Genomic DNA, 922,746 nt, shown 5'->3' on the forward strand with positions numbered 1-922,746 from the left:
ACTCTCTGCAAGATCCAGCTGTTTGGCTGATTTGCCAAAATACATTCGTGAGGCCGCTTCGATTCCGTACGCACCATGCCCATAATAGATTTCGTTCAGATACATCTGCAAAATTTCATCCTTGCTGTATTTCATCTCCAATTGCGCCGTGTACATAGCTTCCTTGGCTTTGCGAGTCCATGTTTTCTCATGAGACAGATACAGGTTACGCGCCAGCTGTTGAGTTAATGTACTCGCACCCTGCGACATCTGCATATGTTCGAGGTTAACGAGCACAGCCCGTCCCATCCCTTGCACGTCGAACCCGTAGTGATTATAGAATTTGCGGTCCTCTACAGCCAGAGTGGCATGGACCAGATCTGGAGCGATATCCTCCAGTTGAACGGGTACAGAGTCTTTGCCACCTGCGGAGAAGGTAGCGATGACTTCACCTTGACTGTCCAGTAATCTGGAATTCCGGTCAGAGTCTGCGAGAGGCAGGCTGGTTGCGTATAGATAGACCAATCCTGCAGCGGTAGCAAGTATAGCGAGCACGGCGAGCAGAGACAGGTTTTTAAACAATTTACGTACACGGAACCCGCGTTTGCGGGTCTTTTGATTTGGCTTGGTCATGGAACGGGCTCCTCTCTTTTCTTCCAGTATGGGACTTGATTGGCAGGGATATTCAATCGGATGCATAAGCGAACAAAATGTAGCATTTCCGCCTTAAAACCGTTTTGCAGTATAAACGTCAATCGCGTATAATGCAAAAGGGTAATGAAAAGGTAAGATTCGGCACAAGATACTAAAGCGCGTAAGGACGAACAGACGAATGGTCATTGATTCATTGATTAGTCAGACGCTCTGCACGCTCTGGTCAATTTAATCTATATAATGAAGTGAACCGCGGACCTTTCCCGCAGGCCAGCAATTATAACGCGATATGGCGCCGGACGCTGGACGTGCTTGGGCGAACCGATTAGAGTGCACAGCGCTGGATCGGGTATGGCTGATCATTAACTTTACGGAAAGAAGGTAGAGATTATGGAATTGTGGTTTACGGAGAAACAGACCCCGGTATTCGGGATCACCGCGAAGATTAAGCAGACCTATGTTACAGAGAAAACGGATTTTCAAGATTTGGCCATGGTAGAGACCGAAGAATTCGGTAACATGTTGCTTCTTGATGGCATGGTGATGACGACTGTAAAAGACGAATTCGTATATCACGAAATGGCGGCACACCCTGCGCTGAACACTCACCCGAATCCGAAAAAAGTTCTGGTTGTTGGTGGCGGCGATGGCGGAGTCATTCGTGAAGTCATTAAACATGCTGCTGTAGAAAAAGCAGTTCTCGTCGAAATTGACGGTAAAGTCATTGAATACTCTAAAAAATATTTGCCTGAAATCGCCGGCAAGTTGGACGAGCCTAATGTTGAAGTGCTCGTGAACGACGGCTATATGCATATTATTGAACATAAAAATGAATACGATGTGATCATCGTAGACTCCACGGAGCCTGTAGGCCCGGCTGCGCCATTGTTTGAGCGTGGGTTCTACCAAGGCATCTACGAAGCATTGAAAGAAGACGGAATTTTTGTTGCCCAAACGGACAACCCTTGGTTCAAGGCGGATCTGATCCAGAAGGTGAACAAAGACGTCAAAGAAATCTTCCCGATCGTACATGTGTACGGCTGTAATATTCCAACCTATCCAAGTGGTTTGTGGACATTCACTATGGGTAGCAAGAAACATGACCCGCTTGAGGTGGATGAGACTCAAATCCCGGAGATGGATACCAAGTATTACTCTCCGCGTCTGCACAAAGCAGCATTTGTACTTCCTAAATTCGTGGAAGATTTAACGAAATAAAAGGGGAAATCATTAATGAAACTGGATCAAGCTTATTCAGGAAACGTATTTATTTGCAGCTCTGAGGATTATGAGAACTCCAAAGCGGTTATCTATGGCATGCCGATGGATTATACCGTCAGCTTCCGTCCGGGTTCCCGTTTCGGCCCATCTCATATCCGTCAAGCATCGGTTGGACTTGAAGAGTACAGCCCATATCTCGACAAAAGCATTGTAGACATGACATACTTTGACGCTGGAGACCTGCTCTTGCCTTTCGGTAACGCGGGACGCAGCCTTGAAGTAATTCATGAATACATCGGTAGTCTGCTCGCTGACGACAAATTCCCAGTTGGTCTCGGTGGCGAGCATCTGGTTACTTGGCCAGTCATCCAACAGATGTACAAGAAATACCCGGATCTTATCCTGATTCATATTGATGCACACGCTGACCTTCGTGAAAACTATGAAGGCGAGCCATTGTCCCACTCCACGCCAGTACGTAAAGCAGCTGAGTTGATGGGTGGCCAAAACATCTATCAGTTCGGTATCCGTTCTGGCTCCCGTGAGGAGTTCCAGTATGGTCGCGAGAACATCAACTTCTATCCATTTGAAGTGGTAGCTCCAATGAAGGAAGCTCTTCCGAAGATGGGCAATCGTCCGGTATACGTAACCATCGACATCGATGTACTTGATCCGTCTGCAGCACCAGGAACAGGTACAGCAGAGGCGGGCGGCATTACGTCCAAGGAACTGCTGGAAGCCATTCATATGATCGCAGGATCTGATGTAAATGTAGTTGGTTGTGACTTGGTTGAAGTTGCACCAATCTATGATCCAACACAACAGACACAGATTGTAGCTGCGAAGCTGATCCGTGAAATGCTACTTGGATTTGTGAAATAATCACAGAATAATTGATAAAGATAACGCTCTCTGTCTGCGCAGTTTCAAATTAGCGCAGGGAGGGCGTTTTTTGTTCACGTTTATCCCTGTGTCCTCAACTATTCTAGCTTAAGGAACGGAATTGATTGCTGGACCAAAAGTATTCTGGCAAACCAAATAACGAAGTTAAATTAAGTTAAGTTAACTTAACTTAATTTAACTTTTGGAAAGAGCTGTGCTATACTGACTACATAAGTATTCAGTAGTATATTAATTGATATATTACATTCGTGAAGTATATGGTGCTCGGGTTCGGTCATATACTAAAAAGAGCCTTTACCGCTACCAACGGTAAAGACTCTTAGGACCCGAAAGGCTGTGGATTGCCACGGCGCGCATGAACTGAATAATGCTATTCAAGCGAAACCCACCGTTAGGCGCCAACCTTATGAGGTGGGTTTTCGCTTGCTACGAAACTTTTTGCGTAACCAACGGTAAAGCTTTCGTCCACTCAGTACAATACTGAGGATCGCAGCAATCCATCGGATCACATCAAGCAACGCCGCAAGTTTGACCATCGACGTCACCCCCTCTCGGGAAGCTGCGCCGTGGTCGGGAAAACATCCACCGATATTCAAAAGTCCATAAAATCAATTATAGCACGTACGTTCCCTTGTCTCTACCATTTATTTCATGTGTTAGTATAGTTCGCACATGCAGATTTCCTGCCTTGGCATGACTCCATCTTAATATTTATCCCTTTTATTAAGTATCAGTTTTGTTATCCTTGCTGTGGGGACGTATCCCATTTAACTTAGAGTACACAACGTTTGTTGATGCACCACCCTTGCCTACATGATCCAATCATGGGTGAAGGTGGTTTTTTTCTTGCAAAATTGTCATAGGGGTTAATCCGATTGTTACGTTAGAACCATCAAATTTGGGTAAAACCATAGAAGGAGGTGTTACGATGACAACCAAGAGTTCAATGACATGGAAACGAATTGGTGCACTCGCATTATCGTTAACGCTGGCTTGGGGAATCGGTCCAGTACATACGCTATCAGGTGCTAACGCTGCATCTTCACAGGCATGTGGAAAGGGAGATCATGGACTCTCTGCTACACTGAAAAAAGGTAGTGGTGTGGAAGAGCAACGATTGCAATTTACCGACATTGATTTTCTAAATGATACGACTGGACGAGCTGGGGGTGAAGGCTTCCTGATCGGCACCTCGAATGCAGGATGTACGTGGCAGTCCATATATACCGGGCAGTGGCAATTCACACAGCTTGATTTTCCGAATAATGTGAATGGATATGCGTTGGCACAAGTGAAAAATTCACCTGCAACCTATCTGATCCGTACCCATGATGGGGGATCGCACTGGACGCGGCTCGATACGCCGGGCATTCAATTCAAGCGAATCGATTTTCGCAATAAAGATGTAGGTTATGGTTACACCTATAATGGTGCATATCAGACGAAGGATGGCGGGGTAACCTGGAGTAGATTGAATACGCCTGCCAACACGCGTGCAGCTGCCTTTGCGACAGAGAAACAAGGGTATGCCGTCGTGGTTGTACCTGGATCGGGATATCATCTGAAGCAAACGAGTGATGGCGGCAAGAACTGGACAACCTCTCTTCGAGTTGTCTCAGACACATGGAGCGGAGCGGATCTGTATGCACATGGCCAACAAGTATGGGCCCTTCTGTATGGTGATGCAGGCATGTCCCAACAATCCTACTCCCTCTATGCGAGCGGTAATCAAGGCAAGAACTGGACCCAAGTATTTGCGCAATCCACAGCAGGGGGAGGTCCTGCACCAGGTACAAACAGTACGGGCAAAGGGAACGGACCAGCCAACCCGGGTGGTCATCCCGGCAACATGGCGTTGATTGGTAATCAGACGGCTTATCTATCTGCGGGTTCACCGGCAGCGGGCAAAGTGGGTATTGGACGTTCTTATGATACAGGTTCCACGTGGAAAAATATTGACCTGAAAGATCCGGGATACAGTTCCCGTATCTCGTTCCCATCGGCCAAGACGGGTTGGCTCGTAGTCACAAGTGATAACTCTCCTTCGATCTATCAGACTATAGATGGTGGAACGACGTGGACACAAAAAATGTTGTTGCCTTCAGAGCAGGATTAAGTAGCCTGTTATTCTGAAATAATAAACGGGCAAATCCAAATTAGAAATGTATAAAAATCAATTTGGTAAGTCTCTGTATGAATTTATATAACAAACAAGCCTCTTCCTAATCAATTACACAGGAAGAGGCTTGTTTGTTTAGAAATAAAAACGGTTGAAACCTACTCTAAAACGAGTTATTGTAAGCGATAACAATACATTATATGGAGGTTGAAATCATGGTTGATGTTATTTTAAAGGCGGATTCGGATCAAGGATTAATAAATCGCAATATATATGGTCATTTTTCCGAACACTTGGGACGTTGTGTTTATGAGGGGCTGTGGGTAGGAGAAGATTCACCTATTCCGAATACGGATGGGATTCGAAATGATGTATTGACGGCCTTGCAGAAGCTTAATATTCCAGTACTTCGCTGGCCAGGCGGTTGTTTTGCCGATGAATATCACTGGAAAGATGGTGTAGGTCCGAAGAGTGAGCGTGCTCGTATGATCAATACACACTGGGGCGGTGTGGAAGAGAACAATCACTTTGGTACACATGAATTCTTGAGATTATGTGAGTTGCTGGGCACGGAGCCATACATCAGTGGCAACCTGGGTAGCGGTACAGTGCAGGAGATGCAGGAATGGGTGGAGTACATCACGTTTGACGGCGAATCGCCGATGGCGAACTGGCGTAAGAGTAACGGTAGGGAAGAACCGTGGAAAATGAAGTATTTTGGCGTGGGAAATGAGAACTGGGGATGCGGCGGCAATATGCGTCCTGAATATTATGCGGATGAATATCGCCGGTATGCTACATATGTACGAAACTATTCCGGGAACGAGATTTATAAAATCGCTTGCGGTCCGAACGAAGGTAACTATGAATGGATGGAAGTCCTGATGCGGGAGGCTGCTCGCTTTATGGATGGAATCAGTCTTCATTATTACACCATCCCTACAGGAGAGTGGAACGATAAAGGCGCAGCTACAGGATTTGATGAGGCTGAATGGTTCACCACCTTGAAAAAGACGCTCCATATGGATGAATTACTGGTGAAGCACTCCGAGATTATGGACAAATATGATCCAGAGGGCAGAGTTGGCATTATTGTGGACGAATGGGGCACGTGGTATAACGTTGAGCCAGGAACTAATCCAGGGTTCCTATATCAACAGAATACGATGCGGGACGCTGTGCTTGCAGGTGTTAACCTGAATATTTTCAACCAACATAATAAACGGGTACACATGGCAAATCTTGCTCAGATCGTCAATGTGCTTCAATCGCTTGTGCTCACGGAAGGGGACAAAATGCTCCTGACCCCTACGTATCATGTATTTGATATGTATCAGGTCCATATGGATGCACAGCGACTGGATTTGAATTATGAAAGCCCAGGATACACATTCGGAGAAGAGACCATTCCGCAGCTCAGCTTATCAGCTTCCCGCAACAAGGATGGGGTCATTCATGTGACAGCTTGTAATCTGAGTCACACGGATGAGTTGGAAGTTGTGTGTCAGCTGGACGCAGCTCAAGCGGCTAAAGTAACCGGGCAGATTCTGCACCATACTGATTTTGGTGCATTCAATACCTTTGAACAGCCGAATCGTGTTCAGCCTGTGGCGTGGGAAGGACTCACACTGGAGAATAACACACTGCGTTTTGTCCTTCCACCAGCATCGGTTGGGGTGCTCGCTGTAGAGGGTTAATGCATGAAAAGGCAGGAAACTTGCAAGGGCTGTAATGATCAGTACGATGTGAAGATTAGCGATGCCAAAATGGCCAGACTTGTGGAGATTGCCTCACGTTCGCGTCCGACGGTACAGGATGAGGAATATGAACGTCGGCTATCTATCTGCTCTGCTTGTCCGGGATTGCAATATGGCACAACTTGTCGGCATTGTGGTTGTCTCGTACAGGTGCGAGCGAAGCTGAGTGAGTCGACATGTCCTTTTCCTTATGAATCGCAATGGGCCTGATCGGATGAACGAATCTTATTATAATGAAGTAAAAGGGAGTTGCACTTTACGGGTGCGGCTCTTCTTTTTTTGGCTTGATGAGGAAAAAACTCTGAATTTGGATTTGAATTGAGCGAGGGAACTGGATATAGTTATACAGTAGAGTGTAGGATAGCGAGCTATCCGGGAATATGAGCGCGTATAGCGACACAACAATACGGGAAGGGCTGTTCTCACCAGCCGTGCCTGATTTTGCGTCGCCTCGAATATAATGGAGGTTAACATTCATGTCGAACATGCGACCGGTACACATCCGGCTGCACAGCCGTTATGAAGGTGAAGATGTGCTGCAGGAAATGCAGGGTGAAGCCGTGTTAAAAGGGTCTGTTCTTTATGTTCGTTATGAAGAACCGCAGGTTGGACCTGAGGGAGGTACAACCCGTACAACATTGAAGCTGGGCGGACAATCCATCAAGATTATACGTCATGGTGAGGTGGAATCGGAGCAGACTTTTGAATTGAATCGGAAGCTTCCTGGTTTCTACCGATCACCATACATGTCGTTTGCCCTGTCCACGCATACACAGAAGCTGGAACTTTCCATTCAGGGATTGAGCGCACGCGCAGCGTGGAGCTACGACTTTTACCGCTTTGATGAAGAATCCGGACATTTCGCGATTAGTTTGCATATACAGGAGGAACCAATTTCATGACACGTAATCCACTAGATACGATTAACGAACGGGTAAGCACGGCCATTGGTAACGCCATTATGGCGGCCGGGATTGTTACGCAGGACGAATTGCCAGCTATCACATTGGAAGTGCCGCGTGAGAAGACACACGGAGACTTGGCGACCAATGCTGCCATGCAGCTGACCAAGATTGCCAAGCGCAATCCGCGTCAGATTGCTGAAGAGATCATTGCCAATCTGAATCTGGCTGAAGCCGGAATCGAGAAGGCTGAGATTGCGGGCCCAGGATTCATTAACTTCAAATTGGACAAGAGTTACCTTTATCCAGTACTTGCGCTTGTGCAGGAGCAGGGTAAAGATTACGGAAGAATTAACATCGGAGAAGGACGTAAAGTCGAGATGGAGTTTGTCAGTGCCAACCCGACAGGTAGCTTGCATCTGGGTCATGCCCGTGGAGCAGCTGTAGGTGATGCACTATGTAACATCCTTGATTATGCAGGATATGATGTAACCCGTGAATACTACATTAATGATGCAGGTAATCAGGTGTTTAATCTGGCTCGTTCCATTGAAGCTCGTTATCTGCAAGAGTTGGGTCAGGATGCTGAGATGCCTGAAGACGGTTATCACGGTGAAGATATTAAAGGATTCGCCAAGCAGCTTGTTGCTGAAAAGGGTGACGAATTGCTGTCCATGCATCCGGGTGACCGTGCGGCTTATTTCCGTGACTTTGGTCTGGAGAAGGAACTGGACAAGATCAAACGTGACTTGAATCGCTTCCGTGTTAACTTTGACATCTGGTTCAGCGAAACTTCCCTGTACGACAACGGAGAAGTGCTGCGAGTACTTGATGAATTGCGTGACCGCAATGAGATCTATGAGCAAGATGGAGCAACTTGGTTGAAAACGATGCAGTACGGTGACGACAAAGAACGTGTATTGATCAAGAACGATGGCACGTATACTTACCTGACGCCAGATATTGCTTATCACCGCGACAAATATGCTCGTGGATACGACACGATGATCAACATCTGGGGTGCCGATCACCATGGATATATTCCACGGATGAAAGCCGCGATGCAAGCACTGGGTAATGACCCTGAGAAACTGGTGGTCTTGATTGCACAGATGGTGAGTTTGTTCCAGAACGGTGAAAAAGTGAAGATGTCCAAGCGTACAGGTAAAGCTGTAACGATGGAAGATCTGATGGATGAAGTCGGGATTGATGCGATCCGTTACTTCTTCACAATGCGCAGCATGGACTCCCATCTGGACTTTGACATGGACCTTGCCATTTCCACATCCAATGAGAATCCGGTATTCTACGTACAATACGCGCATGCACGTGTATGCAGCGTATACCGTCAGGCTGAGGAACAAGGTATTGAACTGCTGCCACTGGCACAGATTGACCTGTCCAAGCTGACAACAGAGCACGAGTATGACCTTCTCCGCAAAATGGGAGAGTTGCCTGAGGAAATCTCGGCAGCAGCAACGGGATATGCGCCTCATCGTATCATCCGTTATGTATACGAGCTGGCATCCCTGTTCCACAGCTACTACCGTGCAGAACGTGTCATTACGGAAGACGCGCAGCAAACTCAAGCACGTCTGGCACTAATCGGTGCTGTGCGTACCGTTATCGCAACAGCGCTTCGTCTGGTAGGCGTAACCGCTCCTGACAAAATGTAAATTCCAGGCTCGCGGCCTATCCGCCGCTCTGCCTAAGGCAAAAAGTCTCCATGTCCACGTTGAAGTTGCAACGTGGACATGGAGACTTTTTTTGTTGTGTACCCGGAGCTGAAGAAAACGAAATGCCTGGTCCATCCAAGGCACACTAACCTGCGCTGACATCACAGTGGGCGTAACCTAGAGTCACAGCCACTACGTAATACTCCCTCGTGCGTATTACCTGGGCAGGGCTACAGCGTTTTCGCCATGAGCCTCAATCAAGTTCTGCTGACGGCTGACAGAGCTGATTCATTCCCCGCCCTCCTGCATTAGCTTCAGGGCATCAATCTCACCACCACGCACCTTGCTTTTTGCTGTGGTAGTCTTGCGAGCGCGCAACGGGATCGTAGCGCGTTTGACGAGTGTCTTGATTTCACTAGGGGATAACCCCGGATGTCTGGAGAGCAGCAAGGCGATAGCGCCGCTCACATGGGAGGTCGCCATGGAGGTTCCGCTCATCTCGTGATGTTTGCCTTGTACCCAGGAGGAGACGATCTTATCACCGGGTGCATAGACATCCACATATGCGCCACGATTGCTGAAGGACGCAATACGTCTGTTTTTGTCGGTTGCCCCAACAGATATGGTCTGGGGATACCGTGCAGGGTAATCAATACTGCGGCGTTTGCCATCATTTCCTGATGAAGCAACAATAACGATTCCAGCATGGTACGCACGGTTGACAACGTCAAGAAGCGCCTTGCTGCGTGTTTTCATGCCAAAGCTCATATTGATGATATCGACCTTGTTGCGTACACACCAGTCGATGCCAAGTACAATGTCGGATACATAAGCCGATCCGTTGTGGTCAAATGCTTTCACCGGATAGATCAGGGAGCGTGGAGCTACACCAATCATGCCTGCGGTACTGTTGGCAGCAGCGATAGTCCCTGCAATGTGGGTGCCGTGTCCGTTATCATCATGAGGAAGCAGGCTGCGGTTTAACAGATTGATTCCGCGTGCCAGGGAATAACGAAGATCAGGATGGTGATAATCAGCACCTGTATCAATCACACCGATTTTAATCCGGTGTCCGGTAGACACAGACCATACTTTGGGCGCCCGAATCTGCTTCACTCCCCAGGGTATGCCTTGAGCATTGCTTGGTTTGCTGTGGAGTGCGGTGGCATGAAGGGAGATGGGAACGTCTGCTTCAATCGTAATTTCATCCCCATAGCGGTATAGGTCCTCCGGGCGTTGGACTGGAGCGATAATGGAACGAGCCAGTCGAGAGGAACGGACAGCCCCAAGGTCTGTGAATTCATTCCGCATTCGGGACAATTCTACGAGACAGGCCTCGTACTGCTGCGGTTTGGCAAATCGGATCAAATATCGCCCTCCCTGTTCTGGTTCAGGGCGTCGCATTCCGTCAATCAATTGATGCAATAAACCAGTATAGTCCATAATGGGCAGCCCCCTTCGGGATGAACATGCTGAGGTATTCTATGAATGCGCTCATCCCGCCGCATGGGGAACTTGCCCTTTTTTTACAAAAACACATTCACTTCGTGTCAAAACGGGCGCAGGGACATATGATGGATGGAGAGCTAGAGGGCTCTTGCGGGGAACCTGGTGAGGAGTAATCCTCCAAGGGTATACAGTCAGAAGGCGGAGGGGACTCCGTCTTTTTTATTATGGAGTTGTCTCTTTGACAAAGAGGGTATTCCTGTGGATTCGATGTCACTTCACGATGAATATATGGACATATTGTTGCTGCTCTCCGCATTTGCGTCACATCCGTACATAAAAACTTGCTTTTTAACGCTAAATAGGTTTTACTTAGGTTTGTTAATGGATATGTTATACGTAACAGTCCAGTTCGTAGGGGTTAAAAAGTGAATTTTGTGTGAGAGGAAGTGTCTGCAGTGAGTACCTCGCTCAATTTGAAAATTGATAAAGAAAAGGTAAAAGAGATCCCTTTGGTGGACCTTGCCTTTATGGTGCTGAAAGCGGCTAATACGCCGTATTACTATCGTGACTTAATGAATGAGGTAGCGAAGCAGCGCGGAATGACTGATGAAGAAATCAACGAGTTTATCGCCCAGCTATATACCGAGATTAATATCGATGGCCGTTTTGCTTGCGTCGGTACAAGTCTGTGGGGCTTGAAGCGCTGGTATCCGGTAGCTGGAACAGAAGATTCCATGACGGGTGCGAAGCGTCCGCGTATCATCAACGATGAAGACGATGATCTGGAAGATGAAGACTTCGGTGAAGAAGAAGACAGCTATAGCAGCGATGAAGACTTCGACAGCACGGATAAAGACGAAGAAGAAGACGAAGAAGAGGAAGAAGAAGACGACATCTTTGACGAAGAAGACAGCGAAGAAGAAGTGCTGGTTGAAGATGACGATCTGGAAGATGAAGACCTCGAAGAAGACGAAGAAGAGTCCGAAAACGAGGATGAATTTGACGACGATTCTGATAATCGGTAGTCATTTTTGACGTCTATAATTTACCCGTTTCCCCGGAATAGTCAGCCTTGACAGCAGACGGGGTAACGGGTAAACTATTGCATGGGCTTATGAATGAGCGACAATATATTTATGTTTTTTATAGAAGGTGCCCCGTCCTGCGGGAGTACTTTTTTTTGTATTTTTAGAGGCATAATTTTGCAAAAAGTTTTCATTTCCGCATGCTCCCGGCCAACATTTCGTGGCCCGTTTTTGTATATCAAAAACACGAAATGAAATGATGGCTACCGGAATGTTTGCACCATTTTTTGCTGTAGAACAACGTGTATTTAAACCGTCTTCGCAGAAAGAGCAGTTCGCAGATGCAGGGAATTTCTGCCATTGCTCTTTTTAACGATGATTACCTGGGAAACAGGTTACGATAACACCATATATCGCCTGAATTTCTGTACTTATATTAGGAGGGTAATAACAGTGACAAAGTATATTTTCGTGACGGGCGGAGTTGTGTCCTCCCTGGGCAAAGGGATTACGGCTGCTTCTCTGGGCAGATTGCTGAAAAACAGAGGGCTTAAGGTAACGATCCAGAAATTTGATCCATATATTAACATCGACCCGGGAACAATGAGTCCTTATCAGCACGGCGAGGTTTTTGTAACGGATGATGGCGCGGAAACGGATCTGGATCTTGGCCACTATGAACGTTTTATTGACATCAATCTCTCCAAAAACAGCAACGTCACGACTGGTAAAGTATACTCTTCCGTCATCAGCAAAGAGCGGCGCGGGGAATATCTGGGTGGAACGGTACAAGTTATTCCACACATTACGAACGAGATCAAAGAGCGTGTATTCCGCGCTGGACGTGAAGCGGGTTCGGATGTGGTTATTACGGAAATTGGCGGAACAGTGGGCGACATTGAGAGTTTGCCTTTCCTGGAAGCTATCCGTCAGATCAAGAGTGATGTAGGTCGCGACAATGTGATGTACATCCACGTAACACTTATTCCTTATATCAAAGCAGCTGGTGAAGTGAAAACAAAACCAACGCAACATAGTGTTAAGGAATTACGCAGCATTGGTATTCAACCGAATGTGATTGTATGCCGTACGGAGTATGAATTGTCTAAAGACATGAAAGCCAAGATCGCTCTCTTCTGCGACATTGATGAGAATGCCGTGGTTGAATGTCGTGATGCAGACACGTTGTATCAAGTACCTTTGAACCTGCGTGAAGAAGGCTTGGATGAGATCGTGGTAAATCACCTGAAACTGACTACTCCTGCACCGGATATGAGCGAGTGGGAAGGGCTGGTTGACCGGATCAACAAGTTGGAGCATACAGTTGAGATCGCTATTGTTGGTAAATATGTAGCGTTGCATGATGCATACCTGAGTGTTGTTGAGTCGTTGTCTCATGCAGGATTTGCATCCAATGCTGATGTGAAAATTCGCTGGGTTCCTTCTGAAGATATTACGGATGAGAATGTAGGCGACTTGTTACATGGTATTGGCGGTATCCTTGTTCCTGGTGGATTCGGAGATCGTGGTATTGAAGGTAAAGTATCGGCAATCCGTTATGCTCGTGAGAAACAAATTCCGTTCTTCGGTATTTGCCTGGGTATGCAGGTTTCCGTTATTGAGTATGCACGTTCCATCGTTGGTTTGAATGGTGCGAACAGTTCCGAAATTAATCCGGCTACGGAATTCCCGGTGATCGACCTGTTGCCTGAGCAAAAAGATATCGAAAATCTGGGTGGCACGATGCGTCTGGGTCTGTATCCTTGTAAGCTTCAGGAAGGTTCTTTGGCGATGGCTTGTTATGATGATGAGCTGGTGTATGAGAGACACCGTCACCGGTATGAGTTCAACAATGAATACCGTGAAACGATCGAAAAAGCAGGACTGGTTATCTCGGGTACATCTCCGGATGGACGTCTGGTTGAGATCGTGGAACTTCCAGGACACCCATGGTTCCTGGCGGTACAATTCCATCCGGAATTCACTTCCCGCCCGAACCGTCCGCAACCATTGTTCCGTGAGTTTGTAAAAGCTTCTCTGGAGAATGCGCAGAAGTAATACATGGTTTTATTGTTTAACGTAATAGATATTGGGGATGTTCCTGGCAACCATAGCGGATGCCAGAACATCCCTTTTTTTGCGTAAAAAGCAGATGGATATGCTTTTTGTCATTTTGTGAATGTAGCAGGATTTTAATGGAAGAGGTAGAATACTTATCATGACGACTATGGGATAGTTATCCAGATTCAAAGATGTACATGCTTTCCTAATTCTAGGAGGTTACAGAGTGGAAGATAAAAAAGTTTTGATTGTTGATGACCAGAATGGTATTCGAATCCTGTTAATGGAAGTGTTCAGCAGTGAGGGGTATAACACGTTTCAAGCACCCAACGGCAAGGTTGCTCTGGAGATTGTGAATAATGACAAGCCTGACCTGGTATTGCTCGATATGAAGATTCCTGGGATGGACGGTCTGGAAATCCTGAAGCATATTAAAGATATTGATCCGGGTATCAAGGTCATCATGATGACCGCTTATGGTGAACTGGACATGATTAAGGAAGCAACGGACCTCGGAGCGCTCATGCACTTTACAAAACCATTTGATATCGACGAGATGCGAGTGGCTGTGAATATGCAACTTCGCAATGGTACCGCCAATAAATGCAGCTGAATCCTGTTGATACAGGATTTTTTTGCGTGTGGAGAACACAGAAGGTACTTGGTGGGAGAATGGGGTATTTCACTCCTTCATCCGGGGAATATTGGAAATGGGGAAGTTATAAAGCGGTGTCTATGAAAACTGTGCTGCAAAGCACAGCATTTTTGCAAATGCTTGTTTAGTATTTGACATGGGATGTGGTATAATAAGCCCGTATGTGATTTCGGCTAAAAACCATAGACACAACCCAAACCCCTAGGAGGATTGAAACCATGCCATTAGTATCTATGACAGACATGTTGAACAAAGCACTTGAAGGAAAATATGCAGTTGGTCAATACAACATCAATAACCTTGAGTGGACTCAAGCGATTCTTGGTGCTGCTGAAGAAGAGAAATCCCCAGTAATCCTGGGTGTATCCGAAGGCGCAGCACGTCACATTGGTGGCTTCTACACTGTAGTTAAAATGGTAGAAGGACTCATTCACGACATGAAAATCACTGTTCCAGTTGCAATTCACCTGGACCACGGTTCAAGCTTCGACAAGTGTAAAGAAGCGATCGACGCTGGATTCACATCCGTAATGATCGACGGTTCCCACCACTCTATCGATGAGAACATCGAAATGACTAAAAAAGTTGTTGAATATGCACACGCTAAAGGCGTTTCTGTAGAAGCTGAAGTAGGTACTGTAGGCGGACAAGAAGACGACGTTATCGGTGGTATCATGTACGCTGACCTGAACGAGTGTATCCGTATCGTTAAAGAAACAGGTATCGATACATTGGCACCAGCTCTTGGTTCCGTACACGGTCCTTACCATGGCGAGCCTAACCTGGGCTTCAAAGAAATGGAAGAAGTTCGTGACGCGGTACAAGTTCCACTCGTATTGCACGGTGGTACAGGTATTCCTAAACACGACATCGACAAAGCCATTTCCCTGGGTACGTCCAAAATCAACGTAAACACAGAGAACCAAATTGCTTTTGCAAGAGTGGTTCGTGAAGTGCTTGCAGCTAAACCAGACGCTTACGATCCACGTACATTCATCGTACCAGGCCGTGAAGCAATTAAAGAAACCGTTAAAGGTAAAATCCGCGAGTTTGGTTCTAACAACAAAGCGTAATTTATCTTTACCAGTTCCATACTGTGAAATGGAAAAACACCGCCTAGCCGGTGTCTTTCCATTTTCACACCTTATTTCTACATCGGAAGCCAACAGCACGTATTGCCGTTCATCGGCTGCAAAACACGTAGGGGGACATTAAGCTTTATGGAAAAATTGATGATTAGTGGCGGACGTCCGTTACAGGGAACTGTAACTATAAGCGGCGCCAAGAACAGCGCCATTGCGCTTATTCCTGCAGCATTGCTTGCCGAGTCAGAAGTCGTGTTGGACAACCTGCCGCTTTTGAGTGACGTGGCGGTTTATGCAGAAATTTTGGAGGAACTCGGAGCACATGTGACTTGGGAAGGCAGTCAGATGAAGATAGACCCTTCTGACATCAAATCCATTCCTATGCCGAATGGTCCCGTGAAGAAGCTTCGTGCTTCGTATTATATGATGGGTGCATTGCTAGGGCGTTTCAAAGAAGCGACCATAGGTTTACCAGGGGGTTGTAATTTTGAGCCTCGTCCAATTGATCAACATATCAAAGGGTTTGAAGCGCTTGGCGCAACCGTAACAAACGAACATGGCTCCATTCATTTGCATGCCAAAGAGCTGCGCGGAGCAAAAATCTATCTTGATGTAAGCAGTGTCGGCGCAACCATTAATATCATGCTGGCGGCTACTCGTGCCAAAGGCTCTACAATTATCGAAAACGCGGCTAAAGAGCCTGAGATTATAGATGTAGCAACACTTCTGAATTCCATGGGTGCCAGCATCAAGGGTGCAGGTACCGAAACGATCCGTATTGAAGGGGTCTCGGAGCTTAAAGGCTGCCGTCATTCCATCATTCCGGACCGTATCCAAGCAGGTACGTATATGATCGCTGCAGCGGCGACGCGCGGAGATGTTCTGATTGACAATGTGATTCCCAAACATCTGGAAGCTTTAACGGCAAAGCTGCTGGAGATGGGTGTTGGCATTGAGGAATTGGATGAAAGTATACGTGTCATTGGTAAACCAAGCTATAACCATGTGGACGTGAAGGCACTTGTATATCCTGGTTTTCCAACGGATCTACAGTCACCAATGACAAGTGTTTTAACACAGGCAACTGGTGTGAGTGTCCTGAGCGACTTTGTATACAGTAATCGATTCAAGCATGTGCCTGAGTTAGTGCGGATGGGTGCAAAGATTCGAGTAGAAGGACGGTCAGCGATTATTGAAGGCAGTGCATTAAACGCGGCCAAAGTAAAAGCATCCGATCTTCGCGCTGGAGCAGCACTGGTGATTGCAGGTCTCACCGTCAGTGAAGGTGTGACTGAAGTGACGGGGGTCGAATATATTGACCGCGGTTATGATCATCTGGTGACTAATCTGCGCCTGCTCGGTGCAGATGTATGGCGGGAAACTGATTAATAGGAAACGTTATGCATAATTCAGTCCTACACATGTTTATTTTAACTGAACTGCATATCTTTTTGATGATTAGGTAAACCTGTTTTAATAGAGTTCTCAGCCTCTCCGGCATAAGACGAAATGTTTCTGTTTCCTTTACCGGAGGGTCTTTTTTTGAAATAAACTTCATATGGCTGTAAGAACATCATTTCTCATCCCCAACCCCCGGTTTTGTTTGAACTGCGCTCCATAGCCGGTCTATCCGGATTGATCGCCTCAATGCATCGTTCACTCAATAGCGGATCTTGCCGAATGTTGGCCATCCCACCCGGAAACTTACACTCAAAGACAAGTATTTGCATTATAACGGTTACATTCCGTACAATGGACAGAAGGGATTGTGGCAGACGCCGCTCTCTATAGCCGGAACATCTAGCGAAACTATCCATTTCACACGGACTTATTAATTGAATAGGTGGTTATTATATGGATCTACAAATTTCCGATTTGGAAGAAATGAAACTAACGGACCTCTACAAACTGGCCAAAAAATATCAGATACCTTACTATGGTACGTTAAAAAAGAAAGAATTAATTTTTGCTATACTACGTGCACAAGCTGAACAGAGTGGCCTGATGTTCATGCAAGGCGTACTCGAGATTTTACCTGAAGGTTACGGATTCTTAAGACCTATCAACTACTTGCCAAGTACGGAAGACATCTACATCTCAGCTTCTCAGATTCGCAAGTTTGACCTAAGAACAGGTGACCTCGTATCAGGTAAGTGTAGAACGCCTAAGGAAAACGAGAGATACTTCGGTTTGTTGCAAGTCAACGCTGTAAATGGTGAGAATCCATCGGCGGCTGCAGAGCGACTTCACTTCCCGGCACTAACCCCACTGTATCCGCAGAAAAAACTGGTTCTCGAAACATCCCCCAACCATTTGTCCACACGCATTATGGATGTGCTCGCCCCGGTAGGATTGGGACAGCGCGGATTGATCGTAGCACCTCCCAAAGCGGGTAAAACGCTTCTCCTCAAAGAAATTGCCAACAGCATCTCAACTAACAATCCTGAAATTGAACTGTTTGTCCTGTTGATTGATGAACGTCCAGAGGAAGTAACGGATATGTCGCGTTCGGTAAAAGGGGAAGTTGTGGCTTCAACATTTGATGAACTGCCTGAGAATCATATCAAGGTGGCGGAATTGGTGCTTGAACGTGCGCTTCGTCTGGTTGAGGCTAAAAAGGATGTCGTTATCCTGCTGGATAGCATTACACGTCTTGCCCGTGCATATAACCTGGTTATTCCACCATCCGGTCGTACGCTTAGTGGTGGTATTGACCCAGCTGCATTCCATCGTCCGAAACGTTTCTTCGGTTCTGCCCGGAATGTGGAAGAAGGCGGAAGCTTGACCATCCTGGCAACGGCATTAATTGATACCGGTTCACGTATGGATGACGTCATTTATGAAGAGTTTAAGGGTACAGGTAACATGGAGCTCCATCTGGACCGTCGTCTGGCAGAGCGCCGCATATTCCCGGCAATCGACATTCGTCGTTCCGGTACACGTCGTGAAGAAGTGTTGCTCAGCAAGGAAGAGTTGGATACAATCTGGGCGATTCGTAAAAACATGAATGATTCCCATGACTTTGTTGAAGGATTCCTGAAAAAACTTCGTAACAGCAAGACAAATGCAGAGTTTTTGGCGGCATTTGATTCGGCTGGTAACAGCCCGACAAGCAATTCGGGTACAACAACAACCCGTCGCTCACCTAGACAGACAGCAACGTCAGGTACATCGACGTAAGTCTCGTTCGACTAATCACTTTCTTTTTGCAGCAATGCTGTGAATGTTACAATACACTCGTCGTTAAGTTTAACCCATTAGATGTGAGGAGAACATCATGTATTTAGTATACGCAGATGAAAAAGGTAATGTATTTGATCATCCTTCCCTGTACGGGCTTGCCCGCAGTGGAGATATGATCGTTGAGATTATGGAGGATGAGTTGATTCCTCTGCCAGAAGGTGCAACGTTGGTTGGACTCCCGAGTACCCGGCCCATTGGTATGGACCCAGACACCGGTGAGATGCTGCCAATGCCAACGGACACACAGGCTGTAGGTGCATTGCTTCCACAGGGATTCACTCGTTTGTGTCTCCCAGGGTATGTGAAGACGGATAAGGAGTATAAGTTGCCTTTGTTCGGTTATTCCGCAGTGGTTTGGAAAGATGGCGGTTTCTATGTTACGGCTTCGAAGTCAGATAGTCCTGACCAATGGAATCCGCTTAACTGTGATCGTGACGATGTGCGTTCCGGGGTTAAACGATTGACGGAGCAATACCCCGAGAACCGTCTCTACACCCATCTATCCAACTGTGCGCTTGGATATGAATGTCTAACTTCATCCAACACGTTCCTGAATCGTTGGGAAGGTGGAGTGCCGGTATCCTATTCTTGCAATGCGGGCTGTTTCGGGTGTATCTCCGAGCAACCGGATGATAGCGGCTTTGTTTCCCCGCAGACACGTATGAACTTCCGACCGCGTGTGGATGAGATTGTGGAGGTTATGATGGAACACCTGAAGACGCCGGAGTCCATCATTAGTTTTGGACAAGGTTGTGAAGGGGAGCCTTCCACGCAGGCCAAGCTGATTATTGAAGCGATTCGCGAAGTGCGTTCCGTAACGGACATGGGGTATATCAACATTAATACCAATGCCGGTCTGAATGATCACATTAGAGGTATTGTAGATGCTGGATTGGATCTGATGCGCGTAAGTACAATTAGTGCACTGGATGACCATTATAACGCCTACTATAAACCGCGTGGTTATACCTTAGCCAATGTTGAGAAGTCGATGAAATACGCAGCGCAGCAGGGCGTATACACGTCCATAAACTATCTGATCTTTCCAGGTGTAACAGATCGTGAAGAAGAGATTGAGGCGATGATTGAGTTTGCAAGAAGAACCGATCTACGCTTGATTCAGATGCGTAATCTCAATATTGATCCAGAGAGCTATCTGGAATTAATTCCTCCTGCTCAAGGTGATATCTTGGGTATGAAGCAGATGATTGAGATTTTTGAAGACGAGTTGCCTGATGTTGTGATCGGATCGTATACCCATGTTCCGCCAGCTGGAATGGCACGTCCAAAACGGTTGATTACCTTATAACAATAATGGATTGCAACAGGCACAAGGCCGTGTTATAATCTCAGAGTTGTGCCATTTACTCTGGGTCCGCTTGAGGCTCAGGGCGGAAAGAGGTGAAAGGTAATGAAAGAAGCAATTCATCCTAATTACACGATTGGTCAAGTATCTTGCGCTTGCGGGAATACTTTTGAGACAGGTTCGGTTAAAGACGGACTTCGTGTAGAGATTTGCTCCGCGTGCCACCCGTTCTTCACAGGTAAACAGAAGTTTATCGATGCTGGCGGCCGTGTTGATCGTTTCAAAAAGAAATACGGAATCTAATAGGACAATTCTTGGAGTTGTCTGCTAATCGCATCCAACACACCCCTGCTGATCTGGCAGGGGTTTTTATATGTTATATGTAAGCATAATCGCATTCACGTTCCTCTGGTTGCAATTTGGATAACCTTACGTTATACTATTTCTTACCGTGCTAGATGGGGAGGTAGCGGTGCCCTGTAACTCGCAATCCGCTATAGCGAGGTTGAATTCCTGCTAGAGGTTTTGCCGATGTGAGGTTTGGTCCCTAAACGTGGTGTTGACGGTTGGGTCCTCCGCAATGAGTACTCATGAACCTGGTCAGGTCCGGAAGGAAGCAGCCATAAGTGAGATCACTCTTGTGCCGGAGGGTTGCCTAGCCCGAGCTATTGTTCAGGGGTGCCACTTGGATCGCAAATATCGATAGCAGGTGCACGGCTTACCTTTTAAATGTAGAGACCTTTGCAGTTGTATGTATGCAGAGGTCTTTTTGATATGTCTTAATAAACCACGCATGAATGAGTCAGATAAAGTTTGGATTCACCCTAGAATATAGTATAATAGGGGAACGACAAAGGACTCGAATGCGAAGTGGAAGGAAGGTAACGCATCATGGAGCATATCGCGTTATACCGGGCTTGGCGTCCCCAGTCGTTTCAAGATATGGTGGGGCAACAGCATATTATTCAGACCTTGCAGAACGCGATTCGTGAACAGCGGACTTCCCATGCCTACTTATTTAGCGGGCCCAGAGGAACGGGAAAGACAAGTGCCGCCAAGATTTTGGCCAAAGCTGTGAACTGCGAACGTGGGCCTGCGCCTGAACCTTGTAACGAGTGTGAAGCTTGCCGCAGAATTACGACTGGCGCTGTGATGGATGTGCAAGAGATTGATGCTGCATCCAATCGGGGCGTTGAAGAAATCCGTGATCTTCGGGAAAAGGTTAAATATGCGCCAACCGAAGTCCGGCAGAAAGTCTATATTATTGATGAAGTACACATGCTGACAACGGAGGCATTCAATGCTTTGCTCAAAACATTGGAAGAGCCACCACCACATGTGATGTTTATTTTGGCAACAACAGAACCACACCGCCTTCCGGCTACCATTATATCGCGCTGTCAGCGATTTGATTTTCGCCGGGTATCCCTGGAAGAGCAGACAGCAAGACTTACACTGATCTGTGAACAGGAAGGCATGGAAGCGGACCAAGATGCGCTCCAATACATTGCCCGTTTATCGGACGGTGGAATGAGGGATGCACTTAGTGTGCTGGATCAGATCTCTTCATTTACGGATGGACGAGTAACGTACCAGCAGGTCATGGACATGACGGGTGGAATTGCTTCAGAGCAATTTGCCAAATTGGCTGCTTCGCTGCTCAAGGGTGATGTTGGTCATATTTTGCAGATGATTGAAGGTTTCATGCATGAAGGAAAGAGTGCAGACAAATGCATGGAGAATTTACTGTATTATTTCCGTGATTTGCTTATGATTAAGATGGTGCCTGATGCAGACAAACTGACGGACAGGGTACTTAATCCGGAAGCTTTCCGTGATATGGCGGAGTCATTCACCAAGGAACAACTGTTCCACATGATTGACACCCTTAATCGGTACCAGAGTGAAATGAAATATGCAGTACAACCACAGACATTATTTGAAGTTGCATTGCTTAAACTGTGTAGTATTCCAGCTCAAGGTGAGGCTTCTGTTCAGGTGGGAGCTTCAGCTCATGCAGCACCTGCTGATGGGGGAGAGATCCATCGCTTGAAGCAGCAGCTTGCTGAGTTGGAGAAGAAGTTGGATCGTGCGCTTAAAAGTGGTTTGTCTGGTGGAGAAGGTGCATCGAGTGCTCCATCTCGTCCGGCAACAAGGGCCCCTGTATCGAGAGGCAATTCGCCTGCGAAGCTTCCTGCACAGTTGGATCAGTATGTTGCGCGCAAGGGAGCCCCTGAGTTCGCAGATATCAGCAAAAAATGGAGTCAGATCCTGCAACGAGTGAAGGAAGAGAGGGTTACCGTTCACGCCTGGTTTGTGGATGGTGAGCCGGTATCATTGCTTGAAGACAATGTGTTGGTTGCTTTTAAAAACAACATTCACCGTGAAACAACGGAAAAGCAGGCTAACCGTGAAGTCATTGAGCGGGTGTTGTCCGAACAGCTTGGGCGACCTGCACGATTGGTGACGATGATGCTCAAAGATTGGACCGGAGCAATGGAGGGAGCTCCTGAAGCGCCAAAGGAGGACTTTAAGCTTGAACCTGAGCATGAAGACGGCGGTTCAGGCAACAAACAGCCTTGGATTGATGAAGCCATCCAGCTCTTTGGTGAGGACCTTGTAGTGATCAAAGAATAATGCGCATAGCGCGATAACCATAACAAAAGGAGATGAACAATTATGAACAACATGAACCAAATGATGAAACAAGTGAAGAAAATGCAGGAGCAAATGCTGAAAGCACAAGAGGAACTGGCGGACAAAACAGTCCAAGGTACTTCTGGTGGCGGTGTAGTGACGGCTGAAGTTAACGGACACAAGAAATTGCTTGCTATCACGATCAAACCTGAAGCGGTAGATCCGGAAGATGTTGAAATGTTGCAAGATCTCGTTATGACAGCTGTTAATGATGCAATGGCCAAAGCCGATGAGATTGCCAACAAGGATATGGGCAAGTTCACAGGCGGCATGAATATTCCGGGATTATTTTAATTAAAAAATTGATCCTGTCAAAGGAGACGCAATCGATTGTATTATCCCGAACCAATAGCCAAGCTGATTGATGCCTTCACCCGGTTGCCGGGTGTGGGTCCCAAGACGGCAGCGCGTTTAGCTTTTCATGTGCTTAACATGAAGGAAGATGACGTTATCGATTTTGCCAAAGCGCTCGTAAGTGTGAAGCGTAATCTTCATTACTGTTCTGTATGTTGTAATATCACTGATACGGACCCGTGTCGCATCTGTCAGGATAAGTCCAGAGATGTCTCTGTAATCTGTGTAGTTCAGGATTCGAAAGATCTGGTGGCCATGGAGCGCACCAAGGAATTCGATGGATACTATCATGTGTTACAGGGCGCGATTTCACCTATGGAGGGAATTGGCCCAGACGATATTCGTTTGAAGGAACTCCTGGTTCGATTAAGTGATGAACGTATAAAAGAGATCATATTGGCAACGAACCCCAATATTGAGGGTGAAGCTACAGCAATGTACATCTCCCGGTTGGTGCGTCCGTTTGAAATCAGTGTGACTCGAATTGCGCATGGATTGCCTGTAGGTGGCGATCTTGAGTATGCGGATGAAGTGACCCTTTCCAAAGCGTTGGAAGGGCGCAGGGAGATGCGTTAGTGTGATCAATTTGTATTACACAGCGGACTTCCTTGGAAACTTCTGATGCTAAATAAGTTTCGATGTGCAAAGAGAGCCTTAGGGCTCTCTTTTTTTTTTTGTGAAGAAAATGAATGCCTGAGTTCTAAGTTTGTCCTTTCCCTGATAAGTATGAGAATATGCTGTGCTGATCAGGAGGAGGAGAGTTTATGTTTTTGTGGCGAAATACACGGAACTCGGTAGAGAAACACAACAGAATGTTGAAGGAACTTGAGGCGGATCAGATCTATGCAGATATTCAGGTGGCTAAGCAGGAATGGGAACGGGCTATGAGACAGTTTGAAGATGCACAGGGGCAGGATGAGATTGATTATGCTATTTATGTATTGGAGGCAGCTGAGCGGAAGTACCAGATCCACTTGAGAAGAGCAAAGCGAGCCAGAGCGAATGATGATGTTACATCACAGCGAGGGGTTAGTATGTAGAGTCACGTTTACATTAAACACGGAGGTGTAATATATGAAGAGTATCATACTGGGAAGTGTATTGGTTATATCGTTACTGGGGCTTATCGTTATTTTATTCAGAAAGCGGATAGGGTTATCGTTTTTCACGTCATTTGGAATTCATCTGGTGCTGGCTGCAGTAGGGATATATATCGTGAATTATTCCGGCTGGATTACAGGAACCTACATCCCGCTGAACCCAGCAACGATAGGGACTGTAACTGTTTTGGGATTGCCAGGTGTGGGGCTATTATTAGGGTTGAAAATTTCTTTGTTCGGATAGTTGACTCATAGGATATTTATATGGTACATTATATCTCGTTGCTTTGCTTGCTTGGTTAGATGCTTTAGATGAAATGAAGGAGTTCATTACGAACTTCGAAAAAGAATTTCAAAAAAACACTTGACCAAAACAAATGAAGTGTGATATATTATAAAAGTCGCCGCTGAGAGAAAATGGTGACGAAAAAACGAGTTTGATCTTTGAAAACTGAACAACGAGTGAGTAAACATTCTGCTTGCAGAATGAACGCGAAAGTTTGAAACAAGCCTTGGCTTGGATCGACTGGAGCACAAATGAGATTTTTAATCTCGTCAGATTCAAAATGAGCTTATCGCTCTTTTCAATACTTTATTGGAGAGTTTGATCCTGGCTCAGGACGAACGCTGGCGGCATGCCTAATACATGCAAGTCGAGCGGAGTTGATAGGAAGCTTGCTTCCTTGATACTTAGCGGCGGACGGGTGAGTAACACGTAGGCAACCTGCCCTCAAGTTTGGGACAACTACCGGAAACGGTAGCTAATACCGAATAATTGTTTTCTTCGCCTGAAGGAAACTGGAAAGACGGAGCAATCTGTCACTTGGGGATGGGCCTGCGGCGCATTAGCTAGTTGGTGAGGTAACGGCTCACCAAGGCGACGATGCGTAGCCGACCTGAGAGGGTGATCGGCCACACTGGGACTGAGACACGGCCCAGACTCCTACGGGAGGCAGCAGTAGGGAATCTTCCGCAATGGGCGAAAGCCTGACGGAGCAATGCCGCGTGAGTGATGAAGGTTTTCGGATCGTAAAGCTCTGTTGCCAGGGAAGAACGCTTGGGAGAGTAACTGCTCTCAAGGTGACGGTACCTGAGAAGAAAGCCCCGGCTAACTACGTGCCAGCAGCCGCGGTAATACGTAGGGGGCAAGCGTTGTCCGGAATTATTGGGCGTAAAGCGCGCGCAGGCGGTCATTTAAGTCTGGTGTTTAATCCCGGGGCTCAACCCCGGATCGCACTGGAAACTGGGTGACTTGAGTGCAGAAGAGGAGAGTGGAATTCCACGTGTAGCGGTGAAATGCGTAGATATGTGGAGGAACACCAGTGGCGAAGGCGACTCTCTGGGCTGTAACTGACGCTGAGGCGCGAAAGCGTGGGGAGCAAACAGGATTAGATACCCTGGTAGTCCACGCCGTAAACGATGAGTGCTAGGTGTTAGGGGTTTCGATACCCTTGGTGCCGAAGTTAACACATTAAGCACTCCGCCTGGGGAGTACGGTCGCAAGACTGAAACTCAAAGGAATTGACGGGGACCCGCACAAGCAGTGGAGTATGTGGTTTAATTCGAAGCAACGCGAAGAACCTTACCAGGTCTTGACATCCCTCTGACCGGTACAGAGATGTATCTTTCCTTCGGGACAGAGGAGACAGGTGGTGCATGGTTGTCGTCAGCTCGTGTCGTGAGATGTTGGGTTAAGTCCCGCAACGAGCGCAACCCTTATATTTAGTTGCCAGCACTTCGGGTGGGCACTCTAGATAGACTGCCGGTGACAAACCGGAGGAAGGTGGGGATGACGTCAAATCATCATGCCCCTTATGACCTGGGCTACACACGTACTACAATGGCCGGTACAACGGGCTGCGAAATCGCGAGATGGAGCCAATCCCAACAAAGCCGGTCTCAGTTCGGATTGCAGGCTGCAACTCGCCTGCATGAAGTCGGAATTGCTAGTAATCGCGGATCAGCATGCCGCGGTGAATACGTTCCCGGGTCTTGTACACACCGCCCGTCACACCACGAGAGTTTATAACACCCGAAGTCGGTGGGGTAACCGCAAGGAGCCAGCCGCCGAAGGTGGGATAGATGATTGGGGTGAAGTCGTAACAAGGTAGCCGTATCGGAAGGTGCGGCTGGATCACCTCCTTTCTATGGAGAATCGTTTCCTGCAACGGAAACATTCAAATACAAAATCTAGTCAGGTCGGCTAGTTACTCACTCGTTGCTCAGTTTTGAGAGCTCAAACTCTCAAACGTTTGGTGGCGATAGCGAAGGGGTTCCACACGTTCCCATCCCGAACACGACCGTTAAGCCCTTCAGCGTCAATGGTACTTGGACCGCAGGGTCCTGGGAGAGTAGAACGCCGCCAAGCGTAACCCATTTTGGGTTCAAATAGTATATATAATGTGGGCCCTTAGCTCAGTTGGTTAGAGCGCACCTCTGATAAGGGTGAGGCCGGTGGTTCGAGTCCACCAGGGCCCACCATCTATACCTTTAAACTTTATACGGGGCCATAGCTCAGCTGGGAGAGCGCCTGCCTTGCAAGCAGGAGGTCAGCGGTTCGATCCCGCTTGGCTCCACCAAAAATGATTACAAGTTTGTTCTTTGAAAACTAGATATCGAAACGAAACAAACGCGAATTAGAACATTCCTTTAAGCTGATCTTGTGTAAACAAGTGAAGTGTTTATAAAGGTAGTTAAATTGCTTTTGTGATGGTATCGAATGGGAGCGACTTTTGGCTTTGCGCAAGCAAAACAAGGGAAGCAAGCAGTCGAAACCGGAACAAAATGGTTAAGCTACTAAGAGCACACGGAGGATGCCTAGGCGCTAGGAGCCGATGAAGGACGTGGCGAACAACGAAACTGCCTCGGGGAGCTGTAAGCAAGCTTTGATCCGGGGGTGTCCGAATGGGGAAACCCAGCTGGGGTAATTTCCAGTTACTCACAACTGAATACATAGGTTGTGCAGAGGCATACCAGGGGAACTGAAACATCTAAGTACCCTGAGGAAGAGAAAACAATAGTGATTCCGTCAGTAGCGGCGAGCGAACGCGGAGAAGCCCAAACCAAGGAGCTTGCTCTTTGGGGTTGTGGGACGTCTCACATGGAGTTACAAAGGAACCGGTTAAGCGAAGAGGTCTGGAAAGGCCCGCCAAAGAAGGTAAAAGCCCTGTAGTTGAAAGTCTGTTCCCTCCGAGACGGATCCCGAGTAGTGCGGGGCACGTGAAACCCCGTATGAATCCGGCAGGACCATCTGCCAAGGCTAAATACTTCCTAGCGACCGATAGTGAAGCAGTACCGTGAGGGAAAGGTGAAAAGCACCCCGGAAGGGGAGTGAAATAGAACCTGAAACCGTGTGCTTACAAAAAGTCAGAGCCCGTTTTAGGGGTGATGGCGTGCCTTTTGTAGAATGAACCGGCGAGTTACGTTCCCGTGCAAGGTTAAGGTGAAGAGCCGGAGCCGCAGCGAAAGCGAGTCTGAATAGGGCGACTTAGTACGTGGACGTAGACCCGAAACCGGGTGATCTACCCCTGTCCAGGGTGAAGGTGCGGTAACACGCACTGGAGGCCCGAACCCACGCATGTTGAAAAATGCGGGGATGAGGTGGGGGTAGCGGAGAAATTCCAATCGAACTCGGAGATAGCTGGTTCTCCCCGAAATAGCTTTAGGGCTAGCCTCGGAAAACAGAGTCGTGGAGGTAGAGCACTGATTGGGTGCGGGGCCCGCAAGGGTTACCAAGCTCAGTCAAACTCCGAATGCCATAGACTTACTTCCGGGAGTCAGACAGTGAGTGCTAAGATCCATTGTCAAAAGGGAAACAGCCCAGACCATCAGCTAAGGTCCCCAAGTGTGTGTTAAGTGGGAAAGGATGTGGAGTTGCACAGACAACCAGGATGTTGGCTTAGAAGCAGCCACCATTGAAAGAGTGCGTAATAGCTCACTGGTCGAGTGACTCTGCGCCGAAAATGTAACGGGGCTAAACACACCACCGAAGCTATGGCTTGATGCAATGCATCAGGGGTAGGGGAGCGTTGTATAAGGGTTGAAGGTGTACCGTAAGGAGCGCTGGACATTATACAAGTGAGAATGCCGGTATGAGTAACGAAAAGATCAGTGAGAATCTGATCCGCCGAAAGCCTAAGGGTTCCTGAGGAAGGCTCGTCCGCTCAGGGTAAGTCGGGACCTAAGGCGAGGCCGAAAGGCGTAGTCGAAGGACAACAGGTCGAAATTCCTGTACCACCGTAAGCCGTTATGAGCAATGGGGGGACGCAGTAGGGTAGTGACGCGGACTGATGGATGTCCGTCTAAGCAGTAAGGCTGATGTGTAGGCAAATCCGCACATTGTAAGGCTGAGCTGTGATGGGGAGCGAAAATTGTAGTAGCGAAGGTCATGATCTCACACTGCCAAGAAAAGCCTCTAGCCAGGTGAAGGTGCCCGTACCGCAAACCGACACAGGTAGGCGAGAAGAGTATTCTAAGGCGCGCGGAAGAACTCTCGTTAAGGAACTCGGCAAAATGACCCCGTAACTTCGGGAGAAGGGGTGCCCCGGTAGTGTGAATAGCACGAGGGGGCCGCAGTGAAAAGGCCCAAGCGACTGTTTAGCAAAAACACAGGTCTGTGCGAAGCCGTAAGGCGAAGTATACGGGCTGACGCCTGCCCGGTGCTGGAAGGTTAAGGGGAGTGGTTAGGGAGTAATCCCGAAGCTGTGAACCGAAGCCCCAGTAAACGGCGGCCGTAACTATAACGGTCCTAAGGTAGCGAAATTCCTTGTCAGGTAAATTCTGACCCGCACGAATGGCGTAACGACTTGGGCGCTGTCTCAACGAGAGATCCGGTGAAATTTTAATACCTGTGAAGATGCAGGTTACCCGCGACAAGACGGAAAGACCCCATGGAGCTTTACTGCAGCTTGATATTGAATTTGGGTACGATCTGTACAGGATAGGTGGGAGCCTTTGAAGCAGGAGCGCCAGCTTCTGTGGAGGCAACGTTGGGATACCACCCTGATCGTATCTAGGTTCTAACCTGGTACCGTAATCCGGTGCGGGGACAGTGTCAGGTGGGCAGTTTGACTGGGGCGGTCGCCTCCTAAAGAGTAACGGAGGCGCCCAAAGGTTCCCTCAGAATGGTTGGAAATCATTCGAAGAGTGCAAAGGCATAAGGGAGCTTGACTGCGAGACCTACAAGTCGAGCAGGGACGAAAGTCGGGCTTAGTGATCCGGTGGTACCGCATGGAAGGGCCATCGCTCAACGGATAAAAGCTACCCTGGGGATAACAGGCTTATCTCCCCCAAGAGTCCACATCGACGGGGAGGTTTGGCACCTCGATGTCGGCTCATCGCATCCTGGGGCTGAAGTAGGTCCCAAGGGTTGGGCTGTTCGCCCATTAAAGCGGTACGCGAGCTGGGTTCAGAACGTCGTGAGACAGTTCGGTCCCTATCTGTCGTGGGCGTAGGAAATTTGAGAGGAGCTGTCCTTAGTACGAGAGGACCGGGATGGACGTACCGCTGGTGTACCAGTTGTTCCGCCAGGAGCACCGCTGGGTAGCTATGTACGGACGGGATAAACGCTGAAAGCATCTAAGCGTGAAGCCCCCCTCAAGATGAGATTTCCCAGTATGTAAGACCCCTTGAAGACGACGAGGTAGATAGGCTGGGGGTGGAAGTGCAGCAATGCATGGAGCTGACCAGTACTAATCGGTCGAGGGCTTATCCAATAGCAAGTGATAATTCGCATGTTTCGTTTCGAATCTAGTTTTCAGGGAGCAATCCTTGAATGATGTTGATGATTGTTATTCGGAGAGATACCCAAGTGGCTATAAGGGGACCCTCTGCTAAGGGGTTAGACTGCGTAAGCGGTGCGAGGGTTCGAATCCCTCTCTCTCCGCCATCTTTACCTAAAGATGGACAAGCAATCAAAACACAATTAATATGGCGGTGTAGCTCAGCTGGCTAGAGCGTACGGTTCATACCCGTAAGGTCGGGGGTTCGATCCCCTCCGCCGCTACCATATTACCCAGGAGGCTTAGCTCAGCTGGGAGAGCATCTGCCTTACAAGCAGAGGGTCGGGGGTTCGATCCCCTCAGCCTCCACCATATACGCCGGTGTAGCTCAACTGGTAGAGCAACTGACTTGTAATCAGTAGGTTGGGGGTTCAAGTCCTCTCGCCGGCACCATTAATGCCTGGAACCGTGGTGTAGTTGGCCTAACATGCCTGCCTGTCACGCAGGAGATCGCGGGTTCGAATCCCGTCGGTTCCGCCATTAATCCTAAAAATTAAATATGGCTCGGTAGCTCAGTCGGTAGAGCAGAGGACTGAAAATCCTCGTGTCGGCGGTTCGATTCCGTCCCGAGCCACCTTTAATCCCTGGAGGATTAGCGAAGTGGCCAAACGCATCAGACTGTAAATCTGCTCCCGTACGGGTTCGGTGGTTCGAATCCATCATCCTCCACCAGTTTTATGAGTCATTAGCTCAGTTGGTAGAGCACCTGACTTTTAATCAGGGTGTCGAAGGTTCGAGCCCTTCATGACTCATCTTTAAGAAAAGAGTGATTAATCATTAATTTGATTAGTTGCTCTTTTTTTGTTATTTGATTTTAACTCAATATGGATATTTATTAATGCTGGGCAAGATATGATAAACTAATAGAAAACATGCAGAGTGGTGACGTTCATTATATGAAGCTCATACCTGATCTAAAACAGCAAATTGAAGTCATTATAGGCACAACTTTGGACGAATATGAAATTACAATACAAGAATGGACGCAATCCGTTGCTAATCTGGTTGGTCATCATGAGAATTTAGAGACCGTTGGTGATGAGGGTGAGCGTCAGGAGTTATCTGTTCAATCTACATCTCCAAGTTCAGCCGATGTAATCAGTTTGAATACGGGAAAGCGTATCTTTTTTAAGGTTCGGATGAATGAGCAAGAAGAGACTGCCGTGTGTTGGGGATGCCCTGAAAAATCTATTACCGTGGAAACACGACAATTGATTGAGCTTTTAATCCGTACTAACACGGCTCTACCCGATGAGGTACAACCTGTTGTATATGAGAATGATAGAGAGCAGTATTTGACTGAATTGGGTCTCTGGCTTAAAGAGCAGATCGAACAACCAACCAAGCAGGAATCTGAAGCGGTTCCTGATCGCTTTGTGGTGCCTGCAGGATTAAATGCTGAGAAGATTCTGTTCTTGCTGCAAGGGGATACACCGGATGCACATCGTTTACGATCCAAGGAACTCAACAAGTTGCTTGAGAGTTACTTTGGCGAGGAAATTGTCTTGATTCCTTTGGGGGAGCAAGAGTGGATCTTCATGGGTGATAAAGAAATTGTTACAGAAGAAGCAGAGGAAGATACAACGGAGGCCAAAAAGGATTCACTGAACGCTTTTTGTCTGGGGTTGCATGAATTGGTTGCCAGTGAGTGGGCTGGGGTGTTCCATCTGTCTGCATCTCTGCCATGCATTCCTGCACAACAACTTGTATCGGTCACAACTCTTCTTAAAGAAAGTGTTCACTTGGGGAGAGCATTCCATGTCACGCAGCATATTCATCTCCCATGGGATCTTCACCTGGAGCGGTTGGTAGCGAGCATTCCTGATGAACAACGTACACGGTTTATACAGGAAACAGGCAAAGACACGGTAATCTTCAATGACAGTGAGACACTTGCTACGCTGGAAACCTTTTTTAGCCTGGACTGTAATGTCAGCGAGACAGCGAAACGACTTTTCATTCATCGTAATACGTTGGTTTATCGTCTGGACAAGATCAAACAGGAGATTGGTTACGATGTGAGGCACTTCGAAAGTGCTGTTCTAGTGCAGTTTTTACTACTAATGTACAAAGTGACGAAAAAGCATTGATATTTTTGTGCAGTTTGCGAATAGTCAAACCTCACGTAGATAGGGTATTATAAAAATACAAATTGTATTCGATTACAAAATGATCTCTGAGGAGGCAACAATCATGGCTGGAGTACGTTTAGAGCATATTTTCAAAAAATACCCGGGTTCTGATAAAGCAACTGTAGTTGACATTAACCTGGACATTAAAGATAAAGAATTTCTGGTACTGGTAGGCCCGTCCGGTTGTGGTAAATCAACAACACTGCGTATGATCGCAGGCCTTGAGGAAATTTCTGAAGGTAAACTCTATATCGGTGACCGTGTCGTTAATGATGTTGCACCTAAAGACCGCGATATCGCGATGGTATTCCAATCCTATGCCTTGTATCCGCATATGAGCGTATATCAAAACATGGCATTTGGTTTGAAATTGCGTAAGGTTAAAAAAGACGAGATCGACAAACGTGTACGTGAAGCAGCTAAAATCCTGGATATCGAGCATTTGCTTGAGCGTAAACCTAAGGCATTGTCCGGTGGTCAACGTCAGCGTGTCGCTCTAGGACGTGCGATTGTCCGTGATCCACAAGTCTTCTTGATGGATGAGCCTCTCTCCAACTTGGATGCTAAACTTCGTGGTCAGATGCGTGCGGAAATCACTAAACTGGCTAAACGTTTGGAAACAACAGTTATCTACGTAACGCATGACCAGATCGAAGCAATGACGATGGGTGATCGGATCGTTGTTATGAAGGATGGTATCATCCAACAAGCAGCTTCTCCGGAAGAGCTGTATAACCTGCCGGCTAACCTGTTCGTAGCTGGTTTCATCGGTTCCCCGACAATGAACTTTATCTCAGGTAAACTCGCTGAGCAAGGTACTAGCATGCATTTCATAGCTCCTGGTGTGGATGTTGAAATCCCGCAAGGTAAAGCACAAGTGTTGAAATCTAGAGGATACATTGGCAAAGAAGTGATTCTGGGTGTTCGTCCAGAAGATATTCACGAAGAGCCAGTATTCCTGGAAGCATCCCCGAACTCTGTATTCTCTACACACGTAGATGTTACAGAGAACCTGGGTCACGAAATGCTCCTCTACTTGAGCGGTGTTGGTAATGATACAACGATCGCACGTGTAGACGGACGTTCTAACACTCGTGATGGTTCCACAGTTAAAATGGCCATCGACATGAACAAAGTTCATATCTTTGATAAAGAGACTGAAGTGAACGTACTTCTTCAAGACAAATAATACTGGGATTCCTCGGTGACGATGGAACCTGAAAGTTAACGCAATTATACATTGTAATGAGAGCCCCTTCCGTTATTGCTGGAAGGGGCTTTTTTTAAGATTATTGGAATTATAAGTTTCGGAGGAGTTGAAGGATAAATAACCGCAAGAAAAACGGCCGGTAAACTGCGAATGTAGTATCCCAGAAGGTACTTCGATCAGAAGACTTTTCTTACTAATGGTTGTCGGAGGCTGCGATTGCATTCATCCCGGAATTCATTTAAGATTATTTGAAGGTCTGTCTTCATTTATTTGAGAGAATCGACTGTTGGAAGGGTATGCATTCTGTACCCCATGTTGTGAATGCGCTAATAATGGAAATAACTGATACACGATCTGATGTACATAGAGGGACAGCTAATGCTGAAAGGAAGAGACAAATGGCGAAAAAAGTGAAAGTATCTGAACTGGTGCAGCAATTTCAGTTGGAGGTTGTTTCTGGATCTCACGGATTGAAAAGAGTCATTACGGTAGATGACCTGAACCGTCCTGGTCTGGAAATGGCCGGTTATTTTGAATACCATCCACAAGAACGGGTACAGCTACTTGGAAGAACGGAGTTAGCTTTCTTTGCAATGTTACCTGAGCAAGAGCGGCGTGATCGTATGCAACGTCTTTGTACAGAAGAGACGCCTTGTATCGTTGTAACGCGCGGACTTGAAGTGCCGCAAGAACTGATTGATATCAGTGAAGAACGGGACCTGGCTGTATTACGCAGTAATATGGCAACAACGATTCTGTCCAGCCGGATCACCGGGTTTTTGGAGGGGAAATTAGCACCAACAGCAACCATTCACGGTGTACTTTGTGATGTCTATGGCGTAGGCATGCTCATCACGGGTAGTAGCGGTATTGGTAAGAGTGAAACAGCACTGGAACTGGTGAAACGTGGACACCGACTGATTGCCGATGATGCGGTAGAGATCCGCCAAACGTCAGATTTTCAGCTCCACGGTACTGCACCTGAATTGATCCGCCATTTGCTCGAAATTCGAGGTGTTGGTATTATCAACGTCATGACATTGTTCGGAGCTGGTGCAGTTCGGAATAACAAACGTATTACCTTGGTTGTACGTCTGGAAGCATGGCAGCAGGATAAACAATATGATCGTCTGGGTCTGGATGAAGAGACTACACGTATCATTGATACAGATGTGCCTCTCGTTACGATTCCTGTTCGTCCGGGACGGAACTTGGCGGTTATTATTGAAGTGGCAGGTATGAACTATCGCCTGAAACAGATGGGTTTGAATGCTGCACTGCAATTCACGAACAAGCTGACAGCAACCATCTCGGAAGATATGGAAGACATGGATTAAGAAACATTTTATACAAGGAAATGAAGATAAATGGTTGACATGTACTGCTTCTCTTAAGGCGCAGTGTATGCCAACCATTCGTCATGCGTGCGATTGATTGAATAAATAGGAGTGTGAATGAATGGATACATTATTACTGTTGAACCCGATTGCGTTCTCTATTGGAGCGTTAAAGGTTCACTGGTACGGGCTTATTCTTGGTGCTGCGGCACTTATAGGACTGCTGCTCGTGATCCGGGAGGGCAAACGCTACAACATTCCACAGGAAGTGTTCATGGACATGGTCCTGCTGGGTGTACCTTCTGCCATCATTGGTGCCCGCATCTACTACGTAGCATTTAAGTGGGAGGATTATAAGGATAACTTCTGGGATGTCTTTAAAATATGGAATGGCGGTATTGCCATCTATGGTGCCCTTATTGGTGCAATCATCTGTGCAGTTATTTTCTTCCGTCGTAAAGGATATAACTTCTGGCGTATGGCCGATATCTGTGCGCCTGGACTGCTCGTTGGACAGTTGATCGGACGCTGGGGGAACTTTGTGAATCAGGAAGCCTACGGCGGTCCTGTGGAAGAATCATTTTTGAGAGACAAGCTTCATCTGCCGGACTTTATTGTGAATCAAATGAACGTAGAGGGTGTATTCCACCATCCTGCATTTTTGTATGAATCGATGTGGAGTCTCGTTGGCCTGGTCTTGCTCTTGGTTCTGCGTCGTCAGAAGTTTCTCCGTTCAGGTGAACTGTTTATGTCTTATTTCATCTGGTACTCTATCGGTCGTTTCTTCATTGAAGCTCTACGTACGGACAGTCTTGGCTTCCAGGCTCCGCAATGGGTTGCTTCATTAGTGAACGGGCTGTGGTCTCCAATGACTGCAATGGGCTTTGAACAAGGATATCTTGATCCTGCTTACGGTAACGTAAGAATCTCGCAACTGCTGGCGATTGGTATCATTATTGTTGCTGTTGTATTCATTGTGGTGAGAAGAGTGACAGGTAAAGCAGATGTTCGTTATAGTGATCCGATTGTATCGTCCAAAGTTACCTCAGATGATATGGAGCATACGGGAACAGTTGCTGGCAAAGAGAATAAGGTAACACCTCCAGCCAAAGATGAATCCAAGCAAGTTGATGATAAAAAGGAGTAATGCAACATGATTGACACGGTATTGTTTGATCTGGACGGAACGATTATTGATACCAATGAGTTGATTATCAGCTCATTCCAGCATGTCATGGGAGGATGGGAGCATTCAGCTCCATGGACTCGGGAACAGATCATTCCACATATGGGTGGCACACTGGAGCAGCAAATGCGTACCTTCTCTGGCCAGGAGGAAGTCTCCGAGTACGTGAAAGGTTACCGTGCTTATAATGATATTCATCATGAAGCGATGGTTAGACCTTTTCCACATGTCATTGAGGTAGTAGAGGCGCTGCATCAGGCGGGCATTGTTATGGGTGTGGTCACAACCAAAATTCGTCCATCTACATTAAAGGTGCTAGAACGTTTTGATCTACTGAAATATATGAAAACAATTGTAACCGTGACCGATGTGACGAATCCGAAGCCACATGCTGAACCTGTACTGAAGGCCATGACGGAACTGGGTGCAGATCCTACTAAAACGTTGATGGTAGGTGACAGTCCGGTGGATATCCAATCGGCACAAAATGCGGGCGCACTCTCGGCGGGGGTTGCATGGTCTCTTAAAGGGGAAACAATCCTGAACGGATATGGTCCCGATCATATGTTGCACGACATGAGAGACTTGTTGAAACTCATCCGTATTGAAACGGGACGTTCATGAGAAAAGTAACCCGCTATCCGGTAGAGGACCAGAATGCACTTTGGCATATCTACAAGACAGTGAGTCCGTGGAAGGGCGTTCGTAATTTTATCTGGATCCAGTTGTCACGTTACTGTCCGATCCTATCAGTGAAGAACTGGATTTATCGCCGAATGCTGGGGATGAAGGTGGGAAAACACACGGCCTTTGGCCTGATGGTGATGGTGGATGTGTTTTTTCCGGAGAAAATAACGGTCGGCGAAAACTCGGTCATCGGTTACAACACAACGATTCTGGCTCATGAGTATCTCATTAAGGAGTACAGGCTGGGCGAGGTCATTATCGGGGAAAATGTACTGATTGGTGCCAATACAACGATTCTGCCTGGGGTAACCATAGGGGATGGAGCGGTTGTAGCTGCTGGAGCAGTCGTACATAAGGATGTTGCACCAGGGGCTTTTGTTGGTGGCAATCCACTACGTGATCTATCCCGTGCGGCAGCTTCTACGGAAGAGACTGTCTTTAACACGGATGATTCTTCTCAGGGTAGTGTGCATTGAGTCAATAAAGTAATGAATGAAGATGGGTTGAAGGTTGAAGTAAAAAGCTGCTTATGGCAGCTTTTTTCGTATATAAATACCGATTAGTGAGGGTAACGGTGTGTATATAAAACGATATGTCTATCCAAGGGCAATCAAGCATTGGTATTGTTGACGGTAGTGCGGATTTCATGTTATCATATCCCATATCCTTTAGTTTGTTAGCACTTTACCATGTGAAAGTATTATTGGAGAAATGAAGCATGATAAAGATTGAACTAAACCAATAGTATGAAGGCTTATGAGATCATACTGTGATTCAAGATTTATAAGATAGAATGGGGATTTACACTACATAAATCCTGTTGAAATAGAACGAGTGCGACCTTAAACTACTGACTCGGGGTGAATATTACCAATGTCCAAACCAAAAGGTTTTGAAAAACCGACCGGATTCCGCGACTATACACCACATGTAGTATCCAAGCTGCGGACGATTGAACGCAATGTACTGGAATGTATGGAACGCTGGGGTTACCGCCAGATCATCACACCAACGATTGAATATTACGACACGGTAGGTGTGGCAAGCTCTACATCGGATCGCAAATTATTTAAATTGCTAAACAGCCGGGGAACCACGCTGGTGCTCAGATCGGATCTAACGGCTCCGATTGCTCGCGTCGTTTCATCCATGCTCAAAGATGAGCAGTTGCCGCTGCGTTTATCCTATCATGCGAACGTATTTCGTTCCATTGAAGAGGAAGCTGGGCGTGAGGCTGAATTTTTCCAGACCGGCGTGGAGCTGGTTGGAGACGACTCACCTGAGGCGGATGCAGAAGTTGTTGCGCTTGCGATTGCCTCTTTGCAGGCAGCGGGCGTGTCTTCTTTTAAAATAGCGATGGGCCATATGGGATTCCTGAACGGATTACTGGAGGAAGTCATTCCAGGCCAGACAACGGAGCAGGAGCAATTGAAGGAAGGGCTGCTCGGACGTGATTATGTAGGCTATCGCCAGTCGATTGAAGCATTGAATCTGGAGCCCAAGTTGAAAGAACAGCTCGAAGCGATCCTGCGTCTGCGCGGTGGCAAGGAAGTATGCACACATGCGGTAGAGCTAAGTTCAAGTGCTGAAGCAGCACAGTCGATTGCACATCTGTGTGCAGTATTCGAAGTGTTGGAAGCGTACGGTGTATCCGAGCATGTGCTGATTGATCTGACGATGATCGGTGATTTCTCCTATTATACGGGTATGACCTTTGAAGGGTATGCAGCCGAACTGGGATCTCCAGTATGTAGCGGTGGACGGTATGATAATCTGTTACAACAGTTTGGTCGCTCATTGCCGGCTACAGGATTTGCACTGAAAACGAACCGTATTATTGATGGTGTTCATGGCATTACGATTGAAGAGAAAAAAACGGTACTTATCCAATATACCCCGAAACGTCGGGCCGAGGCACTAACAGAAGCGGCAAGATTACGCAGTATGGGACAAAATGTAGTGACACTCCTTCTTCCTGAAGACGGGGCTGGGGCAAGTGCCGTATCGGTTGAAGCAAGAACCGCTCAGGCTGAGCAGGTTATTACTTACGGATCTGAAGAAGGAGGACGCTGAGATGTCGGATATTCTGAAGGTGGCCATGCCGAAGGGCCGAATCTATAAAAAAGCCTCCAAATTGTTTCGTGAAGCGGGGCTGGATATTCCAGAAGACGTAGACGATACACGCAGATTGGTCATTGAAGTGCCGGAAGCTGGAATGGAATTCATTATGGCTAAGCCAGTAGATGTTCCAACATATGTGGAGTACGGTGTTGCCGATATCGGAATTGTTGGTAAAGACGTGCTGCTGGAGGAAGATCGGGATGTGTACGAACTGTTGAATCTGGGAATCGCTCAGTGCCGTATGTCTGTGATCGGACTTCCCGACTGGAAGCCAGGCATCCAGCAACGTGTTGCAACGAAGTATCCAAGGATTGCTTCACAGTATTTCCGGGAGCAGGGGCAACAGGTCGAGGTGATCAAGCTGAATGGTTCCATTGAGCTTGCGCCTTTGATTGGTCTGGCAGACCGGATTGTCGATCTGGTGGAGACAGGTCAGACACTGCGCGAGAACGGATTGGTGGAGATGACGGGTATTCTGGACATCACCAGCCGTCTTATCGCCAATCGGGTAAGTTATCGGATGAAAAACGCACGAATCCAGGCTTTGTGTGATGCACTTCAGCAGGTCATTCCGGCATCAAATGAGATTTCAGCGGGAAGCCTTCGGGGATAAATCACTGAGAAGCAAGAAATGCAAGGTAGCAAGGAACGAGAAATATACAAACGGAATAACCAAAGAATGAAACGATAGAAGCAAGAAACGAGAAAAACAGATTTGAATCGGCCATATAGGATAGGCATTACAAGGGATAAGGAGGTTGTACACATGAAAATTGTACCTGCACGGGAGTTTGATCTGAAGCGGGAAGTGGAGTATGGCACGCCGGAGCAAAATGAAACGGTACGGCGTATTGTCAGCGACATTCGCCGTGAGGGTGATGCGGCACTGCTGCGTTATACGGAGCAGCTGGACCGCACGAAGCTGACGGCCGCGGAATTGCGCGTGCCGCAGGAAGAGCTGCAGGCGGCTTATGCAGCCGTGGAGCCATCCTTTGTGACGGCGATTCGGCAAGCCGCCGCCAACATTCGTGCGTTTCACGAGAAACAGAAACGAAACTCGTGGATGGATTGGCAGCCGGACGGCAGCCTGCTGGGCCAGGTCATCCGGCCGCTGAAGCGGGTCGGCGTCTATGTACCTGGCGGCAAAGCAGCGTATCCATCGTCTGTGCTGATGAATGTAATTCCGGCACAGGTGGCAGGCGTGCCGGAGATCGTTCTCGTGACGCCACCGTCTACGAACGGTGGCGAAGGTATTAACCCGTACATCCTCGTTGCTGCTGCGGAAGCAGGCGTGAGCGAGATGTACCGGGTTGGCGGCGCTCAAGCCATCGCCGCCCTTGCTTACGGCACGGAGAGTATTGCCCCGGTTGACAAGATCTGTGGACCGGGCAATATTTACGTGGCGCTCGCGAAGCGCGAGGTGTACGGTGCGGTCGATATCGACAGTATCGCCGGGCCGAGTGAGATTGTGGTGCTCGCCGATGATACGGCGAATCCGGTGTACGTCGCCGCCGACCTGTTGTCGCAGGCGGAACATGACGAGATGGCATCGGCCATTCTCGTCACGAATTCGGCCGCGCTGGCGGAAGCCGTGCAGGGCGAAGTGCAGCGGCAGCTTGAAGTGCTGCCGCGGCGTGATATCGCTGCTGCTTCGGTGGAGCAGTATGGCGCGATTATTGTGGTCGATTCCATCGATGAGGGAATCGACGTGGTGAACCGACTTGCACCGGAGCATCTGGAGATTATGGTGCAGGAGCCGATGGCTTACGCTGGCCGGATCGAGAATGCCGGAGCGATCTTCCTCGGCCCGTACAGCTCGGAGCCGGTAGGAGATTATTTTGCCGGACCAAATCACATTATTCCGACCAATGGAACTGCGCGGTTCAGTTCGCCAGTGGACGTGGACGATTTTATCAAGAAATCGAGTCTGATCTATTATAGTAAAGAAGCGCTGCTGCAGAACGGAGCGGCTATTATAGAGTTGGCCCGCCATGAGGGTCTTGAAGGGCATGCCCGTGCAATCGCTGTACGGTTAGAACAGGAAGGAAAGGCGGAATCGGACAATGGATAAGCAAAATAATGGTGTGGAACTTGAAAACAAAGGTGCAGTGCGCCAAGCAGAGGTTGACCGTAAAACAAACGAGACCAATATTCAATTGGCCTTTACTGTAGATGGCACAGGACAATCCACGATTGAAACGGATGTACCTTTCCTGAACCATATGCTGGATCTGTTCACGAAGCACGGACAATTCGACCTGAACGTACAGGCCCGTGGAGACATTGATATCGATGATCATCACACGGTTGAAGACATCGGAATCTGTCTGGGACAGACGTTGCGAGAAGCGTTGGGTGACAAACGCGGTATTAAGCGCTACGCCAGTGTTTTTGTCCCGATGGACGAGGCACTCGCTCAGGTTATTATTGATGTGAGCAACCGACCTCACTTTGAATACCGTGCAGAATACCCTTCCCAACAGGTAGGCAGTTTCTCCACGGAGCTGGTACATGAATTCCTGTGGAAATTGGCGCTGGAAGCACGGATTACGTTGCATGTCATTGTGCACTATGGTCAGAACACCCACCACATGATTGAAGCAATCTTTAAGGCACTGGGACGTGCACTGGATGAAGCAACGATGATTGATCCACGGGTAACAGGTGTGCCTTCCACGAAGGGAGTGCTGTAGACGATGGCGATTGCAATTGTCGATTACGGTATGGGTAACCTGCACAGCGTCGGCAAAGCGGTCGAACGTCTTGGCTACGAAGCGCTGGTCACGGGTGACCGGGAAGAGATTCTTGGCGCAGATGGTGTCATTCTGCCAGGCGTAGGTGCTTTTGGTGATGCAATGGTTCATCTGCGGGAGAGTGGCCTGGATACGGTGGTGAAGGAAGCTGCTGCCGGGTCCAAGCCACTGCTCGGAATCTGTCTGGGGATGCAGTTGTTGTTCAGCTCAAGTGAAGAGCATGGCGAGCATGAGGGACTGGATATTTTGCCAGGGAAAGTGGTGCGATTCGCATCAGGAGAGCTGAAGGTTCCTCATATGGGATGGAACCGTTTGGAATTCCTGCACGCGGAAAATCCGCTATTTACGGGGCTGGAGGCAGGTCACGTCTATTTTGTCCATTCCTATCATGCGCTTACTGAAAACAGAGACGATCTGCTGGCGGTAACGGATTACGGACATCCGGTGACAGCCATTGTAGGCAGAGGATCCAACTTCGGCATGCAATTCCACCCGGAGAAAAGTGGAGAGCTTGGCATGAAGCTGCTCGGCAACTTTTTGGCTCTGACAGGAGCACCTGTACAAAGGTAAAACATCAACTCTTCTTAACTATAGAAAGCGTACAAATCTAATTCATATTCAGGAGGCCTTGTATGTCATCTTTTATCCTATATCCGGCGATTGATATCCGGGACGGCAAATGTGTAAGACTGGTGCAGGGAGATTATAATCAGGAGACCGTGTATAACGATGATCCGGTTCAAGTGGCTTTATCCTGGGAGAAACAAGGCGGTACATACGTTCATCTGGTGGATCTGGATGGTGCGAAAGCAGGACATCCTGTTAACGATGAGCTGATTGGGCGGATTGCGTCGTCTGTAAACGTACCTGTTCAGGTGGGCGGCGGACTTCGTACAGTAGCGGATGTAGAGCGTTTGCTGGGTCTGGGTGTTAGCCGGCTGATCATTGGAACAGCAGCAATTGAGGATCGTGCTTTTACAGAGGAAGTACTGGGACGTTATGGGGACAAAGTGGCAATTGGTATCGATGCACGTAATGGTTACGTGGCAACTCGCGGATGGCTTGAAACATCGGAAGTACAGGCAGAGGTACTCGCGAAGGAATTGGCGGCATATGGGGCAGAAACGTTTATCTTTACGGATATTTCCCGTGATGGCATGATGCAGGGTCCTAATGTGGAAGCGATTGTGTCTCTTGCCAAGGCGAGCGGACGTACGGTTATTGCTTCCGGCGGTGTAAGTGTAATGGATGATCTGCTTCGTTTGAGTCGCCACGCGGATGATGGTGTTGGTGGAGCAATTGTGGGTAAAGCACTGTATACGGGAAGTATCGATCTGTCTGAAGCAGTACGTGCGGTCAATAAGTAAGGGATATTCGGATAGAGAGGAAGAGGTAGCATGCTGGCAAAAAGAATCATCCCCTGTCTGGACGTGAAGGACGGCCGGGTCGTCAAAGGCGTCAACTTCGTTAATCTCCGCGATGCGGGTGATCCGGTAGAGCTGGCGGCACTATATGACCGCGAGGGCGCAGACGAACTGGTGTTTCTCGATATCTCCGCTTCGGTAGAAGGGCGCGAAACGATGGAAGAAGTCGTGCGGCAGACGGCGGGCGAGATCGCTATTCCCTTTACGGTAGGTGGTGGCATCTCCAAGGTAGAGGACATGAAGCGGATTCTCCGTGCGGGAGCGGATAAAATCGCAGTGAATACAGCCGCGGTACTTAATCCGCAGTTGATTGCAGATGGTGCACGTCGCTTTGGCTCGCAGTGTATCGTGGTAGCGATCGATGCCAAGTATAACGAAGCTTGGGGCGAGTGGGAAGTCTATACCCATGGTGGACGGAAACCCTCCGGGATCAAGGCGCTGGAATGGGTTAAAAAGGCTGAGAGCTTGGGCGCGGGGGAGATTCTTCTCACAAGTATGGACGCGGACGGAACAAAAGACGGCTTTGATCTGAAGCTGACGGCAGCGGTATCCGAATCTGTGCGTATTCCAGTCATCGCATCGGGCGGTGCGGGCAAGGAATCTCACTTCTTTGATGTATTTACCACAGGCAAAGCGGACGCAGGGCTGGCCGCAACGATTTTCCATTACAAAGAAATCGCCGTACCGGCGTTAAAACAACATTTGAGAGAACAAGGGGTGGAGATCCGTGACTAAAGTGAGCGATGAAATCAAGGAACAGTTGTCCTTGGAACAGGTTGTGGAACACATTCGTTGGAGTGATGGTTTGGTTCCTGCCATTGTGCAGGATGTGGATACTCGGGAAGTCTTAATGATGGCTTATATGAATCGCGAATCTCTGAAGTTGTCGCTTGAATCCGGTGAAACGTGGTTCTGGTCACGCTCGCGTCAAGAGCTGTGGCACAAAGGTGCAACATCTGGTAACGTGCAGACCATTACTTCCCTGAAATATGATTGTGATGGTGATACCTTGTTGGTTGAGGTCAAACCGAACGGTCCTGCCTGCCATACAGGTGCGGTAACATGTTTCCATAATGAAATCATTGGTTTGCCAGAGAAATCGGCGGATAAGGGTTCGGATGATGCGAGTGAGGCATCTGCTTCGGGAAGTTCCGATTCCGAAAGTCGCTTCGAGGTTTTGGCTGAACTGGAATCCGTTATTGCAGAGCGTGAACGTGAACGCCCTGAGGGTGCATATACAACGTATCTGTTTGATAAAGGTGTAGACAAAATATTGAAAAAAATCGGTGAAGAAGCATCCGAAACGATCATCGCCGCCAAAAATAAAGATAATGACGAGCTTCGTCTGGAAGTCAGTGACCTGATGTATCACCTGCTCGTCCTGTTACAAGAGCGCAAGCTGCCGCTGGACGATATTATGTCAGAGCTGAGCCGCCGTCATGAACGGCCTCGCCGCGATTAGGAGGCGAGCTTCGTGCGTATAGATTATCACACACACCATGAGCGGTGTGGACATGCCGTTGGCAAACTGGAAGAGTACGTGCAACGTGGTGTGGAGATCGGACTATCCCAGATTGGATTGTCCGATCACATGCCATTATTGCATGTCGATCCGGCTCAATATTATCCGGAAATGGCGATGCCTATGGATGAACTGCCGCGTTACGTAGAGGAGTGTTTCTCCCTGAAAGAACGTTACCGCGGGCAGATTGACGTACGTGTTGGTCTGGAAGGTGACTATATTGAAGGCTGGGAAACAGAGATCCGTGCAATCATTGAGCGTTATCCATGGGATTATGTGATTGGCTCTGTTCATTTCCTCGGGGAATGGGACATTACGGATTTCCGCCAGACCCATCACTGGGAGGGCAAAGACATCCTTGAAGTATATCGTCAGTACTATGATGCCGTGAGCAAGGCAGCTACGACGGGCCTGTACGATATTATGGGCCATACGGATGTCATTAAACGGTTTGGCTATGTTCCTTCAGCTGAACAGACAGAAGAACGTATCTCACTGGAGAACGCAGCGTTGCAGGCTATTGCCAAAAGTGGCTGCGCCATGGAGCTGAATGCTTCCGGGTTATCGAAGCCTTGCGCCGAGATGTTCCCTAGTCGCAGAATGCTGACGGAAGCCATTCGCATGGGCATTCCATTAACCATGGGGTCTGATGCACATGACCCAATGAAGCTGGGCGATTATCTGCCTGAAGCTGAAGCACTTTTGCATGAGTTGGGCTGTACGGAAGTCGCTGTTTTTGAAGGCCGTCATCGCTCGTTCATTCCTTTAAATGTATAAGCCAGTAGAGTATAATGAGGGTAGGAAATAACCTTTTAGCTAAGGGATTATATAGGGACTTCAACCCTCGGGAGGGCATTATGCAGCATTCGTTACGTATTTTTTCCGGTTCATCGAACCCCAAGCTGGCAGAACAGGTATGTGACAAGCTGGGTGTACAACTGGGCAAGATCAAGCTGTCCAGGTTCAAGAGCGGAGAAATATACGTTCATTATGAAGAAACGATCCGTAATTGTGATGTGTTTCTGGTACAGTCGTTGTCTCATCCGATCAATGAGCTGTTTGTCGAGCTGTTGGTGATGATTGATGCCGCAAAGAGGGCTTCAGCGCGCACTGTGAACATCATTGTTCCGTATTACGGCTATGCTCGTCAAGAGCGCAAATCCGCACCACGGGAACCGATCTCGGCCAAGATGGTAGCAGATGTATTAACGACAGCTGGCGCCAATCGAGTGGTAACAATCGACCTGCACGCAGCGGCCATTCAGGGATTCTTCAACATTCCGGTTGACCATATGACATCACTGGATCTGATTAGTGATTATCTGTTAAGCAAAGGAATCGAGAACCCTGTTGTCGTCTCCCCGGATGCGGGACGAGCATCGATGGCAGAGAAGCTGGCGAACCGTCTGGATTCTCCATTTGCCATTATGATCAAGAAACGTCCAAGCCATAATGAATCGGTTATTACCCATGTCATTGGTGATGTAGAAGGACGGACACCTATTATTATTGAGGATCTGATCGACACCGGAACAACCATTCTGAATGTGGTGGAAGGGTTGAAGGAACGCGGGTCCAAAAATGTATATGTATGTGCAACACACGGATTGTTCTCAGATGGGGCAGTAAGTAAATTGAATCACCCGTCAATTGAAGAGGTGGTAGTTACGGACTCGATCGCACTGCCAGATGACCACCCTGAATGCTTCAAAGTGTTACCTGTTGCGCCAATGCTGGCTCGCGCCGTACGCATTATTGTGGATGGTGGCTCCATGGCCACATTGTTTAAGGATTCTGGCATTTAGAGCATCGAAGATATAACGGTGTGCTGCCAGATGAACTGTTCCGTGTCTGAGTTGTTGTCTGCTCAGCACGGTTTTTTTGTTTTGGCTCTTGGAATTCAATTCTTGCATTGCTACTCAGAGGCTTGTGCTATAATAACATAAAATCAGTTATGATAGCGTTATCATATAGTATTCAGCCCCTAAGTTGAGTTGGATGCTGAACAGTAGAACCACGGCTGAGAACATTGGCATCGTGGAGTGAGGAGCGGGGTCTATTGTCTCGTAATTGGTACTACCGGTTATTGTTCTCGTATTTCCCTATTTTCTTTTTTACCATGACAATACTTATTTTTATCGCATTTGTTTTTATAAATGACGTCTCTAGGGAAGAGACCAGAAAGGCAGATCGAATCTCCTCCAGTTACTTGGAGTCTACACTGGATCGTACGATCCGGGATATTGAGCTATCTGTGACCGAAACAGTACAGAACACACAAGCTTACAAGCTTTATTTTAATAACACCGTCCAGACCAGCTCGGACACGGTCTATTCAATTGCACAGAATTTGCGCGAACTGTCCAGTTCTTCTTCATGGATTCAATCCATCTATATCTACGACAAAAGAAATGACAGAGTTTTGACGGTAAGTGGCTCCAGAGAATCGGACAGCTTCTCGGATAAGATGTGGATTGATCGGATTGTTAACGGGCCAATCGGGTCGGGCTGGCAACCAGTCCGGGAAATCGAGGTGGACTTTCAGCAACCTGTCCGGGTACTGACAGTGAATAAGGGCATGCCTTTACCTTTTGGCTCCGAGGGTACTCTGGTCATTAATATCAAGATGAGCAGTATTGAGCAAAGTGTGGATAGTATGGTTAATGGGCAACTTTCCTTTCTGACGATTACGGATCGTGAGGGCAAGATTGTGTATAATGCCCATTCCGATTATGAAGGCGCAGTGAATGGAAAGGAGCTAAACCATTTACCGCTAGACAGATTGGGCTGGACCCTGTCCAGTGGAATTAAGGCGGGCAACTTGTTTGGCTGGGTTTCGGTTGTTTCCTACGTGTGGATTATAATTGGAATTCTGACTGTTCTCTGTGCCGTCATTTATATTGTCTATATAACTCGTCGTAACTATAAGCCTATTCAGATTATCATGAACCGGATTGAAGCTCATCAAATCCGTGTGTTGGAAAACTCAGGAACTCGGACCGATGAGATGAAGATGATTGATGGTGTTCTTGAGAATCTGATCAATCATATGATGGACTATGATAAGAAGAGCAGAGAGAACGCACTTTTACAACGTAGCAGGCTGTTTAATGCTTTGCTGCTTGGGGAACATATGGATCAAGTTTCAGAGCAATTAAAGGAGTTTTCTCCTTTTGATGAAGTGCATGACTCTTCGCGTTTTGCCGTTGTTGTTGGAGAAATCAACAAGTATGAAAAAGGGTTTCAGGAACGGTACACGAGAGGTGAACAAAATACGCTGAAGTTTGCTTTGATGAACGTTTTGCAGGAACTATCACGTAATACGGGAGTACAGTGCTGGGCGGAATGGATCAGCGCGGATCGAATAGCGATACTTTTTTTGTCCAAAGAAAATCGTGACAGTAACAGCTCAGATATGTCAGGGCAGATTCGCATTGTGGTAGAGGAATGTCAATCTTGGGTGGAACAGAATCTGCGTATTTCCCTTAGCTTTGGCATTGGGCCTATTGCTGAGGGCATAGAATCGATTCGGGATTCCTATGCAGCAGCCGAGACGGTAATGCAACGCAAGCTCTTGATGAATGGTGATGTGGGGCAAGCCGAGTGCGGAGAGCATCAGCATCCTTTGCTGGATACCTACACGTACCTGCAGATGATTGCCGACTTTGTTAAACGTTTCCGCATGTCGAGTGTTCAGTGGCGTGATCAATTGGAAGAGATTTTCACAGCATTTGAGCGAAATAAGCTGCCAGATGACGAGATTCGCTCTCTCATCCAGGCGATGTTACAGATGCTCAGTAGAGAAGTCGCAATGATGTCAGAGAAGCTGCAAGAAGAGCTGTCAGAAGAGAATATTAACAAGTGGCTCAAGTTGATGGAAGAGGCAGAGACACTTGAGGATATCAAAGGCCTTCTGTTTGATAATCTGACGGATCTGTTCAGAACCTATGTGGCGGTCACTGAAACCAAGAGTTACAAAGCAATGGTTAACGAAATGAAAGCCTATATTGAAGAACAGTTTGCTAATCCAGATCTTTCATTGAAACATCTGAGTGATCGATTTCAGATTACGGGCAAACATGCGAGTTATTTGTTTAAGACCGAATTCAACATGAAGTTTGTTGATTTTGTTACAGAGCTTCGCATGAAGGAGGCCGAACAGCTTCTGTTAAAAACGGATCATTCCTTGCAGGACATTGCTTTGAAAGTAGGATACGCGAACGGAATTACTTTAGGCCGTGTGTTTAAACGGGTGATGGGTATTACACCAGGGGATTATCGTCGTTTGAAACGTGAACACCTTGATCTTGAAGAATGACAAAAATATAGATGTTCATGGCTTAAGGAAATACAGGGTGAGTTTTAGGCAGTCGCTCTTCACTGAGAGAGCGGACAGTCTTGAATTCACCCTGTTTTGTATTATTCAGTTATAAACTGAAAGGGAAGTAACTGCTTGTGTGCGAGAATACAAGGATATTCCCACTCTTTTCTATTTACGAATATAAGCAGTATGTGAAAATGGTTTATCCGAATATGAGCAGAGTGTTCTGGTGTCAGAGGGGGCAAACTAGCACTAAAGCCTTTAGTAGCAAGGGTTTAGAAAATAGTCAGTCTGCGAAAATAATCATGATGTATAAACCATAATCCGTATGTAAACGCTTACGAAACTAGTTTGTTGTAAGAAAGACGAGAGATGTGGAATACTCAGAGCAAGCTTCAAAAACATTCACGCAAAGCCAAAGGGGATGAACGGAATGACAAGAAAAGGGAGTCTAAAGAAGTTGATGGGTTTGGCGCTTACAGCAGTAATGGGCGTCTCACTACTTGCGGGGTGCTCATCTGCAGATAACAAATCAGCAGAAGGCGGAGCATCCGGTGATGGAAAACGCGTCACATTAAAGGTGGAGCTTTTCGACCGTGGTAAAACACCTTCTCAGTACACGATCTCAAATAACTTTATCTCTCAAATGATTCAAAAGAACTTTGGTGATCCGAACAACATTGACGTACAGTTCGTACCTGTTCAACGTTCTGAGGAAGTAACCAAGCTGAATGTCCTGATGGCTAGTGCTTCGGACGTTCCGGATATTGTCTTCGTTTATGACTCCAGCGTGTTTTACCGCTATGCACAACAAGGCGGGTTGACAGATGTAGGTGATCTGGTTAATCAGTATGGACCGAATCTGAAAAAGTTTTTGGGTGAAGATACATTAAAGTTTGGTCAAGTGGAGGGACAGCAGTTTGCTATACCGGGTAAACGTGCGATTACAGCGCGGTACAGCTCCTTCATTCGTCAAGATTGGTTAGATAAGCTGGGAATGCCAGCACCTCAAACAACAGATGAGTTGTATAACACATTGAAAGCTTTTAAAGAAAAAGATCCTGGCAATGTGGGAAGTCAAAACATTCCTATGGGTTTTGCGCTTGCACCAGCTTCCTATGAACCACTCATCTATTCTTTCATTAAGCCGATCGCTGGTGATAAGACTTATGCTCAACGCTATGAACTGCCTTTGCATGAAGGATTCAAAGAATCTATGCAGTTCTTGAACAAGCTATACAACGAAGGATTGATCAGTAAGGATTTCAGCTTGGATAAGGATAAAACCCAGTTAAACAAAGACGTTGCAAATGGAAATACTGGTTTCTTCTCTGAAGATGTGGACTCTATTTTCTGGCCAGATGGATCTTATGATCTGTTGAAAACAAACAAACCAGACAGCAACTTGGCTCCGCTCGATGCATACACCAATGCGAATGCTGATGGAAAACATATCAAGTCCCGTTATGGTTCGAACGGTATGTACATCATGATTCCGAAGAGCAGCGAACGTGCCGCAGAAGCAATTAAATATCTGGATTGGATGGCTTCCGATAAAAACCTCACTGCCATTTATGATGGCGTGGAAGGCGAGAACTATGATCTGGTAGACGGCATTCCGGTTGCTAAAGCAGACGCTACTCAAGAAGCAAAAGATCGTCTGTTCAATGCAGGAGATACCGCGATTATTTCGAACGGTAAAAACCTTGGTGATCAAGCACAAAATGAAAAAGCTTGGATCATGGGATTCCCTCCAGCGAATCAGGAAATTTTGAAAAAAGCACTTGAAGTTGCAAACACAGATACGGTTGGGCCAATTGTTTTCAGCAAGCCAATTCAGACAGAGATGAAGTATAGCACAGCACTGACAGACAAATTGGACGTTATTATCGTAAAAACAGCGATGGCAAAACCTGAAGAATTCGATGCTGTATTTGAAAAAGAAATGGCTGACTACATGTCCTTGGGTGGAACAGAGCTGAAAAAAGAATTGGAAGCTGCTGAACAATAAGTTTGAACAAAATGTGTGTAAATTGAAGTGTTTCGATGAAGCCTGTGCCGCCTCTCGGGCGGCGGCATAGCGTTTCTTCGTTTGTGAGGAGGAGAGAGAGACATGACCACATACTTGAAGAGATACTGGCAACTGTATGCGTTAATTTCACTGCCCCTTATTTATTTTATCATTTTCCGGTACGGACCAATGTACGGTGTGCAGATCGCTTTTAAAGATTTTAACCTGTTTCAAGGTATTAACGGTAGTGAATGGATCGGCTTCGATGCTTTTCGTGAGGTATTTGCAATGCCGGACTTCTACACTACGCTACGTAACACATTTATGCTGAATTTTCTTGATCTGATCGTTTCATTCCCTGCTCCAATCATTCTGGCCATTATGCTCTATGAGGTAAGGTTTAAATGGTTTAAGAAAATTTCACAGACCATTTTGTACATTCCTCACTTTATCTCCTGGGTTATCATCGGGGGAATTGTATACCAATTGTTTGGTAATCAATCCGGTATGGTTAACGGTATTCTGGAAAGTATGGGCCTAAATTCAATTCCGTTTTTGACAGAGAAAAACCCTTGGCTTGTTACTTACCTGTTCACAGGTGTGTGGCAAAGTGCTGGGTGGGGAACCATTCTATATCTGGCTGCATTAACCGGCGTTAACAAGGAATTGTTCGAGGCAGCTGAAATTGATGGTGCAACGCGGCTGAAGAGAATCTGGCATATTACACTGCCAAGTATTAAACCAACCATTGTAACCTTGCTTATCCTTAATCTCGGAAATATGGTCAGCATCGGTTTTGACCGGCCTTATGTTATTGGTAATACGGCTGTTCGTGAATATTCCGATGTACTCAGTACCTTTGTATACAGAATGGGTATACAGTCTGGACAGTATACACTTGCAACGGTTGTCGGCTTATTCCAGGCTGTTGTCGGATTGATCTTTGTACTCGGCTCAAACTATATCTCGAAGAAAACAACTGGTGAAGGAATACTATAATTTTAGGAAAATAATAAAATTTGTTACATTTGGTTTGTTGAACGTATAGACCATCAGTAAAGGAGTTGTGCGCAGATGAGTGACCGCACCTCGAACCGGATTTTTGATATTGTCAATGTCTCCTTTATCACCTTGTTTGTTATATTCTGTCTTGCTCCGTTTCTGCACACGATTGCGATATCGTTAAGTTCAAACCGGGCCATTACATCAGGTGAAGTAACCATCTTCCCCAAGGAATTTAACTGGGATGCATATGGGCAAGTATTTTCGGATCATTCCATGATCTATTCACTAGGCTTCACCACGGTTCTTACGATAGCTACGACAGCGCTGTGCATGTTGTTTACCATTGCTGCAGCGTACCCGCTCACGAAGAAAAAATTAAAAGGTCGTAAAATGTTTATGTACGTCATCATCATCACCATGTTCTTCAGCGGAGGGATTATTCCCGAATATTTGCTGATTCGTGACCTACATTTGCTGAATTCCGTTTGGGCTTTGATTCTACCAGGATTAGTGAGTCCGTTTAACTTGATTATCCTGATCTCCTTTTTCCGTGGCATTCCAGAAAGTCTGGAAGAATCCGCTGAGATTGATGGAAGTTCGCATGTGCATACGCTCTTTAAAATCATTTTGCCGCTATCTATGCCAGTAATTGCTACACTCTCTCTGTTCTATGCGGTTGGACGCTGGAATGGCTTCCAGGATTCCCTGATGTACATCACTGATCCGAAGTTATATCCATTGCAACTGAAGCTCTATCAAATGGTACAGAACAACATGATAAGTGAGCTTACATTGCTTGAAGGTGCAAGCCGAACAAGATTAACTCCAGAGAGTCTTAAGGCTGCAACGGTCGTGTTCGCAACGGTACCTATCCTACTAGTATATCCATGGTTGCAAAAGTACTTCGTCAGCGGTGCGATGCTGGGAGCGGTTAAAGGGTAATTTCGTAGTCCCTATACACGCTAAACATCACAATTGGGGAGGAGAAGGAGCGTAATATGCAGGGAAGAGATAAGGGAGAATACTCATTCTCCACATGCTGGAATATCCGAAAACATGATGTCGGGGAAGCTATGATTCGGGAGATTGCGGATCTAGGCTTTCGTCGGGTGGAGCTAAATTACAATGTAACGAAAGAAATGCTCAAAACGATTGAGCCGATGATCGAGCGCGGGGAGATTGGGGTGTCCAGTGTGCACAATACATTCCCTCATGACCCTGATCCCGATTATGGAACGGATTCCATCCTGCTCGGCTTCGAAGATGAGGTGAAACGCAAACGGGCGATCGAATTATTGGTAGAGTCGGCTGAATATGCCCAGCGTTATGGGGGAGAAGCTGTTGTTGTGCACCCCGGAGAGGTGCCTTTTCCTCAAGATATCAGCAAAGACCTTGGAAAGATCTATAACGAGGAAGGTCCGGACTCACCGAAGTATCGCAGCAAATGGGCTGAATTGATGGAGCGGCGGGAAGCCCTCAGTTCAGGGTATGTGGAGAAAATTATCGCCAGTCTGGATGAGGTATGCAATCGGGCGGCAGCTAAAGGTCTGGATGTTCGTTTTGGCATCGAGACAAGATCGAGACCACAACAGATTCCTACCCTTGCCGAAGCCAAGACTATCATCACAGCTCTCAAAGGAGCTCCGGTTGGTATCTGGTACGATACAGGTCATGCCATCATGATGGACCGAATGGGCCTTTATGACAGTGTGGGAGAAATGCAAGGCCTGATGGATGATATCGTAGGGGTCCATATCCATGAGACACTTGGTCTCTCTGACCACTGGTGCCCGTATGTACACAGTAAGGATATGAACTTCTATGATGTTTATCTGCCGATGATTCGCCGCGCACAGGTGAAGGTATATGAGTTGAAGTCTGCCTGTAAGGCAGAAGAGATCCATGAGAGTCATGACTTGCTTATGAAGAAGCTTGAAGTGACAGAGTAGGCGCGGTGATGTGGGAAACAGTTTGCATGTTCACAACATGTGTTTAACGACTGTTTTCTCAGTGATGGAGACCCATAAGTATGTAGTAAAACAAGCACCGATTTTCTAGCGACTTTTGTAGAAATATGATATATACTGACGAGAAAAATGAACTCACCTACGGGCGGTATGAGTAAGCTTCCGGTCTGAATTGAAGGCGCTGAAGCAACATACTCCGCACATCGGGAGAATGCATTGGTATGGAGGGGACTGCACATGTACAAACAACTGGTGGACAGTAATGACAGAGCGGTAGAAAGAGGCATATCCCGGCAGATGCTTGACCCGGAAAGCCGTTACTATGGAGGGACAATTGATCCCTTCACAGGTGTTGCCTGGGTCAACCATACGACTGGAACGCCCACGGATATGTGTTACTGGGGAGCTGCGCTCTCCAATCCGGACTCTATCTATTACCGGGATGAATCGTTGTTAAATCGACTGCTGTTAGCTACGGAATTTGTACTCCGCTTCCAGCATGAAGACGGTTCAATATCGCCTGGCTGGACCAATTACCATTCCCCTCCGGATACTGCATTTGTCGTTGTAGGGTATTCACAGTTGTATCAGCTTCTTCAGCAGCAAGAATGGGAGCCGCTTCAACCCGTATTGAACAATATGAGGCTATTCTTGGAACGTACAATCCCAACCATGCTAACAGGAGGTTGTCATACGCCGAATCATCGCTGGGTGTTATGCGCGGCGCTTGGTTTCTTGCATGAAATTTTTGGTGTGGAGGAAGCTGTGCAGCGCGCAGAGCAGTGGCTGGCAGAAGGCATGGATATTACACCCGATGGGGAGTGGACCGAACGAAGCAACGGAATCTATAATGCGGTAAGCGACATTATGCTCATTCATGCGGCACGTCTGCTCAAGCGTCCAGAGTTGCTAGAGCCGGTGCGTCTAAATCTTCGTATGATGGTGTATCTGGTGCATCCCTCGGGTGAGATTGTGACAGATTATTCTGGTCGGCAGGATTTGGGAAGCATTCACGACTTGTCGTCGTATTATCTACCGTATGCGATCTTGGCGAAGATAGATGGTGACTCCATTTTTGCGGGCATGGCAATATGGGCAGATAGTACATTAACGGACCCGGGAGTATGCTCGGTCAACGCTCTCGTTAGATTGTTGCTGGAACCTGATCTTCAACAAACCAGTGGTACGAAGAATTCGCTACCGGAAAATTACGAGTTGATGCTGAATGAACACTTTGTACGCGAGCAATATCTGGGGCAGATGGGTTCGACTGGACATCATGGACGAATCTCTCACAGTCGGATGCATACGGACTTTGGTGCTCCGGTAGCCCGAATTCGGGATGGCGCCACTAGTGTGACTGTGATGACAGAAGTTCCTTCTTTCTTCGCTCTTCGTCATGGCAAGGTGCGCCTGCTGGCTGTGCAACTGGCATCTTACTTTAATCCAGGGTATGTACCTATGCAGCAAATGACGAGGCTGTCCGAAGGGTATCGATTAACTGGTGAGCAGAAAAAAGGTTACTACGGCCCAATCCCTGCAAACATGCTGCCAGAATCGGCTGCAACAGCCATCAGTCCATGGTACTTGTTACCTCATCAGAGTCGTCAGCTTACTCATGAGCAGACATTCCGTGTAGGAGCAGAATTACAGCCAACGGAAAACGGATGGAGCATGCATCTATCTGGACAGGAACCGGAGGACATTATGATGCAGTTATCCTTTGTATTCGGAAGCGAAGGTGAGCTGACCTGTGAGGACGCGATTGAAACGAGTGAGGGTCACTACTTGTGGAAAGGCGGCTCGTTACGCTATACCTGCGGAGAAGACTGGCTGGAGATTACCGGGGGCGAACTCGGACATCTGGCGGCAACGGTTCGTGAGGCAAAACTGCCGGACAAATGCAAGGTTGTGCTGGTCAATTTCATGACACCGTTTGATAAAACCATTCATATTACACTTTCGCCTTCGATGGCGCTGAAGAACTAAATCCATTGAATCCTTTTAAGGCATAATCGTTAGAAGACCGAACCCTTGGGCTCGGTCTTCTTTTATTTACGAATGAATGCAACAAATGTTCTAAAATGATATTCCCACTGTCCAGATCAGTCCAATAATATATGAACTATTATCATTCCAGTTGCTCTAACGCAGTTTCGATTGGCTTGGTGAACAGAGGATTATCTTTGGTATTGCTCCAGTAGACGATAAGTACATTTCCTTTCTCATATATAAAAGGGAACGTTGTGAAATGGGCATTTTCCATGTGCTTATTGAATTCTTTGGTCCCATTAACGCGATCCTTATCAGAATTGAAAATATAAAAATGTATAAACTCAGGGCTATAGGGTTCATCTTCCACGGGTACTTCAACGGAATACACCTCAGGTATAACATCATTTAATTTCAAAGGATACCCGGTTATACCAAAGGACACTAAATCCAGTTCTTGAGACTCGAGCACTTTCAGTACATCATCTAATGTGAACTTATTTTCTAAGTTTTCTATATCTTTTGAACATCCATTCAAAGCAAACAAACAGATTAAGATGAATACAATTGGTTTTATCTTCGAGATCGTCAATATAACATCTCCTTAAAATAATAATGATGTGTCTTTATTTTTAATTACATACGCGAAAAAGAGGCTGACGGTCAGAGCTAATATACGTTGTTTGATTTTTAATGGAGATAAACCACTAAAAAGGACAATAAGGATAATAATACCATGAACTACACTCGTATTATTATAACCGGACCGAATCCAGTTAGACGTTCCGTAAGTGATAAGAAGGGACTAATGTAATACTGCAAATAGATCCTTGGCAAGCGAGTGCAGGAGTCTCTAGGAAAAGATGGGTTTCCTTTGAATAAACAACTGAATAAACAACGCTCCAAGGTGATAGGTTTCCGCAAAATGGAATATCACCTTCTTTTGCATTTTTTTCATGAACGACATGAAACTACATATTGAGAAGTGGGCCTTAAGATGTGGTATACTGAAGAGTATGAATGAAATGCAAAGAGGAGGTGCCTTGGAAGATGAAGGGCAAGCTAGTGCGGGCTGAGGGACACCTTGCCAATATTATACCGATTCACTTGGATGCTTCTTTCTTCTTTGAAAGAGCTGTCCGCTCGCTGGACCGAAATCATGTCGACAAGGCATTAAAATATTTTCGCAAAGCTGTTGAATACGAACCGGAAAATCCGGTAAATCATTGTAATATGGCGGGTATATTATCGGAGAAGGGGGATTACGAAGCCTCCAATGCCATTCTGGCTAACGTGCTGGAAGTGGTAGATCCGTCGATGACGGAATGTTATTTCTATATGGCGAACAATTATGCAAATATGGATCGGTTTGAGGAAGCCGAGCAAGCACTTGTTACCTATCTGGAGGAGGACACCCAAGGTCAGTTCATGACGGAAGCCGAAGAGATGATGGAGCTTCTGTACTATGAGCTGGATCGTCCGACCAAACTGAACCGAATCAAATCACGCAAAGGTGTAGTGGAGCACGATCAGGCACGGGAACTGCTGGAAGAAGGAAAATTTGCCCAGGCTGCTGAATTGCTCGAAGGCATGTCTTCTGATTATCCTGATTACTTGGCTGCCCGTAACAATCTGGCACTCGCCTATTATTATATGGGGCTGTTTCCCAAAGCAAAAGAGACCATTGCTGAAGTGCTTGAACAGGAACCAGGTAATCTGCATGCACTCTGTAATTTGGCCATTTTCCATCAAAATGAGAACAGGGCTGATCAAGTTCTGCTTTTGATCAAAAAATTGCGTGTCATCGTGCCATTCCAGCACGAACAAGTCTACAAACTGGCTACAACGATGGGAATTCTGGGTCAGCACGATACGGCCTATGTTCATTTCCGGCGTTTGCTCAAGGATGAAGAGACGGCTGGTGATCCGGCACTTGCTCACTATGCAGCAGTAGCAGCTTATAATACAGAGCGTTATGACGCCGCTGAGCGTTTATGGCATCATGTGTCCAAGCTTGATCCGGGTTCGGAAGTATCTCGATACTATCTGTCAGGTCTTGAGGCTGTACGGCAAGGCGAGCAAGAGCCTGAGAAGTTGAGTTATCACTATCATCTGCCATTTGATGAGCAGTTCAGACAGTGGGAGAACTATGGTAGCGGCATACCTGAAGAAATGAAGAATGATCCACTGATTCGTTCATCGTTCTTCTGGGCTTTGCGTCATGGTGATCGGGCAACGAAGCTGCAGGTTATTCATGCGCTTGGAATGATCGGCGATTATGAGGTACAGCAGGCACTTCAATCTTTCATTGAAGAGCCACGAGAAGAACCAGATTTGCTTGAGGCAGCACAAGGTGTGCTGAACGGATTGAAATCGGCTGAACATGAGGATCGGAATTCTCAGGTCGTTCGTCCTTTTTCTCCTGTAGCCTTGAAGTCTATTGGGAAGGTTCCATCCACATCAGAGCAATCGGACACTGGTTCAACCTCCCATTGGCAGGCTGTTGTTGATCGTGCGTTACAGATGTCTGAAGCAAAGGCTGAGTTGCAGCAAGAGATGGAACGGCTCTGGACGGATTATGTATCCCGGGTACATCCGGAGGTTCCAGGTACGAAGCAGATTGAGGGTTGGGCTGCAGGACTTGAATATTTGGCAGCGAAGAATCACAGTCGGCCCGTTACCTATCAAAGCATTGCTGAGCGGTATGGGATATCGGCATCAACGGTTAGCAAGTATGCTAAACAGATTCATTCGGTATGTAACAGCAAGCCACCACTTGTATAGATAAAGTTCGCTTTAACTCGTTTTCAGAAAGACATCATCAGGTGAAGGATACAACAACCGGGAAAACGGGTAAACTTAACGAATGGGCCTCGTAAACGCCTGTAGGATATCATCTTGGCAAGTTCATCGCTAGTACAACACATTCTCACCTTAATTAAGGAGGCTGTATCTATATGTCTAAATACAGAACGATTGTGATCGGAACGGGACCTGCGGGTCTGACAGCAGCGATATATCTGGCTCGTGCTAATCTGAAACCACTGGTTATCGAAGGTCTTCAGCCGGGTGGTCAATTGACGACGACAACGGAAGTTGAGAATTTCCCCGGTTTCCCGCAAGGTATCATGGGGCCGGAACTGATGGACAACATGCGTAAGCAAGCTGAACGTTTTGGAGCAGAATTCAAAAACGGTTGGGTAGAAGAGGTTGATTTCAGCAAACCGCCCTTCAAGGTCAAAGTTGGAGGAATTGGTGAACTGGAAGCTGAATCGATCATTATCTCCACAGGTGCTTCCGCTCGTTATCTCGGTATTCCGGGTGAGCAGGAAAATGTGGGACGTGGTGTAAGTACATGTGCGACATGTGACGGCTTCTTCTTCCGAGGCAAAAAAATTGTGGTCGTGGGCGGCGGAGACTCCGCTATGGAGGAGGCGAGTTTCCTGACTCGTTTTGCAACAGACGTGACATTGGTTCACCGCCGGGATGAATTGCGTGCATCCAAGATTATGCAGGATCGGGCTCGCAGCAATGAAAAGGTGAAGTGGGCGCTGAACCGTACTCCACTAGAGGTCGTACCAGAAGCTTTAGGTGTCAAAGGACTGAAGGTGCGCAACAACGAGACAGGGCAGGAAGAGTTGCTCGAAGCAGATGGCGTATTCGTTGCCATTGGTCACACACCGAATACCGGATTCCTTGGGAATGCGATCACACTGGACGAACATGGCTATGTTGTCGTTAAACCGGGAACAACGGAGACGAATATTCCGGGTGTATTCGCCTGTGGTGATGTTCAGGATACGAAGTATCGTCAAGCTATTACGGCTGCAGGATCAGGATGTATGGCCGCGATGGATTGTGAGAAGTTCCTTGAAGGAAGCATTGTTCATGATTGGAGCGAAACGTTGGATAAATAAGCATTACATGCTTGAGGTTAGGCATATGTTAGGAAAAAGAGACAACGGGAAGTCTCATGAAATGAGAGAAGCCGGAAGGCTTCTCTTTTTTTGAAACTACAGTGGGCATGAGTTCGTATACATATAGGGCATATTAGCTGTGAGGTGAAGATTTTGGGGGAAATGATAAAAGATTGGTTACAGAATGCGACAGTGAGACGGTTTTTGATCTTGCTCTTGTTCTGTTTAATTTTGTTCAGTATGGGGAGTATGCTGCACATGATTCTGCTGTTGTTCCTGGTGACATATGTCATGAACAGGTTACAGCATTTCATTACAGGTGGTCTGAATCGATTGTTTCCGATCAATTATAAAGTTGTGGTCATCCTGCTCTATATGATTGTGATCGCAGTCATTGTGCTTGGCATTTCCAGATATTCACCACGGATCGTGGATCAGGTCGTTCAGTTGACGAACGAGATTATGAAATTTCTGGATAGTGCAGACGGTGATAATTTTGCATCCAAAATTGCGGGTTATCTTCAATCCTTTGATATCAAAAATTACACCAATGATGCATTGAAATATATTTTTGCTTTGAGCAAATGGCTGGAGTTTATTCTGCTCGTTATCATTCTGAGTCTGTTCTTCTTGTTGCAGAAGCAGGAGATATCCAAGTTCACGTCCAAGTTCAAAACAAGTAAAATTGGATGGTTCTACAATGAAGTAGCTTATCTGGGAGACAAGTTCGTGTCTTCTTTTGGTAAAGTTATTGAGGCTCAGCTTCTTATTGCGGTGTTTAATACAGTGCTGACGATACTGGGCTTATGGATTCTGGGTTTCCCGTATTTGTTCGCTCTGACCATTCTGGTGTTCATGCTCAGTCTGGTTCCCGTTGCGGGAGTTATCATCTCACTTGTACCGCTCTGTCTGATCGGGTATCAGATGGGTGGACTGAAATTAAGCATAATTGTAATCATCATGATTATTGTTATTCATGCTTTGGAGACGTACTTCCTGAATCCAAAACTGATGGCACACAAGACCAAATTGCCAATGTTCTACACCTTTATCGTACTAATTCTGTCGCAACACTTCCTGGGGATCTGGGGACTGATCATTGGTATTCCGATCTTTGTCTTCCTGCTCGATATTCTGGATGTGAACAAGATGGAGAAGACAGAAGAGCCGGTACGTGTGGAAACGAAGTTATAACGCAGAAAAATCAACTGAGTTTAACCCCAATTCTACAACTTCAGAATTTTCATAAAAGTAAAAGTGCCTTCTATATGTAAGGCACTTTTTTGTTGGCAAGACCGTCATTCGATAACTTTCTGCATGAGAATGACAGGTGGCAGGGTGCATAAGACGAGTCACCCTATATGAGGGGGCGAAGTCCATCTTTTATGAATGGAACGAGTGAAGATGTAATATCATGAGTTGAGGCTTCCTCTGTTATGGAGGAAGGAATAAAGCGTGCGTTTATTAATGAAGGTAATAAGATTGTATACGTATTCAAAAATGCTATGTGATGTGGTTCACAACCCTGGCAAAGCATGATGTATCCGAGGTCTTATCGTCTTGACCCAGGCGTATCCTTCAATTATAGTTGGTACGTAGGACTTAAACTATTTTAGATAGATAAAGGTGGCTTGCAGCATGTCTGAGAAAATCTACGTTGGGGTCGATCTCGGCGGAACAGCAATTAAGGTCGGTATATGCGATGAACAAGGTCAGCTAATGCATACGTATGAAGGACCGACTGAAGTGGATAAGGGCGTAGACACGGTCATCGCCAACATCGAGAAGTATGTCCGACATATCGTATCCGAATCACCTTACAGTTGGGAACAGCTTGAGGGTGTAGGCGCTGGAGTGGCCGGTTTCACGAATGTACGCGAGGGAATTATCGTTCATGCCCCTAACATCGGATTTCGGAATGTAGCCATTCGTTCGATTCTGGAAGAACGTCTGGGCAAGCCAATAAAAATAGATAACGATGCAAACGTGGCTGCACTGGGTGAAGTATGGGCAGGAGCCGGCAAAGGCGTAGACAACTGCGTATGTTATACACTCGGTACGGGTGTTGGTGGTGGCTTGATCTTGAATGGTAACATTTATCAGGGTTTCTCCGGTATGGCGGGAGAGCTGGGTCATATCAGTGTTGTACCTGATCTGGAAGCCATAAAGTGCGGTTGTGGTAAAATGGGATGTGTAGAAACAGTATCTTCTGCAACAGGAATTATACGTATGGCGAAGGATGCAGTAGAACGTGGTGATCATACGTCACTGGCACTCGTCGACAAGATTGCAGCCAAAGAAGTATTTGATGCTGCGAAGGCAGGCGATGAAGTGGCACAGCGCATTGTGAATCGTGCGGCCTTTTACCTGGGCAAGTCCATGGCTACTGTAGCAGCTGTCATTAACCCGGAGATGTTCATCATCGGTGGCGGCGTATCCAAAGCGGGCAATTTCTTGTTTGATGAAATCCGTACTGTGTTTGCTAAGCTGACGCCAGAACCGTTGCAAGATGGGGTTCAGATTCTGGAAGCTACACTTGGTAATAATGCAGGTATTGTGGGTGCAGCAGGTCTTCTCTTGCGTTCCTAGTACCCTCGTAACAATATATGAAGACAGCAATATGATAAGGAGGGGACATTTATGCTTGAAGGTGAAGGATCACCAGGCACAGGCGCCACGCTCATTATCATTACGGGCATGTCGGGGGCAGGTAAAACCATTGCAGTACAAAGCCTGGAGGATCTGGGTTTCTTCTGTGTGGATAATCTGCCGCCGGTATTGATTCCAAAATTTGCGGAACTAATTGAACAGTCAAATGGCAAGATTGGTAAGGTTGCATTGGTTATCGATCTGCGCGGGCGTGAATTCTTTACGGCTCTGTCCGAGTCTTTGAACTATATTAAAGATCATTTTACCATTCATTGCGAGATTTTATTCCTGGATGCTACAGATTCTGTACTTGTTCAGCGTTACAAAGAAAGCAGGCGCAGACATCCACTGGCTCCTGAGGGCATGCCGCTGGACGGCATCCGACTGGAACGCAAGATGTTGGAGGAACTCAAAAACTCTGCGACTCAGGTACTGAATACAAGTACGATGAAGCCTGCTCAACTGAAAGAACGCATCATATCCCGCTTTTCTCATCTGGAAAGCCAAATGCTGTCGGTGAATATTACGTCGTTTGGATTCAAGTATGGCATTCCGATTGATGCTGATCTGGTGTTTGATGTACGTTTTTTACCGAATCCGCATTATATTGATCATTTGCGACCGAATACGGGACAGAATAGTGATGTGTACGAATATGTTATGAAGTGGCCAGAGACACAGGCGTTTCTGACCAAGCTGCTGGATATGCTGCATTTCCTGATTCCGCAATACCGGAAGGAAGGCAAAAGCCAGGTTATTATTGGAATCGGCTGTACCGGAGGCAAGCATCGTTCGGTAGCAATATCGGAATATTTGGGCAAGATGTTGGGAAGCAGCGAGACAGAAGCTGTCACCGTGAGCCATCGCGACGCTGACCGGGACCGTCATTGAAGAGGGTGAAGGGATGAAAGAGGCCGGACCACGAAGAGAACGTCCGAGAATAGTTGTAATGGGCGGCGGAACCGGATTATCCGTGATGCTGCGCGGTTTGAAAGAGAAGCCGCTGGATATCACGGCCATCGTCACGGTTGCAGATGACGGTGGAAGTTCAGGCATCCTGCGCAATGAGCTACAGATGCCGCCTCCGGGCGACATTCGCAACGTGCTTACGGCACTGGCTGATGTAGAACCATTGCTTTCAGATATGTTGAAGTACCGTTTCAATACAGGCGCGGGGCTTGCAGGCCACAGCTTGGGGAATTTGATTTTGGCTGCAATGACGGATATTTCAGGCGACTTTGTGACCGCAGTGCGGGAGCTTAGCCGCGTGTTTGCCGTTCGAGGTGAGGTATTGCCAGCAGCCGGGCAGGCCGTTGTGTTGCATGCGGAGATGGAAGATGGGACAATTATTACAGGTGAGTCCAAAATCCCTGAGGCGGGTGGACGCATCAAACGTGTTTTCCTTGAACCGGATCACGTGGAGCCGTTGCCAGAGGCAGTAGAGGCCATTCGTCAAGCTGACGCCATTCTGATCGGGCCAGGCAGCCTCTATACAAGCATCCTTCCCAATCTGCTCGTACCTAAGCTTGCAGAAGCTGTGGTAGAGGCTGATGCGGTGAAGATGTTTATCTGTAATGTGATGACACAGCCGGGAGAAACAGATAACTATACGGTAAGTGACCACCTTAAGGCGGTACACGAGCATATAGGTCATCAGCTCTTCGACTATGTTATCGTAAATAATGGTGATATTCCGCTGCAAGTGCAAAATAAGTATGCGGAAAAAGGAGCAAAACCGGTTGTACTGGATATGAATGTACTCGAAAGTGCCGGCTATCAGGTGGTTGCGGATACCCTTGTTCTGTTCAAAACCTATCTGCGACATGATGCCGACAAGTTAAGTCATCACATCTACCAACTGGTACAAAATTGGATGTTACGGAAGAGGTGAAGTCCCATGTCGTTTGCAGCACAGACCAAAAAAGAGTTAACCATGATCGAGAGCGAACCGTGCTGCGAAAAGGCGGAACTTTCAGCCCTCATCCGTATGCTTGGTGCAGTGCAGTTATCGAATAAAAAAGTGATCTTGGATATTTCGACGGAGAATGCCGCGATTGCAAGACGGGCATACTCTCTGCTTAAAAAGCATTTTCAAGTGCATACGGAATTACTGGTCCGCAAAAAAATGCGGCTGAAAAAGAACAATGTATATATTGTTCGTATTCCAACCATGGTACAGGAGATTCTCAATAGTCTTCATATTGTATCTGAGGGCTTTCTCTTTACCCCAGGGATCAGTACGGAATTGTTTCAGCAAAACTGTTGTAAACGGGCCTATCTTCGCGGTGCATTTCTGGCCGGTGGATCGGTTAATAATCCGGAAGGTTCCTCTTACCATCTGGAGATTGCGTCTATGTATGAAGAGCACTGTCAGGCACTGGTTGACCTGGCCAATGAATTTCTTCTGAATGCCCGGTGTATAGAACGGAAAAAAGGATTCATCCTATACATTAAGGAAGGCGAGAAAATCATTGAGCTGCTCAGCATCATTGGTGCTCATCAGGCCTTGTTCAAGTTTGAAGATGTACGAATTATGCGAGACATGCGAAACTCCGTTAACCGGATTGTCAATTGTGAGACCGCCAACCTGAACAAAACGATTGGAGCGGCCGTAAGACAAATCGATAATATCCGGTTGTTACAAAAGGAAGTTGGTCTGGAATCTTTGCCTGAGAAACTTCGCGAAGTGGCGGAGGTTCGACTCGCTCATCCGGATATCAACTTGAAGGAAGTTGGCGAGCTCCTTAAAGGTACAGTCAGCAAGTCGGGAGTGAACCATCGGCTTCGTAAAATTGATGAACTGGCTGAGAAAGTACGCACAGAACGTTATGGTTAAGACGGTAAGTAACAAGGTCGGCTGTTTCTGCTGAACAGAAAGGTCAGGAAAGTCAGCCGTTAAGGATCTGGGAGACTCACTTAGGTCATTGGATGCGCTGTGCAAAAGATGAAATTAGGGCAAGATAATGTCCTCCAAAGCACCCTGAGTTTTTTCTTCTAGTGTCCTGCACGGGTTAATGGTATAATGTTGTTTAAATATAATTGTGTATTTAATGTCCAGATTTCATAATAGGGGGTAAGTTTCCATGACAAAGCACCCGGTAGTTGTCCGTTTGAAAACGGGTCTCCATGCCAGACCTGCGGCACTGTTCGTTCAAGAAGCGAATAAGTACTCGTCTGAAGTGTTCGTCGAGAAGGACGACAAAAAAGTTAATGCAAAAAGTATCATGGGGATCATGAGCCTTGCAATTAGCACAGGTACGGAAATCCAGATTAGTGCAGAAGGCGCGGATGCCGAACAGGCTGTAAACGCTTTAGTTAGTCTGGTAAGCAAGGAAGAGCTCGAAAACCAATAAGATATGATCAATCCAATGAAGAAGTCCCGAAAGGGGCTTTTTTGCGTTTTTCACGTTTATGCTATCGTCAAGTGCAACATTATGGAATTTGTCCCGTCTGTTAAGGTATCAAATCGATTAAAGTTTGAGATGTTAACACATAAGGAGGCTATCGTGATGGGTAAACAATGGATGAAACCGTTTGGTGCAGTGCTGGTAGCAAGTACGTTGCTTGTAGGAGGAACCGCATGGGTTGCGCCAGGGAACTATGCTTATGCTGCAGAGGTTCAAGGGGTACAACAGAATGTGATTAACGTCGTGGGTAAAGGTGAGATTCAGGTGAAGCCTGATATTGCTTATCTGTCCATTGGTGTGAACAGTACTGCAGAGACAGCTGCATCTGCTCAAAAAGCGAATGCTGCCAAAGTTCAAAAGGTATCCAACTTGCTGAAGAATACGTGGAAGATCAGTGCAGACGACATTCAAACCAGTCAGTTCTCTGTACAACCCAATTATACGTATAGCGAAAAAGACGGACAACAAATCAAAGGATACACAGCGCATCATACACTGACAGTCACGTATCGTCAGATGGACAAGATTGGCGAGCTGCTCGATGCTGCTTCAGGGGCGGGTGCCAACAATATTGAGAACGTACGCTTTACTGTAGAAAATCCGGAAAGTTATGAATCCCAAGTGATTGAGAAAGCTGTTGCCAATGCAGATGTGAAAGCTGGCGCCATTGCAAAAGCAGTTAAACGTCAACTGGGTGCTGTTCTTTCCGTGAGCCAAGGTGATGCCAATGTGCCTGTATTCTATGCAAGCGAGGCGTTGATGTCCAAAGCACAAGATACAGCAGGTGGTACGGAGATTGAAACAGGCCAGGTTAAAGTAAGTACAATCCTGAATATCACGTATGAAATGAAATAAAAGATCGAATTAAGGACTGTAAGCTCAAGTAACCTTTATAAGTGTCATTTGAAGGGTACAACGAAATAATGACAAAGACTTTGTCCTGTGGACAGAGTCTTTTTTTGTTGGAAAAGCAAACTTTGACGAAGTTAGATAGGGGGATACCTTTTTGAAGCAACATGAAATGCTGTATATTGGTATCTTTTTTGTATAGTTGTTCGTGACAAAAAGGTCATAACCCATTATATTTTCCGCCTGATATTCATCAACATTGTAACTCGAGCTGTAAACCTTTCCGAAATTGGGTTAATTATAATAGAGAGGTGAGCGTATGAGATATGCGATCAGGTCAGGATTACATACGCAATGATCCCTAATTGTGAATTCAGAGAGGAGTTTTATATATGACATCATGGAAAAAATGGACAAGTGCATTGCTTGCAGCAGGAATTATTGTAGGTAGTGGTTCGGTATGGCAGGACAGTTCGGTTCAGGCAGCATCGGTATCCTCTAAAGTGACAACCCCGGCTGAGGTAACTCTGAAATCGGGTGGAAAAACACTGACTCAAAAAGGGCTTCTTCAAGGTGGATCGACATGGGTCTCTCTTACGGCAGTAAAAGATGTAGCGGGTGGAACGCTGAAATATGATGCGAAAACCAAGTCATATACGGTAACAGCAGCCAACAATGCGATGACCGTTAGCCTGATGGATGGACAACCAAACGTGTACATTAACGGTTATTACCCTCAGGTGGAAGCAAAATTGATTCAGGGTCGATTATATATTCCATTCTCAGCAATGAGAGATTATCTGGGTGTACAGGGGAATTGGGATGGCAAAACCAAAACGTTGACACTCAGCAAGGTGAAACAAAATAACGTTAAAATTAAAGCGGCAACAGTTAATGTCACTGTAAAAAATGCTGAAGTCGATGTTCAATATCCGCAAGTGAGTGGACTTGCCAGCAAAGAAGCTGAAGCGGCAATCAACAAAGTGCTGAAAGACGAAGTGGATGCTTCTGTAGCTGACTTCAAGAAACAGACATCTGAATTCGGCGGTGCAACAGCCAACCGTCCATATGCATTTGAGAGCTCTTATGTAGTGACGTACAACGAAAAAGGCGTGCTGGGACTCATTACACAACGATACGAAGATTATGCTGGCGCTCATGGTATGACAACCCGTACGGGCCACACCTTTGCACTGGACACAGGCAAGGAGCTTACGTTAGATGATGTGCTGCAAAACAACAAAACCATGCGTGAGACGTTGGGTAAAAAAGTCGGCGAACAGCTGAAAGCTCGCGGTGGATACCTGGAAGGTTATAAAGGGTTGAATAAAGATCAGGATTTCTATGTGACACCAACGGGTGTGGTCGTGTTCTTCCAGTTGTATGAGTATACGGCGTACGCAGAGGGATTCCCTGAAATGCCATTCACGTATAAAGAACTTCTCCCTAAAGGAACTGAACCTTTCAGTAATGTATCTGGAACCAAATAAAGAAATCATTATTATGCACTCTTAAGTTATCTTTCTTATAAAATGAAAAAAATAAGCCCTCATCATGATTATGATGAGGGCTTATTCCCGTATAGACAACACAATGGGGTGTTGCTGACGTTAGGTGTTGATATGTTAACTCGTAGACCGGGGTCTACATAACACTTAAATGCCTTGGGAACCTACGTTTTCGATAACTTTATCAATGATACCGTAATCGGCGGCTTCAGCAGCACTCATGAAGTAGTCACGATCTGTATCTTTCTCAATCCGCTCCAGCGGTTGACCTGAACGCTCAGAGATGATGCGGTTCAAGGTATCACGCATTTTCAGGATGCGGCGAGCACGGATTTCGATGTCGGAAGCTTGACCTTGTGCACCACCAAGTGGTTGGTGAATCATAATTTCACTGTTTGGTAATGCAAAACGTTTACCTTTTGCACCGGCATTCAGCAAGAATGCACCCATGGAAGCCGCCATACCTACACAGATGGTAGATACATCCGGTTTGATGAACTGCATTGTATCGTAAATCGCCATACCGGCTGTAATCGATCCGCCTGGGCTGTTGATGTATAAGTGAATGTCTTTCTCCGGATCTTCCGCAGCCAGGAACAACATCTGTGCCATAATGGCATTAGCCACTACGTCATTAACATCGCTACCAAGGAAAATAATACGATCCTTCAGCAATCTGGAGTAGATGTCGTAGGCGCGCTCACCCCGGTTGCTCTGTTCAACGACCATTGGAATAAAACTCACGTGAAAAACCTCCTTGGAATGTAAATGTTATTGGTGTTTATACTTAAACTGTTACCGTATTACCCACATAATAAACAATTCCAAACAAAAAGTCAAAGAAAGTCAAACTAACTTGCAAAAAAAAGAAACCTTTCCGGTTTCATTGGTTAAATGGGTTATGAGCTGTTAAATAAAAATGGCGCGCCCGCCAAGAATCGAACTTGGATCTCAGGCTTCGGAGGCCTACGTCATATCCATTGGACCACGGGCGCACATTATGTGACAGCAATAATGATTATAGCTCATGAAATATTTAATTGCAAGCAGTTCGTTGTGGTATTGGTTTGGATTAACCTAAAAATGATCATGATGAAGAAGAGTGGATAAAGAGTACATTTAAGTAAATGCTATTAGAGGTTTTGGACATGCCGTATGAAATGTGATTCTGAGCGATATGTAGATTGAATTCATTCGTTTCTTCTATATATGGTATGCGTGAGATAGTCCTAGATCATGGAAGTCTAGGATTGTGAAAATAGGCGCGTACAAACGCTGAATGCGTGTCGAAATAACACGTTGAAACACTTGCATGTCACGTCAGTTTTAGGTAGAATAGACGTGGGACTTAAAAAGTTAACCCGGGACGTTTTAGGGCCACGAAAGAGAGCTTAGAACGAGAACTTGCGGGAGTGGAAAGCATGCGAACGATTTTAGAAGTACAAAAGCAGCTTCTGCCTGATCTCATGGATATCTTGAAAAAGAGGTATACGATTCTGCAACAGATCATGTTATCGGATGTGATCGGACGGAGAACGTTAGCTAATTCCATGCAGATGACCGAGCGGGTTCTGAGGGCTGAGACCGATCTGTTAAAGGCTCAGGGACTTATTGAAATTGACAGTGCAGGAATGAAGATCAGCGAGGCAGGGTATGATTTGCTGCAGCAGTTAGAGCCCGTAGCCAAAGAGTTGTTCGGATTATCCGAGCTGGAAGAGCGCATCAAGCAAGCCTACGGTCTGCAAAAGGTAGTTGTGGTTCCTGGTGATTCGGATATTTCTCCATTTGCCAAAAGGGAACTGGGCAGAGCCGGAGCGAAGGCTCTCGGCAATATCATGAGTGATAACGACGTTGTCGCCGTTACTGGCGGTTCAACAACGGCCGAAGTCGCAGAACAACTAAATCCGCCAACATCGCTCAAAGGTGTCTGGTTCGTACCGGCACGCGGTGGACTTGGAGAAAGCCTTGAAATTCAGGCAAATACGATTGCATCTACAATGGCAAAGCGGGTAGGGGCGCAATACAAACTCCTGCATGTGCCGGATTTGCTTAGTGATCATGCCTATGAATCATTAATCCAGGACCCCAGTGTTCAGGAGATTCTGCAGCTGATTCGGAAATCGCGGATTGTTATTCATGGAATTGGTGATGCCGTGGAGATGGCGACAAGACGTAAACTTGCGACGGAGATTATAGATGAACTTCAGGAGCAAGGTGCCGTATCTGAATCTTTCGGTTATTACTTTAACGATCAGGGTAAGGTGGTACATACCATGCTTACACTGGGTATGCGACTTCAGGATATTGAACGAACCGATGTTGTGATTGGAATCGCAGGTGGCAAAAGCAAAGCTGCTGCTATACATTCTGTGTTGCGATTTGGTCAGGAAGATATTCTGATTATTGATGAGGCTGCTGCCGAAGTCATCGTTGCTGAAATGGAATAAGGTTTTACTTTGAATCACAACTATTGTTGTCTTGACGGACTTCACCGTCTGTCTTGAATATATAAGTTTCATAAAAAATTAATCAAAACTTGGGAGGAACTTACTCATGATTAAAGTAGGTATTAACGGTTTTGGACGTATCGGACGCTTGGCATTCCGCCGTATTCAAAATGTAGCAGGCATCGAGGTAGTAGCAATCAACGACTTGACTGACGCTAAAATGCTCGCTCATTTGCTCAAATATGATACAACTCAAGGTCGTTTCGATGGCGATGTTGAAGTACACGATGGCTTCTTCAAAGTGAACGGCAAAGAAGTTAAAGTATTGGCTAACCGTAACCCGGAAGAACTTCCTTGGGGCGACCTGGGCGTAGATATCGTTCTGGAATGTACTGGTTTCTTCACAACGAAAGAAGCAGCTGAGAAACACTTGAAAGGTGGAGCTAAGAAAGTTGTTATCTCCGCACCAGCTACTGGCGACATGAAAACCATCGTTTACAACGTAAACCATGAAATCCTCGACGGTACTGAAACTGTAATCTCTGGCGCATCTTGCACAACAAACTGCCTGGCACCTATGGCAAAAACACTGCAAGACAAATTCGGAATCGTTCAAGGTTTGATGACTACAATTCACGCTTACACTGGCGACCAAAACACGTTGGATGCTCCACACCCTAAAGGTGACTTCCGTCGTGCTCGCGCAGCAGCTGAAAACATCATCCCTAACACAACTGGTGCTGCTAAAGCAATCGGCCTGGTAATCCCAGAACTGCAAGGCATCCTTGATGGTGCAGCTCAACGTGTACCAGTAGCTACTGGTTCCCTGACTGAGCTCGTAACTGTTCTGAACAAAAAAGTAACTGCTGAAGAAGTTAACGCAGCTATGCAAGAAGCTTCCGATCCAGAAACTTTCGGATACACAGAAGACGAAATCGTATCTTCCGATATCCAAGGAATCACTTTCGGTTCCCTGTTTGATGCAACTCAAACTAAAGTTCTGACTGTTGGCGACCAACAATTGGTTAAAACTGTAGCTTGGTATGACAATGAAATGTCCTACACTGCACAATTGGTTCGCACTTTGGAGCACTTTGCAAAAATGATTAAGTAATATCTGCAATAACATAGAGCGGAAACAGATGCTATATTGTTTCCGCTCTTTATATATCTACATTTTGCAAATTTCTCAAAAACACCAGGATTGACAAGGGATTTTAGCTCTTGATTGGTCCACCAAATACATGGGTGCGGAGGAAATACAGATGAACAAAAAAAGTGTACGCGATATCGAATTGACAGGAAAACGGGCTTTTGTCCGTGTAGATTTCAATGTGCCGCTCGAAGATGGTAAAATTACAGATGACAAACGTATTCGTGCGACGCTTCCTACAATCAACTTCTTGATTGAAAAAGGCGCTAAAGTCATTTTGGCAAGCCACATGGGTCGTCCTAACGGCGAAGTGGTTGAATCCTTGCGTTTGACTCCAGCAGCTGAGCGTTTGTCTGAATTGCTTGGTAAAACAGTTGTTAAAGCTGACGGTTCTGTTGGTGACGCTGTTAAAGCTCAAATCGCTGAACTGAACAACGGCGACGTATTGTTGCTTGAAAACGTTCGTTTCCACGCAGGCGAAGAGAAAAACGATCCGGAACTGGCAAAACAATTTGCTGAACTGGCTGACGTTTTCGTTAATGATGCGTTTGGCGCGGCTCACAGAGCACACGCTTCGACTGAAGGAATCGCTCACTTGCTTCCAGCAGTGTCCGGTTTGTTGATGGAGAAAGAACTTGAAGTGTTGGGTAAAGCAATCTCCAACCCTGAGCGTCCTTTCACAGCTATCATTGGTGGATCCAAAGTTAAGGACAAAATCGATGTAATCGACAACCTGCTGAACATTGCAGACAACGTGATCATCGGTGGCGGTCTGACTTACACGTTCTTCAAAGCACAAGGACATGAAATTGGACAATCCTTGCTGGATGATTCCAAACTTGATGTTGCTCTCGGTTTTATCGAAAAAGCGAAAAAACTGGGCAAAAACTTTTACCTGCCGGTAGATATCGTAGTGTCTGACGATTTCAGTGCGAAAGCAAACACACAAATCGTTGACATCGATGGTATCCCAGCAGATTGGGAAGGTATCGACATCGGTCCTAAAACACGTGAGATCTATGCTGATGTAATCAAAAACTCCAAATTGGTTGTGTGGAACGGACCAATGGGCGTATTTGAAATCGAGCCATTCTCCCACGGTACTCGTGCAGTAGCGGAAGCTTGCGCTGAGACAGAAGCTTACACTGTAATTGGTGGCGGTGACTCCGCAGCAGCAGCAGAGAAGTTCAAATTGGCTGACAAAATGAACCACATCTCTACAGGTGGCGGTGCATCGCTCGAGTTCATGGAAGGTAAAGTACTTCCAGGCGTAGTGGCATTGAACGACAAGTAAGTTTTAGTAGCCTATAGCATGAAGGAGTTGAAACCCATGAGAACACCGATTATCGCAGGTAACTGGAAAATGTTTAAAACGGTTTCCGAATCCAATGACTTCATTCAGGAAGTTAAAGGAAAAGCGGAAGTTGAAGGCGTGGAGACTGTAATCTGCGCACCGTTTACGAATCTGCCATCTCTGGTAGAAGCCGTTAAAGGCACAAACATCAAAATTGGTGCACAAAATCTTCATTTTGAAGACAATGGTGCATTCACAGGTGAAATCAGTGGTGTAATGCTGAAAGACCTGGGTGTGGATTATGTCATTATTGGTCACTCGGAGCGCCGTCAATATTTTGCGGAAACCGATGAGACTGTCAATAAAAAGTTGCATGCAGCATTCCGTCACGGATTGACTCCAATCTTCTGCCTTGGTGAGACGCTTGAAGAGCGTGAAGCGAACCAAACAAAAGACGTATGCAAAGTGCAAACAGTAGCTGCTTTTGCAGGTCTGTCTGCAGAGCAAGCGGCACAAGTTGTTATCGCTTATGAGCCAATCTGGGCGATTGGTACAGGCAAATCCTCCACTTCCCAAGATGCGAATGAAGTTATTGCTTACATCCGTACGCTGGTGAAGGATCTGTACAACGAGACGGTTGCGAATGCAGTTCGTATTCAATACGGCGGCAGTGTTAAACCGGAGAACGTAACAGAATACCTCGGACAAAGCGACATCGACGGCGCACTTGTTGGCGGTGCCAGCTTGCAGCCGGCTTCGTTCATCGCGCTTGTTGAGGGGGCGAAGTAAGATGACAGCTCCAAAACCTGTAGCACTGATCATCATGGATGGCTTTGGTCTACGTAACACGGTGGAAGGCAACGCGGTAGCGCAAGCCAAGAAACCGAACTACGACCGTTTCATGAGCCAATTCCCACATACAACACTCACTGCTTGCGGTGAAGCTGTAGGTTTGCCAGAAGGGCAAATGGGAAATTCCGAGGTAGGTCACCTGAACATTGGTGCCGGCCGGATCGTATACCAGGATTTGACCCGTATCTCCAAATCCATTCGTGACGGCGAGTTCTACGACAATGAAACACTTGTCAAAGCGGTTCGCGAAGCGAAACAAAGCGGCAAAAAGCTTCATCTCTACGGCTTGTTGTCTGATGGCGGCGTACATAGTCACATCGACCACCTGTTTGCTATGCTGGATCTGGCCAAAAAAGAAGGAATGAATGATGTATATATTCATGCTTTCATGGATGGCCGTGATGTTATGCCAGACAGTGGTAAAGACTTCATGCAGAAGCTGATCGCCAAGATTGAAGAAGTCGGTGTAGGTAAAATTGCAACGGTTCAAGGCCGCTATTACGCGATGGACCGTGACAAACGTTGGGAACGGGTTGAGAAATCATACCGTGCCATCGTTTATGGAGATGGACCCAAATACACTGACCCACTCAAAGCGGTTGAAGAATCGTATGAGAAGTCCGTATTTGATGAATTCGTTGAACCAACGGTTATCGTCAAAGCGGATGGTGAGCCGGTAGGTTTGGTTGAGAGCGGCGATTCCGTTATCTTCCTCAACTTCCGTCCTGACCGTGCGATTCAGTTGTCGCAAGTATTCACAAACCAGGATTTCCGCGGTTTCGATCGTGGTCCGAAGTTCCCTGTGGGCTTGCACTTTGTATGCTTGACTTTGTTCAGCGAGACGGTTGAAGGTTATGTGGCTTATTCGCCGAAGAACCTCGACAACACCCTGGGTGAAGTTCTGGTACAGAACAATAAAAAACAACTGCGTATTGCAGAAACTGAGAAATACCCGCACGTTACCTTCTTCTTCAGCGGTGGTCGTGATGTGGAGCTTCCGGGCGAAACTCGCGTACTAATCAACTCACCAAAAGTTGCAACGTATGACCTGCAACCGGAGATGAGTGCGTATGAAGTAGCTGATGCATGTGTTCGCGAGATCGAAGCAGACAAACATGACGCCATCATTCTGAACTTTGCTAACCCTGACATGGTTGGACACTCCGGCATGCTGGAGCCTACCATCAAAGCGGTTGAAGTAACAGATGAGTGCATGGGCCGTGTTGTGGATGCGGTACTTGCCAAAGGCGGCGTTGTACTGATCACTGCGGATCATGGTAACGCGGATATGGTGTTCGATGAGAAAGGACGTCCGTTCACAGCTCATACAACGAACCCCGTTCCATTCATCGTTACGGATGCCAATGTAACTCTGCGTGAAGGCGGAATCCTGGCAGATATCGCGCCAACGATCCTTGACCTGATGCAATTGCCTAAACCGGAAGAAATGACAGGTACATCTGTCATCGCTACCCGCAAATAAGTTACGTAACAACATATATGAAATTGGGAAGTTTGGAGTTTACCCCTGAACGAAGGAAGCAGAAATTGTCTGAAGAAGCGTTAGCGTTCGCCTTTATCACATGATTCCAACTTATGAAAATAAGTTCAAAAGGAATCAGGGGATAACAGCGATCAGAGAACAATTCTGCTAACGTAGTGGAAAAGGGAAAACACAAGTGGTCCTAATTTATAATAAATTTACATTTAAAGGAGATTATCACAAATGACTATTATTTCTGACGTGTACGCTCGCGAAGTCCTCGACTCCCGCGGTAACCCTACAGTAGAAGTTGAAGTATACCTGGAGTCCGGCGCAATCGGACGCGCAATCGTTCCATCTGGTGCATCCACTGGTGCCCACGAAGCCGTTGAGCTTCGCGATGGTGACAAATCCCGTTACCTCGGTAAAGGCGTTCTGCAAGCTGTTAAAAACGTAAACGAAACAATCGCTCCAGAAGTTATCGGTATGGATGCATTGGATCAACTGGGTATCGACAAATTGATGATCACTTTGGATGGTACGCCAAACAAAGGTAAACTGGGTGCTAACGCAATCCTGGCTGTATCCATGGCAGTAGCTCGCGCAGCTGCTGACGCTCTGGACCTGCCATTGTACGTTTACCTGGGCGGATTCAACGCTAAAGCATTGCCAGTACCAATGATGAACATCATCAACGGTGGTGAGCATGCTGACAACAACATCGACGTTCAAGAGTTCATGGTTCTTCCAGTTGGAGCACCAAGCTTCAAAGAAGCTCTTCGCGTAGGTGCAGAGATCTTCCACAACTTGAAATCCGTATTGAGCTCCAAAGGCTTGAACACAGCTGTAGGTGACGAAGGTGGTTTCGCACCGAACCTTGGTTCGAACGAAGAAGCAATCACTACAATCATCGAAGCAATTGAAAAAGCTGGTTACAAACCAGGCGTTGACGTATTCCTGGGTATGGACGTTGCTTCCACTGAGTTCTACAAAGATGGTAAGTACACACTTGCTGGTGAAGGTAAATCTTACACTTCCGCTGAGTATGTTGACCTTCTGGCTTCATGGGTTGAGAAATACCCAATCATCACAATCGAAGACGGTATGTCCGAAGATGACTGGGATGGTTGGAAATTGCTCACTGAGAAATTGGGAGACAAAGTACAACTCGTTGGTGATGACCTGTTCGTAACAAACACTGAGCGTCTGGGCAGAGGTATCGACGAAGGTATCGGTAACTCCATCCTGATCAAAGTTAACCAAATCGGTACATTGACTGAAACATTTGATGCAATCGAAATGGCTAAACGTGCAGGATACACAGCTGTAATCTCTCACCGTTCCGGTGAATCCGAAGACAGCACAATTGCTGATATCGCTGTTGCAACTAACGCTGGTCAAATCAAAACGGGTGCTCCTTCCCGTACAGACCGTATCGCGAAGTACAACCAATTGCTCCGCATTGAGGATCAACTGGGTGAACTGGCTCAATACAATGGTCTTAAAGGATTCTACAACCTTAAAAAATAAGCTGGATATCCAGCTTTTACGGGCAAGCCGGGTAACCGGCTTGTCTTTTTTTGCAACGAAGTAATGGTATAACGTAAGGATCACGCAGATGGTGAAATTTAGGGCATTGTATAAACTGTACTACTTGTAGTACAACCATAGCTATGTTACAATTAAAGTAACTGTTTTTATGGTGAGATGTATGCCCACATGGGTAGGAGGTGGAAAGAATGGATATTGCTTTGAAATTGCTGCTCGTTGTTTTCTCGATCGGTCTAATCACTGTAGTATTGCTGCAGCACGGGAAAAGCGCTGGTTTGGCGGGTGCCATCTCCGGTGGTGCGGAACATCTTTTCGGTAAAACGAAAGCGCGCGGATTGGATCTCTTCCTGCAACGTGCAACGGTGGTACTGGGTGCAGGATTTATGATTTTGTCTATTGTTGTTACGGTGGTTTCCAAGTAAGACTTGGAACTGCTGTTCAATGAATAGCTTAAGCTAATGGCTTAATTGATGAACCTTCGTTTCGTGAAGAAACGGGGGTTTTTTAATAAATTCTTACGCGTCCAAACTTTTCCAACAATTTAATCTATAGACTCCATGATTTTCGGTCTTCTTCTCACTTCTGTTTGGTTTGCCTTCCTTAAAATGCATCACACCCCTAACATGTATGGTATGTCCCTCGCTTATTCGTTACGCGAACTCACTCCCTATAATGAATGTCATGTGTACAGAAAATTTCCGGACGTAGTCCTTTTCCAGATGCGCACAGCACGTGTATCGCATAAAATGTCTGTAGAGATACGTGAAAGCGTGATTTTGAGGAGCGCATGGCCACTGTGGTTTTTTTGCGAGGTACGGATGGGCCAGATTGAATTCGTGTATACTAGGGTATGAGATAGTATGGTTGTACCACTACTTCTCTTCACAGTAGTGATATTGTATTGCATGAAAATGGTAAGAATTCCGATACATAAAGAGATAAGACTTGCTTACACTTTTATGTTTCCCGAGGTGAATATATTAATGATAACAGAACAACAATTGCTCGACTTCATGCGGGAAACCGCTTATAAACCCATGACTTATCAGGAGTTGGAACAGCACTTCGCTATTGAAGATGCAGCTGATTTCAAAGCCTTTTTGATTATGCTGAATGCGCTGGAGGAATCCGGTAAAGTTTTGCTGACCCGTAACAATCGCTATGGCATGCCAGAGCGCATGGATTTGGTACGTGGACGTTTACAGGCTCACGCCAAAGGTTTCGCTTTCCTTATTCCTGAGGATCGGGAGCACCCGGATGTGTACATTCACGCCAATGACATGAAGAGTGCGATGAATGGCGACACGGTATTGGTTAAAGTCACATCTCAAGGACCTTCAGGCGGTCGCCTGGAGGGTGAGATTGTCCGTATTGTTACTCGTGCTGTGACACAAGTCGTTGGTGTGTTCCAGAGTCATGAGGTGTACGGATTTGTCATTCCGGATGATAAACGGATTAATCGCGATATTTTCATCCCACGTACCAACTTTGCTGGGGCGGTTGATGGACAGAAGGTCGTCGCAAAAATCGTCAGCTATCCGGAGGGCCGTGCGGCAGCCGAGGGTGAAGTGATCGAGATTCTCGGTCATAAGGATGAGCCGGGCATTGATATTTTGTCTGTCATTCGCAAGCATCAATTGCCTGAAGCTTTCCCGGATGAAGTGGTGGAAGAGGCGGAGAAAGCACCCGACTCCATCACGGATGAAGAAATTGTACAACAGGGTCGCCGTGATCTGCGTGGACTGAACATTGTCACGATTGATGGCGAAGATGCCAAGGATCTGGATGATGCTGTTAACGTAGAGAAGCTGCCTAACGGTAACTATCGTCTGGGTGTTCATATTGCCGACGTTGGCTATTATGTACAGGAGAATTCCAAGCTCGATCAGGAAGCCTACAACCGCGGATGCAGTGTGTATCTGGTGGATCGGGTTATTCCGATGTTGCCACAGCGTCTGTCCAACGGAATCTGTAGTTTGAACCCGCAGGTAGACCGTCTGACCCTGTCTTGTGAGATGGAGTTTAACGACCAGATGAAGGTTGTCAAACACGACATTTTCACGAGTGTAATCAAAACCAAAGAGCGGATGACGTATTCCAACGTTCGTAAAATCCTTGAAGGTGAAGAGCCGGAATTGCTTGAGCGTTATAAGGATCTGGTGGATGATTTTCATTTGATGAAAGAAATAGCCTTAAAGCTGCGAGCGATGCGTATGCGTCGTGGAGCGGTTGACTTTGATTTTGAAGAATCCAAAATCATTGTGGATGCAGAGTGCAAACCGATCGATATCGTGAAACGGGAGCGTTCGATTGCAGAGCAGATCATTGAGGAATTCATGTTGGCAGCGAACGAAACAGTGGCAGAGCATTTCCACTGGTTGAAGGTTCCTTTCATTTATCGTGTGCATGAAGACCCGGATCAGGAAAAACTGCAAAATTTCCTCGCCTTTGCGGCGAATTTTGGACACCAGGTCAAAGGACGTGGCAATGCGATTCATCCAAGGGCGCTTCAATCGTTGCTTGAGGATATCAAAGAAACGAAAGAACAAACCGTGATTAGTACGATGATGCTCCGTTCCATGAAACAGGCGAAGTATGACTCTGAAATGTCAGGGCACTTTGGCCTCGCGGCAGAATTCTATAGTCACTTTACGTCTCCAATTCGTCGTTATCCCGACCTCGTCATTCACCGGGTGATTCGCGAAGTCATTGAAAATAATGGTGCTTTGCCGGAGAACCGTCAGGAGTATTTGGCAGCACGTATGGCCGATATTGCCCAGCAGTCATCGGAACGTGAACGTGTGGCGGTAGAAGCTGAGCGGGATACGGAGAAAATGAAAAAAGCCGAGTACATGCTCGATAAAGTAGGCGAAGAGTTCGAAGGCATGATCAGCAGTGTGACCAGCTTTGGTATGTTCATTGAACTGGAGAACACGGTTGAAGGTCTGATTCGTCTGAGCGCGCTCACGGACGACTATTACCATTTTGACGATCAGCATATGGCTCTGATTGGTGAACGTACCTCGAAAGTCTTCCGCATCGGTGATGAAGTGAAGATCCGTGTGGCACGTGTAAGCATGGAAGAGTATACGATTGATTTTGAAATGGTGGATATGAAACCTCGCGGCGAACGTCCTGGCGGCTTCGGTGGTGGACGTGGCGGTAAGGGTGGACGTCCTAGTAGCGGCGGCGGACGCGGAGGTGCCAAGGGTGGACCAGGTGGATTCAGTGGTTCGCGTGGCGGCAAAGGTGGCTCAGCCAGTGCTGGAGGAAACCGTGGTGGCCGATCAACGGAAGAGAGCAGCAAAGGTGGACGTGGCGGTCGCAGCGGAGCAGCGAGTGCAGGTACGGGCGCAGGCTCATCCGGTGGCTACGCAGGTAAAGGCGGCGGGAAACCGAAAGGTGAGCGTCGTGCTGGTGATGCTGGCGGATCGACTGGCCGGGGCAAAGGCGCGGTGAGCTTTGGTTTTGGCTCAGGTAAAGGCGGTTATAGCTCTACATCGGGTGGATCGGATAGTGGTTCAACCGGTGGACAAGGAAGTGGCCAAAGCAGCGGCAGCGGTCGTGGTGAAGGAAGCTTTAAGTCCGGCAAGGGCGGCGGTAAAGGTGGCAAAGGCGGAAGTGGACGCAAAAACACTTCGCCAAGTGGCGTATTTATTGGAGAGAATGCAACTCCTGGTGGCGCTCAGGAAGGCGGAGCACCACGACGTAAGCGGAAGAAGAGCAAAGGTGCAGCGGGTAACGGAACGGCAGCTTTTGTACGGAAAAAGAAAAAATAAAGCTAACGTAACTTGAAGAGATGGATTACCATTCGTTCCTCTACTAGGTTAAGCGTTGGAGAAATAGTCACTTTCCGTTGTGTGTTGTTTCGCTCAGTCTGGAAGTGGTGTAATGAGGAGGGGCGGCAGAGGTCGCCTCTTTCTTGATTTTAACAGCCGTACTTGCTACAATTAAGGTCTGGCACGTGGTACCTTGGTGCAACAATGGGTGCGCTGCTATAGAGCATGGTACCGGCTTATTTTACGGAGAAGGAGTGAGGACATGGGCAAGAATGACGGACAGAGTAAAGTGCTCGCACAGAATAAAAAGGCTTCCCATGACTACTTCATTGAAGATACGTATGAAGCGGGCATGGTGCTTACCGGAACGGAGATCAAATCTCTTCGTAACGGCCGTGCGAATATTGGTGATGCATTTGCCACGATTCGGAACGGTGAGATTCATATTCACAATATGCATATTAGTCCTTTTGAACAAGGGAACCGAAATAATCCGCTCGATCCAACACGTACGCGCAAGTTGTTGATGCATAAAGTACAGATTCACAAGTTGCTCGGGCTGTCGAAACAGGATGGGTACAGCATTGTTCCGCTGAAAATCTATATCCGCAACGGTTATGCCAAGCTTTTGCTTGGACTGGGTAAAGGTAAGAAGCAGTTTGATAAGCGTGAGACTGCAGCCAAGCGGGATGCACAACGTGATATTCAACGGGTACTGCGCGAGAAGCAGAAGGTTGCGCGTTAAGTGGAGCGTTGGGCGTGAAGGCTTTACTTTAGGTGGTATAAGATAGTTTTTGTGATGAAGCTAGGAAGATTGATGTATGAGTTAAGGAGTCTCAAGGTTTGTCCTGCAATGGGCAAGATTGAGGCTTTTTTATTTTTAGTGGAAAGGGGATGTGATGTGAGTATGTGAGTTGCTGAAGTGAATTGTGTCGTAATTTCCTTTGATATGTGTTGAATGGAAGTCGGTAGGAGCATGGAGCGTTGATCAATCTAAATTTTTAGCCTTTGCGTAGTTTGCCTGAAACGTGGGTAAGATACTTAGGTGCCGTTGTTCGTGATCCGATCTGGGTAAACTTTACTTCCGAATGGTGACGCGGTATAATATGTAGACGATTGAGCCTGTTGTATTGGATAACTTTGTACACGTGCTCAGTCTGCTGGAATGTCTTCCAGCAATCTGTACTATATCGGCTTGCTGCTCTATGTTATGATTACTCATGTAGCAGACAGGAATGCCGAGTTTGAAAGAAGCATCTTTTTACCTTGGAGGAAAAAGATGTGCAGCACCTTTGCTCCGTATTCACGGATTAATCCTGGAGCCCTTCTTAATTTGAGGGGGCGTTTATGGATTCGACGGGGATAGTTCGAGCATGGGTAGCGGGTAGTGGGGACGCGTCCGCTTCATCAACGCTAAAGCCTATTAAACGGCAAACAACAAACAAACTACGCTTTCGCAGCCTAAGAAACTGTGTGCGTGCTTCTACCCTGCATCGCCCATGTGACAGGGATAGGGGCTAACTAGTAGTGGGATACGCTGTCACATCTCCGCCTGGGGTGTGCTGAAGAAGACAATCAGGCTGACCCAACGTATAGCCGGTTACGGGGCGATACTCGGGTGACATCAAAACTGTGACTACACCCGTAGAAGCTTATGTGCCGTTATCTTCGGACAGGGGTTCGACTCCCCTCGCCTCCATTAGAGTCAAGAAACCATCAACCAGTAATCTGGTTGGTGGTTTTTTAGTTTATGATATAATAAGTATAAATTTAGATTGGGGGACTCCAGATGTTTGAAAATCGAGAACAGCTCCAAGAAATTTTGAAAAAAGCAAATCAACATGCACGGAAACAAGCTAAAGAATCAGGTGCCTCTATTTATTATATAAAGAACAACAAACGCGTTCGTGAGGATGCTGATGGTAATAAATTCGAAATTATATTTGATGCTACTGGGAAACGCCAGGAGTTGGAGTATCATGAGTGAAATCAGACCAGTCATGACTGTGTTTGCTGGAACCAATGGAACAGGGAAAAGTACACTCAGCATGCAAATGAGAGAGTGGCTTGGTGAACTGATTGATCCGGATCATTTGTTTTAAAATATGGAAATGCTAAAGAAAACAGTGACTACACCCGAAGAAGCTTATGTGCCGTCATCTTAAGACATAGGGATTTACTCCCTCCTCCCCATTTTAAAAGAATACTCATAAAGTCTTTTTTCTTGAAATTAAATGTAGACATTGCGTAGACACGCACTGAGGGGCTTCACTGATTAATGGCCTTAAGTTCATTTGAATTTGGTATAGACATGTATGTATACATTTATGTCTATAATGAACAGTTCAGTTGAGCGACTGCGTTTTTTCATATAACGGGCAGGTTAGTATAACTAAATTTTCTTTCTTTTTTATAAAGTTATAGAACATGCCTACGCAAAGAGATAGATGATAAAGTTATATCAATCGGGTTAATTCTGATGGGATCTATAAGGACTTAATTTTATTGAAAGGAATGTTAAATAAATGAAAAAAAAAGTTTTAATCATTACTGGCACCATTATATTGTTTATATCACTTATTATTGGAGTATCTATTGCTTGGAAAAGTAATATGGATTTAAAATTTGAAGAAGAAAATGAAATTACTAAAATCAGTCCTAATACATCTAAGGAAACACAAACGCTAACTTGGGATTTGATGGGTGATAAAGAAGATCCTGTGAAAGATTATTTTGTTTCAATAGGGTATCCACACATTAAACTTAATGTAAAAAATACAGGAGTGCACTCTTTTAGAGTAGAGGTAAAGCACAACATTAAGAATACAGTTATTTTTGATGAAAATGTTACATCAGGTGCAACAGTAGAATTAATAAATAATGATCATATGCCGCTCGTTCCTTCAGGTGCCTATACTGTAACTATTTATGGTGGATCAGGATTACCCAAAGGACAAGTTCTTCTTACACAATCAAAGGAACCATTTGAATGACCTCATAAACTTAGACAAATATTATTGAAACTTATTTGACATGAACTCGGTATCGTCCCGGACTCATGCCTTTTAATTTTGTCTTAATGCATTTGTGGTTATAGTAATCCATGTATCGTGCTAGTTTTTGCCTGAGTAATCGATATTTTTAAACTTATGAAGGTAAAGAAACTCTGAATTCATCATGCCTAAGTAGTTTTTCATGACTGGGTTATCATAAAAATTCCCTTTGCGTGAGATGCTCTGGATAATCGCTTCTTCCTTTAAAGGCTGTCGATACTGCAAGGTTCCTTTATAGGAGTGAATCAATAGTTCATCAGGCATAGGGCGATAGCCATAAAGATCCTGATGTTCCTCGTAAATGGAACGAACAAGGAATTTCAGATCTGTATCTAGTTCGTTTTATTCAAAACTGCTTCACGCAGTAATAACATCTGTGCTGTTTCATCAAACGCTAGCAATGCAACAACCTCAAGCCTTAATTCATATATTTATGATTTTGTTTCGTATAGTGAGTTTACCTTTTTTTTGAATTAGGGCATACGACTAGTTTTATGTAGGTTTGCCCAAGGGTGGACTAACTTTATTTCACTAATGGTCTAGATAGTTTCGTTTTGTATAATAATGTAGTTAATTTATCGGTAATTTACTGTAAATAAATATTTAGTATGCTTGCTGTTTCTACCAGTCTTTACTAAGGAAATTCTATCTCGCACGTGCAGTCTGAAAATAAATATTTCCAATTTTATGTATTTACGTATCAATAAATAATTGCGCAGAATCGCTCACGTATCTTTCTCAAGAGTAAACTAAGGTACTTGATTTAAAAATCTATCCCTATCCTTTACAGTTTGAAAAGAGGGCGGCCCTCCGTCATTGTTTATGACTATTGGGTCAGCCCTCTTGTTAGATTAAAACTCTTACCAAGGAGTGTCAGAAGCTTTCATTATTATTGTTCCTTTTGGGATAGCAGTGCCACCATAAACAGTTACTTTGTAATCTCCAGAAGGAACAAGTGGATTAGCATCATTATTATAGAAATTCACTCCTACTCCATTTGCTTCAACGGTTTTATTAAAGATAATTGTACCCTTAGTCTTATGCTTTACTTCAACTCTAAAAGATTGTGATCCTGTATTTTTAACATACAGATTAATATGTGGATATCCTATCTGTATTGTCCAATTACCATAGGGGTCAGCTTTGGTGTTTTTTAATAAATCCAATTCAAAGTTTTTATTTTGGATTGCAGAAGGAGTAAATACATTATCCTCAGTTCCTACCTCAGATAATGCATTTTCATTTGCTGAAGCTACACTAGCAACCCCAGTTATAAGAGAAATAGATAATGCACTAGCACCAATAATCTGCATAAATTTGTTTGTCATTCACTTAACTTCCTCTCGATAATATATATGTTTTTTATTTCATTGATATTATAGCACAAAAATGTATATATTATATATTATACCAATTAACCAATAATACGACAATTATCGACACGTATCTTAGGTATCAAGATCTAATTTCTTGTCTATTTTTATAAAATTTATCCAAAAAATTATATCGTATTCTTCGGGTAGTATCCTATCAATAAGTTCACTTTTATTGAGTCGCTTGGATTTTATAGATTGCAAAAAACACAGAATCGTTAGTCTGACTCTGTGTTTTTTTGTTATATGGTTATCTTTCTTTCAACTTTTCGTGCTAATTTTAATGCGCCTTGATCAATATATTTCATATAATAATGCGAAAAAATAAATAAGGGAACCATGGAAACTAGGAATGTAAACGCATAGGCTAAATTGTAACTGAAATATTGAATTACTTTACTAAACAGGAACGCAGAGAATGTATTTAGGAATGTAAAGTGAATGAGATATAGGGAAAATGAAATCTGTCCTAAATAAACAAAAGGTTTCCATCCAAACACATGCTGCAATACTTTTGAACGAAGTAGAGCAAACAATATTAAAGCAGAACCCAGGGTTCGGGCAAGAAGTCGTGGATCAATGTCAGTTTGACCCCATTTATTAATGCTTTTAATTAACACTTCTATAGGAGCATACATAGTCCCCAATAATGAAGTATAAGGCGCCGATCCAAGATAAATCCCCACTAAAAGAACAAGTGCTTTCAATATTTTACTTTGTACCCACTTGTGCTTGAGTAAATCGGCCAGCAGCATTCCCCATAAAAATGCAACAAAATAGGTTTGAATAAGAGCAATTGATAAGACCAAATATACAATCCATCTTTTTTTAACTCGTCCAAATAACGAAAGAAAACCGAAAATCAAAAAAGATCCTAATAGCTCATAGCTCATTGTCCAAAGGACTGGATTGTAAGGATGTGCTTCAAAACGGAAAAACGGATCATATATAGCAGCCTTAATAACGGTATATATATTAGTGTTTAATGCGTAGTAGTCTTTTTTCATGTCAGTCCATGTTGTATCCCATATATCTTGGAGATGAACGGCATTCGTAATAATTGCTAAATACACAAGCAATACGGATATCGCTGCTGGCACTGCAAGCCGAATGTACCTTCTCAGTGCGCTGGAACGTAACAATTTCAGAAAAGTTTCACTATCGAGCTCTTCTTCATACATTTTGACACTCAGCACGTAACCACTTAGAACAAAAAACAAACAAACGGCAAATTGTCCATTATAAAATAAATTAATTGGAGAAATTCCGTACCAAGTATCCCATGCAGAATGTGATTGTTCCACTCTCCCGCTTAGTGCAGCTGGGTAAAATACTTGTATGTAGTGCGAAATTACCACGGCAAATGCCGCGAGACCCCTAAGGCCATCCAGATAGAATAGCTTTTTCCCAAAAGTCTCTTTGTTCATTTTTACCCCTCTTTGTCCATTAATGAGGCCTATTATAACATATGATGTTGCAGGAATATGCTGATTTATTCTAGAGAGGTTGTCAAGCTTGCGACTAACCATATAGTACTACCACTAATTTTTGTAGGTCGATTATGATTTTTTACTTGAATCTAATGAATTCGACTCTAATTTTGAAGAACAGGAATAAGATGCAACTATTATAATAAAACCTTTCGTTTTGTAATACTTGAACATTAGACGGGATCTTATATAAAGCTGTGATTCATTTGGGATGCGATAATTTACATGCACCGTACTATAGCCTGAGCTTATCTGTAGAGAGGGCAGAGAGTACCACTTGCATAAGGAAAGATACAACAGTGGTCAGACCTGTTTAGAAGAAACTTGTGCTTAGCTATTCGCAAAAAGATGGTGAACATTCTTTTTAGGCTAACTATATATTTCCAATAAATAGTAAATATATTTTGGGCAAAAAGAAAGGATTACGATTTGAGTGAATCAGCGCATTACGGTCTTTGTCCGTTTAGATATAGACTTGAGATGTTTTATCAAGAAGTGCTTATGTATTGTAATGAGTAGCATCTAGAAAACTAGAAATTTTTGCACATGGTATTTTTCAAATCAAAATTTTGGTTTGACAGAGGAATTAAAGAAAAGTTCCTAAAATTAAGACCATTAGATATACTAATGAGTTTTTCGTAAATTTACATGCAGAATACTAGAGAGGAATGATAGGATTATTCCCTGAATTTGGTCCAATAAATTAGCACTCCATAGAAAATCAATTCAAACAAAAAGTTTATAACGGCATTATATAACAAGTTCATCTTTGAGTTAACATGCCTGACAAGCATTTTAGGTACTGATTGAATATTAAAGGAAAACTTAACAAAGCTTGAGCCTCTTTCACAGACTGGCCTATAATATACAATTGTATAAAAACCGAGGTTAGAGCATCGGCACGAATGGAGGATCAGATTGGACACAAATAAAGATGAAAATACAAAAGCGAACACCAAATTAATGAAAGATTGGCCCCCTCGTTTCAAAGAGTTCATTCAACGCAAGCCCAGGACACTGGCTTTTAAAATCCCGTTTGCCTACTTTGTCATTATTCTGCTAACGGTGGCGTTCAGTGCGTTGGTGCTGAATCGAATCTCGGAAAATGACGCGCAGCGAAAGATCAATGAAGCATCACTGCAGACAATCACATCCATTGAGACCAATGTTAATCTGATGATCGGGAACGTGAACAATTATTCGAAGATGATTTTCTCCGATCCCAACTTGCAGAACCTGCTGCGGCAGGGCAATGTGTACTCCAATTTACAGACACAGTCCAAGGTCAGCGCGTATTTGACCAATCTTATGCAAGCGGTTCCAATTATTAATTCAGTCTATATTTACGATAATTCGGGTCACCGATTCTCGGTTGGTACACAGGAATGGCCTACGTTTATGGAAGCGAGTGTAAAGGAAGCACCGTGGTATGAACAGGCTTTGAAGCACAACGGACGATATCTGCTCAGGCTGAATGGTGGCAACAAAGATAGCGGAGTCTCGGCCATGGGGGAGAATGATGGGCAAGAGGTGGTCTCGTTTATTCGCCTCATTCGGGATCTGGATGATACGTCTCCGCTTGGATTTCTGGTCATGAACATCAAGGGGGCATCCATCGCTCAGGCCTACGCTAACCTGTCTGCACCGGATTCATTTCAGGTGGCCATTCTGGATGAGCATCAGCGGGTGATCGCAACCAACGCAACTGATGGAAAGAAGGACGTGTCTGTGGTATCCGACGCATCCATATCCTTGTCTGCGGCTTCTGGACAGGAAGGCATGCACGAGATGTTAGAGGCCAATCAGGCCAAGTTAAAACAAGCATTTCAAGAGCAGCCCTCCGGCTTCATCACCTTGCAATCAGGTGGTCAGGAATATGCGGTGACCTATCGTTCGGCTGGTGATGATCAGTGGAAATTCATCAGTATGAGTCCATACCGGGCTACCGATACCCGTAATAAATCCATGGTTCTGCTCGCATTGATCCTACTGGCAGTTAATGGGACTGTCTTTTTTGTCAGTTCATTCATCATCTCGCGCAGTGTCATCAATCCGATTCACAAGCTGCTTCGTGCCATGCAGAAAGCGCCAAGTGGCAACTTCCGCAAAGTGACGGTTGAGTTGAACAGCTACGAGTTCGCACAGTTATATGGAGGATACAACCAGATGATTGAGCAGATTGACCAGATGCTGAAACGAATCATTCAGGAGCAGCAGACGATCCGCCGTGCAGAGCTGAATACACTTCAGGCGCAGATCAAGCCGCATTTTTTATACAACACACTGGACTCTATCACCTCCTTGGCGATGTCGGGCATGAACGATAAGGTATGTGAGCTGTTAGAAGCGCTCGGAAGTTACTATCGACTGAGTGTCAGCAAAGGCCGTGAACTGATTTCACTGCACGAGGAGGTTGAGATTGTACGCAATTATCTGACGATCCAGCAGGTTCGCTACCCCGGTGTGTTTGAGGTGCAGTACGATATCGATTCAGACTGTGAGCGGGTGATGATTCCCAAGCTCGTGCTCCAGCCGCTGGCGGAAAATTCACTGTATCATGGCATTCGTCCCAAAGGCAGCCCAGGTAAGATACGCATTCAAGCACGTCGATTCAAGGAAGGGGTACTTCTAACGATTACTGACGACGGAGTTGGCATGTTCGAGGAAGAGATACAGCAGGTTCAACGCAAAGAAATAAACCGTTCTAACCGTTTTGACTCAACGAACTCATCTAATTCAACTAATCTTTCCAATCCTTCCGATCTTTCCGATCTTTCCGATCTCTCTAATTTTTCTAAGATTACCTATAACTCTAAACACAATCCAAGCTTTGGCTTATGGGGAACGATGGAGCGACTTCGTATTTTCTACGAAAGAGAGGATGGACTCAAGCTGGAGAGCGAGGTTGGAAAAGGAACCACCATTATCATAACGATCCCGAAGGGAGCTGATGAATCATGGAATTAATTTTAGAACCTTTAAAGGTGTTGATTGTGGACGATGAATACCTCATCCGAAATCTGCTGCGTATGCGTATCGATTGGGAACAGCAAGGTATGTTCATCGTTGGCGAGGCCTCCGATGCTGCGGAGGCTTTGGATCAGGTGGAGCTATTGCGTCCAGACATCGTGTTCACGGACATATACATGCCCAAGATGGACGGTATTGAACTGAGCGGCATTCTCATGGAGCGCTACCCGAGCCTGAAAATCGTGGTCGTGACGGGACATGATGAATTTGAGTATGCTCGTCAGAGTGTGAAGCTGGGCATATCCGATTTTATTTTGAAACCCATCCGTGCTTCTGAGTTATTACAGGTTACGACGAAGCTGCGAGCGTTAATCAAGCAGGAGGTCGGGCGCGAGTACGAGCTGATGAAGTTGCGGGAGGAGATGGAGCAGAGCTTGCCTTATCTCAGGGAGAGGTTTGTGAATCAATGGTTAATTCATGAGGTGCCTGAGGATGAACTACACGAGAAGGCGCGATTCTTCGGCATTCCTTTCTCGTCTAGTGAACCGGGATTACGCATCGCAGTAATGGATGTGGAGGTTGCTGTACCGCAAGTGAAGATAGCTGCACCAGAGGTATACCCACATCTGCCCGAGACATCTCATCAAGTTCATGAAGCTCTTCAAGCTCATCAAGCCCGTCAACCGCACCAACTCAGCCAAGTTCAACGAGAGCCTCAACACAATCAAACCCATTTAAGCCGGCATCAGATAGAAGCCCATCCACAACTCGCTGAGGAAATACATATTCTGCTGCGAATGGTAGGCATGAAGCAGGTGCAGGCTTTTTATCCGCAGGATTCGCACACCCTTATCGTTATGGACCCGCATAACCGGATCGTTGTACTCTCGCTTGGTGTGGATACGGAATTTGCCAATCAGGTACAGCAGCTTCAGGAAGAACTTCAACATACGCTTAAATTCGAAGGGTGTGAAGTTGATGTGACCGTAGGGATTGGGCAATGGCAATCAAGATGGGAAAAGGCCTGTGTGGGATACCGGGAAGCTTGTCGTGCACTCGATTATCAGGCGTTTGTAGGGAAAAATCAGGTTATTTGCTTCGAGGATCTGGTCATCGAAAGCGGGAAGAGGCCCTACCACTCGAATGCTCAGCTGCTCCAACAACTGCAATTTAACGTGAGTGTTGGTGCGGGGGAAGAAGCGGTATTGTTACTGGAGCGAATGCTGTCTGTGCCGTTCTCGGACGTTTCACAGTTTCGGATGGCAGCCATGGATGTGGTTACGGAGTGCCAGCGTGCTGCCATAGAGCAGCAACTTGAGGGAGAGCACGCATTGAACAAAGAGGCCGTTGCGGCTATTTTTACAGCAAATCATCTGCCTGAACTAAAAAGTATGCTGGAACAGCATGTCCGCGCCGTATCGGATGTCATACAAGCCAAGCGACAGGCCAAGGAAGGCAACCTGATCGACCGGGTCATGGCTTATCTTGAAGAGAACATGGGCAATGCGGAAGTGGGGCTTTCCAGCACCGCGGCTGCTTTTTACGTAAGTTCGGGCCATCTGGGGCGGCTGATGAAAAAAGAAACCGGGCAGACATTTGTGGAATATCTGACCCAACTCCGCATGAAGAAGGCTGAACTGCTGCTGAAACAGACGGATCTGAAAGGTTATGAGATTGGGGAGCAGGTAGGCATCCCGGACCCACACTATTTCAGCGTCTTGTTCAAAAAACATATCGGCCGATCCATGAATGAATATCGAAATGTAAAAACATGAAAAAACGAGAATGTAGTCTGGAGTGTGGGGAGTGCGGCGAAGGTCTGAGCGTAAACCCGCTTCCGGTTCCAATTCCACATATGTTCGAAAATTACAAATCGATGCCTGTTTTCTAAATGGAGAACAAAGCACAGTTTGACTAAAATATGGGCTAGAACCAACGAAAACACATAGGGAGGTCCGTAGATATGAAAGCGCTATTAAAAAAATCAGCAAGTCTAATTCTGACGCTGGGCATTGTAAGCAGTCTGGTAGCATGTTCATCCGATTCGTCCGGCGGTGCACAGGGGGGAAGTAATGGAAAGATCAAGCTGACGCTATGGGATCAATCGGTCGGCAATACCGATCCTTCGGCCAAGCTGCTGCCCGAGATTGTGGAGAAATGGAACAGCGAGCATCCAGACATTCAGGTTGAACGTACGGGCACGACAGGAGAACAGTACAAAACCAAAGTCAAAACATCGATTGCAGCTGGTGAAGCGCCGGACCTGTTCTATGGCATGGGCGGCGGCAGCTTCATGCAGCCGTACATCAAATCCGGTAATGTGCTGGAAATCTCAAGTTACCTGACGGACGATATCAAAGAACGGATGGGCCCGGGTATGGCTGAGGCGATCAATATGGACGGCAAAATCTACACGTTGCCCGTTTACACACATATCGCCAACCTTTACGTGAACACGGAATTGTTCGAGCAGGCGGGTGCCAAGATTCCGACCACCTATAATGAACTGTTGGATGCAATCGAGAAGCTGAAAGCGGCAGGAATTACTCCGGCTGTGATTGGGGAAAAAGACCGTTGGCCGGGCATGTACTGGTACGACATTATTGCGATGCGCCAGGCAGGCAATGCTGCGGTGATGGAAGCTTTTAAAGATCCGTCAAAGTGGGATTCGCCCGACTTTGTGGCCGCCGCGACCAAAATGCAGCAGCTTGCGCAAGCAGGAGCTTTCAACAGCAGCATGTTCAGCATGAGCTATGACGAGATGCTTGGGGCTTTCAATGCAGGTAATGGGGCGATGATGTTCCAGGCCAACTGGGTGAATGCAGGAATTGAGGATCCGTCCTCCGTAGTCAAAGGCAAAGTGAAAGTGATTCCTTTCCCGGTGTTTGAGGATGGAAAAGGCACAAATACCGAAATCTTCGGCGGAGCTGTCGATGGTTTCTACATCAACCAGAATACCAAACATCCGAAAGAAGCTGTGGAATTCCTCATGTATCTGAGTGAACAGCTTGGTACGCAAGGTTTCCTGGCCGGAGCCGGTCTGCCAAGCTGGAAAACAGATGCACTCGACACGTCCAGTCTGTCCTCCCTGGATCTGTCTGCGGCAGACATTATGAAAACGGCGACCTCATTCATCGCGTGGTGGGATAACATTCTGCCAGCGGAGTCTGCCGAAGCGCACAAAAACCTGATTGCCCAGCTGCTTGCCGGCGATATAACACCTGAGGAGTTCTGCAAACAAATGGCACAGCTCAAACCAACAGAACTAAGTCTGTAGGTTAAACAGCTAAAACCCAAACAAGGCGTGGTCCGGTATATCCCGGTCACGCCTTTGAGAGGAGAACAATAATGAACTCTGTATTTTCCAATAAAGGCACGATCGCCGTCTTTGTACTGCCCACCCTGATTCTGTTCTGCGGCATTGTGCTTATTCCGATCTTTGTCTCCAGTTATTACAGTCTGCTGGACTGGAACGGCGTAGGCAGGGGGACATTTATCGGCCTGGACAACTATGTGGAGATGTTTAAGGATACCCGTGTGCTGAATTCGATCAAAAACTCTCTGTTATTCGCGGGTGCTTCGGTGTTCATTCAACTGCCGATCTCGCTCGTGCTCGCATTGATTCTGGCGTCCAACGTCAAGGGGGAAGGGTTCTACCGGACCGTGTATTTCATCCCGGTATTGATCTCGACAGTGGTTATTGCCCAGTTGTGGTCAAAAATCTACAATGCTGATTATGGCCTGCTGAACGTGCTGCTGCAGAATATCGGCTTATCCCACTGGGCGCAAGATTGGCTGGGTCAGAAGCACACGGCACTTGCGGCTTCTTTTATCCCAACCCTATGGCAGTACGTGGGGTATCACATGCTGCTGATGTATGCAGGAGCGAAGTCCGTGTCTCAGGATGTGCTCGAGGCTGCTCGAATGGATGGTGCTTCACGTCTTCGCACGGCGTGGTCCATTATGATCCCTTTAATGAAGCCCATCCTGAAGGTAAGCCTTGTATTTTCGGTCATTGGCGCATTTAAGGTGTTTGACCTGATCTATGTGCTGACGGGCGGCGGCCCGTTCTATACCACTGAAGTACCGAGCACGCTGATGTACGCCACCATTTTTGATACGTTCCGGTACGGATATGGCAGTGCAATCTCGGTATTTATCATTGTGGAGTGTCTGGTATGTACGATCCTCATTAATTCATTGTTCAAAACGGAATAGAAGGAGGCATGAGGCATGAGTACCGTAGAAGTCATGTTGCAAAAAAAGCCCAAGCCAAGGTCCATCTCCGGACCAATCGGGAAAGTGTTCCTGCAAGCGTTTCTGATCCTCGTCGCAATTGTGCAGATCTACCCGCTCATCTGGCTGGCGCTGTTTTCCTTGAAGGATAACAGTGAAATCTTCAGCGGCGATGTTGCCGGATTGCCAAAGGCGTTTCTGTGGAGCAACTATACTAAAGCCATGTCCGACGGCCATGTGCTGACCTATTTTATGAATAGCGTGCTGGTCACAGCGGCCTCCATTGTCTTGGTACTGATCTTGTCTTCGATGACGGGATACGCAATCACAAGAATGAATTGGAAGCTCAGCGGGCTCACGATGACGATTATTTTGCTGGGCATGATGGTGCCGATCCATGCGGCACTGCTGCCATTGTTTATTATTTTGAAGAATCTGAGCCTGCTCAACAGCTATTGGTCACTGATCATTCCCTATGTAGCGTTTGGCATTCCGATGGCGGTATTCATTCTGGGCAGCTTTTTCAAAGGTATCCCGCGAGAGATGGAAGAGTCGGCGGTGATCGACGGCTGCGGCATCTACCGGACGTTTTTCTCTATCATTCTGCCTCTAGTAACCCCGGCTATATCAACGGTAGCCATCTTCACGTTTTTGTCGTGCTGGAATGAGCTGATGTTTGCGGTCACGTTTATCAATAACACGGCTTATCAGACATTGACGGTGGGCATGATGTCGATGGTGGGAACGTACATTACGCAATGGGGCATCATTGGTGCGGGACTGATGATTACGACGGTGCCAACGGTGATCATCTATCTGCTGTTGAACAAACAGGTGCAGAAGAGCATGATCGCAGGTGCAATCAAAGGTTAGCTGGAGGCTGGACTGGAGGTGTGGCGGTAGAAGGGCTTGCTGCTCGCTCGCTGTACTCTCTTTCTGGTGGGTATCGGCTTGATTCGGGATTTCCCAAGGTGTGATCTCTGGACTAGACCGCGGCGTATAGACATGGAATAATAAGGGGGTATGTAGCCAGGCAGTTGCAGAGAGGGGTCATTATTTATGGTCAATATCGCGATGGTAGAGCAGGAGTCTGTTCGGGAAAAGGTTGTGGCGTTCACGTTTGATGATGGGCCGCATCCGGTGTATACACCTCAAGTACTTGAGATATTCCGTCGTGCCGGTGGGCAGGCGACGTTTTTCATGATTGGCCAAGAGATGGAGAACCACCCGGAGATTGCGGCGGAGGTATACCGTGAAGGGCATGAGATCGCAAACCATACATACACGCATCCGGACCTGACCAAGCTGACGCTGGAGGAAGCCGGGAAAGAGTTGCAACGCGCAGAACATCTTGTTCAAGAAGTTACGGGGCAACCTGCCCGCAGCTTCCGACCGCCGTATTTTGGCGTAAACGATGCTATACTGTCTCTGGCAGCGGAGCGTGGATATCGTACGATTGGTGCGGTCAACGGGGATGCGAGGGACTGGGACAATCCCGGCGTTGAGCACATTCTGGAGAATACTCGGTCTGCGGTGAAACCCGGCAGCGTGCTGATATTCCATGACGGGTACGGTGATCGTTCCCAGACGGTGGAGGCGGTTCGTGTGCTGGTGGAGGAACTGGTCACAGAAGGGTATCGATTGGTGACGGTGAGTGATTTGTTGGACATTTCTCGTGAGCAGGATGAAAAGATAACATAATCAAGTGGACCCATCATTCTTTGAATGACAGGGTCCTTTTTATATATAATTTATATAGGAAGAACGGAGCGAAAGCACAAACTTTGCTTGCCCTCTCAAACTACTTTATAATAATAGGCTAAACTAGATTATGTCAGGAGGAAACAATGGACTTTATCAAAAATCAACTAGAAGAACTCGGCATGAGTGGACCCTCCATTGGATACCTTTCAAACATCATTATGATTATTTTTATAGCAGTGATCTCGATATTGGCGAATGTGATTGCCAAGCGAGTGGTACTGAAGACGGTGCATCGTATTGTAAGTAACAACCGTTTCAAGTGGGGCCACATCGTGGTTCAGAAAAATTTATTTCAGAAGCTGTCGCATCTCGTGCCAGCCATTATAATCTATTATTCGGCTTATATTTTCTCGCCCTATCAGGCCATAATTGAAAAAGCAGCAATGACCTACATGATTGTCATCATGATCACGGTACTGAATGCTTTGCTTAATGTATTCGATGATATCTATCGTACCTATGAGGTGTCGAAGATTCGCCCAATCAAGAGTTACATTCAGGTAGCCAAGATCGTCCTGTACATTATCGGGGGTATTATCGTCATCTCCAGCCTGATTGGACAGAATCCGCTCATTATCCTCAGTGGACTTGGGGCATTATCGGCGGTATTAATGCTCGTGTTCAAAGACTCGATCCTGGGCCTCGTGGCGGGTGTACAGCTATCGTCCAACGATATGGTGCGCGTTGGTGACTGGATCGAGATGCCAAAGTATAATGCAGACGGGGACGTCATCGACATTACATTGAACACAGTGAAAGTGATGAATTTTGATAAAACGATTACGATGATTCCAAGCTATGCCCTCATCTCGGACTCGTTCCGTAACTGGAGAGGCATGCAGGTGTCCGGCGGCAGAAGGATTAAGCGGAGTATCTATATTGATATCAGCAGTATCCGTTTTTGTACGGAAGAGATGGTGGCTGAATTTGAGAAAATCCACTACCTGACTGATTATGTCACGGCAAAATTAAAGGAAATTCAAGCATACAACATGGAGCACGAGGTGAATACCGAAAGCAACGTGAACGGCAGACAGCTGACAAACGTCGGTGTATTCCGGGAATATATCCATCAATATTTGAGAAATCATCCGAAGATCAATAAAGATATGACGATGATTGTCAGACAATTGGCACCGGAAGATCGCGGACTACCTCTGGAAATCTATGCATTCAGCAATGATATCAACTGGGGTGTGTATGAGAACGTTCAGGCGGATATCTTTGACCATATCTTCGCAGTGGCGTCAACATTCGGACTGCGTGCCTTCCAGAATCCAACCGGACATGACATTGTGCAGCTGAAAGAGGATAAGCAATATGCGCGAGAGTATTAAGAAGATTTATCAAAATAGATGTGACGGCCACCATATTGGTGGTCGTTTTTGCGTTGAGATGTTCTTCCCATTCGGCCATTTATTTACGAGACGGACAGATTAAGTCCATGGGATAGGGTTCAATACAGATAACAAAGCAGATAGACTGTAAAAAAAAGTAGACAATACATATATTCTTCATTATATTATAATTAATTCCATATTTTGAAAGGGGTGATTTGGAGCTTTTTCTGATCAGGCGTGTCTATGAACGAGGGAAAAGCATGAAGTCTCTTCGGCGTGCTAACTTTTCAAAAGAAATGGAGGGAGAATGAAATGAAGAAAACATTGTATGCTGCTATTATGATGGCGCTTTTATCAGGATCGATTGTGGGTACGGCCTTGGCGGATAATTACGAGTCGAATGACACTTTGAGCACCGCGTATAAAATCCCAACGCAAACGGTAGCCACTCCCTACGGTCCGGCTTACTGGGGTGGAAGTGCTTGGTCTTATCTATCATCCCCGACAGATGTAGACTACTTTACATTCAGAGGGCATGGCAAATCTGTCGTGCTGGGTTCTCCTTCCGGCTATGATTACGATTTGTACGCCTATGACAGCGCTGGAAATTTGGTTGCTTCTTCTACGAATACGTCAGGAGCGGATACGGTTCTTGTCGACTACAATAATGTATATTTTAAAGTGGTAAGCAAAGATGGACGATACAGCGATACCGATGCTTACAGCGTAACCTTTTATAAAAGGGATGTCTGGGTGCCGTGACCAGCTCGTGAGAGTAAAATAACGTTAGGTATCGTAGACTTTAATGCTTCCGTCTCATGAATAGGAACTCTACCGCCTCAATGAGGTAGTAGAGTTTTATTTCTTTAAGCCAATGGTCTTGAAGAATGGGTTACCATATACCCACTTGAGTTCATTGGAAAATTTAATGGAGGTGAGTGCCGTGGCACGTGTATTAGTTGTGATGATCCCTGCAGAAGGCCATATCAATCCGTCGCTTGGATTAATCAAGGAGTTGATAGAGAGCGGAGATGAGGTCGTCTATTGTTGTACCGAAAAATACCGGACGAAGATTGAAGCGTTAGGCGCACAATTTAAAGCCTACTCCTTCAACGAGGCAACCCTGCTTAACAACCCTGGTATGAAGCCATTTGAACTCAAGCATCCTTACCAATTTTTATATATGATATTGGAAAAAATTATTCAACGGTTTATTCCAGATGTTCTGAATCTGATCGAACATGAAACCTACGATTATATCATTTTTGACTCCATAATAGGCTGGGGAGGACAAATTCTAGGTGAGAAGTTAGGTATACCAACGGTATGCTCAACCAGCACCTTTGTTTTTGTGGAGCCTCTTGGATCAGACAATCAACTGAAGGATGATACGGAGGAGGTCAAAGAGCTATATAACAGCATCGTGGAAGTGTCCCAGCAAATAGCTTCCCAGTTCGATGTGGCTGTACCTTCCCTAGCGGAACTTTTAGGGCATTCAGGACAATTGAAGATTGTGTATACAAGTCGTTATTTTCAACCCATGGGGGAGAAGCTGGATGACAGCTTTGTATTCACTGGCCCATCGATTATCCCCCGCAAGGATGCGCCAGGCTTTGCAAACGAGTCTCTGCATGCTCTTTACAAACAGGCAGTTTATATTTCGATGGGAACCATTTTAAATAAGGATATTGATTTTTATAAGCTTTGCTTTACGGCCTTTCGTAATTTGCCTGTGCAGTTTATATTATCTTCTGGGAAGGATACCGATATAGAGCCCATTGCTGATTTGATTCCTGACAATTTCATCATAAGACCCTATGTCCCTCAATTGGAAGTGTTGCAGTGTGTAGATGCTTTTCTGACACATGCAGGCATGAACAGTACCAGCGAAGCTTTGTATTACAATGTACCATTAATTATGCTTCCGTTAACATCGGATCAGCCGCGTGTAGCAGGCCGGGTACAGGAGTTGGGAGCAGGGGTCATCGTGGACAAAAATAACCTTACACCCGATGTGCTTAGAAACGCAGTATTAGAAGTGCTCGGTAATGCCTCCTACAAGGAGCATGCTGAGGTTATTGGGAAAACGTTACGCAATGCTGGCGGGTATAAGCAGGCTGCTATGGCCATTAAGAACTTTATAGGCAATCAACCGTTATCGGCCACGCCCATCTCTTCGTTTGAATGAAAAGGAGACCGTTCTTTATGAGAGCTAGAAGAGGAAGCCGTCACCCGACTAAAATGGAGTGATGGCTTCCAATTGATTCAAGCGCGTATGGAGGGGTAGATAAACGGAGAGGGGCATTATTTTTTCCATATTGTTCGTATACCTTTTGCAAAGGAGAGTCTTCAGATGAATCATCAAATTCCGGAATATACATTGAACGATGGCTTGAAAATGCCTGCAATTGGATTTGGTACCTATAGTTTAAAAGGTGAAGAAGGCGTTAAATCGATCGCGTCTGCCATGGATGCGGGTTATCGATTAATTGATACGGCGTATAACTATGAGAATGAGGCAACGGTAGGCAGAGCAATTAAACAAAGCTCCATCGCCAGAGAAGAACTGCTGATTTCATCGAAGCTGCCGGGGCGTTATCACGCTCAGGATAAAGCACTCGTGGCGATCCAGGAATCATTGTACAGAGCGGATCTGGACTATTACGACCTGTATCTGGTCCACTGGCCCAATCCGAAGAAGGACATGTATGTCGAGGCATGGCAAGCGCTGATCGAAGCCAAAAAACGTGGATATATCCGATCCATCGGCGTCAGCAACTTCCTGCCTGAGCACAATGAACGCCTGATCAAGGAAACGGGGATAGCGCCGAGTCTGAATCAGATTGAGCTACATCCGTTCTTTGACCAAGCCGACCAGCGGGAACAGGATGCAAAACATGGCATCGTGAATGAATCCTGGAGTCCGATTGGACGTGGCAATGATGCCGTACAGGATATTCTGAAGGATGAGAACATTCTTCGGATCGCGGAAACGTATGGCAAAACACCAACCCAGATCATTCTGCGCTGGCATTTTCAGCTGGGTTCCATTCCAATTCCGAAAGCTGGCTCCTTGCAGCATCAGCAGGAAAATATCAATATATTCGATTTTGAGTTGAGCACAGAAGAGATGCAGCTGATCTCTGCATTTAATCGTCCGGATGGACGGTTGTGGGATCAGGACCCAAGCGAGTACGAAGAGTTTTAAAGAACGACAAGTGAAGGGCTGCTCCCATGTCAGATATGACAGGAGGCAGCCCTTCCTTATTGAAGCAAAAAGCATTGTTGCATTTTTCCATGTTGCGGAATTTCTGTTTAGTGTCCCGCAGGAATCCGGAAAGTTAGAATCTCATACGGTTTGATATCAAAAGAAATCCGGCCATTTTCCACGGCGCATTCCGCTTCGTTGTTCTCGAGCAAATCACATGCGTATGCCGTAGCACCTGCTCCTTCAGGTAATTGCAGGGAAGCACGGCTGCGGCGGCCATGTGCTTCATAGAGACGGATGATCATATCATGGTTGTTCTCGGCTTTTTTGATAACCTCCAGCACGACATTATCCTGATCAACCGATGCGAGCGACCATGTTCCCGGCAACGTACCGGTTTGTGATGCAATATCACGGGCAACCAGCGGACGGTTGAGATCATAAGCAGCTTGGATGACACGTCCTTCACGGAAGTCGCCCTTATGCGGATAGAGCGCGTAGGTGAATACGTGCTGCTCTTTGTCAGCATTTTCATTTGGGTACGTTGCGCTCTTGATCAGCGACAATCGCATCACCGAGTTATGAATATCATATCCATACTTGCAGTCGTTCAGCAGTGCCGCACCGTACCCGTTCTCCGCCAGATCAGCCCACTTCTGTCCGCACACTTCGAACCTGGCTTGATCCCAGCTCGTATTCCGGTGGGTAGCACGCTCAACGTTGCCGTACTGAATTTCGTAGACCGCTTTCTCACTCCAAATGTCCAGCGGGAAGGCGGCTTTTAGCAGCAAATGCTCCTGTTTCCAATCCACAAACGTACGGAAATCAATTCGGCGTGTATGCGCGTAGAAGATGATCGTTTGTTCAACGACAGAGTCCAGGAACTGTCGCGTCACTTGCAACACGGAACGCACCGGCCCGCTTTCAACCCACTCCAGTGACTGCAGGTCGTTAATCTCCCACATATGCTGTTCATAATAGTCGTCAATGTTCCATGCCTCGTATTCCGCAGGTCGATCCTCGAACACTTGCAGCACATTACCACGCTTGCCAGACTGAAGCAGCTCACGCCCCTCCAGCTTGTCCCATACGGATATGAACTCGGCACTTTCATTCAGTTGAATATCGTACCAAGGTGTATGGATGTGGCGCTGATTGGCTTCCCACTGTGCAACCGATACGCCCGCAACAAGTTCATCTGTCAGATCCGGTGTGATTCGGAAGGATTTATACCCGGATGCAGGCACGTTCTCTGCAAGGAACACAAGTCCGCCTTCGGGAGTACGCTGGCTTGGTACAGGGCGATCTCCATCATGGACGGTCACTTTTCTCGCAAAAGCAGGCAGTTCAACAACGTCCGTCCGTACGAATCCGGTGGTGTTGAATACCACAATGGCTTCGCCATCAGATGTAATTCGGCTTGCAATGCCGTTCAGTGCGCTGTCTTTCAGCTCATCCGTGACACGCAGAACTTCTTCATATTGCTCTTTGGAATCCACATATACCTGCTCAATGGAGCTGCCTGGGAGAATATCATGGAACTGATTCAGCATCGTCAGCTTCCATGCATGCTCCAGTGCATCGGTTGGATAGGCCGCTTGGGCATTCGCCTGACGATGAATCATGGCATACAGCTCGGCATCGGCCAGTGCAAATTCACTATGACGGTTGTACCGTTTGTTGCGGGCCATGGAAGTGTAGGTACCGCGGTGATACTCCAGATACAGCTCACCCGACCAGCGGGGAACGGAAGGGACATCCGCCAGATTTTGCTCCAGCTTCTCGAAAAACTCACGTACAAAGGTACGTTTCACCGCAGGCACACCCGGCAATCCAACATCAAGTCGTCTGCCATGCTCCAGCATCTCTTCGGTTGGTCCTCCGCCGCCATCACCGAATCCGAAACATTGCAGAACATCTGAATTGATGTTTTTGTTCTGGTATCGCTGCCACGTGCCTTTGACTTGAGAGGCGTTGAATCGTCCATTATAAGTCGTCTCGAAGCGACGTTGTCTGAAATCAGGATGCTTGTCATAGTCTGTCGCTGTGATGAAATGGGTTAGAACTTCAGAGCCGTCAATACCTCTCCAGTACATCGTGTCATTCGGAATCTGGTTCGTATCATTCCAGGCAATTTTGGTGGTCATAAAATAATCAATGCCACTCTTGCGCATAATCTGCGGCATCGCTGCACTATAACCAAATACATCCGGCAACCAGAGCACACGGTTCTCTACGCCGAACTCATCCTTGAAGAAACGTTTCCCGTATATAATCTGACGGATCATGGATTCGCCGGAGATCAGGTTACAATCGGCTTCCAGCCACATCGAACCTTCCGCTTCCCAGCGGCCTTCGGCTACCTTTTCCTTGATTTTTTCATAGAGAGACGGGTAGTCTGCTTTCAGGTACGCATACAGCTGGGGCTGAGAGGACATGAACGTGTATTCTGGAAACTTGTCCATCAGATACAATACACTCGCGAAGCTGCGAATGACCTTCTCTCGAGTCTGATCCAATGTCCATAGCCATGCTACATCAATATGCGTGTGTCCGATACAGTGCACGGTAGGGATGTGATCACCAGCAGGGCGGACATCACCATAGACATGATCTTGCAGATATTGGCGCGCTTCAGGTACTGACGCATGGAATTCTGCGCTGTTCTCCTGACGCAAATCCAGCAGATTCACGGCTTTATTCAGATGTTCGACCAAATTCAGCCGCTCCAGATCATCCTCACGTAGCAGATCCGCAGCATCGAGCGCAGCCTTAAGATCGTAATATAGATCTGTGACAGGCTGATGATGCTCAGCTACATAGACATTGAGAAAGACATCGGCCGCCGAAGTACTACAGTACGCATATAAAGCCAGTTCGAATTCTTCCCCTTTTGCCGCAGCAGGTGTCAGGTCAATTTCCGTATGGTTCACATCCAGACCGCAGATCAATTCTCCATTGATGAATGCCAGGAATTGTGGATTATCATAGTTCCAGATATCATCCGCACCGGTGACAATGGTACATACGACTTTTTTTCCTTCCATATGATCCGGGATGCGAATCCGGGTTTTGAAGCAGCTGTGTACATCTTTACCGCCCCAGCCATCACCCTTACGAAATACGTTCCAGGAGGAAGGGTCCTCATGCACCAGCTCCCAGGAGTGGTAACCACTTTCTTTATGATAAAGCTCCGGTATATATGTTTTTGAGGTCAGTCGTGCACGTTCCAAGTGTTTAACTATGGTATGGATCCGAGTATACAAGGAATTCATTTTCATGTTGGTTTCCCACCTTGGTTTGTAGTAAGTACAGGCTGTAGTCGTCGTTGGAGCAAGTATACTGCAAGCGCTAACATATCAACTCTATCATAACAAAGGGGAAAGGGAGCAAACTACGTAATGTATGCTGAAAAAGACGTCTTTTTATTGCATTTCATGCTAAAATAAAATCATTAGTATCGGGATAGGAGGCATGTCCATGACAACATCCGTTTTGACATACGAGCAGGGATATGTAATCCATGTCAATCAGCCTGGAGACGAACTCTTTTATCATCTGGACTATGACGAGCGTTCTCATGACCTGAATATGGAGTTTCAGCACTTTCATGATTTTTATGAAGTCTGTATTCTTCTGGATCGTACGGCTGCGCATATTATTGAAGGCAGTTTATATGAGATTCAGCCATTGGATATCGTGCTGCTGCGACCTTCTTTGCTGCATAAGACGCAGTATCCGAAAGGTACACCGCCGAAACGGTTGATGATTAATTTTGCGATGCCTCGCCATATGCCAGGACTTGAGAACGGTTACAATGAACTATTCTCCATTTTTGATGAAGAGGTTCCGATTTTCCGCTTCCCGGAAGAACGGCGCAAAGAAATCCTCGCGCCCATCAATGATATTTTTGCCATATCCCAGCAGCGATCTACGCTTCAACCGGTTGTGATCCATCATAAATTTGTAGAATTTCTATGTGCAATTCATCGTTACGCGGCAGAGAACGGGTATGTGCGAGAAGAGACAGGATCATCGATGTCCCGGCGCATGTATGCCATTGCATCCTATATTCACAGCCACTATCAGCAGGATTTATCTTTGGACGAGGTGTCCAGGCGGTTTTATGTAAGTGCCCACCACTTGTCCCGCCAATTCAACAGGGTCACTGGTTTTACCTTCACGGAGTATGTGCAGATGACCCGTATTCGAAATGCCCAGCAATTGCTGCTGAATTCGAGTGAAAAAATTACGGACATTGCTGCACAGTGCGGGTTCTCCAGCTTTTCCCAGTTCAATCGCATCTTCAACAAACAGAGCGGTATGTCACCAAGTGCCTATCGACGGAGCAGACCATCGCAGAGCAAACATGAAATGATGCTTGTGGGTGAAAGACCCGAGTGACGTTAGCGCCTAGCGTGAGATAATAAGCGGAGTGATGGACAGGCTTAAATTGCTAGTTAACGGGCTATTTTTCTGGACAGGAGATTTTTATGAAAATAATAGCTAAGACATGGTATAGGGTTGGGTCCATCTATTTTATGATTTAGCTAGGGACAAACCGCCATCATACATCCGATATACTTTGTCACAATATTCAAGCATGCGCTCATCATGGGTAACCATAATGGCCGCTTTTTGGCGTGATTTCACTTCTTGCGCGATTAGACTAACCACTTCATGGGCTCGTTTGGTGTCCAAACTGGCGGTTGGTTCATCGGCCAAGATGATGTTGGGATTATTCATTAAAGAACGCGCAATGGCTGTCCGTTGTTTCTCACCACCGGATAACTCTTCGGGAAAGCTTTTTAACTTCGAACCCAGCCCCAGTTCTTCCAGCAGCTTGGTGGCAAATGCCTTATCCTCTTTTTTGACCGTTCCCGCCATTCTTTTTACAACTAGCAGTTGATCGAGAACATTTAGATAGGGAACTAGATTGGAAGATTGCATAATAAATCCAACTTCTTGCAGCCGTATATTAGATAGCTCTTTCTCCGTAAGCTTCGAAATATGATTTCCGTTTAGTTGAATATCTCCTTCGGAGGCTTTCAGCATAGCCCCAGCAATAGACAAGAATGTACTTTTACCAGAACCAGAAGGTCCAACGACAGCAACAAACTCCCCCGGTTCCACGGATATGGATACATGATCGAGCGCGGTGATCCGATTATTTCCTTCGGCATAATACATGGTGACTTCCCGCATGTGCAATCCCTTACTCATTATTCAACCCTCCCGAGCGCTTTAAGCGGATCAATCTTCGTAATTTTGCGAACAGATACCAGTGAACTTAACATAGCGATAACCAGCAAGATAATAGAATAATTGAAGACAAGACTGGTTTCCAGCTTAAATGGCATTCCTTTTGGCATAATTGCTGCTGTCCCATAAGTCAGCAAGATTCCAACAACAATGCTAGTCAGCGAAAGTACAAACACTTGCGAGATAATGGCTTTTCCCAAGAAACGGTTGCTGGCACCGATCGCTTTCATAATGCCGAACTGGTTGGTCTTTTGCATCGTAATGACATAGAAGAATACCCCGAGTACAAATGCAGAGATCGCGAGCAGAAATGCAAGCATCATCAGAATCGTTCCGTTCTCTTCTTTGTATCCTGGCATGCCTTGCACAGCTTCCGACCGGGTAACTGTATCCGTACTGGATAACTCTTTATTTATCGCTGCTGGATCAATATTTTCGCCTTGTAACATGATCGCATTAACCGGTCCGGCAATTCCTTTATCTGAACCTGGAGCCGCAAAGGCAATCTTCCGCCATTCAGCCATCGGGGTAAATACGGATGCAACGTGGTTATAGGTCTGATTCTCCACAAATCCGATAATGGTCAATGATTCCGTCGTGCCATCCAGTTGAAAGGTGTCCCCGATATTATAGCCCTCATCTTTTAGGGTCGAATTCACAACCACCCCGGTGGGATTTTCGGAAGACAGGTTTTCACCTTCTACAATAGCTGGTTCCAGGAAGCTTCCTGGGTTAATTCCTATAATCGCTATATCGACTTTATCTTCATTCTTGGTACTCGTCTCTTTCATTGCTGTTGCCATCGTACTTCCCATAGGTGATGCAGCATCCACATTAGGAAGTTGTTCCGCCTTTGCCACCAGTTGATCTGACAGCAGTGACTTGCTCATGGAAGACTGAGCCCCTTCTTCAAAGATGACATAATCAGCTTTCATGGTCTTGAATGTTGATGCGGCTAGCGTGGACAATCCATTCCCCAGACCGGATAAAATAAATACCAACCAAGCCATTAGTACGAAGATAATGATAATCATCAAAAACTTCATTTTACTATGCATTAACTCCTTCATCGCTAAAAACATGATCTGTTCAACTCCTTCTCTCTTTTTTTGACACATGTGTCAAATTAGATGCGCGGCCACGCTGTCTTCATTATTAAACGACATAAATGACACTTGTGTCAAATTGAATCCAAGAACAAAGTTAGCTCTTGGCTCCTCCGATCCACATTTGGAACAACAGCTTTCCCCAATCAGGCGTAGGGATATTCATCATGTTAGGCGTATTAATTAAGTTGAAGAATACACCAACAAGTACAGGTAGAGGGATATCTTGCCGGAGGGCCTGATCCTGCTGTGCGCGTTCAAATAAACGTGATAATTGAATTTTCAGGGTCTGATGTGCTTCCTCAATAAATTCAAGATCTCTTGCTGCCGCAGCAGAATTAGTCGTATTAATTTTGCTGGCATCTCCCAGAAGTTGATGGAGCGTCGATTCTTCTGCGTAGATCAGAAGCAGTTGCTCAAGAGCATCCATGGGATCAGTCTCATCAACGGCTAATGAATTCTCCAACACGGTTGCTATTACACGCTTCATACAAGCAGCAACAATCTCTTCTTTATTGGCGTAATATTGATATATCGTGCTTCGGGCTCCGGAGAGATGCTGTGAGAGCAGCTTGAGATGAAAACCGTCGTAGCCATGCTCGAGAATTAATTTTTTTGTCGTATCCAGCAGCTCTGTTTCAGTAAAAGATTGTTTTCTTCCCATTGAATCTCTTCCTTTTTCTCATTTAAAGTCTCTTGTTTATTATGATCAGTTTAGCATATGTTTGATGGCCATAATACCAACCAAGACGATTGGTCTGAATAAATGGGTGGACGATATACAAAAAGGCAAATCCTTGAACTTGCAAGGATTTGCCTTTTTCTTTCTATTCATCGAATATCGACGATATACCGATACATCTGCAATTGATCTTACGATCAGACTTACGCATGTACCGGATGAATCTTGGTGTTATCCCTGATCCTTCGGTGCCAGCTCAATGGCGGAGCGGATGGCAGCCAGCATGCTTTTGTCATCGGCGATGTTCTTACCTGCGATGTCGAAGGCTGTACCGTGGTCAACCGACGTACGAATGATGCCGCCCTTCAGACCAACAGTGATGTTCACGCCTTCCTCGATGCCCATTACCTTAATTGGCGCATGGCCTTGGTCGTGGTAGCAGGCTACCACAATATCGAAGTCTCCGCGGCCAGCGCGGAAGAAGAGTGTGTCCGCCGGGAGTGGACCAACGACGTTAATGCCTTCCTGCTGCGCACGCTCAATGCCGGGCTGCAGTTTTTCTTCTTCTTCCCCGTTGCCGAATAGTCCGTTCTCTCCGGCATGAGGATTGATTCCGCATACGGCTACGCGCGGATTCTCAAAGCCTGCTTTTTTCAGCGTATCATGGGCAAGCTTCACAACGGTGTAGGTTCTTTCCGGGTTGATACTCGCGATGGCATCAATCAGACCCATGTGTGTCGTCAGGTGAATGACTCTCAGATTAGGCGTTGTCAGCATCATCGAGAAGTCCTGTGTATCCGTCAGGTCCGCCAGAATTTCGGTGTGTCCTGGATACAGGTGCCCCCCTTGATGCAAGGCTTCTTTGTTCAAAGGTGCTGTGCAGATGGAGTGAATCTGGTGTTTTTTGGCGAGATCAATGGCTTTGGCGAGAAACTGGAATGCTGCATCCCCAGCCACGGCAGATACTTTGCCGTATTCCAAGTCCGCAGGGACAAGGTTCAAATCAATCACATCTACAGTACCGAATTCATACTTGGCTTCGGAAGGCTCTTGAATCGCGTTAACGTTCAGACTTGAGCCGATGATCGGCAGTACGCGCTCCAGAATCTTCGCATCACCGATCACGAGTGGATTGCACTGATCATACATCTCTTGATGACCCAGTGCTTTCATAATAATCTCCGGTCCAATACCTGCTGCGTCGCCCATCGTAATTCCTATTGTAGGTTTCATACAAGAATACCTCCTTTTAATTTTTGAATCGCATGGATAAAGACATCTGGTTTGCCGAATCCGCCTGCTTTGGTAATCACATGCAGATCATCAATGCCTATAAACTTGGAAATCGGCACGCCGATCTCAAGCTCATCCAGCAGCTCGAAGCCGCTAATATTCCATTTCAAACAGATTTGTTTTGCCGTATCGCCGCCAGTCATGGATACCCCTTTGAAAAGTCCCTCTTCCAGCAGTCTGGCACAGATTTCACCCATCGCGAGTACGATTTCATTGCTGACTTCGGTGTGATTAAGCCCCCGAATTTCGCCTGTTGCACGGGCCAGTTCGATATCAATCTGTTCAGCGGTGGAGTAAAGAACAACATCTTGTCCTTCCAGCGCTTTGTTTCGGACCTCGTTATAGACACGTTCCATCTCTTCTGCACGGTCTGCGGTCGCGGATACCGCTTTGAAGGAGTGGAAGGAGACAGAAGCTACACGGGATTTGCGCAGCAAGCGACTCAACTGCTCGCGCGAATTTTTGTTTACACTGCCCACCACCGTCAGGATTGGACCCGGATTCTCGGGTATGGTTAGCGCGGTAGACTTGGATTCAAGTGCAAAGTGAGCAGGGAGGTAGTTGGCAATACCCGCTGAGCCTGCCCAGGCAAATGTATAATCCAACTCACGAGTTATCTGCAGAATCAGTTCCAGATGGCTTTCCTCGGTAGAGTCCACCATCACGTAAGGAGTATTGTTTTCCTTCAACTGCTCCAGCTTAGCACAAAGATGATGCTGCCCGGCTTCCAGATCGGCGACGGTGATCTCGCCAACTTCGTACTTGGTTTGTAGTTTCAATAAGTCCGGAAGGTAGGAAATCGTTACAGGTGTCTTCGGATCATGGGCAATTTCAGTATCTGCCAGCGGAACGCCGTTCAGGTAATGAATGCCGTCCAGAATAGTCCGGTTATTTTTCGGATATCCTGGAGCAATCATCATAAAATCAGGCTTAACTACATCATATACAGCATCAATCTCGATGCCGATATTGCCGCGCATGGTGGAGTCCATTTTTTTGAAAATCGTCTCAAATCCGTTGTTCGTCAGCAACTCAGCAGCCCGATATACACGGTCATATGCTTCCTGAGGGGATATGGAACGACTATCTGTATCAAAGACGACAGCATCGTAATGTGTAAGAGGTTCTTCATTCATATTAAAAAGAACACTGGTCTTCAAGCCATGACGGGCAAGCTGCACCCCGCTGTCATTGGCACCGGTCAAATCATCTGCAATAATAGCTAATTTCATGCAGTCATCCCTCCTTGTAAGCAAAATTTCATAATAAGTCCGTCAGATCATCAATTGTACAGATTAAGCATATCGGATCAGGTGATAACCATTTATGTGGTTGGTCGTTGATTGTATTTCTCGACGCCACCTGATTTCTCCAGTCGTTTGGAGAGGAAACCGATGAAGATCGGTAACAGGATAGCTGTCGTTACAACGCTCGCCGCAATTTGCACAGTGGCAATCTCCGCAATCGGGCCAAATGAAGCATTGGCAGCCACGATGGCAGCGGGTGTACCTACCGCATTCCCGGCTGTTGAACCTTCGGAAGCACCAACGATCGGGTTCCAGCCAATGGCTTTGAACACCAGATATCCGATTCCGCCTGTGAGAAGCACGGTCAGAACACCGAGGAGAATGCCACCTAGTCCGCCTTGAATGATGGATGAGAAATTGATTCCCATACCCAGGGAGAATGCAAAGAACGGAACAAGTTTGTCACTGCCTTTGTACAGCCAATCCCCCAGATTACGGTCCAGATTACCAATAATGACACCAACGATGAGCGGAAGCAATACAGCAACGAATGCCATCGGTGAGAACATGCCGTTCGCAAAGCCCATTGCACCAAAGATCGAGAGCGCTACCATGGTCAGGAACGGACCATCGCTAAGCGCGAGGAACGGGTAAGCTGCCTTGTCATCTTCTTTACCGTATTGACCAGCGAGTGCGATGTACAGACCACCGTTAGAGTTGGTCATCGCAGCGATAATGGCAAGTGGTGCCAGACCCAGGAATAAACCGCTTGAATCCGCAAACAAAATAGCGATAAAACCAAGGCCTGCACCAATCACCCATTTGAACGTAAGCAAGGTTAAACCTTTGCCGACAGATGAACCTGCCGTTTTGAACGTAATCTGTGTACCCGCAATTAACAGGAACAGCGCAATCAACGTACTGGCACTGTTAACGAAGAGGGCTTCCGTGAATCCGCCAATGCGCAGGGCATTTGGGAAAAATGTATTAATGGTTGCACCAAGTAACAGGGGAACGACCATCATACCGCCAGGGATGCGATCTAAAGTTGCTTTAATGTTCATAGTAGTAGCTCCTTATGAAGTAATCGTTTTTATGAAGCGCTTGCAGGGATTATATTATCCCATAATGTTTAATATAGCAACAATAAATTATTGTAAATTTTAAATAAGTAATAAAGTGTTTAAAAATGCAACACAACAAGACGATAAAAAAGACGCAAACTTAAAGTTAATCTTTAAGTTTACGCCATAATGTGGCCCGGTTAATCCCCAGGCGCTCTGCCGCCTTTGATTGATTGTTGTTTTCCTCCTGAAGCACAATCTGAATAACTTCTTTTTCGATCTCCTTCAGGGTGCCGTTCAACTTCATTGGGCTAGAAGAAGGTTGCTGATCGAGCAAGCGGGATAAGGTAGCCGTGGTGATTATATATTCCTGTTCATTAAGCGCAGCCTGCTTAATCAGATGTTTCAACTGGTTAACATTCATATGTGTGATCTGTTCTTGGATTAGCTGTAGTGCATCTTCTTTTATTCTCACCGCAGTAGTTCCGTATTTGTGGTAGTACCCCGTAAGGAAATGCTGCATCAGTGGAGCCAGATCTTCTGGTCTATCCGCAAGATTTGGCATCATGATTGTATTAAGCTCCAGATCGAGTGACCAATGTGGGTTCAATGCCTGCTCCCCGAGTATAAACACCCCAATCCGGTTATGAAGGCAGCTCTGGATAAAGGAGAGCAACTCCGGATCTTCCATACGTGTTTCCATGTGGTTAATTTCTATATTTCTAACTTTGGCGAGTGGTATCTTGTGCAAATGACCAGGCGGAACTTGCGAGAGATCGATCTGTAATAACAGTCCGCCGGCAGAGTACATCTGATGAATATGTTTGACCAGAAAAGATTTACCGGAATCCGCTTCACCTAGCAGATAGATCGGTTCATGATTCTCGTAAAGTGCCCGAATGTTCTTTAATACCGCCTTCATGGCAGGGGATTCGGCAACGATAGGCTCCATCGATGCGTCCGTGAACGTTGTTATGCCGAATTGTGCAAAGGCATAGGGTTGTCCTTTTTCCAGCATGTATACCTTGTAGTTCTTGTTGTCCAGGGCCGTTTCATAGGCGTTAACCGTGAGCTGGTAATCGTCCACCATGAACACATTTTGGACCTGGGATTGGTGGAATTCCAGACTCGTGTTAGTCAGATACATGTGATTATCGGTCAGTGGATTTTTCTCGAAATCAGTCAGGTTCTCGAATACGACTTCATTCCGTTCATTTAAAATAAGCAAATTCGGATGTTCCCGTGTAACCAGGTCATTCAGTATGATCGATATCGCATGATTTTTGCTCAAATAACGGTAGACCAGCTGCGCATCTTCCATCGCTCTAAGGATGGATTCCTGACCGGATTGGATTAACAATCCCTCCAGACCATAAGTCTTCGCAGTGTTGACGGTGATCACATCTCCGACAATCTGGCGGTAACCGGAAGCTTTCAGCTCCAAGAGCAACCGTGCCACATCTTCCGAGCTATGTATGGTATAGACCTTGAGAGGCAGATCCATCAGATCAATAATCGATTGTGCACCAGAGGTGATGTTGGAGAAACCAACAATCGCTGTTTGGCCGTTAAACTGGCTTGCCAGGGTAAGTGAACGAATCATATCATAACCCGATAACTGCACATCAATGACGGGAATGGTCACTGCTTTTTTAATGAGTTGGGCGGTTCCGCCGCGGCTGATGATAATCTCTGCACCGTTTTTCTCAGCTTGAGTTGCTAATTCCACACCTTTTGCCAAGTCGCCCACGTCCGTCTGAATGGTTAACTGGGGAAAGCGGGGAATACACTCTTGTATAATAGGAATCATCGATTCATAGGGAGCAATAAAGTGAACTCGTGTACGCATATTTTTCCTGCCTTTATAGAAAACTTTGATCCCCTTATTATAGCCAACTTGTGAAGGAATGGCACCTATGGGGGGAATCAACACGGCTACATCTGAAAAATGGCTATGGGTATGGCTTAAATCACCGAGTGGAATGTGATGAAGTGCACTGAATCGAATCCTTGACTATTTCAAAATTAATGGATCATTGCACACGCTAATTATAGAGAAATGAGGAGTTTTATATGGGAGACATTCATAAAGTAGCTGAGCCAGATCACATCATTAAGGATGTTGTCGGAAAGTTCCCTTGCAGGGTGCTATGGAGTGAGGGCCGTCCATGTCTGGAATATCAACGGGAAGAAGAGTTAACCCAGATCGAAGAATACATTCGCACAGTGTACAATGTTGAGCTGTTGGATGTGTTTTTCACCGCGGTGGAGAGCCTTCCGGTTGAGCCATAGATTAGGTTGGGATGATGATTCGGGCAAAGGGTTAGTACTTAAGTTTTTTGTGTTTATACAGGGTTATAAGGCGACACTATAGGTGTTCGTCTTTTCTTTTATTACTCCATTACTATCTGACTTTGGATCGTATGGACACCAGTTGCAATCGTGAAATGTGAAACGTATGTGGGCGTATTCATGTATTATAGTATACATATGAACTTTTCGGAGGAGGAACACGTAATGGGAATCTTATCGAGGTTTAGAGACGTGATGAAGGCCAATGTGAACCACATGCTGTCGCGGGCGGAAGACCCGGAGAAGAGCGTGAATGAGTATATGCGCAACCTGAGCAGTGATCTGGGTCAGGTGAAGGCCGAGACGACGGCGGTGTTGTCGGACGAGAGCCGGGCGAAGCGAGCACTGGATGAGTGCAGCGCCGAGGTCAAGAAGTTACAGCGGTACGCAGAGAAATCGGCGGAGTCGGGAGACGAAGACAAGGCACGTAATTTTCTGGAGAAGAAAGTGAAGCTGGCTGACAAATTGAAAGAATTACAGGCTGCCTATGAACGGGCTTCAGCCAAAGCCAAGATGATGAAGCATATGAATGATAAATTGGTTGCAGATCTGGGACAACTGGAAGCACGGCATGCAGAGCTGAAAGGTCGCATGGCAGATGCGAAGGCGCAGCAACAGGCCAATGAACGGAATGCATCTACGGGCAGAGCTGATGCTGCATTGAAGGCCATGGAAGACAAGGCGAACCAGGCGTTAAATGAAGCAGAGGCTTTGGCAGAACTCCGCGCTGGGGCACAGGAAGATGATTTGGACGAATTAATTGCCCAGTTGGAGAGGGACATGAACGCAGATGCGGGTAATAATGAGAATGCGTCGCCAAGTGCAGAGGAAGAACTCGCAGCGATTCAGGAGAAGTTGAAGAAGTGAGTTTAACTTGCACACTACAACGTAGAGGACAGAAAAGAATCATATTTCGTTAACATTGAGGTGAGCAGATGCCGGTTATTGAATATAAATGTCCAAACTGCGGCAGTGGCATGATCTTTGACAGTGTGTCAGGTGCATTATCCTGTCCCAGCTGCGGTCGCCAGGACAACATAGAGCAGATCCCCGATCCCTTGAAGAGACAAGTATTCACCGAAAATGAGGTCAAAGAATACCACTGTAACAGTTGCGGAGCTGACATTGTCACGGAGCCGGAGACCAGTGCGACGACATGCAGTTTCTGCGGTGCAGCGGTTGTACTCAGTGATCGGCTGACGGGCAATCTGGCCCCCGCGATGGTGATTCCCTTTTCGATCAACAAGGATCAAGCCAAACAGGCTTTCAAAAAGTGGTGCAAAAATGGCCTCTTAACGCCAAGTGGTTTCATGTCCGCCGATCGGATTCAGAGCATTACCGGCATGTACGTACCGTTCTGGTTGTATGAGCTACATAACAAGATCGAAGTGCATGGCCGTGGCACCAAGGTCAGATCCTACACCCAGGGTGACTACCATTACACGGAAACACAGCATTTCGATATATACCGCCGGATTCGGCTGAATTACGTGAATCTGCCCATCGATGCATCGGAGAAAATGAAGGATGAACTGATGGATAAGCTGGAGCCTTTTCCATATAACCAGCTGAAATTGTTCAAGACCCCGTATCTGGCGGGGTACATTGCGGAAAAATACAGTTATACAGATGAGGAACTTTTTCCACGGGCCAAGGATAAAACGAGGTCTTACATTGATTCTTATATTGCATCAACTGTATCCGGATATACCAGCGTGAGCTACACGGACAAACAGATTGATACCACGCTCAAAAATGCAGACTATGTGCTGCTCCCGGTGTGGATGGTCAACTATGACTACAATCGGGCACAGTATACCTTTGCCATGAATGGTCAGACAGGGAAAGTGGTCGGCAAACCGCCGATCAGCAAAGCCAAAGTCGCCGGATGGTTCGCAGGAGTATCTGCCGTCTCGTTGCTGTCACTGAAGCTGGTCTCCTGGATGATGGGAGGTGGATTCTTATGAGAAAAAGAACTCCTCTGGTCGTCGTGATGGCTACGCTCATTTTACTTATGATCACCCTTGTTGCTCCGTTGATTCCCATGTCTTCGGCATCCGCAGCGGAGAACAAAAATCTCATCTACGATGAAGCCAACCTGCTGAGTGAGCAGGATAAAGTTGAGCTGAATGCACTTGCGAATCAGTATGGCGCGGAACGGCAGACGGACTTTGTTATTTTGACAACAAATAATGCTGAGAATCAGGATATCGTGCTCTTAACTGAAGATTTTTATGATAAGCAGGAGCTAGGGTACGACAAGAAATTTGGCAATGCTGTCATTTTAACGATGGATATGAATAATCGAGAAGTGTATCTGGCGGGATTTTATAAGGCAAAAGAATACCTGAGTGATCAGCGACTGGATTCTATCCGTAACCGGATTACCTCTGAGTTATCCAGTGGGGACTATAAACTCGCATTTGAGAAATATATTGAGCTCTCTTACAAATATATGGGGTACGAACCGGGTGTGAATCCGAACAATATTTTGTTCAACGGCTGGTTTCAGTTGGGAGTATCGGTAGTACTGGGCGGTATTGTTGTTGGCATGATGACCTATCGTTCCGGGGGGCGTGTCACGGTCAATCGTGCGACTTATGAGGATTCAAGTAATTCCAGTGTAATTGATCGGCAGGATCGTTATATCCGTACGACCGTAACCAAGCGCAAAATTGAGAAGAACAATAACAATGGAGGCGGAGGCGGCGGTGGAGGTACATCGCGAGGCGGTCATTCACACAGTGGGAGTAGAGGGTCGTTTTAATAAAAAAATAATCGGAGTACGTTAAATAGAAGGGATGGGAACGAATATGGGATTTTTCAAAAATCAATTTTCGAATGTGGTGGAATGGGAAGAGTTCAGAGATGACATGATATTTTGGAAATGGAGCAACCGGGAGATCAAGAAGGGGAGTAAACTTATCATCCGTTCGGGTCAGGACGCCATTTTCCTGAATAACGGTAAAGTGGAAGGGATTTTCGAGGACGAAGGATCATTTAATATCGATTCCGAGATCATTCCATTCCTTTCTACATTAAAAGGATTCAAATTCGGATTCAACAGCGGCATGCGAGTCGAAGTATTGTTTGTAAATACCAAAGAGTTCACCGTGCGCTGGGGCACACAAAGTCCGGTGTTGATTCCAACACCACAACTCTCGGGCGGGATGCCGATTCGGGCCAACGGTACATTTAATTTTAAAGTAAGTGACTATGTGACCCTGATTGATAAGATTGCAGGCATCAAGCAGAGTTATCTGGTGGAGGATGTCAAAATCCGAATCACTTCCGTGCTGGATCAGCTTCTAATGAAGTGGATTAGCCGCGAAGGGAAGGATATGTTCAACCTGCAGGCCAATGCATCGGATATTGCCAAGGGGATTCAGGAAGATCTGGATATGCAGATGATGGACATCGGAATTGGGATTACCGGTTTCCAAGTGATGAGCTTCAACTATCCAAAAGAGATTCAGGATATGATTACAAAGACCGCTTCGCACGAGATGATTGGTAATCTGCAAAAGTATCAGCAGGTCAGCATGACAGACGGCATCTCATCTGGTAAAGTACAGGGCGGCGGCGCAGCTTCGGATATGGCGGGCATGATGATGGGTATGAACATGGCCAATGAAATGATGAAAAACATGAACCAGAACCAAGGCCAAAACCAGAACAACAACAATGCCAATTCGTCTCAGAATCAGAATGCCGACCAGAAACCAGCGGGCAATAGCAACGGTGATTCAACTTCATCTTCATCAACAGAAGGCAACAAGAAGCCAAACTTCTGCCCGAACTGTGGAGCCAAAAATGAAGGAGCCAACTTCTGTCCGAACTGTGGTCAAAAGCTAGGCTAATAAAATAAATACATGTAGGGTTAGGTCCGTAGGAAGTAAAGTTACTGCGGAGCTAGCCCTTTTTTGTTTGGAATCATAGTTATAGCAACAGGGTTAAGAGCAGGGAGGTAGTTCATTTATTTTAGTTTTGATAAAACAGTTGACAACCAATTACAAATCATTTATCTTTAACTTAAGATATTTAATTTGAATATAAAAACAACAACAAACAAATATCTTTAATCCATTACATGAGGAGCGATCAAGATGATGATCCCAACATTGACCAGAATTAATGAACTTGCAAGAAAAGCTAAAGAGGGCGGATTGACGGAGATGGAGAAAGAGGAACGGGTTAATCTTCGCCAGGAATATCTGCAAACTTTTCGCGGTTCGGTCAACGACATTCTCTTGAATGCAACCATCTATGATCCGAACGGCGATGACGTGACTCCTGATAAATTGAAACAAGAACAAGCCAATCAAAACAACAACTAGAATATAATTCGCCAGACCATATATCTTAATTTAAAGATAAAACAAATTTATATAAATCACGTTACTGAATTTTGTAAACACCTATCAAATCCAAAACATGCTTAACAAACCAAGGAGGAATTAATCATGACTATTCAAACAGCAGGTATTCACCATATTACAGCTTTCGCAGGAGATCCACAGGCCAACGTTGATTTTTATGCCGGAGTTCTGGGACTTCGTCTGGTGAAAAAAACAATCAATTTCGATGCACCTGATGTATATCATCTGTATTTTGGCGATGAGCACGGAAGCCCAGGTACCATCATTACCTTCTTCCCATCCGCTGGATCACCACGGGGCAAAATTGGCGGAGGTCAGGTCGGCATCACTTCCTATGTCATTCCTCCTGGGTCGATTGGCTTCTGGCAGAATCGGCTGGAACAGTATAACATTGAGGTAACCAAAACAAGTCGCTTCAATGAAGAGCTGCTTCAATTCGAAGATAGCGAAGGCTTGCGGCTTGAGCTTGTGGAACGGGAAGAGGGAGCAACCAGCACTTGGGCTCACGAAGGAATTCCAACAGATCAAGCGATCAAAGGCTTTGGCGGTGCTGTCCTGTTCAGTGTAAACCCGGTGAGAACGATGGATGCGCTTGAGAAAATTTTGGGATTTGTCAAAGTGGGTGAAAATGAAGAGTATGCCCGTTTCCGGTCGAGTGGAGACATCGGTAATGTTGTGGATGTTCCGGTAACCCGTATACCTCTGGGAATGGGTGGAGCTGGAACGGTGCATCATATTGCATGGCGCGCCACAGATGACGTGGAACATGCACAGTGGAGCGAAGTTGTACGTGATTACGGATACCAACCGACCCCAGTTCGGGATCGTCAGTACTTTAACGCAATTTACTTCAGAGAAGCTGGCGGCATTCTGTTCGAGATTGCTACCGATCCTCCGGGCTTTGCCAAAGATGAACCTGCTGATTCGCTCGGACAAAAATTGATGCTGCCAGAGTGGTTTGAGAAATACCGCCCTCAAATTGAGGACAATCTGCAACCAATCGTGGTAAGAACACTCGAACCTGCTACAACTGCGAAATAATAAGAGTTCTATTACTATAAAATCAAAGGAGCAACGAAGGATGATGGAGAAAAAGGTTACCTGGCTGGAGCTGTTTTACGATCTGCTCTTCGTAGCAGCGGTCTCCAAAGCGGGTCATGTCTTGTTACATGCCGAACACGGAGTAATTACGTTTGAATACTTAATGAAGTTTGTGCTTATTTTCATCCCTGTTTGGTGGGCATGGGTTGGTCAGACCTTGTTTATTAACCGCTATGGTCAAGATATTCTGATCCATCGAATATTCCTCATCCTTCAGCTTCTGTCCGTTATGGTCATGACGGCGAGCCTCTCTACCCATTTTGACCAGTACTACCTGTCCTTCTTCATCGGATATATCGGTTCACGGGCGTTTACGGCCATTCAGTATCTGACGGTTCACAAGTCGAAAAGCGAGCATCAGCAGAAAGCCGCCCGGTACTTGGGCATCTGTTTCCTCATTGGAATATTGATCTCATCGGGCTCATTGTTTTTCGATTCATGGTTGCGCTACGTAATTCTGTATGCAGGAATTGCGGTGGACATTGTACTTCCGTTGATGGGACGTAAAAACTTGGTGAAAGTACCGGTTCAGACTCATCATTTGTTGGAACGTTTCGCGTTATTTACACTTATCCTGCTAGGTGAATCGGTAGTTAGTATTATTGCCGTGCTGCAAGCCGATCATTGGGATATGAAATCCATCCTGTTTGCCGCATTTACGTCCATCTTTGTCATTGCGATATGGTGGCAGTACTTCGACAACGTGGAGAAAAAGGTCAGCAAAGAGATTCAGACTGCCGGGCAAGCGATCATATACGGACATCTGTTCATCTACATCTCCATGAGTATGATCGCTGCTTCAATTCAGCTGTTATATCAGAATCAGTTAAACTATGTGTTCATGCTAGGGTTTGTATTTGGATCGACGCTACTGTATTTCTTGTCGACCTCACTTGTGTTCCATCGTTACAGACACGCACATCTGCGACTGGGTCCGCGCCATCTGGCGTTCATGGTAGGGTTACTGGTGGCATTTGTCCTTGTGGATCTGGTTTACCAGGTTCCGGGTTATGTCATCATGGGCGAAGACATGTTATTCTTCCTGGTGTATGCGAAACTTACGACTTGATATAGTGTATTAAAATGAAGAAAAGTCACGGACAACAGGTGTCCGTGGCTTTTTGTTATGCCACTAATCGTGGACATTTTTTAATAATATAAATAATGCACAAATCTAATTTAATTTCTTCTATAGAATCTGTTAATATGAGACTATGTACAAGTGAATCTACCAGATCACAGAATATCTTTTATATAAAATGAGTGTACGTTTTGTTATATAAATTGAACTAAACATTTATACGAAACGGAGAGGACAGAAAAAACCTGAAGAAGCGAAAGCGTTCGCCTTTATCCCCGGATTTTCCCCATATAAGGGGGATTCATAAAATCTGGGGATAACAGCGATCGGAAGGTTATTCTGTCATCGGAGTGTCCAGTGTAAATATTCTTTAGTTCAATTTATATAGTTCACTTTATATATAGCGATTCGTAGATATGGGGATGACAATCAGGAGGGAAATCATTGAGCACACATCAAATTGGAGTTCCATTGGAAGGGTTTGCAGAGTTTAGTCGTACGGTTGCCGCAGAAGGAGCCGTTTTAGTCAGAAATGAAGGCCAAGTGCTTCCACTTCGTGAAAACGAAAACGTTTCAGTTTTTGGACGGATTCAAGTCAATTATTATCGGAGCGGCACGGGTTCAGGCGGTAGTGTCCATGTAGCCTACACAACGAATCTGCTCGATGGTCTGCGCAGCAAAAAGAATATAACGGTGAATGAAGAACTGGCAGCTGTCTATGAGAAGTGGATTGAAGAGAATCCATTTGATGATGGCGGAAAAGTATGGGCGGCCGAGCCATGGAATCAGAAAGAAATGCCTTTGACGGATGACCTGATTGCACAGGCTAGAAGCAAATCTAGCAAAGCCATTATCGTGATTGGACGTACAGCAGGAGAAGATCAGGATAATGCGGATGCGCCAGGAAGTTACCAACTGACAGAAGATGAAAAAGCGATGCTGAAGCAAGTCACTGCGCAGTTTGAACACACTATCGTTGTGTTGAATGTCTCGAATATCATCGACATGAGCTGGTTAAACGAAACGTATCTACATCCGATTCAAGGTGTAATTTACTCCTGGCATGGCGGTATGGAGGGTGGCAACGCGATTGCTGATGTGCTGGCGGGAGACGTTACACCAAGCGGTAAACTGACAGATACGATTGCATATTCCATCGAGGATTATCCTTCGACAAGCAACTACGGCAATGAGTTCAAGAACCTGTATCAGGAAGATATCTATGTAGGTTATCGTTATTTCGAAACGTTTCGACCTGAGCGTGTTCAGTTTGAATTCGGTTACGGCCTGTCTTATACGACGTTCTTGGCTCAGCATGAAGAAGCGAAATCTGTGTCCAAAGACGGCGAAACCTACATTGAAGTTCGTGTCAATGTGACCAACTCAGGTACAACATATGCGGGCAAAGAGGTTGTGCAAGTCTATTATGAAGCCCCACAAGGCAAACTGGGACAACCGGTGAAGGCTTTGGTGGCTTTTGGCAAAACAGGATTGTTGCAGCCGGGCGAGTCAGAAATTCTGACGATCAGCTTCCCGATCCATGCCATGGCATCTTACGATGATGCAGGTGTTACGGGCTATGCTTCCGCATACGTTCTGGAAGAAGGCACATACCGACTGCATGTAGGAACCAGTGTGAAACAAGTGCAGCATATCAGCATTGATGGCCAGGATGGCTATATTATTGAATCTCTTCAATTGGTGGAGCAACTGCAAGAAGCGATGGCTCCAACGGAAGATTTTACACGGATGAAACCAGGTGCGCGCAAGGAAGATGGATCTTATGAACTGACTTATGCAGAAGTGCCGAAACGTAAGATATCCATGGCGAACCGGATTGAGCAGAATCTCCCGCAAACGCTGGAGCAGACGGGGAATCAGGGGCACAAGCTGAGTGACGTTAAAGCTGGCAAAGTGAGTCTGGAAACCTTCATCGCTCAACTGAGTGATCAGGATCTGGCGGCGATTGTCCGTGGCGAAGGCATGAGCAGTCCGCTCGTTACTTCGGGGACGGCATCTGCATTTGGTGGTGTCAGCGACAGCCTGTTTAATTACGGTATTCCGGTAGCATGTACGGCAGATGGCCCGTCGGGTATTCGTATGGATAGTGGCGAGAAGGCAACACAGGTATCCATTGGTACGTTGCTTGCGGCGACATGGAACAAGGATCTTGTTGAAGAGTTGTATGTGATGGAAGGGCAGGAATTACTGAGAAATCAGGTAGATACCCTGCTCGGACCTGGACTCAATATCCGCCGGAGCCCGCTCAATGGCCGGAACTTTGAATACTTCTCCGAAGATCCACTGATCTCGGGTGTATTTGCCGCAGCATGTACGAAAGGTATCATGAAGGGTGGTTCCAATGCCACACTGAAACACTTTGCCTGTAACAATCAGGAGAAACACCGCAGTAAAGTAGATGCTGTTGTCTCCGAACGTGCACTGCGTGAAATTTACCTGAAAGGGTTCGAAATCGCTGTAAAAGAAGGCGGAGCCAACTCCATCATGACTTCCTACAACCCGGTTAACGGACACTGGGCGGCATCCAACTACGACCTGAACACCACGATTTTGCGTGGCGAATGGAATTTCGACGGAATCGTAATGACCGACTGGTGGGCGATTATGAATGATGTGACCGAAGGTGGAGAAGCTGATCGCAAATACACGAACTGGATGATTCGTGCACAGAATGATCTCTACATGGTTGTACCGAACTACGGCGCAGAGATCAATGGTTGGGATGACAACACGATTGAATCCTTGGAAAATGGAACATTGACTCGCGGAGAGCTGCAACGCTCGGCGATCAACATCTGCAAGTTCATCATGAATGCACCGGTGTCCGGCAGAAAGCACGAGATCGTAGAGAACGTCGCTTCGTTCCAAGCGAATGCATCTCTATCTTCTGCACAAGCTCAGGCGCTGGTGGAGAACGCACAGGTGAAACCTGCGGTAGCTGAACCCGTCTACATGAAAGTGGACGAGGCAGGTCATTATCGGATTATCGTACAGATCATGTCCCCAGAGCCGGAACTCGCTCAAAGTGCATGTAACCTGCTCTTGAATGACCAGTTGGTAACCACCATCCAAACAAATGGTACGGAAGGCAAATGGATCAGACAGAAGCTTGTCAAAGTAGATCTTGAAGCAGGACTGTATGAATTGAAACTGGACTTTACGAAACCAGGCCTCCAGATTGACTGGATCGAATTCAAACAGGTGTAGAAGGTAATCGGAAATATCAGGTGATAAGAGCAATCGAAAGGTTGTTCTGTCATCCAAAGCAGAATACGTTGGTATATGACAAAGGACACTGTACGCGGGTGTCCTTTGTTGTAACACAGAATAGCTACTGTTATGATAGTGTTATGAGATTCGTAGTTCTGAACAATGGGGTCAGGGGTGTTGCGAGGAATGAGAAATTATAATTTTTTGAGTCCAATCCTGCTGGTTGTGGTGGCGCTGATTGTAAGAGGCCTGGTGACTAACCTGGGAGTTCTTTTCGGACTATCACAAGAAGTGGCGAGTAATATTGCCATGATAGCCATGATTATTGCGGCACTGATTATGTTTAATCGAATGACGAAGGCTCGGCGTAGAAAATAGAAAAAGCTCGGATAACCAGAAGGTTATCCAAGACATGAAGACACCCTCCGGGTGTCTTTTTTGTATTGACGTACTGATCCTAACGTTTTAGACTATTGCTAATAAATAATAACATTGTAAATAACAAAAATAACAAAATTAAAAACAGGTAAAGTATTTATGTTCGTTGCACTCTCTATTTGCCAGCTCCCCCATTGCGATCCCAAAGGAGAACCCATTCATGAAGATCATTGCCTACGAACAATATATCTTTCAGGAAGGTCGACCTATTCGGATTGCGATCTGGAAGCTGACCGTTGCCCACAATGATGAAGAAGGATCGCAGGAGCGCTGATGAAGCGTTCAGTCGGTCCTTTATGTCATGGATCAGGCTGTGTGCAGTTCGAGTGATGGGTAACGATACGGGTTAACGGTGCGAGGGTCGGGTGAGAACACAGGATTATACTTTCGGAAGTATCTACTTACGACTTCATGCCTGCTGATGAGCACCTTATTACGCTGGACTAATTTTCAATGAAGTGAAGGGAGCGATCCTTATGGAAAGACAGCCTGTATTGGAAGTCATTGCTGTGGATGTGGAAGATGCCAAGGCAGCTGAGGAGGGAGGGGCCGATCGGATTGAGCTGGTGTCTGCGATGTCTGAAGGGGGGCTTACTCCAAGTTATGGCGTTATGGAGCATGTCGTGTCCCAGGTTTCCATTCCGGTGTATGTCATGATCCGTCCCCACAGTCGCTCGTTCCGCTATAGCGCAGATGACATGCACGCCATGACCTACGATGTTCGCGTGGCGAAGGAACTTGGAGCCGCTGGCATTGTGATCGGTGCCCTCACGGGAGAGGGTGGAGTAGATCTCATCAGCTTGCAATCATGTATGGCCGAAGCTGAGGGTTTGGGCGTTACGTTTCATCGTGCAATTGATCAAAGTGCAAGTCTGACTGAGGCGCTCAAGGCCATTAACACATTGGGCAATGTGGAGCGTGTGCTTACATCGGGAGGGAAACGGACAGCACCTGAAGCCATACTGGAGCTGAAACAGCTTCAGGAACTGGGGCAAACCTTGAACATCGCTGTCATGGCAGGGTCGGGGGTCACCATAGAGGGGATTGAAACGCTAGTGAGTCAGACGGGCATCACGGAGATCCATATGGGATCAGGCGTACGCGGTGAAGGAAGCTTTGACCATCCCGCAGATTCACAGCTTATTGCTCAAGCCAAGCAGCAGTTATTACAGGCATCACTGCCATTCATGGACAGTAATGTAATCCGTAACGATCCAAAAAGCAAGGGTGGTCCAGTGACATAGAAACGCACGAAATAAAAGGAGTGATACGCCATGAACTATGACATGCAAGCAGCCGAATGGATCAAGTTCGCAGCAGAGGTCAGCCCATCCGAACGCCAGTTGAGATGGCAGGAGATGGAGTTTTACGCCTTTATTCATTTTACGGTAAATACTTTCACGGATCGGGAATGGGGCACTGGGGAGGAAGAACCGTTGATCTTCAATCCTTCTGAACTAAGCGCAGCGCAATGGGTGCAGGCATGCAAGGCTGCCGGGATGAAGGGGCTGATTTTGACGTGTAAGCATCATGATGGATTTTGTTTGTGGCCAAGCCAGTATACAGCGCATACGGTCGCGGCCAGTCCATGGAGGAATGGTGCGGGGGATTTGGTTCGGGAAGTCGCCGATGCCTGCCGTGAGGGTGGATTGAAGTTTGGCGTGTACCTGTCTCCTTGGGATCGGCATGAAGCCACTTATGGAGATTCCGAGAGGTATAACGAGTTTTTCCTTCATCAGTTACGCGAGCTGCTTACGAATTATGGCGACATCTTCTGTGTATGGTTTGACGGCGCGTGTGGTGAGGGTCCGAATGGCAAAAGACAGATCTACGACTGGGACGCCTATTATGCGCTTATTCGTGAACTCCAGTCCGAAGCTGTTATCTCGGTATGTGGCCCGGATGTTCGCTGGTGTGGCAATGAAGCGGGGCATACGCGGGAATCGGAATGGAGCGTTGTGCCCGCGCATATGCAGGATAATGAGAAGATTCAAGAGCAATCGCAGCAAGTGGATGATGGTGAGTTTGCCACAAGGATTAATACACAGGACCGTGATTTGGGAAGCCGAGAGGTCATTCGTTCCCAAGGTGAGCAATTGATCTGGTACCCTGCCGAGGTGAATACCTCCATTCGCCCGGGATGGTTTTATCATGCCAGTGAGGATGATCAGGTCAAAACATTGGAAGAACTGCTCGCCGTCTATTACGGTGCAGTAGGGGGAAATGCCACCTTTTTGCTCAATCTGCCACCGGATACGCGTGGTCTCATTCACGAATGGGATGTGGAGCGACTACAGGAATTGGGAGATTCGCTTCGTGCTATTTTCCAGGAAAATTTGGCCTTGCAGGCGCTGGTAACAGCATCGGAGACGATGGATGAACAACATGTCGTATCGGAGGTGCTGACGGAACGACGGGATACGTATTGGTGTCCTCGTGAAGGAACGGAGCAGGCTTGGATCGAGCTGGATTTGCAGGAGGAAACGACGTTTGACCGGGTGGTGCTGATGGAACATATCGAGATAGGCCAACGGATTGAGCGTTTTACACTGGAGTCACAGAGGGCAGATGGGGGTTGGGAGGCGTTCTACATGGGGACGGTGGTGGGGTATAAACGAATTTGCTGTTTCCCACAGGTCACATCGAGAAGGATGCGATTAACCATTCATGAATCCAGATGGTATCCTACGTTGTCCGGGTTAGGCATATATCTGAGCGAGCGGGGAGGGTTGTAAAATGGCGTTGCTAACGTATAAAGGTTCACAATTTATGTATGATGGCGAGCCCATTCGGATTTTGTCCGGTGCCATCCATTATTTCAGAGTGGTCCCCGAGTATTGGGAGGATCGACTAATTAAGCTGAAAGCCTGCGGTTTCAATACAGTGGAAACGTATGTGCCGTGGAATGTCCATGAGCCGCAGCCGGGGCAGTATTGTTTTGAAGGCATGGCTGATCTGGAACGTTTTATTCGCATTGCAGGAGCTGTGGGTCTGCATGTAATTGTACGTCCGAGTCCTTATATATGTGCGGAGTGGGAATTTGGCGGATTACCTTCCTGGCTGCTTGCAGCTGATGATATCCGTCTTCGGTGTAATGATGCAAAATTTCTGGCGAATGTGGATCGTTATTATGATGTGCTTTTGTCCAAAATGAAACCTCTTCTGAGCACCCATGGCGGGCCGATCATTGCAATGCAAATTGAAAATGAGTACGGCAGCTTCGGGAACGACGCGAGTTACCTGCAATATTTACGTGATGGCATGGTAGCACGCGGTATGGATGTGTTGTTATTTACCTCGGACGGACCGACAGACCACATGCTGCAAGCGGGATCAATCCCGGGGCATCTGGCTACAGTTAATTTTGGATCAGGAACGGAGGGAGCGTTTGCCAAGCTGCGTGAATATCAGGCGGATGGACCTTTAATGTGCATGGAGTATTGGAACGGCTGGTTTGACCACTGGGGCGAGTCGCATCACACCCGAGAAGCTGCAGATGTGGCTGGTGTGTTTGAGGAGATGCTCCGGGCAGGTGCTTCGGTTAACTTTTATATGTTCCACGGCGGAACAAACTTTGGATTTTACAACGGGGCGAACTGTCAGCAGAAGGATCAATACGAACCAACGATTACAAGTTACGACTACGATTCACTGCTCAGTGAATCCGGGGAGCCGACAGCAAAATTTCATGCCGTACGTGATCTTATTGCTCGGTATAGCGATGAAGATCTGGATGAGTTCGTGTTGCCTGAATCGAAGGGGACATTCGCCTATGGGCGAGTGGAATTGAAGCAGCAGGCGTCATTACTTACACAATTGGACCGGATATCAGCCCCGGTGCAACGCACGAATCCAGAACCGATGGAGAAGCTGGGTCAGGATTATGGATTTATTTGTTATCAAACCCGAATATCCGGGCCCAGGGAGCGACAGGAACTGGTGGTTCAGGAGGTTCGTGACCGTGCGCTTGTGTTTGTTGATGGGCAATTTCAGGGTGTGCTCGAACGGGGAAATACAGCAGTATCGGTTACCTTTGAAGTGCCGCCAGAGGGTGCAGAACTATTGATCCTTGTCGAAAATATGGGGCGAATCAACTATGGCCCGTACCTGAGAGATCCGAAGGGGATTACGGAGGGGGTGCGACATGGCTTTCTATTTTTATTCGATTGGACGATTCATTGTCTGCCATTAACTGATCTGTCGGGTTTGCGATTTAGCGAGAAATTTTCGGCAGGGGATGAAGAAGGAGAGAGAGTGGGGGGAGGGCCAGCCTTTTACCGGGGAAGTTTTCAAGTAACGGGTGTAAGAGATACTTTTCTGCGACTGGATAACTGGACCAAAGGTGTTGTCTTTGTAAACGGATTCAATCTGGGTCGCTACTGGAATAAAGGACCGCAAAAAACATGGTACGTACCTGCCCCACTCCTTCGCGAAGGTGAGAATGAAATTACTGTATTTGAACTCCACGAGACGGCTGATCTGGCCGTTACGTTCGTGGATACACCGGATTTGGGCTAGGAAAAGGAAAATAGGTGAGCCAAACGATTATTGGCAATTGTCGTGTTCACCTGAAAAAGGTATACGTTGGGTATGGACAGCAACTACAGGAGAGGATGAGGAAAAATGAAAGTTGGACTCAGCACCTACAGTCTGCAACAAGCATTGGATCGTAAAGAATTAACCGTACCGGATGCCATTCGCTGGATCGCCGATCAGGGCGGGGAACATGTGGAGATTGTTCCAATGGGATTCAGTCTGATCGAACATCCGGAGTTGATTGATGAGATTAAAGCTGTGGCAAAAGAGGTAGGAATCGATATTTCCAATTATGCTATCGGCGCAAACTTTGCTGTGCAGGAGGACGCCGAAGCGTTGGAGCAAGAGATCCAGAATGTGATGCGACATGTGGATGTGGCTGCCGCGTTAGGTGTGAAACTGATGCGTCATGACGTGGCTTTCCGCCCCGCACCAGAAGGAACCGTAGCACAGTTCGAGATCGACCTGCCGGTACTGGTGAAGGCTTGTCAGCGAATAGCCGATTATGCTGCGGGTTTTGGAATTACAACCAGCGTTGAGAACCATGGGTACTATGTGCAGTCGAGTGAGCGAATTCAGCGTTTGCTCCACGAAACGGCGCGGGAGAACTTCAAGACTACCCTGGATGTTGGCAATTTCCTCTGTGTGGATGAAGATCCGGTGAGTGCTGTGAAAAATAATATCCCGTACGCGTCGATTGTGCATGCCAAAGACTTCTATTGGAGACCTTCCTACCGGAACCCCGGTGAAGGCTGGTTCCAAACCTCGCATGGCAATTACCTGCGCGGTGCCATTGTGGGCCATGGCGATATTAACATGCCTGAAGTTATCCGTGTGTTAAAACAATCCGGGTATGACGGATATATCTCGGTTGAATTTGAAGGCATGGAGGATTGCAAAACCGCCTCACGCATTGCTATGGATAATGTCCGCCGCCTATGGGAAGAGGCATAGGGCTGAGTCCTTGTTTTAAATGAAATATGACTTGTTATGTATGGCTCAAAAAGAAAGTTAATTCATTCAGAAAAAGTAGTGGAGGGGGCGAAATCGATTCTGAAGAAGCGAAGCGTGCGCCTTTATCCCCGGATTTCCCCTTTGCAAAAAGGTGAGTGAAGAAATCTGGGGATAAGAGTGATCGGAAGAACGATTCGCAACCGGAACGTCTACTCTGCAGAACTTTAATTTTATTTATGGAGGAATCAGCTCTATGTCCAAATTGAAAGTCGCCGTCATCGGTGCCGGATCCATATCCGATTGCCACTTACAAGCCTATGCCAGTAACCCTGACGTTGAAATATATGCCATCTGCGACCTGAATGCAGAACGTGCCGCAGAAGTGGCGAAGAAATATAATGCACCACATGTGTTTACCGATTATAAGGAACTTCTCGCACTGCCTGAGATTCATTCCGTCAGCATCTGTACATGGAACGACTCCCATGCTGAGATTAGCATTGCTGCTCTGGACGCAGGCAAAAACGTGTTATGTGAGAAACCACTCTGCCAAACGGTGGAGGATGCCCTCGAGGTAGAGAAGGCCGTTCATCGTAGCGGAAAACTGCTGCAAGTTGGTTTTGTTCGCCGCTATAGTGACAATGCACAGATTCTGAAGAAATTTATCGACGAGGGTGAACTGGGCGAGATCTATTATGCCAAAGCCTCCAGTCTGCGTCGTTTGGGCAATCCAGGTGGCTGGTTCTCCGATATCAACCGCTCCGGCGGCGGCCCACTGATCGATATCGGTGTGCATGTAATCGATATTTGCTGGTATCTGATGGGCAGACCGAAGGTGAAATCCGTCTCCGCTAACGTGTCCAACCGATTGGGGAACCGCTCGAACATTAACAATCTGTCGTTCTACAAAGCGGCAGACTATGACGTGGAACAGAACACTGTTGAGGATATGGCAAATGCCCTGATTCGTTTCGAAAATGGCGCGAGCCTGCTCGTGGATGTAAGTTTCACGCTCCATGCCAAAGCAGATGAGACTTCGGTCAAACTCTATGGCGACAAAGGCGGTGCCGAGCTGGAACCGGAAATTTCGATTATTGGCGAGAAATTCAACACCATTTTGAACATGACTCCACAGGTGGATTTCAAATCCTTCGATTTTATGGGATCTTTCCGCAATGAAATCAACCATTTTATCGATAGTACACAGGGCCGCAAAGAAACACTTAGCCCCGTTGAGGATGGTGTCGAAGTGATGAAAATGCTCTGTGCCATCTACGAATCGGCACGCCAAGGCCGCGAAATCACGCTGTAAAAGGATCATTGCATGGCGTTGTTAGGCTACGTTGATACTTTACTACTCCCGTGGCATTAAAAGTTATGAGTACTTCGCTCCCTTTCAATGAAAAGCTCCGCTCAGGGCGGGCGTGGATGCGTCCTCTCCGCTCGCCGTTGGAGCAGAGTAGGGAGCGAGCGCTAACGAATCTGAGGCGTCTTATTCAAGGATTCGAAGCGCTAGCAGAAATCTAAGGAACCTGACACACGCTATATCAGAATAAACAGCAGTTTACAGCGTTTTTATAAGCTAATTTCGGGAAATAACGTGTCTGATGTTCCTTACAATTCAAAAAGAGGATCAAAAGGCTGAATAAGACGCCCTGTGTTCCTTAGAAAATTTCCTACCCCTCCGCGAAGGTCAGCCAGTTTATATTCCTCTAGAGGCAAGAGGAGGAAGTAAGGGATTCATAGGAATTGAAGATCGCACCGCAATCGAAATACAAAGTTACTACGCCCCTTAACAGTTAAACTAGCGTTTACGCCAAAACGGAGAGTGCAGAACCAATCTGAAGAAGCGAAGCGCTCGCCTTTATCACCGGATTTCCAACAATTATAAAGTGAAATCAAAGAAATCCGGGGATAACAGCGATCGAAAGATGGTACTGCACTCGGAGTGACCAGGCGTAACATGCAAGGTTTATCTTTTATCTAATCCAAAGGAGATGAAACAGGATGAGCGAAACCAAAGAAACCGTACTGGAGCAGGAAGAGCAGATTGTCGAAGCCGGGGTGCACAATTTTAGCAAAGAGGAAGAGTGGATCAGACCGGAGGAACCGCTGCTGAATGAACGGCTGGAGTGGTTCAAGGACCAGAAGCTGGGGCTGATGATGCACTGGGGGCCGTATTCCCAGCTTGGTCTCGTGGAGTCCTGGGCGCTGAGCGACGAGGATGGCGATTGGTCGCGTGATGACATCGACTGGACGGATGACATGGAAGACTTTAAACGGGAATATTTCGATCTCAACAAAACCTTCAATCCGATTCGTTTCCAGCCTGAGGAATGGGCACAGATGGCGGCAGATAACGGGTTCAAATACTTCCTGTTCACCACCAAGCACCATGATGGTTTCTGCATGTGGGATACGAAGACAACCGATTACCGGATTACGGGCAAGGACACGCCTTTTCATACCCATAAGTATGCGGACATCTGTCGAGCACTGTTTGACGCTTTTCGGGCTAAAGGACTCGGCATCTCAGCGTATTTCTCCAAAGCGGACTGGCATACCCCGTATTACTGGGCACCGGGTATGGAGCGTGGACGTCATATGTGGCGCGGCCCTTCGTATGATCCCCATAAGTATCCGTGGCTGTGGGAGAAATTCGTGGAGTTCACACATGAGCAGATCATGGAACTGCTGACCAATTACGGGCGGATCGAATGTCTGTGGCTGGATGCCGGCTGGGTGCGTGAAGGTCGCCATGGTCAGGATATCAGGCTTGGAGAAGTCGTGGACCGGGCGCGTCAGACCACTCAGCCCTGGCTGCTGTCCGCAGATCGCACTGTAGGTGGACCGTATGAGAATATTGTTACCCCTGAGCAGACCATACCGGAACATCCGATGAACATTCCATGGGAGAGCTGTATTACCGTAGGAAACTCCTTTGCCTTCGGATTCGATGATCAGTATAAAACGGGAAGACAGCTAGCACATATTCTACTCGAAGTGGTGTCCAAGGGTGGTAACCTGGCGCTGAATGTAGGACCACAACCCGATGGGCGTCTGCCAAAAGGGGCAATTCGAGGCATCAAGGGCCTCGGTGAATGGCTGGGTACTCATGGAGAAGGTGTCTATGGAACCCGGATCTGCGGGCCATATTTTACGAAAGATTGGGCCTTCACGCAGAAGGAAGAGATCAACACCGTATATGCCTTCCGTTTGTACCGAAACGAGAATGAGACCGTACAACCACAGTTAATCATTCCTTATCTGGAAAAGGTAGAGCGGATCGAACTCGTCGGTAGCGATGACGTACTTTCGTATCAACAGACGGAAGACGGACTTCTCGTGGAACTGCCACAATCCGCTACAACCAATGAAGCGCCGATCACACATACGTTCAGGCTGGTCACAAGCGCATAGAAAGCCATGTCAATTCCGGGGGAGGTATAACCACCTCCGGAATTTTTATATTCATACATAAGGAACATATATCCCACCAAAAACAGCTCCAAATTGCTTGTCACACAAGGGTTTATGGAATAAAGAGAAGTCGGAGAAAATTGCAAATTGATAAAAGTTTACCGTGCGATGTACTATCAAATTAAGAAAGCGCTACCTGATATGAATGTTTACATCAATTAGGTTTGACAAGGAATTAAGAACAGAAAAAAGGATGTTTAAGGGATGTAAATGTAATGTATTATTACACTTGAGGTGTAGAAGGAGTGACGCAAATGAGTCGAGCTACGGAAAGCATACCCGCCAAGATGGAACTCCATCAGAGGAAACATGTGGAGCCCAAGCGGCAGCATCCATTCATCAAAAGCCTCAAGAAACACTGGGAGCTCTACCTGCTCGTGCTGCCCCCGGTGTTGTATCTGTTGATCTTCAAGTACATCCCTATGGTGGGTGTCCAGATTGCCTTCAAGGACTTCAGTGTGGTCAAAGGAATCTGGGGAAGCCCGTGGGTTGGATTCAAACATTTTGAAGCCTTCTTCCAATCTCCAAACTTCTGGCTGTTAATCAAAAACACGATAGGCATTAGCTTCTATTCCTTAATTGCGGGTTTCCCTATTCCCATCCTGCTGGCGCTGGCGCTGAATGAGATTCGAACGGGTTACTTCAAGAAGACCGTGCAAATGGTCACTTACGCTCCGCATTTTATCTCAACCGTTGTCATGGTATCCATTATCATTCTGATGCTCTCCCCACATGTGGGCGTGGTAGACAAGCTGTTCACACTGCTCGGCTTCCCAATGACCAACTTCATGGGCATTCCGGAATACTTCAAATCGATCTATGTCTGGTCAGGTGTGTGGCAGGGCATGGGATATTCATCCATCATATATATCGCAGCTCTTGCTGGTGTTGATCCATCTCTCTATGAAGCAGCAAAGATGGACGGCGCATCAAGGCTTCGGAAAATATGGCACATTGACCTTCCAACACTCGTTCCAGTCACGGTTATCATGCTGATTCTGAGTCTGGGCAGCATTATGGGCGTGGGCTTTGAGAAAATATACCTGATGCAGAATCCACTCAACACAAGCGCTTCGGAGGTCATCTCCACGTATGTGTACAAGGTGGGTCTGATCGGAGCCAATTTCAGCTTCTCCTCGGCAGTAGGGTTCTTTAACTCCATTATCAACTTGATCCTGCTGGTTATCGTCAACGGCATATCGCGCAAAGTATCCCAGAACAGCTTGTGGTAAAGGAGGAGCTTATCCATGTTCAACCTGATTAATCGTAACCGGATCAAGGACCCGCTTGGTGACCGCATTTTCATGACACTTAACTACATCTTTCTGTTCGCCATACTTCTAACGGTGTTTTACCCGCTCTTGTATATCATCAGTTCTTCGTTCAGCTCTTCACGAGCCGTGACATCCGGCCAGGTGTGGCTGTTCCCGGTCGACTTTAACATCAAGGCGTACATCTCCATTTTCAAAAGCCAACAGCTTATGCTCGGTTTTTATAACACGATCATTTATACCGTGGTGGGCACGTTCATTAACGTGACGCTGACTGTCATGCTGGCGTATCCCTTGTCCCGTAAGTCATTCTACGGACGAGGAGCCATTATCATTTTCATGATGATCACAATGTTCTTCGATGGCGGTCTGATCCCCACCTACCTCTTGATGAAGGACTTGCACTTGCTGGATACACGCTGGGCGATGTGGCTGCCCGGGGCGCTCGCAGTATTCCAGGTCATCGTGGCAAGGACTTTCTTCCAATCTTCCATCCCGGAAGAACTCGGGGAGGCCGCCGAAATGGACGGTTGCCGGGATATCCGGTATCTGATCAGCGTAGTTCTTCCCTTATCAAAGCCCATTCTGGCAGTCATGACACTCATGTATGCCGTAGGTCACTGGAATGCGTACTTTGATGCACTGATCTACCTGCGTTCCGAGAAATTGTTCCCTCTGCAATACGTGCTTCGCAATCTGCTCATCCTGAATGCGGCTGATCCGGCGATGCTCGCCAATACCAGCCAACAGATGCGGGATCAAGGGTTTGAGCAGGTGTTGAAATATGCACTGATCGTTGTCGCAAGTATTCCCATTCTGATCATGTATCCATTTGTACAGAAACATTTTGTTAAAGGGGTCATGGTTGGTTCCCTGAAAGGTTAATCCTTGTGAGTTAAGCCCGGTTGCCTCTTGAAAGGAGGTGGAAGGAACACGCCGGCTTCCGGGATCGATTTTATACACGTGCAGTACAAGTCAATAATTTGCCGTTATGAACAAAAAGGAGGAGTCAGATTGAGAAAATCTTGGATTTCGATGTTGTTTCTGGTCTTTGCTTCGATGGCTTTGTTGTCCGCATGCAGTTCATCCGAGGAGTCGGGTGGAAGTAGCGACGGTAGCGGGGAGAGCGGCGGTCCTGTAACTATGACCCTCTTTGCTCCGCAAGGCAAAGCGTCCATGGAAGAGAATGAATTCACCCAATTTATCGAAGACAAGTTCGACGTTACCCTAAAATGGGATCTGGCCCCAACGGACGCCTTGCAGGATCGCAGACAATTGCTGCTGGCCAGTGGTGATTATCCCGAAGTGTTTCTTCACGGCAAGTTCACCACCTCAGACCTTCAAACCTATGGAAAACAGGGCGTGTTCCTTCCGCTACAAGATCTGATTAAGGAGTATGGTCCGAACCTGACCAAGATTATGGAAGAGAAGCCATACTTCAAAGAAGCCATTACGGCGCCGGATGGCAACATCTATGCACTGCCGATCTTCAATGAATGTTACCACTGTACGTATGCACAGAAATACTGGATCAACACAGAATGGCTCGATAATCTGGGTCTGAAAATGCCAACAACAACCGATGAACTGTATACCGTTCTGAAGGCGTTTAAGACACAGGATCCCAACGGTAACGGGAAAGCGGACGAGATTCCACTTACGGGTGCACCGAACAAGTATGTATGGAATGGCAACATTGATGCCTATCTGATGAATAGTTTCATATACAATGACAACGACAAGTACCTGATCGTGAACGATGGCAAGGTGAGTTTTGCCGCCAATCAGGAAGGATGGAAGAAAGGGCTGGAGTACATGAACAAGCTGTATGCAGATGGCCTGATTGATCCAGCTTCCTTCACGCAGAACGATCAGGCGATTGGACAGCTGGGGAACAAAGAAGGCGATGAAGTGGTAGGTTCCATTACGACGGCGCTGGTCAGCTATCTCGTAAATACCTATGACAAAGACATCACTCGTCACCAGCACTGGGATATTGTCCCTCCATTGAAAGGGCCGGATGGCGTGCAGACAACAGGCGCCACACAGAGCGTGGGTGAGTTTGAGTTTGCCATCACGAACAAAGCGACAGAAGCACAGCAGATTGCCGCCATCAAAATCGTAGATTACATGTTCAGTGAAGAAGGTGCGCTGTACGCGGAGTATGGACCAACCGAAGGCAAGGGCTGGAAGAAGGCAGATGCTGATGAGAAAAACATCAATGGCGAGCCGGCCAAATACAGCTACTACAACCTGCCTGAGCGTGATCCGAACGTTGTTGTGAACGAGAGCTGGTCACAGATCGGAGCGCATGACTTGTCCAACTCGTTCCGTAATCTGTTTGCCGAAGGGCAGAATCCTTTAGAAGCAGAGGGTTATGGTACACGTCTGGCGCAAGCTACCAATGTGTATGAACCCTATGCACCAAAAGAAGTATACCCTGCGAACGTGTTTATCCGTCCAGAGGATACGGAATCAGCTGCACAACTGACTACGGCCATCAAGGATTATGTGCAGACAAATATGGCGCAGTTCATTATCGGTAGCAAGAGCATTGATAAGGAATGGGATGCATATGTCAAAGGCTTCGATGGTCTTGGGCTGAGTAATTATCTTGAGATCTACCAGCGCGCCATTGAGAAGAATCAATAATTGTTGAAGGATTCAATATAGAGGCTGTCCCGTCTGTCACCCGTGACCGGGACAGTCTTCTCCTATGACAACCCCACGTCATCCGATATAATGTACTGAATATTTATGGAAAATTAGCGATCAGCACAAATGATTGTCGTCATTCAGCATGAACAGTAATGGTGGGGGGATCTCGGAGATGAACAACAATTGGTTTAGACGTTTGCTGTTATCGTATCTGCCTGTTTTCTTTATTGTGACGACCATTCTATTCTTTATTTTCTTCCAGGTCTTCAATGAACAGAACCGTAGAGAAGCGCTTAAGGCCAATGAATTCCTGGCCTCACAGGTCACACAATATCTGGACAACTCTTTGCGCTCCATTGACTTCAAGGTACTGCGTGAGATTTTGACCAACCCTAACTTGAAGAATTATTTCTCGGTATCTGGCAGCGATGATGTGTATGCCGGCATTCAGGCGGTCCAGGTAGTTGATGAATTGAAAATAGAGTATCCGCTGATCGATTCGATATATCTCGTTCGATATGGAGATGGCACGGTCTTCAGTAACGGGAAGGCTGTTCCCATTGAAGAGTTCCCGGATGCAGATTTTATTGCAGATAGCCGGACGAGGGATGAACAAAAGTGGGCAGGGGCACGAGCATTCCGGGCTTTCCCTTCACAAGCGACGGAGCAGGTGATTACGATTGTGCGAAGTGTAGGGAACGGCAAAGGACTGGTAGTCACCAATGTGGACTTGAGTACCCTGAGGAAGTCCATCATGCAGATGTATGATCCGGAATTTACGTTTGTAAACATCTTCAACCGTTCAGGCGGCAATCTGTGGGATAGCAGCATGCCGGAAGGGATTACAGCTTCCACTAAAACCACATCGGGAGAAGTCTTCTCCGAATTTACGTCGAGTTATAGCGGTTGGAAGGTGCAGACAGGTCTCAATAACGGAAAAATCGTCAAATGGGCGCTGCAATTTTATAATATCTGGTTTGCCTTTGCTGTAGTGGTTGTGTTGATTGGCGTGGTGTGGGTGATCTATGTGACCCGCAGAAACTACAAGCCGATTCAGCAGATTGTCACGTTAATTCAGACTGTCTCTTCGCAGAAACAATCCGGACTGAACTATGGCAAAGAGAATGAATTCCGTTTCATCCATACCACGCTGGAACGCATGATTGATCAGACGAGACAATATCAGGAGGAGCATGAAGAGAATCTGATTTTGCAGAAAAGGATGTTCTTTCAGGAGTTGCTTGAAGGCACACGAGACTTTACGAGCACGGAGCTGACAGCAGAGATGAAGAAGTTCAAGCTGCCTGAGCTGGAGCATCGTTGGGCCGTCATGGTAATTGAAATGGATCGGTATGATGCATTTGTGGCGGAGTATCATCATCAGGACCAATCCCTCCTGAAATTCGTGTTGTCCAGTATTCTGCAAGAGAGTGCACGCCATGAAGGCACGGAAGTATGGACTGAATGGATCTCCGATCAGCGTCTGTACGCCATCCTCTGGATGCCGGACATGGAACAGGCCGAGGAGACGGAGCATCGATTGCTGGCTGGTTATCTGGACAGAATCGATCAGTATCTGAACTTCACCGTGACCATTGGTGTGGGCCGGGTTGCTGTCGATATTCGGGGGTTGAGAGCTTCATTGAAAGAAGCTGTGCACGCGCTGGAGTACAAGGCTGTACTGGGGATAAATCGCATCATTCCGTGTAGCGATGTACCGAATTCGACCAATGATGTGTATGAGTTCCTGAAGACCATCTCACTGCTGGTACAGGCGATGCGTCTATCGGACGATGTGTGGGAAAAGCATTTTGAAAGACTGTTTGAACAAATCAGTGAGTCCGTTCTGTCCCGTCAGGAGATTATGAATACGATCCAATTGTTATTTCAACATTACAATCGGGAGTTCGCCGAACTTCCACGGGAGTACCAGGATTCGTGGGCCGCTATATTCACCCCGCTTCTCCCAAGGCTTGAGGGCTGGGAGACGTTAGACGATTTGCGTGAGCTGTGCTGGGAAGGGTTCCGGGAACTGGCCCTACAGATGAAGACGCTGCAATGTTCGCGTAAACACAGATCTCATATTCTCGAGATTCGCAAATACATCGAAGAGCATTACAATAATCCCGATCTGTCGCTGAACTACCTTAGTGATCGATTCGATATTAATCCGAAGTATCTGAGCAAGCTTTTCAAGGATGAGATTGGGGAGAAGTTCGTGGATCTGCTCATTAGTCATCGCATCGAAAAAGCCAAATTGCTCATGCAGGAGACCGATAAGGCCATTCAGGAAATCAGTGAAGAAGTGGGATATACCAACTATAATTCCTTCAATCGGGCTTTCAAGAACGTGGTGGGTGTAGCGCCAAGTGACTACCGTAAGGCCATGTGATGTAAGTGCACGAGCCTAACTAATTCCGAACGTATAAGGAGAATGTGCATATGGACTACAAAGATGCTTCGCTTCCCATTCAGGAGCGGGTTCAGGATCTGATCGGACGGATGACAACGGCAGAGAAGATTGGACAACTCATACAGCCGATGGGCTGGAAGACGTATGTGAAGGCAGCAGATGGCACAGTACAGGTCACGGAAGAGTTCGAAGCGGACATGGAACAGGGCGGAGTCGGTTCTCTGTATGGTGTGCTTCGGGCCGATCCATGGACTGAAGTAACGCTGGAGACAGGTCTGACACCACGACAAGGAGCCGTTGCCACGAATGTCATCCAGCAGTATGCCTTGGAGCATTCCCGACTGGGCATTCCCATTTTGTTCGGGGAAGAGTGCTCCCACGGTCATATGGCAATTGGAGCGACAGTTTTCCCCGTACCGTTAACGGTGGGCAGCACGTGGAATATGGAGTTATACCGCAAGATGTGTGAAGCCATCGCTGTGGAGACCCGGAGCCAGGGAGGAGCAGCAACGTATTCCCCGGTGCTTGATGTGGTGCGTGACCCGAGATGGGGACGGACGGAGGAATGTTTTGCCGAAGATCCATACCTGATTGGTGAATTTGCAGTAGAAGCCATGAAGGGACTACAGGGTGACCGCCTCGATTCCAACCAGACAATTGTGGCGACACTTAAGCATTTTGCGGCTTATGGCAGCTCAGAGGGTGGACGTAATGCTGCTCCAGTTCATATGGGATTACGTGAATTGCATGAAATAGATCTGTTGCCGTTCAAAAAAGCAGTGGAAGCCGGGGCTTGCTCCGTGATGACCGCGTATAACGAGATTGATGGCGTCCCTTGCACGTCAAGTACGTATCTGCTGAATGACCTGCTGCGTGAGCAGTGGGGTTTTGATGGGTTTGTGATTACTGATTTTGGCGCCATTCAGATGCTGGTTCATGGACATAACACCGCCGAGAACGGGGAGCAGGCCGTAGCGCAGTCCCTCCAGGCTGGGGTAGATATGGAGATGTCCGGGTACATGTACCGCAAACATCTTGGTCAGGCGTTGGAGCAGGGACTGATCGAAGAGAAGGACCTGGACTTGGCTGTGTGGCGGGTGCTGGAGATGAAATTCAGACTCGGGTTATTCGAGCAGCCTTTTGTAGATCCTGACTTTGCAGAGCAGGTCATCGGATGTGAGGATCATATTCAGTTGGCGAGGGAAGTTGCGCAAGAGGGGATTGTTTTACTGAAAAATGAAGGGGCGACATTGCCACTCTCCAAAACAGGTACGAAGTTAGCTGTCATTGGTCCGAATGCGAACCATATCTATAACCAACTTGGGGACTATACCTCGCCACAGCCGCGAGAACAGATCGTCACCGTACTGGATGGTATTACGCGCAAGCTTGGCGTGGATTCGGGTCAGGTGTTGTACGCACCGGGTTGCCGGATTAAAGGCGATTCCAAAGAGGGCTTTGCGCAAGCGCTCGCCTGTGCGGAACAGGCCGATGTCATCGTGATGGTGATGGGTGGTTCCAGCGCCCGCGATTTTGGTGAAGACACGATCGACTTGCGGACAGGAGCGTCCGTGGTAACCGATGACCCATGGAATGATATGGAGTGCGGCGAAGGCATTGACCGGGCTTCCCTGAATCTCATGGGTGTTCAATTGGAGCTGGTGCAGGAGGTTCATAAGCTGGGGAAACCCGTTATCGTGGTGTATATTAACGGCCGCCCCATTGCTGAACCTTGGATTGATGAGCATGTCCATGCCATTGTGGAAGCGTGGTACCCCGGGCAGGAAGGTGGTAACGCCATCGCAGATATTCTGTTTGGCGATGTGAATCCATCTGGCCGCCTTACCGTCTCCATTCCCAAGCATGTTGGGCAACTTCCGGTCTACTATCATGCCAAGCGCACGCGTGGCAAGCGGTATCTGGAGATGGACCTTGCACCGCAGTATCCGTTCGGCTATGGACTGAGCTACACCGAATTCACATATGAGAATGTTAGGGTAGTACCGGAAGTGATCGGGCCAGAAGATGAAGCACAGGTGATGGTTGAAGTCACGAATACTGGAGCGGTTGCGGGAAGTGAAGTTGTGCAATTGTACATCACGGATGTATCGGCTTCGGTCACTCGGGCTGAAATGTCACTGAAAGGTTTTCGTAAAATCCATCTGGAGCCAGGACAGACTCATACCGTTACATTCCCTGTGCAAAAAGAACACCTCGCACTGATCGACTCCCGTCTCCAGTCTGTCGTAGAACCGGGTGAATTCAGGCTCATGGTTGGCCGCAATTCTGCTGACTGGACCGCTTGCAGTCTGCACATTCAGAAGGTGGGGGTGGAGGTATGATTCGGATTCAACGATTCATTGAGGATATGAACCGGTCGCAGTGGCTGGATACGATTGAGCTTCCAGAATGGCATATGCAGAAGGCCCGGTACATTCGGCCAGGGGAATACGAGTATGAGCAGGGATATGAACATAAAGATGAGCGTCCAGACAAGGCTATGCAGAGCTTGAATCCGCTGAACAGCGTACACGGAACGACGTATTTTCTGAGTAAACGTGTGGAGATTCCGGACAGTTGGCAGGATCAAGCCATTGGGTTGATTTTTGAGACTGGAGGAGAAGGGCTGCTGAAGGTGAATGGCTTGCCTTATCACGGACTGGATCGGAATCACGGATTCGTACCGCTTCCGAGAAGTCGAGTAGGGAATACGCCGCAGTTGGAGATTGAACTCTACGACCCGATCCCGGAGCCGCATGATCCACTCAATCGACAAGCTGTGATTCAGCCGCCTATTCAGGGCATCCGTACAGCATTGGTTCATATCAATCAGCCCTTGCAGAGCCTGATGTATAGCGTGACGGTACTCGCCGAGTCGCTCCGGGCATATAACGAGAAGGAGCCCAAGCGGATGGCACTTGTTCAGGCCATTCACCAGGTGATGGATGAGATGTACAATAATCCGGACCGCTGGACTGATGCAGCATGGATACAGAATTTTGAACATGGACTGGTACAGTCGGTACAGCAGGAAGACCCGGAGGAATATCGAAGTGGCTTCATGCATCTGGTTGGACAATCCCACATTGATATTGCCTGGCTGTGGCCTGTGCGAGAGACGGTTCGCAAGTCTAGTCGCACGTTCTCGACCATGTGTACCTTGATGGACACGTATCCGGATTTTGTGTATTCCCAGAGCCAGCCGCAGCTGTATGCCTTCGTGAAAGAGCATTACCCGGAGCTGTACGAGCGAATTAAAGCACGCATTGCTGAAGGCCGCTGGGAGTTGGTCGGAGGCATGTGGGTGGAGCCGGATCTGAACATTCCGAGTGGCGAGTCGTTGGTCCGGCAGATTCTGTATGGACAGAACTTCTACCAGGCGGAGTTTGGCAGACGCTCCAACATTGAGTGGCTGCCCGATACTTTTGGCTACTGTGCTTCCTTGCCGCAGATGCTGAAGCTTGCGAATATTCCTTATTTTATGACCACCAAGCTGAATTGGAATGACACCAACGCGTTTCCTTATGACCTCTTCGACTGGGTAGGCATTGATGGAACTTCAGTGCTTGCCTATCTGAATCATGGGGTGAATGAGCATACGCGGCCCAAAGATGTGGATGAACATTGGCAATCGTACAAACAGAAGGATGTGCATCCCGAGCAGATGTTGCTCTACGGACATGGCGATGGTGGCGGCGGTGTGACGAATGAGATGGTGGAGTTTGCAGAGCGATCCCACTTGATGGTCGGGCAGCCAATCAGCAAATTCAGCACGGCAGACGCTTTTTTTGAAGACATATCTTCCAATAATCCAACGTTGCCAAAGTGGCACGGGGACTTGTACCTGGAGTTACACCGGGGAACCTATACGACCCATGCGAGGAACAAACGTAGCAATCGAAAGGCAGAGGTATTGTACCGGGAAGCGGAGATCTGGGGGCAATTTGCCAAAGCTTGCGCTGTACACACGAAGAATGACCTGGATGAAGGCTGGAAGCTGATCATGCTCAACCAATTCCATGACATTATTCCGGGAACATCGATTCCTGAAGTATACGTAACGTCCACCGAGGAGTACACGAAGGTATTTACATTAGGTACATCCGCACTGCGAGAAACGCTGGATATCCTTGCGGAGAACATTGCAACCGATGAAGCTGATGGTCTTCCCTACATTATATTTAACAGCCTCGGCTGGGAACGTGGAGAAAACATCACCATCACAGGGGGTGCTCACCTCGCTGAGTTGGCTGCATTTGATCGTCAAGGAAACCGTCTGGCCTGTGATCTGGAGCAAAAGGAAGACAAGTATACGCTGCTCGTGCATGTTCCATCGATTCCTGCTTTTGGGTATACAACCATATGGCTGCGTGAGGCATCGGATGTTATCCTTCCAGTAAGGGAAGAAGAAACTTTCCCTTCCACATGGGAAACCGAATTTTACACGCTTGAGTTCAACGACTTGGGAGAGATCACCAAGTGGTATGACAAAACGGTAGGACGCGACTGGCTGAAGCCCGGTGATCGGGCGAATGAGTGGCAGTTTTTCCACGATAAGCCGACGTACTGGGATGCCTGGGATATCGATCCACGGTTTGAATCGCAGCGGGCAGGTGTGGTGCAGTTGATCTCCAGAGAGGTTGTGCAGCGCGGAGCTACGCGAGATGTGCTGCGTTATGTGTGGAAGCTGAATCAATCGGAGATCAGCCAGGATATCATTTTGCATCACCACCAGCGGCGTGTTGATTTCCATACGAAAGTGAACTGGAATGAGAGTCATAAGCTGCTCAAGGTGGCATTTCCGGTGGATCTGGTGGCAGCCAAAGCAGCCTATGAAATCCCGTTTGGAGCGTTGGAGCGTCCAACCCATAACAACACCAGTTGGGAGCAGGCGCAGTTCGAGGTCTGCGGTCATCGCTGGGCGAATATCTCAGAGGGTAACAGTGGTGTGAGTTTGCTGAATGATTGCAAGTACGGATACGACATCAAGGATCGGACGATCCGCCTGTCCCTGCTTCGCGCCCCGAAATGGCCGGATGAACATGCCGATCAGGGCGAACATGAATTCACATATTCGTTCCTGCCACATCAGGGGAATTGGCGACAAGCTGCTGTCGTTCGCCGCGCAATGGAGCTTAATCATCCGGTGGAAGTTGTTGTAGCGAGCCCGTCTTCAGGTCACTTGCCAGCTGAACATGCTTGGGTTAAGTTCCACAGTGAGCATGTCATTCTGGATGCAATCAAACCCGCGGAAGACGGCTCGGGAACGGTTCTGCGTTTCTACGAGTCCTCAGGAGGTAGAGAAACGGTACAGGTCGAATGGGTTAAAAGAGAAATTAAGGCGTCTGTCATTAATCTGCTGGAGGATGAGATCCATCCGTTGGCTTGTCCGAACGGCACATTCGAACTGACATTCAAACCGTATGAAATTAAGTCAGTGAAACTTGTTCCAGTGAATCCAAATACGTAATCTTCAGGAGGTATGACATGAAATTAACGAATAAGATCGGTGTCATCGTGGATAGCTTTGGCGTAGGTGTGCGGGAAGGGTTAAACAAGGCGAAAGACGTAGGTGCAGAAGGTGTGCAGATATACGCCGTCAAGGGAGAGATGGACCCTGAAAATTTGTCACCTGCGGCGCGCAAGGAGCTGAAGAGTTACATCGATTCGCTGGGTCTCGAAATTTCAGCACTGGTTGGTGACCTTGGCGGACATGGTTTTCAGGTCAAGGAAGATAATCCGTGGAAAGTGGAGAAATCGAAGCGGATCGTGGATCTGGCCCTCGATCTGGGTACCAACATCGTCACAACACATATCGGCATTGTTCCACATGACCCTTCATCGGAAGTTTATGCCACGCTGCATGCTTCTTGTGAGGAACTGGGTCAGTACGCCAAAAGTGTTGGCGCATATTTTGCCATTGAGACAGGGCCGGAAACGGCTGCTGACTTAAAAGGATTCCTGGATACACTGTCGACCAACGGGGTATCGGTGAATTTTGACCCGGCAAATATGGTGATGGTGACTGGAGATGATCCGGCGCAGGGCGTTCGTCTGCTTAAGGATTACATCGTACATACCCATGTGAAGGATGGTGTGCGGTTGAAGGAAGTCGACCCACGAGACGTATACGGAGCGGTCGGTTATGCGCCTATGGATCACGAAAAAATTGCCGAGATGGTCTCGTCCGGAACGTTCTTTCGTGAGGTTCCTCTGGGTGAGGGTGGCGTTGATTTTGATGGATACTTTGCAGCGCTTCAGGAGATTGGCTACACCGGTTATCTGACGATTGAGCGCGAGGTAGGGAATCAGCCGGAGCAGGACATTCGTAAGGCGGTTCGATTCATCCAACAATATCGATAGGGAGCTGAGCAGATGAAAGTGGGCCTGAGCACGTACAGTTTGTTGAACGATTTGAATTCCGGTGAGATGACGGTGCTGGATGTGATCGACTGGATTGCGGCGAACGGTGGAGAGCATATGGAGATGGTACCTTACGGTTATACCGTGGAGGATAATCACGATCTGGCGGATGCGATTCGGGAACGGGCAGCGTCTGCAGGTATTGAACTGTCCAACTATTCGATGCCAGCCAATTTCGTGCAGGAGACGGAAGAGGCGTTTGAAGAAGAGATGGCCCGGGTCAAAAGGCATGTGGATGTGGTACACCGGATGGGTGTGAAACATATGCGTCATGACGTCACGGCGTTTACCCTGCCAAAGGAGAAGATGACCATCGCCTGGTTCGAGGACCATCTGCCGCTGATGGTGCGGGGAAGCCAGATCATTGCGGACTATGCTGCGCAGTTTGGTATCACCACAACCATTGAGAATCACGGCTTCAGCGTGCAGGCGAGTGACCGGGTGCAGCGTGTGCTGCATGCTGTGGACCGTCCGAACTTCAAAACAACACTCGATATTGGCAACTTCATGTGTGTGGATGAGAATCCGATCATCGGCGTCATGAAAAATCTGCCGTACGCTTCTCTGGTCCACTTCAAAGATTTTTACTTCCGTCCTTATGATGAGCATCCGGGTGAGGGTGAATGGTTCACGACAGCCTATGGCAACTTCCTGCGTGGGGCCATCGTTGGACAAGGGGACATTCCGATTCGTAAAATTGTTAAGTTGATCAAAGACTCCGGCTATGATGGCAACATTACGGTGGAGTTCGAGGGTATGGAGGAATGCAAATCCGCATCCAAAATCGCCATGGACAACCTGCGACGCTTCTGGGAAGAGGCGTAACGAAGCATAAAGAGGGAATGGATCAAGGGCCACTTTTCGAAGTGGCTCTTATTGTTGATCATCAGGATTCTGGACTGCCCATCGATCCAGGATCATTTCGATGTAACGCATGGTTTCCGTTGTCATACCATATACACGAGCTGACTGATCATCCTCTGGGGTTATATAATCCCAATATTTTTCTGCCAATTCTGCATTCCCTTGAAAAGTCCTTTCAGCATAATCAGAGATTCGGATGGCCAGTAATCGTGAGGCTTCGGAATCCGGAGGTTCCATCTTGCATGTATGAATATCTTTAAGAATATCGGCCCATTCCATGGATAGTGAATTGTTCTGATTATTCAGAGGTAACGATTCCATTTCTTCAGGTGTAAAAACATCTTGACGGAACCTGCTCGGAGGCTGATCCAGTTCACGGATGAAACCCAACATCTCATCCAGACTGATTGTACCGGAGGCTCTGATGGCATATATGGTTGAAAAAAGAAGATGCTCGACCTTGCTTAATCTCTCCTGCTGTTCCTTGACGACGGCCAGTTGTTGTTCCAACGTATTATTCCATAAAGTGAGAGTACTCTCTGGTTCGGAGCGAGCAGCATCCTGATCGAGGAATTCTCCAATCTCATTCAATTTAAAATGCATTTTCTTCAGAATGGTAATCTGCTGAAGCCGTAAAATATCCTTTTCACCATATAAACGATACTGATTGATCTCGTTACGGGCCGGTCGCAGTAAACCCAGCTTCTCATAATAATGCAGTGTTCGGATGGATACTCCGGTATGTTTGGATAGTTGTCCAACGGTATACAACAGGCAGAGCCCTCCCTCATGATTTATGTATTCTCCACCAGCGCCATGCATTGAGCACCGCCAGAATGATTCCACCGACGAAGATTATCATCATATACAAAATAAATATTTCGGCCAACCCATTATCTTGCGCAGTATAACTTAACAATGCCGGTCTATCACCTGGCACAACAACGAATCGGGCTACTTCCAGGTAAGCGATATGAAATCCGATGGATGCCCATAAAGATCCGGTCAAACTGCGCAGAAGCTGTAACGTAACACCATAGGTCAAGAGCAGGATCATATAATCCAAGGTTATCCGGTTTCCTGCATCCATACCGACGATCTCTTGCAATAGGCTGACACTCATCGGAACCAGCAGAAAGAGTATGATTTGAGTTACATAAGCGAAAAACACAGGAAGTCGGAGTCTGAAGCGTAATCCATCATAGACCATGCCTCGCATGGATAGTTCCTCTGGCAAAGCTTCATACAAGAAAGCAATACAACTATTAAGTAAGACAGCAAGCAAGAACTCGGCTGAAAAGTGCCACTCCGTAATCGTAATCCAGTTGTTCATACTAGCTATCGCTAACCCAATGAAGGCCAGAGAAGTGGCAAATAATGCGCCAGAGAGCAAGTGAATTATGCTTTTTCCTGTCAGAGGAAGAAGAACGGACTTCATATGGAAGTGTCTTCGAATGACGAATAGTACGGGCAAGACGATACTAATCATGACAACAGCTTGAGTGAGATGAACCATCCATTCAGTAGCACCAATAGTGCTGACAAACTCCCCTGCGAGTGTAGCAAAAAACAGACCCAATGTCATCGTTAACCAACTCATTCCAATAATGGATATTCCACTGCTGCGTCGTTTCTTGGTTACATGTTCAGGTGACATACTCATGCTAATCCCCTCCTGAAGCCAGTATGAACCCTCGAGTTAGCGTCAGGGTCAAGCAGGAAATATGCCTATCAGAATATGGTTCTGCACAAGGATTAAGTTACGAGCAGCACAAGTGTGGTATACTGGATATATTCAGCCTGATAATAACTGGCTATGGATAGGAGATGTCACTGATCTATGCAGGTATTCGAGGACTGGAATCAGAAAGTAAAGAGGACGTTTAATGCTACGAACCCCGAGGTAGTGTTGACGGTATCGGAAGCTGGAAGTTTGCTTGGTTTGACCAAAGACCAGATGAAACTGTACGTGGACAAGAACAAACTAACGAAGGTCCCGATCATGAGAAGTGTTCACCGATACCTCTTATTGAAAAGTGAAATAGATAACATCGTTCAAGCTCGATAACTTCATAGGATTGAACACAACCATTTTACCGATAGGATTCGGGAGAGTGGTCTTTTTTTTATCGGAAAGGGGACGGAACGTGCTGAATAAAGTGTCAAATTGGTTCTATCAGCGGGTGAATTGGAAATGGGTTGCAGCTGCAGTTGTTGTATTTGCCTGTTTTATTGTATTTATTCTGCCCTGGCAGGCGGCAAAGTCGGAGAAAGCGACAGGTGGCGGGCAGTCCCCGGACAGCTCTTTTTTGTACACCGCGGATAAACTTTATCAGATGGCTGAGCAGTATGGAGAAGCAGGGCGGAGCGCCTATATCCATGCACGGTTCACATTTGACCTCATATGGCCGTTGGCCTATCTGTTGTTATTGGTCGTTCTGTTATCAGTACTCTATCGCGTGCTTCCGGTGAAGAGTCGCTGGCGCTGGGTGAATCTGATTCCAGTCTTAGGTTGGGCTATGGATATGCTTGAAAATATAGGTGCGTCTCTGATCATGTATCGTTATCCCGAACGTACGCCTGTGCTTGCTGAACTCACTCCGGTATTTACCTTGTTGAAATGGTGTCTGATCTATGCCAGTTTTGCAGCACTGGTTCCGGGTGTTCTGATCACGGTTCTCTGCTATATACGCAGGCGCAAGAAGTAATGGAGAGACGGATGGATTAAAAATATATTGGTAACCCTAATCGTGTAAAAGTCCGCAGAGATGAGTGCAGAAATATATGCTTGTCAAAGGACAACCTGTTCATATATACTCATGTCGCAAGTGGCGTGAATCGTATAATTACATGAGCCCAAGGAGATGAAGAACGCATGTCGATCAGCTTGAATGTGTATCTGATAACAGACGGTAATGGACGTGAAGCGGTAGATTTTTATCAAAAGGCATTTGGAGCGGAAGTGCTTGCGCTTCAAACATTTGGTGACGGTCCATCTGACCCGAATCATCCCATCCCGCCAGAAGCGAAAGACCGTATTATGCATGCTTCTTTGCAGATTGGCAGCTCGGTATTAATGTTGTCCGACACATTTCCAGGCATGCCGTACACCATAGGTAATCATGTTAGTATTACTGTGAACACGGATACTGTGGATGAAGCCAAAGCTATTTTCAGCCAACTGGAAGATGGCGGCGTAGTGGAAATGGCGATACAAGAGACGTTCTGGAGTCCAGCCTACGGCACGGTTGTCGACAAATTCGGCGTACATTTTCAGATCAGTGCTAAACCGGGACAAGCTTAAGAGCGTACTCTTCGCTAATATAGCCTACAAACGGCAAAACCTCCGCGATCTGCTTTGAGCAGTTCTGGAGGTTTTTTGTTTTTCCCTATACGGCGTGGGATTACCCTTCCTTCTGAATCTTGGAAGGGTTGTTGATTTTATAAGGAACCGGGTTACGTGTCAGCTTCTTCTTGATAATTTTTGCTTCAAACGTGATAACGTCGCCCACTTCCAGTTCCTGTTTTTTAACGGTGGCACTGTGACTTGACCAGGCTTCCCCAACATCAATGACGTCTGGCTCCGTGATGGTAACTGCTTCATAGATGATGACTTCATCGTCATTGTCAGAGAAGTGATTCGGTACGGTGGTGAATTCTTTGACAACGGCACTCATCTTCACTTTACCTTCGGGCAGATCAATCTTAACGCTCTTGGCTTTGCTCGCTGTTTTGGCTTTAGGTTTGGCTTCACTGGCTGCCCCAGACTGAGGTCCAACATACGCTTCTACTAGTCCATCCGGATCACCCTTCAGCCCAGGGGAGAATTCATCTGTGTCCGTGTCGTCCGAATCATCCAGATCCGCCGGAATTTCATCCGGATTAACCAGGGCATCTGGAGTTGACGTAACATCAGCAGAGACTGGTGCGACTGTATCCGAAGTTGTCGATTCTGTGCTTCGATCTGACCCGGCATTACTTATGCTTCTGGCGCTGTAACTGGACGCTTGCATTTCCTTCAGATACGACGGGTGAATGCAATGTTTTTGTCCATTATCCAGTTGAATTACGGCTGCCATGTGATCGACATATCCAATGATGGTACACGGCATGTTTAATCCGTTTCCTTTATAATAGAACGTTTTGAGTTTGGTCGCTTTACCGGAAAGCAGGCCCCACTCCTGACATTTCTCAATCAGCTCATCTTCGTTATCCAGCGCAATAAAATCCTGTGGTTCAATCATAAATGCGTATGTCATATGGAATCTCCGCCCTTCCAATCCATTCTTCATGTTCATCGTTTCCAAATTACAACCAGTGTATCACAAATGAGCATTTTGCATAAATCGAAACGCTGAAATCTGTACTCGGAGATGAAGATTATCAACGCCTGCTCACAGAGGCCTATGCTATAATTTGATCAGAATGTAAGGTGAGAAGTTATAGCCTTGATATACATATTTCGTGAAGGGAAGATCTGTATGGATAAAAAGGTGAATCATCAAGCCGTATGGCTTGCCATAGGAACGGCTATGGGAGTCAGCATTGGTACGGCTACACAGCAGCTTGGACTCGGGATTGCTTTTGGCTTGGCGCTTGGCATTGTGATTGGTTCGGTGGTTAGCAAACGTGCGGGGTCAGACTCGGAACATATGCTCAGCGAACATGTCCGGGAATTGCACAAACCAGGTGACTGGGAAGAGGCAATCCAGCGTTCGCAGGATCATCCGGTGCTTATCCTGAAACACAGCACAACTTGTCCGACCAGTGCGAGAGCGTACAGAGAGTTTATGGCGTTTGTAGGCACCAATGCGTCAGATCCCAAACATCCCATGGATTACCGCATCGTCAAAGTGATTGAAAATCGCTCTTTGTCCCGCCATATTGCGGAAGAGACAGAGGTTCACCACGAGTCACCACAGGTAATTCTGCTCGATCAGGGGCAAGTTGTGAAACATACATCTCATGGCAAAATCACGAAAAAGAGATTATTGCAGTGGGCGCAGAATCCGTTTGGATAAATAGATACCCTTCATAGACCCGTCCTTTTCAGCCCATAGCTGAGGAGAGCGGGTCTTTTTTACGCTTTTTTTACACCTGTGAAGGCATTTCTTTACCCCTTTTTTACAGCGTTTCATATTACGATTTTACATGTAGCAGGTGCAGAGAACGGTAGAGAGAGGGAGGAAGGGCGCATGGTGAATGATGCCACGATGATTGGATTGGTTGTGCTGCTGTTTGCGGTGTTTTGGGGATTTGTGAAATTCTGCGAAAAGGCTTGAGGGTAGAGAGGGGGAGCGGAATGATTGCCATCGGCATGATTGTACTCGCACTGGTGATTTATCTCGGTTATGTGCTGGTGAAGCCAGAGAAATTCTGATGCTGACACTGTACGTAAAGCGGAACAAGGGAACGTTGAATAGGGAGGAAATGCGGATATGGGTATCGGTGTAGTGCAAGTAGCAGTGACGCTGCTGATCATCCTGCTGCTGGTGAAACCGGTGGGAAAATATATAGTGAACGTCTTCGATGGACAGCGAACGGGGCTGGATCGGGTTTTTGGCGGGCCGGAGCGACTGCTCTATCGCGTGATGGGGGTACGGGAGAATGAGTCCATGGGGTGGAAAAAGTACCTCACGGCCGTTCTCCTCTCCAACTTTGTAATGTTGGTATTAATGTTTCTGGTGCTGCGACTGCAAAAATATTTACCGCTCAATCCGGATGGGATTGACAATATGCCAGCGGCGCAAGCATTTAATACGGCCGTTTCGTTCATGACCAATACGAACTGGCAGTCTTATACGGGCGAGAACGCCCTGTCGTACCTGTCACAGATGCTGGCCGTGACATTCCCGATGTTCACGTCGGCAGCAACGGGATTCGCGGTAGCCATTGCGTTCATTCGCGGACTGGTAGGACGCCGGGATGAACTGGGGAACTTTTACGTCGACCTTGTACGGTCGATTACACGTATTTTTTTACCGCTGAGCTTCATCGTGGCCTTGTTCCTCGTGTTCCAGGGGGTTCCACAGACGCTCGCTGGAGCGGTTAACGCAACCACGCTGGAAGGTGCGCAGCAGACCATATCACGTGGACTGGTCGCCTCACTGGAGTCAATCAAACATATTGGCACCAACGGTGGTGGCTGGTTTGGAACCAATGCTGCACATCCATTCGAGAATCCGACGGCCCTGAGCAATCTGGTGCATATCGTCTGCATGATGCTGCTGCCAACGGCACTGGTATACGCCTTCGGCTTGATGGTCAATAACCGGAAGCAGGGTTGGGCATTGTTCGCGGCGATGAGTTTTCTTTTCATTGTGATGTTGACCACGGTATTTGTCTCCGAATATCGCGGTGTACCTGCGCTGGATGCAGCAGGTCTTCAAGGCAATATGGAAGGGAAAGAGGTCAGGTTCGGCATACCCGAGTCTGCTTTATTCACAGCAGTCACGACGGCAGCCACAACAGGTTCAGTCAACAATATGCACGAGTCGCTCACTCCACTTGGAGGCATGGTATCACTGGCCCAGATGATGCTCAACAACGTGTTTGGCGGCAAAGGGGTAGGGCTGATCAACGGACTGTTGTATGTGATTCTGGCTGTGTTTATCTGTGGATTGATGGTGGGACGTACACCTGAGTTCCTGGGCAAAAAAATCGAGGGCAAAGAAGTGAAGCTCGCATCCATCGCCTTGCTCATTCATCCTTTGATTATTCTTGCGCCAACGGCACTCGCACTTATGCGGCCTGAAGCTGTTGCGTCCATCTCGAACGGGGGCATGCATGGCCTGACCGAAGTTCTCTATGCTTTTGCCTCGGGTGCAGCCAATAATGGATCGGCCTTTGCCGGACTGAATGCCAATACAGACTTTTACAACATCACGATTGGTATCGTTATGCTGCTCGGAAGGTACGTTTCCATGATCGCCATGCTGGCTATCGCGGGTTCACTTGCTACGAAACGGGTTGTACCTGTAACCACAGGCACATTGCGGACACACACGCCTCTCTTTGCTGGCATTCTGGTCATGATGATTGTTGTTGTCGGCGCACTCACATTTTTCCCTTCACTTGCCCTTGGACCGATCGCAGAACACTTGGCAATGATTCAATGAGGGATACGACAGGGACTCTACAGAGAAATTGGTGTATCGACGTAACGTATGGAGGTGGCAGTGCACGATGAATGCAGTCGAACGAAAGAAGGAGCAGACGATGCAACACATGGATACAGAAATGTTTAGAACGAAGGGCAATGAGCCGGATAACAATCACGGTCATATTCAACGTGATCCCGGATCGAAACGGTCGTTAAGCAAGGATATGATACTTCAGGCTTCACTGGATGCGTTCAAGAAGCTTAATCCAGTGGTCATGATCAAAAATCCGGTTATGTTTATTGTCGAGGTGGGTACATTCATTACGCTCTTGTTATGCATTAATCCCGATCTGTTCACCGCATCCGAGGCTGGGCGCGGGTACAATATCGCCGTATTTTTCATTTTGCTGTTCACGCTGCTGTTCGCTAACTTCGCGGAGGCACTTGCAGAAGGAAGAGGTAAGGCGCAGGCGGATACGTTACGCAAGACGAAGTCGGACACCATGGCCAATCTGGTACAGAAGGATGGAACCATCCGACACGTGTCTTCGACCCAATTGAAAAAAGGCGATATGGTCCGTGTGGAATCTGGTGAACTAATCCCGACGGACGGTGAGATTATAGAAGGCTTGGCCTCCATTGATGAATCGGCCATTACGGGAGAATCTGCCCCGGTTATCAAGGAAGCGGGAGGCGATTTTTCATCGGTTACCGGAGGTACCCGCGTCGTGTCTGATTACATCGTCATGCGTGTACAGACCGATCCGGGCGAGTCATTCCTTGATCGGATGATCTCTCTGGTTGAGGGCGCACAGCGCCAGAAAACACCCAATGAAATCGCGCTGACAACCCTGCTCGCCGTATTAACGCTGATCTTCCTGATCGTCATACTCACGATGGTTCCGATGGCGAATTACCTGGGTATTCGACTGGATCTAGCGACCCTGATCGCACTGCTCGTCTGCCTGATCCCAACCACCATTGGTGGATTACTGTCTGCCATTGGTATTGCCGGGATGGACCGTGTTACGCAGTTCAATGTGCTCGCCATGTCAGGTAAAGCGGTGGAAGCAGCCGGGGATATCGACACGTTGATTCTGGACAAAACAGGAACGATCACATACGGAAACCGCATGGCATCTGAGTTTATTCCCGTTCAGGGTATTACTTCGTCAGAGATGACGCAAGCTGCTTTACAGGCTTCTGTGCGAGATGAGACCCCGGAAGGACGTTCTGTTGTAGAACTGGCAGGCAGACAAGGCCAGAGCTGGCCGGAGACGGAATATGCACATGCGGAAAATGTGGAATTCACGGCAGAGACCCGGATGTCCGGTCTCAATCTGAGTAGCGGAATGAAGATCCGCAAAGGTGCGGTGGATGCGATCAAAAGATATATCACTTCCGAAGGAGGCCGTATACCGGAAGATCTGGATGAGATCGCAAATCGAATTGCAAAGGCCGGAGGTACGCCGCTTGCTGTAGCCATCGATGAACGCATTTACGGTGTGATCTATCTGAAAGACACTGTGAAGCCAGGGCTGAAAGAGAAGTTTGCTGAGATGCGCGCTATGGGCATCAAGACCATTATGTGTACAGGCGACAATCCGTTAACCGCAGCGACTATCGCGCTGGAAGCGGGCGTGGATGATTTTATTGCCGAAGCGAAGCCCGAGGATAAGATTGCGGCGATCAAAAAAGAGCAGCAGGAGGGCAAACTCGTCGCCATGACGGGCGACGGTACCAACGATGCTCCTGCTCTGGCCCAGGCTGATGTGGGCCTGGCAATGAATTCGGGCACCATGGCGGCCAAGGAAGCGGCCAATATGATTGACTTGGATTCCGATCCGACCAAGCTATTGTCGGTCGTCTCCATTGGCAAGCAGCTGCTGATTACACGCGGTGCGCTTACAACCTTTTCGATATCCAATGATATCGCGAAATATTTTGCCATCATCCCAGCCATGTTTATTCTCGCCATGCCGCAGCTTCAGGCGCTAAATATTATGAATCTGGCTTCACCGCAGTCTGCGATCCTGTCGGCGCTCATCTTCAACGCCATTATTATTCCGCTACTCATTCCTATCGCAATGAAAGGGGTCAAGTATCGGGCGATGTCAGCCGAACGACTGCTTGGTCGCAATGTGTTCATCTATGGCGTAGGTGGTGTGATTGTACCTTTTATCGGCATTAAGCTCATTGATATGGTTCTGTCAGGGATTCTATGAGAAAACGATGTGATCTCGAAATCTTGAACTAAAGCGTGATAGACTGCAACGTTTATCAAAATTGTCCTTTTATCCTAATGAACTCAGGAAGTGATCTGTATGAACATGTTCTTACCCGCTGTACGGCTGTCCGTCGTGCTTATGCTGATCTGCGGTCTAATCTACCCGCTTGTAACGACTGGCGTAGCCCAACTTCTCTTCCCTGCGCAGGCGAATGGCAGTCTGATTAACCAAAATGAGAAAATTATTGGCTCGTCACTGCTGGCGCAGGAAATCCAATCGCCGGGGCTGTTCCAGCCCCGGGCATCAAATGCCGGTTATGACCCAACGGCTTCAGCCGGTTCGAATCGTGCCGTAGCTTCGGATGAGTATATCAGTGAGATGAAGGAAAAGATTGCTCAGCTTAGGCAGGAAAACCCGGGATTGCAGCAGATCCCTGCTGATCTCGTGACGGGTTCAGGATCTGGACTTGACCCGGATCTCTCTCCCGAAGCCGCTGAGGCGCAGATCCCGCGCATCAGCGAAGCTACGGGACTTAGTGAACAGCAGCTTGTGCAACTTGTAAATGAGCATACGGAAGGTCGTCAAATGGGTATATTCGGGGAACCGCGTGTGAATGTAACGGCTCTGAATGTGGCGCTGACAACGGAACTGAATTAACGAATTAACATATTAGCCTGCTCACGACATATCGCGAGGGGCTTTCTCCATTTTTTCATTATATTTTTTATTTTTTAGAGGAAAGGGGGGAGAGGGACGGATGGAAGACAGTTTCAAACGCAAGTCTCCAGAAGAGATGCTGAAGATGATTACGAAGCTACAGCAGGGTACGCTCAAAATCTACATCGGCCCCGTCAGCGGATCGGGCAAAACGTATCACATGTTACGAGAAGGGAATACGTTGCGCGAGCAGGGCATTGATGTAGTCATCTGCGCCGTCTCCACAATGCGCAGACCGGAAACGGTGGAACAGCTTGGCGCACTCGAACGGATTCCAAGCATTCACTGGTTACGCCAGAGTGATGATGTAGAGATGAAGGATCTGAACTTGGATGCACTGCTGGAGCGTAATCCGGAGGTTGTGCTGGTGGATGGTTTGGCACATCGCAACAGAGATGGCGCTCGATATGCTACCAGGCTGGAGGACATTCAGTTCTTGCTCCGAAACAACATCAGTGTCATGACAACGGTGAATGTGTATGAGCTGGAAGGTTATACCGAGCTGGCACGACAACTTACAGGGATCGTAGCAGAACATACGGTACCCGCGGATACACTGGAACTTGCGGATGAAGTCAAGCTGATTGACGTCACGCCGGAAACGATACTGAGCCGTCTTGCAGAAGGTCATCTGAAGGGGCATGAGGGAGTAGCTGTATTTCGTCAAGGCAATCTGGGTATTCTGCGCGAACTGGCCCTGAGATTGGTTGCAGAAGGGGTCAATGAATCTCTGCGCGAGCATCGAGAGGAGATGGGAATTACCGTCACAACAGGCATCCTGGAACGGATTCTGGTGTCCACGCAATATCATTGGAACGGCTCGATCTATATCCGGCGCGGACAACAGATTGCCAAACGGCTGAATGGTGATCTGTCCGCGGTGGTTTTTCGGAATATGAAGCAGCCATTAACCAAGGAGGCAACCGTATTTCGGCGCAATATGATCAAACTGTTGGAGAAGTTTGGCGGCCATATGGAGGAACTGTCAATATTACACCGTCGTAACATCCCGTCTATGCTGGCGCGTTACGCCATGGAGCACCAGATTACCCGGATTGTGATGGGACACTCCCGGCGTACGCGCTGGCAGGAACTGTGGCAAGGGTCCGTTGTTAACTCACTGCTACGCAGATTACGTGGTGTGGATCTGTTTCTGGTTGCTGATCGAGCGGCCCGGGAGGGTGAACGTGTGGTCCCGGCCAAAGTAAACGAAGTGGAGTCACTGACATATCGCAGACTAAGTGAGCAGGAAATGAAGGAACAGATTGGCCAGATTCAGCGCGGCACATTCAAAATATATATTGGAGCCGCACCAGGTGTAGGCAAAACCTACATGATGCTGCGGGAAGGCAATGATTTGCTCCGTAAGGGCATCGATGTGCAAATCGGTTTGCTGGAGACACATGGACGGGCAGAAACCGTGGAGCAGATGGGTCATTTATCTGTAATCCCCCGCGTGCAGCGATTCTATCAGGAGACTCGACTGGAAGAGATGGACACGGAGGGGATTCTGCGTCTTTGCCCGGAAGTGGTGCTTGTGGATGAACTGGCGCATACGAATGTGCCCGGAAGTGTCCGGCAAAAGCGTTATGAAGATGTCCTTATCCTGCTGAATGCAGGCATCTCGGTCATTACCACAATGAATGTACAGCATCTCGAAAGTCTGAATGATGCCGTTGAACATATTACCGGTGTTCGTGTCCGCGAGACCGTACCCGATCGGATCATTCAGATGGCGGATGAGGTGCAGCTGATTGATGTGGCGCCCCAGGCCTTGCGGCAGCGCATGAGGGAGGGTAAAATCTATGCAACTGCCAAGGTCGAGCAAGCTCTTGCAAATTTCTTCAAAATCGGTAATCTGATTGCCTTGCGTGAACTTGCCCTGCGCGAACTGGCGGACGACGTGGATGAACGGCTTGAAGCACAGCAGGCCAAAATCACACTTCGAGGACCTTGGCGCAGACAGGAAGCGGTCTTTGTATGTGTAAGCAGTGATCGTCATGCCGAGCGGCTTATCCGGCGTGGATTCCGCATGGCTTTTCGTCTAAAAGCCATCTGGCATGTACATCATATCCACATCGGCGAGTCCATGAGTGACGAAGTGAAGTGCCATCTGGAAGCGTTGGAACAGCTGACGATTCGGCTTGGTGGTCAATTTCATATTCATCACAGTCCAAGGCTGCGCGATGTACCTGAGATTTTGGCAAGAAAGGCATCGGAGGCGAGAGCAACCCAATTGGTGGTCGGGCAGGCAAGGCGGGTGTGGTGGCTGAATGGCTACCGCGGCTCAGGTTCGGTGGTCAACCGACTTGTACGCTTGTCGCGGCATCTGGATGTATTGATCGTTGCAGATTACGATGAGGAACGGAGCGGGATGTGAATAAGATGTTGTCTGAACGAATAAAAAGAGAAACACGGGCATCCCATGGAAAACGGGTTCCGGCATATGTATGGGTGACCCTCGGGGTGACACTGCTAACTTTGCTGCTTCATGTTATCGGCATGAGTGGTGATCTGGTTAATGTAGCGCTTGTATACCTGTTTCCCGTTCTGGTGAGTGCTGTGTATTGGGGAATGGGGCCGGCTGTATATGCCGCGAGTTTTAGTGTTATTATGTTTGACTTCTTTTTTGTACCGCCATATCTGAGCTTTACGGTTGAGGATTTGAGATATCTCATCTCCTTTGTCGTGTATCTTGCTGTGGCGATCCTGACAGCAAGTCTTGCAGGTCGGTTGCGACAACAACTGGAGATGGTAAAAGCACGCGAAGCCACAACTAACTCCCTGTACGCATTGAGTCGTCAGATGACAGCCATTACGGATCTGAATACGTTGCTGGTTAACATTGCAACCCAGGTTTCGCTCACCCTGGGTAAGCCCGCGGCTATGTATCTTCCGGATGGTCAGGGGGATCTACTGGTTACTAGCTCATCTTCACCCGCATCTGAAGCAGAAAAGGGTGGCTGGGGAGATGGAGAGTCGGAGATTGCCATTGCCAAATGGGTATATCATCACGGACAGATCGCTGGTAAAGGATCATCTACTCTGCGGGAATCTCCCGGACTTTACGTGCCGCTACGCACAGAGGAGCAGATTCATGGCGTGCTCGCTGTGAGCATGGACGCTGATGAGGTTCATGAGCAGCAAGAACAGCTTCGTCTGTTGGAGGCATGCGGAGGACTGGCCGCAGGTGCCATTGCCCGAGTGAAACTGGCTGAAGAGGCCCGATTGGCGCAGATCACTGCCGAATCGGAGCGCATACGCACAGCGCTGCTGGACTCTGTCTCCCATGAATTGCGTACGCCCCTAACCGCCATTATCGGCTCGGCTACGGGATTGTTGGAGAATGATATTCTTTTTACACCCGAGGATCGGAGAGAATTAACAGTCAACATTCGGGATGGAGCCTTGCGCATGAATCGTCTCGTCACGAATCTGCTGGGTATGGTTCGGCTGGAGAGCGGCATGTTGCAACTGAATCGGAAATGGTGTGACGTGGGGGACATGATCAGCGTTGTACTGACACAGGTTCGGGAATTCAGTCCGCATCGTAACATTCAAGTTGAACTGCCTGATGATCCGGCCTTCATTAACGGAGATGAAGTATTGCTGGAGCAGGTACTGGTCAATATCGTCAGCAACGCCATCAAATATTCGCCTGATGAGAGCCAGATTGTCATCACTGTGACGAGTAATAAGAGTCCAAGTCAATTAACGATCTGGGTAGCGGATCAAGGTGTCGGTATACCGGAAGCGGAAAGAATACGTATATTTGATAAGTTCTATCGCTCAGAGTCTACTCAGCATGTCACAGGAACAGGGCTTGGTCTGGCGATCTGCAAAGGCATTGTGGAAGTCCACGGAGGTACCATTGTGGCAGAGCCGAATCTGGGCGGAGGAACGAGAATGCGCATAGAACTCCCCATGGAGGCTCACGAATCGCGGTTTCCCTATTCAGAACAAGGAGAGGTTGAAGAATAACATGAACGCACCACTAGGGGCTCGTATACTGGTGATCGATGATGAACCGCAGATTCGCAAATTGCTCAAGGTCACTCTTCAGGCACATCAATTCGAACTCCACGAGTGTGGGGAGGGCGAAGAGGGTGTTATTCAAGCCAGTATTGTACATCCGGATCTGATCATCCTTGATCTTGGTTTGCCAGGCATGTCTGGCATGGAGGTACTTCACCGGATTCGAGAATGGTCACAAGTGCCGATTATTGTGCTGACAGCGAAGGATCAGGAGGGAGACAAAATTGCCGCGTTGGATGGTGGTGCAGATGATTATGTGACCAAACCATTCGGTATGGGTGAGTTGGTCGCCCGTATTCGGGTTGCGTTACGTCATGTAGCCAAAACGACGGATGAGCCGATACTGCGCTTCGGATCACTCACGATTGATCTGGCCCAAAGGCAAGTCGAACTGGAGGGTACTTTGGTCAAATTAACCCCGACGGAATATGAGATGCTGAAGGTGCTTGCCTCCAATGCAGGGAAAATCATCACCCAGCGCCAGCTATTGCAGCAAGTATGGGGAGGGCATCATCATGAGTCTGATAGCCATTATCTTCGGGTATATGTGGGACATCTGCGTAAAAAATTAAATGAAGATCCAACGAATCCGCGATATATTCAGACGGAGCCTGGCATTGGTTATCGCTTTTTGCTCCCTGCCGAATAAGGTTTAAGGGAGCAAGACATTTCTTAACTATGATGTGATTCACCATTCAGCGGGTGAGCACTATGGAACGAACAAAGCACCGTCCCCTTTAACAGCAAAGGAAACGGTGCTTTTGTATTATGACGTGTATTTTGGCAACCAGTCGCCGTGAGCCTCAATCAACTCATCACACATCGCTACGATGTCATCGATAGACAGCTCGGCAGCCGTGTGTGGATCAAGCATTGCCGCGTGATAGATATGTTCTTTTTTGCCCGTGATTGCCGCTTCAATTGTCAGCAGTTGCGTGTTGATGTTTGTCCGGTTCAATGCCGCGAGTTGTGGAGGCAGATCCCCAATGTACGTAGGGCTGATCCCTGATCCATCGACCATACAAGGTACCTCGACACATGCCTCACGCGGCAGGTTCGTAATCAGTCCGTTGTTCATGACGTTGCCGCCAATCTTGTAAGGGGTATTCGTCTCCATCGCTTCAATAATATGCGATGCGTATTCACGGCTGCGGGTATGTTCAATATTTTCGCTGGCAAACAACTTGGTACGCATTTCTTTCCAGCCTTCAATCTGGTTCACACAGCGGCGTGGATACTCATCCAGTGGAATATTGAAGCGTTCAATCAGCTCCGGGTAATTCCGTTTGATGAAGTAAGGATGGTACTCGGCATTGTGCTCGGAGGATTCCGTTACATAATAGCCAAAACGCTGCATCAGCTCAAAACGAACCATGTCGTCATGCTGTTCCTTCTGTTTTTCCTTCGCCAGACGTTTAATCTCGGGGTACAGATCCTGCCCGTCTTTTGTAACTTCGAGCAGCCACGCCATGTGGTTGATCCCTGCAATCTTAGCCACGACACCTGTCTGATCGATCCCCAGTGCATCAAACAGATGTGGTACACATACCTGTACACTATGACACAATCCTACGGTTTTGATCCCACCATGTACGTTCATGACGTTGGTAAGCACAGCCATCGGGTTGGTGTAGTTCAGGAACCACGCATCCGGACATACTTCCTGCATATCTCGGGCGAAATCCAGCATAACAGGAATCGTACGCAGATTACGGAAAATTCCGCCGATGCCGAGTGTATCTGCAATGGTTTGACGCAATCCATATTTCTTCGGAATCTCGAAGTCTGTAATGGTACATGGATCATATCCACCGACTTGGATAGCGTTAATGACATATTTGGCCCCGCGCAGTGCTTCTTTTCGGTCATGATATACGTTCACGACGCAACGACTTCCGAGTGAACGTGCCAGACTGGTCAGCAAACGCTCGGAATCGTTCAAACGTTCAGCATCGATATCAAACAATGCCAGCTCAAAATCCTGCAGTGCTTCGGTCATCATGACATCACCCAATACGTTTTTGACAAAGACGGTGCTTCCCGCACCGAGAAACGTAATTTTGTTCATCTTAAGTTCAGCCTCCCTGAAAAATGTTGTACCCCAACTATAGGCCGATTCGGCACATATAACTATGGCTCAACCCCTCTCAAACATGGCATAATCCCATTTTTGTTTCCGTTTTCAACTAATAATGTTGTGCTTTAGCTGTTATAATTTAATTAGACATACAGATGGTGAACCTCGGAAGGAAACAAGGAGGGAGGGCATAAAATGAGAAAAATAGAGATGAATGTGGTTCCCGCAGGCTGGACACAGATGGAGCTGATGTTGTTGTTTTTTGGGTGGGAGGCATGTGACCCTGCGCATTATTGGGGACCGGGTGTACGTGATTCTTACATTGTGCACTACATCCATGAAGGACGGGGCACTGTGTACATGGGGGATCAGGAATACAAGCTTAGCGAGGGACAGGGTTTTATCATTTTCCCGGACACGCTTATTCATTATGAGGCAGATCCGCAGGAGCCCTGGACGTATTCGTGGTTTGGTTTTAAAGGCGTACAAGCCAAAGCATTCATGCAACGTGCCCAATTGAGCCCGGAGCGACCGGTGTATGATGCCCAGGATACAAATACGATGGGACAATTGTATACGGAGTTGGTCCAGGCTTCTACGCGTCCGGGAGGCGATGTGATGAATCAGAGTCTCTTGTACCGCTTGATGGCAGAACTAATCTCTTCTTCACCTGTGGAGGAAGAAATAGGGCAGCTCCTTTCGAACAAAGAAACGTACATCCGGCAGGCGGTGCAGTTTATGGAGAACAGGTACAGTCAGCGAACTTCCATTCTGGATATTGCCCAAGCTGTGGGGCTGGATCGCACGTATCTATCAGGATTGTTCAAAGAGCGATATGGCATGTCGCTACAGTCCTTTTTTCTGGAGTACCGTATGAATAGGGCAGCCGAACTTCTTCAGAATCCAGGGCTGTCGGTCAGTGAAGTGGCCCATTCTGTTGGTTATACGGACCCATTATTATTTTCCAAGATGTTTAAGCGTGTGACGGGCGTATCTCCGAAGGGGTCGAGAATTCGCGATTAGACGTACTTAGTGTTTCAAATTTGAAAGAAAATTTTTGATCATTAAACGTTGTCCCGCTATTCTGATACAGAAGTGTAATTGAATATGTGGAACTTGGTGCTTTGCCCGTCAGGGTGGAAAATTAATAGGGAAGTCCGGTGTAATACCGGCGCGGTCCCGCCACTGTAACAGAGGAGTCAGGTAGTGATAATCCACTGAAGCCGGGAAGGAGATGCAAGTGACGATGAGTCTGGAGCTAGGAGACCTGCCAGGTTTAACTAACACAGTAGTACCCTAAGGGAGATAGGAAGGTGTTTAGAGAGCATGATTTTTTCTACCCGTCTCCTGGAGAAAGTCTGTCAGGATAATACAATGTGCGGGTCTTCGTTATAGTCTAAGTAAGGTTATAAAAAGAGAATGATGCAAGAAGGGTTACCCCAGAAGTCCATAGATGACTTTCAGGATAACCCTTTTGTTGTTTAACAGGTATGTTGTGTGTAAGTTGGAACGTGATACAGCAATAGCTTCTGAATGCTTCATCTTATGTCGTTCAGTGCACCTATATCAATTCAGTACACCATAGTTTTGTGAAGGCTGCATAGTATTTTATCTGCCCTCATGTCTATTTCATCATATATTTATTGATTGCTTCATTGGGTGTTATCGCTATACAGACAGTTAGTCTTATTTTGGAGAGATACTCCGCATATAGACTCTTCTGTCCACATGTAGTTGGTTACATCTGCTTAGCCAGTCGTGCTGACATGAGAGATTCAAACTAGTGTGGTACTTGCGATTGGAAGTCGTTCCGGCTAGACTGATCAGCATGATAAAAGACAATGTCGCCATCCTTCAGCGGCCAGGTTCTGCCGTGACTGTCTGTTGGCGTTTTGTTGAAACCCTCCATCTGCCATTGATTCATCAGTGGTGCATGAATGTATTGCAGATGGGGCGCCTCTGTATTTCCATTCCGCAGGCTCTCCATGTTGAAGTTAACTACGATATAACCATTCTTTAGAAAAATCTTCGATTTCTCATCCAGCTGATTTTGTTGGGCAAGGGGTTCGAGATCCGTCCCTTTTGGTACGGCATATACATCGGCTGGCAAGCTGTACTCCCCGTACCAACGCTGGATTGCTGCATTGGCCCGGTCCACGTTGACCCCGGAAGGAATCTCCGTTTTGGGCCCGATGAGTGTCCGAATCGGAGCGGACAGGATCATCCAGTCATAACGACCTATCCATGTTTTTTGATGAGATGTCTGATCGACTAGTCGAACCATATGTTCTGCCAACGTACGCTGGCTGCGTTCTTCCGCTGTCAGTTCATAAGTATACTGATAACGCGCGGTATCGCCTAACTCTGTGCCGGGTACATTCCGAAGCCGCGAGTTCAGGACAACAAATCGTTTCTCCAGATCCTGTGCCGATCCGATGCGGATTAGGCGTTCCTGGCCTCGATGGTAGTACAGATCTACTTCTTTCCGGGAAGACCCGTCTTTACTCACAAAAGCAAAATTGGGTGTAATTCGAATACCATCCTGATTGCCAAACATATTGCCCTTGGTCTTCAGATCAAACTTGAAATGGTACCCTGTCTTCACAAGTGCGTTAGCAAATCCCTGTACCGGGTGGCTTCCCGGTCGAATGGGCAATACAAATGGAGCCAGGTTACCCCGAGGATCACCATCGATGCTATTGATTCCAGCCCAGTAGCTAAGGCCCGTTGGTTCGGGACTGCCCAGCCGCTTGCGAAATACATTTTCCCAGTTGTAATCAGAGATATCAGTGACGTGAAAATCATATAACCTTCCGATGACATCTACCGGTACGGTGTCTGCTGCAACATGATGTGCCAAATTGGTATTAGCATCCTTTTGCTCGGTAAAGTTTGCAGGTGCATTCTCTGCAATATTGCGGAATGTAATATGGTATTTTCCCTCGTCTACCCATACAGGAAGGTAGAATGTGGTATCCAGTTGATTGACCGGAATATCGACCCATGTCTTGGCAGGGATAAACTGACTCCGGTCTGCGTTGTAGACATCAAACGGGAATTGCACCTGTTTGATTCGAAAATATTTGGCATAGTCCCGATTCCCATATCCAGGATAACTTGCTGCGTCCAAGTGCTGTCCCGATGTGGGAATTCTCACAATGAACGGACGTTCCAGAATGAGTGCAGCGCTTGTTGGGTCCGGCACGGTTTTCTGATTATGCGGCTGATCATCCGATACCCAGGCGTAGTTGACGACAGGGGTATGTACGGTGACGGTGTTGATGCCGTTAATCGGTAATATTTTATTGGCGCCGCCATCCACGTTGCCTGGTAGCAAATCATAATAGATCTCACCAGAGCTTGTCGTGTTTGCTTTATTCAGCAGGGAATTGCTGATTATATTACCCGGTTTGTACAGCACATCGCGACTGATCGTCGTTGGATTAGGGATGTTGGATGGTGTTGGGCCATCTTTGGTTGCTTCTACATCATTCATAATGGTTGTGTTGTTGAATTTCACTAGATCATTATTCACTCTACTTTGAGGTGTGTTGGATTCAGCCATCCCTTTTAACCGTGATGTATCATCAGGCACACTGGGAGGTTGGTTCAAACCACCTGTTAATTTGGGTGGAGTATATGAGATTGAAGTGGTTTGCCCTGGTCGTACATGGCTTTCTACGGATTCATCATGTTTAGACTCCAGTGTTGGTGGTGTGTATCCTGATGGATTCATCGTAACGGTCTCACCGGGCAAAGCGTAATTGTTCATGGTTGCTTTAGCGATCTTATATACTTCCAGGTTATTAATTTTCCAGTAGGAGTAGTCTCTTGTGATTTGGAAGTTGTATGGCTTGGGTACCGTGTCGTTCGCAGGTACAGGTGTCCCTGATGTACAGCCATCATCATCACATTCCTCTGGTCCAGGTACTGTCCACTCTCTGTCGTACGAGATTGTGACATTACAGTTGTATGTAACTTTACCGCTCATTTTCGCCCAGGCTTGTTTAAACAGGTAATTGTCAGCAAAGGTATTTGTGTAGAGTGACTCGGAAGTAGGGATCCCTTTTAACACATTGAATGTCTCATTATCTCTGTTATCTGACTTAATAACACCGTTGGCATTTGGATCGAGATCACTCATGTTCATGATGGTTCCAGCAGAAGGTGGTCCAACCGTTGGCGTGCAACCTCCACCGCCTCCGTTACCGTCCTCACCACCAGGACCCGGATTTTCTTCAACGCCAATGTTTGTTGTGGTAGTTAGCTCAAAATCATCCTTTTCCCACAGTACTTTGATGGTTGTGGTTCCTCTGCTGACGGCTTGGACCACTCCAGAGTTACTCACGGTTGCGACACCAGGATTGGATGATTCCCATGTTGTTGTACCACCGCTACCGGTGTTTACATTGGTTTCTGCACCAAAGTTTCCATCACCATTTTTCGTTTTGACCGTTGCGTTTAATTGTTTGGACTGGTTCAAGCTAAGTTGCCCGCCAGCGGTTAGGTTAATCTCTTTGGTTATTTCGGCAACGGCCCGCCAATATATATCGGTATTAAATACATAGTCGGCGGAATATTTAGGTGGATTATAGGGTCTGTGACCTAATGGTTCAATAGCACCTCCGATTTGAGTTGTGAATTTTACCGTATCACCGTCAAATGATTCCACACTAACCAAGATTGGTTTGCCTGGTAAGTAATATTGTGTGTTATCCATATACATGGGCTTTAACGAGATTGAAGTTAATTCACTTCTAGTATATCTCTGACCTGAACGATCAAAGTACTCAGAGGGTTTGTAGCTTGGTGCATCTAGTGTAAGATTTACGCAAACTAATGATGAGTTTGGTTTGTTGGTATCGGGATTATTGCTTAATGTTTGGCCGTTGCATTCTCCATCTACACTCCATCTTAAATTATCTAGCTGGTAAACATAAACACCGATATTAGACATTCCACTACCCTCAACGGGTATTACTTTTTTCTGAGACTTTGAAGGGGATGAAGGCACTAAATGAGAGGCTTCTAAAACTGGCTTAGTTCCAGGCCCCCCTCCAGCAAAAACTACTGAAGGGGATGGGAACAATATGCATAATGTTATATATGCTATTAATAACCTCTTTAACAATTTATAGAAGTGCACATTGGAACACCCTTTTCATAGTTTAATTTGGTACTACAGTAAAGATTGTTCCATCTTTGAGCGTCAGACGTACTCCAGGATTTAGTGACTTGTCAAAATGTAAGAGACCGTGTGCCCAGTAAACAGGTTTTTTTTCAATAAAAACGCCTTTGGGTCCGAGTAAATCATTTATATGTTTAAGTCCATACTCGTTAAAGGCTTTAGTGCTTGGAGAAGTTAAAGCATTAATAGTTGGGGAATTGATAAGACTACCAGCTTGCAGTTGGTTCATAGAGTTTTTAATACTAATATCAAACTCTGTAAAAGAATAATAAGCGCCTCTCAGTAATCTATCTTTTTCATCAACGAAAACGGGATAATAGATACTTCTCTCAGTTTCTTTCACATATGGATTGACGATGATCCAGTTTTTTACCTTCAGATCTGCATAATTCGTTACTGTAACTAATTCTTGATTACGGACTTTCGCAAAATCGCCAGTTACTTTGCTGTAATCATAAGACTCAGAAAATTTTTCTGGTCCTGCTTTCTGATACGTTGGCGCAATAATACTCAAATTCGTTCCCGTCAAACCCACCGCTCGCAGCTCATTCAGCCCCTGAAAATCAGCAGGTTTTGTCTTGGCAACTGCTGCATAACGGGCGATCAATACAGCTACTTCAGCTCGTGTTGTTGTACGATCGACGCCAAATGTTTTATCGTTTGCTACACTCATCAGTCCCGTTCCCAGGGCAACAGCGACTGCATTTTTTTGAGCGCTTGCGAGTTTGCCTGTGAAATATTCCTTTGCAGGCACAACGGTGTTGGTCACATCAGAGAGTGCTTGTTTATACTCAGGATCAACCACGGTTAGCCCTTGCGTCAGCCAAGTAGCCATTTCTCCTCGTTGAAGAGCGCCTTGTGCATCCAATTTCCCCTTATAATTAGAAGGGCTGATAAAACCTTTTGCTATAGCAATAGAGACACCGCTTTTTGCCCACTCGGGTATGTCTGTGAAATTGTTTTGTTCTTGTGTTGATGCATTAGGCTGGTCGGATAAACGTCCCAGAATACTTGCCATTTCAGCTTTGGTGACCGGTGAGCTTGGTTTAAATGTCCCGTCGGCATACCCCTTGAAATAACCTTGTTCCACGGCCAAATTAATTTCTGAAGATGCCCAGTGTGTAGAAGGAACGTCCTTGAATTTAGTTGTAACTTGTGCGGCTTCTACAGAACTCCCAACACCTCCAAAACCTGCGATACCCCCTGTTAATAAAGCCAATGCCGCTACGCCGGAAATCATCATTTTTCTCATGAATTTTGCTCCTCTCAATTGTGAATTTCTCTCCTTGATATGTACTTTTCAGGCTACTAGATACTAAATTTGTAATAATAATCAATATTCTACCATGTATAACTAGGCTGTTGGTATGATTTATCAACAAAACTCCTCCTCTTCGCTCAACCCTTACTACTTCTCCAGACCTATATTCCATCAAAAAAACACAAAAAAAGGCCACGAATCCGCAGATTCATAGCCTTATGCTTTAAGGTCTCCAACATATGTAGTTCCATCAATAGTCAATTCAATAATCAATAAATCAAGAATACTCGATTTCCAAACATTTGAAAAGCCCATATTCTTCTTACTCAAAATAAAGTCAGGCTATCGGTGTTCCATTAGGTAATGGGCTATCCGGTGAGAGCAAGACAACATCGCCTTCACCAGGCAAGCCGCCAAGCACAAGTACTTCAGAGACAAAACCGGCAATCCGCCGAGGTGGGAAATTAACTACAGCAACGACCTGTTTGCCAATGATCATGTCAGGCGTGTATCGCTGAGTAATCTGAGCGCTGGAGCGTTTAAGACCAAGTGGTCCGAAGTCGATCGTCATTTTAATAGCGGGTATGCGAGCCTTGGGGAAGGGTTCGGCTTCCACCACGGTACCAACCCGGATGTCATGCTGCATGAACTCTTCAAAAGTAGCCATAGGGGTAGATCTCCTTTCAACTATTGGGGACTATTATAAATGAAAAATCAACAAAAAATCCAGATTACGCAGTATCGTAACCTGGATTTCTGTTGCGTTGCATTGCGCAAATTAAGCGCCGTTCCAATTTTCCCCGGTGAGGTATTTCTCAGTGAGGATGGATAACATCTGAATACCTACTTCATTATGTCCGCCTTCTGGAATAATGATATCGGCATACTTTTTGGATGGCTCGATAAAAGCATCGTGCATTGGTTTTACCGTTTCGAGATATTGTTTGTACACGGATTGGATCGTGCGTCCGCGCTCTTCAATATCCCGCAGGACTCTCCGTAGAATCCGAACATCGGAATCAGTATCAACAAATACTTTGATGTCCATCAGACTGCGAAGATGTTCATCAATCAGCACATGCAATCCTTCTACAATGACAATATGGTTCGGTGCCAGTTCAACCGTCTCATTGGCAGCACGATTATCTATGGTGAAGTCATATACGGGAGCATACGCCGCTTGGCCTTTTTTCAACAGGGTGAGATGCTCAATCAACAGATCATTATCGAATGCAAACGGGTGATCGTAATTGGTGAGTCGGCGTTGCTCAGGTGTGAGCTGCGACTGGTCTTTGTAATAATTGTCTTGGGATATAAACGTAACTTTAGCTGATCCCAGACGGTCTATGACGGAGCGAGCTACCGTCGTTTTACCGGAGCCGGTTCCTCCGGCGATACCAATAATGAGCATGGTTGTTCCATAAGCCTCCCTAAAATGGCAGCATGATGAATGGATAAAAGCGCATCAGAAATCCTTCGTTCATGGCCTTTATCCACATGTCTGTCTCTGAATACACAATTCTTTCATTGTACCATAGCAGACGGCTTTTTTCATCTTGGTGTATGGACCATGTTTTGCCTTCAGGGGCTTTATGCTTGTTAAAATTCATTTACTGCATGTCTTTGGATGATACTCCCCGCGGTGACTCCCATAGGGCCAGCAGGCGATGTCCGATGGAGCTTTTTGTGAACATATTCAGGATGACATAACCAAGGACACATCCTGTTGTATTGGCTATCAAATCGTTCAGATCAGTGCTGCGACCGTTGCCTAAGGTCGCTCGAAGCAGCAACTGTGTTATTTCAATGAGGAAACTTACGCTCAATCCTGCGAATGCTGCTGTTCGTATCGAGTGAATCCAAGGCTTGATGAAAGGAAGCATGAACCCCAGTGGCATAAACAGCACAATGTTGAGGAGAAAGCTTGGTGCATCCGCGGTCAGGAGCGGAATCCATTGAATGCTTTGATACCATGGAGTTTGATTGGCATAGATTCCGATGTTCACGTCGATAGGGAAAAATACAAAGTGCATAACGCCCAACATATATATGGCAAATGCGAGCATCGACACATACTGTCTGACCGTATACCTGGTTTTGCTCACCCTGGCGTGGATCATCAGGGCAAGCAGGACCAGAACGAATAATGGGCCAAGTACGATGGGAGATGAGATTGAATATTGGATGGACATGGAATGGCTCCTTCATAAGGAAATGAGATCAGGCTATTGAAGCTGAATCTTCATTTCCATTCCCTTGATGAATTGAGTGTCTTTAACCTCTTCCGTAAAATCATCCTTGATCTCGAAAGGTTTTACTATCAGATATTTTACATCCTTGGCAGTTGTGGCATATATGCGTTCCGATTTCAGTTGGTTACCCTCGTATAGGCCTTCGCCGCTGAGAGCGGTTAGCTGCCGCTCCTGATCATCATAGACGGCAAATCCGACGTGACTCAGCTGTTCCTGCTCTTTTGCCGTAAGAGTACTCTTATCGTTCAAACTGATAACAGTAGTTAGACGGGTAGTGACAGGGGTAACCACAGCTTCCGTAACAGCGGCAGTATACAAATTGTTGGTCATGGCTGTATTAGGCAGAACCTGATGAATGTTTTCTGTTGATTTGGCAAATGGAACCGTCAGCTCGAACTCATGATCGATGCCCTGCAACGTCAATTGAACCTTGGCGTCGAACTGATCCGGCAATTGTGCCGTTCCCTGATCGGAGGAAATGACCTGCTCAAAGAGCAGTGTATTTGGCTGCGTTTCTCCTACCGAACTATAGAACAGTCCGCTATTCGAAAGGGACCCGTCGACTTTGAAAAAGACATTCTCAATACCACTGCTCAGTTTCACGATGTCCTTGCCATTGTCATATTCACCCTGATTCAGATTAGGCGCAGTGAAATGAACCAGAAATGCAGCACGGGTACCATCATAAACTGTTTCAAGGACTTCCAGCTTCACATCCTGGTAAGCAACCTTGCTGTTAACAGGGGTAGTCAAGCCGTCGTTGCCCGCCGTTCGCAGACCCATATCGGCTTCGATTGAGCTGAAGAGGCTGCCCACGAGTGGGATATTGCGCAAGGAGGCAGCCATGGCCGGTGATACAAAGCCGGATGCAAATACGGTCACGCCCAATACTCCGGCTGCGATCGTCGCAGCTACAGCCTTGTGCCATCGCTTGTGCCGCCGACTGGAGCGCAAAGTTTGTTCCGTTTTCAATGTGTTTGGGGACGCCGGCAGAGAATCCAGTGTGGCATCAATCCGGTTACGCACGAGTTCAGACATCAGAGGACGCTCCTTCGCTTGGTTCTTTAATTCCTGATCGATATTAAACGGGTTTGACATGTAAGTTTACCTCCCGAAAATTTTTGAATTTCTGATATAACTCCTGCCTTGCCCGAGTAAGTCTCATTTTCACTGCACTTTCGGAAATATTGAGGGCATCGGCGACTTGACGCAGGGACAGGTCCTCAAAATAATGCAAAACGACAACAATTCGTTTCGATTCCTCCAGACGGTCTACCGCTTCTCGCATATCGACCTCATCGTAGGGACTGGAATGCTCCTGCTTATCTGAAGGTACTTCCGCATAAGCGGTGGAGAGAGAGCGGCGGGACAGCATCGTGTTACATTCATTGATGAGGATGCGAAACAGCCAGGTTTTGAAATACCGGGGTTCCCGGAGTGTATGCACCGATTTGTATGCGTTCAGGATTGTCTCCTGAATGGCATCGGCCACGTCCTCCTCTTTTCTCAGCATGGATTTTGCCGTATTGTACAAAGAGTTTTCAATGTCTCGAATAAGCCGGATAAAGGCTTCACGATCTCCTTGGATGGCCTGGTTAACGAGATCGGTTGAACCCATGGATAACAGCTCCTTTCGTATTGGAGGGATGAAGCCAGCACTTGGCTGGTTTTTCCCTAAGATTGGATGATTGACTTTTTCAAAAACAGCACTATAATAAACTTATATTCATAACACGGACTGTTACTGGGGAAACCAGGCATGACCGAATTCGATTGCTTTACTGTAATCGCTTTCGGTCTTTTTTTATTTTTGTTGGGGGGTGAGAACATTGAAGGTTATCAAGAAAGTAAACAATAACGTAGCCATCGCTATTAATGAACATAACGAAGAGGTTTTTGTCGTAGGTAAAGGGGTCGGATTTCTGAAAACTCCCTATGAGCTGACGGAGACGGACTTGGTGGAAAAAATATTCGTAGCACCAAAGAACATCCGGATGTATGATCTGCTGAACAGTATTCCGATTGAGGATATTTATCTCGCGGAGGAAGTCATTAAGCTGGGCAGTCAGATCCTGAATAAAACATTTAACCCGAATCTGCTTCTCACCCTGTCCGACCATATCAGTTTTGCATTAACCCGAACGAGAGAAGGTATCCGTATCAAAAATCCGCTGGAATGGGAAGTGCGGACACTCTATCCGGACGAGACCCGGGTGGGGGAGGATGCGCTGAAGCTGATTCAGGAAAAAACGGATATCGCTCTGCCAACAGCCGAAACAACACTGATTGCTCTGCATTTTGTTAATGCACAGGTGGGCTCTGGAGAGATGACGGATACCACGAAGGTAACCACAGTTACGGGCGAGATCCTGTCCGTGATCAAATATGCTCTCAAAATTGACTTTCAGGAGGATTCCATCCATTTCATGCGTTTTGCCACACATATCCGGTATTTCATTCTGAGGCAGATGAGCGGTAAATCGCTCAAAGACGAGAATGAATCTCTGTTCCTGATGGTGAAGGAGAAGTTTCCGAAAGAACTGGCTTGTGTGGAGAAGATTGCTGATTTCCTGAAAAATAATTACGGCTGGACCTGTTCGGATGATGAAAAATTATATCTGATCTTGCATATTCAACGATTGATCTCAAATGAACCAACGGAATGAACTAGTGAAGGAACTAACCGAATAATCCATATTGGACTGTTACTGATTCGATCAGGCATGACCAAGCGTAGGGAATGACGATTCCCCGGCTTGGTCATTTTTTATATATCCAATTTATTCATGTAGAGGAGAAGGGTCATGAACAACAAAGACTTGGCTAAAAACGTACTTGATCTCGTTGGCGGCGAGCAAAATATATCGGGTCTGACACACTGTGCAACCCGTTTGAGATTCGTATTAAAGGATGATAACAAAGCAGACCTCAAGGCGCTGGATCAGCTCGAAGGCGTGCTCAAGGCACAAAATTCCGGTGGACAGGTTCAGGTTGTTATCGGTGCCAAGGTAGATGCAGTCTATAGTGAAGTGAGAAATCTAACCTCTGACAAGATTGGCGAGCTTACGGAGTCTACAGACAGTGGACCGAAAAAGAGACGTAACCCCGTCAATGTAGTGCTTGAAACCATCGCAGGTATATTCACACCTGTTCTGCCAGCACTTGTTGGTTGCGGGATGATCAAGTGTTTGGCTACGGTTATAACTGCCATGGGTTACCTGGAAGGCTCCGGTTTCCTGACGATCATTAACATGATTGGGGACTGCATTTTCTACTTTATGCCATTCTTCCTGGCTGTTAGTGCAGCAAATCGTTTCAAAACCAATCCCTACTTGGCGGTAGCTCTTGCTGCGGGATTAATGCATCCAACCATTTTGAACGCTGCGGCTCAGATTGCTGAGACGGGTGTAAATAGTATCGATTTTCTCGGCATGCCGATTCTGCTTATGAAATATTCCTCTTCCGTCATTCCAATCATTTTGGCGGTATGGATTATGAGTTATGTGTATCCGATCGTCAATCGAGTGATTCCCAAGTTTCTGCAGGTCCTGCTTACCCCAATGATTGTTTTGTTTATTATGATTCCAGTGGAACTAATCGTGCTTGGCCCAGTAGGTTCATATATCGGTGACTGGTTGACCAATGGTATCAACTCATTGTTCTCAACCGCAGGTGTTCTTGCTGGTGCCATCCTTGGATTTTTCAAACCAATTATGGTCATGTTCGGTATGCACTATGCGATCATGCCGATTCAGGTTCAACAAGTGGCTACACTTGGTGCAACAGTGCTGTTACCAACAGCACTGGCAGCGAATTTGGCTCAGGCTGGAGCAGCCTTCGGTGTGTTTGTACTGACGAAGAGTAAAACGATGAAATCAGCAGCTGCTTCGAGTGGATTTACCGCTTTGTTCGGGATTACTGAGCCAGCGATCTATGGTGTTACGCTCAAATATAAACGTCCCTTTTTCGCAGGTTGCCTGGCAGGTGGATTAGTCGGTGGATTCTACAGCTTGGTGCATACAACAGCGAATGCAATTTCACTGCCAGGTGTATTGGCAATTGGCACGTATACATCAGATCGTTACATGTATGTCGTTATTGGTTGTATTGCCGCAGTTGTACTCGGGTTTGTGTTCACGCTGTTGGCGGGCATCAAGGAAGATACAGATGGAAATAAATCGCAGCAACAAGCTACGAATAAAGTAAATAGCAATCAAACAGCCGTTGCCACAGAGGCAACTACAGCGTCCGTATCATCACTGACATCCACGTCTTCTGACATGCTTATCGTTAGTCCAATGACAGGGGAGATCAAACCGATCTCTGAAGTGGAGGATCAAGCGTTTGCCCAAGAATTGATGGGTAAAGGCATTGCAATCGTTCCGACAGATGGCAAGGTATATGCTCCATTTGACGGGGTAGTCGAAGCGCTTTATCGCACCAAACATGCCATCGGATTGAAAGCTGCGAATGGTGTCGAGATCCTGATTCATATCGGAGTGGATACCGTCAGTCTGAAAGGGAAATATTTTAACGCCCATATCGAACAGGGACAGACAATCAAGGCAGGGGATTTATTGGTGGAGTTTGATCCGGAGGGCATTACGTCAGCAGGATATAACACGATTACATCGATTGTGGTAACCAACATGCAACAGTACGGAGATGTGCTGACTACAGCGACCAGCGGCCCGATCCGGGAGAGTGAACCTTTGATCAAGCTAATCCCCTAGAACCTTAGATAAGACCATTTAAATAACACGTATCTAACAGGAGGAAACTAAAATGACTCATTCTAATTTTCCAAAAGATTTTTTGTGGGGCGGGGCGCTTTCTGCCTGTCAGGCTGAAGGTGCTTATAATGTGGACGGCAAGAGTCTGACCATTCCCGAAGTGATGAAGTTTAACGAGAAGAACGACCGCAAGGTGACCAAACAGATCAGAGTGAATTGGGAGATGATAGAAGAGGCCCGGAACGACCCGGATACGGTTAAATATCCAAAGCGCCGGGGGATCGATTTCTATCATAACTTCCGTGAGGATATCGCATTATTCGCCGAGATGGGCTTCAAAGTGTTCCGTTATTCCATTTCTTGGGCCAGAGTATTTCCAGGTGGCGACGATGCCGCTCCGAACGAAAAGGCACTAGAGTTCTATGATCAGGTTATTGATGAATGTCTGAAACAGGGCATGGAGCCCCTGATCACCATTAGCCACTTTGATACACCGATTGTACTGATGGACAAGTTCGGAGGATGGTACAACCGCAAGCTGATCGATCTGTATGTGAACTATTGTGATGTGCTGTTCAATCGCTACAAGGGCAAAGTGAAATATTGGGTGACGTTCAACGAGATCAACATGAGCGTGAAGGCATCTGCCAAGACGCTGGGAATCATTGATTATGATGCACCGAATTATGAGGAAATGCTGTTTCAGGGATTGCATCATCAATTTGTAGCTGCGTCCAGAGCAACCAAGATGGCCCATGAGATTGATCCGAATAACCAGATCGGAAGCATGGTGGCATATTTTACAACGTACCCATACACATGCAAGCCGGAGGATGCACTTCAGATGCAGCAGGATGATCAGATGAAAAATCAATTCTATCTGGATGTGCTCAATAAAGGCGAGTACCCTTATTATAGTAAAACGTATTTCAAAAACAAGGAGATCCGGTTGAACATCGAGGACGGCGATCTGGATAACATTCGCGCACATACGGCTGACTTCGTGGGGATGTCGTATTACAACTCCATGATTTCCAGCAGTGATACCGAACAACTTGAATTAACAGCCGGGAACGTACACAGTGTCTACAAAAACCCGCATTTGCCTGCAAACGAGTGGGGTTGGCAGATTGATCCCATTGGCCTGCGGTATACGCTAAATCTCGTCTATGATCGGTATCAAAAACCGGTCTTCATCCTGGAGAACAGCTCAGGCTTCTACGACAAGCTGAATGAGGACGGAACGATCAACGATCCCTACCGGATTGATTTCCTGAGCAAACATATCGAACAGATGGGACTCGCCATTGCGGATGGCGTCGAAGTGTTGGGTTACACGATGTGGGGGCCGATCGACATGATCAGTTCAGGGACTTCCGAGATGAGCAAACGGTACGGATTTATCTACGTGGATCAGGATGACTATGGCAATGGTACGCTGAAAAGATATCGGAAGGATTCGTTCTTCTGGTATCAGAATGTGATCCGTACCAACGGAGCAGAACTGTAACAGGTCATGAATATTCTGGGCCGAATCAAAAAAATCCCTGGCGGCTTGCTGATTGTTCCTATGCTTGCCGCCGCGGTTATCAACACGATTTTCCCGTCGTTCTTTCAGATCGGAGATCCAACAACAGCGCTGTTCACATCGAAAGGTACCATGGTGCTGATTGGCATGATTTTGCTCGTGTCTGGCACACAGCTCAATCTGTCACAGCTTCTGATGACCTTGAAGAGAGCAGGAGTACTCTGTATTTCACGTATTCTCATCAGCTGCCTGTTCGGCTGGGCATTTGTACACTTTTTTGGCATTAGTGGGGTTGGAGGCGTGTCTGCAGTAGCTTTCATCGCCGTTCTGACCAGTTGTAATCCAGGGTTATATCTGGCCTTGATGAACACGTACGGAGATGATGTGGATCGTGCTGCGTTTGGCATTCTGAATCTGATTGCCGTACCGGTTATTCCGGTCATGATATTGAATTCGGCAAGCGGTGTTGGTATGGATTACCTTAGTGTTCTTGCTACGCTAGTACCTTTTTTTATCGGCATACTTCTTGGTAACCTGGATCGCAACATACAGAAGATGTTCGCTCCGGGAACACTGATTCTGCTGCCTTTCCTGGGTACAAGCTTTGGGTCGAATATTGATCTGCGTATTGCATTTCAATCCAGTCTATCCGGCTTATTGGTCACGGTGTTATTTTTACTGATCTGCATGCTGCCGCTCATTGGAATTGATCGCACGATATTAAGACGGCCCGGTTACGCAGCGGCTGCGACATGTTCGGTTGCTGGATTGTCCATGGTGGTACCATCGATGGCTGCCGGGTTCAATCCGGCGTATGCGCCTTATGTGGACACCGCTATCGCTCAGATTGCGTTTGCCGTGATCCTGACGTCGGTGACCGTGCCTTATATCGTGAAGCGTCTGGCTGGAGGAACAACGACGGAAGTTTCTGCATCAACAAATCACTAGAAAAAACAGCATGTGTTCTGTCAGGTCATGACGGATCACATGCTGTTTTGCTTTGTACATCTATATGTTACAGACCAAGCAATTGTTTAACACTTTCAGCTACCGCTTTGCTGGATTGCGGATTCTGTCCTGTGACTACGCGGCCATCAGTTGTGACATAGGAACTGAATGCAGCAGCTTTATCGTATTGTGCAGCGCGTTCTCTCAAAGCATCTTCCAACAGGAAAGGAACATACTCGGTTTGTTGAGCCAATGCTTCCTCTTCATTCGTGAAGCCGGAAACCGTTTTGTCGTTGATCAAAAGCAGGCCGTTGGACAGCTTCACGTTCAGCAGGGCTGTAACCCCGTGGCACACGCCGGATACAACGCCACCTTTTTCATAGATTTCACGAGAAAGCTCTTGAAGTTCCGCATTGTCCGGGAAATCCCACATCGTACCGTGACCGCCTGTGAAGTAGATTGCATCGTAGTCGCTCGCGTTTACTTCGCCAGGTTTCAACGTGTTCTTCAATTGGTTCATGAATGTTTCGTTCTCAAAATAGGTTTTGGTGCTCTCATCCAGGGAGTCACCGAGACTTTTCGGATCAAGAGGTACGTTACCCCCTTTAGGGCTAACCAGATCGATCTGAACATTGTCATTACGGTCAAACTCTTCAATAAAGTGAGTTGCTTCGCTCAGCCACAAGCCGGTAGGTTCGTCCTTCGTTGCGTATTTATCTACATTTGTTAGAACAACCAGTATCTTTTTCATATAAAAACCTCCCGTAAAGTGTATAACATCAATTTATATTAAATATCACAAAATTAAATTGTGTAAAATCTATTATTTAATATAACATAACCATTTTCTAAAGTAAAATCATGAACGTATCTTCGATCTCTATTGTTACTTTCAAGCGTAGGCGTAAAGAACAATCTAGTAGTAGTAAATATGCCCTTAAGAATGCACGTTTACTTATAATTTTCTTTTTAATTTACTCAATTTGTAAGCGAAGGTAGGCATGTGTAAGGGTTATCAAAATTAATTCAAATTTGATGTTAATTTGATTGTACATCTAGGTCTTTTGATATAAGATGTCGAAAGAAACTACATTATAATGGTACATATTACATATCTAATCGGGGGAAATTGAACAATGAAACGTACAGGAAAATTCGTCACTTCAACGATGGTTGCTGCTATTGCAGCTGTGTCAATCGTGTCTTCAGCCTCGGCAAGCACAATCTCTAATTCGAATATCTCTAGTATTTCTATGGCTAATATTCAAAGTATGGATATCGAAACTGCTTTGATGTTGGTTCAACAAGAACGCACCAAATTATTGGATGCCCAATTGCAGACACAAATTCAGGAAGTACAGAACCGTAACAATTATATTGCAGATTTGAATGCACAATTGTCGATAGCTCAACAAAACGGGGATGAAGCAGCTGTTCAGAAGCTGAAAGGTCAAATTGATGCTGCGAGCAATTCCCAGCAGATGGACATGCTTCGTCTGCAGTCCATGTCCAACAAGCGCAATGAAGCGTTTGATGTCATGACGAACTTTGTCAAAAAAATGCAGGATTCAAGATCATCCATCATCGGTAACATGCGTTAAGAACGGATGATTAACTGCAACAACACAAAAAGAGCGAAGCCGGAATTTAAATTCCGAAACTTCGCTCTTTTTGTATTTCTCTTTTTCTATGATATATCTCATCTAATCCCAAGTTAGCCCGACCAGTCACGACGCCGAGTGAACAGATCCTGCAACTCATCCGTCGACAATTCGGTAATCCAGTTCTCGGAGCTTGTGATGATGTTATCGCTGAGCTGCTGTTTGCTCTCCAACATCTCGTCGATCCGCTCCTCCAATGTACCAAGAGAGATGAACTTATGCACCTGAACATCCTTCGTCTGACCCATCCGATAAGCCCGGTCGGTAGCTTGATTCTCAACAGCCGGGTTCCACCAGCGGTCAAAATGGAACACATGATTGGCTGCGGTCAGATTCAATCCCACACCGCCAGCCTTGATGGACAGAATGAAGACGGATGGTTGCTTATCCTCAGGCAATGTACGGGACTGGAATTCCTCAATCATGCGATCTCGCGCCGTTTTGGACGTACCCCCGTGCAGGTACAATACAGGCTCCTGCAACTCCTGACGCAGTACTTGTTGCAGCATCTGTCCCATACCAATGTATTGGGTGAAAATCAGGCATCGCTCGCCTTCGTCCCTTAATTCCCGGACAAGCTCCATCAGTCGTTCCAGCTTTGCGGAGCGGCTGATCAGCATCGCCATATCTTGCGGGCTGTACACGTCATAAGCAGATTTCAGTGCACCGTCTTCGGGCAGTTCCTCCGGCAAAGCTTCTTTTGTCAGCAGCAGAGGGTGATCACACAACTGTTTAAGCTGGGTTAACGCCGATAGAATGGCACCTTTGCGCTTAATGCCTTCCAGCTCTTTCATTTTATCCATCAGGGCCTGTACGGACTGGTCATACAATGCACTTTGTTCGCCCGTAAGATGAATGTAAGTCTTCATCTCGTTTTTGTCCGGCAGATCAAGCTGGATATTAGGATCTTTTTTCTTACGGCGTAGCATGAATGGTTTCACCAATTGCTGCAGATCCTGCATCCGTTGCTCGTCCTTGTCTTTCTCTATGGCACTGATGAAGCGAGTCTGGAATGCCCGGGCGTTGCCCAGATATCCTGGATTGATAAAGTCATAGATCGACCACAGCTCGGACAACCGATTCTCGATCGGCGTACCTGTCATGGCAATGCGGTGTTTCGCCGGGAAACTGCGAACAGCCAGGGACTGTTTGGTCTGGGCGTTTTTGATATTCTGTGCTTCATCGAGACAGATGCATGACCAGGTATAGGTTTGTAACATCTCCTGATCCAGTGTAGCCGTAGCAAAGGACGTGATAATAATATCCACCTGCTCGGTCTGCTCCCGGAATTCTTCTCCACTTAATCGGCGTGCGCCATAATGCAGACTGACATTAATGGAGGGTGCGAAGCGGCTAATTTCCTTTTGCCAGTTGCCCAGTACGGAGGTTGGGCAGATCAGAAGTACCGGGGCTTGTCCCGGCTTACGTGGTTCATGATCCTTGATGTGTAACAGATACGTGATGAACTGAATGGTTTTCCCGAGACCCATATCATCGGCAAGACATGCCCCAAGTCCGAATCTGCGCAGGAAACCAAGCCATGCAAAACCTTCCTTCTGATACGATCGCAGCTCGGCATGAAGCCCTGTCGGAATGGGCAGGGAAGGTGCGCCGCCTTGTCCGCCCCCGAGTTGTGCAATAACCCGGTTCAGGTGCTCATTCAGTTCTACTTCCAGCCGAATGTTCTGATCATCCTGTGGTTGCTGGTCTTCCTCGGTTTGTTGTCCTTCCTTCCATTTCTGGTTGCGATATTCTCGTTGCTCATTATGCAGCAGATGCAGGTGTAGAATATCCTGGAATGAGAGTCCCTGTTCCCGATCTACACCGCCCATGGCACGACGTATCTGTTCTAGCAGGTCGGGGTCGAGAGGAACCCATTCTCCACGGAAGCGAACCAGTCGTTCATTACGGGCAACAAGGTCGGCGAATTCATCTTCGCTAAGATCCGTGTCACCAATCGCAATGCGCCAGTCAAAATGAATAATCGAGTCCAGTCCAAAGAACGACTGTCCCCGTTCACTGCCTTCCTCCGGCTGCACCTTAGCACGCAGCTTTGGTTTCTTCTTACGGGCTGCTTCCCACCAACCAGGCAGCAGAACTTGCCAGCCCGCTGCGAGCAACCTGCCGCTATCCTGCGTCAGGAACTGCCAGGCTTCCTGATCTCCCAAAGGATCACTCAGCACATCCCGACTACCACTAATGGAGCTTCCAAGACGGGGCAGATGTGCACGCAGCTGATCCAGCCATCCGGCGGAGCGATCCAGAATGAACGGTGTCCATACCTCTGGCCATTCGCCTTCAAGTCTGCCGCGTGAATCCAGCATGACGGGCACCAATACAGCGGCATCCAGCTTGTTCTGCAACACCAATCGCAGCCGCCAAGATGGCTCATCCTCGTCCGGCTCCTGCAATTGCAGCATGGGTCTGAATGGTGCGGCATCTGCTTTCCAGCCAATGGATACGAGCCAGGACTGAGCATCCATCCCGGCTGTCTTGGGTAGAGTGCCGCGCTCTGGGAACAACTGCGGGAATTCACGCCGCAGATCGGTTGCCGCTTCCTCCGAACTGTACCAGCGCTGGAACACAAAGGCGGAGTAGGCCGCCCCGAGTCCCTCGGCATAACTCTCGTCGGTCTGTTGAATCGCCTTGGTAAGCGATGCCCGCTCCTGCTTTTTCAAGCTATCCGGGTCCCAGGTCCACTGAAGCTGTCCTGCACGGTAGGCCTCGAAGCTAGGTACGTATTTGCGTTTTTCGATAGATGCCGCGAGCGCGGGAGCCAGTCGAATCAGATGTTCCGCTTGTTCGCCCCACTTCCATTCAATATGAAGCAGAGTATGCATCTCGGCAAAAAAGGGAATCACTTCTTCCGCAGGCAGAACAACCAACTCAATCTCCTCAATCTGCCGAACTTCCAGTTCGGTCCCGTAGAAGGAAGGCGCATGCCAAGCGAACAATCGCTGCTTAAGCGACTGTCCCGGTACAAAGTGGTGTGTGTTGAGTGCTCCGTAAAACAAAGCATCGCCATATCCGGTTAAAGCGACGTGAACCTCAATCGTTTCAGTGTAAGGATGAATTAAGCTCATGAGATCAGTTTACCTTTCCGAAGCTCTTCCTGCAGGGCGCGCAGCCGACTGTTACGAACGGCGAGTGTGGTGATGAATTGCTCCCAGTGCGCTTCTTGCTTCATTTTTTTATAGATTTTGGACAGACGTTTCAACAGCTTCACCGCTGCTTTGTATCCGTCCCTGTTTTTGTGTCCGATATAACGCTCCACTGCCTGATGATAGAAGGGAAGCAGCAGCTCAGGTGCATCTTTTTCGATTGGTTGCAGCATCGCTACGCGGAATTCGAGAGGTTCCGTTCCCGTACTCAGCTGAAAATCAATCCATCTGCGCCACTGTCCACGCGAATGCATAGCATCCTCGTAGGCGGGGCGGGAGTGGGGAAGCATACTGACAAGCGTGTCCCACATACGGTTCTCTGCATCGGGCAGATGTTGAATGGCCGTATCCCATAGATGCATGTAATCATTCAAAGGTGTATTACGCCGATTCGCCAGAAGGGGGCCAAGTTGTACCAACCAATCCCCAAGTCGCTTCCATTCAGCCGAATCTGCGAGTACATGGAGAAAATGCAACAGTTGTTCTGGGGGGAAGCCGTAGGCCGAGCTTCCATGGATGAGTCGCTGCCATGCCTGATCATCTTGCCCCAGATGGAAGTGCATCCAGCTCTGCGCGAGTATGAGTGGTAAAGGCAGTGTTACGGCTTTGCCTGGTCTATCACTACTACTTCCATTATTTTGAGCGCTACCCAAGACACTCCCACCTGACTGGGAAGGTGACGAAGCGGCGGTTATATTGCGTTCTATATCATCTAAGATGGCCTGTTCCGACACTAACATGTCCCGCGACCCTTGCAGCTCAGGTACGATCCAGTTCAACCACAGTTGTCGATAGATCGGAGTGAAGAACATCATGCTGGCTGTCTCAGGCATCATCTGTTTGCGTAAATAAGCTGAGGTTTCAGACAGTCTGTTCCAAAGTTGTTCAAGCTTGTTTCCCTTTAGACCTGACAGGTCTAGTGGATGGTTAAAGATCCGTTCAATGTCTTTCTGAAGTGCATCCACCGCGAGCTGGGCAGGGTAGCTCAAGTACACGGGGGTATGAGTGATTGAATTACGAGCCGGCGGCACGCAGAATCGGATGAGGTGCAACTGCACATGTAGTTCAAAAAGTTGGTCCATTGCAGCGGACAGCCTTGGTTTAATGGCATACAGCTCGTCCGTTGCTTCCTGTACGTAGGATGTGCTTGCTGTGCCAGTACCCAGCCGTCTCAGACAGGAGTGGAATAGTTCGTGCCATTCCGAGATTTCGAGATCAGCAAGCTCTGTTGCACGTTCCTTGATCTGGCTGTATTGGTTGTCCGGAATGTCCATATCCTGTTGTTCATCGGCATCTGCATAGCTGGATATTCCTGCGGACATGGCCCCGACGGGTTTGGTCGTTTGTTTGAGTGCAGTACTGGAGTGCGCATTCACAATCGCATGCACAGGTCGCTCCAGTTGCTCGGCATAACTCATTAATACAGCCGTCATATGTTTGCATACGGAACTCACCGGGCAGGTGCAATGACTTGTAGTCAGGGATTGCATGCTTAGTGTGACCTCGTACTCTTCCGATCCTTGTACAACGGCCGAGATCCCTTGTTGTTCGGAATAGGTTAATGGTCCGACACGTTTCTGTTTATAATATTGGAATCCGCGCATGATCGTCAGGTTATTAAAATGCTCTGCAACCTGCCTGATCAACTGTTGCCACTGCGCATCATCCATCCTCATGTTATTCGGTATGTTCATCATTCCATCTCCTGGGGTAAACATAGGTTCAGTAATCACCACGTCTATGACGTGATGTTGTAAATTTGTTGTATCCATCATATCAGTTATGAGCCAATCCGTGCATGGGTTATGAAGAATTTGAAGTTATTTTAGACCAACTGGAATCAGGATGAACACGTCGGTTCTGCTGGCGGACGGAATGCATGATTGCACCATATTGTGTATGCTTATGGTATGTATTCCTTTCAGGAACGATGCAGGCCGGGGAAACGGCCATATTACACACAACAGGAGAGAGCATATGAAAATACTTACGTTAAACACACACGCTTGGGCGGAAGAGGATCAACTGAACAAGATCAGTCAACTGGCTGATTTTATTAATACACATCAATTCGATGTAATCTCCATGCAAGAGGTTAACCAGTCCATGCAGGAAGCGGTGCTTTCTGAAGAAGAACTGAAGATATATTATGCTACTGAACCCGATGCTGTGATAAAAAAAGACAACTATGCCTACGTCCTGCTTCAGCAGCTGACAGAGCAATATTACTGGACGTGGATTCCCGCGCATGTTGGGTTTCAAAAATACGATGAAGGATTGGCGATCCTTAGCCGGACGCCGATTAAGCAGGCTTTTGGGGAATACGTGTCCCACATGCGGGATTATAACAACTATCGTACACGCAAGATTGTGGGAATTCAGACGGTCGTCCAAGGTGAAGCAACCTGGTTTGTGAACGGACATTATAACTGGTGGGATGATGCGCAGGAACCTTTCAAGGGACAGTGGGAGTTGACGGAGAGCAAGCTTGCCCCCTACATGGACCAGCCGTTATATATAATGGGTGATTTCAATAATGTCGCGGAAGTGCGTGGTGAAGGCTATGATTATATGATGAGCAAAGGCTGGAATGACCTGTACACCACAGCATTGCAAAAGGATGAAGGAGCAACCGTGGTGAAGGCCATTGCCGGCTGGGCAGATAACAAACGCGATCTTCGGATCGACTATATTTTCTCCAATCGTCCGATTCAGGCTAAATCTTCTACCGTGGTCTTGAATGGTAAAAACGGACGGGTAGTGTCTGACCATTTTGGCGTCGCTGTAGAGATATAACAGCCGTGTGAGCATAAACCGTAAAGGTGATATCACCGCAACTACGAAACAAAGCCTCCGCTGACTTCCTGTAAAGGGAAGTCAGCGGAGGCTTTTCACATTCTAAATCATTTGTTATGTACATTTCATATCGTTTGTTCTTTCTGTTGTGGAACTCTATTGTTATTCGAGCGCCAGCATCTGATGTACGAACTTTTTCAGATTCGCGCTTGTCTCACTAAGCTGTTCGATACTTTCCATGAACTCGGTAACAAGCTTGGCCTGATCCACTGTTGCGGTTGTAATCTGACCGATCTCCTGCTCCATATGTTTCATGGAATCTTGCACGCTACCTAGGGACGATTCGATATCAGCTGCTGCTTGTTTCGTATGATCCGACAGTTTACGTACTTCACTGGCCACCACACCGAATCCGGCCCCCTGATCGCCCACACGGGCTGCCTCTATCATGGCGTTTAGTCCAAGCAGATTGGTTTGTTCCGATACTTCACGAATGACGTTTGTTACTTTACTTACACTGACCGAGTTCTCTGAAGCTTTTTTGGAATTGCGCAGAATCTCTTCCGAGGTCGCAGAGAGTTCTTCGGAATGTGCAGCAATCTGCTGAATGCCGCCGACGAGCGCATTAATGGTTGTTTCGTTTTCACGGATCAGCGTTTCCAGTGTCATGTGACTATCCAGTGCGTAGTTCACACCCAATATACCCACGACCTGATCGTTCTCTTTAATAGGGATTAGAATGGCATCAAAAGGTCTGCCTTGCAGATCACCAGGCATGCGTGCCACGGTACGGGAATCTCTGTTAGTCAGCATTTTGAAATGTTTATAATCATCATGCAGCTCATCCCCAACCTTCACGCCAATCTCCAGACTTTTTGCTTCGGAAAAATACAATACTTTCTCATGATCATTAATGGATATGGATATGTCGTCACGGAACATTTGGCTAACAAAAGGCATAGCATTTACCAGAGATTCAAGAGTATTCAATGTGCATCTTTCCTTCCCGATACAAAAAGTGGAATTTTTCAATCTATATAAGTTGAACTAAAGATATATTCACACGTACACTCCGATGACAGAATAACCTTCCAATCGCTGTTATCCCCAGATTTTTTTGATTCCCTTTTCTCAAGGGAAAAATCCGGTGATAGCGTATGCTTACGATGCAGCTTTCTTTCAGAAAGCTTTTAGGCGAACGCTTCGCTTTTTCAGTTTTTTCTGTCCTCTACGTTTCTGTGTAAATGATTAGTTCAACATATATAGTTTCTATATCGGTAACATTTTCCGTTTTTTTGAATTAATGTCCCAATGAAGGTGTAATTGGCGAAGGAAAAACCAAATCTTCTGATTTTTTGTAAGCGTAATCAAAAATCTGTAGCCACCACCGAACATGTCAGTTATACTGGGATTATTATTCGGCTATTCAGAAGATAACCAAGGGACATACCTATTTCCCGGTAAGGGATTACCCACCTAGGTTAAGCGCTATACTTTATTACTGCATATTAGTTTGGTGCTCCAGTGTGGATGGTATGAATGTTATGATATAAGACTTTATTTCAACGGGAGAAGGATGTGTGCCATCGATGACGACCTATTTCAGTGAACCACAGAGCATGTATTACCGATTTGGAGAAGATCAGGATCAGGTGTTGAAGGTACTGGCCGAGAGGTATATTGGAGCCAATGCACAGGCTGATTTTGTATATCGGGTATTCCAGAAGTCTGGTATTTTGCAAAATGAAAAAGGGCTTTATGATCTGAATTTAGGTAAACGCTTTCCTGATGCGTCTAAAGACCATATATCCTACGCAGCTGCATTGGTTTGGGGGGACGAGGACCGGAATTTGGACGTGTTGGTCCGCTGTTATGGGCCTGTTCGTTTCTATTTCAATGAGCAGTTGGTCTATCGCTCTACCGTAATGGATGAGATTAGTCCAGACGCAACGGTTAAGCTCAGCATCGATATCAAGCCTGGTTGGAACACCATTTGGCTGGAAATGAAAAACACCCCTGCCGGATTTGGCTGCCAATTTGGGTCAGATGAAGGAAAAGTGCGCATTTTGAATGTATTTGCTCCATTTCAGGAGAGACAGGGGCAAGCGGGGTGGGTGTTCTCCCAACCGAACCCAGCCACGAGTAAACAACCGGACCTGCTTGGAAAAGAATCAGACTACAGCTTGAACTGGCTGCCTGAGACAGGCTGGTCTGATGAAGATAAAACCAAGCCAGCTTTCGAACGAATATACGGAAATCTTCCTGGAAAGCATGCTTATGCCTGGACCCATCTGAACAATAATGATTCAACCGGGAGTCCGGTGCGATTGTCAGGACAATCTTCGGGTTCTCTGAGTATTTGGATTGGCGGCAAGCCTGTGGCGCAAGTGAAGGAGCCGGGTTCGTTCGAAGCGGATATACCAGTCTCCTTTGGACGGAGTAACCTGATTGTCCGAAGTGAATGCAATGATACGGCGGCGGGACCGTGGCATTTTAATTTGAACGCAACCGTGTCGGGCAAGCCGATCTCACTGGAACTTCCTCAGCGTGTGCACGGTGCTAATGGAGAGTCTTGGTTATATGTCGGCCCTTTTGAATCGGGGGTTGAACCGGAATTGCAGGATCTGACCCGAACGGACCGAGTGTATCTAACGGGGCAAGGACAGACATATTGGCGCTTGGATCGACCGGATGCCTGGATCAGACCCTATTATGAAAATGCCATGTTAAGCAACAAATGGACAGTGGGCAGTGTGACTAATTATGGTCGCTGGGACTATCCATTGGGTGTCACTGTATATGGTCTATTACGGACTGGGCGTTATTTGCAGAGACCAGACATTACACGTTATGCGGCTGAGCATGTGCAGGCATGTACCCAGATGTATGAGTACTCTTTGTGGGATCGGGAGCAGTATGGTTTCCCGGCAGTTAATCAACAATTGGTCATGCTGAAAATGCTGGATAACTGCGGTTCTTTTGGTTCAGCCATGCTGGAAGCGTATTCAGAGTGTCATGAACCAACGTTTCTTCCGATTGCTGAACGGATTGCGGATTTCATGCTTTCCCGTTTGGAACGACAGGAGGATGGGGCATTTTATCGCACATGTGTAGGGGAGTATGCCGAGAATACCATGTGGGCAGATGATCTTTATATGAGCACGCCGTTTCTCGTTCGTTATGCACGGGTGACAGGCAACTCAACCGCATTGGATGAAGCCGCTAGACAATTTTCACTGTATCGGAAGTATCTGTTTATGCCTGAGTTCAAGATCATGTCCCATGTGTATGATTTCAAATACGGACAGGCAACGCAGATTCCATGGGGACGGGGAAATGGCTGGACACTGTTTTCCTTGACGGAGGTATTGGAAGCTTTGCCAGCAGAGCATCCTGAGCGCCCAGCCTTAATAGATTTCTTCAATGAACTGTGTGAAGGGTACGTAGCACTTCAAGGGGAAAACGGCTTATGGCATCAGGTGTTGAATGTTCCACAGACGTATGAAGAAGCCTCCTGCACGGCGATGTTTGCCTATGGTTTTGCGAGAGGTGTGCGTTTTGGCTGGTTCAAAGACCCTGAAGTTTATGTCACAGCTGCCGAGCGGGCTTGGAAAGGACTCATCTGCAAAGCCATTGATCGTCAAGGGAATGTGCATGGCGTGTGCAGCGGTTCGAGATATGCGTTTACGGCAGAGTATTATGATCAGGACTTGCGTACCGTCACCAATGACAATCACGGAATAGGCATTATGATGCTGGCAGGAACCGAAGTGGCAAAAATGAAGAAACATCTGGCTGAACACAGGGTGTCTTCACCTGCCGTCTCACATTCCTGACAGACCACTGAGGTCTGATGTTCATACTTTCGTTCCATATCAACCCGCTATCTTCTTCTCACGTATCATGCATGTATACCCGTAATCATAACGATACGGGAACGGAACCGCCGGGAATATCATTCCTGGTGGTTTTTGATTCCTGTAACTCCTTACTTTTTTGACAGGAAAGCTTACTTTTGTTTATGTCATGCGCAGCAATGGACCGATACAATAGGTTTTGTAAGCGATTCCATAAATGCAAGAAGGGGAGGAAATTCATTTATGATGATTACAAAAAAGTGGGTAACCCTGTTCTGCCTGTCCCTGTTATTGTTCGCTACAGCCTGTTCTGGAGGGGCCACCGATACACCATCTTCTTCTGGAGAAGCAAGTGGAAATGAAGGAGATTCATCAGGCAAGATTGAATTGCGCATGACCTGGTGGGGATCACAGACTAGACATGATCTGACGATCAAAGTCATCCAACTATTTGAAGAGAAACATCCGGGAATCACCATTAAACCTGAATATTCCGGTTGGGACGGTTACTTTGACAAGTTGACTACACAGGTAGCCGGTTCGAATGCACCTGATATCATCCAGATGGATTACGCCTTTCTGACTGACTTTGCCCGGCGTGGGGCCTTGCTTGACCTGACCACGTTTGCAGAGAGCAAAGAGCTGCGGACAGAGGACCATGATCAGAGCATGATTACAGCCGGATCAATTGACGATAAATTATATGCGATTACCCTCGGAGTTAACGCACCGGGTGTCATCTATGATGCCACCGTATTCCAGGAATTAGGAATCGAAGAACCACAAGAGAGCTGGACATGGAAGGATTTTGGGGATATTGCGACCAAGATCGCCGCAGCCAAAGGTGAGGGGTTCTATGGATCAGCAGACATTTCCGGTACAACGAACATGTTTGAAGTGTTTATCCGGCAATCCGGAAAAGGATTGTTCGACGGTGGCACAATGACAGCTACCAGCGAGGAGCTTCAGCAGTGGTTCGATATGTGGAGCGCGCTACGCGAGAATGGTGGAGTGACCACAGCGGAGATAACGGCATCTACAACCAATGCGCTGGAGACACGCCCGATCTCGCTGGGTACAGCTGCGATGGATTTTGCATGGTCTAATCAATTGCTGACATTCCAGCAGGTGAACAAAAACCAGGATCATAAGCTTGGCATCCAAGTGCTTCCGCATGGTGTAGGTGAAAAGCAAATCGGTGAATATCTGAAACCAGGCCAGTTCCTCTCCGGTTATGGCAAAACCAAACATCCAAAGGAAGTTGCCATGTTCATCGATTTCATGGTCAATGATCCAGAAGCAACCGCTATTCTTGGTTCTGAACGTGGGGTGCCAGTCAATTCCAGCATTCGTGAACAGATGCAACCTACGCTGCCGGAAGCGGAGCAAACCATTTTCAAATTTATCGATACTGTGTCGAAGAACTCCAGCGAGATTGACCCGCCATACCCGCAAGGATTTGCTGAAGTGGACACAAGTTTCAAGAGCGCAAGCGAGCAGATCGCCTTCGGTCAAGGCAGTACTCCGGATGTGATTGCCCAGTTTATTGAAGGAGCCAAGGCTACGCTTGGATCGAGTCAATAATGATTGAAACTGTCTCACACTTCTAATTCTGCGGGGAGGTTGCGAAGATGACGACATCACAGGTCAGTCAAGCCCGAATCGAGCGTGTAACTACCCGGCGGGTAAAACGGAGATATGCGCATAATGGAGCCGCACTTCTGTTTCTCGCCCCATGGCTTGTCGGATTGTTATTCCTTACCCTAGGTCCAATGTTGGTATCGTTATACATTTCGTTCACCGATTACAGTATCCTGGCCGCCCCTTCCTGGGTCGGTCTGGACAACTACACCACGATGTTTACATCGGATAAACTGTTCACCCAGTCGCTCAAAGTCACCTTCACGTATGTCGCTGTATCCGTACCGGTCAAATTGATTTTCGCGCTGCTTGTAGCGATGTTGCTGAACAAAGGGATTCGAGGACTCGGTATTTACCGTACGGTGTATTACATCCCGACATTGCTTGGAGGTAGCGTGGCGATTGCAATGTTGTGGCGTAAAATGCTGGGTGGGGACGGGCTACTCAATAGTGTGCTTGCCATGGTAGGCATTAAAGCTCCCGATTGGGTTGCGAATCCGAAGTATGCCCTGTACTCCATCGTCCTGTTATCCGTATGGCAGTTCGGATCGTCGATGATTATTTTTCTGGCTGGCCTGAAGCAGATTCCACCCGAGTATGATGAAGCCTCAGCGGTAGATGGTGCAGGTCCTTTACGGAGATTCTTCTATATAACGTTGCCGATTCTGTCACCTGTCATCTTCTTCAATCTCGTGATGCAGCTGATTACGTCGTTTCAATCGTTCACGCAGGCTTTTGTTATCAGTAACGGTAGCGGAGGGCCAGTGAATTCAACCTTAATGTACTCTCTGTATCTGTACAAAAAAGGATTTTCATTCTTTCAGATGGGCTACGCTTCCGCGATGGCCTGGGTGCTGGTCATCCTGATTGGCGTATTTACATTGCTCGTATTCCGCAGCAGCAAGCTGTGGGTGCACTATGAGGATGGTGGGAAATCATGATTGGACAACGGAACTCTACAGCATGGGTCGTCGGCAAACATGTGTTGATCTCAGGCATCGCCTTTATCATGCTCTACCCGATCCTCTGGATGCTGGGCAGCTCATTCAAACCGGGACATATGATCTTTACAGAGACCTGGTTCTGGCCACAGGAATGGAATTGGCAAAATTACATGAATGGCTGGTCGGGTATTCAGGGCAATCCATTCTCCCGCTTCCTGACCAACTCTGTCATCCTGTCGCTTGGAGCTGTGCTGGGCAATGTGATTTCCTGCTCTATGGCGGCGTATGCGTTCGCTCGGCTGAATTTTCGTTTCAAAGCTATCTGTTTCGGCCTGATGCTTATGACAATCATGCTGCCCCATCATGTGACGCTGATCCCGCAGTATATCCTTTTCAACCACCTGGAGTGGGTGAATACGTATCTGCCGCTTGTCGTGCCAAAATGGTTGGCGACTGACGCCTTCTTCATTTTCCTCATGGTACAGTTCTTCCGGGGATTGCCCAAAGAGTTGGATGAGGCGGCCACCATCGATGGATGCGGTCCTGTGAAAATATACACCAAAATCATCATTCCACTTGCTTTCCCAGCGCTGGTTACCACGATGATCTTTACGTTCTTGTGGACATGGGACGACTTCTTCAGTCAGTTGATCTACCTGAGTGACGTGAGCAAATACACCGTGCCGCTGGGTCTGCGTTTGTTCCTTGATTCCAGCTCTCAATCCGATTGGGGTCCGATGTTTGCCATGTCGGTGTTGTCACTGGTGCCATGTTTTATCGTATTTATCGTGTGTCAAAAGTACTTCGTGGAAGGAATCGCGACCTCTGGGCTCAAAGGGTAATTCCAAGACGAAACGAGTTGATTTTTCCATGGGGAAAGGAAGATGGTCTTCATTCATTAATCAAAAGCTGCAACAAAGCAAGCTCTCCACGTTGATGGTGACTTGCTTTATTGCGTTTAACCTCCTGCTCGTCTCGGTTGTGGTCTGGCTGGCATATCAGTCTTTCTCCACGGTCACATTTGCCGAGATTAGCAAAGCACGTCTGGCTCTTCTGAACGAAAGCACACGTCGGGGATTTGATTTTATCACAGGGGTAACTGGAACCGCTTATGCCTTGGCAAGCAATCGGGAACTGTCCAGTCTGCTCGAAACGGCTGATACGGGCAGGCTTGCACAGATTCACCAGCGGAGAGAGGTCTCTCGAATTCTGGAACATACCATGGTCGTGAGTGAAGGCATCACTTCCATTGAACTGTATACGGATGCCTTTAATGAAGTGACAGTGACTATGGCTGATCGCATATTTCCGGTGGACACCATCGCACATGACTCTTGGTTTGCTACGCTGGAAAAGGCTGATGCGGCTTGGGTTCCGCTGCGTGAGAACGAATCAGGCCAATCCCTGGTCGGATACGCCCAACGGATTTTCGACAGTCGTGGAGGGACGGTTGCCTATGTGCTCATTCGACTGAGCAGAGCGGACATCGTACGCAGGTTTGCCGATGTACCCATGGTGCTTGATGGAAAAGTCCTGTTGGTAGATACCGCTGGTAATGTCGTAATGCAGATGGGGAGAGTTGATCCAGCAGGGGAGAAGGAACGAGCGGATAGAAGAAATGAAGCGAGTACAGTACAGGAACCGGGTGGAGCTGTAAATTCATCTTCTTCTATTATAGATAGTGCATGGATTCAGGAACATGTCCAACCTGGTGCAGACGGATACGAAGTGGTTTCCGGCCAACCCGGAGGTGCTCAATTGGTGCTGTACTCCAGGCCAGCCATGCTTCAGTGGCGCCTTGTACAGACTATTCCGGTATATACACTGTTATCTCCGCTCAGACAAGCGGGCTGGCAGATCCTTGGCATCGCCGTACTTGGACTATTATGCTCGGCTGTGCTGGCGTACCTGTTTGTAAGGCAGATCATCCGGCCTTTACGACAATTGATCAAGCGAATGAGACAACTGGAGAAAGGGGACTTCGATACCCGGGTCCAACTCTCATTTACGGAGGAATATGCCCACTTGGCTTATGGCTTTAATCATATGGCTTCACAGCTCACGACGCTGATGGAACAGGTGAAGGATGAGAGCCGGGCCAAGCGTGAAGCCCAGACGGGCTTGCTTGAGGCCCAGATCAAACCCCATTTTTTATACAATACCCTCGACATGATCCACTGGCGCGCACTTGATTACGAAGCCAAGGATATCAGTCGCATGATTGTACAACTCAGTAAGCTGTTACGGATCGGACTGAGTGGAGGGAGATTGTTTATACGGGTTCGTGATGAGTTGGAACATGCCCGTTGCTACGTTAACATCCAGTCAGAGCGGCTACCGTTCTCCATTCAATATCAGGAGCAGATCGATCCGCATATTCGCGGTTGTTACATTCCCAAAATCATTTTGCAGCCCTTCATCGAAAATGCCGTTATGCACGGGCACCCTGAAGAAGGCACACTTCGAATTCAGGTGTATATGCACGAAGAGGTTGGCCCGCATGAGGATATCGTCATTCGTATCACGGATAATGGGCGGGGTTTGCCGGAGGGGTGGAAACTCGAAGAGACGTGTGGCATCGGCGTACGGAATGTACATCAGCGCATTCAGCTTTATTGTGGGAAGAGATATGGTGTTCAACTGAGCGATAGAGCGTCAGGTGGCGTGGAAGTGACCATTACGCTGCCGCGTATTGAGACCGACGAGCAACTAAATCTATGGCTGGACGGTGAAAAATGATGAAGACCATTATGCTTGTTGATGACGATCCTCATATTGTAAAGGCATTAACAGATCATATCGATTGGCCTTCTCTAGGCCTCAGCATTGCAGGCACTGCTTCCAATGGCTTGGATGCGCTGGAGCTGTTTCACCGCATGCATCCAGATGTCGTTATGACTGACGTCTACCTGCCGGGGATGACCGGGCTTGAGATCACACAGACGTTGCGCCGTGATCATCCCCACTTGCCGATCATCATTCTTAGTGGATATGACGAATTCGAGAACGCCCGGGCAGCCATGCGTTGGGGTGTGAATCACTTTTTGCTGAAGCCGGCAGAGGTTGAGGAGATTGAATCTGTGCTGCGGGAGGTGCTACTGGAACAAGATGTGAGAGAGCGGCATGAGCGGCTGGAGCAGACATACAAGCAGGAGGTCGGACGGGTACTTCCGTATTTGCGCAAACAATTTCTTCACGAACTGCTGACTACGCGATATCGGGCAGACGAGCTGCCCAAAGAACGCATGGACTATATAGGCATTCATATGTCCTCACAGACACGCGCCATTAGTCTGCAACTGAATCGCCCCGTATTTTTGACACGAATGAAAGAACGGGATTGGCAGCTTCTCCGATATGGGGCGGCCGATATTATTCAGGAAACGGTGAAGGAGCAAGCAGCGCGCATGAATGGTCAGGTAGAGATTGTTGATTATTCGGATCAGGTATTTGTGTTGCTTCTATTAGGAGATAAAGATCATCTGGAAGAATGCCTGCCACTCGTGGAGAGGATGATCGATCAGATCTTTACGTATCTGAAAATAGAAGTGAGTGCTGGAATCGGAAGACCCAAGAGTCACCCATGTGAGGTGATAGATTCCTATCTCGAGAGTAGGGAAGCGGTGGAAACAGCAGAGTTTCAAGGTGGAAGTCGTATCTACCACTATGAAACATCGAAGGAAACAGAACCAAGTGTGACCGATTATTCATTATTGCTTCGTCAATGGAATGAGGCTTGGGCGGATATTCGACCTGACCTGGCGGAAGAGGTATGGCATCATATTTACCTTTTGCTGAAAGAGGGGAAATGTGTTGGGATACAGGATGTACAGGTTGTAGCCGTCAGTTTGTTTGACACGTTGATTCATAGCTGGAACCGACTTCATCCCATGTTAACGCCGCCTCTGGCGATGAGTGATTTTCTGCGTGAAATTCAATCGAAATATGCGTTGCATGATCTGGTAAACTGGATGGATCGTATTATCTGCGACTGGCTGGAACAGATACGCAAAGAGATGGGTGAGAAGAAAAGCAATAAACTGATAGAGCAGGTGAAACAGTATGTAGAGCTTCATTACGCCGAAGAGATTAGTTTTGAAGCGATAGCCAAGGGGCTGTTCGTACATCCGAAGTATCTGAGTCAACTTTTCAAAAGGGTGACCGGTGAGAATTTCGTGAGTTATTTGAACGGGTACCGGATTCAGAGGGCGTTGGAACTGTTGCAGTCGGGACATTACATGGTATATGAGGTGAGCGAGATGACGGGGTTCCGTAATGCGACGTATTTCAGCCAAGTGTTCAAAATGCTTACGGGCAAGAGTCCGTCTGAGGTGGGGTAGAGCGATACAGGTATAGTAATTATACAAAGCAGAAGAGGAGGTACGGTTCTTATGATGATCGATCAGCAGGAATATTACATTAAAGGCTTATCTTACTCCATTAGATCGGCAGAGGAAAAGGATGCTGTGGCCTTGTCTTCACTTCGTGTACAAATCGATGGGGAAACCGAGAACATGGATCGTGAAGAGGGCGAGGCGTATATCGATGCAGCCGGGTTCAGGCGGATCATCCATTTGGACACTGAGAAGTCACGGAATCTGTTCCTTGTTGCTGTAGTAGCGGGTGAAATTGTGGGGTATTCCCGATGTGAAGGCAGAGAGTTGAAGCGCTTTTGGCATAAGGTTGAGTTCGGCTTGTGTGTAGCCAGAGCGTATTGGGGATATGGGATTGGCAAGAACTTGTTAGTGCATTCGATTGAATGGGCAGACCAGACTGGTGTAGAGAAGATGACGCTGAATGTACTGGCATCCAATGAAAAGGCAATCGAGTTATACCAAAAGAGTGGCTTCGAGATCGAAGGTATTTTGAAAAAGGATCGGCGACACATGGAAGGACAGTATCACGACACGATAGTGATGGGGAGGTTCAAAGACTAATAGTAAAAAAAGTAAAAACACAATCTATCTAGTCCACAGCCTATGGAGTTCAATTATTAGATTCGAAATCCACATAACAGATAGCAACGTTATTGAGTAGAGGTATGATGTTTCTTATTTTATAGAACGATTTTATTGATGTTGAATGGGCCTGTTCACAACCTATATTGAGATAGATTAGACCGGTGAGTATATATAGGATATAGTAAGAAGATATTGCCATCAGAAAAAGAGCTTAAGAAAAGATGGAATCAAGTTAAACCATTCGTTTGCTGATGGGATATTTTACAAGTAGTAATTGTATTGTGTATATGATATATTCTATTTCCGGCCAAAAAAAACGAGAAACAAAGTGCAGTAGGCGAAACAAATAAGCTTCGAAAAGAAACTTAAAAAAAGAGCTTGCTAAGTTGGTACGGAAGTGTTATGATATAAAAGTTGCTGAGGGGAACGACACTCGGTAGAAAAAACAAGTTTGATCTTTGAAAACTGAACAGCGAGTGAGTAAACATTCTGCTTGCAGAATGAATGCGAAAGTTTGAGACAAGCCTTGGCTTGAATCGACTGGAGCACAAGTGAGATTTTTAATCTCGTCAGATTCAAAATGAGCTTATCGCTCTTTTCAATACTTTATTGGAGAGTTTGATCCTGGCTCAGGACGAACGCTGGCGGCATGCCTAATACATGCAAGTCGAGCGGACTTGATGAGAAGCTTGCTTCTCTGATAGTTAGCGGCGGACGGGTGAGTAACACGTAGGCAACCTGCCCTCAAGTTTGGGACAACTACCGGAAACGGTAGCTAATACCGAATAATTGTTTTCTTCGCCTGAAGGAAACTGGAAAGACGGAGCAATCTGTCACTTGGGGATGGGCCTGCGGCGCATTAGCTAGTTGGTGAGGTAACGGCTCACCAAGGCGACGATGCGTAGCCGACCTGAGAGGGTGATCGGCCACACTGGGACTGAGACACGGCCCAGACTCCTACGGGAGGCAGCAGTAGGGAATCTTCCGCAATGGGCGAAAGCCTGACGGAGCAATGCCGCGTGAGTGATGAAGGTTTTCGGATCGTAAAGCTCTGTTGCCAGGGAAGAACGCTTGGGAGAGTAACTGCTCTCAAGGTGACGGTACCTGAGAAGAAAGCCCCGGCTAACTACGTGCCAGCAGCCGCGGTAATACGTAGGGGGCAAGCGTTGTCCGGAATTATTGGGCGTAAAGCGCGCGCAGGCGGTCATTTAAGTCTGGTGTTTAATCCCGGGGCTCAACCCCGGATCGCACTGGAAACTGGGTGACTTGAGTGCAGAAGAGGAGAGTGGAATTCCACGTGTAGCGGTGAAATGCGTAGATATGTGGAGGAACACCAGTGGCGAAGGCGACTCTCTGGGCTGTAACTGACGCTGAGGCGCGAAAGCGTGGGGAGCAAACAGGATTAGATACCCTGGTAGTCCACGCCGTAAACGATGAGTGCTAGGTGTTAGGGGTTTCGATACCCTTGGTGCCGAAGTTAACACATTAAGCACTCCGCCTGGGGAGTACGGTCGCAAGACTGAAACTCAAAGGAATTGACGGGGACCCGCACAAGCAGTGGAGTATGTGGTTTAATTCGAAGCAACGCGAAGAACCTTACCAGGTCTTGACATCCCTTTGACCGGTACAGAGATGTACCTTTCCTTCGGGACAGAGGAGACAGGTGGTGCATGGTTGTCGTCAGCTCGTGTCGTGAGATGTTGGGTTAAGTCCCGCAACGAGCGCAACCCTTATATTTAGTTGCCAGCACTTCGGGTGGGCACTCTAGATAGACTGCCGGTGACAAACCGGAGGAAGGTGGGGATGACGTCAAATCATCATGCCCCTTATGACCTGGGCTACACACGTACTACAATGGCCGGTACAACGGGCTGCGAAATCGCGAGATGGAGCCAATCCCAACAAAGCCGGTCTCAGTTCGGATTGCAGGCTGCAACTCGCCTGCATGAAGTCGGAATTGCTAGTAATCGCGGATCAGCATGCCGCGGTGAATACGTTCCCGGGTCTTGTACACACCGCCCGTCACACCACGAGAGTTTATAACACCCGAAGTCGGTGGGGTAACCGCAAGGAGCCAGCCGCCGAAGGTGGGATAGATGATTGGGGTGAAGTCGTAACAAGGTAGCCGTATCGGAAGGTGCGGCTGGATCACCTCCTTTCTATGGAGAATCGTTTCCTGCAACGGAAACATTCAAATATAAGTCTTCAGGAAGCATGCTTCCGAAGCGAGCTTTACTTCGTAAAGCTTTTAACTCACTCGTTGTTCGGTTTTGAGAGCTCAAACTCTCAAACAGCTTGCTTTTGCATGGAGCTTGTTCTTTGAAAACTAGATATCGAAACGAAACAAACGCGAATTAGAACATTCCTTTTTAGCTGAACTTGTGTAAAGCAAGTTTCAATAAAAACGGTAGATTGCTGGAGCGAGTGATCGAAATGGAGTGACTTTTGGCTTTGGACGTAGTCCAAAACAAGGGAAGCGACAGCTCGAACACGAGCGCAATGGTTAAGCTACTAAGAGCACACGGAGGATGCCTAGGCGCTAGGAGCCGATGAAGGACGTGGCGAACAACGAAACTGCCTCGGGGAGCTGTAAGCAAGCTTTGATCCGGGGGTGTCCGAATGGGGAAACCCAGCTGGGGTAATTTCCAGTTACTCACAACTGAATACATAGGTTGTGCAGAGGCATACCAGGGGAACTGAAACATCTAAGTACCCTGAGGAAGAGAAAACAATAGTGATTCCGTCAGTAGCGGCGAGCGAACGCGGAGAAGCCCAAACCAAAGAGCTTGCTCTTTGGGGTTGTGGGACGTCTCACATGGAGTTACAAAGGAACCGGTTAAGCGAAGAGGTCTGGAAAGGCCCGCCAAAGAAGGTAAAAGCCCTGTAGTTGAAAGTCTGTTCCCTCCGAGACGGATCCCGAGTAGTGCGGGGCACGTGAAACCCCGTATGAATCCGGCAGGACCATCTGCCAAGGCTAAATACTTCCTAGCGACCGATAGTGAAGCAGTACCGTGAGGGAAAGGTGAAAAGCACCCCGGAAGGGGAGTGAAATAGAACCTGAAACCGTGTGCTTACAAAAAGTCAGAGCCCGTTTTAGGGGTGATGGCGTGCCTTTTGTAGAATGAACCGGCGAGTTACGTTCCCGTGCAAGGTTAAGGTGAAGAGCCGGAGCCGCAGCGAAAGCGAGTCTGAATAGGGCGACTTAGTACGTGGACGTAGACCCGAAACCGGGTGATCTACCCCTGTCCAGGGTGAAGGTGCGGTAACACGCACTGGAGGCCCGAACCCACGCATGTTGAAAAATGCGGGGATGAGGTGGGGGTAGCGGAGAAATTCCAATCGAACTCGGAGATAGCTGGTTCTCCCCGAAATAGCTTTAGGGCTAGCCTCGGAAAACAGAGTCGTGGAGGTAGAGCACTGATTGGGTGCGGGGCCCGCAAGGGTTACCAAGCTCAGTCAAACTCCGAATGCCATAGACTTACTTCCGGGAGTCAGACAGTGAGTGCTAAGATCCATTGTCAAAAGGGAAACAGCCCAGACCATCAGCTAAGGTCCCCAAGTGTGTGTTAAGTGGGAAAGGATGTGGAGTTGCACAGACAACCAGGATGTTGGCTTAGAAGCAGCCACCATTGAAAGAGTGCGTAATAGCTCACTGGTCGAGTGACTCTGCGCCGAAAATGTAACGGGGCTAAACACACCACCGAAGCTATGGCTTGATGCAATGCATCAGGGGTAGGGGAGCGTTGTATAAGGGTTGAAGGTGTACCGTAAGGAGCGCTGGACATTATACAAGTGAGAATGCCGGTATGAGTAACGAAAAGATCAGTGAGAATCTGATCCGCCGAAAGCCTAAGGGTTCCTGAGGAAGGCTCGTCCGCTCAGGGTAAGTCGGGACCTAAGGCGAGGCCGAAAGGCGTAGTCGAAGGACAACAGGTCGAAATTCCTGTACCACCGTAAGCCGTTATGAGCAATGGGGGGACGCAGTAGGGTAGTGACGCGGACTGATGGATGTCCGTCTAAGCAGTAAGGCTGATGTGTAGGCAAATCCGCACATTGTAAGGCTGAGCTGTGATGGGGAGCGAAAATTGTAGTAGCGAAGGTCATGATCTCACACTGCCAAGAAAAGCCTCTAGCCAGGTGAAGGTGCCCGTACCGCAAACCGACACAGGTAGGCGAGAAGAGTATTCTAAGGCGCGCGGAAGAACTCTCGTTAAGGAACTCGGCAAAATGACCCCGTAACTTCGGGAGAAGGGGTGCCCCGGTAGTGTGAATAGCACGAGGGGGCCGCAGTGAAAAGGCCCAAGCGACTGTTTAGCAAAAACACAGGTCTGTGCGAAGCCGTAAGGCGAAGTATACGGGCTGACGCCTGCCCGGTGCTGGAAGGTTAAGGGGAGTGGTTAGGAGCAATCCGAAGCTGTGAACCGAAGCCCCAGTAAACGGCGGCCGTAACTATAACGGTCCTAAGGTAGCGAAATTCCTTGTCAGGTAAATTCTGACCCGCACGAATGGCGTAACGACTTGGGCGCTGTCTCAACGAGAGATCCGGTGAAATTTTAATACCTGTGAAGATGCAGGTTACCCGCGACAAGACGGAAAGACCCCATGGAGCTTTACTGCAGCTTGATATTGAATTTGGGTACGATCTGTACAGGATAGGTGGGAGCCTTTGAAGCATGAGCGCCAGCTTGTGTGGAGGCAACGTTGGGATACCACCCTGATCGTATCTAGGTTCTAACCTGGTACCGTAATCCGGTGCGGGGACAGTGTCAGGTGGGCAGTTTGACTGGGGCGGTCGCCTCCTAAAGAGTAACGGAGGCGCCCAAAGGTTCCCTCAGAATGGTTGGAAATCATTCGAAGAGTGCAAAGGCATAAGGGAGCTTGACTGCGAGACCTACAAGTCGAGCAGGGACGAAAGTCGGGCTTAGTGATCCGGTGGTACCGCATGGAAGGGCCATCGCTCAACGGATAAAAGCTACCCTGGGGATAACAGGCTTATCTCCCCCAAGAGTCCACATCGACGGGGAGGTTTGGCACCTCGATGTCGGCTCATCGCATCCTGGGGCTGAAGTAGGTCCCAAGGGTTGGGCTGTTCGCCCATTAAAGCGGTACGCGAGCTGGGTTCAGAACGTCGTGAGACAGTTCGGTCCCTATCTGTCGTGGGCGTAGGAAATTTGAGAGGAGCTGTCCTTAGTACGAGAGGACCGGGATGGACGTACCGCTGGTGTACCAGTTGTTCCGCCAGGAGCACCGCTGGGTAGCTATGTACGGACGGGATAAACGCTGAAAGCATCTAAGCGTGAAGCCCCCCTCAAGATGAGATTTCCCAGTATGTAAGACCCCTTGAAGACGACGAGGTAGATAGGCTGGGGGTGGAAGTGCAGCAATGCATGGAGCTGACCAGTACTAATCGGTCGAGGGCTTATCCAAATATGCAAGTGATAAATCGCATGTTTCGTTTCGAATCTAGTTTTCAGAGAACAACAACTCTGAAATGTAAGTTAAGCTATGCGTTTGGTGGCGATGGCGGAGGGGTTCCACACGTACCCATCCCGAACACGACCGTTAAGCCCTCTAGCGCCGATGGTACTTGGACCGCAGGGTCCTGGGAGAGTAGGACGCCGCCAAGCGAAACCCCACTGGGGTATTTTTTTTCGAAAATTGATAAGGGCCCTTAGCTCAGTTGGTTAGAGCGCACCTCTGATAAGGGTGAGGCCGGTGGTTCGAGTCCACCAGGGCCCATAGCAAGACCACAACAAGAAATATACCAGAGTATGGGGCCATAGCTCAGCTGGGAGAGCGCCTGCCTTGCAAGCAGGAGGTCAGCGGTTCGATCCCGCTTGGCTCCACCATTCCCTGATAGCTCAGTTGGTAGAGCACTCGACTGTTAATCGAGTTGTCACAGGTTCGAGCCCTGTTCGGGGAGCCAGTAAGGCCCGTTGGTCAAGGGGTTAAGACACCTCCCTTTCACGGAGGTAACAGGGGTTCGAATCCCCTACGGGTCATAGCAATATCTATTGCTTCAACAAGGGATGAGAATCCCAAAGGTTCGTCGGAGGATGCACTTCGTTAGCAACAGCTTCGCAGTCTCGAACGAAGTGAGAGTATCCCCTACGGGTCATATTATGGAGGCTTAGCTCAGCTGGGAGAGCATCTGCCTTACAAGCAGAGGGTCGGGGGTTCGATCCCCTCAGCCTCCACCATATAACTTTATAACGACGCGGGGTGGAGCAGCCCGGTAGCTCGTCGGGCTCATAACCCGAAGGCCGCAGGTTCAAATCCTGCCCCCGCAATTATACTTTCCTTTGAGAAAGTGATCTGGAACCGTGGTGTAGTTGGCCTAACATGCCTGCCTGTCACGCAGGAGATCGCGGGTTCGAATCCCGTCGGTTCCGCCATTTTTTTTAATGTAGTAAGGCTCGGTAGCTCAGTCGGTAGAGCAGAGGACTGAAAATCCTCGTGTCGGCGGTTCGATTCCGTCCCGAGCCACCATTTATAACACCATGTAATACGCCGGTGTAGCTCAACTGGTAGAGCAACTGACTTGTAATCAGTAGGTTGGGGGTTCAAGTCCTCTCGCCGGCACCATGTAATCCTGGAGGATTAGCGAAGCGGCCAAACGCATCAGACTGTAAATCTGCTCCCGTACGGGTTCGGTGGTTCGAATCCATCATCCTCCACCAGTTTTCTATGAGTCATTAGCTCAGTTGGTAGAGCACCTGACTTTTAATCAGGGTGTCGAAGGTTCGAGCCCTTCATGACTCACCATTATATGCGCGTGTGGCGGAATTGGCAGACGCACTAGACTTAGGATCTAGCGTCTTTGACGTGGGGGTTCAAGTCCCTCCACGCGCATCCCTTATTTGCGGAAGTGGCTCAGCGGTAGAGCATCGCCTTGCCAAGGCGAGGGTCGCGGGTTCGATTCCCGTCTTCCGCTCCAATATTTTGCGCCCTTAGCTCAGCTGGATAGAGCGTTTGACTACGAATCAAAAGGCCGGGAGTTCGAATCTCTCAGGGCGCGCCATTATAACTTCATATTTTGCCGGCGTGGCGGAATGGCAGACGCGCTCGACTCAAAATCGAGTGGGAAACCGTGGAGGTTCGAGTCCTCTCGCCGGTATAGATAACGGGATGTAGCTCAGCTTGGTAGAGCACCTGGTTTGGGACCAGGGGGTCGCATGTTCAAATCGTGTCATCCCGATTGTTGTTATGCGGGTGTAGTTCAATGGTAGAACTTTAGCCTTCCAAGCTAATAGCGTGGGTTCGATTCCCATCACCCGCTTATATATTGATAAAGAAAGAGATGGTATTCACCGTCTCTTTCTTTTTTTTGCATTCACAGGCATATTGATCATGATTGTATATGAAGATCACGGATTATATGGCTGATTAGCATGTACCATCAAGTATTCCATCCTCACGATAATATTCCCTCTCTTTTAAGTCTGTTCTTAGTCATTGTGGAAGTGTTCAAATAGAGAAGGTCTAACACATGTTCGAACACAAGAATATCTTTTTTTACAATATTTCATAAAAACGCTTACAAAAATAGCTTGCGTAAATCATTAACCTGTAATACCATATCAATTAAGCGCTTAACCTTTAGGGGTAAGGCGCTTAAACTTAACGTAGATTAAGCGCTTAACCCGTAAAGGAAAGGACGGCGATCAAATTCATGAAAACAATTCGACTGACGATGGCTCAGGCACTGCTTCGATACTTGGATCAGCAATATATCTCGGTTGACGGGGTGGAAACCAAGTTTGTGAAGGGAATCATCGGTATTTTTGGACATGGCAATGTAACAGGCATTGGAGAAGCGCTGGAGCGCAGTCCGGGAAGCCTGACGTATATGCAAGGCAAGAACGAACAAGGCATGGTGCATACGGCAGCGGCTTATGCCAAGCAGAAGAACCGTAAACAGATCTATGCATGTACAACATCCATTGGACCTGGTGCTTTGAATATGATAACAGCGGCAGCTACTGCAACGGTGAACCGGATTCCGGTTTTATTGCTTCCAGGAGATAACTTTGCTACACGGGAACCAGACCCGGTACTTCAGCAGTTGGAAGTGAGCAGTGATTATACAATCTCAGCCACTGATCCATTCAAAGCCGTCAGCAAGTACTGGGATCGCATTGTTCGTCCCGAACAGCTGATGATTGCTGTTACACAGGCGATGCGTGTGCTAACCGATCCAGCAGAGACGGGAGCAGTAACGCTCGCATTGCCGCAGGATGTGCAGGCAGAGGCGTACGATTATCCAGAATCGTTCTTTGCCCGCAAAGTACATTATCTGGATCGTCGCCCCCCGGTACAGGCAGCCATTGAACGGGCAACGGAGCAGATTGCCCGTGGCAGAAAGCCGCTTCTCGTTGCAGGCGGCGGTGTGTTGTACTCTGAGGCGTCCGTTCAACTCGTGGGGTTCGCCGAGGCATTTGGCATTCCGATCGCCGAGACGCAGGCGGGCAAGAGCGCAGTCTCTTGGGACCACCCACTGAATGTGGGGGCCATCGGGGTTACCGGCTCTCTGGCAGCCAATAGGCTGGCGAGAGAAGCAGACGTTGTGATCGGCGTCGGAACGCGGTTCTCGGATTTCACGACGGCGTCCCGCTCTGCTTTTCAACATCCAGAAGCGTCATTCATCAACATCAACCTGAACAGTATGGATGCCGCCAAGTTAGGCGGAGAAGCCATTCTGGCAGATGCTCGCGAAGGATTGCAGGCTTTGCAGAAGGAATTGCAGGAAAGACAATACCGAAGTGCATATGGCCCATCCGAAGTTGCTGATCTCCGCGCTGAATGGAATGCAGAAGTGGATCGGCTGTATGCAGCTCAACATGAAGCAGGGCTGGCACAGACTACAGCAGTTGGCATCGTTAACCGGACCATTGATCCATCTTCCGTCATAGTGTGTGCGGCAGGCAGTCTGCCGGGTGATCTACATCGTCTGTGGCGTGCGGCTGAACCAAAGACGTATCACATGGAGTATGGGTTCTCCTGTATGGGGTACGAGGTAAGTGGAGCGTTCGGAGCAGCACTTGCCGAGCCGGATCGTGAAGTGTACGCCATGGTAGGAGATGGCAGTTATCTGATGCTGCATTCGGAGTTTGTGACCAGTTTGCAGGAACAGAAGAAGATGACTGTTTTATTATTCAACAACAATGGATTCCAATGTATTCATAATTTGCAGCGGGAACATGGTAGTGACGGGTTCGGCAATGAGTTCCGTTATCGGGAATCCGAGAGTGGACGACTGACCGGGGATTACATGCCAATGGACTTTGCAGCTCACGCCCGAAGCATGGGAGCCAAATCCTATAGAGCGGAGACAGCAGAACAGCTGGAACAAGCACTCCGAGATGCGAAGAACGAAACAGTGAGTACGTTGATTGAGATTCCGGTCGTGCCTGGAACCAACGCAGGTGGATACGAGTCATGGTGGAATGTAGGTGTGCCAGAAGTATCTGCCGAGGAGAAGGTAGTTCATGCTCATCACACCATGCAAGCCAACCGTGCCAAAGCAAGACCGATTTAATCCGGGTTAATATAGTGAACCACAATGTTGAACGACAAAGGAGACGTGGAGCAATGAGCAAGCTGCCATTCCAGCTTGGGATTCATCCGATCAATTGGGTCGGTGAAGATGTGAAGGAGCATGGTGATGCGACAACGTGTGCACAGATTCTGGATGACATTCAGCGTCTTGGGCTGACAGGCACAGAGATGGGACGTAAATATCCTACCGATCCTGCTATATTGCGTGAGGAATTGAGTAAAAGGAATATCAATCTGGTCTCCCAGTGGAAATCCGTACTGTTCTCCGATCCGGCGTATCGTCAGTCCGAGCTGGACAGTTATCGCAGACATGCGGAGTTTCTGCAATCCATGGGCAGTAAGGTGATCAGTACGGCGGAGGTAGGCGGGTCACTTCATTTTGATCCAAGACGAACTCCGCATGAAAAAGAAGTGCTTAGACTCAGCGGATCGGAATGGCATATCCTTGCTGAAGGGTTGAACGAAGCAGGAGCTATCGCCCATGAACACGGGTTGAAGCTTACGTACCATCATCATGGAGGCACAGTGGTCGAGCAACCGGATGAGATTGATCGACTGATGGAGTTGACGGACCCTTCTCTCGTATATCTGCTCTATGATACAGGTCATGCCTACTATGGCGGAGCCAATCCGCTGGAACTGCTGCGCAAACATTATGATCGGATTGCCTATATCCATCTGAAAGATATCCGCCCTCATGTGCTGGATGAAGCACGCGCGGAGCAGTCTGACTTTGTCGGTTGTATTCGTAGAGGCGTATTCACCGTACCAGGGGATGGATGCATTGATTTTGCACCAATTCTGCAAGAACTGATCACACGGGGATACGATGGCTGGGCGATGCTTGAAGGAGAGCAGGACCCTGCGATTCATAACCCGTATGAGTATGCCAAACGCTCTTTGAACTATATGGAGTCCTTATACCAACACAGCTGATACAGACATAGAGATCGGGAGAGGACCATACCCATGAAGTGAAAAGGAAGAAGGCTAGCAAAACTGCAACGTTACGATTGGAAAATAAAACTGACCTTCTCTAGACGTTTACTAATCCTCAGGTTGGATTGAGTAACAAGTCTAGATATCCATATGCAACAATAAAATTCCACCTCAGAAAGGGGCTCACATGCAATGACTTACGTATCCTTTCCGGTATCCAGGAAGAAGGATTTCACCGCGATTGGCCGCTTGTGTATCGACTTGAACGCCAATGAGATCAATCGCCCGATGGAAGAGACGATGACGTTCACGAAATATGTGGGTGGCTCGCCGGCCAATATTACGATAGGCATGTCCAGACTGGGTATGGAGACGGCTTTTATCGGTAAGATCGCGAATGACCAGATGGGTCGATTCATCCATAGCTATCTGGAGAAGAACGGCATCGACACATCAAATGTGGTTACAGATGACACCGGAGCGGTGACAGGGCTTGCTTTTACAGAAATCAAGAGCCCAACCGATTGCAGTATCTTAATGTACCGGGACAATGTAGCGGATCTGTTATTACAGGCGCAAGAGGTACAAGAGCAGTTGATTGCTGACTCCAAAGTGCTGCTAATCTCAGGCACGGCCCTCGCGCAGAGCCCATCCCGTGAAGCCGTATTACAGGCACTAACGTATGCGAAAAAACATGGAACCGTTATTGTGTTTGATCTGGACTATCGCCCATACACATGGACATCGGACGAAGAGACAGCGGTCCATTATAACCTCGCAGCCGAGAAATGCGATATCATCCTGGGCACACGCGAAGAGTTCGACATGATGGAGACATTTGACCACAATCCGGATCATAGTGATCAGGTGACTGCACAGAAATGGTTTGATTTCTCAGCGAACATCGTTGTAATCAAACACGGCAAGGAAGGGTCCATTGCTTATACGCGTGAAGGTCTTTCCCATCGTGCGAACAGCTATCCGGCAAAAGTGGTCAAAACGTTCGGCGCAGGCGACTCTTACGCGGCCGGGTTCCTGTATGGATTGATGCAGGGCTGGACGATTGAGCGCAGCATGGCATATGGCAGTGGCGCAGCAAGTATCGTCATTTCAAGCCACAGCTGTTCGGATGCGATGCCAACGGTGGAACAGGTGAATGACTACATCGAACGTTGCAATCGGGGCGAGATCACCGTGTCTTGAAACTCGTTGCAATACTTTGAATAACACACTCATACAGATCAACATCAATGATATAAGTTCAACATAAGGGATCACACATAAGCGAAGGGAGACAGGGCTATGGGAAAAGGAATTTCTGAAGCGTCTGCAACAGCGACAATGGTACAAAACTGGATCGGAGGTGCCTGGGTAACCCCAGCGTCAACTCGTACGGAGCCGGTTGTGAATCCGGCCACGGAAGAAGTTATTGCACATGTGCCACTGTCCGAACAAGCGGACGTGGATCTGGCGGTTCAGACAGCACGAGAAGCGTTTAAATCCTGGAGCAGCACACCGGTTCCGCGCCGTGCACGTATTTTGTTCCGCTACCAGCAGCTACTGGTTGAACATTGGGAGGAGCTCGCCCGCCTGGTAACGCTGGAGAACGGTAAAAGTTATGCCGAAGCGTATGGCGAGGTATTGCGTGGCATTGAGTGCGTCGAGTTCGCGGCTGGTGCCCCGAATCTGATGATGGGCAAACAACTGCCTGACATCGCGACAGGACTGGAGTCAGGCATGTACCGTTACCCAATCGGAGTTATTGGGGGGATAACCCCATTCAACTTCCCGATGATGGTGCCGTGCTGGATGTTCCCGCTGGCTATTGCGTGCGGTAACACCTTTGTCCTGAAGCCGTCCGAGCGCACACCGCTGCTGGCAGGCCGCCTGGCAGAGCTGTTCAAGGAAGCGGGGCTTCCGGACGGCGTGCTCAACATTGTTCACGGTGCACATGATGTCGTGAACGGGTTGCTGGAACATAAGGATGTTCAAGCGATCTCCTTTGTCGGATCACAACCTGTGGCCGAATACGTCTACACTACTGCATCCAAGCATGGCAAACGGGTACAGGCACTGGCTGGTGCCAAAAACCACTCCATCGTTATGCCGGACGCCGATCTGGATCTAACCGTGAAAGAGATTACCAGTGCAGCTTTTGGTTCAGCAGGGGAGCGTTGCATGGCATGTGCGGTTGTTGTGGCTGTGGGTGATGTAGCTGACGAACTGGTACAAAAGCTGGTGGAAGCGGCAGACCGCATTACCATTGGTAACGGCATGGATGAGGGTGTGTTCCTCGGTCCTGTCATCCGTGGACCGCATAAAGAGCGTACACTCAGTTACATTGAAGCCGGAGAGCAGGAAGGCGCGGCATTGATCAGGGATGGACGTAAGGATCAGGCGACAGGTGAATCCGGTTATTTTGTAGGGCCAACGGTATTCGACCAAGTTGATAGCAATATGAAAATCTGGCAGGATGAGATCTTTGCTCCGGTACTCTCGGTGGCAAGAGTGTCTACGCTGGAGGAAGCCGTTGAGCTGGCGAACCGTTCTGATTTTGCCAACGGGGCGTGTCTGTTCACCCGCAGCGGGGCAAGTATGCGTCAATTCCGTGAAACGATTGATGCGGGCATGTTGGGTATTAACCTGGGCGTACCTGCGCCAATGGCATTTTTCCCGTTTTCCGGTTGGAAAAAGTCCTTCTATGGTGATCTGCACGCTAATGGCACGGATGGTGTTGAATTCTACACTCGCAAGAAGATGGTAACGGCGCGCTGGTAACAACCAGAGCATCACTCGGGCTAAGGGAACGCCTAGCCCATATGGACGCACATAGGGAGGATAACGGAATGGGCAAGGACAAAGTGAGAATTGGCATCATCGGTGCTGGACGGATCGGCAAAATTCATGCAGACAATCTCCTGCGTAACCCGCATGCCGAGATTGTGGGAATCAGCGACTTATTTGCAGGTCCTGAATTGGAGGCTTGGGCTTCCGACCGTGGCATCCCTGTTGTAACAACGGATAGCAGCCTGTTGATCTCGATGCCTAATGTAGACGCGGTGCTGATCTGTTCTTCAACAGATACACATGTGCCGCTGATCGAACAGGCCGCTCAGGCGGGCAAACATATCTTCTGCGAGAAGCCAGTCAGCATGGATCTGGCACAGACCCAAGCGGCTGTAGCGGCAGTTCAGAAGGCTGGCGTGAAGCTGCAAATTGGATTTAACCGCCGCTTCGATCACAACTTCAGACGGATACGTGCGCATGTGCAGGATGGTACGATTGGTGATCCACATATTATCAAAATTACTTCTCGCGACCCTAGTCCACCGCCTGCGGAGTATATCCGGGTGTCTGGTGGGATTTTCATGGACATGATGATCCACGATTTTGACATGGCACGGTATCTGTCCGGGAGTGAAGTGGAAGAAGTGTACGCTCAGGGCAACGTGCTGATCAATCCGGTCTTTGCAGAACATGGCGATGTGGATACGGCAATTGTTACGATGACCTTTGCTAATGGAGCGATTGGTGTTATTGATAACAGCCGTCAGGCTGTATATGGGTATGACCAGCGTGTTGAAGTATTTGGTTCGATGGGCAGCGCAGCAGCGGCGAATGATCATCCGAATACGGCTGAGATCAGTACAGCGGCCGGACTCATGCGCGACAAACCATTGCACTTTTTCCTGGAACGCTACAATGAAGCGTATGTACAGGAGACAGCCCTCTTTATCGATGCAATCATCCATGATACACCGGTTATCGTAGATGGCCACGATGCAGTACAGGCAGAACGAATTGCGCTGGCAGCGAAGATGTCGATGGAGCAGGGAAGACCTGTGAAGCTGAGTGAAGTCACTGGGGTGTCACTGGAATCGCAAACGGCAACGCCATAGTTGGATAATTAAAGTCACTTTTTTGAATAGAGCGCATGAATAGTCAAAGTTCTTGTTTTTATATGCATCAGGTTGTTATGGACGACTACAGAAAGGAGTGGATGACAAGATGTCAGAACGTATTGTGAAACCCGTGGTCACCCCGGAGGGAGACGGTACGCTTATAAACGTAACACCGGAATCGGCTGGGTGGGAATATGTTGGCTTTCAGGTAGCGAAGCTGGCGGAGGGGGAAACGCTAACCCGTGAGAGCGGTGATCAGGAACTCTGTGTGGTGCTTCTCAGTGGTTTCGCCAATGTAAGTACCCGGGAGCACACATGGGATAATATCGGAAAACGAATGAGTGTTTTCGAGAAAATACCTCCGTACTCGGTCTACGTCTCAACTTCCGATCAAGTACAGATCACAGCACGTACCGAACTGGAAATCGCTATATGTGTTGCACCCGGTAAAGGCACGTACCCGGCTCGTCTCATTACACCCGAAGATGTAGGGGTAGAGGCGCGAGGGTATGGTAATCTGGAACGCCAGATTCACAACATTTTGCCGGAACAGAAGGAAGCGGACAGTCTGCTCGTTGTTGAGGTATTCACACCAGATGGGCATTGGTCCAGTTACCCGCCACATAAGCATGATCGAGACGCACTCCCGGATGAATCTTTGCTGGAAGAAACGTATTATTTCCGTGTACAGCCTGAGCAGGGGTTTGCCATTCAGCGTATATACACGGATGATCGTTCTGTGGATGAGACGCTAGCAGTGAAAAACGGTGAAGTGGTGCTTGTTCCGGACGGATATCATCCGGTAGGTGCTCCTCCAGGGTATGAGGTCTACTATCTGAACGTGATGGCCGGCCCTACTCGGACATGGAAATTCCATAACGACCCTGACCATGAGTGGTTGATGAAAAAGTAAAACAGTTCATGCTACGCACATTTTGCTCGCTTCAAGTTGCGTATGCAGACTTCCCCCTGCATAATGAGAAGAAGAGGATAATTATCTATGTATATTATATATAGCACAAATGGGGAAAAACAATGAAAGCAACCATATACGATATAGCGCGCGAGGCGGGTGTATCCATTGCAACCGTCTCGCAGGTCATTAATGGCAAAGGCAAGATCAGTGAGAAGCGGCGCGCCGAGATTATGGAGATCATGGAACGCCTTCATTATCAACCCAGTGCGATCGCAGCTGCACTTACAGGTAAGCAGACGTATACATTGGGGCTGCTCGTACCGGATATCTCAAACCCGTATTTCGCAGAACTCGCAAGAGCCGTGGAGGATCGAAGCCGTCAATTGGGTTACAGCGTGGTCATCTGCAGTACGGATAATAAGGACGAGCGGGTAGAGCGTTACCTGAATCTGCTCCAGCAAAAAAGGGTTGATGGCATGATGATCGGAACCGGGATCGATAATGCCGAAATTTTGTCACCCCTCTTGCAGCAGTCTATCCCTGTTGCTCTGATTGCCCGTCATATGCCATCCCTGTCGGTACATACGGTCACCATTGACGACGTACTTGGCGGAGCACTCGCAGCGGATCATCTGCTTGAACTTGGACACACCCGTGTAGCGGTTCTGTCGGAACCGTCCAAAGTCAGCAGCAGTCAGGAACGTGTACGTGGATTCCGTGAAACGCTGATTAAGGCAGGTCATACGCTGGAACCGAATCAGATCCGAGAATCGGCAGCTGATCTGAGCTCCGCTAAAAAAGAGGCGCTATTGCTGCTCGGTGAGAAGGATCACCCGACAGGTTTGTTCTGCTGTAATGACATTCAGGCTATTGGTGCACTTCAAGCAGCCAAAGAGCTGGGTCTACGCGTGCCAGAGGATGTGTCCATTATCGGCTTTGATAATACCATTCTTGCTTCGGTAACCAGTCCACCGCTTACGACCGTTGCCCAGCCAATTGAAGAACTGGGACATCGCGCTGTAGATCTGTTGATTGAAGAGTTAAAGGATGAGCGAAAAGAACCGCAGAAGATTGTCCTGAAGCCCGAGCTGGTTATCCGAGAATCAGCAGGTCGTGTATTGAGCTGAAAACAATTAGGTTTCTGATGTAACCTGATCAGTTGTGCGGCCAATTCTACGTGTGTCATATTCTTTTATGCAGATACGGGCTGCTTCATCCCTTATTACGAATATGTAACGTATCAACATAACAAACAAGCCGCATTCACCTTATAGGGGAACGCGGCTTGTTGATTTATATCTTGAACTTTTTCACTTCTTCAGCGAGCGTATTAGCTTGTTGAGCCAGTTCATTGGAGCGATTCGAGATACTCGTAATATAATTGAACTGTTCTTGCGTTGAAGAGGCAACCTCTTCGGTGGAAGCGGCACTCTGTTCGGACATGGCCGCAACACTGGAGATCACTTCAGCAATCTTGCCAGAACTGTTATCCAATTCGGTTGTTGCAGACGATACTTGTTGAAGCTGAGTGTCAATGCCTTCAATAGATTGCTTGATTCGCATAAATGAGTTGCGCATCTCATGTACGGCAGCAACCTGTTGCTCAATACCATGTTCAGCAGAATCGACCTCGCTCACGCTTTGGTGGCTAGCCGCCTGGATTTCATTCAGCAACACGATGATGTCCTGAGCAGAGCCGGCGGACTGTTCAGCCAGTTTGCGCACTTCCTCGGCAACCACCGCAAATCCACGTCCATGTTCACCCGCTCTGGCGGCTTCAATCGAAGCGTTCAGTGCAAGCAGGTTAGTCTGGGAGGCAATACCTTGAATCATGCTGACGATGCTTTCAATCTTCTGTGATTTGTCTGCGAGTAGATTGATTGATTCACCCACACGGTCAATCGATTGGCGGTTACCATCCGAAAGCTCCACCTGATGATCTACCGCTTGTAGCCCAGCTAGCATGGCTTCTCCTGCCTCACGCATCATCGTTACGGACTGCTCGACACTGCGATTGATGCCACCGACACTATCACTCATCTCTGACAGACGGCTTGAGCCGTCATACACGGATTCAGCCTGTGCACTGGAACCTTGAGCGAGTTCATCCGTGGCGATGGAGATCTGCTCTGCGATGCGCTTGGTTTTATCTGTATGCTCCTGCATCTCACCCGAGATACTTTGTACGCGATCGGCAGAAGTCGTTACTTGCCTGAACAACGAGCTAAGTTGATCGGACATCTGATTGAATGCCATACCGAGTTCAGCGAATTCATCTTTGCCTTTGATCTGCACCCTTCCTGTAAAATCACCACTCGACATTTGGAGGGAAGTCTCATGGAGATTTCTCAGTGGCTTGATGAAGAGTGTTGCGATCCAATAGGCACCTCCAAGTACAACCAATAATGTAATGGCGATAATTAGAATGTAATTGTTACGCAATTGATAATAGTCAGCATAGGCGAGTTTCTCAGATATGACTGATCCGATAATCCAACCAGTACTTGGAATTTGTTTGAAGTAGAGGAGCAGATTTTCTCCGTTATATTGGAATGATCTTTGTCCTGAAGGATGCGTTTGCATCTCTGCAAGCAACGGTCCCAATTGATCGTTGTCTGCGGCTGAAGTACTTGCAAGATCAGCCTCGGGATGAGCTAAAATGACTCCCTTTTTGTCGAGCATAAAAGTGTAGCCTAGTCCATCCAGGTTAATTTGGTTGACTGTATCGGTTAACTTGGAAAGTAGAATATCAGAAGCAACCACTCCCCGTATTGCACCGTTTTCTGTCTTTACTGGCATGGCGATAGACACTGTAAATTGTTTGGATTTGTTGTCAAGGTAAGGGTCGGTAAAAATCAGCTTGTCCGCTTGTTTGGCCTCTTTATACCAAGAACGATCTCTGGGATCATAATCTGTATCTGGGACAAAGTCAGAACCGTTCATAAACTTGCCTTCCTCATCTCCGTAAAATATGTCCTCTAAATTGTTAGGGTTGGTACCCTTATACATGATAGACAAATAATCTTCATTGAGATCGGAAGCTGCAACAGCCTCCTGAATGACAAGGCCTAATGTTTCCACTAATTTCTCGTTTCCATGTAACCAGCCGTCCAACTGGTATGTTGCGGTGGATACCAATCCATCCAGTTTGTTGTTCACACTCTGAGTAGCTTGTTTCTCCATCTGAACCAAACCAAGTGGTGCGAGCGCACCTGCTGTAACCAGAACAGTGACGAAGAAGGCTAACATTAATTTGAGTTTTAACTTCATACTTTTCCCCCTAGATGCCATGAATGTTAGTATGGTTGAAGCTTATTATATATATCGTCAAATAATGTTTAATCCTTAGGTGAGACCAATTGTTATTTTGACTTGTGAATAGATGAGGGTTGGTAGGGAGAAAGAATGGAAATTGCAATTGAATAAAATGTGGGAAGATAACGAACACAAAACTGGTTTTATTTGATATATAATGTGTAAGGCTTCAATTCCAGGAGGAGGTTAGACTGTGAAAAACAGAATCAAATATATATGGGGTATCTCCATAATTATTGTTTTTTTAGCTATTGCAGTGCGTATGTATACTTCTGGTCAATACACCATGTATATCCCTAGCAAACATACGACGTTTCGAGCAGAGGTCACAGATCATATGACAATGCTGGATACATTGGATCGACTGACGATTAGGAAAATTTCCGACAATGAACCGTATAATGAAGATGATGAAATAACGATTACAGATCCCAAAGAGATTAGAGACATGCTGAAGCTATTAAAGGATGTTGATCTTAAAAGAGTAGGGGAATTAGACGTTTCCGAAAGGAATCCGCATTACTATGAGTGGCGACTTACCATTAATAAAGAAGGTCGCTTTACCGATGGATTCGGACTGACGTTTTATAATGAAAATTCCATCTCCATCTACAATGAGGCGAAAACGAGAGACCAACTTGAGGACTACGAGATTACCAATGAGTTTAATCTGAATGAGATGGACCGCCTTTTTGGAAAGCTGAAGGAGGAGCAAACATGACCATCATATCCAACTATTATGTACGCCCTATTGATGAACAGGATATCCCTTTCCTGTGGGAGATGTTATACGCATCCCTGCATAGGAGAGATGGTGATGAACCTTTCCCAATCGAAAGTATTCATACTCCCGGACTGTCCAAATACGTTGAAGACTGGGGGAGAGAAGGGGATTTCGGATATGTTGCAGTTGACCAGCAGGGCAAGAGACTAGGTTCAATAACATTAAGATTCTATACGGATCAGAATGCGGGATACGGTTATGTGAATGCAGCTACGCCAGAGATGGGGATGGCTGTAACGGAAGATGCACGTGGAAAAGGAGTAGGGACCTTACTGCTTCAGACCGCATTAGATGAGGTTGAACGGCGGGGATTTGAAGCAGTCTCGCTTAGTGTTGACCCGGATAACCAAGCAATTCGCTTATATAGGCGGTTAGGATTCGTGGAGGAGTCCCTAAATGGTACATCGGTAACGATGGTGCGTGTAAGTAAACTTGAATCTTAAATGACGAGCGTTCGGATCACTGGCAAAACTGAGTAAGCCAAGTGGAACTGCAAAAGAAAAAGGCGCTTCCTCATGGGAACGCCTCTTTCTGTGTGCCATGTATAGCATCGGTATCTCTCTTATTAGACTTAGTCCGTATCACTTCAATATTATTTCAACAAAAATGCCAAAGCCTCGTCATACGTTTCCCATTGGAATTCAGTCTGGTGCGCCGACTCTTTGGAGATCCGATTCAATTGCATTTTGGCTATCGCACCACCTACGGCTACACTGGCTCGCTTCATCCCCCACTGTGTCAGTAGTTTCTGGTGTTCCACAATTTTTTCTTTTGTATCCTGAGGGAAAGCCTTCATGTTCCGCATATCTACTAGCACATCAAACGAATTTCCCAATTGTTCCGCTATTCTCTGGATTTCTGTATTCGTTTGTTCGACATGTTCAGGAGAAACAATACCTTCCCAGATAATTTCAATAATAGGTTTAGTTGAATCCAAGCGTCTAACAGACATGTAGGCAACTCCTCGATAATAAAATAATATGTAATATATGAGACTATAAGCCTATTAATTATACCTTTTTATAGCGAGAATGAAAACTAAATTCATAATTTAGTGGTTCTTATGAACTACTTCTTCCTAGGGAAGTTAAATTCAGGGATTGTTATCATATCGTCATGGGGAGGAAGGTTGAATAGCTAAAAGCCGCCCAGAGGTTGAACTCCAGACGGCTTCTACAACTGTACACGATAAAGTTAAGATAACTACTTAAATTAGAAGCCAATCTTCAAACTGTTACCTTCCGTTGCTACACCTTTGGAAAGGGAAATGCTCAGCTTTTGTTCTGCCGAGAAGCCTAGTGTTTCCCCATCATGCAGTGTGACGTCGTTCTCAACCACATACGTTGTGGTCATAAACATCATCTCAAATACATCGCTTAAGGACTCCGACGATTGCATAATCTCCATCTCTTCTTTTCCAAAGTTACGTAGTCCGTAAGTGTAAGCTGAGGCGCCTTCGGCATTTTGGAATAGTCCGATGAAAATCCAGAGCGAGACTGGCAACTCATCATGTTTGATCCCATGGCTGGTTTCGACATATTGACTGGCTTCAACAACAAGTGGGGCCATGTATATGGCCAGCGCGTGATCCAACTGTAACAAGGCACTTGCTGTTTGAGTGAACAGAACATGTCCATCAATAGCATTTGTTGCGTTCAGAACAGAGACAATAATCTGAGACTGGTGCCGTGAGGTAATTTGCTCCGCTTCTCGCCAAAGGATGTTGAGTTTGGCATTCTCCTCAACTTCACGATCAGGCACAGGCGCGGCAATGTGGGCACATACCACCTGCATTCCATTCACTTCGAAAAAGAGATTGCCCTCCTCCGGGCGTTCTTCAATCTCGATATCCCATTCGTTCTTCATGTTCCTGATGAAGAGGTCAAAATCACAATCGTCACGCTCCAGCAGGACAAAACCCACGATGGTTTCACTGTAATTCGTCGATTCGACAGCACCACCTGCAGGTACCTTCTCCTTTTTGCGCCGCCGAAGCTTGTCAAACAATCCCATGACATGTTCTCCTTCCAATTCCAGAACGATTCTGGTCATTGTACACTGCTATCTATTCACTACCTTACCATAAAGGAGTTAACATGAATCGAAGCAATGCACCATTCGACAGAAATTACAGGAACAGAACTAGCAACAACGCAATGATCGCAGGCAAACCTTGTTTGATAATGATCGACCGTGAAGAAGTTGCTCCTCCATAAAGAGCCGCAATAATCACACACGCCAGGAAGAAAATCTGAATATGCTGTCCAACGGCAGCATCCGGATATAAGAGTCCCCAGATCAGACCTGCTGCAAGAAATCCATTGTAAAGACCTTGATTGGCCGCGAGGGATTTGGTGGATTTGGCGAATTCCGGCGTGAGATTAAAGGTTTTCATTGTGCGTGGACGAGTCCACATAAACATCTCCATCACCATGATATAGAAGTGTTCGACAGCTACAAGAGCTACAAAAATGATACTAATCAAAGGAAACACCTTGCTTTCTGATATGTAATTTATTTACTTGTCCATCCTAGTATAAGTGTTTGCAACAAGAACGGAAAGAGTAAATTTAATTTGTAACAATTTAATTGCGTATTATTAAAATAATATATCGTTTTCCAGTTGAGTTATTGATGTTGAAATTAAAAAATGGTTACAAAGGTAAGCATACGCCGATTGTCGACAATCCATTCATTGGGTAATAATGAACAATAAAGAAGTAATATTGCTCAGGAAAGGGAGGAGATTATTATGGGAACAGTTCAATTCGTCATGTTGGCTGATGATCCATCCACATTTGTAACCCGAGTTGTACCTTTTATCGACATTGAGCTTGCAGGAATTCCGGGTGACCGTCATTATGGTCTGCTTCGTCCGGCGGACTCACGTCAGAAAATCTACAAGCGTGGCACACCGATTGTGAATCGCCGCCAGATCAGTATTGTGTCTGAGGAAGAATGTGCTCTTATTGCTGAGAAAATGAACATTCCTGAAGTGCGTCCAGAGTGGCTGGGTGCCAATATACTGGTCCGTGGCATTGATCGATTGACGGAACTGCCTGCTGGAACGCGGCTCCTATTTCCAAACGGGACAGGGTTAATATGCGAAGGGGAGAACCTTCCCTGTGTACATCCGGGAAAAATGATTGAACAATTCTATGAACAGGACGGTTTGCGCAAAAAATTCGTGCCTGCGGCTCGCAAAAAACGCGGGATTGTATGCTCGGTTGAACGGGAAGGTGTGATTCACACGGGGGATACCATAGAAGTCATTCACCTGTCCTGATTTTCAAGACAGGTTTCTAATTGATCACCTCTCAGCGCTCACCATGCGGATGTCTAGCGTGTAAGTATTCCTCTGGTGTACTGCCAATAATGGACTTGAAATCTCGGATGAAATGGGATTGATCATGATATCCAAGATCCTGAGATAGCTTAATCAGGTCACAGTGAAGACCGCGGTCCATCCATTCTGCAGCATTTTGCAGACGATACAACTTGATTACGGTTTTGGGTCCGATGCCAACATACTGATTGAACAGGCGTTGAAGCTTTCGGGTATGCATATTCCAATAAGAAGACAGATCATCTACTCTCAGCATCTCCCGGTTCTGTTCAATCTGTTGTACAATATCATGAACCATTCTCGCTTGAGCATCTTCAGCAGGAAGGTGTGCACATAATAGTTGGTCGATGTAACTGGTTTTATCCGCATCATCCCCCGCCCCAAGAAGCCGGTCTTCCAAGGATTCCGCTGTGACGTCCAGAATACTGGAGACATCCATCGGCTGTCCGTACAATGAAGAGACAGGAGCGCGGAGGAAGGGATAAAACCCTCCTGGTTTGAACTTCACGCCCAATACACGTCCTTTCCCGCTCACATGATAGGAGAATTTACGTCCCGATGGTCCGAAGAAAAACGTATTGTTACGTTCCACAACCAGATTGACACAGGGGTTAGGCACGACATGTTGGGGATACGGTTCAAGTCCAGTCAGATCCCACGATACGATCCAGTAATGTTTAACAAAAGGGCGAAGTGCTTCGGAAGGAGCATGGCGTGTCAGTTGATATTTATGATCACCTTCATTCAGATTCAACAGGCCCATACTTGGTCTGTCTCCTTGTTCTACCTGTTTCATCTGAATCATCCCTCCTGCTCATCTCACATTATTTAGGTTCTCTGAACAACAATGCCCGCACAGCAAAACGGGGTAAAATGAGTTGCCTGCGCCATCTCGAAGGTTGACTGAGGAGGCGATAGAGCCATTCCAGGTTAAGCTTCTGCCATATCGCAGGGGCACGTTTGGTTTTGCCAGCCACGATATCGAGACTGCCTCCAACACCTATGGCTACACGAGCGTTCAACTGGTGGCGATACTTGTTAATCCAGTGTTCCGCATGGGGGGCGCCAAGAGCCACGATAAGAAAGTCTGGTTGAGCAGTACAAATCTCTTCCACAATCCGTTGTTCCTCATCTGCCTGGAAGTAACCATGGTATCTACCCTTTACAACAACTCCCGGATAACGTTGCGCTATAACTTTTACGGCCTCTTCACTGACACTTTCTTCTGCTCCCAGCATGTAGAATGACCAGTGTTTTTTATCGCCTTCCTCCAATAAACGAAACAGCAGATCACAACCGGTTACCCGTTCAGTCAATTGTCCACCGCGGAAACGGGATACCATCACAATGCCAGCACCGTCAGCTGTGACCAACCCGGCTTGATCGACGACTTTCCGAAGAGATGCATTCTTTTGACAGGACATAACAATCTCGGGATTACCTGTGATGACATGGAAGAGTTCATTGCTTTCCTGATCTACGACTTTATCAAGGATTGCAACCGTTTGATCCATCGTGACATTGGGAAAAGGGATACCCATAATATTTGTTGATTGGCTCATATCTCATTTCCTTTCTTAATTAGTCGTATTACCTTGAACAGACCTGTTATTTCATTCCAGTTTAGTATATCTGATCTTCTAGGAAAGCACTATATGGGCGCAATCCTTTTGGAACATGGTATAACAACGTTCCCGAAAACATAAAGAGCTATATTTTACCTGTTGTCGCGTTTTTACAATACGGCCTTTGGGGTATAACGATAGGATAGGAGTGCGAGGTTGGCAGATCGCTTATCCAATACATAAAGGGAGTGAGTCCATGGAACTGAAATATGAATTTTATATCAATGCAGGACTGGAAGAGGTGTGGAATGCTCTAATATCACCAGACGGCACACGGAACAGCTTTTTCGGCAGCGAACTTCGCACCAATTTCCAACCAGGCCAGCCGTTTGCTTATGTAGGGCCGGGCAATGATGGTGCGGAGACTGTCCATGTGTATGGAGATATATTAGAATTTGAACCGTTGTCCAGACTTAGTTATCAGGAGCATCCTGGACCGTCGTACCATGCGAATCATGCCGAGCTTCAATCCAGAGTGGTCTTCCAGTTGGAAACTGTAGGTGAGTGTACGAAGCTGACGCTGATCAATGATCAATTTACAGATAACCATCCTTCCTTTGCGAATGCACAGAGCAGCTGGTGGATGATTCTAAGCAGCATCAAAACTTGGGTGGAAACGGGGAAAACACTGAATTTTGGCTGGTAGCTGGTGAGAGGCAGTCATTTAAGATTTATTTTCATAAAAATAAAGGCAATTACTATAAGAACCAGTGCTGTTTCAGCGCTGGTTCTTGTTTTTATACAAAATTGAGTTCATTGCTCTACACTTAATGTCTGATAATGTCGAAATATATATCATATGAGCTAAGAGGAGAAATGAGCATGTTTCGTAAACGTACTGAATCGACCAAACACCTTCGTACAGATGCGCATCAGAATTTACTGGAGTATAGTCGTAAACTGGTAGCAAACGCAGAAAAGGGCAACTATGACGCATGGATCGAAGATGGCATTGAGTTTCAGGATACTGATGAAATAGCTAGCAATATCAAAAAAGCAGTACATATGATGAAAGCTCAAAACGAAGACGTGGAAATGCGCCTTAAAATGCTGAATCAGGCGATGAATGTGGGATTATGGGAATCTGAAATTGTTGCTGGTGATCCACTGGATAACAATAATATCGTCTCATTTTCGAATGAATTCCGCCAAATGTTAGGATTCCATAATGCCAAGGAATATCCCAATTCATTTGCAAGCTGGGCGAAGTCGATATATCCGGATGACAGACCTCAACTGGTGCAGGAGATTATGAAACATGTGAATGACACAAGAGCAACAACTGCCTATAACGTCATCAGCCGTATGATTACAAAAAGTGGAGAGACTCGCTGGTTCCGATGCCTTGGACAAGTCATCCGAAATCAGGCTGGAGTTCCAGTCAAACTTCTGGGCATCATGTTTGATATTCATGAGGAGAAGAGCAAGTCTGATGAGTTAGAAGCACTCGTCACCCGATATGATCTGGTTAACCGCGCCTTGGTGGAGGCACCGTGGGATATGACGGTTGTGGCTGGAGATGTGGTTAATCCGAACAATGAATTTTGGTGGTCACCCCAGTTCCGTAAAGAGTTAGGGTTTAAAGACGAGCAGGATTTCCCGAATGTGTTCAGCAGCTGGAGCAGCCGACTTCATCCGGAAGACCATGATCGGACGATTAACGAATTTGCCAGACATATGAACGATTACAGTGGTCGTACGCCGTACGATCTGGATTATCGTCTGCAGCGCAAAGACGGGGAGTATCGGTGGTATCACGCGGGTGGGGAGACCATTAGGGATCAGGATGGAGTACCGCTCCGTGTAGCTGGCACCATTCGAGATGTCACCCATGAGAAGAATAAGGAACAGATCGTGGAAGCCATGAATCTGAAAACAAAACAATTGTCGGAGTCCATAGGTGAGATGGTGCGTGGAATCAATTCGATTACGGATCAGGCACAGGATTTGGTGACTGCACAGGAGTTATCTGCCGATGCAGCCATTCAAGTGAAAAGCAGTGCAGATGATACGAAGAATATCACCGTGTTTATTCGAGAGATTGCCAGTCAGACCAATCTGCTGGGGTTGAATGCAGCCATTGAAGCTGCACGAGCGGGAGAGCTGGGACTGGGATTTGGCGTCGTTGCAGGTGAAGTGCGGAAACTGGCTGATCACAGTTCGGAGGCCACAGTAAATATCGAAGATAGCATGCAGAAGATGAAAACACTGATTGATCAGATTCTTGAGCACATCGGTAATATGTCCACGTTAACACAAAATCAAGCAGCTCTGACACAACAGGTGAATGCTTCAATGGATGAGATCAACACCATGTCACAGGATCTGGTTAATTACTCGCGGAATCTATAATCTCGAAGCCGTTTGTTATAACATCACGATCATTGGCAACAACATCAATAAAAAACCACCGGGAAGCATTTCTGCTCCCGGTGGTTTTTTGTATTTCTATTTATATTTTATAGCTAAGATATATAGCTTCAGTTCAGCTATTGAATTAAACTTGTTGAACTTTGATCAGGTTTGTATTACCGGATTGACCGATTGGAACACCAGCGGACAACACAATGATGTCACCTTTTTCAATGTAACCTGTTTTGATTGCGTTCCGCGTAGCCGATTCGAACATTTCATCCGTTGTTGTTACTTTGTCGCCCATAACCGGAATGACACCTGAGAGCAGGCAGATTTTCGCCAATACTTCTTCATGTTGTGTAACTGCGATAATTGGTGCTTTTGGACGATACTTGGAGATCATACGTGCTGTGAATCCACTCTCAGTCGAAGTGATGATTGCTTTTGCATTCAGTACGAGGGAAGAACTTACAGCGCCCTGACTGATAACTTCAGTAATATCAGCGATCTGTTGAGCCGATTTTTGTGCGAATTGCTCTTTGTAATCGATCATCGTTTCAGCACGGCGAGCAACAGCAGCCATCGTGCGCACGGATTGTACCGGATATTTACCAGCAGCGGATTCACCGGACAACATCACAACGTCAGCACCTTGAAGTACAGCATTGGCCACGTCACTAACTTCGGAACGAGTAGGGCGTGGGTTCACTTGCATGGACTCCAGCATGTGTGTAGCTACGATAACTGGTTTACCAGCGCGGTTACATTTATCGATCATTTCTTTTTGCATCATGGGTACGTCTTCGATTGGCACCTCAACACCGAGATCTCCACGAGCTACCATGATGCCGTCAGATGCTTCAATAATATCGTCCAGGTTGGTCATACCTTCCTGGTTTTCGATTTTGGAGATGATCTGAACGTGGTCTACACCGCGTTCTTTCAAAATGCTGCGGATTTCACGGATGTCATCACCTTTACGAACAAAGGATGCTGCGATAATTTCGATATCGTTTTCGATCCCAAATCCGATGTGCATAACGTCACGCTCGGTTACACCTGGCAATGTCGTTTTAATTCCTGGCAAGTTAACCCCTTTGCGTGGTTTCAGAATGCCGCCACTGATGATTTTGCAATGGATATCGGATCCTTCCACAGACAGTACAGTCAGATCCACAAGGCCATCATCGATGAGGATACGATCGCCAGGTTTCACAACGAGGTTCAGTTCTGGATAGTTTACCGAGATACGCTCAGCGTCACCAAGAATTTCTTCAGTAGTCAGGATCAGCTCTTTACCAGCTTGCAGATGACAGGATGCTTCTTTCAGTTTACCAATACGTACTTCCGGCCCTTTGATGTCCATCATGATCGGTATATAGGTGTTCAGTTCGGAAGCTGCTTTACGGATATTGTTAATCCGTGTAACGTGATCTTCCAGTTCGCCATGAGCCATGTTCAGACGGGCAACGGTCATACCTTCCTGAATCATTACTTTTAACAATTCGATTGAGTCACAAGCAGGTCCCATGGTACAAATAATTTTTGTTTTTAACATGCTGATTTCCTCCTCATATTTAAGCTTATATGTGTATTGTAGCGTTTTCTGTCGAATCAGGGTATGAACTATAGTACAATGATTAGAGTATAGTCCGATAATGAGGTGTGTTATGGTCACTCCACTTGAAGTACGACATATTAATGGTGTCGGTTGGTACGAAGAAGCTGTGCAATCTCAAGAAACTTGGCGGCTTAGCTTGGTTACTTATGGAAAATGTGTATATTGGGTGAACGGTGATAAACAGATCATGGAAAAAGGTGAATTGCTCCTCATTCCAGGTGGTACCCCATATTACGGCAAGAGTATTCCTACAGTAACGCACACACAGATTGTAATTCAACTGCAACGCGACCATATGGAAACTTTGCCTGCACTGGAACGGTATGAGGCATTGCGGCATAAACCTGGATGCTACGAACTGATCCATCAACGCATGAGCGCTATTTATCAACAATGGCAAGAGCGTCCTTCTTATTATGTCATGATGAGCCAAGCCTTATTGATGGAAGTGTTGATTTATATGAACAGGGAGCTTGATCGTGGAGTTATCCCGCCGGAGAGGCATAATCATGTTGAACGGATGAAGCGATATATAGAGCGGCATTATCGGGAGAAAGTGACGAAGGAAGAACTCGGGGACGAGATCAAAAAAACTCCCAATTATGCTGCTGCATTATTCAAAAGCATGACAAATCAGACCATCAGTCAATATGTCCATGATCAACGGATGAAACGAGCCATATATCTGCTCACCGAGTCACAACTCTCCATCCAGGAAATTGCCGAATTTCTCGGCTACCGGGATCTGTCTTATTTTTACCGCATATTCAAACGTATAACCGGAAGTCCACCGTCTGACCTTCTTCATGAACGGCCACCTATAGCATGAAACGCGTAGTCCAACCCAAATAAAGTTCTTCTATATAAGTAGGCTTAATTCAATGAGTACAAAAAAAGAGGGCCTAGGCCCTCTTTTGCTGTATAGCAGGATCATCATCCCACCTGTTACATATATAAATGTCGTTATACATGACTGCTTGGGTTAGAAGCTGTGAGTGGCTGCTTGCCTTTTTTTCGTGCCTGCCCAAGACGAAGAGCAAAGACATGTACAGTCCAATACGCGGCCTCAGCAAACAAAATGCCGCCGGCGATGTCCAGCAAGGAATGCTGTTTTACAAACACCGTCGAAGCAATAATCAACCACAGCCATACCGACCAAGAAATCCGTGCCATAGGCTTAAAGTTCAAGTGTCTGTTGATCACAATAAACAGCAAATAGCTGGTCAGAACGTGAACACTTGGGAAACAGTTGAAGGGCGCATCATTTGTATAGATAAACTGTACTAACACGCTACTCAGATCAGTTCCGCCGATCTCAGGGCGCGGGACATGAGTAGGGAAAATCGCAAAACAGACATTGGCAGCCATGACACCAACATTATAGGTAATCAGCGTGCGCCAGAATAGCGGCTTGTTCGTCAGACCCAAATAGAGAAATCCAAGATACAGAATGGGCATCCAGCTAATGTACGGATAAATAAATTCTTTGAGAAAAGGAATCTGTGTATCAATCCAGGCATAATTGTAGAAGACATCACTTCCGGTGTTGCTGCCTAGAAATACGTAAATGGAGCCTTGGAGCGGTATGCACAGAATAGCCAGTAAATGCCCCCAGCGCTGAAAGAATGCTTTCATAGTATCCCCCTGATTTCATTATGCATTGTGAAACTATCGTTAATGGGTACTTCATAGATATATGACGCTGAAGAGTCGCGACACCCCTGCAGCATTGAACTCTTGTAATACTATAATGGACAGATAAAGGTATAAGCCATACCTGATTTTAGGGGAAAAGAGGTTAGTATAAGTCTCTTTTTTGTTACTTTTATAGTTTTATCCATAATAGGGATATTCAATATACGGATGATGTGATACAACTATATTGGCATATAAGTTCTTATGACAACGGAAAACATAAATGAAACGAGGTAGGCAAATGTATGATTAATGCGCAATCCAAGCCTAAACATTCCTTTTCCGAGCGCAAACCTGTGCTCACCGTTGTAATTATTGAGCTGCTTCTCCTGTTAGCCGTATTTGCAGCAGGGGCTATTGCAACGATAAAGCAACTAGACTACACTTCCCCTGTACTCATTTCCTTTACACCAATCGCAATTGTTCTGATGATCTATCTGACGTTAAGGCGCAAGTGGGGAGAGACTGGATTCCGATCTTTGCGAAGTATCCCGGCTGGCCACGCAAAGTATTATATTCCACTACTCCTTGTACTGGGTACACTTTCACTGAAAGGATTTGGGGAGCTGAGCTTGTCACGGGTAGCCTTTTTCATCTTTTTTACCTTGCTCGTAGCTTTTGTTGAGGAAACGATCTATCGTGGACTTATTTTCAAAACATTGCTTCAAAAAAGTGCAGTGGCCGCAGTTGTGACCTCCAGCATATTGTTTTCGATTACACATCTGCTGAACGCATTGTCTGGTCAGGATATGACGGATACGATCATGCAATTGATCTATGCGCTGCTCCTGGGAGTTGTACTGGCGTTATTGATGCTGAAGAACGGAAATATCGTACCGCTTATATTGTTTCATTTCATACATAATCTGATTCAATTTCTAGGGAATGACCTGGAGGACACAGGTACACTGCCTTATGATCTGTTTATACTGGCAGTACTGATTGCTTACTGTGCATGGTTAGTGTGGAGCATTCGAACAAATTCGTCTATTCCATCCAAAGGGAGTGAGCAAGCGAATACGGTTGTTCATTAAAGTATTGCGGGTATTGCTTGAAAGTAGTTATCATACAGTTTCCCGTCAGCAGTTGGATCATGGTATACTTCAGTCTGGCGGGAAGACAGATATGTTCATGATACGAGGTCTGCTCATCCGTACATTAAGGTTTAGACAGTAGGTGATATAGTGGAGAAGACAGCACAAGGTGTAGCAGAATGGATGGTACAGGAGATTAAATTCACAGGAACACTTCATCAGGAAGCTGCCATAGAATATGTGAAGACCCATTTCGGCGAAGAGTTTGTTTTTGTGAACGAGAACGGCAATACATCATTGTCCAAAGAAGTGAAGAAAGCTTTCCGTAAGCTTCATCGTGGGCAGATCGCCTGGGATAGGGATGCATTTATGTGGGCATGGACATAGTGTGTTATACTGGGTTAAGATGATTCATTGGTTGTGTTGGATATGCATGTCAGAATATTATATAAAAAATGTATAAGATGGATTAGATCTGCATATCCTTTCATAAGACCGTACACAAGTGACCAGGCACATAAGCGTGATAAACCCTGGCCCCACACGTGTTAATAACATGTATTTCCAAAGCTGTTTGAAAAGAAAATACAAAGATTTGCTTTTTGGCTGAATTGGAGTTATAATAAAAACAAGTTGTAGAGAGTGGAAAACCTAATTCATATATTGTAAAGGGCGATCACTTATAGGTTTATGACTGGTACCTTTTTCAATGTGTGAATTTTTATTTGCTTGCTGCAAAGAACAAAGGAACATGTTAATCTTTATTTGGAGGTGTAATTCACATGCAAAACGGAACAGTAAAATGGTTCAACGCTGATAAAGGCTTCGGTTTCATCGAAGTTGAAGGCGGAGAAGATGTATTCGTACACTTCAGCGCTATTACAGGCGAAGGCTTCAAAACGCTGGACGAAGGTCAACGCGTGCAATTTAAAATTGTACAAGGAAACCGTGGTCCTCAAGCAGAAGAAGTTGTAAAACTGTAATTAAAGCATAGCTGCCTTTAACATGTTATAATGGTAAAGGCAGCTTCTTTTTTTTGATCAGTTATATAAAAAGTCGACCCATTAGTTGTCGAGGTAGGAGTCCGGTGGGACGTGAAACTTCCGCTAAGTGTAGGCTTCTGTGAAATAACGTCGGTTAGATGTTTTTCCATAACAAAGGGGGTAGAAGTCATGTATAATCGCAAAAAACCGTTGGAAGAGATTCCACAAGCTGATGCGGCAATCTGGGAATGTACGAGTGATACGTGCAAAGGATGGATGCGGGACAATTTTGCGTTTGATAACGTACCTACTTGTCCGATATGTGCTTCTGAGATGGTCAGCACGACTAGGATGCTACCATTGCTTGAGAATTCGAATAGTAATCTGAAAACGATGCCTAAAGGAAATCGGATTTAACATAGCTTACCCGCCTCTAACGAGGTGTTTTTTTTTAAGATTAAATAGACACCCTGTGCGAAGGTAAGGGTATTAAATATGAAGTTCCCGGCATTCGTTTTGGCGAATGCCTTTTTTTGTATCATTTTTTAACAGAAAATATAGTGTAATTGACGTGAATTGTATGAAAAAGATAAAGACCCTTTTCGCTATAAGCAAAAAGGGTCTTTGTTATGACTACAATTTTACCACGATCAGATTGGAATTTAGATGAACAGGAATGGCAGCAGAAACAATGTTGCTACCAGAGCCAGATCGATTCCCGCTCCATAGCCGTAACCCCCACCGTATCCTCCGTAACCATATGGACCATAGGCCGAAGATTTAACTTTCTTTGATGCAACAGCGTTTTTCTTGCTGCCTTTTACCAGCTGTTGTTTGGATTTGACTGAACATAGCCGTGGTCCTTCGAAACATCCGTTCAAATATACTTTGCCATCACGACATTGGCTAAGCGTACCATACATATGCTTACCGTCTTTCATAACAAGACAAACGGAACGTCCAACGTGCGGAGAAACCGTTTCCTCACATACCCGATTAATTCTGTACATGCATATCCTCCTCATTAGATGCGGTTGCCGCTTGAATTCAACGGTTTGTATATCATAGTAAATAAAAGAGGATTTGGTATGGACGAGTACCCGGTAAATCGAATAGGGAGGAGCCGTTTTTGAGTCTATTCCATACACTGGGAGGAGTGAGGAGGGGATGTTGCATGGATTATCATGACATGCTGGCTCGGTTAGGGGAGGGGAGTGCCCATCCCGGAGGATTTTTGGCAACGCTGAAGTTGCTGGAGAGTTTATCTCTGCCTGTGGATAGTCATATCCTTGAGATTGGATGTGGCACTGGGAGGACTGCGTGTTATTTGGCTAAAAGGGGTTATCAAGTAACAGCGATTGATCTTAATCGTCAGATGCTGGATAAGGCCGTTCGGCGAGCAAGACGAGAGCGGGTGGATGTTCGTTTTGTTCAGGCTGATGTAGCATCGTTACCTTTCCCGGAAGATCATTTTGATATGGTATTCGTGGAGTCGGTTACGATCTTTACCCCATGGCGGAGTGCATTTGCTGAGTATAGAAGAGTGTTGAAGCCCGGTGGACTTTTGGTGGATCGGGAGATGGTTTTATCAGGCCAGAAGACCGAATTGATGTGTCGCAGGTTAAAGCAATTTTACGGTATACGAACCCTGGTAACGGCCACAGCATGGAGAAAACGCCTCAAACAGTGTGGTTTCACCAAGGTTGAAGTCAAAGAACATTCGCGATCCATGGGAAAATGGGGCGTTGATCATGATCCGCATCGCGAGATCGATATGAATTGGTTTGAGGATGAACGTATGCAGCGAATGAGTCAAACCAATGATCGTTTGCTCGCGAAATACGGCAATAAGTTGGGATATGCTGTTTTTGCGGCTAAAGCACCGTTGGAGGTCAAAAACGAAAAATAGGAAAAAGACAACTCACACAATCGTGTGGGTTGCCTTTGGTTTGTTTCGACAGCACGTACTACAGCATATCGTTGTCGATAATCCGCCAATGGTGTTTGAGTAGGGCTTCCAGTTGGTTCTTATCTTTGGCTCGAAAAGCACTTAAAATTTGTCGGTGCTCTTCATTAACTTCCAACAGTACCTCAGATAGCTTTGGTTTATTATCACTAACATACGACTGGCGGATGAAACTGTTTTTCAATGTATTTAACATCTCAATGACTGTAGCGTTACCACATCGCTGAATGTACAGATTATGGAACTGATACTGGTTTTTGTTGTAGGCAGCAAGATCAAGCTGGCTGATATCCTCGTCCATTCGAACAACCAGAGTCTCCATCTCCAAAAGTTCAGATGGTCTGAGATGGTCTGCTGCAAGTGTGGCAGCAAGTGCCTCCAGCACACCGATTGCTTGGGAAAACTCCAGTTTTTTGCCTGCATCAAAAGGAGTGACAATAAATCCCCTGCGTGGGATGTATTGCAGCAGATTGTCTGAAGCCAGCTGGAAAAGGGCTTCCCGAGTAGGTGTGCGACTGATGTCCAGCTTTTTGCATATCTCGGCCTCGTTGATCTTCTGGTTGGGAAGTAACGTCCCGTCTTGAATCTTCTGGGCAATGTAATCGTATACGTGATCTTTCAAGGACCGGTATTTGGGTACCTCCATACCGAATCCTCCTTTCTATGTATAGTGAATAAATAGATGGGTGTGAGGCTGTGCTGTACGCGCCGTTCAGGAGTTTCAAGTTTTTATCATCTTAACACCGAGGGGGAAGTTGGGCAAGCAAACTTCATGTTTCAGCCGATGTAAATGCCGTGTCATATATAGCACATTTTATGGAATTAAAGCGTATAAATGTTTAAATAATGATTGTGATAAACCGATTTATTTGTTAGTATTACTTACATATAAGTCCATATATTGTCTTATGTATATTGTATACAAATTTATCATTAAGCTACTAAGTCCAAAAAAGAATAGGGGTATGCTGTGTGAGAAAAGTATTGTTGCCAATGATTCTGCTGTTAGTGGTTGTATTCATGTCCGCATGTGGGCAGGAAAAAACGACAGGAACCGGATCAGACGCTACTTCGTCTTCGGGCAGTAGCTCTGCGGAAAAGGAAGTAATTGTACTTGGAACCAGTGCGGACTATGCACCCTATGAATTTCATAAGAAAATCGATGGTAAAGATATTATTGTAGGTTTTGACATCGAGATTGCCAAAGCCATTGCGGCTGATCTGGGAGCCGAGCTGAAGATTGAGGACATGGACTTTGATGGCCTTCTTATGGCTCTCGGTACAGATAAGGTTGATTTTGTAATATCAGGCTTAACCCCTACCGAAGAACGAAAGAAGAATGTTGATTTTACGGATATCTACTATTATGCAGAGCAGGCTGTACTTGTTAGAGGAGGGGGAGATACCGCAGTAAAGTCCATAGGTGATCTATCAGGCAAGCAGGTTGGCGTGCAAAAGAGTTCCATTCAGGAAGGGATTGCTCAGGAAATAGAGGGGGCAAAGCTCACTTCTCTGGCCAAAATACCTGAACTGATTCTGGAGCTGCAGACGGGGCGTGTAGACGCACTCATCCTGGAGAAGCCGGTGGCTGAACAGTATGTGAAAAACCAAGAGGGGCTTGTTGTTGCAGGTGTGAAGATTGAACAGGCTGAAGACGAGGGTGGTTCGGCCATCGCGGTGAAGAAAGGTAATCAGAAGTTGCTGGATCAGATCAACACTACATTGGAAAAGCTCAAAACAAACGGAGATATTGAACGGTTCGTCGTTGAAGCGAATGAGATGCTCGGTGAATAAACCGGACGAGTGAGGGATATGCCGTGAATTTAGATTTTTCCTTTCTATTAGAACATTGGCAGGATTATGCACGAAGTGCGTGGGTCACGCTTGAGCTTTCCTTCTTCGGTGTTCTGTTTGGGACGTTACTTGGTGTGATCATGGCATTAATGCGATTATCCCGAATATGGCCAATTAAATTGGTGGCATCGGCGTATATTGAACTCATTCGAGGAACACCAATGCTCGTACAGATTCTTATTATTCATTATGGTCTGACGGTTATAGGTGTGAACTTACCGGCATTTATGTCGGGGGTGGTAGCTCTGACGATGAATAGCTCGGCTTATATGGCGGAGGTGTTCAGGGCCGGGATTCAAGCGATTGATAAAGGACAGACCGAAGCTTCGCGCTCCCTCGGTATGACAAATGGTATGACACTTCGTTATATTATACTGCCGCAGGCTTTTCGTAACATGCTTCCAGCCATCGGTAATGAATTCATTATTATCATTAAAGATTCTTCGCTTGTCTCCATGATCGGCATAGCCGAGATTATATACACGGCCAGAACGATTCAGGGTGTTACGTTCCAGCCGCTTGCTCCGCTGCTTGTTGCCGCCGGCCTCTATTTTATAATCACATTTACACTGGCTAATTTACTCTCTTGGTTGGAACGTAGACTGTCTATTTCTCGCTAACTATTGATATAGGATTGGATTCGAGAAAGGCTTGGAGTAGGCTGGAGTGGAAAAAGAGAGATGTAGTCGTAAATGGCGATGGCATCGCATACATTGTTATTGTATTTTGTATACAATATTTTGGAAAGGTGTTGGGTGTGTATGTCAGATTCCAAAATGTTAATGGATTGGTCGGAGCGTTATGCTGCACCTAATTATCATCCGCTCCCTATTGTTATTGAACAGGCGGAAGGGGTATGGGTGGAAGACCCCGAAGGCCGCCGTTATATGGATATGTTAAGTGCATACTCTGCATTGAATCATGGTCATAGACATCCTGTGATCATACAGGCGCTCAAGGATCAGGCAGATCAGGTTACGCTGACATCACGGGCATTCCACAGCAGCTCCGCTTCTCTTTTTTATCAGAAACTCTCACAATTCACGGGGAAATCGAAGATTCTCGCCATGAATACAGGAGCGGAAGCGGTGGAGACTGCGGTGAAGGCGGTACGTAGATGGGCTTATCGTTGCAAAGGTGTACCGGAGAATCAAGCCGAGATTATCGTATGCTCTGGTAACTTTCATGGAAGAACTCTGACGGTTACGTCCTTTTCTTCTTCAGCGGAGTATAAAAAAGATTTTGGACCGTTCACACCTGGATTCCGGATTATTCCCTATGGAGATATAGAAGCGCTGAAAAAGGCCATTACGCCAAATACGGCTGGTTTTCTTGTAGAGCCTATTCAGGGCGAAGCTGGAATCGTTATCCCGCCTGATGGATATTTGGCTGAAGCTTTTGCTCTGTGTAAGAGCCAGCAGGTGTTGACTGTATCTGATGAGATCCAGACCGGATTTGGAAGAACGGGTCGCCGTTTTGCCTCCGACTGGGAAGGTGTTGAACCAGACATCTGGATTATGGGCAAAGCGTTGGGGGGAGGAGTCATGCCCATCTCGGCTATCGCTGCTGATTCGGAGATACTTGATTTGTTTGAGCCGGGGTCTCATGGTTCTACGTTTGGGGGTAACCCACTCGCTTGCGCCGTGGCTATAGCAGCTCTGAAAGTTCTTGAAGATGAGAAGCTTGCCGAGCGATCGGAGCGTCTGGGGAACTATTTTATGAAAAGACTTCGAGGTATCCACAGTTCAGCCATACGGGATATTCGGGGGAAAGGTTTATTTATTGGTGTTGAACTGTATGAATCAGCCCGTCCCTATTGTGAGCGTTTGATGTCTACTGGACTGCTGTGTAAAGAAACCCATGAGACAACCATTCGATTTGCTCCACCATTGACGATTAAAGAGACTGAGATTGACTGGGCACTGGAGAGAATTGAGCAGGTATTGATCAACAATGAGGGAGCTGACCCACATGAAAAATGATGATGATGTACATGGTGAAATAAAAGATACTTCTATTGATACAAGTCAAACATCTGTGCGACGTGATATTGCTATCATTAAAGTTCCTTTTGGACTCGGTGGAGCAAGAGGTGGAGCAGAGTTGGGGCCTGATGAATTGATTACAGCTGGGCTTAAGCGGGAGATTGCGAGTCTTGGGCTAGTGCTTTCCAAAGAAGTGCGGGTAGATTGTCCTTCTGAACCTGTTGCCCCTATTGAGCGAAATCGTGTAAAACACTTAAATGAGGTGCGTCAGGTCAGTGAGAAGGTGTGTAGTGAAGTATCAGGCGCAGTAGAGGAGGGGGCTTTCCCACTTGTGCTTGGGGGAGATCATAGTGTAGCGATCGGTACTTTAGCCGGATTAACAGCGCACTATTCGAATTTGGGTGTGATCTGGTTTGATGCGCATGCAGACTTGAATACGGAAGAACGGAGCTTGTCTGGTAATATGCATGGCATGAGTGTGGCTGCATCCTTGGGGCATACTGCATTCAATCTATCGCACATTGCTGGAGCAGGCTCGTTTATTGATCCGTCCAACTTGGTCTATATTGGTCTGCGTGATTTGGATGAGTATGAGAAAGAGCAGATTAAGGGACTGGGTATCCGAGCATTTACGATGCATGATATTGACCGTATGGGAATAAAGCAAGTTATTGAGGAAGCAATAGCTACAGCGGATAAAGGGACAGATGGTATTCATGTCAGCTTCGACATGGATTGTCTGGATCCACGGGAAGCTCCGGGTGTGGGCACCCCAGTACCGGGTGGTCTGAATTACCGAGAGGCACATTATGCATTGGAGATACTTGCTTCCACAAATCAAGTTACGTCGATGGAACTGGTTGAGGTGAATCCGTTGTTTGATCAAAATAGACATACGGCACGACTTGGCGTGGAACTAATTGCTTCGTTACTTGGTAAGCGCATATTGTAAGCACTGAGAAGTGAAACGGAATGTGTAAGCTGTACCAAAGGAATAGACTTTCTTATTTATTATAGAAGGAAAGAAAACTGAGATCTCCGAAAACTAGGGCTAGTCACAAGAAAATGTTCACTGCAATCGCAGTGGAAATGGCTGCCCTGGTTATGTTTAATGGATATGTATATTAGAAGCACCGTAATAAGGATGCTGAGAGTTATTTGTATGTACAGGAGCGTCACATTACATATTGTGCTGATGATGTGGGTTGATTATCATTTTATGAAAAAAAGACTTGCAATTGAAATCTGTACATGATATATTCTAATTCCGGCCAAGAAAACACGGTTTACACGGTGCGGCAAGCGGTTGAAATGAGCTTCGAAAGAAACTTAAAAAAAGAGCTTGCAAAGTTGGTGCGGACATGATATTATATAAGAGTTGCTGAAGAGAACGACATTCGGTAACGAAACAAGTTTGATCTTTGAAAACTGAACAACGAGTGAGTAAACATTCTGCTTGCAGAATGAACGCGAAAGTTTGAAACAAGCCTTGGCTTGAATCGACTGGAGCACAAATGAGATTTTTAATCTCGTCAGATTCAAAATGAGCTTATCGCTCTTTTCAATACTTTATTGGAGAGTTTGATCCTGGCTCAGGACGAACGCTGGCGGCATGCCTAATACATGCAAGTCGAGCGGAGTTGATAGGAAGCTTGCTTCCTTGATACTTAGCGGCGGACGGGTGAGTAACACGTAGGCAACCTGCCCTCAAGTTTGGGACAACTACCGGAAACGGTAGCTAATACCGAATAATTGTTTTCTTCGCCTGAAGGGAACTGGAAAGACGGAGCAATCTGTCACTTGGGGATGGGCCTGCGGCGCATTAGCTAGTTGGTGAGGTAACGGCTCACCAAGGCGACGATGCGTAGCCGACCTGAGAGGGTGATCGGCCACACTGGGACTGAGACACGGCCCAGACTCCTACGGGAGGCAGCAGTAGGGAATCTTCCGCAATGGGCGAAAGCCTGACGGAGCAATGCCGCGTGAGTGATGAAGGTTTTCGGATCGTAAAGCTCTGTTGCCAGGGAAGAACGCTTGGGAGAGTAACTGCTCTCAAGGTGACGGTACCTGAGAAGAAAGCCCCGGCTAACTACGTGCCAGCAGCCGCGGTAATACGTAGGGGGCAAGCGTTGTCCGGAATTATTGGGCGTAAAGCGCGCGCAGGCGGTCATTTAAGTCTGGTGTTTAATCCCGGGGCTCAACCCCGGATCGCACTGGAAACTGGGTGACTTGAGTGCAGAAGAGGAGAGTGGAATTCCACGTGTAGCGGTGAAATGCGTAGATATGTGGAGGAACACCAGTGGCGAAGGCGACTCTCTGGGCTGTAACTGACGCTGAGGCGCGAAAGCGTGGGGAGCAAACAGGATTAGATACCCTGGTAGTCCACGCCGTAAACGATGAGTGCTAGGTGTTAGGGGTTTCGATACCCTTGGTGCCGAAGTTAACACATTAAGCACTCCGCCTGGGGAGTACGGTCGCAAGACTGAAACTCAAAGGAATTGACGGGGACCCGCACAAGCAGTGGAGTATGTGGTTTAATTCGAAGCAACGCGAAGAACCTTACCAGGTCTTGACATCCCTCTGACCGGTACAGAGATGTACCTTTCCTTCGGGACAGAGGAGACAGGTGGTGCATGGTTGTCGTCAGCTCGTGTCGTGAGATGTTGGGTTAAGTCCCGCAACGAGCGCAACCCTTATATTTAGTTGCCAGCACTTCGGGTGGGCACTCTAGATAGACTGCCGGTGACAAACCGGAGGAAGGTGGGGATGACGTCAAATCATCATGCCCCTTATGACCTGGGCTACACACGTACTACAATGGCCGGTACAACGGGCTGCGAAATCGCGAGATGGAGCCAATCCCAACAAAGCCGGTCTCAGTTCGGATTGCAGGCTGCAACTCGCCTGCATGAAGTCGGAATTGCTAGTAATCGCGGATCAGCATGCCGCGGTGAATACGTTCCCGGGTCTTGTACACACCGCCCGTCACACCACGAGAGTTTATAACACCCGAAGTCGGTGGGGTAACCGCAAGGAGCCAGCCGCCGAAGGTGGGATAGATGATTGGGGTGAAGTCGTAACAAGGTAGCCGTATCGGAAGGTGCGGCTGGATCACCTCCTTTCTATGGAGAATCGTTTCCTGCAACGGAAACATTCAAATAAGCAGGTTCTTAGAACCTGCGACAGCGATTCATTTTGGTCCATCACTTCGGTGTGGATGAAATGAAGAGCACAAGCAACTCACTCGTTGCTCAGTTTTGAGAGCTCAAACTCTCAAAACAGCTTGCTTTTGCATGGAGCTTGTTCTTTGAAAACTAGATATCGAAACGAAACAAACGCGAATTAGAACATTCCTTTTTAGCTGAACTTGTGTTAAACAAGTTTAATAAATTGGTACTTAATTGCTTTTGCGATGGTATTGGATGGGAGTGACTTTTGGCTTTGGACGTAGTCCAAAACAAGGGAAGCGAGCAGCCAAAACCGGAGCAAACTGGTTAAGCTACTAAGAGCACACGGAGGATGCCTAGGCGCTAGGAGCCGATGAAGGACGTGGCGAACAACGAAACTGCCTCGGGGAGCTGTAAGCAAGCTTTGATCCGGGGGTGTCCGAATGGGGAAACCCAGCTGGGGTAATTTCCAGTTACTCACAACTGAATACATAGGTTGTGCAGAGGCATACCAGGGGAACTGAAACATCTAAGTACCCTGAGGAAGAGAAAACAATAGTGATTCCGTCAGTAGCGGCGAGCGAACGCGGAGAAGCCCAAACCAAAGAGCTTGCTCTTTGGGGTTGTGGGACGTCTCACATGGAGTTACAAAGGAACCGGTTAAGCGAAGAGGTCTGGAAAGGCCCGCCAAAGAAGGTAAAAGCCCTGTAGTTGAAAGTTGGTTCCCTCCGAGACGGATCCCGAGTAGTGCGGGGCACGTGAAACCCCGTATGAATCCGGCAGGACCATCTGCCAAGGCTAAATACTTCCTAGCGACCGATAGTGAAGCAGTACCGTGAGGGAAAGGTGAAAAGCACCCCGGAAGGGGAGTGAAATAGAACCTGAAACCGTGTGCTTACAAAAAGTCAGAGCCCGTTTTAGGGGTGATGGCGTGCCTTTTGTAGAATGAACCGGCGAGTTACGTTCCCGTGCAAGGTTAAGGTGAAGAGCCGGAGCCGCAGCGAAAGCGAGTCTGAATAGGGCGACTTAGTACGTGGACGTAGACCCGAAACCGGGTGATCTACCCCTGTCCAGGGTGAAGGTGCGGTAACACGCACTGGAGGCCCGAACCCACGCATGTTGAAAAATGCGGGGATGAGGTGGGGGTAGCGGAGAAATTCCAATCGAACTCGGAGATAGCTGGTTCTCCCCGAAATAGCTTTAGGGCTAGCCTCGGAAAACAGAGTCGTGGAGGTAGAGCACTGATTGGGTGCGGGGCCCGCAAGGGTTACCAAGCTCAGTCAAACTCCGAATGCCATAGACTTACTTCCGGGAGTCAGACAGTGAGTGCTAAGATCCATTGTCAAAAGGGAAACAGCCCAGACCATCAGCTAAGGTCCCCAAGTGTGTGTTAAGTGGGAAAGGATGTGGAGTTGCACAGACAACCAGGATGTTGGCTTAGAAGCAGCCACCATTGAAAGAGTGCGTAATAGCTCACTGGTCGAGTGACTCTGCGCCGAAAATGTAACGGGGCTAAACACACCACCGAAGCTATGGCTTGATGCAATGCATCAGGGGTAGGGGAGCGTTGTATAAGGGTTGAAGGTGTACCGTAAGGAGCGCTGGACATTATACAAGTGAGAATGCCGGTATGAGTAACGAAAAGATCAGTGAGAATCTGATCCGCCGAAAGCCTAAGGGTTCCTGAGGAAGGCTCGTCCGCTCAGGGTAAGTCGGGACCTAAGGCGAGGCCGAAAGGCGTAGTCGAAGGACAACAGGTCGAAATTCCTGTACCACCGTAAGCCGTTATGAGCAATGGGGGGACGCAGTAGGGTAGTGACGCGGACTGATGGATGTCCGTCTAAGCAGTAAGGCTGATGTGTAGGCAAATCCGCACATTGTAAGGCTGAGCTGTGATGGGGAGCGAAAATTGTAGTAGCGAAGGTCATGATCTCACACTGCCAAGAAAAGCCTCTAGCCAGGTGAAGGTGCCCGTACCGCAAACCGACACAGGTAGGCGAGAAGAGTATTCTAAGGCGCGCGGAAGAACTCTCGTTAAGGAACTCGGCAAAATGACCCCGTAACTTCGGGAGAAGGGGTGCCCCGGTAGTGTGAATAGCACGAGGGGGCCGCAGTGAAAAGGCCCAAGCGACTGTTTAGCAAAAACACAGGTCTGTGCGAAGCCGTAAGGCGAAGTATACGGGCTGACGCCTGCCCGGTGCTGGAAGGTTAAGGGGAGTGGTTAGGGAGTAATCCCGAAGCTGTGAACCGAAGCCCCAGTAAACGGCGGCCGTAACTATAACGGTCCTAAGGTAGCGAAATTCCTTGTCAGGTAAATTCTGACCCGCACGAATGGCGTAACGACTTGGGCGCTGTCTCAACGAGAGATCCGGTGAAATTTTAATACCTGTGAAGATGCAGGTTACCCGCGACAAGACGGAAAGACCCCATGGAGCTTTACTGCAGCTTGATATTGAATTTGGGTACGATCTGTACAGGATAGGTGGGAGCCTTTGAAGCATGAGCGCCAGCTTGTGTGGAGGCAACGTTGGGATACCACCCTGATCGTATCTAGGTTCTAACCTGGTACCGTAATCCGGTGCGGGGACAGTGTCAGGTGGGCAGTTTGACTGGGGCGGTCGCCTCCTAAAGAGTAACGGAGGCGCCCAAAGGTTCCCTCAGAATGGTTGGAAATCATTCGAAGAGTGCAAAGGCATAAGGGAGCTTGACTGCGAGACCTACAAGTCGAGCAGGGACGAAAGTCGGGCTTAGTGATCCGGTGGTACCGCATGGAAGGGCCATCGCTCAACGGATAAAAGCTACCCTGGGGATAACAGGCTTATCTCCCCCAAGAGTCCACATCGACGGGGAGGTTTGGCACCTCGATGTCGGCTCATCGCATCCTGGGGCTGAAGTAGGTCCCAAGGGTTGGGCTGTTCGCCCATTAAAGCGGTACGCGAGCTGGGTTCAGAACGTCGTGAGACAGTTCGGTCCCTATCTGTCGTGGGCGTAGGAAATTTGAGAGGAGCTGTCCTTAGTACGAGAGGACCGGGATGGACGTACCGCTGGTGTACCAGTTGTTCCGCCAGGAGCACCGCTGGGTAGCTATGTACGGACGGGATAAACGCTGAAAGCATCTAAGCGTGAAGCCCCCCTCAAGATGAGATTTCCCAGTATGTAAGACCCCTTGAAGACGACGAGGTAGATAGGCTGGGGGTGGAAGTGCAGCAATGCATGGAGCTGACCAGTACTAATCGGTCGAGGGCTTATCCAAATATGCAAGTGATAATTCGCATGTTTCGTTTCGAATCTAGTTTTCAGAGAACAACAACTCTGAAATGTAAGTTAAGCTATGCGTTTGGTGGCGATGGCGGAGGGGTTCCACACGTACCCATCCCGAACACGACCGTTAAGCCCTCTAGCGCCGATGGTACTTGGACCGCAGGGTCCTGGGAGAGTAGGACGCCGCCAAGCGATTTCCCTTTGGGGTATTTTTTTTGCCCCCCTTGCAAAGGAATAAGGGATATATATTAGGGCCCTTAGCTCAGTTGGTTAGAGCGCACCTCTGATAAGGGTGAGGCCGGTGGTTCGAGTCCACCAGGGCCCATAGCAAGACCACAACAAGAAATACACAGAGTATGGGGCCATAGCTCAGCTGGGAGAGCGCCTGCCTTGCAAGCAGGAGGTCAGCGGTTCGATCCCGCTTGGCTCCACCATTCCCTGATAGCTCAGTTGGTAGAGCACTCGACTGTTAATCGAGTTGTCACAGGTTCGAGCCCTGTTCGGGGAGCCATATGGAGAGGTGTCCGAGCTGGCCGAAGGAGCACGATTGGAAATCGTGTAGGCGTCACAAGCGTCTCGAGGGTTCGAATCCCTCTCTCTCCGCCAGATAATTTTTTAGCAAGGCCCGTTGGTCAAGGGGTTAAGACACCTCCCTTTCACGGAGGTAACAGGGGTTCGAATCCCCTACGGGTCATATTATGGAGGCTTAGCTCAGCTGGGAGAGCATCTGCCTTACAAGCAGAGGGTCGGGGGTTCGATCCCCTCAGCCTCCACCATATAACTTTATAACGACGCGGGGTGGAGCAGCCCGGTAGCTCGTCGGGCTCATAACCCGAAGGCCGCAGGTTCAAATCCTGCCCCCGCAATTATACTTTCCTTGAGAAAGTACTATGGAACCGTGGTGTAGTTGGCCTAACATGCCTGCCTGTCACGCAGGAGATCGCGGGTTCGAATCCCGTCGGTTCCGCCATTTTTAATAAAATATACACCGTGCCGGTGTAGCTCAACTGGTAGAGCAACTGACTTGTAATCAGTAGGTTGGGGGTTCAAGTCCTCTCGCCGGCACCATTTTTAGTATTTACATATGAATTTGTGATAGAATGTATATTACAAGTTAAATTGGTAATACTAAGATTCTCTTAGTGGATGAATGGCTTACTCTATGGCGGTCGTGGCGAAGTGGTTAACGCACCGGTTTGTGGATCCGGCATTCGGGGGTTCAATTCCCCTCGATCGCCCCATGATTTTTTAATGGGGATTAGCCAAGCGGTAAGGCAACGGACTTTGACTCCGTCATGCATAGGTTCAAATCCTATATCCCCAGCCATTTCATTACGAGTCATTAGCTCAGTTGGTAGAGCACCTGACTTTTAATCAGGGTGTCGAAGGTTCGAGCCCTTCATGACTCACCATTATATTTTGCGGTCGTGGCGGAATTGGCAGACGCGCACGGTTCAGGTCCGTGTGGGCTAACCCCCCGTGGAGGTTCGAGTCCTCTCGACCGCACCATATGTTTTGCGGAAGTGGCTCAGCGGTAGAGCATTGCCTTGCCAAGGCGAGGGTCGCGGGTTCGATTCCCGTCTTCCGCTCCAATATTTTGCGCCCTTAGCTCAGCTGGATAGAGCGTTTGACTACGAATCAAAAGGCCGGGAGTTCGAATCTCTCAGGGCGCGCCATTATTCTCATAAGTATCGGGATGTAGCTCAGCTTGGTAGAGCACCTGGTTTGGGACCAGGGGGTCGCATGTTCAAATCGTGTCATCCCGATTTTTTTTATTTGCGGGTGTAGTTCAATGGTAGAACTTTAGCCTTCCAAGCTAATAGCGTGGGTTCGATTCCCATCACCCGCTTCCTAGTAACATATAGAAGAGCCTTTGCTTATAGCAAGGGCTTTTTTGTTTTCACCTATAAGAAGAGGTGATTTTCAGAAAACCAGAGTTTAATGTGAGTAGTCAACTCGAGTTGAACAGATGAAATAGATAAGCAAAAATCTTAACTGTTGATAAACGTAGAATTACTTAATTAACTGATTTTAATTCGTTCTCTACACAAAAAAAGACAAGTCCCTCTCCTACGATATCCGCAGGAAGAGGAACTTGTCTTTTTAATTAGAGCCAGCGATTAGTATCTTTCCAAAATAGTCTGTGTCTTCAAGCCATCGGCCGGAATCAGCCAGTTTTTGTTCTCCAGCAATTGCAGCAGTTGAGTACGCAGACCGGATACGGCTACAGTATCATCGGTTTTGAAAGAAACCTCTACGATATTCTCAATACCTGTACCTGCTGCGTCACGGATTGGCCATACTTCGAGTGTAAGCTCTTGACCATTCCATGTACCTTCATAACGTTGGAATGTGATTGGGCCATATGCACGGGATTGAGTCAGTTGTTGTTTACCCCAGTTGGAAGCAGACCAGTTCTTCAATTTGCCCGGAAGCTTGTCCAGTAACATGTTCAGGGCATCTTGCTGGGAAGGAAGTTGAACACCTGTCGCTTTGGTATCGACTTTTTTGGTGTTGGAGAAGCTCAGTGTCTGTTTGCCGTATCCCCAATCAATTTCAGCCTCGTAGTTATCATCTGATATGTCGAACCCTTCTTGGTTAGCCAGGGTAAGCGCTGCGTTGATGTCGCCATTGATTACAGGGTAGCGTTTTTTATAAGTCAATTCGTAGTTATTTTTGTCATCCTTTTTGCGAAAACGAACGTTCCATCCTTGTTGATCCAATCCGAGAGCATTGGTGTCGAAGTACTCTACGTTAATGTTTCTTGGCGTGGAACTCAGGCCGAGTGTCTGAATCACTTCACTGCGTGGTGTCCCATCTATATTCAATACAAGTTCCGGCTTGGCCAGAAACTTTACTTCATAAGCAGGAACGGCATTGGCAGCAGCTGAAGCCTGGGGTGCTCCCAGAAATGTCATTCCACTTCCCAATGTTACGATGCTAAGCATCAATGAGGCGGTTACCTTTTTCCACTTTTTCAAAACCAATCACTCTCCTAATCTGGATTAACGTACAGACTCACTTTATCGCCCGAATATATGAAGCGATTAAAGGGGAGCGCACATTGCGTTAATTCTGCATAGATTTGATGAATGGTAAACGATAGTTTATAGCGGATCAGGGCAATCTGCCATGGAAAATAGGGGAGCCGTGACTCACCTCTCGTAGCACTTCTTTGAAGCGGTTTACCTGAACGGAAGGGTGGCGGTCCTTGTTATGTACCGTATAGATATGGCGCGGCGCTTGCTCTCCGGGAATGGGAAGAACTTGAATGAGCCCGTGCTGTTCCTCCCACTGTACCGCCATCCGAGACATGAATGAGACATGCCCCCCGATTAACACGAGCTGTTTGATCGCTTCCAGGGAATCCATCTCCACGGTACTCCTCAAACGAATGTCATGTTGCGCAAGCCATTGATTGGTTAACCGTCGAGTACTGGATTCATTGCCATGTAAGGCAAAAGGAATCTGCGCGATATGATCAGGTGTTAATGCATCCTTCTGGGCCAACCCATGTTGTGGAGAACAGATCAATACTAAGTCGTCTTCACACAGCGTCTCAGCTTGCAGGGCGGGTCCAACAAATGGCTCGGAAGAGATCACCCCCAGATCAATCTGATGCCGAATCAGCATCTCGCGAATAACAGGTGATGGTTTGACGGATAGGACGATACGTATGCCCGGGAATTCCTGCGAAAAGGTGTTGAGTATGGCGGGCAACAGATATGTAGCCGGTACATAGCTTGCCCCAATGTGCAGAGTGCCCCGATATAGACTGTCATATTCCTTTACAACCCGTCGTGCTTCCTGGGTCAAGGCATTGATTTTGACGGAATAGTGGAGCAGGGCTTGTCCTGCCTCGGTTAGAAACGTCTTTCCACTGCGCGATTCGAATAATCGCACACCCATCTCTTCCTCCAACGACTTCATATGAAATGTAACAGTGGGTTGCTTGATCCCCAGTAACTCGGCCACGCTTGTCATGTGATGATGCTTGTCGATCAGCTCAACAATTTGCAATTTGATCAGATTCAATGTCCCAGCACTCCTCTCACTTCTACTAACCCCAATATATAAGATGATCTAATGTTTTTCATAAAGACGGAGAGTACAGAACCAATCTGAAGAAGCGAAGCGTTCGCCTTTATCCCCGGATTTCTCCCTTTAAAAAGGGAGTATAAGAAATCTGGGGATAACAGCGATCGGAAGATGGTGCTGTAATCGAAGCGAAAACATGAAAATTAATTTAGTTCACCTACTATAGATTTAATCTATGAAGATCAACAGAATTCATCTAAAAAGTTAATTCCAATTTTACATACAAGACATACAACTCGCGAAAGCGGACGTTAGACTGAGAACAGTGCAAGAGATCAAGTAACAGAAGACAGGCAGGGATGCTTATGAAATTAGAGATGACAGGAATTCAAAAATCATTTAATCAAACACCCGCACTGCTGCCGACAGATCTAACGCTTGAACATGGAAAGTTCACGACACTGCTTGGCCCGTCGGGCTGTGGCAAAACAACACTGCTCCGCATGTTGGCCGGGCTGGAACAGCCGGACGCGGGGGAGATTCGTGCAGATGGTCAGTGTATCTACTCTGCGGCGAAGCGGATTGATATACCAACACACAAGCGTAATCTGGGCATGGTGTTTCAGGATTTTGCATTATGGCCGCATTTGACCGTATACGAAAATGTAGCGTTTGGCCTGAAGGCCAGAAAACAGAAATCTGATCTGCGGCAAAAGGTGAACGAAGCACTTGGCATGGTTCGCCTGCAAGGCATGGAAGATCGATATCCTCATCAGCTGTCTGGTGGACAGCAGCAACGGGTTGCTTTTGCCAGAGCCGTAGCGGTCAGACCTGGTGTGATCCTGTTCGATGAGCCACTGAGCGCACTGGATGCTGTACTCCGGGAAGAGATGCGGATTGAGATGATGTCTTTGGTACGGGATATGGGGCTGACTGCGCTGTACGTCACACATGATCAGATTGAAGCGATGTCGATGTCGGATGAGATTGTGGTGATGCAGAAGGGACGGATATTGCAAAAGGGAAGCCCGGAAACGATCTACTCGGCACCAAGTGATCCGTATGTTGCTTCGTTTATCGGAAAGTCCAACTGGCTCACGCCTAATCAATCGATGGTGCGTCCAGAGCATGTCACCTGGAACAAAACAGATCATGACGATCTGTGTTATCCGGGAACTGTACTCAGCGTCAGCTATGTAGGTGAACGCTACGAAGTGCGGGTGCAGATGGAAGGGCTGGGCGTATGGACAGCCTATATGAACCAAAGAGTACGCGTAGGGGAGAGAGTTCAGCTCTATGTTGCTCCCGAGCGGATATGCCGCATGGATGGTTATGACCACCCAAGTATGAAACAGAACGAAGCAATCGCAGTGGCATATTAAATTGTTGAACGAGCACAGTTGGAAGCAGGATTACACATTTTATAAGAAACCAGGGGAGATGGATGAATATGTTGGGGATGAAAACACGAAAAAAGAGCGCAATGCTGTTATTAACGGCGGTTATGAGTATCAGTTTGTTCGGATGTAGTACAGGGAACTCGACCACAGGAAATGCGGCGCAACCCGCAAGTGAAGGAAACACAGCAGCAGCGGCAGAAACAACGAAACCGGCTGGCGGCAAGTTGGTACTGTACAGTGCTGGCCCACAGAAGCTGGCCGATAACATCGTGAGCGGATTTACAGACAAAACAGGGATCGAAGTTGAGATGTTCCAGGGAACGACAGGCAAAATTCTGGCTCGTATGGAAGCTGAGAAATCCAATCCGGTGGCAGACGTTGTAATCCTGGCCTCTTTACCTTCAGCACAGGCTTTGAAAGCCGATGGACTGACGATGCCTTACCCGGAAGCAGCTAATGCAGACAAGCTGAACAAGGACTGGTCGGATGCAGAGGGCAACTATTTTAGCAGCAGTGCTTCCGCACTGGGTATTGTGTATAACACCAAACTGGTATCTACACCACCAACAAGTTGGGCAGAACTTGCTACGCCTGCGTGGAAAGATGCAGTGAACATTCCCGACCCTACATTGTCAGGTTCAGCACTCGACTTCATCACGGGATACCTGAGTGCGAATGGTGAAAAAGGATGGGATCTGTTAAGCGCCTATAAAGCCAATGGAGTAGCGATGGCAGGAGCCAATCAGGAAGCCCTTGATCCAGTCATTACAGGTGCGAAAAGCATCGTAGCGGCAGGTGTGGACTACATGGCGTATTCCTCTAAGGCAAAAGGTGAACCACTGGATATCGTGTACCCTGAGGAAGGCACGGTAATCAGCCCAAGACCGGCAGCGATTCTGAAATCCAGTCCGAATGTAGAGAATGCCAAAGCGTTTATTGACTACCTGTTGTCCGATGAAGCTCAGAAGCTTGTTGCAGATGCTTATCTGATTCCGGGCCGTGAAGACATTGAAGCGACTAACCGTGCCAATGTGAAGGATATTCCACAGCTTAAAGTGGATTGGAACTGGATGAGCGAACATGGCGAAGAGACAGCAGCGCGTTTTTCCGAGACTTTTAAGTAAGAAACAATAGGATAGAGACAATTAGGCAAAAGGAATACCTGCTGTCTGTGGAAAGTCATGTGAGGTGAACGTAGTGAAACCTGTTGTAATGGACAACAACCGAATTTTTCGGAGAGTGGGCGTGATTCTGGCCCTCTTTCTGCTGACCATAAGCATTGGCGTGCCACTCTTGCTGATCTTCTGGCAAAGTGTGTATCCGGACGGACAATGGGACTGGATGGCTCCGATTCGCACGATTACGGGTCATCATCTATCAGGTGTATTGCTGAATTCCGTCTGGCTTGGCATCTGCGTTGTAGCAGTAACCACGCTGCTGGCGCTACCGTTGGCCTGGATGATGGCGAAGACCCGAATGGGCGAGCATCGCTGGGTGGATGTAATCCTGATGATTCCGTTCATGACCCCGCCGTATATCGGATCGATGGGCTGGATTCTGTTTATGCAAAAAGGGGGATACCTGCAACAATGGGTGCCTTCATCTGCAGGCTGGAGTGAGCTGTTCTTCAGCTTCTGGGGCATGGTGCTCATCATGAGCTTGCACCTGTTCCCATTCCTGTACCTGCTGCTTCGAGATGCGTTGATCCGCATCGGTGGCAATCTGGAAGAAGCGGGAGCCGTGCACGGTGCACGTGCAGGGTACCGTTTCAGACGTATTATTTTACCCTTATTGTTGTCGTCTTACGGCATGGGGATCATGCTGGTCTTTGTCAAAACGATTGCGGAATTCGGAACACCGGCAACCTTTGGGCGCAAGATTGGCTATTATGTCATGACCTCCGAAATCCATAAGTACATCTCCAGTTGGCCGATTGATTTCGGCAAGGCGACTTCGCTGGCATCGGTGCTGTTGTCCGTCTGTCTGGTGATGTGGTATATGCAGTCTGCCATGAGTCGAAAGTTCACGTATCGTCTGGTTGGTGGCAAAGGGCAACGTACGAAGCGATATTCCCTTCGTGGCGGAGCCGGATGGTTATGTGGGGCATATCTTGCAATCCTGTTGATCCTGTCGATAGGTATCCCGTATTTCTCCATCATCGCCGCTTCGACCATGAAGTTACGAGGATCGGGAATTGCTTTTGATAATCTGACCTTGGATCATTACAAAGAGCTGTTATCTTGGGGATCGGTGAGTATGAAGGCCATCGGGAACAGTCTCGGTCTATCCCTCGCGGCTTCAACCGTTGCTGTTGTTATTGGTACGGGTTTTGCGCTCGCGATCGGCAGATCATCTTCATTCATGCAGCGTGTGATTGACTTGTTCAGTCTGTTGCCTAATACGGTGCCGGGTATCGTGATGGTTGTGGGTCTGATTCTCTTCTGGAACTCACCCTGGATGCCTGTCACGTTGTATAACACCTACGGCATGGTTGTGCTCACGTACGTTGTGCTCTTCTTGCCTTACACCGTGCAGTATGTAAAATCGAGCTTTACCCAGATTGACGGAACGTTGTTCCAGGCTGGGCAAGTATTTGGAGGGAAGCCGCTGTATATTCTGCGGCGTATCTTGATACCGCTGATCCTGCCTGGCATGCTGGCCGGCTGGATGATGACCTTTACGATTGCTACCCGGGAGCTAGTAGGTTCGTTGTTAATTCTTCCGCCGTCCATGCAGACGTCAGCTACGTATATTTTTGCCCAGTTTGAACAAGGTCAGGTATCACTCGGAATGGCGATGGCCGTTGTAACTGTAGGTATGACGGTGCTGATGCTGCTTGGAATCGAACTGCTGAATTCAAAGAGAAAGTGGAATGCATCATGATCAAACTGAACGTATGGGGCGGTGCAGGGGAACATGGACGTTCCGCCTATCTCCTGAGCGGGAGCCGGTTTCGCCTTTTGCTGGATTGTGGTGTGAAAAAAGAAGGCACGGGCCAGTATCCGCTAATTGACCCGGAGATTGTCCCGCAACTGGATGCGGTGTTTTTGTCCCACGCCCATGAGGATCATTCGGTCGCCATCCCTTTGCTGTATAAGATGGGCTACCGGGGTGAAGTATGGACAACGAGAGAGACGAGGGCACAGCTGCGTACGTATTTTGCCAACTGGCGAAGATTTGCAGAACGTGTCGGAGAGAAACTCCCTTACGATGAAGCAGATGAGCAGGCTATTCGTTATCGTTATCTGGAAGATGAAGTCGTATCCCAAACCTGGTTCGAACCGATTCCCGAAGTAAAAGTGATGTGGGGCCGGAGTGGACATCTGGCTGGATCGGTGTGGTTTGGACTTGAAATGGAAGCGAAGCGGATTTTTTATTCCGGGGACTACACGTCCGAATCAATGCTTTTACAGGAGGATTGCCCAGCGGAGGCGTTCTCACGGACAAACATGATTCGTGAAGATACGTTGTTCGATGCTCCGAGCAGCGAGCGGTGGGGTATGGAGGAACTAATCGTTATGAACAGCGGGCAAAAGGCTGGAGAATTTATAACGTCACAAGATCAGACATCTGTTGCATCAGAGGCGTCGTCAAGAACGCTTGTATCCATGGAGATACCCATGAAGCAGAGAAATTCCATATCCAATGGTGCAGATGGAGCAGTCAGAGCAAGCAGAGCAAACGTAGCAGACGCTGCGCCAAAATCCTCCGTCGGGCTGGTAGATCTGGCGATCGTTGATGCGGCCTACGGTACGGATCAGGATACACAGGCCGACAAACTGGAACAGCTTGAACGAACCATTCGCCAGACGATTGCTCAAGGCGGAAAGGTGCTCTTACCCATGCCTGTCGTAGGGCGTGGACAGGAGATCATACTGTGGGCACAGCAACAATTCCCGGCTGTTCCAATGGTAGTGGAACAAGGGCTGGTGGACGGTATGAAGCAGCTTATGCATGTTCCGTATTGGTTGAGGGAGAAGGGAGAGCATGTCATCGGAAGTTCGTTGAAAGACAAAATCGATTGTTTTCTGACTGGACGAGAATGGGATCTGCCTACAACTACCCAAGAGCGGGAACAACTGTTGGAACATCATGCTGCTTCGTTATGGTTTATTCCGGACGGCATGATGCAGTCCTCGCTTGCCCGTTGGTATTATAGTCAATTATCGGACAGGGAGGAGAATCTGATTCTGCTCACCGGGCATGTTGCTCATGGCACATTTGCTGATAAACTGCTACGGGTTCCTGACAAGTATGGAGTGTGTGAGGTGCGGAAAATACGATATAAAGTGCATCAGGGCTGGAAGGATGTTGAACGGATGCTGCATCAGATTCCAGCAAGGCATACGGTCCTTGTGCATGCTGACCGGGCAGAGACGGACCGATTAAAAGAAGGTTTGCTCAGAAATAGCCCGTCACCGGGAACAGTTATACATTCACTGTCTGCTGGTGACGAGCTATATGTGTGCATTGTGCATGAATCGAATTGATGCGTCAGATTGGAACGTCCCTTGGGACGTTCTTTTTCCATTGTTGCCTGATCAGTTAGGGTTCGCGATGAATGGGGTGTTCCAGTTCGGCATGGCCCATCAAACTATCAACGGCTTCACCATCCACCAGTATATCCAGGCTGTTCACTTCATCAAATTGAAACATCGTTGTTGTTAAAGCTTCCAATGCGAGCAATTCTCCACTGGTACCAAGATTGGCTTCAGCGGGAATATGAACATCCAAAGTCACTGTACCCTCAGCATATTGAATAGAGAGCAATTCCACCTGCTCCCAGAGGGAAACAAGCTCCGAATCGGTGTTCGTTTGCAACGCTGCAAATGTTTTTTCATATTTTTCGGAGTCATCCTTGTACTCAATTTCCTGCTCTGTTTTCTCAAGCGCCAGTACCTGAGAATCTGCCAAATATACATCGACGACTTGTGTATTCATTGTGCCCAGGTCCACTTTCGTTTCGGATGGGTCTGGTGACTGCGTCTGGCCTCCCTGAACAGCAGGTTCATTCGAACCGGATTGGCTCACTGGCTTTTGGGCACATCCAACTCCGATAAGGATCAAGCTTGATAATATAAGTGCACAACCTAGCTTCTTATTCAAAGAATCACTTCCTTTATCTGATTTATTTGATGATTTATAGGCCCAAATACTCCTTGATTCCATCGGCTATCGCTTGAGCGGCTTTCATCTGAACAACTTCGGACGACATCAGTTCTTCATCGAGTACATTACTCAAGAATCCCACTTCCAAAAGCACTGCAGGCATGGTCGTGTCTCGAATTACTTCCAAGTTGCCATTTTTCACACCACGATCTCTGAGACCCATGGCTTTCACCAAACGTTGATGAATGATAGTGGCTAATTCCTTGCTATTACTGCGTTGATAATAATATGTCTCCGTACCTGTGGCTTGGGGGGCGGACTTTACGCTATTGCCATGGATAGATACAAATACATCCGCATTTAATTGATTGGCGAGCTGAACACGCTCAGGGCGGGGCGGATAGGTATCACCTTCACGAGTCATCACCAATTCGATATTGGGTTCATTGAGCAACAGGGCCTGTACTTTGTGAGCCAATGCCAGATTGTATTCCTTTTCGGGTTTGTTCGTGATGCTATTAGTCCCCGGGTCACTCCCACCGTGTCCTGGATCGATGACCACAACCTTGCGTCCTGAATCACCTACTGGAGTGACTGGAGCAGGTGTGACATTGCCTCCCGCAACATTAAGATCAATAATCAGTTTATCGGCAATGACGTTCTGGCTGTACTGGACATCCTTCACATTATTCAATTCTACGACAATGCGAACTTGTGCTGGTTCTCGTTTGAACAGTGAATATCTCACTTCCGTCACATTGGGATAACCGCTCACATCCAACTTGCCATTGAGTCCTTGATCCAGCGGTTGGGAGATATCACCAAAGACGGTTCCAGGCAAGTCCACAACCAAACGATCAGGGTACTTGAGGGTCGTTACTATTGGCTGAACGGCTCCATCCGTGGATAACACGAGCTGATTATTGGCAAATTGGATATCGGTAACCTGGGCGTTAGACGTTGAATCTCCTTTTCCAGAACTGTTGCCTGGATCGATAGCAGGTCCCTTACTGGTGTTTGTTAAGTATACGATCTTGTCTTGATTATTCCATCTTACCTTAAGCCCCATTTGTTCACTGACAAATCGAATGGGCACCACCAGCGTATTGTTCAAAATTTGCGGTGCTGTGTTCAAAGTGACTTGTTTGTCAGCAACCATGGCTTGCTTTTGATCGACGGTTAGGGAAATCGTCTGTTGATCTTGCTGAATTTTTACAGTGCGTGCTTGTTGGTTCCAAACGACTTTGAATTTCAAATTTTCGGCAACGACACGAATCGGAATCATCACGTTTTTATTGATAATCGTCACCTGTACATCACTTGGGAGGACTAATTCCTCTCCATCCATAAAGATTTTCGACGTGCTTGCAGCGGCATTTCCCTGATTAGGGAGCAAAACGAGTAAGAACAGACTCAAAAACAGTAGTAAAATGGTTTTCTTCATTATGCACCTCGACTAGTATTAGATCTATATCTTACTACCAAAATATACCTACATATTATAAACGGTAAAAATGTAAAAATGTTTCTCTTCTGATATCTAATTATCAATTGATGGAATAAAACATGATGTGTGATCGCAAATGGGATGAATATTTATCTCTCTTGTTATTTTCAATGTTGTAATTAAATTTCATATAATGTTTGACTTGTGAAATTTAATATCATATACTGGGTGAAATTATGGCAGGATGACGTGTTCATCGGGTCTTGCAGGAGGTTGGAAATGGATGGATACAGGCAGCTATCCGATGTGGGAGAAGTATCGTTTGAAGCAGGAGCATCTGGTCATCGGACTAATGTCAGGGACGTCTCTGGACGGAACAGATGCGGCGCTGGTGCGTATTCAAACCGATATGAGTGGGGCATTACAGCAGATCGAGCTGGTTGATTTCGTATGTGTGCCGTATTCGAATGGATTGAGAGACGTACTGATCCGGTTATGTTCACCGGGGACAGCTCGTATCGACGAGCTGACAGCTGCGCATTTTGGTGTGTCGGAGTGGTATGCGCATAGTGTTACGGAACTGATGCGGTCTGCCGGTATCTCAACGCAGCAGGTGGATGTGATTAGCATGCATGGACAGACGGTATGGCATGCTCCTGTAGCATCTGCATTTCCAGGTCCAACGGGGGCAAGTATTGATGTGGTATCGACCTTGCAGATCGGTGAATGTGCTGTCGTTCGAGAACGGACAGGACTGCCAGTGATTGGCAACCTGCGAGCAAGGGATATGGCAGCTGGTGGGGAGGGTGCTCCGCTTACGCCTTATGCGGATGCTCTGATGTTCCGCAGTCCGACGGAAGGGCGGTTGGTGCAGAATATCGGCGGCATTGGAAATGTAACGGTGCTTCCATCCGAGTCATCTACCGAAGGTATTTCGGCTTTTGATACGGGACCGGGCAATATGGTGATGGATGCCATTGTGCGGCAGGCAACGGATGGGCGGCAGCATTATGATCCGAGTGGAAGCATTGCCGCACAGGGGAAGGTCGATCAGGGTCTGGTAGACCTGTGTTTGGAGGATGAGTATTTCAAACGACTACCGCCGAAAAGTACCGGGCGGGAAGTATATGGCGCCGCTTATGCAGTGAGACTGATGGAGATGGCCGCAGCGCGTTCCTTATCTCTTGAAGATACGCTGGCTACTGCCACCTGTCTGACCGCGGAAACCATCGTGCGTGCAGTGAAGGATTTTATCCTGCCCAAGGTACAAATATCGGCCATGCTCGCGTGCGGTGGTGGTACTTCCAATGCCACGTTAATGGAAATGATCCGTCAGAGACTACCGAAGGATATCCGTTTGGAACGAACAGCAGATTATGGTATACCCGATGATGCTCGGGAAGCCATTGGATTTGCTTTACTTGGCCATGAGGCACTTATGGGAAGAACTAATACACTCCCGGCAGTAACCGGCGCGAAACACGCCGTAATCTCGGGCAATCTAACACTCTAGTGAGGTATGACTTTAATTAGAGTTCAGTTATGGAAGGGCGAGGAATTCGATTAGACGCGAGTGGAATTATAAGATAAAATGCTTGTACATGAATGCAGTACGGAAAGGAGGAGCGAATGGAAGGCATGAAAGGTGGACTTGTACGTTTACGCGCATTAATGGATGACTTGACCCCGTCCGAACGGAAGATCGGAGCTTATATTCTCGATCACCCGCAAGAAACTGTTCAATCCTCGGTGGCCCAGTTGTCTGAACGGAGTGGAGGCAGCCCAGCTGCCATTATCCGTCTCTGTAAATCACTGGGTGTAACGGGTTTTCAGGAGCTGAAGCTGAAGATTGCCGGAGATTTGCAGACGAGTGAGCCATATCAATATACGGAGATTCGTCCCCAGGACTCCATGGAGAGCATTATTCAGCATGTGTCCGCAAACAATATTCAGTCGGTGAAGGATACGGTTCATATTCTGGACCCACGTCTGGTGGAAAAAGCTGTGGACGTGCTTCATCAGGCAAACCGGATCTTTTTCTATGGAGTAGGGGCTTCCAACCTGATTGCGCTGGATGCACATTACAAGTTCATGCGAATCAATCGCACAAGCTTTTCGTTCGCCGATCCGCATATGCAGATTTCGTCCGCAACGACGCTTCGTGAGGATGATGCGGTTGTATGTATCTCGTATTCAGGGGAGACGTCGAACGTAATCTCCTGTCTCAAGCATGCTCATGATGGTGGGGCAGCGACAATCAGCATTACCAAGTGGGGCAGCAATACACTCAGTAGTATGGCGGATGTGCCCCTGATGATTACTTCCACCGAAAGTGATATTCGGAGCGGAGCAACTTCGTCACGGATAGCACAGCTGAACGTGATCGACATTTTGTATCTGGCGATTGCCAGCCGGGATTACAACCAGTCGGTGGAGTATTTGGAGAAGAGCCGACAGGCTATTCTGGAGCACAAGTGAAGTAGAACCATATGAATCCCTTTCTGTTTATGCAGGAGGGGATTTTTTGACGGATGATATCCGCTGTTAGAATAAAAAAAATAAAAAAAAGAGCCCAGACTAATGTCGGGCTCCTCTCTTTCAACCTCTAATAATACCCCTTGTACGGCTCAGGAAGGCCCCGCAATGGCGCTACGGACAAATCCGTCAGCCAGATCAAGCCTGTGCTGGGCTTCCGTTGCGTCCACACCTGCCATCAGCATGACGATTGCCGTTTTTACATGACCGTCTGCACCGGTAAAAGCCTCTTCAATATCCGCTTCATTTGCTCCGGTTGCCAGATGGATCATGCGTTTGGCCCGATGGACAAGCTTTTCGTTCGAAGGGTTCAGATCAACCATGAAATTACGGTAAACCTTGCCCAGACGAATCATGGCGGTAGTGGTGAGCATGTTCAGAATCATTTTCTGGGCGCTGCCTGCCTTCATACGTGTTGAACCCATGACAACCTCTGGGCCGACAACAGCCTCAATGCTCACATCAGCCAACAGGGTCATCGGCGTGCCTGCATTATTACTCAGGCTGATCACCGTAGCCCCGATCTCCTTGGCATGTCTCATCGCACCCAGCACATACGGCGTTCGTCCACTGGCTGCAATGCCAACCACGACATCGTTTTTGTCTAAGCCATGTTCATCAAGGTCGGCAGCTCCCAACTCCTCATTATCTTCAGCACCTTCAACCGGGTCCTTCACTGCCCGGAATCCCCCTGCAATAATACCCTGCACCATGGATGGCGGGGTTCCGTAGGTAGGCGGGCATTCCGAAGCGTCAAGTATCCCTAATCGTCCACTGGTACCTGCGCCTACATAAAAAAGCCTGCCGCCAGACTGAAACGCCTCCAAGATCCGATCCGCAGCTTGAGCAATGACCGGAATCAGGGGCTGAATGAGCTCCGCAATCCGTTGATCTTCCTTATTAATGAGCTCCATAATTTCTGCCGAAGGCAATTCATCTATATGATCCGTTAGTGGATTGGGTTGTTCTGTTAGTAGTGAATTCAGCATGTGATTCATCCGTATGGCCTCCTTCTCTCTTTTAAAATGATTCATTCAGGGAACGGCGTTTTCTTGCCAGTTGTGCTGCACCAACCGCTGGAGCGGGGGCATCTTCACGATATACAAAGTCCAACTCTCCATAATATTCAGATAACTTCTGGATAAATGTATTTCGGAAAAGTGGAGCGTATCGAAACAGTGATCCGGACAGGACAACCGGAGTGGATGCAAATTCGGGATGACGGGCAACCAGCGCCTTGGCGGTATCCGCCAATTGTGAGGCTTCGTCGATGATCAGTGCGCGGGCGGCCTCATCCCCGATTTCAGCAGCTTCTATAGCTAGGCGGGCGATGGATGCGGTCTCGGTTTTGCCCCAATCCGTCTGATACACTCGCGTCTTTAGCTCCGATATATCCCGAAGGCTCAGATTCTTTAGAAGAAGCGGGGTTAAACAGGTTGGAGGAAGAACACCGTCATAACTCTGCATAACCACTTGGAGTGCACGCTGCCCAATACGATAGCCGCTCCCCTCATCTCCGAGCAGATGACCCCAGCCTCCTGCACGGTATCGCTCTCCTTCCAGCGTAAATCCGTACACGATGGACCCTGTTCCAGAGATGCATAATACACCGTGCGTATGTCCGAGAGAGGCCATCAGAGCAATCTCTCCTTCGGATACAACCCAGACGGGACAACCTTCTGATGCCTGTTGATTACGACTCTTCATATAGTTATTTACTGCTTTGGCTATAAGTTGCCGTTCTTGGATCGTATCTACACCTGACATACCAAGGCATATACCCTCACATTTTGTCGATAAATCACTTATTAGATTAAATAGCTGTTCCAGCACTCGTTGCAGTTCGGAAATGGCCTGTTCAGTTGATACGGTGTGAGGATTCGTGGGACCGCCGCTGAGTCGGGCGAGAATTTCACCAGATTCAGAAATGATTGCTGCATCAGTATTGGTACCGCCTCCATCTACGCCTACATACACTCGCAAAGTGGTTCACCTCGCTTGCTTGGGTTTTCTTTTTACATAGTATAGTTGCATGAAAAGAAAAAGTAAAATTAAATTTTATAATAAAAAATAATGTTGAATTTTTATTTTACAACTCATATAATGAATTCAATCTACAATTTTGGAAGGAATTAATACTGTTAATGTCAATTAAGTTGACGTTAATATTGCATTTAAGAGATTTAGCCTGCGACTGGCAGGCCCAATCTACAGGGGAGGTGCTTTTCCTTACTGCCGCGTGTATAGGTGGATGGCGTTTGAAGGCCGAATGATCACAAAGGGGTAGCACGGTTAGGCAAATGAAAGAATCGGAAGACGACATGCAAAGGAGATGAAGGCATGAAAAAGAAGGGTCTAGTGTGGGCAATGTTGTTGATGATGGTCATGGTTACTGCCTGCGGGAATAGCGGGGGCGCTGCTTCAGATGATCCCAATGCAGAAGATACGGTGACCGTATGGACGTATCCAGTACATGGAACATATGAAGATGAACTGAAGGATCTAATCGTTGATTTCAATAAGGAACACCCGAACATTACCGTGAAGACTGAAATGCTCTCCTGGGCGGAAGGGCCCAAAAAATTCGATGTCGCTCTGAACGCGGGCAATCCGCCGGATCTTTACTTTCATAGTGTAGACGGCACATATGTGAATACGGGATTGGCACTTGAGCTGGACAGTTACCTGACATCTGTGATCAAGGACGACTACCTGCCGGGTACGCTGGATTTAGGCCAGATTCAGGGGAAACAGTATGGACTGCCCTTGTATCAATTCCAATGGGCTTGGGGTGGTAACAAACGAATTCTGGAGGAAGCGGGCATTGATTGGAAGTCCATTCAACAAAATGGCTGGACCTGGTCCGAATTCAACGATGCTGCTGCCAAGCTGACCAAAACGCTGGATGGCGGGGCCAAGCAATATGCACTGGTTACCGACGGAACCTCGCTTGACTTCATTGAAATGCTGTCCCGGAACAACGGGATGATTGATGTTCTTGATAAAGACGGCACGTTCCAATGGAATGATGGTCGCATTCTGGATACTCTCTCTTTTATCAAAAACCTGATGGATCAAGGGTATATGCCGAAGGAAACGGCGGCTCTTGCTCCAGCAAAACGGACGGATATGTTCTACGCGGGGGAAACTGCGATTATTTCCAAAGCGATTCCTTATTATGATGTGATGATTCAGAACCGCAACAAGGATATTGATGATGGCAAGGTGCAGGGAGAGAAGATTGATTTTGTCCTGTTACCTGTACCGCATAATGATGATCAACCTGCGGCCACAACAATGGGTGGCGAAGGGTATGTAGCCTTTAAACAGAAAAAGGACAAGGGCGAACAGCATGCCAAAAATACGTTCCTGGTGATGGACGCGCTTAGTGGTGCCAAAGCAGGGAACTCGGCCAATGAACTGGCGCTCCCATTCGTAAGACAATCCCAAGTGGAACTGTTTAAAGGAAAAGAGCTTGGTCAAGCGGATAATCTGGCCGCTGCGAAAGTCATGGCAGAGAATATCGCGATGCCGGTAGTGCTTGAACTGGATATCGACAAAGCATCTCAGCAAAAACAATTCAAGGAACAGGTTGTGAAGCCTAATATTCAGGCGCTGTTCTCGGGTGAAAAATCACCGGAACAGATCGCAGAAGATTTCAAGAGCAAGGGCGAGCAGATGTTTGGACAATAACTCGACAATCAAACATAACGTAAACCCACACTGATTAGGAGAGGAGGATTCGCCATGCAGACCGCCCTTGCGCCAAAGCCGTCCGTGCCCCGGACTTCCCGGGTTGCCCGGTTTTGGCGGGACTACGGGTGGGCGTATATGTTTATTTTGGCGCCTGTCCTGCTGTTTCTCATTTTCACACTGTATCCCGTACTAACAGCTCTCGTGATGAGCTTCCAGAAATACAACATTATGAATTCGACGTGGGTTGGATTGGACAACTACGAGCGACTGGTGAAGGATGAGACGTTCTGGAAGTCGATTAAAAATACGGTGATCTTCACCGTAGGCACAGTCCCGGTCAATATTCTCATTACATTTGTACTGTCCTATTTCATCTATCAAATGAAAAGCAAATGGCAGACATTTTTCAAAGCTACCATGTATCTGCCTGCGGTAGCCTCCGGGGTGACCATCTCCATTGTATGGCTGGCAATCTTTGATCCAACCGATTCGGGACTGCTGAACCGCTTCCTCGGCCTGTTCGGCCTTGACCCAGTGATCTGGCTCGGCCAGTCGGGAACGGCACTCTTTTCCCTCATTCTAATGAACTGGCTCGGATCGCATGGGGCGGGCATTATTCTGTACCTGGCAGCCATGGGCGGTATTCCGAAATCGCTGTACGAAGCGGCGGATATTGATCATGCCAGCGGCTGGACCCAGTTCAGCAAGATTACATGGCCGCTACTCAAACCAACGACGCTGTATCTGCTCGTTACAGGTGTGATCACGTCTTTCCAGGTGTTTATCTCGGTATATCTGATGACACAGGGTGGGCCAAACTTTGCGACAACTACAATCGCTTATCTGATCTATGAGACGGCATTCAAGTTCTATGAGTTCGGATTGGCTTCGGCTCAGTCGTTCGTACTGGCGATTATCATCATAGTCATCTCCGTCATACAGTTCAAATATTTCTCCAGCGATATTGAGTATTAGAGGTAGTTCAACTGAAAACCGCTCTTTTTGAACACGTATTAGAGGTAGGCATGTCGCATTAAGCATCCGGGGGTGAATGAAATCCATGAAATCAACACAGAAAAAGATCCTGCTCGTAGTTGCATCCATCCTGCTGGTGGTCTGGGCGCTGGTGACGGTCATTCCGATGTACTGGATGCTCGTCGGTTCGGTGCAGGATAGTGCGATGTCGGCTTCGTTTAAACCACAGATGATTCCGGAGCAGTTGTCGTTATCACCATATGAGCGCTTTTTTGCCAAAACTGATGCCTGGCGCTGGTTATACAATTCGCTGCTCATCTCGATCATTCTGACCGTAACCAATGTATTTTTCGCCTCCCTGGCGGGGTATGCGTTTGCCAAACTAAAGTTTCCGGGGAGTCAGGCGGTATTCTGGACCTTGCTGGGGACGATGATGATTCCGGCACAGGTGACGCTGATTCCCTTGTACATTCTGATGGTCAACGTGTTTGACCTGGGAGATACGTATACGGCCATTATTCTGCCTGGTGCCGTCAGTGTGGGCAATATTTTCTTAATGAAACAGTTCATGTCGACACTGCCCACATCGCTGATTCATGCGGCACGTATCGATGCATGCAGCGAGTTCGGCATCTTCTGGAAAGTCATTCTGCCGATGGCAAAGCCGGGAATCGCGGTGCTGGCGATATTCACGTTTGTCGCTTCGTGGAACGAATTCTTCTGGCCGTTCCTCATTACCAATTCCAACGAGATGCGTACCATTCAGGTGGGGCTAGCCTCGTTTGTATTTGCCGAATCAACTGATTTCGGCGCAATGATGGCGGGGGCAACAATAGGTGCACTGCCGATGATCATTCTGTTTTTCTCACTGCAACGTTACTTCCTGCAGGGCATTACGATCGGTGCGGTAAAAGGTTAAGTTGAACTGTTAGTTCAGGACAAGCGACAACGTAAAGGGGGATCTACCTATGGCACGCGTGGAGTTTCGCCAAGTGCGCAAAGAATTCAAAGACGATCATAAAGGAACGTTCACGGCTGTGGCCGGCTCGGACTTTGTTATAGAAGATAAGGAATTCGTAGTGTTTGTGGGTCCTTCGGGCTGTGGCAAGACAACGTCACTGCGGATGATTGCCGGACTTGAAAAGCAAACAAGCGGTGATATTGTCATCGGTGACCGGCTTGTTAACGATCTGCATCCGAAGGATCGGGATATCGCGATGGTGTTTCAGGATTATGCACTCTATCCGCATATGACCATCCGTGAAAATCTTTCCTTTGGCCTGAAAAATCTGAAAAAGCCAAAGTCCTATATTGATGAACAGGTACAGAATGCGGCCTCCATTCTGGGACTGGAAGCGATGCTGGAGCGCAAACCACGCGAGCTGTCTGGTGGTCAGCGCCAGCGTGTTGCGGTAGGACGGGCGATCGTCCGTGATCCGCAGGTGTTTTTATTCGACGAACCACTGTCCAATCTGGATGCCAAGTTGCGGGTACAGATGCGGGTGGAATTGGGTGAGCTGCATAAACGTCTCGGTGCCACGATTGTGTACGTGACGCATGATCAGGTGGAGGCCATGACACTCGGGGAGCGCATCGTGGTCATGAATCATGGGGATATTCAGCAGGTAGCTTCACCGAAAGAACTGTATGCGAGTCCGCGAAATATGTTTGTTGCCGGATTTATTGGTTCCCCGGCGATGAACTTTATTGATGCACGGATTGAAGGCACACAGGTTGTCATCGAGGGAGCCTCATTCACCTTGCCAGCCGATGTGCTTGCTCGTTTGCAGAGCCATCAGGGCAAGCCGGTGATTATGGGACTGCGCCCAGAGCATATTTTTGGTGACGATGTCGCTCCGAATATCCCGACAGACCATATGCTGCAGGCGCGAGTTCAGGTTGTAGAACATCTGGGCTCCGAGAATCTGGTGTATTTCCGTTCCGGTGCCCGTACCGTTACGGCTAAAGTTCACCCCGAAACACATGCGTATGTAGGAATGGACAAAAATTTTGTGCTGGACTTGCGTAAGGCGCACTTTTTCGATCCAGAGACGGAGCTTGCGATTGGACGGGAATAAAAGACGAGGCCTGGCGAAGAAGGAACGGTTAGAAAGGGGAGGGTGAAGATGCGTAAGCTGAGTGAAGTGTTGATCAAGTCAGGTGCAGAAATCTATCGGGATATTATTCCGGTAGCCTTGTACAGTGTCGTTAGCTCCATTGTATTGGTTCCCATTCTGATGTTTGCTCCACTGCCAATCGCGGTGCTGCTTCTGGCCTTGATATATATGCCCATCCTGTTCGGTGTCAGTTATGCCGTACATCATAGGCTGGAACGCAAGGAACGCCGCAATGGGCTTAAGGATATCTGGAACGGAACGATGCAGGGATTCATCCCGGGAGGGGCAGTAGGTGTGCTTTTCGCCGTGCTTGGCTTCATTCTCTGGTCAACCTGGTGGTATTACGGCGGACAGGGCGGGATTACAGGTACAGCAGTGGGTGTATTCCAGACGTTCTTTGTTCTCATGGCGCTGATGTCACAGTTCTATACTTGGCAGCTTGTTTTACAAAAAAACATGGGCATCCTTCAGGCGATGGGGGAAAGTGTAAAGCTGTTCTTCCGTCACCCGGGGTATACGATGGGCGCTTGTTTTCAGGCGCTATGTCTGACGGCTCTGCTGATGCTGACGGTTGTTGGCTTTGGAGCGCTGTTCGCGGGGATGTTTGCCATCTATCAGCATAAGGTGGCTCGCAATGTGCTGGAGCCTGAAGAGGAACCTGTCGTAACAGGCGGTAATGATCACCAGCATACAGGGTGGATCAGCCAGGGGAATGTGTAATGGGTCGGTTGAATGGAAGCGAGCAGATTCCGGCTGTAAAAACGGGAGTTGACCTTCTGGCGAGAGGGTTATCGCATCCATGGTTAACAGGTGCTCGAATCGGTCTAATTACGAATCCGACTGGAATTACAGCGGATTTTGTATCGACCATAGATGTGTGCACAGGACTGGCTAATGCCGAGCTTACAGCGCTCTACGCCTGTGAGCACGGACTGGATGGAGAACTTCAGGCGGGTGTCAGATTCGGAGACATGCGTCATCCGCGTCTGGACATTCCGGTGTTCAGCCTGTATGGAGATCACAAGAAGCCTACGCCTGCAATGCTGGCTGGAGTCGATACGGTCCTGTTTGACATTCAGGATGTGGGCATCCGTTATTACACGTATGTCTCAACCTTGTTCCATATGATGGAGGTCTGCGCTGGAGCAGGCAAACGTATGCTGATTCTGGACCGTCCCAATCCACTGGGTGGAAACGTTGTGGAAGGCGGTGTACTGAACGCGGGGTATGAATCACTCGTTGGCGCTTGGCGTGTCCCTGTACGTACCGGATTGACGGTAGGTGAACTCGCCCTGATGGTCAACAGCGAGATGGATGTACCTTGCGAATTGGACGTAGTTGCGATGGAAGGTTGGCAGCGTTCCATGGAGTTTGCGGATTGTGGTCTTCCCTGGATGTTACCCTCTCCGAATATGCCCACGCTGGACAGTGTGCGGGTATATGCGGGTACGTGCCTGTTCGAAGGCACTAATGTATCGGAGGGAAGAGGTACGACCCGCCCGTTCGAGTGGATTGGAGCCCCCTGGATTGAGGGTGAGCGATTGGCGGAACGATTTCGGGAATACAAGCTGGAAGGTGTGCATGTGCATCCAGTGTACATGTCCCCAACATTCTCCAAACATGCAGGTGAGCTGTGTGATGGCGTAAGGATTTTTGTAACGGACAGCAGGAAATTCCGGGCGGTAGAGCCGGGGCTAGTGCTATTGCATGAACTGGTTTCACTCTATCCGGAGCAATTCTGCTGGCTGGAGCCACCAGAGCCGGGTTCGAGGTACTTTATCGACCTGTTGACAGGGGGGAAGGCAGTCAGGGAAACCATTCATGACCGTGCGGAATTCATTCGTTTAATGGATGCGTGGAAGGTACAGGCAGCAGAATGGAAGGAGCGGCGAAAGCCGTTTTTGTTATATGAATGAACGGATGTTTGTTAGCGGAGGGAGGCATGAAATGAGTGGGCAAAAAGAGTTATACCAGTTGAGGCTGAAACAGATGACTTTGCGTGAGAAAGTTGGGCAAATGCTGCTTTGTGGCTTTCATGGCACTGAAGCTGCTGGCGATGTGGAACCCTTTCTTCGAAAGTATCCAATCGGTGGCGTGATCTATTTTGCACGCAACGTTGAGTCGCCAGAGCAGGTAGAGCGGTTATCGTCAGGGTTACAACAGATTGCTAAAAGCAGCGGTAATGTGCCGCTCTGGATATCCATTGATCAGGAGGGCGGCATGGTTGCACGAATTACCGAAGGAATCGCCTTGATGCCTGGACCAATGGCTATTGCCGCTGCCGGTTCCATTGACGATGCGTATCAGGCGGCATATATCAGTGGGTTGGAGCTGAAATCCATGGGCATTAATATGAACTTTGCTCCGGTATTGGATGTGAACAATAACGCGGCGAATCCGGTCATCGGTGTACGATCATTCGGCGAATCCCCACAATCCGTTGCAGAATATGGGGCCAGAAGCATTGCGGGGATACAGGACGCCGGGATTGCAGCGACAGCCAAGCACTTCCCGGGGCATGGGGATACGGACACCGATTCTCATCTGGACCTGCCGATCATCACTCATAATCGTGATCGGGTAGAGCGCCTGGAGTTGATTCCCTTCCGAGCCGCCATCGCCGAAGGTGTCGATGCCATGATGTCGGCGCATATTTATTTCCCTGCACTGGAGCCAGAGCGTCTGCCCGTAACGCTATCGCACAGCGTATTAAGCGGTCTGCTTCGCCAGGAACTGGGTTATGAGGGCATGATCGTGACAGATTGCATGGAGATGGATGCCATTGCTGTGAACTATGGCACGGTCGATGCAGCTGTGATGGCGGTAGAGGCCGGAGCGGATCTGGTGTTAATTAGCCATACGGCTAAACTTCAGGCAGAGGCATTTGAAGCGTTGCTAGCAGCTGTGGCGAGCGGGCGGATTAGCGAAAGGCGTATTGACGAGTCGGTAACCCGCTTGCTGATGTACAAGGCGAAACGTGGTTTGTTGGAGAGTGGAACGGGCGGTGCAGGTGATGATGAAGTGAATAGTGTATTCTCAAATGCACCCTCCCTGAATTCATCAAAGGATCTTTCACATTCCAGCGGGTCTGAGCGCAACAGTTCATTACACCAAGAGGTTGCCCGCCGAATTAGCGAGAACAGTATCACTCTGGTACGCGATCAGCTGAATATGCTGCCTTTGAAGCCGGAACGCACACTGGTGATAACGGTTGCCACGTCCGTGACGACGATTGCAGATGAACAGCTGAGTCAGACGTTCACCTTGGGCTCAGCTTTATCCAAGTATGGTCTGGATGTTGTTGATCGGGTGGTTACGCCCGAGGAAGTTGCCATTCGTTCCGCACGTCTGCTTCAAGCTGCGGAAGAGGATGGCGTTCGACAGATTGTGGTAGGCACCTACAATGCGGGAAGCCCTTCGGGTGATCCACAGTGCCGACTAATCGGCTGGTTGCAGCAACTGGGCAAGCCATTGGCAGTTGTGACACTGCGAAGTCCCTATGATCTGCTCGCAATTCCGGATGCCCAAGTGTATGTAGCGGCTTACGAGAGCCGGCCACTTGCCATGGATAGCGTCGCTCAGGCGCTGATGGGATACATTCCTTTTGCGGGGAGACTTCCTGTAACATTAAAGCAGACAGATGATGAAAGAGCGGATGTCTCCTAGGCAGTGATAAGAATATGAGTACATCTGCCTTTTGCAGGATGGAGAAGAGATGAATTGTGGGTTGAGCGAAACGGAAATGTGAGTTGTTAAAATGAAACATATATAGAGCAAAGAGACGATCCTTTAAAGGATCGTCTCTTTGCTCTATATAAGCGATTAATTATGGATTATTGCAATTGCAGTGCTGCTGCTGTTTTGGTTTCAACTTCATCCAAAAGTGAAGTCATGTCCATACCCGCGTGGTTGCCAAGCAGGATAATGGTGATATCATCGGACAGATTACGTGAAAAGGCTGTAGCAAACCCGCCACCACTACCGTTGTGGAAGACGGTGCGGTTGGTTCCATTCTCTTTGAGAATCCACGCGTAGCCGTAGTTTTTATCGGAGTAAGGCTCATACATCTGTTCAATCGTATCCTGGCTTAGAATCTTGTCCGTATACAGCGCACGATCCCATCTCAGCATATCGTCCACCGTGGAATAGATGGTTCCTGATCCGGATTGGGAAACATAATAAGGGGCAGTTACCCATGCGTTATCTTGTTGAACAAAACCACTAATCGTGTGCACTTTACGGGAAGCCTCTCCCGAATTCTTCATGCCAAGTGGTTTCAATATCGTCTGTTGCACGTAGTCGGCATAACTCATGCCGGATACCTGTTCAACGACGTATGCAAGCAAAACATAACCGCTGTTGCTGTATAGATAGGCACTCCCCGGTTCAAACTTCAGCGTTTTTTGACGAATTTCTTCTACAGTCTCTTCCATAGAAGTTCCTTCACCCCGACCAAATGCGGATGGCAGACCTGAAGTCTGGGATAACAGCATATGCAGCGTGATCTGATCTCCCTTTGGTATACCAGAGATATACTTGGAGATTGGATCTTGCACATTAATCTTACCATCCTCCACCAGACTCAGAATGGACGCGGCCGTGAAGGATTTGCTCAGAGATGCGATCCGGGTCTTCTGATCCGGGCGATTCAGCGTCTGTTCATCGGCAAGTCCGTAGCCTTGTCTTAGCAGAACTTCACCATCGCGGGCAATCAGTGCCATACCTGGATAGTTGATCTCGCGCAGATACGTATCTACGCTGGCAACTTCACTGTTCAGCAGGCTGACTTGATCCGTGAACATATTCACACTCATCTGACCCGTAGCTGTACGTTGGACCTTGATATCTGCCTTAATTGCATTAGCCATGGCCCGGACAGGCACCATCAACGTACCATTAATGGTACGTGAATTCACACCTGTAGCGAGATTAACCTGGTTTACCTTAATGGAGTTGCTGCCAGCCTGATGGACCAGCTTGTCTCTGCCAACGGTAATGGTAGCTATCTTGGTGTGATTGTCCCATTTCAACGTGCCTTTAACGGATGTCACTACATCCCGCAATGGAACAAACGTTGAGCCTTTGATGATAAGTGGTGCGTTCTTCCAGGATTGTTGCTCACCATTCACTTCAATGTGAACTGCTTGCGTTGCCTGCGCTGCGGATGCCGTGATACCGACTTGTCCCAGAATCGGGCCTGCGCACAGGATGAACGCTAACAGGATACGAAACATGGATGAATATACCGTGGAAACAGGTTGTTGCATGTGTGACTTGCGTAAGATTTGAATCCTCCCCTTCCAATCGTTTCATGAATAGACAACTTATGAGCATTGTAAACGATCTCGCTTAGAGGGTCAAAACGATTAACGGATATATTTCATATCATGTGATCAAATCATTTAAATTAAATTTGTACCAATTTAGTATCTATACATAATATTTTTACAGCGATTGTCCGATAAAAGGATGGGTGAAGATTATGATGGGGGATAGTTATATGAAGAAAAGGATTCGAAATTGGTTTACTTTAACCGTAAAAAAACGCCTGATTGCTGCATTGCTCCTGTTCCTGATTGTACCGAGTATTACCGTTGGTTGGTTGTCTTATCAAAAAGCTGCTGACCAGGTTAAGCAGGAAATTATTCGTTCCGCACAGGCCAAAACAGAAATGCTTAGTCTGCAGATAAATCAAATGCTGGATATGGAGAAGGATAACGCAGCACAGATGGCTGCGGGTATGACTTCAAACGATATCATTAATAAATCCCCTGCACTTCAAAGGCAGATGGATCGGATGTCTCAGAGTCATAAGGAGCTGGGTGTACTAACCGCAGGTGCCGAAGATGGCAGCTGGATGAAATCCCCAGAATCCGAGGAACAGAATTATGATCCTCGAGAACGTTCATGGTATACGATGGGCATGTCTCAGGATGAGCCTGTAATTTCAGATACATTCCAATCGGCTTCGACGGGTGAATGGGTTGTGACCGCGGCGGTCAAGCTGGCTGATGGCAAAGGGGTATTCGGGGCCAATGTCAGTCTCAATCATCTGAAAGAATCCGTAGATCAGATACGTATCGGTAAAGCAGGAAAATTGTACATGCTGGATAACGGGGGTAAATTCCTGTTCCACTACAATATTGAATCCGGTACACAGTCGGATGAAAGCTACATTAATGAGATGTATACGAAGGAAAGTGGAACGGTGAAGTATACATATGATGGTCACGAAGTGGAAGCTGTGTATTTCACCAATCCGGTTACAGGCTGGAAAATTGTTGGCGAGATGGTTCCTTCGGAAGCAACTGAAGCCGTAATGCCTATTTTGATTCGTTCCATTACAATTGTGGCATCTGCATTGGTTATTGGGCTGATTCTGCTTGTTTTCATTATTCGCAGCATTCATCGGCCATTACTGCAATTAACACAGGCAGCATCGAAAGTAAGTGCCGGGGATCTCACCGTTCGGGTAGGTTTGCAGCGCCGGGATGAGTTCGGACTGCTTGGAGAAAGCTTCGACACGATGACGACTTCACTGCGTAATGTGCTTGGAGAGGTACATGATACGTCCAGCCAGCTGGCGGCATCTTCGGAAGAGCTGATGGCAAGTTCGGAGCAGACATCGAAAGCCACAGAACAGGTGGCTGAACTGATGCAGGATGCAGCTGCAGGAACGACTTTGCAGAACAATAGTCTTGCTGCTACAGGTCAACTCGTGGGCGAAATGTCCATTGGAGTCAAAGAGATCTCATCAAGTGCTGAAGACACCGCTCGTATCGCTCTGGATGCTTCCACCAAGTCGGAAGCGGGCATGGTGACAGTGGAAGAAGCGGTTACCCATATTCAGCAGGTGAATGACGAGAGCAAAGCCATGTCTGTGGTCATTGAGGATCTGCGCGCGAAAAATGAAGAGATTCTGGTGATTGTGGCCGAGATTACGGCTATTGCCAAGCAGACGAACATTCTCGCATTGAATGCATCCATTGAAGCTTCAAGAGCTGGTGAGCAAGGGCGTGGATTCGCGGTTGTAGCCAACGAAGTGAAGACACTGGCTCACAGTTCAGGCGCTTCAGCTGAGCGGATTAATGAGCTTATGCATGAGATGCAGGAGAAAACCAATGCGGTGCAATCCACTTTTGCCCGTACGGGAGAAGGTATGGTGAAGAGTTCGCAGATGATTACAGAGGCAGGCGAAGCATTTAATAACATTCGTACTGCGGTACAGTTGGTGGCTGCACAAGCTGGAGAAGTATCCGCGGCTTCCCGTCAGATTGATGGTGGCATGAGTCATGTCAACAAGGCAGTAAGTGATACCATGGTTCTGTCGGACAGAATTGCCTCTGGAACGGAAGACGGATCAGCGGCGGCTCAAGAGCAGTTGGCTACAATGGAAGAGGTTGCAGCTTCTTCGGCAGCATTGTCACGTATGGCTGAAGATCTGCAAAGCATGATTGAACGGTTTAAGTTGTAACAGGGATTGAAATGAGACTGCAGGGTTGCGACCCTGCGGTCTTTTTTCTGTTGAACAAGGGGCATCCGTTATGTTTTTAAACACAGCATTCTTTTCCGTCATGTTGACACATGATAAACAAAACTATATTATATCTATAAATAAACAAACAAAATTATAAAATATTTGATTATTATACGGTTGGAATCACCATACAATGATAAAAGGAGCTTTACATGAAATCATCGGAATCCTGGTTGCAAACCGCTTCATTGGAAGAGATCAAGCGTGGTTATATGGAGGAGGGTCCCGCCTATATATGTGTCTGTTGCGGATACAGGACGGAATCGGGGATTATCTACCCCGAAGAAGGAGTGCTCTATGAAGCAGCCCGTTATATGCGAGTGCATATTGAGAAGGTTCATGGGTCGGTATTTGAGTATTTACTGGAGTTGGATAAAAGCGTAACCGGATTGTCTGATGTCCAGCGGGGCTTGTTGTCACAATTCTATGAAGGCAAGAAGGATGCTGAAGTACAGAAGACCCTTGGCATCGGGAGTGCTTCCACGATTCGGAATCATCGGTTTGTATTGAAGGAGAAGGAACGTCAGGCCAAAATATTCCTGGCATTAATGGAACTCCTCAAAAGCAAGGATACCCAGAGTCCAGCCGAATGGGTGTCGCCGGTGACAAGGCACGAACATACGATCCATCCGAACTCATTTGATATTACAGAACAGGATCGTGAGAAGGTGCTAAACAAGTATTTTCCGGAAGGCACCAGCGGTCCACTGACGACGTTTCATATGCAACAAAAGCATAAATATATCGTGCTCACCGAAATTGCCAAACGATTCGAGACAGAGCGCCAATATTCCGAAAAACAGGTCAATGAGCTGCTGAAGGAAGTTAATGATGATTACGTGGAAATACGGAGGTATCTCATCGACTATGGTTTGCTGGAACGTGAGCCAGACGGCAGTCAGTATTGGCTGGGAAGCAGCACAGATCAACAGAGCGCCGAAGTTGGAAAACAGGAACGTAAAGAAAAGGGGGAGCAGGAGAAGATGAATCGTCGCAAAGAATTGCAGGAACAGGCCAAAGAAGTCAAAACGGAAGCGGGCGTCTACCAGATTCGAAATGAACGTAACGGCAAAGTTTATATCGACAGCACACTTAACCTGAAAACCATTAATGGACAACGGTTTATGTTACAGATGGGTAGCCATCTGAATCGAAGGTTGCAGGCTGAATGGAATGAATATGGAGAGAATGCGTTTGTGATCGAAGTGCTGGAGACATTGAAACAAGATGATAACCCGTATTACGATCCCAAAGATGCACTCGCCAAATGTCTGAATCGCTGGTTTGAACAGTTAGAGCCCTACGGAGATCAAGGGTACCACGGAGATAAAAAGCCATCTGCTGATTAAGCGGGAAATTTTCCTCTCTAAAATGCCTGACCTTTTATAACCCAAAAGCCCCTTTGCCAATATGATGGCAAAGGGGCTTTTGTATCATAGACTACTTGTTAAATAAGTTGAACCAGTCCTTTACACGATAACAGCGATTGGAAGGTTATTCTGTCATCGTAGTGTTAGTGTAAACAATCTTTAGTTCAACGATTACAGCTTGAATTGTTCCACCAGCTTCTGCAGCTTGTGGGCCAGATGGGCAAGGGAATCAGCAGAGGATGATATCTCCTGCATGGAAGCCACTTGCTCCTCCGTAGCAGCGGAGATGTTCTCCGTTCCATCGGCATTGGTTTCAGATATGGCGTGGATCTGATCAATGGATTGCACCACTTCGGCTGTACTTGCAGACATCTGTTGTGAGGCGGCTGCAATGTTCTCAAGCTGATGATTGACGACCCCAACAGCCTCACTAATCTGGGCAAAAGCTTCATCTGCAAACTGAACGGCACGAATGCCGTTGCTTACATCCTGTTGCCCGATCTGTACATTGTGATTGGCCAATGAAATCTCCTGTTGAATCGCTCCGACCATCTCTACAATCTTCTGGCCTGAAAGGCTGGATTGTTCTGCCAGCTTGCGGACTTCGCTGGCAACAACGGAGAAGCCACGTCCATGCTCACCTGCACGTGCTGCTTCAATAGAAGCATTGAGAGCAAGCAAATTGGTTTGTGCAGCGATATCTGTAATGACAGATACCATCTCACCAATGGATGTGGAATGCTGTCCAAGTCGTCCAGCAGTATCTGCCATACCTTGCACAAAGCGACTCACGGAACTCATCTCGGATACGGCCGTCTGCATGGTTGCATTCCCTTTATCCGCGAGCTCACTTGCTTGCATGGCAGCTTCGGATACTTGCTGTGTGCTGTTCGTTACCTGTCCTACACCTCCAGCAAGCTCATTCATCTGTAGTGCCGTATGTTTCAGGCTGCTGGTTTGTTTCTCAAGTCCAGCTGCGGATTCTTCCGTGATCAGGGCGACTTGCTCAGTTGCTTTGGTTGTCTCCGATGAGTTGACTGCCAATTGTGTGGATGAGGCGGTTAACTCGTCAGCCGTGTGTCGCACGTCCTGAATAACGGTTCGCAGGGATTCGCTCATCTTATTGAAGCTGGTGCTCAGCTTGCCGAATTCATCCTGTCCTAATACAGCAACCTCGATGGTCAGATTACCATTACTAATTTCGTCAGATGCCTTCACCAAGCGGTTCAGTGGTTTGGTGATGGATTGCACGATCCAGAAAATAATGACGGAGCTTACCGCAATTGCAATCGCTACAACAATAAGTGTGGTGTATAGAATCGGACGGACAGAAGCCGTCACTTCCCCACTGTCGATGACACCAACCACGGTCCAGCCCGTCGTTTCATTGGTGGAGAAAAAGGCGTGTTCCTGATTTCCATTTAGTGTATAGGTCAGACTTCCGTTTTTCTGTGCAAAAATGTCTTTATAGGGTGCCATGGTTCCTTCGGTCCCCGGTTTTTCGGTAGGATGTACAATGATTTTATTGGCATTATCAATAATATAGATATAACCCTTCTCGCCAATCTTCGTGGAGTTAACCGTCTTCGAGAGGGCTTCAAGCGACAGGCTGACAGAGACGACACCATGGCCATCCGCTGAGGTCTGAGCTACCGAAGCAACAACATTGCCGGTATTGCTTGATAAGTAGGGGGTGATTACGGTAGGGACATCTTTGTTCTCCGTAGCAGCCTGATACCACGGGCGTTCGCGCGGGTCATATCCTTCTTTGTTCACCGCAGTTACAGGGGAGTTAATATACACGCCCTGATCGGTACCGATGGAGGCAAGTTCCACGTCATCATGCGTTTCCTTATAAGCGTCGAGCAAGGTTCGGATGGTATCTGTTTCGTCACCCTGATTGGGTCCGACATTACCTGCGTCCAGCTGACTTGCCAGGAAATCAACATTTTTGCGTGTTGCACCAATGATCTGGTCAATGGTCTGGTTGAGCACAGTAACACTGCTGATCGCGTTCTCATACATTTTCTCTTCAACCTTGGCATCGGCTGTTTGGAAAGAGATAATGCCGAGACTAATGGTTGGAATGAGCAATACAATGGCAAATGACAAAATCAGTTTCTCTCTCATCTGCATTGTTCTTTTGACCCCTTGTTTACGATTTTTTTTCATACACATTCCCCCTCTGTGTAACCCATCCCATATCTAGTGGACAAGCTCATCTGGTAAAAGATATTTCATTCCAACCTTTCCAGAAGTTTCTGGTGCTATCGTATGACAAATTTCGCGTTTATTCAACATAATTTATGAGTTTCGCGAAAATATTTTTTGATTTTATAGGTATTTAGGATTACATCTGTTCTATAAAAAGGAATCTGTCTCTCCCTTAGTGCACATCTTGTGGTATATTTCTGAATTAATGTGAAATGAAATTTTGCAAATTGCGAAATCCACAAGGCATGTACCTGATCATGTTGAATACACAAAGAAGTTGTTTTCATGAAGAATGGACCTGAATGGATCTACATCCATATATATCGGTTGATGGAGACAAAAATTGGAGAGGGGTTGTACCGCAGTTGGACCAAAGTACACTACAGATATCTGGACAGGAGAACATGGAAGAGGTCCGGGATCAAGCTACATTCATGCAGGGGGTCAAAGATTGTATCCCAACCCTGCTTGGTTATTTGAGTATTGGCTTTGCGGCGGGTGTCATTGAAATGACCGCAGGTCTGAGTCTGGCGGAAACAGCTCTGCTCAGCTTGATTTTATATGCAGGATCGGCTCAGTTCATTGCAGCAGGCATGCTCGCATCGAATGGGTCAGCAGTAGCTATCATGTTCACCATATTTTTTGTGAATCTTCGTCATTTGCTGCTCAGCGCAGCTGTATCACCGTATTTTCGGCATCTGACCCCGCTTAAAAATATGTGGATCGGTTCATTGCTTACGGATGAGTCTTTCGGTGTGGCGATGACACGTGCGATTGGCAGGGAAAGGCTCAGTGAACGCTGGATGCACGGTCTGAATATTACCGCATATCTGAACTGGTTCGTGGCTAATATGGCGGGAGCGTACTTTGGACGCTGGATCACCAATCCGGAACGACTGGGCCTGGATTATGCCCTGCCAGCGATGTTTATCGGACTGGTTGTACTCCAGTTGGTGCATCGTAAAAACAAAAAAATACACATTAATGTGGCGATCATCGCTGTGGTCTGTGTAATCTTCGCCAGCATGGCTTCACTAGGCAGCATGAGTGTCATTGTGGCTGCGGTCATTGCGGCAACGATGGGAGTGTTCATGGAACGATGGAAGTAAGATGGGATGTATTCTGGATTATTATGGGGTCAGCGCTGTTAACATTTATTCCGCGTGTACTGCCACTGATGCTGTTCAGCAAGATACAGATTCCGGTGTGGTTGTTACGCTGGCTGGAGTATGTACCTGTAGCGGTCATGGCAGCACTGATTGGTCAGGAACTGTTCATGTCGGACAACCAGTTAGTGCCGATTACGCAAAATGCAGCTCTGTGGGCATCTCTGCCTACGATTGCAGTAGCGATTTGGACACGCAGTCTGCTGGGAACCGTATTGGTTGGTATTGTGGCTATGATGATACTGCGATATTGGATCGGATAATTGCCAGATTGTATTGTAAAACCCGGTAATTCCTTCGCCTGATCGGTTAATAATGTTCTATAAAGGACAGATAGCCTATCTGAGCGAAGGGAGCTGGATTCATGAGTGAACTGAAGCGCAAGCTGTTAATTACGGGAGCTGCAGGAGTCATTGGTCGCAGTCTGCTGGAGGGGCTGAGAGCCAAGGGTACGTATGACATCGTTGCGGCTGATCTGCGTGAAGACGAGGAAGCTGGCATTGTAGCCATGGATGTGACAGATGGGGAACGCCTGAAGGAACTGATGCAGGGGGTTCACGCCGTTCTGCACATTGCATGGGCCAAGGATGAGGAAGATTTTCTGGGCAAAGTTCTGCCGATCAACGTAACCGGAGCCTACCATGTGTATGAAGCAGCTCGGTTGAATGGTGTTCGGCGGGTGATCTTCGCAAGTTCCAACCATGCAACAGGCTTCTATCCTACTGGTGAAGATATTGAAGTGGATGACCCGTACCGACCGGACAGCTTCTATGGACTTAGCAAATGTTATATTGAACTGCTGGGACGTTATTACGTTGACAAATATGACCTGTCCTCATTTAACATTCGGATTGGAAACTTCTCAGGTGATACATACCCGCACTCGGAGCGCTCGGCTCATATTTGGATATCACCAAGGGACATGGTCCAGCTTGCTGAGTGCTGTATTGAAGCCGATCCAGATATGAAGTATCTGAATCTGTACGGGACTTCTGCGAATACAGATAATTACTATGATATTAGCTATCTGGCGCAGAAGATTGGATACCGCCCACAGGATGATGCAGCCGAATTGTGGGAAGAGGCAAAGCTTAGAGGCGTACCCGACAAACAGGATGAGACAGCCTATCAGGGCGGAGGCCATGTGGAGAAAGAACCAAAAGATTCATAAGATGGCGACACTCGGTGATGAAAACGCTATTTTCTATTGTGACCGAAAGGGATAAAATGGAGACTGAGGTGTTCAGTGTTTCCATTTTGCACAAGAGGAAGGAACGATTTCAATCATGAGTACAAGTCCATCCGTTATATTGTTTCAGGGAGACTCAATTACAGATGGGGGAAGATCACGCAATGACGATCCGAATCATTTTCTCGGACACGGATATGCGTATCTAATCTCTAGCAAACTGGGTATGGAACTGGCGGGCAAGCATAAGACCTTCTATAACAGAGGTATCAGCGGGGATCGGGCATCCGATCTGTACGCACGCTGGAATGAGGATACCATTAGTCTAAAACCGGACCTGATCAGCATCCTGATTGGTGTTAATGATGCCTGGCGCACGATGAATGGTGAACCTAGCGGGGTAACGGATCGTTTCGGACGGGCGTATCGCCATTTGCTCGAAGAAACTCGGGAAGTGATGCCGGATACGGGGCTGATTTTGATGGAGCCGTTTATTCTGAGAACCGGAGCAACCGCGGAGAAATGGGAAGCCTGGGAAGCGTATATCGGTCAATATCAGAAACTGGCTCAAGGTCTTGCTGAGGAATTTGGAGCTGTGTGGGTACCATTGCAGCAGACGTTTAATGACGCTCTGAAACAGGCGGATGCAGCCTACTGGTTATGGGATGGCGTACACCCAACCGCAGCAGGTCATGAGCTGATTGCACGCCAATGGTTGTCTGTTGTACAGAATTCTTCGCTTGCGATTGTGTAATAACAACAACGGACAGTTGCGATATGGGCAGCAGCACTATAGGTATATAGGATTAGTTGAGGACATAAGATAGTTAAGAATATGAGATAGCCATAAAAAGCCTGTGGACAGGCAGAATGCAACGGAGGACCTGACGAAGGTTCTTCGTTTTTTTGTGTTGGGAAGGAGAAGGACGTTACGTCGTGGAAAGGGTTCTAATGGATAATTCTTCAAAAGTGCTATTATATCCGGTAAAATGAAATCGATTACATTATAATGTGAGTATGACAATCCATTAACGAAGAGTGGTGAATCCAGTGGAAGATTCCATTCACGAAGTCGAAAATGAAAATATAATTCAACGTGGAAACGAGAGCAGAACATTGAGTTCCTTAAGTGCCGACAGACTCTTGGAGAAGTTATCCCGGCCTGATTTGGCTTCGTTATACACAGACTTGAAGGCTTACGCTGAACGTGCCTTGAAAGAACCCATGCCTTCCTTGTCGTTCCGTCTATATCGACAGTTCAGTGATATGGGTGAGCGAAAAGCCTATGAAGAGGCTTATTTCAATCGAAGAGGCAGGCTGGCTGCTGTGGCGATGCTCGCATTAGACACAGCTAGACCGGATGCACTGCAGGCGCTGGAAGAAATGTTGTGGGACGTGTGTGGTGAGTATACGTGGTGTTTGCCCGCGCATCTGGGTACGGGAGAGGTCAACCAGGTGAATGGGAACATCGATCTGTTCGCCGCAGAGACAGTACATATGCTGGCCGAGATGGTGACCATTCACGCCGAGCGGCTGGATCGCCTTGTCATAGAGCGAATCAGGTCTGAGGCAGAGCGACGAATCTTCATCCCGCTATACCGGGAGCAACGGAAGTTCCACTGGCAGACAGCGGATCACAACTGGTCGGCGGTCTGTGGTGGGTGCTGTGGCATGGCCGCATTGTTGCTGCTCGATGATGAGTCCACACTACAGGAATCGATCTCCCATACGGTCAGCTGTATGAACGCATTCTTGAGCGGATATGGCGAGGATGGCGGCTGTGCCGAAGGTATTGGATATTGGGTATATGGCTTCGGTTACTTCACCTATTATGCCGAATTGCTTCGCGAATATAGTGAGGGTGAACACAATCTACTAACGGGTTCCAAAATAACAGCCATTGCAGCCTTCCCGCTGCGAGTTCATCTGTCAGGCGGAACATTCGTAAATTATTCGGACAGTGCCGAGCAGGAAGAGATCCCTTCCGGATTACTCTCCCTACTCGCGTCACGGGTTGGGTTGCAGGTGGATCTGCCACTTCATATTCCACTCCTTACAGATGATCACTGTCATCGCTGGGCTCATCTGTTGCGGAACGTGATGTGGAGCGATCCGGCAGTATATGGTGATGAAGAAGCCTCTGGACAGGTTGAACGTGGATTTATTTTTCAAAATCTGGGCTGGATGGTTGCGAAGGGTGTGCTTCATTCTCCGGGTAAACAACGTTCCAGCGGCGCGCCCCTTCATGTGGCTATTTCCGTTAAAGGCGGGCATAACGATGAACCTCACAACCATAATGATCTGGGTCAGTTCATTATCCATTGCGGTGGTGAGAATATCCTGTGTGATCCGGGAGCAGGGTTGTATACCCAAGCGTATTTTGCGCGAGGCAGAGAGCGCCTGTTCCACATCTCGTCATCCGGTCATAACGTTCCGCTCATTGAAGGCCAGGAGCAAAGCTCGGGCCGGCAAGCGCAAGCCCATGTGTTAGAGGCAAAACTGGCAGCGGATGGCGGTGAGCTGAATACAACATTGGATCTGACATCCGCATACCCTGGAGCTGCTTCACTGGCTCGTTATACACGTCAATTCCATTGGGCATTGAATCCTGACGGCAGTAGAGATGGAGCGGAATTGCGTCTGATTGACCGTTTTCAATGGAAGAGCAGGAGGGAGTCTTCGGCAGAACGATTCTCTTCGGTGGATGATTCAGATGCAGGATGTTCGAGCGTAGTGGAGCGATGGATAAGTAGATTACAGCCTGAGGTGGTGAAGAGCGGTAATCTTCGCTGGCAAGGAGTACATGAAACGGTCCATATGGCGTATGATGCGAACCAGTGGCAAGTCCATACGGAGGCAATAGAAACAGTTGATCATGGCAATGTTCCCGTCACATTCTATCGGACGTCACTATCATGGACAGGTGTGATTGATGAGACGGATGTTCGGACAGAACGCCCTAATCCACTTGAAACGGTATGTGAGGTACGCTTCATCATTGAACCGAAAATGGAAGAAACCGAGGTGAGCATGCGTGAATAAATATACATCTGCGTCCACGTATCCATGGAAAGACGAACTCGAACATTACCATACATTGGCAGAACAAGCGGGCCCCGCTCCGACAGACGGCTGGAATCGGGAGCGCAAGTTGGCACTTGTTGAAAGTGTTGTTCGCGCTTACACAACATATCAGGACAGCCAGGGTGCAATTATCGACCCGTTCTCGGGTGTGGAGAGGTATTATTCTACACCGGCCTATGCGATGGCTGCAGCAGTTCTGGTTGACGCGGGACGTACAGATCTGCTGGATTCCGCAGCGGTAGCCCTGTCACAGAGCATTGATGCCGTGGTCAAAGGTAGCGCACCTGACAATCACCCTGATTTTTTTCCGGTGCTCATGATGAGAGCTTATATGTTGTTGAAGTCACATCTGCCTGAACAAGCACAGATCTGGGCTGAGGCACTCAAGACGATCAGTCCTGAACAAGACTATGTATTTACGATGAGCAAGATGAACAATCCCAATCGCATGATTAACTGGAATGCCATTATGATCTCTGGTGAATATCTGCGGTGGCATGAACAGCTGGCAAATGAGGGTACAGCGTGGATGGATCGTTATTTGGAAGCCTATCATCTGCCCCGGTTTACAGCCCTTGGGTTGTATCAGGATGGACCGCTGGACCGCCCGAATTGTCCATTTTCCTATGATATTGCCACCCGTTATCACCTTGGGGTGATGCTTGAGGCGGGTTACGAGGGAGCCACTGCCGATAGGTTACGTGAGCAGCTGCGCCATGGTGCCTTCAGCTCGTTACTGACGCTCTCGCCGCTAGGTGAGATTCCACCGCGTGGTCGCAGCTCCCAGCATCAGTGGAATGAAGCGGCGGCGGCTTATGTATGTTCTACACATGCAACGCAGGCTCTGGAGGCGGGTGATCCGGTGATGGCGGGTGCTTTTGCACGTGCAGCCAATCGGTGTTTTGCAGCTGTTGAGCGCTGGAAAATGGATGATGGACGCTTGAAAATTGTGCGCAATGAATACGCGCCAGAAGATCGGCACGGGTACGAGATCTATACCAACCACACCTGTTACAACCTGTGGACGGCAGCAGCGCTGGCTCACGCTTGTCTCAGTGATCCGGGAGACGATGTGAGCGAAGTGTACCTTCCTTCCGAGTTAGGCAGCAGGGTTTTGCAGACCGATGGGTGGTTTGAAACTGTCATTGCTTCCATACCTGGTCAGCAACTGGTATTACACACGGCGATGAATGATCCGTATACGATCCCTGGTTTGGTACGGATTCAGCAGACGGGGTTACCTGGTCTGATTGGTCCGTCCGCTGCCAGCCATGTGCAGGCAGGATTCACGGAATTTGCCGAAGGGGTGGTCCGCCCGCTCAGCTATTGTCCTGCATGGAAGACACCAGATGGGATATGGCACAGTCTTGCAGAGGGGATTCCATCCGGTGGTGCATATGATCGTGACGTTGGATTGGACCCTGCACAGGGAGGAGGTTCCATTGTGTACGAGAAGGTGGGCCAGGATACGCCGAATCAAGTAGAGGGACATCTGGCGGAAAGAGCGGCGGAAGAGGGAGTAAACACCTCCGAGAATTCTTTTGCTGTGACATGGGTTGGTCCCTTGCCCGGCGTGGAAACATTGCGCACTCATTATGTGCAGCAGGCAGACTTGCTGACCATAACGTATGAATTCGAAGGTGAGATCGCAGCGGCAGGTGCACTCATTCCGTTGATGTTCCATGATGGTCGTGAACAGGCGGTGATTACCCATACGGACCAAAGTGTGCGCACTACGTATCGGGGGGCATATGTAGAATCTACAGCGCTGGATCAGGAAGCCATTATTCATCTGGAGGATCAGGCCGTGGCTTCCCGTAATGGGTTGCTGAAAGAAGCGCGGATTGAAGTGAATGGAGCGCGTAGTCTGTCCTTTACGATCCGATTGGGTGAGGTTACACAGGAAGGTGTTTAGGTCGAGGATCATTAGACCTCGAAACATCTCGATGATAGTTAAACGTGTTATATGTGGGATGATTGGTGTTATTTAACTGATCGATATTGCAGTGACGGCAGAAGACATTATAGATAAGTTGAGGTCGAACTGGAGCATCACGCAAAGATGTCCGGTATTGAATCGGGGAGGGATATGTTTATGAACACATCAACGTCGGTAAAATGGCTCGAGGAAGCGTGGCAACAGGGAGCTGCCAAAACGATTCGGAATGTAAAGCGGATCAAGGATACATTTCCGCACATTGCTCCGCAAGGGACGTATGACCAGAATGATCCGGAATGGTGGACAGCAGGTTTCTGGCCTGGCCTGTTATGGTTGGTCTATGGGGATGCACCGGAAAGTGAAGCGGTCGCTCCGCTGCATCGCATTGCCGAAAGTTGTGAGCGGCAACTGGAGGGGTGTCTGCGTGATCCTGAATCGGTGGATCACGATCTGGGGTTCATCTGGCTGCTTAGTGGCGTAGCCAACTACCGCCAGACGGGCAGCATGGATGGACGGCGACGTGGCATGCTTGCCGCCAATCTGCTCGCTGCCCGGTTCCACGTGCGCGGTGAGTTCATCCGCGCCTGGAACTTCAGCTCGTCAGCAATGGATACGCGCGGCGTAGCCATCATTGACAGCATGATGAACCTTCCGCTGCTCTACTGGGCATCCGAGCAGAGCGGCGACCCTCGCTTCCGCTGGCTGGCGGAAGCTCATGCGGACACCGTGGCGCGCGAATTCATCCGCGCTGACGGGTCCATCTGCCACGTGGTGGAGTTCGATCCACACACGGGGCAGAAGCTGCGAGAGCATGGCGGACAGGGCCATGCTCCAGGTTCCGCCTGGGCGCGGGGCACCGCCTGGGCGTTGCACGGGTTTGCGCTGTCTTTCCGGTATACGGGCGAAGCCCGATATCTGGAGACAGCGGAGCGTGCGGCCGATTTCTTCCTCGCCATGCTTGGCGAAGAGATCGTGCCGATGTGGGATTTCCGCGCACCTGCGGAGCATCAGGTGGCGTGGGACTCGTCCGCTGCGGCGATTGCCGCGAGCGGGTTGCTTGAGCTGGCGAAGCTGTCGCCACGCGGGGAAACCTATGCCGTCGCGGGAGAGCGCATCGTCCGCGGGTTGCATGAGCACTATAGCTCCGGCGACTCGGCAGCGGAAGAAGGTCTGATCATGCAGGGGACGGTACATTACCCGGAAGGACGAGGGTTGAATGTGCCGATTATATACGGCGATTATTTCTATATGGAAGCGCTGGCGAAGCTGCGTGGACATGCGGGGTTATTTTAAAGAGGAAATAAGAACGATACAAACGATCATCACCTGTCCGCCTGAGGCTGTATCCAATAGGAGGAACGATATTCCCTCTATTGGAGGCGGCGTATACTTAAGCTTGATCTAGGAATAGACCAATCATATCAGCGGACAGGCTTATGATAACTTTATGAAAAGAATCACTTTTCACTTCGAAGGCGTACGTCTCAGGATGACAAAGTCGGCAGAAGATTGATCTGGATAGCGCTGCGGAATAATCTCATGAACTTTGAAATCAGGGTAGTCGAAGAGATATTCGAACAGATTACGGTCCTGGATTGTATCAATCCCCGGGTTGCCGTTTTCTTTCAAACGGGTGTAAAGCACCACCCATGCTGTTGAGGAGTGCAGAATATCATAGAGGGTATTACGAAAATCCGTTTCATCCGTGATGTGATATAACACATCCAGACAGACCGTCAGATCGGCTTGCAGGAAACCTCGGTTAATCCATAGTCCTGGTGTATACAGCATGAAACTCTTGGAAGAATCCTTGGCAAATTGGGAAGCACAACGCTTTACTGAAGAAGCCGCTACATCCACGCCCAGGTAGTCCTCATAATTCATGTATTGCAACTGGTTGCCATCCCCACATCCAAACTCAATGACACGATGAATCCCTTCACGTTGAATCAGTCCATTCACGACCTCGGCCTTGAATTCAGCCAAAACCCCGTATGAACCCCTCCCGGAAGTTTCACCCGAACGATATGTTTCCTCCCAATACCCGATGTAATCAAAAGGCTGACGCATTATGTTTCCTCCAATCCTGTTAAAAGAAGTTCAAGACAGTCAATATACATAGGTATGCGCAATATTCGCAGGTATGATCGGTTGAAACAGGAATAGAAGATAAATTAATTTCCATAGAATCCCTGAAAATTTCCTGAAAGTCTAAACATCTGGAAAGGACTTGCCGACATAAAACATAAGGAAAAAAATGATGATAATCGGGGGGAAATGATGTTAAAGCCAAGATTGACCAAGTACATGGTGATGATGCTGGTGTTGATGCTGAGTATTTCCAACGTAGGCTTGGCCGCTGCGGCAGACAAAGAACTGTCCAAAATTGTGGTTTCCAAGAATGAGATGTCGCTCGAAGTTGGTGATTCTGGGTCTGTTACGGTGACAGGGGTATATTCAGATAATACCTCGGCTAATGTAACGATTAGTACAACCTGGAGTAGCGAAGACACTTCGATAGCAACTGTATATAATGGTGCAATCACGGCCAAAAAGGAAGGTAAAGCGACGATTACCGCAGCTTACCAGGGTCAGAGTCAGACCGTTCAAGTGAAAGTGACAAAGAAGGTCAAAGCCCTTTCGAAAAACGTGCAAAGTCTGGATTTGCGCACGGGAGATACAAAAGAAATTATTTTGACAGCAACCTATAGTGACAATGAAACAAATAATGCAGCAGCAAGTACGGCAGAATGGTCTACCAGTGATGAGAAGGTTGCTACCGTTGTGAATGGTAAAGTAACTGGACAAAGCGCGGGTACGGCAGTTATTACTGCGAAAGTTGGCAGCCAGAGCGTGACTGTGGATGTTAACGTTGAAGTGGTTAAACGTGTAGATGTAGATAAACAACAGGTTAACCTGTTGTTGAACAAAAGTGAAAGTGTGAAAGTGACAGCTACGTATCCAGATGGCACAACCAAAGATGTAACCGATCTGGCGGAATGGACGTCCAGCAATGAGAAGGTCGCAGACGTTCTTAAAGGTGAAATTACAGGATACTCGGCAGGTTCTGCCAAGATTACAGCCAAATACGGTACAAAATCCGTATCCGTTGACGTGGATGTGGATCTGACCAGCAAGCTGAGTGTGGAGAAACAAAGTATTTTCTTCCGTTTGAGCGAGACAACCAAAACGGCTAATGTCGTTGTAACGGCTTCGTATCCAAACAGCAGCGATGTGAATGTAACGGATCAGGCAACATGGACATCCAGCAACGAGAAGGTTGCAACGGTGTTCAAGGGACAGATCACAGCGATTAGTGCAGGTTCAACAACGATCAAAGCAACCTATAGTGGAAAAACTGTAGAAATTGCTGTAGATGTAGATACGGCAAGATATCTGGATATCAAAGATGTAAATGACAAACTCGCCATGAGTGTTACAGGTGATAACAAGTCCAAGACATTGGTAGCCAATGCCGAATATATTGATGCCAGTACAGAAAATGTAACTTCCAAAGCAACATGGACTTCAAGCAATCCAGATGTTGTATATGTATCAAACGGTGATCTGATTGCATACAAATCCGGTACGGCTACGATCACTGTAGCTTATGGCGGTAAAACGGTTAAATTCACAGTGAATGTAGACGTAGCAGACAAGTATGAGATGGACAAGAAAAAAGCATCGGTAGCCGTTGGTGGAACGACTTCTGCCAAAGTACTGGCGTTGTATGGTGAAACATCCAAAGATGTATCTGAAGATGCAACTTGGAGCAGCAGCAGCGACAAAATCGCTGAGGTAGATAGCAAAGGGGTTATCACAGGTGTTGCTACAGGTAAAGTAACCATTACCGCGAAGATTGAAGGCAAAACACTGACTCTGCCTGTTGAAGTAGGTATGGCTAGTGGACTGGAAGCAGATGTGAACTTCGTTGTTCTGTCTGCCAAAGAAACTCAGACGATCCTTCTAACAGGTACGGATGAGGACGGCAACACGTTGGATGTAACATCCGAAGCAACCTGGAAATCCAGCAACTCACGTGTAGCGGATGTGAAAAAAGGCGTGATCACAGGTAACAGCAGTGGTAAAGCCAACATCACAGCAGAATATGGTTCCAAAAAAGTGACGATCCAAGTTGAAGTGGATGTCATCTCACGTATTGAAGCTTCCGAGCCGGTCCTTTCCCTGAAATCAGGCGATACAGCTGATCTGACGGTAACTGCCTTCTTGAGCGACGGTAGCGAGCGTGATGTTACGGACAAAGCTGAATGGAAAACGAACAGCTACAAAGTAGCTCAAGTGACCAAAGGTAAAGTCAAAGCTACAGGTTCAGGTAAAGCCAAAATCACAGCCAAATACGGTAGCAAGTCTGTAACGATTGCTCTAGATGTGGATACACTGAAATATTTGCAGACGGATAAAGTGACGTTGACCATGAAACCTGGTGAAAAGGTAACTGTGGCGGCTACTGCAACGTATGCTGATGGCAGTGAAGCTAATGTATCCAAACCGGCTCTCTGGAAATCTTCCCGTATTGCAACAGCATCGGTGAAAGATGGAATCATTCAGGCGAACGGCAAAGGTAAAGCAACAATTACGGTGACATTTGCAGGTGTGAAAACCAAAGTAACGGTAGTGGTTGAAGCGAAGTAATTGCTTTTCTTAATGTGAGCGTGAAACGCGCAAATAAAAAACGGTGATGCCAGCTAATAGCTGGTATCACCGTTTTTTGGTCTATAAACTAGAGCATGTCTTCAAGCGCTAACGAATCTGAAACGTCATATTCAGGGATCGTTCCCTGTAGGTTCTATAACTACATCGTGTGAGACAGTACCAGCGCACCATAGGCAAAAGCGATCACGATCAGAATGGCTGGGTGCAGCTTGGTCTTGGTCATGACCCAGAGCGAGATGCCTGCAATGATTAACGTCTGCCAGATGCCGATGGAATCAGTGGATAGCTGCCCGAATTCCCATGTAAGCAGAATCATAAGTACAGCGATAACAGGCTGCACGAGTAGGGTCATGCCTTTGACTTTCGGTGATGTGCGATGTTTGTTCAATAGACGAAGTAATATAATTAGTGCGGTTGCGGAAGGGACGATTGTGGCAAAACTTGCGATAAATGCCCCGAACCAGCCTGCCACGTGATACCCGACAAATGCAGCAATTTTGGTTGCAATCGGCCCGGGAAGGGCGTTACCAATCGCCAATACATCCCCGAATTGCTCTGTGGTCATCCATTGGTAATGGTTCACAATCTCTTCCTGCATGAGCGGAATCGAAGCCGGACCGCCCCCATATCCCAAGATGTTTGCTACGAAAAATCCCCAAAATAATTCCCACCAGGTCTGGAGCATCCTTAGGACACCCCCTTATCGGACTTGCCTTTGGACTTGAAGCGCTGGACTAGCTCCAGATGGAAGACACCATATCCAAGGAAAACCGCGATCACAATCCCCGGATGGATATCCAGCAGCTGTAATAGTACAAAGGCAATTACGCCGAATAGGGCGGCAAAAACTTTACCGAGTCCCTTCCAGGCTTTCATGGCAAATTCATAAGCCATCATGCCCAGCATGACAAAAATGACGGGCCTTACGGCCGCTACCATGCCTGCTACCACTTTCGACTCGCGTAGCGCGTACATGGAACCGAGCAGAGCAATGATGGCAATACTTGTCGGTAAAATGTGAGCGAGCACAGACACAATGGCGCCCAGAACACCTTTGGTTTTATAACCGAGATATGCGGCCATCTTGGTCGCGATGGGACCCGGCAGGGCGTTGGCGATAGCCAAAATCTCGCCGAACTCCTCATCACTGACCCATTTGTAACGCGTAACGGCTTCGTAACGGATTAACGGAATAACCGAAGGGCCACCGCCATATCCGAGAATTCCGGTCCGTACCATTCCGATGACGAGACCGTTGTAATCTTTCCAACCCATGCTGATTTCCTCCTAGAGTCTCATGCCCATCCGGCTTTTATAACGTTTCAACAATAGCTGTGATTCCACTTTGACGATACCCGGCATCTTATAGAGCTTCTCCAGCAAGAACTGCTCCATCTCTTCCATATCCGCAAAAATACCGTGCATGTGCAGGGTACTCGGGCCTGTCATATGATAAAGGCTGGTGACGGCTGGCTCTTCATCCAGTTTCTCAGCGACTTCATCCAGGAAGGGCGGTTCGACATCGACATTGAAAAAGGCCGAGACCTGAAGCCCAACCTTGCCAGGGTTGATTACAACGGTGAAGCGTTCGATGATTCCTTTTTCGGATAACGCATTAATGCGTGCCTGAACGGCTACACGCGACAACCCGATCTGTGTGCCCAGATCCGTATAGGATATCCGGCTGTTTTTGTGAAGTACGGCAATAATTTTACGATCCATCTCGTCCAGATTGTACATTTGCGGAATTTCTCCCCCTTTGGAGGAGCGTTTCTCTGACATGTTGACCATCCTTTTCTTTCGCTATATGAAATGAACAATGAAATTTTACTGAATATACAATGTGTATGTGGCATTCATAGTTTAATGACGAATCGTAACTGGAGTCAATCTATTTATCATGATTATTGAATTTAACCGATTTTGAGCCTTCATTTTGTCATTTCGACCAATCGGAAAATAAAAAGACCACTCGCACAGTCCAATAGCGAGCAGCCGTTAAATAATAGATAAGCTGAAGTGAAGCGCAAAGTGTGATACGAAGCATGTCCGCTTATGCTTGGGCTGTCTTGGGCAATAAAAGGGTAACGGTGGTCCCTTCGCCAGGCTCGGAAGATACTCTTAACGTTCCTCCTGCACCACGGGCACGCTCTTCCATACTGAACAATCCAACGCCATTCCCAGCAGTTGCTTCGCTGAATCCGGCACCCTGGTCTTCAATAATAACCATCGTCATGTTCTCAGCGTCTTCTATAGTAACACGTGCCTCGGCAACATCGGCATACTTCGCGACATTGGTTAAGGCTTCCTGAATAATCCGGTAGATGGCTATCTCCCGGTTCATCTCCAGTCGTTTGTGCAAATTACATTCCAGATCAACTTCGATACCGTAGTGACGGGTGTAATTCTCGATATACGTACGAATCGCCGGAACAACACCCAGGTCATCCAGAACGGATGGTCTCAGTTCCCATGCCATACCGCGTACATCTTCCATAATACCCGTGACCTGCTTACGAAGGGCTTCAACTCCGGGGTGAGGCTGGTCTGCCAGCAGTCGGTCCATCTGAATCACCAGAGAGAAGAGACTCTGTCCAATCCCGTCATGCAGTTCACGCGAGATCCGGCGACGTTCCTCTTCCTGAATGTTCATCACTTGGGACATCATCTTTTGCAATTCGGCTTCGACGGATTTTAACTTGGTGACTTCACTACGTACAGCCAGGTATTGATATGGCTCGCCGTCGTTATCAAGGAAAGGCACGATGGTGGTGTTGACCCAATAATGACTGCCATCTCTGGCACGATTGAGAATTTCTCCGTTCCATACCTTACCTGAGGATATCGTGTCCCACAGGTTTTTCATAAAGGTTTTGCCATGGTATCCGGAATTAATGATTCGATGATCCTTACCGATCAGTTCCTCGCGCTCATACTGCGAGATTTCACAGAATTTATCATTCACATACTGGATTTTACCCTTGCGGTCTGTCAGGGCTACAATGGAGGATTCATCCAAGGCAAATTTCAGGTCACTCAGTTGATGCAGGGAACCCTTCAACCTGCTGCGAAATTCATTATCCGTAATGTGATTATCGATTTCGTTCAGCAGAAGGCGTACGGGCTGGTCTGCGAGTCCACTTAGTCTGTTCTTGCGTGCACTACTCAAAGTTCAGCAACCCCTTTTTCATGGCGAATTTCACCAGTTCCGGTCGTGTGCGCAGGCCAAGCTTCTCCATCAGATTGCTTTTGTGGGATTCGACCGTTTTGACACTGATGATCAGATGTTCGGCGATTTCCTTGTTGGCGTAACCTTTGGCAATCCAGGACAAAATCTCTTTCTCCCGCTCGGATAACGTGTCATACGGTCCAGCGTTTTCCTGTTTGGCTTTGTCCAGATATTCACTCATCAGCCGCTTGGTCGCACTGGGGTACAGATAGGCGCTACCCTCTGCTACGGAACGAATTGCGGCAAGCAATTCTTCATGCGGCGCACTTTTGAGTATATATCCGGATGCTCCCGCGTGGATGGCGCGGAACAGATATTCTTCATCGTCATGCATGGTCAGTATCAGAATGGAGACATCTGGCATCAATTTCTTCAATTCAGCGGTAGCGGTCAGACCGTCTTTGCCTGGCGGCATGCTAAAATCCATCAAGACCACATCCGGTTTTAACTCTTGAGCTTTGGCAATGGCTTCATCACCATCTGCGGCATCCCCAACGATATGTATATCATTCTTTCCTTCAAGTAAAGCGATCAGCCCGGAACGCACGACAACATGGTCGTCTACAACTAATAGTTGAATCACATGATTTCCCCCTGTCCGCTTCCTTAGTTCTTTCTATATCATAACAAAAAAAGAAGCCATTCAGAGCTTTAATCTCCGAATAGCTTCTCTCACGCTCTAGTTCATACTTTTATCCAAATACCTTCGGCTGAAGATGTAGAGCAACTTGCTCCGTCTGCCGGATCATGTCCGGTGAGAAGGTGCAGGGCAGTCTGCTGCCAACGAGCAGCACGGCGCCAGGCACACTTCCTTCCTGGAACACAGGTACCGCTATGGCACTTACCAGCCGCTCAGCAAGCATTAACGGGCAACGACCAGGCGTATGCTCCCCGGTGGATTGGGCATCAGATCGAGCTGTGCGTCCAGTCCGAAGGGCTGTGCCCACCAGATCTTGTCCGGGGCGCATTTCCATGCGTCTCACCCGTTCATTACTAGCCCCAGAGGTAACCTTCCAGCGTAGCATCGTCCCGTTCAGACAGGCAAGTCCACAGAAGTCGCTGGATGTGTTCAGGCGCAGGCCGTCGATCATCTCCTGAATGCCAGATGGCAGTTCATCATGCATGAGAGGACACTTCCTTTTTCAGATTATAACGTACGTAACGGTGTAATCATTATCTTTAACCTTTTAGGATCATCTTAAAGTAAGGGTATTTCGATGTTAATTCTATTGTAGACCCTTTCTTATACATTGTAATTCAGGGAAAACCCCTATTTCCGCTCCGTAATCTACTGAACTTGGGCAGTGGAGGACTCCTGAATCAGGTGCACCAAGGGATTGAAGAAATGCGATGGATGAGGCATATCGGTGAAATGTGACTTTTCTCACAGCAAATTCAGGGAGTTTCTTGTCAATGATCAGGTAATCCCCCGATAACCCTGAGGCTACTTTCGCGATATGATGTATACATAAGGAATCACCGAGGGGGACGAAGGTTATGGGTACAGTATTTGTGGAAAGAACAACCCAGAGAACAGAGCAGAAACAAACGGAGGCGGGCAAAATGACACGAGAAACAGGCGGAATCCTTTCGTTCGTTACACCTGAGCAATGGGACCTGATTGAAGCAAGAATGCAACCCAAACGGGTGAAGTCGGGGTATAGTCTCTTTCTCGAAGGCGATGAAGCCGGATATCTGTACTACATTCGTTCGGGACGAGTAAAAATGACCAAGTCGACGGAGGATGGCAAAGAAATTATTTTATCCATTCAGCAAAGCGGCGATCTCATCGGTGAATTCGGCGGTATCGGTGGATTGAATCATAGCTATAGTGCAGAGATGGCGGAAAAAGGGGAACTGGCTATTATCTCGCTTGGCGATCTGGAAAATATACTCAGTAAACATGGCGACCTTGCCTTGAAATTCTTGCAATGGATGGCATTGTCGCAGCGGATCACCCAGTCGAGATTCCGTGATCTGCTGCTCTATGGCAAGGCGGGTGCACTGGCTTCGACACTGATTCGTGCCAGCAATTCGTATGGCAGGGTTACACCGGATGGTATTGTGCTGGACATGAAGCTGAACCATACCGATCTTGCCGAGATGATTGGAGCGACCCGGGAGAGTGTAACGCGGATGCTGGGGGCATGGAAGGAACAAGGTACGCTGGATATGATGGACGGCAAACTGATGATTCGTGACCTGGCAGCCCTGCGCTGTATGTGTGGATGTCCGACATTCCCAAGCTGCCCGGTAGAGCTGTGCCGGTTGTAAGGTAGATCGTTCCGGTGTTCCGAGTTGAGGGAAGCACAACGGTTGCATTCCCAAGGAACAAATTCGATTTGGATTCCAAATGAGGCTTCAAGGCTTCACCTCCATTGGCGATTGGGGTCGTTACGGAGTAAAAAGAAAAGCTGACGTCCCATATATGGGAGTCAGCTTTTTGTGTTTGTTTGAAATTGTTCATGTGCATATTCACCGGAGAGAATCGAATAGATGACAGAGTCATGAAAGGAACCTTTGTAGAACCAGTGCTCTCGCAACAGCCCCTCACGCTGCATACCGATTTTCTTCATGACGTTCTCCGAAGCAGTGTTATGCGGACGACATTTGGCATAAATCCGGTGGATGCCGAGTTCGTTGAAACCGAAGCCTAGTAGAGCACTGGATGCTTCGGCGGCATACCCTTTTCCTTGATAGGCGGGATTGAGGACGTAACCGATCTCTGCATTGGTTTTCTCCATCACGTGAATACCTACTCCGCCGAGGAGAGTTCCATCACTTTTCAAACATATCGCCAGCTCATAACCTTCTCGTGGTTGTGTTTGCTGCATGTCCAACACAAACTGCACGTACTCTCGCGTATCTTCTTCCGTATTCGGCCCCCATGCGGTATGTTGTGTGACTTCCGGCATGGAAGTATAGGCATGAATCCTCTCCCAATCGGTCTCCCGAATATCCCGGATGATCAGTCTCTCCGTCTCCAGTTGCATCGTTGTTCACTCCTATATCAATTGACTAGAGAATATTACACTTGCCACTCCGATGACAGAACAACCCTCCAATCGCTGTTACCCCCAGATTTTTTCGATTCCCTTTTTCAAAGGGGAAAATCCGGGGATAAAGGTGAGGTGTATGCTTCCGAAGCAGCTTTCTTTCAGAAAGCTTTTAGCTCCGCTTCTTCAGGTTATTTCTGTCCTCTCCGTTTCTCGTGTAAATGTTTAGATCAATTATATTGTAAAACAAAAATAGCCCAATAACCGATTCATGTAAAGAATGGGTTATGAGCTATGTAAGTATAAGGCATGCTATTGTGGTTGTTTACATTGAACTGCGGGATAAGTATACGCCAGCTTACGGATGATTTCCTTTTGCCATCTCGTATCACCCAGGTTGGTTGCCAGGTTCAGAAGATCCAAATAATCGTCAAGCTGCAGATCAGCCTTTTGCAGAGTTGTATTCATTCGATGTTCGTTCCCCTTTATCTATAAAATCGTAAAATCATATGCAGTAGAAAGTTACATGGAGACAAGTTCAAGAATGATAATCATTATCACGTTATATATTCATTATGCAATGAACGCTGGCAAAATGCAATATCAAGTCCGTAACGAAGTTAACTTTTTTCTGAAAATAGGCTCCTCCACATCACATAGGGAATGTACACACCGAGATATGCAGACGGATACAGGAACCAGCCATTCATTAGGAATTGATGAATCTCGGTGGTGAACGTGGTCATATGAGCATTCGTTGCATACACATCACCAGCGATGACGGTTGCCGCACTATAGAAGCAGAGCAATGCAAGGATGTGGAATAGCCGCGTAACCATTCGGGAACGAAGAGCAAGATAAACCATAATTAGCGGGATAACTAACAAGAGCACCAAAAATACCAATTTCATCATCGTTTTACTCCTTCGGAAAATGGGATTCTAATGATAGTCAGTATGGGCAATTGGATGCCATCTCAAAACTTTTTCAACAATTTTACAAAAAGAAAGAGGAATTCATCATATGAACAATTAAAATAAAGGAGGATAACCCATTATCAGGTAATTCGGAGGAGGAGAAAGGGAATATGAAGAAGGCGTTATGGCAGCATTGGATCGGGGCATTCCTGGTCTTTATCATGATGGCAACTGCACTGTTGGGGCCGGGTTCGCAGAGTCCGGTACAAGCTGCAGCACCACTTACGGTATCTCAGGCCATCGCTGCCCAGAGCGGTGGAGGAACAGCGACGGTTGAAGGAATCATTGTTGGACATGCTACCGGGTCACTTACCGCGAAGTTTACATCTCCGTATGCCAATGATTTTAATGTTCTGATTGCGGACTCAGCGTCAGAGCGAACTAACGCCAGATTATTGGATGTACAAGTTCCCGCATCTTTCCGTTCGCAATATGGACTGGCTTCCAATCCGAGTCTTGTAGGCAAAAAGATCATCGTAACCGGAACCCTCGGTGCCTACAACAGCTATGCAGGAGTCAAAAACCCAACGTCCATCACACTTTCCTCTGGAACAACCAATCCTGATCCAGAACCGAACCCGGGCACAACACTGCCGGACGGTACCGGCAAGAAAGTATTGTTCGATAATACCCACGCCCAGACAGCAGGTGCTGCCGACTGGATTATTGACGGGGCATTTTCGGATTTTGCCAATGGTTTGCGAAACGCAGGCTTTGCCGTGGATCAGCTGGAACGCAGCATCCCGTATACATTCGGTGAGCAAGCCATCACCTACAATAAATTGAAAGATTACCACGTCTTTGTCATTGGTGAAGCCAACGTGCCGTTCAAAGCGACAGAGCAGGCTGCGCTGGTGCAGTATGTGCAGAACGGAGGGAGCATTTTCTTCATCTCCGACCACTATAATGCAGACCGCAACAAAAACCGCTGGGATTCTTCCGAAGTATTCAACGGTTATCGCCGCGGTGCCTTCCTGAATCCAGCCAAAGGCATGTCTTCGGCTGAAGCCGAATCACCAGCGATGCAGAGTGTGACGAGTTCAGACTGGCTCGCGACGAACTTTGGTGTCCGTTTCCGTTACAATGCTCTTGGAGATGTAAATGCATCGGATATCGTTGCACCTGCACAATCCTTCGGCATTACGGCTGGTGTTAATTCTGTAGCCATGCATGCGGGATCGACTGTTGCGATTATAGACCCTAACAAGGCCAAAGGTTTGGTGTATGTACCAAGTGGTGTGTCCAAGTGGGGCAATGCCGTGGATCAGGGCGTATATAATGGTGGTGGACGAGCTGAAGGAGCCTATGCCGCCATTGCAAAGGTTGGTGCGGGCAAAGCCGCGTTTATCGGCGACTCTTCACCTGTGGAAGACGCGACTCCGAAATATTTGCGTGAAGAGACCGGTGCTACCAAGAAGACCTACGATGGATTCAAAGAAGTGGATGATGCAACGTTCCTTGTAAATACTGTGAAATGGCTCGCGGTCAAAGAGAGTTACACTAGTCTGGCACAAGTGCCAGGACTGACATTGGACACGGCAACAAGCCTGCTTCCGATCGAAGCTCCGGCTGCGTCTACCGAGCCGCAACTTGAGCCATGGGCTGCACCTGCGGCAGGGTACAAATGGTATGACCCGACCACATTTAAGGCAGGTTCATACGGAAAAGCACAATAAGTGAAATAGATATCATATCATCATGCCGAATAGGGCCTGACCGTGGAAGTTTGTTCGCGGACAGGTTTTTTTTTTGCTTATTATACAAAGTTGCAGTCATGACCATGATTAGCTCATACCGCACTGTCATGGTATATATACTTGCTCCTGAGGGGAAGGTATGGGTATTCAGGATGTGTGCGAGGCATTAAAAGAATTAAAGGAGGAGGCGACGTATGATGAATCGGCAAGCAGACTGTGACAGTTCCACGATGAGACACAAGCTCAAAGCGGATCTCCATCGTGTAGCAGAACGTATGAATCTGACGTTATCCCGGTTTGACAATGACAGTGCCTGTCTGCTGGGGCAATTTGCAGAGATTCGAGCGGAGATCAAGCAGATCGAGGTGCTCGCCTCGTCGTTTTATCTGGATTGTTATCTGTCACCCTTTACCGAGAAGTTTGCCGAATTAACATCGAGCGTACAGCATCTATCTGACCGGAGATATGGGGCACTAATTGTGATTGAACGGGAGATTCCGTTGGAGTCGATCATCCACTCAGGGGTGGCAGTGGATGCCAGAGTTACCCATGCGCTGCTTGAATCGCTGTTCATTCCCGGTGCACCATTGCATGACGGGGCCGTGTTGATTCGTGGCAATCAGATTGTATCCGCTGGTAATGTGCTGCCGTTGTCGCAAGCGGAAGTGCATGAACGAAAAATAGGCACTCGTCATCGGGCTGCATTGGGACTCAGTGAATTGACGGATGCGGTTGTACTGGTTGTCTCTGAGGAGACAGGACAGGCTTCATTTGCTGTGGATGGCGATTTGCATCCAATTAATGTGGTTGAGACGCTCTCTTAAATATGAACGATCAAGTGGCCTACTTGGGGCGATTAAGTTGATGCTGTTGAGGGAAGTGTACCTTTCTCCTGTAAGGGAGAGAGGCTTTTCTATTGATAGACGATAAAATTATAATCTGAAATTCGACCGCTTTGCTCTCGCCATATGAGAAACATCGATCGATGCTTCTCTGACATTGCGATGTGATTTTGCACAAACTGGGTATTCATGGGTACAATAGAGGATGGTCAATGAATAGAGAACAATGCGATTGGATCGCAAAAATGGTTGGAGGAGACGGTTAGCACATGAGTTGGTTTGAAGCAATGGAGCATCACGATTATGAGGAACTGGTTCTGTGCCAGGATCGAAATTCAGGGTTAAAAGCAATTATCGCCATACACGACACAACACTCGGCCCTGCGCTGGGAGGCACGCGGATGTGGACTTACGCTTCAGAAGAAGCCGCCATTGAAGATGCCCTGCGCCTTGCCCGTGGTATGACATATAAAAATGCGGTATCTGGCCTGAATCTGGGCGGTGGCAAAACCGTTATTATCGGAGATCCAAGGCGCGACAAAAACGAAGCAATGTTTCGGGCGTTTGGACGATATATTCAAGGATTGAACGGACGTTATATCACAGCCGAAGATGTGGGAACAACGGAAGAGGACATGAACCTGATCTATCAGGAAACGGACTATGTGACAGGCATCTCGGCGAGCTATGGTTCATCCGGTAATCCATCACCTGCAACGGCTTGGGGTGTATATCGTGGGATCAAGGCAGCAGCCAAAGAGGCATTTGGTACCGATCTGCTGGAGGGTAAAACGATAGCGGTCCAAGGTGTCGGCAATGTGGCGATGCATCTGTGCAAATATCTGTATGAGGAAGGTGCACATCTGATCGTTACGGATATCCATAAGGACTCGGTGAAACAGGCTGTGGACCGCTTCGGAGCGGCAGCAGTTGATCCCGCAGACATCACGAGTGTGGATTGCGATATCTATGCACCATGTGCACTGGGCGGCACGATTAATGATGATACACTCAAAACGCTCAAGGCGAAGGTTGTAGCGGGCTGTGCCAATAATCAGCTGCTGGAGACCCGTCATGGGGATCAGCTGTATGATATGGGCATTGTATATGCGCCTGACTATGTTATCAATGCAGGTGGCGTAATTAACATTGCGGATGAGTTGAACGGTTACAACGCGGATCGGGCGTGGACCAAGATCGGAGAGATCTATTCCACTCTGGAGAAAATATTCGAAAGCTCACGTACCGAGGGCATCGCTACCTATGTTGCCGCAGATCGTCTGGCTGAGCGACGAATCGAACAGATGAAGAATACGCGCAGTACATTCTTGCAGAATGGCCACCACGCATTGAGTTCCCGGAGATTGCGCAAGTAAACGGTATTGAATCATAAAAAACTTAAAACGGTCTGTTAGATAACGGCAACATCCATTCCAAGATGGATAGTCGATCTGACAGGCCATTTTTATGTTGCTATCAGAATTTTAAAAAAAAGAAAAACAGTGGCAATATCTCCCTAATTGATCAATTTTACTATGGATTTTTCCGATAATGTATGTACATCGTTCAGATGCAGATGGTTCAGGGAAGTGGGGAGAAGGAAATGGGGAAAAGAAAAGGTATAGGGTATAAGCTCAAAAATATGTCGCTTAAAATCAAGCTGCCTTTCATGATCAGTGTATTGGTTGTGTTGGTTCTGCTTGGTGCAACAACCACAAGTTATATGATTTCATCTGATGTTGTGGTCAAGAAAAGCAAGGATGAGATTAATGTGATGGCTGACCGCCTTGGGGAAGGGCTTTGGACAGCGATGCAGCTTCAACAGCAGATGAGTCATGCGATATCCGTACATAGTACTTTTAAAGAACTCTTGAAGTTACGTGATACCAATGAAATGACAGATGAGACCTTTTTCACAGATGAGAATCCATATTTCAACAGAGCGAATACGATTCTCACCGACAGTATAACTGACACGGGAGGCACCAAGCCGGATCTGTTTGTGTTTGACAAGGAAGGAACCATGGTTGCGGGAACCATGCCGGAAGTCATTGGGCAGTCACGGGGAGATCGGGAATATTTTAAGGAGTCCATACAGGGGAAATCCTTCATCAGTGACGCGGTCGTCTCTAAGACTGGCAAGAAGCTCATTATTGTATTCTCGGAGCCCATCACCGATGAACAGGGGAATATACTGGGTGTGTTCGCCATGTCGGTGGACAGCAGCTTTTTCCTGGGGCAACTGGGAGACATTAAAATTAATGGCCAAGGCAGAGTTGAAGTGCTGAGTCGGAGTGGCATCATCATGTTCGACTCACTGGACCCTACGGTTGTGGGACAAACACTTGCAGAAGACAAGGAAGCCATGGAACTTATGGAGGCCAGAGCCACCGATAAAATGAAAATCACTTCGATGGATCGAGATGATATCTACTACCGTGTTAATCAGATTCCTGACGCAGATCTCTCCGTGGTCATTATTGACGATTATGATGATATCAAACGTCCATTAGAGGATATGCAACGCCAGATGGTTATCGTGACATTGATCGGAATTGCTCTGGCTATTGGCGTAGGATTATTGATCTCTCGTAGTATTACGAGACCTATCGTTCGTCTGATCGGGCTGTTCCAACAGCTTGCTCAAGGGAATCTGACCGTCAAGGCCAATGGTAGATATAACAGTGAATTCAAGGATCTGGCGGAAAGCTTCAATGGCATGGTGGAGCAGAACAGAAACCTGATCACCGATATGAATAGTTCGATCCATGTTCTTCAAGCCAGCACCCAGGAGCTGGAGGAAACGTCCAGGCAGACGGCAAGGTCCATTGATGAGACATCGGCGACGTCCATGGGGATTGCCAAAGCCATGGAGGCCCAATCGGAAGATACCGAGCAGATTGCAGGCAAATTCAACAGCTTTGGCGATAAAGTGGCTGCCATGAACAGCAGTGCACAGGATGTGAAGGCAAGAGCGGATGAGATCGAATCTGTATTCCACAACGGGAATGAAGTCGTCAATGAATTGATGCGTATTAATGAGGTCAACGAGCGGGAAGTGGAGAAAATCTCGGAGATTACCGTCAAACTTCAAACGAGTTCGGGCAGTATTAGTCAGATCACGGAAGCCATCAGCCAGATTGCGAAGCAGACCAATCTGCTTGCATTGAATGCTTCAATTGAAGCATCACGGGCTGGGGAGCATGGCCGAGGATTTGCGGTTGTGGCCGAGGAGATCCGCAATCTGGCAGAGCAGAGTTCCCGCCAGTCCAAGGAAATCTCCAGCATTATCGAGCAGAATCTGGCCGATGTCGCGGAGAACAACCATAGTGTGGCGGAAATTCACACCATCTCGTCCAGACAGGATGAGCTTGTTTTGCAGACTCGTCAGGCGTTTGATGTGATTCTGGAGAAAGTAATGGTCATTAATCAACAGATCGCCACGATGGCAGGACAGATGCAGGAGATGTTACAGAATAAGGATGACGTACTGGAGTCAGCACATAGCTTGTCAGCTTCAGGAGAGCAGGTATCCGCTTCAGTTGAAGAGGTAACAGCAACCATGATGGAGCAGTCTTCCACGGTGCAGCAGTTGGCGAACATGGTCGATACAATCGATCAATTGACGCAAAGGCTGGCCGAATCGGCTGCAAGATTCAAGGTGGAGTAAGGGACTGTCTCAAAAGGGATTCCGCCTCGCTCCAAGCGCTAACGAACCTACCGCACCTTAAAAGACGGATCATCAACGCTTGCAAGATTTAAAGAATCTCAGTAACGCTATTTCGTCAAAAAACGTTGTCAAAACCTAAAAAATCGAGCGAATCGACGAAATAACGTCTCTGTGATTCGTTAGTTCTCAGATCTGGGCAAATGGGAGCGACTAGCTTGTCTCAGGTTCATTAAAACAAAATAACACGAACAAGGGATGTCCTCTGTCATATTCATGACTTATAGGACATCCCCTTCTTTTTTATGGTCTCGATCAATGTGCTTTAGTCCATTTAGTGATCAATGAGATGCAACAGTTGAGAGAGAGGTGTGCGAGGCTTGGGCATAGGCTGATCTTCAGCGTTAAAATACCCCATGTGAAGTGTGCCTACTATTTTTTCCTCTGATGTCACACCAATGGCTTCACAGAATAGCGGACTTTCGTTGAAAGGACTTGTCTTCCATACGACGCCGATCTGTTGTTCCCAGGCGAGCAACTGTATGTTCTGGATCAGTGCCGAGGTTGCAGCAAAAGCCTCTTCCCACGCTTTAGAGGGCAGGTTGGCTGTCATAACCACAACCAGATGCACAGGTGTCTGTGCACAATAGGCCGCTCTGATTTGTTGTCCGTACTTTGTTATAAATTCAGGATTGCGTGTACTCAAGACAGCACTCGCGAATGTTTCTCTGCCATCATTCATAAACAGAATGAAGCGCCAAGGTTCCTTTTTGGAATGAAAAGGTGCCCATATCGCTGCCTCCAGAATCTCATGAATCGTTTCCAAGGGAATGGGTAGGCCATTAAATTCCTGAATCGTCCGTCGTTCGATCACGGTCTGCCTAAGACTTGTTTTAGGTTTCATCATGTCCCTCTATAACTCGAAGGAAGCAGCGATCTCATCAATAATTTTGCTCAGACCGATGGGACCGTATCCTGCAAACCACAGGTTGGCATCACCGATATATACATGATCGTTCTGGACTGCATTCAGATTGGACCAGATGGAAGTATCCATGATGTTATTAAGCACAACCTTGTTTTCTTCTCCTGGACGAAGAATAATAAACAGTCGATCCGGGTTCAGCTCAGGCAGAATTTCCTCGGAAATTGCCACATTCCATGATCCCTCGAAATCTACACTGTCTACTGAAGCAGGGGTTAATCCCAGAGCACCAAACAGAGTGAAGTTATCATCAGGTTTAATCAACTGGAGCTGTTTATCCTGTACGCGCATGTAGGCCACCGTTTCGTCTTTGGCTTTTACGGCAAGCTCATCATGGGTTTGGGTGACTTTGGCATCATAGGCGTCTTTGACCGCTTGGGCTTCTTTTTCTTTGCCAAGAACGGTTGCCGTTTCCATGAATCGCTCCCAGTCTCCTTTTTCTTCATTATCAAAAAGGATCGTTGGGGCAATTTTGGAGAGTTGCTCATAGTTTGCTTCATTTAACGTTTTGGAGGCCAGAATGAGATCCGGCTCAGCCTGGAGCAATGCTTCAAAATTGGGAGACTCGCCGGAACCTACGGCAGTGGTATCTTTCATCTGATCTGCCAGGTATTCAGGGAATCCGAGATCGTTATACGTTACCATGGCTGTCGGTTCAATGCCGAGAGCGAGTAATTGGTCAGCAAAGACGTAGAGCATACCCGCAATTTTTTGTGGTTCAGCAGGAATTTCGATATCCCCTTTGATCGTAGAAATGGTGCGTGTATTCTCACTTCCCTGTTCAGCGGTTGATGGCTTTGCCCCATTAGATTCGGGTGAAGCGGAGTTCCCGCTGTTCTGGGAAGTCCCACAGCCTGCAAGTATGCTGCATAGAACAAGAACGGTTATAAGGAATCGTCCTGATTTGAAAAAGGTAGAGAAGCGTTGGCTATTAGGTAAAGACACGTTGTACACACCCTTTAATTGATTTTGATTATCATTATCAAAATAATTATAGGTCCATTCCAAATCGTAATCCATGGATATTCCTGTTTAATGCATGGACGTTTGGCTCAGGAACAATTGACTAACCCGATTCAGAAACAGATTATGAGCCAAGGAAGTATAACAGGAGTAGGGGGAGGAATCGCCCAATTCATAGACTTGATTCATACGGACCGCCCCCCATTGCTGCCAGATTGAATTTTGCATAAGCGACGCTACAGTGTGCGTACGCTCTTCTGCGTGACCACTTGTAAACAGAATGAAGTGTTCAATATCCGACTGAACCAGCTGTTCCAGTGACATTAAACGGGAATGGGATACGTGGCGTAGGGCTTGAGGTACGGATAACTGCAAATCATCATAGAGAACCGTCCCCAGATTACGGTTGCCGTAGACCCGGAACTGTCCATCTTCGTATTGCGCCACAGCCACAGGGCGGTCATCCATGGCACGTTGTATTCCGGATATTTTTTGTTTGACCGATAGATCATAACGTTCCAGCCATTCTTCACCAGCTGTTATTTTGCCAACGGATTGTGCAATGGAGTACAACTGTTTACGCCAATCTTCTGCAAAAGATATGGTGCAAGTGGAGGCGATATGCCGAAATAATTCGGCTTTTTTGGGCTCTTCATAATCGGTTCCTTCATACCCAATGATCAGTTCCGGGTGTGCGTTCATTAATAGTTCCAGATCAGGCTGATCTTTGCCCACTTGAATCACATTTTTGAATTCATATGATGTCCTATGGACCGGGTTAATCAGTGCCGCATAAGGCTCAATACCAAGGGCAAGCAGATGCCCCGTATAGGGATGGGCAAGTGAAGCGATACGTGTTACGGAGCGATGCTTTTTAATATAAACCATGGGAGACAATCCAGTGGTTGCTTTAAATTTTCGGCTAAAATAGAATTCATCTTCATACCCGACCTGGCGGGCTGTTTGTTTGATCGTGTTGTCCGAAGCCAATAGCAGATCACCGGCTTCCCGGATGCGTACGGCGTTCAAATATTCAATGGGGCCTTGTCCAATCATTTTTTTGAACAATCTGGAATAACGGTTGACACTCAGTCCAGCCAATTCAGCCAGTTTTTCGCGTGTGAAGTTATCCTGATAATGTGTATTGATATATTTTTGGCTCTGCTTTACCGCTTCAATAGCTGTATCTTCCTGGAATTTCTGCTTCTTCTGCTTCAATAGGACAAGACACAGTTCCTGAAAGAGGATCTGACGTGCCATTCCAGCCCATGGATCTTCCTTCTGCCCACCTTCATGGATTTGAATGGCGAGCACGGGAGCTGAGGGAACAACAGCGGGAATGAATTCAAGATGTGGATCAATAACTCGCTGCATCTTGCCATCCAGTTCTTCGTTGTAGACATTGTAGGTTAAGGTGACACATTCAAAGTCATGCTGTACCTCGGTAGTTGCGTTACAGGTGTGAGAAGGAGGGACGGAAAGGACTTGAGGAGCGCATAGGGAGATGATTTTGTCTTCGACTTTGACGGTTAAGCTCCCTTTGATCACAACAAGCAGCATATGATGTGGACGGGATGGAAAGGACACTTGTTCAGCATTGTTGTCGACACGCCGGGCATCAATGAGCCTATATAAAAGATTCGTGAGTTTCATCTGATCTTCTCCTGACTGCTGTGAATGTACATACTATACTGCTGCTTATAAAAGTTATATATCAAAATGTAATGCACTTCTGATTGAGCAGCTTCATGAATTGATCCAGCGCACTGCTGACATACCGATCCTCACCGCGGACAAAGGTTGTCGTGGTATGAGTATAACGATCTGCGAGATCAAATACGGAGAAATCATCCGGTTTCTTGTGAATAACGCTGCACGGCATAATGGTAAAAGCAATGCCAGATTCCACACAGCTGAGCAGGTTTTCCATCGTACTCACTTCAATGATATTGCGTGCGGACAACCCTTCTTCTTGCAGGAATTCTTCAGTCATTTCACGATATGGGCAGCCCTCGGGGAAAACAACCCAGGATACTTGGCACAGGCTTGCGGGTGGTATATCCATCCGCTTGGAGATGATATGAACCGTGTCTTGCATCTCATATTCCACCTTCAGCCCCTGCTTCACACAAGCCCCACTGATAAAAGCACCGTCAATCTCATAGTCCTGTATTTTCTTGCGCAGTACTTTGGGTGAAGTGGCGTTAACGAGTGAGATGGACACCTCCGGGTAGGTTATTTGATATTCATTCAGAATCTCCATAAAGCGGCTGGATGCCGCAGTTTCCACAATGCCGATTTTTAGCGTGCCAGAAGGTTCACCTGGATCGGTCATATCCTGCTTCAGATCGTGCAAAAGGTTGTGAATCTGTGTGGCGTACTGGACGAACTGTTCTCCTTTGGAGGTCAGTGCAACACCTTTGGGAAATCGGTTGAACAACTGGATTTGATATTCCTGTTCCAGTTTTTTGATGCGTGTAGTGACATTGGACTGGGCGTAATTCAATTCTTTGGCGGCCTGTGAGATTTTGCCTGAACGTGCCACCGCAAGAATAATATCGATATCAGAAAGTTCCATGCTGTATCCTCCTGAATGTGAATTAACTTACATTGCTTCCGCAGATGTTCATGTTAGGTATCTCTCTGAGAGATACAACTATATATTACAATCATTTTACGATATATCAGAGCCGCCGTACAATATCCCTAATGACGAAGAGAGTAGGGATATGACATGGATAAAATGAATACACGTTCAACACTATTAAGCCCGGTGACGATTCATCAGTGGCAATTAAGGAACCGCATGGTGATGGCACCGTTGACCCGGGGATTTGCTGATGACCAGAGGGGGACCGTGACGGATGAGATGTTGGCATATTATGAGCAGCGTGCGCGGGATGGTGTGGGACTAATTATTACCGAGGGCATTAACCCGAATCTGGCAGGCAAAGGCACTTATGGTATCCCCGGCTTATATACAGATGAACAGACGACTTCTTGGAAAAGAGTAACGGATGCTGTTCACAGATATGGTGGCACCATTATTGCTCAACTGTGGCATGTCGGCAGATTGTCCCACTCCGATCTGATCGGAGCTGTTCCATTGGCACCTTCCAGCCTTGCGGCAGAGGGAAGAGTGCATAAGCTGCATAAGCCGTATCAGATTCCTAAAGCGATGAGTGCACAGGATATAGCGGATACGATTCAGCATTTTCAGAGGGCAGCCCGCAATGCGGTTCTGGCAGGTTTTGACGGAATAGAGCTTCATGCTGCGCATGGGTATCTGATCGACCAATTTATCAATGAGAAGACCAACCACAGAACAGACGAATATGGAGGCGACACTGCGGGCAGATTACGGTTCCTTCGAGATATTATTTTGGCGGTAAAAAAAGAGATCAGTGTGGATCGCATATCGGTTCGATTCTCCGAGAAAAAGGATGATGATGCATCCTATGCATGGGTAGACAAAGCTGGAATGATCGATGCATATCTGAAGTTGTTCCGCGAGACGGGAATTACAATCTTGCATCCCTCAACAGATCATTATGCGAAAGCGTGGGCAGGGGAGCAGTCCTTTCACGAGCGGATTCGAAGTCAGTGGGAAGGAATCATCATTGGTGTGGGGAATTTGGATGTTCAGACCGCAGAGCACGCGATTGGTAAGGGAAGCATAGATTTGGCTGCGTTCGGCAGACCGTTTATCTCGAACCCTGATCTGGTGCAGAAATTGAATGCTGGTGAGCCATTGGTGGAGTATGATGCAGCTAAGCATCTGCCCGTGTTGGTGTAAAAGGGGAAAACCGAGTCAAAGAAAAATTAAATAAAAGACTGAACGCTACTGACATACTGTTGGCAAGAGCGTCCTTGTATGATCAAGATATACAAATACTAAGGAGGACATTACATTATGTCAGCAATTGGACCCGATTTCATTTCACTTCAAGTGAGCAATCTTGAGAGCTCTGCCGAATTCTATCAAAACTATCTCGGGCTGGTACGCTCACAGGCGGGACCACCTCATGCGGTGGTTTTTGAAACAAAGCCTATTGCATTTGCTCTTCGTGACCTATTGCCAGGAACCGAACTCGGTTCAGGTACTCAGCCAGGACTGGGCATCGCTCTTTGGCTACATGCTCCGGATACACAAGAGATTCATGACAAACTTGCTGCAGAAGGCGTAAAGATTACATCTGCACCCATAGATGGACCATTCGGGCGAACCTTTACATTTGCCGACCCAGACGGGTACCAAGTTACCCTTCACAGTAAAGCCTAATACGCAGATGTATCCATCTTAATCATAGTGATACCTCGCTCTGTCATAGGGAGCCAAGTGTTGATTACAACATCAAGGGCAGTACTGATCCTAAGGATCAGTCTGCCCTTATTTGGTCGTTCGGATTAAACGATCAATTCATTCTATTCATGGCTGACGACTACAGCTTTCTTTTCCGTAAAGTAATACACCAAAGCGAGCAGCGGCATGATCAGGCCAATCAGCGTTGTGAGACTCCAGCCTCCGTTAGCATAAGACCAGCTTCCAAGAGATGAACCAATCGCACCGCCAACAAAAAAGATCGACATGAATATGCCATTCACACGCCCTCTCGCTTCACTTCCTAAGGAGTAGATGATGCGTTGACCCAGCACCAGATTTCCCGAGACAGCCATATCCAGTGTGATCGCCACGATCACAAGCAGGATCAATGCAAACGTGGAGTGGCTCTGGAACACATAAGCAAGACCAAATGAAGCAGCAGCGATCACCATGGCAGCACCTGTCAGAATGCGCGTTAGTCCGCGATCCGCCAGTCTCCCGGCGATGGGAGCAGCAATAGCACCTCCGACACCAGCCAGGGCAAACCAGGCAATGCCTTGCTGTGACATGCCAAAATTGTTAGCGAGCCTGAGCGGAACCGTGGTCCAGAACAAGCTGAAAGCACCAAACAAACTGGCCTGATAGAACGCCCGACGGCGCAGCAGAGGCATCGTTCTGAACAGTGTGCCCAATGACACGATTAATTGACCGTATTTCAAGTTTGGTTCAGGCTGGCGAGCAGGAAGAGCACGTGATAGGAGCAGCATTAGAAGTGCTATGACAATGGCGGAGAATACAAAGACCGTCTGCCATCCGAAGAAGCTGGTGATAAAGCTTGCGACAGGACGAGCGAGCATAATGCCCAGTAGCAGACCGCTCATGACATTGCCGACAACCCGCCCGCGTTGTTCCTCGGAAGTAAGATATGTCGCATAGGGTACCAGAATCTGAGCGACAACAGAACCTATACCGACGAATAGAGAGGCAGTCAGAAATACAACAGCAGTGGGCGAGAAAGCCGCAGCAATCAGGGCAACAACCAGTACGATGAGGAAAAGAACGACCAGGCGTCGGTTCTCAATAATGTCACTGAGCGGCACGATGAATAACAAACCAATAACATAACCAATCTGAGTCAACGTTACGATCAATCCGGCAGCGGCAGAAGAAAGGCCCGTGGTCATGCTAATCGGTCCGATAACGGTCTGAGCATAATACAGGTTTGCCACGATCAATCCACAAGCGGATGCCAGCAAAAAAATAATCCAGGCAGGTACAGGTGCCTTCTTCACTTGTTGTCTCATATCCATCTTAATCATCCTCCACAGATTTCATATTCGTATTGAAAATTCGATATTCCAGATAAACGGGTGCTGTTTAAAATGTTAATTACTAAACGTTGTGTTCACTAATTACAAACATATAATAAACTAAACGTTTAGTATTGTAAATAGGCTAAACATATTTTAATGAAAATTTAAATGAGGATATAAAAATGAGCGGAGAGTGAATTGTGTGTACGCAATGCATTTTAGTATAATGAACGTATCGTTTTTATGAATGTTACTGATGATAAAATATATTTTTTACATCCAGGAGGGCTCAAGATGACTGCCAAAAGAGGACGTCCACGTAACATGGAAACCCAGAATGCCATTCTTACCGCATCCTATGAGTTGTTGTTGGAACACGGATTCGGGGCTGTTACGATCGAAAAGATTGCTGAGCGCGCACAAGTGAGCAAAGCCACGATCTACAAATGGTGGCCGAACAAAGGCGCCGTCATCATGGACGGATATATGTCTGCTGCAACGGCAAGATTGCCAGTGCCGGATACAGGCTCGGTATTGGAGGATATACGCATACATGCGAGTAATCTGGTTCGATTTTTGACCAGTCGGGAAGGAAAAGTGATTACACAGATTATCGGAGAAGGGCAGTCGGATGAAGGGCTTGCCGAAGAATACCGTACAAGATACATCCAACCACGTCGACGTGAGGCTCGGGGAATTCTGGAGAAGGGTGTGGAGCGCGGCGAATTGAAGGCAGGGGTGGACATTGGACTGTACATTGATCTGATCTATGGGCCGGTGTTCTATCGTATGTTAGTGACAGGGGAAGCGATGGATGAAGCGTTTGTAGATGTGATGCTCCGTTCATTGTTTGAAGGCATTCAGTCCAATTAGATATAGGGATAGTCGCGATACAAGCGGGAGGAAGAGGGAAGAGGGCGATTCGTAGGAATCACCCTGGAAGGAGCACATGTATATTGTACGTGGGAGATTGTTAGACCTGGAATATAGGTGAGATGGCTGTGGGCCATGAATCTGTAACATTAGAGGAAAGGAAGGATGAGTGCTGGGTTAACACCGGGGGTTCATTCCATACCGAACTTGGCAGTTTACGACGTATTACAGGGGCCACTTCCTTGGCAAAACGCTCCACTTGCTCCAACTGTTCGCTATGCGTCAGTCCATCTACGCTGATACTCAGCACCTGATGTCCGTAAGCGGCATGATAGTCCAGAATTTTCTCAATGATCTGCTCCGGACTGCCAATTAACGCAGGGCCTCGTGCAATGTTATCCTCCAGATCGGTGAAGGGCGACTGATTATGCTGTGCGGCGGCGGTGGCGTGGAACGCTTCATAATATGGCTTATAGCGGCGAATGGCTTCTTCACCCGTATCCGCAAGATAGAGACTGCCGGCACCAGAGCCAATCACGGCTTGCTGCGGATCATGACCATAATAATCGAGGCGCTCTCGATAATGATCAATTAACGCTTTGTATTTGGCCTGAGGGTGAAAAGAGTTCGACGTGAAGAGCGGCTCGCCATATTTGGCAGCGAGTTCGGTTGAGACCGTGCTGGACGCGCTACCATGCCAGATTGGGATGGACTGCTGAAGCGGTCTGGGCCACGTGGTCACTCCCTCAAGCGGAGGGCGATACGTCCCCTGCCAGGTGACATTCTCTTCAGACCACAACCGTCTTAGCAAATGATACCGTTCATCGAGTGAGTCCCATTGTTCCTCTTCGCGTATGCCAAACAGCGGATAGTGGCGAGGGTCATTGCCTTTCCCGATGATCATTTCCAGCCGTCCGCCCGATAATTGATCCAACGTGGCATAATCCTCGGCAACCCGGACTGGATCAAGTATACTAAGAACAGTGACGGTGGTTAGTAACCGAATGCGTGTGGTTGCTGCGGCTATTGCGGTTAATACGACAGGTGGCGATGAAGATAGAAAAGGCGCACCATGTCGTTCACCGATTCCATAGGCATCGAATCCCAGTCGTTCAGCCAGCTTCGCTTGCTCCAATATATTATGGAATTTCTGCTGAGTTGTCAGAGCCTCCCCGGTAACGGCATTAGGCAGATTCATCATGAGACTAAACAAGGCAAATTTCATCTGACCTTCTCCTTGAACTGAATTGATCGTATCTGTGTCGTATAATCCTATTGAAATAGTAGGATATGTAAGTTGCATTAAATGTATCAGGTTCTCACGGATTCTTCTAATGGATTTTTTCTATAAGCAGGAACAGCGAGGCCTCCTTGCATAAATGTGAAGGAAATTGCCACGATTTTTATTGACCGCTGTAAAATTTAGGATTAAAATTGTGCTTATCATATAAATTCAAAATTATGGATTTTAATTGTGGAGGTGGGATACATGGAACCTACAACTACGATACGCTCATATATTGAGGACTACATCAGGAAACAGGGGTACACCCTGCAGTATTTTGCCGATATATCGGGAGTTAACGCCGGAACGCTTAGCGCAATTATTAAGGGGACTCGGCCCATCGCTATGGCGCAACTGGATCTGATTACCCAAGGCATGAAGCTGGAAGAGGGGTATTTCTACGAGATTTATGGGGCTGAATGTTTCGTGGAATCGGCACCTCATTGGAGGAGACTGGAACCATTCCTGCAACGCTGTGCTGAATTGGACAAGCTGGAATGTATTCATAAGGTTATCCAGGAAGTGACGGATGATCGCTCGTATATCTCGGAGTTGTTCGAGATGGCCGAAGGCATGCTTGAACGTGGACAGACGAAGGCCGCACGGATGTTGTACGAATGTGTGGCGGAGTGTGAGAAATATCAGCACTCGGAACGTCTGGCGCTGTGCCAGTATCGCATCTTCACGTTATCTCTCGGTCAGGACCAACACGAGAATCTGCGTGCAGCCGTACATTTTGAACCGTATATTAATCGGCTGGATGAGGAACGGCAGTTGGATGCGATTAGGGAGTTGGCGAATACATACAATGGGTTATGTCAGTGGGATAAAGTATTCCAATTAGCCGATGAACTGTTACAACGGGTCAAATTTCTGGAACAATACAAAAATAAAAAAAAGGGATTGGAGTTTATTAGAGCCTCCAAACACCCGTTATTTACTTATAAATTTTATGCTTACTTATTAATAGCAACTGTATGGGGAGAGCGTAAAGAGTATGAAAAGGCGCTAGAGTATACTTCTTTCTATTCAAATATTGTTATTGAAGACTCTACTACAGAAGATCAACTCTTTATAAAGCGATTTAAAGATTGGGCTGAAGTTAATACCTATTTATATAAGTTGATGACGGGCGACTATAATGCGCTTAACTCTTATCTCGACTTTATAGAAGTAAATGAAAATGAAACTCTTCTTGGACTTGTCAAAGTTATGGAAGCGGCTAATCAATACCAACTGAATGTTGACCATGTTCTCAAAAGATTTGATTCGTTTATCCGTATGTTAGTTAATGATTCTAACTATGAGAGTAGTTATACTACTCAGATAAAAGATGATCGATATACTAAATTTTGGGCTGAATTAGCATTCTACCAGTTGTCTAAAGCCAGGCATAATGAAGGATTCAGGGATCTGCTTACTTGTTTGAGTTCTGCTCACAAGATCAAGGATGACTCCACCATAATTTATTGTGTGAGTTTATTTGAGGAATACAGAACACAGGCTTCTGATTCAATAGAGTCCCAATATAAAAGTATTATCAAGGAGGTTTATGGTCGATATGAGAAAAAAAGCAATGTTGGTATTAACGCTGTTTAGTTCTTTCATTATGTTTTCTAGTATTACTGGTGGTATAAATAATATTATAAATCTGATTTTTAATCATGGTGCAGGTGGATATTAGGAGTATTTGGTATTAAAGTCTTCATTAACATGCGTCTTATTTCCGGGATATGGAGATGGGGCGCTTATTTGTTCTATCCATTAGATCATCCATAACGAAAAGAGGATTTATCATTGCAGATTGATATTCAAAAGCTTTACGACAAATATATAACATTGGACATTCCTAATCCATTCACATTAGAGCAGATTCATGATCGACTAACAGAGAAATTTTACGCTGAGAAGGTGGATTTAGAAGAGTTTTCAGACTTACGCAACGACCCTCATGCGGGATTTGATCAGGCGATTGCAGCTTATGTATTCAAGGATGAGAGGGGAACCAAGCAATTAATTAGCCTGAATAAGGATGAGGATATCCATGAGCCATTGGAGTTTGCATGGATCATCAATTCCACTGTGCGAGGGTTTTCGCTACTATTAATTCTTGAAATTGAAGTATTTTATGGAATGGCAGAGACTGAGATGACTCTTGGCAATCCACGTTTTGAGGAATATCTGATCCTACTCTATTTAACAGGTTACATTGAGTTTGGGAATGACTCCTTCATCAATCCATTACGTGCTCGTTATCGAGAGGGCTACAGACTTCGTTATTTTGGTATGCAGAACGGTGATGAGAATTATCTATACAAATAGATTACTTTTCGATAAAATTATTAACTTCTCGTGAGAGAAAGGCGCAAGAGATACTTAGGGTAAAATGGATAATATGTCCATAAATCACTTTAACGGTAAAGGATTTGCGTATTCTCGAATACGATATGTAGACATGTTATAATTTTCTTTGCCCACATCTTGTAGAAAAGAAGAGACGTCAACTCTCTATGTAAAATGCTTGATGTTGAAAGTATCTCTATGTAAATAAATATTTTATTCTGCAAAGGAATATAATATGAATTTTTTGGCAATGTATCCTAAAATGTTATACAAAGAGGGGGTGCATGCTGTGAGTGAACCGGTACAGATCACAGATAAAATCGAACGGAACAGGCAAGAGTTGAGTCGTTTGGCGGAGAATCATGGCATGCAGGACAACCAAGTCCTCCGACAGTCCATGGTACTGGACGAGCTTATTAATGAATATAATCGATTCAAATATAAAAGCCATCTCAGGAACAGACAACCGATTGCATAATGCAGTCGGTTTTTTGGTCTAATTAGTGTTCTATAGAAATACCTTAGTCGACTGTAGCGATACAGTCGGCTTTTTTGCGTTCACCCTGATACCAATGCGGATAACTTGAAATTCCGTACCAATTCCAGGGTTGGCAGGATAGCGAATGATCATTAAAACTGGATATGATGACCCCAGTTATATCCAGATTGATCTGTGAAGGGGGCTCATACAATGATCGGGAGAGGGAGGGATGAACGGAAATGATGGACAAGGTACGCATTTTTTTCGGAAAAAACGTAAACCTGCGCACCAAGTTGCTCCTGTTGTTCCTAGCGCTGACGTTGCTGCCGCTAGGCTTGCAGGGAATGATGAACTACAAGCATTTCTCGCAGACGATGGATCGCAAGACCGAGCAGTTCACCATTGAACTGGTTCGCCAGATTAACGCCAATCTGAATCGGCTGCTGAAGGACTTTGAGCGGTTGTCGCTCTTGCCGCTTTACGATCAGATGGTGCTTGGCATTCTGGGCGAATACAACGCTTCAATGGGATCTGGTACATGGGCGAGGTCTGAGGATTATCTGAAAATGAAGCTCTATACATCGGGTCAAGCTTATGACCGACCCGAGATTCGGGGAATTCATCTGATCAGCAATAGCGGCATCCTGTTCTCCAATCTCGATTCACTGGCAGTCAAGCCGGTATGGGACAGCAGACAGGATGACTGGTTTGCAGAGCTTGAAGACTCGGAAGGGACATGGCGCCTGCTTCCTCCGCATCAACCCAGCTATTACACGGGTGGTCAGCAAGAATGGTATATATCGGCGGGCAGAGTGCTTCGAGATCCGGGCACGCTTCAGCGACTGGGTTACATTCTGATTGATATCCGTCTAGAGGCCTTCGGTCAACTGTTATCCAATCTGAATTATGAGCAAGATGCAAGCCTGATGATTGTAGACAGCAAGCAGCGTCTGCTGTTCGAACGGACCTCGACCGGAGGAATGTCTGCTTACGACCAGTTGCTAACGAATGGACAGCTTCAAGGCTATGCAGGAAACCAAAAAATTGTTCTGGATGGGGAGTCCTATCTCTATGTACAACACCATTCCAGCTATTCCGGGCTTTCGGTGATCAGTCTTACACCTATTGTTGTGATTCAAAAGGAATCGGGTAAGATGCTCACCTTTACAATATGGTTCGCAGTGTTATGTATGGCGGGTATAGCGATTCTGGCGGTTCTGTTATCCTATCGTATCACCCGGCCACTGATTCGACTGAAGCACCACATGATTCGGGTGGAGCAGGGAGATTTCAGCCAGCGGGTAGCACACTTCAGCAATGATGAATTCGGACAGATGAGCCGGGGCTTTAACCGAATGATGGAAGAGATTCATCGACTGTTTAATGAGGTGTTCCTGCTGGGCATTCAAGAGCGGGAGGCAGAGTTGTCGGCGTTGCAAAGCCAGATGAATCCTCACTTTATATATAACACACTGGAGTCCATTAACATGATGGCCATTCGCCAGAAGCATGCTGAGGTATCGGACATGGTGACGGCGCTTGGCAAGCTGCTGCGCTATACGATTGATAAGGTGGACCGGATGGTTCCACTTGGGGAAGAACTTGCTTTTGTACAATCCTATGTACGCATTCAGCAGGTACGTTACGACGGCAAGTTAGAGGTTATCTATGACATCGAAGAAGGGATAACCGAGTATTTGATTCCGAAGCTGGTACTGCAACCGCTGGTGGAGAATGCAGTCTACCACGGCATTGAAGGGCAGGAAAATGGAGGAGTAATCTGGGTATCTGCCTTGAAATTTGACCATGAGCTGCTGATTAGCGTACGAGACAACGGTAAGGGAATGACTCAGGCTAAGATGTACGAGCTAAACGAATCCATAACGAAACAGCCTTCCAGTCAGGCATTACGTTGCCATGCCGGGGATAGTCTCGGGCTTAATAATATTGCCCAGAGGCTTCGTCTCATGTACGGAGAAGGCGGCAGCCTAAGCATTGATGGAAGTCCCGGGCAGGGCCTGGTGGTCACGATATCCATTCAAATTCTACCGAAAGGGGATTGAAGCGCATGTATAAAGTATTGCTTGTAGAGGATGAGACGATCATCCGTCAGGGAATGAGAGAGCTGATCGTACAAGCGTCTTCTCAGTTTCAGGTAACGGGCGAAGCATCGAGCGGCACCGAGGCGCTGGATTTTCTGAGATGTGAGGTGCCGGATGTGTTAATCACGGATATCCGCATGCGCGAAATGGACGGATTAACTTTGGCAAGCAAAGCCAGAGACATGTACCCTGAATTGCTCATGCTCATCATTAGCGGCTATGGCGAGTTTGAATATGCGCGCAGAGCGATGGAGTTCGGGGTGTTGAACTACCTGCTGAAGCCAATCGATCGCTATGAACTGGCATTATGCATACAGAAGATTCAATTGCTGCTGGATCGCAGATACGGTATTTCAACCCTTTCGATCCCGCAGCCATCTGGGAAAGCAGAACATGCTGGTGGAGATACGCGCAAGATTATCCGAGATGTGAAGGAGCACATCAAGCAACATCCCGATGGAGATTTGCGGCTTCAGACGATCGCAGATCTCGTTCACTTAAACCCTACTTATTTAAGCCAGTTGTTCAAGAACGAAATAGGTATTAATTATTCCGAATACATCACGGAGGCACGTATGGAGCGGGCCAAGTGGTTGCTGATCAACACGGGTCTCAAAATCTATGATGTGGCACGGTTATCCGGGCATCAAAGTCCCAAACATTTCATGCTGGTGTTCAAGCAGCAGGTGGGATGGACTGCTGGAGAATACCGAGACCGATTCAGTATTTCTTGAAAAACCATACCATTTCTGTAGTTGACGTGATTTATGAGGGCACGAAGCTTTCGTTATACTTTGGTTGCACCTGTATACCACAACGTCCATAAGGGGGATTTCCATGAAAAAAGCAGGACTGATACTGATGCTTGTACTCATGATGGTGACTTCAATCGCGTGCACAAGCTCCAATTCCAGCAGTGAACCTGGCAGTGCAGGCGGGGAGAATGGAGAGGTGGAGCTGAAGTTCATGATGTGGGGCAACCAGGCACATATGGATGTATACAACAAGCTGATTGATAGCTTCACCAAGGAAAATCCAGGCATCAAAGTCACGATGGAATCCGTACCTTTCGCAGAATACCAACAAAAAATTTCGGTGCTTGCTGCCGGAGGCTCTCTTCCCGATCTCGCCTGGGTATCGGAGCGAATGGTACCACAATTCAAGTCCAACCACATTCTGGCCGATGTATCCGAGTTTAAGGATGATGCACAGTTTAAGCTGGATGATTATATTCCAAGTACATTGGATTTGTTCCGTGATGGAGACCAGCTGCTGGGGCTACCTTTCTCTACACCTCCGGTGGTCATGTTTTACAATAAAGCGCTGTTCGATCAAGCCGGCCTGACGGATCCAAACACACTTGCCACCCAAGGACAATGGACATGGGAACAGTTCGAAGAATCTGCCAAGGCGATGACCAGCAAGGATGCGACCAACCGAATCTATGGAGCCAACTTTTTTCGCGACTGGAAGACCTGGGCAGTCCTCTCCTCCTACTCTTGGTCCAATGGAAGCGGTCCATTCGACGAAGGTATGACGAAGTTCACCTGGAACGATGCCTATGGCGTACAGACCTTTGAATTACTGGAGCGCATGATGTTCACCGATGAATCACATCCGAAGGCGGGCGAGCAAGTTAGCTTCGATGCGGGTAATGTGGGCATGTTCTTCGATAATTACAGCTATGTTTCCAAAGCAAGGGAGATTACGGATTTTGAATGGAGCATCGCGCCTATGCCATCCGGTTCACAAGGCAGTGTACCGATGCTGGGGCAGGCCGGATATGCCATGTTCAACGATAGCAAACATCCAGAGGAAACAAAGAAGCTGTTGAAGTATTTTGCGAGTGAGCAGGGGATTCAGGCGACAGCCACCTATTTTGTGCCTCCTCGTACTTCTGTTCTGAACTCGGATGCATTCATTCTTCAGCCGAATAACCCGAGCAAAGAGCATATTGTGCAGGCCGTCATTGATGAAATGCCGAAAGCGCGCTTAATCCCCGGCCATATCCGTTGGCAGGATATCGACAATGCGGTATTGCAGGGATTCGACCGACTGTTTGCCAAGACAGCGACAGCTGAGGATAACCTGAAACAAATGCAGGAAGAGATCCAAAGTGTGTTGCAACCCTGAGTAAGTCGATCGAAACCGGAGGTGAGAATAATGGGCAAATTCAAAGAATTACTTGAGCGGAAACCGTTGTCCCTGGTGGTCAGTCTGCCTGAAAATGAACTTGCTTTGGCTCGGGCAGCCATGGAAGAGGGGGCTGATGCACTCAAGGTGCACTATAATGTCGGTCATCGCGCCAGCGGGAATCATTTTGGCCCATTGGACAGGTATGCCGAGGTATTTCGGGCGATTCGCAGTGAATTTGGTGGTCCGCTTGGGGTCGTACCTTCCGGCAGTATAGATGGAGCACGACGGGAGGATGTGGAGCGCCTTGCTGGACTGGGTTTTGATTTCTATTCCATCTATGCACATCACTTGCCCTCCTTCATGCTGAGTGACTTGGGGCTGGACCCAACGTTTGCGATCAATGAAGAATATGATGCTTCCCTCGTAACATCGGCAGCTCACTTCGGCTTCACTGCTCTGGAGGCATCCATTGTACCTGGAAAAGAATATGGTACACCGCTCAGCTTCGCGGATGTGCTCAAGTATCGCCGTCTGATCTTGCAAGCCCAGGTTCCGGTATTGGTTCCTTCCCAGCGAAAGCTGGTACCGGAGGATGTTCGGGTGCTACGCAATACCGGGGTCAAAGCGATTATGCTTGGAGCAGTTGTGACAGGCAACACGGAGGAAGAGCTGCGAAGGGCTGTGAACGGGTTCCGCAATGCGGTGGACAGTCTGAACGGTCCGGACTAATTAGGGAAAGTCACGTGTATCATGGGGGACACCCTATGTTAGCATCCAGTCGTTCTAACGAATCGAGCACATGTTATTCGCGTCCATTTGTACGGATCTAAAATTTAAGGAATCAGAGAGACGATATTTCGTCCATTTGGTCGATTTTCATGGTTCTGGCGACATTTTATGGAGATATAACATGACTGAGATTCGTTACCCGGTGCATTCTTTAAAAACTTGCCTTATTAAGATGCAGTAGATTCGTTAGCCCTTGGAGCGAGGGAGATCATACCTTTTGAGACAACACCTTATATAGAATGGTCACAGAGTTCAGCTTCGGAGGAAATATGATTAAAAGGAGGGCCTGATTGTGACCCATCCACACAAGCGCAAAAGAAGGGGACCGCTCGCCAGAGAGGCCCAGATCGCGGGGTGGCTGTTTGTATCGCCGATGGTGCTTGGGTTTACCCTGCTGCTGTTATTTCCCATGGGTCTCGCGTTATACATGAGCCTGACCGATTGGCCGCTGCTGGGGGATCATCATTTTATTGGACTGGAGAATTACCGGAATATTATGACAGACACCATGTTCTGGAAAGTGCTCGCCAATACAGTTTATTTCACAGTGGGGCTGGTCCCGCTTAATATTGTGCTCGCCCTGCTGCTTGCTTTGTTATTATCCAGAAATCTGCGGGGGATCGGAATTTTTCGAACAGCAATCTTTGTTCCAGTCATGACTTCACTGATCGTATGGGCCATCGTGTGGAAGCTGATGTATGCAACAGAATCAGGATTGATTAATCAGCTTCTCTTGATGACGGGCATCAAGGGTCCGGCCTGGTTATACAATGAAGATTTGGCAATGCCGGCAGTGATTGTGACCAGTGTGCTGAAAAATGTAGGTCTGAATATGGTGCTGTTCATTGCAGCCATTCAGCAGGTACCGCGTTCACTGTACGAAGCAGCAACATTGGACGGTGCGGGCAGAAGGGGAACCTTCTTTCACGTTACACTGCCTATGATTACACCAACGGTGTTTCTGACTGTGGTCATGACCGTGATTGGTTCACTCAAAGTATTCGGACAGATCTATGTGATGACACAGGGTGGGCCGAGTAACAGCACAAAGGTATTGGTTTATTATATCTGGGAAAAAGCATTCAAACTATTCCAGTTCGGCTATGCTTCTGCTCTCGCATATGTGCTGTTCTTCATCGTACTGATCCTGACGCTGCTGCAATGGCAGCTCCGAAAGAGGTGGGTATTCAATGAAGGCGATGCCTAGTCCTTCGGGGAGGAAGATAGGAAGTACCCTTGGGACGTATTTGCTGCTGACACTGATTTCGCTAATCATGATTGTTCCGTTTATCTGGATGATATCGACATCATTCAAGGAGCCCCAGGGCATATTCACCTATCCACCACAGTGGATACCGGAATCATTCCGATTTCAGAACTACATCGATGTCTTCCAATTGATTCCGTTTCACCGTTTTTATTGGAACAGTATCTACATTTCTGCTTTGGTTGTGCTGGGAACCGTATTTTTTGCTTCTCTCGCCGGTTATGCATTTGCCAAAATTCCGTTTAAGGGACGTAATGTGGTATTTCTCATCCTGCTGAGTGCCATGATGATTCCCCATGAGGTGACGGCGATTCCGATGTTCCTGTTCATGCGGCAGCTGGGGTGGATTGATACCCATCTTCCGCTGATACTACTGCCAATCTTTGGCGCGGGCGGTGTGTTTGGCATCTTTGTGATGAGGCAGTTCTTCATTACGGTGCCAACGGAACTGGAGGAAGCGGCGATGATCGACGGCTGCAACCGATTCCGAATATATGCGCGAATTATGCTGCCTATTGCCAAGCCAGGTATGGCTACGCTGACGATCTTCACGTTTGTGACGATCTGGAATGAGTTCTTCGATCCGTTGATTTTCATTAACTCGCGTGATCTAATGACGCTGCCGCTTGGATTATCTTTGTTTACAGATGAGGTCGGCACAGCCTGGCAATATCTGATGAGCGCCACCGTTATGGCGACCTTGCCACTTTTAATTGTTTTTTTCCTGGCACAACGGCGCTTCATTGAGGGGGTTGCCATGACGGGACTGAAAGAGTAAGCCATGAAATACGTGCAAAGGCGAGCAATACGTACAATACGTACAATAGAACGGAAGGAGGGACAACATTTGCATGAACGGATGAGCATGAAAAAGGAAGAAGCAGATGTCGTTATTGTGGGAGGGGGCCCTGCGGGAATAGCGGCAGCCATTGCCGCTGGACGACAGGGTGTCCGCACAGTGCTGGTGGAGCGATACGGATTCGTTGGTGGGATGTCCACTGCCGCTATGGTCTATCCCTGGATGACTTTCCATACGGAACGTGGTGAGCAGGTCATTAAAGGTATTGCACAGGAAATTGTGGATCGTTTGCAGATGCGTGGCGGCTCCCCGGGGCATTTGCGTGATACGGTTGGATTTGTGCACAGTGTCACGCCGTACCATCCAGCCATCTTTCAGGTGGTTGCGGCAGAGATGTTGCAGGAGGCTGGTGTCCGGCTGTTATTGCACAGCTTCGTGGATGAAGTGGTCGTTGGGGATGATCGGGTGAAAGCGGTGCGAGTGACAAACAAGTCTGGACGAAAGGAGTTTCAGGCGAACGTATTCGTGGATGCAAGCGGTGATGCGGATCTGGCTTATCTTGCAGGGGCTTCGGTGGCGAAGGGGAGAGATGGCGATAACCAGTCTCAGCCGATGACCATGAAATTTCGCATGCGTGGTGTGGATCTTGGACGAGTGAAGCAATACATGCAGGAGCATCCGGAGGATTTCTATGTGAAAACGCCTTTTGCAGAGCTGGACAGTATTCCGTTAACCGGGGTGAGCGGCTTCTATTCCCAATGGAAAAAAGCGGGTGTGCCGATTAATCGCGACCAAGTGCTGTTTTTTACCGGACCGGCTGACGATGAAGTGCTGATTAATTGTACCCGGGTGCAGGGACTCGATGCGACGGATGCCGAGGATCTGACCTCTGCTGAACAGGAAGGGAGGAAGCAGGTACTGATGATCGCTGAGTTTTTGCAACGTGATGTGCCTGGATTCGAACGGGCTTCCATCTCAGCGGTAGCACCTCAGATTGGTATCCGTGAATCCAGGCGAATTATAGGTCATTATGCGTTGACCCAGGCGGATGTGGTCGCAGGACGGAAGTTCGAGGATGTGATTACCAGAAGCGGTTATCCGATTGATATTCATGACCCTTCGGGTCAAGGTGTTGTGGCTGCCTTTATAGAAGGAGATGGGGCGTACGATATTCCGTATCGCTGTCTGATCTCTCGCAATATCCGCAATCTGCTGGCGGCAGGACGCTGCATCTCCACCACACATGAGGCGCATGCAACGACAAGGCTGACGCCAAGCTGTATGGCTACCGGGGAGGCCGCCGGGACAGCAGCTGCACTAACCGTGAAGATGAAGCTTGATCCGGTGGGACTGCCAATTGAGCTGCTACAGGCGGAATTACGTCACAACGGAGCGGCGATCTAGCTGATGAGCTGATTGTGGGCAAAATTGGGCGGATTGGACTAAGTATTAGTCTTGGGAGCGGCATGAATCATTAATAGTAGGCGTGGATGTTTATTTAATTTGCGGATGGCATTAGTTTTAACGAACCTGAGACGTCTAATTTGTGGCTATAAGTCGAAATGAAAAATGTAACGAATCTCAGTGAAGTTATTTTACTCAAAAACCTGAAATACGGCGTAATAGCGGGATGAATCGGATGAATAGAGCGTCTACGATTCGTTAGATTAGAAACTGTCCTCAAAATGACTAAATAAGCTTCCCACGGTTCGTTAGAACATCGGTGGGAAGCTCGTTTCATTCATTCAGTCAATCAATTCATCCGTGCCTCAAGTCGTCTTGCGACAATGGACAGCGCGTAGTTGATCACAAAATACAATACGGCTGCGAGCAGCAGGGCCGGGATAATATAATCAAAACTTTGACCGCCAAGGATCTGCACGTTGTGCATCAGCTCCGGCAGAGAGATGATGATCGCCAGTGAAGTATCCTTTAGGAGTGAGATGAATTGGCTGACCATCGGCGGGGACATGCGGCGTAGCGCCTGTGGCATGATGATGCCACCGAGGGTCTGCATGTAGCTCAGGCCGGAAGAACGGGCAGCTTCCACCTGACCGCGCTCAACGGATTTCAGACCGCTACGGACGATTTCGGCAATCATCGCGCCTTCAAACAGACTCAGTCCAACAACTGTGGACCAGAAGACGGACATTTTAATCCCGAGCTGTGGAAGTACCATGTGAATGAAGAAAATGATGAGCAACAGCGGCAGATTCCGAATCGTATCCACGATCACCGCCACGATCTGTGACAGAACAGGGATGCGAGTAAACCGGACCGTACCCAGCACGGTGCCGAGTATGAAGCTGAATACAATGGATAGCCCTGCTACCTGCAGGGTGATCAGGAATCCGTGAAGCAGGAAACGAAGGTTGGGCCACGCATAGGCCCCGCTAAAGTCCATATTTTATTAGCCTCCTTCTGTATGCAGGAATGGAATATCGAAGATCAATAGATGGGGCATGGACTGTGTACAAAGCAACTCAAGCACCGTAGCAGTGAATTACAATATGCACTGTGACATGATCACCAATGCCAGCAAAACACAGACGATCCAGTACTCATTTAAACCACATGGGCAAGCCAATATATTTCCCTAAAAACCTGAGCTGGTACAAGTTAATCTGTTACATGGTGACCTGACCTGCCGATTTGTTCTTCTTCGTTTTGCCCTTGGTGTTGCGAGCCTCTGCATCGCTCTGTCCAAACCTGCGCTCCATATAATGCACCAGAAAGCTGAGTGGTAGAGTCAGCACCAGATAGAACAGGGCAACAATGGTGTACACACTTAGCGGCTGGAACGTATCCGAGTTAACCAAGTCGGCAAAATACATAAGATCCATTCCGGCAACAACGGCAAGAATAGATGAGTTTTTGACCAAATTGATGAACTGGTTGCCGATGGACGGCAGTACAATCTTGATGGCCTGGGGCAGAATGATCAGATTCATGGCCTGTACATAGGACAAGCCGGAAGACCTTGCTGCTTCCAGTTGTCCGCGCGGCACCGTCTGAATGCCCGCTCGGATCGCTTCGGCAATGAAAGCGGCGGTGTAGATGGTCAGACCCAGAGTACCGGAGACAAATCCATCCAGCGAGATGCCTAGTGCAGGCAGTCCGAGATAGAAGAAAAACACAACCAACAGCAAGGGGATGTTTCGGATAAATTCCACAAAAGCCGTGCCAATCCAATTCAGCGGTTTCACAGGGGATATCCGAAAGATCGCCAGGATCGCGCCAAGGATAAAGCTGCCAATGAGAGCCATAATGCTCACTTGAATGGTATTCATGAACCCTTCCAGAAAACGATCCGAGTGTCGCATCAGTACGCTGAAATCCAATGTGCCCATATAGGCAAAGCCTCCGTTCTCCAGATGTAGAAACGGCGATTACGTCTGCTCATGCATCGCATCCAGCAGACGAATTCGCCGCGTGCTCATCATTAATCGGGGTTACTCGGGCTTTGAGCCCAGCCATTTCTCATGTAATGTGTCATATTCCCCGCTGTCTTTCATGCTTTTGAGCAGCTTGTTGACTTCTTCCACGAAGGCGGTGTCGCCTTTGCGAATGGCCATACCATAAGGTTCACTTGTGAAATTGCCACCAACCAAATGGAAACTGTTATCCGTCTGTTGCATGCCGATGAGGATGATGTTATCTGTGGTCAGCGCTTCGCCTTTACCTGCTTTGAGAGCAGTGAATGCATCCTGATAGTTATCGAATTCAAGGACCTCAGCATCCGGGGCTTTCTCGCGAATGTTCTGAGCGGATGTGGAGCCTTTCACCGCGAGTACTTTCACCCCGCTGAGGCTTTCCAAGCCGGTAATTGCACTGTCGTTTTTCACCAGCAGGGATTGGCCTGCCTCGAAATAAACATCACTGAAATCTACCTGTTCCTTACGCTCATCCGTAATTGTCATTGTGGCAATGATGATGTCGATGTCTCCATTTTGCAGCATGGGAATGCGGGTTTTGGAAGTGACCTCTTTCAGTTCGACCTTTGTCTCATCTCCAAGGATCTGTTTGGCGAGTGCCTTGGCGATATCAATATCGAATCCTTCAACGTTGCCACTTGCGGGATCTTTCAAGCCAAACAGCTTCGTATCGTATTTCACACCGGCGATGAGCTTGCCGCGTTCCTTAATCTGCTCTATTGTTCCTTTGGCTACGGCATCTCCGCCAGAACCGCCACTACCGCCGCTACTGCTATTCTCCTCACCTGTACTGCAACCGGACAATACAAGCGAGAGAATGAGGATAAGCATAAATGATGGCCATTTCAATAATTTCTTCATGAATAAAGACCCCTTTCAAAATGGAATAGTGGATTATTCTCAATGATGAATCAGACGGCTCAGGAATTGCTGTGCTCGTTCTTCTCTGGGGTTGTCAAAAAATTCAGCAGCGTTGGCCTCTTCTACAATTCGGCCTTCGTCCATGAAGATGACCCGGTCCGCAACTTCGCGGGCGAATCCCATCTCATGGGTAACAACGACCATGGTCATGCCATTATGGGCAAGGGAACGCATAACATCGAGGACTTCCCCGATCATCTCGGGATCGAGAGCAGAGGTAGGTTCGTCAAAAAGCATGATTTTGGGCTCCATGGCGAGTCCTCTGGCGATGGCTACCCGTTGTTGCTGTCCACCGGACAACTGGGAGGGATAACTGTCTGCTTTGTCGGCAATGCCCACCCGGGTCAGATACTTCATTGCTGTTGCGGCTGCCTGTTCTTTGGGTTGTTTGCGCACCTTCATGGGTGCAAGGGTAATGTTATCGATGACTTTTTTGTGAGGATAAAGATTGAAGTGTTGAAATACCATGCCGATGTCACGGCGGAAGAGGTTAATGTCCACCTTTTTCTGATGTAGAGGGACCCCACTGACAACAAGTTCGCCTTCGGTAATGGTCTCCAGGCGGTTAATACAGCGGAGTAATGTGCTTTTGCCGGAGCCGGAAGGTCCGATAATGACGACGACTTCTCCTTCTTCAATGTGAAGATGGATATCCTTGAGGACATGAAAATGACCGAAATGCTTCTGGACACCCCTAAATTCAATCAAGAGTACACCCCATCCTTTCTGCAACGTCTGTGTGTAAAAGGGAGAATAAGGAATAAATTGAAACTAGTTATTTAATCATACATAGTCATCCTGCTTATGGCAATTGGTTTGTGATAAAACATGACATAAGTAATAGGTTGCCTAGGGCTATAGCCAGAAAATATGTTATATATCTGTCATGTTATTAAATGCCTTGTGACGAATCCTGACAGAAAAATGAATCTATTCTCCTAGTTGCTTTCCAACCTTTGGAATAGTTGTATAGAGTATACTGAAAGTGATGTTTGATTTATGACTCTGATTAACAAAACAAATAGCATCAAGTTCCACGTGTACATGGCAAGAAAGCTCAACCCTACATGTCATGCCATTGATATGATGGAGCGAGAGAGCGTCCGTTTGAACGCAAGTAAGGAAAGTAAAAGCAATGTATTGATCCCATAACAATTCCATTACATGTAGAGAGGATGATTCTGCACGATGAATACATATCACTCCCCAATGTCGACAGGAGCAAGTGCCCAGTCCGATGTTCGAGATTATGAAGCCAATTTGCCTGTCATTCCTGCTCAGGATTTTCAGCTTACAGACTATGGAGCTGTTGGAGACGGCGTAACAGATAATACGGAGATGTTCCGACTTGCCATCGCTTCGTGTGCTGAAGCAGGAGGTGGAAGAATCGTAATTCCTGCCGGGGTATGGCTCACAGGTCCGATTGTAATGCGCAGCCGTATCGAACTACATGTGGAAGCAGGGGCACTGGTTACATTTAGCCGAGATTTTGATCAATACCCATTAATTGCATCAAGCTTCGAAGGCTGGCAGGTGGTACGCTGCCAATCCCCGATCGATGGAGATCAACTGGAGGATATTGCGATTACTGGTGAGGGGATATGGGATGGGGGCGGGGAGGCATGGCGTCCGGTAAAACGCTCCAAAATGACCACTTCACAATGGAACCAATTGGTCGCTTCCGGTGGTGTTGTAGAGCAATCCGGCGGAGATGAAAAAATTTGGTGGCCTACCACAGCTGCACTTGAGGGCGGCACTATCGCGAATCGATTGCATGAGGAGCAGGTACGTGATGTCGCTGCCTATGAAAAAGTCAGAGACTTTTTACGTCCCAACATGGTCAGTTTACGGAGATGTAAACGGGTATTGCTGGACGGTCCAACGTTCCAGAACTCGCCTGCATGGAATCTGCACCCCTGGGCATCTGAGCATGTCACCATTCGTAACGTGAGTGTGCGGAATCCGTGGTTTTCTCAGAATGGAGATGGGCTGGACATTGAATCCTGTCGTCATGTGGTAGTGGAGAATAGTGTATTCGATGTCGGTGATGATGCGATCTGTCTGAAATCAGGCAAGGATGCCGAAGGCCGTGAACTGGGTCTGCCATCGGAGTACATCACCATTCGGGATTGCACGGTGTATCACGGTCATGGCGGGTTTGTAATTGGCAGTGAAATGTCCGGCGGTGTGCGGCATGTGCGTGTGTCGGATTGTACGTTTATCGGCACGGACATTGGACTTCGCTTCAAAAGCGCACGTGGGCGCGGCGGAGTGGTTGAGGACATTCAGATTGAGCGCATATATATGAAAGATATCATTATGGAAGCCATCTCGTTTTCCTTTTTCTATGCAAATCAGGAAGGGTCTGCCCGGGGCAGTGATCTGTCTCAGGAGATTAGCGAAGAGACGCCGGTGTTCCGGGATATTCGAATATCGGATGTGGTCTGTGCCGGTGCTGACACTGCGTTGCTTGTGAGTGGATTGCCGGAACTGCCTTTGGATGGGGTGATCATCCAACGTTACAACGTGCAAGCTCGCAGTGGTATCCAATGTGCTCATGCAAAACATCTGCATATCGCGGAATTGCAGGCGCAGATCACCGAAGGTCCGTTGGTTCATTTGCACCAGTGTAAAGGGGCCGAATTAGAGAGCATTCAGGGCAAAGGTGCAGATGGCCGACTTCTGATGGTGACTGGACACGAGTCCGCAGGCATTGTATGTCGTGAAGGCGATGCAGAAACTGAAGGTCGTCAGATCTCTGTGGGTCCTGAAGTACGAAGTGGCGTGATCATTCGCAGGTAAAAGGTATGTAGTAGGTTTATACAAGTTGGTCCAATTCAGCCGTAGTGGCGTAGCCATAGATCCAGTAATCGCAATGCCTTTTGATACTAAGGAGTACGTAAACTCTGGAGCGAGGCTACCCACTCGGCTTTTATATGAAGTTATCTGATGATCTACCGGTGTTCCTTGCGATAGCGCAGCGGTGTTGTACCGGTAACCTGTTTGAATGTTTTGTTAAAATGAGCCGTATGCTCAAATCCTACCTTCTCAGCGATCATCTGGACACGCTCTTGTGTGGACAGCAATCTTCGTTGTGCCTCCCGGACACGAACAACACGCAAATATTCGCTAAACCGAAACCCGGTAAAACGGCTGAACATTCGGCTCAGATAGGATGGACTGATATAAAAACGATTTGCTGCACCCTCCAGCGTAAGTGGTTGGGTGTAGTTGCTGTTCACATATGTAACGATTTCACTGATTTTGTCCTGCATCGGATGCAAAGGACCGGGGCATGATTGCCGAATATCCTCCTCCACCCGATGAATACGGATCAAAAGTTGGGCAAGCAGACTTCTGACCGCAATCTCATAGTGAGGGCGTCGCTCTTTGCATTCTTGCAGCATCTGCCACAATATACGCTCCATCTCGGGCTGTTCCGCTTCAGGCAGTCGAAGGAGTCTTGAACAATTAAAAGGCAACAGACCACATATGCCAAGCTCCATCCCCGTTGCAAAAGCAGGAGAAAAACCAATTAAAATCCGTTCGAAGCCAGGAATACTTCCTTTGGAGGTGCTATGTACATCGTTTGGGTTAATCAGAATAAAATCACCCTTGCGGGCAGACAGTATCTGACCATTCATGGAATAAACGCGTTCACCTTCAAGCAGGTAATACAGTTCGTAGAATGGATGAGCGTGAGGCTGAGGCATACCGTTCCCATCATGTCTGCGCATATGTTCAATGGTAAATGAATGTTCACCGATTCGATATTTGGGTCCAATCCGATCTTCTATGAGACTCATGGTACAGCTCCCCTCTGCTTCACGGATTAACAACGATATCCATATCATAACGGAACATCCATCTTTTTGTAAACGCTATCATTGGAAATGAAATATTTCTTTAATCATATGTAAAATACCGTGAGACCGAATCTGGCATGGCCCATATGTGCTGTCAAGGTGACAAAACTTGAATGATGTTTTAGAGTAGGGGGAGAGAGGCGAAACTCTGGTTAAGGAGTGTCTCCAATATGATGTAGAAGGAAGGAAACAGGTTATGACGACACATGAATTATCGCCATTGGTTGCTGCGCTTAATATGCAGCCTCACGTTGAAGGCGGTTGGTATAAGGAAGAATGGAAGGCATCTTATCAGATTCCACAGTCCGTTCTGCCGGATACATACTCCGGCCCACGATTCTCGGCAAGTTCCACGTATTTCCTGCTACACGCACATGAAATCTCCGAGTGGCATACGGTTCTGTCCGATGAACTTTGGCTGTGGCACAGCGGCAGTCCAGTTGAACTGAAGCTGGGCGGCAACGGAGAGAACCCGGAGAACGAGGAAGTTCTTGTTCTGGGTATGGATATTGCTGCAGGTCAATCACCACAGGTGCTCGTTCCAGCCGGCGTATGGCAGACAGCACGCCCGTTGGGTGATGAGCCTGTACTGGTCACTTGCGTAGTTGCGCCAGGTTTCCACTTTGATGATTTCAAGCTGGTATCCAAAAGCGAATAGGTTTTGATATGTGAAAATCCCGATTGGAGATGCTCAGAGCATCCGAATCGGGATTTTTTGGGATTGAGCGTATTAAGTATGCTGAGGTCTATGCCTAGTTCAGGGATAGATCATTCCCTTTTGGATCAGCATCACTTTTAGCGATGACGGATCATTTGGGATTCTCGTTACTCATCCAGCTGTCCACATAAAACTCCTCATGATAATCCGGTTGCCCGGCGAGTTCTTTGAGCTTCTGTTCAGCTTCTTCAGCGGTAAGATATTCTCCAATAACTGCTGTAAACTCACCAGTGGACGTTTTGAGGAAAGAGATGTCCTCATCCGGATAGGATTCTTTAATTATACCCATCGATTCTCCAAAAGGCATTGATTCTGTGCGAAGAGAGTATACCTTCCGAGGTGTGACCGGTTTGCCATCGGAAGTCAGTTTCACTTCCAGGTATCCAGGGTTCTTGAATTCCGTTACGGCATACTGTACCCCTTCTTTTAAAACAACTACGAATCCGACGGAAGAGTCGTCTAAAATCATGGAACCATATACATCTTTTACTAAAGGCTGAGTCATGAAGTCGGCTTTGACTTTCTCTATATCCATGTAACGTGCACCGCTAAACGTGAAGAGGATACGATTCGGTGCTTCTTTGTGCACCACATTATAATGGGGTGCATCATTAGTCTGATCTTGCTCGTCGGTGCTAAAATTAATTTTAAGCGTATTTTCAGTTGCTTCTGAATCTACGGTTACCCCATCCGTAATCTTGCCGCCATCGCCGAATTGAAGGACCTGAACAATCGTTCCGACCACAGGTATTTTGACCATGGCGTTTGCGACAGTAGGAATGTTGATAATGAGCAGCAAAGCGGCACATGCTGCCAAACTGGAAGCGTAGCGAATGATACGGGATGAGCTTTTGCGAGCGGCAGCCTTTTGCTGGGCACGATGAATAACATCTGGAAGTTGAGCTGGAATTTCAATGTTTTCATAACGTTCTTTACTAGTCATAGATCTCCAACCTCTCCTTCGATTAAATCCATTTTTAATTTGTTGATAATCCGATAGAATTTTGACTTCACGGTATTCTCTGACAGGGAGAGCACTTCAGCGATCTCTCGAAAACGCATATTACCAAAAAACTTTAATATAATGTAGGCTCTATCTTCGGGTACGAGTCGATCCAGTGCATCATACAGATCCATTTTCTCTTCCACGGATGCCCCTCGCTCTGGAGCCACAAACTCCTGCGCATGATCCTCCATATAGGTAAATCGCTGGTTGCGTCGAATATGATCTATCGCTGTGTTAATCACAATTCGTGACATCCAGGAATCAAAATAAGTCATGGAGTCCATCTTTCCATAAGCGATGAACCCTTTATAGACCGCTTCGGATACGATATCCAGCGCTTCTTGTTCATTTTTAACATAGCAGTATGCCAGTCGATATAATTTATTTTGAATCTCTGTTATTTTTTCGCTGAACTGTTCTTCTTTTGTCTTTCTATGGTTCAGTCTTATCACTCCTGATCCCCCCATGATAAACCTAAATATTCAAGTCACCGCTCGTTCCAGGCCTGGATTCTATATAAGTGCTTGAGTTCGCTTTACACTCGTTAGACTGATGAGGAGATCAAATAGTTCTAAACTGTCAAAAAAACTTTTTTTGGGCACAGATTCGGTACTGAATAGCTGTCCTCGCCTCCATTCTTAACTACGAATAGATTGCCTATAACATCACATGACAAAACACCCGCTCTTCTGAGATCGAAGGCGGGTGTAATCGAATTATGATGTTTATATTAAAAATTAAAGTTGTCGGGATCGGAACCAAAGCGTTTGTTCTCGTTCAGTCCGTTAATCTGCTCTACTTCTTCCGGAGTTAACTCAAAATCGTAGAGATCGGCGTTCTCGCGAATACGCTCAGGCGTGACGGATTTTGGTATGGTCACGATGCCGTTCTGCAGATCCCAGCGCAGAATGACTTGTGCGGGGGATTTGCTGTATTTGGCGGCGATGTCCTGAAGTAACGGATGATCCATCAGATGACCTTGTCCGAGCGGAGACCAGGCTTCGATCTGAATCTGATGTTTGTTGCAATACTCACGAAGCTCCGATTGAATCAAAAGTGGGTGAAGCTCCACCTGATTAACCGCTGGTTTGACCGTGGCATCGATCATCAAGTCTTCCAGATGGTGAATCTGGAAGTTGCTCACACCGATCGCTCGGATGCGTCCTTCTTTATGGAGTTTCTCCAGTGCTCTCCATGTATCTTTGTACTTGCCCTTAACCGGCCAGTGGATGAGATAGAGATCCAGATACTCCAGCTCGAGTCGTTCCATGCTGGCTTCGAAGGCAGCTAGCGTGGATTCATATCCCTGATCACTATTCCATACTTTAGTGGTAATGAACAGATCCTCACGAGCTACTCCAGATTCACGAATACCCTGAGCGACACCTGCTTCGTTGTTATACGCTTTGGCTGTGTCGATGCTACGATAACCAGCTTGAATGGCTGTTTTGACAGCATGAACGACTTCGTCTCCGTCTTTAACTTTGAATACCCCAAAACCTAGCCATGGCATTTTGACTCCGTTATAGAGCGTGGTTGTGTCCTGCACGTGTTTCATGGTCCGAAATTCCTCCTCTGATTGATTCATTGTTCCACTATGTAATTACCCTGCTGTTCAGCAGCCAATCGATATCGAAGGGCCGTTATGATTGATTATACTAAATTATTCCTGGTATAGGAAAAGGGAGCGGTACGTTTACGACGTAAACACCGCTATTATCCTTTTTCTTCAACCAGAGGTTTGGTTTTGACGCTTGTGGGTGATAAGATGAAGTATACGAAATATGGAAGTCAAGACTTTGTAATTGGAGAGTTTACATAAGAACAGACGAAGTACGGAATTGGGTACAGACCAGACCGTACGACTAACGATAAAGGAGCAAGAATACAATGGCTAAACCTAAACAAACCAAAAAAGCAGCAGCCTGGTCTCTCGTGGTAATGGGAGCAGGATTTGCTGCATCCTTGCCGTTCCAGGGCGTTCCCGTGGGCAAGTTGCTGGTAGGATCATTTGAAGCGGGACTTGTGGGTGGACTTGCGGACTGGTTCGCCGTTACCGCATTATTCCGGCACCCGCTCGGCATTCCCATTCCACACACGGCATTGCTGCCGAAAAATCGGGATAAAATGACGGAAGGTCTGGTCTCCGCAGTAGAGAATAACTTGCTCAACAAAGACAGCATTACCGAGAAAATTGCAGATTTCAAAGCAGCAGAGACAGTGCTCGATACGTTGACACGTGAGCTTCACAATGACGGAATCAAGACCATGATTGATACGCTCTGCAAACGAATTCTGGCTGGTCTGCCGTTAGAGCAGATTGCTCCACTCGTAGCGGCTGAGATCAAGTCACAGGCGGGCGCTTTTGATCTGGGTCCGATTCTGGAGCGGGCTGCCCATCAGATGACAGAGCGGGGTTACGATGCCAAAGCGCTGGACTATGGACTGAAGCAAGCTGAGGAGTGGCTGGTTAAACCCGAGACGATCATGTTTTTGGGTGAAAGCGGGATGAAAGCGATCAGCGGCATTCAAATGAACGGATTGATGCAGTTTGCGATGAATGCGTTCCTTGGTTATATGAACGAGGAGCGTCTGGGTGGCATTTTACAAGGATATCTCTTCGATCGGGTAGAGGATATGAAACGTGAAGGCAGCGCTCTAAGGTATAAGGTGCTTGATATGGTACGTACCCAGACGGTGCGTCTGGCCATGAGTGAGGCTATGCAAGATGGAATCAACAGCTGGAAGAACAACATGCTGGAGGGCTGGAACGCAGAGGAAACGATGCTGAACAAACTCACCGAACTGAGAGACAAGGCGCTCGCCGCGATGGAAGATGGACAGTATGTAGATACGTATGCACTGCCAGCCATTGAGCGGGTATTGGTTGATCTGCGGGCAGATGACGAGTTGATGACAGGCATGAATGCCAAGATCGTAGATGGCGTCACAACACTGTTGGAGAAAAATCATTCCAAAATCGGTAAACTGGTACGAGAAAATGTGGACAAAATGGACAATGCCTCCTTGATCTCAATGATTGAGGATAAGGTGGGGCAGGATCTGCAGTGGATTCGGATCAACGGAGCCGTTACCGGATTTATTATCGGGATTGCGCTGACCGCTCTGCGGATGGTGCTTGAGTAGGAACATTAAGTACGGTAAAAAGGAGGGCCGCTCTAACCAAGAGCAGGCTCTTTTTGTCTTGCATAGGAAAATTATCGTGTATCTGTTGCAAGAATTAGGAAACGGGGTAATGTACACCAAAGTACCCTGAATGAATCATATAGGAAGAAAGTTACATGAAAACGATTCTGTTAGCCGATATGGCTCATGTTGATTTTGTACTATGATGCAGGTAACAGATGAATAGGGTGTGCTTCACATATGGTGAACACCCTGATTCTACCCAGAGGAGGAATCCGTATTAAACGTGCAGGATGGTTGAAGGGTTTATTCACACTAATGATGGTGTTGACTATATTTCTGGGAGGTTGTCAGAACATGAATGCAAGTGAGAAGGAAGCGCTATACAAGGAAGCTGAAGCAACCGTAATTCAGCACTTCAAGCAGAAGTTCGAGCTGGATGTTGTGATTACAAGCAAAGAGTTGTTGCCGGAGATGGCAGTGTCCCAGATTGGGCTGAAAGGCCATGTGAAAGATCACGAAGATCAGAGTTTTGGCATTTCGTATGACTACAAAAAGAAGGTAACCAAGAACCTGGTCATTAGCCCTGAGATTGAAGAAGTGATGATGGCCAAGGGACATGATCCATACGCTAAATAAAGGGAGGTGTAGTTATTGAGTAACGGGTCCAACATTGATGATGAAACGTATAAAACGATGTCTGATCTGGCCTATCAGGATCAAAAGGCTGGAGACAAATTAACGGAACTTCCCGGATGGGAGGTCCTTGAAGGGACGGAAAGTAACAAACTTTCCGGTTTTGATGCCGTAACATTTTATAATCCTGAGACCAAGGAAGCGGTCATTGCTTATCGAGGTACAGAAGGAAGTGCGTCCCTGGATCGCTCTGTACCTGACTTTGTCATGGATGGCCGCATTGGGGGCGGAGAACTGATTCGTAAGGGCCAGCAGGAGGCCGGGAATTTTGTTGATAATCTTACGCCGGATTGGCTCGACAAAGGTGTGCAAGGCGTCAAGGATTTTACGGGCATATCCAAAGTGGAGAATTGGGCTGGTGACAGGGTAAGAGACGTGGAGAACTGGACCGGTGATCGCGTTAAAGATATTGAAAAAACCGTTTCCCCTACAGGCTGGGCCAATCAGATGTATCAATCCGAAGACTACGCAAGTCACATGCAGAACAAGCATAAAGATCTGAATTTCTCGATGACCGGACATTCCTTGGGCGGGGGAAATGCACAATATGCTTCTGCTTATACCGGAATTCCAGCCGTAACGTTTAGTGCACCATCGGTAATGGGCAATTTGACGCCAGAAATGCGTCGCCGGGCTGAAGCGGGTGAGTTCGACGGGCAGGTTGTGAACTATGCCAATCCCAGTGATCTGGTAGCCAGCGGAACGCTGGGCGGATATGATCGGCATGTGGGATCGACGTACTACATTAATTCCAATTATGAGGATGCAAACGATGGAGTGGGCATTATCGATAAAGCCAAGAACTCATTTGGCGGAGAGAACTATCACAGTCTGGATCAATATAATTTCAAAAATGGATACATATCCAATGATCTGTATGATCCGATTACTGGAGAGAGAGTCCGCTATTCACCACGCCTTATGGATCACATGGGGCCGTTCAGCAAGAACCTCGGTCCGTTAGGTTTCAGGTCTGGCGGTGGTATGGCTCTTGGGGCAGGTGCATCCGGCTTGATTCAGGTAACGCCAGAAGAACTGAAAAGTGTCGCCTCCCGGTGGAAGCAAAATGCACAGCAATGTAATGCTGAGCTGAATCAGGTACGAAGCCGAATGGCTCAATACCTGCATACAAGCCGTAGTCGCAGGCTGGAGCCCATTGTCACCCAACTGGACGCGTCGATTCAAGAACTTAGCACATGGCATATGAAACATACCAGCCAGTTCCTGAACTTTATCGATGAGAAAGCAGATGCCTTCCGGCAGGCGGACGAGAGTCCGGTTCATTTTAATTAGGAACCAGGTTGGTTAGTGTCGCTATCACGTACATGGGGGAGGGAACGCAAGTGGGTGGACAATTGCTGGTGGAATTGAATGATCTTCGGATTGCGGAAAAAGAACTGACACAGCTGCTTGCCCGTCTGCAAGCCGATGAACAGGAAGCGAGGGCGCTATACAGTCGCCTGAACGATTGGAAAGGGCAGTCTGCTGATTATACAAGGCAGCAGATTGAAGAGTTTTTTGCGGGCCTGTCCAAACGTATTCAATCCATCGAAATGCAGAAGAAAAGCTTGCTGCAATATATCGAAATTATGATCCAGACGGATCAGGAACGCTAAAAGAGTGGTTGGCTGATGCCATATTGCGGATGGCACTCAGCATGGATAGACAAAAAGAAGCCTATGGTACATCGGGGTTGATCCCGTATGTCATAGGCTTCTTAGTTATCTCAAGTTATCGCGTGCTGCATATCGTTCTTAACGTTTTTTGCGACGTGTAGCCAACGCGATTCCCAGGAAGGACAGAATCAGAGCCAGGATGGATACGATCAACGTTGCTTGTTGAAGCTTCAGTGTACCCGGGTCTGTATCCGTGTTGTTTGGTTCACCTGTAACGGTGTCATTGAGTGCATCGCCCAACGTAGTGTCATCGTTTGCTTTGCTATCGTCGGTAGCTGCATTATCCCCAGTGGCTGCTTCTGTACCTGCACTATCATGTCCATCGTTGGCATGACCTCCACCTGCCGCAGCATTACCAGCAGCAGCCGGATCTTCGCTAATCGTTGTGATACTGTGCGGGTTGGCATCACTTGGTTGGCCTGTCCATTCTACGATGCTGCCATCACTGTAGTATTGGAAGGCATCCCAAGCTACTTCAGCTTCAGACTTAGGGTTCTGTGCAACGAAGTTGAACTGCTGGAATTGTCCTGCCAGAATGCCTTCGTTATCGCCGTCAATCTCCCACGTAATTGATGTTACTTCATTGGAATCGTTCTTCTCTGTGGTGATTTTCCAGCCTGCCAGTGGTTGATATTGCTTGAATGCAACACCTTCCGGAACTTTCATGGTGATTTTGGTTGTAGGCAGTTCTTTCTCGGATGGAATCTTAATCGTGTACGTCTGCCATGCGCTCGTCTGTGCAACGGATGGGCTAACGGTAACGTGCGCGCTAGCGAATCCGGCAAATAGCATAAATGCTGCGGTACCTGTTGCGATAGTGGATGTTAGTTTGGAAATCCATGATGTTTTCTTCAAAATAAATAACCCCTCTCAGTTCTTATCATATATGATGCGGCCCATTTTCTTAAATGAGTGTCTACGTTCTGCAAAGGCCGTTTCGGTTACGAATTGTTCTTTCGATCACCGTTATTCCCGGAATTTCAAAATTTAACTAAATTTGATTTACACATACACTCCGATGACAGAATAACCCTCCAATCGCTGTTATCCCCAGATTTTTTTGATTTCCTTTTCTCAAAGGGAAAATCCGGTGATAGCATATGCTTCCGAAGCAGCTTTCTTTCAGAAAGCTTTTAGGCGATCGCTCCGCTTTTTCAGGTTTTTTCTGTCCTCTCCGTTTCAGTGTAAACATTAGTACATTTAATATTTAGTAGGTTGAAATCCGGGAATAAAGGCGAGTGCTTCGCTTCTCCAGAATCAATTTCGTTCCCTTCACTACATTTGCAGTTCGTAGAAACACTGATTTTAGATTGGATCACTTTTTAATATCAACGTTGTGTAACTATGGTTTGGCAGTGTCGATCTCGAATTCGGCATCCAGTGCATCCAGCGATTTGGTTAGCAGGTGTACCTTGATATTCCAACGTCCAGGCATGGAGATGTAATCTTCAGCCTTGTACACACCGGTGTCGTTTTTCGGAATGGTGATCTCATAGATCCCCATATCCATATCCAGATGTGTGAGTGACAGTGTGATCTGTTCCAGATCATTAACGATACTGCCATCTGCACGTTTCACATCAACTTCAAATTGGTTCTCTCCCGTCACATTGGGACTCACCTGAAGTGTGATCGCCGAGCCATCATCTGTAGTCTTTGTCTCCTGATACGGTCCAACTGCCGTCGGTTGTCCTGGAGACAGATGTGTCAGCACGGCAGCAAGAGCAAGAATTACAGCACCAGTAGCAAGCTCGACTTTCAGGCTGCCGGACAATCTGCTCCCCGTTGCTGCTCTAGCGAGTCGCGCATGACGCCATGCCAAGATAACCATCACAATTAGCAGCACGATCTTGCCGATCAGCACAAGACCATAGGCTGTAGTGAACAAGGAGGTCAGTACAGGCGCTGGTAGAATAATCAGACTGCTGTATATTCCTGTAGCCACCAGAGCGGCTACGGCGCCGATCCCCCAAGCGGTGAATCTACGTATGGCAGTCCAGTAGACTTCTCCTCGCACCTTCGAAGGCAGCTTGTCGGCGAGTGGAGGCAGACATATCGCCATGGCAGTCAATGCACCAATCCAGAAAGCGGCACCGATCAGGTGCACGAAGTCCATGGCAATGGCGAGAGCACGTTGATCCGCCGCAGCCGGATGTCCCGTCATGGCATGAGTGAACAGCCATCCAAGCACGAGCACGAGTGAGCCGTAAGAAGACCAGATGCGAGCACGGATGGATCGATCGCGATCATATCCGGAGAGAATCGTGACGGCCAATAACATTACAATGAGCATCTGTAACATCCAGATCTGACCAAAAGATGTCAGTTTGAGCGCACTCCCGATCAGTGCCCAGCTTAGTTCGCTGAGAGCCACACCAGATTCATATAACGTATTCAGTGGCAGGCTGACCAGAGCGGCAAAGGAAGCGGCAGCATAGCTGATCCATAACAATCTGTAGCTACCCGGAACGTCTATAGGTTCTCTTGTCATGGATGTTGGTGCAATTCGCAGCAGCAAGAATGCAAGTGTCCCCAGGATGACAGACAATCCGAGATACTGAATCCAGTCTGTCAGGGATACGATCCATTTCAGGGGCCCACCTGTTGAACCGGAACCAGATGTAAGATCACTTAGTCCGGCAGGAGAACCGGATGGTTCACCGATATGGAAAACATATGCCCCTTGAATTGGGTGTCCATCGGCAGACACAGCTTTCCAGTTGACGGCATAAGTCCCGTTCCCGAGTCCAGCCCGCAGGCCAGTCTCCAGAATATGAGGGTGATCCGCATCGATCTGTACGGTTCCGTCATCTGCCTGAGTACCGTCAGGTCCGGTAATTTTGATATCATAAAAGGCCGTCTGCAAGGATTCGTTGAACTCCAGCGTCAGCCGCTCCGGAGCAGCTACGAGGATCTCGTTCTCTCCTGGCGAAGCCTTAACAATATAGGCATGGGCAGATGCCCACTGTGGCATAACAAGGCAGCACACAAGCAACAGGCTGATGACCAATGCCCAGTGCCGTTTGCCCCATTTCAGGGTAAAGCTTGTCAAAATCAAAAAATCATCACCCTCAGGTTATAGATTTGTAGTCAATCCGGGTCCTTTATACACAATCTATCCCATTATAACTTTGTCCAAAATGACTGCGTATGACTACATTGGGCTATAAAAAAACGATTTGGTCTTCATAATTGTGACAAAAGCATGAATGTGTATGGTACAGAGCACCCATCTCGTCTTATGTTACAAATCTCATATTGGTGTGGGATAAGTTTATGCTACCATTCACATATTGCTACGAAGCCACGCTATTTGCGAAGTTTACGTCCCGCAAGCCCGCTCTCTAGCGCATAGCGGGTGAGTTGTACCCGGTTTTCCAGCTGGAGCTTCTGCAAAATGTTTTTTAGATGATTCTTCACCGTCTGGTCTGAAATACCGAGTTGATCGGCGATCTCCCGATTGGTATATCCCGCGGATACCCATTGCAGAATCTCAAGCTCCCGCGCCGTTAGCGGGTTATCTTGCACATCTTCACTGCGTGGTGCGGGAAACTCCTGTAAAATCCGGTAAGCCAGTTCCTTACTGAGCGGTGCGTCGTCACTGACGATGGCGCGCAGGTATTCAAGCCAGGTGGAAGGTGTTAGATTTTTGAGCAAATAGCCTTGAGCGCCTTGTTTCAGTGCTTCGAACAGAAACGTCACATCATCCGATACCGTGACCATAACAACAATAACATAAGGGAATCGCAGCTTGATCTGACGGGTGGCTTCCAGCCCATCCATGCCCGGCATCTGCACGTCCATCAGGATCAGGTCGGGCATCCATTGCCCAGTGAGTTCCAGCGCTTCCTGTCCATTCGAAGCTGTACCAATCACTTCAAACAGGCTGTCCTCGGATAAAATGCTACAGATCGCTTCACGCGCATGCGCATGATCATCAACAACCAATACACGTACATGTTCCATATTAAGCATGCTCCTTTCCTATCGTCATTCGTGTATGCCCTGGTCTTGAATCGAGGGTAAAAGACCAACCCATCTCGGCAGCACGCTCCTTCGTAATTCGCAGTCCGTACCGATCCTTCAGATGAAGAGGATCTCCGCTTAGTCCATTCCCATTATCCTGAATATAGATGAACCAGGCAATTGGATTACCTTCCGCATGAACCTGAACGCGGGTAGCCTGCGCGTGTTTGCGTACATTCAGTAACCCCTCCCGGATACAGGCGAGCAGTTCCACTTGCTCCTTGGAAGAGAACGTTACACCCCTTAGGTCCCAATGAATCTGTGCACCGGGTACCGTTTCTTTGACGAGCACTTCCACCTGCGCATGCAGTGAAATAATTTCTGATGTTACCGTAGAGGAAGGAACAAAACGCAACTGTGCAATAGCTTGCCTTACATATGTATTGACTTCATGCACGGTTTTTTGAATCTCCTGGATCTCATGCTCATGTCCGCTCCCTGCCAGACTACGGCCGGCTTTATCGGTCTTCACTGACAGCAGGAAAAGAGACTGAGATATGCCGTCGTGAAGTTCTCTTGCCAATTGGTCACGAGCTTCCAGGGCTGCTTTCGCTGCACGTTCCTGCTCCAGAGCAGCCCTGGCACCTTCGAGCATGCGGAACAATCGGCTGAGCAGCGTCACGCTGACGAGGTAAACGATGACGGGTGTTAACCAGTTTCCAGCGTCCATCGAAAGGTATGGCATCAGAAACTGATGACGAATGTATTCCCAGATGCCAACCGTGAATGTGGGGATCAGCAGAATCATCCATTTAATTTGTTTATAGGACATGAATGCAGAACTCCTTTGATCTAGGATTAGCTTATTTAGGTACTTTATTTATACAGGGATGGGACCATTATAACGCATGCTTGTCCAAGACCCTAGTCTGTGCCTTTGGAGAAAGCTGGGGAGGATCAGGGAGTATTTAGAAGGATATCTAAGAACGACAAGGGGTGAAATGTTGTCACGCTAGGTGAGGGTTGGTGTATCCAGCTGAGGAAGGCTGAGTCCGTTTTCCCTATTGGAGAAGGTCCTCTATACTTATATAGAACGTGAATTCATTACAAAACATGTTAAGGAGTGAAGCAACAACATGAGTCAAGAAGTATTGGAACGTCGCAGTGAATTGCTCAAAAAGAACATTCACCAGATGCTTGTTCAAGACAATCAGCACGGTATCAGTCGCCAAGACAACATGTTTTTGCAGCAGATGATCAAAGAGCTGCATCAGACCTCACATGAACTGAATACCAAATCTTAATGTAGAATCTGCACGAGAATGAAGATGTCTGGTGTACGATTCATTCCATGAAAATGAAAATGGCGCTATCTCCGATCAGACCGGGGATAGCGCTTTGATTTTTTAAGAGCCTATACAAAAGCCCCATTTATCTTACAGCAACTGTTGCTGAGCGGTTCTTTTCTCAATATACCGAATGAATAACTCGGCAAGCTCCGGATCGAACTGTGAACCCGAACATGCGCGTAGCTCCCGAATCGCTTCTTCCACGTTCTTGGTTTCCTGATACGGCCGCTCTGTCGTCATGGCATCAAAGGAGTCAATCACGGTCAGCATCCGGCACAGCCGGGGAATCTCGTTACCCTTTAGGCCGTAAGGGTAGCCCTTGCCATCATAGCGCTCGTGGTGAAGTTCAATATACGGAATCAGATCGGCGAAGCGATCGTTCGTGATCACCATTTTTTTGCCCCAGGTGACATGTCCCTTGATCGTTTCCCATTCTTCTGCGGTGAGCTTGTCTTTCTTGTTCAGAATGGACCAGGGAATCTCCAGTTTGCCGATGTCATGAATCAGTGCTCCCAGCACGAAACGACGCTTCTCCGCATTGTCCAGTGCGAGCAATTCACTGATATCCAGTGCATATTTGTAGACCCGTTTGGAATGTTTGAACGTATCCATATCCTTGTATCTGAACAGATTGAGCTGCTGCTCGATGTCACGAACGTCCTGTACCAGATCAATCTCATGTTCCATACCATCATTGCTGCCGTGGCGGTGCACGTTGTTCTTGCCCTGTTTCTTCGCATAATACAGTGCTTTATCCGCCTGATCCACGAGCTGGGATTTGTTATACATATCCACCTGATAGGGCGCGACGCCAGCAGAGAAGGAGAGACAACCATGTGGAAACACTTCAACGCCTTCAAATGGCGTGTCGTTCAATTGTTTACGCAGCTTGTTCATGAACCTGTAGGATTCGTCCAGCTCCATGCCTGGCATGAGCAAAGTGAACTCTTCCCCTCCATAACGAAAAGCGGTAACAGGTGTGCCTTCCGTCTTGCGCATCAGAAAATCCCCCAGCAGGGCCAGCAGACTGTCACCTTGTAGGTGGCCAAACCGATCGTTATACTTTTTGAAATCATCGATATCAATAAGTCCCAGACAGAGCGGTGTTCCCTGCGTACGAGCGGTAGTTAGTTCATTTTCCAACATACTTTCAAAATAACTATGGTTGAACAGACCTGTGCGTTGATCCGTGTTCGCCTTCTCCTCAATGCTCTGATACATGACAAACAACTGCTTGAATGCATGGGAGAGCAGAATGCTGAGACTCAGATACAACAACAGACCGAGTACGCCATTGTGCACAACCAGAATCGTCAATACTAGCGCCAGAATCAGAGTACATAAATAAACCAGCAGGGATTCGGTAACGAATGCCCGCTTCATCTGCTGTAATGCATCCTTTGTTGAGAAATGAAAGAATAAGCCAAGTGTGATCGTGTTGATGATGAAGTAGGCTGCGAGCGCTGCAAAATAAGGAATCAGGTTATAGCCGTCCAGCGTTCCCGATTGCCCGCCAGTCCAATCAAACACGGCAGCTGCTCCCGTAATCATGAGACTGTAGATGCTGAAATTAACAATGTGTTTCCACCAGGTTAGCTTGCGCTCTTTGATTAACAGGATGATGGAGACAGGAAGCAGTACAGATAAACTGAAAGCTCCGCCAAACATGAATATACAGGCAAGGTATACCGATGAATCCATGGATTGCTGATTGCCTTTGGGTGGGATCTGGAACGTGAAGTAATCCAGAATTAACGCCGCACCCAGCATGGTGTAGACCATAACCCAATCCGCCGTGGTTAGATGAAGATAAGACCACTTGTTCATGTACAGAAAAACACCGATCCCGGTACAGCTAAGCAAAATAACATACAGACTGCTTCGATCTGCCTTATGGATAAGGTTACGAATAAAGTTCATAAAAAATCTCCTGCTTGGGTTTAGTCTACTCTTGATGTGTATATAAATTGAGCTGATGGGTATTAACACTTACAAATGTTCAGTTCAATATATAATTGTTGTTCTTGTATTGGGATATATTATATAGATGTTTAACATACCAATTTGCCTGGCAAAAATCCAGAAAGAAAAAACAGGCCGCTGGCAGCCTGTTTGTCTTGTTTGGCGGTATGGATACTAGCCGCCCAGCTTGTATCCCGAGGTTAATGCTACAACGACAGAAGCCACGATGATTGCGTTGATGACAATGCGGGAATATTTCACACCTTCAAATTTTTTCATGGAGAAGACCTCCCTTCCTTGGAGTCTACCTGGTTCTCTTTAAGCCTGATGAGTTTTAGCGGTTTGTACAGCCTTTTTGTCCCGATTCACCATCATGTATTGGATAAAAAGGAATATGCCAATATTCATGACCACATCACCGATGCTGATGACTTGAGTCCGTGGATAAGGGCTTGAGAGTGGGATGATATCACCGAGAAAAGGCAAATGTGTAGATGCATCCATCATAAAATGCTTTGATACGGCGCCGCCTTCCCGTAGCATGTCTACATAGTAGGGTCCCAGTACAGCGGAGGCTTCCACAGAAACAGGCATGCGCCCACCGTTTACAGCCATAACGGCAAAATTGAGAAATACCCCAATCCAGATGAGCATGAAACCGGTATGGTGTCTGTTGAGCCACAGAAAAGCGAGCCCTGTGATGTAGACGGCAGCAAAGAGATATCCATTAATGGATGCCACCCATTCGAATCGTTCCTGGAGATAGAAAATAAAGAACTGGATTAGCAACAATACAGGGAAAATCCAGCCGCTTCGCAGCTTGAGTGCTGCAAACTGGTTGAGCCCATGCCGCAACCCTCCCCGAAAAAAACCAACGATTAAGCCTAGTAGAATACCGTCATATACCATGGAGTAACTCCTGTTCGTGCGGAGATATGCAATATGATTGCGTGTTTGTGTACATAAAGGATTCGACCTTATATTGGTAATTCCTGCATGAGAAAAATGATTTTGTAGAAGAAATTCGCAAAATGCTGAGCAAAAAACCGCCTTTACGAATCTAGGGGTCGAAAACCCTGGAAAATTCGGTGAAGACGGTTGCTTATAATGGCAAAATACGAGCTTTAATTCGGTTGGAGACGGAATTTATTTTATTCAGATCCACCGTTCAGATAGTTGAAGAAGGGCTGGTCCACCCAGAAGTCATACGTCGAAATGTCCGCATCAGGAGCCAGCTTTAGGAAACCTTCCCGAATGGATTTGGCATTTTCCTTCAGAGAGAAGGACTGAGCATAGTAATTGCCAAGCGCGATCTTATTATTGGAAATGACCGGATAGCTGGCCAATGCAGTTGGTGAGTAATAAAGTGGTTGCCACCAGGAATTGAGAATCAATGGAGATGTACTGTCACTGTTCTTCTTGGCATATTTCAGAACAATATCATTGAAGCGGACCTTGTCTGCCACATTGTTGAACTCGAACTGAATATCATATTCCTTCGCAGAAGCGATATAGTTGCCGTTTTCGATCTGTGTCACTTTATAGTCTGGCGTTTCCTTCGGCTCTCCCCATTCCTTCAAATAAATGAAGGCAGATGTCTTCGGCTGGAATTGCACATCAGCATCAATACCTTCGCTACGCAACAAACCAACCAACTGTACAGCATGTTGAATATTATCGTGGCCGTAGGTAAGTGTCAGTTCATCGATAAAGTTGGAATCAAAGCGGCTATCCTTCAGATTATAACCTGTTACGAGATCATCTCGCAGGGCCTGATCCACAATCTTTCTCAGCTCAGGTGATTCAATCAGATCCGCTGTGCGATATGCAGCATACAGTTTGGAATAGATGTCCGCATCGCCGGAACGCCCAATCTCATGTTTGTATTTCCCTTGACTGACCAATACACGTCCAAGCAGAGTATCAGCGAAATCTTTACTTGCTATGCCACCCTTAAGGAGAGCGGGGTATAAGCTTTCGGGAATCAGGCCTGTATCAATCGCTGCAGCCAGTTCCTGTGCGGCTTGTCCCTGAACACGGTTCGGGTTAATGCCAACTTTGGCAAGTGCTTTGGCCGTTTTCTCTGTGGGATATGTATAAGCGAGTTCCTTGAATCCGGCTGCTTTCACCGCGATGAAGACGGCAGTATAAGTGCTCAGTTGATCCTTGGCACGTACTTCTGTACCTGTAAGAACCCCACTATTGAATAAGGAAACGGCAGCGTCATAAGAAGAATCACCCGAGGCCAGATCGGTAAAGACAGGAGCTTTGGCTTCACTGTCACTTGCTTGAGTTGCTTCCGTGATGGCTGCAATGGCTTGAATGAAATCACCTTTGGTCATCTGTTGCGGCAATTGAATGTTGTATTTCGCTTGCAAGAATTGAGCAAAATCCGCTGCGCTTTCCGTATAGGCAACTGGCGCCTGAGCTACTGGTCCTTTGACACTTTGTGAGGTGGTGGGTTTAGCCGGAGTTGCAGATGCTGCAGAAGCGGAAGCGGGCAAGCTAAGGCTGCCGAGTGTTACCGGAGCGGCGAGTAGGGCCGCCAACGTGATCTGGGTGATTTTTTTCAAATGAATAGCCTCCTTAAAATGGGTTGGAAAATAAGTAGCTTTCGGTTATAATCCTGACAAATCCTATCAGAATAGAATAATTGGATTGACTTTAGCACGGAGACGCGCTGGATGTCAATGGAAAAAAAGCTTGCTATAAAGCGGTTTCCAAAGCTTGGTAGAAAGCAAATCATCAAATATATTCTAATTGAGTGTATACGCTCAAAGATTTATTGACAAGGATCGACAGTATCCGCTAGGATAAGAAAAAAGAATATTGAAAAGGGGTATTTTCAAAATGAAAAGAGGTTTATCGTTCGTCTTATCGATCATCATGTTGGCTATTTTGTTGGCAGCTTGTGGGAATTCGGCTTCCAAAGACGAACAATCCGCCCAAGGCAGTGATTCGGAGAAATCTCTTCGGATGGCCCTCGTACTTCCCGAAAAAATAGGGGTTAACCCTTTCTTTGTACAGATGGATGAAGGCTTCAAAAAAGCAGGCGAAGAATTCAAAGTAGACACCAAGACGATTGAATCGACAGACCCGGCAGCATTTGAACAAAATCTGCGTGCTGCGGTTGCCGAGAATTATGATCTGATTATTACAGCAACTTTCCAGGCAGAGGATGCATTGAAGAAAGTCGCTGCAGAAAACCCGGACAAGTCCTTTGCAATTGTAGATACAACCGTGGATCTGCCTAACGTACGTAGCGTTGGTTTCCGTGAATATGAAGGGGCGTACCTGCTCGGTGCAGCTGCTGGATTGTCCACCAAAACAGACAAAGTCGGCATGATCGCAGCAATGGACGTACCACTGATCAAGAAATATACAGAAGGTTTCAAAGCGGGATTGGAATCCGTGAATCCGGATGCTGAATTCCTTGTGAATTATGTAGGTGGATTTAATGACCCGGCCAAAGCAAAAGAATTGGCACTCGTACAATTTGGCAAAGGCGCTGACTTCATCGCTGGCGCATCCGCTGTAGGTGATCTGGGTGTGTTCGAAGCAGCGAAAGAAAAAGGCTTCTATACTTCAGGTCAGGATACGGACCGTACGGTTGAAGACCCGGAACATATCGTATTGTCTCAATTGAAATCAACCGATACGGTTGCTTATGAGACCGTGAAAGATTTTGTAGAAGGCAATTTCAAAGCAGGTGCAGTGAACTACGGCTTGAAAGAAGACGGTGTGGGCCTGACTTACGTTACACGTGATAGCGAATCTCCGCTGAATGCTTTTGTTGGACAAGAAGTGATCGACAAAGTGAAAGCAATCAAGGATGATATCGTATCCGGCAAAATCGTAGTCAAAGATCCATTGCAACAATAGTTTTGAATGTTCTTTTCAATGAATGAGTAATGGAAATGATCAGCCGGCTGCCCGATCAGGCAGCCGGTTTTGCTGCTATTAAATGACCGAGACCGAGAGGAGCGAACGCGAGATATGCTGTTGGAGATGGAGCACATTACCAAGAAATACGGCGGCTTCACCGCTAACCGTGACATCCGTTTTAATTTGCGTGAGGGGGAGATTCATGCCCTTGTAGGTGAGAACGGGGCAGGTAAAACAACCTTGATGCGTATGTTGTACGGCATGGAACAGCCTACGTCAGGCTCAATCAAAGTCCGTGGACGCGAAGTGAGCTTCGCTACGCCGTCCCAGGCGATGGCAAGTGGCATCGGTATGGTGCACCAGCATTTCATGCTGTTCCCTTCCTTTACGGTGGCGGAGAACATCGTGATCGGACGCGAGCCAGCTAAGGCAGGTACATTTGACCGCAAAAAGGCAGCGGCCCAGGTGAACGAGCTTGGCAGACAATATGGTATGCCGGTGGACCCGTGGAAAAAAGTATCCGAGTGCCCGCTTGGCATGCAGCAGCGTGTTGAAATTCTCAAGGTGCTGCATCAGGGTGCAGACATCATTATCTTGGATGAACCTTCGGCGGTACTGACGCCGCTGGAAGTAAAAGAACTGCTGGCGAACATGAAATCACTCGCCAAGCTGGGCAAAACCTTTGTACTAATTACCCACAAGCTGCAAGAAGTCATGGATGTAGCCGACCGGATCACGGTGCTTCGAGATGGTCAGGTGACTGGAACGCTGGAAGCCAAGGATACACATGTGGAGGAATTATCTCGTCTAATGGTTGGTCGTGAACTTGTGCGTATGGACAAGCAGCCATCGGTTCCAGCAGAAGCCGTTCTTCAGGTGGAGGGGGTTAATCTGTCTGGAGCAAAGGATCGTTCGGCGCTCAAGGATATCCACATGGAAGTTCGAAAAGGCGAGGTTGTTGGTATAGCAGGCATCTCGGGTAACGGCCAGTCGGAACTAATTCAGGTCATTGCAGGACTGCGTAAGGCAGACAGTGGTCGCGTTGTGCTCTCCGGGCAGGATACAACCAATTGGCCTGTACGGCGCATTCGGGAGCATGGACTTGCTCATATTCCGGAAGATCGTTACATGTGGGGAGCAGCCAAGGATGCGAGTGTTCGCGAAAACGGACTGATGGGCCATCATCATCGCTTGCAGTCACGTGGCATTATCAAAGCGAAAGCAGCAAGAACGATGGTAGAGAGCTGGATCAAACAGTTCAGCATCAAGACGGGATCTGCGGAGACCAAGGCGCAGTTTCTGTCCGGAGGTAATTTGCAGAAGCTGATTGCCGCTCGTGAATTTGCACAGGATACACCGTTTCTGATTGCAGCCGAACCAACCCGTGGTGTGGATATCGGAGCGATGGAGACGATTCATGCCGAATTGCTACGCAAACGTAGTGAAGGTGCGGGTATTCTGCTCATTTCATCGGAATTGTCTGAGATTTTGCAATTATCGGATCGCATTATTGTGATGTATGAAGGTGAAATTGCCGGGGAACTGAGAGCAGAGGAAGCAACTGAGGAACAGATCAGCTTGTTAATGGCAGGAGGGAAAGAGCGGATATGAATCGGGTAAAAGAAACACTTCGCGGACTCGTACAGCCGCTGCTTGCCGTATTCATCGGTCTGATTGCAGGGGCTGTGGCGATTCTGATTGTTGGCGGTAATGTGGTGGATACGTATGCGGAGATGTGGAAAGGGGCCTTCGGCAACTTCTACTTCTTCACCAATACACTGGCTCGTTCCACACCGATCATCTTGGCGGGACTTGGCGTAGCCTTGGCATTCCGGGCCGGATTTTTCAATATGGGAGCCGAAGGCCAGATGATTCTTGGCGGGCTCAGTGCCGCGCTCACGGCGCTCTATCTGCCAGGACCAGGCTGGTTTGTGTGTATTGCTGCGATTGTGGCAGGTATTGTTGCCGGGGGAATCTGGTCTCTGTTTGCAGGTTGGCTGGATGCTCGTTTCGGCATGAACTTATTGATTACAACCTTACTACTTAACTATATTGCCATTTATTTTGGCGGATACATGGTCTCCTATCCATTCAAGGATCGGACTGGATCAGCAGCGATGGCTCAGACACCCATGATTGACCAAAGTATCTGGTTGCCGAAGTTGTTCCAGGGCATGGGACTGCATGCTGGCTTCATCATTGCCATTGTCGCGGCTATGCTGATCTACTGGTTCACTCACAAAACGGTGACGGGTTACGAGATCCGCATGCTCGGCAGCAACCCGTCCTTTGCAACCTACGGTGGTGTTCGTCGCATTCGCATGATGATGCTGTCCATGGTCATTAGTGGTGGACTTGCTGGACTGGCAGGTGCGGGAGAAGTGCTGGGTACACAGTACCGTTTCCTTGATGGCTCGTTGTCATCGGCAAGTTATGCATGGAGCGGCATTATGGCCACGCTGCTTGCCCGCTCGCATCCACTTGGTACAGCTGTAGCAGCTATTTTGCTGGCTGCGTTACAGACAGGTGCCATGGGGATGGAACGGAACACGGATGTGCCGCTGGAAGTCGGCAGTGTCATCCAGGCCGTATTGACGTTATTTGTATCAGCTCAGATCGGTTATTCATTCCTGAAGCGGAGAAAGGAGAAAAAGTCCAATGCAACAACTGTTTGATGCAGCCATGTTTGGCTCAACCTTGCGGATTATGACTCCAATCCTGCTTGCAGCGCTCGGTGGGGCTTTATGTTCCCGTGTCGGTCTGTTCAACGTGGGTCTTGAAGGACTGGTTTTGATTGGTGCGTTCTCCGCCATTGTCGGTAATTATCTGTTTGGCAATGTGCTGCTGGCTGTACTCTTTTCCATTATTATCGTCATGTTGTTCTCGGCGCTCTTTGCCTTTATAAGTATTAATCTCAAGGCCAACGCCATCGTGGTCGGGATCTCGCTCAATTTCCTGGCTGCGGGGGTGACGACCTTTGCACTGCGTGCGATTTTTGATGTAAAAGGTGCATACTACGACAAGGACATGGTTGGACTTCCCAAGTGGGATATTCCGCTGATCAAAGACATCCCGTGGGTGGGCGATGTATTATCGGGACATAGTCCCTTGGTCTACCTCGGTATTGTGCTCGTGATTGGACTGCAATTCTATCTGTTCAAAAGTGTATCCGGCTTCCGCCTGCGCTCCGTCGGTGAGAACCCGATTGCAGCACAGAGCATCGGGATCAAGGTACGCGGCATCCAGTACGGTGCCGTTCTGATGTGCGGTGTGTTGTGTGCTCTGGCTGGCGCACAGTTGTCGCTCGGTCAGGTGACGATGTTTACCGAAGGCATGACTGCTGGTCGTGGCTTTATCGCGCTGGTGGCAACGATGCTGGGGCAAGCGAATCCGCTTGGCGTGATGGGCTCCAGTGTACTGTTTGGCTTCATGGAAGCATTGAGTATTCGTCTGCAAGGCTTCTCCTTGCCAACCCATTTCACATTGATGCTGCCGTATATTGTAACGCTGGTCGCGATGTTCTTTTTCAAAGACCGCACTTATGCACAAGATGCACTGAAAGCGGGCGGAAGCTCGCGTTAATTCCTGAATGCCCATGCTAGAGGCAGAAGAAGAAGGAGGAATTCCACTTGCATAACAAGGCTGAACGTTTGAAAAAAGGAAAAACCCCGGCACCCAAAGCAAGCAATGATCACGGAGATCGGCTGCCGCCGGGACAGATGCTGACGGAGAAATTCCCGATTCTGCATGAAGGGGAAGTGCCGGAATATGACCTGTCCACATGGGACCTGAAAGTATTCGGCGAAGTGGAAGAGGAGAAGGTGTTCTCCCTGGCCGAGTTGCAGGCGATGCCTCAGGTGAACACGGTAAGTGATATTCACTGTGTTACCCGCTGGTCGAAATTCGATACGCCGTGGGAAGGTATTCGCTTCTCGGATTTTGTGAAACTTCTGGGGGTTAAGCCGGAAGCAAAATACGTCATGATCCATGCGGATCATGATTACGAGACAAATGTACCGCTCGAAGAATTGATGCATGATGATGTATTGCTTGCATTCAAATATAACGGCGAACCACTAACGCCCAAGCATGGTTTTCCACTGCGTATGGTTGTGCCACAACTTTACTTCTGGAAGAGTGCGAAGTGGATACGTGGTTTGGAGTTCATGACAGAAGACCGTAACGGATTCTGGGAAGTGAATGGTTTCCACCATTTTGCCGATCCGTTCAAGGAACAACGTTTCTCGGGTGAAGATCTGCCGATTCCGGAAGACGAGTGGACGAAGAAGGAGTTTGATTGATATGTTGATGCCTATTTTGCAGATTCATTCGGAAGACATGCCGGCATATGCCATTGTCTGTGGTGATCCGGCACGTGCGGAGAAGATTTCCCGTAAGCTGGAGCAAGCGAGAGAACTGGCGTTCAGTCGGGAGTATCGCACGTTTGTTGGTCTGTACGAAGGGGTACAGATCGCTGTGGCCAGCCATGGTGTAGGGTCACCTGGAGCGGCTGTCTGCTTCGAGGAATTGATTCGAGCGGGTGTAACAACTCTGATTCGTGTAGGTACGGCGGGATCGTATACAACGGATTTTCCGGCAGGTAGTGTGATTGTGAGTACAGCCGCTGTTCGTACAGACGGGTTGACTCGCCAACTGGTACCGGATGGTTTCCCGGCGGTAGCAGACATTGGGGTGACGCAAGCGTTGATTGAAGCTGCTCGTGAGCAAGAAAGCGCGGATGCTGCAACATTTGCAGGCAAAGTCGGCGTTGGTATCACCGTAACACTGGATGCGTTCTTTGCAGGCGTGGAAGAGATTCCACACCGCAAGTACAAGCAGGCTGGGGCACTTGCGGCCGAGATGGAAATTGCGGCACTCTACATCGTCAGCACCTTGCGTGGCGCTCGTGCCGGAGCGATTGTCGCAATCGACGGATTCGCGGACAGCGATCTGGCTGCGGAGTATGATCCGCATACAGATGCGGTTGGACAAGCGGTGGAGCGCGAGATTAATGCCGCTCTGCAAGCGCTAGTCGCGCTTGCTCGTCAGGATCAGGCATAGCCTGGATAAGGTAAGGACGCATTTGTGTTTCAAGGGTGAGTTTGTGCTAGTTTTACAAAGCAAAATAGTAGCTGTTGTCCATTTGAGATGGACATTTAAAGAGGGCGTTCCGAAAGGTCATAAATATGACCCAGGGGGCGTCCTTTACTTTTTGATTTTTCCGTTTTTGGTTCAGTGGAGCCTTTTAAATGAACTGAAAAAGAAGAGGGTATACAGGTACAGTAGCGAATTGTATTTGCATGGCATGTTATTAAATTAGGAGGGTGATTATATATGGGTTGGAGTGAATTACGTGAAATTCCTAATGAATACAACGAAGAGGTACAGCGGATTGATCAGCAACTTTTGAAACTGGTTGCAGCTAGAAAGGAAATAACTGGAGCGGTACAGTACCAACCCCCTCAAAGTACCATTGATGAATGGGTGAGCATACTGGATATGACGGAGGAAGATATCCGATATGTTCTTCGTAGCGTGCAGCCGATGCCACAAAGACACTACTTTCCAAGTGAACCTCTTCAATTAACGAGTGTGGTACCGATTATGAAGAAAATGATTAAAGATTCATGTGAGTATATGATCACACATTCGATGCAATATGAAGGCGAAAGCCTCGTTTATGTGGAGATTCAATATAAGGGGAATGAAGCTGAGCGTATACAAATGGTTCCACATTTGGCTCTGGAAATATTCAGCGAACAGAGGCATATCACCATGAGACATGGCAGTCGTGGAGGAGGTGGGGAGACGCAAATTAGTTTCCGAGTGGTTCCTGCCCTTCCTTCTTCTCTGGAAAACGTTCGATTCTCCTTGATTCCCTCCATACCAGAGTTGGAATACAAAGTAGAGGAAATCATTTTGGATAAACAGGTTGATTTCGATTAACGGGGAACAGGATATATCATGAAAAATGACGTATGGATAATGCGCATGTATTTAGGGCGCATATCTATACGTCATTATCTTTATCTGGGGAATAAGTGGATGGCCTGTCCTTCGCGAAGAATGATAATGCAGAAAATGGGCACGTTATATAAAGGAACATCAACATGAATACGAAAAAAGGGAGGACTCTACGATGACACAGAACAATCAACCTCAGGATGAAGCGGAAATTCGCAACAAGCTGGATGAAGACGGGGATTCCTTGATGGAGAAAAAGAAAATCTTGAGCGGAGTGGACATTGAGCCGCAGGCGGACGAATGGGCAGCGAAGCCATCACCTGTTGCTTTTAATGAAGGAAATACTTCTTCGAAAAAATAATCAACATGAGCATCATATGGGCTTGATGGAATGAAGATAAATTTTGTGAAGCAGGTACCCTTATGGTATCTGCTTTTTAGTTGTATAATAATGTAAAATTCAGCAGACGAAAGAGTGATAGGGATGAGCACGAAGGGGAATGTTAACATTCGAAAGGCAGAACTCAGGGACTACTCTGGCGTGTCATGGTTGATGGATGAACTGCACCAGATGCATGTTGAGGCGCGGCCGGATCTATACAGAGTGTTAGAGACCAGAATGGAGGAGAAGGAATTCACCGAACTACTGGAAACGGACAAGCGATACCTGTATGTTGCCGAGTCTTTAGAAACAGGCTTGATTCTGGGTTACGGGAGTGCGCAGTTGAGTGTAATTCAGGATAACCCATTGATGGTGGATCGCAAGATGCTGTACATCCATGAACTTGTGGTGGATACCAAGCATCGGGGCCAAGGAACGGGCAAACAGTTAATACAGGCATTCATCGAGCTAGGAAGAGAGCTTCAGGCAGACAGCGTGGAATTATCCGTGTCGACGTTTAACTCGGACGCACAGGCTTTCTATGAACAGATGGGTCTGGTCGTTCGCAGCAGCAGGATGGAATATACCTTGTAAGATGCACTGCTCTTTATAATTCGAACAAGCAATCATCTATTTTTAACAAAATATCAAAATGAACTTGAATACCCCCATGGGGTATGTTACTCTTAGAAAAGAACGAAAGAAAAGGGGTGTTCATGATGGATCATCAGAGCCATCCCGAGGAACCTTTGCAATCCTCCATGTCCGATTCAACGGAAGCTTCGGCTACAGTTCAAGAAGCAGTATCCTGTCATACCGAAGGCAGTGATGGGAAGCATGTGCGCAAGAGTCACCATTCGCAGGAGATGAAGAGTAACCTGGTTTCTCGTTTGAACCGTGTGGAAGGTCAGATTCGCGGGATCAAGGGATTGATCGAGAAGGATACGTACTGTGATGATGTGCTGACGCAGATCGCGGCGGCTCAGTCTGCTCTTAATTCGGTAGGCAAACTTCTGCTTGAAGGCCATATGAAGAGCTGTATCGTTGAACGCATTCAGGCTGGTGAACATGAGGTTGTCGATGAACTGCTGGTTACGATGCGGAAGTTAATGAAGTAAGATGAATCAATTCACCTAATTAATTTTATCATTTTAATATACCCCAAGGAGGAATTTACAATGTCTAATGTTACGTTGAACGTTACGGGAATGTCTTGCAATCACTGTGTGAAGTCGGTTGAAGAAGCTGTGAAGAATACCGGTGCGAGTGGTAAGGTTGATCTGGCAGCGGGAACAGTAGCGGTGGAATATGATGAGCAGACGGTGAACGTGGATCAGATCAAAGCTGCGATTGAAGATCAGGGATACGATGTAGTCTAAAAAGGGATCACAGGCTTAAACCGAACATGCTCATGGGCGAAAAAGAGGTCAAAGTACCTTTTTCCAAGAGCCAGGTTTAAGCCTAATTTTCTGTCTAATATATACCCCTTAGGGGTATGTTGAATGCAACATACAAAATTGAATCGACATGAAAGGAGCTGACATGATGGATAACTCAACGAATAAACCAACGGATAAACCAACGGATAGATCATCTGAACCCACCCCAATACCACCTATGGCAGACGCACCAGGACTGAAGACAACACTGCATATCACGGGCATGACGTGTGCCGCATGTTCGACACGAGTGGAGAAGGGCTTGTCCCGAATGGAAGGTGTGCATCAGGCTAATGTGAACCTTGCGATTGAACAGGCAACCGTTTCTTATGATCCAAAGACAACCAACGTGAATGCGTTGCGGGATAAAGTAGAGGCGCTTGGCTACGGAACGGTGTCCGAATCGGTTGATCTGAACATCACCGGTATGACGTGTGCTGCCTGTTCTGCCCGGATTGAAAAGGGTCTTTCCCGACTACCGGGGGTATCTCAGGCGAATGTGAATTTGGCGCTGGAGACAGGGCATATCGAATATGCCGCGGGCTCATTGAAACCTTCGGATATTACTGCCAAGATCAAGCAGATGGGCTATGGTGCTGAACTGCAATTGACCCAAGAAGAGACCACATCGGTTCGTGAACGTGAGCTGCAACGCAAAAAGTGGAAATGGATGATATCGGCTTTGTTATCAATTCCTTTGCTGTGGGCAATGGTTGGGCATTTCTCGTTCACATCCGGAATCTATGTACCCGAGCTGTTCATGAACCCTTGGTTCCAACTGCTGCTGGCAACACCGGTACAGTTCGTGATTGGGTGGCAGTTCTATATAGGAGCGTACAAAGCACTTCGCAACCGCAGCGCGAATATGGATGTTCTTGTCGCACTGGGTACCAGCGCAGCGTTTTTCTACAGTCTGTATCTGACGTTATCCAGTGGGTACTTGCCTTTTGCGTCGGTGGATCATAGTGCAATGGGAACGGGCACAGCCGCCATGCCTTCGGTAGAACTCTATTATGAGACAAGTGCAATTCTAATTACGTTAATTTTACTGGGAAAATGGTTGGAAGCTGTGGCGAAAGGTCGCTCTTCACAGGCGATCAAAAGCCTGATTGAGTTGGCTCCACGTGAAGCCCGTGTCATCCGGGATGGACAGGAAGTTATGGTTCCTGCTGCATATGTTACGGTAGGAGAACTCATTCTGGTGAAGCCGGGTGACAGCATACCAGTAGATGGTATCGTTGAGGAGGGGCAATCCTCTGTAGATGAATCCATGCTAAGTGGAGAGAGCCTTCCCGTGGATAAAAAACCGGGAGATGCCGTTACAGGTGCTACGCTGAACAAAAATGGAGTATTACGACTGCGTGCGACCCGAGTAGGTTCCGACACGGTTCTGTCCCAGATTATCAAAGTGGTGGAACAAGCACAGGGCTCTAAAGCGCCGATTCAACGGATTGCAGATGTTATATCCGGCATATTTGTTCCGATTGTCGTCGGCATAGCTGCATTGACATTCTTGATCTGGTATCTGTTTGCAAGTCCGGGTGACTTCGCCGGTTCCCTTGAAAAAGCCATTGCTGTGCTCGTCATTGCCTGTCCATGTGCACTGGGGCTGGCCACGCCGACCTCAATCATGGCTGGATCAGGCCGTGCTGCTGAGTACGGCATTCTGTTCAAAGGCGGCGAACATCTGGAGTCCGCACAACAGATTCAGACCGTGGTGCTCGACAAAACAGGTACAGTGACTCAAGGTAAACCCGTGCTTACCGATGTTATCACGGCTCCGAATTGGACGGAATCGGATCTGCTTGAACGTGTGGGAGCGGCTGAACAGAGTTCCGAGCATCCGCTGGCAGAGGCGATTGTTGTGGGTATCCGTGCCAAGGGCCTGGAGCTGATCCCAACAGAGAAGTTCGAGAACATACCGGGATATGGTGTGCGAGCTTCAGTAAAAGGGCAGGAAATTCTGGTCGGCACACGGCGATTGCTTGCGGATGAACAGGTCAATGTCTCAGAGGAAACCGTTCAACAGATGAACCGACTGGAAGAGCAGGGGCGTACAGCGATGCTGGTAGCGGTGGATGGTCAGTGGGCAGGGATTGTGGCTGTGGCTGACACCATCAAGGATACCTCTCGTGAAGCGATCGGTCGTCTTCAGGCGATGGGGATTGATGTTATCATGATCACGGGAGACAATGAGCGGACTGCTCGCGCTGTAGCGGAACAGGCAGGGATCGGTAAAGTGCTGGCTGAGGTTCTGCCCGAAGGTAAAGCTGCGGAAGTGAAGAAACTTCAGGAGAGTGGCCTGAAAGTTGCCATGGTAGGTGACGGCATTAATGATGCTCCGGCACTTGCTACTGCGGATATCGGGATGGCCATTGGAACAGGAACGGATGTAGCGATGGAAGCGGCAGATATTACATTGATGCGTGGTGATCTGAACAGCATTGCAGATGCGATTGAAATGAGCCGGCGCACGATGGGTAACATCAAACAAAACCTGTTCTGGGCACTCGGATACAACGTTATTGGTATTCCAATTGCGGCAGTTGGCTTCCTGGCTCCATGGCTGGCAGGGGCGGCGATGGCGTTCAGCTCCGTATCGGTTGTACTGAATTCCCTACGTCTGCAACGCATGAAGCTGAAGAGAAATGACTGACCGACCTTTGTTTGGAGATACATTCAACGCCTTATTGTCAATGAAGTGAGGATGAATAAATGCGCGGTTCGCTGCGGCGGACCGTGTTTTTTTGTTGAGAAAAATACAGTTAAGTCGCCAGAAAGTAAGCCTAAATTGTTGGTATAGATGTTCTTTTCTACGGAGAAAAGATAGCATAATGCTCTTTTGTGAAAATGGATCGATAGTATTCATGAATAAAGCTTACGTTTTCTGAATATTTCAAAAATGAGTTGACAATATGGTCATATTCACATAAAATTTAAACGATCGTTTGATTCAAACAACTGTTTAAATCAAATTAGAACTATTTTGAGTAATGGAGGACACCTTTTATGTTACAGGCTTTACGTACATTGTTTAAAAAACCGCCAGTGATTGTAGGGATCGTAACAGCACTTATGTTCCAAGTGATCTTTAGCGTGATCTGGATGACCGCATATTCTGGAGTAAATGACCGTGCAAAAGAATTGACGGTTGCGATTGTGAACGAGGACGGTGAAATGTCCAAAGGCATAGCGGAATCGCTCGCAGGAACACTGCCTTTCCACACCGTAGCCAATCTGAGTGCAGCTGAAGCGTTGGATCAGTTAAATCATCACCAAGTACACATGGTGCTGGATATCCCGGCTGGATTTAACGAATTGCTTCAGACGGCTGGCTCAACCGCCGAGATTAAATACACCATTAATGAAGCAAACCCGGTTACGATTAAAAGCATGATGCAAGGTGTATCACAAAGTGTGACAAACACGATTAACAAACAAGCTACAGCGCAAGGGGTACAAACGGTACTTACTGCTTCGGGCGCGCCTGCTGATCAGGCTGCTGAAGCTGCTGCGAACCTGGCTACCCGAGTGGAAGGAACGACAACGTCCATCAACCCGGTTAACGGGATGAATAATCAGATGGTGCCAATGATGATGGTACTGGCTTCCTATGTAGGTGCCATGATCATGGGGATGAACCTCCAGACAGCCATGGGTATGCTGTCATCTACCTATTCCCGTTTGACTTTGTTTGGCTCGCGAGTAGTCATTAACGTGGGTTCTGCATTGGTCGTTTCCTTGCTGGGATCATCACTGATCGTGGCACTGGGCGGACAGATTGCACAAGGATTCGTTGCGTTCTGGTTATTCCAGGCACTCTTCCTATGCACGTTCATGTTCTTCTCCCAGTTCTTCCTGATCTGCTTCGGACCGGCAGGAAGTCTGTTCAACATCATCTCACTGTCCTTGCAGCTGGTATCTTCCGGTGCTATGGTACCGCGTGAATTGCTGAACAGCTTCTATAGCGGCATTGGGCAGTACCTGCCTGCAACATACGCCGTTCAGGGCATTCTGAGCGTGCAGTTGGGAGGACCAGGAGTTCAGTCTGCTGCAGGATCTATCGTCATTGTACTGTTGGTTGCTGTTGCTTTGTCACTGGTCGTGACGTTATTGAAAAAACAACGCATGCCAGCTATGGCTCCAAGCCCGGCTCAAGCAAACAACTAAATACAGCAGATGCATGAAACGGCTTCAGAGATAGGACAAGCACCCCGATGATTTTCATCGGGGTGCTTGGTGTAATATAATAGACAGATGATTCGCTGGCTGCAGTCCTTGAGCTGGAGCGAATGAGATGAACGGACAAGAGGGAGCGGGACGGAATGACGGAACCGGAGTTGGATATCAAAACGAGGATACTGCTAGCAGCCAAGAAGCTTTTTGCACAGCAGGGGTATGACGGGACGAGTGTTCGTCAAATCTGTGATGAGGCGGGTGCGAATGTGTCGCTGGTCTCATACCATTTTGGCGGAAAAGAAAAGGTGTTCGAGGCATTATTCGAACATTTCTTCCCCGATCATATGATGAACTCGCTGGCTGAAGAGTCCATGTCCTCGCCTGTGGAAGGTATCCGACGAATTATTGGTGAAGTTGTGAAGTTCACGATGACAGATCGGGAGATGAGCGATATTGTGCAGCTTGAAATTACACTGCGTACACATCGCACAGCTACCGTATTTCGTTTTCTGGACCCCGTCTGGACACGTGTGAGGGAACTACTGCAAGAAGGAAAAGACCAGGGATTATTCCAAATCGAGTCCGTATCTTATGCAATGCTTCAGGTTATGGGTGTGGCTTTGGCGCACAAACGGGCCAAGAATTCACGATTTGGCTTTGATTATCAACATATGAATACAGACGAGCTCGCGGAGCAGACGATTGAGTTCGTACTTCGAGGATTGGGAGTGAACCGCCATGAATGAAACCATTGAGTTGATGATGAAACACCGCTCTGTACGAAAATTTAAGCCAGACCCGGTAAGTGATGAGCAGCTCGCAGCCATTGTATCGGCAGGGCAGATGGCTTCCTCTTCAAGCAGTGTACAAGCTTATACCGTGATTGCTGTGACTGAATCGGAGCAAAAGGCCAAGCTGGCTGAACTGGCAGGCAATCAGGCCTACGTCAATGAATGTCCGGTGTTTCTCGTATGGTGTGCCGATCTGTACCGGCTGAGTGATGCTGCGAAACGTCATCTTCCTGCGAAGGAATCGTATGCCGATTCGACCGAGAATTTCATGGTAGCCACGATTGATGCCGCTTTGGCTTCCCAGAATGCCGCTCTTGCAGCCGAATCCCTTGGCTTCGGAATCGTATATATCGGCGGGCTTCGTACTCGGATTGAAGAAGTCGCTGAGCTGTTAGGATTACCTGAAGGCGTATATCCGGTGTACGGCATGTGTATTGGTGTTGCAGATCAGGAAACGGGAATTCGCCCACGTCTGCCGCTGGATGCAGTCCTGCATCATAATCGATATAATGCCGAGCAGAGCCTCCAAGGTGTTGCGCAGTATGATGAGACCACAACCGCGTACATGAAAGAACGGACCAATGGAGAACGAACGACCCCATGGTCCGAACTGATGGCGAAGCGCTTGACTGAGCCGACAAGATTGCAAGTGAGACCGTTCCTGGAAGGCAAAGGATTCCTGAAGCGTTAAGTTGAACGGAAGGTAGTTACACTTGCCATTCCGATGACAGAACAACCTTCCGATCGCTGTTATCCCTAGATTTTTTGATTCAATTTTTGTAAAGGTGAAAATCTAGTGATAGCCGATGCTTCCGATGTAGCTTTCTTTCAGAAAGCTTTTAGGCGAACGCCCTGCTTCCTAAGGTTATTTCTGTCCTCTACATTCTTGTGTAAAAATTTTGTTCAACTGATATATACGGTAAATTAGAAGTCAGTCGGGGAAAAGTCGACTGGCTTCTTTGTGCTGTGCTGGCAGAGCAAGCGAGTTTGCTTGCTTCTACAATCATGTTGACTCAAGTTAATCCATAGAAACGCTTTGTGTTCTGATGAAAGAGACGGGCGGCCCGTTCGGTTCCCATGCCGGTGATCTCACTCCATGCCTGAATGACTTGTCTGGTCATGGCAGGGTGTGTCATTCGTCCCTGAAGCGGCCCTTCGAAGGGCCAAGGTCCGTCGGTCTCGGCCATGACTTGTTCTACTGGATACTGCCGGGCGAGTTCACGAATCTCTTCTTCATAACGAATATCCGGCGTGAAAGAGATGAAATAACCGTTGTCTGCCATGCGTCTTACCGTTTCGCGGGACCCTTTGAACCAGTGGAAATGAGCACGTCGGAATTGATATTGCTCCAGCAGATCACAGACAATATCCGCATCATCGTATACTGCATGAAGGACAAGTGGTTTGTTATGCTTTTTGGCAAGTTGGATGAAACGTTCAAGCAGCTTGATATACCCGCTCTGATCGAAGCGCTGTCCTGCCTGCTCCGCTTCCTGACGATTGTAATAGGGAAGGCCAACTTCTCCGATGGCTGTAGCTTGTCCAATATGCTCTTCGATCCATTGGAAGAACAGGTCCATTTCTGCAACGGAAGGCAGTTCCTGTTCTGGATGAAAACCGAAGGCCGGATAGATGGTGCGTGGATGTTGTTCGGCAAGCTCCAGATTGGCTTGGGCAGAAGCGAGATTCATGGACACGGCAATGACTGCTTCGACCTGGTGAGACGGGAAAGATAACAGCATCTCGCGTTGTTCGTCAGGGGTATACTGATCGAAGTGAATATGAGCATCAATTAATGGTGCAAAAGCTTGAGAATGCACGAGGGAATTCCTCCTTGTGTTCATTTATATTCTAACTATGTTACGCAGAATTCCTTGTGGTGGATCACCCATTAAAGGAAAATAATAACTTAAAAGCCCGCACTATCAAGATAGGCGGGCTTTCTGTTGTTCTTCTCTCATCCACTGTGCAATCTGCCGTTTACGCTCCAGAAAAGCGGATTCCTCCGTAATTTCTTCTCGTCTGGGGCGATCAAAAGGAACATGTACCTCGTGCAACACTGTTGCAGGTCGGTTGGATAACACATAGACCCGATCTGCAAGCAGCAATGCTTCTTCGATATTATGGGTGATGAACAGCACCGAGCGGCGGTTCTGTTCCCAGATATCGAGCAGCCAGCGCTGCATGTCGCTACGTGTCAGTGCATCCAGCGCGCTGAAGGGTTCGTCCAGCAGCATCAGTTCCTGCGGACTGAGCAGGGCGCGCAGGAATGCAGCACGCTGCTGCATTCCGCCCGACAGCATATGAGGGTATGCCTGCTCGAACCCGGCAAGACCCACGCTGCTTAACCACTTACGAGCTTCTGCAAGTGCTTCGGTCCGAGGGGGAGCGCTTGAAGCTACTTCTCCAGCAAGCAGTACATTGTCTTCAATGGTCCGCCAAGGGAAAAGAGCAGGCTGTTGTGGCATATAACTGATCTTGCCACGTTGGCCCGTTACATCATGATCGTCCATGAACACTCGCCCTTCCTGTGGCTTCAGAAGACCGCCGATGATATGGAACAGGGTGCTTTTGCCACAGCCGGATGGCCCAACGATAGCAACAAACTCGCCTTGCTCCACAGTCAGGGATAGGCCGTTCAGAACCGGTAACCTGCTCCGCCGTTCACGGAATGATGCATGAACATCCACGACATCCAGTGCAGGTGGAACCGTAGCAGCAGTCGTATTTGTCGGTAGACCAGGATTAGCCGAGTGAAGTTTTTCACCGTGCTTTGGTTCCAATGCGCGTGCTCCCCGTTCAGGCTGGACATGTTCGTCCTGTTGCCGATTCATATGGTCATCACTTCCTAATTACAGATTACTTGCTTTACTACCGCTTCTGTGGCCGCCAGCGCACGAGCAGCTTCTCCAGAAGGGCAATGAACAGGAAGAGCAGCAAGCTGAGCGCGACAATAATCATGATCGCCACGAATAGGCGGTCCGTACGATAAGCTGACTTTTGCAGCATCATATAATAACCAATACCCTTGTCTGCACCGATCCATTCGGCGATAATGGCACCCATCACGCTATAGGTAGCAGCGATTTTGACACCGGAGAACACGGATGGCAGCGCATGGGGAAGCTCCAGCTTCCAGAAGATATGATGACGTTTCGCACCAGCCATGCGCATATAGTTCATCATCGCTGCATCTGTACGGGTCAAGCCGTCCATGGCTGCCACTGCAACGGGGAAGAAGCAGACGAGGATGATGGTAATCAGCTTGGGCAACAGCCCGAATCCGAACCAGATTAACAGGAGCGGCGCGAGCGCGATGGTCGGAATATTTTGACTAAGAATAAGTAATGGATACAGGGCTGACTTGAGAAAAGGAACCAAATGTAGCACCATCGCGATCAGTAATCCAACCGCTGTGCCGGCGGCGAATCCGATAAGCGTTAACTGAATGGTTGCGGAAGCGTGCATGCCAAGCCGATCAGCCTGGGATGCCGCTTCGCGGGCGATATCAGACGGTGCTGGCAGCATCCATTTTTCAATATGGAACAGGGAGACAGCTCCCTGCCATATCGCTATAAAGAGAATAACCGCCACGAAGGGCGGCCATACACTTTTGAAATAGGCATTCATTAGCGGTACTTCTCCGTCAGGGTATCCATGCTGAAGCCAGTAGGGCTATGGGCGATTTTGATCTGGGAGATGATGCTTGGGCTGCCAGCCTCGACGAGTACTTCGTGCATTTTGCGGACAATCTCCAGCAGTTCCTCCAGTTCCCCCTCCATCGTGGTGTCGAGCGGGTTCACCTGATATTTCAGGCCAGATTGCTGAATAACTTCAATGGCGCGATCTACATAAGGATAAGAGTTCTCGCCATTTGGCGTTTTTGGGATAACCTGAATGCTCAGTAATGTGCTTGCCATGAGAGATCACGGCTCCTTTCGTGATATATAAAATGAACTAATGACGGTTACACTTGCCACTTCGATGACAGAATAACCTTCCAATCGCTGTTATCCCCAGATTTTTTTGATTCCCTTTCTCTAAAGGGAAAATCCGGTGATAAAGGCGACCGCTTCGCTTTTTCACGTTATTTCTGTCCTCTCCGTCCTCGTGTAAATATTAAGTTCGTTTTATATGAGATATTTTATTGGGGTAAAAACGCGTTCGTATATGCTTTGCTCACGTCGACCTGTTCATCCAGCAGTTTTTTGCTAAACATCCAGTCGGTGTAGTTCTGCCACACTTCCTGTTTCTGTTCTCCCCAGCGCGGGGCGTCATCCGTGTACTTTGGACTAAGCCATTTCTGGCTTGCAAGTACCAAGTCCTTATCCAGATCCGGGACGGCCTTGATCAGAATATTCGCTGCGTCTTCGGGATGATCAATTGCGTATTGATATCCTTCTGAAGTGGCTTTCAGGAATGCTTTCACCAACTCAGGGTCGTTCTGAATCGTCTGCTCGTTTGTTACGAGGACAGGCGTGTAGTAATCCAATGCATCTGAATAATCCTTCACATACAACATGTCGATGGGTTCCCCGCGCAGTTCGGCTTCAATACCCGTCCAGGCGTAGAAAATCCATGCAAAATCAATGTCCCGTTTTACTGCGGTGAAAAAGTCGGCATCACCCATATTAATGTTTTTCACTTTCGATACATCGGCTCCGTCGCCTTCCATAATGGATTGCATCACGGCTTCTTCCACAGGCGAACCCCAACCGCCATAGGTTTTCCCTTCAAAATCTTTCGGTGACTTGATATTCCGATCCGCCGGAGCAGCGAACCCGGATGTATTATGCTGAATAACTGCTGCGATGGAGACGAGTGGAACACCTTGTGTACGGGCTTGAGTTACACTTTCCTGATAACTTACGCCAAAAGGCACTTCATTCGAGGCAACCATCGTATCTGCGCCGCCGGCACCTGGCTGGACAATCTCCACATTCAAGCCTTCGGCCTTATAAAAACCTTGATCTACAGCTGCATATAAGCCGGTATGATTCGTATTTGGTGTCCAGTCGAGTACGACTTTAATATCCTTGAGGGCTGCGTTGTCACCTTCGTTGCTGCTCTCCGTATTCGTGTTGCCGTTCTGTTCTGCCGGGGCAGCTTCTTTACCGCCACATGCGGCCACAGTCACCAGTAGTACACATAAGAGCAACAGTCCCATTGTTTTACGCCATTTCATCTGTGATTCTCTCCTTCGGTATGTCCGGCCGATTGGCACGGGGTACTCCTTGGCTTCATATCCAATCATCTTGCATAAATCGACAGATTTATACCAGTTGGATCTGGATGACTTATTTTTGTTTCGATAAATAAAACAAAAAAAGCGTCCCGTGATCCGGGACGCGTGCAGGCGTTAGAGAGGTGGCGTTCAGCCAGAGGGCTGTGCCATTTCGATATACTCCGATTCCTACGCTGGCATGATCCAGATCAGGTCTAAGGGTTAGTATCTTGGTGGGATACACTCTCAGCCGGCCAATTCCGACTCCCCTGGGAAACTATGAAGTTACGGGCATTACTAGGTGTAATTATAGGCCAGCGGGTGGAACGTGTCCAGTCAGGAACTGGATGGGGACAGATATGAACTTATCAAACAGGCCGTTATACAGATGTATATCAGCCTGTTTAGATGTGTTATTTTCAATAATTATCGTTGCGAATCATATAAGGAAATCTGGCTGAGTGTAAAAGCACCGGATAGTGGGTCATAGCCTAAGTGCTGAAGATCTGGAGGGCTTCCAACAAATACTTAGATCAAATCCGATGTTTGATATCTCGTCGCATAAGGGTTGCTTTCCCTATTTCAGTGATCAGCTTTTGAGCGTTTGGCCTTGAGCGGAGCAGCTTGATTCATTTAAACAACATAATTTAGATACAAAAGGAGATAGTACTGCTATACAAATAAATACTTTTACATACAAGTGGGGGAGTACTGAATGATCCTTAAAACCATAATCGCAATTATTTTGTCCTATAGTGTCTACGTTTTTTTCACGGCTTACCTTTTATTTTTGGTTCCGTCTCCATCGACTATTGAAAATACGGATATGCAAAAAACGTTAACAGAAGGAAGTACAACAGATCGCGTAATGCTCCTGGAGGACGGCTTTCAATCGGGTCAGGTGAGAATCCAGACCATTCGAGAGGCGAAAACAAGCATCGACCTGGCGTATTACTCCATCCAAAAAGGAAAAACATCTCAACTCTTTTTTGCTGCGTTATTCGATGCAGCTGATCGGGGTGTTCATGTTCGAATCATTTTAGACGGGATTTTTCACAGCATGCGCGGAGAGTTGCGTAATATTCCAGATGCCATTGCAGCTCACCCCAATGTGGAATTAAGATATTATGAACCACTCCACCTATTTATGCCATGGACATGGCATAACCGTATGCATGACAAGATCCTTCTTGTCGACAACACATATGGCATTATTGGCGGCCAAAATATTGGTGATAAATACATGGCATCGCAACCCCCAAAAGACTATGTATTCGATCGGGATGTCCTTGTTTACAATACAAACGATAATACGAACAGCACGGTTGTTGAAATGAAACAATATATAGATCAGTTATGGAACCATCCATTCACCAAACCAGAAAAACATGCAAAACGTCAGCATCATGCAAAGGGGCTAAAAGAGCTTTCTCAACTAGCTGAGTTATATCAAAAAGCTCAGGCTCAGAACGATCCTTTTGTTAAAGTGTTGCCAAAGGAATGGGTTCGAGGAGCGCTTCATTCCGACCACGTTGCTTTCATTCACAATCCAATTAAAAGGCTGTATAAAGACCCGATCATGTGGAGAACATTTGTTCATTTCGCCAATCAAGCAAAGTCGAAAGTGTACCTTCAGACGCCATATGCCATTCCTACCAAGAAAATGGAGAAAGCCGTACATCTGTCGATGAATCCAGAAACAGAATGGGTCATGCTGACGAATTCAATCCAACAGACCCCTAACCCTTTGGCTTTCGCGGGATACTTAAGCTCTAAAAAACGGTTGCTTGATACCAGTCTGGCCATATATGAATACGAAGGCCCTTATTCCATACACGGCAAATCATTTGTCATGGATGATTACCTCAGCATGGTTGGTTCGTATAATCTTGATCCCAGATCTGCCTTCCTCAATACCGAATCCGCTGTGGTCATTTCCAGTTCTGCATTCGCCAACCAACTAACAGAGGCTATGGATATCAAACGTGCACATAGTACACTTGCGGTTAAAGGTGAGCATCCAGCAGAATCTACGAATCAGAAAGGCGCTGTTTTCAAACGAATAGCAATCACAGCGTTATCCAAACTTTCTTTTCTCTGGAAATTTATGTTGTAGAAAAAAACCTACAATTTTTTGAGTTGAATTTTTGCTCCAACTCATCAAAGCTAATAGATATTGCTACTTCCACAAATTTCAATTTGGAAAAATCATATTTGTTCACGGAATATTCACTTATGTGGTGGGGTTCATCATCTCTATAATTACGAAGGTAAACAGAGAGGATGAGAGAATTGCCAACGAGCAAGAAGGAACAAATTATTTTCGGCTTAATGATGTGTACAGGAATGGTCCTGGTGATGATGACTTTCAATTTGTGGCACACTGGGATACTTGGCAAGTTGTCCCCGCTTGAGATCTTGTTTCAATTCATATTTTGTTTTGTCATCGCTTTTCTGGTGGAGTCCTTCATTGTTGGCCCAGTAGCGAGAAAAATTGCATTTTCCTTACCTTTTGACAAGTCCAACAAGATCCTTGGTGTGCTGGTCATGTCATTTTTCATGGTGATTGGTATGGTTCTGATCATGTCCTTGTACGGAATGATTTCAGCGTATCTTGCGGACCAATTAAATGGGGTATCCTTACTTGGTACGTACCTTCATACAATTACTCGTAATTTCAGCCTCGCGCTTCCCTATCAATTAATTATTCTGGGGCCGCTCGTACGATATGTATTCGGTAAATTCATCAAGGGCAACGGGCCTGTAATGCCTGCTGTTAACAAAAGTGTGTAATTCGGTTGGCCATAAGTATTTCCTGGGCAATCTTGTGCAAATGAATAGATCGTAATTATAGCGCTAACGAATCGAGGACATCTTATTCGGCCAGTTTCTAAGGGAATGAAAATCTAACGAATCTCAGTGGTGTTATTATGAAAAAAACCTCCAACGAGGCATTTAATTGAAGCTAATTATCTATAATAACGTCTCTAGGATTCGTTAGATTTCAAATATGCAGAAATGGAGGGGGATAGCGTGTGCTAGGTTCGTTAGAACAGAGTAACGCTAAAACAAAATGTCCACCGCCAAAGTCATGGAGGTGGACATCTCAATCCCTATAATTGGTAATCCGACTCTCAGGCTAAGGGCGGATCCATGGCTGTTAAGTCGCTGTATCGACCACATGTTTGTTCTGCCATTGATACGTGATTACACTAATGACAAACAGGCCAATCGCAAAGATGGCAAGCATCCATGCAGACTGATTAACCGCGAGATGATCAAGACTCCATCCTGTAGTCAAAGGAAGAATGGCACCGCCAACCCCACCTGAGGCAATCAAAATGCTAGGTGTGGATTCTTCGGTTCCAGGCAGCAGTTTACTGGCGAAGACAAGAGCAATGGAGAATATCCCTGACATCGCAAGTCCAAGCAGCAAGATGATGAGAAATGCAGACCAGATTTGGTTTGTAAATGGAAATACCATTAACAAGAGAACAGATGCGAGACAGCTGTACAGAACATAGACGCGGTATTGGAATTTCTCTGCGATATATCCGGCGAAGAGTCGTCCCACGGACATGGCAATCCAGAAACAGGTGACACTAAGCGCTGCTCCGGCTTCCTTCATGTTCATTTTCTCAATCAGAATCGCTGGCATGAAGTTCGCAAGACTCATCTCTGTGCCAACATATAGGAAGAAGAACAGAACGAATAATACCAGAAGAGTCCTGTTACGGCCACGATAGGTTGGACTGGGTGTACTTGCAGATGCGGGGTGCATCTCACCCGATGTCCCAGCAGAGTGCGTATTTACGGAAACATGATTTGAACTCTTTCGCTCCAGAAACTTATCGAGTTCACCGAATGATCCTTTCGCCCAGAAAACAAAGGTCAGCGCGGCGCAGATTGCAACAACGAGAAAGGAAAGGCGCCAGTATCCGGCAGCAATCAGACCGCTGGCCATGAGCGGCATGACCATCGCTCCGATCCCGAATAACACTTCCAGTCGACTCATGGCAACGGCCGTATTGTCTTTGATTGCAGCGATGATAATGGTGCCAATAACCGCTTCAACCATTCCGAATCCAAAGCCGGCAGCGGGTGCAATGACGAACATCCAGCCCCATGGTGGCAGCAGCATGTAGAATAATTCTGCTATACAGAGCAACGCTGTGGCGATTAACAGGCCTCCCCTTTTACCAAAGCGTCGGTTCAGCCATGGAGATAACAGTACACCACCCAGGAATCCGGCGAATTGAGCAAAGATCAATGTTCCGCCCTGGCTATAATCTTTGCCGTAATGTTCAAGTGCAACGGGCAGAATGGAACCGAGCACAACGTGGGCAAGTCCAATCAGGAAGTAGGACAGACACCCGATCCAAAGTAATTTTTTCATAAAGAACTCCTTCTACTTATATACATAAATTGAGAATCACAATAAAGCGCAATCTTGAAGACAAAATCTATCATAACAGGACATGTTAAGTTGTGCCATGAATTCCTGATCGATACAAAAGGTTGCAATTTGGTCTATCGTTCGTATATACTGAGACACAACAATTACAGATCGGACCATGCCGTTGAAGAGCATCCAACTCGGAGGCGTTTTCGCCAGGGGAGCGATATTTCCCCAAGTTAACCGGAACCGCCCGTTATCGCGGACCAAGAGGCTGGAAGCAGGATATCCTGATTCAGCAAGTTGGGTGGCACCGCGAGCAGAGCGCTCCTCGTCCCAAGGGATGAGGGCGCTCTTTGCATTTTTACAGCCAAAGGAGACGGTGACCATGTTGGAAATGAAGTGGATTCGTGCACATGCAGATGAGGTTCAGGCAGCAGCAGACGGGAAAAAAATCAAGATTAACATTCGCACATTGCTAGAGCGGGATGAGGAACGCAGAGCGCTTTTGCAGGAATCGGAAGAAGGGCGCAGATTGCGTAATACGTTATCCGCAGACATTGGCAGACTCATGCAAGCCGGTAATCGGGAACAGGCCGAGGGTTTGCGGGCTCAGGTGAAACAGATCAATGAACAGTTGGAACAGGTGGAAGCGAAGCTGGCCCCTGTGCAGGAGGAAGTAACCAGGCTGCAATGGCTGGTACCCAATATCGTATCCCCGGATACCCCGAAAGGCACGTCGGATGCGGATAATGTGGAGCTGCGACGTGTGGGAGAGGTACCATCGTTCGAGTATAACACCAGAGATCACGTGGAACTTGGGGAGTTGCATGATCTGATCGACATTCCTCGTGGAGTTAAGATTGGCGGTACGCGAAGCTATGTATTAAAAGGCGCTGGCCTGTTATTACATCGGGCAGTACAGCAACTTGCGCTGGATCTGCTGCTGAAGCACGGGTTTACACCGATGGAGGTACCGCTGATGGTCAGGGAGGACGCACTGGTGAACACTGGATTCTTCCCAACTGGTCGAGATCAGGTCTATGAACTCGAAGGGGAGAACAAGTGGCTGGTGGGGACTTCTGAAGTGCCGCTGGTCTCGTATTATGCGGATGAGATAGTCGATGTGAAGGAGCCGGTGAAGCTGGCCGCGGTATCGACGTGTTTCCGTAGTGAGGTTGGCTCCGGCGGACGTGATGTACGCGGATTGTACCGTGTGCATCAGTTTGCCAAAGTCGAGCAGGTCATTCTCTGTGCCCCTGATGCGGAAGAATCGGAGCGTATGTTGCAAGAGATTACGGGACACGCTGAGGAATTGCTGCAATTACTGGAACTGCCGTATCGTGTTGTCGCTGTATGTACCGGAGATATGTCGCAGAAAACGTACAAACAGTATGATATCGAGACTTGGATGCCAAGCCGCGATGCATATGGAGAAACGCATTCGTCGTCGAATCTGCATGATTTTCAGGCTCGCCGTTCGAACATTCGTTGCCTGGATGCCGAAGGCAAGTTGGCCTATTGTCACACGCTGAATAATACGGCTGTGGCATCGCCGCGTATCCTGATTCCTTTGCTTGAGAATCATCAGCAGGAGGATGGAAGCATTCGGATTCCGGTAGCCCTGCGGCCCTATATGGGCGGCGCGGAGAGCTTGATTTTGCCAGAGCAGGATGAAGTGAAGTAGAGAGGTTAGGTAACGCTCTAGGAATCAAAAAGGGGATGTTCCACACGTCATGTTGCATGTGACGATGGGCATCCCATTTTCAACTGAAATAGTATTTACATAAACCAAATTCCTACTATCTTGGGCTAGATTCAAAGGTTTTTATAACGATTACACGCTGATCTCATGAATTGTTCCAAAACTCTCACTTACGACATTCAACTTTATGCAATTCGTATCCGATATAATATAATAGAAGTAAAATATTGGATTATGGGAGTTGGGAATTAAAAATGAATAGAATCAAATTGGCGCTTCGAGGCACGCTCGCTCTAATTATGGCATTAACAATATTGGTCCCTTCGTTGGCCTTGGCGGCTACCGGTGACGTGACATCGATTGAAATAACCAATAACAGCCCGCAGAAGATGAGTGTTTCCGAAACAGCTGCGCTTCAGGTGATGGCAACGGTAGAAGGTTTTGATAACAAGCAGGATGTTACCGAAGGTGTAACTTGGTCCACCAGTAATGCAGCAGTCGCGACGATGGTGAAAGGCAAAGTCAAGGCTGTGGCCGCGGGCGAAGCAACGATTTTTGCAGAGGTAGATGGGGCAAAAGCCCAGTTGGTTGTCCAAGTGCAGGAGAAGATCAAAAGCATCAAAGCTTCACCGAAATCCTACAGTTTTGTTAAAGGCAGTGAAAGCACCCTTCCGAAAGTAAGCATCACCCGTGCGAATGGTAAGGAAGAGGATGTGACGTCTGAGATTGTGTGGTCCGTATCCACTTCTTCGGCTGTGCTGGAAAACGGTAAAATCAAAGGGGTTACACCCGGCAGAGTATTGCTGCAAGGCAAATATGGAACAACGATCGTGAAAGTCCCTGTTGCTGTGACGGATGAGATTACTAAAGTTGAGGTCACTCCTGCCACAATGCAGCTGAACATCAAGAAGTCCAAAGCGTTGAAGGTTATCGGCACCTACGCGAATGGCAAAACGATCAACCTATCGAAACAAATCGTATGGACTTCTTCCAATACAAATGTAGCTGTCGTGAAAAATGGAACCGTTAAGACGCTGACCGAGGGACAAGCAACCTTGACAGGAACTTATCAAAATCAGACAATAAAGGCAGAGGTTACCGTTGTACCTTTGCTCAAAAAGCTGATTACAGGCCAGAAAAAACTGGTTTTGTCCCCACAGGGAAGCACAACACTGAGTGTGATGGCCCAGTATGATACGGGTAAAACCACTGTTGTGACGAACAGCGCGGTATGGAGCAGCACAAAGCCGGGCGTAGCGACAGTAACAAATGGCAAGATCGTGGCTGTAAGCAAAGGTAAAACGTCTATCACGGCCAAATGGGGCAACAAAAAAGTGACGATCCCTGTTACGGTAAAATAAATCTTCATATAATAAAGCATCTTGCATGATCCAAAAATTAGTTTCAGTACATGACATCGTTAAAATCATCAATATCATCAAGGTAACAGACAACCAAGGGGCGTAGACATACGCTCCTTTTTTGGATATATAGAAATATGTATCTGAAATGCCTTCTGCTTCAACAACTATTTAAGGGGATTGGATGGGATGAATATGAAAGCTTCGATTATAAGCTCAGACTCTAACTCTAGTGATCTGGCTTACCTGAAATATCTTTTTCTATCCCTAAGTTCCATACTTACATTTCAACGGAGTACTACGATTAAGCGCATGAAGCAACGCACCTATGAAAAATACAGAGAAGGTTATCATTTAAAATGTCTTGGTGAAGGAGGAGATACCTGAATGAAAGTTCCAATGCAGCCGGAAAATTGGCCTGCCTGGGCGACGGAGTCGGTAGAGATTGCTCCGGCCAACCCCAATTGGGATGCGCAGGCTCAGGATGAAATCCGGCAACTCAAATGTCTTCTAGAGCAGTTTAATATCCATCAATTCGAACATATCGGAAGCACGTCCATTCCAGGGTTACCCGCCAAGCCCATTATTGATCTGATGGCAGAGGTACAGTCATGGGACGACATGGATCTGATTGCGGATCAGCTGAATCCGTTGGGCTGGAACTACGTTCCGCCTGAACTGGATGGACGGGAGTACAGACGATTCTGGGTCAGGGTTAAGGATGGCAAGAGAGCTGTACACCTTCATCTTATGCGCCCGGGAGAAGAACGCTGGGATCGTCAAATTCGGTTTCGGGATGTGCTGAGAAAACGCCCAGATCTGGTGGAAGCTTACGCCGTCCTGAAGACAAAGCTTGCTGATGAGAACAAGGAAGATAGGGAATCGTATACCGCTGCCAAAACGCAATTTATTTTACAAGTGCTTGATGAAGGCGTGTGATTGATTGAAAAGCGTGCTTATCAGAGACAGGCTGATCTATTTCTTCGCAGTCATGATGACCATGGCGGCAGGGCTCGCATCCAGACACTATGGTGAACGATTGCCGGGTTGGGTGCATGAACATTTCGGAGATGCATGTTGGGCGGGCATGATTTATTTCGGAGTACGCATGGTGTGGCCTCATCGCAGCTTGGTATGGGCGATGTGTTTGAGCTGTGTATTCAGCTGGATGATTGAGTTCTCACAGTTGATTCAGACGCCTTGGCTGATTGAAATACGTTCAACCGTATTAGGTGCTCTTATTTTGGGACATGGGTTTCTGGTAATTGATCTGATTCGATATACGGTCGGTATTCTGTGCATGGTTGTGGTAGATCGTTATTTCCTGAGAAATAAGATGGCTGGATCATGAACTCAAGTGAATCATGGAGGTGTGCTGAATGAATGTAGAAAAACTTTTTGCCGAATCGCCCGAATTCGAAACACAGCGGTTAAAGCTGAGGCGGCTTGCGATGGATGATCTTGATGAGTATTATGCATTTGCCTCTGATCCCCAAGTGAGTCAGCAAAGCTTGTGGAACTGCCATGAGACAGTGGAGGATTCAATTCAATATATTCAGCGGGTGCTGGATAATTATGAACGGAAAACGGTACATATCTGGGCTTTTGTTTTAAAGGAAACAGGGACCTTGATCGGGAGGGGTGGCATTTTTCATCTCAACGAACCCATGCAGAGTGCTGAACTAGGGTACGCGATAGCCAGCAGTCAATGGGGCAAAGGTCTCGCAGCAGAAGCGATGCAGCCCATTGTGAATTATTGCTTTCGGGAACTGGACTGCAATCGACTGGAAGGGAAATGTAATGCAGGCAATATAGGCTCTACACGCGTAATGGAGAAGCTGGGTATGTCGTACGAAGGTTTACTACGCAAACAGTTGAAGATCAAAGGTGTATTTACGGATCAAAAATTGTACTCCCGTATCCGGGATGATCTATAATACTTCCAATGACACATAGGGTACATCGCAGAAATTGAAGGAGGCGGAACCATGATCTATAGTATTATTTCCCGTTCGTTGTGGGAGCAAGTGTCAAAGGGGACTGAGTATGCACCAGATAGCCTGGAGACAGACGGATTCATTCATTGTTCCACCAAGGAACAGATCCCATGGGTAGCCGGGCAATATTATTCAGGCCGCACGGATCTGTTATTACTTAGTATTGATGAGAAGGCGTTGAAGCCGGAACTGGTGTATGAGGATCTCTACGAATTGAATGAACTATATCCACATATCTATGGAGAGCTCAATCTGGATGCGGTTCGCAAAGTCATTCCATTTGAACCGAATGCAGACGGCACATTTTCATTTCCTGAATAAAATAACATGTGACGCTTCTGTTTGAACATGATCAGGGGAAAACATACTTTTTCGAAGGGTGGTTAACGGATGGATATGAATCAGGTTTTTCTAGAGACAGCGGAGAAACAATTCCTGTATTACAAGCAGCTCGGGGAAAAAGCCATGGCACAACTGGAGTCCGAGCAATTGTTTCAATCCTGGAATGAAGACGCGAACAGCATTGCGGTAATCGTAAAACATCTATGGGGCAATATGCTGTCCCGTTGGACGGATGTACTGACAACAGATGGTGAGAAACCGTGGCGTGAGCGAGATGCTGAATTTGTGAATGATCTTACATCCCGGGAAGAGTTGCTTGCTAAATGGGAAGAAGGCTGGAATTGTCTACTCGAAGCCATTCGTTCGTTTAACCCGGAACAATTGTCTCATATCATATACATTCGCAATGAAGGACACACCGTCATGGAGGCAATTATCCGGCAATTGGCGCATTATCCGTATCATGTCGGACAGATTGTATTTGCCGCGAAAATGCTTAAAGAAACAGCGTGGGACAGTCTCTCCATTCCGAGAAACGGGTCTTCTCAATATAATGGGGGCAAATTTGCCAAGCCGAAGGCACGCAAACATTTTACAGAAGATGAACTTCATATCGAAAAAGGTGAGGAACAACAATGACTCAAATTGCATTGATTCGCCATGGAAGCACAGCGTGGAATAAGGAAAAACGTTCGCAGGGCCAGACGGATAATCCGCTGGATCAGGATGGCAGGGAACAGGCCGTTTTACTTGCTGCGAGACTGGCCGAAGAATCCTGGGATGCCATCTATGCAAGTGACTTGGAACGTGCAAGTGAGACGGCTCGCATCATTGGTGATCGCTTGGGTATTCAGGAGATTCATCTGGACCCTAGACTTCGCGAGATGGGTGGGGGACAGGTCGAAGGAACGACGGAAGAGGAACGGTTAGCCAAGTGGGGAGCGGATTGGAGTACTCTGGATCTGGGACGTGAACTTGCAGATGCAGGGACTGTTCGAGGCAGTGCGGTGCTTGAAGATATTGTACAGCAGCACCCCGATGGAAGAGTGATTGTTGTCAGTCACGGGGCCGTCCTGCGGAATACACTGCGAGGTCTGGTGCCTGAACTGGATATCAGCGTGAAACTGTCCAACACATCCATTACCCGGATCGCCAAGAATGAGAATGCGTGGCAATGCGAACTGTACAATTGCAGCGTGCATTTGGATTCGTCCAGGGAGTCTTAATAGATGGATGCTCTGACGTTAAAACAAAAATTACAGCATATTCAGTCGTCTAATCATTCCATTGATCACGAGGAACAGCCTTACGCATTGGCACTGCATATGATGAAGCATATTGGTAGTACTGACCCTGTCCTGCGGGATGAATTGATCTATGTTACGTTTGCAACCTGGATTGGACAGGGTGTATTTTCGGAAGATCAGCTAAGGCATGTGTTGCAGTTGGCGCTAGACGATCAGCACCTGTTCTATGGGATTGGAGAGCAGGGAACGGATAGTGTGTTTACGCGGACATTCTCCGTATTGTTACTGCCTCCCATTCTGAATGTGGATCGTCAGCGACCTTTCCTGGACAAAGAGGATATCGCAGGGATTCACCATCGGTTGACTACATATCTGGTATGTGAAAAGGATGTTCGCGGCTACGTCGACGATAAGGGTTGGGCGCATGCCCCGGCACACGCGGCGGACGCAGTTGAAGATCTGGTCCAGTCGCCCTATCTGGAGCAGGCGGATCTGTTGGAACTTCTGCATGCACTCACTGTGAAAATAACCGAATCAAGTGTAGTTTACATCCATGATGAGGATCAGCGAATAGTGCATGCCGTAATGACCATTCTGCGTCGCAATCTGTTGGAACAAAAGGATATTACGGTATGGATCGATACCCTTCATCAAGGAGATCAGGCGGTGAACAGATCACTTCTGGAAACCAGTCATAGGAACCTGAATGTGCGTCTGTTTTTGCAGACACTGTATCTTGCGATACGGACAGAAGAAGACGAGCCGTTTCCGGCGGTTCGTTCACTGGTACTACAGGCACTGGAGAGAGATCAATAACGATACGCTAAACGTGTGGATAAAGGGGGAGATGGCGCATGACCGGATTGACGTATGCATGGACGGAAGAGATTTTATCTCCGCTGGGTGAGACAGCAGTTATCATCCATTGCGGGAATCAATTGTCTGACGCGGTGCAGCGCAGAGTGATGTCTGTATGTGCTTTGCTGGAAAAGAGCACTCTGTCAGCCATGATCGAATGGGTGCCTTCATATACGTCCGTTACAGTATTTTATGATCCGTTCATCTCCCCGTACCCCGAGTTATGCCGCATTCTGCTTCAGCAGTTGAATCAAATGAAGGAATCCGTCCAAGACAAACCCAGAACGGTCACGATTCCCGTATGTTATGGTGGCGAGTGGGGGCCTGATCTGGACTACGTTGCCAGTGAACATGGACTGACCGCAGAGGACGTTATTGCGATTCATACATCCGGGGATTATCTCGTACATATGATAGGATTCGCACCGGGTTTTCCGTATCTCGGCGGGTTGTCTGAACAGATTGCTACGCCCAGACGGGCAACGCCAAGGCTTCGGGTTGAGGCGGGTACAGTAGGTATTGGTGGCAAACAGACGGGAATCTATCCGGTGGATACACCCGGGGGGTGGCAATGTATTGGACGAACGCCACTCCAGTTGTTTCGGCCGGATGAGAACGTACCGAGTTTGCTGGCAGCAGGTGATCGGGTTCGATTTGAACAGATTACGATGCAGGACTATCTGGCGTTGAAGCGGAAGGAGGGCGAACGATGAGTATTGAAGTGATTCGCCCTGGTCTGTTATCTACCGTTCAGGATGAAGGCAGAGCCGGGTATCGCCGATATGGTATTCATCCTGGCGGGGTCATGGACACCTTTGCAGCCAGAGCAGCCAATATGCTTGTGGGCAACTCCCGACATGCGGCAGTGCTGGAGATGACGATGACGGGGCCGGAGCTTCGATTTCAGGAGAGCCAGTTAGTCTCATTATGTGGAGCCGATCTGACGGCAACGGTGGATCATCTGCCTGTACCTTTGTGGCGTCCTGTGCTGGTGCGGGCTGGAAGTGTACTGAAGTTTGGTCAATGTCGTGATGGTTTGCGTGGATATCTGGCGATTGCGGGTGGAATAACTGTGCCTGAAGTGATGGGCAGTCGAAGTACAGACCTTAAGACAGGTCTTGGCGGTGTGGAGGGCCGAGCCTTGCACGTGGGGGATCTGTTATCCAATGGTGAACTTTCTGTCGAAGCGCGAGTATGGATGCAGCGTATGGAGCAGCAGGTAAAGGAGAGTGAGCGGGACCACCGAATATTGGCGCCTGCGTGGCTTTTATCTGAACGTGAAAGACCTGACTATTATGGGCAACCTGTTATTCGTGTGATGGAGAGTAAAGATAGTTCGCTGTTCAGCGAGGCAAGTCTGGGACAATTTTATGCGGAAAAATACGTGATCTCTCCGCAATCCGATCGGATGGGCTATCGCTTGCAAGGCTCCAGACTGGAGCTGAATCAGCCGCTGGATCGGCTGTCTGAAGCTGTTACCTATGGCACGGTGCAGGTGCCACCGGATGGTCAACCCATCATCTTAATGGCAGATCATCAGACGATTGGGGGTTATCCTGTCATTGCACAGGTAGCTCGGGTGGATATGCCAATCCTGGCTCAGGCTAGGCCAGGAACCCAAATTTCTTTTAAAAAGATTACGCATGATCAAGCCGGACAGTTGTATATGGAACAGGAAAACAATATGCAACTCATAGATAAGCTGATACGCAGAAGAATGGCAGAAATGGGGGGAGCTTCATGAATACCTCGAAAACCTTGGATATCAATTGTGATCTGGGCGAAAGTTATGGTATATATCGCACTCTATCCGATGAGGCCATTCTACCCTTGATTACATCAGCCAATATTGCCTGCGGGTTTCATGCAGGAGACCCGGCTACAATGCGGCTGACGGTGGAGAGGGCATTGGAGCATCAGGTTGCGATTGGAGCCCACCCCGGGTTGCCGGATTTGCAAGGGTTTGGCAGAAGACGTATGGACATTACGCCACGGGAAGCATATGACATGGTGGTGTATCAGATCGGTGCATTGGATGCATTTGTGCGTGCAAGTGGAGGGCACATGCATCACGTGAAACCGCATGGAGCTTTATACAATATGGCCGCAGAAGATGCGAAGCTTGCTGAAGCCATTGTGGAGGCGATCTATCAAGTACAGCCTGATCTGTATCTGTATGGTCTGGCGGGCAGTGAGCTGATTCAAGCTGCGGATCGCATTGGTCTGCGCAGTGTAAGTGAAGTATTTGCGGATCGAACCTATGGGTCGGATGGGAAGCTAACCCCTCGTAGCCAAGCTGGAGCCCTCATTGAAGAATCGGGACAAGCCATTGCTCAAGTGCTTCAGATGGTGAAAGACGGCGTGGTTGTATCCACGGATGATACGCTGGTTCCCATTAAGGCAGAGACGGTCTGTATCCACGGTGACGGAGCGAACGCTCTCTCATTTGCTCAAGAGATTCGTCGTGTGTTGGAATCGGAAGGCATTAAGTTATCCCCGCATACCAAGGGATGATACGCCTGTTCAGTAGAACAACAGTGTTATCAGGTTGAATGGATTGAACTTTGGAATTTTGGAATGACAAGGAGTGAATGAACAGAATGAAACCCATACGCAACTCGGCGAAAGCTGTCATTGTGCAGGATGGACGATTGCTGGTCATCCGGCTGGAAGACCAATATGGTACCGCTTATGTGTTCCCAGGTGGAGGACAGGAGAAAGGTGAAGAACTCAAGGATGCGGTCGCCCGCGAATGTCTGGAGGAGATTGGTCAGGCTGTGAACGTGGGAGAGCTGTTACATATCCGGGAGTATATCGGTAAAAATCATGAATTCGCCGAGTGGGATGCAGACATCCACCAGGTTGAATTTTATTTTGCATGCAGCCTGATAGATCCGGAGGCAACCGTTTTTGAAGGCTCCAATCCAGACGACCACCAAGTCGCCGTGGAATGGATTGCGCTGGAAGAGCTGTCTCAGGTTCGTTTATATCCAAAAACTATAGGTGAGCTGCTGCTTAAATCGGATTCTTCATCAATATATCTTGGAGATTTAAATTAGATCACCCATGAAGAAATTTTGCGCTAACCCCTTTATGTAAACACTTTTATAAAGCGATTTGCCGATTTTGTCACGTTTGCGTGCAGGTTCAAGGGATTCACCATAGGTGAGGTGGGTACACTATAAGTACAGGCTTGTTACACAAGCATTTGCATTAAGCTGTCTATAGTAATACGAGAATAATGAGCTGTCATTAAACACGAAGAGGTAGTAACAACTACACTACTCTTTGTACTTTTTATTATCCGCCCTTAATTGGGAGAACAGTAGACGTAGTGGAGGGGACGGAATCGATTCTGAGGAAGCGAAGCGTTCGCCTAAAAGCTTTCTGAAAGAAAGCTACATCGGAAGCATATGCTATCACCGGATTTTCCCTTTGAGAAAAGGGAATCCAAAAAATCCGGGGATAACAGCGATCCAAAGAACGATCCGAACCCGGAACGGCCGTCTACAAGAGTTCTCCTAATAATCCCCCAAACCGAAAGGAGCACTTCCCATGAACCAGACTGAATTGGAACAAAACATTGTAAAAGCATTGGAAAACAACCCTTTTTGCAGCTTCTCCACTGTGGAGAATGGTAAACCAAAATCCCGCTATATGGCGCTTTTCAACGATGGACTGAACATTCATCTGGCAACGAACCGCCGTACACACAAAGTAGAGGAACTGGAGAATAATCCGAATGTTAGCCTACTACTTGGTTATGAGGCTGGTGGTTCCAAGGAAGTCGTTGAGATCGAAGGAACCTGTGAAGTGACCAAGAACGAAGGCTTGCGTGAGCAAGTGTGGAACGACGAACTGAAGGCGTGGTTCGATGGACCTAATGATCCAAACTATGTCATTCTGGACATCACCCCGACTCGTATTGAATATACAGGGAAAGATCATGAACATCATGTGTGGGAACAATAATCCAAATATGAACATAACCTCTGCAAAGTAGCGTCCTTATGCGAAAATATGCGCAGAGTTTAATCCAACCGTGAAAGCCATGAAGGTTTCACGGTTTTTGGTATGGATGAATAAAGCTGAATTGGTTATACATGTAAGACACATGTAATATACGTATTTTAAAGATAATAAGTACGATATACCTACTAAAATGTTGAAAAAAATGTCGAAATCACGCATGATAATGTAAACTTTCCTAGGTATGTGCGGTTAATGTAAAAAATAATGCTTTTCAATGGCTGAACATTGCGTTATGATTTGGAATGTAAACGACAAGCACAGACATAAATAGATGTTCATGTGAGATAAACTTACCTGAAATTCCGATGCATGTCATCAGAGCGTCAGTACGCACAACCCATGAAATCTATCTTTTTTCTGCGCTCTTCGTTTGCCCATTAATGCATGATTCAATGTACATAACCGGGAGGGGTTATTTTGAAAACGAGTAAAAAAGTATTATCAAGCCTGACTGCCGCTTTGGTTGCATTAAACGTGCTTGCGGTGTTTCCGGTACCTGTATCGGCTGCGGATGCTGCCAAAGTTAAACTGCGGATCATGGAGACAACAGACATTCATGACAATCTGATTAACTACGACTATTATTCCGACAAAGAGACAGACCAGTATGGGCTTGCCAAAACAGCTACACTGATCAAAAAAGCGCGTGATGAAGCCAAGAACAGCTTGCTGTTCGACAATGGTGATCTGATTCAGGGTAACCCGCTGGGAGACTATGTTGCGAAGATTGATCCACTGAAAAAGGGTGAGACTCACCCTGTATATAAAGCGATGAATCTGCTCGATTATGATGCAGGTAACATCGGTAACCATGAGTTCAACTATGGTCTGGACTTCCTGGACATGACGCTGGAGGGAGCGAACTTCCCTTACATTAATGCCAATGTTTATGTAGACGATGGTGATGATGATGAGACAAATGACAAGAATTACTTCACACCGTATGAGATTTTGGATAAAAAAGTAACGGATGAGACTGGTAAAGAACATACGATCAAAGTGGGTGTGATCGGATTTGTGCCGCCACAAATCATGCAGTGGGACAGCGCTAACCTTGAAGGCAAAGTCATCGCCAAGGATATTATCGCTACCGCGAAGAAATTCATTCCAAAAATGAAGGCTGAAGGTGCCGACATTATTGTAGCCATTCCTCACTCCGGATTTGAGGATATCCCTCAAACGGATCTGATGGAGAACTCCGTACTGTACCTGAGTCAGGTAGAAGGCATTAATGCCATTCTGTTTGGACATGCTCACAAAGTATTCCCAAGTGCTGATTTTGCCGGCAAAAAAGGGGTAGACCTTGAGAAAGGCACAATCAATGGCGTTCCTGCTGTTGAGCCAGGGTTCTGGGGTGATCACCTGGGGATTATTGATCTGGATCTGGAGCTGGTTGATGGCAAATGGAAAGTGGTGGATTCCAAAACGGAAGCACGCCCAATCTATGACACTGCGAACAAAAAGCCACTGGTAGATGCGGATAAAGACATCATTGATGCGGTTCATGAAGAGCATGAAGGTACATTGGAGTATGTTCGTGGTCCAGTTGGCGAAACGACAGCACCGATCAACAGCTTCTTCGCTCTGGTTCAGGATGATCCATCCATTCAGATCGTAACGAATGCACAGAAATGGTATGTCGAAAAACATATGCAAGGTACGGAGTATGAGAAAATTCCTGTATTGTCCGCAGGTGCACCATTCAAAGCCGGTGGACGTTCAGGCGCTTCGTATTACACGAATATTCCTAAAGGCACCATTGCGATCAAAAACGTTGCTGACCTGTACGTGTATCCAAATACGGTACATGCTGTAATGGTTAACGGCGCAGAACTGAAAGAATGGCTGGAATGGTCTGCAGGCCAGTTCAACCAGATTGACCCGGTCAAAGGTGGACAACAACAACTGATCAACAACGACTTCCCAACGTATAACTTCGATGTTATCGATGGTGTAACGTATCAGATCGATGTGACACAACCAGCCAAGTATGACGGCAAAGCAACCGTTGTAAATGCATCGGCAAGCCGGATCAAGGATCTGAGTTTTAACGGTAAACCGATTGACCCAGCGCAAAAATTCATCGTAGCGACGAATAACTACCGTGCTTCTTCATCCAAGCTGGCTAACCCGGACGGTAAACGTATCGTTCTGGCTGCACCGGATGAGAACCGTCAAGTGATCATCGATTACATCCGTGAAAATAAAACGATTAATCCGGCAGCGGACGGCAACTGGTCCCTGGCACCAATCAAACCATCTGCTGGTGTAACTGCAGCAGCACTTAACGACCTTGAAGTGGTATTCGCATCTTCCCCGGATGCCAAAAATCTGGTAGAAGCGAACCCGGCGATGTCTTTCATTGGTACAAATGATGATGGTTTTGCTGAATACGGCATGAAATTGACTGGAGAAGCAACAACAACTCCGAAACCAGGTTCGGAGCCTGCTCCTACGCCTACAAAGCCAACTAAACCTACGGAGCCGACTACTCCAACCAAACCAACGACCAAGCCACAGCCTGAGAAACCAGCGGGCGGCAAAGTGGTATATGTGGTGAAAAAAGGGGACAACCTGTACCGCATCGGTATGAAATATGGTGTGGACTGGCGCAAGCTGGCAACAGCTAACAAAATCTCGAATGTTCATAACCTGAAAGTTGGACAGAAAATCGTGATTCCCGCTTCTTAAAGTGTAATAAGCTGAGGAGGAGACCGACAGTCATCAGACTGTCGGTCTTTTTTCTGCAAATTTGAATATATTTGTTCCAAGAACCGTCATACAGGAAGTCATCAAAACAGTAGAGATTAATTTTAAGACCCATGATATAATATTTACAAACTTTGGGTATATACAAGTGAACATTAATGGACATGGAATCTAAATTGGCAAGGGGGGTCCTACATGAATTGCAGTGGCTGCAGTCCAATCTATGCTATAGAGGGCCAAGGTACCTTGTACTTGCGTCCCATTTCCCCCGCTTTGCTGGAAGCGCTACAAACGCCGGGAAGACTTATTGAGACGTCGGATGACATGATGTGGATGGATTTTTCGAATCTTGAGACGGTTCAGAGCTTAATAGAAGAGATCGGCGAAATTGATCCGACATTACGTGATTCCCTAACCGTTCAGATTCTGCCTATTTACGAACAGGCTAATGAAGAAAGCTGGATTAGTCTAACCATGCAGGAGTCCCGTTTCAAACATGCGGAGCTTGTTTCCATTATTCTGGAGCATCAATTCAGCAGTCATATGCAACCCATCGTTGATGCATCGGAGCAGATTATCGGATATGAGTTTTTGCTTCGTCCTGCTGAGAATGGAAAATCCTTCAGTTCCTATGAATTATTTGAAGTTGCGCGTGAGACCGGACTACATTCTTTTCTGGATCGATTGGCGCGTATTACTGCTATTGAGACCAGTGCCCTTTTTCTGCCGCATGGTGTCAAACGCTTCGTAAATTTCCTGCCTTCCTCCATATACAATCCTGAATATTGTCTGACACATACGTTTGAAGCGATTGAACGCCTTTCGCTGGACCCTAAAGATTTTGTGTTTGAAGTCGTGGAAACAGAGCAGATTCAGCATATGCCCATTTTACAGCAAATATTTGAGGTATATCGTTCCCGTGGAATGTCGGTTGCACTGGATGATGTGGGTGCCGGATATTCGACAATAGAGTTGATGAATCGGTTAGAACCGGATTTTGTCAAAATAGATCGAAGTCTTATTGACCGTTGTGATCAGGATTCGACCAAACAACAGCAAATTCTTCACATTGTTGAGATGTCGAGTCGATTTGGAGGGCAAGTTCTTGCCGAGGGGATCGAACGGATGGAAGAGTTTGAATTCTGTCGTTCCATAGGTATTGAGCTTGCACAGGGCTACTATTTTGGTAAACCCTCGGCACAACCCCCAGGCGGTCCGTACTCTAATACTTCATCTAATTCATGGAATAATTAGTAACCTGTATCTTGTACAAGTCGCTTCTGATCAGAGGTGGCTTGTTTGGCGTGCCTGCACATTTTTCACTCAAATAAAAACCCTCATTTAGCCGATATATAAGATAAGCCTTTTAGATTGATCCATACATACAAAGAAAGAGGGCATTTTTACATTTTGAGGGGGAGAAAGACATGAGTGAAACTCAGGATAATAAACCAATGAAAGCAGCGAAACCTGCCAAACCAAAACATAATCAAAATAAAAAGAAGAAGAAAAAGAAAGGTTTCGTCTGGAATATAAGGAACAAACTATTGGTCTCCTTCCTGGCCGTTCTGCTCCTGCCAAGCTTGGCGATCGGCTTGATCACACTAAGGATGGCTGAAGATGGCGTACAAGGACAATTAGTGGATAGTGCCAAGCAAAGTGTGAGCACTGCCAATACCATTGTAGAAAGCCAAGTGAATTATAAGATCCATGATATTAACTATTTCGGGGATGCCCTTGATCCGGGCTTGGTCAAAGGGGAGAACGATAGTCCAGAGCTTCAGTTGAAGCTGGAGCAATATCTGGGCTTGCATCCCGATGCCATGAACATTTTTGTAGGAACAACGGAAGGAGTCATGGTTCGGGGTAAAGCAACAGCAAGCAGTACGCGGGGAGATGCATATGATCCTAGGGAGCGGGAGTGGTACAAACTAGCGATGGAAAAGCCGGGTACAGCCGTTGTATCCGCTGTGTCTGTTAATACCGATGGCGTTGCCGTTGTATTTATCTCCAAAACATTAAAGGACCAATCCGGTGTTGTCGGTTTGTCTCTGGATCTAACAGACCTGCAAGAGCAAGCATCCATTAAGGTGGGTAAAGAAGGCTACGTCATTATTTTGGATGCAAACAAAAATTATGTCGTATCGCCTGTAGCAGATGCAGGTACACAGGAAGCTAGTGGTTTGCTGGATGAAATGTATGAGGGTAAAGAAGGTCAATTCGATTATGTATTCAATGAGCAACCGAAAACGATGATCTTTGCTACCAATGAAGCAACGGGCTGGAAAATTGCCGGAACGATGTCTAAAAGTGAAATAACCAATGCGAGCAAGGACATTCGCATGATTACATTTGTAGTGATCCTGGCGGCCACGTTCCTTACGCTCATCTTCATAATCTGGTTTACACGCTCCATGCTGCGTCCAATCAAACGACTTCAGGAATCGGCCAGAGCGGTAAGTAAAGGCGACTTGACCGTGAAAATGGAAACTGGGCGTAAAGATGAAGTCGGGGAACTGGCAAAATATTTTGAACGTATGGTCGATAACCTGCGAATGATGATTCTTGGTGTACAAGAAACGACAGAGCAGGTATCTGCTTCTTCTCAAGAGTTGTCTGCCAGTGCAGAACAAACCACCAAAGCGATTGAACATTCAACACAGGCCATTCAGGAACTGGCTGAAGGTGCAGAGCAGCAGGTAAACAGCGTGAAAGATGGATCGGGACAGATGAGCCGAATGGCAGAAGATGTTCGCATGATGTCCGAGCGTGTGCAATCGATTACGGCGAATATGCGGAATACGTCCGGAGCGGCTTCTTCTGGGAATGAGGCAGCAGGACAGGCTGTGGAGCAGATGAACAGTATCCAGGAAACGGTGGAGCAGCTGGGAACGGTGGTTCAATCTCTGAATGCCCGTTCCGTTGAAATTGGTAGCATGGTTGATGTCATTGCATCCATCTCGAAACAAACGAACTTGCTCGCATTAAATGCTTCTATTGAAGCGGCAAGAGCGGGGGATGCGGGTCGTGGGTTTGCAGTTGTAGCCGGTGAGGTACGCAAACTGGCAGAAGAATCCGGAAGTTCGGCAGCGCAGATTGGTGAGGTGGTTCATAATATCCGTCAGGACATGGATGCCGCTCTAATCGCCATGAATGCGGCTCAGACTCGGGTAGGAGAAGGAATTCAGGCTGTGAATACGTCAGGACAATCCTTTGCTCAGATTCGGGAGGCGGTGGAAGATGCTGTTCATACATTGGATGACTTGTCCGCAACAACGAAACAACTGGAGAGTGGTGCATCCCACGTTGCCAAGGCGATGAGTGATATTTCGAATGTGACCCAGGAATCGGCTGCGAATACAGAATCCGTGTCTGCATCTTCGCAAGAACAACTGGCATCGGTAGAAGAGATCGCATCATCCTCGGCACATTTGAACAGTATGGCGGAACAATTGCAGGGATTGCTTGGCATGTTCAAGATGGTGGAGGATACGCCGAAGGATAAGGGCAAAGAATAAATTCCAGCATTTTAGCAACATAATTTACCACAACTTTTATATGATAGAAGAAAATAAAGATAGACAATGTTCCTGTAGCCCTGTATAAATATATCGTCTGGTTATTCTGCGCGTATAGCGGTGTAATCTTACAAAACAAGATCGAATTAACGAAATAATATATGGATACAGGGTACAGCAGGAGGCTCTATGGTATACGTAGCAATACTGATTTTTGTAGTAACAATCACCTTGGTAATCTGGCAACCTCGTGGATTGGGGATCGGTTGGACTGCATCGGGTGGGGCATTGGTTGCCTTGCTATGCGGGGTCGTCAGCTTGAACGATGCCTCGGATGTAGCATCCATTGTATGGAATGCAACGCTGGCCTTTGTTGGCATTATTATGATTTCTCTCATTCTCGACGAGACGGGTTTCTTTGAATGGGCTGCCCTTCATATGGCAAGGCTGGCTGGAGGAGACGGTCGCAGACTGTTCTTCTACTCCATTCTGCTGGGAGCCGCAGTATCTGCCCTGTTCGCCAATGATGGTGCCGCGCTCATCCTGACGCCAATTGTACTGGCGATGGTGCGGGCATTAAAGTTTGATGAGCGTATGGTACTGGCTTTTGTAATGGCGAGTGGATTTATCGCGGATACTACATCGTTGCCGCTGGTCGTCAGCAATTTAGTTAACATTGTGTCTGCCGATTTCTTTGGCATTACATTTGTAGAGTATGCGGTACGCATGGCCGTGCCGAATCTGATCTCGATTGTAGCGAGTACGGGGATGTTATTCTTGTTTTATCGCAAAAGCATACCCCAGCGCTACGACATCTCTCTGGCACGCGATCCGAAGGAAGCAATACGTGATCCACGGATGTTCCGAATTGCCTGGTTCATGCTTGGGCTGTTATTGGTGGCTTACGCATCCAGTGAGTTTCTGCCGATTCCCGTGTCGGTGATCGTGGGCTCCGTTGCGCTGCTGTTCGCTTTACTGGCACGCAAGAGCGAGGCTGTTGATCTGAAACGGGTCATTAAGGAAGCGCCATGGTCAATTGTGGTGTTCTCCGTGGGCATGTATATCGTCGTATATGGACTGCGGAATGCAGGGTTAACGGATCATCTGAGCCGCTGGCTGGATGCCATAGCAGAGCATGGTCTGCTGGCTGCTTCGCTCGGAATGGGCATCATAGCGGCCGTATTGTCATCGGTCATGAACAACCTGCCTACCGTATTGATTAACCTGCTAGCCATCCAGGGCGCGCATACCGAAGGTATCATTCAGGAAGCATTGATCTATGCCAATGTCATTGGTTCCGACCTGGGCCCCAAAATGACTCCGATTGGATCACTTGCCACATTGCTGTGGCTGCACGTGTTATCCCGCAAAGGTGTGAAGATTACATGGGGGTATTATTTCAAGGTAGGCATCATCCTGACGATTCCAACATTATTAATTACCCTAGCTGGATTGGCATTGTGGTTATGGATTCTAGGTTAGTTTAATTAGATTTTACATTAAGTATCAATAAGATAATTCTATTGTAATGTAAAAGGCTGCTCTCACAGCTGGTGCTACGCACTGGCAGCGAGGCAGTTTTTTTCTGCTTTTGTACCTTCTATAGAAGAAACAGATTTTCTTTCTCTATTAAAGAATCAACAAAGTATTTACACAAGGCCAGCCTTTTATAGGGCTGGCCTTCTTTGCCTACTTCCCAGGCAGGAGATGGAAATGCCTGAGATCCAACGAGCGCTGACACAGCGAAGGGAACGGAACGATTGTGGAAAATCGAAGCGTTCGCCTTTATCCCCGGATGTATTCCTTGGAAAAAGTAAATCATATAAATCCGGGGATAACAGCGATTGAAACAACGTCCGTTACCGAAGCGCCCACTTCAGCGCAATTTGTCTCAAATGATTTTCAATATACAGCCGATATTTTTAACATTGCGTTTACAAAACACTGATTTTAAGATGACATACCGAAACTACAATGAGTAAAGAGTTGATGGTGAACAAACAAATTCACAAAACGCCATCACTACATTGGGGGAGGAAAACAAAACATGTTTAAAAAGTTGCCGTTTATTTTGATGACCTTAACGTTCGTACTGGTGCTCGCTGCATGCGGATCGAAAAATGACGCGGGTACAGAGGGTGCTGCAAGCAATGGATCAGGGGAAGCTGCTGCTGAGCTTAGCGGTAACATTCTGGCAGTCGGATCGACAGCATTGTTACCTCTGGTAGAACAAGCTGGACAGAAATTTATGGCAGTTGATGAATATAAGAACGTAACGGTTCAAGTTCAAGGTGGCGGTAGTGGTACTGGTTTGACACAAGTATCTGACGGACAAGCTACAATCGGTAACTCTGATGTATTCGCAGAAGAGAAACTGGAGGACGAAGCCAAAGTAAAAGAACTGGTTGACCATCAAGTAGCCGTAGTAGCTATGGCTCCAGTTAGTAACAAAGATGCAGGTGTAGCAGATTTGACGAAACAACAACTAGTCGACATTTTCTCCGGTAAAGTAACGAACTGGAAAGACGTTGGTGGCGCGGATAAAGCAATCGTTATTGTAAACCGTCCAAGTAGTTCCGGTACTCGTGCAACGTTCGAGAAGTATGCATTGGGTGCAAAAATGGGTGATATCCAAGGTTCGATTCAAGAAGATTCTTCTGGTAACGTAAAAAAATTGGTAGCTGAAACGCCAGGTGCTATTGGTTACCTTGCCCTGTCTTACTTGGATGACAGCTTGCAAGTGTTGAAATACGAAGGTGTAGAAGCAACAGTTGAGAACGTAGAAGCAGGAACTTATCCGGTGTGGGCTTACGAGCACATGTACACCAAAGGTGAGCCGGATGCAGCAACAAAAGCGTTCCTGGACTACATCCTGAGTGACGAAATTCAACAAAACGACGTGACAGAACTTGGATACATTCCAATGTCAGGCATGAAAGTAAAACGCGATGCAGCAGGTAATGTGGTTCAATAATCTTTGAACTTGCGCATACAGCGAAAGAGGCGGACTCAGGTCCCGCCTCTTTACGCGGTTTGCTCTGAAATAATCCCATATTTTGCATTAATTCTACTATAGAAGGATGGTTGTTATGGAACAGACCGAAGGGGGAACGGTAATGAATAACAAGTTGAAGCCGCGCCGGCCCTTAAAAGAAAAACATTATTGGGAAGAGTGGACGGGACGGATCTATACGTCGATTTGTGTCGTTTTCCTGATCGTTGTCATGTTTTCCATTGTTTATTTTGTAGCGTCCAAGGGACTGTCCACATTTTTCCAAAATGGAATAAGCATAAGTGAATTCCTTGGTGGAAAGACGTGGAATCCAACTGGAGAACCTGCGTTCTACGGGGCATTGCCGTTCATTACAGGTTCTTTCATTACAACCTTGCTTGCAGCATTGATCGCTAGTCCACTGGGCCTGTGTGCAGCACTCTTCATGACAGAGATTGTACCGGGTAAAGGGAAAAAGATATTGCAACCGGCGATTGAGCTTTTGTCTGGAATTCCGTCTGTTGTGTACGGATTTATCGGTCTGAGTGTCATCGTACCTTTGCTGCGCAGTATCTTTGGTGGAACAGGCGTCGGGATTGCAGCCGGATGTCTTGTTCTCGCGGTAATGATTCTTCCTACGGTAACAAGTATTATGGCAGATGCGTTGTCCGCGTTGCCAAAAGGATTGCGTGAATCCTCTTACGCACTGGGTGCCACTCGCTGGCAAACCATCTACCGTGTCATCATTCCAACGACTTTGCCAGCTTTGTTGACAGGTGTCGTTTTGGGTATGGCCCGTGCTTTTGGTGAGGCCCTTGCTGTGCAGATGGTTATCGGTAATGCACCGCATGTTCCAACATCCTTGCTCGAATCGGCTTCAACATTAACAAGTGTAATTACACTCAGCATGGGTAACACCACGATGGGTTCTGTTCATAACAATGCACTGTGGAGTATGGCGCTTGTCCTGCTGGTGATGACATTTGTCTTCGTCATTCTGGTTCGCCTGCTTGAAAGGAGGAACCGGGTATGAAAATGAAGGCAAAGACGGTAGATAAAATTGCAACATCCGTTATCGTTGTATTGGCCCTGTTCATTGTTATTATATTGCTCGGTCTGCTTGGCTTCATCATGTATAGAGGCATTGGACATATTAGCTGGAACTTCCTGACGAGCGCACCCCAGTTGCTTAAAGGTGGCGGCGGGATTGGTCCACAGCTCTTTAACTCCATATTCTTGCTTCTCCTGACATTGATTGTGACCATCCCACTCGGATGGGGCGGCGGAATTTACATGGCGGAATACGCCAAACCAGGCAAGATTACCAGCTTCATTCGTCTGGTCGTTGAAGTGTTGTCCTCATTCCCATCCATCGTTATCGGTTTGTTTGGTCTCTTGTTGCTAGTCAATCAATTTGGTCTTGGTTTCTCCCTGATCTCAGGTGCCTTGGCTCTGGCGATCTTTAACTTGCCACTGATGGTGCGGACAACGGAGCAGGCCTTCCGGGCCGTTCCGAAGGAACAGAAGGAAGCAGGTCTGGCGCTTGGGCTGTCCAAGTGGAAAATCATTACTTCCATTCTGTTGCCTGTAGCATTACCGAGCTTGATTACGGGTACGATCCTGGCATCGGGCCGGATCTTCGGTGAGGCAGCCGCATTGATGTTCACCGCAGGTATGAGTAGTCCACCACTGGACTTTACGGATTGGAATCCGACAAGTCCAAGATCACCACTTAATCCTTTCCGTCCGGCAGAGACACTTGCTGTCCATATCTGGAAAGTGAATAGTGAAGGTATTGGGCCAGATTCCAAAGAAGTGGCAGCAGGGGCATCTGCCGTGCTTGTCATTCTCGTGCTGGCGTTCAATCTAAGTGCACGCTGGATCGGTCGGGTTGTATTCCGCCGCATGACAGCTTCGAAATAAGGAGGAACCAACATGGCCATACCTTTTGGTACGGAACAGTTAAGCATATATTATGGACATTTCCAGGCGGTCAAACAGATTAGCCTGACGTTTCCTGAAGCAAGCGTAACGGCTCTTATCGGGCCGTCTGGCTGCGGTAAATCCACGTTCCTCCGGTCGCTGAACCGGATGAACGACGAGATTGCCGGTTCCCGTACAGAGGGACATATCTGGATGGACGGTAACGATCTGAATGAGCCTGGAACCGATGTAATCAAGCTTCGCCAGAAGATTGGCATGGTGTGGCAGAAGCCGAACCCTTTTCATAAGTCCATCTACAACAATATCGCGTTTGGCCCCCGCTACCGCGGTACGAAGAGTAAGAAGGCACTGGATGAAATTGTGGAAAAAAGCTTGCGCCGTGCTGCGCTCTGGGACGAAGTGAAAGACAGACTGCATGAGTCAGCTCTGTCTCTCTCTGGCGGACAACAGCAGCGCCTATGTATCGCTCGCGCTTTGTCTGTTGAACCACAGATTCTGCTGCTCGATGAGCCGGCATCTGCACTTGACCCGGTATCTACGGGTAAAGTTGAAGAGTTGATTACCGAACTCAAGAAGGAGCTGCGGATTGTTATTGTTACCCATAACATGCAGCAGGCGGCACGCATCTCGGATTACACAGCTTATTTCTATCTGGGAAGCATGATTGAGCATGGGGATACAGAGCATATTTTCACGAACCCGGACAATCGTCTGACGCAAGAATACATTATGGGTCGTTTTGGTTAATTGGATCATGGAGTGTCACATAGAGCAATAGACAGAGAAATTGAGAAATAAATAGAGACAAAAGAAAGCACAATGCCTGGACGGTTGTTCGGGGGTTGTGCTTTTTTAATTTATAATTTTATTAGAATTTTCTGTATGTGACATAAACATTATGCTACGATATTTAGTAATAAGAGAGCGTTTACATTACTTTGAAGGAGATGTTGATAATCACTACGGATCAGATGTCTTACGACCATATGGCAGCTCAGATTATACAGAACTACACTATTGAGAAACCTGTCGTTTCCTATATTCGTCACAACGAGAATCTGACGTATCATGTCGTTGATGAAGCAAGCGGGCAGAAGTATCTGCTCCGTATCCATCAAGCCGCATATGCAAGTATGACAGGCATTCAGCATACACCTCCTGCGCTGGAGGCAGAGATGAATCTGCTTCATGAGTTAAATGCAACGACAGCATTGCGCGTGCAACATCCAGTACGCAACGCATCCGGTGAATGGGTCACGGTATGGACAAGTGAGGCAGGGAAAGAGATCTGCTGTACAGTACTGGAGTGGATTGAGGGCAGGGACATCCAGCAGGGAGAACGTCTGACAACAGAGCAGATCTATGATCTTGGGGCACAACTGCAGATGCTTCATCAATATGGGCGTGAGCAGAATCAGACAGATCGAACAAAGGTGCGGCCGGCATATGGCAACATTCATGAGAACTTGGTCATGCTAGGGCAGCAAGAGGAAGGTGTCCGACTGGGGATTTTTACAACGGAAGACTTCGATCTGCTTCGTGAGACGTTTGAGAACATTAATGAGCAGCTAGAAACATACCCGCAGCACGCGGAGACATGGGGAATCATTCATGGGGATATTACTCGCAACAATCTGCTGATCACGGATCAGGGGATGTCCATGATTGATTTTTGTCTACACGGTTATGGTTATTATCTTTTCGATGCCGGAGGGGCAGCGCTTATGTTCAATCGGGAGGAACGTGACATATTCTTATCAGGTTATACCAAACAGATCGCACCACTGACGGATCGTGATATCCGATTAATGGAAGGGTTCATGTTGATCTTTACACTTGGTTATTATGCTTTTCAGATGGGGAACGAGTCTAGGCACGAGTGGATGAAAGATCGCATGCCGAAGTTATGCAGCAAGTATTGCAGACCTTATGTACAGAACGAGAGTATCTTCTACGAACTGTGAATTAGGGTGTGCAGATCAGGATAGGCCACGAACAGTGTGGTTCAAATATTATGGTTGCCTGAATACCCGAACAGTTTCGTGGACAATATCATAAATAGTAGTAAGCGCTTTATGAATTGAAGGAAAATGAAATAAGCTGTTTAAAAGTTCTCTTTATCGAATTAATGTAATGAAAGCTGACAAAATATTCTGGTTTTCATCGGTTCAATCGAAAATGAGGGAAATACATCCAAAGAAATCGTTAAGTTTGTTGACACTGATCTTCCGGTCGATTAATCTTAATGAAGAAGAAATGAACGATTTCCATTACTGTTCTGACATACGCTCAGAATGGTTCCATACAGCGGATGATAACGAGCGGGAGAGACCTGAGTTAGCCGAGCAATGGCTAGTCTTCAGGCACCGAAGGAGCAAGCTGCTGCGCACCCGGCGCAGCGGTTAATCTCTCAGGTAAATGTACCATCGTTGGACGCAACTCTGGAGAGTGCGCGAACTGCGCCACCCAAGGGGTATATGATCAGTCAGCCTGGTGACCTTGTCTGCAATTGCAGGGCATGCACCTTGTCGTGAGACACTGCTGATCGTGAAACTCTCAGGTATCGAGGACAGAGAGAGGGCCTGTGGCCTTCTTCTGTCCTTTTTTGATGTCATCATTCAGTAATAAAGGAACATTATGGCATGGGATCTGGATGAAAATGACGAATACAATTGGAGGGTTATAAGGTGCGATTTAAAGATGTTTTCTCAATTATTGGTCCGTCGATGACGGGGCCTTCAAGTTCACATACAGCTGGAGCGGCAAGGTTAGGGAGAATTGCTCGACAGTGGCTAGGATGTACGCCAGATCGTGCCCGGTTGACACTATACGGTTCATTTGCTGACACGTATCAGGGGCACGGAACAGATCTGGCACTGATCGGCGGTTTGCTGGATTATGTCACAGACGATCCGCGTATTCCGGATGCAGAGCAATACGCAGAGGAAGCGGGCATGGAGGTTGAGTTTTATACAAGTGGCCTGCCTGCTCCTCATCCGAATACGGTCAAAATTGAGTTGTGGCATGAAGAACGTGCCTGCTCCTTGATTGGTGCATCTATTGGTGGTGGAAGCGTATCGGTGCATTCGATGAATGATTTTCGTGTTCAGATTAGTGGTGAGTTTCCGACACTCGTTCTGCGACATGCGGACAAAGCAGGAGTGCTTGCCTCGGTAACGTCCACGATCAGTTCATCCGGGGTTAACATCGGGTATATGCAGGTGGACCGCAAAGCCCGTGATGGCGAAGCGCTGACCGCGATGGAAATGGATGGTGTGCCTAATCCTGATATGCTCAAGCGCCTGAAGGAGCTGGATCATGTACTGGATATTCGTGTCATCGATTTGAAGAGAGGAGTTGATTCGGATGCGATTTAAACATTTACACGAACTGAATACGATCTGTACAGCGGAATCCAAAACGATTGCTCAGCTGATGATCGAGGAGCAAGTTCAGGAGACCAATACACCGGAAGCGGATGTTGTGAAACAGATGTCTGAATATTATCAGGTGATGAAGGAAGCGGTACGTAAAGGGTTAACGGAAGATACAACATCACGCAGTGGATTAACGGGTGGAGACGGTAAAAGAATGGCCGAGTACATTCGCAAGGGTGAGACTTGCTCAGGAGATGCTTCCGCACTTGCCATGGCGTATGCCCTGTGTGTATCTGAAGTGAATGCCTCGATGGGGCGGATTGTGGCAACACCAACAGCCGGTTCCTGCGGCATTATCCCTGGTGTTTTTATTAGCTCACAGGAGCGATTTGGCTGGACGGACGAACATTTGGTGAACGGATTGTTCTGTGCGGGAGCGATTGGTTATGTTATTGCGAACAATTCATTTATCTCTGGTGCCGAGGGTGGCTGTCAGGCGGAAGTGGGTTCCGCGATTGGCATGGCTGCGGGTGCCATGGTTGAACTGCGTGGAGGTACACCGGAACAGGTCGTTCATGCGGTTGGCCTAGCATTAAAAAATACACTGGGCCTTATCTGCGATCCAGTTGCAGGCCTCGTTGAGATCCCGTGCATCGTCCGTAACGGACTGGGTGCAGTTACGGCGCTGGCTGCGGCTGACATGGCACTGGCCGGAGTGCGTAGTGCTATTCCGTCAGATGAAGTCATCGACGTTATGCTGGAAGTAGGCAGTGCGATGCCGAGCCGCCACCGGGAGACGGCCCAAGGCGGACTGGCCCAGACACCAACGGGCCGTAAAATGATGCAAAAGCTGGCTAAACCGAAGGCAAAGCGTGCAGAGCCTGAGCAGGAGTCGAAGCCAGCGGATTCTGACACAATTACAAGTGGTACGGATAATGCTCAAGTGCACACGGACCCTCAGGCTTAAGCTGAACGGGACCACTGAGATATAACCAGGGACATTATGATGTATAACGGCGAATACAAAACAAGCGTCCGCGAACCTGAATCCGGGTTCTGCAGGACGCTTGTTTATGCTGCCAGATGAAGCGAAGATAGGCTACTTAGATATGGCTCAGAAGTATGTGTATTATAACTCTAGTCCGGGCTCACAGCCGTACTCAGTACGGCATATCCATATGCGGGCAGTTCAATGGCGAGCACGCCATCTTCCTTGGCGGTACGATGGTTTCCACCGAATAGCTCGGTCCATTCCCCGTCACCGGCCTCCAGTTCGACAATAGCCGTCTCTTCGGATCGATTGAACAGAACCAGAATGCGTTCCTCCTCATTTTGCCGCTCAAATACCAGTTGGCTGCCATCGGTACGAGCCTGCAGGAAACGAACGGTGCCTTCTGCACGCAGGGCAGGATGAGCATGACGCAGGGAGATCAGTTTCTGATAAAAGTCGAACAGTTCTCGGTCCTGCTTCGCTTCATCCCATTCCATGCATTTACGGCAGCCCGGATCATGTTCGCCGTCCATGCCAATCTCGTCTCCGTAATAGATGCACGGCGCGCCCATGTAACTGAACTGGAATAATGCAGCCAGCTTCATCTTGCGCTGGTCTCCTTCACACAGCGTGAGCAGTCGCGGGGTATCGTGACTGTCCAGCAAGTTAAACGCCACTTCGCTGGCCTGAAGCGGATAACGGGATAATTGTCGACCGATGGAGTTCGCGAACTGTTCGGCGTGCATTGTATTTTTCACAAAGAAGGCATTTACGGCATCGGTAAACGGATAGTTCATGGACGCATCGAACTGGTCGCCTTGCAGCCAGGAGGAAGACTCGTTCCATACTTCGCCCAGAATGTAGGCATCCGGATTAGCGGCTTTGACCACACGGCGGAAATCACGCCAGAAGGCATCATCCACTTCGTCTGCAACATCCAGCCGCCATCCGTCCGCGCCCACTTCCTTGATCCAATACTCGGCAACCTTCAGCAGATAGTCCTTAACCTCGGCATTCTCTGTATTCAGCTTTGGCATGTGCGCTTCGAATCCGAAGGTCTCATACGTAGGAATGCCGTCCTTCACGTCCAGCGGGTATTCGTGTACATGGAACCAGTCCTTGTATTTGGATTGTTCTCCGTTCTTCTGTACATCCACAAACGGCGCATACGTCTTCCCGGAATGGTTGAACACAGCATCCAGCAATACGCGAATTCCACGTGCATGGCACAGCTCGACCAGTCGTTTCACGGTATCTGCGTCACCAAAGTGCCGATCTACCCGCAGGTAGTCTTCAGTATCGTATTTGTGATTGGTGGTAGCTTCAAAGATGGGGGTGAAGTAGATCGCATTAATGCCCAGATCACTGATGTAATCCAGATGGTCGATCACGCCCTGAAGGTCACCACCGAAGAAATTGAAGGGTGTCGGCTCGCCGCCCCACGGTTCCACCTTTTCCGGACTAATATCCGGGTTGCCGTTCGCGAATCGTTCAGGGAAAATCTGATAGAACACCGCATCCTTAACCCATGCAGGGGGTGTGAATACAGCTCCGGCATGAATATAAGGGAACTGGAACATACGACCCGGATCGTCCGGTTCTTCTTCCTGGAAGTCCGTCTCGGTCATCCAGATCTGTTCGTCTCCGTTTTTCAGCAAAAAAGAGTACTTCAGTCGGTGGTAGGGAGGTTTCACCTCGCCCTCGAAGTAATCGAACATCGAGTCAGAAGTGAACTTTGTTAAGGGGACCAGCGCTTTGGTTGCATCCCACGTATATTTGTCTCCGGTCAGGGCATGTACCTCAGTCAGATCATTCTTTTTGGCGCGCAGGCGCAGATGGATTGTATCTTGGTCATAGGCATAGGCCCAGTTTCGTTTCGGTTGATGATAGATGGCTTCCAGCAGCATAATGAATTTCCTCCCGTCAGGTGTAGGTATAATATGTACTTGGTAGATTTGATTGATATAACATTCCCCACGTTAATGGATAAGCTATAATTAGAATGTGTGGTAACGTAAAGGAATTCAATATGGTTTCAACAAGATATGAATCCATCTGTTATAGACAGCTTTTATTATGATGATGCTCAGATATATCATTAACCCAATGGGGGCAGAAAGGAAACGACTATTCGAATGAAAACCAAACTGTTATATATTGAAGATGATACGGAAATTGCGACTTGGGTCAGAGCCGATCTGGAGGAGCGCGGTTATGAGGTGGTATGGCTCGGCAGTGGTGAAGGTGCAGCGGAGGCTGCTGTCGGTTGCTCACTCATTATTCTGGATGTCATGCTGCCCGGGCTGGATGGATTTACGGTGGGCCAGCGACTGAAAAAAGAACATCCCGCGGTGCCCATTGTCATGCTCTCGGCCAGAACGTCCATTGACGACAAGTTGCATGGTCTCGATTTTGCCGATGACTATGTAACAAAACCATTTCACCCCGATGAACTGGCTGCCCGGATTGAGGTCCAACTGCGTAAGGCGGGAACTGCGGTCTCATCGGATACAGCTCTGAAGCTGGATCATCTCTCCATCTATGAGAAGGATAACCGCATCGTCAATGAGGAGACGGGGGATGAGATTGTTTTATCGGGAAAACAGTTCCACATCTTCGCCTACCTGCTACGACATATGGGCATGATTCGAACCAAAGAGCAGATCTATGAAGCCGTCTGGAACGAGCCCTATCTGGATGGAGACAAGACTTTGATGGTACATATTCGACATCTACGTGAGAAGCTGGAACTTGATCCGGCCAATCCGGTAATTATTCAGACAGTCCGCGGTGTGGGATATCGCGTGAAGAAGCCATGATCCGGCGGTTCCGAGAACGGAAGACGATGAAGTCAGAACGGAAGGGAGAACGAAGCGCGGGTCAAAAGCAGTCTGGGCGGCGCAAGCTACGCTTCGGGCGGTCCTTGATGTCCAGATATATCATCCTGATTCTAGCGGCAGTATTATTCGTGCCCGTCGTTCTTCCGATTATATCCATCCTATATGTTGTCGTAGTGAATAACACGAACACGAATCAAGCGGCACCCTATGGTGACGTTACTCGGATTAGTAACCTCTGGTCGCGTGAAGCAGAGAACCTGAATGGTGCTTCAGATGAGGAGGTTAAGGCCCGTTTGGAGCAATTACATGCATCGTATCCCAAGTCTTCCATGTATCGTGTGAATGCGAGCGGTGAGACCCTCTTCATTATCGGTGGTGAGGATGTAAACATTCAGAAATCCACATCCCCGGATGGCAGGACAGACACGACATTGAGATGGTCACTGGACACCGGGCAAACGGCAGAGACTCGAATTCCGGCCATATGGAATGTGAGCAACACGGTGCAATTCATGAAAGAAGCATCCTTTCGCGATCCGCTAACCGTAGTTACATACATCGGCGGAGGTGAAAAGGACAAGGGGCAGGGCTTCATGGTCATTGAAGTGCCGCGATCACTTCTGCAAATGAATCAGAGTAACTGGCCGATGGAACTCTTGTATCTTGGTATCGTAATGACCCTCATCTTTCTGATCTTCATCATTATGTCGATTCTCTTCTTCGCACGCATTCGCAAACGACTTATTCGTTTGCAGACGGCCATGATGACCACAGGCAAGGAAGGCCTCCCGCTTCCGGTAGATATCCGCCGGTCAGACGAGATCGGTCAACTGGAGGAATCCTTCAATCAGATGGTGCATCAACTGTCCGATAGCCGTCACCGTGAACGCGAGGAGGAACAATTGCGCAAGCGTCTCATTGCGGGGCTTTCTCACGATCTGCGTACCCCGCTAACGGTGATTCGTGGACATATGCATGCTTTGCACAAGGAAGAGCTGAGCGAGCAAGGTGACCGTTCATTACATCGCATGGAAGCAAAGATGGAGGACCTCGGCGGGCTCATTGACAACATGTTATCCTACAATTTGCTCACGAGTGGGAAATATACACTGAAGCTGGTAGAGAAAGATATACTGCGGATCGTCAGGGAAACGGCGGCCGCCTGGTACCCGGTCTGGGAGAAAGAGCAATTTGAGATTGATATTGACCTGCCAGAGGAACCATTAATCTGGCATATGGATGAACAAGGCATGCGCCGTATTCTCGATAATCTGTTCCAGAACGTAATTCGTCATGCTGCCAGCGGGAAATATATTGGCATATCAACCCAGGAGATTCAGGGTGAGACGGCCATCATTATTCAGGATCGGGGTCCGGGAATGCAACCGAATTCCGACACAAAAGGCACAGGTTTAGGCTTATCCATTGTAGACCTGTTGATTCGTGAGATGGGTCTGCGCAAGCGGGTAGACAGTTCCGAGACGGGTGTCCAGACATATATCTACAGTGGTAAGGGGAAACAGGGAAACAACAAACCGCTGAAATAGCTTTTTTAAACTAAACTTAAACTAGAGACTACTTTGGCTTTAACCTTGGAAGGTTACGATAGTTCCGAGGTGATCATACAGTGAGTGAAAATATTATTCAAACGGCTAATCTATGGAAAACATACCGGGACCGTGCAGCGGTCCGTGAACTTGATCTGCATATTAAAAAGGGAGATATCTATGGCTTCCTCGGTCCCAACGGTGCCGGCAAAACAACAACGATTCGCATGCTTCTCGGCTTGATTAAACCAACCAAAGGCGTGATCCGTCTCTTCGACAAGGATATCCGCAAGGATCGCATGGATATCTTGCGCCGTGTGGGTTCCTTGGTCGAATACCCGTCCTATTACGGACATCTGAACGCAGTAGAGAATCTGGAAACTTTGCGTCGCATCATCAATGTACCCAAATCAAGAATTGCTGAAGTGCTGTCCATTGTAGATCTGACCAAGGATGCCAAACGTTCGGTGAAGGGGTACTCCCTTGGGATGAAGCAACGTCTGGGTATTGCCAGCGCTTTGTTGGGTGAACCGGAGTTGCTGATTCTGGACGAACCAACGAATGGGCTCGATCCGGCTGGTATTCAGGAGATTCGGGAACTGATCAAACGTATGCCTCTGGAACATGGCATTACCGTTCTGGTTTCCAGCCACTTGCTGAGTGAAGTCGAACAGATGGCAAGTCGTGTTGGTATTATCCGTGAAGGCAAGATGGTGCTTCAGGATACCATCGCAAGTCTGCATAGTCAGACGGGTAGCTCTATCCGGTTAACGGTTTCCGAGCCGGAAGAGGCTATGAAGCTGGCGAGAGAACAGGGACAATTTGGTCAGCAACAAGGTTCTGCATTAACGTTCCCTTATATGGATAACAGTTCAGTGGCACTGCTTGTGCGCCGATTAATTGAGCAGGATCATGATGTGTATCGTGTAGAGGAACAGCGTCAGTCGCTGGAAGATCTGTTCATGCGTGTCATTGGCGAGGGGGCTTCCATATGACCGGGCGTGCATTATCGTCAGACTGGCTCAAGATTCGGGGGAAAGGGATCTGGTTTCTTATCTTTCTGGCCCCTCTTGGATTGACAGCGATGCAGGCGCTTAATTTTGGCTTACGGCTGGACTATCTGAAAGAGCAGTATGCAGATAACCTGTGGGGCGGATTGCTCGGCAATGTGGTTGTCTTTGTGCCCTTGTCTCTGATGCTGGGAGCAACCATTCTCAGCTCCATGATTGCTAATGTCGAGCATGAACAGGGATCGTGGAAACAGTTGCTTGCGATGCCCATTCCCAGACCAGCCGTGTATTTGGCCAAGTTCCTGCTTGCTTGTGTGCTGCTGGTGATCTCCTGCCTGCTGCTAACCGCAGGAATTGTTGGTCTGGGTCTGATCCTCGGATTCCATGCCAGTGAGATCCCTTGGACGCATGCCATTAAGCTGGGGCTGTTGCCTTTAGCTGGTGCGCTTCCCGTGTTGTCGTTGGAGTTATGGCTCACAATGGTGAATAAAAATCAGGCGCTTCCCGTCACTCTGGGAATTGTTCTCGCGATAACAGGCATGTTTGCGCTCAGTATCTCACCGTATTTTCCACTTGCTTGGGCACAGATGGCTTGGAATGGACCTAATCCATATCTGTATGCAGGCATGGGGGCAGGTCTGGGGCTCTTGATCCTGTTGTTGGGTATGGTGCATTTTAGCCGGAAGGATGTGGCCTGATATGAGCTTTGCGACAACGTATTTTCGAATTTTGTCTGCTGAGCGGTTGAAGATGGGCAAATCACCCATATGGCTCCTGATTCTGTTAAGTCCACTTATTGCACTGCTCATCGGACTGTTGTCCACTCCATCGGGGAATTGGCAGGTGCTGATGGGCACCATGGTCTTCTTACACGGATTACTCCTTTTGCCGATGCTGACTGGCGTGTTTACGTCCTTTGTCTGCCGTTTCGAACATGCGGGAGGAGGGTGGAAGCAGATGCTGGTTTTGCCGCTCACACGTTCAGGTGTATATGCTGGCAAACTGACGATTGTACTCATGCTTCTGGCGGGTACACAAGTGTTGTTGCTGATATCCATTTTGCTGGCAGGCATGATCCATGGCATTACGATGGAGATACCCTGGGGATTCCTGGTGGGCAAACTACTGCTTGGGTTGTTGGCCTGTGTACCCTTGGCTGCCCTGCAGATGTTCGTTTCATTGGTGTGGAGTAGCTTTGCCGCACCACTCGCACTGAATTTTGCACTGACCATACCGAATATTCTCATTGTAAACTCGGCGACGTATGGGCCGTATTATCCGTGGGCACAACCGATGATTCTGATGACACCCGTGGACGGCGCGGGTTTCGGAGCCTACAACGTGCCACTGATGACGATGCTGGCGGTCGTCGGAGGCAGTGCTGTTATTTTTATTGGAATCGGCATGATGTATTTTGCCAAAAAAGAAATCTGAATAATTAAATATATGCCTAGTTATCCTATGACCAAGATCCTCTTTTAAGCAAAACATGCAACGTTCTATTGTATGTGAGCTTGAGGGGATTTTTTTCTAATGTCTGACCCAACCATCATGAATGGTCAGTTCCCGAATGATTTTGGCCGGCGCTCCGGCTACAAGTGTATTCTCGGGTACATCTTTGGTCACCGTGCTTCCTGCTGCCACGACTGCATTTCTGCCAATAGTCACTCCCGGCAGAATGAGTGCACCTGTACCAATCCAGGCATTATCCTGAATCACAATCCGCTTGGCAGTCTGGCTCCCGTCATCCAGCGAGTCAATTCGGTGGTAGGCACTGTCGAATATGCTTGTTCGAGGACCAATCATGACGTTATTGCCGATGGTCACTTCAACGTTAGCGGCAATCCCCACACCTGCATTAATCATGACGTCATCACCAATGGTTAATCGTGCACCTTTGACCACAGTTAACTGGGTTCCCCAAGGTTTGCCTATGATGTTAAGTCGTTTTCCTACTTGCAAATCACCCAATTTATTCAGATAAACCTTACCCCTGATTCGTGGCAGTAGGCCCATTGAGGGCTGGATTTTACCAAAGATGGCTAAACCTCTTAGTTTACCGTAAGCAATTTTAACTCTGTTGGGCAGCATGATTCATCCGTCCTCTCCGTAGTCAAAAAACTTTTTTTAAAGATTATAGCCTTTACGATACAAAATGTATCGTAAAATTTTATATCGAGGCATCATAAGGGCGGATTATCTCTCTTTCTTTGAGAAACTTTGTTTCAGGCGGGGGGGGCGGGTTCATCCTCTCAACTCCCTAACGAATCCGAGGAGTCTTATTCAAGGATTTGAAGTGATCTCAGCAATCTAAGGAACCTGAGGCATGTTATATCCAATGAAACAACCGTTTGCAGCGTTTATCTCAGGAGATTATGGGGATTAACGTGTCTGGTTTTCCTTAAAATTTACAAAGGGCACATGGACGCCAAATAAGATGTCCTGAGTTCTTTAGAAAAGCGTGTAGCCATTCGCCAGAATCACCTGACTTGGATTGAACTTCAAGGTTGTCAGAGGCTAACATTGATCCTTGTATAACTTGTCTTTTCTTGAAGACGCTCCTAAGTGATATCGAAATTCCAAGTATTACCTCACACATCATGTGAATTGAATCATAGATTGTAAGCAAAATGAGACGAGAATCTGGTAAAATAAAAAAAGCTGTTTCTAGGCAGGCTTACATGGTTATTCGAGGGTAGGCCCATTTTTGCAAGGGATAATTAATCCCTGCTGTTAGATGAAGATATTGGCTGAGAAAAGAGGGGTAAGCCTTGGATATTAATAAAACGGAAACCCTGAAGCGCATTATTTCTGAGGGAAGTTCTTACCAATCACTGTTTTTTAACCACCCGGATGCCATTTATGTAATGGACATCCATGGAAACTATATTGATGCTAATCCCTCGGTAGAGCGGATATCTGGGTATACACTGGATGACTTGATTCGTATGAATCAGAGTGAAATCTGTCCTCCGGACAGTGAAAATTCACGCAAAGAATATATTAAAGAGGTACTGGCTGGACGTTCAGTCAGTAATCCCATTACTTTTTATCATAAAGATGGTTCCCTGAAACAGGCAGAGATCACGTATGTGCCTATAACGGAGGGAAAAGAAGTTGTAGGAATCTATGGCATTGCCAAAGATGTTACCGATATCCTGGAAGTGCAACGTGAGCTTAAGGAGGCACAAGAGAAATATCAGGTGCTGGCTGACCATGCACAAGATCTGATTACAACTTGTGCTACGGATGGCGAGTTATTATACGTTTCCCCTTCCGTGTACACCTTACTGGGTTATAAGCCGGAGGAAGTCATAGGAAAGTCCTTCAAGGATTATTGTTATTCGGGAGATTATCCGGACCCTATGGATCTTTCCAAGATCGGCAATGGTTGCAAGATGCGTGTGTTGCACAAGAAGGGACATTATATCTGGATGGAGACATTGGCGAAACCTGTTGCTGGAGAGCGTGGCAAGAGTGTCCAGATTGTAAGCATCAGCAGGGATATTACCCAGCATAAGGATGCGGACAGACGTCTTCGGGAAAGCCGTCAGCGATACAGATCGTTGTTCGAACATAACCCGTCAGCTGTGTATTCATTGAATCTGGAAGGTAAATATAGCGCAGTGAACAGCAAACTGGTGCAAATGCTGGATATTCCGCGCAATAAGCTTATTGGCCAATCTTTTTTATCCAATCTGGATAAATGCGAAGTACAAAACGGCAAACATTATTTTGAAATGGTGAAACAAGGCGAACCGCAATATTATGAGACCCGAATTGTCAATTCAAGAGGTCGAAAGATTGAAGTGTCCGTTACAAATGTGCCCATTATTGTGGATAAGGAAATGGTAGGCGTCTATGGGATCGTGTCCGATATTACCGAGCGCAAGGAATATACGGAGCGGATTCAGGAGCTCAGCAAGCAACATGAGTTGATCCTCAACACGGTTACGGAAGGGATATATGGTTTGGATGCGGATGGAATCACCATGTTTATGAATCCTGCAGCAGCTTCGATGTTCGGTTATGAGGCGAAAGAATTCATTGGCAAAAACTCACATCCCATCATTCATCACACCCGTGCAGATGGAAGTCATTTTCCACAAGAAGAGTGTCCGATCCACATGACCGTGTTGGATGGACAGAGACGTTCAATCAAGGAAGATGTGTTCTGGCGTAAAGATGGCAGCAGCTTTCTGGTGCAGTATCAGGTGACGCCGATTATTGAACAGGGACAGATTCAGGGCGCGGTGGTTGTGTTCAATGATGTAACTGGCGAACGCGAAATTGTACGTGCCAAAGAAACAGCTGAGCTGGCAGCTCAGGCCAAGTCAGAATTTCTGTCGATGGTTAGCCATGAGATCCGGACACCGATGAACGGGATCGTGGGGATGACAGAATTGTTGATCGGTACCGATTTATCGGAAGAACAGCGTGAATATGCCGAGATTATTCGAGACAGCGGCGATGCTTTGCTGAACATCCTTAATGATATTTTGGACTTCAGTAAGCTGGAATCCGGGAAAATGGCACTGGCTTATGAACCATTCGCATTACGCAAGATGCTGGAACAGGTTGCTGAACTGTTTAAACCGCGTGCAGATGAGAAACATCTGGAGATCAGATATCGTCTCAATCCAAGCATCCCTGAGTTCATGGTCGGTGATGCCATACGTATCCGGCAGATTCTGGTGAACTTGGTTGGCAATGCGCTCAAGTTCACAGATCAGGGAAGCATTGATGTTAACGTGGATATTATTAAGGGCAGAAAGCCTGAAGACAGCGTTCTTGATTTTGCGGTGCAAGATACGGGAATTGGCATCCCGGCTGACAAGCTGGATCAGTTGTTTCAGTCCTTCTCTCAACTGCATCCGGTAATTAACCGGAAGTATGGTGGTACCGGACTGGGACTGGTCATCTCCAAGCGACTCGTGGAGATCATGGGAGGCAGTATCAGTGTCGAGAGTATAGAAGGGGAAGGCTCAACCTTCCGGTTTGCTGTTCCTGCGGCGAGTGTAGATGCTTCAGCAGAACAGACAGTAAGTCAGTTCCATCATGATCGCACACGTCAGAGTGACAAGGTCGCCATGCGTATTCTGGTGGCGGAGGATCATCCGGTAAACCGGAAGATTTTACGAGAATATCTGGAGAAGCTCGGATACCACGCAGATGTATGTACCAATGGTGTGGAGGCAATTGATGCCATCTCTCAGAATGCTTATGATATTGTTCTGATGGATATTCATATGCCTGTGATGGATGGATTGAAGGCGACAGACCTGTTACACCGCCTAATTCCACAGGATCGCATACCTCCAATCATCGCAGTTACAGGCAATGCCAAACGTGAAGACAAGGAAGCTTGTCTGGAGATTGGTATGCGTGATTTTATTAGCAAACCGGTCATGCTAAGTGAGTTGAAGCGGGTGTTACAGCAATGGGGACCAAGGGACGAACCTCAACTTGCACCGAATTGAACAACTACTCAAATCAATTTCATAACTCATTAAAATAGATTTCTGTATGTAACTAAATATAGACGAAATGAACCGTTTTGATCTCTATCTAGCCTTGATTAAAGCAGCTGAAGGTATTATGAAGTTGATTCATCTGGCTGTGAAAAATAATAAACGCAAACATGCCAATAAGACTCCTCGCATGGAGTATTATTGGCATGTTTGCGTTGGCAGGCTTTTGAAGTTGAGCCGAAGCATACAAAGTGGAGTTGTATACGAGTGGCTTATACCAATGTCAGACGATTGATGTTACCTGATAGGATTTCACAGGAATTATTGAATTTCTCACGTTCCGTTGCATCCAGATTCAATTCGATAATCTCTTGAATACCATTGCCACCGATGATTGCAGGAACACCGACGCAAACGTTGTGCTGGTCGTACTCTCCGTCCAGAATGGCCGATACGGCGATGATTTTGTGTTCGTCATTGAGGATGGAACGAGTGATATGTGCGAGAGCATTGCCGATCCCGAATTGGGTAGAGCCTTTGCGAGTGAAGATCTCCCAGCCCGCATCTTTCGTTTTGCGTGCAATATCGTCTAGATCCAGATGTTTGAAGCGCTCCTTGTGCTGATCCATAATGTGCATAATCGGTTTGCCACCGATGGTCACATGGGACCAGGCTACGAACTGGGATTCTCCATGCTCCCCGAGAGCATAACCATGCACACTGCGTGGATCGATGGAGAAGACTTCAGATAGCAGCGTTTTGAGTCGTGAAGAATCAATGGACGTGCCTGTGCCGATGACATGCTCACGCGGAAGACCTGATAACTTCCATACCATATAAGTTACTATGTCAACCGGATTGGCAGCGACGACAAAAATCCCGTTAAATCCACTGTTCATGATCGGGACCACGATGTCTTTGGCAATCGATTCCGCTTCCTCCAGAATATCCAGCCGTGTCTGTCCTGGCTTGGGATTCGCCCCGGCAGTTAAGATAATCACATCCATATTGCCACAATCGGCGTACGTGCCTGCATATACCTTGGTGCGGTTATGTGTGAAGTCCATACAATGGGAAAAATCCAATGCCTGAGCTACAGCACGGTCATACGTCCGGTCCACCATCATAATTTCCCTGCAAATTGATTGATTAATCATGGAATACGCACAACTCGAACCGACAAGACCCGCCCCGATCACCGCTACTTTGCCTGATTTGCCTAACACTGCCGTTCAGCCCCCATTTAGATTGATATTTATTCTTCAATTACGCGTCCTATGTTAAGTATAGTCCTTTATTTTATGCTGGAATCCACTTCTACGTTACATAAGATAACACATAGAAAAGCTGTACAGCAATGATATCCGCTATCGCGGGAGCGTATTGGAGTAAATGAGTTAACAAAATTGACATGAATAATTCTTAATCATATGATTTGACGGCGTTTGCACCTGTGTCATTCGACATGACAGCATTCATGCTCGTTGTCGGATTGGGTATTATTTGTGCAGATCATATACCTGACAAAACTTCTTATTAATCCGCAGAAACAGAACAAAACCGCCAAAGGGATCTGCCGAGAAGTTGACGAATACATACGGACAAGCAAAAGATAAACATACTTGATCCATGAGACAGGTTGCCCCGATCCGATGACGGTTCCATAAAGGAACGCTGAAGCCATAATGTTTTTATCCAAGAATCAATTTCATAACTCACTAAAGTTATATGAAATTGATTCCCAAAAGACTTCATTCCGGGAGGGAATTAATGATGATTGAAGAAGCAGGAGCAACGACGGAAACGGCCAAGAGCCTGGGCATAGGTGCCAGTACTCTTCGTAAATATGCGGCGGCACTGGAAGAACAGGGATACCGGTTCGAACGGTCCGCCAACAAATCCAGACTATTCAAGTCCGACGACATTGAGTGCATTGAACGCCTGATGACTGAACTCAGAGAGCATAATCTACCCCTGGCTGATGCTGTGGTGACTGTATTGGCTCCTGAAGCACCTGTAGCTGTAGTAGAAGTAGATGTACCGGTGGTGGGAGTTGAAGGTCTGTCAGAGACGGAATGTGCAGCGACATCAATGTCAATCGTATTCCCTGAAGAACCTGAAATAATGGGTAATCTGAGATCCTATGAAGGTCTGGGGCAACTGGTAAGTGAGGTGACTTATGGTGCTGTAGAACAACAGCAGGATGATCGGGTACAATTGCTGCAACAGCGGGTTGATGAACTGGAGCTGGCGCTTCAGCATCTGGCTGATACACATATGGCTCTTCAGGAACAGATGGAAAAACAGCGTCTATGGATGAACGAGAAGCTGGAAGAGGAGCGGGATCGTGAACTCGTAACCAATCTGCGCAGTTTCCAGGGAAGAAAACGCAAACCAAAAGGAGTATCCCTGCGTATGTTGTTTGGGTTCCTGCCCAAGAAACATAAGGAAGCTTGAATGACAGGCTCTTGCTCATCGTGATTTTGCATAATCGGCCTGATATAATAAGCTCCATACAACATGAAGACTGGCAACGAACTGCTCAGTATAGATAAAGACTGAGTGGATCAGGAAGCTGGCGTGGGAGGATCTGTGGAGCTGCGACGAATTGGGCAAAGATTGCTCGGACTATGGACGGATCGTCCTCGGCGAGAAGGCACGACCATTGCTGAGCGTTATACAATACAGGAATTGCTGGGTATGGGGAGTTATGGGCTGACATACCTGTGTACAGATGACCAGAACGGCAAGGAAGTGGCGTTGAAGGAGTCCAAACCTAGCAAGGGCAGACTCTCTGCACACCTGTTGGAGCGGGAGGCGGACGTGATGAGACTTCTGCATCATCCGGCAATCCCTGATCTATTGGATGTGTTCACATCCGGGAGACGAAGTTATATCGTTACCGAGTATATTCGTGGACAGACGCTGGAAGATTGCATATTTGAGCAAGGTCTTCGATATACGGAGCGGGAATGTCTGGAATTGGCAGGTCAACTGCTGGCTCCGGTGGCTCATGTACATGAGCAGGGATATATTCATGGAGATGTGCGGATTCCCAATGTTATTTTACGTGAAGGGACGGTGCATCTGATTGATTTTGGCCTGGCGAGACGCTTGGGGGAGCCGTTGTTGCCGGAGCTAAAGCAACGTATGCGTGAAGTCCCTGAGCCTGAAGATGAACCGGCTACACCGGATCATGATCTGCAGGATATCGGCCACTTTCTTCTCTTTATGCTGTATTCGGCTTATGAGCCAGAGAAGGGCCGTGAACCCGCCAGTTGGCAGGAGGAACTGAAGCTTACGCCGGAATTGCACCAGATGCTGGAGCGACTCCTTGGACTCCGGCCAAGTTATGAGGGTGGGGCGACAGAGTTACAGGCAGAGATTGAGAAGGTGTTGCTGAAATTACAATGAAATAAGCTTTATAGGCGGACCTATATTTGTTATCCGTGACCTCTTCGTATGATATCTATAGGGGTCTTTTTCCTTTTTACTATATGGAAACAATAAAGGGGTGTTCTGTTATCCGTATTTACGGCTAATAGAACACCCCTTTATTACATATTCATTTATTGTAGCGTCTAATAAGCAGGTGTAATCATTGCTCTTTAAAAGCAGTCGTGCGAGCCGCTTAGCTGGAGCTATATTTCCTGCTTTTGTAATACCCGGAGCCACTACGACTGTCCCGGTATTTCACATCCGAAGAAGAATAGCGCTTGTAGGAGCGCTTGCCTGAGGAACTGCTGTGACGTTTATAGGAGCGCCTGTCGGAGGAGCTATGACGTTTGCGGTGAGATGAGGATTTGGAATCGATAAGTTTGCCGATAATCTTCTTGAACATGAGCTTTCACCCTTTCGACTTCAACTGTTTTAAGCATATACGTGGTCAGATATGGAGGGGTTTCGATTTTTTCATGGATAATTGTATTCATTGGACAGGAGCTTGGCGTATAATAGGATGTTGCTGATTGCACGGAATTTTTTATTTTGAGCGTTTAGCGTTACAATAGAGGACAGGATAAGATTTTAACGGACAGGAGTAGTTATTATGATTACATTAAAGACCAAAGAACAGATTGAATATATGAAAAAAGCCGGAGAAATTCTCGCCGCATGCCATAGAGAAATTGCAAAGATGATTCGTCCAGGCATTACGACACAGGAGATCGACCAGTTTGCAGAAGCTTTTATGAAGAAAAATGGCGCTACGCCGGAACAAAAGGGATATAACGGATACCAATATGCGACATGTGCGTCGGTTAATGATGTGATCTGTCACGGGTTTCCGGGAAAATATGCACTGAAAGACGGCGATATCGTTACCATCGACATGGTGGTTAATCTAAATGGCTGGCTGGCGGATTCGGCTTGGTCATATGCCGTAGGTGAAGTGACTCCGGAAGCACAACATCTGCTGGATGTAACCAAAAAATCTCTTTACAAAGGCATCGAACTTGCCGTGGTGGGCAACCGGATCGGAGATATCTCCAATGCGATTCAAGTGTATGCAGAAGGTGAAGGCCTATCGGTTGTGCGTGAGTTTATTGGACACGGTATTGGTGAGAAGATGCATGAGGAACCACAAGTCCCTCATTACGGTCCGCCTCATCGGGGTCCGCGTCTCAAGGAGGGCATGGTTATTACGATCGAACCGATGCTGAATATTGGTACGTTCCGAAGTAAGCTGGATTCAGATGGATGGACTGCTCGTACTATGGATGGAAGTCTATCAGCCCAGTATGAACATACGATTGCGATTACGGCGGATGGTCCAGTGATTTTGACAGCACAATAATAGCCAAAAGCAGCTACAATGTGACGATATTTGCATATTTCAAGGCGGCCCACGTTTGTGAACCGCCTGTTTCGGTTTAAACTATTAAGAAGTGATAACACAGAGCCAGTGGTAAGTGATCTCAGCTGACAAGGGTTAACCTTGCGTCCACTTGGCAACAAGGAGGTAATTTTGGTGTCTTTAAATAAACAGATCGTACTTGCTTCTCGTCCCGAAGGTGCCCCTTCCAGAGAGAACTTCAACTTCATTGATGCACCTCTTCCTGAACCGGAAGCTGGGCAAGTCCTGGTACGTACATTATATTTGTCGGTTGATCCATACATGCGGGGCCGCATGAAAGACACAAAATCCTATGCTGCACCTTACGCGTTAAATGAAGTGATTAAGGGTGGGGCCATTGGACAGGTTGTGGAATCTTCGGAACCGAATCTGCGCAAAGGTGACCTCGTATCCGGTATGTGGGGCTGGCAGCAATATGCCGCAGTGAACACGGCCGATCTTTCGCTAATTGATACCGAAGAAGCACCAATCACGGCTTACCTGGGTGCGCTGGGCCTGACGGGTCTGACGGCTTATTTTGGTATGGAGGACATCGGCAAACCGAAGGACGGCGAAACGGTTGTTGTATCGGGAGCAGCCGGAGCGGTAGGCATGATTGCAGGTCAGATTGGTAAGATTGTGGGAGCACGCGTGGTTGGTATTGCAGGCTCTGATGAGAAATGCGCTTATTTGAAAGAAAAGCTGGGCTTCGACGTGGTGTTGAACTACAAGAAGGAGCAGGATATGTCAGCGGCCATTGAACGGGCTTGCCCAGATGGTGTAGACGTCTACTTTGACAATGTGGGCGGGGACATCTCGGATGCAGTCTTGCGCCACATCAATCGGAATGCACGTATTCCGTTATGCGGTCAGATCTCGTCTTATAATCTGGAGAAGCCGGATATCGGGATGCGACCACAGACGTTGCTGTTAACAAACACAGCATTAATGAAAGGTTTCCTGCTGGGTGACTATACGAAATCCTTCAAGGAAGGCCGCGCCAAGTTGGCGAAATGGATCAAGGAAGGTCATCTCCAGTATGAAGAAAACATTGTGGACGGGTTTGAACAGACGCCTGAAGCTTTTATGGGCCTCTTCTCTGGAGATAATCTGGGCAAGCAGTTGGTTAAGGTTGCAGATCCGGAATAGATATCGAACGATGTACATGTACAATTAGGTTGAAAACGAAAAGACACGTTCTGCACACCAAGGGTGCGGCAGAACGTGTCTTTTTTATCTGTAAATCTGTGCGTGGTCTATGTAGGGTGACTAGTGTTCGGCGACCAGCACTTCTTTGTAGTGTTTGTACATATATACACGCCAGCGTACAATCATGCCAAAAGCCAGCAGGAAGAACAATCCACCTGTTTGCGGAATACTTACATATCGCTGAATGACTTCATGCAGGATCAGGCGTACGGCCAGCAATCCAAGCAAGATAAAAGCAAAGCTGCGAGAACGTGTTGCAAAAATTTCTTCACCTACTCGTTCAAACCGTGTACTGCGAATGAGGGGATAGGAGAAGAGGAACCAGCCCACCAGAAACGCAATGAATGCCCAGAGTAGAGGAACATGTGTCTCCGGTACAACAAACATGAGAAATCCTGTGCTCATGCCGAGCGGAGGAATAAGGATTTTGCGAATGGTCACCGGTCTGTGACTGGCTTTCATGCGGATGAAGATGGCAAGCAGTGCCATGACGAGCATGCCCACGGTTGCTCCGATTTGCAGGTAGTACGGACTGATTTGAGCCACGTAGAACTCCCTCTTTCTGGAATAATATGTTATCCGGAGATCCGGAACCCAGTACGAATTGCCGGAATTTTCAGTTCCTATTATATCACAAACGCAGAAAGCCGATAGAAAGCTTAGTGTATCATATACCCGATATGTATTCACAGGGTGTATTTGAAAATTTTGTATTATTGTGCCCGTTGTAAGGCTGTTTATTCGATTAAGGGGAAATCATGCAATGATTGGACAACAATGGATGTATATCATACTTATCGGCTCACATCATAGAGGGTGGCTTGTGGGTAATACAGATTGGTTAGTACATGTGGTCAGCCTTGTATGTGCAAGTGTACTAGCTTTTTTGCTGGTTATCTACGGTTACATCTTATGGATGAAATATAGCAGTAGGCGCAGGGAAAAGGTTAAGACGGCACTGATGCATGAATTACTTGCAGAAGGTTCATTTCTACAGCGGTACCTGAACGAGGGAGAAATTGGCGTAAACTTATTGAATATGAGTGGAGATCAACAGATCGTTTTGCAGCAATTGTTATTGCAACGGCTCGCTCAAGGTCCCGCAGAGCATGAGATTTTGCGAATTCGTCTGTTATCTTGGCAAGTCTTTGGAAGCTCATACCGATTGGTTTTGAAGACGGGAAAGTGGAGTGAACGGGTTAACACGTTGTTATATATTGAACAGTTTCATATGGTGGAGCTTCTGCCCAGGTTAGAGGATATGCTGCGGGTTACTTCCTGTACGCCGCTTGAACGTTTCATCATTTTACGCATATATGCCAGAACCGGTTATTTCAGAATCGTTAAGGAATTGTTGCGTGAGCAATATGTATGGTCCGATTCGCAGGTTCTGCAGATTCTGCTGTTGCTTACCGATTCATCCTGGACACGTTTGAAGGATCATTTCAAGGATGTATCTTATCAAGTCCAGTGTAATATCGTCCAAGCCATTCGTATTCGGGATGACCAGACGGAGGGTGCTGTTGTTCTACTGGAGAAGCTCATTCTTGGAGAGGATGCATTGCTGCGTACCAATGCGTATCAGGCATTGGCTCAAGTGGGCAGAGGTCGTGAAGATTTGCTGAAGGGGCTATTGCTGGTATGGAACGAATCTGGTGAGGAGAGGCAACGCACTGAAAGACTAACAGTGACCCAGCTTATGGGTACTATTCATGCGGATGCTTTTATTCCTAGACTGAAGGTGATGATGGGTGATCCTTCCTTTCAGATCCGACAGGAAGCTGCGAATTCCCTTGCCCGGTACGAGCAGGGAATTGACGAACTTCGGGATACGGCTGTAAACCATCCGGATAGATATGCAAGGCAGATAGCGGAAGAAACGCTGGAAAGGATGCAGTATGGACGAAAGATGGATTGAGATGCTGCGGAGTTTTGTTTTAGCATGTTACGAGGGTATATTTATCTATCTGGTGTTAGCGATTGTGATGTGCAGTGTTCTGGTAGTTGCTGCCGCTCGTACATTGATCCTGAGAAGGGATCTGGACCCGCTGCAATATCATGAGATGTTGGATGAAGAATTGGCTCCGGCGGTATCTTTGCTTGTCCCGATGCGTAATAGCGAGGATACGATCGTACAGCGAATTAACTGTCTATTGGATATTCAATATGCACGTTATGAAGTTATTATCATTAATGATGGATCAGAGGATGCAACAATGCCGCGGTTAATGGCAACCTATGATCTGATGCCCATTCGGAGTAAAGTTCATTACTCGGGACTCGTCCAGGAGACGGCTCAGATTAAATGTGTCTACCAATCCAGGCTGCATCATCGTCTGATTGTGATCGATAAGGCGTATGGAGGACGAATGGACTCCTTGAATGCAGGTCTAAATATCTCGCAATATCCTTATATCGCCTCTGTTGGACCCCGGACATTTCTGGAACGGGATGCATTGGTGAAGATTATGAAACCCGTTATGGATGCTCTCCCAGGAGAAGAGGTCGTTGCTTGTAGTGGACGATTAGATCTTATGGCCCCCAGAAATACGGCTCATACAGATTTAACGGAAAACAGCACAAGACTTACGGACAGTACGTTGCATGTAATGCAGACCATTGAATACGTGCGTGCTTTTTTGATTGGTGGTGTGGGACTTGTTCGTTACAATATTAATGTGCTTTTATTTACGGCCCAAGTATTCGGTGTATTCAAAAAGAACCGGGTGTTGGAAGTTGGGGGTTACAAGCGCGACGACCAGGTCGCTCACATGGAACTGGTGATGCGGTTACAGAAACATATGAAGCGGATCAAGGAACGTGGCCGTATTATATATATTCCCGATCCGATCTGCAGGGTAGAAGTACCCGGTACATGGCGTCAACTGTGTAGACAGCGTATCGGTTGGCACATGCAGCTTGCAAGCAGTCTATGGACTCAGCGGAGCATGATCTTCAATCCGGCCTATGGCTGGATGGGGATGGTATCCATCCCGTATTTTATTCTGATCGAATTGTTGGGACCTGTGATGGAACTGGGAGCGATTTTGTTGTTCATTGCAGGCATAGGGCTACAGTTGGTGGATATCAACCTATGCATCATTCTCGCTCTGCTGCTGACGCTCTATGGTTCACTGTTGTCCGCTGGTATGGTAATGTTCGAAGTATGGTGTTCACGCAAAGCGTACACGTCCAGAGCAGTGACGCGTCTGTTATTGTATGCTTGTTCGGAGACGTTCTGGTTCAGACCGCTGAACAATATATTCCGTATGTTTGGCATTTTGCAGGCTATGGGATTGAGGAAGGAAAAGGAGAAGGAGATCAGGAATGGATTGGGGTAATCTAACGGCAATCCTGGTAATACCTTGGAACAGAGCAAGGAGGAAGACGCTTCATGAAAAAAAGTTACAGGCCAGCCACGATGTGGACGCTGGCTTGTTTTACAGTGGTATCGGTGGTGCTGGTTGTCCCCTGGATTATGTGGCAATCCCAGGCCCCTGTTCCACTGAACATCATGATTATTGACAAGAGCAGACCGGACTTGTCCTATCAGGGGCACAAGGGGTTGGTCTGGCTTTTGAATCAACAGAAAATTGTACAGCACACAGGGGAATACTACTCGTATGAAGAGGATTATTACGGCTATGATCTTCAGGACGGGCTTCCACGAATGAAACAACTTCTGCCTGATGAGGTGACAGACACGGATCTGATCTATCTGACGGCAAATCGGAGCAGTCTGTCTGCACACAAGAATGAACGGAAACAAGACGGAATATATGAAGGATTAACGATATATGATGCGCAGAAGATTCGCGAGGCTGCGTATAAAGGGGTAACGATTGTCGCCGAATACAGTGCATTGGCGAATACGGCTTCGAAGATGACCAAGGAGCAGCTGTATCCCATCTTGGGAGTGAACAGCACTGGATGGCAAGGTAAATCGGTATCTAATCTGCAAAGTATAGAAGAAGTCCCCCGGTGGGTTCGGGCGAATTATGAGCAGCGGGAGAAGAAGAAATGGTCATATTCCGGAGCGGGTATGCTGCTGATACATATGGATGGACAAGTCATGGTACTGGAGAAAGGTCCGGATGTGAAGACAGGAAATGTACAAGTTGCATTTACACCGGAAGGCAGCGATTGGAGCGGTATAACCCAGGATATACATTACAATGGCTGGTTCGATATCATTTTGCCGCAACAGCAGGATTCCATATTGGCTTGGTATAAGACGGATTTGACGAAGGAAGGCGAGCAGAAGCTGGTGGGTGCAGGAATTCCCGCGGAATTTGCTGCACTTGTCCGATATGACGACTATAATCGGTCCTATTACATGGCAGGGTCCTTCGGAGAGATGAAGCATTATTCTTTCTGGCGCCGAATCAAAGGATGGGAGGTCGTCCGGTCCAAGCTTACGCCCGATCAGAAAGATATTCCGGACATGTTCTACTGGAAGGTGTACGTGCCCGTGATGAAGCATATTTTAAATGAAGTGCAGGATGGACGGCAGCAATGGCCATAGATAGGCTATCGAGAACTTTTCGATGGAAAGAGGGAAGCTAAAGTCCATTCCACCTTTCGAGAGGAACGGGAGATGTACATAATAGAGAAGTGCGTCGTTGTGAGCGGCAAAAGTGTGGTTGAGAGACAGGGTACCCGCATAATCAATGCAATTTGGAGCATGAACACTCCGTATTTAGAGTCCATAACACAATGTGAGTCTGGACGTGTGCCGCTATGATGAGTGGACGAGTGTCTATGACAAGGTGATCTGAAGCACTGTACGTAGCAAATTCTAACGAACTCAGCACCTCTTATTTGGCCTAATTTGGTAGGTTGGTAAATATAACGAATCACAGACACGTTAAATGACGGAATATACTCATTATTCCTGTCCCGCTGCCAGTTTTCTGCGAAATAGGACGTGTGGAGTTCGTTAGATTTCAGTTAGTCAGTGAGCAATGTGTGGAAGGGTAACGTAAAAAGGACTGCAGATCCTCTGCAGTCCTTTTCACGATGCAATACGTGCCATACTAGTCCTGGTGAAGATGCCGGAGTCCGTGCAGGAAGGCGGATACGGTTAGACGCAGACTTTCGTCCGGATCAAAGTTCATGCCGAAGCCGCCTTGTGCCTCAATGGAGGCAAATCCATGGCAGAGGCTGCGCAAACCACGAACGGCGTGTAATGCTTCCGCTTCGGTTAGTGGGTAGGGTTGCAAGCTGTGCAGCAGCAACTCCAGCGTGGCTGTGCTGGCTGCGGCGAGCTGTGGCTCTTCGCGATCAGGGGCATGAAATGAGGCTTCATACAGCCCGGGGTGCTCGCGGACGAAGCCAATGTATGCCGCAGCGATGGCCTGAATGGCATCGTCGCCTGTGCGGTCAGCGGTAGCCGCGGTTAATGCGCGGCTGAGCTGTTGTACGGACATCAGCGCCATTTCCTGGCGAAGCCCGGGAAGTCCGCTGATGTGGTTGTAGAGCGATGGCGAGCGAACATCCAGCCGCTGTGCCAACGCGGCCAGTGTCAGCGCCTGAAAGCCGTCGCTGTCAGCAAGCTGGGCCGCGGCGCTGAGCAGAGCGCCGCGATCCAGCCCTTGCCGGGGGCTCATAGTTGCCCCCCGGCAAGATCAAACCGCTGCTGAGCATCAGCGGTTGCCACGCGCATGGCGGCCGCGGGCTGGCGTAGCATCCGTCCGTGGCCTACAGCCAGCACGGACGGTTCCAGCTCCGCCAGGCGCTTCGCGCTGGCCAGAGCCGCTTCGCGGTTCCACGTCGCCAGCGCGGGGAACGGGAAGAGCGGGCGCACGCGGCCGGATACGGCAAGGCCGCCTTGCAGCTGGTACGCGTCGCCAGCGATGAGCACGCGGCTGCGCGTATCCATGAAGGACATATGCCCCGGCGTATGTCCTGGTGAGGCTATGGCGACCAGTGAACCAATCTGGTTACCTTCATCCAGCAAGTGGTTTGGCTGGGTGCGCACCGCTTTGGGCTTAGGCACCCCGCCGCGTATCGGGGTTTGTGACTCACCGGGAAGAAGGGAAGTATCACCCGCCAATAGCCGGGCATCCCGTCTGGAGATGAAGACCTCGGCTTGAGGCAGTGCTTCTGTGAGATGATCCAATGCACCAATATGGTCGCTATGCGCGTGAGTCAGAATGATCTTGGTAATGGTCTTCCCAAGGGACTGGGCAGTTGCCAAAATCCCTTTAAGACTGAATGGTATTCCGGCATCAATCAGGGTTAATCCATCTTCCTCTTCAACCAGGTATACGTTCACAGGGAAGAGTCTTGGAAAAAATGTAACTTGAACTACATCAAATTCTCGGGTAATACGCATCGTTAAACCCTCCTTAAAACTAATGGTATTAGTATAATAACTAATGGGATTAGTTTTAGCAATACCTGTTGTTCATTTTATTTAAATAAAAAAAATTTAAAATAATGATGCACTTTACAAAAAAAGCGTTTTCAAATTGAAGATTACCGATTATAATAATCACGTAAGCCCTTTCATATGTCTATCTTATTGGAGCCCTTCGCGTAGCGGAAGGCTCACTTTTTTGTTCTTTTTGGATTAAAATGAAGACGGGATGTTAATCCTAGCTTAATTATGTTGATGAGCTGTAAGTATTGGTATATCAGGAAAAATCACGTTTGATCTCCATGCTGGGTGAAAGTTGACAAACATAACTGTTATTCATATAATGACAGTTATACTTACCTTGGGTTGGAGTTCATCGGTGTTGTAAGCCGGGAAGGAGTAAGTTATGAACAGCGAATTTACCATAGCGGTGCATTGTCTTGTTTTTCTGTCGATGAGAGATGAGTGTATGGCCAATAGTGAAGATTTGTCCCAGAGTGTGGGTACACACCCGGCCAGAGTCCGTAAGGTACTTAGTGTTCTGCGCAAGCATGGTTACCTGACGACCAAGGAAGGTGCTCATGGTGGGTACTTGCTTAGCCGTCCAAGTGAAGAGATCAAGCTGGGAGAATTGTACAGACTGGTAGCTGGTGGTTCACTCGGTCCCAACTGGTGCTCAGGGGAGTCCGGTTCATCGTGCGTGGTATCTTCCAATATGCAGGATGTGATGGGGAACATCTATAACGGAGGCGAAGAGGCGCTCAGCGCTTATTTTGACCGTATATCCATTCAAGATGTGAAAGAGCGCATAGGTCATGGGGAAGGGATAACCTTGTCGCTGAATGGATTGCCTGCAAAGGAGAAGTCCTGACGGAGTCCACAACGAATGCTCCTTCATGACATGGCTTTGGTTTAGTCAGGCGTGGTGGACAAGTTATGGTATTGGCGTGTGCTCCGGTGAAAGATCCATTGATGTTCTCAGGCGATTCCGGGCATAACGTGAACACAGATGGGGAGAGATCGTCTGCGCTGATGTTATTTTCGGAAGGCAAATCCTTGATAGAGTATAATTCAAGATCACCTTGCGAAAGTAAAGAAGTATAAACAATTTAGATTCTGGGGAGTGGAACACATGTCAGGCATTGAAAAAAATGAAACACTTCGCGTTATTAGCGAACGCCATGCTGTCAAAAAGTACGAAAAAGGGTTTGAATTGCCTGAAGCTGATCTCAATGCGATTCTGACAGCAGCTGCGGAAGCACCATCTTCATGGAACCTGCAACACTGGAGATTCCTCGTAATTGAATCCGAAGCAGACAAAGCGAAATTGCTGCCAGTTGCTTATGGTCAAAGTCAGATCGTGGAAAGTTCAGTTACGATTGCTGTTCTTGGAGATTTGGAAGCAAACCGTAACACCGTAATCTACGATCAAGCTGTTGAAGCAGGCGCACTGACTGCTGAGGTTCGTGACGCATTGGTTGGACAGATCAACGGTGCTTACCAAAGTCCGCAAATCGCTCGCGATGAAGCGATCCGCAATGCATCTTTTGCTTCCCAAAATATTATGCTTGCTGCACGCTCCCTGGGTTACGATACATGTCCAATCGGTGGATATAATCCACAAAAACTGATCGAAACATTCAACATTCCTGCACGATTTGTGCCAACGTTGTTGATTACTGTAGGTAAAGCTGCACAGCCAGCTCGCCCGTCAGGACGTTTGCCGTTGTCTGAGGTTGTTGTTAAAGGTTCTTTCTAAGTTAGAAAGTTAAATCTGATGATTTTGCATCAGTGATATAAGTATAATTCAAACAGCCGCACTTTCCTGTTGAGGGAAGGTGCGGCTGTTTGGCATATGGAGGTTGTATGGAAAAGTCCACTAACGATGACTCCAATCGAGCGGATTCACCATTCAATTGAGTTCTTACTTCCACCATGAAAAGATTACTTCTCAGGTGTTTCCGGGATTTGTGGTGCATGGAACGATTCCATGTACTCGATTGCGTTATACATCATCACTGCTGCTTCGGCACGAGTAATCGTTTGTTTGGGATTAAAGTTTCCGTCGGCATCCAGTTCATTGATTTTGAGAACGAGTGAACGTTGAATGGCACCTTGATACTCTGGAGTAAGTTGCTGTTCGTCGGTAATGTCCACAGGTTTGATATTAATCATCGGCAGACCGCCTTTGGCCTCGATGCCTTGCATCAGGAACAGGGTGAATTGTTCACGAGTAAGCGGTTTGGACGGATCGATATCCTGTGACATCTGAATGCCATTATATTGTGCGCGGATAAATGCATCACTGTACCATACGCCATCTTTTACTTGAGAGAAGTGGTCACTTGGTAGCGGCTGTTTGATAAAACGAATCGTGTCCAGGTTCAGATTCAGTCCGTCCGCAATCAGTTGAATGCCCTGAGCTGTATTTAACTCCAGTTCGGGTTTGAACAAGCTGTCGCTCACACCTTTGATGAATCCATCCTTATGGAGAGATTCGATTTTGTCTGCTCCTGCGATACCTTGAATATCCGTGAATTGGACCTGCGCAGCGCTGATCGGGCCTGCACTTAGAGACAGCGTGAGCAGAGCTCCTGCAGTTAATGTAGCAAGTATATTTTTTTTCATGATAGGTTCGCCTCACTTTTCCAGGGATGATCCCTTTATATAAAAGTTATTTGCTCCTATAGACGACCCTTCTGTTCAAAAGGTTGCTGCAATTTTCCAACTGAATTCATATCATTTAGAATGGGCTAAGTGAAGGCACTGCCTCTAACCTTTGGATTTATTTCGATAATCTGTGGGTGAACGTCCCATCATTTTGCTGAACAGACGGGAGAAGTAGTACGGGTCTTTGAATCCAAGCTCGGAACTGATCTGCTTCACGGTCCAATCGGTAAAATCGAGATAGCGGCAGGAATGCTGGATCTTGAGCCGCAGAAAATAATCGATGGGCGAATGCCCCGTAGCTTGCTTGAACAACTGTGAGTAATGAGGGACAGACAGCCGCGCGTGAGCCGCCAGTTCCTTCAGGGTGATTCCATTCTCCAGGTGCTCCAGCATATATTGAACGGATTGTTCAGCCGCACGTTTGCTGCTCACGATCCCACCATCTGTTCCTGTCGTCTCGGGTCCATAAGCGAGCATACCAAGCATATAACCGATAATCTGGGATGCATATGTCATCGTCTGCATGGAGTAACCCGTCTCTAGCGCGCCGTAACATTCATGGAACAGCTCGAGCCATTTTTGAGCCTTGGCCGGTGGCATCGTAGTAATATGATGAGTTAACAAGGGTTCTATGTAGGATAAAGCATGTTCCCCGCGCAGATGAATCCAGAAGATGCTCCATGGTTCAGCTGCGTTGGCACCATACACATGAGGGACATATGCAGGTAATATAACGAGGTTTCCCGGGCTGACATCATATGTCTTGCTGCCATCCATCGTATACCAGCCTGTGCCTTGGACACAGTACATCAGAATGTGTGATTCACAACCATCGGGACGATCACGGTAATGATGCTCCGCTTCGTGAAAGTAACCGATATCGGTAACATATAATCCGGACGTGACCGGATAAGCTGCGGTTTCTTGCAGCAGGGAGTCCGGAAGAACAATGAGTTTTTGCATACGAAATCCGTCAGATTTACGCTGTAGGGGTGGTCTGTTGTTAGGTCTCATACTTTGTATTATGGTGAGAGGCGATAAGGGAGTCAATGACAGATATGAGGGCGCACACCGGGTTGTTATCGATTTAGAAAGCCACGTTACAGGAAGTGAAGCAGTTGCCCGTGAATTGGGTAAGTACATATCAGTGGGAAAAATCAGAACAGTGAATATACAGGATAAGGGAGAGATTAGATATGGAACCAGTCACAACTCAGGAAACACTTTTCTATACAGGTACGTATGCGTCAGCGGATGAACCAGGAATATACCTATGTGCGTTGAATGCGGATACAGGAGAGATGCGAATCGTCAATCACATGGATGGTGTGGATAATCCGTCTTATCTGGCGCTATGCCCGGATGGAAATTGTCTGTATGTGGCGAGTGAGACGGACGAGGGAGAGGTGTTGGTCTATCGGAGAGATACGGCAACGAGTGAGCTGCACCTGATGGATCGAAAACAGACCAGAGGGGCTTCTCCATGTTATGTGTCTGTCTCCACAGATGGTCAGTGGGTGTTCTCATCCAACTATAGCAGCGGCAGTGTCAATGTATTCCCGGTTGGCGATCAGGGGACGCTTGGTGAGATGAGTGCATGGGTAGAGCACACGGGAAGTGGAATCAACGAAGAACGCCAGGAAGGGCCGCATGCACACTCCATTCAGCCAGATCCGTCCGGACAGTATGCTGTCGTATGTGACCTCGGTCTGGATCAGATCATTGTGTATCGGTTGGAAGAGGGACGTTTGGTTACCCATCGTGAGATGGATCAGCCACCAGGCGCAGGGCCAAGGCATCTTGTGTTCCATCCCAACTCAAAGTGGGCATATGTAATTAACGAATTGAACAACACGGTTACGGCATTCCTGTACGATGAGCGCAGAGGTGAGTTCACTACAGTGCAGCACATTTCCACACTTCCAGAAGGGCATAAAGGAGAGGGTACGGCTGCAGACATCCGTGTATCTCCATGTGGACGTTTCCTGTATGCATCCAATCGGGGAGATGACAGCATCGTACTCTATCATATTGACCAGGAGAGCGGTGAGTTGGAAGCCGTAGAGTGGACGTCCACGATTGGGCAGACACCGCGTAACTTTAATATTTTGCCGGGTGGAGTTCTAGTCGTGGCGAATCAGGACAGCAATAACCTCGTAGGTTTCCAGATCACCGAAGAAGACGGACGTCTGACACATAATGGATTCAAGCTGGAACTGCCTCGTCCGGTATGTATTGCTCCTGTGGTATAAAAGTTGTAATACGGTGAAGTGAACGTGGAATATTACATCTAAAAAGTGGTCTATAAGCTGTGAAATCATGGAGAAATACATGGTTTTACAGCTTTTTTTAGTCTTTTTATGAGAACATGGGAATCGCCTCATATCCGTGAGTCAGTTGATTGTGAGTCCAGTCGACCGAAGCAATCGAAGAACGGGCAACGGCTAACCGAAGGAGAAATCCTTTGGCATTTTTCATGTACCACCATCCAATTACTAAATTAGACCTATAGATGGAATTATATGTTTAATTTAAAATGAATATATTAAAGCGCTTACATATAAAATGGCGCTACAAGGGCAGCGGGCTTACCAAACCAATTGGGGAGGCAATTGTTTATGGGGAATCGATCATCATTGTGGAAGCGCACATTACGTACAGTCGGAGTATCGTTACTGAGTTCAGCGTTACTGGTTACTTCGCTTGGACTTGGTAACACGCCGGTAACACATGCAGCGGGAGCACGGCAGATGGAATATCTGGATCGCGGTGTGGTGGCTGTGAAGACCGGGACAGGTGTGTTTGTCAGTTGGCGGCTTCTGGGAACGGAAGGATCGAATGTATCGTTCAACGTCTATCGGGATGGAACCAAGGTGAACGCATCGCCCATAACAAATAGCACCAACCTTCAGGATGCAAGCGGGACGAGCAGTTCCAAATACACGGTTCGCGCAGTAGTCAGTGGAACGGAGCAGGCTGCTTCAGCGGCAGCGAGCGTATGGGGCAACAACTATCTATCTGTACCGCTCAGTGTACCCGCTGGTGGGACAACGCCCGATGGAGTAGCCTACACTTACAGTGCCAACGATGCCAGTGCAGGTGATCTGGATGGTGATGGTGAGTATGAATTGATTGTGAAGTGGGACCCTTCCAACTCCAAGGATAACTCTCAGAGCGGTTATACCGGGGAAGTGTTTATCGATGCCTACAAATTAAACGGAACACACCTCTGGCGAATTAGTCTGGGCAAAAATATCCGTGCCGGTGCTCACTACACTCAGTTCATGGTGTATGATCTCGACGGTGACGGCAAAGCCGAAGTTGCGATGAAAACAGCCGATGGCACCAAGGATGGTACTGGTGTGGTCATCGGGGATGCCAGCAAGGATTACCGCAATTCCAGCGGTTATGTGTTGTCTGGTCCCGAATTCCTGACGGTCTTCAATGGACAGACTGGCAAAGCGCTCTCCACGGTGAACTACGAATCGGCGCGTGGCAATGTATCCAGTTGGGGGGATAACTACGGCAATCGGGTGGACCGATTCCTTGCGGCCATTGCCTATCTCGATGGCGAGCGCCCAAGTCTGGTCATGGCTCGCGGGTATTATACGCGCAGTGTGCTCGTGGCCTATAACTGGCGGAATGGACAGCTGACCAAGCAGTGGACATTTGATTCCAATACCTCCGGTAACTCGGGTTATGCCGGGCAGGGTAATCATAATCTGAGTGTGGCGGACGTAGACGGAGATGGGAAAGACGAGATCGTTTATGGTGCCATGGCAGTGGATGACAACGGCAAAGGATTGTACACAACAGGACTTCATCATGGCGATGCCATGCATCTGAGTGATCTCGACCCGGACCGTCCTGGACTTGAGGTATTTCAGGTTCATGAGACGCCATCCAATGCCGGAGTGGAATTCCGTGATGCAGGTACAGGTCAGTTAATCTGGGGAGTTAAAACAACGAAGGATATTGGACGTGGCATGGCGGCAGATATCGATCCAAGATATAAAGGTGCCGAAGTATGGGCAGACGGCAGTCTGTACACAGCCAAAGGGCAGAAACTCGGGACAACCCTGCCTTCCTCCACGAATTTTGGGATCTGGTGGGATGGCGACCTGCTCCGTGAACTGCTGGACAGCAACCGAATCGACAAGTGGAATTATACCAACAGCACAACGATGAACCTGCTCACCGCATCCGGCGTTTCTTCCAACAACGGGACCAAGTCTACGCCGAATCTGCAGGCCGACCTGTTTGGAGACTGGAGAGAGGAAGTGGTATGGCGGACGAATGACAGCTCAGCGTTGCGGATCTATACTACAACAGCAGTTACGGACAAACGCATCTATACGCTGATGCATGATCCAGTGTACCGTCTTGGCGTCGCTTGGCAAAATGTAGCCTACAATCAACCGCCACACACCGGTTTTTATCTGGGAGAAGGCATGAGCACACCACCAGTACCCAATATCCGGTATGCGGGCAGATGAGGAATGGACAAGGTGTGGCCGTCCAATTCTGTTTATGTTTACAATAGCCAGCGAAGCATGGGATTCGCTGAAGGGAACAACGGACGATGGTTCGTTGTTCCTCTTTTTTTGCCAATAGCCAAGGAATACGGTAAAAAACGGAAAAAACGTTTGACAGGTATATAGACTGCCTTTATTATACGTATATAACTTACTAAACAGGTAGGAATAATAAAAATGAACTTGTTTTCATTGTGAAAACAGTCATTTTACAGACAGATGCAACCATGCAACCTGAACAGAATAACGTTCTCACCGTATAGACGGAGGAACACCGCAGCGCATCCTTTCCAGATGGAGCATGCACGGCCTTTAAGCCGGCATGACTTTATGGGGAGAAGTGCGCGGGGGTTCCTCCGTCTTCTTGTTTTTTTACGGGGCGTTTGATCCTGTTCAGCCGGCCTGAGGTAGTCATGCAGATTGATATCGGGGGAGTGTTATTTATGAAAAAGAGAATTCATAAGGGTATTTTGGTTGGTCTGGCACTGGTGTTAACAGGGGTACTGGCAGCATGCGGATCGGATAGCGGCGGGTCCAGTGCGACAGGAACATCGGGGGGAGCGGAAGGTGGCAAGGAAGGGGCCAAGGCCATCGAGCTGCTGAATGTTTCCTACGATCCAACGCGGGAACTCTATGAGCAATATAACAAAGCGTTTGCGGCGCATTGGTTGAAAGAGAAAGGCCAGGAAGTGACCATCAAGCAGTCCCATGGGGGATCGGGCAAACAGAGTCGTTCTGTTATTGACGGACTGGATGCAGACGTGGTGACGCTGGCATTGGGATACGATATTGATGCGATTGAAGATAAAGGTCTGATTAATGAAAGCTGGCAGGATAAATACGAGCATAACAGCTCTCCGTATACCTCTACGATTGTCTTCCTTGTACGTAAGGGTAATCCAAAGGGCATCAAGGACTGGGATGATCTGATCAAAGGGGATACCCAAGTCATCACCCCAAATCCCAAAACGTCCGGCGGGGCGCGCTGGAACTATCTGGCGGCATGGGGATATGCCCTTAAGCATAATAACAATGATGAAGAGAAGGCGAAGGAATTCGTTGGTGAATTGTTCAAACATGCGCCTGTGCTGGATTCGGGTGCTCGCGGATCTACAACGACGTTTGTTGAACGTGGCATTGGTGATGTGCTGCTTGCCTGGGAGAATGAAGCTTTTTTATCGGTAAAAGAGCTGGGTCCGGACAAATTCGACATTGTCGTGCCTTCGGTTAGTATCTTGGCAGAGCCGCCCGTTGCGATTGTGGACAAAAATGCAGACAAAAAAGGAAGCCGCGACGTGGCGGATGCCTATCTGAAATATTTGTACAGTGAAGAGGGACAGACGATTGCCGCTGAAAATTATTACCGCCCAACGCTGGACAGCGTGGAGGAAAAATTCAAAGATCAGTTCCCGGCACTTGAGCTGTTCACGTTGAAAGATGTATTTGGTACATGGCGGGATACTCAGGCCAAACATTTTAATGACGGTGGTATCTTCGACCAGATCTATGTTCCAGGCAGCTAAGGTTGCTCTGTTCAATGAACACCCGATCAATCGCGCTGTGAGCGGCCAACCAGCCTTACCGGCTGAAGGCAGAGAGGATGAACGTGCATGAGCAAGGTGATGGTGGCGCGGAGACGCACATTGCCGGGATTTGGATTAACGATGGGTTACAGTGTGTTCTACCTGAGCCTGGTTGTACTTATTCCACTGGCTGCGCTGTTATTTAACTCAACAGGGCTGACGTGGGCAACCATGATTGAGGTTGCGACCAATCCCAGGGTGCTGGCTTCCTTCCAGGTCAGCTTCCTGACCGCAGGTGCAGCGGCGCTGATTGATCTCGTGCTGGGGTTACTCCTGGCATGGGTGCTTGTTCGGTATGAATTTCCGGGCAAAAGGTTGTTTGATGCGGTCATTGATCTGCCTTTTGCCTTGCCGACAGCGGTAGCAGGGGTTGCTCTTACGGCGATCTATGCCGGCAATGGCTGGATTGGGCAGTTTGTAGAGCCTTTGGGCATCAAGCTCGCTTATTCACAGGCCGGGATTACGCTGGCGCTGATGTTTATCGGAATTCCGTTTGTCGTTCGCACGGTGCAACCGGTGCTGGAGGAGCTGGAAGCTGAGGTGGAAGAGGCGGCTGCCACACTGGGGGCAGGAAGATGGCGGATATTCCGCACGATTCTGTTGCCAGATCTGATTCCACCGTTGCTGACGGGTTTTGCTCTGGCTTTTGCCCGGGGCATTGGCGAATATGGCTCGGTTGTATTTATCTCAGGCAATATGCCGATGAAAACGGAGATTGCTCCCTTGCTGATCATGGCCAAGCTGGAGCAGTTCGATTATGCAGGTGCTACAGCTGTAGCTTTGTTGCTACTTCTGGTTTCTTTCATCCTGCTGCTGATCATTAATTCCTTGCAACGTTGGAGCCGGAAGGCGGGCAGAGCATGACAATGAAGCATGATGGATTAAGGATACATTCAGATGTCACTCACCCAAACCAAAGGAGGTGCAGCATATGGCGGGGTCCGTTCCACTGAGCCCTGTTCCACCCGTAAAGACCGGGCGTGGAACTAACCGTGCAACAACAGAAGCTCCATGGGTCAAATGGTTGTTGATTGGACTGGCAAGCCTGGTACTCATATGGCTGCTTATTTTGCCACTGGCCATTGTGCTCATGGAGGCGTTGAAGCAGGGCTGGGGTGTGTACATTGCGGCTCTTACCGAGCCGGATGCCATGTCTGCACTGAAACTCACGTTATTGGTTGCGGCGATTACCGTGCCGCTGAATACGATATTTGGTGTGGCCGCTGCATGGGTCATTACCAAGTTCCAGTTCAAGGGCAAGGGACTTATGATCACCCTGATTGATCTTCCTTTTTCAATTTCGCCTGTGGTGGGCGGGTTGATCTTTGTATTGGTCTTTGGTTCGAATGGGTGGTTAGGGCCGTGGTTGTCCGAACATGATATTAAAATCATTTTTGCGCTGCCAGGCATTGTCATTGCAACGCTGTTTATTACCTTCCCGTTCGTAGCGAGGGAGTTGATTCCACTAATGGAGGACCAGGGAACCCGGGAAGAGGAAGCGGCGGTTACGCTAGGTGCTTCCGGGTGGCGAATCTTCTGGAGTGTAACCTTGCCCAACATCAAATGGGGACTGCTGTACGGTATTATTCTGTGTAATGCCCGCGCTATGGGCGAGTTCGGAGCCGTATCTGTGGTGTCCGGGCATATCCGCGGGGAGACCAATACGTTACCACTTCATGTCGAGATTTTGTATAACGAATATCAATTCTCGGCTTCATTTGCCGTAGCTTCCCTGCTCCTGATTCTGGCTCTCGCCACGTTGCTACTCAAGAGCTGGCTTGGACACAAAGCCGTTTCAGAAAAGTGATTATGAGAAGAAGAAAATACAGATTGACAGCTACTGGAAGCCCTGCTAATGTATAAACCAAGTATATAGGTTGGATAAGAATGATTTATAAATCCGTTGGATGACAGCGTACTTAGGAATATGGCGGGCAATAGCCCGAGAAGAGGAGGCGGCTCTATGGCTAAGCCGTTAAAAGTGGATGAGGTATGGTTGGACCGAATTGCCGGACAGCTGAATGACATGGAGTTTGGTTCATTGCATATCGTGGTGCACGAAGGTCAGATTGTGCAGATGGAGCGGACCGAACGCAAGCGTTTTGAAAACACGCCCTCAGGCAGCGCCTCCAAATCCGGAAGCACGGCACGAAGCAGTTCAGCCCGTTCACTACGCGGATCAAATGCGAGTGCGAAGGGATAGAGAGTGACGTGAAGGAAGCGAAGATAGGTGCATAAAAACACATGTAAAATCCAGAAACTCATGGGAAATGCATAATGTATGTTCCAAACCGTTATATCTATTGTGCGCGACTTGTCTCCACATGCTCCTTATACCAATGATTTGCTTCAAGCAGCACCTGTTGCCCACCTGCATCCATGAATTCTTCCACAAAGGTATCGAAATACCCCACAGGCTGATCGCCAGTGATGATGGAGATGTACGCTCTGTCTCTCATGCGAATCAATTCAGATGAATATTGAATCAGGGCAGGGGTTGCAACCTCCAGGCGATTATAGATACCATTCTCCGTCAACCCTGCAGATGCAGCCCACTGTTCACGTTTATCCGAGGGTATACCTGGAACCGTCATGCCGATACTTGAGCCGATCATATTAATATAATTCTCCATTCTGTTGTATGGGTAAAGTAAATGGAACGAGTTTGAATCTTCAGCGCTCCAATTCCAGTGTTTTCCTGGAAGGCCATACTCCATTTTGATCTGCTCCTCCGGATCGGGGTTGGCACTTACATAATCGAGTATCTCCAAAATTTTCTCCAGTTTTCCCGGCTCCTTCGCAGCCTCAGCACCTATAGCAATAAAATTCATCAGCAGATTGTTCCCTTTTGAACCGCTATGTCCATCAGGACCAATAACAGGAGAACCAAATACAACCTCTGCAGTTACGTTCTTCTGTAACAGCTCATTAACATTGAACGAGGCTCCCACAGGGGTTTCTTGGCCATTTTCATTAAGGACACTGTAGTCTCCCTCTTGATTCCAATGATAATAGTTGCCCATCGAGGTCATCCCAATTTTTCCATTAATAAAAGTATGGGATAGATGTTTATAGCCGCCTTTATTTTCGCCGGTTATGAACTCAGGGTCGATAATCCCGTCCCGATACCACTTTTGCATATAAGTCAGGGCTTTTTTCATCTCAGGCTCCAAAGCACCGATCACAAGTTGGTTGTTTTTTTCATTAAAATACAGTTGCTCGGTGAATACGGACTGTCCAAAGGCACCAAACACGACATTTAAGCCCTCTCTGGATAGGCCATACGTATCTTGTTTACCATTTCCGTCTGGATCATCTTTGGCAAAAGCATACATAACCGTTTCAAATTCATCTAATGTCTTTGGCACCTCCAGACCAAGCTGCTTAAGCCAGTCCTCTCGGTATACAACAGGGGTTCGATAGATGTTGGTCTGATTGATGGCCGGAATTCCATATAAGCCACCGTTTATTTTTCCATACTCTAGGTAACGTGAATCATAATCGCGAATTCGCTGTACGATATTTGGCGCATATTGTTCAAGGACTTCCGGGGAGATTTCCGCTAAGACCCCTTGCATTTGATACTTAAGCAGATCATGCGGTTGTCTGATTCGGAACAGATCGGGTATTTTCCCTTGAGCAAGCTCCAGGTCCAGCAGTTCCTCGTACCGCTTGTTCTCAAGATTCCACACCTTCAGATCGACATCAAACCTATCCTCAATATATGCAATCATCTCCGCGTCTTCAGGAACAGGGATATTTTGATGCATGGTCCAGGATATCGTGTACTGCGGTGCTGTATCCTTCTCAGCGCTTGCTAGATGGTCTCGCTGTTGCACTTGTGATCCTTCCCTGTTTAGAAAGGTACAACCGCTCATCAATCCTATAAGAATAGATGTAGCAATCAATAGACATAGCGTTCTTAAATGGTTGATGTTCATAGCAGCTCCTTTCCTGATTTCAAATTCTATATAGGTTTAATCAAAGAATATTTACACGGACACTCCGATGACAGAACAACCTTCCGATCGCTGTTATTCCCAGATTTCTTTTGATTCCTTCTCTAAAGGAAGAAATCCGGGAATAAAGGCGAACGCTTCGCTTCTTCAGGTTCTTTCTGTCCTCTCCGTTTTTGTGTAAATGTTAAATTGACCCTATATAGATCCCTGTTCCATTAGATTGCGCATGAAGTTTTTTGGCGTACAGCCGTGAATTTCTTTGAACTTTTTAATGAAATAAGCAGGGGTACGGTAACCAACCGTACTTGCGACCTGCTCAACCGTAATTTCGCGTTGTGTCATCAGTTCCCGTGCGCGTTCCATTCTCTGATTCGTAACATATTCGGAATAAACAATCCCGGTTTCTTCCTTGAAAAGTTTACTCAGATATTTAGGGCTGATGAATACTTGCTCTGAGACATGATCCAGCGTGAGATCGCCTGATAAGTGCTCGTGAATATAGGCTTTGACAGCCGAGATGGTATCCACACTTCGTACCTCGCTTCGCTTCTCCATCTGCATCACAAATTCGGTCACGAGATGAATCATCCATTCCGAGTAGCGGTTGATATTGTAGAACAATGAAAATTGCTTGTACATATTCAATGAACTCGCCTCGGTGGGTTGCAGGCGCACCTGATTAATACACTCAGCGTAAATAGATACCGTTTTTAATAAGATGATCCGACTGTATTCGGCTGAATAGGGGCCTTCTTTTATTGTCGCGACCAATTCCTGAATGGCCTGAACCGTACCTTGCACATCCCGAGTCTGCAATTTCTTTTCAAAGTTTACGAGGTATGACTCCGGGATCTCCAGACTGCTGGCTTCCCTGTTCAGAAGATCAAGATCCTGAATGGCAGACTGCTCGGGAAAGAAGTAGCTGTATCGAATCAGGGTATTCGCCTGATGATAGCTTGTGTGAATCTTCGTGAAGTGTTCTACCCATCCGCCTAACGATAGTACAAATTCCAGACCAAATCTGCTGCTCGCCTCAGCGTGAATAAAGTCTACAATGTGATCAGAGAGCGGTTCTTCGGGTTGGTTGGTACAGATGATTACTGCTATTTTGTGATCCTGCAATTCCTCTGCCAGCAGTTGAGTTCCAACCATTTCTGCGATCTCCAGTTGCTGGATCATCGTATACAACGTATGCTGCAACTGTCGTGGCTGCAGATCCTTCCACTTCTCATTAACAGGGTCAATGACGATGCAACGGAAGCGAGAGTAGGCCATTGAAATGTGAATAGACTGGAGCTGTTCCGTAAGTTCCTCGGGTGTAAATCGGTTATTTAACATATTGAGCATGATACTATGCTTAATCATTCTGTGATTGGCCTGTAAAGTTTCTTCAAGACTATCAACTTTATTGGACAGACTGTTAAACGTTGTATCGATGAACCGATATTCGTCCTGCTTTAAGCTGGTTGGGCTATCCATCCGGCTCTTGATGTTATTCATGATTCGTTTAAGAGGACTATAGTTGGCCCTGGTAAAGATGGACGACATCGCTATTCCAACCGCAACAGCCAATAAACCGTGAAGAACCGAAATCTCCTTCAAGCTATCCAATTTATAATAGAAGCTTTCATTAGGTGTGGTTGTGTAGATTCTCCATGCATTTCCTTTAAATTGATCTTGGGTAACGACATGAGAGTCATAGTTAAATACAGGTGTGAAGCTCTCATCTGAAGTATGAAAGGTGAGTAGCGACTGCGTCAGATTCTCCTCCGTGGAGCTGCCTATCAACGTTTTGTCCGCAGCAGATATGACGGTTCCGTCCTGATCGATGATTAATGTATTTGCATAGTCAGCAGGGAGCATATTTTTAATGATCTGACTGATCGCTGATTCTTTGATATCAATCGCAATCATGGCCTTACTGTCTTGTCCAGACGATTGAAACGGGTAACTATGGACATAGGAAATTAGAGGACTCATCTTGCCTTGTTCCCGTGATTCGATATAAACATCCTGAGGCACCATGCGAGTCTTCATCCATAAGGAGCTTTCTGAAGTCTCTTTCATCGCAGCAATCCAATCCGTCGTATGATCCACACTCGAAGGCTTGTCCTCATAGAGCAATAGCCCATATACAGATGAGACGATGAAGTGGTTCTTTGTATCGTACACATGAATAGCTTCAATGAGATCGGAGTAATTTTGTACCATATTTTTGAGGGACTGTTCGATGTCCAGGATTTTGCTATGGTTTCCTTTTAAGCTATCTAAATCGATACTAGCGGCGTTACCGAGTGCCAGGGACAGATAGACCTGATTCACCTTCTGGATAACGGAGCTCTCAATATAATTGACAGTGCTTTTCAGTGACAGCTGATTATTGATTCGAATCTCTTTGCTGTATTGATGGGAGAAGAAGAGGTATAGAATGGAGCCGAAAAGAAGCGCAATGACAAGAACGACAGCAAGGTAGGAAAGAACCATCTTGGATCTCACAGATTGAAATGGCTTATGCATTCTTTTTCCCCCTTCATGTCTCTTTTCTAAACAACTTCATCATTATATAGCAGGCCGAGGACTAGAAATCATGTTGATCGAAATTTAACAAACTCCCACTCCATAATTTACTTTCAGTTAATAAAGCGTTTACAAAAGTGGGTATTTTAATTGATAAATGTAGTATCTAACTCCATTTTTCTTGGCATATAAGCTCCGGAACGTACGATTTTGATATAAAACGGAATTTGTTCTATAGATGCGAAACGCTCCCTAATGCTACAGTAACGGCAGATCAGACATCTGTATAGAGTCTTTCTTACTCATTTGCAGATGCAGAAGCAAAAAAATAATTTACCATAACGGGAGCGTGTATTTGCAAGCCATGAGAAAACCACTTAAAAAGTCACTGGCATTACTTCTAATGTTGTCTATGGTAGGTCCGACATTTGCAGAGAAAAGTTTTGCAGCCGATCAGAAGATTCAGTTCTCTGATATTAAGGGACACTGGGCGGAAGCAAATATTCAAGCATGGGGTGATGAAGGATTAATTCGAGGTTACCTGGATCATTCATTTAAACCGAATACGTATATTACAAGAGCAGAATTTATGAATTTGGTAAACGGTGCCTTTGGATATTCCGGACAAGCTAAAATTACCTTTAATGATGTGTCTGAGAGTGCATGGTATTACGAAGCAATTTCTATTGCAAATGCGAATGGATATATAGATGGATACACCGATGGCACAATGAAGCCGCAAGATCCGATCACCCGTCAAGAAGCAGCTAAAGTGATTGCTGGCATTTTGAATCTGGAGTTAAATGAAACAGCAGCGAATGTATTTAGCGATTCATCGTCTATAGCGGCGTGGAGCAAGGGAGCTGTAGGTGGAGCGGCAGCAGCGAAAATTATCTCTGGTTATGCAGATGGAAGCTTCAAACCGCTTAATTCCATTACTCGTGCCGAAGCAGTGTCTGCGCTCGTTAAGGCTGTGGAAACAGATGCTACTACAGCTGCCAAACCAGCTAAGCCAAAGGGAACGGCAACTGTGCTGAATGTTAATCCCCCAGCAGATGAAGCTCGGTTGTCCGCCGTGAAGCACGGAGCCAATGCCGGAGACGACACCTTGAAAAATATTGCGGAAACCAATCCGTTTATTGATATTTTGGACGGTTTTGATCAAGTATGGTCCATGAACCTAGCGGATTGGAGAGATGGAACAGCGGCAACCAAAATTGGAGCTGACGGGAAAAATGCAAAGTATGGAGATGGACCGACTCCATATTATGACGGCTTTAAGAATGATCCAACCGTAGCTGTTGCTGATCAGAAAACATATGCAAATGAAGAGATCCGAAACAAAGCAACTTGGGAAGCCAATATCAAATATGTAGAAAAGGTCACGCAAAATCGCACAGGTGAAGAGACATTGGCAGCCTATTATGATGACCAAAGAGATAAGATCTATAGCGTGATGGAGGGCTTTGGTCCGTTGGCTAACACGTATGTAGATATCATCAAGCCAAAGACAAACGTTGAACGAACGGTGGACGAGATGAATGTGGTATTGACCGAAGAAACAGTGGAAGATGAAAGCCAAGGCATTGGAGATTGGGAAGCAAAGACGGAACTTGCAGACTTGGTTCATTTAGTTGATCTGGTTCGATTCAAAATTCCTGCCTCATCTAATCCCTCTAAATATTTCTACTCTTCCCCTAGACCGTGGAGAATGAATTCCAATGGAGAAGTGAAAGAAGTTGTTGACAGCAAAGGACTGCCTGTATGGGAAACCTTGGGCGAAGGTGAGAAAAAAGAAGTACCTTTGGCTTCAGGCGGCACCAAATCAACAGGAGAAAAACATTACCAGCAATACGAAACTAACGTTAAACTTATTCCTGCGTTAACTTATGTCAAACGAATCGCTGAGGATGGAAGAGGGAAAGATGGCGCATTTCCGAGCGGACATACCAGTGCAGCTTACTTATCCGTATTTCCTTTGGCATACGCTACACCAGAACGATTCACTGAATTGTTAACGAGAGCAGCTCAGTTGGGCGAGAATCGAATCGTAACGGGGATGCACTCACCGCTTGATGTTATCGGAGGAAGAATACAATCCACAGCCATGGCTGCATATGCACTTAATAAGGCTGAGAACAAAGATGTGTTAGAGAAAGGTTATGAGAATGCAGGAGAAGTATTTGGAGCTGCAGCGAAGGAAAAAAATATGAGTCTGTATGAGTATGCACACACCGTAACTGAGGATTACACGTTCAAGAGTGCTTACGATGAACACAAATGGGAAGATCATGATGCCAATAAAGCTTTCTATAGAGAAAAGATGACTTACGGTCTACCACAAACCGGAACCAAAGGTTTGGCTCCAGTTGTACCGCAAGGAGCAGAAGCCCTGTTAGAAACACGTCAACCGTATTTAACAGATGAGCAACGCAGACAAGTATTGTATACAACATCCATTGACTCTGGATATCCTGTACTGGATGAATCCAAGGGCTGGGGTAGAATTGATCTGGTCACGGCTGCGGATGGCTACGGCGAATTCTTGAACAATGTAACTGTGGATATGGACGCTTCCAAAGGCCGCTTCAATGCACAAGACTGGTGGAGAAATGATATCACCGGTAGTGGAATGCTCACGAAAAAGGGAACAGGCACCCTTACATTGACAGGGAAAAATAGCTACACTGGCGGAACATTGCTGCAAGCAGGAACGCTGGTAGCCGAATCTGCAGCTGCTTTTGGTACAGGTGATCTGTATGTAGAAAATGGAACAGTTGTCGTTGATGTCGACGGAGCACTCAACTTAAATAGAAACTTTACCATGGATAACGGTACGTTGGAATTGGTAGTGACTGACAACAACAGTCAGCTGAATGTCGGCAGAAAGCTCTATATTGATGGAGGAAGTCTCAAACTCGACTTGTCCAACTATAAGATTGAAGGTTCTAAAGATATTACGTTAATCACGGCTAATGGAATTACAGGTGAATTCGACAGTGTAACTGCCGAAGGTTATGACGTGACTGTCACGTACGAAAAGGGCCGCGTCATTGCACATGTTGTAGCCAAATAAGTGAAGTAATTATCCATGATATAAAGTGAACTAAAGAATGTCACACATGCGACTTCGATGACAGAATAACTTTCCGATCACTGTTATGCCAGATTCTTTCCTTCTTCAAAGGAAAAAATCCGGGGATAAGCATATGCTTTCGATGGAGCTTTCTTTCCGAAAGGCTTTAGGCGTAGCGAATGCTTTCGAAGTAATTTTCTTACAGAAAACTTGTAGCTTCGCTTCTTCACGTTATTTCTGCCCTCTCCGTTTTTGTGTAGTTATTAAAATTCATTTTATATCGTTCAATTCTTCGCAAGAAAAGATTATAGAAAAGGGCTTAAACTACAATGTAGTTTAAGCCCTTTTCGCGTACAGATACGTTGGATATAGGGGATGTTTTCAACACGTGCTGAAAGCCGAAGTGTATCTGAACGTGTCCGGAGTAGGCAAGCGCTAAATACTGAATGTAAGAGCAAGCAATTAGGACTTCGCAAAAGCGATTTTCCTATTTTCCACTACCAATGAGAATTTTCGCTTCGTACGAGAGGGACACGAGGTTTCCTCTCAGTCACGCTTGGAACAGAGCATGAGCAGGGGTTGAGCGCTAACGAATATGAGGCGTCTTATTTAAGGGGTTGAAGCACCCGCAGAAATCTAAGGAATCTGAGACATGTTATATCGAAATGTACGGCGTTTTAGAGCGTTTTTATCGAGCGATTTTGGGAAATAACGTGTCTGAGGTTCTTTACAATTTTGAAAGAGGGCGTAGAGGTAATATAAGACGTCCTGTGTTCCTTAGAGAATCGACTGGTTACTGAATAGGAACAGCCAGACGGGAGTTCCATAATTTTGGGACACTGACATCCATCCTCGTATAGCATGCCGAGCAAGGAGACACGACCTCATCGGTGAAAATCCAGCCGAGGGAGGGCCAAGTCTCGTATCATCGATGTGGGTATCTAAGTTTAATCATACGGAAGCGGCTGAATCGTAGGTTATTCGTCGGTGTTGGTACCAGATGTACGACGTGTATTTCCTTCCATCTCCGTAGAGACTTGCTTCGTTGGTTCCAGATCCGTATGTCCTGCGTAGGGGCGATCACTTCGAGAGCGTGTCCCAGTCAACCCGAAACCCGAAGTGAATATAATCAGCTGTAGTCCCAGTGCGTAGGGCGCAGCAACAAGTCCAATCAGATGGAGTAAGGAGCATAGCGCGATCAGCAAGGAGAGCATTTTGGTTACTGTACGTGACCTATCCCGTCGTGGGCTGGCCCAGAGCAGGTAACCATATATTATGGTGATCATTATGGAAGTTGCGCGAATCCATGGCAAGATGCTGTCCCATGAGTCTACATGGACGTCCAACATCTGCTGACGAAATATCAGATCTGTAACTAGAAACCCTGTGGCTGCTAGTGCCAATGGTTCGGCTGCGGGCCGAAGGATGGTCCATACCGCAGTGCCCCAATGATCTGCATGAGTCTCCCGGCTGAGTTCATCCGATAATACGGTGCATTCCCGTTCCAGTGCTCTGTGCATCAGTCCGATTCTGGCAGGGTCATGATCCTTAATACAGTCCCGGATCTGGTCCTGTAGCTGAGGAGATAGGTAAGATGCAGCTTTGCAGGCTAACATTGCTGTTATCAGATCGTCATGTTCGTGTTCCGATCGTTCATAATTCCGATTTTCCTGGATGGTAAGTTGTCCCAAGAGGGCTGTACTTATGTATAATGTATCTCGTATCCTTCTCATTCGCCTTTCGTGGCTGCGGCGAACTTCAGTGGCAGACCATATGTATATCCCCAGAAGCAAAGCCATGACTCCAAACAGCACAGCCACAGTGCCTGGGCGCGATGTTAGATCTTCAATCCAACGAAACACACTTGTTCCTCCTTTGCACCAACTTCGCGTATCATGAAACACGCTTCACGTAAGCTTTCTCTCACTATTACACAGGAAGTAGATGAATTCAAGCAGAATTCATATGTTAAAGTCATGATACGTAGAGTAGCTCAGTGACACAGATGTAATTATAATAGAAAGATTTTAAGGTGGGGAGAAATGAAATTTTATAGGTTTAATCATGATACGAAAACGAAGGTCCTAGCTTCAGTGGAAGATGATCATCATCCAATTAATAGTGATTTCCACGGTCAATCTAAAATAAAAGGATGGACAACAATAGGTTTAGAAACCCTTTATAAAAAATCATACAAGGATTTTCCGAATTACCATATCGGTAAACCTGTGTTCTCAAAAAGAGTTAAAGAGATGATGGAGAAAGAGAGTTTATTAACAAGCGAAGTAGAATTTTTGCCCATAACGAATGATAATATGGAATTGTTCATACTAAATGTTACTAATATATTGGACTGTGTTGATTATCATCGTTCTGATATTGGTAGATTCAAAGATGAGTCTTGGGCACGGTTTAACAAGCTTGTATTCGATCCTGCCAAAATACCGGAAGGAACGTGTATGTTCAAGATTAAGGAAACTCCTGGTGTTCAGGTTTTTGTTACAGAAAAGTTTAAAGAATGGATTGAAGAGCGTAAGCTCAAAGGGCTTAACTTTTCCGTGATATATGATTCTGACTTTACAAAGGAAATGGAAGAAGAGCAGCAACGGGTATATGATGCAGCTCTTGAAGAAATTGAACGAAATAAAGGAGAAGAGTATTCCTATGATGATGCCCGTGAACTTGTAGATCAGGGAGAAACCATGGCTAGCGGTCCGTGGAGGATTCGGCTGGAAGATCAGGGGAGGTTATGGCTAGGTCAGTTGCTTCAAGATCTGTCTTACCAGTGGATTATGCCTGTATATATCCCGCCGGTTTTGCTGTTGAAGTCTTGGCATGTGGTTGACAGAATAAAAGAATAATTTATTTTGTTGGAGAGGGGCACAATTCATGGATCATGTGAGTATTGAACACACACCACCCGCAGCAGTGGAGTATCTTGCTTTACGGCAGGTTTCGGGTCTTAGCCCGATGAGCAGGGAAGGGGCGGAGATTGGATTACCGAATAGCCTGTTTGCCGTATGTCTGCGTGAAGAGGATATGCTGATAGGCATGGGGCGAGTGATTGGAGATGGAGGTTGTTTCTTTCAGGTCGTCGATATTGCTGTACACCCGGATGTTCAGGGAATGGGGTATGGAAAACTGATCATGAGCGAGATTATGAATTATCTGCGTGAAGCAGTACCTGCCCGTGGTTTGGTCAGTCTGCTGGCGGATGTTCCGGCTGATCAACTCTATGCTCAATTTGGATTTGAATACACCAGCCCAAAATCGGAGGGCATGTGGTGGAGGCAGGGAGAAGAAGGACCGACTACCTAGCGGAACGGAAACTGAAATCTTGAGATAAGAATAGATTCTATGTCGTATGAAATTATCTTATTATAGCCGCATTTAGCGGCTTTTTTCATGATTCGTGTTGAGTGCTTGCGGAGAGAGGGGATACTTAAGAGTGTCGGTGCTTCTTCCGCTAGTTGAAGTAAAGATTATTTTTCTACATATAAGCTGTAAGAGATAGGTTTACAAGATGTCACATCCGGTTTAAGATGGCGTGAGCCGTTTAAGGTATATAACAATAGGATTAAGTATTAAAATAACGGTAAGTTGACAAGATGATATCTACAGAAAAGAGGGAATTCATATGAAAGTAGCCATTTTTGGAGCAACCGGAGCGATTGGCAAGATGATACTGTGGGAGCTGATGGATCGTGGGCATGAAGTGACAGCGGTGGTGCGTGACCCTTCGAAGGTTGAGATGGTTCATGAGCGTTTGCGTGTAGAACAGGGAGATCTGCTTAACCCGGATCAGGTGGCTGATTTTGCAGCGGGTCAAGAAGTGGTTGTGAGTGCGTATGGACCTAAGTTTGGTGGAGAAGAAGAGATGCTGGAAGTGACGCGTTCGTTGATCGAGGGTGTGCGCCGGGCAAAAGCAGGACGTCTGGTTGTAGTTGGTGGAGCAGGAAGTTTGCTAACTGATTCCGGTGATATGCTGATGGATACGCCGGGATTCCCGGAAGAAGTCAAACCACTGGCAAAAGCCCATGCAGAAGCATATGACCTGATTGAAGCATCAGGTATTCACTGGACCTACATGAGCCCTGCTGCGACAATCACAACAGGACGTCGCACCGGCCAGTTCCGGGTTGGCATGAACCGGGTGATTACGGATGATATCGGGGAAAGCTCGATTTCCGTTGGCGATTTTGCAGCGGCTTTGGTGGACGAACTGGACGATCCGCAATTTATCCAAGCTCGGTTTACGGTAGGTTATTAAGCGTAGACAGGCTTTGGAATGGATAATTTAATCTGAAGGTCTCGTACACGGGATCGATAGAGTTTTCGATGATGTATCGAGTGGATCGTGGTAACTGGATGAGGTAAGAGGAAAGATAGCGATACACATATAAGATGCAGCGTTTAGGTGCAAAGTTGCTACTTTTAAGTATGAGATGAGCTTGTCACGGGGAGGGATGAACATTGTTTATCGTAACCGCTGAACAGATGAGAGCTGTGGACGAGCATACCATTCAACAGCTCGGTATTCCGGCAGCAAGTCTAATGGAGAATGCAGGCCGCGCCATAGCCGAGGAAGTCATCAAGCTGTGCCGGGAAGGGCAGGCAGAAGGTTGGCTTGCGGATTCAGGGCAGCTTGGCTATAGCAGCAAGACAGATGCTAGGCGGGCACACACCGGGCCCGGTGATCGGCAAGGTTATGGTGGCGACATCATCGCCGATCCGGCGCTGGTGATGGAGCGCCCGGGAGATCAGCAATGGTACATGCTGATCGGCAAGGGCAATAATGGCGGCGATGGGCTGGTGGCCGCGCGCCATTTGGTTGAAGCAGGGCTTGGCGTGACATTGGTCTACGCCGATGCCCCTGATGCACTGCGGGGCGAAGCCGCAGTGCAACGGGATGCCGCCGCGAAGCTTGGCATCCCTGCTCTTGTCCACGGGCGCGAAGCCGTGGACTTCAGCCGGTGCACAGGCATCGTGGATGCGCTGCTGGGCACCGGGTCGCGGGGGGCGCCGCGCGGAGCCTACGCGGCGCTGATTGAGGCGGCGAACGACAGCGGCAAGCCGGTCGTGTCCGCCGATGTGCCAAGCGGGCTGGACGCCGACACCGGAGAGGTGTACGAGCCCTGCATTCAAGCCCGGGTGACCGTATGCCTCGCGCTGCTTAAGCGCGGGCTGGTGCAGTACCCGGGCGCTTCTGCCGCGGGGCGCATTGTGGTGCGCGCCATCGGCATTCCCGCGCGGCTTGCGCCAGAGCATGGCCCCTCGGTCCGTCTGCTGACGGACGAGGTGCTGCGCGGTGCGCTGCGCGTGGATACAGGCCGTCTCCGGGCACCGGACGGCCACAAGGGCACCTACGGCCACGTATTGCTGGCCGCAGGAAGTCTGCCGATGAGCGGCGCTGGCCTGCTCTCGGCCAAAGCCGCGCTGCGCGCAGGCTGCGGGCTCGCCACATGGGCGTTGCCCGCAGCACTGCTGCCGCATGTTATCGGCACCGTGCCCGAGCTCATGCTCGCTGCCGCCTCCGATGGCGACAGCGGCGAATGGAACGCGGCTTCCGCCGACGCTGTGCTGCGTCTTGCGGAGAGCCGCGATGTGCTCGCGACCGGCCCAGGCCTTGGCCGCTTCAAGGGCGACACAGACTGGCTGCGCCGTCTGTGGCAACATACGGATCGTCCGCTCGTCATCGACGCGGACGCCCTCAACATGCTGGCAGACGCTGGCCCACATGGGCCTCGCGACTGGGGCCAGCGAAGTGCCGCGACAATCCTGACGCCGCACCCTGGCGAGATGGGCCGACTGCTGGGCATGTCGACCCAAGAGGTGCAGCGTGACCGCATTAGACACGCTGCAAAATACGCCCGCGAGCAGGGCGTGACCCTTGTGCTCAAGGGAGCACGAACGGTCATCGCAACGCCATCCGGCGAGGCATACATCAACACCACTGGGCACGCCGGCATGGCGACTGGCGGTGCCGGAGACGTATTGACCGGCATCATCGCCGGTCTGCTTGCCCAGGGGCTCAGCGCGGAGCAAGCCGCCGCGTTCGGCGTATATCTCCACGGACAGGCCGCTGAACGCGCAGCACTGCTGCGCGGTGACCCATCGTCCCTGCTGGCCGGAGACATCATCGACGCACTGTGAGGATGGGGCAGGTGTGGGACAAGCTCATGGTTTTGGGTTGCTGTCTATGACTAATCATTTCTAAACTGCAAGTGATCCAACGAATCAGCGCACCAGCGCACCAAAAGTAGATGAGTGCACGTTGTCCATTGCTAAATGCTAAATGCTAAATGCTAAATGCCCGGCGCCCAATGTCCATTGCTCAGTACTCAATACTCAATACTCAATACCAATGCCCAGTGCTCATTGCCCAAACGAACCTGATACACCTTATACCACGGTTTACATCGAGGAGCAAAAGCTAACGAATCTCATCCACGTTATTTCTGTGTATTTCAGAGAAAACACCTGAAAAACCGGACTAAATTAGGGAATAGAATGCCTGAGATTCGTTAGATTTTATAATCTGCAATTAATGGCCCAATAAGGTTTGCTCAGTTCGTTAAACGTTTGGATCTGAAATGCTGATGCCTTGTTATCTATATAAGTTGAACTAAAGAATATTTACACTAGACACTCTGTTGACAGAACAACCTTCCGATCGCTGTTATCCCCATTTTTTCTTTTATAAAGTGGAGAATCCGAGGATAGCGGATGCTTCCGAAACAGCTTTCTTTCAAGAAGCTTTTTAGGCGAAGCGTATGCTTCCGATGCAGCTTCTTTCAGGTCGCTGTTAGCTCCACTTTTTCAGGTTCTTTCTGTCCTCTCCGTTTCGTGTAAATGTTTAGTTCAATCTATATACTTTCATATCTTTGAAACGAATTAATGGTTGGATGAAACAATGATTAGTTACTGAAAAGGGGAGCCCTGTCATGATGCATGACGGAGGCTCCCCTTTATTTGTTTGTATGTTCACGCTACCTGATCCTGGCTCGGCTATAACCTGCCCATAACATGCCTATAATCTGCATCTAACCTGCATCTAAACGACATCCGACCTACGTCTGGCCCAAGTTCTCGCGGCATCCTGCTTACAGCCGGAATCGCAGCAGTTCCTGATGCATCTCTGCGCTGATATCACGCAATGACTTCACCTTGATACTTGCATCAGCGAAGGAACGTTGTTGTTCCGACGTGGAGGCGGTAATCTCTTCACTGCTGGCAGCCGACTGCTCGGTGATGGCACTGATATTTTCGATGGCTTGTTGCACCTGTGTACTGAGTTCATTGGAGTGTTGCATGTCCTCAGCAAGCTGATGGATACCCGTACTAATGCGCTCCACACTTTCACGAATAGCAGAGAAGGATTCGCGAGTCTGGCCAGTGGCTTGTTCCTGTTCGCCGAATAACTGCATGCTTTGTGCTACAGAGTTCTTCACCTTGTCCATGGAGGTTGTGATCTCGCCCACAGCCGCATAGATATGTTTGACCGATTGCGCAGATTGTTCGGCGAGTTTGTTCACCTCGCCCGCAACAACAGCGAAGCCACGTCCGGCTTCTCCAGCGCGAGCAGCCTCTATGGAGGCATTTAACGAGAGCATGGTTGTTTGTTTGGCAATCTCTGATACATATGCCGTCATCGTAGTGATTCGAACCGCGCTTTCTTCCAGTTCCCGCACCGTTTGTTCCACCTCGGCCATCGCCATACGATTCACTTCGGCCAAGCGGAGTTGCTCCGCTACAGCCTTATTACCTTCCTCAACGGTAGTTAATACTTCACGACCATCGATTACCGATTGGGAAGTGGCCTCCAGATTGCTATTGAAGGTAGACTGCATTTTGTCCACAACCATCACTGTTTCACTCAGATCCTCGGCAATCTTTTGACTGCCAATTGACAGTTCCTCCGTGGTGCGGGATACTTGCTGCACAATCGCTTGGGCTGTATCATTACCGCGGTCAATATCTTGTGCCATCAGATCGACACGATGACCCGCTTCACCAATCGACTGAATAATGCCGCGGATATTATGAGTCATGGTACCGAAGGAACGACTCAGGTCATCGAGTTCATCTTTGCCCCGAGCTTCCGGTAATTGTCCGGTCAGGTCACCGTCCGCAATTTGTCCAGCGGCGTCTTTGAGTGTTCGAATACGCTTGGCAATCTGACGTGAAGTATACATATTAAACAGCATCACGGCGACGAGCAATACGATAGCTCCTGCCAGAGCGGCTTGCCACGTTTGCTGAATGTCACGTTCCAAATCGACGGTATATTGATCATAACGATCCCGAGTCATCTCATCTAACGAATAGATATCATTCTGTATGCCCCGAACCCGAGTGCTGTAACGTTTCGCTTCCGCACTGTTCATCGCACTCATCGCTTCGGTGGCTCCCTGGTTGAGAGCTTCTAATTTTGTCTCGATGGACTGAATAAGTTGTAACTGCTGATCTGTTTCGAGCAATCCGTCCGTAAGCTCCTGAATCATCGTTTGGCCTTCATCCAGCAAGCGAAGCACGGCGTCCTGGTTTCCTGCTGTCATGGAGAATGAGTAGACATCCAGCGCTTGCTGGGTCTGAATCTGATTGGCGTTCAGTTCACTCACCTTGAGCATGGCTGGTACCAGATTTTGATTTTTGGCATTCATGTTGAGCAATTGCATGATAATATAAGCGACTAGCACAAGGCATAGAAGTAGTGAAATTAGAGCATTAAGTATCAGTTTTCCCTGTAGTTTCATATGCGTACCTCCTCGTATCCGATGGGTTATTGATCAAGCGTAATTTTGATTTGACCGGAAGAGATCTTAGCCTTCAGATCTTCGAAGGTTTGCTGTTGTTCATCACTGAGCGTGATATTATGTAGAGCAGTCAGACCCACGGCGTTCTCCGCCAGCCCCTCCACGATTTCCTTTTGAGGGAAGGTATGATTGTTTTTAACAAACGTGTTAACGGCATTGTAGATAGAGACATCCACATTTTTCAGCATGGACGTAAGAATGGATTTTTCCGCCAAAAAGAATTGATCGGTATCTACACCGATGGCGTATTTCCCTAATTTCTGAATCTCCGTCAGTGCACCAACGCCTGTAAGACCAGCAGCTACGTAGATCACGTCAGCGCCCTTTTCCTGAATCATCTCTGCAGCCAGTTGTTCACCCAGCTCGGCATTGCCAAAGTCCCCTGCGTAGACGACATCAACGGTTGCATTCGGCTTGACAGCCAGAACACCTTGTTTAAAACCCAGCTCGAAATTACGAAGGACTGGTATCTCTATTCCACCAAGGAAGCCAACATGATCTTCCGTTGAAGCCATAGCGGCAATAACACCTGCCAGATAACTTCCTTCTTCCGCCCGGAATGAAATGGAGGCAATGTTAGGCAGTTCGGACTGACTGTCAATCATGAGGAACTGCTGGTCAGGATATTTGGCTGCAACTTTCTCCATATCCGCTTGGACAGCATCACTCAGGCCGATAACCAGATCGAATTTGGCTTGCGCAAACTCTTCAAATGCAGCTTCGGCATTGTCGCCCGGTTCACGATAGTCGAAGACAATGCTTTTCTCATTTCTGGCCTGAACCAGTCCATCAAAAGCAGCATCATTAAAAGAACGGTCACCCAGACCCACTTCCGTAAGCACGATCCCAACCTTTGTTCTTGTGTCTGTTGCCGTTGTTGTATTGTTGGGTGAACATGCCCCCAGGATTAGTACCGTCAGGATCATCATTATGGTGAGACCTAGACCTGCGCGTCTGTTCTTGTTTGTTTTCATGTGTGGTACCCTCATTTCTGTAGTCGCATTTTTCTGTTTTGCGTGATTCCTTAGCTCCAGGGAAGTACGTGTGCATGATGACACGTATGGTGAGGATTTCCCTTTATCTATATCGGTCAGAAAGGCACTGTGATTTATGGTATTTAGTGAAAATTTACGAAAAAATAAGTATTTTTCATGAATTACACATTATTTTTACATTTATCTGCTTAAAAGGGTACATAAATATCTACAGTATGTTGTTTACTGATGTTAGAAGTCGAAAAAAGGCACAACAGAGATGACATGAATCATCTCTGTTGTGCCTTGAAATTTCACCCTATACGAATGATAAGGTGATCATCCTATTATAAAAATGACGCGAGTTTTACCAAGCCGCAATCGAGCCGTCGGCTCGGGTTTCCGTACCCCCGCATAATACGCCATTGTCCGGGTTGCGCCAGATGATCTGACCGCGTCCAAACTGGGATGGATCGAGTGCCACTTGAATATCATGTCCTTTGCGGGCGAGTGCCTGAGCGATATGCTGCGGGAAACCCGGTTCCACGAGAATTGTTTTGCCCTTCGTCCACTGCCAGCGCGGAGAATCCAAGGCGGCCTGTGGGTTCAGGTGATAATCGATCGTATTCATAACCACCTGCACATGACCTTGCGGTTGCATGAAACCACCCATGACACCGAATGGCCCAACCGCTTCGCTGCCACGGGTGAGGAACCCCGGAATGATCGTGTGATACGTTCGTTTGCCTGGCTCCAGGGCGTTCACATGATTAGGGTCCAGTGAGAAATTATGTCCGCGATTCTGCAAAGCAATGCCTGTCCCCGGAACAACCAATCCAGAACCGAAGCCCATATAGTTACTCTGGATAAACGAAACCATGTTGCCTTCACCATCAGCCGTAGCCAGATACACCGTTCCACTTGCTCGTGGATCACCTGCCTCAGGTGCTCGTGAGGTATCACCAATGAGTTTGCGCCGTTCTTCCGCGTATGCCTCGGACAGCAGTTCCTCCACCGTCACACCCATTTTGCGTTCTTCGGTAATATATTTCTCCCCATCGGCAAATGCCAGTTTCATGGCTTCGAGCTGCTGATGATATGCCAGAACGGATTCTTTCTCGTCAAAATCATATCCCTTCAGGAGATTAAGCGCCGCGAGAGCAATCAATCCTTGTCCATTCGGCGGAATCTCCCATACATCGTATCCGCGATAGGAGACGGAGATGGGATCAACCCACTCGGGCTGGAAAGCCTTCAGATCTTCGCGAGTCAGATAACCACCATGCTCTGCCATAAAGGAATGAATGCGCTCTGCCAGTTCTCCTTCGTAAAAGTCTCGCGCTTCGCTCTCGCCAATCTGGCGCAAAGTCGCCGCATGATCCGGCGAGCGCCACATCTCTCCAGCTGCGGGAACACGCCCGCCAGGAGCAAATGTCTCAAACCACGCACGCCCTGCCTCCGCATCACCTTGGCGTGCATAAATCTCGGCTGCCCTTGCCCAGTGGCGGGCCAGCCCAGGCGCAAGCGGATAACCTTCCTCCGCATAGCGGATAGCCGGTTCCAGCGCTTCCGCCAGCGTGAGCCGCCCAAAACGGCGGCTCAGCTCAGCCCAACCCGCCGGTGCGCCAGGCACCGTCACCGGAACAACCCCAAGCTTCGGCATCTCCGTATGGCCTGCCGCTTGAAGCGCCTCAATGGATATGCCCTGAGGCGCAGGGCCGCTGGCATTCAGGCCATGCAGTTTGCCCTCGGTCCAGACGAGGGCAAAAGCATCGCCGCCAATGCCATTGGACGTGGGCTCCAGCACGGTGAGTGCTGCCGCAGTTGCAATGGCGGCATCAATGGCGTTGCCGCCTTTTTTCAATACATCCAGACCGGCTTGTGCAGCCAATGGTTGAGACGTGGCGACCATGCCTTGTTTCGCATACACAGGCACGCGGTAAGAGGGGTACGGTTGGTAGAGTGGATCGAAGTTCATCGGGTTGTTCAGCTCCTTGTCACAAGATGTCAGGCTCCGGCATCACCGGATCATACTCCTAACCCTCTTCGCAACCGGACAACCGATATCCTGCCACACCTGCTAAATCCAGCCTGACATCAGCAACACTTCGTTCAGAAATACGTTCCATCCCGGCCTGATTAGCCATCATCTAATACGTTTCTACCAAGGGAGGTGACATCAGCCACCGCATTACCCTAAGTCGTTACCATATCGCCGCCATTGACATGAATGCATTCACCTGTGACGTAGGATGAATCGCGGGAGGCGAGATAGACATAAGCTGCCGCCAGTTCGTAAGGCTGACCAGCCCGACCCATAGGCGTCTCCGTTCCAAATACCTGCACATCCTCCGCGGAGAAACTGGCAGGAATAAGAGGTGTCCAGATAGGGCCAGGGGCAACAGAATTCACGCGGATTCCCTGTGCTGCGAGTGATTGGGAAAGTACACGAGTGAGCGACACGACAGCCCCTTTGGTGGAGGAATAGTCGATCAACTGGACGTTACCTTTGTATGCTGTGATGGAAGCCGTATTGATGATGGAGGCACCTTTGCACAGATGGGGGAGAGCGGCCTGGATCAGAAAGAAATAGGCGAACACATTCGTTTGAAAGGTGTGGTACAACTGCTCCTCCGTAATATCAACAATGCTTGGCTGCACATACTGCACGCCATGGTTGTTGACCAGAATATCGATCTTCCCGTAGGTTTCCATGGTTGTGCGAATGACGGTTTCACAATTTTTCTTCAGGCGGAGATCTATCTCGATCAAGAGACAGCGCTGTCCGAGTTCTTCGATCCGTTCACGAGTCCTTTCGGCATCTGTCCGTTCATATAGATAAGCAATGACGATATCCGCACCTTCCTTGGCAAAAGCGATGGCGGCCGCCCGGCCGATTCCACTGTCACCACCCGTAATAATGGCAACTTTACCTTGGAGTTTGCAGCTACCGATATAGGCAGGATCTTCACTGATCGGTTCAGGCACCATCAGGGTTTCCAGACCGGGTTGCTGGTCCTGATGCTGGGGTGGAAATGCCAGCTTTTGCTCCTTGCACACCGTTTTCTCACCATAAAAAGGATAAACAGGATTCATTCGCTTTACATCCTCCTCGAACGTACATTGATACGGATAACCTATGCATTCGCCCAGAAGGATGTGCGAGAGGAGCAGGCACAGCGGTTGTTTTTTGCACAAAATATACCATAATAAGGATAGATCCTTAAATCTTTGGAGGTGTCAGGAGCCACATGAATATTCAAGGAATTAATCATTTGTGCTTTTCCGTATCCAATCTGGAGCGGTCCATTACCTTTTATGAGCAGGCTCTCGGTGCCCGAATTCAGGTGAAAGGACGCAAACTGGCTTATTTTGAGCTTGCCGGTCTGTGGATTGCCCTGAATCAGGAGGATGTTATTCGCAACTATACGGAACGAACCTATACCCATATTGCATTTACCGTTACAGAAGAGGAGTTCGACGCGTCTGTTCAGCAGCTGCGAGCAGCGGGTGCTGACATTCTTCCCAGAAGGCCAAGAGATCCGCGGGATGCATTATCCGTTTATTTTACCGATCCGGATGGACATTTGTTTGAACTGCATACAGGTACGATGAAGCAAAGGCTGGATTATTATCGCGAAGACAAAGATCATATGACCTTTTATCCGTGAGTTTCATGTGCAAGTAGAGGTAAATGATGATTAACGTATTTAAAGTCATTGCAATTATCCGTAAAATACGTATTAGGTTGCCAGAAATCGATGGTGGAATATGCTACCCAATTATAAACATGAGGAGAGATGAGCATGGAGAGTAAAGGAACCAAATTCGTTACAACCGCAAGTGAACTCTGCATGGTTACTATCATGCTTCTACCTTTTATTGCAGGACAGCTTCATGTTTCGGAGGCATATGCAGGATCGGCTAAGTTTAGTAGTCAGCAGGGACAAAAGCATGCCGTATCTACGGAAACGCTGCTGGAGCTGAATGATCCTGTACCTGTTCGATGAGAGATTGATCCTGTGCCCTTTCACCGTGGATTCCCGGAAGTGGGGTCCCTGTTCAGAGACCCTAAAATCCATCTGTTTATTTCCCTATGTCCTCAGTTGTTAGATGAAGAAGGTATCTGTTTTATTTGATCAATGACTTATAATCTTCGTAGTTCATTTTACGCTCTTGCAGGCTTAACAGAAGGAGTTGATGGCTGATGTCAGCCTCGCGGTTTGCAGAGATGCGTTTAAGTAGATCGTGACTCATTCTTAGAAAGTAATAACCTTCATTGCTGTTGTTTTTCTCATGAAATACAATACCCAGCAAGCGATACAGTTTGGCACGAAGCATCCCTTCATCTTGCTTATCCAGCAGTTGGAGGGCTTCTTTGATGATGGCCTCTGCCTGTTCTGGCTCACGCTGTTCCAAATAAACTTTACTGATTTCCTCTAATATGGAAGCCTTCTTGTGGGGAAGATTGCGTTTATCGTAAATTCGTGCGCATTCATCCAGTAAGGGGAGGGCTTCTTTTTTTTGCCCCATATGAAGCTGGATCACGGCGAGGTTGTGAAGTGCCAGAACGTAGGATTCGCTGCTCGCCTGTTTATAGGCCTGTACGGATCTCTTGGTCCAGTCATAACTTAACCGCATGTGTCCGTCCTGTTCGGACATATAATATGCTTTGCCCAGACCCAGTGTAATCTCGCCATACAGTTCCGGTTGTCCCGCCATTTGGGCTTCCTTCTCCGCTTTGAGATAGTAGTTCAACCCTTCATTCACATTGCCTAGTCTTAAATGGGTTGTGCCAAGAAAGGTCAGCGATTGGATGTGTTCTTCCTGTAGATGTTTGAGTCTGCTGCTGTACGTATACGCCTGTTCATAATGTTTCCGGGCAGCATGAAACAGCTCTGCATGAAAAGCCGCTCTCCCCATTTCCAGATAATATTCAACAATACGTTCCCTGTCACCTGTTCGAATGACCGTAAATGCTGCAGTTTCCCCCTCATCCAAGGCTTGTCGATAATCCCCAAGTCTGTTGTGACTTCGTAAAATGAGCAGGTAGGCTTCTGACTGATCCGATGTATCCTCCGTCAACGTCAGCACTTTATGGGCTATGCGGATGCATGCAGAATCATTCTGCTCGGCATAACAGGCTTTGGCCTTGTCCAGTACAGCCTCCCCAATATCCGTATCTGTTGCTGCACTTCCTCCCAGAAAAAACTCCATGGGTGTATTAAGTCTCCTGGCAATGATTTTTAACATACGCTGCGAGGGAACGGCTCTACCTTTTTCGATAAGGCTGATGTAAGAACGCGTCATATCCTCACCTGCCAGTTGCTTCTGAGACAGTCCAAGCTGCTCCCGGATTTGCCGGATTTTGGGTCCGAGCATGATCGTTCACCGTCCCTTGATATAGTTTGATTGGAATGGAGATCTGATTGGTATGTTGGGCCTATCGTGAGTATCCAGAAGCAGGGGTAAGGAGAGTGAGAGGTTCATTTACCTCCATTTACAGTTTAAATCCAATTTGGGAGATTATAGAATCAGAGTATCCAAGATGAAAGGAGGAGATATGAATGGTCATTAAAGCGACTCCCATTACACTGGAGCAACTGAAGCGCAAAGAAGTTGAAGCAGCACAATTGGAAACGAGTGGACTGGGCGAGGCACGTGAAGTCAGTGCACGCGCGGTTTCCGCTCGCGCAGTTGAAGCCCGTGCTGTAGCGGCTCGTGCTGTAGCAGCTCGTGCAGCGGCGGCTCGTGCCTGATTTTTCCTACTTACTTATCGTATTACGCTAGATTCATAGATGGGAGCTTCTGCGGAAGCTCTTTATCTCCCTATATTTCAGTGAGATTCGTACGTTAGTGATAACGAGGTGTCTGAAGCCGATGCATATCAAGCAAATATGGTCTTACATTCCGGAGCACATTGTGCCGATCAGGGAACTGAACGAGGTGCTGGGACTCAATAATGCCCAGACGAAGGTACTGGAAAAAATTCATGGTTTGAAACAGGTTCGGCAAGACAGGGATGGAGATCTGGCTTCGTTGCTTGGGCGCGTATTAACCCAGGTGGTAAATAACCCGGAGATCGCTCCTAACTCGATTAAGTATATCATTTATTGCCACACAATTCAGGAAAATTTCCCCTTTCCTATGAAAGTTTTGCAAGTCCTGAAACGGGCTTACGGGTTGCAGCATGCCATCGCGTTTTCGCTTACGCAGCAGAACTGTGCATCGGGCTTAATTGCCCTGAATGTTGCCGAGACATTGCTGCCTTCATTGGAAGCGGATGATCATATTTTAATTTTGACAGGTGAAAAAACCTTTAGTCCCGTTGTGCAATTGATCCCCAATACCACCGTGATGGGAGAGGCATCAGCCGCCGTGCTGGTGGGCAACAAGGGCAACGGAAGTCGTGTAGTTGGACTTACGAGTGTTACCTTGGGCCAATTCTGTAATGTACTAACGGGAACCCCGCAGATTCTAAGGGAGTTTCAGGAAATCTACACGCCTCGGTTATGTGAAGCCATTGTTGCAGCCGTGGAGCAGGCGGGTCTGACGTTGCAGGATATTCGATACATCGTCCCACACAATGTGAATCTATCCTCGTGGAAGAAGGTGGCTATCCGTTTATCCTATCCCCTTGAACGCATATATACGTCCAACGTACAGGAGATCGGACATTGTTTCTGTTCGGACCCATTTATTAATCTGCAAGCTATTCTGGAGCAGAAGCTGTTGCAACCAGAGGAGTATTATCTGCTTGTTACGGTCGGACTTGGGGTTACATTCAGCGTAGCAGTGATGCAATATGCAGGAATAGGAGGGGATGGCCGTGACCACCGTATTGACGGATTTTTCGAGCAAGCTCAAGTGGGCGTTAACGGGCCAGCATGACGTTACTTTTGTGTATCTTAACAATTTTGAGGTAGAGGAGCACTGGAGTGAAACGGGTATTCTCAAGCTGCCCTCATTAAGCATAGGCTCGGCTGCGGATGTCGTTAATCGGATGGAGGAACTGGGTGTTTTCCTCGCCGGAGAGAACGATATTATCCTGCTCAAGGGGCCGCCGAATCAGGGATTCATGGCAGATGCACAGGCGCTTGGGTTTGGTCGCTCCCGATGTATAACGGTGGAGCACAATGATCCGGCACTGAACATTACCGCGAATCTTCTGAATTGTCCAAGGACAATGGACAAGCTGCGAGAGCTGTCACAGGCTGCTGGAACGAATGTTTATCTGGTTCCCTTTGGAACCTCGGATCAGGAAGAGGAATTCTCCCGACGGACCGGCATTCCGCTGGCTGTTCCATCTTCAGATATTTTCCGCAAGGTGAATGACAAGGGGTATTCCCGCCGTCTCAACGCGGAGTTGGGCATTCGCCAAATTCCAGGCGTTGAATGCACGTCTTTGGATGAACTGGTGTCTGGTTTCGATCAGCTAAAGGCCGTTCTAGAGCAGGGTGGACGTCTTGTGTTGAAGGATTCCATGGGTGTATCAGGCAAGGGAATTACCGTCATTACCGATGAAGCCAGGTTTCACAAATGCATGAGTATGCTGGAGAAACAGGCAAGCAAAAAGGGAATACGGCAAATCAACTACGTGCTTGAGCAATGGATTGATAAAATCTGTGACCTGAATTACCAGATTCTCATCGATCGCTCGGGTGGAGTTGAGTATCTTGGCGTAAAGGAATCGTTGGTAGAGCAAGGCGTACATCAAGGGCATCTCATGCCTTCGCGGCTCAACGATGTTCAACTTGAGGTCATTCGCGAAGCGGCCATACGGATTGGAGCAGCTCTGTATCGAGATGGATACTACGGCATTGCCGGCATGGACGCCATTCTGGACGAGGACGGTACAATCTGGCCCAATCTTGAGATTAATGCCAGGTTTAATATGTCTACCTATCAGACCAACATTCAGCATCAATGGGTGCCCGAAAATCAATGTGGACTGGCAAAAAAATATACGCTCCGGCTCAATCACTTGCTGGAATACAAGGTGCTTCGTTCCAGTCTGGGTGAATTGATGTTCGAACCGGAACGTGGCGAAGGATTATTGATTAATAACTTTGCCACAGTCAATGCGGCATTCAGAAGTGAGGGGACCTTGTTCTCCGGACGTCTGTATGGCGTGATTATTGCGTCCTCCCCTGAACGGCTGGGAGTGATCGACGAAGCGATAGAAGCCGTCCTATCTTCCATTAACGAGGTGATGTGAGTGTCTACGGAATATCAGATCCAGCAGTTGTGTGTCTCGGACATCGCTGAGAAATTCGGAACTCCGCTGTATATATATGACGGGGATGTGTTGCAGCAGGTGTATCAGGAGCTTCGGGAATTGCTTACGCCTCAAGTGGAGCTGTTCTATTCATTGAAGGCCAATCCGAATATTTCGATCGTACACATGTTGCAGGAGATGGGCGCGCAGGCAGAGGTGTGTTCCCTGGCAGAATTACATACGGCCGTACAGGCTGGAGTAGCGCCAGAAAGCATTATTTTCCTTGGACCCGGAAAAAGCGATGACGAGATTACGGCATGCATACGTCTGGGCATATATGCGATTGTATGTGAATCGTTCCAGGAGCTGGAGCGCATAGAGATCATCGCTGCAAGTGAGGGGCGAATCGTGCCGGTGGCCCTGCGAGTGAATCCTTCCTTTTCTGTTAAAGGCTCCAGGTTGACCATGGGTGGCAAACCACGTCAGTTTGGTATGGATGAACAAAGTGTGCTCCAGGGAAAAGAGCAGTTCGAGAGCTTCTCCCATGTGGAGATCATGGGACTTCACGTGTACATGGGAACCCGCATGTTGGATGTAGAGCCGATCGTTCAGAATACCCGTCATATTCTGGAATTGGCTGATCGAATCGAGAACGAGCTGGATATCACGCTACGTATGGTCGATGTAGGCGGGGGATTGGGGGTGCCCTACCATGAAGGTGAGCAGTTCCTATCCATAGCCGCACTGACAGAACAGTTGAATCCAATGTTCGAATCGTTTCGGCATAGTCATGCCAACACCCGGCTGTTCATGGAGCTTGGGCGATATCTGGTAGGCACCTGCGGTATGTTGGTCAGTCGAGCCCTATATGTCAAGCAATCGTATGGAGAGCACTTCGTCGTAACCGATGGTGGAACGAACTGCCATATGGCGGCGGTGGGCACAGGTTCTTATGTGAAGCGTAACTTTCCGATTGCCTCCCTGACGCGTTATGGTGAATCCCCTGTAGCAGAATACAATATTACGGGTCCCTTATGTACGCCGAATGATGTTGTTGGGAAACGGGTATTGCTTCCTCCTGTTGAACGGGGCGATCTAATCGGTGTTTTTCATTCGGGAGCCTACGGACCAACGGCTTCTCCCACACACTTTTTGAGTCATGGAAGTCCGGCGGAAGTGCTGATTGTCGCTGGGGAGGCTCACTTGATCCGTGAGCGAGATACTCCGCAGGATCTACTGTCCAAGCAACGCTTGATTAAAGTGTCCCACACGGCAATAACCAATTGATGAGGAGAGATGATGATCATGAAGACTGCAGTATTGCTTGAAGAGATCAAAGGTGCCCTTGCTGAAGTGTTGAATACGGAAGCCAGGGAGGATATTCAATTAAGCACATCTTTATTTGACGAACTCTATCTGGATTCGACCTCTGTTCTGGAACTGTTGATGACGCTGGAAGACCGGATTGAAGGTCTGGAGATTGACCCGGATGATCTGGAGCCCGATGTATTTGATACGGTAGGCTCCCTGGCTGCTTATATTGAGAAGCAGCTCATTGCGGCCTGATGGCTTCGCCTGTTGCCATACGGGAGATGGGAGTCAGGCTGTTCTGGGAGAAGAAGCCCCCGTTTGATCATCCGGAACTGCTGCGATTTCATCAGGACATGCTCGCGGGTACTCCGATCAAGTACGACGTTCAACTTTTGCAGGGTCGTAACAACAATGCCTATCACGAGATGAGTGTGGAACTGCTGGAAGAGACGGGACTTGATCGGGTCATGCAGGATGTGGATGTGTTGCTGCTGGCATACAATTTTCCGAATACCCGCCCGGATATATCAATTGTGAATTATTTGATGGATCGTTATCAGGCCCGTTTTATCAGTTTTGCTGTAAATGATCTTGGTTTTGGTGCTCCTTTTGCGGCGCTCCACATGCTTCAGCATTATCTGGGCAGAGAAGGTTACATGAAAGGCATGCTGCTGGTTATGGACCAGACAGCTCTCCCCTATGAAACGATGGAACTTGTTTCACCGCCTGGACCGGACACGGCTGCAGCAATATACCTTGATCGGATGACAGGCGTAGGACCTTCCCTGCTTGGTGTAGAGATGCGACATGCCGAGTATTCCATAGCCGATACTGCGGAGATGGTACTGGATCGATTATGTGCCCAGGCATCCATTCACCGAAATCAGATTAACCTGCTCATCCATCCTGATTTGGAGCAGCTGTGCAATCAGGCTGCTTGGTACAGGGAGTGTGGATCGAAGAGTTATTATGATCCATCGCGCTGGAGTGCAGCACCATTCTTCGCATTACAGGAGTTATTGGAGGAGAAGGACGGGGGCGAGTACATATGTCTTATGCATCTGGAGCAGACGGATTCGTTTATTCATGCCTTGCTGATCCGAACCTGTGAATGGAGTATGGATGGACACTAGTCGCAGAAGGAGGGAGAACATTGGGGTTCGGTATTGTGGATATTGGCGTCTATTTGCCTGAACAGATTCAGCAGCCGGAGGAGGTGCTGGCTGCCCTGGAGCTTGGGAAAGGTGAGCTTCAGTTTCTGCGCAAGTACCACCGCCTGGAAGGTGTGCCTGTAACGGAATCGGGCCAGATGCTTGACGATACGATCGCACAGGCTGTGGAACGGCTCCAGACCAGACCTGCCCTTTCCGGAATCGACCTTGTTCTCTATGTCCATTCCTTTCAGGTGCAGACACCGAGCGATTACAGGCTTGTGCAGCGTGTCCTCCAGCGCTTAGGGCTGGAACATGTACCGTTCTATGGCATATCCCAAATGAACTGTGCATCGTCGATAGCCGCTCTTCAATGGCTTGAGCGAATCTCGCAAACGCAGCCTCACATTCGGAATGTGTTGTTGATCTGTGCGGATCAATTCAATTTTTTGCCTCCCGAATGGCGCTATCTGCGCAAATCGGCCATTCTGGGTGATTCTGCCGTAGCTGTTCTATTGAGCAGAGAGAGCTGTCAGCATGTCGTTCAGGCGGCGCATGTACTGCGAGATACCCGGTTCCATACTGGTTATCATGCAACCGCCGATGAGATCTCGGCATTTAACCGATTGTATGTGGACCATATCATTCAAGGGATGGAAGAGCTGCTGTCAACGCAAGGCCTGAGTTTCGAAGATGTGGATCATATTTTTCCCCATAATGTGAACTGGACTACCTGGAAGGAATTCTCGCGACGTACGGGAGTTGGACTTGAACGGATATATCTGGATAACATTCAGCGAATCGGACATACCTTTTCCACCGACCCGTTCATTAACCTGAGTTCGGGATTTGAGCAGGACTGGGTGTGCAGGAAGGGGCACTCCATCATGGTCAGTATCGGGCTCGGCAGTTTTTTTGGTTTTGCACTGGTGGAGCATGGAGGATGCGAAGAAGAATGAACAGGAGGAATGACAATGCACGTTATTGAATTCCAGGGCCCAGATGCAAAGCCCGTCGGATCAAAGGCAGCAGGCAACCCCGTTGCTCCGATATCGGAAATGTTGGAGGCAAAAACCTTGCTGGTGAACAATCGTCCAGTGCTTTTGGCAACAGGTCCATACGTGCTCGCGACCGCTCATCTCATTGAACAAGATGCTTTACTTTGGAATGAAGAATCAGCTGGGCTGTATCGTTGGAACCAACTACATGCTGTTCATGTACAGGATCGGATGCTGGAGCCCTCCGGATTACTGTTATACCGGGTACAGCCGAATGAGGGTGAGAAGGCTGAGATATCAGGCGAGAAAGTGACCTCGAATGAGCTGAGAACACGCCTGCTTGAGTTCCGGGTAGAGCTGTGCAAGGTTGGATTGGAGCAGGTTCGCAGGCATTTGTCGGTGCGAATATCGGGCGGGCAATCCACGTTTCAGCACCAGCTCGTGAAAGGCATGGTCGCTGACATCCTGACAACGCTCTACATGGCGGAAACATTGCCTGAGGACCGCTTTCTCTCAGCAAATCCAGATCTTCCATCGGTCCGGGTTCATGCGTGGATACATCAGGAATTGGACGAAGCCTTCAGACAGATTCAACGTCTTGGCGGCGGTTTCGGTTTTTTGAGACATGGCGTATCTGCATATACATATGCAGGTCAACTGGTGAAAAACATGCTGTTGCCAGCTAAGGAGGAATATTGATGATTACTCCATCAACGATTGCGATTTTCGAGCAAGTGATGAAGCAGTATGCTGCGGAGCTTCGTCAGATCGGCCTGACGATTGACCAGGAGCCAGACCGGCTCACCGAGTTTTTGCACACGTCTGCCCTGCAGGCCATCAATCATATGATGATTCCCCCGGAGTATGGCGGCCAGCCAATTGTAACCATAGGTCAGGATCGATATTATGGACTCTCTTCGCTGGAAAGAGTCATTACGATCGAGCAGTTGTCCGCAGGAGATGCGGGCGTTTTTCTGGGAGGACCTGGTCCTTCCATGTCCAGCATCGTCATGATTGACTTGGGCGATGAGGAACAGAAGGAGCGCTTTTATAGCCACTTTCTGAAAGGTCCGGCCTGGGCTGTTTTTGCCTTGTCAGAGCCGGAGAAGGGTTCAGATGCCACTGAGATCAGCACGCGGATTACGCGACATCCGGATGGGGGAATGGAGCTAACCGGACATAAATTCTACATTGGGAACGGACACCGGGCGAGTATTGGACTGGTATTCGCCCAGACCAATCGTACGCCTCTGGGCATTCAGGTGGCTATAGTTGATCCTTCTGTGCCAGGTTTCACAGCAACCCCGCTGGACACGATGGGGCTTCGCGGTCTGCAACTCAGCCATCTGCAATTCGAGGCCTTCCCACTGGAAGAGAAAGATATTCTGGGTCGTCACCTAAGCCCAACCAAGCGTGGACTTTGGGGAGCACTGCGTACATTCCACCGGATGCGCCCTAGCGTGGCGGCTTTGGCGCTTGGTGTTGCACAGGCTGCATATGATTATGTTGTAGAGCACAGAACGATCTTTACAGAACGTGAAAAGACAGAACTGGAGCGACTGGAGATGCGTCTGCATGCGCTGCGCAGCATGATTCGGAATGCAGCAGCAGAGATTGACCATGATGCGAATAAGGGATATCTGGCTTCCCTCAGTAAAATACGGGCTGCGTCCGTTTCCGAAGAAGCGACGGAATGGGCACTGGAGATGATGGGGCCAGGTTCCTTACTGGAGCATCCTCTGCTGAATAAATGGTATCGCGATGCAAGGGCCTTTGAGTTTATGGAAGGCACAACGTCCATTCAGAAGATAAACGTTTTTCAGGCGTATGCCAACGGGAAGATGCAGCATGTCTGATTCACTTCATGATGATATTGGCGCACCAATCTATGTGGATCATATTTGCTGGCTTACTGCGGAGGATCATCTGTACACGCTGGATTGGCCAACACCGGATGATTATGTTTACGTATCGCCGCACATATATATGGAGGATCACTATTATGGTCGCGTGGGAACGCTGACTCGCTCCCTTATGGCAGACGGGAGACGGGTGACAGCCGGTGATCTTGCGCTTATGGTGCTGGAGCATTTGGGTACAAAGCCGCATTGGGATTGGTTGATCCTTGCCCAGACCTGTCCGGAACGTCATGCGCTGAATGCTCCACTTGCCCGAATGCTTGAAACGGCCCCGTGGCGAGTTGATCATCCACTTGGTATTACCCATATGGGTGCGCTCGCAGGCACCGAGGCCATTCAGGTTGCTCTTTGGAGCATGCTTCCTAACGAACGGACTGCGATTGTGCTGGTGGAGCAGCGAATTCTCCATGACGATGGACAGATTGGATATGGTCAACCATCTGAACCTAAGGGTGATTTGGGTGACATGGCGGTGGCGCTTGAGGCAGGCCTTGGTCAAGGAGCGTTGCAGATACACTATGCGGGAAAACGGATCATCAGATCGGATGATGCCACGGCTTTTGCATCCGAGGCACTCGGCATGATCCGCGAATGGATCGATAGCCATGCAGCCGTGCATGTCATTCTTCAGTCGAGACTGGGATTACGTCTCAATGGCAGTTCTGTTTTGCATATTTCGCCTTCCAAGACCATCTGCGTTCCACGCACCGATTATCAGAGCGGTGATGTATGGATACAGCTGGCAGATAAGCTAGAGCGGGGTATCATCAGGCCGGATGATCGAGTCATGCTGGTCTCGTGGGATGACGATCGGGTGATATCTGCTTGTTGCGTGCATGTGATACGTCTGCCGATCCTCAACAGGCTTACAATAAATCAAGAAATCAAGACTTCATGAATTATGGAGGTGAACCCCATGCAGGGGATCGATTATACGGCCGGCTCGATCCATCGTTTGTTACTCCGTACGGCCGTTCCGATGCTACTCGCTTCTCTGGTTAACGTGATTACACAACTGGCCAATGTATTTTTCCTGGGTCATACGAGTCAAAGTGTATTATATGTGCTCTCATTGTATATTCCTGTCTCATTCGTCATGATTGCCATCATCGAAGCGATGCAACTGTCTGTTCAGGTAGCGGTAGCGCGCAGTCGTGCCGGGGGCTCTCGTGCATTTACCCAGCTATTCGTGCACATGATGGGCAGTGCAATGCTGCTTGCCATTCTGACCGGGGGAATTGTGATGTTAATGACCCCTGTGCTTTCATGGTTTTACCGTGTGCCTGCCGACATTGGGCCCATGTTTACGCTGTACGTAGGGGGAATGATGGCAGTGAGCATCCCGGCTGTCCTGGCTGCAGTGACCAGTGCGGCGTTACGAGGGCTGGGCCGGGCACAGGCAGCGTCGTGGAACGCGGTTGGGATGGCGATGCTAAACATTGCTCTTGTGTATACATTTGTGTCGGTCTTCGGGTTGGATCTGAAGGGCATCATCTATGCTAACCTAATCACTTCCGTCTTGTCCTTGGCTATCTCTCTGCTCATTCTGTTCATTCGTCGGGAAATGATCTTTGAACGCTTTGCTTTTGCAAGAAAACATCTGATGGCCCTCAGGCATGTCGGTATTCCTGTGTTCATCTCGTACTGCATGATTTTTCTGAGTACATTTTTTTTCAATAAAATTGTCAGTCACTTTGGCGAAGGGGCGGTTGCTGGCTTTGGCGTTGGTTATCGAATTCAGACGATGGCGATCCTGCCGGGTATCGTCATTGGGTCGGCCATCGGCATTATCATCAATCATAATTTGCAATCACCACACCGGCCAAGGGCCTATGCAAGTTATCGCCAAGGTCTGTTGCAATCCTTTATTCTGTACGTGATCATTGCCGTTGCCGTCTGGATCTGGCGAGACCCGCTTATCGCATTTCTGATCGAAGACGCGGCAACCCGAGCAGAAGCAGCACAGTATTTGTCCATCGTAGCTCTTTCCTATATTGGCATGGGTCCCATGATGACAACGTTGCTAACGATGGAACAGAGCGGGCGCGGATATCAGGCCATACTCCTGAATGCGGTGTATTTTCTGATTATTATCGTCCTTGGCTGGGGATTGACTCGGGCTTTCAATGAGGTTACTTACTTCTATGCGGTGATTGCTGGCATGAATGTGGTCGGCATGTCGTCGTTCTTCCTGCCTTTCATGCGAATGCTGAAGCGGGAATATGTGGAGTCGTCTGCGGATAAGGACATCAGTACAGAAGGTGAAGCGACGTTGTCCAATAAGAGCTATTCCACACAGACTTGACTCTAACTACGTACAGGAGGTTTTTGCATGACAACATCAGAACCTGCTTATCTGGTACGTCGCATTGCAGATGCGTGGATCGCTGCGGATGAAACGTTCAGCCAGTTTTATGAGCTGGAACCTGCGAAAGAGCTGGAGCCACAACGCCCCCCGGATTTGCCGGGGGTGGAACCTGCGGAAGCGCCTTTTTTTTTGTATGAGCCTCTTATCGGTCATGGGGCTCCTCAACTGGGGATCTTGGGTATCCCTCATTCTGGTGGGACAAGCATGTTAAACTCCTCCGTTGCCGGACTTGCGCATGCGTTACGCGTAGAATCGTGGAAAAAGGTCATCTATCCATCGTTACAAGAGTCCGGGAATTCGAGCTTGTACGATATTGGAAGTGGGAGACGATTGCTTGAGAGCGTAGCCATGCAGGATTGGGGTACTTGTCTTATGAATGAAGCGGAGGCGGATACAGCTGTTCCTTATCAAAAGGGGCTTGCGGCGGCACTGGATCATGCGCTGGATCAACAGGCACTATTGTGCTGTATTGGCGGAGACCATTCCATTACGCATGCCGTGCTTCAGATGATGGCAAAGGCCCCGGGCAGTCGAAGAGTGCTGGTCCAGTTCGATGCCCATCATGATTGCGGTATCGATGCCATCCATCAGGAGCAACCCAGTCACTCCAATTTTGTGAGACATTTGCTAGAGCAGGATACGGTTGCTGCTGTTGTACAGATTGGCCTGCGTGGTCTTCGCTCAGCAGATCAGATGTACAGCCATCCTGGCTTGATTCAAATATCGGCAGAGCATATGACACCCGAGAGGGTGAGCCATGTTCTGAACGAGGTAAGGCAGAAGTACGATGTCGACTCGGCTTATTTAACTTTTGACTTGGATTCCCTTGATCCGGGAAGCTTCCCGTTTGTTGATTTTCCGATTGCTGCAGGACCGACGTGGCAGAATATTCGAGACTGCGTTATTGCAGCGCTGGAAGTCCCGTTATCTTATGAAGGGATGGACATGGTTGAAGGACAGGGTGTGCAATCGGATCGACACATTCCTGGACAATATGAGCTGGCGCTTCGAATGTTGGTCTATATGATGGATGGTATCCACCGGAATCGTCGGCGGTTTGAATTGTCTTCTAGAACTAGCGCAGCCAGGGAAGGAATGCTGTCGGGAACGGGAGTATCCATGAATCAGGATATACAGGAGGTGTAAGGATGGAGGATTTTCATACATTATATACGTTACATAAGGAACAGGTCAGGGAGGAGTTGTATAGGGAAAAGACAAACGGAATTCAACTGGGATTCTTCTATGCGCTAATGAATATTGTTAAGGAGCTTGCACCACTTCAACCGGAATCGTCACCGGAGTCGATCTGGATGGATTATCTGGCTTTTTTGCGGACGGTTGACGAACACAAAAAAAGCCCGTACTCCTTTATGGATTGGGATGAAGTCGAGGGACTTGAACATTTGCAAGCGACTTTGCAGGAAGGTGGGGCTTTGTTGACCTGGCATTATGGATTCGTCCGGCATAATATGATCACCATCGGACAGGAGATTCGCGCAGGCCACATGAAGTCCGGATTACCCTTCTATCTTGTGGCTGAGCAGGGCACCGTAGAGCAGGAACAGAAGCTGTCGTCATGGAATACCCTACGTCAGTTTGCAGGTGCTGATCTGTTGAATGCCGAGGATGAGATGATTGGCATACGATTATATTCTCATTTGCGGAAGGGAGGTTCATTCAACCTTTTTGTAGATGGTCAGACCGGGTTCAACGCGGATAATCGCGCAGTGGAGCTACCTTTCCTGAGTTCACGCATCCGGACAAGGAGCGGTATTTTTCGTATTTTAGCCAAGACACGCAAGCCTGTATGCCCCTATTTCATGACATTGACTGAAGATTTTCGTTCCAAAATTGTTTTCTTGCCGCCTTTCATCTTAGAAGGGGATATTCAGGAATCAGCAGGACGTGTATATGAGCCGTTTCGCAATCAACTGCTGAAGCAGCCTGCATTATGGAGATTCTGGGACCGTCACCATCAGCAAGTGATTCACTGGAAAGAGGATGAGAATAATCTTCATTCAACGGAAGCCGAGAGTCAGGTGGACTGGTTCTCCAAGCCGCTGGAGGGATTCGGTCAGCTTGGACTGAACACCGAGAGTGGCATGATCTACAATTTGGATTAACCGTCAGATAAGGGGGAGGCAAGAATGCAGTCTTTCATTACGGAGCAGTACAATCGTCTATCGATCCATGTGATGCCAACAAGCCAATACGCCAACTGTTATCTCCACCTGGGTATCGTTAACGAACAGGGAAGGATTCCAGCAGCGGTGTTTGCAGTCATTGTGCGGCTGCTTTTCAGGCAGGATTCACTCGGCAAAAGAAAGCTACGGCAGCAACTATGGTCTATGTATGCCGATGAGCTAAGATGCGAATTGGAGCAGAAGGGGGAGACTCAGCTCGCATCCATTCGGTTGCGTATCCCTGCAGGGTTGTTGCCCGGGACCGATGCACGGACGCTCGATGCGCTGAAGCTGCTCGCAGATATGTTGTTTGGATCGAGCCTTCAGGGTGTATTCGATTTTGATGAAGTACAGATCCAGGAGGAACTTGCTTGGGCAGAACATCATGCTGGCTATGATGTTTCCAATTGGGACAAGGTGGTACAGGGGCGCAGTCTGGAGTGGCTTGGGTATGCGGAACGAAGCAGGGATGCCGACGTGGAGCAACTGCAGCATTGTGTGCGTGATGGTGAACTGCAGCAATGGTACCGGGAGGTGCTTTGCAGCCCACTACATATTCATGTGATCGGTGATTTCCAGTCGGATGTGATGATAGCTCAGGTCATGGAGACCTTTGTGCCATTGCTTGTCACGGCTGAGGGGAGAGCTATCCCATCTGTGATCGGGCATGGTCAACCTACTGAGCGCCGGGAGGAAGGCGAGATGATGCTTGAGCTGATGGATATTCAGCAATGCAAGATTAATGTGACCTTCACCACCGGGGTTACGTATGGATCGTCGGACTATCCTGCACTGTTTCTTTTTCATTCCCTATTTGGCGCTACGCCTGCTTCCAGACTTCAATCCGAGCTTCGTGAACGAAAGCAATGGGTGTATCAGATCTACAGCACACTGGATGATTATCGGGGAACGCTTCATGTGACAACGGGAACAAGCAGTGGATATGTGACGGATGTGCTTGAAGCGATAGATGCTGAATGGCTGAGGATATGCAGCGGAGACATTCAGGAAGTGGAGCTGAATAGAGCTATTCAGAATGTGATGCATTATGTGCAAGTGGGATACGATCTGCCTGAGCAGGTGGTCAACCTTCATATCGATCGATTGCTCAACCGGGTCCAGATGACAACTCCGCAATTCCTGGAAGCCATATCCTGCGTTACTGCGGAACAAGTGGCCGAGGTAGCCTCTGGCATGAAAAAGGCTGTCACCTGGATTTTGTATCCTGAGAGTGAATATTCTGCACCAGTGCAGGAGGTGACTCATGAATAGTATTGTGAATATCGCACCTGTCCGCAGGCGTTTATCCAATGGTCTGTCGGTCCACATTTTCCCCGAACCCCAGTTCCATCATACTTTTGTTTCGTGGTCCGTGTCCTATGGCTCAATCCATGATGCAGCCCTGCCTGGCAGAGCGCATTTCCTTGAGCATATGATGTTCTACAATCCGGATCAACGACCCGTCAAGCCGCTATTTCATACTCTGGGAGCTTCGACATCTGCATTGACACGTTACGATGTAACAACTTATCAAATGGCCTGCACAGGCGATTTGAAACGAAGTCTGGAGTTGTTCACCGGCATGCTAGCTACTCCATATTTCACCCCGATGCATCTGGAACAGGAACGGTCCGCCATTCATCAGGAGCTGTCCATGTATGCAGACCAGCCCTCCTGGCGAGCTTTGCAGCAGTTGACTCAGATGATGTATGGCAGCAATCACCCCATCACGATGGATGTTGCAGGTACACCGGATAGTCTGTATCAAATGACAACGGATGAGCTGAATCATGCTTACAATACTCGCTATGACACAGGAAGAATGGCAGTAGCAGTAGCGGGTCCGGTTGAAGCGGAGTTCATTGTGGACATGCTGGAACAATTCCCTGCAAAAGAATCACTGAATGATGCCTACCTGCCAGAAGTTACACTCGACTATTTGGGCGAGGACTTCAATAAGCAATATCGGGAGATTGAATGCGGATTGTCCTTGCCGCTTGTAAGGTATGGGTTCCGTGCAGAAGATGGGATGCAATTGAAAGAGCAAATCGCTTGCATGATCGGCATTGAAGCTTTACTGGGTGAAACTTCCGATTTCTACGCGGAATGTATGGAGTTGGGTCTGCTTCATAAGGGTGCAGAATGGGACCACTATTATCGTAAGGAATTTGCCTTTTCGAATGCTTGTGGGTATTCAGCAGATCCCGTTTCTTTATATAACCGGGTTGAGGAGATGTGTGAGCATATTCAGAACGGAACGCTGTCCCTATCCAACTTCAACTATGCACGGATGAAGTGGTTAAGCAAGTATTATGCAGACATGGATTCGTTAAAACAGCGATGCATGCACGTCTCCGAATATGAGGTGATTGGACTGGATTATATGCAGCTTGGCACGTATGCACTTGAATTAACAGAAGAAGAGGTTAGGAGTGGTCTTAGAACTATTGCAACGTCTGCTCGTCTGCGGATGGTTGTTATACGTTAGCATGTACCTAACCCCGCATAGGGAGGAGGGCTTTATGAATTCCAGAACCGGAACAATCAGCAGCTTTCTGGCAATGAGGGAACAAGGGAATGATACGTTCACGCCATTTTCAGGAGAACCGGAGGTCCACATTTGGACACAGACTTTACCCATAAGGGAGGATCAACTGCAGACAGCGACTACCATGGAATCCGATGCAATGAGTATAGACGAACATGAACGTATGGCTAGAATCAGTACAACCTCACGGCTACAGGCTCATTGCTGGATGATTTCAAGGGTTTTCTTGCGAAGAGTACTGGCACAGTACATGCAGCTTCAGGCAAGGGATATTCGATTTGAATACGGCACTTCCGGAAAGCCTTATCTCGTGGGAGGTCCGCAATTCAGCCTTTCGCATACGAATGGGCTGTGTGTACTGGCGATTGCATCCAGTAACAACGCAATTGGCATAGATGTGGAATGGGTACGCCCACTGATAAGAGAGCAGGCCATCATCCAACGTTTCCTGACGGAAGAGGAGCGGGATTATGTGCTGGAAGCCATGTGTTCCGGGGAAGATTCTTCTTTTTTGCTGTGGAACATTCTCACAGGCAAGGAGGCCTGGATCAAGGCTTCAGGTCAATCTTTATGTGGGCAGTGGAGGAATCTGAATACGGCACAAGCTATAAATCATCATGAACATTTGCTGGAATGGGCCGGACAGAAGTATGTGTTGCAGTCTTTGAAAATGGGCAAAGGCTACTCCGCATCATTATGCGTGACAGGGAGCCAAATACCACTCATTCACTGGATGAATATGGATAAAAATATGCAAAGCGATGAGGGGATCTGTAATTAAATCTTACATATCTATTGTCTAAACATTGGCATTACCTATAATATGGACAAATGGTACCTTAATTTACCAATGTTAAATTCATTGGTTCAATTCCAAGGAGGTTTGTCATGATTCAGTTCCCTAAACCGGATGTCGAGCAATATTTTCAGACGTACCGCATTTCGCATTTTGCCGTATCGGCAGACGAGAAACGTTTGTTCATGGACAGCAATCTGAACGGTCAGCCGAATATTTGGGCGATGGATTTGCCTGGAGGATACCCGTATCCTTTAACATACTTGAATCAGAGCAGTCAATTTATCAAGGCAGACCCGCAAGGACGTCATCTGCTTACCGCGTTTGATCGGGATGGAGATGAGAACTATCATCTGTATACACTCCCACCCGAGGGTGGTGTTCCACTGCCTGTGGTTCCGGCAGAACCGAATGATCGCTGTTATTTCGCTGAGTTGTCCGAGGATGGACAGCGTCTCTATTATGTCACCAGCGCGGGTAATCCGAATTATCTGAATTCACGCCGCATCGATCTGGAGACAGGTGAAGATGAACTGTTATACAGTGGAGAAGAGGTTACGAGCAGCCTGGTTGCCGTAAGTCCTGACGAGAAGAGTTATGTCATTCTCAAAATGTACTCGAATACGTATCAGACGGCGCATCTGTATCGTAACGATGAAGAAATGGTAATTCTGCCTGCCTCAGAACGTCATAGTCAGGTATCCGATTTGATTTTTGCAGATGATAATCGCCTTCTGTTCATTACCAATGACGACTCGGCATATTCCTATGTGGCTGAATATCGCATCGATACCCGTGAATTCCGTCTAGTGTGCCAAATCGAAGGGGAAGACGTAGAGTTTATCCGCTGGCATAAGGCTTCCCAGACCTTATATTTCTGGACACTTACAGGACCGGAAAATCGTATGTACGTATTGGGCAAAAATGCCGCCGAGCCTCGGCGCGTAGAGATGCCGCTGGATACGATAGAGCAGGTCAACGTTACCAAGGCTGGTAATGTGTATATCCTCGGACGTGGAGCAATCCAGCCGCATAACATTTATCGCAAAATGGCAGGTGCTGAGTCCTGGAAGCCGCTGACTGCCAATCGGGTAACCGGACTGCACCCAAGTGATCTCGTGTACCCTGACGTTATTCGGTATAACTCCTACGACGGACTGGAGATCGAAGCGCTCTTGTTCAAAGCAAAGCCGGAGCAGGCCAATGGTTATACGGTTTTTTGGCCACATGGAGGGCCGCAAGCCTCGGAAGCGAAGTTCTTCCGGCCGATGTTCCAGATGATGCTCGCTCAGGGCTATCATATCTTTGCACCGAATTTCCGTGGCAGTACCGGATATGGTGCGGAATTCGTTAAATTGGTTGAGAGAGATTGGGGCGAAGGGCCAAGACTGGACTGCGTTGCCGGGATCAACTGGCTGTTTGATCAGGGAATTACCTCGCCAGAGCGGTTGTTTGTGGTAGGTGGAAGTTATGGGGGATACATGACCCTGTTATTGGCAGGGCGCCATCCGGAGCTGTTCCGGGCTGCGGTTGATATTTTTGGGCCAAGTAACCTGTTCACATTCCTGGAATCCGTACCGGAAGACTGGAAGCCGATGATGGATAACTGGCTGGGTGATCCGGTCCGTGACCGCGAACGCTTAACCAAGGATTCACCGATTACGTATCTCGATCAGATGGTTAACCCAATGCTGGTCATTCAGGGGGCCAATGATCCAAGGGTCGTGAAGGCCGAATCCGATCAGATCGTGGCTGCGCTCCAGTCGAAGGGACTTGATGTGGAATATATCGTTCTGGACGATGAGGGCCATGGCTTCTCCAGAAAGACAAATGAGATTCTCGTGTATCGCCGGATGCTGGAGTTTTTGCAGAAACATCAGGAGTCACCCGTTGCACAAGCCTAAGTTGAGAGATTCCATCGTTGACTTAAATATATTGAGATGAGGAAAACCGCCAAAGATCAAGGATGATCTCTGGCGGTTTTATACGTGCGCCCGTATGTTGGGCGACATATATGGAACGATACATTCTACTAATCTAGCAATGCGACAATCGAATTAATGGACTGCTGCGCCCACTGTGCAAAAGGCAGGTCGGCTGCCCACGTCACTTGTCCTGTCGCTTTGGCTTCCCCCCACCGCAAGATACGTTGATAGAGCAGATGCATGCTGAGACGTGTGCGGAAGTGTTGGCACTTCTCCTCATCTGCTGCACAGATCAGATCCCGGTAGCAGCGAAGGAACTGTGCAGCCAGCTCTGGTTGACCCTCACGAACATACCTGGTGGATATTTTGGTTAGGTCGGCTGTGCCGTCTCCGAAATAGGCGGTTGTAAAATCAAACAGGCCACTAATCTGCCACCCAGAAGAACGGTCGCCCACATGTTGAATCAGAATATTCTCGACCTTGAAGTCTCCCATGACAAAACTCGGAACAGCTTTGGAACGAAATGCCGGTTCAGCATTCTTGAATTGATCGTCCACCCACCGAACATCTTCATCCGTAATCACCGAGTATTGCTCCGCGTCATGTAACCAGTGGCGAATGGTTCCGTACAACCAGTCCAGATAATCGCCTGCAAAGGAAACAATCTGCTGCGCTACAGGATCATATTCCCCGGCGTCAGGCACCTTCCAGCGGTGCAGCTCAGCCAAAGTATGAGCAAGCATACAGGCGATCTCTTCCTGATCCTGCTGTGACAGTGAAGCCTGGAATACCGGATCATACAGGTGATTCCCGGGCAGGCGCGGCATGATGGCATAACTCCAGCCCAGAAGTTCGGTATCTTCCTGTAATAAATAGGGGTCAGGGACAGGAATGGACGTATGTTTCGCCAGTTGTTCTACAAAGAACTTTTCTTCCTGTAACTGTCCTGCATATAAAGGATTGCCTTTCAGAATATACTCTCCACGGGAAGTTCGAATGAGCAAGGTCTGCCCCATAACCCCTTTATCCGTTCGTTGATAGTCTTCAAGGGTTCCCAGTTCAAGTTCATTCAGCGCGTCCTGCAATGAAATGGCAGCCACTTCGCCAAGTTGATTGGAACCAAAATAGATACGGGTTGTCATATGGCCAGATCCTCCTGAAGTTTAGTCCTCATTCTCTTCGTCAGACAGGTCATACCAATCCTCATCGACCAATCCACGGATGAAAGCTTCAAAATTCGGCGCAAGATATGTAATCTCATAATCATTTTCCTGATCCACATGAACGACACAGGGTTCGCCTTCAGGACCACAGAAACGATAATCCAGCATAACGACATCATGGCCAGCGGATGGACAATCACAGATCACAATCCCCAGGTCAGGGTATCCCCAATCTTCGATCATGAACCGACTCCCAAACTCTCCTCCAAGGGAATACATCTTGTCCCGGCCGATCCCCAAAATACTTGAAATCTCAATATGGTCCACAGCCCAGGAGGTTGCTTCTTCGGTTGGGAACACCGTTCGTGCAGGGATTCCACCATTTTGGGTATGCATAAGCTGAATATAGGAGGCAGGGAGCTTGTAACCAAATTCGTGTTCAAGAGATACAATCATGTCTTCGTCAAAGGGGGCCGACACATGGTTATCCCGTGCATAATTACTCTGCTTCCAGAATGTCACTGGATCGTACGTTCCTGAAGCAGCACGAAGATGGTTCAACGTGCCATGCTGCTCCCATGCTGTCACTTGTTCTTCATGGCGTTGTCGATCCCGTCGCATCTTCTCGGTAAAAGGTCGAATCTGACTTAGGAATTCAAGGGTTGATTCATCATGGGGCTGAAGTTCGTTAGCTCTCTCAAACGCCAATAGTGCTTGTTCATAGTCGGCGATATAACAGTACGCGTACCCTATGCGATAATGCCACAGCGGGTCGTTTACCCCTTGCTCCTCGACAGACAACAGTTGTTGAATGGCTTCGCGGTAACGTGCGTCATTGTTATAGGCTCTGGCGAGTTGACCAATCAGATCATAATCCCGCTCTGAGACGGGGATTCGTTCAATACGTTCAATAATGAGACTGAATTGGTCCTGCTCATGCCACAAGTTGATTTGTTCCAGCAGTTCTTTTTCCATGATTAGGCCTCACTTCAGTAGGGGATGAGAATCTCTTCCAACTATTTTACAAGGTTCAGAGGTAAAAAAACACTCCCGCTTGTAGACAACCACGATGGCTTTCTACGAACAAGGAGTGCTTTAATGTGATCATTATGAATGATTGAAGAATGCAATTAGCTGGGTTTACAAATCGTCAAATCCGTTATCGTCGCCAACTTTACCGTAGTTACGGGATTTAGCTTCGAAGAAGTCTGTTTTGGTTGCATTTAATGCTTCATCAGAGAATGGTTTGATCCAAGGCATGCAGTTTACGTCCACACCTTCATACGCTTTTTCCATACCCATCAGACGCAGACGTTTGTTGGCGATGTACTTGATATAATCTTCCAACTCGTTCAGGTCAATACCACGCACGTTGCTGAGTGTGTAATGAGCCCAGTTGGTTTCAAGCTCAACAGCACGATGGATTGTTTTGTATACGTAGTCCATGTTCTCAGGTGTGTTCAGTTCAGGGAAGTCTACCAGCAACTGTTTGTACACTTCGGCGAAGAAGTAACAGTGTTGGTTTTCATCCCGTTGGATATACGAGATCATCTGGCTGGTTGCCATCATTTTCTGGTCACGGGCCAGGTTGTAGAAGAAGGCAAACGTACTATAGAAGAAGATACCTTCGAGTACGAGATCGGCTACCATAGCCTGGAAGAACGTCTGTGGAGACGGCTCGTCCCGGAATGTTTGGTAGATGTCTGCGATGAAACGGTTACGGTCAAGAAGGACTGGATCATGTTTCCAGTATTCGAAAATTTCCTTTTGCTCCCGATCCGATACGATGGAAGACAGGACGTAGGAGTATGATTGGTTATGAACAACTTCCTGTTGTCCGATAATGGCCGAGATCGCTTCGAGTGAAGAATCGGTAAAGTAACGTTTTACGTCACCCACAAACATCGTCTGCATGGAATCAAGTACCGCGAGCAGAGAGATGTTGATTTTAAACGTACGTTGCTCTTCCTCGTCTAATTGGGCAAACTGGGAAGCATCTTTGGACATGGGAATCTCGTCTGCGATCCAGTGGTTAAGTAGCAGTACTTTGTACAATTTGTACATATGTGGCATGCGAATGTCGTTCCAGTTCAGGATACCGGAGCATTCACCTTCAATAATACGGGTTGATTGGTTAGGGGCTTCGGTATTGAAAATTTTCTGTACTTGCATTGTTCCGTTCACTCCTTGAATGAATTTACACTGTATAACTACGATGACAGAACAACCTTCCGATCACTGTTATCCCCTGATTTTTTTGATCCTCTTTCAAGGGGGAAAATCCGGTGATAAAGGCGATGTGTATGCTTCCGAAGTAGCTTTCTTACAGAAAGCTTTTAGCTTCGCTTCTTCAGCTTTGTTCTGTCCTCTTCGTTATCGTGTAATCATTAATTCTTTTATATATATTAGGATTGTATAATGTGGCATCTATATCAACATCTTGCGATGCTGTGATCGTGTTTTAGGCAAAAAAGAACCAGGGCAACGCCATTTTGCAATCAAAACAGGATGCCCTGGTGGTCACCTTGAATCTAATAAATCTTCTCTGTCATACATAAAACGTAACTTGCGCAAAAATCAAGATTCTTCAATCGTTAATGCCCGGCTACGAACATAATAAGTTGATTTCATGCCGGCTCTCCAGGCGTGCAGATGCAATTCCAAGAATTCTGTTGCTTTAATATCTGGTCGAACGTAGAAGTTGAAACTTTGTCCCTGATCGACGTGGCGCTGACGGGCAGCCGCCATATTAATGGAAGCATGTTGATCCACCTGGAACGCCGTTTGGTAATAAGGGCTTGTTTTTTCGGACAGATCCGGAGCCGGGTTGGCAATTTTGTAAGTTGTTTTCTCTTCATAAGATAACAGCTCATAGAGCGGATCAATACTAGCCGTTGAGCCGGCAATGATGGACGTGGAACCATTAGGTGCAATGGCGAACAACCAGGCATTACGTACACCGTTTTGTCGTACTTCGGCTTGCAGTTCTTTCCACTGTTCGGTTGTCACGAACTCGCCTGCGCGCTCACCTGATGTGTACTCGCGTTGGTCGAAGTAGTGACCACTTTCCCAATCGGAACCTTTGAATTTCGGATAATGTCCTTTTTCTTTGGACAGCTCCATACTGGATTTCACGAGCAGGTAGTTAATTTTTTCATACAGATTATCGTTATACGCTACGGCTTCGTCAGACTCCCAATGAATGCCTTCGAGAGCAAGCAGGTGGTGAAGTCCAAACGTTCCCAGACCGACTGCGCGATATTGGCTGTTGGTATATTGGGCTTGCAACACTTCAATGTTGTTAATGTCGATAACGTTGTCCAGCATGCGCACCTGAATTGGAACGAGACGCTCCAATACATTATGAGGTATAGCACGTGCCAGATGGATGGAGTTCAGGTTGCAGACAACAAAGTCGCCAGGCACTTTGGAAATCACAATGCGAGTTTGTCCATCCTTGGTTACGAGTTCTTCCTTTTCAATCACAGTGGCAGACTGGTTCTGCATAATTTCGGTACACAGGTTGGAGGAGTATACCATACCGTGTGCACGGTTAGGATTTGAGCGGTTAACCGTATCCCGGTAGAACATGTATGGCGTACCTGTCTCCAGTTGGGATTTAAGTACACGCTTCATGATGTCAATCGCCTGTACTGTAATCCGGGACAGCAGTGGGTGATTCACTGCTTCTTCGTATTTATCACGGAACGCACCTTCGCCAAAGGACTCATCATAGAAATCTTCCAGTCCGAGTGCACGACCATTCTCGTCCTTCCAGCCCATCACTTTCTTTGTTTCGTGAGGACAGAACAGGCTCCACTCGCCGCGAGTGGATACCCGCTCCATGAACAAGTCAGGCAGACAGATGCCGTGGAATACGTCATGCGCACGCATACGCTCGTCACCGTTGTTCAGCTTCAGATCGAGGAAGGCCAGAATGTCTTTGTGGAAAACGTCCAGGTAGACGGCAATGGCACCTTTACGCGTACCGAGCTGGTCTACGCTGACCGCTGTATTGTTTAGTTGGCGAATCCAAGGGATTACACCGGAACTTGTATTTTGGTGACCACGGATATCCGAACCACGAGCTCTGACTTTGCCGAGGTAAACGCCGATGCCGCCACCCATTTTGCTCAGACGAGCTACATCCGTGTTGGAATCGAAGATACCTTCGAGTGAGTCGTCCACCGTATCAATGAAGCAACTTGAAAGTTGACCGGCTACTTTTTTACCTGCATTGGACATCGTAGGAGTAGCTGCAGTCATGTACATGTTGCTCATTGCCCAATATGCTTCCTTTACGAGATCCATACGTTTCTCGGCAGGCTCTTGGTGCATTAGGAACATGGCGATAACCATATAACGCTCTTGCGGCAATTCCATTACTTTTCCATCAAAATCGTGAGCGAGGTAACGTTCTGCCAGTGTGAGCAAGCCGATGTAATCGAAGAGCAGATCGTTGCGGTAGTCAATGCACTCAGCAAGTTCGTCGATCTGTTCTTTGGTGTAACATTCCAGCAATTCTTCGCGGTAGATACCTTTCTTCACGAGATCTACAAGAAGAGGATGGAATGCGCCATAAGGCTCGTCCGGGTAAGACTTGTATCTGCGGTTGGTAGCCGCTTTTTTGTACAAGGAAGTGAGCAGGGCGCGTGCTGCTGAAAATTTCCAGTCGGGCTCTTCCTTTGTTACCAGTTCCAGTGCACTCATGATAAAAGCGTTGCTGATTTCGTCCCCGGTAACTTCGTCACGACGGAGTTTGCTGTTTACCCCACGTACGAGACGTTCCTTGTCCAGTGTCTCCAGTCCTTCCAGATTACGGTCGGCATATACCGAGATACGCATCTCATCAAAGGCAAGCTGGCGGTTGTTCGGCTTGGTCACAACTTGTGGCATGAATATTCCTCGCTTTCGCATGTTAAAGAGATAAATTGGAGAAATTCTTTATATAAAGAATTGAGTGTTGTCTTACGGTGAGAAAAAGGTAAAGGTTGCTTTTGGCAGACTGCAACGGCGGTGACAAGTTCATATCTTAAATCGCTCAACTTGAGGAGCACAAAACAGCACAATGCAGAACATGCTCATATAAAAAGCATTCTCCCGCCTCGCGGCTGAAAATGCCCATGGATGCTCTGGCTTTCTTACTGTCTTAGAAGTTCTGGATATAGACAGAAAAAGGTGCTTATGTAAGCTTTGGTCTATTGCAGATGTGCCTGTAGTTTGAGGATACCGGATGCAGTCCAAACAGCCCCGTTAACCTCCATGTCAACTCTGTTTCGAGAAAGCGATTTACACCTACAGGGACGTGCCTTTGGAGGTGATTTCATCCTGTTTTTCGCGAGAATGCAGAAGGTGACTAATAGAAGCGGAGAAATCTAGTGTTACTACATTTTGTAGCTGTCAACATACTGTAACCCAACATATTGTGTTTGTAAAGTGGGCCGATACAGTAAAACGTAATTCCGAGTATACCATTTAAGCCAGGAATCCGCAAAGGAAAAGGACTGGAAGATTTGAAGATTTATCAAAAAAAATTTTTGAACAATTTGAATGACGTCATCACGTCAGTTTGAATTGTAACGCATTCAACTGGTAGAATAAAAATAGTCAAAAATCGACTAAAATTAGCGGCAGCGGTTGTTCACGGGGCCCAGAGGAGGCGGAGCAAAATGGCAATAGCAGAAGTGACTGTAATTCCAATCGGAACGGGTACAACCAGTCTAAGCAGTTATGTGGCGGACATGCAAAAGGTATTGGAACATCAACGGGGCATTACATATCAGTTAACTTCCATGAGCACCATTATTGAGGGACCGCTTAACGAGATCTTTACAGCAATTGCGGCTCTGCATGAAGCACCGTTTTTGTCAGGAGCTCAGCGTGTTTCCACATCCGTCAAAATTGACGACCGTCGTGATAAACCGGATGCCTCAAGTATACAGAAGTTACAATCGGTTCAGGATAAACTGACGTCACTTCAGGCAAGGCCTAATTAATGGTTTAGTATAAACATCCGTATATACGGTTATTTGGTATGTTATAAATCATCATTAATTAAAGGTTAGATTGTGTCTGTCTGTGTAGTTAACGTGAATTTCTGACATTTATAAACAGAAAGACAAAAAGACCAGCTTAACGTTCATTAAGCTGGTCTTTTTGTATACTCATTTAACATTTTAATTAATCTGCAACTACCAATGAGGCTCCAATCAACGTGGCGTTGGTGTAACCACCGCCAACATTTTCAAAAGAGAAGTTGGTAATTGGAGCACCGATCACCGTGGCATAATCACCGTCAAGCAAATCTCCGGTCGTTGCAGGATATAACGCTATAATATCATTTCCGTTCTCATCCATGACATGAACGACAGAGAAAGTTGCTCCGAGAGAGCTATCTTCTTCAACGGAAATGACTTCCCCGTTAACTTGTACGAAAGTATTGTAATAGTTGGCTACATTTTTATTCAGATGACGGGTCGTTACGTTGGAGTCAACGAGCCCCTGTACCTTTTTGCTTAGTTCTGCCGTAATGGCCGGGAATACATCGTTATGTTTACCAAAGAAATCATAAGATGCCTGCTCCATAAAGGCTGTGTCTTCTGTAATGTACGGAGTTAACTCATTAAAGAAATCCGCAGCTGATGCCGTAACAGATGAATTTCCAGTCGTTGCAGTTGGTGCTGTTTGCTCCAGAGAAGCAGTAATGCTTAGGGAATCAAGGATATCTTTGATCTCATCCTGATTATAAGTATCCTTGGCGTAAGTTAACGTCATGGTATAGAGTTCTGTATTGGTCGGAATCAGATACTGCACAAGGATAACATCTGTACCCGAGGAATGCTTATAGGCTCCTTCCAAGACACCAGCGCTATATTCTTTATAAGGCTTGTTTGTGTAGCTGGTTTTTTTATAATCGGAAATGCCGATGCTTGAACCGCTTTGTGTGTAATAATCCACTATATTATTGGCGTATTCTTCAGGATTAATTGAACCGGTTGAGCTGGTCTCAATCGTCAGATTCATATTATCTGCAAATGTGGCTGAGGAAGATTGGTCTGAAAAAGCAGCTTTAATGGATGGAGCATTTATTTGACTTGTATCTACGCTTTTCCAGGATTCAGGATATGCAAAAGAAAATCCTTCTCCACTATATGTAGTGTATTTCGTAGCTTTTGCTTCTGTTGAGACAGTTTCAGTTGCCTTGGATGCTTCGGACGTTTGGCTATTGGTTGTTGTGTTTGTTTCTGAATTACCACAAGCACTAAGTAATGTGGCTAATGCCAAAATCGTAATAAGTTTCTTCATTATGTCTAATTTCTCCTCATGTGCTTCCCATCGGTTGGGATTTTTTCTAAGGTCATCATTTCGTTTGGGATAATCTAGTTTAGGTGGTGAGCATGGAAACTCCTTTCTACTTTATTAGTAAAATAATAACATAAATAAAGATTTCAGTATTCATAATTACTAAAAAGGTAATTTATCTGTATTTAACAAGTTAAAAGCTAATAATATACCGTATGGGTATCCATTTTGAGCGATAGTACATACATTTGGTTGATATAACTGTGGGATTTATTTATGACTTAAACATATTTGGACATAACATGCCGACTTAAGAACTAGCCCTTTATGTAGGTGCAATTAGCGAATAGTCGGTGGAAAAAAACAGCCCATTTTCGACCTGAGCCCGGTCCCATGTGTGATTGGTGCATATAGTGAACTGTACCTCAAATCAAAGGAGGGGTTTACATGAGTGGAGTAGTAGGTGGATACGGCGGCGCATGGACATCGACTGGCGCGATCTTGGTTCTCTTTATCTTGTTGGTCATCATCTCTAAAGCATTCTTGATCTAATAAACCGCTTGGACCCTAATATATTTGTAAAGGAGGGTTCTGCATGAGCAACGTAGTTGAAGGCGTAGGATACGGCGGCTGGACATCGACTGGAGCAATCCTGGTTCTGTTCATTCTTCTCGTAATCATCACTAAATCTTTCTGGGTATAATATGGCGAGCTCTGCCGGGCAACCGGTGGGGTTTTTTTTTTAGAGGACAAGCTGGTGGAGAGCCAGGAAGCTAAGATAGCTTGTAGTTAAACAGAAGAATTGGTGGAATTCAAGAAATGGAAGGGCGGAGTATGTTTCGAAAATGGGGAAGGTACCTCATGGCTAAACGCCCATTTTGTCAAAATGAGGGCGATAGCCCGGTCCAGAGGTAGGCTGAATACATAGCTTAGGGGTGTAGGCAAATGTTAAGGAGGAATGAACAATGAGCGAAGTAAAACCGAATTCACCGAACGGACAGGGACACGTATACGGACATATGGGAGGTTATGAGCATATGCAAGGATACCAATACACAGGTCATGAAATGCATGGGTATGGATATGGTTGTGGAACAATGCCAATGGGATATGGCTATGGATACGGACACCATGCCAATCAGGCTCCAATGATGCACGGTTATCAACAGGGTTGTGGAGTATCCTATGGTCATGGCGGCGGAAGCTGGGGTTCCATGGGTACGATCCTTGTACTGTTCATATTGCTGGTCATCATCTCCAAAACGATGTTTATCTAAGTATTTGTGAGTGCAAGGAGACTTTGCTGATCGTGGATCGTTGCGATAGGTGCTCCAAATAAACTCCGAGTTTGAGTTCCATGTTGGGGCATAACGTACCTATGATTCAGAAAGGGACAGCGTAGGGTTTCATCCTGCGCTGTCCCTTTTTTATTAGAAGTGAAGGAGCGTTGGGATTACTTTCTTTAACGAACCCCACTGACGCTATTCCATGCATTTTCGCCATTTCACAAGTTTAACGAATCGTAGACGTCTTATTATCTGAATCTGGGCATGTTTGGAGCCTATATTCATGAAGTGACATGGATTAACGTGGCTGAGATTCGTTAGATTTTACATAGCATAGAAATCCTTAATATAAGGTGTGCAGGATTCGTTAGCATCTGGTGAGCGTAAACATTTGCTTTAGAGGCCGGGGTTATTTGCACAATTAGAGAAGTAAGGAAGTAAGTATCGAGGGGTGCAGTCAGTGGGAGAATGGAAAATTTTAAAAGCAGAGATCTGGTTAGTCCGATAGTCTGTGGAGGATGCTGAAATGTGTATGTAGACATGGATAAACACCCGGAACCCAATTCCGGGTGCTTTGTGTATGTTTTCAATCTTCTCAAGAATAAGTGATATCCAAAACAACAAAAGCCCTACCTCTCTTTTGTCCTTGCGGCTCCGATGACCGCGCCAGTGTGAATGGGAACATCTTGTGAAACTCTGTACTACCGGGTTATTGTGATTCAGGTTCTTCAATCTTCATAGGTTAATTGTGCTTATAGTTCGCTGCGGTCGCAGCATGAAGAAAATATTCCGGGGTTTAAAGAAGACAGAAATCATATGAGGTTGTTTGATACAACTCTTATAGTATACCACAGGCTGTAATTTATTGCAATAAAAAGGAAAGGGCGAACAGAAAAACATGTTTTTCTGGTGGTCTTTCAAGTCAGAAGCTGAAATGCTCGTCTGAAAATATACAGAATTTTTTCAATCTATTTCTCAATTGAGGTAATCCTCTTCAAAAGATTCTGCGTAGGTTATAATAAGAGGGAAGAAACAGAAAGGGGCCCTCGCATGACTGAATCGATGGAGGACAGCAGGTTAATGCGGCAGATTGCGGAACGTGATTCCTCCGCACTGGAGCTTTTATATGACCGTTATGAGCGAGCGGTGTATTCTTTTGCCTATCGGATCGTTGGTGATCCCATGACGGCAGAAGAGACTGTTCAGGAACTTTTTATGCGGGTCTGGAATAATGCTGAACGATACGATGCCTCACAGGGGAAGCTGACCACATGGATGTTTGCGATTACGCGCAACATAGCAGTGGACATGCTGAGGCGGAAATCGAAAGGGGCAGCGGCTACTTCAGTTGAACACGAGACACTGGCGGCCTATGCCGATGAGCATACGAATACGGAAGAAGAAGTGCAGCGTAAATTGGAAGGCACCCGTATTAAAGAGGCGTTGTCCCAACTGAATGGTGATCAGCAGCAAGTTATAGAATCGATTTATTATGCGGGATTAACCCAGCAGGAAGTATCCAGCCGATTCGGGATTCCGCTGGGTACAGTAAAGAGCCGTGTCAGGCTTGCCATGCGACAGCTCCAAAAGTTGCTGGCCGATGCTGAATTGCATCCGGACGCGGGAAGGGAGGGCATACATCCATGATAGAACGACATGAGGAGTGGTCTGATCTGGCACCGATGTATGTGCTGGGCGGACTGGAAGCAGAGGAAGTGGCGGCGTTTGAAGCGCATATGGCAACTTGCGAACCTTGTCGCCAGGAGGTGAAGGAATTGCAGGAAGTGACTGGCTTCCTGCCACTTGCGGCGGAACCTGTGGCACCGCCGCCAGGTATGCGAGCACGTGTGCTGGGCAACGTGCTCGGACATGTGCAGGAGAGCACCGAGGCGAAGCCGGCAGCTGCTCCTGCTGAGCCTGAAGCACCCGTGGTGCTTCAGGAGGATCTTGCGCCGCAGCACAAACGTGCGGCGCAGCCCGGGCCAGGCCTGCCGCCGGTAACGGCGGTGCCTGCAGCCCGGGTGGAAGAGGCTGCCCAGGCACAGCCATGGCAGCCACAAGCGCGCGCGCGTGCGCGCAGCAGCAGCGCTTGGCGCATAGCCAGTGCCGGCCTTGCGGCCGCGGCACTGTTGCTGGGCGTGTACACGGCGCAACTGCAGAGCCAGATCGACTCGCTGACGCAGCAAGCAGCGGGCTCGTCGGCTACGCAAGAGCAGCTCGTGCAGGCACAGGCACAGAATGTGCAGCTGCAGGAGCAGCTGGCATCAGCTCTGAAGCCCGCACAGGGCATGCAGACTGGCGAGGCAGTGAAGCTGAATCCTGCAACGCAGGACATTGTAGCTCAGGGTCTCGCAACCATCGTTATTGACAGCAAAGGCACTCACCTGGTTGTGCAAGCTGAGAATCTGCCGAACCTGGAAGGCAACGAGGCTTTTCAGGTCTGGTTGATCAAAGGAGATACCCCTCAGAATGCGGGTACTTTCCTTAGTCGTGACGGAACGGGAGCGGTATATTACACATTGGATTCGGCCAACGACTATGATACGGTTGCCATCACGCTTGAACCGGATGCAATGGGAGATGAGCCGCGCGGTACAATGATTCTGGCTGCCAAGATTAAAGGATAAATATAGGATAGATCACCAAAGGCTGCTCCGTCGTGGAGCAGCCTTTTTGTGTTTTCCAGTTCTGGCGCCGACCCATTGGATTTTATTAATTTTTTTAGTCGGAGCAACCGATAAACAAATAGAAAGCAATACCCTTAATCTCCCTGTGTCTCAAGGGAGAACTGGTTGCACATAGAGAGTGAGGGGTTCAGTTGGAAGCATACCGTTCATTTATCTTTCGCCTGATACGCAATTATCTGATCGGTTCACTGGCAGCTGTTTTTGTTGTCGGTACAGTAGTTATGGTATCTACTCTGCAAATACCCAATATTCAATTTGTTCGGCTCATCTTCATTGTACTGATTTCACTCTTGTTCATGCTGGTTGCAGAATTAATTACGCTGTGGGTACAGCTTGGCCCCATAAGACAGTTTTTCACTTCCGAGCATCATGAGAGAGAAGAATTAAACCACATGTATGAGAAAATTCATCGTTTCCCAGGACAGACCATATATCGGATCATGGGTCCGCACATGCTTGGTTTTTCACTCCCAGCAGCCGGATTAACAATATGGATGATATCCACAGGGTGGCTTGAATTCCCTTACTTGTATATTGTTGTGGCCGCCGCATGCGCCTTTCTGATTGCCATCATGCATGCACTGATTGAGTATTACCTAACGGTGCGGGCGATTAGACCCCTGTTACTTGAGATTCGACATCGAGGCAAAGTCCAATATGGGATGGAACCTTCACTGGGAGGTCGCATCCTGGTATCGATCCAGCGTAAATTTCAACTAAGTACGGCACTGATTGGCTTATTTCCTCTATTTCTATTTTTCCTGGCTACATATATCAGACTTCAGTATATAGACAGTGAATTTGCGAAAGAGTACATACTGTGGGGAATTCTCATCGTTGTTCTGGGCGCGGGGTTTGCGCTGGTGGGAAGCTGGCTGTTGATTCGTGATGTTCGTGATCCAGTCGCTGAACTGACGCATGAGATGAACCGAATTCAGGGGGGAGACCTTGGCAGACGAGCTCCGGATTTATATGCGGATGAGTTTTCGGCACTGATCTCCGGTTTTAATATGATGATTAATCGGCTGGAGATGAGACAGGAACGCAATCGACAGCTGTTGCAAAGTTATTTTTCTACGCTGGCTGCTGCTTTAGACGCCCGAGATAAGTACACGGCAGGACATTCCATGCGTGTGGCAGAGTATTCGCTGATGATTGGCAAGTTAAGCGGAATGAATGAGGAACAGGCGGATTTATTGTACAAATCAGCCCTGCTTCATGATATCGGGAAAATCGGCATACCTGATGAGGTACTGCTGAAGGATGGAAAACTAAGCGATGAGGAATTTGCGATTATTCGTACACATCCCGTGCAGGGAGAGAGTATTTTGTTGCAAATAGAGCCTATTGATGCCATGGCCGACTTTCTGCCAGGTGTACGATCTCACCATGAGAGATATGATGGCAAAGGATACCCGGATGGGATGGCTGGTGATGATATTCCCCTTTTTGGCCGCATCATTGCTGTAGCGGATGCCTTTGACGCCATGACGTCTGATCGGCCCTATCGGAATGGGATGAGTCACGAGAAAGCGCTAACGATTTTGGAAGAAGGAAAAGGGACCCAATGGGACCCCTATTTTGCAGGTTTGTTTATTGATGAATGGAGACGACAACAACATCTTCAGAAACCATCGAAGTGAGGGATCAGTTGATCCCCTCTGTCCACTTCGATTCTTTTCTGCGTCTCCGGTGAAGAGCGAGGCCTGTTATGATGGTGAGAACACACTCGCCGAGTATGACTGCACCCAAGGCGTCATAGATCACATGTTGTTTGATCATTAGCGTGGATACGATAATAGTTGCTGCCCCGGCGGCCACCAAAATCTTGATGGGTTTGCGGATGCTTGGAACCGAGAGAACGGCACGCATAACCAGATAAGAGTGAAGAGAATGAATACTTGGAAAACAATTATAAGGACGATCCTGGCTATAGAGCCATCCGAGAACAGATGCTCCCAGGCCTGTACCCGTCAGTTCCGGGCGCGGTACCATGGTCTGAAAGTTGAAGTAGATCAGATAACATATCCAGACACAGATATTCATGGATAACAAGACACGGTAATACGTCAGGCGATCCTTGGCACACAGGTAAGCGAGCACACCGAATACAAACGGGTACCAGCCCAAATATGGAATGGACATGCCAGGCACGTAGGGAATGATCCGGTCGAGCGGCGAATCAAGCACTGCGAACCCGCGTTCCGGACTGTTAAGAATATCATAGAACAGCCCCATGACGGCCAAAGACAGCATCAAACTCAATGACAGCCAATAGGATTTGCTTTTTAACAATTGCACAACATCTTTCTCCTTTCATTCATGCTCCCTAGGAGCATGACCCCAGCAAATAACTAATTCAAATTTAAACAACAATATATTCTACTACGACCAGCGCACAAATTGAATCCTGATTTGTGTATTTTTGTGTATTTTTTTGACGAAGAAGGAATGCAGAAGTTTCAATGGGCATGATATGATAGAAACATATACGGACGAAGGTAATTTGACCAGTAAAGTCGGGACAACAGGAGTGAGTGAATGCAATTTTTGAAAATGTTCGTATTGAATATGGGGATGCTTATAACGATTGCCTATCTTGCCAGTGTGTTCTATAAATATATCGTCATACGTGCCTCTTCCCGAATGAAGCAGATCGGTTCAGTACTTGTCCTTATCTTTGCGGGCTGGATCAGTACGGTTTTTGGATTTCAACTCACGGATGAAGTAGTCTTTGACCTTCGTTATGTTCCTTTAATTGTTGCCGTTCTGACGTACAGACAACCCTATAGTGTAATTATTGTGGGTGTAGGGATAGGTTTATCCAGGTTAACCTTTGGTATCACGGATGCTACGGTGGCAGCGGTAATTAATATGACTTTACTCGGTGTAATATGTGCGGGTTTAAATATATGGATAAGACGCAGCAACTTCAGACTGATCACAAAAGGCTTCCTTGTTGTACTAATCGTCAATGTGGTCAATAGTGTAGGCATTGCTATTTTTGGCGTCATCCCGGCTACATACTTTTTCTCCCATATTATGCCTTACACGCTTCCTGCAGGTATCTTGTTAAGCCTTATTTTTGCATTTATTTTACGTGATTTTCAGAATGAACAGAATCGAATTTTGCTGATCCAGAGTACAAACCGGCTTTTATCTGTGCAAAAGGAAGAGTTACAGAAAGCCCAGATTGTACTGGAGGATCGAGCGAAACAATTGATGATTGCCTCACAGTACAAATCCGAATTTCTCGCCACTATGTCCCATGAACTGCGTACACCGCTCAATAGTGTTATTAACTTTGCCCAGATGATCAGCGAGAACGCTGACACGATGGATCAGGAGGATATTGTACGTTTTGCCAATATGATCGACCACTCCGGGCAGGAACTGCTCACGCTCATTAACGATATTCTGGATCTTTCCAAAGTAGAAGCGGGGCGGCTGGATATTGTACTGGAGGATATCAGTGTCGCACAACTTACAGAAGATGCCATGAGCCACTTTCAGCTCGTTGCTGAGAAAAAAGGTATTCAGTTGGTTCTGGACAAAAAACAGGGACTGCCCGAGACGCTCTGGTCTGATCCCCAGCGGGTTCAACAGATTTTGCGGAATCTGATGTCCAATGCCATCAAGTTCACTCACCGGGGGAAGGTCACGCTGACCGTAAGCACCAAGCAGATTAAGAATGCAGGTATTCAGAATCGATGGCTTATTTTCTCCGTTCAGGATACAGGTATTGGGATTTCTGAGGACAAGCATCATTCTATATTTGAAGCATTTCAGCAGGCTGACGGGTCGATTAGTCGAAAATTTGGCGGTACCGGACTAGGCCTGTCGATCAGTCGGGATTTAGCGAGATTACTGGGGGGATCGATTGAACTTGAGAGCACTGAAGGTAAAGGAAGCACCTTCTATCTCTATCTCCCGTTGGACCGTGAAAAAATGAGTTGACAAGCTTCGCGCCGTGAGTAGAATTTGGGATGACAACTAGCATCGACCGGCTTTTGAGACCCGGTCTAAGGAGTGTATCCCCATACAGAAGACGGTCAACGTTAATCCTCCCCCGTTAACAAGCAAACCACGGCGCAAGGGTTCGACACAACGCACGAATTTATCGATTGCAACATGGGAGGGTGTACCGGCAATTATTTTACAGACCTTGCTGGGAGGCCCATTTTTAACCGGATTTCTGCTGTACCTTGGGGCCGGGTCGAGACATATCGGCTTTGTGCTCGCGATTACGACGTTTGTGAACATTGCCCAGATCGGAGCAGCTTATTGGATGCAGCGTATTCGCAGCCGTAAACGCATGCTGCTGCTGTTCGTGGGCACACATCGTATCTTGTGGAGTGCAACGGGACTGATCCCGTTCATATTCCCCAAAGAGTGGTGGGTAAGCGTATATATTAGCGTGTATACGGTTGCTTTTATATCAAATACCATCGGCGGTATGATCTGGACTTCACTGATTGGCGATATCGTACCTGCTAAGGTGAGAGGGCGTTATTTTGGAATTCGAAATACGATTCTGAATGCTCTTGGAAGCGTATGCTTATTTGCAGGCGGTATTGTTTTGGACCGTTACCCTGGAGAAATGGGCTTTCTGATCCTGTTTATTCCGGTGTGGATCTGTGCTATTGCCAATACAGTTATCTACTTTTTCTATCCGGACGTTCCCTTTGAACGTTCTACCGAAAAGGTTTTCTGGCGCATGTTCATCAAGCCGTTCCAGGATCGTTCTTTTCTGAAAGCAACGCTGTTCCTTGCTGTCTGGTTATTGATCCAGACCTTGATTGTTCCGCTCTATTCCTATGTTATGCTCGATTTATTGAACATCAATTATCAGACTGTATCCCTGATCACGGTAGTCCAGACACTGGTTATGATGGCCGGTTTTTATGTCTGGGGCAATCTGAATGCCAGATTCAGCAACAAAACCCTGCTATTTTGGACATTGCCAGTCATTGCACTCTCCTGTTTGTCGTGGGGTTTAATGTCGTTCATGCCCGTATTGATCGCACTATTTCTATCTCATATCTTCCTTGGGATCGGTGTAGGTGGATTCAACCAGCTGGCATTTAACTTTACCATTGGAGACACACCCAAAAGTGAAAGACCGATGTTTGTCGCGGTGTATTCCGCTCTGACCGGAGTAACTTCGTTTCTTGGGCCGTTGTTGGGTGGCTGGTTGTACGAAAAAATGGAAACCTGGTCCGATGCGCTCGCCTGGATCTCAGCCTATGGATTTCAGGTGGGGGTTGGTGTCGTGATGCTGATTCTGACATTTACCCTTGGACGTCGTGTACTGTTAAAATAGAAATGATATCACATAACTTAATATAACGATGGCGAAGTGGAGGGATGTAATTGAATCGTCTCGAACGGAAAGCCATGGTGATTGGAGCCACGGGGCTTGTAGGCGAATTACTGGTTCATCATCTGCTGGAGCACCCGGCATACAGCTTGGTTCGCGTTCTGGTTAGACGTCCGCTTGAGCTGCAACATCCCAAACTGGAACAGCATGTGGTGGACTGGGAACAGCTGGAGAGGCAAGACCACTTATTCGATGGAATCGATGACCTGTACTGTTGTTTGGGGACAACGATCAAAAAAGCAGGCAGTCAGGACAATTTCCGTCAGGTGGATTATCATTACCCGGTTCGTGCAGCCACGATTGCGAAGCAACATGGTGTAGTACAGATGCTGGTGATCTCCTCTATGGGAGCGAGTGCAGGTTCCCGGGTCTTTTACAGTCGGACCAAAGGGGAAATGGAGGATGCATTGTCCGATATCGGTTTTCCGTCACTGCATATCTTCCGTCCTTCCTTAATTCTGGGAGATCGAAACGAGAAGCGGTTCGGTGAGCAGATGGCTGCCTATGCCATGAAGTTTCTGGATCGCTGGATGAAAGGCAGAGCGGACAAATACCGGGCGGTCCACGCCGCAACCATTGCACAGGCCATGACCAATATTGCGCTGGTGCAAGCCAAGGGAAACCATGTGTATTCCAATGAAGTCATTCATGTCCTTGGTGTGGACGGGGGCTAAGAAACCTTTGAACGAGCTGTTTACTTCATGTGGCTAGTGAGGAGCGTTTCTCGCTTGAGGCAGATCGTGGTATAATAGGCAACAAAAATGAGTTCGAACCCTGACTCCATGCGGCAGCAGGATAACGAACATGAAGGAGAACTCGTCCATGAAAAAACCAATCTCTACCGATCAGGCGCCAGGCGCCATTGGTCCATACAGTCAAGCCGTTGATGCAGGCGATTTCATCTACACTTCCGGACAGCTTGGCCTGAATCCTCAAACGGGAGAATTCGGTGCAGATGTACAAGAGCAGACACGTCTGTCTTTGAGCAATGTGAAGGCTATCCTTGAAGCAGCAGGCACAAGTATGGATAAAATCGTTAAAACGACGGTGTTCCTGAAAGACATGAACGACTTCGTTCCTGTGAATGAAGTGTATAGCACGTTCTTCCAACAGCCGTATCCTGCACGCAGTGCTGTGGAAGTTGCTCGTTTGCCAAAAGATGCACTGGTGGAGATTGAAGTTATTGCCCTGAAATAGGACAACCTTCATTCACTGCGTTATACATAAAAAGCCGATTTCAGGTCAAATGACCAGAATCGGCTTTTTGCTTTATGTTTTTGCGTTAGGATGGAAGTCGCTCAATCGCGATCCTGATTACGGGCGAAGAACAGCCAAATTGCGTATATTGCCAGTACGATCGCAATGATGATTGCCGTATAATATACGGAAGTGACATCCTTTTGTTTAAGTGCAATGGCGATATACGCCCATGTGAATACAAGTGGGTATATGCTATCGCGATAACGGAAACTAACGAGTACTGCTAGCACCATACCGACAATCAGCATAATGATCGTCCAGGTTGGTTCGCTGAGACCAAAACCATCCCAGCCGATTTTATATAACAATACAGCTGTATTGACGATCGTTGCCACGCTAACCCATCCCAGATAGATGCTGAAAGGCAGCTTCACAAGCCAGATCTCAGCAGTGGTCGGAACGGTAATGGTACGTGTTTTTACATACAACACGATCAGAGACAACAGTAGGAGTACAATAATCAGTAAAGCGAGACCGGTCTGCAAGTTTTGAAAAGCAAAAATCCAGGCTACGTTAAAGGCACAGCTTGCCAGGAACCAATACCCGAGACGGGTGATGGAGTCCCTTTTCCACGAAGCAGGCACGAACTGATAGATCACAAAGCCTGCCAGCAGCAAGTAGATTAGACCCCATATAGCGAAGGCATAGCCAGCAGGTGTGAGTAGCACAGGATACATATCCGATACTTCTTTATTGGTCTTGCCTCCGATCGGCAGAGCGTTGGAGAGGTAGTTCACGATAATTACAGCGATAAAACCAATGGCGTTTAACCACTTGTACGGATTGTTACGTGACATTGTGTTTCCTCCTTGGTTTAACGAATGAATGAACCACGGGTCAGTCTACAATGAATATACCCAGTTCTTGCACATTCTAATAACAGCCGCAAAAAATTCACAAGTTGATCTTTCAGATCCTTGTGCTCAGTCGCTATGTTGGAACGGTACTCTGTCCCAATGTACGCGAAACGAAGCAGAAATATGTCCATGCCCACGATGTTCCACTAGAAGAGGAGAAAGAGAATGCTCACAAGAGAAACGATGGAGAAACAGCAAACCTGGTTCTATGTAGTTGCACTGTTCTTAGGAGCAGCGATAGGGCTGAGTAATCCGGTATGGGGAAATGGTTTACACTACACCGTGTCCCCGGTTCTTGCCGTTCTGTTATACAGCATGTTTGTACAGATTCCCTTTTTACAGTTAAAAGAGTCTTGGTCGAATCTTCGATTTATGTGCGCGTTACTGGTGGCGAATTTTATCGTTGTACCTGTAGTCGTATGGTTGCTTACACTGGTCTTTCCACAATCACCAGGCGTTCTGATCGGAGTCTATCTGGTACTGTTAACACCCTGTATTGATTACGTCATTGTGTTCACACAGCTCGGCAGGGGCAATGAGAAACTGATGCTGGCCGCAACACCCCTTTTATTTGTTATACAAATGATCTTGTTGCCGTTTTACTTATGGCTTTTGATGGGTGCTAAGGTGGCGCAGGTCATGCAGATAGGGCCGTTCGTGGAGGCTTTTCTGTTCCTGATCGTTATTCCACTGTTGCTTGCTGTCGTTACACAGGTTCTCTCAAGAGGTAAAGTGAGCGGGGAGCGGGTCTTGAATGCAACGGCATGGCTCCCGGTTCCGATGATGGCACTTACGCTGATCGTGGTTGTCGCTTCCCAGATTGGCAAAGTCTACAATGATATGGCGATCATCGTAAACGTGATCCCTATCTATGTTGCTTTCCTAATCATTATGCCTTGGATATCTCGGCTTATTGCTACTTGGTTTGGATTGAATCCAGGCGCCGGGCGGGCGTTGATTTTCAGTTCAGCCACACGGAATTCGCTGGTCGTTCTGCCACTTGCGCTGGCACTCCCGCCAGAATGGGCAACCATAGCTGCGGCTGTTATTGTGACACAGACGATGGTGGAGCTTGCAGGAGAGCTAATCTACATTCGACTTGTACCTGCGGTAATTTTACGAGATCGGTGAGGCAGCTCATACAACGGGAAATAAAATTTATTATCTCTACTTTGGTGTAGCTGTAGCCGCAATCTTTCGGAGCGTATCCTATCTTAGAAAAGAAAGAGCCAACAAGTCGTCTTGATCTATGCTATTCTTTGTGAAATTAAAATTAAAAAGAGTACTCCCGATAGGCCATGCCGGGGAGTACTCTTTTTAATTCAAATAAATTCTGAACAGGTATTCGTTAAGTACCGGCCTCCAATAATGTTTTACGATATTCCGCTGGCGTGATACCCTCCATTTTTTTGAACACTTTGCTGAAATACTTTTCGTCCTGGAATCCAACCATCTCCGAGATTTTGGCGACACGCAGGGAAGGATTTTGCAGTAACAGCTTGGCGTTGTTGATCCGCAGTTTGCCCAGATATTCCGACCAGTTCAGACCAAATTGCTGTTTGAATTTGCGTGAAATATACTCCCGGCTCAGATAGAAACGCGCGGCAATCTGCTGCAAGGACAGGTCCTCCTGATAATGGGCGTCCATATAACGTGCAATCTCACTCATGGGATCAGGATTGGCTTGGTGATGAGCGGTGAGTGCCTTTCCTGCGGCAAGCAGTCGTTGTTCCAACAATGAACGAAGCAGGGGGAAGGATAACAGTCCTTCAGCGTCCAAAGGTAACTCGGCAAAGGGAATAGACTGTTCCTCCGTCACTTCTTCCTCTTTAAATGACGAACCTGCTGTATCATCAAGCCAGCGGTTCAGCATCCATTCCAGCTCCTCGATCCATTGCTGGATCTGCTCAGCACTGACAACCTCGAGATCAGTAATCGGGTCAAGCCACTCGGCGACCGCAGCGGATACACTGGAAGCCCGGCAACTCATGGCTGCCATACGCAGGGGTTCTTCATGGGCGGTTAAACGCCTGATTTTATTCCCATTTGATGATTCCACTGAGGCATGGATTCGCTGTTTAATTTGCACAGCATTGCGTCGCCACAACCTTGAACTTGCTTCCAGATAGGCCGCTGAGATTCCGCCAGGGTAGGACTCACAGGTGGAGATGCCAAAATGAAGCCGGCGCTGAATCGTCTGCTCCAATCCATGATTGACCTTGTCCAAAATATGTTCCAATGAAGTGGATGGACCCCAATGCAGCAGAACAATCTCGTCCGGTTGATCCAACTGGCGAAACATTACACCTTCGTCTGGTGTGGATAACATCTCGGCACAGATATTGAGCACGGAGAACACAAGCAGGTCCGGTTGACTGCGGTATTTTGCCAGACAATCTGCATCCAGATGGGACAGGCTGGTGACAGCGACACTACAGACAGAGATTAGACGGGGGAGATTTAACTCATCCTGTAATCGCTGCATGTGTGATTGGCTGCTGCCTCTTCCGACGGCAAGTTCGGTGAGCAGACGATCCTGGTAGTGAGGGCGCATTCGATTAACAACGATGGATTGCCTGGTGGATTGTATCCGAATGGCGTCTTCCTCTTCCCAAGCTGTAACGGCCTTTAATAGAGATGCATTCAGCTCATCTGCTTCCACGGGTTTCAGGAGGTAGTCCATACCACCATGCCTAATTGCATGCCTCACGAGTTCAAAATCGTCATATCCGCTGATAACCAGCACTTTGCTGTGTGGGACATGAGCTGATATCCATTCAAGCAATGCCATACCGTCCTTGCCCGGCATACGCATGTCACTGAGTATGATTTGAGGTTGATGTGCCGTGATGGCGGCGATGGCTTCATCCCCGTCTGCTGCTTCAAGTAATGTATCAATGCCAAACTCTTCCCAATGACCAAGCAACCTTATGGCATCGCGGACATGTTTTTCATCATCTACAAGCAGTGCCTTCATGTTGTTCACTCTCCCGCGTATAGTTTAACCGTAATCTTCACACCATTGGGTTCCCGATTGCTGATCTCAAGCCTGGCTGAGTGACCGGGATGTGAGTTCAATTGAAGTCGGCGTATTACATTTCGTAGACCGATGGATTCAGACTCGTTGGATTCTTGTGTGGATAACCCGGTTGTTGTATGACTTTGATGTAGCCATCCGCGGATCTCCAGTAATTTATCTTCAGGTATGGAGGGGCCGTTATTATTCAGTTCTATTTCAATCCAATGATCGTTGATCCGGCGGCTGGATAGGGATATGTGACCTTTGCCAGGCTGAATATCCGCTCCATGTTTGAAATAGTTCTCAATTAAAGGTTGTAACGTCATTCTTGGGATTTCGACAGACAGGGTATCTTCGGCAAAATCCAAATCCACCTCAAGGCGGTCACCAAACCGCTCCTGCTGCAGTTCCAGATATAATCGGGCATGCTCCGCCTCTTCGCGTAAGGTCACGCAGGTCTGATCCCGCATGCTGTAGCGCAGCATTTTGGACAGGCTAGAGAGTAGTATATACGCCCGTTGTCCCTGCTGTTGAAGGGCAAGTGTACCGATCGATTGCAGTGTGTTATATAGAAAATGCGGATGAATCTGTGCTTGCAACGCTTTGAGCTGATTCGTCTTATTGGCGATCTCGAGTCGATATTCCCGCAAAATAAGATTATTTACCGTATCCATCATATCCCGGAAATGACGAGCGAGCACCCCGAATTCATCTCGGCTGGATAGATGGATATCCACATGCAGACGCCCGGCTTGAATTTGGTTCATATACCGCATGAGTTGCTTGAGCGGACCTGTGATTCGGATGGAGATAAACAAGGTTGCAATAATGACTAATACAAGTGCTGCAATGGCAATCATTGCGTTATTCCACGTGAGTGTGGTCGCCCTGGCGTATAACGTCTCATTCGGAATCTGTTTGACGATGGTCCAATCGGCGTATGTGCTGCCAAGTTGTTGGTATACATACATGGATCGATCCTGTTCAAAATGTCCTGCGACATTCTGGGCTGTTCCTGCGCTAGATCGCGCGATATTCAGTTCACTAGCCGTTTCCTCTCGTAGTGCATCCGTATGATTGACCTCGGAACGTCCTTGGTAAATGATCTGATTCTGACCATCCACAACATAGATCTGTTCCTTAGCCGGATCATACAGCCTGCCACAGATTGCTGCAATGGTATTCATATTCAGATCAATGGCGAGTACACCCAGACGCTCGGTGGACGGAATATCCTTGATCACCCGATGCAGGGTAATGACCGTTCTGGCAGGGTCATCTGGGGAGGCAGCCTTGAATCCGTACGTGTGACTCATATGGGCCGATTCCACCCAGATATCCGGGCTGTCACCGCCTGTTTTTCCATGAAGCGAGCCGGAATAGGCCTGTTTGCGTTCCTCCCGCTTCGGAAAGGGATTTGTAATTAAGGTGGATTGATTGGCGGCAAAAGAGTGCAAATACAGCTGGAATACATCCGGCACAGCCGCGCGTATTGTCTGCAAAGTGGTGTACACCTCGGCAACCGCACGATAATCACCAGGAATTTTTGCCAAGTTACGCAGAAAGTTCGGGTCGTTATACACAGCGAGTGACGCTCTGGCCACGTTATCCACATAGTTGTTGAGATTGGTGGACGCTTGGTAGATCAGGCGTTTGTTCTCTTCAACAGCCTGTTCCCGCAGGGCTGTCTTGGTCTGGATAAACGTCATGCTGATCGATGCGAGCAGTGGAAGTGTGGTAGCAATGAGCATAAAGGCAATCAATTTGGTGCGTATACTGTAGTATTTGGACATCGGAACACCCCTTCTGGTTGCAGGTTAAGAGAGGACAATATTTTACCCCCAACTGTTCACACGGGTCGGTGTTTCCCTCGGCGATAATGGGGTTTAATAGAAAAAGAGACCAATTTCATCCATCTATAGAAGGGGAGAACGATATGAAGCATCGCAAATCTTCACAGCTGTTACAGCAGCTTGTGTTCGTGGGTCCCTCCATCGTGTTTTTTATTCTCATCATCGTGGTCCCTTTCCTGCTTGGCATGGTGTACTCCTTCACGGACTGGAACGGGGTATCGGAGAACATTAATTGGGTAGGGTTTGATAACTTCGTGCATGTTTTTGCGAATGATCCCAAGTTCCAAACGGCGTTTTGGTTTACGGTGCGCTTCACCGTGGTTGGTGTGGTACTGACCAATGTGATTGGCTTTTTCCTGGCGTATTTCCTGACCAAACCGCTCAAGACGAGAAACATTCTGCGTACGATCTTTTTTATGCCTAACGTGATCGGTGGGTTGTTGCTCGGCTTTATCTGGCAGTTCATATTTGTGAAAGGGTTTTCAGCAGTAGGCGATGTAACCGGCTGGTCCTTCTTCAACCTTCCTTGGCTGGGAGACGAACCAACCGCCTTCTGGGGAATCGTGATTGTGTTTGTATGGCAGACCGCAGGTTATCTGATGGTCATCTACATCTCATCTCTGACAAATGTATCCCCTGATCTGCTGGAAGCTGCCGAGATTGATGGCGCAAGTCGCTGGCAGGTACTGCGGAGCATCATTCTTCCGCTCATTATGCCAGGTGTAACGATCTGTCTGTTCCTGGCGATCTCCTGGTCGTTCAAAATGTTTGATCTCAATCTGTCACTGACCAAAGGTGGACCATTCGGATCAACAGAGTCGGTTGCACTTAATATTTACAATGAAGCCTTTGTGAATAACAGATATGGCATCGGAACCGCCAAAGCGCTCGTGTTCTTCGTAATCGTTGCCATCATCACCATGATTCAGGTACGTCTGACGAAGAGCAAGGAGGTAGAAGCCTAATGGAGACGACGAAAAATTACCGCTTCAGTACCATTGTAACCGAGATTGTCATGGTACTCCTTGGACTTTTATTCCTGGTTCCGTTTTACTTCCTGTTTGTGAATTCGGTCAAAACATTCGGTGACCTGCTCACCAATTCGGCTGCATGGCCGGAAGTATTTCAGTGGGGCAACTATGCGAACGCCTGGGAGAAAATTAACTTCCCTTCCGCGCTGATGAACTCGCTTATCGTTACCGTGGTCAGCAATCTGTTGCTTGTGCTGATCAGTTCCATGGCCGCGTACCGAATGGTTCGCAGCGATACCCGATTCAACCGTATTTTGTTCGGCATGTTCATTGCGGCTATGGTGATTCCGTTCCAGTCTATCATGATTCCACTCGTTACTGTAACCAGTAATCTGGGATTGATCGACAGCCTTGGCGGCCTCATTATCTGTTATCTCGGTTTCGGGGCACCGATGTCTGTCTTCCTGTTCCACGGATTCGTAAAATCCGTCCCGCTGGAGATTGAGGAAGCGGCTCGTGTGGATGGAAGCTCTGCCTACGGGGTGTTCTTCCGGATCGTATTTCCACTCATGAAACCGATGTATGTAACCGTCATCATTCTGAACACACTCTGGATCTGGAATGATTATCTGCTCCCATCGCTGATCCTGCAAAGCTCCAATCTGCGTACGATCCCGATTGCGACCTTTGCACTCTTCGGACAATATACGAAGCAATGGGATCTGGCCTTGCCAGCACTTGTGCTCGGCATCATGCCGATCATTATCTTCTTCCTGCTGATGCAGAAGTATATCATTCAGGGGATTACCGCTGGATCAGTTAAAGGGTAAGCGTTGCGAGGGCAGGGTCGCTGGCGGGATCAAGGTGCGCTTTCGGTCGCTGTTGCTCCTCGGTGGCCTGAATGGATTAGGGCAAGGAAGCCACCGAGTATCAAAGGCGAACGCTCCGCTCCTGCAACGCATTCTTGATCCCTTTGCTCCCACCTCGCATGGAGGTGTGCAAAGGGGAGTCATGCCCGCATAGCTTGGGCATGACTCCTGGGGAAAGAGCAATAAAGAGAAAAGACCGATAAAGAGAAATGACCAAGAATGAAATGATTTTAAGACCAGGTTCGATAAGGCAGAAGGTGAGTATATAATGGCAGGGTCGCTGGCGGGATCAAGGTGCGCTTTCGGTCGCTGTTGCTCCTCGGTGGCCTGAATGGATTAGGGCAAGGAAGCCACCGAGTATCAAAGGCGAACGCTCCGCTCCTGCAACGCATTCTTGATCCCTTTGCTCCCACCTCGCACGGAGGTGTGCAAAGGGGAGTCATGCTCGCATAGCTTGGGCATGACTCCTGGGGAAAGAACAATAAAGAGAAAAGACCGATAAAGAGAAATGACCAAGAAAGAAGCTTGTACAGCCAGGAACTTCTTCTGCAGAGTGATGGTATGGGCCCTGTCCAAAGCGCTAACGAAACCAACGCATCTTAATAGGTGGATAATCAAGGAATACAAATTGTAACGAACCTCAGTAACGTTATTCGGGTGTAAAACGGCGTCAGAGCCCTGAAAATTGACTAAATCGACGAAATAACGTCGCTGTGATTCGTTAAAATTGGAACCTGTGCAAATAGGTGCAATAACGTGCGCTCGGTTCGTTAGAATGAAAACACGCTTCAAGGGAAGGTTATTCTGTCATCGGAATGCCAGTGTAAATATTCATTCGTCGAACGGTTATACTGAAACTACTATAGGGAGAGTGTATGTATGAAAAGAATGACAAAGTTGACGTTGCTTATGCTGATTGCTTTTTCGGTAATGCTCGCGGGTTGTGGCAATGGAGACAAGAGTGGCAGTCCGGTCAACACGGATGCTCAAGGTGGTGGTGAGGCTGCTGCTGGAGATAAAACCATTAAAATCTTCCAATTCAAAGTCGAAATTGCGGAAGCGCTCAATCGTCTCAAAGCGGAATATGAATCCTCCCATCCAGGCGTCAAACTGGACATTCAAACCGTAGGTGGCGGCAGTGACTATGGTGCTGCATTAAAAGCCAAGTTTGCCGCTGGCGAACAACCTGACATTTTCAACGTAGGTGGTTATCGTGAATTGGATACATGGCTTGAATATCTGGAAGATCTGTCTGGAGAATCATGGGCTAAGGATGCGCTCGAAGTAGCCAAAGAGCCAATGACCAAAGACGGAAAACTCTACGGACAGCCGCTCGCATTGGAGGGTTATGGTTTCATTTATAACAAAGATCTCTTCCAAAAAGCGGGTATTACGGAAATTCCAACGACACTGGAACAATTGGATCAAGCCGCACAGAAACTTCAGGCCGCAGGCATTACCCCGTTCTCGAACGGATATCAGGAGTGGTGGGTGCTGGGCAATCATAACGTAAACGTGGCATTTGCAAATCAGGCAGATCCGGTGAAATTCATCCAGGGACTCAACGAAAGTACGGAGAAAATTCCTGGCAACCAAGTGTTCGCCGACTGGATCAACTTGCTCGACTTAACGCTGAAATACAGCAACAAAAACCCGCTGACAACCGACTACAATACGCAAGTTACGTTGTTTGCGAGTGGAGAAGCGGCGATGATGCAACAAGGAAACTGGACTCAAGTACAGATCGATGGAATTGATCCAGATCTGAATCTGGGTATCCTCCCAATGCCAATTAATAATGAACCCAATGACAAATTGTTTGTCGGTGTGCCGAACTATTGGGTTGTGAACAAGAACTCTCAAGTGAAACCGGAAGCAAAAGAGTTTTTGGAATGGCTCGTAACTTCGGATATCGGGAAACAATACATGACAAAAGAATTCAAATTCATCCCGGCGTTCAGTTCCATCACGGCATCCGAAGAGGATCTGGGTGACCTCGCCACAGAGATTATGAAGTATAGCCAGGAAAACAAAACACTCAGCTGGAACTTTAACCGTTTCCCTGAAGGGGTTCCACAAGAGTATGGCAGCACGATTCAGGCTTACGTTGCAGGCAAATCGGATAAAGCCGGATTGCTCGATGCATTGCAACAGAACTGGGATAGTCTGAAAAAATAATCCGGATCATGGACGGTATCCACAGGTTACCAAAAACTGTTCAGAAATTTTCGGATAGAAAAGTTAGTCTATCGAATATATAAGATAATTGAAACAGGCCAACCAGAAATTTTATTCTGGTTGGCCTGTTTTGGTTTTTCCGAGGAGCCAATAGCGCACTGAAAAGTTCAAAGTTAGTAATATCTCTGAAATGTGGATAACCCCAAAGCAGTTTAACGATCCCATGACGTATTTAACACAGAGTTTATACTATATGTGGATATCCTGTGTGTATAACACTCTAAATGTGGACAAGTAAGGAGTAGATGGAGTGGAAGGTCCTCATTTGTTAACAGAAATACTTGTTTTCAACTTACTAGTACTGTATAGTTCTAAATATGACAAATCCAAAAATGAACACGGGACCTGCCAAATCCAAGAGTTCCAATCCGGTGAACCGGACAAAGGCAGTTGAAGTGGCGGCACAATTATTTCTGCGTCAGGGGTACAGCTACGTCAGCATGGATGAAGTCGTGCGAGTGAGTGGGGTATCGAAGTCGAATATTTATTATCATTTTAAAAACAAGGAGGAACTGCTTCAGGCTGTGGTTCAATACTGGGTTGCCCAGTATGAGTCGGAGCTGTATCTGCTGCTCAGTCAGCGTGAGCGAGGAGTGGAGGAGCGTATATACTCATTCATGGCATTACTGTCGGCAGGCATTGAGGGCCGAAATTACGAAGGGAGCTGTCCTTTTGTTACGTTATATATGCAGACACCGGACAGTGCACCCCAAGTGAAGGAAAGCATATCCAGATTCTTTCGTGAGCTTAGACCTATGGTGGAGAAGTTGTTTCAGCAAGGTTTGGATCGCGGTGAATTTCGCAAAGAGATCGAGCCGGGACCGGCTGCGTTGTTGTTTATTGCAGCACTGGAGGGTTCACTAATCCTGGCGGGAACTGCCCGTGATGTTGGGATTATAGAACAATCGGCACGTACGTTTTGTCAGATGCTTCGTTAATCGAAGCTCTTTTTTTGAATATAACTAGTACTGTATAGTACTAAAAGGAGCCGTAACAGAATGATTGTACATACTAACCGTGTATCCAAAGAAGAAAACACAGCAGCAAATTCAACAAACATGAATCAGGTAATAAGCAAGTCTGATATTGAAGCCACGATCATTTTTATGACAGGAAGCACAGGTTTTATCGGCAAAGAAACGGTCAAACAACTCACGCAAGGAGACGTACAATTGCTCTTGTTGGTTCGTTCGGAACAGCGAGCCAGAAATGTGCTGAAGGCTTATGGAGTGGAGGATTTCGACCGGATTACCTTTATTACAGGTGATTTGTCCAAGTCGGGTCTTGGACTTACCGCAGCGGACCGGGTGCGTGCTCTTGAAGCAAATGTGATCATTCATGCGGGAGGAACGATGGACGTCACTTTGGAACGAAAAGTAGCCGAGCAGATATTCATGAACGGGGCCAGAGAACTGGCACAGCTAACACAGGAAATCCACTGTACTCATGGATTGAGACACTTTATCCACGTTGTTGGTTATATGAGTCCTTATGGAGAGCGGAATGAACAGGGGAATTATCTACAGGTTGAGCATGTGGATAACAATGAAAGTGCATATGAAGAGATGAAGTTCCAAGCCGATCTGCACATTCGCGAGCATGCAGAACAGCATCACTATCCCTTATCCGTTGTAAATCCGAGTACAGTGGTTGGGCCACGTCCCACCGGTGAAACCGAGCAAACGGGTGGGATTGGACTGCTCATTCAGGCGATTCAGAAAGGACTTATGCCAGCAGTGCCGGGAGGTTCATCCTATTGGTTACCGCTTGTGGAGAATGATATTGTTGCACAGACGCTTGTTTTTCTATCCAGGGAAGCTGCTCCAGTCGGAGGAACTTATCCACTATTGGCGCGGAGGGAAGACAGTCCCAATATGAAGGAACTGCTGCAACTCTTGGCACAGCAATTGGACGTACCCAAGCCCAAAGGGGCTGTGCCACTAGGATGGATTCAATGGATCATGAAATCAGGGGGCACACGCATCAGTGGTGTTCCAACGGAGTCGGTTGCTTTTATTACCAACAGATCATTCCCGGTTGAAGAGACGGAGGCTCTGTTTACACGTATGGGGCAATCCTGGCCGGACATCCGGGAACAGCTTCCTCTGGTTACAGCCGATCTGGACTATCGTCTGAGGTATACGCCGTTACCTGAGGGTTTTCCGACAGATTATACTCGGTCACGGAGCGGAAATATGGCTATGCTTGGTTGGGAGGGTGAGGGAGAGCCTTGGATTATTGTACATGGTTTGCTTCAATCTGCGGATGAGATGTTACCTTTGGGACAACAGCTTAGGGAACGGACCGGGAACCCGGTATGGTTAATCGATCTCGCTGGATTTGGACGGTCTCCTGTACATCAGGGAGATGAAGCGTTTGAAGGTCAGGTGGATGCACTGCTTACGGCTCTTGGTGAGTTTGAGGGTCCGGTGAAGCTGGTTGGTCATTCAGTAGGGGCTGCTATTGCAGCTGCGGCACAGATGCGTAGCGGGCGGACAGACATTCGGTTAGGTTTGCTTCAGCCAGTTGCCAACAATTCGAATCCGAATGTGCTAAGAGGGATTTCCCGTTTGCCAAGAGGGGTGATGCGCTCCCTGCTGCGTGGCAGATCGGAGAAAAGTTGGAATCAAATGTTCAGTTCACATAGCGGCGTAAGCAGTGTTATGGCCGATACCATGGGCAAGAGAATACGCTCCAGTCTCCAGTCCCCTCGCATCGCAGGAGCGCATGCAGACTTGTTGCGCTGGATCCACTCGGGTCAGAGGAAAGGCGCCAGATCAACGTTGTGGGCGAAAATGGAAAGTCAGCATTATGCCAAGAATGTATTAGTTGTATGGGCCAATCAAGATCGGGAATATCACTATCCCCAGGATATGAACTCACAGGTCAAACGGATAGATGTACCCTATGGACATTACTTTCCGACGTTTCAGTATAAGGAAACGGCTGCAATCCTCACTGAATGGGCCGATACCTTGAGGTGAGTTCAGGTTTGGATACGCAGGAATCCCGTACCAATTGTCGAAAAGGTCAAGTCGAGTTACGAAGAGGATTAACCAAAGATAGGAGAGATGAATGTATGAGTCAGCAACGTGTGGAAATCAGTAAAAATGTGCTAACCGAATGTCTCGGACTGCGTAGCGGAGAGAATCTGGTAGTTGTCGCAGACGATATGAAACGGGATTTGGCTGAATCCATCTATGAGGCAGGCAAAGCACTTGGTGCAGAGTCGGTCCTGTTAATCATGAAGGAACGCAGCAGATCTGGAGAAGAGCCGCCTGCGCCGATTGCAGAGGCCATGATTCGAGCAGATGTAGCCGTGTGTGTGACGCGATATTCCTTAACACATACCCAGGCACGCAAAAAAGCCGCTGCCTCTGGTACCCGAGTGGCAACAATGCCCGGCATGACAGAGGATATGTTTGTGAACGGAGCCATTACAGCTGAATATTCGCAAGTAAAGGCGTTGACCGAGAAGGTAACGGCTCTATTAACCGCAGGTCGCCATGTGCGAATAGAGAAGCAGGGCCATAGTCTTTCCTTTTCCATTGAAGATCGTAACGGTGTACCAAGCACAGGTATGTATTTGAACCCTGGTGAATCGGGTAACTTGCCGTCAGGAGAAGCCTATATTGCTCCCGTCGAGGGCAAGGGCGAGGGCAGTATTATTGTAGATGGTTCCGTTGCTGGAATTGGGGCACTCCGTGAACCGATGCTATTGACCGTTAGTGAAGGACGGTTGGTGTCAGCTGAAGGACCAGATGGGGCTCAATTACTGGAAACGCTTGGTGAGGGCGATGGTCGTTTTCTCGGCGAATTCGGGATCGGTACCAATAACAAGGCACGAATCACGGGTGTGGTGCTGGAAGATGAGAAGGTGTATGGCACAATTCATGTGGCCTTTGGCAGCAATAACACATTTGGTGGAACGATTGCCGCGGGTGTTCATATTGATGCAGTTGTACAAAAGCCGGACGTGTACATCGATGACAGGCTGATCATGCGTCAGGGTGAATTGGTCGAATAACTACAGCGAAGGAAATTGGGCATGTCCACAACGTGTCCACAGTAATGGATAACTGAAGCGGAAATTCAGATTTTACGTCAGATTTACAAACAAATACACAACATGTCCACATTAAATTAATGAATATCCACATGAAACGCTAAAGATATCCACAGCATGTGTGCAATATGTGCACAACTTATCCACAAATCAGGTATAACTCGTGTTTTCATCTGATAAAACAGTTGTTTTGGAGTAATAAAACAAGTTATCCACAGGAATTTCGCTTTTTTGTTCCAAGTATTTGAAAACATAGAAACAGATCCATAAATATATGGGGATAAAAAAGACCAAAAATCGGCATAAAGCTGATCTTTGGTCTTTTTTCGAATATCATTTTTCAATCCAATGTCAGGTTACTTACGCTCAATATTAAAACGACTAACTTCCACCACCCTCTACAACAGGGCAAATGAGCAGAGCGGAGACAGCAACCGTAATGCAACGTCTGTTGAAGTTGGCAAAATTGATCTGAAGCCTAAACATTTGGTCAAAAATAACCGATAAACCAAAGTAATATCTAATGGGACGAAAGTAGTCTGATTATACGGAATGAGAGGGTATGGGGATAACTATGGACGAGGGAATGCAATATATTAATTTTTCGGTAGGAGACCAGATCTTTGCACTACGAATTGATGAAGTTCATGAGATCATCAGAATGGTACAGGTGACAACAGTTCCATTTGGAAGCCCAGAGATCAGAGGTTTTGCTTCGCTGTACGGTAAGGTCGTTTCGGTTGTGAGTCTTCGTGTATTGTTAGGCATGCCGGACCAGGAGGATACTTCTTCTACACGTATTATTGTGGTGCCTTACAAAGGTGGATTTGTACCGCTGATCGTAGATATGGTCGATTCTGTCGTAAGTTACGATCGTTTCGAGGAACCTGCTGAGGAACACCGCCGTTTCATGCTTGGCGTTTTTGACAAAATCGGGTTCTGTGAAGATCATCGTGCAGGCATTTTGAACCTGGATGTATTACTGGGCAGCTTGATCAGATCATAGGAGTATAACGTTCCGTAATTCTTTCAATATTCAGTATTTCCTTCGGTTTACCCAAATGTTCCTCATCCGCTTTTCGGGAGAAGGGACATTTTTTTGTACCGCTAGGGCGTGTCTGAAAACTCAGAAGGAAGCAGATTTTGCCGAATTTTCGTTCCAAGCAAGAAAGTTTTCCGCAGGCGTGCCGGGGCACGTCAAGGGAAAGTGACGCAGCAGGGGGCGAAAAGGGGGTAAAAGATGCACTTCAGCGAGTTTTGAGACACGCCCTAACCCTCGAAATAACCACTTTTTATGGGCAAAGGTTTTTAAATCCGGTCATTTTCGTATATGATGGAGAGTAACAATGCGAAGGGATGACGGGAGACTTTAATGATGCAATCGCTGTATGGAGTATGGCTTGGTGACGTATTTTTTTGTTTTTCCGGTGAAACATCGGAACCGCGTGTGGATGCATGGAGCCACGTGGTAAGAAGGTTGAATTTTGGCGACGGGGGTCGTCTGTTTCAGCCTGCCGCTCTGCGTCTTGCGGAGCTGCGCTGGCCGAATCCGCTGAGGAACACGGCTGAAGCCAAGAACACGAAGCGGCGTCAGCTGCTGGGGCGCACATTGGAAGGATTGGCAGTCTCGCCTAAGGATGCCTTCAGGTTGCTGCTTCAATGGGATGACCGTTTGTTAAATGCAGCCGGAATTCAGGTTGGAGAAGAGATGCGTTACTGGATCAAAGCAGCGCAGTTCACACAGGAGCTGCTGTTGCGGGGAGCGATTGCTCCATCGGCTGAATTCGCAGCAAAGACCGGAGCACGGCGACGGACCGGGCAAGAGACATTAACAGGCGTATGGCGGCCACGCTTGCAGCAGGAGGAGGACATCGAACGCTTCCGCGATCTTGCTGAAGCGATGCCTCCGATTGGATTGGCCGCTCCTGGAGCTTATGCTTCATTGGAACCGGAAACGCGTGAAGAAGCAGGGGCTGCGGTATTATTTTCATTCATGAGTGGCATGATTCATGCTGTAGTGACAAGTGAACTGGAGAGTATGGACAGTGAACTGTCCCGTTACCGCACCCCATATCGACGCGGATCTTCGCCAGTAGCCGAACTCTGGTGGAACAGTCTGATCTCGATGTTCCGTCCTGTGACTGTGCAAGGGCCGACGGACGATATGACAGCGTTTATTCATACGCTGCAAGAAGTGGGTGGAACGTCAATGCCAATCGTGGGAGCAGAAGAGATGGCACCTGCTGAAGGCCAATTGAAGCTGGTGCTCCGCTTGGAGCCTCCACTGGGCGAACATGAAACGATCTGGGGAATCAGCTTTTGGGTGGACAGTGAGCAGGAACCAAGCCTGAGGTTGCCTGCACGGACTATCTGGGCACATCCGGAGCGAGATCTGGACCGAGGGAAGGTGTTGTATACCTCGGCGGCAGAGCAATTATTGATGGCACTTGGGCAAGCAGCAGAACTGGCACCTGAACTGGAGACGGCGCTGCTTACCGCTCGTCCGGAGGAAATTAAGCTGGAGCAGCAGGGTTTCTTTGAATTTCTCACGCATGCAGTTCCACGTTTGCAGAAGGCAGGGATAACCGTTCTTATGCCTTCAAGGTGGAGTCGTGCCGGGAAACGTCGTGCGGGACTACGTCTGCAGATGTTGAATCGGGGAACAGAGCGTTTGCCTGGAGCCACATCTGCACTGGGCATGGAACAATTGGTTGCTTTCAAAGCAGAGCCTATGCTGGATGGTAAACCGGTCACGGCGGAGGAACTGGCAGCACTGGCTGAATCCACAGTTCCGTATGTCATGTTCCGTGGTGAATGGATTGAAGTGGATACAAAAGAGATTCGCCAAGTCCTGCGTTATATGAAAAAAGAAGAAGAACAATATATGCCTCTCTCCGAATGGCTGCATCTGGCAGCGGATGAAGGGGAGGATTCCGCCTGGAAGGGTCTTTCCGTCTTTGGTGCCGAATCTGATGGGATGCTTGCTTTCCTGCTCGATGGACAGGTGCTTCGCAGCATTGAGCCTCGTCAGGTTCCGGCAGAATTGCATGGTGAACTAAGACCTTATCAGGAACGAGGTTACCAATGGTTATCCGCTATGCGTGAGCTGGGCTTTGGCGTATGTCTCGCGGACGATATGGGACTTGGGAAGACCATTCAGGTAATTACCTGTCTGCTGGACCGCAAACATGAGGAACGCCAGGCAGCTGAAGAGGAAGCGCGTGAGAATGAGCTCCTGAATGGATCAGATGATTCTTTCCCGGCGGATCAGCACACGAATGAGCAGCATGTTCATCTGCCTGCACTTATTGTGTGTCCTACCTCGCTGCTTGGAAACTGGCAGCGTGAGCTGAAGCGGTTTGCCCCGGATCTGTCCCTATATATTCATCATGGCGGACAACGGCTGCACGGGAATGATTTTCAGGCAGAAGCGCAGACGCATGACATTGTACTGACGACCTATCATCTGGCAGGCAGAGATGGCCCGGATCTGGCTTCATTGCACTGGTCCACCATTGTGCTGGATGAGGCACAATATATTAAGAACTACCGTACCAAACAAGCGCAAAGCGTGATGCGCCTGTCTACACTTCATCGTATTGCGATGACGGGAACGCCTGTAGAGAACCGATTGAGCGAACTATGGTCGATTTTCCAGTTTCTCAATCCGGGGTATTTGGGAACAGCTTCATCGTTCCGCCAGCGGTATACGGGACTGGGGCCATCCGAAGAAAATGCAGCCTCCTTGCGTGAGCTTCATCGACTGGTATCTCCATTCATGCTGCGCAGGCTGAAAAGTGATCCGGATATTCGCAAGGATCTGCCAGAGAAGCTTGAACTGAAATCCTATTGTTCTCTGACGCCGGAGCAGACGGTGCTGTACCAGCGTGTGGTGGATGATCTGATGGGTGGTCTGGACGGCAGAAATGGTATTGCCCGGAAGGGGATTGTGCTGTCCTCCCTGACCAAGCTCAAACAGATCTGTGATCATCCGGTGCTGGCGGACAGTAATCGGAAAGACCACGGCAAGGCTGAGGCATCCGGTAAGATGGAACGTTTGCTTGAACTGCTGGATGCCATCCGTGATAACGGGGAATCCGCCCTGATTTTCACGCAGTATGTTGCTATGGGAGATTTGTTGGTATCGAGGTTGAAACAGCGATATGAGGAAGAACCCTATTTCCTGCATGGTGGTGTGTCGAAGGCGCAAAGAGATGATATGGTGGAGACTTTCCAAAAAGGAGAGGGGCCGTCCATGTTTGTTCTATCTCTTCGTGCCGGAGGTGTGGGTCTGAATCTGACACGGGCGAGTCATGTCGTTCACTATGATCGGTGGTGGAATCCCGCGGTTGAGAATCAGGCGACGGACCGTGTATTCCGAATTGGACAGAATCGCAACGTGCAGGTGCATAAGCTGATCTGTCAGGGAACGCTGGAGGAACGGATTGATGAGCTGATTGAAAGCAAGAAGGCACTCTCCGAGCAGGTCGTTGGTTCGGGTGAGAACTGGCTGACCGAGATGTCGGATGATGAGCTGCGCGGTCTAATCTCACTTCAGGGTGAGACGTGGCTGTGACCTTGAACATTCAGGGGAATATAGATGTTGAGAAAGGGGGATTATTGTGAGCGAAAAATGGAAGATCGAGCTGCATATGTCCCCCGGTGGGTGGACAGCAGAAGTAAATACAGCAGCGGAAGCGGACCAGGAAGTTTCCGTTTCCGCTTCCGCTGTTGAGGGCAAGACCGGATCAGCCGCAGGCATGTTCACGGTCACGGGAACGCCGGCGCGACTGAGCGAAGCCCAGCGCGAGGCTGTGCTGGCTCAACTGCGCAAGCGCCCGCTGACGCTGTACGCCCTGCTGCGCGGCGGCCGCCCGGCGTCCGCTGAGCTTGCCGGGCTGCTGCCGGCTGCGCAAGCGCCCGAGGGCTCGCCAGGCGCAGCAACGGCCAGCGCGGCCGTGGCATGCACCTGCGGCCGCCCGAGCTGCGCGCATGCCGCGGCCGCTGAGCGCGCCGTAGCCGCGCGCCTCGCGGCCGAGCCGCTGCTGCAGCTGGCGCATGCCGGCCTGCCGCGCGAAGCGCTGCTCGCCGGCGTGCTGGGGGCATGGGCGGAGGAACTCGCCCATGATCCCAGCGGCCCCGGCCGCGCAGCGGAAACGGCTGGCCGCCCGCAAGTGCGGGGCGGCGAAGGCGGCGCGGCCGTCGGCGAGTGGATCGCCGAGGCCGCCGCGGACGGCGCCATGCACCAGCCGGGGCCGGGCTTTGGGGCCGTTGAGGTGCGCCTTACGCGGCCGGGCAAGCCGCCGGCCTTGCCGGAGCTGACGGCGCTGCTGCCGGGCGTGCCGGCCACCGCAGGGCTGGATTTGATCCGCGAGCGTGTAGCCGCGCGGATGTGGCAGGCTGTCCAGAAGAAGGCGGACAGCCCGGCAACCAAATGATGCACCCATTAGAGCGGGGGAGATCTCAGATCACCCCTGCTGTTTTTATTGCAGCATGTTGCATTATTCGATTTAATTCATTTCCCGGTACAAGATGAATTTTGTCTTTATCCAACAATGCCAATGCTCATTAGTAACGTGCATCTCGGTATAATCACTTTTTTGCATATGGAATATATGAAGGCATATTCCCATTTCACTTCTATTGTGTACAGCATGGGGATATTGCTCTAAAAGTCCAAAAAACGATCATACAGGCTGTACAGCCCGTATATGTTCATTCGGATCTCTTCTAAAGGAGGTCTTTACCGGTGGAGCTTCGCTCCCAATTAAGGTATACTGTCGCAGGGAACATTGCACGCTGAGAACTATATAACATTTATATTATTGCGATAGGAGTTTTTACATGAAATCAACTACAGGAAGACAGCGCCGCATGGTGGTTATGCTGTCCTCATTGATGATATGCGGAGCATTGCTTGCCGCGTGCCAGAACGGTTCAGGCACAGAAGAGAGCCAGAATCCGAATGGAACAGGTAACACACAACAGGAGACGGACGGCACAACGGTTCATTTTACGGAGGATAAAGGAACGGATGGCGACAATGCTGGCGGGGATGACACGTCATCTTCTGGCAACAACGGCGAAGGTACGGATAGCGAGTCTGGGAATGCTTCAGCGGGCGAAGGGCAGGGCTCTTCGGACAATGGGAATGGCGCGACCGCGGAAGATCCATTGCTGGAGAAACGCAGTATCAGCGCACTGCAAACGACAATTGATGCACAATCTGTAGTGACCAATGCCGAGTCTATGACCGTCATTGTGAACAAACAACGGAGTTTGCCCGACGGGTACGAGCCGGACGATCTGGTAGAGCCGAATGTACCGTTCTCCTTCGACGAACCTCACGAGAAGCGGCATATGCGCAAGGAAGCAGCGGAGGCACTGGAGAAGTTGTTTGCAGGTGCAAAAGCGGATGGCATTGAGCTTCGTGCGGTGTCCGGTTATCGTTCATATCAGCGTCAGGTATCCATCTATAACAACAATGTCAAAACCAAAGGTCAAGAATACACAGATCGTGTGAGTTCTGTTCCAGGCCGAAGCGAACATCAGACGGGTCTTGCCATTGATGTATCCAGCCCGAGTGTGGGCAATGTGCTGGAAGAGGTATTTGGCACATCGAAGGAAGGCCAGTGGTTGGCTGAACACGCTGCAGAATACGGATATGTCATCCGTTATCTGCAAGGTGAAGAAGATACCACAGGGTACGTCTATGAGCCTTGGCATATCCGGTACATCGGTACAGATTTGGCACCGGATGTGGCGAAGAGTGGGTTAACTCTGGAAGAATACTTCGATGAGGCGAATATCAAGTTGTAATCAGGCCAACCTATGGTTTCCATTTGATTAGTTAATACTATCTCGTTATGAAGAGGTCCCAGGAAGTGTATCATTTGTTGAACAGATGGTGCCCTTCCTGGGACTTTTTTTGTGTACATCGAATTTTGGTATATCAAATATGTGCGAAGAAGAAGAACCAGCCAGCTTTAAGTTTTAAGTTTTTGTTCGGGATTCGAATGGGCTGATATAATTAAGGTATGCATTATAGATAAATACAACCAAAGCGAGGGACGAGAGAATGAGCAGACAGCAGGTATTTACGGGCTCCCCATGGGAACCGTTGGTGGGATATTGCCGTGCCATCCGTGTAGGGAACCGAATTGAAGTGGCGGGTACAACCGCAATGCAAGATGGTGTAGTTGTTGGGGCAGGTGATCCGTATGCACAGACAAGGTTCGTTTTGCAGACGATCGAGAATGCACTGAAAGAACTGGGGGCTGACATGTCGCATGTGGTGAGAACCCGGATGTTTGTGACCGATATCTCCAGATGGGAGGAAGTTGGCAAGGCACACGGTGAATTTTTTGGACAGATCCAGCCTGTAGCCACCATGGTTGAAGTTAGCGCACTCATTGATCCCTTGTTGATGGTTGAGATTGAAGTGGAAGCGATTGTTGAAGATGAAGTCACAGCCGATTGATTCTGACGGTGAGATTCCTTAGATTTCGGCGGGTGCTTCAAATCCTTGAATAAGACGCCCCAGATTCGTTAGCGTTAACGCCGCTTGCTCTTACATTCGGTAAGCAATGTATTTCGTATGCAGTGCACATCGCACGTGTCTGCTCCGGACAAGTTCCAGATACCCTTCGGTTTGAAGCAGTTTGTAGACACACTCTAAAAAACCAAAACCAAAACCAAAACCAAAACCAAAACCAAAACCAAAACCAAAACCAAAACCAAAACCAAAACCAAAACCAAAACCAAAATCAAAAAAAACAACCTTATCCATGCCTGTCAAAAGACAAGCGGATAAGGTTATTTTGAATTGACTTCGCCGCCTGGCCGCACGGCTGAGCTCTTGATGCGCCAAACTCATTACACAGCGCGCCAGGAACTACAGGCGGATGGCTGGTCATTATGATGCTCCACACTCATGACCCCGCGCTAAGCGATGCAAATGGTCGTCTGCAACAACATATAACATGTGTTTCAGCCAGTCGCATTTCTAATCGATTTATTTCGCTTCCGGTTGTGCTGCTGGTGTTTCAACAACCACTTTCCATGCCGTTCCGATTGGAGGCAAACTGCGAGTTAGCATAGGGCTGTAAAAACCGATCACTTTAGTTCCTTTAGTCAGTTCTTCGGCCTTTACCGTTTCGCCTTCGTGATTCACGAGCAGCGTATCTTTAGCGATATTCAGCACGACATGGTCAGGAGCCGTTTCAGTTAATCGTGTACCTGTGATCTCAATCTGTGAGATGCTGCCTTCAGCTATTGTTACATTTTCAATCGTACCGGCTGTACCCAGTACCTCTTTAGGTTGTGCCTGAGATGCTGTAGCCATATCCAGTACAGTAACTTTATAGGTCGGCGTTTGTGGTGGCAGACTGCGGGTAGTGATCAGGGAATGCTCAGCTTCCACGTTCATGCCGATGGCCAGATCAGTCAGTGCAATCTCTTTTCCCTCAACGGAGATGAATTTTGTCTCATCGCTCAGATTGAGCACGATGCCATCCAACCCTGCACCGCCAATCTGGATGGACTTGTATTTATCCTGGTTCGAAATTCTGGTAATGACACCACGTTCAGTAACCGTCTTCACGTCCTCTTCACTGGAGATCGTCACCTGATTTCCTGTTGTGTTCACTTGTCCATGCAGTGCTTTCTCAGCAAAAGAAACCGGTACATACAATTTGCCGCCTGTGATTTCGGGCGCTGTACCCAGCGTGAGCAGCATTTTATTCACGGAATATTGATCCTTGCCTGTGATTACCTGTGTCCAGAGAGCACCACGAGTCAGCTCTGCAGTTTTAGTTTCTTTATTCCATTCCAGTTCAATACCCAGTGCGTCCGTAAGATCACGCAGCGGGATCATGGCTACTTTGCCATCCTTATTCCAATAACCATCAGAGATGGATGCACCATTCACGGATACGTTTACTACACTCGCTGCATTACTATCTGCTGAAACGGATGTTTGATGGACTGGTTGTGTGTTGTCCAGTGTTGCTGCATAAGCGGCTCCACCACCCAATGCCATGGATAGGGCCATCAGTGCACTTACTTTTTTCATGTTGTTGTTCATCAATATTCATCCCTTCTAATCTGTGTACTGACGCGGTAAAATCTTCCTTAGGGCCGCGCTTCAAGTTAATAGACGGGACATATCGTCTCAGTGTTGCAGTTGAAATGCAATGAATGTAAGCGGTAAGTTATTTTAAATTAGAAATATCGCTTGTATTGCAGGTTATCCGCAGCAGGATCAGGTTAATTTCAGGTAAGTGGCCAAACCTTTGTCCTATTTCACATTCAAGTACGAGGAGGAACCGATTAGATGAGTGATATGTTGGTAGCGCTCTATCGTTTACCGGAGCAAGAGAGTGGACTGAGAAAGCTGGAGGAATCCTCCATTGTGATTCGAAGAGCCATTGCCCCAGAGAAACAGCTTGTACTGGATTGGGTGAGGTCACATTTTAGCCAAGCTTGGGTGGATGAATGTGAGGTCGCTTTTGCACGTCAGCCCGTGTCCTGTTACATCGCCGTTGAGCATGGGAAAGTGATCGGATTTGCCTGTTATGAAGCGACATGTCGCAACTTCTTTGGACCTACAGGCGTGAGCCAGGATGCACGGGGCAAAGGTGTAGGAACAGCCCTGTTACTGGCCTGTATGCATGCGATGAAGGCGGACGGTTATGGTTATGCGATTATCGGATCAGCGGGACCTGTGGATTTCTATGCCCGAACATTGGGTGCTGTGAAGATCGAAAATTCAACCCCGGGTATTTACGAAGGCATGCTGCGGGCAGACTAGACGATAGTGATGTTGTGGAAGTTGTGGAAAAGGAAGGGAGGACGATGATGAGCACGAAACAAATGCTGCACATTGGAATGATCGGTACAGGATCCATCTCGGATCTTCATATGAGGTGTTACGCCAAAAATGAGGATGCTGTCATCTATGCCATCTGTGATCTGAACGAAGAGCGGGCTAAGGCTGCGGCACAGAAGTATGATGCTCAATCCGTGTACACCGATTATCGGGAGATGCTGGAGGACCCGCATGTGGATGCTGTCAGTATCTGTACCTGGAATAATACACACGCCGAATTTGCCATTGCTGCACTGGAGGCAGGCAAGCATGTGTTGCTGGAGAAACCGGTCGCAACCAATGTGGAAGATGCACTGCGGATTGAAGAAGCGGTGAAGAAGAGCGGACGTACCTTTATCGTTGGATTTGTGCGTCGGTATGACAACAATATGCAGATGATGCGCAGATTCATTGATGCCGGGGAGTTTGGTGAACTGTATTATGCCAAAGCTTCCATTCTGCGGCGTCACGGCAATCCAGGTGGTTGGTTCGCTGACAAAAGCCGTTCCGGCGGAGGCCCCCTGATTGATCTGGGCGTACATATTATCGACCAATGCTGGTATCTGATGGGCAGGCCGAAACCTGTTTCGGTCAGTGGTAATACGTATCGGAAGCTGGGCAATCGTGCCCATATCGAACATCTTTCTTTTTACAAAGCAGCCGACTACAGCGCAGCTGTGAATGATGTTGAAGATATGGCGAATGCACTTATTCGGTTTGAAAACGGGGCTTCGCTGGCGGTGGATGTGAGCTTTACCCTGCATGCACGCGGAGATGAATCTTCTGTGAAATTATACGGCGAGCGTGGTGGGTTCGAACTGGAGCCGGAGACACTGATCGTCACGGAGAAAAATAATACCATCCTGAATATTGAACCCCAGACGGACAATACGGGTCTCCATATTCATAGTGCATTCCAGAACCAGATTGACCACTTTGTGGATTGTTGTCTGAACGGTACAGAGCCGATCAGCCCAATTGCAGATGGGGTGGCTTCCACACGCATGCTGTGCGGAATCTACGAATCCGCTGAGAAAGGGCAGGAAATTCGTCTGGATTGAGTTCATTTTACATGGCAGTTGTCCTTCATCATATAAAAAAAGCATGCGTCTTCCGCGTGATCTGCGGTTACGCATGCTTTTTGGCATCAGGTCATTTATTCAGTGGTGAATTCTCGTATCCAGGGTCATCATAATCCGTATCCTGCAGCCTTGGAAGCACGTTCATGCTTTCAATTGCCTGCCGCGAATCCGGCGTGCCATGGTCGTAGAGAAAGGTATACAACAAGGTCATGCCATCCGAAAATTGCTCTGTCGCCTCATCATGATCTGCCGATTTGTAGGGCACCGGAGCCCGTTGCAATGTATAGGCATCGTCATCCTCCAGCACCTTCATCAGATCTTTCAATCGGCCCAACTGTTCGTCATCCACCAACACCTCAAAGGGTGTAGATTCGTTCTTTGTTTGTTCAATCAAGTTATGAGTTACCGATACATACAGATGTTGTTTGCCGTCCTGCATAATCCAACCCCCATTCTGAAATGGAAAAAAGACGCTTCTACTGTTAATAAACAGCAAAAAGCGCCCTGAAACGAGCTATAACGGTATCCAGTTTCGTTTATTTCCCAAATCTCCCCGTTACGGGTACCTGGCGGGTGCCGGCCTCCATCGATCCTGAACACAGGGGACAGGCGGGAGGGCCGGATGATACCTTCTTGTTTGTTTTTGCAGAAGGCACAGCCGGCTTCTGTCTTAGCCACGCTTTACAGGTGGACGAACTGCACTTCCAGACCGCAACGGTCTCTGTACGCTCAGCATTACCTGAACCTGAAGTATGCGAATGTGAACTCGAGGAATTCGCAGCTGTCGGACTCACACCTGTGGTGCTGAATGCCTTATGGTTGCGAATCTCCCCACTACCGCGCCGTTCACCGAGGCGATCCTCATCACGTTCGTTGTGGACCTCGTAGTCACGACGGTCACTGTGGCTAATTGCACGGCGCTGTGCCATATCCCGACCTTCGGAACGGGCACCTGAGCCTGAGCGGGCATACTGCGTATTTCCTTTGCCATATGAAGTCTGACTGCTCGTTCGGCTCTCTTCACGAGGTTTACGTTTGTCCGGAACTTCCATGCCGAAGGCTTCGAGCAAGAAGCGGGACACGTCTGCTGGCTTTCCGTGATGAGATGCGGGTGAGGTGACATACAAGTACTGCTTGGCCCTTGTGATGGCAACATAGGCGAGCCTGCGTTCTTCCTCCAGCGCCATGTCCAGTTCGGCGTCTGTCTGTTGCACAGCAAGCGCAGCTTTCTGATCCTCGGGGATATCCTGACGTAGTGCGGTACTGTGGGGCACAATGCCTTCACTGGCTCCAATCCAGTATACACAAGGGAACTCCAGTCCTTTGGCACGGTGAATGGTCATCAGCTGCACTGCGTCACTGTCCTGTGCGCGGCGCAGAGATTCCATCTCACGGTGTCTGCGGGAGAGCTCATCCGCGAATTGGATGAACTCTTCCACCGTTTCGAATTTTTTGACGGCAGCTTCGAATTCATCCAGGGTTTCCAGCATCGTTTCCTTATAATGGGTGAAGATGCTGGGATCACCACTTTCCATATACTTGTCGTAGAACTGCCTGCGCATCTCCTGAATGGCGATGATGGGTTTTAGTTTGTGCAGTGATTTGATCAGCTTGATGCGTTCTTTGACCTGTTCCTGCTGAAACGGTTTCAGCTTGTCCCATTTCACCAGATGAATGAGCGGATATTTCTTCGCCTGTTGTTGTTCACAGCGCTGAATCCACTCGAGCCCTGCATCCCGTGATACATAGAGCGGTCCCAGCGCACTTGGGAGAGCATCCATGGCACGTGGATCAAGAGACAGACGCAAATGATCCATCAGGGGTCTGATGAGAGACTGGTCATAGAACACCGGAGAAGCCCCATGCTGTACAAAAGGTACATCTTTCAACACAAGCTGCTCAAATACAGCCCGGCTGCTGCTGGCAGTCCGATGAAGAATCGCAATATCACGATAGGTGTGCTGCCCTTCTTCAACCTGTTGGCAGAGCTGATTCACGACCCATGCCGCTTCTTCCTCCGCATTGGAAGGTGTAGCGAAGCGAGGCGCATCTCCACGGTTTCCGGCAGCACGCAGCCGTTTGTCACGTCTGCGTTTATTACGGGCGACCAGTTCACTTCCGAGTCCCAGAATGCGTGCATCACTACGATAATTGATATCCAGCGTCACAATGCGTGCGCCGGGGTATACTTTATCGAATTCCAAAATTGATTCCTGGCGTGCGCCATTAAAGGTATAGATCGTCTGGTCATCATCTCCTACAACCATCAGATTGCGGTGAGCGGAAGCCAGTTTTTGCACAATTTCATATTGCAGATGGTTGGTATCCTGGAACTCGTCCACCATAATGTACTGGAAACGCTTCTGAAGCGGCCCCAGAACAGCAGGATCACGAAGCAGCGCGGCTGCCCGTAGTAAAATATCATCAAAATCCATTTTGCCGCGATCCTGTTTCCAGGCTTCGTAACCAAGCAGAACACGCTTGGCATCACGTTCTTCCTGTGATTTTTCAGGCAGGTCGGTTGTTTCCGATCCTTGCATCTTCCATGCGGACAGCATGGCCAGCAGACTTTCAGGCTGGAAGGCTTCACTCATGCCATTTTGGCGAAGAAGCATCTTCAGCACCGTATGCTGGGCTCGCGACTCACCAAAGATCTCTTCCTGCACGCCATAATGACGCAGCAATGTCAGCGCAAAAGAGTGGAAGGTACGAGCCTGCACGGCTCTCGCGGCTGCCGGACGTATACCTGGCAATGCGGCGATCCGGTCTTTCATCTCGGTGGCGGCTTTGTTCGTGAACGTCACCAGCAGGATACTGCCAGCATGTACGCCGCTGACCTCTATGAGATAGCCGGCTCTTGCGGCCAGTACAGTTGTTTTGCCACAACCAGCTCCGGCGAGCGTCAGGATCGGTCCTCTGCCGTGACGGACTGCCGAGATTTGTGGTGCATTTAGCTTAATACCAGCCTCTTCCAGAGAACGAAAATAAAAGGCATCTTGTTGATCATTACCCACGAGTTGCCGACTGGTCTCCAGCGGAGCAGACGGGGACTGGGGCAGGGACGCCGCCGGGGTAACCCCGAGCGGACGGGGGTAGAACGTTGAGTTCGGACTTAACATGTTTCATCCACCTCTGTATGCATTCAGGGATAGGACTATCCCGGCTAAAAGTAAACCATTTGCCCTTTTCACAATCGCATTGTAAATTGGTATGATAGAGTTAGTCGCCTAATCAGGCGGTTAAGTATGGTCAAAGCTTCATTATACCCGAACATATGGTCTTGACGAAAGCCCCCGATTTCATCCAGTATCGGTATAAAACGGGCACCTGCACGAGATTACGCAACTTTTTGGCATGATATCGTATAAGTTATATGCCTGAGCATTTTGCATGAAGGATGTAATATGCTAATTTACTACTAAATAGAAATGATAATATTGGTTTTGACGGGACAGAGGAGGAATGGTCATGAAACTGCTTCAGCGCATCAAAGACGGAGCGAACAAAGCAACAGAGCGTGCCCAACACGCCGTTGAGATTGGGAAATTGAACAACCAGATTGTGGGCTTGCAACAGGAACAGGAAGTCCATTTTACAGATATGGGTCGCATCTTCTATGAGGGTTATCGGGCACAGGATATGACGCGTGCGGAAAAAGAAATGGTGGATCTGTCGCAGCTGTGCGACGAATTGCAGGACGAGATTGATGGCCTTCGCAACAAGATTGCACAACTTAAGAACGAACGGTTGTGCGAGTGTGGACACGTCGCTTCCCTGGATGCCAACTTCTGCCCTAAATGTGGACGCAAGTTGGGTGAACTCAAGACAGCAGCGCCTAAAGTAGGAGCAGCAGGAGTCGCAGGAGCCACCACAGCCGCGAGACAGGAGGCAGCTGTAACTCAGACCCAAACTCCGGAGCCGGACTTCTACGATGCGCCACCAGAATTGGAACTGGAGGAAGATGAGCCGTATCACACAGTCATTCCGTCCATAGCCGATCTGGAGACAGAATCGGAATATAACAGTACGGAATTTACCCAGGAAGAAAAGGAAGCGTTCGATGCAGAGTGGGAACGCCGCAGAGATGAAGAGATGCAACGGGAACGCGAGCGTCAGCAGGAACTGGACGAACGCATCCGCTACTGGAAGGAAAATAACCCGATTGTGAACACGGTGGACGTACAGACCGAAGTTTCACGCGAAATGGTGAATTGTCAGATTTGTGCAGCCGAGCTGCCCAAAGGTTCGAAGTGGTGCCCGCGCTGTGGTGCTGAACAGATCTGATCTGATGCAGTAGAAGCACTGCCGCATCAGTGTGAGGCAGTGCGGGTTGCTGACAGCATGGGGGGACGGGAATATGGACCAACTGCTGCATCATTTGCGTCATCTCGGATTTACCGAGATGGAATCTAAAATTATGGTGGAACTCGCCCGCCAGGGATCGGCTTCAGGATATGAGGTTGCGAAGCGGCTGGGCGTGTCCCGTTCCAATGTATATGCGACCCTGCAACGGCTGGAACAACGTGGTTTCCTGCGGTGCAGTCCGGGGGAGCCGGCGAAGTATAGTGTGCTGAAGCCGGAGGAGATGACACGTATGATCTCCGATCAGATGCGTACCTCGCTGGATTATGTTCAGAGCAGCATGCCCAAGAGTGAACCGGAAAAGCCTGTCTTCTATAACGTCGAAGGGGACAAAAATGTGTTTGAGAATCTGAGCCGTGAATTGGCCGAGGCTCAGCATGAGATTGTTGTAGACGTCTGGCGTGAAGAGGCAGAGCTGCTGCGTAATGACTTACAGCAGGCTGAAGCTCGGGGTGTGCGGCTGTTATGGTCGTGTGATGGTGGTGAAGGCATGCTGGATCAGCCTGTCCCTTGGCCAGGCATGCCTATGTATGGTACAGGTAATGGTCGGAAATTTTCCCTGGTGGTCGATCGCCGCTGGTGCATGCTGGGCATGCGTGGGGAATCATGCGCCACACAGGCAGTGGTGACGGAGCATCCGGTAATGACTGGACTGCTGCTGAATCATTTTGCTCAAGAGCTGGTGTTGTACGAACTGGAACAGGATATGGGTGAGGAACTGGAGTCACGCTATGGGCACCGGTACGAAGAAATCTCTGCACGTTATTGGTCTTCTCCATCAGGAGAGGGTGACCAGAGCTAGACAGATCGGCGACTAATTCACCTCAGATGGAGTGAACATGCCAGCACAAACGTACCTATCTTGATGAAACGAATACGTGTGTACATAAAGCAGGCGCTGCCCGAAGGCAGGCGCCTGTTTGTGCTGGTTTGAGATATGACAGTGATGTTCGTCACAGCATCTGTTTCCAGTCAAGTCGATAGTAAAGGTATGAAGTTATGCTATTTTTGAGAAAATGAAGCTATGAACATTCGATTGAACTGGATCGGGTTGAACAGGATCCTACATGATCACTCTTTGGGCACGTGATATAGAGCTTCGAGCACATCCGTATAATAAGCTGTACCATGGGGTACAAATTCCGTTGCCCGAATCTCGCGAACGATACGTTCCGGTTCATCAGCTACATGATCACTAGACGGGTGAGTCTGAACTCCGGTAGCTTGAATGACGTCGATCTCATTACGAAACAAAGCGAGTAGATCATTCAGCGGCACTTCATACAGGCTATCCACCTCGCTAGGCTGCAGAACGTAGGCTTCGAGCGGCTGGTTCAGACATAATCCATAGACCGCGCTGAATTCCCGATCTATGAATGGGACACCACGCACCTCTCCTTGGAGCTGCTGTGTAGCCGTGAGTAGATAGGTTAGTGCCTCGAATGGAGTATTCACACCCAGTTCTTCCTCCAGCTCACGACTGGCGTCTTGCAGTTGTTCACCTGCGGTAAGATGGCCTGCTGCTGTAATGTCGTAACATCCGGGGAAAGTATCCTTAATATCACGCCGTCGCTGAAAAAGAACCTGTCGCTGCTCGTCTTTGTCACGCACAATCCAGCAGTGGAATGAACGGTGCCAATATCCCTTGGCATGGACCTCGCTGCGTAGTGAAGTGCCGATCCAATTTTGCTGATCGTCATAAATGTCGAAACGTTCTGGGGTCATGAAACGTATCTCCTTATATAGCAGATTTTAAAGTTCGAAATTTCACAAAGTATGTTTTAAACGAAAGGGGAACGATCGTATGGAATGCATTGTACACTTTCAGGTGATTTATCCGCAACCTCAGGAACGTAAAAGTCTTAGAGGACTTATATTTGTAGGGCAAGGACAGGAACCGGCTAACAGTCAGTTAAGCAGCATGTTTAAGGATATGGGATTTAATGTACGTTTGGAAGATGAGGCCCAATTGTTGTTCAAGCCAGTGGATGCTTCGGCAAACTTTGAATATATTCGTGTGACAGAGCTTGATACTGGGGAAGAAGTTTACAAGGAAGATAAAGATCTGAAGTCGATTCTGGAGCATTTGCTGCCACGCCGTTTCTAGTTCATGAGCATGGCTGCAAATGACATTCATGGGGGAGCACGTGTAACGCATGTATGTTAGGCACAAAAAAAGGCCCCACCTTTACGGTGGAACCTTCAAACCATTAAGCTACGCAACCTTTGTTAATGAAGCCCATATGGCTAGCTTTTCATACATATACCCTAGCAAGTAAGAGGTTGTCCCCCGCATCAGGATTTATATCCGTAATTCAACTCGGTGCGTCTTTATGCGTTCATTGTGATTATGCTAGAGCGCCGGTTCCTTCTGCTTCCAGTTCTGAAGTACAGTGCGAGCAGCGGGTAGCTGCGGCTGGAATTTCAGATAGGCAATACTTGCAAGCCTTGGTCGTTTTTTGCGGCTCGGGCTTTTTATGTTCCTTGCTTTTGAGGTAGTTGATACCCTTCACAAGCATGAAGATACAGAACGCAACGATAAGAAAATCAATCATGACGTTGATGAACTGACCATAAGCGATTACGGTAGCCCCAGCTTCGTTGGCTTGAGCGAGTGTGGTGATGTCCTGTCCGTTTGCTGTTTTGATATCCCGGTCCAGGTTGATGATTTTCTGACTGAAGTCGATTCCACCCATCAGTTTTCCAACCGGGGGCATGATGATATCATTTACAAGGGATGTGACGATTTTACCAAAAGCAGCCCCAATAATGACACCGACCGCCAGATCGATGACGTTGCCGCGGACGGCAAATTCCTTGAATTCGTTAAGTACGCCTTTCATGTTTGCATATCTCCTTTGATCATTCAATTCAAAATATAGGCCGCGTTTCCATCCATTCTCCGTTCAGATCCGCGCTTCCGTTCTCATATTGTACATAAAAAAATGATTCCTATCACCCCCTGTTTGCAAATTAAGACAAGTTTCCGCAACTTCCATGAAAATACTTCTTTATTTCACGCCGCCGATTCGGTATACTTCTAACATTGTCAGTTATGTTTAACCATGTACATTCAGGTTCGCGATCATACATTGTAACGAATCATGGAGCCAAAAAATTAAATATGCCGTTACTCGTATATGTGCAGGAATAGGCCTGCATGTCTCTACCCGATCACCGGAATGATCGGACTACGGGAAAGATGTTGCAATGTTTTGTATGGTTGGCATGAGATCATTCTCAGACAGTTTCACTGAAGAGCAGGTTCAAGTGGCTTTTATCTGTTTCCGATTACACTGTTTGAAGTTTCTCATATCAGGATTGAATTCCTGTCATTCGGTCCATCCAGTACACTTGCAGCATCCATACGGCTTGTCCATATACGTACAAGTCCGTCTTTCCCGTCTCCGGTTATTCCGCAGCGTGTGAAAAGGCGGGCTTTTTGCTTTTTTACCATCCGATTGGAAGAGCGTGTGAGCTTCTGCGGAGGGCATTCAGGGGGAAGAATTACAATGCAATTGTTAAAAGACAAGGTAAGACAGGAAGGTATCGTCCTGTCCGAGCAAGTACTCAAAGTGGATTCATTCCTGAACCACCAGATGGACCCGGTTCTGATGAAGGAAGTGGGCAAGGAATTCATTCGCCGCTTTGAAGGTGAGAATATCACACGTGTGCTGACGATTGAGTCGTCAGGGATCGCACCAGGCATCATGACCGCGTTGGAGCTGAACGTACCGCTTATTTTTGCACGGAAGCAGAAGTCGCTCACACTGACCGAAGACATTCTGGTGGAGAAGGTCTACTCCTTCACGAAGCAGGAGACGAATGAAATTACCGTTGCCAAGAAATTCATGAAGCCTGGTGATCGCGTGCTGATCATTGATGATTTTCTGGCGAATGGTGAAGCAGCATTTGGTCTGGCTCGTATTGTGGAGCAGGTTGGAGCAGAAGTGGTGGGTATCGGTATTGTTATTGAAAAAGCATTCCAGCCGGGAGGTCGCTTGCTGAAAGAAGCAGGATACCGTGTGGAATCGCTGGTTCGCATCGGGGCACTGTCGGATGGACAGGTTACATTTGCGGACGAGGAGGGCACGAATTAATATGGCACGCGAACGTATTTTTCAGCGGCATCGGCATCCAATCAAAACGTTCTCACTCGGACTACAGCACGTGCTTGCGATGTATGCAGGAGCCGTCGTTGTCCCATTGATCGTTAGTAACGCATTAGGTTTTACACAGGAACAATTAACCTATCTTATTGCCATTGACCTGCTTGCATGTGGTGTGGCTACATTGCTTCAGGTATGGGGAAATAAATATTTCGGCGTAGGGCTGCCTGTTATGCTCGGTTGTGCATTCCAGGCCGTGTCTCCGATGATTCTAATCGGGATGAACAGTGGAGTATCTGCCATTTACGGAGCGATCATCGCTTCAGGACTGTTCGTATTGATCTTCTCCGGACTCTTTGGGAAGCTCATCAGGCTCTTTCCTCCAGTAGTGACAGGTTCTGTTGTGACCATTATTGGTCTGACTCTGATCCCAGTTGCTTTCCACGATCTGGGCGGCGGTCAGGGGTCAGAAGATTTTGGCAGCGGAGTGAACTTGTTGCTCGGTTTCGGTGTGTTGGTCTTTATTATTTTAATGACTCGATTCACTACAGGTTTTATCCGTTCCATCTCAGTATTGATTGGTCTGCTCGTAGGTACAATTGCGGCTGGGTTTATGGGCGAGGTTAATTTTGCTCCTATTCGCGATGCAAGTTGGTTCCACGTTGTTCAGCCGTTTTACTTCGGCAGACCGACCTTTGAGATTGTACCGATCTTGACGATGATTTTGGTGGCGATTGTCAGCGTGGCAGAGTCCACAGGTGTATTTATGGCCTTGGGCAAAATCCTGGACAAAGATCTGTCTTCCAAGGATCTGGCGCGCGGTTATCGTGCAGAGGGCCTGGCCATTGTGTTAGGTGGTATTTTCAACTCATTCCCGTATACAACGTATTCGCAAAATGTAGGGCTGGTACAGATGACACGTGTGAAGACACGTGATGTCATTGTGGTGGCTGGTGGAATCCTGGTGGTCATTGGATTTGTACCCAAAATTGCAGCCCTCGCACAGCTCGTTCCAGGGGCGGTTCTTGGCGGAGCCATGGTGGCCTTGTTTGGCATGGTGGTATCATCAGGCATTCGAATTATCGGCAGTCAGGTTGATCTGAACCGACATGAGAATCTGTTTGTCATCGCTTGTTCTGTAGGTATGGGGCTTGGGGTTACCGTTGTACCTGAGTTGTTCGCAGGTGCACCGGCCTGGGCTCAGATTATGCTTGGTAATGGTATCATTGCAGGCAGCTTCACGGCAATCTTCATGAATCTGCTGTTCAACGGTCTGGGAACCCAGGAAACAGCCGCCAAGATGGCTGAACAACAGGCTGATGCCATCCTTGGAGAAACAGGCAAGTCGGCTTAATAGCCGAACTAGACCTATAATTCAGCATGATTGTTATGTTAACGGTTTGTAATTTAACCTTAACAAGATGAATATTTAAGCAGGTTGATGCATGGTAATATACAGCATGAATGGTTTATGGCATACATCATTTATACTGTGAATGTTCAACCACATGAACAAGTCACTTTTACATGCGAAACAACGAATATATGTTCAAGTTCAAGCCAGATATATAATCAAAAAGACGATCCACCCCCATTTTAAAGGGGATGGATCGTCTTTTTTTGGATCATGTCTTCCTAAAGTTACAGATGACGCATCTGTTTCTCTGCGAAATCGCCAACCCAAGGCAGCTTTAGCCATTTCCCCTGCAGGCTGGTGACCACCATGATGAGCCAGACCACCACACCGAGCAGGGATAACAGCGATGCCACCAGTGGCCCAAACAACGGAAGAAAAGCCGATAGTACATGTCCGACCATAATGATGCCAAAGACGGTCACGGATTGCAAAGCGTGAAATAGAACGAACCGGCTCCGCTTCTCCACAGCGAGAAATACAATCCCGCCTACAAAGGTAAATAGATAACAGAGCATACCGGCAATATTTTCATCCAGACCGCTAGACGATTTCATGGGGGACATCCGGTCCAGCCTCCTTTAACCTTTTTTACTAGGCTATGAAGGAGATGGACAGAACTGAACCTGTGAATTTATCTGACTAACAAATCAAACAATATTATCTTCCGCCCTCGATCTGTCTGCGAGGGTTTGTGATCTTGCCCATTTTATCAGTATCATTTTCTTTGGGAACCAAACGTTCATCGGTACGTCCTTCGTGGTGATTATCAAAAGCATACTCCGTCAGTTTCCATTCTGACTTGCCGAGAACGGGATCTGCCGGGAAGTGTTGCCCACGATGCAGATGTTCCTCACGTCCGGCTTCGTTGATATATACTCCATCCACTTCCACCTTTTCATGTGAAAGGGGCAGCATATCCTGTTCTTTGCGTTCCATGAAACGGCGCCTCCTTTTAGATACCATTAATTTAACTGTATGGGTTGTCCGTGATAATATCCCCCGAATAGTTCAGTGTTATGCTGGATATATTAATTCCGTATAGAATGGTGGCATTCATAACATATGATTCGGAATTAAACTTTTTGGGCATGAAAACCGTTATATTTATTAGAGGAAATCGTCAAGTCGTAAGATACTTCCGAATATGCTACAATAAGATTATGATTCATTCCGAATCATATCGGGTATTTATAGTGTCAGGTACTTGCTTTCTAGCGAGGTTCCCGACCTAAAGCTTGCTTTAAGCCGCGCACACAACTTCATGGATGGCATTTAAGACTTATTCGGCATTCTCTAAACGGAGCATTCACTTTCAACGTTTTGGGAGGGAATTACAATGGCAACGAAAGGTCACAATGAGGTCAAAGAAAGTTTGAGGGAAATGACTCGGATTTTCCGTCCTAAAGATCCAAAAAAATTCGTGAAGGAGTACGTGAGAAAATACCGGATTACGGGTGGATACGAGGAAGAATTGACTTCTGTGGTTGAGCATGAGCTTGTCAAGATGGATTCTTCCGTGTCCTGAAACAACACACAACTCTGATTATACTGTTCCGATAATGAATAGAACCGTCTCCCGGGCGATAAGCTCCGGCAGGCGGTTTTTTTTGCGTTCCTGCTGCATATATATGGGAGTACACCTACAGCGGGAAGGATGAATGCATGTGGACCCTATTTTGAAAACAAAAGAAGAGATTGGCTACATGCGGGAAGCTGGACGAATTTTGCGAAGTTGTCACCAGCATATTGAGCAGTGGATGATCCCCGGTATCACGACAGCAGAGATTAATGAGCGGGTGGAAGAGTTTCTGGCAGCACGAGGAGCCACACCGGAGCAAAAAGGGTATAAAGGATATCCGTACGCAACGTGTGCTTCTGTCAATGAAGTGGTCTGCCACGGATTTCCGGGGGAAGAGGAGCTGGCGAGTGGGGATGTAGTGACCATCGATATGGTGGTGAACAAAGACGGCTGGCTTGCTGACTCGGCCTGGACATATGGAATTGGTGAAACAAGCAGATCCATTCGCAAGCTGATGAGACGCACGGAGAAGGCACTTGAGCGGGCGATTTCCCAGGCAGTTCCAGGAAATACACTCGGAGATATTGGAAGTGCCATTGAACGAACAGCCAGACTGTATCGGTACGGGATCGTGAAGCCTCTCATCGGTCATGGGATTGGTCAATATATTCATGAACCCCCAAATGTTCTACCTTATGGCAAACGTAGAACAGGCACGATGCTCACCGAGGGCATGGTTATTACGATTGAACCAATCTTTACAAAGGGCAGTTCCGGGGCCGTTGTGTGGGATGAAGATGGATGGACGGTAAGGACAGTAGATGGCAGCTGGGGGGTCCAGTATGAGCATACGGTTGCGATTACTGGGAATGGCCCCTTAATTCTGACCGATGGCACGTGAGATGAAGTCAATGAAGAAGAGGACTTGAGTTGAACTTTCTCCCAAATGCTCCATGCTGTTTTGAGCTTGAAGATAGCGGTATGGAGCGATAGGCATGTCTTCTGAATGGATATGGAAGAGGATTTCCATAAATTCTGATCTTTCTTTTGCATAATAGCACATGTTTTCAATGTGAGAAAAATCACCAATAAATCGAGTTTTATCACCGAAATTTGGCAAAAATTTTCAAATGTAGAGTGTAATACTTTTAACTGAAATCGTTTGCAAATCAAGTTGTAGAGCGGTTTTTTACATAAAGTGAACAATTTGTGAACATGTGTCCAAAGATTGACAAAATCATACCCTCAACTTATATTTAATAAGTGATTGAAGCATATAGAATGAATTGGAAGAATGCGCAGACATGCCCTGAGCAGGAAAACACGGGAGTACTGGAGGCGTTATTTTTGTAAGCGTTCTGTATGATGAAGAGGATTATGCGTATCGTGCTGAAACGTAACTTTTGTTGCCTTTCTACCGAACGACAACGGTAATCTACGAAAACGTAAAAAAGTGGGGTAGATCAATGATGAAACAGTGGCAGGTTGCAAAGCGAATTCTCCCCTTGCTGGCGGTGTTCTCTTTGCTGCTATCCGCATGCGGGCGGGAAGACTTGTCGGTAATGAAACCTCAGGGTCCTGTAGCGCAAGGCCAATATGATTTGATGAAGTTATCCATCGCCATTATGATCGTGGTGCTCATCATTGTATTTGCCATAGCGGCCTATGTTCTGATCCGGTTTCGTAGACGAGCCGGGCAGACTGAGATGCCCGAACAGGTTGAAGGTAATTTCAAGCTGGAAGTAATCTGGACAGCCATTCCGTTATTGCTGGTTATTGTTCTGGCAGTACCGACGGTCCAAACGATTTTTGCCCAAGGCGAAGATCTGTCCAATGACAAAAATGCACTTAAGGTCCAAGTCACCTCACATCAGTACTGGTGGGAATTCACTTATCCTCAATATGACGTAACCACCGCTCAAGATCTCATCATCCCGACCGGAACAAAAATCGCATTCGAATTAAAAACCGCTGACGTGCTTCACTCCTTCTGGGTGCCGTCACTTGCGGGCAAAATGGACACAAACCCGGATGGAACACTTAACAAGTTCAGTTTCTCTGCACCGAATGAAGGCGTTTACCGCGGTAAATGTGCCGAATTATGTGGCAGATCGCATGCTTTCATGGAGTTTAAGGTAAAAGCAGTGAGTCAGGAATCCTTTGACAGATGGGTGAACCAGATGAAAGCACCCGCAGTCCTTCCTGAAGACACTCAATTGGCCGAAAAGTTCAAAACAAACTGCCTTTCTTGCCACGCTGTTGGTGATCAAGGTGGACCGGTTGCACCTAACCTGACGGGAATCGGCGGCAAGGAATCTGTCGCAGGCATTTTGCTGAATTCTCGCGAGGGACAGGAAGAAGGTAGTCCGGTACTGGATAACATGAAAGAATGGCTCCATGATCCACAATCCGTGAAGCCGGGCAATACCATGCCGAATCCCAAAGATCTTGGGTTGACGGATGAAGAAATCGACGGAATTGCCGAATATCTGGCCAACTACAAATTGGACTATGAATAGAACAGCAAGGACGAAGAAGGGGGTACACAACCTTGGCTCATGCGCATAGCGTCAAGAGGTACAGGGGCTTGATGGATTGGATCACCACCGTCGATCACAAAAAAATCGCCATTCTTTATTTGGTTGCGGGTGGATTTTTCTTTGGAATCGGCGGCATTGAAGCCATTTTGATTCGGATTCAACTGATGAAGCCTATGAATGATTTTGTATCGGCACAGGTCTTCAACGAATTGATTACAATGCATGGAACAACGATGATTTTCCTTGGTGTCATGCCACTTATTTTTGCCATTATGAATGCTGTCGTGCCTTTGCAGATCGGGGCACGGGACGTTGCTTTCCCTTTTCTTAACGCGTTGGGTTTCTGGACATTCCTGTTTGGTGGATTGTTGTTGAACCTGAGCTGGGTTATGGGCGGAGCACCAGATGCGGGCTGGACCTCATATACGCCGCTTTCGGGCAGTGAGTACAGTGGAACGCATGGTGTGGATTTCTACACCATCGGTCTTCAGATCGCGGGTCTGGGAACGCTCATCGGGGGCATTAACTTTCTCGCAACGATTATTACAATGCGTGCTCCAGGCATGTCCTACATGCGGATGCCGATGTTTACATGGACGACATTTATTACATCTGCCATTATCCTTTTTGCTTTTCCTGCCATCACGGTAGGGCTTGTACTTTTGACGTTTGACCGTATACTGGGAGCGAATTTCTTCGATGTCGCAGGTGGCGGTAACCCCGTACTCTGGCAGCACATCTTCTGGATCTTCGGGCACCCGGAAGTATACATTCTGATTTTGCCGGCATTTGGTATTATCTCGGAGGTTATTCCGACCTTCTCGCGTAAACGGTTGTTCGGATACAGCTCCATGGTATTTGCCACCATCCTGATTGCCTTCCTGGGCTTCATGGTATGGGCGCATCACATGTTTACAACAGGTCTGGGTAATGTAGCCAACGCGCTTTTCTCCATCTCCACGATGTTGATTGCCGTACCTACCGGGATCAAAATCTTTAACTGGCTCTTTACGATGTGGGGTGGACAGATCCGCTTTACCGCGGCAAACCTGTTCGCAGTTGGATTTGTTCCAACCTTCGTTATGGGTGGTGTTACAGGCGTTATGCTGGCATCTGCTCCGGCAGACTTCCAGTTCCATGATACGTACTTTGTTGTAGCCCACTTCCACTACGTTATTGTAGGGGGACTTGTACTTGGATTGTTCTCGGGACTGCATTACTGGTGGCCGAAGATGTTCGGACGTATTCTCAGCGAAACACTGGGCAAATGGACGTTCTGGACATTTATGATCGGTTTCCAATTAACGTTCTTTGTACAGCATTTCCTCGGTCTGATGGGGATGCAGCGCCGGATCGTTACATACTTGCCGAATCAGGACTTTGACCTGCTCAATCTGGTCAGCTCCGTCGGGGCATTTCTGATGGGTGTGGGAGTTATCTTATTCCTCGCGAACATCGTAATCACCATGAGAAAACCGGCTGGCGCGCCAAACGATCCGTGGGAAGACGGCCGTACACTGGAATGGTCTATTCCATCTCCGCCGCCGGAATATAATTTCAAGCAGACGCCGCTGGTACGCGGAATTGATGCATATTGGAAGGAAAAAATGGCAGGACATACGGAGATGACACCGGCAGAACCGGTAGGTTCGATTCATATGCCTTCAGCAACGCCGTTGCCGTTTGTAATGTCAGTAGGTATCTTTATCGCGGGACTTGGCTTGATGTTCAGCAAGGATGAATTTGGTAATGCATTTATGAATGTCATTTTTAACAATTATATTGTAGTTATTATTGGTCTCGTAATCACATTTGGCGCAATGGCACTTCGTTCACTTTATGATGATCATGGCTGGCATATTGAACCGGAGGATCAGGATGAGAAGGGGGCTAGAACATGACAACCTCACATGCCGAACCGGTGAACGACAAATTGCCGCATGAACCGGAGAAAGCAACGCTGGAAGGCCGTAACAAGCTTATCGCCTTCTGGTTGTTCCTTGGCGGCGAGACGGTACTGTTCGGTACACTCTTTGCTACCTTCCTGGCTCTTCGTGGCCAAACCAATGATGGACCTACGGCGAATGAGCTGTTCCACCTGCCACTTGTGGCCGCTGCAACGTTCATTCTCCTGGTCAGTAGTTTGACAAGTGTATTTGCGATTCAGGCCATGCATAAGGGCAAGCGAGATGCACTAGCGTTGTGGCTTGGCATCACGGTAGTACTGGGTATGGGATTTCTCGCCCTGGAAATTTACGAGTTCTACGAGTATGTGAAACATAAAGAGTTTGGCATGACCACGAGTGCATTCAGTTCAGCATTCTATACACTGGTCGGGTTCCACGGAGCCCACGTTGCTTTTGGTATTGTGTGGATCGGAATCATTATCGGTCAGCTGTTTAAAAAAGGATTGACGGTCGTAACCGCACCTAAAGTATACGTCTCCGCAATGTACTGGCACTTTATTGACGTGGTCTGGGTGTTCATCTTTACGGTCGTGTACCTGCTCGGAAAGGTGGGGTAGCACATGTCGGCACAGGATAAGACAGATCAACAGCCTGTGAAACACCGTCACCGGACGGAAGGGCCACAGAAACACGTCGTGGTGTTTATCTTCTCCATTATTCTCACGCTGATTGCGTTTGCGGCTGCTTCTGCCGGAGGGGTCAACACAACCTTTATCATTATTATTTTGCTCGTCATGGCTATTCTTCAAGTATTCGTTCAATTGGGTTATTGGATGCACTTGAAGGACAAAGGGCACTTGATGCCGATTCTGTTCATGGCATTTGGCTTTTTCGTAGCCTTTACGTGCATCATTATGGCACTCTATTGGGTCTGGTGGTAAAAGAGATGGCGGCGGCGCAATGCCGCCGTCTTTTCCCCTTTGTGGCGAATGAATCTTCACAACGAAATGAAGGCAACAACCAAATCAGGTCACGGGGAGGTTTCCCGTATGCTCGGGTTGCAATATTTTAGTTTCAACGATTTATGGAGTCCGCTTATATTGGCTTTATTTCTGATCATTGCTGCGGCTTATTTGGTGCTTGTGGGACCGTTAAGCGAGCAAATAAAGGATGCAGAATCTGCGACTGCTGCGCAGAAAATCATGTTTATTACGGGGCTGTTTGTCCTGTATCTGGCTCAAGCTGGACCATTTAATTTGCTTGGTCACGTGATGTTTAGCTTCCACATGGTGAGCATGGCGTTCTCCTATCTGGTAGCCCCGCCGCTGATGATGAAAGGTTTGCCGATCTGGGTATGGCGCAGAATCGTACGCTGGTTGCCTACACGCCAACTATCGTTCCTGGCTCATCCAATTGTTGCGGCAGTGCTCTTTAACGGGCTGTTCTCGCTGTATCACCTACCGATTGTACATGATTACGTCATGCTGAATTTTACCGTTCACCGGTTGTATTATATTGCATTGTTCATCACCTCGATGCTCATGTGGTGGACATTGCTAAATCCATTGCCAGAAGGCAGACAAGCATCGGGGTTATCCAAGATCGGTTTTATTTTTCTGAATATGGTACTGCTCACCCCTGCGTGTGGATTGATTATTTTTGCGGCCGAGCCGTTGTATCAGACGTACAGCAACCCGGCCGTATGGGCTGAAGCCATGCGGTATTGTGTGTCTGGAGATTCTACGGCATTACTTCGCTCATTCGGTGGGCCTGCGTTCTTTAACTTCCTGTCTTCTGCGAAAGAAGATCAGCAGGTCGGTGGCATTGTAATGAAGTTTATTCAGGAAGGAATCTTTGCCTCCATGCTGGCCTATGTCTTTTTCCAATGGTATCGGAAAGAGAAACAGGAAGATGATGATGACTCGTATCCTGCAGGGGGCGCAGGGGGGGCCGCTCAATCCGGCTGCCAAATAATGAAGTAATGTTCTGACAAGAGGGGGAACACACGATGGATATGTATTTTTGGCTACCAACGATCAGTACTTCTTTCATTGTGATTAGTGCAGTACTGGTGGGAATTGGATGGGTACTGATTATTCAGGGTAAACGTGAGGCTCATCAGTCCGCCATGGTAGCAGGTGCGATTGCAGCTCTAATCTTCTTTGTGATCTATATGTCTCGTACAGTGTTCGTGGGCAATACAGCTTGGGGCGGGGACCCGGATCTGGAGATCTTTTATCGGATATTTCTGATCTTTCATATTATCCTCGCTACCGTGGCAGCGATATTCGGCATCTCCACACTGGTGCTGGGGTTCAAAAAGAAGTTCGGAACACATCGTCGCTGGGGCAAGTTCACGTCCATGATCTGGTTCGGTTCAGCGCTAACAGGTGTTGTTGTGTATGTTCTTTTATATCTCTTATATCCTGGTGGGCATACACGTCCGGTATGGGAAGTTATCCTCGGCGTATAAAAGTAGAGATATAACCTCCTGCTACTCGGGCGTGCGTCACTATAACCTTCTAAAAATATGAAAATGGACGAATCTAGTAGATGATTCGTCCACGCTTCCTCTCTCATTCATTCATAGAATAAGTTCGAGAGGGGGAAACAAAATGAAAAAAACAGTCAATGTCAGTCAAACGTATCCACGTCTTACCGTGTATTCAGAAGAGAACTACAGAGGGAGAAGCCGCATCTATCGTGGCAATACGGGGCTCCGCAACCTGGACAATATTTTGGATGGGGTGGAGAGCCTGCGCTTTTTCTCAACAAGTTCCAATGCAACACTGGTTGTGTTTACGCGTCCTAACTTTCAAGGTGGATTCCGTGTCTTCCGAGGCAACACCAACTTGAGAGATTTGGATGATCTGATCCGTGGCAATGATGTGGAATCCCTGATCTCCACCAATCAACGGTTAACGCTGGCTCAGATTCGCGCAATCCGCAGGGATCGCAGTCTGCCTAGTGGCTATAACCTCGTTTAATCGTAAGGCCTCTTCTACTAACAGGTGCTAGAGAGCGGCAAAGGGCTGTACCCGAATTGTGTTTACACAATAACGGGTACAGCCCTTCTTTTGTGATTGGGGAATGATGTTTAATCCCCGCCACCCCCACTGTCTCCGCCGCCACTATCCCCACTGCTGTCATTGCTGCTACCACTATCGCTGTTGTGATGAGAATGTGTGTCTGATGAAGAATCCGACTCATGATGTTTGTGATCCGGTGTGTGCCTGGAATGTCGATCGTAGGAGTCATCTCCTGTAATGACCGGATATCCCGAAGCAGAGTCGGTATAACCGTTGTTACGGCGGATGCGGTGTCTGCCTTTTTTGGCAGAATGACGATGAGGCTCATCCCGGAGGACCAACCAAATTACGACGATAAGGAAAAGGAGGACAAATCCGATCTCTACCAGCCAATCCATAGCTGTAACCTTCCTTTCTTTGATTCATTACTATAATTTATTTTAACGTAAATTCGTACTGTGTCCCATCCCGTCTTCCTGATTCAGGAAAATTAGGGGTTGACGGGATCAGAATTTGGTCTGTATACTGTGTATATTGATATATACAGTAAACACAGTGATCACAGTGCGCAAGATGAGTGAATGACAGGTGAAAGGCAGGCATGCATATGAACGAATGGAAGCAGGCGTGGTGGTTGACCCGCAGCCAGATGAATAAGGATAAGCTCCAATGGCTATGGTCTGCAATATTCATGATATACACTGGCGGCATGAGCGGTGTGATGTTAGTAGGACAACAACAGACAGATTTCATTAATCCAGTAGTGGATTCCTTCTTTTTGATTATGTTGCCATTTCAAGGATTCATGTTCTGCAGGCGCTCCTTCCGTTACATACAGGAGGATTCCTATACGCAGATGTTGGCCTACTATCGAAGAATTCCGATCCCTGAACAAGTGGTGATGTGGTCCAGGCTACAGCAGTCTCTGATGGCGTTTACGTACAATGGGATCTTTTTCTACGGATCGTTATACGTGGTTAACCTTCATACCGAAGGATTCCGATGGGATCAATATCTGGCTTTTAGCTTGACCTGTACAGGTTATGGACTTTTGGTAACGGGATTATATATTTATGGAGAGTTTCTGAACAGTGGCAAGAAATACTTGGTTCTCAGTACACTTTTTGTACCCATTGCGATTGGCATATCCTTATTGATTCGAATGTCAGGCAGTTACGGCTTTCGAATGGTGATGGATGCAAGTAAATCATGGGGGCTGCTTTCCCCGATCATGTGGATTTCTCTGGTGACTGGTGTAGCGGTATTATGGCTGTTTAGTCGTTTTACGCTGAAGAAGTTGGTTCATCGGGATTTGAATTAAAATGAGAATTGAGCTTATGTACGAATACAGGATGAAACCGGCACGGTCAGGTAACAGACTGGAGTGTACCGGAGGGCGAGGTGCAAGATGTGAAAATACCCATTCAAATTAATGAAAATAGCGCTGAACCTTTATACCACCAAATTGAAAATCAGTTAAGATCGTTGATAATTACGGGTCAGTTGGGGGAGGGAACACATTTACCGTCCATTCGTGAGTTCGCCGGCGCACTGAATTGCAGTGTTATTACGGTTAGACGGGTCTATCAGGATCTGGAGAATGAAGGCTTGCTTCGTACGAAGCAGGGGACAGGTACATTTGTGGCCCAGGTAGAAGCCGGTGACAGAGAAAATTATAGATTAAAGGCTGCACAGGAAGCGATGCAGGCAGCGGTACAGTCCGGGAAATCGGTAGGCTGTACGGAAGAAGAGATGGAGAGCCTGTTCCGGGAAGTCCTGAAGGCTATTTACGTGAAGTAAGGGAGTGATTCATACGTGGAACCCATAGCAATCCAGTTGAACGGCGTATCCAAAATGCGAAAACGCAGAGTTATTGGCCCAATTGATCTGACCATCCCCGAAGGGTATATAGTCGCTATTCTCGGTCACAACGGTTCAGGCAAAAGCACCCTTCTTAACATGTTACAGCAAGTGGTGCTGCCAGATGCTGGACAGATTATATGGTTTGGTCAGGAACATGATGGGCCACTTCCCATTGAACTGAGACAACAGATTGGTTTTGTAGCAGATAACGCTGGTTCAGAAGAGAACCGGATAACAGCACAGGAAGCAGCTCATTTCCGGGCGTACTGGTACCCGCGTTGGGATATGAAGTTGTTCGACCAACTGATTCAGGATATGGAAGTACCTATTGATGTGAAGCTGAACAAGATGTCAAAGGGAGAACGGCGAAAATTTGAGATTGCAGCTGCAATTGCAGCTCGCCCAAGACTATTGCTTTTGGATGAGCCTTCATCAGGACTGGACCCCTTTGCCTGGAAAGTGATGGTTGAGCAGTTCCGTACCTTCATGGCGGGGGGAGACACCACGATTCTGATTGCCACACATATTGCAGACGAAGTCAAAAGACTTGCGGATTACATCGTATTGATGCACCGTGGTCAGTCACTGGGGATGGCCGAGAAAGATATGGTGCTCGATCAGTGGAAAGAAGTCTGGTATGAAGGAGATTTAAGGCCAGAAAGTATTCCTGGTGTTGTGGAATCTTCTTTGGAAGAGGGAGGTCTGGTTCGCGTAATTACAACCCGGGTCAGCGAGGCGCAGGAGAGGCTGGAGCTGTCCAATAACCGGGTATTGAAAATCCGTAACTTGGAATTGGATGAAGTGCTGGCATTCTGGATTGCCGGGTATGCACCCGTACAGTGGAAATAACCGAAGGGAGACGATAAATGATGAACCGATTGGAATTGAAGCAAGTCGTCAAGCAATATGCAGACAAAACAGCTGTTAATGGAGTCACGCTCAATGTAAAAGAGGGGGAGATTTACGGACTGCTCGGAGCCAATGGTGCAGGTAAAACAACAACAATGCGTATGGTGCTTGGACTGATTCACCCTGATGGAGGGAACATCCTGTACAACGGCAAGCCCTATAATACGGAGCTGCAACAGATTATGGGTTATCTTCCGGAAGAGCGCGGATTGTACCCGAAGGTGAAAGTCAGCGAACAGATTAATTACCTGGCACGACTTCGTGGCATGAATGGTAAGGACGCAGATCAGAGTCTCAAGTACTGGCTGAATCGGTTTGAGGTACCTGAGTATTACGATAAGAAGATCGAGGAGTTGTCCAAAGGCAATCAGCAGAAAATGGGCTTTATCGCAGCCGTAGTGCATAGACCGCAGATTCTCATTCTGGATGAAGCGTTCAGTGGACTGGATCCTGTGAACGTGGAATTACTCAAGTCCACCGTCAAAGAATTGCGTGACGAAGGTACGGCCATTCTGTTCTCAACACACCGTATGGAGCACGTTGAAGAGTTGTGTCGTCAGATCACCATTCTGCATCGTTCCAACACGGTGGTTCAAGGAGAGATCAAGGAAATCAAGAGCCGGTATCCGCGTGAACAGGTATTCCTGGGTACGATTGGTAGTGTGGAAGGACTCGAACAGTTGTCTGGTGTGAAGAAAGTCGAGCGGAATGAGCGTGGGTACCTGATACATATTAGTCAGGTGGAAGCGGCTCAAGAGATTCTGAGAACAGCCATGACTCAGACGACAGTGGAACACTTTGAACTGAAGGAACCAACGCTTAACCAAATCTTTATTCGTGAGGTAGGTGAGTCGAATGAATAAAATGGGAACGATTACGGGTTTTACATTCAAAAACAAAGTTAAAACGAAATCATTCATGGTAACGACCATTGTACTTGCACTTTTAATTTCAATCGGACTCAATGTTCCGTATTTCATTACTTTATTCAACGGGGGTCCCATTGGCGGAGCTTCCAGCAGCAATCCTGTAAATATCGGTCTTCTGAGTACAGGGCAGCTTGAAGTTTCGGAGAAACTGGAGAGCTTCTCTGCGGCTCAAGGAGATCAGGCCTATCGATTCATAGCCAGTGGTGACAAAGATGAAGCTGCTCTTGCGGCGGATGTGGAAGCAGGACTTACCGATGGTTATCTGAAGTTTGAAGCTGTTTCCGGGCAAGAGTTCCCGCAGCCCATTCTATATTCAGCAGAAGATGTATCACCTCAGATCATTGCATCCATTGAAGCTGCTTTGCAAAGTGTGAAGCTGGATGTGGTTGTGAAGGATGTACTCACAGCGGAGCAGAAGGAACTGATTACAACACCTGTGAAGCTCACCGAGCAAAGTTTGAGTACGGATGAGAGCGGAGCAGGTACTGAGTCTGAAGGTGCAATGAGCCCGATTAACTATATTGTGGTGTACTTGCTGATCATCTTGCTGTTTACCTCAACGATGATGACAGGTAACATGATTGCCTCTGAGATCACAGCTGAGAAGAGCTCGCGTATTATGGAGATTCTCATTACGAGTGTATCCCCGCTCAGTCAGATGTTTGGTAAAATCATCGGGATTTTCATGGTGGGGATGCTGCAAATTGGAATCTTCGGAGCGGTGGTTGCCGGAAATATCTTGCTGCCGCATAACCGTGCAGTATTAGGTGACTTCAATATGAATGTAAGTGATGTGAATATTGCGGTTATTGTGTATGGACTCATATTCTACATTCTGGGCTACTTCCTGTATGCCGTGTTGTTCGCTGCCATTGGCTCAATGGTAAGCCGTACGGAAGAACTGGGTCAGGCTGTTCTGCCGATTACGATGTTGTCGCTTGTTTCCTTCTATATTGCGATCTTCAGTATTTCTACACCGAACATTCTGTTGTTGAAAATCGCAAGCTTCATCCCATTCACGTCGCCGACCGCGATTCTGGTAAGGATCGGTGCGGGAGTTGCACCGACTTGGGAGATTTTAACCTCATTAGCGATTCTCATTGTGTCCATTATCATCTTCGGATGGCTTGCAGCCAAAATCTATCGCACAGGTGTGCTGATGTACGGTAAACGTCCGACCTTTAAGGAATTGTTTAAGGCCATGAAGGCTTATAAGATCTAATATAGTTTATTCAGTTCTACGACGACGACGCTACGCATTGATTTTTTAATGGAAATATAGGTTTCTTACATTGATCCATTACAACTATAAAAAACAAAGCACATATGTGGAGGGGATTAAATATGATTAATCAATTAAATACAAAGTCTTATAAGTTAATGAGCACAGGAGTAGTTGTTCTGTTGTTAGCATCAGTCATAAGTGGAGAAGGTTCTGTAGTGAAGGACGCAGTTCAAGGGGCGATGATGGGAGCTGGAGCTATTTTTGCAGCTGTAGGTCTCTGGATGGCTGGCAGCAAAAAGTAATGAAAAAATAAACAAAAAATAGGTGCTACTCTAAAGATGGGTGGCACCATTTCCACCTTTATCCGTAGTATCTAAGTATGTCCATTCTATCAAGATGATTGGCAACTATATTCAATAAAGGAGAATACATAATATGAAGAATTGGAAACGCACGCTATTATCTCTTACAATCTCGGTAGGTTTGCTCGCATCTGCGGTACCGGCAATGGCAGCTCCTCAGGGAACTTCCGTCAAGGTCAATGATCATGCGGTGAAATATGCTACAGGAGCACCGATCCTGGAAAAAGGCACAACACTGGTTCCGTTGCGCACTACGCTGGATGCCATGGACGTGAAGCTAACAACTGCGACAGATGATACGATCACGGCCGTGGTAGATGGTAAAACAATTACACTCAAAAGTAAACTTACACGCATCAACGGTGTAACGTATGCACCGATTCGCATCGTTGGTGATGCAGCGGGTTATGAAGTACGCTGGGATGCTGCAACGCGCACAGTACTGTTGGTATCCAAAGGGGGAGCAACTGAAACTGCGCAAACCGGTGGACGTGGCTTCATGTGGGAAGTTGAAAGCAATGGCAACACGGTCTATCTGGTAGGGTCCATGCATATTGCTGATGAGAGCTTTTATCCATTGCGTCCGGAGTTTGAAGAAGCCTTTGCGGAAGCTGACTATCTCGGGGTGGAGATTGATATTAGCAAAGCCGCTGATGAAGAGCAGCAAAAGCTGGTTCTAAGTCTGGGTTCGTATCAAGATGGAACAACACTGAAAGACCACATTTCCAGTGAAACGTACACTAAGCTGGGTGATGTATTGAAGAAAAATGGTCTCGAGTCTAACGCCTTGGATGCGTTTAAGCCTTGGGTAGTAGAGAGCACACTTGCAAGTTTGAAGTCCACAACGGCAGGATACGAAGCGTCAGCAGGAGTGGATCTGTATTTCATCCAGAAAGCGATCGAGCGAAAACTTCCAGTTATTGAGTTGGAGAGTTATCAATCTCAACTTGGCATGTTTAACGACTTTTCCAAAGAAACACAAGAGGAAACACTGAAAGCGACAATCGAAAACTTCGACGTGTTGGATAACAGTGTGAAAGAAATGGCTGAGATGTGGAAAACGGGCAATGACGAGCAATTGCTTGAACTGACAAATAGCTTCTCCACTAACGAGGAATATAACAAAGCAATGCTGGTTGATCGTAACATTGGTATGGCGGACAAAATTGATGGTTACTTGAAAAACGGCAAAGGTCAGGAATATTTCATTGTTGTTGGTGCGGCACACTACCTGGGCGATCACGGCATCGTGAAACTGCTTGAGGATAAAGGATATAAAGTAGAACGGAGATAAATATAGATTACTATAGAAGGTAACCCTTTCGTCTCGAATATGAGAGTTGAGAGGGTTGCCTTCTTATATATAGAAGAAAGACAGATTGAATAAATAAGATTAAGCTGCAGGATAATACAATTGATTAAGAGTTATGGTAGGTTGAAGGTCCTTAATATGGTTAGATCGTGGATTTGATATGTTTTGAAATTAACTCTTTACAAGTGTGTGTTCTACATGGTATATTCTATTTCCGGCCAAAAAAACACGAGATACACGGTGCGGCAAGCGGTTGAAATAAGCTTCGAAAGAAACTTAAAAAAAGAGCTTGCAAAGTTGGTTCGGACATGATATTATATAAGAGTTGCTGAAGATAACAACATTCGGTAACGAAACAAGTTTGATCTTTGAAAACTGAACAACGAGTGAGTAAACATTCTGCTTGCAGAATGAACGCGAAAGTTGAGACAAGCTTTGGCTTGGATCGACTGGAGCACAAATGAGATTTTTAATCTCGTCAGATTCAAAATGAGCTTATCGCTCTTTTCAATACTTTATTGGAGAGTTTGATCCTGGCTCAGGACGAACGCTGGCGGCATGCCTAATACATGCAAGTCGAGCGGACTTGATGAGAAGCTTGCTTCTCTGATGGTTAGCGGCGGACGGGTGAGTAACACGTAGGCAACCTGCCCTCAAGTTTGGGACAACTACCGGAAACGGTAGCTAATACCGAATAATTGTTTTCTTCGCCTGAAGGAAACTGGAAAGACGGAGCAATCTGTCACTTGGGGATGGGCCTGCGGCGCATTAGCTAGTTGGTGAGGTAACGGCTCACCAAGGCGACGATGCGTAGCCGACCTGAGAGGGTGATCGGCCACACTGGGACTGAGACACGGCCCAGACTCCTACGGGAGGCAGCAGTAGGGAATCTTCCGCAATGGGCGAAAGCCTGACGGAGCAATGCCGCGTGAGTGATGAAGGTTTTCGGATCGTAAAGCTCTGTTGCCAGGGAAGAACGCTTGGGAGAGTAACTGCTCTCAAGGTGACGGTACCTGAGAAGAAAGCCCCGGCTAACTACGTGCCAGCAGCCGCGGTAATACGTAGGGGGCAAGCGTTGTCCGGAATTATTGGGCGTAAAGCGCGCGCAGGCGGTCATTTAAGTCTGGTGTTTAATCCCGGGGCTCAACCCCGGATCGCACTGGAAACTGGGTGACTTGAGTGCAGAAGAGGAGAGTGGAATTCCACGTGTAGCGGTGAAATGCGTAGATATGTGGAGGAACACCAGTGGCGAAGGCGACTCTCTGGGCTGTAACTGACGCTGAGGCGCGAAAGCGTGGGGAGCAAACAGGATTAGATACCCTGGTAGTCCACGCCGTAAACGATGAGTGCTAGGTGTTAGGGGTTTCGATACCCTTGGTGCCGAAGTTAACACATTAAGCACTCCGCCTGGGGAGTACGGTCGCAAGACTGAAACTCAAAGGAATTGACGGGGACCCGCACAAGCAGTGGAGTATGTGGTTTAATTCGAAGCAACGCGAAGAACCTTACCAGGTCTTGACATCCCTTTGACCGGTACAGAGATGTACCTTTCCTTCGGGACAGAGGAGACAGGTGGTGCATGGTTGTCGTCAGCTCGTGTCGTGAGATGTTGGGTTAAGTCCCGCAACGAGCGCAACCCTTATATTTAGTTGCCAGCACTTCGGGTGGGCACTCTAGATAGACTGCCGGTGACAAACCGGAGGAAGGTGGGGATGACGTCAAATCATCATGCCCCTTATGACCTGGGCTACACACGTACTACAATGGCCGGTACAACGGGCTGCGAAATCGCGAGATGGAGCCAATCCCAACAAAGCCGGTCTCAGTTCGGATTGCAGGCTGCAACTCGCCTGCATGAAGTCGGAATTGCTAGTAATCGCGGATCAGCATGCCGCGGTGAATACGTTCCCGGGTCTTGTACACACCGCCCGTCACACCACGAGAGTTTATAACACCCGAAGTCGGTGGGGTAACCGCAAGGAGCCAGCCGCCGAAGGTGGGATAGATGATTGGGGTGAAGTCGTAACAAGGTAGCCGTATCGGAAGGTGCGGCTGGATCACCTCCTTTCTATGGAGAATCGTTTCCTGCAACGGAAACATTCAAATAAGCAGGTTCTTAGAACCTGCGACAGCGATTCATTTTGGTCCATCACTTCGGTGTGGATGAAATGAAGAGCACAAGCAACTCACTCGTTGTTCGGTTTTGAGAGCTCAAACTCTCAAAACAGCTTGCTTTTGCATGGAGCTTGTTCTTTGAAAACTAGATATCGAAACGAAACAAACGCGAATTAGAACATTCCTTTTTAGCTGAACTTGTGTTAAACAAGTTTAATAAATTGGTACTTAATTGCTTTTGCGATGGTATTGGATGGGAGTGACTTTTGGCTTTGGACGTAGTCCAAAACAAGGGAAGCGAGCAGCCAAAACCGGAGCAAACTGGTTAAGCTACTAAGAGCACACGGAGGATGCCTAGGCGCTAGGAGCCGATGAAGGACGTGGCGAACAACGAAACTGCCTCGGGGAGCTGTAAGCAAGCTTTGATCCGGGGGTGTCCGAATGGGGAAACCCAGCTGGGGTAATTTCCAGTTACTCACAACTGAATACATAGGTTGTGCAGAGGCATACCAGGGGAACTGAAACATCTAAGTACCCTGAGGAAGAGAAAACAATAGTGATTCCGTCAGTAGCGGCGAGCGAACGCGGAGAAGCCCAAACCAAGGAGCTTGCTCTTTGGGGTTGTGGGACGTCTCACATGGAGTTACAAAGGAGTCAGTTAAACGAAGAGGTCTGGAAAGGCCCGCCAAAGAAGGTAAAAGCCCTGTAATTGAAAGTTGACTCTCTCCGAGACGGATCCCGAGTAGTGCGGGGCACGTGAAACCCCGTATGAATCCGGCAGGACCATCTGCCAAGGCTAAATACTTCCTAGCGACCGATAGTGAAGCAGTACCGTGAGGGAAAGGTGAAAAGCACCCCGGAAGGGGAGTGAAATAGAACCTGAAACCGTGTGCTTACAAAAAGTCAGAGCCCGTTTTAGGGGTGATGGCGTGCCTTTTGTAGAATGAACCGGCGAGTTACGTTCCCGTGCAAGGTTAAGGTGAAGAGCCGGAGCCGCAGCGAAAGCGAGTCTGAATAGGGCGACTTAGTACGTGGACGTAGACCCGAAACCGGGTGATCTACCCCTGTCCAGGGTGAAGGTGCGGTAACACGCACTGGAGGCCCGAACCCACGCATGTTGAAAAATGCGGGGATGAGGTGGGGGTAGCGGAGAAATTCCAATCGAACTCGGAGATAGCTGGTTCTCCCCGAAATAGCTTTAGGGCTAGCCTCGGAAAACAGAGTCGTGGAGGTAGAGCACTGATTGGGTGCGGGGCCCGCAAGGGTTACCAAGCTCAGTCAAACTCCGAATGCCATAGACTTACTTCCGGGAGTCAGACAGTGAGTGCTAAGATCCATTGTCAAAAGGGAAACAGCCCAGACCATCAGCTAAGGTCCCCAAGTGTGTGTTAAGTGGGAAAGGATGTGGAGTTGCACAGACAACCAGGATGTTGGCTTAGAAGCAGCCACCATTGAAAGAGTGCGTAATAGCTCACTGGTCGAGTGACTCTGCGCCGAAAATGTAACGGGGCTAAACACACCACCGAAGCTATGGCTTGATGCTATGCATCAGGGGTAGGGGAGCGTTGTATAAGGGTTGAAGGTGTACCGTAAGGAGCGCTGGACATTATACAAGTGAGAATGCCGGTATGAGTAACGAAAAGATCAGTGAGAATCTGATCCGCCGAAAGCCTAAGGGTTCCTGAGGAAGGCTCGTCCGCTCAGGGTAAGTCGGGACCTAAGGCGAGGCCGAAAGGCGTAGTCGAAGGACAACAGGTCGAAATTCCTGTACCACCGTAAGCCGTTATGAGCAATGGGGGGACGCAGTAGGGTAGTGACGCGGACTGATGGATGTCCGTCTAAGCAGTAAGGCTGATGTGTAGGCAAATCCGCACATTGTAAGGCTGAGCTGTGATGGGGAGCGAAAATTGTAGTAGCGAAGGTCATGATCTCACACTGCCAAGAAAAGCCTCTAGCCAGGTGAAGGTGCCCGTACCGCAAACCGACACAGGTAGGCGAGAAGAGTATTCTAAGGCGCGCGGAAGAACTCTCGTTAAGGAACTCGGCAAAATGACCCCGTAACTTCGGGAGAAGGGGTGCCCCGGTAGTGTGAATAGCACGAGGGGGCCGCAGTGAAAAGGCCCAAGCGACTGTTTAGCAAAAACACAGGTCTGTGCGAAGCCGTAAGGCGAAGTATACGGGCTGACGCCTGCCCGGTGCTGGAAGGTTAAGGGGAGTGGTTAGGGAGTAATCCCGAAGCTGTGAACCGAAGCCCCAGTAAACGGCGGCCGTAACTATAACGGTCCTAAGGTAGCGAAATTCCTTGTCAGGTAAATTCTGACCCGCACGAATGGCGTAACGACTTGGGCGCTGTCTCAACGAGAGATCCGGTGAAATTTTAATACCTGTGAAGATGCAGGTTACCCGCGACAAGACGGAAAGACCCCATGGAGCTTTACTGCAGCTTGATATTGAATTTGGGTACGATCTGTACAGGATAGGTGGGAGCCTTTGAAGCATGAGCGCCAGCTTGTGTGGAGGCAACGTTGGGATACCACCCTGATCGTATCTAGGTTCTAACCTGGTACCGTAATCCGGTGCGGGGACAGTGTCAGGTGGGCAGTTTGACTGGGGCGGTCGCCTCCTAAAGAGTAACGGAGGCGCCCAAAGGTTCCCTCAGAATGGTTGGAAATCATTCGAAGAGTGCAAAGGCATAAGGGAGCTTGACTGCGAGACCTACAAGTCGAGCAGGGACGAAAGTCGGGCTTAGTGATCCGGTGGTACCGCATGGAAGGGCCATCGCTCAACGGATAAAAGCTACCCTGGGGATAACAGGCTTATCTCCCCCAAGAGTCCACATCGACGGGGAGGTTTGGCACCTCGATGTCGGCTCATCGCATCCTGGGGCTGAAGTAGGTCCCAAGGGTTGGGCTGTTCGCCCATTAAAGCGGTACGCGAGCTGGGTTCAGAACGTCGTGAGACAGTTCGGTCCCTATCTGTCGTGGGCGTAGGAAATTTGAGAGGAGCTGTCCTTAGTACGAGAGGACCGGGATGGACGTACCGCTGGTGTACCAGTTGTTCCGCCAGGAGCACCGCTGGGTAGCTATGTACGGACGGGATAAACGCTGAAAGCATCTAAGCGTGAAGCCCCCCTCAAGATGAGATTTCCCAGTATGTAAGACCCCTTGAAGACGACGAGGTAGATAGGCTGGGGGTGGAAGTGCAGCAATGCATGGAGCTGACCAGTACTAATCGGTCGAGGGCTTATCCAAATATGCAAGTGATAATTCGCATGTTTCGTTTCGAATCTAGTTTTCAGAGAACGATCTCTGAAATGAAAATTGGTACATCACAGAACGTGTGTATGATTTTCAGTTCCATATCTGATTTCAAGAAGCTATGCTTCGACAAATCGCGTTTGGTGGCGATGGCGGAGGGGTTCCACACGTACCCATCCCGAACACGACCGTTAAGCCCTCTAGCGCCGATGGTACTTGGACCGCAGGGTCCTGGGAGAGTAGGACGCCGCCAAGCAATCTAAAGACACACTTGATGATATCGAGTGTGTCTTTTTTGTTTTTATTTTACACCGGGAAACAACTAACTTTACAGATCAGAGTGCACCAGGACCTACACTGTATGATTAGACTGACTATTGATTAAAGCTGCTATATGTATTTCATCTATTTGAATTCCAGACTCTCATAGCTTCGTTCAGCAACCTTTCAGTTGAATTTAACGTACGTTTCAGTGGGATGGGGTATAGTGAAGCCATGTAAAAACGAGGAGGACCATAATGAATATATCTCCTGCAGCCAGCTCCACAACATCATACATATCGACATCTTCGAGTTCGGACAATTCAAGTAGTTTAGAGAAACAAAAGACGAAGCTTGAGGCTCAACTGGAGAAAGTACAGTCCAGCAAGGACGATGAGAAGACGAAGGAGACAAAGACCAAACAGCTTGAACAGCAGATCAAGCAGATTGAGGCGCAGATTGCACAGCAAAGCTCTCAAGGATCCGGTACAGCCGTTGCTAAGGAGGCGCCACCTGCCCAACCTTCAGCCAATGGAAAGGGCATAGCTACCCCTAAGGAAATTGCGAACGCAACAACAGATAGCAATGGTCGATTTGATATACGTAATCTAGTTTAGGATATAAACAAGCCCTGCCCGATCTTTATGGATCGTGCAGGGCTTGTTTATGGTTTTTGTTAGATAATTTATAAAGTCTACCTACAATTTATCAACGTTCCATTTATCGTCTATCTGATACCACTATATTATCTGTTAACGTTATTCAGACTGCAACGCGTTGATTCGCTCCGTAAGGGAACGTTTTCTATAGTACAGGGCTATGGTAGCGAGAACCAGCATTTCGGATAGCGGTACGGCAAGCCAGACACCCGTGACACCAAAGAATGAAGGCAGGACTGCAATCAACGCAATCATGATGATCATCTCACGCGCAGCTGTGATCCAAATGGCCATTTTGGCATTACCAACAGATTGGAAATAGGTGCTCATGACAAAGTTAACACCCATAAACACATAGGCAAATGTAAATATACGTAATCCGTAAACGGCATTATCCGTTACGCCACTACTGAAGTTTCCAAAGATTTGCACGAAATAAGGTGCACCGATCTGAACGACAAGCAGTAACAATAGACCACATGCGAGAGCCGTTTTGGTGGCTAACCGTATCGTTTGTTGTACCCGTTTAACCTGACTTGCACCGTGATAATAGCTTATCAGAGGTTGGGCAGCGGATGCCAGACCCAGGAAAGCCAACAATACAACACCATGAATGTAGTTCAACACGGTAAAGGATGCTACACCATCCGTACCCGCAATGCGGTCCATGGAGATATTGTGAGAGACAGAGAAGACCGACATGCCAAGTTCAGCCAGAAAGCTGGGGAAACCAATGAGTAGAAGGGAAGCCAGCAGTTTGTTGTTCCATTTGAACCGGGTGAACGTGAGATTATTTGTTTTTTTGAAAAAATGAGTAAACAGGACAAGTAGCGCAAGAGAGGCCGATACGATGGTACCGATGGCCACACCGCGTACACCCCATTCGAGTACATACAATGTTACATAATTAATGACGATATTGGCCACAGCAAACGTAATCTGAGCGTACATGGACGTGTTGGGGTTCCCATCGTTTCGTACAAAAACAGAGAGTGCATTCTCAATGGTGAAAACAAACCCGAACAATAACATGATATTCATATAGTCCGAAGCAAACGGGAAGGTCTCGGCGTTAGCACCGAGGGAGTATACCAGCTTGTCTTTGAACGTAAATGCAGTATATCCAATGGCTATCGTAACTAGCATAATCAGCATAATGGATTTGGTGAAAATTTGTTTGGCTGATGTGATATCTTTTCTACCCATAGCGTTGGAGTACAACGTTGCCCCGCCCATACCAATCCACAGCGACATGGCAACAAAAAGCGTGTAGACAGGTGAGGCAATGCCGATCCCGGCCATCGCGGTAGAACCCAGTTTGTGTCCTACCATAATGCCGTCGATAATAAAATTAAAAGCAACTACCAGCATCCCCAATACAGAAGGCACGAGGTAGCTTATAAAAGCTTTGCCTACAGATTGCCCTTCCAATGGATGCGTCCAATTCGTATTCATAATGACCTCCGTTAGTAAACTGAATGTTCATTCTGTATTTAATAATACTGAACGTTCGTTCTGTATGATAACACGCCATGAATTCTCTTGGCAACTTTTGCGTTTAAATATCGTTTATGTGGTAGAGTAGGTGGATATTTATAAGGCGGGAGGAATCTCTTGATGAAACAAAATAAATACGATGAAGCTGAGTTTTTTAATAAATACAGTAAGATGGCTCGTTCCGTTCAAGGGCTGGATGCAGCGGGGGAGTGGCATGAACTACAGACTCTTTTGCCTGATTTGAAGGACAAGCGTGCGCTGGATTTGGGATGTGGTTTTGGGTGGCATTGCCGGTATGCGCGTGAACAACAAGCGAGTTCAGTGATCGGTGTAGATTTGTCTGAAAATATGCTTCAGCGCGCTCGTGAAATGACGGACGATCCACAGATCGAGTACAAGCAGCTGGCGATTGAAGATATTGATTTTGCACCGGGACAATTCGACGTTGTGATCAGTTCACTTGCCTTGCATTATATTGAAAGATTAGACACGGTGTACGCTAAGATCAATGATTGTCTCGTAGAAGGGGGCACATTTGTACTATCCTCCGAACATCCCATCTTCACCGCTCGCGCTGCGCAGGATTGGCATTACGGACCTGAAGGTGAGATCCTGCACTGGCCCGTGGATGATTACCACGATGAAGGGAAGCGTGTGGCGAACTTTCTGAATCAGGACGTGGTCAAATATCATCGCACACTGGCAACACATATAAATGAACTCATTAAGGCAGGGTTTGCTATTCAAAAGGTGGCTGAATCCAAACCATCACCAGAGATGATCGAACAGGTTCCAGGCATGAGAGACGAGAATCGGAGACCTATGTTTTTGATGATTGCTGCGGTTAAAGTATAACGATGAAAATGATACGTTAGACCAGAGAGCAGAAAGAAATGAGGAAGTGGAGCGTTCGCCTAAAAACTTTCTAATAGAGATTTCTAACTAAGCAAACTTGAAGGATCAGTGTGTTCAGTGATATTGAACATGCTGTTTTTTATTTTGCTACAATAATAAGAAATAATGTCCAAAAGAGGGAACCAAACCACATTAGACTCAGTCATATTAAGTGAGGTGAACAACAGTTGGATGATCAATTACTGGCACAGGCTCAGACTATAGACAATTACACACTTAGCAGCATGATGGATGACTACGGAAACGATGTGTGGAATTACGCTTATTTTCTGACCAAAAATGCCGAACAGGCAGATGAATTGTCACAGGAGGTATTTATTCGGGCGTACTCGGGGATCGCTCATTATCGTGGAGATTGCTCATTGAAAACCTGGCTGTTGACGATTACTAGAAACACCACTTTTACATATCGAAAATCCAGATTTTTTCGTAGCAGTCTGTGGGGAGAGACGTTACCCATTGAGACAGAGCGTGGGGGTTCGAGCCAAAAAGTCATAATTGCAGAGCAGCCTGCACATCCTTCGGCCGAGATGGAAGTGATGCGTAAGGAGCATATCCATGAAATCTGGGATATTGTTCTGGCGTTGCCAAAGAAGTTCCGGGAGATTCTTTTGCTGAATTTGAAATATGAGCTTACGACGAGTGAGATTGCTGAGATGTTGAAAATCAGCTCAGGCACAGTAAAATCCAGACTATCCCGAGGTAAGGATAAGGTACGAAAACAATGGGAGGAGCGAAGCAAATGAGACACAAGGATGAGCAATGGGAGAAGGTAATCCGGAAAGGACCGTTTGCGTCGTCTCCTTTTACAGAGGATCACAAGCGAAAGGTGCTTCAACAGGTGGAATGGATGAAGAAGTCGGAAGAGGGAAGCAAGGGAGATAGGTCAGAGGACAATTCCAGATCATCCAGGCCGTATAGACCGCAAGTAGGCAACGAGTCACACAAGCGTCGCCCTAGAAGAGGGCCTCTTGTTGCCGGCACGGGTGTGTTGGTTATTGCTGCTGGATTGTTCCTATGGATCTGGGATGATGGACAGCTGGTGAAACCCGTGATCGAGCAGGTCTATCCGACAGCAGCGTTACAGTTATCCGATGGATTGAACACAAATCTGCTAACCGACATAATGAAAAGAAATGTTGCGACTACGATGCGAGACGATCTCGGTAAACAGCTGAAGATTACGAAAGTGGAAGATTTGCCTGTGTCCGGCAGAATATATGTAGAGGCTGGACATGAAAGTGAGAAGGAATATGCGCAGATATGGCTCGATGCGACAACAGGAAATCTGCGTGAAGTAGGAATGAGACGTGAAATGCAGCCAAGCGATTTGGAGCACCGTTATTTGCGTCAAGTTCCATCACTATTGCAAAGTATAGGCAGTACTCAAACGCTTAAACCTGTATCAGTCCAGCGTTATGTGAGTATGAAGCAAGGGGAGTCGGAGCCAATATCGCATACGACATTAGCGTTAGAGAATGAGACTGGTTATGGGGAGATTGTATGGCAACAGGACAAGGCTATATCGATCACAGGCGACCTTAGACCTGATCAAATATCCCAGGTAGCGCTGGCGGATGCCAGAAACGCGATTGAGGCTCTGTCTGGTAAAGCCAATCTTGATCTGGTAAGAGCAAGCCGAAGCAAAGATGATGAACTCGGCAAGGATACAGTCTCCTTTTCCTTTAAAGATAACTACTTTGTCCAGATGACCGAAGGAAAAGAGGGCTTGGGTTATACGGTTGGGGATGCCAATCATTATGAGCAAGACTTTGCAGACTGGGAAGAAATAGAGGCTTATTATCAGGAACTATATAACATACAGGAGTCTCTTCTTAGAGGAGAAGTAGAACCTATAATTAAAAAAATATTTAAAATGGATCTTCAAGCGTATAAACTTCACCGTAATCCTGATCATCCAGGCATGGTCACATTTGAACTGGAGTCGAGCACAGATGTTTTTCAGGTTGAATACAGGGAAGATGGACGGATCAAGATGATCACAAGAGGCGAGTTATAGGGCTTGATCTTACATGTTACAATTTACTTCATAGATGGAATAAGTATAAGGAGATAACGATGAAATATTTGGTGAGTTCATGTCTGGCGGGGGTAGCTTGCCGTTACAATGGAACAGCGAGCCTGGATGAGAAGATTCAGGAGCTGGTGGAGCAGGAGCAGGCGAAGATGGTATGCCCGGAGCTGCTTGGCGGATTCTCTATTCCACGGGAACCGGCTGAAATTATCGGTGGAACGGGTAATGATGTACTGGCAGGCACTGCAAAAGTGATTGAGAAAAGTGGCAAGGATGTCACAGACCTATATATCAAGGGAGCCTATCAGACACTCGAATGGGCGCGAGAATTGAATGTATCGTGTGTGGTACTGAAGGAGTTTAGTCCGTCCTGTGGTACACAGATGATCTATGATGGGAATTTTGCCAATCACAAGGTAACTGGTGAAGGTGTCACATCAGCATTGCTGCGACAAGAAGGATATACCGTCATTTCTGAAAATGAATGGATGGAGCAACTATAGGTCGCAAAGATATCGTTTCATATTCACAGAAAAGCCGCTGGAATATATCCTGGCGGCTTTTCTGTTGTCTACCATTACTTTTCTCATTAAATGAATATAGTCGATTTTCCTGAAATGCTAACAAACAATATGGATACATACGATATAGATATAAGATATATAAGGCTATCTACTATTTAAAGTGGGGGAATAATCATGTCAATTCAGTCTAAGCCAAAATATAAGAAAGGAAATAAACTCAAAAATATAAAATTAACAACAACGATGGTCATCATGACTGTGATTAGTCTAATCGGCTTGTTTACTGTTTTTCTGATTGGGATTTTCGGAATGAACGAAGCAAAAACAGGACAAGGTATCCTCTACAATGACCGTTTCCAGCATCAAACCAATGTCCTTGAATTGAAAAGTAATTTCTATAATATGCGCGCCAATTATACAAAGGTTCTTGATAATGCAGAGTATACCGACAAACAGTACGATCAGGTTCAGAAAGGTAAGAAGAGTATCACGGATGGCATGAATGAATTTTCAGCAAGAAACTTGGATACCAAAGAAAAAGAGATATTTGCAGATTTGGTAGCAAAGATGGATACATATTATCAGGATATTGAGCAAATCATGGATACCAAAAAGATGTCGGGCACCTACGATAGTGAAGAGAGAGGAAGAATTAACAAAAGCAGTACAGCGATTGTGGAGACGATCACCCTTTTGAGTGCGTATAACGAAGAAGAGTCAGCCAAGCTCTATGCGGATACACAGGAAGTAATTCAGCAGCGAGCATTGGTGCTTGGTTCGGTTCTTTTGCTTTCACTTGCAGCACTCATTCTTATTTCATTTGTAATGATTCGCAGTATACGTCAACGAATGAAAGCAATCACCCGTTATTGTGAAGAAATAACACAAGGCAACTTAACGGCATCCTTAGATCCGCATCTAACACAGGGAAATAATGAGATAAGTGTCATCGCACGGGCTATTCGTACAATGACCGATTCCACAACAAATGTCATTCGTGGTGTAATTCAGGAATCTCATCATATCAACCAGGTTAGCGATCTTACCAACCAGAACATGGCTGGTCTGAATGAACGGATTCGTGAAGTATCAGCTACAGTTGAAGAGCTCTCGGCTGCAATGGAAGAGGCTTCAGCCCATACGGAAAATATGAATCATTCGGCTGCTGAGATGCAACAGGGAGCTGAATATATATCGGAACAGACATCTAAACAAGCAGAATCCGCCTATGTGACCAGCACAAAGGCTGAAAAGTTGAAGCAGGAAGCCCGCGAATCGAGCCGAGCAGCCATAGACATGTATGATCATACGAGTAAGAAAATGTCAGAAGCGCTGGAACGTGCAACAGCTGTAGATCAGATTGGTATATTATCCCAGTCTATTTTAGATGTTACAGCGCAGACTAATCTGCTTGCACTCAATGCATCTATAGAAGCTGCAAGAGCTGGAGAAGCAGGCAGAGGTTTTGCGGTTGTAGCAAGCGAGATTCGGAAGTTGGCTGATGATTCCAGACAGGCTGCCGATCAAATCCAACAGGTCACGGAAGAAGTTATGCAGTCTGTAACCAATCTGTCCTCGAATGCCAAAGAGTTGCTATCCTTTATGTTCAATCAGGTTGGCAAAGATTATAAATTATTGGAGGATACAGCTGAACAGTATTATGTCGACTCCCTTGATCATGCCAATGCAGTTAAAGATCTCAATGCAACCTCACAACAAGTGACTGCAAATATCAAAATACTAGTGGGCTCCATTCACGAGATTGCATCAGCCAGTGAACAATCAGCCGCATCCAGTCAGGAAATCGCAGGACATATGGTCGCCTCTACTGCGCAATCTGTGGAAGTAGTTAAACAATCTGATCAAGTCAAGGATAGTGCATTAAATCTGAATAAGCTGGTTCAAGATTTCAAGATTTAAAAGGAAAAGAGTCGTAGATAATCTACTAGGGCCATGTAAGTGTCCTGGTGGATTATCGCTGTCTCTCATCCAATACTTACTTTTATAAACCAAGAAACAATAATGTGCGTACTTTTAATTTATGCGTATAGAACCTAAACTAATACTTGAGATGAAACAACTTAAACATTATTGTTCAACATAAAAAAATATATAAAAAGGACGTGGAGCTCCATGGAAGTTACAGCAAAGTCAAAGACAAAGGAAGACATCTTAAAGGCTTATCATTTCCGGCATGCAACAAAGATATTTGATGATACCCGCAAAATCTCGGATGAGGATTTCCAATTTATATTGGAAACAGGCAGATTATCCCCAAGTTCCATTGGTCTTGAACCGTGGAAGTTTCTGATTGTACAAAATCCGAACCTGCGTAAGCGTCTGTCCGAAGTCTCTTCCGGTGCTCAAAAGCAATTGGCTACAGCGAGCCACTTTGTTGTTATTTTGGCTCGGTCCGATGCCAGTTATAATTCTCCCTATGCGGAATACATGTTGAAGGAAACAAAGGGAATGCCGGACGACGTATTTGAGCTAACAAGTCAGGCTTATGGAAAGTTCCAAAATAACCAGAGAATTCTGGAGAATCCACGATCATTATTTGACTGGGCATCCAAACAGACTTATATTGCACTTGGTAACATGATGACGGCGGCAGCTCAAATTGAGATTGATTCCTGCCCAATTGAAGGTTTCAGCCGTGAGGATGTCCATCGGATTATGGAAGAAGAGGGTTTGCTGGAGGATGGTGCATGGGACGTCTCGGTAATGGCAGCCTTCGGTTATCGGGTAGAGGAGCCCATGCGTGAGAAGTCCCGACAATCCGTTGAGAAAATTACCCATTGGATTAACTGAATACAGCATGAATTCAATATGAATCAAAAACGATGATTAAGATCTAAAATCTAACTTAACATTATAGGACAGGATCATAACAGAATCGAAACAGCCCCGATATTTTCCACATGTTAGAAGGATGGAAAGGGCTGTTTTTCTTTTTATAAAAAGAACTTGAAAATGCATAGATGTCTATGTATAATGAGTTCATGCCTAAATACAACGCAATTGCACTGATTGCAAGAATCAGAGACCATGTCAACAAACGGATTGTACACGAATTGGAACAGCATGAGGTAACAGGGATTGTTCCTTCTCATGGAGATGTATTGATGTTCTTGTACCGGGAAGAGACGCTGTCGATCAAGATGTTGGCTGAACGGGTTCAACGCACGCAACCAACGGTAACGGTACTGGTCAACAAGCTGGAGAAGCTTGGCTATGTTGAACGCAGCAAGAGTGCCGAAGATAGCCGAGTGACGATGATTCGCCTAACCGAACAGGGGAAGCGACTCGAACCGATCTTTCATCAGGTATCAGAGCAGATTAATGACATCATCTATAGTGGCTTGTCCGATGAACAGTCGGAGCAATTGGAGAGCTTGCTGTCCATTATTGTCCGAAAGTTATAATGAATGAACTCTTCTGTCTGCAACCCTTCCACATTCGAATGGGGTGGAGGCAGGGGAGCCCAAATATTTTTTTGACCATATACATAGATATCTATGTATATGAAACGTATCAAGCGTATCAATGTAACCCCATTTCCACAACCTAACTCAAACCAAACCTGGAGGGATTCACACTATGAAACATCTTATCGTATATGCTCACCCACGCACAGACAGCCTTAATAATGCAATCCTCATTACTACTGTAGAAGCTCTCGAAGCTCAAGGTCATGAAGTGGTTGTTCGTGACTTATATAAGCTTGGATTCCAACCCGTACTGACTGAAGATGATACAGCTTCCATGCGCGCAGGGCAGACACCACAGGATATCGCTACAGAGCAGCAGTTTGTTACGGATGCAGAAGCTATTACATTCATCTATCCGATCTGGTGGACAGGTCTTCCTGCCATTATGAAAGGATATGTTGACCGTGTATTCGCCTATGGTTTTGCATATGCAGCGGGTGAAGCGGGAATTGAGAAATTGCTGACAGGCAAAAAAGGACTCATCATCAACACACATGGTACACCAAGTGAAATATATGATCAGATTGGCATGACTGCTGGATTGAAAATAACTTCAGACGTAGGTATCTTCGATTTTGTAGGCATTGAAGCCGTAGATCATCTGCTCTTTGGGAGTATTGGATACCTGGATGCACCCGCATATCAAGCCATGTTGGATCAGGTTAAACAAACGGTTACAACCAAATTCTAATATGGATGTTGATTCTAAATTTGGATTCCATATGATTCCAGACCGACTCAATCATGAGTCGGTTTGTTTGTTCATGTGTTTGCAAAATGGATGAAAGGGGGTATAATCGTACCCATGGAACCTATACTTATATTCAAAGCGTTATCGAACGAGACACGTAGACAAATCCTGTTGTGGCTCAAAAACCCGGAGCAACACTTTCCACCGCTGGAACTATCTCAGCATCCGGATGGTGGCAAGAACGGAATCTGTGTTGGCACGATTCAACTGAAGGCTGGACTGGCTCAGTCGGTTATATCCAGTTATCTGCTGACTATGCTCAAGGCAGGATTGTTGCTCTCCGAGCGAAGAGGACAATGGACGTATTATCGGCGCAACGAGGAGACGATCCGTCAGTTTGCCGAGTACGTGCAGAACGAGTTATAAGCCGGATGCCGGAACGGAAGCTAGGATGCACTTGCAGGCAGGGATTCCGTCCGGATGTAAACGGCTAGTTTATCATCACATCACCATATCCAGTTGCGATTTAATTAATCTATATATCTGGATATACAAAAATATAATCATCGAGGAGATTAAACGATAATGACTACAGAAAATACGGCTTCATCCCATAAAGAACACATCAATGACGTTAAGCTTTCCATCCTGGATCTGGCTCCTGTCGTAGTGGGTGCAACACCTGCTGATGCTTTGCGCAACAGCCTGGATCTGGCACAGCATGCTGAGCGTTGGGGATATCACCGTTACTGGGTAGCTGAACATCACAACATGCCGGGTATTGCTTCATCCGCAACTTCGGTTGTTATTGGATATCTGGCTGGTGGAACCAAAACGATTCGTCTGGGTTCAGGAGGCATCATGTTGCCTAACCATGCACCGCTTGTCATCGCTGAGCAGTTCGGCACACTGGAATCCTTGTATCCTGGCAGAATTGATCTGGGACTGGGTCGCGCACCAGGTAGTGACCGCCGTACATCGCTTGCACTGCGCAAAGATCTGAACAGTGGGGAAGATTTCCCTGAGCTGTTGGCAGAACTAAGAGCATACTTTGATGCTTCGGCGACATCTTATCATGCGCCTGTTCGCGCAGTTCCTGGAGAAGGATTGAATATTCCAATTTACCTCTTGGGGTCCAGTGATTTCAGTGCACGTCTGGCAGGTCAGCTGGGATTGCCGTTTGCTTTTGCCAGCCACTTCTCGCCCGATTATACCCGGATTGCATTAGAGACGTATCGAAACAACTTCCAACCATCAGAAAGCTTGAAGGAGCCACATGTGATTGTTGGTGTCAATGCTGTTGTTGCGGATACAGACGAAGAAGCAGCATGGCTGGGTACAACGATGCAACAGCAGTTCCTGAACATTATTCGTGGCACAACGGGATTGGTACAGCCTCCGGCAGAGATGGAAGGAAAATGGACGGATCGTGAGAAAGCTGGTGTTGAGCAGACACTGAAAGCAGCTGTGAATGGTTCGCCAGAAACGGTACGTGGACAGCTGGAATCCTTCATCCGGCAGACGCAGGCAGATGAGCTGATTATTACGTCGATGATCTATGATCATAAGGCACGTCTGCATTCCTATGAGTTAATCGCACAATTGGCGGGAAGAGCCTAATCTCCATTTTCAGCGTTAAAGCTGGCTTAATGGAAGGCTAGAGCTATAAATTTACGGTTCGTCTCCCATTGAGGCGAGCCGTTTTTGAATAGGGAGAATTTGCAAATGATTCGTGTGGGGCAGAAGACTCATTTTGGGGTAAAATGACTTTATCGGTTTAATTTGAAACGGTTAATCGGCACCATACGTATAAATCCAGAGTGTTATACATATGTTGGCTTGTACAAGGTACTTTTTTATTCGTGTGTGGGGCATTTATCTAGCTTTATAGTTTAGTTTTGATTAAGCGTCATAAGAGAGGACGACACGCCTATGGAGCAACCTGAGCAACCCCGCGTTTGGCCGGAGCGGTTCAAGCGATTTTTTCTTAACAACAAGTTTGTGCTATTTCTGCTGATTCTGCTGTTGGTGGGACTGAACGTGATGGTTCTGACCAAAGTATCCTTTGTTCTTCATCCGCTCGCAGTACTCATCAAGACGATTGTGTTACCGATCATTCTGTCAGGCATACTCTATTATCTGCTGAATCCGATTGTGGATGTGATGGAGAGGTGGAAAATTAAGCGCGGCTGGTCCATTCTGATCCTGTATCTTGCAATTGGAGGCATTCTGACGGTCGTTGTGCTGGCAGTCATTCCAGTTGTACGTAACCAGATTGTAGGACTAATTGAAAACTTTCCAACGTACAGTGAGACGGTAAAACAGCAGTTTGAGGAGCTTACGGGCAGTAAATTGTTCGGTCAGTTCCAGGAAACGGTGAACCTGAATTCGCAGGACTGGTGGGGAACAATCTCCCAAAAGGCTACTGAAATTCTGAACTCGACCTGGACCAAATTGGGCGGGTTCCTCGGAGCCTTCACGGAGACCGTGTTGTCTATCGTAACGGTTCCGTTTATCCTGTTCTATCTGCTGAAAGACGGCAAGAAGCTGCCAGCGAAAATTCTGTCTTTCCTGCCGATCAAGAGCCGTACGGGCGCAATGCATGTACTGGAAGACATCAATCACCAGATCAGTTCATTCATTCGTGGACAGATTATCGTCAGCTTCTGCATCGGTATCTTGCTCTACATCGGTTATATGGTCATTGGTCTGGATTATGCACTGATTCTTGCAATTATCGCATCGTTCACGAGTGTTGTTCCGTATCTGGGACCAGCAATTGCGATTACACCTGCGTTGATTGTGGCCCTGGTTACTTCGCCAGTGATGCTGCTGAAGATGGTTGCCGTATGGACAATCGTGCAGTTAATCGAGGGTAAATTCATCTCACCACAGATCATGGGCAAAACGCTGAAGATTCATCCGATCACGATTATCTTTGTCATTCTGACTTCGGGTAATCTGTTTGGAGTCGTGGGCATTCTGCTCGCTGTTCCAGGATACGCGGTGCTGAAAGTATGTGTATCACATATCTTCAACTGGTTCAAGGACAGATCCGGCCTGTACGATCCGAACAAGAACAATCTGTTGTAACCGAAGTGGCAAGCTCCAATTGATCGGTAATCAGAAGGAAGAGTCACTTTGTATCCTGTATAAAACGGTACCCTTACCTAGAAGAACCCCCGTCCATCGGCATACAGCCGAGAGGCGGGGGTTCTTCTGCATGAACAAGCTTGGCTGCTGCCTAGCTGTGTTTAATATGTTGGAGTGTTTGCAGGAAAATCTGCTCAATATGAGCATCATCCAGAGAGTAGTACACGGTCTTGCCTTCCTTGCGCCGCTTGACGATCCGCATGTTGCGGAGTGAACGCAGCTGGTGTGAAATGGCCGACTGTCCCATGTCGAGCAGAACCGTCAGGTCATGAACACATAATTCCTTCTGTAACAGCGCATCAATAATACGTAGACGTGTGGGGTCGCTGAATGCCTTGAACCAATCTGCCATCTCGGAAGACGTCTCCCGATCCATGAGTGAAGTGCGAATCGTCTGCACGTCGGCTTCAGTACCCGAGCAGGCTGCATCACATTCGCTTGGTGCTTTAACCGGTTGTTCCATTTCCTATCACCGCCTATGTTAACAACTATAGCTCTATTATATCCAAAACACGCCTAAAGCGAAATGATTACTATTAGCATAATCTGTATGAAAAATCAACAACGATTGTTGACACTCATGTTTAGGCGTGCATATAATAGGGGTAACCAAACATATGAATGAGTGCTCATATATTGAATACAATTGAAATATAACATTGTTTTTGTACTGCAAAGGGGAGAATTCACATGGGAACCGGACAGGAACAGGTGAAAAGGGAACTGCTGCTTGATGGGCTGGATTGTGCGAACTGCGCATTGAAGATTGAGAATGGCGTCAGAAAAATTAAGGGCATTAACGAATGCTCTGTCAATTTTGTTACCAAAACATTATCGCTACACACCACTTCCGACATGGATGAACAGGTAGTGGAAGAAGCAAAACGCAAAGTGCTTCGGCTGGAGCCTCATATTCGTATCTCGGAAAAAGGAAAACAGATGAACGGGCATGTGCACGCCCATACAGGGAGTGCATCTGATTCACAGGAACACGGCCATGACCATGCCTTACATGATCATGGACATTCACATGCACATGGTAATCACTCGCATACTCATGATCATGGAGATTCGCAGGGCCACGCACATGAGCACGGAAGTCATGCCGGACATGGGCATGATCACAGCCATACCCATGATGATGCCCATGCAGGCCATTCACATGAACATGGTGCAGGACAGACCAAAGTGTTGCTTGCTCGTCTTGCTGCCGGTTCTGTGCTGCTCGCAGCCGCAATCTGGTCCCCGCTGGAGGGCTGGGCGCAATTTACTCTATATGCGCTCGCTTATCTGATTGCCGGGGGAGACATCGTGCTTCAGGCGTCCAAAAACATCATTCGTGGTCAGGTGTTCGATGAATACTTCCTCATGTCCGTCGCTACCCTGGGTGCCTTTGCCATTGGAGAGTATCCGGAAGGGGTAGCGGTCATGCTCTTCTATCAGCTGGGAGAGCTGTTTCAGGGCATGGCGGTTAATCGGTCACGCAAGTCGATTCAGTCACTGATGGACATTCGCCCGGACTATGCGAATATTCTGACGGGTTCGGGTGACGAGACACGGCGGGTATCTCCGGAAGACGTACGGATCGGTGATCGTATTGTCGTGAAAGCAGGAGAGCGAGTACCACTGGATGGTATCGTTCAAGCTGGGCGTTCCATGGTGGACACTTCTGCTCTGACAGGGGAATCCGTACCACGTGAGCTGGAGTCCGGAAGTGATGTACTGAGTGGATTTGTGAACAAAAATGGTATGTTGACGATTGAAGTGACCAAAACGTTTGGTGAATCAACGGTATCCAAGATTTTGGACCTGATGCAGAACGCGAGCAGCCGAAAAGCGAAAACAGAGCATTTTATTAGTAAATTCGCCCGTTATTACACACCGGTTGTTGTGATCCTCGCAGCTGTGATTGCATTTGTTCCGCCGTTGATACTTAGTGGTGCAACATTTGCCGACTGGATCTATCGTGCATTGGTCTTCCTGGTTATCTCATGTCCTTGTGCGCTGGTCGTTTCTATTCCACTTGGATTCTTTGGTGGTATCGGAGCGGCTTCACGTAACGGGATTCTTGTCAAAGGCAGTAACTATCTTGAAGCATTGAACGATGTGAAAGTCGTCGTTTTTGATAAAACGGGTACACTAACCAAAGGTGTATTCAAAGTAACAGCTATTCGTCCCGAAGTTGGACGCACGGAAGAAGAACTAATGAAGCTGGCAGCCATTGCCGAAGCAAACTCCAATCATCCGATTGCCGAATCCATTCGCGCAGCTTGGGCCAAAGCGATTCCTACACAAGGTGTGGAAGGTTATGATGAAGTTGCCGGACACGGGATCAAGGTGAGTGTGGATGGTCGGGAAGTGCTGGCAGGTAACGCCAAATTAATGGAGCAGGCAGGTATATCCTATACCACACCAGATACGGCTGGAACGATAGTCCACGTTGCTGAAGCTGGCACGTATGTTGGTCATCTGATCATTGCCGATGAAGTGAAGGATGACGCAGCCGCGGCCATTCAGGCGCTGAAGAAACTCGGCATCCGCAAAACGGTCATGTTGACAGGAGATGCCAAAGCCGTGGGTGAAGCGGTAGGACGCGAGCTGGGTGTGGATGAGGTCTACGCTGAATTGTTGCCACAGGATAAAGTCGAACGACTGGAGCAATTGGAAGCGGCCAAATCTCCGAAGGAAAAAATGGTGTTTGTCGGTGATGGTATCAACGATACACCTGTGCTGGCGCGCGCCGACGTGGGCGTGGCAATGGGTGGACTCGGCTCGGATGCCGCGATTGAAGCGGCAGATGTGGTCATCATGACAGATGAACCGTCGAAACTAGCGAGTGCGATCCGCATTGCAAAGCGTACACGCATGATCGTATGGCAAAATATCGCGTTTGCTCTGGGGGTTAAGGCAATCTTCCTGCTACTTGGTGTGTTCGGCATAGCCACCATGTGGGAAGCGGTATTCTCTGATGTTGGTGTCACAGTGCTGGCTGTCCTGAACGCCATGCGTGTACTTCGTGTGAAGAATATCTAAGTTTACGAAACGATCCAGGCGGCTCTTCGTATATACGTAGAGCCGTTTTTATATTTTTATGTAGATAAGTCTAACTGGACATTTACACGAGAATGGAGAGGACAGAGATAACCTGAGGAAGCGAAGCTACATCGGCAGGTTATTCTGTCATCGGAGTGTCAGTGTAAGCAGGTCTATGGAAGACAACAGTGAAGGGGAGAATGTTTTGACAGGAGCAATAGTTGGGATCATCATTGGAGTGTGTTATTTCATTCTGGGGTTAATGGTGTTCAAAAAACCACCGAAAATGATTAACGGAATATATGGTTATCGGACCCCGCGTGCAATGAGTAATCCCGAGTTGTGGGACGAAGCGCAAAGTTATAGCGCCAATCTGATGATGCAATTTGGAGTGATCATTACGATATTCGGCATTATCGGTTTCTGGCTTACAGATGTACGAGCTTTGGTGCTGAGTCTGGTTGCTACAGGGTTCTATACGTTCAGACTGTTTACCAGAGTGGAAGGCCGTCTGAAGCAAATGCAGCGTGCTCAACAGCAACAGAATGAGCAGAACGTTTAAGGCAAAATGAATGAATAGTGTACAGAGGAAGACCTGCGTGTGAAGCGGGTCTTTTTTTGTTGAAATAGAAAATTGTAGAGGATGTTAAACTCACTAAGAATTCAGGGATAGAATCTAACGTTGACGTTAACGTTAATATTATATATAATTATGTACATAACATTATAGACATATGAATGAGGTGAGGGAAATGAGTTTATATAAAATCGACGACGTAGCCAAGGAATGCGGTTTGACCAAGCGAACCATTCGGTATTATGAAGAGATTGGTGTCATGCCTTCACCTCAGCGGACAGATGGCGGGACGCGGTTGTACACTCGGGAGGATATCGATTATCTGAAGAAGGTGGTTCGCGCCAAAGAGGTACTTGGATTCTCCCTTCAGGAGCTACATACCTATGTGGCAACGGCAGATGCCTTGAACGAACAACGTTTTGACTACCAGCAGACGACCGAAGTAAGAGAAAGAATCGAGAAGCTCACTACGATGGAAACAACGCTGGATGGGCAGTTGCAACTGATTGAGCAGAAACTTCAGAGCATACATGCCGTACGGACTGAACTGGAAGAGCTGCGTGAACGCGTTCGGAGCGGTATTCAGAAGTTACAGGCACATGATCCGAAGAGTGATGAAGACGGCTAACCGAATTACATCTATTGTTTAATAAACAAAACTGTATACACATAATCGCTACACGGAGGGAGCACCATAGTGCCTATGGCGATCCTGTACAAACACCGGATGTTCCGGTGTCATTTGTGCCGTTTTGTTACCTCTAATTCTGAAAATGAATAGAAATTTTCATGGTTTTTCACGTCATTTTCAAATGTAAAGCTTAACCACATAAATTATTCACAGGAGGAATTATGTATGAAAAGAGAGCCATCATTACCGGACGAATTGCCGTCATCACGTGGGGGCCTGTTATCTCAACCGCGAGCGGTATGGGCGGTCGCCTTTGCATGTATCATATCCTTTATGGGTCTGGGTCTGGTTGACCCAATTCTGCCCGCGATTGCAGATCAGTTGCATGCTTCGAAAAGCCAGGTATCGCTGCTATTTACCAGTTATAACGCTGTAACCGGGGTAGCGATGCTGATTACAGGGGTCGTATCCAGCCGGATTGGTGTGAAGTGGACGTTGCTCAGCGGTATATTGCTGATTATTATCTTCTCCTTTCTCGGCGGTACCTCAGACACGGTAGGTGCACTGGTTGGTTACCGTGGCGGTTGGGGACTTGGTAATGCCTTGTTCATTGCAACGGCGTTATCTGCCATTGTTGGACTGTCCACGTCAGGGACAGCCAAGGCAATTATTTTGTACGAAGCAGCACTTGGTCTCGGGATTGCGGTTGGTCCGCTGCTTGGTGGTGAGCTAGGTTCCATCTCTTGGCGCGGTCCGTTCTATGGGGTGGCTGTCCTGATGGCGATTGCCTTTATCAGCATTACATTTATGTTGCCCAAGATGGCCAAACCGAAAACACGCAGTTCTTTGTCCGATCCGTTCAAAGCATTAAGTTATCCTTCACTGAAAACATTGGCGATTACCGCCTTCCTGTATAACTTTGGATTCTTTACCTTGATGGCTTATTCACCATATGTCATGAATCTGGATGAGCACGGGTTGGGTTATGTATTCTTTGGCTGGGGACTGATGCTGGCGATTACGTCGGTATTCGTCGCACCAAGATTACAACGCCGATTCGGATCAGTTCCGTCCATGAGTGTCATGCTTACGCTGTTCGCGATTGATCTTGTTGTTATGGCTATTGGTACGGTGATGGGTTCACCAACTACCGTTATTGTTGCAGTCATTGTAGCGGGGATTTTCCTTGGAATTAACAATACGTTGATTACAACGGCTGTTATGGAAGCTGCACCTGTGGAGCGTTCTGTTGCTTCTGCTGCATACAGCTTCGTTCGTTTCCTGGGTGGTGCACTTGCTCCATGGCTTGCAGGTAAATTGTCCGAGTGGTTCCTGCCGGAAACGCCGTTTTATTTTGGCGCATTAATGGTTCTGATTGGTGTCGTGGTACTGCTGGTACGCCGTCATCATCTGCGGGATATTGATTCCGCAATTACATCACATTAATTCACAGGAGGGATTGCAATGTTGAAACATATATTAGTTGCTGTTGATGGTTCGGAACATGCGCATAAGGCTTTGGAACAAGCAATGATCCTAGCTGAAGATATGAAACAACCCGCAAGTCTGTTGATCGTGCATGTTAATCCGGCTATCTCTATCAATGAACCTGCATTGGGTGTTGATCTGGAAGCTCGGATTGCCGAAGAAGGGCAACACATTATAGAACCGGTGACCAGACAGTTGTCCGGAAGGGACATTGCATATGAGACACTGCTGATTGCAGGTGATCCCGTTAATGAGATCTGCCGTGTGGCGCGTGAACGAGATTGTGGAATGATTGTGATGGGTACAGGCGGGAAAGGCATGCTCGCAGAGATGATCGTGGGCAGTGTCAGTCATGGTGTGTTAAAGCATGCAGAATGCCCCGTCCTGACGGTTAAATAGGTTGTGAAATCCTTTAATGCAGTAGCTCAAGATCGCCACAATGGCTCATCAGGCACGTTACAAGCTATGATTGCTGAACACCGTAGTGGGTTGATGGCACGGAAATAGTGTATAAATAGATTATATAAATTGAACTGAACTTTTAGTTTCTATAAGGATGGAGGATGCAGCATATGAAAAAACAACATCTGTTTATCGGTGGCAAACCGACCGAATCCGTAGATTATAAAGCACTTCAAGCGCCATATTCCGGGGAAACGCTGGCAGAAGTCTCGTCGGCTTCAGCCGAGGAAGCGGAGGCTGCTGTTGCAGCTGCGGTTCAAGCTGGGAAGGCAATGCGCCAGATGCCTGCACATCAGCGTGCAGATATTCTGTACAAGTTGTCCTCCATGCTTGAAGAACGCAAGGAAGAAGCAGCGCGAATCATTGCTCTTGAAGCGGCGAAGCCAATTACGGCAGCGTTGGCCGAGGTTGACCGGACGGTGGAAACGTATCGTTTTGCCGCCGAAGAAGCCAAGCGGCTGACCGGAGAGACGGTTCCGATGGATGCAGCCAAAGGTGGAGAAGGGCGTATCGGTTATACGATGCGGCAACCTCTAGGTGTCATCGGTGCGATTACACCGTTTAATTTTCCAATGAATCTGGTAGCACATAAGGTAGGCCCAGCGCTGGCAGCAGGTAATACAATTGTTCTCAAACCCGCGGAGCAGACACCTCTGTCCTCCTATTACATCGCTAATCTGCTTCAGGAAGCCGGATTGCCGGATGGTGCACTGAATGTAGTGAGTGGTGACGGCAAAACTATTGGGGATGTGCTTGTTGAACACCCTCGTGTTGCCCACATTACGTTTACAGGCAGTCCAGCAGTAGGTACGAGCATTCGTAGCAAAGCAGGACTAAAACGCGTGACATTGGAGCTTGGGTCGAATGCAGCGGTGATTGTGGATAAGGACGCAGACCTGGAAAAAGTGGTTCCTCGATGTGTGACCGGTGCTTTCACGTATCAGGGACAGGTATGTATCTCACTTCAGCGAATCTACGTACATCGTGACATCTCGGAAGAATTCATCCGAAGTTTTGCTGAAGCGGCCAAACAAGTGGTGGTCGGAGACCCGCTGAGCCCGGATACGGTGGTCTCTGCGCTGATTACCTCCAAGGATGTACAGCGTACACTCGACTGGATTGAAGAAGCCAAACAGGCCGGGGCTGAAGTGGCAGCAGGCGGTCAAGCTGAAGGAGGCGTTCTGCGTCCAACGGTACTGATTAACGTTCCACGTGATGCCAAGGTATCCTGTCAGGAAGTGTTTGCACCCATCGTTGTGATCAATCCGGTGGATTCCGTTGAAGAGGGTATTGAACATGTTAACGATTCGATATACGGGCTTCAGGCAGGCGTATTTACAAACGATATTCATACCGCCCTCCATGCTGTGGATCAGATCGAAGCAGGCGGAGTTATGATTAATGATATTCCCACGTTCCGAGTCGATCACATGCCCTATGGTGGGGTGAAACAAAGTGGGATTGGGCGTGAAGGTGTAAAATATGCAGTAGAAGAAATGACGGAATTGAAGTTTGTCATGTTTAACAAAGGATGATCCTCTTCCATTCTTTTACTCAATATACCGTATGCTAATGGAGATATAACCAGACGCTCCTGTGCCAGAATAATGGCACAGGATTTTTTTAATTGAAGATCATGGAAAAAGTTTTGAAAATACATACGGATTCTTCACTGAATGCGGGTTCACATCTGATGAGACGGGTATAACATAGTTAACATACCGCAACATAACTGACCAAACGCCGCTCATATCACCGAAGCATGATGTACCCATCCAGAGCACGAGCGGAATGAACCGGTACAGCATTGCCGAAAGTCTTATATTCTCTCATTATTCAAATACAATGCATTACGAATTAAGCCTGAACTCTGGAGTTGCAGGACAGGCAGGAGGTGTATTCAATGGCATATTCCATGGTTGACGTATCTGGAATGTCAGGCGTAAGTCTGAACGAGCTGAGCCAGTATGCGGAGACAGGTCTTCTGAAGCCGGCATTTGGGGATGTAGATGAGGACATCTATTATGAAAAGCAGGAATTGTTGAGACTCCAGCAAATCCTTTTCTGTAAGGAAGTAGGTATGAAGGAGAATGAGATTGCCCCGATGCTCCGGGATAATCCTCAGGATGTCATACGCATCATGAAGCAGCATCGCATTGATATTCTGGAGAAGGCACTTCGTTTGCATGGATTGATTCAGACACTGGACAAAACGATCTCTCATTTGCAAGGTGAACATGAAATTGATGAACATGATCTTTATATCGGTTTTGTAAAAAAGGGGCGTCACCAGTTGCTGAATGAATCGGGTTCTGACCCTGTAGTCAATAATGATATGAACCATGTGCAGACAGAGGGTGTTCAGAAGTCTGACCAGGAGATAAAATCGAAAGAAGATTATCTGGATTCCCAGGCGAAAATTGATCAAGTTCATCTGGACTTGCAACAGGCCATTGAGGATGGATTGGAACCCGGTAGTGCAAAAGTACAACGGATTATCGGCAGGCATCTTGAATGGATCAAAGGTTATTATACACCCACCGCCGAGATCTATCGGGATTTGGCCAATCTGTATGTAGAGCATAAAAATTTCCGTCAGATGTATGATGGTTACCACCCGAGGCTGGCTGAATTCCTGCGGGACGGGATGATGATTAAAGCGGAACATGATTTATCCTAGATGCATAAAGTAACATGGGCGAGCAAGAACATGGGTGTGAATCAGAATGGATAACAAAGAGCGCAGACCTCTGAGAGGACTGCGCTCTTTGTTATTACGGATTCTTCATCATCGTATGTGATGAGGCTCCGATCACCTTAATCATCATTTCCTATAGGGGTATGGTTGCCTCCAACTGCTCTGTGAGCAGGTTTACGGCTTTCTCCAGGAAGACGCGGTCTTCGTCGTCAAAACGGTTTTTGATCGGGCTGTCGATATCCAGCACCCCGTACAGTTCGCCGTTTTTGATAATAGGTACGACAATCTCACTGTTCGATGCTGCATCACAGGCAATGTGGCCTGGGAAGGCATGAACATCGTCAACGACCAGGGTACGTTTTTCCGCAGCAGATGTGCCACATACACCACGTCCCAGTGGAATTCGGATACAGGCAGGCAGTCCTTGGAATGGCCCGAGGACCAGTTCTTTTCCATCATACAGATAGAAGCCGACCCAATTGGTGTCGGTCATAAATACATTGAGCAGCGCAGCAGCGTTCGCCAGATTGGCAATCGCACTAGGTTCATCGCGGATCAGAGCACTTAACTGTCCCAGGACGGCGGTGTGCTGCTCACTTCGTGTTCCTTCATAGGAAACAGCTTGAAACATGGTAAATCACCCTCCCGAGCAAAATGGTACTTATTTTCAAGATAGTGCAGAGGATGCGGTTAGTCAAGCGGAGGATTTCGGAAAGGGAAGGGAATACCTGAAGAATCCTCCTGTTTCTCAGCTTCTTACGTGGGGTAATTACTTAGCAACCACGGAGGGCTATAACCCGGGAAGGAGCTTGGCTTATGCATGCAGAGGTACAGAATCTTTTTGTACGGATTCATCTACTATATTTCGCGCAAAATCAGGATTTGAACGTTAGCGAGGCGCTGCCCCTATTGGAAGAACGGGGATATCGCGTTGGAGAGCGGGAGATCAAGCAGGAGCTAGAACACCTGACACAGGAGAATTTCCTGACCGCCCACGGGGACCAATGGAGCCTAACCGGGACTGGCATCGAAGAATTCAAGGAAATCACGGCTGTGTTTGGCCGGGTTAGCGATGAATTACTGGGGAAGGGCAAGAAAACGTCCAAAGCTTAAAATTCATTTGGACAAGCCATGATTCCGTAATTCACTCAAACTTGAATTGATCCATACGTACAACAAGACCGGGAGCGAACTTGGCCCGGTTTTTTGACGTGTATCCATGACTGAACAGTTGCCATTCGGCGCAGGTTATGATTAGATGACTAGTGAATATTATGGTCTGCGGAGATAGATCGGATCGGAGTGTCTTTATATGTATAAATGCAAAGGAAGAATTCCCGAAATGGAGACTGCGCGGCTTCGTCTGCGTAAAATGCGTCGCCGGGATGCGGCCCAGATGTTCGCATGCTGGTCAGATCGCGAGGTGACCCGTTACATGAATCTTGCACCCATGATTGGGACAAGCGAAGCGGCGGACATGATTGGACTGCTCAACCAAATGGCAGGAGAAGAGGATGCGATCCGGTGGGGGATCGAACTCAAAGAAACAGGCAAGCTCATCGGCAGTTGTGGCTTTAACACATGGCAGCTTGAAGGCGCATTCCGGGGTGAGATCGGTTATGAGCTGGGACGTGATTATTGGCGCCACGGTTATATGACGGAGGCATTCTCTGCATTGTTGCCCTTTGGGTATGAGACCATGGGTCTTAATCGAATCGAAGCGCTGGTTGATCCGCGTAATCTGGCGTCTGGCGAGTTCCTGACGAACCGCGGCTTCACGCGTGAAGGATTGCTGCGACAGGTGCAACATACGTCCACCGGGTACAAGGATATGGTGATGTATTCCATGTTGTATGATGAGTTCCTTCGCAAGCGAGGTAAATAAAAGATACAATATATAATTGTTTTTAAATTTACACGTAAACGAAGAAACAGAACAAAGCTGGAGAAGCACCAATTATATAGAGAACAAAGAGAGAAGGGTTTGTGTGAATGCAACTGGAGGTTTGAAGCGCAGTTTCATCTTGACGGGGCTGTTGCTCGCGACATTTCTGTCAGCGATTGAAGGCACCGTAATTGGTCCGGCGGGGCCGACCATTGTCAGCGAGCTGGGGAGTGTACAGCTGCTGAGCTGGATTTTCACCGCATACCTGTTGACGATGGCAGTGAGTACGCCCATTTTCGGTAAAATCAGTGACTTGTATGGACGAAAGCCTGTATTTCTGATTGGCTGTGCGTTATTTTTACTGGGTTCACTCTTGTGCTGTCTGTCGCAGAACATGGAGCAATTGATTATTTTCCGTGCTATTCAAGGGATTGGTGCGGGTGCGGTAGTTCCTGTTACATTTACGATTATTGGGGACATCTACGCTATTGAAGAACGTGGCAAAATCCAGGGCTGGATTAGCTCCGTGTGGGGCATTTCCTCTCTGGCGGGACCGTTGCTTGGCGGTTATTTTGTAGATAATCTCGGCTGGCAGTGGATCTTTGGTTTTAATGTGCCGTTTGGTCTGCTTGCGATGTGGTTTGTATTTCGTTATCTGAAGGAAGATATCTCTCCACGTACGGCCAAGATTGATTATGTCGGTGCACTGACCTTCACGGTGGGCATTACCGCATTGTTGTTTGTCCTGTCGGCGGGTGGGCAGTATTATGCCTGGAGTTCTCCGTTGATTGTTGTGCTGAGTGTGGTCGCCGCTCTGTTTATTATTTTATTTTTTGTGGTGGAAAAAAGAGCTCAGGCCCCTATGGTTCCACTACATTTGTTCCGAATTCGGGACATCCGTGTGGCGAATATCGCTGGACTGCTGACCAGTACTTTGATGATCGGCCTGACCAGTTATTTGCCGCTCTGGGTGCAGGGGGTTCGGGGAGGTAATGCCACGGAATCCGGGCTGCTGCTCGCGCCGATGTCGGTGGGTTGGCTCATTGGTAGTGTGATGGCAGGCCGTCTATTGATGAAAATTGGATCACGTATGACCGCATTGATTGGGTTAACCGGTATTGCAATTGGATCGGGTGGACTCTTTCTGGTTGGCGGGACATCCCCGCAGGCTGTGCTATTTATATTGACCTTTATTTATGGTCTCGGCTTCGGGTTTGCATTCACGATCTTCACCATTATTGCGCAGTCGTCTGTAGGGTATAAGGAACGTGGCTCCTCTACGGCACTGCATACATTCATGCGTACATTGGGACAGACGATTGGTGCAGCGGCTTTTGGCACTTGGTTGAACTATCGAATCTCGACGTTATCCAGTGAGCAGAATCTGGCTGAGGCTGGAATATCGGAGAGTGATCTGAACGAACTGCTTGCACCACATACGGATGCAGCCCTATCAGATGATAAATGGGCGCTGCTGCGTAACGTGCTGGAAGGAAGCTTGCATTCCCTGTTTGTGATTATGTTTGTCATTGCACTGATCTCGTGGGTAACGACGCTTGCTCTACGCAAACGTTTAATTGTACCCGAAGATGCAGATGCTCCACCGCAGCCACAAGGCTCAAAGTAAAAAGAAGATATATATATTACAAACATATAAAAAACCGGATTTGCCGATGTCAGGCAAATCCGGTTATTTTTGTTGATGGCACATGTGCAGTGGACTAGAGTGTATCTTCAAACTCAGGCAAGTGATACGTTGGGGAATGTCCGGGTCTAAAGCATTTTGAAGTAAAGGCTGGCTGATCCTGGTGAATCGTCCAGACGAATTTCTAAGGAACCGAGAACGTCTTATTTGACCTTCTGCTGCTCTTTTTTAATTGTTAGGAACATGAGACACGTTATTTCCCGAAATTACCTGAAAAACACGTTGTAAACGGCTGTTTTTTCAAGGATAGCGTGTGTCAGATTCCTTAAAATGCTGCGAGCGCTTCAAACCCTGAATAAGACGTCACAGGTTCGTTAGCGCTCCCGCTCCATGTCTGCTCCAGAACATTCAGTTACGCTCTGGCTTACGGCAGGTTTGAAGATACGCTCTAGCTGCTTGCTGATAAACGGTCTGCAGAATGTGCAAGCCTTCCCAAGAGTTCGGACAGCAAATCCTTGTCTTCCTCACTTAGTCCACTTACAGCCCGATCAATCTTCAACGCATAGCCTGGATAGATGTCATCCATGGTGCGCTGTCCTTCTTCGGTCAGTTCCACAAAGATGATACGTCTGTCTTGCGGACAATGTTTGCGGTGTAACAATCCTTTTTGCTCCAGCTTATCAATCACATAGGTCACATTACCACTTTGCAGCAGAAGTTGTGCACCAACCTGTTGAATCGGCTGAGCTCCTTTCATATATAACACTTCGAGCACCCCATATGCGGTGGGGTTGAAGCCATGCACTTTGCTTCCGGATACAGCGTGTTCATTCACGCTCTTGAATGTCTGGGCCAAGGTGCGGTACAGATGAAGTGAACGTTCGGTTCCGATTTCTTGTAATTCCAGCATGCTGATCCCGCCTTTTCAGATTAGTTTATAAGTTGAAATGATGAAGTTACAACCTACCACTATGAGGACAGAACAACCTTCCAATCACTGTTATCCCCATCGTTATGCTGTTCATGTAAAAGAGTATTTCAACTTATATGAGTTGGTTAGTTATATTTGACGATTCAGGTTGTCGCCATGGTTTAATTGTAAACTTCTATTTCTACGAAAAACATGCGATATGTCACAAGATTTGCATTTTTAGCATTTAAAATTTGATCATTCATCATGCTGAAAAATCATCCTTCAGATGTCGCTTTTTCTCCGCCTCTGGCAGGAGGTCGAGTCAAGGGCTGCGCTATATAATGAGTTTATACTATGAATTGGAAGATAATGGAGGAGAAGAAGGGTGACAAGTGATTTAACGTTTGAAGGGCAACGACCGCTGAAGAATAACCGATCTTTTGTAACATTGATGGTGGCACAGGCCATTTCCAATCTGGGTGATTGGCTGCATCTGCTCGCAATCCTGACTCTCGTGGGTATCCGTTGGAATGCAACGCCTTGGGAGATTACATTTGTCACACTTTCCGCTGCATTACCCATTCTGTTGACAGGGCCATTCGCAGGCACGCTTGCAGATCGCCTGAACCGTAAATGGCTGATGATTGTAGCTGATGGTGCAAGAATTATCATCGTGGGTGCGTTAATTTTTGCTGACCAGATCTGGCACGTCTACATACTGCTTGTCCTCAAATCCCTGTTTGATGTAATCTTCTCTCCGGCCAAAAACGGAAAGCTGAAGGAAATTGTACCTCGAGAACAACTTGCGCAAGCTGTATCCATCAGCTCGGTGATCGAACAGATGTCCAAAATTATTGGTCCAGCACTTGGTGGACTGCTGGTAGCCGCTTTTGGCATTACCTGGTGTTTTGTTCTCGATTCAGCGTCTTTTCTGATTTCCGGCATCATTTTATTGTGGATTCCTGGAACTCGGGTGATCCAAACCGCAATTCATAACGTAACAGAAGTAGAGGAAGAGCCAGCTGAGGATGTTCGCAACCGCCCAAAAGACTCTTTTTGGAAAGAAACACTGGAGGGTATCCGCATGCTCGCATCTCTCCCTCATGTAGGAACGTCTCTGATCTTGCTTGCTTCAGCCATACTTTTTCTGCAATTTGCCGATTCACAGACTGTGGTGTTATTCAGACAACTTCCCGGAATTTCAAGTGATCTGCTGGGATGGTGCGTGGCAGCAAGTGGCGTAGGTACATTAATTGCAGCGATGAGTGTGCGGAAGTGGAAGCATGCAGGGCATGTTTTGAAAATGGGTCTGGGTACCATACTCATGGGTCTGGTTATCGGCGGAGCCGGAGTTATTGTTGGGATTTGGCCGCACGCCGGGCTAGGTGCCAATCTGTTGTTAGTATCCCTCTTTGCCCTGGCAGGTGTCGGAATTGGGTTTGCCATTGTACCCTTTCAGATCCTGTTGCAGGAACAGACACCTGAGGCGATGACAGGCAGGGTATTTGGAACGGTAGGCAGCGTGATGACAGCCAGTAATATTATGGGCCCGGTGGTAGGTGGATTCATGGTCACCTCATTCGGTGTAGTGCCGGCTTTTGTCTGTTCAGGCATTTTGCTGACCCTGCTTGGTTTGATTTATTTGATGAAACGTAGCGGGGAAAAAGCCGATCTGAATGGCTCCATTGCAGCCAAGACCATGATTGCAGGCGACTGAAAACAGGCCGAATCTGCTCAGGTTAGAACAGTTGAAATGAAGGTTTGAATTTACTTCAAATTTTAAATTTATGATTAAAAGGCGTTTGAGTAAACGCCTTCACGTTTAATGAGGAACAGGCAGAAATCCCTGTATTCTAATTATTCCTAGGGGAAAACTCATATGCCTTGTCCCACCAACGCATTAGCGGAAAGGGGGTGAAGCAACTTGAATGTAAAGTTACCAAAATCGATTGTGCGTCTCGGAAGCATACCATTGGCAATACTCGCCGGGACTTTGATGCTGGGGATTGGATCGTCACATGTATACGCAGACGAGGCTCAGGTATCTTCTGAAAAACCGTCCAGCGGATTGTCGCTGAATTTGTTTTCACGTGATTCGGATGGCGGGTTGAATCTGACTCCGTCGGTATCGGTATCCACACCACTACTGGATGTTGAAGTTCCGTCGATCAAAGCGAATGAATCCACAGGTAAGTTGAGTGTATCTGAGCTGAAAGTAGATACACCGCTTGGATCGGCCGGAACATCAGAGATTGGGATTGATGCGAAGAAGGGAACCGTTGAACTGCCGTCTGTACACGCGGATACACCGGTGATCAAAGCCGATGTATCAAGCAGTCAGGTGAATCTGAACGAAGGTACAGCTTCCTTGCCCGGGGTTACCGCAGAGGTACCCGAGGTAATCAAGGCAGAGACGTCTGCTGTGAAAACTGACCTTCGGCAGGGTAAGGTTGAATTACCTTCAGTGAAGGTGGATGTACCCGAGGTTACTTCGGTCAATATCTCTTCATCCCGAGTGGATCTGAGTAAGGGAAATGTCCAGCTTCCTTCTGTGAAAGCAGAAGTTCCTGTTGTAGACGTATCCGCTGAACTCAATCCTGATCAGGAGAAGGTGGAGATTCCAAGTGTGAAGCCGGAACGACCTGTAGTCACTCCGGAACAACAGCCGGTCGTCAAAACACCGAATGTTAAAACTTCCAATACGAGTGCACTCGCAGATCCTGTTTCATCACAGAACAACGTGGAAGGGCAGGACGCAGTTCAGGTTACGGGCAACGTGATTGAGGTCACCCTGGAACCAGAAGTACGTCCAGAACAACCTGTTGTTCCGCAGGCATTGCCTGTGGAGGGAACCGATCTGACGCAGGATTCCGATGTCAATGCAGATTTGTCTGATAACGAGTTATTCCTCGTGGATCAGAACTCTGCTAAACTATCTGTCACCGAACAAGTGCGGAGTAACCCGGAAGCCAATTCGAAACAAGATGATGATAATGCAGCATCTCCATTGCAGCCTCGCACAGAACGACCAACAAGTTGGTCTGTTGCGGCAACTTCTCCCGGAGCAGTTAATGCTTCCGCAGGGACAAGCTCCGGTTCGTCCGGTGTAGCTGGAGGTGGAGCAACCGCTCCAGCCGCTGCACTTCCGGGAGCAACAACAGGTCTGGTTACACCAGATTATGATTTTGCCTTCCGAATGGAACGGCTCGATGGGTTCAGTCAATGGTCACAGGCACCACCGGGACGACCGCCGCAATATACCTCTTTCTCTCAATAACAATGGCGTTAATTCAACCAAAATTGAGAAGGAGTGTATATAATCATGAAAAAAGTGAATCGTTGGGTAAAATTGTCGGTATTGTCGGGTACGTTGGTGGCTGGATTGCTGGGAGCTTCGCAGGCAACTTACGCAGATAGCTATAGCAATAACAGCAGTGGCAATCTGGATTTGAATGCAGGTTTGCGTCTGGAGTTGGGATCTCTTCTGTCAGGACACCGTGACACAGGTTACGGGACCCATGGTAGCTACGGAGGTTCATCCAGTGCAACTGGAGCATTGAATCTGGATCTTGGCCTTAACGCCGGCTTATCCTCAGAGAGCACGAACCGATACAATGATCGTTCTTCCGACCACACAGTTGAGCGTAGCAGTTCTGGCAAGCTGGGCCTTGGCCTGAATGCCAATGTGTCGGGAGAAGGTACAACGATGAGCGACTATTCACGAGGCGGCGATGATCGGAACGTAAACAGCAGCTATGCGAGCGAAAGCCGTGGAGCACTTGATCTGGGTCTGAACGTGAATGCGGAAGGTGAGAGTGCAACAATGACTCAAACTGAACGCAACAACAGCGTGAACGACCGTGAGCGTACCGACAGCAGCAGCTACGCGAGTGAAAGCCGTGGAGCACTTGATCTGGGTCTGAACGCCAAAGCGGAAGGTGAGAGTGTAACGATGGCTCAATTCGAACGCAATAACAGCGTGAAAGACAGCGAGCGTAACACGAACAGTAACTTCGCGAACGAAAGCCGTGGAAGCTTGGATCTGGGTCTGAACGCGAAAACAGAAGGTGAGAGTGCAACAATGGCTCAAACTGAACGCAACAACAGCGTGAAAGACAGCGAGCGTAACGTGAACAGCAGCTATGCGAGTGAAAGCCGTGGAGCACTGGATCTGGGTCTGAACGCGAAAGCAGAAGGTGAGAGCGTAACAATGACTCAAACTGAACGCAACAACAGCGTGAACGACCGTGAGCGTAATTACGTAAGCAGTAACTTCACGAACGAAAGCCGTGGAAGCTTGGATCTGGGTCTGAACGCAAAAGCCGAAGGAGAGAGTGCAACGATGGCTCAATTCGAACGCAATAACAGCGTGAAAGACAGCGAGCGTAACACGAACAGTAACTTCGCGAACGAAAGCCGTGGAAGCTTGGATCTGGGTCTGAACGCGAAAACAGAAGGTGAGAGTGCAACGATGGCTCAATCCGAACGCAACAATAGCGTTAAAGACAGCGATCGTACCACGAGCAGTAACTTCACGAATGAAAGTCGTGGAAGCTTGGATCTGGGTCTGAACGTGGATGCGGATGCAGAGAGTGAAACTACATCTGTGGTGGAGACAAATCGGTAATATGAGATTTTCACTGTAATATGAAGAAGCAGGGGCTCCGGAACCCCTGCTTCTTTTTTATGCTTTTCAAAATTCGAAATAATATGCAAATGGACAAGGATTTCAGTATAATTGTTATAACAGTTGAATAGTATAACTAAGGAGGGAAATGAATGAATAGGGTGAGTGAAATGGAACGAAAAGTAACGAAATTTGGTAATAGTCTTGGATTAACCATGACGGATGCCTTCAAACAAATTGGTCTTGAACAAGGTGACATGGTTCAAATTGAGGTAAATCAGTCTAACGGGGAAATTATTATTAAGAAGTCTACAAAAGTCAATTTGCCTAACGGAATCAGTAGTGATTTTATGGATACATTAGCTGATGTGATAGGTGAATACGATCAAACTTTGAAAGGTCTCAAGGATAGATGAGCATGACCCGGTATTTGAGCATACAAGAGGTTATTGCGATCAATGTCGCTATGATTAAGCGTTACAGTCCTGGAGAGCAGATTGGAGTTAAAGACTCTGGTCTGCTTGAATCCGCGATTATAAGAGCGCAATCATCAGCTTTTGGTAACGAAGCCTACCCATCTATATATGAAAAATCTGCTGCGATTTTTCAATCTTTGGGCCAAAATCACCCTTTTCATAATGCCAATAAAAGAACGGTTTTTACCGCACTGGTAATCTTCCTGCGTTATAACAATGTGTATCTTAAAATGGATCAAACTTTTGCTGAGGACTTTACTGTCGATATGGTGAACCACAAGTACACATTTGAAGAACTGGTCTCGATTATTCGTACATACTGTGTTACTGAAAATGAAATATAATAGTAAGCAATAAGTCATACTTTACTATGATTTATTGCTTTATTTTATTGCGGAAATTTACACGAGAACGTAGAGGACAGAAAGAACCTGAAGAAGCGGAGCTAAAAGCTTTCTGCAAGAAAGCTACTTCGGAAGCATATTCTTCGCCTTTATCCCCCGATTTTCACCTTGTCAAATTGATTCAAAAAATCGGGGGATAACAGCGATCGGAAGGTTGTTCTGTCATCGGAGTGTGCAGTGTAACTGGTCTTTAGTTCAACGGATATAGATTACAATAAAACATAAAGAACGAGTTAAACACCTGATCAGAACAGGGAGTGAATAATATGGGAATGGAATATAAAAGCAAGGAAGTACAAGAGTCCATATTGGACGTACATATTACCGAGGCAGGATACGAGCCGGGACAATCGACCATACGCAATATTCGAATGAGTGTGGCGCGAGGAGAACTGGTAGGTATTATCGGACCAAATGGTGCGGGCAAAAGTACCACAATCAAAACGCTTCTTGGTCTGCTGGAACATGCGAACTATGAAGTGACGATTGGAGGAGATGGTCGTTATGCCTATATCCCGGAGCAACCGGTTTTTTACGAATATATGACCCTATGGGAACATCTTGATCTGGCGGCAGCGGCATATGAAATGGAGGAAGAAGCTTTTGTTGCCAGAGCGGAGGAACTGTTGATTCGTTTCGGGATGGACCATGTTCGAAATGATCTTCCAGCCAGTTTCTCAAAGGGCATGCGGCAGAAAATGATGTTGATGATCGGATTTCTGTCTTCACCGGATATCTATATTGTGGACGAGCCGTTCATCGGGTTGGACCCTCGTGCAACCAAGGATTTTCTGAAATTACTAGATGATGAACGTCGCCGCGGCGCGGGTGTGCTCATGTCTACGCATGTGCTGGATACCGCTGAACGAATCTGCGACCGGTTTATTCTGATTGCTTCGGGCAGATCTGCTGCCGAGGGAACATTGGATGAGATCCGTGAAGCGGCAGGATTGCCGGAAGCCTCTTTGTTTGATTGTTTTGATGTACTGACGTCTTAGATAGAGAGAGGGTGAGAGAGAATGGAAACTTCCCAGCGTTATACCCCACTTCGTTTATACAGACGAAGACGCAAAGAGCACTTCAGGGAACAGATGAAAAATCTCAGACTCGTCGTGGATTGGACAGTGTGGGTATACCTGCTTGTTCCGGGTCTGCTCTATCTAATTGGATGGTACACGAGTCTGTGGACCAAACCGCTTCCTGCATGGGCGACAGGGTTACCGCTTCCCGTACTGACTGGGCTGATTGACGTCGTTATGCTTACCGGTGGTGTGTTGATATTTGTGGAGGAAGCGGATGTATTGTTTCTGAAATCAAGGCCGTTGTGGATGCGCACGTTAATGAGACAAGGGCTCTACCGGTCCTGTCTGCAACATCTGGGCAAAATGATCCTGATTACAGCGCTAACCGCACCCCTGTGGTCCCGTGTCTATGAGATGTCGAATCTCCAGATTGCACTTATGGCTGTCTGGTTTGGTGCAGTAGCTTCATTCCAAGCCATAACACTACATATGACGAAGGTTCGACATACAGGATGGCGGCGTTGGATTCAGATGATCCCTCTCGTCGTTGGCATAGGTTACATGACCATTCATGCGACATCATGGATGCATGGACAGACGTGGAAAATCAGTTTTGGAATCGTAATTATCATGCTTCTTCTAATTACAGTTGGACAGATGAGGCTATTGATGAAGGGAACGTTTGAAGGGGATGTGCGGGAGGATCTGCGGAGCAGGCTGCAGCTTACAGCTCTAATGTTAAGCCGGGCGGTGAGCAAGCCGAAAGCCCCACGAACACGGTCCATCATCTTCCGCAAACCGCGTAAACTGTTACGCAATCGTTCCATCGCGAATCGGACAGCGGAGATTGCATACAAGGCATTTTTCAGGAACTCAGCCACGATGAAATTGTATCTGCAGCTTGGCGGACTATCCATCGCAGCAGTTGCCTTGCCACCTTTTCCGGTCAATGTCATCGTGTGTGCGTTATTAATCATCATGTTGACGGTGATGTTTTATCGTTCCTGGGATGTTTTTGCCACGTCCGACTATGTTCAGCTCATAACGTATGATTCGGAGGCGCTGCATCTTGCGGGTTCAATGATGGTTCGGATGTTGTTCATCCCGATTGGTATTCTTATAGGATTCACGCTGGGATTGGCCTGGCTCGGCTGGATCGTCGGTATTCTGACAGCTGCAGGTACGGTGGCCTTCGGACTTTGTGTGTTATCTATTGCCGGATGGGTTCGGCTTACCCGTGGCTAAAGGAATTCCTTTCTAATTCGGAGCATATCGTGCGCTATAACTGACCATGCTATAGAAGAAGAATCTCATCCATGGATGATGAGAGATTAGCTGTAGCAAGGAGGAAGAGACGATGATGGATAATAGCGAACTACAGGTGCACTTTTCAGACGATTCAGCGTTGAATGCCGCAAGGGCAACCTTGGAGGAATTGGGATATAAGCCATATCAGTCCGGCCCGCTGGAATTGTACATCCCTACAGATCGCCAAGATCCTCAGTCTGCCGTAGAGATTGTACAATCTCATGGAGGAAGTGCCGTATTTGCCTCACAGACGGAAGAACTGGATCAGTTTCAGAATATATCAATTCCGGCTCATCTCGTGAATGAAGACTGGAATGAGGGTTATGCAAACGGAAACCAGGGAAGCCAGACGGAGCAAGGCAGACATAACTATAGCGATGACCCGACATACGATGATTCGGCTGATGGATTTTCAGGCAGTGTGAAAGCATAGAAGCATCACAAGCTAAGAGCAGTTCGAGCCAATTTTTCTAAAATGGAACAATGCCCAAAACCCCCGATCTTCCACAGATGTGGATATCGGGGGTTTTGGCATCTGAAGCAATTCGTCGCTGATGATGCCATTAGGCATGATTCGTAATCAAAAGCGGACTTTTTGAACAACCTCTATTATAGTTTAGCGTGTTTATATTCAGCTGCATGCATACCAGCCGTATATCCTGTGGAGAATGCAGCGGTGATATTATACCCTCCAGTGTAGCCGTGAATATCCAAAACTTCACCGCAAAAGAATAGTCCAGGCAGCAGCTTGGATTCCATTGTTTTTGGGTATATCTCCTTTAAGTGGATTCCTCCCCCAGTAACAAAGGCTTCTTTGAGCGATCTTGTTCCGTCTGCACGGAAGGTAAAAGCCTTCATTAGCCCACACAAGTTGCTTAACATACCTTTGGGAAAATGGTGGAACGTAAGGTCATCGCTGATCTCTGCCCGTTTCATCATTAAGGGAATCATACGTTCAGGAACCCATGTTTTTAAAATGTTTTTGACAGCCTTGCGGGATTCTTGTTCCAATACCTGTTGCACCTGTGCTTCCAATGCACCTGGGGACAGCTCCGGGAACAGATCAATGCTCATAATGACCTGTGGGTTTCCAGTCTTCATCTGTACTTTGCGGATAAATTGGCTGCAGCGCAGTGCAACCGGTCCAGACACTCCAAAATGCGTGAAGATCATATCCCCGCGATGAGAGATGACTGTTTTTCCTTTGGCATCCACTACGGATAGAGCGATATCCCTTAAAGACAAACCTTGCAGTTCTTTGGACTGAATCCAACTCTCCCCAGACACAATGGGCACTTCGGTTGGATATAATTCTGTAATGGTGTGACCCGCAGCCTCAGCCCAGGGATAACCGTCTCCGGTAGATCCAGTTTGAGGTACGGATTTGCCGCCGGTAGCGATGATGACAGAGCGTCCAAGAATGGTTTTACCGGATATCAATTTAACACCCTGTACCTGCTGACCATTCTGAATAATTTCCTTGACCGGTTCTTTGGTGCGAATCTCAACGCCGAGGGAGACAATCTTGCCTACCAGCGCATCCACAACTGTTTTCGCTTTATCGGTTACAGGAAACATTCTGCCGTTGTCTTCTTCTTTCAGGGCAATTCCGAGATTCTCGAAGAAACGCATGATTCCCTGGTTGTCCAGATTCTGAAACGAACTATATAAAAAGCGTCCATTACCGGGAATATGTCGGATGAGTTCATCCGTTTCCTTGGCATTGGTTACATTGCATCGACCTCCGCCAGAGATGCCGAGTTTACGACCCAGTTGATCTCCTTTATCCAGCAGAAGCACGGAGGCTCCATGCTCGGCAGCAGCAACGCAAGCCATCAGGCCCGCAGATCCACCACCAATTACAATGACATCATACATATGTTATTACCCTCTTTTTTCATTGATTTTGTCTGTTTTACGTAAAATGTGTCTACTCCTGGCTTTTTCTGAAATATAATGGAGTTATGAGCAGTTCTATTGTGCAGTCTTAAGGGATATATTGTAATATACTGTCGCCTATGTTTTAATCAGAAATACATGAGGGAATGTGCAGGCAGAGGAGGAGATGGCATTGTGGTTGCGTTAAAGGACATGCTTTTACAAGTACTGCTGGCAGGGTCGGCGGTATTTCTGATTCCCTTATTCCGTTTGGTACTCTCCAAGCGGGTTATTGCCAGAATGGAACATGACGGAACCGTTCATACCAGTTTTGCTGTGACAAGTGCCCTGAGCATGTTATTGTGTCTGCTGTTTGCGCTCTATGCAAGCCCGGTGGCTGTACCCATATCATTAAGCATCGTACCTGTAATACTTGTTATTTTGTATTGTAAGTCCGCTATAGGCGTAACGCTGTCCATTCTACATATTCTCTTCTATTTTCTTTTTGCGCATCCCTATGAGCTGTACGGATTTCTCCTTCATACGGGCATTCTTCTCTATCCTATTGTATGGTTGTCTGCCAAACGATTCAAGCATAATACACCTTCACGCAAAATGGCGATCCTCATCATCCTGATTACAATGGAACTGGTTGTAACGAGTCTGTTATGGATCGCATCCCTCCAGAATGAATCCACGTACTCTGCGACCTACATGATACTTACAGCACTTGGGTATACCGCTGGAGCCATTGTTGCGGGCAGTCTGAGTCTGCTATGGCTGGAACGGATGAAGCACTATCGCGGGCTGGAGCAGCATCTCTCGGAAGTCCACCATCGATACATAGCCGAAACGGAGAAACTTCATCAGATTCTGAACGCAGTGCCTCTCTCCATTGCCACTGTAGATAAACAAGGCACAGTGATGTTTGTCAATGAGATGATGGAGCATACCGCAAGGGAGCAGCTACCTTGTACCTCCACACCTGATCTCATTGGACAGCCTGCCAGTCAATTTGTTGAACAAGGTCAGGCGGATAAGATGGATAAAAGCATTCGCAGAGCCGTCGTTCATGGTGAGATTAGTGGGTTGACCGTTCGTTACGGTGCACACGTATTTCAGTCTCGAACCGTACCGATTTATGCCTTTTCAACAGAATCTGCAAGAGAAGTTACAGGAGCCATGCTGATCATTCAGGATATCACGGAGCTTGAGATGTTGCGAAGTGAACTGGATAATGTGGATCGTCTCAGTCTGGTGGGGCAGATGGCTGCAAGCATTACGCATGAGGTGCGTAATCCAATGGCGGTTGTGCGTGGTTTTCTTCAACTTATGCAGGAAAAGAGTCCTGACTCCCTCGATCACTATTACCGGATCGTTCTGGAAGAGCTGGACCGGGCCAACAGTATCATTAATGATTTCTTGTCTTTGGCTCAGAATCGTATTGCCGAGAAAGAAGAATCCCAGCTTCACGATATCATACATGAACTCAGTCCGTTGTTATGGGCGGATGCGAACCTGCGTGGTCAGAGTATAGAACTCATGTTGGCCCATAATGTGCCGAAGCTGCATCTCAATTCTAAGGAAATCAAACAGGTGGTGTTGAACCTGGCCCGTAACGGGATGGAAGCCATGAATGAGAAGGGTGTTCTTACGCTGGAGACGCGGATTGTGGATGATAAGGTGGAACTGTGTGTACGAGACACAGGGCCTGGTCTACCCAGAGTGAAGAAGGAAAAGCTGTTTGAACCTTTCTATACGACAAAAGCCAAGGGGACCGGACTTGGATTGTCCATGTGCCTGAGTATTGTGGAACGACATAACGGAACCATTACTGTGGAATCGGAGGAAGGCCAGGGCACGACCTTCAAAGTGGCATTTGAACGTTAGTCATTCAGCATATTTTGCCAGACATTGAGACATAATATTATGGAAGAAGCCTTTCCGCAGGCGGTTTCTGAATCTTGCTTTCATTGCTTATGGATGTATAATAGGAATAGCACATCATTACATCCATAATGTTCGATATGAATGTAACGTTGTTTTGGAGAGTTTATTGGCCTTTAATTCGATCGAGATCATAGAACAACCATTTATAAGGAGTGAAACCGAATGTCGATGTCATTTGATCAATACATGAAAGATATGGTTCAACCGATGCGGGATGATTTAACTCGTCTGGGAATCCAGGAGTTGCGTACTCCTGAAGAAGTGGAAGCAAGTCTTCCGGATGCAAAAGGAACAACGCTGGTTGTCATTAACTCTGTCTGCGGATGTGCCGCGGGTCAATGTCGCCCAGGTGTGTCCCAAGCACTTCAGCACGATATTACACCGGATCACCTGTACACTGTATTTGCTGGTCAGGACAAAGAAGCCACTGCAAAAGCACGTGAATTCTTTGCACCGTATCCTCCATCTTCACCGTCCATCGCTCTGATGAAAGACGGAGAACTCGTTCACTTTATCGAGCGTCATCAAGTGGAAGACCGTTCTGCAGAGGATATTGCGGCTGATCTCAAAAGTGCATTTGACCGTTACTGCCGTTAATTCGCTCCAATAGAACGCCCCGCCCTTCGGATCACCGATGCCGGGGCGTTTCATTTTGGATAGATAAGGTTATTGAACCATTCGGACCTTTCAAGCTGGACATCAAATTTCATTCATTTAGAAACGGGGTGTGTGAACGATGAGTTTGCAACAACAGATCATCGCTGAATTGAAGGTTAAACCAAGCATTAATGAGGAAGAGGAAGTACGCAAGCGTGTTGATTTTCTGAAGACGTATGTGAAAAATGCGGGTGCCAAGGGTTTGCTGATTGCGATCAGCGGCGGTATCGACAGTGCAGTGGCTGCGGCGTTGTGCAAAAAAGCAACGGACGAGCTTACGCAAGAGAACAACCAAGAGTACAAAACGCTTGGTGTGTTCCAACCTTATGGTGAACAATCCGATATCGATCACAGCTACGCTGTAGCCAAAGCATACGATCTGAAGCATGTCGTGGAAACCAATATCGAAGATGCAGTGAACGAGATTGCGCTGGAAGTGGAGCAAGGGTTCAAATCCTTGGGCAGCCCACGCCATATGACTCACCAAGGCAAAGGTAATGTTAAGGCGAGAACTCGTATGGTTATGCAATATGCACTATCGTTTGAAGAAAACCTGCTTGTTGTAGGTACGGATCATGCGTCCGAAGCTATCACGGGTTTCTATACCAAATGGGGCGATGGCGCTGTGGATATCACGCCACTAAGCACCCTGAACAAACGTCAGGTGCGCCAGCTGGCAGCATATCTGAACGTGCCACAAGCTATTTTGGACAAGGCACCATCTGCAGGACTATGGGAAGGTCAGACGGACGAAGATGAACTGGGAATTTCGTATGAAGCGAACAGCGACTATCTCGAAGGCAAACAGATCGATCCGGCTGCACAAGAGCGCCTCGAAGCGTTCTATACGCGCACACATCACAAACGTAATGCCATTCCTGGTATCTAATACGGGTGGATGAACATGATCGTTATAGGCTGTTAACACCAACATTGAAATACCGTCCCTCTTAGGGAATGCAAAAAGAGTCACTGCTCACGCAGTGACTCTTTTTGTTATGTGGAACGAGAAACCGCAAAAATCCAGGTGACTACTATATAAAGATGTGTTAGCTATTCCAGTCTTTGATCTGTTGCAGGGTTTGGGTGATGGCTTGCTCCAGTTGCGGAGTGGTTTCTTTAAATGGGTGAACGGTGTTGAAGGTGTGGTTTCCCTCATTAATCTGGTGCCACGGGATATCAGGGCGTGCTTGCACAAGTGCGGCAGAACCGTCCCGCAGACGTTGGGGATCTTCTGTTCCCTGAATGAGTGCGACTCGCACAGGTGAAGAAGCCAAGCGGTCAATGATAGCGTAACGTTCGCTATGCTTGTCCAGGTCTTCCAGAATAGCCACGTCCAGTGGCATCTGCTGGCCTGTTCGTCCGTTAACGACATGGCTGCGGCCATGCGTACGCATTTCTTCTTTTTGCTCCGCTGTAAAGAGATCCAGATTGGTTACGCCATTCCAGGAGATGACACCTGCCACCTGCTCGGGGTGATCCAGTGCATAGACGAGACTTACGCCTGCACCGCGGCTATGGCCAACCAGGTATACAGGAAGTCCAGTGAGTTCAGGTTGTGTAGCCACATATTCCAGTACCAGGGCCAGATCGGAAAGCTCCCGGCTGTAGGTATTCACTGCGAACTTTTCAAGTTCAGAGAATTGCTCCAGATATTCGCCGATACCGTTGTGAGAGAAATTAAAGGTCAGCACATGATGCGTCTGGCTTAGCTGTGCAGCTGCGTAGGGGAACATACCCCAGTCTTTGAAGCCTTTGTATCCGTGAGCCAGAATGATGACACCTTGAGCGGGTTGTTGTGCAGGGAAAAAGTCTCCGCGAATGATCGCATCTACGTCAGTGGGCAATTCAAAAGTTATGGGCATTATTCAGACCTCCTAAGAATTTCAGACGATTCCTGATTCATATTTTAGCATATATGGTAATGCGGATAGGTACTCGCTTCTGATCGCCCCTCCTGCTACAATAGAATACGTGTTCGGAGAGTTACGGATCATGTGATTGAATGGAGATCTTTTACAATGCATGTTCAAAAAGAGCGGTTTTCAGTACCAAGAAGGTGGAACTTTTGAACAACCTCTTACAGTATAAAAGATTAAGCGGGTGAAGCGTTGATGATATATGGCATAGGCAATGATGTGCTGGAGATTGGACGTATGCGGAAGCTGCTGTCCGGTCGCCATGCGGAAGCTTTCATAAAACGAATTTTAACGTCAGCAGAGCGGGAGATCGCAGTTCGTCGAGGGAAGCGGATGACGGAGTTTGTATCCGGTCGATTTGCAGCGAAAGAAGCGGTGTCCAAGGCATTTGGCTGCGGTATTGGTGGCATAATGGGCTTCACTGACATTGAAGTGCTGCCTGATGGGACAGGACGTCCAGTGGCCTCGTTGTCCAGTCAAGCCTGGGAACGTCTGCAGTTGCCATATGATAAGCAATATGACATTCATTTGAGCATTACACATCAGACGGAATTGGCAGCGGCCTTTGCGATCGTGGAGCAGATGGAAAAGTAGTTAGCTTGGTAATAGGAGAGGGCGGAAATATGGGTTTACAGGAACAGAAACAACATTTCAGCGTGAATTTGCTGGACTGGTATATGATCAACCGACGGGATTTGCCGTGGCGGCGCCACAACAATCCGTATTTTACATGGGTATCGGAGATTATGCTTCAGCAGACTCGGGTGGATACGGTAATTCCGTATTTCAATCGTTTTATCGGGAATTTCCCGACCGTACAGGCGTTGGCGGAAGCACCCGAAGAGGATGTGTTGAAAAATTGGGAGGGACTCGGTTATTACTCCCGTGCACGTAATCTTCAGGCAGCCGCGAGACAAGTCATGGAGCTGCACGGAGGCGAGATGCCGCAGGACAAGCCTGCTGTCTTTGCATTAAAAGGGGTTGGCCCCTACACGGCCGGGGCCATTCTCAGCATTGCCTTCAACCAGCCGCAACCTGCGGTAGATGGCAATGTCATGCGGGTACTGTCCCGATACTTCCTCATCGATGAGGACATTATGAAGGGCAGCACCCGGGTGTTGATGGAAGAGCTCGCAGGAGAGCTCATTCCGGAAGGGCGGGCGCGTGATTTCAATCAGGCGCTGATGGAGCTTGGCGCGCTGGTATGTACACCCAAAGCGCCGCACTGCCTGACTTGCCCGGTCATGGAGCAATGTTCCGGCCGTATTGCCGGAAGAGAGCTTACACTGCCGGTCAAGACCAAGGCGAAGCCGCCGCGCCCTGAGCAGCGGCTGGTCGCGATTGTGGAGGGCCGCGGGGATCATCGCGGCCAAGTGCTTGTGCGCCAGCGCCCAGACACGGGCCTATTGGCCCGCATGTGGGAGCTGCCGCATGTGCTCGCGGCGCCCGCCGCAGCCAGCAAGAAGGCGGCGCCGCTGGCGGATGAGCCGGCCATGGCATTGCTGGCCGGCAGTCTATGGGCGGAAGGCTTCGCTGCCCGCCCGGAAGGGCTGGCTACCCATGCGGAGCATGTGTTCAGCCATATTGTCTGGAGCCTGCAGGTGTACAAGTGTACCGAGCAGGACCAGAGCAGTGAGCTTCCGCTAATCGCAGCGGAAGCCAGAGCCGCCTACGATGCACAGGCGGCAACAAGGGAGGGCACAGCCTCATTATCAGCTGTGTCACCTGAGTCAGACATAACGCATTCATCGGAGCCAGGCATGCCTAAGGCGCAGAACATCGCAACATCGCTTAACGAGGGAGAGATGTTGGCACCATCTGATGTTAGTGACCTAGCGCTGAGCACTCCGACACTGACTGGTAAAGGCGATGGCTTGACCTACCGCTGGATCGGACCGGAAGACATGGACAAGATGGCATTCCCTAACATATTTCTGAAGCTGATCGGCAGTTATTTTGCCGGTGCGTTTGATCAAGTGAAGGATTAAATGGGGAAGCTAACGAACCCCAGAGGTCTTATTATGCGGATATACCACAATTATAAATTCTAACGAACCTGAGTGACGTTATCTTAGCCAAATCAACCCAAAAGTGCGCATCAAAGCTCGTATTTGGGGAAATAGCTACTCTGAGATTCGTTAGGTTCGCGATACGATGAAATATGGAGCAATAGCGGGTCCTGGGTTCGTTAGAAACAAAACACCCATTAACTATAGCGATAGCAAAAAGAGAGCCTGATCACGGTCACAACGACCGAATCAGGCTCTCTTTTATGTTAACTGTTGCATACTAAAACAGTCTTATTTTGCAGAAGCGTAACGTTTGTTCACTTCATCCCAGTTGATTACATTCCAGAAAGCGGCGATGTAGTCAGGACGTTTGTTTTGGTAGTTCAGGTAGTAAGCGTGCTCCCATACATCCAGACCCAGAACCGGAGTCAGACCTTCGAAGAGAGGGCTGTCTTGGTTAGGTGTGCTAGTGATGGACAATTTGCCATCTTTGCCAACTACGAGCCAAGCCCAGCCGGAACCGAAACGAGTTGTAGCTGCTTTAGCGAAATCTTCTTTGAATTTATCAAAGCCACCCAGTTCGCTATCGATAGCTGCTGCGATATCGCCTGTAGGAGCGCCGCCGCCGTTAGGTCCGATGATTTCCCAGAACAAGCTGTGGTTAGCATGTCCACCACCATTGTTGCGAACCGCTGTGCGGATGCCTTCTGGTACGCTGTCAAGGTTAGCGATCAGATCTTCCAAACTTTTTTCTTGCAGTTCAGGAGCGCTTTCCAGAGCTGCGTTCAAGTTGGTTACATAAGTATTGTGATGGCGATCGTGGTGGATTTCCATCGTTTTTGCATCGATATGTGGTTCCAGTGCGTCGTTAGCGTAAGGAAGTGCTGGTAATTGAAAAGTCATAATGAAATACCTCCTGAGATTTTAGTTTTTTTTGAAAATAGGTACATATGTAATAATACCCTTGCCACTAATATTAAACCGCATTCGAGCTAATTAAGCAACATTTTTGTTTATTAAGTCCCCCGAGGCGTTGATCTAATGATGGGCCAGAGATAACAAACATATTTTACCCTTTATGCAACTATTTATGTGTTATAAGGCGTTTAAATGGACGAAAAGTTTAACATTCGTATGTAAACGGTTACAATTAAGCGCTTTCAAAAGAAAATGCGTGTTTTATGGAGAAAAGTATGGTTTAATTGACGAAGAAGCGGTATTTTCTCGTTTTTTGTCATTATATGAACATTGGGTTTTTGGTAAAAAGGGATTCCCTTTTTGTAAAAAACCTCATCTAAGCTAACGAAAAGGGAGATTTAAGACATGCACGTTCGTTCCTTTCAGTTGAGTGATGCAAGCCAGATGACGGAGCTTCTCCAGGTTGCACTATCGGAAGAGTGTTATGAGAACACGATGGGCCCGTTTGCCCGTCAATTGTCATGGGATTCTGACCTGATCATGGTTGCGGAAGAAGAGGGAGACCTCGTCGGCGCTTTGATCGGTACGATTGATCACAACCAGGGTTGTATCTACCGTATTGCGGTACATCCAGACTATCGTCGCCGTGGAGTCGGCAAAACACTTGTCGAGGCTATGGAACAGCGGTTCCAGCAGCGTAAAGTCAGCCAAGTATGGGTGGCGGGTGATGAGCACAACAAAGTAGCCATGCCTCTATATGAAGCAATGGGTTACGGTGCCAATCAGATTATGAGCGCTTTCCAGACTCTTAGTATTTTGTCCAAAGCTTAGTTTGCATGTTTAAAAAGAAATAAAAAAAAGATTTTCATTTCATATTAGGCATATCTCTTTAACGTGTAAGAACGTGAGGGATGTGCCTTTCTATTTATATGATTGTTCTTCACGTCATATTCCTCTGGTTTCCTCATTTTCTGAACATGTTTCGGAGTCTCCGAATTCTGTTTAAATTAACGCGATTATCCCGGCTGTATTCACGATAACGAAGGTACTGGTGCTCATAACCAATTGTTTCACTCTCCCAAATGAAGTAGACTGAAAGGGAGTGTGGTCATCAGGTTACAAGTTTAATTCAACTATTTAATAAATGAGGTGTCCCTTTGAATTCCAATCATCATTCAATGGAACATGTGACTTCCGAGCAACGAAATGAACCGTCAAAGCCTGAACAACCGGGAAAATCCTGGGTTGTCGAGCTGTGGGACTGGGTCAAAACGATTGTTGTTGCTTTTGTAATCATGATGCTGCTGAACCTGTTTGTGTTTAATCTGTCAATGGTCAAGGGACAGTCCATGCAGCCGACACTGGTTGAGCGAGATCGCCTTTTCGTCAACAAAATCGTATACCATCTGGGTACTCCTTCCCGATCAGATGTGATCGTACTTCGTGATCCAAGTGAAGGTGTGGAGAAGAAGGATTTTCTGGTGAAACGGATCGTTGGACTTCCGGGAGATACAATTGAAGTTAGGGATCACCATCTATATGTGAACGGTGAGCAACAAGCGGAGACGTACACCGATATTGAGGTGCAGGACCCTGATTTTGGCCCAATCACACTGGAACCGGATCATTTCTTCGTGATGGGGGATAATCGTCATGAAGGCAAAAGTAAGGATAGCCGAGTGTTTGGCAGTATTACATCCGACCAGATTGTAGGCAAGGCTGAATTTATTTTCTGGCCGTTTTCTGAATTGAAGAAATTGTAAAATGCTTACAGGACAACAACTTCAGACTGCATTTTGCGTTAAACCATATAGACTCGTTCCGTTTGAATTCAAATATGTAAGGCATATATAGAAATTAACGCCTGTCCTCTTACCGTGAGGCGGGCGTTCACTATTTACGGAATAAGTGTCGGAAGAAGAGAGGGAAGAGAAATGACGAGCGTACAGACCGGGGCAGCACAGGATGCCTCTGTATGGGAGAGGTTAAAACAGGAGATCAAGGCAGCTGGCCCCGGACTGGGCATTGATGATATCGGATTTGCTTCGGCTGATCCTTTTGTTTCCCTGAAGTCGCTGCTGGAGCAGTCGCGGGATAAAGGGTATGCTTCAGGTTTTGAAGAGCCGGATATTGAAAAAAGGGTGCACCCCGCCTTAAAAGATGGCGAGCCTGCTTCACTCATTGCAATAGCCGTGGCATACCCATCCAAAATGGTGAATCCGCCGAAATCGGAGCCTGGTGCGTATCGAGGTATTTTTGCCCGTTCGGCTTGGGGTCAGGACTATCATCAGGTCCTGCGTGCAGCGATGGACAAGCTGGTAAATTTTATACGTGAACGTGTGCCTGAGGCCATGATCGAAAGCATGGTAGACACCGGAGCACTGGTGGATCGTGCGGTGTCCCAGCGTGCGGGGATTGGTTTTAGCGCCAAAAACTGTGCCATTATATCACCCAAATTTGGTTCATGGATTTTTCTCGGAGAACTGGTAACGAATATTCCTTTTCAACCAGACACACCTGTGACCGAAGACTGCGGTGAATGTACAAAATGTATCGATGCCTGTCCTACAGGAGCATTGGTGGGGCCGGGGCAGTTGAATTCACAGCGTTGTATTTCTTTTGTAACCCAGACGAAAGGGTTCGTGGATGAAGAATTTATGCTGAAAATAGGCAACCGTCTGTACGGTTGTGACACGTGTCAGATCGTATGTCCGAAGAACCGGGGCAAGAACTGGGATCACCATCCCGAATTTCACCCTGATCCGGAGATTGTGAAGCCGTTGTTGCTACCACTACTGGACATTGGTAACCGGGAATTCAAGGAACGTTTCGGTCAGAGTTCCGCCGCTTGGCGGGGCAAGAAGCCGATTCAACGCAACGCCGTTATTGCCCTGGGCAATTTCAAAGACAAAAGTGCTGTACCCAAACTTACAGAAGTATTAAAACGTGATCCGCGCCCCGAGTTGCGGGGAACCGCAGCCTGGGCGTTAAGCAGAATTGGAGGAGAAGACGCCATGAGAGCAATTGGGGAAGCTGCCGCTAACGAACAAGATGGGAACGTACTAAGCATGCTGCAGAAGGCCGAGGAGCGACTGAGTTCGTCCGAGACCTTACCCAAACAGCCACAGGCTGGGCAAGTGAGTGAAAAGCAGCCAGAGGAACAGAACAACGAGAACAATGCTTTACGTGCGTTACAACAGGATTTGAAAATGGAAGCTGGGATTGAACCGGGTAGTGAGCAGTCTGCACAGCCTGACAAACCGGAAGCCGCAGCGTGGAAACCTTCAGCCGTTACGGGTCTTCATGGCAAGCCCGTATACTACGATGAGGTACTGACACCGATTGGTACTCTTACGTTATGCGCGACGGATGAAGGGCTGTGTCATATTGATTTTGGCGCCTTTCACGTACGGGAAGCTCATCTGCAACAATGGGCCCGCATCTGGATTGGCGAGTATCGATATGAGAAGAATGAAGAGAAGCTCAGCGAAGCTGCAAAACAGTTAAAGGAGTATTTTGCAGGGGAGAGAAAAACGTTCGACTTGCAGCTTGAACGGCTTGGAACACCATTCCAGCTACAAGTATGGCAAGTACTGTCCGATATATCTTATGGAGAGGCCTCATCACACCAACAGGTTGCGGAAATCATCGGCAGACCCAAGGCTGTTCGTGCAGTTCTGGACGCCATTAGCAAGAATCCGATTCCGATTATTATTCCCTGTCACCGTATCAGTGGTAAAGACGGTACCCTGGTGGGTTATGTAGGCGGTCTGCAAACCAAGGAGCAATTGCTCGCATTGGAGCAGCTATCGTAAGAGCGGGGGACGTTCATGAAGTATGTAAACGTGGAGAGCGTGGAAGCGGGGGAGCTTCTGGGCAAGACGGTATATTCCAGTAACGGCACGGTATTGCTGTCTGCCGGAGTCCAGCTCACCGTATACATGGTCAATACGCTGAAGCGTATTGGCGTGACCATGTTATACATCCAGGATGAAGCGTATAAAGATGTGGATGCAGAAGACATTCTGGATGAAACCACGAAACGGGCAATAATTAACGAAATGAGTGTCACACTCGAATCCATTCGATCCGGGAAAGACTGGAGTCCGAGAAAGGTTGCCCTCAGTATAGAGAAGTTGCTGAATGATGTACTGAACGGGCGTGAAATGCTTGTGCAGCTCACCGATATTCGTACCAAAGACAATGCACAGTATGTTCATGCGATGAATGTATGTTTGTTGTCTTCGGTCATCGGACTGAATATGGGACTCAATTATAATCAACTGAAGGACCTTGCTGTGGGGGCATTATTGCATGATATTGGCAAAGTGGGGGAACCTCCTGGCAGTGGCTCTGCTGCAAATTCTTCGCTGCACCATACATGGCGTGGATTTGAAGTGATTAAGAACAAACGGGAGTTCAGTCTGTTGGTCGCCCATACGGCCCTGCAACATCATGAGCATGTAGATGGTACAGGCATGCCGAGGGGAATCAAAGGGAGTGACATTCATCTGTTTGCGAGAATCGTTAGTGTGGCTAATATCTATGATAATCTCATTAATGGTTTATCCAAGGACAGTTTGATGCCACATGAGGCCTGTGAAGAGATGATGGCGTTGTCTGGTACGAAGCTGGATCGGGACATTCTGATTGAGTTCAACAAGAGTGTATCCGTGTATCCCAATGGTACAGCGGTACGACTGTCCACCAAAGAGACTGGAGTCATTGTGCGTCAACATCGGGGATTGCCCGGCAGACCTGTAATCAGGGTGGCACGCGGAAGTACGCGTTATTCTCTGGATGTGGTTGAAATCGATCTGGCTCAGCATACAACCGTTTTCATTGAAGCTGTCATGACGTAGCTTGTGTGCGGTTCAACTGGAAAATCCGTTTGCTCAAGGCGTGCGGAAATGCTATGATACTTTCAGGAAATCCGGTCTGTGTCAGGTTTGCAACATGTGCGCTTAACATCATGAAGTGACACGGATTATCAGGCTTTTTAGAATGCATACAGAGGTGTCTAAGAGATGGATATTGTTATACCGATTATTACATTGATTGTTGGTCTGGTCGGGGGATTTTTCATCGGGGTGTTCTACTTGCGTAAACAACTTGAGAAAATGCAAAGCAATCCGGACATGCTTCAGAAAATGGCGAAGCAAATGGGCTACAACCTGAATGGCAAGCAAATGCAGCGTGCCCAGCAGATGATGAAGAATCAGCAGCCAGGAGCGAAAATGCCTCAACCGCAACAGCATCCTGCGCGTAAAAGTTCGGGCCGCCGAAAATAATAGCAGGGAATAACTGCTTAAAGTGCGTGTTCAAAAAGTTGGGTCGGACTTTTTGAACAACCTCTTACAGTAGTGGTTCGAAAGGAGGCGTTTGGCAGTGGCTGGCGTTAAAGATTATTTGAATTCAAAAGTATCCGACAATCGGGAGAAGATCGAGTATCATGTAGAGCAGATCCTGAAATTGATCGGGGAAGATAGTACACGTGAAGGGCTGCTTGAAACGCCTGCACGTGTGACCCGAATGTATGAAGAAATTTTTGGTGGTTATGAAGTAGATCCACGCGATGTGCTCGGTGTTACGTTTGACGAGAATCATGAAGAACTGGTTATCGTTAAGGATATTGTCTACTACAGTCAGTGTGAGCACCATATGGCGCCGTTCTTCGGCAAGGTACACATTGGCTATGTACCAAGCGGCAAGATCGTTGGTCTGAGCAAAATGGCTCGTCTGGTCGAAGCAGTAACACGTCGCCTTCAAGTTCAGGAACGTATTACTTCACAGATTGCTGACATTCTGACAGAGGCCGTTGAACCTCATGGAGTTATGGTCGTTGTGGAAGGCGAGCACTTGTGCATGTGTTCCCGCGGCGTGAAGAAACCGGGAAGCAAGACGGTAACGTCTGCTGTACGTGGTTCTTTCCGTGAGAATCCGGCACAACGTGCGGAGTTCTTGTCTTTGGTGAAAGATTAAGATCAGGTATGTCCACACGCTGGACAAGCCGGATGTGTAAGTTCCTTTGGTTTTGGAAGCAGTAGTTTCTAAGCCATAGGATGTGATATAAATAAGCCGTGTTCCCTGGGAACCGGCTTATTTATATATGTGTTGTCATTCCTATATACTGGATACATATGAATTCGTTAAGCCGGAGGTAATGGAACGATGAGTGTACCTTCCCATTCAGATCAACCGGTTCAGCCGGAAAAGGGACTACAGGCAGATCAACAGGCTACATTGCGTCTGCAAATCTGGGAGACACCACTCATGCGACAAGGGAGTAGTGTACTCGAAGCTTTTGCTTGGGAAGAAGTTATGTGCAGGCGGGTTGGGGCAGGGCATCTACCTGTTGCACATATATGGAGACACCCAGCTGCCTTTGTAGCGGGTCTGCGTGACCGCAGGTTGCCACAGGCTGTAGAAGCGATGGAACAGATTAGAAGCCAAGGTACAGCGGTCTGTGTTCGGCCTTCCGGTGGAGCGGCAGTACCCTTGAACCCAGGGGTAGTTAATGTGTCACTGATTCTGCCTAATCCCGGACATGCCATCAATATTCATGATGATTTCCGGGAGATGGCTTCGATTATTGCCGAGTCGCTAACGCCGTGGTCGAATCAGGCGCAAACTGGTGAGGTTCAGGGTGCTTTTTGCCCGGGAGATTATGATGTCAGTGTAGGTGGCCTAAAATTCTGTGGTATTGCCCAGCGTAGACAAGCAAAGGCGTATATTATTACTGCTTTTATTATTGTGGAAGGTCAGGGAGATCAATTGGCAGCGGCCGTGCGACAATTCTATCAGCATGCAGCAGGCGGGGCGAGTGAAGGATATCCCGATGTTCAGCCTGGCACGATGGCAAGTCTGAAAGAATTGGCAGGTGTACCTTCAGCTGCGGCATATACTGCGGCTTTGGTTCGCACACTGCGCGATCGCTATCCGCAGGCGGAGACCAGCAGGGTGCTTAGCGTTGGTTCTGAAGAAGTACGCGTGACAGCTGAGCAGATGAAGCTGCGCTACGATTAACACTTTTTACTAGGGCTTGGAATTGGTTAATAGAGATGATATGATGTGATTTCGGAAGGAGAGTGTTAGGGTGGACACATTGAGATATACGTATTTATATGAGGTTGTATCAACAGGCGAAAAATCCGAGTTCAGCCAAATGGCAACAAGCAAGGAAGAGGCTGCTGCACTGATCGTTGCACGTATAGCCGATCTGGAGTTTACAGATGAGTCTGATATCAAGCTGGGCGATCTGATCTCCATTAGCAAACAGGTTGGCGACAACTATGTGGCGTGCGAGGGCTGTGCTTCTTAAGTGAACATTTAGAAATAGGAAGTCTCTCAAAATACAAGCAAGTCTCTTTTTACAGGAGGCTTGCTTTTTTGTATACACCAAAAAGAGATATCTTTCAGTCATTCGGCTGGAGATATCTCTTTTTTCTCTAATCGATCTAACCCCAAGCTTAGTAAGGCGGCCACAACAACTTGCGTGCCGTTTCGTAACGCTCCGCAACAGCGGGCCAGTAGACAACGTTCCACCAATCCTCAATATATTTTTTGCGTTCATTCTGATGTTTCAGATAGTAGGCATGTTCCCACACATCCAGTGGCAGGAGCGGTACGATATCGGACTGGGACAGGTTCTGGTGTTTTTCCGCCTGCAAAATCTCCAAACGATGTGCTCTCGGGCTCCAGACAAGCATCGCCCAGCCACTGCCTTCCACTTTATTCGCGGCTTCTGTGAATTGATTCTTAAACGCTTCATAACTTCCGAAATCTCGCTTGATCTGCTCTGCCAGCATACCGGAAGGTTTGCCGCCGCCAGCAGGATTCATAATCGTCCAGAAGATCGTATGCAGGTAGTGGCCAGCCCCGTTGAAGGCGAGTTCACGTTCCCAATGTTTGATGAGTTCAAAATTATTCTTTTTTCGCGATTCCGCCAGCTTCTTCTCTGCTACATTTAATCCGTCCACATAAGATTGATGGTGTTTGTCATGATGGATACGCATCGTCAGCTCATCAATATGTGGCTCCAGCGCATTGTACGCATAGGGAAGAGGGGGCAGTGTGTGCCCTCCAATGGGAACCGGCTTTTCTTTTACGGGAGGTGCTGTAGTGCTGGGTGTGGCTTGTGTTGTTACGGTAGAAGGCGGTTGAACGGTTGCAGATTGGATCTGAGCTGAAGCGGCAGGTGCATTTACATTCCCCTCTGGAGAAGTTGGAGCTTCTGAAGCTTGGCGATGGACGCTTCCGGACCCTGACGTATGAAGCGCATTTTCCAGAAAAAGTGATGGCTCCGAATCCGTTTCACGCAAGATGCCCGGTTGGCCAAGAGTATCCAATACGCCCAGAAAATACTCCGATTCGCGGATAAAATGCAGAATGAGTACTTTGGCAAGCGGAACAGCTTGCACAGCAGCACTTTGTTCCAGAAGAACATACAGCTGTTTGATGAACTCTCTCGATTGCTGCCGAGCTGCCAGCACAAGTTGATCGATACAACGAACCATGTAGGGAGCAGGTGGATGGGTTGCGGGCAATAGTTGTTTTAAAAGCTGATTGGCTACTCGCTCACTGTTTGCAAAGGTAACCTCCCATTCCTCCAGCAGCTTGACGTATGGGGGCTCCAGATCAGGAACCAGGGCACGGATGACGAGTGTATGTTCTTTCTCTTGCTCTTTCCAGAAACGAATTTCCTCCAATGTCCGCAGAGGCAGCAGGTGACCATATCCATACCAGTTCATCTATGTTGAACCTCCTTCAGATGAAATTCATTGCATGCAGACCGTCTGTTCATGCGTCACAAGAGTATATTCCGCGAGCTTGTTGTCCTATGAGTGCAAAAAAAAAGCCCCTGAGGGCTCTGGAAAAAATTCAATGATTAAAATTTGGTTATTGTCCATTATTCGTGTTCTGCACATCGTCACTGCTTGTTTTCGTTACATGACTGAGGAAAGTTGAGACACGACGCAGATATTCCTTTGGATGCTCCCGGAAGATCAACTCATGATGCGCATCCTGGACAATCCATACATCGGAGTACGGATTGGTCTGGTTGGCGGCGAGTTGCTCCGCAATTGGATAAGGTGCCTTCTCGTCCTCTGTACCATGGATGAAGAAAATCGGGAACGGATACTCTTCCTTTTTCACTTCCTGGTATGGAATCTGTTGTAATCCGGTACCATTCAGAACAGGGAACAACAGCTTCATGATCTCCAGTGTAGGCTGACGTGGCAGATCGATCTGGTTGTGAATGTTGTGGTACAGTGTATCTGGCTCCAGCAGGAACGCACTGTCCAGTATCATTGCATCCACTTCCTTCGTAATCAGTCCGGTTTGTAACGCTGTACCGGCACCCATCGAGAAGCCCCAGACAACCAGTTCCTGCGCACCACGTTGCTTGGCGAACTGGATCGCACCGAGCAATTGCTGTGACTCAGCTTTGCCACCTGTGGCTACAGCTTTGTTCACCTGTGAGGCGAAGCCATAATCGAACATGACCACGTTGAACCCAAGTTGATGAGCATAGTGTGCCAGGTCATACATGGGAACCCATGTTTCTTCACGATTGGCACCATAGCCGTGACTGAAAATAATCGTTTTGCTTGCAGCATTGTCAGCAGGTATATACCATCCCTGCATCGTCCGGCTGCCATCTGCTGCCGGGAACGTGATGTCTTCGTACTTCATGTTCTTGGCTTGCATCGGATTGGAGAAGACCGGCGCTACAGTAGGATTGGATAATACCCATGCGATATAACCATGCAGTGCAATAAAACAAAACAGTAGAAAAAATACAACGGAGAGCAGCAGCGCTACGATAATATGTTTGAACCGAATCAGCCTCGGTGATAAGGAAGAGGGCAGATCGGACACTTTTGTTTGCAGCGGGGCTTCGCTCTGGGATGTTGGATACATGAATGCCCCTCCTTTGAAGTTCAGTTGAAGATAACAACGACATGAAAAGAGAATTGCGTCGATTTCAGAGCCTGCTTCAGAGCGATATCTTAATGTAATATATCTTTATCGTATGTTCCAATATAGTCAAAGTCAATTGATTGAGGGCATTTGTTACGCAATTGTTATATAGTTCTTAAGATATATGGGTAACATTACCTTAGTGTGTAAATTACAGGGGATTAAGTCTTATAAAAAGGAAAAATTTACACGTTGGCCTATTTTAATTTTGGCTCTTTTTGGTTTACAGATGAGACCGTTTCTCATATAATTTATGTAACCAAGTTTCATGTGATGAAACATGAGGAGGGCATTATGCCATGGAAGATCGCAAGTTAACCGTCCGGGCTGTGGAACGGGCGCTGGATATATTATTATGTTTTACCACACGCAGTGATCTGGGACTCACCGAAATTGCCAGCCAGATTGGCCTGCACAAAAGTACAGTGCACCGTTTGATGGCTACGCTGGAGGATCGAGGGTTCGTGATCCGCGATGCAGCAACAGAGAAGTACCGACTTGGCATCCGAATCTGGGAGCTGTCAGCTCATATGTCCCGCAGTGATGATCCCGCTATTCTGCTGCTGCCTGCGATGGAGCGACTGAGAGATCGATTGGGGGAGACGGTAAGTCTGTACTTGCGTGATGGGAGTGAAAGGATACGGATTCAAGCTGTGCAAAGTGATCAGGCGATCCGCCGAGTCGCTCCAGTGGGTGTTAGACTCCCGCTGTCTGTGGGCGCTTCCAGCAAAGTTTTGATGGCGTTTGCCACGGACGAGGATCGTGAAGAACTGATGAACGGGCCGGAATGGCCGGTGTTTATTGATCCCGCGGTGTATTTGGCGCAAATGGGAGATATCCGGGATAACGGATATGCGACGAGTTATGAGGAGCGTGAGCCGGGAGCTGCCGCGGTATCTGTACCGATTATGGATCGCCGAGGCAATATTGCAGCTGCTCTCTCGGTCTCAGGGCCTGTCAGCCGACTTTCGCAGGAGACATTGCATGAATACGCACCTGTGTTGAAGGATGCTGCTACGCAGATGGGGCTCATGTTATCCTGATGCTGATGTAAGTTTTTTTCCAAATTGAGTTGGTGTTCTGGAATATAAAGGTTGTTTTTGTGTTCCGGTTGCGCTACTCTGTAATGGACGGCCCATCGGGGTCAGCTTCATTGAATATGAACGGCGGCATGTGTGTGCCGCAACTTGTTAACGTTACTGGGGGAGTCCGAACTGTCCGGACTGAGACGGAATCGCATGAGATTCCGGACCCTTTGCACCTGATCTGGATCATACCAGCGTAGGGAAGTAATCGGCGATATGACCACAACCACCACATGATGTGACCCTTGTAGGGCTCCGTTTAGGAGCCGCATGAAGGTGCATTATTGGTGATGGACATAAAAGTCGGTTCCTTCGGGGACCGGCTTTTTTATATACAGTGAACGGGCGATATAGCACGTACTCCATCGACTTCTTTTTCAATAACCTGCGAAAGTGGGCTTGGATGATGAGAGAGAAGTCACCATAGATCCATGATCTGTGGTAACCTCCGTTCTGTTGTTAACTGTACATGAATAATGTCTCCCTCTGGTCTGGTGTATGATCGCTCTTTCTTCTCTGCGCTCTGTATGATTTGGGACAGGTACGTAAGCGAGCTAATGACGATACCAACCAAACAAGCGATGAACACTGAGGAGGAGACAATCGAACATGAGTACAGGAAATCAAACGGGACAACAAGCGATGGAACAGGAACATAACGGTCAGCAGGTGGAAAAAGAAACAGGAGCGGCCGGACGGGTTCAGCCCTTTCCGGGCAGCCGCAAAGTCTACATTCAGGGCTCACGGTCGGACATTGCTGTACCGGAGCGTGAGATAGCCCTTCATGACACGAATACTCCCCAAGGGGTGGAGCATAACGAACCGCTGCGTGTCTACGATACGAGCGGCCCCATGACCGATCCCGCATTTCATGCGGATATCCGTGCAGGTCTGCCAGCCCTGCGCACCCGTTGGATCACAGAGCGCGGCGATGTTGAAGCTTATCGGGGCCGTACGGTTAAACCGGAGGATAACGGACTGAAGCCCGGAGGGAAGAGAGCCGGCGCCGAAGAGTACCCCGGATTACGTGGCAAACCGCTGCGGGCACAGCCAGGACGCTGTGTGACCCAGATGCACTACGCGAGACAGGGAGTCATTACGGCAGAGATGGAATTCGCCGCCATTCGTGAGGGCGTGGAACCGGAATTTGTACGTCAGGAGCTGGCGAGTGGACGGGCCATTCTGCCATCCAACATCAATCACCCGGAGAGTGAGCCGATGTTGATCGGTCGTCATTTTCACGTGAAGATCAATGCCAACATAGGGAACTCTGCCGTATCCTCTTCCATCGAGGAAGAGGTGGAGAAGATGACTTGGGCAGTACGCTGGGGATCGGATACCGTGATGGATCTGTCCACAGGCAAAAACATTCATACGACCCGGGAATGGATCATTCGTAATTCTCCTGTGCCGATTGGTACGGTACCGCTGTATCAAGCGCTGGAGAAGGTGAATGGCGAAGCGGAGGCGCTGACCTGGGAGTTGTACCGTGACACACTCATAGAGCAGGCAGAGCAAGGCGTGGACTACTTTACGATTCATGCAGGTGTACTGCTGCGTTATATCCCGATGACGGCCAAACGGATGACAGGCATTGTGTCCCGGGGCGGGTCCATTATGGCAGCATGGTGTCTGGCGCATCATCAGGAGAATTTTTTGTACACTCATTTTGAAGAAATCTGCGAGATTATGAAAAGGTATGATGTGGCGTTTTCGCTGGGAGATGGACTTCGTCCAGGCAGTATCTACGATGCCAATGACGAAGCTCAGATGGCAGAACTGGCTACGCTCGGGGAACTGACGCAGATCGCATGGAAGCATGATGTGCAGGTGATGATCGAAGGCCCGGGTCATGTGCCGATGCACAAGATCAAAGAGAATGTGGACTTGCAGATGGAGATATGTAAAGAAGCACCGTTCTACACACTTGGGCCGCTAACAACTGACATTGCGCCAGGATATGATCACATCACGTCTGCCATTGGGGCAGCCATGATTGGCTGGTTTGGCACGTCGATGCTCTGTTATGTTACGCCAAAAGAACATTTGGGCCTGCCCAACAAGGATGATGTGCGCGAAGGGGTTATTGCCTACAAGATCGCAGCTCATGCCGCCGATCTGGCGAAAGGCCATCCACGTGCTCAACGCCGCGATGACGCATTGTCCAAAGCGCGGTTCGAGTTCCGTTGGCGTGACCAGTTCAACCTGTCACTGGACCCTGAACGTGCGCTGTCCTACCATGATGAGACGCTGCCAGCAGAAGGGGCCAAAGAAGCTCATTTCTGCTCCATGTGCGGACCGAAGTTCTGTAGCATGCGCATTACGCAGGACATTCGTGCCTTTGCCGCAGACAAAGGATTGTCCGATAATGAGGCTGTAGAAGCGGGCATGCAAGAAAAGGCCGAGGAATATCGGACACGCTCCTAGGCGTCGGTACAGCGCAAGCTGGGCAGTCTGAAATAGAGATAAAGCCGTTTCTCTCTGTCATTGCAGAGAAGAACGGCTTTTTTGGTGCTATGTCATGTATGTATTCTTAACTTACTCAGCCTTTATCAGAATTAGCTTTGTGACTGCATGTGGCCCATATCTTATACAGAATTCCTGCGATAACGAATAAAAGAGCATCACTGAGTCTTGGTGCTCCTCCGTATAGAAATGCGGAACAGGAAAAACCTACTATAAACAGTAAAACAATATAGAGGAATCGCATATTAGTTCACCTCGTTAAATTACTGTCGAGCCAGGCCCAAATTCTTCTCCAAATACGTTGCGAGCAATGCTAGCGGGCTATGGATTGGAATACCGCGATCTATTGCAACCTGTGCAGCGGCGGGAGCCATAGACAGTTGGGCTGCCACTACCGTTTTACCCGGATACTGCTCAGCAATCTGCTGTAATCCTTCACGTACTGCTTCGAGATATCCTTGCTGATCTCCACGCATAATCAATTCAAATGTCCCAGGGATGCATACCGCTTCCGTCTGAGATGTCTTGGCAACGTGTAGTTGCCCATTCTCATTCTCTGGCTGTAATGCCTGATTCAACCGTGCCATCGTGCCTTCAACGGTTGCAGGGTTGGTGAATGCGATTATGTAATCTCCTGTTACTCGCCGCATCTCCTGCAATAACGGATCATCTATGCCGATCACAGGCACAGGGACCTGTGTGGCTTCCTGCTCCAGTACTGTCGCAAACAGGGTACACGTGACCAGAATGGCATCGGCATGACACTTAGCGATCCATTGGAGCGTCTGGGCTACCTTCTCGTGAATGACGACCTCGGAAAAGTCAGCGTCATGTTTAAGGCGGTCCAGACCTGGATCGACGTAATGGACTAATTCAACTTCATAAGGAGCAAGCGTCTCTTCAATTAAGGCAATGTTGGAATAATGAGCGTGAAAACAACCAATGGTGATCATGTGCTAAGTCCCCTTTTACAGTTCGTATATGTCATGGATCTCGTAGATATTTAAAACCATTATAGAAACATGAATGAGGACTGTACAGTTGTTTATTGCTCAACGCCAATAACCGCCCTTCCGCCAAGCTGCGGAAAGACGGTTGATAAGCGGACTCGAATAGGGTCCGGTGTCCATTTTTATCTAAGGGAAGGAGAAGCATTTTTCTTCGCCATTTTTTGCTGTAGAATTTCATGAAAGGATAGACCTTGAGTGTTCTCATTCTCCTTTTTAGGAGCAGTGGTCGCCGTGTTGCGCGGATATTGGTGATGGTACGGGATCATTTGCTGAATAGGCATGCGGATCATCTTGGTTCCTCCTTTGATGCGTTTTTTCGAATTATGTATTTCGACTGGTTACCATGCCAGGTGCGCATATAGGTACATGTGACTTGTTAGACGAAATAGAAGAGTTTAAAGCGTAATTCCAATTGGATTGTAGTGATTTTACCCGGTTTTAAGGAGATGTAAACGTTTTTAGGGAAATTCAGGAGTAAAGGACCTGATATGAGAGGGTGTACATGGGAAGATCGAATCGGTTGTTATGCGAATAGTCCCAATTTTAAGGAAGTCAATGGTACCCGCATATGAGGCATATTATCTGGTTAAATGATGCAAAGCATGCTAACTAACTTGGTACCATGGTCGGGTTGTTTAGGGAGTAATGTAGTTCCGGATATAACAAAAAAGCTGCCGAGTGTACTCGACAGCTTGCGTGATATGAAGAAGGATGCGAACTAACTTTGATTCTGACTGAGATGTATATCGTACTACTTTTATCTACTTTGGCGAACAGCGATGTATATATCCACTTGTACACTTTCGGGATTCAGGCTGCGTTCATCATACAATTCAAAATCCCCGGTGAACGTACGATCGATTTGTTTCTCCCATGCCCACACGGCTCCCCATGCTTCACTAACAACCTCTGCCATTGGCCCTTTTCTGGAAGTGAATACGGCGTAAGTTGCAGGCGGGAGCAGAATGTCGCCCAATCCTTCAGGTAATGATTCCTCCGAACTTACCTCATGCCCTACCAGTATGGTGTACTCTCCGGTTATGCCATCGGTGTAATCCGTGTAACAGCCATAGCGGGCAGCTTCGGGTGCAGGGAGGTGCTCTGAGGCAAAATAATTGTTCCAGAGTCCCTGAATACAGCCTTTGCCACTAATCTCAATGGCATTGGTTGTGCGGGCGGATATGCCGGCCAGGCGTTTGCCCGGAAGGGTGACATAACGAACGGGCTGGGCAGATAACGATTGAGTTGTTGTAACCTGACCTGGTATAGCGGAAGTGACAGAGTTTTCAGCTGGAGATACTTCGTGTTGATCCGTTGTATTCGTGCGCCAACGTTTCAAAAAAGGAAGCTGATTACGCAGCATCGAACGAGCGGATTCCTCATCCATGCCCTCGTCCTTCAGAATGGCGGTGCACATCTCCGTCATGCCTTCCAGTGAAATACCGGGCTGCGCGAACTCGCCCTCTTTGTAACAATAGATACAGTATTCGCGGGTTGTGCTTCCATCTGCTTCCGTTCCGAATTGTGCAGGGGTGGTGAGTGGCATACCGCAGCTTTGACATACCGTAACATTCATCTTTCATTCCTCCTTGGGTATATATGCAACTTCAACCTGAACATATTTGAAGTATACGGGGAGGAACTGGACAACTGTCTGTCAGGTTTGATCGGAGGTTTTATAATTTTGAACAATTTGTTCGGCTATACGGCACACATTATCCCGAATATGCAAGGGTTCCAGGACCTCGACATCCGCCCCAAAGCCCAAGATGAAGCCGTACAGCCAGTTATCTTCTGGAAAAGCGACCTGGCTGATATAATAGCCGTTCCCGTCAGGCAATACATTTTCAATACCGAACCATTCCTCCGCAACATGATGGATACGGGCATGGAATCTCAAGGTAATCCCAATCTGGTTGTCTGGCCTGCTCCATTCCTGCTGCCACGGCCGGTCTTGAAGGTTGATGGATTTTCGTTCATAGTGCTCTGTAGTAAGAGAGACGTCTTTCATACGAACCAGCTTGAACATGCGGAATTCATTTCGTTCATGGCAAAAAGCATACAGATACCACGCGTGCCTCTTCAGCACAAGCGTGTGGGGTTCAACTGTACGATAGGTCTGTGCACCTTCGGCGCTGCAATAGGCAAAATAAATGCATTGTAGTTGATCGATTCCCTGATCAATGACTTTTAATTTTTGTTGCAGCGCTTCAGGGTGCGTCCACGTTGAATGATCCACGATGAATCGGTGCGTGCTGGCCTGAAAATCTTCATTTTTGGCTTCCGGGACGATACTGCTTAGCTTTTCCACCAACAGTTCACGTGCAGCATTTGTATGTGAGGTCGATATACTGCGCAGGGCGGTGACGATGGAAACAAGATCCTTATCGGTTAACAGATTGCGATCCAGACGATACCCTTCCGCTAGGCCGATGCCTCCGCTTGCTCCCTGATAGGTCACGACCGGAATCCCGGCTTGTCCTAATGTGTCGATATCTCTATAGATCGTCCGGATGGAAACTTCAAACATATCGGCCAGGTCTTTGGCCTGTAATCGCCCCCGGTTGATAAGCAGTACAACGATGGCTAACAAACGCTCCAGTTTCATAGCTACCTCTTCCTTTTTTTATTTGTGTTTATATAAATGAGCTATTTCTTTTACACTTGAACGGAGAGGATAGAAAAAACCTGGAGAAGCGAAGCGCTCGCCTAAAAGCTTTCTGGAAGAAAGCTGCTTCGGAAGCATACGCTATCACCGGATTTTCCCCTTTGGAAGATGGAATCAAAAAAATCTGGGGATAACAGCGATTGGAAGGTTATTCTGTCATCGGAGTGAACTGTGTAAAACTTTTGTCCAACTTATATAACATTGCTTTCAATTGTTTATCTGGTACTTATCTGTTAGATTCATAGGTGTTATATTGCCCAGCATCCCATATAGGAGTGAAATAAGCAATGAAGCGAATTACGATTCTGATTGCGGACGATGAGGTAGAGATCGCAGATCTGGTGGCTTTACATTTACAAAAAGAAGGCTATCATACCGTCAAGGCATCTGACGGACAGTCGGCACTACAGGCGATTCAGACACATGCCATTGATTTGGCTGTACTGGACATTATGATGCCGGGTATGGACGGGTACGAGGTGACCCGCAAAATACGGGAGCAGCATCATTTTCCGATCATTTTCCTGAGTGCCAAAACCTCGGATATGGATAAAATTACGGGGCTGGTAATGGGTGCCGATGATTATATGACCAAACCATTTAACCCGATGGAGCTTGTAGCACGCGTGAATTCTCAATTGCGACGCTCATTACAATTCAGCCAGTCCACAGCGGCGGTTCAGCGCTCGATTCTGGAAAAGGGCGGACTTGTCATTATACCTGAACAGCATAGCGTGACGCTTTACGGTAAACCGCTGGAGTTAACACCGAAGGAATTTGATATTTTAGTGTTGCTCGCGAGCAATCCAAAACAGGTCTTCAGTGCAGAAAGCATTTTTGAAAAGGTATGGGGAGAGGCTTATTTCGAAAGTGGCAATACCGTTATGGTACATATTCGGACGCTGCGCAAGAAGCTCGGAGAAGATGTGGACAAGAACAAGTTTATCAAAACGATCTGGGGCGTGGGGTACACGTTCAATGACTAAACGCAGAAGCTTTCGCACAACGATGATTATGCTGCTCGGTCTAAGCATGCTGTCTTCTGGCGCCGTAACATTTATCGTTTACAGGCTCTTGCAGTTGTATTATTCAGGTGTGCGGATGGAAGATCCGCTGGCGGAATATCGAAATATCATGAGAAGTATTGGCGATTTATATGTCTTTATGCTGCTCTTCATCCCGCTTGCGATTTTATTTTTCTACTTGTTTACGAGACCCTATGTCACGTATTTCAAAGAGATTTCCACAGGCATTAATCACTTGGCGAACGGAGACTTTCAGCATCGTGTTCAGATTTCGTCCAAGGATGAATTGGGTTCGATTGCGGAGGGTATGAATATGGCAAGCCAGAAGCTGCGGGAGGCGATGGAACGAGGTGACTTTGCCGAGAACAGCAAAGACCAGCTCATCGTAAACCTTGCGCATGATCTGCGTACACCGTTAACCTCCGTGCTGGGCTATCTGGATCTCCTTATGAAGGATGATCAGCTGACAGAGGAACAGGTTCGGCATTTTACGTCGATTGCATTCACCAAATCACAGCGTCTGGAGAAGCTGATTGATGATTTGTTCGAAATTACCCGCATGAATTATGGCATGCTACCGATCAATAAGGCTCCACTGGATCTTAGTGAATTGCTGAAACAGATGAACGAAGAGCTCTATCCTGTATTTGAAAAGAATCATCTGGTCACCCGGTTAAAAATAGACACTGACCTTACCATCTCCGGTGATGGCGAGTTGCTGGCTCGTGTGTTCGAGAATCTGCTGATTAACGCTGCACGGCACGGCAAGGACGGCATGTACGTGGATATTAACGGATATCGTGATGCAGAACAGGTTATCATTCAGGTGATTAACTATGGCGGACATATTCGTCCAGAGGAATTGCCACATATTTTCGATATGTATTATACCGGAGATCGTGCCAGAACCCCTCAGGAGGGTGGGACAGGCCTCGGCTTATTTATCGCCCGTAATATCGTGGAACAGCATGACGGTACGATTTCAGCCCAGAGTGATGTGGTACGGACGTTATTTGAAGTTCGTTTGCCCCTATTACAATGAGGTTCGACGTCAAATTTAAGAAAAACTTTAAAAATGCCCTGCTTTTCTTTTAACTTGTTTTGTCTATCCTTGATGTATGAGGTAAAAGGAGGAACAAGCATGAAGAAGTGGGGCTTTTTAATATGTATCGTTTTGATCGGATATATCGTTACACAATCACCAGGATGGATTCATCAAAAGGATGAGCTACCTATCGAGATTCAGAATACGCGTGAAAATCCCGCAGGTTATACGGTATCTGTCACGGGAAATATTCAGGATCAGGTACATAAGGGCAATTTGTTACTGGTTAATAAGCAATACCCCGTTCATGAGGAAGGGGTTAAATCGGATATTGTATATGTGGCGGATGAGGATGATCTGCTTCGTGGATATGGAATAATGGATCGGAAAATCATGTTATCCCGGCAGGTGGCACAGGAGTTTCGGAAGATGGTTGAAGCAGCAGGCGAAGAGGGAGTCCGATATTTTCTTGTCAGCAGCGGGTACAGGGACTTTGCGAAGCAGGACGAGCTGTATCAGGGAAAGGGTGAAGACTACGCACTGCCTGCCGGTCACAGTGAGCACAATCTCGGGTTATCCCTGGATGTCGGTTCCACATTGGCTGCCATGAATGAAGCACCAGAGGGGGCCTGGCTGGAGAAGAATGCATGGAAATACGGATTTGTTTTGCGTTATCCGAAGGATAAAGTGCGCATCACGGGAATACAGTATGAACCATGGCACTTTCGATATGTAGGGCTGCCGCACAGTGCTGTCATGTATAAGAATAATCTGGTGCTGGAAGAGTATTTGGATTTGCTAAAAGAGAAAGAGAACATTAATGTGGAGGTAGAGGGTGAGGCGTATCATATTCGCTACTATGGAGCCACCCGAGATACGACCGTTTACATACCTGAGCAAGGCCAAACTGAAATCTCGGGTGATAACATGGATGGCGTAATTGTCACCGTAAAGAAATAACAGGGCAGCACAAAGGAGGAGGAGCAGCAGCATGAAGAACAACAACCAGAAGAAAAACAAACATTACATCCTTTGGATTGCCGTTTTCATTATCTATGTATATCTACTTACGAAGCTGATCCTGTTCAAAGGAAGCCCGGTCGATTTTGGCATCGTGAAGGTTCGACTGATGGCGTTCTTGCAACAACCGGATCTGATCCATACACGAACTGTCAACCTGACGCCATTTCAGGAAATTTCACGAGACTGGAACAGTCTGTCGTTACATCGTCCGGGCACCGCAATCCATCTGGTAGGCAATATATGGGCCTTTATTCCACTGGGCATCTTCATCCCTGTGTTGACGGGCAACAAGTTATTCTCTGGAGTAAAGGTACTCCTGCTGTCCCTGCTGCTCAGTTTGGGTTATGAAGTGACACAGTTGTTGACGGGGATGGGAATATTTGATGTGGATGATCTGATGCTTAATACACTCGGCGGCTTGATTGGATATATTGTTTTCACTATGGCTATGGGTCTGAAAAAGGTGTTGTCGGGAGGAGAATCCCGCGTGACGACGAAAAAGTTAAATTCTAAGGAAAGTCACGTGTAAGGAGGGGAACAACTTGATTATAATAGCTGCAATCTTCATTAGCGCAGGGCTAATGTTTCTCGTGTATCCACACAAGGTAACAGATGCTTCGGAGAAACAGATTACGGAGCGAGTGATCGCGTCGAGATGGATCGGTGGCTCGTTAATAGCTCTGTCATGTTTGTTTCTGATCATGGGTACGATTCAACTGTTAGATCAAGCATCACATCACATTGGGCATTAAAAGGCAGTTGGCCTTGAAGCAACGGAGAACACACATACTGAAAACAAAGGCTCTCCATCACTGTGCAGATTGCACGTTACGGGGAGTTTTTTTGTTGTTTCATAAGGTATCGAATTTAGGATAGGATCAGTGAACTTTGCGAGTAACATCGCAAATGAGGTAGAGTAGAGATGATGCGTTAGTACCTATTCCTTACAAAAAAGGAGGATATACATTGTATTCATTAGCTAAAGAACTAGCAGGAACCATGAAAGCCATTATGCAAATTGAAACCGAAATTGCTGAAGCTACGAATAATCACTACGATAAAGAAGTAGTACGTGATGTAGAACAGAAAAGAACTGATCTGATAAGAGCTTGTACACGTGATGAGTTGCTGGTGATAAAAACAGTCATGAAAGTGGGACAATCGGAGAGAGGATATCGTCATTATTTCGATTCGAATGATGTTGAGATTATTTATCTCCCTGTTGAGTTAAACGAGCATGAGTTGATGCAGAAATATTCCTATTATCTTATACATAAGACTGAACGCGAACTTGCGGATAGCATTGAGTACTATACCGCTGTGTCGGAACAACTAAGAGAAGGTATGGAGATCTTAAAACTTTAACCTGTGATCTGTAAGTTCTAGGAGGCTTGTAAATGTTAATGAAAATTGTTGTATATCACTTTGATGTGTTCTACTATTACGTTCCCAATCAATATGCAGGAAAAATTGGCGAGTGGAGAGGAGAATTTATCGATTTTTTGCAGAGCCTAGAGTATAAGCACCCATTCACCCTGTATATCGAGTCTATTGATCATGAGGGAAATACGGAATATGCTCACTTTATTCGTAGTTACGGGGCGGATGATTTTGTAGACTGGATTAACGTAGAGAAATTAAACTGCAGAGGTATATATCGTATAGCTGAGCCACCTGATGATTCGGAAGTTGGCTTGAAGATTGATTTTTAACTATATCCCGATTATAAAAAGCAAAGCCAAAAAAGCTCCCCGCCACGTGCTGATTGCACGTAATGGGGAGCTTTTTTGTATAACTTCATCGCATTAATGATTTATATCATTAAGCTTTTTTCATCATTTGACGCAATACGGTTTGCAGGATACCGCCGTTATGGTAGTAATCCACGTCAACCATGCTGTCCAGACGAGCGATGACAGGGAATTCGAACTGTGTACCGTCTTCACGAGTTACGGTAACTTTCAACTCTTGTCCTGGCTTCACGTCATTGCTGAGGCCAGTAATGTCGTAAGTTTCACGTCCGTTCAGACCAAGGCTGGACCAGCCGTGACCTTCCTGGAATTGCAATGGCATTACGCCCATGCCGACCAGGTTACTACGGTGAATCCGCTCGAAGCTTTCTGCGATAACGGCTTTGACGCCGAGCAGGAATGTTCCTTTTGCCGCCCAGTCACGGGAGCTTCCTGTACCATACTCTTTACCAGCGATAACGATCAGGTTCTGTCCTTCATCCTGATACTTCATGGAAGCATCGTAGATGGACATTTCTTCGTCTGTTGGCAGGTACTTCGTAATGCCGCCCTCAGTACCCGGAGCCACCTGGTTACGAATACGAATGTTGGCAAACGTACCACGCATCATGACTTCATGGTTACCACGGCGTGAACCGTAGGAGTTGAAGTCTTTGCGCTCTACGCCATGTTCTTTCAGGTACAGTCCAGCCGGGCTGGATGGTGCAATATTACCTGCTGGCGAGATGTGATCCGTTGTTACGGAATCTGCAAGCAATGCCATAACACGTGCAGAACGGATATCTGCGATATCGTTCAACTTGTCGCCAAGCTCTTGGAAGAACGGAGGATTCTGAATGTACGTGGAGTTCGGATCCCACTCGTACAATTCACCTTCCGGTACAGAAATTGAATTCCAACGCTCATTGGCTGTAAATACATTCTCGTACTTGTTGCGGAACATCTGAGCGTTCAGGGAACTTGCGATGGTATCCTTGATTTCCTCGGAAGTAGGCCAGAGGTCTTTCAGGAACACAGGCTCATTGTTCGTATCATAACCGATTGGATCGGTTTCAAAGTCAATATTCACGGTACCCGCAAGTGCATACGCCACAACGAGTGGTGGTGATGCCAGGTAGTTGGCTTTAACCTGTGCATGCACACGGCCTTCAAAGTTACGGTTACCGGACAATACAGCCGCTACGGTCATATCGTTCTCAGCAATAGCTTCGCTCACTTCGTCCGGCAGTGGGCCGGAGTTACCGATGCATGTTGCACAACCGTAGCCAGCAACGTTGAATCCGAGTTTGTCGAGATACGTGATCAGACCTGCTTTTTCCAGGTACTCGGTAACCACAAGGGAACCTGGTGTCAGACTGCTTTTCACATATCCTGGTTTGGTCAGGCCGCGTTCAACTGCTTTTTTCGCCAGTAGTCCCGCTCCAACCATAACACTTGGATTCGAAGTGTTCGTACAACTTGTGATCGCCGCGATCACAACAGCGCCTGCCTTCAGTTCACTGTTGGAACCGTCCGGATGCTTCACAGGTACGGATTGTTCGATTTTCTCATCGCTCAGACCGTAGCCGCCTTTATCTACAGGTGTGCGAATGATGCTGTTGAAGCTTTCTTTCATTTGTGTCAGCTCGATGCGATCCTGTGGACGTTTTGGTCCGGCAAGACTTGGTACAACAGAGCCGAGATCCAGTTCAATCACATCTGTGAATTCAGGATCAACGGTGCTTGAAGTACGGAACATGCCTTGAGCTTTGTAATAAGCTTCAACCAATTCTACCTGCTCGTCAGGACGGCCAGTGTTACGCAGATAGTTCAACGTTTCACTATCAACAGGGAAGAAACCGATTGTTGCGCCATATTCTGGTGCCATGTTGGCTACTGTTGCACGGTCAGCCAGACCGATGTTGGCAAGACCTGGTCCGTAGAATTCTACGAATTTACCAACAACACCTTTTTTACGAAGCAATTGGGTAACGGTGAGTGCAAGATCCGTTGCTGTTGCGCCTTCGCTCAGGCTGCCTGTCAGTTTGAAACCGATAACGTCCGGTGTTACAAAATAAAGCGGTTGGCCCAGCATACCTGCTTCGGCCTCAATACCACCAACACCCCAACCAACAACGCCAAGTCCGTTGATCATGGTGGTGTGGGAGTCTGTACCTACGAGGGAATCCGGGAATACAACGGTTTCGCCGTCCACGGTTTTGGTTGCTGCCACGGAAGCCAGATACTCCAGGTTAACCTGGTGAACGATCCCTGTGGATGGTGGAACGGCACGGAAGTTGTTGAATGCCGTTTGCGCCCAACGCAAGAAGCGGTAACGCTCTTCATTACGCTCAAACTCAACTTTGATATTGTAATCAAGTGCATCGTTGGTACCAAAAGCATCAACCATAACGGAGTGGTCGATAACAAGATCGACGGGTACGAGCGGGTTGATCTGTTTTGGATCGCCGCCTGCTTTTTTCACAGTATCACGCATTGCAGCGAGGTCAACGACAACCGGTACACCGGTGAAATCCTGCAGAACGATACGTGCAGGGATGAATGGAATTTCCTTGTTATTGTCACGGCCATCTGCCCAGCCGGTCAGTTGTTTTACGTGTTCTTCGGTAATAGCACGTCCGTCGAATTGACGAATTGCTGCTTCAAGCAACACTTTAATGGAGAAAGGAAGCCTGGAAAGATCGCCGTGGCCGTTTTCCTGAAGAGCATCGAGACTGTAGTAGCGGTAAGACTTGCCTCCAACCTCAAGACTGCGAGCGGCGGAGAAATGATTCTTTGCTGACATACATGTACCTCCTTGGGATGTGTCGGTGAGATGAAGAAAACGTTCATTTAGGTGAAGAACAGGCCTTCATCGTTCCGTGTTCTTGTTCGTTAGTTTCATCAGATGAAACGTAATTTCATAATCATAACTTTAGTTTTAAGTATACCGTTTTCACCTCCGTACGTAAAGGTCTTTTTGCCTGATCAAGCAAGCTTTTGGAGCGATGAAGGCGTTTTCGTGAAGCGAGCAGGAATAAGATATCTTGTGTACCTGTATTTGCCGAATTTCGAATCTCCCTCCTGAGCCGTGTACATACAACCGAAGACCCTTTCATATGAATAGTAGGAGTTTATATACGCAATGAAATATTCCAGACAGAACTCATGCCAAAGGGGGACATAGGCTTGGAACGGGAATGGAAGAGTGCCTTATATACTTACGTGAACCAGTACAATCGCTGTGAGATCGACTACCGTCCACAGACCAGCGAACGGATCGTTACCGATCCTGACTTTGTGGTGGAACGGGGAGAGCGTATGGCAAGGCTGGACGAATGGTATCGTAAGCGCCGCGCCGTGCCTCTTCGCAGCGAGACCAGCGCCAAGCTTGTGCGCACGCTTATGGATGGTCAGGAAGAAGCGGTGGTGGATGTACAATTGTACAGCAGACTGTTCTACGAGAAGAGCGGGATCACCCACCGGGAGGACCGGATTGAGCGGGAGCGGTTAACCTTTCTGAGGCAGAGTGGTGGATGGATCATTGGACGGGTTGAGCGAGAAGTGCCGGAGCGTCGCCCTGCTGGGGAAGGACGTCCGTTTCAACAAGCTGATTTTGTACAGGCGATGAATCGGCCGCTGCTGAATCGGGAAGTGTTGGGTCAAGGAAGAAGCTCACGGCAACAGTCATATCGCAGAGATCTGGCAGTTGCCTATGCAGATCGGTGGTGGAATGCGGGCAATCCGGCATTTGAGGAATTTGATGTGGATTGTACCAATTACGTGTCCCAATGTCTCTTTGCAGGGGGCGCACCCATCCACTATACTGGTAGAAGAGAAGCCGGCTGGTGGTATAAAGGGTATGTGAACGGCTCCGAAATGTGGAGTTACAGTTGGGCAGTTTCCAACAGTCTGGAGCGTTATTTGTCAGGCAGCAGCTGGGGTCTGACCGCGACAGAAGTGGAGCGTCCTGAGCAGCTGATGCTCGGCGATGTTATTCTCTACGATTGGGATGGAGATGGACGATTTCAGCACAGCACCGTTGTGACCGCGTTTGATGCGGGCGGTATGCCGCTTGTTAACGCACATACGGTTAGCAGCCGTCACCGATTTTGGGATTACCGGGATTCTTACGCTTGGACGGAGCGGACGGTATACCGGCTTTTTCATATTGCAGATGAGTTTTGATGACGAAAGATTTTCGGGATGCGGTGACGCAGACATTCAGTTCCGTGTAAAATAAGATCAGATAACGCAAGCAGAATAACAAGGGTGCTGAGCATGCAAACATGACAGCATCAGGCACAGATAATCGGAGGGTACACATGAGTATGGATAAATTAAAAGTAGGCGTCGTGTACGGCGGAAAATCGGGCGAGCATGAGGTGTCGCTGCAAACGGCGTTTGCTGTAACAAACGCATTTGATTATGAAAAGTATGAACTGGTTCCTTTTTATATCTCCAAGCAGGGGACATGGAAAAAAGGACCTGTCATGCATGCGCCGTTCGCGCAGATTGAAGATCTGAAGCTGGAACAATTGGCGGGTGGAACGCAGGATGCGCTGAACGCCCTGTTTGGCCGTTTGTATGGCGGAGCAGAAGCGCTGGATGTGATGTTCCCTCTGCTGCATGGTACGTTTGGAGAGGATGGCACCATTCAGGGCATGTTCGAGATGGCGGATATGCCATATGTAGGTGCAGGTGTACTCGCTTCGGCAGGCGGCATGGACAAAGTGGTCATGAAAAAGCTGTTTGCACAGGCTGGCATTGACCAATGTGCCTTTACGTATTTTAACGCGACACAATGGAAGCAGACTGAGCACGAAATGATCGTACAGGTCGAAGATCAGCTGGGGTATCCTTGTTTTATCAAACCGGCCAATCTGGGCTCCAGTGTAGGCATCTCCAAAGCACGTAACCGCGATGAATTGAAGACAGCTGTTGAGTTCGCACTTCGGTATGATACGAAGGTTGTCATTGAGGAGTTCGTTGAAGCACGCGAGGTTGAAGTCAGTGTCCTCGGCAATGACGAGCCCATGGCTTCCGTTCCAGGTGAGATCGTATCCTCCGGTGAGTATTATGACTATGCAGCCAAGTATATTGATGGTCAATCACAGATGCTGATTCCAGCTCCACTGGACCCAGAGGCCGCAGATCGCATTCGCGAGGCAGCTTTGCAGGCGTTCCGTGCGATTGAAGGTAACGGCATTTCACGTGCGGACTTCTTCATTCGGAAAAATGACGGCGCTTTGCTTATTAATGAAGTCAACACCATGCCTGGTTTCACACCGTACAGCATGTATCCACTTCTTTGGCGTGAGACAGGTGTATCGTATGCCGAATTGCTGGATCGCATGATTGAGCTGGCACTGGAGCGTTACAACCGTAAGCAGGCACTGAATTACGAGAACGGCGTACAGGCGTAGCCTGCGACCACAAGATCAGGAGGGATATGCATGGGATTTCAGACTGAATTCAATTCCGTATGCAAGTTCAAGAATGAGCAGGAGCTGTTCGAACTGCTTGAATACGGACGCGGCAAAATGGTCAAACAGGGCTTCCGGGTATTTCCTACCGGCCAGAAAGTGATTGCATACACACCGGATAACGTGGCTGTAGCCATCGTCAAGATCGTGGTTTCCATTGCGGAGATCAACTTCCAGGGGCAAGAGGTAACTGAGGTGGAGATGCAACTCATCCGCAAATTGACTGAGGAAGAATCACGCATTCAGACTGCCCTTGCGGATGAGATGTTCTTTGGAGAGCAAGCACAGGAATAGTTGTTGACTGTAAGTGCGGGTCGGAAGGACGGATTTGCCAGAATACGATTATGGTCACTCTTTTAGGGTAAAACTTGGTTATATACGTGACGGTACATCCTGACGGCTGAATATGCCGTGCGGGTTCTCCGCCCTAATAGAGAGGAAGAGATTCATGCTCGTACGCTTTGGTTACGTGGCAATGTCCGTGCTTATAGAGAACGCCTCGCCTTCCCGGACCATGACCATGTCGAGTTTTAACAAAATCGATGACAGGGAAGCAGCGATCCGCAAGCTCGAACGGATTGCAGCCGAGAACCTGCACAATACATTACGTTTGCTCAGGCACAACAAGGGTAGCCATATTCATGTATATCGCTTCTCTTCCAAATTGATTCCACTGGCAACACACGAAGACCTGAATGACTGGGACCCGTTCCCGGCACTGAAGCAGGACTTTGCTGCCATTGGTGATTTTGTGAAGGAAAATCATATGCGTGTGTCCTTTCATCCGGATCATTTTACCGTACTTAGTACCCCCCGCGAGCAAGTTCTGCGCAACTCGATTCGCGATCTTCGTCATCATGTTCGGATGCTGGATGCCATGGGGCTGAATGCCACTGCCAAGAACAATATACATATTGGTGGTGCATACGGGGACAAGCCTTCGGCGGCGCTTCGTTTTGAAGAAAACTTTTTGAAGCTGGATCGGGACATTCAGGAGCGGCTCACACTCGAAAATGATGACAAAACGTTCAATGCGCCTGAGACACTTGCCGTGTGCCAGCGCTTGGGATTGCCCATGGTACTGGATATCCATCACCATTGGGTGAACAACGAAGGAGAACAGGCATGGGATCTGTGGCCTGATATTCTAAAGACCTGGCAGTCACCGCTTGCCCAGGCAGATTCACCGGCTGATCAGCCATTGCCACCCAAAATCCATGTCTCCAGTCCAAAGAGTGAGAAGGATCTGCGAGGTCACGCCGATGGTGTAGAGGTAGAGCCTGTGCTCGACTTCTTGCGTCATATCGCAACAGATACCCCAAGGATTGACGTGATGATCGAGGCTAAACGCAAGGATGAGGCACTTGTACAACTGATGCAGAAGCTGGCATTCTATCACGAAGAGGGTGTGGAGTGGGTGGACGAGTCTACCGTCATCATTCATCCGTAGTGCCAAAAGGGGCCTGGGCAACGAGAAACTTTACGACCTGTGGGGCGTATACTTTTAACAAGTATTTCAACTTTTCGTAGATTGATATAGAAAGTAGAGTGAACGCTTTGAATGAGAAGGAAAAGACACCTTATGTCGTGACAAGCAAAAGCTATACTGCCGTTGCCATTAATGCAGCTTCCAAAGCTGGCGAATGGATCAAAAGCCGTCTTGGGACGGTAGCTGAACTTGGCACCAAATATTCACCCCAAGATCTGGTGACCGAAGTGGATAAAGGAGCGGAACAGATGATCCGCCGCCTGATTCTTACGCATTTTCCCCACCATGCCATTCTGGGTGAAGAAGGCGTAGAACCGGGACCGGAAGCTTCGGCAAAAGCACTGAAAGAGGCCGAGGAAGAAGAGTTCCTGTGGATTGTTGATCCTGTGGACGGAACGACGAACTTTGTACACGGATTCCCGTTTTATTCGGTGTCCATCGCATTGGCTCACAATGGTGAAGTCATTGTTGGCGTGATCTACGACCCTTCCCGTGATGAAATGTTTGTTGCGGAAAAAGGGAAAGGGGCATATGTTCACGGAAACCGGATGCTTGTATCTGGTGAACAAGAACTGGCTCAGAGCCTGATTGCGGTTGGATTCCCGGCAGACACAACCTTTGCGTTGCCACTGAACATGGCCGCTGTGCAGGCGCTTGCTCCGCAAGTCCGTAACTTGCGTGCAGGCGGATCTGCCGCTCTTCATCTGGCATATGTTGCCGCAGGACGCCTCAGCGCCTACACCGAAGTTGGATTGAAACCGTGGGATATTGCCGCAGGTGCGCTGCTGGTTGAAGAATCCGGCGGCAAGGTGACCGATACCATCGGAACACCTTACCAACTGTCTGTGAATCATGTCGTTGCCAGCAATGGCAAAATCCATGATGCATTAACAGATGTGTTGAAGGAAGCGAAGGCTACCGGGTTGGAGTGAGTTAGTTCAACTCATCGATGCTTTAATACGCATGTATGACTTTAATTAAAGGAGCGAAAACAATGGATGAATCCAAAGAACTGGAACGACGGCTCAGTGATATGCTGACGGAAGGGGACATGGAAGAGTCCGGCAACACCGATCAGCGTGAACGCCAGCTGATTCCTCCCAAATATGAAGTGCGAATCCAGACAGAACGTGATCCGATTGTCGAGGAAACGTTAAAGTACCGGAAGATGGCACGCGAAGTGGATGATCGTTATGATCGATATCTGGAGCGAGCTGCCGGGAACAAACCGGAGAGCGACAAGGGTCATTCAAATTCTGAGGACTCGAATAAGCCGCAATCTTAACTAATCAGTGAACGTCATAGCTGAGCTTAACCAGTAACAGGCTCCCCTTTAGGGGGTCTGTTATTTCATGTGTGTTCTCAGCAGAGAGGACAACGCATACTTTAAAATGATAGAATAGAGTAACACGAACCTATGTCATTGGAATGACCGATGTACTATATATTAGTGAGGTTGTTCAAAAAGTCCGCTTTTGATTACGAAGGATGCCTAGCTTCATCCCATCTTCTCGGTACTGAAAACCGCCCTTTTTGAACACATATATTAGTGTAAGTTATTATAGATTTGCGAGAAGGAGTGTTACCTGAATGAAGCGTAAACGTATATGGGAAAATACAGCTGCCGGTTTAACGGTAAGCATGTTGGCAGGAATGTTGCTCTTCACATCTTCTGCATTGCCTGCACACGCGGCTGACACCAAAAATGGTGTATTGCCAGCGGGTACAAACGGGACTTCGCTGACAGCGAAGAAAGATGCAGTAGCCGTAACGAAGGAGTTCCGCATCGTCACATTGGGAGATTCCATAACGGTAGGTTATGAGCCCAACACAAAAGAATTGCCTTATGGTTATGTAGAACGTTTGCATGAGCAAGGTTTGCTGCATGGACGTACACAGGTGGACAACTACGGGATCGCCGGATTGAAAACCAGTGGCCTGAAAAACTTTACTACTGCAATTAAGGATGGAAAAACGCTGACTTCAGAAGCCATTCAACCAACTCTTCCTGATCCAAGAGCGGGACAGATCGGAGCCAATACTGCTGCAATCCGTGAGAGCGTAGCACAGGCCAATCTGGTTGCAATTACCATTGGGGGAAATGATGTATCTGAGCTTCTCGGTACAGCCGACAAACTGAGTGATCAGGAACTGCAAGCGAAGGTAAAAGAATTACTCGCAACATATACAGCCAATGTTAGTGCAACGATTAATGATATCCATGAAATTAATCCGACAGCTACAATTGTCATCGCTGATCAGTATCAACCGATGCCGGAAGTAGCAGGCAAGGCACTCTACGCCAAACTGATGGAGGCATCCCAAGGTTTCACACAGACCATTGATGGCATTGCAGCACAATTCACTGCTCAGGGTACCGATGTCAAAGTCGCACACGTGGCCAAGGAGTTTGTTGGTGGTGAAGGCACGATGACACATATGATCAAAGATCGTGATTTCCACCCGAACCAATTTGGATATGCGGCCATTGCCGAAGTATTTGCCAAAACGATCTGGGGCGACTACACCAAGCTGACTGCACCTGCCACAGGTGAACCAATGAATATTATCGTGAGTGGCAAAACATTGAATACACCGTACAAACCGATTATCCGTAACGGCAAAAACTTTGTGGCGATCCAAGATATCGTGAACGCTGTTGGCGCTACTACGGTATGGGATAACAAAACTTCAACCGCAACCATTACATATGGAGACCGAAAGGTTGCTGTGAAGATTGGTGCCAATGCGGTGAAGGTAAATGGATCATCGGTTACTGTGGATACACCTGCATTCCTGAATAAGGTAGGCAAAGAGTCCAAAACATATGTACCACTTGCCATGGTGGCTGAAGGTCTTGGCTTTGATGTGCAATATGTAGCGAAGCTGAAAACTGTTTTTGTTAATCCGTAAATTGTATTTCATGCTTCAACATGATGTTATTCAACAGCCAGAATACCTTGATCTGTTCAAGGTATTCTGGCTGTTTTGTGTTCTTTTTGAGTTGCTGACACAGATGTATACCTTCTCTAATGACCTAAAATGTTGCATAAATATATCTTGTCAGATGACCAATGGATGTGTAAATATGAAAATAACTTACAATAAAACCACTAATGCATAGGATGACAGGCACCCCTCGCAAGCCAAAGGAGCGCTTAGGATGAACAAAATTAAGAACGCTTTCACAACACTGCCGATTCATCACAAAACGATTCTTCTCATCGGACTTTTGATGTTGATCAGCTTTACGTTTTATGCGTCCGTACTCCGATATGTGTTCAGTATCTATGACCGCCAGATCTATGAGAAATCCTCGCAGGTCCTCAATATGTCCTCGGTAGGTATTGAGAATCAACTACGTGAAGTTTCCAATCTCTCCTTCAAGGTGATGTCAGACGAGCCGCTCCAACAATATTTGCTTCAACTTGAAAAGGCCGAGACGGGATATGAGAGAAATGGTCTGCGCAAGAAAATTACCAATCGATTGGTTGCTTATGCGGGTTCTGAGAAATACGTCTATTCTATGCTATTTATCGATAATGATAATAACGTTATGGCCGCAGGGAACCGGGAAGGAATTTCGGAGACAAAACAGAAGGAACTGGTAGCACTGGGAGACCGATATTCGGGGTCCAATGTGTGGCATACCAGCGGGGATAAACAAGCTAGGCTTTTATCCGTCCGACAGGTAAAATCTTTTACGGGCGGAGCATTTACGCTCGAAAAGCTCGGCACACTGATCATCCGCGTACGGCTCGACCGAATTGTACAGGACCAGATGCAAGAACCGGCTGAGGACTCCCAATTACTCATTACGGATGGAAAAGAAGTGATCTATCCAACAGAATCGTCGGTCAGTGAAGCCGAGATTGAGTCTGAACTGAAGCGCACCCAGCCCTATGGGATTGCCATGTTGGAGCAGGGGAGACACTTTGTAGCTCGTGCTCATTCTTCCTATACGGATTGGACCTATTTGTACACAACCCCGTTTGACCAGATGTTTAAACAGATCCAGTTTGTCAAACAGTTGGTCACGGTCATCTTCATCATGATTTTTCTGGCGGCGCTTATCATTGGAGCGAGATTCTCTCGCAGTATTACCCATCCAATTGCGCAGTTGATCAAAAAGATGCGTAATATCGAAAAAGGAGATCTGGATAAGTTGGAGGAGGCAGCACTTGGCAATGTTCCGATATCTCCACAGAATGAGGTTGGGCTGCTGCATCGCACATTCAAGATGATGCTTCAACGGATACGTGAATTGATTGATGAGAATTATGCCAAGCAACTGGTGATTCGTGAGACTGAGTTGAAAGCGCTTCAGGCGCAGATTAATCCACATTTTCTATACAACACGCTGGAATCGATTAACTGGCTGGCTAAAGTACAGAAGCAACGACAGATCTCGGAAATGGTTGAGGCTCTCGGATTCCTGCTGCGTAGCTCTGTGAATATGTCCGAGAAGTGGATTACGCTGGAAAGAGAGCTGGACATTGTCCGCAGTTACGTGACGATTCAGCGCACTCGTTTTGAGGAAAGACTGGATTTCGACATGGAAATTGCCCCAGAGGTAGGAACGGCGCGGATACCGAAGTTAACATTACAGCCTTTGGTGGAGAACGCCATACATTATGCACTTGAACCAAGCATTGACCCTTGCCGGATCCGTATTCGGGCGAGAGCAGATGGAGATAAGGTGATTATTGAAGTCGAGGACGACGGTCCGGGGATGACACCGGAATTCCTGGAACAACTACACGAAGGACGTATTCAGACAAGAGGACAGGGCATTGGGTTATCTAACATCCAGGAACGAATCAGACTGACCTTCGGCGATGAAGGTGGAATGGTGATGAGCAGCAAGCCCGGATCAGGAACTGTAGTATCGATCAGCATACCTTGGATCAGAGAGGACGATGACGATGTACAAAGTGATGCTCGTAGATGATGAACGTGTCATTCTGGAGGGGATTTCCCAAGTGGTCGATTGGGCCGCGGCAGGTACGGAATTGGTGGATACGGCGAGGAACGGGATCGAAGCATTGGATAAAATTGGACAGTCGAGGCCCGATATTATCATTACGGATATTTCCATGCCGGGTCTGGATGGTCTCGGACTCATAGAGAAAGCATCTGAAGCATACCCGGGTGTACGTTTCATTATGTTATCCGGCTATAAGGAGTTCGAGTATGCCCGCAGAGCGATGCAATATGGTGTGAAGCATTATTTGCTCAAGCCCTGTAACGAGAATCAGATCCATGATGCATTAACTGAACTGTTGCAGGAACATCAGGATGCCCAGGTGAAGGAGCATGTTGCAGGGGAGATGAAACAGCGATTGCAGCGAGTCCTTCCACATGTGAAGGAGCAATTTCTGCTGGAGTTCATGACCAACCGCACCTATGGGCCGGTTGATCTGGAGTATTATCAGGAGCTGTTTGATCTGGAGCTTGAAGAGAACGCAGTTCGGTTACTGTTGTTCCGAATTGTAGATGAACATGATTACAGCCACTTATTTGCGATCAAAAACATTGCCAGTGACCTGCTCCCACATGTCCTGTTAAGCACAACCATTGAAGGTAAACTCCTCATTCTGCTCGCGGATTCAGCTGATCCGGCTGGACTGAAAGAAAGTATTGAAGAGGTTCGGGCTGCATTTACCAGACTATATAAATTGGAAGTGACCGCTGCGCTGAGTGAAGCAGATCGAATGATTCAGTCCCGGCGGTTGTTTCGTGAGGCGTTGCAGTATCTGAACCATCGCTTCTTTATCGGTGAAGGCAAGCTGATTACGAAGAATGATCTGGTATTGGCGGGAGAATGCGACGGATTGCATGTAGAACAGGATGCCGAGCAACTGTGTCAGTTGATCAAATCGGGAAATACCGAGGAAACAGCGGTAGAGGTGGAGCGTCTGTTTGATCTACTATCACGTCAGCAGCTGGAAATCGAGGTGACTCGCTCTTATGTAGTGCAGCTCTACTCGGCGATGGTTCATGTTTGTCCACCTGAGGAGGCAACGGAATTCACCCAGCGTATGGCAGAATTGCCTCATATCGATACGTTATCCGGTTTGAAATCTTTTGTTGCAAGCAGTACAGCCCGATTAACTTCCGGTTATTACAAAAACCATATCAGCCGCCAGTCTTCAGCCGTGGAGAAGATGATGGATATCGTGGATCGTCATTATGGAGAGGCGGATCTCTCACTCAATGGAGTTGCTCATCAAATGTTGTATATGAATCCGGATTATTTGGGTAAGATTTTCAAAAAAGTCACAGGCGAGAATTTTTCCAACTACGTGAATCGTCTGCGCATTGAACGCGCATGTGACCATATTCGCAGAGGCGGGGATGTGAAAGTATTTGAGCTTGCTGAATTGTTCGGATTCGGCGGGAATTCACAATATTTCAGTCAGGTGTTCAAAAAGTGGACTGGGATGACACCTACGGAATTCCGTAGGATCGGCATATAACAATGGACTACCAATCATGTAATTCATGTCTGAGGAGGACGAACAGCGACGAGAGGAGGCTGTTGTCCTCCTCTGTTTTTTGAACCAACTAGACGGTTTTGTGTATTCAACTATGGTCGTACATTTGCGAAAATGACATTAACAAGTTTGTGAAAGCGTTATCAGAAATAAAAGGATAACTCGTTCACACAACCATATCAACATAAAAGGGGAGATTGGCATGGTGAAAAAGGCAATATTCCTGATGATGGCTGCTTTGCTCGTGTTTACAGCGGCATGTAGCTCAGGTGGAGGAACTGAAGGAGCATCTGGAGATGACTCAGTTACCCTGCGGATCGCTTGGTGGGGCTCGGATGCAAGGCATGAATATACACAGAAGGTCATCGACCTGTACAAATCGAAAAACCCGAATGTCAAAATCGACGTGGAATATGCTTCATTTGATGACTACTGGAAAAAGCTCGCACCACAAGCAGCGGCAAATCAGTTGCCTGACATCGTTCAGATGGATATTTCCTACATCAGTCAATATGCACAAAATGGTCAGCTTGAGGATCTAGCGCCTTATCTTGGCAACCAGATCAAAGTGGACGATGTGTCCGAGAATGTTATCAGCACAGGTGTAATTAACGGTAAACAATACGGTGTACCTGCCGGTGTTAACGTTCTGGGCTTCCAATATGATCCGGCATTGCTTAAAAAAGCAGGCGCAGATGCAATTCCTGACAATATGACTTGGGAGTCGTACGAAGCACTCGGTAAACAAGCCGCAGATAAAGGTCTGTATCTGGATGGAGGCGTAGCTCCGGATATTTTCTTCCATTACTTCCTACGTACCAAAGGGTTGTCGCTATACAATGCGGAAGGCACAGGTCTTGGTTATGATGATGACCAATTGTTTGTTGAATTCTTCGGACTTATGCGCCGCATGATTGAACAGGGCGCAGCACCTACACCGGATGTAGCCAACCAAACCAAAGGCATTATTGAGGAATCGGATCTCGTGAAGGAAAAAGGAATTGGCGTATGGCAGTGGTCCAACCAGTTCGTAGCCTTGCAACAGGTAGCGAACCGTCCGCTCGAAATCGCCCCAATGCCAGGACCGGATATGGAAAAAGGACTATATATGCAACCAAGTATGTATTGGGGTGTAACGTCCAACTCCAAAGTGAAGGAAGAAGCGGCTAAATTCATTGATTTCTGGGTGAATGACGTGGAAGCCAACAAACTGATCAAAGGTGAGCGTGGTGTACCAATCTCCGGAGCAATCAAAGAAGCTATCGCACCTGAGCTGAGTGACGCCACGAAACAAGTCTTTGAATTCGTAGCAGCCATGGAGCCTAAGGCTTCACCAATGAGTTCTCCGCCACCGGTTGGTTCACCTGAAGTAATCTCTTCCCTAGCAGATGTGGTTGAAGAGTTGAACTTTGGCAAAATTACACCTGAACAAGCAGCAGAGACATTCCGCAAGAACGCCGAATCTGTTCTTGCGAACAATAAATAACAGTTGAATGATGGCTTGCTCATCCTACTTCAGGGATGGTCGGGAATGGGGCTACTCGCAAATGCGAGGGCCTTTCCCCGTCCAGATGACCGAAGCCAGGATGAGGGAGCAAGCTGATCCATGAAGGAGGTTCGTTCCATTGAGGCAGTATTCGTCGTTACGTAGAAACTTAACTGGATATGCGTTCATAAGCCCGTTTATTATTGGATTCCTGGGCTTCACACTCATCCCCATGTTTGTGTCCTTATATATGTCGTTCACGAGTTATAATTTGTTCACTTCTCCACGGTGGATTGGGCTTGATAACTACACCAAAATGTTTTTTGATGACCCGAAATATTGGAATTCGGTTAAAGTGACGTTTCTGTATGTATTCATTGGGGTACCGTTAAGATTGATCTTTGCCCTCTTCGTAGCGATGGTCCTGAACACTGGCTCTCGTATGATTGGAACGTACCGGACGTTGTATTACCTGCCATCCATTATCGGTGGTAGTGTGGCCGTATCCATTATGTGGCGTAACCTCTTCAGTAATGAGGGTGTTATCAACAGTGCTCTAACGGCAATCGGGATTGGGCCTATAAGCTGGTTTGGTGACCCGAATGCATCCTTGGTTATGCTCATCTCACTGTCTGTGTGGCAGTTTGGTTCGTCCATGCTGATCTTCCTGGCTGGTCTCAAAAATATCCCTACTGAGATGTACGAGGCAGCAGGTGTGGATGGCGCGAACCCTATACGGAAATTTTTCAGCATCACCTTGCCACTACTTAGCCCGATCGTCCTGTTCAATATGATTATGCAGACGATTGGTGCATTCATGACGTTTGTACCTGCCTATATTATCTCCAAAGGCGAAGGTGGTCCAATGGACGGTACGATGCTGTACTCCCTGTATCTGTTCCGTCAGGCGTTTATGTTTAACAACATGGGTTATGCTTCGGCAATGGCCTGGATCATGCTAATCATGATCGGTATACTCACGGTAGCTGTGTTCCTGACATCCAAGTACTGGGTGTTCTACGAATCTGAAGGAGGGAAGTAACGATGGTTTGGAGAAATGTAAAATGGCCCATTTATCACCTGTTCGTTGCAGCTCTTGCCCTCCTGATGCTCTATCCCGTCCTATGGATGCTATTTAGTTCATTCAAGGAAAGCCGTACGATTTTTGTCACAGCGGATACCCTGTTTCCTGCGGAGTGGATCTGGAGCAACTATGTGGATGGCTGGAAAGGCACAGCTGGAAGACCGTTTATGGATTACATCACCAACTCACTTGTAATCGTGGTTATTTCCACGATCGGTGCCGTAATATCGTCATCGCTGATCGCTTTTGGTTTTGCCAGACTTAACTTCAAGGGACGCACGTTCTGGTTCTCCTTAATGATGTTGACGCTGATGCTGCCACATGATGTGGTATTGGTTCCTCAGTACATCATTTTCACGAAGCTCGGCTGGCTGAACACTATCTTGCCAATCGTTGTACCTACATTTTTCGGAATGCCATTTTTCATCTTCCTGATGGTACAGTTCATTCGAACGATTCCGAAGGAGCTGGATGAGGCTGCAACCATCGATGGGTGTAACAAGTTCAGACTGTATATTCAGATTATTATGCCGCTGATCAAGTCTTCTCTGGCGACTGCAGCCATCTTCTCCTTCTATTGGAGATGGGAGGATCTGCTCGGTCCGGTATTGTACCTGAACTCGCCTGATAAATACACCGTGTCGATGGCGCTGAAAATGTTCCTGGATAGCGAATCTGCTTCCAACTGGGGCGCAATGTTCGCGATGTCCATCGTCAGTCTGGTTCCGGTTGTAGCTGTGTTCTTCATCTTCCAAAAACAAATTGTTCAAGGGATGAGCACCAGCGGATTGAAAGGATAAGCCAGATTACTGTATCTTCGTATCTTCGCCCGAATGAACGTTTACGAAAGTTAACCAAGGAGGGTATCGCTTTTGAATAAAGCTCAAGGTAGTCAGGCCGTTGCCATGGAGGCAGCGGCAGAGGGCCAGGCAGTTTCCGTGACCAGCTGGAAGTTTAACTTTGGACCGGACTCGGGAAGAGCAGATGAGACAGGGGATTATCTGAAAGTAACTGCAACAACCGCATATGAGGAACGCGGAGGATACGGATTCGAAGCAGGATCTCTGGTGTATGAGAAACAACGCATTAGTGATGACGATGTGTCGGATCCCACGAAACAACATCATAACCATCCGGGGCAGACAACCATGTCTGCCCGATTGCGTTCGGGCTTCTGTATTCCACTTAAAGCATCCTTCATCGTGGATGTTCCCGATGGAACCTATCAAGTTTCACTTGTTGCAGGTGATGAATTGGCTGAGACAGTGACCCGTGTGAAAGCTGGTGAGGGCAGGCTTGTACTGCCAACCATTCGTACACTTCCCGGGCAATTTGCAGAGATGCGATTCTCGGTCGTTGTTCGCGGCGGCAGACTTCGTCTGTCATTCTCCGGTCCTGCACCGAGAATTAATGCTTTGGAGATTACTCTTGCGAATCAGACCATGACCGTATTTCTTGCCGGGGATTCAACCGTAACAGATCAGCCGGAAAGTGGATATCCGTATTGCGGTTGGGGCCAGTTATTGCCAGCACAGTTCAAACATGATGTGGCAGTAGATAATCACGCCCAGTCAGGGCGCAGTTCCCGCAGCTTTATGAATGAAGGCAGGCTCAGGGCCATTCTGGAGCTAATTAAGCCCGAAGATTTTCTGTTTATTCAATTTGGACATAACGATGAGAAGCCGGACCCTGAACGTGGGACCGACCCATTCACAACATATAAGGAATATCTGAAAAAGTATATCGATGCTGCCCGTGAAGCCAAGGCTCGTCCGGTGCTCATAACCCCCGTGCATCGTCGCTATTTTGCGGATGATGGCACATTGACCGATACCCATGGCGATTATATCATCGCCGTGCGTGAGTTGGCGGAAGAGGAAGATGTTCCGCTGATCGATCTGGCTGAGCGCAGCCGTCTTCTGTTCGAGCGGGCGGGCGTTGAAGGCACTAAGGACGACTTTATGTGGGTGCTGCCAGGCGAGTATGTGAACTTCCCCTCAGGCGTGGAGGATAACACGCATTTTCAGGAACGCGGTGCCCGCCGCCTTGCCCAGCAGGTGGCAGAAGCCATCCGCGAGTTGCAATTGCAACCGCTGCAGATGTATCTGCGGTAGGCGAGTAATCATCACAGTTGTAAAGGTTCTAATTCTATTGCACTAGTGGATAAGTTCCCGCAGGATTTTAAGTCCTGTTCGTCCGTATTTATGCAAAGCGAGTTAAACGAAGTAACGAGCCAGCAAAAGTTGCCCAGCGAAAGAGCGAAGGCAATAATCTTTTAAATCAGTCCGGCGAGCGTAGCAGCGGAGGAGGGCGGAATCGGGTAGAGGGAGCGAAGCGTCCGCCTTTGGAGCGGGATTTCCCCTGCTGAGGGGGGAATTGAATAGAAATCCCGAGCCAACAGCGGCCCACAGCCCGATCCGCCCGCCGAAGCGGCTGCCCCGCGAGCCCACGGGTTTTAAGAGTTGCCCCCGCGAATGAGCCAAAAGAAATCCCGAGCCAACAGCGGCCCACAGCCCGATCCGCCCGCCGAAGCGGCTGCCCCGCGAGCCCACCAGATTTTTAACCTATATTGCAATCGCAAAAAAGGAGGATGTATTTCAATGACACCTGACCAGACAGAATCAGGCACATCTGCCCGTAAGAATGTTTCAGCAGCTACAGGTCACACCTACTGGGTCATTCCGGATGGTTACATTCCCCCGGAGAGCCGAGGCACATTGGAGAGTCATGAGAGCATCTGTGTACTGAACACCAGTGCCACGGATGCGGAGCTGCACATCACGATTTACTTTGAAGACAGAGAACCACTCGAAGGTATGGTCGCTGAAGTGCCAGCGAGAAGGACGAAGCATATTCGCACTGCATCGCTACGATCCGGGGAGCAGTCTATTCCGCCGGGCGTGCCTTATGCGATTACGGTTTCCAGCAATATCCCCGTTATCGTCCAGTACAGTCGTTTGGATACGACCCAGCCTGAATTGGCTTTGATGAGTGTCATGGCGTATCCATTAGGATAACTTCCCCAATCGACAGCAGTTGGAGATGGTAAGAAGCCCCGTAACCTTGCATCCAATGCAGGCACGGGGCTTCTTTTACTTCATTTATTCGCTGTATTTATACGTGCTCGCATTAAGGATATCCACGTGAACCTCCACTTTTCCAAGCTTAAAACGTTGGAGTGGGTCCGCCCGGTTGTAGACTTCCTGTTTCCATAAGGGAAGGTTGTGGCGATATAAGTGTTCCACAAGACCGTATGAATCAATCATGCGTGACTTGGTTTTTTCAAACGTATCTCGGATTTGGGATTCGATTTGTTTCTCCGCTTCTTGTTCCATGGCCTGAGGCGTGCGCGGGGCTCCATGGTCTTCGGTGATGGAACTTTTGACCGAGGTAACCAGATCAAATGTGACGCCATCTCCTTGTTTCCTTGCCTTGATTCTAGTCTTGGGATCACGAAGCATCAGGGTTAAATCAGGAGTCTTTCGACCATTCCCATATACGTATAGTGGGTACTGATGTACGCGCTCATAATTTACGTATCGTGTACCGTCCGCGTCTGCTCCTGCAACTCTACCCTGACTTGTTCCTTTGGAAATAACATAAAATCCATCCATTCTAACAAGGGGGGGAGTTTTATCCCCGTTGAACCAAGTCTCGTTCCTTGTTGAAACAGAGGGTAAAAGAACAACGGAAGCTGGCTCCCGTAGTCCATCAAGAAGCTGATGGAGCCGGATTGGTTCGTAACCGGAATGCTGTTTGTATAGCCTCATGGGCTCAAATAACTCAATGGTCTGGGCGGATTGGTTCAGCAGCGCAGAAGGGGAGAGCACGTCCGGAATGTTATGTTCTGTCGCGTAAATCCAGGGTGTATATCTCAGTTGACCTGAATGCAGCAACGTGTTAAATATATCCTCCAGCTTCCCGTCGAGAGCATTTTTCGATAAAACAATAGCTTTAACATGAGTCCAGAGCGTTTGCTGCTGTGACGTTTCATACAAGTCGTTAATAGCCATGCTCAGTGTTGTACCTTCGCCCCGTCCAATCCAGATATCCCTTGTCTCCCGGGAAGTTGGTGTTTCCTGTTTTGCAATACTGGAGAAGTCAATCAGTTGGGCATACGCAATATACTGGTTGTCTACATAATCAATTCCTATCGCCGTAATGAAGTTTATACTTTGCACCTCTTTGGAATCCCAGCACCCCGTTAGCAGGATCAAGCAGCATATAAGAAGGCCGCTTATGGATACCCATCGTTTCACGGACGTTTCCTCCGGCGGGTAGAATCCTGTGTATGAAGTGCTTCTGGGCGCTTGGTTCTTTTCATGGAAGGTGGCATGGATACGGCCTGAGTGAAGTCTCCGGGAATGTAAGGAGATACAGGTGACAGATAGGATACGCCATAACACTCCAACGATACGAGATGCACCAACAGGGCGAATAGTCCGATCATAAAACCGAACAATCCAAGAATGGAAGAGACGAGTAACATCCCGATCCGAACATGGGCAGTAGCCCCGCTTAGCACAGTATTCACGAGAATATAACTAGAGATGACCGAGATCGCAACCGTGACTATTATGGTGGGAGAAGTAATCCCTGCACGAATAGCGGCATCCCCAATAATAAGCCCGCCAACAACGCTGACCGTTTGCCCCAACGCACGTGGTAATCTACGCCCTGCTTCGTTGAATAGCTCAAACATAAAGATCATCAGGAACGCTTCCAGCGTCACCGGCATGGGCAGGCCCATTCGAGTACCAGCAATTGTAGCCAAGAGAGGTAGTGGGATCTGTTCCACATTGAAACTGGTCAGGCCGATATAGAAGGCTGGGAAGAAACAGGCAATCAGCAGTCCGGATATACGCAAAATTCGTTCGAAAGTAACGATGAAAAAGGGTGTACTTTCGTCTTCAGGAGATTTCAATTGATTGAAAAGTGTAGTTGGCGCGATGACCGCTACAGGAGAGCCTTCAATAAGAACGGCAAACCGTCCATTTAACAGGGAATCGACAACAAAATCAGGACGTTCAGTGTTATCCGTGAGCGGAAAGATGCTCCGAACCCCTCCCATGACAGCCCGCTCCATGATCGAGGTTCCCAGAATGCCATCGATCTCAATCTGATCCAGATTGTGTCGTGCTTCTTTTAGAATGTCTGGATTAATAATATCTTTTACATATAGAAGTCCAATGGCAGTTTGAGTACGTCCACCTTTGACATATTTCTCATAACACATCGAAGATGTTTTCATTCGTTTGCGTATAAGGCCCACGTTGGTAGTGAGTTCTTCGGTGAATCCATCGCGCGGGCCTTTAACTGATGTTTCAATGGCTGATTCTTCGGGACTGCGTCCCGGGATATCAGCAATATCTACACTGCAGGACTGTACACCATTACCGAAAATGATCAATAGTTGTCCACTAAATATCAACATATTAAGCTTGTTAGTATCTTTGAGGTCATCCAACGGATTCAATGTTAATCCGAGTTCTTTGGGATGTGATTCCTCAATGATCAGGGAGTGCTGTTCCAGACGGGGAATGATAAATTGGTTAATTTGTTTACCGTCGACGAGACCGTCACAATAAAGCAGAATTACGGGCTGATCAGATTTGTCTTTAACAGGAAAGGTCTGAATAACGACATCTGCACATGGATTGAATTGCTCTTTCAAAGAGGCAAGCAGTGTTTCATGGGACGTGGTGTCAATCGCTTGATGCTCCATGATGTTTCCTCCTTTGATGGCGTGAATGGATAAAGGCAACCGTCGTCGCGATAATCGCAAGTCCGCTCAGATACACGAGATTGAACGGAAATATGTATTCGACCAGAAGCTTTTCGAAGGTCATATCATCCATAGGATACAACATGGTCAGGATAAAGAAGACACCCAACGAGATACAACTGATAAGCCTTTTGGTAGAGCTCTTAATATTCCATATTTCAACTACAATATACATGGCAAGACTAATTCGGGTGAATGCACCTGCCAGCCATTGGTAGATGGAAAAGAAGTCGGTCTGGGCAATGTATTTGCCCAGAGAGGCAATTCGCCATTCTTCAAAGGCGGGATATCTCATTTTGGCAGCCTCAAAAGGATCGAATTCCACAATCGCCCCAATGAGTGGGCCGACAGTCAGTCCTACAAGAATGAGTGCGAGCATCAGATACTGCCATACACGTATACGTTTGGTGAGATGAGGCTGGATGTACCAGATGAACAGCAGTTCAAACATGCCTGCAAGACTGTAGACCATGCCATTAAGAATAGGATGCCATCCATGTTCAAGAACGGGCAACAGACGACTGTAGTCCTTGTATTGGGTATTTACGATAGCAACATAGAAACCTAACAAGACAACTAGTGGCAGGACTAACCCTGCGGTAAAGGCCAGCGAGCGAATACCTTTATACGCAGCGTAGGCACAGAGAGACATCAGGGCAATACTGGTTACCAACACGGGCGTTTCGGTCAGATAGTTCGTTTTAGCCCATGCCGTGGTATCATGCAGTGTGAAAAAGATTACGCTTAGAAAAAAGAGACTGTTACCAACTCGAAATAACATGCCAATGGGCTTCCCGAGACGGGAGGTTAACCAATCATGCAGGGTTTGATGCTGTAGGAAACGAGAGACATAGGCGAGCATTAGCGCAAATATCAGAAATGGTCCGGCTGATAGCAGGACGGAAATCCAAGAATCCCTTTTGGCCGCAGCCAAAAGGGCAGGAATAATCAGAACATGGCTGATCAAGCCAACGGACAACATGATCAACATCATAGCTTGTAAAAAAGAAGGCTGTGTTCGTTTCATGCTGAGGGGTCCCCTTTTCCCAATAGACTGTCCTCAGCAGTGTTAACGTGATTGGGGCGCTTCATACCGTCAGTTGAAATAACGAATACCCATGGCTTCTCTTACCTCTAGCATCGTTTCCCGGGCCGCTCTCCGATCAAAATGCGAGGTTCGGGGAGGATGGGAGCGTATAACTCGTTGAACCGGCGAACCAACTCCCGTTATCTCAATATGGGGAATCTTACTTGATTCCAGTGACCAGCCTATGTTTGCGACCGCTCATATTGGTGCCAAGCACACCAGCGATAATCAACAATGCACCAATATAGTGGTAGCTACCCACTGGTTCATGCAGAATCCATGCCCCTCCTATAATAGAGATGAGCGTGGACAGATTGCTGAATACACTCATTTGGGAAGCCTCCAGATGGGTCAGGGCATAGCTCGCAAGCAGGGTGGAGATCATGGTGGAGAGGATCGCCAGATAAGCGAGCGCACCCAGATAGGATGTATCTCCAAGTGGTTTGATGTAGTCCATCATGGAGCCGCTGGACGCATGTCGGATCAGGGAAGCGGCGTTAAATACAATACAGCCAACCATCAGTGTGACCCAGGTTAATTCCATTGGTTTATACTTCTGGGTTAATGGTCTCGCAAGTACGCCATACCCTGCAAAACAGACCGTGGATAGTAGCAATAATGCAATACCCTTCAGGTTACCTATAGACATGCCACTTCCTTGCATTATGAAAATAAAGACCACTCCAGCGACAGACAGTAACAGGAACAGCTTCTGCATCGTGGATGTGCGTTCTTTCAGGAAGACTGAAGCGAGAACGAGTGTGAATACAGGAGCCATAGCCTGAATAATTCCGGCTTCCGATGAGTTGGAAGATACAAGTCCAAAGGCTTGAAAGGCAAAAAATAAAACGGGAGATAGTAGCCCCAGCGGAATAATTCTCCACAGATCACGAAGGCTCAGTCGGATTTTAATCCAGCCAAAAATGACAGGAATGCTGACAACGATCAGCGACAGAGCGAATCGATGGGCAAGCACATCAATGGGATGTGCAACAGTGACGGTCATTTTAACAAATAGAAAAGATAGACCTATAATAGCCGCGTATAGTATAGCTGCGATATAAGCGTATCCCCGAGTGTGTGTTGTGTTCATGAATGCTCCTCCAATACAGTAGTCATAGCTCTTTATTTTTCAATATCCTGAATAATGTCAGGTTCGAGGCATGTGCTGGCCTTATTCAATATACTGCCAGGTGCATCGTGCTACAATAGATAAAAGGATGAACTGTAACGGTACAATTGTGGGAGAGGGATGGGTGCAGTGAGAAAATACGAAGTGATTGCCGAAGCGTTAAAGCAATGGATTCAGGAACAGATGCACCAGCAAGATCGTCGCCAGTGGGCAGATAAGGGCATTCGACTGCCAGCAGTTCGAGTTGTAGCAGAACAATATCAATGCAGTGTAAGTACAGCAATTCGTGCATATGAGTGGTTGGAACAGCGGCATTTGGTGTACGCCATACCTCAATCCGGTTATTATGCCGTACAGAATGGGACAGGTGCTCAGGATATGGACTGGCAGGGATCGTTGGACTTCGCTTCGGCTGCCCCTGATCCAAGGGTGTTCCCTTATGCAGACTTTCGTCACTGTGTGGATCTGGCGATGGAGAAGAAGCAGGCAGAGTTATTTATGTATGGCACGGATCAGGGATTACCTTCGCTAATTCTGCTGTTGCAGAAGCAGTTTGCGGATTATCAGGTGTTTGCGAGAACAGAGCAGTTCTTTATCACATCAGGTGTGCAACAGGCGCTGGCTGTACTTGCATTAATGCCTTTTCCCAATGGAAAGAGAAAAGTATTGCTTGAACTACCGACCTATCACAATATGCCCTCGCTACTGAGTGGATTAAATGTGCCGATTGCCGGTGTGAGACGTGCCCTGAATGGGCTGGACTGGGCATCGCTTGAACGTCAGTTCGCTGAGGGAGATATCAAGTTTTTCTATGTCATGCCGCGCTTTCACAATCCGATTGGCACATCGTTGACTGTTGCTGACAAGAAGAGACTGATCCGGCTTGCACAGCGGTACGATGTCTATCTGATAGAGGACGATTATCTGGCTGATCTGGAGGACAATACGAAACAGGACCCGCTATGGTCCTATGATACCGAAGGTCGGGTCATCTATCTGAAGAGTTACTCCAAAATTTTGTTTCCAGGCTTGCGCATTGGTGTAGCTGTTCTGCCCTCACCACTCATTCAATCTTTTGGGGCTTACAAAAAAATGCTTGATATCGACACTTCCGTTCTGTCTCAAGCTGCTCTGGAGATCTATGTCCACAGTGGAATGTTTGCTCATCACAGGAAAGTGATTCGTAACCGCTATGCTGCCCGGATGCACACGGTGCATGAGCAACTGGACTCATATCCAGACTTTGCTCCGTTTATGGACACTCCTCGAACAGGAGGGGAGCATACCGTATTACCTTTGGCGGGTGATATGCCGCTTCGTGTTCTTCTGTCCCGGCTTCAAAAGCGCGGAGTCATCGTGGATACGATAGAACGGTATTATCCGGAGGGAACATATCAGGTGCATCAGGATCAGATGCTGCGCTTGAACATCTCCAATGTGCCGAAGCAGCGAATTGAGGAAGGGATGAGGAAGATCCGGGAGGAAATTTTGAAACTTCAGATCAGGCAGAGATAAAGACAAAGCTATAACAGCAAGGCCATTACAACAAAACGCATATAGTTGTTACACTTAGCATCTATCTAGTCGTATTGGCCACATCACCACTGTCTGTATATAACAAAAGGCGTCCACACAAGTTGATCACTTGTTGGACGCCTTTTCCATGAGTTGTTATCCATCAACGATGTAGCTTGTACGCTATATTGTAGATGGAAATAATCCGATCTATTCCTGAGCCATCGCTTTGAAGGAAGCTTCTGCGGCTTCCAATGTAGCCTGAACATCCTCGTCTGTATGAGCCGTGGTCAGGAACCAGGCCTCATATTTGGATGGAGCGAGGTTAATGCCCCTGTCCAGCATGTGACGGAAGAAGGAAGCGAAGCGTTCCCCGTCCGTATCTTGGGCATGATCGTAGTTCGTAACTGGGTGATTACAGAAATGGGTGGAGAATGCACCACGAATCCGGTTGATCGTCAGTGCAATCCCATGACGGTCAGCAGAAGCTTGCAGACCCGCTGTCAGGTCGATAGCAAGACGTTCCATCTCTTCATATACACCCGCGCCTTGCAGGACCTCCAGACACGCGATACCAGCCGAGATGGATGCAGGGTTACCAGCCATCGTTCCCGCCTGATAAGCAGGGCCGAGCGGAGCAACCTGCTCCATAACGTGTTTGCGTCCGCCGTAAGCACCGATTGGCAGGCCACCACCAATAATTTTACCAAGAGCCGTCAGATCCGGTTCAATCTCTGCATGGTTATCGAGTCCGGCATACGTCTGAGTAGAACCGTAATGGAAACGGAAAGCCGTAATGACCTCGTCATAGATAACCAGTGAGCCGTTAGCCCGTGTCATGGCACAGAGGCCTTCCAGGAAGCCAGGTTCCGGCATAACCATACCAAAGTTACCAACGATCGGTTCAACCATGACCGCGGCAACATCATCACCCCAGCGCTCCAAAGCATCCTTCAGGGCTTCCAGATCATTGTAGGGCACAGTAATGACTTCTTGTGCAATACTGGCTGGAACTCCCGCGCTGTCAGGAATTCCGAGCGTGGACGGGCCTGAACCGGCAGCGACAAGCACCAGATCGGAGTGACCATGGTAACATCCGGCGAATTTTACGATCTTGTTGCGTTTGGTGTAGGCACGAGCGACCCGAATCGTAGTCATGACCGCCTCCGTACCGGAGTTTACAAAACGCACTTTATCCATGGAAGGAATAGCTTCCTTCAGCATTTTGGCGAGCTTGATCTCAAGCTCTGTTGGGGTACCGTACAGTACACCATTTGCTGCTGCTTCCGTAATGGCCTGCGTAATATGCGGGTGGGCATGTCCTGTAACAATCGGACCGTAAGCGGCCAGATAGTCAATATAACGGTTGTCATCGACATCCCAGAAGTGGGCCCCTTGGGCTTTTTTCATAAATACAGGTGCACCGCCACCAACGGCTTTGAACGAACGTGAAGGGCTGTTAACACCTCCTACAATATGCTCAAGTGCTTCTGCGTATAGAAGTTCGGAACGGGAACGTGATGGTTTCATAAGATAACTTCCTTTCGTAATTCAAAATATGATAAATTAACAAGCCACAGAAAGATATGATGATTTTCTCATAATAGTATAGCCGGGCACAACGAGAGGGCAGCGTAATGGCTGCCCTCTGCATGTTTAGATTACTGAGCCGGTTGTTCTGACTTTTGATCGTCACCACTGGCTGTTTTATCTTCGGTACTGGTCGTACTATCATCCGTTGTAGCAGGCGGGTGAATAATATCCTGAATATGCTGCTTCAATTTCTCTTCATTGGTAACCGTCAATACTTGCGCACCGCCTGCTGTACGTTCTTCTTTCAGCAGGTTCATTGGCGGAATCTGCTCACTGCCGTTCATGCTGCTCTGGTAACCGAGGCCACCCAGCTTCCACATATCGGAGAGTGTCAGATTCGTATCCACATAAGGATTAACCTGTTCCAGTATGGAAGGCAGTTTGGCAATGGTAGTTGTTGACTGCATTTTCGCTGTTACAGCTTTCAGCAACTCACGCTGACGCTCGGACCGAGCGAAATCAGACATTGCATCATGACGGAAACGAACGTACATGAGCGCTGTCTCGCCATCCAGATGCTGATATCCTTTTTTGAGATCAATATCGTATTCGTTATTGTCTGCTTTACTTGTATAGTGCATGTCTTTCTCCACATCAAAATCAACACCGCCAACGGCATCCACCAATTTGATGAATCCCTGGAAATCCGTATACACATAATACTGTACAGGAATGCCGAGCAGGTCGCCGGCAGCTTGCATCGCTGCATTAGGACCATGGGTGATGGCAGTGTTGATCCGTTCCTTGCCATATCCGTCAATATTGACGTAAGTGTCGCGCAGAATGGAGAACAGATTTATTTTTTTGGTAAGTGGGTCGAGCGATACAACCATCATGCTGTCGGAGCGGGGAACTTCACCTTTTTTCAATCCGCGCGCATCGACACCCATAACGAGAATATTTACCGTTTCTGTACCTTCCCATTTGGGTGGGTCAGGAGTATTTACTTTCTCCACATTCTCGATACCTGCGAATGGTGATTCGTCACCGTCTTTTGCCAAACCGTCCAACTGATTGAGAATAGAACCGAAATAATATGCCGCTGCTCCTCCAATAATCAACACGAAGGCGGCAAGAGAAATCCATATGGTTCTCTTCGTCTTTCTGGTCATGCTAGCTCTCCTTTGTATTTGAGATGAAATAAAAAAACGAGTTCGAGTATTCAAGTAAGATCTAGTCGGAGCTTTCCGTACACGTCTTTTCCCAACATAAGGGGAGGAACGCGGCTCCAGACTATTTTAAAGCTTGCTGAATTTTGACTGATACCATTATAATTTCTTTTTGGGCTACAAGCAATTTCAACAAAATCCAAGTGAGGTATAATCATGCTGGCGATTGATGTCAAAGATTTGCGCAAGTCGTTTAGCGTCCAGAAAAGCCGAGGTGGGCTGAAGGGCGCGTTCCAGGACCTGTTTGCACGTCAATACCAAGAGGTATTGGCTGTAAATGATATTTCATTTCAGATTCCGCAAGGCGAAATATGCGGATATATCGGGGAGAACGGTGCCGGTAAATCAACAACGATCAAGATGTTGACCGGCATTTTGGTGCCTACTTCAGGGCAAATATCGGTTGGTGGCTATGTTCCGTATCAGGAACGGGAGAAGTTTGTACAGAATATTGGTGTTGTTTTTGGTCAGCGCAGTCAATTGTGGTGGGATATTGGCGTTATCGAATCCTTCCATTTATTGCGCAAAGTATATCGTGTCGGAGAGGTCGATTTCCGTAAACGGCTGGATGAACTGGTTGAGCGATTACAGCTTCAGGATCTGCTGAGTCGTCCGGTACGGAAGCTCAGTCTTGGTCAGCGTATGCGCTGCGAGTTAGTTGCAGCATTATTGCATAACCCAAGTATTGTTTTTCTGGACGAGCCAACTATTGGTTTGGATATTGTGGTGAAGTCGGAAATTCGGGATTTCTTGAAAGACATGAACAAGGAGCATGGAACGACCATTCTGCTCACAACCCATGATTTGCAGGACATTGAGGCACTGTGTTCCCGGGTCATCATGCTTGATGCAGGCAACATCATCTATGATGGAGGTCTGGATCATCTCAAGTCCCAGTGGGGTAAGGAGCGGGAGATCCGCTTCAAGTTTGGTTCAGCTCACAACATCAGTCAGATGCAGGAATGGACTGCTGCGTTGCCTGTACGTTGGACGGTTGAGAATGAACTGTCCGCATCCGTATGGATTCCGCTGGAACTGAACGTTTCGGATGTACTCGGACGTGTCGTTGGACAAGCCGATATTACCGATATTCAGATTATCGAGATCAACACGGATGAGATTGTACGCAGTATTTACCAATCCGGTTCCGCCGAGCGTCCCGAGATTGTGGGAGCAGGGAAAGAAGCGGTGGGTGTATCCTGAGATGAATAGTGCATTTATTGATTTTATGCGCATCCGTTTTCTAACGATGCTGGCATACCGGGTGAATTATTACTCCGGCATTTTGATATATACGCTGAATATCGGCGTGTATTACTTTACCTGGCAAGCCATTTACGGTAGCAGTGGTGAACTCGGCGGCTTCACGGCAGCGCAGATGACCACTTACATCGCTGTATCCTGGATGGCACGTGCGTTTTACTTTAACAACCTGGACCGGGAGATTGCCGCAGATATACGGGATGGCTCCATTGCGATTCAATTCATCAGGCCGATCAATTACGTTATGGTCAAAATGATGCAAGGGCTTGGGGAAGGTATTTTCCGCTTCCTGCTGCTCATGATTCCGGGGATGCTCATCGCCATTTTGCTGTTCCCGGTTGAATTGCCTACGGCGCCATCGGCGTGGATTGGCTTTCTCGTCATGCTGTTCTTCAGTTTCCTCATAAATTCCCAGATTAATGTGATCACGGGACTAGCGGCATTTTTTGTGGAAAACAATGAAGGCATGATGCGTATGAAACGCGTCGTGGTTGATTTGTTCTCTGGTCTAATCATCCCGATCAGCCTGTATCCAGGCTGGATGTCCGCGGTGATGAAAGTATTGCCTTTTCAGGCCATTACGTATCTGCCCGGTTCCGTCTTCACTGGAAGAGTGGAAGGTACCGCCATCTGGAGTGTACTCGGTATTCAGGTGTTCTGGTTTACCGTACTGCTGCTTCCGATGGTATTGATCTGGCGTAAGGCGCGCAAGCGTCTGTTCGTGCAAGGGGGATAACAGATATGTACTATATGGGTCTGATTTGGGAATATTTGAAAAATTACATGAAAACACGACTCACGTACCGTGCTGATTTCTGGGTGGAGATCCTATCGGATCTGCTGTTCCAGGCAACCAACCTGATCTTTATCTTTGTGGTCTTCCGTCATACGGATAACCTGGGCGGCTGGAGTGAGAGTGAAGTGCTCTTTGTTTATGGATATTTTATGGTGCCCTATGGCATTTTTAGTTGTTTTATCAATCTGTGGGGATTCAGTGAGCGGTACATCGTCAAAGGTGAGATGGATCGTATCCTGACACGCCCCGCACATAATTTGTTCCAGATCTTGCTTGAAAATGTAGATCCGCCTGCACTGGTGGGCTCGTTTATCGGCTTGATCATCATGATCTTTAGCGGAGCAGAGATGGGCCTGGTGCTGGAGTGGTGGCATATCCCTGCCTTAATTATATTGGCACTCAGCTCAGTCATGATCTATGCCGGCATCTATACTACGTTGACTTCACTATCCTTTTATTCGGACGCGCCAACAGGTATCCTGCCATTGATGTATAACATCCAAGGGTATGGGCGTTATCCGGTAACGATCTACAACCGTGCCATTCAGGTGCTGTTAACCTGGATCATTCCGTTTGCCTTTGTGGGCATCTATCCCGCAGCCTTGTTCCTGGAAAGGTCCGAGATGCATCGCATGGCGCTGCTTACACCTGTGATGGGATTGGTGTTTGGCTCCATGGGCTTGCTTTTGTGGAATTTTGGCGTGAAGCGGTATCGCGGAGCAGGTTCATAATAACGCCCTATAGCAATTCATGGGGGAGATTAGGGAGGAACTGACATGACGTTAAAAGTAGGCGAATTGGCACCGAATTTTGAGCTTCCGTCCAGTACGGGAGAATCAGTAAAGCTTTCGGATTACCGCGGACAGCGGGTGCTGCTTTATTTTTATCCCAAAGATATGACCTCGTCCTGTACACAACAGGCTTGTGATTTCCGGGATCGACATGCTGAATTTGAAGGGCTGAACACGGTCATTCTCGGAATCAGCACCGATCCGATGAAACAGCATGACAAGTTTATCGCCAAATATGGACTGCCGTTTGCCTTGTTGTCGGATGAAGAGCACGTTGTAGCCGAGCAATACGGTGTATGGCAGCTGAAGAAAATGTATGGCAAGGAGTACATGGGTATGGTTCGCTCCACTTTTCTGATTGATGAAGAGGGGAAGTTGATCAAGGACTGGTCCAAAGTTCGGGTCAAAGGACATATCGAGGCTGCGCTTGAGGCTTTGAAGGCTATATAATACTGCTTTCACAGCATATATGTACCCTTAATATAAAGGCTGTGTTCATGGAAGTTGCCATGTACACAGCCTTTTGTATATCCTTTTATAATACAATTTGTTCGTCAGCTTCAGATGTTATCCGATTCATGAGGGGATGGGTTTACTCTTACGGGAACGAATGCGATAAACCAGTAAGAGGAACAGTGGGATGATGAAGCTGACAGTGATATCCCAGTCTACCCAAGCAGGCATGATCGTATCTGTATAGAAAATAACATTTGGAGCGATCAGCACGCCTAGGGCGAATAATAACAAGGACGAAGGCAAAATGAGAGGCTTATATGTCTTTAACCGAAATAATTGTGCTGTTCCCAACACAAAGGCGAATAGATATAACAGACTTTTGAAATAGGTAGAAATTAACCAGGCGATAGCCATGAAGGCCTCAATTCGTTCAAAGAAATTACCTATATTAATTTTCTGTGAAAGGGCGTATGAGATATAGATGCTGTGCTGCGTAAGTGTGTGTCCCATCACCATAAGTGACAGAAGCAGTAACAGGCTTAACAGTACTCCCCCAAAGAGGGTAGCCAGTAGAAAATCCCTTTTGAAATGAAATCCTGTTTGTACATACGGAAGAAACACAGAGAGAATGATAAGTTCGCCAAAGGAAGTGAACGCTGCGCGTATGCTAGACTCTACAAGATGTATCCAGGGCGTACTGAAATACGGCTGCAGATTTGCACTTTTGGCTTGAGGCAGGAGCCCCAAAAAGAGAAAAAGAATAAACACCACAACGATGGGAGTTAATAGTTCTGCGCTCAGCCCCATCGTACGAAAACCATGGATAAGTCCCCAAGCCAGGGAACAAATGATCATCAGAATAATGACCCGAATGGGAGTTTTCAGATATATTTGCGTCGTCATGAAGTCACCGACTTCACGGACACATATGGCTGCACCTATGGCGAAATAAAATAGATAGGCAACTGATAACATGGAACCTACCCAGGTCCCAAGTAATTGGTTACAGATTTCAAAAAGAGACAACTGGGGATGTGTTCGATGTAGCTTGTACAGGACCCACATGATGCCAACACCGATCGGCAGACCAATCAGAGAACAGAACCAGGCGTCCTGCTTGCCTACTGCGGTAACGAGGGAGGGGTAGATCAGTATCATATCTCCAACCATAACCAGAAAGGTGAGCAAGGTGAACTGTCGAATCGTAAGTTTTTCGTTCATCAACATTTCCTTTCGCTCCTTCCCATGAGGGATAATTTTCTTCAATTCCCTACGAATTATCCTTCAGTAGTTGGCTGAGGTTGTGAACGGGATGTTCTGCGGGATTTCACTAACGCTATGAGAACCAGCATACCCGGAAGAATGATACCTAGCGTGGTGTCCCAATCTACCCAGTACGGAACGATGGTGATGATAATAAATGTCAGGCTGGGCGCAACGAGATTGGCCATTCCATAAACGAGAAGTGTTGATGGTAGAATGAGCATTTTAAATTCCTTTAGCTTGAAGAGTTCTGCGCATCCGACAATAAAAGCGTATAAATAGATCATCGCTTTGAAATAGGTAGAAATGAGCCAAGAGCAAGCCATGATAACCTCGATTCGTTCGAAGAAACCGCCGATACTAATCTTTTGAGACAAAATAAACGAAGCATATATATTGTGTTGGGTTAGAAAGGGGCCGAGTACGAGCATGGATATGCTAACAAGAATGGCAAGGATCAAATTACCGAAACCTGCTGTGATAATGATGTCACGCATACGATGGCGACTGTTTGCGACATGGGGAAGAATCATCAAAATGGGAATGGTTTCTCCGACAGGATATATGATACTCACAAGGATTCCTTGCGATATGGAGACAACACCAGTATCCGATATGGGCTCCAGTTTACTGGTACTAACCTGTGGCAAAAGACAGAAGGCGAGTATCACGATAAACAGTATAACGAGGGGCATGAGCAGTTCACTCGTTCTCGCGATGGTCTCCAAGCCGTGATATACCCCCCATCCGATGGCAATCACAAAAATGAGAATGATGACACGAATAGGGGTGTATTGAAATATTTGGGACGTCATGAAATCACCGACTTCCCGGGTATGTGTGGATGTGCCAATCATGAAGAAGAACAAGTAAAAGCACGACAAAAAGGTGCCTGGCCAAAACCCCAGAATACTTCGGGAGATCTGCACCAGGTTTTTCCCTGGATGCATCGTGCCCAATTTCAGTATCAACGCCATGAGAGCCATCCCGAGTGGAACGCCAATAAGAGCACATATCCATGCATCTTGTTTGGCATATGACGTGATGACGGAAGGATAGATCAGCATCATATCACCTACCACTAACATAAATGTAAGGGTGGACAATTGTCTTGTACCGATCCGTCCCTTTTCGAGCATGATATACCCTCCCTCTTCACCTAAGTTCCAGTCAAGCGTGCTAATAAATGGTTCACGGGATCATAGATCCACATAATGATATACAGGGGACTGGGGAACTCCCACAAATTAGATGCAATAACACCGAAGAATGTAGCTGTGAGAAGCATTGCACTGTATACAGCCGTTTCTCTCCACTCCTTCCGGCGAATGAGGCCAGGCAGATCAACCCAGCCAATAATTACTGCTACGAAGATAACCGCCAATGTAAGCAACATGCTTCCTCACTCCTTCAGTTCATCTTTGAATGAATCATCCAGTGTACCGACACGTTTAATCTGCACATTGGCCTTGTACTTGATATCCAGTTCTTCGAAATATTTATCCCAGTCATTCTCTATCTTCTTGAAGAACTTGGGATCTGCATGGTACACTTCCTGTCCAAAACCAAATATATCGACATGAAACTTACGTCTTACTGAATGCACAGATTCCTGCATCAGTTCAATTAACCGTTCTTCACTATCGGATTCCAGCTCTTTGAGAACTTTCATTGAACCGATCCGTATTCCACATTCAACTGCGCCTATGGAGGAGACATTCTTGATATCAATGTTGATGACAGGTTTGCCATTTACGATTTTGGCTTTTCTCTTCGTTGTGGTGCGGAGTGTCTTAAATGTCACGTTGCCCTTCTTGCGACAAGGCATGTGGCTGACAGTAGATTCTACATTATCACGAATGTAATTGTAGCCTTTGGATTCATCCGCTGTTAACCAGCCAATCAGCTTGTCTTTCCGGAATACACTTAGCCCCGTTGTATTAAGGCGGGCTGGTGACCGGATGGTGGCTATATTCTCTTTATTACCACTTTGTTCTTTGTTACCGAGGATTTCTACACCCGTAATGACAGGCTGGATGCCGGGAGATATCATGAAATCCATTAATTCATCCCCGGTTACCGTGGTAGTAGGGGACCAGGTCTTGGCGGATACATCCAAGGAATTAAACAACTTTTCCGCAGGAATATTTTCTAAAGGTGTAAGCACATCAAGGACATGGGAGGCCGTTGTATTCTTTGCTACCATAACGTAATAATCAGGTCGAGCCGTAGGTTCACGCATTAGCGCTTCGATAACGTCGTATATTCCATCTTTTCGCGCATATTCCTCGCCAAATACCAGTACGCGGATATGCGCCATGAATATGCGGCGTGGACTGGTCTCCGTTAATTTCTGAATCGCTTCGAACAAAGTGGCAGCAGATGCTTGATACTGCGTAACCGGGGTGCCTTTGCCTCCTCCTGCCTTGGAAGATACCTCATTTGGAACAACGACCTGAGCACTCACTTTGATCATATCGCCATCTTTGTCCACACCGAGACCCAGCATAATGCCAAGTTCATTCAGTTCCTGGCGATCCCAGCATCCGGTAAGGAGAGGAAGCAGAAGGGCAAAGGATAAAATTAAGCGTAAGCATCTGTTCATGGATGTGCACTCCTTACCGAATTTCTACCGCTTCGTTTTTTTGGTGGACTGTCTGACTTCATTGGTTGCATGAGTAGAGAGTGGGCGAGTTCTCATATGGGACCAAGGCACACGAAAGATCGTGTCTTTAAGATCTTTCTGAATAAAAGGTGCAAATGGAGACATGTAGGACACCCCGAAAGAACGCAAGCTGCAGAGGTGAGTTACGGTAATTAACAGCACGATCAGGATGCCATAGAAACCAAATGCTGCCGCAAGTATCATCAATACAAATCGCAGAATACGTACAGAGATGGACAGTCCGTTTTCCGGAATAACATAACTGGAGATCGCAGTGATGGATACGATGATGACCATCGCAGCGGATACAACCCCAGCATCTACCGCTGCCTGACCAATGACAAGCGTACCGACAATGGATACGGCTTGACCCACCGTCTTGGGAATCCGTATGCCTGCTTCCCGCAAAATCTCATAGGTTAGCTCCATAAGTAAGGCTTCAATAAAGGCGGGGAAAGGTACGCCTTCTCGCTGTGCTGCCAGACTGATGAGAAGATTGGTAGGCAACATCTCCTGATGGAACGTGGTAATGGCAATATAAAAGGATGGGGCAAGCAGGGCAATAAAAAAGGCTAGATATCGGATCATTCGAATCAGCGTACTGATATCGGCTCGTTGATAATAGTCTTCTGGAGACTGAAAGAAATGAACAAACAAGGCAGGAACGAGCAATACAAAAGGTGTCCCGTCCACAATGATTGCAACACGCCCTTCAAGCAAAGCGGCAGACACGGTATCAGGTCTTTCACTGTTGTAAACCGTGGGAAAGATCGTCCCCGTCTTGTCTTGTACCAGTTCCTCGATATAACCACTCTCAAGGATGCTATCGATATCGATTTCATCGAGTCTTCGACGCAGTTCTTTTACAATTTCCTGATCCACGATATGCTCCAGATAGAGCACGGCAACCCGGGTCTTGGTGACCCTGCCGATTTCTCTTTCTTCAATCCAGAGATGAGGATTACGGATTCGTTTGCGAATTAATGAGGTATTGGTCCGCAGGTTTTCGTTGAATCCCTCCATTGGTCCGCGAACGACGGTTTGGGAGACAGGTTCTCCAACGGATCTATCTTCCCAGCCTGCTGCGCCAATCTTTAATCCACGTACAGATCCTTCGAGTAGTAGGATAGCCGATCCCGAAAGAAGTGCATTCATTACCTCCTCCATATCGTCCACCAGCAATACATCACTGGCGATCAGAATATCATTCTGAAGGTAGCTGAGATGTTCATCGTCTGCGGAGAATTCAGGGAGATCACGCTTTTGCAACAACGATTCCATGATGGAGTGATTCAGAATGTTCACATCCACCAATCCATCGATGTACAACATGACAGCAGGCCATTTGTGCAAACATTGCAGAGGTCGGATCATCAAGTCGTTGCTGTTCCCCATCACTTGTTTGCAATATTGGGTATTGTCATTCAGATTCGGAGAGATCTTCTTCTGGTCCTGATGGTTCTGCACCGATGCACTCATGCCTTCGCCTCCCTATATACCCTATATTTGCAAGTTAGTATGACCGGGATGAATTCGGATTATCACAAAAAAATAAAAGAATGATTCGTTCTTACACTGTTCGTATAAACGAAAAAAAAAGGAGCTGCGAAGACTCGCAGCTCCTTACTTTTATAGGTGGACGTTTGTCCGAATTTACTTTTGTCTTTGTCGAACAGGGGCTGGCTTGGATACGGTGGATCTTGCTGTCCATGCTTTGCGGTAACGATAAAGCACGGCTACGATAAGCAATAGGCCGATTCCTCCCACGATATATGCTGCATATTGGTGAGCCAGATGGAATACGGCATTCCATTGGGGGCCAAATATTTTGCCAATACCCAGAAACAGCACGACCCAGAACAGTGCGCCTGAATAGGCATAGAGAGCGAATTTACGAAAGGGAACAGCAGCTATGCCCGCAAAATATCCGGTGAAATGCCTTACACCCGGAATGAAATAACCGATGAAGATTAAGGCATTACCATACTTGGCGAACCACTTTTGCGTTTTATCGAGTTTGTCCTGCTTCAGCAGAAACCATTTTCCGTATCGTGTTATAAAGGGCAGTCCTGCTTTGGCTCCAATAAAATAAGTGATGGTCATGCCAATCGTTGTTCCCAGAAAAGCCAGTATGGTGAGGATTCCAAAGTCGAGATGCCCCTTGTAGGAGAGAAACCCTGCGTAAGCCATCGTTGTTTCACCAGGAAAGGGAAGTGCGATGAATTCAAGCAACAAGCCAAAAAACAATACGCTGTATCCGTAGGACCCAAACAGATGTTGGATCTTCTCAAGCAATTCCAATAGATTTCACTCTCCTGAATACGGGGTGGGAGCATGAATACTCTCCAAGGTGTTTTAATGTGTTCTGCCTGTCCATTATGCTACCTAATCTGAAGCTAAGAATCAATCAGGCTAGATAGCAAATTGTGAAAAAATATTAAACAAAATCACGTCTTTTTTCAATGTAGCCTCCATATAATTCTAACAAATCTGCTGAAGTCTATCAGCAAATTCACTAGAGACGGTGGAGGGCGATTCGTAAATGGTACAGAGACCGGAATTCACAATCAAGGAATTAGGGGGAAACTCTGCAACAACCATACATACGTTTTTATCTGGACAATGGTATGTCATTCTCGTGCGAATTACGATATTGTTATGTGCATTTGCTGTATATGCAGGCACGGCTTATGCATCTTCTGCTTCCGGCTCAGGTGATCCAATCCCGGAAGATAAGAATACTCAAGACAAGGTAGTCTATCTGAGTTTTGACGATGGACCGGGTAACCATACCCGTGAAGTATTGGATATTTTGCGTAAGGAGAAGGTGTTGGCTACATTTTTTGTGCTGGGTGAGCAGGCAGAGCGTTATCCCGAGTTAATCCGGGGGCTAGTGGAGGATGGACATGCTTTGGGCAATCATACGTTTAATCATCAATACGAACAATTGTACAGTGATTTTAAAGTGTTCTGGAAACAGATCAAGCAGACAGAGGAAGTGCTGGAGCGTATAACCGGTTTCCGTCCGAATCTGGTGCGGGCACCAGGCGGTACCTACGGGCATTTTGACCAGAGTTATTTTGATTTGCTCCAACTGGGTGGATACACCGTCATGGATTGGAACGTCGACAGTGGGGATTCCAAGCGTAAAGGTGTTCCGGCCAAAGAGATCCTCAGCAATTCGACCAAAGTACCTGCGGGAGCACGTTCGGTCATTGTACTGATGCATGACGGTGGTGCACATGCTGAAACGGTAAAAGCACTTCCGGGTATTATCAAATATTATCGTGATCATGGATATCGTTTTGACACCATAAAGAGTACAGATCAACCAGTTCAATTCCGTGTACATCCAGATGGTAAGTATAAGGCCCGCAAGGCGCCGGGAAAGGCCTGGATCGCAGAGCATGTAGAAGCGAACGCGACGTTATGGCTTGCAAACAAGAAGCTGAAGGTAGAGGTGGGATTGGCTGCGGCTACCTTGCAACCGGGTGAGTTCCGCATGGAGGGTCAGCGAATCATGGTGCCTTTGCGTACTTTTATGAAAAAATTCGGGGGCAGCACTCGCTGGGACTCTGAAACAAGGACAGCCATAGCAGTATGGAAAGAAAGAACGATTCATGCAGACGGTGTGAGCGGAACACTGACAACAACAGGGGCAATTGAAACGGGGGCAGTACAGAGTCATGGTGGAACCATCTGGGTTCCATTACGTGAGTTACTGGAGCAGATGGGGTTGAGGGTGAATTCCTTAACCAGTAATGAAGCAGAGTGGACGGTAAAGGCGGGCGCTTCCAGATCCATTTCAGCAATGAATAACATATTTAAGTATAAAATGATCTGAAGAAAGTCATTCTTGCAGGACTATTCTCTCTACTTCCGGGCAACACTGAATCATAGATTACTATGGTTCAGGAATGCTGATGAACGGAAGGAGATCAGGAGAAATGTCTTATATCCGAATGGAACATGAACATGCTGTTGAATTGTTAAACAGGGTCATGAAGCGTGTTGAGAGTGTGATTATTGGCAAAAAAACAGAGATTCGTTATGTCCTTACTGCAATGCTCAGTGGAGGTCATGTACTTCTGGAAGATGTGCCGGGTACCGGGAAAACGATGCTGGTTCGTGCCGTTGCTTCTGCACTGGACTGCTCCATGGGCCGGATTCAATTCACGTCCGATGTCATGCCGGCAGATGTTACGGGCACTTCAATCTATCATCCACATACATCTGAATTCAAGTTTCGGCCTGGACCTGTCATGTCCAACGTTGTCCTGGCTGATGAAATAAATCGCGCTTCACCACGCACTCAGTCTGCCCTGCTGGAGGCAATGGAGGAACGGCGTATTACGGTTGATGGCACAACCTATGCCTTGCCACGTCCGTTCTTTCTGTTGGCGACACAGAATCCGTTACAGTTCGAGGGTACGTACCGTCTGCCTGAAGCGCAGCTGGATCGATTTATCATGAGAATTGGACTGGGGTATCCCGATCCGGAACAGGAATTGGAATTGTTAATCCGTATGCAAAGTAGAGAAGCGCTTGATGAACTTCGCCCTGTCCTGCTTGCTGAAGAGGTCGTAGCCATGCAGCGTGAAGTCAAACAGGTACATGTTGATCCCGTCGTCAAACAGTATCTGGTGGCCGTTGCTGTAGCCTCTCGCAGCCTTCCGGCGGTCAGACTGGGCATCAGTCCGCGTGGAACACTGGCCTGGATGGCTGCCGCGCAGTCATTTGCCTATCTTCAAGGACGCAGTTATGTCATTCCGGATGATGTGAAAGAGGTAGCTGTGCCTGTCCTTTCCCACCGTATTCAATTGAAGGCCCAGAACAGAGCGGAGGTTTGGGGACAAGTACAAGTGATTGAAGAAGCATTGTCATCGGTCCCGGTACCTGTACAAATGGCATCACAGGGAAGGGGACGGAGGCAATGACTGCGCTGGGACAACGGATTGTGAGTGCTGTCTTGGTGGTCGCTTTTGCTTCCTTGTATCAGTGGCATGGGGGCAAAGCGGCGTTGTTTCTATCCGTTATAGCTTTCTTGATGTTCACAGGAGGTCTGCTTCTCCATTGGTTCGGACCACGGCGTATTCACATCCGTCGGAAAATAAACGCGAACCGGATTGAGGCAGGCGAGCAGGTACGGGTTCTGGTCGAACTGGAATTCAATTGCCGTATTCCATTGTTATGGATCGTTCTGTGTGAGAACACACCTGCAGGTGTTCATCGCAAATTGATTTTCCCGGGCACACGGCGACAATTTTCCTATCAATATGAATGTTCCGGTTTACGCAGAGGGGTCTACAGATGGGATACGGGCAGATTGTACTGGGGTGATATGTTTGGCTGGAATACCCTCTCCGCAGAGACCGCAGGAGGTACACCCTTGATTGTTGTTCCTCAAGCAACGGCTTGGGGGAAGGGGGATTCGGTAGAATTCGCAGCGATGATCGAAGGGACTCTGTCGGAGCGAAGAAATAGCCAAGGTAACCGTAGCCCCGAGTTTCGTGAATATCAGCAGGGTGACCCACTGGGACGAGTTCATTGGAAAAGTACAGCCAAAACGGGAAAACTTCAGACCTTTCTGCCCGATACCACGGATCTTGCCTCACTGGGTATCCTTGTGTATGAGGGCGCGTCGGGGTATGACGTAAAACAACGGGAGAACATGGATGCACCTGCTTTTGAACGAGTGGTTCGTGCAGCAGCCAGCTGGATTCATACCGCTGAGCGGGATGACATTCCTTATCATCTGTGGATGGAAGGCGGAGATAAGAGCCATGGTGCACAAGATCAATGGCAACATGGGTCATTCCTTGCAGATGATGAGAATCATGGACTGGACAGACTAGCGGGGGCACGAATATCCAAAGCACAATCTGTGTCTGTTTCACTCCGAACGGAGATGTTGGATGGACTGGCGAGCGGTTCGCGAATTGTGGTTCTCACAGGTAAGATGGATCAGGTTCTGGCCGAATGGATCATAACTGCAATCGGGTCGGGTTATCGTGTAGAGGTGCAATTGACTGAAGCGAACCAGAGCGAATTAGGATTAACGGATAGATTGATGAATGGATTGGGATATGACAGCTTAAGTTTGGAACGGCTTCGTCACAGCGGGGTGCCGATCCACGCGGTTACAGACATTGCGTTATCTTCATTGGGAAAGGTGGAGGTAACGGATGTGGGAGCGTAATGGTAACCAGCAACCCAATTTCACTGTGGCCGACTTAGAGTCAACGGACCGTACGAGAATAGAATCGGCCCATTCCGTATATAAAGCTGTGAACCAGAATTCAGTGACGGACATAAAGGATGAGGGATATGTGAGCGTACCTGTCCTGTACAAAATTGTTATTTCGGCCATTTTACTAATACTGTCTCTGGAGTGGATATATCCTGTTACATCATCAGGTCAGCAGGGCAGTGAACGGTTCTTGTCCGTAATGGCGGGATTAACGGGAGCATTGTTGCTCGCGGGTTTAATTCGTACAGGATGGATCACCGGAGTGCTGATCCGATTATTCATTGCACTCGCTGCTTTATGCCTGATGTACGGAGGAAGTGATCCTGTCCGTTGGGCGATCGCTTATCCGGGGATATTTTCAGCGGATATGGACACTTTTATAAATAACTGGCGATTTCACTCGATTAGTACAGAAACGAGAGGTTTGTTCATGATGTGCGGCTGGAGCATGCTCATGGCTTCTGTGCAATCCCTTGTGTTGTTACGTCGAAGTGTTATGCTGTTTGGCAGTGCAACGCTGCTCTATTTGCTTTTGCTTGAATCTTTTGCGGGGCTGGATGTGTATGCTTCTGTAATGCGGTCTGTCCTATGGACTTTTCTTATACAGGCTCTGCTCCAGCTATTACGTCTCAATGCAGCAGTCACTACTCCGAGTTATCGCGGCAGCCCTTATGGCCGTTGGAGTGCAGTAACTATCGTTGCATCTGCAGGTATGGTGTTTTTATCAGCATTACCTGGCCAGTTTGCTTCCATTCCTCAACCGGAACGCATATCTCTGGAACAGATGGGTGAACGCATAGCTCGCTGGGCAGGTTATACACAGCACAGTAGTATCCCTGCTGCAACGGCAGTCACGGGATATAGCACAGCGGACGCGCCTATGGGAGCACCGTTGGTGCAGGGGAACTCCATCTTTTTTATAGCAAAGAGTCCAAAAGTGACGTATTGGCGAGGGGAGACCCGTTCATATTATAACGGTAGTACTTGGAGTGATCCGGGTCAAAGCTTCGAAACGGCAAGTCCATCCGGAATGCTGCGTGCTGATGGTTGGGAGAATCCAACCTATTGGAGTCGCATTCGCCAAACCGTTACGATGCAGCGAGAGTGGAAAGGACCAAATCCACTCTTTACCGGGGGCATACCGGTCAACGTATCGTTCCAGGACAAGAACAAGGATAATCAGGAAAACATGTTTTCCTTGCTGTCTAATCGAGATTCGGCAACATTGTGGCTCGCAGGCTCCGGAAACGATAAGATAGTTAAAAATTATTCGGCAGATGTCATGGTTCCTGTCGCAACACCTGAACAGTTACGTCTGCTTGAGGAAACGAATAAAGAGAAAGATCCGGCAGCCATTCGGAGGGACTATCTGCAATTGCCTACGTCACTCCCTGGTCGAGTGCAGACGCTCGCCAAGGAAGTTATTCAAGGCAGTGAGACCCGGTATGACGCTGTGCAGGCCGTCAAGACTTATCTGGCTGCTCATGCCGAGTATACGTTGGATACCCGTATGCCACCGCGAGGAACAGACTTTGTGGACGATTTTCTATTCGTCACCCGGCAGGGGTATTGCAATCATTTCTCCACAGCCATGATTGTGTTACTTCGTTCGGAAGGTATCCCCGCACGCTGGGTTAAAGGTTTTGGCTCCGGAGTTGCTGACCCGGATGTGCCCAGTCAGTATGTGATTTCACAGGGAGATGCACATTCTTGGGTAGAGGTGTATTTTCCGGGTGCAGGCTGGATGCCGTTTGAGGCCACGCCAGGCTTCACCATGGCGCAAGGCGCGGGCGAAGATGTCGCAGCGCTCGCCGGGCCGCAGCCTGTTGTGGAGAATCCGCCGTATATGATCGGCGGATTGGCTAACGCGGGCGCATGGCTGCTCGCCCGCGCACGGGCCATTGCCGCGGAGCCATGGCTCGCGGCAGCCCTTGTGGCAGCGGCCTTGCTGGGCGCCGCTGCTCTGGTCCGCATGCGGCGGCTACGCCCCGCGCTGCGGTTAGGGCTGCTGCTGGCGTGGCCGCGCAGCAGCTTTCCAGACCGCGAGCGGCTGCTGGGTGCCGCCGCTCCGGTCTGGTCCGCGCTCGCGCGCCGGTACGGCCCGCGGCCGCCGGATATGACGCTGCGTGAATATGCAGCGTCACCGGCTTTGGCCGCAGGCGCGGACGGCGCGGACATCGCGCGGTTTGCAGCCGACTGGGAACGGCTGCTGTACGGTCCAGACCGTCCGCTGCGCACGGACAGTCTGGACTTCCTGCGCCGGGCACTTCATCTGGCCCGGCGCTTACAGGCGTTGTAACACAAGGATGTTACAACGTTACACCAAAGCATACAATCGCTATCGATTTCCAATAAAGCTTGGCCGCTTGAGGGTAGCTTGTGGGCAGATGAAGATCGCCATTGCTGGCGCACTGTTTTTAAATGCAGCGTTTGGTTCATCGCTGCATGCCATACATAAGACGCCTTTCGCGCTGCGCTGCGAACGAGGCGTCTTTCCACGATCATACACTTGAACCAGCATCTTGCTGCCAAGCTTTTCTATTCGGAATTTCATATTTAGAGGCATTTGGTAATCCTGTTTTGATATGTCGAAAAAAGGAGTTTCGCCTTTCCTTGACGGTATGTTTTGTCGTTGCGTATAATTAGTTTCATTGAATTGAGGGAGGCACGGTTATGAATAAGCAGAATGAGATTGTGGTTGTCCTTGACTTTGGGGGCCAATACAACCAGTTAATCGCCAGAAGAATCCGGGATCTTGGCGTATACAGCGAGCTTTTGCCGTATAACACACCGGCGGAAAAGATCGCAGAAATGGCACCAAAAGGAATCGTATTTTCAGGTGGGCCGTCCAGCGTATACGCTGAGAATGCTCCCCACGTGGACCCAGGTGTCTATGACCTGGGCTTGCCAATCTTCGGTATCTGCTACGGAATGCAGCTTATGGCCCAACAGCTCGAAGGTAAAGTAGAACGTTCCGAGAAGCGAGAGTACGGTAAAGCAGATCTTGAGTTTGCTGCTGGATCTACACTGGCAAAAGGTATTGAAGGCGAACATACGGTATGGATGAGTCACGGTGACCACGTGGTTACACTTCCTCCAGGTTTCAAACTGGATGCAGGCACGGAAAGTGCGCCAATCGCTGCCATGAGTGACGATGAGCGTAAATTGTATGCTGTTCAGTTCCACCCTGAGGTACGTCACTCTGTTCGCGGTAACGACATGATTCGTAACTTCCTGTTCGAAATCTGTGGTTGCGAAGGCAACTGGACGATGGAGACATTCATCGATGACACCATCAAAGACATTCGTGAAAAAGTGGGCGACAGTAAAGTACTGTGTGCGCTTAGCGGCGGTGTGGATTCTTCCGTTGTAGCTGCATTGCTTCACAAAGCCATTGGTGATCAACTGACATGTATGTTTATCGACCACGGTCTGTTGCGTAAAGGTGAAGCAGAAAGTGTAATGGAGACGTTTGTCGGCAAATTCGACATGAAAGTTGTCAAAATTGATGCACAAGAGCGCTTCATGTCCAAACTGGCTGGCGTGGATGATCCAGAACAAAAACGTAAAATCATCGGTAACGAGTTTATTTACGTATTTGACGAAGAGTCCAAGCAGTTCGATGACTTTGCATTCCTGGCACAAGGTACACTCTACACGGACATCGTGGAAAGTGGTACAGCGACTGCACAGACCATCAAATCCCACCACAACGTGGGCGGTCTGCCTGAAGACATGAATTTCAAACTGATCGAACCGCTGAGCACGTTGTTCAAGGATGAAGTACGTAAAGTCGGTACCGAGTGTGGCCTGCCGGACGAAATTGTTCATCGTCAGCCGTTCCCTGGTCCGGGCCTTGCGATCCGTGTTCTTGGTGAGGTTACCGAAGAAAAACTTAAAATTGTTCGTGACTCAGACTACATCCTGCGTGAAGAGATTGCCAAAGCCGGTCTCGACCGTGAAATCTGGCAGTACTTCACAGCCCTGCCTAACATGAAGAGTGTTGGCGTTATGGGTGATGCGCGTACGTATTCCTACACTGTAGGTATCCGTGCAGTAACATCCATCGACGGTATGACTGCGGACTGGGCACGTATTCCTTGGGATGTGCTGGAGAAAATCTCCGTACGGATTGTTAACGAAGTTGATAACGTAAACCGTATCGTTTATGACGTAACATCCAAACCACCTGCAACAATCGAGTGGGAATAGGGTATAGACTCTGAACGATAGATTATAAAAATGCTCTTTTATCTGCGGTATTTCGCAAATAAAAGGGCTTTTTTTTATAAGAAGAATATTGTGATCAAGTTTTCATTGGGTACTTTTTTTACAAATAGTACACTCTCAAAATTAATCCCATTTTAAAGTTCACTTCATGATCCTTTCAGGTCCAGCCTGTACAATAAGTACATACTAAGAGCTATATGCCTACTGAAAGGAGATTGAATGTATGCGTAAAACCGACTATATGAGCAAATGGAAGATGGGCATTGGAAGTGCATTTCTGATGGTGATGCTGGCAGGATGCGGTTCAGGTGTGCAAGATCTGGCTTCCGGTTCGGGGGACTTTCCATTTACGAATTTAGAGGCAGCGGATGCTTCTTCCGATCAGACCAGAAACCAGGAGTTATCCTCTGACACAACAACAAACGCGAATCAGGAACAACAAGAGATACAGGATACTCCTCAGACAGAGATCTAATTAACATAGGACTGATCCGGCAAAAAAAATTCTCCGGAACATGTCGCAAATTGCTCCATATACCTAATGAGTATATGCCTTCGGAATACGAGACATCGTTATTCCTAGATCATCATTCACCTGACTGCTAAAAACGCATCAGAAACATAAGCTAGCCTGATTAGAGCGCTTCTGCTCTTTGATCAGGTTAGCTTTTTTAGGTTGAAATGCTGAACTTTCAGTCTGACAGAATGAACATATTCCATTGAGATTTCACCGAAAAAAACGCATACAATTGGGTTGTAAACCGCTGAACTGGTTCAATCTGTTAAATAATACGAACGATATTATACAAGGGTGAGATTAATATTCGTTTTTCTCATTGACAAAAACATACTGCCCTCCTAAAATAGTGATGGGAAACAAACAAATAGCGCATACTTATTCGTATAATCCTGGGGATTGGCCCGGGAGTCTCTACGAGATCACCCTAATGATCTGGCTACGAAGAGGAGAAGGCTAAGCACATGAATTCTACATGATTGCGGGGACATCACGCACATTAGAATTTTTTTTGTTCTTAGTAAAGGCATCATGCCACTCCTTGTCAGCTGAACCCTGGGTGAAGAATCTTCATCAGGGTCATTTGTCGTTTTTCAATATGGCTTCAACATCTCTAAGGGGGAGTTAGTAATTATGGATCGTTTCTTTAAATTAAAAGAAAACGGAACAAATGTTAGAACGGAGATTGTTGCGGGTCTCACTACGTTTATGACAATGGCTTACATTCTTTTTGTGAATACGTTGTTCTTGGGACAAGCCGGTGCGGGGATGTCGGATAATGCAGTATTCTTTGCAACAGCCGTCGGCGCCGGATTAATGACTATTATTATGGGATTGTTCGTGAATATTCCGATCGCGCTTGCACCAGGTATGGGATTGAATGCATACTTCATGACTGTCGTTCTAAGCTCGAATGGAGCGATTACTTGGCAGGCAGCTCTCGGAGCGGTATTCCTTTCCGGTATTGTGTTCATTATTTTGACCGTGACGAAGATTCGGCAAATGCTGCTGGTAGCAGTTCCGCAGTCGATCAAAATGGCCATTACGGTGGGTATCGGTCTCTTTATTACCATTATTGGTTTCAAACTTGCTAATCTCGTGGCTGTAACAGTTAATGTTGCACCAGACGCAGATCTGAGTCAGCCGATTCCAGGTAGCAGTTTTAACCTGTCATTGGGCAACTTTGTAACACATCACGATGCATTGCTGGCCCTGATTGGTTTGCTCCTTATTGCTATACTGATGGTTATGCGCGTCAAAGGCGCTCTGCTGATCGGGATCGTAGCAACAACGCTGATTGGTATTCCGATGGGCGTTACGAATCTGAGTGGTCTTTCAGGCGCAAGCTGGTTGCCTAATTTCAGTGATCTGGCGGTTGGACAGCTAGATTTGAAAGGAGCCATCAGTCTCGGATTGTTCGAGATCATCTTCATCTTTACCTTCGTTGAGTTGTTCGACACGTTTGGTACGATGGTAGGTACTGCAACACGTATGGGGATTATGAAGGATAAGAAAAAAGGCGAGAAAACGATCGGTAAAGCGATGCTCGTCGATGCAGTTGGTGTCAGCGCAGGTGCTGCACTCGGCACAAGTACCATTACGGCATACGTTGAAAGTGCTTCAGGAGTTGAGGCAGGTGGACGTACAGGACTGACTTCGGTAACGACAGGTTTGTTGTTCATTTTGGCTCTGTTTATCGCGCCTCTTGCGCTTGTTGTTCCATCCGCTGCGACGGCTCCGGCATTGATCATCGTGGGTGTGCTTATGATGAGTCAAGTGCGCAGCATTGAGTGGGATGATTTCCTGCAAGCTTTCCCTGCGTTCCTTACCATTGTATTGATGCCTTTCACAGGTGGAATCGCAAACGGGATCTCCGCAGGTATCGTATCTTATGTGATTTTGGCGGTGTTCAGTAACTTGGTAACAGAGCGTAAAGTGAAAATTCACTGGCTTATGTGGATTTTGGCGCTCATTGTAGTTTGCCGATACGTATTTATTGGCGGGGAGTAGGGTTCGTTAGGTGTAACGAAGAAATATCTCAGATACGTTTGCTATCCTATAAATGAAGAAGCGGAAGCCACGGGATTTAGACCCTGAGCTTTCGCTTTTTTTATATTCTTTTCTTGGGAAAAATGAATCTCAGAAATGTTTTCCTTCTATTATAGAAGGAATGAATAATAATGATCTATGAGTTGTTGGTTGTTTATCCAATGAAATCATCGGTTAATAAGTTTCTATAACGTGATGAGTCTGTACTGTATACAATATGTGTTTCTCTATTACTCCGATTCATTAAAATTTATATCCGGATGTATCATCTGGTCGATAATAAGGAGATACTTGCTAAAAGGACAGCAGGGAACTTATTTTATAAGATTTAATGTTTTTCGAAAAAAGACTTGCGTTCCGTAGCTGTACATGGTATATTCTATTTCCGGCCAAAAAAACACGAGATACACGGTGCGGCAAGCGGTTGAAATAAGCTTCGAAAGAAACTTAAAAAAAGAGCTTGCAAAGTTGGTTCGGACATGATATTATATAAGAGTTGCTGAAGATAACAACATTCGGTAACGAAACAAGTTTGATCTTTGAAAACTGAACAACGAGTGAGTAAACATTCTGCTTGCAGAATGAACGCGAAAGTTGAGACAAGCTTTGGCTTGGATCGACTGGAGCACAAATGAGATTTTTAATCTCGTCAGATTCAAAATGAGCTTATCGCTCTTTTCAATACTTTATTGGAGAGTTTGATCCTGGCTCAGGACGAACGCTGGCGGCATGCCTAATACATGCAAGTCGAGCGGACTTGATGAGAAGCTTGCTTCTCTGATGGTTAGCGGCGGACGGGTGAGTAACACGTAGGCAACCTGCCCTCAAGTTTGGGACAACTACCGGAAACGGTAGCTAATACCGAATAATTGTTTTCTTCGCCTGAAGGAAACTGGAAAGACGGAGCAATCTGTCACTTGGGGATGGGCCTGCGGCGCATTAGCTAGTTGGTGAGGTAACGGCTCACCAAGGCGACGATGCGTAGCCGACCTGAGAGGGTGATCGGCCACACTGGGACTGAGACACGGCCCAGACTCCTACGGGAGGCAGCAGTAGGGAATCTTCCGCAATGGGCGAAAGCCTGACGGAGCAATGCCGCGTGAGTGATGAAGGTTTTCGGATCGTAAAGCTCTGTTGCCAGGGAAGAACGCTTGGGAGAGTAACTGCTCTCAAGGTGACGGTACCTGAGAAGAAAGCCCCGGCTAACTACGTGCCAGCAGCCGCGGTAATACGTAGGGGGCAAGCGTTGTCCGGAATTATTGGGCGTAAAGCGCGCGCAGGCGGTCATTTAAGTCTGGTGTTTAATCCCGGGGCTCAACCCCGGATCGCACTGGAAACTGGGTGACTTGAGTGCAGAAGAGGAGAGTGGAATTCCACGTGTAGCGGTGAAATGCGTAGATATGTGGAGGAACACCAGTGGCGAAGGCGACTCTCTGGGCTGTAACTGACGCTGAGGCGCGAAAGCGTGGGGAGCAAACAGGATTAGATACCCTGGTAGTCCACGCCGTAAACGATGAGTGCTAGGTGTTAGGGGTTTCGATACCCTTGGTGCCGAAGTTAACACATTAAGCACTCCGCCTGGGGAGTACGGTCGCAAGACTGAAACTCAAAGGAATTGACGGGGACCCGCACAAGCAGTGGAGTATGTGGTTTAATTCGAAGCAACGCGAAGAACCTTACCAGGTCTTGACATCCCTTTGACCGGTACAGAGATGTACCTTTCCTTCGGGACAGAGGAGACAGGTGGTGCATGGTTGTCGTCAGCTCGTGTCGTGAGATGTTGGGTTAAGTCCCGCAACGAGCGCAACCCTTATATTTAGTTGCCAGCACTTCGGGTGGGCACTCTAGATAGACTGCCGGTGACAAACCGGAGGAAGGTGGGGATGACGTCAAATCATCATGCCCCTTATGACCTGGGCTACACACGTACTACAATGGCCGGTACAACGGGCTGCGAAATCGCGAGATGGAGCCAATCCCAACAAAGCCGGTCTCAGTTCGGATTGCAGGCTGCAACTCGCCTGCATGAAGTCGGAATTGCTAGTAATCGCGGATCAGCATGCCGCGGTGAATACGTTCCCGGGTCTTGTACACACCGCCCGTCACACCACGAGAGTTTATAACACCCGAAGTCGGTGGGGTAACCGCAAGGAGCCAGCCGCCGAAGGTGGGATAGATGATTGGGGTGAAGTCGTAACAAGGTAGCCGTATCGGAAGGTGCGGCTGGATCACCTCCTTTCTATGGAGAATCGTTTCCTGCAACGGAAACATTCAAATATAAGTCTTCAGGAAGCATGCTTCCGAAGCGAGCTTTACTTCGTAAAGCTTTTAACTCACTCGTTGTTCGGTTTTGAGAGCTCAAACTCTCAAACAGCTTGCTTTTGCATGGAGCTTGTTCTTTGAAAACTAGATATCGAAACGAAACAAACGCGAATTAGAACATTCCTTTTTAGCTGAACTTGTGTTAAACAAGTTTAATAAATTGGTACTTAATTGCTTTTGCGATGGTATTGGATGGGAGTGACTTTTGGCTTTGGACGTAGTCCAAAACAAGGGAAGCGAGCAGCCAAAACCGGAGCAAACTGGTTAAGCTACTAAGAGCACACGGAGGATGCCTAGGCGCTAGGAGCCGATGAAGGACGTGGCGAACAACGAAACTGCCTCGGGGAGCTGTAAGCAAGCTTTGATCCGGGGGTGTCCGAATGGGGAAACCCAGCTGGGGTAATTTCCAGTTACTCACAACTGAATACATAGGTTGTGCAGAGGCATACCAGGGGAACTGAAACATCTAAGTACCCTGAGGAAGAGAAAACAATAGTGATTCCGTCAGTAGCGGCGAGCGAACGCGGAGAAGCCCAAACCAAGGAGCTTGCTCTTTGGGGTTGTGGGACGTCTCACATGGAGTTACAAAGGAGTCAGTTAAACGAAGAGGTCTGGAAAGGCCCGCCAAAGAAGGTAAAAGCCCTGTAATTGAAAGTTGACTCTCTCCGAGACGGATCCCGAGTAGTGCGGGGCACGTGAAACCCCGTATGAATCCGGCAGGACCATCTGCCAAGGCTAAATACTTCCTAGCGACCGATAGTGAAGCAGTACCGTGAGGGAAAGGTGAAAAGCACCCCGGAAGGGGAGTGAAATAGAACCTGAAACCGTGTGCTTACAAAAAGTCAGAGCCCGTTTTAGGGGTGATGGCGTGCCTTTTGTAGAATGAACCGGCGAGTTACGTTCCCGTGCAAGGTTAAGGTGAAGAGCCGGAGCCGCAGCGAAAGCGAGTCTGAATAGGGCGACTTAGTACGTGGACGTAGACCCGAAACCGGGTGATCTACCCCTGTCCAGGGTGAAGGTGCGGTAACACGCACTGGAGGCCCGAACCCACGCATGTTGAAAAATGCGGGGATGAGGTGGGGGTAGCGGAGAAATTCCAATCGAACTCGGAGATAGCTGGTTCTCCCCGAAATAGCTTTAGGGCTAGCCTCGGAAAACAGAGTCGTGGAGGTAGAGCACTGATTGGGTGCGGGGCCCGCAAGGGTTACCAAGCTCAGTCAAACTCCGAATGCCATAGACTTACTTCCGGGAGTCAGACAGTGAGTGCTAAGATCCATTGTCAAAAGGGAAACAGCCCAGACCATCAGCTAAGGTCCCCAAGTGTGTGTTAAGTGGGAAAGGATGTGGAGTTGCACAGACAACCAGGATGTTGGCTTAGAAGCAGCCACCATTGAAAGAGTGCGTAATAGCTCACTGGTCGAGTGACTCTGCGCCGAAAATGTAACGGGGCTAAACACACCACCGAAGCTATGGCTTGATGCTATGCATCAGGGGTAGGGGAGCGTTGTATAAGGGTTGAAGGTGTACCGTAAGGAGCGCTGGACATTATACAAGTGAGAATGCCGGTATGAGTAACGAAAAGATCAGTGAGAATCTGATCCGCCGAAAGCCTAAGGGTTCCTGAGGAAGGCTCGTCCGCTCAGGGTAAGTCGGGACCTAAGGCGAGGCCGAAAGGCGTAGTCGAAGGACAACAGGTCGAAATTCCTGTACCACCGTAAGCCGTTATGAGCAATGGGGGGACGCAGTAGGGTAGTGACGCGGACTGATGGATGTCCGTCTAAGCAGTAAGGCTGATGTGTAGGCAAATCCGCACATTGTAAGGCTGAGCTGTGATGGGGAGCGAAAATTGTAGTAGCGAAGGTCATGATCTCACACTGCCAAGAAAAGCCTCTAGCCAGGTGAAGGTGCCCGTACCGCAAACCGACACAGGTAGGCGAGAAGAGTATTCTAAGGCGCGCGGAAGAACTCTCGTTAAGGAACTCGGCAAAATGACCCCGTAACTTCGGGAGAAGGGGTGCCCCGGTAGTGTGAATAGCACGAGGGGGCCGCAGTGAAAAGGCCCAAGCGACTGTTTAGCAAAAACACAGGTCTGTGCGAAGCCGTAAGGCGAAGTATACGGGCTGACGCCTGCCCGGTGCTGGAAGGTTAAGGGGAGTGGTTAGGAGCAATCCGAAGCTGTGAACCGAAGCCCCAGTAAACGGCGGCCGTAACTATAACGGTCCTAAGGTAGCGAAATTCCTTGTCAGGTAAATTCTGACCCGCACGAATGGCGTAACGACTTGGGCGCTGTCTCAACGAGAGATCCGGTGAAATTTTAATACCTGTGAAGATGCAGGTTACCCGCGACAAGACGGAAAGACCCCATGGAGCTTTACTGCAGCTTGATATTGAATTTGGGTACGATCTGTACAGGATAGGTGGGAGCCTTTGAAGCATGAGCGCCAGCTTGTGTGGAGGCAACGTTGGGATACCACCCTGATCGTATCTAGGTTCTAACCTGGTACCGTAATCCGGTGCGGGGACAGTGTCAGGTGGGCAGTTTGACTGGGGCGGTCGCCTCCTAAAGAGTAACGGAGGCGCCCAAAGGTTCCCTCAGAATGGTTGGAAATCATTCGAAGAGTGCAAAGGCATAAGGGAGCTTGACTGCGAGACCTACAAGTCGAGCAGGGACGAAAGTCGGGCTTAGTGATCCGGTGGTACCGCATGGAAGGGCCATCGCTCAACGGATAAAAGCTACCCTGGGGATAACAGGCTTATCTCCCCCAAGAGTCCACATCGACGGGGAGGTTTGGCACCTCGATGTCGGCTCATCGCATCCTGGGGCTGAAGTAGGTCCCAAGGGTTGGGCTGTTCGCCCATTAAAGCGGTACGCGAGCTGGGTTCAGAACGTCGTGAGACAGTTCGGTCCCTATCTGTCGTGGGCGTAGGAAATTTGAGAGGAGCTGTCCTTAGTACGAGAGGACCGGGATGGACGTACCGCTGGTGTACCAGTTGTTCCGCCAGGAGCACCGCTGGGTAGCTATGTACGGACGGGATAAACGCTGAAAGCATCTAAGCGTGAAGCCCCCCTCAAGATGAGATTTCCCAGTATGTAAGACCCCTTGAAGACGACGAGGTAGATAGGCTGGGGGTGGAAGTGCAGCAATGCATGGAGCTGACCAGTACTAATCGGTCGAGGGCTTATCCAAATATGCAAGTGATAAATCGCATGTTTCGTTTCGAATCTAGTTTTCAGAGAACAACAACTCTGAAATGTAAGTTAAGCTATGCGTTTGGTGGCGATGGCGGAGGGGTTCCACACGTACCCATCCCGAACACGACCGTTAAGCCCTCTAGCGCCGATGGTACTTGGACCGCAGGGTCCTGGGAGAGTAGGACGCCGCCAAGCAATAGGAAGACACACTTGATGATATCGAGTGTGTCTTTTTTATTTTAATCCTAAATACGTATATAAACCTTAACAGCCCTGGTAAATAACCAAGGCTGTTTTTTTATTTCAATATTTATGAGAATGTTAAATAACTTTAAAAGGATCATTTCTCTATCATCGATTTAAGTACAACATCTGTCTAGCCTTTCATTTGATTGCAAGCATCCTCAAGGATTGAAAGGGAGTTCTGCAATGCATGCTGGGTTTCCGAATCAATGATGACGCCTTGTTTGTTCATTTTCAATGTAATATGAGGAATGGTTAAACAGCCCTCCTGTAGAACTTGTGCATTGATCATGTTTAGTGTCAGCAATAAGGAAGCATGGGCTTTGTTACCTCCCATGGGGCTTGGGGAAGCAGCGATGACAATAGTGGGTTTATGGAGCCATTCTCCAGAAGATACAACCCAATCTAATGCATTTTTTAAGACCCCGGGAACGCCATTTCCATACTCTGGCGTGCAGATAAGGACACCGTCCGAATGCTTAAGTTGGGCTCTCAAGTTCTGTACGGACACTGGACCCTCCTCGACATCGAGGTCAGGGTTAAAATGCGGCAGATCATTTAATCCCTCATATACTTCAAACTTAAGGTTAGTGTGAGCGAGTTTAATTATGGCGTGCATTAGTAATGTATTGGAGGACTGATTGCGCAGACTTCCGGAAATGGCAAGGATATTTAATTCTTTTTTCATGGATATAGATCATCTCTATTCTTTAGTAATGTAGGGCAATTTGTTTATTTTCCTCCTGTTGGAATGAGCTGTCTATAAAAAACGCATATAATTAAGGCATTCTTCATGTTAGTCAGGGGATATTCACAATTCTTCATCAAAAATGCATGCCATCGTTTGTATTGCCCTGGGTAATAGAATGAAGAGATCATTTTAAAATAAACAACTAACGAAAGAATCATAATAAATATTTTATAAAATTAGTACCAAGTACTAAGACTTAGTGCTATAATGATAAAAAACAAGTGAGGTGACTACCGGTATGAATCATCAATCAAAGGCAACCATCACGGCAATGGGGACGTATGTACCGGATCGAATATTAACGAATGCTGATCTGGAGAAATTAGTGGAGACTAGTGACGAATGGATTGTGCAACGTACAGGCATGAGAGAACGGCGAATTGCAGCTGAAGATCAATTTGTATCTGACCTGGCTACAAAGGCTGTAGAAGATATGATACGTCGTTATGATGTGAGTGTAGAAGATGTGGATATGATCCTTGTGGCTACAAGTACACCTGAATATGCTTTCCCAAGTACGGCATCCAGAGTACAGGCTAATCTTAAGATCCCACACACGGGTGTACTGGATTTAAATGCTGCATGCGCAGGTTTTACCTACGGACTACAGCTTGCTGACAGTCTGGTGACCAGTGGAATGTACCGCAAAGTACTGGTTATTGGAGCAGAGACATTATCCAAAATTACGGATTATACAGACCGTACAACTTGTGTACTGTTTGGTGATGGAGCGGGGGCCTTCTTGGTGGAGAGATCATCGGGTGCTGAAGGTGACTTTATGGCAGCCGTATCAGGTACACATGGAGAAGGCGGTGTACATCTCTATAAGACTGGCTTATCTTCTGAGATGAATGGTGTGCCTTTACAGGGTGAGGGATGTCTTGTCCAGAATGGCAGAGAGATTTATAAGTGGGCTGTACGGACGATCCCAGAGCAATTGGATAAGCTGATAACAAAAGCTGAATTAAGCCCTGACCAGATTGACTGGTTTGTCCCGCATAGTGCAAATATGAGAATGATTGAAGCTGTTTGCGAACGTGGTCCTGTTCCTTTGGAACGTACGTTAACCAGTGTCGAGTATCGTGGGAACACATCGGCTGCTTCCATTCCGCTTGCTTTACAGCTTGCAGTGGATGAAGGAAAATTGAAAGAAGGACAGAGCGTAGCTCTCTTTGGCTTTGGCGGTGGTCTGACGTACGCAGGTCTGGTACTGAGATGGGGCGTGCCGGACAAGGTTCAGTAATGAGTAACATACGATTGTATGCAACACAAAAATAAATAGAGAAATTAAAATAGACCACCCAAACTTCATGCAGTCATGAAGATGGTGGTCTATTTCCTGAGTTAACTCGTTTTAATTCTTTGTGTTAACAGGAAATGCTTAATCCCATAAATATTTTACGGCGTAAGTTTTGGGGCTTGACGGTGGTGAGTTCCTTGTTCGTAGCTGTACGCTAGCTTGATCAAAGTTCCTTCATCAAAAGCACGGCCCAGGAATTCCATGCCTACAGGCAGACCATCGGTTGTGAAACCAGCAGGAACCGTGATCGCCGGGAAGCCGGAGAACGGACTCAAACGGTTGTTACCACCGGAGTTTTGTCCTTCGCCAATAACACCAGCGGCTTGTGTGGACGTAGGATAGATGATGGCATCCAGATTATTATCTGCCATTACTTTCAGCAAGGATTCACGTGTAACTTGGGTACGTTTCAGGACGATGTCCTTATATTCGGTAGTCTCCAGGTTTTGGCGTGCATCCCGAGCCTTCATGGATTGTTCTTGGGACTTATCAAACTCTCCGGAAGCGATGATCTCGGACAGACTGTGATATGGAGCATCTGCACCCAATGATTCCAGATAGTCATTCAGCTGGAACTTGAATTCATATCCACTAAGGCTTGGGTATTTGTTGATCTCGGCCAAGTTCGGGATAGAAATTGGAACTGCGATAGCGCCAAGTGACTTCAATTCTTCCACAGCTGTGTTGATCACGTCAGCAACGGCTTTTTCTTCAGCTTTAGTACTTGGGATGAGTTCTGTAGCCACACCGATGCGTGCACCTTTCAGTCCGTTTACATCCAGGAAGTCTGTATAGCTGGAAGGGATTTTTCCAACCGCGTAAGCTGTAGCGACATCCTTTTTATCATATCCGGCTGTAGCATCCAGCATGATTGCGGCATCACTTACGGTACGAGCCATTGGTCCACCGACATCCTGTGTCAAAGCCAATGGAATAATGCCTTCACGGCTAGACAGTCCGATGGTTGGGCGGATACCCACAAGGCTGTTGAAGCTGGATGGGATTCGGATTGAACCGCCAGTGTCTGTACCCATGCCGGCTGCGGCAAAGTTAGATGCAATGGCAGCACCTGTTCCACCGCTTGAGCCACCTGGATAATGGTCCAGGGCGTAAGGGTTAAGTGTTTGTCCACCCAATGAGCTGGATGTCGTGATGCCAAATGCGAATTCATGCAGGTTTGTTTTGCCCAAAATAATGGCGCCAGCTGCTTTGAGTTTCTTCACTTGTTCAGCATCGTGAGCAGGAATGGAATCTTTCAGACAGATACAGCCAGCAGTTGTCGGCATGTCATTGGTATCGAAATTGTCTTTCACCAGAATCGGAACGCCATGAAGTGGTCCGCGGGCACCTTGAGCTGTACGTTCTTCATCCAATTGCTCCGCAATTTGGAGCGCATCCGGGTTCAGGGTTAATACGGCGTTGATGCTTACACCTTGATCATCGTATTTTTCAATGCGGTCCAGATATTTCTGAACCAGTTCTTTTGATGTCAGTTTTCCTTGCGTCATTGCGGCCTGGAGATCCATAATGGTTGCTTCCTCCAGGACAAACGGTTTTATGTAATTATAGATGCGGTCTTTCAGTATGGAGAGGTCATTCTCGGTAAGTACAGCGTTTGGAAGGAAGAGGGATTCCGTATAGCCTTTCATCAATCCCGCAGTGTTCAATGCACCAACAGCACTTGAGAAAGTGGATTCATCCGGGACATCCTTGAATGATTCGGTAGCCGAATCCAGCTTGAGCCATTGTTGCAAAGCAACCGCAGCATCTTTACGTTGCACGGTTGTGCCGGAGAGTTTGTCCATGGTAAAAGGAACACCTGCAAGTGTTGCCGCTTCTTCCATGGCCTGAACAAATGCTGCCGGAGTAACAGGCGCTTTTCCTTTGGGTACAGCAGCTACTATTGTTTTACTCGTAGACGTTGCCGTTGCGGCTGATGCCGAAGGCACCGTTCCTCCCCATGTTGTGGCAACAACAGCTCCCGCCAGTAACAAAGCCCCACTTTTTTTCAATACAGATCCATGATAAGTCATGCATCCACGCTCCCTTCCTGTGTCTCATTGATGTGTGCTAGCAGCGATTCTGTTTCTATGCTTTTGACACATTGTATAGTTATGTCAGGTAATCTTACAATGTTTATATTTATCCAAAAAAACGTATACATCAATATTGATCAGTATAAAACCTTATTCATGCTTCTATTTACGTGAGCTCAGGAAAACTATTAATTATTATAATGTGAGTAAATATGACATCGATTCGATATATTGATTAAACATGAGGTTACAGGATACGAGTAGATTAGGAAGTAGAGATGACAGAGCATACCTTTCGTGTGAAATGATATAATGAAAAGATAGGAATAAAAGAGACATAACGTTCTACCAGAGAGGAAGAGATATGAATTGAAGACATTGGTACTCGCAGAAAAACCGTCTGTGGCACGCGAAATAGCCAGAGTTATGGGTGCACGTGATAAACATAAAAGTTATATGGAAGGCCCGAAATATATCGTTACCTGGGCGCTTGGACATCTGGTTGGATTAGCTGAACCGGAGGATTACGACAAAAAGTATGCAACATGGAATCTGGAGGACCTGCCCATTCTGCCAGAGCGTACGAAACTGAAGGTACTTAAAGAGACCAACCATCAATATAAAGCCGTCCAGCAGTTGATGAAACGTCAGGATGTAGGTGAGCTGGTCATTGCTACGGATGCGGCCCGTGAGGGAGAATTGCTGGCCCGTTGGATCATGCAGATGGCGGGGTGGAAAAAATCGTTCAAACGTCTGTGGATTTCGTCCCAGACAGATAAGGCGATCAAAGACGGATTTGCTTCGCTGAAGCCAGGCAGTCAGTTCGACCGTCTCTATGAATCAGCACGTTGCCGGGCCGAGGCCGACTGGATGATTGGACTTAACGTGACCCGTGCGCTAACCGTTCGTTTCAATGCACAGTTGTCTGCTGGACGGGTACAAACTCCGACCTTGGGCATGATTATGGATAGAGAAAATGAAATTAATGGTTTCCGCTCGCAGGAGTATGAGACGTTAACGACAGATTTGGGTGATTTTCAGGCTGTTTGGCGGGCAGCAGGGGGAGATTCACGCATTTTTGACCCTCAAGAAATGCAAGAATTGAAGAAGCGGGTAGACGGGCGCAAGGGCACGATTGCCCAGGTGAAGAAAAGCGAGAAAGTAGAGCCGCATCCATTGGCATATGACCTGACAGAACTGCAACGGGATGCCAACCGGAAATATGGTTTCTCGGCAAAGCAAACATCAAATGTCCTGCAACGTCTGTATGAACAGCACAAACTTGTGACGTACCCACGTACGGACAGCCGGTACCTGACTGCCGACATGACAGCTACATTGAAAGAACGTCTGGACAGTGTAGCCATTGGACCTTATGCGTCTCTGGCACGTCCTTTGCTGCGCAAAAATCTGAATATCACCAAACGTATTGTGGATGACAGCAAAGTGACCGATCACCATGCCATTATCCCCACGGAGCAAACGGTACTTCTGAATCAATTGAACCCGGAGGAACGCAAATTGTACGATCTGATCGTACGTCGTTTTATCAGCCTGTTCTATCCGGCAGCGAAGTACGATTCCGTTGCAATCACGGTGCAGGTGGGGAATGATTCCTTTCATGTCAAAGGTACAACGGTGAAAGAAAGCGGATGGCGTGAAGTATACGGCGGCGATTACAGCGATGATGACGATGACCGTACTGATGATGCAGCAGACCATGAGCGTGCGCTTTTGCCAGATGTGCAGCAAGGACAGTCCGTGACGGTTCAGCGTTGTCATATTAAAAGTGGACGGACGATGCCGCCCAAACGGTATACCGAAGCTGCTTTGCTTTCCCAGATGGAAAAGCATGGACTCGGTACTCCGGCTACACGTGCGGATATTATCGAGAAGCTGGTCAGTTCCGATACAATAGATCGTCAAGGCAACAGCATGCACCCGACTGGCAAAGGAAAACAGTTGATTGAACTGGCTGCTCCGCAGCTTCGTACACCGGATCTGACTGCTCGCTGGGAGGCTGAGTTGGAACGAATTGCGCGTGGGCAAGGGAAACCAGGACCGTTCCTGGATAGTATTCGTTCAATGGCGAAAGAGCTGGTGTCTACGGTAAAAGGCAGCAAAGCAGAGTACAAGCCACATAATGTGTCCAATAGCCATTGCCCGGACTGTAACGCACGGTTGTTGGAGAAGAAAGGCAAGCGAGGCAAGTTTCTTGTATGTCCTACCGAGGACTGTGGATATCGTCGTTCGGCAGAGAAAAGATTGTCCAATCGTCGTTGTGCGCAGTGCCACAAAAAGATGGAAATCAAAGAAGGCAAGGCGGGGTTATACGTACAATGTCTACCTTGTGGTATTACAGAAACGTTGGATAAGGACAAACAGCATGTGAACAAACGCGATCAGCAAAAGCTGGTAAAACAATATGCGAAACAGGAGTCCATTGGGTCTAACCTTGGAGATTTGCTGAAGGCGGCTATGGAGAAAAAGGGAAAGTAACACGCTTGAGGTAGTTGAGGTCGTACCTCGTGCACTACGAACCATGTGAATGATTTACTTATTTACTCCAAATAAACTGATTGAGACTTTTCTATTCATACTTGTAAAGTCGTATAAGATCCTCCGTTTTCAGGCAACGTAAGCCAAGGAGGTGATACCTATATGCCGCATAACAAACCAGAGAAAATCCATAACCAGCAAAACAAAGACAGTATTCGGGAAGAGAGTATCGCTGTGCGCCCGGACAAAGCAGCCAAAAGAGCACCAAGTCTGAACAGTATTCCAAAACAGGAGTCCTAGGTCAGAGCGATGTAGCATTTTACACAAATTTGCGGTTCCCTACCTGGTGCGTTGAACATGTCTCTGATGAGGACTATAATGGAGACAGGGAGATGTCCCGGGACAGGGGGATCGCTAGAAGTATATGCAAACCGGACTTATATTGTGGTTTTTATTTATTAATGTAGTTGGTTATCTGGTGATGTCGGATGATAAGAGGCGTGCACAACAGCGTCGTGACCGTACACCTGAACGAACGTTATTCTTGCTTGCGTTTATTGGCGGTGCTTTGGGAGTCTGGATCGCGATGTATCGGAAAAGGCATAAGACCAAACATCCCAGCTTCACTATTGGCATTCCGTTGTTGTTGTTCCTGAATGCGGTAATCTATGGTTACTTTATTCAATGAACACTTGAAACACACGCGTAATCGTTCATAGGTTTCATATGTAAATTCTTTCGTATAAATGGTTCATTGTGGCTCCAGAACGTTTAAGAAGTTATATGCTATGTTAGTTTATTGGATGTTAGACCGAAGCTTGCTTCGCGTGCTCTACATATAAAGGAAGGGACGGGATTCACATGTTATTTTCTAAAATATTAGTGGCTTATGATGGTTCCAAAGCTTCAAATAAAGCACTTGATCGTGCAATTGAGCTAGCCAAAGTGTCCCCGAATGCTGTACTGGATGTCATTCATGCTTTTGATTTCCCGCGTGTATTCATCGGTGAGGGGTTGGCGCCACTGCCACCTTCACTTAATAATGACTACTACAATCTGGCGGTGCAAACGACAGATGAAGCGAAAGAACGAATTCAGGCTGCTGGTGTAACGGCCAATGTGGATCTGATTCAAGGGGCGGCAGCCGAAGTGTTGCTTGATTTTGCCAGAGAAAATGATTCTGATATCATTATTATTGGTAGCCGCGGACTTGGTGGAATTCGGGAATTTGTCCTGGGTAGTGTCAGTCACAATGTGGTGCAGCATGCTCAGGTTCCAGTACTTGTCGTAAAATAATGGATGAAGTGTGCACGCACTGAAAAGCAGGGAGCCGGTTGTCTTCGAGAGATTGAAGAGGAGCCGGCTTTCTTTTATGGGATGAAATGGATGGCTGAGCGAATTTAAAGAAGCAATTCCCGAACATTATATTTGTCAATATGTTAAATGTTCGTCTTTAAGTTGACATTAGCTGTAGGGGATTGTTAGAATGTTAGATGTGTCGATCAGGTAAGAATAAGGTCGAGTAGGAACGAAATATGTAATAAGAGATTACAAAAATGAACGAAGATAGTTTGATAGATATTTGCTCGTATAACGCCGGGAATAGGGCCCGGAAGTATCTACCCGGGAACCGTAAATTTCCGGACTACGAGGAGATACGGCTGAGAGTCGCATGCAACCAGATGCGGACAGCAAGCCCCCTTTTGGCATGCCCAAATGAGGGATACGTATTTCTTAGAGTCCGGTGTCCGGAGAAAATGTGATGTTTTCGCGGGTAGCGGATTTTTTCATTTCACACGTAAAATGAATTCATTAATACCTGATGTAATCAAAAAAGCTCAGACGGGAGTTGGATGTATTCATGTCACTGCAAGTCGCTGTAATTATGGGCAGCAAGTCGGATTGGGAAACGATGAAACATGCGTGCGAGGTGCTGGACGAGCTGGAGATTGGTTATGAGAAAAAGGTGGTCTCCGCCCATCGTACACCGGATTTGATGTTTGAATACGCAGAGCAAGCAATTGATCGAGGATTCAAGGTGATCATTGCAGGTGCAGGCGGGGCAGCACATCTACCCGGTATGGTCGCTTCCAAAACGATGCTTCCAGTCATTGGCGTACCGGTTCAATCCAAAGCATTGAACGGTCTCGATTCCTTGTTGTCCATTGTTCAGATGCCTGGTGGTATTCCCGTCGCAACTGTAGCGATTGGCAAGGCAGGGGCAACGAATGCCGGATTGCTGGCAGCTCAGATGATCGGAGCTTTTGACCCGGATGTCCAACGTCGCTCTGAAGCTCGCCGAGAGCGTATCAAACAAGAAGTACTCGAAAGCAGTGAAGAACTATGAGTAGAATAGGGAATCAATCCGGTACTGCTGGAGAACTACAATATGTCCTGCTGCCTGGGAAAACAACCATCGGCATTCTTGGAGGCGGACAGCTCGGGCGTATGATTACGCTCGCAGGAACGGCAATGGGGTATCGATTTGTCACCCTTGATCCCGCTGCGGATGCACCTTGTGGTCAAGTTGCTCGTCAGATTGAAGCAGGATATGACGATGCCAAAGCTGCACTTGAACTGGCTCAGCAATGCGATGTTATTACGTATGAATTCGAAAATGTGGATGCAGAAGTCGCTGGGCTGCTTGAACGTGAGTCCTACGTTCCGCAAGGAAGTGCGTTATTGTACACCACACAACATCGATTACGTGAAAAACGTGCAATTGAAGCCGCTGGAGTAAGAGTCGCGCCTTATCGTGAGATCACGAGTGCGGATACGATGCTTGCTGCTGTAAGTGAACTTGGCGTGCCATGTGTACTGAAGACGGTGACTGGAGGTTACGATGGCAAAGGCCAGCGTGTAATTCGAGAAGCGAATGAGGCTGTGGCTGCCTACGAAGAGCTTGCCGCTACAGGTGCGGAACTGGTGCTGGAACAATTCATCAAGTTCGAATGCGAGATTTCGGTCGTTGTTGCGCGCAGTACCAATGGGGAGATCAAAACGTTCCCGCCAGCGGAGAACATTCATGTGAATAACATTTTGCATGCTTCCATTGTACCGGCTAGAGTTGCTGCAGATATCCAGATTGAAGCGCAAAAGCTGGCAGCCGTGGTTGCAGAATCGATGAAGGCTGTCGGGTTGCTAGCTGTGGAACTGTTTGTGGCGGCGGATGGAAGACTGTACGTCAACGAACTGGCGCCAAGACCGCATAATTCCGGTCACTATACGATGGAAGCTTGTGCCACTTCTCAGTTCGAACAACATATCCGTGCGATCTGCGGATTACCACTTGGGGACACTTCGTTATTGAGCCCGGTCGTTATGGTCAATGTGCTTGGAGAACATCTGGAAGGCATTATCGCCAGAACAGGGCAACCTGATGCAGAAGCGATAGAACTCGGTGTGATTCCCAAGCTTCACATATATGGTAAAACCGAAGCGAAAACAGGACGTAAGATGGGGCATGTGAATCTGCTTTGTCAGGATGTTGAAGAAGGATTGCAATGGATTGAACAAACTAACCTCTGGAGGAATACAAATTCATGATTGAACGTTATAGCAGACCCGAAATGAGAGCCATCTGGACCGAAGAGAACAAATTCCAATCGTGGCTGGAAGTTGAAATTTGTGCATGTGAGGCGTGGGCCGAACTGGGTGTAATCCCTAAGGAAGAAGCAGCATTGCTTCGTCAGAACGCATCTTTTGACATCGACCGCATCTATGAGATTGAAAAGGAAACACGTCATGACGTTATCGCATTTACACGTACGGTATCTGAAAGTCTGGGTGCGGAGCGGAAATGGGTGCACTACGGACTGACTTCCACAGATGTCGTGGATACGGCTCTGGGTTATGTACTGCGTCAAGCGAATGAGATTCTGGAAAAGGATATCGTGAATTTCATTGAAATTCTTCGTGAAAAAGCACTGGCTTATCAGCATACACCAATGATGGGACGCACGCACGGGGTACATGCAGAGCCAACAACATTTGGTCTGAAAATGGCGTTGTGGCATGAAGAGATGAAACGGAACCTGGAGCGTTTCCGTCATGCAGCAGACAATGTACAATACGGCAAAATCTCAGGCGCAGTAGGAACATACGCGAACATCGATCCGTTTGTTGAAGAGTTTGTCTGCGAGAAGCTGGGCACAAAGCCAGCGCCGATCTCGACTCAAACATTGCAACGTGACCGTCACGCAGAATATATGGCTACACTGGCGTTGATCGCAACGTCCTTGGACAAGTTTGCTACAGAGGTACGTGCACTGCAGAAGAGTGAGTTCCGTGAAGTGGAAGAAGCTTTTGCTAAAGGTCAAAAAGGATCTTCCGCAATGCCGCACAAGCGTAACCCAATTGGTAGTGAAAACATCTCCGGTTTGTCCCGCGTCATTCGCGGACATATGGTATCGGCATACGAGAACGTAACGCTCTGGCATGAACGCGACATCTCACATTCTTCCGTAGAACGTATCATTCTGCCGGATGCAACGATGCTGCTGAACTACATGCTGAACCGTTTTGGCAACATCGTGAAGAACCTGACGGTTTTCCCTGAAAACATGAAACGCAACATGGAGCGCACCTACGGGGTACCATTCTCCGGTCGCATCATGACAAAGCTGATCGACAAAGGTTTCAGCCGCGAGCAAGCATACGATACGGTTCAACCACGTGCGATGCAAGCATGGGAAGAACAACGCCAGTTCCAGGATATCGTGAAATCCACACCGGAAATCACGGAAGTACTGAACGAGGAAGAAATCGCAGATGCGTTCAACCCGTCATGGCACTTGAAGCACGTAGACACCATCTTCAAAAAGCTCGGCTTGAACGACTAATATATAACTCCCATAAGGCTATAGCGCAGAATGATGGTTTTGCAGGGAACGCAGAGGACAGAAATAAGCTGAAGAAGCGAACCTAAACGTTTCTGATAGAAAGCTACTTCGGAAGCATACGCTGCGCCTTTATCAAGCTTGGAACAAGTTTTTCTAACTAAAGTATAGGTTGATTATGTGTTCACGCTGGAACGGAGAAGGTAGAAAAAACCTGGAGAAACGAAGTGTTCGCCTTTATTCCCGGATTTTAACCCTTTGAAAGTAAGATTAAAAAATCCGGGAATAACAGCGATCGAAAGGTTGTTCTGCATTCGGAGTGGCCCGCGTGATGAGGGGAATTGAACTTATATTTTACATCTCCTGAAAGAAGGTGAGCCCATGGCACTGTCCACTGCGGCAGATCTCGTTAAAGCACCTCTGTTATATAAAGGAAAAGTACGTGAACTGTACGATCTGGGTGAACATTTTCTGATCGTGGTTACTGACCGAATCTCGGCTTTTGATTACGTGCTGGACCCGGCAGTTCCCGAGAAAGGAAACGTACTGAACAAACTCAGCAGTTTCTGGTTTGAACTGACAGGCAGCATGATGGAGAATCACGTGGTTCATACCGATGTGAATCAATTGGGTGATCTCGTCACAGACCCAGAATTGCTCAAAGACCGCATCATGGTAACCCGCAAAGCAGAACGCATTGATATTGAATGTGTTGTGCGTGGATACATCACTGGTGGTGGATGGAGACAATACGAGACGAGCGGTGAAGTGAATGGCATTAAACTGCCTGACGGACTTCGCAAGAACGCCAAACTCGAAGTTCCCATTTTCACCCCGGCAGCCAAAAACGATGTTGGTCATGATGAAGACATCCCAATGGATCGCATGAAAGAACTGGTGGGAGACACACTCGCAGTTGAGCTTCAGGAAAAAAGCCTGCGACTGTACGAATTCGCCCGTGATTACTGTGATCAGCGTGGCATCATTCTGGCAGACTGCAAATTCGAGTTCGGCATCGTGGACGGCAAGGTCATCCTGATTGACGAAATCTTCACCCCAGATGCTTCACGCTTCTGGGCCAAAGAGAATTATGAACTCGACATCGAGATCGACAGCATGGATAAAGAGCCAGTGCGCACCTTTCTAGCTGGAACCGATTGGGACAAGAACAGCAAACCTGATCCACTCCCGCAAGAGGTAGTTGAAGCAACAACCGCAAGATACGTCGATATTTATAATCGTTTAACGAAATAATAAAGTTTAACGTTTGAGCGCGAGCTACGGGAAAGTTTGAGGAAGCTAACGTTTGAGCGCGAGCTACGGGAAAGTTTGGCTTTCGATCGCTGTTGCCCCCGGAATGTTTTGATTGAATCCTTTTTTTCAAAAGGAAACATTCCGGTTGCAAAGGCGAACGCTTCGCTTCTCTAGCTCAAATCTTTCCCTCCGCCAGTGTTCAAACTGGTGGGTGAGGCAATGAAGAGCGATGGCTTCCCACAGGTATGGGAAGCCTGAAAGATTACGAGAATTGAATTCACTGGTTACTAAAGTTACTCAAAGACCATTAACTGTTTCCAGCATAATGGTCAGGCTAGACCATTACACACCGTGCAACGTAAAAGGTTTAGGCCTTTAAAAAACGTCGCATGGACTAGCGGAGGGGCGGAATTGTTCTTAAAGGAGCGAAGCGTTCGCCTTTGTCCCCGGGTTTTGACCGCAGAGCGGGCCAAAACAATCCAAAAACCTGGGGACAACAAGCGACCGGAAAGAACAATCCGCCCCGGAGCAAGCTCCACACCCCTTTTTTAACAGCATAAAGCATTTATCCCGTTCATTACTGAGGAGGAACATAAGGATCATGATCAAAGCAACCGTATATGTCACTATTAAGCAAAGCGTACTCGACCCGCAAGGCGTAGCTGTTCAAGGAGCCCTGCATTCAATGGGATTCAACGAAGTGGAAAGTGTACGGATCGGTAAAGTCATGGAACTGAACCTGGATACAACAGATCGTGCGGAAGCGGAGAAACGTTTGAAAGTCATGTGTGAAAAGCTGCTGGCCAACACCGTTGTTGAAGATTACCGCTACGAATTGGAGGGTTAATCTCATGAAATTTGCAGTTCTTGTGTTCCCTGGCTCCAACTGTGACATCGACTGTTACAAGGCAGTGGAAGATGCGATTGGACAAGAGGTTGATTATGTATGGCACACGGCTACAGATCTTTCGGCTTATGATTGTATTTTAGTTCCGGGTGGTTTCTCTTATGGTGACTACTTGCGTTGCGGAGCAATTTCCCGCTTTGCACCGGTAATGAACGAGGTAGCGAAAGCTGCTGAACAAGGTAAATATATTTTGGGTATTTGCAACGGATTCCAGATCCTGACGGAAGCGGGATTGCTTCCAGGTGCATTGATTCGTAATACTTCCCTGAAATTCCGTTGTCACGATACGGTATTGAAAGTGGCGAATGCAGATACACCATTTACACGTGACTATGCACCCGGTGAAGAGATTATCATCCCGATTGCTCACGGCGAAGGCAACTATTATTGCGACGAGGAGACGCTCGCGAGTCTGCAAGCGAACAACCAGATCGTATTTACGTATGGTACCAACCCTAACGGTTCCTTGGGTGATATTGCAGGAGTTTGTAACGAGGCTGGAAACGTGGTCGGCATGATGCCGCATCCAGAGCGTGCAGTGGATTCACTGTTTGGTTCGGAAGACGGCAAACGTATGTTTACATCTATTTTGAAAGCATGGAGGGATCGGCATGACGCAGCAGCTATCCGCTAAGGAACCAACAGCAGAACAGGTCGCAGAACATAAACTTTACGCACAAATGGGCGTATCTGACAGCGAGTATGAGCTGATCTGTGAGTTCATGGGCCGCAAGCCAAACTACACGGAAATTGGTGTGTTCAGTGTAATGTGGTCTGAGCATTGTGCTTATAAAAACTCCAAGCCATTGCTGCGCCGTTTCCCAACCACTGGACCACGTGTCCTGATGGGACCTGGTGAAGGTGCCGGTATCGTGGATATCGGTGATAACCAGGCCGTTGTATTCAAAATTGAAAGCCATAACCATCCTTCCGCGGTTGAGCCTTATCAAGGTGCGGCAACAGGTGTGGGCGGCATTATCCGTGATATTTTCTCCATGGGTGCAAGACCGGTAGCAATACTGAACTCCCTGCGTTTCGGTAAGCTGGAGAGTGATCGCGTTAAATATTTGTTCGAACATGTGGTAGCGGGTATTGCTGGATACGGTAACTGTATCGGTATTCCTACCGTTGGTGGCGAAGTGATGTTTGATGAGAGCTATGAAGGCAATCCGCTGGTTAACGCCATGTGTGTGGGTCTGATTGATCATGACAAGATCCAGCGCGGTGTAGCTAAAGGTGTAGGTAACCCAGTCTATTATGTTGGGCCACCGACAGGCCGCGATGGTATTCATGGAGCAACCTTTGCATCGGTTGAACTGACGGAAGAATCCGAGTCCCAACGGACAGCGGTTCAGGTCGGTGACCCGTTTATGGAGAAACTGGTGATGGAATCTTGTCTGGAATTGATCGACACGGGCATCGTGCTCGGAATTCAGGATATGGGTGCTGCGGGTCTGACATGTTCGAGTGCAGAGATGGCAAGTAAAGCGGGTAACGGTCTGGAACTGTATCTGGATCAGGTACCACAGCGTGAAGAAGGCATGACCCCTTACGAGATGATGTTGTCTGAGTCCCAAGAACGGATGTTGTTCGTTGTTGAGCCGAAGGATGAGGCGCAGGCGATGGAAATCTTTGAACGTTGGGGCGTAATCTGTGCCAAAGTTGGTAAAGTAACGGATGACGGCCGTCTGAAATTGATCCACCACGGCGAAGTGGTCGGAGATATGCCGGTAACGGCACTGGTTGACGAATGTCCAGTGTATGACAAACCTTCATCTGTACCTGCCTACTACGAGCAAAGTGCTTCTATCGACACGCTTCGTTACGACGAAGTGTCGGATCTCGGCGGAGCGCTGAAACAAGTGCTGGCTTCACCAACAGTAGCAAGTAAAAAATGGATTTATGATCAATACGACTACATGGTGCGTACAAGCACTGCTGTTCGTCCAGGTTCGGATGCGGCTGTAGTTACGATTCGTGGCACACGCAAAGGTCTCGCCATGACAACGGACTGTAATGGACGTTATGTGTACCTTGATCCTGAAGTTGGTGGACGGATCGCCGTAAGTGAAGCAGCGCGTAACATTGTATGTTCCGGTGCTGAGCCGCTGGCGATCACGGACAACCTAAACTTTGGTAACCCGGAGAAGCCGGATATTTTCTGGCAAATGGAGAAAGCGGTAGACGGTATGGCGGAAGCTTGTCGTGTGCTGGATACGCCGGTAATCGGTGGTAACGTAAGTCTGTATAACGAAAACGCCAAAGGCTCCATCTATCCAACGCCAGTTGTCGGTATGGTAGGTCTCGTTCATGATACGGATCATATCACGACACAAGCATTCAAATCCGAAGGTGATGTGATCATCCTCCTGGGTGAAACAAAAGCTGAACTGGGCGGCAGCGAGCTGCAATACGCGGTTCATGGTCAGACTGAAGGCCGTCCGCCAGAACTGAACTTGCAGACGGAAAAAGCGTTGCTCAGCACGGTGCTGGAAGCTATTCAATCCGGTCTCGTTCGCTCGGCACATGACTTGTCTGAAGGCGGATTGGCTGTAGCACTCGCAGAGTCTTGTATTAGCGGTAACGTAGGCGCTCAGGTGAATGTGGAGACTGCACTGCGTGCAGATCACGCCTTGTTCAGTGAGAGTCAATCCCGTATCTTGTTGTCGGCTACGCCAGAGCAAGCGGGTAAACTTGAAGCATTTGTACGTGAGCGCGGTGTACCTGTAGCTGTGATTGGACGTGTAGAAGGAAGTAACCTGACGATTGAATTGAACGGAACATCAGCCGTGAGCGAACCTGTAGGAGGTTTGGCTCAGGTCTGGGAGGATGCGATTCCATGTCTCATGAACTGACGACAGGACCGTTGTGGACAGGCGATTATTATAATGAAGGGTCCGGCAAGGAAGGACTCGACAAATTGAAGGAAGAATGTGGCGTGTTCGGGGTGTTCAGACACCCTGACGCGGCTTCACTCTCCTATTATGGACTGCATGCGCTGCAACATCGGGGCGAAGAAAGTGCAGGCATGTGTGTGAGTGATGGCAGCCAGTTTAACTATCATCGCGGCATGGGTCTGGTGAAAGAAGTGTTCACCAAAGATCTGATGCAGACGTTAACCGGGGATATTTCCATTGGACATGTCCGTTATTCAACAAGTGGTGACAGTAAACTGACGAACGCACAGCCACTGGTATTCAAATACCGTGATGGCGATTTGGCAGTAGCAACCAACGGAAACATTGTGAATGCACCAACGATCCGGCGTGAGCTGGAGCAGAGCGGTTCCATTTTCCAAACAACGAGTGATACCGAGGTTATTGCGCATCTGATTGCACGATCCTCCAAAGGGCTTGTTGAAGCAGCAAAAGAGGCATTCCAGCGCATTGTTGGCGGTTATGCGTTTCTGATCATGACCAATGACAAGCTGCTCGTAGCTTCCGATCCACACGGACTTCGTCCGCTCACGATGGGTAAGCTCGGAGATGCGTATCTGTTTGCATCCGAGACGTGTGCGCTGGAAACAATTGGCGCAGAGTTAATTCGTGATATTGAACCCGGTGAACTGCTTGTGCTGGATGCAGATGGACTGCATGAAGATCGCTTCGATCATCACAAACACCGCAAGGCATTATGTGCGATGGAATATATATATTTTGCTCGTCCGGATAGTGATATGAATGGTGCGAACCAACATGCTGCCCGTAAACGGATGGGAAGCCGCATGGCGATTGAGTCGTTTGTGGATGCGGACTTGGTTACGGGGGTACCAGATTCCAGCATCTCGGCGGCGATTGGGTATGCTGAACAGACAGGTATTCCGTATGAGATGGGTATGATCAAGAACAAATACACCGGACGTACGTTTATCCAGCCAAGCCAGGAATTGCGGGAGCAGGGCGTGAAGATGAAGCTGAGCGCTGTGCGTCGCGTTGTGGAAGGCAAACGTGTGGTTATGATTGACGACTCCATCGTACGGGGAACGACCTCCCGGCGGATCGTGAACATGCTGCGTGATGCAGGAGCAACGGAAGTTCATGTACGCATTACATCGCCACCTTTCAAAAACCCTTGTTTCTATGGCATTGATACACCGGACAGCCGCGAATTGATCGCCTCACAGCTGTCGGTGGAAGAAATCTGTCGTGAAATTAATGCGGACTCCTTGGAGTTCCTCAGTCCCGATGGACTGATTGCATCCATTCAGGGAGATAATCAGGATGATCCCAAGGGCGGGCTTTGCCTCGCATGTTTTGATAATGATTACCCAACCCGCCTCGACTTTGGCGGCGAAGAAAAATTCGGTTGCAGCTGTTAATGCATGCGGATGAGAAAGAGTTATAACGAAGGTGACGTGTTCTTGATTCCGATGAAGGATGGCCGATTTGCGGTATGCCAGGTGGTATGCACACTTAAAGGTCGTTTTAAAAAGACATTTTCGTTCGGCGTGATGAGCATTCAGCGTGACGAAACCGAAAAGTTGGAAGATGGCGATTTTCTCTTCTATTCTTATGGGAACCGTAGAAGCAACGTTATATTCACTTCTCCGGCCAATATCCGAAACGGATCGTGGAGGATCGTGGGTAACACACCTTTGACGCCCGAAAAGGAAGAACTGAAAGTGTTTCAGTGTGCCGGACATTTATACTGCGGTGATGAGTACATTCGTAACCTCCCGATAGAAGAGTATAGTCAGTTTAATACGCTCGGCGTAGCCGGGTTTGAATTGGTACAAAACCATCTGTTAGAGATGGAGCAAGGATAGGTAGGTTGGACTTAACATAGACACGATAAAAGCTGGAGATAACGGCAATCGAAAGGTTGTCCAGTCATCGAAGAGGTACGTGTTAATACGCTGGTTCAATTTTTATAAGATACGAAGGGTGTGATGGTTGTGTCCGAAGCATATAAAAAGGCCGGCGTCGATATCGCGGCAGGTAATGAAGCGGTTGAACGGATGAAAAAACACGTGAAGCGTACCTTCCGTCCGGAAGTGATGACAGATCTGGGTGGATTCGGTGCCCTGTTCGGTTTGAACAAAGATAAATACGATGAGCCTGTACTTGTATCGGGTACGGATGGCGTAGGCACCAAGCTGAAGATTGCATTTGCCATGGACCGTCACGATACCATCGGAATTGACGCGGTAGCCATGTGTGTGAACGACATTGTGGTACAGGGTGCAGAACCACTCTTCTTCCTCGACTATCTGGCATGTGACAAAGTCATTCCGGAGAAGATCGAAGCTATTGTTGCGGGTATCGCTGAAGGCTGTCATCAATCGGGTTGTGCGCTGATTGGTGGCGAGACGGCAGAGATGCCGGGCATGTACAGTGAAGGCGAATACGATATTGCCGGATTCACGGTGGGCATCGTGGACAAAGCAAAGATCATCAACGGCACAACCATCGCCCCTGGCGACACTGTGATTGGATTGGCCTCTAGCGGTGTACACAGTAACGGATTCTCGCTGGTACGCAGACTTTTGTTGGAAGATGCGGGACTTGATCTGCATGATGAAGTAGCGGAACTGGGCGGTAAGCTGGGGGATTCCCTGTTGGAACCTACGAAAATCTATGTTAAACCCCTGTTGTCCCTGCTGGAAAAGGTAAAAGTAAAAGGCATGGCACACATTACAGGTGGTGGCTTCATCGAGAATATCCCACGTATGTTGCCGAGCAACGTGAATGTGGATATTAACTACGGCTCTTGGCCGATCCTGCCGATCTTCAACCTGTTACAGGAAAAGGGATCTGTCTCGAACCGTGACATGTTCACCACATTTAACATGGGTGTTGGGCTTGTACTGGTCGTTAATGAAGCAGATGCAACGGAAGCACTGCAACAATTGAAAGCATCTGGTGAAGAAGCGTACATCATTGGCCGTGTTACTGAAGGAGATGCGCGAGTAACCTTCACAGGAGCGGATGTTTAATGGCGAACTACCGCATAGCTGTATTTGCCTCGGGTGAAGGGACCAACTTTCAGTCATTGGTTGATGCAGTACGAAACGGTGGGCTGAATGCATCCGTGGATCTGCTCGTGTGTGATAAACCGTCTGCACGTGTTGTGCAGCGGGCACAGGATGCAGGCGTGGATTGTCATCTGTTTACTCCGAAAAATTATGCTTCCCGTGAAGCTTATGAGGCAGAGATCGTGGAAGTGCTTGAATCCAAAAAGATCGACTTGGTCGTTCTTGCGGGATATATGAGATTGCTGACTTCGGTTGTGGTGGATCGTTACGCTGGGCGGTTGATTAACATTCATCCGTCCTTGCTGCCGGCATTTGCAGGCAAGGATGCGATTGGACAGGCTATCGAATACGGTGTGAAAGTTACGGGTGTGACCGTGCATTTTGTGGACGGAGGCATGGATACTGGACCGATTATTGCCCAGCATCCGGTTCCCATTTTGCCAGAGGATACGCCTGAGTCAATCAGCCGTTCCATTCATGCGGCCGAACAGCAGTTATACCCCGAAGTGGTATCTTGGTTCGCTCAAGGTTTGGTTCAATTGAATGGGCGTCACGTCACTGTTAACAAACGGGTTTGATACCACTTATATAACAGAAGTCGAAAATTGGTACGCATTTTGTGATATTTCTCGGGAAATAAATCGGCTGTGTTTCGTCAGGAAACGCGAAGCCATGGGACATTAAAGGAGGAGCATATTGTGAGTATCAAAAGAGCGCTGGTCAGCGTATGGGATAAAACAGGCATCGTGGACTTTTGCCGCGAGCTGTCGCAAATGGGTGTGGAGATTATTTCGACAGGAGGTACAAGCAGCCTGTTGTCGAAGGAAGGCGTACCTGTCATCGGAATTTCGGATGTGACCGGATTTCCGGAAATTATGGACGGACGTGTCAAAACATTGCATCCGGCAGTGCATGGTGGGTTGCTGGCTGTTCGTGACAGCGAAGAGCATAAGCGCCAGATGGAAGAGAACGGACTGGATTATATCGACCTTGTTGTCGTGAACCTGTACCCCTTCCAAGATACTATTGCTAAACCCGATGTGACGTACGAAGATGCGATCGAGAACATCGATATTGGTGGTCCTACCATGCTTCGTTCTGCTGCCAAAAACCATGCTTTTGTTAGTGTCGTTGTTGACACAGCAGATTACGGCAAGGTGCTTGAAGAAGTTCGCAGCAATGGAGATACCACTCTCGAAACACGCAAACGGCTTGCGGCAAAAGTGTTCCGCCATACAGCGGCTTACGATGCAGTTATTTCTGACTATCTCTCCAACCTGAACGGTGATCCGTTGCCAGAGCGTCTAACGGTTACTTACGAAAAACTCCAGGATTTGCGTTACGGCGAAAATCCACACCAGCAAGCGGCATTCTACCGCAAACCGCTGGCTGCTCAAGATACGTTGACAACAGCCGAGCAATTGCATGGCAAAGAGTTGTCTTACAATAACATCAACGATGCGAACGCAGCATTGCAGATTGTCAAAGAGTTTGAAGAACCGGCTGTTGTCGCGGTTAAACATATGAATCCATGTGGCGTGGGCATTGGCGCAAGTATCTATGAAGCTTACAGCAAGGCATATGCTGCAGATCCAACGTCTATCTTTGGTGGCATTGTGGCAGCGAACCGCATTATCGACAGCGATACAGCATCTAAATTGAGCGAGATTTTCCTGGAAATCGTGCTTGCTCCTGACTTTACACAAGAGGCTCTCGATATCCTGACGAAGAAGAAAAACATTCGTTTGCTCAAAACAGGTGAGTTGAATGCTGCTCGTAAACGGGAGAGCCAATTCGTGGTTACGTCCATCGACGGCGGCATGATCGTGCAACAGTCTGATGTTCACTCCATTGAAGCGAGCGAGCTGAACGTGGTTACGGATCGTGCGCCATCGGAAGAAGAACTGAAACAGCTGTTGTTTGGCTGGAAAGTAGTTAAACACGTGAAATCCAACGCGATTGTACTTGCTGCGAATGACATGACAGTAGGTGTGGGCGCTGGACAAATGAATCGTGTGGGTGCAGCCAAAATTGCGATTGAGCAAGCTGGCGAGCAAGCAAAAGGCGCTATTCTGGCATCAGATGCGTTTTTCCCAATGGGTGATACGCTGGAACTGGCAGCAAAAGCCGGCATTACAGCGGTAATTCAACCTGGCGGTTCGATCAAAGATGAAGAATCCATCAAAGTAGCCAATGAATACGGAATTGCCATGGTCTTCACAGGCGTTCGTCACTTCAAACACTAGAGCGTAAAAGGTTCAAATAAGGGGTGTCGCCAGTCATACTTATGACTTATGGTACACCCCCTATTTTTTAGGTTGTTCAATACGCAGTAGCGTAACAAATCCAGTTATGCACGGAGGGGGAACAGAGCGAATGGATATTCTGGTAGTAGGCGGCGGTGGCCGGGAGCACGCAATCATCTGGGCGCTGGCGAAGAGTCCAAAGGTAGACAAGATTCACTGTGCACCGGGAAATGCGGGTATTGCTCAGCTCGCTGAGTGTCATGCCATTGCGGTAAATGAATTCGATAAACTAACGGCTCTTGCTGTAGAGCTTAAAGTGGGATTAGTAGTTATTGGTCCGGATGATCCGCTGGCAGATGGGATCGTGGATGCATTTGATTCGACAGGTATTCTGGTATTCGGACCTCGTCGCAATGCAGCAGAGATCGAAGGAAGTAAAACGTTCATGAAGGACCTGCTGCACAAGTACAACATTCCAACCGCAGCCTATGAGAAATTCGACAACTACGAACAGGCTCAAGCATACCTGAATGAGCAAGCGATTCCGGTTGTCATTAAGGCAGATGGACTGGCAGCGGGCAAAGGTGTGACGGTAGCTTATTCCCGTGATGAGGCTGATCAGGCTCTGCGCAGCATCATGGTGGAGAAGGTATTTGGTGAAGCGGGAGCCAAAGTCATCATCGAGGAATTCCTCGCAGGGCAGGAAATGTCCATTCTGGCCTTTGTTGATGGAGAGACGGTTCGTCCGATGGCCGCAGCACAGGATCACAAACCTGTATTCGACAATGACCAGGGGCCAAACACAGGCGGTATGGGTACATACTCACCATTGCCACATATCCCTGCATCCATTATTGAAGAAGCCGTGGAGACGATCATCAAACCAACGGCCAAGGCAATGGTATCCGAGGGGCGTCCATTCCAAGGCGTATTGTTTGCCGGGTTGATGATCTCGCCGGATGGCAAACCCAAAACGATTGAGTTCAATGCACGTTTTGGGGATCCGGAAACACAGGTTGTATTGCCACGTCTGAAGAGTGACTTGTTCGATATCTTCTGGGCAACCGTTCATGGCAAGCTGGCTGACATTGAGATTGAATGGAGTGATGAAGCCGCAGTATGTGTGGTGCTTGCTTCAGGAGGATATCCGGGACCTTATGCCAAAGGTGTAGTCATTGAAGGACTGGACCAAGTAGATGATGCTGTGGTATTCCACGCAGGTACAGCGCGTAGTGAAGCGGGAGACTGGGTCACAAATGGTGGACGGATCCTGGGCGTAGTTGGCCTTGGTGCGAATATTGCCGAAGCTAGAAACAAAGCCTATGCGCAGGCGGAGCGTATCCGTTTTGATGGTAAACATCAGCGGACAGACATTGCTGCCAAAGCACTCGTATAGAATAAATACAAGAGCCCGTAAAGATCTATACCGAAAAGGTATTTGCATCCTGCGGGCTCTTTGCTGCGTATACAGATGTATCTTGTGTAAACGGCCGGACTCGTCCATACGAGAAAGCCTTGGGAAAGACGCAAATTAGGAGTGGATCAGGATGATCACGCATGTTTAACGCTCTAAACTAAAGGGTAGTATTTTTATAAATTGGACTATACTAAACATGTGAAGATTATCACATTATGAGGTAATAACCATCATATTATAGAAAGTACGTAACATACATAGAGACTAATTTGTGAACATTATACTGTAACCTTGTTCCAAACCATAACGTGCAACTGGATGGTTGAGCGGGAAACATGGTATACTTTTCGGAAACAGGAATGAGTAAGAGGGGAGGTGGATATCTATTGGGTAGGCGATATTGTAAATTGTCCAAATGGCGAATCTAGGTGGAGTTAAGCGAGGAACAATTGACAGCATGAGGGGTAAACCCGATTTGAATGAAGAAGTTTCTGCAAGTCATTGACTTCATCTTGAATTCCTGTTTTGTAATTTTACAAGGTCAAACGTAAGACTTATACAAAAATTATCATTGAAATCGATTTTATATAAGGCAGACGTCGTTGTTGTAAGACTAACAGCTGATGAATGGTTAACACAGTTAACGGATCACGCTGTAACTATCTCTGGAGGTGAATCCCTGAGAATCGGGGAAATCATTGGACATAATTACCATATTGAATATCGCTTTACTTATTATCTTGATTGCATTGACTGCATTTTTCGTAGCATCGGAGTTCGCTGTAGTCAAAATTCGTACATCAAGAGTGGATCAACTGGTTGCGGAAGGCAATAAAAAGGCTGTACTCGCCAAAAAAGTTGTCTCGGACCTGGATTATTATCTGTCAGCCTGTCAGCTCGGTATCACGGTCACTGCTCTAGGACTGGGAGCACTCGGAAAACCGACGGTTGAGAGATTGTTATACCCGGTATTCAATTATTTAGACGTACCTGCTTCGATCTCATCCATTGCTTCCTATGCGATTGCCTTTATCCTCGTCACGTTTTTGCATGTGGTTGTTGGTGAGATGGCACCCAAAACATTGGCGATTCAGTTTTCGGAAAAACTGACGTTATTACTCTCGCCGCCTCTATATTGGTTTGGTAAAATCATGTACCCATTCATCTGGGCGCTTAATGGAACCTCACGTGTTCTTCTGCGAGGATTCGGTGTAAAGCCTGCCAAACATGATCAAGCCTACTCGGAGGACGAGATCAAAATCATCATGAACCAGAGTTATGAAGGAGACGAGAACAACAAGACCAAGCTTTCATATCTGGAAAATGTATTTGTGTTCGACGAACGTGATGCCAAAGACATCATGGTACCTCGTACAGAACTGGTGACATTAGATCAGGATATGACCTATGACGATATTATTCCTATATTGGATGAACATAACTATTCACGTTACCCTGTCATCGAGGATGGGGACAAGGATCGCATCATCGGCGTTGTGAATGTGAAAAAGATTTTGCCTGACATGGTAGCCGCAAGATCATATCAACTAAGCGAGTTCGTTCGTGAGATCCCATTCGTTTCCGAAGTTACAAGTATCCAGGATGCGATGATTAAAATGCAGCAGGAACGTGTACACATGGCCGTGGTCGTGGATGAATACGGCGGTACCTCGGGTATCATTACGATGGAGGATATTCTGGAGGAGCTAGTTGGTGAGATTCGCGATGAATTCGATGCCGATGAGGTGGCCGATATTCAGGAGACCGGAGAGAATCAATATCTCATTAATGGCCGGGTACTTTTGGATGAAGTGGAGCGGCAGTTCGGGCTTAGCTTTGAAGGAAACGAAGAGATGGATACCGTGGCCGGATGGATTCAGTACCAGAAGGGTGTAGGTGTGGAAAAAGGCGACACGGTAGAACACGGCGATTATGTCTGGACTGTTGTGGATACCGAAAATTATCACATCAAACAAGTTCTTCTGGAACGAGTGAGCGGCGCGCAGGTTGAGGAAGCTGCAAGCGATCTGGCGTAATCTTACCCGGAAATTTTTTAAATTTAAATGTTTTTGCGATAACGGAGAGGACAGAATAGACTGAAGAAGCGAAGCGTCCGCCTTTATCCCCGGATTTTCCCCTTTTATATAAGGATCTAAAAAATCTGGGGATAACAGCGTTCGGAAGGTTATTCTGTCATCGGAGTGGTCTGAGCAACCTTAATATAAATTTTACTTGGAGGTGAATCCCTCAACCTGAGGGAAATCATTGGACGGAATAATAGCCTTGAATTTATTTTTAGTAGCCGTATTTATAGGTCTGACAGCCTTTTTCGTTGGAGCCGAATTTGCAATTCTTAAAGTACGGATGTCCCGAATCGATCAATTGATCTCTGAAGGGAACAAAAAGGCAGTACTGGCCAAAAAAGTGGCGCACAACCTGGATTATTATCTGTCGGCATGTCAATTGGGGATTACCATCACGGCGCTGGTATTGGGAGCCTTGGGTGAACCTACCGTTGAGAAAATGCTGCATCCGTTGTTTGAACGAATGGAAGTGCCGGCGGCGTTATCTACCGTGCTTTCCTATGGTATTGCTCTGGCGATAATTACGTTCCTGCACGTGGTTATTGGTGAATTGGCACCGAAAACACTGGCGATTCAATTTGCAGAGAGAATGACGCTGTTGCTGGCACCACCACTGTACTGGTTCGGTAAAATCATGAATCCATTCATCTACGCGCTGAATGGAGCTGCTCGTCTGTTGCTTGGCATATTTGGTGTAAAACCTGCCGGGCATGATACCGTTCACTCCGAAGAAGAGCTGAAGCTGATTATGGCACAGAGCTACGAGAGTGGCGAGATCAACCAGACGGAGCTGGACTATCTCAAAAACATTTTTGCTTTTGATGAGCGTCTGCTTCAGGAGATTATGATTCCAAGAGATAAAATTGTTACTCTGAATAAGGAAATGCCGATTGATCAGATCATTGAGACGCTAAATCGACATGAATACACGCGATACCCTGTCATTGCAAATGGGGATCAGGCTCATTTTGTTGGCTTTATTAATACAAAAGAAATGCTGACGAGTGTGGCTGCGGGCAGAGATTTCAATATGGAGACATTTGTTCACAATACGCCGAGTTTTTCCGAGCGTTCTCCAATTAAGGATGTACTGATCCAGATGCAGCAGAGCCGTGTTCACATTGCAACCGTGAAAAACGAAGCAGGTGCTACGGTAGGTATGGTTACGATGGAGGATATCCTTGAAGAGATTGTCGGAGATATCAAGGATGAATATGAGCACAAGGATTTGGTGAATCCACCAAAAAGAATGAAACTGGTTTAAGAAGCAGTAATACAAAAGTAATAGAGGAATACGAAACAACCTAATCAATCTTTATAATGCTAAGCAGGTTCCCGGAGTGATCGGGGCCTGTTTTTTGTATTCAATCTTAATTTTAAAATAAAAGCTTGCATATTGAAGTCCAATGGATTAATATAAATTTAAAGAATCTTAAATTAAAGATAAATAACAAAAAACAACAAATAAAAGAAGCAAAAACAACCTATGATACAACTAAAACCAAAGGAGTGGAGATTATGTTCAGAACTTCAGGAATTCATCATATTACAGCTTTTGTTGACGATGCACAGAAAAACGTTGATTTTTACGCAGGTGTGTTGGCGCTCAGACTGGTGAAAAAAACAATTAACTTTGATGCACCAGATGTGTATCACTTGTATTACGGGAACGAGCAGGGTGCACCGGGCACAATCATTACCTTTTTCCCACAGCAAAATTCAAGAAGAGGTGTCATTGGTTCCGGTCAGACGGGAGTTACCGTATATGCGGTTCCTGTAGGAAGCCTGCCTTTCTGGAAAGAACGTCTTGCTTCCTTTGACATTCCATATGAAAATAAAACCAGATTTGGTGAGCAGTACATTCGTTTCTTCGACAAAGGCGGTCTGTTGCTTGAACTGGTTGAGCGTGAAGGCGGTCAGCCAAGCAACTGGAGTTTCAACGGTGTGACACCGGAGCATGCCATCAAAGGATTTGGCGGAGCCGTATTGTTCAGCCACGTTCCTGAGAAAACCATGGACGTCTTGGTGAGCAAACTGGGTCTGGAGCATGTCGGTGAAGAGAACGGACTCCTTCGTCTTCAGGCAAGTGGCGATATCGGTCAGATCATCGATATTCAGTCCACAGGCATCCAACGCGGGATTGGCGGAGCCGGAACGGTTCACCATATTGCATGGCGTGCGAAAGATTATACGGAGCATGAACAAATCCAAAAGGATCTTGAACAATCCGGATATCATCCAACGCCAGTCATTGACCGTCAATACTTCAACGCTGTGTATTTCCGGGAGCCGGGTGGTATACTGTTCGAACTGGCTACGGATCCTCCGGGATTTGCACGGGATGAACCAGCAGAGAGCATGGGTGAGAAACTGATGTTGCCTGAATGGTATGAACCACAGCGTGAGCAGATTGAACAATTGTTGCCACGAATTGCAGTACGTGAATGGAAAGGAGAGTCCAAATCATGACCACAACCAATACAATGAAACATATCTATAAAGCAGGTGCTCAGCCGGATGCGTCAACAATCCTGTTGCTTCATGGCACAGGCGGAACCGAGAATGATCTGATCGGTCTGGCGGAGATGATCGCACCAGGAGCTGGCATACTTGGGGTGCGGGGTAATGTGTCGGAGAACGGGATGCCCCGTTTCTTCCGCCGCCTGGCCGAAGGCATTTTTGATGAAGAAGATCTGATTGCTCGTACGGCGGAGTTGGGATCTTTTGTCGATGCAGCTGCAGTGGAATACGGTTTTGATCGGTCCAGCGTGTATGCACTGGGTTACTCTAACGGGGCCAACATTGCGGCAAGCTTGATCTTCCATCAAGCAGATGTATTCAAAGGTGCAATTCTGCATCACCCGATGGTACCGCTGCGCGGACTCGAACTGCCGGATCTGAAAGGTCTGCCTGTGTTCATTGGTGCGGGCGAGAACGATCCGATCGTACCAAGACGTGAAACGGAGGAACTTGCTTCGCTACTGAGCGGTGCAGGTGCCGATGTAAACACACATTGGGAGCGTCAGGGTCATCAGTTGACTCGTACCGAGGCAGAAGCCGCGGCAGCTTGGTTTAAGACACAGGCGTAAATTGGGTGGATAGACGGTTATGAAACGTATAGAGACAGCCTGATCGAGAAGATCGGGCTGTTTTTCCTTTTTATTTTGATCATCTTTAGGAAGAAGAAATGATTGACTGGTGTTATGTAACCGTTACTAACCGGGTAAACATTTGAATGTGTGGTAGATAACCTTGTATGCTTAGTGATATAGCTATGCATCAACATCATGAACTGGAGGGGTTAATGTGGAACGTAACATCAAGGAACTGGTACAGCAGATGACACTGGAAGAAAAAGCGGGTATGTGCTCGGGACTGGACTTTTGGCATCTGAAAGGGGTGGAGCGTCTTGGCATTCCATCCATCATGGTGACGGACGGACCTCATGGGCTGCGCAAGCAGGATGGAAGTGCGGATCATCTGGGTCTGACGTCGAGCGTGCCTGCAACCTGTTTCCCTTCTGCGGCAGGACTGGCTAGTTCATGGGACAAGGAGCTGGCGCGTCAGGTCGGGGTGGCCTTGGGGGAGGAGTGTCAGGCCGAGGATGTAGCGGTATTACTTGGACCGGGTGTAAATATTAAACGTTCCCCGCTGGGAGGACGTAATTTTGAATACTTTTCCGAAGATCCATTGTTATCTACGCAGATGGCTACCGGTCATATTCAAGGTGTGCAGAGCCAGGGTGTGGGTACATCTCTCAAACACTTTGCGGTCAATAATCAGGAAGAACGGCGCATGTCGATTGATGCGGTGGTGGATGAACGGACGCTGCGCGAGATTTATCTGGCGAGCTTTGAAGGTGCGGTGAAGGATGGACAGCCGTGGACGGTGATGTGTTCCTACAATAAGGTGAACGGTACGTATGCTGGTGAGAATGAATGGTTGCTTACGGATATCCTGAAAGACGAATGGGGACACGAAGGTCTTGTGGTATCCGACTGGGGCGCGGTCAATGAACGTGCAGACGCCCTTGCAGCAGGACTGGAACTGGAGATGCCCACAAGTGGTGGAATTGGTGAGCGTAAAGTGATCGATGCTGTAGAGAACGGACAACTGCCGCTGGACAAGCTGGATCGGGCGGTGGAGCGTTTGCTTACGCTGATCTTTAATGCTGTTGATCAAAAGCAAGATGGGGCTACATATAATAAGGATGAGCATCACCAACTTGCGCGCAAGGTGGCAGCCGAGAGTATGGTTTTGCTGAAAAATGAAAAAGGTCTCCTGCCGCTGGGGCGTGAAGGCGAAGTGGCGTTAATTGGGGCATTTGCGCGTAAACCCCGCTTCCAGGGCGGTGGCAGTTCCCACATTAATCCGACCAAAGTGGATGATATTGTGGAAGAGATGACCCAGGTGGCTGGCGAAGGTGTAACCTTCTCATATGCTCCAGGTTATCGGATTGAAGCGGATGATGTGGATGAAACATTGATGCATGAGGCTATTCAGGCAGCGCAGTCGGCTGATACTGCCGTGGTGTTCGTTGGATTGCCGGATCGTTATGAATCCGAAGGGTATGATCGTGCCCATCTGCGTCTGCCTGACAATCATATTCGTCTGATCGAAGAGATTGCGAAGGTTCAATCCCGTGTGGTCGTTGTGCTGAGCAATGGATCTCCAGTGGAGATGCCTTGGCTGCCTCAAGTACAAGCCGTGCTTGAAGCTTATCTTGGTGGACAGGCCGTTGGTGGAGCGATAGCTGATCTGTTGTATGGAGAGGTGAATCCGTCCGGTAAACTGGCAGAGACGTTCCCTGCCAAGCTCAGTCATAATCCATCTTATCCGAATTTCCCGGGTGAAGGGGATCGTGTTGATTACCGGGAAGGCATCTTTGTTGGTTACCGCTATTATGATAAAAAAGAGCTGGAGCCACTGTTTCCATTTGGTTATGGACTGAGTTATACAACATTTGAATATGCTGACCTGAAGGTAGATCGCACGGAACTGACCGATCAGGATGAGGTGAATGTGCAAGTTCGGGTCACCAATACTGGTGACAGAGCGGGCAAGGAGATTGTACAGCTATATGTCAGCGACGTAGAGAGCACAGTTATTCGTCCGGTGAGAGAATTAAAAGGATTTGCCAAGGTGGCCCTTGAACCTGGAGAGTCCAAAGTGGTGAGCTTCACACTAAACAAACGTTCATTCGCCTATTACAACGTAGATATGAAGGACTGGCATGTGGAGACCGGAGAGTTCGAGATTCAGGTAGGCAGCTCCTCACGGGACATTCATGTGCACACACGTGTGAATGTAGAGTCTACAGCGACATTCCTTCCAACCTATACGCGTAATAGTACATTGGGTGATATCCAGCGTGATCCGGCCCATAAACAGCTGCTGGACCAGGTTTTGCAACAATTCCAGGAGGCTAGCGGGTTCGGCGGTGATGATGCTGGTGATCATGCGGATATGATGGATGCGATGATGAAATATATGCCTCTGCGTGCACTGGTTGCGTTTAGCGGTGGGGCCATGACGGAAGAAGCGATGAATGAACTTCTGGAGCAGCTGAACAACAAGGATCATGGTATTCGGGGATAAGGGGCAGTAGCCTTAGACCGAGTATTCATCCATCCTTGGATTAAGCGATTACGATTATGCGATACGTGCAGGAACTGCGCACGAAGTTATAAAAAGGTGTATGTGATGGCCAGTCGCATGTGGCTGGTACAGTTACCCGATCCGATTGTGGATCGGGTTATCTTTTTGCATAAGGGAAAAGGAGGGAGAAAGGAACGGTAGGATGGGTGATGATCCTTGCAACGTGACATAAAGCGATAGAAACGACAGGATGGCTGTAACTTTGCTGGAGCAACATGGTTGTCGTAAAGGATGGATTATTCTATAATGAAGTAATTGATAATCATTTTCAATTAGATTCGGTGAAAGATGACTATGCACGTAATCAGGAGGGGAATATGAATCCTAACCCTAGCTCACATACGTTTGGTTCAAGTGCGTTTGTTCAGACCCGCGATGGTCGCAAACTACATTATATGTCCAAGGGAACAGGAGAACTGACGGTTGTATTTGAATCAGGTATGGGCGCCTCCAGATCGAACTGGGGACTTATTGCGCCAGCCATTGCTGAGCAGGCACGTGCAGTCGTGTATGACAGGGCAGGGGCGGGGAGAAGTGATGTCGACTCGGCTCCCCGCAGCCTTGAACGCATTGTAGGGGACCTTGGGGAACTGCTGACAGCTCTGGGCCCGGGCCCATTCATTCTGGTTGGACATAGCTGGGGAGGTCCGATTGTACGGGCCGCGGCAGCTGCACATCTATCTCGATTACGTGGCATTATCCTGGTAGATCCATCAGACGAGCATTGCGAAATGTATTTTTCCAAGCTTACTAAAAAGAGCTTTGCTATCAATGGTTTCATTATTCCAATCATGGCGCGGACTGGCTTATATAAGAAACTTGGCAGCAAAGCTGGAAGTGTTCAGCCTGACGATGTGGTAGCGGATCATCTCAAGGAGGATTTCACTGTACGGGCAGCTAGCACGATGCTTGCGGAAGGCAAAACGTTTCTGGATGACATGGCAGCGCTGCTGAAACATCCTCCGGGTCTGGGTGATCTGGAAGTTAGCGTGATCTCGGGTACGAACCCGGGCAAGGGAGAGGGGAAAATCAGACCCGCCCTTATCACGGCGCATCGCCAGACGGTGAGCCAGCTGTCCAATGCGAGATGGATTGGGGCGGATCAATCGGGACATATGGTTATGTATACAGACCCTCAGGTCATTATTGATGAAATTGTACGAATGATAAATGATGAGAGCTCAGGCGCAAGAAAAGAACAAAAGTGATACAATACAAAGAAAAGCAGTGCGCGACATTGCTAGATAAGTTGAATTAGTCATTTACACGATAACGAAGAGGACAGAAAGAACCTGAAAAAGCGGGGCGTTCGCCTTTATCACCGGATTTTTCTCTTGGAAAAGGGAATCAAAAAAATCTGGGGATAACAGCGATTGGAAGGTTGTTCTGTCATCGTAGTTTCAGTGTAAATAAACGTTGTTCAACTTATATAGACCATAAAAGCGGAGTGTGGAGACAACATGAAACCAGTTGAACAAGAACCAACGGGAACCACAAGTCCCGGTCGTGCCAGTGTTGGCATGGAAGATATCGTACGCGCACATCATGTGTTGCGTGAGGTCATTGTTAGAACGCCGTTACAGCGGGATGCTGTATTGTCGGCCAAATATAACTGTAATGTCTATCTGAAAAGGGAAGACCTTCAAGTGGTGCGTTCGTTCAAAATTCGAGGCGCCTATAATATGATTCGCAGTCTGACACCAGCCGAGATGGAGAAGGGTATTGTCTGTGCAAGTGCGGGCAATCACGCTCAGGGTGTTGCTTTTAGCTGTAATGCGCTCGGAATTAACGGCAAAATCTTCATGCCGAGTACAACGCCGAACCAGAAGGTGAAGCAAGTGAGACGCTTTGGCGGCAATAACGTTGAAGTGGTGCTGATCGGAGATACGTATGACGATGCATACGCAGAAGCAATGCGTGCATGTGACGAACAGGGCATGACGTTCATCCACCCTTTTGATCAACCCAAGATTATTGCAGGTAATGGTACGGTAGCGATGGAAATCATGGAAAGTCTCGATGAGAATGCCGACTATGTATTCGTGACGATTGGTGGCGGAGGGCTGGCAGCCGGCGTGGGAACCTACATGAAGACCGTGAGTCCAGAGACACGCATCATTGGAGTTGAGCCACTTGGGGCAGCTTCCATGAGTGAGGCGATGTTCCGCAAACAGGTTGTGACGTTGGATGACATAGATAAATTCGTGGATGGCGCAGCGGTGAAACGGGTTGGTGATCTCACCTTTGATATCTGCAATAGTATACTTGATGACATTGTGAAAGTGCCGGAAGGCAAAGCCTGCACAACTATTCTGGAGTTATATAATGAAAATGCGATTGTTGTCGAGCCTGCCGGTTCCTTGGCTGTTGCGGCGCTTGAGCAATATCGTGAGCAAATCGTGGGCAAGACGGTGGTCTGCGTCATTAGTGGCGGGAACAACGATATCGACCGGATGCAGGAAATCAAGGAGCGTTCCTTGATCTATGAAGGTCTGAAATATTATTTCATGGTTAATTTCCCACAGCGTGCAGGAGCTTTACGTGAATTCCTGGAGGAAGTTCTAGGGAAGAATGATGATATCACCCGGTTTGAATATACGAAAAAGCATGATAAGGAAAATGGCCCTGCCTTGGTGGGCATTGAGCTGATGTACAAGGAAGATTACCAACCGCTCATTGAGCGTATGAACCGCAAAGGTATCGCCTATACCGAGCTGAACAAAAACTTGAATCTGTTCAACATGTTAATCTGATGAATTATTCCAAGACAGGCATGCCATCGGAGGTGAAACAAATATGAAAGCAGATCACCACGAGGCCTCTCCTCTGATCAGACCTGCGCGCATAGAAGATGCAGATCAGGTCATTCCATTACTGTATCAGGCGATAGGAGACATTGCATACGCGCTTGCGGGTGAGGCGGACCATGAGAAGGCGATGCAGATTTTGCAGGCGTTTTATGTACAGGCAAACAACCGGATTAGCTATCGTCACGTAACGGTGATGGAGCAGGATGGGCTGGTCGCGGGAATTCTCGTAGCCTATGATGGCGGTCAAGCAGATCAGTTGGATCAGCCGATATTGAATCGCCCTGGACGAAGCCTTGAAGAGAAGTATGCATTGGTCAAAGAAACCCGTCCGGGTGAGTATTATCTGGATACTCTCTCGGTAAGTGAAGCTTATCAGGGGCAGGGTATCGGCCGGGCCCTGATGGCTGCTTTTGAGCAGCAGGGAAGAGAGCTGGGTCACTCGCAGGTATCCCTGATTGTAGAACGGGACAACGGCCGTGCGCTAATGCTCTATGAACGGCAGGGGTATGTCAAAGACGATGTAATTGTCATCGGGGGACATGAGTATAATCATATGGTCAAACCGATTCAATAGTACAGAGCGCTGACGGGGTTAAGTCAGTTTCACAATTGAAGCAAGAAGAAACCGCCACAGGAGCGAATCCTGTGGCGGTTTTTGTTGTGGTTATCTGTTGGGATTTAGCCTGAATTTGAACCGGATGTTAACCGTGGGAGCGGATTAACTCAATAGTTTGCATAGTCGCTTACAGGTACATTCTGCTCCAGCCATTTCTCGACAGCGGCCGTTTTCTCAAATTTGGCTTCGGTTACGATGTCCATGAACTTTTCGAGTTTGGTCAGGAAGGCACTGTCTTCGGAGGAGTTACGTTGTAAGACAGCTTTGTAACCTTTCTGGGCATTGGCTGTCATTTTGTTCGTTTCATAGTCAAATAAAGGCGTATTATTCAGGCCATAAAACGTATACAAGGTATAGTTATTCATCAGATTTTCTACCTGTTGTACCCGATTGGACTTCGGATATTCGTTCAGGAATCGTTCCTGATTCAAAGCGCGATTGAGTACCTCCTGATAGCCAATGACCAGTGCACCATCATCGGCGGCAAGGTTGCTGGTTTCAACTGCCATGATATTAATGTATTGTTTGATGTCTGGTTTCACGTACGAGATATATTTCTGAAAAGCCATATAATTCATGATCGGATAGAGGGAGCCTTCCAACATAACCAGGCGATAACCGCTATCCCGTGCTTGCTGGAGCAGTGCACGCAGACTGGCGTCGTTGGTGCGGCTCATCAGTTGGGTGAAGCTATCATTCCACTTGTAGGCTTTGATCATCTTGTCTTGAACATTAGGCACCAGTAGACGGTCCGTCATGGCTGTTAACGCCTTGTTGCGGGCATTCTCCAGTTGTAAGACCATCAGAGTTGCATGATAAGTGGTGACTTGATTGATATGAGATTCGAGATAAATATCCGCGGCAGGCAAGCCGTTCTTTTTGTAGAGCATGGACTGAAATGTTTTATATATCGTTGTTGAACTGGCAGTTGTGACTTTGGGTTCTGTACTGGAAGAAGCGGCAGCAGCGACTCCGGATAAGGGAGCGACAGCCGTTTGGAGCAGCATGAGGATGGCGGTGGCTGTAATGAAGGTGCGCATGCCTTTACGTTTGGCAGATTGGAACGATGATGTCATAGATATGAACCTCCCGTAGTTAAGAAAATGATAGGTGTTGTTCACTAGTCACTATACATTAACCCAATTGGTGCAGGATGTGGTTGCGGAATGGTGACAAATTCTTCTGTTATTTTTAACTTTTGGAGGGTGGAAGATAGAGGAAGTTTTCTGCGAAAATAAATTTTGTACAACTGGAAACTTTTGAGCTGATCTGAACGTCTTAGATGTGCACAGGTAAATACAGGAATTAATGAAAAGAACAGCGAATCTATTTCGATGTTAACTAATTGTGAGAATGGGGATATGGGATATGAGGAAAGCGGGAGGAAAACAAGTGAAGAAGGTAATGTCAGCGCTGGCTGTATCGGCCATGCTGATGTCCGCACTTCCAACGTCGGTTATGGATGCAGCTGCGAGAATCAGCATATATATTAATGATGCAGAGTTATCCTCTGCTCAGGCACCTGTGATGAAAGGCGGACGCGTACTGGTTCCGCTTCGGTCGATTTTTGAAGGATTGGATGCGAAGGTACAGTACACGAACAGAACCAAAACGATTGTTGCAACTCGCGATGATCAGGAAGTTACTTTGAAACTTGGTTCCAAAACGGCATACATCAACGGGGAAGCGATATCGCTCGATGTACCTGCGAACACGATTAAGGGCAACACGATGGTTCCAATTCGTTTTGTCAGTGAAGCTTTTGGAGAAAAAGTGTTCTGGAACTCACGCAATCAGCGTGTAGATATTAAGACAACAGCAACACCTCCAGTAGATGAGACACAATATGCTGCATGGAACATCTATGGTTCGGTATCCGGAAGTAACGGAGATGGTCGTGACTTGACCGTGAGCTTCACACGTCCAACTTCAGAGAAGGCGGTATCTGCTTACCGGATTATGCTGGTAAAAACACGCGATGTGAATAGCTTCACGGAGTCCTCAGCAACTGCCGTACCTTCTGCAAACTATACATCTGTTACACCGAATGGCAGCAACCCGAAACTGACGCTTAATGCACAGACGCGTGACGTGAACGGGGATTTGCTCAATAGCAATGAAACGTATCGCCTGTATGTACTGACTGTTGGTAACAGCAGCAATAATTATAAAAATGCATTGAACTGGTCTTCCCAGGCTTTGAAGCTCAATATTGTGAAATCCACAGTACAGGCAGTTACAAGTCTGCGTGCCGCAGATATTAGCGACTATGGCGATGGCCGCGATCTGGAGATTAACTTCACGCAGCCGAGCACGACATCGAACATTACGTATTATCGTGCATTTGTGGTTAAAGCGAAGGACTCTTCTGCATTCAATCTGGCTGCAGCGAACAAAGTGTCCAGTGCAAACTCCACGATCATATACAAAGGAAACAGTACCGCAGTGAAAAGCCAGCTGACCTCTTCGACACGGGATACCTCCGGCGAATTGATTAAAAGCGGCACAGCGTATGTGGTTTACATCTTGTCGGTAAGCACTAATACAACAACAGACAGCAAGCTGTCCGCAGCATCATCTTCACTTACACTGTCCGTGAACACAGCAACGTCTCCGGTAATTACGCAGGTGAAGGATAACTCGGATTATGGAGATGGTCGTGATATTCAGGTGAGCTTCAACCGTTCATCGGATGAGTCTAAGGTGGCGAATTATCGCGTCTTTGTGGTGCGTAACTCGGTTGCCAGCAGCTTTAATCTGACAACGGCAAGTAACCTTTCCTCCAGTCTGTACTATACGGTGAATAAAACAGGTAACAACATTACAACGACTTTGCCTTCATCCATGAAGGACACAAGTGGTTATAACGTAACGAATCTGCAAGATTATCGCATTTTTGTGATGGCGGTGGGCAATCAGCAAAATGGATACACCAATGCGCTGTCAGCTTCCTCCATTGCTCTGAGACTGACAACGACCGGTAACGCGGGAGTCATTAGCAACCTTGCTGTTGCGGATATTGGTGACTATGGTGATGGCCGTGATCTGCGGGTTTCTTTCAACAAAGCTGCGGATGAATCCAGAATCTCTGCCTACCGAGTCTATGTAGTGCGTTCCGCTAATGTGGGCAGCTTCACGCTGAGCGCAGCTAATGCGTCGAACAACTATACACAGGTGAACAAAACGGGTGGTAACCTGTCCGTTACGCTTCCGAATGCATATGATACAAGCGGTTCTAAAGTCCAAGAAGGTGTGAGTTATCGTGTATTTGTTGTATCGGTGAGCAACAGTGGGAATGCTAGCCAGAATGCACTGTCTAGTTATTCTTCATTAATCACATTATCCAAAACTGCTGTATTGACTGCACCAACAAGCATCACAGCAAAGGATATTGGCGATAATGGCAATGGTAGCGACATAAGTGTGACGTTTAATAGATCGGCGAATGAGACTAACGTTCATCACTACCGTGTGTTTGTAGTAAAGAAAACGAATGTAAGTGGATTTGATCTGGCAGAAGCGAATCGAAATCCTAATTTTATTCCCCAGAGTAAAACTGGAGGAAGCGGAAACTACACTTTGACTTTAAATAATGCAAGAACGACAGATGGCGCAGATATTCGAAATGATGAAGACTATCGTATATTTGTACTGGCGGTGAGCAATACCGGTACTATTTCGAATGTTCTATCTACGGTCTATTATGATGTTAGGTTGTCTGTAACTAGTGAAGTTGGGAAAGTCGCAATCACTGATGTTGAAGTTAAGAAAGAAGAGCAAGCTGCAGGTAATGCTACCGATGTAAAAGTGACATATACAAAACCAGTCCCTGATCAAGCCATTGGACGTTATGTGTTAATGGTAGTACCTGCATCTACAACTTTCGATCTAAATGCGGCCAAAAAAACTGCGAAATCCAGCAATTCACTCGATGTTTCTGCAAGTACAGTTACAGAACTTCCTATTTCTTTATCCGATAGTAATGGTGACGAGATCAAAGCTGGAGCATACAAGATTGTTATTTTGTCCGAATCATCTGATGGTAAACGAGAATCAAGTATGACTACGTCGACTCCTTTCACGATTAAAGCAAAAAAACAGGCACCAACGCCTGTTAATAGTGTAATAGATCTAAAAACAACTGTAAGTGCTTCTTCCATTAATATAATTTTCACTAAGCCAAATGAAGTAGGCATCGCTCGTTACGATGTGTATATCATTAAAGAAGAGAGCAGCTCAGGAACTACTGGGAGAGTTTTAAAAGATGTTAGTGTAGGTGGTACTTCTTCAGGGACAGCAATAGTGGATATTACAGCCAAGGATTCAGATAATGTAGAATTCGGAGCGGGTAAATACAAAGTTTCGGTAGTCTCAGTGGTGAGTGATCCGACGAAATATACATCTGTCAGTGCAGAAGGTACATTTGAGATTTTGCCAGTTCCTTCTGGCAATGGTCAGGGAACTGACAATATGGGCGCGGGGACTTCAGGCGGTAATGGCACTCAACCATCTGTTACAAACGAGCTATCCACTACGCAGGGTTCATGATTTTAAGATAGGCAAACGCGGTTGAAATTCATAATGGATAATTAAATTTTAGGAATTCGAATCCATTAACTCCCTTTCCATACGGAAAGGGAGTCTTTATCATTCCCTCGTAGATACCGTTTAACGTTCTCGCGGCAACTTGCTTTATGAAAATCTTGTCGCCAAAAAGGTTCCTTAGACCATTGTTGCAACAGGACAAACAAATGGATAATAGAAGGAATAAGTTAGAAGCCTATGAGCCGAAAGGAATGATGGAATGCTTGCGTTTCGTTTGACGGGCCTGCCGGATTCCCGGTTGCCGCTGTACCTGTATTGTGTGGGCACGCAGGAAGAGAAGGTTCTGCATAGACCGGATGGATTTCCGGTGTATCAGTTGTTTTTGTCACGCGGTGGTGAAGGGCAGTTTAGGCTTCCGGGGAAAGGGACATGGACGATGGGAGCAGGGCAGTTATTCATCGTGGAACCCGAGGTTGCGCATGAGTATGTACCTCATTCCAAATCCAAAGGGGAACTGGGTTATCTCGGTATTGGCGGTACATCGGCTGGATCGGTACTACAATCCGCGGGTTTGCTTCAGAACGAGCCGTGCCATATCTCCCGTTTTGAAATCATCTGGTCACGCATGACCAATCTTTGGCACGCGTTGGATCAAGGAGCAACGGAGATGTGGAACACATCAGCTCTCATCTACCAGCTCATTTTGGATATAGCACAATCGAAACTTCCATCTGATGTTACTAGCGTAGGTATTGGATCATCTAGGGCACAGGATGGCACTGTAAAACACTCTAATCGGGAGTCCGATCCGAGCAAGGATGCACTCGTCCGAGCAGTAGCATTGATGAATACACACTACCAGGATGACCTGTTATTGAAGCACATCGCTGACGCAGTGGGTTATTCGGTACAGCACCTAAACCGATTATTTCATCATCATTATGGCGTGACAGGGCATCAATATATGCAACGATTACGTTTGCAGAAGGCATCAGAATGGATGGACAAGCATCCACGAGCAAGTGTGCGAGAGGCGGCAGAGACCGTAGGGATGGAAGTGAACTATTTTATCCGGATGTTCAAGCGGGAGTTTGGAGAGACACCGGGTAAAGGAATCAAACATCGCAATCAGCTCCAAATGGAAAAAGACCTCACGAATTCGTGAAGCCCCTTAATCAATTATATAACGTGTTATGCTGTTTTCTTCTGACCGAATAAAGGCCTTAACGTGGCAAGCCCCACAATGCCAATCACCGCACTCAACCATGGAGCTAGTGCAAATACCGGAAGTTTATCACGTAGGGGGTACCCGACAAACAGCACGAGTACCACGACCACGATGTAGATGACGATCCCCCGAATATTGACTTTAGGTACCTTATTTCTGTCCGCTCCTTCATCGTCTGGCCGCTCAGCAAGACGGCGAAGCATCTCCACCAATGCAATACCGCCAACTGCCGCAACGATCAGAGAGAACAGACTGATGTGTTGGAACGGCTCCGTATCTCCGCCAGTCCAACCCACGAACAATCCCACACATCCTTGAATCAACATGACAAAAGACAAAGCCGCCCAAGCGATCATGGCATACCACATTGGTGTCCGTTTCACAGGCTCTGGATTCTCAGTTGGCTGTGGTTCTACAGCGTTGGCATTCTTTTTCGATGAAGCTGTTGGACTATTACCGCGGGTTGAGCTGGATTTACCCACCTCAACGGCAGCCGTCTTCTCCAGTGCTGTATTTGTAATCCCGAGCTGTGCATGGATGTCTTGTTCCAGATCAGGTCCGTATAACTCGCGAGCGGGTTTATTATCCCGCTGAGCCTGTACGATTGATTTTCCTGCGGAGAGTATCCACTCTTCCTGTGTTCTCTCGTCCGCTGGCGCATGACGCGCAATGGTGCTGATCTCGTCATACAGTTTCACATGTTCAGGTGTCATTCGACTCATCTCGGTTATTTGTCGATTCTGTATTTCTTTAAGCTTCTTATAGGAAATCCCCAATGATTGCTCCCCCTGTCTACACACGTTCTGATCTTCCAATTGTCAGAAGACCCTGACGGTATTTTAGTATACGGGAAGGGCTCTCGTTTCGCAAAGTCATTCCTTATAAAAAAGCTGCTCATGATTGGCCCATATCCATACACAGGCCAGTATAACACAGGTACATAACAGCACCAGTTTACCGTGATGTTGAATCCATTCCAGTAGATGTTCCATGAATTCATTCCTTTCGGCAGAAGGATTCCGAGGCATATGCTGCCTATGTTTTTTCGTTTATTTTCCCCTGTTCATGTGAAAAAATACCCTCATGCCTCACAGATCTAACGATTGTGTGAAGTATGCATAAAGAGCAGCCGATTCCATCACAATAGTAGCATTTCCAACAGAAATCCAAGATTGGAGTGTGCTTGTTATGGATAAACAAACAGAATTGACGCGAAAGCTGCTACTGAACAGCAACTCCCGTGGAGTTGTGGACGAAGTTGTATCCTTTGAAGAGAACCTGGAGGATACGGAGTATGCAGAAGAACTGACAGATGGCAATTTGAAGGGAAGAAGTTTCTGGGACAATAGTGATTCGGGTCATGAGCATGAGTGGAATGGACGGGTGGAGACCCACGAGATGTTCCGTAGAAGCTACGAATAACGATCCTGCAACACTTGGTTTTAATTTCAAATGATATCCGGGCCAGCTGTCATCAGCGTGGCTCATTTTTTTGTGCTTATTATCCGATAAAATGTAGATTGGTGGTCGACGTAGAAAGGTTTTTACTTACGTTGACTTGCAGGTTACGGGATGATAATATATGAATAACATCTTAATACACACTAAACTTATCGGATTATATATATTTAATAAATGGAAGTTAACAGGCTAAGCGTGGAAAGGGGAAATCGGTATGGAACGTCAGATCAGTATCCGTCATGGACAGGAAGAATTAACAGCCACGATTCATTATCCGGTCGTGAAAGATATCAAGGAGGAGAAGAGTCAGCAGCGAGTCCCTCTGGCGGTCATCTGCCACGGCTTCGTTGGTAGCCGGATCGGCGTGGACCGTTTGTTTGTAAAGACTGCACGGGAGCTGGCTGAAGACGGTTATCTGGTCCTGCGTTTCGATTATATCGGTTGCGGAGAGAGCAGTGGGGAGTACGGAGCGGAGGGACTGGAGTCCATGGTGCTGCAGACTCGTTCGGTGCTGGATTACGCGGTGAATTGCAGTGATGTAGATCCTACGCGTGTTACGCTGATTGGTCATAGTCTGGGTGGTGCCGTTGCATTACTAACGGCTGTACGTGACAAACGTGTCAAAAACCTGGTGATGTGGTCCTCCGTGGGTTATCCATTCAATGATATCGTGAAAATTACGGGACGGGAAGTATACGATGAAGGCGTGAAACTGGGTGCGGCTGATTATCTGGGATACAAATTCACACCGACGTTCTTCGAGTCTCTTGCTGAACAACAGCCATTCCAGGAAGCAGTTAAGTTTAGCGGAGATGTACTCGTCGTGCATGGCACGTCAGATGAGATTATTCCTGTAGACTACGCATTCCTGTATCAAAAGGTATTCTGGATGCGCCAAGAGGGCCGCTGTGATAAGGAGATCATCTTCCAGGGCGATCATACCTTCTCTTCAGGTAAAGAGCGGGAACAGCTAATTACGCGTACCAGAGAGTGGCTGGGCGAACGTCAGAAGATCGAGCAGGATTGGCAGCACTGGATGATATAAGTGGCAGGATTACAACTGTTTGGGGATGTCAGCTTGGAAAAGCGCCTTCTTAAGGGTAAAATAGAGGAGTAAGCATTCTATCCGTGTCTGGAGGTTGGCAGCAATGACATTACCCGCACTTTTCATTGCGCATGGTTCTCCCGCTCTGGCGGTGGAGAGCAATGACTACACTCACTTCTTGAACCAGCTTGGAGACAGGCTGCCGGCTCCGAAAGCCATTGTCGTATTTACGGCGCATTGGGATTGTCCTGAACCGTCCGTGACGATGGATGATACACATCAGACCTTGCATGATTTTTACGGATTTCCTTCTACGATGTATACGATGGAATACCCTGCATCTGGGCAGCCAGATTTAGCGAACGAGATATGTGCTTTGTTCACCCGCAGCAACCTGGCACATCAGCCGATTCGTGGCCGAGGGCTGGATCATGGCGTATGGGTACCGCTGCTCCATATGTATCCCGAGGCTAATATCCCTGTGATCGCTGTATCTGTAGACTCGCTGCGTACGCCGCAGGAACAGTATGATATTGGCCGAATGCTGGAACAGCTGCGTCATGATGATGTGTTGATCATTGGCAGTGGTGGAACGGTTCACAATTTACGATTGCTGGGCAATACGGATGAACCGCAAGAGTGGGCGGTGGAGTTTGATAACTGGATCGGGGAGCGCTTGCAGCAGTGGAACACAAGAGAACTGTTTCAATATGAGAAAAAAGCCCCTCATGCACGCACGGCAGTTCCGTCGTATGGTACAGAACACCTTGCACCTTTGTTCTACGCCATGGGTACAGCGGATATGTCCCGATCAGCGAAGCGTCTATTTCAGTCTTATCCTTATGGAACGCTCAGTTTGAACTGCTGGCAGTTTGGAGACGGCGTGTAACTTGGAACAGACAACAGCCTGATTATGGTGCCTGAAGCCAGTTTCATACGGATAACATAACGTGTATTAATGCATACAATTACAATATATAAACAAAAGAAGGTTCCTGTACACCCTTGATGGGATACAGTAACCTTTTTTCAATACGAAGACTTATTCGTGCAATAGATCTTTATTTGCGGATCTCGAACAATTCACAGTCTGTACGCGAATGATAAGCAAGTTCACTGACACTGGATTGTACAACTACGGTATTGCTGTCAAAACGGATAATAATGCCACCCGAGTCAATCTGGTGATTATCTTTAAAAACTCGAACCTTATACTTCATATTCATGGCTTCCTGGAAGTCTGCATCGGTTTCAAGACGTCGTTGGGTCGGCATATCGTGTACTCCTTTGAAGTTCAACTTTATTTTATCATAATACGATTTTCTGTGGATGGGCAAGTCAGTCAGGCATTCGGGCAGATTTTTGAAAAGTAAAAAGCCCTGCTCTCCAGGGGGATTGGGAGCAGGGCCGAGAATTCTATGAATGATTGCTTAAGCTGTTTTTTGAGTAGGGCTAATCGTTGGTGTGTCTTTAGGAAGATTACCTTTGTTGTTACGAGTGAACAATCCGCGAAGGTAAGGCAGTACCCAGTGATCCAGACCGATTTTACCTGCATTTGCACCAGCAACGACAAGGAAGATTTCCATTACAACCAGTTGAGCATTCGTGCTTACTGTTCCCGAGAAGAGGAACGCGAAGTTCATGACCATAGCCATCAGTGCTGCTAGTGTAGTGAAGCAACCGAGGATGAGACCCAAACCTACAAGGAATTCACCCAATGGGATAACGAAGTCGAACAGTCCTGCGTTTGGTACTGCGAATTTCTCAAGGAACGTTGCCCACCAAGCTTGGACAGCCGGGTGATCACCTGTTGCTTTTTCTACGGCACCGGCCAAGAACCCGCCAGCTTCGAATCCGCCAGTCAATTTGCTCCATCCGTGAGTCATCCAATCATAACCGATATACACCCGAAGTACTGTCAAAATCCACATTGCTACTTTGTTTTCTCTAAGCCATTGGTTTGTGCTGAACATATAAACCACTCCTTCATGGAATCTAGTGTGTGTTGTTTTTGTTTTTTCTAAGTGATCACCTTTGATGTCTTTATTGTATAGTTCAAAAGTTGTTTTGTTTGTGATTAAAATCACAATCTAGTTCAAATTTTAAGTAAGGTTTGAGAAGTTCACATTTAGGACATATTTTTCTGGCTATATGCTGTTTCAAATGTGAATTTCAAGCTGTATCAAGGCCTTCTAGGCGCAGACAAATCGGATGGGGTGTGATTAAATGGAAAGAAATACGTGAAATGGTTGCCCACATGAGACATATATCACAACTTAGAACCAGGCCATATCGTTCAGGAGGTCCTCTATTGAAGCTTTTTAAATGGAACAAAGCAGCATCGGCTGCATCTCTGTTTATTCTCTCATTAAGTCTTGTTGCCTGCCAAAACCAGGAGGTGTTGCAGATGCCAGTTCAGCCAGAACCGACACCTGCACCTGTACAAGAAGAACACGTGGAGGAATCCAACACGTCTCTCTATACAGCACCTCTGACAGGTCTACCTGTAGATGAAGCGATTACGCGTCGACCACTCGCCGTAATGATTAATAATGCACCCGCAGCTCGGCCCCAATCGGGTCTAAGTTCAGCCGATATCATTCTTGAAGTTCTCGCTGAGGGAGGCATTACCCGCTTCATAGCCATCTTCCAGAGTGAAGGCGGTGCGGAGACAGTTGGACCCGTTCGCAGTATACGTCCATATCTAATTGAGCTCGGCGAGAGTTATGATGGGGTCCTTGTTCATGCCGGAGGCAGTCCGGAGGCGTATTCCATTTTGCAAAGGCAGCAGAAACAGCATATGGATGAAATCTCGAATGGTGGACCTTACTTCTGGCGTTCCTCAGATCGTAAAGCCCCTCATAATCTGTATACTTCAGCGGATAAGCTGAGAGAAGGGTCAGATATCAAGGGTTACAGCCATGATTTCAAGTCGCCGGTATACATCTATAATGAAGAAGGCGCGACATCCGCAGGAGAGGCAGTGAAGCAATTCGATATCCATTATTTATTGGATAGTTACCGGGTGACGTATGATTATGATGAAGTTAGCGGACGATATATGAGAATGGTGAATGGCAAGGCAGATCAGGATATGGATAATGAAACTCAACTTGGTGCAGCGAACATCATTGTGGCAGGTGCAGATCACAAGGTCCTCGATAGTGTAGGTCGGTTGTCCGTTAATTTGGAACAGGGCGGGGAAGCCATGTTGTTTCAGAAGGGCAAGATGATTCGTGGGCAGTGGGTGAAGAAGCAGGGAGATATTATACGGTTTGTTCAGGGTGGCAGTGAAGTTGCTCTTGTGCCGGGTAAAACCTTTATCAGCATTGTTCCCAATCAACCGGAATTTTCCAGTCATGTGAAGCTCGCTGTGCAGCAATAAAAGGATGTAATGAAAGAAAACAATGAAACATGTATCCATTTGTCGTCGAAAAGGCATTATATTTGTCCTTAGCGTAAAAAGTAGAATCGTGTCGGTTCTGTATTTTGATGTCGAATTGTAAACGCAGTGTAAAATCTTGACTTGAATTTACCATTATTCCAAATAATTAAGATTCATTTCAGATTAATGTGATAAGAATATAAAAAAGGATCACACCTTTTGTACAAACCATGAAACAAATATGATAAGATATCAAAGGTTGTCATTTCATGTTTCATCGGTTGTCGGCAATTTTTCTCGTAAAGGGGATAGAGCTATGAAGCTTAAGAAGAAGAAGGATATATTTTTTGAGACACTGGAGAATATGGCAGATACGGTTGTTCAAGCGGCAGATTATTTCTCCCAGCATGTTTCCAACCTTCAGGATGTGACTCTTTTTGCTAATGAAATGAAGAAGTACGAGTCGAAATGTGATGATTACGTGCATACGATCATTACAGAACTCAACAAAACATTTATCACGCCGATCGAACGCGATGATATTATGGAGCTGACAACAACACTTGATGACGTATTGGACGGACTCGAAGCAACGGCTTCCCGTTTCTATATGTACCAACTGACAGATCCTGATGATGAGTTCGTCATACAGTTTGCTGAAATTTTGCGCCAATCGGCTTATGAAATTCAGAAGGCGATCCATCTGCTGTCTCAGAAAAAATTGCTCGCGATCCGTGAGTACACCATTCGTTTGAATGATCTGGAAAACCAAGGCGACGAAGTGCTGCGCATGTGTATCAAACATCTCTTCGCTACCGTGTCTGATCCGATTGAATTGATCAAGCGCAAGGAAATTTACGAACGTCTTGAGACAACAACGGATGCTTGTGAAGACGTGGCGAACGTGCTTGAATCCATCATTATGCGTAATTCTTAAGGAGCCAGAGAATAATGGAAACAACGATTTGGGTATTGGGTATAGTCGTCTTCCTTGCACTGGCGTTTGACTTCATCAACGGTTTTCACGACACGGCCAATGCCATTGCGACTTCGGTCTCAACCCGAGCACTGACGCCGCGTCGAGCTATTCTTATGGCAGCGGTGATGAACTTTGTCGGTGCGATGATGTTCACAGGCGTTGCGAAGACGATTGGTGGGAGTGTGACCGACCCCACCACGCTGGATAACGGGATAGAGGTCGTCATAGTCACCTTGATCTCAGCGATTATCTGGAACCTGGTTACATGGTGGTTTGGTATTCCGTCTTCTTCCTCACATGCACTTATTGGAGCCCTTGCAGGTGCCGTGCTCGTTGGCGCAGGATCTGATAAAGTGAAATGGAGCGGATTCATTGATATCGTCGGAGGTTTGTTATTATCACCACTGATCGCATTTGCCATTGGTTATGTGGTCATGACGATTCTCAAATATATTTTCGCCAAACGCAGTCCGCATAATGTGAACAAAGGTTTCCGTACAGTACAGATTTTCACGGCAGCACTGCAAGCATTCACGCATGGTACGAATGATGCACAGAAAGCGATGGGGATTATTACCTTTGCTCTGGTTGCAGCAGGTGTGCAGGATAATCTGGATGTTCCGCTGTGGGTTAAAATCTCAGCAGCAACTGCGATGGCTCTGGGTACATCCATTGGTGGTTGGAAAATCATCAAAACGATGGGTACCAAAATCTTTAAAATTGAACCGATCAACGGTTTTGCGGCGGATCTGTCAGCTGCATCCGTTATTTTCACAGCAACGTTGCTTCACCTTCCAGTTAGTACAACGCACGCGATCACATCAGCTATTCTGGGTGTGGGCTCCGCGAAACGTTTCTCTGCGGTGAAATGGGGACTTGCTGGACGTATTATTATTACGTGGTTCATTACGATTCCGATTACTGGGGCACTGGCAGGATTATTGTACTGGATTATTTTCTAAAAAGAGAAGTTATCCCGAACAAATTCGGAGTTACCAGACAATCTGTTCATAACTGTGTGAATATCGGGATATGTGGATAAATATACAACCAAAATCAAGAGACGCCTGTGCATGAACGTGTGGACAGGCTGGATATGTGGATAGCCATCCGTGGAATGATAAACCAAAAGAAGATATTCCTGTGGATACAGGGAACTGTGGATAGGGAAATGAGAGAAGCCAACAGGGTTGGCTTTTTTTGTTGTCGAGTTTGAAGGCACCTGTGTACAATAACGTAAAGATACAGGACAAGGATGTGATCTGATTTATGATTCGTACACTCGCCATTACACGAGAACATCAAGTCTCCGTTAACGTACCACTTACACAGCTGGATCTGAACGATTACGCCTGGGTATGGGCCGATTTTAACCAGCCGACGGAAGAGGAAAGCCGTTTGCTGGATACATATTTTCATTTTCACCCTTTAGCTATTGAGGACTGTCTGCATGTGTTGCAGCGGCCTAAGCTTGATTATTATGATAATCTGCAGTTTCTTGTACTGCATGCACTGAACCCGTCCACACTGGAAGCCGAAGAGGTTGACTTGTTTCTCGGATCAAACTTCCTGGTGTCTTTTCATCATGGCGTATTGGAAGAAGTGGATGAAGCGTGGGAGCGCTTGTTGCACCATGCACATGAACGAACCATCTGGGCGCGAGGTCCGGTGGCAGCAGCCTATACGGTGATGGACAAGCTGGTCGATCATTATTTTCCGTCTTTATTTGCGATTGAGGATGAACTGGCTGAACTGGAGAACCGGGGTGGACAAGAATCGGTTGAAGACTTGATGAACCAGGTGTTTGATCTGCGGACTCGATTGCTGAAGCTTAGAAGAACCGTAGTACCGATGCGGGATCTGCTCTATCGGGTGGTGAACTCCCAGCATGTGCAGCGAACAGGTGAACATACGGCTTATTTTACTGATATCTATGACCATTTATTGAAGCTGACGGATATGATTGAAGCCGATCGGGAGATGACCGCTGACCTGCGCGACAGTTATATTTCCCTGAACTCCAACCGGATGAATCAGATCATGAAGACACTCACGGTGATCACGACTGTATTTATGCCGCTCACACTGATCGCGGGTATTTATGGCATGAACTTTGCCTATATGCCTGAGCTTCAGTGGAAATTTGGGTATGGTGCGGTGCTGCTGTTGATGTTTGTGCTTGGCGGAAGCATGGTGGCCTGGTTTGTGAAACGAGGATGGTTTAAGTGAGAACGAATGTAATCAGATGTTAGTAACATAAACTTGTAATAACGTGTATCCACAGGTAAAATATAACGATATGTGAGTGAATAGAATCTGGATGAATTATCCATACATATCATTGTGGAAGGATGGGATACGATGAGATTGGCAGAGGCTCTTGTACTGCGAGCGGATGAGCAGAAGAAGATAGCTCAGCTCAAGCAACGTCTGGAACGCGTAGTCAAAGTTCAGGAAGGTGAACAGCCAGCAGAGGACCCACAGTTGCTTATGATCGACCTGGAGAACACGATCCGGAGCCTGACGGTATTGGTTAAGAAAATTAATAAGACCAATGCACAGACTGACTTCACTGCTGGAGTTACGCTTGCTGATGCCCTTGCAGAGCGGGATGGAATCATGCAAGAAAGAGCATCATTTAACGAAGTTTTGCAGAATGCGTCCATTCGCCAGGATCGGTACAGTCGTTCTGAAGTGAAGTATGAGCGAACCGTGAACATAGCAGATATTCAACATAAAGTGGATAGCCTTTCGAAATCCTATCGGGAACTGGATTTTAAAATTCAGGAGAAGAACTGGACCATAGACTTAATCGAGGAATAAAACTGCGTCGGTAACCCTATCCAAATGAAGCGAGCATAACCCACCAACGGGAAGTTGGAAACCTGGTAGACGCTGGGCCATGTCTAACCCACATCATCATTTAGCCCAATATTGTTACAAGAATGCGTAGCATGGATGTATCGTGTATCTTTCTAATTGTTACGACCATATGCAGGTCTTTGGATAGCGGTGAGGGTGGGTAAGGGGAATTGCAGTTTGAATTACATATGAAGAAGGCCACTGGGCCATGATCTCGGGCAGTAATAACTGTCGGGAGATGATGTTTGCCAGGTGGCCTTTCTGATTCTTCTATTAGAAGTTTTGAAAAAAAATGTATCCACATGTGAATAACTATTCCGCAGCAATAAGCTGTGTATAACTTACGAGGTTTTTCCTGTTACTCCACTTCAAGGATAAAAGAAGTCGTTGCTGCCTCTTTGCCATTCACAACAATCGTTAACGTATGCAGTCCAGCATAGTATTTTCTCGTTGTGATGACTTTGAACGATTGTTTAGTGGCTACCTTGGTTCTGCCTGTCGGGTACATTTTATCGGAGCATTTGAATCGTTTAGGGGCCTGTTTGCCGTTTGCCTTCATATAACCCATCTCATATTCAATTCGCAGCATCTGTGACTCGCCGCTCTCATTAACAACATCAAATGAAAAATGAAGATCCTCGCCAATGGAAATCGTATCTTGGACAAGCTGGAGCTGCTCAATGTGAATCGAATCCTGCTCGTTATAACCAAAAAGACTTAGTGCTTTGCGATGTCCTTTCTTCAGTAATGACCTGCTGGCATGCCGGACAATCCAGTCTGTGTGTACATGTTGTCCGTACCAGGTCGTGGCCAGATCCATAACCAGTTCAGGGTGGTCCTTGGAGATGTCATTCAGATGATTGGCGACACTTTTGCGAACATAGAGGGACTCGTCCTGTTTCAATGCATGCAGAATCGGAAGTACAGGTGTTGGATCAGTGATAAAGTTCTGGAGTTTCGCACCCCATGGCAAACGTGGCCGGCTGCCCTCACTGGCAAGTCTGCGGATATGCTCGTTGTCACTCTCTGCCCACGCCATCATATGTTTCATCGTTTGGATTGGATAATGTTCAATAAACGGACGTACCGCGAACTCCGAGCTGGAATAAGGTGTGAAGAGGGTCAGATACTTCATGGATAACTCGTAATCTTCTGGGTCAAGTCCGTTCACTTCAATAAAATCCGGTACAAATAGATATTCAACGCCTCTCATCGTCGGGGCGGCTTGTTCGATAATATGTAATGCTTCCTCATAATTGTCCGGCAGTACCTGGGTCAAAGCCAGTGTGATTCTGCGAATGCGCGCTTTGAATTCCAACTGTTCCCAGCCTTCAGCGAAAACCAATTCATGAAATTGCTGTGTATCCAGCTTCGGGTAGAATTGACGCAACTGTTCGCCGGTCCGATCGATTAATGCGGGAGTGTATTTGTCTTTGATAAGTTCCATGGTCCGCCTCCTTTAGTTACTATTCAGTATACCTCAAATTACAGAAATAAGAACGTAAGTTCCTGAAAATTATTTGTCTACCGATGAACGGTGTTAAGGCACCCGCCTTCTGTAAGGGGGTGCCTGAATTTCCTTAACCTTTGCGACTTTTGGGACGGCGCTTCGTGGAATTGGATTTGCGGCGGACTGGAGTTGTATTGCGGCGACGTGTAGCATTCGTTGTTTTGTTCCGACGTTTGTTTTTGCGTTTCCGGGGCGGCGTATATTCTTCATAGTCTGCATCAGCTGCGCTGTTATTCGATTTTCCTTTTCCAAAAGGCAGAATGCCCATAACGAGTTTCATCATCGGAGCCATCTGCTGGATGCCACCAACGACCTTCTGCATTTTGCCTATTCCACTCATGATTCCATCAATACCGCCGAAGCGGTCGATCATTCCTTTTAACTCACCGATGTTGGCTAACGAAAAGCCGGTACTGCCAGTAGCAGGCGCCGTTACTGGAGCTGGGGGAACAACCTGAGCTGCACCTCCATAAAAGTTCCCGCCAGACACACCCTGCCCATAGGGTACGACTGCAGAAGCTTCGACTTCACCAAAGCCCGGGTAGTGTGGTTCTACGCCAGGATACATCGGTTGAATTTGAGTTTCATTTAAAGACCGCGGAACCACACCGGGCGGCATATAGGCAGAAGTATGTGCCTGTCGATGAGCATGAGAAGACGGACGCTGCCCTGGTGGTGGCTGGCGGTGATAATAATGCTGTGGCATGAACGATCACGTTCCTTCTATGTTGGATTTCGGAATTGCGTTCCATGAGTTGCATGACAGATGTACATCATAGACCCTTGTGGAACTCCCTTTTGTTATACTGTATGTCATTCGCGGAGAGACGGCGTAGGCGGGTGTCCCGGAAAACGGGATATTTGCGGATTTGGGCGCATGGCATGATGGCAGGTTCCCGAAGAGAAAACGAAGTTTGGACACAAAATTGTCACATTTAAGTAGATTGAAATCCTACATAAGTAATCGGATATATGCAGGTGAAAACTGGGAATTAGCGCGGTAATTTCGTCTGATGTGCGCGAGGGGAGGACAATAGTACCTTTTGTAAGCGGTAACATGTATTTTTATTCTGTAGTGCGTGAAATCGGTAACGCTTGAAATACCAACTCAGTGTGAGTACAATGTAGGTACACAGTAACCGCTAGGGGATGATGATGAAATGCAGCTGAAAAAGCTAAATGATAAAAGCATTGAACAACTATTCGAGGCTATTTTGACGCTAAAAGATATTGAAGAGTGTTATGTTTTCTTTGATGACCTCTGCACAGTTAACGAGATCCAATCCATGTCCCAGCGGCTGGAAGTGGCTCGTATGTTGGGTAAAGGCAATACGTATAACCAGATTGAAGCAGAGACAGGTGCGAGTACAGCTACAATTTCACGTGTGAAACGCTGCCTGAATTACGGCAATGATGGTTATAAAATGACGCTCGAACGCCTGGGACGCTAACATGAAGAAGCCGGGTGTACTCATCATCAGTCACGGTTCACAGGAGCAGACCTGGGTGGAATCCGTCGATGACGCGATCTCCCGGTTGAATCTGCCTGTTCCATTACCGGTTGAAGCCGGTTTTCTTGAACTTGTGGAAGGACGCCTGATCCAGGACGGTATCGACCGACTGGAAGCACAAGGCGTAACCGATATTCTGGTCGTACCTCTATTTGTTTCATCCGGGAGTACACATGTGGATGAAATTGAATATGCCATTGGTGCAAAGGAAACACCTGATCGCGAAACGGATCTGGAACCGTTCGATGTGAAGGCTCGGGTTCACTTCGGTTATCCAGTGGATAACGATCCGGATATTGCCGTGATGGTGTGGGACAAGGTCCGATTACTGTCGCAGCAACCGGAGGAAGAAACGATTCTGCTGGTAGGTCATGGGAGTATTCATGATGGTTTTCGCGAGCGATGGGAAGCTGGAATTTCTTCCCTTGCAGAGCTTGTACAGGAAGTTAGTGGTGTAGCCCATACGGATTATGCATTGCTGAATCCGGAGAGTGTGTACGACAAAGTGAAGTACTGGAGCGAAGAGCGGGGGAACCGAGTCATTGTGGCGCCGCTGTTTTTGAGTGCCGGTTATTTCACGAGGAACGTTATCCCGGGTCGGCTGCAGGAACTGAACTATGTGTACAGCGGAGAGACACTGTTGCCACATCCATTGCTCGGGCAGTGGCTGGAGCATCAGATCCAGATTTTGCTGGAGAGATGTAATGAAGTTAAAGCTTCTTCTTGAAGTGATCGTTTTGGCATAGGTGTGTGGTCACATCGCTCGCAGTAATGTTGCATCAATTGATTTGAACTCCATAGCTTCATAAACAATCAAACCACGTCAAAGGACGTGGTTTTTTGTTTGTTGTAGATCACTTAATAAGGATTAGTTTATCCATTAATGGGTGCGTGCAATTGCAGATGTAGCTCCAGTAAACTTATTAATTGGTCAACGATCTCCTCGGCCGGATAAGGCATGGAATTCATAATCCACCACTCCAGGAGGCCCACAGCAGCGGAAGCAAGAAACTGTATGGTAATCTCTTTTTTCATACCTTCCTGGATGCCACAGGCATCCATCTGTTCCTCCACTCCCTGGACCAACAATGTCATCAACTTACTACGGAATGCCGGAATACCTTTTTTGGTTAGAAGTGTGGTATAGGTAGTAGCATGCTGTTCCAGATAACGGAAAGTTCTGAGCAGCGCATCCTTGGCCGTAACGGGTGTTGTAGTAGAGCTTTCGATCATACAGGCATCCAACAACCGCTGCAAATAGGTTTCAATGCATTGATCCAACAAATCGAACTTGTCTGCGTAATGCAAATAGATGGTTCCTCGGTTTACATTAGCCCGATCAGCAATATCGTTTATCGTAATTTGCTCGAAATCCCGTTCTTCCAGTAACCCCACAAAAGCTTCGATTATCGCCTTTCGTGTCTTGAGTACTCGTCTGTCCATGGCCCCTCCTATGATGGTTTTCAACAATAAGGAATCATTCGTTGATTTTTCAACAAAAACGGATATTTTAACGATTGAAGCACAGTAGGTGCTTTGTTACTCTTATTTTATCAACAAATGTTCATAAAGCAACGAATATTGATAAAATATGAAAATAGAGGGATAACCAATGAAAATATTAGTGTATGGTGCAGGTGTTTTGGGCAGTCAATTGGCGCACGTTCTGGTGCGCGGTGGCAATGATGTTACTGTTCTGGCTAGAGGGAGGCGGGCAGAGGAACTGGAGAAGGATGGAATCGTCATCCGGCATATTTTTCAATTCAAAACGACAGTTGATCAGGTTCGGGTAGCCAGAACGTTGGAAGTGGATGACCAATATGATCTGATTTTTGTTGTCATGAAATATAACGATTTTTCTTCAGTGTTACCTATTCTGGCAGAGAATCAGAGCAGTAATATTGTGATTGTGGGAAACAACGCAGATGCGCGAAGCATGCAAAACTTTTTGGAGGAAAACAGCAGGGTAGCAAAACAGGTCGCGTTTGGATTCCATGTGAGTGCAGGGAAGCGGGAAAAGGACCGCATGTTATCGGTCGGTGGAGGTAACGGACAAATGGTGATCGGTAGTCTGGACAGTGAGATAGGTTTTAAACCTTTGCTGGATCAAGCTTTCCAACATGTGAAATACAAGTTGAATGTTCTGAGCGATATTGATGCCTGGCTGAAAAGCCATATCATCCCCATTCTGATGCTTAATGCAGTAAGCTTTAATGAGGAGCGTGAGTTGATCAAATTGGACGGGAACAAAAAGCAAATCCAACATATGATTGGGGCGATGGATGAAGGCTTCAGCGTGCTTGAAGCTATGGGCATAACGATTATACCGGAGATTCAGGCTAAAATGATTCGCAAGCATCAACGGATGTTATACCTTCTGTTGAAGATCTATAGCATGCTTCCGGTTCATAAGCTGGTCGCGGGTTCTTTTGGAGAGATTGAGGCATTAAATAATGCATTTACCGATTGGAAAAAGACAACAGGCATCCCGACTCCCCATTGGGACGTGCTGAAAAGAGATTTTACTATCCTTAAATGAAGTATTGCTCATTCCTTGCATACCGACTAGAATAAAACCAACTAATAAAATGGGGATAAGGAGATATACAGATGCGGGAAGTGCCCATGCGTTATGTGAAAGCAAATCAGGTCGGTATTGTATTGTTTGTTTTACTCTCGTTTGTGTTTAATCCAATTGTAGTTCTGGGAGCGCTGTGGAGTATTCAGGTGGTTGGTCTGGCTTCCAGTGGCAAGCTTAATCTGTTTGTGCAAATTGGGAAAGCTGTGTTGACTGGTAAAGGTACAGAGATGCAGGCGGTGGAGCTGCAGCGATTCAACAATATTCTGGCCGTGCTCTTCCTGTCTCTGGCACTCATCTCGTTCTCGCTTGGCTGGGTAATCGCAGGTTATGCATTCTCTGTCATGCTTCTCGCGGCTGCAAGCGCGGCGCTGCTGGGTTATTGTGTAGGCTGCACTGTCTATTTCTGGTATAAACAGCTGCGTGCAGGGCGAAAAATCGGATTTTGAGGTTGGCTGAAGCGAGACGGAGATACGATGACGAAAACGCCCGATACTTCGAGTAAAGAGAGCCATATTCCGAGGAGTTTTCTTGCGGCAAGTTTTCACCTGAACCTATAGCGATCGTGATACGATCACTTCATCATGAAATCCCCCTCAAGTGAGCTGTTCACTTGAAGGGTTTTTTTTATCTGAACCAGGCTTTGTTTAAATTGTTGGTGAAATTGTTATCGTTGAAAGGCACGTTGGCGCTACCGAAGTCCGTCGTGTTGAGTGCATTTCGTGCCGCAGAAGTCAGATCGTCCCATCCGATCAAAGGCTGAGTTCCACCCACAGCATTAGTAACGCCAAGCTCATGGTTCAGTGGCCAAGTACTGTTATAGGAAATCAACGGATGGCTACCTTGTGTATTGGTATTGCTCGGTGTAACTTTGGTAAACTGGCCGTGACCGGAATAGGCGATGGAGAGGATTTGGGGATTGGCCGCTGCCGGATTATCGACCCACACGACGATTCCTTCCCAATCGTGACGATGGCCGAGTCCGGAAGAAGGGGAGTCTTTGGGGAAATACCACGAATACATGATGGCCCACACCCCATTGTGCCATGCGGAGCGGGAGTAGATCTGCCCTGTACTTGAGCTACAGTTCCCATTCGATGACCCGGAAGTATTCAAGCCCGCACTGGTATTGCCCTGTTGATCCACTGCGGGGAAAGGTACGCATCCATGATAGACTTTTAGAAATGGCTGAAAACGCTTGGCTGCTTGTTGTGTCACGGTGACTGGTGAGACTTCCTGGAATCCGACAACCTGATCATGATTAATTTCAGCTGCTTCAACAACGGTGACCCAAGGAATACAGGCCATAAGCGAAACCATGAGCATTAACACGATTTTTTTCATTCACAATTCTCCTTCGCGGGTATGATGTGGTGCTAAGTTGAGGGTGCACTAAAACTATATTGGAAAAAGGTTTATGTTATTTATCTTTTCATCTTAAGAATTGTAAATTTGTAGCATATCTATGTCATAATCATATGAAGATCATCGAAATCGAAGACTAATTCCTGTCCAAGCGGGCAGAATGGTTGATTAATGAGACTATTTTACATAAAAGGTAGTGGGGAAGATTCAGGATCGGTGCGTGAGGTTTATTGGATAATGTATGGATTAGTGGGTACATATATGAAAAAATATACTTATGGATTACAGGCTAGGACATCTTTACATTTGATGATATGATAGGAGTTAAAGGCTTTGGAATGAGACGGAATTCCTGATGCATAGATATAGGTAAGACGAAAGATTAGAGCAACATTAACGGAAGTTCATTATTGTGTAAAAAATATGCCCTTTTGTGGACTGATGCAACGTAAGAATATGAGGTCGTTTAGACTCATGGATAATGTGGAATAGGTGGCGTATGAGATGAAAAAAGCTCGCTTAATATATAATCCGACCTCAGGCCGGGAAGAAATGAAGAAACGTCTGGCTGATATTTTGCAGCGTTTGGATCAAGGTGGTATTGAAGCTTCTTGTCATGCAACAACGGGCGAAGGTGATGCAACCCGCGAAGCTGAACTCGCTATTGAACGCGGCTATGACATGATTATTGCTGCTGGTGGAGATGGCACGTTGTACGAAGTGATTAACGGTATGGCAGAGCGGGAGAACCGTCCTCCGCTGGGTGTGTTTCCTTTGGGAACAACGAATGATTTTGCACGTGCACTCGGCATTCCGAGACAGTGGGAAGATTACGTAGATCTGGTCATTAACCAGCAACTTCGTCCGCTCGATCTGGGCAAAGCAAATGATAAATATTTTATCAACATCGCCGGTGGCGGATCATTAACTGAACTGACCTATGAAGTACCGAGTCGTCTGAAAACGATGATTGGGCAACTGGCCTATTATATGAAGGGTATTGAGAAAATGGCGAGTCTGTCTCCTCAGGAGCTGATTATTCGCGCCGACGGTCAGGAAGAGATCCATGATGAATTCATGTTATTTCTCATCGCCAATACCAATTCGGTCGGGGGCTTCGAGAAGTTGGCTCCAGGTGCAACCATTGATGATGGTCTGTTCGATGTGATCGGTGTCCGCAAATGTAATCTGGCCGATATGATCCGCCTCGTAACGCTCGCGCTGCGTGGGGAGCATCTGAACGACAAGAAAGTGGTTCATTTCCAGACGAGTCATATGGAAGTTACGTCCCCGGGATATGTACAACTGAACCTCGATGGAGAGTTGGGGGGCACATTGCCAGCTACATTTACGAACCTCAAGCATCATCTGCAGTTGTATCGTTAAATATTAAAAAGAAAGAAGTGAATGTACGTTGTCTAATACGAACCGCAGCGGTCGTGGAAAAAACCGCCGGAATTCGGCTGCCTCTCAGGGGCAAGGGAACGCTTCAGCGTCCCGTCAGCCAAGTCAATCATCTCGTCCATCATCACGTCAGCAAGGAAAAGAGGTGCGGCCACAAGGCGCATCTCTTTCTGCCGTTCGTCCAAAGGGGAGAGCGCGTGAATCTGCACCAATTGAAGGGCTGCCCGTTAGCAAAAATGAAGAGACCGTCATCGACATCATTGGCATGAACCATGACGGTGAGGGTGTAGGTCGTGCGAATGGATACACGCTCTTTGTACAGGGTGCGCTTCCGGGTGAAACCGTACGTGTTCGCGTGATGAAAACCAAGAAGCAGTACGGCTACGCCAAACTGCTGGAAATCGTGAAAGCAAGCCCGGATCGAGTGTCCGCGCCTTGCCCGATCTACGATCAGTGCGGCGGCTGCCAGATCCAGCATATGAGTTATGCCGGACAGCTTGCGTGGAAACGCCAGTTGGTGGTAGATAATTTGCAACGGATTGGCAAATTGAACGTGATGGTGGAGGATGCGGAGACGTTGGCATCCAACGAGCAAGAAGATGAAGAGGGAGCCGAACAACGTGTGCAGGATGACGCTTCAGTTGGTGATGCGAATCAGACAACTGAACTGGCTACTTCTGAAGTACAAATGATCGGCAGCAATCGTATTCGTCTTCGCCTTGAAGGTGTCATGAACGAAGAGGATACGGAGCAGGGCATTCGCGTACTGCCTACGATGGGCATGGACGAGCCATGGCGCTATCGGAATAAGGCACAGGTGCCAATTGGTGTGACCGAGGGTGGTCTGGTAGGAGGATTTTACGCCAAAGGAAGCCATCGGATCATCGATATGGAGAGCTGTCTTATTCAGCATGAGCATAACGACGAAGTGGTTGCGAAGGTGAAGGAGATCGGTAGTCATTTTGGAATCAGTGCCTATAACGAAGAGACAGGTCGCGGCTTGCTGCGCCATGTGGTCGTGAAGAAGGCGTTCCGTACAGGCGAGATGATGCTTGTTCTGGTTACGAATGGTCGAGACATTCCGTACAAAGACGAATGGATTGGCAGTATCCGTGAAGCCATTCCGCATGTGGCGAGCATCTGCCAGAACGTGAACAAGAAACAGACCAACGTTATCTTTGGCGATGAGACCCGCGTTCTCTGGGGACGTGATGTAATCTATGACTTTATTGGCGATGTGCAGTTTGCGATCTCTCCGCGTTCGTTCTACCAGGTGAATCCGGTGCAGACGGAAGTGCTATATGGGAAGACGGTAGAGTATGCCGGACTGAGCGGTAAAGAAACTGTCATTGATGCCTATTGCGGCATCGGTACGATTTCTCTTTTCCTCGCGCAACATGCGGATCAGGTGTATGGGGTCGAGATCGTGCCTGAAGCGATTGAAGATGCACGTAGCAATGCGCTCTTGAACGAGATGCGTAACGTGAAGTTTGAAGTTGGCGCATCCGAGGACGTTATTCCGCGCTGGAAAGAACAAGGTATCGAAGCAGACGTAATTGTTGTCGATCCACCGCGTAAGGGCTGCGATCCACGTTTGCTGGAAACGATCCTGGAGATGAAGCCGGAGCGCGTGGTGTACGTGAGTTGTAATCCGAGTACCTTGGCACGTGATCTTCGTGTGCTGGAGGATGGCGGATATCGAACGGTTGAGGTAACGCCAGTGGATATGTTCCCGCATACGGTGCATGTGGAGAGTGTAGCGATGTTGGTTAGAAAATAGGAATAGCCACATTTCTGAAAAATTTACGGCGCAAATTCAAGGGAGTTTGCGCTAAATTAGTAGTATAACGTAATTAGTTTGATGAGCACAGTGTGTTCTTCAATACGCGTCAGAATTTACAGTCCAATATCCATAACTCGTTCTATCAACCGACTGTCGGTTGTCATCTCGATAGCTCTAATGAATCGTTCATGCGGAGAGTACCAAAGCTTAGGCCAATTAAGCCCTCTATGGACTCAAACTTCACCTGGAACGTCGGTGGATTTTTATTTGGGATTATTTTAAAATTGCGATGAGCATGTATTATAATATTTTTTGTAATATAAAGTGACGTTCTGGATTTGTGTGATGTTTACCCAAACAGTAAAAGAGACAAGCTACTGAACTACTAGATTGAAATAAATCAGATCAAGGGAGCATTACAATGATTACAGGTGAATTACGCAGTAAGGTAGATAAAATATGGGAGATATTCTGGACAGGTGGTATTACTAATCCATTGTCTGTTATTGAACAGTTTACCTACCTTTTATTTATAAAAGGACTCGATGACAAACAAAAAGAGGAAGAAAAACTAGCAGAGTTTGTCGGTATGGATTTTAATAAAATTTTCAATGATGATCAGCGAAATCTTAGATGGCATAACTTCAAGCAAATGAGTGCCTCTGATATGTATGAGACCGTTTCTAAGCATGTTTTTCCATTTATCAAAAACATGCATGGTGATAAAGACTCAGCTTTCACTAAATACATGGATGATGCTATCTTTATGATTCCTACACCTCAGATGCTAGAAAAGATTGTTACAAATATAGATGGGCTACCTGTAAAAGAAGATAATACAACAGATGATACCAAAGGAGATTTATACGAATATTTACTTTCTAAAGTTGCAACAGCTGGTACAAACGGTCAGTTTAGAACACCTAGACACATCATTCAAATGATGGTGGACTTGATGCAGCCAACACCAACGGATATTATCGTTGACCCTGCTGCTGGTTCAGCAGGTTTTCTCGTCGCAGCAGGTGAGTACCTAAAACGAAATAATGAGGACATGTTCACCATTAAAGAATTAAAAGACCATTATCATAGAGATATGTTCTTCGGTAATGACATGGATAGAACCATGCTTCGTATTGGTGCTATGAACATGATGCTTCACGGGGTAGAAAGACCAAATATTGAATATAGAGATTCCTTATCAGAGACAAATAAGGACAGTGAAAAATATACTTTAGTTCTTGCTAATCCGCCATTTAAAGGCTCGTTGGATTATGATAGTGTATCAGCTGACCTTTTAAGAGTGACGAAAACAAAGAAAACAGAGCTATTATTCTTAGCCCTATTTTTAAGAACGCTTAAAAAAGGTGGTAGATGTGCTTCTATTGTGCCAGATGGCGTACTGTTTGGTAGTTCTAATGCCCATAAATCCATTCGTAAAGAGATTGTAGAAAACCATCAGCTACAAGCGATTATTTCTATGCCTAGTGGTGTGTTTAAGCCCTACGCAGGGGTTTCTACGGCTATTATGATTTTTACAAAGACTGGTGCAGGTGGTACAGACAAAGTATGGTTTTATGATATGCAGGCAGATGGCTTATCTTTGGATGATAAGCGTCAATTAGTGTATGAGAATGATATACCTGATATTATTAACCGTTACCATAACCTTGGAAGTGAAAAAGATAGAAAGCGTACGGAGAAGTCCTTCTTTGTAGATAAAGATGAACTTGTAAAAAATGACTACGACTTGTCTATTAATAGATATAAAGAAAGTGAGTATGACGAAGTAGAATATGAAGCACCCAAGATTATTATTCAAAGGATTAAAGAACTGGAACAGCAAATTCTTGATGGTCTTAATGACATTGAGAGGATGGTGTAGGGATGGCACTTATTAAGGATATATTCAAAATAACAAAGGGTAAAAAAGAGGAAGAAGCAGAAGTTTTGGAGCGTTCATTTCAGAGATATATTCAGATTGAAGATTTACGTCATAATGAAAATCTGAAGTGCTGTATTCCTAATAAAAAGAGTGTGCATGTAAACAAAAGTGATTTAATTATTGCTTGGGATGGTGCAAACGCAGGAACTATAGGAGTTGGTTTAGAAGGTGTTATTGGTAGTACATTAGCAAAACTTGAATTAAAGAATGATAAAGTTAATCCGTTTTATGTGGCAAGATTTCTTCAATCAAAATTTCAATATTTAAGAGATAATTGTACTGGAGCGACTATACCACATATTAGTAAAACAGTGTTAGAAAATCTATCTATACCTTTGCCATCACTCGAAATCCAAAAGAGAATTATTGAGGTTTTGGACAAGGCTCGAAGGCTTATTGATGCAAGAAAAAAGCAGATTAGACTGATGGATGAGTTGATTCAGTCGATGTTTTATGAGATGTTCGGTGATCCGGTCACGAATCCTAAGGGGTGGAAAAAAATACAACTAAGAAAGAGTTGTGATGTTATTACTGGTAATACACCCAGTAGGAAAGAACAGGATAATTATGGCAGATATATTGAATGGATTAAATCTGATAATATTAACACTCCGTATACTTTTTTGACAAGAGCTGAGGAATATTTGTCGGAAAAAGGTTTTGAAAAAGGAAGATATACCGAAGCTAATTCTATTTTAATGACATGTATTGCTGGAAGTTTGAGTTGTATTGGAAACGTAGCTATTGCAGATAGAAAAGTAGCGTTCAATCAACAGATAAATGCAATTGTCCCATTGAAATATGAAACGATGTTCCTGTATGTAATGTTTCTTTTAACAAAAAGCTATATACAAAACGCTTCTAGTAATTCTATGAAAGGTATTATAAGTAAGGGGAAGTTGCAAGAATTGGAATTTATTGTACCTGATAGACCGATTCAAGAAATGTTTTCTAAGAAAGTTATATTTTTTGAGGGACAAAAAGAGTTATTAAATCAATCGTTAACAGAGCTAGAAACAAAATATTTAAGCTTAACACAAAAAGCATTTAGGGGAGATTTATTTTAGTTAATAAGAGAGGGGGGGGGGGATGAGACTCAAAAAAATAATATTACTGAGTGATTATAAGATTTTCAAGTGCGATCAAGAGTTTGCTTTTGGCATTGACTCCACCCTTGGAATTGTTGGTATTAATGGTAGTGGGAAATCAATTCTTCTTGAACTAATCTCAAAAATATTTGTAGATGCCAGTAACCAAATAACTCAGAAAAATTATTTTAGCGATATAAGTTATGAAGCTATCTATTCTCTAGATAAGGATCATATGATTGATAGTGTTTTAATTGGGATTGGTGGGGAATGGGAAACTGTAGAACATATACAGGTTAAACTAGAAAATTGTGCACAGCATTTCAGAATGATTATCTCAAATGGAATCAATGATTATGAAGTGCAAAAAATCAATATGTATTACGTTTTCTTCCCGAGAAAGATTGTGGTTTATTCATCTGGTCATAATGAAGGGGTCAGTGACGAGATCTTTAACTATAAGCTCTATTCATTAGCAGAAAAGGACATCCAGAAGATCAAGAGGAATAATTATGGCGAGGTTATAAATAAGGGAATACTCGATCGGTACAATGAACTATTTTATTATTTTGATGATACAATAAGTAAACTGGCTATTCTTACGTCGTTAATGTTTGAGTCTGGAAATCAGACAATACTATCAGAATTTTTCGAGAAAGTATTAGTAAAGTCATTCAAAATAAGGTTGGATAAGAAAGATATATATGGTGGGGAGATTTACTTCGATGAGAAAGCATCATATTTATTGAACGAAATTTCGAGCTATACCCATACGGTTCATGTAAATGAAAATGGATTTGAGTATTATGAGTTTCATGTACCTGAGGATAAAAACAGAGAGCAAATGTCGTTACTAGCTTTATTTGAGGGATTACAAAGGCTTTATGATTATAATATTTATAAAATTAAAAAAAGAACTCGTAATAAAATTATATATGGGGACGAGCCGAATAAGAAGGCTTTAGTCGATTGGAATATTGCAAATCATAGAGTATTTGAATTGATTGAAATGAATTTCAAAACAGAAAGTGGCTCTGAACTGGATTTGAGATACTTTTCTGATGGAGAGTACCAGGTGCTGCAGCTGTTTAGCATTCTTAATATTTTTTGTGGAAGTAATATTTTGTTTTTATTAGATGAGCCAGAGACACATTTTAATCCAAGCTGGAAGTCTATGTTCGTATCAAAAGTAAAATCAATGCTTGATCCGAAGTCTCAAGTTATATTTTCATCTCATAATCCAGAAGTAATAACAGACTTAAGAAAAACAAGTGTTATCAGCTTGAAACGTGGTATACAACATAGTTCTCAACTCGAAACTTTTGGAGCTAACCCTAATATGATTAGTGCTAATTTATTCGATAAAAGAAATACTGTGTCAGATCTGGCTAGGCAGAAAATAGAGGTATTCAGAAACAAAATAATTCAAGCGGCGAATAATCAAGAATTAGAGAAAGTGAGAATAGAGATTGAAGATACAATAGGTGATTCTTCAGAACGTTTGATGTTGATTATAGAGATTCAAAAGAGGATGATGTAAAATGTGGTACTTTTACAATGAAATTGATAGTGAGAAGTTAGAAAACCTTATAAATCAAATAAATAGTGTATACACAAACATTTTTTCAGATGTAAAATTTGAGTATCCAACTTGGATAGATGGAATTAGACTTAAACTAGATTTTGAGCAGTTTAAAAATGCATTTCAGTTAAGTGGCCAAGATGAAAAGGAGAACCTGGCTGATGCCTATAGTAAGAATATTCAAATTGAAAATATCTGTAATTTTACGGTTAATCCAGTTTCCTATGAGGATTTACTATGGGATGCAAGTCATGATTTTAAAAGATGTATAGATGGTTTGAAAAAGATTCAGGATTATTTGTATGATAATTTGTTAAAGTTAAAAGGTCTCATTGAAGATGTGGGAACTCTTAAGAATTATTATGAAAAGTTTTATGATGAATCGATTGAGTATGTTTGTGCATTTTGTGGAATAGGCACTATGTTAACATCTAAAGATAAATTTCGTGAGGCGTTTGATCATTATTTTCCGAGATCGAAATATCCATTTGTTTCTTTGCTAAGGAAGAATCTTTTTCCTATTTGTCATACATGTAATTCAACTTATAAAGGCGATAAGAATCCAAGAGATTATGGAAAGGTGTTTTATCCGTTTTCAATTAAATATAATGATTGTAAGCCCGTATTCAGAATTAGAGCAGGTGTAATTGAAAATATAGAGATTGCTAGCCAGAATTTTCAAAATGAAATAAAAACTTGGAATGAAGTATTTAGTATAAAAGATCGAATTAAGAATTTTGCTGAAGTTAATCTTAATGGGTGGATGTCAAATGTTTCTGAAGCTGTTGGTATTTACAATATCGATTTTGAGACTGCAAAGAATGCTGAAGTTGAAAGATGCAAATCAAATAAAATGCAAGATCACAAATTTATAAAGAAAGCTACTTTAGAAGCATTATCATATATAGAAGGAGAATACCATGAGCTACAACTTTGATTTCCTAAAAAAAGAAGAAAAATATAAAGACTTTACATACGCCTGTATCGAAGCTGAGAAAAGTTTGGTAGTTTCTTATGCCAGTACAGCAATTCTAGCACGTAGAGCATTGGAATTGGCTGTGAAGTGGGTGTTTAGCCATGACGATGAACTGGAAGCACCTTATCAGGATAATTTGGCGTCGCTTATTCATGATTACAAGTTTAAACGTATCATTGATACAAAATTGTTTCCAATGATTAAATATATTCAACAACTGGGAAATAAAGCAGTTCATTCAGCTGCACCTATAACAAGAGAGCAGGCAGTTCTAGCACTTCAAAATCTATTTGAATTCATTTCTTGGATTGATTACTGCTATTCAGACGTATATGAAGATATCGTCTTTGACGAAAGCCTTCTTGGGGATAATGAAAAAGAGATAAAGACAAGAGATGAGCTCAGAGACCTTTATGACCGACTTGGTGCAAAAGACCGTAAACTGGAAGAGATCATTAAGGAAAATGAACAGCTTAGACGGGCCAATGCAGCGAAGCGCGTAGATAATAAGAAAAATCGTATGTTTAAAGTAGATGAGATTTCTGAATTCAAGACACGTAAAATGTATATTGATCTAGAACTAGAATTAAATGGTTGGATTATGGGTAAAGACTGTTTTGAAGAAATCGAAGTAGAAGGTATGCCAAATGAAGCAGGTCTTGGCTATGTGGACTATGTCCTCTTTGGTGACAATGGCAAACCACTGGCTATAATTGAAGCGAAGAAAACCAGCATAAATCCTCGGGTAGGGCAAATTCAAGCACAGCGTTATGCAGATTGTTTGGAAAAGCATTATAAAGTTAGACCAGTCATATTCTATACTAACGGTTTTGAATATTATCTATGGGACGATGCAAGTTATCCGGAACGTCTGGTGTCTGGGATATATACCAAAGAAGAACTGGAGTGGCTACATTTCAAACGTGAAAATAAATCATCATTGAAAGACCCTGTCATCAATGATGATATTACAAATCGTCATTATCAGAAGATGGCGATTACAGCGGTTTGTGACACTTTAGATAAAGCAAATCGTAAAGCGCTGCTTGTTATGGCAACTGGTTCAGGTAAAACAAGAACAGCCATTTCAACCATTGACGTATTAATAAAAAGAGGATGGGTTAAAAATATTCTGTTCCTTGCAGATCGTAAAGCCCTTGTGAAGCAAGCGAAGAAAAATTTCAAAGCTTTATTACCTGAACTATCACTTTGTAATCTTTTAGACAGTAAAGATAATCCGGAGAGTCGAATGGTATTTTCGACGTACCCAACCATGATGAACGCCATTGATAATATTAAAAACAAACAAAGTGAAAAACTATTCACAAGTGGTCATTTTGATTTGATCATTATTGATGAGAGCCACCGAAGTATTTATAAAAAGTATCAGGATATTTTCAATTATTTTGATGCTATTCTATTAGGGCTTACTGCTACACCTAAAAATGATCTTGATAAAAATACCTACTCCGTTTTTGAGCTTGAAAACAATGTACCAACCTATGCTTATGAGTTGGGCGAAGCAATCGAAGATAGTTATTTGGTACCTTATCACACTATTGAAACCAAGATGAAATTCCTTGAAGAAGGGATTCATTATGATGATCTAACAGAGGAAGAAAAAGAGCTGTTTGAAGAAACCTTTGATGATAATGTGAAAGAAATCAGTGGAGAAGCTTTAAATTCATTCCTGTTTAATAACAACACTGTAGATACAGTACTTCAGGAGTTGATGGAAAAAGGGCTAAAGGTAGAAGGTGGCGATAAACTTGGGAAAACTATCATCTTTGCTAAAAACAAAAAACATGCAGATTTTATAGTTAAACGTTTTAATGTTTTATATCCAGAATACTATGGCAATTTTACTAAAGTTGTTTACACAGGTATCCCCTATGTGGAAAGTACCATGGAAGATTTTGAAGTGAAAACAAAGCTCCCGCAAATCGCTGTGTCTGTAGATATGCTTGATACAGGAATTGATATTCCCGAGATACTAAATCTGGTATTTTTTAAAAAGGTGCGCTCAAAGACGAAGTTTTGGCAGATGATAGGTCGTGGCACACGTCTTTGCGAAGATTTGTATGGCATAGGTATAGACAAAAATGGTTTCAGAATCTTTGATTACTGCGGAAATTTCGAGTTTTTCAGAGTTAACAAAAATGGTAAAGAAGCTAAAATGATAAAATCACTCACAGAAAATCTATTCAATATCCGTATAGAAATTGTTAAAGAACTACAAGTGCTTGATTATCAGATAGAGGAGTATATTCAACACAGAAATACTTTGATTAAAGGGATTATAGAAGAAATTAAAGGTATTGACGAAAGTAAATTTAATGCCAGAATGAAGCTTCAATATATTCATAAATTCAATCATGAAAGTGCCTTTGAATGTCTTTCGGATGCCGATGTTAGAGACCTTGGAGAACATGTTGCACCACTAGTGCCAACCATAGATGATGATGAATTGGCAAAGCGTTTTGATTATTTAATGTATTCGATTGAATATGCAGATCTTAAACGAGTACCAGCCTCAAAACCTAAAAATCGTGTTGTCAGTACAGCCGAAAAGCTTACCTATAAAGGGACAATCGAAGAGGTGAAACAGCAAAAAGGATTAATTTACAAAGTACAAACTAATGAATACTGGGCAGAAGCAGATATTTTTGATCATGAAGAGGTTCGTGAGGCACTGAGAGATTTAATTAAATTTCTGGATACTCAGTCTGGCGAAATTTATTATACTAATTTTACTGATGAAATTATGGAAACTAGAGAAAATCCCGGTGAATACTCAGTTAATGACATGCAAAGCTATCGCAAAAAAGTAAACAAATACTTAATGGAACATCAAAATGATCTGGTGATTTACAAACTGCGAAGTAATAAACCTTTAATACAAGAAGACATTAAGTATTTAGAAAAGATTTTATGGCAAGATCTTGGCACGAGAGAAGACTATAGAAAAGAATTCGGTGATGAACCACTGCTGAAATTAGTAAGTAAAATTGTTGGACTAGACCCACAATCAGCAAATGAAGTCTTTTCAGAATTTTTATCTGATGAAAGCTTAAATGTAAATCAGATGGAGTTTGTAAAGTTGGTTGTCAATTATATTATTAAAAACGGTAGCTTGGACAAACGAGTGCTTAATGAACATCCATTTAATAAGCGTGGCAATGTAATGCATTTATTTGATGAAAAGCTAGATGTTGCCAAGAAAATTATTGGTGTGATTGATAAGATTAATGGTCGGTTGAGTATTTAGAGTAAGTAGGGGATAGCAGTATCAAATATCAAGCATTTTGAAACTAGTATTGAGATTATAGAAAGATAATTCAACTCTTTGCCACAGTCTGCGGTAGCGGTTTGAGCCGCATGGGCAGGGTACTGCGTGGCCGCGACTCCAAAGGCAATTTCCATGGACACCGCGGTGCGGTTAGGCATATGAATCGCTGTGTACAAGCGTGTCTTTCGTTCGATGAACGTAGCTATGCACCCCTTACTTTTCCCAAGGGCCGAGACTACCGTATCCAGCTCCGATTGGCCGAAGGTTCCCCAATTACGAACCTTGTTGGGACGCTGAGAGATGGGCTTTCCCACAGCAAACATGCCGCGCGTCTCTACTGGCTTCTGCCGCTTACCTTTGTTCGCAGGACGGCAAGCACGCCTTTCACCATACAGCCTGTATAAAGCAAGCGATAGATCGTTTTAAAACATACCATAGTAGCTCATGGTGGATTCTCCTTGTGTGAATGTGGTGTAGGAACCTTCATTCTACACGAATCCGGCCATGGGTCCTTTTTTATTTATTTCCAATAGGTCCCGCACTTCATATTACAATCCGTCGAATATTTTAATTTGATGGTTACTTGCTCCATTCTTGTGACTGGCATTAATACGGAGTACAAAATACATTTATCTGATCTTGATTTAATTCAATTGGATGTTTCCAGACTTCTTATCAAGTAGATATCCCAAATAATATAATCTATAATCGCTAATATCTGCTTCATTTTTGAGAGAGAGAAAAAGCTATTTTCTTCCCCAAGTTTAGAGCATTTTAACGAATATGCTTTCAGGCTGATCGTTGTGCTGTTCTTGCAAAAATAATAAAGAGGAGCTTTCGCTCCTCTTTATTTTATTGATCACAATAGCTTTAAAAACTCTCCACCCCATCATCCCGGGCGATAATTAATATACGTGCACATCCGCACCAACCACAGATTTGTTTTGTACGGTATTACCGGATAGGTACACCTTTTGCAGATCAGGCAGCTTACTTAGGGTCTCGATATTGGAAATGGCATTGTTCTCGAGATGAAGTTCTTCCATGGCCTGCCAGTTACTCATGAACTCGAGAGAAGCCAAATTGCTGTCTTGCAGAGTGAAGGAGCGTAGAGCAGACATTTTGGCAAAGTAAGGCATCATTTGGTCAACTTCATTGACAGAGTTGTTATTTATGCTGAAATATGGCTGCTCTAAGGTCAAATGTTCAAGCACGCCGCTCTCAGCGGCCGCTTTTTCTTCAAAGTTCAGCCTACACTCGGAGCACATCAGAGATTTCACCTGCTTTAAACGAAATAAAGCATCGCTCTCCTTATATAGTGACGAGTCGTAAATGTTTAGAGTCTCTAGGCTGGGCAAACCGTCCAGGGCGCCAAGACGTGTAATTTCATCGATCTCCCAGAGGGAGAGTTGCTCCAGTTTTGGGAATTTCCCCAGCGCAGCCAAGTTCAATTCCCCGCTTCCGCCACGGAGCGTCAGACTGGTTGTAGCCGGAGCCTTTAGCCCAGTGAGAAAGGAGCTTGGAATTTCCACTCGCCCCACATTAGGCAATGTCAGCGCTTCTGCTTTCTCGTAGTAACCGGACAACGTTAATTCCCGCAGAGAGGGCAGACTGTTTATGACCTTTACCGAACCAAGCTGACTTAGAGAAGCCAGACGTAGTGTAGTAATGGAGGCCTTGTCGGCCAAGGGCTCCAGGCTTGAGAAGTTTACGTTTTCGAGATCAAGTGTTTGTAGAGAAGGCATATTTTGTACAAAGTCGATGGACTTTACATTCGTTAAAAAGGATAGCTGAAGCTCCTGAAGCTGGGTCAAGGCGTACAGCGGCTGCAGGTCTGTGGTGTCACTGTAATGTATGGATAAGGATGACAGCCCGGTCATGGAGGACAACCATCCCAGTTCATCGACAAAGGTGAGCGACAGGGACTTGAGCGGCAGCTTGTTCAACAGAAAGAAATCCGTTACGGATTCATCCACATAGGTAATGGATAACGAGCTCAGATTAGGAAACTCCAGCAGCATGGCCAATTCCTGATTGCTGCGAAGCTGAGTGGAAAGCTCCGTAATCTTAGTCTTGTCTCCAAAGTAGCCCGAAAATGTGCTGAAGGATTCGTTAAAAGCGCCTCCGTAACTTTTTAATCCGGACATATGGGCCAAAGTGGTTTGATCCGTCTGGGAGATTTCATAGGTATTCGTCAGATCCAATGCCGTCAGTCCCGTAAAGGCTTCAAAATCCCGCTGATCGATCTCCTGGGTATTCAGTTTCTTGTCCTGAGTCACATAAGTGATTTTCTCGGCCTTTTCATCGCTGAAGGGGTCGGAGAAGCTGTATGTAAACTCCCACTGATCATTCTCCGAATACTCTACAGTTAAATAGCGAAGACGAGCCAATTCCTCCTCTGTCGGCAGGGCAGATCCTTTATCGAAGATATCTCGCAAAAAGGAAAGAAGAACCTCGCTTTCGGGCATCTTTCGTACAGGCAGATTGGCTTCTGTTTTTGAATAGGTGGAGCTGTTGCTATAATAAAAATATGTACCGATGGCGCCTGATATGACAAGCAGCAGGACCAATAACAGCCTTAGGGGAATGGAGACGGAGACGGACGGCTTCGGCGTCGCCTCAGGAACTGTCCCGTGGTAATGATTAATGGTCTGGTCTACGTAATAGACATGATTTTGCTTCAATAAAAGCTCTGTTTCACAATAGGGACACTTTAAAACTTCATCCTCCTTGTATTCAATTCTTCCATTGCAATTGGGACAGTTTAACGGGATAAACGCCACGAATGTCCTCTCCTTCATTTCATTATGATGTTCATAAGATCATGCTGAACGGTGATCTGACTTCATTATACCTTGTGAATTTACGTTTGATGAGAGAAAGAAGTTTCACATAGCGAAGGAGTAGGGAATCCAGCTCCTTTTTAATCTTCTTTAAGTAGGGCAGAGGGGAGGCATTAGACATCATCAAGCGAACTGCTGCCTTTACCGGGACGGTTTATTTATGTTTATTGAACGCGAGGTTGAGTATGTTATATTGAGGAGAGGAAAACCAAACGATACCATTACATAACAGGTGGGATGTAAGATGTTCTTTTTTATTACATTGCTCGTGTGCTTTGTTGTATTCATGTTGCTGACTTCGTTCTTCAACAGAAAACATAAAGTTCTAATCTCGTTAATCAGTTCGCTGGTAGTGAGTACGCTGCTTCAGGTTCTGGAGCAATTTTACCTAAGCGGTATTTTAGTGGCGTCGTTTTTGGTTTATTTTATAATCGGAAATATCAGCACTTTAAAAAGCAATCAGCTTAGGCTAATCTTGGCGGTATTATTCAGTACGTCCATAGTAACACTGGTGCTCTCGTTTACATACTTCAATCAAACCACAGCTCCACCAGATGCCGAGATTCTTAGAGTTATGTTTATGTACTACCCTTTATTAGTTGTGTTTATTGCGTGTTATATCTACATGCTCCTAAGCCTGTTCAATTTTAAAATGTTGCAAGCCGCCAATCCGTTACTCTATATCTGGAATAAGGTTCGTGCTTTCAGGCGGATGATGCGTTTGTTCTGGATTATTTCACGTAAAGGTTTGACTCATTTGATTCAGCAGGATCATGCCAAGTTACCCTTTGCGATTGCTGAGATTCTGGATAACATGGGCGGCGTGTTTGTTAAGTTTGCTCAAGTGTTATCGACCAAAAAGGACGTGCTGCCTGCGAACTATATTCAAGCGTTCTCCAGTCTGCATGATCAGGTTAAACCGCTGAGCCAAGATGAACTGAAAACAATCATTGACACTAGAATCGGAAATATGGATGAAACCTATGAATCCTTTGGGATGGAGCCGATTGCTGCGGCTTCGATCGGACAGGTTCATCTGGCAAAGCTAAAGTTAACGGGCGAGAAGGTTGTTGTTAAAATTCTAAGACCTGACGTGAAGCAGAAGATGACAGTGGATTTGGATATTTTGATCCAGTTTGTCACATGGCTGTCCGAACGGTCTATCAAGATCAAGAAACTTGGGTTAATCCAGTTGGCCGAAGGATTCAAACAGAATTTGCTTGAAGAAACCGATTTTGATATCGAGGCCTTAAATACGAATCTGTTGCGAAAAGCCTTCCAGGAACATGATATTCAGATCCGTGTTCCTAAAATCTACGCCGAGTTCTCAACGAAACAGGTGCTCACCATGGAATATATCGATGGAACCAGCTTCACAAAAGCGGTGACAAACGACGTGTCGGTGAGGGTGATGCACGCATTTTTGGATCAAATTCTGATGATTGGTATCTTTCATGCGGACCCCCATCCTGGCAACCTCATGCTTACTTCTGATGGAGAAGTTGCTTTGATTGACTTTGGTTCAGTGGGATATCTAACGGATGAGGAACGAGAAGGCATGTTAAGCTTCCTGATGGGTTACAGCACTAAAGATACGAAAGAGATGGCGCATGGCTTAACGCGAGTCTGTGAGGAAGGAGATTTACTGGATCAAAAGCTGATTGAACAACGCCTTAACCGTTTGTTAGCAGAAGCAGCTTTCTCACCAGACCCGACAAGTGTCATGATGAAACGTATGATGACCCTGATCACGGATATGGGGATGTCCTTAAAACCGACCATTGCTGGTGCATTCAGAGCTATCATTACGCTGGATGGTACGTTGTCATCTGTAGATGATACCTACTCTTTATCTGCAGCAAGCCAGTCCTACGCCAGCCATATGGATAAAGGGCAGATGGTTAAGGAGCGCATAAGCAAGGTCAAGGACCAGATTACGGACTACCTTCCTAGATTATTGGAGCTGCCTATTCTAAAGGAAAATAAAATTACGATTGCTCGTGAGCAAAATCATTCATTGAATGATGTTATAGGCACGTTAACTGTGGGGACTTTCACGGTGATCTGTATGGTTGTTATGCTCGCAAGCTTTGTAATACAGAGCGAAGTTATGCGATTTCTACTTGGTCCATTATCCATATCAGGCTTTGGTGTAGGGATGACCATTTTGAGTGTGTCTGTAATTAAACATTTGAAGCCTAAGGTGTAGTGTATAGATAGATCAGGATGAATGAAACAATCGTTTACTTTTTTATTAATCAATTCAATCTACGGCAAAATGCACGACTGCACTATATAACATTTTGGTGCGAATAGGATCAAATGTTACTTGATGTTGGACTTGCTTCACACGCAGCATCAGCGCTTTATTGATTTCAATTCGATCTTCAATCACTCGCGCCAGTTCATGAAAGTCATAAGCCTGCAAGCATTCGACTTTATCTTTAATCATATCCAGTGAGATTTCCATATTTAAGTCATGCCTCCTCCAAATGTCGTTCTGCAGGTTAAATACCTGCCGAGCTTCATTTTAGAGGAGCTTTTCCAGTTCGGCAAGAGCAATCGGGCTGAAAATCTAATAAAGACGTGATAAAATCGGGAAAGGGCAATTTCGAGATCATCGAACTTTCAATAATCTGAATATCTAATGGAAGTAATAACAGATACTGCTGTTTGAACAAAGTTACATTTGCATGGTATAAGTGAAGAAGAAGGCTAGGACACCATAATGTGAATTGCCACGAAACTGCGAATGATCATGTAAATGATAGGCCAGCAGATGCATGAGTTACGAGTTTTACTATGTTAACTATTAATGAGGACAAAGACTGTCCTGGAATGTATAGAGGAGCTTTTGAGATGACAAAGGAAAATTTTTGGCGTGAATTGCCACGACCATTTTTTATACTGGCACCCATGGAAGATGTGACGGATGTTGTGTTTCGGCATGTCGTAGGTGAAGCGGGAAGACCGGATGTGTTTTTTACGGAGTTTGCGAATACAGAGAGTTATTGTCACCCGGAGGGGCACCATAGTGTGCGCGGGCGTCTGACTTTTACAGCGGACGAACAGCCGATTGTGGCTCATATCTGGGGAGATAAACCGGAATTCTTTCGTGAGATGAGTATCGGTATGGCGAAAGAAGGATTTAAAGGCATCGATATCAATATGGGTTGTCCGGTAGCGAATGTAGCCGAGAATGGAAAAGGAAGCGGATTGATCTGCCGGCCAGCCCTTGCGGCGGAGATTATTCAGGCGGCGAAAGCCGGGGGGCTACCGGTCAGTGTAAAAACGCGTCTTGGATTTACTGAGGTCGATGAATGGCGCGACTGGTTAACTCATATTTTGCAGCAAGACATCGTAAATCTGTCCATTCACTTGCGGACGAGAGAAGAAATGAGCAAAGTAGACGCTCACTGGGAACTGATTCCGGAGATTAAAAAACTTCGTGATGAGATAGCTCCTAATACATTACTGACGATTAATGGGGATATTCCTGACCGTGAAACAGGCCTGAGACTCGTGGAGCAATATGGTGTGGATGGTATTATGATTGGACGCGGTATCTTCCAGAATCCGTTTGCTTTTGAGAAGGAGCCGAAGGAACACAGCAGTGAGGAATTGCTTGATCTGCTACGGCTGCATCTGGACCTGCATGATCAATATTCCGAGCTTGAACCGCGTTCGTTCAGCCCGCTGGCCCGGTTTTTCAAAATCTATGTTCGTGGCTTCCGCGGTGCTAGTGAGCTGAGAAACAGCTTGATGAACGCCAAAACCACTTCTAAAGTACGCGAATTGCTCAATGAGTTTGAAAGTAATGAACAGGTGGAGTAGAGTAAGCCGTAATCATGGATACGAAGTATGATTCAGGTAGATTTAATAGAAAAAAAGAAGCGGTAACTTTTCCGCTTCTTTTTTTTGCTTTGCTGTTTAACGCGTATACTCTGGCTTCTCTATTGCGACTGGCTGAGGATTCGCTAATACCCATAACACAGCCAACTCGGATAATCTGGCAGGCGCATCAAAATCGTATCCATCATGAAGCCTGCTGACCAGGTTTGCTGCCTCTTGGAGTAGTGCCGGGGCGAGTGGCGCACCAATGCCCAGGTGACGAATCAGTGCATCCAGCATCTTGCGATACTCTGCATCCCAGTTTCCTCCGCCATTATCCAATACTTCATGGGATACACGCCCTGTGATGCGGATAACCTCTCCCTGCACCGTTTGAGCATGGCCCTGGGCGGGAATGAGATATTCCCACAGCTCTTGATGTTGCTTGGGCCAGGTGGTTGCCGTTACCTGAATGGGGGTGGTCCCATCGTGCATGATCCGATTTGCTACCGGCTCGACATCAAATAGCCGGTAAAGTTTGATTAGCGCGTCTGAAACTTCATCGACCTTGTCCTGATTGAACTTCTCACGAACGAATTCAAAATCCTTACCAATCCGCTTCACCGATTCTTTCATATCTGGCGTGACCGATGCACCAGCATTCAGCAGAATGGCGGCAATCTCCGCCAGATCGACAATATCACTATTCCTGCAATTGACTAATCCCTTAGCTAATGGCGTATTTCCCTTATTATTTTCAACGTTAATAGCAGCACCTTGATTTACCAACTCTTGAACCACTTTGGTTCTATACCCATTGACCGCTGCATGTAACGGTGTTTCATTTTGGTAGTCCACAGCGTCCAGATCCGCACCTAATTCAAGGAACAGGGGGACATTTCCTGACCAGTGTGAGGCATGGGCATGTAAAGGCGTGCGTTGATATTTGTCGCGTGCATTAATATCTGCCCCTTGCTCTACCAGCCAGCGGACCACTTCATCCGATATTTGACGAAAGCTGAGGGTCGTACCTTTGCTGTATCCCCCACGGGCATCCCATTCGCATTGCTCGAAAACCTCTTTTACGGTAGCGATATCATTATCTTTAACGAGTTTTTCCATATGAGCAGGTAAGGTTGCTTTCTTCGTAGCCATTACACTCTTCCTCTCTTTTGTGAATAACAACGTATGTTCCAATGGTAGGCTATGACGATTTAATAGTAAGTAGATAATTTTCTGCAATTTTATCACATAGGGGAATTTAAAACCAATAACTGGGTTTCTTCCATCGTCAATTTGTTTTGCTATGTTATAATTTAGGTGAATGTTGATACTGGAGACGGATTGAAAAAAAATATTTGAAATGATCACCGCAATTTATGCGGTAGGCTTTTGATAATAGGAGGATTTATGTCCTGGAGTAAATTGAAGCAACAACTGGAGAGTTTTCTTAGTCCCGCGTTAGTTGGAAGGGTGGAGTACCGTGCTACCAGCTATCGCTATTCACCTGATAAATCAGGCAATTGTTATATTACTGTAGATAAAAAAAATGTACTCAACATGAGTGATACAACAACCCCAATCCGATGGTATCAGTCAGAGCAGGAGATCAAGAGCGATCCGGAGATCATGATTCCTGTGAGCGATGAAGAGATTGAAGCTATCAGAAAAGATTCCAAAGGACCCATTCCCGAGGATCGTCTTCAAGTCATGGCAAGAAGTAGAAAGATCTCCGTACATGCCAAAGAGCTGTTGTTGGCTCAGACCGCACTCAGTAAATCGAATTTTACCGTTGCAGCCACGACATATCTATCGACTTCTATAGAGGATAATCTGGAGAGCAAGGATATCTTGTTTAATATTCTGGCTTTAATGGACAGACGAGTTGGCAAAAAGCGAATTCTGAACATGTCGGAGCAGGTCAAATTAAAGCATCCAGCGGTACAATATTTTTATGAACTGCGTCGTCGTACGTTGTGAAATTGAATAACTTTCACGGATAGAGGTACACTGTGTCGGTGACGGTTTCACTGAAATCTGTCTAATAAGTGGATATAGCTTTTAACTATAACCAGTTATGGTTTTTAAGTATCCCTTCTAACTGCTCTCAGCGTGATATGATCATTGTATACAACGAGGGGGTTTTTTACATGACTGATAAGTTCCAGATCGTAGGAAGTTTATTGCGGCCGGATGAGCTGCTGAAATATAAAACGCAAATTGAACATAATGATGATATCCAATATCCGTTCTATGAAAACTACGAAGGATATGAAAAGTGCGAGACGGAGGCTATCAAACAAGTTGTCGCTAAGGAAATCGAACATAACTTGTCCGTGGTTACCGATGGCGAATTCTCCAAATCGATGTGGCATCTGGACTTTGTATGGGGATTTGGCGGAGTAAAGCGTTACATCGCGGATCACGGCTATTTTTTCAGAGATGTGGACGGAACTTCGAAATATGAAACACGCAAAGATATTGGACTACGCATTACTGATAAATTGAGTGGAAAGAACCATCATTTCATTCAACTGTTCCAACAACTGCAAGACACAGCTGGCGAGCAACAAACGAAACTTTGTGTACCGTCTCCTTCCCATATTTTCGGTGAGCTTTCCTGGTCGGATAACATTGGTGGAACGGATGCTGTATATCAGAACATACAGGAACTCAAAGAGGGTCTTGTGATCGCGTATAAGGAGTTCGTGGAGGAATTCGCTGCGGTGGGCGGTAAAATTCTGCAATTCGATGATTGCTTGTGGGAACTGTTTGCAGACGACAACCCGAACTCTCCTTTTACAGGGGAAAATATTAATCAAGATGAAGTAAAGGGTCTCGCTACCGAATTCATTGATATTAATAATACCGTGATTGACTTCGGACATAGTCTTGGCTTGAAAATGTGGACACATAACTGCCGCGGCAATTATGATTCCCGCAACATGGGTGGTGGATCGTATGCCAAAATTGCGAATCTGTTCCTGAAGCAATTGAAGTATGATCGTTTCTTCCTGGAGTGGGATGATGATCGTGCGGGTTCAATTGAAGCTCTGGAAGTGTTCAAGGACAGACCGGAAACGGAAATTGTACTGGGTCTGTTGTCATCCAAAACGAGTACACTCGATGATGAAGCACGTGTTGTCCGTTTGCTGGACGAAGCTTCCAAAATCATCGATAAGGATCGGCTGCTGCTGTCTCACCAATGCGGCTTTGCATCTTGTGATGGCGGTAATGAATTAAGCGAAGCTCAGCAATGGGCGAAGATTGATCAAGGGCAGAAGATTGCAAAGCAATATTGGGGCAGCACGATCTAGGATTTAAGCTAAATGTGTTTTGACCTTATAAACACAATGTTTGATCAATAGTGTTATGCGCGATAATGAAACGGCGACTTTTCCTCTGGAATCTATCCAGGGAGAAGCCGCCGTATTTGTTGTGGAACGTACACATGGTTAGGTTCTCATGTCTATAACTTTTTTAAACTAATGATGACGCATAGGCATGTCTTTCTTTATTACTGCGATTCACGCTGAGCCAGCCATTCCTTTTTCAACAAAGCATATTGATACGTATTCTCGTATTTCGGTGTGCCGTCCTCATTATTGACAAATGAAATGAACTCCATAAAAAGACCTTCCCGGCGCATGCCCAGCTTCTCACACAGTTTCTGAGAACGGAAGTTATCATCCTCGACATAGGCGTACAGTCTTCTTATTCCCTGTTCCATAAAGAGATTTTCGATGAAAGCATTGGCGCTCTCACTGGCGTACCCTTTCCCTTCATATCTGCCATTAAAATTCCAACCAATACTATACGTATCTGAATTCGAATCCTTATCCGTATCGGAATCCCGATCTTCCCTCATACCAAACAGCTCACCGATCAGCTCGTTACTGTCTTTCAGGCAGACCGCGATGTGGGAATCGTCACTGCTTCTTTTTGCGACCTCTGTCTCCGCGTCTTCCAATGTTAAAATTCGTTGATCCATAAAACAATTCACTCTGGGATTTGCCGTGTATTCCAATAGTCCGGCTGCGTCCGTTACGGTGAAATTTCGCAGGATTAATCGATTGGTTTCAAGTGTTTGCATAAGATATACCTCCGGTTTTCATATCAATAGATTGGCTATGTTCATGTTGTATCTCTTTTTATTTTACGAGACTCCCTATTCGTACTATAACTGGGTATAGCCTTGGGTTTGGCTTTGGTACTGTCTGACCGGGAGAACAATCCCACCAATTTCTCCCTATAGATATAACCGAGTACAAACCCGATTACAGCGATAACAGAAATAATAATGGCGATTGTGTATTGTTGCATATGAATTGTGGACCCTATAACGGTAGATGCGATGATCCACGGCAGACGACCAACGATAAGGATCGTGAAGAACCTAAACGAACTAATCGATGTAAGTGCGGCGACAAATACAAGCATGTCTTTGGGCAAGCCGGGAATTACGAAAAATATAAATAAAAAAGCGGAGAACTTCTTCTCATCATGAATTAAAGACATCCACTTATTATTTTTCTTTTGCATTAGTCGTGAAATATAGGCGCGACCGATGTAACGAGTGAAATAAAAGGCGATCGCTGAGCCTATAATCAAGCCTATTGTAGTATACAAGGACCCAATTGTAACCCCATAGATATAACCGCCTGCAATCTGTACCACTTCTCCTGGAATAGGTGCAACCACGATCTGAAGAATCTGGAATAAAATAAACATGACCGGACCCCAATGGCCTGTTGAATGAATATACGCTCTGAAATTGTCCATGGAAGACATGATTTTAATAATGGCAGGAGAATAATACACCAGTAGACCAATGGACAACATGATGAACAGACCCAACAATATGTTAATCATTATTTTTTTCGAAGTTTGTGGCATTCCTGACGACCCCTTTGTGTAATAACTTCTACATATTTACAGTATAAGACGAAATTATTAAGAGATACCTACATAACTTCTGAAGAATTCTTAAGTCGATTGTATTTGCTGGTAGTCGCTAATAGCGCATATTATACTGAAATTAGACGGAGGGATCAGATGAGCAAGAAAATTCTAATTGCTGATGATAACAGTGAAATTCGTGAAATTGTAAGGATTTTGTTAGAGAGCGAGAATTATGAAGTGATTGAAGCGATAGATGGTCAAGATGCGATTGATAAAGTGAACGAAGAGACGGATCTCATTATTTTGGATATGATGATGCCCAATAAATCGGGGCTGAAGGCGTGTCTGGAGATTCGTGAAAAAACAAGCGCACCGATCCTGTTTCTCACAGCGAAAACGCAGGACTCTGACAAACAATTGGCCTTTTCCTCAGGCAGTGATGACTTTTTGTCCAAACCCTTTTCCTATACAGAACTCGTTTCGCGGGTGAAGGCTTTACTGCGGAGATATTATATATATCGGGGCAAGGAGAAGACCGAAGAAAAGGACCAAATTATCGTTAAGGATCTTACCGTCCATCAGGATTCAAAAGCCGTGTTTGTTGGGGAGAAGGAGATTGCTCTAACTGAAATTGAATACCAGATCTTGCTCCTACTGGCCAAGAAACGACGTAAGGTGTTTTCGGCAGAAAACATCTATGAGAGTGTTTGGGGGCAACCCTACTTTTATACGTGTAATAACACAGTGATGGTTCATATTCGTAACTTGAGAGGCAAACTGGAGGATGACCCGCAGAACCCTAAATATGTGAAGACCGTTTGGGGGAAGGGGTACAAAATTGAATAGATTATTCATAGGAAAAAAGCTGAAGATTAAACTGGTTCTGGCGGTTGTCATTTCTTTGGTCATTTCCATAAGTGCACTCGTTATTTTACAAGTTGTTGGCGAGACTCTATTGGATAGTTATTTAAGCAAATCCACTTTTGTAGAGAACAGGCAGCAAGATGCGCTTGATCGATTCGAAGCATTTGTGGATAACCAGAACGTGTCAACCCGTGATCATGAGGAATTGTCTGCTTGGATAAGTCATGAGCGCTACTTAAATCTGTATATTTTTGCAAAAGACAAATTGATATTTTCCTCCAATACGGGGATTGATCCGGCCATTAATGAAGAGTTGTTAACTCAATTCGTGCCATCGAAAATACCCATTACCACCATCCACTTTGCGGATCAGGATGCCCAGATATACTTGGTTAGCTTTTATGAGTATCAATACTACAACCTCATTCTGATTATTGGTGTTTTCATAGCGGCCATTGTGTTCCTCGTTTCCTTTCTACTGATGATTAATAAGAAAACATCTTATATTGGCGTGCTTGAACAAGAGATCAAAATACTCGAAGGTGGAAATTTGGATTATTCGATTACGATATCGGGAAAGGATGAACTGTCATCTCTGGCCCAAAGTATTGATGAGATGAGGAAATCATTTGTGGAGCGGCTGGACAGCGAGGAGAGGGTCAGGATGGCCAACCGTGAATTGATCACGGCGATTTCCCATGATTTGCGAACGCCACTCACGATTCTATTAGGATATATGGATATCATAGAGCTCAACAAATATAAGACACATGAGGATCTGTTGCAGTATATTCATAATAGCCGGGAGAAGGCCTATCAGATCAAAGTGCTGTCGGACAAACTATTCGAATATTTTACGGTATCCTCGGCCGCTGAAGAAGAGGAAGTAGAGTTTGAAATGTATGAAGGCAGAGCACTTATCGATCAACTCATAGATGAGCAATTAGTGGTTTTGGACGATATAGATGTGCAGGTTCAGACAGATGCACATCATGAGGAGTTTTTGTTGGAAATCAATCTGGTCGCCATGCGTCGCGTAATGGATAACATATTTTCAAATATTCGAAAATACGCCGATCCAGTGCATCCTGTTCATATCCAGATTTCTTTGAAGCAACAATGGGTCATTCTTGAGGTAGAGAATAAGATTAAACGTGTTGGCAAAAAGAATGATAGCAACGAAATCGGGCTCGTTAGTTGTCAGAAAATGATTCAGCAGCACAACGGGACGTTGAAGGTTTCGCAGGAAAAGGATATCTTTTCACTACAGATTAAGCTACCTGTCATCCTCAATAAACCAACACAGACTCATATATAACGGATCTCTTGAAATGATACTGATTGTCTTCCGTGGGATTTCTCTGGCTGTCTGATTTTGTTGTTACCTTAGACTGCTGTAGTGGAGAAGCTTGCTAATGGGCATGGGCGAATGAACATCGCTCTACCATTCACACTATACAAAAAGAGCCATGCGACAGCATGGCTCTTACATATATCGTGAGAGGGCAAGACTCATGTTTTAAACAACAGGTTCATTCTGTTTCTTGAAATATTGTTCAATTAAAAACGCGAGCATCGGTCCGGGCTCAGTCTTCTGTAATTGAGCCTGATCGCCAAATTCCATGAGATACGGCTGTTCCGTAGTACAAGGAGTCCAATGAGGCATCAGCTTTCCGGTGGAGTCCGAGCCGTTTGGATCACCTGTAGCAATAAAGTTGGATAAATAATTGCACATCTGGCGGGCCAGATCATAATGCTTGCCTGTGAAAGGCCGCCAGCATTTGGCGAGTGTTTCGAAGAAGAACCACAGATCGACGGAGTGAAAAGTGCCTGGCTGGTCCCAGCCCGGAATCTCGGCGTCGAAGTTATAATAGTAGAGAGGCGTTTCAGACGGATGACCGCTGTTCGCGCGAATGGCGAGCAGAATGGCATGCTGGATCATGCGGACCGATGCCTGTTGCAGGGCATGCTCGAATTGGCCGGAATTAGTCTCACATAGCTGCAAAAAGGTAGGAGCATCCTCGCCAAACAGCTCCACAGCCATCTGTTTCAGTTCTTCCAGATTGGCTGCGGCGGGACGGGTCCAGAATTCTGAAGACGTATGCCCCAGCATTACGGGTATCGCCTCGCGCTCCTGCTGAACAAAACGAGTAAACGAATCGCCTGCGCAGAATTGTTCGTCGATGACGGTTCCCCAGAAGCTTTTATATTCGAGGGCTTTGTCACGGAGAAATTCAGCATCCAGTTGTCTCGCCTCAGTCAGGGAAGATACGCCCAGGAAGTCGAAAAATGCAACCCCGGCTTGCTCTGCATCCCGCAGTGTGGAACGGACAGAAGGCACACGGACTTTCGGGTACAACTCCGTAGCCATACCGCTCATGATGACGGCTCGCTGGAACAAGCCCTTATTTTGCGGAGAGGTCATCTGGCTGAGTACACTTCCCCCGCCTGCCGACTGTCCACCGATCGTGATCTGGTCTGGATTACCGCCAAAGGCGGCAATGTTGCGTTTGACCCACTGTGTGCCCGCTTGCTGATCGAGATGACCGAAGTTGGCGGGTGCATGGGGGGATTCGGCACTAATCTCAGGATGACACAGGAAGCCGAAGGCATTCAGCCGATAATTAATCGTCACAACGATAATGCCTCTACGGGCGATTCGCTCGCCGTCAAATTCCATTTCGGCCGTATGGCCCACTTGGAGGCCCCCGCCAAAGTACCAGACAAAAACAGGCAGCTTCTCGTCCGTGCGTTTGGCTGGTGTCCAGACATTCAGATACAGACAATCCTCATCCATGGGCAGGTCGGGATCAACGGCCCATTCGCGGGTATAAATATTGTTGTCATCGATGACTGTTGGGGCTTGCATGGAGATGGGGGCAAAATCAAAAGCTTGCAGTACACCTTCCCAGCTCGACTGCGGCTGCGGAGCGCGCCAGCGGTTCTCACCTACAGGAGGTGCGGCAAAAGGAATTCCCTTGAAGCTGGTAATCCGCGGGTCCGCCGCGGGCAGTCCTTGCACTTGTCCATGTTCTACCGTAACCATTCTAAGCATACAACATTCTCCTCTCTGGATTTAGCGTGTAAGCGTTACCGTAAATCTAATCAACGATATATAAGATAAACCTAACGCCAGAACAAGGCGGATTAGGAAGGGGGGATCAAGGTTGAATCCGATTTGGCATGAGAGCAATAGAGCCAGTAATTTGTATTTTATCAGCGGTGGTCACAAGCCAGCCAACCCTCACCAATGGGGGCCAGGCGTGCGAGACGTTTATGCGTTGCACTATATTATCCGCGGCCAAGGGACGCTGGAGACGGGCGGCCGCGTTTTTCGGTTAGTTACGGGGGAAAGCTTTATCATATTTCCGCAAAAGGAGATTTATTATTATCCAGACCCGCAAGATCCATGGGAGTATGTCTGGGTGGAGTTTAGCGGTGAGGATGCCGGGCGGTTGCTGGGGCTGACGCAGTTCTCAGAGGTACAACCCGTGGTGACGATCTCACCGGAGACACTGCAGCCTTTTTTCCACCTTGCCTGGAACGCGGGTGCGTCATCCTATGAGTTACTAAGGGCTGATGCCCGTTTGCGTCTGTTGCTCTCCTACTATATGGAGCATTATCCGAAGGAGCCGCAGGTGGATGCCAAGGATTATGTCTGGCTGGCGAGAAAGTACATCGAGCAAAACTACTGGAAGCCGACACTGACCGTCACGGAGATCGTAAAGGCAGTTAATCTGGAGCGCAGTTATTTGTTTCGTCTGTTTAAGGCAGCAACCGGCAAGTCTGTTTTGGAGTATATTACATCCTGTCGAATCGAGCGCGCCTGTGAGCTGCTGAAGACGTCGGGCCTGCCGATTCAATCGGTAGCCTATTCTGTCGGATACAATGATCCGTTATATTTTTCCAAAGTATTTAAGAAAGCAACTTCACACACGCCAACATCGTACATGATGTTGCACGGGACCAAGGCATAACGTTAACGGAACAGGGCGCAGTTCCCGGACTCTCGGAAATAACGGATCAGCTTCTCAATAGGCTCGCGTCCACAGTTCAACTTCACTCCTATACAATCGATGCACAGAAATTGCTGGGCAGAGCGCGAGATCAATTTGAGGTAGATGCCCACATCGTCTGAAGAGAGCGGAACCTGACAGGAGGTGCACAGGCGATGTTGAGTCATCTATTTCACCAGTTTCGCACGCACAATTAAACAATCATGTGCTGCGACAACGGGAGCGAAGCGTTCACGGAATACGCCAAGCTCTTTATGTTCCCAGCAGTCATACAGGGACAGGGCATAACCGGCAGCGTAAGGCAGACCCATATCCCAAAATTGCAAAGACAATTCCCGCTGGTTGTCGCTCAGGTTGAAGAAACCAATAGCTAGATCACCATCTGTGAGTACTTTCACCAGCATAAATACATCGTCTGTGTGAAACCATTGCGGTTCTGGTTTAATGCGGTAAGCTCCGCGTGCTTCTACATCCTGATTGATAGCGATCAGGTCAGGATTAAGGAGAATATCCTTTGTAATCTGGTTAGCCTTGCGCACGTCGCATCCGATCATTAATGGGGAACCCATCATGGACCAGAGTGAGAAGTGGGTTTTATATTCGATGTCGTTGCATCCGCCGATGCTGCCAATATAATCATTGTTGCTTCCACCGTACATACCAACGATTAGCATATCCATGTCGTTATGGCAGAAAGAGCCAGTGTAGCTTTGTTTCCCGAGTTGGGACAGGGCAAGTTCCTTCGCTGAATCCCAATTGTCACGGATATCGCCGGTGGAGCGGTACATATGAGCGCCCGATTCCCGTATCCAATCGTATACATCGTCGGCTCCCCAGTTGCAGGCGGAGAACAGGATATCGCGTCCGCAGTTTTTGAGCGCAAGGCTCATCCGTTTGTACAGCAGCTCTCCTGAGATATGGCGCGGCTTGAAGCAGTAGTCATACTTCAAATAATCAACGCCCCATTCGGCAAAAAGGGCAGCATCCTGGAATTCATGCTCAAAGCTGCCTGGATACCCGGCACATGTATGCGTACCCACGCATGAATACATGCCGAACTTTAGTCCTTTGTTATGGATATAATCAGAAAGCGCTCTCATTCCACTCGGGAATTTCTCCGGGTCCGCCACCAGATTGCCGTTTGCATCACGTTCCTTCAGGCTCCAGCAATCATCAATGACAATATACTCGTAACCAGCGGCCAGATAACCTTCCGATACAAACACATCTGCGACATCCCGAATTAATTGTTCGTTAATATCCCACGTAAAGGTATTCCACGAATTCCAGCCCAAGGCAGGGGCAAAGCCTAACACTTGATTGTTGCTCATGCTCTCGCATCCTTCCTCATCTCGGTTTGGTTAACAACACTAAACTGAACATAAACGATGAGCGACGTATCCTGCCATAGCTTAACGTTGCTTGGACATGGACAGATGTTGCTCTGCTTGTGCTGGGGGAATTAGCTCTTCCAATCAGGCTCTCGGCAGGTATTCAGAAGTTGCCGGTAAAAGCATAAGAAAGGAAAAATGTCTGTCTGCGAAGAAGTTATATCTATCTTTTCAGGGATCTGTGCTAAACAATGGTATAGATGTTATGATCGGTGATAATGCTTGAACAGGTTGTCAGAGCAACAGGGAAATTTGAATAGTATTCAGTTTTTTAGGAAAAATACCCCATTAGGGAATCCCTCATGTGAATGGTAATAATCTCGCCGGAATGATTTTGCATATGGCAGAATGGTTCGAATAGGATAATGTGTAATTTTCCAACGGTTGTTCGTTAAACATAAGTTTCTGTTTGATATGATCAGATATATAAATTATAGGATGGGGAGTGTCACGAAATGAATCTAGATGAAGTGATGCAAGAGCTGGAAGCACTGGGTAAAGAACGAACGAAAAAAATCTACATCTCCAACGGTGCGCATGAACCGTTATTTGGCGTGGCAACCGGGGCGATGAAACCAATGGCGAAGCGAATCAAAAAGGATCAACCTTTGGCGGAGCAACTATATGCAACGGGGAATTATGATGCGATGTACTTTGCAGGCGTGATAGCCGATCCTCAAGCGATGACAGAAGATGATTTCGACCGTTGGATTGACGCTGCTTATTTTTACATGATCTCTGACTTCATCGTTGCCGTTACGCTAGCGGAGACGGATATTGCTCAAGAAGTTTCGGATAAGTGGATCGCCAGCGGAGAAGAATTGAAAATGTCAGCAGGATGGAGCTGTTACTGTTGGTTGCTCGGCAGTCGAAAGGATGCTGAATTTTCGGAGAATAAACTGATGGAGATGCTGGAACAGGTCAAAAAGACGATTCACGAATCTCCGGAACGAACGAAATATTCGATGAACAACTTCCTGTATACTGTCGCAACATCCTATCAACCGTTGCACGATCTGGCGGTGGAGACAGCCAAGGCTGTGGGACCTGTCGAAGTGAACAAGGACATGCCCAAGAGCAAGCTGCTGAATGCCTCTGAGAATATCCAAAAGGCTGTGGAAAAAGGGCGGACGGGCTTCAAGCGTAAATATGTAAGATGCTGAAATTTTTGCCGTAGCGTCAGTTTTAACATACGGAACATATGGTTATCGTGGGATTGAAATCCACAATCTCCATGTTAAAATGGGGACGGAAACAGCTTATCATGCAAAGAAAGCCGTGCGCTAACACGACACTCTGACGCAATAGCCGCTTTTAAGGGCGGTGGGCTTAACAAGAGGATACACGATCAAGTAGACCGCAACCTTTGCCAGGGTGAGCGGTCTATTTGTGTTTTTAACTTGATATAGCAACATCAAATCTACTTATTGTATAAAAACAAGAAACCCTTACATATCTTTTCTTTTAACCATTTCTTTGGCTTGCTGTCTGCCCGCCGAGAGAAAGCTGTCGCTAAGCTCAGGATCACTAACAGAGCGTGCAAGTACAAGCGAACCAACCATTGTACTGAACAGTGCACGACCGCTGGACATATCGATCTCAGCCAGATTGGAGATAAAAGTGATCATCCGCTCTAATTCATGGGTGAACACCTGCCGAATTTCTTCGGACGAACGGGATATTTCGCTGGAAAGGGCGGGGAAAATACAGCTCATTTCCGTTTGGTCGCGGTGATACGGACTCAAATAATAATCGATTACTTTATTAATTTTGGAATTCTGCTCTTCCTGATCAGCCACGTTCTTTAGAAGTGTAATGGTATCACTAATGGCATATTCACAGGCTTCGGCAACCAATTGTTCCTTGTTGTCAAAATGTGAATAGAACCCTCCGTGAGTTAATCCAGCTCCCTTCATAATAAACGGGACACTCACTTCCTGGATACCATTGGTGCGAAAAGCTCGAGCCGCACTTTCAACAATCTTACCTCGTACTTTTATCTTATGTCCTTTAGGATAGGGCATGATCATTCACTCCATAGTTTCATCATTATACTTTTTAAAATATTATAGTCATCATAATAAAGCCTGTCAATTTGGCGACTGAATATCTGTTGCTTTACAAACGGATAAAATACGGTTGTTGACGATTTTAAAATATGATGATTATAATATATTACGGTCATCATATTTTAAATTGACTTCAAATCGGGAGGTATCAGAATATGAGCAAGCTTAAATCTGTGGATACGTTAGTTATTGGATCAGGTCCAGGTGGTTATGTGGCGGCGCTTCGTTCTTCGCAGTTGGGGATGAAAACGGCGATTGTTGAACGTAAACAGCTCGGCGGGGTCTGTACACATGTGGGTTGCATACCATCCAAAGCTTTAATTGCGGAATCGCATCGCTATGATTGGTTCAGACAGTTCAATCAAGCTGACGCGGCAGCGACATTTAAGACTGCTCAGGATTTTAAACAGGGGGTTGTGGATAAACAGGCAGGTGGCGTCCACTATTTGTTAAAGACTGCGGGTGTGAACATTCTGGAAGGAGAGGCCAGTCTGGTGGATGAGCACACAGCCATGATCCAGCAAGCTGGGCAGGAGCAAAGCATTTCTTTTAAAAATCTCATACTGGCAACGGGGTCTCGTCCAATTGAATTGCCAGCATTTCCAGTTGGAGGTCGCATCTTATCTTCCACTGAAGCATTATCTCTACAGGAGGTTCCGAGTAGTCTGATTGTGATCGGCGGAGGTTATATTGGGGTGGAGCTTGGACAGATGTATGCCAAATTCGGAACCAAGGTAACGATTCTGGAGGGAGGCGCACAAGTATTGCCTGGATTCGAGGGGGAACTTGCAGCCCCTGTAGTCAAACAATTGAAGGCGGACGGCATCCAGATCGTAAACGGAGCGATTGCCGAAAAGGTGGAGCACAATGCGGATTCCGTTACACTGCATTATTCAAAAAATCAGGAGCAGCAACAAGTTACAGCAGAATATGTACTGGTTACAATCGGCAGAAAACCCAATACAGACGGCCAGTTAGGACTGGAACGCATAGGTGTGCTCGTAACGAACAAAGGACTGGTTGAGACGGATGAACAGTGCAGAACGGTTATCCCTCACATTTACGCTATTGGAGATATTACAGCCGGTCCGGCACTTGCCCACAAGGCATCCTATGAAGCCAAAGTAGCCGCAGAAGCCATTGCTGGTCTTACCTCCAAAGTGGATTACAAGGTAATTTCGCTTGTCGTGTTTTCTGATCCGGAGATATCCAGTGTTGGGGTAAGTGAGACGGAAGCCAATGCACAGGCCGTTCCGGTGGTTATTGGGAAATCTTCTTTCGGGATTAACGGAAGAGCATTGGCATTAAGAGAACCCGAAGGATTTGTGAAAATAGTGGCAGACCCGACCACAGGAATTGTCATTGGTGCGCAAATCGTAGGCGTGGAGGCATCCACACTGATATCGGAGCTCGCACTCGCAATTGAGATGGGGGCAACCGTGGAAGATCTGGCCATGACGATTCATCCTCATCCGACTTTGGGAGAAGTGATCATGGAGGCAGCCGAGAATGCGGTCACCAAAATTAAAAAGCAAAAATAGTCAGCAAATTTAACCATACACGAGGATTGGGAATGGGAGAGATATAAGAATGAAGATAAAAGCAGGTTTGTATATCGGAATTGCGATGGTGGTTATTATTGGAGGTTCACTTCTTACGGTTAAAGGGAAGGATGCTGTAAGTCAGGCCGAGAGCCGGAAACAAGGCATACTTGAGTCAGAGCAAACGACTTTATATTATCAGAATAGTCCCGGGACGATTGCAGAGGTTGGTGCATCTACGGGGGACTCTGTGAAAGAGGGAGAGGTTCTTTTCAAAGTGAAATCAGCCGGGGAGGGAGATGTGGATGTACTCGCACCGTATGACGGATTGGTTGACCGAGTCGCTGTGAGTAAGGGAGATCAAGTACAAGGAGGAGTTTCGCTAGCAGTTGTGCAAAAGAATACGTATTACACCGACCTTTACATACAGGAAAGTGAAATTCAACAGCTTGCAGTGAATCAAAGCATTGATGTTCATTTTCCATATTTGGATCAGCCAACGCAGGTGAAGGGGAGCGTCACTTCCATCTCAACTGCTCCTCAGTTCGCAAATTTGCGGATGTCCCGGGAAAAAGGGCAAGCCGATTTGAGTATGTTTTTGGTCCGGATATCGATGGATTCGAATACTGAATTGCTTCCGGGGATGACAGCAGAGGTGAAACTTGATGAAATCACTGATTGACGAGTGGAAGTACGTCATAGGAAGTAAGTATATACGGCTAATTTTTATTGGGCCAATGATTGCAGCCTTATTTTTTGGATTAATGTTCTCGCAGAATCAACTCAATAAATCACCAGTTGTGGTCATTGATGAGGATCATAGCGAATATTCACGGCAATTGATCTCCAAAATAAATGCGTCACAATACATGAGCGTCAAGAGCGTATATGCGAGCCGAATGAGTCCTGAAACATTACTTGCCAACGAGCAGGCTGTAGCGATCATTATGCTTCCCAATCAGTTGGGATTGCGCCAACAACAAGGGAAATCGACAAATATCGGTATCTTGATGGATAACACGATGCCCTCGGGGTTGACCGGTATTCGCACTGCGATTCAGGAGATCATCCAGACGGAAAATATGACCCTTTCCATGACACGTCTGATCCAAAAAGGGATGGATACCGAGACAGCTAAAGGAATCGTGTCACCGTTATCCCTTCAGCAGCGGATGCTGTTTAATCCAACCTCCAGTTATGTCGGTTTTATGGTGCTTGGATTTGTAAATATCGTAGTATTGATGATTACAACAAGTGCAGCGGGATCGATTGTACCTCGGCTTCGTCAGGAAGGGAAACTGTTTGCCAACGGAAAGTCACCTTTTCAACTATGGGTTCGGAGTGTACCTTACGCTGCGTTGAGTTCACTTTCACTGCTTCTATCCTATGGATTGTTAAAACAGGTGGGGGGAATGCGGTTTGAAGCAGAGGCTTATCTTTTTATCATTCCGTTAGTTGTTTATGCTTTTGCCTTGTCACTCATGGGTATGCTGATTGGATACACTGCCAAAGATATGTCGAAAGTAAGCCTTCGAACCAGCTTGGTATTGTATCCCTCCTTTCTGGCTACGGGAATTCAATTAACGCCGCTGGCGTTCCCAGAACCGTTCCAAATGTTCGCATGGGCATTACCCATGAACTGGCTTAACCGTCTGATTCGTGGAATGGCGTTTAGGGACGGGGCGCTGACAGCCTACAGTCAGGAGTTGGGGGCATTGCTGATTATTATTGGCGGAATGTCCTTGTTCATGGGATTACTGTTTCTGCGGGAAACAAGGAAAGTTTCTTCCAGAAGAGCACCCCTGTTGAATACGGATATATTGCTGAGCAGTAATTAATTATTTAAGAATCGTTAAACAACGAAAAAAGGCGCACGGGAGTCATTCCTGTTGCGTCTTTCTGTTTCCATAGATTGATTTTCATTAATCGTCATCATTATATGATATAATTTCTCACTGAGAGTACAGAAATGGAGAGCAAAAACGGCTTGATCCAGCTACTCCATAGCTGCGCCCATTTGTGACCTACTGCTCAGATGAAGACTTCCAAGGGAGCACTGGCTTTTAGGATATAGAGCTGCACGCAGATAAAATTATATATTGTGGGAGTTGTCTAACGAATCATGAATAAAAAAGAAGTCGCGCATATACGCAAGCAGTTTAAACTCGATCACGATCTACTGAATATTTACGATATTCTCAACGTGTATATTACGAAGGAAACCAATGAGGTCTATCACTGGGAGCGCCACCCGTTCGAACTGGTGGACAGAGAGAAGCAGGAGCTGTACATGGGCAATTTCAAAAAATTGCTGACAGGTGATTTGGATCAGAAGTTATTTGAGTTGAAGTTCCAGGAAGCGGCGGAGGACCCGGCACAGGTATTGCTTCACCAGGCGCTGGTAACAGGTGATCCAGATGAATGGCAGGATCTGATGCTGCTGCTCGTGGATCGAATGTTGGTGGATACGAAGTTTGAGCGGGACATGGTAGCTACGTTTGTGCGTGGACAGTATTATCTGCCGACCAAGGCTAGAAACGAAGCCACGGAAGAGAGTGAGAAGAATGAGGTGTTCGCCCATCCGTTCATTCTGTGCAGCGTAAATTCCACGGAGAAACAGCGGAAGACACTCTTGTTTGATTACGTGGAGAGAGAATTCAAATACAACATTATTGTCGATCCGATTATCAAATTAAGCACGCCAGAGCAAGGATTCTTGTACCCTAGCGTGACGGACAACTACTCCGATGTGAATCGTGTACTATATTGTACAGGGAAATCCAATTTCCCAGATCCGCATTTTGTTGAAAATGTATTGAATGGAGAAAGATCCGTAACCGCACTGGAAGAACGGGCGATCTTCGAAGATATCGTCAAGGAAGTGGCCGGTGAACAGCTTGATTCAGCCACCATTGCACATGTATATGAGGAAATTAACCGAGTCATCGAGATTAACGAAGAGTCCCATGAGGAAGAACCTCCGAAGCTGGATTATAAAGATCTGGAACGTGTACTGACCGCAAGTGGTATAGAGGATCTGACAACGGAGAAAGTAGAACGTGCCTTCGAAACGATCGTTGATAACAAGAATTATGAGATGAAAGCGACCAGTGTTATGCCGAAGTTCACGTCCAAGTCCATTAAGATTGAAACCAAGGTTGCTACAATTTCAGTTAGTCCGCAAGACCTGAGATATGTGAAACAGGTGAACTACCAAGGCAGACGTTGCATCATGATTGAAGTGGACGAAGATGTTGTGATTGAAGGCTTTACCCTTAACACAGAAAAACTTATAAATGAGTGATTGATTATAGACCATGATGATGTAAAATCATCGGACAAGGACGGATAAACGTCCATCTATTGCAAAAAGCCCAAGCCTAAAGCAACACTGAACTGCTCCCTGTCATAGTAGACCGTAGAAGACTACGATGGGAGCAGATCAGTATGCCAAGGCATGGGCTGTTTTGCTGTTTCATGATTGTCGCAACAGTTGTTTGATATCCGCTGCCGGACTGGAGTCGAGCTCCTCTCTGAGCAATTCCTCCAGAACAAGATATTGGCGCTGCGCTTCGGTTCTTCGTCCGAGGGACAGATACAGCAGGATGATCTCGCGATGGATATCTTCCCGAATCGAGTCAATCTGGAGGATACGTTCAAAATAATACAGCGCCCGTAGCGGCTCGCCTTCCTTCGCGTGATAGTGGGCAGCAGTTTCCATCGTCATAATGAAATCCAGTTCCAGCTGTCTGGACCATGCGAAAGCCCACTCATAATGCCTTCCTTTCAGGAGTTCACCCGTATACAACGTGTCCATCCGCTCGAAGAGCTCGGGGCGATGTACCGAGGCCTGACGCATCTGCCGGAACAAAACCTCGAACTCGTACAGATCACAGTTGATCGCTTCCCGGTCGATACGGATACCATTCCTGTCCTTAAGAATGATCGGCACGTCACTGTTATCCCCGATAGCACGTCGCACATAGTACAGCGTGGAATTGATGTTCGTCCAGGCCTTCTGCGGACTGAGGTCCTTCCACAACGTATCGGCCAGCGCATCACGGGTAGTCGATTTGGTATATAGCAAGAATGCGAGTAACTCTTCCGTTTTGGGCGTTCTAAGCTTGATGGGGCTGTCTGCTCCGACTCCACCGAACACGGTGAATTCACCGAACAGACGAACGTTCAGTTTCGGTTCAGGCACCGCTGGCTCGGGCGTTGTAACGGACTTGTGAAGCTTTTCCTGCAACCGCTGAATGCTGCGGTTCAGTCGCTCTGCCGTGACCGGTTTAATAACGTAATCGATCACCTCTTTGTCGAAGGCCTGCACCGCATATTCCTCATATCCGGTCACCAGCACGATGGGGAGCGAAGGGTGATGTTTACGTAATTCACCAATGAGGTGCATCCCCGAGATGCGAGGCATCGTAATGTCCAGAAATGCCGCATCGAAGCTATTCTCTGCTGCATATTCACAGGCTTCCTCCGGGTCGTGAAATGCGCGAGATACTTCAACTTCTCCACTTTCTGTCAAAATGCGATTCAGTCGCTTCAGCGACAAATCCTCATCATCCACGATGATGACTTTCATCATGTTTCATACCCCCCGTTCCCATCTGTGTTTAGACGTTGATTTGGAAGATCAAATGTAATCCGCGTTCCCTCGCCGTCCAGACTTTCCATCTGAAGGTGTCTGCCATACAGCAGGTTCAGCCGGCTGGAAATATTCCATAGTCCAACGCCGTTACTGCCGTCTGTAGATTGCCGAATTTCGTCCATCCGTTGCTTGGTTATGCCAATTCCGTTGTCCTCGATGGTGAAACGTGTTTCCGTATCATTCAGATTACGAATGGACAACATGACCCGACCACCGTGAATGCTGGACATCAGACCATGCCGAATTGCGTTTTCGATCAGGGGCTGTAACGTGAGCGGCGGAATGTCCATGTTCCGGTTCACATCCGCATCCACATCGATAATGACCTCCAGCCTTGAGCCAAAGCGTGCCTGTTCAATGGCAACGTATGCTTCGATCATCTCCAGTTCGTTCATCAGGCTGGTTTTGGAGTCCAGATGTTTGAAGTGCACACTGCGCCTTAAGTAACTCGATAATTGCAAAATCAATTGTTCTGCCCGATTCGGCGCATCCACGCACAATTCGGCAATGGCGTTCAGAGCGTTATATAGAAAGTGCGGGTTCATCTGTGACCGCAAAAAAGATATTTCCGCATCTCGCGCAGCTTGCACGGATGTTTTCATCCGAGTCAAACCACCGATCCGTGCCACCAGTTCCTCCGATTCGAACGGCTTGGATACAAAATCATTGGCGCCTTTCTCCAAGGCCAGCTTCAATTGATTAGCTTTATTACTCGCCGTCAGCATGAGTACAGGCAACTCGGAAGGAGAGAAGCGCTCCCTGATCCGTTCCAGCAATTCGTAACCCGACATGTCAGGCATCATGATATCAGCAATGACGAGATGCACGGCAGGTAGCTTGTCCAGCAGCTCCAGTACCGAAGGTGAGCGTGAAGTGACCACATAACTGTAACCCTCCAGCTTCAAGAGATTCACTATGGTCTGTAAATTAGCCGAGTCGTCATCCACAATGATGATCCATTCGTCTTTATTCCCTTGTACAATCGTTGGTTCTTCGAACCGGAGTAGCCGATTACCAGGACCTGTAGGAGCGATGGTAAGTGGCATGACGTTGGAACGTTTCTCTCCTTTTTTCTCTGCCAGCGGAAAAGTCAGGATGAACGTGGCACCCATGCCGGGTGCTGATTCCGCATGAATGGTTCCGTCGTGCAGCTCGACCAGCTTGCGCGTAATGCTCAGTCCAAGACCGGTGCCTCCGGCAACGACTGGCCCCGAATCTGCTTCCTGCTCGAACGGCAGGAAGATATGTTCCAGCTTGTCTGTACCGATACCACGGCCGGTATCCACAATGCGTATTTCCGCTTTGCCTTGCACAACCGCAGCTTTGACGCTTACCGTGCCATGTTCCGTGAACTTAACTGCATTGCCGATCAGATTATGCAAAATCTGAATCAATCGGTTGCCGTCGGCATAGATCGGCGGGAAATGCGCCGGGATGCGGTTGATAAGCTCCACCTTTTTCGCGCCAAGCAGGAAGGAGTGCATACGCATGACCGATTCGACAAACGAGTACAGATCGGTCGAAGACCGGTGGAGCGGGATGTCGCCATGTTTCATTTTCGAATAATCCAGTAATTCATCGACCAGATAGGTTAATCGTCTGCCACTTCCCGTCACGATCGCCAGATTGTGCGCTTGCTCATCGGTAAGGGGACCTTCTGCGCCTTTAAGCAGGCTTTCACTGATGTTGACAATGGCGTTCAGCGGTGTTTTGAGCTCATGCGAGGTATTGGACAGGAAGTCATCCTTCACTTTGTCCAGCAAGAGCAGCTGATCTTTGAGAGTACGGACCGTACGATAGGCCTCGAAGAACCGAAGCACCGCTAGAAACAGCATCAGGATGCTGAATAGGACAATGGAAGCCTGTCCGATGTTCATATTTTCCTTGAGCGAGATCGAGAAGAGATTAATGTCCAGACAGTACAGCATGATGCTTAAGAGAGCTGCGTACCACAGAAAAGTAGACAGCCGTTCGCCCTTCTCACTGGTTAGGAATTGTTTTGCACATTGATACAGCAACCAGAGCAGCATCAACGTGTACATAACGACGACGTAAGGTGCAGCCAGCCCATAGATGGAAATAGGCAGGAGCGTGACCATACATAAGTAAGCTCCGAAGATGATCAGGATCACCGCCGTGAGCAAACCGGACAGGATGCGTGTTTTGAATCGGTAGAAGTAAAAGGTTAACAGACCCAGACATGCGACGGAGCAGAAATCTTTTAATTTATAGAGCGTGCTAAAGGAAATTTCCGTGCCGGCCATGGATAACACACGTTCGCTGATCATGCCGTTATAGAGTGCATACAGCAGACAGATTAGACCAAGCAGCAGCAGGGAATCGTCCCTGTTTCGGTAGAGCGCAGACCCCAGGTAACTGATGAGGAATATGATCGAAATGGTAGCCAATACAGCAAGCGTGCCGAATTCAACGGCTGTGCTGATTTGATGTTTTTTCAGCATGGCTGCTTGTTCGCCGAAAAAGAGTGGCCCCGGAATGCCAGCGTCCGTGTAATCATAATTAGCCACCCGGATCAGAATCTCAATGTCACCGCCATGATAAGGGAAAAAGCCAATCTGGGGGGAGTTTCCTGGTCGATATCCCGCTGATTTCTCCACGGCATGCCCATCTTCCAGTAGCTTGTTGCCATTGATATAGATTTCGCTGGCAAAACGAATGTTCATTTTTTTGATCGCCAGCGTTCCTTCAACAGGTGTATTACGCAGCACCAGTCGATACGTGGCGAAGCCGTGGGTTGGCAGTCGTTCACCATCCACTTTAAGTCGATTCCAGGAGCCGGGAACGGTTGCATAAGTGTCGGGTGTTTTCATTGGACCAGCCTGATTCGATGTTACAGATTCGTCAGGAAGCAATCGCTCCCAGTAAAACTCCCACTCCCCGTCCAGCTTGATCCGCTCGTCTTGTTCAGGGTCCCAGGCCGAGAGGTCCAGAACACCTTGACGGGCATGAAGCGCAGCAGATTGGGGTTCTCTGATCGTTGACAGCAGCAGTACGGTAATGGCAAGTACAACAGTCAGGACAACGCCTGAAATTTTTAATAACACGAAATGCTGCTCCTTTAGAGATTGTTCAATCCTCCGGTAGCTACGGACAAAATCTCTTGTATTCTATCGGCATTGTAGCGAATATCTCTGGGGGGTGCAATCATATTTCGACAAATTCCTTCATACCCACCCCGTAAATTCCAGTATGGACGCTTTTGCAGACTGTGCTTCTGTAAGTGCCCCTTTGCGCCAAGCTTTGGGTGATTCTCCCATCAGTTTGACGAAGCAACGGTTAAAGCTGGAGATGGATCGGAAGCCGACCTGCTCGGAGATGGACAGAACGGAGGCCTCCGTGCTTTTTAATCGCTTGCACGCCTCTTCGACCCGGGTACTATTCAGAAAATCGAGCGGTGTGGTTCCCATAATTTCATGGAACTTGCGGCGAAAATGCGTTGTACTCAGATGACACAGTTCAGCGAGGTAATCGATGGTCACAGGCATCATATAGTTTTTGGTGATAAACTCCAGCACGGGTGAGATGACCAAGTTACCTTGGAGGTCTCGTTCCCGTTCCTGATCCTGAGATGACAAGCGCTCGCTGCTCGCATGAATTCGAAGCAGTTCGATATATAGAGACATCAACAAGCCGTACGCGCTCTCCCGATAGTAGGGGGACTGCTGCTTCATTTCTTCTACTACTGATGTTGCGAGCATGTGAATTTTGGGATGTTGTTCCTTATTCAGAATGCAATTGGTTCCCTGAATCGCCCATAAATTCGGTTCAATGTGAGTTTGTGCTGTTTTGAGCGAATGGCGGAAGAGTTCTTCCGGTGAAAAAAAGATATAAGCCCACAGGCTGGCGTTATTAGGTGAACTGTACGTGGTATGCGGAAGGTAGCGGGGAATGAACGTGACATCGCCTGCCCGAAACGGTACAGATTCTCCCTTAATCTCCATGATTCCCTCATCCGAATAACAGATGCCAATCTCCATGTGGTTATGGAAATGAAGATGCTCACTCTTGATATCGGATATTCTCCAGCGGTCTCCACTGAGTAACAGGACAGGAAAATCAATGGGCAGGCTATAGTGACGATATTCAATGACAGGTTTCTTCGGTTTAGGCATTTTCGAGGACTCCTATGTATAAATGATTGAAATTGCACAGTTTTGTTGTGAATATGCTTAGATTGAGACTATTTTACTGCGTACAATGGAATAAGTAAAGCGTTTACAAAAAAGGACGGACACCTCTCAGGGCGCACTTGGGGGCGTGTGCGCAGGGAGAGGGGAATAACAATGCTTCAAGTGAAATATGACAGAGAACAGATTCTGCACGTAATCGAGAACGTTACCAAGAAAACACTGGATATGGATCTGACATGGGATTGGCCCGGCGGTGTGGCGTATTACGGTGTATCCAGAGCCTATCAGACGACAGGCAACCAAGAAATACTGGACAGGCTGGTGAAATGGGCGGACGAATATATCGAGCTGGGTCTGCCAAGTTGGACTGTAAATACATGTGCCATGGGTCATGTGCTCATCACTTTATATGAAGAAACCGGGGATCAGAAATATTGGGATATTGTTCTCAGCAAAGTCGATTATCTCCAGAATCATGCGCTTCGCTTTGGAGACAACGTGCTTCAGCATACAGTATCCGTTTCCAATGATTTTCCGGAACAGGCTTGGGCGGATACCTTGTTTATGGCGGCATTTTTCCTGCTCCGTGTAGGTAGCAAATTAAAAGACGAAGCCATGATCCAGGATGCGCTGAATCAGTATTACTGGCATATCAAATACCTGCAAGATCCGAGCAGCAGTCTGTGGTATCACGGTTATAACCATATCAACAAGGACCACATGTCCGGATTTTACTGGGGAAGAGCGAACGCTTGGGGAGCCTATACCATGTCTCAGGTGAAACCGCAATTGAACGACTGGTACTTGTATCCGCAATGTATGGATGTAGAGTGTGCCCTTCGCGATCAGTTGGCGGCTCTCAAGCTGGTGCAGACCGAGAACGGCTTGTGGCGTACGGTTTTGGATGACGAAGAATCGTATGAAGAGGTGTCGGCTTCCGCGGGTATTGCAGCAGCCATGATCAATAACGGTAATCCACTGCATACGAAATATGTGCAAAAAGCACTGGAAGGTATCCTGAACAACATTAGCGAAGATGGGCGTGTGCTTGGTGTATCTGGCGGTACGGCGGTAATGAAGGATCGGGATGGCTATCGCAATATTCCAAAAGACTGGATTCAGGGCTGGGGTCAGGGCCTGGCTCTCGCTTTTCTGTCCGATATGTTGAGATAGGGAGGGAACCACATTGTCCAAAACAACCAAAGGCTCCTTTACACTACCGGGAGAATCCGGTTATGAAGCACTGACGCTGGAACTTGCCGATCGGTGGGGTGCCGATGTAATCCGTGACAGTGACGGTACGAAATTGTCCGATGAGATTATCAATGCCGGATATGGCATCTATTCAACCATTTGCATTATTCGGGATCATAATGAGTGGGCATCCCGTAATCTGGATAAACTGCAGCAATGTTTTCTCATTACGAATCCGAAGGTCGCTGTGCAAGATTATGTATCCATCTATCTGATGGAGGATTTCTTCGCTCAACAATTCAGGGTGAACGATTCGAAAGAAGCATTTAAATATTGGCAAGTGTATGATCGAACGACTGGGGAAGAGGTACCTAGAGGACAGTGGAATTATGAAAGGGAATCAGGCAATGTTGTCATTACTGGTGTTGCTCCTTGGCATAAATACACGGTGAGTTTCATGGTCTATCGGATCTGGGAAGAGATCTCCATGTACAATCATACGACGAATAATTGGGATAAAGAGCATCTGATGCAGATTGACCCGATCTATACGGAAACGCAATCGTATCTACTAGATTGGATGGAAAATTGGTGCCAAAACCATCCGGAAACAACGGTTGTACGTTTTACATCGCTATTTTATAATTTCGCCTGGATCTGGGGCAGTGATGAACGGAATCGCCATCTGTTCTCGGATTGGGGTTCCTATGATTTTACGGTAAGTTCGAGAGCCTTGGATCTGTTTGCTCAGAAATATGGGTACTCACTCTCAGCCGAGGACTTTGTGAATGGTGGTAAATATCAGGTCACTCATATGCCTGCGGATCAGCGCAAACTGGACTGGATGGCATTTATCAATGATTTTGTCATTGAATTCGGTAAGAAATTAATTGATATGGTGCACAAACATAACAAGCTGGCGTATGTCTTCTATGATGACAGCTGGGTGGGAATGGAGCCGTACAATGATCGCTTTCAGGAGTTTGGATTCGACGGCATGATCAAATGTGTGTTCTCCGGTTACGAGGCTAGAATGTGCTCAGGCGTTAAGGCTGATATCCATGAGATTCGATTGCATCCCTACTTGTTCCCGGTTGGCTTAGGCGGACTTCCAACCTTCAAGGAGGGAGGAGATCCTACCCTGGATGCGAAGAAATATTGGATTAATATCCGGCGTGCGCTGCTGCGTGAGTCGATTGACCGGATTGGATTGGGTGGATATTTGCATCTGGTTGAGCCTTACCCGGACTTTGTGGATTATATCGAGAAGATTGCCCATGAATTCAGGGAAATGAAAGAGCTGCATCAGGCTGGAAAGCCTTATCAGATCAAGACAAAGGTAGCCGTGCTGCATAGCTGGGGCAAGTTAAGATCGTGGACCTTGTCCGGTCATTTTCATGAAACACATATGCATGATCTGATTCATGTGAATGAGGCCTTAGCCGGGTTGCCTGTTGACGTGCAGTTTATTGATTTTGATGATATTTGTCAGGGCGCGTTGAAGGATGTAGATGTCGTCATCAATGCCGGCTCTGCAGGTTCAGCATGGAGCGGTGGAGCGCATTGGAGTGACCACAAGTCTGTGGACTTATTGACCCAATGGGTGTATGAGGGTGGTACCTTTATTGGCATTAACCAGCCTTCGGCAATGGATGGGTACGACAGCTATTTTAGAATGGCCCACGTGCTTGGGGTGGATGAGGATACAGGCGCCAGAGTTGTCCATGGAAAATGGTCGTATGAGGTTAGTGATGAGTATGGTTTGGTGCCTGAGGGGGCTAGCATACTTCCGAAAAATAACATTTATCTTACTGATGGATCAGCAGCTGTAGTGAGTGAAACGGATGGTCAGATCACACTGTCCACACATGCTTTTGGAAAAGGAAAAGGGATCTACCTGCCTTCCTTCGAATTCAGCTGGGCAAATACAAGACTACTTCTGAATTTGATTCGATTTGCGGGCAATGAATTCCATGAAACAAAGTACATCACGGATAACTTGTACACCGAGTGCGCCTACTACCCTGAGAGCAACATATTGGTTGTGATCAATAATAGCGATCAGGTTCAGTCCACGACGATCCATACAGAGCATGGAAAACAGACCGTGGAATTGGAGCCGTATGATACGGTGATCACCAAAATTGGTTTAACAAAATCGGTATCCCCATAGCATGATGACTCGATAGACCGTATTCCTTAACCAGGAAGCGGTCTATTTTAGTTATTAGGACGTGTCTGAAAACTCCAAGGAAGCAGATTTAATAGTACGGATATTACTGTATAGTGCTAACTCTATTTAGTAGAATATTTAAATAAGGATAGGGATCATGAGCCCTAATATACTATTGTTTTCATCTTTTGAAAGGAGAGAATGCCCTAATGTACAGTTATAAAATGTTGGACAAAATAAGGATGGAGACACTTCACGAGGCGTTTGTGGATGCGTTCTCCGACTACCAGGTTAAAATGGATTTGCCTTTTTGGAAGTTTCAACAGATGCTCCAACGAAGGGGTTATCACCCCGAAATATCTATGGGAGCCTTTAAGGATGAGAGAATGGTCGGATTTGTTATCAATGGACTTCGAAGCTGGAATGGAAAGACAACTGCATATGACCTTGGGACAGGCGTTGTAAAAGATTGCAGACGGCAAGGCATTACAAGCGATCTGCTCTTAAATATTCAAAAGCTGTTAAAAGAAAAAAATGTAGAGCAATATTTGCTGGAGGTCATCCAATCCAACGAATCTGCAGTTCAGCTGTACAGTAAACAAAACTTCAAAATTCAAAGGGAATTTTCATGTTTCCAGTTGCAAAAAGATCAATTCATACCGCAAACGACCTGCACGGTGGAATGTGTGGAGAGAATCGATGTGGAGCAGTTCAAGGAATTTTGGGATGTGGAGCCCTCCTGGCAAAATTCAATTGATTCCATCTACGCTTTACCGGAAGCTTTTATCTATGTCGTTGCACGTCAGGATCACAGCATTGTTGGCTATGGCATTATAGATCAAAAAACAGGTGATGTTCCACAGCTTGCAGTGAACCAAAATTATCGGGGTAAAGGTATTGCAAGCAGCATCCTGACAGAGATGGTCCAACGCACAGAATCTCCTAGAATCAGTGTCCTCAATGTGGAGTCTCATCTGAAATCGATGCAAGATTTCCTCCTGGTCAAATCAGGTTTTGCATATCAATTGGGCCAGTACGAAATGCTCTTGAAATTATAACGTGATCGTCGTTTCAACTTAAGATCAGATCGGGTTCATACGAAAATATGTGGGGAGTTAGTGTCTGTCTTGTTGGGCCAGTTGAACGGGAGGTTGATTAAAGGCTTCCCGGAAATCCTGGATTACAGTATCCAACCCATCCTGTACTCGTTATAATAATGTTGATATATGACATGGTTAGAGGAGACAAAGACATAACATGAGCCGAAAGACATACTGTAAGCGTATTCAGTTTCTGGATGATTGGAGTCTCAAAACCAAGTTGTACATATTGTTCATCTTTTGTGTGCTGGTCCCGGTCCTGGTCACAAATACCGTGTTTTACCTAAGTATCAAAGGCAACATTGAAGAGAAGGAGCATAGCCGATTTAATGAAATGCAGCAAAGGATCAAGTTCAACCTGCGGAACAGTATAGATAATAGCTTGTATGTGTCCAATTTTCTCTATACCGATGGAACGCTGAACCGGTTCATGGAGTACAAGTATCGCGATCAGGAAGACTATTATTCTGCCTACTATGATATGCTTAGCAACAACAATCTGGTCAGGTACTATTACAGCTACCAGCAGGTGAATCAAATTACGTTTTATGTTGGCAATGATACCTTCGTCAATGGAGGAAACTTTATTAAGCTGGATGATGAGGTGAAGAAAAGCGATTGGTATCAAGCGCTGATGAACACAAGCGACCATATCATGATCTATTCGTATTTTGACAAACAACAGGCGGAGATGTCGCAAAGTCAGGGAGGACGCAAAGTAAGCATTATTCGTAAGCTGGATTACTTTGGGGAGCAGCAGGTTGAAAAGGTGTTAAAGGTTGATCTGGACTACGCTTTCATTAACAAATCGCTTAAAAATGAGGGAGCAAATGGGAAGGTGTATGTCGTTTCGGATGGCAGGGTCATTTTCTCGAACGATTCAAAAATGAATCAGATGCGCAAGCCATTTAATCTGATTGCAAACAGTCCAATTGACCCTGTTCAATCCATGCAATCGATTCCCGTCGTATCCGAGGATTGGCAGATTGTCGTCAGCACGGAGAAATTGGACGTTCTGTCGGAGATTGTTAATTCCAAGCTTAATTTGACTTTACTAATCATTCTTAATCTGTTGGTGCCGACACTGCTAATCTGGTTGATATCCAGATCACTGGTCATCAGAGTTGATCGGATAGCAAAGCACCTGGATCAAGTGAAGCATGAGAAATTTGAGGTGATATCGGGACCTGTGGGCAAAGACGAGATCGGCAGCCTGACCCATAGTTATAACATGATGGTCATTAAGATCAAGAACCTGATTGAGATTGTGTTTAAGGGTCAGGTGGAGCGGCAAGCCCTTGAGCTCTCCAAAAAGCAGGCGGAGCTGAAAGCCCTTCAGAGTCAGGTGAATCCCCATTTCATGTTCAACACGCTTGAAACGATCCGTATGAGGAGTTTGATCAAGGACGAACTTGAAACCTCCGATGTCATTCATAAACTGGCACTGCTGTTACGTCAGACGATCAATTGGGGCGATGATCTGATTACAATCGCAGAGGAAATCCATTTTGTGGAGAGTTATCTGAGTATCCAGCAGTATCGCTTTGGTGAAAAGCTGCAATTTGCAATCCGGATCACAGACGAATCCATTACTGCCATGATGATACCTAAACTAACCGTTCTCACCTTTGTGGAGAATGCTTGTATCCATGGCATTGAGGGGACGTCGAATGATGGGGTCGTGGAGGTATTATTCGAAATTCGAAGTAATGAACTGTACATTTCCATTCGAGATACCGGAGTTGGCATGGATCAGGACAAGCTGGCCTCGCTCCGCAAAATGATGCAAGATCCGAGTATGGATCGGATGAGCGAGCTTAGCAGCATTGGTATGATGAATGCATATATTCGGCTGCGGATGTATTTTGATGATTTCGTTCAGGTGCACATATTCAGTGAAAAGGGGAAGGGAACAACGATTGGCATTCAAATTCCTCTTATGCAGGCATCCCAAGAATAAGGAGCGAGGATATGATCAACGTGCTGATTGTGGACGATGAGCCATTTATTCGCCAAGGTCTTCTATTGTTAATTGATTGGGAGTCTTACGGATTTCAGATTTGCGGTCAGGCTTCCAATGGCATGCAGGCATTGGAGTGTATTCGCGCTATGCAGCCCGATCTGGTGATTTCCGACATTAAGATGCCGGAAATGGACGGATTGCAGCTTGCCAAAACCTTGTACGAGCAATATAGCGGTGACATCAAGCTGATTCTTCTAAGTGGATTCTATGAGTTCGGATATGCCAAGCAGGCGATTAAATACCAGGTGGATGACTACATTCTCAAGCCTATTGTGAAGACCGAACTGGTTCAGGTGCTTGAGGAGTTCAGGGATGCATTCAATGCGCGAATGGAAGAGAAGCGATATCAGCAAAAAAAAGATCGGATTATTATGGCCCAGCATATGCAGTCGATCTTGCTTGGGGTGGCCGAGGAGGAAGCTGTTACGAGTCTGCAGCCCCACTATCAAGATGCCGGCATACTGCGTTGCATCCTGATTGAGGCGGAAGCCGGTCCAGATCAGGGAACGGATTGGTGCGCTCGTGTTGAGGCATGGGTGGGCAAGCCCTTGCCGGGACAAATTTTGAAGCCGTTCACAGGTGATAAAAATGCAGTTCTGCTCATGGTTACGGACCTGATGGTGAACCGTGAGGCAGTGACCTTGGAGCAATATTTGACCCGATTACATGCGGATCTGAGCCATGGTCAAGAGGCGGCTATTGCTTGTTATGTCGGGAAGGAAGTACATGAGTTGGAGGCGCTGCTCGAGTCTTATCAATCCTGCGGCATAATGAAAAGCTTACGTTTCTTCACCACTTGCAGGCCCATTTATTACTTCGAACTTATGGATACGACCTTGTTTGTTAATCGGCCGGGACAGTTGGAAAAACAATTGTTTGATGGGCTAGTCAAGTGTATTGAGGAACAGCAGACGGATGAGTTATATAGTCATGCAACGGCGATTTTTCAATTTTTTCTGGATGAGCGAATCGAGCCTGGTATTGTCCGCATCCACTTGCATTATCTGGCATACACTTTGCTGGATCTCGTGAATAACGATACGGTTACTCCAGATTCCGGGTTGATGGAATCGACTTTTCTGAAGGTGAACTACGCGATGTTATCCATGGAGGAAAACATTGAACATTTATGCGAATTCTCGCTCATGTGCGCAGAGAAACTGAAGGAGCAGCAAAAGTCAAATGCGATGGGCGTATTAGCCAAAATTGAGGCCTTCATTCACGAGCATTACAGAGAAAATATCAGCCTGAAGTTGCTCGGGGAGCAGTTTTACATGAATAGTGCATATCTGGGTCAGATTTTCAAAAAGCATTACTCGATCAGCTTCAGTGATTATTTGAATCAATTGCGTATTGAGGAAGCCGCCCGGCTGTTGCGCAGAACAGATCAAAGAGTATACGAAATCGCAACAATGGTGGGATATCGGGATTCCGATTACTTTATTAGCCGGTTCGAGAAACTCATGGGGGAGACTCCTGCACAATATCGTAAAAGTGCCCATGCTGCGTACTCTCTGGATTAACATCCTGCACTCCTTGACGGAGCGGCGGGATATTTTTTTTCGCAGATGCTGGAATTAGTGGGATTCCATCTATAGTTTATCCCGTTGAGAGGGGCATGGAAGCATGATAATTTTAAGTCAGCCTTTGGAAAGCGCTTTCCAAAAAGCTTCTGTCAATATAATCGATGGAGGGGTCATGATGAAAAAGGATGTTAGAAAAAGAATCAAGTATAGTGCTCTGCTCGCTTTAATACTGGTCATCGCACTCACTGGATGTACACCGGGATCGTCCTCAAAAGGGGAAAAGACAGCAGATGGAAGGGAATTGAAACAATTTTCCGCATTTTTTGCCGTACCGGGAAAAATTGCGCCTGACGATAATCGGGTGTTAAAGGCTATTGAGGAGAAAACAGGCGTCAGAGTTACGATGGACTGGCTTACAGGCCAAACAGCCAAAGAGCGGATTGGTGTACTCATTGCAGGCGGCGAATATCCCGATTTTATCGATGGGAGTGATGGTACTCAGCAACTGGTAGCAGCAGGAGCGTTAGTACCACTTGAGGATTACATCGATAAATATCCAAACATCAAAAATTACCTGGGCGAAGACTGGAAGAAGATGAAAAATACGACGGATGGACATATCTACTTCATTCCTCAATTCGGCAATATACAAGAAAAGTCGATGAAAGTATCCCATGATGGAGAAGCATTCTGGATTCAGAAGGCCGTATTGGAGTGGGATAATTATCCGACAATCAAAACGCTTGACCAATACTTCGACTTGATTGAACGATATAAAGCAGCTCACCCGACCGTTGATGGTCAGCCAACCATTGGATTTGAAATTATCTCCTATGACTGGCGTTATTTCGCACTGGAGAACCCTCCGCTCTTCATGGCTGGTTATCCTAACGAAGGCGCAGCCATCGTTGATAAAGAAACGCTGACGGCCAAAAACTATAATACCATTCCGGAAGCGAAGGCATATTTCAAGAAAATTAATGAGGTATATCATCAAGGCCTCGTCGATAACGAAACCTTTACAGCAAACTATGACCAATATATCTCCAAAATTTCAACCGGACGTGTGCTGGGCATGGTGGATCAAGGATGGCAGTTCCTTGACGCCGAGGCATCACTCGTGAAGCAAAAATTGTATGACAAAACCTATGTACCGTTGTCCATTACACTTTCCGAGGATGTTAAAGGGCGTTATCAGAACAATCCAATCCTTAACGTGAATGGTGGCCTGGCCATTACAAAGAGCTGCGAGGATATCGAGGGAGCACTTCAATATATTAATGATTTGCTGGACCCTGAGATGGAGGTATTGAGAACCTGGGGGCAGGAAGGCGTGGATTACCAAGTCGATGACAAAGGCGTGTTCTCCAGGAATGAAGAGCAACGTGCGAATTCCAAAGATCCGGACTGGGTGCTGGCAAACACGGGAAGCCCGTTGGTCTATTTCCCGCATCATGAAGGCATGACCGCTGACGGGAAGAATGCCCTTGACCCTAAGGAGCAGCCGGAAGAGTACCTTGCCACATTGAATGACATCGACAAAAAAGTGCTGAAGGCTTATGGATATACGAAGTTTACCGACTTTCTTGAGCCTGCGGAGGAAAATGAACCGTGGTTCCCGATCTATACCTATAATTTCGAACCAAATAAACCGGAGACCATCGCCAGACAGAAAATGGACGATGTAAAACGCAAATGGCTGCCAAAAGTGATTATGACTTCACCAGCCGAATTTGATAAAGCTTGGGAAGAATATCAAGCCACGCTCAAGGAAAGCGCAGATATTAAAGCGTATGAAGATGCGCTGACGGAAGAAGTCCGCAGACGTATGGAACTGTGGGGATAAAGGCCTGTCACACAGAAAGGCTATGGGGAACCCCGTAGCCTTTCTTACACGCTAGATTGGGAGATTGGATAGGAATGGAATCGATTCACCCAGACTGGGTAATATAGATAAACTCGTAAGCAAGGAGAGAAAAACATGGCCAAAAAGGAGCTGCAGCCTTCGTTAAAAACCAGCCATATCCCAGCGGGAACAAGCTGGATCGGGTACAACCTGTCCAGAATGAAAAGTCAGCGACAATTAATGTGGATGTCATTTCCGTTTATTGCGTTTATCGCTATTTTTGCGTACGGACCATTATGGGGCTGGTTGATGGCGTTTCAGAATTATAGACCGGGCATTGGTTTTATGGAGCAGGATTGGGTTGGAGTGGATCATTTTCGAACGTTATTCACGGACCCTACATTTTTACGTGTCATTCGCAATACGCTGGCGATGAGCCTGATCAGTCTGTTTCTGGGATTTGTCGGCTCGATTGGTCTGGCGCTGTTATTGAATGAACTGCGAATGGTATTGTTCAAACGCGTGGTACAGACGGTTTCCTACCTTCCACATTTCCTGTCGTGGATCATCGTAACAGGCATTGTAGCGAATGTATTATCAACGGAAACAGGAATAGTGAATGTGCTGTTGACGAAATTGGGCCTGATTGATGCACCGATCAATTTTTTTGCCGAACCCAAATACTTCTGGGGGATTGTGGGCCTGTCCAGCATGTGGAAGGAAATCGGCTGGGGCACGATTATTTATCTGGCCGCCATGGCGTCGATTAATCCGAGCTTGTACGAGGCTGCTTCCATCGACGGAGCCGGACGGTTTCGCAAAATGTTCAATGTCACGCTTCCAAGCATCAAACCAACGATTATTATCCTGCTCATCATCAACGTTGGTAACGTACTGAACGCGGGTTTTGAGATTCAATACTTGCTGGGGAACGGACTTGTGCAGGATGTATCCGAGACGATCGACATTTTTGTTTTGAAATACGGGATTAATCTCGGCAACTACTCACTTGCCACCGCAGCAGGCATTTTCAAAAGTGTGGTCAGTCTGGTGCTCATATTTATCGCCAACGGGATTGCCAAGTCTCTTGGTGAAGAGCGATTGATATGATAAGGGGGCAGAACTGTGAAGCGATTTAGCAGAAAACGAAGCTTGGGTGACTCTATTTTTTCCATCACCAATGGCATATTTATGTTGATTGTCATGGTTGTTACGTTATATCCTTTTTTAAACACCATTGCCGTATCTTTCAATAACGGGCTGGATACGATCCGCGGGGGGATCTATCTCTGGCCGAGGGAATGGACGCTGCAAAATTACGTCTCCGTATTCCAAAACCCGAATCTGACACAAGCCGCATTTGTTTCGGTCGCCAGAACCGTGGTGGGAACGGTTGTACAGCTGTTCTGTACAGCCATGCTGGCCTATGTACTGAGCCGCAAGGAGTATATGTTTAACAAATTGGTCACAACGCTGTTTGTCATGACGATGTATTTCAGTGGTGGTTTAATTCCGGGATACATGCTGATCAAACAAGTGGGGCTGCTGAACAGCTTCTGGGTATACATTATTCCCGGGTTGATCGGAGTGTTCAACATGATCGTCATTCGTACCTACATTCAGGGACTGTCCGAGGGATTGATTGAATCCGCGAAGATGGATGGAGCCGGAGATTTTCGGATTTTCATGCGTATCGTGCTTCCCTTATCCAAGCCGGTGTTGGCTACGGTTGCACTGTTTATTGCTGTAGGTCAGTGGAACTCCTGGTTTGACTCCATGTTGTACACGGCAGGAAATCGGAATTTGACCACCTTGCAGTATGAGCTGATGAAATTGTTATCCTCTGCGACCTCACAGGGGGGAACCGTCAATGTGGATTCATTCAAAAATGTAACCAACATGGTGACGCCTGTATCCATTCGGGCAGCAATCACGGTTGTAACGGCAATGCCAATCGTTTTACTGTATCCGTTCTTGCAAAAATACTTTGTGACTGGACTAACCATTGGAGGAGTAAAAGAATGAAAAATGCAAATCAAAGCGAACAATGCACGTTTAACAATCCGATTATGCCCGGATTTTATCCAGATCCATCCGTATGCCGGGTGGGTGAAGATTTTTATCTGGTGACATCAACATTTGCCTATTTTCCTGGCGTTCCGATCTTTCAGAGCCGTGATCTTGTAAATTGGAAACAGATTGGAAATGTGCTGGACCGCCCTTCACAGTTGAATCTTCAGGGAGCAGGCCATTCACAGGGGATATTCGCTCCAACGCTTCGGTATCATGAAGGCATCTTCTATATGATTACAACCAATGTATCACATGGCGGCAATTTTGTTGTAACCGCTACCGACCCGGCTGGGCCATGGTCTGATCCTTATTTTATTGAAGGCGCAGAAGGAATAGACCCTACGATTTTCTTCGATGACGGCAAAGCGTATTACCTTGGTACACGTCCTTGCTCCGAGGGAGTTCGTTACAATGGGAACTGGGAAGTGTGGCTGCGGGAGTTGGATCTGGGCAGTATGAAGCTGGTGGGAGACAGTTACGTTCTGTGGCGCGGGGCGATGGTGGATGTCATCTGGCCGGAAGGCCCGCATCTGTATAAGATCGATGAATATTACTATTTATTGATTGCAGAGGGAGGCACAGGGCCAAACCATGCGGTGACCATTGCTCGTAGTAAAAGTTTGACCGAAGGATACGTCGGGAATCCGAATAATCCAATCATTACACATCGCCATTTGGGTAAACGTTACCCTGTTGTTAATGTCGGACATGCCGACTTGGTGCAGGCTGCGAACGGTCAATGGTTCATGGTCATGCTTGCTTCGCGTCCATATGGAGGAAGCTATAGCAACCTGGGGCGGGAGACGTTCCTTGCTTCTGTTGTTTGGGAGGACGGATGGCCTGTTGTCAATGAGGGCCGCGGGATCCTGGAGGAGCAGGGTACGTTGGATTTGAAGCCTGTTCCGGTAGAACCGCAACTGCGTTTTGACCATTTTGACAGTGATAAACTGGGCTTGCAATGGATGTTTCTGCGTAATCCCCAGGAAGACTTATATTCATTAACCGAACGAAAAGGATACTTGCGACTGAAGCTGAAACCGCAAACCTTGAAGGAAAAAGAAAATTCCAGCTTTGTTTGTCTGCGTCAAAGGCATATGGATTATATCGCAGCTACAGCGATGGAATTTGTGCCTGGGAATGCCAACGAAACGGCTGGTCTCGTCGTCATTCAGAACGATCAGTATCACGTACGGATTGAGCGTGCTCTGGCCGAGAATCAGCAGGTGCTGCGTGTGGTGACCGTTATAGATGGTCAGGATAGCCACATTGCGCAAATCGCGCTGGATGATGAAGTATCGCGAGTGTATATCAAACTGGCTGCGACAGGTCAGCAACTCAACTTCTATTACAGCACGGATGGAAGTCAGTATCATCTGGTGGCGGAACAGGTGGATACAAGCAGCCTGAGCACCGAAGTAGCCGGCGGCTTTGTTGGCTGTTGTATCGGAATGTTTAGCAGCAGCAACGGTACTTCTTCCGATCAGGTAGCGGACTTTGACTGGTTTGAATATGGTTCGTACTAACGTAAATAAAAAGGGAAGCTCAATCCAGCAGCGATGCTAAGGGTTGAGCTTTTTTCTAGTCTGCTTATCTTATTATGAAGCATCCCCACAGGAATTGACCCGGTTTATATCCAAAATTTCGTTCACATGATGTTCTTCGAAACGGTCTAGCAGAGCGTCCAAACCATATTCGAGCTTGTGCTCAAGCTCCTCCAGGTAAATAGGGAGGACTGCGTAGAAGTGCACAGTCTGTCCATCTTCCATGTCGAGCGTCAGGAAATCCTCATCGACTTCAAGCGGAGGCAGCACGATAAAGGCACACATTTCTGTGTTATTGGAAAATGGCATTGCCGGATCACCATTCGGCACCGTATGCCCCCAACTTAGCCAGGTATCGTAGTCATGCGGCAAGCGAGCCATCGTTTTTAACCAGCGTATTGGCCAGTAGTTGTCCGACTCCTCCAATTCCTCCTCTGATAGTGGCCAATCCGGCGGCAAACAAATCATCAACTCTGCGTACTCATAGTCCTCTGGATCTTCAGGCGTGTTCATAGGCAAGGCGCTCATGCCTGTGGTGTACAATGTGTAATAATTTCGTTCTGGTGTTGGACGAATCATATGGACATCGATATGAACCTTGTCTGACAGCAACTCATGGAATACAGACTCGGCTTCGCCGAGATATTGGTCAGCATGTTTCTCGATTCGCTCCAGCCATTCGTCTTTTGGATAAGAAGTAGACTGCCACTCACGCTTCCTATCCTTATGACGAAGGATAGGAACGCCGGAGGGTGAATATTCGGATGGTTTGGACATACTTACAGCTCCCCTGCACAGTATAATGTACTTGCTTTTTCATCTTATCATATCATGTGAATTGAAGTCTGAACCTCGTTCTATGTTATGATATTTGCATCTTCAAAAGTTCGATTGAAGGGGCATAGCGTATGAATCAGAGCATACAACAGTTTAAGGCGGATTTTTTCAAAGCGTTGGCACACCCGATGCGGATTCAGATTCTGGAGTTGCTGAGTGAAGGAGCCAAAAACGTGAATGAACTGCAAAGCATTCTGGGATCGGAAGGCTCTGCTGTTTCACAACAACTGGCTGTATTGCGTAGCAAAAACGTGGTCCACGGAATAAAAGAAGGGACAACCGTCACTTATTCGCTGCGTGATCCGCTGATTAAGGACCTGTTGGCAGTCACCAAACAGATTTTTGACAATCATCTGGTTGATGCCATTTCCATGCTGGAAGATATTCGTAAAGAGTCCTGACACAATAAACAAGAGCAACTGGGTGTAATCACCGGAGGTTCTTGTTTTTTTTGTGTTAAGTTCCTGCTGAGATTGTGCGTAATCCGATTGACAGGACGTATGCAGGGGAGTAGTCTTTTGGATATATTCAAATATTCAAATATATAAAGAAAAGAAGGTTTTTGTGCATGAAATGGATGGGGAGATATGCAGGGTACAATGCTGCCGCTTTTCGCAAGGATCTGTTATCAGGACTGATTGTAGGTATCATTGCGATTCCACTCGGTATGGCCTTTGCCATCGCTTCCGGGGTCAAACCGGAGTATGGATTGTATACCACAGTAATCGCAGGGATTCTCATTTCCTTGCTGGGTGGGTCCAAGTTCCAGATTGGCGGGCCAACGGGGGCATTCATTCCGATCCTATTTGCCATTGTGATGCAGTATGGATATGAGAATCTGCTGATCGCCGGAATGATGGCCGGTTTGATGCTTGTACTTATGGGCGTATTCAAGCTTGGGGCATTAATTAAGTTTATTCCAAGGCCGGTGACGATCGGTTTTACGGCAGGGATCGCCGTCATTATTTTTAGCGGACAAATGACGAACTTTCTGGGGCTTCGAGGCATCGAGAAACACGAGGATTTCTGGTCCAATATGAAAGAAATCGGGATGCATATCTCGACGATTAATATATACAGCGTGCTTACAGCTGGAATCTGCCTGGCTGTTCTTCTGCTTGTGCCCAAGTTTGCACCAAAGGTGCCTGCATCACTAGTGGGGCTGATTCTTTCGACGGTAGTCGCAGCGATCTTTTTTGAAGGACAGGTGGCTACAATTGGTTCGTCCTTTGGCGCCATACCTAACTCCTTGCCTCAGTTCCATATGCCTGAGATCACTTGGGAGCGTATCATGAACTTGCTGCAACCCGCTTTTGTCATTGCCATGCTGGGTGGAATTGAATCGCTGCTGTCAGCTGTTGTTGCCGATGGCATGACCGGAAGCCGACATAACAGCAATCGGGAGTTGATTGGGCAGGGAATTGCTAATATGGTGACGCCGCTGTTTGGTGGTATTCCTGCAACAGGAGCGATTGCACGTACAGCAACAAATATCAAATCCGGCGCAGTATCGCCATGGTCTGGCGTGATTCACGGTGTGGTGGTTTTGCTGGTACTTGTTCTCTTTGCGCCATACGCATCCCACATTCCTCTTGCCAGTATGGCTCCCGTTCTCATGCTGGTTGCCTGGAATATGAGTGAACGAAGATCCTTCGTGCATGTCATGAAAACCAAAACGAGTGATTCACTCGTTCTGCTGATTACCTTTTTGCTGACCGTATTTACAAGTTTAACAACGGCTGTAGAGGTTGGGTTAATTCTAGCGGTCCTTTTATTTGTTAAACGCATGAGTGAGATGTTGAAGGTTGCCAAAGTACTGCCCGATCCCGATCATAAACATGAGAAAGTCATGGCCCACATGGTTCGGGAAGGACATGACTGTCCGCAAATAAGCCTGTATACAATTGAAGGGCCACTGTTTTTCGGCGCAGCGGATATGTTCGAGAAGTCGGTCATGGATTCAATTCATCGGCGACCGGGCATTTTGCTGTTGCGCATGGGCAAGGTACCTTTTATGGATACAACAGGCGAGGCTAACCTGGCGAGTTTAATCAAGCATTTTGAACGGTCGGGCGGAATTGTATTGTTATCGGGCATACAAGAGCAGCCGCTTGAGATGTTGAAACGAACGGGTCTGTTAGAGCGTTTGAATCCTGCACATCGTTTTGAACATACTGGAGAAGCCATTAATTATGCGTTACAGCATTTAAACGAGGAGAAGTGTAAGGGGTGCAAACATTTTGCCTTTCGTGAATGTGCTGCATTGTCGAGCGCTGGCATCGACCCAGAGTGTAATAGCCTGCTGAAATCTGGGAAGCGGGTCAATGCAAGCAGTTCTGTATAATCTACTCAAGAGAGAGGAAACTTTGAAATTCCAAAGATGATGCACCCGTTTAAAATATATATTCTGGAAAATTAACGAAAAATAGACTATGTTATAGGTTGATAGGTGAATACGGTTACATCGTTCATCAGATGAGAAATAATCATATAAACTGAAGGAGTATACATATGTCCATTCAACCGACTGCTTTACGTTCAGTGCTTAACCCCAGGTATCTGGAGTCTGCATTGAGCAATCAATATGACATTGGAACATGGGAAGAATGTTTGTTTTGGCTTAGAGGATTGAATGATACCTACCGGGTTCGCACGTCCAGTGGCATGTATATTCTCCGGATCTACCGCACTGAAATTACGGAGGCAGATGTTCAGTATGAGCTTTCGTTATTGTCTCAACTGAAGAACGTTCTAGGTTCTGCGGAACATACCGACATTGGAGAATACATCGAGAAGAAAGATCATACGGGATATACGGTGTTGGAGGCTGCGGAAGGCAAGCGGGTTGCTGTGATGTTTCGGTATATTGAGGGTACGGAGAACAACCTGGAGGATGAGGAGTCTTGTTACGCCTTTGGTCAATCTGCCGCTGAATTGCATGAAGCTATGGATCAGGTGAACATGGAGCTGCCACGATATGAGCTGGATCTAAAGTTACTTATTGACGAACCCCTTGAGCGAATTATCCACTATATCGGTGAGAACAATGAAGCAGCAGCATTTCTCCATACGTTTGCCACAACGTTAAAAGAACGCATCGTTGACACTTCCAGACAAGACCTGGACTTTGGTCTGTGCCATGGCGATATGCATGGGAATAACAATGTATTTCAACAGGAACATCAGTTCATCCATTATGACTTCGAGTGGGCAGCCAAAGGCTGGCGTGCCTATGATTTAGCTCAAGTGAAAGTTCGAAAAAGACAGTCGGGTGATTCAAGGCAGAAACAAAGACTATGGGATGCATTGATGAAAGGATACCGGTCGGTTCGGAAGTTTACGGATGCAGACGAACAGGCGGTTGATCTCTTTATTGTTGCTCGCCGATTCTGGGTGATGGGTCTGGATGTTGCTTTTATCGAGAGTGATACGGGTGCGCTGGACTATGGTTCTGATTGGCTGGATAGTTTCGTGGAAGAGTTCCGAGATACGGGGATTGTATCATAGCGAATGATGGACATTGTTTAAGATGTAGGTTTGAATGTTTTAAGACCCTTCCGAGTCAACTTGAACTCGGGAGGGTCTTTTTCATCTTATATTGAAGGAAACAGTGGCACTTATTAGTTGGATGATGATGAAGAAGCGGCAGCAGCCGATGCTGCAGCAGCTGCGGCCATGGCGGCCTGCTGGGCAATAATAATGTTTGTGATGCTGGTTGAGATGGTTGTGGTTAGAACACCGTTGCGCAGATCCTCTACATATTGTATGGCTACCAGAGCAGACGAGAACAGGAGCAACTCCTGTTTGTCGATTGACCAGGCACCGAAGCCTTTTTGAGTCCGTAACCAGTCATTTGTTTCCGCGACTTCATCCACTAATGACTCTCTGTCCGAAGGCAGTAGAGAAAGTATTCCGAGAGAGGCTAACGTATACGTTTTGTCCATTCGAAGATTCCTTTTGCGAAAAGCTTCATTTAAGGCAATCACTCGAGCCCCTGCATCCGGGACATCCTCTCCAAGAACCAGGACCTGTGTTAACGCCTGCACACTGTTTCTGGAAGAGAACTCCGGTTTTAATTCGCCATAAAGTTGTTCCATACGTGCCACACCGGTATCTACTTCGAGATCGGAAAGGGCTAACATGGCAGCGAAAATGTAATCATCCTGTCCAGTGAGGAAACGATGCTCTGCTTTCATGCCATCATAAAATAATTTGGCCCGCTCCACCGTAGGTTGAAACTGGTCAGGTGATGTCTGAGTAGCGATCTGATAGGCGGCAATAACCAGATAATCAGAGTTGCGGAATTTGATCTCTTTCATCAAATCATAGACATGCAGGGTATCTGCCAGCTTTGTGTCCCCATCCGTTGTAAGGGAGAGCATGGTAGCAATGCTAATGGCCGAATTACCTCTGAATGCAGAGAAGAGTTTTGTGTTTAGCTTAATCAACTCATGGCTTTGATGAATAGCTTCCCCATCCGCTGTTTTATTCTCCGCTGCATAGAGCAGGGCAGCCAGACGTTGCATCATCGCATGTTGCCATTTGAACGACTTCTTGATGATCTGGGTGTTGGAAACAAATAATTCAACTCGTTCTGCATGAGATTGTTGCATGGGCACACCTCCATATTCACTGTTATTCAACAATACCTTTCCAGCTTCCTTCATTCCGTCGGTGTAAACAGATTAGATGATTAGGGATATCAAATGAATTAAAGCGATTATTCCCATAGGGTAGATCAATGATCTGGAGAACCCGTTTTTAAATTCATTTCGAGGATGTTTTTCGAAAAAGAAGTGTAATACGGTATGTATGATGAAAAAGATATCCAGCACCCAAAATGTAATGGTCTGATATGGGCTAAAAAGAAGAGAGAGGATGATGGTATACATTGGCAGGTGAATCCAAGTGAAATACCTATAGGCTTTATCATCTTCCATATCTTTTAACACCATAAATAATTTCCATTCGGACCGCCTGATGGCATCCATTTCGTGAAGCAGAAAGAGAGACAGGTTAAACAAAAATAAAACCAGTAAAAAGTCAGGCATGTAAAGTCTCCTATTATTCAATGTAATATGATCAAGATAATCAATACGAAATAGCCCTCTGATGGTTTCAGGTATATCTATTGTCAGAGAAAATTCTAGGGGAGAATTAACGATGAATGATCGTAGTTTTAGAGGGCTGGTTAAAAAATAAATATTTTCATTATTTAATGTACTAAAGGATTATGGTGTGAAGTGTCGAATAATGTCAATTGATAGGTATTTTGATTCATGGGAGGCTGATCAAATAAGCGTTGCTTCAGACAGTAGCTCACTCCAGAATGAGGAAGGAACGGATGAACATTAACAGTTCAGTGATCATGTACAAGAGAGTTTCACTCATGTTTTTATGCCTCATATTATTTGTAACCAATGGATTTATCGGGAGTCAATGGTTGGGAACTGCATCAGCAGCGGCCCCGACAACAGTAACGTTTTCTACAACAACTGATAGTAGTGCCTGGACTGACGGGATCGCTGAAGATGGTGAAGGTGGCTCAACAGATATTCTTGGGAAGGTTTTTCAATTTTTCAATATTAGTGATGTTAGTGGAACTATGATGCCGGGAAATCTCATTTTTGCAGATACAGAGGCAGATGGTTGGTTTCCTTTTTTGACCACTTATGAAACTGATATTAATATTGGTTGGAAAGGGATGGGGATTAGAACAAGCGATGCTTCCGAATTCCAAATTAACGGATTCTTTTATTCAAACTGGGGTGAAGGACCAATAAACCTTAGGATTGAAGGATATCGCGATGGAGCAAAGGTTGCAACCCACTCATTCATAAATGACGAATTAATTGCAGATTATCACTCTAAACATGTTTCATTAAATGAAGATTTCGATAATGTGGACTTGGTTCTTCTATATTCGACAGATAAGAACAGTTGGCATGGTATTAATGACATTGTGCTTGATGATGCTGTGGTTTCTGCAGCAGCCCCAACGATCAACATCCAGCCAGCAGATGAAACAGCCAATGTGGGGGCGAGCAATCCAACGCTGAGCCTAGGCGCTACCGCTAGTGATGGAGGAACATTGAGCTATCAGTGGTATAGCAATACGGCTAACAGTACCACGGGTGGTATGGCAATCAACGGGGCAACCAGCTTAACGTATGCCGCGCCAACGACAAGTGAGGGAACGACCTACTATTATGTAATCGTGACCAACACCAACAATGGTGTAAATGGAACAAAGACCGCAATGGCGACGAGCAATGTGGCACAAGTAACGGTAAATGCACTGGTTCATGCAGCAGCCCCAACGATCAACATACAGCCAGCCAATGAAGCGGCCAATTTGGGAGCAAGCAGTCCAACGCTGAGTGTAAACGCTACCGTTAGTGATGGGGGCACGTTGAGTTATAAATGGTATAGCAATACCACCAACAGCACCACGGGTGGTACGTTGATCAGCGGGGCAACCAGCTCAACGTATGCCGCGCCAACGACAAGTGAGGGAACGACCTACTATTATGTGACCGTGACCAACATCAACAATGGTGTAAATGGAACGAAGACCGCAACAACGACGAGTAATGCGGTATATGTAACGGTAAATGCACTGGTTCATGCAGCAGCCCCAACAATCAACATACAGCCAGCCAATGAAGCGGCCAATTTGGGAGCAAGCAGTCCAACGCTGAGTGTAAACGCTACCGTTAGTGATGGGGGCACGTTGAGTTATAAATGGTATAGCAATACCACCAACAGCACCACGGGTGGTACGTTGATTAGCGGGGCAACCAGCTCAACGTATACCGCGCCAACGACAAGTGAGGGAACGATCTACTATTATATAATCGTGACCAACACCAATAATGGTGTAAATGGAATGAAGACTGCAACGACGACGAGCAATGCGGCCCAAGTGACGGTGAGTGCGCTAATCGATGCAGCAGCCCCGACGATTAACACACAGCCAGCGGACGCCACCGTTGACGAGGGAGCGAGTAGTCCAACGCTGAGCGTAGGCGCTACGATCAGTGATGGAGGAACATTGAGCTACCAGTGGTATAGCAATACGGTCAACAGTACAACAGGCGGTACGCCCATCAATGCGGCAACCAGCTCAACATATGCCGCCCCAACGACAAGTGAGGGAACGATCTACTATTATGTAATCGTGACCAACACCAACAATGGTATAAATGGAATGAAGACTGCAACGATGACAAGCAATATTGCTGTAGTTGTCATTCAACAAGCACAAACGTATGTCATTGAGAATATTGCGGATCAAACCCCAGCAGCATTGATTCAGGGCTATGCCTCGGGTAGTCAAGAAACATTAACCAATATCGTGAAAAATATTGGTACTGGTACATTGACTAACTTGGAGGTAATATCTGGTGGGACGAATGGGTCGGATTTTGAAGTAACACAACCTACAGTGTCTACCCTTAACCAAGGGGCTGAAACCAACTTCACAGTGAAGGTTAAAGATGGTTTGCCAGCAGGCACTTATACTGCGACGCTTCGTATATCCGCGGACAATATGCTGGACCAGACATTCCAAGTTGTTCAAGCGATCAACTTGCCAAACGCGCCGGCCAATCCTCAGGATTTGGTATTAACCCCTGGAGATCGGCAGGTTCAGCTGACTTGGAGTAATGTGCCGGGAGCGACATATTACGAAGTTTATTTATCAACAGTATCCGGTCAATTTAGCAGTAACGCAATTACCACCGTGACGGATGGGAACTATCGTGTAGAAAATCTGATTAATGGAACCACTTATTTCTTTATGGTGAAAGCAGGCGGATTGGGTGGCTTGAGTGCGGAGTCTAATGTGGCAAGTGCAACTCCACTAACAGTTCCAGAAGCACCATCATCCGTAATAGCAGTCGCTGGTAACGGACAGGCTACCCTTAGCTTTAATCCTCCAACAGACAATGGAGGAAGTGCCGTAACGTCATATGAGGTGAATGTTCTACCAGATAATAGAGTCGTGACTGGAACACGTAGCCCAATAATCATCACGGGATTAACCAACGGAACGAGCTATACGTTTACAGTGAAAGCAAAGAATCAAGCAGGGGGTAGTGAGTCTTCGTTACTATCCAATGCGATCGTCCCGTTAGCACCAACAGGTAATGGCGGCAATACCGGTGGCGGAGGAAGTATTGGCGGTAGTGGAGGCAATACGAATCCAAGCCAGCCACCTACATCAGGAACTCAAGTTCCAAACCCAGGAAATTCAGGTGTGGATGTAATGGTCAACGGGAAATTGGAAAACATCGGATCAGCAACTTCAAGTGAGCGAAATAGTCAAAGTGTAACCACAATAACGGTAGATTCCGTGAAGCTGGATGAAAAGCTTACAGCTGAAGGAAATGGAGCTACGGTCACCATTCTGTTAAATAAACAATCTGATGTTGTCATTGGGGAACTAAATGGCCAGATGATCAAGAGCATGGAGGATAAAAAGGCAACTCTGAAAATTCAAACGCCGTCTGCGACCTATACATTACCTTCTCAGCAAATCAATATCCAAGCGCTGTCCAATCAATTGGGGCAGTCAATTAATCTCAAAGATATTCTGATTCAAATTGAGATCTCGACGCCTGGAGCAGAGATGCTGCGGGTAATAACAGATGCGACTGAAAAAAACAGATTTACACTTGTTGCCCCAACATATAATTTTGAAGTACGCGGCATTTATGTTAATCGTACGATTAACATTACCCATTTCAATGCATATGTTGAACGAACGATAGCTATTCCTGAGGGAGTAGATCCCAACCGAATCACGACAGGTGTAGTCATCGACACGGATGGATCAGTTCGTCACGTACCAACTCAAATCGTTGTAAATGATACGAATTATTATGCCAAGGTAAACAGTCTATCCAACAGTACGTACTCCATTGTATGGAATCCGATCCAATTCCAGGATATGCAAACTCACTGGGCTAAAGCCGAAGTGAATGATATGGGTTCTCGCATGGTGATGGAAGGGACAGGCGAAGGTATGTTCACCCCAGAACGAGATATTACCCGGGCAGAATTTGCAATGGTATTGGTTCGTGGCCTGGGATTGAAATTGGATTCATCCAAGAACGTATTCTCGGATGTAGCTGCCGATGCATGGTACAGTCGCGCAATCAATACGGCCTATGAATATCAATTACTAGATGGCTTCAGAGATGGAACTTTCCGTCCTGACGACAAAATCACACGGGAGCAGGCCATGAATATTATGGCAAGAGCCATGGACATTACAGGACTAAAAGAAAAGCTTCCCGTTCAATCGGGATCAACCGAGCTTCAAAAGTATATCGATATATCAGAATCGTCTGTATGGGCAAACAAGGGTATAGCTGAAAGCATACAAGCGGGTATTTTTTCAGGTAGAAGTGATGGTAAGCTCGCACCCAAGGCATATATTACAAGAGCTGAAGTGGCTGCAATTGTTGAGCGGCTTCTCCAAAAATCAGGATTAATCTGATTGCAATTAATCATCGGGGGTTATCCTAATCATGTCAGGTGAGGACATAATTAGGAGGCCTCTTTTTCATGTAGAAAATTCTGTTTAACGGGTCTTCCTCACATTCTTTGTTGTATTTCTGCGGCACATCTCGTACAATTTGGTGAAGTAATTCTGCATTGCGTTAATGTGAATGTGAAAATTAAAGATTACATCAGGAAGCTGTACACAAGAAAAGGGGAGAATCGTTTGGAATCAAAGCAACTATCTAGAGGGCTAAAGCCCCGCCATGTAGAGCTGATTGCACTCGGAGGTACAATCGGCGTTGGTTTGTTCATGGGATCGGCAAGTACGATCAAATGGGCAGGTCCATCCGTGCTGCTGGCTTATTTATTGGCTGGTATCGTTATCTTTTTTGTCATGCGCATTATGGGGGAAATGTTGATTCAAGAGCCGGTCACGGGTTCGTTTGCAACATTTGCTCACAAATATATTAGTCCGCTTGCCGGATTTCTGACCGCCTGGAGTTATTGGTTCCTGTGGGTTACGGTGGGTATGGCGGAAGTTACGGCGATTGGCATCTATGTCGGGTATTGGTTCCCGGATATTCCGCAGTGGTTGCCTGCACTTGCTGGGGTGCTGATCATTGCGGCGGCAAATCTGGCGGCGGTGAAGTTCTATGGGGAATTTGAATTCTGGTTTGCGATGATCAAGGTGACGGCTATTGTAGCCATGATCGTTATTGGAACCGGGCTCATCTTCTTCGGCTGGGGGAACGGAGGACAGCCAATCGGGCTGTCGAATCTGTTCAGTCATGGCGGATTCTTCCCTGGAGGCATCAAAGGTTTCCTATTTGCACTGTGTATCGTAACGGCTGCGTATCAAGGGGTGGAGATGGTCGGTATTACAGCAGGCGAAGCGGAGAATCCGAAATACACCTTGCGTAAAGCGATCAAAAATATCGTGTGGCGTATTCTTATTTTCTATGTTGGAGCTATATTTGTTATCGTAACCCTGTACCCTTGGAACGAGGTAGGCGAGACGGGTAGCCCGTTTGTGCTCACCTTTGCCAAGGTTGGTATTGTTGCTGCAGCGGGGATCATTAACTTTGTGGTACTCACGGCGGCCATGTCTGGATGCAACAGCGGGATCTACAGTGCAGGACGGATGTTATACACGCTGGCTGAGAATGGGCAGGCACCTGCCTTTTTCAAAAAGCTGTCCAAAGGCGGGGTTCCCCGCAACAGTATCGTCATTACAATCTCCTTGCTGTTGATTGGGGTTGTGCTGAACTACCTGATGCCGGACTCCAAGCTGTTCCTGTACATCTACAGTGCAAGTGTTCTTCCGGGTATGGTTCCATGGTTCGCGCTGGCGTTCAGCCAGTTCCGATTCAGAAAGCGTTGGGGCAACGAGATGGCGGATCATAACTTCAAGTCCAAATGGTTCCCGATCAGCAATTACATTATCATCGTGTATCTGATTCTCGTCATTATCGGTATGGCGTTTAACCCGGATACGCGCTTGCCTCTGATAGTTGGAGCTACGTTTATGGCCATCGTGGTGGCTGGATATTTCGCATTTGGCATCGGAAAAAGACAACGGATAGATGGCGGCGAAGATCGCTAGTCTAATATTCAAAAATCAACTTATATCGTAATATCAACCATGCATTCCTTGAAACGATTGGAGAACCTGAGGGTGATTCAGCGTCATTCAGGGAGTGCATTTTTTTATCTGAGAATCCATGCTTGATTATAAACTCTCAAATCTCAGAGATTCAATTTTAGACGATTGTCAGGGAATCTGGTTAGCTTAGTTTAAATAACGCCCAACTCGGTTACAAAGGAAAGAGTGCAACATTTAAGAAAACAACTTCTGTGATCGTAGTGATCAATGTAAATAACCGAGGAGGAATTGAACATGGCTAATCAAGACCAGCACACCATGCAAGACCCAACGACACAATATCCGAAGGCTACAACGGAGTGGAAACAGCAACAGGATGAGCCGGGGCTCCAGCGTGAGATGACCCCTGTTCCCGATGCGGGTGAGAAAAGTTATAAAGGCAGCGGACGTTTAACGGGACGCAAAGCAGTTGTGACCGGGGCCGACAGCGGAATTGGACGGGCGGCAGCGATTGCGTTTGCCCGTGAAGGTGCGGATGTCGTTCTGGCCTATCTGCCCGAAGAGGAAGCAGATGCGCAGGAAGTTGTGAAGCTGATTGAGGAAGCCGGTCGCAAAGCGATCACGATGCCTGGTGACCTGAAGGATGAGAAATACTGTGAAGAACTCATTGAATCTGCGGTAAAAGAGCTTGGCGGGATTGATATCCTCGCTAACGTGGCAGGTAAACAGCAGTTTGTAGAGCAGATTGCGGATCTGACTACCGAGCAATTCGATGCGACGTTCAAAACAAATGTCTATTCCATGTTCTGGCTCTGCAAAGCAGCTGTAAAACACATGAAGCCGGGCAGCTCCATTATCAACACATCATCGATTCAGGCATACAAACCTTCGCCAATCCTGCTGGATTATGCGACAACGAAGGCATCCATTAACACGTTCAGCAAAGCGCTGGCACAACAGGTGGGTAGCAAAGGGATACGTGTCAACGTTGTTGCACCTGGACCGGTATGGACACCGCTCCAGGTCGTGGGTGGACAACCAGTCGAGAAGCTAGCCGAGTTTGGCTCCAATACACCGCTTGGTCGGGCAGGACAACCTGCCGAGATGGCTCCGGCATTTGTATTCCTGGCAAGCCAGGAATCCAGCTATGTGAGCGGCGAGACACTGAATGCAAATGGCGGTACAGTTAGTCCGTAAGGTGTTAGATAATCCGATTATAGTATCAGAGGATACCATCTCCATAGTGGGGCGGTATCCTCTCTTTTTCGTTAGGACGAGAGAGAGAAATAAATATTTTTATATATGAAAGCGTTCTTATATAAAATGGGGAAGGTACATGGTAATATATTCAAGAACATGATCTTCGCTCCCAGATTTGAGAGTGCGTTGCTTATACAATGAATCTGTTCAGATGAATACACTATGCCTAGGAATCGAAGGAGGAATTCTGTAATGGCTAAGAATGTACTTAAACTAGGTGACCCTGTCATTAGCACGTACACATCATATGGGACATTAACATCCGTTATGCACGAAGATTTATGGCCATGGATTTTCAATAACTTTATACAAATCAGATATGCACATGGATGGGGAATTTTTTCGTTTGATTCTCATCAGTTTCTGCTAAGTACCTGTCCGGGAATTTCCTTTTACAACCTGCCGCAAGAAATTGTAATTAGCAAATGGGGAACATCACTTAAGCAAGTGATTACGGAAGCGATAGATATGGGGTATTATCTATATATTTATGCAGATAGATACTACCTTGCGTGTACAGACTATTATCAAAAAGAACATCTCATGCACGAATTATTGGTGTACGGGTATGACCTGGATCAAAATTTGATATACATTGCTGATAATCTAGATGATGGTAAATTCATACAAACCGTATGTAGTCTGGATGAACTTGAGAAAGGCTACTGGACCATGTCTAATGAGTACAGTTTTTGGACAGAAGTGAGATTTCTCAAGCCTATCCAGAATATCAATTATGCAATTCATGTGGAGCAGATTATTACGGCAATGGAAAACTATCTTAACTCAAGCGAGACATATGACTTAGTGAGAGATCAGAAATACGATTTTGGAATGCAAGCCATTCAACGCATCTTTACCGACATTGAGCAGGCAGCCCTAGTTGGAGAAGCATTGGATTCACGAGTCTTTCATCTTTTGTATGAACATAAGCTACTAATGGAGTTACGTTTATCTTATTTAATGGAGAAATCAATCATTGATCGAGATGAAATCTTTATGGAATTAAGCACTATTCTGAAACAGGACTACTTTAAATTGAGAAATATAGTTCTGAAATACAATATAACGCGTGATGCAAGTACACTAAATAAAATAAGTGAGAGATTGCGAGAGAATCTCATGAAAGAGAAAGCATTTATTTCTTCTTTTATTACGAGATTACAACAGGTTAAATCAATGGTTTGAAGTCATCTAACAATAGAAAAAAATCCCCTTTGCTTGTGAAAAAGCAAAGGGGATTCCTGTGTAACTAAGTTACTTCTGCTCTGGTTTCGGGTCCAGAATGGCATAACTGCCTAGCGTGGCTAATTGTGCTGTATTCAGAAGGGCTTCATCGACCGCAGCGAGGGCTTCACCGGCAGCTGTCATCAACTCATCAGAGTCAACAGGTGAGGCAAAGCGGAGAATAACCCGGTTCTCTCCTTTTTTAAGTTCACTCTCAGCCTTGGTTTTGTACTCATTAATGGACGCGACTTCAAGATCATTCTGCACATAATAATCATTGGCATCACTCTCGCCATTAAACATCGCGAGCTCGGAATCAAGCCAGTAATCTTGATCAGCTATTGTTTTCTGACTTGCAGCAGTCTCATCGTTGGCATTGTACAGGAAGTATGGGATGCCGGAGTTCGTCAGGTTGTTGGTGGCATCGACATGGAACCATTCGTTCCCGATCTTGACCTTGTTCCATGCATGTGGGACGCCGCTGGAAGCGCCCGTTACAACGATGCTTTCCAGTCCCGAGAGATCCGAGAGCAATTTGTAAACGGAAGCATAGCTGGCACATACCCCAACACCTTTGACCAGAATACCGTATGTGGTAAACGAGTCATTGAACTGCGGATCGACATTTTTAAAGTTGTTCTTCTCCGCATTTTCCAGCGCCGCATCATCATACTTCGCGTTATCGTTCAGATAATCGTAGATGGCTTTTCGTTTCTCGTCTTCGTTCATGCCATCCTTGATAATGGAAGCCACCACTTCGTTTGCTTTGGCAATAATCTCATCTTGCTTCTTCTGGATACTACTAGCCGATTCATTGTAATGAATGGAAAGGGTAAGCGTACCATAGTTGTATTCGAAACCTTCCACACCAAGAATCAATGGATTCTGGTACATCACTTTCAGAACCACATCCGAGAGTGTCGTGAAATTTTGAGCTTCGGGGAAAGCTTTTAACGAAATATTATCTTGTGCCGCAATCATGTTTTTGGCTAAAACTTCTTCCAATGCGGAATCTGCATTGATCATTGCATCACCTGTAGCAGGCTGAGGCACAGTTTCCTGATTACCTTGTTCTACATTTTGCTGTGTATTGGATTTCTGTTCATCTACCAGGTTGTCTTCTGCAGCTTCAGGAGCTGGAGCAGGTGCTTCGTTCGAAGTTTCCTCAGAAGCTATATCTGAAGATTTATCAGAATTATCATCGGAAGCCTCAGTAGATAGAGGATCAGTTGCATCTTCTGACGTCCCAGTATCGGTTGTAGACTCTGTAGTTGTAGATTCCACCGCCGGTTCTTCTTCTTTTTCCGTTGCAGACGCAGGTGCATCATGATTGTTGATAATCGTTGGCACATCAGGCGTAGGGACGTAAGGTGTGTCATTCTTTGGTTCCACCAGTCCGTTGCTGGAATCGGCTACGGTTTGCTGAGCAAGTCTGTCCAGGTCTGCTTGGGTCACATTTTCTACGCGCACGTAACTTTTCAAAGCTGTTCCTTTAACGTGAAAAGGAATATTCGTCTCATTGAACTCTGAAATTTCTACGCTTTTGGTATCATAGACAATGGTTTCACGAGCTAGAGAGCCGTCATTGTACTCAACTGTTGCTTTCTGAGGAAGTACATCTATATTCTTTAATTTCTCCCTATACAATTGTTCTTTCAGAGATGTTGGTAACTGGGAAGCAAGCGGAGCTGTAGGGACACCTCTGCTAAAATTGGATTCTTTGCCTCCGCCGATTGCAGTGACATAATATTCTCCTCGTATACCATGGTTCTGAGTGGTAGTTATCATTTCATTATAAGTGCCTAGCCCGCCTTTTCCGTCTCTCAAAAAATCATTGAAAGACGTCTCTGTCGTTACCGCAATATCTAAAGGCAGACTATTACTGAAAGCGTCCTCTGCGCCAGTTAGAGGTACATTGGTTTCGAAGTTGGTTAGGTCAGAACGTTTATAAATTTTATATTCAGTGGCACCTTCAACCTTGTCCCAGACCAACTTGAACCGTCTATCTTTGTCAATTTCGTATCTTAGGTTAGGTACGGGTAACTCCGATTTCACTGTAAACGGAATAATGATGGGCTGATCGAGTAGTGTTAGCTTCTCAGCATCCGGATCATAATTCAGACGAATGTAATAAATGGGGGCACCGCCCCAAGAACTTTGATCCTTGTTCATCATGGAATCTGAACTTAAAACGCCCCATCCAAGAGGTTTAATAGAAACACTATTGTCGTTTGTTTCTGGAATGGCATATACATCGCTTGCTTTGAGTACTTTAATATCGGTATGTACACTAATAATGTCACTAGCTCGCAGGTTACTTTTACGTAAATCTGCTTTAAACTTGAACGTAAATTCTTCATCCTGAGCTACGTTGTACATCGGCATAATCGCTTGTTCCGATTCGGAGCCGTATTTCTGCTTCAAACTTAAAATGGTAGAACCTTCTACGACTTCTGTAGGATTATTCTCGGACGGACTGCTTTCCTGCTCAGTACTCTGGCATCCAGCCAGTAACAGGGTGAGCGCAAACATAATAAAAAATAGACGTTTCATGATACACCGCTTTCTTGTTTTTCTGAGTTGTTCAAATAGCTACGTTTCTACACACCGAAAGATTATCAGATATGGTTAAAACCCATACTCAATCCTCTTAACGGCTAAACCTCCTATTAATTTCCTGACATCCTTTGCTAGTTTATGGTCATATTGACGCATTGTCAAGGTGAGAGGGTAGGTTTTAAGTCCTGTAGAACAATAGAACAGATGTAATTCCGTAGCGTGTGTTCCATGTTAAAATACAAGAATTACTACATATTTATATATAATCGGATATTTTGAATAGACTGGAGTGGCTCAGATGACAGTAGAACAGATTGTCAGATCCTTTTTTGAAGAGGTCCGATCTGGCCGGAATCCGGATTATGCAAGCAGTGTAATGGCGGAACAGGTACTGGCCCATCAAGTGATATCCGAAGAAGAGGTTACGGTGACCCGAACGCCTTCCGATTATGCGGATCATGTGCGAGAGATGATCGAAGCTTACGGGGAGTTCTCACTTGAGATCCAGGAGTTGCTGACGCAAGGGGATAAAGTCTACGTGCGCTGGAGACAAACGGGTACCCATGTCGGAGACGTGGACGGATATACACCAAGCAACTTACCAGTGATCGAAATTGCGAGCGCGGTATACCGGGTGGCAAACGAACGCATTGCAGAATATTGGATTCAGATCGACAGATTGGGTATCGAGAAACAATTGGAACGGAATCGGAGCTGATTTTTTCAGCTCTTTTTTAGTTTTTGATTTTCTGTAAGCGTTCCCGTGTTATAATGGACCAAGTTGTATACAAGTTACCTAAAACGTTTTCTGCCTTTTGATTTCATAATCTGAAAGCGAGGTTCAGTGATGATTAAAGCAACGGAAGATAATCAGTATGTTGAACTAACAAGCCCGACAAGTTTACCGAAGGCATCCGGATTTCTTTGGAATGAAAAGATGATGATTCATGTAAATTGCCGGGGGTACGCGGTGGCCCAATTCATGCAGCCCGAACCTGCCAAATATTCGTACGCGCCCAACCTGGAAGCGAAGACATTCATGCAACCGGAGCAGCCATACTATGCCCACCATCCGGGACGGTTTGTCTACATTAAAGATGAAGTCAGTGGCGAAATCTTCTCAGCCCCGTATGAACCGGTTCGCAAGCAGGCGGATAGTTATACGTTCGCTGTAGGCAAACATGATATTCACTGGAAAGTGATTCAGGACGACATATGTGTCGAGATGTCCCTGCGCCTGCCGAAGGAAGATGTCATGGAGCTGTGGCGTGTGAAGGTAACCAATCTGTCTTCGAGAAAACGCAAGCTGAGTATCTACCCGTATTATACAGTCGGTTATATGTCATGGATGAACCAGTCCGGTTCCTATGTGGAAGAGTTACAGGGCATTGTCTGCTCGGCGGTTACGCCGTATCAGAAATATCAGGACTATAGCAAAATCAAAACCTACAGTGACAAAACCTATCTGCTTGCAGATCATCAACCGGCCGCATGGGAAGTGAATCAAGAAAGCTTTGAAGGCGAAGGCGGACTTCATCATCCTTCTGGACTTCAGTCGGAGACACTCGCTGGTGGAGAAGCGCGATATGAGACACCTGTGGCCGTATTGCAATACAGAGTAGATCTGGAAGCTGGTGCTGAGCAGGCCTACCGATTTATCTTTGGCCCGGCTCATGATGAGGCAGAGATTGAGAGCATCCGTCAGCATTATTTTGTGAAGCAGAATGAGGAAGGACAGGATGGTTTTACGGCTGCCGAGCAGGAGTATGCGAATTATATTGCGCAAGGGCAAGGGAACATCCAGATTGAGACACCGGATAGCTGGTTAGATAATGTCGTGAATCACTGGCTGCCTCGGCAGATGTATTATCACGGGAAAACAAACCGTCTCTCGACCGATCCACAGACCCGGAATTATCTGCAGGATAATATGGGGATGAGTTACATTCAACCGCAGGTTGCGCGGGCTGCGTTCCTGACTGCATTGTCACAACAGCATATTAGCGGCGCCATGCCGGACGGCATTATTTTGCACCCGGACGCAGAATTGAAATATATTAACCAGATTCCTCATACCGATCACTGTATCTGGCTTCCGGTCTGTATGAAGACTTATCTGGATGAAACCAATGACTATAGCATTCTGGAGGAACAGGTTGCTTTTACAGACAGTGAACAGAAGCTTTCCGTACTGGAACATATGAATCTCGCGATGCGTTGGTTGATCCATGAGCGTGATGAGCGTGGGTTGAACTATATCAATCAGGGTGACTGGTGTGATCCGATGAACATGGTGGGATACAAAGGCAAAGGCGTATCCGGCTGGCTGACCATTGCGACGGCATATGCTTTTAATGTTTGGGCAGAAATTGCTGAACAGGCAGGGCATGGCGATGTTGTGGCAGAATTCCGTCAGGAAGCCAATCAGACCAATGCGGTAGCGAATGAGTATTTGTGGGATGGGGACTGGTATGCCCGCGGCATTACGGATGATAACGTAGTGTTCGGTGTAAGCAAGGACGTGGAAGGACGCATCTATATCAATCCTCAGAGCTGGGCACTTATGAGCGGTGCTGCGGATCAGGATAAACAGGAGAAGTTAATCCGTGCGGTAGAGGAGCAATTGGAGACGCCATATGGTGTCGAGAAACTCGCGCCGTCCTTCACAGCGATGCGGGAAGATGTAGGCCGTGTTACGCAGAAACATCCGGGAAGTGCAGAGAATGGTGCAGTGTACAATCACGCGGCGGCGTTCTATATTTATGCGTTGTATCTGGTGGGCGAGAAGGAGAAGGCGTATCGTTTGCTGCGTAAAATGATTCCTGGCCCCGATGCCGAGGATATCCTCCAGCGGGGTCAGCTACCCGTATTTATCCCGAATTATTATCGCGGAGCCTATCGTCAATTCCCACGTACAGCCGGGCGCTCCAGTCATCTGTTCAACACCGGCACAGTACCGTGGGTGTATCGTTGCCTGATCGACGGATTGTTTGGCTTGCAGGGTCACGAGCAAGGGCTTCAGGTTCGCCCGCAGTTGCCAGAAGATTGGAACGAGGCATCGGTCACGCGTTTGTTCCGCGGAGCTGAGCTGCATGTAAACATGAAGAAGGATGCAACAGTCCAGACGATTGAAGTGCATGTTGACGGTGAACGGATCGAAGGTGACATCATCAAGAATATCCAAGCTGGCGTGAATTATGAGGTGCTGGTGAAGCTGCCTTTGTAGAAAGAGTACGGAGTAGGTGATAAACGGTGTGAAGAGTTTTGGACAATCACTAAGAAAAATTAAAAACTGCCTTTCCTTTATAGAAGGAGGGCAGTTTTTGCTTTCAAGATGTTGTTTTGAATTAATCTGTCTGTCAGACTGAATATGATAAAAGAATTCACAAGCAAAGCTTGATTAGCAAACACTCTATTCTTTGACTCTGTACCAGTAGCTATATATTTCCGAATAACCAAGCTTGGCGTAGAGCTTTAACGCAGGTGCATTATTCGCAACAACTTGCAGATAACTGGAGGTAGCACCTTGTTTTTTTGCCCAATGCAATAGATGCAAGATCATCTGTTCAGCAAGTCCCTGATTCCGGAAATTAGCGTCTGTAATGATATCATACAATCCAATATAGCCACGTTCGATGACACCAAACCCGCAAGCGACGACCTGCCCGTCAATCAACAGCGAGATGAAACCTGCCTTTGTTCGGATATTGTCCAACATTAATTCCGTCGTTTTCCGTTGCAGATCATTCATCTTGTTCAGTCGGCAAAAGTGATCTAGCCACGCTGTGGTCAACTGTTCGTCGATCTGTACAGCTTGGTGTACAGGTTCTTTTATATCATCTAGACTCCGAGTCTGGATATGGGTCAGATCGACAACGCCATACCCTTTTTCTTGCAAAAGCTGGTCGAGATGATCCGGCTGAATAAACGGTGTGATTTTGAATATGGTATTTAACTGATTGGAGGCATAGATGCGCTCACATTCATCAATCTTTTCATGCACATCCAGAGTGGAGTAATGGATAGGTTGAACGGAGTTTGCACGCTTGGTATATCCTTTGGCAAAACGGAGTACCCAACCGTCATATAATAAGGTGGACAAGGGTTGCCAGTGATTAAGGGATAGTTCTTCAATGGTTTTGTATTCTGAATCTATGGTATGCGTCATATCCAACCTCCGATTTTATGATTAAATAATAATACATAATAATGTATAAAAATACAATACGAATATATATATCGTCGAACAGTATGCATTATAGCCGGAGATGGTATACAATTTGATTGAATGAATAATTTCAGAAGCGGAGCGCGTTATGTTGACGATAGAATTAAATAATCACAGCATTAACTGTCATATCCAATACGGCAAACGCAAGAAAGTGTCCATCACGATGGACTTGCCTTATATGGTAACAATCAAAGCACCCAATGGTACCAGTGAAGACATGATCCGGCAACTTGTAGAGCAGCACGGGGATGTGATTTTGAAGAAATCCGCTCTGATGCAGCGGGCGCTCGATGGTCCTCAAGCCAAGGAATACGAAGATGAGGGCAAGGGGAAGTTTCTGCTTTTTGGCAAGGAGCATGCACTGCATGACTTAATCCCTGTAGAGGGGCTGACAGAAGAAGAGCTGCGAGCGAATCTGAAGAGGTTTTATTTTGCCGAGTGTAAACGCAAGATTGGGGAGCGCATCGGACGTTATCAGCAAGAGTTGAAGGTGAAACCGAAGTCAGTAGAGATCGTAGATTCTCCCACCAAGTGGGGCAGTTGCAGCTGGGACAAAAAACTTACGTTCAATTACCGCTTGGCAATGGCGCCACTGGAAGTGATCGATTATGTCATCATTCATGAACTTTGCCATATTCACCACATGAATCATGATCGCTCCTTCTGGCGGCGGGTTGGCAGTATCATGCCGGATTACAAAACAAAAGAAGATTATCTGATGCGAAATGGTCGGGCCATGACGTTGTAATTCCAGACCCAAGCTTTCACTTGGACACGATAGATCCCTCTATTATTATTCTTAAAATCCGCGAAGGTCCCACTGTTTGCAGTGAGCGGCTTCGCGGATTTTTGTTGTGTCTGGATCAGGAGTGGGTTACTTGAACGCCGTATTGTTTGAAAAAATGAGTAACCGCATCCATGTCCATTCGGTCATTGAACAGATGCTCAGGATAATAGATGCCTGGAGCCATAGGCTTGTCCGTTGGCATCATCAGTATCTTCTCGGCTTGCACCGCAGCGCCGAGTGCAGTCATATGAGTTTGACCGAGTGGGTCAGAGACTGTCATCGTTCGTTTAACGTCGTTTCCTTTTGCATCCATCCCTTTCAATTGAATGACCAGATGATGTGCACTCCCGGTTCCCGGATTATAGAGCAATTTCCGCCGGAATGGCTGGAAACGTTCACCACTGATCATCTTCCACACTCCGGTTTTGACCAATCCGGCGAGTGCATAGGTAGATACTTTACTATCGAATGAAATACGGAAACTGGCGGAATCGATATGGCTGGTATGAGGCAAAGTAACGTGATCGGGTGTATCCAATCTGTAACATGGGGTCGTGTACCCGTTCGGAAAATGTACTTTAACCGGATCTGTCATGGGATAGACAAGCCGGTTCATGTTGGATTCGGTCACCTGAAAGGGAATACTCATCCGATCCATAAAAGCTGCTGAGTCAGGCCCGGCTTTATCTCGCAGCGAGTACAGGGCATGAATGTTTACTTCGACATGTTGCAGAGTGTTAGAAAGTATCATGGCAAATAAAGAAGCTGTTCCTGCCATCCATCCAGAGGATAGCACTACAGGGGCATGAAGTTCCTCCTGTTCTACTGTACGGATCGCTTGATTGAACACCTCCGTCCAGCGTGTTACATCGATAAGTGGAATTTTTCTCCGCACAGCCGATACCAGTAGCCGATCATCCAGATCGTTCACTGCATTAATGATTAACGATATATTCTCTCCTGCGTGAATCAGTGGATCGTCTGCATTGGTATCAACAACAATCGTTTGGACACGATTGGATGGAAAAGGTGCTGCTTTACCCGCAGAACGACCTCCCAATACCAATTCCAGATCAGGATGCCTGTCATGCAAAATGCGGGCAAGCTGTGCACCTACAGCACCATAACCTCCAGCGATAAGAACTCTTTTTCTATTCATTCGATAAACCTCCGTTGATATGTTTATGTGCTTATACGTTTAAACTATTGAACATAATAGAGTGAAGAAAAGGAATGCAGTACACCAGCGCGGTATGCGCTAGCTCTGACATTCCACTTCCACGAGATGAACGAGCTGTTTGAGTATTGCGATCGCATCGTTGAACTCCAGTTTGTAATACATCTCCGTACCTTTTTTCTGAACCGATAACAGCCCGGATTGACGCAATATTTTCAAGTGATGAGAGACCGTAGGGCGTGACATGGGAATATGCTCTGCAATCTGGGATACGTTCATGCTCTCTTGATCAATGAGCAGCGATATGATTCGCTGGCGAACGGGGTCTCCCAAACCTTGAAGATAAGGACTTAGATTCTCGAAAATATCAATAACTTTTTGGTTACCCATCGATTCGTTCATGGCTCACTCCGTTATAATGTTTAATTGTTTAAACGTATTATAATGCTTAGTTCACTTAAAAATCAAATTTAACATTCCAAGTTGCAGGAAAATAGCTGTTCCGCTTGTCCATTTGAAGTACAATAAGAGCAAATATGCCCGTACCACGAATCCATTGATGTATCCGTGGTGGAAGGAGTCCAAGATGGCTGAGAGTAACCATTATTCGGTGCTGGTAGATGAATATATCTCGGAGTTTACACCTGATGTACAGGTGAGATTACAAGCGTTAAGACAGATTATTCGCGAGTCGGCTCCGAACGCCGAAGAGAAGATCAGTTACAAGATGCCTACGTATGCACAGCATGGGAATCTGGTTCATTTTGCCGCATACCAGCATCATATTGGGTTTTACCCTGCTCCGAGTGGGATTCTGGCATTCAAGGAGGAACTCTCTAAATACAAAGGGGCCAAGGGATCTGTCCAGTTTCCGCTGGACCAACCATTGCCGGAGGATCTGATCCGCCGGATTGTGGAGTATCGGGTGAAAGAAAATGTGGAGATCGCGCTGGAAAAGAAACGCAAAATTAAAAAGGACGAGAAGTGATCTTCAACAATTAGCTAATACCCTACCCTATACTTTCAAAAGAATGGACATATAGACCGTTACCTTAATCAAAGGGACGGTCTTTTCTGTCTGCATACGCATGCCGATCAGTACCGATTGCAAGCGTTACTCCCTTTCAGCGATTTTTCAGCCAGAGCCATTATAATACTCACGGAATCCTGTAATGGAAAAGGAGTTTTGGCATGTCTAAGATGCTGCATAAGTCGTTTTATCTCATTTTGCTCGTGTTTGTTGCTGTGTTTATTGCTTCGTCCTTGGTGGTTCGGGCCCAGTACAACTACGCCTTGTATGGGGACAATCCCATTTTGGGCATGCAGCAGTGGAGTATTTTTCTCCCGGTCATTCTTTTGCTTCTTGGTTCAGGTGTCGGGTTATATGCGCTGTGTCTGAAACTGAACAAATACAGTCCGAAAGTTGTCATTCCAATCGTGCTGTTATGTTCTCTGACCCTTCAGATCATCATCATTTTCGTATTTCCGAGAGTACCTACCGATGATTCGCAGACCGTTCTTTCACTGGCGATGAACATGCTGTATAACCAAGACTACTCTTCGTTTGAAACGGGTGGTTATCTGCACATGTTCCCGTTCAACTACTCGATCGTATTGTACCTTAAGACGTTGCTATATCTGTTTCCCGATAACTACCTGGTCATCAAACTATTTAATATTTTGTTTTCAACATTAACGACTTTAATGATTTATCTTATTTATAAACAAGTGAATGACAGATCCACGGAACGTGATTACGGTGTGTTGATCTTTGCAGCAACGTACCTGCCTGCCTTGTTCCTGAACAACCTGATCTATAACGATGTGATTGCCACAGCATTTCTGACATCTTGTCTTTACTTTATCATTCGTTTTGTGCGTGAAAAGTCTTGGAAAACAATCATCCTTGCCGCCATTTTTCTCGCGATGGGCAATTACTTTCGAAGCATCGGCGTTATCTTGTTAATCGCAGCTATCATATATATCCTGCTGAATATGCGGAGCATCGGAGTGAAGAAAGTTGTCATTTCCATCGGTGTGCTGGCTATGTTGTTTAATGTACCAACCTGGACTCAGAATGCGGTTCTTCAATCTTCCGGTGCTGTGAGCGAACCTGTTGGAGAGAATGCCGCGCCAGTCTATATGTGGCTGAATATGGGGATTAATCTGGAGCGCTTTGGTTTCTGGGACAATATGGAGAGTTATCAGATCTATCAGAGGCAGGCCAACTACAATAAGGCCGAGAGCGCAGCATTGTTCAAACAGGAGATTGGCAGCAAGCTGTCCGAAGCAAGTGCGAGTGACTTGGTGCAGATGTATTACAAAAAGATCATATGGACCTGGACCGAAGGGACATACCAGATGGACCGATACGGAATCGGCAATGAAAGTTCCATCGGTGCCGGAAGAGGAAGGGGAGGCGGAATCGCAGGGTCCTATAGTTATACCAATGCGGTAACAGAACTGTTGCAGGGGGATTCGGCTTATCGTACGGGGTTACTGTGGATCGTATATGTGATGAATTTCCTGATGTACTGTTTTATCCTCATCCGGTTGGTCGGTGGAATTCGTCGTAAAAGGTATGACGAAGTTTCATTGATTCTGGTCATTCTCGGATTCATCGGATTTTATATTCTCTGGGAGATTAAGTCCAGATACATCTACCCGGTATATCCGCTGTTGGTTGTGCTGTCCTATATGGGGTTCAAAGACACGTATGACTTCATATTCCATCGTAAAGGTACCTTGGAGCAATATTCCCTGAGAAAAAGGTGATCATATGCGAAAAAAACAATATTTCACATCGGTTACGCTATTCCTGTTGCTAGGATGCATGGTTATGCTGACGGCTTGCGATGTTATAACCGCCCAGAATATTACCAACACTGGTTCTGTGCAAGGTATGAACGGGTTTGGCATGCCAAATGGTGGCGGTCTGGGCATGAACGGTGGAACATCGAGAGGTGGAAGGGGAACCCCGGGCATGAATAATCGAACAGGCAGTCCCGACATGACGCAAAGGATGATGAATGCCGACATTACGGGTAGAGTCATCTCCGTGAATGGAAACACAGTTACGCTGGCGTTACTTGAGGTGCAGGCCAACTCATCCCCAAGCATGGAATGGAAGGATACCGGAATGGAGATGAAATTGAATATAGGCGATGATGTTGATATCACTGAAGGCATGGGAACGCCTCGTTCGGGCAATTCCAACCCAAGTGCAAATTCGTCCATTCAAGTGTCTGATCTTCAAGAAGAAAACATCGTGATGGTGTGGTATACGGACAACACCGAGACGGTGGAACGGATGATGGTTGTCCAGTAAAAGATGATGGAGTTATCGTCATTTTGTAATTGCTTACATTTGGCCTATGGGTTATTATGGAAACAGCTGTTTTTTGAAGGGAGTGAGCGTCATGAAACGACGGTCTAAGATGGTATGTTCGATCACTACAAATAAGGTAAGAATGAACTGAATAATTTGGGCAGATCATTCAGATACAGTGTGGGACACTTCCGGTTTTCCAGTCGATCTGAGATCTGCTGATATATAGGGATATAACTGCTCATTTTTTTCTGGCGTATGCGAGGTTTATTTGCTTGTGCAAATTTCTCATACACTCAGAATTTTTAAAAGCCGCAGGCATAGCCTGCGGCTTTTTGCGCGCAAAAATAGGCATTCGTGTGATATAAACGATCCACAAAAAAACGATCAAAAAGGAGAAATGCCCATGTTAACATTAAAACATTTATTTCAAAATAACGACCTTGCCGAGATGATTCTGAAGAATTGGAGTTATGATCCCGAATCGCTGGACATGTTTCAGTATTATCGCATCTCCTCCAATGCGGTGTATCCGTTTAGAGATCAGGGGGAAGTCCGATTGCTTCGATTTGCCCCGGTAGAGGAAAAAAATCAAATCAACCTTAGTGCTGAACTGGAGTTCCTCCGTTTTCTTCGAACGAATCATTATGGAGCCATGGAGGCTGTACCTTCTCATTTAGGGACAGCACTTGTAGAGGCTCACACCCCATGGGGAACATACTACGCTTCCGTATTCAAGCGAGTCCCCGGATCGCAGTTAGGGAGCATTCAACTGAATGACTCTATCCTGTACAGCTATGGTCAGGCATTGGGTGAGCTGCACCAGCTATCGCGTATATTCAAGCCTGAGCAGGAGGAGAAGCGGCGCTGGACCTATACAGATGTTTTGGATTGGATGCAGAAGATTTTGGAGGATTTTCCTGCGGAGACGGCTGCTCTGAACGAGGTAGAGCTTCTCCGAACGTATTTTGCAGCATGGCCGATAAACAAGCAAAATTTCGGGCTTATCCACTACGATTTTGAACCGGACAATGTCTTCTATGACGAAAAAAACCAGTCTTGTTATGCCATTGATTTCGATGACTCGATGTATCACTGGTACGCAATGGACGTGGAACAGAGTCTGGATAGTTTACGTGAGGAGATCGAGCCTGAACAATGGGAGCAGAAGAAACAATTGTTCCTGAACGGATACTGGTCCGAGACAGGAGAACGTTATGATCTGGAGAGTATGTTCCCCGCTTGTCGCCGTTTCGCCAACTTGTACGGCTATTTGCGTATGCTTCGATCTGTTGCAGAGCAGTGGTCACATGAGCCGGAGTGGATGAGCGGACTAAGAGCAAGATTGAGTCGGAAGATGACAGAACAGGCAGAGCAATTCGGAAAGGTAGTCAACAGCTAAGGTGTTCCAATTCATCCCAGGATAATCAAGATCCATGAGCACTGAATTTTGGAAACATTCACGTAAATCCGGTCCCGCGGTCAGATGCAGATTCTGGATCTATCACGGGACTTTTCAGTTTGTACGAACTTTACCGAATAATGGAACGGAGGTGGATAACTTGTAGAAAGATTGGTTGGGATTTTCATTATTTTCATATGGAATGGGTGATATTGATGTCGGAATATCTACATTTTTGTTAAAAAAACAAATAAAATAGTTATTGATTAAATATGGGTGGAATGATAAGTTGTAATTAACTTATTTTAGGATAAATTATATATAAAGGAGAATTAGATGGGAAATGTATGTGTTGATTTGCATCCTTTAACAGAGCATCAACGAAGAATATGGTACATGGAAATGTTATATCCAAAATCAGATGTATGGATGATTACATCCAAGATGAGCATACCGGAACCGATCGATTTTACCTTGCTAGAGCGGTCGATTAACAGGGTTCTGAAGAATAACGAACTGCTTCGAACTCGTATTGTACTGGATCAAGGTGAGAATAAACAATACATCCAACCTTATGAGTACAGATCACTCAAGCATATTCATGAAGATCCAGCCTTAACGGATGAGACATGGACGGAGTATGTGGATAACCATCCGATTCATGTACACAGTGAAGATCTATGTCAATTTTATACGTATGAGGGTCCTGGACAATACGGATACATCATTCAGATTCACCATATTATCTGTGATGGTCTGGGATTATTCCAGTTGACCGATGAGATTACGGCAACCTATCATGCCGAATTGAAAGATGATAATGCAAATAGAATGGAAACTACGATTCACGATTATGAATACTATATCAATAGTGAACAACAATATCTCGCTTCCAAACGCTATGCGAAAGATCAGGCCTTTTGGAGAGAGAAGTTTCATACGATTCCCGCATTTATGGAATTGAAAGCGCATAATCCCCTTCTAACTCACACCGCAGCCAGAAGAAAAACGATGAATATGGATCACTCCATGTATGTACGTTTGAAAGATTTCTGTCGTCAGAAGAATGTCAGCGTATTCACCTTTTTTCTCTCAACTCTAGCTATTCTGCTGAATAAACTCACTCACCAAACCGATTTGGTCGTTGGAACCAACTACGCGAACCGCACGAGTAAAACAGATAAAGACATGATTGGCATGTTTGTCACCACCATACCTGTCAGGATCGGGGTAGAACCCTCTGAAACCGTGTTAACCTTGCTGCAACGTATTTCCAATGAACAGAAAGAAATATTGCGTCATCAGAAATATCCGTATAATCAGCTGATCCGTGATCTAAGAGAGTCGCTCTCACTACCGGAACTGAACAGACTGTTCGGTATATCACTGGTCTATCGTCCAGAACGCTTTGACAAGATGCAAGGACATGATGTCTATATGGACAACAAGTTTAACGGACATGAGACGAATGATCTGCTTATCAACATTATTGAAAAAATCAATGAGGATCGTATCATATTTCAGATGGATTATCGGACCCAATTGTTCAGTGAACCGTTCATGGACAAGCTGTTCGATCAGTTTCTTACGGTCACGGAAGCCGTTCTGGAGCATTCTGAACAAAGAATTGAACAGATCAGCATTGTAAGCGAAGCCGATAAACAATCGATGCTTATCGAGTTTAATGATACCGAGGCGTCTTATCCTAGCGACAAAACGGTCATTCAGTTGTTTGAAGAACAGGCAGCTGCTACCCCTGAACATACAGCACTTATCCTGGGGGATAAGGAGATGAACTATGAACAATTGAATGCCAGAGCTAACGGCTTGGCTACGACACTGATCAGCAGAGGAATCAAGCAGCGAGAACTGGTAGGCATTATTGCAACCCACAGTATGGAGATGGTTATCGCGATTCTGGCTGTTATGAAAGCCGGGTGCGCTTATATTCCGATTGACCCCGAGTATCCTGATGAACGAATTCAGCATATTTTGAAAGATTCTCAGATAAGGTTTGTCCTGGTTAATCAGCGTATCGATTTGTCGGACAGTCTAGAAATCATTCATATCCGTGAAGATAATGATGGGCATTTACCAGCAGGTAATCTGAACTTGACCATAGATATGAAGGATCTGGCTTATGTCATCTACACATCAGGGTCAACTGGAGCACCGAAGGGTGTATTGGTGGAGCATAGGGGATTGACGAACTATATATGGTGGGCGAGTCAGACCTATGTTACTGACGGTAAAACGACTTTTTCCCTGTATTCATCCATCGCTTTTGACCTGACTATCACATCCATCTTTACGCCGTTGATTACGGGTAACACGATGATTATCTATAACTCGTCTCATAACAAAGCGTTGATTGCGGATGTTGTTCTGGATCCGCGAGTAGATCTGGTCAAGCTGACTCCAGCACATCTGCAATTGATTCAGGACATGAACATTATGGACAGATCCAATGTTCGAACATTTATTGTAGGTGGCGATAATTTGAGTACTTCGCTGGCTGCAAATATTACTCGGCAAAGTAAGCATGAGGTTACCATTTTCAATGAATATGGACCGACAGAGACAGTGGTGGGCTGTATGATCTATGCCTACGATCCTCATGTTGATCAAACGGAGTATGTGCCTATCGGCAAGCCTATTCAGAACACATCCATATATGTGTTTGATCAATCACTGCAATATGTTCCTGTTGGTGTTCAGGGTGAATTATTGGTTGGGGGAGACGGCGTGACCAGAGGTTATCTGAACCAACCCGAGTTGACGGGCAGAAAATACGTCGAACACCCGGATCGTCCAGGCGAGCGCTTGTACCGGACTGGGGATCTATGCCGGTTAAGAGAAGACGGTCAGATGGAATATCTCGGAAGAATGGACGATCAAGTGAAGATTCGCGGGTATCGAATTGAACTGGGTGAGGTCAAGGCAGCTTTTTTGAAAATCAAAGGAGTTCGGGATGTTGCTGTAAGCGTTAAGAAGGATCAGCAATCCCGTCAGTTATGTACTCATTACGTCAGTGAAGCATATGTAACCCGGAGGATGATTCGAGATACCTTGGCATCTCTGCTGCCGGAGTATATGGTTCCCACACATCTGATCAAGGTGTCTTCCATTCCACTTACGATTAACGGCAAGATTGATTACTTGGCGTTATCGATAGAGAAGCCACAATCGGATGAAGACAATGTGTATGTGGCGCCGAGTTCAAGCATGGAACAGACGATATCTGCCATCTGGTCTGAGATTCTTGGCCTGGACAAGGTGGGGGTGACGGACCATTTCTACGAACGGGGTGGTGATTCACTGAAGTTGATTCAGATCTATACCCGACTTTCCGAGATAGGTTTTGAGTTTTCGATTAACGATATGTTTAATTTCCCTACAATCCAAGCCTTAAGTTCACATCTGGAACAGGTCATGGAAGGAAAGGAAGGCATGATAAGCATGGAACACAAGACAATAAAGAGATCCAAAGTGGATGTATTGAACGGAATTATGGACAAGCCGATCTTCCTTTCAACAGAGATTGCGAGCGTTGATCCGGATCTCAAAGGTGTGATGTCATTCAATCAGGAATCCCTGTGGCTGGTTGAACAGTTCGAAGGAAAGAGCACCAAGTATAACATTCCCGGACATGTCATTTTCGAAGGCGCATTCTCGGAAGAGGCATACGTCTATGCATTGAATCAGATCCTACAGCGGCATGATGTATTGAGAACGTATTTTGTTGTAGAGAACAATACACCTGTGCAGCGAATCAGACCTTACGAGCCTTTTGGCATAGAGGTCCAGTATACGCTGAGGGATGACTCCCAAGCTAGTCTGAAGCGTGTGATTGAAGAAGAATCCAAACACCAATTCAACCTGGAAACCGGGCCGATGTATTATTTTGGATTGTATCAGATCCATGCACAACAATATTTTGCCTATTTTAATTTTCATCACATTATCTTCGATGGTTGGTCGCAGGATATCCTGATGGCTGAACTGGGGTCATACTATAATGCTTATCTGAGGGGAGAAAGTGCAGCAATAGAGCATTTGAGTATTCAATATTCCGACTATTCACATTGGCAAAAAGGTAAATGGATGACTGAAGAATTTCCGACAGTTCTGGATTATTGGCGCAACCAGTTGGGAAGTACCGTCAACCGATCGGTAAAAGTATTGCCTTATGACCGGGAGCCTTCAGTGAACAACGTGGATACCGGAGATATACTGCTCGCAGAAATTCCGATACAAACCATTGAAATGATCAAAAAGGCCGGTATGAAAAACAATGCCAGTCTGTACATCACCATGCTCACCGCCTACAAAATGTTGCTGTACTTTTACTCGGGTGAAATCGAGATCGTCGTAGGAACACCCGTCGCAAACCGGAATCGTGCAGAAGTGCAGAAGTTGATCGGATATTTCTCCAACAGCCTTGCCTTGAAGACGGTCATGGACCCGGAACAGTCCGTAAATGCCCAGATTATTTCGGTTAGAAATACGGTATTTGAAGCGTTTGATCATCAGGAGATGCCTTTCGGCAAGCTGATTGAACTGCTGAACCCGGATCGTGCTTCGGGGCTCACCCCGTTCTTCCAGACGTGGTTTGTACTTGATGTCAAAAATACGTACAACATCGAAGGACTAAATATTGCTCAGAATGAAATTTTGTGGGGCCACAGCGGCAAGAGCAAGTGGGATCTGACATTAAATCTTATCGAAGCTGATCATGTAATGAATGTAGTGGTGGAATACAAAACAGAGTTGTTCGGCAAATCCACCATGAAGAGATTCCTGCATGATTATATGGCAGTAGTAGAGCTGATTGCAGCTGATTCCTCCCGGAGTCTTCAAGCTGTTCGTCATGATTGGGAGGTGATGGCCCACGAGTACAAGATGGTGTTGCTGAATAGCAGTAAGAGCAAAAGGAAATTTAACAAAATTAAATCCTAGGAGGATTAACGATGAAGAAGAAATTTGATAAAGGCGCGCAGATGGTCATCCAGAAAGAAATTGTGAAGCAATCGTTTCTGGAGGAAGGTCAGGAACTGCCGTTGGTAATCAAACCCAATGTAGCCGGTCTGGATCTGAATCAATGGTATCTCAACAATAAGGATACGGTAGAAGAGAAAATTTTGGAATATGGTGGCGTGCTGTTCAGAGGTTTTGATACTACCACACCAGAGAGCTTTTATGGGTTCATCGATGTAAGCTGCCCCGAACCGCTCAGTTATAAGGAAGGAGCGACACCGAGAACCCAAGTACAGGGCAAGGTGTATACGTCAACGGAATTTCCGAACGAGGAGACTATTGCACCGCATAATGAATTGTCCTATGTCATGACATGGCCCAAAAAAATCTGGTTTTCCAGTATTGTTGTTGCTGATGAAGGAGGAGAAACACCTATTGTGGATGTACGGAAAGTATATAACCTCATTGATCCGGACATTCGGGATGTTTTTGCAGAGAAAGGCTGGATGTTGGTTCGAAACTATGGAACCGGATTCGGACAGACCTGGCAGTATGTTTTCCACACAGAGTCCAAGGATGAGGTCGAGCAATATTGCCTGGACAACAACATGACTTGCCAATGGAATGAGGATGGAACATTGACAACGAAGCAGGTGAGACCGGCTATTACGATCCACCCGGATACCAATGAGAACCTGTGGTTTAATCATATTGCCTTCTGGCATAGCAGTAGCCTGAACGAGGAAGTTCGCAACTTGATGCTCGAAGAATTCGGAGAGAGTGGCTTGCCATACCAGACGTACTATGGAGACGGAACTTCAATTGATGCTGATGTGGCTGCACATATTCGTCAGGCTTATGCGGATGCCACGATCGCCTTTCCATGGCAAGCGGGAGATATTCTTATGCTGGACAATATGCTGGTGGCGCATGCACGGAACCCGTACCAGGGAGATCGGAAAGTACTCGTAGCCATGGGAGAACCGGTGAGTCGTTAAGCCTCAATTGCGACTTAAGGATAACAGCGTTCGGAAGGTTATTCTGTCATCGAAGTGGCAAGTGTAATATTCTTTAGTTCACTTCATATAGAACTGAAAATACATTAGAAATGCAGGAGGATTGAACATGGAAAATGTAATGCTGGGTTATCCCCTTTCACCACAACAGAAACGACTGCATGAACTGAATAATAACGGATTAAGATCACGCGTCCCAAGTGTAATTGCTGTTAACATCAAAGGTGAGTGCTCGAATGGTCAGATTGAATTAGCCGTGAAGAGAATAGCCGAGAAATACAGCACACTCCGCACCTCCATAGAAGCCGATCCCAATTATGGGGTCCATCTTCAGAAAGTAGATTCGGAGACCAGAAGCCGATTCCGTACTGCATATTCAGATGAACCGATTCAGGATCAGGATCTCCAAGGGCTGATCCGAAAGGAGTTGGACACATGGACAGGTGATTATTCACTGGAAGCCATTAACGTGGATCTGTCCGAACGTTCCAAACTGTTGATTCTCGCTTTTGATCCACAGTTCTCGGATATTGAACCTGCCGTTATTCTTGAAGACTTGTCTCAATTCATTGCGGCCGAGGTAGACCCTGAACTTTTGGAAGAAGAGGTACCGTATTATGCTGTATCCGAGTGGTTGAATGACCTGTTGACCAATGATGAGCACGCGGAGGAAAGAAGTTTTTGGAACAATAAACGGTTTGATCATGTTGATAAACAATTGTCCATGGTATCCGGTAGCGGAACCACGAGTATTACGATGGCAAGTTTCCCTGTGGCAGGGTCACCAGAATTGTGGGCTGAACTTGAGAAGGTAGCAGAGAAAACTGGAAGTACAATAGATAACGTTGCGCTCGCCTGCTGGAATTTGACTTTGCATCTGCTGGGCGAGGATAAGGACCTAACGGTTGGCGTACATACGCGTGGCCGACAAGATGAGGATTTGGAGAAGGTTGTCGGTGCATTGAATCGATACGTACCTCTGTACTCGGGCTTGAAAGAGGACGACACGCTGGCTCAGTTTTTCCAAAGAACGACGAGTGAAGCGAAAGATAGTGCGGAATATGCAGATTATTTTGACTTCAAAATGTTTAGCAAATCGGATTCGAGTCAATCTGTGTTCTCCTATGGATTCGAGAGTCGGGATGCATCATCCGTGGTGGAATCGGGTGGTTACACATTCCGGATTGTGTATCAGTCGGAACAGATTGAACCGGTTCACCTTGGACTCAATATCCAGCAATACCCTGAACGTAGAGATATCGTTCTTCGATATAACAAGGAAAAGTACACTCCGACAGAGATTGGCTACGTAGCAGATATATTCACACATATTTGCAACAAGGCCTATGTCAATCTGGATGAACCCGTATCGTCCAACATCATCCCTGATCATCTGACATTTACATTGCAATCGATTCTTCAAGGAGAAGTTCGGGAATACGCAACTTCTACATTGATAGAGATGCTGGACGAGCAAGCCTCGAAGACACCAGATCAGATTGCGATTGTGTCTGGTAAAACACTGCTTACGTTCCGGGAGATCCATGAGAAGTCCAAACAGCTTGCCCATTATCTGCATCGGACAAGAAGTGTCGGGCATGGAGATGTAGTCGGGGTAAGCGTGGAGAGATCTCCTGAGCTGGTCATAGCCCTTGTGTCTGTGCTTCGGGTGGGGGCAGCTTATGTACCACTTGATCCGGATTATCCGAATGAGCGATTGTCCTATATCTGTGAGAATGCCCACATTGAAACGGTGCTGTTGTTGAATAAAAACAATGAACGGCTCAATTCCCTTTTTGCCAATCCTGTATTTCTTGAAGAAGAAGGCGAGGCCATTGCGACCGAGCCCACAGACGCACCGGCAATCGGAGTAGATGCCAGAGACATCGCCTATATCCTCTATACTTCCGGTTCCACAGGCAGACCCAAAGGGGTCAAAGTGTCACATCAGGCCATCAGCAACCATATGCATTGGATGAACAATGAATTTCCACTGAGCAGGGAAGACGCTGTATTGCAGAAAACATCAATTAATTTCGATGCATCAGTATGGGAATTCTATGCACCGCTCACTACGGGCGCAAGGCTGGTTCTTGCTGAGCCGGACAAGCATGCTGATCCCGACTATCTGCTCGATATTATTCATAAGGAACGAATCACGACGTTACAGGTTGTACCTACCATGCTTCAGGCTTTGGTGGAAAAAGAAGCGCTCTCTTCAGCACCGTTAAAAAGGGTGTTCAGCGGCGGAGAGAGACTGGGAATTCCACTCCAGAAGGCTTTCTTCGATAGATCCAACGCTCAGTTGATTAACTTGTACGGCCCAACTGAGGCGAGTATCGATACGACGTATCATATCTGTGACAGGGATAACGTTCATGAAACGATCGGCAGACCCATTCATAATACGAATCTGCTCGTGCTCGACTCGAACCTGAATCTTGTCCCGCCAGGTGTTGCCGGAGAGTTATATATCAGCGGGAAGGGCCTGGCAGATGGATATGTGGATGAACATCTTAATGATCTGGCTTTCCTGACACATGCTTATACGCCGGACAAGGTGATGTACAAAACCGGCGACAGAGTGCGTTATTTCCCTGATGGTCATATCGAATACATTGGCAGGGTTGACCGGCAGGTGAAGTTAAGAGGGTATCGGATCGAACTCGGCGAGATCGAGAAGGTTCTAAATGAACACCCTCATGTGCGACTTGCAGCGGCGAAGTTGCAAGAGAAGACTGAACCATTGCTGGCTGCCTATGTAGAACTGGATACCGATGGAGAGATTCAGGATGTCAAACAGTGGATTTCATCCGCACTTCCCGAATATATGATTCCGAACGTCATCCAGGTACTGGAGCATTTACCGCTGCTGAGCAATGGGAAAATTGATTATCACGCCCTGCCGGATGTGGATATGAGTTCCGGGGCGGAATATGCCGCACCAACGACAAGCGTTGAGCAGATTGTTGCCCAGATCTGGAGAGCGGTATTGAAGCGGGAGCAGATTAGTATTGATGAGAACTTCTTTGCACTCGGAGGGCATTCGCTTATCGCAACGCAGGTCATCTCTGGAATCAGACAACAGGTAGGTGTTAATCTGCCGCTACGTAAAATATTTGATGCGCCTACCATTCGTGAATTGTCCGAAGTGATTGAGAATCTGTTGTTGGAAGCGAATGGATATTCTGCGGAGGGTAATTAAGTGAAAAAATCAGGTGCAGTAATAAACAAAAGCGAACTGATTGATCGAATATTAAGTCAGATGAATGTGACCAATACAGTACAGCGCACTTCTCGTGACATAAATCGCTTTCCGCTATCTTTTGCTCAGAAGAGGTTGTGGCTTCAGCAGCAGATTGAGCCAGCAAGTACGGCTTATAACATGGTTTTTGCCAATGAGATTATGGGAGAGTTCGATAAGTCTGCATTCGAACAAGCTATCGGACTGCTGGTGGAGAGGCAAGAGGCATTACAAGTTCGGATGGATGCCGAGGAAGGCATACCTTATCAATATATTCAGGAAGACCAACCGGATTATGAATGGGTTGATATATCAATGTATCCGGGCGATCAGGCTGAAAGGCAGATTGTAGATGGAATTGAAAGGGCCGATGGCCCTTTTGATTTTACCCGGGATAGATTATGCAGATTCAAAGTATTTAAGCTGAACGATCACCGCCACATTTTTGTTCTGATGATGCATCATATCATCTCGGATGGTCAGTCGATCGAGATCATACGAAGAGACCTGTTATCTTATTATGAACATTTCCGCGGAGTAGGCCCTTTGCCGACATATGACGCATCCGCGACCCAATATATAGATTACGCAGTATGGCAGAATCAATTACTGGAAAGTAAGGAGTTTGCTAATCAGAAGAGGTACTGGATCGATCAACTGAAGGGGCACTCCTATACGCTCAATTTGCCATATGACCATGAACGTCCACAGAAACGGAGTGAAGAGGGGATATCAATATACTTCACGATTCCGGCACCTCTTACCAGCAGATTAAGAGAGATTTCGGAGAAGCATCATTCCACGTTATTTATGGTGATGTATACCTGTTTTGCGATTTTGTTACGCAAGTATTCGGGTGAAACGGATCTGATGATTGGTACACCTGTCTCCAATCGGCCACAGTCCGATCTGGAGAAGATCGTGGGTTTCTTTGTTAATACACTGGTACTGCGAAGCCGTATCCATGATCAACAATCATTTCTGGAGCACCTGGACGCTTCCAAAAATACGATCCTTGATGCATTTGACCATCAGGATGTACCGATTGATCTATTGTTCGATGACCTGATCCAATCTAGAACCACAGGATATTCGCCATTGTTTCAGGTCATGTTCAGTCTGGGGAAAGCGGGCCATTTTGAACAGAAAGATCAACAGGCTGTGTTCAGGGAGATCAAGCTGAAGCAGATCAACACATCCAAATTCGACATGTCCCTGGATTTGACGGAAGATCAGGATGTGATTAAGGGTACGTTTGAATGTAGTCGGGATCTGTTCCACGTGAGTACGATCGAACGCTGGGCCAGTAATTTTATAGCGTTGCTTGAACATATTGTGGATTATCCAGGAAAGCCAATCGCAGAGGTTGAAGCCGTTAGTGATGAAGAACGACAGAAAGTTCTATATGAATGGAACGATACCGTAATGGATTACCCTGATCATCTCTGTGTACATCACCTGTTCGAAGCATCTGTAGCCCGAACCCCGGATCAAGTGGCTGTGGTATATGGGGAAGAACAATTAACTTATCGTGATTTGGACCGCCAAGCGAATCAATTGGCTCATCTTCTGATCGAAAAGGGAATCGGACCTGACAAGGCGGTAGCCATTGGCATAGAACGTTCGCTGCATTTGCCCATTGCCCTTCTAGCCGTGTTAAAAGCGGGAGGAGCTATCGTGCCTCTGGATCTGGATGCACCTGTCGAGCGTAACCGTCACATGTTAACAGACTCGGAAGCGTCGATCTGTCTCATCAATACGAATGCGTTGCCGATTCCCGAGGATGTTGCCCTTCTGATCGACGTATCTCAGCCTGAAACATATACGGACAAGCCGATGACAGTTCCACAGTCACAAGTAGGGCCTGATCATTTGGTAGCTATTTATTATACGTCAGGCACTACAGGGAAACCGAAGGGGGTATCTGTGCTGCACCAGGGGTGGGTGAACCGGATCTGCTGGATGCAGCATCAATTCAAGCTGGAATCCCATGAAACGGTACTTCAAAAAACAACCCTGACCTTTGATGATGTCGGTCTTGAATACTTCTGGACATGGATGGCAGGGGCAAGGGTTGCCTTGTTGGAGCCAGGATTCCATCGTGATCCGTATGCGATTATTCAAGCTTTGAAGCAATATGAAGTGGCCATCGTCTTTTTTGTTCCGAGTATGTTGAAAATGATTTTGGAGCGAATTGGTGGGGCGGATCTGGAGCAGTTAGCGTCATTACGGGAAGTATTCTCTAGTGGAGAGGCATTAAAGCCCGAGATGGTTGCAGCGTTCCACAACCATCTTCCCAAGCGTAATCTGCATAACAGTTACGGGGTAACCGAGGTTTCCATTGATTCGACCATTCATATGAATGTGCAAGTAAAAGGTCGCCGTGCTCGAAGAAATATATCCATTGGTCGTCCAATCGGGAACAATTTCATCTACGTTTTGGATGAAATACAGAATCCGGTGCCCATCGGGGTTCAGGGCCATTTGTATATTGGTGGTGTTGGGCTGGCGAGGGGGTACTATGGAGATCCCGTGAAGACCGGACAGGCTTTCTTCGTGAACCCGTTTACGGATGGAAGGATATACAGGACGGGTGACATTGCTTATTACGACGCCACTGGCAAATTATATATTGTCGGTCGAATAGACAATCAATTGAAGATCAGAGGCATGCGTGTAGAGTTGGGGGAAATCACCGATGTAATCTCCAGACACGCTGATATTCAGGAGTGTGCGATGCTGGCTGAGCGATGGGGAGAAGATGAAGAACTTTCACTGAGTGCCTATATACAGCTGACTCCATCTTCTAAGATTCTCAGTACGGACCTTCGCAACTTCTGCCGAACCCTGCTGCCAAGTCACATGATTCCCTCACGTTTCATTACGATTGATCATATTCCGCTGAACAGTAACGGTAAGTTGGACAAGGCGGCGCTGAAGCAGCTGGATCGTGGCACATTGAAGGATTATATTGCTGCCCCGCAGGATGAGCTGGAAGAAAAGGTCATGCAGATCTTCATGGATATCCTTGGTGTGGATACCGTGCATCTTCATGAAAGCTTTTTCGATCAGGGTGGCCATTCAATCAAAGCGGTCCGTTTAATGGATGTTCTGAACAGAACATTTCATACCGAGCTATCCGTGATCACTCTGTTTGATTACTCCACCGTGACCGAGATTGCACATATCATTCGGGAGGGGAACCTTCCTCAAGACCAATCGTTTGTTGTGTTGAAAGAAGGCGGCCGTAAAGATGAAACCCCGCTGTTCCTCATTCCAACAGGTGGTGGCAATCTGATCAATTATTATGAGTTGGTTAGTCAACTGGAAGGATTGAATATTTACGGGTTTGTACCAAAAGGATATGAAAATGACGAAGAACCGCTCTATACCATCCAGGAGCTGGCTCACTATTATTATGGTGTTCTTACACGATTCAATCCGGTAGGCCCGTACCGATTACTGGGTTGGTCCTTTGGTGGCAATGTGGCATTTGAGATGGCACGGATCATTGAAGATGCGGGACAACAGCTGGAGTGGTTGATCATTCTGGATGCACCTGCCCGAAGCCATGAACGGGATGTTCGTCCAATAAATAAGATGGAGGCTCTTGCCGAATTAGCATACAACAACGGATATGAGTTCGAACCTAGCGGAGACTATGAGATTCAGTTAAAGGAAGTCATGAATCACTTCCCAGGTGAAAACACGCTTAGACATCTCAAAGTGCGTTTGGCCAATGAAGTGGCCTTTGATAACTACTATTCAGCAAAACCGATTCAGTCCGATATCCATCTATTGTATGCAACCGCTCAGGATGAACGAAGTCCTGTTCCGTTAACGGATGCACAAGTTTGGCATTCCAAGACGACAGGTATATGCACTTCAATTCCGATTCCAGGTCATCATGAGAACCTGATCGACTACAATCATGCCGTGAACGTGGCTCATTATATAAATCAAATGGTGAAGGGATGGAGCAAATGACTTTTGAAACGATAGAATCGAATGTGAGAAGTTATTGCAGACATTTTCCAGCCGTATTTGATAAAGCCAAGGATGATCAACTCTATACCGTGGACGGTCGTCCATATATTGATTTTTTTGCAGGTGCTGGTGCGCTTAACTATGGACATAACAATGAATATATCAAAAACGAAATTATGGCATACATCGGATCGGACCGAATTATGCATGGACTCGATATGTACACACAAGCGAAGCTTGATTTTATCGAATATTTCTCTGAATCGGTACTGAAGAAAAAAGGGATGGAATACAAGCTTCAATTCTGCGGCCCTACCGGGACTAATGCGGTAGAAGCTGCCTTGAAACTGGCACGCAAATATACGGGGCGTACGGGTGTGTTTTCTTTCATGGGTGGTTATCATGGCATGTCTCTGGGGAGTCTGGCCGTGACCAGTAATCGGGATAGCCGACAGGGTGCGGGCAGAGCATTGGACGGTGTAACCTTTATTCCGTATCCGAATGAACATAATCATTATTTTGATAGTGCTGCCTACATCGAATATATATTGGAAGACACCCACTCGGGTATTGAGAAGCCGGCTGCCATCATATTGGAGACGGTACAGGCAGAAGGTGGTATTTATGTTGCGGAGTCCTCGTGGTTGAAGAAAATCAGGGACATCTGTGATCGATACGATATTTTGTTAATATGCGATGACGTACAGGTAGGATGCGGCAGAACGGGTCCGTTTTTCTCCTATGAGCGAGCGGAGATACAACCTGATCTGGTCGTTCTCTCTAAATCCATTAGCGGATATGGATTGCCGATGTCCTTGTTGTTAATGAAACCTCATCTCGATATCTGGAACCCGGGCGAACATAATGGAACCTTTCGCGGGAACCAGTTGGCCTTCATCGCTGCCAAAGCAGCACTGGAATACAGGGAACAGGTGTCTCTGGAGGAGCAGGTGTATGCAAAAGAGACCAAGTTGAGGCAGGTATGGAATGAGGAGATATTGAAGCAGCACCCCAACATTGATATTCGGGGGATTGGTTTGATCTGGGGGCTAGATTTCTCCAAATTTGAACCGGATATTGCGGCAGAGGTACAGAAGGCTTGCTACGAGCGTGGACTTATTGTTGAGCGAGTAGGCAGACATGATAGCGTGGTTAAGATCATGCCTCCATTGAACATCTCCAATCACAATCTGCGAAAAGGAATCGACATTCTGAAGGAAAGCATTACTTCTGTTTTGACGTTGCAAGAGGTGAAGGTTGTACAAAAGATTTAACTTTCGAACAGAATAACAGATTGAACCAAGCGAAGCAGGAATGACTTCGCTTGTCTTCATTCTTCATAGCTGCATGAAAGAGATGTTGAATGAGATACAGGTTCGACGTAGGCGGAGGTGGACCATGGAGATTTTCAAAAACAAGAACTTCAGTTTGATGTTTTTTGGCAGAATCTTAACCAACATTGGAGATAGCTTATATGCGGTATCCGCCATGTGGCTGGTCTACAATCTGGGAGGCTCCTCATTTTATACTGGACTCGCGGGATTTTTGTCCATTTTGCCGAAGCTTATTCAACTGTTGTCCGGACCGATGATAGATCGGATCCCGATTCGAGGGATTCTGGTATACAGTCAATTAATTCAGGCCTTATTGTTATTAATTGTGCCTATTGCAGCGTACTATGATTTTCTGAGCGTCGGCTTGGTATTGGTGATCACCCCTATTTTGAATATATGTAATACCTGGGTGTACCCTGTTCAGATGTCAGCTCTGCCAAGAGTATTGGAGAAACACCAACTCACGCAGGGCAATTCCCTGTTCTCCATCGCTTATCAGGGGATTGATGTTGCTTGTAATGCTATCTCCGGGATGCTCATTGTTGCGCTGGGTGCGGTGTCTTTGTATTTTTGGAATGCCATCGGTTTCTTCATAGGTGCTTTATTATTCTCTCAATTGCGGATTGCTCCTTATATCATGGAATCGAAAATGAAGAAGGAACAGGGTACATATGATGAGACTACTGAACAGGCGAGTGGAAGTACACCGTCAGGAATGCGTTTGTTTTTAAGGAATTACACCGATGATATGGTGAGTGGAATCAGGCTGCTTACACAGACGGCATTGGCCAAGTTACTCTTTGGCATTATGGTAATTAATGCTGCAGGAGGAGCGACATTTAGTGTACTTCCCCTATATAGTGATCAGATCGGCGGAGCCAATATCTACGGGTTGATGCTGATGGCACAGGCGCTTGGCAGCGTCATAGGTGCAACATGTGCACCGTATCTCAGACTGGAAAATGTACGTTTGGGTCGATTGTATTCTGTGGCATACATCATATCAGGAATTGCCTGGATTGGGTGCATATTTACCCCGTGGAGCTGGCTGAGCATTCTGGTATATGGACTGGCCTGGGTTCCTGGCGGAGCCGTTAACGTCATCATTAATACCGTTGTGCAGAAGGGGGTACCGCAGCAATATTTGGGTTTGGTGTTCTCCGCGACGATGGCGTTAAGCGGCATAGCCATGCCAATCGGCAGTCTGATCGGTGGTACGTTGGGAGTCTGGCTACACAGTTCTACAGTCATCACTTTATCTGGAATTACCGTTGTTCTGGTAGGGGTATACTGGATGCTTGATCGCGTATCCCGCAACCTGCCTAAGACGGAGCATCTGGATGAAGGACATTTCAATTTCACACCACGCGGCGGCACGGCTCGCTCGAATACCGAAATGGGGGCTTAACGCTGACATAGCATAATGAGCCCGTCGTTTATCTCTAAATTTCATGTGTGAAAAAATAAAAAAATGGCACCTCCAGAAAGGCCATGAGGATAACGACTGGCTATCCCGTGCCTGTTCCATGAGGTGCCCTATTCAGGTTCATTCATGTTAAACCATGTTAAACGCCACCTGAGCAATGGAATATTGCAGGTTAATTGTTGTTACTCTGTATAATCACTTATCGCAGTTCGCCCCGCCTCTACACTAATCCAGTAGGCATAATCTTCGCGCACGTCCACATAGAGGTTAAGTTCCTTCGCATCAAGGTTACTTACCGTTAGTTTGAAATTGCCATAGGCATCTGTTGTAACCTGCTGCGTCTGGATGTGCTCTACAACAGGCGAAGGACCATGGATTTTAATTGGCATCGTCTGGTTGGCATACGTCGGGAACGTACCTTGAAGGACTAGTGTGTGATCGGCGGAATATACTGCTTTCATGGTCTGATCCGGTAGTCCGCCATTCTTTTCATTCTCGGTAGCTTCAGTGGCATTCTTCGGTCTGCTCCATAGTTCGAAGCCTTTTTCCTTCAGGTTCTGGAGAAAAACAACGGCCTCTGCCCGGGTCAAGGATTCTTGTCCCGCATAACCTTGCACCGTAGCTGCGGTTTTGCCTGAAGAGTATCCCATGTTCAACAGATACCGGATGGCATCGTCATCCTGAGTATAATTTTTACCGCCAAGCCCCGCCACGATTACGGCTACTTCTGTTCGGTTCAAGGCATGATTGCGCAGCTTCGGATTCTGTTTGCTGGCATCCAGTTTCAGATTCAACGCGGAAGCATAGGTATAATAACGATCACTCCAGATGTTTCCTTTGATAGCTTGTCCCTCTACAGCATCGATGCTCTGAATGACATGGGAATTCGCATACAGCTTGAACAACATGGAGAGGAATTCGGCTTCACTCACCTGATTGTTGGGTTTGAACGTTCCATCCTCGTATCCACTGACCATCTCCTGTTGAACGGCCCATTGAATGGCATCTTTTGCCCAATGTGTGCGGATATCAGTTAATTGGGGAATTCCCGTTACCGTAACAGAGACAACCGCTTCTTTCCCTTCAAAACGAATCCGAATTTCGGCTTTACCAGCCTGAAGTCCAATGATTTTACCATCCTTGATGGCGATGCGATCTGACGTCGTGGTGAAGGAGACGTTAGATTGTGGAACATAGGATGTTCCGTTATCATTCACGGCAGTGATCGAAGGCAGATCAATCTGTTCTCCAGTTCGAACGTTCAGGTTTGGTTGTCCTGGTGTTATACGAGTAAGAGTTGTATCTTGTACACCGTCCACATGGAAGAAACGCGTGGAGTATGAGATTTCCGCCGCTGTACCGTTCTTCTTTTGCAGACCTGTAATTTGAATGTTGAACGTATCGCCGTTTTTTAACAATTGCACATCGTCGGGACGGAAGATGATGGCGTAGCCATATCCATATCCACCTGTCTCTACATTGAAATAGGCTTGATTAAACCATTGTTTATCCGCAGGGTCCACGTTGTAATAACCGGTTGGAAAGCCGCTGTTCTGATTCTTGGCGTTAAAGGTCCACGTACGTTGATCGGAAGTCCGAGTCATCTCGACCTGTACCTCAGACAGTGATGGCTTCGCAAATACATCTGTATTCAGTTGAACAGACCAGGCCTGTGTACTGCCAAAGGCTTCGATTGGAAAAGCTCCCTGATTCGGAAACAGGCTGTAGTTGAACGAAGTTCCCCCCGTTCTGCTTTTATCAAATACCTGCATGGCACTATAGTACTGATCATATGTCTTGCCTGATTCACTACGAGTGGCGAGTCCAAATCCGATCCGTTGTAGTTGTGGGCTCAAAATCCAGCGCCGGTGACCCAGTCGATCAATATTGGAGGCATCCGAATCATTCATGTAGGCCTGAATGCTTTTTGTCAGGACGTTATTCTTGACACTGCTGGTAACGTAAAGATTGGAGCTGCTGGCAGACTTTGAACCTGTGTCAAAGAAATCCTTTGGCATATCTCCTGGCTGCTCTGGATAATGGGATAGGTAACCACCTGTGGAGACCACAACAGCCCCATGCTGGGCCTGACGATTCAATGTTGGGTCAAGCACAAGATCGCCCTGTAGCCCCGTGATAAAACGATAAAAATTGGCTGCGTTCAGCCCTTGTTCCAGATAGGCGTCACTTACCACACCAGCAGAGTAGGGAGCACTTGTCGAAGGTGTCTTTGTATATAGGGGAGATGTATCATTGACATTCATCCACTGATTCCACTTCTGGACAATCTCCTGCTGACTGCGCTCAGGTAACAAACTGTCGACCTGTTCCGCATGTGCCGCTTGAGCACCCCATAACAGAAACAGTAAACCTGCCAAGGGCAGAGTGAACAGTGAAAGCATTTTATTTTTCCGATAAACCATGTTTCCAACCCCTCTCATTTCTGGACGTACGAAGAACCTATGCATGTTCAGCATTATGGTATATTCATCGACATTACAGTTGGTTTTGCTTAGAGCCAGGCATAGGGAGCACAAGGTCCAATGTGCGGAGGAGAGTGTTTGAATGAGTAGAACCGGTGGTTCATTTGTGGAAAAAAAGAGCACAGGCCAGTCCCACTGATACGGGACAGCCTATGCTCTTTCTACATATGTATCTATTTTTTTAGTCGAGACTCAGGTCGAAATCAGGCTCACCCATATAATCTAATGGGTACAGATCATCACGTGCCGAGATTAATGCACGGAAATGAAGATCTCTGATATCATGCTCTGCTACATTTCCATCGGAGCGATTGGAGACAAGTTCAGCTACCACAAAAACATCTTCCGCGCGAGTACATCTAAAAAGAACATTTTTCGGATGAATGACTTCCTCCAGGTAACTGTATGTCATCACGTGAAATGTTTGTCCACGCCAGTTTGTCTTTATTACTTTATAAGACTGCGTTCGCACCAGATCCAAATAACGCTCCAGCTGGAACGTATGCTCGAATTGTGTAATATAACCTTTTTTATCTACATCAATCGTAAACTCCACATCATAGCTCACATGCATTTCATCTTTATAAGATCCGTTCATAATCTTCATGTTGTCAAAGTGTAATCCGAATTCCGGATCTTCTACATAGGGAATGGTAACGAGTTCAGGATCAACATGATCTGTAATTTGGCTGTTCATGGAAGGTGCGCTGTAATACTTTGATGGCTGAAGATCAATTGATCCGATCATGCTTCCAGGAAAACCGGGGCTGCAAGTTATTCGCATAGTCATCTCCTTAGTTGTTGGTCAGTAGTTAGACGAACGAGTAACAATAAAGTTGCACCAGAATAAGGAAATGAAGGACGGGGCCAGCAGTTCGCATTCTTGCGAAAATTTGTAGCATAGTCAGTGTATTAATACATTTTTTGAGATTTTGTTATATTCAGAAAAAATCTATGCTATATTTTTGATCTTTTATAATCCAAATATCGTTAATTGTATGTAGAGGAGGTGAGGGAGCGTTGAATGATGAAGAGCTTATTCAAGAGATTCATGAAGGTAGCCGAGCTGCCATGGAAGTACTGGTGAAACGGCATTATAAGTCGATATTTGCTTATGTTTATCGGAAAACCGGAGAATACCATACTGCTTATGATCTCACACAAGAGGTATTTGTAAAAATGATGAATTCCCTGAACAAGTATCAGAACACAGGACAATTCAGTCACTGGCTACTGAAGATTGCAGTGAACCATTGTAGAGATTATTATCGTGGTCGGGAATTTAAGCAGCAACAAAGAGAGAGTGAATTAACTGAGGATGCGTTCCCTGCCAGTGAACAACAGAATGTTTGGAATATTTTCCATAAGCGATATCAGAACGAGCAAGTCAGGCGGGCAGTATTAAGTTTGCCTGATCAACAGCGAGATGCAGTCATTCTAAACTATTACAATGGATTAAAGATCAGGGAAGTTGCTGAAATTACGGGAACCAATGAATCGACCGTAAAGTCTCGCATTCGATTGGGGATAACGAAATTAAAGGAGATTATTGTGGGAGGTGAACGGAATGAAAAAAAGAGGAAACGGAGATGAATCGAATTCTGTGGCGGAGTTGGAAATAGAAGAGTACAACAAAATAGCTTCATATCTGGATGAGTATCCGGTTGAATTTCCATCCGAGATGGAGATTGACAAGACAATTAGAATACTGGATACATATATGCCAGATCACATGAATGCTCACCTGAAACAAAAATCATCTGGGAATTCAGTCAAGGAATTATTCCATTTAGTTTATGGTGAGGTTGCTGTCTTCCACAAATCTTACTGGTTAGTCTGTTTAATGCTCTTGTTGTTCGGCTATTGGCTAGGTACCCACAGTACGACAGACCCTTACATGAGTGTACTCTTTATAGTACCTGTTCCATTTGTACTTGGTTTGCTAGAAGTTTTCAAAGGTCGAGATGAAGGATTGATGGAAATTGAATTGACCTGCAAAATTACGGCACAGCAACTGATGCTTACCCGGCTAATCGTAGTGCTCACTGGGAATATGGCGTTTGTTTTTTTGCTTAATTTACTTATATCAAGCGAAACGGGTGTTTCCTTATCATGGAGTGCTATCGGCCTTGCGTATACACAGCTTATGATCGCAGCAGGTACAAGTCTATGGCTCGCGATGCGTGTCAGAGGCGGGACAGCCGTCAGTATATTTCTAATTGTATGGTTCGCACTGGTTTGGCTTGTACTAAGTAATCCCCAATTGAAGACTCTACTTCAATCAATTCAGCCCGCAGTAGTTATGGCGATGGCTCTATGCGGAGTTCTACTATTACTCAGTCAGATCTATGGGATGGCAAGGAAATATACATTAAAGACAGAAAGAGGTTACTCGTTTGATACTGACCATGGATAACGTATCCAAGAAATACAGGAACAAGTTGGCGGTAAAAGAAGTCTCACTTGAACTATCCAGTGGTGGTGTTTACGGCCTCCTTGGACCGAATGGAGCAGGGAAGACAACATTGCTTCGCATGATTGTAGACATTTCTAAACCCACGTCTGGACAAATTTTGTTGAACGGGCGGCCTATCCAAAACATGGGGGAACATTATCGAAGTTTGTTGGGCTACATGCCGCAACGATTTGGGTTTTATAACCGATTCAGTGCTTATAAATTTCTCATGTATATGTGCTCTTTGAAAGGGATTGGTATTAATCAAGCTTCAGCACGTGTGCAGAAAACGTTAGTAATGGTGGGCCTTGAAAATCAAGCACAACATAAAATCCGCACATTCTCCGAAGGGATGAAGCAGCGATTGGGAATTGCCCAAGCTTTGCTGAATGATCCACAAATTTTGATTCTTGACGAACCGACAGCTGGATTGGACCCCAAAGAGCGCATTCGATTTCGTAACATTATCGGTGAGTTAGGAAGAGATCGTATTGTAATGTTATCTACGCATATCATTTCTGATTTGGAGTTTTCATGTAAAGAGATGATCCTGATGAATGAAGGGCAGCTCATCGCCCATAATACTCCGGAAGAGATTATGAGCCGGATGAAAAATACCGTATGGAAAGCGAAATTGAATTCGCAGCAACTTGCTGATCTTTCCTCTCATTTCAAAGTAAGCGGTTTGTCTTATGAGTCAGATGGAATCGTAGCTCGAATTCTCGCCAAAGAACAGCCCGTTCCGCAAGCCGTACTAGAATCACCACGGCTTGAGGATGTATATATGCACTATTTTGGAGAGGGGACGAAGTCTTGATTCGTTTAACTCAATTTGAGTTTTATAAAATTATAACGCGTAAAAGTATTGGTATAGCAATGTCTATTTTGATTATTTTTCTAGTCGTATACTCATTTTGGAGGTATCCTGGGATAATGGATGGTTCCGCCTTCTACAAACCTTATGAAGGTCCTATTACAACAGAGAAGGTAAAAGTCGCACATAATCAATATGATTCCATTTGGGATAGTCCCGAAGGTAGATACCAATATGGTGCAATTTACGATATTGTGTTTTTTTCTCCGGAAACGATCAAGAACAGCACACGATATGATGATCGTGGCAACATCATGGAGCGAACAGTGAATGTATCCGAAATTTATTATAATAAACCTTGGGGCTACTTAATGGAATACATTGATCAATTCGGTGTAGTTTTTATGATGATTATGGTTCTGCTAGGGTTGGCTCCAGTATTTACTGAAGAATATGTACTAGGTACAGCATCATTACTGCGTAGCAGTAAAAGAGGCAAAAGCAAGCTCGTATCAGCAAAATGCATTGCTTCCATATTGTACGTTTTGATGTGTGTCGTTGTATTTACTGGGATAAACTTGGTTTTATATTGGTTAAGGTTTGGTAATCTGGCTGGGGCGAATACTTCTATACAGAGCGTGGGCATGTATGTTTACAGCTTTGATTATGAGTTCTCACCGTATACTTTTAATGCTTTTCAATATTATTTAGTTCAATTGTTTACTCATATAGCAGGCAGCTTGGTCTTTGCATCTATTGTTTTGCTGGTATCCGTCCTCAGTTCTACATCCTTTATAGCTACAATTGTGAATACTGTGATAGTAGGTCTGCCATACTTGGCCTTTGACGTATTAAATTTAAATTCCGGGTCATTAAAGTGGGTCGAGAAATTTTCGATAAGTACCATGATACGGGTAACAGGGCTTTATCAAACATCAATAAACTATTCCTTATTTGGACTGAATATGTCTTATTTAACCTTATATATCGTTGTCATGGCATTAATTGCTTTTTCGACTATAATTTCCACATATCGTATTTTCCACAGCAGGGAAATGTTTCTTTGAGTGGTGCTATGAGTAATCCTTTTTTGAGATTAAGGTTCGCAGATACTGCGGGCTTTTTTATTTGCAGGAGTACTGGCACTATTTCCAATCTACCTACTCTTTTGATACAGTAACTGTAGGGCATATCGGAGGTATATATCATGTATGGAACAATGTTTTCATGAAAGGGTCATGGAGAACTGTGCCCCATATCGCTCTCGGAGAGGAGTCCATCGAATGAATGTGAATGAACATGTGATCGAACAGCAGTCTCTTACCTTTGTGGGCATCAAACGAACGTTCTCTTGTGTGGATGGAGAGAATTTAACGGAAATCCCTAAGATGTGGCAGGATGCTTTGGCAGACGGCATTGAGGAACGTTTAAACGGGTTCAATAACGGAGCTATTCCCGGTCTGGTGGGCATCTGTGTAGATCAGAGAGAGCTGAAGGACAATCAAATGGAGTATTGGATTGCTACCTCTTACTCAGGTGAAGTGCCTGAAGGTTTGGTGCCTATCGAACTCCCCGCGTCCAATTGGGTTGTATTTGAAGCGGATGAATTAAAGCCGGAGGCAATACAACGGTTGTGGCACCATATTATGACAACGTGGTTTCCCTCCACTTCATATAAGCATGCAGGTATTCCTGAACTTGAAGTGTATAGAGGTCACGGCACACCTCCCCAAGTCTGGATACCTGTAAAATCTGTGTGAGCAAAATTGAACTAGGAGGTCTACGATGTTATCCAATAAAGTGATTGATCATTGCCAAGAGCAAGGTTGGTGGCATGAAGATGTTCCAGCAGCCTACGAAGAAGCATTACGCAAGCTTGAGATTGATCTTCAGTCGGATTTTGCAAAATTTTATCTACATGCAGAGGATGGACCGACTTTTTATAGCAGGCATCAGGAGTTGTATCAGATCTGCTGGTTTATGGAGAACACCGTATATATGGAAGATGTGAATGTAGCACAGCTCACATTGGGACTCCCTGAGGCATATATTCCACTAGATAGTTTTGAAGGTGAAGGTGGATTTTTCTACAACCGTCAGACAGGAGAAGTGGTGCTGGTGGAACTGGGCGAGTCCATTGAACGGTTTCTTAATGGCGAAAGTAAGCCGCAGTGGTCTGATTTCAATGCTTTTTTGGAATGGTATTTCGTCCTGGAGGAGGAGACGGTGCAATGAAAGAGCTGACACCGGAACATGCCGAACTTGAGCGACAGATTATTGAGACCGTAGAAGCCGGTAATGTAGTGGACGAGACGCAGCAGCATGAACAGGCCCTCATCTATTATGATCAGGCATGGGGCATGCTGCCCGAGCCGAAGATGGAATGGGAGATCGCAAGCTGGATCGCATCCTGTCATGCGAATGCACATATCGATCTGAAGCAATATGAACTGGCGAAGCCGTGGGCTGAGATATCGTTACATACGCGAAGTACGGATAGAAATACGAGTCCATTGATCGATCTCGGCATGATCTGCATGAGACTTGAACAGCATGACGAGGCATATTCGTATTTGCATCAGGCGTATGAGTTTGGCAGAGAGCGTGCATTTCAGGGAAGCCCTAGGGACGTGTTGAGTTATTACATTGAAGAGCGGGCTAAACGCAAAGTAGAGTGATTCCGACCATACCATGAAACAAAAAGGGTACCCCGGTTTGGCCAAAATATGACCACTGGAGTACCCTTTCGATTATTACGGGATGTTTTACTTCATCTAATCCGAAATGTTACGCGTATAGTATTCAATAATATCCTTACGACGGATAATACCGAGGAAGACACGATCAACATCCACCACGGGCACAAAATTTTGGTCTGCTGCAAGTGTCAGCATATCCTCCATTTCAGCCTCAATGAATACACATTCATTATATACCCGATTGTTAATCTCATGGACTTGAACCTGATCCATCGTATCAAAAGTCAATCCGGGTGTATTTCGCATTTTCCATAACAAATCGCCTTCGGACAGGGTAGCAACATATTTTCCATCCTGGTCAATCACGGGAATGGCGGTGTAGTGGTGCGATTCCAATTGCTCAATAGCATCTTTCATGGAAGCGGTAGACTTGATATAGGCCACTTCGGCTTTGGGGAGTAAAAAATAGCTGATTTCCATCATCGGGCTCCTTTTCAGCCTTTTGCATAGCAAAAAAGCTTTAGTATGTAATCTCACTATCCTTATTTAAACATATTATGTGAGCTTTCGGCTATTTTTAATGATAAATTCGTCAGATTTGTTTCATTGTTTAAATGGCGCTGGAAATCTATAGTGTATATTAGAGGTGATGTAACCATGAAATCCAAACGTAAATTAATGTACGGACTGCTGCCCATCTTGTTTGCAGGTGGAATCGGAATGTATCTATACATGCAGAATAACAAAGAAGCAGAAGCCAAGCCCCAGACTACCGTGAATCAGTACATAGAGCATCTGCAAAAAAAAGAATTTGACCAGTTGTACACCTTGATGACATCTGCTTCGCTGCAAGAGTCGGGCATGAACAAGGAACAATTTGTTGAAAAATACAACGCGATCTATTCGGGCATGGAAGTATCCACCGTCAAGGCGGAGATTAAGCCTGTGGATGTTGCCCAAACGGCTTCCGATGGCAGTAAGACCGATGCAGAGAAACAAAACCCGGATACGTATGAGGTGGATTACAACCTGCAACTGACAACTTTTTTGGGAGAAGTCAGTGAGACGCATACATTGAAACTGGTTCGGCAGGAGCTTGAGGATGGGGGAAAAAACTGGCAAATTAACTGGCAGCCATCGTTGATCCTTAATGACATGGTAAAGGGCAGTAAGGTGCGAGTGAGGACACTGTTCCCGGATCGTGGAGACATTGTAGATCGTGATGGCTTGCCACTGGCTACCAAGGGCACGATGAACGAATGGGGCATTGTACCTGAGAAACTTGGTGATAACCCGGACCAGATGATTACACGAATCGCAAGTCATTATCAGGTTTCGGAAGATGCCATTCAAAAGGCGCTTGCGCAGACATGGGTGAAGCCGGAGTACTTTGTCCCGATTGGTTCAACGGAGGAGTTTGACGTGCCAGAATCTTTAAGCGGGGTTACGATGCAGAGTAAGGAAATCCGTTATTATCCACTCGGTGATGCGGCTGCGCACCTGATTGGTTACATGCGCAAAGCCACCAAAGAAGATCTGGATAAGGATACAGAAGGCTATTATCGCGCAGAGGATTGGATTGGCAAAGCGGGTTTAGAGCAGTCCATGGAGAAACAACTGCGTGGTGAACGTGGTGGTTTGATTGAAATTACGGATGAGTCCGGTAACTCCCGTTCTGAGCTTATTCGCAAGGATGCTGTAGATGGACAGAATGTTCAACTGACGATTAGCTCCAAACAACAGAAGAAATTGTATCAGACATTGTCCAGTGGTGGAGACGCCGGTGCGATGGTTCTGATGAATCCGACGGACGGCAACTTGCTGGCGTTGGTGAGCGCACCTTCCTATAACCCGAACAAGATGGTTACAGGACTTACACAGGCAGAGTGGGATGCTTACTCGGCGAATGAGAAGCTTCCTTTTATCAATAGAGTTACTACACGATATGCACCAGGATCAACCTTCAAAGCGATAACTGCGGCAGCAGGCCTAATGGAGAAGGTAACGACAGCGGACAAAACCCACGAGATTTCCGGTTTGCAGTGGCGTAAGGACGACAGTTGGGGCGGATATTACGTCAAACGGGTGAAAAGCCTGAGCCCTGTCAATATGGTCGATGCTTTGGTGTATTCCGATAATATTTATTTTGCGATGGAAGCCACCGAAATGGGCAGTGCAAAGTTCATCGATGGAATTCAAAAGTTTGGGTTTGGTGACAATTTCGGGTTGGATGAACTGTACCTGAAGCCAAGTCAATATGCGAATGAGGCTCACAAAGACCTTTCCTCCGAGGTGCTACTGGCTGACACATCCTATGGACAGGGTGAAATGTTAATGTCGCCAATTCATCTCGCTGCTGCCTTTACGCCGTTTGTGAATGAAGGAAAGCTGGTGAAGCCTGTTCTGATTGTTGGCAAAGAAACATCTGACTCCGAGGTGATCATTACACCTGATGTGGCAAATTCGGTCAAAGACGCTTTGAGAGAAGTCGTATCTCGCCAAGGCGGTACTGCACACACATTGAGCTCTGTTGCTGGCAGTCTTGCAGGTAAGACCGGCACGGCCGAACTGAAAGCGAAGAAGGGTCAGCAAGGGCTGGAGAATGGCTTCTTCGTCACCTTTGATACTGAATCACCATCTTTTCTGGTGGCAGCGGTGATCGAGGAAGTTAACGGCCGCGGCGGCAGCCATTATGTGGTGGATCGTTTGAAGCCGTTCTTGGAGAAGCTTAAATTGAAGGAACAGTAAACCAACAGTTTACAGTTATTTAAAAGCTGGTTGAAGAATTCATTATACTGAGATGTGATTAACTCATGGACTGATTCTCCTTGTGTGAATGGTAGTGTAGCAACTATTATTCACACAGAATCAGGGTATGAGTTTTTTGTTGTCCAGTACTACCTCTGCTTAGTCCGCCATTGACGTCAAAACCAGACTTGCAATAAGAGAAATAATGGATATAATAAGTTTAAACAACATTTTAAATGACGTTTAAATCGTTATTTAAAAATATTTAAATTGACGCTCAAATACATGCTCATCGTTTATTTCAGACAAAAATACGGGGAGGATACTATGGAAACTGACAAAAAAATGGAAACCAAGGAGAAGATTTTGCGTGCCACACTGGAGTTAACCAAGAGAGAAGGTTTTGAAGGTATAACGATAAAAAAAATTGCAGAAGCCTCAAGCACAAATGTTGCATTAGTTAATTATTATTTTGGTTCCAAAGAAAACTTGATCAACGATTCCGTGAAGTTGATATTGAACAGCTTTGAGCATACCTTTGGTATACTTGATGACCATTCATTACCAGCACGAGTTAGATTAAAGCGATTTTTACTGGATTATTTGCACGTTATCCTCGAATATCCAGAGTTGCTCTCCAGAATTATCCTCATGGGTAAGACTGTTTTCGCATCCCAACATGAATATGGGGCCTTTTTAAACTTACTCGGTTTTCCGAAGATTAAGAGTGTTCTAAAAGAAATAACGGACGAACAACAGCCCGAGAAACTGATGACAATGACGGTACAGATTTTTGGAGCGCTTTTTCTCCCGGCACTTATGAGTCCGATTCTTGAATCCGGAGCTTCCGTGAAGATTGCACCTATAGAGGAACAAATTGACTTGCTCTTTGACAGATACTTTCATTAAAAACCTTGAATTGAGGCGATTGGAATGAATGTGCTCAGAAAATACTGGCAGGACTTAGGATTGGTCATTGGACTTCTTGTATGTATTTATGTTGCAGTGGATTGGGAAACGATTCCGCGGATCAACAATATTTTATGGTTCAGCTTCGTAGCAATCCTCCTTCATCAGTTTGAAGAGTATCGTTGGCCGGGTTACTTTCCGGGCATATTTAATACGGTCTTATTTAAAAGTGATTCACCAGAGAGATATCCGCTAAATAAACAGTCTGCAATGATAATTAATGTCTTTATTGCTTATCTCTTTTACTTGATCCCTGTTGTGTTCCCATCGGTAGTGTGGCTGGGGCTGGCTCCTGTTTTGATGGGCTTTTTCCAGATTGTTTTCCATGGACTTGTCTTGAACGTAAAAGCAAAAACCATCTATAATCCAGGTCTGTTTACCGCGATATTTCTACATTTGCCAATTGGGATCTGGTATATCCGCTACGTGCATGAGTATCAGTTAATAACCGTAACAGACTGGATCGTGGGTGTGATTTATTTTGCCATCGCAGTCTATATCTTCATCGTAAAAGGAAATACGTGGCTAAAAAATAAAAACTCCATCCATATCTTTTCACCTAAAGAATTAGCTCTCCGGAATAAAAAATAAATGTATAAAAAGGCTATCCCCATTTCATACGAGGGGATAGCCTTGGACATTATTTATTTGTGGACTTCTGCTTATTTCCGGGCAGTTAGCATAAAACGGGCCGAGTTGGTACGAATGCCTTGATCGCATCGATATGTTTCCACAAACTGCTGGAATCGCTCAAGGTCAGAGGCTGTTTCTCCAAAACCGGGAATGATCGGTGCATGGGTGAGCAGAAACAGCAAATCATCAGGTGTAGCGTAATACTCAATCGCATCATATACACGGGCCTGAATGTCATGAAATCCAGCTTCGTGAAGTTCATGCTTGTAACGTTCCATCAAAGTACCAGGTTGAATGCCGAGGCTTTGTCCACGGCCGAAAACTTCTGAAATGTTGGATTTATCGTGTTCGCTGACCTGCTGAGTTAGAAAAATCCCACCCGTATCAAGTACCCTGAATACTTCTGAGGCAGAGAACCCGGAGTGTCTGGAAGATACCACATTAAAGAAAAAATCAGGAAAATCCAGTTTTTCTGCGTCCATTTGAAGAAAGCGTACATTGGAATGAGTTCCTGCGGAATGAGCTTCCGCAGCCAGAAGATTCTGTTGTGCAGTTTCAATCATTCCTTGAGCGAGATCAATTCCCACCAATAACAAGGCTTCTTTTGCAATGGACAGAATAGCTTCTCCACCGCCTGTTCCAATATCGAGTAACAGATCGGACGATCGTGTATGGCGAACAACTTCCTCATAGAAATTCCATCCGATCTTCTCCGAGACAACGTTCATGGAGCTGAAGTTCCAGCCATTCGTCCGGCCTACGCGTTCATAAAAGTCAGCATAATCTATGTTGTTTTTCATTTTCATTTTCATTTCCTCCAATGTGAGTTTGTTTGAACAGGACAAGAGAGTTGTGCATATCGTTCTATTGTAAATGGTCGAATGGGATCAGATGGACAGACGTGTCCCTAGATAGCTGGTACGCGTTTTGACCCAGCCCGACGACTACTTACTTCGAACAATACGGAGCAACATCCGTGTCACCTCACAAGTTGGAATGTCTCCATTATATTCAATTGACAGCGTATACGCGAGGTGTTATTTTGAGGTGGAATGTATTCTATGAGTTCGAGGTGATCCATGGTGGCTATTCGTGCTAAGCAGATTTTTGTCAATTTACCTGTCCAAGATTTGAAGAAATCCGTTGAATTTTTTACCAAGGTGGGATTTGAGTTTGACGCCAATTTTACGGACGAGTCTGCTACTTGTATGATCATCGGGGAAAATATTTACGCCATGCTTCTGGTGGAGGAACGTTTCCAATCCTTCATCTCGAAAAAAATCTCCAATGCTGCCGATACAACCGAAGTCATCGTTGCCCTGTCTGTAGATAGCCGTGAGCAGGTAGATGTGATTGTACAAGCTGCCCTCGATGCAGGAGGGAAGCCATCCAACGAACCACAGGATCATGGATTCATGTATGGATGGAGTTTTCAGGATCTGGATGACCATCTGTGGGAAGTTTCCTATATGGACCTAAGTGCTTTTCCTTCGGATTGACAAAATGAAAATTAGTAGAACCTTCCTAATATTAGGAAGGTTTTTTTGCTTCTTTTCTGCATCCATTTATTATCTGAGGTATGCATTCACACATCCCCATGTACATGGACATGAATAGGATAACCCGAGCTTTTTAAAAAGGGACGACAGTCAGCCAAAGCATCGGTTGGACAGGGCGGTAACGCATTTGCGATCAATGCCAACGAACTGGGCAACATCCGGGTGCGCGCAGGACAGCAGGGCTGAACAGGAGAGATACCGCGTGTCGATATCTCCTTCTTCGTTTATGGAAAACACGCACCGAATTTATCCGGATAACATATGGTGTAATTTACCTTTTTGCTATATGATAAGTGTCGATTCATGTTGACGTTTTGTACCGAAAGATGCTATAGCTCATGTACTAGAAAGTTAGAAGGTAAGTATACATACGTTTCTTTTTGATGGAGGGATTAGGATGTATTGTCACATATGTGGGACCAAAAGTAGTCCTGGGGATAGTACGTGCAGAAAGTGTAACACAAAACTGAAAGATGCAAGCTCCACAGAGGAACAGATCTGGGCGGAAACAGCAGTGGGTTTGGAAAAAAGAACAGGAGAAACAGCCGAATTATTATCCCGGCAGCAACAGCCTGCACTCAGACAGGGCAATACCAGTCAAGGCCGCGCATTTAGTTGGATCATTCCACTGTTACTGGCAGCCGTGATGGGGGCTTTACTGACGTTCTACTACAAGCAGGAGATGGGTATTAATGCGGAGGTGAAGTCTCTGCATCAACAGGCGGAACAAGCTGCACTAGAGGGGAAATATAAAGAGGCTCTTCAACTGCTAGACACCGCTCTAGTGAAACGACCAAACTATGATGCACTTATACAGGATCGTCAAATTACGGCGAAAGCGTTCAATCTGATGAATCAGTTGAATGAGGCTGCCACAAATCTGAAAACAGGAAAACTCTCAGAAGGAGACAAATCCATTCAGACAGTAGCGAAAGTACTGAAAGAGCGAGAAGAGCCTGTTTTCACCAAAGTGCGTGCCACATTAAGTAATAGAAAGGTTACGCTGGCTGTGCTGAAGGTGAAGAAAGAAATCGATAGTTTGACGACAGTAGAGGCACTGGCTGAGAAGCTGGATACGATATCGAATCTGAAGGGTAAGGAAGCCGAAGCAGTAGAGAAGCAAATTGTTGATAAGCTGGCAGGGATTAGCTATAAGCAGGCTGAGCAGCAAGTCAAGACAAAGGATTTTACAGCGGCATTGCAAACGGTCGATCAAGGGCTGTCTTATGCGCCGGAGGATGACAAACTGACAGCGTATCGTGATCGAGTGCTAAGTGAGAAGAAGAATTTCGAAAAAGCGGAAGCCGAACGAATTCAACTTGCCGAACAGCAGGCAGCAGAAGAAGATCTGAAGAATCGAACGTCGGCAGTGAGCATTGTGAATGTCGAAGCCGCGCTTGATATGTATGGTGACCTGTATATTAGCGGTTCAATCATAAACAATGCAACTCGGCCGATCTCTTCCGTCACCGTTATGGTAGATATATATGGTACAGACGGCACTTATCTAGGGCAAACCTATGTGGATGTGTATCCAAGCTGGCTTGAAGTGGGTGAAGAAGGATTTTTTGAGACGTATTATTATGGTGTATACCAAGAAGCAGAAGTATCTGTTGTGAATGCAACGTGGTATCTGGAATAGGAGGACAGGTCGGAATGGGCAAACGAATATGGAGCACCATTATATCCAGTGCAATCATTATAGGAGCCGGAGCAGGAGGCGTGTTCTGGATTCACAGTTATACAGCAGATCAGTTGCAGGCTGAACCGAGATTGGCAGTTGTTAATGCGAAAGAAACAGAAAACGCAGCATCCAAACCGTCCTCCAAGACAGCCGTGAAGAAAACACGTAAACAGATTATTGAAGAGAGTCAGAAGAAAGTGGTTACGATCGAGAGTAGCAGCGGGCTAGGCTCCGGTTTTCTCTATAATGATCAGGGAGATGTTGTAACCAATGCTCATGTGGTAGAAGGTTCGGAGGAAGTGACGATACATACTCTGAATCATGAGGAATACAAAGGAACCGTAATTGGAATCGGGGAAGAAACAGATATTGCTGTTGTTCGAGTACCTGATCTGAAAAAGTTGAAACCGCTGGCTATCGCCAAATCTAAAGCCGAGACTGGAGATGAAATCCTAGCTCTTGGGAGCCCGCTGGGATTAGAGAACACGGTAACTACAGGCATTATCAGCGGTGTTGGACGCAGCTTCGAAATTGCGCCTTACATTTACAGCAATCTGTATCAGATCTCGGCGCCGATTACCCATGGCAACAGTGGTGGACCACTAATCAACGCAGAGACGGGCGAAGTACTTGGTATTAACTCAGCCGTTGTGGAGCAGGAGGGTGGGATCGGGTTCAGTATCCCAATCACTACCGTGCTGAAGCAAGTGCAAGCCTGGTCCAAGAAACCATCCAGCACAACGGCGGTTCAGACGGCTGGTGGTAATGGATCGGGATCGACCTCTGCTTCAGCGAAAGCAGAATGGGCGGTGACCGAGTTTTACAACAGTCTGAATCTAGGTGACTATGTTACAGCTTATGCTTTGCTCGGAAGTGAATGGCAGAGTGGCACAAGTTATGCCAAATTTCGTGAGGGTTACCTGAATACCAGTTATGTGACGATTGGAGAGGTCTCCTCTATAGACAAGGGCAATGACGGGATGGAAGTGACTGCAGTGATTACAGCCGATGAACGCAGGGATGGCGAATATGTAACCACGAAGTATAAGGTTACATATCAGGTTGCTTCTGAGAATGGCCAATTGAAAATACTGCATGGTAAAGGTAAGAAAATAACATAAAATAAATCAAAAAAGGAGAGTTGGCTGATGTGCTACTCTCCTTTTTTTGATTGCTTATATTGGGTGCATCTGTTAAAATACAGAACGAATGTTCAGTATGGATGGGACGGAGTGAAATGGAATGAATATGAATAAAAAGCAACTTCAAACCGAGCAGACCAAGAAGAAACTTGCGGATGCTTCCAAAGCCCTTTTTGTACAAAAAGGTTATAAAGCAACATCCATTGAGGATATTGTAGCTGCGACGGGCAGCAGCAAAGGCAATATATATTACCATTTTAAAAGTAAAGAAGGTCTGTTCCTCTATCTAATCGATGAATGGGACCGGGAGTGGGAAGAGAGCTGGGCGGCCAAAGAACATCTCTATCACACCTCCACGGAGAAGATTTATGGTTTGGCGGAGCAATTAGTTCTGGACGATATGAATCACCCCCTGACGAAGGCGGCTGATGAGTTCTTCACAGGGGAAAAGAAAGAAAATGATATTGAGGAGCGGATCTCCTTAATGTTTGAGCGGCATATTCAATTTAATAAACAAATGATAGAGCAAGGCATTGAGAGTGGTGAGTTCAAAGCAGACAATGTAGATAATCTCGCGCTCATATTGGAAAGTACCATTGTTGGTCTTAGTCAGATGTCACGGGGGATGGAGCCTGATCAGGCTCTTGCGTTATACCGCCAGGCCGCCAGTGTATTCTTACATGGGATTGCAAAGGATAATGCTTAAGCAACATTTTGACAACTACGGAGGATGGAATCATGGCATTACTTACACGGAACAGGGGCGCACTGCTGCTGTTAATGTTTAATATTTTTCTTGTTTTTACGGGTATTGGTCTGGTTGTGCCGATCATGCCTGCGTATATGGATCTACTGCATATCACCGGATTCACGGTTGGATTGCTGGTAGCGGCATTTTCCTTCACCCAGTTTCTGTTCTCCCCGCTTGCGGGTCGATGGTCGGATACATGGGGACGTAAAAAAATTATCGTTGGCGGCATGCTGATCTTTGCCGTATCGGAGTTTATGTTTGGTGCGGTCAATGCACCAGTCTTGCTCTTCGCGGCCCGGATGCTTGGTGGTATTGGTGCGGCGATGATCTTCCCGGCGGTTATGGCTTACACCGCAGATATTACAACAGAGGAAGAACGCGGCAAAGGTATGGGATTGATTAATGCAGCCATTACAACCGGATTTATCATCGGACCGGGAATTGGTGGATACATTGCTGACTTTGGCATTCGAATTCCGTTCTACGCCGCAGGGGTTGCCGGGTTGCTGGCATCGATTATCACATTGATTATTTTGCCTGAATCCACGCGAAGCACAGGAGAGCAAACTAAACCTGTAGCTGGCGCAGAGAAGGTCAAAGCTCCGGGTATGGTATCCCAACTGCTGAATTCATACCGTGAACCGTACTTTTTCAGTTTGATTATTGTATTTGTTATGGCATTTGGTCTGGCGAACTACGAGACGGTATTTTCACTGTTTGTGGATCATAAGTTTGGCTTCACGACCAAAGACATTGCATTTATCATTACATTTGGTTCCATCGCGGGTGCGGTTGTGCAAGTATCCCTGATCGGTTGGTTGCTCAATCGGTTTGGTGAAAAGATGGTCATTTCAGTCTGTCTGTTATTTGTAGCCGTATTTGTACTATTGACCTTGTTTGTAAGTACGTACTGGATGATTCTTGTCGTAACGTTTATCGTCTTTCTGGGTATGGACATTTTGCGTCCGGCGATCAGTACACAGATGTCCAAACTGGCACAAGAACAACAGGGCTTTGTGGCCGGATTGAACTCGGCGTATACCAGTTTGGGGAATATCGCAGGCCCGATCGTAGCTGGAGCATTGTTCGATGTGAATATTAACTATCCTTATGTTTCTGCAGCAGCGGTTTTGGCGATCTGTTTCCTGTTATCCCTACGGGTACTTAGAGGTGCCAAAGCGGTAAAACAACCGAAGGCTGAAATGTAATTTTATAATTGGAAATGAAGTACATTAACACAAAAAACAGTCGATCACACCTAACGTGTGGTCGACTGTTTTTTATTATGATATTAAAGGAGTACGGTATTAACGAATTTCTCCATTCGTTTCAATCAGTTTTTGATACCAGTGGAAACTCTGTTTGCGGATACGTCTCAATTCCTTGATATCAAATTCCTCACGATCCACATAGATGAATCCATAACGTTTGCTCGACCCTTGATGTGTGCTGACCAGATCGATCGCAGACCAAGGGCAGAAGCCAAATACATCCACGCCGTCCGTAATTGCCAGTTGAATCTGTTCGATATGTTTATTGAAAAATTCAATACGATATGGATCGTTAACCACGTCGCCTTCCTCCAGTTTATCAAATGCACCCAGACCGTTTTCCGTAACAATCAATGGCAGATGATAACGGGAGTAGATCTGACGCAGGGTAGAGCGGAAGCCCACCGGATCAATTTCCCAACCAAACTCCGTTTTTTGCAGATTGGGATTCACAGATCCTCTATATGCGCCTGGTTCACCCACAATTTCATGCTGGTCTCCTGTATGAGAGAAGTCATTGCCATCGTTCAGACTTTCACCAACCGTCTGGGAAGTGTAATAGTTAAACGCAATAAAGTCAGGATTTCCTTGCGCCAGGATGTCCATATCTCCGTCTTCAATGACAGGCGTATATCCTTTCTCTTCGAGATAACTCCAGGCAATATGATTATAACGTCCATATACCGCCATATCGAGATAGAGCCAGTTACGAATGGCAGCATAGTTATCAGCCGCGAGTGTGTCTTCTGGTTTGGAGCTCGCCGGGTAAATTACACCGATATTGGGTGCTGGGCCAATTTTGGCTTCAGGCAGCATTTCATGACATAGCACCATGGCTTTAGCTTGAGCAACCAGCATGTGGTGATTTTGCTGATACAGTGTTTTTTGCGGATCAACAAGTGTTGTATCCAGTGTACCCAGAGAGCCGGGATGCAGGATCAACATATTTTGTTCGTTGATGGTCAACCAATATTTAACCCGATCTCCGTAGTTCTCATAGAGGGTCTTGGCATATTGTTCAAAAGCATCAATTGTTGCACGGTTGGACCAGCCACCTTTTTCTTCAAGCGCATAAGGAAGATCGAAGTGATACATCGTCACTATGGGTTCAATACCGTATTTAATTAACTCATTAATGAGAGAATCGTAAAACGCGAGACCCTTCGGATTCACTTCACCCGCTCCTTGCGGATAGATGCGTGTCCATGCGATCGAGAAACGGTATGCTTTGAAGCCCATTTCGGCCAGCAACGCCACATCTTCTTTGTACATATGATAGTGATCACTGGTTACCTTGAAGTCGGTTACACCTTCCACATGGTTGCCCATGTCGATGACAGAAGGACCTTTGCCATCTTCATTCCAGGCTCCCTCAATCTGATAGGCAGAGGTTGAACCTCCCCAGAAGAAATCTTTAGGAAATGGCTTCAGTTGAGTATGTTTCATGGTTAGTTCCTCCTTAGTTGAATTCGTATAAGATAAGTTGTGTCAGACAACGAGAGTCAGCAGGACATCATTTTTCTGTACCTGCTCTTGATTCGTTTCGAACACATCCACTTCTTGCTGCGTTAGGGTTACAATGACAGGGGTTACGGTTTCGTATCCGGCTTCTTTGATCTTATCGATGTCAAACTGGATCAACAAATCGCCCTGTCTGACGATATCCCCTTCCTGAACGACAGGAGAGAAGTGTTTTCCCTTTAGCGCTACTGTATTGATGCCGATATGAATCAGGATTTCCGTTCCTGCGTTGGTGGTTAATCCAATGGCATGTCCAGTCGGGAAGAGGGAAGTGACAACACCGTCTACCGGAGCAACAACTTCACCAATCTCAGGGACAATCGCCAAACCTTTGCCCATAGCACCAGTCGAAAAGGCTGGGTCATTAATGGTACTCAGTGCTACGGCTTTACCTGTAAGTGGGCTATAAATTTGTTCCTTTTTGATTTCTGTTGTTTTGGTCTCAGGTACGACAGGAAGCTCTACCGGCGTACTTTCAGCCGATGGGCTGGAACCAGATTCATTTTTCTCGGAAGCTATGTCTTTCGTTTTGCTTTCATAACCAAACATCACCGTTAATACCGCTGCTACAGCAAAGGAGCAGGCAATAGCAATCACGTAGACAACCGTTGGTGTATAGACAGGAATGGCAAATATATTATGGAACACATAAGCAGTCATTTTAACACCAAAGTGACCATTAATGGCACCGCCGATCGCACCTGCGATGACTACGATAGGAATTACACGTTTATAACGCAAGATCAGACCGTATACAATTGGTTCAGTTACTCCTGCAAGTAAACCGGTAAGGCTGGTCGAGCCAGCAAGGGTTCGCAGGGTTTTATTCTTTTTGGCTTTCAGGAAAATACCGAAGGCTACACCGATTTGTGCAAATACAGCTGCAGCAGCCATGGCTTCAATCGGATCGCCGCCAACCCCGATATTCTGTATCGTGATTGGAGTGAAGCCCCAGTGGAGTCCAAAGACAACCATGAAGGTCATGAATCCACCGAGTACAATCCCTGATAATATACCGCTGACACCAATGAGCCAAGTTACGCCGGAGGAGATCCAGTCACCTACCGTGGTGCCGAATGGTCCAAAGGCCATTGCGGACAGAGGAACCATAATCATCAAAGCAATCATCGGTACAAGGAACAATTGCAGGTCTTTCAAAATGATTTTTTTGAGTAACTTATCAAGAACAGCATAGATACTGATCGATATGAAGATTGGGAATACGCTGGCTGAATAATTCATCATGACAACCGGTATACCCAGGAACGATACATCTGAGCCCTTATCCATCAGCCCGGTGAAGCTCGGTTCCATCAGAGCGGCACCAATTACGCCAGCTACATAAGGATTGGCTTTCAGCTTCATACCCAGTGTGATGCCAAGGAAGATGGGCAAGAAATAAAATACAGCGTTGCCGGCAGCGGATAAAATCAAGTATGTGTCACTTGTATCCGACATCCATCCGAGCATGGTCAGGACAGTCAGCAAAGCTTTTAGCATACCTGATCCTGCCATAGCCGGGATTAACGGCGAGAAACTTCCGGATATAATTTCAAAAACTTTGGATAATAGCGAGGTTTTTTCCCCCGTGGACTCAGCCGATGAGGAGGAATCTCCTTCAAAATCCCGGTTTTTCATGATCTCCGCATATACATGAGCCACGTTACTACCGATGACCACCTGGAACTGGCCACCGCTTTCGACAACGGTAATAATACCATCGTGTTTTTCAAGCGTTTCGCGTTCGGCCTTTTTCGAATCTTTCAGGTCAAATCTCAGCCGGGTTGCACAGTGGACAAGACCATTGATATTGGCTTCTCCGCCGACGAGACGAACGATGTCATCCCCCATTTTTTTATGATCCATGTTCATTCTCCTTTGTTGTTAAGATTGCCTGAAAACAAAAAAATACCTAAACGAATGGCTATGATGATCATCGGAAAGATGACCTGTTGCCAATCATTTAGGTATCGCCTGCTTGAGCAGTAACAATCCTTGTCGTTAAGTTGTGAGACCTACTATATCTGACGCCGTAATCGTTTGCAAGCTTTTTTTATTCCGCGCCCAGCAACTCGTTACGAGAAGTGACACGTTGAATATGGATCGTCAAATACACCTTTTCATCAATGGACATGGCACTTTCAAACCTTTCTTCAAGGTACTGATTGATTAATTGGGTGCATTCAAATGCCTTGCTATATTTGTCCTTCACCTGCTCATACAGAAAGTTGTCTCCTGAAGCAAATTGCTCCTGTTCATTACTCAACATTCTCTGCACAAAATATTGAAGATGGGTAATAAACCGGGAATAATTAAATGAATTTTCATCCAGGGCGATGTGGTAATGGTTGGTCACAATGTTGAAGATATCATCAATAACTTCAGTGATTTCAACGGTTTGTTTCATGCCTTGAGCATCTTGACGAGCGTTTACAAAATGCATTGCAATAAAGCTGGCCTCATGTTCATCCATCTGGATGCCGAATTGTTCCTGGATCAGCTCCACAGCGTTCATGCCAATCCCAAACTCCTTCTTGTAAAACTTCTTGATCTGCCACAAAAGGGAATTCTTCAGCCCGACGGATTTACGGTACCGGGTAATGGCAAACTGAATATGATCGATCAATGATATATAGATATTATCACTAAAAATATCGCCCATTTCCTTTTTGGCATGGCCCACAATTTCGTCTGCTAACTTCAAATATTCAACCGATGTTTCCCCAATCAGATCAATGAGTTTTTGCGGTATTTTATCTGATTTCAGCACAAAGGTTTTTTCGATTTTATCCTCATCCACAGGCTGCCCGTTTTTCTTTTTGAAGCCAAGACCGTTGCCAATGACAACAAATTCGTGACCAACCTGGTTCTCAGCCCGGATGACATTGTTGTTAAAAATCTGACGGATGATCATATATGTGTTTCACCTCAATTGGTCGTAATAATAACAAAAAACCCAAACTAAGGCTTAATAGACAGCCTTGGTTTGGGTATCGCCTGCTTACCAGTAACAATCCCGAAGAAGACGCAGCTTCCTCTTTCAATTATGTCCACTATACCGCTTTCATAACAGAATAACAATACAATGATTTCTGGAAATGGACGTAAAGACGTGGATTTTTGGTATAATAAGAAATGCTGGAAGTGAATTAGATGGGCTGGGTTGCATAATAAGTTACCGAGGACGGTCATTTTTAAGCATATACAGGATTATTGGAGTGATAACATGAGCAATGCAAAAGGAAAAGGCGGCACCGGCCGTGGTACGGGTAAAAAAGGCTGGAACCGTTGGCAAGCCGCTGCAAACCGGGCAAAAAGTGCCCCGAAGCCTTATAAAAGTAAAGGTACAAAGAAGAAGGACGATACCGAAACTTCAAGTGGCAAGCCCGAGTAAGTATGGTTTGACGATGCCAGAGGAGAGAGCTGCCTGACTAACGGGTGGGTCTCTTTTTGCTTGAAAAGATAAAAAAATAAATTGACAGTAGTGTAAATATGGTAATAATATAGAGCTTACGCAAATTAGATGGTAGTGCTACTATATAGAGAGAGGAGCATCAGCATGCCTGTTAATATGGATGAAAATCCACTTGGACTGATTCTGTCACGGACGTATCTGGCATACAAAAAAACAACAACCAGAAATCTGAGCGAACAGGATATTACTCCGGAACAATTTGCAGTTCTGAATGAATTGAGCAAGGCTGGAAGCCATATATCACAGAAAAAACTGGCCGAATTAACAGTGCGGGACCAGACAACGGTAGGCAAAATTATAGACAAGTTGATTCGCAAAGGTCTGGTGACAAGAGAAGAAGATCCACAGGACCGCAGAGCGGTTTTGCTTTGTTTGACGGCGGAAGGACTGGAAATGAATAACGTTCTTACACCAAAGGCAAGACAGCAAGAGCAAGAGGCACTCGCCGAATGTTCTCCTGAAGAGCTTGAAGCATTCATGAATGTGATGAATCGCATCTATGAAAAGATGAAATAAATTTTTTTGACCAAATATGTGCATGTGCATATATATGTAGTGCAATTATTTTAATTTTAACTAACGGGAGTCGTGAACGAATGAAAAGCTTCAAAGATTTTCTTAAAGTGCCACAGACAAAAATAGGGTTGGTTTTTGCATTGATTGTTCCGCTGTTATTTGTTGTGATCTGGATGACGGGTTATCATCAAGCCACGGAGAGAGTGGATCAACTTCAAGTTGCTCTCGTGAACGAAGATGGGACACAGGGAACAGAGGTGCAGAAGCAGATTGAAACGCTCGCGCCTTTCCATGTCAATGTTCTGGGATCTGCCGAGGAAGCTGAGCAACAGATGAATGCAGGTAACTATGCGATGGTTATTGTTATTCCGGAAGGATTCACTGACCAGATTGAAGGAGGTACAGAGGCGAGTTTGTCCTTTTATATCAATCAGGGAAATGCGGATGTAGCCAAATCCATTGTGGAACATGCCGCGACCGGAATGACCGCACAAATGGGTCAAGGGATTCTGGAATCCAAGGTTCAAGTGACACTCAATAATGACAGTATAAACAGCGATGAACTGAGTGCAGCTATTGGACAAGCGATGGCGAAGATGAATGAAGGGCCTGTGAAGGCTGAAATTAATAAAACGAACAGCGTGAGTGATTTTGCAACATCGATGCTGCCCATGATTCTGGGTTTTATCACCTACATTGCTTCGATGACGATGAACATTCAGTTCAATATTACGTCGAATATCATGAAGCGTACCCATTCCAAATGGGAAATCTTCTGGGGACGGCAATTGCTGTTATTGTGTATAGCTGTGATTGTTCCCCTAATTGTGGATACAGTAGCTCTTCAGTTCACGGATGTTGCGAGCTCCTTCGGCGCTTTGTATCTGTATCATGTGCTGGTGAGTCTGGCTTGTATCTGTTTTACACAAATGAGTTTTGCCCTGTTTGGCAATGCAGGACCTCTATTTAATGTAGCGATGGTTCCGCTCCAGTTGATGACAGCAGGAAATATCATTCCAGCCGAGATGCTGGCGCCATTCTACCGTTATATAGGAAACTTTCTGCCCGCTTCCAATGGAGTACAGGGATTTATGCGTTTGATCTATAGTGGAGAAGCAGTGGGGGGATACATGGTTCATCTTCTGTTGATCTCGATTATTACGTGGGGAATTACGTTGCTGCGAGTTGGCATGCAAAAAGCAGGTAATGGACAAATGACGATGACGCCTCCAGCATCAGCACAGGCACAACATTAAGGGTTTCCTTCTATATATAATGTAATAGCACACAAGAAAGTGGTTCACGTATAGTTTTATGTGTGCATCACTTTCTTTGTGTATCTTCTATAATAGTTCTACTTATACTCGTGGTAACTTACAGTACCCCCAGTAATTTTACATGACCTTGATAAAAGGACAACCTAAATTGAGCATATTAATGAAGCTAATAAATATATGAGAGGAGATGTAGGCTAATAAGTTTAAGTCAATTAGACATGTATGGTGATATATGAATGGGGAGAGTGTCGTTTAAGCTATAATAAACTTTACACTGGGATAGAGGAGAGCAACGCAGTAAAGGTAGTTGATTTGTAGTAAATGCATTTTATTAAATTAAGTGTTGTAATCAATATCTGTACGTGATATATTATTAATCCGGCCAAGAAAACACAGTTTACACGGTGCGGCAAGCGAATTAAATAAGCTTCGAAAGAAACTTAAAAAAAGAGCTTGCAAAGTTGGTTCGAACATGATATTATATAAGAGTTGATGAAGAGAACAATATTCGGTAACGAAACAAGTTTGATCTTTGAAAACTGAACAACGAGTGAGTGAACATTCTGCTTGCAGAATGAACGCAAAAGTTTGAAACAAGCCTTGGCTTGGATCGACTGGAGCACAAATGAGATTTTTAATCTCGTCAGATTCAAAATGAGCTTATCGCTCTTTTCAATACTTTATTGGAGAGTTTGATCCTGGCTCAGGACGAACGCTGGCGGCATGCCTAATACATGCAAGTCGAGCGGAGTTGATAGGAAGCTTGCTTCCTTGATACTTAGCGGCGGACGGGTGAGTAACACGTAGGCAACCTGCCCTCAAGTTTGGGACAACTACCGGAAACGGTAGCTAATACCGAATAATTGTTTTCTTCGCCTGAAGGGAACTGGAAAGACGGAGCAATCTGTCACTTGGGGATGGGCCTGCGGCGCATTAGCTAGTTGGTGAGGTAACGGCTCACCAAGGCGACGATGCGTAGCCGACCTGAGAGGGTGATCGGCCACACTGGGACTGAGACACGGCCCAGACTCCTACGGGAGGCAGCAGTAGGGAATCTTCCGCAATGGGCGAAAGCCTGACGGAGCAATGCCGCGTGAGTGATGAAGGTTTTCGGATCGTAAAGCTCTGTTGCCAGGGAAGAACGCTTGGGAGAGTAACTGCTCTCAAGGTGACGGTACCTGAGAAGAAAGCCCCGGCTAACTACGTGCCAGCAGCCGCGGTAATACGTAGGGGGCAAGCGTTGTCCGGAATTATTGGGCGTAAAGCGCGCGCAGGCGGTCATTTAAGTCTGGTGTTTAATCCCGGGGCTCAACCCCGGATCGCACTGGAAACTGGGTGACTTGAGTGCAGAAGAGGAGAGTGGAATTCCACGTGTAGCGGTGAAATGCGTAGATATGTGGAGGAACACCAGTGGCGAAGGCGACTCTCTGGGCTGTAACTGACGCTGAGGCGCGAAAGCGTGGGGAGCAAACAGGATTAGATACCCTGGTAGTCCACGCCGTAAACGATGAGTGCTAGGTGTTAGGGGTTTCGATACCCTTGGTGCCGAAGTTAACACATTAAGCACTCCGCCTGGGGAGTACGGTCGCAAGACTGAAACTCAAAGGAATTGACGGGGACCCGCACAAGCAGTGGAGTATGTGGTTTAATTCGAAGCAACGCGAAGAACCTTACCAGGTCTTGACATCCCTCTGACCGATACAGAGATGTATCTTTCCTTCGGGACAGAGGAGACAGGTGGTGCATGGTTGTCGTCAGCTCGTGTCGTGAGATGTTGGGTTAAGTCCCGCAACGAGCGCAACCCTTATATTTAGTTGCCAGCACTTCGGGTGGGCACTCTAGATAGACTGCCGGTGACAAACCGGAGGAAGGTGGGGATGACGTCAAATCATCATGCCCCTTATGACCTGGGCTACACACGTACTACAATGGCCGGTACAACGGGCTGCGAAATCGCGAGATGGAGCCAATCCCAACAAAGCCGGTCTCAGTTCGGATTGCAGGCTGCAACTCGCCTGCATGAAGTCGGAATTGCTAGTAATCGCGGATCAGCATGCCGCGGTGAATACGTTCCCGGGTCTTGTACACACCGCCCGTCACACCACGAGAGTTTATAACACCCGAAGTCGGTGGGGTAACCGCAAGGAGCCAGCCGCCGAAGGTGGGATAGATGATTGGGGTGAAGTCGTAACAAGGTAGCCGTATCGGAAGGTGCGGCTGGATCACCTCCTTTCTATGGAGAATCGTTTCCTGCAACGGAAACATTCAAATATAAGTCTTCAGGAAGCATGCTTCCGAAGCGAGCTTTACTTCGTAAAGCTTTTAACTCACTCGTTGTTCGGTTTTGAGAGCTCAAACTCTCAAACAGCTTGCTTTTGCATGGAGCTTGTTCTTTGAAAACTAGATATCGAAACGAAACAAACGCGAATTAGAACATTCCTTTTTAGCTGAACTTGTGTTAAACAAGTTTAATAAATTGGTACTTAATTGCTTTTGCGATGGTATTGGATGGGAGTGACTTTTGGCTTTGGACGTAGTCCAAAACAAGGGAAGCGAGCAGCCAAAACCGGAGCAAACTGGTTAAGCTACTAAGAGCACACGGAGGATGCCTAGGCGCTAGGAGCCGATGAAGGACGTGGCGAACAACGAAACTGCCTCGGGGAGCTGTAAGCAAGCTTTGATCCGGGGGTGTCCGAATGGGGAAACCCAGCTGGGGTAATTTCCAGTTACTCACAACTGAATACATAGGTTGTGCAGAGGCATACCAGGGGAACTGAAACATCTAAGTACCCTGAGGAAGAGAAAACAATAGTGATTCCGTCAGTAGCGGCGAGCGAACGCGGAGAAGCCCAAACCAAGGAGCTTGCTCTTTGGGGTTGTGGGACGTCTCACATGGAGTTACAAAGGAGTCAGTTAAACGAAGAGGTCTGGAAAGGCCCGCCAAAGAAGGTAAAAGCCCTGTAATTGAAAGTTGACTCTCTCCGAGACGGATCCCGAGTAGTGCGGGGCACGTGAAACCCCGTATGAATCCGGCAGGACCATCTGCCAAGGCTAAATACTTCCTAGCGACCGATAGTGAAGCAGTACCGTGAGGGAAAGGTGAAAAGCACCCCGGAAGGGGAGTGAAATAGAACCTGAAACCGTGTGCTTACAAAAAGTCAGAGCCCGTTTTAGGGGTGATGGCGTGCCTTTTGTAGAATGAACCGGCGAGTTACGTTCCCGTGCAAGGTTAAGGTGAAGAGCCGGAGCCGCAGCGAAAGCGAGTCTGAATAGGGCGACTTAGTACGTGGACGTAGACCCGAAACCGGGTGATCTACCCCTGTCCAGGGTGAAGGTGCGGTAACACGCACTGGAGGCCCGAACCCACGCATGTTGAAAAATGCGGGGATGAGGTGGGGGTAGCGGAGAAATTCCAATCGAACTCGGAGATAGCTGGTTCTCCCCGAAATAGCTTTAGGGCTAGCCTCGGAAAACAGAGTCGTGGAGGTAGAGCACTGATTGGGTGCGGGGCCCGCAAGGGTTACCAAGCTCAGTCAAACTCCGAATGCCATAGACTTACTTCCGGGAGTCAGACAGTGAGTGCTAAGATCCATTGTCAAAAGGGAAACAGCCCAGACCATCAGCTAAGGTCCCCAAGTGTGTGTTAAGTGGGAAAGGATGTGGAGTTGCACAGACAACCAGGATGTTGGCTTAGAAGCAGCCACCATTGAAAGAGTGCGTAATAGCTCACTGGTCGAGTGACTCTGCGCCGAAAATGTAACGGGGCTAAACACACCACCGAAGCTATGGCTTGATGCAATGCATCAGGGGTAGGGGAGCGTTGTATAAGGGTTGAAGGTGTACCGTAAGGAGCGCTGGACATTATACAAGTGAGAATGCCGGTATGAGTAACGAAAAGATCAGTGAGAATCTGATCCGCCGAAAGCCTAAGGGTTCCTGAGGAAGGCTCGTCCGCTCAGGGTAAGTCGGGACCTAAGGCGAGGCCGAAAGGCGTAGTCGAAGGACAACAGGTCGAAATTCCTGTACCACCGTAAGCCGTTATGAGCAATGGGGGGACGCAGTAGGGTAGTGACGCGGACTGATGGATGTCCGTCTAAGCAGTAAGGCTGATGTGTAGGCAAATCCGCACATTGTAAGGCTGAGCTGTGATGGGGAGCGAAAATTGTAGTAGCGAAGGTCATGATCTCACACTGCCAAGAAAAGCCTCTAGCCAGGTGAAGGTGCCCGTACCGCAAACCGACACAGGTAGGCGAGAAGAGTATTCTAAGGCGCGCGGAAGAACTCTCGTTAAGGAACTCGGCAAAATGACCCCGTAACTTCGGGAGAAGGGGTGCCCCGGTAGTGTGAATAGCACGAGGGGGCCGCAGTGAAAAGGCCCAAGCGACTGTTTAGCAAAAACACAGGTCTGTGCGAAGCCGTAAGGCGAAGTATACGGGCTGACGCCTGCCCGGTGCTGGAAGGTTAAGGGGAGTGGTTAGGAGCAATCCGAAGCTGTGAACCGAAGCCCCAGTAAACGGCGGCCGTAACTATAACGGTCCTAAGGTAGCGAAATTCCTTGTCAGGTAAATTCTGACCCGCACGAATGGCGTAACGACTTGGGCGCTGTCTCAACGAGAGATCCGGTGAAATTTTAATACCTGTGAAGATGCAGGTTACCCGCGACAAGACGGAAAGACCCCATGGAGCTTTACTGCAGCTTGATATTGAATTTGGGTACGATCTGTACAGGATAGGTGGGAGCCTTTGAAGCAGGAGCGCCAGCTTGTGTGGAGGCAACGTTGGGATACCACCCTGATCGTATCTAGGTTCTAACCTGGTACCGTAATCCGGTGCGGGGACAGTGTCAGGTGGGCAGTTTGACTGGGGCGGTCGCCTCCTAAAGAGTAACGGAGGCGCCCAAAGGTTCCCTCAGAATGGTTGGAAATCATTCGAAGAGTGCAAAGGCATAAGGGAGCTTGACTGCGAGACCTACAAGTCGAGCAGGGACGAAAGTCGGGCTTAGTGATCCGGTGGTACCGCATGGAAGGGCCATCGCTCAACGGATAAAAGCTACCCTGGGGATAACAGGCTTATCTCCCCCAAGAGTCCACATCGACGGGGAGGTTTGGCACCTCGATGTCGGCTCATCGCATCCTGGGGCTGAAGTAGGTCCCAAGGGTTGGGCTGTTCGCCCATTAAAGCGGTACGCGAGCTGGGTTCAGAACGTCGTGAGACAGTTCGGTCCCTATCTGTCGTGGGCGTAGGAAATTTGAGAGGAGCTGTCCTTAGTACGAGAGGACCGGGATGGACGTACCGCTGGTGTACCAGTTGTTCCGCCAGGAGCACCGCTGGGTAGCTATGTACGGACGGGATAAACGCTGAAAGCATCTAAGCGTGAAGCCCCCCTCAAGATGAGATTTCCCAGTATGTAAGACCCCTTGAAGACGACGAGGTAGATAGGCTGGGGGTGGAAGTGCAGCAATGCATGGAGCTGACCAGTACTAATCGGTCGAGGGCTTATCCAAATATGCAAGTGATAATTCGCATGTTTCGTTTCGAATCTAGTTTTCAGAGAACAACAACTCTGAAATGTAAGCACAGCTATGCGTTTGGTGGCGATGGCGGAGGGGTTCCACACGTACCCATCCCGAACACGACCGTTAAGCCCTCTAGCGCCGATGGTACTTGGACCGCAGGGTCCTGGGAGAGTAGGACGCCGCCAAGCAATAGGAAGACACACTTGAATGATTTCGAGTGTGTCTTTTTTTTATTTTAATGTAATTAATAGTCCCGATTTGACTTGTTATATACATAAAATACTGGCGTTCCAATCCTTAAAGCTGTGATACAATAGGTGAGGTCTATATAGAAAACGGAAACACGCATAAGTACGAGGAGGAAAAGTGAACACGATGAAATCAGCCCCGTTTATTGCCGTGGAAGGTCCGATTGGAGCGGGGAAAACAACGCTGGCAACGATGCTTTCCCATGAATTGAATCTTCCGTTAGTTAAAGAAATCGTAGAAGAGAATCCATTTCTGGCTTCCTTTTATCAGGATATCGACGAGTGGAGTTTCCAATTGGAAATGTTTTTTCTGTGTAATCGGTTTAAACAACTGGAAGACACGGGCGCTCATTATGTAGAGCAGAATACCCCAGTCATTTCAGACTATCATATCTATAAAAATATGATTTTTGCCGATCGTACCTTAAAGGGAACGAAACGGGATAAGTATCGTCAAATCTATCATCTGTTAACAGATGATCTGCCAAAGCCCAATCTGGTGCTCTATATTGAAGCTGAACTCGATACGTTGATGTACCGCATTAACAAGCGTGGACGCTCATTTGAGCAGGACATGGACCCGGCATATATGGAACAACTGATCGCCGATTACAAAACAGGCATGGACTATCTGGCAAATAGCTCAAATCCACCAGTAATCATTAAGGTCAATGCAGAGCAACTCGACTTTGTGGAACATCCTGAGCACTTCAGGCAGATTGTTAATCAGGTAAAGGAGTATATCATATGAATAACTATGGCATTCCATCGAATGCATTAATTACGGTAGCAGGTACGGTTGGGGTGGGCAAATCCACGTTAACGGCTGCACTTGCGCAGCGTTTGAATTTCAAGACCTCTTTGGAGCAAGTCGATCACAATCCTTATTTGGAGAAGTTCTATCATGACTTCGAGCGTTGGAGCTTCCATCTGCAGATTTATTTCCTGGCAGAGCGCTTCAAGGAACAGAAGAAGATTTTTGAACTAGGTGGGGGATTCGTTCAGGATCGTTCCATCTATGAAGATACGGGCATTTTTGCACAAATGCATGCAGATCAAGGAACCATGTCTGCTACAGATTTCGAGACATACAGCAGTTTGTTTGAAGCGATGGTAATGACACCGTATTTCCCACATCCAGATGTGCTGATTTATCTGGAAGGCAGTCTGCCTTCGATTTTAAACCGAATTACGGAACGTGGACGCGAGATGGAAATCCAAACGGATCGTTCATACTGGGAGCACATGCATGAGCGCTATTCCGTGTGGATTGATCAGTTTACGGCTTGCCCTGTGCTACGTCTGAACATTGATGAGTATGATGTGCATGATCCGGCATCGGTGGATGCCATTTTGGCACAGATTGCAGCTGTCATTCAGCCTTCCAAGGAAGTACAAAGGTAAGATAGATAGAGCTTTTCAATGTAGTTTTCTCGGTTACATTGGTTATATCTATGATACAGATATGGACAACATCCCTTCTACGGCAATTATGCTGTTGGAGGGGTGTTTTTTATGTGCCAAGGGAATGATTATGAGATGTTTGTGGATAAAACTAAAATGATATATTCGAGCGAATAAGGAAATAGATGCTTAATATATCTTTTCTATTATATAAATACATGGTCACCAAAAGTAGAAAAATGTTGAATAATAGGTCTTTTTGTGGTTTCATAGGAAAGGTGAATTCTGGAAAAGAAGCATATGCATGACTCAGGAGGGAAAGACAACGTGGAAGAGAAACAAGGAGTTAAAATCGGTATGCCGATCATTGGTGGTTTAATTGCAGCCATTCTGGGAGGCATCGTATGGGCAGCTATTGCTGCAATGACCGAGTATGAGGTGGGACTAATTGCGATTTTGATTGGAGCTCTCACGGGCTACGCAGTTGTGTTGTTCTCCAATAAACAAATTGCAACGGTACATAAGATTATTGCCGTACTGTTTGCGCTTGTTGGCATTTTGTTGGGGAAATATCTGACGGTCGTATATTTTACTTCCGAACTGTTTGGTGATGTAAGTGTGATGGAACTTGTGTTTGATAGCGAGATGATCAGTGCGTTTGTGGAAACCTTTCAGGAGTACTTCAGTCAACCGATTGATTTGTTATTCATCGTGCTTGCGATTGTGTCTGCATGGCAGATTCCTGGCCGGATGGCGAGAACCAGTCTAGCTACGGATGCATCTTCATCGGATCACGCACCAAGAGCTTAATGAGATAGACGGTGGACGCTGGTAGCAAAATGAAGAACGTTTGACAGAAGAAACTTAATATCATCTTCCTAAGCATCTGGTGAAACGGTTATATCGAAGGACTAGGAGCAGAAGAAAAATGTAGTAAAGAGCAATCTACGTTAATTCATAAAGTACTCAGAGTGAGCAGCAGTTAGGCATGTTCACATTGCGGCTGAGTTACTTGGATATACAAAAGGGACGATACGCCTTAGGGCGTACGTCCCTTTTGTATATCCACTGGGTAGTGAGTGGGATACGACTCATAACTTTTGCAACAACTCGGATCGATTTAAATTACTTACCACATAACCCTAGTATATATCCAACATGTTCATAAGGTTAATTACAAGAAAGATGTGGTCACCCCAGGAGGTAGGTTCAAATATCCCAAGGGTCATTTACTGCGAATAAAGCTGATGACGAGAATATTTTACCTTTTCAGGACAGGGGGTAACTTCCAGACTATCGTTTACAGTGCACATCTGACAGCAATGAGAGTTGAATAATACTGAATGTGATCGAAGACAGGGCTATATTATTTGTTTTGGTCAGCAAATACAGCCATAGCATCTCTCATAAATACTGCCAAACCATCGCCAAACTGATCAATATTACGCGTGAAGCGTTCATCGTCCACGTACATCTGACCAAGTCCTCTGAAGGCTTCAGGCGAGTAGTTTCCCATTTGGTTTAGCCAAGTGTACCACTCTTTGATGCCAGACTGTGCCTCGGCAGAAGCTGGTTCTGTGTGACGAAGTGAAGCCAGATGTTTGTAGATCTTGTTCATTTGATCTGATAGAGCCTTCTGATCTGTGGTTGATTTACTGTGCAGCTTCTGATTTGCGTGATCGACGGCATGGTCTCCCCAACGTTCCCGCGCTTCTTGTTCATACGGATTCTCGCTAAAGTCAAATCCTTCGAATTGTTCTTTGGCTGTCATTTTAATTTCTCCTTTCACGTGTAAAACCGTTCTATCAATGGTAGCAATCATCTGGTCCAAGCGTCGGCGCTTCTCCAGCAGTATAAGTCGATGCATATTAAGTGCTTCTTCTGGATTGAAGGAGGGGTTGTTTATAATGTTTTTGATCTCCTTCAGAGAGAAGTCGAGTTCCTTGAAAAACAAAATCTGCTGTAACCGTTCCAGGTCGGCATCTGAATATAATCGATACCCGGCAGAAGTCACTTCGTCGGGGGTTAATAGTCCGATCTCATCATAGTGATGCAGTGTGCGCACACTGATCGAGGCAAGTTCGGCAACTTCTTTTACCTTCATGGCCATGTGTGAAACCTCCTTACAACATCGATTGTACAGTGTCACGTTACGTGAGAGTCAACCGTTGAAAATGAAAAAACAAGATGCAAGCATGGAGGCTGCATCTTGATCATGGATTGGTGAATAGATGTGACTGAATTATTGTATCATCCAGTCACTGGAGGGGAGCGGATGCGCTTCTAAGTCGAAGACATAGACTGCCGCACCGCAGGGGGAGGCTCCTCTGTTATGGAGAGGAGAGCGAGCGGTTATGGGCCGCACCATGTATTCGGTGCAGCCCATGGGGCTGGCAGTGCAGGGATAGCAGGGCTACGCCTGCATCCCGCGCACTGCCGCAGCGAACTGTGCAGCCGCTGCGCGCACATCGGCCGCGCCCGCGATGGCGGAGATGACGGCTACGCCGTCGGCTCCAGCCGCCATCACGGCGGCCGTGGTATCGGGCGTAACGCCGCCGATACCTACAATCGGAACTGCGATGCCTGCGGCGCGCAGTTCCGCCACCCCTGCGGGGCCCAGCACAGCGTGGGCGTCCGCTTTGGAGCGCGTCGGGTACATGGGCCCGACGCCAAGGTAGTCGGCGCCCGCCTGCACGGCACGGCGCGCCTCATCCACAGAGTGGGCGGATACGCCAAGCATCCGCCCATCTCCAATACGGGCGCGTACCAGCGCCGCGTCCGCATCTTCCTGGCCGACATGCACGCCGTCGGCCTCCACCGCTACAGCCAGCTCCACATCATCGTTCACGATGAACGGGACTCCGTGCTGGCTGCACACCTCGCGAAGCCGCATCGCAAGCGTGATGCTAGCTTCGCCGACCAAGGCGCCAGTTCCCTTTTCACGGAACTGGAACAGCGTGATGCCGCCAGCAATGGCCTGGCGCAGCACTTCCACAGGGTCTTGCGTTGTATTGACGCTGCCCATCACCAAATACACCTTCATCGCGCGTTGTACCGCTTCTGCATCCCAAGGGCGCATCACTGCTCACCCCGCTGTCTGCGCTGATATGCAAAATGATTTGTCGGCCCATGTCCGGCCCCAATCCCCAGCTCATCTTCGATGGCTGCCTGAATGAATGCTCGCGCGGTCGTAACGGCAGCCAGAACAGGTGAACCCTTGGCTAACTCTGCGGTAATGGCCGCAGAGTACGTGCATCCTGTTCCGTGTGTATGACGTGTTACTACACGAACATTCTCCAGATAATGAAAAGACTGCCCATCGTAGAGCACATCAACGATCATGCCACTTCCTTCATCATGACCACCTTTGACCAAAGCATACGTTGAGCCCATCTCTACAATCCTTCTCGCGGCTTCTTCCCGCTGACTTAGATTCGTGATGGACATTCCGGTAAGCAGTTCGGCTTCCGGAATATTAGGTGTTGTGATCAAGGAATGGGGCAGCAGCTCCGTAACCAGCGCTTGGACAGCTTCCTGCTGGAGCAGGGGAGCGCCGCCTTTGGCGACCATCACAGGGTCGATGACCAGATTAGACCAACGGTAATGCTGCCATTTCTCAGCCACTAGACGAATAATTTCGGCACTATATAACATGCCGGTCTTCGTTGCGGTTGGTTGAAAGTCTTCACCCGTCGAGTCCAATTGCTGGGCAATGCCATCGTAAGGGATGGGAAAAACGCCCTGCACACCTGTGGTATTTTGGGCAGCAATAGCAGTGATAACAGTCATGCCGTATGCGCCAAGCTCCTGGAATGTTTTCAAATCAGCCTGAATTCCTGCACCTCCCCCGTTATCAGAACCTGCAATGGTTAGCGCTTGAGCAATGCTCATATTGCACCTCCACGGATCTGACGGATTTGTGCGCGTTCTGCCAAGAGGTCTGGTGTTACTTGTGCCAGTTGATTCAACAATTCAATCTGGAAGCTGCCCGGCCCCTGATGAGCTGTCCGCTCTGCCGCCAGTTCAGCCGCTACACCATAAAACGCGAGCGCTTCAACAACACTGCCTAGAAGATCGGCTCCGGATTCCGCTATGGCTGTAAAAGCACCAATCACCGAACTGAGCAGACAGCCAGCACCTGTGACCTGAGTGAGCAGGGCATGACCATTACTCGTAAGGAATGTGGATTGTCCATCAGTAATGATATCTTCTTTTCCGGTAATGACCACAACACAGCCAAGTTTATGAGCTGCCCGCTCCGCAATTCCAATCCGGTCACCTTCACCTGATCCTGCGTCCACACCTTTAATACTCCAGCTCTCACCGATGACATTGGCGACTTCCGCCACATTGCCGCGCAGCACCGTGAGGCGAAGCTCACGAACGAGCATCTGCACGGTTTCTGTACGATAGGTGGTCGCACCAGCTCCAACCGGATCAAGCACCACAGGCACGTGATACGCATTAGCCGATTGGCCTGCCAGACGGATCGCCTGAACGACTTTGTCATCGAGTGTACCGATGTTGAGTACCACGGCTCCTGACATCTTGGCGACATCAGCGACCTCTTCATGAGCATAGGCCATAAAAGGGGACGCACCTAGTGCAAGCAGACCATTGGCTGTGAAGGGAGCCACGACAAGGTTGGTGATATTTTGTACCAGCGGATTTTGCGTACGAACACGTTCCAGATAAGACATATAATTTCCTCCTTGTTATGAAGTAACCCCATCGGCGGAAGTCCGATATCTGGAGTCACTCAGCAGAATAATAGAATATGAGTCTCCTTGTTGAGTTGGGGCGCAGAGTCTAACAACAGCCAGATGCATTAATGCGAGAAAAGCAGAAACGTAAAATCCAAATTAATTTCATAACTCACTAAAAAGGGTTTTTTTGTAACAGGATATAGACAAATTGAATCATTCTGATCGATATCTAGCCTTGATTGAAATAGCTAAAAGGTAGATTCATATAAAATGTAAATTCGCAGATAGACAACCGTACAGCTACGAAACAGTACAAAACGAAACGATACAAAATACAGAAAGTGAACCCGGGTCTTTCTCCAAACTCAGGCAAGAGATAGTGTGATGGATGTTAGCGTCTAACCAGTGTCTTGAAGTCCAGGCTGGTCGATACCCAACTGATTGGGGCACGACTGGTCAGACGGTGTTTCTAAAGAACCCAGGACATCTTATTTGGCTGTCAAATCCTACTTTTGAAATCTAAGGAACGTCAGACACGTTATTTCCCAGAATCTCCTGACCAAAACGCTGCAAACAGCTATTTATTCTGATATAACATGTTTCAGGTTCTTTAGATTTCTGCAACCGCTACAAATCCCTGAATAGGACGCCTCAGATTCGTTAGCGCTCGCTGCATGCTCTACTCCAAGCACATTAAGGAGCTAGCTCCCGGAAGGTTTGAAGATATGCGCTAATGTTCATACCAAATTCATACCAACAAGCCACCAAAACGCATATCAAGCTGCTCTGATGCACATCAAATCACTTTGGCTTGTTAAAAATTCTGATTCTCAGATGCTTGCTTCAGGGCAATTCCATTTCGCAAAACTTCCTGCATCCGATCCTAACGTTTCTTGCTAACTTTGCTTTTGATGACATTGCTTTCATTCCCTTGCGTTCAGTCACTTTTCCTTTATTCACGTTGCTCTCCTTTATTTACTCTCCTTGCAGATTAATAAAAGCATCCTCGGCTTTCACCGATTCAGGAATCAGATCCTGTTCAACGAGCCAAGCACGTACATTCTCCCATGATTCCATTTCCTGCCGACCAAACGGTTGGCCTTCTTCATTCATAAGTGGCAGTAGAATAGTAAGGCTTTTGGTTTCGACATCCGGGTCAAGCGGAGACGTTTGATTCTCATGAGCGAGCAGAATATTCAAGGCTTCTTCTGGATGCTCAGTCACATATTTTTGTCCTTCCTGGACCGCTTTGACGAACCGGGTAAGCTGTTCTTTTTTTGCTTGAATGCCAGCTTCACTCGCAGTCAGGACCAGTTCATAATAATCAGGTACGCCATAATCGACGGGGTTAATTGATTTCATGGAGTGTCCTTCTTTCTCCAAAATCAATTGTTCATGGTTAATAAAACCACCCATAATCGCATCCGCCTGTCCGGAAGCCAGTGAAGGAATCAGATCGAATCCAACGTCGACCAGATTCATGTTATCTGGGTTGCCACCATCGTGGCTGATCATCGTACGAACCATCGCTTCATACAGCGGAATTGAAGAATACCCGACAGTTTTTCCGTCAAGATCTTTGGGTGAACTCACGTTGCCATTGGCTTCGGTCAATAGATGAACAAGCGGGTGCCGAACAACAGCAGCAATAGATCGTACAGGAATGGTCTCGCCACGCGCGAGCAAGATTTGGGGCTGGTAGCTTAAGGCCAGATCAATTTTACCGGCAGCAACAAGTTTGAGTGAATCATTGGTATCCGCAGGCATCTGAATTTCGACATCCAGACCTTGGTCTGCGAAGTACCCTTTTTCCTGAGCCACATAGATGAAGGAGTGTACTGCATTCGGGTACCAGTCGAGCATGATGGACAGTTTATCTTTGGCGTCTGATGCTGGTTCGGTTGCAGACTTGTCTGTTTGTTGTGCATTGGTTGCAGAGTCTGTTGTTGGCGTGTTACTGCTGGTATTCGTGGTGCTGCATCCACTGACTATCAGCAAAAGGCTAATGAGCATGATGGGAAGCAGGGAGTGTATGCCTTTATTATTCATAATGGAAGTTCCTCATTTCATTGTTTAAGGTTTGTAGGAGAAGAACAGCAGGATGTTAACGGACAACGTGATGATTGAAACATAACTGATGATATGTGAAAAAAGTGTTTGGAAATCATACTTCCTATCATTAAATCGGATTCACTCTCCAAGATTATCCGTTCTTTCTTTTGCCTCCATGACGGCGTGTGTTAAACCGTTTCTCCAGCCAGGCAATCAATATAAACAAAACGATCCCAAGCAGGGATAACAGCACAATAGCGGCAAACATCGCGTCCGTGTTCATGTTGCTGGACATACGGCGGCTGAAGTATCCGAGACCTTTGCTGCCACCGAGCCATTCGCCAATCGTTGCACCAACCACGCAGTACACCACAGACATCTTTAGCCCCGAGAAAAAAGAGGGAAGGGCAAGTGGAACCTGGAGTTTGCAAAAAATATCCCACTTGCTGGCGCCCATGGTGAGCAGCAGTTCACGCTGTTCTGGATCGCCTTGGCGAAGTCCATCGTAGGTGCTGACCACAATGGGGAAGAAGGCGATCAGGAACACCACGGCGACTTTGCTCCACAAGGTATAACCAAACCACAGGATGAATACAGGGGACAGGGCAATCAGTGGTATGGTTTGACTGATCACGATGAAGGGATACAAGGCCTTTTCAATCGATCGGTTCATATGCATTCCTGTCGCTAGCGTAATTCCAGTCACTATGGACAAGCCAAAACCAACAATAACCTCCATCAAGGTAGCAGGCAGATGTGTAGCCAGCAGGAGGTAGCGATGCTCATACAGGGAGCTGGCAATCGCCGTTGGGGCTGGAATGATGAAGGAGGGCACCCATCCCATACGCACAATCCACTCCCAGAAGACAAGCAACAAGAGCAGGAGCCAAAGAAACAGACCATAACGGGCAAGCCAACGCCTTACGCTATCCTTCATGCAGTCTCCCAAGTTACCTTCTCGCATGCAATTGTTCCTCCAGTCGTCGTCTCATCTGAACGAGCGCCGGTTCATAGATCATGTCCGAATGTCTTGGACGTGGCAAAGGTACCGTCAAATCCTGTAGCTGTTGGCCTTGGCGCCCCGGAGTTAACAGGATAATCCGATCACTGAGCAGCAGCGCCTCTTCAATGTCATGCGTAATGAACAACACGGTTTTGCCAAAGCCCTCCCACAGTTCCAACAACCAGCGATGCATCTCCCGTTTGGTTAAGGCATCGAGTGCGCCGAATGGTTCATCCAGCAGCATGAGTTGGCCACCTGTCAGCAAAGTACGAAGCAGCGCGACACGCTGGCGCATGCCACCCGATAGCTCGTCTGGGTAAGCATGCGCGTAGCCGGATAGGCCAAATCTGTCGAGCCCAGCCAGAATGTCCGCGCGAATTCTCCCCTTATCCTGCCGCTCTGGAGCAAGTTCAGCGGGGAGCATGCAATTCTCCATGACGGTTCGCCAGGATAACAGGAGGTCCTTTTGTGGCATATAGGCCACCTGCCCCAGTCGCTTTCCTTCAGGGACCCAAGGAATTTCTATGGTTCCATGGGTTGGCTCAAGCAGGCCTGCCAGCAGCTTGAAAAGGGTGCTTTTACCGGAGCCGCTGGAGCCGATAAGCGAGACGAATTCGCCGTTGGCTACACGCATCGACACATTGGAGAGCACGGGGGAATCCCTTTTTTCCGGGAAAGCGTAGCTCATGTTGTGAATGGTTATGTTATTATCCATCTCGTTTTGTCCCCCCTTGTTATTCCAAATTCAACTTCAAACTACGGGATCTTTAATTACACCTTCTGATCTGCCCGCAGAACGCGAAAAAGACCCACCCATTTCCGGAGAAATGAGTGGGTCTGTAAGTTCAATTCACATTAAATTTCATCATCAACATGAAAAAATCCGCTTACTGAAAGGCCGCTCCACTTCCCTCCGCTGGTATGATCCAGATCAGGTTCAAAGGGTCCGAATCATTCGATTCGTCTCAGCCGTAAGGCTCCCCTAGTGCAATGTTCAAGATATGCAGTTGTGTGTTCAGCATATATCACATGCAAGTGGAATGTAAAGGGGGCGCTCGGAAAGAATGTGAGTACTGATCTTGGCTTTCCGCGGATTCATAATACGCTTCGTTTATTTAATCAGATAGATACGGTACAATATCTATTAAATTTCTATATGCTGCTTTCGGGATGTATTAAATGGAAAGGGGAGTGTATATGAAAACGATTGGCCTTATTGGTGGAATGAGCTGGGAGTCATCGTTAGAGTATTATCGAATTATTAATGAAGAAGTGAAAAATAAATTGGGAGGATTGCATTCAGCCAAATGCATCTTATATAGCGTGGATTTTGAAGAAATCGAGCGTTATCAGGCTGAAGGTAATTGGGAAAGTGCTGGTGAATTATTAGGGAATGCTGCTCAGTCTCTGGAAAAGGCAGGAGCAGAAATGATTGTAATTTGTACAAATACGATGCATAAAGTGATTAAACATATTGAAGAAAAAGTGCGTTTACCCATTGTACATATTGCTGATTCAACAGCAAATCAAATTCATAAGTCCAAAATAAGTACGGTTGGTTTACTTGGCACTAAATATACGATGGAACAAGACTTTTATAAAAAACGAATTGAATTGAATGGTATTAAGGTTTTGATACCGAATGAAGAGGATAGAAAAGTTATCAATAAAATAATATATGAGGAATTATGTTTAGGGAAAATTGAGCCCTTATCAAGGGATTATTATAAAAAGGTGATCCAAAGGCTAGTTGATGATGGAGCTGAGGGGATCATATTAGGTTGCACCGAAATTGGATTATTAGTAAAAGTAGAGGATTCAGAAGTTCCATTATTTGATACAACACGTATTCATGCGATTGAATCTGTTCATTTGGCACTAGCCAAATCATTTTGACACAACCAGATAAACCAGTTCTCTGATTTACCTTGGCTCATGAACCCGATATAATAGGGATGGCCCGTATAGGCCGGATCACAAAATGCAGGTGGGATTGTTCTCCCTCCTAGGCAGAATGGGGACCCGAGTTGAAAACGTTCAAAAAAGTATATATTGAGATCACGAGTATCTGCAATCTGGCTTGCAGCTTCTGTCCACAGACGCAGCGTGCCAAAGGATTCATTGACCCTGAAGTCTTCAACAATATACTGGAACAAGTTAAACCACACACCAATCATATTTATCTACATGTCAAAGGTGAACCCTTGTTGCATCCCAAAATAGATCTGTTGCTCGATTCCGCACATGAGAAGGGACTCAAGGTGAACATTACAACGAATGGTACACTATTGCCCAAGACTCAGCATAAATTGCTTGGCAAACCGGCGCTGCGGCAGATGAATTTCTCCCTGCACAGCTTCGATGGGCATGAAGGTTCGACCGACCGTGACGGATACCTGAGCAACATTCTGTCTTTTGTTCACGAAGCGGTGAAGCACAATGTCATCATCTCATTCCGGTTGTGGAATCTGACGCAGGATAACTTCACAAATGCTCAGATGAATCGAAATCGGGAGACCCTTGAAGTATTGGAACGTGAGTTCAATCTGGACTTCCGAATTGAGGAAAAAGTAGTTCCAGGCAGCGGGGTCAAAATTGCCCCGAATGTATACCTGAATCAGGACCATGAGTTCCAGTGGCCGAGTCTGGATGCACCTGAAGATGACGGCAAAGGCTTCTGCCATGCATTGCGTGGTCAGGCAGCTGTGCTTGTAGATGGAACGGTGGTTCCATGCTGTCTTGATGGTGAGGGTGTCATTAACCTTGGTAATGTGCACGAGAAGTCATTCTCGGAGATTATTGAGGGTGAGCGAGCGAACAATCTGGTATATGGCTTCTCCAGGCGCGAAGCTGTGGAAGAGTTGTGTCGAAAGTGCGGTTATCGTCAGAGATTCGGAGCCTGATATCTTATATCAGCAAGCCGGAAGCCATTCAAGATCACACATTTGGAGACAAATGTAGTGGTCTTTCTTTGTTATCGGGGATTCAAGTGAGGGTGCATACGTTACAAATGAGCATACCAGAGGTTGATATGAGCATATTGCTTGAGAGACCTGGCATGCAAAAAACGAGGATATGACAGGGATTGTGCGATGTCATAATATATCTGATCTAATGATTATTCTAGTTACCTTCCTTATTTGGTAGGATTAGGTTGTGGGTCGGACAGAGGTGCACCTCTGACGATCTTCCAGGACAAGCTCAGGCTTGTACACTATCAAATAACGAGAGAATAAGGGAGGAATAAAGTTATGAAAAAAATGTTGACGTTGTTGCTGTCCGCTGGTTTGGTTGCTTCTATATTTGGTGCCGTTCCGGCTGCGGCTGCACCTACCGTTGTAAATTCAACCATTGTGGTTCCAAAGGGCACGACCTATGACGGCCAAGGTAAAACATTTGTAGCCAATCCTTCCACACTGGGCGACGGATCTCAAGCAGAAAATCAGAAGCCAGTCTTTCGTCTGGAGGCAGGGGCCACGCTCAAAAACGTAAACATTGGATCACCAGCTGCTGATGGTGTTCATTGTTATGGCAACTGTAATATATCGAATGTGGTCTGGCAGGACGTGGGCGAGGATGCACTGACATTGAAGTCTGCCGGAACGGTTAACATTACCGGTGGGGCAGCTTATAAGGCTTATGATAAAGTGTTCCAGATGAATGCAGCTGGAACAATTAACATCAAAAATTTCCGTGCAGATGATATTGGCAAACTGGTTCGCCAAAATGGTGGAACTTCCTTCGCAGTTAACATGACGCTGGATAACTCCAACATTTCTAATGTAAAAGATTCGATTATGCGTACAGACAGCAGCACATCACAAGGGAAAATTACGAATACCCGTTATTCCAAAGTACCAACGTTGTTCAAGGGGTTTGCTTCAGGGAAAACGAGCCAGTCAGGGAACACGCAATATTAAGAACAAGGATACCTTGGAATACGCATTGAAGGCTTGTAACGGATAAGGTAGCTATTTCACATCGTGAAGTATGTCCAAAAGGCATCCAGGGGGATGCCTTTTCCTATGCCAACATTGATTTTTGTAGAGACCATTGCCACAAATACCCATCTGATGTACATTAGAAGCAATGAAATAAGTGAACCGGGAGCTCAATGAAGTTGGGCTGAGAGAGTGGCCTTGTGCCGCTGACCGTACATCTGATCTGGGTAATGCCAGCGTAGAGAACATGGATTTGCGATATGTAAGGGTGAATTGTGAGAATGAACGTGGATGAACAACAGATCTTTTTGAACTGTGGTGGTGTATCTGCCAGGGCGGAGAGGGATGGTTGATATTCCGTATTTTCGACATCCACCCAATACATCATTGTGAGGATTGTATACTGTACGTAAGGCCTGCCCGGAACCGGGGAGGCTTTTTCGTTTATTTTTAGAGGTTGTTCAACCAGTCTTTTTGAACACACACTTTTACAACTCCCACAGGGAACAAAGGAAGGACGTAGAGAACATGGCAACAACAACAGGCAACAAGCGATTGAAACTAACGGATATTTTGGTAACCATCGTGATCGCAGTAGTGTTTGGGGTGATTTACAAGATATGGGGACCTACATATGACTTGATGAAACCATTTGGCGTTCATGCGGAGCAGATGATCTACGGCATGTGGTTTATGGCGGGTACGTTTGCTTTTGTTATCACTCGTAAACCAGGCGTGGCTATTCTTGCCGAAGTTGCGGCTTCAACGGTAAGTGCTTTTCTGGGCAGTGAATGGGGCATGTCCACACTTGTATACGGTCTGTTGCAAGGATTGGGAGCCGAGATATTCTTCGCCGCATTTTTGTATCGTAAAACAAACCTGTTTGTCACCTGTCTTGCAGCCATAGGAGCCGCAGCGGCTTCGCTTTTGCTGGATTATCAGTACGGGTATATTGATTCACTCTCGGCCTGGAATTATACGTTATTTATCGGATTCCGCTTCATCGGAAGCATCTTGATTGCAGGAGTGTTTGCTTATTATCTCGCCAAAGCATTGGAACTGACCGGTGTAACACGCTCACTCAGACCAGTATCCAAACAAGATTATGAGGCGCTGGATTAGATGAGCGTAGAGGGGAATTCGCAAGCGGTAAGTGTGACAAATCTAAGATGCAAGTTCCCGGGAGAGAAAGCCTTGGTATTTCAAGGCTTGTCTCTTTCTGTGCGTCAAGGGGAGAAAGTGCTGTTGCTTGGCCCAAGCGGCTCCGGTAAATCGACGTTATTGCAAATTCTGAGCGGTTTAATTCCACGTTCAGTTGAAATTCCGATGAAATGTGATGATATTCAGGTTCCCGCCAGAGCAGGAGTAGTCTTTCAGGATCCGGATACCCAGTTCTGTATGTCCTTTACGGATGAAGAGATCGCATTTGTGCTGGAAAACCGAAATATTCCGCGTGAAAAGATGCCAGGGCTGATTGAATATTATCTGAAACAAGTGGGGTTATCCTTTGAACAGAATCGTGTATTGATCCAGTCCATGTCTCAGGGGATGAAGCAGCGTCTCGCGATTGCTTCAATGCTTGCCATGGACCCGGAGGTATTGTTTTTGGATGAACCCACTGCACTGCTGGATGATGAGGGTACTTCCCAAGTGTGGGATACCATTAAACGGATCGCCAGTGACAAAACGATCATAATCGTTGAACACAAAATAAACGAGATTGTGGATATGGTCGACCGCATCATTGTCTTATCACCTGAAGGAAAGATTGTGGCGGATGGGCCAGCACAGCAGGTATTCACGGATGAACGGAGCAAGTTGAGGGATTATGGAATCTGGTATCCAGGCGTGTGGGAAGAGCATGAGCAGGAGAGGGCAACAAAAGAAGAAAAGGAAAATATTCCTGGAGAGCTTCAAGCGTGTGAGAATCAGGGCATCTCAAGCTTGGAAGCACAGCATTCGTCTGGCTTATACGATACATTGGGCATATTCCCCGTATCTCATGTATCATCCTTATCGCCTGTATCGTCAGCCGATCAGCCTGCACTGGACTTGCAGCAGTTCACCGGATGGCGTGGAAAAACACCTTTCATTCAGGTGGAACAGGCCAAGGTATGGCACGGGGATTGGATTGGTATTGTCGGAGCCAATGGAGCTGGCAAGAGTACATTGTTGTTATCTCTGATGAATATCCTGAAAACAACAGGTCATTATGAGGTGCACGGTCAGCCTTCTGGCAAAACGGAACAGCTTGCAGATCAGATTGCGTTTGTCTTTCAAAACCCGGAGTTTCAATTTGTAACCAACACCGTCGCGGAAGAAGTGGAATTCTCATTGCTGGGGGGCAGGCTTACAACGGAAGAAAGACATGCCAGAACTACTCATATGTTAAATCAATTTGGACTAGTCGATTTGTCCGAGCGCCACCCCTATCAATTATCGATGGGGCAGAAACGACGTTTGAGCGTGGCATCCGCATTGGTCAGAGAGCAGCGAATTCTGTTGCTGGATGAACCCACTTTTGGACAGGATGCCCGCAATACGTTTGCCATGTTAGCACAACTGGAGCAATTGCGGAGAGAGGGAACAGCCATTGTTATGGTTACCCATGATCGTGAAATTGTAAAAAGATATTGCACCCGAATCTGGTCGGTGGATGAGGGGAGGTTATGTGATGCAACTGTCGTTTCCTCATCGTGAAACCTGGCTTCATTCCGTTAATCCGGGGTTGAAGATGATTATTCTGACACTGATGTTCCTCATCGTTATCCTCATTCACAATCTGAATGTAATGGCCAACGTTGCATTGGCGATGATGTTATTACTGTGCTGGACAGGTCATCCGTGGTACAGATTGATACTGTATGCATCACCATTTATTCTGGTTTTTATCTCCACGTCTACAGGCATGATGATGTTTGGTAAGGGTGAGACCACATGGTATAAGTGGGGACTGATCCACATAACCGAAGAGAGCTTCTATCGCGGTCTACACTTGGGTTTTCGCTCGCTGACTATGGCTGCGGCAGGGTTACTCTTTGGTCTTACAACCAAGCCAGTACGGCTGTTTTATTCCCTGATGCAGCAGTGGCGGCTTCCCGCAAAATATGCCTATAGCTTTCTGGCCGCGATGCGCATGATCCCGATTTTGCTGGATGAATTCCAGACGCTCCGTTACGCTATTCGTATTCGTGGAACACAGCAACGTGGCTCTCGCTGGAACGTGTATGGTACACTCAAGCGTTACGCTATTCCGCTGCTGGCACAGAGCATTCGCCGTGCACAGCGAATGGCGGTAGCGATGGAAGCGAAAGGATTTACGGATGGAGCGAGCCGAACGTATTACATTCAGATTGGCTATTCGCGGGCTGATCTGTGGTTTGTATTTTATTATATGCTCACCTTAACAGCTGCTTATTACATCGGGGTTACCTTTCCTTATCATGCTACGATGGTGGATGTAAGGTAATATTGGGAGATAGATAGAAATATATTGAGGCAAACGGTAACTTTTTCCTTTTTACTGCGTCTCTATTGGAAAAAACTTCTAATGGATGGGGATGAACGAGAGTGAAGACGGGTCCTGACTGGCAGAGAACGGGGTACAAATGGATTACCATGACTGGATTATCAGCTGTGCTGTTGACGGGCTGGATGCTGCTGGATTCCAAGATGGTTGTGCTTGGAGGACAAGCTTTGGCTACAACGCCACAAGCCTTGGGTGCAAGTTCTCAAGTCTTATCAACACAGTTGGCCTACAAACAAGGAGAACCCGTTACGCTCATGAATGACATACCTTTGTTCAAAAACAGAAGGGACGGCAGTGTGGCTGCTGACCAGCTGGGGATTGAATATTATACAACAAAAAACGAAAAGTATACGTTAGCCTCGGTTCGAGGCGAGTGGGTGCAGCTTAAGTCAACCGATCATGGAGACTTTTGGCTGCCAAGTTGGTATGCCCTGAAGGAGAGCAGAAGCATGACGGAAACAGCTCCCCAAAACTTCACGCTCCGATCAGGCAGTAAGCTGTATCTGGCTCCGGATAGTTCTACAACTTGGTCTAGTGAGAAAGCGCTAACAGATAAGGCTGTTATTGTTGCAAAGTGGAAAGGCTGGTATGGGGTCTCCATTGCCCCACAAGTCTGGAATAAAGAATCCTTCACGTATCGGCCAGGACTCTTCTGGATCAAGTCACAGGCTATAGAACAGCGGATGAATGTGGCGGATGGTTGGTTCCAACAGGATACATCGCTGCCAACTTCGGTTATACGCCATCTGACAGATATTAAGCTGAACAAGGCAACCACCTCCAAACAAGTGGCTGGGTGGTTAGGCGAGCCGGATTGGAAAGAGAGTTCAAGCAATCTAAATTTCACGGGTTATTCAATGAGTATTGGACAGACCTGGAGATATGAGCGGGAAGATGCGCAATTTCTGGTCACATTCAACAAGAATGGCAGACTGGTCAGAACACGCTGGAATTTAGCACAGGATAATCAAAATGCTGTTGTTTCCGATTGGAACATCAGTCGGGCGGATGAATATGGGTTCACAACAAAAATCTATGGCACAACACTGCCAACGACAATCCCTTGGAAACCGGTATGGACCAACCAGGGGGATATTAACTACACTTTTTTACAAGTAGCCACGGATGATGTGCTCCTGATGAAAGGAGATGACGGTGGATTTAGCGGGGATTACTACGAAGGTTCCATATATGCTCTTGACCGACATTCGGGCCAGCAATTATGGGGGATTAATGGGGGCTTTGGAAGACAGCAGGCAGAGGTGGATGCAGAGCGCAAAAACGTTACAATCTACACCGATTATGACCCTGATAAGAAAAAATACGTGGATCGTATTCGTCATCTGAACTTGAAGAACGGAAAGGTCATGTGGACGTATACTCCTAAGCAAAATTTTAGACTAAATGGCATCACCGCTGCGAGGAACGTTGTGGTTGTAGATAACCCGGTTGTTGAGAGCTCAAGCAACAGTTGGTTAACGGTTCTGGACAGTGCAAATGGAAAAACATTGTGGACGCGAAAACTGGCTACGGGTTATGAATTATTGAACAAGAGTGCAGATGACCCCTATGTGTTGTATTGGGAAAAGAATAAGCTGGTTGCAGCCGATCCGCAATCGGGCCGAATTGTATGGAGCTTGAAGGCCAAACGATCCACCATAGAACAATTTGTGAATGATCCATATTTTGATGGAATTGAACGTCAGGATCCCTTTGCAACCACGAATGCTGAAAGATGGCTATCACTAGATAATCAGTGGCTTCTGCTTGATCTGAACACGGGGAAAAAGCTTGCCCAATTTCCTGCTCGGGCAGGACAGAGATTTGAGGAGCTGAATGATGGCATGTTGTTGATCCGTGAGAACAAAAACGGCGATCATTACGGAGAATATGAAGATTTTACAACCACCCTGTATGATGCCAAGACAGGCAAAGCACGCTGGACGCTCAAGGGCAAGATTGAACGAGGACTGGTGGAAGAGGATCAGTTGTATGTGATTAAGAATGGCTATCCGGCGGCTGTGGATTATAAAACGGGGGAGACACGTTGGAATGCCAAAGATACGATTGCAACACTAAGGCATCCGACGAATCAGGGAAGTTATCTGGTCATTGATGATCAGTTGCTGTTGCCCATGGACGAAAATCTTCTCGTAATGAATAAAAACAATGGAGCCTTGTTAGGTCGTGTACATGACGTGGTGATGGGAAACCCGGAGCATCGCGACCGGGATGCGAAGAATGGAATGATTAACCGGATCGGCAATGAAGTGTATGTGGGTTCGTCCAACGGACGTTTTCGTGTATATGAAGCCAGCCGCCTTCAGGAGGCAATCTCACCTTAAAAGCTTGTCTCATCAGGGATGTTGATTTATTATAAATGAACAGGATTGCTCGCGCTCCGGTTATCGGCTGTGCGGGCTTTCTTCATGTGTTCTTGAAGAACCATGCATGATCATTCACGGGAGGACTCTCCATGATCTCATTATATGGTGTAAGCAAACGTTATATCGAGCGCGGTTCCCGTGCAGATCAGGGATTCGAAGCATTAAGCTCGGTGTCCCTCGAAGTGGGACAAGGAGAAATACATGGCATCATCGGATCGAGTGGTGCAGGCAAATCCACACTTCTGCGGATGCTCAACGGACTGGAAAAGCCGGATGATGGTGAGGTTGTTGTGAATGGGCAGCACTTGACCCAGATGAATGAGCGCACGCTGCGTCTTGCACGAAGGTCCATTGGCATGATCTTTCAACACTTCAATCTTGTCAGTAACCGAACGGTGAGTGGCAATGTCTGTATGCCGCTGGAACTGGCAGGGATGTCCCGTACACAGCGAGTCGAACGCGGACTTGAGGTGCTGCGGTTTGTTGGACTGGAAGACAAGGCAGATCAATATCCTGCTCAGCTTAGCGGAGGACAGAAGCAGCGTGTGGCGATTGCGCGAGCGCTGGCCAGTCGTCCGGATGTGCTACTCTGTGATGAACCAACCTCTTCGCTTGATCCACAGACCACGAACGGTATCCTGGATGTGCTGCGACATATCAATGAAACGCTGGGCGTGACCATTGTTGTAGTAACGCATGAGATGGAAGTGGCTCGCAGACTATGTCACAGGATATCCGTCATGAAGGATGGGCGACTCGTTCGTACGTTGTCTAAAACGGAAGTGAGCAGTATCCCCGCTCCGCAGCCTGATCTGCTGACCTCCTTGCTTGCGGGTGACGAATATGGGATGACAGGTTCGTCTCTGTTCCGTCAGGCAGAACAGGAGGACAAGTCATGAGGTTACCTGAGTCTGTGCTGAAATATCAGCATGAGATATGGCAGGCGATCGGAGAGACTTTTGTCATGGTGGGCATCTCCATTGCGGCAGCTGTTCTGATCGGGTTACCTCTGGGTACTCTGCTATACTTATTCCGGAAAGGGCAACGGTATCAGAATCAAACGCTGTCCTTTGTACTCGGTAGTGTCGTCAACATCATTCGTTCGTTTCCATTCTTACTGCTGGTTGTATTCATGATTCCATTCACACGGATTGTTGTGGGAACGTCCATCGGTACGCTGGCGGCAACCGTGCCACTCTCGGTCATTGCGATTGCCTACTACGCCAGACTGGTGGAACAAGCGTTGCTGGATGTACCGAGGGGAGTGGTTGAAGCTGCTGCTTCCATGGGGGCATCGACGATGCAACTCGTGGTGAAATTCTTGTACGTGGAGGCACGATCTGGTCTTGTACTGGGACTCACGACAGCTACGATTAGCTTCATCTCTTACTCGACGGTGATGGGTATTGTAGGTGGCGGCGGGGTTGGTGATTTCGCCATTCGCTACGGTTATCAGCGCTTCGAAACGGAGATTATGGTATTTACGATCATCATTATGATTATCCTGGTACAGATGATCCAATTCACAGGTAGCAGACTGTCCCACTGGCTGGATCGCAGATCCTGAACGGTCGGACCGTGCATTATTACGAATAACCAATACAGATTATACGATGAGGGGTAGACATGAAATGAAAGTAAAGATGATGCTTATGTTGCTTGCAGTAATGCTGGTTGTAGCTGCTTGTGGCAAAAAAGAAGAAACACCTGCGGCTGAAGGAACAAAGGAAGACACACAAGCTGCACAAGAAGTTACGTTGAAAGTAGCTACGTTGATTCCACCGATGACAGATGTGCTGGATATTGTTAAACCGCTTTTGAAGGAAGATGGCGTCAACTTGGAAGTTGTTGTGTTATCAGATAACGTTCAACCAAATACGGCACTCGCGAATAAGGAAGTGGATGCAAATTTCTTCCAACATGTGCCTTACATGACCCAGTATAATGAAGCGAACAATGCCAATCTGGTGGCTGTACAGCCTATCTATAATGCCATCTATGGCGGCTACTCCAAAAAGTACAAAACGATTGAGGAATTGCCAGAAGGTGCAACGATTGCAATTGCAAACGATCCTTCCAACATCGGTCGCTCTCTTGTGATGCTGGAGCAGAACGGGTTGATTAAGCTGAAAGAGGGCGTAGGTTTTAACGCCACACAGGCAGACATCACCGAGAATACAAAGAACTTCAAGTTTGAGGAAGTGGACTTGTTGATGCTGGCTCGTATGATGGATGATGCTGATCTGGTAGCCATGACACCGGCATATGCCAGTCCGCTCGGTCTTACACCGAAAAAGGATGCATTGTTAACCGAGAAGGATGATTCCCATTTTGCGATCACCATGGTTGCCCGTGAGGATAATAAGGACTCCGAAGCGATCCAGAAACTGGCTAAACGTATGGCGGGTCCAGAGGTCAAAGCCTTCTTCGAAGAGAAATATGCAGATATTGCGATCCCGGCATTTGAATAGAGAATACGTTGGTCCAATGTAAATAACCTTTAGATCTGAGCGATAACGCTTGGATCTTTTTTTTGTCATCTGCATGCTTATTAATAAGTATTTAGAAAGTTAACAATTTGGTCATATCCCCGGAACACTTTATTTAATAGTTTTTTCGTATAATTTGTTTGAAAATAGTTCTTTTGGATTATAAATGAAGAGATTTATTCGAGTTTTTTAGTGTAAAGAGTGTTTTTCACAAGAAGTGAGACCTAGTTTTTTGAAAAGATGGTTTACAATCTATGAGAGCTTTACAAGAGCTAAATAAGTTGTATGAATCATTCAGCGATTGGAAGGTTGTTCTGCATCGGAGTGGCAAGTTTAAATAATCACTAGTTCAACTTATAAGTAGATCAAGTAGAACTAAAATTAATCTGGAAGAGGTAGAGAAATTTGTCCCAAAAAAATAGCAAACCGACCTGGTTCAACAAGATGCATAAGAACTTTAAGACCAAGCTGGTGGTGTCCTTTATTGCTTTCCTGGCCATTCCTTCGTTAAGTATTGGAGTTTTATCGTATAACAGTGCAAAAGATGAAGTGGAGAAGCAAATTTTACATAGTGCGATGGAAAATGTGAACCTTGCCAGTGCAACGATAGATCTTTCAGTCAATACCAAGCGGAATCACATTGAATATTATGCGAATACACTTGCAGAGCAATTACGTCAAGATGATGCAGAGGTACGGGTTGTGAACGAATTGAAGGGGTACGCTGCACAGAACAAAGACATCATTACCATAGGTGTAGGCACAGAGGCAGGAGTGTATCTGATGTCTTCTGATGCAGAGATGCTCAAGGATTACGATCCCCGAGTAAGACCATGGTATACCGAAGCAATGGGAAATCCAGAGCAGGTCATTGTTACAGACCCTTATATTTCTGCCGAGACAAAAGAGATCACCATTACGATTGCCAAGGCATTGAATGACCAATCTGGTGTAGTCCAATTGGATCTTAATCTGGCGGACATTAGTCAATTGGTTAGCGGAATTAAAGTAGGAGAAAAGGGACATCTGATTCTGCTGGATGCCAGCGAAAAGTATATCTATCATCCGACGATGCAACCTGGAACAGAGGCAACAGAAGATTTTTGGACTCAAGTGTATACGAATGAATCCGGTAACTTCAACTATACCTTTGATAAGGTTGATAAGGTCATGTATTACGCCACGAATGCATCCACGGGATGGAAGGTCGCAGGCACCATGTTTTCTTCTGAAGTAGAGTATGCCGCTGCGCCTATTCTGAATCGAACGCTTATGGTCATCGTTTCTTTTCTTGTCATCGGAATTTTGATCATCTGGCTGGTGATGCGATCAATTGTTAAACCGATTCGTCAGTTGAAGGTTCAGGCGATTCAGGTGAGCGAAGGGGATCTAACCCAGACCATTACAAGCACAAGTAATGATGAAATAGGTGAACTGAGTGAGGCTTTTGGGAAAATGCAGAGCAATCTGCGTGTGTTGATTCAAAATGTGGAGAACAGCGCCAGTCAGGTAGTCATCTCATCGGATGAAATGACTCAGAGTGCGGAATCAACCAGTGCAGCCAGTGAGCAGGTAGCGCGAGCCATTCAGGAAATTGCGAGTGGTGCGGAGAAACAGACACAGGGTATTGAACATAACCATCAGGCCATGAATGAAATTACGATTGGTATTACAAGAATCGCCGAACGTTCCATACATGTCGCTGATTTGGCGAAACATACAACCGTACAAGCAGAAGAAGGCGGCAACACCGTCAAGCAGACGGTGAGTCAGATGCAATCGATTCAAGAGACGGTAGAACAGACAAACCAATTGATTCAGGCGTTATATGAACGATCACACCAAATTTCAGCGATCACGGAGTTAATCGGAAATATAGCCAAACAGACAAACCTGCTCGCGCTGAACGCATCCATTGAAGCTGCTCGTGCAGGTACACATGGCAATGGATTCGCTGTTGTAGCAGCAGAGGTTCGCAAGTTGGCAGAACAATCCGGGCAGTCTGTCAATGAAATTACCGTGCTGACTACGGCGGTACAGGAAGATATGACTGCTTCCGTTCGCATGATGGAGAAGGTGACTTCAGAGGTTGGAGAGGGCATGGACATCTCTACAGAAGCGATTCGGAAGTTTGAACGTATTCTGGAGAGCATGAGGGAAACGACACCTCAGATTGAAGAGATTGCTGCCACGTCGCAAGAGATCACAGCAGGTGTACAGGAAGTATCTGCTGTATCCAATGAGTTGGCAGGCATTGCGTCTGGCAACGCCGCAACTTCCGAAGAAGTGGCCGCTTCCTCAGAGGAGCAACTGGCAGCGATGGAGCAGATTTCTTCATCGGCTCGTGGCTTGTCTACCCTGGCTGAAGAGCTGCAGCGCCTGATTAGACAGTTTAAGTATTAAACGGGATCGTAGAAGAGAGTATCACACAGGGACAGCATCACATCATGTTTCATTAGAGGGAGTGGACAACCATGCAACTGGAACTCAAAGCCTTCTTACTGCTAACGGATGCGGTCATGATTACAGATGAGGAGGGTGTGATTCTGGATGTGAATTCCGTTTATGTAACCAAAACAGGATTCTCACGGGAGAGCACCATAGGTCAGCCTGCCCGATTGCTAATGGATACCCACTGGAGAGGAAATCAGACCTGGTCCGGCATAGCCAAACTGATGAAGGCCGATCAGGAAGTGTGGGAAGCCCAAGTTACGATTACATCGGTTCATTTGGATGATTCTCTTTTTTATATCAGCATATTTAATGATGAATTTTCATGAAAAAAAATTGTTGTTTGGTGATAAGGGTATGTTAGCTGAAAGTAGTAATTATTTTCAAAAAAATGGTCAATATCTTCAATTGAATAAGGGAGTCCGGCATACTATGATTTGTGTACTGGGGAACTGCGACCATGAATCTGACAACATTCATTGAATGCATGAAATCCTGAAGTCGTAATGTGGACGGTGACCATTTGCTACGCGATCTTGTATTAAATTTCACGCTAATTTTGATCTTTGTTTTCCTAATTCATCACTATCTGAACCATACAAATGCTACCCGTTCAACATCCGTCACGACTCGGATTATTATTGGTATTACGCTGAGCATGTTGGGCACGGCGCTCTATTATTTCTCTATTGTGCTTGAGGATGGTACATTGTTGAATTTCCGGGCCAGTGTGTATCTGCTTGCTGCTTATTTTGGTGGGAGTGGATCTGCTTTCGTTACTTTTGCATTCATGTGGATTTTTCGGATTAATATGGGGCGTAATCCCTTGTTGGAGAACTGGCAGTATGCGTTGACAGAGTTGTTATTTGTTGTAGCCATATGTCTGATCTTTAAGTATATCAGGGGATTTATGCAGAAGTGGTTGTCCGGAGCGTTGCTGCTGATTACTGTGTATGAACTTTCTGTACTAAAGACCTATTCTCCTTCTCTGCTAATGATGGGGCAGATTCTCTTTTTTCAATGTATCTGCCTGCTGTCCGTTATATTATTCCTGTATTATCTGAACCAAAATCATCGATATAGGAGATTGGTCATTCAGAGGGATCAGGAAATGCTGGAGATGCTTCGTATGCAGCCGGGTTTTACTTTTAAAATCCGAAAACAGAACGGAAAATTCGAGTATCTTGTGCTTGAGGGAGAGATGCTCTCTCGTCTGGGCTTGGATATGAGTAATCTGAAGCAAGATTACAAACTGGGTGCATTGAATATTATCCCTAAGGAGAAGGTAGAATTTCTGCGAAAGCAGTTTAACCGGGCCTGGGAAGGGGAATCTTTCTTTTACGAGATTGAGCATGAAGGTTACTATTCGCTGGTGAAAATTCGTCCTCTGCTAGAAGAGGGTGTGGTGAAATATGTCGTGGGCTATGGATTGGATATCACGGAACACAGAGCAGTTAAACGTAGGATTCAAGAAAGCGAAGAGCGATATCGAACACTTGAGCGAGTGTCGGCAGACTGGTTTGTCGGTTTGGATAACAACAGATGTATAGTGTCGGTTAATCAGAAATTTCTGGATGTGCTCGGTCTCGGCAGGCAGGAAGTGATTGGGCGTCAGATTGAAGAATTGTTGTTCATTGAGCAGCTGGAGAACTGGTTGTTCGTTTTCCAAAAAGCCTTACATCACAATATAGCACAGGATACGGAACTGAGTTTCATTATTGGAGAAGGTCATGAGCAGCATGTTCGGGTTCACCTATACCCTGTTAGAGTATTAAACTCGAGTGAGAAAATTAAGGCAGTCATTCATGACATTTCGGATCACTATAGACGTGTTAAGGCTGACAAAGCAAGCCAGGCGAAGAGTGAGTTTCTCGCATTCATGAGCCATGAGATTCGTACCCCACTGAGCGGTATTATCAACTTTTCTTTGTTGCTTCAACGAACAGATCTATCTCCACAACAAAAGGATTATTTGAGTAAAATCAATGCGTCCTCCCAAACCTTGCTTGCCCTCGTAAATGATATTCTTGATTTTTCAAAAATAGAGGCAGGCAAGCTGATGTTGGAGAAGGTCTCTTTTTCACCAGAGGAAGTGATCAAACGTGTGGCAGATCAGATCGGTGTGGCTATTGGGCACAAAGATATCGAAGTGATCTTTACAACCGATCCCGATCTGCCATTAACGGTAATTGGTGATCCGTTCCGACTTGAACAGGTGATATTGAATCTGCTCAGTAATGCGATTAAATTTACAGAGCGTGGATATGTAACGCTTCAGGCAGAGGTACTTTCATTGGAGGCGGAGCGAGTTCATGTCCGTTTTGAGGTAGAGGACACGGGAATCGGAATGTCACCCGAACAATTGGAACGACTTTTTGTCCCGTTTACTCAAGCGGAACCCTCGACGTATCGAACATATGGTGGCTCTGGTCTTGGGCTGGTCATCTGTTACCTTCTGGTCACCTCTTTGGGAGGAAGCTTGCGGGTGGATAGTGTGCTGGGAGAGTACAGTCTGTTTTCATTCGACTTGATATTTGAACTTGCAGATTCGGAAGAAGAGAGTTTTTCCCTGCAGACACACCCTCTCCTATATGGTGCGAATGATGTGGTTATCATTGAAGATGATGAACGGATGGGCGCAAATCTGAAGCAGCTGCTCTATTCATTCGGTATGAATCCGAAGCTGTATACTTCCTTGAACCATATGATGGAGAGTGATTGGTATACTCCTGAAGCCGAAGGGACAAGTTCGATGTTGATCATGTTGGATATGGATATAGAAGACACAGTTAACGGTTCGTTATGGGACAGTTTCATGAAGCGAATGAATCGAACCAAATTTCAAATGGTGGGTTATACCCATGCTTTTAGTGAAAATGCCCTGTGGAGTGAGGAGAGATCCTTTCGCCCGGATCTCATGATGATCAAACCGATTACACGTCTGGGATTATTCGAAGTATTACTTGCACTTCAGGGTGAAGGGCCATTGGAGAAAAAGCGGATGATAGAATACGATGAATCTTATTTGCTTAAATCCAAAGGGCACATTCTGATCGCTGAAGATCATGAAATCAATCAACTGGTCATTCGGGCCATGCTGGAACATACCGGATTCAAGGTGACGCTGGCAGATAGTGGCACAGAGGTTTTGAAGAAATTGGATGAACAAACATGGGAACTGATTCTGATGGATCTCTATATGCCAGATATGAACGGAATTGATGCAGCAAGGTACATTCGCAAGATGAGGAAATATGATCGTACCCCTATTATTGCGCTTACAGCGAGTAGTTTAAAAAGTCACCATGAATTATATCTTGAAGCAGGCATGAATGCCATACTGACTAAACCCATACATGAACAGCAGCTCGCAGACATTTTGGAAATATGGATTGATCTAAAGGGCATAAGAGATATCAATGGAATTGATGCAGATAAGGCGATCAGACAGATGGACGGCAAGCCACATATTCTGCAATATGCGCTCACGAAATTTAGGACGGAGTATGACTCGTTTCAGAATAAACTGGCGATTCAACATCAGCAACAGCAGATTGCTGATGTCATTCGTAGTGTTCATTCTCTTCGAGGCGTAGCTGCGAATCTGCATGCGGTGGACCTGATGTGTGTGGTTCTCCAATTGGAATCGCTCCTGTCCCGTCCGTTAATCAAAGATGAGGAACTGCGTTCGGAATTGGAGAAGGTACAACAGGAAATTGATAAAATTACCGAGTCCCTGCCATGGTGATCGGAATGAAGCTGTGTTGTTTTAAGGTGTGAACTTATATCCGACCCCCCAGATGGTTTGAATGTATTGGGGGTTTTTTGGATTGTCCTCAATTTTTTTGCGAAGCTTGGTAATGTGCACATCGATGGTGCGATCATTAATGTAGGCATCAATACCACGAATGGCTTCAATCAGGGCATACCGACTGTAGACCTTGCCAGGATTGAGGATAAACAGCTTCATGATCTCAAATTCGGAAAATGTCATCTCCACGCGCTGGTTATTCAACAGAACGGTTCTTCGGGCCAGATCGAGAGATATTCCGGTTTCCTGTTCAGTGACAACAGAGCTGTTCAATATGGAGTAGCGGCGCAATACGGCCTCAATACGTGCCTTCAGCTCCTGCATGCTGAAAGGCTTACATACATAGTCATCAGCCCCATCTGTTAATGATCGAATCCGCTCAGAAACCTCGGTTAACGAAGAGATGACAATGATGGGGATTGCCGTATGCTGGCGCATGAGAGAACTAGGATTCTTATTACCCGAATCAGGGAGCATCAAGTCAAGAAGCAGGATATCAGGCCGCGCTTGAAGCTGTAGAAGACCATCTCTTGCGTTATCGACACGGATAACATCATACCCTTCACCTTGCAAATACAAGGATAATGTATCGCCTAACATGTTGTCGTCCTCTATGATAAGCACTTTCGTCATGATATTCCTTTCTGAACCCCCTTCTTGTAGAAGGACTAAGATCCATGGATTACTTCATATACCTGATATTTAAAACATGCAACATGAGGATGTCAAGGCTCTAACATGACGCCGAGAAGGTGAGAGACTCCGATTTAATGCTTGCCAAGATGTGGATCAGCTTCACGCTCGATCAGGCGCATCAGTTTGCGCTCGGTAGCGCTCTCTGGCGCAGGGGTGTAGACACTGCAACGCAGATCGGAACTACCCTGAACCTGCAAGGAAGTCAGATCAAACAACATTTTGCCTGCTTTGGAATGCCTGAATTCGATTAAAACGTCCGGAGCACTGCTGACGCTGCTTTGTTTCCAAAGGGTATGAAAATCGGGATGTCTGTTCATCATGTCATCCAGAAATAAATTATACCATTCATCATCAACGTACTGGCCATAGTAAGCACGAAAAATCGCCAGAAATCCGCTCACAAAATCCTCCCAGTTCACCGCGAGCCTGCGAAACTCTTTTCGATCAAATAACAGACTGATCATATTCCGCTGTTCGGGGGCAATCTGTTCAAAATCCATAAAAACATGCCGGGCTGCATCATTCCAGCCAACAATGTAACAACGCCGATCCGAGATCACGGTAGGGCAGTGATGAAGTTCTTGCAAAATTTTCTGCAAGGAAGGGTGAAGTTGAACCGGTTCTTCTTCCAGTGTGGGCAGCTCCGAGTGATGCTCCATGGCGAGCGAAAACAGATACTTTCGTTCATCTGCAGTAAGCCTCAGTGCTGAAGCAATGTTATCCAACACGGAATGGGATACCTGAATATCCCGACCTTGTTCAAGCCAGGTATACCATGTTGTACTCACTCCTGCCAGTTGGGAAACCTCTTCTCTCCTCAGCCCAGGCGTTCTTCTCCGACTTCCAGTGGGTAAACCGACCGATTCGGGAGAAATTTTGGAACGCTGTGTTTTCAGAAAAGTGGACAATGCCTGTAACCTGACATCGTAGTGCAATCCATCACCTTCAATCCTCGTTATCATGGTAGTCATTATACTATTATAATTGACAACTTGTAATAGGATATTCAAAAGTGCACTATTAGTGGCAGAGCGTAAGGGCAAGGTAGACAACAGCGCTGAAGGAGGAAGGATATGGAACGAGTCGTAATTACAGGTATGGGAGTCATCTCTCCTTTGGGAAATGATGTACATACATTCTGGAATGGATTAATTGAGGGTAGATCAGGTGTATCACCTATAGAACATTTTGATACAGCTTCGTATAAAACCAGAATCGCTGGCGTGGTCCGTGATTTTGATGGTGAAGAGCGTTTTGGACGCAAGGAAGCAAGGCGTATGGATCGATTCGTTCAATTTGCTGTTGCTGCTGCGGATCAGGCTGTATCGCAATCGGGTCTTGTGATGGATGAACTGGACCGTGAACGGGTAGGTGTATATATTGGTTCAGGCATAGGCGGCATCCAGACATTGATGGAACAAGGCAAGGTCCTGTCAGATCGGGGACCTGCGCGAGTCAGCCCAACACTGGTACCCATGATGATCTCCAATATGGCTGCGGCTATGGTCAGTATGAGGTTTGGTTGCTGGGGACCGACATTATCGCCAGTAACAGCTTGTTCCATTGGCAATACAGCCATTGGAGAGGCTTTCCGGTTAATTCGTCATGGCGGAGCCGATGTCATTATTGCTGGCGGGACAGAAGCGGCTGTAACGGAAGTGTCTCTGGCAAGCTTTGGTAATGCGACAGCATTATCAACAAGAAATGAAGCCTTTCAAACAGCAAGTCGTCCATTTGACGCAGGGAGAGACGGTTTTGTCATGGCGGAGGGTGCTGGAATTCTGGTTGTGGAATCACTGTCTCATGCTCTAGCAAGAGGGGCGAATATTCTTGCCGAAGTGATTGGATATGGTGCCAGTTCGGATGCGTATCATATGGTAGCTACCCACCCGGAAGGACGGGGTGCATATCTGGCGATGAAAGCATCACTGAAAGAGGCTCAGATTGGACCTGAGGAGATTGATGTGATTAACGCTCATGCCACCAGTACGGAGGCAGGTGATCTGTCTGAGACAAGAGCGATTAAGCAACTTTTCGGGACAGGTGCCTATGATATTCCGGTCACAGCGAATAAGTCCATGACAGGACATATGCTTGGTGCAGCAGGCGGTGCGGAGGCGATATCACTTATTCAAAGTCTGCGGCATGGCATCATTCCTCCAACCATTAATCAGGAAGAGAGGGACCCTGAATGTGATTTGGATTATGTACCAAACGAGGCAAGAAAAGAAGAGTTGCGGATTGGGATGTCTAATTCCTTTGGTTTTGGCGGTCATAATGCGGTTATTGTTCTTCAAAAATATTCATCTTAAGTAGAAAGACAGCCGTAACCAAAGGAACAGCGCTGCCTGATGGGGCAACGCTGTTTCTTTGGTTACTTATGGATCACTCGTAAACACTGTATCTTGGTTAACGGCCGAGTGGTTGTACGCCTCAGGAAGAGAGGGATGTCGAATCGGCCATGCCTTTGTTACCTCGGCTCAGCCAGCTTACACGCCAGCGGGATTGCATGAAGAGAACCAGGAACAGGGAAGCTGCTGCAATCAGGCTAAGAATGACAAAACCTGGCGTGTAGGATTGATAGCTACTGTACAGTTGGCCCAGAATCAGCGGCAGTGCATACCCGCCCAATCCACCAGCGGCACCTACAATACCTGTCATCAGGCCAATCTCATTACCGAAGCGTTGGGGAACCAGTTGGAACACGGAGCCATTTCCGGCTCCCAGACACATCATACCGAGGAACAACATGACTACTACAACAGGAAGCGGTGGCATGAAGGATACTCCGATTAACATGACACAAGCCCCTGTGTACAGGAATGTTAGCATGCGGGTTCCACCAATTTTGTCCGCCAGGTAACCCCCAACAGGCCGGAAGAAACTGCCTGCGATTACACAGAAGGTGGTAATGTCTGCGGCACGAACAGGAGAGAGCCCATACTGGGTGTTGAAGAAGATGGTGAGATAGTTACATAATCCAACGAAGCCACCAAAGGTCACACAATAGAAGGCACAGAATACCCAAGCATCTTTTTGTTTAAGCAGACTTCCGTATTGGGACAATTTCTTGGGTTCAGGCCGGGTCGGGCTATTTTTGGCAAAGATAGAAAAGAGGATGAATACAATAGCGATCGGTATAATAGCAAGTCCGAACACAACTTCCCAGCTGCCAAAATGCGTAGCCAAGCGATTGGCAAACAACGTTGCGAGTACGGTTCCGCTGTTACCCGCCCCGGCAATACCCATCGCCAGACCCTGATGCTCTTTGCCATACCATTGGCCTGCCAGAGGTAGCGCAGCAGCAAAGGAGGCGCCTGCGACACCGAGCAAGAGTGCCACCACGTACAGTTGGCTTAAAGAGTCGACCCATAACCAGCCGAGTAATAAAGGAACTAAGGTGACGAGCATCCCGATCTGTGCGGTCAGTTTCGGACCAATATAATCAGACATGAACCCAAGCACAAGGCGCAGGATGGAGCCGCCGAGAATAGGCAATGCGACCAGATTGGCCTTTTCCAGCGGAGTCATCGGATAATCCAATGCAATGACAACTGCGAGTGGACCCAGCATTCCCCATATCATAAAACTGATGTCAAAATACATAAACGCCCCGAAAAGGGTGGGCTTATGCCCGCTTTTCCAAAAACTTTTGCTCTCCATCATCCATCATCGCTCCTCATCCAATTGAGATCTTCTGATTTGTCTATGTGCGTGTTGAGGCAGAAAAAGGCCGCAATTCGTCCAGATCTGAACGATTTGCGGCCCCGTTGCCGACAGGCGGTACACGTCATTGTGTTCCCGCATCTGAGTTGATCACAGCACTGTGATTTTGATTCAAATTATAATCAAGAGAAAATGTATATGTCAACAAAAATTACATGTGATTTTAGATAATTCGTTTTTTAATCGTTATTCGCATTTTTATGTTAATTTAGTTGACATTAGATTCAGATTCCCTTAATCTGAATCTAATATGAATCCACACAAAGGCGTGTGGATTCCGGAGGCAACGGTGCCCTTTTCCGAATCATGGAGAAGGGATTTTTCTGTTTATTTTCAGGTGAGATAGATAGGGGGCAGCCCATGAGTAGAAGCAAACTGGTGATTATCGGGAATGGCATGGCTGGAATGAAGTGTGTCGAAGAGATTATCGCACTGGAGCCTGATACGTATGAGATTGTAATCTACGGTAATGAACCCCGTCCCAACTACAATCGGATCATGTTATCGAAAGTATTGCAGGGTGAGCATTCGTTACAGGATATCATTATCAATGATTGGAGCTGGTATGCCGAGCATCAAATCCGGCTATGCGCAGGTGAAACGGTGCACCGCATTGATACCCGTGGAAAATATATAGAGACTGAATCCGGATTAAAAGAAACCTATGATGTCCTGATTCTGGCGACAGGGTCTTCACCTTTTATCCCACCGATTCCGGGGATTGATAAAGAGAGGGTCATGTCCTTCCGAACGATTGATGATTGTACGCGCATGTCTGATTATTCCAAGACATATCGCAAGGCCGCAGTCATTGGTGGCGGATTGCTTGGGCTGGAGGCTGCGCGCGGGTTGCTGCATCTGGGCATGGAAGCTGTGGTGGTCCATAACGCACATTACATTATGAACCGACAGTTGGATGAGAAGGCTGCCGCGATGCTTCAACAGGAGCTTGAAGACCAGGGTATGTCCTTTCTTTTGTCCAAAAATACGCAGAAAATTACCGGACGATCGCAGGCGCAGGGACTGCTGTTCACAGATGGTTCCAAGCTTGAAGCTCAGGTTGTCATTGTCGCTGTAGGAATTCGGCCAAATGTGGATCTCGCCAGACGAAGTGGAATCGCTACGAATCGGGCAATCATGGTAGATGACTATATGCGCACCAGTGTACCGGATATATATGCAGTTGGGGAATGTGCCGAACATCGGGGAATCAGTTATGGTCTGGTGGCTCCTTTATACGTACAGGGGAAGGTGCTCGCACGTACGCTCTGTGGACAGGAAACGCCTGAATACAAAGGATCTATTCCCTACTCACAGTTGAAGGTATCAGGGGTTGATGTTTTCTCGGCCGGCGAGATCAGTGGGGAAGGCATGCAGACTGCAATTCAACATCTGGATGGCATTCAAGGCACATATAAAAAAGTGCTAATGCAGGCTGGCAAAGTGCGTGGCGCCATTTTATTTGGAGATACAGCGGAAGGAACGGCTTTGCTTGGACTGGTGCAACGAGGTGCGGATGTAGCGGAATTGGCTCCGCGTGAAGGGGCCCCGGACCCGGCTGAGATGGCTGCTGCGGCATTACCAGCTCAGGAGACCGTATGTGCCTGCAACAATGTGACCAAGGCTGCCATTATGAAGGCGATTCAGGAACAGGGCCTCGAGACGGCAGATCAGGTGAAGGAACAGACGAAGGCTTCTGGTTCATGCGGTGGCTGTCGCCCGATGGTGGCTGCACTGTTGAAACATACGCATAACCTGAAAAATAACGGGGGTACTGGAGTGGAAGCCACACCAGATAAACCTGCTCCAATGCCTGTGTGCAGTTGTACGGCGCTTGGGCATGCAGAACTGAAGGAAATGCTGGATGACTTTGTTGATCAGGAGACAGACCTAACCTCTATCTTGAAACAACTGGGATGGGGGTCGGAGCATGGCTGCGCGGTATGTCGTCCAGTGATCCACTATTACTTGCAGTTATCCGGTGGAACGATAGTTGCACGAGAGATCGAAGGGCACTCAGAGGTTCAGGTACGCTGGGATGATCAGATCCCGCTTTCATCCTATGCAAGAGATGCCAGGGGGTTGGCTGCACAGCTTCGTGCGAGTTGGATCGGCGCTGCGATGCCGTCGCCGGTGAATATGGGCGTCGCACCAGGGCACGGTTCGTTGGTGAGCGCACTGGTGCAAGATATCGGCTTGCTGGCTTCACCAGCTGGGTGGGAGATCTATGCAGGCGGTCATGCAGAGCATCCGGTCAAACAAGGTGGCTTGCTCGGGGTGGCTGAAACAGAGGTGCAAGCGGCCACACTCGCATCAGCCTGCCTTCAATGGTATCGCCAAACCGCCTGGTATGATGAGCCGTTATGGGCATGGACGGAACGATTGGGATTCATGTCGATTCGGGAAACGCTGCTGGATGACCAACTACAGAAGGAACTTGTTGCGATTCATCATCATGAGCGGGATGTGGCTTCAGCATCCCCGATGAAGCAATTTCTTGAATCTCCCGCGGTGCAGGGCACCGTCTGAAATGGATCAGTATTACAGCTGAAAGGCAGGGATGGGAAAATGGAATTATCGATAACTTCGGAAATGGCGGTATCCAAGCTGTATGTAAAAGAAACACAGTGTCCATATTGCAGTGTGCAATGCAAGATGACAGTTGAAGAGTTGGTTGCACCTGTTGCAGGCCAGAGCCGAGCGGAATATACGGTCCAAGGCGTTCCGAATGAAACCTCTCAGGGCAGGTTGTGTGTGAAGGGCATGAATGCTCATCAACATGCGCTCAGTGGTCAACGATTAATGCATCCGCTCATTCGTCGCAATGACGAGCTTGAATCCTGTTCCTGGGAGGAGGCCATTCAGACCATCGCAGAGCGGTTTCAGGACTTGAAAGATTCTTACGGAGCAGATACGGTCGGAGTCTACGGAGGCGGATCTTTGACAAATGAAACAGCCTATCTGCTCGGCAAGTTCGCCAGAGTTGCATTGGGGACGAAATATATCGACTATAATGGACGGTTCTGCATGTCAGCTGCGGCTTCAGCTGGAAGTAAAGTGTTCGGGATGGATCGTGGATTGACGTTCCGTCTGTCCGATATTCCCAAGGCAGGTTGCATAGTACTCGCAGGTACCAATATTGCGGAATGCCAACCTACCCTGTTGCCCTACTTCAATCAGGCCAAGGAAAACGGGGCCTTCATTATCGTTATTGATCCACGCAAGACGGCAACCGCTGCCATTGCCGACCTTCATTTACAGGTGAAGCCTGGCATGGATGCTCTGCTGGCAGATAGCATGTTGAAGGTGATTATGGATGCCGGATTGGTGAAGCCTCATTTTATAGATGAACGAACGCATGGTTACGAGCAATTGATACAAGGGTTGGCTGATCTGCAACTCGAACAGGCGGCACAAGCATGCGGGGTTGATCTGGCGTTGATTCGTCAGGCGGCGATGGCATACGGTGAGGCAGAGACAGGCATGATCATGACAGCACGTGGTGTGGAGCAGCAGACGGATGGGCATATGGCCGTCAGGCACTTTCTGAACCTGGTGCTCGCGACTGGCAAAATTGGCCGAGAAGGATGCGGATATGGTGCCATCACAGGTCAAGGAAATGGGCAGGGCGGACGGGAGCATGGGCAGAAGGCTGACCAGCTGCCGGGCTATCGATCGATTGAAAATGAAGCCGATCGTGCCTATGTGGCATCCGTCTGGGGTGTGGACCCTGCAAGTCTGCCTGGTAAAGGGGTCTCGGCCTACGAGATGATGGAGAAGGTCCATGATCAGGAGATTCGGGCGTTGCTTGTAATGGGCTCCAACCCAGTCGTGTCCAACCCCAATGTGCGTTTGGTGGAAGAAGGTCTGCGCAAGCTGGACTTTCTGATCGTGGCAGATATGTTCCTGTCGGAGACAGCACGCATGGCTGATCTGGTTCTCCCGGTTACATCTTATATGGAGAATGAAGGTACACTGACCAATCTGGAGGGGCGTGTTCTGCTCCGTGAACAGGGGCGGCCTGCGCCGGGAGAAACGCTCGATGATTGGGATATATTATGCCGGATTGCCGCGCAATTGGGTAAAGCTTCTTATTTTGAATATGACACTGCTGAGGATATCTTTAATGAGCTTCGGGTGGCGAGTCGTGGCGGGGTGGCTGATTACTATGGCATTACCTATGAGCGTTTGCGTAACGAGAAAGGGGTATACTGGCCGTGTTCTGCCCTGGAGGATCAGGGAGAAGGACTGCTGTTCGGTGAACGATTCGCTCACCCGGACGGCAAAGCGGCATTCACATTTGAATCCAGCCCGGGCTGGAATGATATATCTTCGGAGTTCCCCTTAATTCTCACCAATGGGCGTGTGTTACCTCATTATCTTACAGGGGTGCAGACACATCGAAGTCCGGCACTGGCAGCTCGTGAATTGGAGAACTTTGTTGAAATTCACCCGGCTACCGCTGCCCGTTATCGTATTCACGATGGAGAGTGGGTAGAGATTCAATCGACGTACGGAAGCTTCACGGTTCGTTCGCGCATCAAAGATTCGATTCGGCAGGATACCTTGTTCGTGCCGATGCATTGGGGCGGCATTCAGAATGTGAATCGGGCCACCAGACCAGAGCTAGATCCGTTCTGCCGGATGCCTGGGTTCAAGACAGCAGCTGTAACCATTCGACCGTTGCGTCTGGCGAGATGATTAATAAAATTACAGATTACCGGTGTCATAAGCTGTTCTAATAGTAGCTTAGCGGCTGCGCAGTCATATTTATATGAGACTGTGCGGTTTTTTTTGCGTATATGTACGCAAGTAGGCCATAGTTCCGTGGTTCCACGTAAACATGAGGATTGGCTCATGAATATGGATTGAATTTTAGTTATGATGTTCATCAGGGGTACATATGTACGTATTTTTGGTTTTATTTTGAGATAGATCGTCATTTTGAGTTTAGGTTATTACGCATCGTGGTATAGATATCGGGGCTTATGGAAGTTTCTTCAAATAGGGCAGGACAGAGGGGGCATGACAGTGAACGTATGGATAACGGTAAAAAGTCTGGGCAAGCGCAAGCCGGTACTTGCCAAGCAAGCTGCCGAACTTCCGGAAACAACTCATACGTTAAGGCAGCTCATTGAGAACATGGTGGCTCTGCAAGTAAAAGCGCTTCAGGACAAGAAACAACAGGCTGAATTGCTCGCCTACCTGATGCCGGATGATATTGAGGCGCAGGGAGCGGCGGGAAAAGTCGGGTTTGGCGCAGTATACAATGAGGGTGTACCTGATCTGAATGTTGCGATGGAGACAGCTATAACCGCCTATGAGGATGGTTTGTATAAAGTATTTCTCAACGATGAAGAATTGCAGGAACTGGATGAGTCACTTGTTGTAAAAGACGGAGATAACGTGGTATTTATTCGTTTTACAATGCTTGCCGGACGTCTGTGGTAGAGAGCGATGAAGGAGGAGAACAGGATGAATCAGGAAGAGCAAGTACAGGTGTATATCGATGGATTGCAGGAAAGAGCCAAGTCGTTAACAGGGGTACAGCTTGAGCTGGCAGGCTATGTTGTGGAGATCGCCGGGTCTACGTATTTGCGTGGAGATGAAAAGATGTTTCTGAATACTGACAAGTTGCTTGGAAGGTTGGCTGCAGAAACGCAGAAACCATTATTCGAGCCACTATTGGATGTGCTCCAGCATCTGGCGAGCGAGTCATTGGTTGCACGATTCCGTTATATTGCAGAGCGTGCGACTCGTTTCCCATACAGTAACAACTATGAACGCCGGCCTTTTCGCACATCCGATCCGGAGCAGCATGTAGAACAAGTCATCCGTAAACTGATGGGATTGTTCCGTATGGAAATGAAAAGTTTCTCCCTGGAAGAATATGTGTCACTTCGTGAGTACAAGCTGGATTATCTGCATGAGATCCGTTGGGTTCTGGCGGATTGTATCGCTTATGAACTGGATCATCAGGGCGGAGATATGAAGCAGGCACTGCATGATATTATCTATGGTGACAATCAGACGGCGTTGTTAACCCATGAAATGATCAAAGGCATATTCATGAGCGATCAGGCGGATGCCTATCAGATGGTGGGTGAGCTGCTCGTTGCAGCAAGGTTGCAGGAAGGGCTGCGCCAAAGCATTGTGGAGCGGATGGATGAAGGGACACTGGAAGCCTATATTTACATATTAAAAATCATTATCGACAACAACCTGATTCGTTTCAGTTCCGTGGTAAGAGCGCTTGCCGTATGGACGGGGATCGGCATAGAAGCAGCCAACCAGCGTGTTGCCTCACAGTTGATTGAACAGGCCTATCAGGCGCTTGTGCAACCAGAAGTACGCGAGGCCTGGCAGCAGGAAGCAAATGCCAACAAACTCTTTATCAGTCTGTGGGCGACAGCGGTCATTGAAGAGAATGAATTGAAGAGCAAGATAATCGAGATTATGGATCGAGGTCAGTTATATCAGAAGATTGTTGCCCAATATGTACTGGCTAACAGCCAGAACAGGGAGCTTCGATTGGACATTGCGCGTCGTTATCTGGAGGCGCAGGATACCGAGTTGGTGCACTGGATTGTGACCAACTATGATGCGATGTATATGTACAACTGGAGTTTCGAGAATGGAGAGAATCAGCGTAGCGTCTACGTGTGGCCATTACCTGCTCTGGGAGATAAGGCCTTGCGGCGTAAGGACTTTGATCAGTTCAAACAGATGCTGGCTGCCATTCCAAAAGGCGGGTCAGGTGGACCATCGGGTGTACTTGAGTATGTTCACTACCAGATCGATACGGATGATGTAGTCAAGAAAATGTTATATTTGGCTGCATATGATATGGACCCGGAATGGATCGGGGAGGTCATCGCAATCAAGGACCGATTGAGCCCGGAACTGCGCGGAGAACTGTTGTCCCAGTTTGTTCAGCATCCTGATAATGAGTTACAAAGACAGTTTGTGTTTGAGAGTTTGTCTGATAAAAGCATTAGTAACCGGGAGAGTGCACTCGCCAAGGCGAAGCTGCTCACGTTGACGGTTGATGAGATGAAACAGATGGAGGCGTTGATGAAGCTCAAAACAGGCTCACTTCGTCAGAAGGTCATCCATGTATTGTTACTGCAACCCGTGGACCAATTGGCAGTCTCGCTGAAGCGACTTTTGGAGGCCAAGAGTGAACTGCAGCGCTTGGGTGCGCTCGAATTATTGACCGAGATTGCGGCAGATCCAGAGCGGATAGATCAGCAGGAGCAATTGCAGCCATTGGCGCAGCTGATTGAGACACCCACTGCCAAGGAACAGAAACTGCTGGATAAGCTGACCGATCAGGGGAGGCGTTACACAGCCTCTAATGGATTTGGTTTATTTGATCCGAAGCGACGTGAGCCATTGCTGGATGAGAAGCGTGATCTCAAGGGCCATAATCCGAAGGATATCTTTACACTCTCTCTGGATAAGACCAGACCATTTCTGGAGGGACTTAGTGAATTAGTGCATGAACACAGGGATTATGAGTACCAGGTGGAATACTACGCTGGCTACAAAGACACATTGTTAATCGGAGCGAGTCTTCGCTCCAAGGTTCCGTATGGAGAGCGGAATGAAATGAAGCAAATGGAACAGTTTCCGCTTCATGACGTATGGGAGAACTATATTCAACATGCCGGGTTTAGCAGTGTGGAACTGATGCAGTTGTATATGGGTATACAGCTCCGGGATTTCAATGGCAAATTGAGCGACCATTACAGTTACTTCCATGATCAGTATGGCTATGAAGAACTGCAAAAGATTCCGTTACTGGAAGGCTGGCGCAAGACGTTTGCTGAACAGACCTATCCTCTGGATGATATCGAAAAGCTGCAGCAGATGCTGGATTCGTTAACGTATAAGGATCAGGTAGTGGCGCTGATATCGGCGGCATTTTTGGATAGCGATCCGATCGACACGTTTGAGATAGCTGAGAAAACCTGGGCCTCCATCATCGCGAGTATGCCTGCTGATCGACTCGAGAAAGAGTCAGGCATGCTTCATATTCTGACTGGACCTTGGAATTATGCAGTTCGTGGCAAAATCCATGACGACAACAGCTTCAAACGTTTCTTCCAGACAGCTTACCAGTTCACCAGTCTTGTAGAGAGTGGTCAACCGCTGTCTTTACTGTCACTTGAAGATTTCCTGCGTGCGTACCAGTTGAACCTGATTGATGATCAAGAGATATATCGACAGGTGCTGATCGGTGGGAATCGTCTGATGTTTATTCGGGACTTAACATCCACTCGTACAGAAATGATCGCAAGTGATCCGAAGCTGATTCACTTACGGGATACGGTCGTTAATCGCATTCTGGAGATTGAGCTGACCCGGGGAGAACTCTCTACAGAAGTAAGTACACTTGCCATGAAACTGGATCGAATTGTAGGCATGGAACACTGGGTACATCTGGTTTCTGCGATGGATCAGGATACATTTGTCCGTGGATATATCTATAGCTATGGAGACAACACAACACGTAAAGAGACGTTTAGCTATCTAATTCAGAATTGTCATCCACGGGATGGAGAAGATGAGAAGCGTCTTGGGGAATTGCTCCAGAAGTATCCGGTGAATGAGAAAAAATTGCTGGAAGCAGCCATGTACGCCCCGCAGTGGATGGAGATTGTTGCGAAACATCTGGGATGGGAAGGTCTTCGCAGTGCAGCCTGGTACTTCCATGCTCATATTAATGAACGATTTACTGCGGAGAAAGAAACCATCGTGGCCCACTATTCTCCAATCTCACCACAGGACTTTAATGAAGGTGCGTTTGATATCGCCTGGTTCGAGGAGGCTTATGCTGCTGTCGGGGAGGAACGGTTCAATCTGTTATACGATTGTGCCAAGTACATTTCCGGTGGATCTAACCACCGCAGATCCCAATTGTTCGCAGATGCTGCACTGGGCAAGCTTCGACTGGACGATATGCGTGATTCCGTGTCAGACAAGCGAAACAAAGATCATTTGTTAACCTACAGTTTGATTCCATTCGCTGTAAATCGCGAACAGGATCTGCGTGAGCGATACGACTTCATTCAGAAGTTTCTGATGCAGAGCAAACAATTCGGTGCACAACGTCGTGCCAGTGAAGGTGTGGCATCACAGATTGCACTGGGCAATCTTGCTCGTAATGCAGGTTATGCCGATGTTACGCGGCTGATGTGGGACATGGAAGCACGTAAGTTGGATGAGATGAAATCCTTCTTTGAACCTCATGCATTGGATGCTGACACGACAGCGCAATTGGTCATCGATGAGGAAGGCCAACCCGAGATGGTTATCGTTAGCAAAGGCAAGACACTCAAATCTGTACCAGCTCGGTTCAAAAAAGATGGATATATCGCTGAACTGAAAGAGCTCAAATCGGATCTGGTGGATCAGTATCGCCGGGCACGGCAGGAGCTGGAACGTTCGATGACTGCTGGAACGTCCTTTACACGTGAGGAAATCGCCAGTCTGATGCAAAATCCGGTTATACATCCGCTGGTAAGAACACTTGTATTCCAGTCAGGTGACAAGACGGGACGATTCGATGTAGCATCCAATGGTTTGGTTGCTCCAGGGCCGGAGGGTACGAACCATGCACTAGCGGAACAGGATCAACTGTTTATTGCTCATCCGCTTCATCTGTATCAGAGCGGAAGCTGGAGTGAATTCCAGCGGGATCTGTTCACCCGTCAGGAGCGTCAGCCGTTCAAGCAGGTATTCCGAGAGCTATATCTTCCTAACGAGGACGAATTGGCTAATGGTACGGTGTCTCGTCGATACGCTGGGTATCAGATTCAACCGAAAAAAGCAGTAGCTCTGCTTAAAGGGCGCCAATGGACTGTCAGTTATGAGGAAGGACTGCAGAAGGTAAGTTACGAGCACAATCTGATTGCGAATCTTTATGCCATGGCAGATTGGTTCTCACCAGCAGATACCGAGGCGCCTACCTTGGAGACGGTGCAGTTCTACGATCGTAAGAGCTACAAACCTGTAGCGCTGCAAGATGTACCGCTGACGTTCTTCTCGGAAGTTATGCGTGATATCGACCTGGTGGTCAGCGTTGCACATGTGGGAGGCGTAGATCCGGAAGCCAGCCTGACAACAATCGAGATGCGTCACGTCATTGTGAACGAGTCGTTGCGTCTGCTGAAGATCGACAATGTACGTTTGGATGGGAATTACGCAAGAATTGATGGTGAATTGGGTGAGTATGCTGTTCATCTGGGGAGTGGTAATGTGTTCAAACAAGCCACAGGTGCACTTCATATCGTACCGGTGCACAGTCAGCATCGGGGTCGAATCTTCCTGCCATTCCTCGATGAAGATCCGAGAACAGCTGAGATTCTGTCCAAGGTGATGTTGCTCGCCGAAGATAAAAAGATCAAGGACCCGCAGATCCTTGCGCAGTTACAGAATTAGAAGTGAACGAACTAGAAGTGAACCGCCCCGTGGGGCGGTTTTTTTATTTGTTACTCCGATTTCAATGTAACTTCAAATCTCAATATAACAAGTGTAGAACAAGAATCATGGATGGAAAGTGGACAATATGGAGCAATTCCAACATAAAGGCAGCTGAAGAACCTGTTAAAAGGGACCTCAGTTGCTTTTATATTTTTGGATATTTCATTGGACCGGATTGGTTCCGTTTTCAAATAGACTTAGGACCCAGAGTGTATCGACATATTCCTTAATCTGATAATTAATTGCATTAATTGGTTGATCGGGAGTGGGTCGAACCGACTGTTTTTAAAAGTAAAGAATTTGTTCGAAAGTAGTTACGGAAATGTAAATAATTCGTTTTCTTGTTATGTTATCTGAATTGTTAATATGGTGATTCCAAAGAACTAGGCTTGTTCTAATCGGTCATTTACCAAATTTAAGGGGATGTAATTCATGTTCATGTCGGCTATCGTTAGGAAGCGAAATCTGCTGACTTGCTTGCAGGCTGCAGTTTCAGAAGCCATGTGCAGGACGACCTGAATGCTTGAAAGACTGGGATCTAGCCAGTTTGCATTCCCTTGTATACATGTATTCAATATGTGCACAAGAAAAATGATCAAGAGAGAAGGAGAACTTACAACATGAACAGAAGACTCAATCTGATTTTCCTCAAACGATGGTTTATGTTATTAATCATCGTGGCGGTTGCGGCTATGCCGCTACACGCCTTCGCCGCGGAGGCGGAATCGGGGGCCAATCGGCCTTGGATGAACACATCTCTATCAGCGGAGGAACGTACCGATCTGCTGCTCAAGGAGATGACGCTGGAGGAGAAAGTTGGATTCGTAACCGGTAAAGTAAATAACTATTATGGTTTCTATAATGATGGACTGGAGCGCCTCGGTATTCCAGCATTACAGATGGCAGATGGACCCGCAGGAGTACGTGTGGCTAACCCGGATGTACAGGACAAAAAGTCCACGGCATTGCCTGCACCCATCGCGCTTGCCGCTTCCTGGGATACTAATCTTGCCAAGAAATATGGCGATCTCATCGGTCAGGAAGCACATGATACCACACATAATGTAGTTCTCGGCCCTGGGCTGGATATTGCACGTACACCATGGGGTTCCCGGAACTTTGAATCTCTCGGGGAAGATCCGCTACTGGCTTCGGGCATGGGTGCAGCGTATGTGAACGGGATTCAAAGCAATCCGGTTATCGCGACAGCTAAACACTACATCCTGAACAACCAGGAGACGGAACGTTTCACGACCAATGCAACAGCCAGCGAACGTGCGATTCAGGAAGTCTATGCACGTCCGTTCCAGGCGATGGTTGAAAAAGCGGATCTCGGTTCGGCAATGTGTTCATTTAACCAAGTGAACGGTACATACGCTTGTGAGAACAAGGAGATGCTGACCAATGTCCTTCGGGATCAGTTTGGCTTCGAAGGGTTTGTCATGAGTGACTACGGTGCAAACTTCAGCACAGCCAAATCCGCCAATGCGGGTCTGGATCTGGAGACACCTGGAGAGCCGTATGGCAAATGGGGAGACAAATTGCTGGAAGCCGTGAACAAAGGTGAAGTCAGCGAGCAAACCATTGATGAGAAGGTTAGACGCATTTTGCTTCAAATGTTCGATAAAGGACTGTTCGATAACCCTGTAACGAATACACAAATCAATGCCAAGAAAGACGGCAAACAGGCACGTGAAATTGCAGAAGAGAGCATGGTTCTTTTGCAAAACAACGATAATGTGCTGCCGCTGTCCAAGAAAAACGTGAAATCCATCGCTGTCATCGGTCCGGATGCAGATAACGCATCTGCTGCTGGTGGAGGTAGCAGTCTGGTTAATCCGACGTATACTGTAAGTCCGCTTCAAGGAATTCGTAACCGTGCCGGTAACGGTGTGGATGTAAAATATGCTGCCGGAACGGATCCTATCTCCGCAGGAGATGCATTTAATGGACCATCCGCCGTACCTTCCACTCTTTTATCACCAGCGGATGCTCAGGAAAGCGAAAGAGACTATGGTACAGATCGTGCGGAATATGGTCTGCGTGCTGAATACTGGACGAATAAAGATATGGAGGGTAACCCTTCTCTGGTTCGTACAGATAATCAGGTCAACATGAATCTTGGATTCTACAACTATGAAGGTTTTAACGCACAATCTTCCAAGCTTCCAGTGACACCAACCAAATTCAATGCCAAAATGTCCGCTCGTTGGACAGGGGCAATCACAGCACCCCAAACGGGTGAATATAAGCTGTCTCTGACCAGTCTCGGTTCTGCGAAGCTGTATGTGGATGATAAGCTGCTCGTAGACAATCAAGGTGAAACATTGAGTACAACGAAGAAAGAAATCACATTCAAAGAAGGCGAGTCCCACAATATTCGAATTGAGTATCGTACGGATTTCCCGGTACAGACCAATCATGATATGGGCGCACAGGTTCGTTTTGGCTGGGAAGCTCCAGAAGACGCTGTGGATATCAAAATGCAAAAAGCAGTTGAGCTGGCGAAAAAATCCGATGTTGCCGTCGTGGTAACTCGTACGTATGACAGTGAAGGTTACGTCGACCGTTCCGACCTGGAGCTGCCGAATAACCAGGAGCAGCTGATCCGCAAGGTAGCAGCAGCCAATCCAAAAACGATTGTGGTGCAAATGAGTGGTCGCGCTGTTGAAATGGATTCCTGGCAAAAAGAAGTGCCATCCATCGTTCAGGCTTGGTATGCAGGTCAGGAACAAGGTAATGCAGTGGCACGTGTGCTGTTTGGTGATGTGAATCCATCCGGTAAGTTGCCGGTGACGTTCCCATCAGATGATTCCCAGACCCCGGTATCCACTGCGGAACAATTCCCGGGTGTTAACGGGGTGGGCAACTATTCCGAGGGTATCTTTGTAGGGTATAAAGGATATGACAAAGAAGGCATGACACCGGCGTTTGCCTTTGGACACGGACTGTCGTATACCGAATTTAATTATCGTAATCTGCATGTGAAAAACACTGGCAAAGGTGATAAGGAAACCGTAGAAGTATCCCTGAATCTGCGTAACACCGGTAAAGTTTCCGGTGCAGAAGTTGTACAGGTCTATGTTGGCAATCTGCCAACTAAAGTTGAAACGCCAGAGAAGCAGCTTGCTGGTTGGGCGAAGGTAGATCTGAAGGCAGGCAAGCAGCAGCGGGTCAACATTCAACTGGATCGCAGCGCATTGTCCTACTGGGATGAAACATCCCATGAATGGGTAATGCCTAAGGGTAAAGTCCAAGTGTATGTTGGCAGTGCATCGGATGATATCCGTCTAACAGGCAGTGTGAATATCGGAAGCAAGTCCGGTAAATAAAGTTCAATCAGGGAGATTGGAAGGTGTTCTCCCAGTGAAGTTAATTGTGTCAAATGCAGTTTGTTCTAATTCATATAGATTAGGAAATTGAGTCGTGGCCTAGTGGCCGCGGCTTTTTCCACAATGGAAGGAGAGTGAAGCGTGATGAACATAGGCTGGCGAGAGCATCCCAAACGATGGATGATCCTGTTAATCGCTGTTTGTTGTATCGTTGGAGGAATTTCGCTTATCCTCAACCGAAATGAACAATCCATTCCTCCACCGGTTGTGGACAAGCAGAGAGCGGCCGAAGTCTGGCTAACCACGGGAGATCAGCAAAATCTGCTTACACCACAGAAGCCCATTCCAATTACAGATCACCATGATGCAGACCCAAGTTCTTCAGTTTCTTCAACGCAGGAGTCAGACATTTCTTCGTCAGCGTTCACCATACGGATCGACCCGGACAAGACGTATCAGACCATGGATGGATTTGGCGCAGCGATGACAGGTTCGTCGACACATCTGATTAATCAGCTTCAAGATGAGAAGCAAGAGCAACTGCTGAAGGAACTGTTTACAACGGAAGGCTTGAACATGGATATGGTGCGTCATACGATTGGTGCCTCCGATTATTCGGTAGATGAATCAGGCGCTGCTTCAAGCTATACCTATGATGATATCGAATCCGGCACGGATTATGAGATGGAACACTTTTCGATCGATAAGGATCAGGAAGTTGTGAATATGTTGGAGCGTGCAGTTGGGTTGAAACCGGATCTTAAAGTGCTGGGCACACCGTGGACGGCCCCGGCCTGGATGAAGTACGGGGAAGAGAAGACCACTAACGGCTGGTATCTGGATTATAACAACCCCAAGGTATATGAAGCGTATGCGAGATATTTTGTGAAATATATCGAAGCTTATCAGGCAAAGGGCATTCCCATCTACGGGATGACGTTGCAAAATGAACCGGAGTTCACCTCGGATAAATATCCGAGTATGAGTATGGGCGCCGAAGAACAAGCGATGTTCATACGGGATTATCTCGGCCTGGCGCTACAGGATGCAGAACTGGACACACGAATCATCGCGTATGATCATAACTGGGATCAGGCGGTCGAATATACTGGCAAGGTGCTGGGTGATGAGCAGGCTGCTGCCCATGTCGATGGAACTGCTTTCCACTGTTATGCAGGTGATCCATCTGCCATGTCGGAAGTGCATGAGCGCTTCCCGGACAAAAATATCTATTTTACCGAATGTAGTGGTGGGGAGTGGAGTCCTGATTTTGGCGAGAATCTTAACTGGCAAATGTCCAATCTCATCATTGGTGCACCTCGCAACTGGGCGAAAAATGTGCTGCTCTGGAACATTGCACTTGATCGGCAAGGTGGACCCACGAACGGTGGCTGTGAGAACTGCCGTGGGGTTGTGACGATTGACCCGGAGCGTGATGAAATCACCAGAAATGTCGAGTATTATGCGTTAGGCCACATCAGCCGTTATGTGCGTCCGGGAGCTGTGAGAGTTGAATCCACGCAAGAACAGGGCAAGATCGAGAACGTAACCTTCCGCAATCCGGATGGAACGATGGTGCTGGTTGCAGCTAATACGGGTGAGGCAGAAGTTTCCTTTGATGTAGTCATGGGCGGAGATTCGTTTCAATATACACTGCCTTCCCAGTCGGCAGCAACCTTCCGTTGGAAGCCAAAAACGGGGGTAGAACGGTGACTCAAGATTGGAAATTATGGGTACAGATTGAATGATGGACATGGTAAAATAAACGTAGAGTTATTTCAAATATGATGTCTTAAACATGTCCGATCCCAGGATCGGGCTTTTACATAACCTTTTACTTTTAATAGAAAAGGAGAATACGTTGGACATGTTAGTCGTTGCATATCGGGAACAGGATCATGACAAGTTGGTTGGAATCTGGGAGAGTGCTGTGCGGGCAACCCATACGTTTTTGGAAGAGCATCACATTCAGTTCTACAAAAAAGTGGTGAGTGATGTGTTGCAACAAAAACAAGTTGAGATTTGGGAAGTGCTGAATACGAAGCAACAACCCGTGGGTTTTATTGGTGTGGATGATAACTTTATCGAGATGTTATTTGTAGATCCGAGCCAACACGGACAGGGTCTGGGACGTCTGCTAATAGACCATGCCTTCAAAATCAAAGGCCGTCACCTCAAGGTGGATGTTAATGAGCAGAATACTGGGGCAGCCCGATTCTATGAAAAGATGGGATTTGTACAGATGGGGCGGTCTGAATTGGATAGTTCCGGTAATCCGTTTCCGCTGTTACATCTGGAGATCAAACAGGAAGAGGCCGAGAGATTGCCGTAATGGATAGACCATGAGTTATAGATGACCAGGATGAGGAGTGTGCAGGATGACACAGATCAAGGTGACACCGGAACAACTGGAGACGGTCAGTGGGCAGTTCGCTCAGGCACATCAGCAATTATCGGGCTTCATGTCCACATTGGACGGCAAGATGAGTGTCATGCGCAGCAACTGGGATGGCATGGAGCGTGAGCGTTTTTATAACGATTATTCAACGGCTCAAGGCACGATGAAATCTGTTCTGGAACTGGTTCTGTCCATTCAGTCGGAGCTTAAGAAAATTGCCGAGCGTTTCCGCACGACAGATGAGGAGGCGGTGAGCCAGGCAATCATGACGGCGCTGACCGCAGCGCGGGCGCTATCAACCATGGGCAAAAATAAAGGCGATGATCTGGACAAAACGCCAGGTCCACCAAAGAACATGGATGAATGGGATGAGAAGGATGCCGAGAAATACCAGAACTATGAGGAAATGCTGAAGAAAGCCAAAGAGATGGGTGACGAAGAACTGGCGCAGCAGATTCAGGCCAGCATGAACATCATTCGGCTTCAGTATGAAGATGTAATCTATCAGACTGACCCCAACATGGGCAAGACGTTAAAAATAACCGAGGATTCCATCGTAGGTACGTATCAGGTGAAAAGCGACAAGGGCGAAACGACCACCATCAGTCTGGATAAACAGGGCAATGTGGTGGACTATACCAAAGATACGGAAAAGTATAAGTATTCGGAGCAAACGCACACCACCAGTCAAGGCGAGCATCTCTTTGGCAAAGCAGCACAAACGGCTACAGCCTACGGCATTGGTCTGCTGCTCACAAGCAAGACGGGCTCTGCCTTCACGGAACATGCGACAGGACTAGGTTCATCCTTCGTTGCGGACAAATTCCTGTTCTCCGTGCCGGAGGAAGGCGAGACACGTACGATGATCTACCGTACCAATAAGGATACGGGCAAAATGGAGAATATGATCGTGGTCACGCGTGGCGACAACGATATTGAATATACTCCGTGGCGGGATTACTTCTAAGCCACGGATGGGGTTGGCAAGCGGGCAACACAGGGCAACCTGGTTGCGGCCCGCTTGCCGACCCACCGCATGGAGCCATGTGGTTGTGTGACACATGGCTATGTGTGTGGAGGGCAGGCGGCTTATCCATGAGCCTGCCTATAGAGAAACACCCCGGCAACCTTCTCCCTGAGATGGGAAGGATGCCGGGGTGTTTTGGATTCTTCTTACCGATTAGCCACGGTCAACGGACCGGACTGTAAGGAGATCTTTTTTTGCCAGAGATTAATGTGTCTCTTCATCCAGAAACGGTTTGTTCACCGCATAATACATAAAGCCCATCAGCAGCACACCACCCACCAGATTACCCAAGGTTACGGGTACCAGGTTGTGAAGCACACCTTCAAATGAAATAGTCCCTGGGTGATTCAGCACAAGCGCAATAGCGAACGTACACATATTGGCAATGCTGTGCTCGTATCCCGAGATGAAGAAGCAGAACACAAAGAGCATCATGGCAAACATTTTGGCTCCATTCTCCTTCATGAACATCGGGACAAAGAACGCCATACATACGAGCCAGTTACACAAAATTCCCCGGAAAAAGAGCTGCATGGTTGGAACTTCCATCTTATGCTCCACCACGCTTAACAGAAAACCGTTCACCTGAGACGAGTCGAACAATCCCGTCAGGTAGATTAACAGGGCAAACACAGCTGCGCCCATCAGGTTACCGCTATAACTCGCAATCCATAGCTTGATCACTTCGAACCAGCGCAGTTTTTTGCGCAGCGCCGCATACGTGTAATAAAACGTATTGCCCGTGAACAGGTCACCCCCGCCATAGGCGATCAGAATGATGGCCGCGCCAAACGTAATGGCTGCCATCGGATAGGTAAACGGGGACTGCTCCATATAAAAGAAGTTACCTGTCTTAAACGCCACGATGACGCCGAATCCGATAAACATACTGGCCAGCATGGAGCGTGCAAGGTACCTGATTAAACTTTGTTTGTAAATCTTGTGTTTCTTCAGAGCTAGTTGTTCCACGTTGCGTAAAGCTTCCGTCTCCATAATTCTCCTCCAATATTTAAGTTGAATGATTGCATTAACTTACAAATCTCACCAAGTTCCTTTTATTATAACGATTTTTGAGATAGTAACACGCTTTTTCAGAAAAAGAATATCTTTAACCAATTTAATCTTATTTTGGATGTGAACTTATAATATGTGTTCATATTGTTTGCATTTTTTGAATAGTTATTTGCATATTTTTTTCGTTCCAAAATCCCGAAATTTATATAAAACAATCTGTGCCCATGTTAAGTGAAATGTGTATGGGTTACATCGATATAATCTTCTTTTATCTGGTTTTTTTACTAGTTGTTTTGTTCAGAATTTGTTCAGAGCATCTTGATAAAATTTGTGCGGAAAACGAAGTTTTATTGGGAGGAACAAATATGAATCAGGATTGGAAAAAAGTGTTGCTGACTTCACTGGTAGTAGGCATGCTGTGGGGAACTCAATTTGTCAACGCAGCAGAGCAAACCGGAGAAGCAACAGTCTCCGTATCATCGGTTTTTACAGATCAGAACGATATACGATCGTCCTCTCTTCAAGCAGTAAAGGAAGCAGTAGAGAAAGGGTTGATCTCGGGTTATCCAGATGGATCATTTCACCCGGACAAGCCTTTGACTCGGAGAGAAATGGCTGTGTTGTTGGCCAAAGCATCACAATTAGAGACTGATAAGACTTCCAACACTGGGCTTAACCATTCAGATTGGGCCACTCCTTATATTGAAGCAATCCGTCAAGAGGGATGGATGACCAGTGATGCAACAGGTAATTTCCGTGCTAACGATCCGATTCGTCGTGAAGAGCTTGCTTCCATTTTGGTAAGAGTTACAGGAACACAAGGAGCAAAGGGAGGCCAACAGCAGACGCTTGCAGATGAATCTACGATAAGTGGTTGGGCTAAAGAACAGGTACATACGGCGTTGAAACTGGGTTTATTGGATTCCAATGAGGGGAAATTCGAATCCAAGGCTTTGGTGGAGCGGCAAGATATAGCAAAAGTTCTCGTTGATGTTTTCCAGACGGGTGAGCGGACAGCCTTTTTGACTGCACTGGACGGAGATATTGCTTATGTGGATGGACGTCCATTTGTGATTAGTCAGGCATTGCAAAGAATTTTGAATGACGAGAACAAAGAAGCATTGCAGAACGCAGTAATTACTTATGATGCACGTACACGTAACCTGTCTGCCTTATCAGAAATCCAGATCACCCAAGCAGGCACGCTACAAAATTACGTGAAATTGAATATGGTCGGTACCTCCTATCAAGGTGTGGTCACAGTCTCTTCAAATCATGTTGCTCTCAAGGCTGATACCTTGTCCAAGGTTGTATTAAAGCCAGGCGTAAGTGCGATAACGATTGATGGAGATATCGATGCGGTAACCGTAGATACGACTGACAAAGTCACTGTTCTAGGAAGTGGAACGTGGAAGGAAGTTGTGCTAAAAGACGTGAAATCCATTATTCAATTACCGGCAAGTGTAAAAACAAATACAGTTATTCTTCCAAAAGGCGGCGTAACCTCACAGATCATTCGTAGTGCACCGCCACTAACCGCACCATCCAGCAATACCGTGGCAAGCAACTCCAATACTGGCTCAGGATCATTGACACCAACTCCTACACCGACTCCAGAACCTGAGCCGCCGGTTATTGTACCTCCGTCTCCTCAGAATAAACCGCCTGTTGTTCAGTCTAACATCTCTGACATGATGGTGGTTTTCGGACAAGGCATGCAAGAGGTTGATCTTGGAGCTGTATTTACTGATCCAGATGAGGATGAGCTAAACTATGAAATTACCGAAATCGATCATAACATCGCTACTGCGAATATTCAGCATTCAAAATTAAAAATTGTGGACGTTGCTATAGGGCAAACCACGGTTACGGTGAAAGCTGCAGATGGAAAAGGAGGAAGTGTATCGGCTACATTCATTTATTTGGTAAAACCGGCCTTTGTTCCACCACCATTCCCGCCTTTACCGCCTATCATCATCCCACAACCACCAATCAACCATGCTCCTGAAGTGGTAAAAACACTGCCAACTGTTGTGGTTGAATTGGGTACCGTGAGTAAGACAGTTGATTTGGCTGATGTGTTCGCTGATATGGATGGCGACATTCTATCGTATTCAGCGCAATCTTCTGATCCCGCTGTGGTAGAAGTGAGTGTACAAGGAGATATATTGACTTTAGATCTCAAGAACGTTAATGGTTCTGCCACCGTTAGCGTCAAGGCTACTGATCCCGCTGGTAAAGACGCTGAGACCACATTCACGGTTAAGGTGGAGGACCCGGATGCAGGGAAGGGCCTGTTTATTTCCGAGGTGGTCTGGGGAGAAGGCACTACTCAGGCTATCGAACTGTATAATCCAACGTCCAAACCAATTGAACTCAGTCACTTTGAGATTAAACGTAGTGATATAGACGATCCGATTACGTTTGCTTCTGGAACTATCATTGCACCTTATAAAACAATGGTCATTGCCGATGACTCCACAGATTTCCCGATCAATGAGGACGAAATCTATTATATGTCTTTTAATTTTGATATTGATCAACCCCAAGACATTACTTTGATACTCTATCAGATTAACGATGGGGAACCTATGGATACAGCCATCTTGAAGCCTGCGCAATCTTTAACAAGGACGTCAGGCAATGTTCATGGTGATGCAAATTATGACGGGGCACGATGGATCCAACAAGGAGAGAACTATTACAACGGTCTGGGTAACTACACATCCTCACCTTTGATTCCTTAATTTTGAATATCCCATATGAAGGAGAACATCTATGTCCAAAATAAGAAGGACTGTGCAGCTCGCTTTGATTGCGTTGCTTCTTTCCAACACTGTACCTGTATCTGCACAACATGATAAGTCGGAGGCGCAGACTATGTCTGTGTCTGACATATCCTCAGATGATAATAACAATAGCAAATTAAACGATGTTATGAATAGGGCCGTAACCATGGGGTTCATCAAAGGTGATCCGGATGGGAATGTTCGTGCAGCTGACCCAATCACCCGTCAGGAACTGGCAGTTGTTCTTGCTCAAGCTCTGGGTCTCACACTGGACAAGTCAGTCTCGGCATCTTTTACGGATGTGAAATCTACTAGTTGGTCAGCACCTTCGATTCAGGCGGTCAAGAAGGCGGGGATTTTACAAGGAGATGCAACAGGGCGTTTCCGTCCACAGGCCCAGATTACTGGACAGGAACTGGTGACAGTTCTGGTAAGAGCCACGGCTTTGGCTAAACAAGAAGTTCAGGGAGATTCTCTTCCCTCAGATTGGAAAGAAGCGAGTACATGGGCTGCTCCATATATTCGAACTGCTGAGAAGGCTGAAATTCTAAGCGAATATCAGGGACCTAATAAAGTTAAACAAGGGCTTGTTCGGGGCGAAGCCATAGGCATGTTGTTGTCGACCCTATTCCCGGAAAACCGCTTGTCTGTCATTCAGTCAATCGAAGGAAAGCAGATTCAGATCAACGGTGTTGTCTATCAGATTTCTGAACAAGTGGGGGGCCTTTTGAATAATCGCAATAAGGCTGTACTGGTTCAGGCTGGAATACGGTTTAAGAGTCAAAATCATACACTCACCGAGATCAACGGGTTGGAAATTAGAACGGGGGGTCAGGATGCAGCCCCGGGAAAAGCTGAATTTAGCGGGAATCTGCTATTGGATGGTGGAGACGCCATAATTCATGGGGATCTAACGACGAAGGCAGACTTTGTTTCAGTGGAAGGACTTACAGTCGAGGGCAAGCTGACGATTGCCCCCGAGGTCAAACATGACTTTTATGCCAAAAATATCAGTGTGAAACAGTCTGTCTTCGTTTATGGCGGTGACAGTAATACGGTTGTATTTGACAATTCCACTCTCAATAATGTGGATGTAGATAAAAGCGATGTACATGTGGCACTAACAGGGGATACCCGTACTCGAGAAGTCAACATTAGATCAGACAGTATGCTTGATATCGGGAAAACAGCTAATCTCCCGTTATTAAATATTCTCGAAGGTACAAGCAAAGTGGAGCTACAAGGAGCCGTTGATACGGTTCATATGAATACATCCAAGTCCCTGCAACTCAACGGTAACATCACTTTACAGCAACTCAATGTCGATGGGACAGGCGCTGTCAACATTAATGCATCAGGCTCCATTCAACAGCTTCAAGTGAATAACCCTTCCGCGCAGGTTAATGTGGCGGGCAATGTGAAAGTTTCGGAGATTTCTTTGGCTGCTGGAGTCTCGTCTTCAGTTGTAAGTGGAAATACAGGAACGTCATCTCCAAATCCGGTATCTCCTTCGTTAGGGGGAGCAAGTGGGGGGAGTGGAGGCGGAACATCTCCTGTTGTTGCCAATCGTGCTCCTGAACTACTCAAATCATTCGAAAGTCGCAAGTTTACGCGGAATGGACAAGGAGCAACGTTAAACCTAAACAACTATGTGACTGATCCGGATGGTGACTCGGTAACTTATACGATCAGTTCATCCAAACCTGCCGTTGCAAAGGTTATCCTGAATGGATCGCAATTGGATGTTGTTCCCTTGGAGGATGGCACGGCTACCATAACAGTAACTTCCAATGACGGTCGTGGTAAAAGGCTGAGATCCACATTCGAAGTCTACGTGAATAGACCTCCTCTTGCATCACCAATTCCTGATCAGGAATTGATAGCTGAGTCAGGTAGCAAGGATGTGGATCTCATGGTCTATGTTATGGATGATGTAAAGTATGAATCGGAGTTGCTATACAGTGTAACAAACAGTGTCCCGGAAATCGTGGACACTGAAATCGTGAAATCGAACTATGCTGAATCTGTATTGAGATTAACGCCTAAAAAGGCAGGGGAAGTTGTTCTTAAAATTAAGGTGGATGATGGACAAATTGCAGATGATGGCAGTACGGGAATTACTGAACTCGACATGAAAGTTGTTGTTCTGCCACCACTCAATCGCGCGCCTGTGGGGGAAGCTCCATCGAAAATAGAGGTATACCTGGGGGATGACATCCCTCTAGTAAAGTTGAACGAGGTATATACTGATCCAGACGGTGACCCTTTGACGTATACAGCGACTTCATCCAATCCAGACGGGGTAACAGTAGAGGAGAATGAGGGTGAACTGAAGTTAACATCACTTCAAAATGGGACGTATACGATATCATACACAGTGAATGACGGTAACGGAGGAATTACTACAGACTTCTTTGAAATCGATATTCTACTCGTTCCAAATCATAATCCGGTAGGAAATTCACCAGGATGGATTGAAGCATACCTGGGTTTCCTCACAGATCCTATCCCCTCGGTTGACTTAAATGATTATTATACAGATCCGGATGGTGACCCGCTCACATTCAGTGCATACTCCTCTAACCCTCACTTAATTGTCAAGGAGGAAGCGGGTGTACTGAACTTTACCGCTATAGAATTTGGAGAATACATCATTTATTATTCAGTTGAGGATGGAAAAGGTGGTCTCATTTCAACTGCATTTCAGATAAGGGTTAATCCTAAGCCGAATGCTTCTCCAGTGCTTACTCAGCATCTACCTGCTCAAACGGTGTTTGTAGGTAAGGAAGATGCGGTCATTAATCTCTCGGATTATTTTGATGATCCTGATGGAGATGCATTAGAGTTTAATACACCACTTGATTTCAATAATCTCCTGATCGCAGCGGTGGATATTCAAGAAAATAAGCTGATTATTCATCCAAGACAGGTTGGCAAATTTCAAGCTAACATCAAAGCAAAAGATATGTATGGAAAAGAAGCGTCAGCCTATATTGACATTGAAGTTCTTGAATCTGGGAATATCAGTTCAATTCCGGATCAAACGGTAACGTGGCCTTGGTCTGCTCTGAATCTTGATTTGACGTCGTACCTGATGAATTTTGATACAGCCACGTTAACGGTGGATGCTTCCTCAGCAGATACCAATTTTGCGACAGTCTCTGCCAATGGTTCACTGATAGCTGTTGCTCCAGTTGCTGAAGGAAATACGACAGTGACGTTAACGGTATATGACCAGAAAGGGCGTAGTGAACAAGCGTCCTTTGGCGTGACTATACAAGGAGAGCCTACTGGCCCTAACTTGGCCCCTGAGGTAGTAAGTAGCATTTACGAACAAGTATTGACACCTAATGTAACGAATGAGCGCACGTATGATCTGAGTCAACTATTCAGTGACCCCGATGGAGATGCGTTGCAATTCACGATAAGCAACAGCTCAAATGAAGCGGTGAATGCAAGCATTAATGGTAACCAGATTATACTAAAACCGGGAACAGGGAATGTAGTTGCTCCTTTAACGATAACAGCAAAGGATGGAAAAGGTGGACAGGTAGATTACACCTTCAACGTTCGCACTTCTTCTTTGGTTAACGGTGGAGTTATGCAGATCAACACGAAGTATGGTGTAATAGATCCTCTAACCCTTACAGCTTCCAATTGGTTCCCTGGGCAGACGAGTTTTAAAGTTTATAGCGGTACGCTGGATTCGACGTTTACAGGACCGGATACGATTAATACTTCCCAGATCCCTTTGAGTGTATCTCCGTTATTATTCTGGATTATAGGGGATGACGGTAGGGCCGTGGTCATTCAGGTAAACTCGAAAAATCAGGGCACCTCAGAGTTGTTCTTCTCTCAGTATGCAGATGCAGGGGACGGACGCAGTGTTGTTCAACTTTATTACACAGGTGACGGTGATCCGTCGCATAAAGCAACCGGATATCAGTTGGAAGTTCATCAGTGGATGAAAAAGACATCCACAATGAAAGTGACAACAAAAAACATATCTGATGTTACTTCAGGGTTACCTTATTTAAACATCAATTATACGTTCTACGACTTTTTCGATATAACGTCAGCTTGGTACTACAATGATGAATTGGAATTGTATAATCCGAATGAGTATAATGTCGTTGCGTTCGTTCTGAGAAAAGATGGACGAATCGTAGATGTCCTAGGTGATCCAACTTCGCATGATCAATTCATGCCTGCTGGCGGGACGTTTATTCGAAAACGGGGGATATATACAGGTTCACAACAGTTCTCATTAACCGGTGAATGGAATGAGTTTCCTAAAGGGACTCTACAGTACGTAGACAAACATACACCGTAGACTTGTATTTGCTACAATGATGTTCAGTTTAACAGATGGTACGTCCTAATAACGAAATGAAAATCCTCCATGCTCTGAAAGAGAGTATGGAGGATTTTCATTTAACCGGATACGGATACATGCAGGATCTAAGAATTTCGTTCTTCTGCTCCTCTGTTCGTTCACGCGGTGCCAATTCTTCTGTATATGAACGCCCCACCTTGGCGCGCATGAAACGTTCCGCATATTCGTTTGGACGAGAGTGAAGTTCTTTGGCGTACTCACCAAATGAGCTGACATCCCGTACCTTTTCCAACACACTGTTAAGTAGCGGACTGCCCGCATAGAGTAAGGAGGCCGTCTCTTCAGATTCAAACTTGAGGAACAGAATAGCTTTCTGTAGGGCGTTGATTTCACCTTGGGTGAGGTAAACAGCCTTCGTAGCATGCTCTCCTGATGCTTCTGCTTCTTCTGATGCTCCTGGTGAAAATGGTTCATGGTCCTGATTCATAGATCATCACTTCCTGTTATGGAATGCAGTTCTCGCTTGGCGGAATCGCCGAAATGCGGATGAGATTGAAGAGATTTTAGCGCAAGGACTGCGCCCGGAACATGTTTGTGAGCAGCAAGAATAGCAAAAGCTGCACCTTGAAGTAATATATAGGCATTCCCCGACAATACATCCTGGGCCAACGTAATCTCAGCTTCCGTAGCAGGTAACAAGGTCAGAGTCTGTAAAGCATAAATCTGTACATCCTCATCTTCTTCCGAGTCACGAACAAGTTGTGCGGCAGCATGACGAATTTCATCCAAAAGTGAGGAAGACTCGGCCATGCCCAAAGCTCGCCATGCTTCGATACGGATGAGATCCTCTTCATGTGTATCCGTACCGATAGATAGAACTTGATGTGTAAGTTGGCTATCAGTAAGTTCGATCAGATCACGAAGTGCCTGTATTTTTTCTTCTCCGCTGATTTCGTTAAAATCTGGGTGTCCATTGTTGTTATTATGATTTAAATCAGACATGTCAGACATATCCTACCGTTCACCTCCTGAAGAATATGAAGATGGGGGCGGAAGAATGATCGGACGAGCTGCCAACGCTTCCTCTACAATCTGTTCCGGCGTCAGGTCTCGATCATCCCAGTAAATCAGGTTACTGATCTCAGCGTGAGGCACCTGTTGTTGTAGCTCCGTCAACATGTCATCCAACTCGGCTTCCGTTCCTTCAGAGTCCATCAGTTTTCGAACCAATTCTACCAGATGCGATCGATTGTCCATATGTAATTACACCTCCTGAATAATTAATATCGTGAAACTACTATTCTTTCATGGGCTGATTCAGAGGATCATATATAATGAGCACCGGAAAAAATTTGGGCTCAAGCATCAGACTAATACGTTGTTCGTCTTGATCAGTATAAGAAATGATATAGTTCCCGAAATGAGACTCGTAGTTGAAGTCTTGGAATTGAAAGGAATGTTCGGGATACTTTATCTTCACATATAACGTAGTAACTCCTCGGGCTAAGGTTTCTTTTAACATAGGAATTTGGGCCAAAAGCATAATAGCGACCAGAAAAATTAATATACGTTTAGCGAGACGGGTCAAATGGATTCACCCCAATTATCGTAAATCAATTTTCAACAATTCATGAAGCTCCATCTCAAAACAGATGTCACTCCATACGTATAGCCAGATTACCAAACTGCTCGCCTTTTTCCATGCGTTCGAATGCCTTCGCTACATCCTGCAACGGATACATGCTATCGATTACAGGATGTATGTCATGCTGCTCCACCCATCGCAGCATCTGCACAAACTCCTCACGGCTGCCCATAGAGGTGCCGATCAGACTGATCTGCGGGAAGAAGATGGAGCGAATGGGTACGGTCAGATCATCCCCTGAGCTCGCACCGTACATCACGATACGTCCACCTGGTCTGATTATATCAAAATATTTTGGGAACATGGCTTGTCCGATGCTATCCAAGATGATGTCCACAGGTTCCAGATCGTTCTGCATACACCAATCGGCATGACTATCCAGTGCATGGGTAGCACCCAAGCGCAGCGCCTCATTTCTTTTGGCCTCACTTCTGGAGGTAACATTCACTTTGGCACCAGCAGCGACAGCCATGAGCAGGGCATAGGTCGCTACACCACCACCAATACCGGGAATGAGGATATGTTCACCTTGTTTCAGTTCACCGCGAGTGAACAAAGCACGGTAGGCCGTCAACGCCGAAAGGGACAGCACGCCTGCTTCCTCCCAAGATAGGTGGACTGGCTTAGGCAGGGCATTTTCAGCAGATAACGTGATATATTGAGCCAGCGTTCCATCCGTAGGACCACCAACAATATCGGGCACGATGGGCACGTTACTTGCAACTTCCCAACCGAGTGTAGGATGGATAATGACTTCATCTCCTATCGCGAACCCTCTTACACCTTCGCCAATCGCTACGATAATACCTGCTCCATCGGAACCGGGAATGAGCGGGGTGTCCTGGGTTCCGCGTCCTGCCATGATGAATAGATCCCGATGGTTGATACCAGCGGATTTTAATTGAATCTGCACTTCCCCGGCTTCTGGTACCCGAGATGTTGACTCTGTATATTGAAGACCTGCAAGGCCGCTCTGGCCTGAATGTACGATAGCTTTCATATTCAATATTCCTCCTGTCGATATAATCAGATTTCACTACTGAGCCTCATTGTACAGATGGTGCAGATTCACGTAAAATGAACAAAAATGATTGTCAGTATCATTGAAAATAATAGATAAACACTTTGCATGGATTAGATGATGAAGAATGCCGATATAACGACGAGCAGGTGATCAAGGTATGGATGCAGGTGATTTGAAAATATTTCAGGCGGTTGCCCGCGAAGGTAGTATCAGTAAAGCTGCACTCGCACTTAATTATGTACAATCCAATGTGACCACACGAATAAAACAGTTGGAGACACAGCTACAAGTACCGCTGTTTCATCGTTCCAATCGGGGGATGTCTCTTACACCAGCGGGCGAGAATCTGCTTGTGTATGCGGATAGAATTTTGCAATTATTATATGAAGCAGAGCTGGCCACACAAGTGGGTAACCCGCCGTCCGGCCTGCTTCGTCTGGGTGCCATTGAGACAGCAGCTTCCACTTTCCTCACGCCGCTCTTGGCTGAATACAGTTCATGCTACCCTGAGGTACACCATTCGCTTGTCACGGGTGGGACCCATGAGCTGAACCAGAAGGTCATTCAACATGAATTACATGGCGCTTTAATATATGGCCCAATCGATCATCCTGAGCTGAACTATATGAAGATGTATGACGAGGAATTGGTGTTGATCGCTGAACCTGGAGTGCATGAGATACACGCGTTATTGTCCAGGCCGATGTTGTTTTTTGAGATTGGATGCACTCATCGCACTCAGGCGGAATCCTTTTTGAAAGATCAGGGTATCCACACGCTTAACATCATGGAATATGGAACACTGGACACGATTCTGAATGGAGTATCTGCCGGGCTCGGTGTATCATTGCTGCCGCGGTCTTCAGTTACCAAAGCAGAATTAAGAGGTGAGATCTCAGTGATGTCTTTGCCAGATCCCTATTGCCGGTTGGAAGTAGGATTTGTGTATTCCCGTGGTGAACATATATCAAGTGCGCTAAGCGCTCTGGTTGAGATTATTACAGAACCAGAACTATAAGAGGTTGTTCAAAAGTCTGTTTATGAATATGCACTATAAAGGAGTGAGTGATCTTGAAAGAAACTGCGCTAACGTTGGGTGATGCATTTAATCAGGCAGATTTTATTGTAGGCGGTCATGGCAGTCGCCAAGTGAAGGTACTTCAGAACGTACTGGACCAGATGGATGGGGAGGTGTTCAGTGACCACTACGGCAACGGCTCCATCATCGAAGAATTTCAGCAACAGATGGCCGACGTTCTTGGCAAGGAATCGGCAGTGTTTTTCCCAAGCGGAACGATGGCACAGCAGATTGCATTACGGATCTGGTGTGACCGCAAAGGTGTAAAACGGGTAGCTTACCACCCTCTGTGTCATCTGGAAATCCATGAGGAAGACGGATTGAAAGAGTTACACCAGATTGAATCGATTTTGCTGGCGGACAAGGATCGGTTGATTCGTTTGCAAGATGTACAAGCGCTTGATCAGGACATTGCCTGCCTGCTGTTGGAACTGCCACAACGCGAGATTGGCGGGCAGTTGCCAGCGTATGAAGAGTTGGAAGCGATCTCGGCCTATTGCCGTGAACGCGGGATTAAGCTGCATATGGACGGGGCACGTCTGTTTGAGATTACTCCCTATTACGAGAAAACGCCTGCGGAGATTTGCAGTCTGTTTGATACGGTGTATGTGTCTTTTTACAAAGGAATCGGGGGCATTGCGGGGGCCATATTGGCCGGGGACACGGATGTGATGCAAGAGTCGAAAGTATGGAAACGGCGGCACGGCGGTGATCTGATCGGCCTGTATCCGTATATTCTGAGTTCCCAGTATTATTTCAATGAACGGATTGGCAAAATGGAGCTTTATTATGAGCAGGCTAAAGAACTGGCATCTCTATTGAATGCATGTCACGGGATACATACATTGCCCGAAGTCCCGGTATCCAATATGTTCCATGTACATCTTGCGCTCGGTGCTACCGAAGTTGAACCAATCCTTGTGCAAATGGCTCAGCGGTTTGGTATAGGAATGACTTCATATCTGAACAAGACGAGTGGGAACAGCTGTGCCTTTGAATTGTCTACGGGTGATCGTTATGAGAAACTTCCCCAGGATAAGCTGCGTGCAGCACTGGAATGGCTGGATCAAGAGTTGCGTACACAGGTGAGATAAGAAGTTAATCTTAATGCTCGACTGTATGGTAAGTTGTATGAGAGCGTTTCTTCAACACATGTCTAAGGAGGGAGTTCAAGTGAAGTCGATAGAATTAGAACCGATTCGTGATCTTTTGGTGAAGGCTTACGATACGACAATGGGAGAAGGGTGTACTCCTGAAACACAACAGAGCATTGAGGATTTTGAGCAAAAGCATAACGTGAGACTGCCCGCAGCGTATCGCGCGCTTTTGCTTGAATTCGGTGCATGTAATTTCGGCGATCCTGCCTTGTATTCGGTGAAAGAACTAAGCTGGGCTTATCCCGAGTTTCTGGAAGTCTACCGTGAAGTGGAGAAGGAGTACGAGCTTCCAGCGGATATCCAGCCGTTTCCCATTGGTGGATTTGGTGAAGGAAGTATGGCTATGTTGGATCAGACTTCGGGCAAGATCCTGATGTTGATCCACGATGCAGGAGATACACCAATTCGAGAGATTGCAGCAGACTTTAATGATTTAATGACGCAGCTGACGGAGTCCGCGATCTGGGTACAGGAACAGATGAATTAACAGGGAGACGGAAGGAAGCGCAACAGACCTATGGATATTCGTAAGTTAAGATATTTTATCACTGTGGCGGAGGAACTTCATTTTCACCGTGCAGCGGAAAAATTAAACATGACGCAACCACCCCTGAGCCAGCAGATTCAAAATCTGGAGGAAGAGCTTGGCGTAAAGTTATTGGAGCGCACGAGAAAAATGGTTCGTTTGACGCCAGCAGGTGCCATATTTCTGGAACAGGCCAGACTCATCATGGCCCAGCTCGAACGATCCATTCAGCTTACGCAAAAGGCAGATCAGGGCATCATTGGGCATATATCCGTAGCCTTCGTGGATTCCGCTTCGGGCGGGATCATGGTGGAGGTGCTTAGAAAATTTCGCACTGCGTATCCGCAGATTGAATTGACATTACGTGAGATGACTTCGTCCCAACAATTACAGGCATTGGAAGACGGACAGATCCATGTTGGATTTTTGAGATATCAGGAAGATAATCGTCATGTCTCGTTCCGTCCCTGTCAGATGGAAACGTTGATTGCCGTATTGCCAGATCATCACCCGATGGCTTCTCAGACTCAAGTTTCAATTCGAGAACTGGCGGATGAAGATTTTATTTTATTCCCAAGGCATCTGGGTTCTCCGTTCCATCGTCTCGTTCTGGATTATTGCAGGGAGCATGGTGTAGACCCTCGAATTACGCAGGAAGCGATCCAAATGTATACGATTGTGAATCTCGTTGCAGCGGGCATGGGTATTTCCATTGTTCCCTCCTCAGTGGATGTGTTCCAGCGAAAGGGTGTAGTCTTTCTTCCATTACAAGAAAATCCGCCCTCCGTACCGTTGTATACGGCATGGCGGACGGATATGAATCAGGAAGTGGTATCCCGTTTTATGAACTTTGTTGATGAATGTGTTTAACCCGTCTTGGCTGGATCACGCTCAATCCAAGGATTCAGTATTTCATCAATACGAGTCATGATCGCAGAGTCCAGTTTTACACCGGAGGCTTTTACATTTTCCAATACCTGCTCCGGTCGGGATGCACCGATAATGACGGAACTAACATACGTATGCTGTAGAACCCACGCCACAGCGAGTTGAGGAAGAGTTAGGCCAATCTCTTTAGCGAGCGGAACAAGCTGTTGCACAGCGGTAAGAACATCTTCGCGTAACCACTGTCCAGCCAGTTTATTGAAAAAGGGTGCTCCTGCCTCAGCAGCTGCACGTGATCCGGTGGGCAATGCTTCGTTAGGTGCATATTTGCCTGATAGTATACCCTGAGCCAGTGGAGACCATGTAATCTGTCCAAGTCCTGCTTGGTCGCTTGCAGGCACCACTTCTTGCTCAATCACACGCCATAACATTGAATATTGGGGCTGACTTGCAATGAAGGGGACGTGAAGTTCCCGCGCCAAAGCGGCTCCTCTTGCAATCTGATCCGCGTTCCATTCACTCACCCCGATGTAATGAACCTTGCCCTGACGCACCAGATCGGAGAATGCCAGAAACGTCTCTTCCAGCGGAGTGTTGTAATCATAACGGTGAGCGTAATAGACATCGATATAATCAGTCTGTAGCCGCCGTAATGAACCATTGCAGGCTTCCATGATGTGCTTACGTGAAAGTCCGCGGTCATTATGACCTGTGCCGGTTGGGTGACAGACTTTGGTGCACAGTTCAATACTCTCTCTTCGTATATCCTTAAGTGCTTGTCCCAGTACGGTTTCTGCCTTGGTATTGGAGTACACGTCTGCGGTATCAAATGTGGTAATACCTGTCTCCAATGCCGTTCGCACACAAGCTTCTGCTATTCCATCCTCGACTTGCGCTCCATGCGTAATCCAGTTGCCGAGTGAAATCTCACTGACGGTTAATCCACTGTTTCCTAATTTACGATATTCCATTCATGTCGCCTCCCTAAGTCATCTGGACTCCATTGTAACAATGGCAGATTAATAGGTGAAATATCTTTTAACCTCATCTTTGATACGAAAAAAGTATCAGTGAATCTACATTTTCTCCTGGAGGTATTTACGATAGAGAGCAGGCGTAATTTCCTCGAACTTTTTGAATATTTTGATAAAATATCCCGATTCATTGAATCCCAGCTCGTCACTGATCTGTGAGACAGGCATGTCGGTGACCTCCAGCAATTGCTTGGCCCACTTAATCTTGAGTTTTGCAAGGTAGGTTGTGAAGTTCTCACCCGTTTCCTTGGCAAACAGTCTGCTGAAATAACTCGGACTCAGGTGGCATAGATCAGCCATATGTTTGAGCGAAACCTGTTCGCTTTTGTGACTGTGAATGTATTCAAAAGCAGGCTGAAGCACCGGACTGGAGCTTTCCGCATCACTTGGGCTGTTCTTGAGATAGGCATCTGCAATCGCATTGGTCATCTCTTTTTTGATCGACTCGATATTGCGAATGGAGTACCCAGGCAGAATGGTGGAGAGGTTTAACGACTCCTGATTGCCTGAAGCTTTCTCGAACATTTCCACTAACAGATTTTTGTTGAGTGCTTCTTCCACAATGTAGTTGCAGAGCAGGGATAACATGTTGGAGATTTTCACAATCTCTTCATAGGTCATGACAGGCAGCTGGGCGTAATCGTCCTTTAATTCCTCCAGCTTGGCTGCATGCATGGGTACGTTTTTGGACGTGACAATTTGCTCCAAGTCGCTACCCTTTTCGGGGTCGGCGAGTTTCACTTGTCCTGCCATGACAGCGCCGATATATTTGCCATCAATTGTGATCGGAATCGCGATATCTATAATATTGAAATGGCATAAATACACATAAGGCTCGTTCAATCGAACGGCTTCCAGACCACCGCGTGAATCACATTTTTGGCAGTAGGGGAGAAGCTCCGGGTCTTTACGCACATTCTGGCAGAAAGCCTGACAGCTGCTATGACTGGTTACGGGAATGCCTTTATAATCAACGGTGAGGATCGCCAGTTTGGTTACTGTTGCGAGAGAATCTTGTAGACGCTTCCATTTATTAAGGTCGAGAATTTTATTGATATGCAGATATTCTTTGATCATTGGTGCAACCTCCATAGGCTAACCTGATTCATAATTTAGGCCGTTAAAAGTTAGCAAGTTGTACATATTAAGATGTAATGATGACGGGTAATGTATAATGGGAGGTCAAAATTCAACCATCTCATGACAATAACATACCATGATTGCGCTAAAAAGCAAAAAATTACGATTGTAAATTATAATAATTTGTTATCAAAGTCCACTGTAAACCTGCCGCTCATGCGTTATATTAAGGTCAATTGTAAGAAATTAAAATTTGATGTAATCACTACACGATTTCATATCCTTAGGAGGCATATAATATTATGAGAAAAGCATTTATCAGCCCAACTAAATATGTACAAGGCGAAGACGAGTTGTTGAACCTGGGGTACTTTGTTAAATCCTTCGGAGAATCGGCCTTGCTGATTGCACATCCGGATGATGTACAGCGTGTCAAAGCAAAGCTGGATGCAACAGCAGAGAAATTTAATATTACGTTTGTTGAAAGCGGTTTTAAAGGGGAATGTTCCCGTGAGGAAGTTGCTCGTCTGCAAGCGATCGCGAAGGAAAAAGGATGTGACTCTACCATCGGTCTTGGTGGCGGTAAAGCGATCGATGCTGCGAAATGTGTAGCTGAAGGCGAAGCACTGATCATCTGCCCAACGATTGCGGCAACAGACGCACCGACAAGTCACTCGGCTGTATTGTACACACCGGATGGTTCTTTCGATGACTATGCTTACTTCAAACAAAGCCCAAGTGTGGTACTCGTTGATACAACGGTAATTGCTAATGCACCAACACGTTTCCTCGTATCCGGTATGGGAGATGCGCTCTCTACATACTTCGAAGCAAGAGCAACAGCGAAATCCTATTCCCGTGTAAACGCAAGTCTGCCAATGGGTTCCCGCGAAGGATACACACCATCTGCAGTAGGTACAAATGCTGCACTTGCACTGGCAAAACTGTGTTATGAAATGCTGCTGACTGACGGTGCAAAAGCAAAAGTAGCGAGCGACAGTAACGTTGTGACACAAGCGCTGGAAAACATCGTTGAGACCAACATTCTGTTGTCAGGTCTTGGATTCGAAAGTGGCGGTCTGGCCGCAGCACATGCGATCCACAACGGTTTGACTGTTCTGGAAGGCACACATCATTTCTTCCACGGTGAAAAAGTATCCTTCGGTACGATTGCACAACTTGTACTCGAAAATGCACCAACTGAAGAGCTGCATGAAGTCATGGACTTCTGTCTCGAAGTGGGACTGCCGATCAGCTTGGCGGATATCGGTGTAGATACAATTAGTCAGGAAGAACTGTTGAAAGTGGCAGAGATCGCTTGTATTCCGGAAGAATCCATTCACGCCATGCCGTTCCCAATCACTGTTCCTGAAGTGGCTGCTGCCATAGCAGCGGCTGACCGCATGGGTCGTGAGTACAAAGCAGCTCGCCGGGAGGTAAAATAATGAAGAAAATTATTAACCAGGCCGAACATGTTGTTATGGAAATGTGCAACGGGATTGCGCTTGCACACCCGGAGCTTGAATTTCTGAAAAAATATAAAGTCATCAAACGCAGAGAGATCCAGGCTGATAAAGTCAGCCTGATCAGTGGCGGCGGCAGTGGACATGAACCGGCTCACGCAGGTTATGTGGGTAAAGGGATGCTGGATGCAGCCGTATGTGGAGATGTGTTCGCATCCCCTTCCCAAATCCAGGTATACCAAGCGATCAAGGCAACAGCCAGCAATAAGGGAACACTTTTGATCATCAAGAACTACAGCGGCGACATGATGAACTTCAAGAATGCAGCGCATCTGGCTGAAGAAGATGGCATCGACGTACAATATGTGCGTGTTGAGGATGACATCGCTGTACAAGACAGCTTGTATACCGTCGGACGTCGTGGTGTTGCCGGCACTGTACTGGTTCACAAGATTGCCGGAGCAGCAGCGGAAGAAGGCCGCAGTCTGGCAGATGTGAAATCCGTTGCCGAGAAAGCAGCTCAGAACGTGCGCAGTATTGGTTTTGGATTCACATCCTGTACCGTACCCGCCAAAGGCACGCCTACATTCGAAATTGCTGAAGATGAGATGGAATTCGGCGTAGGGATTCATGGTGAGCCAGGGATTCGCCGGGAGAAAATCGTATCGGCTGATGAATTGGCAGGACGTATGGTCGAAGCGTTGCTCGCAGATATGAAGCTGGATAAGGATGCATCCGCTGAGATTGCGGTGCTCGTGAATGGTTTTGGTGCAACACCACTGCAAGAACTTTACCTGCTCAACAATTCAGTTCAGCGTGAACTTGCAGGACATGCAGGTCTGAAGGTCGCTACTACGTTTGTGGGCAACTACATGACAAGTATCGATATGGCGGGTGCATCGGTTACGATCCTGAAACTGGATGATGAACTAAAAACGCTGTTGTTCAAGGAAAGTGATACACCTGCATTTAAAGTATCCGGCCCTCCAGTAGCACAAGTGGCGTATTCTGAAGCGCTGGAGGCTGTTGTGGGTGAAGACGCTCCCGTATCTTACGAAGTGGAGACGGATGCATCAGCTGCGGTAATCAAAGGCAATCAATTTTCACTGGACAATGTCGTCTACCTGATCGATAAAATGGGTGAGATCATCATCAAGAACGAAGTACCGTTCTGTGAACTGGATTCCCATGCCGGTGATGGCGATTTTGGTATGAGTGTGGCAAAAGGCTTCCGCCAGTTGAAACGCGAATGGAACCACATCATTAACGAAGATAAAAAAGACATCGGATCGTTCCTGGATGCATGTTCCTTGGTCATCATGGAATATTGTGGCGGCGCATCCGGCCCGATCTGGGGTTCGGCATTCCGTGCAGCTGGCAAAGCTGTAGGGGATAAACAGCAATTAAACGTTGCTGAATTCGCTGAGATGATCCATGCAGCCGTGCAAGGGATTCAGTCTACTGGAGAGCGTTCCTTCGGACGTGGCGCCGTTGTAGGTGATAAAACCTTGATCGATGCACTCGTTCCGTGTGCCGATTCCTGGACACAAAGTGCGGAGTCTGGAGATGACTTCAAAACAGCATTTGCCAAAGGTGCAGCAGCAGCCGTTGAAGGTGCGAAGAAAACCGAAGACATCGTAGCACGTATGGGACGTGCAGGTGCCGTCGGCGATCGTAGTCTGGGCTACCCGGATGCAGGCGCGTATGCGCTGGGTGTTATTTTCACAGAGCTGTCCGAGTCGATGAAATAAGATTGGTTTCAATCATCCAAAATTCAATATGATATGCAGTGATTGACACAGGTAACGGCGCCGGATGTCCGGCGTCTTTATGTGTGCCTTTTTTAGGCCATATTAAGTCAATTTTTACATGTTATCATTTACATCAATGGGTATATCTTATTTTTTCACGCATATGTTCATTTATTTATCTAACATTTTATATTTATTAAAGGAGTTTTCTATGAGAACAGTCACATCATTCTTGAAAAAACCGCAGGGGTTGCTGGTTTTATCACTAGTTCTGGTTATTTTCGGTAGCTTGTTTGCCGGAATGTTCAATACGTCCTTCTATTCCGTGAAGGTCAAAGAGATCAAATTCCAAGCTGAGCACGGAACACTGTCAGGCCTGCTCTACATGCCTAAAGGCGCGGGTGCAGATGACAAACGTCCAGTTATTATTACAACTCACGGGTATCTGAATACCAAAGAAATTCAGGATGCACCTGCCATTGAAATGTCACGACGCGGTTACATCGTGCTTGCACTGGACATGTACGACCATGGCGATTCTCGCTGGAGTGCAGATATTCCTGTGAAGGACCTGTTTGGCACGTTCTGGATCTACTCGCAATTTGATGCCGCCAAATATATCTATGAGCAGGACTTCACCAAAAAAGATGAGCAAGGCAATGCCTATGTC

The 922,746-nt window shown here is 47.1% G+C and carries 749 protein-coding genes, 45 tRNA genes, 18 rRNA genes, 2 other RNA genes, 1 pseudogene and 9 riboswitches (2 of these 824 running past the window's edge); of the genes and pseudogenes, 611 read left to right on the forward strand and 204 right to left on the reverse strand.

From position 1 onward, the window contains the following. Positions 1-612 carry the 5' portion of a transglycosylase domain-containing protein gene (locus tag MHB85_RS00550; protein WP_100528572.1) on the reverse strand. Its footprint begins 1,467 nt before the window's first position, so only the first 612 of its 2,079 coding nucleotides appear in the window; its start codon is at positions 610-612; its stop codon lies beyond the left edge, outside the window. Positions 613-1,023: 411 nt separating this feature from the next. Here MHB85_RS00550 and speE point away from each other — a divergent pair, with 411 nt between their 5' ends. Continuing rightward, a complete protein-coding gene (speE, locus tag MHB85_RS00555) occupies positions 1,024-1,851 on the forward strand; it encodes a polyamine aminopropyltransferase (protein WP_017691306.1) in 828 nt (275 codons plus the stop codon). A 15-nt stretch (positions 1,852-1,866) separates the two neighbouring features. Continuing rightward, positions 1,867-2,736, forward strand: coding sequence for an agmatinase (gene speB / locus MHB85_RS00560; protein ID WP_192136417.1), 870 nt, complete (start codon positions 1,867-1,869; stop codon positions 2,734-2,736). Between the two features lie 425 nt (positions 2,737-3,161). On the opposite strand, the gene MHB85_RS00565 is transcribed toward speB, so the two are convergent. Continuing rightward, complete coding sequence (locus tag MHB85_RS00565) at positions 3,162-3,293, reverse strand: hypothetical protein (RefSeq protein WP_282615758.1); 132 nt, start codon at positions 3,291-3,293, stop codon at positions 3,162-3,164. A gap of 392 nt (positions 3,294-3,685) precedes the next feature. On the opposite strand from MHB85_RS00565, the gene MHB85_RS00570 reads away from it, so the two are divergent. The 5 genes from MHB85_RS00570 to argS all read left to right on the forward strand — a co-directional run bounded on the left by MHB85_RS00570 (position 3,686) and on the right by argS (position 9,211). Beyond that, positions 3,686-4,873, forward strand: coding sequence for a WD40/YVTN/BNR-like repeat-containing protein (locus MHB85_RS00570; protein ID WP_192136418.1), 1,188 nt, complete (start codon positions 3,686-3,688; stop codon positions 4,871-4,873). Positions 4,874-5,091: 218 nt separating this feature from the next. Then, a complete protein-coding gene (locus MHB85_RS00575) occupies positions 5,092-6,573 on the forward strand; it encodes an alpha-N-arabinofuranosidase (RefSeq protein ID WP_192136419.1) in 1,482 nt (493 codons plus the stop codon). 3 nt (positions 6,574-6,576) lie between these two features. After that, positions 6,577-6,843, forward strand: coding sequence for a DUF6171 family protein (locus MHB85_RS00580; protein WP_192136420.1), 267 nt, complete (start codon positions 6,577-6,579; stop codon positions 6,841-6,843). A gap of 266 nt (positions 6,844-7,109) precedes the next feature. After that, positions 7,110-7,535: a DUF1934 domain-containing protein gene (locus MHB85_RS00585; RefSeq protein ID WP_017691299.1), complete on the forward strand. Its 426-nt coding sequence runs from the start codon at positions 7,110-7,112 to the stop codon at positions 7,533-7,535. Next, complete coding sequence (gene argS / locus MHB85_RS00590) at positions 7,532-9,211, forward strand: arginine--tRNA ligase (RefSeq protein ID WP_105602499.1); 1,680 nt, start codon at positions 7,532-7,534, stop codon at positions 9,209-9,211. The genes MHB85_RS00585 and argS overlap by 4 nt, the downstream gene beginning before the upstream one ends. A 288-nt stretch (positions 9,212-9,499) precedes the next feature. Here the strand turns inward: argS and MHB85_RS00595 are convergent, their stop codons facing one another. Beyond that, positions 9,500-10,654 carry a S8 family peptidase gene (locus tag MHB85_RS00595; RefSeq protein WP_091020189.1) on the reverse strand — a complete coding sequence of 385 codons (1,155 nt, stop codon included), beginning with the start codon at positions 10,652-10,654 and terminating at the stop codon, positions 9,500-9,502. A gap of 461 nt (positions 10,655-11,115) precedes the next feature. Here MHB85_RS00595 and rpoE point away from each other — a divergent pair, with 461 nt between their 5' ends. The 49 genes from rpoE to MHB85_RS00840 all read left to right on the forward strand — a co-directional run bounded on the left by rpoE (position 11,116) and on the right by MHB85_RS00840 (position 55,631). Beyond that, on the forward strand, positions 11,116-11,685 hold the full coding sequence (rpoE, locus tag MHB85_RS00600; protein WP_091020187.1) for a DNA-directed RNA polymerase subunit delta: 570 nt from the start codon (positions 11,116-11,118) through the stop codon (positions 11,683-11,685). A 453-nt stretch (positions 11,686-12,138) separates the two neighbouring features. Further along, positions 12,139-13,743: a CTP synthase gene (locus tag MHB85_RS00605; protein WP_076217010.1), complete on the forward strand. Its 1,605-nt coding sequence runs from the start codon at positions 12,139-12,141 to the stop codon at positions 13,741-13,743. 229 nt (positions 13,744-13,972) lie between these two features. Continuing rightward, entirely contained in the window at positions 13,973-14,359 is a 387-nt protein-coding gene (locus MHB85_RS00610; RefSeq protein WP_091020184.1) for a response regulator, read from the forward strand. A 260-nt stretch (positions 14,360-14,619) separates the two neighbouring features. Next, positions 14,620-15,474, forward strand: coding sequence for a class II fructose-1,6-bisphosphate aldolase (gene fba / locus MHB85_RS00615; protein ID WP_036607263.1), 855 nt, complete (start codon positions 14,620-14,622; stop codon positions 15,472-15,474). 147 nt (positions 15,475-15,621) lie between these two features. Next, positions 15,622-16,875, forward strand: coding sequence for a UDP-N-acetylglucosamine 1-carboxyvinyltransferase (locus tag MHB85_RS00620; protein WP_036607261.1), 1,254 nt, complete (start codon positions 15,622-15,624; stop codon positions 16,873-16,875). Between the two features lie 465 nt (positions 16,876-17,340). Next, entirely contained in the window at positions 17,341-18,666 is a 1,326-nt protein-coding gene (rho, locus tag MHB85_RS00625; RefSeq protein ID WP_036607258.1) for a transcription termination factor Rho, read from the forward strand. A gap of 97 nt (positions 18,667-18,763) precedes the next feature. After that, complete coding sequence (locus tag MHB85_RS00630; RefSeq protein WP_091020183.1) at positions 18,764-20,038, forward strand: radical SAM protein; 1,275 nt, start codon at positions 18,764-18,766, stop codon at positions 20,036-20,038. A gap of 102 nt (positions 20,039-20,140) precedes the next feature. After that, positions 20,141-20,338, forward strand: a complete 198-nt coding sequence (rpmE, locus tag MHB85_RS00635; RefSeq protein ID WP_036607255.1) for a 50S ribosomal protein L31 — start codon at positions 20,141-20,143, stop codon at positions 20,336-20,338. Positions 20,339-20,484: 146 nt separating this feature from the next. Next, an RNA gene (gene ffs / locus MHB85_RS00640) (signal recognition particle sRNA large type) lies at positions 20,485-20,752 on the forward strand. Positions 20,753-20,926: 174 nt separating this feature from the next. Continuing rightward, on the forward strand, positions 20,927-22,672 hold the full coding sequence (dnaX, locus tag MHB85_RS00645) for a DNA polymerase III subunit gamma/tau (RefSeq protein WP_341072229.1): 1,746 nt from the start codon (positions 20,927-20,929) through the stop codon (positions 22,670-22,672). 42 nt (positions 22,673-22,714) lie between these two features. After that, entirely contained in the window at positions 22,715-23,026 is a 312-nt protein-coding gene (locus tag MHB85_RS00650; protein WP_036607248.1) for a YbaB/EbfC family nucleoid-associated protein, read from the forward strand. 36 nt (positions 23,027-23,062) lie between these two features. After that, positions 23,063-23,662, forward strand: a complete 600-nt coding sequence (gene recR, locus MHB85_RS00655; RefSeq protein ID WP_036607246.1) for a recombination mediator RecR — start codon at positions 23,063-23,065, stop codon at positions 23,660-23,662. Positions 23,663-23,898: 236 nt separating this feature from the next. Then, positions 23,899-24,126, forward strand: a complete 228-nt coding sequence (locus MHB85_RS00660) for a DUF2508 family protein (protein WP_445739049.1) — start codon at positions 23,899-23,901, stop codon at positions 24,124-24,126. 34 nt (positions 24,127-24,160) lie between these two features. After that, the gene (locus MHB85_RS00665) at positions 24,161-24,430 is read left to right on the forward strand and encodes a pro-sigmaK processing inhibitor BofA family protein (protein WP_036607241.1); all 270 of its coding nucleotides are present in this window, start codon (positions 24,161-24,163) and stop codon (positions 24,428-24,430) included. Between the two features lie 348 nt (positions 24,431-24,778). Then, a 16S ribosomal RNA gene (locus MHB85_RS00670) occupies positions 24,779-26,331 on the forward strand. 106 nt (positions 26,332-26,437) lie between these two features. After that, positions 26,438-26,554: ribosomal RNA gene (rrf, locus tag MHB85_RS00675) — 5S ribosomal RNA — on the forward strand. 36 nt (positions 26,555-26,590) lie between these two features. Then, positions 26,591-26,667, forward strand: a tRNA-Ile gene (locus MHB85_RS00680). Between the two features lie 22 nt (positions 26,668-26,689). Then, positions 26,690-26,765: transfer RNA gene (locus MHB85_RS00685), tRNA-Ala, on the forward strand. 207 nt (positions 26,766-26,972) lie between these two features. Further along, positions 26,973-29,900, forward strand: a 23S ribosomal RNA gene (locus MHB85_RS00690). Together the 16S, 23S and 5S rRNA genes with 10 tRNA genes alongside form the textbook arrangement of a ribosomal RNA operon. An 81-nt stretch (positions 29,901-29,981) precedes the next feature. After that, positions 29,982-30,073, forward strand: a tRNA-Ser gene (locus tag MHB85_RS00695). 43 nt (positions 30,074-30,116) lie between these two features. Beyond that, positions 30,117-30,193: transfer RNA gene (locus tag MHB85_RS00700), tRNA-Met, on the forward strand. A 9-nt stretch (positions 30,194-30,202) separates the two neighbouring features. Then, a tRNA-Val gene (locus MHB85_RS00705) sits at positions 30,203-30,278 on the forward strand. 5 nt (positions 30,279-30,283) lie between these two features. Then, positions 30,284-30,359: transfer RNA gene (locus MHB85_RS00710), tRNA-Thr, on the forward strand. Positions 30,360-30,368: 9 nt separating this feature from the next. Continuing rightward, positions 30,369-30,446 (forward strand) — tRNA-Asp (locus MHB85_RS00715). A gap of 21 nt (positions 30,447-30,467) precedes the next feature. Then, positions 30,468-30,540: transfer RNA gene (locus tag MHB85_RS00720), tRNA-Phe, on the forward strand. Positions 30,541-30,552: 12 nt separating this feature from the next. After that, a tRNA-Tyr gene (locus MHB85_RS00725) sits at positions 30,553-30,638 on the forward strand. A 7-nt stretch (positions 30,639-30,645) separates the two neighbouring features. Continuing rightward, positions 30,646-30,718: transfer RNA gene (locus tag MHB85_RS00730), tRNA-Lys, on the forward strand. 120 nt (positions 30,719-30,838) lie between these two features. After that, positions 30,839-32,056, forward strand: a complete 1,218-nt coding sequence (locus MHB85_RS00735; RefSeq protein WP_341072231.1) for a PucR family transcriptional regulator — start codon at positions 30,839-30,841, stop codon at positions 32,054-32,056. A gap of 103 nt (positions 32,057-32,159) precedes the next feature. Further along, positions 32,160-33,287 (forward strand): ABC transporter ATP-binding protein, encoded by a 1,128-nt coding sequence (locus MHB85_RS00740; protein ID WP_017691279.1) that lies wholly within the window; start codon positions 32,160-32,162, stop codon positions 33,285-33,287. Between the two features lie 419 nt (positions 33,288-33,706). Then, the gene (gene hprK, locus MHB85_RS00745) at positions 33,707-34,645 is read left to right on the forward strand and encodes an HPr(Ser) kinase/phosphatase (protein ID WP_091011999.1); all 939 of its coding nucleotides are present in this window, start codon (positions 33,707-33,709) and stop codon (positions 34,643-34,645) included. Positions 34,646-34,766: 121 nt separating this feature from the next. After that, entirely contained in the window at positions 34,767-35,792 is a 1,026-nt protein-coding gene (gene lgt / locus MHB85_RS00750) for a prolipoprotein diacylglyceryl transferase (protein ID WP_076320055.1), read from the forward strand. 6 nt (positions 35,793-35,798) lie between these two features. After that, positions 35,799-36,455, forward strand: coding sequence for a pyrophosphatase PpaX (gene ppaX, locus MHB85_RS00755; protein WP_091012000.1), 657 nt, complete (start codon positions 35,799-35,801; stop codon positions 36,453-36,455). Continuing rightward, positions 36,452-36,994 carry an acyltransferase gene (locus tag MHB85_RS00760; protein WP_036616162.1) on the forward strand — a complete coding sequence of 181 codons (543 nt, stop codon included), beginning with the start codon at positions 36,452-36,454 and terminating at the stop codon, positions 36,992-36,994. Before ppaX ends, MHB85_RS00760 begins: the two co-directional genes overlap by 4 nt. A 397-nt stretch (positions 36,995-37,391) precedes the next feature. Then, positions 37,392-38,591 carry an ATP phosphoribosyltransferase regulatory subunit gene (locus MHB85_RS00765; protein ID WP_149846235.1) on the forward strand — a complete coding sequence of 400 codons (1,200 nt, stop codon included), beginning with the start codon at positions 37,392-37,394 and terminating at the stop codon, positions 38,589-38,591. Between the two features lies 1 nt (position 38,592). Continuing rightward, complete coding sequence (gene hisG / locus MHB85_RS00770; RefSeq protein WP_091012003.1) at positions 38,593-39,252, forward strand: ATP phosphoribosyltransferase; 660 nt, start codon at positions 38,593-38,595, stop codon at positions 39,250-39,252. A 153-nt stretch (positions 39,253-39,405) separates the two neighbouring features. Further along, entirely contained in the window at positions 39,406-40,710 is a 1,305-nt protein-coding gene (hisD, locus tag MHB85_RS00775) for a histidinol dehydrogenase (RefSeq protein WP_105602316.1), read from the forward strand. Then, positions 40,703-41,332: an imidazoleglycerol-phosphate dehydratase HisB gene (gene hisB / locus MHB85_RS00780; RefSeq protein ID WP_197997954.1), complete on the forward strand. Its 630-nt coding sequence runs from the start codon at positions 40,703-40,705 to the stop codon at positions 41,330-41,332. Before hisD ends, hisB begins: the two co-directional genes overlap by 8 nt. Positions 41,333-41,335: 3 nt before the next feature. Continuing rightward, a complete protein-coding gene (hisH, locus tag MHB85_RS00785) occupies positions 41,336-41,962 on the forward strand; it encodes an imidazole glycerol phosphate synthase subunit HisH (protein WP_192136232.1) in 627 nt (208 codons plus the stop codon). Positions 41,963-42,024: 62 nt separating this feature from the next. Continuing rightward, positions 42,025-42,759 carry a 1-(5-phosphoribosyl)-5-[(5-phosphoribosylamino)methylideneamino]imidazole-4-carboxamide isomerase gene (hisA, locus tag MHB85_RS00790; RefSeq protein ID WP_091012008.1) on the forward strand — a complete coding sequence of 245 codons (735 nt, stop codon included), beginning with the start codon at positions 42,025-42,027 and terminating at the stop codon, positions 42,757-42,759. 30 nt (positions 42,760-42,789) lie between these two features. After that, positions 42,790-43,551, forward strand: a complete 762-nt coding sequence (gene hisF / locus MHB85_RS00795) for an imidazole glycerol phosphate synthase subunit HisF (RefSeq protein WP_091012010.1) — start codon at positions 42,790-42,792, stop codon at positions 43,549-43,551. Then, positions 43,544-44,278, forward strand: coding sequence for a bifunctional phosphoribosyl-AMP cyclohydrolase/phosphoribosyl-ATP diphosphatase HisIE (hisIE, locus tag MHB85_RS00800; protein WP_374954439.1), 735 nt, complete (start codon positions 43,544-43,546; stop codon positions 44,276-44,278). Before hisF ends, hisIE begins: the two co-directional genes overlap by 8 nt. 12 nt (positions 44,279-44,290) lie before the next feature. Continuing rightward, positions 44,291-45,115 (forward strand): histidinol-phosphatase HisJ, encoded by an 825-nt coding sequence (gene hisJ / locus MHB85_RS00805; RefSeq protein WP_091012013.1) that lies wholly within the window; start codon positions 44,291-44,293, stop codon positions 45,113-45,115. A gap of 80 nt (positions 45,116-45,195) precedes the next feature. Next, positions 45,196-46,143 (forward strand): ribose-phosphate diphosphokinase, encoded by a 948-nt coding sequence (locus tag MHB85_RS00810; RefSeq protein ID WP_036616184.1) that lies wholly within the window; start codon positions 45,196-45,198, stop codon positions 46,141-46,143. Between the two features lie 254 nt (positions 46,144-46,397). Then, the gene (locus MHB85_RS00815) at positions 46,398-48,656 is read left to right on the forward strand and encodes a helix-turn-helix domain-containing protein (protein ID WP_341072232.1); all 2,259 of its coding nucleotides are present in this window, start codon (positions 46,398-46,400) and stop codon (positions 48,654-48,656) included. A gap of 427 nt (positions 48,657-49,083) precedes the next feature. Beyond that, positions 49,084-50,670 carry an extracellular solute-binding protein gene (locus tag MHB85_RS00820; protein ID WP_374954438.1) on the forward strand — a complete coding sequence of 529 codons (1,587 nt, stop codon included), beginning with the start codon at positions 49,084-49,086 and terminating at the stop codon, positions 50,668-50,670. A gap of 102 nt (positions 50,671-50,772) precedes the next feature. After that, on the forward strand, positions 50,773-51,669 hold the full coding sequence (locus MHB85_RS00825; RefSeq protein WP_074092961.1) for an ABC transporter permease: 897 nt from the start codon (positions 50,773-50,775) through the stop codon (positions 51,667-51,669). Positions 51,670-51,744: 75 nt separating this feature from the next. Continuing rightward, positions 51,745-52,617: a carbohydrate ABC transporter permease gene (locus tag MHB85_RS00830; RefSeq protein WP_091012017.1), complete on the forward strand. Its 873-nt coding sequence runs from the start codon at positions 51,745-51,747 to the stop codon at positions 52,615-52,617. 56 nt (positions 52,618-52,673) lie between these two features. Further along, entirely contained in the window at positions 52,674-53,624 is a 951-nt protein-coding gene (locus MHB85_RS00835) for a sugar phosphate isomerase/epimerase family protein (RefSeq protein ID WP_341072234.1), read from the forward strand. 255 nt (positions 53,625-53,879) lie between these two features. Next, positions 53,880-55,631 carry a hypothetical protein gene (locus MHB85_RS00840; RefSeq protein WP_341072235.1) on the forward strand — a complete coding sequence of 584 codons (1,752 nt, stop codon included), beginning with the start codon at positions 53,880-53,882 and terminating at the stop codon, positions 55,629-55,631. Positions 55,632-55,773: 142 nt separating this feature from the next. Here MHB85_RS00840 and MHB85_RS00845 read toward each other — a convergent pair whose 3' ends face one another. After that, a complete protein-coding gene (locus tag MHB85_RS00845) occupies positions 55,774-56,226 on the reverse strand; it encodes a hypothetical protein (protein ID WP_341072237.1) in 453 nt (150 codons plus the stop codon). Positions 56,227-56,684: 458 nt separating this feature from the next. On the opposite strand from MHB85_RS00845, the gene MHB85_RS00850 reads away from it, so the two are divergent. The 10 genes from MHB85_RS00850 to MHB85_RS00895 all read left to right on the forward strand — a co-directional run bounded on the left by MHB85_RS00850 (position 56,685) and on the right by MHB85_RS00895 (position 67,946). Further along, positions 56,685-58,418 carry a tetratricopeptide repeat protein gene (locus MHB85_RS00850; RefSeq protein ID WP_105602299.1) on the forward strand — a complete coding sequence of 578 codons (1,734 nt, stop codon included), beginning with the start codon at positions 56,685-56,687 and terminating at the stop codon, positions 58,416-58,418. Between the two features lie 173 nt (positions 58,419-58,591). After that, positions 58,592-59,551 (forward strand): thioredoxin-disulfide reductase, encoded by a 960-nt coding sequence (gene trxB, locus MHB85_RS00855; RefSeq protein ID WP_091012024.1) that lies wholly within the window; start codon positions 58,592-58,594, stop codon positions 59,549-59,551. Between the two features lie 162 nt (positions 59,552-59,713). Further along, entirely contained in the window at positions 59,714-60,745 is a 1,032-nt protein-coding gene (locus MHB85_RS00860) for an AI-2E family transporter (RefSeq protein WP_036616412.1), read from the forward strand. Positions 60,746-61,189: 444 nt separating this feature from the next. Continuing rightward, entirely contained in the window at positions 61,190-62,140 is a 951-nt protein-coding gene (locus tag MHB85_RS00865; RefSeq protein WP_091012026.1) for an ROK family glucokinase, read from the forward strand. A gap of 51 nt (positions 62,141-62,191) precedes the next feature. Beyond that, positions 62,192-63,091 (forward strand): RNase adapter RapZ, encoded by a 900-nt coding sequence (gene rapZ / locus MHB85_RS00870; protein WP_017691251.1) that lies wholly within the window; start codon positions 62,192-62,194, stop codon positions 63,089-63,091. A 13-nt stretch (positions 63,092-63,104) separates the two neighbouring features. Beyond that, a complete protein-coding gene (locus MHB85_RS00875) occupies positions 63,105-64,091 on the forward strand; it encodes a gluconeogenesis factor YvcK family protein (protein WP_017691250.1) in 987 nt (328 codons plus the stop codon). Positions 64,092-64,097: 6 nt separating this feature from the next. Further along, a complete protein-coding gene (gene whiA / locus MHB85_RS00880; protein ID WP_341072239.1) occupies positions 64,098-65,036 on the forward strand; it encodes a DNA-binding protein WhiA in 939 nt (312 codons plus the stop codon). 247 nt (positions 65,037-65,283) lie between these two features. Then, the gene (locus MHB85_RS00885) at positions 65,284-65,553 is read left to right on the forward strand and encodes an HPr family phosphocarrier protein (protein WP_017691248.1); all 270 of its coding nucleotides are present in this window, start codon (positions 65,284-65,286) and stop codon (positions 65,551-65,553) included. Between the two features lie 156 nt (positions 65,554-65,709). Next, the gene (locus MHB85_RS00890; protein ID WP_047841458.1) at positions 65,710-66,462 is read left to right on the forward strand and encodes an SIMPL domain-containing protein; all 753 of its coding nucleotides are present in this window, start codon (positions 65,710-65,712) and stop codon (positions 66,460-66,462) included. Between the two features lie 386 nt (positions 66,463-66,848). Then, entirely contained in the window at positions 66,849-67,946 is a 1,098-nt protein-coding gene (locus MHB85_RS00895; RefSeq protein ID WP_192136222.1) for a stalk domain-containing protein, read from the forward strand. Between the two features lie 165 nt (positions 67,947-68,111). On the opposite strand, the gene clpP is transcribed toward MHB85_RS00895, so the two are convergent. Then, a complete protein-coding gene (gene clpP, locus MHB85_RS00900; protein ID WP_017691245.1) occupies positions 68,112-68,708 on the reverse strand; it encodes an ATP-dependent Clp endopeptidase proteolytic subunit ClpP in 597 nt (198 codons plus the stop codon). 176 nt (positions 68,709-68,884) lie between these two features. Next, positions 68,885-68,959: transfer RNA gene (locus MHB85_RS00905), tRNA-Arg, on the reverse strand. Positions 68,960-69,385: 426 nt separating this feature from the next. Between MHB85_RS00905 and MHB85_RS00910 the strand changes: the two genes are divergently transcribed. From MHB85_RS00910 to MHB85_RS00970, 13 genes are all read left to right on the forward strand, one after another. Beyond that, positions 69,386-70,411 carry a sugar-binding transcriptional regulator gene (locus MHB85_RS00910; RefSeq protein ID WP_091012030.1) on the forward strand — a complete coding sequence of 342 codons (1,026 nt, stop codon included), beginning with the start codon at positions 69,386-69,388 and terminating at the stop codon, positions 70,409-70,411. A gap of 106 nt (positions 70,412-70,517) precedes the next feature. Further along, a complete protein-coding gene (gene gap, locus MHB85_RS00915; protein WP_017691243.1) occupies positions 70,518-71,525 on the forward strand; it encodes a type I glyceraldehyde-3-phosphate dehydrogenase in 1,008 nt (335 codons plus the stop codon). Between the two features lie 151 nt (positions 71,526-71,676). Beyond that, a complete protein-coding gene (locus MHB85_RS00920) occupies positions 71,677-72,858 on the forward strand; it encodes a phosphoglycerate kinase (protein ID WP_036616219.1) in 1,182 nt (393 codons plus the stop codon). Between the two features lie 36 nt (positions 72,859-72,894). Beyond that, the gene (gene tpiA / locus MHB85_RS00925; RefSeq protein WP_036616221.1) at positions 72,895-73,647 is read left to right on the forward strand and encodes a triose-phosphate isomerase; all 753 of its coding nucleotides are present in this window, start codon (positions 72,895-72,897) and stop codon (positions 73,645-73,647) included. Position 73,648: 1 nt separating this feature from the next. Further along, positions 73,649-75,193 (forward strand): 2,3-bisphosphoglycerate-independent phosphoglycerate mutase, encoded by a 1,545-nt coding sequence (gene gpmI, locus MHB85_RS00930; protein ID WP_091012033.1) that lies wholly within the window; start codon positions 73,649-73,651, stop codon positions 75,191-75,193. A 243-nt stretch (positions 75,194-75,436) separates the two neighbouring features. Then, complete coding sequence (gene eno, locus MHB85_RS00935; RefSeq protein WP_062837741.1) at positions 75,437-76,723, forward strand: phosphopyruvate hydratase; 1,287 nt, start codon at positions 75,437-75,439, stop codon at positions 76,721-76,723. A gap of 209 nt (positions 76,724-76,932) precedes the next feature. Beyond that, positions 76,933-77,166 (forward strand): preprotein translocase subunit SecG, encoded by a 234-nt coding sequence (secG, locus tag MHB85_RS00940; RefSeq protein ID WP_036616231.1) that lies wholly within the window; start codon positions 76,933-76,935, stop codon positions 77,164-77,166. A 561-nt stretch (positions 77,167-77,727) separates the two neighbouring features. Beyond that, on the forward strand, positions 77,728-80,523 hold the full coding sequence (gene rnr / locus MHB85_RS00945) for a ribonuclease R (protein WP_341072242.1): 2,796 nt from the start codon (positions 77,728-77,730) through the stop codon (positions 80,521-80,523). A 262-nt stretch (positions 80,524-80,785) separates the two neighbouring features. Further along, positions 80,786-81,268, forward strand: a complete 483-nt coding sequence (gene smpB, locus MHB85_RS00950) for an SsrA-binding protein SmpB (protein ID WP_076254288.1) — start codon at positions 80,786-80,788, stop codon at positions 81,266-81,268. A 592-nt stretch (positions 81,269-81,860) separates the two neighbouring features. Continuing rightward, positions 81,861-82,225, forward strand: a transfer-messenger RNA (tmRNA) gene (gene ssrA / locus MHB85_RS00955). An 87-nt stretch (positions 82,226-82,312) separates the two neighbouring features. Next, the gene (locus MHB85_RS00960; protein ID WP_192136219.1) at positions 82,313-82,510 is read left to right on the forward strand and encodes a hypothetical protein; all 198 of its coding nucleotides are present in this window, start codon (positions 82,313-82,315) and stop codon (positions 82,508-82,510) included. Then, positions 82,503-82,625 (forward strand): hypothetical protein, encoded by a 123-nt coding sequence (locus MHB85_RS00965; protein ID WP_274599305.1) that lies wholly within the window; start codon positions 82,503-82,505, stop codon positions 82,623-82,625. The genes MHB85_RS00960 and MHB85_RS00965 overlap by 8 nt, the downstream gene beginning before the upstream one ends. A 423-nt stretch (positions 82,626-83,048) precedes the next feature. Further along, entirely contained in the window at positions 83,049-83,516 is a 468-nt protein-coding gene (locus MHB85_RS00970) for a hypothetical protein (protein WP_192136218.1), read from the forward strand. Positions 83,517-83,547: 31 nt separating this feature from the next. Here the strand turns inward: MHB85_RS00970 and MHB85_RS31170 are convergent, their stop codons facing one another. The 4 genes from MHB85_RS31170 to MHB85_RS00985 form a co-directional block, all read right to left on the reverse strand. Beyond that, a complete protein-coding gene (locus MHB85_RS31170; protein WP_192136243.1) occupies positions 83,548-83,628 on the reverse strand; it encodes an IS3 family transposase in 81 nt (26 codons plus the stop codon). An 8-nt stretch (positions 83,629-83,636) separates the two neighbouring features. Continuing rightward, positions 83,637-83,840 (reverse strand): hypothetical protein, encoded by a 204-nt coding sequence (locus MHB85_RS00975; protein WP_341072243.1) that lies wholly within the window; start codon positions 83,838-83,840, stop codon positions 83,637-83,639. A gap of 596 nt (positions 83,841-84,436) precedes the next feature. Then, positions 84,437-84,904, reverse strand: a complete 468-nt coding sequence (locus MHB85_RS00980) for a hypothetical protein (protein WP_192136217.1) — start codon at positions 84,902-84,904, stop codon at positions 84,437-84,439. 287 nt (positions 84,905-85,191) lie between these two features. After that, the gene (locus tag MHB85_RS00985; RefSeq protein WP_341072245.1) at positions 85,192-86,376 is read right to left on the reverse strand and encodes an acyltransferase family protein; all 1,185 of its coding nucleotides are present in this window, start codon (positions 86,374-86,376) and stop codon (positions 85,192-85,194) included. Positions 86,377-87,357: 981 nt separating this feature from the next. Here MHB85_RS00985 and MHB85_RS00990 point away from each other — a divergent pair. The 10 genes from MHB85_RS00990 to MHB85_RS01035 all read left to right on the forward strand — a co-directional run bounded on the left by MHB85_RS00990 (position 87,358) and on the right by MHB85_RS01035 (position 99,957). Continuing rightward, the gene (locus MHB85_RS00990; protein ID WP_197997953.1) at positions 87,358-89,406 is read left to right on the forward strand and encodes a cache domain-containing sensor histidine kinase; all 2,049 of its coding nucleotides are present in this window, start codon (positions 87,358-87,360) and stop codon (positions 89,404-89,406) included. Beyond that, a complete protein-coding gene (locus MHB85_RS00995; protein WP_192136215.1) occupies positions 89,397-91,184 on the forward strand; it encodes a response regulator in 1,788 nt (595 codons plus the stop codon). The genes MHB85_RS00990 and MHB85_RS00995 overlap by 10 nt, the downstream gene beginning before the upstream one ends. Before the next feature lie 188 nt (positions 91,185-91,372). Then, positions 91,373-92,686: an extracellular solute-binding protein gene (locus MHB85_RS01000; RefSeq protein WP_192136214.1), complete on the forward strand. Its 1,314-nt coding sequence runs from the start codon at positions 91,373-91,375 to the stop codon at positions 92,684-92,686. 71 nt (positions 92,687-92,757) lie between these two features. Continuing rightward, the gene (locus tag MHB85_RS01005; protein ID WP_091012051.1) at positions 92,758-93,627 is read left to right on the forward strand and encodes a carbohydrate ABC transporter permease; all 870 of its coding nucleotides are present in this window, start codon (positions 92,758-92,760) and stop codon (positions 93,625-93,627) included. Positions 93,628-93,642: 15 nt separating this feature from the next. Beyond that, the gene (locus MHB85_RS01010; RefSeq protein WP_192136213.1) at positions 93,643-94,518 is read left to right on the forward strand and encodes a carbohydrate ABC transporter permease; all 876 of its coding nucleotides are present in this window, start codon (positions 93,643-93,645) and stop codon (positions 94,516-94,518) included. A gap of 186 nt (positions 94,519-94,704) precedes the next feature. After that, positions 94,705-95,346 (forward strand): polysaccharide deacetylase family protein, encoded by a 642-nt coding sequence (locus tag MHB85_RS01015; protein WP_192136212.1) that lies wholly within the window; start codon positions 94,705-94,707, stop codon positions 95,344-95,346. 146 nt (positions 95,347-95,492) lie between these two features. Further along, positions 95,493-96,746 carry a mechanosensitive ion channel family protein gene (locus MHB85_RS01020; RefSeq protein ID WP_192136211.1) on the forward strand — a complete coding sequence of 418 codons (1,254 nt, stop codon included), beginning with the start codon at positions 95,493-95,495 and terminating at the stop codon, positions 96,744-96,746. A 315-nt stretch (positions 96,747-97,061) separates the two neighbouring features. Further along, positions 97,062-97,511 carry a hypothetical protein gene (locus tag MHB85_RS01025; protein ID WP_091012056.1) on the forward strand — a complete coding sequence of 150 codons (450 nt, stop codon included), beginning with the start codon at positions 97,062-97,064 and terminating at the stop codon, positions 97,509-97,511. 181 nt (positions 97,512-97,692) lie between these two features. After that, positions 97,693-98,937 (forward strand): macrolide family glycosyltransferase, encoded by a 1,245-nt coding sequence (locus tag MHB85_RS01030; protein ID WP_192136210.1) that lies wholly within the window; start codon positions 97,693-97,695, stop codon positions 98,935-98,937. Between the two features lie 165 nt (positions 98,938-99,102). After that, positions 99,103-99,957: an aldo/keto reductase gene (locus MHB85_RS01035; RefSeq protein ID WP_192136209.1), complete on the forward strand. Its 855-nt coding sequence runs from the start codon at positions 99,103-99,105 to the stop codon at positions 99,955-99,957. 107 nt (positions 99,958-100,064) lie between these two features. Here the strand turns inward: MHB85_RS01035 and MHB85_RS01040 are convergent, their stop codons facing one another. Beyond that, on the reverse strand, positions 100,065-103,238 hold the full coding sequence (locus MHB85_RS01040; RefSeq protein ID WP_192136208.1) for an alpha-mannosidase: 3,174 nt from the start codon (positions 103,236-103,238) through the stop codon (positions 100,065-100,067). 199 nt (positions 103,239-103,437) lie between these two features. Here MHB85_RS01040 and MHB85_RS01045 point away from each other — a divergent pair, with 199 nt between their 5' ends. Beyond that, positions 103,438-104,361, forward strand: a complete 924-nt coding sequence (locus tag MHB85_RS01045; RefSeq protein ID WP_105602271.1) for a helix-turn-helix transcriptional regulator — start codon at positions 103,438-103,440, stop codon at positions 104,359-104,361. 135 nt (positions 104,362-104,496) lie between these two features. On the opposite strand, the gene MHB85_RS01050 is transcribed toward MHB85_RS01045, so the two are convergent. From MHB85_RS01050 to MHB85_RS01080, 7 genes are all read right to left on the reverse strand, one after another. After that, the gene (locus MHB85_RS01050; RefSeq protein ID WP_105602269.1) at positions 104,497-105,180 is read right to left on the reverse strand and encodes an ABC transporter ATP-binding protein; all 684 of its coding nucleotides are present in this window, start codon (positions 105,178-105,180) and stop codon (positions 104,497-104,499) included. Then, positions 105,180-106,301 carry an ABC transporter permease gene (locus tag MHB85_RS01055; protein WP_192136207.1) on the reverse strand — a complete coding sequence of 374 codons (1,122 nt, stop codon included), beginning with the start codon at positions 106,299-106,301 and terminating at the stop codon, positions 105,180-105,182. The genes MHB85_RS01050 and MHB85_RS01055 overlap by 1 nt, the downstream gene beginning before the upstream one ends. Before the next feature lie 121 nt (positions 106,302-106,422). After that, positions 106,423-106,989 (reverse strand): TetR/AcrR family transcriptional regulator, encoded by a 567-nt coding sequence (locus tag MHB85_RS01060; protein ID WP_192136206.1) that lies wholly within the window; start codon positions 106,987-106,989, stop codon positions 106,423-106,425. Between the two features lie 249 nt (positions 106,990-107,238). Continuing rightward, positions 107,239-108,240 carry a 4-hydroxythreonine-4-phosphate dehydrogenase PdxA gene (pdxA, locus tag MHB85_RS01065; RefSeq protein ID WP_192136204.1) on the reverse strand — a complete coding sequence of 334 codons (1,002 nt, stop codon included), beginning with the start codon at positions 108,238-108,240 and terminating at the stop codon, positions 107,239-107,241. Then, positions 108,237-109,532: a four-carbon acid sugar kinase family protein gene (locus MHB85_RS01070; protein ID WP_192136203.1), complete on the reverse strand. Its 1,296-nt coding sequence runs from the start codon at positions 109,530-109,532 to the stop codon at positions 108,237-108,239. The genes pdxA and MHB85_RS01070 overlap by 4 nt, the downstream gene beginning before the upstream one ends. A gap of 92 nt (positions 109,533-109,624) precedes the next feature. After that, positions 109,625-110,611 carry a 2-keto-3-deoxygluconate permease gene (locus tag MHB85_RS01075; protein WP_105602261.1) on the reverse strand — a complete coding sequence of 329 codons (987 nt, stop codon included), beginning with the start codon at positions 110,609-110,611 and terminating at the stop codon, positions 109,625-109,627. 166 nt (positions 110,612-110,777) lie between these two features. After that, positions 110,778-112,460 carry a sigma-54-dependent transcriptional regulator gene (locus tag MHB85_RS01080; RefSeq protein WP_192136202.1) on the reverse strand — a complete coding sequence of 561 codons (1,683 nt, stop codon included), beginning with the start codon at positions 112,458-112,460 and terminating at the stop codon, positions 110,778-110,780. Positions 112,461-112,684: 224 nt separating this feature from the next. Between MHB85_RS01080 and MHB85_RS01085 the strand changes: the two genes are divergently transcribed. The 24 genes from MHB85_RS01085 (at position 112,685) to MHB85_RS01200 (ending at position 145,753) form a co-directional block, all read left to right on the forward strand. Then, complete coding sequence (locus tag MHB85_RS01085; RefSeq protein ID WP_192136201.1) at positions 112,685-112,903, forward strand: hypothetical protein; 219 nt, start codon at positions 112,685-112,687, stop codon at positions 112,901-112,903. Between the two features lie 225 nt (positions 112,904-113,128). After that, a complete protein-coding gene (locus tag MHB85_RS01090; protein WP_192136200.1) occupies positions 113,129-113,830 on the forward strand; it encodes a PspA/IM30 family protein in 702 nt (233 codons plus the stop codon). A gap of 68 nt (positions 113,831-113,898) precedes the next feature. Beyond that, positions 113,899-114,930, forward strand: a complete 1,032-nt coding sequence (locus MHB85_RS01095) for a hypothetical protein (RefSeq protein WP_036616300.1) — start codon at positions 113,899-113,901, stop codon at positions 114,928-114,930. Then, positions 114,927-115,730 (forward strand): TPM domain-containing protein, encoded by an 804-nt coding sequence (locus tag MHB85_RS01100; protein ID WP_091012081.1) that lies wholly within the window; start codon positions 114,927-114,929, stop codon positions 115,728-115,730. The genes MHB85_RS01095 and MHB85_RS01100 overlap by 4 nt, the downstream gene beginning before the upstream one ends. Before the next feature lie 46 nt (positions 115,731-115,776). Further along, positions 115,777-116,823, forward strand: coding sequence for an SPFH domain-containing protein (locus MHB85_RS01105; protein ID WP_192136199.1), 1,047 nt, complete (start codon positions 115,777-115,779; stop codon positions 116,821-116,823). Positions 116,824-117,072: 249 nt separating this feature from the next. Then, the gene (locus MHB85_RS01110) at positions 117,073-117,300 is read left to right on the forward strand and encodes a DUF896 domain-containing protein (RefSeq protein ID WP_091012171.1); all 228 of its coding nucleotides are present in this window, start codon (positions 117,073-117,075) and stop codon (positions 117,298-117,300) included. Between the two features lie 126 nt (positions 117,301-117,426). Next, positions 117,427-118,383, forward strand: a complete 957-nt coding sequence (locus tag MHB85_RS01115; RefSeq protein WP_192136198.1) for a ring-cleaving dioxygenase — start codon at positions 117,427-117,429, stop codon at positions 118,381-118,383. Between the two features lie 40 nt (positions 118,384-118,423). Next, on the forward strand, positions 118,424-119,512 hold the full coding sequence (locus tag MHB85_RS01120) for a low temperature requirement protein A (protein ID WP_192136197.1): 1,089 nt from the start codon (positions 118,424-118,426) through the stop codon (positions 119,510-119,512). 456 nt (positions 119,513-119,968) lie between these two features. Then, positions 119,969-122,752 carry a glycoside hydrolase family 3 C-terminal domain-containing protein gene (locus tag MHB85_RS01125; RefSeq protein ID WP_192136196.1) on the forward strand — a complete coding sequence of 928 codons (2,784 nt, stop codon included), beginning with the start codon at positions 119,969-119,971 and terminating at the stop codon, positions 122,750-122,752. Between the two features lie 207 nt (positions 122,753-122,959). Next, positions 122,960-123,133: a hypothetical protein gene (locus MHB85_RS01130; protein WP_244661153.1), complete on the forward strand. Its 174-nt coding sequence runs from the start codon at positions 122,960-122,962 to the stop codon at positions 123,131-123,133. A 536-nt stretch (positions 123,134-123,669) separates the two neighbouring features. Next, positions 123,670-124,437, forward strand: a complete 768-nt coding sequence (locus MHB85_RS01135) for a copper homeostasis protein CutC (protein WP_192136195.1) — start codon at positions 123,670-123,672, stop codon at positions 124,435-124,437. Between the two features lie 30 nt (positions 124,438-124,467). After that, positions 124,468-125,928 carry an alpha-L-fucosidase gene (locus MHB85_RS01140; RefSeq protein WP_244661152.1) on the forward strand — a complete coding sequence of 487 codons (1,461 nt, stop codon included), beginning with the start codon at positions 124,468-124,470 and terminating at the stop codon, positions 125,926-125,928. Position 125,929: 1 nt separating this feature from the next. Then, positions 125,930-127,711, forward strand: a complete 1,782-nt coding sequence (locus tag MHB85_RS01145) for a glycoside hydrolase family 35 protein (protein ID WP_192136194.1) — start codon at positions 125,930-125,932, stop codon at positions 127,709-127,711. Positions 127,712-127,816: 105 nt separating this feature from the next. Then, complete coding sequence (locus MHB85_RS01150) at positions 127,817-128,683, forward strand: sugar phosphate isomerase/epimerase family protein (protein ID WP_192136193.1); 867 nt, start codon at positions 127,817-127,819, stop codon at positions 128,681-128,683. Positions 128,684-128,936: 253 nt separating this feature from the next. Continuing rightward, on the forward strand, positions 128,937-129,995 hold the full coding sequence (locus MHB85_RS01155) for a Gfo/Idh/MocA family protein (RefSeq protein ID WP_192136192.1): 1,059 nt from the start codon (positions 128,937-128,939) through the stop codon (positions 129,993-129,995). Between the two features lie 695 nt (positions 129,996-130,690). Then, complete coding sequence (locus tag MHB85_RS01160; protein ID WP_192136191.1) at positions 130,691-132,103, forward strand: alpha-L-fucosidase; 1,413 nt, start codon at positions 130,691-130,693, stop codon at positions 132,101-132,103. 314 nt (positions 132,104-132,417) lie between these two features. Beyond that, a complete protein-coding gene (locus tag MHB85_RS01165; protein WP_192136190.1) occupies positions 132,418-133,395 on the forward strand; it encodes an ABC transporter permease subunit in 978 nt (325 codons plus the stop codon). A 15-nt stretch (positions 133,396-133,410) separates the two neighbouring features. Then, positions 133,411-134,319 carry a carbohydrate ABC transporter permease gene (locus tag MHB85_RS01170; RefSeq protein WP_091012102.1) on the forward strand — a complete coding sequence of 303 codons (909 nt, stop codon included), beginning with the start codon at positions 133,411-133,413 and terminating at the stop codon, positions 134,317-134,319. A 129-nt stretch (positions 134,320-134,448) separates the two neighbouring features. Next, positions 134,449-136,086 (forward strand): extracellular solute-binding protein, encoded by a 1,638-nt coding sequence (locus tag MHB85_RS01175; RefSeq protein WP_192136189.1) that lies wholly within the window; start codon positions 134,449-134,451, stop codon positions 136,084-136,086. A gap of 178 nt (positions 136,087-136,264) precedes the next feature. Continuing rightward, the gene (locus tag MHB85_RS01180) at positions 136,265-138,484 is read left to right on the forward strand and encodes a helix-turn-helix domain-containing protein (RefSeq protein WP_341072246.1); all 2,220 of its coding nucleotides are present in this window, start codon (positions 136,265-136,267) and stop codon (positions 138,482-138,484) included. 50 nt (positions 138,485-138,534) lie between these two features. Next, on the forward strand, positions 138,535-140,847 hold the full coding sequence (locus MHB85_RS01185) for a glycoside hydrolase family 3 N-terminal domain-containing protein (protein ID WP_341072248.1): 2,313 nt from the start codon (positions 138,535-138,537) through the stop codon (positions 140,845-140,847). Beyond that, positions 140,844-143,975 carry an alpha-mannosidase gene (locus MHB85_RS01190; RefSeq protein WP_341072249.1) on the forward strand — a complete coding sequence of 1,044 codons (3,132 nt, stop codon included), beginning with the start codon at positions 140,844-140,846 and terminating at the stop codon, positions 143,973-143,975. The genes MHB85_RS01185 and MHB85_RS01190 overlap by 4 nt, the downstream gene beginning before the upstream one ends. A 17-nt stretch (positions 143,976-143,992) precedes the next feature. Then, entirely contained in the window at positions 143,993-144,868 is an 876-nt protein-coding gene (locus MHB85_RS01195) for a sugar phosphate isomerase/epimerase family protein (protein WP_091012110.1), read from the forward strand. A gap of 12 nt (positions 144,869-144,880) precedes the next feature. Then, positions 144,881-145,753, forward strand: coding sequence for a sugar phosphate isomerase/epimerase family protein (locus MHB85_RS01200; RefSeq protein WP_091012111.1), 873 nt, complete (start codon positions 144,881-144,883; stop codon positions 145,751-145,753). 48 nt (positions 145,754-145,801) lie between these two features. On the opposite strand, the gene MHB85_RS01205 is transcribed toward MHB85_RS01200, so the two are convergent. Both MHB85_RS01205 and MHB85_RS01210 read right to left on the reverse strand, forming a co-directional pair. Beyond that, positions 145,802-146,563: a MerR family transcriptional regulator gene (locus MHB85_RS01205; protein WP_307540647.1), complete on the reverse strand. Its 762-nt coding sequence runs from the start codon at positions 146,561-146,563 to the stop codon at positions 145,802-145,804. Between the two features lie 16 nt (positions 146,564-146,579). After that, positions 146,580-147,455 carry a CPBP family glutamic-type intramembrane protease gene (locus tag MHB85_RS01210; RefSeq protein ID WP_341072250.1) on the reverse strand — a complete coding sequence of 292 codons (876 nt, stop codon included), beginning with the start codon at positions 147,453-147,455 and terminating at the stop codon, positions 146,580-146,582. Between the two features lie 177 nt (positions 147,456-147,632). On the opposite strand from MHB85_RS01210, the gene MHB85_RS01215 reads away from it, so the two are divergent. From MHB85_RS01215 to MHB85_RS01225, 3 genes are all read left to right on the forward strand, one after another. Further along, positions 147,633-147,860, forward strand: a complete 228-nt coding sequence (locus MHB85_RS01215; protein ID WP_017691180.1) for a hypothetical protein — start codon at positions 147,633-147,635, stop codon at positions 147,858-147,860. Positions 147,861-147,975: 115 nt separating this feature from the next. Beyond that, a complete protein-coding gene (locus MHB85_RS01220; protein WP_341072251.1) occupies positions 147,976-148,500 on the forward strand; it encodes a hypothetical protein in 525 nt (174 codons plus the stop codon). Positions 148,501-148,667: 167 nt separating this feature from the next. Beyond that, the gene (locus MHB85_RS01225; protein WP_124118268.1) at positions 148,668-149,096 is read left to right on the forward strand and encodes a VOC family protein; all 429 of its coding nucleotides are present in this window, start codon (positions 148,668-148,670) and stop codon (positions 149,094-149,096) included. A 100-nt stretch (positions 149,097-149,196) separates the two neighbouring features. Here the strand turns inward: MHB85_RS01225 and MHB85_RS01230 are convergent, their stop codons facing one another. Then, complete coding sequence (locus MHB85_RS01230) at positions 149,197-150,051, reverse strand: hypothetical protein (protein ID WP_341072253.1); 855 nt, start codon at positions 150,049-150,051, stop codon at positions 149,197-149,199. Positions 150,052-150,273: 222 nt separating this feature from the next. Between MHB85_RS01230 and ytxJ the strand changes: the two genes are divergently transcribed. From ytxJ to MHB85_RS01270, 9 genes are all read left to right on the forward strand, one after another. Continuing rightward, positions 150,274-150,813 carry a bacillithiol system redox-active protein YtxJ gene (gene ytxJ, locus MHB85_RS01235; protein ID WP_341072254.1) on the forward strand — a complete coding sequence of 180 codons (540 nt, stop codon included), beginning with the start codon at positions 150,274-150,276 and terminating at the stop codon, positions 150,811-150,813. Positions 150,814-150,891: 78 nt separating this feature from the next. Next, positions 150,892-151,074: a hypothetical protein gene (locus MHB85_RS01240; protein WP_192136172.1), complete on the forward strand. Its 183-nt coding sequence runs from the start codon at positions 150,892-150,894 to the stop codon at positions 151,072-151,074. Between the two features lie 35 nt (positions 151,075-151,109). Further along, a complete protein-coding gene (locus tag MHB85_RS31175; RefSeq protein ID WP_353884092.1) occupies positions 151,110-151,172 on the forward strand; it encodes a potassium-transporting ATPase subunit F in 63 nt (20 codons plus the stop codon). A 58-nt stretch (positions 151,173-151,230) separates the two neighbouring features. Beyond that, entirely contained in the window at positions 151,231-152,910 is a 1,680-nt protein-coding gene (kdpA, locus tag MHB85_RS01245) for a potassium-transporting ATPase subunit KdpA (RefSeq protein WP_197997952.1), read from the forward strand. Between the two features lie 208 nt (positions 152,911-153,118). Then, entirely contained in the window at positions 153,119-155,119 is a 2,001-nt protein-coding gene (kdpB, locus tag MHB85_RS01250) for a potassium-transporting ATPase subunit KdpB (protein ID WP_213016944.1), read from the forward strand. A 99-nt stretch (positions 155,120-155,218) separates the two neighbouring features. Beyond that, positions 155,219-155,779 carry a potassium-transporting ATPase subunit KdpC gene (kdpC, locus tag MHB85_RS01255; RefSeq protein ID WP_192136166.1) on the forward strand — a complete coding sequence of 187 codons (561 nt, stop codon included), beginning with the start codon at positions 155,219-155,221 and terminating at the stop codon, positions 155,777-155,779. 100 nt (positions 155,780-155,879) lie between these two features. Beyond that, the gene (locus MHB85_RS01260; RefSeq protein ID WP_091012126.1) at positions 155,880-158,219 is read left to right on the forward strand and encodes a histidine kinase; all 2,340 of its coding nucleotides are present in this window, start codon (positions 155,880-155,882) and stop codon (positions 158,217-158,219) included. Positions 158,220-158,224: 5 nt separating this feature from the next. Further along, positions 158,225-159,820, forward strand: coding sequence for an ATP-binding protein (locus MHB85_RS01265; RefSeq protein WP_192136164.1), 1,596 nt, complete (start codon positions 158,225-158,227; stop codon positions 159,818-159,820). 1 nt (position 159,821) lies between these two features. After that, the gene (locus MHB85_RS01270; protein ID WP_192136162.1) at positions 159,822-160,523 is read left to right on the forward strand and encodes a response regulator; all 702 of its coding nucleotides are present in this window, start codon (positions 159,822-159,824) and stop codon (positions 160,521-160,523) included. Positions 160,524-160,640: 117 nt separating this feature from the next. On the opposite strand, the gene MHB85_RS01275 is transcribed toward MHB85_RS01270, so the two are convergent. Next, a complete protein-coding gene (locus tag MHB85_RS01275; RefSeq protein ID WP_192136160.1) occupies positions 160,641-161,942 on the reverse strand; it encodes an alpha-glucosidase/alpha-galactosidase in 1,302 nt (433 codons plus the stop codon). 204 nt (positions 161,943-162,146) lie between these two features. On the opposite strand from MHB85_RS01275, the gene MHB85_RS01280 reads away from it, so the two are divergent. Next, positions 162,147-162,974 (forward strand): AraC family transcriptional regulator, encoded by an 828-nt coding sequence (locus tag MHB85_RS01280; RefSeq protein ID WP_192136158.1) that lies wholly within the window; start codon positions 162,147-162,149, stop codon positions 162,972-162,974. Between the two features lie 77 nt (positions 162,975-163,051). Beyond that, positions 163,052-163,240: riboswitch (cobalamin riboswitch) on the forward strand. Between the two features lie 491 nt (positions 163,241-163,731). Here the strand turns inward: MHB85_RS01280 and MHB85_RS01285 are convergent. The 7 genes from MHB85_RS01285 to MHB85_RS01315 form a co-directional block, all read right to left on the reverse strand. Then, complete coding sequence (locus tag MHB85_RS01285; protein WP_341072255.1) at positions 163,732-166,671, reverse strand: DUF5704 domain-containing protein; 2,940 nt, start codon at positions 166,669-166,671, stop codon at positions 163,732-163,734. A 448-nt stretch (positions 166,672-167,119) separates the two neighbouring features. After that, on the reverse strand, positions 167,120-168,391 hold the full coding sequence (locus tag MHB85_RS01290) for an S-layer homology domain-containing protein (RefSeq protein WP_192136156.1): 1,272 nt from the start codon (positions 168,389-168,391) through the stop codon (positions 167,120-167,122). A 346-nt stretch (positions 168,392-168,737) separates the two neighbouring features. Beyond that, positions 168,738-169,067, reverse strand: a complete 330-nt coding sequence (gene csaA / locus MHB85_RS01295; protein WP_192136154.1) for a chaperone CsaA — start codon at positions 169,065-169,067, stop codon at positions 168,738-168,740. Between the two features lie 111 nt (positions 169,068-169,178). Next, positions 169,179-169,811: a uridine kinase gene (gene udk / locus MHB85_RS01300; protein ID WP_036616377.1), complete on the reverse strand. Its 633-nt coding sequence runs from the start codon at positions 169,809-169,811 to the stop codon at positions 169,179-169,181. Positions 169,812-170,010: 199 nt separating this feature from the next. Further along, complete coding sequence (locus tag MHB85_RS01305) at positions 170,011-170,592, reverse strand: VanZ family protein (protein WP_192136152.1); 582 nt, start codon at positions 170,590-170,592, stop codon at positions 170,011-170,013. Between the two features lie 33 nt (positions 170,593-170,625). Beyond that, a complete protein-coding gene (locus tag MHB85_RS01310) occupies positions 170,626-171,750 on the reverse strand; it encodes a DUF4179 domain-containing protein (protein ID WP_192136150.1) in 1,125 nt (374 codons plus the stop codon). Continuing rightward, positions 171,734-172,270, reverse strand: coding sequence for an RNA polymerase sigma factor (locus MHB85_RS01315; protein WP_192136148.1), 537 nt, complete (start codon positions 172,268-172,270; stop codon positions 171,734-171,736). Before MHB85_RS01315 ends, MHB85_RS01310 begins: the two co-directional genes overlap by 17 nt. 202 nt (positions 172,271-172,472) lie before the next feature. Between MHB85_RS01315 and MHB85_RS01320 the strand changes: the two genes are divergently transcribed. The 4 genes from MHB85_RS01320 to MHB85_RS01335 all read left to right on the forward strand — a co-directional run bounded on the left by MHB85_RS01320 (position 172,473) and on the right by MHB85_RS01335 (position 177,861). Beyond that, positions 172,473-173,318: a PRD domain-containing protein gene (locus MHB85_RS01320; RefSeq protein WP_341072256.1), complete on the forward strand. Its 846-nt coding sequence runs from the start codon at positions 172,473-172,475 to the stop codon at positions 173,316-173,318. 138 nt (positions 173,319-173,456) lie between these two features. After that, a complete protein-coding gene (locus MHB85_RS01325) occupies positions 173,457-175,385 on the forward strand; it encodes a beta-glucoside-specific PTS transporter subunit IIABC (protein ID WP_192136144.1) in 1,929 nt (642 codons plus the stop codon). Between the two features lie 52 nt (positions 175,386-175,437). Beyond that, positions 175,438-176,895, forward strand: a complete 1,458-nt coding sequence (locus MHB85_RS01330) for a glycoside hydrolase family 1 protein (RefSeq protein WP_105602212.1) — start codon at positions 175,438-175,440, stop codon at positions 176,893-176,895. A gap of 6 nt (positions 176,896-176,901) precedes the next feature. After that, positions 176,902-177,861: a 2-keto-3-deoxygluconate permease gene (locus tag MHB85_RS01335; protein WP_192136142.1), complete on the forward strand. Its 960-nt coding sequence runs from the start codon at positions 176,902-176,904 to the stop codon at positions 177,859-177,861. A 67-nt stretch (positions 177,862-177,928) separates the two neighbouring features. Here the strand turns inward: MHB85_RS01335 and MHB85_RS01340 are convergent, their stop codons facing one another. Beyond that, entirely contained in the window at positions 177,929-178,612 is a 684-nt protein-coding gene (locus tag MHB85_RS01340) for a type 1 glutamine amidotransferase domain-containing protein (RefSeq protein WP_192136140.1), read from the reverse strand. 385 nt (positions 178,613-178,997) lie between these two features. Here MHB85_RS01340 and MHB85_RS01345 point away from each other — a divergent pair, with 385 nt between their 5' ends. Then, on the forward strand, positions 178,998-179,462 hold the full coding sequence (locus tag MHB85_RS01345; RefSeq protein WP_274599304.1) for a hypothetical protein: 465 nt from the start codon (positions 178,998-179,000) through the stop codon (positions 179,460-179,462). Positions 179,463-179,575: 113 nt separating this feature from the next. On the opposite strand, the gene MHB85_RS01350 is transcribed toward MHB85_RS01345, so the two are convergent. Together MHB85_RS01350 and MHB85_RS01355 are read right to left on the reverse strand one after the other, a co-directional pair. Continuing rightward, positions 179,576-182,596: an SNF2-related protein gene (locus MHB85_RS01350; protein WP_192136236.1), complete on the reverse strand. Its 3,021-nt coding sequence runs from the start codon at positions 182,594-182,596 to the stop codon at positions 179,576-179,578. A gap of 5 nt (positions 182,597-182,601) precedes the next feature. Further along, positions 182,602-184,377, reverse strand: coding sequence for a hypothetical protein (locus tag MHB85_RS01355; RefSeq protein ID WP_083669951.1), 1,776 nt, complete (start codon positions 184,375-184,377; stop codon positions 182,602-182,604). Positions 184,378-184,660: 283 nt separating this feature from the next. Between MHB85_RS01355 and MHB85_RS01360 the strand changes: the two genes are divergently transcribed. Beyond that, entirely contained in the window at positions 184,661-185,479 is an 819-nt protein-coding gene (locus MHB85_RS01360) for an endonuclease/exonuclease/phosphatase family protein (protein ID WP_341072258.1), read from the forward strand. Between the two features lie 162 nt (positions 185,480-185,641). On the opposite strand, the gene MHB85_RS01365 is transcribed toward MHB85_RS01360, so the two are convergent. Then, complete coding sequence (locus tag MHB85_RS01365) at positions 185,642-186,469, reverse strand: methyl-accepting chemotaxis protein (RefSeq protein WP_017691152.1); 828 nt, start codon at positions 186,467-186,469, stop codon at positions 185,642-185,644. 599 nt (positions 186,470-187,068) lie between these two features. Between MHB85_RS01365 and MHB85_RS01370 the strand changes: the two genes are divergently transcribed. From MHB85_RS01370 to MHB85_RS01535, 34 genes are all read left to right on the forward strand, one after another. Further along, a complete protein-coding gene (locus MHB85_RS01370) occupies positions 187,069-189,315 on the forward strand; it encodes a glycoside hydrolase family 88/105 protein (protein WP_341074187.1) in 2,247 nt (748 codons plus the stop codon). A gap of 264 nt (positions 189,316-189,579) precedes the next feature. Then, positions 189,580-190,920 (forward strand): ABC transporter substrate-binding protein, encoded by a 1,341-nt coding sequence (locus MHB85_RS01375; RefSeq protein ID WP_192136132.1) that lies wholly within the window; start codon positions 189,580-189,582, stop codon positions 190,918-190,920. 47 nt (positions 190,921-190,967) lie between these two features. Then, complete coding sequence (locus MHB85_RS01380) at positions 190,968-191,918, forward strand: carbohydrate ABC transporter permease (protein ID WP_036616398.1); 951 nt, start codon at positions 190,968-190,970, stop codon at positions 191,916-191,918. Further along, on the forward strand, positions 191,915-192,763 hold the full coding sequence (locus MHB85_RS01385) for a carbohydrate ABC transporter permease (protein ID WP_192136130.1): 849 nt from the start codon (positions 191,915-191,917) through the stop codon (positions 192,761-192,763). The genes MHB85_RS01380 and MHB85_RS01385 overlap by 4 nt, the downstream gene beginning before the upstream one ends. A gap of 28 nt (positions 192,764-192,791) precedes the next feature. Next, positions 192,792-194,660 (forward strand): cache domain-containing sensor histidine kinase, encoded by a 1,869-nt coding sequence (locus tag MHB85_RS01390; RefSeq protein ID WP_192136128.1) that lies wholly within the window; start codon positions 192,792-192,794, stop codon positions 194,658-194,660. Further along, positions 194,657-196,261, forward strand: a complete 1,605-nt coding sequence (locus tag MHB85_RS01395; protein ID WP_192136126.1) for a response regulator — start codon at positions 194,657-194,659, stop codon at positions 196,259-196,261. Before MHB85_RS01390 ends, MHB85_RS01395 begins: the two co-directional genes overlap by 4 nt. 51 nt (positions 196,262-196,312) lie before the next feature. Then, complete coding sequence (locus tag MHB85_RS01400; protein ID WP_192136124.1) at positions 196,313-196,858, forward strand: GNAT family N-acetyltransferase; 546 nt, start codon at positions 196,313-196,315, stop codon at positions 196,856-196,858. A 630-nt stretch (positions 196,859-197,488) separates the two neighbouring features. Beyond that, positions 197,489-199,041, forward strand: a 16S ribosomal RNA gene (locus MHB85_RS01405). Between the two features lie 342 nt (positions 199,042-199,383). Continuing rightward, positions 199,384-202,309: ribosomal RNA gene (locus MHB85_RS01410) — 23S ribosomal RNA — on the forward strand. Positions 202,310-202,392: 83 nt separating this feature from the next. After that, positions 202,393-202,509: ribosomal RNA gene (rrf, locus tag MHB85_RS01415) — 5S ribosomal RNA — on the forward strand. A 38-nt stretch (positions 202,510-202,547) separates the two neighbouring features. Continuing rightward, a tRNA-Ile gene (locus MHB85_RS01420) sits at positions 202,548-202,621 on the forward strand. Between the two features lie 34 nt (positions 202,622-202,655). Beyond that, positions 202,656-202,731, forward strand: a tRNA-Ala gene (locus tag MHB85_RS01425). Position 202,732: 1 nt separating this feature from the next. Next, positions 202,733-202,808: transfer RNA gene (locus MHB85_RS01430), tRNA-Asn, on the forward strand. A 4-nt stretch (positions 202,809-202,812) separates the two neighbouring features. Next, positions 202,813-202,884, forward strand: a tRNA-Glu gene (locus MHB85_RS01435). 122 nt (positions 202,885-203,006) lie between these two features. Beyond that, positions 203,007-203,082 (forward strand) — tRNA-Val (locus MHB85_RS01440). 16 nt (positions 203,083-203,098) lie between these two features. Then, positions 203,099-203,172, forward strand: a tRNA-Met gene (locus MHB85_RS01445). Positions 203,173-203,199: 27 nt separating this feature from the next. Continuing rightward, positions 203,200-203,277, forward strand: a tRNA-Asp gene (locus MHB85_RS01450). Positions 203,278-203,295: 18 nt separating this feature from the next. After that, positions 203,296-203,371, forward strand: a tRNA-Phe gene (locus tag MHB85_RS01455). A 20-nt stretch (positions 203,372-203,391) separates the two neighbouring features. After that, positions 203,392-203,467, forward strand: a tRNA-Thr gene (locus tag MHB85_RS01460). 9 nt (positions 203,468-203,476) lie between these two features. Next, positions 203,477-203,562 (forward strand) — tRNA-Tyr (locus MHB85_RS01465). A 9-nt stretch (positions 203,563-203,571) separates the two neighbouring features. Further along, a tRNA-Lys gene (locus MHB85_RS01470) sits at positions 203,572-203,647 on the forward strand. 6 nt (positions 203,648-203,653) lie between these two features. Then, positions 203,654-203,734 (forward strand) — tRNA-Leu (locus MHB85_RS01475). A 10-nt stretch (positions 203,735-203,744) separates the two neighbouring features. Beyond that, positions 203,745-203,819: transfer RNA gene (locus tag MHB85_RS01480), tRNA-Gly, on the forward strand. A gap of 7 nt (positions 203,820-203,826) precedes the next feature. Further along, a tRNA-Arg gene (locus MHB85_RS01485) sits at positions 203,827-203,903 on the forward strand. A 17-nt stretch (positions 203,904-203,920) separates the two neighbouring features. Further along, positions 203,921-203,999: transfer RNA gene (locus MHB85_RS01490), tRNA-Leu, on the forward strand. 7 nt (positions 204,000-204,006) lie between these two features. Beyond that, a tRNA-Pro gene (locus tag MHB85_RS01495) sits at positions 204,007-204,080 on the forward strand. A 10-nt stretch (positions 204,081-204,090) separates the two neighbouring features. After that, positions 204,091-204,161: transfer RNA gene (locus MHB85_RS01500), tRNA-Gly, on the forward strand. Between the two features lie 393 nt (positions 204,162-204,554). Then, complete coding sequence (gene iolD / locus MHB85_RS01505) at positions 204,555-206,420, forward strand: 3D-(3,5/4)-trihydroxycyclohexane-1,2-dione acylhydrolase (decyclizing) (protein ID WP_192136450.1); 1,866 nt, start codon at positions 204,555-204,557, stop codon at positions 206,418-206,420. Between the two features lie 53 nt (positions 206,421-206,473). After that, entirely contained in the window at positions 206,474-207,376 is a 903-nt protein-coding gene (gene iolE, locus MHB85_RS01510; RefSeq protein ID WP_192136449.1) for a myo-inosose-2 dehydratase, read from the forward strand. 195 nt (positions 207,377-207,571) lie between these two features. Further along, positions 207,572-208,582, forward strand: a complete 1,011-nt coding sequence (iolC, locus tag MHB85_RS01515) for a 5-dehydro-2-deoxygluconokinase (protein ID WP_192136448.1) — start codon at positions 207,572-207,574, stop codon at positions 208,580-208,582. A 99-nt stretch (positions 208,583-208,681) separates the two neighbouring features. Further along, the gene (locus tag MHB85_RS01520; protein ID WP_244661184.1) at positions 208,682-210,157 is read left to right on the forward strand and encodes a CoA-acylating methylmalonate-semialdehyde dehydrogenase; all 1,476 of its coding nucleotides are present in this window, start codon (positions 208,682-208,684) and stop codon (positions 210,155-210,157) included. 68 nt (positions 210,158-210,225) lie between these two features. Next, on the forward strand, positions 210,226-211,278 hold the full coding sequence (iolG, locus tag MHB85_RS01525; protein WP_192136447.1) for an inositol 2-dehydrogenase: 1,053 nt from the start codon (positions 210,226-210,228) through the stop codon (positions 211,276-211,278). Positions 211,279-211,387: 109 nt separating this feature from the next. Next, entirely contained in the window at positions 211,388-212,194 is an 807-nt protein-coding gene (iolB, locus tag MHB85_RS01530; protein WP_192136446.1) for a 5-deoxy-glucuronate isomerase, read from the forward strand. A gap of 122 nt (positions 212,195-212,316) precedes the next feature. Continuing rightward, entirely contained in the window at positions 212,317-213,324 is a 1,008-nt protein-coding gene (locus tag MHB85_RS01535; protein WP_192136445.1) for a LacI family DNA-binding transcriptional regulator, read from the forward strand. Positions 213,325-213,490: 166 nt separating this feature from the next. Here the strand turns inward: MHB85_RS01535 and MHB85_RS01540 are convergent, their stop codons facing one another. Next, entirely contained in the window at positions 213,491-215,467 is a 1,977-nt protein-coding gene (locus MHB85_RS01540; RefSeq protein ID WP_341072260.1) for a methyl-accepting chemotaxis protein, read from the reverse strand. Between the two features lie 238 nt (positions 215,468-215,705). Here MHB85_RS01540 and MHB85_RS01545 point away from each other — a divergent pair, with 238 nt between their 5' ends. Both MHB85_RS01545 and MHB85_RS01550 read left to right on the forward strand, forming a co-directional pair. After that, positions 215,706-216,233: a hypothetical protein gene (locus MHB85_RS01545; protein ID WP_091019835.1), complete on the forward strand. Its 528-nt coding sequence runs from the start codon at positions 215,706-215,708 to the stop codon at positions 216,231-216,233. Beyond that, entirely contained in the window at positions 216,230-216,739 is a 510-nt protein-coding gene (locus tag MHB85_RS01550) for a GNAT family N-acetyltransferase (RefSeq protein WP_091019836.1), read from the forward strand. Before MHB85_RS01545 ends, MHB85_RS01550 begins: the two co-directional genes overlap by 4 nt. Positions 216,740-216,888: 149 nt before the next feature. Here the strand turns inward: MHB85_RS01550 and MHB85_RS01555 are convergent, their stop codons facing one another. The 3 genes from MHB85_RS01555 to MHB85_RS01565 all read right to left on the reverse strand — a co-directional run bounded on the left by MHB85_RS01555 (position 216,889) and on the right by MHB85_RS01565 (position 218,790). After that, entirely contained in the window at positions 216,889-217,248 is a 360-nt protein-coding gene (locus tag MHB85_RS01555) for a hypothetical protein (RefSeq protein WP_036607981.1), read from the reverse strand. Between the two features lie 260 nt (positions 217,249-217,508). After that, complete coding sequence (locus tag MHB85_RS01560; protein WP_091019838.1) at positions 217,509-218,348, reverse strand: DUF4261 domain-containing protein; 840 nt, start codon at positions 218,346-218,348, stop codon at positions 217,509-217,511. Between the two features lie 76 nt (positions 218,349-218,424). Next, a complete protein-coding gene (locus MHB85_RS01565) occupies positions 218,425-218,790 on the reverse strand; it encodes a DUF1304 domain-containing protein (protein ID WP_091019840.1) in 366 nt (121 codons plus the stop codon). 258 nt (positions 218,791-219,048) lie between these two features. Here MHB85_RS01565 and MHB85_RS01570 point away from each other — a divergent pair, with 258 nt between their 5' ends. After that, positions 219,049-219,582: an MOSC domain-containing protein gene (locus tag MHB85_RS01570; RefSeq protein ID WP_091019841.1), complete on the forward strand. Its 534-nt coding sequence runs from the start codon at positions 219,049-219,051 to the stop codon at positions 219,580-219,582. Between the two features lie 31 nt (positions 219,583-219,613). Here the strand turns inward: MHB85_RS01570 and MHB85_RS01575 are convergent, their stop codons facing one another. Beyond that, the gene (locus tag MHB85_RS01575; RefSeq protein WP_091019843.1) at positions 219,614-220,438 is read right to left on the reverse strand and encodes a helix-turn-helix transcriptional regulator; all 825 of its coding nucleotides are present in this window, start codon (positions 220,436-220,438) and stop codon (positions 219,614-219,616) included. 28 nt (positions 220,439-220,466) lie between these two features. Next, positions 220,467-221,204 carry a WecB/TagA/CpsF family glycosyltransferase gene (locus tag MHB85_RS01580; protein ID WP_091019845.1) on the reverse strand — a complete coding sequence of 246 codons (738 nt, stop codon included), beginning with the start codon at positions 221,202-221,204 and terminating at the stop codon, positions 220,467-220,469. Positions 221,205-221,463: 259 nt separating this feature from the next. Between MHB85_RS01580 and MHB85_RS01585 the strand changes: the two genes are divergently transcribed. Next, entirely contained in the window at positions 221,464-221,913 is a 450-nt protein-coding gene (locus MHB85_RS01585; protein WP_091019847.1) for an SRPBCC family protein, read from the forward strand. Between the two features lie 176 nt (positions 221,914-222,089). After that, a complete protein-coding gene (locus MHB85_RS01590; RefSeq protein ID WP_091019849.1) occupies positions 222,090-223,619 on the forward strand; it encodes a methyl-accepting chemotaxis protein in 1,530 nt (509 codons plus the stop codon). Between the two features lie 145 nt (positions 223,620-223,764). On the opposite strand, the gene pyk is transcribed toward MHB85_RS01590, so the two are convergent. Beyond that, entirely contained in the window at positions 223,765-225,180 is a 1,416-nt protein-coding gene (pyk, locus tag MHB85_RS01595; protein WP_036607968.1) for a pyruvate kinase, read from the reverse strand. 112 nt (positions 225,181-225,292) lie between these two features. On the opposite strand from pyk, the gene MHB85_RS01600 reads away from it, so the two are divergent. Further along, a complete protein-coding gene (locus MHB85_RS01600; RefSeq protein WP_091019851.1) occupies positions 225,293-226,072 on the forward strand; it encodes a helix-turn-helix transcriptional regulator in 780 nt (259 codons plus the stop codon). A 134-nt stretch (positions 226,073-226,206) separates the two neighbouring features. On the opposite strand, the gene MHB85_RS01605 is transcribed toward MHB85_RS01600, so the two are convergent. Next, positions 226,207-226,878 carry a phosphatase PAP2 family protein gene (locus tag MHB85_RS01605; protein ID WP_091019853.1) on the reverse strand — a complete coding sequence of 224 codons (672 nt, stop codon included), beginning with the start codon at positions 226,876-226,878 and terminating at the stop codon, positions 226,207-226,209. Between the two features lie 305 nt (positions 226,879-227,183). Between MHB85_RS01605 and MHB85_RS01610 the strand changes: the two genes are divergently transcribed. The 4 genes from MHB85_RS01610 (at position 227,184) to MHB85_RS01625 (ending at position 229,372) form a co-directional block, all read left to right on the forward strand. Beyond that, a complete protein-coding gene (locus tag MHB85_RS01610; protein ID WP_091019855.1) occupies positions 227,184-227,972 on the forward strand; it encodes a CPBP family intramembrane glutamic endopeptidase in 789 nt (262 codons plus the stop codon). Between the two features lie 150 nt (positions 227,973-228,122). Beyond that, positions 228,123-228,359, forward strand: coding sequence for a DUF6953 family protein (locus MHB85_RS01615; protein WP_036607962.1), 237 nt, complete (start codon positions 228,123-228,125; stop codon positions 228,357-228,359). A gap of 395 nt (positions 228,360-228,754) precedes the next feature. Next, positions 228,755-228,955 (forward strand): cold-shock protein, encoded by a 201-nt coding sequence (locus MHB85_RS01620; protein WP_024633772.1) that lies wholly within the window; start codon positions 228,755-228,757, stop codon positions 228,953-228,955. 189 nt (positions 228,956-229,144) lie between these two features. Further along, a complete protein-coding gene (locus tag MHB85_RS01625) occupies positions 229,145-229,372 on the forward strand; it encodes a cold-shock protein (RefSeq protein ID WP_017691121.1) in 228 nt (75 codons plus the stop codon). A gap of 245 nt (positions 229,373-229,617) precedes the next feature. Here the strand turns inward: MHB85_RS01625 and MHB85_RS01630 are convergent, their stop codons facing one another. Continuing rightward, positions 229,618-229,965 carry a hypothetical protein gene (locus tag MHB85_RS01630; protein WP_091019856.1) on the reverse strand — a complete coding sequence of 116 codons (348 nt, stop codon included), beginning with the start codon at positions 229,963-229,965 and terminating at the stop codon, positions 229,618-229,620. 164 nt (positions 229,966-230,129) lie between these two features. Between MHB85_RS01630 and MHB85_RS01635 the strand changes: the two genes are divergently transcribed. Beyond that, positions 230,130-230,864 carry a class I SAM-dependent methyltransferase gene (locus MHB85_RS01635; RefSeq protein ID WP_091019858.1) on the forward strand — a complete coding sequence of 245 codons (735 nt, stop codon included), beginning with the start codon at positions 230,130-230,132 and terminating at the stop codon, positions 230,862-230,864. 58 nt (positions 230,865-230,922) lie between these two features. Here MHB85_RS01635 and MHB85_RS01640 read toward each other — a convergent pair whose 3' ends face one another. Further along, a complete protein-coding gene (locus MHB85_RS01640; protein ID WP_036671927.1) occupies positions 230,923-231,567 on the reverse strand; it encodes a GntR family transcriptional regulator in 645 nt (214 codons plus the stop codon). Between the two features lie 326 nt (positions 231,568-231,893). Here MHB85_RS01640 and MHB85_RS01645 point away from each other — a divergent pair, with 326 nt between their 5' ends. From MHB85_RS01645 to MHB85_RS01760, 24 genes are all read left to right on the forward strand, one after another. After that, on the forward strand, positions 231,894-232,715 hold the full coding sequence (locus tag MHB85_RS01645) for a transporter substrate-binding domain-containing protein (protein ID WP_091019860.1): 822 nt from the start codon (positions 231,894-231,896) through the stop codon (positions 232,713-232,715). 23 nt (positions 232,716-232,738) lie between these two features. Next, positions 232,739-233,395, forward strand: coding sequence for an amino acid ABC transporter permease (locus tag MHB85_RS01650; protein WP_091019862.1), 657 nt, complete (start codon positions 232,739-232,741; stop codon positions 233,393-233,395). Positions 233,396-233,536: 141 nt separating this feature from the next. Next, on the forward strand, positions 233,537-234,757 hold the full coding sequence (locus tag MHB85_RS01655) for an ornithine--oxo-acid transaminase (protein ID WP_341072261.1): 1,221 nt from the start codon (positions 233,537-233,539) through the stop codon (positions 234,755-234,757). Continuing rightward, a complete protein-coding gene (rocF, locus tag MHB85_RS01660; protein ID WP_192136429.1) occupies positions 234,747-235,712 on the forward strand; it encodes an arginase in 966 nt (321 codons plus the stop codon). The genes MHB85_RS01655 and rocF overlap by 11 nt, the downstream gene beginning before the upstream one ends. A gap of 617 nt (positions 235,713-236,329) precedes the next feature. Next, positions 236,330-237,882, forward strand: a 16S ribosomal RNA gene (locus tag MHB85_RS01665). A gap of 370 nt (positions 237,883-238,252) precedes the next feature. Next, positions 238,253-241,180, forward strand: a 23S ribosomal RNA gene (locus MHB85_RS01670). Positions 241,181-241,263: 83 nt separating this feature from the next. Next, a 5S ribosomal RNA gene (gene rrf, locus MHB85_RS01675) occupies positions 241,264-241,380 on the forward strand. A 59-nt stretch (positions 241,381-241,439) separates the two neighbouring features. Next, positions 241,440-241,513 (forward strand) — tRNA-Ile (locus MHB85_RS01680). A gap of 33 nt (positions 241,514-241,546) precedes the next feature. Continuing rightward, positions 241,547-241,622: transfer RNA gene (locus tag MHB85_RS01685), tRNA-Ala, on the forward strand. 1 nt (position 241,623) lies between these two features. Continuing rightward, positions 241,624-241,699: transfer RNA gene (locus MHB85_RS01690), tRNA-Asn, on the forward strand. Positions 241,700-241,702: 3 nt separating this feature from the next. Continuing rightward, positions 241,703-241,794, forward strand: a tRNA-Ser gene (locus MHB85_RS01695). A 16-nt stretch (positions 241,795-241,810) separates the two neighbouring features. Continuing rightward, positions 241,811-241,882: transfer RNA gene (locus tag MHB85_RS01700), tRNA-Glu, on the forward strand. Between the two features lie 6 nt (positions 241,883-241,888). Then, positions 241,889-241,964: transfer RNA gene (locus MHB85_RS01705), tRNA-Val, on the forward strand. A gap of 16 nt (positions 241,965-241,980) precedes the next feature. Beyond that, a tRNA-Met gene (locus MHB85_RS01710) sits at positions 241,981-242,054 on the forward strand. Between the two features lie 26 nt (positions 242,055-242,080). Beyond that, positions 242,081-242,158: transfer RNA gene (locus MHB85_RS01715), tRNA-Asp, on the forward strand. A gap of 22 nt (positions 242,159-242,180) precedes the next feature. After that, positions 242,181-242,256: transfer RNA gene (locus MHB85_RS01720), tRNA-Thr, on the forward strand. A gap of 97 nt (positions 242,257-242,353) precedes the next feature. Beyond that, positions 242,354-242,429, forward strand: a tRNA-His gene (locus MHB85_RS01725). Between the two features lie 11 nt (positions 242,430-242,440). Further along, positions 242,441-242,515: transfer RNA gene (locus MHB85_RS01730), tRNA-Gln, on the forward strand. Between the two features lie 9 nt (positions 242,516-242,524). After that, positions 242,525-242,600: transfer RNA gene (locus MHB85_RS01735), tRNA-Lys, on the forward strand. Positions 242,601-242,609: 9 nt separating this feature from the next. Beyond that, positions 242,610-242,697 (forward strand) — tRNA-Leu (locus tag MHB85_RS01740). Positions 242,698-242,705: 8 nt separating this feature from the next. Next, positions 242,706-242,780, forward strand: a tRNA-Gly gene (locus tag MHB85_RS01745). Positions 242,781-242,787: 7 nt separating this feature from the next. Then, positions 242,788-242,864 (forward strand) — tRNA-Arg (locus tag MHB85_RS01750). Between the two features lie 16 nt (positions 242,865-242,880). Further along, positions 242,881-242,954 (forward strand) — tRNA-Pro (locus tag MHB85_RS01755). A gap of 12 nt (positions 242,955-242,966) precedes the next feature. Further along, positions 242,967-243,037 (forward strand) — tRNA-Gly (locus MHB85_RS01760). Positions 243,038-243,308: 271 nt separating this feature from the next. Here MHB85_RS01760 and MHB85_RS01765 read toward each other — a convergent pair. Beyond that, positions 243,309-244,169 carry a CYTH domain-containing protein gene (locus MHB85_RS01765; protein WP_105601631.1) on the reverse strand — a complete coding sequence of 287 codons (861 nt, stop codon included), beginning with the start codon at positions 244,167-244,169 and terminating at the stop codon, positions 243,309-243,311. 136 nt (positions 244,170-244,305) lie between these two features. Continuing rightward, positions 244,306-245,223 (reverse strand): LysR family transcriptional regulator, encoded by a 918-nt coding sequence (locus MHB85_RS01770; protein WP_341072262.1) that lies wholly within the window; start codon positions 245,221-245,223, stop codon positions 244,306-244,308. A gap of 368 nt (positions 245,224-245,591) precedes the next feature. Here MHB85_RS01770 and MHB85_RS01775 point away from each other — a divergent pair, with 368 nt between their 5' ends. The 4 genes from MHB85_RS01775 to MHB85_RS01790 all read left to right on the forward strand — a co-directional run bounded on the left by MHB85_RS01775 (position 245,592) and on the right by MHB85_RS01790 (position 251,116). Next, a complete protein-coding gene (locus MHB85_RS01775; RefSeq protein ID WP_341072264.1) occupies positions 245,592-246,608 on the forward strand; it encodes an ABC transporter ATP-binding protein in 1,017 nt (338 codons plus the stop codon). Between the two features lie 68 nt (positions 246,609-246,676). Next, entirely contained in the window at positions 246,677-247,750 is a 1,074-nt protein-coding gene (locus tag MHB85_RS01780) for an ABC transporter substrate-binding protein (RefSeq protein ID WP_210109939.1), read from the forward strand. Positions 247,751-247,838: 88 nt separating this feature from the next. Next, positions 247,839-249,509: an ABC transporter permease gene (locus tag MHB85_RS01785; RefSeq protein ID WP_341072265.1), complete on the forward strand. Its 1,671-nt coding sequence runs from the start codon at positions 247,839-247,841 to the stop codon at positions 249,507-249,509. Further along, positions 249,506-251,116 (forward strand): MBL fold metallo-hydrolase, encoded by a 1,611-nt coding sequence (locus tag MHB85_RS01790; protein ID WP_341072266.1) that lies wholly within the window; start codon positions 249,506-249,508, stop codon positions 251,114-251,116. The genes MHB85_RS01785 and MHB85_RS01790 overlap by 4 nt, the downstream gene beginning before the upstream one ends. Before the next feature lie 55 nt (positions 251,117-251,171). Here the strand turns inward: MHB85_RS01790 and MHB85_RS01795 are convergent, their stop codons facing one another. Together MHB85_RS01795 and MHB85_RS01800 are read right to left on the reverse strand one after the other, a co-directional pair. Then, on the reverse strand, positions 251,172-251,732 hold the full coding sequence (locus MHB85_RS01795; protein WP_341072267.1) for a GerMN domain-containing protein: 561 nt from the start codon (positions 251,730-251,732) through the stop codon (positions 251,172-251,174). Between the two features lie 34 nt (positions 251,733-251,766). Continuing rightward, positions 251,767-253,179, reverse strand: a complete 1,413-nt coding sequence (locus MHB85_RS01800; RefSeq protein ID WP_341072269.1) for an N-acetylmuramoyl-L-alanine amidase family protein — start codon at positions 253,177-253,179, stop codon at positions 251,767-251,769. Between the two features lie 286 nt (positions 253,180-253,465). Here MHB85_RS01800 and MHB85_RS01805 point away from each other — a divergent pair, with 286 nt between their 5' ends. Both MHB85_RS01805 and MHB85_RS01810 read left to right on the forward strand, forming a co-directional pair. Then, a complete protein-coding gene (locus MHB85_RS01805) occupies positions 253,466-254,695 on the forward strand; it encodes an anhydro-N-acetylmuramic acid kinase (RefSeq protein ID WP_341072270.1) in 1,230 nt (409 codons plus the stop codon). Between the two features lie 125 nt (positions 254,696-254,820). After that, complete coding sequence (locus MHB85_RS01810; protein WP_036616797.1) at positions 254,821-255,660, forward strand: MurR/RpiR family transcriptional regulator; 840 nt, start codon at positions 254,821-254,823, stop codon at positions 255,658-255,660. A 149-nt stretch (positions 255,661-255,809) separates the two neighbouring features. On the opposite strand, the gene murQ is transcribed toward MHB85_RS01810, so the two are convergent. Both murQ and MHB85_RS01820 read right to left on the reverse strand, forming a co-directional pair. Beyond that, on the reverse strand, positions 255,810-256,715 hold the full coding sequence (murQ, locus tag MHB85_RS01815) for an N-acetylmuramic acid 6-phosphate etherase (protein ID WP_047840439.1): 906 nt from the start codon (positions 256,713-256,715) through the stop codon (positions 255,810-255,812). Between the two features lie 22 nt (positions 256,716-256,737). Further along, entirely contained in the window at positions 256,738-257,694 is a 957-nt protein-coding gene (locus tag MHB85_RS01820) for an N-acetylglucosamine kinase (RefSeq protein ID WP_341074188.1), read from the reverse strand. Positions 257,695-258,057: 363 nt separating this feature from the next. Between MHB85_RS01820 and MHB85_RS01825 the strand changes: the two genes are divergently transcribed. The 7 genes from MHB85_RS01825 to nagZ all read left to right on the forward strand — a co-directional run bounded on the left by MHB85_RS01825 (position 258,058) and on the right by nagZ (position 266,171). Beyond that, positions 258,058-259,410, forward strand: a complete 1,353-nt coding sequence (locus tag MHB85_RS01825; protein WP_341072271.1) for an ABC transporter substrate-binding protein — start codon at positions 258,058-258,060, stop codon at positions 259,408-259,410. Between the two features lie 54 nt (positions 259,411-259,464). Next, entirely contained in the window at positions 259,465-260,388 is a 924-nt protein-coding gene (locus MHB85_RS01830; RefSeq protein ID WP_091019952.1) for a carbohydrate ABC transporter permease, read from the forward strand. Positions 260,389-260,473: 85 nt separating this feature from the next. After that, positions 260,474-261,307: a carbohydrate ABC transporter permease gene (locus MHB85_RS01835; protein ID WP_192135651.1), complete on the forward strand. Its 834-nt coding sequence runs from the start codon at positions 260,474-260,476 to the stop codon at positions 261,305-261,307. Positions 261,308-261,356: 49 nt separating this feature from the next. After that, on the forward strand, positions 261,357-262,466 hold the full coding sequence (locus tag MHB85_RS01840; RefSeq protein ID WP_192135649.1) for an ABC transporter ATP-binding protein: 1,110 nt from the start codon (positions 261,357-261,359) through the stop codon (positions 262,464-262,466). Positions 262,467-262,514: 48 nt separating this feature from the next. After that, positions 262,515-263,225: a hypothetical protein gene (locus MHB85_RS01845; protein WP_341072273.1), complete on the forward strand. Its 711-nt coding sequence runs from the start codon at positions 262,515-262,517 to the stop codon at positions 263,223-263,225. After that, the gene (locus tag MHB85_RS01850; RefSeq protein ID WP_192135645.1) at positions 263,225-264,421 is read left to right on the forward strand and encodes an exo-beta-N-acetylmuramidase NamZ family protein; all 1,197 of its coding nucleotides are present in this window, start codon (positions 263,225-263,227) and stop codon (positions 264,419-264,421) included. Before MHB85_RS01845 ends, MHB85_RS01850 begins: the two co-directional genes overlap by 1 nt. Positions 264,422-264,452: 31 nt before the next feature. Continuing rightward, positions 264,453-266,171, forward strand: a complete 1,719-nt coding sequence (nagZ, locus tag MHB85_RS01855; protein WP_192135644.1) for a beta-N-acetylhexosaminidase — start codon at positions 264,453-264,455, stop codon at positions 266,169-266,171. A 167-nt stretch (positions 266,172-266,338) separates the two neighbouring features. On the opposite strand, the gene MHB85_RS01860 is transcribed toward nagZ, so the two are convergent. After that, the gene (locus MHB85_RS01860) at positions 266,339-267,772 is read right to left on the reverse strand and encodes a serine hydrolase (RefSeq protein WP_192135642.1); all 1,434 of its coding nucleotides are present in this window, start codon (positions 267,770-267,772) and stop codon (positions 266,339-266,341) included. 233 nt (positions 267,773-268,005) lie between these two features. Between MHB85_RS01860 and MHB85_RS01865 the strand changes: the two genes are divergently transcribed. Continuing rightward, the gene (locus MHB85_RS01865) at positions 268,006-269,979 is read left to right on the forward strand and encodes a methyl-accepting chemotaxis protein (protein WP_179198655.1); all 1,974 of its coding nucleotides are present in this window, start codon (positions 268,006-268,008) and stop codon (positions 269,977-269,979) included. Between the two features lie 215 nt (positions 269,980-270,194). Beyond that, positions 270,195-271,391, forward strand: a complete 1,197-nt coding sequence (locus MHB85_RS01870; RefSeq protein WP_091019967.1) for a DUF2087 domain-containing protein — start codon at positions 270,195-270,197, stop codon at positions 271,389-271,391. Positions 271,392-271,583: 192 nt separating this feature from the next. On the opposite strand, the gene MHB85_RS01875 is transcribed toward MHB85_RS01870, so the two are convergent. Continuing rightward, on the reverse strand, positions 271,584-273,584 hold the full coding sequence (locus tag MHB85_RS01875; protein WP_091019969.1) for a methyl-accepting chemotaxis protein: 2,001 nt from the start codon (positions 273,582-273,584) through the stop codon (positions 271,584-271,586). 446 nt (positions 273,585-274,030) lie between these two features. On the opposite strand from MHB85_RS01875, the gene MHB85_RS01880 reads away from it, so the two are divergent. The 7 genes from MHB85_RS01880 to MHB85_RS01910 all read left to right on the forward strand — a co-directional run bounded on the left by MHB85_RS01880 (position 274,031) and on the right by MHB85_RS01910 (position 282,297). After that, positions 274,031-274,735: an AzlC family ABC transporter permease gene (locus MHB85_RS01880; protein ID WP_223199960.1), complete on the forward strand. Its 705-nt coding sequence runs from the start codon at positions 274,031-274,033 to the stop codon at positions 274,733-274,735. After that, positions 274,726-275,055 (forward strand): AzlD domain-containing protein, encoded by a 330-nt coding sequence (locus tag MHB85_RS01885; protein WP_091019970.1) that lies wholly within the window; start codon positions 274,726-274,728, stop codon positions 275,053-275,055. Before MHB85_RS01880 ends, MHB85_RS01885 begins: the two co-directional genes overlap by 10 nt. 110 nt (positions 275,056-275,165) lie before the next feature. After that, positions 275,166-275,963 (forward strand): NAD-dependent epimerase/dehydratase family protein, encoded by a 798-nt coding sequence (locus tag MHB85_RS01890; RefSeq protein ID WP_091020030.1) that lies wholly within the window; start codon positions 275,166-275,168, stop codon positions 275,961-275,963. Between the two features lie 115 nt (positions 275,964-276,078). Beyond that, positions 276,079-276,735 (forward strand): SGNH/GDSL hydrolase family protein, encoded by a 657-nt coding sequence (locus tag MHB85_RS01895; RefSeq protein ID WP_091019972.1) that lies wholly within the window; start codon positions 276,079-276,081, stop codon positions 276,733-276,735. Positions 276,736-277,022: 287 nt separating this feature from the next. Further along, positions 277,023-279,023 (forward strand): heparinase II/III domain-containing protein, encoded by a 2,001-nt coding sequence (locus MHB85_RS01900; RefSeq protein WP_341072275.1) that lies wholly within the window; start codon positions 277,023-277,025, stop codon positions 279,021-279,023. Continuing rightward, entirely contained in the window at positions 279,016-280,980 is a 1,965-nt protein-coding gene (locus MHB85_RS01905) for a glycosyl hydrolase (protein WP_091019976.1), read from the forward strand. Before MHB85_RS01900 ends, MHB85_RS01905 begins: the two co-directional genes overlap by 8 nt. A 180-nt stretch (positions 280,981-281,160) precedes the next feature. After that, positions 281,161-282,297: a glycoside hydrolase family 88 protein gene (locus tag MHB85_RS01910; protein ID WP_091019978.1), complete on the forward strand. Its 1,137-nt coding sequence runs from the start codon at positions 281,161-281,163 to the stop codon at positions 282,295-282,297. A gap of 171 nt (positions 282,298-282,468) precedes the next feature. Here MHB85_RS01910 and MHB85_RS01915 read toward each other — a convergent pair whose 3' ends face one another. Further along, entirely contained in the window at positions 282,469-283,074 is a 606-nt protein-coding gene (locus MHB85_RS01915; protein WP_091019980.1) for a methyltransferase domain-containing protein, read from the reverse strand. A gap of 210 nt (positions 283,075-283,284) precedes the next feature. Between MHB85_RS01915 and MHB85_RS01920 the strand changes: the two genes are divergently transcribed. Continuing rightward, a complete protein-coding gene (locus MHB85_RS01920) occupies positions 283,285-285,657 on the forward strand; it encodes an Ig-like domain-containing protein (protein ID WP_192135634.1) in 2,373 nt (790 codons plus the stop codon). Positions 285,658-285,817: 160 nt separating this feature from the next. On the opposite strand, the gene MHB85_RS01925 is transcribed toward MHB85_RS01920, so the two are convergent. The 6 genes from MHB85_RS01925 to MHB85_RS01950 all read right to left on the reverse strand — a co-directional run bounded on the left by MHB85_RS01925 (position 285,818) and on the right by MHB85_RS01950 (position 290,031). Continuing rightward, positions 285,818-286,363, reverse strand: coding sequence for a chromate transporter (locus MHB85_RS01925; protein WP_017691072.1), 546 nt, complete (start codon positions 286,361-286,363; stop codon positions 285,818-285,820). Positions 286,364-286,365: 2 nt separating this feature from the next. Further along, positions 286,366-286,953, reverse strand: a complete 588-nt coding sequence (locus MHB85_RS01930) for a chromate transporter (protein ID WP_074093159.1) — start codon at positions 286,951-286,953, stop codon at positions 286,366-286,368. A gap of 12 nt (positions 286,954-286,965) precedes the next feature. Beyond that, entirely contained in the window at positions 286,966-287,460 is a 495-nt protein-coding gene (locus tag MHB85_RS01935) for an Lrp/AsnC family transcriptional regulator (protein ID WP_192135632.1), read from the reverse strand. 271 nt (positions 287,461-287,731) lie between these two features. Beyond that, positions 287,732-288,847 carry a PAS domain-containing sensor histidine kinase gene (locus tag MHB85_RS01940; protein WP_192135631.1) on the reverse strand — a complete coding sequence of 372 codons (1,116 nt, stop codon included), beginning with the start codon at positions 288,845-288,847 and terminating at the stop codon, positions 287,732-287,734. After that, positions 288,840-289,490 carry a response regulator gene (locus tag MHB85_RS01945; protein ID WP_017691068.1) on the reverse strand — a complete coding sequence of 217 codons (651 nt, stop codon included), beginning with the start codon at positions 289,488-289,490 and terminating at the stop codon, positions 288,840-288,842. The genes MHB85_RS01940 and MHB85_RS01945 overlap by 8 nt, the downstream gene beginning before the upstream one ends. Before the next feature lie 109 nt (positions 289,491-289,599). After that, positions 289,600-290,031, reverse strand: coding sequence for a GAF domain-containing protein (locus MHB85_RS01950; protein ID WP_091019986.1), 432 nt, complete (start codon positions 290,029-290,031; stop codon positions 289,600-289,602). Positions 290,032-290,404: 373 nt separating this feature from the next. Here MHB85_RS01950 and MHB85_RS01955 point away from each other — a divergent pair, with 373 nt between their 5' ends. Then, positions 290,405-291,181, forward strand: coding sequence for a Crp/Fnr family transcriptional regulator (locus MHB85_RS01955; RefSeq protein WP_244661116.1), 777 nt, complete (start codon positions 290,405-290,407; stop codon positions 291,179-291,181). Positions 291,182-291,342: 161 nt separating this feature from the next. Here MHB85_RS01955 and MHB85_RS01960 read toward each other — a convergent pair whose 3' ends face one another. From MHB85_RS01960 to MHB85_RS01970, 3 genes are all read right to left on the reverse strand, one after another. Beyond that, positions 291,343-291,900: a GNAT family N-acetyltransferase gene (locus tag MHB85_RS01960; protein ID WP_091019996.1), complete on the reverse strand. Its 558-nt coding sequence runs from the start codon at positions 291,898-291,900 to the stop codon at positions 291,343-291,345. A 315-nt stretch (positions 291,901-292,215) separates the two neighbouring features. After that, complete coding sequence (locus MHB85_RS01965) at positions 292,216-292,371, reverse strand: hypothetical protein (RefSeq protein WP_017691064.1); 156 nt, start codon at positions 292,369-292,371, stop codon at positions 292,216-292,218. A gap of 152 nt (positions 292,372-292,523) precedes the next feature. Beyond that, entirely contained in the window at positions 292,524-292,814 is a 291-nt protein-coding gene (locus tag MHB85_RS01970) for a hypothetical protein (RefSeq protein WP_143786580.1), read from the reverse strand. Between the two features lie 227 nt (positions 292,815-293,041). On the opposite strand from MHB85_RS01970, the gene MHB85_RS01975 reads away from it, so the two are divergent. From MHB85_RS01975 to MHB85_RS01990, 4 genes are all read left to right on the forward strand, one after another. Then, complete coding sequence (locus MHB85_RS01975) at positions 293,042-294,556, forward strand: DUF6359 domain-containing protein (RefSeq protein ID WP_244661123.1); 1,515 nt, start codon at positions 293,042-293,044, stop codon at positions 294,554-294,556. 215 nt (positions 294,557-294,771) lie between these two features. Continuing rightward, a complete protein-coding gene (cdaS, locus tag MHB85_RS01980; protein ID WP_192135629.1) occupies positions 294,772-295,401 on the forward strand; it encodes a sporulation-specific diadenylate cyclase CdaS in 630 nt (209 codons plus the stop codon). A gap of 287 nt (positions 295,402-295,688) precedes the next feature. After that, positions 295,689-296,795, forward strand: a complete 1,107-nt coding sequence (locus tag MHB85_RS01985; RefSeq protein WP_091020001.1) for a Glu/Leu/Phe/Val family dehydrogenase — start codon at positions 295,689-295,691, stop codon at positions 296,793-296,795. Positions 296,796-297,022: 227 nt separating this feature from the next. Beyond that, positions 297,023-299,089: a methyl-accepting chemotaxis protein gene (locus MHB85_RS01990; protein WP_192135627.1), complete on the forward strand. Its 2,067-nt coding sequence runs from the start codon at positions 297,023-297,025 to the stop codon at positions 299,087-299,089. A gap of 331 nt (positions 299,090-299,420) precedes the next feature. Here MHB85_RS01990 and MHB85_RS01995 read toward each other — a convergent pair whose 3' ends face one another. The 4 genes from MHB85_RS01995 to MHB85_RS02010 form a co-directional block, all read right to left on the reverse strand. Then, the gene (locus MHB85_RS01995; RefSeq protein WP_341072277.1) at positions 299,421-299,993 is read right to left on the reverse strand and encodes a nitroreductase family protein; all 573 of its coding nucleotides are present in this window, start codon (positions 299,991-299,993) and stop codon (positions 299,421-299,423) included. A gap of 6 nt (positions 299,994-299,999) precedes the next feature. Further along, positions 300,000-301,091: an ABC transporter substrate-binding protein gene (locus MHB85_RS02000; protein ID WP_206759595.1), complete on the reverse strand. Its 1,092-nt coding sequence runs from the start codon at positions 301,089-301,091 to the stop codon at positions 300,000-300,002. A 12-nt stretch (positions 301,092-301,103) separates the two neighbouring features. Beyond that, positions 301,104-302,687, reverse strand: coding sequence for an AraC family transcriptional regulator (locus MHB85_RS02005; RefSeq protein ID WP_192135624.1), 1,584 nt, complete (start codon positions 302,685-302,687; stop codon positions 301,104-301,106). 61 nt (positions 302,688-302,748) lie between these two features. Further along, complete coding sequence (locus MHB85_RS02010) at positions 302,749-303,612, reverse strand: LysR family transcriptional regulator (protein ID WP_091020008.1); 864 nt, start codon at positions 303,610-303,612, stop codon at positions 302,749-302,751. 156 nt (positions 303,613-303,768) lie between these two features. Here MHB85_RS02010 and MHB85_RS02015 point away from each other — a divergent pair, with 156 nt between their 5' ends. Together MHB85_RS02015 and MHB85_RS02020 are read left to right on the forward strand one after the other, a co-directional pair. Next, positions 303,769-304,830 (forward strand): oxidoreductase, encoded by a 1,062-nt coding sequence (locus MHB85_RS02015; protein WP_192135621.1) that lies wholly within the window; start codon positions 303,769-303,771, stop codon positions 304,828-304,830. 117 nt (positions 304,831-304,947) lie between these two features. Continuing rightward, positions 304,948-305,316 (forward strand): VOC family protein, encoded by a 369-nt coding sequence (locus MHB85_RS02020; protein ID WP_192135619.1) that lies wholly within the window; start codon positions 304,948-304,950, stop codon positions 305,314-305,316. A 143-nt stretch (positions 305,317-305,459) separates the two neighbouring features. Here the strand turns inward: MHB85_RS02020 and MHB85_RS02025 are convergent, their stop codons facing one another. Next, the gene (locus MHB85_RS02025; protein ID WP_244661114.1) at positions 305,460-306,668 is read right to left on the reverse strand and encodes an MFS transporter; all 1,209 of its coding nucleotides are present in this window, start codon (positions 306,666-306,668) and stop codon (positions 305,460-305,462) included. Between the two features lie 297 nt (positions 306,669-306,965). Here MHB85_RS02025 and MHB85_RS02030 point away from each other — a divergent pair, with 297 nt between their 5' ends. Next, positions 306,966-307,544, forward strand: coding sequence for a TetR/AcrR family transcriptional regulator (locus MHB85_RS02030; RefSeq protein WP_192135615.1), 579 nt, complete (start codon positions 306,966-306,968; stop codon positions 307,542-307,544). Positions 307,545-307,644: 100 nt separating this feature from the next. Here MHB85_RS02030 and MHB85_RS02035 read toward each other — a convergent pair whose 3' ends face one another. After that, on the reverse strand, positions 307,645-308,769 hold the full coding sequence (locus MHB85_RS02035; RefSeq protein ID WP_192135613.1) for an LLM class flavin-dependent oxidoreductase: 1,125 nt from the start codon (positions 308,767-308,769) through the stop codon (positions 307,645-307,647). A gap of 264 nt (positions 308,770-309,033) precedes the next feature. Between MHB85_RS02035 and MHB85_RS02040 the strand changes: the two genes are divergently transcribed. The 10 genes from MHB85_RS02040 (at position 309,034) to MHB85_RS02085 (ending at position 320,150) form a co-directional block, all read left to right on the forward strand. Continuing rightward, on the forward strand, positions 309,034-310,428 hold the full coding sequence (locus tag MHB85_RS02040; RefSeq protein WP_105601576.1) for a helix-turn-helix domain-containing protein: 1,395 nt from the start codon (positions 309,034-309,036) through the stop codon (positions 310,426-310,428). A 198-nt stretch (positions 310,429-310,626) separates the two neighbouring features. Next, entirely contained in the window at positions 310,627-311,151 is a 525-nt protein-coding gene (locus MHB85_RS02045) for a pyruvate kinase (RefSeq protein WP_192135611.1), read from the forward strand. 310 nt (positions 311,152-311,461) lie between these two features. Further along, positions 311,462-311,650: an aspartyl-phosphate phosphatase Spo0E family protein gene (locus MHB85_RS02050; protein WP_223868875.1), complete on the forward strand. Its 189-nt coding sequence runs from the start codon at positions 311,462-311,464 to the stop codon at positions 311,648-311,650. A gap of 242 nt (positions 311,651-311,892) precedes the next feature. Further along, a complete protein-coding gene (locus MHB85_RS02055) occupies positions 311,893-313,716 on the forward strand; it encodes a sensor histidine kinase (protein ID WP_192135609.1) in 1,824 nt (607 codons plus the stop codon). A gap of 5 nt (positions 313,717-313,721) precedes the next feature. Further along, complete coding sequence (locus MHB85_RS02060; protein WP_192135607.1) at positions 313,722-314,489, forward strand: response regulator transcription factor; 768 nt, start codon at positions 313,722-313,724, stop codon at positions 314,487-314,489. Positions 314,490-314,592: 103 nt separating this feature from the next. Continuing rightward, positions 314,593-315,888 (forward strand): ABC transporter substrate-binding protein, encoded by a 1,296-nt coding sequence (locus tag MHB85_RS02065; RefSeq protein ID WP_192135605.1) that lies wholly within the window; start codon positions 314,593-314,595, stop codon positions 315,886-315,888. 30 nt (positions 315,889-315,918) lie between these two features. Further along, positions 315,919-316,620, forward strand: a complete 702-nt coding sequence (locus tag MHB85_RS02070; protein ID WP_341072278.1) for a hypothetical protein — start codon at positions 315,919-315,921, stop codon at positions 316,618-316,620. Positions 316,621-316,972: 352 nt separating this feature from the next. Continuing rightward, positions 316,973-317,887 carry a carbohydrate ABC transporter permease gene (locus tag MHB85_RS02075; protein ID WP_341072279.1) on the forward strand — a complete coding sequence of 305 codons (915 nt, stop codon included), beginning with the start codon at positions 316,973-316,975 and terminating at the stop codon, positions 317,885-317,887. Then, the gene (locus tag MHB85_RS02080; protein WP_192135602.1) at positions 317,871-318,725 is read left to right on the forward strand and encodes a carbohydrate ABC transporter permease; all 855 of its coding nucleotides are present in this window, start codon (positions 317,871-317,873) and stop codon (positions 318,723-318,725) included. The genes MHB85_RS02075 and MHB85_RS02080 overlap by 17 nt, the downstream gene beginning before the upstream one ends. A gap of 87 nt (positions 318,726-318,812) precedes the next feature. Then, a complete protein-coding gene (locus MHB85_RS02085) occupies positions 318,813-320,150 on the forward strand; it encodes an FAD-dependent oxidoreductase (RefSeq protein ID WP_192135677.1) in 1,338 nt (445 codons plus the stop codon). A 349-nt stretch (positions 320,151-320,499) separates the two neighbouring features. Here the strand turns inward: MHB85_RS02085 and MHB85_RS02090 are convergent, their stop codons facing one another. Next, the gene (locus MHB85_RS02090) at positions 320,500-321,150 is read right to left on the reverse strand and encodes an amino acid ABC transporter permease (RefSeq protein ID WP_105601568.1); all 651 of its coding nucleotides are present in this window, start codon (positions 321,148-321,150) and stop codon (positions 320,500-320,502) included. A gap of 58 nt (positions 321,151-321,208) precedes the next feature. Between MHB85_RS02090 and MHB85_RS02095 the strand changes: the two genes are divergently transcribed. Next, positions 321,209-321,346, forward strand: a complete 138-nt coding sequence (locus MHB85_RS02095) for a hypothetical protein (RefSeq protein WP_188310511.1) — start codon at positions 321,209-321,211, stop codon at positions 321,344-321,346. A gap of 27 nt (positions 321,347-321,373) precedes the next feature. Here the strand turns inward: MHB85_RS02095 and MHB85_RS02100 are convergent, their stop codons facing one another. The 3 genes from MHB85_RS02100 to MHB85_RS02110 all read right to left on the reverse strand — a co-directional run bounded on the left by MHB85_RS02100 (position 321,374) and on the right by MHB85_RS02110 (position 323,809). After that, positions 321,374-322,096: an amino acid ABC transporter permease gene (locus MHB85_RS02100; protein WP_105601567.1), complete on the reverse strand. Its 723-nt coding sequence runs from the start codon at positions 322,094-322,096 to the stop codon at positions 321,374-321,376. A 102-nt stretch (positions 322,097-322,198) separates the two neighbouring features. Continuing rightward, positions 322,199-323,041, reverse strand: a complete 843-nt coding sequence (locus MHB85_RS02105; protein ID WP_341072281.1) for a transporter substrate-binding domain-containing protein — start codon at positions 323,039-323,041, stop codon at positions 322,199-322,201. A 39-nt stretch (positions 323,042-323,080) separates the two neighbouring features. Further along, complete coding sequence (locus MHB85_RS02110; RefSeq protein WP_091018388.1) at positions 323,081-323,809, reverse strand: amino acid ABC transporter ATP-binding protein; 729 nt, start codon at positions 323,807-323,809, stop codon at positions 323,081-323,083. 480 nt (positions 323,810-324,289) lie between these two features. Between MHB85_RS02110 and MHB85_RS02115 the strand changes: the two genes are divergently transcribed. After that, the gene (locus MHB85_RS02115) at positions 324,290-325,903 is read left to right on the forward strand and encodes a glycoside hydrolase family 28 protein (protein ID WP_341072282.1); all 1,614 of its coding nucleotides are present in this window, start codon (positions 324,290-324,292) and stop codon (positions 325,901-325,903) included. Between the two features lie 152 nt (positions 325,904-326,055). Here the strand turns inward: MHB85_RS02115 and MHB85_RS02120 are convergent, their stop codons facing one another. Beyond that, positions 326,056-326,907 (reverse strand): AraC family transcriptional regulator, encoded by an 852-nt coding sequence (locus tag MHB85_RS02120; protein WP_105601564.1) that lies wholly within the window; start codon positions 326,905-326,907, stop codon positions 326,056-326,058. 256 nt (positions 326,908-327,163) lie between these two features. Between MHB85_RS02120 and MHB85_RS02125 the strand changes: the two genes are divergently transcribed. Continuing rightward, complete coding sequence (locus MHB85_RS02125) at positions 327,164-327,625, forward strand: cupin domain-containing protein (RefSeq protein WP_017691032.1); 462 nt, start codon at positions 327,164-327,166, stop codon at positions 327,623-327,625. A gap of 151 nt (positions 327,626-327,776) precedes the next feature. Here MHB85_RS02125 and MHB85_RS02130 read toward each other — a convergent pair whose 3' ends face one another. From MHB85_RS02130 to MHB85_RS02140, 3 genes are all read right to left on the reverse strand, one after another. Next, entirely contained in the window at positions 327,777-328,628 is an 852-nt protein-coding gene (locus MHB85_RS02130) for a hypothetical protein (protein WP_341072284.1), read from the reverse strand. Further along, positions 328,625-329,143 carry a sigma-70 family RNA polymerase sigma factor gene (locus tag MHB85_RS02135; RefSeq protein ID WP_341072285.1) on the reverse strand — a complete coding sequence of 173 codons (519 nt, stop codon included), beginning with the start codon at positions 329,141-329,143 and terminating at the stop codon, positions 328,625-328,627. The genes MHB85_RS02130 and MHB85_RS02135 overlap by 4 nt, the downstream gene beginning before the upstream one ends. Positions 329,144-329,421: 278 nt before the next feature. Further along, positions 329,422-330,249, reverse strand: coding sequence for an aldo/keto reductase (locus MHB85_RS02140; protein WP_091018397.1), 828 nt, complete (start codon positions 330,247-330,249; stop codon positions 329,422-329,424). 332 nt (positions 330,250-330,581) lie between these two features. Here MHB85_RS02140 and MHB85_RS02145 point away from each other — a divergent pair, with 332 nt between their 5' ends. The 4 genes from MHB85_RS02145 (at position 330,582) to MHB85_RS02160 (ending at position 334,150) form a co-directional block, all read left to right on the forward strand. Beyond that, entirely contained in the window at positions 330,582-331,838 is a 1,257-nt protein-coding gene (locus tag MHB85_RS02145; protein ID WP_341072286.1) for a DUF445 domain-containing protein, read from the forward strand. A gap of 357 nt (positions 331,839-332,195) precedes the next feature. Further along, positions 332,196-332,477 carry a hypothetical protein gene (locus tag MHB85_RS02150; RefSeq protein WP_143786547.1) on the forward strand — a complete coding sequence of 94 codons (282 nt, stop codon included), beginning with the start codon at positions 332,196-332,198 and terminating at the stop codon, positions 332,475-332,477. A gap of 57 nt (positions 332,478-332,534) precedes the next feature. After that, entirely contained in the window at positions 332,535-333,827 is a 1,293-nt protein-coding gene (locus tag MHB85_RS02155; protein ID WP_445252956.1) for a lipase family protein, read from the forward strand. Positions 333,828-333,877: 50 nt separating this feature from the next. Then, positions 333,878-334,150: a hypothetical protein gene (locus tag MHB85_RS02160; RefSeq protein ID WP_091018402.1), complete on the forward strand. Its 273-nt coding sequence runs from the start codon at positions 333,878-333,880 to the stop codon at positions 334,148-334,150. Between the two features lie 138 nt (positions 334,151-334,288). Here MHB85_RS02160 and MHB85_RS02165 read toward each other — a convergent pair whose 3' ends face one another. The 4 genes from MHB85_RS02165 to MHB85_RS02180 form a co-directional block, all read right to left on the reverse strand. After that, positions 334,289-335,065, reverse strand: a complete 777-nt coding sequence (locus MHB85_RS02165; protein WP_341072287.1) for a YcnI family copper-binding membrane protein — start codon at positions 335,063-335,065, stop codon at positions 334,289-334,291. A gap of 487 nt (positions 335,066-335,552) precedes the next feature. Continuing rightward, a complete protein-coding gene (locus MHB85_RS02170; RefSeq protein WP_341072288.1) occupies positions 335,553-337,262 on the reverse strand; it encodes a copper resistance CopC/CopD family protein in 1,710 nt (569 codons plus the stop codon). A gap of 257 nt (positions 337,263-337,519) precedes the next feature. After that, positions 337,520-338,176 (reverse strand): response regulator, encoded by a 657-nt coding sequence (locus MHB85_RS02175; protein ID WP_036616682.1) that lies wholly within the window; start codon positions 338,174-338,176, stop codon positions 337,520-337,522. 1 nt (position 338,177) lies between these two features. Then, positions 338,178-339,008: a sensor histidine kinase gene (locus tag MHB85_RS02180; RefSeq protein WP_091018405.1), complete on the reverse strand. Its 831-nt coding sequence runs from the start codon at positions 339,006-339,008 to the stop codon at positions 338,178-338,180. A gap of 304 nt (positions 339,009-339,312) precedes the next feature. On the opposite strand from MHB85_RS02180, the gene MHB85_RS02185 reads away from it, so the two are divergent. Beyond that, positions 339,313-339,480 carry a hypothetical protein gene (locus MHB85_RS02185; RefSeq protein WP_017691019.1) on the forward strand — a complete coding sequence of 56 codons (168 nt, stop codon included), beginning with the start codon at positions 339,313-339,315 and terminating at the stop codon, positions 339,478-339,480. A 132-nt stretch (positions 339,481-339,612) separates the two neighbouring features. Here the strand turns inward: MHB85_RS02185 and MHB85_RS02190 are convergent, their stop codons facing one another. The 3 genes from MHB85_RS02190 to MHB85_RS02200 all read right to left on the reverse strand — a co-directional run bounded on the left by MHB85_RS02190 (position 339,613) and on the right by MHB85_RS02200 (position 344,060). Continuing rightward, complete coding sequence (locus MHB85_RS02190) at positions 339,613-341,445, reverse strand: bifunctional diguanylate cyclase/phosphohydrolase (RefSeq protein WP_341072289.1); 1,833 nt, start codon at positions 341,443-341,445, stop codon at positions 339,613-339,615. A gap of 360 nt (positions 341,446-341,805) precedes the next feature. Further along, positions 341,806-342,396: a DUF5317 domain-containing protein gene (locus MHB85_RS02195; protein WP_091018409.1), complete on the reverse strand. Its 591-nt coding sequence runs from the start codon at positions 342,394-342,396 to the stop codon at positions 341,806-341,808. A gap of 242 nt (positions 342,397-342,638) precedes the next feature. Continuing rightward, the gene (locus MHB85_RS02200; protein ID WP_341072290.1) at positions 342,639-344,060 is read right to left on the reverse strand and encodes a hypothetical protein; all 1,422 of its coding nucleotides are present in this window, start codon (positions 344,058-344,060) and stop codon (positions 342,639-342,641) included. Between the two features lie 277 nt (positions 344,061-344,337). On the opposite strand from MHB85_RS02200, the gene MHB85_RS02205 reads away from it, so the two are divergent. The 15 genes from MHB85_RS02205 (at position 344,338) to nfsA (ending at position 358,818) form a co-directional block, all read left to right on the forward strand. After that, positions 344,338-345,369 (forward strand): BMP family lipoprotein, encoded by a 1,032-nt coding sequence (locus MHB85_RS02205; RefSeq protein WP_017691014.1) that lies wholly within the window; start codon positions 344,338-344,340, stop codon positions 345,367-345,369. Between the two features lie 114 nt (positions 345,370-345,483). Continuing rightward, a complete protein-coding gene (locus MHB85_RS02210) occupies positions 345,484-346,983 on the forward strand; it encodes an ABC transporter ATP-binding protein (protein WP_105601549.1) in 1,500 nt (499 codons plus the stop codon). Beyond that, a complete protein-coding gene (locus MHB85_RS02215) occupies positions 346,980-348,047 on the forward strand; it encodes an ABC transporter permease (RefSeq protein WP_341072292.1) in 1,068 nt (355 codons plus the stop codon). Before MHB85_RS02210 ends, MHB85_RS02215 begins: the two co-directional genes overlap by 4 nt. Then, positions 348,031-348,954 (forward strand): ABC transporter permease, encoded by a 924-nt coding sequence (locus MHB85_RS02220; protein WP_076332630.1) that lies wholly within the window; start codon positions 348,031-348,033, stop codon positions 348,952-348,954. Before MHB85_RS02215 ends, MHB85_RS02220 begins: the two co-directional genes overlap by 17 nt. A gap of 47 nt (positions 348,955-349,001) precedes the next feature. Then, the gene (locus MHB85_RS02225; RefSeq protein WP_091018416.1) at positions 349,002-349,673 is read left to right on the forward strand and encodes a sulfite oxidase-like oxidoreductase; all 672 of its coding nucleotides are present in this window, start codon (positions 349,002-349,004) and stop codon (positions 349,671-349,673) included. Between the two features lies 1 nt (position 349,674). Beyond that, positions 349,675-350,433, forward strand: a complete 759-nt coding sequence (locus MHB85_RS02230) for a nucleoside phosphorylase (protein WP_341072294.1) — start codon at positions 349,675-349,677, stop codon at positions 350,431-350,433. A 273-nt stretch (positions 350,434-350,706) separates the two neighbouring features. Beyond that, positions 350,707-351,318, forward strand: coding sequence for a hypothetical protein (locus MHB85_RS02235; protein WP_341072295.1), 612 nt, complete (start codon positions 350,707-350,709; stop codon positions 351,316-351,318). A 193-nt stretch (positions 351,319-351,511) separates the two neighbouring features. Further along, positions 351,512-351,697 carry a hypothetical protein gene (locus MHB85_RS02240; RefSeq protein ID WP_036616704.1) on the forward strand — a complete coding sequence of 62 codons (186 nt, stop codon included), beginning with the start codon at positions 351,512-351,514 and terminating at the stop codon, positions 351,695-351,697. Positions 351,698-351,820: 123 nt separating this feature from the next. Next, positions 351,821-352,312 carry a GNAT family N-acetyltransferase gene (locus tag MHB85_RS02245; RefSeq protein WP_091018422.1) on the forward strand — a complete coding sequence of 164 codons (492 nt, stop codon included), beginning with the start codon at positions 351,821-351,823 and terminating at the stop codon, positions 352,310-352,312. A 167-nt stretch (positions 352,313-352,479) separates the two neighbouring features. Further along, complete coding sequence (locus MHB85_RS02250; RefSeq protein ID WP_091018657.1) at positions 352,480-352,836, forward strand: metal-sensitive transcriptional regulator; 357 nt, start codon at positions 352,480-352,482, stop codon at positions 352,834-352,836. Between the two features lie 60 nt (positions 352,837-352,896). After that, the gene (locus MHB85_RS02255) at positions 352,897-353,097 is read left to right on the forward strand and encodes a copper ion binding protein (protein WP_017691004.1); all 201 of its coding nucleotides are present in this window, start codon (positions 352,897-352,899) and stop codon (positions 353,095-353,097) included. 238 nt (positions 353,098-353,335) lie between these two features. Beyond that, the gene (locus MHB85_RS02260; RefSeq protein ID WP_091018659.1) at positions 353,336-355,813 is read left to right on the forward strand and encodes a heavy metal translocating P-type ATPase; all 2,478 of its coding nucleotides are present in this window, start codon (positions 353,336-353,338) and stop codon (positions 355,811-355,813) included. Positions 355,814-356,166: 353 nt separating this feature from the next. Next, the gene (locus MHB85_RS02265; protein WP_091018424.1) at positions 356,167-357,327 is read left to right on the forward strand and encodes a YhgE/Pip domain-containing protein; all 1,161 of its coding nucleotides are present in this window, start codon (positions 356,167-356,169) and stop codon (positions 357,325-357,327) included. Between the two features lie 155 nt (positions 357,328-357,482). After that, entirely contained in the window at positions 357,483-358,082 is a 600-nt protein-coding gene (locus tag MHB85_RS02270; protein ID WP_091018425.1) for a TetR family transcriptional regulator, read from the forward strand. Continuing rightward, positions 358,075-358,818: an oxygen-insensitive NADPH nitroreductase gene (gene nfsA, locus MHB85_RS02275; RefSeq protein ID WP_341072296.1), complete on the forward strand. Its 744-nt coding sequence runs from the start codon at positions 358,075-358,077 to the stop codon at positions 358,816-358,818. Before MHB85_RS02270 ends, nfsA begins: the two co-directional genes overlap by 8 nt. Before the next feature lie 322 nt (positions 358,819-359,140). On the opposite strand, the gene MHB85_RS02280 is transcribed toward nfsA, so the two are convergent. From MHB85_RS02280 to MHB85_RS02300, 5 genes are all read right to left on the reverse strand, one after another. Continuing rightward, positions 359,141-359,971, reverse strand: a complete 831-nt coding sequence (locus MHB85_RS02280) for a TatD family hydrolase (protein WP_341072297.1) — start codon at positions 359,969-359,971, stop codon at positions 359,141-359,143. 81 nt (positions 359,972-360,052) lie between these two features. Further along, positions 360,053-360,961 (reverse strand): ABC transporter ATP-binding protein, encoded by a 909-nt coding sequence (locus MHB85_RS02285; protein WP_179198592.1) that lies wholly within the window; start codon positions 360,959-360,961, stop codon positions 360,053-360,055. Between the two features lie 37 nt (positions 360,962-360,998). After that, positions 360,999-361,757, reverse strand: coding sequence for an ABC transporter permease (locus MHB85_RS02290; RefSeq protein WP_091018432.1), 759 nt, complete (start codon positions 361,755-361,757; stop codon positions 360,999-361,001). Next, a complete protein-coding gene (locus MHB85_RS02295; RefSeq protein ID WP_341072298.1) occupies positions 361,757-362,047 on the reverse strand; it encodes an MTH1187 family thiamine-binding protein in 291 nt (96 codons plus the stop codon). Before MHB85_RS02295 ends, MHB85_RS02290 begins: the two co-directional genes overlap by 1 nt. A gap of 224 nt (positions 362,048-362,271) precedes the next feature. Further along, positions 362,272-363,312, reverse strand: coding sequence for an ABC transporter substrate-binding protein (locus MHB85_RS02300; RefSeq protein ID WP_105601530.1), 1,041 nt, complete (start codon positions 363,310-363,312; stop codon positions 362,272-362,274). Positions 363,313-363,519: 207 nt separating this feature from the next. After that, positions 363,520-363,632, reverse strand: a riboswitch (TPP riboswitch). Positions 363,633-364,177: 545 nt separating this feature from the next. On the opposite strand from MHB85_RS02300, the gene MHB85_RS02305 reads away from it, so the two are divergent. After that, positions 364,178-365,467 carry a phospholipase D-like domain-containing protein gene (locus MHB85_RS02305; RefSeq protein WP_341072300.1) on the forward strand — a complete coding sequence of 430 codons (1,290 nt, stop codon included), beginning with the start codon at positions 364,178-364,180 and terminating at the stop codon, positions 365,465-365,467. Positions 365,468-365,709: 242 nt separating this feature from the next. Further along, entirely contained in the window at positions 365,710-366,144 is a 435-nt protein-coding gene (locus MHB85_RS02310) for a hypothetical protein (RefSeq protein WP_445739025.1), read from the forward strand. A gap of 367 nt (positions 366,145-366,511) precedes the next feature. Here the strand turns inward: MHB85_RS02310 and MHB85_RS02315 are convergent, their stop codons facing one another. Further along, a complete protein-coding gene (locus tag MHB85_RS02315; protein ID WP_341072305.1) occupies positions 366,512-367,747 on the reverse strand; it encodes an MFS transporter in 1,236 nt (411 codons plus the stop codon). 388 nt (positions 367,748-368,135) lie between these two features. On the opposite strand from MHB85_RS02315, the gene serS reads away from it, so the two are divergent. The 25 genes from serS (at position 368,136) to sdaAA (ending at position 394,796) form a co-directional block, all read left to right on the forward strand. Beyond that, positions 368,136-369,434 (forward strand): serine--tRNA ligase, encoded by a 1,299-nt coding sequence (serS, locus tag MHB85_RS02320; protein ID WP_341072307.1) that lies wholly within the window; start codon positions 368,136-368,138, stop codon positions 369,432-369,434. Positions 369,435-369,706: 272 nt separating this feature from the next. Next, complete coding sequence (locus tag MHB85_RS02325; RefSeq protein ID WP_341072308.1) at positions 369,707-370,813, forward strand: Ig-like domain-containing protein; 1,107 nt, start codon at positions 369,707-369,709, stop codon at positions 370,811-370,813. A 387-nt stretch (positions 370,814-371,200) separates the two neighbouring features. Continuing rightward, positions 371,201-371,752, forward strand: coding sequence for a GrpB family protein (locus tag MHB85_RS02330; protein ID WP_341072309.1), 552 nt, complete (start codon positions 371,201-371,203; stop codon positions 371,750-371,752). A gap of 13 nt (positions 371,753-371,765) precedes the next feature. Then, the gene (locus MHB85_RS02335; protein ID WP_341072310.1) at positions 371,766-372,164 is read left to right on the forward strand and encodes a ribosomal maturation YjgA family protein; all 399 of its coding nucleotides are present in this window, start codon (positions 371,766-371,768) and stop codon (positions 372,162-372,164) included. Positions 372,165-372,192: 28 nt separating this feature from the next. Next, on the forward strand, positions 372,193-372,750 hold the full coding sequence (locus tag MHB85_RS02340; RefSeq protein ID WP_341072312.1) for a GNAT family N-acetyltransferase: 558 nt from the start codon (positions 372,193-372,195) through the stop codon (positions 372,748-372,750). A 51-nt stretch (positions 372,751-372,801) separates the two neighbouring features. Continuing rightward, complete coding sequence (locus tag MHB85_RS02345; protein WP_091018450.1) at positions 372,802-373,131, forward strand: DUF952 domain-containing protein; 330 nt, start codon at positions 372,802-372,804, stop codon at positions 373,129-373,131. Positions 373,132-373,200: 69 nt separating this feature from the next. Continuing rightward, on the forward strand, positions 373,201-373,791 hold the full coding sequence (locus tag MHB85_RS02350) for a DUF1572 family protein (RefSeq protein ID WP_091018452.1): 591 nt from the start codon (positions 373,201-373,203) through the stop codon (positions 373,789-373,791). Next, positions 373,788-374,378: a histidine phosphatase family protein gene (locus MHB85_RS02355; protein WP_105601516.1), complete on the forward strand. Its 591-nt coding sequence runs from the start codon at positions 373,788-373,790 to the stop codon at positions 374,376-374,378. Before MHB85_RS02350 ends, MHB85_RS02355 begins: the two co-directional genes overlap by 4 nt. A gap of 3 nt (positions 374,379-374,381) precedes the next feature. Beyond that, positions 374,382-375,215, forward strand: coding sequence for a DUF2785 domain-containing protein (locus MHB85_RS02360; protein ID WP_091018457.1), 834 nt, complete (start codon positions 374,382-374,384; stop codon positions 375,213-375,215). A gap of 38 nt (positions 375,216-375,253) precedes the next feature. Next, a complete protein-coding gene (gene pxpB / locus MHB85_RS02365; RefSeq protein WP_341072313.1) occupies positions 375,254-375,970 on the forward strand; it encodes a 5-oxoprolinase subunit PxpB in 717 nt (238 codons plus the stop codon). Next, positions 375,967-377,001 (forward strand): 5-oxoprolinase subunit C family protein, encoded by a 1,035-nt coding sequence (locus MHB85_RS02370; protein WP_341072315.1) that lies wholly within the window; start codon positions 375,967-375,969, stop codon positions 376,999-377,001. The genes pxpB and MHB85_RS02370 overlap by 4 nt, the downstream gene beginning before the upstream one ends. Next, a complete protein-coding gene (locus MHB85_RS02375; protein ID WP_091018463.1) occupies positions 376,998-377,771 on the forward strand; it encodes a LamB/YcsF family protein in 774 nt (257 codons plus the stop codon). Before MHB85_RS02370 ends, MHB85_RS02375 begins: the two co-directional genes overlap by 4 nt. Positions 377,772-377,857: 86 nt before the next feature. Continuing rightward, positions 377,858-378,316 carry an NUDIX domain-containing protein gene (locus tag MHB85_RS02380; RefSeq protein WP_091018465.1) on the forward strand — a complete coding sequence of 153 codons (459 nt, stop codon included), beginning with the start codon at positions 377,858-377,860 and terminating at the stop codon, positions 378,314-378,316. 496 nt (positions 378,317-378,812) lie between these two features. After that, a complete protein-coding gene (locus MHB85_RS02385) occupies positions 378,813-379,229 on the forward strand; it encodes a pyridoxamine 5'-phosphate oxidase family protein (RefSeq protein WP_074093246.1) in 417 nt (138 codons plus the stop codon). Between the two features lie 477 nt (positions 379,230-379,706). Continuing rightward, positions 379,707-381,980 (forward strand): bifunctional 2',3'-cyclic-nucleotide 2'-phosphodiesterase/3'-nucleotidase, encoded by a 2,274-nt coding sequence (locus MHB85_RS02390; RefSeq protein WP_341072318.1) that lies wholly within the window; start codon positions 379,707-379,709, stop codon positions 381,978-381,980. 213 nt (positions 381,981-382,193) lie between these two features. Continuing rightward, complete coding sequence (locus MHB85_RS02395) at positions 382,194-383,252, forward strand: EAL domain-containing protein (protein ID WP_091018469.1); 1,059 nt, start codon at positions 382,194-382,196, stop codon at positions 383,250-383,252. A 173-nt stretch (positions 383,253-383,425) separates the two neighbouring features. Beyond that, positions 383,426-385,516 carry a methyl-accepting chemotaxis protein gene (locus MHB85_RS02400; RefSeq protein ID WP_091018470.1) on the forward strand — a complete coding sequence of 697 codons (2,091 nt, stop codon included), beginning with the start codon at positions 383,426-383,428 and terminating at the stop codon, positions 385,514-385,516. Between the two features lie 189 nt (positions 385,517-385,705). Continuing rightward, positions 385,706-386,998 carry an arsenic transporter gene (locus tag MHB85_RS02405; RefSeq protein WP_091018472.1) on the forward strand — a complete coding sequence of 431 codons (1,293 nt, stop codon included), beginning with the start codon at positions 385,706-385,708 and terminating at the stop codon, positions 386,996-386,998. A 565-nt stretch (positions 386,999-387,563) separates the two neighbouring features. Next, complete coding sequence (locus MHB85_RS02410; RefSeq protein WP_091018473.1) at positions 387,564-388,490, forward strand: phosphate ABC transporter substrate-binding protein PstS family protein; 927 nt, start codon at positions 387,564-387,566, stop codon at positions 388,488-388,490. Between the two features lie 115 nt (positions 388,491-388,605). Continuing rightward, complete coding sequence (gene pstC, locus MHB85_RS02415; protein WP_017690972.1) at positions 388,606-389,541, forward strand: phosphate ABC transporter permease subunit PstC; 936 nt, start codon at positions 388,606-388,608, stop codon at positions 389,539-389,541. A gap of 2 nt (positions 389,542-389,543) precedes the next feature. Continuing rightward, on the forward strand, positions 389,544-390,431 hold the full coding sequence (gene pstA, locus MHB85_RS02420; protein ID WP_192135674.1) for a phosphate ABC transporter permease PstA: 888 nt from the start codon (positions 389,544-389,546) through the stop codon (positions 390,429-390,431). Positions 390,432-390,443: 12 nt separating this feature from the next. Further along, on the forward strand, positions 390,444-391,199 hold the full coding sequence (gene pstB / locus MHB85_RS02425; RefSeq protein WP_036616781.1) for a phosphate ABC transporter ATP-binding protein PstB: 756 nt from the start codon (positions 390,444-390,446) through the stop codon (positions 391,197-391,199). Positions 391,200-391,423: 224 nt separating this feature from the next. Continuing rightward, positions 391,424-392,416 carry a phosphotransferase enzyme family protein gene (locus MHB85_RS02430; protein ID WP_341072320.1) on the forward strand — a complete coding sequence of 331 codons (993 nt, stop codon included), beginning with the start codon at positions 391,424-391,426 and terminating at the stop codon, positions 392,414-392,416. 348 nt (positions 392,417-392,764) lie between these two features. After that, positions 392,765-392,887, forward strand: a riboswitch (glycine riboswitch). Between the two features lie 4 nt (positions 392,888-392,891). Beyond that, positions 392,892-393,027, forward strand: a riboswitch (glycine riboswitch). Positions 393,028-393,139: 112 nt separating this feature from the next. After that, the gene (gene sdaAB / locus MHB85_RS02435) at positions 393,140-393,829 is read left to right on the forward strand and encodes an L-serine ammonia-lyase, iron-sulfur-dependent subunit beta (protein ID WP_091018476.1); all 690 of its coding nucleotides are present in this window, start codon (positions 393,140-393,142) and stop codon (positions 393,827-393,829) included. Next, a complete protein-coding gene (gene sdaAA, locus MHB85_RS02440; protein WP_091018477.1) occupies positions 393,819-394,796 on the forward strand; it encodes an L-serine ammonia-lyase, iron-sulfur-dependent, subunit alpha in 978 nt (325 codons plus the stop codon). Before sdaAB ends, sdaAA begins: the two co-directional genes overlap by 11 nt. 170 nt (positions 394,797-394,966) lie before the next feature. Here sdaAA and MHB85_RS02445 read toward each other — a convergent pair whose 3' ends face one another. Further along, on the reverse strand, positions 394,967-396,727 hold the full coding sequence (locus MHB85_RS02445) for an alpha-glycosidase (RefSeq protein ID WP_341072322.1): 1,761 nt from the start codon (positions 396,725-396,727) through the stop codon (positions 394,967-394,969). 228 nt (positions 396,728-396,955) lie between these two features. Between MHB85_RS02445 and MHB85_RS02450 the strand changes: the two genes are divergently transcribed. The 5 genes from MHB85_RS02450 to MHB85_RS02470 all read left to right on the forward strand — a co-directional run bounded on the left by MHB85_RS02450 (position 396,956) and on the right by MHB85_RS02470 (position 401,651). Further along, positions 396,956-397,639, forward strand: a complete 684-nt coding sequence (locus tag MHB85_RS02450) for a response regulator transcription factor (RefSeq protein ID WP_105601503.1) — start codon at positions 396,956-396,958, stop codon at positions 397,637-397,639. Between the two features lie 26 nt (positions 397,640-397,665). After that, positions 397,666-399,207: a HAMP domain-containing sensor histidine kinase gene (locus tag MHB85_RS02455; RefSeq protein ID WP_341072324.1), complete on the forward strand. Its 1,542-nt coding sequence runs from the start codon at positions 397,666-397,668 to the stop codon at positions 399,205-399,207. 80 nt (positions 399,208-399,287) lie between these two features. After that, positions 399,288-400,202 (forward strand): ABC transporter ATP-binding protein, encoded by a 915-nt coding sequence (locus MHB85_RS02460; protein ID WP_105601499.1) that lies wholly within the window; start codon positions 399,288-399,290, stop codon positions 400,200-400,202. After that, a complete protein-coding gene (locus MHB85_RS02465; protein WP_210110014.1) occupies positions 400,199-400,915 on the forward strand; it encodes an ABC transporter permease in 717 nt (238 codons plus the stop codon). Before MHB85_RS02460 ends, MHB85_RS02465 begins: the two co-directional genes overlap by 4 nt. A gap of 1 nt (position 400,916) precedes the next feature. After that, on the forward strand, positions 400,917-401,651 hold the full coding sequence (locus tag MHB85_RS02470; RefSeq protein WP_091018485.1) for an ABC transporter permease: 735 nt from the start codon (positions 400,917-400,919) through the stop codon (positions 401,649-401,651). Between the two features lie 96 nt (positions 401,652-401,747). Here MHB85_RS02470 and MHB85_RS02475 read toward each other — a convergent pair whose 3' ends face one another. Then, on the reverse strand, positions 401,748-402,308 hold the full coding sequence (locus MHB85_RS02475; RefSeq protein ID WP_101314919.1) for an acyltransferase: 561 nt from the start codon (positions 402,306-402,308) through the stop codon (positions 401,748-401,750). A gap of 680 nt (positions 402,309-402,988) precedes the next feature. Here MHB85_RS02475 and MHB85_RS02480 point away from each other — a divergent pair. Then, positions 402,989-405,697 (forward strand): PAS domain-containing hybrid sensor histidine kinase/response regulator, encoded by a 2,709-nt coding sequence (locus MHB85_RS02480; protein ID WP_091018487.1) that lies wholly within the window; start codon positions 402,989-402,991, stop codon positions 405,695-405,697. A 263-nt stretch (positions 405,698-405,960) separates the two neighbouring features. Here MHB85_RS02480 and MHB85_RS02485 read toward each other — a convergent pair whose 3' ends face one another. Beyond that, positions 405,961-406,914, reverse strand: coding sequence for an L-lactate dehydrogenase (locus MHB85_RS02485; RefSeq protein ID WP_091018489.1), 954 nt, complete (start codon positions 406,912-406,914; stop codon positions 405,961-405,963). A gap of 544 nt (positions 406,915-407,458) precedes the next feature. Here MHB85_RS02485 and MHB85_RS02490 point away from each other — a divergent pair. Together MHB85_RS02490 and MHB85_RS02495 are read left to right on the forward strand one after the other, a co-directional pair. Continuing rightward, a complete protein-coding gene (locus MHB85_RS02490; protein WP_105601496.1) occupies positions 407,459-408,145 on the forward strand; it encodes a hypothetical protein in 687 nt (228 codons plus the stop codon). A gap of 105 nt (positions 408,146-408,250) precedes the next feature. Further along, positions 408,251-409,102, forward strand: coding sequence for a serine/threonine protein kinase (locus MHB85_RS02495; RefSeq protein WP_146117112.1), 852 nt, complete (start codon positions 408,251-408,253; stop codon positions 409,100-409,102). Between the two features lie 217 nt (positions 409,103-409,319). Here the strand turns inward: MHB85_RS02495 and MHB85_RS02500 are convergent, their stop codons facing one another. Continuing rightward, positions 409,320-409,529: a hypothetical protein gene (locus MHB85_RS02500; protein WP_074093270.1), complete on the reverse strand. Its 210-nt coding sequence runs from the start codon at positions 409,527-409,529 to the stop codon at positions 409,320-409,322. A 207-nt stretch (positions 409,530-409,736) separates the two neighbouring features. On the opposite strand from MHB85_RS02500, the gene map (MHB85_RS02505) reads away from it, so the two are divergent. Further along, positions 409,737-410,483 carry a type I methionyl aminopeptidase gene (gene map / locus MHB85_RS02505; protein ID WP_091018494.1) on the forward strand — a complete coding sequence of 249 codons (747 nt, stop codon included), beginning with the start codon at positions 409,737-409,739 and terminating at the stop codon, positions 410,481-410,483. 174 nt (positions 410,484-410,657) lie between these two features. After that, positions 410,658-411,671: an NADP-dependent oxidoreductase gene (locus MHB85_RS02510; RefSeq protein ID WP_091018496.1), complete on the forward strand. Its 1,014-nt coding sequence runs from the start codon at positions 410,658-410,660 to the stop codon at positions 411,669-411,671. A 120-nt stretch (positions 411,672-411,791) separates the two neighbouring features. Here MHB85_RS02510 and MHB85_RS02515 read toward each other — a convergent pair whose 3' ends face one another. Continuing rightward, on the reverse strand, positions 411,792-412,277 hold the full coding sequence (locus MHB85_RS02515; RefSeq protein WP_176873064.1) for a CcdC family protein: 486 nt from the start codon (positions 412,275-412,277) through the stop codon (positions 411,792-411,794). A 217-nt stretch (positions 412,278-412,494) separates the two neighbouring features. Between MHB85_RS02515 and MHB85_RS02520 the strand changes: the two genes are divergently transcribed. From MHB85_RS02520 to MHB85_RS02530, 3 genes are read left to right on the forward strand one after another with little or no spacing between them, the layout of a single operon-like run. After that, positions 412,495-413,649: a HEAT repeat domain-containing protein gene (locus tag MHB85_RS02520; RefSeq protein ID WP_105601493.1), complete on the forward strand. Its 1,155-nt coding sequence runs from the start codon at positions 412,495-412,497 to the stop codon at positions 413,647-413,649. Continuing rightward, positions 413,630-415,072 (forward strand): glycosyltransferase family 2 protein, encoded by a 1,443-nt coding sequence (locus MHB85_RS02525; RefSeq protein ID WP_105601491.1) that lies wholly within the window; start codon positions 413,630-413,632, stop codon positions 415,070-415,072. The genes MHB85_RS02520 and MHB85_RS02525 overlap by 20 nt, the downstream gene beginning before the upstream one ends. A gap of 53 nt (positions 415,073-415,125) precedes the next feature. Next, entirely contained in the window at positions 415,126-416,256 is a 1,131-nt protein-coding gene (locus MHB85_RS02530; protein WP_105601490.1) for a hypothetical protein, read from the forward strand. 511 nt (positions 416,257-416,767) lie between these two features. On the opposite strand, the gene MHB85_RS02535 is transcribed toward MHB85_RS02530, so the two are convergent. Then, a complete protein-coding gene (locus tag MHB85_RS02535; protein WP_091018503.1) occupies positions 416,768-417,340 on the reverse strand; it encodes a TetR/AcrR family transcriptional regulator in 573 nt (190 codons plus the stop codon). Further along, positions 417,337-418,068 (reverse strand): MBL fold metallo-hydrolase, encoded by a 732-nt coding sequence (locus tag MHB85_RS02540; protein ID WP_192135532.1) that lies wholly within the window; start codon positions 418,066-418,068, stop codon positions 417,337-417,339. Before MHB85_RS02540 ends, MHB85_RS02535 begins: the two co-directional genes overlap by 4 nt. 430 nt (positions 418,069-418,498) lie before the next feature. On the opposite strand from MHB85_RS02540, the gene MHB85_RS02545 reads away from it, so the two are divergent. Both MHB85_RS02545 and MHB85_RS02550 read left to right on the forward strand, forming a co-directional pair. Further along, a complete protein-coding gene (locus MHB85_RS02545) occupies positions 418,499-418,963 on the forward strand; it encodes an RrF2 family transcriptional regulator (RefSeq protein ID WP_091018507.1) in 465 nt (154 codons plus the stop codon). Positions 418,964-419,224: 261 nt separating this feature from the next. Continuing rightward, positions 419,225-419,851: a nitroreductase family protein gene (locus tag MHB85_RS02550; RefSeq protein WP_076215923.1), complete on the forward strand. Its 627-nt coding sequence runs from the start codon at positions 419,225-419,227 to the stop codon at positions 419,849-419,851. Between the two features lie 185 nt (positions 419,852-420,036). Here the strand turns inward: MHB85_RS02550 and MHB85_RS02555 are convergent, their stop codons facing one another. Together MHB85_RS02555 and MHB85_RS02560 are read right to left on the reverse strand one after the other, a co-directional pair. Further along, the gene (locus MHB85_RS02555) at positions 420,037-420,720 is read right to left on the reverse strand and encodes an S-layer homology domain-containing protein (RefSeq protein WP_091018509.1); all 684 of its coding nucleotides are present in this window, start codon (positions 420,718-420,720) and stop codon (positions 420,037-420,039) included. Between the two features lie 144 nt (positions 420,721-420,864). Next, positions 420,865-421,725, reverse strand: a complete 861-nt coding sequence (locus MHB85_RS02560; protein ID WP_181155567.1) for an AraC family transcriptional regulator — start codon at positions 421,723-421,725, stop codon at positions 420,865-420,867. A gap of 233 nt (positions 421,726-421,958) precedes the next feature. On the opposite strand from MHB85_RS02560, the gene MHB85_RS02565 reads away from it, so the two are divergent. From MHB85_RS02565 to MHB85_RS02590, 6 genes are all read left to right on the forward strand, one after another. Beyond that, complete coding sequence (locus tag MHB85_RS02565; protein ID WP_105601485.1) at positions 421,959-423,014, forward strand: lactonase family protein; 1,056 nt, start codon at positions 421,959-421,961, stop codon at positions 423,012-423,014. Between the two features lie 366 nt (positions 423,015-423,380). Further along, positions 423,381-425,258 (forward strand): rhamnogalacturonan lyase, encoded by a 1,878-nt coding sequence (locus MHB85_RS02570; protein WP_445739026.1) that lies wholly within the window; start codon positions 423,381-423,383, stop codon positions 425,256-425,258. A gap of 482 nt (positions 425,259-425,740) precedes the next feature. Then, positions 425,741-426,820 carry a sulfate ABC transporter substrate-binding protein gene (locus MHB85_RS02575; RefSeq protein ID WP_341072325.1) on the forward strand — a complete coding sequence of 360 codons (1,080 nt, stop codon included), beginning with the start codon at positions 425,741-425,743 and terminating at the stop codon, positions 426,818-426,820. Between the two features lie 87 nt (positions 426,821-426,907). Beyond that, complete coding sequence (gene cysT / locus MHB85_RS02580; RefSeq protein ID WP_017690928.1) at positions 426,908-427,744, forward strand: sulfate ABC transporter permease subunit CysT; 837 nt, start codon at positions 426,908-426,910, stop codon at positions 427,742-427,744. A 67-nt stretch (positions 427,745-427,811) separates the two neighbouring features. Next, a complete protein-coding gene (gene cysW / locus MHB85_RS02585) occupies positions 427,812-428,687 on the forward strand; it encodes a sulfate ABC transporter permease subunit CysW (RefSeq protein WP_036607456.1) in 876 nt (291 codons plus the stop codon). A gap of 156 nt (positions 428,688-428,843) precedes the next feature. Continuing rightward, a complete protein-coding gene (locus MHB85_RS02590; RefSeq protein ID WP_036607453.1) occupies positions 428,844-429,083 on the forward strand; it encodes a YezD family protein in 240 nt (79 codons plus the stop codon). Between the two features lie 97 nt (positions 429,084-429,180). Here the strand turns inward: MHB85_RS02590 and MHB85_RS02595 are convergent, their stop codons facing one another. Together MHB85_RS02595 and MHB85_RS02600 are read right to left on the reverse strand one after the other, a co-directional pair. Next, complete coding sequence (locus MHB85_RS02595) at positions 429,181-430,821, reverse strand: extracellular solute-binding protein (RefSeq protein WP_341072327.1); 1,641 nt, start codon at positions 430,819-430,821, stop codon at positions 429,181-429,183. Between the two features lie 213 nt (positions 430,822-431,034). Next, positions 431,035-433,356: a helix-turn-helix domain-containing protein gene (locus tag MHB85_RS02600; RefSeq protein ID WP_341072330.1), complete on the reverse strand. Its 2,322-nt coding sequence runs from the start codon at positions 433,354-433,356 to the stop codon at positions 431,035-431,037. A gap of 364 nt (positions 433,357-433,720) precedes the next feature. Between MHB85_RS02600 and MHB85_RS02605 the strand changes: the two genes are divergently transcribed. Continuing rightward, positions 433,721-436,432 (forward strand): S-layer homology domain-containing protein, encoded by a 2,712-nt coding sequence (locus MHB85_RS02605; protein WP_341074190.1) that lies wholly within the window; start codon positions 433,721-433,723, stop codon positions 436,430-436,432. A 977-nt stretch (positions 436,433-437,409) separates the two neighbouring features. Here the strand turns inward: MHB85_RS02605 and MHB85_RS02610 are convergent. Further along, entirely contained in the window at positions 437,410-438,294 is an 885-nt protein-coding gene (locus MHB85_RS02610; RefSeq protein WP_253505370.1) for a hypothetical protein, read from the reverse strand. Between the two features lie 180 nt (positions 438,295-438,474). Between MHB85_RS02610 and MHB85_RS02615 the strand changes: the two genes are divergently transcribed. The 4 genes from MHB85_RS02615 to MHB85_RS02630 all read left to right on the forward strand — a co-directional run bounded on the left by MHB85_RS02615 (position 438,475) and on the right by MHB85_RS02630 (position 442,585). Next, positions 438,475-439,293, forward strand: coding sequence for an imm11 family protein (locus tag MHB85_RS02615; protein WP_341072331.1), 819 nt, complete (start codon positions 438,475-438,477; stop codon positions 439,291-439,293). Positions 439,294-439,321: 28 nt separating this feature from the next. Next, complete coding sequence (locus MHB85_RS02620) at positions 439,322-439,750, forward strand: GNAT family N-acetyltransferase (protein WP_036607442.1); 429 nt, start codon at positions 439,322-439,324, stop codon at positions 439,748-439,750. 319 nt (positions 439,751-440,069) lie between these two features. Continuing rightward, the gene (locus tag MHB85_RS02625; RefSeq protein WP_036607440.1) at positions 440,070-440,702 is read left to right on the forward strand and encodes an NAD(P)-dependent oxidoreductase; all 633 of its coding nucleotides are present in this window, start codon (positions 440,070-440,072) and stop codon (positions 440,700-440,702) included. A gap of 203 nt (positions 440,703-440,905) precedes the next feature. Further along, positions 440,906-442,585 carry an NAD(P)H-hydrate dehydratase gene (locus tag MHB85_RS02630; RefSeq protein ID WP_341072333.1) on the forward strand — a complete coding sequence of 560 codons (1,680 nt, stop codon included), beginning with the start codon at positions 440,906-440,908 and terminating at the stop codon, positions 442,583-442,585. Between the two features lie 950 nt (positions 442,586-443,535). Here MHB85_RS02630 and MHB85_RS02635 read toward each other — a convergent pair. From MHB85_RS02635 to MHB85_RS02650, 4 genes are all read right to left on the reverse strand, one after another. Beyond that, entirely contained in the window at positions 443,536-445,188 is a 1,653-nt protein-coding gene (locus tag MHB85_RS02635) for a methyl-accepting chemotaxis protein (RefSeq protein ID WP_036672162.1), read from the reverse strand. Between the two features lie 26 nt (positions 445,189-445,214). After that, a complete protein-coding gene (locus MHB85_RS02640; protein ID WP_192135507.1) occupies positions 445,215-446,222 on the reverse strand; it encodes a BMP family lipoprotein in 1,008 nt (335 codons plus the stop codon). 367 nt (positions 446,223-446,589) lie between these two features. Beyond that, positions 446,590-448,200 (reverse strand): gamma-glutamyltransferase family protein, encoded by a 1,611-nt coding sequence (locus tag MHB85_RS02645; protein WP_197997918.1) that lies wholly within the window; start codon positions 448,198-448,200, stop codon positions 446,590-446,592. Between the two features lie 218 nt (positions 448,201-448,418). Then, positions 448,419-449,318, reverse strand: coding sequence for an SDR family oxidoreductase (locus MHB85_RS02650; protein ID WP_192135506.1), 900 nt, complete (start codon positions 449,316-449,318; stop codon positions 448,419-448,421). Positions 449,319-449,473: 155 nt separating this feature from the next. On the opposite strand from MHB85_RS02650, the gene fosB reads away from it, so the two are divergent. Beyond that, entirely contained in the window at positions 449,474-449,893 is a 420-nt protein-coding gene (gene fosB, locus MHB85_RS02655) for a metallothiol transferase FosB (RefSeq protein ID WP_192135497.1), read from the forward strand. 135 nt (positions 449,894-450,028) lie between these two features. Further along, positions 450,029-450,232, forward strand: coding sequence for a hypothetical protein (locus tag MHB85_RS02660; RefSeq protein WP_091018548.1), 204 nt, complete (start codon positions 450,029-450,031; stop codon positions 450,230-450,232). 121 nt (positions 450,233-450,353) lie between these two features. On the opposite strand, the gene MHB85_RS02665 is transcribed toward MHB85_RS02660, so the two are convergent. Continuing rightward, the gene (locus MHB85_RS02665; RefSeq protein WP_091018549.1) at positions 450,354-451,604 is read right to left on the reverse strand and encodes a helix-turn-helix domain-containing protein; all 1,251 of its coding nucleotides are present in this window, start codon (positions 451,602-451,604) and stop codon (positions 450,354-450,356) included. Between the two features lie 185 nt (positions 451,605-451,789). Here MHB85_RS02665 and MHB85_RS02670 point away from each other — a divergent pair, with 185 nt between their 5' ends. The 17 genes from MHB85_RS02670 (at position 451,790) to MHB85_RS02750 (ending at position 469,621) form a co-directional block, all read left to right on the forward strand. Next, complete coding sequence (locus MHB85_RS02670) at positions 451,790-451,981, forward strand: hypothetical protein (protein WP_091018551.1); 192 nt, start codon at positions 451,790-451,792, stop codon at positions 451,979-451,981. A gap of 121 nt (positions 451,982-452,102) precedes the next feature. Further along, positions 452,103-453,113 (forward strand): 3-oxoacyl-[acyl-carrier-protein] synthase III C-terminal domain-containing protein, encoded by a 1,011-nt coding sequence (locus MHB85_RS02675; protein ID WP_091018552.1) that lies wholly within the window; start codon positions 452,103-452,105, stop codon positions 453,111-453,113. Next, on the forward strand, positions 453,052-454,440 hold the full coding sequence (locus MHB85_RS02680) for a preATP grasp domain-containing protein (protein WP_179198596.1): 1,389 nt from the start codon (positions 453,052-453,054) through the stop codon (positions 454,438-454,440). Before MHB85_RS02675 ends, MHB85_RS02680 begins: the two co-directional genes overlap by 62 nt. Next, the gene (lysA, locus tag MHB85_RS02685; RefSeq protein ID WP_091018556.1) at positions 454,441-455,727 is read left to right on the forward strand and encodes a diaminopimelate decarboxylase; all 1,287 of its coding nucleotides are present in this window, start codon (positions 454,441-454,443) and stop codon (positions 455,725-455,727) included. It abuts the gene before it with no gap. A gap of 18 nt (positions 455,728-455,745) precedes the next feature. Next, positions 455,746-456,006: an acyl carrier protein gene (locus MHB85_RS02690; protein ID WP_192135495.1), complete on the forward strand. Its 261-nt coding sequence runs from the start codon at positions 455,746-455,748 to the stop codon at positions 456,004-456,006. After that, positions 456,006-456,884 carry a hypothetical protein gene (locus MHB85_RS02695; RefSeq protein ID WP_105601455.1) on the forward strand — a complete coding sequence of 293 codons (879 nt, stop codon included), beginning with the start codon at positions 456,006-456,008 and terminating at the stop codon, positions 456,882-456,884. The genes MHB85_RS02690 and MHB85_RS02695 overlap by 1 nt, the downstream gene beginning before the upstream one ends. A 20-nt stretch (positions 456,885-456,904) precedes the next feature. Further along, a complete protein-coding gene (locus MHB85_RS02700) occupies positions 456,905-457,861 on the forward strand; it encodes a 3-oxoacyl-[acyl-carrier-protein] synthase III C-terminal domain-containing protein (RefSeq protein WP_179198597.1) in 957 nt (318 codons plus the stop codon). A gap of 15 nt (positions 457,862-457,876) precedes the next feature. Next, positions 457,877-458,599 carry a hypothetical protein gene (locus MHB85_RS02705; protein ID WP_192135493.1) on the forward strand — a complete coding sequence of 241 codons (723 nt, stop codon included), beginning with the start codon at positions 457,877-457,879 and terminating at the stop codon, positions 458,597-458,599. Continuing rightward, entirely contained in the window at positions 458,599-459,756 is a 1,158-nt protein-coding gene (locus MHB85_RS02710; RefSeq protein ID WP_192135491.1) for an acyl-CoA dehydrogenase family protein, read from the forward strand. Before MHB85_RS02705 ends, MHB85_RS02710 begins: the two co-directional genes overlap by 1 nt. Continuing rightward, a complete protein-coding gene (locus MHB85_RS02715; protein ID WP_192135489.1) occupies positions 459,749-460,717 on the forward strand; it encodes a hypothetical protein in 969 nt (322 codons plus the stop codon). The genes MHB85_RS02710 and MHB85_RS02715 overlap by 8 nt, the downstream gene beginning before the upstream one ends. An 18-nt stretch (positions 460,718-460,735) precedes the next feature. After that, entirely contained in the window at positions 460,736-462,124 is a 1,389-nt protein-coding gene (locus tag MHB85_RS02720) for an MATE family efflux transporter (protein ID WP_341072336.1), read from the forward strand. A gap of 27 nt (positions 462,125-462,151) precedes the next feature. Next, positions 462,152-463,333, forward strand: a complete 1,182-nt coding sequence (locus MHB85_RS02725) for an arginase family protein (RefSeq protein ID WP_091018567.1) — start codon at positions 462,152-462,154, stop codon at positions 463,331-463,333. A gap of 2 nt (positions 463,334-463,335) precedes the next feature. After that, the gene (locus MHB85_RS02730) at positions 463,336-464,313 is read left to right on the forward strand and encodes an LpxL/LpxP family acyltransferase (RefSeq protein WP_091018569.1); all 978 of its coding nucleotides are present in this window, start codon (positions 463,336-463,338) and stop codon (positions 464,311-464,313) included. Between the two features lie 24 nt (positions 464,314-464,337). Beyond that, positions 464,338-465,645 carry a M16 family metallopeptidase gene (locus tag MHB85_RS02735; protein WP_091018571.1) on the forward strand — a complete coding sequence of 436 codons (1,308 nt, stop codon included), beginning with the start codon at positions 464,338-464,340 and terminating at the stop codon, positions 465,643-465,645. Next, the gene (locus MHB85_RS02740; protein WP_091018573.1) at positions 465,638-466,861 is read left to right on the forward strand and encodes a M16 family metallopeptidase; all 1,224 of its coding nucleotides are present in this window, start codon (positions 465,638-465,640) and stop codon (positions 466,859-466,861) included. The genes MHB85_RS02735 and MHB85_RS02740 overlap by 8 nt, the downstream gene beginning before the upstream one ends. A gap of 34 nt (positions 466,862-466,895) precedes the next feature. Then, positions 466,896-467,702: a 4'-phosphopantetheinyl transferase family protein gene (locus tag MHB85_RS02745; protein ID WP_179198599.1), complete on the forward strand. Its 807-nt coding sequence runs from the start codon at positions 466,896-466,898 to the stop codon at positions 467,700-467,702. Positions 467,703-467,809: 107 nt separating this feature from the next. Then, the gene (locus MHB85_RS02750; protein ID WP_091018577.1) at positions 467,810-469,621 is read left to right on the forward strand and encodes a S9 family peptidase; all 1,812 of its coding nucleotides are present in this window, start codon (positions 467,810-467,812) and stop codon (positions 469,619-469,621) included. A 128-nt stretch (positions 469,622-469,749) separates the two neighbouring features. On the opposite strand, the gene MHB85_RS02755 is transcribed toward MHB85_RS02750, so the two are convergent. The 4 genes from MHB85_RS02755 to MHB85_RS02770 all read right to left on the reverse strand — a co-directional run bounded on the left by MHB85_RS02755 (position 469,750) and on the right by MHB85_RS02770 (position 475,701). Continuing rightward, on the reverse strand, positions 469,750-470,784 hold the full coding sequence (locus tag MHB85_RS02755) for a phosphotransferase family protein (RefSeq protein WP_341072338.1): 1,035 nt from the start codon (positions 470,782-470,784) through the stop codon (positions 469,750-469,752). Between the two features lie 21 nt (positions 470,785-470,805). Further along, a complete protein-coding gene (locus tag MHB85_RS02760) occupies positions 470,806-471,780 on the reverse strand; it encodes an SMI1/KNR4 family protein (RefSeq protein ID WP_091018581.1) in 975 nt (324 codons plus the stop codon). Positions 471,781-471,945: 165 nt separating this feature from the next. Beyond that, complete coding sequence (locus tag MHB85_RS02765; RefSeq protein WP_091018583.1) at positions 471,946-472,977, reverse strand: ribonucleotide-diphosphate reductase subunit beta; 1,032 nt, start codon at positions 472,975-472,977, stop codon at positions 471,946-471,948. 405 nt (positions 472,978-473,382) lie between these two features. Then, positions 473,383-475,701 (reverse strand): ribonucleoside-diphosphate reductase subunit alpha, encoded by a 2,319-nt coding sequence (locus tag MHB85_RS02770; RefSeq protein WP_091018585.1) that lies wholly within the window; start codon positions 475,699-475,701, stop codon positions 473,383-473,385. Between the two features lie 773 nt (positions 475,702-476,474). On the opposite strand from MHB85_RS02770, the gene MHB85_RS02775 reads away from it, so the two are divergent. Continuing rightward, entirely contained in the window at positions 476,475-476,801 is a 327-nt protein-coding gene (locus tag MHB85_RS02775; protein ID WP_017690882.1) for an MTH1187 family thiamine-binding protein, read from the forward strand. A gap of 184 nt (positions 476,802-476,985) precedes the next feature. Here MHB85_RS02775 and MHB85_RS02780 read toward each other — a convergent pair whose 3' ends face one another. Then, a complete protein-coding gene (locus MHB85_RS02780; protein WP_341072339.1) occupies positions 476,986-478,110 on the reverse strand; it encodes a PsbP-related protein in 1,125 nt (374 codons plus the stop codon). Between the two features lie 444 nt (positions 478,111-478,554). Here MHB85_RS02780 and MHB85_RS02785 point away from each other — a divergent pair, with 444 nt between their 5' ends. The 6 genes from MHB85_RS02785 to MHB85_RS02810 all read left to right on the forward strand — a co-directional run bounded on the left by MHB85_RS02785 (position 478,555) and on the right by MHB85_RS02810 (position 483,723). Next, positions 478,555-478,659, forward strand: a complete 105-nt coding sequence (locus MHB85_RS02785) for a hypothetical protein (protein WP_017690880.1) — start codon at positions 478,555-478,557, stop codon at positions 478,657-478,659. 43 nt (positions 478,660-478,702) lie between these two features. After that, a complete protein-coding gene (locus MHB85_RS02790) occupies positions 478,703-478,810 on the forward strand; it encodes a hypothetical protein (protein WP_017690879.1) in 108 nt (35 codons plus the stop codon). A 262-nt stretch (positions 478,811-479,072) separates the two neighbouring features. Then, positions 479,073-479,384: a hypothetical protein gene (locus MHB85_RS02795; protein WP_017690878.1), complete on the forward strand. Its 312-nt coding sequence runs from the start codon at positions 479,073-479,075 to the stop codon at positions 479,382-479,384. A gap of 1,059 nt (positions 479,385-480,443) precedes the next feature. Then, positions 480,444-481,040, forward strand: coding sequence for an RNA polymerase sigma factor (locus MHB85_RS02800; protein WP_091018589.1), 597 nt, complete (start codon positions 480,444-480,446; stop codon positions 481,038-481,040). Beyond that, the gene (locus MHB85_RS02805) at positions 481,037-482,020 is read left to right on the forward strand and encodes an anti-sigma factor (RefSeq protein ID WP_091018590.1); all 984 of its coding nucleotides are present in this window, start codon (positions 481,037-481,039) and stop codon (positions 482,018-482,020) included. The genes MHB85_RS02800 and MHB85_RS02805 overlap by 4 nt, the downstream gene beginning before the upstream one ends. A gap of 191 nt (positions 482,021-482,211) precedes the next feature. Continuing rightward, a complete protein-coding gene (locus MHB85_RS02810; protein WP_091018592.1) occupies positions 482,212-483,723 on the forward strand; it encodes an HD domain-containing phosphohydrolase in 1,512 nt (503 codons plus the stop codon). Positions 483,724-483,727: 4 nt separating this feature from the next. On the opposite strand, the gene MHB85_RS02815 is transcribed toward MHB85_RS02810, so the two are convergent. Beyond that, the gene (locus MHB85_RS02815; protein ID WP_091018593.1) at positions 483,728-484,381 is read right to left on the reverse strand and encodes a phosphatase PAP2 family protein; all 654 of its coding nucleotides are present in this window, start codon (positions 484,379-484,381) and stop codon (positions 483,728-483,730) included. 240 nt (positions 484,382-484,621) lie between these two features. Here MHB85_RS02815 and MHB85_RS02820 point away from each other — a divergent pair, with 240 nt between their 5' ends. The 4 genes from MHB85_RS02820 (at position 484,622) to MHB85_RS02835 (ending at position 488,657) form a co-directional block, all read left to right on the forward strand. Next, the gene (locus MHB85_RS02820; RefSeq protein WP_341072340.1) at positions 484,622-486,037 is read left to right on the forward strand and encodes a sensor histidine kinase; all 1,416 of its coding nucleotides are present in this window, start codon (positions 484,622-484,624) and stop codon (positions 486,035-486,037) included. A gap of 208 nt (positions 486,038-486,245) precedes the next feature. Beyond that, on the forward strand, positions 486,246-487,403 hold the full coding sequence (locus tag MHB85_RS02825; RefSeq protein WP_341072341.1) for an MFS transporter: 1,158 nt from the start codon (positions 486,246-486,248) through the stop codon (positions 487,401-487,403). A 74-nt stretch (positions 487,404-487,477) separates the two neighbouring features. After that, positions 487,478-488,134, forward strand: a complete 657-nt coding sequence (locus tag MHB85_RS02830) for an oxidoreductase (protein WP_091018668.1) — start codon at positions 487,478-487,480, stop codon at positions 488,132-488,134. 148 nt (positions 488,135-488,282) lie between these two features. Beyond that, positions 488,283-488,657 carry a RidA family protein gene (locus MHB85_RS02835; protein WP_310340037.1) on the forward strand — a complete coding sequence of 125 codons (375 nt, stop codon included), beginning with the start codon at positions 488,283-488,285 and terminating at the stop codon, positions 488,655-488,657. A gap of 101 nt (positions 488,658-488,758) precedes the next feature. Here the strand turns inward: MHB85_RS02835 and MHB85_RS02840 are convergent, their stop codons facing one another. Then, complete coding sequence (locus MHB85_RS02840) at positions 488,759-489,517, reverse strand: tryptophan-rich sensory protein (RefSeq protein WP_341072342.1); 759 nt, start codon at positions 489,515-489,517, stop codon at positions 488,759-488,761. Positions 489,518-489,742: 225 nt separating this feature from the next. Here MHB85_RS02840 and MHB85_RS02845 point away from each other — a divergent pair, with 225 nt between their 5' ends. Next, the gene (locus tag MHB85_RS02845; protein ID WP_105601429.1) at positions 489,743-490,708 is read left to right on the forward strand and encodes an arsenic resistance protein; all 966 of its coding nucleotides are present in this window, start codon (positions 489,743-489,745) and stop codon (positions 490,706-490,708) included. 217 nt (positions 490,709-490,925) lie between these two features. On the opposite strand, the gene MHB85_RS02850 is transcribed toward MHB85_RS02845, so the two are convergent. Together MHB85_RS02850 and MHB85_RS02855 are read right to left on the reverse strand one after the other, a co-directional pair. Then, complete coding sequence (locus MHB85_RS02850) at positions 490,926-492,554, reverse strand: response regulator transcription factor (protein WP_105601427.1); 1,629 nt, start codon at positions 492,552-492,554, stop codon at positions 490,926-490,928. A 5-nt stretch (positions 492,555-492,559) separates the two neighbouring features. After that, a complete protein-coding gene (locus MHB85_RS02855; protein ID WP_341072343.1) occupies positions 492,560-494,389 on the reverse strand; it encodes a cache domain-containing sensor histidine kinase in 1,830 nt (609 codons plus the stop codon). Positions 494,390-494,532: 143 nt separating this feature from the next. On the opposite strand from MHB85_RS02855, the gene MHB85_RS02860 reads away from it, so the two are divergent. The 11 genes from MHB85_RS02860 to MHB85_RS02910 all read left to right on the forward strand — a co-directional run bounded on the left by MHB85_RS02860 (position 494,533) and on the right by MHB85_RS02910 (position 510,073). After that, positions 494,533-495,414, forward strand: coding sequence for a carbohydrate ABC transporter permease (locus tag MHB85_RS02860; RefSeq protein WP_036607341.1), 882 nt, complete (start codon positions 494,533-494,535; stop codon positions 495,412-495,414). Then, a complete protein-coding gene (locus MHB85_RS02865; protein ID WP_047840283.1) occupies positions 495,414-496,250 on the forward strand; it encodes a carbohydrate ABC transporter permease in 837 nt (278 codons plus the stop codon). Before MHB85_RS02860 ends, MHB85_RS02865 begins: the two co-directional genes overlap by 1 nt. 918 nt (positions 496,251-497,168) lie before the next feature. Further along, positions 497,169-498,467, forward strand: coding sequence for an ABC transporter substrate-binding protein (locus tag MHB85_RS02870; RefSeq protein ID WP_036607334.1), 1,299 nt, complete (start codon positions 497,169-497,171; stop codon positions 498,465-498,467). Positions 498,468-498,898: 431 nt separating this feature from the next. Continuing rightward, the gene (locus MHB85_RS02875; protein ID WP_091018670.1) at positions 498,899-499,465 is read left to right on the forward strand and encodes a TetR/AcrR family transcriptional regulator; all 567 of its coding nucleotides are present in this window, start codon (positions 498,899-498,901) and stop codon (positions 499,463-499,465) included. A 60-nt stretch (positions 499,466-499,525) separates the two neighbouring features. After that, a complete protein-coding gene (locus MHB85_RS02880; RefSeq protein ID WP_341072345.1) occupies positions 499,526-501,511 on the forward strand; it encodes an alpha/beta fold hydrolase in 1,986 nt (661 codons plus the stop codon). A gap of 95 nt (positions 501,512-501,606) precedes the next feature. After that, positions 501,607-502,554, forward strand: a complete 948-nt coding sequence (locus MHB85_RS02885) for an aminopeptidase (protein WP_341072346.1) — start codon at positions 501,607-501,609, stop codon at positions 502,552-502,554. 625 nt (positions 502,555-503,179) lie between these two features. Further along, the gene (locus MHB85_RS02890) at positions 503,180-503,599 is read left to right on the forward strand and encodes a chemotaxis protein CheW (RefSeq protein ID WP_164783412.1); all 420 of its coding nucleotides are present in this window, start codon (positions 503,180-503,182) and stop codon (positions 503,597-503,599) included. 366 nt (positions 503,600-503,965) lie between these two features. Next, the gene (locus MHB85_RS02895) at positions 503,966-507,169 is read left to right on the forward strand and encodes a DEAD/DEAH box helicase (protein WP_341072347.1); all 3,204 of its coding nucleotides are present in this window, start codon (positions 503,966-503,968) and stop codon (positions 507,167-507,169) included. A 46-nt stretch (positions 507,170-507,215) separates the two neighbouring features. Further along, entirely contained in the window at positions 507,216-508,031 is an 816-nt protein-coding gene (locus MHB85_RS02900) for a hypothetical protein (RefSeq protein WP_341072349.1), read from the forward strand. Between the two features lie 406 nt (positions 508,032-508,437). Further along, entirely contained in the window at positions 508,438-509,412 is a 975-nt protein-coding gene (locus MHB85_RS02905; protein ID WP_341072350.1) for a M15 family metallopeptidase, read from the forward strand. A 259-nt stretch (positions 509,413-509,671) separates the two neighbouring features. Further along, complete coding sequence (locus MHB85_RS02910) at positions 509,672-510,073, forward strand: RidA family protein (protein ID WP_074093334.1); 402 nt, start codon at positions 509,672-509,674, stop codon at positions 510,071-510,073. A gap of 90 nt (positions 510,074-510,163) precedes the next feature. Here the strand turns inward: MHB85_RS02910 and MHB85_RS02915 are convergent, their stop codons facing one another. Together MHB85_RS02915 and MHB85_RS02920 are read right to left on the reverse strand one after the other, a co-directional pair. Continuing rightward, on the reverse strand, positions 510,164-510,469 hold the full coding sequence (locus MHB85_RS02915; RefSeq protein WP_341072352.1) for a hypothetical protein: 306 nt from the start codon (positions 510,467-510,469) through the stop codon (positions 510,164-510,166). Between the two features lie 138 nt (positions 510,470-510,607). Next, complete coding sequence (locus tag MHB85_RS02920) at positions 510,608-511,666, reverse strand: copper amine oxidase N-terminal domain-containing protein (protein ID WP_341072354.1); 1,059 nt, start codon at positions 511,664-511,666, stop codon at positions 510,608-510,610. Between the two features lie 261 nt (positions 511,667-511,927). Here MHB85_RS02920 and MHB85_RS02925 point away from each other — a divergent pair, with 261 nt between their 5' ends. After that, positions 511,928-512,404 (forward strand): GNAT family N-acetyltransferase, encoded by a 477-nt coding sequence (locus tag MHB85_RS02925; protein WP_091018622.1) that lies wholly within the window; start codon positions 511,928-511,930, stop codon positions 512,402-512,404. A gap of 47 nt (positions 512,405-512,451) precedes the next feature. Then, complete coding sequence (locus MHB85_RS02930) at positions 512,452-513,522, forward strand: Gfo/Idh/MocA family protein (RefSeq protein WP_047840275.1); 1,071 nt, start codon at positions 512,452-512,454, stop codon at positions 513,520-513,522. Between the two features lie 91 nt (positions 513,523-513,613). Here MHB85_RS02930 and MHB85_RS02935 read toward each other — a convergent pair whose 3' ends face one another. After that, positions 513,614-513,982 carry a hypothetical protein gene (locus MHB85_RS02935; protein WP_036613213.1) on the reverse strand — a complete coding sequence of 123 codons (369 nt, stop codon included), beginning with the start codon at positions 513,980-513,982 and terminating at the stop codon, positions 513,614-513,616. A gap of 97 nt (positions 513,983-514,079) precedes the next feature. Beyond that, entirely contained in the window at positions 514,080-516,662 is a 2,583-nt protein-coding gene (locus tag MHB85_RS02940) for a UvrD-helicase domain-containing protein (protein ID WP_091018625.1), read from the reverse strand. 349 nt (positions 516,663-517,011) lie between these two features. Between MHB85_RS02940 and MHB85_RS02945 the strand changes: the two genes are divergently transcribed. Both MHB85_RS02945 and MHB85_RS02950 read left to right on the forward strand, forming a co-directional pair. Continuing rightward, positions 517,012-517,827: a zinc ribbon domain-containing protein gene (locus MHB85_RS02945; RefSeq protein ID WP_076329699.1), complete on the forward strand. Its 816-nt coding sequence runs from the start codon at positions 517,012-517,014 to the stop codon at positions 517,825-517,827. Positions 517,828-517,900: 73 nt separating this feature from the next. After that, the gene (locus MHB85_RS02950; RefSeq protein WP_091018627.1) at positions 517,901-518,707 is read left to right on the forward strand and encodes a TrmB family transcriptional regulator; all 807 of its coding nucleotides are present in this window, start codon (positions 517,901-517,903) and stop codon (positions 518,705-518,707) included. A 269-nt stretch (positions 518,708-518,976) separates the two neighbouring features. On the opposite strand, the gene MHB85_RS02955 is transcribed toward MHB85_RS02950, so the two are convergent. Then, entirely contained in the window at positions 518,977-519,630 is a 654-nt protein-coding gene (locus tag MHB85_RS02955) for an NUDIX hydrolase (protein ID WP_091018629.1), read from the reverse strand. 79 nt (positions 519,631-519,709) lie between these two features. Between MHB85_RS02955 and MHB85_RS02960 the strand changes: the two genes are divergently transcribed. Beyond that, complete coding sequence (locus tag MHB85_RS02960) at positions 519,710-520,012, forward strand: hypothetical protein (RefSeq protein ID WP_017690846.1); 303 nt, start codon at positions 519,710-519,712, stop codon at positions 520,010-520,012. A gap of 241 nt (positions 520,013-520,253) precedes the next feature. Here the strand turns inward: MHB85_RS02960 and mscL are convergent, their stop codons facing one another. Both mscL and MHB85_RS02970 read right to left on the reverse strand, forming a co-directional pair. Continuing rightward, on the reverse strand, positions 520,254-520,748 hold the full coding sequence (mscL, locus tag MHB85_RS02965) for a large conductance mechanosensitive channel protein MscL (RefSeq protein WP_036613199.1): 495 nt from the start codon (positions 520,746-520,748) through the stop codon (positions 520,254-520,256). 271 nt (positions 520,749-521,019) lie between these two features. Continuing rightward, positions 521,020-521,119, forward strand: a riboswitch (purine riboswitch). Between the two features lie 96 nt (positions 521,120-521,215). Beyond that, positions 521,216-521,362 (reverse strand): hypothetical protein, encoded by a 147-nt coding sequence (locus MHB85_RS02970; protein ID WP_192136455.1) that lies wholly within the window; start codon positions 521,360-521,362, stop codon positions 521,216-521,218. A 55-nt stretch (positions 521,363-521,417) separates the two neighbouring features. On the opposite strand from MHB85_RS02970, the gene MHB85_RS02975 reads away from it, so the two are divergent. Then, positions 521,418-522,005 carry a xanthine phosphoribosyltransferase gene (locus tag MHB85_RS02975; protein WP_036613196.1) on the forward strand — a complete coding sequence of 196 codons (588 nt, stop codon included), beginning with the start codon at positions 521,418-521,420 and terminating at the stop codon, positions 522,003-522,005. Between the two features lies 1 nt (position 522,006). Then, positions 522,007-523,368: a nucleobase:cation symporter-2 family protein gene (locus tag MHB85_RS02980; RefSeq protein WP_091018632.1), complete on the forward strand. Its 1,362-nt coding sequence runs from the start codon at positions 522,007-522,009 to the stop codon at positions 523,366-523,368. A 287-nt stretch (positions 523,369-523,655) separates the two neighbouring features. Here the strand turns inward: MHB85_RS02980 and MHB85_RS02985 are convergent, their stop codons facing one another. Both MHB85_RS02985 and MHB85_RS02990 read right to left on the reverse strand, forming a co-directional pair. After that, positions 523,656-523,994, reverse strand: coding sequence for a DUF4870 domain-containing protein (locus MHB85_RS02985; protein WP_062837331.1), 339 nt, complete (start codon positions 523,992-523,994; stop codon positions 523,656-523,658). Between the two features lie 94 nt (positions 523,995-524,088). Beyond that, positions 524,089-524,367 (reverse strand): transposase, encoded by a 279-nt coding sequence (locus MHB85_RS02990; protein WP_091018633.1) that lies wholly within the window; start codon positions 524,365-524,367, stop codon positions 524,089-524,091. Positions 524,368-524,767: 400 nt separating this feature from the next. Between MHB85_RS02990 and MHB85_RS02995 the strand changes: the two genes are divergently transcribed. The 9 genes from MHB85_RS02995 to MHB85_RS03035 all read left to right on the forward strand — a co-directional run bounded on the left by MHB85_RS02995 (position 524,768) and on the right by MHB85_RS03035 (position 532,384). Beyond that, positions 524,768-524,956: a hypothetical protein gene (locus MHB85_RS02995; protein ID WP_017690840.1), complete on the forward strand. Its 189-nt coding sequence runs from the start codon at positions 524,768-524,770 to the stop codon at positions 524,954-524,956. A 133-nt stretch (positions 524,957-525,089) separates the two neighbouring features. Beyond that, positions 525,090-525,851 carry a type I methionyl aminopeptidase gene (gene map / locus MHB85_RS03000; RefSeq protein WP_091018635.1) on the forward strand — a complete coding sequence of 254 codons (762 nt, stop codon included), beginning with the start codon at positions 525,090-525,092 and terminating at the stop codon, positions 525,849-525,851. Between the two features lie 565 nt (positions 525,852-526,416). After that, the gene (coxB, locus tag MHB85_RS03005; protein WP_047840266.1) at positions 526,417-527,469 is read left to right on the forward strand and encodes a cytochrome c oxidase subunit II; all 1,053 of its coding nucleotides are present in this window, start codon (positions 526,417-526,419) and stop codon (positions 527,467-527,469) included. A gap of 71 nt (positions 527,470-527,540) precedes the next feature. Next, a complete protein-coding gene (gene ctaD, locus MHB85_RS03010; RefSeq protein ID WP_373419873.1) occupies positions 527,541-529,391 on the forward strand; it encodes a cytochrome c oxidase subunit I in 1,851 nt (616 codons plus the stop codon). Further along, a complete protein-coding gene (locus MHB85_RS03015; RefSeq protein ID WP_047840264.1) occupies positions 529,388-530,014 on the forward strand; it encodes a cytochrome c oxidase subunit 3 in 627 nt (208 codons plus the stop codon). The genes ctaD and MHB85_RS03015 overlap by 4 nt, the downstream gene beginning before the upstream one ends. A gap of 3 nt (positions 530,015-530,017) precedes the next feature. Then, positions 530,018-530,338, forward strand: a complete 321-nt coding sequence (locus MHB85_RS03020) for a cytochrome C oxidase subunit IV family protein (protein WP_036613178.1) — start codon at positions 530,018-530,020, stop codon at positions 530,336-530,338. A 108-nt stretch (positions 530,339-530,446) separates the two neighbouring features. Next, positions 530,447-531,379, forward strand: coding sequence for a cytochrome c oxidase assembly factor CtaG (gene ctaG / locus MHB85_RS03025; RefSeq protein WP_091018638.1), 933 nt, complete (start codon positions 530,447-530,449; stop codon positions 531,377-531,379). Positions 531,380-531,405: 26 nt separating this feature from the next. Then, on the forward strand, positions 531,406-531,870 hold the full coding sequence (locus MHB85_RS03030; protein ID WP_105601398.1) for a DUF420 domain-containing protein: 465 nt from the start codon (positions 531,406-531,408) through the stop codon (positions 531,868-531,870). 142 nt (positions 531,871-532,012) lie between these two features. Beyond that, a complete protein-coding gene (locus MHB85_RS03035; protein WP_036613171.1) occupies positions 532,013-532,384 on the forward strand; it encodes a hypothetical protein in 372 nt (123 codons plus the stop codon). A 110-nt stretch (positions 532,385-532,494) separates the two neighbouring features. On the opposite strand, the gene MHB85_RS03040 is transcribed toward MHB85_RS03035, so the two are convergent. Next, complete coding sequence (locus tag MHB85_RS03040) at positions 532,495-532,824, reverse strand: hypothetical protein (protein WP_091018642.1); 330 nt, start codon at positions 532,822-532,824, stop codon at positions 532,495-532,497. 209 nt (positions 532,825-533,033) lie between these two features. Here MHB85_RS03040 and MHB85_RS03045 point away from each other — a divergent pair, with 209 nt between their 5' ends. From MHB85_RS03045 to MHB85_RS03095, 11 genes are all read left to right on the forward strand, one after another. Then, the gene (locus MHB85_RS03045; protein ID WP_143786554.1) at positions 533,034-533,747 is read left to right on the forward strand and encodes a hypothetical protein; all 714 of its coding nucleotides are present in this window, start codon (positions 533,034-533,036) and stop codon (positions 533,745-533,747) included. A gap of 89 nt (positions 533,748-533,836) precedes the next feature. Continuing rightward, positions 533,837-534,226 (forward strand): GntR family transcriptional regulator, encoded by a 390-nt coding sequence (locus MHB85_RS03050; RefSeq protein WP_036613231.1) that lies wholly within the window; start codon positions 533,837-533,839, stop codon positions 534,224-534,226. A gap of 15 nt (positions 534,227-534,241) precedes the next feature. Further along, entirely contained in the window at positions 534,242-535,138 is an 897-nt protein-coding gene (locus MHB85_RS03055) for an ATP-binding cassette domain-containing protein (RefSeq protein WP_091018646.1), read from the forward strand. Positions 535,139-535,158: 20 nt separating this feature from the next. Continuing rightward, positions 535,159-536,061 carry an ABC transporter ATP-binding protein gene (locus tag MHB85_RS03060; protein WP_036668607.1) on the forward strand — a complete coding sequence of 301 codons (903 nt, stop codon included), beginning with the start codon at positions 535,159-535,161 and terminating at the stop codon, positions 536,059-536,061. After that, positions 536,054-537,349 (forward strand): ABC transporter permease, encoded by a 1,296-nt coding sequence (locus MHB85_RS03065; RefSeq protein ID WP_192136460.1) that lies wholly within the window; start codon positions 536,054-536,056, stop codon positions 537,347-537,349. Before MHB85_RS03060 ends, MHB85_RS03065 begins: the two co-directional genes overlap by 8 nt. Positions 537,350-537,471: 122 nt before the next feature. Continuing rightward, complete coding sequence (locus MHB85_RS03070; protein WP_091018649.1) at positions 537,472-537,654, forward strand: hypothetical protein; 183 nt, start codon at positions 537,472-537,474, stop codon at positions 537,652-537,654. 133 nt (positions 537,655-537,787) lie between these two features. After that, the gene (locus MHB85_RS03075; RefSeq protein WP_192136461.1) at positions 537,788-539,008 is read left to right on the forward strand and encodes a TraB/GumN family protein; all 1,221 of its coding nucleotides are present in this window, start codon (positions 537,788-537,790) and stop codon (positions 539,006-539,008) included. Between the two features lie 533 nt (positions 539,009-539,541). Beyond that, positions 539,542-541,094, forward strand: a 16S ribosomal RNA gene (locus MHB85_RS03080). A 370-nt stretch (positions 541,095-541,464) separates the two neighbouring features. Next, positions 541,465-544,392 (forward strand): 23S ribosomal RNA (locus tag MHB85_RS03085). A gap of 145 nt (positions 544,393-544,537) precedes the next feature. Continuing rightward, positions 544,538-544,654, forward strand: a 5S ribosomal RNA gene (gene rrf, locus MHB85_RS03090). A gap of 262 nt (positions 544,655-544,916) precedes the next feature. Then, positions 544,917-545,276, forward strand: a complete 360-nt coding sequence (locus tag MHB85_RS03095) for a FlxA-like family protein (RefSeq protein WP_192136476.1) — start codon at positions 544,917-544,919, stop codon at positions 545,274-545,276. Positions 545,277-545,417: 141 nt separating this feature from the next. Here the strand turns inward: MHB85_RS03095 and MHB85_RS03100 are convergent, their stop codons facing one another. Further along, positions 545,418-546,773: an MATE family efflux transporter gene (locus MHB85_RS03100; RefSeq protein ID WP_192136475.1), complete on the reverse strand. Its 1,356-nt coding sequence runs from the start codon at positions 546,771-546,773 to the stop codon at positions 545,418-545,420. 162 nt (positions 546,774-546,935) lie between these two features. Between MHB85_RS03100 and MHB85_RS03105 the strand changes: the two genes are divergently transcribed. From MHB85_RS03105 to MHB85_RS03155, 11 genes are all read left to right on the forward strand, one after another. Next, positions 546,936-547,670 carry a class I SAM-dependent methyltransferase gene (locus tag MHB85_RS03105; protein ID WP_341072355.1) on the forward strand — a complete coding sequence of 245 codons (735 nt, stop codon included), beginning with the start codon at positions 546,936-546,938 and terminating at the stop codon, positions 547,668-547,670. Between the two features lie 227 nt (positions 547,671-547,897). Continuing rightward, positions 547,898-548,476 (forward strand): RNA polymerase sigma factor, encoded by a 579-nt coding sequence (locus tag MHB85_RS03110; RefSeq protein WP_341072357.1) that lies wholly within the window; start codon positions 547,898-547,900, stop codon positions 548,474-548,476. Beyond that, entirely contained in the window at positions 548,473-549,750 is a 1,278-nt protein-coding gene (locus MHB85_RS03115; protein ID WP_341072359.1) for a hypothetical protein, read from the forward strand. Before MHB85_RS03110 ends, MHB85_RS03115 begins: the two co-directional genes overlap by 4 nt. Positions 549,751-549,809: 59 nt before the next feature. Further along, positions 549,810-550,268, forward strand: coding sequence for a DUF523 domain-containing protein (locus MHB85_RS03120; protein WP_091018807.1), 459 nt, complete (start codon positions 549,810-549,812; stop codon positions 550,266-550,268). Positions 550,269-550,463: 195 nt separating this feature from the next. Further along, positions 550,464-552,209, forward strand: coding sequence for a methyl-accepting chemotaxis protein (locus tag MHB85_RS03125; RefSeq protein WP_341072360.1), 1,746 nt, complete (start codon positions 550,464-550,466; stop codon positions 552,207-552,209). Between the two features lie 213 nt (positions 552,210-552,422). Further along, a complete protein-coding gene (locus tag MHB85_RS03130) occupies positions 552,423-553,100 on the forward strand; it encodes an NAD(P)H-dependent oxidoreductase (RefSeq protein WP_091018804.1) in 678 nt (225 codons plus the stop codon). A 170-nt stretch (positions 553,101-553,270) separates the two neighbouring features. Then, positions 553,271-553,714, forward strand: a complete 444-nt coding sequence (locus MHB85_RS03135; RefSeq protein ID WP_306299286.1) for a MarR family winged helix-turn-helix transcriptional regulator — start codon at positions 553,271-553,273, stop codon at positions 553,712-553,714. Between the two features lie 175 nt (positions 553,715-553,889). Next, on the forward strand, positions 553,890-554,471 hold the full coding sequence (locus MHB85_RS03140; RefSeq protein ID WP_091018803.1) for an NAD(P)H-dependent oxidoreductase: 582 nt from the start codon (positions 553,890-553,892) through the stop codon (positions 554,469-554,471). A gap of 114 nt (positions 554,472-554,585) precedes the next feature. Further along, positions 554,586-554,897 (forward strand): ArsR/SmtB family transcription factor, encoded by a 312-nt coding sequence (locus MHB85_RS03145; protein ID WP_017690814.1) that lies wholly within the window; start codon positions 554,586-554,588, stop codon positions 554,895-554,897. Between the two features lie 159 nt (positions 554,898-555,056). Next, entirely contained in the window at positions 555,057-556,091 is a 1,035-nt protein-coding gene (locus MHB85_RS03150) for an LLM class flavin-dependent oxidoreductase (RefSeq protein ID WP_091018801.1), read from the forward strand. 312 nt (positions 556,092-556,403) lie between these two features. Next, a complete protein-coding gene (locus MHB85_RS03155) occupies positions 556,404-557,564 on the forward strand; it encodes an AI-2E family transporter (RefSeq protein ID WP_036614215.1) in 1,161 nt (386 codons plus the stop codon). Between the two features lie 151 nt (positions 557,565-557,715). Here the strand turns inward: MHB85_RS03155 and MHB85_RS03160 are convergent, their stop codons facing one another. After that, on the reverse strand, positions 557,716-558,087 hold the full coding sequence (locus MHB85_RS03160) for an ArsR/SmtB family transcription factor (RefSeq protein WP_091018799.1): 372 nt from the start codon (positions 558,085-558,087) through the stop codon (positions 557,716-557,718). 227 nt (positions 558,088-558,314) lie between these two features. On the opposite strand from MHB85_RS03160, the gene MHB85_RS03165 reads away from it, so the two are divergent. From MHB85_RS03165 to MHB85_RS03195, 7 genes are all read left to right on the forward strand, one after another. After that, positions 558,315-560,657: a heavy metal translocating P-type ATPase gene (locus MHB85_RS03165; RefSeq protein WP_341072362.1), complete on the forward strand. Its 2,343-nt coding sequence runs from the start codon at positions 558,315-558,317 to the stop codon at positions 560,655-560,657. A 205-nt stretch (positions 560,658-560,862) separates the two neighbouring features. Continuing rightward, positions 560,863-561,219 (forward strand): SdpI family protein, encoded by a 357-nt coding sequence (locus tag MHB85_RS03170; RefSeq protein ID WP_179198608.1) that lies wholly within the window; start codon positions 560,863-560,865, stop codon positions 561,217-561,219. A gap of 190 nt (positions 561,220-561,409) precedes the next feature. After that, positions 561,410-561,862 (forward strand): MerR family transcriptional regulator, encoded by a 453-nt coding sequence (locus MHB85_RS03175; protein ID WP_341072363.1) that lies wholly within the window; start codon positions 561,410-561,412, stop codon positions 561,860-561,862. A 228-nt stretch (positions 561,863-562,090) separates the two neighbouring features. Then, entirely contained in the window at positions 562,091-563,311 is a 1,221-nt protein-coding gene (locus tag MHB85_RS03180) for an MFS transporter (RefSeq protein ID WP_105602403.1), read from the forward strand. 18 nt (positions 563,312-563,329) lie between these two features. Continuing rightward, complete coding sequence (locus MHB85_RS03185; RefSeq protein WP_091018789.1) at positions 563,330-563,752, forward strand: universal stress protein; 423 nt, start codon at positions 563,330-563,332, stop codon at positions 563,750-563,752. 173 nt (positions 563,753-563,925) lie between these two features. Continuing rightward, the gene (locus MHB85_RS03190) at positions 563,926-565,350 is read left to right on the forward strand and encodes an aldehyde dehydrogenase family protein (protein ID WP_341072364.1); all 1,425 of its coding nucleotides are present in this window, start codon (positions 563,926-563,928) and stop codon (positions 565,348-565,350) included. A gap of 368 nt (positions 565,351-565,718) precedes the next feature. After that, complete coding sequence (locus MHB85_RS03195) at positions 565,719-566,495, forward strand: MerR family transcriptional regulator (protein ID WP_341072365.1); 777 nt, start codon at positions 565,719-565,721, stop codon at positions 566,493-566,495. A gap of 151 nt (positions 566,496-566,646) precedes the next feature. Here the strand turns inward: MHB85_RS03195 and MHB85_RS03200 are convergent, their stop codons facing one another. Continuing rightward, on the reverse strand, positions 566,647-567,144 hold the full coding sequence (locus tag MHB85_RS03200) for a GAF domain-containing protein (RefSeq protein ID WP_124118769.1): 498 nt from the start codon (positions 567,142-567,144) through the stop codon (positions 566,647-566,649). A 185-nt stretch (positions 567,145-567,329) separates the two neighbouring features. On the opposite strand from MHB85_RS03200, the gene MHB85_RS03205 reads away from it, so the two are divergent. The 3 genes from MHB85_RS03205 to MHB85_RS03215 all read left to right on the forward strand — a co-directional run bounded on the left by MHB85_RS03205 (position 567,330) and on the right by MHB85_RS03215 (position 570,025). Beyond that, positions 567,330-567,626 carry a hypothetical protein gene (locus MHB85_RS03205; protein ID WP_036614170.1) on the forward strand — a complete coding sequence of 99 codons (297 nt, stop codon included), beginning with the start codon at positions 567,330-567,332 and terminating at the stop codon, positions 567,624-567,626. Positions 567,627-567,825: 199 nt separating this feature from the next. After that, complete coding sequence (locus MHB85_RS03210; RefSeq protein ID WP_036614167.1) at positions 567,826-568,398, forward strand: GNAT family N-acetyltransferase; 573 nt, start codon at positions 567,826-567,828, stop codon at positions 568,396-568,398. 121 nt (positions 568,399-568,519) lie between these two features. Then, the gene (locus MHB85_RS03215; protein ID WP_223199962.1) at positions 568,520-570,025 is read left to right on the forward strand and encodes an MDR family MFS transporter; all 1,506 of its coding nucleotides are present in this window, start codon (positions 568,520-568,522) and stop codon (positions 570,023-570,025) included. 466 nt (positions 570,026-570,491) lie between these two features. Here MHB85_RS03215 and MHB85_RS03220 read toward each other — a convergent pair whose 3' ends face one another. Next, complete coding sequence (locus MHB85_RS03220) at positions 570,492-570,953, reverse strand: MarR family winged helix-turn-helix transcriptional regulator (RefSeq protein ID WP_341072367.1); 462 nt, start codon at positions 570,951-570,953, stop codon at positions 570,492-570,494. A 388-nt stretch (positions 570,954-571,341) separates the two neighbouring features. Between MHB85_RS03220 and MHB85_RS03225 the strand changes: the two genes are divergently transcribed. From MHB85_RS03225 to MHB85_RS03260, 8 genes are all read left to right on the forward strand, one after another. Beyond that, the gene (locus tag MHB85_RS03225; protein ID WP_341072369.1) at positions 571,342-572,673 is read left to right on the forward strand and encodes an MFS transporter; all 1,332 of its coding nucleotides are present in this window, start codon (positions 571,342-571,344) and stop codon (positions 572,671-572,673) included. Positions 572,674-572,880: 207 nt separating this feature from the next. Further along, entirely contained in the window at positions 572,881-574,233 is a 1,353-nt protein-coding gene (locus tag MHB85_RS03230; RefSeq protein WP_341072370.1) for a hypothetical protein, read from the forward strand. Positions 574,234-574,278: 45 nt separating this feature from the next. Next, the gene (locus tag MHB85_RS03235; RefSeq protein WP_341072371.1) at positions 574,279-575,583 is read left to right on the forward strand and encodes a hypothetical protein; all 1,305 of its coding nucleotides are present in this window, start codon (positions 574,279-574,281) and stop codon (positions 575,581-575,583) included. A gap of 152 nt (positions 575,584-575,735) precedes the next feature. Next, on the forward strand, positions 575,736-575,999 hold the full coding sequence (locus tag MHB85_RS03240) for an AbrB/MazE/SpoVT family DNA-binding domain-containing protein (protein ID WP_091018775.1): 264 nt from the start codon (positions 575,736-575,738) through the stop codon (positions 575,997-575,999). Continuing rightward, positions 575,996-576,403: a type II toxin-antitoxin system death-on-curing family toxin gene (locus MHB85_RS03245; RefSeq protein ID WP_341072372.1), complete on the forward strand. Its 408-nt coding sequence runs from the start codon at positions 575,996-575,998 to the stop codon at positions 576,401-576,403. Before MHB85_RS03240 ends, MHB85_RS03245 begins: the two co-directional genes overlap by 4 nt. Positions 576,404-576,729: 326 nt before the next feature. After that, a complete protein-coding gene (locus MHB85_RS03250) occupies positions 576,730-577,461 on the forward strand; it encodes an ABC transporter ATP-binding protein (RefSeq protein ID WP_091018771.1) in 732 nt (243 codons plus the stop codon). A gap of 21 nt (positions 577,462-577,482) precedes the next feature. Continuing rightward, positions 577,483-578,730, forward strand: a complete 1,248-nt coding sequence (locus MHB85_RS03255) for an ABC transporter permease (RefSeq protein WP_091018770.1) — start codon at positions 577,483-577,485, stop codon at positions 578,728-578,730. 112 nt (positions 578,731-578,842) lie between these two features. After that, positions 578,843-579,226, forward strand: coding sequence for a hypothetical protein (locus MHB85_RS03260; protein ID WP_091018768.1), 384 nt, complete (start codon positions 578,843-578,845; stop codon positions 579,224-579,226). A 176-nt stretch (positions 579,227-579,402) separates the two neighbouring features. Here MHB85_RS03260 and MHB85_RS03265 read toward each other — a convergent pair whose 3' ends face one another. Further along, entirely contained in the window at positions 579,403-580,671 is a 1,269-nt protein-coding gene (locus MHB85_RS03265; protein WP_091018765.1) for a BaiN/RdsA family NAD(P)/FAD-dependent oxidoreductase, read from the reverse strand. 195 nt (positions 580,672-580,866) lie between these two features. On the opposite strand from MHB85_RS03265, the gene MHB85_RS03270 reads away from it, so the two are divergent. From MHB85_RS03270 to nadE, 3 genes are all read left to right on the forward strand, one after another. Beyond that, a complete protein-coding gene (locus MHB85_RS03270; RefSeq protein ID WP_179198607.1) occupies positions 580,867-582,561 on the forward strand; it encodes a two-component system sensor histidine kinase NtrB in 1,695 nt (564 codons plus the stop codon). Between the two features lie 222 nt (positions 582,562-582,783). Then, a complete protein-coding gene (locus tag MHB85_RS03275; RefSeq protein ID WP_091018761.1) occupies positions 582,784-583,218 on the forward strand; it encodes a BrxA/BrxB family bacilliredoxin in 435 nt (144 codons plus the stop codon). Between the two features lie 139 nt (positions 583,219-583,357). Further along, on the forward strand, positions 583,358-584,167 hold the full coding sequence (gene nadE / locus MHB85_RS03280) for an ammonia-dependent NAD(+) synthetase (RefSeq protein WP_091018759.1): 810 nt from the start codon (positions 583,358-583,360) through the stop codon (positions 584,165-584,167). Between the two features lie 160 nt (positions 584,168-584,327). Here nadE and MHB85_RS03285 read toward each other — a convergent pair whose 3' ends face one another. Beyond that, positions 584,328-585,143, reverse strand: a complete 816-nt coding sequence (locus MHB85_RS03285; protein ID WP_091018757.1) for an alpha/beta hydrolase family protein — start codon at positions 585,141-585,143, stop codon at positions 584,328-584,330. Between the two features lie 249 nt (positions 585,144-585,392). Between MHB85_RS03285 and acpS the strand changes: the two genes are divergently transcribed. Next, positions 585,393-585,791, forward strand: a complete 399-nt coding sequence (acpS, locus tag MHB85_RS03290; RefSeq protein WP_091018755.1) for a holo-ACP synthase — start codon at positions 585,393-585,395, stop codon at positions 585,789-585,791. A 29-nt stretch (positions 585,792-585,820) separates the two neighbouring features. Further along, the gene (mutY, locus tag MHB85_RS03295) at positions 585,821-587,185 is read left to right on the forward strand and encodes an A/G-specific adenine glycosylase (protein WP_341072373.1); all 1,365 of its coding nucleotides are present in this window, start codon (positions 585,821-585,823) and stop codon (positions 587,183-587,185) included. 312 nt (positions 587,186-587,497) lie between these two features. On the opposite strand, the gene MHB85_RS03300 is transcribed toward mutY, so the two are convergent. Beyond that, entirely contained in the window at positions 587,498-588,109 is a 612-nt protein-coding gene (locus tag MHB85_RS03300; RefSeq protein ID WP_036614138.1) for a superoxide dismutase, read from the reverse strand. A 420-nt stretch (positions 588,110-588,529) separates the two neighbouring features. Here MHB85_RS03300 and MHB85_RS03305 point away from each other — a divergent pair, with 420 nt between their 5' ends. The 8 genes from MHB85_RS03305 (at position 588,530) to MHB85_RS03340 (ending at position 595,445) form a co-directional block, all read left to right on the forward strand. Beyond that, positions 588,530-588,955: a GNAT family N-acetyltransferase gene (locus MHB85_RS03305; protein ID WP_017690782.1), complete on the forward strand. Its 426-nt coding sequence runs from the start codon at positions 588,530-588,532 to the stop codon at positions 588,953-588,955. Between the two features lie 347 nt (positions 588,956-589,302). After that, positions 589,303-589,887, forward strand: a complete 585-nt coding sequence (gene lepB, locus MHB85_RS03310) for a signal peptidase I (protein WP_074096722.1) — start codon at positions 589,303-589,305, stop codon at positions 589,885-589,887. A gap of 171 nt (positions 589,888-590,058) precedes the next feature. Next, positions 590,059-591,939, forward strand: coding sequence for a tRNA epoxyqueuosine(34) reductase QueG (gene queG, locus MHB85_RS03315; RefSeq protein WP_341072376.1), 1,881 nt, complete (start codon positions 590,059-590,061; stop codon positions 591,937-591,939). Between the two features lie 15 nt (positions 591,940-591,954). Next, positions 591,955-592,986 carry an HD-GYP domain-containing protein gene (locus MHB85_RS03320; protein ID WP_017690779.1) on the forward strand — a complete coding sequence of 344 codons (1,032 nt, stop codon included), beginning with the start codon at positions 591,955-591,957 and terminating at the stop codon, positions 592,984-592,986. 165 nt (positions 592,987-593,151) lie between these two features. Continuing rightward, positions 593,152-593,415, forward strand: coding sequence for a YneF family protein (locus MHB85_RS03325; protein WP_017690778.1), 264 nt, complete (start codon positions 593,152-593,154; stop codon positions 593,413-593,415). 97 nt (positions 593,416-593,512) lie between these two features. Continuing rightward, positions 593,513-594,106: a GTP cyclohydrolase I FolE gene (folE, locus tag MHB85_RS03330; RefSeq protein ID WP_036668229.1), complete on the forward strand. Its 594-nt coding sequence runs from the start codon at positions 593,513-593,515 to the stop codon at positions 594,104-594,106. Positions 594,107-594,295: 189 nt separating this feature from the next. Beyond that, entirely contained in the window at positions 594,296-595,150 is an 855-nt protein-coding gene (locus tag MHB85_RS03335) for a lipoate--protein ligase family protein (RefSeq protein WP_210110382.1), read from the forward strand. Positions 595,151-595,220: 70 nt separating this feature from the next. Next, positions 595,221-595,445 carry a hypothetical protein gene (locus MHB85_RS03340; RefSeq protein ID WP_036614132.1) on the forward strand — a complete coding sequence of 75 codons (225 nt, stop codon included), beginning with the start codon at positions 595,221-595,223 and terminating at the stop codon, positions 595,443-595,445. A gap of 148 nt (positions 595,446-595,593) precedes the next feature. Here the strand turns inward: MHB85_RS03340 and MHB85_RS03345 are convergent, their stop codons facing one another. Both MHB85_RS03345 and MHB85_RS03350 read right to left on the reverse strand, forming a co-directional pair. Beyond that, positions 595,594-596,874, reverse strand: coding sequence for a Fe-Mn family superoxide dismutase (locus MHB85_RS03345; RefSeq protein ID WP_341072378.1), 1,281 nt, complete (start codon positions 596,872-596,874; stop codon positions 595,594-595,596). 148 nt (positions 596,875-597,022) lie between these two features. Further along, positions 597,023-598,048 carry an alpha/beta hydrolase gene (locus MHB85_RS03350; protein ID WP_341072379.1) on the reverse strand — a complete coding sequence of 342 codons (1,026 nt, stop codon included), beginning with the start codon at positions 598,046-598,048 and terminating at the stop codon, positions 597,023-597,025. Positions 598,049-598,407: 359 nt separating this feature from the next. Between MHB85_RS03350 and MHB85_RS03355 the strand changes: the two genes are divergently transcribed. Continuing rightward, complete coding sequence (locus MHB85_RS03355) at positions 598,408-599,151, forward strand: IclR family transcriptional regulator (RefSeq protein ID WP_017690772.1); 744 nt, start codon at positions 598,408-598,410, stop codon at positions 599,149-599,151. 148 nt (positions 599,152-599,299) lie between these two features. After that, a riboswitch (TPP riboswitch) is annotated at positions 599,300-599,413 on the forward strand. A 422-nt stretch (positions 599,414-599,835) separates the two neighbouring features. Further along, positions 599,836-601,620, forward strand: coding sequence for a phosphomethylpyrimidine synthase ThiC (thiC, locus tag MHB85_RS03360; protein WP_341074191.1), 1,785 nt, complete (start codon positions 599,836-599,838; stop codon positions 601,618-601,620). A 302-nt stretch (positions 601,621-601,922) separates the two neighbouring features. On the opposite strand, the gene MHB85_RS03365 is transcribed toward thiC, so the two are convergent. The 4 genes from MHB85_RS03365 to MHB85_RS03380 form a co-directional block, all read right to left on the reverse strand. After that, positions 601,923-602,612 carry a hypothetical protein gene (locus MHB85_RS03365; protein WP_341072380.1) on the reverse strand — a complete coding sequence of 230 codons (690 nt, stop codon included), beginning with the start codon at positions 602,610-602,612 and terminating at the stop codon, positions 601,923-601,925. Positions 602,613-602,791: 179 nt separating this feature from the next. Next, positions 602,792-602,959: a hypothetical protein gene (locus MHB85_RS03370; protein WP_017690769.1), complete on the reverse strand. Its 168-nt coding sequence runs from the start codon at positions 602,957-602,959 to the stop codon at positions 602,792-602,794. Positions 602,960-603,426: 467 nt separating this feature from the next. Continuing rightward, positions 603,427-604,245 (reverse strand): zinc ribbon domain-containing protein, encoded by an 819-nt coding sequence (locus tag MHB85_RS03375; RefSeq protein ID WP_105602374.1) that lies wholly within the window; start codon positions 604,243-604,245, stop codon positions 603,427-603,429. Positions 604,246-604,326: 81 nt separating this feature from the next. After that, positions 604,327-605,277 carry a helix-turn-helix transcriptional regulator gene (locus tag MHB85_RS03380; protein WP_091018739.1) on the reverse strand — a complete coding sequence of 317 codons (951 nt, stop codon included), beginning with the start codon at positions 605,275-605,277 and terminating at the stop codon, positions 604,327-604,329. Positions 605,278-605,624: 347 nt separating this feature from the next. On the opposite strand from MHB85_RS03380, the gene MHB85_RS03385 reads away from it, so the two are divergent. The 7 genes from MHB85_RS03385 (at position 605,625) to MHB85_RS03415 (ending at position 610,142) form a co-directional block, all read left to right on the forward strand. After that, a complete protein-coding gene (locus tag MHB85_RS03385; RefSeq protein ID WP_091018737.1) occupies positions 605,625-606,323 on the forward strand; it encodes a response regulator transcription factor in 699 nt (232 codons plus the stop codon). Continuing rightward, positions 606,316-607,404 (forward strand): HAMP domain-containing sensor histidine kinase, encoded by a 1,089-nt coding sequence (locus MHB85_RS03390; protein WP_341072381.1) that lies wholly within the window; start codon positions 606,316-606,318, stop codon positions 607,402-607,404. Before MHB85_RS03385 ends, MHB85_RS03390 begins: the two co-directional genes overlap by 8 nt. A 99-nt stretch (positions 607,405-607,503) precedes the next feature. Beyond that, positions 607,504-608,367 (forward strand): M15 family metallopeptidase, encoded by an 864-nt coding sequence (locus tag MHB85_RS03395; RefSeq protein ID WP_341072382.1) that lies wholly within the window; start codon positions 607,504-607,506, stop codon positions 608,365-608,367. A 31-nt stretch (positions 608,368-608,398) separates the two neighbouring features. Beyond that, positions 608,399-608,959 carry a VanZ family protein gene (locus tag MHB85_RS03400; RefSeq protein WP_341072383.1) on the forward strand — a complete coding sequence of 187 codons (561 nt, stop codon included), beginning with the start codon at positions 608,399-608,401 and terminating at the stop codon, positions 608,957-608,959. 13 nt (positions 608,960-608,972) lie between these two features. Continuing rightward, on the forward strand, positions 608,973-609,182 hold the full coding sequence (locus MHB85_RS03405; RefSeq protein ID WP_149846265.1) for a hypothetical protein: 210 nt from the start codon (positions 608,973-608,975) through the stop codon (positions 609,180-609,182). A gap of 214 nt (positions 609,183-609,396) precedes the next feature. Beyond that, positions 609,397-609,795, forward strand: coding sequence for a hypothetical protein (locus MHB85_RS03410; RefSeq protein WP_091018727.1), 399 nt, complete (start codon positions 609,397-609,399; stop codon positions 609,793-609,795). A gap of 32 nt (positions 609,796-609,827) precedes the next feature. Next, complete coding sequence (locus MHB85_RS03415) at positions 609,828-610,142, forward strand: hypothetical protein (RefSeq protein ID WP_091018725.1); 315 nt, start codon at positions 609,828-609,830, stop codon at positions 610,140-610,142. 109 nt (positions 610,143-610,251) lie between these two features. Here MHB85_RS03415 and acnA read toward each other — a convergent pair whose 3' ends face one another. Then, positions 610,252-612,966: an aconitate hydratase AcnA gene (acnA, locus tag MHB85_RS03420; RefSeq protein ID WP_036614112.1), complete on the reverse strand. Its 2,715-nt coding sequence runs from the start codon at positions 612,964-612,966 to the stop codon at positions 610,252-610,254. A 362-nt stretch (positions 612,967-613,328) separates the two neighbouring features. On the opposite strand from acnA, the gene MHB85_RS03425 reads away from it, so the two are divergent. The 14 genes from MHB85_RS03425 to MHB85_RS03490 all read left to right on the forward strand — a co-directional run bounded on the left by MHB85_RS03425 (position 613,329) and on the right by MHB85_RS03490 (position 629,219). Continuing rightward, the gene (locus MHB85_RS03425) at positions 613,329-614,348 is read left to right on the forward strand and encodes an amidase domain-containing protein (protein ID WP_197997991.1); all 1,020 of its coding nucleotides are present in this window, start codon (positions 613,329-613,331) and stop codon (positions 614,346-614,348) included. Positions 614,349-614,485: 137 nt separating this feature from the next. Continuing rightward, a complete protein-coding gene (locus tag MHB85_RS03430; RefSeq protein WP_341072384.1) occupies positions 614,486-615,586 on the forward strand; it encodes a D-alanine--D-alanine ligase in 1,101 nt (366 codons plus the stop codon). Positions 615,587-615,616: 30 nt separating this feature from the next. Beyond that, complete coding sequence (locus MHB85_RS03435) at positions 615,617-615,940, forward strand: hypothetical protein (protein WP_036614107.1); 324 nt, start codon at positions 615,617-615,619, stop codon at positions 615,938-615,940. A 154-nt stretch (positions 615,941-616,094) separates the two neighbouring features. Further along, entirely contained in the window at positions 616,095-617,096 is a 1,002-nt protein-coding gene (uvsE, locus tag MHB85_RS03440) for a UV DNA damage repair endonuclease UvsE (RefSeq protein ID WP_341072385.1), read from the forward strand. 107 nt (positions 617,097-617,203) lie between these two features. Then, on the forward strand, positions 617,204-618,067 hold the full coding sequence (locus tag MHB85_RS03445; protein ID WP_197997992.1) for an inositol monophosphatase family protein: 864 nt from the start codon (positions 617,204-617,206) through the stop codon (positions 618,065-618,067). A 62-nt stretch (positions 618,068-618,129) separates the two neighbouring features. Further along, positions 618,130-618,420: a hypothetical protein gene (locus tag MHB85_RS03450; protein ID WP_341072387.1), complete on the forward strand. Its 291-nt coding sequence runs from the start codon at positions 618,130-618,132 to the stop codon at positions 618,418-618,420. Between the two features lie 305 nt (positions 618,421-618,725). Next, on the forward strand, positions 618,726-620,048 hold the full coding sequence (locus MHB85_RS03455; protein ID WP_341072388.1) for a stalk domain-containing protein: 1,323 nt from the start codon (positions 618,726-618,728) through the stop codon (positions 620,046-620,048). Positions 620,049-620,298: 250 nt separating this feature from the next. After that, the gene (locus tag MHB85_RS03460; RefSeq protein ID WP_341072389.1) at positions 620,299-622,086 is read left to right on the forward strand and encodes a cache domain-containing sensor histidine kinase; all 1,788 of its coding nucleotides are present in this window, start codon (positions 620,299-620,301) and stop codon (positions 622,084-622,086) included. Then, entirely contained in the window at positions 622,061-623,614 is a 1,554-nt protein-coding gene (locus tag MHB85_RS03465; protein WP_091018720.1) for a response regulator transcription factor, read from the forward strand. The genes MHB85_RS03460 and MHB85_RS03465 overlap by 26 nt, the downstream gene beginning before the upstream one ends. Before the next feature lie 220 nt (positions 623,615-623,834). Beyond that, positions 623,835-625,118 (forward strand): ABC transporter substrate-binding protein, encoded by a 1,284-nt coding sequence (locus MHB85_RS03470; RefSeq protein WP_091018718.1) that lies wholly within the window; start codon positions 623,835-623,837, stop codon positions 625,116-625,118. 139 nt (positions 625,119-625,257) lie between these two features. Continuing rightward, positions 625,258-626,160: a carbohydrate ABC transporter permease gene (locus MHB85_RS03475; RefSeq protein WP_047841423.1), complete on the forward strand. Its 903-nt coding sequence runs from the start codon at positions 625,258-625,260 to the stop codon at positions 626,158-626,160. A 2-nt stretch (positions 626,161-626,162) separates the two neighbouring features. Then, positions 626,163-627,002, forward strand: coding sequence for a carbohydrate ABC transporter permease (locus MHB85_RS03480; protein ID WP_017690747.1), 840 nt, complete (start codon positions 626,163-626,165; stop codon positions 627,000-627,002). 105 nt (positions 627,003-627,107) lie between these two features. After that, a complete protein-coding gene (locus MHB85_RS03485; RefSeq protein WP_091018816.1) occupies positions 627,108-628,316 on the forward strand; it encodes a rhamnogalacturonan acetylesterase in 1,209 nt (402 codons plus the stop codon). 486 nt (positions 628,317-628,802) lie between these two features. Beyond that, complete coding sequence (locus MHB85_RS03490) at positions 628,803-629,219, forward strand: sensory rhodopsin transducer (protein WP_091018716.1); 417 nt, start codon at positions 628,803-628,805, stop codon at positions 629,217-629,219. Between the two features lie 84 nt (positions 629,220-629,303). Here MHB85_RS03490 and MHB85_RS03495 read toward each other — a convergent pair whose 3' ends face one another. The 4 genes from MHB85_RS03495 to MHB85_RS03510 form a co-directional block, all read right to left on the reverse strand. Beyond that, positions 629,304-630,461, reverse strand: a complete 1,158-nt coding sequence (locus MHB85_RS03495) for a Ger(x)C family spore germination protein (RefSeq protein ID WP_179198605.1) — start codon at positions 630,459-630,461, stop codon at positions 629,304-629,306. Next, entirely contained in the window at positions 630,458-631,927 is a 1,470-nt protein-coding gene (locus MHB85_RS03500) for a spore germination protein (protein WP_341072390.1), read from the reverse strand. The genes MHB85_RS03495 and MHB85_RS03500 overlap by 4 nt, the downstream gene beginning before the upstream one ends. Next, a complete protein-coding gene (locus MHB85_RS03505; protein WP_100526774.1) occupies positions 631,908-633,014 on the reverse strand; it encodes a GerAB/ArcD/ProY family transporter in 1,107 nt (368 codons plus the stop codon). The genes MHB85_RS03500 and MHB85_RS03505 overlap by 20 nt, the downstream gene beginning before the upstream one ends. A gap of 220 nt (positions 633,015-633,234) precedes the next feature. Further along, positions 633,235-634,167, reverse strand: a complete 933-nt coding sequence (locus MHB85_RS03510) for a DMT family transporter (RefSeq protein WP_192136377.1) — start codon at positions 634,165-634,167, stop codon at positions 633,235-633,237. A gap of 159 nt (positions 634,168-634,326) precedes the next feature. On the opposite strand from MHB85_RS03510, the gene MHB85_RS03515 reads away from it, so the two are divergent. Continuing rightward, a complete protein-coding gene (locus MHB85_RS03515; RefSeq protein ID WP_192136378.1) occupies positions 634,327-635,721 on the forward strand; it encodes an aminotransferase-like domain-containing protein in 1,395 nt (464 codons plus the stop codon). Between the two features lie 210 nt (positions 635,722-635,931). On the opposite strand, the gene MHB85_RS03520 is transcribed toward MHB85_RS03515, so the two are convergent. Beyond that, positions 635,932-637,251 (reverse strand): glutamate-1-semialdehyde 2,1-aminomutase, encoded by a 1,320-nt coding sequence (locus MHB85_RS03520; RefSeq protein ID WP_192136379.1) that lies wholly within the window; start codon positions 637,249-637,251, stop codon positions 635,932-635,934. Between the two features lie 131 nt (positions 637,252-637,382). Then, positions 637,383-638,426 carry an LCP family protein gene (locus MHB85_RS03525; protein WP_091018703.1) on the reverse strand — a complete coding sequence of 348 codons (1,044 nt, stop codon included), beginning with the start codon at positions 638,424-638,426 and terminating at the stop codon, positions 637,383-637,385. 213 nt (positions 638,427-638,639) lie between these two features. On the opposite strand from MHB85_RS03525, the gene MHB85_RS03530 reads away from it, so the two are divergent. From MHB85_RS03530 to bcp, 4 genes are read left to right on the forward strand one after another with little or no spacing between them, the layout of a single operon-like run. Next, a complete protein-coding gene (locus MHB85_RS03530) occupies positions 638,640-639,686 on the forward strand; it encodes an ABC transporter ATP-binding protein (protein ID WP_036614079.1) in 1,047 nt (348 codons plus the stop codon). 1 nt (position 639,687) lies between these two features. Continuing rightward, positions 639,688-640,482 carry an ABC transporter permease gene (locus MHB85_RS03535; protein ID WP_192136380.1) on the forward strand — a complete coding sequence of 265 codons (795 nt, stop codon included), beginning with the start codon at positions 639,688-639,690 and terminating at the stop codon, positions 640,480-640,482. Positions 640,483-640,487: 5 nt separating this feature from the next. Continuing rightward, positions 640,488-641,273: an ABC transporter permease gene (locus MHB85_RS03540; protein WP_091018699.1), complete on the forward strand. Its 786-nt coding sequence runs from the start codon at positions 640,488-640,490 to the stop codon at positions 641,271-641,273. 45 nt (positions 641,274-641,318) lie between these two features. Further along, positions 641,319-641,783, forward strand: a complete 465-nt coding sequence (gene bcp, locus MHB85_RS03545; protein ID WP_105602349.1) for a thioredoxin-dependent thiol peroxidase — start codon at positions 641,319-641,321, stop codon at positions 641,781-641,783. A gap of 126 nt (positions 641,784-641,909) precedes the next feature. Here the strand turns inward: bcp and MHB85_RS03550 are convergent, their stop codons facing one another. The 6 genes from MHB85_RS03550 to MHB85_RS03575 form a co-directional block, all read right to left on the reverse strand. After that, a complete protein-coding gene (locus MHB85_RS03550; protein ID WP_341072391.1) occupies positions 641,910-643,010 on the reverse strand; it encodes a GerAB/ArcD/ProY family transporter in 1,101 nt (366 codons plus the stop codon). A gap of 56 nt (positions 643,011-643,066) precedes the next feature. Further along, positions 643,067-644,191, reverse strand: coding sequence for a GerAB/ArcD/ProY family transporter (locus MHB85_RS03555; RefSeq protein WP_341072392.1), 1,125 nt, complete (start codon positions 644,189-644,191; stop codon positions 643,067-643,069). Between the two features lie 20 nt (positions 644,192-644,211). Continuing rightward, complete coding sequence (locus MHB85_RS03560; protein ID WP_091018692.1) at positions 644,212-644,448, reverse strand: hypothetical protein; 237 nt, start codon at positions 644,446-644,448, stop codon at positions 644,212-644,214. Positions 644,449-644,454: 6 nt separating this feature from the next. Next, positions 644,455-645,657 carry a Ger(x)C family spore germination protein gene (locus MHB85_RS03565; protein ID WP_341072393.1) on the reverse strand — a complete coding sequence of 401 codons (1,203 nt, stop codon included), beginning with the start codon at positions 645,655-645,657 and terminating at the stop codon, positions 644,455-644,457. Positions 645,658-645,681: 24 nt separating this feature from the next. Next, positions 645,682-647,196 (reverse strand): spore germination protein, encoded by a 1,515-nt coding sequence (locus MHB85_RS03570; protein ID WP_105602344.1) that lies wholly within the window; start codon positions 647,194-647,196, stop codon positions 645,682-645,684. 174 nt (positions 647,197-647,370) lie between these two features. After that, complete coding sequence (locus MHB85_RS03575; protein ID WP_017690726.1) at positions 647,371-648,018, reverse strand: DedA family protein; 648 nt, start codon at positions 648,016-648,018, stop codon at positions 647,371-647,373. A gap of 241 nt (positions 648,019-648,259) precedes the next feature. Here MHB85_RS03575 and MHB85_RS03580 point away from each other — a divergent pair, with 241 nt between their 5' ends. From MHB85_RS03580 to rrf (MHB85_RS03625), 10 genes are all read left to right on the forward strand, one after another. Continuing rightward, positions 648,260-649,561 carry a polysaccharide deacetylase gene (locus MHB85_RS03580; RefSeq protein WP_091018687.1) on the forward strand — a complete coding sequence of 434 codons (1,302 nt, stop codon included), beginning with the start codon at positions 648,260-648,262 and terminating at the stop codon, positions 649,559-649,561. A gap of 118 nt (positions 649,562-649,679) precedes the next feature. Further along, positions 649,680-650,654 (forward strand): AAA family ATPase, encoded by a 975-nt coding sequence (locus MHB85_RS03585; RefSeq protein ID WP_341072394.1) that lies wholly within the window; start codon positions 649,680-649,682, stop codon positions 650,652-650,654. After that, a complete protein-coding gene (locus MHB85_RS03590; RefSeq protein WP_091018683.1) occupies positions 650,651-651,916 on the forward strand; it encodes a DUF58 domain-containing protein in 1,266 nt (421 codons plus the stop codon). The genes MHB85_RS03585 and MHB85_RS03590 overlap by 4 nt, the downstream gene beginning before the upstream one ends. Next, positions 651,903-654,266, forward strand: coding sequence for a DUF4129 domain-containing transglutaminase family protein (locus MHB85_RS03595; RefSeq protein ID WP_091018681.1), 2,364 nt, complete (start codon positions 651,903-651,905; stop codon positions 654,264-654,266). Before MHB85_RS03590 ends, MHB85_RS03595 begins: the two co-directional genes overlap by 14 nt. A gap of 374 nt (positions 654,267-654,640) precedes the next feature. Next, entirely contained in the window at positions 654,641-656,179 is a 1,539-nt protein-coding gene (guaA, locus tag MHB85_RS03600; protein ID WP_091018677.1) for a glutamine-hydrolyzing GMP synthase, read from the forward strand. Positions 656,180-656,420: 241 nt separating this feature from the next. Then, positions 656,421-656,672, forward strand: coding sequence for a hypothetical protein (locus MHB85_RS03605; protein ID WP_091018675.1), 252 nt, complete (start codon positions 656,421-656,423; stop codon positions 656,670-656,672). A 404-nt stretch (positions 656,673-657,076) separates the two neighbouring features. Beyond that, a riboswitch (purine riboswitch) is annotated at positions 657,077-657,176 on the forward strand. A 171-nt stretch (positions 657,177-657,347) separates the two neighbouring features. After that, positions 657,348-658,724 (forward strand): NCS2 family permease, encoded by a 1,377-nt coding sequence (locus MHB85_RS03610; protein ID WP_047841443.1) that lies wholly within the window; start codon positions 657,348-657,350, stop codon positions 658,722-658,724. Between the two features lie 725 nt (positions 658,725-659,449). Continuing rightward, positions 659,450-661,002, forward strand: a 16S ribosomal RNA gene (locus MHB85_RS03615). Between the two features lie 345 nt (positions 661,003-661,347). Continuing rightward, positions 661,348-664,273 (forward strand): 23S ribosomal RNA (locus MHB85_RS03620). Positions 664,274-664,356: 83 nt separating this feature from the next. Continuing rightward, positions 664,357-664,473: ribosomal RNA gene (gene rrf, locus MHB85_RS03625) — 5S ribosomal RNA — on the forward strand. Positions 664,474-664,654: 181 nt separating this feature from the next. Here rrf (MHB85_RS03625) and MHB85_RS03630 read toward each other — a convergent pair. Continuing rightward, complete coding sequence (locus MHB85_RS03630; protein WP_192135951.1) at positions 664,655-665,209, reverse strand: NADPH-dependent FMN reductase; 555 nt, start codon at positions 665,207-665,209, stop codon at positions 664,655-664,657. A 301-nt stretch (positions 665,210-665,510) separates the two neighbouring features. On the opposite strand from MHB85_RS03630, the gene MHB85_RS03635 reads away from it, so the two are divergent. Then, entirely contained in the window at positions 665,511-666,515 is a 1,005-nt protein-coding gene (locus tag MHB85_RS03635; RefSeq protein WP_192135953.1) for a ketoacyl-ACP synthase III, read from the forward strand. A 155-nt stretch (positions 666,516-666,670) separates the two neighbouring features. Here the strand turns inward: MHB85_RS03635 and MHB85_RS03640 are convergent, their stop codons facing one another. After that, on the reverse strand, positions 666,671-668,605 hold the full coding sequence (locus tag MHB85_RS03640) for an amidase family protein (protein WP_192135955.1): 1,935 nt from the start codon (positions 668,603-668,605) through the stop codon (positions 666,671-666,673). A gap of 372 nt (positions 668,606-668,977) precedes the next feature. Between MHB85_RS03640 and MHB85_RS03645 the strand changes: the two genes are divergently transcribed. The 25 genes from MHB85_RS03645 (at position 668,978) to MHB85_RS03765 (ending at position 698,869) form a co-directional block, all read left to right on the forward strand. Then, the gene (locus tag MHB85_RS03645) at positions 668,978-671,107 is read left to right on the forward strand and encodes a DNA topoisomerase III (RefSeq protein WP_192135957.1); all 2,130 of its coding nucleotides are present in this window, start codon (positions 668,978-668,980) and stop codon (positions 671,105-671,107) included. Between the two features lie 162 nt (positions 671,108-671,269). Next, positions 671,270-671,407 (forward strand): hypothetical protein, encoded by a 138-nt coding sequence (locus tag MHB85_RS03650; RefSeq protein WP_192135959.1) that lies wholly within the window; start codon positions 671,270-671,272, stop codon positions 671,405-671,407. A gap of 124 nt (positions 671,408-671,531) precedes the next feature. Continuing rightward, entirely contained in the window at positions 671,532-671,795 is a 264-nt protein-coding gene (locus MHB85_RS03655) for a DUF1294 domain-containing protein (RefSeq protein ID WP_017690702.1), read from the forward strand. A 173-nt stretch (positions 671,796-671,968) separates the two neighbouring features. Further along, positions 671,969-672,403 carry a universal stress protein gene (locus tag MHB85_RS03660; RefSeq protein WP_192135961.1) on the forward strand — a complete coding sequence of 145 codons (435 nt, stop codon included), beginning with the start codon at positions 671,969-671,971 and terminating at the stop codon, positions 672,401-672,403. A gap of 270 nt (positions 672,404-672,673) precedes the next feature. Then, a riboswitch (purine riboswitch) is annotated at positions 672,674-672,775 on the forward strand. A gap of 193 nt (positions 672,776-672,968) precedes the next feature. Continuing rightward, complete coding sequence (purE, locus tag MHB85_RS03665) at positions 672,969-673,454, forward strand: 5-(carboxyamino)imidazole ribonucleotide mutase (protein WP_105602018.1); 486 nt, start codon at positions 672,969-672,971, stop codon at positions 673,452-673,454. Next, positions 673,451-674,653, forward strand: coding sequence for a 5-(carboxyamino)imidazole ribonucleotide synthase (gene purK, locus MHB85_RS03670; protein WP_244661136.1), 1,203 nt, complete (start codon positions 673,451-673,453; stop codon positions 674,651-674,653). Before purE ends, purK begins: the two co-directional genes overlap by 4 nt. After that, positions 674,650-675,948: an adenylosuccinate lyase gene (purB, locus tag MHB85_RS03675; RefSeq protein ID WP_036668399.1), complete on the forward strand. Its 1,299-nt coding sequence runs from the start codon at positions 674,650-674,652 to the stop codon at positions 675,946-675,948. Before purK ends, purB begins: the two co-directional genes overlap by 4 nt. A 378-nt stretch (positions 675,949-676,326) precedes the next feature. Next, a complete protein-coding gene (locus MHB85_RS03680) occupies positions 676,327-677,199 on the forward strand; it encodes a phosphoribosylaminoimidazolesuccinocarboxamide synthase (protein ID WP_192135963.1) in 873 nt (290 codons plus the stop codon). A gap of 601 nt (positions 677,200-677,800) precedes the next feature. Next, positions 677,801-678,046, forward strand: a complete 246-nt coding sequence (gene purS, locus MHB85_RS03685; RefSeq protein WP_017690695.1) for a phosphoribosylformylglycinamidine synthase subunit PurS — start codon at positions 677,801-677,803, stop codon at positions 678,044-678,046. 4 nt (positions 678,047-678,050) lie between these two features. Further along, entirely contained in the window at positions 678,051-678,740 is a 690-nt protein-coding gene (gene purQ / locus MHB85_RS03690; RefSeq protein ID WP_036606071.1) for a phosphoribosylformylglycinamidine synthase subunit PurQ, read from the forward strand. Further along, complete coding sequence (gene purL, locus MHB85_RS03695) at positions 678,718-680,961, forward strand: phosphoribosylformylglycinamidine synthase subunit PurL (RefSeq protein WP_036668395.1); 2,244 nt, start codon at positions 678,718-678,720, stop codon at positions 680,959-680,961. The genes purQ and purL overlap by 23 nt, the downstream gene beginning before the upstream one ends. Beyond that, entirely contained in the window at positions 680,946-682,424 is a 1,479-nt protein-coding gene (purF, locus tag MHB85_RS03700; RefSeq protein ID WP_192135965.1) for an amidophosphoribosyltransferase, read from the forward strand. Before purL ends, purF begins: the two co-directional genes overlap by 16 nt. Positions 682,425-682,433: 9 nt before the next feature. Next, positions 682,434-682,871, forward strand: coding sequence for an immunity 26/phosphotriesterase HocA family protein (locus MHB85_RS03705; protein WP_192135967.1), 438 nt, complete (start codon positions 682,434-682,436; stop codon positions 682,869-682,871). 129 nt (positions 682,872-683,000) lie between these two features. Continuing rightward, the gene (gene purM, locus MHB85_RS03710; RefSeq protein ID WP_105602187.1) at positions 683,001-684,041 is read left to right on the forward strand and encodes a phosphoribosylformylglycinamidine cyclo-ligase; all 1,041 of its coding nucleotides are present in this window, start codon (positions 683,001-683,003) and stop codon (positions 684,039-684,041) included. Next, positions 684,041-684,658, forward strand: a complete 618-nt coding sequence (gene purN, locus MHB85_RS03715) for a phosphoribosylglycinamide formyltransferase (protein ID WP_192135970.1) — start codon at positions 684,041-684,043, stop codon at positions 684,656-684,658. The genes purM and purN overlap by 1 nt, the downstream gene beginning before the upstream one ends. A gap of 120 nt (positions 684,659-684,778) precedes the next feature. Further along, on the forward strand, positions 684,779-686,326 hold the full coding sequence (purH, locus tag MHB85_RS03720; protein ID WP_105602027.1) for a bifunctional phosphoribosylaminoimidazolecarboxamide formyltransferase/IMP cyclohydrolase: 1,548 nt from the start codon (positions 684,779-684,781) through the stop codon (positions 686,324-686,326). Between the two features lie 130 nt (positions 686,327-686,456). Further along, entirely contained in the window at positions 686,457-687,722 is a 1,266-nt protein-coding gene (gene purD / locus MHB85_RS03725; RefSeq protein WP_341072396.1) for a phosphoribosylamine--glycine ligase, read from the forward strand. A 719-nt stretch (positions 687,723-688,441) separates the two neighbouring features. Then, on the forward strand, positions 688,442-689,779 hold the full coding sequence (locus MHB85_RS03730; RefSeq protein ID WP_341072398.1) for a hemolysin family protein: 1,338 nt from the start codon (positions 688,442-688,444) through the stop codon (positions 689,777-689,779). 229 nt (positions 689,780-690,008) lie between these two features. Beyond that, on the forward strand, positions 690,009-691,091 hold the full coding sequence (locus tag MHB85_RS03735; RefSeq protein WP_036606063.1) for a hemolysin family protein: 1,083 nt from the start codon (positions 690,009-690,011) through the stop codon (positions 691,089-691,091). 254 nt (positions 691,092-691,345) lie between these two features. Next, on the forward strand, positions 691,346-692,296 hold the full coding sequence (locus MHB85_RS03740) for a ring-cleaving dioxygenase (RefSeq protein WP_445739027.1): 951 nt from the start codon (positions 691,346-691,348) through the stop codon (positions 692,294-692,296). Between the two features lie 14 nt (positions 692,297-692,310). Further along, on the forward strand, positions 692,311-692,916 hold the full coding sequence (locus MHB85_RS03745; protein WP_192136116.1) for an alpha/beta hydrolase: 606 nt from the start codon (positions 692,311-692,313) through the stop codon (positions 692,914-692,916). Between the two features lie 217 nt (positions 692,917-693,133). Then, positions 693,134-695,425 carry a beta-glucosidase family protein gene (locus MHB85_RS03750; RefSeq protein ID WP_341072400.1) on the forward strand — a complete coding sequence of 764 codons (2,292 nt, stop codon included), beginning with the start codon at positions 693,134-693,136 and terminating at the stop codon, positions 695,423-695,425. A gap of 275 nt (positions 695,426-695,700) precedes the next feature. Then, positions 695,701-696,693: an alpha/beta fold hydrolase gene (locus MHB85_RS03755; RefSeq protein ID WP_341072402.1), complete on the forward strand. Its 993-nt coding sequence runs from the start codon at positions 695,701-695,703 to the stop codon at positions 696,691-696,693. A gap of 252 nt (positions 696,694-696,945) precedes the next feature. Then, positions 696,946-698,238, forward strand: coding sequence for a threonine ammonia-lyase IlvA (ilvA, locus tag MHB85_RS03760; RefSeq protein ID WP_091019795.1), 1,293 nt, complete (start codon positions 696,946-696,948; stop codon positions 698,236-698,238). Positions 698,239-698,281: 43 nt separating this feature from the next. Beyond that, positions 698,282-698,869 (forward strand): GNAT family N-acetyltransferase, encoded by a 588-nt coding sequence (locus tag MHB85_RS03765; RefSeq protein WP_105602035.1) that lies wholly within the window; start codon positions 698,282-698,284, stop codon positions 698,867-698,869. Positions 698,870-699,018: 149 nt separating this feature from the next. Here MHB85_RS03765 and MHB85_RS03770 read toward each other — a convergent pair whose 3' ends face one another. Then, complete coding sequence (locus MHB85_RS03770) at positions 699,019-699,987, reverse strand: hypothetical protein (RefSeq protein ID WP_192135980.1); 969 nt, start codon at positions 699,985-699,987, stop codon at positions 699,019-699,021. A gap of 316 nt (positions 699,988-700,303) precedes the next feature. On the opposite strand from MHB85_RS03770, the gene MHB85_RS03775 reads away from it, so the two are divergent. After that, complete coding sequence (locus MHB85_RS03775; protein ID WP_341072404.1) at positions 700,304-703,459, forward strand: copper amine oxidase N-terminal domain-containing protein; 3,156 nt, start codon at positions 700,304-700,306, stop codon at positions 703,457-703,459. 256 nt (positions 703,460-703,715) lie between these two features. Then, entirely contained in the window at positions 703,716-704,621 is a 906-nt protein-coding gene (locus MHB85_RS03780) for an AraC family transcriptional regulator (protein WP_341072406.1), read from the forward strand. A 26-nt stretch (positions 704,622-704,647) separates the two neighbouring features. Here MHB85_RS03780 and MHB85_RS03785 read toward each other — a convergent pair whose 3' ends face one another. Further along, positions 704,648-705,460: a hypothetical protein gene (locus tag MHB85_RS03785; RefSeq protein ID WP_341072408.1), complete on the reverse strand. Its 813-nt coding sequence runs from the start codon at positions 705,458-705,460 to the stop codon at positions 704,648-704,650. Positions 705,461-705,872: 412 nt separating this feature from the next. Here MHB85_RS03785 and MHB85_RS03790 point away from each other — a divergent pair, with 412 nt between their 5' ends. From MHB85_RS03790 to MHB85_RS03800, 3 genes are all read left to right on the forward strand, one after another. Further along, on the forward strand, positions 705,873-706,106 hold the full coding sequence (locus MHB85_RS03790) for a hypothetical protein (protein WP_047840502.1): 234 nt from the start codon (positions 705,873-705,875) through the stop codon (positions 706,104-706,106). Between the two features lie 253 nt (positions 706,107-706,359). After that, positions 706,360-707,190, forward strand: coding sequence for an alpha/beta hydrolase (locus MHB85_RS03795; protein ID WP_036606057.1), 831 nt, complete (start codon positions 706,360-706,362; stop codon positions 707,188-707,190). 103 nt (positions 707,191-707,293) lie between these two features. Then, positions 707,294-708,079: a DODA-type extradiol aromatic ring-opening family dioxygenase gene (locus tag MHB85_RS03800; protein ID WP_192135986.1), complete on the forward strand. Its 786-nt coding sequence runs from the start codon at positions 707,294-707,296 to the stop codon at positions 708,077-708,079. Positions 708,080-708,251: 172 nt separating this feature from the next. Here the strand turns inward: MHB85_RS03800 and MHB85_RS03805 are convergent, their stop codons facing one another. Together MHB85_RS03805 and MHB85_RS03810 are read right to left on the reverse strand one after the other, a co-directional pair. Next, entirely contained in the window at positions 708,252-708,464 is a 213-nt protein-coding gene (locus tag MHB85_RS03805) for a hypothetical protein (RefSeq protein WP_017690673.1), read from the reverse strand. Positions 708,465-708,620: 156 nt separating this feature from the next. Beyond that, the gene (locus tag MHB85_RS03810) at positions 708,621-709,163 is read right to left on the reverse strand and encodes a DoxX family protein (protein ID WP_091019780.1); all 543 of its coding nucleotides are present in this window, start codon (positions 709,161-709,163) and stop codon (positions 708,621-708,623) included. Between the two features lie 338 nt (positions 709,164-709,501). Here MHB85_RS03810 and MHB85_RS03815 point away from each other — a divergent pair, with 338 nt between their 5' ends. The 5 genes from MHB85_RS03815 to MHB85_RS03835 all read left to right on the forward strand — a co-directional run bounded on the left by MHB85_RS03815 (position 709,502) and on the right by MHB85_RS03835 (position 714,377). Further along, positions 709,502-710,575 carry a DUF3048 domain-containing protein gene (locus MHB85_RS03815; RefSeq protein WP_091019779.1) on the forward strand — a complete coding sequence of 358 codons (1,074 nt, stop codon included), beginning with the start codon at positions 709,502-709,504 and terminating at the stop codon, positions 710,573-710,575. Positions 710,576-710,891: 316 nt separating this feature from the next. Then, complete coding sequence (locus tag MHB85_RS03820) at positions 710,892-711,512, forward strand: DUF47 domain-containing protein (protein WP_017690670.1); 621 nt, start codon at positions 710,892-710,894, stop codon at positions 711,510-711,512. 14 nt (positions 711,513-711,526) lie between these two features. Then, positions 711,527-712,516, forward strand: coding sequence for an inorganic phosphate transporter (locus MHB85_RS03825; RefSeq protein WP_036668387.1), 990 nt, complete (start codon positions 711,527-711,529; stop codon positions 712,514-712,516). A gap of 307 nt (positions 712,517-712,823) precedes the next feature. Continuing rightward, positions 712,824-713,783, forward strand: a complete 960-nt coding sequence (gene corA / locus MHB85_RS03830) for a magnesium/cobalt transporter CorA (protein ID WP_036668386.1) — start codon at positions 712,824-712,826, stop codon at positions 713,781-713,783. Between the two features lie 132 nt (positions 713,784-713,915). After that, a complete protein-coding gene (locus tag MHB85_RS03835; protein WP_036606052.1) occupies positions 713,916-714,377 on the forward strand; it encodes a DIP1984 family protein in 462 nt (153 codons plus the stop codon). A gap of 397 nt (positions 714,378-714,774) precedes the next feature. Here the strand turns inward: MHB85_RS03835 and MHB85_RS03840 are convergent, their stop codons facing one another. After that, entirely contained in the window at positions 714,775-715,863 is a 1,089-nt protein-coding gene (locus MHB85_RS03840) for a DNA alkylation repair protein (RefSeq protein WP_149846271.1), read from the reverse strand. 133 nt (positions 715,864-715,996) lie between these two features. Beyond that, positions 715,997-716,632: a tyrosine protein kinase gene (locus MHB85_RS03845; RefSeq protein ID WP_105602049.1), complete on the reverse strand. Its 636-nt coding sequence runs from the start codon at positions 716,630-716,632 to the stop codon at positions 715,997-715,999. A gap of 454 nt (positions 716,633-717,086) precedes the next feature. Here MHB85_RS03845 and MHB85_RS03850 point away from each other — a divergent pair, with 454 nt between their 5' ends. Together MHB85_RS03850 and MHB85_RS03855 are read left to right on the forward strand one after the other, a co-directional pair. Next, positions 717,087-717,377, forward strand: a complete 291-nt coding sequence (locus MHB85_RS03850) for a YerC/YecD family TrpR-related protein (protein ID WP_017690665.1) — start codon at positions 717,087-717,089, stop codon at positions 717,375-717,377. A gap of 1 nt (position 717,378) precedes the next feature. Next, a complete protein-coding gene (locus MHB85_RS03855; RefSeq protein WP_192135990.1) occupies positions 717,379-718,164 on the forward strand; it encodes a sirohydrochlorin chelatase in 786 nt (261 codons plus the stop codon). A gap of 146 nt (positions 718,165-718,310) precedes the next feature. Here the strand turns inward: MHB85_RS03855 and MHB85_RS03860 are convergent, their stop codons facing one another. Continuing rightward, positions 718,311-718,880 carry a TetR/AcrR family transcriptional regulator gene (locus MHB85_RS03860; protein WP_341072410.1) on the reverse strand — a complete coding sequence of 190 codons (570 nt, stop codon included), beginning with the start codon at positions 718,878-718,880 and terminating at the stop codon, positions 718,311-718,313. A gap of 169 nt (positions 718,881-719,049) precedes the next feature. Between MHB85_RS03860 and MHB85_RS03865 the strand changes: the two genes are divergently transcribed. Both MHB85_RS03865 and MHB85_RS03870 read left to right on the forward strand, forming a co-directional pair. After that, on the forward strand, positions 719,050-719,976 hold the full coding sequence (locus MHB85_RS03865) for a ketopantoate reductase family protein (RefSeq protein WP_341072413.1): 927 nt from the start codon (positions 719,050-719,052) through the stop codon (positions 719,974-719,976). Between the two features lie 71 nt (positions 719,977-720,047). Continuing rightward, positions 720,048-720,464 carry a DUF4395 domain-containing protein gene (locus MHB85_RS03870; protein WP_341072415.1) on the forward strand — a complete coding sequence of 139 codons (417 nt, stop codon included), beginning with the start codon at positions 720,048-720,050 and terminating at the stop codon, positions 720,462-720,464. Positions 720,465-720,642: 178 nt separating this feature from the next. Here MHB85_RS03870 and MHB85_RS03875 read toward each other — a convergent pair whose 3' ends face one another. Beyond that, positions 720,643-721,359: an NPP1 family protein gene (locus MHB85_RS03875; RefSeq protein WP_341072417.1), complete on the reverse strand. Its 717-nt coding sequence runs from the start codon at positions 721,357-721,359 to the stop codon at positions 720,643-720,645. A 525-nt stretch (positions 721,360-721,884) separates the two neighbouring features. Here MHB85_RS03875 and MHB85_RS03880 point away from each other — a divergent pair. The 7 genes from MHB85_RS03880 to MHB85_RS03910 all read left to right on the forward strand — a co-directional run bounded on the left by MHB85_RS03880 (position 721,885) and on the right by MHB85_RS03910 (position 733,426). Beyond that, on the forward strand, positions 721,885-722,766 hold the full coding sequence (locus MHB85_RS03880; RefSeq protein ID WP_074093499.1) for a diacylglycerol kinase: 882 nt from the start codon (positions 721,885-721,887) through the stop codon (positions 722,764-722,766). A gap of 28 nt (positions 722,767-722,794) precedes the next feature. Then, a complete protein-coding gene (gene rlmD, locus MHB85_RS03885) occupies positions 722,795-724,564 on the forward strand; it encodes a 23S rRNA (uracil(1939)-C(5))-methyltransferase RlmD (protein WP_341072418.1) in 1,770 nt (589 codons plus the stop codon). A gap of 424 nt (positions 724,565-724,988) precedes the next feature. After that, entirely contained in the window at positions 724,989-726,452 is a 1,464-nt protein-coding gene (locus MHB85_RS03890; RefSeq protein ID WP_341072419.1) for a type I restriction-modification system subunit M, read from the forward strand. Positions 726,453-726,454: 2 nt separating this feature from the next. After that, complete coding sequence (locus MHB85_RS03895) at positions 726,455-727,579, forward strand: restriction endonuclease subunit S (RefSeq protein ID WP_341072420.1); 1,125 nt, start codon at positions 726,455-726,457, stop codon at positions 727,577-727,579. A gap of 22 nt (positions 727,580-727,601) precedes the next feature. Continuing rightward, positions 727,602-729,140, forward strand: coding sequence for an AAA family ATPase (locus tag MHB85_RS03900; protein WP_341072422.1), 1,539 nt, complete (start codon positions 727,602-727,604; stop codon positions 729,138-729,140). Position 729,141: 1 nt separating this feature from the next. Next, entirely contained in the window at positions 729,142-730,119 is a 978-nt protein-coding gene (locus tag MHB85_RS03905; protein ID WP_341072423.1) for a hypothetical protein, read from the forward strand. Further along, entirely contained in the window at positions 730,103-733,426 is a 3,324-nt protein-coding gene (locus MHB85_RS03910; RefSeq protein WP_341072424.1) for a DEAD/DEAH box helicase family protein, read from the forward strand. The genes MHB85_RS03905 and MHB85_RS03910 overlap by 17 nt, the downstream gene beginning before the upstream one ends. A gap of 74 nt (positions 733,427-733,500) precedes the next feature. Here the strand turns inward: MHB85_RS03910 and MHB85_RS03915 are convergent. Together MHB85_RS03915 and MHB85_RS03920 are read right to left on the reverse strand one after the other, a co-directional pair. Then, positions 733,501-733,883 (reverse strand): annotated as a pseudogene (locus tag MHB85_RS03915) (IS30 family transposase); the annotation flags it as partial. 469 nt (positions 733,884-734,352) lie between these two features. Beyond that, positions 734,353-736,131 (reverse strand): leucine-rich repeat domain-containing protein, encoded by a 1,779-nt coding sequence (locus MHB85_RS03920; protein WP_341072427.1) that lies wholly within the window; start codon positions 736,129-736,131, stop codon positions 734,353-734,355. A 403-nt stretch (positions 736,132-736,534) separates the two neighbouring features. On the opposite strand from MHB85_RS03920, the gene MHB85_RS03925 reads away from it, so the two are divergent. Further along, positions 736,535-738,499, forward strand: coding sequence for an ABC1 kinase family protein (locus tag MHB85_RS03925; protein WP_341072429.1), 1,965 nt, complete (start codon positions 736,535-736,537; stop codon positions 738,497-738,499). Positions 738,500-738,553: 54 nt separating this feature from the next. On the opposite strand, the gene MHB85_RS03930 is transcribed toward MHB85_RS03925, so the two are convergent. After that, entirely contained in the window at positions 738,554-738,760 is a 207-nt protein-coding gene (locus MHB85_RS03930) for a DUF2536 family protein (RefSeq protein ID WP_192136008.1), read from the reverse strand. 389 nt (positions 738,761-739,149) lie between these two features. Here MHB85_RS03930 and MHB85_RS03935 point away from each other — a divergent pair, with 389 nt between their 5' ends. Next, positions 739,150-740,124 (forward strand): tRNA dihydrouridine synthase, encoded by a 975-nt coding sequence (locus MHB85_RS03935; RefSeq protein ID WP_124118585.1) that lies wholly within the window; start codon positions 739,150-739,152, stop codon positions 740,122-740,124. Between the two features lie 96 nt (positions 740,125-740,220). On the opposite strand, the gene MHB85_RS03940 is transcribed toward MHB85_RS03935, so the two are convergent. Continuing rightward, entirely contained in the window at positions 740,221-741,276 is a 1,056-nt protein-coding gene (locus MHB85_RS03940) for an ankyrin repeat domain-containing protein (protein WP_192136010.1), read from the reverse strand. A gap of 255 nt (positions 741,277-741,531) precedes the next feature. On the opposite strand from MHB85_RS03940, the gene MHB85_RS03945 reads away from it, so the two are divergent. Continuing rightward, a complete protein-coding gene (locus MHB85_RS03945; protein WP_192136012.1) occupies positions 741,532-742,101 on the forward strand; it encodes an SF0329 family protein in 570 nt (189 codons plus the stop codon). A 170-nt stretch (positions 742,102-742,271) separates the two neighbouring features. Beyond that, entirely contained in the window at positions 742,272-743,438 is a 1,167-nt protein-coding gene (locus MHB85_RS03950) for a cobalamin-independent methionine synthase II family protein (RefSeq protein ID WP_091019746.1), read from the forward strand. A gap of 200 nt (positions 743,439-743,638) precedes the next feature. On the opposite strand, the gene MHB85_RS03955 is transcribed toward MHB85_RS03950, so the two are convergent. Both MHB85_RS03955 and MHB85_RS03960 read right to left on the reverse strand, forming a co-directional pair. Continuing rightward, positions 743,639-744,214 (reverse strand): GNAT family N-acetyltransferase, encoded by a 576-nt coding sequence (locus MHB85_RS03955; protein WP_105602098.1) that lies wholly within the window; start codon positions 744,212-744,214, stop codon positions 743,639-743,641. A gap of 41 nt (positions 744,215-744,255) precedes the next feature. Continuing rightward, complete coding sequence (locus MHB85_RS03960; RefSeq protein WP_244661138.1) at positions 744,256-744,993, reverse strand: TVP38/TMEM64 family protein; 738 nt, start codon at positions 744,991-744,993, stop codon at positions 744,256-744,258. A gap of 183 nt (positions 744,994-745,176) precedes the next feature. Between MHB85_RS03960 and MHB85_RS03965 the strand changes: the two genes are divergently transcribed. After that, positions 745,177-745,869 (forward strand): response regulator transcription factor, encoded by a 693-nt coding sequence (locus MHB85_RS03965; protein WP_091019742.1) that lies wholly within the window; start codon positions 745,177-745,179, stop codon positions 745,867-745,869. Next, positions 745,862-747,205, forward strand: a complete 1,344-nt coding sequence (locus tag MHB85_RS03970) for a HAMP domain-containing sensor histidine kinase (protein ID WP_192136016.1) — start codon at positions 745,862-745,864, stop codon at positions 747,203-747,205. The genes MHB85_RS03965 and MHB85_RS03970 overlap by 8 nt, the downstream gene beginning before the upstream one ends. Before the next feature lie 201 nt (positions 747,206-747,406). Here MHB85_RS03970 and MHB85_RS03975 read toward each other — a convergent pair whose 3' ends face one another. After that, positions 747,407-748,942: a carboxylesterase/lipase family protein gene (locus tag MHB85_RS03975; protein WP_192136018.1), complete on the reverse strand. Its 1,536-nt coding sequence runs from the start codon at positions 748,940-748,942 to the stop codon at positions 747,407-747,409. A 112-nt stretch (positions 748,943-749,054) separates the two neighbouring features. On the opposite strand from MHB85_RS03975, the gene MHB85_RS03980 reads away from it, so the two are divergent. After that, a complete protein-coding gene (locus MHB85_RS03980) occupies positions 749,055-749,864 on the forward strand; it encodes a helix-turn-helix domain-containing protein (RefSeq protein ID WP_192136020.1) in 810 nt (269 codons plus the stop codon). A gap of 2 nt (positions 749,865-749,866) precedes the next feature. On the opposite strand, the gene MHB85_RS03985 is transcribed toward MHB85_RS03980, so the two are convergent. Together MHB85_RS03985 and MHB85_RS03990 are read right to left on the reverse strand one after the other, a co-directional pair. Beyond that, positions 749,867-750,070: a hypothetical protein gene (locus MHB85_RS03985; RefSeq protein ID WP_091019733.1), complete on the reverse strand. Its 204-nt coding sequence runs from the start codon at positions 750,068-750,070 to the stop codon at positions 749,867-749,869. Then, positions 750,071-751,234 carry a glycoside hydrolase family 27 protein gene (locus tag MHB85_RS03990; protein ID WP_192136022.1) on the reverse strand — a complete coding sequence of 388 codons (1,164 nt, stop codon included), beginning with the start codon at positions 751,232-751,234 and terminating at the stop codon, positions 750,071-750,073. A gap of 515 nt (positions 751,235-751,749) precedes the next feature. Between MHB85_RS03990 and MHB85_RS03995 the strand changes: the two genes are divergently transcribed. Beyond that, the gene (locus MHB85_RS03995) at positions 751,750-752,457 is read left to right on the forward strand and encodes a DNA alkylation repair protein (protein WP_192136024.1); all 708 of its coding nucleotides are present in this window, start codon (positions 751,750-751,752) and stop codon (positions 752,455-752,457) included. Positions 752,458-752,742: 285 nt separating this feature from the next. On the opposite strand, the gene MHB85_RS04000 is transcribed toward MHB85_RS03995, so the two are convergent. Beyond that, entirely contained in the window at positions 752,743-753,318 is a 576-nt protein-coding gene (locus MHB85_RS04000; RefSeq protein ID WP_091019728.1) for a TetR/AcrR family transcriptional regulator, read from the reverse strand. Between the two features lie 200 nt (positions 753,319-753,518). On the opposite strand from MHB85_RS04000, the gene lpdA reads away from it, so the two are divergent. From lpdA to MHB85_RS04020, 4 genes are all read left to right on the forward strand, one after another. Further along, positions 753,519-754,904, forward strand: a complete 1,386-nt coding sequence (gene lpdA, locus MHB85_RS04005) for a dihydrolipoyl dehydrogenase (RefSeq protein WP_192136026.1) — start codon at positions 753,519-753,521, stop codon at positions 754,902-754,904. Positions 754,905-754,953: 49 nt separating this feature from the next. Continuing rightward, positions 754,954-755,586: an HlyD family efflux transporter periplasmic adaptor subunit gene (locus tag MHB85_RS04010; RefSeq protein WP_091019724.1), complete on the forward strand. Its 633-nt coding sequence runs from the start codon at positions 754,954-754,956 to the stop codon at positions 755,584-755,586. Next, a complete protein-coding gene (locus tag MHB85_RS04015) occupies positions 755,570-756,742 on the forward strand; it encodes an ABC transporter permease (protein ID WP_192136028.1) in 1,173 nt (390 codons plus the stop codon). Before MHB85_RS04010 ends, MHB85_RS04015 begins: the two co-directional genes overlap by 17 nt. Before the next feature lie 284 nt (positions 756,743-757,026). Then, on the forward strand, positions 757,027-758,208 hold the full coding sequence (locus tag MHB85_RS04020; RefSeq protein WP_036668338.1) for a DUF4317 domain-containing protein: 1,182 nt from the start codon (positions 757,027-757,029) through the stop codon (positions 758,206-758,208). A gap of 171 nt (positions 758,209-758,379) precedes the next feature. Here the strand turns inward: MHB85_RS04020 and MHB85_RS04025 are convergent, their stop codons facing one another. From MHB85_RS04025 to MHB85_RS04035, 3 genes are all read right to left on the reverse strand, one after another. Further along, entirely contained in the window at positions 758,380-759,498 is a 1,119-nt protein-coding gene (locus tag MHB85_RS04025) for a response regulator (RefSeq protein ID WP_192136030.1), read from the reverse strand. Then, positions 759,495-762,626, reverse strand: coding sequence for an ATP-binding protein (locus MHB85_RS04030; RefSeq protein ID WP_192136032.1), 3,132 nt, complete (start codon positions 762,624-762,626; stop codon positions 759,495-759,497). Before MHB85_RS04030 ends, MHB85_RS04025 begins: the two co-directional genes overlap by 4 nt. 120 nt (positions 762,627-762,746) lie before the next feature. Beyond that, on the reverse strand, positions 762,747-763,694 hold the full coding sequence (locus MHB85_RS04035) for an AraC family transcriptional regulator (protein ID WP_192136034.1): 948 nt from the start codon (positions 763,692-763,694) through the stop codon (positions 762,747-762,749). A 171-nt stretch (positions 763,695-763,865) separates the two neighbouring features. On the opposite strand from MHB85_RS04035, the gene MHB85_RS04040 reads away from it, so the two are divergent. The 9 genes from MHB85_RS04040 to MHB85_RS04080 all read left to right on the forward strand — a co-directional run bounded on the left by MHB85_RS04040 (position 763,866) and on the right by MHB85_RS04080 (position 777,170). Next, positions 763,866-764,885, forward strand: a complete 1,020-nt coding sequence (locus tag MHB85_RS04040; protein ID WP_091019710.1) for a glycoside hydrolase family 88/105 protein — start codon at positions 763,866-763,868, stop codon at positions 764,883-764,885. Between the two features lie 13 nt (positions 764,886-764,898). Further along, on the forward strand, positions 764,899-767,079 hold the full coding sequence (gnpA, locus tag MHB85_RS04045; protein ID WP_192136036.1) for a 1,3-beta-galactosyl-N-acetylhexosamine phosphorylase: 2,181 nt from the start codon (positions 764,899-764,901) through the stop codon (positions 767,077-767,079). 209 nt (positions 767,080-767,288) lie between these two features. Continuing rightward, positions 767,289-768,137, forward strand: a complete 849-nt coding sequence (locus MHB85_RS04050; protein ID WP_341072430.1) for a GNAT family N-acetyltransferase — start codon at positions 767,289-767,291, stop codon at positions 768,135-768,137. 199 nt (positions 768,138-768,336) lie between these two features. Beyond that, entirely contained in the window at positions 768,337-770,139 is a 1,803-nt protein-coding gene (locus MHB85_RS04055; protein WP_105602119.1) for a cache domain-containing sensor histidine kinase, read from the forward strand. Positions 770,140-770,150: 11 nt separating this feature from the next. Beyond that, complete coding sequence (locus MHB85_RS04060; RefSeq protein WP_341072431.1) at positions 770,151-771,725, forward strand: response regulator; 1,575 nt, start codon at positions 770,151-770,153, stop codon at positions 771,723-771,725. A gap of 175 nt (positions 771,726-771,900) precedes the next feature. Beyond that, a complete protein-coding gene (locus tag MHB85_RS04065) occupies positions 771,901-773,574 on the forward strand; it encodes an extracellular solute-binding protein (RefSeq protein WP_206537064.1) in 1,674 nt (557 codons plus the stop codon). Between the two features lie 135 nt (positions 773,575-773,709). Then, on the forward strand, positions 773,710-774,684 hold the full coding sequence (locus MHB85_RS04070; RefSeq protein WP_036606005.1) for an ABC transporter permease: 975 nt from the start codon (positions 773,710-773,712) through the stop codon (positions 774,682-774,684). A 15-nt stretch (positions 774,685-774,699) separates the two neighbouring features. Beyond that, positions 774,700-775,599 (forward strand): ABC transporter permease subunit, encoded by a 900-nt coding sequence (locus MHB85_RS04075; RefSeq protein WP_192136042.1) that lies wholly within the window; start codon positions 774,700-774,702, stop codon positions 775,597-775,599. Beyond that, positions 775,596-777,170, forward strand: coding sequence for a glycoside hydrolase family 43 protein (locus MHB85_RS04080; RefSeq protein WP_192136044.1), 1,575 nt, complete (start codon positions 775,596-775,598; stop codon positions 777,168-777,170). Before MHB85_RS04075 ends, MHB85_RS04080 begins: the two co-directional genes overlap by 4 nt. A 72-nt stretch (positions 777,171-777,242) precedes the next feature. On the opposite strand, the gene MHB85_RS04085 is transcribed toward MHB85_RS04080, so the two are convergent. Then, positions 777,243-777,965 carry a suppressor of fused domain protein gene (locus MHB85_RS04085; protein ID WP_192136046.1) on the reverse strand — a complete coding sequence of 241 codons (723 nt, stop codon included), beginning with the start codon at positions 777,963-777,965 and terminating at the stop codon, positions 777,243-777,245. Positions 777,966-778,096: 131 nt separating this feature from the next. Here MHB85_RS04085 and MHB85_RS04090 point away from each other — a divergent pair, with 131 nt between their 5' ends. The 3 genes from MHB85_RS04090 (at position 778,097) to MHB85_RS04100 (ending at position 781,532) form a co-directional block, all read left to right on the forward strand. Then, positions 778,097-778,426: an ArsR/SmtB family transcription factor gene (locus tag MHB85_RS04090; RefSeq protein WP_017690603.1), complete on the forward strand. Its 330-nt coding sequence runs from the start codon at positions 778,097-778,099 to the stop codon at positions 778,424-778,426. A gap of 167 nt (positions 778,427-778,593) precedes the next feature. Beyond that, a complete protein-coding gene (locus MHB85_RS04095; protein WP_192136048.1) occupies positions 778,594-780,369 on the forward strand; it encodes a SulP family inorganic anion transporter in 1,776 nt (591 codons plus the stop codon). Between the two features lie 167 nt (positions 780,370-780,536). Next, positions 780,537-781,532 carry a phosphotransferase gene (locus MHB85_RS04100; protein WP_192136050.1) on the forward strand — a complete coding sequence of 332 codons (996 nt, stop codon included), beginning with the start codon at positions 780,537-780,539 and terminating at the stop codon, positions 781,530-781,532. Positions 781,533-781,645: 113 nt separating this feature from the next. On the opposite strand, the gene MHB85_RS04105 is transcribed toward MHB85_RS04100, so the two are convergent. Both MHB85_RS04105 and MHB85_RS04110 read right to left on the reverse strand, forming a co-directional pair. Further along, positions 781,646-782,638, reverse strand: a complete 993-nt coding sequence (locus MHB85_RS04105) for a DUF4003 family protein (protein WP_192136052.1) — start codon at positions 782,636-782,638, stop codon at positions 781,646-781,648. Positions 782,639-782,710: 72 nt separating this feature from the next. Further along, positions 782,711-783,076 (reverse strand): DUF6713 family protein, encoded by a 366-nt coding sequence (locus MHB85_RS04110; protein WP_341072432.1) that lies wholly within the window; start codon positions 783,074-783,076, stop codon positions 782,711-782,713. A gap of 317 nt (positions 783,077-783,393) precedes the next feature. Between MHB85_RS04110 and MHB85_RS04115 the strand changes: the two genes are divergently transcribed. The 4 genes from MHB85_RS04115 to MHB85_RS04130 all read left to right on the forward strand — a co-directional run bounded on the left by MHB85_RS04115 (position 783,394) and on the right by MHB85_RS04130 (position 791,586). Next, positions 783,394-787,530, forward strand: a complete 4,137-nt coding sequence (locus MHB85_RS04115; RefSeq protein WP_244661139.1) for an S-layer homology domain-containing protein — start codon at positions 783,394-783,396, stop codon at positions 787,528-787,530. A gap of 228 nt (positions 787,531-787,758) precedes the next feature. Then, a complete protein-coding gene (locus MHB85_RS04120) occupies positions 787,759-789,138 on the forward strand; it encodes an amino acid permease (RefSeq protein ID WP_091019689.1) in 1,380 nt (459 codons plus the stop codon). A gap of 294 nt (positions 789,139-789,432) precedes the next feature. Then, positions 789,433-790,335 (forward strand): SDR family oxidoreductase, encoded by a 903-nt coding sequence (locus MHB85_RS04125; protein WP_341072434.1) that lies wholly within the window; start codon positions 789,433-789,435, stop codon positions 790,333-790,335. A gap of 255 nt (positions 790,336-790,590) precedes the next feature. Then, positions 790,591-791,586: a hypothetical protein gene (locus tag MHB85_RS04130; protein WP_341072435.1), complete on the forward strand. Its 996-nt coding sequence runs from the start codon at positions 790,591-790,593 to the stop codon at positions 791,584-791,586. 69 nt (positions 791,587-791,655) lie between these two features. Here the strand turns inward: MHB85_RS04130 and MHB85_RS04135 are convergent, their stop codons facing one another. Further along, entirely contained in the window at positions 791,656-794,178 is a 2,523-nt protein-coding gene (locus MHB85_RS04135) for a transglutaminase domain-containing protein (RefSeq protein ID WP_341072438.1), read from the reverse strand. A gap of 304 nt (positions 794,179-794,482) precedes the next feature. Here MHB85_RS04135 and MHB85_RS04140 point away from each other — a divergent pair, with 304 nt between their 5' ends. Next, the gene (locus MHB85_RS04140; RefSeq protein WP_105602140.1) at positions 794,483-794,902 is read left to right on the forward strand and encodes an ester cyclase; all 420 of its coding nucleotides are present in this window, start codon (positions 794,483-794,485) and stop codon (positions 794,900-794,902) included. Between the two features lie 129 nt (positions 794,903-795,031). After that, positions 795,032-797,410 carry a GH36-type glycosyl hydrolase domain-containing protein gene (locus MHB85_RS04145; RefSeq protein ID WP_341072439.1) on the forward strand — a complete coding sequence of 793 codons (2,379 nt, stop codon included), beginning with the start codon at positions 795,032-795,034 and terminating at the stop codon, positions 797,408-797,410. Between the two features lie 186 nt (positions 797,411-797,596). Here the strand turns inward: MHB85_RS04145 and MHB85_RS04150 are convergent, their stop codons facing one another. Then, positions 797,597-798,352 carry a GNAT family N-acetyltransferase gene (locus MHB85_RS04150; RefSeq protein ID WP_091019669.1) on the reverse strand — a complete coding sequence of 252 codons (756 nt, stop codon included), beginning with the start codon at positions 798,350-798,352 and terminating at the stop codon, positions 797,597-797,599. Between the two features lie 151 nt (positions 798,353-798,503). Between MHB85_RS04150 and MHB85_RS04155 the strand changes: the two genes are divergently transcribed. Further along, on the forward strand, positions 798,504-799,163 hold the full coding sequence (locus tag MHB85_RS04155; protein WP_373419898.1) for a M48 family metallopeptidase: 660 nt from the start codon (positions 798,504-798,506) through the stop codon (positions 799,161-799,163). 115 nt (positions 799,164-799,278) lie between these two features. Here MHB85_RS04155 and MHB85_RS04160 read toward each other — a convergent pair whose 3' ends face one another. Both MHB85_RS04160 and MHB85_RS04165 read right to left on the reverse strand, forming a co-directional pair. After that, complete coding sequence (locus MHB85_RS04160; protein WP_091019665.1) at positions 799,279-800,361, reverse strand: saccharopine dehydrogenase; 1,083 nt, start codon at positions 800,359-800,361, stop codon at positions 799,279-799,281. 99 nt (positions 800,362-800,460) lie between these two features. Continuing rightward, a complete protein-coding gene (locus MHB85_RS04165) occupies positions 800,461-800,781 on the reverse strand; it encodes an ArsR/SmtB family transcription factor (protein WP_091019663.1) in 321 nt (106 codons plus the stop codon). 184 nt (positions 800,782-800,965) lie between these two features. Here MHB85_RS04165 and MHB85_RS04170 point away from each other — a divergent pair, with 184 nt between their 5' ends. The 10 genes from MHB85_RS04170 (at position 800,966) to MHB85_RS04215 (ending at position 821,075) form a co-directional block, all read left to right on the forward strand. Then, complete coding sequence (locus tag MHB85_RS04170) at positions 800,966-801,367, forward strand: iron chaperone (RefSeq protein ID WP_091019662.1); 402 nt, start codon at positions 800,966-800,968, stop codon at positions 801,365-801,367. 203 nt (positions 801,368-801,570) lie between these two features. Then, entirely contained in the window at positions 801,571-803,154 is a 1,584-nt protein-coding gene (locus tag MHB85_RS04175) for an ArnT family glycosyltransferase (protein WP_341072440.1), read from the forward strand. Between the two features lie 4 nt (positions 803,155-803,158). Then, the gene (locus tag MHB85_RS04180) at positions 803,159-803,707 is read left to right on the forward strand and encodes a hypothetical protein (RefSeq protein ID WP_341072441.1); all 549 of its coding nucleotides are present in this window, start codon (positions 803,159-803,161) and stop codon (positions 803,705-803,707) included. A gap of 406 nt (positions 803,708-804,113) precedes the next feature. Next, on the forward strand, positions 804,114-805,109 hold the full coding sequence (locus MHB85_RS04185; protein ID WP_341072442.1) for a phosphotransferase enzyme family protein: 996 nt from the start codon (positions 804,114-804,116) through the stop codon (positions 805,107-805,109). A gap of 336 nt (positions 805,110-805,445) precedes the next feature. Next, on the forward strand, positions 805,446-810,068 hold the full coding sequence (locus tag MHB85_RS04190; RefSeq protein ID WP_341072444.1) for an amino acid adenylation domain-containing protein: 4,623 nt from the start codon (positions 805,446-805,448) through the stop codon (positions 810,066-810,068). Between the two features lie 11 nt (positions 810,069-810,079). Further along, the gene (locus MHB85_RS04195; RefSeq protein WP_091019653.1) at positions 810,080-811,084 is read left to right on the forward strand and encodes a TauD/TfdA family dioxygenase; all 1,005 of its coding nucleotides are present in this window, start codon (positions 810,080-810,082) and stop codon (positions 811,082-811,084) included. 127 nt (positions 811,085-811,211) lie between these two features. Further along, on the forward strand, positions 811,212-814,307 hold the full coding sequence (locus tag MHB85_RS04200; RefSeq protein ID WP_341072446.1) for a non-ribosomal peptide synthetase: 3,096 nt from the start codon (positions 811,212-811,214) through the stop codon (positions 814,305-814,307). Then, positions 814,308-818,333: a non-ribosomal peptide synthetase gene (locus tag MHB85_RS04205; RefSeq protein ID WP_341072448.1), complete on the forward strand. Its 4,026-nt coding sequence runs from the start codon at positions 814,308-814,310 to the stop codon at positions 818,331-818,333. Continuing rightward, positions 818,321-819,607, forward strand: a complete 1,287-nt coding sequence (gene ectB, locus MHB85_RS04210; RefSeq protein ID WP_197997946.1) for a diaminobutyrate--2-oxoglutarate transaminase — start codon at positions 818,321-818,323, stop codon at positions 819,605-819,607. Before MHB85_RS04205 ends, ectB begins: the two co-directional genes overlap by 13 nt. 124 nt (positions 819,608-819,731) lie before the next feature. Further along, entirely contained in the window at positions 819,732-821,075 is a 1,344-nt protein-coding gene (locus tag MHB85_RS04215) for an MFS transporter (protein WP_192136083.1), read from the forward strand. Between the two features lie 200 nt (positions 821,076-821,275). On the opposite strand, the gene MHB85_RS04220 is transcribed toward MHB85_RS04215, so the two are convergent. Together MHB85_RS04220 and MHB85_RS04225 are read right to left on the reverse strand one after the other, a co-directional pair. Next, positions 821,276-823,516, reverse strand: a complete 2,241-nt coding sequence (locus MHB85_RS04220; protein WP_192136085.1) for an S-layer homology domain-containing protein — start codon at positions 823,514-823,516, stop codon at positions 821,276-821,278. Between the two features lie 241 nt (positions 823,517-823,757). Further along, on the reverse strand, positions 823,758-824,324 hold the full coding sequence (locus MHB85_RS04225) for a hypothetical protein (protein ID WP_192136087.1): 567 nt from the start codon (positions 824,322-824,324) through the stop codon (positions 823,758-823,760). A 272-nt stretch (positions 824,325-824,596) separates the two neighbouring features. Between MHB85_RS04225 and MHB85_RS04230 the strand changes: the two genes are divergently transcribed. From MHB85_RS04230 to MHB85_RS04260, 7 genes are all read left to right on the forward strand, one after another. Beyond that, entirely contained in the window at positions 824,597-825,169 is a 573-nt protein-coding gene (locus tag MHB85_RS04230) for an RNA polymerase sigma factor (RefSeq protein WP_244661140.1), read from the forward strand. Continuing rightward, positions 825,144-825,992, forward strand: coding sequence for a hypothetical protein (locus MHB85_RS04235; protein ID WP_192136089.1), 849 nt, complete (start codon positions 825,144-825,146; stop codon positions 825,990-825,992). Before MHB85_RS04230 ends, MHB85_RS04235 begins: the two co-directional genes overlap by 26 nt. Then, positions 825,985-826,848, forward strand: a complete 864-nt coding sequence (locus MHB85_RS04240) for an ABC transporter ATP-binding protein (RefSeq protein WP_244661141.1) — start codon at positions 825,985-825,987, stop codon at positions 826,846-826,848. The genes MHB85_RS04235 and MHB85_RS04240 overlap by 8 nt, the downstream gene beginning before the upstream one ends. Next, positions 826,845-827,912: a hypothetical protein gene (locus MHB85_RS04245; RefSeq protein ID WP_341072449.1), complete on the forward strand. Its 1,068-nt coding sequence runs from the start codon at positions 826,845-826,847 to the stop codon at positions 827,910-827,912. The genes MHB85_RS04240 and MHB85_RS04245 overlap by 4 nt, the downstream gene beginning before the upstream one ends. Before the next feature lie 216 nt (positions 827,913-828,128). Beyond that, the gene (locus tag MHB85_RS04250; protein WP_192136096.1) at positions 828,129-828,605 is read left to right on the forward strand and encodes a GyrI-like domain-containing protein; all 477 of its coding nucleotides are present in this window, start codon (positions 828,129-828,131) and stop codon (positions 828,603-828,605) included. A gap of 25 nt (positions 828,606-828,630) precedes the next feature. Continuing rightward, the gene (locus MHB85_RS04255; protein ID WP_192136098.1) at positions 828,631-829,080 is read left to right on the forward strand and encodes a hypothetical protein; all 450 of its coding nucleotides are present in this window, start codon (positions 828,631-828,633) and stop codon (positions 829,078-829,080) included. Then, on the forward strand, positions 829,077-829,523 hold the full coding sequence (locus MHB85_RS04260; RefSeq protein ID WP_192136100.1) for a hypothetical protein: 447 nt from the start codon (positions 829,077-829,079) through the stop codon (positions 829,521-829,523). Before MHB85_RS04255 ends, MHB85_RS04260 begins: the two co-directional genes overlap by 4 nt. A gap of 96 nt (positions 829,524-829,619) precedes the next feature. Here the strand turns inward: MHB85_RS04260 and MHB85_RS04265 are convergent, their stop codons facing one another. Further along, positions 829,620-830,024: a CBS domain-containing protein gene (locus tag MHB85_RS04265; protein WP_074093601.1), complete on the reverse strand. Its 405-nt coding sequence runs from the start codon at positions 830,022-830,024 to the stop codon at positions 829,620-829,622. A gap of 177 nt (positions 830,025-830,201) precedes the next feature. Here MHB85_RS04265 and pbp4 point away from each other — a divergent pair, with 177 nt between their 5' ends. The 3 genes from pbp4 (at position 830,202) to MHB85_RS04280 (ending at position 833,852) form a co-directional block, all read left to right on the forward strand. After that, a complete protein-coding gene (gene pbp4 / locus MHB85_RS04270) occupies positions 830,202-832,292 on the forward strand; it encodes a penicillin-binding protein PBP4(5) (RefSeq protein ID WP_192136102.1) in 2,091 nt (696 codons plus the stop codon). A gap of 327 nt (positions 832,293-832,619) precedes the next feature. Further along, a complete protein-coding gene (locus tag MHB85_RS04275) occupies positions 832,620-833,201 on the forward strand; it encodes a TetR/AcrR family transcriptional regulator (protein WP_192136104.1) in 582 nt (193 codons plus the stop codon). Between the two features lie 24 nt (positions 833,202-833,225). Beyond that, positions 833,226-833,852 (forward strand): HXXEE domain-containing protein, encoded by a 627-nt coding sequence (locus tag MHB85_RS04280; RefSeq protein WP_192136106.1) that lies wholly within the window; start codon positions 833,226-833,228, stop codon positions 833,850-833,852. Positions 833,853-833,923: 71 nt separating this feature from the next. On the opposite strand, the gene MHB85_RS04285 is transcribed toward MHB85_RS04280, so the two are convergent. Continuing rightward, entirely contained in the window at positions 833,924-834,694 is a 771-nt protein-coding gene (locus MHB85_RS04285; RefSeq protein ID WP_192136122.1) for a class I SAM-dependent methyltransferase, read from the reverse strand. Positions 834,695-834,976: 282 nt separating this feature from the next. Between MHB85_RS04285 and MHB85_RS04290 the strand changes: the two genes are divergently transcribed. The 5 genes from MHB85_RS04290 (at position 834,977) to MHB85_RS04310 (ending at position 840,238) form a co-directional block, all read left to right on the forward strand. After that, on the forward strand, positions 834,977-835,393 hold the full coding sequence (locus MHB85_RS04290; RefSeq protein ID WP_192136108.1) for a VOC family protein: 417 nt from the start codon (positions 834,977-834,979) through the stop codon (positions 835,391-835,393). Positions 835,394-835,973: 580 nt separating this feature from the next. Beyond that, positions 835,974-837,095: an FxLYD domain-containing protein gene (locus MHB85_RS04295; protein WP_244661149.1), complete on the forward strand. Its 1,122-nt coding sequence runs from the start codon at positions 835,974-835,976 to the stop codon at positions 837,093-837,095. A 14-nt stretch (positions 837,096-837,109) separates the two neighbouring features. Then, positions 837,110-838,258, forward strand: a complete 1,149-nt coding sequence (locus MHB85_RS04300; protein WP_192136110.1) for a S1C family serine protease — start codon at positions 837,110-837,112, stop codon at positions 838,256-838,258. Positions 838,259-838,385: 127 nt separating this feature from the next. Continuing rightward, complete coding sequence (locus MHB85_RS04305) at positions 838,386-838,985, forward strand: TetR/AcrR family transcriptional regulator (RefSeq protein WP_192136111.1); 600 nt, start codon at positions 838,386-838,388, stop codon at positions 838,983-838,985. Positions 838,986-839,017: 32 nt separating this feature from the next. Next, complete coding sequence (locus MHB85_RS04310) at positions 839,018-840,238, forward strand: MFS transporter (protein WP_101314786.1); 1,221 nt, start codon at positions 839,018-839,020, stop codon at positions 840,236-840,238. Between the two features lie 99 nt (positions 840,239-840,337). Here the strand turns inward: MHB85_RS04310 and MHB85_RS04315 are convergent, their stop codons facing one another. From MHB85_RS04315 to licT, 3 genes are all read right to left on the reverse strand, one after another. After that, positions 840,338-841,747: a glycoside hydrolase family 1 protein gene (locus tag MHB85_RS04315; RefSeq protein ID WP_074093605.1), complete on the reverse strand. Its 1,410-nt coding sequence runs from the start codon at positions 841,745-841,747 to the stop codon at positions 840,338-840,340. 42 nt (positions 841,748-841,789) lie between these two features. Then, on the reverse strand, positions 841,790-843,688 hold the full coding sequence (locus MHB85_RS04320; protein WP_192136112.1) for a beta-glucoside-specific PTS transporter subunit IIABC: 1,899 nt from the start codon (positions 843,686-843,688) through the stop codon (positions 841,790-841,792). Between the two features lie 187 nt (positions 843,689-843,875). Next, positions 843,876-844,736 (reverse strand): BglG family transcription antiterminator LicT, encoded by an 861-nt coding sequence (gene licT, locus MHB85_RS04325; protein ID WP_105602179.1) that lies wholly within the window; start codon positions 844,734-844,736, stop codon positions 843,876-843,878. A 312-nt stretch (positions 844,737-845,048) separates the two neighbouring features. On the opposite strand from licT, the gene MHB85_RS04330 reads away from it, so the two are divergent. The 9 genes from MHB85_RS04330 (at position 845,049) to MHB85_RS04370 (ending at position 855,068) form a co-directional block, all read left to right on the forward strand. After that, on the forward strand, positions 845,049-845,216 hold the full coding sequence (locus MHB85_RS04330) for a DUF3934 family protein (RefSeq protein WP_074093608.1): 168 nt from the start codon (positions 845,049-845,051) through the stop codon (positions 845,214-845,216). A 165-nt stretch (positions 845,217-845,381) separates the two neighbouring features. Continuing rightward, positions 845,382-845,813, forward strand: a complete 432-nt coding sequence (locus MHB85_RS04335) for a MarR family winged helix-turn-helix transcriptional regulator (RefSeq protein ID WP_341072450.1) — start codon at positions 845,382-845,384, stop codon at positions 845,811-845,813. A gap of 80 nt (positions 845,814-845,893) precedes the next feature. Then, the gene (locus MHB85_RS04340) at positions 845,894-847,069 is read left to right on the forward strand and encodes a YhgE/Pip domain-containing protein (RefSeq protein WP_341072452.1); all 1,176 of its coding nucleotides are present in this window, start codon (positions 845,894-845,896) and stop codon (positions 847,067-847,069) included. A 701-nt stretch (positions 847,070-847,770) separates the two neighbouring features. Beyond that, a 16S ribosomal RNA gene (locus MHB85_RS04345) occupies positions 847,771-849,323 on the forward strand. Positions 849,324-849,668: 345 nt separating this feature from the next. Continuing rightward, a 23S ribosomal RNA gene (locus MHB85_RS04350) occupies positions 849,669-852,594 on the forward strand. 83 nt (positions 852,595-852,677) lie between these two features. After that, a 5S ribosomal RNA gene (rrf, locus tag MHB85_RS04355) occupies positions 852,678-852,794 on the forward strand. A gap of 187 nt (positions 852,795-852,981) precedes the next feature. Continuing rightward, a complete protein-coding gene (locus MHB85_RS04360; protein WP_017690540.1) occupies positions 852,982-853,605 on the forward strand; it encodes a deoxynucleoside kinase in 624 nt (207 codons plus the stop codon). Then, on the forward strand, positions 853,602-854,258 hold the full coding sequence (locus tag MHB85_RS04365) for a deoxynucleoside kinase (protein WP_192132572.1): 657 nt from the start codon (positions 853,602-853,604) through the stop codon (positions 854,256-854,258). Before MHB85_RS04360 ends, MHB85_RS04365 begins: the two co-directional genes overlap by 4 nt. 327 nt (positions 854,259-854,585) lie before the next feature. Continuing rightward, complete coding sequence (locus tag MHB85_RS04370) at positions 854,586-855,068, forward strand: hypothetical protein (RefSeq protein ID WP_223199847.1); 483 nt, start codon at positions 854,586-854,588, stop codon at positions 855,066-855,068. Between the two features lie 556 nt (positions 855,069-855,624). Here the strand turns inward: MHB85_RS04370 and MHB85_RS04375 are convergent. The 7 genes from MHB85_RS04375 to MHB85_RS04405 form a co-directional block, all read right to left on the reverse strand. Next, positions 855,625-856,368 carry a MerR family transcriptional regulator gene (locus MHB85_RS04375; protein ID WP_192132574.1) on the reverse strand — a complete coding sequence of 248 codons (744 nt, stop codon included), beginning with the start codon at positions 856,366-856,368 and terminating at the stop codon, positions 855,625-855,627. A 303-nt stretch (positions 856,369-856,671) separates the two neighbouring features. Then, positions 856,672-857,337, reverse strand: a complete 666-nt coding sequence (gene thiE, locus MHB85_RS04380; protein ID WP_192132576.1) for a thiamine phosphate synthase — start codon at positions 857,335-857,337, stop codon at positions 856,672-856,674. Beyond that, positions 857,337-858,149, reverse strand: a complete 813-nt coding sequence (gene thiD, locus MHB85_RS04385; protein WP_192132578.1) for a bifunctional hydroxymethylpyrimidine kinase/phosphomethylpyrimidine kinase — start codon at positions 858,147-858,149, stop codon at positions 857,337-857,339. The genes thiE and thiD overlap by 1 nt, the downstream gene beginning before the upstream one ends. After that, complete coding sequence (thiM, locus tag MHB85_RS04390; protein ID WP_192132580.1) at positions 858,146-858,958, reverse strand: hydroxyethylthiazole kinase; 813 nt, start codon at positions 858,956-858,958, stop codon at positions 858,146-858,148. The genes thiD and thiM overlap by 4 nt, the downstream gene beginning before the upstream one ends. A 981-nt stretch (positions 858,959-859,939) precedes the next feature. After that, entirely contained in the window at positions 859,940-861,013 is a 1,074-nt protein-coding gene (locus MHB85_RS04395; protein WP_192132582.1) for an ABC transporter substrate-binding protein, read from the reverse strand. A 154-nt stretch (positions 861,014-861,167) separates the two neighbouring features. Then, the gene (locus MHB85_RS04400; RefSeq protein WP_411735834.1) at positions 861,168-861,980 is read right to left on the reverse strand and encodes an ABC transporter permease; all 813 of its coding nucleotides are present in this window, start codon (positions 861,978-861,980) and stop codon (positions 861,168-861,170) included. Then, positions 861,967-862,734, reverse strand: coding sequence for an ABC transporter ATP-binding protein (locus MHB85_RS04405; protein WP_192132584.1), 768 nt, complete (start codon positions 862,732-862,734; stop codon positions 861,967-861,969). Before MHB85_RS04405 ends, MHB85_RS04400 begins: the two co-directional genes overlap by 14 nt. 176 nt (positions 862,735-862,910) lie before the next feature. Then, a riboswitch (TPP riboswitch) is annotated at positions 862,911-863,013 on the reverse strand. Positions 863,014-863,216: 203 nt separating this feature from the next. Between MHB85_RS04405 and MHB85_RS04410 the strand changes: the two genes are divergently transcribed. The 13 genes from MHB85_RS04410 (at position 863,217) to MHB85_RS04470 (ending at position 880,564) form a co-directional block, all read left to right on the forward strand. Further along, positions 863,217-863,915: an aspartate/glutamate racemase family protein gene (locus MHB85_RS04410; protein WP_192132586.1), complete on the forward strand. Its 699-nt coding sequence runs from the start codon at positions 863,217-863,219 to the stop codon at positions 863,913-863,915. Positions 863,916-864,046: 131 nt separating this feature from the next. Continuing rightward, the gene (locus MHB85_RS04415) at positions 864,047-864,922 is read left to right on the forward strand and encodes a radical SAM/SPASM domain-containing protein (protein ID WP_105601077.1); all 876 of its coding nucleotides are present in this window, start codon (positions 864,047-864,049) and stop codon (positions 864,920-864,922) included. Between the two features lie 348 nt (positions 864,923-865,270). After that, the gene (locus MHB85_RS04420) at positions 865,271-865,939 is read left to right on the forward strand and encodes a pectate lyase (RefSeq protein WP_036606151.1); all 669 of its coding nucleotides are present in this window, start codon (positions 865,271-865,273) and stop codon (positions 865,937-865,939) included. Positions 865,940-866,488: 549 nt separating this feature from the next. Beyond that, positions 866,489-867,082 (forward strand): ECF transporter S component, encoded by a 594-nt coding sequence (locus MHB85_RS04425; RefSeq protein ID WP_210109737.1) that lies wholly within the window; start codon positions 866,489-866,491, stop codon positions 867,080-867,082. Then, on the forward strand, positions 867,083-868,660 hold the full coding sequence (locus MHB85_RS04430) for an ABC transporter ATP-binding protein (protein ID WP_210109736.1): 1,578 nt from the start codon (positions 867,083-867,085) through the stop codon (positions 868,658-868,660). It begins immediately after the preceding gene. Beyond that, positions 868,635-869,429 carry an energy-coupling factor transporter transmembrane component T family protein gene (locus MHB85_RS04435; protein ID WP_210109735.1) on the forward strand — a complete coding sequence of 265 codons (795 nt, stop codon included), beginning with the start codon at positions 868,635-868,637 and terminating at the stop codon, positions 869,427-869,429. The genes MHB85_RS04430 and MHB85_RS04435 overlap by 26 nt, the downstream gene beginning before the upstream one ends. A gap of 101 nt (positions 869,430-869,530) precedes the next feature. Further along, the gene (locus tag MHB85_RS04440; protein WP_341072453.1) at positions 869,531-871,834 is read left to right on the forward strand and encodes an outer membrane protein assembly factor BamB family protein; all 2,304 of its coding nucleotides are present in this window, start codon (positions 869,531-869,533) and stop codon (positions 871,832-871,834) included. A 131-nt stretch (positions 871,835-871,965) separates the two neighbouring features. Beyond that, positions 871,966-872,775, forward strand: coding sequence for a methionine ABC transporter ATP-binding protein (locus tag MHB85_RS04445; protein ID WP_091016082.1), 810 nt, complete (start codon positions 871,966-871,968; stop codon positions 872,773-872,775). After that, a complete protein-coding gene (locus MHB85_RS04450; protein WP_091016081.1) occupies positions 872,772-873,443 on the forward strand; it encodes a methionine ABC transporter permease in 672 nt (223 codons plus the stop codon). Before MHB85_RS04445 ends, MHB85_RS04450 begins: the two co-directional genes overlap by 4 nt. A gap of 46 nt (positions 873,444-873,489) precedes the next feature. Then, positions 873,490-874,347 carry a MetQ/NlpA family ABC transporter substrate-binding protein gene (locus MHB85_RS04455; RefSeq protein WP_091016079.1) on the forward strand — a complete coding sequence of 286 codons (858 nt, stop codon included), beginning with the start codon at positions 873,490-873,492 and terminating at the stop codon, positions 874,345-874,347. A 462-nt stretch (positions 874,348-874,809) separates the two neighbouring features. After that, on the forward strand, positions 874,810-876,768 hold the full coding sequence (locus MHB85_RS04460) for a methyl-accepting chemotaxis protein (protein WP_341074193.1): 1,959 nt from the start codon (positions 874,810-874,812) through the stop codon (positions 876,766-876,768). 71 nt (positions 876,769-876,839) lie between these two features. After that, complete coding sequence (locus tag MHB85_RS04465; protein ID WP_192132599.1) at positions 876,840-877,145, forward strand: PAS domain-containing protein; 306 nt, start codon at positions 876,840-876,842, stop codon at positions 877,143-877,145. A gap of 194 nt (positions 877,146-877,339) precedes the next feature. Next, complete coding sequence (locus MHB85_RS04470; protein ID WP_341072454.1) at positions 877,340-880,564, forward strand: hybrid sensor histidine kinase/response regulator; 3,225 nt, start codon at positions 877,340-877,342, stop codon at positions 880,562-880,564. A 21-nt stretch (positions 880,565-880,585) separates the two neighbouring features. Here MHB85_RS04470 and MHB85_RS04475 read toward each other — a convergent pair whose 3' ends face one another. Continuing rightward, a complete protein-coding gene (locus MHB85_RS04475; protein WP_105601062.1) occupies positions 880,586-881,260 on the reverse strand; it encodes a response regulator transcription factor in 675 nt (224 codons plus the stop codon). 134 nt (positions 881,261-881,394) lie between these two features. Continuing rightward, on the reverse strand, positions 881,395-882,285 hold the full coding sequence (locus tag MHB85_RS04480) for a helix-turn-helix transcriptional regulator (protein ID WP_374954422.1): 891 nt from the start codon (positions 882,283-882,285) through the stop codon (positions 881,395-881,397). A gap of 111 nt (positions 882,286-882,396) precedes the next feature. Between MHB85_RS04480 and fabF the strand changes: the two genes are divergently transcribed. After that, positions 882,397-883,635: a beta-ketoacyl-ACP synthase II gene (gene fabF / locus MHB85_RS04485; RefSeq protein ID WP_341072456.1), complete on the forward strand. Its 1,239-nt coding sequence runs from the start codon at positions 882,397-882,399 to the stop codon at positions 883,633-883,635. Positions 883,636-883,756: 121 nt separating this feature from the next. Here fabF and MHB85_RS04490 read toward each other — a convergent pair whose 3' ends face one another. Next, positions 883,757-884,986, reverse strand: a complete 1,230-nt coding sequence (locus MHB85_RS04490) for a nitrate/nitrite transporter (RefSeq protein WP_341074194.1) — start codon at positions 884,984-884,986, stop codon at positions 883,757-883,759. Positions 884,987-885,409: 423 nt separating this feature from the next. Between MHB85_RS04490 and nirB the strand changes: the two genes are divergently transcribed. The 8 genes from nirB to MHB85_RS04530 all read left to right on the forward strand — a co-directional run bounded on the left by nirB (position 885,410) and on the right by MHB85_RS04530 (position 902,234). Further along, the gene (nirB, locus tag MHB85_RS04495) at positions 885,410-887,578 is read left to right on the forward strand and encodes a nitrite reductase large subunit NirB (protein WP_341072457.1); all 2,169 of its coding nucleotides are present in this window, start codon (positions 885,410-885,412) and stop codon (positions 887,576-887,578) included. Between the two features lie 39 nt (positions 887,579-887,617). Further along, on the forward strand, positions 887,618-889,750 hold the full coding sequence (gene nasC / locus MHB85_RS04500; RefSeq protein WP_341072458.1) for an assimilatory nitrate reductase catalytic subunit NasC: 2,133 nt from the start codon (positions 887,618-887,620) through the stop codon (positions 889,748-889,750). 324 nt (positions 889,751-890,074) lie between these two features. Further along, a complete protein-coding gene (locus tag MHB85_RS04505; RefSeq protein ID WP_310337726.1) occupies positions 890,075-890,500 on the forward strand; it encodes a hypothetical protein in 426 nt (141 codons plus the stop codon). Positions 890,501-890,524: 24 nt separating this feature from the next. Then, positions 890,525-895,495: a DUF4132 domain-containing protein gene (locus MHB85_RS04510; RefSeq protein WP_341072459.1), complete on the forward strand. Its 4,971-nt coding sequence runs from the start codon at positions 890,525-890,527 to the stop codon at positions 895,493-895,495. Positions 895,496-896,157: 662 nt separating this feature from the next. Next, complete coding sequence (locus MHB85_RS04515) at positions 896,158-898,869, forward strand: beta-glucosidase (protein ID WP_192132611.1); 2,712 nt, start codon at positions 896,158-896,160, stop codon at positions 898,867-898,869. 144 nt (positions 898,870-899,013) lie between these two features. After that, positions 899,014-900,582: a glycoside hydrolase family 30 protein gene (locus MHB85_RS04520; protein ID WP_341074195.1), complete on the forward strand. Its 1,569-nt coding sequence runs from the start codon at positions 899,014-899,016 to the stop codon at positions 900,580-900,582. Between the two features lie 154 nt (positions 900,583-900,736). Continuing rightward, positions 900,737-901,201: an acetyltransferase gene (locus MHB85_RS04525; protein WP_373419830.1), complete on the forward strand. Its 465-nt coding sequence runs from the start codon at positions 900,737-900,739 to the stop codon at positions 901,199-901,201. Positions 901,202-901,247: 46 nt separating this feature from the next. After that, on the forward strand, positions 901,248-902,234 hold the full coding sequence (locus MHB85_RS04530; protein ID WP_341072461.1) for a WXG100 family type VII secretion target: 987 nt from the start codon (positions 901,248-901,250) through the stop codon (positions 902,232-902,234). Between the two features lie 264 nt (positions 902,235-902,498). Here the strand turns inward: MHB85_RS04530 and MHB85_RS04535 are convergent, their stop codons facing one another. Beyond that, positions 902,499-903,287 carry a formate/nitrite transporter family protein gene (locus MHB85_RS04535; RefSeq protein ID WP_017690511.1) on the reverse strand — a complete coding sequence of 263 codons (789 nt, stop codon included), beginning with the start codon at positions 903,285-903,287 and terminating at the stop codon, positions 902,499-902,501. A 386-nt stretch (positions 903,288-903,673) separates the two neighbouring features. On the opposite strand from MHB85_RS04535, the gene MHB85_RS04540 reads away from it, so the two are divergent. Together MHB85_RS04540 and MHB85_RS04545 are read left to right on the forward strand one after the other, a co-directional pair. Next, the gene (locus MHB85_RS04540; RefSeq protein ID WP_179198499.1) at positions 903,674-906,055 is read left to right on the forward strand and encodes an S-layer homology domain-containing protein; all 2,382 of its coding nucleotides are present in this window, start codon (positions 903,674-903,676) and stop codon (positions 906,053-906,055) included. A gap of 31 nt (positions 906,056-906,086) precedes the next feature. Continuing rightward, positions 906,087-910,430, forward strand: coding sequence for an S-layer homology domain-containing protein (locus tag MHB85_RS04545; RefSeq protein ID WP_091015963.1), 4,344 nt, complete (start codon positions 906,087-906,089; stop codon positions 910,428-910,430). Positions 910,431-910,527: 97 nt separating this feature from the next. On the opposite strand, the gene MHB85_RS04550 is transcribed toward MHB85_RS04545, so the two are convergent. From MHB85_RS04550 to MHB85_RS04565, 4 genes are all read right to left on the reverse strand, one after another. Beyond that, positions 910,528-910,920: a hypothetical protein gene (locus MHB85_RS04550; RefSeq protein ID WP_091015962.1), complete on the reverse strand. Its 393-nt coding sequence runs from the start codon at positions 910,918-910,920 to the stop codon at positions 910,528-910,530. Continuing rightward, complete coding sequence (locus MHB85_RS04555) at positions 910,917-911,435, reverse strand: hypothetical protein (protein ID WP_143786513.1); 519 nt, start codon at positions 911,433-911,435, stop codon at positions 910,917-910,919. The genes MHB85_RS04550 and MHB85_RS04555 overlap by 4 nt, the downstream gene beginning before the upstream one ends. A 12-nt stretch (positions 911,436-911,447) precedes the next feature. Then, positions 911,448-911,690 (reverse strand): bacteriocin immunity protein, encoded by a 243-nt coding sequence (locus tag MHB85_RS04560; RefSeq protein WP_091015960.1) that lies wholly within the window; start codon positions 911,688-911,690, stop codon positions 911,448-911,450. A gap of 398 nt (positions 911,691-912,088) precedes the next feature. Continuing rightward, a complete protein-coding gene (locus MHB85_RS04565) occupies positions 912,089-913,078 on the reverse strand; it encodes a quinone oxidoreductase family protein (RefSeq protein WP_091015958.1) in 990 nt (329 codons plus the stop codon). A 196-nt stretch (positions 913,079-913,274) separates the two neighbouring features. On the opposite strand from MHB85_RS04565, the gene MHB85_RS04570 reads away from it, so the two are divergent. The 4 genes from MHB85_RS04570 (at position 913,275) to MHB85_RS04585 (ending at position 916,733) form a co-directional block, all read left to right on the forward strand. Beyond that, positions 913,275-914,120, forward strand: a complete 846-nt coding sequence (locus MHB85_RS04570; RefSeq protein ID WP_341072462.1) for a LysR family transcriptional regulator — start codon at positions 913,275-913,277, stop codon at positions 914,118-914,120. 53 nt (positions 914,121-914,173) lie between these two features. After that, a complete protein-coding gene (locus MHB85_RS04575; protein ID WP_341072463.1) occupies positions 914,174-915,274 on the forward strand; it encodes a threonine aldolase family protein in 1,101 nt (366 codons plus the stop codon). Positions 915,275-915,353: 79 nt separating this feature from the next. After that, positions 915,354-915,824, forward strand: coding sequence for an SMI1/KNR4 family protein (locus tag MHB85_RS04580; protein WP_341072464.1), 471 nt, complete (start codon positions 915,354-915,356; stop codon positions 915,822-915,824). Between the two features lie 30 nt (positions 915,825-915,854). After that, entirely contained in the window at positions 915,855-916,733 is an 879-nt protein-coding gene (locus tag MHB85_RS04585) for a LysR family transcriptional regulator (RefSeq protein WP_192132635.1), read from the forward strand. Here MHB85_RS04585 and MHB85_RS04590 read toward each other — a convergent pair. Further along, a complete protein-coding gene (locus tag MHB85_RS04590; RefSeq protein ID WP_192132637.1) occupies positions 916,730-917,719 on the reverse strand; it encodes an aldo/keto reductase family protein in 990 nt (329 codons plus the stop codon). The genes MHB85_RS04585 and MHB85_RS04590 overlap by 4 nt on opposite strands. A 105-nt stretch (positions 917,720-917,824) precedes the next feature. Further along, positions 917,825-918,859, reverse strand: a complete 1,035-nt coding sequence (locus tag MHB85_RS04595; protein WP_105601035.1) for a PocR ligand-binding domain-containing protein — start codon at positions 918,857-918,859, stop codon at positions 917,825-917,827. Positions 918,860-919,164: 305 nt separating this feature from the next. On the opposite strand from MHB85_RS04595, the gene MHB85_RS04600 reads away from it, so the two are divergent. The 3 genes from MHB85_RS04600 to MHB85_RS04610 form a co-directional block, all read left to right on the forward strand. Beyond that, positions 919,165-920,307, forward strand: coding sequence for a glycerol dehydrogenase (locus MHB85_RS04600; RefSeq protein WP_017690500.1), 1,143 nt, complete (start codon positions 919,165-919,167; stop codon positions 920,305-920,307). Further along, complete coding sequence (gene dhaK, locus MHB85_RS04605; protein ID WP_341072465.1) at positions 920,307-922,076, forward strand: dihydroxyacetone kinase subunit DhaK; 1,770 nt, start codon at positions 920,307-920,309, stop codon at positions 922,074-922,076. The genes MHB85_RS04600 and dhaK overlap by 1 nt, the downstream gene beginning before the upstream one ends. A gap of 232 nt (positions 922,077-922,308) precedes the next feature. Further along, positions 922,309-922,746: the start of an alpha/beta hydrolase family protein gene (locus MHB85_RS04610; RefSeq protein ID WP_341072467.1), read on the forward strand. 1,689 nt of this gene lie beyond the right edge of the window; only the first 438 of its 2,127 coding nucleotides appear in the window; the start codon lies at positions 922,309-922,311; its stop codon lies beyond the right edge, outside the window.

The organism is Paenibacillus sp. FSL K6-4396, from assembly GCF_038002525.1.
Classification (GTDB): domain Bacteria; phylum Bacillota; class Bacilli; order Paenibacillales; family Paenibacillaceae; genus Paenibacillus; species Paenibacillus amylolyticus_B.

What these genes read in the sequence shown, in the direction of transcription:
- MHB85_RS02855 (WP_341072343.1), bottom strand. Translation starts at nt 494,389, where the DNA reads ATGTCCAAATACTACAGTATACGCACCAAATTGATTGCCTTTATGCTC.
- MHB85_RS02190 (WP_341072289.1), bottom strand. Translation starts at nt 341,445, where the DNA reads ATGAACTTTATTCGTAACCTTATCCATAAGGCAGATCGAAGCAGTCTG.
- MHB85_RS03990 (WP_192136022.1), bottom strand. Translation starts at nt 751,234, where the DNA reads ATGAGCAACAATCAAGTGTTAGGCTTTGCCCCTGCCTTGGGCTGGAAT.
- MHB85_RS00835 (WP_341072234.1), top strand. Translation starts at nt 52,674, where the DNA reads ATGCAGGGAAGAGATAAGGGAGAATACTCATTCTCCACATGCTGGAAT.
- MHB85_RS01210 (WP_341072250.1), bottom strand. Translation starts at nt 147,455, where the DNA reads ATGAGTATGTCACCTGAACATGTAACCAAGAAACGACGCAGCAGTGGA.
- MHB85_RS00850 (WP_105602299.1), top strand. Translation starts at nt 56,685, where the DNA reads ATGAAGGGCAAGCTAGTGCGGGCTGAGGGACACCTTGCCAATATTATA.
- MHB85_RS04525 (WP_373419830.1), top strand. Translation starts at nt 900,737, where the DNA reads ATGTTAGTCGTTGCATATCGGGAACAGGATCATGACAAGTTGGTTGGA.
- iolE (WP_192136449.1), top strand. Translation starts at nt 206,474, where the DNA reads ATGAGCAAGCTGCCATTCCAGCTTGGGATTCATCCGATCAATTGGGTC.
- MHB85_RS01920 (WP_192135634.1), top strand. Translation starts at nt 283,285, where the DNA reads ATGTTAAAGCCAAGATTGACCAAGTACATGGTGATGATGCTGGTGTTG.
- MHB85_RS02660 (WP_091018548.1), top strand. Translation starts at nt 450,029, where the DNA reads ATGGAGAGTAAAGGAACCAAATTCGTTACAACCGCAAGTGAACTCTGC.
- MHB85_RS03155 (WP_036614215.1), top strand. Translation starts at nt 556,404, where the DNA reads ATGGAGCAACCTGAGCAACCCCGCGTTTGGCCGGAGCGGTTCAAGCGA.
- MHB85_RS03870 (WP_341072415.1), top strand. Translation starts at nt 720,048, where the DNA reads ATGCGGGAAGTGCCCATGCGTTATGTGAAAGCAAATCAGGTCGGTATT.
- MHB85_RS04435 (WP_210109735.1), top strand. Translation starts at nt 868,635, where the DNA reads ATGCAACTGTCGTTTCCTCATCGTGAAACCTGGCTTCATTCCGTTAAT.
- MHB85_RS03745 (WP_192136116.1), top strand. Translation starts at nt 692,311, where the DNA reads ATGAAACATATCTATAAAGCAGGTGCTCAGCCGGATGCGTCAACAATC.
- MHB85_RS01975 (WP_244661123.1), top strand. Translation starts at nt 293,042, where the DNA reads ATGATGGCAACTGCACTGTTGGGGCCGGGTTCGCAGAGTCCGGTACAA.
- MHB85_RS02970 (WP_192136455.1), bottom strand. Translation starts at nt 521,362, where the DNA reads ATGGTAAAAAAGCAAAAAGCCCGCCTTTTCACACGCTGCGGAATAACC.
- MHB85_RS02865 (WP_047840283.1), top strand. Translation starts at nt 495,414, where the DNA reads ATGGAGACGACGAAAAATTACCGCTTCAGTACCATTGTAACCGAGATT.
- eno (WP_062837741.1), top strand. Translation starts at nt 75,437, where the DNA reads ATGACTATTATTTCTGACGTGTACGCTCGCGAAGTCCTCGACTCCCGC.
- ctaG (WP_091018638.1), top strand. Translation starts at nt 530,447, where the DNA reads ATGCTCGGGTTGCAATATTTTAGTTTCAACGATTTATGGAGTCCGCTT.
- MHB85_RS02605 (WP_341074190.1), top strand. Translation starts at nt 433,721, where the DNA reads ATGAGAAAACCACTTAAAAAGTCACTGGCATTACTTCTAATGTTGTCT.
- MHB85_RS01230 (WP_341072253.1), bottom strand. Translation starts at nt 150,051, where the DNA reads ATGACATACGCATTTATGATTGAACCACAGGATTTTATTGCGCTGGAT.
- MHB85_RS01005 (WP_091012051.1), top strand. Translation starts at nt 92,758, where the DNA reads ATGAACTCTGTATTTTCCAATAAAGGCACGATCGCCGTCTTTGTACTG.
- MHB85_RS02820 (WP_341072340.1), top strand. Translation starts at nt 484,622, where the DNA reads ATGCAATTTTTGAAAATGTTCGTATTGAATATGGGGATGCTTATAACG.
- MHB85_RS02095 (WP_188310511.1), top strand. Translation starts at nt 321,209, where the DNA reads ATGGACTGTGTACAAAGCAACTCAAGCACCGTAGCAGTGAATTACAAT.
- MHB85_RS01180 (WP_341072246.1), top strand. Translation starts at nt 136,265, where the DNA reads ATGAACAACAATTGGTTTAGACGTTTGCTGTTATCGTATCTGCCTGTT.
- MHB85_RS01290 (WP_192136156.1), bottom strand. Translation starts at nt 168,391, where the DNA reads ATGAGAAAAATGATGATTTCCGGCGTAGCGGCATTGGCTTTATTAACA.
- MHB85_RS01560 (WP_091019838.1), bottom strand. Translation starts at nt 218,348, where the DNA reads ATGACCAGAATCGTTCTGGAATTGGAAGGAGAACATGTCATGGGATTG.
- rho (WP_036607258.1), top strand. Translation starts at nt 17,341, where the DNA reads ATGGATCTACAAATTTCCGATTTGGAAGAAATGAAACTAACGGACCTC.
- MHB85_RS01160 (WP_192136191.1), top strand. Translation starts at nt 130,691, where the DNA reads ATGAGCGAAACCAAAGAAACCGTACTGGAGCAGGAAGAGCAGATTGTC.
- MHB85_RS02005 (WP_192135624.1), bottom strand. Translation starts at nt 302,687, where the DNA reads ATGAAACTCACGAATCTTTTATATAGGCTCATTGATGCCCGGCGTGTC.
- MHB85_RS04090 (WP_017690603.1), top strand. Translation starts at nt 778,097, where the DNA reads ATGAATCAGAGCATACAACAGTTTAAGGCGGATTTTTTCAAAGCGTTG.
- MHB85_RS01845 (WP_341072273.1), top strand. Translation starts at nt 262,515, where the DNA reads ATGCGTAAGCTGAGTGAAGTGTTGATCAAGTCAGGTGCAGAAATCTAT.
- MHB85_RS02080 (WP_192135602.1), top strand. Translation starts at nt 317,871, where the DNA reads ATGAAGGCGATGCCTAGTCCTTCGGGGAGGAAGATAGGAAGTACCCTT.
- MHB85_RS04555 (WP_143786513.1), bottom strand. Translation starts at nt 911,435, where the DNA reads ATGTCTGATTTAAATCATAATAACAACAATGGACACCCAGATTTTAAC.
- MHB85_RS01930 (WP_074093159.1), bottom strand. Translation starts at nt 286,953, where the DNA reads ATGGGTTGGAAAGATTACAACGGTCTCGTCATCGGAATGGTACGGACC.
- MHB85_RS02565 (WP_105601485.1), top strand. Translation starts at nt 421,959, where the DNA reads ATGGAACCAGTCACAACTCAGGAAACACTTTTCTATACAGGTACGTAT.
- MHB85_RS02620 (WP_036607442.1), top strand. Translation starts at nt 439,322, where the DNA reads ATGGATCATGTGAGTATTGAACACACACCACCCGCAGCAGTGGAGTAT.
- cdaS (WP_192135629.1), top strand. Translation starts at nt 294,772, where the DNA reads ATGATGAATCGGCAAGCAGACTGTGACAGTTCCACGATGAGACACAAG.
- MHB85_RS04065 (WP_206537064.1), top strand. Translation starts at nt 771,901, where the DNA reads ATGATGAAAAAGGATGTTAGAAAAAGAATCAAGTATAGTGCTCTGCTC.
- MHB85_RS02060 (WP_192135607.1), top strand. Translation starts at nt 313,722, where the DNA reads ATGTATAAAGTATTGCTTGTAGAGGATGAGACGATCATCCGTCAGGGA.
- MHB85_RS03590 (WP_091018683.1), top strand. Translation starts at nt 650,651, where the DNA reads ATGACTGCGCTGGGACAACGGATTGTGAGTGCTGTCTTGGTGGTCGCT.
- MHB85_RS02290 (WP_091018432.1), bottom strand. Translation starts at nt 361,757, where the DNA reads ATGAATGCCTATTTCAAAAGTGTATGGCCGCCCTTCGTGGCGGTTATT.
- MHB85_RS01960 (WP_091019996.1), bottom strand. Translation starts at nt 291,900, where the DNA reads ATGCAACTGGAGACGGAGAGACTGATCATCCGGGATATTCGGGAGACC.
- MHB85_RS01120 (WP_192136197.1), top strand. Translation starts at nt 118,424, where the DNA reads ATGATGGAGAAAAAGGTTACCTGGCTGGAGCTGTTTTACGATCTGCTC.
- MHB85_RS03825 (WP_036668387.1), top strand. Translation starts at nt 711,527, where the DNA reads ATGGAAACAACGATTTGGGTATTGGGTATAGTCGTCTTCCTTGCACTG.
- map (WP_091018494.1), top strand. Translation starts at nt 409,737, where the DNA reads ATGATTACATTAAAGACCAAAGAACAGATTGAATATATGAAAAAAGCC.
- MHB85_RS02355 (WP_105601516.1), top strand. Translation starts at nt 373,788, where the DNA reads ATGACTCAAATTGCATTGATTCGCCATGGAAGCACAGCGTGGAATAAG.
- MHB85_RS02785 (WP_017690880.1), top strand. Translation starts at nt 478,555, where the DNA reads ATGAGTGGAGTAGTAGGTGGATACGGCGGCGCATGGACATCGACTGGC.
- MHB85_RS04175 (WP_341072440.1), top strand. Translation starts at nt 801,571, where the DNA reads ATGTCTAAGATGCTGCATAAGTCGTTTTATCTCATTTTGCTCGTGTTT.
- whiA (WP_341072239.1), top strand. Translation starts at nt 64,098, where the DNA reads ATGTCGTTTGCAGCACAGACCAAAAAAGAGTTAACCATGATCGAGAGC.
- MHB85_RS03325 (WP_017690778.1), top strand. Translation starts at nt 593,152, where the DNA reads ATGGATATTGTTATACCGATTATTACATTGATTGTTGGTCTGGTCGGG.
- csaA (WP_192136154.1), bottom strand. Translation starts at nt 169,067, where the DNA reads ATGGCTACTTTTGAAGAGTTCATGCAGCATGACATCCGGGTTGGTACC.
- MHB85_RS02705 (WP_192135493.1), top strand. Translation starts at nt 457,877, where the DNA reads ATGCACGTTATTGAATTCCAGGGCCCAGATGCAAAGCCCGTCGGATCA.
- MHB85_RS03435 (WP_036614107.1), top strand. Translation starts at nt 615,617, where the DNA reads ATGGGATTTCAGACTGAATTCAATTCCGTATGCAAGTTCAAGAATGAG.
- MHB85_RS03585 (WP_341072394.1), top strand. Translation starts at nt 649,680, where the DNA reads ATGGAACATGAACATGCTGTTGAATTGTTAAACAGGGTCATGAAGCGT.
- pstC (WP_017690972.1), top strand. Translation starts at nt 388,606, where the DNA reads ATGGAACAGACCGAAGGGGGAACGGTAATGAATAACAAGTTGAAGCCG.
- MHB85_RS04320 (WP_192136112.1), bottom strand. Translation starts at nt 843,688, where the DNA reads ATGGATCATAAAAAAATGGGGGATGACATCGTTCGTCTCGTCGGCGGA.
- MHB85_RS02385 (WP_074093246.1), top strand. Translation starts at nt 378,813, where the DNA reads ATGAACCAGACTGAATTGGAACAAAACATTGTAAAAGCATTGGAAAAC.
- MHB85_RS04145 (WP_341072439.1), top strand. Translation starts at nt 795,032, where the DNA reads ATGATTAAAGCAACGGAAGATAATCAGTATGTTGAACTAACAAGCCCG.
- acpS (WP_091018755.1), top strand. Translation starts at nt 585,393, where the DNA reads ATGATATATGGCATAGGCAATGATGTGCTGGAGATTGGACGTATGCGG.
- serS (WP_341072307.1), top strand. Translation starts at nt 368,136, where the DNA reads ATGTTGGAAATGAAGTGGATTCGTGCACATGCAGATGAGGTTCAGGCA.
- MHB85_RS04150 (WP_091019669.1), bottom strand. Translation starts at nt 798,352, where the DNA reads ATGACGCATACCATAGATTCAGAATACAAAACCATTGAAGAACTATCC.
- MHB85_RS03985 (WP_091019733.1), bottom strand. Translation starts at nt 750,070, where the DNA reads ATGACTCAACATCGCCTGTGCACCTCCTGTCAGGTTCCGCTCTCTTCA.
- MHB85_RS00650 (WP_036607248.1), top strand. Translation starts at nt 22,715, where the DNA reads ATGAACAACATGAACCAAATGATGAAACAAGTGAAGAAAATGCAGGAG.
- MHB85_RS02885 (WP_341072346.1), top strand. Translation starts at nt 501,607, where the DNA reads ATGAGTCAGCAACGTGTGGAAATCAGTAAAAATGTGCTAACCGAATGT.
- MHB85_RS02920 (WP_341072354.1), bottom strand. Translation starts at nt 511,666, where the DNA reads ATGAAAAAAGTAAGTGCACTGATGGCCCTATCCATGGCATTGGGTGGT.
- MHB85_RS02755 (WP_341072338.1), bottom strand. Translation starts at nt 470,784, where the DNA reads ATGACAACCCGTATCTATTTTGGTTCCAATCAACTTGGCGAAGTGGCT.
- MHB85_RS02215 (WP_341072292.1), top strand. Translation starts at nt 346,980, where the DNA reads ATGAATCGGGTAAAAGAAACACTTCGCGGACTCGTACAGCCGCTGCTT.
- gpmI (WP_091012033.1), top strand. Translation starts at nt 73,649, where the DNA reads ATGACAGCTCCAAAACCTGTAGCACTGATCATCATGGATGGCTTTGGT.
- MHB85_RS03655 (WP_017690702.1), top strand. Translation starts at nt 671,532, where the DNA reads ATGCAAACCGGACTTATATTGTGGTTTTTATTTATTAATGTAGTTGGT.
- MHB85_RS02740 (WP_091018573.1), top strand. Translation starts at nt 465,638, where the DNA reads ATGAATAGTATTGTGAATATCGCACCTGTCCGCAGGCGTTTATCCAAT.
- MHB85_RS02625 (WP_036607440.1), top strand. Translation starts at nt 440,070, where the DNA reads ATGAAAGTAGCCATTTTTGGAGCAACCGGAGCGATTGGCAAGATGATA.
- MHB85_RS02930 (WP_047840275.1), top strand. Translation starts at nt 512,452, where the DNA reads ATGAGCACGAAACAAATGCTGCACATTGGAATGATCGGTACAGGATCC.
- MHB85_RS02870 (WP_036607334.1), top strand. Translation starts at nt 497,169, where the DNA reads ATGAAAAGAATGACAAAGTTGACGTTGCTTATGCTGATTGCTTTTTCG.
- MHB85_RS04450 (WP_091016081.1), top strand. Translation starts at nt 872,772, where the DNA reads ATGAGGTTACCTGAGTCTGTGCTGAAATATCAGCATGAGATATGGCAG.
- MHB85_RS04135 (WP_341072438.1), bottom strand. Translation starts at nt 794,178, where the DNA reads ATGAAACGTCTATTTTTTATTATGTTTGCGCTCACCCTGTTACTGGCT.
- iolD (WP_192136450.1), top strand. Translation starts at nt 204,555, where the DNA reads ATGAAAACAATTCGACTGACGATGGCTCAGGCACTGCTTCGATACTTG.
- MHB85_RS02690 (WP_192135495.1), top strand. Translation starts at nt 455,746, where the DNA reads ATGAAGACTGCAGTATTGCTTGAAGAGATCAAAGGTGCCCTTGCTGAA.
- MHB85_RS03465 (WP_091018720.1), top strand. Translation starts at nt 622,061, where the DNA reads ATGTACAAAGTGATGCTCGTAGATGATGAACGTGTCATTCTGGAGGGG.
- MHB85_RS03505 (WP_100526774.1), bottom strand. Translation starts at nt 633,014, where the DNA reads ATGAAACGAACACAGCCTTCTTTTTTACAAGCTATGATGTTGATCATG.
- MHB85_RS03335 (WP_210110382.1), top strand. Translation starts at nt 594,296, where the DNA reads ATGAGTGTACCTTCCCATTCAGATCAACCGGTTCAGCCGGAAAAGGGA.
- MHB85_RS02945 (WP_076329699.1), top strand. Translation starts at nt 517,012, where the DNA reads ATGAAACTGCTTCAGCGCATCAAAGACGGAGCGAACAAAGCAACAGAG.
- MHB85_RS02960 (WP_017690846.1), top strand. Translation starts at nt 519,710, where the DNA reads ATGGAATGCATTGTACACTTTCAGGTGATTTATCCGCAACCTCAGGAA.
- MHB85_RS04330 (WP_074093608.1), top strand. Translation starts at nt 845,049, where the DNA reads ATGAGCAATGCAAAAGGAAAAGGCGGCACCGGCCGTGGTACGGGTAAA.
- MHB85_RS02380 (WP_091018465.1), top strand. Translation starts at nt 377,858, where the DNA reads ATGAAACCCATACGCAACTCGGCGAAAGCTGTCATTGTGCAGGATGGA.
- rpmE (WP_036607255.1), top strand. Translation starts at nt 20,141, where the DNA reads ATGAAAGAAGCAATTCATCCTAATTACACGATTGGTCAAGTATCTTGC.
- MHB85_RS03100 (WP_192136475.1), bottom strand. Translation starts at nt 546,773, where the DNA reads ATGAATACGAATTGGACGCATCCATTGGAAGGGCAATCTGTAGGCAAA.
- pbp4 (WP_192136102.1), top strand. Translation starts at nt 830,202, where the DNA reads ATGAAATCCAAACGTAAATTAATGTACGGACTGCTGCCCATCTTGTTT.
- hisH (WP_192136232.1), top strand. Translation starts at nt 41,336, where the DNA reads ATGGCGATTGCAATTGTCGATTACGGTATGGGTAACCTGCACAGCGTC.
- MHB85_RS03755 (WP_341072402.1), top strand. Translation starts at nt 695,701, where the DNA reads ATGGTTGTCGTAAAGGATGGATTATTCTATAATGAAGTAATTGATAAT.
- MHB85_RS00895 (WP_192136222.1), top strand. Translation starts at nt 66,849, where the DNA reads ATGACATCATGGAAAAAATGGACAAGTGCATTGCTTGCAGCAGGAATT.
- MHB85_RS02195 (WP_091018409.1), bottom strand. Translation starts at nt 342,396, where the DNA reads ATGGTATATGACGGTATTCTACTAGGCTTAATCGTTGGTTTTTTTCGG.
- MHB85_RS01145 (WP_192136194.1), top strand. Translation starts at nt 125,930, where the DNA reads ATGGCGTTGCTAACGTATAAAGGTTCACAATTTATGTATGATGGCGAG.
- MHB85_RS02455 (WP_341072324.1), top strand. Translation starts at nt 397,666, where the DNA reads ATGAAGTCAGAACGGAAGGGAGAACGAAGCGCGGGTCAAAAGCAGTCT.
- MHB85_RS03180 (WP_105602403.1), top strand. Translation starts at nt 562,091, where the DNA reads ATGAAAAGAGAGCCATCATTACCGGACGAATTGCCGTCATCACGTGGG.
- MHB85_RS01785 (WP_341072265.1), top strand. Translation starts at nt 247,839, where the DNA reads ATGGACAACAACCGAATTTTTCGGAGAGTGGGCGTGATTCTGGCCCTC.
- MHB85_RS03265 (WP_091018765.1), bottom strand. Translation starts at nt 580,671, where the DNA reads ATGTATGATGTCATTGTAATTGGTGGTGGATCTGCGGGCCTGATGGCT.
- MHB85_RS03115 (WP_341072359.1), top strand. Translation starts at nt 548,473, where the DNA reads ATGAGACACAAGGATGAGCAATGGGAGAAGGTAATCCGGAAAGGACCG.
- MHB85_RS04060 (WP_341072431.1), top strand. Translation starts at nt 770,151, where the DNA reads ATGATCAACGTGCTGATTGTGGACGATGAGCCATTTATTCGCCAAGGT.
- dhaK (WP_341072465.1), top strand. Translation starts at nt 920,307, where the DNA reads ATGAAGAAAATTATTAACCAGGCCGAACATGTTGTTATGGAAATGTGC.
- MHB85_RS01840 (WP_192135649.1), top strand. Translation starts at nt 261,357, where the DNA reads ATGGCACGCGTGGAGTTTCGCCAAGTGCGCAAAGAATTCAAAGACGAT.
- MHB85_RS04310 (WP_101314786.1), top strand. Translation starts at nt 839,018, where the DNA reads ATGGCATTACTTACACGGAACAGGGGCGCACTGCTGCTGTTAATGTTT.
- MHB85_RS00965 (WP_274599305.1), top strand. Translation starts at nt 82,503, where the DNA reads ATGAGTGAAATCAGACCAGTCATGACTGTGTTTGCTGGAACCAATGGA.
- MHB85_RS01170 (WP_091012102.1), top strand. Translation starts at nt 133,411, where the DNA reads ATGTTCAACCTGATTAATCGTAACCGGATCAAGGACCCGCTTGGTGAC.
- MHB85_RS03865 (WP_341072413.1), top strand. Translation starts at nt 719,050, where the DNA reads ATGAAAATATTAGTGTATGGTGCAGGTGTTTTGGGCAGTCAATTGGCG.
- nfsA (WP_341072296.1), top strand. Translation starts at nt 358,075, where the DNA reads ATGAATGAAACCATTGAGTTGATGATGAAACACCGCTCTGTACGAAAA.
- MHB85_RS03375 (WP_105602374.1), bottom strand. Translation starts at nt 604,245, where the DNA reads ATGAATGTTACGGTATGTCAAAGCTGCGGTATGCCACTCACCACCCCT.
- MHB85_RS03835 (WP_036606052.1), top strand. Translation starts at nt 713,916, where the DNA reads ATGAGATTGGCAGAGGCTCTTGTACTGCGAGCGGATGAGCAGAAGAAG.
- MHB85_RS03805 (WP_017690673.1), bottom strand. Translation starts at nt 708,464, where the DNA reads ATGCCGACCCAACGACGTCTTGAAACCGATGCAGACTTCCAGGAAGCC.
- MHB85_RS01635 (WP_091019858.1), top strand. Translation starts at nt 230,130, where the DNA reads ATGGATTATCATGACATGCTGGCTCGGTTAGGGGAGGGGAGTGCCCAT.
- MHB85_RS03940 (WP_192136010.1), bottom strand. Translation starts at nt 741,276, where the DNA reads ATGGCTACGAAGAAAGCAACCTTACCTGCTCATATGGAAAAACTCGTT.
- MHB85_RS01265 (WP_192136164.1), top strand. Translation starts at nt 158,225, where the DNA reads ATGTTGTCTGAACGAATAAAAAGAGAAACACGGGCATCCCATGGAAAA.
- MHB85_RS02720 (WP_341072336.1), top strand. Translation starts at nt 460,736, where the DNA reads ATGCAGGGGATCGATTATACGGCCGGCTCGATCCATCGTTTGTTACTC.
- MHB85_RS02590 (WP_036607453.1), top strand. Translation starts at nt 428,844, where the DNA reads ATGGCTAAGCCGTTAAAAGTGGATGAGGTATGGTTGGACCGAATTGCC.
- MHB85_RS04100 (WP_192136050.1), top strand. Translation starts at nt 780,537, where the DNA reads ATGTCCATTCAACCGACTGCTTTACGTTCAGTGCTTAACCCCAGGTAT.
- MHB85_RS03555 (WP_341072392.1), bottom strand. Translation starts at nt 644,191, where the DNA reads ATGCTCGAAAAGGGACGGATCGGTACAAGACAATTGTCCACCCTTACA.
- pdxA (WP_192136204.1), bottom strand. Translation starts at nt 108,240, where the DNA reads ATGAAACCTACAATAGGAATTACGATGGGCGACGCAGCAGGTATTGGA.
- purQ (WP_036606071.1), top strand. Translation starts at nt 678,051, where the DNA reads ATGAAATTTGCAGTTCTTGTGTTCCCTGGCTCCAACTGTGACATCGAC.
- MHB85_RS01340 (WP_192136140.1), bottom strand. Translation starts at nt 178,612, where the DNA reads ATGAAAAAGATACTGGTTGTTCTAACAAATGTAGATAAATACGCAACG.
- MHB85_RS04590 (WP_192132637.1), bottom strand. Translation starts at nt 917,719, where the DNA reads ATGGAATATCGTAAATTAGGAAACAGTGGATTAACCGTCAGTGAGATT.
- MHB85_RS03580 (WP_091018687.1), top strand. Translation starts at nt 648,260, where the DNA reads ATGGTACAGAGACCGGAATTCACAATCAAGGAATTAGGGGGAAACTCT.
- purS (WP_017690695.1), top strand. Translation starts at nt 677,801, where the DNA reads ATGATCAAAGCAACCGTATATGTCACTATTAAGCAAAGCGTACTCGAC.
- MHB85_RS01835 (WP_192135651.1), top strand. Translation starts at nt 260,474, where the DNA reads ATGAAATCAACACAGAAAAAGATCCTGCTCGTAGTTGCATCCATCCTG.
- MHB85_RS03195 (WP_341072365.1), top strand. Translation starts at nt 565,719, where the DNA reads ATGGCATATTCCATGGTTGACGTATCTGGAATGTCAGGCGTAAGTCTG.
- MHB85_RS03395 (WP_341072382.1), top strand. Translation starts at nt 607,504, where the DNA reads ATGAAGAAGTGGGGCTTTTTAATATGTATCGTTTTGATCGGATATATC.
- sdaAA (WP_091018477.1), top strand. Translation starts at nt 393,819, where the DNA reads ATGCGATTTAAACATTTACACGAACTGAATACGATCTGTACAGCGGAA.
- MHB85_RS01020 (WP_192136211.1), top strand. Translation starts at nt 95,493, where the DNA reads ATGGACTTTATCAAAAATCAACTAGAAGAACTCGGCATGAGTGGACCC.
- MHB85_RS03945 (WP_192136012.1), top strand. Translation starts at nt 741,532, where the DNA reads ATGTCCTGGAGTAAATTGAAGCAACAACTGGAGAGTTTTCTTAGTCCC.
- MHB85_RS02555 (WP_091018509.1), bottom strand. Translation starts at nt 420,720, where the DNA reads ATGAAAAAAAATATACTTGCTACATTAACTGCAGGAGCTCTGCTCACG.
- MHB85_RS01775 (WP_341072264.1), top strand. Translation starts at nt 245,592, where the DNA reads ATGAAATTAGAGATGACAGGAATTCAAAAATCATTTAATCAAACACCC.
- MHB85_RS04105 (WP_192136052.1), bottom strand. Translation starts at nt 782,638, where the DNA reads ATGCAACAATCTCATGCAGAACGAGTTGAATTATTTGTTTCCAACACC.
- ppaX (WP_091012000.1), top strand. Translation starts at nt 35,799, where the DNA reads ATGATTGACACGGTATTGTTTGATCTGGACGGAACGATTATTGATACC.
- MHB85_RS01035 (WP_192136209.1), top strand. Translation starts at nt 99,103, where the DNA reads ATGAATCATCAAATTCCGGAATATACATTGAACGATGGCTTGAAAATG.
- ctaD (WP_373419873.1), top strand. Translation starts at nt 527,541, where the DNA reads ATGGATTGGATCACCACCGTCGATCACAAAAAAATCGCCATTCTTTAT.
- purB (WP_036668399.1), top strand. Translation starts at nt 674,650, where the DNA reads ATGATTGAACGTTATAGCAGACCCGAAATGAGAGCCATCTGGACCGAA.
- MHB85_RS03660 (WP_192135961.1), top strand. Translation starts at nt 671,969, where the DNA reads ATGTTATTTTCTAAAATATTAGTGGCTTATGATGGTTCCAAAGCTTCA.
- MHB85_RS03015 (WP_047840264.1), top strand. Translation starts at nt 529,388, where the DNA reads ATGACAACCTCACATGCCGAACCGGTGAACGACAAATTGCCGCATGAA.
- MHB85_RS00995 (WP_192136215.1), top strand. Translation starts at nt 89,397, where the DNA reads ATGGAATTAATTTTAGAACCTTTAAAGGTGTTGATTGTGGACGATGAA.
- MHB85_RS02310 (WP_445739025.1), top strand. Translation starts at nt 365,710, where the DNA reads ATGATGACTTTCAATTTGTGGCACACTGGGATACTTGGCAAGTTGTCC.
- MHB85_RS01925 (WP_017691072.1), bottom strand. Translation starts at nt 286,363, where the DNA reads ATGCTCCAGACCTGGTGGGAATTATTTTGGGGATTTTTCGTAGCAAAC.
- MHB85_RS03020 (WP_036613178.1), top strand. Translation starts at nt 530,018, where the DNA reads ATGTCGGCACAGGATAAGACAGATCAACAGCCTGTGAAACACCGTCAC.
- MHB85_RS04300 (WP_192136110.1), top strand. Translation starts at nt 837,110, where the DNA reads ATGGGCAAACGAATATGGAGCACCATTATATCCAGTGCAATCATTATA.
- hisD (WP_105602316.1), top strand. Translation starts at nt 39,406, where the DNA reads ATGAAAATTGTACCTGCACGGGAGTTTGATCTGAAGCGGGAAGTGGAG.
- MHB85_RS02995 (WP_017690840.1), top strand. Translation starts at nt 524,768, where the DNA reads ATGGCAACGAAAGGTCACAATGAGGTCAAAGAAAGTTTGAGGGAAATG.
- MHB85_RS04460 (WP_341074193.1), top strand. Translation starts at nt 874,810, where the DNA reads ATGCATAAGAACTTTAAGACCAAGCTGGTGGTGTCCTTTATTGCTTTC.
- gap (WP_017691243.1), top strand. Translation starts at nt 70,518, where the DNA reads ATGATTAAAGTAGGTATTAACGGTTTTGGACGTATCGGACGCTTGGCA.
- MHB85_RS01375 (WP_192136132.1), top strand. Translation starts at nt 189,580, where the DNA reads ATGATGATTACAAAAAAGTGGGTAACCCTGTTCTGCCTGTCCCTGTTA.
- MHB85_RS02325 (WP_341072308.1), top strand. Translation starts at nt 369,707, where the DNA reads ATGAATAGAATCAAATTGGCGCTTCGAGGCACGCTCGCTCTAATTATG.
- MHB85_RS03525 (WP_091018703.1), bottom strand. Translation starts at nt 638,426, where the DNA reads ATGACCAGAAAGACGAAGAGAACCATATGGATTTCTCTTGCCGCCTTC.
- MHB85_RS03935 (WP_124118585.1), top strand. Translation starts at nt 739,150, where the DNA reads ATGACAAAGGAAAATTTTTGGCGTGAATTGCCACGACCATTTTTTATA.
- MHB85_RS04125 (WP_341072434.1), top strand. Translation starts at nt 789,433, where the DNA reads ATGGCTAATCAAGACCAGCACACCATGCAAGACCCAACGACACAATAT.
- MHB85_RS03095 (WP_192136476.1), top strand. Translation starts at nt 544,917, where the DNA reads ATGAATATATCTCCTGCAGCCAGCTCCACAACATCATACATATCGACA.
- MHB85_RS02470 (WP_091018485.1), top strand. Translation starts at nt 400,917, where the DNA reads ATGAGCTTTGCGACAACGTATTTTCGAATTTTGTCTGCTGAGCGGTTG.
- MHB85_RS04110 (WP_341072432.1), bottom strand. Translation starts at nt 783,076, where the DNA reads ATGCCTGACTTTTTACTGGTTTTATTTTTGTTTAACCTGTCTCTCTTT.
- MHB85_RS00665 (WP_036607241.1), top strand. Translation starts at nt 24,161, where the DNA reads ATGAAGAGTATCATACTGGGAAGTGTATTGGTTATATCGTTACTGGGG.
- MHB85_RS03910 (WP_341072424.1), top strand. Translation starts at nt 730,103, where the DNA reads ATGAGCTACAACTTTGATTTCCTAAAAAAAGAAGAAAAATATAAAGAC.
- MHB85_RS01150 (WP_192136193.1), top strand. Translation starts at nt 127,817, where the DNA reads ATGAAAGTTGGACTCAGCACCTACAGTCTGCAACAAGCATTGGATCGT.
- MHB85_RS31170 (WP_192136243.1), bottom strand. Translation starts at nt 83,628, where the DNA reads ATGGATTACTATAACCACAAATGCATTAAGACAAAATTAAAAGGCATG.
- MHB85_RS03820 (WP_017690670.1), top strand. Translation starts at nt 710,892, where the DNA reads ATGAAGCTTAAGAAGAAGAAGGATATATTTTTTGAGACACTGGAGAAT.
- MHB85_RS04070 (WP_036606005.1), top strand. Translation starts at nt 773,710, where the DNA reads ATGGCCAAAAAGGAGCTGCAGCCTTCGTTAAAAACCAGCCATATCCCA.
- MHB85_RS03810 (WP_091019780.1), bottom strand. Translation starts at nt 709,163, where the DNA reads ATGTTCAGCACAAACCAATGGCTTAGAGAAAACAAAGTAGCAATGTGG.
- MHB85_RS01865 (WP_179198655.1), top strand. Translation starts at nt 268,006, where the DNA reads ATGAAGAAAAGGATTCGAAATTGGTTTACTTTAACCGTAAAAAAACGC.
- MHB85_RS04545 (WP_091015963.1), top strand. Translation starts at nt 906,087, where the DNA reads ATGTCCAAAATAAGAAGGACTGTGCAGCTCGCTTTGATTGCGTTGCTT.
- MHB85_RS03045 (WP_143786554.1), top strand. Translation starts at nt 533,034, where the DNA reads ATGAACGAATGGAAGCAGGCGTGGTGGTTGACCCGCAGCCAGATGAAT.
- MHB85_RS02730 (WP_091018569.1), top strand. Translation starts at nt 463,336, where the DNA reads ATGGAGGATTTTCATACATTATATACGTTACATAAGGAACAGGTCAGG.
- MHB85_RS02240 (WP_036616704.1), top strand. Translation starts at nt 351,512, where the DNA reads ATGACACAGAACAATCAACCTCAGGATGAAGCGGAAATTCGCAACAAG.
- MHB85_RS02070 (WP_341072278.1), top strand. Translation starts at nt 315,919, where the DNA reads ATGGGCAAATTCAAAGAATTACTTGAGCGGAAACCGTTGTCCCTGGTG.
- MHB85_RS03500 (WP_341072390.1), bottom strand. Translation starts at nt 631,927, where the DNA reads ATGGAGCATCAAGCGATTGACACCACGTCCCATGAAACACTGCTTGCC.
- MHB85_RS02925 (WP_091018622.1), top strand. Translation starts at nt 511,928, where the DNA reads ATGAGTGATATGTTGGTAGCGCTCTATCGTTTACCGGAGCAAGAGAGT.
- MHB85_RS02245 (WP_091018422.1), top strand. Translation starts at nt 351,821, where the DNA reads ATGAGCACGAAGGGGAATGTTAACATTCGAAAGGCAGAACTCAGGGAC.
- rnr (WP_341072242.1), top strand. Translation starts at nt 77,728, where the DNA reads ATGATAACAGAACAACAATTGCTCGACTTCATGCGGGAAACCGCTTAT.
- MHB85_RS01995 (WP_341072277.1), bottom strand. Translation starts at nt 299,993, where the DNA reads ATGATGAAACCTAAAACAAGTCTTAGGCAGACCGTGATCGAACGACGG.
- MHB85_RS03900 (WP_341072422.1), top strand. Translation starts at nt 727,602, where the DNA reads ATGAGACTCAAAAAAATAATATTACTGAGTGATTATAAGATTTTCAAG.
- MHB85_RS03485 (WP_091018816.1), top strand. Translation starts at nt 627,108, where the DNA reads ATGGAGGCAGCGGCAGAGGGCCAGGCAGTTTCCGTGACCAGCTGGAAG.
- MHB85_RS04220 (WP_192136085.1), bottom strand. Translation starts at nt 823,516, where the DNA reads ATGGTTTATCGGAAAAATAAAATGCTTTCACTGTTCACTCTGCCCTTG.
- MHB85_RS03640 (WP_192135955.1), bottom strand. Translation starts at nt 668,605, where the DNA reads ATGACTTATCATGGATCTGTATTGAAAAAAAGTGGGGCTTTGTTACTG.
- MHB85_RS01640 (WP_036671927.1), bottom strand. Translation starts at nt 231,567, where the DNA reads ATGGAGGTACCCAAATACCGGTCCTTGAAAGATCACGTATACGATTAC.
- MHB85_RS02010 (WP_091020008.1), bottom strand. Translation starts at nt 303,612, where the DNA reads ATGGAACTTTCTGATATCGATATTATTCTTGCGGTGGCACGTTCAGGC.
- MHB85_RS02905 (WP_341072350.1), top strand. Translation starts at nt 508,438, where the DNA reads ATGAAATCAACTACAGGAAGACAGCGCCGCATGGTGGTTATGCTGTCC.
- MHB85_RS02370 (WP_341072315.1), top strand. Translation starts at nt 375,967, where the DNA reads ATGAGTATTGAAGTGATTCGCCCTGGTCTGTTATCTACCGTTCAGGAT.
- MHB85_RS02375 (WP_091018463.1), top strand. Translation starts at nt 376,998, where the DNA reads ATGAATACCTCGAAAACCTTGGATATCAATTGTGATCTGGGCGAAAGT.
- MHB85_RS01105 (WP_192136199.1), top strand. Translation starts at nt 115,777, where the DNA reads ATGGGATTTTTCAAAAATCAATTTTCGAATGTGGTGGAATGGGAAGAG.
- MHB85_RS04425 (WP_210109737.1), top strand. Translation starts at nt 866,489, where the DNA reads ATGGCAACAACAACAGGCAACAAGCGATTGAAACTAACGGATATTTTG.
- MHB85_RS02350 (WP_091018452.1), top strand. Translation starts at nt 373,201, where the DNA reads ATGGATATGAATCAGGTTTTTCTAGAGACAGCGGAGAAACAATTCCTG.
- kdpA (WP_197997952.1), top strand. Translation starts at nt 151,231, where the DNA reads ATGGGTATCGGTGTAGTGCAAGTAGCAGTGACGCTGCTGATCATCCTG.
- MHB85_RS02340 (WP_341072312.1), top strand. Translation starts at nt 372,193, where the DNA reads ATGAATGTAGAAAAACTTTTTGCCGAATCGCCCGAATTCGAAACACAG.
- pyk (WP_036607968.1), bottom strand. Translation starts at nt 225,180, where the DNA reads ATGTTAAAAACAAAAATTATTTGTACCATGGGACCTGCTTGTGACTCA.
- MHB85_RS04480 (WP_374954422.1), bottom strand. Translation starts at nt 882,285, where the DNA reads ATGATAACGAGGATTGAAGGTGATGGATTGCACTACGATGTCAGGTTA.
- MHB85_RS01355 (WP_083669951.1), bottom strand. Translation starts at nt 184,377, where the DNA reads ATGAACATACCGAATAACATGAGGATGGATGATGCGCAGTGGCAACAG.
- MHB85_RS01970 (WP_143786580.1), bottom strand. Translation starts at nt 292,814, where the DNA reads ATGAAATTGGTATTTTTGGTGCTCTTGTTAGTTATCCCGCTAATTATG.
- MHB85_RS03510 (WP_192136377.1), bottom strand. Translation starts at nt 634,167, where the DNA reads ATGAACACAACACACACTCGGGGATACGCTTATATCGCAGCTATACTA.
- MHB85_RS03560 (WP_091018692.1), bottom strand. Translation starts at nt 644,448, where the DNA reads ATGTTGCTTACATTGGCGGTTATCTTCGTAGCAGTAATTATTGGCTGG.
- MHB85_RS03925 (WP_341072429.1), top strand. Translation starts at nt 736,535, where the DNA reads ATGTTCTTTTTTATTACATTGCTCGTGTGCTTTGTTGTATTCATGTTG.
- MHB85_RS01390 (WP_192136128.1), top strand. Translation starts at nt 192,792, where the DNA reads ATGGGGAAAGGAAGATGGTCTTCATTCATTAATCAAAAGCTGCAACAA.
- MHB85_RS02500 (WP_074093270.1), bottom strand. Translation starts at nt 409,529, where the DNA reads ATGTTCAAGAAGATTATCGGCAAACTTATCGATTCCAAATCCTCATCT.
- MHB85_RS02125 (WP_017691032.1), top strand. Translation starts at nt 327,164, where the DNA reads ATGACGACACATGAATTATCGCCATTGGTTGCTGCGCTTAATATGCAG.
- purF (WP_192135965.1), top strand. Translation starts at nt 680,946, where the DNA reads ATGTCTCATGAACTGACGACAGGACCGTTGTGGACAGGCGATTATTAT.
- MHB85_RS00660 (WP_445739049.1), top strand. Translation starts at nt 23,899, where the DNA reads ATGTTGAAGGAACTTGAGGCGGATCAGATCTATGCAGATATTCAGGTG.
- MHB85_RS01805 (WP_341072270.1), top strand. Translation starts at nt 253,466, where the DNA reads ATGGATACAGGCAGCTATCCGATGTGGGAGAAGTATCGTTTGAAGCAG.
- MHB85_RS03550 (WP_341072391.1), bottom strand. Translation starts at nt 643,010, where the DNA reads ATGAACGAAAAACTTACGATTCGACAGTTCACCTTGCTCACCTTTCTG.
- MHB85_RS04250 (WP_192136096.1), top strand. Translation starts at nt 828,129, where the DNA reads ATGAATGTGAATGAACATGTGATCGAACAGCAGTCTCTTACCTTTGTG.
- ectB (WP_197997946.1), top strand. Translation starts at nt 818,321, where the DNA reads ATGGAGCAAATGACTTTTGAAACGATAGAATCGAATGTGAGAAGTTAT.
- MHB85_RS02595 (WP_341072327.1), bottom strand. Translation starts at nt 430,821, where the DNA reads ATGAACATCAACCATTTAAGAACGCTATGTCTATTGATTGCTACATCT.
- purL (WP_036668395.1), top strand. Translation starts at nt 678,718, where the DNA reads ATGACGCAGCAGCTATCCGCTAAGGAACCAACAGCAGAACAGGTCGCA.
- MHB85_RS03605 (WP_091018675.1), top strand. Translation starts at nt 656,421, where the DNA reads ATGCGTAAAACCGACTATATGAGCAAATGGAAGATGGGCATTGGAAGT.
- MHB85_RS03540 (WP_091018699.1), top strand. Translation starts at nt 640,488, where the DNA reads ATGTACTATATGGGTCTGATTTGGGAATATTTGAAAAATTACATGAAA.
- MHB85_RS01335 (WP_192136142.1), top strand. Translation starts at nt 176,902, where the DNA reads ATGAATATTCTGGGCCGAATCAAAAAAATCCCTGGCGGCTTGCTGATT.
- MHB85_RS02940 (WP_091018625.1), bottom strand. Translation starts at nt 516,662, where the DNA reads ATGTTAAGTCCGAACTCAACGTTCTACCCCCGTCCGCTCGGGGTTACC.
- MHB85_RS01965 (WP_017691064.1), bottom strand. Translation starts at nt 292,371, where the DNA reads ATGAATACAACTCTGCAAAAGGCTGATCTGCAGCTTGACGATTATTTG.
- MHB85_RS03345 (WP_341072378.1), bottom strand. Translation starts at nt 596,874, where the DNA reads ATGAACTGGTATGGATATGGTCACCTGCTGCCTCTGCGGACATTGGAG.
- MHB85_RS04200 (WP_341072446.1), top strand. Translation starts at nt 811,212, where the DNA reads ATGGAAAATGTAATGCTGGGTTATCCCCTTTCACCACAACAGAAACGA.
- MHB85_RS03880 (WP_074093499.1), top strand. Translation starts at nt 721,885, where the DNA reads ATGAAAAAAGCTCGCTTAATATATAATCCGACCTCAGGCCGGGAAGAA.
- MHB85_RS03140 (WP_091018803.1), top strand. Translation starts at nt 553,890, where the DNA reads ATGAAACATCTTATCGTATATGCTCACCCACGCACAGACAGCCTTAAT.
- MHB85_RS01215 (WP_017691180.1), top strand. Translation starts at nt 147,633, where the DNA reads ATGCAGGTATTCGAGGACTGGAATCAGAAAGTAAAGAGGACGTTTAAT.
- MHB85_RS01280 (WP_192136158.1), top strand. Translation starts at nt 162,147, where the DNA reads ATGAGAAAAATAGAGATGAATGTGGTTCCCGCAGGCTGGACACAGATG.
- MHB85_RS02175 (WP_036616682.1), bottom strand. Translation starts at nt 338,176, where the DNA reads ATGGAACATGTACGTGTATTGGTTGTTGATGATCATGCGCATGCGCGT.
- MHB85_RS04180 (WP_341072441.1), top strand. Translation starts at nt 803,159, where the DNA reads ATGCGAAAAAAACAATATTTCACATCGGTTACGCTATTCCTGTTGCTA.
- MHB85_RS04010 (WP_091019724.1), top strand. Translation starts at nt 754,954, where the DNA reads ATGAAGATAAAAGCAGGTTTGTATATCGGAATTGCGATGGTGGTTATT.
- MHB85_RS02560 (WP_181155567.1), bottom strand. Translation starts at nt 421,725, where the DNA reads ATGCAAAAACTCATTGTTCTTCCGGACTCCCTGCTGCAAGAAACCGCA.
- MHB85_RS03205 (WP_036614170.1), top strand. Translation starts at nt 567,330, where the DNA reads ATGCATGCAGAGGTACAGAATCTTTTTGTACGGATTCATCTACTATAT.
- MHB85_RS02220 (WP_076332630.1), top strand. Translation starts at nt 348,031, where the DNA reads ATGCAACAACTGTTTGATGCAGCCATGTTTGGCTCAACCTTGCGGATT.
- MHB85_RS01330 (WP_105602212.1), top strand. Translation starts at nt 175,438, where the DNA reads ATGACTCATTCTAATTTTCCAAAAGATTTTTTGTGGGGCGGGGCGCTT.
- MHB85_RS03060 (WP_036668607.1), top strand. Translation starts at nt 535,159, where the DNA reads ATGAACCGATTGGAATTGAAGCAAGTCGTCAAGCAATATGCAGACAAA.
- iolB (WP_192136446.1), top strand. Translation starts at nt 211,388, where the DNA reads ATGTCAGAACGTATTGTGAAACCCGTGGTCACCCCGGAGGGAGACGGT.
- MHB85_RS00565 (WP_282615758.1), bottom strand. Translation starts at nt 3,293, where the DNA reads ATGGTCAAACTTGCGGCGTTGCTTGATGTGATCCGATGGATTGCTGCG.
- MHB85_RS03075 (WP_192136461.1), top strand. Translation starts at nt 537,788, where the DNA reads ATGAAGAATTGGAAACGCACGCTATTATCTCTTACAATCTCGGTAGGT.
- MHB85_RS00820 (WP_374954438.1), top strand. Translation starts at nt 49,084, where the DNA reads ATGAACGGAATGACAAGAAAAGGGAGTCTAAAGAAGTTGATGGGTTTG.
- MHB85_RS02250 (WP_091018657.1), top strand. Translation starts at nt 352,480, where the DNA reads ATGTCCGATTCAACGGAAGCTTCGGCTACAGTTCAAGAAGCAGTATCC.
- MHB85_RS04335 (WP_341072450.1), top strand. Translation starts at nt 845,382, where the DNA reads ATGCCTGTTAATATGGATGAAAATCCACTTGGACTGATTCTGTCACGG.
- MHB85_RS02880 (WP_341072345.1), top strand. Translation starts at nt 499,526, where the DNA reads ATGATTGTACATACTAACCGTGTATCCAAAGAAGAAAACACAGCAGCA.
- tpiA (WP_036616221.1), top strand. Translation starts at nt 72,895, where the DNA reads ATGAGAACACCGATTATCGCAGGTAACTGGAAAATGTTTAAAACGGTT.
- MHB85_RS00570 (WP_192136418.1), top strand. Translation starts at nt 3,686, where the DNA reads ATGACAACCAAGAGTTCAATGACATGGAAACGAATTGGTGCACTCGCA.
- MHB85_RS01140 (WP_244661152.1), top strand. Translation starts at nt 124,468, where the DNA reads ATGAACTATGACATGCAAGCAGCCGAATGGATCAAGTTCGCAGCAGAG.
- purK (WP_244661136.1), top strand. Translation starts at nt 673,451, where the DNA reads ATGAGTAGAATAGGGAATCAATCCGGTACTGCTGGAGAACTACAATAT.
- MHB85_RS01520 (WP_244661184.1), top strand. Translation starts at nt 208,682, where the DNA reads ATGGGAAAAGGAATTTCTGAAGCGTCTGCAACAGCGACAATGGTACAA.
- MHB85_RS01050 (WP_105602269.1), bottom strand. Translation starts at nt 105,180, where the DNA reads ATGAGTAAGGGATTGCACATGCGGGAAGTCACCATGTATTATGCCGAA.
- MHB85_RS04550 (WP_091015962.1), bottom strand. Translation starts at nt 910,920, where the DNA reads ATGAATCAGGACCATGAACCATTTTCACCAGGAGCATCAGAAGAAGCA.
- MHB85_RS02525 (WP_105601491.1), top strand. Translation starts at nt 413,630, where the DNA reads ATGGACGAAAGATGGATTGAGATGCTGCGGAGTTTTGTTTTAGCATGT.
- MHB85_RS02805 (WP_091018590.1), top strand. Translation starts at nt 481,037, where the DNA reads ATGATAGAACGACATGAGGAGTGGTCTGATCTGGCACCGATGTATGTG.
- hisF (WP_091012010.1), top strand. Translation starts at nt 42,790, where the DNA reads ATGCTGGCAAAAAGAATCATCCCCTGTCTGGACGTGAAGGACGGCCGG.
- MHB85_RS02895 (WP_341072347.1), top strand. Translation starts at nt 503,966, where the DNA reads ATGATGCAATCGCTGTATGGAGTATGGCTTGGTGACGTATTTTTTTGT.
- lgt (WP_076320055.1), top strand. Translation starts at nt 34,767, where the DNA reads ATGGATACATTATTACTGTTGAACCCGATTGCGTTCTCTATTGGAGCG.
- MHB85_RS02330 (WP_341072309.1), top strand. Translation starts at nt 371,201, where the DNA reads ATGAAAGTTCCAATGCAGCCGGAAAATTGGCCTGCCTGGGCGACGGAG.
- MHB85_RS02000 (WP_206759595.1), bottom strand. Translation starts at nt 301,091, where the DNA reads ATGGATTACGATTTGGAATGGACCTATAATTATTTTGATAATGATAAT.
- MHB85_RS03275 (WP_091018761.1), top strand. Translation starts at nt 582,784, where the DNA reads ATGTCGATGTCATTTGATCAATACATGAAAGATATGGTTCAACCGATG.
- MHB85_RS02025 (WP_244661114.1), bottom strand. Translation starts at nt 306,668, where the DNA reads ATGGATATGAGACAACAAGTGAAGAAGGCACCTGTACCTGCCTGGATT.
- MHB85_RS00860 (WP_036616412.1), top strand. Translation starts at nt 59,714, where the DNA reads ATGATAAAAGATTGGTTACAGAATGCGACAGTGAGACGGTTTTTGATC.
- MHB85_RS01950 (WP_091019986.1), bottom strand. Translation starts at nt 290,031, where the DNA reads ATGCATGATGAACTGCCATCTGGCATTCAGGAGATGATCGACGGCCTG.
- MHB85_RS02065 (WP_192135605.1), top strand. Translation starts at nt 314,593, where the DNA reads ATGAAAAAAGCAGGACTGATACTGATGCTTGTACTCATGATGGTGACT.
- MHB85_RS02085 (WP_192135677.1), top strand. Translation starts at nt 318,813, where the DNA reads ATGAAAAAGGAAGAAGCAGATGTCGTTATTGTGGGAGGGGGCCCTGCG.
- MHB85_RS03305 (WP_017690782.1), top strand. Translation starts at nt 588,530, where the DNA reads ATGCACGTTCGTTCCTTTCAGTTGAGTGATGCAAGCCAGATGACGGAG.
- trxB (WP_091012024.1), top strand. Translation starts at nt 58,592, where the DNA reads ATGTCTAAATACAGAACGATTGTGATCGGAACGGGACCTGCGGGTCTG.
- iolC (WP_192136448.1), top strand. Translation starts at nt 207,572, where the DNA reads ATGACTTACGTATCCTTTCCGGTATCCAGGAAGAAGGATTTCACCGCG.
- MHB85_RS04515 (WP_192132611.1), top strand. Translation starts at nt 896,158, where the DNA reads ATGAACAGAAGACTCAATCTGATTTTCCTCAAACGATGGTTTATGTTA.
- MHB85_RS01165 (WP_192136190.1), top strand. Translation starts at nt 132,418, where the DNA reads ATGAGTCGAGCTACGGAAAGCATACCCGCCAAGATGGAACTCCATCAG.
- MHB85_RS02405 (WP_091018472.1), top strand. Translation starts at nt 385,706, where the DNA reads ATGGTATACGTAGCAATACTGATTTTTGTAGTAACAATCACCTTGGTA.
- MHB85_RS01100 (WP_091012081.1), top strand. Translation starts at nt 114,927, where the DNA reads ATGAGAAAAAGAACTCCTCTGGTCGTCGTGATGGCTACGCTCATTTTA.
- MHB85_RS02230 (WP_341072294.1), top strand. Translation starts at nt 349,675, where the DNA reads ATGTTGATGCCTATTTTGCAGATTCATTCGGAAGACATGCCGGCATAT.
- MHB85_RS03160 (WP_091018799.1), bottom strand. Translation starts at nt 558,087, where the DNA reads ATGGAACAACCGGTTAAAGCACCAAGCGAATGTGATGCAGCCTGCTCG.
- MHB85_RS03860 (WP_341072410.1), bottom strand. Translation starts at nt 718,880, where the DNA reads ATGGACAGACGAGTACTCAAGACACGAAAGGCGATAATCGAAGCTTTT.
- MHB85_RS04445 (WP_091016082.1), top strand. Translation starts at nt 871,966, where the DNA reads ATGATCTCATTATATGGTGTAAGCAAACGTTATATCGAGCGCGGTTCC.
- MHB85_RS02985 (WP_062837331.1), bottom strand. Translation starts at nt 523,994, where the DNA reads ATGTCCCCCATGAAATCGTCTAGCGGTCTGGATGAAAATATTGCCGGT.
- MHB85_RS03285 (WP_091018757.1), bottom strand. Translation starts at nt 585,143, where the DNA reads ATGCCCATAACTTTTGAATTGCCCACTGACGTAGATGCGATCATTCGC.
- MHB85_RS01790 (WP_341072266.1), top strand. Translation starts at nt 249,506, where the DNA reads ATGATCAAACTGAACGTATGGGGCGGTGCAGGGGAACATGGACGTTCC.
- MHB85_RS04510 (WP_341072459.1), top strand. Translation starts at nt 890,525, where the DNA reads ATGAATCAGGAAGAGCAAGTACAGGTGTATATCGATGGATTGCAGGAA.
- MHB85_RS02635 (WP_036672162.1), bottom strand. Translation starts at nt 445,188, where the DNA reads ATGAAACTACAGGGAAAACTGATACTTAATGCTCTAATTTCACTACTT.
- MHB85_RS00595 (WP_091020189.1), bottom strand. Translation starts at nt 10,654, where the DNA reads ATGGACTATACTGGTTTATTGCATCAATTGATTGACGGAATGCGACGC.
- MHB85_RS01885 (WP_091019970.1), top strand. Translation starts at nt 274,726, where the DNA reads ATGGAAGTAAGATGGGATGTATTCTGGATTATTATGGGGTCAGCGCTG.
- MHB85_RS02750 (WP_091018577.1), top strand. Translation starts at nt 467,810, where the DNA reads ATGATTCAGTTCCCTAAACCGGATGTCGAGCAATATTTTCAGACGTAC.
- MHB85_RS03480 (WP_017690747.1), top strand. Translation starts at nt 626,163, where the DNA reads ATGGTTTGGAGAAATGTAAAATGGCCCATTTATCACCTGTTCGTTGCA.
- MHB85_RS03780 (WP_341072406.1), top strand. Translation starts at nt 703,716, where the DNA reads ATGCTTGCGTTTCGTTTGACGGGCCTGCCGGATTCCCGGTTGCCGCTG.
- MHB85_RS01325 (WP_192136144.1), top strand. Translation starts at nt 173,457, where the DNA reads ATGAACAACAAAGACTTGGCTAAAAACGTACTTGATCTCGTTGGCGGC.
- kdpB (WP_213016944.1), top strand. Translation starts at nt 153,119, where the DNA reads ATGATACTTCAGGCTTCACTGGATGCGTTCAAGAAGCTTAATCCAGTG.
- MHB85_RS04285 (WP_192136122.1), bottom strand. Translation starts at nt 834,694, where the DNA reads ATGAAAAACAACATAGATTATGCTGACTTTTATGAACGCGTAGGCCGG.
- nasC (WP_341072458.1), top strand. Translation starts at nt 887,618, where the DNA reads ATGGAATTATCGATAACTTCGGAAATGGCGGTATCCAAGCTGTATGTA.
- MHB85_RS03765 (WP_105602035.1), top strand. Translation starts at nt 698,282, where the DNA reads ATGAAAGCAGATCACCACGAGGCCTCTCCTCTGATCAGACCTGCGCGC.
- MHB85_RS01590 (WP_091019849.1), top strand. Translation starts at nt 222,090, where the DNA reads ATGTTTCGTAAACGTACTGAATCGACCAAACACCTTCGTACAGATGCG.
- purN (WP_192135970.1), top strand. Translation starts at nt 684,041, where the DNA reads ATGGCGAACTACCGCATAGCTGTATTTGCCTCGGGTGAAGGGACCAAC.
- MHB85_RS03875 (WP_341072417.1), bottom strand. Translation starts at nt 721,359, where the DNA reads ATGAAAAAAATCGTGTTAATGCTCATGGTTTCGCTTATGGCCTGTATT.
- MHB85_RS03800 (WP_192135986.1), top strand. Translation starts at nt 707,294, where the DNA reads ATGACATTACCCGCACTTTTCATTGCGCATGGTTCTCCCGCTCTGGCG.
- MHB85_RS02100 (WP_105601567.1), bottom strand. Translation starts at nt 322,096, where the DNA reads ATGGGCACATTGGATTTCAGCGTACTGATGCGACACTCGGATCGTTTT.
- MHB85_RS02130 (WP_341072284.1), bottom strand. Translation starts at nt 328,628, where the DNA reads ATGACTAGTAAAGAACGTTATGAAAACATTGAAATTCCAGCTCAACTT.
- MHB85_RS01380 (WP_036616398.1), top strand. Translation starts at nt 190,968, where the DNA reads ATGACGACATCACAGGTCAGTCAAGCCCGAATCGAGCGTGTAACTACC.
- MHB85_RS00765 (WP_149846235.1), top strand. Translation starts at nt 37,392, where the DNA reads ATGTCCAAACCAAAAGGTTTTGAAAAACCGACCGGATTCCGCGACTAT.
- MHB85_RS01580 (WP_091019845.1), bottom strand. Translation starts at nt 221,204, where the DNA reads ATGAGCCAATCAACAAATATTATGGGTATCCCTTTTCCCAATGTCACG.
- MHB85_RS00830 (WP_091012017.1), top strand. Translation starts at nt 51,745, where the DNA reads ATGAGTGACCGCACCTCGAACCGGATTTTTGATATTGTCAATGTCTCC.
- MHB85_RS02395 (WP_091018469.1), top strand. Translation starts at nt 382,194, where the DNA reads ATGAATTGCAGTGGCTGCAGTCCAATCTATGCTATAGAGGGCCAAGGT.
- MHB85_RS02270 (WP_091018425.1), top strand. Translation starts at nt 357,483, where the DNA reads ATGACGGAACCGGAGTTGGATATCAAAACGAGGATACTGCTAGCAGCC.
- MHB85_RS01625 (WP_017691121.1), top strand. Translation starts at nt 229,145, where the DNA reads ATGTATAATCGCAAAAAACCGTTGGAAGAGATTCCACAAGCTGATGCG.
- MHB85_RS04400 (WP_411735834.1), bottom strand. Translation starts at nt 861,980, where the DNA reads ATGCGAGAAGGTAACTTGGGAGACTGCATGAAGGATAGCGTAAGGCGT.
- MHB85_RS00580 (WP_192136420.1), top strand. Translation starts at nt 6,577, where the DNA reads ATGAAAAGGCAGGAAACTTGCAAGGGCTGTAATGATCAGTACGATGTG.
- MHB85_RS04505 (WP_310337726.1), top strand. Translation starts at nt 890,075, where the DNA reads ATGACAGTGAACGTATGGATAACGGTAAAAAGTCTGGGCAAGCGCAAG.
- MHB85_RS02600 (WP_341072330.1), bottom strand. Translation starts at nt 433,356, where the DNA reads ATGCATAAGCCATTTCAATCTGTGAGATCCAAGATGGTTCTTTCCTAC.
- MHB85_RS04185 (WP_341072442.1), top strand. Translation starts at nt 804,114, where the DNA reads ATGTTAACATTAAAACATTTATTTCAAAATAACGACCTTGCCGAGATG.
- MHB85_RS01270 (WP_192136162.1), top strand. Translation starts at nt 159,822, where the DNA reads ATGAACGCACCACTAGGGGCTCGTATACTGGTGATCGATGATGAACCG.
- MHB85_RS02850 (WP_105601427.1), bottom strand. Translation starts at nt 492,554, where the DNA reads ATGAAGGCACTGCTTGTAGATGATGAAAAACATGTCCGCGATGCCATA.
- MHB85_RS02305 (WP_341072300.1), top strand. Translation starts at nt 364,178, where the DNA reads ATGCAAAAAACGTTAACAGAAGGAAGTACAACAGATCGCGTAATGCTC.
- MHB85_RS02955 (WP_091018629.1), bottom strand. Translation starts at nt 519,630, where the DNA reads ATGACCCCAGAACGTTTCGACATTTATGACGATCAGCAAAATTGGATC.
- MHB85_RS01985 (WP_091020001.1), top strand. Translation starts at nt 295,689, where the DNA reads ATGAGTTGGTTTGAAGCAATGGAGCATCACGATTATGAGGAACTGGTT.
- MHB85_RS03740 (WP_445739027.1), top strand. Translation starts at nt 691,346, where the DNA reads ATGTTCAGAACTTCAGGAATTCATCATATTACAGCTTTTGTTGACGAT.
- MHB85_RS03790 (WP_047840502.1), top strand. Translation starts at nt 705,873, where the DNA reads ATGGATAAACAAACAGAATTGACGCGAAAGCTGCTACTGAACAGCAAC.
- MHB85_RS04420 (WP_036606151.1), top strand. Translation starts at nt 865,271, where the DNA reads ATGAAAAAAATGTTGACGTTGTTGCTGTCCGCTGGTTTGGTTGCTTCT.
- MHB85_RS00920 (WP_036616219.1), top strand. Translation starts at nt 71,677, where the DNA reads ATGAACAAAAAAAGTGTACGCGATATCGAATTGACAGGAAAACGGGCT.
- MHB85_RS04085 (WP_192136046.1), bottom strand. Translation starts at nt 777,965, where the DNA reads ATGTCCAAACCATCCGAATATTCACCCTCCGGCGTTCCTATCCTTCGT.
- MHB85_RS03630 (WP_192135951.1), bottom strand. Translation starts at nt 665,209, where the DNA reads ATGAAAAAAGAATTAAATATCCTTGCCATTTCCGGAAGTCTGCGCAAT.
- MHB85_RS02020 (WP_192135619.1), top strand. Translation starts at nt 304,948, where the DNA reads ATGTCAGCAATTGGACCCGATTTCATTTCACTTCAAGTGAGCAATCTT.
- MHB85_RS02615 (WP_341072331.1), top strand. Translation starts at nt 438,475, where the DNA reads ATGAAATTTTATAGGTTTAATCATGATACGAAAACGAAGGTCCTAGCT.
- MHB85_RS02840 (WP_341072342.1), bottom strand. Translation starts at nt 489,517, where the DNA reads ATGTCACGTAACAATCCGTACAAGTGGTTAAACGCCATTGGTTTTATC.
- pstB (WP_036616781.1), top strand. Translation starts at nt 390,444, where the DNA reads ATGGCCATACCTTTTGGTACGGAACAGTTAAGCATATATTATGGACAT.
- MHB85_RS03635 (WP_192135953.1), top strand. Translation starts at nt 665,511, where the DNA reads ATGAATCATCAATCAAAGGCAACCATCACGGCAATGGGGACGTATGTA.
- MHB85_RS04195 (WP_091019653.1), top strand. Translation starts at nt 810,080, where the DNA reads ATGAAGAAGAAATTTGATAAAGGCGCGCAGATGGTCATCCAGAAAGAA.
- MHB85_RS04360 (WP_017690540.1), top strand. Translation starts at nt 852,982, where the DNA reads ATGAAATCAGCCCCGTTTATTGCCGTGGAAGGTCCGATTGGAGCGGGG.
- MHB85_RS02675 (WP_091018552.1), top strand. Translation starts at nt 452,103, where the DNA reads ATGCATATCAAGCAAATATGGTCTTACATTCCGGAGCACATTGTGCCG.
- MHB85_RS03460 (WP_341072389.1), top strand. Translation starts at nt 620,299, where the DNA reads ATGAACAAAATTAAGAACGCTTTCACAACACTGCCGATTCATCACAAA.
- MHB85_RS01155 (WP_192136192.1), top strand. Translation starts at nt 128,937, where the DNA reads ATGTCCAAATTGAAAGTCGCCGTCATCGGTGCCGGATCCATATCCGAT.
- MHB85_RS01045 (WP_105602271.1), top strand. Translation starts at nt 103,438, where the DNA reads ATGACAACATCCGTTTTGACATACGAGCAGGGATATGTAATCCATGTC.
- MHB85_RS01060 (WP_192136206.1), bottom strand. Translation starts at nt 106,989, where the DNA reads ATGGGAAGAAAACAATCTTTTACTGAAACAGAGCTGCTGGATACGACA.
- MHB85_RS04190 (WP_341072444.1), top strand. Translation starts at nt 805,446, where the DNA reads ATGGGAAATGTATGTGTTGATTTGCATCCTTTAACAGAGCATCAACGA.
- MHB85_RS02765 (WP_091018583.1), bottom strand. Translation starts at nt 472,977, where the DNA reads ATGCAAGTACAGAAAATTTTCAATACCGAAGCCCCTAACCAATCAACC.
- MHB85_RS02280 (WP_341072297.1), bottom strand. Translation starts at nt 359,971, where the DNA reads ATGAACACAAGGAGGAATTCCCTCGTGCATTCTCAAGCTTTTGCACCA.
- MHB85_RS03930 (WP_192136008.1), bottom strand. Translation starts at nt 738,760, where the DNA reads ATGGAAATCTCACTGGATATGATTAAAGATAAAGTCGAATGCTTGCAG.
- MHB85_RS04160 (WP_091019665.1), bottom strand. Translation starts at nt 800,361, where the DNA reads ATGAATAGAAAAAGAGTTCTTATCGCTGGAGGTTATGGTGCTGTAGGT.
- MHB85_RS01910 (WP_091019978.1), top strand. Translation starts at nt 281,161, where the DNA reads ATGAACACATCAACGTCGGTAAAATGGCTCGAGGAAGCGTGGCAACAG.
- MHB85_RS02030 (WP_192135615.1), top strand. Translation starts at nt 306,966, where the DNA reads ATGACTGCCAAAAGAGGACGTCCACGTAACATGGAAACCCAGAATGCC.
- MHB85_RS02795 (WP_017690878.1), top strand. Translation starts at nt 479,073, where the DNA reads ATGAGCGAAGTAAAACCGAATTCACCGAACGGACAGGGACACGTATAC.
- MHB85_RS02300 (WP_105601530.1), bottom strand. Translation starts at nt 363,312, where the DNA reads ATGAAATGGCGTAAAACAATGGGACTGTTGCTCTTATGTGTACTACTG.
- cysT (WP_017690928.1), top strand. Translation starts at nt 426,908, where the DNA reads ATGAGCAAGGTGATGGTGGCGCGGAGACGCACATTGCCGGGATTTGGA.
- MHB85_RS02570 (WP_445739026.1), top strand. Translation starts at nt 423,381, where the DNA reads ATGGGGAATCGATCATCATTGTGGAAGCGCACATTACGTACAGTCGGA.
- MHB85_RS03520 (WP_192136379.1), bottom strand. Translation starts at nt 637,251, where the DNA reads ATGAAACCATCACGTTCCCGTTCCGAACTTCTATACGCAGAAGCACTT.
- MHB85_RS01850 (WP_192135645.1), top strand. Translation starts at nt 263,225, where the DNA reads ATGGGTCGGTTGAATGGAAGCGAGCAGATTCCGGCTGTAAAAACGGGA.
- MHB85_RS01135 (WP_192136195.1), top strand. Translation starts at nt 123,670, where the DNA reads ATGGAAAGACAGCCTGTATTGGAAGTCATTGCTGTGGATGTGGAAGAT.
- thiM (WP_192132580.1), bottom strand. Translation starts at nt 858,958, where the DNA reads ATGTCTTATCTGGAACGTGTTCGTACGCAAAATCCGCTGGTACAAAAT.
- purE (WP_105602018.1), top strand. Translation starts at nt 672,969, where the DNA reads ATGTCACTGCAAGTCGCTGTAATTATGGGCAGCAAGTCGGATTGGGAA.
- MHB85_RS02550 (WP_076215923.1), top strand. Translation starts at nt 419,225, where the DNA reads ATGTCAGGCATTGAAAAAAATGAAACACTTCGCGTTATTAGCGAACGC.
- MHB85_RS03175 (WP_341072363.1), top strand. Translation starts at nt 561,410, where the DNA reads ATGAGTTTATATAAAATCGACGACGTAGCCAAGGAATGCGGTTTGACC.
- MHB85_RS02735 (WP_091018571.1), top strand. Translation starts at nt 464,338, where the DNA reads ATGCAGTCTTTCATTACGGAGCAGTACAATCGTCTATCGATCCATGTG.
- queG (WP_341072376.1), top strand. Translation starts at nt 590,059, where the DNA reads ATGACGAGCGTACAGACCGGGGCAGCACAGGATGCCTCTGTATGGGAG.
- MHB85_RS00960 (WP_192136219.1), top strand. Translation starts at nt 82,313, where the DNA reads ATGTTTGAAAATCGAGAACAGCTCCAAGAAATTTTGAAAAAAGCAAAT.
- MHB85_RS04490 (WP_341074194.1), bottom strand. Translation starts at nt 884,986, where the DNA reads ATGGAGAGCAAAAGTTTTTGGAAAAGCGGGCATAAGCCCACCCTTTTC.
- MHB85_RS01000 (WP_192136214.1), top strand. Translation starts at nt 91,373, where the DNA reads ATGAAAGCGCTATTAAAAAAATCAGCAAGTCTAATTCTGACGCTGGGC.
- map (WP_091018635.1), top strand. Translation starts at nt 525,090, where the DNA reads ATGCATGTGGACCCTATTTTGAAAACAAAAGAAGAGATTGGCTACATG.
- MHB85_RS04280 (WP_192136106.1), top strand. Translation starts at nt 833,226, where the DNA reads ATGAATGTGCTCAGAAAATACTGGCAGGACTTAGGATTGGTCATTGGA.
- MHB85_RS04055 (WP_105602119.1), top strand. Translation starts at nt 768,337, where the DNA reads ATGAGCCGAAAGACATACTGTAAGCGTATTCAGTTTCTGGATGATTGG.
- MHB85_RS01040 (WP_192136208.1), bottom strand. Translation starts at nt 103,238, where the DNA reads ATGAAAATGAATTCCTTGTATACTCGGATCCATACCATAGTTAAACAC.
- MHB85_RS03430 (WP_341072384.1), top strand. Translation starts at nt 614,486, where the DNA reads ATGAGTATGGATAAATTAAAAGTAGGCGTCGTGTACGGCGGAAAATCG.
- MHB85_RS02430 (WP_341072320.1), top strand. Translation starts at nt 391,424, where the DNA reads ATGTCTTACGACCATATGGCAGCTCAGATTATACAGAACTACACTATT.
- MHB85_RS03300 (WP_036614138.1), bottom strand. Translation starts at nt 588,109, where the DNA reads ATGACTTTTCAATTACCAGCACTTCCTTACGCTAACGACGCACTGGAA.
- MHB85_RS03400 (WP_341072383.1), top strand. Translation starts at nt 608,399, where the DNA reads ATGAAGAACAACAACCAGAAGAAAAACAAACATTACATCCTTTGGATT.
- licT (WP_105602179.1), bottom strand. Translation starts at nt 844,736, where the DNA reads ATGATCATCCGTCAGATTTTTAACAACAATGTCATCCGGGCTGAGAAC.
- fabF (WP_341072456.1), top strand. Translation starts at nt 882,397, where the DNA reads ATGGAACGAGTCGTAATTACAGGTATGGGAGTCATCTCTCCTTTGGGA.
- MHB85_RS01810 (WP_036616797.1), top strand. Translation starts at nt 254,821, where the DNA reads ATGAAAGGTGGACTTGTACGTTTACGCGCATTAATGGATGACTTGACC.
- MHB85_RS00875 (WP_017691250.1), top strand. Translation starts at nt 63,105, where the DNA reads ATGAAAGAGGCCGGACCACGAAGAGAACGTCCGAGAATAGTTGTAATG.
- MHB85_RS01090 (WP_192136200.1), top strand. Translation starts at nt 113,129, where the DNA reads ATGGGAATCTTATCGAGGTTTAGAGACGTGATGAAGGCCAATGTGAAC.
- MHB85_RS03190 (WP_341072364.1), top strand. Translation starts at nt 563,926, where the DNA reads ATGAAAAAACAACATCTGTTTATCGGTGGCAAACCGACCGAATCCGTA.
- MHB85_RS03130 (WP_091018804.1), top strand. Translation starts at nt 552,423, where the DNA reads ATGGAAGTTACAGCAAAGTCAAAGACAAAGGAAGACATCTTAAAGGCT.
- MHB85_RS02910 (WP_074093334.1), top strand. Translation starts at nt 509,672, where the DNA reads ATGAGCAGACAGCAGGTATTTACGGGCTCCCCATGGGAACCGTTGGTG.
- MHB85_RS02155 (WP_445252956.1), top strand. Translation starts at nt 332,535, where the DNA reads ATGTCTGATCTGGCCTATCAGGATCAAAAGGCTGGAGACAAATTAACG.
- MHB85_RS03165 (WP_341072362.1), top strand. Translation starts at nt 558,315, where the DNA reads ATGGGAACCGGACAGGAACAGGTGAAAAGGGAACTGCTGCTTGATGGG.
- MHB85_RS03415 (WP_091018725.1), top strand. Translation starts at nt 609,828, where the DNA reads ATGTTAATGAAAATTGTTGTATATCACTTTGATGTGTTCTACTATTAC.
- MHB85_RS01535 (WP_192136445.1), top strand. Translation starts at nt 212,317, where the DNA reads ATGAAAGCAACCATATACGATATAGCGCGCGAGGCGGGTGTATCCATT.
- MHB85_RS04595 (WP_105601035.1), bottom strand. Translation starts at nt 918,859, where the DNA reads ATGATCAAAGAATATCTGCATATCAATAAAATTCTCGACCTTAATAAA.
- MHB85_RS02545 (WP_091018507.1), top strand. Translation starts at nt 418,499, where the DNA reads ATGAACAGCGAATTTACCATAGCGGTGCATTGTCTTGTTTTTCTGTCG.
- MHB85_RS03595 (WP_091018681.1), top strand. Translation starts at nt 651,903, where the DNA reads ATGTGGGAGCGTAATGGTAACCAGCAACCCAATTTCACTGTGGCCGAC.
- MHB85_RS04225 (WP_192136087.1), bottom strand. Translation starts at nt 824,324, where the DNA reads ATGATCGGATCAATTGATCTTCAGCCATCAAAGTATTACAGCGCACCT.
- MHB85_RS03320 (WP_017690779.1), top strand. Translation starts at nt 591,955, where the DNA reads ATGAAGTATGTAAACGTGGAGAGCGTGGAAGCGGGGGAGCTTCTGGGC.
- MHB85_RS01860 (WP_192135642.1), bottom strand. Translation starts at nt 267,772, where the DNA reads ATGCAACAACCTGTTTCCACGGTATATTCATCCATGTTTCGTATCCTG.
- MHB85_RS01260 (WP_091012126.1), top strand. Translation starts at nt 155,880, where the DNA reads ATGGAAGACAGTTTCAAACGCAAGTCTCCAGAAGAGATGCTGAAGATG.
- MHB85_RS03250 (WP_091018771.1), top strand. Translation starts at nt 576,730, where the DNA reads ATGGGAATGGAATATAAAAGCAAGGAAGTACAAGAGTCCATATTGGAC.
- MHB85_RS04410 (WP_192132586.1), top strand. Translation starts at nt 863,217, where the DNA reads ATGAAAACGATTGGCCTTATTGGTGGAATGAGCTGGGAGTCATCGTTA.
- MHB85_RS04405 (WP_192132584.1), bottom strand. Translation starts at nt 862,734, where the DNA reads ATGGATAATAACATAACCATTCACAACATGAGCTACGCTTTCCCGGAA.
- MHB85_RS04475 (WP_105601062.1), bottom strand. Translation starts at nt 881,260, where the DNA reads ATGACGAAAGTGCTTATCATAGAGGACGACAACATGTTAGGCGATACA.
- MHB85_RS01915 (WP_091019980.1), bottom strand. Translation starts at nt 283,074, where the DNA reads ATGCGTCAGCCTTTTGATTACATCGGGTATTGGGAGGAAACATATCGT.
- MHB85_RS04050 (WP_341072430.1), top strand. Translation starts at nt 767,289, where the DNA reads ATGTACAGTTATAAAATGTTGGACAAAATAAGGATGGAGACACTTCAC.
- secG (WP_036616231.1), top strand. Translation starts at nt 76,933, where the DNA reads ATGGATATTGCTTTGAAATTGCTGCTCGTTGTTTTCTCGATCGGTCTA.
- MHB85_RS03950 (WP_091019746.1), top strand. Translation starts at nt 742,272, where the DNA reads ATGACTGATAAGTTCCAGATCGTAGGAAGTTTATTGCGGCCGGATGAG.
- MHB85_RS04585 (WP_192132635.1), top strand. Translation starts at nt 915,855, where the DNA reads ATGGATATTCGTAAGTTAAGATATTTTATCACTGTGGCGGAGGAACTT.
- MHB85_RS01185 (WP_341072248.1), top strand. Translation starts at nt 138,535, where the DNA reads ATGGACTACAAAGATGCTTCGCTTCCCATTCAGGAGCGGGTTCAGGAT.
- MHB85_RS01315 (WP_192136148.1), bottom strand. Translation starts at nt 172,270, where the DNA reads ATGGGTTCAACCGATCTCGTTAACCAGGCCATCCAAGGAGATCGTGAA.
- MHB85_RS03105 (WP_341072355.1), top strand. Translation starts at nt 546,936, where the DNA reads ATGAAACAAAATAAATACGATGAAGCTGAGTTTTTTAATAAATACAGT.
- MHB85_RS03705 (WP_192135967.1), top strand. Translation starts at nt 682,434, where the DNA reads ATGAGAAAGAGTTATAACGAAGGTGACGTGTTCTTGATTCCGATGAAG.
- MHB85_RS03385 (WP_091018737.1), top strand. Translation starts at nt 605,625, where the DNA reads ATGAAGCGAATTACGATTCTGATTGCGGACGATGAGGTAGAGATCGCA.
- MHB85_RS02090 (WP_105601568.1), bottom strand. Translation starts at nt 321,150, where the DNA reads ATGGACTTTAGCGGGGCCTATGCGTGGCCCAACCTTCGTTTCCTGCTT.
- kdpC (WP_192136166.1), top strand. Translation starts at nt 155,219, where the DNA reads ATGAACATGTTCTTACCCGCTGTACGGCTGTCCGTCGTGCTTATGCTG.
- MHB85_RS01305 (WP_192136152.1), bottom strand. Translation starts at nt 170,592, where the DNA reads ATGTCCATCCAATATTCAATCTCATCTCCCATCGTACTTGGCCCATTA.
- MHB85_RS02530 (WP_105601490.1), top strand. Translation starts at nt 415,126, where the DNA reads ATGAAAAAAAGTTACAGGCCAGCCACGATGTGGACGCTGGCTTGTTTT.
- hprK (WP_091011999.1), top strand. Translation starts at nt 33,707, where the DNA reads ATGGCGAAAAAAGTGAAAGTATCTGAACTGGTGCAGCAATTTCAGTTG.
- MHB85_RS04560 (WP_091015960.1), bottom strand. Translation starts at nt 911,690, where the DNA reads ATGGACAATCGATCGCATCTGGTAGAATTGGTTCGAAAACTGATGGAC.
- MHB85_RS00630 (WP_091020183.1), top strand. Translation starts at nt 18,764, where the DNA reads ATGTATTTAGTATACGCAGATGAAAAAGGTAATGTATTTGATCATCCT.
- MHB85_RS04115 (WP_244661139.1), top strand. Translation starts at nt 783,394, where the DNA reads ATGTACAAGAGAGTTTCACTCATGTTTTTATGCCTCATATTATTTGTA.
- thiE (WP_192132576.1), bottom strand. Translation starts at nt 857,337, where the DNA reads ATGCGCCCTTGGGATGCAGAAGCGGTACAACGCGCGATGAAGGTGTAT.
- MHB85_RS02745 (WP_179198599.1), top strand. Translation starts at nt 466,896, where the DNA reads ATGAATTCCAGAACCGGAACAATCAGCAGCTTTCTGGCAATGAGGGAA.
- pxpB (WP_341072313.1), top strand. Translation starts at nt 375,254, where the DNA reads ATGACCGGATTGACGTATGCATGGACGGAAGAGATTTTATCTCCGCTG.
- MHB85_RS04020 (WP_036668338.1), top strand. Translation starts at nt 757,027, where the DNA reads ATGAATAAAAAAGAAGTCGCGCATATACGCAAGCAGTTTAAACTCGAT.
- MHB85_RS02950 (WP_091018627.1), top strand. Translation starts at nt 517,901, where the DNA reads ATGGACCAACTGCTGCATCATTTGCGTCATCTCGGATTTACCGAGATG.
- MHB85_RS02105 (WP_341072281.1), bottom strand. Translation starts at nt 323,041, where the DNA reads ATGAAGAAATTATTGAAATGGCCATCATTTATGCTTATCCTCATTCTC.
- MHB85_RS03150 (WP_091018801.1), top strand. Translation starts at nt 555,057, where the DNA reads ATGACTACAGAAAATACGGCTTCATCCCATAAAGAACACATCAATGAC.
- MHB85_RS03455 (WP_341072388.1), top strand. Translation starts at nt 618,726, where the DNA reads ATGAAGCGTAAACGTATATGGGAAAATACAGCTGCCGGTTTAACGGTA.
- MHB85_RS04315 (WP_074093605.1), bottom strand. Translation starts at nt 841,747, where the DNA reads ATGAAACATACTCAACTGAAGCCATTTCCTAAAGATTTCTTCTGGGGA.
- MHB85_RS04095 (WP_192136048.1), top strand. Translation starts at nt 778,594, where the DNA reads ATGAAATGGATGGGGAGATATGCAGGGTACAATGCTGCCGCTTTTCGC.
- MHB85_RS03795 (WP_036606057.1), top strand. Translation starts at nt 706,360, where the DNA reads ATGGAACGTCAGATCAGTATCCGTCATGGACAGGAAGAATTAACAGCC.
- MHB85_RS00865 (WP_091012026.1), top strand. Translation starts at nt 61,190, where the DNA reads ATGTCTGAGAAAATCTACGTTGGGGTCGATCTCGGCGGAACAGCAATT.
- MHB85_RS01555 (WP_036607981.1), bottom strand. Translation starts at nt 217,248, where the DNA reads ATGTCTGTTAGACGCTTGGATTCAACTAAACCTATTATTGAAATTATC.
- MHB85_RS01360 (WP_341072258.1), top strand. Translation starts at nt 184,661, where the DNA reads ATGAAAATACTTACGTTAAACACACACGCTTGGGCGGAAGAGGATCAA.
- MHB85_RS04255 (WP_192136098.1), top strand. Translation starts at nt 828,631, where the DNA reads ATGTTATCCAATAAAGTGATTGATCATTGCCAAGAGCAAGGTTGGTGG.
- MHB85_RS02645 (WP_197997918.1), bottom strand. Translation starts at nt 448,200, where the DNA reads ATGAACTTCGATCCACTCTACCAACCGTACCCCTCTTACCGCGTGCCT.
- MHB85_RS02120 (WP_105601564.1), bottom strand. Translation starts at nt 326,907, where the DNA reads ATGAGTCTCATAGAAGATCGGATTGGACCCAAATATCGAATCGGTGAA.
- MHB85_RS04365 (WP_192132572.1), top strand. Translation starts at nt 853,602, where the DNA reads ATGAATAACTATGGCATTCCATCGAATGCATTAATTACGGTAGCAGGT.
- MHB85_RS01200 (WP_091012111.1), top strand. Translation starts at nt 144,881, where the DNA reads ATGAAAGTGGGCCTGAGCACGTACAGTTTGTTGAACGATTTGAATTCC.
- MHB85_RS01400 (WP_192136124.1), top strand. Translation starts at nt 196,313, where the DNA reads ATGATGATCGATCAGCAGGAATATTACATTAAAGGCTTATCTTACTCC.
- mutY (WP_341072373.1), top strand. Translation starts at nt 585,821, where the DNA reads ATGGGTTTACAGGAACAGAAACAACATTTCAGCGTGAATTTGCTGGAC.
- MHB85_RS01630 (WP_091019856.1), bottom strand. Translation starts at nt 229,965, where the DNA reads ATGTACAGAATTAATCGGGTATGTGAGGAAACGGTTTCTCCGCACGTT.
- MHB85_RS03845 (WP_105602049.1), bottom strand. Translation starts at nt 716,632, where the DNA reads ATGCCACAGCATTATTATCACCGCCAGCCACCACCAGGGCAGCGTCCG.
- MHB85_RS01345 (WP_274599304.1), top strand. Translation starts at nt 178,998, where the DNA reads ATGAAACGTACAGGAAAATTCGTCACTTCAACGATGGTTGCTGCTATT.
- rocF (WP_192136429.1), top strand. Translation starts at nt 234,747, where the DNA reads ATGAAAAATGATGATGATGTACATGGTGAAATAAAAGATACTTCTATT.
- MHB85_RS03365 (WP_341072380.1), bottom strand. Translation starts at nt 602,612, where the DNA reads ATGATCACCATTGGTTGTTTTCACGCTCATTATTCCAACATTGCCTTA.
- MHB85_RS04015 (WP_192136028.1), top strand. Translation starts at nt 755,570, where the DNA reads ATGAAATCACTGATTGACGAGTGGAAGTACGTCATAGGAAGTAAGTAT.
- MHB85_RS02180 (WP_091018405.1), bottom strand. Translation starts at nt 339,008, where the DNA reads ATGTCCTATAAACAAATTAAATGGATGATTCTGCTGATCCCCACATTC.
- MHB85_RS02520 (WP_105601493.1), top strand. Translation starts at nt 412,495, where the DNA reads ATGATTGGACAACAATGGATGTATATCATACTTATCGGCTCACATCAT.
- lpdA (WP_192136026.1), top strand. Translation starts at nt 753,519, where the DNA reads ATGAGCAAGCTTAAATCTGTGGATACGTTAGTTATTGGATCAGGTCCA.
- MHB85_RS03450 (WP_341072387.1), top strand. Translation starts at nt 618,130, where the DNA reads ATGGATGAATCCAAAGAACTGGAACGACGGCTCAGTGATATGCTGACG.
- MHB85_RS02640 (WP_192135507.1), bottom strand. Translation starts at nt 446,222, where the DNA reads ATGAAAACAAACAAGAACAGACGCGCAGGTCTAGGTCTCACCATAATG.
- MHB85_RS02845 (WP_105601429.1), top strand. Translation starts at nt 489,743, where the DNA reads ATGCTCACAAGAGAAACGATGGAGAAACAGCAAACCTGGTTCTATGTA.
- MHB85_RS04140 (WP_105602140.1), top strand. Translation starts at nt 794,483, where the DNA reads ATGACAGTAGAACAGATTGTCAGATCCTTTTTTGAAGAGGTCCGATCT.
- MHB85_RS04025 (WP_192136030.1), bottom strand. Translation starts at nt 759,498, where the DNA reads ATGATGAAAGTCATCATCGTGGATGATGAGGATTTGTCGCTGAAGCGA.
- mscL (WP_036613199.1), bottom strand. Translation starts at nt 520,748, where the DNA reads ATGAAAGGCGTACTTAACGAATTCAAGGAATTTGCCGTCCGCGGCAAC.
- bcp (WP_105602349.1), top strand. Translation starts at nt 641,319, where the DNA reads ATGACGTTAAAAGTAGGCGAATTGGCACCGAATTTTGAGCTTCCGTCC.
- MHB85_RS03235 (WP_341072371.1), top strand. Translation starts at nt 574,279, where the DNA reads ATGAAAAAAGTGAATCGTTGGGTAAAATTGTCGGTATTGTCGGGTACG.
- MHB85_RS02145 (WP_341072286.1), top strand. Translation starts at nt 330,582, where the DNA reads ATGGCTAAACCTAAACAAACCAAAAAAGCAGCAGCCTGGTCTCTCGTG.
- MHB85_RS03530 (WP_036614079.1), top strand. Translation starts at nt 638,640, where the DNA reads ATGCTGGCGATTGATGTCAAAGATTTGCGCAAGTCGTTTAGCGTCCAG.
- MHB85_RS04040 (WP_091019710.1), top strand. Translation starts at nt 763,866, where the DNA reads ATGCTTCAAGTGAAATATGACAGAGAACAGATTCTGCACGTAATCGAG.
- MHB85_RS03490 (WP_091018716.1), top strand. Translation starts at nt 628,803, where the DNA reads ATGACACCTGACCAGACAGAATCAGGCACATCTGCCCGTAAGAATGTT.
- MHB85_RS02760 (WP_091018581.1), bottom strand. Translation starts at nt 471,780, where the DNA reads ATGGAAAAAGAACTGCTGGAACAAATCAACTTGTGGCATGAGCAGGAC.
- MHB85_RS01540 (WP_341072260.1), bottom strand. Translation starts at nt 215,467, where the DNA reads ATGAAGTTAAAACTCAAATTAATGTTAGCCTTCTTCGTCACTGTTCTG.
- MHB85_RS03200 (WP_124118769.1), bottom strand. Translation starts at nt 567,144, where the DNA reads ATGTTTCAAGCTGTTTCCTATGAAGGAACACGAAGTGAGCAGCACACC.
- MHB85_RS02055 (WP_192135609.1), top strand. Translation starts at nt 311,893, where the DNA reads ATGATGGACAAGGTACGCATTTTTTTCGGAAAAAACGTAAACCTGCGC.
- coxB (WP_047840266.1), top strand. Translation starts at nt 526,417, where the DNA reads ATGATGAAACAGTGGCAGGTTGCAAAGCGAATTCTCCCCTTGCTGGCG.
- MHB85_RS03125 (WP_341072360.1), top strand. Translation starts at nt 550,464, where the DNA reads ATGTCAATTCAGTCTAAGCCAAAATATAAGAAAGGAAATAAACTCAAA.
- MHB85_RS02450 (WP_105601503.1), top strand. Translation starts at nt 396,956, where the DNA reads ATGAAAACCAAACTGTTATATATTGAAGATGATACGGAAATTGCGACT.
- MHB85_RS02790 (WP_017690879.1), top strand. Translation starts at nt 478,703, where the DNA reads ATGAGCAACGTAGTTGAAGGCGTAGGATACGGCGGCTGGACATCGACT.
- ytxJ (WP_341072254.1), top strand. Translation starts at nt 150,274, where the DNA reads ATGGATAAAAAGGTGAATCATCAAGCCGTATGGCTTGCCATAGGAACG.
- MHB85_RS01195 (WP_091012110.1), top strand. Translation starts at nt 143,993, where the DNA reads ATGAAATTAACGAATAAGATCGGTGTCATCGTGGATAGCTTTGGCGTA.
- smpB (WP_076254288.1), top strand. Translation starts at nt 80,786, where the DNA reads ATGGGCAAGAATGACGGACAGAGTAAAGTGCTCGCACAGAATAAAAAG.
- MHB85_RS02185 (WP_017691019.1), top strand. Translation starts at nt 339,313, where the DNA reads ATGAGTCAAGAAGTATTGGAACGTCGCAGTGAATTGCTCAAAAAGAAC.
- corA (WP_036668386.1), top strand. Translation starts at nt 712,824, where the DNA reads ATGATTCGTACACTCGCCATTACACGAGAACATCAAGTCTCCGTTAAC.
- MHB85_RS04540 (WP_179198499.1), top strand. Translation starts at nt 903,674, where the DNA reads ATGAATCAGGATTGGAAAAAAGTGTTGCTGACTTCACTGGTAGTAGGC.
- pstA (WP_192135674.1), top strand. Translation starts at nt 389,544, where the DNA reads ATGAAGGCAAAGACGGTAGATAAAATTGCAACATCCGTTATCGTTGTA.
- MHB85_RS01935 (WP_192135632.1), bottom strand. Translation starts at nt 287,460, where the DNA reads ATGTCAGAGAAACGCTCCTCCAAAGGGGGAGAAATTCCGCAAATGTAC.
- MHB85_RS02115 (WP_341072282.1), top strand. Translation starts at nt 324,290, where the DNA reads ATGAATACATATCACTCCCCAATGTCGACAGGAGCAAGTGCCCAGTCC.
- argS (WP_105602499.1), top strand. Translation starts at nt 7,532, where the DNA reads ATGACACGTAATCCACTAGATACGATTAACGAACGGGTAAGCACGGCC.
- hisB (WP_197997954.1), top strand. Translation starts at nt 40,703, where the DNA reads ATGGATAAGCAAAATAATGGTGTGGAACTTGAAAACAAAGGTGCAGTG.
- MHB85_RS01570 (WP_091019841.1), top strand. Translation starts at nt 219,049, where the DNA reads ATGGGAACAGTTCAATTCGTCATGTTGGCTGATGATCCATCCACATTT.
- MHB85_RS01875 (WP_091019969.1), bottom strand. Translation starts at nt 273,584, where the DNA reads ATGAAAAAAAATCGTAAACAAGGGGTCAAAAGAACAATGCAGATGAGA.
- MHB85_RS04080 (WP_192136044.1), top strand. Translation starts at nt 775,596, where the DNA reads ATGAAAAATGCAAATCAAAGCGAACAATGCACGTTTAACAATCCGATT.
- MHB85_RS03350 (WP_341072379.1), bottom strand. Translation starts at nt 598,048, where the DNA reads ATGTATCCAACATCCCAGAGCGAAGCCCCGCTGCAAACAAAAGTGTCC.
- MHB85_RS04265 (WP_074093601.1), bottom strand. Translation starts at nt 830,024, where the DNA reads ATGGAAATCAGCTATTTTTTACTCCCCAAAGCCGAAGTGGCCTATATC.
- hisA (WP_091012008.1), top strand. Translation starts at nt 42,025, where the DNA reads ATGTCATCTTTTATCCTATATCCGGCGATTGATATCCGGGACGGCAAA.
- MHB85_RS02205 (WP_017691014.1), top strand. Translation starts at nt 344,338, where the DNA reads ATGAAAAGAGGTTTATCGTTCGTCTTATCGATCATCATGTTGGCTATT.
- MHB85_RS02890 (WP_164783412.1), top strand. Translation starts at nt 503,180, where the DNA reads ATGCAATATATTAATTTTTCGGTAGGAGACCAGATCTTTGCACTACGA.
- thiC (WP_341074191.1), top strand. Translation starts at nt 599,836, where the DNA reads ATGGAACAGGAACATAACGGTCAGCAGGTGGAAAAAGAAACAGGAGCG.
- MHB85_RS03255 (WP_091018770.1), top strand. Translation starts at nt 577,483, where the DNA reads ATGGAAACTTCCCAGCGTTATACCCCACTTCGTTTATACAGACGAAGA.
- MHB85_RS02695 (WP_105601455.1), top strand. Translation starts at nt 456,006, where the DNA reads ATGGCTTCGCCTGTTGCCATACGGGAGATGGGAGTCAGGCTGTTCTGG.
- MHB85_RS03220 (WP_341072367.1), bottom strand. Translation starts at nt 570,953, where the DNA reads ATGCTGGAATTACAAGAAATCGGAACCGAACGTTCACTTCATCTGTAC.
- MHB85_RS02575 (WP_341072325.1), top strand. Translation starts at nt 425,741, where the DNA reads ATGAAAAAGAGAATTCATAAGGGTATTTTGGTTGGTCTGGCACTGGTG.
- MHB85_RS03610 (WP_047841443.1), top strand. Translation starts at nt 657,348, where the DNA reads ATGGATCGTTTCTTTAAATTAAAAGAAAACGGAACAAATGTTAGAACG.
- MHB85_RS04275 (WP_192136104.1), top strand. Translation starts at nt 832,620, where the DNA reads ATGGAAACTGACAAAAAAATGGAAACCAAGGAGAAGATTTTGCGTGCC.
- MHB85_RS01990 (WP_192135627.1), top strand. Translation starts at nt 297,023, where the DNA reads ATGGGGAAAAGAAAAGGTATAGGGTATAAGCTCAAAAATATGTCGCTT.
- MHB85_RS01955 (WP_244661116.1), top strand. Translation starts at nt 290,405, where the DNA reads ATGGGTACAGTATTTGTGGAAAGAACAACCCAGAGAACAGAGCAGAAA.
- MHB85_RS03570 (WP_105602344.1), bottom strand. Translation starts at nt 647,196, where the DNA reads ATGAGTGCATCGGTGCAGAACCATCAGGACCAGAAGAAGATCTCTCCG.
- MHB85_RS03035 (WP_036613171.1), top strand. Translation starts at nt 532,013, where the DNA reads ATGAAAAAAACAGTCAATGTCAGTCAAACGTATCCACGTCTTACCGTG.
- MHB85_RS01605 (WP_091019853.1), bottom strand. Translation starts at nt 226,878, where the DNA reads ATGAAAGCATTCTTTCAGCGCTGGGGGCATTTACTGGCTATTCTGTGC.
- nagZ (WP_192135644.1), top strand. Translation starts at nt 264,453, where the DNA reads ATGAGTGGGCAAAAAGAGTTATACCAGTTGAGGCTGAAACAGATGACT.
- MHB85_RS01085 (WP_192136201.1), top strand. Translation starts at nt 112,685, where the DNA reads ATGGGAGACATTCATAAAGTAGCTGAGCCAGATCACATCATTAAGGAT.
- MHB85_RS00620 (WP_036607261.1), top strand. Translation starts at nt 15,622, where the DNA reads ATGGAAAAATTGATGATTAGTGGCGGACGTCCGTTACAGGGAACTGTA.
- MHB85_RS01015 (WP_192136212.1), top strand. Translation starts at nt 94,705, where the DNA reads ATGGTCAATATCGCGATGGTAGAGCAGGAGTCTGTTCGGGAAAAGGTT.
- fba (WP_036607263.1), top strand. Translation starts at nt 14,620, where the DNA reads ATGCCATTAGTATCTATGACAGACATGTTGAACAAAGCACTTGAAGGA.
- MHB85_RS00975 (WP_341072243.1), bottom strand. Translation starts at nt 83,840, where the DNA reads ATGCCTGATGAACTATTGATTCACTCCTATAAAGGAACCTTGCAGTAT.
- MHB85_RS03470 (WP_091018718.1), top strand. Translation starts at nt 623,835, where the DNA reads ATGGTGAAAAAGGCAATATTCCTGATGATGGCTGCTTTGCTCGTGTTT.
- MHB85_RS01055 (WP_192136207.1), bottom strand. Translation starts at nt 106,301, where the DNA reads ATGTTTTTAGCGATGAAGGAGTTAATGCATAGTAAAATGAAGTTTTTG.
- MHB85_RS03770 (WP_192135980.1), bottom strand. Translation starts at nt 699,987, where the DNA reads ATGACATCATCGTTCCAATCTGCCAAACGTAAAGGCATGCGCACCTTC.
- MHB85_RS03905 (WP_341072423.1), top strand. Translation starts at nt 729,142, where the DNA reads ATGTGGTACTTTTACAATGAAATTGATAGTGAGAAGTTAGAAAACCTT.
- MHB85_RS00970 (WP_192136218.1), top strand. Translation starts at nt 83,049, where the DNA reads ATGAAAAAAAAAGTTTTAATCATTACTGGCACCATTATATTGTTTATA.
- MHB85_RS02255 (WP_017691004.1), top strand. Translation starts at nt 352,897, where the DNA reads ATGTCTAATGTTACGTTGAACGTTACGGGAATGTCTTGCAATCACTGT.
- guaA (WP_091018677.1), top strand. Translation starts at nt 654,641, where the DNA reads ATGAATAAGCAGAATGAGATTGTGGTTGTCCTTGACTTTGGGGGCCAA.
- MHB85_RS02830 (WP_091018668.1), top strand. Translation starts at nt 487,478, where the DNA reads ATGGTGATTGGAGCCACGGGGCTTGTAGGCGAATTACTGGTTCATCAT.
- MHB85_RS04375 (WP_192132574.1), bottom strand. Translation starts at nt 856,368, where the DNA reads ATGGCCATGAAGGTAAAAGAAGTTGCCGAACTTGCCTCGATCAGTGTG.
- MHB85_RS02800 (WP_091018589.1), top strand. Translation starts at nt 480,444, where the DNA reads ATGACTGAATCGATGGAGGACAGCAGGTTAATGCGGCAGATTGCGGAA.
- MHB85_RS03030 (WP_105601398.1), top strand. Translation starts at nt 531,406, where the DNA reads ATGGATATGTATTTTTGGCTACCAACGATCAGTACTTCTTTCATTGTG.
- MHB85_RS00760 (WP_036616162.1), top strand. Translation starts at nt 36,452, where the DNA reads ATGAGAAAAGTAACCCGCTATCCGGTAGAGGACCAGAATGCACTTTGG.
- MHB85_RS00910 (WP_091012030.1), top strand. Translation starts at nt 69,386, where the DNA reads ATGCGAACGATTTTAGAAGTACAAAAGCAGCTTCTGCCTGATCTCATG.
- MHB85_RS03855 (WP_192135990.1), top strand. Translation starts at nt 717,379, where the DNA reads ATGAAGAAGCCGGGTGTACTCATCATCAGTCACGGTTCACAGGAGCAG.
- speE (WP_017691306.1), top strand. Translation starts at nt 1,024, where the DNA reads ATGGAATTGTGGTTTACGGAGAAACAGACCCCGGTATTCGGGATCACC.
- MHB85_RS04565 (WP_091015958.1), bottom strand. Translation starts at nt 913,078, where the DNA reads ATGAAAGCTATCGTACATTCAGGCCAGAGCGGCCTTGCAGGTCTTCAA.
- MHB85_RS01385 (WP_192136130.1), top strand. Translation starts at nt 191,915, where the DNA reads ATGATTGGACAACGGAACTCTACAGCATGGGTCGTCGGCAAACATGTG.
- MHB85_RS02285 (WP_179198592.1), bottom strand. Translation starts at nt 360,961, where the DNA reads ATGAATCGGCAACAGGACGAACATGTCCAGCCTGAACGGGGAGCACGC.
- MHB85_RS01655 (WP_341072261.1), top strand. Translation starts at nt 233,537, where the DNA reads ATGTCAGATTCCAAAATGTTAATGGATTGGTCGGAGCGTTATGCTGCA.
- MHB85_RS01830 (WP_091019952.1), top strand. Translation starts at nt 259,465, where the DNA reads ATGCAGACCGCCCTTGCGCCAAAGCCGTCCGTGCCCCGGACTTCCCGG.
- MHB85_RS01080 (WP_192136202.1), bottom strand. Translation starts at nt 112,460, where the DNA reads ATGCGTACACGAGTTCACTTTATTGCTCCCTATGAATCGATGATTCCT.
- MHB85_RS03185 (WP_091018789.1), top strand. Translation starts at nt 563,330, where the DNA reads ATGTTGAAACATATATTAGTTGCTGTTGATGGTTCGGAACATGCGCAT.
- cysW (WP_036607456.1), top strand. Translation starts at nt 427,812, where the DNA reads ATGGCGGGGTCCGTTCCACTGAGCCCTGTTCCACCCGTAAAGACCGGG.
- MHB85_RS04235 (WP_192136089.1), top strand. Translation starts at nt 825,144, where the DNA reads ATGAAAAAAAGAGGAAACGGAGATGAATCGAATTCTGTGGCGGAGTTG.
- MHB85_RS04430 (WP_210109736.1), top strand. Translation starts at nt 867,083, where the DNA reads ATGAGCGTAGAGGGGAATTCGCAAGCGGTAAGTGTGACAAATCTAAGA.
- MHB85_RS01600 (WP_091019851.1), top strand. Translation starts at nt 225,293, where the DNA reads ATGGTCACTCCACTTGAAGTACGACATATTAATGGTGTCGGTTGGTAC.
- MHB85_RS03895 (WP_341072420.1), top strand. Translation starts at nt 726,455, where the DNA reads ATGGCACTTATTAAGGATATATTCAAAATAACAAAGGGTAAAAAAGAG.
- MHB85_RS01825 (WP_341072271.1), top strand. Translation starts at nt 258,058, where the DNA reads ATGAAAAAGAAGGGTCTAGTGTGGGCAATGTTGTTGATGATGGTCATG.
- MHB85_RS01780 (WP_210109939.1), top strand. Translation starts at nt 246,677, where the DNA reads ATGTTGGGGATGAAAACACGAAAAAAGAGCGCAATGCTGTTATTAACG.
- MHB85_RS01310 (WP_192136150.1), bottom strand. Translation starts at nt 171,750, where the DNA reads ATGTCAAACCCGTTTAATATCGATCAGGAATTAAAGAACCAAGCGAAG.
- MHB85_RS02040 (WP_105601576.1), top strand. Translation starts at nt 309,034, where the DNA reads ATGGAACCTACAACTACGATACGCTCATATATTGAGGACTACATCAGG.
- MHB85_RS04535 (WP_017690511.1), bottom strand. Translation starts at nt 903,287, where the DNA reads ATGGAGACGGAAGCTTTACGCAACGTGGAACAACTAGCTCTGAAGAAA.
- MHB85_RS02650 (WP_192135506.1), bottom strand. Translation starts at nt 449,318, where the DNA reads ATGAATCCTGTTTATCCTTTTTATGGTGAGAAAACGGTGTGCAAGGAG.
- MHB85_RS03995 (WP_192136024.1), top strand. Translation starts at nt 751,750, where the DNA reads ATGAATCTAGATGAAGTGATGCAAGAGCTGGAAGCACTGGGTAAAGAA.
- MHB85_RS02935 (WP_036613213.1), bottom strand. Translation starts at nt 513,982, where the DNA reads ATGCAGGACGGCAAACAACATCTGTATGTATCGGTAACTCATAACTTG.
- murQ (WP_047840439.1), bottom strand. Translation starts at nt 256,715, where the DNA reads ATGAATCACATGCTGAATTCACTACTAACAGAACAACCCAATCCACTA.
- MHB85_RS02210 (WP_105601549.1), top strand. Translation starts at nt 345,484, where the DNA reads ATGCTGTTGGAGATGGAGCACATTACCAAGAAATACGGCGGCTTCACC.
- MHB85_RS03245 (WP_341072372.1), top strand. Translation starts at nt 575,996, where the DNA reads ATGAGCATGACCCGGTATTTGAGCATACAAGAGGTTATTGCGATCAAT.
- MHB85_RS04465 (WP_192132599.1), top strand. Translation starts at nt 876,840, where the DNA reads ATGCAACTGGAACTCAAAGCCTTCTTACTGCTAACGGATGCGGTCATG.
- MHB85_RS01880 (WP_223199960.1), top strand. Translation starts at nt 274,031, where the DNA reads ATGGAAGAGGTCCGGGATCAAGCTACATTCATGCAGGGGGTCAAAGAT.
- MHB85_RS04260 (WP_192136100.1), top strand. Translation starts at nt 829,077, where the DNA reads ATGAAAGAGCTGACACCGGAACATGCCGAACTTGAGCGACAGATTATT.
- MHB85_RS03975 (WP_192136018.1), bottom strand. Translation starts at nt 748,942, where the DNA reads ATGCTTAGAATGGTTACGGTAGAACATGGACAAGTGCAAGGACTGCCC.
- MHB85_RS01895 (WP_091019972.1), top strand. Translation starts at nt 276,079, where the DNA reads ATGAGTACAAGTCCATCCGTTATATTGTTTCAGGGAGACTCAATTACA.
- MHB85_RS02980 (WP_091018632.1), top strand. Translation starts at nt 522,007, where the DNA reads ATGGCACGCGAACGTATTTTTCAGCGGCATCGGCATCCAATCAAAACG.
- MHB85_RS03370 (WP_017690769.1), bottom strand. Translation starts at nt 602,959, where the DNA reads ATGATCCGCATGCCTATTCAGCAAATGATCCCGTACCATCACCAATAT.
- MHB85_RS01025 (WP_091012056.1), top strand. Translation starts at nt 97,062, where the DNA reads ATGAAGAAAACATTGTATGCTGCTATTATGATGGCGCTTTTATCAGGA.
- rapZ (WP_017691251.1), top strand. Translation starts at nt 62,192, where the DNA reads ATGCTTGAAGGTGAAGGATCACCAGGCACAGGCGCCACGCTCATTATC.
- MHB85_RS03070 (WP_091018649.1), top strand. Translation starts at nt 537,472, where the DNA reads ATGATTAATCAATTAAATACAAAGTCTTATAAGTTAATGAGCACAGGA.
- thiD (WP_192132578.1), bottom strand. Translation starts at nt 858,149, where the DNA reads ATGAGCATTGCTCAAGCGCTAACCATTGCAGGTTCTGATAACGGGGGA.
- MHB85_RS01115 (WP_192136198.1), top strand. Translation starts at nt 117,427, where the DNA reads ATGACTATTCAAACAGCAGGTATTCACCATATTACAGCTTTCGCAGGA.
- MHB85_RS00985 (WP_341072245.1), bottom strand. Translation starts at nt 86,376, where the DNA reads ATGAACAAAGAGACTTTTGGGAAAAAGCTATTCTATCTGGATGGCCTT.
- purD (WP_341072396.1), top strand. Translation starts at nt 686,457, where the DNA reads ATGGATATTCTGGTAGTAGGCGGCGGTGGCCGGGAGCACGCAATCATC.
- MHB85_RS00585 (WP_017691299.1), top strand. Translation starts at nt 7,110, where the DNA reads ATGTCGAACATGCGACCGGTACACATCCGGCTGCACAGCCGTTATGAA.
- MHB85_RS01800 (WP_341072269.1), bottom strand. Translation starts at nt 253,179, where the DNA reads ATGAAGAAAACCATTTTACTACTGTTTTTGAGTCTGTTCTTACTCGTT.
- MHB85_RS02400 (WP_091018470.1), top strand. Translation starts at nt 383,426, where the DNA reads ATGAGTGAAACTCAGGATAATAAACCAATGAAAGCAGCGAAACCTGCC.
- udk (WP_036616377.1), bottom strand. Translation starts at nt 169,811, where the DNA reads ATGCTCATTATTGGTATCGCCGGAGGAACCGGCTCCGGTAAAACGACG.
- MHB85_RS02770 (WP_091018585.1), bottom strand. Translation starts at nt 475,701, where the DNA reads ATGCCACAAGTTGTGACCAAGCCGAACAACCGCCAGCTTGCCTTTGAT.
- MHB85_RS03040 (WP_091018642.1), bottom strand. Translation starts at nt 532,824, where the DNA reads ATGGATTGGCTGGTAGAGATCGGATTTGTCCTCCTTTTCCTTATCGTC.
- lepB (WP_074096722.1), top strand. Translation starts at nt 589,303, where the DNA reads ATGGAACATGTGACTTCCGAGCAACGAAATGAACCGTCAAAGCCTGAA.
- MHB85_RS04035 (WP_192136034.1), bottom strand. Translation starts at nt 763,694, where the DNA reads ATGCCTAAACCGAAGAAACCTGTCATTGAATATCGTCACTATAGCCTG.
- MHB85_RS02710 (WP_192135491.1), top strand. Translation starts at nt 458,599, where the DNA reads ATGATTACTCCATCAACGATTGCGATTTTCGAGCAAGTGATGAAGCAG.
- dnaX (WP_341072229.1), top strand. Translation starts at nt 20,927, where the DNA reads ATGGAGCATATCGCGTTATACCGGGCTTGGCGTCCCCAGTCGTTTCAA.
- uvsE (WP_341072385.1), top strand. Translation starts at nt 616,095, where the DNA reads ATGCTCGTACGCTTTGGTTACGTGGCAATGTCCGTGCTTATAGAGAAC.
- MHB85_RS04215 (WP_192136083.1), top strand. Translation starts at nt 819,732, where the DNA reads ATGGAGATTTTCAAAAACAAGAACTTCAGTTTGATGTTTTTTGGCAGA.
- MHB85_RS00735 (WP_341072231.1), top strand. Translation starts at nt 30,839, where the DNA reads ATGCAGAGTGGTGACGTTCATTATATGAAGCTCATACCTGATCTAAAA.
- MHB85_RS01370 (WP_341074187.1), top strand. Translation starts at nt 187,069, where the DNA reads ATGACGACCTATTTCAGTGAACCACAGAGCATGTATTACCGATTTGGA.
- MHB85_RS01190 (WP_341072249.1), top strand. Translation starts at nt 140,844, where the DNA reads ATGATTCGGATTCAACGATTCATTGAGGATATGAACCGGTCGCAGTGG.
- MHB85_RS01585 (WP_091019847.1), top strand. Translation starts at nt 221,464, where the DNA reads ATGGAACTGAAATATGAATTTTATATCAATGCAGGACTGGAAGAGGTG.
- MHB85_RS04340 (WP_341072452.1), top strand. Translation starts at nt 845,894, where the DNA reads ATGAAAAGCTTCAAAGATTTTCTTAAAGTGCCACAGACAAAAATAGGG.
- MHB85_RS02780 (WP_341072339.1), bottom strand. Translation starts at nt 478,110, where the DNA reads ATGAAGAAACTTATTACGATTTTGGCATTAGCCACATTACTTAGTGCT.
- MHB85_RS04000 (WP_091019728.1), bottom strand. Translation starts at nt 753,318, where the DNA reads ATGCCCTATCCTAAAGGACATAAGATAAAAGTACGAGGTAAGATTGTT.
- MHB85_RS02990 (WP_091018633.1), bottom strand. Translation starts at nt 524,367, where the DNA reads ATGGAACGCAAAGAACAGGATATGCTGCCCCTTTCACATGAAAAGGTG.
- MHB85_RS03425 (WP_197997991.1), top strand. Translation starts at nt 613,329, where the DNA reads ATGCCAAAGGGGGACATAGGCTTGGAACGGGAATGGAAGAGTGCCTTA.
- MHB85_RS02345 (WP_091018450.1), top strand. Translation starts at nt 372,802, where the DNA reads ATGATCTATAGTATTATTTCCCGTTCGTTGTGGGAGCAAGTGTCAAAG.
- MHB85_RS03840 (WP_149846271.1), bottom strand. Translation starts at nt 715,863, where the DNA reads ATGGAACTTATCAAAGACAAATACACTCCCGCATTAATCGATCGGACC.
- MHB85_RS03955 (WP_105602098.1), bottom strand. Translation starts at nt 744,214, where the DNA reads ATGCAAACACTTGAAACCAATCGATTAATCCTGCGAAATTTCACCGTA.
- MHB85_RS01225 (WP_124118268.1), top strand. Translation starts at nt 148,668, where the DNA reads ATGTCGATCAGCTTGAATGTGTATCTGATAACAGACGGTAATGGACGT.
- fosB (WP_192135497.1), top strand. Translation starts at nt 449,474, where the DNA reads ATGAATATTCAAGGAATTAATCATTTGTGCTTTTCCGTATCCAATCTG.
- MHB85_RS02475 (WP_101314919.1), bottom strand. Translation starts at nt 402,308, where the DNA reads ATGCTGCCCAACAGAGTTAAAATTGCTTACGGTAAACTAAGAGGTTTA.
- MHB85_RS02465 (WP_210110014.1), top strand. Translation starts at nt 400,199, where the DNA reads ATGACCGGGCGTGCATTATCGTCAGACTGGCTCAAGATTCGGGGGAAA.
- MHB85_RS03240 (WP_091018775.1), top strand. Translation starts at nt 575,736, where the DNA reads ATGAATAGGGTGAGTGAAATGGAACGAAAAGTAACGAAATTTGGTAAT.
- nadE (WP_091018759.1), top strand. Translation starts at nt 583,358, where the DNA reads ATGAGTTTGCAACAACAGATCATCGCTGAATTGAAGGTTAAACCAAGC.
- MHB85_RS02295 (WP_341072298.1), bottom strand. Translation starts at nt 362,047, where the DNA reads ATGGCAAGCACATTACTGAGCATTCAGGTTATCCCAAAAACGCCAAAT.
- speB (WP_192136417.1), top strand. Translation starts at nt 1,867, where the DNA reads ATGAAACTGGATCAAGCTTATTCAGGAAACGTATTTATTTGCAGCTCT.
- MHB85_RS03535 (WP_192136380.1), top strand. Translation starts at nt 639,688, where the DNA reads ATGAATAGTGCATTTATTGATTTTATGCGCATCCGTTTTCTAACGATG.
- MHB85_RS04455 (WP_091016079.1), top strand. Translation starts at nt 873,490, where the DNA reads ATGAGGGGTAGACATGAAATGAAAGTAAAGATGATGCTTATGTTGCTT.
- MHB85_RS04530 (WP_341072461.1), top strand. Translation starts at nt 901,248, where the DNA reads ATGACACAGATCAAGGTGACACCGGAACAACTGGAGACGGTCAGTGGG.
- MHB85_RS02410 (WP_091018473.1), top strand. Translation starts at nt 387,564, where the DNA reads ATGTTTAAAAAGTTGCCGTTTATTTTGATGACCTTAACGTTCGTACTG.
- MHB85_RS01575 (WP_091019843.1), bottom strand. Translation starts at nt 220,438, where the DNA reads ATGAAACAGGTAGAACAAGGAGACAGACCAAGTATGGGCCTGTTGAAT.
- MHB85_RS01550 (WP_091019836.1), top strand. Translation starts at nt 216,230, where the DNA reads ATGACCATCATATCCAACTATTATGTACGCCCTATTGATGAACAGGAT.
- MHB85_RS02860 (WP_036607341.1), top strand. Translation starts at nt 494,533, where the DNA reads ATGAAGCATCGCAAATCTTCACAGCTGTTACAGCAGCTTGTGTTCGTG.
- MHB85_RS02015 (WP_192135621.1), top strand. Translation starts at nt 303,769, where the DNA reads ATGGATAAAATGAATACACGTTCAACACTATTAAGCCCGGTGACGATT.
- MHB85_RS02835 (WP_310340037.1), top strand. Translation starts at nt 488,283, where the DNA reads ATGAAAAAACCAATCTCTACCGATCAGGCGCCAGGCGCCATTGGTCCA.
- MHB85_RS02975 (WP_036613196.1), top strand. Translation starts at nt 521,418, where the DNA reads ATGCAATTGTTAAAAGACAAGGTAAGACAGGAAGGTATCGTCCTGTCC.
- MHB85_RS02035 (WP_192135613.1), bottom strand. Translation starts at nt 308,769, where the DNA reads ATGAAATTTGCCTTGTTTAGTCTCATGATGAATCTGCCTAATGCCGTT.
- nirB (WP_341072457.1), top strand. Translation starts at nt 885,410, where the DNA reads ATGAGTAGAAGCAAACTGGTGATTATCGGGAATGGCATGGCTGGAATG.
- MHB85_RS03065 (WP_192136460.1), top strand. Translation starts at nt 536,054, where the DNA reads ATGAATAAAATGGGAACGATTACGGGTTTTACATTCAAAAACAAAGTT.
- iolG (WP_192136447.1), top strand. Translation starts at nt 210,226, where the DNA reads ATGGGCAAGGACAAAGTGAGAATTGGCATCATCGGTGCTGGACGGATC.
- MHB85_RS04165 (WP_091019663.1), bottom strand. Translation starts at nt 800,781, where the DNA reads ATGAACGAATCGATGGGTAACCAAAAAGTTATTGATATTTTCGAGAAT.
- MHB85_RS04305 (WP_192136111.1), top strand. Translation starts at nt 838,386, where the DNA reads ATGAATAAAAAGCAACTTCAAACCGAGCAGACCAAGAAGAAACTTGCG.
- MHB85_RS01870 (WP_091019967.1), top strand. Translation starts at nt 270,195, where the DNA reads ATGAAATCATCGGAATCCTGGTTGCAAACCGCTTCATTGGAAGAGATC.
- MHB85_RS01285 (WP_341072255.1), bottom strand. Translation starts at nt 166,671, where the DNA reads ATGGATAACACACAATATTACTTACCAGGCAAACCAATCTTGGTTAGT.
- MHB85_RS00810 (WP_036616184.1), top strand. Translation starts at nt 45,196, where the DNA reads ATGCAGCATTCGTTACGTATTTTTTCCGGTTCATCGAACCCCAAGCTG.
- MHB85_RS02315 (WP_341072305.1), bottom strand. Translation starts at nt 367,747, where the DNA reads ATGAAAAAATTACTTTGGATCGGGTGTCTGTCCTACTTCCTGATTGGA.
- MHB85_RS02535 (WP_091018503.1), bottom strand. Translation starts at nt 417,340, where the DNA reads ATGAGCCCCCGGCAAGGGCTGGATCGCGGCGCTCTGCTCAGCGCCGCG.
- MHB85_RS00840 (WP_341072235.1), top strand. Translation starts at nt 53,880, where the DNA reads ATGTACAAACAACTGGTGGACAGTAATGACAGAGCGGTAGAAAGAGGC.
- MHB85_RS04240 (WP_244661141.1), top strand. Translation starts at nt 825,985, where the DNA reads ATGGATAACGTATCCAAGAAATACAGGAACAAGTTGGCGGTAAAAGAA.
- MHB85_RS02360 (WP_091018457.1), top strand. Translation starts at nt 374,382, where the DNA reads ATGGATGCTCTGACGTTAAAACAAAAATTACAGCATATTCAGTCGTCT.
- MHB85_RS03210 (WP_036614167.1), top strand. Translation starts at nt 567,826, where the DNA reads ATGTATAAATGCAAAGGAAGAATTCCCGAAATGGAGACTGCGCGGCTT.
- MHB85_RS00890 (WP_047841458.1), top strand. Translation starts at nt 65,710, where the DNA reads ATGGGTAAACAATGGATGAAACCGTTTGGTGCAGTGCTGGTAGCAAGT.
- MHB85_RS03515 (WP_192136378.1), top strand. Translation starts at nt 634,327, where the DNA reads ATGGGTGCAGTGAGAAAATACGAAGTGATTGCCGAAGCGTTAAAGCAA.
- MHB85_RS01110 (WP_091012171.1), top strand. Translation starts at nt 117,073, where the DNA reads ATGATCCCAACATTGACCAGAATTAATGAACTTGCAAGAAAAGCTAAA.
- MHB85_RS03680 (WP_192135963.1), top strand. Translation starts at nt 676,327, where the DNA reads ATGGCACTGTCCACTGCGGCAGATCTCGTTAAAGCACCTCTGTTATAT.
- MHB85_RS01620 (WP_024633772.1), top strand. Translation starts at nt 228,755, where the DNA reads ATGCAAAACGGAACAGTAAAATGGTTCAACGCTGATAAAGGCTTCGGT.
- MHB85_RS00885 (WP_017691248.1), top strand. Translation starts at nt 65,284, where the DNA reads ATGACAAAGCACCCGGTAGTTGTCCGTTTGAAAACGGGTCTCCATGCC.
- MHB85_RS03965 (WP_091019742.1), top strand. Translation starts at nt 745,177, where the DNA reads ATGAGCAAGAAAATTCTAATTGCTGATGATAACAGTGAAATTCGTGAA.
- MHB85_RS01395 (WP_192136126.1), top strand. Translation starts at nt 194,657, where the DNA reads ATGATGAAGACCATTATGCTTGTTGATGACGATCCTCATATTGTAAAG.
- MHB85_RS00980 (WP_192136217.1), bottom strand. Translation starts at nt 84,904, where the DNA reads ATGACAAACAAATTTATGCAGATTATTGGTGCTAGTGCATTATCTATT.
- MHB85_RS03850 (WP_017690665.1), top strand. Translation starts at nt 717,087, where the DNA reads ATGCAGCTGAAAAAGCTAAATGATAAAAGCATTGAACAACTATTCGAG.
- MHB85_RS00825 (WP_074092961.1), top strand. Translation starts at nt 50,773, where the DNA reads ATGACCACATACTTGAAGAGATACTGGCAACTGTATGCGTTAATTTCA.
- MHB85_RS02725 (WP_091018567.1), top strand. Translation starts at nt 462,152, where the DNA reads ATGACAACATCAGAACCTGCTTATCTGGTACGTCGCATTGCAGATGCG.
- MHB85_RS03135 (WP_306299286.1), top strand. Translation starts at nt 553,271, where the DNA reads ATGTCTATGTATAATGAGTTCATGCCTAAATACAACGCAATTGCACTG.
- MHB85_RS02665 (WP_091018549.1), bottom strand. Translation starts at nt 451,604, where the DNA reads ATGCTCGGACCCAAAATCCGGCAAATCCGGGAGCAGCTTGGACTGTCT.
- MHB85_RS04130 (WP_341072435.1), top strand. Translation starts at nt 790,591, where the DNA reads ATGGCTAAGAATGTACTTAAACTAGGTGACCCTGTCATTAGCACGTAC.
- MHB85_RS02150 (WP_143786547.1), top strand. Translation starts at nt 332,196, where the DNA reads ATGAATGCAAGTGAGAAGGAAGCGCTATACAAGGAAGCTGAAGCAACC.
- MHB85_RS04600 (WP_017690500.1), top strand. Translation starts at nt 919,165, where the DNA reads ATGAGAAAAGCATTTATCAGCCCAACTAAATATGTACAAGGCGAAGAC.
- MHB85_RS03355 (WP_017690772.1), top strand. Translation starts at nt 598,408, where the DNA reads ATGGAAGATCGCAAGTTAACCGTCCGGGCTGTGGAACGGGCGCTGGAT.
- MHB85_RS01010 (WP_192136213.1), top strand. Translation starts at nt 93,643, where the DNA reads ATGAGTACCGTAGAAGTCATGTTGCAAAAAAAGCCCAAGCCAAGGTCC.
- MHB85_RS01075 (WP_105602261.1), bottom strand. Translation starts at nt 110,611, where the DNA reads ATGAACATTAAAGCAACTTTAGATCGCATCCCTGGCGGTATGATGGTC.
- MHB85_RS03120 (WP_091018807.1), top strand. Translation starts at nt 549,810, where the DNA reads ATGAAATATTTGGTGAGTTCATGTCTGGCGGGGGTAGCTTGCCGTTAC.
- MHB85_RS03145 (WP_017690814.1), top strand. Translation starts at nt 554,586, where the DNA reads ATGGAACCTATACTTATATTCAAAGCGTTATCGAACGAGACACGTAGA.
- MHB85_RS03380 (WP_091018739.1), bottom strand. Translation starts at nt 605,277, where the DNA reads ATGAAACTGGAGCGTTTGTTAGCCATCGTTGTACTGCTTATCAACCGG.
- MHB85_RS03260 (WP_091018768.1), top strand. Translation starts at nt 578,843, where the DNA reads ATGATGGATAATAGCGAACTACAGGTGCACTTTTCAGACGATTCAGCG.
- MHB85_RS03650 (WP_192135959.1), top strand. Translation starts at nt 671,270, where the DNA reads ATGCCGCATAACAAACCAGAGAAAATCCATAACCAGCAAAACAAAGAC.
- hisG (WP_091012003.1), top strand. Translation starts at nt 38,593, where the DNA reads ATGTCGGATATTCTGAAGGTGGCCATGCCGAAGGGCCGAATCTATAAA.
- acnA (WP_036614112.1), bottom strand. Translation starts at nt 612,966, where the DNA reads ATGTCAGCAAAGAATCATTTCTCCGCCGCTCGCAGTCTTGAGGTTGGA.
- MHB85_RS01095 (WP_036616300.1), top strand. Translation starts at nt 113,899, where the DNA reads ATGCCGGTTATTGAATATAAATGTCCAAACTGCGGCAGTGGCATGATC.
- MHB85_RS02260 (WP_091018659.1), top strand. Translation starts at nt 353,336, where the DNA reads ATGGCAGACGCACCAGGACTGAAGACAACACTGCATATCACGGGCATG.
- MHB85_RS03890 (WP_341072419.1), top strand. Translation starts at nt 724,989, where the DNA reads ATGATTACAGGTGAATTACGCAGTAAGGTAGATAAAATATGGGAGATA.
- MHB85_RS01275 (WP_192136160.1), bottom strand. Translation starts at nt 161,942, where the DNA reads ATGAACAAAATTACGTTTCTCGGTGCGGGAAGCACCGTCTTTGTCAAA.
- MHB85_RS03390 (WP_341072381.1), top strand. Translation starts at nt 606,316, where the DNA reads ATGACTAAACGCAGAAGCTTTCGCACAACGATGATTATGCTGCTCGGT.
- MHB85_RS02235 (WP_341072295.1), top strand. Translation starts at nt 350,707, where the DNA reads ATGGGTTGGAGTGAATTACGTGAAATTCCTAATGAATACAACGAAGAG.
- MHB85_RS02540 (WP_192135532.1), bottom strand. Translation starts at nt 418,068, where the DNA reads ATGCGTATTACCCGAGAATTTGATGTAGTTCAAGTTACATTTTTTCCA.
- MHB85_RS00575 (WP_192136419.1), top strand. Translation starts at nt 5,092, where the DNA reads ATGGTTGATGTTATTTTAAAGGCGGATTCGGATCAAGGATTAATAAAT.
- MHB85_RS02715 (WP_192135489.1), top strand. Translation starts at nt 459,749, where the DNA reads ATGTCTGATTCACTTCATGATGATATTGGCGCACCAATCTATGTGGAT.
- MHB85_RS01610 (WP_091019855.1), top strand. Translation starts at nt 227,184, where the DNA reads ATGATTAATGCGCAATCCAAGCCTAAACATTCCTTTTCCGAGCGCAAA.
- MHB85_RS04395 (WP_192132582.1), bottom strand. Translation starts at nt 861,013, where the DNA reads ATGAATAATAAAGGCATACACTCCCTGCTTCCCATCATGCTCATTAGC.
- MHB85_RS02265 (WP_091018424.1), top strand. Translation starts at nt 356,167, where the DNA reads ATGTTACAGGCTTTACGTACATTGTTTAAAAAACCGCCAGTGATTGTA.
- MHB85_RS04170 (WP_091019662.1), top strand. Translation starts at nt 800,966, where the DNA reads ATGGCTGAGAGTAACCATTATTCGGTGCTGGTAGATGAATATATCTCG.
- MHB85_RS02670 (WP_091018551.1), top strand. Translation starts at nt 451,790, where the DNA reads ATGGTCATTAAAGCGACTCCCATTACACTGGAGCAACTGAAGCGCAAA.
- ilvA (WP_091019795.1), top strand. Translation starts at nt 696,946, where the DNA reads ATGAAACCAGTTGAACAAGAACCAACGGGAACCACAAGTCCCGGTCGT.
- MHB85_RS00740 (WP_017691279.1), top strand. Translation starts at nt 32,160, where the DNA reads ATGGCTGGAGTACGTTTAGAGCATATTTTCAAAAAATACCCGGGTTCT.
- MHB85_RS01070 (WP_192136203.1), bottom strand. Translation starts at nt 109,532, where the DNA reads ATGAAATTAGCTATTATTGCAGATGATTTGACCGGTGCCAATGACAGC.
- MHB85_RS02445 (WP_341072322.1), bottom strand. Translation starts at nt 396,727, where the DNA reads ATGCTGCTGGAAGCCATCTATCATCAACCGAAACGAAACTGGGCCTAT.
- MHB85_RS02775 (WP_017690882.1), top strand. Translation starts at nt 476,475, where the DNA reads ATGGCAATAGCAGAAGTGACTGTAATTCCAATCGGAACGGGTACAACC.
- MHB85_RS03565 (WP_341072393.1), bottom strand. Translation starts at nt 645,657, where the DNA reads ATGAACAGATGCTTACGCTTAATTTTATCCTTTGCCCTTCTGCTTCCT.
- MHB85_RS02140 (WP_091018397.1), bottom strand. Translation starts at nt 330,249, where the DNA reads ATGAAACACGTGCAGGACACAACCACGCTCTATAACGGAGTCAAAATG.
- MHB85_RS04520 (WP_341074195.1), top strand. Translation starts at nt 899,014, where the DNA reads ATGAACATAGGCTGGCGAGAGCATCCCAAACGATGGATGATCCTGTTA.
- MHB85_RS02490 (WP_105601496.1), top strand. Translation starts at nt 407,459, where the DNA reads ATGATGATTGAAGAAGCAGGAGCAACGACGGAAACGGCCAAGAGCCTG.
- MHB85_RS02915 (WP_341072352.1), bottom strand. Translation starts at nt 510,469, where the DNA reads ATGAGTTTGGCGCATCAAGAGCTCAGCCGTGCGGCCAGGCGGCGAAGT.
- MHB85_RS03960 (WP_244661138.1), bottom strand. Translation starts at nt 744,993, where the DNA reads ATGATTAACATATTGTTGGGTCTGTTCATCATGTTGTCCATTGGTCTA.